This is a genomic window from Pseudomonas sp. S1_G07, from assembly GCF_054668565.1.
The window spans coordinates 5089139-5998700 of record NZ_CP162778.1 but is presented as its reverse complement, the minus strand read 5'-3'; the positions used below and the strand labels follow the sequence as shown (position 1 = coordinate 5998700).

Below are 909562 nucleotides of genomic sequence, written 5' to 3'. Positions count from 1 at the left end.
CTTGCCACGCGCTACCGTGAATTGGCGCGTAGCGTGCATCCAGACCGCTTTGCTGACGCTTCCGAGCGTGAGCAGCGCTTGGCGCTGGAGCAATCGGCCAGCCTCAACGAGGCCTATCAGACGCTTAAAAGCCCCGCGAAGCGCGCGCGTTACCTGCTCGCGATGAACGGTGGCGAGCTGCCATTGGAAGTGACGGTGCATGATCCGGACTTCCTGATGCAGCAGATGCAATGGCGCGAAGAACTCGAAGACTTGCAGGACGAAGCCGATGTGGCCGGTGTCGCGGTCTTCAAGCGTCGTCTGAAAACGGCCCAGGATGAGCTCAACGAAAGCTTCGCAGCCTGTTGGGATGACGCGGCGCAACGCGAGCAGGCTGAACGCCTGATGCGGCGCATGCAGTTCCTCGACAAGCTCACCTACGAAGTGCGCCAGCTAGAAGAGCGCCTCGACGATTAACCCAGTGCTGCCCGTGATGCACGCCTGATAGACAGATAAGACCTGATTACCATGGCTCTACTGCAAATCGCCGAACCCGGCCAAAGCCCACAACCGCACCAGCGTCGCCTGGCGGTGGGGATTGACCTGGGCACCACCAATTCCCTGGTTGCTGCCTTGCGCAGCGGCCTGTCCGAGCCGCTGCCTGACGCCGATGGCCAGGTGATCCTGCCGTCCGCCGTGCGTTATCACCCCGACCGCACCGAAGTGGGCGAGTCGGCCAAGCTGGCGGCGTCTACCGATCCTTTGAACACCGTGCTGTCGGTCAAGCGCTTGATGGGGCGTGGCCTTTCCGACGTCAAGCAATTGGGCGACCAACTGCCATACCGCTTTGTCGGCGGTGAATCCCATATGCCGTTCATCGACACTGTCCAGGGCCCGAAAAGCCCGGTGGAAGTGTCGGCTGACATCCTCAAGGTGTTGCGCCAGCGTGCGGAAACCACCTTGGGTGGCGAACTGGTCGGTGCAGTGATCACGGTCCCGGCGTATTTCGATGATGCGCAGCGCCAAGCCACCAAGGACGCGGCCAAGCTCGCCGGCCTGAACGTGCTGCGCCTGCTCAACGAGCCGACCGCGGCTGCGGTGGCTTACGGCCTGGACCAGCATGCCGAAGGCCTGGTTGCCATTTACGACCTGGGTGGCGGGACTTTTGATATTTCCATCCTGCGCCTGACCGGCGGTGTATTCGAAGTGCTGGCCACCGGCGGGGATAGCGCCTTGGGCGGCGATGACTTCGATCACGCCATCGCGGGGTGGATCATCGCCAATGCCGGCTTGTCGGCGGATCTGGACCCAGGTGCGCAGCGTAATCTGCTGCAAACCGCCTGCGCCGCCAAAGAAGCGCTGACTGAGGCTGCATCCGTTGAGGTGTCCTACGGCAACTGGTCGGCCCAACTGACCCGCGAAGCCTTCGATGCGTTGATCGAGCCGATGGTCGCCCGCAGCCTCAAGGCGTGCCGACGCGCCGTGCGTGATTCCGGCATCGAGTTGGACGATGTGGGTGCCGTGGTCATGGTGGGAGGATCCACCCGCGTTCCTCGCGTTCGTGAAGCCGTCGCCGAAGCCTTCGGTCGTCAGCCATTGACTGAGATCGATCCGGATCAAGTGGTCGCCATCGGCGCCGCCATCCAGGCCGATACCCTGGCCGGCAACAAGCGCGACGGTGGCGAACTGCTGCTGCTTGACGTGATTCCGCTTTCCCTGGGCCTGGAAACCATGGGGGGCTTGATGGAAAAGGTGATTCCGCGCAACACCACCATTCCCGTCGCTCGCGCCCAGGACTTCACCACTTACAAAGATGGCCAGACGGCCATGATGATTCATGTGCTGCAAGGCGAGCGTGAGCTGATCAGCGACTGCCGCTCCCTGGCACGCTTTGAGTTGCGCGGCATCCCGGCCATGGTCGCGGGTGCGGCGAAGATTCGCGTAACCTTCCAGGTCGACGCCGACGGCCTGCTCAGCGTCGCAGCGCGCGAGTTGGGCTCAGGCGTTGAGGCCAGCATTCAGGTCAAGCCGTCCTACGGCCTGACTGACGGCGAAATTGCCAAGATGCTCAAGGATTCGTTCCAGTACGCCGGTGACGACAAGGTCGCCCGCGTACTGCGTGAGCAGCAAGTCGATGCACAGCGCCTGCTTGAAGCGGTGCAGGGCGCGCTTGAGGTGGACGGAGATCGTCTGCTGGATGCCGAGGAGCGCCTGGTCATAGACCTGCAGATGCAGGAGCTGGCCGAATTGATGAAAAGCACCGATGGTTATGCCATCGAGCAACAGACCAAGCGCCTTTCACAAGTAACCGATGCCTTTGCCGCCCGTCGTATGAACCAGACGGTGAAAGCCGCCCTGGCGGGACGCAACCTGAATGAAATTGAGGAATAACTGATGCCGCAGGTCATTTTTCTGCCACACCCCGAGCATTGCCCGGACGGTATGGTCGTGGAGGCTGAGACCGGCAAGTCCCTTCTCGACGTCGCCCATGACAACCACATCGAGATCGAGAGTGCGTGTGGTGGTGTCAATGCCTGCACCACCTGTCACTGCATTATCCGCGAAGGTTTCGATAGCCTCAAAGAGGCCGATGAGCTGGAAGAGGACTATCTTGATTGGGCATGGGGCCTGGAACCGACTTCGCGCCTGAGCTGTCAGGCAAAAGTGGGTACAGAAGACCTTACCGTCGAAATTCCGAAGTATTCGCTCAACCATGCGGCCGAAGCGCCGCACTGATTCAAGGAAGTGTCATGAGTCTTAAATGGGTTGATGTGCAAGAGATCGCTATTCTGCTGGCCGACGGCCATCCGGGTATGGATCCCTATTCGGTGAACTTTGTAGCTTTGCGTGACATGGTCATGGCCTTGCCAGGGTTTGAAGACGAGCGGGATCGCGGCGGTGAAAAGGTTCTTGAAGCTATCCAGACTGCCTGGAAAGAAGAACAGGACTGAAGCCTCCCTCACGCAGTTAGGCAATACCCAAGAACCCGCGTATAATTCGCGGGTTTAATTTTTCGTAAATTACCGTTTCTGGAGTTACACCATGGCTGTTCAACGTACTTTCTCCATCATCAAGCCTGACGCTGTTGCAAAAAACGTCATCGGCGAGATCACCACTCGTTTCGAAAAAGCCGGCCTGAAGGTTGTAGCTTCGAAACTCAAGCAACTGTCCAAGGCTGAAGCTGAAGGCTTCTACGCTGAGCACAGCGCCCGTGGTTTCTTCGGCGACCTGGTTGCCTTCATGATCTCCGGTCCTGTTGTTGTTCAGGTGCTGGAAGGCGAGAACGCTATCGCTCTGAACCGTGAGCTGATGGGCGCTACCAACCCTAAAGAAGCCGCTGCCGGCACCATCCGTGCTGACTTCGCTGATTCCATCGACGCCAACGCTGTACACGGTTCGGACTCCGAAGCCGCTGCTGCTCGCGAAATCTCGTACTTCTTCGCCGCTACTGAAGTAACCACTCGCTAAGCATCGGCTTAAAGAGTGAGGGTGAATCCATGACGACATCGACTGTAAAAACCAACCTGCTGGGTCTGACTCAGCAGGAAATGGAAAAATTCTTCGACTCAATCGGGGAGAAGCGTTTCCGTGCCGGTCAGGTAATGAAATGGATTCACCACTTTGGCGTCGATGATTTCGACGCCATGACCAACGTCAGCAAGGCCCTGCGCGACAAGCTCAAGGCGATTGCCGAGGTGCGTGGTCCCGAGGTTGTCAGCGAGGACATCTCCAGCGACGGCACCCGTAAATGGGTGGTGCGCGTGGCGTCCGGCAGCTGCGTCGAGACCGTGTACATTCCCCAGGGCAAGCGCGGCACTTTGTGCGTTTCGTCCCAGGCAGGCTGTGCCCTGGACTGCAGTTTCTGCTCCACCGGCAAGCAAGGCTTCAATAGCAACCTCACCGCTGCCGAAGTGATCGGCCAGGTGTGGATTGCCAACAAATCCTTTGGCAGCGTCCCGGCAACCGTCGACCGTGCCATCACCAACGTGGTGATGATGGGCATGGGTGAGCCGCTGCTGAATTTCGACAACGTAATCGCAGCCATGCACCTGATGATGGACGACCTGGGCTACGGCATCTCCAAGCGCCGTGTGACTCTGTCGACCTCCGGCGTGGTACCGATGATCGATGAGCTGGCCAAGCACATCGACGTCTCCCTGGCGTTGTCGCTGCACGCACCCAATGATGCATTGCGTAACCAATTGGTGCCGATCAACAAGAAGTATCCGCTTAAGATGCTGCTCGAATCCTGCCAGCGTTATATGGCGACCTTGGGTGAGAAGCGCGTGCTGACCATTGAGTACACCCTGCTCAAGGACATCAACGACAAGGTCGAACACGCCGTCGAGATGATCGAGTTGCTCAAGAACACCCCATGCAAGATCAACCTGATCCCGTTCAACCCGTTTCCTCATTCTGGCTACGAGCGGCCGAGCAACAATGCCATCCGCCGCTTCCAGGATCTACTGCATCAGGCAGGCTACAACGTGACGGTGCGCACCACCCGTGGTGAAGACATCGACGCGGCCTGCGGCCAATTGGTAGGACAGGTGCTGGATCGCACCCGCCGCAGCGAACGTTATATTGCCGTGCGTGAGTTGAGTGCCGCCGACGATATGCCGCAAAACGCTGCGAATCGAACCTGAGAGAGGATCTCTATGCCCTTGCGCCTTGCGCTGCTGCTGTTGGTTGCCGGTCTTGCGGCCGGTTGTGTTTCATCGGGCCATGACAGCCCTTTGCAAACCGGCAAGGGCCGTGACGAAGCGCGAGTGGCTTATGTGCAACTGGGCTTGGGCTACCTGCGCCAGGGCATGAGCGAGCAGGCCAAGGTCCCGTTGAAAAAGGCCCTTGAGCTGGACGGCGACGCCGCAGACGCCAATGGCGCACTGGCCCTGGTGTTTCAGGCCCAGGCCGAGCCTGAGCTGGCTGAGCAGTATTTCCATAAGGCCCTGGCCACTCGCCCTGCGGACCCGCGGCTGCTGAACAATTACGGCAGCTTCCTGTTCGAGCAGAAACGTTATGACCAGGCTTCCCGTTATTTCCAGCAAGCCAGCGCCGATACTCTCTACCCGGAGCGTTCGCGGGTGTTCGAGAACCTTGGGGTCACCTCGATGCGCCTCGGCCAGCGCGACAGCGCGCGCCGGCAACTGGAAAAGGCCCTGCACCTGAACAGTCGTCAGCCGCGTGCCTTGCTCGAAATGGCTGAGTTGTCTTACGAAGACAGGCATTATGTGCCAGCACGTGACTATTACGAGCGTTTTAGCCTGCTCAGCGGGCAAAATGCACGTAGTCTATTGCTCGGTGTGCGCCTGGCGACGGTTCATGAAGAACACGACACGGCCGCACGTTTTGGCCAGCAACTCGAACGACTCTATCCCGGTACCCCGGAATATCAGCAATACCTGTCGGAGCAATGATGAAAGCGGCGCACCCGGAAGTTGTAGCAGCTAATCGCGTAAACCCAGGCGACACCTTGCGCCAGGCCCGCGAAAGCCATGGTTGGTCGCTGGCGGAAGTGGCCCTCAAGCTCAATTTGACCACCACGTCCTTGGGCAACCTGGAAGCCGGCGCGTTCGATAAGCTGCCTGGGCATACTTTTGCCCGCGGCTATATCCGCGCCTACGCCAAGTTGCTGGGCATTGATCAGGCGATCCTGGTCCAGGAATTCGACCAGTTCACCGGCACCGACTCCCAGGGCAGCAATGTCCATGGCCTGGGTCGTATCGAAGAGCCTGTGCGTGTTTCCCATACCATTTTGCGAATTGTCAGCCTGTTGCTGCTGATCGCCGTGATCGGCGGTGGTTTTCTCTGGTGGCAAGACCAGACCTCACAGCGCTCCAGGGACCTGACCAGCAACGCCATGGAGCACGTCGAAGTCGAAAGCGCCGACGGCACCACCCAGATTCATCCGCTCGATGAGCCCGAGGACCAGGCGGTTGTCGAAAGCCAGGCTGCACCGCAAGTACCGGCAGCCGAGCCGCCAGCCGCGCAAACAACTCCGGAGGCCGCCGTTGTAGCACCCGCTCCAGCGACGCCGGTCGCGCCGACGCACACCCCGGCCGCACCTGCCCAGGCTCCGGCGACCACCGCTCCAGCCGCCCCGGCTACGCCAGCGATTTCACCACCCACCACGCCAGCGTTGATCGCCGGTGATGGGCGCGTACAGATCACTTTCGTTGCTGATTGCTGGACACAGCTCACCGACGGTAGCGGCAAAGTGCTATTTAGCGGCCTGAAGCGTAAGGGCGAAGCACTTGACCAGGCTGGCAAGCCTCCTCTGACGCTGCGTCTGGGCTTTGCCCGTGGCGCGCAAGTGGCTTATAACGGCCAGCCTGTGGACGTGGCGCCGTTCACCAGTGGCGAGACTGCTCGCATCAAGTTGGGACAATAGTCATGCACGGCGAATCTCCAATCAAACGTCGCGTATCGCGCAAGATCTGGGTCGGCTCGGTGCCGGTGGGCGGCGATGCCCCCATCGCGGTGCAGAGCATGACCAACAGCGACACCAACGACGTGGCCGCCACCGTTGCCCAGATCAACCGTCTGGAAGCGGCCGGCGTTGATATCGTTCGAGTGTCCGTTCCAGACATGGATGCCGCCGAAGCCTTCGGTCGCATCAAACAACTGGTCAAGGTACCACTGGTCGCCGATATTCACTTCGACTACAAGATCGCGTTACGCGTGGCCGAGCTGGGTGTGGACTGCCTGCGCATCAACCCGGGCAATATCGGGCGTGAGGACCGCGTGCGCGCGGTGGTGGACGCTGCGCGTGATCGTGGGATCCCGATCCGCATCGGCGTCAACGCCGGCTCCCTCGAAAAAGACCTGCAAAAGAAATACGGCGAGCCTACCCCTGCGGCACTGGTTGAGTCGGCTCTGCGCCACGTCGAGCACCTTGAACGCCTCAATTTCCAGGACTTCAAGGTCAGCGTAAAGGCCTCCGACGTGTTCATGGCCGTAGAAGCCTACCGCCTGCTGGCCAAGGAAATCGTGCAGCCGCTGCACCTGGGTATCACTGAAGCGGGCGGTTTGCGCTCAGGCACAGTGAAATCTGCGGTGGGTCTCGGTATGCTGCTCGCCGAAGGGATTGGCGATACTATCCGCATCTCCCTCGCGGCAGATCCGGTAGAGGAAGTGAAAGTCGGCTACGACATTCTCAAATCCCTGCGTTTGCGTTCCCGTGGCATCAATTTCATCGCCTGCCCGAGTTGCTCGCGGCAGAACTTCGATGTGGTGAAAACCATGAACGACCTGGAGTTGCGCCTCGAAGACCTGCTGGTGCCGTTGGATGTCGCGGTGATCGGCTGTGTAGTCAATGGGCCGGGCGAAGCCAAGGAAGCCCATGTGGGGTTGACCGGCGGTACCCCGAACCTGATTTACATCGACGGTAAGCCGTCGCAGAAGTTAACGAATGACAATCTGGTGGATGAGTTGGAAAAGCTGATCCGCGAGAAAGCAGCCGAAAAGGTTGCGGCTGACGCAGCGCTGATCGCGCGCGGCTAAGAACGAATTTAAGGATTTGATGTGAGCAAGTCTCTGCAAGCCATTCGTGGCATGAACGACATCCTGCCCGAGCAGACGCCGTTGTGGCGTTACGTAGAGGGCACTGTCGCGCGTCTGCTGGATAACTACGGTTACAAGCAGATCCGCATGCCGATCGTCGAGTTCACCGAGCTGTTCAAGCGCTCCATCGGTGAAGTGACCGACATTGTCGAAAAAGAGATGTACACCTTTGAAGACCGCAACGGCGACTCCCTGACCCTGCGTCCGGAAGGCACCGCCGCGTGCGTGCGCGCCGTGCTTGAGCATGGGCTCACCGGTGGCGGCCAACCGCAGAAACTGTGGTACATCGGCCCGATGTTCCGCCACGAGCGCCCACAGAAAGGCCGTTATCGCCAGTTTCACCAGATCGGCCTGGAAGTCTTCAACCTCGATGGCCCGGACATCGACGCCGAGCTGATCGTGCTGACCTGGCGCCTGTGGGGCATGCTGGGTATCCGCGACGCGGTCAAGCTTGAACTCAACAGCCTGGGCACCAGCGAATCCCGGGGGCGCTACCGCGAAGCCCTGGTGCAATTCCTGTCGGCCCACCTGGACAAGTTGGACGAAGACAGCCAGCGTCGTCTGAAAACCAACCCGTTGCGCGTGCTGGATACCAAGAACGCCGACACCCAGGCCGTGCTGGTTGATGCACCGAAGATGGCCGACTACCTGGACGACGAATCGCGTACGCACTTCGAGGGCCTCAAGGCTCGCCTGGAGGCGGCCGGTATTCCCTATGTGATCAACCCGAAGCTGGTTCGTGGCCTCGATTACTACAGCAAGACCGTGTTCGAGTGGGTCACCGACAAGCTCGGCGCCCAGGGCACCGTGTGCGCCGGTGGCCGTTACGACGGCCTGGTCGAGCAGATGGGCGGCAAGCCGACCACGGGCGTAGGCTTTGCCATGGGCATCGAGCGACTGATCCTGATGCTCGAGACCCTGGAGCAGATCCCGGAAGAAATTTCCCGTCAGGTGGACGTATACCTGTGCGCCTTTGGCGAGGCCGCCGAACTGGCTGCCCTGGCCCTGAGCGAGCAGGTACGCGACCAACTGCCGAACCTGCGCCTGCAGGTCAATGCCGGTGCCGGCAGCTTCAAGAGCCAGTTCAAGAAGGCCGACAAGAGCGGCGCGCTGTATGCTCTGATCCTCGGCGATGACGAACTGGCGCAGCAAGTGATAGGTTTCAAACCCCTGCGTGGCCAGGGCGAGCAACAGAACATTGCCTTTGATGCGCTCGCTGCGCACTTGGCCACCTGCATCGTGCAGGGTTGAAGCTGTCGAACAGCCGAATTTAGCGATTAAGGAGTATTGGGGTGTCGAGTACTGATGATGAGCAGTTGGCCGATTTCAAGGACTGGTGGCAGCGTAACGGCAAGCCCCTGGTCACCGGCGGTCTGCTGGCTTTAGTGGTGGTGTTCGGCTGGCAAGCCTGGCACAAGTATCAGGCCAACCAGTCCCAGGGCGCCTCGATCCTCTATCAGCAATTGCTGGAAACCAGCCTGACGCCGGACGGCAAGCCCGATGCCGCCAAGGTTGCGTACCTGGCCGGAGAACTGAAAAAAGAGTTTGGCGGTAGCACCTACGCCCAGTACGGCAACCTGTTCGTCGCGAAAGTCGCGGTCGATTCCGGCAAGCTGGACGAGGCCTCGGCCGAACTTAAAGCCATCGTCGACAAACCGGCCAACCCGACCCTGGGTGAAATCGCACGTCAACGCCTGGCCCAGGTACTGGCGGCACAGAGTAAGGCTGACGAAGCACTCAAACTGCTCGACGGCGATGCGGACAAGGCATTTGTAGCCACTCGCGAAGAGCTCAAGGGCGACCTTCTGGTCCAATTGGGTCGTACCGACGAAGCCAATGCTGCGTATAAAAAAGCCAAGGCGGCGCTGTCTGATGAAGCGGCGGTCGGTGGCTTACAAATCAAGCTGGACGACTTGGCCAAAGGGGATGCGTGACGTGATCCGTTGGAAACATGCAGCATTGCTGGCTCTGGCCGTTCTGGCCGCGGGTTGCAGCAGCAACAGTAAAAAAGAACTGCCTCCAGCCGAGCTGACCAGCTTCAAGGAAGAAGTGGTCCTGCAAAAGCAGTGGAGCCGCTCCATCGGTGATGGCCAGGGTGAAACCTACAACATGTTGGTACCGGCAATCGACGGTGACAACATTGTGGCTGCTGACGTGACCGGCGTAGTGGTCTCCATGGATCGCATGAACGGCGATGTGAAGTGGAAGAAAGACCTCGAGTTGCCTGTATCCGGCGCCGTAGGCGTGGGTTACGGCATGGTCATGCTCGGTACGCTCAAGGGCGAAGTCGTGGCCCTGGATTCCAGCACCGGTGAAGAGAAATGGCGCGCTCGCGTGACCAGTGAAGTCCTCGCACCGCCTGCCACCAACGGCGATATCGTCGTGGTGCAAACCCAGGACGACCGCGTGATCGGCCTCGACGCCAGCACCGGCGAACAGCGCTGGTTGTACGACAGCACTCCGGCGGTGTTGACCCTGCGCGGTACCAGTGGTCCGGTTGTGACCAACAATCTGGCCGTTGCAGGCCTGTCGACCGGTAAAGTGGTGGCCCTGGACACCAGGAACGGCGTACCGGTCTGGGAAACCCGTGTGGCTATCCCGCAAGGTCGTTCCGAGCTGGATCGCGTAGTCGATATCGATGGTGGCTTGCTGCTGTCGGGTGAAACCCTCTACGTCGCCACTTACCAGGGCCGTGTTGCCGCACTCGACCTGCAGAGCGGCCGTGTCAACTGGCAGCGTGATGCTTCCAGCTACGCCGGTGTCGCCCAAGGGTTTGGCAGCGTCTACGTGAGCCTGGCGTCCGGCACCGTTGAAAGTGTCGATGAGCGTTCCACCACTGCACTGTGGAGCAACGACTCTCTGGCTCGCCGTCAACTGTCGGCTCCGGAAGTGTTCTCCAGCTATGTAGCAGTCGGCGACTTCGAAGGCTACCTGCACCTGCTGAGCCAGGTGGACGGCCGCTTTGTCGGTCGCGAGCGCATCGACAGCGACGGCCTGCGTGCACGTCCGCTGGTGGTGGGTAACATGCTTTATGTGTATGGCAACAGCGGCAAGCTGGAAGCCCTGACCATCAAGTAAAAGTTTGACTATGCTTGGGGTCATCCCCAGGCGGCCCTGCTTCATTGCTTAATGTAGGAGCGAGCTTGCTCGCGAAGGACGTCAACGCTAACGCGGGTTTCTGGATGAACGCGGCGTCCTTGGGTTTTTCGCGAGCAAGCTCGCTCCTGCAAGAATCAGTGTCGGGCAGGGTATGTGGCATTCAAATGCCGCCCCGAGCACCAGCCGCTGCCCCGCAGCGGCTTTTGTATTTTCTGAAATAACGAAGTGGAGAGCCGCATGGTTCCCGTAATCGCCCTGGTGGGCCGACCTAACGTCGGCAAGTCCACCTTGTTCAACCGCCTGACCAGGACTCGCGACGCCATCGTCGGCGACTTGTCCGGTCTGACCCGTGATCGCCAATACGGTGAGGCAAAGTGGCAAGGGCGCTCCTACATTATTGTCGACACCGGTGGTATCTCCGGTGACGAGCATGGCATGGACGAAAAGATGGCCGAGCAGTCGCTGCTGGCCATTGAAGAAGCCGATGTCGTGTTGTTTCTGGTGGACGCCCGTGCGGGCTACACCGCTGCCGACCAGATGATTGGCGAGCACCTGCGCAAGCGCAACAAGCGTTCCTATCTGGTCGCCAACAAGATCGACAACATCGATCCTGAGCAGGCTCGCGCCGAGTTCAGCCCGATGGGCCTGGGCGACGCGATCCCGGTCGCTGGTGCCCACGGTCGCGGCATCACCCAGATGCTGGAAATCGCCCTGCGCGACTTCCCTAAGGATGACGTCGAGGAAGAGGAAGGCGAAGAAGAGATCGTTGCCGAAGGTGAGGAAGCCAAGCGCATTCCTGGCCCGAGCGAAAAAGACGGTATCAAGATCGCCATCATCGGCCGCCCGAACGTCGGCAAGTCGACCCTGGTCAACCGCATGCTCGGTGAAGACCGCGTCATCGTCTACGACCAGCCCGGCACCACTCGCGACAGTATCTACATCCCGTTCGAGCGTAACGACGAGAAGTACACGCTGATCGACACCGCCGGTGTGCGCAAGCGCGGCAAGATCCACGAGGAAGTTGAAAAGTTCTCCGTGGTGAAAACCCTGCAAGCCATTAAAGACGCCAACGTGGTGATCTTCGTGATGGACGCCCGCGAGGGTGTGGTGGACCACGACCTCAACCTGCTGGGCTTTGCCCTGGAAGCCGGTCGGGCACTGGTGATCGCGATCAACAAGTGGGACGGCATGACGCCGAGCGAGCGCGATTTCGTCAAGATCGAGTTGCAGCGTCGGCTGTTCTTCGTCGAGTTCGCCGATATCCACTTCATCTCGGCATTGCACGGTACCGGTGTCGGTAACCTCTATGCATCGGTGCAGAACTCGTTCAAGTCTGCCGTGACCCGCTGGCCGACCAATCGCCTGACCCAGATCCTCGAAGACGCCGTCGGCGAGCACGCACCGCCGATGGTCAACAACCGCCGGATCAAACTGCGTTACGCCCACTTGGGGGGTGCCAACCCGCCGATTATCGTGATCCACGGTAACCAGATCGAGAAGGTGCCCAAGTCCTACGTGCGTTACCTGGAAAACACCTACCGCCGTGTCTTGAAACTGGTCGGTACGCCGATCCGTATCGAGTTCAAGGGTGGCGAGAACCCGTACGAAGGCAACAAGAACACGCTGACTGACCGTCAGGTGAACAAGAAGCGTCGTTTGATGACTCACCACAAGAAGGCCGACAAGAAGCGCCGCGATAAGAAATAACGGCAGCTTTGAGTTGCAAGCTACAAGCTGCAAGAGAGGGCTCCTTTGGAGCCCTTTTTGTGCCTGGCGGTTTGCCCCTTGACCCGCTTGTTGCTTGCAGCTTACAACTTGCAGCTCACCCGAAGGGGGGCTCCCATGATCACCAGCAAGCTGCCGAATGTCGGCACGACCATCTTCACGACCATGTCACAACTCGCTGCCGAAACCGGCGCGCTCAACCTGTCCCAGGGCTTTCCCGATTTCAATGGCCCGAAGGCTTTGCTCGATGCCGTGGGCAAGCACGTTGCCAGCGGGCATAACCAGTACTCACCGATGACCGGCCTGCCAGCCCTGCGGCAGCAAGTGGCGGCCAAGATCGCTCGCAGCTACGGCGCCTCGGTCAACCCGGACAGTGAAGTGACCATCACCCCCGGCGCCACTGCCGCGATCTTTTGCGCGATCCAGGCGGTGATTCGCAATGGCGATGAAGTCATCGTGTTCGACCCCTGCTATGACAGCTACGAGCCTTCGGTGGAACTGGCCGGTGGCCGTTGCGTGCATGTGCAACTGAGCCTTGATGGCTTTGCCCTCGACTTCGAGAAAATCCAGGCCGCGCTGTCGCCCCGTACGCGCATGATCATCCTCAACACCCCGCACAACCCCACCGGTGCGCTGATCAGCCGCGCCGAGCTGGACCTTTTGGCGGCATTGATCCGTGACCGCGATATCTACCTGGTCAGCGACGAGGTCTACGAGCACCTGGTCTTCGACGGCGTGCCCCACGTCAGCGTGTTGGCTCACGAAGAGCTGTACCAGCGTGCCTTCGTGGTCAGCTCCTTTGGCAAGACCTATCACGTCACCGGCTGGAAAACCGGCTACGTGGTTGCGCCGCCGGCCCTCACGGCTGAGCTGCGCAAGGTGCACCAGTACGTCAATTTCTGCGGCGTCACGCCGTTGCAGTTCGCCCTGGCGGACTTCATGGCCGAACACCCGGAGCACGTCGACGAACTGCCGGGGTTTTACCAGCGCAAGCGCGACCTGTTCTGTGACCTGCTGGCGCCGTCGCGTTTCAGTTTCACTCGGGTCACCGGAACCTACTTCCAGCTGGTGGATTACTCCAGGATTCGCCCGGACCTGGATGACGTCTCCATGTCACTGTGGATGACCCGCGAACACGGGGTGGCCACCATCCCCGTCTCGGTGTTCTACCAGCACCCACCCCAAGGCCAGCGCCTGGTGCGCCTGTGCTTTGCCAAGCGCGAGGAGACGCTGCAACAAGCAGCTGAAAAACTATGCGTGATCTGACTGCACTGCCGAACCTGCATATTGCCCTGGTCCAGACCACACTGGCCTGGCACGACCGCCAGGCCAATCTTGATCACTTCGACCTGCTGCTGGAGCAAGCCAGGGGCGTCGACCTGATCGTGTTGCCGGAGATGTTCACCACCGGTTTCTCCATGGAGTCGCAGGCTCTCGCCGAGCCGGAAAACGGCCCCACCCATCATTGGCTCCAAGCCCAGGCGGCGAAGTACAACGCGGTGATCACCGGCAGTGTGATCATCCAGGCCGCCGATGGCAGCCACCGCAACCGCCTGCTGTGGGCGCGGCCGGATGGCGAGGTATTGCACTACGACAAGCGCCACCTGTTCCGCATGGCGGGCGAGCATGATCACTACACCCCCGGCGAGCGCCAGGTGCAGTTCGAGTTGAAGGGGTGGCGTATCCGCCCGCTGATTTGCTACGACCTGCGCTTCCCGGTGTGGAGCCGGGATGCCCAGGACACCGACCTGCTGCTGTACACCGCTAACTGGCCGGGGGCTCGGCGTCAGCATTGGAACCGTTTGCTGCCGGCAAGGGCCATTGAGAACCTGTGTTACGTAGCGGCGGTGAACCGCGTGGGTACGGATGGCAAGGGCTTTGCGTACACCGGTGACAGCCAGGTGCTGGACTTCCAGGGTGAGACCTTGCTGAGCGCAGGGGAGGCGGATGGCGTGTTCCAGGTGTGCCTGGAGGCGGCTGAACTGGCGGCGTATCGCACCCGGTTCCCGGCGAACCTGGATGCCGATAGTTTTCAGTTCGTCTGACAGGCCGCTATCGCGGGCAAGCCCTTGGAATGCGGTCACCATGAGGAGCCCGGCTTGCCCGCGATGAGGCCCTCACAAAAAACACAAATCTGATGCCCAACAAAAAGGCCCCTGGATTCTCATCCAGGGGCCTTTTGCATTGCGGCGATAAAACTTAAGCCGCTTTCGCTTCCAACTGGCTCAACGAGCGGTTCAGCGCACTGAACAGTGCCTTGAAGCTGGCGGTGGTGATGTTTTCATCAATGCCCACGCCATGTACCGGACGCTCGCCGTTTACTCGCAGCTCGATGTAGGCCGCTGCCTTGGCGTTGGTGCCCGCGCCGATGGCGTGTTCGTTGTAGTCCATGATCTCGACCGCCACCGGCAGGCCGGCCACCAGGGCTTCCAGCGCGCCGTTGCCTTTGCCTTTCCAGTGCAGGTTGGTTTCGCCCTGGCCCTTGCCCGAGACTTCCACCTCGACAAAGCTGTTGCCGTTTTCTTCCTGCAGGCGATGGCTGACCAGCGCGTACGGGGTATTGGCCTGCAAGTACTCACGTTGCAGCAAGGCGTAGATCTGCGGTGCGGTCATCTCCAGGCCCACGCGGTCGGTTTCGGCCTGCACCACCTGGCTGAATTCGATCTGCATGCGGCGCGGCAGGCTGATGTCGTATTCCTGCTCCAGCAGGTAGGCGATACCGCCTTTGCCCGACTGGCTGTTCACGCGGATCACCGCCTCGTAGCTGCGGCCGATATCGGCTGGGTCGATCGGCAAGTACGGCACTTCCCACAGCGCATCGTCCTTCTGCTGGGCGAAGCCCTTGCGGATGGCGTCCTGGTGGGAGCCGGAGAACGCGGTGTGGACCAGGTCGCCCACATACGGGTGACGTGGGTGCACCTGGATCTGGTTGCACTCCTCGACGACTTTGCGCACGCCGTCGATGTCGGAGAAGTCCAGCTGCGGGTCGAGGCCCTGGGTGTACATGTTCAATGCCACGGTGACCAGGTCGACGTTACCGGTACGCTCGCCGTTGCCGAACAGGCAGCCTTCGACACGGTCGGCGCCGGCCATCAGGCCCAGCTCGGTGGCGGCCACGCCAGTGCCACGGTCGTTATGGGTGTGCAGGCTGATGATCACGCTGTCACGACGGTTGATATGGCGACCGAACCATTCGATCTGGTCGGCGTAGATGTTCGGCGTGGCGCATTCCACGGTGGCTGGCAGGTTGAGGATCACCTTGTGCTCAGGCGTCGGGTTCCACACCTCGATCACCGCATCACAGACTTCCTTGGCGAATTCCAGCTCGGTGGCGCTGAAGGTCTCTGGCGAATATTCGAAGGTCCACTGGGTTTCCGGCTGCTGCGCGGCGTATTTGACGAACAGCTTGGCGGCGTTGACCGCGATGGCCTTGATCCCGTCCTTGTCCTGGTTGAACACAATGCGGCGGAACGACGGCGAGGTGGCGTTGTACAGGTGCACGATGGCTTTTTTCGCGCCGCGCAGGGATTCGAACGTGCGTGCGATCAAGTCTTCACGGCCCTGGGTCAGCACCTGGATGGTGGTGTCCTCGGGGATGTGGTTGTCTTCGATCAGCGTGCGCACGAAGTCGAAGTCGGTTTGCGAAGCGGCTGGGAACGAGGCTTCGATTTCCTTCACGCCGACAGCGACCAGCGTCTTCCAGAAGCGCAGTTTTTTCGCTGCATCCATTGGCTCGATCAGCGACTGGTTGCCATCACGCAGGTCGGAGCTGCACCAGATCGGCGCGGTGGTGATGGTCTTCGATGGCCAGGTGCGATCCGGGATGTCGATGGTCGGGAACGCACGGTATTTCGAAGACGGGTCTTTGAGCATGCTCATCGGGAAATCCTTTGTTTAGGGGCCGAGAAAAGGCGGCCTGCCGTATAACTATTTTTGGGGATAAAGCTTGGAGACGAGGCAGATCGATTCAGCCTGGCAGTCGTGCGCTGACGAGGCACAGGCTGCGGTGCTGGCGGAGCTGAATGAGGGTATGAGAGGTTTTCATAAGCTCAACCCTAACCGCCGGGGTGAAAGATGGCAAGCAGTCGCTAAAAATTGAGAGAAGTTCTTTTATTTGCGTATGAAGCGGGATTTTATGGCTGAGAACTTTGAATCGGCTAGATTAAATTGCGTGCCCGTAATCGGGCGCGCAATCGCGTGATCAAGGCTGGAAGGCACCGATGAAAATCGCTGGGTCGACCCGCGCATCGTTGAGGCTGACATTCCAGTGCATATGCGGCCCGGTCGCACGGCCAGTCGCGCCCACCTTGCCCACCACCGCACCGCGCACCAGTTGCTGGCCGACCTTCACATCGATCTTCGACATATGGCAGAACATGCTGATAAAACCCTGGCCGTGGTCGACGAACACGGTGTTGCCATTGAAGAAGTAGTTGCCGACCAGGATCACCTTGCCATTTGCCGGCGTCTTGATCGGCGTTCCGGCCGGCACGGCGAAGTCCAGCCCCGAATGCGGGTTGCGCTCTTCGCCGTTGAAGAAGCGGCGCACGCCGAACTTGCTCGACAGCGGCCCGTTAACCGGTCTGTCCAGCACCAGGTTGCTCGGCAGGGTAGGGCTGAAGCTGCGGTAAGCCTTGATCTGCACGGCCAACTCGGCCTCGATGCGCTTGAGTTGGGCGGGGGCAGGGTTGACCTGGCTTTTGTTCTTCAGGGTGATGCGCTGTTCGGGGTACTTCTTGTAGCCCACGATAAACGGCAGGCTGCGTCCGCCGCTGCTGATGCGTTCGTTCCCCGGCTTGACTGTCAGCGGGATGCCGACAATCGCCAACCAGTTGTCCTGTTCCCTGACCACCAGCACCGGCTTGCCTTGATAGGTGGCTTTCGGGGCAGTGGCCGAGGGCCCGAGTTCGACCACGGCCACGCCGCCCGGCACCGGTTTGTTCAGGGTGCGGGTGATGTAGCTATCGGCGTGGGCATTAAAGGCAAGGCACAGCAGCATCAGCAAGCTAAAGAGACGTGGCATCAATCAATCCAGTAACGAAAGGGTGACGGGTGTCAGGTGGTTGTCTTCCACCCGCACTTGCAGTTGGCCTTCACCGAGGCGCGCGGTCAGGCGTTGGCCGGTGTGGGTTTGCGCGGCGTTGCGAATGGCCTGGCCACGCTCATCCAGCAGGATGCTGTAGCCACGGCCCAGGGTCGCCAGCGGGCTCACCACCTGTAACGTCTGCACCTGGCTTTGCAGTTGCAGGCGACGGGACTTGAGGCCTTCGCGCATGGCGCGGGGCAGGCGTTCGGCGAGGCTGTCCAGGCGCTGACGCAGCAGGGCCAGTTGGCGACCAGGGTGCTGGCCGGCGAGGCGGGTTTCCAGACGGATCAAGCGTTCGCGCCGGGTATTGAGGCTGCGCTCGAAGGCCCGACGCAGGCGCATGTCCAGGTCATCCAGGCGCTGGGCCTGCTGGCGCAAGCGTTCGCCGGGGTGGCGCAGGCGCCGCGCCATCCCTTCCAGGCGCAGACGGTCGTGGGCCAGGCGGTTGCGCATCAGCATCACCAGGCGGCGATGCAGGTTTTCCACCTGACGCACCAGATGGCCGGCGTCTGGTGCCAGCAATTCAGCGGCGGCAGACGGAGTCGGGGCCCGCACGTCCGCCACAAAGTCGCTGATGGACACATCGGTTTCATGCCCGACGGCGCTGACGATTGGCGTGATGCAGGCATCCACTGCGCGTGCCACGGCTTCTTCGTTGAAGCACCAGAGGTCTTCCAGGGAGCCACCGCCACGGGCCAGGATCAGCGCGTCAAAGCCGCGGGCGTCGGCGAGTTTAAGTGCTCGCACAATCTGCGGGATCGCTTCGCGGCCTTGCACGGCGGTCGGGATCAATGTCAGTTCGATGTTCGGCGCCCGGCGGCGGAACACGCTGATGATGTCGCGGATCACCGCGCCGGTGGGCGAGCTGATAATGCCAATGCGTCGAGGGTGAGCCGGCAGGGGCACCTTGCGCTCGGCACTGAACAAGCCTTCGGCGCTGAGCTTTTCCTTCAAGGCATCGAAGGCCAGGCGCAGCGCGCCATCGCCGGCCGGCTCCACGGTGTCGAGGATCAACTGGTAGTCGCCACGGCCCTCGAACAGCGAGACCTTGCCACGTACCTTCACCGCCAGGCCGTCCTTCAGTGCCTGGCGCACCCGCGCGGCGTTGTTGCGAAACAACGCGCACCGCACCTGGGCGCCGCTGTCCTTGAGGGTGAAATACACGTGGCCGGAGGCCGGGCGGGCGAGGTTGGAGATCTCGCCTTCGACCCAGATATTGGTGAACACGTCTTCCAGCAACACCCGCGCACGGCCGTTGAGCTGGCTGACAGTCAGGACTTCGCGGTCCAGGCCCAGGCGGGCGAAGGGGTCTTTAATCATGGTGAGGGATCTTTAATCATGGGCGGCAGTTTATAGGCATTCGCAGGTCGATCACCACGGCCTTGTGCGTCTGAGCGGCTGCACTATGATGACTGACGCCGATGATCCGGGATGCCTGCATGAACGCAATCGAACTGTTGAACCACTGGTCGTTCGCTGGAAGTGACTGGTTGGTGATCGGGCTGGGCGTGGCGGTGGCGTACATCGTGTTTGGTATCGCCGGCTTTGGCACGGCCCTGGTCGCGGGGCCGGTCCTGATCCTGTTCATGCCATTGTCGAAGATCATCCCGTTGCTGGTCCTGCTGGATTTCGTCGCGGCCTTTGGCGGCCTGCTGCAAACGCGGCGTGATGTGAACCGCGCCGAGCTGTTGCGACTGCTGCCATGCATGGCCATTGGTTGCACACTCGGCGTGGTGTTTTTGCTCAATCTGCATTCGGACCTGTTGCTGCTGCTGATGGGCCTGTTCATCAGCGCCTACGCGATCTACAGCCTGGCGGTGAAGGCGCGACCCACTCAGTTGGCGGCGGGCTGGTCAGTTCCCATGGGCACGGTCGGTGGCTTGTTTGGGGCGTTGTTCGGCAGCGGCGGTTTTTTGTATGCGATCTACCTGAACAGCCGTCTGCCCAAGGACGCGGCACGGGCCACCCAGAGCGCGCTGATCAGTTGCAGCACGGTGGTGCGCCTGAGTCTGTTCCTGATTGCCGGGGTATATGCTGATTTGCCGCTGTTGATGTTGGCGCTGTGCCTGCTGCCAGCGATGGCCGTGGGCTTGTGGTGCGGGCGCCGGCTGACGATGCGCATGTCCCGCGAGGCGTTTGTGCGGTTGGTGACATGGCTGGTGTTGGCCAGCGGCATTGCGTTGATCGGGCGGTATTTGAGTACTTGACCTGTGTGAGGCAGGGATTAAGCTGCCAGCCTTCAGGGCCTCTTCGCGAGCAAGCCCGCTCCCACAGTTGACCGCATTTATCCTGCAGGATCGCGGTCGAATGTGGGAGCGGGGTTGCTCGCGAAGGCGCCTGACGGCACACCGCAGGACTCCCAGGCCCCATGAATTCCCAAAGCATCCTTGTACCGAAAATCTCCACCTTGCCCGTCCACGAACCCCGCGCACGGGCGATCGTGCGCTGGCTGGTGCGCAAGAACATCATCAAGGAAGAGCTGACCACCTGCGGCCGCACCGGCAACCGCATGGCCTATGCCCTGGCCGACGGCGCCCGGGCCGTAGTGCTGTTCCCCGAGGCCTTGCCGTTCAACGAGCCGGTCAATGGCCTGGAGATCATCTACAAGCGCTGCATCTACACCCCGGCCAAGGGCTTTCTCGAAGAAGCCGGCTGCCCGGAGTGCCTCAAGGAAGTCGGTGAAGCGCTGTTCGAAAGCCTGGAAGACTGGATGCCCGGCCACACCGACAATTTCACCTGCCCGCTGTGTGGGCATGAAGATGACATCAACGGCTTCCTGTTCCTGCAGGAATGCGGGTTTTCCAACCTGGGGTTCATCTTCAACAACTGGGCGGAGGCGGGGTTCAAGCAGAGCTTTATCGACGAATTTGCCGATTGGCTGGACCAGAAGATCGCTTGGATCAAAGTCGAACTGTAGGCGCGAGCTTGCTCGCGAAAATCGTCAACGATAACGCGGGCTGTCTGGTATTAAAGCGGTGCCCTGGCGTTCTTCGCGAGCAAGCTCGCTCCTACGGAAAGGCAGCGGGTTTTCTCCATCTATCAGTATTACCAAGTTTGTCAGAGTTTTACGTTGAGACCCGGAGGGTGCATGTATATAATGGCGCGCTTCCATTTTCCCGCTCGGGAGCCCCCGCGATGCTGCGTATCAGCCAAGAAGCTCTGACATTCGACGACATTCTCCTAGTGCCCGGTTATTCCGAGGTGCTTCCTAACGAAGTCAGTCTCAAGACCCGCCTAACCCGTGGCATCGAGCTGAATATCCCCCTGGTTTCCGCCGCCATGGACACCGTTACCGAAGCCCGCCTGGCCATTGCCATGGCGCAGGAAGGCGGTATCGGTATCATCCACAAGAACATGACCATCGAGCAGCAAGCTGCCGAAGTGCGCAAGGTCAAGCGTTACGAAGCCGGTGTGGTGAAGGATCCGATCACCATCGAAGCTGACGCGACCGTGCGTGACCTGTTCGAACTGACCCGCCTGCACAACATCTCCGGTGTGCCCGTGCTGCACGATGGCGACCTGGTCGGCATCGTCACTTCCCGTGACGTGCGTTTCGAAAACCGTCTTGAAGTCACCGTCCGCGACGTGATGACGCCTAAAGAGCGCCTGGTCACGGTCAAGGAAGGCGCCGACAAGAACGATGTGCGCGAACTGCTGCACAAGCACCGCATCGAGCGCGTGCTGATCGTCGATGACAAATTCGCCCTCAAGGGCATGATGACCGTCAACGACATCGAAAAAGCCAAGGCTTACCCACTGGCCAGCAAGGATGACCAAGGTCGTCTGCGTGTTGGCGCTGCCGTCGGTACCGGTAAAGACACCGGCGACCGCGTTGCCGCGCTGGTTGCCGCCGGTGTGGACGTGGTGGTGGTCGACACTGCCCACGGCCACTCCAAAGGCGTGATCGACCGCGTACGCTGGGTCAAGCAGAACTTCCCTGACGTGCAGGTGATCGGCGGCAACATCGCCACCGGCGCCGCCGCCAAGGCCCTGGCCGAAGCCGGCGCCGATGCGGTCAAGGTCGGTATCGGCCCAGGCTCGATCTGCACCACGCGCATCGTTGCCGGTGTGGGCGTGCCGCAAATCAGCGCCATCGCCAACGTCGCCGAGGCCCTCGAAGGCACCGGTGTTCCGTTGATCGCCGACGGTGGCATCCGTTTCTCCGGTGACCTGTCCAAGGCCATCGTTGCCGGTGCTTCCTGCGTGATGATGGGCTCGATGTTCGCCGGTACCGAAGAGGCGCCGGGCGAGATCGAACTGTTCCAGGGCCGTTCGTACAAGGCTTACCGTGGCATGGGTTCGCTGGGCGCCATGTCCCAGGCGCAAGGCTCGTCCGACCGTTACTTCCAGGACTCCTCGGCAGGCGCCGAGAAGCTGGTACCGGAAGGCATCGAAGGCCGAGTGCCGTACAAGGGCACCCTGAGCGCTATCATCCACCAACTGATGGGCGGCCTGCGTTCCTCGATGGGCTACACCGGCAGCGCCAACATCGAAGAAATGCGCACCAAGCCGGAGTTCGTACGGATCACCGGCGCCGGCATGGCTGAATCCCATGTCCACGACGTGCAGATCACCAAGGAAGCGCCAAACTATCGGGTCGGCTGACGCCGACAGCTATGAGCCACAAGTTATAAGCTGCAAGCGGGGCTGCGTTGAAGCAGCTTCCGCGCAGCCCCCGATTACTTGCAGCTTGCAGCTTGAAGCTTGCAACTGCTCTTCAGAGTCTCTCCCATGGCCCTCGACATTCACGCCCACCGCATCCTGATCCTCGATTTCGGTTCCCAGTACACCCAACTGATCGCTCGTCGCGTGCGTGAAATCGGCGTGTACTGCGAACTGCATCCGTTCGACATGGACGACGAAGCGATCCGCGAATTCGCCCCTAAAGGCGTCATCCTCGCTGGCGGCCCCGAGTCCGTGCACGAAGCCGACAGCCCGCGCTGCCCGCAAGCCGTATTCGACCTTGGCGTGCCCGTCTTCGGGATCTGCTACGGCATGCAGACCATGGCCGAACAACTGGGCGGCAAGGTTGAAGGTTCCGAACTGCGTGAATTCGGCTACGCCCGTGTCGACGTGGTCGGCAAGAGCCGCCTGCTGGACGGCATCGAAGACCACATCGACGCCGACGGCCTGTTCGGCCTCGACGTGTGGATGAGCCACGGTGACAAGGTCACCAAAATGCCGGAAGACTTCCACATCCTGGCCAGCACCCCGAGCTGCCCGATCGCCGGCATGTTCAATGACGCGCGCGGTTACTACGGCGTGCAGTTCCACCCGGAAGTGACCCACACCAAGCAAGGTGGCCGCATCCTGTCGCGCTTCATCCTCGACATCTGCGGGTGTGAAGCCCTGTGGACCCCCTCGAAAATCGCTGAAGACGCCATCGCCAACGTGCGCGCCCAGGTCGGCACCGACAACGTGTTGCTCGGCCTGTCCGGCGGCGTTGACTCCTCCGTGGTTGCCGCGCTGCTGCACAAGGCCATCGGCGACCAGCTGACCTGCGTGTTCGTCGACAACGGCTTGCTGCGCCTGCACGAAGGTGAGCAAGTGATGGCCATGTTCGCCGAGAACATGGGCGTCAAGGTGATCCGCGCCAATGCCGAGGAGCAGTTCCTCAACAACCTGGCCGGCGAGTCCGACCCGGAGAAAAAGCGCAAGATCATCGGCCGCACCTTCATCGACGTCTTCGATGCCCAGTCCAGCAAACTGGACAACATCAAGTACCTCGCCCAGGGCACCATCTACCCCGACGTGATCGAGTCGGCCGGCGCCAAGAGCGGCAAGGCCCACGTGATCAAGTCCCACCACAACGTGGGTGGCCTGCCGGAGGAAATGAACCTCAAGCTGGTAGAGCCGCTGCGCGAACTGTTCAAGGACGAAGTCCGCCGTCTGGGCCTGGAGCTGGGCCTGCCGTACGACATGGTCTACCGCCACCCATTCCCGGGCCCGGGCCTGGGCGTGCGCATCCTCGGTGAAGTGAAGAAGGAATACGCCGACCTGCTGCGTCGCGCCGACCACATCTTCATCGAAGAACTGCGCAAGGCCGACTGGTACCACAAGGTCAGCCAGGCCTTCGTGGTGTTCCAACCGGTGAAGTCGGTGGGCGTGGTCGGTGATGGCCGTCGTTACGCCTGGGTTGTGGCCCTGCGTGCCGTAGAGACCATCGACTTCATGACAGCTCGCTGGGCGCACCTGCCGTACGAACTGCTGGAAACTGTCAGCGGCCGCATCATCAATGAAATCGAAGGTATCTCGCGCGTGACGTATGACGTGTCGAGCAAGCCGCCGGCGACGATTGAGTGGGAATGATTGGACGTCCGGCATTGTCCGGAGCCGACTAGCAAGAAATGCCCTGGAGCCCGCGTAATTGCGGGCTTTTGGCTTTTTGGGTCTGGCAAATTCTGGCAGCTTTGTGCATCGCCAAGCACCGTGTTTATTTGGCACGGTACGGGACATTGACTGAGCCAAATGTCATGCTCGGCGTGTTGCGCACTGGCGTGGCGCTGATGCCAATCGGCAAGCGGCATACGACGCTGTCGAAGGCTCGGTGTATCTTGCCTCTCAGTGTGCTACCGTGTGAGCAGAAATTGATCAAGTCGTTTGGGGTACTTAAGTCATGAACCACAAGCTGAATACTTATGGCGTATCCATAGTAGAGAGGCCTAAAGTTAAAGCCATCAAGAAGCTGGATTTGGGTGGCGACTTGGGTAAGCAGATCGTTTATTCAGAAACCAAGCTCGTTCTCAGGACTCACAAGAAGACCTTTCAGAAGTTGGCTGATATGTAATGGAATTGATCTTCTTTCCATTTGAACGTGTTATTGAGATAAACACTCAGATCTTGACTACCGAGCCCGGCATGAAGGGGCAGGTAAATATTCCGCTTTTACAAGGCGCACTGGCTCGAATCGACAACGCGATTGCCTATAATGGCCTTGACGATGTATTTGAAATTGCCGCCAAGTACACTGCCAGTATCGCGCAAGGCCACGCACTGCCCGATGCTAACAAGCGCACCGGGCTTGCAGTCGGCTTGGAGTACCTTTCGCTCAATGATTATGAAGTCACTCTAGATAATGATCTGATAGCGGATGCCGTTAGGGATTTGGTTATCGGCGACATCAACGAGCATGATTTCGCTGATATTCTTTACTCCTGCTTCATTGCTTCTCAAAATCAGATTTAACACTGGGTAGGCCGGTCAAATTCACTGGCTCGATTAGCCTTAGCCATGATTGGGCAATAGCAGAGTTTTCCCGGCTGATCCGTCATGTGCAGTTGAACTGCTGGCTGAAGTTGTACGTGATGGCTGTGCAGATTATTGTCCGCGCGTGCTAGTCAGTTATTACTGACTGGCACTTTTTTTTTGATAGAAAACTCCGAAACAAGAGTTGTCGTTTCAATAAACGGCAAGGCTGCCGTAGGCGTCAAAGAAACTGCGATCGAATCAAATCCGTATCGAACGGCGTTATCCCTTGATCAGGCGCAAACACCGCCTGTGCCTGCAGCAGTGAAGCCACTCGCTCTCCCCGTGCTCGAGCATGTAAATCGAACAGCGTCTCCAGATCCGGCCTTGGTGTATGTATCAACGCTCGCAGCATCAATGATACCCCGCCGAGGTTGTTCTGGACGTTGTTCCACCACGGAGATGAAGTGAGTCCCAGGTCGGCCCAAATCATGCGGCGTTCCTGTAAGTCCATCACGAATGGCAGACAGATCCCGGTGTCGGATGCAATATCGACACGGTCGAACACTGAGCGCGGTTCGAATACTTCACCCGATGCCACGTCGACGCGAGCCATCCAGCCAGCGAAGCATTCTGGAAGATCGCAGTACGGTTGCTCGGTGTACGAGTTGATAGACGTGACAACATAGCGGACACCCTTCTCGACGAGGGCATCGAGGTCGAGATCGATGAACTCCGAAGCCCCTTCGGGCGCGTCGACGATGTCGCCACTGTGGTAGCCGCCGAAATCCTTCAGGTTGTAATACGCGACCGTTTGTTTGAACACGAAGTTGGCGTCGAAAAATGCTGCGGACAAGTCGATGTCCGTGCGGTCACGGCCGTTCTTCCACCAGAGGAACAGGCGAATAAAACGTGTGTCAGGCAGTGGCAATCGACTGCCTCGCACCAGCGTACGTAGCGACTTCGATGAGGCTCGCTGCGCCAATGGTACCCTGTATTCGCGTAATGCTGGGTCGATGAAACAGCTACCTAGTGGCGGTAGCGACGCAAAACGCGCTACGAGAGCTTCCTCGCAGATTCTGCTTGCACGAGCCAGCACGTCGGGTGCGAGCGGTTCGCGTCGATCCTTGATGCCATAGATTTTGGCAAATGCACCTTTCGGTGTGAAGGCCCGCAGGGGGAGGGGACGCGGAGCACGTAAGTGGGCCAGCAGCTGCAGTAGAACAGGCGAGGACACTTGGGGCGCAACCGCCTCAAACGCGTCGAGAACCGACTCTGGTTCTGTCGTGCGCCGCAGGGTCACGTCCAACCGTCGTGCGAACTCACCAGGACGGCTCTGTAGCAGGGGCGTAAGCGTGGCAATGTGACGCTGGGCAAGCAATGTTTCGACACGTGATCCAAATGAGGCTGGCGCGTCGTTGCGCCGTGCTGCCGTGATGGCGGCTAGCGCTCGTGGGAACTTATCGGCGTAGTCGCCCGGATGCAGTACTTCAGCCAGGCGTTTCCATCGCTCGGCATGTCGCATTACGTCTTCTGCTGCGTGGGGTATGTGGTCGAGCAGGCGCAACAACAGGCGGCGTGTCGAGCGTTTCATTGCGGTGAAACGTGTCGAAGCCGTCGTCAGTGATACGTCTCCTCCATTCAGCGCGACCGCGAGCCGTAGCACGTCAGTCGCCGTTTCGACATTTCGCTCCAGGAATGTGTCCACTCGTGCATCGCCGGCCACATGCAGGATAAGTGCGCCGCCAACCAGTGCGCGGATCTCCCGGAACGGGACGGTCTCAGGCAGCAGACGGAACACATCGCTTTTGTACTCTCGGATAAACCAGGCGACATCGGCAGTTTCCTCTTCGGAGAGCGAGGTGCGCGATGAAACGAGCGACTCGAGCAGTGACTCGAACTCAGAGATGCTTCCCGGCTCGATAACGCGGGATATGAAGTTGCCTTCAAGCATCGCGGGTCGAGAGTCTGCAGTCGTTGGTAAACGCCGAAGCGTGAGGTAGTGCACGACGGCGTTGAGGTATAACTGCGCCTCTGAGGCTGCTAGAACCTGCTCTGGAAAGTCAGGATAAAATGGTCGGTGGTATACATGAGCGCCAGTTTCCCGCCGAAGGACTCCGACAATCTCGCGTAGCCAGTGCTTGAGTTCCGTCGCTGACAGCAAGCCGATTTGCTCAATCAAAGGCTCTGAAAGTACACATCGGAACGCCGTGACTTCCCGGACTGCCGACGCGACCTGAGCGCGCGTGGCACCGCCAGTGCCTATCGGGACGTGAACTTTACTACGGCGACGCAGGAACAGCGCCTGATTCATGCTTGATTTTCTCCCTGGGCCGTCGTCGTGGATGAGCAGCATTGTTCTACTGATGTAAAAACGCCTGCAAGCAGCAGGCGCAGTGTGGAGAGCGAAACCCCTAGGTCATAGGAGGTTAGAAGGAAGGTGTTCCATAGCCACGAAGGCATTCTACGAAGGGTGTATCTGTTTGTCAGGTCACCGCTTATCTAAACGGTAACAAGCTGCTTCGCCAGAAGAAGAGGGGCCGCTTCGCGACCCAGCGGGAGCAAGCTCCCTCGCCACAGGGTTGCTTTGCGCCCTGACGGCCGATGAATTGGCCTAGTGACGACAGACACCGTCGAGGGATGCTCAGACGATCCAGCGATTTCACGGAAATATCAGGAATTTGATCAGCGACGGGGCTACACCATCGATTAAGGGGGGCGGCTCTCAGGCCGTTTGCCCCTTCACCCAGCGCGCACATCTCACCGCCGCGCAATATCCGAAAAGTAAAACTTATCCAACGTATGCCGCGACTCGGTGTACTCGAACTGCCGCCCATCCTGCAAAAACGTCTGGTTGCTCACCACGATCACATGGCTTTGCCCCTCAAGGTCCAGGTTTGCCTGGTCGTCCTTGCTGCGGGGCAGGGCTTCGATGGTGCGTTGGGCGTAGCTGATGTTCAGTTGCAAGGTCTGTTCGATAAACGCGTAGATCGACTGTTCGGCAATCGTCTGGTCCAGGCCGGGGATCAGGTCGGCAACGAAGTGGTTGATGTCGAGGATCACCCGTTTGCCGCCGATGCGCCGTACCCGTTTGATGCGGGTGATCAGGGCGCCGGGTTCGGCTTCGATGTGTTGCAGCAGTGCGCCTTCCAGCGGGAACTGAGTGAACTCGACGACTTCGGTGTGTACGTCATCGCCCAGGTCGGCGTGGGTTTCGTGGAAGCTGACGATGCCGCCCAATTGGAACTCAATCGGGTTTGGCGACAACACGAAAGTGCCCTTGCCATGGATTTTTTGCGCAAAACCACGCTCCTGCAACTGCTCGATGGCCCGACGCACGGTGCCGCGGCTGGCCTGGTAGCTGTCCATCAGTTCGGTTTCGGAGGGAAGGCGCGTGCCGCGTTGCAGGCGTTCAGTGGTGATGCTGGCAAGCAGATCCGTATAGATCTGGTTGTATTTACTCATGGGGATGGCTCTGTGCCCGGCTTTTATGAAGGTGAACGGCGCGTTCAGGCAGGAACCTTAGTGGTGCTGCTCGGGTTTGTCCATTAGCCCCGCGGATATTGGCGCGCACCCGAAACAAACAATTTTGTAACTCGTACAGACGAGTTGTTGCTTTAACTCGTACAGACGAGTACGTTTGCCCTCGGCGTGCTGCCAATGACTGCCCCCCAATAAAAAAAATCAAAGTGGAAACCAAGCATGAGCCACGACTATTCGACTATCGCCCGCGAGATTCTTGAGAACCTCGGGGGCCGCGACAACCTTGAGCAAGCAGCCCACTGCGTGACTCGCCTGCGCCTGGCGCTCAAGGACCCGAGCCTGGTCAATAACAGTGCGCTGAACCAGGTCGATCTGGTCAAGGGCTCGTTCTTCACCGGTGGCTTGTTCCAGGTGGTGATCGGCCCCGGCGAAGTGGAAAAGGTCTACGCGGCCCTGCGCGAACAGACCGGCCTTGCCGCCGCCACCATTGCCGACGTGAAGAAGAAGGGGGCCGACAAAACCAACCCCATGCAGCGTCTGGTGCGGGTGTTCTCCGATGTGTTCATGCCGATCCTGCCCGCGCTGATCATTGCCGGCCTGCTCATGGGGATCAATAACCTGATGGGCGCCAAGGGCATGTTCATCGAGGGCAAGACGCTGCTGGAGGCCTATCCGAACCTGGATGGCCTGTGGAGCCTGATCAACCTGATGGCCAACACCTCATTTGTGTTCCTGCCGGCGCTGGTGGGCTGGTCGGCGGCCAAGCGTTTCGGCGGCAGTGAAATCCTCGGCATCGTGCTCGGCCTGATGCTGGTGCACCCCGACCTGCTCAATGCCTGGAACTACGGCAAGGCGGTAGCCGGGCTCGACGGCCAGAGCCTGCCGTACTTCGATATTTTCGGCTGGTTCAAGATCGAAAAGGTCGGCTACCAGGGGCAGATTCTGCCGATCCTGATGGCGGCCTATGTGATGAGCGTGATTGAAAAATGGCTGCGGGCGCGGGTGCCCAACGCGATTCAACTGCTGGTCGTGCCGATCACCACCATCGTCGTCACCGGTGTGCTGGCGCTGGCCATCATCGGCCCGGTCACCCGTCACCTCGGCATCCTGATCACCGAAGGCGTGGTCACCTTGTTTGACCTGGCGCCCATGGTCGGCGGGGCGATTTTCGGCCTGCTGTATGCACCGCTGGTGATCACCGGCATGCACCACATGTTCCTCGCGGTGGACCTGCAGCTTATTTCTACCCAGGGCGGCACCTTTATCTGGCCGATGATCGTCATGTCCAACCTGGCCCAGGGCAGCGCCGCGCTCGCGGTGTTCTACACCACCCGCAATGCGCGGGACAAAAGCATGGCGTCGACCTCGGCGATTTCGGCGTACTTCGGCATCACTGAGCCGGCGATGTTCGGGGTGAACCTGCGCTTCAAGTTTCCGTTTTATGCCGCCTTGGTCGGCTCGGCGCTGGGCAGCATTTTCCTGTCGCTGAACAAGGTGCAGGCCTCGGCCATCGGCGTGGGTGGCCTGCCTGGGTTTATCTCGATCGTGCCGAGCGCCATTCCGATGTTTGTGATTGGGATGGTCATCGCGATTGTCGTGCCGTTCGTTCTGACCTGTGCGTTGAGCATGAAGATTGTTCGGCCCGGGTATCGCGTCGCCTGATCGATCGCTTTCGCGAGCAAGCCCGACTCCCACATTGCTGGGTGAACACATTCAAGTGTAGGAGCTGGCTTGCCTGCGATGAGGCCCTCAACGCCAGCACACAATTCAATTGAAGGAACCCGGCATGCAAAACTGGCAACACTCGGTGATCTACCAGATCTACCCCAAAAGCTTCCACAGCCACGCGGGTAACGCCACCGGTGACCTGCTGGGTATCGTGGACAAACTCGACTACCTCAAATGGCTGGGCGTGGACTGCTTGTGGATCACCCCGTTCCTGCGCTCGCCGCAGCGCGACAATGGCTACGACATCAGCGACTACTACGCCATCGACCCCAGTTACGGGACCATGGCCGACTGCGACCTGCTGATCAGCGAAGCGGCCAGGCGCGGCATCAAGCTGATGCTCGATATCGTGGTCAACCATACCTCCGTCGAGCACGAGTGGTTCCAGCAGGCGCGCAGCAGCCTCGACAACCCGTACCGCGACTTCTACATCTGGCGCGACCAGCCGAACAACTGGGAATCCAAGTTCGGCGGTTCGGCCTGGGAATACGAGGCACAAACCGGCCAGTACTTCCTGCACCTGTTCGACCACACCCAGGCCGACCTCAATTGGGACAACCCCAAGGTGCGCGCCGAGGTGTTCAAGCTGATGCGCTTCTGGCGTGACAAGGGTGTAGGCGGTTTCCGCCTGGACGTGATCAACCTGATCTCCAAACCCGCCGATTTTCCCGAAGACAACAGCGACGGCCGCCGCTTCTACACCGATGGCCCCCATGTGCATGAGTACCTGCAGGAGATGCACCGCGAAGTCTTCGCCGGGCATGAGCTGATCAACGTTGGCGAGATGTCGTCCACCAGCCTCGAACACTGCATTCGCTACTCCAATCCTGCGTCGAAAGAGCTGTCGATGACCTTCAACTTTCACCACCTGAAAGTGGATTACCCGAACCTGCAAAAGTGGGTGAAGGCCGACTTCGATTTCCTGCAACTCAAGCGGATTTTCTCTGACTGGCAACTGGGCATGCAGGCCGGTGGCGGCTGGAATGCGTTGTTCTGGTGTAACCACGACCAGCCGCGCGTGGTCTCGCGGTTTGGCGACGACGGTGAATACCGCGTGGCCTCGGCCAAGATGCTTGCCACGGCCTTGCACTTTCTCCAGGGCACACCGTTTGTGTACCAGGGCGAAGAGTTGGGCATGACCAATCCGGGGTTCGACACGATCGAGCAGTACCGTGATGTGGAGACCCTGAACATCTTTCGTCTCAAGCGCGACGCGGGAGAGTCCGAGGCGTCGAGCATGGCGGCGATCATGCAGAAGTCGCGGGACAACGGGCGCACGCCGATGCAGTGGAGCGCGCAGCCCAACGCCGGTTTCAGCAGCGGCGAGCCATGGATCGGCATTGCGGCCAACGCGGCGCACATCAACGTCGACAGCCAACGCGATGACCCGGACTCGGTGTTGCATCACTACCGCGCACTGATCGCCCTGCGGCGTCACGAACCGCTGATCCAGGAAGGCGTTTACCGCGAACTGCTGCAGGGCCATCCCCAGGTCTGGGCCTACCTGCGCGAAGGCCACGGCGAACGCCTGCTGGTGCTGAACAACTTCTACGGTCTGCCCTGCGAAATCCAATTGCCCGACAGCGTCATCGGCACGGCGAGCGAGCAACGCCTGCTGATCAGCAACTACCCCGACTGCCCGTTGCGCACCGCGACGGTGGTGCTGCGCCCGTACGAATCTTTTGTGCTGCACCTGATCGGTTGATTCACCCCGTGCAGGAGCGAGCGTGCTCGCGAAAAACGCCAACGATAACGCGCTCATCCAGATTGAACGCGGCGTTCTTCGGTTCTTCGCGAGCAAGCTCGCTCCTGCAGGGAATTGTGTCGTGCAAGGAAAGTAATAAAACAATAAAAACAGACGGAGTGTTCATGAAAACAACAATAAAGCTGAGCGTTGTTGCGTCCTGCCTGAGCCTGCCATTCGGTGCTCAGGCCCTGGAATTTGCCGGCTATTTGCGTAGCGGCGCGGGAACATCCACAGGCAGTGGCCCGCAGCAATGTTTCCAATTGCCGGGGGCGCAGACCAAATACCGGTTGGGCAATGAATGCGAGCAATACGGCGAACTGGAATTGCGCCAGGACCTGTTGACCCTCGACGACGGCTCGGTACTCAGCGTCGACGCCATGGCGTCGCTCTACAACCAGTACGACCGTGAGCTGAAGTTCCAGGGCGAGAACAACGGCTCGGCCCGCATGCCGCAGATGTACGCACAATGGTCGAACCTGCCCAGCCTCAATGGCGGCTCGCTGTGGGCCGGACGGCGTTACTACAAACGTAACGACATCCATATTTCCGATTTCTACTACTGGAACCAGAGCGCCACCGGCGGCGGTATCGAGGACGTGCTGATCGGCGACCTCAAGTACAGCTATGCCCTCTCGCGCAAGGACAACCTGTACCAGAAGGCATACGCCACTCGTCACGATTTCAACGTCGCGGGCTTCAAGACCAACCCCGGCGGTGAGCTGGAGCTGGGTTTGAGCTATATCGAAAAGGCCGGTGGCCGCGATACCAACAGCGGCTGGGCCCTCACGGCGCAGCATGTGCAAAAACCCTTTCTGGGCGGCAAGAACAAATTCGCCCTGCAGTACGGCGAAGGCCCCGGCACCGGCCTGGGTTACACCGGCAACACGACCCTGGATAACAGCAGCAAAAGTTATCGCGCCGTCGAGTTCTTCGACTGGCAAATCACCTCGCGCTTCGGCGGGCAGATCGAAGCGGTGTACCAGAAAGACATTCGCCCCGGCAGCCAGGACCAGACCTGGATGTCCATCGGCGTGCGCCCGGCCTATGCCATCAGTGAGCAGTTCAAACTGGTCACCGAGCTCGGCCATGATCAGGTCGATGCCACGGGCGGCACGCGCAAGCTGAGCAAATTCACCTTCGCCCCGACCTGGTCGCCCAAAGGCCCGGATTTCTGGGCGCGCCCGGAGGTGCGGTTGTACTACACCTATGCCACCTGGAACGAAGCAGCCAAACGTGCGGCGAATGAACTGGCGGCGGGATCGGCATTGTCCGACACCGGCTCCTACGGCACCGCGCGGCACGGGTCGAATGTGGGTGTGCAGGTTGAATACTGGTGGAAGTAAGCGTGTGGGTGTACGCGGACTAATGTGGGAACGGGCTTGCTCGCGAATGCGGTGTATCAGGCGACAACGGTATTGACTGCCCCACGGCCTTCGCGAGCAAGCCCGCTCCCTCAGTTGATCTTCGTCGTCCCAGGATCTGCATCTACCCCATGATTTTTACAGAACAAAACAGCAGGTGACCTCATGACCCCATCGAAACCCCTGGAACTGCTGGCGCCCCTGTCCGGGGTGCTGCTGGCACTGGATCAGGTGCCTGACCCGGTATTCGCCAGTCGCATGATCGGCGACGGCCTGTGCATCGACCCCACCTCGCAGACCCTGTGTGCGCCGTTGGCCGGGGTGGTCAGCAACATCCAGGACACCGGGCATGCGGTGAGCATCACCGACGACAACGGTGTGCAGGTGCTGATGCATATCGGCCTGGACACCGTGAACCTGGCGGGCAAGGGCTTCACCCGATTGGTCGAGGAGGGCCAGCGGGTAGACGTCGGGCAAGCGCTGATCGAATTCGATGCCGACTACGTGGCGCTCAATGCCCGTAGCTTGCTGACGTTGATGCTGGTGGTCAGTGGCGAGCCGTTCAGCCTGTTGGCAGAAGGGTTTGTCGATATCGGCCAGCCGTTGTTACGGGTACACCCAGGCGAGGCGGTTGAGGCGGCGGACGAGGAGGAGGGCGATGCGCTGTTCTCCAAGCCGCTGATCCTGCCGAACGCCAACGGGCTGCACGCGCGGCCGGCGGCGGTGTTCGCCCAGGCGGCCAAGGGCTTCAACGCGAGTATTTACCTGCACAAGCAAACCCGGAGCGCCAATGCTAAATCCCTGGTGGCGATCATGGCGCTGCAAACCATGCAGGGTGACACCCTGCAAGTGAGCGCGGCAGGAGAGGAGGCCGAGGTGGCGATCAAGGCCTTGGTGCAATTGCTGGCCCAAGGCTGTGGCGAAACGATCGCAGCGCCGGTTGAGGTCGTTGAGGCAGTCGCGCCGGTGTCATCGGCAACCGTGTTGCGGGGCGTGTGTGCATCGCCGGGTTCGGCATTTGGCCAGGTCGTTCAAGTGACCGAGCCTGAGCTGGCGATCACTGAACACGGCGCGAATGAAGCGACCGAACGGGCCGCTTTGCAGGGCGCCCTCATGGCTGCATCCAAAGCGCTGCAGGCCCTGCAAGACGAGGCAGCCGGCGCTGCCCAGGCGGACATTTTCCGTGCTCATCAGGAACTGCTTGAAGACCCGACCTTGTTGGAGCAAGCCCACGCGTTGCTGGCTGAGGGCAAGAGCGCCGCATTTGCCTGGAACCGCGCCACGGTGGCCACGGCTACCTTGTTCCAGGATTCAGGCAATGCCCTGCTGGCCGAGCGCGCGGCCGACCTGGCGGACGTCAGCCAGCGCGTGCTGAAAGGTCTGCTCGGCGTTCAGGACAGCGCCTGGGACTTGCCGGAGCGCGCGATCCTGATCGCCGAGCAACTGACGCCTTCGCAGACGGCCAGCCTGGATACACGCAAAGTGCTGGGTTTTGTCACCGTCGGCGGCGGCGCGACCAGCCACGTCGCGATCCTCGCCCGTGCCTTGGGCCTGCCGGCCATTTGCGGAGTCTCGACCCATGTGCTGGCGTTGGCCAATGGCACACAGGTCCTGCTCGACGCCGACAAAGGCGAGCTGCACCTGGACCCGGACCTGGCCGAGGTCGAGCAATTGGACGCCGCGCGCAAACAGCACCTGCTGCGCCATCAGCGCGACGTGGCGCAGGCTTCATTGCCTGCTGTTACCGGCGATGGCCATCATCTGGAAGTCACCGCCAACGTTGCCTCGTTGCAGGAGGTGGAGCAATCCCTGACGCTGGGCGGCGAAGGCGTCGGCTTGCTACGTTCGGAGTTCCTCTATCTCGACCGCAACCGCGCGCCGAGCCCCGAAGAACAGGCCGGTACCTACAGTGCCATCGCTCGCGCCTTGGGCGCTGAGCGCAAGCTGGTGGTGCGCACCCTGGACGTCGGTGGCGACAAACCCTTGGCCTATGTGCCAATGGACGCCGAGACCAACCCGTTCCTCGGCTTGCGTGGCATCCGCCTGTGCCTGGAGCGCCCGACGCTGTTGCGCGAACAGTTCCGCGCGATCCTGGCCAGTGCCGGTTTTGCGCGGCTGCATATCATGTTGCCGATGATCAGCCTGCTGTCGGAGCTGCACCAGGCGCGCAAGATCCTTGAAGAGGAAGCGCTCGCGCTGGGGCTCACCGAGCTGCCGAAGCTGGGCATCATGGTTGAAGTACCGTCCGCGGCGCTGATGGCGGATGTCTTCGCGCCCCATGTGGACTTTTTCTCCATCGGCACCAATGACCTGACCCAATACACCCTGGCCATGGACCGCGACCACCCAAGGCTGGCCAGCCAGGCGGACAGCTTTCACCCGGCGGTGCTGCGTCTGATCGCCACCACGGTCAAGGCCGCCCATGCCCATGGCAAGTGGGTGGGGGTGTGCGGGGCGCTGGCGTCCGAAGCCCTGGCGGTACCGGTACTGATCGGGCTGGGAGTGGATGAGTTGTCTGTCAGCGTGCCACTGATCCCCACCATCAAGGCCACCGTGCGCGAGCTGGACCTGGCCGGCTGCCAGATCATCGCCCACCAGGTGCTGGGCCTGGAAGAAGCCGTCCAGGTACGCGAGGCGTTGCGCTTGTACCACGCGGCCACCGTCGAACCCTCATCTGTGCTGGAGAATTGAGTATGTTGGATAAATTCAAGCAGGCGTTCTGGAAGGCCCTGACGCCGGATTTGATTGCCGAAACAGTCGCAGCGCCGACGCAGAGCCTGGTGTCGGTCGATGTGCTGAACGCACTGGGCGGCGCGGACAATCTCACGTCGCAACAGCGTGTGGCGCTGACGCGGGTGCGTGTGCAATTGCAGGATGCGGGGCGGTTGGATGAGGCGGCGTTGCAGGCGGCGGGCGTGCCGGCGGTGATGGTGTTGGCGGGTGGGGTGGTCCATCTGCTCATTGGTCTCTAAGCCACGTAGAGATCGACATGTGGGAAGGTGCTTGCGCCGATGGCGGTGGGTCAGCTGGCATTGGGGGCTACTGATCCATCGCCATCGCAGGCAAGCCACACACCTGGTGTTGTGGTGTATCAGATCACTGTATTTACAGTTGCGGATTTACAGTTGCGGGCTGTCTTCCGGCGGCTTGGTCTTGTTCACACCCGGCACATGCAAATTGCCTTCGACCACCTGGTTGCCTTCCAGCTGCGGCTGGGTCACCCAGGTAAGGATGTCGTAGTAGCGCCGGATGTTCGCCACGAAGTGCACCGGCTCGCCGCCGCGGGCGTAGCCGTAGCGGGTCTTGCTGTACCACTGCTTCTGCGACAGGCGTGGCAGCATCTTCTTCACGTCCAGCCACTTGTTCGGGTTCAGGCCTTCCTTCCTGGCCAGAATGCGTGCGTCCTCCAGGTGGCCGCTGCCGACGTTATAAGCGGCCAGGGCAAACCAGGTGCGGTCCGGCTCGGCAATGCCGTCATCGAGCTCATCCTTGATCTTGGCCAGGTACTTGGCGCCGCCCATGATGCTCTGCTTGGCATCCAGGCGGTTGGACACGCCCATGGCCTGGGCGGTGTTCTGGGTCAGCATCATCAGGCCGCGCACGCCGGTCTTGGAGGTGACCGCCGGTTGCCAGAGTGATTCCTGATAGCCGATGGCGGCCAACAGGCGCCAGTCGACTTTTTCTTCCTTGGCGTAGGCCTTGAAGTGTTTCTCGTATTTGGGCAGGCGCTGCTGCAAGTGCTGGGCGAAGGTGTAGGCGCCCATATAGCCGAGGACATCGACGTGCCCGTAGTAGCGATCCTTCAGGCGTTGCAAGGTGCCGTTCTTGCCGACCTTGTCCAGGAAGCTGTTGACCTCGTTGAGCAGGCTGTTGTCTTCGCCAGCGGCCACGGCCCAGCTTTGGTTGCTGGCGTTGCCGAGGTCGAACGCCACGCGCACGTTGGGGAAGTACACCTGGTTCATCGCCACTTCGTTGGAGTCCACCAGGGTCAGGTCGATTTGCCCCTCGTCCACCATGCGCAACAGGTCGACGACTTCAACTGCGTCGGACTCTTCGTATTCGATTGCAGGATTCTGCTTTTTCAGCTCGGCCAGCTGCTCGGCGTGGGTGCTGCCCTTGAGCACCATGATCTTCTTGCCCACCAGGTCCGCCGCGTTGGTCGGGCGCGACTGGCCGTTGCGGTAGATGACCTGCGGGGTGACTTCAAGATAAGGGTGGGAGAAACGTACCTGCTGGCGACGCTGTTCGCTGCTGACCAGGCCGGCGGCGGCGAGGACCGGGCCATTGGGCTTGCCCAGTTGGCCAAACAGGTCGTCGAGGTTGTCGGCGGTCTCGATCTCGAGCTTTACGCCCAGGTCGTCGGCAAAACGCTTGACCAGCTCGTATTCGAAGCCGGTTTCGCCGTTGCGGTCCTGGAAATACGTGGCCGGGCTGTTTCGGGTAATCACCCGCAATACGCCATCCTCCTTGATTCGCTCGAGCGTGCTGGGTTTATCAACACAGGCGCTGAGCATCAGGAAGAGTCCGGTTGCGAGGAGCCATCTGGCGCATCGCGGGCGCAAAGCAGTTGGGAAGAACATCTGCGCAGTATACGCAAACGGCCCACGGCGCCATATCTCGACAGCGGCGCACTTGTCTGCTAGCGCCGGCCAAACTGTGCTGCAGCCCGCAGAAACGTGGCTTGGCGCATGAATGTGACGGTTAAAATAACTGCGCGCAATGCCTTGGATAACGCCGCGATGGCGTGCAATCGGGGTCAACTGACGTTCGGCAGCGGCCAGCGGTGCCGTTTCGGGTGCCGTTGGCGATGGTTTACGCTAGAATGCACGGCCTCAAAGCACACCCCTTCCCGAGGCTGTCCCGAAGATGTTGATCCTGCGCGGCGCTCCTGCCCTTTCTGCCTTTCGCCACAGCAAACTCCTTGAACAACTGAGCCAGAAGGTTCCAGCGGTTACAGGCCTGTATGCTGAATTTGCTCACTTCGCCGACGTGAGCGGCGTCTTGACCGCCGACGAACAGCAAGTGCTGGCGCGCCTTCTGAAGTACGGCCCAAGCGTTCCCGTTCAAGAGCCGACCGGCCGCTTGTTCCTGGTTCTGCCTCGGTTCGGCACCATCTCGCCCTGGTCGAGCAAGGCCAGCGATATCGCCCGCAACTGTGGCCTTTCGAGCATCCAGCGCCTGGAGCGCGGCATTGCCTTCTACGTCGCCGGCCAGTTCAGCGATGCCGAGGCCGAGCTGATCGCCAGCAGCCTGCACGACCGCATGACCCAGATCATCGTCAGCCAGCTGGAGCAGGCCGCCGGCCTGTTCAGCCATGCCGAGCCCCGGCCGCTGACCGCGGTCGACGTGCTCGGCGGTGGCCGCGCCGCCCTCGAGAAGGCCAACACCGAACTGGGCCTGGCCCTGGCCGAAGACGAGATCGACTACCTGGTCAACGCCTTCAACGGCTTGAAGCGCAACCCCCACGACATCGAACTGATGATGTTCGCCCAGGCCAACTCCGAGCATTGCCGTCACAAGATCTTCAACGCCAGTTGGGACATCGACGGCGAAAACCAGGAAAAAAGCCTGTTCGGCATGATCAAGAACACCTACGTGATGCACAGCGAAGGCGTTCTGTCGGCTTATAAGGACAACGCCTCGGTCATCGTCGGCTCTGTTGCCGGCCGTTTCTTCCCGGACCCTGAAACCCGCCAGTACGGCGCGGTGCAGGAGCCGGTGCATATCCTGATGAAAGTCGAGACCCACAACCACCCGACCGCGATTGCCCCGTTCCCGGGCGCCGCCACCGGTTCCGGCGGCGAGATCCGCGACGAAGGGGCTACCGGCCGTGGCGCCAAGCCCAAGGCGGGCCTCACTGGCTTTACCGTGTCCAACCTGCAGATTCCGGGCTTCGAGCAGCCCTGGGAAGTGCCGTACGGCAAGCCTGAGCGCATCGTCACCGCACTCGACATCATGATCGAAGGCCCGCTGGGCGGCGCCGCGTTCAACAACGAATTCGGGCGTCCGGCCCTGACCGGCTACTTCCGCACCTTCGAACAATCCATCACCACCCCCCACGGTGATGAAGTGCGCGGTTACCACAAGCCGATCATGTTGGCCGGCGGCATGGGCAACATCCGTGAAGAACACGTCAAGAAGGGCGAGATCCTGGTCGGCTCCAAGCTGATCGTACTCGGCGGCCCGGCGATGTTGATCGGCCTGGGCGGCGGCGCGGCTTCCTCCATGGCTACCGGTACCAGCTCGGCCGACCTGGACTTCGCTTCGGTACAGCGCGAAAACCCGGAGATGGAACGCCGCTGCCAGGAAGTCATCGACCGTTGCTGGCAGTTGGGTGACAAGAACCCGATCAGCTTCATCCACGACGTCGGCGCCGGTGGTTTGTCCAACGCCTTCCCGGAACTGGTCAACGATGGCGACCGTGGTGGCCGTTTCGAACTGCGCAATATTCCAAACGACGAGCCGGGCATGGCCCCGCACGAAATCTGGAGCAACGAATCCCAGGAACGTTACGTATTGGCCGTCGGCCCTGAAGACTTCGCGCGCTTCCAGGCCATCTGCGAACGCGAGCGTTGCCCGTTTGCCGTCGTCGGTGAAGCCACCGCCGAGCCGCAACTGACCGTGACCGACAGCCACTTCGGCAACAACCCGGTCGACATGCCACTGGAAGTGCTGCTGGGCAAGGCCCCGCGCATGCACCGTTCGGCCGTGCGTGAAACCGAGTTGGGTGATGATTTCGACCCAAGCACCCTGGATCTGGCTGACAGCATCGAGCGCGTTCTGCATCACCCGGCCGTGGCGAGCAAAAGTTTCCTGATCACCATCGGCGACCGCACCATCACCGGCCTGGTGGCCCGTGACCAAATGGTCGGCCCGTGGCAGGTGCCGGTGGCCGACGTTGCCGTCACCGCCACCAGTTTCGACGTGTACACCGGTGAAGCCATGGCCATGGGCGAACGCACCCCGCTGGCCCTGCTGGACGCCCCGGCATCGGGGCGCATGGCCATCGGTGAAACCCTCACCAACATCGCCGCGTCGCGCATTGGCAAGCTGTCCGACATCAAATTGTCGGCCAACTGGATGTCCGCTGCCGGTCACCCGGGTGAAGACGCGCGTCTGTACGACACCGTCAAGGCGGTCGGCATGGAGCTGTGCCCGGAACTGGGCATTACCATTCCGGTGGGCAAGGACTCCATGTCCATGGCCACCCGCTGGAACGATGAGGGCGTGGACAAAAGCGTCACTTCGCCGCTGTCGCTGATTGTCACCGGCTTCGCGCCGGTCACCGACATCCGCCAGACCCTCACCCCGCAACTGCGCATGGACAAGGGCACCACCGACCTGATCCTGATCGACCTGGGCCGTGGCCAGAACCGCATGGGCGCCTCGATCCTGGCGCAGACCCATGGCAAGCTCGGCAAGCAGGCACCGGATGTCGACGACGCCGAAGACCTCAAGGCCTTCTTCGCCGTGATCCAGGGCCTCAACGCCGATGGTCACCTGCTGGCCTACCACGACCGTTCCGACGGTGGTTTGCTGACCAGCGTTGTCGAGATGGCATTTGCCGGTCACTGCGGCCTGAACATCGTGCTCGACAGCGTTGCCGAGGACGCCGGCGAGATCAACGGCATCCTGTTCAACGAAGAGTTGGGTGCGGTGATCCAGGTGCGCCAGGACGCTACCCCGGACGTCCTCGCACAGTTCAGCGCCGCCGGCCTGGACGACTGCGTGGCCGTGATCGGCCAACCGATCAACAACGGTGAAATCAATATCTCGTTCAATGGCGACACCGTGTTTGCCGGCCAGCGCCGTCTGTTGCAACGCCAGTGGGCCGAGACCAGCTACCAGATCCAACGCCTGCGTGACAACGCCGACTGCGCCGAGCAGGAATTCGACGCGATCCTGGAAGAAGATAATCCGGGCCTGAGCACCACGCTCAGCTTCGACGTCAACCAGGATATCGCCGCGCCGTACATCAAGAAGGGCATCCGGCCACAGGTTGCCGTGCTGCGTGAGCAGGGCGTCAACGGCCAGGTGGAAATGGCGGCGGCGTTCGACCGTGCCGGCTTCAATGCGATCGACGTGCACATGAGCGATATCCTCGCTGGTCGTGTTGACCTTAATGAGTTCAAAGGCCTCGTAGCCTGCGGTGGTTTCTCCTACGGCGACGTGCTGGGTGCCGGTGAAGGCTGGGCCAAGTCGGCGCTGTTCAACAGCCGTGCCCGCGACGCGTTCCAGGGCTTCTTCGAACGCAGCGACAGCTTCACCCTGGGTGTGTGCAACGGTTGTCAGATGATGTCCAACCTCCACGAGTTGATCCCGGGCAGCGAGTTCTGGCCGCATTTTGTGCGTAACCGTTCCGAGCAGTTCGAAGCCCGCGTGGCCATGGTGCAGGTGCAGGAGTCCAACTCGATCTTCCTGCAAGGCATGGCCGGTTCGCGCATGCCGATCGCCATCGCCCACGGTGAAGGCCATGCCGAATTCAGCAGCGAAGAAGCCTTGCTTGAAGCCGACCTGTCCGGCACCGTGGCCCTGCGCTTCGTCGACAACCACGGCAAGGTCACCGAGGCTTACCCGGCCAACCCGAACGGCTCGCCGCGCGGTATCACTGGCCTTACCAGCCGCGACGGTCGCGTCACCATCATGATGCCGCACCCGGAGCGGGTATTCCGCGCCGTGCAGAACTCGTGGCGCCCGGAAGAGTGGAACGAGGACGGCGCGTGGATGCGCATGTTCCGTAACGCTCGGGTGTGGGTGAACTAAGCCATGTACAAGCTCGCCTTCTTTGTGCCCGACAGCCATGTGGAGACGGTGAAAACCGCCGTCCTCGCAGCCGGCGGCGGGCGCATCGGCAACTACGACAGCTGCGTCTGGCAAGTGCTGGGGCAGGGCCAATTCCGCGCGTTGGACGGCAGTACGCCGTTTATCGGGCAGGTGGGCCAGGTTGAAGTGGTTGAAGAATGGAAGGTTGAGCTGGTGGTGGCGGATGAGTTGATCGTGGCTGTTGTGGCTGCGTTGAAGCTGAGCCATCCGTATGAAACACCGGCATATGAGGTGTGGCAGTTGGCGGATTTTTGATTCGTTGATTGCGTAAACAAGAAACCCGCTGGTCCAGTTTGGTCAGCGGGTTTTTTGTTGTTTGCAAGGGCCTATTCGCGAGCAAGCCCGCTCCCACATTTGACCGAGTTCCACTTTTGGAATGCAGTCAAATGTGGGAGCGGGCTTGCTCGCGAAGGCGCCGGGACAGGCGCCTCAGATCTTTCCCACAGGCCTTTCAGGTTGTCCCTCGGAACCCGTCCTCCTAGCCTTCCTGCTTTGAATCTTCTCTGCGGTGGAAAGTTATGAGTCTGACGATCAAAACTGATAGGCGGCTATTGCTGGCTGTGATGTATCGCATCACAATCACCCCGTGATTGTTAGCTGGAAACATAAAGGCATTCGTGTTTTTTATGAGACTGGCTCTACGAAAGGGATCAATGCGAACCATGCAAACCGCCTGCGCCGTGTCTTGCTGATTTTAAACAGCGCGAGTCACTGGAGTGATCTGGAACTGCCAGGTTGGCGCTTCCATCGCTTGAAGGGGGACCTTGTCGACTATTGGTCGGTGAGCATCAGTGGTAACTGGCGCATCATTTTTCGCATGTTTGACGATCAAGTCGAGCTGGTCGACTATCTCGATTACCACTGAGAAGGGCTCTGTTTATGGGTATGCACAATCCTCCTCACCCTGGGGAAATACTGCTTGAGGATGTCATTCCCAGCCTGGGAATGACGATCACTGAAGTTGCTCGACGCCTGGGTTTCGCGAGGGAAACCTTTTCGAGAATTCTTCATGGACATGCCCCCGTCAGTCCTGATCTGGCGGTACGGCTTGAGCGTGCAGGCATCAGCAAAGCACAGATGTGGCTCTCCATGCAGAGCAGCTATGACCTGTGGCAGGCAGAGCATCGAGAGCAGCCTGTGATTGAACGATTTGCTCGGGTTGAGTGAGTCTTTGCCGAGGGACGATAGAGGTACAGGGCGATCAACGAGCCCGGCTTAGGCCGCAATGCCGTTCAGTTAAGGCTTTTTGTAGGAGCGAGGGGGGACGCCTAGTTCTTGCTCGCGAAGAACTCAGGGCCACCGCGCTTATCGAGAATGAACGCGTTGCCTGGGCGTTTTTCGCGAGCAAGAACTAGGCGTCCGCCCGCTCCCACAGTTGACCGCATTACCAAGTCGGACACCGATCAAAATGCGGGATCGGGCAAGCTCGCGGAGCCCTTTCGTCTGTTTTCGGCACGCCCCTGTGAACTCTGACAGTTACGACCATTTATTGACGCTGGTTTACTGGGGACACATTGAATACGAGGAAAGACATCATGGCGACTTCGATTGAGAAGGTTCTAAATTCTGCCGGTGGAGAAATCCCCGACAACGGCAGCACGCAGCGCAAAGAACTGACGTTTATCGGTACGGCAGGTTCTGCCGGTATTCTTCAAATCAAGGACGGCCAGCAGGGCCTGGTACTTGGGAGTAGCGAAGTTCAAGCTGACGCCAGCTATGAAGTCACCGTGACGGGGTTGGCGGCAAAGACATACGCGTTCGTAGCCGAGGTTCGAGGCAGTAATGCTCCTTCGAATATATGGACGGTTACGATCACTCAATGAGCGCTGAATGGTTATGGTCCGTCAGACGTTGATCGGGAGAGCGTCAGTTTAATGAGATGGTCCCCCCCAACACCCTGTGAGGGCTACGCTTTCACGGGGTGTTTTGTTTTGGCAGGCCATCATCATCAGCGAGTCAGCACTGATCGGTATCGATCTCGGCAAACTCGTATGGCAGAAATGGGGTGACTGGGATGACCATGGATTTTTGTGGGTGCGATCAAGTTGCACCGTTTATCGGAGGTCCCGCGAAACCTGTCAGGTTTGACAGTAGACGTAACACCGGCAGGCAGTTGGAATGAGCGTTCACTCGGTGCTCAAGAAGGAGCAGAAATCATGGATGGTGAATTAACGATAGATGTCGCTGTAACGACAAGCGGCGTCGAAATTCCAGATGGCGGCAGTACTTCTGAATCCGCCCTGACTTTTAAAGGGCGTTCGTCGGCTGCGATCAACACCCGATTGTTCTTGGACGATGAGCTTCAATCCCCAGACTTTTTCCCCGCGAATGGTGTTTGGGAATTCCTGGTTACAGGAATAGCAAAAGGCGAACACGAAGTTATTCTTCGCCAGGTAAAAAATCCCCCTCCTGATCTCATCTCCAATACATTCAAATTCACAGTGATTTGAGGCAGCTGATGATTTAGACCACCGCTCCCACGCTCCCACGCTCGTGCGTGAGAGCGGCCGGTCCGATCAGGTGTTGATCGGGCGCGTCAACCACGGCTCCAGTGCTTTACCTAATGGCGAAGCCTTCTCACCAATGAGCAAGTGCCAGACACCGCTTTCGAGTCGGGTTACACCCTGGCAACCAAGCGCCGTGAGCTGAGCCTCGGACACCACCGAATCATCCCCCAACTTCACCCGCAAGCGGGTCATCGCCACCGCTTCCAGCTGGCGCACATTCGCCCGGCCACCCAAGGCCTTCAGCCATTGCTCGGCTTCCTGCAGATTCACCGCCACCGGCTTATCCACAGGCGCAACTGCCACAGGCGCAGCAGCAACAAACCCTGGCATCGCCAACCGAATTTCGTCAGCAATGCTGTCCGCCATCGGCCCGACCACCACCTGCAAACTCCCGCCATTACCCGGCCGCACGACCGCCATGGCGCCCAGCGCTTTGAGCTCGGCATCCACGGCCTTGTTACGATCCACCATGTCCAAGCGCAGGCGCGTGGTGCAGGCACCGACGCTGAGCAAATTGTCCGCACCGCCCAAGGCCCGGATATATGCCGTGGCGCGCACGTTATCGCTCATCACTTCGGCCGGCACCACCTGGATGTCTTCGCGGCCTGGCGTCTTCAGGTTGAAGCGGCGAATGCAGTAGCTGAACACCGTGTAGTAGATCACCGCGTAGGCCAGGCCCACCGGCACCACCAGCCAGCCGTTGGTGGATTTGCCCCAGCCCAGCACCATGTCGATAAAGCCACCGGAGAAGGTAAAACCCAGGTGGATATTCAGCATATTGGTCACCGCCATCGACAGGCCGGTGAGCAGTGCATGCAGCAAGTAGAGGAACGGCGCGAGGAACATGAAGGCGAATTCAATCGGCTCGGTCACGCCAGTGAGGAACGAGGTCAGCGCCATCGACAGGAAAATCCCGCCCATCACCTTGCGCCGCTCTGGCAGCGCATTGCGATACATCGCCAGACAGGCGGCAGGCAAGCCGAACAGCATCACCGGGAACATGCCGGTCATGAACTGGCCGCCCTTCGGATCGCCGGCGAAGTAACGGGTCAGGTCGCCCGTCACGACGGCACCGGTCACCGGATCGGTAAACGTGCCGAACACAAACCACGCCATGTTGTTGAGGATATGGTGCAGGCCGGTGACGATCAGCAGGCGGTTGAACACACCGAACACGAACGCGCCCAAGCTGCCGCTTTCCATCAGCAGCACACCGAAACTGTTGATGCCGTGCTGGATCGGCGGCCAGATCAGGCCAAAGATCACGCCCAGGCCCACCGCGCTGAACCCGGTGACAATCGGCACAAACCGTCGCCCACCAAAGAACGCCAGGTACTCCGGCAGCTTGATGTCCTTGAAGCGGTTGTACAGCGCGCCCGCCATCAGCCCGCTGGCGATACCGGCGAGCATGCCCATGTTGATGGTGGTATCCATCACCTTGAGCGTGGAGATCATCACCAGGTAACCAATGGCGCCGGCCAACCCCGCCGTGCCGTTATTGTCGCGGGCAAAACCCACGGCAATACCGATGGCGAAGATCAGCGCCAGGTTGGCGAAGATCGCTTGCCCGGCATCGTGCATCACCGCGATGTTGAGCAGGTCGGTGTCGCCCAGGCGCAGCAACAGGCCGGCGATCGGCAGGATCGCAATCGGCAGCATCAGCGCGCGGCCCAGGCGTTGCAGGCCCTCGATAAAGTGTTGGTACATGGCGTGTCTCCTTTTTTCTTGTTGTTGTCAGCTCAGCGGCCAGTGGTGTTGACAGGCTTGGCGAACCGCCTTGGCGCTGCTCAGGTCGAGCAGGCTTTGGCTCAGTTGCCGGCATTGCGCCGCGTCCAGATGGCGGACGCGGTCCTTGATTTCGCCGATCTGCGGTGGGCTCACCGACAGCTCGCGTACCCCCAGGCCAAGCAGCACCGGGGTTGCCAGTGGGTCGGAGGCGAGGGCGCCGCACACACCGACCCAACGTCCGTGCTTGGCAGCCCCCGCGCAGGTCTGGGCGATCAGCCGCAGCAAGGCCGGGTGCAGGGCATCCACCCGCGCGGCGAGGCCGGCGTGGTCGCGGTCCATGGCCAGGGTGTACTGGGACAGGTCATTGGTGCCGATGGACAGGAAATCCGCATGCTCGGCCAGTTGCTCGGCCATCAGCGCGGCGGCGGGCACTTCGATCATCACGCCCAGTTCGGGGCGCTGGGTCAGCTTCAGTTCGGCGCACAATTCATCCAGGCGCTGGCGAATCTGCAGCAGTTCATCCACCTCGCTGACCATAGGTAACAGAATGCGGCAGCGTGCCAAGGGGCTGACGTGCAGCAGGGCGCGCAGTTGCTGATCGAGCAGTTCCGGGCGTACCTGGGCCATGCGAATGCCACGCAGGCCCAGCACCGGGTTGGCCTCGACGGGCAGCGGCAGGTAATCGAGCTGCTTGTCGCCGCCCACGTCGATGGTGCGGATGATCACCGACTTGTCGCCCATGGCATCCAGCACGGCTTGGTAGGCCTGGCGCTGTTCCTGTTCATCCGGCGCGGTACGGCGGTCGACGAAGAGGAATTCGGTGCGCAGCAGGCCGACGCCATCGGCGCCGTTTTCAAACGCCACGTGGGCCTCGGCGCTGGAGGCGACATTCGCAGCGACTTCGACACAGACACCATCGCTGGTGTGCGCGGGTTGTTGGGCGTAGGCCTGCTGCTGCTGGCGGCGCAATTTCTGGGCGTCACGTATCTGGTGCACTTCGGCGTGGCGCGCCTCGCTGGGCGCCAGCTCCAGGCGACCGTTGGCGGCGTCCAATACCACCCGTTGACCTTGCGGCACCTCGAGTACTTCTGCACCGAGGGCGACCACGCATGGCAAGCCCTTGCCTCGGGCCAGAATGGCCACATGGGAGGTGGCGCCGCCTTCGGCCATGCAGAGGCCGACGGCCTGTTGCGCGCTCAATTGCAGCAAATCCGACGGGGTCAATTCGTGCGCACTCACAATCGAACCCGCCGGCAATTCGACGTGCCAGGCCTCGCCCAACAAGGCACGCAACACGCGTTGTTGCAGGTCGCGCAGGTCGTTGGCGCGTTCGGCGAACAGCGGTTTGCCCAGGGCCAGCAGCACCGCGCACTGGGCCTCGATTGCATCGCGCCAGGCATGGGTGGCGGCGCTGCCGTGTTCGATGGCGCCTGTGGCGGCATCGAGCAGGGCAGGGTCTTCCAGCAGCGCCAGGTGGGCGGCGAAGATTTCTTCTTCTTCGAGGTTGTGGCGCTGGCGAGCGTGCTCCAGGGTGCTGCGGATTTCGTCGCGCACCTGCTCCAGGGCGGTGTCCAGACGTCGCAGTTGCTCGTCGCTGTCGTGGTTGCCGGTGTCTGTCGGCAGCTCGATGCCGGCCAGGCGGAACAACGGCCCGCATACCAGGCCGGGGGCTGCGCACACGCCTTGCAATACACCGACTTCAGTATTCGCCAGGCGTGGCATCACCACGGCTGGCGCGTGATGCTCTTCGCTTATCGCCACCGACAACGCGGCAATCAACGCCTGCAACGCCGCCTCGCAATCTTTGCCACGGCAACTGACGCGCACCTCGTCGCCTTCGCCAATTCCCAGCCCCATCAAGCCAATCAGGCTGTCGCAGGGCGCCGATTTATTCGCGTAATGCAAGCGTGCCTGGCTGCTGAAACCCAGCGCCGTCTTGCGGATCAGCGCCGCAGGACGAGCATGCAGACCACCCCGATGGGTAATGCGCACACTGGCGCTGGCTTCAGCGGTCGAGTTATCCACAGCGGGTTCAGCGACGGTTGTTGCGCGAGCGAGTACGCGCATCAGCGGCTCGCCAACCTTGACCGTCTTCAGCGCCAGAGGCTCAAGGTCGAAGCGTTCGCCATTGGTGAGGATGATCGGGCTGACCAGGCTCTTGCACTGCCGCGCAATGCGATCCAGGTCAAAGCGTACCAGCGCCTGGCCTTGAGTCACCCGCGCGCCGTGCTTGACCAGCAGCGTAAAACCTTCGCCGTTCAGCTCCACCGTGTCGATGCCCACATGCATCAGTAATTCGGCGCCGTTGTCGGCGCGGATCGTCAGCGCATGCGCGGTGCGGGCGACATGGATGATCATCCCGTCACAGGGGGCGTGCAGGCAGTCATTCAGCGGGTCAATGGCGATGCCGTCGCCCATGGCGTGGCTGGCGAACACGTCGTCGGGGACGTTGCCCAGGGCCAGCACGGGACCGCTGAGGGGCGCGCTGAGAATCAGTTCTTTATTGTTGTTGGACATGGGCACGGTACTCATCAGGAAAACGCGGCACGCCACTCAGTGGGTGCGGGTCACTTTGCTCAGGTGGCGCGGCTGGTCCGGGTTCATGCCCCGGGCTTCGGCTAAGCCGGCGGCCATCACGTAGAAACTCTGGATTGCCAGGATCGGGTCCAGGCTCGGGTGTTCGGCGCGGCTCAGGGTAAGGTCGCGTTCGGCGATATCGTCCGGCGCGGCCAGCAACACGCGAGCGCCGCGTTGGCGCATATCGGCGGCCAGGCTCAACAGGCCGGCTTGCTCGGCCCCGCGTGGGGCGAACACCAGCAGCGGATAGTGCTCATCGATCAAGGCCATCGGCCCGTGGCGCACCTCGGCGCTGCTGAAGGCTTCGGCCTGGATCGCCGAGGTTTCCTTGAGCTTGAGCGCGGCTTCCTGGGCGATGGCAAAACCGGCGCCACGGCCGATCACCATCAAGCGCTGGCTGTCGCGCAGGGCGTCGATGGCCTGGCGCCAATCCTGCTTGGCGGCGCCGCGCAGGCCCTCGGGCAGCGCCTGGCAGGCTTGCAGCAAGTCGGCTTCCTGGTTCCAGTGGCCGACCAACAGGGCGCTGGCGCTGAGGGTGGCGATAAAACTTTTGGTGGCGGCCACGCTGAGCTCCGGCCCGGCGCTCAGCGGCACGTGGCATTCACACGCGGCTTCCAGGGGGGAGTCTTCGGCATTGACCAGCGAGATGCTCAAGGCACCTCGTTTGCGCAGCAGGCGCAGGCTGTCGACCAGGTCCGGGCTTTGGCCTGACTGGGAGAAACCCAAGGCTACCTGGCCGCTGACTTTCAACGGTGCTTGCAGCAAGGTCACCACCGACATCGGCAACGACGCGACTGGAATCCCCACGTGCTGCATGGCCAGGTAGGCGAAGTAGCTGGCGGCGTGATCCGAACTGCCACGGGCAATGGTCATCGCCACTTGCGGCGGCTGGCGGCGCAGACGGTCGGCGATTTCTTCCAGTATCGGGTTCAGGCGCTGCAATTGGGCGGCGACGGCGTCACCGGAGGCCAGGGCCTCTTCAAGCATTGTTGAAGTCAATGGTGTCTCCTTCGACCATTACGTCGGTCAGGTGCAGGGAGCGGTCCAGGCGCACGCAGTCGGCAAAACTGCCGGGTTGCAGGCGGCCGCGTTCTTCCAGGCCCAGGTAGTCCGCAGGAAATTGCGACAGGCGTTGTGAGGCTTCGCTGATGGGCAGGCCGATCTTCACCAGGTTGCGCAGGGCCTGGTCCATGGTCAGGGTGCTGCCGGCCAGGGTGCCGTCGGCCAGGCGCACGCCGCCCAGGCATTTGGTCACGGTATGGCTGCCCAGCTTGTATTCGCCATCGGGCATGCCGGCGGCGGCGGTGGAATCGGTGACGCAGTACAGGCACGGGATCGCCCGCAGGGCCACGCGCATTGCGCCGGGGTGTACGTGGAGTAAGTCGGGGATCAATTCGGCATATTTCGCATGGGCCAAGGCGGCACCGACGATGCCGGGTTCGCGGTGATGCAGCGGGCTCATGGCGTTGTACAAGTGGGTGAAGCTGGTAGCGCCGGCAGCGAGGGCGGCGACGCCTTCCTCGTAGCTGCCCAGGGTGTGGCCGATCTGCATGCGTACACCGCGTTCGCTGAGGGCGCGGATCAACGCATCATGGCCGGCGATTTCCGGGGCGATGGTAATCACCCGGATCGGCGCCAGGCGCAGGTAGGCTTCGACTTCCGCCATCAGCGCGGTGTGGGCGAAGTTGGGTTGGGCGCCGAGTTTGCCCGGGTTGATGTAGGGGCCTTCCAGGTGTACGCCGAGTACCCGGGCGCTGCCGGCCGGGCGCTGCTCGCAGAAGGTGCCGAGCTGGCCGAGTACGCTGGAGATCTCGTCCACCGGCGCGGTCATGGTGGTGGCGAGCAACGAGGTGGTGCCAAAGCGCACGTGGGTGCGGGTGATGGTCTCGAAGGCACTGGCGCCTTCCATGATGTCCTTGCCGCCACCGCCGTGCACATGCAGGTCGATAAAGCCCGGCAGCAGGTAGGGCAGGTCGTTTTGCGCCGGGTCGCAGGGTGTGCCTTCGACGGCAATCACCTTGCCGTGTTCGTGCACCAGGTGGCCGCGAATCCAGCCGTGGGGCGTGAGGATGTTGTCTTCGGACATGGGCAGTTCTCTAGGGCCGCCATTGAGCGGCAAAGGTTCAGCGGCGCAGCTCGGCGACGAAGTCGTAGTAGTCGTTGCGGCAGTAGGTATCGGTGATTTCAATCGGGGTGTTATCGGCGGTGTAGCCCACGCGGGTCATCAGCAGCATGGCGGTGCCCGGCGCAATGCCCACCAGGGCGGCGAATTCGTCCGAGGCGTTGATCGCCTGGATATGCTGCAGGGCGCGCACGATGGGTTTACCGATGCGGTCGAGGTGCTCGTACAGCGAGTTGCCGATGGTTTGCGGCTGCGGCAGCACGGAGGCTGGCATGGTGGTCATTTCAATCGCCATCACGGTGTCATCGGCTTTGCGCAAACGCTTGAGGCGCGCGACTTTGTCGGTGGGGGACAACGCCAGGCGGATCAGCTCTTCGTGGGTCGGCTGGGTGATATCGCGTTCCAGCCACTGGGAACTGGGCACGAACCCTTTGAGTCGCAGCATCTCGCTGAACCCCGAGAGGCGTGACAGCGGTTGTTCCAGGCGCGGCGTGATAAACGTGCCGGAGCCTTGGCTGCGGCGGATCAGGCCTTGGGCGAACAACACTTCCAGCGCTTTACGGGCCGTGACCCGGGAAATGCTCAGTTGTTCGCTGAGTACGCGCTCCGACGGCAGCGCCTGTTCGGATTTCCACTCGCCGGCATGGATGGCGGCTTCCAGCTTGCGGGCCAATTGCAGGTACAGCGGCGTGGATTGTTTGTCGTCGGGGCGCAGGGCCAGAATGGGGTTCATCTGTCAGGTTTCCGATGCGTTATTAGAGTGTTGTCGCCCGGTAGTGGTCGGAAATTAATACCACTTAAATACCATGTCAATGCGGCAAAAACGGTGCAGATGGCTATTTAAAGGCCCTATAACGGGGCGCGGTATCAAGTGGTATTAGAGAGGTCTTTAGTGCGCGCAGAACGGCGCAGCCCGCGCGCTGAACTGGTATTCACCGGCGGGTGTTGTCGGGGGCAGGGAAAATAGTCGAACTTTTTTACGAACGGTCGCCGCTTACGGCCGAATCTCGATCAGGGTGCCGTCCTTGACCAGGTTCCAGACCTCGCGCATGTCGACATTGCGCATGCCGATGCAGCCGTCGGTCCAGTCCAGGGTGTGGAACCACTGCTCCGGGTACTCTTCGGTGTCGGGCGTGCCGTGGATCATGATCATGCTGCCGGGGTTCACGCCTTGGCGACGGGCGCGGGCGGAATCGCTGATATTGGGGTAGGAAATGTGCATGGACAGGTTGTAGCGGTCGCTGGTTTTGCGCCAGTCGATCCAATACAAGCCTTCCGGTGTGCGGCGGTCGCCTTCGAACAGCTTGGTGCCTTTGGGGTTCTTGCCCAGTGAGATGCGATAGGTCTTCAGAGGCTTGCCGTCGTTGATCAACTGCAGTTGGTGGGCAGACTTGAGCACCAGGACTTTCTCGACAGTTTTGCCGCCCAGGGTTTCCAGGGTAGAGGCTGAGGAAAACGTGGCAAACGACAGGCAGAGCACAGCAAGCAACCAACGCATTAAAACGATTTCCCTTTGGCGACGAATGGCCGGATTGTTATTGGGCGGGCTTGGACAGCGGCGGCACGGCTTCGCTGCGTACCGGGAACGCCTGTTGGCGACGGTCAGCGAAAAAGTATTCTAAGGTACGCCCGACCGTGCGGAAAGCCAGCTCGGACCAAGGGATGTCGGCTTCATCGAACAGCTGTACTTCAAGGCTTTCGGGGCCGGCGGCGAAGTCCAGGTCGATCAGCTCGGCGCGATAGAAAATATGCACCTGGCTGATGTGCGGCACGTCGATCAGGGTATAGATGCTCAGGTTGCGTACGCGCGCGCAGGCTTCTTCCAGGGTTTCGCGCATGGCCGCCTGCTCCACCGTCTCGCCGTTCTCCATGAAGCCCGCCGGCAGCGTCCAGTAACCCAGGCGCGGCTCGATGGCGCGGCGGCACAGCAGCACTTTGTCACCCCACACCGGCACGGTACCAGCGACGATATTGGGGTTCTGATAGTGGATGGTCGAGCAGTGATCACATACAAAACGCTGGCGTGCGTCGCCTTCGGGAATGCGTTGGGTGACCGGTTTACCGCACTGGCTGCAGAAGTTCATGCTGGGGTTCCTGGAAAGTGCTTCTATCTTGGCGTGGCGGGCAGGGCGCTGCAAGTTGTCGTTTAGCGACAGCTCAACGGTTTGGGCTTGGGCGCCCGCACGCTTTGGTGCATGATGCAAGGTAGCCAACAGACCGAGATGACTCATGCTGGACGAGCTACTTCGCCGGGTAAGCAACCATACCCCCAACCTGCTTGAAACCGACGGGCGTTTCCCCGAGGCCGCGGTGCTGTTGCCGATTACCCGCAGCGACGAACCTGAGCTGATCCTGACCCTGCGCGCCAGCGGCCTGTCGACCCACGGTGGCGAAGTGGCATTTCCTGGCGGGCGCCGCGACCCCGAAGACCCGGACCTGGTCTTCACCGCCTTACGTGAAGCCGAAGAGGAAATCGGCCTGCCACCGGGGTTGGTCGAGGTCATCGGCCCGTTGAGTCCGCTGATCTCCCTGCACGGCATTCGCGTTACACCCTATGTGGGGGTCATTCCCGATTACGTCGAGTACCTGGCCAACGATGCCGAAATCGCCGCTGTCTTCAGCGTGCCCCTGGATTTTTTCCGCCAGGACCCGCGCGAACATACCCATCGCATCGATTACCAGGGCCGCAGTTGGTACGTGCCCAGCTATCGCTTTGGTGAATATAAAATCTGGGGGCTGACGGCGATCATGATCGTTGAGCTGATCAACCTGCTGTATGACGACGCCAAGATCAGCCTGCATCAGCCACCCAAGAGCTTCATCAATATCTAGCCATCGTTTGAATGGCCAGCCGTGAGGACACACCATGAAATACCGCCTGGGCGACGCCCGCGTCGAGACGCATCCACACAGCTGGGTGGCGCCCAATGCCACGCTGGTGGGCAAGGTCAAGCTGGAGGAGGGCGCCAACGTCTGGTTCAACGCGGTGTTGCGTGGCGACAACGAACTGATCCTGATCGGCAGGAACAGCAATGTTCAGGACGGCAGCGTGATGCACACCGACATGGGTTACCCGCTGACCCTGGGCACGGGCGTGACCATCGGCCATAACGCCATGCTGCACGGCTGCACCGTGGATGATTACAGCCTGATCGGTATCAACGCGGTGATCCTCAACGGCGCGAAAATCGGCAAGCACTGCATCATCGGCGCCAATTCGCTGATCGGCGAAGGCAAGGAAATTCCCGATGGTTCCCTGGTGATGGGCTCGCCGGGCAAGGTGGTGCGTGAGCTGACCGAAGCACAGAAGAAAATGCTCGAGGCCAGCGCCGCGCACTATGTGCATAACGCCCAGCGGTATGCGCGCGACCTGGCCGAGCAGGAAGAATGAAGCCGATTGAGCGTCCCGTTGCTTCGCCGTGCGTAAGCATTTGTGCGCTGGATGATGACGATATCTGCACCGGCTGCCAGCGCACCGTGGAGGAAATCACCCGTTGGAGCCGCATGGACAACGCCGAGCGCCGGGCGGTGTTGGGGTTGTGCCATGAGCGGGCGGTGGCGAGTGGGTTGGTGTTTATGGCTTCGGGGAAATCCGGCGCCTGAACCACCGCTTTCGCGAGCAAGCCCGCTCCCACATTTGAATGCGTTTATCCTGTAGGAACGCGGTCAAAATGTGGGAGCGAGCTTGCTCGCGAAGGGCCCTCCCAGACGACATATCTCCAAATGTGAAGTACCCTGCGCCCCTTGTTCACAGGTCCATCCCCCATGCTCTTCCTGATCGCCTATATCAGCAGCGTCGTGCTGATCAACTTCGCCTTCTCCACCGCCCCGCACCTGGACGTGATCTGGTCTGCCTGGGGTGGCCTGGTGTTTATCCTGCGCGACATGGTGCAAACCCGCTTCGGCCACGGGGCAATCATCGCCATGCTGGCGGCGCTGGTGCTGTCGTACCTCACCTCCGACCCGTCCATTGCCCTGGCCAGCGCCACCGCGTTCGCGGTGTCCGAATGCATTGACTGGCTGGTGTTCAGCATCACCAGGCGCCCGCTGCATGATCGCCTGTGGATCAGCTCGGCACTGAGCATTCCCCTCGACACCTTCATCTTCTTCGGCCTGATCGGTGCGCTCACACCGGCGGTGGTGGGCACCGCCCTGGCCTCGAAATTTGCCGGGGTTACCGCAGTGTGGCTGATCATGGCCTGGCGCCTGCGCAAACGGGCCGTCGTCAACTGAGGCCAATTTTTACAGTTCATGTAAAATGCCGGGCTTTCTCCCCATGATCCGCTCCCCTGAGGACCTGAGATGACCCGAATCGGAACTCCATTGTCGCCAACCGCGACCCGCGTTTTGCTGTGTGGCTGCGGTGAGCTGGGCAAGGAAGTGGTAATCGAACTGCAGCGCCTGGGCGTTGAAGTGATTGCCGTGGATCGCTACGCCAACGCGCCGGCCATGCAGGTGGCGCATCGCAGCCACGTGATCAACATGCTCGACGGTGCCGCCCTGCGTGCGGTGATCGAAGCCGAGAAGCCGCACTTCATCGTGCCGGAAATCGAAGCCATCGCTACTGCAACGCTGTTGGAGCTGGAGGCCGAAGGCTTCACCGTGATCCCGACCGCGCGTGCCACCTCGCTGACCATGAACCGCGAAGGCATCCGTCGCCTGGCCGCCGAAGAGCTGGACCTGCCGACCTCGCCGTACCACTTCGCTGACACCTTCGAAGACTACAGCAAGGCCGTGCAGGATCTGGGCTTCCCTTGCGTAGTCAAGCCGGTGATGAGCTCCTCGGGCAAGGGCCAGAGCCTGCTGCGCAACGCCGATGACGTGCAGAACGCCTGGGACTACGCCCAGGAAGGCGGGCGTGCCGGCAAAGGCCGGGTGATCATCGAAGGTTTTATCGACTTCGACTACGAAATTACCCTGCTGACCGTGCGCCATATCGGCGGCACCACCTTCTGCGCACCGGTCGGTCATCGTCAGGAGAAGGGTGACTACCAGGAATCCTGGCAGCCACAAGCCATGAGCCCGGTTGCCCTGGCAGAATCCGAGCGTGTGGCCAAAGCCGTCACCGAGGCCTTGGGTGGTCGTGGTCTGTTTGGCGTAGAGTTGTTCATCAAGGGCGACCAGGTCTGGTTCAGCGAAGTGTCGCCGCGCCCGCACGACACCGGTTTGGTCACCCTGATTTCCCAGGACCTGTCGCAGTTCGCCCTGCACGCCCGCGCCATCCTCGGCTTGCCAATCCCGCTGATTCGTCAGTTCGGGCCTTCGGCGTCGGCGGTGATCCTGGTGGAAGGGCAGTCCACCCAAACGGCGTTCGCCAACCTCGGCGCTGCGCTGAGCGAGCCGGACACGGCGTTGCGTCTGTTCGGTAAGCCAGAAGTGAATGGCCAGCGCCGCATGGGTGTGGCGTTGGCGCGGGACGAGTCGATTGAAGCGGCGCGGGCCAAGGCCACCCGTGCTTCCAAGTCGGTCGTCATAGAACTGTAACCCCAACCTGTAGGAGCGAGCTTGCTCGCGAAGATAGTCAACGATAACGCGCGCATTCTGGATGCACGCGTTGTTCTTGAGTTTTTCGCGAGCAAGCTCGCTCCTACAGGGGGTTGGGCTTTCAGGCGACCTTGTTCAGGTCGTTATCCCGCGTCTCTTTCAGGCACAGCACGGCAATCAAGCTGAGCAGCGCTGCCGCCGACACATACCCGCCGACATAACTCAGGCCACCCATCGCCACCAGTTTGGTCGCGAAGAATGGAGCCGCCGAAGCGCCGACGATGCCACCCAGGTTATATGCCGCCGACGCGCCGGTATAACGCACGCGGGTCGGGAACAGTTCCGGCAACAATGCACCCATCGGCGCAAAGGTCACCCCCATCAGGAACAGCTCCAGCGCCAGGAACAATGCCACGGCCCAGGTCGAACCGTGGGTCAGCAGCGGCTCCATGGTGAAACCCGACAGGATGGCGAGCATCGCGCCGACGATCAGCACCGGTTTGCGCCCGTAGCGATCGCTGGCCAAGGCCGCTAACGGTGTGGCCAGCCCCATGAACAGCACCGCAAAGCACAGCAGGGCAAGGAAGGTCTCGCGGCTGTAGCCCAGGGTCGATACGCCGTAACTCAGGGAAAACGCCGTGGTGATGTAGAACAGCGCATAGCACACCACCATCGACGCGGCACCCAGCAGCACGGGCAGCCAATGCTGGCTGAACAACTCCACCAACGGCACTTTCACCGGCGCTTCTTTGGCCACGGCATTGGCGAACACCGGGGTTTCGTGCAATTTCAGCCGCGCATATAGACCGACCATCACCAATGCCGCACTGAGGATGAACGGGATACGCCAGCCCCAGCTGCGGAACTGCTCGTCGTTCAGGCTCATGGCCAGGATCAGGAACAAGCCGTTGGCCGCCAGGAACCCAATCGATGGGCCCAGTTGCGGGAACATGCCGAACCAGGCGCGTTTGCCTTTGGGCGCATTCTCGGTGGCCAGCAACGCCGCGCCACCCCATTCTCCGCCCAGGCCAAGGCCCTGGCCGAAACGCAGCACGCACAACAGGATCGGCGCCCAGGCCCCAATGCTGTCATAACCGGGGAGCAAGCCGATCAAGGTGGTGCACACGCCCATCAGCAGCAGCGAGGCCACCAGCGTCGACTTGCGGCCGATGCGGTCGCCAAAGTGGCCGAACAGCGCCGAGCCCAGCGGCCGGGCGATAAAGGCGATACCGAAGGTCAGGAACGACGCCAGCATCTGTGCAGTACCGGAGGTCTGCGGGAAGAACACCGGGCCGATCACCAGGGCCGCAGCGGTGGCGTAGATATAGAAATCGTAGAACTCGATGGCCGTGCCGACGATGCTCGCGGTGGCTACCCGTGCGGTCGAGTTGGTCGGCGCGGCGCTTGCCGTCTCGTTATAGGTGGTGCTCATTGAGGTATCCCTGACGGTCATTGCGCGTTTGGACGCGGATTATTATTGGTCGAACACCCATGGATCAGGGGTGTACACGGGGCCGCTCGGGATGGGAGCGAGCACCGGTCAGACACGATAGGCGGTGCCTGGACGCGTTTGGTGCGGGTAGCACGCGGTCGGGCGGGGCTCTGGTAAGCCGCCCCGATTATAGGAAGGGGTTTGCAGAACCAACAAGCGGATTAACCGGCCGCCGGCATCCGGCTGGTGTGCCAGATCAGCACCTTGCTGACCCGGTTGTCCTCGGTCTCGAGTATTTCCAGGCGATAGCGGCCGATCTTCAGGCACACCGCGCAGTCGGGAATGGTTTCCAGTGCTTCGGTGACCAGGCCGTTGAGGGTCTTGGGGCCGTCGCTGGGCAGGTGCCAGCTCAGGCTCTTGTTCAATTCGCGGATCGAGGCGGCGCCGTCAATGATGTAGCGACCGTCCGGCTGTGCTTCGATAAGCGGGTTGTCGGTGTTCTGCTCGTTTTCGAATTCGCCGACGATTTCTTCGAGGATGTCTTCCAGGGTGACGATGCCCAGTACTTCGCCGTATTCATCCACCACCATGCCCATGCGTCGCTGCTGTTTGTGAAAGTTCAGCAGTTGCAGTTGCAGGGGCGTGCTTTCCGGTACGAAGTAGGGTTCGTAGGAGGCCTCGAGCAAGGCTTCCTTGGTCAGGCTGGCATCCGGCAGCAGATGCTGGACCAGCCGCGTGTTCAGCACGGCCTCGACCTGGTTGATATCACTGTGGAACACCGGCAGGCGCGTGTGCTGGGAGGCGCGCAGTTGCTCGATGATCGCGTCGATCGAGTCGTCCAGGTTGATGCCATCCACTTCGCTGCGCGGCACCAGGATGTCATTCACCGTGATGTTGTCCAGGGCGTGGATGCCAGGCATGCCGGGTGTGCGGTTGTCGTCGACGTCGCGGTCGGTTTCGTCGTCATGCTCGGGCAGCGGCTCGTCGCTTTTTTTCACCACGCCGGGCTTGCGTGCAAACGGGCGCAATAACAGCAGGCTGATGCCATTGAGCAGCCAGGCCAGGGGATAAAGGATTTTCAGCGGCACGCCTAGCAACGTATTGCCAAAGCCGAGTACCGCCTGCGGATAGCGGGTGGCCAGGGCGCGGGGCAGGTAGTCGGCCAGCACCAGCAGCACGGCGCAGGAAATCAGCCAGCCTAGCCAGGGGCCGTTCTGCGCCCAGGCATAGATCGCCAGCAAGGTACAAAGAATCACCACGGCGGCGCGACACAGGCTGTTGCACAGGATCAGGCTGTTGCGCGGGAAGTTCAGGCGGGAAGCGGCCTTGTCGCCTTGGCGCGTTCCGGGGCGCAGGGCCAGCAGGTGTTGCTGGGCAGCTTCGATAGCGGTAAACAGCCCGGCCCATAACACCAGCAAGGCGATTACGGCGAGCATCGGCCCAAGGGGCAAGTTGTCCATGATCGTTGCCCGTCAGATATGCAGGATGTATTCGCGAACCAGCTTGCTGCCGAAATAGGCCAGCATCAGCAGGCAGAAACCGGCCAGGGTCCAGCGGATTGCCTTGTGGCCGCGCCAGCCGAGGCGATTGCGGCCCCAGAGCAGCACGCTGAACACGATCCAGGCCAGGCATGCCAGCAGGGTTTTGTGCACCAGGTGCTGGGCAAACAGGTTTTCGACGAACAGCCAGCCGGAGATCAGCGACAGCGAAAGCAGCGTCCAGCCTGCCCATAGAAAGCCGAACAGCAGGCTTTCCATGGTTTGCAGCGGCGGGAAGTTCTTGATCAGGCCGGAAGGGTGCTTGTGTTTGAGCTGGTGGTCCTGCACCAGCAGGAGCAGGGCCTGGAACACCGCGATGGTGAACATGCCGTAGGCCAGGATCGACAGCAGGATATGGGCAAGGATGCCCGGCTCTTCATCGATCACCTGCACCGTGCCGGTGGGGGCGAATTGCGCCAGCAGCACCGTGAGCATACCCAGCGGGAACAGCAGTACCAGAAGGTTTTCCACCGGGATGCGCGTGCAGGCGATCAGCGTCAGGGCGATCACGGCGGCCGCGATCAGGCTGGCGGCGCTGAAAAAATCCAGGCCCAGGCCGACCGGCGTCATCAGGTGGGTGAACAGGCTTGCCGCGTGGGCCAGCAGGGCGAGTACGCCAAGGCCTGCCAGCAGGCGTTTGTCTGCCTTGGCGCATTGGGCCAGGCGGGTGCCCTGGTAGAGGGTCGCAGCGGCATACAAGAGGGCGGCGGCGAGACTGGGTAGCAAGCTGGGTGGCAAAGGGAGCATAAATCCTGATAGGCAAGCCCGAAAGGCGCTGAGTTTGGCACACACCAGCGTCGCACGAAAGACTCCCGGGCCAGACAGCGGGTGTGCATGGGCGCAGTCTTCGCTATAATCCGCGACCTGCCCACGCCGCAGGCTCGCCGAGCGCTGTTTTTAATAGCGATTTACCACAGCCTGGGCCGTCATTACCTCGGTCTACCAATGCATTTCGATGAATAGGGCCTGAAAGGATCGCGCATGTTTGAAAACTTGACTGACCGTCTCTCGCAGACGCTGCGCCACGTTACCGGCAAGGCCAAGCTGACCGAGGACAATATTAAAGACACCCTGCGCGAAGTGCGCATGGCGTTGCTGGAAGCCGACGTGGCCTTGCCCGTGGTCAAGGACTTCGTCAATTCGGTCAAGGAGCGTGCGGTCGGCACTGAAGTGTCCCGCAGCCTGACCCCGGGCCAGGCCTTCGTGAAGGTTGTCCAGGCCGAACTCGAAAGCCTGATGGGCGCGGCCAACGAAGATTTGAACCTCAGCGCCGTGCCGCCGGCCGTCGTACTGATGGCCGGTCTGCAGGGGGCGGGTAAAACCACCACCGCCGGCAAGCTGGCGCGCTTCCTTAAAGAGCGCAAGAAGAAGTCCGTGATGGTGGTGTCTGCCGACGTCTATCGTCCGGCGGCGATCAAGCAGCTGGAAATGCTCGCGGGCGAAGTGGGCGTAACCTTCTTCCCGTCGGATCTGAGCCAGAAGCCGGTCGACATCGCCAACGCCGCTATTAAAGAAGCAAGGCTCAAGTTCATCGACGTGGTCATCGTCGACACCGCCGGTCGCCTGCACATCGATGAAGAGATGATGGGCGAGATCAAGGCGTTGCATGCCGCGATCAACCCGGTCGAGACGCTGTTCGTGGTCGATGCCATGACCGGCCAGGATGCGGCCAACACCGCCAAGGCCTTTGGTGATGCACTGCCGCTGACCGGTGTGATCCTCACCAAGGTCGACGGCGACGCCCGTGGCGGTGCCGCGCTGTCGGTGCGTGCCATCACCGGCAAGCCGATCAAGTTCATCGGTATGGGCGAGAAGAGCGACGCGCTCGAACCGTTCCACCCTGAGCGTATCGCCTCGCGTATCCTCGGCATGGGCGACGTGCTCAGCCTGATCGAACAGGCCGAAGCGACGCTCGACAAGGACAAGGCCGATAAGCTCGCCAAGAAGCTGAAGAAGGGCAAGGGCTTCGACCTCGAAGACTTCCGCGACCAGCTGCAACAGATGAAGAACATGGGCGGTCTCGGCGGCCTGATGGACAAGCTGCCGAACATCGGCGGTGTGAACCTGGCGCAGATGGGCAATGCCCAGGGTGCGGCAGAGAAACAGTTCAAGCAGATGGAAGCCATCATCAATTCCATGACCCCGGCCGAGCGCCGCGACCCTGAGCTGATCAGCGGTTCGCGCAAGCGTCGGATCGCCATGGGGTCCGGTACCCAGGTGCAGGACATCGGTCGCTTGATCAAGCAACACAAGCAGATGCAGAAGATGATGAAGAAATTCTCCGCCAAGGGCGGAATGGCCAAGATGATGCGCGGCATGGGCGGTATGTTGCCCGGCGGCGGCATGCCGAAGATGTAAAGAATTCGAGCGCAAGTTCGCTTGCGCTCCGACCCACAGGGATGTGGGATCTCCAGCAAACCCGCCGTTGGCGGGGGCTGACCTGCCGTTTTAACCGACGGCTCTATAGCAGATCTGAGTGGCACGCGGTCAGGCGCCAGAAAAAGACATTTGCAAAAGTCCGGATATTCCTTAGAATATGCGGCCTTTCGGGCACCTATGCCCGCTGTGCATTTAGATTTGCAGCACCGACTACAGGAACGATGTTCACATGCTAACAATCCGTCTTGCCCTTGGCGGCTCCAAAAAGCGCCCGTTTTACCACTTGACCGTAACCGACAGCCGCAACCCGCGCGACGGTTCGCACAAGGAACAGGTTGGTTTCTTCAACCCTGTTGCTCGTGGTCAAGAAGTTCGTCTGTCCGTGAACCAAGAGCGCGTAGCCTACTGGCTGAGCGTTGGTGCACAGCCATCCGAGCGCGTTGCAAAACTGTTGAAGGACTCGGCTAAGGCCGCAGCCTGAGCAATATGAACGCGACGCCAGCGGTTGCTGATGATTTGATCGTTATCGGCAAGATTTACTCTGTTCATGGCGTTCGCGGCGAAGTGAAGGTGTATTCCTTTACGGATCCGACTGAAAACCTGTTGCAGTACAAGACCTGGACGCTCAAGCGCGAAGGGAGTGTGAAACAGGTCGAGCTGGTCAGTGGACGCGGGAGCGATAAGTTCCTGGTCGCAAAGCTCAAGGGTCTCGATGATCGTGAAGAAGCGCGTCTTCTGGCCGGTTATGAGATCTGCGTGCCGCGTAACCTGTTCCCTGAATTGACCGACGGCGAGTACTACTGGTACCAGCTGGAAGGTCTGAAGGTTATCGATCAACTCGGGCAATTGTTCGGGAAAATCGATCATCTTCTGGAAACCGGCGCCAATGATGTCATGGTGGTCAAGCCTTGCGCTGGCAGCCTGGATGATCGCGAACGCCTGTTGCCCTATACCGAGCAATGCGTGTTGGCCGTCGACCTGGTCGCGGGTGAGATGAAGGTGGAATGGGACGCGGACTTCTAAGCGTGGCTAATTTGCGCATTGAAGTGATCAGTTTGTTTCCCGAGATGTTTTCCGCCATCGGCGAGTACGGCATCACCAGTCGGGCGGTGAAACAGGGGCTGTTGCAGCTCACCTGTTGGAACCCGCGAGACTACACGACGGATCGACATCACACTGTAGACGATCGCCCATTTGGCGGTGGTCCGGGCATGGTGATGAAGATCAAGCCCCTGGAAGACGCGTTGGCCCAGGCCAAGGTCGCCGCCGGGGAGAAGGCGAAGGTGATTTACCTGTCCCCTCAAGGCCGTCAGCTGAAACAGGCGGCGGTACGCGAACTGGTGAATGAGGAAGCACTGATCCTGATTGCCGGTCGCTATGAAGGCATTGACGAGCGTTTTATTGAAGCTCATGTCGATGAAGAGTGGTCGATTGGGGACTATGTCCTGTCTGGCGGCGAGCTGCCGGCGATGGTCCTGATAGATGCGGTTACACGACTGCTGCCTGGAGCTTTAGGGCATGCGGACTCCGCGGAGGAAGATTCCTTCACGGATGGTTTGCTGGATTGCCCGCACTACACCCGTCCGGAGGTGTATGCGGATCAGCGTGTTCCCGACGTATTGCTAAGTGGCAATCACGCACACATCCGGCGTTGGCGTTTACAGCAGTCCCTTGGTCGGACCTATGAACGACGCGCCGATCTTCTGGAAAGCCGCTCGCTTTCTGGAGAAGAGAAGAAGCTGCTCGAGGAATACATCCTCGCGCGGGACGATAGTTAACAACGTATCGATGGTAGGTCCATTGACTTACCTTAGGAGCACAGCATGACTAACAAAATCATCCTTGCACTCGAAGCAGAGCAGATGACCAAAGAGATCCCTACCTTTGCCCCGGGCGACACCATTGTCGTTCAGGTGAAAGTGAAGGAAGGCGACCGTTCGCGTCTGCAAGCGTTCGAAGGCGTGGTAATCGCCAAGCGTAACCGTGGTGTGAACAGTGCTTTCACTGTTCGTAAAATCTCCAACGGTGTTGGCGTAGAGCGTACTTTCCAGACCTACAGCCCGCAAATCGACAGCATGGCCGTCAAGCGTCGCGGTGACGTACGTAAAGCCAAGCTGTACTACCTGCGTGACCTGTCCGGTAAAGCAGCTCGCATCAAGGAAAAACTGGCTTAAGTCCAGCTTCCCGATGCAGAAAAAAGCAGCCTGCGGGCTGCTTTTTTGTGCCCGCGATTTGAGGTCCGAGATAGGATCTACCTGAATCCCACACTTTCCTGTTCGAGCGCCTATGCCCGCCATCGACCATCCTTTGATCGACCTCTTCCTCGACGCCCTATGGCTGGAAAAAGGCCTCTCGGACAACACCCGTCAGGCCTACCGCAGCGATCTGGCGCTTTTCAACGGCTGGCTGCAGGAGAAAAACCTTGAACTGATCAATGCCGGCCGCGAGCTGATCCTCGATCACCTGGCCTGGCGCCTGGAACACAACTACAAACCACGCTCCACCGCGCGATTCCTCTCGGGTGTGCGTGGGTTTTATCGCTATTTGCTGCGTGAGAAACTGATCGCCCTCGACCCCACCCTGCAAATCGATATGCCGCAACTCGGCAGACCATTGCCAAAGTCCCTGTCGGAAGCCGACGTCGATGCCTTGCTTGCCGCCCCCGACCTCAGCGAAGCCATCGGCCAGCGCGACCGCGCCATGCTGGAAGTGTTGTACGCCTGCGGCCTGCGGGTCACCGAGCTGATCAGCCTGACCCTGGAGCAAGTCAATCTGCGCCAGGGCGTGCTGCGGGTGATGGGCAAGGGCAGCAAGGAGCGGCTGGTGCCGATGGGGGAGGAGGCGATTGTGTGGGTCGAGCGCTACATGCGCGATGCGCGTAGCGAGTTGCTCGGCGGGCGCCCCAGTGACGTGCTGTTTCCCAGCCAGCGTGGCGAGCAGATGACCCGCCAGACGTTCTGGCATCGCATCAAGCACCAGGCCAAGGTTGCGGGGATCGGGAAGAGTTTGTCGCCCCATACTTTGCGCCATGCATTCGCCACGCATTTGCTCAATCACGGCGCGGATTTGCGCGTGGTGCAAATGCTGCTCGGCCACAGCGACTTATCCACAACCCAGATATACACCCATGTAGCGCGCGCACGTTTGCAGGATATGCACGCCAAGCACCACCCGCGAGGCTGAAAACCGCCAATTTATCCGGCTGCGGGCTGCCCTGCGGCCCAACTGTGGTAGGCTTTGCCGGTTAGCAAAGGGGATGGGCGGGCTCGTGATTGCAGCCCGTGTTTTCAGACCGGTGTTCAGCCCCCCGTCCCTGCATCTGCCTTCAGGAGTTCCCATGCGCTTGACCCAGATTATTGCCGCCGCAGCCATTGCGTTGGTTTCCACCTTTGCCGTCGCCGATGACGCCGCCGAGCAGACCATTCGCAAGAGCCTGGCCAACCTGCAGCTCGACACCCCGATCGAGAGCATCAGCGCAAGCCCCATGGCCGGCCTGTACGAAGTCAAGCTCAAGGGCAGCCGCGTGCTGTACGCCAGTGCCGACGGCCAGTACATCGTTCAGGGCTACCTGTTCCAGTTGAAGGATGGCAAGCCGGTCAACCTGACCGAGAAAGCCGAGCGCCTGGGCGTGTCCAAGCTGATCAACGGTATCCCGGTGGCCGAGACCGTGGTTTACCCGGCCATCGGCGAGACCAAGACCCATATCACCGTGTTCACCGACACCACCTGCCCGTACTGCCACAAGCTGCACGCCGAAGTGCCGGCGTTGAACAAGCTGGGCGTGGAAGTGCGCTACGTAGCGTTCCCGCGCCAGGGCCTGGGCTCGCCGGGTGATGAGCAGTTGCAGGCGGTATGGTGCTCGGCCGACAAGAAAGCCGCGATGGACAAGATGGTCGACGGCAAGGAAATCAAGGCCGCCAAGTGCGCCAACCCGGTTTCCAAGCAGTTCGCGTTGGGCCAGTCGATTGGCGTGAACGGTACGCCGGCCATCGTTTTGGCGGACGGCCAAGTGATTCCGGGCTATCAGCCGGCACCGCAAGTTGCCAAACTGGCGCTGGGTGCCAAGTAAGCATTAATCGTCGAGCCTTTGACGATCATGACCCGCCGAACCGTCGGCGGGTCATTAATTGAGAGCCGCGGTTGTGCGGCAGTTTTCCACGGCCGACCTCGCGTCGGCCGTTTCATGGGGAGTTCTTCAGTGAAACCGGTCAAAGTAGGCATCTGTGGATTAGGGACCGTCGGTGGCGGCACCTTCAACGTACTTCAGCGTAATGCTGAAGAAATTTCCCGCCGTGCAGGGCGCGAAATTGAAGTGGCACAAATTGCCACGCGTTCGCCAAAGCCTCAGTTCCAAACGACCGGTATTGCGATGACCAACGATGTCTTCGCCGTGGCCACCAACCCGGAGATCGATATCGTCATCGAGCTGGTGGGCGGCTACACCGTGGCCCGCGAGCTGGTGCTCAAGGCCATCGACAACGGCAAGCACGTGGTCACCGCCAACAAGGCGCTGATCGCCGTGCACGGCAACGAGATTTTCGCCAAGGCCCGCGAGAAGGGCGTGATCGTCGCGTTCGAAGCCGCGGTGGCTGGCGGTATCCCGGTGATCAAGGCGATCCGTGAAGGCTTGTCCGCCAACCGTATCAACTGGGTGGCCGGCATCATCAACGGCACCGGTAACTTCATCCTCACCGAAATGCGCGAGAAGGGCCGCACCTTCGAAGACGTGCTGGCCGAAGCCCAGGCCCTGGGGTACGCCGAAGCCGACCCGACCTTTGACGTGGAAGGTATCGACGCCGCGCACAAGCTGACCATCCTGGCGTCCATCGCCTTTGGTATTCCGCTGCAGTTCGATAAGGCCTACACCGAAGGCATCACCAAGCTGACCACCGCCGACGTCAACTATGCCGAAGCCCTGGGCTATCGCATCAAGCACCTCGGTGTCGCGCGTAGCACTCCGGCCGGTATCGAGTTGCGTGTGCACCCGACGCTGATCCCGGCCGACCGCCTGATCGCCAACGTCAACGGTGTGATGAACGCGGTGATGGTCAACGGTGATGCAGCCGGTTCCACCCTGTTCTACGGCGCCGGCGCCGGCATGGAGCCGACCGCGTCATCGGTGATCGCCGACCTGGTGGACGTGGTTCGCGCCATGACCAGCGACCCGGAAAACCGTGTGCCGCACCTGGCCTTCCAGCCGGATTCGCTGTCGGCCCACCCGATTCTGCCCATCGAAGCGTGTGAAAGTGCCTACTACCTGCGCATCCAGGCCAAGGATCATCCAGGCGTGTTGGCCCAGGTGGCCAGCATCCTGTCGGAGCGCGGCATCAACATCGAGTCGATCATGCAGAAGGAAGTCGAGGAGCAGAATGGCCAGGTGCCGATGATCCTGCTGACTCACCGCGTGCTCGAACAGCGTATCAACGATGCCATCGAGGCTCTCGAAGCGCTCCAGGGCGTAGTTGGGCCGGTCGTCCGGATTCGCGTCGAACATCTCAATTAATTCAGCTGCAAGTGCCAAGCTACAAGCTGCAAGTAAAAGCCGAACCGCTTCAACTTGCAGCTTGCAGCTTGAAGCTTGAAGCCCAAACCGAAGGTTTGCCCCTATGCGCTATATCAGCACCCGCGGCCAGGCACCGGCCCTGAATTTCGAAGACGTGTTGCTGGCAGGCCTTGCCACCGACGGCGGCCTGTACGTGCCGGAAAACCTGCCACGCTTCACCCAGGAAGAAATCGCGTCCTGGGCCGGCTTGCCGTATCACGAGCTGGCATTCCGAGTGATGCGCCCGTTCGTCAGCGGCAGTATTCCGGATGCGGACTTCAAAAAGATCCTGGAAGAAACCTACGGCGTGTTTTCCCACAGCGCCATTGCCCCGTTGCGTCAACTGAACGGCAACGAATGGGTGCTGGAGCTGTTCCACGGCCCGACCCTGGCCTTCAAGGACTTTGCCCTGCAACTGCTGGGTCGCCTGCTGGACTACGTGCTGGAGAAGCGCGGCGAGCGCGTGGTGATCATGGGCGCCACTTCCGGTGATACCGGTTCGGCGGCCATCGAAGGCTGCAAGCACTGCGAGAACGTCGACATCTTCATCCTGCACCCGCACCAGCGCGTGTCGGAAGTGCAGCGTCGCCAGATGACCACCATTTTTGGCGAGAACATCCACAACATCGCCATCGAAGGCAACTTCGATGACTGCCAGGAAATGGTCAAGAACAGCTTCGCCGACCAGAGCTTCCTCAACGGCACGCGCCTGGTGGCGGTGAACTCGATCAACTGGGCGCGGATCATGGCCCAGATCGTCTACTACTTCCACGCTGCGCTGCAGTTGGGTGGGCCGGCGCGTTCGGTGTCGTTCTCGGTGCCGACCGGCAACTTCGGCGATATCTTCGCCGGTTACCTGGCGCGCAACATGGGCCTGCCGATCAACCAGTTGATCGTCGCCACCAACCGCAACGACATCCTGCACCGCTTCATGAGCGGCAACGGGTACATCAAGGAAACCCTGCACGCCACACTGTCGCCGTCCATGGACATCATGGTGTCGTCGAACTTCGAGCGCCTGCTGTTCGACATGCACGGTCGCAATGGTGCGGCGATTGCCGAACTGATGAACAGCTTCAAGAGCGGTGGTGGTTTCAGCGTGGAGCAGGAGCGCTGGACCGAAACCCGCAAGCTGTTCGACTCCCTGGCCGTGGATGATGCGCAAACCTGCGAAACCATCGCCGAAGTCTATGCCCAGACCGGCGAGCTGCTCGACCCGCACACCGCCATTGGTGTGAAGGCCGCCCGCGAATGCCGTCGCAGCCTGGATATTCCAATGGTGATCCTCGGTACCGCGCACCCGGTCAAGTTCCCGGACGCGGTGGAGAAGGCGGGTGTGGGCAAGGCCTTGGAGCTGCCGGTGCATCTGGCCGACCTGTTCGAGCGTGAAGAGCGTTGCACGGTGTTGGCCAATGATCTGAAGGCGGTGCAGGCGTTTGTCAGCCAGCATGGCAATCGGGGTAAGCCGTTGTAAGGCAAATCGCGAAGATAAAAACGCCGCTTTCCCTTCCTTGGGTCAGCGGCGTTTTCGTTTCTGGCAGGCCCTGTCTCGCGTTACGAGAATAGTTTCTGCGCGACCACTATTACAGTGCCCACAGCGGCATAGAAGCCTGTCGCGATACCCACTGGGTACCAGAACGTCTCACAGGTTATCTTCAGCGATTCTGCGTAGAGTTTGTTTTGCTCGGCATTCATCCGGGATATCTCGGCATTCATCCGGGATACCTCGGCAAAAATACGTGATACCTCTGCGTGCATTTTGTCTGTCGACGTCTGCTGCTGTTCATTGTGTTCCGCCATCGCTATTTATCCTTCGCAATATGGGCCTTTTGACATGCGCTTGTATCTGCATCGCAGCGCGACCAGCGCGTATCGAGTATAGGATTCAGCCTCAGCCTCGGCGCCCCGGCAATCCCCAAAACAGCAGCCTGTTGCGTAAGCATTTATGTGCCGCCGTTTTTTGCCTGTCATGTTGCAAGCGCATGCTGGAGACGTCATCCCCTGGCAACCCCGCAAAAACGAAAAAGCGAACTTTCCTACGTCACAACCAGTCACTTAGGAGAGATGCAGCTCCCGTTTACAAGAATGTTTGCGAACTATTGAGTGGTGATCGAGATGGAAAGTATCAGCCTATTGCTCGAAGAGGCACTGAGCCCTTATCAGGTGACGTTGACCACCGCTGGTGTGCAGGACGAGTGCCTGGTGACCGTTAAGAACCCTGCCGGCGCTATCGTGGTCGAACGCGAAGTCGACCGCGCGCAACTGATGGATAAGCGTGTCCTGGTGGATCTGGTGGACTGCCTGCTACGCGACATCAAAATTGCTGAAGGACGCCTGGAGCCCTCCGTCATCGCGGCCCTGCGCAACGCCGCACAGACCCGCGACGCCGCCCGCCCATGAAGAATTGTTTATCGATGGAAACTTCCTACGGCATGGCCGGTCAGATTTCGTAACAGCAAGAGCAAACATTGTGCTCCGGTGTTTGTGCCTTGTTGTACGGGTCTTTTTGTAGGCCACGGTTAACCCTGAAGTGTCTCCCCACGCTTCGGGGTTTCTTTTTGCCCGCGATTTGTCAGGGCTGGGGCGAGTCCTGGAAGAAACTCGGGTTATCCCGCAGGTACTGCTCGCGCATGAGCGGGTCGAGCCAGGTGGCATAGGACTGCTGCACCTGCTCCTGGGGGATGTCGGGCAGCAGCCGGTTGATCCGCTCAATGACCTGATGCCCCTGGGGCGTATTCGAGCAGCCGATGTACGTGCGCTGGTAAGGCGAGGTGCCTCGGATAGGGTAGAAGCTCAGATCGTCAGCCGCGATCCCCTGTTGCATCGCGTGGTAGCGGATCTCCGGCCAATAACCCAGCACCGCCTCCAGCCGTCCCAGGCGCTGCATCTGCAACAGGCTGCCCAGGGCATCGTTGCCGTAATGCAGCGCCAGCTTATGCGCGTCGGCCTGTTTCAGCCGCTCGTCGATAACGGCGCCATAGCTGCGTTCCGCAATCGCGCCCACCCGCGTTTTCTGGGCATTGAGAAAGGCTTGCAGGTCGAACTGGCCATCGACGATAAACGCCGCCATTGCCTCCTGCTGGCTGCGCCGTATCGTGATGCCATTGCTGACCACCACAAACGCCTTGTCGGAAAACACCACGTACCTGGCGCGCTCCGCCGTCCACAACAGCGATGGATCGCAGGTGAGCGTAGGCTCGCGCAACATCTGCATACCGCGTGCGCGATTGACGTGCAGCACCTGGTGTCGATATTCCGACAAACGCTCGATCAATATCGGCAGCAACTGGTCAAGCGCGCCCTGGCCTTTGCCCGGCCCTTCGAAAATGGTCAGCGGCGGCAAGTCGCGCAGTAACCAGATCACCGTGTCCTCGGCATGCGCAAACGCGGGCCAGCCACCGAACATCACGGCGACGAGGCCCAACTGAAGGGACCAGCGTTTGTACCGAGGGGGCATCAGATCGCGCCTTCCTCGCGCAAGCGGGCAATGGCGTTGGCGTCGTATCCCAACTCACCCAGTACCACGCTGTTATGTTCGCCCAACTGTGGCCCGACCCACTCGCAGCTGCCGGGGGTATCCGACAGCTTGGGCACGATGCCGGGCATCTTGAAGTCCTTGCCGCCTGGCAACTGCGCCTTGAGGAACATCTCTCGCGCCAGGAATTGCGGGTCGCCGAGCATGTCTTCGGCGCTGTAGATCCGGCTGGCGGGCACTTCGGCCTTGTGCAGTTGCGTCATCACCTCGTCGAGCGACAGCGAGTTCACCCAGCGATCAATCACCCCGTACAGCTCATCGCGGCGGCTATCACGGCCATCATTACTGGCCAGCGTCGGATCGTTCGCCAGGTCCTCGCGACCGATGGCGCTCATGAAGCGCTTGAAGATCGCATCGCCATTGGCGCCGATCTGCACATGCTTGCCGTCCGCACTGGTGTGGATCGACGATGGCGTAATACCAGGCATGATGTTGCCGGTGCGCTCGCGAATAAACCCGAACACGTCGAATTCGGGAATCATGCTTTCCATCATGGCGAAGATGGCTTCATACAGCGCCACATCCACCACCTGGCCCATGCCGCCGTTGACCTCGCGATGACGCAGTGCCATCAGTGCACCGATCACCGCCCACAAGGCCGCGATGGAGTCGCCGATGGAAATGCCGGTGCGCACTGGCGGGCGATCCTCGAAACCGGTGATATAGCGCAGCCCGCCCATGGATTCGCCCACCGCGCCAAAACCCGGCTGGTCTTTCATCGGCCCGGTCTGGCCGAAGCCCGAGAGGCGCACCATGACCAATTTCGGGTTGAGGGCGTGCAAGGTTTCCCAGCTCAGGCCGAGTTTCTCCAGCACGCCGGGGCGGAAGTTTTCGATGAGGATGTCGGCGTCGGCCAGCAGTTGCTTGAGAATGGCCAGGCCGTCCGGGTGCTTGAGGTTCAACGTCAGCGACTTTTTGTTGCGCGCCTGCACGAACCACCACAGCGAGGTGCCTTCATACAGCTTGCGCCATTTGCGCAGCGGGTCGCCGCCATCCGGGGATTCGACCTTGATCACCTCGGCGCCGAATTCGGCACAGATGCGGGAAGCGAAAGGGCCGGCGATCAAGGTGCCGAGTTCGATGACTTTCAGGCCGGCAAGCGGTTTGGCATTAAACGACATGAGGATCCTTTCAGGCGCAGAACAGGTGTGTGATGCCTTTTAACATAGGCGAGCCGGCCAGGGATAAGCATGATGCAGCGCAGGATTCGTTGAATGACCTCGCCATCGGTTAGACTGGCCGCCTTTCCCTGTCTCTAGAAGCCCGTTCATGGCCCAGCCGTCCACGACCTACAAATTCGAACTCAACCTCACCGACCTTGACCGTTCGGTGTACGAGAGCGTCAAACAGACCATCGCCCGCCACCCTTCGGAAACCGAAGAGCGCATGACCGTGCGCCTGCTGGCCTACGCCCTCTTTTACAACGAGCAATTGGCGTTCGGGCGTGGCCTGTCAGATGTGGACGAACCTGCCCTGTGGGAAAAAAGCCTGGATGATCGGGTTCTACACTGGATCGAAGTCGGCCAGCCCGATGCCGACCGCCTGACCTGGTGCTCGCGTCGTACCGAGCGCACCAGCCTGCTGGCCTACGGCAGCCTGCGCGTCTGGGAAGGCAAGGTGGTGCCAGTGGCCAATAACCTGAAAAACGTGCATATCGCCGCCGTACCGCAGGAAATTCTCGAGGTTTTGGCCAAGGATATGCCAAGGGTGATCAAGTGGGATGTAATGATCAGCGAAGGCACGATCTTCGTCACTGATGATCGCGGCCAGCATGAAGTGCAGCTGCAATGGTTGGTTGGCGAACGCGGATGACCTCCTGCAGGAGCGAGCTTGCTCGCGAAAAACCTGACAGCGCCGCGTACATCCAGACCACCCGTGTCATCATTCACGACCTTCGCGAGCAAGCTCGCTCCTACAGTTATTGAAGAGAAGTCACCACCAGTCCATGCGTATCGATCCCCGCCCGTTGCCCGCTGTCCTGCCGTTTCTCGGTGAATTGCCACCGTTGTTGACCCGTCTTTACGCCGCACGCGGGGTGCAATCGGAAGCCGAGCTGGATAAAAGCCTGGCGCGGTTGATTCCCTATCAGCAGCTCAAGGGCATCGACGCGGCGGTGGACCTGTTGGTGACGGCCCTGGAACAGCGCCAGCGCATCCTGATCGTTGGCGACTTCGACGCCGATGGCGCCACGGCCAGCACCGTGGGCACCCTGGGCCTGCGTCTGCTCGGTGCGGCCCATGTCGACTACCTGGTGCCCAACCGTTTCGAATACGGCTACGGCCTGACCCCGGAAATTGTTGCCGTTGCCCTGCAGCGTGAGCCGCAATTGCTGATCACCGTGGATAACGGGATCTCCAGTGTGGAGGGCGTGGCAGCCGCGAAAGCGGCGGGGCTGAAGGTGCTGGTCACCGACCACCACTTGCCCGGTGATGCATTGCCGGCGGCCGACGCCATCGTCAATCCGAACCAACCCGGTTGCGAGTTCCCCAGCAAGGCGCTGGCCGGCGTGGGCGTGATCTTCTACGTATTGATGGCCCTGCGTGCGCGCCTGCGCGAGCTGGGCTGGTATGCGAACACGCCGCAGCCGAATATCGGCGACCTGCTTGACCTGGTCGCCCTGGGCAGCGTTGCCGACGTGGTGCCCCTGGACGCCAATAACCGCATCCTGGTGCACCAGGGCCTGGAGCGCATTCGCGCCGGGCGCGCACGGCCGGGGATCAAGGCGATCCTCGAAGTGGCCAAGCGCGATGCCGCGCGCATCACGTCCACCGACCTGGGCTTCATCCTCGGGCCACGGCTCAATGCCGCCGGGCGCCTGGATGATATGAGCCTGGGCATCGAATGCCTGCTCACCACCGATGTTGCGGCTGCACGGGAAATGGCCGCGCAACTGGACGGCATGAACCAGGACCGTAAATCTATCGAGCAAGGCATGCAGCGCGAGGCCCTGGCCCAGCTCAAGGACCTGCCGGTGGAATCGATGCCATACGGCTTGTGCCTGTTCGATCCGCAATGGCACCAGGGCGTGATCGGCATTCTGGCCTCGCGCATGAAAGAACGTTATTTCCGCCCCACCATCGCCTTCGCCGATGCCGGTGATGGTCTGCTCAAGGGCTCGGGGCGCTCTGTGCCGGGCTTTCACATCCGTGATGCCCTGGCGGTGGTTGCCAGCCAGCATCCTCACCTGATCGCCAAGTACGGCGGCCACGCCATGGCGGCGGGGTTGACGTTAGCCGAGGCGAATTTCCCCTTGTTTGCCGAAGCGTTCGATGCCGAAGTGCGTCGGCAACTGCGCGAAGAAGACCTCACCGGTCGGCTGCTGTCCGATGGCACCCTGGCGGTGGAAGAGTTTCACCTGGAACTGGCTCGCGCCCTGCGTCATGCCGGCCCGTGGGGGCAGCATTTTCCCGAGCCGTTGTTTCACGGGGTATTTCAGTTGGTGGAGCAGCGTGTGGTTGGGGAGCGGCACCTCAAAGTGGTGCTCAAGAGTGAATGCGGCTCTGTGAAGCTCGATGGCATTGCGTTTGGGGTGGACCGCGAAGTCTGGCCGAACCCGACAGTGCGTTGGGTGGAATTGGCCTACAAGCTGGACGTGAACGAGTTTCGCGGGAATGAAACAGTGCAGTTGATGATTGCGCATATCGAGCCGCGCTAGATTTTACTGACACCGCAAAGCAAATGTGGGAGCGGGCTTGCTCGCGAATACGGAGTATCAGTCAATGCTGCTGTGACTGACCACCGCTTTCGCGAGCAAGCCCGCTCCCACATTGGGTTTTGCGTAACGCCTGGGATTACTCGGCCTTGGCCTGGTGCTTGACGATGATATCCACCAGGCGCTTGGCCAGCGCCGGGTAGTTTTCGTCGAAGTGATGCCCACCTGGCAGCTTCACCGCTTCGCCTACGGCAGTCTTGTCGGTGCAACCGCTCTCGTCGACTTCTTCGGCACCGTAGATGCACACCACCTTCTCAGGCGGCAGCTTGGCCATTTCCGGGCCGGTGGCGGCTTCTTTGCCGGCGTTGCCCAGCCAGCCTTCCACTTCGATTTCAAAGCTGCCGGTGCGCGCGAACGCGAGCAGGATAATCGCGTCGACCCGTTGCTGTTCGTTTTCCGGCAGGCGGTTGTAGATGGCCGGCAGTACGTCGGCGCCGAACGAATAACCGGTCAGCACGAAGCGCTTGGTGCCCCACTTCTGCCGATAGTGCTGCATCAGTTCGGCGAGGTCTTTGGCGCTTTGTTCCGAGGTCTTGTGCTGCCAGTAATAGCGCAGGGTGTCGATGCCGACCACCGGGTAGCCGATCTTGGCCATTTCACCCGCCACATCGCGGTCCAGGTCACGCCAGCCTCCGTCTCCGGAGAGGAACAGCGTGACGGTGTCCTTGGCCTCGCCAGCCGGTACTTCCACCACCGGAATCGCCAGCCCGCCGTTGTCCGAACCGACCAGTTGCTTGCGCAGTTCGTTGTTCAACACTTGCGGGTAGTGAATGTCGTAGTCGCTGATGCTGGTGGTGGCGCGCGGCGTGTCGCGGACAAAGCTGGCGCTCTCATCGTCGGGGTTGTCGTTCCAGGCCACCAGCCAGTTGCCGTGGGCGGCGGTTTTTGGCAGCGGGTCCTTGCAGCCTTCCTGCACCAGGGTGAAACCCACGGAAATGGCATTGGCCTTGTCGTCGTTCTGGGCGGCCAGCCAGCGCCAGGCGAGTGCTGCGCCAGGGCCGATGCCGCTGACCAGGGTCGCCGGGCCCTTGAGCTGCCCCAGAGCGCTTTGCAGCGCCTGTTCCTGCAACTTGCAGTCATCTTTTGGCAGGATCACCTGGACGATCTGCGCCTTGCCACCCTGGCTCAGGGTGATCAGTTGGCTGTCGGTCAGGGTTTCGTCGGCCATCACCGCCACGGCGACGCGGGCTTTCGGGGTGCCTGCCGGGGTGACACGGGTCATCACCGAACCATCGGCCTGGGGCAGTTGCTCCAGAACCGGCTGCGGGGCAGGGCGGTTCCAGAACCAGAAGCCGCCACCCAGGACCAGGGCGAGCAGCACTACGAAGGCCAATACATACCGCCAGGAGCGTCGAATCATCAGCGTTTCACCAATCCAGTCAAGCCGCCCGCAATCAGGGCGGCGGTATCGGCCAGTGCCACCAGCGGATCAAGTCCTGCGGGCACGGCCATGTAACGGGGTTCCCAGTCAGGCTGGAACTTGTCTTTGAAGCGGCGCAAGCCTTGGAAGTTATACAGTTGCTCGCCGCGACGGAACACCATCGAGCCCAGACGCTGGGTCAGTGGTGCGCCACGTCGCGGTTGCAGGCCCGACAACGGCACCATGCCGAGGCTGAAGCGGGCGTAGCCGTGACTCTTATAGTATTGAATCAGGCCGACCATCATGAACTCCATGGTCAGCTTGGGCGCGTCCGGGTGGGCGCGCATCAGGTCGAGGCTGGCCAGGTCGTGGTTGTAGGTCTCGAGCAGGTTGGCGAAGGCCACCGGGCGTCCTTCGAAGCGAATGATCGCGATACGAAAGTGCTTGAGGTAGTCGTCGCTGAAGCGTCCCAGGGAAAAGCCCTTTTCGCGCACATTCTTACCGGTCAGCCAGGCGTCCGAGATAACTTTTAATTCATCCATCGGCGCCGTGCCCGGCTCGCAGATCTCCAGGGACAGGCCATCGCGGGTGCCGCGGTTCCAGGTGTAGCGCAAGTCCTTCATCTCTTTGCCCTTGGCTTCCAGGTCAAAGCGTTTCAGGTCGACGCGGGCTTCTTCGCCCAGCTTGATCGCGGTGAGGCCGATGTCCATGTAGTACGGCAGGTTCTCCGCCCGCACCTGGTAGAACACCGGGCGCGCATGGTGGATGTCGCACAGGTCGCGGAACTGCCAGATCATCTCGGCCCGTGGCTGGGTCGGGCCGATCGGGTCATACAACGCCACCAGGCTGCGGCCACGACGGGCATACATCAGGAAGGCTTCGTCGTTGGGGTGGAACAGCAGCGCCTTGTCGCCGGTCAGCGCCAGGCCGCCGTCGGGCTGGGACGAGGCCATGAGGATCTTGGAGGCACGCTCCAGCTCATCCGCGGTCGGCAGGTGGATCACCGGGCGCGCGGTGCGCAGCAACCAGGTCAGCGAAACGACCACCAGCAGCACGGCGGCGCCGAGCAGTGAGCGCAGGCCGCGCGGGGCGTTGGCGTCGAGGGTGAACTGCCACCACAGCTGATGGCTGTAAGGCACGTCTTGATAGGCAAACAGCAGCAACCAGATCGAGGCCCCCAGCACGCAGACGCTGGCCACCAGGTACAACGGCGAAAACGGCAGCTCGGTCAAGCGGCTGGCGCGGTAGAACGAGCGGCGGAAGATCGCCAGCAGCACCGCGGTCATGGTCATCAGGCTGGCTTCTTCCCAGTCGAAACCCTTGAGCAGCGAGAGCACGGCGCCCACCAGCAACAGCACCATGGTCAGCATCCAGGCGGCCGACAAGCGTCGGCGCAGGCCCTGGGCCAAGAGCAGGCACAGCACGCCGATCAGGCTGGCGCCAAAGTGCGAAGCGTCAATCAGGCGGTGGGGAATCAGGAAGCCGATGTTTTCCAGGCGTGAGTCGATTTCTGGCGTGGCGCCGGAAAACAGCAGGACCACGCCGGACAAAAAAACCAATACGGCCAGCACCGGCGCGGCCAAACCCGAGGCCACCCGCAGGCTTTGTTGGGTCTGGAACAGGCGCTGGGCCTCGTTGACCAGCAGGAACACGCAGGCGATCAGCAGCGGCAGCACCACATAAATCATGCGGTACAGCAGCAGGGCGGCGGCCAGCGGTGCGGCGCCGAGCTTGTCGGCGAAGGCCGCCAGCAGGATCGCCTCGAACACCCCCACGCCACCCGGTACATGGCTGAGCACGCCAGCGGCCAGGGCCAGCAGATACACCAGCAGGAAAGGGCCGAAGGGAGGCGCTTCCGGCAGCAGCATATAAAGGACGGTGGCGGCGGCGGCGACGTCCAATGCGGTAATGACCAATTGCAGGAACGTCAGGCGCCGGCCAGGCAGGCGCAGGGTACGGCGGCCGATCCTGACCAGCAGGTTGTCCGGATACGGTTGTTCCGGCAGGCGTCGACGATAAATGCCGATGCACAGCATGGTCGACAGCAACAGCACGGCACCGGCAATGCCGCCGAGCACACTTTGCGGTAAATGCAGATAGGTCGATGCAGCCGGCAAGTTGCTCAGCGTGGCCAATGCGGCCAGGGGTGGCAGCGCGCAGCCCAGGGCCAGGCTGGCGAACACCGTCATATGGGCCACTTCCGACGCCCCGACGCCATGGCGTGCATATAGCCGGTAACGCACCGAGCCCCCCGAGAGCATCGACAGGCCAATGGCATTGCCGATGGCAAACGCGGTAAAGCCGCCGAGGGACAGGGTCTTGGCGGGCAGTTTCACCCCGGCATAGCGCGCGCCGGAAAACTCGTAGCCCAACAGGATGATGAAGCCTGCGACGGCGGCGGCGAAGGCGCCGAGCAGGGCTGGCTTGGGCACTTCCAGGATCGAGTCGTGGAGCGCATAGAGATCCAGCTCCAGCAGCAAGTGCCGGCAGGCGATCAGGGCAATGGCGAACAGCAACAACGTAACGGCCAACCCGATGGGTTGCCGGTATTTGCTCAACAGATCCAGCCAGCGTAAGCGGGCAGGAGCGATCGGTTGTTCTGCTGTGACGGTGTCTTGTGGTTCAGACGAGTTGGCGCGCATCAATCACCTCGTGGATTGTGCGCGACAGGATGGAGGTATCCAGCCAAGTTACCAATCCCTATGGACAAAATAATTACAAATATTAACGCGGATCACCGGGGACGGCGACTGCGGCCATTGGTCGTAGAGGCGTAAGCAAGGCATGCGATGAAATGGACTCTACAAACCGTGTACGGTTTCATGAAAGATGCCATGCCATTGTTTCAGAAGAACTTTTTCACCAGATACAAAAAAGGCCACTCTTTCGAGTAGCCTTTCTTGATGTTTGGTTGCGGGAGCCGGATTTGAACCGACGACCTTCGGGTTATGAGCCCGACGAGCTACCAGACTGCTCCATCCCGCGTCTGTGGGCGGCATTCTACAGCCCAACGGCGGTGTGTCAACCGTTAATGGGCCGATGGGTCAAATAAGTGTGAAATGAGCGGTGGCGGTCGACTGCGAAAGGTAAGTGCGCGATGGGTAAAGATTTTTTGTCTTACAATTTTCGTACAAGCACAAATCAGGCGCGCACAAAAAAGGCCACTCTTTCGAGTAGCCTTTCTTGATGTTTGGTTGCGGGAGCCGGATTTGAACCGACGACCTTCGGGTTATGAGCCCGACGAGCTACCAGACTGCTCCATCCCGCGTCTGTGTGTCGGCATTCTACAGAGGAACGCGGGTGTGTCAACCTGTGAATCGAAGAAAAGCGCTTGTGGTTCAATCGGTTAGCTCTCCAAGCACAGCCATTTGAGTCGTGCGGGCCAGTAGGGCCAAGGGTTTCAGCTCTATTGGGGCGTTAATTTCGATTGGGAAAATAAATTCATCTGGGAAATATCCTACCGCTGAGGCGGAAGATTCAAACTACTGGTGCTATATACAGGGGTGAGTGCGATACTGACTACCCGTTGAATTACCCCTCTTTATATGACCCAGCGCAAAATCATCCACGTCGACTGTGATTGCTTCTACGCCGCCATCGAGATGCGCGATGACCCGAGCCTGGCGCAAAAACCGTTGGCGGTCGGAGGCTCGGCTGACAGGCGCGGGGTGATCGCCACCTGCAACTACGAAGCGCGGGCCTATGGAGTGCGCTCGGCGATGTCGTCGCGCCATGCCTTGAAGCTGTGCCCGGACCTGACCATCGTCAAGCCGCGCATGGAGGCTTATAAGGAAGCGTCGAAGGAAATCCAGACAATCTTTCGTGACTACACCGACCTGATCGAGCCGCTGTCGCTGGATGAGGCTTACCTGGATGTCTCCGACAGTCCACATTTTGGCGGCAGCGCCACGCGTATTGCCCAGGATATTCGCCGCCGGGTCTCCAATCAGCTGCATATCACCGTGTCCGCCGGCGTGGCGCCGAACAAATTCCTCGCCAAGATCGCCAGCGACTGGAAAAAGCCCAATGGCCTGTTTGTCATTACCCCGGACCAGGTCGAAGACTTTGTCTCCCAATTGCGGGTAAACAAGTTGCACGGTGTGGGCAAGGTGACGGCAGACAAGCTGGCGCGCCTGGGCATTGAAGACTGCCTGCAACTGCGCGAGTGGAACAAGCTGGCGCTGGTGCGCGAATTCGGCAGTTTTGGTGAGCGGCTCTGGAGCCTGGCCCGTGGGATCGATGACCGCGTGGTGCAGAACGACAGCCGTCGTCAATCGATCAGTGTGGAAAACACCTACGACGTGGACCTGCCCGACCTTTCAAGTTGCCTGGCAAAACTCCCGGAACTGATGGAGACCCTGGCCGGGCGCATGGCGCGCATCGACAGCAGTTACCGGGCGGGCAAGCCGTTCGTGAAGGTCAAGTTTCATGACTTTACCCAGACCACGTTGGAGCAGGCGGGGGCAGGGCGCGATCTGGAGAGTTATCAACAGCTGCTGACGCAGGCGTTTAACCGGGGAGGGAAACCGGTGCGGTTGTTGGGGATTGGCGTGCGGTTACTGGACCTCAGTAGCGGCAATGAACAGCTCGAGCTCTGCTGGTAGTCACCGCCAACCAACTGTGGGAGCGGGCTTGCCCGCTCCCACAGTTAGATCTGCGCCTGTCCTGAGGTCCTAGCGAGCCCCTGGATCCGCCACCAGCCGCCCGGCATCCTTGGTCAGTGCCTGCAGAAACTCCTGCTGCAACTCCGGATCATTGCGTGTCAGTTCGATCAGGCTCTGTTCCAGTTCGCTGGCTTCTTCTTCCAGGCCCAGCTCCGACAGACGCTTGACCCGGTGCACCCACTGGTTGACTTCATCGTCTTCCAGATCGTCGTAGATCAGGCCGTGGGCTTCCAGCAACTTGCCACGCAAGGTATTGCTGATTGCCAGGGTCGAGTCCGAATGCACATCGTCCTGGCCATCTTCCACGCTGATCTTCAGGGTCGTGACGTGGTTCAGGTCTTGCTCGGCAAACGGGCTGTCCAACAGGTTCAGGCGCAGGACGCCGTTGCGGTCGGTGGTCAGTTCATGGGTCTGCTTGCCCGCAGTCACCTGTACCGGGCGTTCGCTCCAGGGCAGGCTCGAATACTCCACGCGCTTGTCACGCTGGACTTCATCGATACCCGCCAGGTTCTGTTGCGCACGGCCATGGGATTGGACGTTCATGAGCGGGTTGAGGCCGTCCACGCCGTAGGTCAGCCAGTCGTGGGTCATACTGGTGGGCAAGTTGCCGAGGGCGAAGATATTCGCCACGTTGGCACCGGCTCCCGCCACCAAGGCGACCGCGCCCAGGGGCACTTCATACACTTCCCGCCAGGGCTGGTAGGGCGTGTAGCGGTCGTAACGACGGGTGACTTCGAATTCGGTGACCTCAAAGGTCTTTTGTTCATGAATGCGAACCCTGCGTTGCGGCAGCTCGAGTACCTTGGGCTCGCCTACATCGATCTGCAGGCTGTGATCGAGCAATTTGCGCTCGACCCGCTCCTCGTGCTCACTGCGTTGCGACATCTGATTGGCGCAGCCGCTGACCAGCAGGGCGCCGCACAAGGCGGCGCCCCCCAGGGCTCTGGTGTTTCGCTTGAACATGACTTCTCTTGATCTGGTTTTCAGCGACGAATACGCGCCTGGAGGAAAGACAGCACGTCAGCCACCGGCAACGGTTGGGCTTCGGCTTCGGTCCGGCTCTTGTATTCCAGATTGCCATCGGCCAGGCCACGGTCACTGACCACGATCCGGTGCGGGATGCCAATCAGTTCCATGTCGGCGAACTTGATGCCCGGGCTGGTTTTCTTGTCCCGGTCATCGAGCAGCACTTCAAAACCGGCGGCCGTCAGTTCGGCATACAGTTTGTCGGTGGCTTCGCGTACTTGCTCGGTTTCATAACGAAGCGGTACCAGGGCGACCTGGAACGGCGCCAGTGCGTCGCTCCAGATGATGCCTTTCTCGTCGTTGTTCTGCTCGATCGCAGCCGCCACCACGCGCGATACGCCGATGCCATAGCAACCCATTTCCAGGGTGATCGGCTTGCCGTTCTCGCCCAGCACTTCGCACTTCATCGCCTTGCTGTACTTGTTGCCCAGCTGGAAGATATGCCCGACTTCGATGCCGCGCTTGATTTCCAGGGTGCCCTTGCCATCCGGGCTCGGGTCGCCGGCCACCACGTTGCGCAGGTCGGCGACGGTCGGAACCGGCAGGTCGCGTTCCCAGTTCACGCCAAAGTAGTGTTTGTCGTCGATGTTCGCGCCGATACCGAAATCGCTCATCAGTTCGACCGAGCGGTCGATGATGATCGGCAGCGGCAGGTTCAGCGGGCCGAGGGAGCCGGCACCGGCGCCAATGGCGTCGCGCAGTTCGGCATCGGAGGCCATGACCAGTGGGCTGGCCACGCCAGGCTGCTGGGCCGCCTTGATTTCGTTGAGCTCATGGTCGCCACGGATCACCAGGGCGATCAGCTTGCCTTCTTCCTCGGCATGCACGATCAGGGTCTTGATGGTCTTTTCAATCGGCAGATTGAATTTTTCCACCAGGGCCGCGATGGTCTTGGTATCCGGGGTGTCCACCAGGCGCAGTTCTTCAGCCGGGGCTGGGCGCGAGGTTTCACGCGGCACGGCTTCGGCTTTCTCGATGTTCGCCGCGTAGTCGGAACCGTTGCTGAAGACGATATCGTCTTCGCCGGATTCGGCCAGCACGTGGAATTCGTGGGAGCCGGCGCCGCCGATGGAACCGTTGTCCGCTTCAACCGGGCGGAATTTCAGGCCCAGGCGCGTGAACACGTTGCAGTAGGCCTGGTGCATGCGGTCGTAGGTGACCTGCAAGGACGCCTGGTCGGCGTGGAACGAATAGGAGTCCTTCATGATGAACTCGCGGCCACGCATCAAACCGAAGCGGGGGCGGATTTCATCACGGAATTTGGTCTGGATCTGATACAGGTTCAGCGGCAGCTGTTTGTAGCTGCTCAGCTCATTGCGCATCAGGTCGGTGATCACTTCTTCGTGGGTCGGGCCGGCGCAGAAATCGCGGCCGTGACGATCCTTGAAGCGCAGCAACTCAGGCCCGTACTCTTCCCAGCGCCCGGATTCCTGCCACAGCTCAGCCGGTTGAGTGCTCGGCATCAACACTTCCAAAGAGCCGGCGGCGTTCATCTCTTCACGAACGATGGCCTCGACCTTGCGCATCACCTTCAAGCCCATGGGCAGCCAGGTGTACAGGCCGGAGGCCAGTTTGCGGATCATGCCGGCGCGCAGCATCAGCTGGTGGCTGACCACCACGGCGTCGGAAGGCGTTTCTTTTTGTGTGGCGAGCAAATATTGACTGGTACGCATGGTAGGCCGTTGTCGGTTGCTTGGACTTGAAATGACTTGGGATTGTACGGGCGCAAACTGTCGCCGTACAGGCATCAGGCTGCAGAGCTGCTTGCAGGAGCGAGCTTGCTCGCGAAGATTGTCAACGATGACGCGGGAAACCGGGATGAACGCGGTGTCTGTGACTGCTTCGCGAGCAAGCTCGCTCCTACAGGCGAGGCTCTGTCAGTCCTCTGCCGGCGGATTCAAGCGAATCCGCCGATTCTCTTGATACCAGTGCAGCGCAATCAGCAGCAATGTCGGTACACCCAGCATGCAGGTGATCAGGAAGAAGTTGTGATAGCCGAACTTCTCCACCATTACCCCCGAATACCCGCCGATCAGACGCGGCAGCAACAGCATGATCGAGCTGAGCAGGGCATATTGGGTGGCGGAGAACTTCAGGTTGGTCAGGCTCGACAGGTAGGCCACAAAGGCCGAGGTGGCCAGGCCCGAGCTGAAGTTGTCCAGGGAGATGGTGAAGATCAGCATCTGCAGGTCGGGGCCCCTGTCGGCGAGCATCACGAACAGCAGGTTGGTGCCGGCCGACGCCACGCCGCCGATAAACAGGATCGGCAGGATGCCGAAGCGCACGATCAGCAGGCCGCCCATGCCGGCGCCGACCAGGGTCATGATCAGGCCGAAGATCTTGCTGACCCCGGCAATCTGGTCCTTGGTAAAGCCCTGGTCGATATAGAACACGTTGGCCATCACGCCCATGACCGTGTCGGACATGCGATAGGTGGCGATCAGCCCCAGCAGCAGCAGCGCCTGCCAGCGGTAGCGCAGGATAAAGTCGTTGACCGGCGTCAGCACCGGCGCCAGGCCCCGGCGGCCCATGGCCGAAAGGCACAGGGCCGTGAGGGTGACATAGAGGATGGCGCGCAGGAACGCGCGGTCTTCCATCAGCAGGTCCCACAGGCTGACGCCCTGGAACAGCACGCTGGCGAAGTCGGTGTTGTACAGCTGGGTAAACATCGCCGGTACCGACACCAGCAGCACGATCAGCACAAACACCGACATCAGTTGGTGCATGAAGCTGTAGCGCCCGGCCTGCAACTGGGTGCGCAGCGGCACGTTGGGTTCGCGCATGAACAAGGTGGTCAGCAGCGCCGGGATCATCAGCACGCCGAACAGCACATAGGTGCCGGTCCACGCCGAGTGTTTATAGTTGAACCCGGTGGAGCCGAAGCCTTCGGCAAAGAACAGCGCACCGGCCGTGGCGAGCAGGGCGGCGATGCGATAGCCCGACATATAGCTGGCGGCCAATGCGGCCTGGCGGCTGTCGTCGGCGATTTCCAGGCGGTAGGCGTCCACCGCGATGTCCTGGGTGGCGGAAGCGAAGGCCACGACAACGGCAATGGCGATCAGCCAGGACAAGTGTTTCTGCGGGTCGCAGAAGCCCATGCCGATCAATCCGAGGATCACCAGCGACTGGGCAAGGACCAGCCAGGAACGACGACGTCCGAGTTTGCCGAGCAGCGGCAGGCGCCATTGGTCGAGCAAGGGCGACCACACCCATTTGAAGGCATAGGCCAGGCCGATCAGGCTGGCATAGCCGATGGTCTCGCGGGCCACACCGGCCTCACGCAGCCACACCGAAAGCGTCGAGAACACCAACATGTAAGGCAGGCCGGCGGCAAAGCCGAGCAACAGCAGCACTAACGTCGAGGGGCTGGCATAGGCAGCGAGCGCGGCGCGCCAGGTTTTACGGGGCATGGGCTGGAGTCTGCCTCAGGTTTGCGGAAACAAAGCGCGCACTCTAACCGCTGTGCTCTACCGGGCGCCAGCCATGACGCTGAATATCCACGCGATTGTTGCGCACCGTGACGCCCTCATCGCGCAAGCGCGCGCGTTGTTCGTCGCCCGAGGCGCTGCCCACCGGCAGGCTTATCCGACCACCGGCACCCAGCACGCGGTGCCAGGGCAAGCGCGTGTCGCCCGGCAGTTGGCTGAGTGTGCGCCCGACCCAGCGCGCCGCGCGCCCCAGCCCGGCCAACTGCGCCAACTCCCCGTAACTCACCACACACCCTTCGGGGACTTGTGCCAAGGTCAGGTACAGCGCAGCGCGGCGCACCTCGGCGGGGCTTTGCGGGGTTTCGGCTGGCTGAGTCACTGTGGGCTTTCCATTGAAAACGTCTGTCTGTTTGTAAGAAACGTCTGTAAACATGCTGATGAGAATTGAACTCAATATAAATCCTTGAGTCAGTCCTAGCTATCTAACACGATAATCGCCCTTTTTCGCCAATCTTGAGCTCCCTATCCGCTTATGTTGTCCAGAACCCTGCTGTGCCTTGCTGTTTTAACCGCCTCAACGCCCTTGCTCGCAGACACCGTGTGGTTGAAGAACGGTGACCGCCTGACCGGCAAGATCAAGGTCTTCGACGGCGGCAAGCTATTGATCCAGACCGACTACGCGGGTGCGATCCCGGTGGACTGGAAGCAGGTCAAGACCCTCGAAAGCGACCAGGAGCTGCTGGTCAAGCAGGATGCCTACAGCGGCGAGAAGGCCAAATCCCTCCAGGCGGCGGATGATGGCAAAGTGGTGCTGGCCAACGGCGAGGCGCCCAAGACCGTCGATCTGGCGAGCATCCAGCAGATCATCAAGCCCAAGCCGGTGATCGAAGACCTGGTGTGGAAGGGCAATGTCGACATGGCGCTGGACTACAAGCGCGGCGAGAAAGACACCAACGACTACGACATCGACTTCAAGACCACCGCGCGCCATGGCCAGTGGCGCCATACCGGCCAGGGCGAATACAACCGCGAGTTCCAGGACGACGTGACCACCACCGACAACTGGGCCCTGGAATATGACCTGGACCGGTTCATCACCGAGCATTGGTTCTGGCAGGGGCGCCTGACCTACAAGCGTGACAAGGTCGAAGACCTGGCGCGCCAGCGCACTGTCGGTACCGGCCCGGGCTACCAGTTCTGGGACGACGAACTCGGGGCCTTCTCCCTCGGCTCGCTGGTCAACCGCACCGACTATGAATATGCCAATGGCGGCAAGGACAACTTCTATTCCCTGGCCATGAAGTGGAACTACAACCGCTACCTGGTGGGCAAGACCGTCGAGTTCTTCACCAACGGCGAATTGGGCAAACCTATTGATGCACCCGCCGATTATTCCCTGGATGCGGAAATAGGCCTGCGTTACAAGGTTACCGAGTGGGCCTCCCTCAACCTCAAGGCCGAGCGCGACGTGATCAGCGGCGATTCGGAAAGCAGCCTGAGCAAGACCCGTTACACCGCGGGCTTTGGCGTGGCCTGGTAAGCGAGTCCCTGGCAACCGGCGCGCGGATTGATTACCTTGTGTTGAGATCCATTCCCATAGATTGTGGGCGGTTGAATATCCGAGGAGTCATACGTTGAGCGCACAGGTTGCCAAGAACGCCCGAGAGCTGTTGCTCAAGGAATACCGTGGGGTCCTCTCCACATTGTCCAAGGCCATGCCCGGTTTTCCTTTCGGCTCGGTCGCGCCGTACTGCCTCGACGAGCACGGCCGCCCGCTGATCCTGATCAGTCGGATTGCCCAGCACACCCACAACCTGCAGAAAGACCCCAAGTGCTCGCTGCTGGTGGGTGAGCGCGAGGCCGACGATGTGCAGGCCGTGGGGCGCCTGACTTACCTGGCCGAAGCCGAGAAACTGGAGGAGGACGCGGCCATCGAAGTGGCGGCCGAGCGTTATTACCGCTACTTCCCCGATTCCGCCAATTACCACAAGGCCCACGATTTCGACTTCTGGGTGCTCAAGCCGGTACGTCACCGTTATATAGGCGGGTTCGGTGCGATTCACTGGGTCGACCAACTGACCCTGGCCAACCCGTTCGCCGGCAAGGTGGAGCGCGGCATGATCGAGCATATGAACCGCGACCACACCCAGGCCATCGCGCATTACGTCGAGTTGGCGGGGCTGCCCAGCGTTGAACCTGCGCAACTGGCCGGCATCGACAGCGAAGGCATGCACCTGCGTATTGGCCAATCCCTCCACTGGCTACCCTTTGCCGAGCCTTGCAACACGCCGACACAAGTGCGTGAAGCCTTGGTTTCATTGGCTCATGCTGCGGCCTGGCCGAAAAAAGAATCGGCTTCAGCTTGAATTCAGGCAGGGGCGGCGTCATCTAGTGTGTACTGGCAAGGCATTCTTGCGTTGAGGAAACATTTGATGCGCCCTTTTTTATTGCTCTTTCTGCTGTTCCCGGTGTTGGAGCTGTTCGTATTCGTTCAAGTCAGTGGGGCGATCGGGTTTTTCCCGGCGCTGCTGCTGATCATTCTCGGCTCGATGCTCGGCGTTCTGGTGCTGCGCGTCGCCGGCCTGGCCACGGCGTTGCGGGCCCGTGAAAGCCTGAACCGTGGTGAGTTGCCGGCCCAGACCATGCTCGAAGGCCTGATGATGGCCCTGGCGGGCGGCCTGCTGATCCTGCCGGGCTTCATCAGCGACGTGGTGGGCCTGGTGATGCTGCTGCCGTTCACCCGCAAGGTGCTGGCCGGCAAGATGCGGCAGCGTGCCGAAGAGGCGGCGATTCGCCAGCGCGCGTTCGCCGACGACCTGCAACCCCGTGGCGGCCCGGCTCCACGCCAGCCGCTGGGGCGTGAGGGCGATGTGATCGAAGGCGAGTTCGAGCACCGCGACAGCAAATAACCGCTTCACTGGCACGGCACCCTCGGGTGCCGTGCTGCATTTACCCGGCCACCGACACAAAAAATTTCATCCTCGGCCCCTTGTAATACGCTTGTACGCCCTTATGTAACGGTCACCGCAAGGTTTCTGGTGGTGACACTAGACAGACTTCCGCGACTCGCCCAGCGAGCCGCGACCGGCACCGCCGGAATTTAACCCGCCGGAATTGATACCGGCCGATGAAAAACACAATTAGGAGAGATCGACAATGAGCAAGCTTCGTCCTCTGCACGACCGCGTCGTCATCCGTCGCAGCGAAGAAGAAAAGAAAACCGCTGGCGGGATCGTTCTGCCAGGTTCGGCTGCTGAAAAAGCCAACCACGGTGTGATCGTCGCTGCGGGCCCGGGCAAGACCCTGGAAAACGGTGAAGTGCGCGCGCTGGCCGTGAAAGTGGGTGACAAGGTTGTTTTCGGCCCTTACTCCGGCAGCAACACTGTGAAAGTCGACGGCGAAGACCTGCTGGTAATGGCTGAGAACGAAATTCTCGCTGTACTGGAAGGCTGATTTCCCGCTCATTTTCCCGCTACTACAAAGTATTTAAGGAATATCGATCATGGCTGCTAAAGAAGTTAAATTCGGCGATTCCGCCCGTAAGAAAATGCTCACCGGTGTCAACATCCTGGCTGACGCGGTAAAAGCGACCCTGGGCCCGAAAGGCCGTAACGTGATCATCGAGAAGAGCTTCGGCGCTCCGACCATCACCAAGGATGGCGTTTCCGTAGCCAAGGAAATCGAACTGGAAGACCGCTTCGAAAACATGGGCGCGCAGCTGGTCAAAGACGTTGCCTCCCGTGCCAACGATGACGCAGGCGACGGCACCACCACCGCTACCGTTCTGGCTCAGTCGATCGTCAACGAAGGCCTGAAGGCCGTTGCTGCCGGCATGAACCCGATGGACCTCAAGCGCGGCATCGACAAGGCGACCATCGCTGTTGTGGCTGAGCTGAAAAACCTGTCCAAGCCATGCGCCGACACCAAGGCAATCGCTCAGGTAGGCACCATCTCCGCCAACTCCGACAGCTCCATCGGCGACATCATTGCCGAAGCCATGGAAAAAGTCGGTAAAGAAGGCGTGATCACCGTTGAAGAAGGCACTGGCCTGGAAAACGAACTGTCGGTTGTAGAAGGCATGCAGTTCGACCGTGGCTACCTGTCCCCATACTTCGTCAACAAGCCAGAAACCATGGTTGCCGAGCTGGAAAGCCCGCTGATCCTGCTGGTCGACAAAAAGATCTCCAACATCCGTGAAATGCTGCCAGTACTGGAAGCCGTGGCTAAAGCCGGCCGTCCACTGCTGATCGTTTCCGAAGACGTCGAAGGCGAAGCCCTGGCGACGCTGGTTGTGAACAACATGCGCGGCATCGTTAAAGTCGCCGCCGTCAAGGCGCCAGGCTTTGGCGACCGTCGCAAGGCCATGCTGCAGGACATCGCCGTATTGACCGGCGGTACCGTGATCTCCGAAGAGATCGGCCTGAGCCTGGAAAGCGCCACCCTGGAAAACCTGGGTAGCGCCAAGCGCGTGACCATCTCCAAGGAAAACACCATCATCGTTGACGGTGCTGGTGTTGACGGCGACATCCAGGCGCGTATCAACCAGATCCGTGCCCAGGTTGCCGAAACGTCCTCGGACTACGACCGTGAAAAACTGCAAGAGCGTCTGGCCAAGCTGTCCGGCGGCGTTGCAGTAATCAAGGTTGGCGCTGGTTCCGAAGTTGAAATGAAAGAGAAGAAAGCCCGCGTTGAAGACGCCCTGCACGCAACCCGCGCAGCCGTCGAAGAAGGCGTGGTACCTGGCGGTGGCGTTGCGCTGATCCGTGCTCTGGAAGCCTTGGTCAACCTCAAAGGCGACAATGCTGACCAGAACGTCGGTATCGCCGTACTGCGTCGCGCCGTTGAGTCTCCACTGCGCCAGATCGCTTCCAACAGCGGCGACGAGCCAAGTGTTGTGGTCAACGAAGTGAAGAACGGCAAAGGTAACTACGGTTACAACGCCGCGACCAGCGAATACGGCGATATGGTCGAAATGGGTATCCTGGACCCAACCAAGGTCACCCGTTCGGCGCTGCAGGCTGCCGCTTCGATTGCCGGTCTGTTGCTGACCACCGAAGTTGCGATTGCTGACAAGCCGAAGGCTGAAGGCTCGGCTGGCGGCGGTATGCCAGACATGGGCGGCATGGGTGGTATGGGCGGCATGATGTAAGCCAGCCCCTCCCGGCTAATGAAAACCCCGCCTGCAGCGATGCAGGCGGGGTTTTTTTGGTGCCTTTTAATACCTAGCCGAAGGTGCGCCGTCGCAGCAGTTTCCTGAACGGCCCCCCGCGAGCCAGCACAAGTTGCGCGTGTGGGTTCAAGGCCGGTGACAGGTGTGCAATGGGCCCCGGTGCAGACGTATCGCCGAGTGGTCGGGGGGCAGGCACAGGAGCGGATTTCTTGAGAGAGGCTGGCGTGGGCCGCCCCCAGTGGCCGGACATCACCACCATGCCCAGCAACTTGAGGGTATTGGCATAGTAGTCATGCGCTTTTATCGGGCGGTGCTGGAGGTTGTCCCAAAGGTTATTGAGCCAGGGCTGATTCTCGGGGCTGACCATGGCGCTTACCCCCAGTGCTGCGATGAACGCCGGGTCATTCTGCTCGTCGTCCAAGGGTGTACCGTCGACCCGGTAGCCGGTGTGGAAGGCACTCGGCTCGTCGTGGGTGCTCGAACGTGCCCAACGATTGAAGGTGGTCAACGTTTGCCTGGCCCTTGGGTCGCCGTACATCAGGTAGTCCAGGCCGATACGCCACGGATAGCGGGCGGCGTTCCAGCTGTAGTCGCCATCGTGTTGGCCCTCGACCTGTTCGGCGCGGGCCGGGGTCAGCGAGGTATCCAGGTGGCTGATGAAGTCCGGTACCAGCGCGGTGCTCGGGCTGTAGCGTTCGGTGAAGGTGTCGATGATCGAGTAGGTCTTGTCGCGAACCGCTTGCCAGCGCTTGTCGCCGGTCACCGCAAAAAAACTGTAGAGGTGCGACGGCATGAAATCCGAACTGCGGGCGGTGTATTCGAGCTCGGTATCGCCATCGGTGCCGACCCAGTCGCCGAGCTTCAGGTGTTGGGTACGCGGATGCACTTCGTATTTCAGGATCGCCGCCAGCACCGCGTCTGCCTGGCGGCGGTAATCGATGCTGCCCTGACTGCCCCAGGTCTGGTCGGCCAGCAGCAGAGCGTAGGCAATATCGAGGTCGCCATCGGTGGCGCTGACGTCACCCCGGAATTGGCCGGTGGCATTGCCGCACCCGGCGACCTGGTTCCAGGCCATCAACCCGGGACTCGATCTGGCCGGATGGTCCTGGAAATAACGCACCATCCCGTCGAAGATCTTGTGTGCATCGGGGTCCTGCCCAGCCATCATCACGCTGAGCAACATCCCGTAGCCATGGGCTTCGGACACGGTGAGGGTGTTGGGGGCCGTGCCGCCGCCCACGGGTTTTTGGTCGGCACTGACCTTGACGAAGTAGCGTCCTCTGCCGCATTCGGCAGACAGGTAAACCGCCTTCCATTCCTCGTAAAACGTTGCCAGTTGCTGATCCATGATGGCTTTGGAGAGGTGGTCAGGCTTGATCGAACCGGGATAGTAAGGCAGTGCCTGGCCCAGTGCTGAAGCTTGGCTGGGCCATAGCGAGCTGGCGGCGATGCACAGCGACAGCATCAGCGCGGGAAAATATGTTTCAGGGGGACGCATGAAGGAACTCTCCAACCGGATCCAAAGGACAGGGACCCAGGGCGGGCGGCCGATCCTGGATCAGGAGGTGAGGTTACGGGGAACGCGACGGGCCCACTGTCACAGGCTGTAACGGGCGCAGTGGCAGGATCAGGGTCAGGCGCGCACCGCCCAGTGGGCTGTGGGCGACGGATAATTCGCCGCAGTGCCATTGGGTTGCGCGTTTGGCCAGCGCCAGGCCGAGGCCGAAGCCGCCGGGCTCATCGCCGCCCATGGCCAGCCGGACAAAGGGTTCGAAGATTTTTTCACGGTTCTCGGCCAGCACTCCGGGGCCATCATCGTCCACATGCAGCACCAGGTGTTGTTGGTCGTGGTAGCCGACGCTGACACACACGTGCTCGCGGGCGTAGGTGATGGCGTTGCTCAACAGGTTACGCACGATCAGGTGCAGCAAGGCCCGGTCACCGATCAGTTGCAGCTCGGCCGGCTCGGTTTCCAGGCTCAGGCGGCGATGATGCCCGTCGAGCAAGGCGAATTCCTGATGCAGCCACTCGCGGACAATGATCGGCTCGGGGTGCAGGTCGGTGGGCGCGCCGGCCATGCGCGCAAAGGCCAGGCTGGCGCGCACCAGGGCTTCCAGTTCTTCCACATCGGTTTGCAAGCGCTCCTGCAGGCGGGTGCGCGTGAGGGCATCTTCGCTTTTGCCGAGCAGCGTCAAGGCAAAGCGCATCCGCGCCAGCGGTGTACGCAATTCATGGGACACCGCCTGGGAGACCTCCCGGTGGCGCTGGCTCATGGCGCTGATGTCTTGCGCATGCTGTTGCAGTGTCTGCAGCAACGCTGCCCACTCCTTGCCGACGGCTGGCAATATCGCATTGGGCGTACGCGCCAGGGTGCCCAGGCAGCTATTGATTGCCGCAAGGTCCGCCTGGCGCTGGCGGCGTGCGCGCAAGCCGATCCAGAGCAATAACAGCACGGGCAGGCCCATCGTAATTGCGGTCAGCCACAGCACCGGAAATTGTCGTAAGTCCCTGGCATCGGCCGTTCCCCACATCGGGCCGAATTGAATCAGCGTGTCACCGTCGAGGGGGAAGTAGGTGGTCTCCTCGTCGATGTCCTGCGCCGGTTGCTGGTGTTGCAGCATGATCAGCGCTTCGGGAGGTAACTCGACGTCATCCAGCGTCACCAGCTTAACCGGGTACTGAAAATGCGCGCGCAGGCTGTCCATGCGTGCTTCTCGCTGGTCGGCGGGCAGGGCCTTGAGCTGTTCCGCCACGAGGTAGCCCGGGCCGGCCATCAAGCGCAAAAAGCTGTATTCGCCGACCGACACCGAGGCGTTTACACACAGCCACAGCAGGTAAAACACCAGGCCCGCCCAGCCAGCGCCGGCCACCACCGCCATCCAGGGCCGCCCACTAGACTGCACTTCGGGCCGCCTGCGGAATTTCGACAAACAGATAACCCTGGGCCGTGATGGTCTGGATGGTCACGGGGCATTCAAGGCTCATCAGTTTTTTGCGCAGACGTGATACGCGCATATCCACAGAACGGTTGAGCCCGTCGTACGCCAGGCCACGCAAGCTCTGCAACAGTTTTTCCCTTGTCAGCAATACGCCGTAATGGCGGGCGAAGATCGCGAGCAGTTCGAATTCGGCCACAGAGAACTGCAATGGCACGTCGTCCAGCCAGGCGAAATGGCTGTCCGGGTCCAGCCGAAAGGCGCCCCAGCGGTAACTGGTGCGGGGTGCCTGGGGATGGCGGCGCAGCAACGAACGAACCCTGGCCAGCAGCAGCAACGGGTCGACAGGCTTGACCACGTAGTCGTCAGCGCCGACGTTGAAACCGGTCAGTTGCTCGGTGTTTTCATCCAGCGCCGTCATCATCAGGATCAACCCGGAGTACTGGTTGCGAATCTGCCGACACAGGGTGAAACCGTCGATGCCGGGCAGCATCACATCCAGAATCAACAGCGCCGGCTGTTCATCGAGAATGCGCTGGGCTGCGCGATCGCCACGGTGCTCCACCGCCACGCTAAACCCTTCGGCACGTAGAAATTCCGCCGTCAGCGCGGCCAGCGGGCGATCGTCTTCAATCAGCAGCAGTGTGTCAGGCATGAAAGGGCGTCGTTGTCGGGGCCAGGGCGCAAGTGTTACGCCCTTGCCTGAGGGGAGGCAAGGGCTTGGGTGAGGCGTTCAGCGCTCGCTGAGGGCGGGTGTCACGTCCTTGGGTGCTTTCCAGCTCAGCAACTGTTGGGTGAAACCGTAGCTGGCCACCTGATAGTAGGTGATGGCGCGCTGGATCAAGGGGTCATCACTGGCGACCCGCAGCTCCTGGCTCTCGCCCAGCGCCTGGTCGTGGCGGCGCAGGCCCTGGCGTGGGCTGAGAATTGCCAGGTCCTTGCCGTCAAACAACCCCAGGTGCTGGTAGTTGCCGACCACGACACGCGGTGGCAGGGGGTTGGCTTGCAACAGGTTGCGGCCAAAGAAGGTCGATTCGTAGCTCAGGTTGATCAGGCCCAGCAACGTGGGCGCAAGGTCGATCTGGCTGGCCAGTTGCGCGTTCTCCTGGGCATCGATCAGCTTGGGCGCATAGATGAACAAGGGAATCTGGTAGTTGGCGATGGGCAGGTCTTCCTGGCCGGCGCTGCCGGCGGTGTGGTCGGCGACGAAGACAAAGATCGTGTTATCGAACCAAGGCTTCTGGCGTGCGGCGTCGAGGAATTGGCCGATGGCGTGATCGGTGTATTTCACCGCGCCGTCGCGGCCAGTGCCGGACTTGATATCGATACGCCCGTCCGGGTAGGTGTAAGGGCGGTGGTTGGAGGTGGTCATCAGTTGCAGCAAAAACGGCTGCTGCCTGGCGTAGTCGGCATCGGCCAGTTTCAGGGTTTGGGCGTAGAGGTCTTCGTCGGCCATGCCCCAGGCGTTTTTAAACGAAATTTGTGATTCGGGCACGCTGCTCTGGTCCACGACGCGATAGCCGTTGCCGCTGAAAAACGCGTTCATGTTGTCGAAGTAGCCGCGCCCGCCATAGACAAACACGCTGTCGTAACCGATGGCGCTGAGCTGTTGCCCGAGGCTGGCGAAGCCGCTTTCCCGGCCAATGCGCTTGACGATCGAGCGCCCCGGCGTCGGCGGGATCGCCAGGGTGATGGCCTCCAGGCCGCGATCGGTGCGGGTGCCGGTGGCGTAGAAATTATTGAAGTACAGGCTTTGTTTACGCAGCGCATCCAGATGAGGCGTGAGATTACGGTCGTTGCCATTGCTGCCCATGTATTTGGCGCTGAAGCTTTCGAGGGTCACCAGCACGATATTGGGTGTGCGCAGCGTGCCTGGGTTTTTGATGGCGCGGCGAATGTCCAGCGGGTCCTTGCCGATAAAACGGGCATTGGGTTCGCTGAGCTCGTTGCGTAATTGCCGGGCCACGACGTCGCTGGGCAGGGTTTTGTAGAACTGCGCATAGTCCAGTTCATTGTTACGGAACGCCGCGAAGAACTGATACGGGCCGTTGCTGGCCAGTTCGTTCTTGTAGGCGTTGCCGCCTTGGGCGCGCGGGCTGTCCTGGCTGATCCATTGCAGGCTGAAGCCCGCGACGACCAGCAGGGCCAGGGCATTCACCAAGCGCCCCCGCCTGGTCGGCAGCGGTGCGTTCATGGCTGCGTTAAACGGCTTGCGCAGCGCCAGGCTCAAGACGATGGCCAACATCGCCAACAGGCTCAGCAGTTTGCCGATCGGGTAGGACTCCAGCAGGTTATTCAGCACCTCATCGGAATACACCAGGTAATCCACGGCGATAAAGTTGAAGCGCACGCCGAACTCGTCCCAGAACAACCACTCGGCGACCGAGGTGAACAGCATGACAAATACACTGACGCTGAGCACCGCTTGCAGAAACCCGCGATGCCACCGCTGACGCCACAGCACGGGCGGGCACAGCAGCAGATACAACCCCAGCGGCAGCGCCGCGTAGGCGAGGAAACCCAGGTCGTAGAGCAGGCCCACGCCAAACACTGGCAGCAGGTTGCCGCCGACTTCGTCCAGGTGAGTGATGAGCAGCACGCTGCGAGTGAGCAGGAAAATAACCAGCCAGGTGCCGGTTACCAGCAGTAGATAGCGCATTGGCGCTGCCTTGAGAAACCCCATGTCCATGTTCCTTATATCAATGGGGGCGATGTTCAGCCTGACGCTGTAGTCAACTTGTGAAGCTATAGTGAAAATCTCGTTGGCCGGTTACTTCGGTTGAAAAGCTTTATCGACAGAACCCTCAGGTCTATCCCTGAGTCACACTTGGCCTTAAGCTGCGCGGGCCAACACGGCCGTTACCGCGTACGGAGACACTGCCCATGCGAATTTTATTGGTTGAAGACAACCGCGATATTCTGGCTAACCTGGCCGATTACCTGGGGCTGAAGGGGTATACCGTTGACTGTGCGCAGGACGGCTTGTCAGGCCTGCACCTGGCCGCTACCGAACATTACGACTTGATCGTGCTCGACATCATGCTGCCTGGCATCGATGGCTACACCCTGTGCAAGCGCCTGCGTGAAGACGCGCGCCGCGACACACCGGTGATCATGCTCACGGCGCGTGACCAGTTGGACGACCGGCTGCAGGGCTTCAAGTCCGGCGCCGATGATTACTTGCTCAAACCGTTCGCCCTGTCGGAGTTGGCTGCGCGCATCGAAGCCGTGCTGCGCCGTGCCCAGGGCGGTGGACGCCGCACCCTGCAGGTCGCTGACCTGAGCTATGACCTCGATACCCTGGAAGTCACCCGTGAAGGGCGCCTGCTCAAACTCAACCCGGTAGGCCTGAAGTTGCTGGCCGTATTGATGCAGAAAAGCCCTCACGTGCTGCGTCGTGAAGTGCTCGAAGAAGCGCTGTGGGGCGACGACTGCCCGGACAGCGACAGCCTGCGCAGCCACGTCCACCAACTGCGCCAAGTGATCGATAAACCCTTCGCCAAGCCGTTGCTGCAAACGGTGCATGGCGTGGGCTATCGCTTGGCCGAGGGGCGTGATGGAGTTTAAGCAAAGCCTCGCTCAACGGATCATCATTGCCTTTGCGCTGATGAGCGCGTTGGTGGCGGGCGCCTTCGCCATGGGCATCATCGCCACCGTGCACCTGGTGGAAGAGAAGCTGATTTCGGCGGGCCTGGGCGGTGACTTGCAACGCCTGCTGCTGATGGACAGCGTCGAGGACTGGAGCCATCGCCCCGAGCCTGACCAGCTGTTTTATTTCAGCGGCGGGCGCGGCGATTTCGCGTTGCCCAAGGACCTGCGACATCTGGAGCCAGGCTTTCACGAAGTGTTCCGCGAGTCGCTGTCCTACCACGCCATGGTCGAAGTGATCGACGGTCGGCGCTATGTGCTGCTGCAGGACCAGAGTGATTTCGAAGAGCGTGAGCGCGTGCTGTTTGCCGTGGTGCTGGTGGGTTTCATACTCAGCCTGGCCCTGGCGGTCTTCCTCGGTTGGGTGTTGGCGCGCAAAGTGATGGCGCCGGTGGTGCGCCTGGCCCGCCAGGTGCGCCATCGTGACCAGTTGCTTGGCCTTGCGCCGCCCCTGGCTCCGGATTACGCCGCGGATGAAGTGGGTGAATTGGCCGTGGCCTTCGACGCCACGTTGGGCCGTCTGCGTCAGGCCCTGTCCCGTGAGCAACTGTTTACCAGCGATGTCAGCCACGAACTGCGCACGCCCTTGATGGTGCTGGCCAGCTCCTGCGAACTGCTGCTGGAAAACCCGGCCATCGACCAGCGCGGGCGTAACCAGGTGCTGCGCATCGCCAGGGCGTGTGAAGAGATGCGCGAGCTGGTGCAAACCTTCCTGATGCTGGCGCGAGCCCAGCATAACGAAGCAGCCATGTCGCCTCAGGTCAGCCTGACCCAGGTGGCCGAAGATCTGCTCGGGATCTGGCGCGAGCCCATCGAGCAAAAAGGCCTGCAGCTGATCTACCAACCGGGCAGCCCACTGGATACCCGTTACAACACCACCTTCCTGCATGCGGTGATGGGCAACTTGCTGCGCAATGCCCTGCATTACACCGAATGCGGCTTTATCCGATTGACCCTGGAACCGACCGGATTCGTGGTGGAAGACAGCGGCGTCGGTATTCCCGAAGAAAAACGCGAAGCGATGTTCGAGCCGTTCGTACGCGGCAGCGAGAAGCGCGGCGAGGGCCTGGGGTTGGGCTTGTCACTGGTGCAGCGCATCTGCGAGAACCAGGGCTGGAGCGTCAGCCTGAGCACCATGGAGCCCAACGGCTGCCGCTTTCATGTCGAGTTGGGTCAGGCCAAGGCCTGACCTTCCCCCTTGCTACTATCCTGCCAAAGATCGCCGTTATTCGGCGAAGATGGCCCCATGCTATTGCTTGTATCTGTAAAGTCTTGAAATGTATGGGGTTGGACAGGACGAGTTTTTCACACTTGGTTGACCTGTTGATCACAGTTCGCTGCCTAAGGTTGTAGGCATCAGTAACTGGAGATCAGTGATGTCTAACCCTATCAAGCTCGAATTTTCCGAAAAATACGACGACGAGCACGCTCGGGAATATTTGCTCAAGCATCAGGACAATCTGGCGCGCCGGTTGTCCCACAAACGTGACGAGCAATTGGCCCGTGGCGCGCTGGCGATGGCCGGTGAGCCTGGCCTGGTGCTGGACCTGCCGTGCGGTGCCGGGCGCTTCTGGCCGCTGCTGGCGGAAAAGCCCAACCGCGTGATCATCGGCGCCGACAATTCGGCCTCGATGTTGAAGGTGGCCACCGTCGCCCAACCGGCGGATGTGGTGAAACGGGTACGGCCTTTGCAGACATCCGCTTTTGATATCGATTTGCCGGATAACTCGGTCGACAGCATTTTCTGCATGCGCCTGTTGCACCATATTGGTGATCCGACCCACCGGTTGGCGATATTGCGGGAGTTTCAGCGGGTTACCCGTGACAGCGTGATCATTTCGCTGTGGGTCGATGGCAATTTCAAAGCGTGGAAGCGCAAGCGCCTTGAAGGGCGGCGTCGCAAGAGCGGTGAGCAGGACGGTTACCAAAACCGCTTCGTGTTACCGGCTGCTACTGTTGAAGCAGAATTTGAAGAAGCTGGTTTTCGTGTTCAGGACTCCCTGGACTTCATACCCCTCTACGCCATGTGGCGAGTGTATGTATTGCGCAAGAGGTAACAGGATGGCAGTTGAGTGCGTAGCAGGCAGTCACGTAGCTCCCGAAGAGCGGTTCGATTACTTCTGGCGCCAGCAAGGCGAATGGGTGGAGGAACCCAATCGCCGACGTGGCGGTGAAAGTGGTGTGCAGCGGGTGATGAGTGCCAATGGCCGTTTGCTCTATAGCAAACGCCAGACCGGGCACATCTACCGCAGTTGGCTGCACCCGTTTGGACGCCCCACCGTGCTGCGCGAGCGCGATGCCCTCAAGGGCCTGCGCCTGCTGGACGTACGTGTACCGGAAATGGTGTTTTGCGAAGCGCGTCGTGACCCCGAGCACCGCTGGAAGGCATTGCTGGTCACTGCGGCCCTCGATGGCTTTGACGAAATAGAAAACTGGTACGCCGCCGGTGGCCGCGAACGCTACGGCGAGCAGGTGCACGAGCGTGTGCTGCAGGAGTTGGCTGCAACCCTTGCACGTATGCACAAGGGCCGCTGGCAGCATGGTTGCCTGTATATCAAGCATATTTTCGTGCGAGTAACGGGCGAGGATGATGCGGCCAAGGTCGAAGTGGCGCTGCTGGATTTTGAAAAGTGTCGCCAGCGCTTGACCGCTTATCGGGCGGCGTCCCATGACATGCGGCAACTGCGTCGCCATTCGTCGTGGAGCGACAGCGACTGGGCAAAACTCAGCTACTTTTACGAGACGGCGTTTGGCAGCGCTATCAAGGGATTAACCAAATGAAGCTAGAAATAGCACGAGGTGTGTTCCTGGTGGGGGCGTTGGGCGTTGCAGCCTTGGCCCTGGCCGCGTGGGAACAGCCTCGCACCCAGGTACTCAGCGCCGTGCAAGGGGATGGGCAATGCCTGTTGCCGCGCGTCGCCAAGACGAGTGCGGCGGTCAAGCCTGACCATCAGTTACTGCTGTTCATGTTTGGCATGTCACAAGCGATGAGGCCGCAAAGTTGAATCGATTGAAACCACCCCGAAAGGGCCTTGCGATGCGAGGCCCTTTTTTTATTCCCGCGGTAAACCCTGTCTAGATCAGGTGCAGGTGGTTGTCCCAGAGACCCGCGGGTAATTCCAAGGGTTTTGCTACCAGGGATTGCTGCCGGCAGTCATAGAAGCGGCAACGCCCCTGGCCCGAGGTGACGACAAAACCGTCCGCTACCGCCCCCACTCCCGCGCAGTCCGGCAGCGGCCCATCCAGGCGCAGTGCGCCGCTGTCCATATCCCAGATAAAGAAGCGGTTGCCCCGTGGTGCAGTCAGCGCAACCAGGCGCAACTGGCTGTGCACCGCGACGCTGGCGGTGTAATGCCCCATCGCCTGCAGTTGCTCGTCCGCCACCGGGAACGCCACGAACGGTTGCCCCGGGCGCTTGATCGCCAGCAACTCGGAGCGCTCCTGGGACGGGCCCATGAACTGCTGCCCGGTCAGGATGGTGCCATCGCTGGCGATCCCCATATGGCGCACGCTGTTCATCTGCTGGCCCAGGGTTTCCTTGCTGATCAAGGTGCCGTCGCGGTGCATCAGCACCAGGCTTGGCTCCATGGCGTTGAGGTTCATCTCCACGCGGCTTTCGGCTTCGGTGCGAATGCCGCCGTTGGCCACTACCAAGGTTTCGCCGTCGGGCATCCACGACACCTGGTGCGGACCGATGCCATGGGTGGCTATCTCGCCGCTGTGCACCAGCCGCTCGCCTTCGAACCGGTACACACCGAGCAGGCCACGGCCGGGGTCGGAGGTGTCGTTCTCGGTGGCGTACAGCCAGTCGCCGCTGTGGTGGATGACCGCGTGGCCATAGAAGTGGCGGTTGGCGGTCGAGGCGAGGGTTTGCAGCAGCGCGCCATCACGCAGGTCGATCAGGTAGCTCTCGGTCCCCGGGCGACGGGCGACAAACAGCGCAATCGGCAGCGTCGGGTGGTGGATGATGTCGTGGCAACGCTGGCCGACCTGGGTGGCGAACACCCGCTGGCCGTCCAGGCGATAGCCGACGGCATAGTGGTTGCCGTCCGCATCATCGCGCGCCGACAGCAGCAGCGGGCCCTTGTCCTTCTGCCTGAACAGCGTCCAGCCGCCCAGCGTGAGTGCGCCAAGCACTGCGCTGCCAATGGCCAAAGCCTGTCGCCTGAGCATCATCAGTCACCGTCGTTGGCGTTAAAGCCCAGTTGGATGCCCAGCGCCTTGGCCAGCTCGCCTTCATGCAGACGGTGGACAACGTTGAGGCTGTCGTAGAGGTCGTTGAGCTGCTGGCGCCCGGCATCATCACCGAGCAATTCGTTGAGCGTGCGCTGGTTGCTGGCGAACAGCTTGAGCGACGCGGCATAGGCGGCGTCGATCTTGTCAGCCAACGGCTTTTGGTCCGACGGCAGCAAACCACGCAGGCCCTTGTTGTCGACGCCGACCCAGACGGTCTGGGCAGCGGCAAGGCTGGCTTCGAGGCTTTGCAGGGAAGACTGGCTACGCCAGGCATCGGCCTGGAACGGCTGCGGGATGCCCTTGGTCTGGCGGCCCATCGGCGTGCCGAGCTTTTTCTTCAGGGTGTCCAGGGCGGTCACCTGCACACGCAGCAGGTCGGCGATGGCTTCGTGGGAATCGGCGTAACGCTGGTTGGGAAACTTGGTCATCTGCGCGAGCATGCCGTCGGTGCTGTTCCAGCTGGCCAGGATCTCTTCGGCCAGGGCCTTCTGGCGCTCGCCGATGGCCACCAGCAGTGGGCAATAACGGGCTTTCTGCGCGTCGTCGGCGATGTCGGTCCTGGCGTCGTAGAGGATGTATTCGTAGGCCGACAGGCCTTGTACCACCACGCTGGACTTGGCCAGTGCGGCGCTATCGATCTGCGGCTGGGCTTCGACCAGTTGCTCGACCTGACGGCCCACCAGGTTCTTTTTGTCCGGCCAGAACTGTACCTGCCACGCACGGTTACCCTCGGCCAGCGGACCGATCAGCAGCGGTTGCAACTCGGCCCAGGCTTTTTGCGCGTGGAGGAAGTCGGCGCGGGCGGTGTCCAGGCTTTCCTTGCCCTGGCAGTAGGCCAGGGCGCTGACGGCCAGTTGGCGGTCGGCTTCGACCCAGCGGCTGTAGGTGGGCAGGATCACTTGCTTGGCGATCGCCGCCGAGGTCACGGCTTGCGGGTCCTGGGGCGAGCAGGCGCCAAGGGCGAGGGCGGCCAGGCTGGTGAACAACAACTTGGGACGGAACATGTCGAGCTCCCTTTTGTAAGTGGGGCGAAGCTTATAAAGCATTCAGGAACGCCAGCAACGCAGCGCGCTGCTCGGCATTAAAGGACAGCACATGCTGCTGCGCCGCTTGTGCTTCGCCGCCGTGCCAGAGCACGGCCTCCAGCAGGTTGCGGGCGCGGCCGTCATGCAGGAACTGGGTGTGGCCACTCACGGTTTGGGTCAGGCCGATGCCCCACAACGGCGCGGTGCGCCAGTCGCGGCCACCGGCCTTGAATTCGCTGCGGTTGTCGGCCAGGCCGTCGCCCATGTCATGCAACAGCAGGTCGCTGTAGGGACGGATCACCTGGTTGGCCAGTTCCGGTTCGGCGGCATTGGCCACCGTGGTGAACGACGGCTTGTGACAACCCTGGCAACCGGCCTGGTAGAACAGGTTCTTCCCGGCCAGCACTTGCGGGCTATTGACGTCGCGGCGTACCGGCACGGCAAGGTTGCGGGTATAGAACAGCACCAGGCGCAGGATGTTATCGCTGACTTCCGGTTCGCCCTCGGGGCCATTGCCGTTGGGCGCCTGTTTGCAGGAAGCTTGCGCCTCGGTGCAGTCATCGAACGGCCTCAGTGACGTGGTGAGGCCCATGTCACCAGAAAACGCGTGAACATTTTGTTGATTGAGGTTGGGCTGCCCGGCTTTCCAACCGAAACGCCCGAGCACGGTTTTTTGCCTGGCATCATCCCAGACCCAGTTCGCGCGGCCGATGAGGGCTTCTTTGTCGGCGCTTTTGGGCTCGGTATTGCGCAGGATGTCGGCGTCGCTGACGGCTTCGAGCAGACCCAGGCCAATCATCGGCGGCGCGATGCGCGCGGAGAAGCGGGTATGCGGGTGCATCGGGCCGTAGCTGAGCTGGGTGATCTTGAGGTCCGGCTTGCGCAACTCGACGACGGTGCCGTCCTTGAAGGTGACGTTGACCGGCGTGTAGTCGACTCGCACCTTGCCTTCCGGTGCCACACCCGGCACGGCCATGTCCTGCAATTGCCCGCCGTAGACCGGTTCGGGCACTACGCCGAGCTGTTCGATGAGCTTGGCGTAGGGCGGTGCATCCGGGATCGACAGGCGTACCAGCATGGACACCGCGTTGGCTGCGTCGGGCTGCGGTGGGTGGCCACGGCCGTCCTTGATATGGCAGTTCTGGCAGGCGTTGGTGTTGAACAATGGGCCGAGGCCATCGCGCGCGGTGGTGGTGGACGGCGCGATCACCCAGGGGCTGCGAAAGAAGCTGTTGCCGACGCTGAAATCCAGGCGGCGCGTGGGCGACAGGTTGGCCGATGGCAGGGAAAACGCGTTCTGGTCGCGCTTGTTCACCGTCGCCGCGCCACCCGCCTGGGCTTCGCCCGGCTCGGCCTGGGTGAAACGTGGGGCGTCATCACACGCGACCAGGCTCAAGGCCAGCAACACTGCGCACAGGCGAAAAGGCAAACGGAACATCGAGTTTCCCGGACGAAGGCTGAAAATAAGGGGGCAAAGTCTAACAGGGCGGGGCGGATTGAATAAGAGCAATTATCGTTTGGTGGCAACCCGTTTTATTCCAGCTAGAATAACCGCACATTTTTCTCTGGAGGTGGCCAATGCAGGCTCTCGACGCTTTGCTCAACCGGGTTTCCGTACCACGTTTGCTGGAGCCGGCCCCGACCCAGGAGCAGCGCGATGTGCTGTTTGCTGCGGCCATGCGTGCGCCGGACCACGGCCAACTGCGTCCGTGGCGTTTCCTCACCGTGGAAGGCGCCGCCCGTGAGCAGATGGGCACGCTGCTGGCCCAGGCCCTGCGCCTGCAAGATGCCGACGCGCCGCAGGCCGCTGTCGACAAAGCCCTGAACGGCCCGTTGCGCGCCCCGCTGGTGGTGGTGGTGATCGCCCGTTTGCAGGAACACTTCAAAGTGCCTAAGTCCGAACAGCGGCTGGCGGCTGCCTGTGCGGCCCATGGCATTCTACTGGCGGCCTACGCCCAGGGGATTGGCGCGGTGTGGCGCACTGGCGAATTGTGCTACTCGGCCCATGTCGCTCAAGGCCTGGGGCTGACGGCGGATGAGGAAGTGATTGGCTTGCTCTACCTGGGCACGCCACAGAACCCGCCGCGTACCGCGCCGAAGGAAGACCTGAAGGCTTTTGTCCGCGCCTGGCCCGGCCTCTGAACCCCGCGGTCCTCCTCAGTGAATCCGCCGGCTTAAACCTTGAACTGATCCATCAACTTCATCTGCTGGCTGGCCAGCGCGTTGAGCTGGCTGCTGATGGCCGCCGACTCGGTGGCCTGGCCGGTGAGGGTTTCGGTCACGGTGCGGATCGCCGAGACGTTGCGATTGACCTCTTCGGCCACCGCGCTCTGCTGTTCGGCGGCGCTGGCGATTTGCAGGTTCATGTCGCTGATCACCGTGACGGCATCACTGATCTTGCCCAGGGCCTGCGCCGCCTGATGGATCTGCCCGGCATTGCTTTGGGCCTGGCTCTGGCTTGAATGCATGGTCGCCACCACGCCACGGGTACCGCTCTGGATGCGTTCGATCACCTGGCGGATTTCTTCCACGGAATCCTGGGTGCGCTTGGCCAGGTTGCGTACTTCGTCGGCCACCACCGCAAACCCTCGGCCGCTTTCCCCAGCGCGTGCGGCTTCGATCGCGGCGTTGAGCGCCAGCAGGTTGGTCTGCTCGGCGATGCTGCGAATCACCTCCAGGACTGACCCGATCTGCTCGCTGTTGACCGCGAGAGTCTCCACTTCGCTCACGGCCTTGCTGACGGCTTCGGCGAGGGTGGTGATGTCGCGGGTGCTTTGCTCGATGATCGACATGCCTTCACGCGCCGACTGATCGGCGCCACGTGCCGCGTTGGCGGCGTTGGAGGCGCTGTTGGCCACATCGTGGGCGGTGGCGCTCATTTCGTTGGAAGCCGTGGCCACCTGATCGATTTCGCGGAACTGCACCTGCATGCCTTCGCTGGTCTGGCGGGCAATCGCCGATGACTGATCAGCCGTGCCCCGCGCTTCGCTGATGCTTTGCTTGATCTGTGCGATGGTCGGTTGCAGCTTGTCGAGGAAGCGGTTGAACCATGTCACCAGTTCGCCCAATTCGTCTTTCTTGGCGTAAGCCAGGCGTTGGGTGAGGTCGCCGTCGCCGCTGGCAATGTCCTTGAGCATGGCGGCCACGCTGTTGATCGGGCGGGTGACGCCGGTAGCGGTCAGCCAGATCAGCAGCAACCCCAGCAAGCCGGCGGCGGTTGCGACCAGCAAGGCTTTGAGCGTGCCTGCCGCGTGAGCCTCATCGAGTACGCTCTGCAGCTTGACGGAGTCGGCCAGCATCACGGCTTTTGGCAGCTTGACCACCACGCCCCAGGATTTGGCGTCGGCAATCGGCTTGACCGGGAAAACGGCGCTAATGGTGTCGCCCTGTTCACGGATCATGCGGTTATCGGTGGCCAGCAGTTGTACGATTTCCTTGCCTTCGGCGCCGAGGGTGTCGACCAGGTTCTTGCCGATCTTGGCCGGCTCGCCGCTGTAGGCGGCAATCAGGCCGGTGCTGGAGAGAATCTCCAGGTGCGCCGCGCCTTTGAACAGGTCTTTTTGTGCCGCGTCGGTGGTTGCTTGCAGGGCGGTGAGGGCGATGTCGACACCGACCACGCCGATCATTTTGCCGTCCACGATCAGTGGCTGGGCGATGGTGGTCATCAGCACGGATTTGCCGGCTACCGTATCTTCATACGGGTCCAGCAGGCACGTATTGCGGGTGTCCCGTGGGCAGGTGTACCAGATGTTGTAGGGCGTACCGTTGAGGGTGAGGGTCGTCTTGTTCAGGTCGTCCTCGACCATCACCGTGTTCAAGCTCTCGCCGCCAACGCGGCTCCAATAGCTGGCAAAGCGCCCTTTATCGTTGGAGAAGTGCGCTTTGTCGTCGACGAATTCGCTGTCCTTGCCATCCAGGGCGTTGGGCTCGAACGTCAGCCAGAAACCCAGCACTTTGCTGTTGCGGTCGAACGCGGTTTTCAGGCTTTGGTTGAGTTCTTCGCGCAACGCGCCGGCTTCCAGGCTTCGCTTGCTGGCCGTGACGCGCAGGTCCTTGACCCGGTCGGCCAGGGCGGTCACCGCTATCAGGCTGTCGCCGAAGGTTTTCTGCAAATGCGCGGCCTGTTCGCCGGCCTTGGCTTGCAGCAGCTGCTCCACGCTGGCGCTGAGCATTCGTGAGCTGGAATCACTGACCAATTGATCGTTCTGGCTGGTGTTGTACATGTTGATGCCGACCACCAGTGCAATCACCCCCAACAGGCAGAGACCTGACAGCAATACGATTTTCAAGCGGATAGAGAGGGTGTCGAACATAGGTTCACTCACGAGTGGGCTTGTTGGTCGGCAAGCAGCAGAGCCAATTCCATTCAGCACCTTGTCTGAAACATCGGCGTCATAAATCAATTCATGAGTGAGAGGTGATGAGCGGTTGGAACAATCCGGACGCGCCGTTATACGGGCTGTGCAAGCTTCTCGGGGCGCGACCAGATCCACAGGTTGCCCAGGCCCATCCCGGCAATGGCCAGGTAAATGGGCCAACCGTGGTCAAGCAGCACCAGCATCAGGATCGCGCACACCAGCATGCTCACCGTGGCGCTGACCTTGGCCCGGCGCGCAATGATCCTGCCGTTGCGCCAGTTGAACAGGATCGGCCCGAACAGCCGGTGGTTTTCCAGCCAGGCGCTGAGGCGTGGCGAGCTTTTGGTGGCGGCCCAGGCGGCCAGCAGGATGAATTCGGTGGTGGGCAAACCCGGCACGACAATCGCCACCAACCCGATGCCCAGGCTGACGTAGGCCAGCAGGCCGAAGAGGAACTGGGAGATTTTTGAGGTGGATTGGGTTTTGCCGGTCATTTAGGTGCGCAAAATAAGATGCAAATAAAGTCAGCTTGAAATGAGATCCAAATGTGGGCGCGGGCTTGCTCGCGAAAGCGCTGTGTCAGTCAACACATTCATCCCTTGACTGCTGCCTTCGAGAGCAAGCCCGCACACATTCCAAATGGCATTCCCATTCAGGCCTCAGGCCAGTTCCGGGGCCGTAGCGTACGCCTGTTCCAGCAACACGGTGAAGCGTACAAACGCGTCGACCGCACCTTTTTCCATGGCGGCTTCTTCTTCGGCGCTTAAGGCCAGTGCGTCGAGGGTACGGGTGAAGGTTTTCCAGCCTTCGGCACGCCCACCGACCGGCTCTGCAAGGTGGCGGGCACCGAAGGTTTCGCTCAGGCCCAGGCCCACCGCGCGCTTGATCAGGAATGCAGCGCCCAGTTTGGAACCTTCGGACACGAACAGCCAGCCCAGGGCTTGGGCCTTGCTCGGGTTGTGCAGCGCGCCGGCGACCGATGCAGGCACCTCGGTGTCCAGGTCGGCGAGGTCGAGTCTGGCGGCGTCGGCACGGCAACGGTCGGCCAGGTCCGGGATGAGCGCTATCAGTTCGGGATCGTTGTAGAGGGCCACCAGCTCCGACTGAAACAGGTACTGCGCCACCACGAAGCGGGCAAAGTTGGCCTGGGTTTCGAACGGTGCGTGGGCTTTGACCAGCGCGTCCAGTGTGGTGTGCGGCGCGTGGGTGATCTGGTTCAGGCGCTGGGAGCGCAGGCTCGGGCGTTCTGCGGTAGGGGAAGCGGTCATGAAAAAAGTCCTTGAAGAGAGTAGCGCCTTGTCGCCCTGAAGAGAGCGGTTATCAACTAGACGAACTAGAAGACGTGGCACAGTAAAAAATCCTCACCTCGCCGATGAAGTTTCGACGAGGGGAGGGGGCGGTGTTTTCAGATATCCCAGATCACATTGATCGCAAAGTTGCGTCCGGGCTGGGTCAGGCGGTCGAGGTTGGCCGGGCCGGTCACAGCGGCTTCGCCGACGCTGTCGTAGCTGCGCACGTCATCCCAGTTCCAATACTGCTTGTCGGTGAGGTTGTAGAGGCCGCCGTTGACGGTCACGTCGGGGGTGACCTTGTAGTAGGCGGTCAGGTCGAGAATGCCGAAGCCCGGGGTTTTGAAGGGGCCGTCGGTGCCGCCGTCGGGTGCGTGGAATGTCGTGCTATCGACGCGATCCTGTTTCTTCACCAGGGTCCAGCTCAGCAGGCCGCCATAGTTGTCCTGGTCGTAGCCCAGGCCGAACACACCCTTGAGTGGGTTGACGCTGTTGAGTGGCTCGCCATTGTCGTCGTTGCGCCCGTAGGCGTAGGCAATCGCACCTTGGGTATACAGGCCTTTCGGTGCGCCGAACGCATCCAGGTTCAGGCGCCCCTTGGCTTCCGCGCCCTTGATGGTGGCGCGCTTGATATTGACCGCCTGGAACTGCTCGACAGTGCCGCCGACAACCGCGTTGTCTTCGTCGATAAAGTTGCGGTACTTGTTATAGAACACCGCGATGTCGAAGGAGCCTGCGTCGAACCTGCCGCGAATCCCGGTTTCGAGACCTTTGCTGGTTTCCGGCTTGAGGTCGGGGTTGGGCGCGACGGTGTAGCCCAGGTTGAGATTTTCGAAGCGTCCATACAATGCCTTGGCGGACGGGGTACGGAAGCCCTCGGCGTATTGGCCGAACCAGGTGTAGTGGTCGGTCAGGGCGTAGGTCAGGCCGAACTTGGGTGTGACGCGGTGCCAGGTTTTGTCCTTGCCATCGACGGTATACGCGCCGGTCGGGTTGACGGTGTTGAGGAACGCCTGGGTCAGCTTGGGTTTGAGCTGGGTATAGTCATAGCGCAGGGCCGGCAGGAAGGTCCATTTGTCCCAGCTGATCTGGTCCTGGGCGAACAGCGAGTAGGTGTTAATGGTCGGGTCGGGGAAGTCACTGGCCTTCTTCACGCTGTCGCTGGCCATCGGGCTGGGGGCGCCGATGGCCGTGCAACCGGAACCCACCGCCAGGCAGGTGGCTGCGCCTTCGCGGGAACCGGTGACTTTCTGCTGCTTGAGCGTGGTGCCGTAGGTCACTTGGTGGTCGGTGGCAGCGAGGCTGAAAGCCTTGTCCAGTTGTGCGTCGAAGACCCACTGTTTTTCCTGGTAAAGCGTGTCGCGGGTGCGCAACACACGTCGGCCGGATTGATAGACCTCTGCCGTGGTCTGGTCGGTCTTGGCGATCTGGTAGTTGAGGCTGGTCTTGAGGCGGTCGGCCATTGGCGACTCGAGGGCCACGCTGTTCTCCAGGCCGAAGCGTTCACGGGTAATGGTGTCGTTGCCCGAGCGGGCTCGATACAAATTGAACCCCCGACCGCCGATGAACGGGCCTCCGACCGCGTTCTTCAGATTAACGTCGCGATCGTCCTTGTACTTCTCGTACGTCAGGCCCAGGCGGTTGTCATCGCCATAGTTCCAGCCGAGTTTCGCCAGGACGTTGGTGGTACGCGCGTCTTCCGGGTTGGCGCCGGTACGGGCCAGGCCGGTGGCGTTGTTGCCGTCGTAGGATTCGGTTTCATGGCCGTTGCGCTGGCTCAGGTGCAGCAAGCCGTCGAAGTCCTGCACACGGCCGGCGAAGGTACCGGAGGTCAGCCAGCTTTCGTCGGCCGAGCTGTAGCCGGTCTTCAGGCGGGCGCCGACATCCTGGCCGGGCTTGATGAGGTCATCCGGGTCGAGGGTGAAGTAGCTCACCGCACCGCCGATGGCGCTGCTGCCATACAGGGCCGAAGCCGGGCCGCGCAGGATCTCCACGCGCTTGACGATTTCCGGGTCGACGTAATTGCGTCGGGTCTTGGCATAGGGACCGTTGAAGAAGTTGTCCGGCACTTCCACGCCATCGACCTGGGTGAGAATGCGGTCGCCATCGATCCCGCGGATGTTGAACCCGGCATTGCCCGCGCGCGTGCCGGCGCCGCCGACCGATACACCAGGCTCGTAGCGCACCAGTTCGCGGATGTTGTTCACGTTCCGGCGGTCGAGTTCTTCGCGTTCGTGCACGCTGACACTGCTCGGTACGCTGTTGACGTCCTGCTCATTACGGGTGGCGCTGATCGTCACCTGTTGCAGGTTGAGGGTGCTGCCCGCTGCGCGCTTTTCCAGGACGATGGTGTTGTTGCCCAGTTTGCGGTAGCTCAGGTGGGTGCCCAGCAACAGTCGGTCGAGGGCTTTCTCTGGCGACAACGCGCCGCGCGCGCCTGGGGACGACACGCCCTGGCCCAACTCGGCGGGCAGGCCCACCTGCCAACCGGTCACGGCGCTGAAGGCGTTGAGTGCCGAGACCAGCGGTTGTTGCTCGATGCTGAAGGTGTAGTGGTCGTGGCTGCGCGGGGCAGGTTCGGCGGCGCTGACGCTCAGCACCGGCGCGCCGGCCAGCAGGATGGCGGCGGTCAGCAAGGACAGGACGGGCGAAAGAGACCGGCGGTTGAAACGAGAGGACATCGAGAGCGCTCCGGGGTACGAATCTTATAGTTGCGAACCGAATCAAATAGGAATCAGTTGCATTGGCTAAGACGAGACGTACCACCGCTGGCTATCGAGTAAAAATTATTCTCATTTAGTTGAGGATGACCAGCGCCGGGTATTCCGAGAGCTTGGCCGAGGTGATGTGTGCCAGGGAGCGCACCACGTCCAGCGGCTGGTCGAGGCGGTAGTTGCCGGTGACCGCGACACTGGCGAGCTGGTCGTTGGTGTTGACGATCCAGCCGGGGTAATAGCGGCGCAGCTCGGCGAGCACTTCGCTCATCGGGCAGTTTTCGAAGACCAGGCGGCCTTGCACCCAGGCCAGGTCCCTGTTGGCATCCAGCTTCACGGGTTGGCCGAAACCCTTGGGGCCGATGCGGATGCTTTCACCGGCGCTCAGGCGCACGCGGGCATCGTTCACGGTGTTGCTCAGGTCGACATCACCGCGTTGCACCCGCACCTGAGCTTCGCCATTGAGGTAGCGCACCGCGAAGGCGGTATCGCGCACGCTGGCGCGCACGGGGCCGGCGTCGATTTCCAGTGGCAGGCCAGGGGAGGGCACGACTTCGAAAAACGCCTCGCCCTGGTACAGGCGGGCGATGCGCCGATGGCCTTGGATGCTGCTGGAAAAGGCCGAATTGGTATTCAGTAACACTTTGGAACCGTCATCCAACTGCAGGCGCTGGCGCTCACCCACCACGGTGAGGTGGTCAGCTTGCAGGCGCACCGGCAGGTTGCTGAAGCTGAGCATGCCAATCAGCAGCACGGCAGCGGTCGCCAAGGGTTTCCAGTGCGGTTTGACCCGGCGCCAGGCGCTGGGCCTGCGCGGCGCGGCCAGGGCGACGGCGGCACTGTGCACCGGCGCGCCACCCCAGGTGGCCTGAGCTTTGACAAAGGCCTGGGCATGGGCGGGGGCGGCGGCCAGCCAGGCTTCAAATTCGGCCTGTTGCCCGGGCTGCGGGCACTGCAGGGCGATCAGCCAATCGAGGGCCTGGTCCATCGCCGGGTCTTGCAGCACCTCATGAGCCAGCTCATGGGGGCGCAGTTTATTCGGAGCCTTCACGGGGTTCCTCGGGTCTTCGCCACGTTTTATAGATATTTCCTACAGCTTGGGTCGACGCTTCTGCGGGTGAAGCTTAAGGCTGATCCAGCCGCTCGGCCACACCTATGCAGATGGCCATGATCAATTTCAGTTCCTTTTGCACGGTGCTCAAGGACACATTCAATTGGTCGGCAATTTCCTGGTAGCTGCAACCGTGCAGACGGCTGAGGATGAATATCTGCTGCTGGCGCGCGCTCAATTGGCCCAGGCTGACGCTCAGGTGCTCCAGCAATTGCTCGGCCTGGGTCGCGTCTTCGGGTGTGCTGATGGGCGCGGCGACGCTTTGCAGGATGTTCAGCGGTACATCTTCCTGCAGTGTCCGGGCCTGAATCCTGCGCGAGCGCAAATGGTCCAGCGCCAGGTTGCGTGCGGTTTGATAGACGAAGGGTTCGAGGTGATCGATTGGCCGCTCGCTGAGGGCCCGGGTGACGCGCAGGTAGGTTTCCTGTAACAGGTCTTCGGCGGTGCTGTGGTTGTTCACCATCCGCTGCAAGGTGCGTAGCAGAATCACCCTTTGGGTGAGAAAGACTTGGTTGAAGCGAGATTGGCTCACAGTGATACCAGACCGATTTTCAGTTAATGATAATGCTTATCATCAACTCAAATGGCAAGTGGCTATTCCCTCGCCTTGCACAAATCAAATGTGTAAGCGGGCTTGCTCGCGAATGCGCTGGGTCAGTTAAAACTGTATTCCCCTGACACAGCGCATTCGCGAGCAAGCCCGCTCCCACACAAACCTGCGCTCAGGCTCGGGTTATTCCGCGTTGCACAGCGCCAGGCAGTTATCGAGCATGCGGTTGGAGAAACCCCACTCGTTGTCGTACCAGGCCAGCACTTTGAGCAGCTTGCCGCTGACCTTGGTGTGGTTGGCATCGAAGATCGACGACAGCGGGTTATGGTTGAAGTCACTGGAAACCAGCGGCAGGGTGTTGTAGCCGAGGATTTTCGAATGCTGGCTGGCATCCTTGAGCAGTGCGTTGACTTCCTCCGCCGTGGCTTCTTTTTTCAGCTGTACGGTGAGGTCCACCAGCGACACGTTGATCACCGGCACGCGCACGGCCATGCCGGTCAACTTGCCGGCCAGTTCCGGCAGCACCAGGCCCACCGCTTCGGCGGCGCCGGTCTTGCTCGGGATCATGTTCTGGGTGGCCGAGCGCGCGCGGTACGGGTCGGTGTGGTAGACGTCGGTCAGATTCTGGTCGTTGGTGTAGGCATGAATGGTCGTCATCAAGCCGCTTTCGATGCCCAGCTCGCGGTGCAGCACCTGGGCAACCGGCGCCAGGCAGTTGGTGGTGCACGAGGCGTTGGAGATGATCTGGTGGGACTGACGCAGAATGTCATGGTTGACGCCGTAGACGACGGTGGCGTCCGCGCCCTTGGCCGGTGCCGAGATGATCACCTTGCGCGCGCCGGCGCTAATATGGGCGGCAGCCTTGTCACGGTCGGTGAACAGGCCGGTGCATTCGAACACCACGTCGATCTTGTGTGCAGCCCACGGCAGGTCGGCCGGGTTGCGAATGGCACTGACGGCAATCCGGTCACCATTGACGGTCAGGCTTTCCTGATCGTGGGCGACCTCTGCTTCGAATGTGCCATGGACGGTGTCGTATTTGAGCAGGTGGGCATTGATCGAGCTGTCGCCCAGATCATTGATGGCGACGATCTGCAAATCCTGGCGATAGCCTTGGGTATACAGTGCGCGCAGGACATTACGGCCGATACGGCCAAAACCATTGATTGCGATACGTAGAGTCATTGGAAAGTGCCTGTCGTCGATTTGTTGTAAGAATTACAAGATTATTCGCATAAAAATAGAAAACAAGCCTTTTTAGTGGCAATATTTTGTTCAATCTACAACGAGTGACCTGAATCAACTGGTCCGATGATCCAAACGACTCTCTGCCATCCCATGAGCTGCGGGCGTTTGATCAGCATAGACACTCAGGTCGCCACATCCGTTAGCCTGGAGTTCTACACATGCATCCCCGCGTTCTTGAGGTCACCGAACGGCTTATTGCCCGCAGCCGCGCCACCCGCGAGGCTTACCTTGCGCTCATTCGCGGCGCTGCCAGCGACGGTCCGATGCGCGGCAAGCTGCAATGCGCCAACTTCGCCCACGGCGTGGCCGGTTGCGGCACCGAAGACAAAAACAGCCTGCGCATGATGAATGCCGCCAACGTGGCAATTGTTTCTTCATATAACGACATGCTCTCGGCGCATCAGCCGTACCAGCATTTTCCTGAACAGATCAAGAACGCCCTGCGCGAAGTCGGCTCGGTCGGCCAGTTCGCCGGCGGCACCCCAGCCATGTGCGACGGCGTGACCCAGGGCGAGCCGGGCATGGAACTGAGCCTGCTCAGCCGTGAAGTGATCGCCATGTCCACGGCGGTCGCGCTGTCCCACAACATGTTCGACGCCGCGCTGATGCTGGGTATCTGCGACAAGATCGTGCCCGGCCTGATGATGGGCGCCCTGCGCTACGGCCACCTGCCGATGATCTTCGTGCCCGGCGGGCCCATGCCGTCGGGCATCTCCAACAAGCAGAAAGCCGATGTGCGCCAGCGCTACGCCGAAGGCAAGGCCAGCCGCGAGGAACTGCTGGAGTCGGAGATGAAGTCCTATCACAGCCCCGGCACCTGCACCTTCTATGGCACCGCCAACACCAACCAGTTGCTGATGGAAGTGATGGGCCTGCACTTGCCGGGCGCCTCGTTCGTCAACCCCTACACGCCACTGCGTGATGCGCTGACCCGCGAAGCCGCGCATCAGGTCACGCGCCTGACCAAGGCCAACGGCAACTTCACGCCGATCGGCGAGATCGTCGACGAGAAATCCATCGTCAACTCCATCGTTGCCCTCAACGCCACCGGCGGTTCCACCAACCACACCCTGCACATGCCGGCCATCGCCATGTCGGCGGGCATCATCCTCACCTGGCAGGACATGGCCGACCTCTCCGAGGTGGTGCCGACCCTGTCCCACGTGTATCCGAACGGCAAGGCCGATATCAACCACTTCCAGGCGGCGGGCGGTATGTCGTTCCTGATCCGCGAACTGCTCGAGGCCGGCCTGCTGCACGAAGACGTCAACACCGTGGCCGGCAAGGGCCTGAGCCGCTATATCCAGGAGCCTTTCCTGGTCGATGGCGAGCTGGTCTGGCGCGACGGGCCCATCGAAAGCCTCGACGAAAACATCCTGCGCCCCGTCGCCCGCGCGTTCTCGCCGGAAGGTGGCTTGCGTGTGATGGAAGGCAACCTCGGCCGTGGCGTGATGAAAGTCTCCGCCGTGGCCCCTGAGCATCAAATCGTCGAAGCCCCGGCGGTGGTGTTCCAGGACCAGCAGGACCTGGCCGATGCGTTCAAGGCCGGCCAGCTGGAAAAAGACTTCGTCGCGGTGATGCGTTTCCAGGGCCCGCGCTCCAACGGTATGCCCGAACTGCACAAGATGACGCCGTTCCTCGGGGTGTTGCAGGACCGCGGTTTCAAAGTGGCGTTGGTGACAGACGGGCGTATGTCCGGCGCCTCGGGTAAGATTCCCGCCGCGATCCACGTCAACCCCGAAGCCCAGAGCGGTGGGCCACTGGCGCGGGTGCGCGATGGCGATATCATTCGCGTGGATGGCGTGACAGGCACCTTGGAGCTTAAGGTGGACGCTGAAGAATTTGCCGCGCGCGCGCCTGCCACGGGCCTGTTGGGCAATAACGTGGGGGCCGGTCGCGAACTGTTTGCATTCATGCGCTTGGCCGCAAGCTCCGCAGAGCAGGGCGCCAGCGCCTTTACCTCTGCCTTGGAGACGCTTAAGTGAAGCTTGCGCTGGTCGGTGACATCGGGGGTACCAACGCCCGTTTTGCGTTGTGGCGAGATTCGGCACTGCATTCGATTCGTGTGCATGCCACGGTGGACTACTCGAGCCCTGAAGAGGCGATCAAGGCCTATCTGCAGGAAGAAGGCCTGGACAACGGCGACATCGGCGCCGTGTGCCTGTCGGTGGCCGGGCCGGTGAGCGGTGATGAATTCAAATTCACCAACAATCACTGGCGCCTGAGCAAGACGGCGTTCTGCAAGACTTTGCAGGTGGACGAACTGCTGCTGGTCAATGACTTCTCGGCCATGGCCCTGGGCATGACCCGCCTCAAGCCCGACGAGTTCCGCGTGGTCTGCGAAGGCACGCCGGAACCTTTGCGCCCGGCAGTGGTGATCGGCCCGGGCACGGGCCTGGGCGTCGGTACCCTGCTGGACCTCGGCGCGGGCCGTTACGCGGCGTTGCCGGGGGAGGGCGGCCATGTCGACCTGCCCCTGAGCAGCCCGCGGGAAGCCCAGCTGTGGCAGCATATTTACAACGAGATCGGCCACGTCAGCGCCGAAAGCGTGTTGAGCGGTGGCGGCCTACCGCGTTTGTACCGGGCAATGTGTGCGGTGGACGGGCACCCCCCGGTCCTGGACACCCCCGAAGCCATTACGGCGGCGGGCCTGGCCGGCGATCCGGTGGCGATGGAAGTGTTGGATCAGTTCAGCATCTGGCTGGGCCGCGTGGCCGGTAACAACGTGCTGACCACCGGTGGGCGCGGTGGCGTGTACATCGTGGGCGGGGTGATACCGAGGTTTGCCGACTTCTTTATCCACAGCGGTTTCGCCAAAAGCTTCAGTGACAAAGGCTGCATGAGCGACTACTTCAAGGGCATTCCGGTGTGGCTGGTGACCGCGCCGTATTCCGGGTTGACCGGGGCGGGTGTGGCGCTCGAGCAGGCTTTTGCAATGTAGGAGCGAGCTTGCTCGCGAAAAACGTCAACGATAACGCAGCGCATCAGGTTATACGCGTCAGGCTCAGGTTTTTCGCGAGCAAGCTCGCTCCTACAGCCATAACAACAAGGAGGACCCCGTGAGCGTAATCAGTAAATCGATTCTCCTCGTCGACGACGACCAGGAAATCCGCGAATTGCTGCAAACCTACCTCAGTCGCGCCGGCTTCCAGGTACGTGGCGTACCGGATGGCGCGGGGTTCCGCCAGGCCATGAACGAGGCGCCGTGCGACCTGGTCATCCTGGACGTGATGTTGCCGGACGAAGACGGCTTCAGCCTCTGCCGCTGGATTCGCCAGCACCCGCGCCAGGCGCAGGTGCCGATCATCATGCTCACCGCCAGTTCCGACGAGGCCGACCGTGTGATCGGCCTGGAGCTGGGCGCCGACGACTACATCGGCAAGCCGTTCAGCCCCCGCGAGTTGCAGGCCCGTATCAAGGCGCTGTTGCGCCGTTGCCAGTTCGGCCAGGAACGCAGCGGTGCTGGTGATGTGCTGGTGTTCGATGAGTGGCGCCTGGATATGATCAGCCACCGTCTGTTCCACGTTGACGGTGAAGAAGTGATCCTTTCCGGAGCCGACTTTGCTCTGCTGAAATTGTTTCTCGACCACCCGCAACAGATTCTCGACCGCGACACCATCGGCAACGCCACCCGTGGCCGCGACCTGATGCCGTTGGACCGTATCGTCGACATGGCCGTCAGCCGCCTGCGCCAACGCCTGCGTGATACCGAGAAACCCCCCAGGCTGATCCGCACCGTGCGTGGCAGCGGTTATCAACTGGCAGCCAGCGTGGTTGCCGGCAATGCCCACTGAACACCTGAGCGAACGCCGTCGGCGCTTGCCGGTACCGCGCTCACTGCTGGGGCGCATGCTGCTGCTGACTTTGCTGGCGGTGCTGTTCGCCCAGGCGCTGTCCAGCGTGATCTGGGTCTCGCAATTGCGCGCCACCCAGCTCGAAGGGCTGGTCACCAGCGCCCGCAGCCTGGCGCATTCGATGACCGCCAGTGTGAGTTATTTCCGTTCGCTGCCGGTGGCCTATCGCCCGTTGGTCCTGGACCAGTTGCGCAGCATGGGCGGCACGCGGTTTGTGGTGACCCTCAATGATCGCCCGCTGGACATGCAGGTCTTGCCCGAAACCCCGCGTAAACAAGCGGTGCTGGTGGCGGTGGATGAAGTGCTGCGCCAGACCCTCGGCGCCGATGTGCATATCTCGGTGGAGTTCGTCAGCGCCGAAGACCTGCGTATTTTCAACGCCGGCCTCAAGCTCGATGAGTTGCCGCGTTCCTGGGCCCATTACGCGCTGACCCTGGAGCCGGTGAACCCGCCGGTGCTGGTCACCCAGATCCAACTCGCCCCCGGCGAATGGCTGTACATCGCCTCGCTGTTGCCCGAGCCCTACACCAGCCTCGAAGAGCAGGGCCTGCCCTCCCAGCAGGTGTGGTTCATCGTGTTGACCAGCGGTTTTCTGCTGTTGTTCATCGGCCTGCTGGTGCACTGGCAGAGCCGGCCGCTCAAGCGCCTGGCGCGGGCGGCGCGGGATATGTCCCTGGGCGCCGATGTGGAGCCGGTGGCCGAAGGCGGCGGCAGCGAAGTGGTGGAAGTGGGACGCGCGTTCAATGCCATGCGCGAGCGCATCAGCCGCTACCTGACCGAGCGCAGCCAGTTATTCAGCGCGATTTCCCACGACCTGCGCACGCCCATCACCCGTCTGCGCCTGCGCGTGGAACTGCTGGAAGACGAGAACCTGCAAGCCAAGTTCGGCCGCGACCTGGATGAACTGGAGTTGCTGGTAAAAGGTGCGCTGCAGTGCGTGAAAGACACCGATATCCACGAGAACATCCAACCGGTCGACCTCAACCATGTGCTCGAGTGCCTGGTGGAGCCTTATGTGGCGCCCAACGGTAACGGTCGCGTCACCCTCGATGGCGCGGCTCTGGCGGCTTACCCCGGCAAACCGCTGGCGCTCAAGCGGTGCATCGGCAACCTGATCGACAACGCCCTCAAGTACGGGCAGAACGCGCATTTGCATATCGAGGATGACGGCGCGGAGTTTGTCCTGCATGTCGATGACGAAGGCCCTGGCGTTCCGGAGCAACGCCTGGAGCAGGTGTTCGAACCGCACTTCCGCCTGGCCGGGCAGCAACAGGGGTATGGCTTGGGCCTGGGCATTGCGCGCAATATTGCCCACAGCCATGGCGGCGAAGTGAGTTTGCAGAATTTGCGTGAGGGTGGGTTGCGGGTGACGCTCCAACTGCCCCGCGGTCTGGACTGAATGCACGCGGGCAAAATGTGTCAGACGCTTTGGCGCAATCTGGCCAGATCCCGCAACGGCGGTGCGCCAAACAACCGGCTGTACTCCCGGCTGAATTGCGAGGGGCTTTCATACCCCACCCGATACCCCGCCGCCGAGGCTTCCAACCCTTCGGCAATCATCAGCCTGCGCGCTTCCTGCAGGCGCAGCTGTTTCTGATACTGCAGCGGGCTCATGGCGGTGATCGCCTTGAAGCGGTGGTGCAAGGTCGAGACGCTGAGGTTCACTTCCTTGGCCAGGTCATCGATGCGCAAAGGCTGCTCGTAGTTGCGGTTGAGCCACTTGATCGCCTGGCTGACCCGATGGCTCTGGCTGTTGGCCACGGCTATTTCATACAAGCGATAACCCTGAGGCCCGCGCAGCAAGCGGTAGAGAATTTCCCGACTGATCAGTGGTGCCAACATGGCGATGTCTTTCGGTGAGTCCAGCAGGCGCGCCAGGCGCAGCACGGCGTCGAGCAATGGCGTATCGATACGGTCGACGTACATCCCGCGTGATGTCGGACGCGACGGCACGCCCATCGGGCCGGCTTCGGCGATCAGCGCGGTGAGCTGCGCCGGGTCGATATTGATACGCACCGACAGGTTGGGATCGTCGGGCGTGGCATCGAGGATACGCCCGGCCACCGGCATCGCCACCGAGAACACCAGGTAATTGAGCGGGTCATAGGCAAAGATTTCGTCGGCCAGGCGCACCTCCTTGCGGCCGCTGGCCAGGATGCACAGGGCGGGCTCGACCAGCACCGGGCTGAAGTCGCGCGGCGTATTGTGGCGGTTCAGGTAGAGCGAGGTGATCGCCGTGCCATAGGAGCCATCTTCCCAGGTATGCCGCTGCACGATACTGGCCAGTTCGGCGCGCTGTTTTTCCATCTCGGCATCGAGGGGGCTGGGCTGATTAGTGGGCGACGGCATGGAGCGTCCTCTGCAGGCTGCTGTGATGGGCTCAGCTTAGTGGCGGCTATTCAAACAGTGTTAGGTCGATTCTGCATAATCCTTGCCTGATCCTGCGGCCTTTCGTTAATCAGGCAAGGCTGGGGCTTGTCATCTCCCTGAAACACGGCGTTGGCGCATGGAATACACCCTGTCGGCCAAACGTCCCTTCTAGGCTTCTCGCAGGATTGTGCAATAAGCCGGCAGGAATTGACTAACCGCGCCCGCATCCGTGCCGTTATCTTTGATCCTGTGGCAACACGCCCCCCACAGTGCTTGCCGAGCATCACTTCTCAACGGGAGAGTCGAACATGTCCACCCCCATTCCCGCGAGCCATATGGCCTTTATCCGCGCCCGCACCGGGTGCAGCACCGAACTCGGTGCACGCTTGAGCAGTTTGATCGAACCGGGCCGCCAGGCTCAGGGTTGCCTGCAATTCTCGTTGCTGCATTCCCAGGTCGACCCTGATGTCTGGTTGATCTCCGGTTTCTGGAGCAGTGAGCAGGCGATGAGCGCCTACTTCGACTCTGCGGCGCTGATGATCTTTACAGAGCTATTGAACGACATGGTGGTTCGTAGCATGGACTTCCAGACCTTCACCGACGCTTCCGCCCACGCCTACGGCGAGTACCTGCAACTCGCCGGTTGACGGGTTAGAATGGCCGACTTTCCATTGGCCAGGACCTGCAACATGGCACGTAAACAATTTTCCCACCACGAAGCCGTTTCCGCCGTTGTACCGGGAGAGGATGGCTATAGCGCTGCCGTTGCCGTCAAGGCACTGGACGGCATGGGCGCCCCGCGGTTCCACAAGATCCTGGATGGGCAGACGTTCAAGACCGCCTCCGATGCCGACGATGCCGCCACCGTGCAGCTGGAGCGGCTTGTGAATGTGGATGAAGAAGGCCAGTTGGCCTGGGAAACTGCGGCAAACTAGGCCACACCACCTGCCCAGGTTTCATTGCACTCCAATCAGCGAGTGGCGCCTGGCCTGTGCATTTTGAACAACGCCTCCGGGCCCAACTGGAAGTAATCCGCCGGGCCGCCGCCACGCAGGATCGGCTCGGCAGCGGCGGTGTCGTAGATGCCGTCCTTGAGCAGCCACTTGGCAATGTGCACCGCGACCACTTCGCCCAGCACCAGCCAGCTCGGCACTAACGCCTTATCGGCGCGTTGCAGCTGGATGATCTGCGTGACCTTGCACTCGAACGACACCGGGCTCTCGCCTACACGCGGCACGCCGACGATCTTCGAGGCCACTGGCGTCAGGCCGGACAATTCGAACTCATTCACGTCCGGCGCGACGGCCGCGCAACTCTGGTTCATTTGCTCGGCCAGCGGGCGGGTGGCCAGATTCCATACAAACTCGCCGGTCTGTTCGATGTTGTTCAGGCTGTCTTTGCGCCCGACACTGGAGAACCCGATGATCGGCGGAATGTAGTTGAACGCATTGAAAAAACTGTAGGGCGCCAGGTTCAGGCGGCCTTCGTGGTCGTGTGATGAAATCCAACCGATCGGCCGTGGGCCCACGATGGCATTGAACGGGTCGTGGGGCAGGCCGTGGCCGTTGGCGGGTTCGTAGAAATGGATATCGTCGGACATGGCCTGTTTCATACTCGGTTCTGGGGTACGCATCATAACCAATGCAGGAGCGGGCTTGCCCGCGAATGCTGAGTGTCAGTCACCACATTCGATAGCTGACAGAATGCATTCGCGAGCAAGCCCGCTCCCACGGTTTTTACCGCGTCAGACAGTTAGTCCGTGGTGATGCGCGAGTGCTTGCGGGTGTCCTTCATGGTCACGTAAACCGCCAGCGAAACCGCGATACACGCGGTCACGTACCAGTAATAACCGGTCTCCATGCCGATGCTCTTGAACCACAGCGCGATGTATTCAGCGGTACCGCCGAAGATCGACACGGTCAGTGCATACGGCAGGCCCACACCCAGGGCGCGGATTTCGGTGGGGAACAGTTCGGCTTTGACCACCGCGTTGATCGAGGTGTAGCCGCTGACGATGATCAGCGCCGCCATGATCAGGAAAAACGCGCCCCACCAGCTCTGGATAGTGTGCAGGGTGGTGAGGATCGGCACGGTGAACAGGGTGCCGAGGATGCCGAAGGCGATCAGTATCGGACGGCGCCCCACCTTGTCCGACAGCCCGCCGACAATCGGTTGCAGGCACATGAACAGGAACAGCGTCGCCGCCGAGATGGTGGTGGAGTCGGAGATGCTCATGCCGACGGTGTTCACCAGGTATTTCTGCATGTAGGTGGTGTAGGTGTAGAAGGCCAGGGTGCCGCCCATGGTCAGGCCGACCACGGTCATCAGTTCCTTGGGATGGCGCATCAAGGTGCGCATCGCGCTTTCCTTGGCTTTTTCTTTTTTGGTGAACGACTCGGTTTCTTCCATGCCGCGACGCAGGTACAGCGCAACCACCGCGCACAGGGCGCCGATGGCGAACGGGATACGCCAGCCCCAGTCGTACAACTGCTCGGTGGTGAGCACTTGTTGCAGCACGATCAGCACCGCCAGCGCGATGAGCTGGCCGGAAATCAAGGTCACATACTGGAAGCTGGAAAAGAAGCCACGACGCTCCTTGGTCGCCATTTCACTCAGGTAGGTGGCCGAGGTGCCGTATTCGCCACCTACCGACAGGCCTTGCAGCAGGCGAGCGAACACCAGCAGGATCGGAGCGCCGACGCCGATGGTTTCATAACCCGGGCTCAGGGCGATGATCAGCGAGCCAAAGCACATCAGCAGTACCGAAGCCATCAGCGCGGCCTTGCGACCTTTGCGGTCCGCGTACAGGCCCATCAGCCAGCCCCCGATCGGGCGCATCAGGAAGCCTACGGCGAAGATCGCGGCGGTGTTGAGCAGTTGCGCGGTGGTGTCGCCTTTGGGGAAGAAGGCTTTGGCGAAGTACAGCGAGAAGGCGGCGTAGACGTACCAGTCGTACCACTCGACCATGTTGCCGACCGAGCCGCTGAAGATCGATTTGATCCGGCTGGTGGTGGTGCGTTCCTGTGCCGGCGCGGCCGCCGACCCCAGAGGCAAAGTGTTGGAGTTATCCATTGAAGGATCCTTCATCTAGTTGTTTTTATGGAGCGGCGCGAACGCTGCCTGCTTCGGCTATAGCAGGAGCTGTGCCAGGCAGATGAAGGCCCGGTCTAGAAGGGGGGCGGTTTTTTTTGAGCGAAAAGTCGCTGACAAATGTGAGGTGGTGAGCGGAAATCCGCTTATGACTGCCGACCTTATCGCAGGCAAGCCAGCTTGTATGGTTAGACTTGTAGGGGGGGGCGCCGGGCTTGCCTATGTGCCCCTGCTCGGCATGGGCGGTCGCCCGCGATGACGGCTTGGCAGGCGCTGCAAAAAACGGCCTAGAGAAACATCTCCCGCACCAACCCATGCCGCTGCATCTTCTCATTGAACGTCCGACGGGGCAGTTGCAGCTCGGCCAGTACGGCCTTGATATCGCCTTTGTGCCGGGTCAGTGCGGCTTTCAGGCAATGGGCCTCAAACGCCTCCTGCTGCGCCGCCAACGATTGCCCGGCCTCGATGCCTTCCGGTTCCGGCTCGCCAAGGCCCAGCACTTGGCGTTCGGCGACGTTGGCCAGTTCACGCACATTGCCTGGCCAGTCGTGACTGAGCAGGCGCCCCAGCGCCGGGCCGCTCAACGGCTCGGCAGGGCGGCCCAGGCGGACGGCGGCTTCTTGGGCAAAGTGTTCGTACAGCAGCGGAATATCCTCACGGCGTTCGCGCAGCGGCGGCAGGCGCAGTTGTGCCACGTTGAGCCGATAGGCCAGGTCTTCGCGAAAACGTCCGGCGCGGGCCTCTTCCAGCAGGTCCGGCTTGGTGGCGGCGATGATGCGCAAGTCCACGCGGATGCTCTGGTTTGAACCCAGCCGCTCCAGCTTCTGCTCCTGCAGCACGCGCAGCAGTTTGACCTGCTGGGCCAGGGGCATGCTTTCGATCTCGTCGAGGAACAGCGTGCCGCCGTGGGCATACTCCAACTTGCCGATGCGCTTGCCCTGGGCGCCGGTGAACGCGCCGCTTTCATGGCCGAACAGCTCGGCTTCAAACAGTTGCTCTGGGATCGCCGCGCAGTTGAGCGCCACGAACGGCTTCTTTGCCCGTGGGCCGAAGTCATGCAGGCAACGGGCGACCAGCTCCTTGCCGCTGCCGGTCTCGCCACGGATCAACACATTGACCGGCAAGCTCGCCAGGTCGAGCACCTGGCGGCGCAGGGTGTGCAAGCTGCGCGACACCCCGAGCAGGCTGGATTCGAGCTGCTCGCGATGATCGGCCTGTTGGTGCAGCCGGCGGTTCTCCAGGATCAGCCCGCGTTTGTCCAGCGCCCGGCGAAGGCTATTGAGCAGGGCGTCGGGGCTGAAGGGTTTTTCCAGAAAGTCGTAGGCGCCGTCACGCATGGCTTCCACCGCCATCGGCACGTCACCGTGCCCGGTGAGCAGGATCACTGGCAAATCGGCATCGCGCCGCTGCACCTCGGCCAACAGCTCCAGGCCGCTGAGCCCAGGCATGCGCACGTCGCTCAAGATCACCCCGGGAAAGTCCTTGGGCAATTGCGCCAGGCAGGCTTCGGCACGGCTGAACAGTTGCACGTCAAACCCCGACAGGCTCAACCACTGCTCCACGGCCGTGCGAATGCTGGTTTCGTCATCGACCACAATCACCGCATTCAACATAGGTCCGACGTCTCCAGCGCGATAGGCAGGGTCAGGGTGAACACCGCGCCGTCGCCCCGGTTACCGGCGCTGAGGCGTCCGCCCAATTCGTGCACGATAGCGTAGGACACCGCCAGCCCCAAGCCGAGGCCGTCACCCACGGGCTTGGTGGTGAAGAACGGGTCGAACACGTTGTTCAGGTGTTCTTCGGCAATGCCGCCGCCGCTGTCGCTGACGCTCAAAAGCCAAAGCTGCTGGTCGGCGTGCAGGCGGATCTCCAGGCGTTTATGCGGTTTGTCGAGCATGGCGTCGAGGGCGTTGCGCAGCAGGTTGATCAGCACCTGCTCCAGGCGGATCGCGTCGCCGCGCACCCAGGCGGGGCGGGTCAGGTCCAGTACGACGCCGATGGCTTCGGCGCGCAGTCGTGCGTCGAGCAGGTGCAGGGATTGGTCGACCACGCTGGCCAGGTCCAACCGTTCGCGCAGGCCGCTGGGGCTTTTGCGCGCGAAAGTCTTGAGGTGGCCGGTGAGCGCGGCCATGCGCGTGAGCATGTCGTCGAGCGGCGTAAGGGCCTTGTAGGCGTCGTCCACGCGACCGTGGTCCAGCAACAGGCGCAGGGTGGCCAGTTGCATACGTTGGGCGGTCAGCGGTTGGTTGATTTCATGGGCCAGGGCGGCCGACATCTGCCCCAGTGCTGCCAGCTTGGCCGATTGCACCAGGCCGTCCTGGGCCGTACGCAGGGCCTGGGTGCGTTCTTCCACCAATTGCTCCAGCTCTTCGCGGCTGCGCTGGCGCAAGCGGGCCAGGCGCCAGCGCTGGCTCAGGAACAGCACCAGGAACACCAGCGCCAGCCAGGAACCAGCGGCGGCCAGGCCGGCATTGCGTTGGTCTTCAAACGGAAACTGCGGTTTGCGCAACAGATGCAGGGTCCAGCCTTCGGCCTTCAACGGCAGGGATTCCCAGATGTAGTTGGCGCTGCCGTCGGGGCCGTTGACGCGCATCAGGTGGCTGTTGTCGTCGAAGCGCTGCAGGCTGCTGGTTTCCAGCGGCAGCAGTTGTTTCTTGTCGTATTGGCGGGTGGCCTTGAGTTCGGCCAGGTCGCTGTCGGTCAACGGTCGCAGGTTGCGATAACGCCAGCCTGGCTGGTTGGCGATAAACACGATGCCGCGCGCGTCACTCACCAACAACAGATCATTACCCTGGGCCCATTCCCGCTCCAGTTCAGGGAATTCCAATTTCACCACCATGGCGCCAAGGAACTGCTGGTGTTCGTCGAGCACTGCGCTGGAGAGAAAGTACCCCGGAATCCCGGTGGTCACGCCTACCGCGTAAAAGCGCCCGGTGCCCTGGATCCTGGTCTGGCTGAAATAGGGCCGAAACGCGTAGTTGTGCCCGACATAGCTGCTCGGCAGCGCCCAGTTGCTGGCGGCCACGGCCAGGCCGGTGCGGTCCATCAGTTCCAGCGTGGAGGATTGCGCGGCACCATTGATACGCTCCAGCTTGCGGTTAAGCAGGTCCTGGGTGGCGGCGTCCAGCGGGCCCTTCAAGGCATTGATCATCTCCGAGTCCAGCGCCAGCACGGCGGGCAGGGCGCGGTAGCGTTCGATCAGGGTGTGCAGGGAGTTGGCATAGAGCGCCAGTTGCTGATTGGCACGGGCCGCATCGTCCACCAGGGCCTGGCGTTCGGCATGGCGGGTCGCCACGGCAGCGGCGAGCAACGCACCGGCGATGATCAATAGGGAGTAAAAGGTCAGGCGCAGGGGGCGAGGAATCGCGATCATACGGATATGAACAGCTGCAATAAGGGGGAGCACCATACCATGCGCGATAAAAAAGGCGACTGGGCCATGGGGCCGCAGTCGCCTTTATCCTTGCAGGGAAAGCGCTTACTGCACTTCTACCGCCAGGCTCTCACTGATCTTTTTCTGCCAGATGGCAGGGCCAGTGATGTGTACGGATTCGCCCTTGCTGTCCACCGCAACGGTGACCGGCATGTCCTTGACGTCGAACTCGTAGATCGCTTCCATGCCCAGCTCGGCGAACGCGACAACGCGTGACTTCTTGATGGCTTGCGCCACCAGGTAAGCGGCGCCGCCCACGGCCATGAGGTACACGGCCTTGTGGTCCTTGATCGCTTCGATGGCGGTCGGGCCGCGCTCGGATTTGCCGATCATGCCCAGAAGGCCGGTTTGCTCAAGGATCTGGCGAGTGAACTTGTCCATCCGCGTTGCGGTGGTCGGGCCTGCCGGGCCAACCACTTCTTCGCGTACCGGATCCACCGGGCCGACGTAGTAGATAAAGCGGCCCTTGAGGTCGACCGGCAGGGTTTCACCCTTGTTCAGCATCTCGACCATGCGCTTGTGCGCCGCGTCGCGACCAGTGAGCATCTTGCCGTTGAGCAACACGGTTTCGCCCGGCTTCCAGCTCTGGACTTCTTCCGGGGTCAGGGTGTCGAGGTTGACGCGACGGGCCGACGGGCCGGCTTCCCAGACGATTTCCGGGTAGGCGTCCAGCGGTGGCGCTTCCAGCGACGCCGGGCCCGAACCGTCGAGCACGAAGTGTGCGTGACGGGTGGCGGCGCAGTTGGGGATCATGCACACCGGCAGGGAGGCGGCGTGGGTCGGGTAGTCCATGATCTTCACGTCGAGCACGGTGGTCAGGCCACCCAGGCCCTGGGCGCCGATGCCCAGTTGGTTGACCTTCTCGAACAGTTCCAGGCGCATCTCTTCGATACGGTTGGACGGGCCGCGTTTCTTCAGCTCGTGGATGTCGATGGATTCCATCAACACTTCCTTGGCCATCACCGCGGCTTTCTCGGCGGTGCCACCGATGCCGATACCGAGCATGCCCGGCGGGCACCAGCCGGCGCCCATGGTCGGAACGGTCTTGAGCACCCAGTCGACGATCGAGTCGGACGGGTTGAGCATGGCCATCTTGGACTTGTTCTCGGAACCACCGCCCTTGGCGGCCACGTCCACTTCCACGGTGTTACCCGGGACGATGGAGTAGTGGATCACGGCGGGGGTGTTGTCCTTGGTGTTCTTGCGCGCACCGGCCGGGTCGGCGAGGATCGAAGCGCGCAGCACGTTTTCCGGCAGATTGTAGGCGCGACGCACGCCTTCGTTGATCATGTCGTCCAGGCCCATGGTGGCGCCATCCCAGCGTACGTCCATGCCGACGCGCACGAACACGGTGACGATACCGGTGTCCTGGCAGATCGGGCGGTGGCCGGTGGCGCACATGCGCGAGTTGATCAGGATCTGCGCCATGGAATCACGGGCGGCCGGCGACTCTTCGCGCAGGTAGGCTTCGTGCATCGCCTGGATGAAGTCAACGGGGTGGTAGTAGGAAATGAATTGCAGGGCGTCGGCAACGCTCTGAATCAGGTCGTCTTGCTTGATCACGGTCATGAGTCGCGCTCCTCTATAAGGGAACATTCAATAAAGGTGGCTTCAGTGGGGTACATCGGTCGGCTGAAGACACCTTTCCAAGGCACGCCAAGTGGTGCAGGCGCGACGCTAAAAAGGCGCGGCAGTATAACCCGGTGCGGTGGCCGATACACCCGACTATGGTCAAACTCTGTCGGGCGTGATTCCCTGTGCGGGCCTTTTCGATTCGAGAGTTTCCATGCCTGAACTGCACGTCGGCGAACGCCATTGGCCGGTAGCCACCGGTAGCAACCTGTTGGACGCCTTGAACCAGGCGGGTGTGGCCGTGCCCTACAGTTGCCGGGCGGGCAGTTGCCATGCCTGCCTGGTGCGTTGCCGGGGTGAGGTGGAGGACAGGCAACCCGATGCCCTCAGCCCGGCACAACGTCTGGATGGCTGGCGCCTGGCGTGCCAGTGCCAGGTGACGGGGGATGTACAGGTCGAAGCATTTGACCCGCTGCGTGACGGTTTGCCGGCCCAGGTGGTGAGCACCGACTGGTTGAGCGCGACGGTACTGTGCCTGCGCCTGCTGCCGGAACGCGGCCTGCGTTATCGCGCCGGGCAACACCTGGTGCTGTGGGCCGGGCCGGTGGCGCGGCCATATTCGTTGGCCAGCTTGCCCGAGGAGGATGGGTTCCTGGAGTTTCATATCGATTGCCGCCAGCCCGGCGCGTTCAGCGCTGCCGCTCGACAGTTGGCTGTCGGCGATCGCCTGCGCCTGGGCGAGTTGCGCGGCGGGGCGCTGCACTACGATCCCGACTGGCAATCGCGGCCGCTCTGGCTGCTGGCCTCCGGTACCGGCCTGGGGCCGTTGTGGGGCGTGTTGCGCGAGGCGCTGCGCCAGGATCACCAGGGGGCTATCCGTGTCATTCACCTGGCCCATGATGCCGACGGCCATTACCTGGCCGAGCCCCTGGCGGAACTGGCCGCCAGCCATCCGAACCTGACGGTGGAACTGTGGACGGCGGCGGGGTTGACCCAGGCATTGGCGCAACTGCGGCTTGTTTCACGGCAAACTCTGGCTTTACTCTGCGGGCACCCCGCCAGCGTCGAGGCCTTTTCCAAGCGCCTGTTCCTGGCCGGGCTGCCGCGCAATCAACTGCTGGCCGATGTGTTCCTGCCCCGTGGTTGAGCGCTGAACCCCACAGCCGCGAGACGCATCATGACCGACGCCATCCTGCTGCAACGCGAGCGCGGGCTGCTGACCCTGCAGCTCAATCGCCCGGACAAGAAAAACGCCCTGACCCGCGCCATGTACACGCAATTGGCCGAGGCGCTGGAGCAGGCCGATGCCGATTCGCAGATCAGCGCGGTGCTGATCCAGGGCAGCAGCGAGTGCTTTACCGCCGGTAATGACATCGGCGACTTTCTCCAGCATCCCCCCAGCGACCTCGACAGTCCGCCGTTTCACTTCATGAACAGCCTGCTCAACTGCCGCAAGCCGGTAGTCGCCGCAGTCGCTGGGGCGGCAGTGGGGATTGGTACAACCCTGCTGCTGCACTGCGACCTGGTGTATGTCAGCCGTGATGCGCGGTTGCGTATGCCGTTCGTCAACCTGGGGCTGTGCCCGGAGTTCGGTTCCAGCCTGATTCTGCCGCGCCTGTTGGGGCATGCGAAGGCGGCCGAATTATTGTTGCTGGGCGAGGGGTTCAGCGGGGAGCAGGCCGCCGCATGGGGGATCGCCAGCGAGGCGTTGGGCAATGGTGAAGCGGCGTTGGCCAAGGCGCGGGAAATTGCTTTGCGCTTTGACAGCCTGGCGCCGGGTGCGGTGCAGGTGACCAAACAATTGATGAAGAGCGTCGACCGCGAGCAGTTGCGGCAGGTGATCGAGGAGGAGGGGGCGTTGTTTGCCCAGCGATTGAGGTCGCCGGAGGCGATTGCGGCGTTGTCGGGGTTTATGTCCAGGCCCTGAAATGCCGATACATCAGCCCGCATTTGAAATGTAAAAAGCCCCGCCATTCACAGGGCGGGGCTTTTGTTTTTCAGCGTGTCACTCAGACCTGAGGGTCGCCCACGTGCAGGATCTTCATGCCGTTGGTGCCACCGGTGGTGTGGTAGCTGTCGCCCTTGGTCAGGATGACCCAGTCGCCTTTCTCCACGACGCCGCGCTTGACCAGTTCGTCGATGGCTTTCTGGCTGACTTCGTTCGGTGCCAGCGAAGCCGGATCGAACGGAATGGTGTACACGCCACGGAACATCGCCGCGCGGGCCTGGGCTTCGCGGTGAGGAGTGAACGCGTAGATCGGCACCGAGGAGCGGATGCGCGACATGATCAACGGTGTGTAGCCACTTTCGGTCAGGGCGATGATCGCTTTGACGCCCGGGAAGTGGTTGGCGGTGTACATGGCCGCCAGGGCGATGCTCTGGTCGCAGCTTTCGAAGACCTTGCCGATGCGGTGGCTGGAGGTCTTGCTGGTCGGGTGCTTTTCGGCGCCGAGGCAGATACGCGCCATGGCCTGTACGGCCTCCAACGGGTACGGGCCTGCGGCACTTTCAGCCGACAGCATCACGGCGTCGGTGTAGTCGAGCACGGCGTTGGCCACGTCGGACACTTCGGCGCGGGTCGGCATCGGGTTCTGGATCATCGACTCCATCATCTGGGTCGCCACGATCACCGCCTTGTTGTGGCGGCGTGCGTGCAGGATGATCTTCTTCTGGATACCGATCAGTTCGGCGTCACCGATTTCCACGCCCAGGTCGCCACGGGCAACCATGACCGCGTCGGACGCCTTGATCAGGCCATCGAGGGTTTCGTCATCGGCCACGGCTTCGGCGCGTTCGATCTTCGCCACCAGCCAGGCGGTGCCGCCGGCTTCGTCGCGCAGCTTACGGGCGTATTCCATGTCGGCGGCGTCGCGTGGGAAGGATACCGCGAGGTAGTCCACTTCCATTTCGGCAGCGAGCTTGATGTCGGCCTTGTCTTTTTCAGTCAGGGCTGGAGCGGTCAGGCCACCGCCGCGACGGTTGATGCCTTTATGATCGGACAGCGGGCCGCCGATGATCACGGTGCAATTGAGTTCAGTCGGCGTGGCGGTGTCGACGCGCATCACGACGCGGCCATCGTCCAGCAGCAACTCGTCACCGACGCCGCAATCCTTGACCAGGTCCGGGTAGTCGATACCCACCACGTCCTGGGTGCCTTCGGTCAGCGGGTGGCTTGTGGAGAAGGTGAACTTGTCACCGATCTTCAGCTCGATACGCTTGTTGGCGAACTTGGCGATACGGATTTTCGGGCCTTGCAGGTCACCCAGCAGTGCGACGAAGCGGCCGTGCTTGGCGGCCAGGTCACGCACCAGCTTGGCGCGAGCCTTGTGCTCGTCCGGGGTGCCGTGGGAGAAGTTCAGACGGGCAACGTCCAAACCAGCCAGAATCAGCTGTTCGAGGACTTCCGGCGAGTTGCTGGCCGGGCCAAGGGTGGCGACGATTTTGGTACGACGGACGGGCATGCACAGACTCCTGAGTTCAAGCGCTGAGGAAGGCTACTATGCTCTTTCGTTGTAGTCATTGTTCGTTTGCACTACTTATCGAACATTGACTTGTTTTGGCTGCGGTTGAAAAGACGAACTGCCTTGAAGATTTTCGACGAGGGGTCGATACACTGCACAAGACTGGAGAACCCTCATGCGAATTCTACTCATTGCTGTACTGGCCGTCAGTGTTGTCGGTTGCACCCGCTGGTCGATGGACCACCATTTGAACAATGCCTACCGCGCCTATGGGGTGGGTGATTGCCAGCGCGTTACCCTGGAGTTGTCCCAGGTCGACCGTGAAAGCCGCACGCGGCGTTATGTGCAGCCGGAAGTCTCGATGCTGCGCGGGCAATGCCTGGAGCGGGAAAAACTGTTCGTCGACGCGGTACAGACTTATCAGTTCATTATCAGTCAGTATCCGTCGAGCGAGTACGCCTACCGAGCCCGTGCAAGGTTGGACACGCTGCAACAACTGGGCCATTACCGCGCCGCGAGCGTTGCTCAACCACGTCCAGCGTCGTTGTAATGATATTCGTCATTTGACAAGTAGCCCGTTGCCGGTCTTGAGCTATTCTTTGAGTGTTCGTTTGTACAAGAATGTACTTGAACGGATGCAAGGCCCGGATTCGGCAGTTGTCTGGTGACAAAACGTAGTCCGTTGTCACACCGAGATCCAGGGAGAGCGAGCGAGGTATGCTTGTTCCGAATCACTGACACGGCCAATTTATGGCCATTGGATGGCGATCTCATCATGTTTACCGACCGACGGATCGAGCGGCATCAGTTACCTTACTTCCTGCAGGTGTTTAACCGCCTCACCGACAAACCCATTGGCTTCCTCGGCAACGTTTCGGAAAACGGGCTGATGTTAATCAGCCAGTTGCCCATGATGGTCGACGTGGATTTCGAGCTGCGCTTGAAGATTCCCGAGGCTGACGGCACCTTTCATGCCGTCGATCTCACCGCGACCTGTTTGTGGAGTCATGAAGACGTCAACCCCCAGCATTACGATTCCGGCTTCAGCGTGCTCCAGGCACCCAAGGAGTACGTGCAATTGATCAATATCTTGCTGCATTACTTCAGCTTCGATCCCCTTCAGGCCCCTGTCTGAAAACAGCGCGTCGTCGACCCGGCTCAGGGGCTGTCACCCATGCCGTGGTCGGGCGCTGATCAGAGTACCCCGGCCTTCTTCCAGCCCAGGTAGCGTGTTACCAGGGCTGCCCCCATTTCCGATGGCAAGGTATCGAGCACTGACAGGCCGTGGGCGCTCAAGCGACCATGCAGTTCATCGCGGGCATTTAGGTAGTCGACGGTTCCACTGTAGGCCAATGCTTCGGGCAGGGTCTGTACAGGTGACTGGCGCAGTTGATCGAGTACCTCCTCGCGCAGACTGGCTACCAGCACACGATGCTGGCGGCTGATGCGCTTGACGGCGGCCAGTAGTGCGTCATCGTCCTCATCCCGCAGGTTGGTCACCATAATCACCAACGCCCGTCGTTTTTGTTGGGCCAGCAGCTCGCTCGCCGCTGCCTGATAGTCGGCGGTTCGCCGGGTGCTGTCGAGGTCGTAGACCGTGTTGAGCAACAGGCTCAACTGGCTGCTGCCCTTGACCGGCGCCAGATAGCGTGGCTGGTCACCGGCGAAGGTGCACAACCCCACGGCATCACCCTGGCGCAAGGCGACATAGCTGAGCAGCAGGCAGGCGTTGAGGGCGTGGTCAAAATGAGACAGCTCGTCATCCTGGCTGCGCATGCGTCGGCCGCAATCGAGCATGAACACGATCTGCTGGTCGCGCTCGTCCTGGTATTCCCGGGCGATGGGCGAACGTTGACGCGCGGTGGCCTTCCAGTCGATCTGCCGCAGGCTGTCGCCTTCACGAAACTCACGTAACTGATGAAACTCCAGCCCCAACCCTCGCCGCTGACGTTGACGCACGCCCAGTTGGCTCAGCCAGTTATCCACACCCAGCAGTTGTGCACCGTACAAGCGGGCGAAATCCGGGTAGACGCGGGTGGCATCGTTGGCCTCGATCAAGCGCCTGCCCGACCACAACCCCAGCGGGCTGGGCAACTGGATTTCGCAGCGGCTGAAAGTGAAATGCCCACGCCGCAAGGGGCGCAGGCGATAGCCCAGTTCGCTGCGTTCACCGGGGCGCAGCGCGATGGACTGGGGCAGGTTTTCCATGCTCAACCCATCCGGGAGGTGATCGAACACCTGCACCGTCAGCGCCTGCGTTCCGTCGTACTCCAGGGCCAGGCGTACTTCACCCCAGCGCCCCAGGGCCAGGCTACCGGGCATCTGTCGTTGCACCCGTGGCGATGGCCGGCGCCGCAGTCGCAGGGCGTCAAGGAGTGCCAGCAGCAAAAGCGCCAGGAGCAAGCCCCACGCCACGGAGTGCAAGGTGTCGGGTACCTTGAACAGCAATGCCGCCGCCCCCAGCAGGATGTTCAGGCCCAGCAGTACGCCAAGCCAGATTAATAACAGACGGGTCGGTTTCATGGGCGGGTCATTGGCGAGGGGCCGGAATCTGATCCAGCAGTTGCTTGAGCACCTGGTCGACCTCCAGCCCGTCGATGTCCAGTTCTGGTGCAATGCGTACCCGATGACGCAGCACCGCCAGGGCGCACCCCTTGATGTCGTCCGGGGTGACGAACGCGCCACCGCGCAGCAACGCCCGCGCGCGGGCGCCACGTACCAGGGCGATGGAGGCGCGCGGGCCGGCCCCCATGGCCAGACCCGGCCAACCGCGGGTGGCTCGCGCCAGGCGCACGGCATAGTCGAGCACGTGTTCATCCAGGGGCAGTTCACTGGCGATCTGCTGCAGTTGCAGCACGTCCTCGGCCTGCAGCACGGTGCGCAGCGGTTGCACATCCAGCATGTCGGCCCTTGATGAGCGCGTGACTTCGCGCACCATATCCAGCTCCTGCGACGCATCGGGGTAGTCCATGCGTACCTTCAGCATGAAACGGTCCAGTTCTGCTTCCGGCAGGGGATAGGTCCCTTCCTGCTCGATGGGGTTCTGCGTGGCCAGCACCATGAACGGCTGACCAATGGGCAGCGCTTCGCCTTCGAGGGTGACCTGGCGTTCCTGCATGGCTTCAAGCAGGGCTGCCTGGGTCTTGGCCGGGGCGCGATTGATTTCGTCGGCCAGCAACAGATGGGTGAATACGGGCCCCTTGCGCAGCTTGAATTGTTCGGTGCGCAGGTCATACACCGCATGGCCGGTGACATCGCTGGGCATCAGGTCCGGAGTGAACTGGATGCGCGCAAATTCGCCCTCAAAGCAGCGTGCCAGTGCGCGCACCAGCAAGGTCTTGCCCAGCCCCGGTACACCTTCGAGCAATACATGACCGCCGGCGATCAGTGCGGTGAGGACATCGTCGATCACCTGGTCCTGGCCAATCACCGCCTTGCGCAGTTCAACGCGCAGGGCCTGGGCCTGCTGGCTGGCGCGTTGCAGGGGTTCGCCGGTTGCGGTGGTGGCGCTGGAAAATTCGCTCATGCGTTCTGGAGCCTTGTTAACAGTTATATTTGTTTTATCTTCCATAAATCAGTCGCTTACCTAATTTAACTGTTTTTTAAATTTTTCCGCGTGCTGGCCGCAGAAGTGAGGCCCGGTCTTGCCGCGCCGATTGGACCCCATTAGGCCCTTAGTAAACTAGATCGCGCTTTTTGTAACGTCATCGCAACAAATAGTGCCGCCAGCCATGTTGAGCGAGCTCATCAACGAAGGTATTCCCGTCATTACGGTCATTCCACCTCTGTGCTCAGTGCCGCAGGTCTGGACTTCAAGCCCGGCTTCCTGACAAAGGAGCGACCCCGATGAGATATCCCACAGGCTGGTATGAGCTTCCAAGTACCCATCAACCAACCCTTGGGCTGCAAAGCCTAGCCCAATAGTTGCGCAGCGATAACCTGCGATGCCCCAACCCTGTTTGCGCAGTTTAAGTTCAATCTCGCCTAGTTTCTCAGGAGGCCAGTGGATATTCTCGCCAACAGCTACGACCTGTAAATGAGAGCGATGCTGGGTGCGTCTCACGTGTTGCCCGTTGCGTCTCAACCCCGAACCGGACGCTGCACTCAAGGTGTAGCCGAGTGCGGGGTAGGCCACGGCGCCAACCACCGCTTCCCCCTCTTTCTGATATGAAATAGCAACGCCCCACAGCGGCGAACCGCTGATGAAGTTTGCGGTTCCGTCAATGGGATCAAGCACCCAGCAATCGCCCGATGCGTGTCCGCCTAACTCCTCGCCCATGACAGACTCACCCGGAAAGCAGGTCTCAATTTTATCCCGCAAAAAATGCTCCATTTCGACATCGGCACGGGAAACCAGGTCTTGAGGGTGCTTAGCGGTCACCTCTAGCGTAGCTACTTCATCGAAGAAACTTAGTGCAAGCCGCGTTGCTTGCTCGGCGATAGCCTCTACAGCTACCAAACGTTCGATCCATGCTGTCATGGCAGGCTCCTTGAAATAGGGTCTACCAGAAGGTCAGGGTAATCACTGAGGACTGACTGAGCGCCGTTTTGAAGAAGGTAGCGCGCCCTGGCAGGATCATTGATGGTAGCTACTGCAAACTCCACGCCGCTGTCTTTCAGGCGCAGAAGGTGATCTTCACTCAGAAAAGGATCAACGACGTGCAAGATGCTGCAATCGTATTCATTGAGCAGTGCCGCAGGGTCAGCAGGCGCTAGCAGGCATGCAATTCCCAATGGCACCGTTGGCCATAGTTGCCGGGCGGCTTTCAGAGCGCGCACTGAAAAACTGGAGACGAACAGTTGGTCGTTATCCTCAGGCCATAGTTCACGCAATAGCGGTATGACGGCTTCGGCTGTTTCAATGTCGTCGCCGATAGTAGGTTTTATTTCGACTTGCAGGCCAATCCCCAAGCGAAGGACGCAGGCGATCAGCTCCTCAAACGTGGGTACTTGAATGCCTGCGTATTTGTATGAAAACCAAGACCCGGCGTCCAGCTGACGTATATGCACAAGGTCCTGCAGCACTACGGCGCCGACGCCGTTGCTCGTACGCTCCAAGGTATCGTCGTGAATGACAACGAGTTGCCCATCACGGGTGAGCTTGACGTCAATTTCAACCCACTGCGCGCCCATGGCCGCAGCGAGTTCGATGGCTACCAGTGTGTTTTCGGGAGCATAAGCCGAGGCGCCTCGGTGAGCTATTACTGAACTGCGAACAATGGGTCGCGCTTTAGACATGACTATTTACTTTCGTCTTGGAGGTGAAGGGGGAGGCGCCGATTGCTCGACATGTCGAACAAGCTAACGTCGTCAGGATTTACGTGAATGTGCAGTGAGTCGCCGGGCTTTAGCGCGAGTGGGCCAGGGTGATTGACGAGAATGCGCTCACCGGCCGCCTCGCAGTGCAGCAACCGGTGGCTGCCCAGCTCTTCTACGCTGTGCAATGTGGCCCGAATGCCTTGGTCGGCAATGCGCAATGCCTCGGGACGAATTCCCAGCAGAAGGTCTGCCGGCGCAGGCCCGGCGCTTTGAAGTTTTAGTGAGAGGAACTGGCCATCCGTTAACGCAAGGTCGTTAGCGCCTTGTCGCTTGAGGGGCAGGATGTTCATGGCCGGGGTACCAAGAAGGCGCGCGACCAAGGTTGACTGCGGCGTGCGGTAGAGCGCCTGCGGCGTATCGATTTGCTCCACGTGACCTTTATTCAAAACGATTATGCGATCAGCCAGTGTCATGGCTTCGGTCTGATCGTGGGTCACATACAGGATCGTGGCGCCAGTCTGCTGATGCAGTTTGCGCAACTCGGCACGCATTTCCTGGCGCAGCGCGCTGTCAAGGTTGCACATAGGTTCATCGAACAGCAGCACAGGAGGACGCCGAACCAATGCACGGCCGATTGCCACGCGCTGACGCTGACCACCAGAAAGCTGGGCCGGTTTGCGGTTCAATAACCCGTCGAGCCCCAGAGTGCGCGCGATGTCTTGAACGCGCACCGTGCGCTCATTTTTGGAGATCCCCGCCAAACGAAGACTGTAACCGATGTTATCGGCAACGCTCATGTGCGGGTAAAGCGCGTAGTTCTGGAACACCATTGCGCATTGGCGCAGTGCCGGTGCTAGTCCGGTGACATCCTTGTCACCGATCAATATGCGACCCGAATCGGGCTCTTCCAGCCCGGCGACCAGTCGCAACAGGGTTGACTTACCGCAGCCAGACGGCCCCAGGATTACGTTGAATTGGCCTGCCGGGAACTCCAGATCAAGGTTGCTCAGAATAGGGCTGGCAGAACCGGTATAACTTTTGCGAAGGCCCTGAAGCTTGACTGAAGGCGCTTTGGTCAACGGAATAAATGCAGTCATTTACCGACTCCTACAAGACCTTTAGTGAACCAACGCTGCATCAGCGCTATGACCAAAATAGGCGGTAGTAGGCTGATTACTGCCGCCGCCATGAGTAAATTCCATTCCGGCAACTGCGTGCCGTCAGTCGGAGCGAAGCTGGCCACCCCCAAGACGAGCGTTCGCATCTCTGACCGATTGGTGGCGACCAATGGCCATAGGTAGTCTTTCCAGGCGCCGATAAACACCAGTGTGCCAAGCGCCGCAAAATTAGCCTTTGACAGCGGAATGAGGATGTCTATGAAGAAACGCCAGGGGCCCGCGCCATCCATGCGTGCAGCTTCCACAAGTTCGGGTGGCAAGGTCAGATAGAACTGACGGAACAGGAATGTGCCCGTTGCTGAGGCAATCAGTGGCAGTGCGAGCCCGGGATAACTGTCGAGAAGGTTCAGCGTCGGTACAGGCGCCCAGGTGATCCCAAGGCTCAGTAGAAGCGAGCGAACAGGGCCAAGAACGTCTCCCGCAACCGCGTAGGTCGGGATGATCCTGACCTCGACAGGCAACAAGAGCGAGCCGAGCACGGCAAAAAAGATCACGCTCTTGAATGGGCTCCTGAAATACACCACTGCGAATGCCGTAAGGGCGGATAGGGCAAGCTTGCCGATTACGACCAGGGTCGCCACCAGCAGGCTGTTTTCCATCAAGCGCAGTAGGTCGAGACGCTGGCTGACTTGGGCCAGGTTGTGCAGGAGTTCGCTGCCGGGCAGTATCGGGAGCCCCTGAGTCAGCAACTGGTCATTGGTGACGGTTGCGGCACAGAGGGCCATATAAAGCGGGGCCAGTGCGAAAATCAGTCCCATCGCCAGCAGCGTGTAAGCCAGGGCGTTCAGTAGCCGGTTGCGCTCAACCATGTGTAGTTTCCCGGCGCGCACGCCATGTCATAAAGCGAAATTGACCAATGCTCAGGGCAACGACCAGTAGGAGCATGAGCACCGATAATGTGGATGATCCGGCGAGATCTAATCCGACGAAGCCGTCCTGATAAATCTTGTAAGCGAGTAATTGGGTGGAATCTCCTGGGCCGCCATGGGTCAACGTATCCACGAGCCCGAAGCTGTTTGAGAGACTGTCCAGCAGACCCACGACGAAGACGAACACCAGATAGGGCGCGATGAGTGGCAACTGGATGTCACGAAAGCGCTGCCAGGGCCCGGCGCCATCCAGCGCCGCCGCCGCGAGATAGTCCTCCGGCACCGACTGCAGACTGGCGACGATCATCACCACGTTGAAGGGCACTTGGCACCACGCGTAAGCCACGATCAACAAGGCCATTGCCTGCCACGGTTCGGCGTTGGGAGCCCAACTACCGGGCACCCATTGATTGAGCCAGGCAAATGGCCCGAATTGGGGGCTCGCTATGACCTGGAAGATCACACCCAAGGTTGCGCCAGACACTGCGTAAGGCCATATCAGCAGGTTCCTGGCTATCTTGCGCCCACGCAGCTTCAGTTCCAGGCAAAAGGCCAGGACCAGCGCGATCAAAATCGAAAGCAGCGTTGCGCCAAGGCTGAAAACCAACGTCGCGCGCAAGGCGGCCAAGGTACCTGGGTCACTCAATACCCTTGCAAAGTTATCCAGCCCAGCGAACGTTTCGCCCCCGCCGAAAGGCTGGACGCGATTCAGCGACCACCAGAAGGCTTGGAGTGCGGGCCAATAAAAGAATAAGAGCAATGCCAGCAACTGAGGCAGTGCAAACAGCAAGGCAAGGTAGCGTTGAGGAAAGCGGGCACTCATGCTCATTGTTTTATTTCCACCGAAAAATCAAGGCTGCCTGGCATTTCGGTAGGTCTCTTCGAATGTGGAAAGTAGGACGTTGCCTCTGCCTACGGCTTGTTGCAGGGCGACATTGGCTGTTTCACCGCCGGTCAGCGCGTTGTGCAGTTCTTGGGTCCAAAGCAGGCGTAACAGCGTGATAAACCCTGTGCGCAAAGGAGCACTGCTGTGTCCGCCTGGATCACTTAGAGAATGCAAACCCACCGTGACGGCACTGTCGCGAGGCAACTGCTCGATCACTTCTGTGGCAGGCGTCTGGGTGACAGGGAGATAACCTGTTGCTCGGCTAAATTTGAGTTGTACCGCCGGTTGTCGAAGGTAGGCCAGGAACGCTGCGACAGTGGCGTACGCGTCATCGGACTGGCCGCGCAGCACCCAGAGTGCGGCTCCGCCCGCGACCGTTGGATGGCGATTTTGTCGCGCATACACCGGCAGAGGAGTCACTGTTACGTCTGAATTTTGCCCGGACGCTATCAAGTTTGATGCGCCGGTTGACCCTAGCAGCATCGCGCAATCACCCGACGCAAAAGCAAGTTCTTGGCGCCCGCTGCGCGTGGCGCTTTGGTCTATGACCGAGCCGTCGGCTACCCAACGTGTCAGGTCTTTTACCAACTGCGCGTGGGGGCCTTGGTCGAACACGTAGCGCGCAGCGGTTCCGTTCGCGCCATTGTTTTCGGTAGCGACGGGAACACCCATCACTGCACTGCTCTGTTCGAGCCAGATCCAAGGGTTGAAGTCCGTTACGGTCGGGCAGGTATTCCCGTGCTCGCGCAGCGCTTTCAGCGCCGCCCCGAACGCTTCCCAGGTGGCAGGGGGTTCGTTGATGCCTGCAGCGCGCAGTGGCGCGCGGTGGCTGTAAAGCACCGCAGTCGACAGCGCGAAAGGTTGAGCGGCAAGCGGCCCATCATGGCTGGCGTAGTACCGGCGCACTGCTGGGAGAAACTCATCGCCTTGCGGCTCACCGTGGTCAGACATGACCTGCGCAACCGGCAAGATAGCGCCGCTCAACAGCATCTCGAGGGTAGCCACATCATAAATTTCGACCAGTGCTGGGCTTTTTCCTGACCGGTAGGCTGCGACTGTTTTCTGTAATGTTTGCTCGTAGGTACCTTGGGCAATACAGCGCAGAGGGCGCATGTCCCTGTGACTGGCGTTGAACTCGTCGCAGAGTTGGCGGATGGCCAGCCCTGCTTGCCCACTGTGTCCGTACCAGAACTCCACCGGTTCGGGGTTTGTACTGGCCAAGCCCATGACTGGCGTGAGCAGCAGGGCATAAAGGAGGGAGTGACACACGCGCATTGGTCAGGACCTTAGGTAGATCTCTATATTTAATACACTTTATGTGTAGTATTTATGAACGTCAGTCTCCTGTGAATATTTGATGACTTAGGTAGATAGGGCCCGCTCCGTCTATAGCAATCTTCATGGAGAGTGTTTTAATAAGCTTTTTATTCGGAATCTGCCCTGCAATGACCGATTTAGCCAACTCTGTGCCGCCAGCGCTTTTAACGCTTAATTCCCGCACGGTGCTTGATATCCTGCGACGCCGAGGTCCGATTACACGAGCTGCGCTCTCCGCGGATATGGACTTGGCGCAACAGTCGGTACACCGTCTCATTGAGGACTTGCTTTCACGCGGGTTGGTGAGAAGTGGCGAGCTGGTGAAAAACGGGCGAGGTCAGCCCAGCCCGAGAATTGAACTCAATAATGAGATCGCTTACTCCATCGGGATTTCCATCAACACCGATTCGGCCGTAGTCTGTCTTTCCGATCTGGCATGCACCGTTCATGAGCAGGTGAGCCTGCGCATACCGCCGTTAAGCCGTAACGCTACGCTTGCTTCGCTGGAAAAAACCATTGAGCGGATGCTTCACCGCAATGGCGTCGATCGATCACGGGTCGTCGGTGTCGGCGTTGCTATCGCTGGTTTTTTTGTACCGGGTCGTCAGCTCAATGCGCCGGAACCCCTTCGTGACTGGTGTCTAATCGACTTGGTGCCACTTCTGGAGGCGCGGTTCGAACTGCCGGTCTGGTTGGAAAACAACGCCTCCACTGCTGCAATCGGTGAGAGCTTGCTCGGGGTTGGGGCATGGGCGACAAATTTCGTCTATCTGTCCTTTAACTATGGCTTTGGCGCAGGTGTTGTTATTGACGGCAGGCCCTATTTTGGCAGTCATGGAAATGCAGGGGAGATCATCATCTACGATGAGAAGGAGGCCGCCACTCGGCCTGCACTGCGTTATCTGATCGAAATATTGAGTACGCATGGCGTGGAGATTGACTCGATTGAGGACCTGCGCCAGCGGTTCGATCCCGCATGGCCAGGTGTGAAGCAATGGATTGAGCAAGTGCAGCCTGCGCTGGACAGGGTAGTCAACGCCCTTGCGGGGTTCTTCGACCCGCAAGTCATTGTCTTTGGCGGTCAGCTCCCGACGGCGCTAGGGGAAACTCTCATTGCTAATACACGGTTTTGGGGGTCTTCCCGCTATGGGGCTCCGCCACCACATCCTCAGTTGAGGATGAGTGAAACCAATGGAGATGCCGCCGCGGTGGGAGCGTCGCTGATCCCGCTCAAGGAAAAGTTCTTCCTCTGACAACAACAGGCCAGGCAAATCTGCGGCTGTACCTCGCGCACCGCTTTGGCTGGCCTGACCATTAGCGACGTACTGCGAAAATGAACAGGTTCGCGGCGCAATGTACGTTGCGCCGCGGCTGTTTGTTTTACCAGTGGTACGTAAGGGATGCCTGATAGTTACGCCCGAAGATTGTCCGTCCGTAAGTGACGTCTGACCCCTGGCCGTTCAGCAGGTCCCGACGCGGATTGCCTTCTGTGATGCCGTCTTTGTTGGTGAGGTTGCTGCCGGTCAGTTGCAGATCCACATCATGGGTCAGGTGGGTCAGCAGGCCCATGTCGTAAGTCGTGTATGCAGGCATTTCGGTGACGTTGGAGTAGTCGGTATAGCGCTTGCCGGTGTGGTAAGCCGTCACGGAGAGTTCCATCGGCACGCCCAAGTCGAAATAGAGAGTAGGCTGGATACTCGCCATCAGTTTAGGAATGCGGGGTAGCTGCTTATTGTCGTAGGCCGAGGCGCTGGCCGCGGTCGATCCTGGCGTCGTCAGGCCCGTGACTTTTGGATCTTGCACGGTCACGCTCGCATTCAAGCCGAAGTAGCGGGTGGGGCGCCAATTAAGCGCGTTCTCAAGCCCCAGGGTTTTTGTCGAACCTTGAATCTGCAATGTCGTGATACTGCCTGTACCGTCCACCACCAAGGCGCTTAGGTCCAGGGAGTCGAAAGAACTCCAGTACGCAATGGACGATACGGAGAAACTGTCGCTACCAATGCGCACGCCGGCCTCGGCTTGCTTGACGCCCGTCACATCCTTGTCGCCGGCCCACACGCCGTTTTGCAAGCGAGGCAAGCGCTCGGACTCGGTGTAGCGGCCGAATACCGTAGCGTTAGGGCTGAGTTGGTAAGAGGCTCCGAGTGACCAGGTTTTAGCCACGTCATTGGCGTTGCGCTTGGTGGTTACCGAGGCGCCCGTCAAACCTAGAACTTTGTCATCGGCAAGTGTCGTTGAATCCCCTAGATCTCGGGTGGCGACCGTGTAGTTGCGCCCTTCCTCATAGAGCTTTGTGGCTCGAACACCGGCATCCAGTGCTAACGCATCGGTCAGATGCCACGTGTCGAGCGCGTATGCGGATACGTATGCGCCGTGGGCATCAGCTTTGAGGCGACCGGCACCGTAACGGGTGAATCCATCGTCCGTGACGCGTCCAGTCTGATTCCCGTTAGCGTCGTAGGCTATGACGTCCAAAGCGTCAGGCTGGTTTTTCACCGTGGTCAGGATGTTGCTTTGGGTGCGCGATTGTTTGAAGGAATAAGCATCTATGTAGCCACCGAGTGTCAGGTCATGAGAGCCCCATCCCGTGTCGAAGGTGTGGCTGAAACGACTGTCGTTGACCACGTTATCAAGCTGGCTCTGCACGGAATACCATCCGCTTTCGACTACCAGCCCGCTGCCCGAGCTAGGGTCTACCGGAGAGTTGGTCTGGCCGGCCATTGTATAGCCCAGCCTGGTGGTCCCGGCGAAGGCGGCCTGAGCAGCCGAGAGCCGGCTCGCCAGATAGCCACTGGCCGTTTGAGGGTCACTCCCGGAGAAGAGTGTGTCGTAATTGACTTGCGCATGGGTGTAGCGAGTTCGGTTATTCAGCGTCCACCCTGAATCTCCCAGATCGTAGTCCAGGTGTGCGCCCAACTGATAAGAGCGGGTATGGACACCGTCCGACAAATCACTGGCTTTTCCGGTAATCGAGTCACCGTCAAAACTCTTCAAAGTTCGGTTTTTGAAGCTGTTGGAGAGTAACGTACCGTCACTAGGATTGAGCCAACTAGATAGCGAGCGTGAAGGATTGGAAGGATCCCTCAGCGGTATGGGGTTGTACAGTGCGTTACGGTCGTCAAGGACGCGGGCATCAATGTCCAACCGGCCCTGATCGAGCATTTTGGACAGCGCGATGCGGAACTGGCCGCCCTTGTCTGCGGTGTAGCCCGTTTCACGCATGCCATCACTTTGCCGCGTAAAGCCGCCCACACTGTACAGCCATCCATTGACCAAAGGGCCGGAGGCATAACCGTCGATACGTTTGAGGCCATCGGAGCCTACCGTTGTTCTGATGGCGCCTTCTGGTTTCTCTGTGCCCCAGCGGGAGATGACATTGACCGTACCGCCAGGGGCATTGTTGGCGAAAATGGGAGAAGTGCCGCCAGCCACTGTTTCCAGTCGGTCAGTGGTCATGTCCAACCGGTAAAGGTTATCAATGTTGAAGTAAGACTCCTGAGGCTCGTCGAAGAGCGTCAGCCCATCCTGCTGCAGTTGAACGTTGTACCAGCCGCCATCCGGTAGGCCGCGTACATAGAGGTTTTGACCGCCACCGGTACCGCCAGAGGGCTCGCTCCAGAAACCCGGTACTGATTTGATGGCATCCACTGCGCTGATCGGAGCGTTGCGCTGCAGTTTCTCGCTCGACTGAGTGGTAATTGCATACGGCGCATTAAGCTCGGTTATGCCGCTCGCAGTACCCGTAACCACGACGGTGGACAGTTGCGTTTCACTTTGCTTAACCACATCAACGGATGCCGGGGGCGTCGGCGTGCTCACTTCGCCCTGATCTGCATGAACACTTATTGCGATCGCCAGGGTGGCTAGCATCAGTCCGGTCTTGGCGAGCATCAGGCTGTGATAATTCGTGATGTTACCCATTTACTCGTACACCCATATTAATTAGGCAAAGCGACTTGAAGTGACGTGTCGCCGTTGTGACAGTCAAAAGAGAAAGTTGGTGATCAAGGGCTTTCAGTGATAACGGCCAAGCGTGTAATTCCGGATTTCTGAACATCTGCGAGTACGCGAGCAACAGTTCCGTAATCAGTAGCTGAATCAGCACGCAAGGTAAGAGAGACCTCCGGGTCTTTGTTGTGTAGCGATTGCAGGCTGGCCGGTAGTTGCTCGGGCGTCAGCTTGTTTTCATCAATGTAAACCTGCCCGGCCGCGTCAATGCTGATCGGCACGGGCTTAGTGTCGTCCGGTGGCGCAGTCGCCACCGTTTGCGGGAGGTTTAAAGGTATTGCATTGGACAGCAACGGAGCGGTCACGATAAAAACCACGAGTAATACCAACATCACATCTACGAGCGGCGTGATGTTAATGTCGCTGATGGCGGCATCATCATTACTTGAAATAAAGGCCATATCAGGCAACCCCACTCAAGTTACGCACAGCCCCTTCGCGGTCTGCGTGTTTTAAACGAAAAGCCTGGCGCTGCGCGCGGTTGATAAGCGTCACGGCAAAGGCATCCAAGTCGCAAATCATCAACTTCATGCGACGGCCAAAGAAGTTGTAAGCCAGTACTGCCGGCACGGCGACGGCGATACCAACGCCCGTTGCAATCAGTGCTTCACCGATAGGGGCAGCCACAACGGCGATACTTGCGGACTTGGCGACACTGATGGCTTGCAGGGCATGAATGATGCCGAATACGGTGCCAAACAGGCCAATGAACGGCGCGGTGCTGCCTATCGACGCAAGCACAGTCATTCCACTTTCCAGGCTGCGTCGTTCGTTATGGATCTGTTGCTGCAGACTACGCTCAAGCAGCTCTTGGCGACTCCAGCTTTCAGAGAGTTCATGCCCGCCGCTAAGTGCTTTGGCGGTCACTTCGGCCAGACGGGCCAGTTGTCCGTCGGTTTGACTGCCGCGCAGGGCAGAGTCCAAGTCGTGCGTGGCCACAAACGTTTCGTTGTAGCAATTGTTTTGCTTTCTTAACTTTCTCAGCTGCCATCCTTTTATAAGTAGCGCGGCCCACGTTGCCACTGAAAACAGCAGCAGGATAGCCATCGAGCCTTCATGGATAAGTGTCGAGTAATCGATTGTCATATCAGAGCCTCAAGGAGCAAGTTTGAATGCGAGTGGAACGTTTACCCAACCGTCTACAGGGGTATCTCCCCGCTTGGCCGGAGTGAATGACCATTGCTTGACGGCCGCAATGGCCGCATCGTCAAGTGTTGAAAATCCGCTGGACTTGTCCACCTCGACCTGGTCCGGTCGGCCGCTTGCCTGAACATGGACTCGGAGCACCGTGATGCCTTGTTGATGTCGGCGGGCAGCGGCTGCCGGATAAACCGGAGGCGGATTGTTTAAGTACCCAGCGCGGCCTATCGGAGCTGTAGCCGCCTGGTTGGTATTAGCAGCCGGTGCGCGAGGGGTTGCAGGCGGCTCGCTGGGTTTTACAGCCGTGGGTACAGAGGACGATTCTTTCACCGGAGCCGACTGTGCCTTGGGCTGGGCGGGTTTAGCCCGAGGAACCGGCGGTTTTGTCACGGGTACCGCCGTCGTCGCCTTGACCGCAGGTGGAGGAGGGGCTGGTGCCGGAGGTGGCTGCGTAGGAACCGGCGGCGCGGGCGGTGTCGCGGGAGCGGCAGGTGCTGGCGGTGCCACCATCTGCATCGCAATCGGCATCGGTTTAGTCAGTTCAGGCAACGGCTGTCTGTGTGAACTGCTTTGCGCCCAAAAAAACCTGCGCAATGTACGCTCAGGACCAGCAGTGAGGCCGGTATCACCAAACGCATATCATGGCGGGGTACCTCCACGACGGGCAGAGGCGCGGAGCTGATCTGTTGATCGACGACAAGCGACTGGCACATGGCACGGTCATCACTGCCGTGGTGCGGGTGGCGTCGGGATTGAAGTAACGCGGACATAGCATCACCAGGTAATGGGCAGCAACGGGGCGCGATGCCACCCTAAAAATGTCTGGCGATATTACTACTCGTAATGTGTATTAATTATGACGCTGTCTACGGTTAGCTTTTTTACCAAGTCCAACCAAATATTTATTGGGCGTTTGCCATAAAAGTGTAGCGAAAGCTCCGTTACGCTGCCGCGCTTCCGCACGGTGTGTTCCTCATTCGGTTCACATGAAGTGTATATTCACTCAGGTAGACAAGATTATGGCTCTCAGTCTTCAAGATCGGTGGGTCTGGGATTTTTGGCTCGCGCAGGACGGAAATCAGACTCACCTCTTTTATCTCTGTGCTCCAAAATCGTTGGTTGCCCCAGAACTGCGCCACTGGAATGTCACCATCGGCCACGCCCGCTCCACCAACTTCAGGGATTGGGAAATTCTGCCCGACGTACTATGGCCTGCGAATGCGCCTGCCTGGGATGACTACACGACATGGTCCGGGTCGGTGATCAAATCAGATCAGAACCGCTGGTTGATGTTCTACACTGGCACATCGCGTGCGGAAGACGGGCTCGTGCAGCGTATTGGTCTGGCCGAGTCTGAAGATTTATTCACTTGGACTCGCTATGGTTCCCAAGCGCTACTCAGTGCCGATGCAGACCATTACGAACAACTCGACACGCAGGTCTGGCGCGAGCAGGCGTTCAGGGACCCTTGGGTTTTCCCGGACCCAGACGGCGATGGCTGGCATATGTTTTTTACGGCGCGCGAAACAGTCGGCGCCACGGGGCGGCGAGGGGTTATCGGTCATGCAGTATCGGAAGATCTTTACAGCTGGTCACAACGACCTCCCATTTTTCGATCACATCGATACGGCCACCTCGAAGTACCTCAGCCAATCGAGTATCGGGGCACCTGGTACTGTCTTTTTTGCGTGGCTCATGCAGATATCGACAGTGACTATGCGCATGCGCGGATGGCGGGCACCCAGGGCGGTATCCACTATCTCGTCGCGGATACGGTTTTAGGTCCCTGGCATCTGGTCGACGAAGATTTTCTGGCGCCTGATTCGTCCTATGGTTTGTACGCGGGAAAGCTGGTCATTGACGTCAACGGCGAGCTGTCTCTAATGGCATTCAGAAACCGGAACGCTGAAGGCGTTTTTGTTGGAGAAATTATTGACCCGATTCCTTTGCGTGTGTTGGAGGACGGTCGGCTCATGCTGATGGAGAGTTCCTATCCCGGTTTCTGATATTTTCGGGGAGTTATCGCTATCAACCATAGGGTAGGCAGGATTGCCCAGCAATCACGAAATCCTCAGTAGCCCGCACAAGCTCCATCTAGCGTCTCCTGCAGTGAGCATACCTCCGTTGCTCAGTACCAAGACCTATGAGCTTCTAAAGGTTTGATTTCAATATGGCAGATATCTAATGATTCACCGGTACCACTCCATAGGGCATTCCTGAGGGTTTGCAGGCACGCCACCTGCCGGCTGAAATCGGCGCTGGAAAGCCGTTTTGCCGGGAGTGGGCCGAGGGCCTGGTTGATGACATGAGAGGGTTGGCGCGTAAGGTGTTCAAGCACTCGCCACTGTTCTGCGCTGTCGAGGTGTTCAAAACCCGGATGGCGCCGCCGGGCGGCCCGCAGGATATCGCGCTGTAAGGCGTGCAACAGCGTACCTTGGCCGCTGCGGCGCAGCAGGAAGTCGGCGCTGGCTTTCAAGTGTTCCTGCAACTGCCGGCGAGCCTTGGGCGCCGGCGCCTGGATCGGGCCCTGGCGCATGCCGGCCCGCCAAAGTGCCAGGGCGATCAGCGCGATGAGTGCCACCAACGCCTGGGGGAAATAACGCAACAGCAGGGTAAACAGGTCATCCACGGCGCTGTTGAACAACAAGGTCACGGCAGTCCCCTGGTTCAGGTACCACAGCAGCCAGGCATTGTCGTGTTTGCCGATCGTTGGTGTTTTCCACAGCTCGCTGTCGGTGATGACCGTCACGCGGCCTTGCCCGAGCTCGCGTTGCATCAGGTGGCTCGACCTGGCGCTGTTGGCCGAAAACTGCGCCAGGTGCTTGGGGTCTGTGAGGTTGAAATCGGTGTCGAAGCTGAAATAGGCCGGTGCGGTTTCATTGTCGACATAGAGTTTGGTCAGGTCCGGCGCTTTCTTTTTACGCGCCGGCGCGGGGGCATCAGGCTCGTCACTCAAGGTCTGGTGGATATCCAGGCGATCAAGCAGAAGGTCGCCGCTTTTGCCGGTCTCTTCATCCCACAGCGCCTCGGCCACCAAGAGCAGGTGGCCCCCGGACCGGACCCAGTCCAGCAACTGCCCTACCTGGCGTGGCGACAGGTTGCTGCGTTCGCCCAGCAGCAACAGGCTGTTGCCCTTGGCCGGCAAGGTGGCCAGGCGTTCGAGGCTATTGGCATGTTCCACGGCCAGGCCTTGCTGGCGCAGAAAGTGCTCGGCCGCCAGGTAAGGGTTGGCCAGGGCCTCCGGCGCGGGGCCGAGGTCTACCACCTCTTCATAGGGGATAGCCTTGCTCCACACGTAAACGCCGCCCGCGCCCAGCAGGCACGCCAACAGGAGCCCCAGCCACAATAACGGCCGGTTCACTGGGCGCCTCCCGAACTGAACAGGGCGCGCCAATCGCCGCACAGTTTCTGGCGGGCTGAGGCGGGCGGGAGGTGATGACCATAGGCGAGGTTTTGCCAATGGAGGGTCAATTCATCACTGAAGGCCAGCAGTTGCGGTTGCTGCAAGTGGTGCACGCGTTCAAGCACCTGGCCTTCGGTATCGGCGCTGTTAAGTGGCACATTGAAGTCATGCAATAGTCGGCTCAGCAGGCCACGATAAAGAAGGCCGAGGGCTTCTCGTGGTTGGGTGGGCCACAGCTGTTCGGCGGTACTGGCGATGTCGTCGGGCAAGGTCTCGACACCCAGTTCCAGGCCGAACAATTGCGTCGGTGCCGGTTTGGCGGCGTCGGGTGTGCGTGGCCCGCGCCGGCGGACGAATGTGCGCAGCCACTCACGATAGCGCCACGCCAGCAGGGCCAGGGCCCCGACCAACAGGGCCCATAACAGAACTTCAATGCCCTGGGCGACGTGCTTGAAGGTGCTGCTGTTGAAGTTGTCCAGTAATGCCTGCAGCCACGCCGGAAGCTTGCCGTCACCGTGGGCCTTGTTTTTAACGGCGGGTTTTTCTTCGCCAAAGCGATAGCGGGTGACGGTTTCGGGGTTTTTGAACGGCGGTTTTTCCAGCAGCGATTTGATCGACTGGCTCGCGCCCTGGGTCGTCAGTGGTTTGCCTTCATCTGCCATGGCGGGCGGGTTGAACGGCAGCAGCGTCAGCCCGATCACCAGCGCCAGCAGTGGCGCCAGAGTGCTCAGGCGCTGGCGCAAACGGCGGAATACCAACTCCAGGTCCCAAGCCTCCAAGACAGTACGGCGGTTGAGGTACAGGCTGAAGCCACAGGCGACATAGATGGGCTCCCAAAACACCAGGATCAAGGCGTAGAACGCGTTGCTCAGATGCTCCAGCCACAGCCCTTCGGAACCTGTGGCCAGCGCCAGCCGTTGCCAATCCCACTCCAGTTCCAGTTGCTGCGGAATGAACAGATAAAACAGTGCCATGCAGCCGAACCAGAGGCCGATTTCCAGATGCATCCCGACAAGGGTCAGCCAGCGTGCGGCACCGGCATTGCGCTGCTGCAGCACGCCCAGGCGCTTTTGCCGCGCCTGGCCATCCAGGCCTTCGAGCTGGCTGACCGGCAGCAGAAAGCTGCGGCTGAGACTGAACCGCCGCCAGGTCAGGCTGGCCAGCAGTTGCCTGCTGAGCAGGCGTGGCCACTGACGCACCGCCTGCTTAAGGCCGGGTGTTTCGCCAAACAGGGCCTTGGACAGGATATATAAAGGCAGGCGGTCGAAGGCCGGCTTGAACCACCAGAACAAAAACACGGCCGTGGATGGATAGTTCCACAGCAACGCGGTGAGCAAGGTGAACACCGGCAGGGTTACCAGCGCCCAACTGCCCATCAACAGCAGGCGATGTTCCCGGGCCATTAAGACGCCAAGGTCCATGGCTTCCCAGGCGGTGCGCGGGCGAATCACTACGCTGGCATCACTCAGGCGCATGGCGAGTCCGTCCGGCAAAGGTCAGGTAAGCCGCCACCAGCAGCCACAGAATAGCGCCCACCAGGTATTTGACCCAGGGGGCGACCTGAGTGGTGGAAGACCAATAGGCTTCGATAAACGCGGCGATCAGCAGGAACACCATCACCCCGCAAAGCAATTGCACGCTTTTATGTGCCGCCAGCCGCAACGATTCCCCACGGGTCAGTCGCCCGGGGGCGATCAGCGCCCAGCCCAGTTGCAAGCCCGCGGCACCGGCGAGGGCGATGGAGGTCAATTCGAAGGCACCATGGCCGATGACAAATGACCAGAAGGTCTGCCCGTAGCCGATCTCGGTCAGGTGCCCCGAGACCGCACCGATGATCAGCCCATTGAATATCAGGAAAAACATACTGCCCAGGCCGAACAGCAACCCGGCGGCGAACGTCTGGAAGGCGATGCCGATGTTGTGCATCACGTAGTAGCCGAACATCATCCAGTCTTCGCTGGATGCGCGTTCGGCGGCGCGCCCCAGGCGGCTGGCATCGGGGTCGTACATGCCCTGCATCTCGGCCACCTGCTGGGGGCTGACGATGCTGTAGATCAGGTCGGGAAACAGGTACACCAGCAGGGCAATGCCCAGCAGGCTGCCAAAGAACAACAGGCTGGCGACCAGTACGAACCGCCACTGCTCCCGCACCAGGCGCGGAAAGTCGGCCAGTACGAAACTCAGCACGTTCGCCGCCAATTGGCTGCGATGGCGATACAGCTGTTGGTGGCCGCGCAAGGCCAGCTGTTGCAAAGGGTCCACCAGGTAGCTGCTGTAGCCGCGCTCCTGGGCCAGGGCCAGATGCTGGCACAGGCGCCGGTACTGATGGGGGAAGTCGGCCACGTCAGCCGCCCTGGCCTTGCCTTGCTCCAACTGTTTCAGTTGTTCGGCAAAAGCGTGCCATTGGGGTTGGTAACGACTTTCGAAAAGGCTCTGCTTCATGTTGGCCCCAACAGGCCGCGGGCCACGCCGTTGAGTTGCTCCGTGGCGCGGGCCGGGGAGACTTGAAGGGCAGGCGCGAGGATCGACGCCAGCTCGTGGACCCGCTCGGCGGAGAGTTCCCCCTGGCGCTCCGCGAAGCCCAGGATGGCGCGCTGTTCGCTCAGGTCCAGGGCGAATGGCAGGCGCAACGCCGTGGCCTGTGGCACCTGCGGGCGTGCCAGCGGTTGGTCGCGGTACACCACCAGGGTGCCGGCCGCCAGGTCGCCGAGGCGTTTGAAATGAGGGTGCTGCAGGCAACTGATGGCGCCGAGAAAGTAGCCCAAAGGCAGCATGTCGACAAACCGCAGCAGGTTGCGGATCAGCGAGGCGGACCAGCCGATGGGGGTGCCGTCGTCCTGCACCACGCGCAAGCCCATGACCTGTTTGCCCGGCGAGCAGCCCTGATTGAGCACCTCGAACAGCACCATGTACCACCAGCTGACCAGGAACAGCAGCAGTGCGCCCAGGCCGATACCCACGTTGCCGAGCAAGGCCAGTGGCACCAGCAGGACGCCCATGATCACACCGCGCGCGCCCAGGTCGAAGGCAAAGGCCAGCACGCGTGGCACCAGGCCGGCCGGGCGCAATGGCAGGTCGATCCCCTCCGGGGTCTCGATCTGGTAGCGGGTGTCCAATGGGGCTGATGGCATCGCGATCCTTGGCAGTGCAGAGCGTTTGGGAGACACGGATGCTAGCAGTGTCGGCGATGGAAGCAACCATTCAAGGTTTTGCTGTATGTTTAAACAGTGCTTTTGCTGCTGGCTCCACATGCGGTTCAGCGCCTAGACTTTGTCTATCTTCAGCACAGGAATAGCCCGTGACCTCCATTTTCTGGTACGACTACGAAACCACCGGCATCAACCCGCGCAACGATCGCCCACTCCAGGTAGCCGGAATTCGTACGGACCTCGAACTCAACGAGATGGGCGCGCCCCTCAACCTTTATTGCCAGCCCGGCGACGATATCCTGCCCCATCCCGCCGCGTGTGCGATCACCGGCATCACCCCGGCGATACTTGCGGAAAAAGGTCTGGTCGAGGCCGATTTCATGACGCGGGTGCATGCAGAGCTGGCCGCTGCGGGTACCTGCGGCGCCGGTTACAACACCTTGCGGTTTGACGATGAAATGACGCGCTACAGCCTGTATCGCAATTTTTTCGACCCTTACGCACGGGAGTGGCAGGGTGGTAACAGCCGCTGGGACTTGATCGACGTGGTGCGCACCGCTTACGCCTTGCGCCCGGAAGGCATCGAGTGGCCGCGGCAGGACGGGCGCGTGACGCTCAAGCTCGAGCGCCTGACCGCCGCTAACGGCATTGACCACGGCCAGGCTCATGATGCGTTATCCGATGTGCGCGCCACCATCGCCCTGGCCCGGCTGGTCCGCGAGAAACAGCCCAAGCTTTACGATTGGCTGTTTCAACTGCGCAGCAAACAACGGGTAATGGACCAGGTGCGCCTGTTGCAGCCCATGGTGCACATTTCCGGGCGGTTTTCCGCCGAGCGTCATTACCTGGGCGTTGTATTGCCTTTGGCCTGGCACCCACGCAACCGCAATGCGCTGATTGTCTGTGACCTGGGGCTCGATCCCCAGGGGCTGCTGGACATGGATGCCGACACATTGCGCCAACGCCTTTACACCCGCCGTGATGACCTGGCGGAAGGTGAGCAGCCGGTGCCGCTCAAATTGGTGCATATCAACCGCTGCCCCGTGGTTGCCCCCCTGAATGTGTTGCGCGCCGAAGACCGTGAACGTCTTGGCTTGGATATGGCGATTTATCAGGCACGGGCGCTGCGGCTAACTGACGCACACGAACTTTGGCGCGATAAGTTGGCGGCTATTTACGCCGAGGAAGATTTTGCCCCGAGCGCGGACCCGGAACAGCAGCTTTACGACGGTTTTATCGGCGATCGGGATCGACGTTTATGCGAACAAGTCCGTGCCGCGGAACCCGCGCAACTAGCGCGTCAGCAGTGGCCTTTTGATGACGAGCGTTTGCCGGAACTATTATTTCGCTACCGTGCGCGTAACTTCCCGGAGAGCTTGAGCAGTGAGGAGCGACAACGCTGGAAACTTTTCTGTCAGCAACGTTTGTCAAATTCTGAATGCGGCGCGCCGAATACCCTTGAGGCATTTAACCAGGCACGGCAGGAGTTGGCTGTTAGTGCGACCCCGTTTCAGCAGCAGGTGCTGGAGCAGTGGCAAGAATATGCCCTTTCTTTAGCGGCTCGTGTGAATCTGCAATCAGGTGTTGCGCAATAAACACCCAATAAAAAACGCCAGCAAGCTGGCGTTTTTAATGTGTTGCGTGTCAGGCGCAGGCCTGGCTTAGCCCAGCAGGGTAGCCCAGCCTTCAACCACGTCGCCGCCCCACTTGGCTTTCCACTCTTTCAGTGTTTTGTGGTTGCCACCTTTGGTTTCAATCACTTCGCCGTTGTGCGGGTTCTTGTATTGTTTGACCTTGCGAGCACGCTTGGTGCCGGTAGTTTTCACGGCGCCGCGAGGTGCTTTAACTTTCGACTCCGGATCCAGCAGCGCAATGATGTCACGCAGGGATTTGGAATATTCACCCATGAGGGTGCGCAATTTGCCTTCGAATTCCAGCTCGGTTTTCAGTTTGTCGTCTTGGGACAGGTTCTTCAAACGGGCTTGCAGCTCTTTGATAGCTTCTTCGGTGGCGCGGTATTCATTGATCAGGGACATGTGGACTACCTTATGTAGAGCGCGGGTTGACAGGGATAGTGGCCCAATAATAGTCAGGCAGTTTCCTCAAGTAAACATTTAAGGGCGCATTTATGTGAATTACTTTGAATGTTTGTAGCATTCCCATGCGATCGAATTAATTACCCAGACGTGAAGATAGTCTTCCCGGCATTCAGGAAACAGCCTGAGGATGACACGGTAGATTCATATAAGGGTAGTAAAACCATAGGTTGTCAGGGGGCATTACGCTGGTCTCGATCAGAATAAACGTTAACGGATACTGCAGTTTTTCTGCGCAATCGCTAGAATGGCGGCCTTTGCGAAGTTCTGGAGTTTCCCCCTAATGCGCACTTTTCGGCTGGTGATTGCTTGCCCGGACCGGGTCGGCATCGTTGCCAAAGTCAGTAACTTTCTGGCCTCCCACAACGGCTGGATCACCGAGGCGAGTCATCACTCGGACAATCTGAGCGGTTGGTTCTTCATGCGTCATGAAATCCGTGCCGACACGCTGCCCTTTGGTCTGGAGGCCTTCCGCGAGGCGTTCGCGCCGATCGCCGAAGAGTTTTCGATGACCTGGCGCATCACCGACACCGAGCAGAAGAAACGCGTGGTATTGATGGCCAGTCGTGAATCCCATTGCCTTGCAGACTTGCTGCACCGCTGGCACAGCGACGAGCTGGACTGCGAGATTGCCTGTGTGATCTCCAACCATGACGACCTGCGTAGCATGGTCGAATGGCATGGCATCCCTTACTGCCACGTGCCGGTCAATCCACAGGACAAGGAGCCGGCGTTCGCCGAGGTCTCTCGCCTGGTCAAGCAACATGACGCCGATGTGGTGGTGCTGGCGCGCTACATGCAGATCCTGCCGCCGCAGCTGTGCCGCGAGTACGCCGGCAAGGTGATCAACATTCACCACAGTTTCCTGCCGTCGTTTGTCGGCGCCAAGCCGTATCACCAGGCATCCCTGCGTGGCGTGAAGCTGATTGGCGCAACCTGCCACTACGTCACCGAAGAGCTGGATGCCGGTCCGATCATCGAACAGGACGTGGTACGCGTCAGCCATAGCGACAGCATTGAAGACATGGTGCGTTTCGGCCGCGATGTCGAGAAGATGGTGCTGGCCCGTGGCCTGCGTTACCACTTGGAAGACCGCGTGCTGGTGCACGGCAACAAGACCGTCGTGTTCTGAGTCAAGCTTCTTGGTTGAACAAAGAAGGGCCTGGGCGTTAAATCGTTCCAGGCCCTTTTTTATTGTCCGCACGGCAGGACCAGACCATGAACGACCCGCTCGATAAAGCCACGTCCAAGGCGCCCGCTACGCTGGGTGAGGGATGCCTGAGTCGCTATGACCCGCAGGCACTGGGTACGGAGGACGGCACGGATTTTCCCGGCGCTGCCCAGTTGTGGGAACAGTTGCAGAAAACAGTTGAACCGCCCGCTGCGACGGATCCAGACGCTTGAGCACGCGCTGCCAACTCCTTCAGGGCTGGGTTGACAGCCAATCCGCCTTGGTCAGCGGAGTGCGCCCAGCGTTCAGCAGGCGTTGTAAGGTTTGCAGCCAATAACGGCGTGAAAATTCGTGGCGCATGTCCACCGGGTGCAGGCCCAGGCGAATCACGGGGGCTGCCTGCCAACGTTGTTCGCGCTGGTCGCTGATGACTTTGGACACCCCGCGACGCCAGGCACTGCGCGCACTCCAGACCAGGCCCGGGGCCTTGACCGGATTGAAATCGGGCAGCCGATACAAGTGCTGCGGGCCACTGGTGTAGCACAGCGGGAGTTGGCGCAATGCCGCCCGCGTACCTTGGCTCATCAGCCAGGCGGGTGCGACGAAACCCTGCAATGGCCAGCCGTAGCGGTGAAATACCTGCATGCCGTCATGCAGACGGGTCAGGGCCTGGGCCTCTGACAGCGAGTAGAACTCTCCTTCATGGGTATAGAGGCGGCGCATGAACCAGTCTGTTGGGGTGCGCGGTGCCGGTTGATCATCGCAGTGGTAGTAGCCGTGCAGGACGAGTTCGTCGCCCTTGGCCAAGCGGCTGTCCAGCAGGCGCCGAAAATCGCCGTGGGCGGACAGGGCGTCGTGGCGATGGAAGTCCGGCACCACCAGCCAGGTGATCGGCACCCTGCCCAAGGCGTCGACGGCCTCGACAAACGGGCGGTACTCAGCCCAGTTGTGCGGTGCCACATCGTGCAGCACCAGCAATACCGAACGCTCAGGCATGGGAACGCATCGGCTTTTGACTGCCCAGGACGGCGTAGTAATGGCCGAGCAGGCTGTCGACTACCGTATCCCATGCGTAATGGCGCTCTACGTGACGCCGAGCTTGTGCGCCGAGCCGGCGGCTGTCGGCGTTGAACAACTCGCGTACCGCGTCGGCCATTGCCTGTGGGTTGTTGGGCGTGCACAGCAGACCGCAGCGTTCGTCGACAATCTCGTTGAACGCCCCGGCTGCCACGGCGACCACCGGTATGCCGCAGGCCATGGCTTCCAGGATGACCAGGCCAAAGGTTTCCTGGTCCCCGGCATGCAGCAAGACGTCGGCACTGGCCATCAGCCGGGCAACGTGGTGGGCGGGACGAAACCCATCGATAACCGTAACGTTGTCAGGCACGCTGGCCGGCATGCCGGAGCCCACCAGCAACAAGTGGTAGCTGTTGCCCAGGCGCTTCATGCAACGCAGCAGCACCGGCAGGTTTTTCTCCTTGGAGCCGCGCCCGGCAAAGATCAGCAGGCGGGTGTCCTGGCCAATTCCCAGTTCGGCACGCAAGCCCAGGTCGCGCACTTGCGGGGTAAAGGTCTGCAGGTCGACTCCCAGGGGCTGGACGAAGACATTTTTCACCCCGAGCCCCGTGAGTTTGTCGGCCATCACCTGGCTTGGCGCCAGCACCCGGTCAAAATTCCCATAGAGTTTGCTGACGTAGGCTTCAACGTTAGGTGTAAACCACGGCCCCATGCGGTTGCTCACCAGCAACGGTAAATCGGAATGGTAGAAGCCGATGACCGGCACATCCAACTGGCGCCGAGCATCCAGTGCGGCCCAGGCAGTGAGGTAAGGGTCACCTACCTCTATCAGATCGGGCTGTAAGTCGCGCAGGACATTTCGCCACGGGGCCAGGCGCAGGGGGAATCGATAGCCTTTGCCGAAGGGCAGGGCAGGCGCGGGTACGTTGAACACGCCATCCCGTTCGCTCAAGTGCGCGCCGGGTATCAACAGGCTGTGGCGAATGCCGGGCTTGAGCGCCAGGCGACGGTGCTTGGCGTCCAGGTAGGTGCGTACGCCGCCGCTTGCCGGGGCGTAGAACATGGTTATGTCAGCGATATGCACGATGAACCCCCCTCCAATCCATTGCTCTCCATAACGTGGACCTGAGCTAAGGATAGATGTTCGGTTGGTGTTCATCGTGCAAACAGTGCAGGCGCCGTTGTGGCGCCTGTGATGGATCAGATCCGGAAACTGCCCACCAGCTGTTTCAAGCGTGCTGCCTGCTGTTCCAGATCGGCGCAGGCCCGCAAAGTCGATTGCAGGTTTTCTACCCCTTCCTGATTGAGGGTGTTGATTTCCGTGATGTCCATGTTGATCGACTCCACCACCGACGTCTGCTCTTCGGTGGCGGTGGCGACCGACTGGTTCATGCCGTCGATCTCGCCAATGCGCTGGGTCACGCTGTTCAGGCGTTCACCGGCGAGGTTGGCGATTTCCACGCTGTCATGGCTGTGACGCTGGCTCTGGCTCATGGTACTCACCGATTCACGGGCGCCGACCTGCAGCTCCTCGATCATCGTCTGTACCTGTTGGGCCGACTCCTGGGTGCGATGGGCCAGGTTGCGCACTTCATCGGCCACCACGGCAAACCCGCGTCCGGCTTCACCGGCCCGTGCGGCCTCGATGGCGGCGTTCAGCGCCAGCAGGTTGGTTTGCTGGGAAATGCTGGTGATCACTTCGAGAATCTGGCCGATATTCACCGTTTTGCTGTTAAGTGCTTCGATATTGCTGCTGGAGGCGCTGATCATCTCGGACAGTTGGGTCATTGCCTTGATATTACGCTCGACCACTTGCTGGCCATCTTCGGCCAGTTGGCGGGCATCGCTGGCCTGGTTTGAAGCCTGCGCGGCATTGCGCGCGATTTCCTGGGCGGCAGCCCCCAGCTCATTGATCGCGGCGGCGACACTGTTGGTACGGTTGGCCTGTTCGTCGGAATTGACCATCGACGAGTTGGAGGCGCTGACCACCCGCAGTGCGACCTCGTTGACCTGCTCGGTGGCCGAGGACACTTCGCGAATCGACGTATGAATTCGCTCCACGAAGCTGTTGAACGCATTACCCAGGGTGCCGAATTCATCGTGGTTCTGGATAGTCAGGCGGCGCGTCAGGTCGCCCTCGCCGTCGGCGATGTCCTGCATGGCGCGGGTCATGAGGTGCAACGGTTGCAGCAGCACGCGGATCAGCATGCCCAGCAGGGCAATGATGATCACCACGGCAATCACGGTGGCGATCACCGCAGAGGTGCGGAATTTGCTGAGCATTGCGTAGGCTTCGTCTTTATCCACCGATACCCCAGGTACCAGTTCCCCGAGGGCAAGCCTTTGATCGGAGTGAAAGTGACGATGTTGAGTTTGCCGTTGGCTTGGACTTCGCTGAAGTCGCCGCTGATCGTTGGCGTGTGGTTGGGGTAGACATCGGCGAGGGTCTTCATCACCAGGTTTTTGTTCGGGTGCACCAGTACCTTGCCATCAGCGCTGACCAGGAACGCATAGCCCATACCACCGAAGTTCAGTGCGCCGATGTTGTCCACCAGCGTCTGCAGGCTCAGGTCGCCGCCGACCACGCCGATGCTCTGGCTGCCCTTGGTGCTGGGGGTAGCGATGGAAATGATCAATTTGCCGGTGGCGGCATCGATATAGGGCTCGGTCAGGGTCGAGCCGTTGCTGCTCTGGGCACCTTTGTACCAGGGGCGAACGCGGGGGTCGAAGCCGTCCGGCATCTTGGTCTCGGGGCGGATGGTGAACGCGCCCTGGCTGTCGCCCACGTAGGTGGCCATGAACGAGGAGGTCAGGGTCTTCTGGTCCAGCAGGCTGGCAACCACGTTCGGTTCAGGGTTGATGGCGATGTTCTGTGCAGCGTTCTCCACCAGCGCGATACGCCCGGTCAGCCAGGTCTGAATGCTGCTGGCGGTGACGTCGCCCATTTCGTGCAGGTAGCTGTTGAGGTCATCACGGATGGCGTTGCGTTGCAGGTAATCGTTGTAGAGCGTGAACAATGCAAACGCGGCGATGACGACAAGGGAGGCTGCAAGCAGGATTTTATGGCTGAAACGCAGATTTTTATTCATGGCTTGAAGGGTCCGCTAAGGTCTTAATATCCAAAGCGCGTCCTTGTGGAACACGCGAAGGGTAACGTCAAAAAAAGTTTGATATTTCCGTTGGTCCCTGTAGGAACTATCTGGGCGATTTTTAGACTTTATGGGTCTCACATCGAGCTTATCGACCTGGCGACACTAAAGATTAACCATGGGTGACTAAATGCCTGATTCCACGCAACTTCTCATAGGTGCCGGCCTTGATCGCCAGCCCGTCGCCCAGGCCCTGCGCCTGGCCAACCGTCACGGGTTGATTGCCGGCGCTACGGGTACGGGCAAGACCGTCACCTTGCAGCGCCTGGCAGAGGCCTTCAGTGATGCGGGCGTCGCGGTGTTTGCCGCTGATATCAAAGGGGACCTCTGCGGCCTGGGTGCCGCTGCCTTTCCTCAGGGCAAGGTGGCGGAGCGTATCGCCGGCATGCCTTTTCTGAATTACACGGCTCAGGAATATCCAGTCACGTTGTGGGATATCCACGGGCAGTCCGGTCATCCATTGCGCACCACCATCAGCGAAATGGGCCCGTTGTTGCTCGGCAGTTTGCTGGAGCTGACGGACAGCCAGCAGTCGGCCCTCTACGCAGCGTTCAAGGTGGCGGATCGCGAAGGCTTGTTGCTGCTGGACCTCAAGGATCTCAAGGCTTTGCTCAACCATCTGCGTTATCACCCGGAGTTATTGGGTGAGGACGCCGCGCTGATGACCACCGGCTCCAGCCAGGCACTGTTGCGGCGCCTGGCGGTGCTCGAACAACAGGGCGCGCACGCGTTGTTCGGCGAACCGGCCCTGCAGCTCGAAGATCTCCTGCAACCGGCCAGCGATGGGCGCGGGCGCATCCACCTGCTGGATGCCAGCCGACTGGTACACGAGGCGCCGAAGGTGTACGCGACGTTCCTGCTGTGGCTGTTGGCGGAATTGTTCGAACAACTGCCCGAGCGCGGCGATGCGGATAAACCGCTGCTGGCGCTGTTTTTTGACGAGGCGCACCTGTTGTTCGCCGACACCCCCAAGGCCTTGCAGGAGCGGCTGGAGCAAGTGGTGCGGTTGATTCGGTCCAAAGGGGTCGGTGTGTACTTCGTGACTCAGTCGCCTGGCGACTTGCCGGACACGGTACTGGCCCAACTCGGCTTGCGTATCCAGCACGGTCTGCGCGCATTCACCACCAAAGAGCAGAAATCCCTGCGCGCGGTGGCGGATGGTTTCCGGCCAAACCCGGCATTTGATGCCTTGACGGTGCTCACCGAGCTGGGTACGGGTGAGGCGCTGGTGGGGACCTTGCAGGAAAAAGGCACGCCGGAAGTCGTCCAGCGCGTACTGGTGGCGCCGCCGCAATCGCGAATCGGACCGCTCAGCGAGGCAGAACGCACTGCACTGATCGCCCGTTCACCCCTGCTGGGGCGCTATGACAAGCCGATTGATCGGGAGTCCGCTTATGAGGTACTGATCGCCCGTAAGGACTTGAGCCCTGCCGAAAGCGCTGCGCCGGCCGCCGAGGAATCGAGCTTTACCGACAAGGCGGGGGCATTTCTGGGCACGGCGGCAGGCAAGGCGCTGAAATCAGCGATGCAGCAGGCGGCCAATCAGATGGGGCGCCAACTGGTGCGTGGGCTGTTGGGGTCGTTGCTGGGCGGCAGTAAACGCAAGTAGCGGTTCAGGGCTTTGGTCTGGCGTGGGCGGCCAGGCGTTCAAGCGCCGCGCGCAGGCCTGGGTCGCTGATCCCGTCGGCCGTGGCCTGGATGGTCTCGGCCGCCGTCTCTGACAAGTCCATGGTGTGGCCCACCGCGCCTTGTTGTACGGTCGGTGGCTGCACCTTGAATTGGATGCGCGTGAGGCTGGCGAACTCGTCGAATGCCATCAACTGGCGTTGCAGGCGTTTTTGCTGATAGCGTAAGCGGGTCGCCCAGTGGCCATCTGTGACAATTAGCAGCAGGTTGCCTTCACGCCAGGAGGCTACATGACAATGTTCGCGTGCGGCGGGTTGCAGCTGGCTTTCAAGCAGGCGTTGCAAATGGTCCAAGCGTTGCGCATGGCCAAAGATGGCTTTCAACGGCTTGGCTTCGCGAAGCAACACGCTGGGCGCGCGGGCTGTAAGGGGGCGAAATGCCATGATTGGACACCTTAAGTAACAGAGGTGCCATCTTAACAGAAAGCGCCTGCCCGCCCCCGGCCAATGCATTACCGGGCCTTCGCCCATGAAATCAATGGGCTCCATGGGTTGAAGTTCACGCAAAAGCCCTTATTTTAAACACGCCCTCTCACAGCCCCATGCCATCATCGGGGAACAACGCCACTTTCCTCACCCACGATTCCGGGTAGAATGCGCGTTCGCATGCGGCCGTGAGGGCTGCTCGGGCCACTCACGGTGCGCCCTCCATCCCTATGTGTGGAAGAACCTGCCGATATGTTTGCGCCTTTGTTAAAGAAACTTTTTGGAAGCAAGAATGAGCGCGAAGTCAAACGCATGCTCAAGACGGTGCAGCTGGTCAATGCTTTCGAAGAGCAGATGGTTGCCCTTTCGGACGAGCAATTGCGCGCCAAGACCCAAGAGTTCAAGGCCCGCATAGCCAAAGGTGAAACCCTCGACAAGCTGCTCCCCGAAGCCTTTGCGGTTGCCCGTGAAGCCGGTAAGCGTGTCATGGGCATGCGTCACTTCGACGTCCAGTTGATCGGCGGCATGACCTTGCATGAAGGCATGATCGCCGAAATGCGTACCGGTGAAGGCAAGACCCTGGTAGCGACCCTGGGTGTTTACCTCAACGCACTGTCCGGCAAGGGCGTGCACGTTGTGACGGTGAACGACTACCTGGCTCGCCGGGACGCCAACTGGATGCGCCCGCTGTATGAATTCCTTGGCCTGACCGTCGGTGTGGTAACGCCGTTCCAGCCGCCGGAAGAGAAACGCGCCGCCTACGCCGCCGACATCACCTACGGCACCAACAACGAATTCGGTTTCGACTACCTGCGCGACAACATGGCGTTCAGCATGGAAGAAAAATTCCAGCGTGAACTCAACTTTGCCGTGATCGACGAAGTCGACTCCATCCTCATCGACGAAGCCCGTACCCCGCTGATCATCTCCGGCCAGGCCGAAGACAGCTCGCGCCTGTACACCGAGATCAACAAGTTGATCCCGCGCCTGGAGCAGCACATCGAGGAAGTGGAAGGCGTGGTGACCAAAGAAGGTCACTTCTCCATCGACGAGAAGACCCGTCAGGTCGAACTCAACGAAGCCGGCCACCAGTTCGTCGAAGACATGCTGACCCAGATCGGCCTGCTGGCCGAGGGCGAGAGCCTGTACTCGGCACACAACCTGGGCCTGTTGACCCACGTGTATGCCGGCCTGCGTGCCCACAAGCTGTTCCATCGCAACGTCGAATACATCGTGCAGGATGGCCAGGTCGTACTGGTCGATGAACACACCGGCCGTACCATGCCGGGGCGTCGCCTGTCCGAGGGCCTGCACCAGGCCATCGAAGCCAAGGAAATGCTCAACATCCAGGCCGAAAGCCAGACGTTGGCATCCACCACCTTCCAGAACTACTTCCGCCTTTACAGCAAGCTGTCCGGCATGACCGGTACGGCCGACACCGAAGCGTTCGAATTCCATCAGATCTACGGTCTGTCGGTGGTGGTCATCCCGCCGAACAAGCCACTGGCACGTAAGGATTTCAACGACCTGGTGTTCCTGACTGCCGAAGAGAAATACGCGGCAATCATCAACGACATCAAGGACGGCATGGCCCAGGGGCGTCCGATCCTGGTGGGTACCGCCACCATCGAGACGTCCGAGCACGTGTCCAACCTGCTCAACAAGGAAGGCATCGAGCACAAGGTCCTCAACGCCAAGTTCCACGAAAAGGAAGCCGAGATCATTGCCCAGGCAGGTCGCCCAGGCGCGCTGACCATCGCCACCAACATGGCCGGTCGTGGTACCGACATTCTGTTGGGCGGCAACTGGGAAGTGGAAGTGGCTTCGCTGGACAATCCTACCCCCGAGCAGGTCGCACAGATCAAGGCCGACTGGCAGAAACGCCACCAGGCCGTGCTGGAGTCCGGCGGCCTGCAGGTGATCGCTTCCGAGCGTCACGAGTCGCGCCGTATCGACAACCAGCTGCGTGGTCGCGCCGGTCGCCAGGGTGACGCCGGTTCCAGCCGTTTCTACCTGTCCCTGGAAGACAGCCTGATGCGTATCTTCGCCTCTGATCGGGTGAAGAACTTCATGAAGGCCCTGGGGATGCAGTCCGGTGAGGCAATCGAGCACCGCATGGTGACCAACGCCATCGAGAAGGCCCAGCGCAAGGTTGAAGGCCGTAACTTCGACATTCGCAAGCAACTGCTCGAGTTCGACGACGTCAACAACGAACAGCGTAAAGTGATCTATCACATGCGTAACACGTTGCTCGCCGCCGACAACATTGGCGAGACCATCGCCGATTTCCGCCAGGACGTGCTCAACGCCACCGTCAACGCTCACATTCCGCCACAGTCGCTGCCTGAGCAGTGGGATGTTGCCGGCCTGGAAGCGGCCTTGAAGAGCGACTTCGGTGTCGACCTGCCGGTCCAGCAATGGCTCGACGAAGACGACCACCTGTACGAAGAAACCCTGCGCGAAAAACTGATGGCCGAGCTGCTGGCCGCGTACAACGAGAAAGAAGAGCAGGCGAGTGCCGAAGCACTGCGCACCTTCGAGAAGCAAATCGTACTGCGCGTGCTGGACGACCTGTGGAAGGACCACCTGTCGACCATGGACCACCTGCGCCACGGCATCCACCTGCGTGGCTACGCCCAGAAGAACCCGAAGCAGGAGTACAAGCGCGAGTCGTTCACGCTGTTCTCCGAATTGCTGGATTCGATCAAGCGCGATTCGATTCGCGTGCTCTCCCACGTTCAGGTGCGTCGCGAAGACCCGATCGAGGAAGAGGCCCGTCTGCGTCAGGAAGCCGAGGTGCTGGCCGCACGCATGCAGTTCCAGCATGACGAAGCGCCGGGTCTGGACGCGCCTGAAGTCATGGGTGAAGAGGTTGATGTGGTCCTGGCTCAGACGCCAGTGCGCAACGATCAGAAGCTGGGCCGCAACGAGCTGTGCTACTGCGGTTCGGGCAAGAAATTCAAACACTGCCACGGCCAGATCGAATAAGATTTTCGCCCGACGCTGCCACACCCCGCGCCGCGACCGGCTTTTGCCGTCGCGGCGTTTTGCCATTAATTTCACCGTCCATCACGACGGCACAGACATCACCTATTTTTGAGGAGCGCATTCATGGCTGTTGGTCTTGGTCCTTTGCCCACATTGCACCCGGTTGCCGGTTTTGAACTGGGTATCGCTTCGGCCGGTATCAAACGCCCGGGGCGCAAGGATGTGGTGGTGATGCGCTGTGCCGAAGGCTCGACCGTCGCCGGTGTGTTCACCCTCAACGCCTTCTGCGCCGCGCCGGTGATCCTGGCCAAGCAGCGTGTTGCCGGCTCAATCCGTTACCTGCTGACCAACACCGGCAACGCGAACGCCGGCACCGGCGAGCCTGGCCTGGTGGCTGCTGCGCGCACGTGCGCCAAGCTGGCACAGTTGGCCGGCGTGGACGCCAGTCAGGTGCTGCCGTATTCCACCGGTGTGATCGGCGAGCCGCTGCCGGTGGAAAAAATCGAAGGTGCCCTGCAAGCCGCGCTGGATGACCTGTCTGTGGATAATTGGGCGGCCGCCGCTACCGGCATCATGACCACCGACACCCTGCCAAAAGGCGCGAGCCGTCAATTCGTGCATGACGGCGTGACGGTCACCGTGACAGGCATCAGCAAAGGCGCCGGCATGATTCGCCCGAACATGGCTACCATGCTTGGCTATATCGCCACCGATGCCAAAGTCTCCCGCGACGTACTGCACAGCCTGATCCTGGATGGTGCCAACAAATCGTTCAACCGCATCACCATCGATGGCGACACGTCGACCAACGATTGCTGCATGCTGATCGCCACTGGCCAAGCCAATCTGCCGGAAATCACCTCCGCCAACGGCCCATTGTTCGCAGCCCTCAAGCAAGCGGTGTTCGAGGTGTGCATGGACGTGGCCCAGGCCATCGTGCGTGACGGCGAGGGTGCCACCAAGTTCGTTACCGTTGAAGTCAACGGCGGCGGCAATCACCAGGAATGCCTGGATGTCGGCTACACCGTGGCCCACTCGCCGCTGATCAAGACCGCACTGTTCGCCTCCGACCCGAACTGGGGCCGCATCCTCGCTGCCGTTGGCCGTGCCGGTGTGCCGGAGCTGGACGTGAGCAAGATCGACGTATTCCTGGGCGACTTGTGCATCGCCAGCCGTGGCGCCCGCGCCGAAACCTACACCGAAGCCCAGGGCTCGGCGGTGATGCAGCAGGAAGAAATCACCATCCGCATCGAACTGGGGCGCGGCGATTGCAGCGAAACCATCTGGACCACCGACCTGTCCCACGAGTACGTGAAGATCAACGCGGAATACCGTACCTGAAGCCTGGAGGATAAGCGCGGTGAAACGAGTGCATGTAGCAGCAGCGGTGATCCGCGGCGTCGATGGCAGGATCCTGCTTGCGCGTCGCGCCGATACCCAGCATCAGGGCGGCCTCTGGGAGTTTCCTGGCGGCAAGGTAGAGGCCGATGAATCGGTCGCCAGCGCCTTGTCCCGCGAATTGCAGGAAGAGCTGGGTATCCAGGTCACCAAGGCGCGGCCGCTGATCAAGGTGCGGCATGACTACCCGGACAAGCAGGTGTTGTTGGATGTCTGGGAAGTCTCGGCCTTCACCGGCGAGCCCCACGGCGCCGAAGGGCAGCCGCTGGAATGGGTGGCCCCTCGGGACCTGCTCAACTATGAGTTCCCGGCGGCCAACGCGCCTATCGTTGCGGCAGCGCGGTTACCCGCCGACTACCTGATCACCCCTGGCGAGCTGGAAACGCCGACGTTGTTACGCGGTATCCAGAAGGCTGTGGCGGGCGGGATCAAGCTGGTCCAGCTGCGGGCGCCCAACGGCTACGACCCCAAGTACCGCGACCTCGCGGTGGATGCCGTGGGCCTGTGCGCCGGCAAGGCGCAATTGATGCTCAAGGGCCCGTTCGAATGGCTGGGGGATTTTCCGGCGGCCGGCTGGCACATGACCTCGGCCCAACTGCGCAAATATGCGAGCAAGGGCCGACCGTTGCCGAAGGATCGCTGGCTGGCGGCGTCTTGCCACAACGCTGAAGAACTGGCGCTGGCGGAGTTGATGGACGTGGATTTTGTCACGTTGTCGCCGGTGCAGCCGACCCAGACCCATCCGGATGCGCAGCCTTTGGGCTGGGAGCAGGCGGTGGAGTTGATCCGTGGGTTCAGCAAGCCGGTGTTTCTGTTGGGCGGGGTTGGGCCTGCCGAGCGGGAACAGGCCTGGGAAGCCGGGGCTCAAGGTGTGGCGGGCATTCGGGCGTTTTGGCCCGAGGGTTGATGGTGTTCTGAAGGGCCTCTTCGCGAGCAAGCCCGCTCCCCCATTTTGGTCGGTGCCCGATTTGGCAATGCGGTCAAATGTGGGAGCGGGCTTGCTCGCGAAGGCGTCAGATCAGACGCTCAATGATCAATGAGGTTTAGCCGCCGCCTGCCACAGAACCTCAGCCACGCCCTGACGTTTGGCAATCACCCGCGCCGCCACAAACAGCAAATCCGACAACCGATTGATATACGCCAACCCAACCCCTTCCAACGGCTCCACCGCATTCAGGTGCTGACACCGCCGTTCCGCACTGCGCGCCAAACTGCGGCACATATGGGCCTGGGCAATCAATGCTGAACCACCGGGCAGGATGAAGTTCTCCAGTGGTCCGACTTCTTCGTTCCAGTGATCAATTGCGTCTTCCAGCCGATCCACTTCCGCTGCATTCAAGGCCTTGTACACCGGCATCGCCAGCTCACCGCCCAGATCGAACAATCGATGCTGGCAAGGCGTAAGTACCTCAATGACCTCTTTGAGTGCCGGGTGCTGACCGCTTTGCTCCTCAAGGCCGGCCAGCAGCAACCCCAGTTGGCTGTTCAACGTATCGACTTCGCCGATAGCCTCCACGCGCGGGTGGTCCTTGGGCACGCGGCGGCCGTCACCGAGGCCGGTTTCGCCGTTGTCGCCGGTGCGGGTGTAGATTTTCGACAGGCGAAAGCCCATGTCAGTGCTCCAGTTGGGTCAGTTCGTGGGGCGGCAGCTGGCTGCCGGCCAAGGGGAGGCGCAGGGTAAAGCAGGTGCCTTGGCCCAGGGTGGAGTGCACCTCCATCTGGCCTTTGTGGTTGTTGGTGATGATGAAGTACGACACCGACAGCCCAAGCCCGGTGCCCTGGCCGATTTCCTTGGTGGTGAAGAACGGCTCGAAGGTGCGCTTGCGCACGTTTTCGCTCATGCCGATGCCGTTGTCTTCGACCTGGATTTCCGCCCACGGCGGGTTGAGGCGCGTGCGCAGGATGATGCGCCCCGGTTCGCGGTCGTCTTCACGCTGGTGAATGGCCTGGGCGGCGTTCTTCAACAGGTTGAGCAACACTTGTTCCAGCTCGTTGGCGGTGCCGGGGACCGGGCCCAGTTGCGGGTCGAACTGGCGGATGATCGCCTGGCCCTTGAAGTCGAAGCCAATCGCCAGGTCGAAGTCGTTACCGGCGATTTCCACCGCCTGGTCGATCAGCGCCGGCAGGTCGCAAGGCGCCATCTGGCGGTTGCTGCGGCGGCTGAAGCTGAGCATATGGGTGACGATCTTGGCTGCCCGCGCCCCGGCTTGCTGGATGCCGTCGAGCAGTTGCGGCACTTCACGGCTTTGCAGGTAATGGTTGACGGTATCCAGTGAGATACCCACTTGCTCGGCATGCTCCAGGTTCTTGGGCAGGTCGGGGGACAGCCGGCGGCGAATGTTCTGCACGTTGTGCAGGATCGCGCCCAGCGGGTTGTTGATCTCGTGCGCCATGCCGGCGGCGAGGCCACCGACGGAAAGCATTTTTTCCGACTGCACCATCATTTCTTCCAGGGACAGGCGCTGGGTGATGTCATCGATACGGATCACTACGCCACGCCCGGCACCGCCGGTCAGCGGGTAGAAGGTCAGCGCGTAATGTTTGGGCTCATCGTCCTTGATCCAGGTGACGCGCTCGATGCGTTCCACGGTGTGCTGCTCCACCGTGGCCTTGAGCTGTGGCAAGTAAGGCTTGAGCGGTTGGAAGGCGAGGTAGATCGGTTGATTCAGCGCTTCATCCAGGCGTGTGCCGGAAAGCGCGCTGGCCTCCTGGTTCCACTGGGTGACATAGAGCTGTTCGTCCAGGGCGATCAGCGCCGACGGCATCGAGTCGATGATGCTGTTGAGGTAGTTCTGGAAACCGGTGAGTTTTTTCTCGATCTTGCTGCGAACCTGGACTTCCAGCTCCAGCTTGCGGTTGGTGTGGCGTGTTTCTTCGGCCAGCCCTTGTGCCTGGTCGTAGGCGGCCTGGGAGTCGTCCCGTGCGCGCTTGAGCTGCTGCTCGCGGGCTTCGATACGCGACAGCATGGTGTTGAAGGCTTCGGCGAGGCTGCCGATTTCGTCACGGTTGCCACGGCCGGCGCGCAGGGCATAGTTCTCTTCGCGTGTGACCTGGCGCGACAGCTCTTCCAGTTCATGGATCGGCCGGGTGATCAGGCGCTTGATCTGCCGGGCGATGATCAGCCATAGCAGTACGCTGAAAATCAGGATGCCCAGGCTGGCTGTCAGCGTACCGGTGTAGAAGGCCACCGGCAGCTCACTGCTGGCCACCAGCAGCAAATGCCCGGAAGCCTGGCCGGGGCGGGGCAGGGTGATCACCTGGTTGCTGCGAAACTCGGTGATGCGCCAGTCCTCGATATGCCGGTAGTTGTCCGGCAGGTGCAGGCGATCGCCGTGCTGCATCTGCGCCAGGCGGTTGCCTTCGCCGTCATACAGCGCGGCGGCGCGCAACGGCGAATAGCTGGTCAGCTCATTGAGCAGCGCATCGGCCTTGGCGGGGGACTCGAGGGCCTCGGCGGCGAGGGCCGGGTTGGAGACCAGGCGCCCGATGGCCTGCAACGCCTGGGGTGCCATGCTTTCCTGGGAGATCCAGTAGGCGGCGCTGATAAAGGTCAGGTTGGCCACCAGCAATACAGTGGTCAGCAGCACCAGTAGGGCAGCCAGCAGTTTCTGCCCGACCGGTAGGTTTTCTAGACGCTGGCGCAGCTGCATCAGGGTTTTCCCAGGAGATAGACAGGCGGGCAGGGTAGCGCGTGCTTCAGTCGCGGGGCAATCGGCGTGCAATTAACTGCTCAACCAGGCGGATGTGCAGTTGTTGCACATGCGGCAGGTTCAATTGGTGACGAACTGCCGCCTGGCAAGCATAGCCCAGCAAGTAGCTGATTTCAGTGCGACGGGCGTTGGCGACGTCCTGGTACATCGACGAATAGTTGGCGGCCGTGGCGTGGATCACCCGTTCCACTTCGTGCTGAAGATCCTGCGCGGCGGCGGGCTGGCCACAGCAGTGCAGCAGTTCGGCGAGTTCGTCGCACAGGGTCGCCACTTCGCATTGATGGGCTTGCAGTTCGCCGTTGCGGCACTGGTACAGCACTGTCAGCGGGTTGATCGCGCAATTGAGTGCCAGCTTGCGCCACAGGCGCGTAAGAATGTCAGTGCTCCATTCGTGGGGAATGCCGGCGGCGTGCAGGTCGTCCAGCCACACGGGCGGCGTAGGATGGCCCACATCCCCAAGCCAGGTATAGCCGTGCCCGGCGAACACCACGCGCCATTCGCCGTCGCGGAACGCGCCTTCGGTGCTGGAGGCAAAAATGCAGCGTGCCTGGGGCAGTTGCGCGGCCACCGCGTCCTGGCTGCCGAGGCCGTTTTGCAGCAGGATCAGTTCGGCGTCGGGTGCGAGTCGGTGCTGCAGTTGTGCGACGGCGCTCTGGGCATCGTAGGCCTTGCAGGCCACCAGCAGGCGATGAATCGGCTCGGCGCTGTCGGGTATTTCGCCGATTACCGGGTAAGTGTGCGCTACGCCTTGCTCCACCAGGGTCAACCCGGGGGCAGCCTGGTAGCTGGCCAGGCGCGCGGCATCGCGCAGGATCAACCTGACAGGCACGCCGGCCCGCGCCAGGCGAGTGGCCCAGAGTGTGCCCAGGCTGCCAGCGCCGAGAATATGCCAGGTGGTCGACATCAGTGTGTGCTCCGTTGGGTCGCCTGCGGTGAACGGGGCGAAAGAACCGCTATAATGCCCCGGCATTTTAGCTCGGGCGCGCTCCATCTCTACTGAGCTCGCCCCTTATATTGGAGATATGACATGCCTTCGTTCGACGTGGTATCCGAACTGGACAAACACGAAGTCACCAACGCCGTCGAGAACGCCGTCAAGGAACTGGACCGTCGCTATGACTTGAAAGGCAAGGGCAGCTTCGAATTCAAGGAAAAGGAACTGACCGTCAACCTGACCGCTGAAGCCGATTTCCAGCTGGAAGCGATGATCGAGATCCTCAAGCTGGCCCTGGTCAAGCGCAAGATCGACGTGCAGTGCCTTGAGGTCAAGGATGCCTACGCCTCCGGCAAGCTGATGAAGCAGGAGGCCGTGCTCAAGGAAGGCATCGACAAAGAACTGGCAAAGAAGATCGTTGCCCATATTAAGGATGCCAAGCTTAAAGTCCAGGCCGCCATCCAGGGTGAGCAGGTACGGGTTACCGGCAAGAAGCGTGACGACCTGCAAGAGGCCATCGCGGCCCTGCGTGCCAAGACCTTCGACATGCCGCTGCAGTTCAATAACTTCCGCGACTGATGGCACTTTGCGGAACCTGAAGGCGTTTTTGACGTCCCACGCCCCGGAATCCCTCGCCTACACTTGAGCCCTACGGGGCTCATTTGCGTTTTCAGGCAGTCAATAAAGCCGTACATCCGCGAAACAGGAGAAGCTACATGGATTTAAACGCTGAAATGGATCACTTGATCAAGACCTCGCAGTCGTGGATCCCGATGATCATGGAATACGGCAGCCGCGTATTGCTGGCGGTGATCACCCTGGCCATTGGCTGGTGGCTGATCAACGTATTGACCCACCGAGTAGGGCGCCTGCTGGCCCTGCGTAACGCCGACCTGGCGCTGCAGCACTTCATCACCAGCCTGGCCAATATTGCGTTGAAAGTCATGCTGATCGTCAGTGTGGCCTCGATGATCGGCGTGGCAACCACCTCGTTCGTTGCCGCGATTGGTGCCGCAACCCTGGCCATCGGCCTGGCGTTGCAAGGCAGCCTGGCCAACTTCGCCGGTGGCGTGCTGATTCTGCTGTTTCGCCCGTTCCGCATTGGTGACTGGATCGAAGCCCAGGGCACCTCGGGGACCGTCGACAGCATCCAGATCTTCCATACCGTGCTGCGCACCGGCGACAACAAGACCGTGATCGTGCCTAACGGCATCCTGTCCAACGGCATCATCACCAACACCAACCGCCAGCCGACTCGCAAGGTGGTGTTTGACGTCGGGGTGGACTATGAGGCAGATCTGCAGAAGGCTCGTGAAGTGCTGCTGGAGCTGGCGAAAGATCCACGCGTACTGACCGACCCTGCGGCGGTGGCTGTGGTTTCGACTTTGGGCGATAGCTCGATCACCGTTTCCCTGCGCTGCTGGACCAACACCCCCGATTATTGGGATGTGGTGTTCATGCTGAATGAACTGGCGCGTGACCGTTTAAAGGCTGCCGGGATTGATATTCCGTTTCCGCAGCGAGTTATTCGGGTTATGCAGGAAACTTCTACCAAGTAATTAGCAATAGTTCTTGATGGTAAACTTGTCCTAAGGATCAAGTTTCGGGTGATATGGAAAGGATAGTTTGCTAGCTATTTAGTCGGAACGATTAATCTGTCATTCCGTTGTAATAAAAAAACCGCGTACCTGAAGAGGTGCGCGGTTTTTTTTATCTGTATTTAACCGGGGTTGGAACCCGTGGTTATTACAAGATGCTCAGCGGGTATTCGACAATCAGACGGGTGTCATTGTTGTCGGCCGAATAACCACTGTAGGCGCCGTTAGAGCGATACATGGCGAAACGCAGACGGAACGACAGGTCTTTGGCCGGGCCGCTTTGCATGACGTATTTGGACTCGGCGTTCCACTCGTTTTCCTTACCTTCACCCAGACCATTGGTCTTGATGTTGTCGCCTTTGACGTAACGGGTCATGAAGCTCAACCCAGGAACGCCGTAGGACGCCATGTTAAGGTCGTAGCGAGCTTGCCAGGAACGTTCTTCCCGACCTACGAAGTCGGAGATCTGGATGGAGTTGGCAAGGAAGATCGTGCCGTTGCCGTCAACGCCATAGTAGTAACCGTTGTCACCGCTGGAGCGTTGGTGAGCGATGGTGAACTTGTGAGCGCCGATGCTATAGGCGGCCTGCAAGCTCCACACGTTGTTGTCGACCCCGGTGGTACCGTCGCCGATCATGTCGACCAGGTCGCCGCGCTTGTCGCCACGCGTGCGGTACCCGTTAAAGTCGAAATTCAGCGACTGGGTGTCGCTCATCGGCAGGGTGTAGTTCAGGTTGACGTATTGCTTCTTGAAATACTGATCAACGTCCGATGCCGCGAAGGTACCGGTGAAGCTATCGGTGAATGCGTAGGTGGCGCCGAAGATGTTGGCTGCGGTCAGACCTTTGCCGCTGTCGAAACCGTCGGAAACGCCGCCGATGCTGTCGCGACCCATGCCGGTTTGCTTGCTCAGGGCAGTGAAACGCCCTGCGCTCAATTCCAGGCCTTTGATTTCAGTGGAGGTGATCATGGTGCCTGTTGCGATTTCAGGCAGCAGACGGCTATCGTCAGTCGAGAACACAGGGCTGGCGACGGTTTGTTGACCGTATTTCAGAACAGTGTCGGAAAGACGGAACTTGATCGCTGCGCCGCCCTTGGACTGAGTCTTTTCAGGGTTGCCATCACTGTCGTTGGCGAACAGACCGTTACCGCGACGGCCCGAACCGCCATCCAGCTTGGCCGAGCCCATGACGAATGCGTCAAGGCCAACGCCAACGGTGCCTTGCGTGAAGCCGGACTTATATTGGAGCAACTCGCTGATACCGGTGTCCTGACGATAGCCGCTTGTGCCCGAAGAAGGGTTACTTGCGCCGTTCTTGTAATCGCGGTTCATGTATTCCATGCGAGTCTTGGCCGTGAGGCTTTGATCTTCGATGAAACCCTTGGAATCGTCCTGGGAGGACGCCATTGCGAACTGCGAGGTGCCTGCTGAAACAGCCAGGGCGATCATGCTCCACTTCATCACGCGCATCGTGATTTGCTCCTTTGGTTTTCGGAAGAGTACTGCCGTCCCACCTGTATTTTTATCTGGGCGGCTCTTTCTTTTTTGTGTCGGCGCAAAGTTATATCACGCAGACCCTTATTGACGATACTTACCCATCTTTCCTTTCAGCTTCTTTACGAGGCTGTCGTAAATTGCTAGCTCCATGTCGCAAATTCACAGTCCGAATGTCACTGGACTGACAACTTCAATGCTGTTTTCAAACGCCTTTGAGTGTTTGAAGTCTTCCTTGGTGTGCATTGATACGCAGTTGGTTTTTATCGCGAAACACCTGCTTCCGAGCAGATGTCGTTGTCGACGATAGGGGGGTGAATGCAACAAGCGTGCACAAAGCCGGTAACCCAATGTCATTTTTTCGTGAAAAATGTGATGGGCGTGTAAAAACCGCATAAACACGGGCTTTTTACGCCGTTTGGTTTGGGCTTGACGTGCATGTGTTACCCCCTGTTCGTCGGTACGAAAAACCTGTGTCGGTGAAAAACGTTACCGGTCCACCCTTAAGTGGGTAGCGGTGGATCGCTTTGAGGCACAGGTGGGTCATTTTGGTGCATCCCGGTGAAGCCCGAGTTAGCGTAGCTCAAATATCGGCTTGCCTCGAAAGAGTGCAGTTTTTTTTCCGCTTGCCATGGCGCACGGTGCAATGGCCGTGAAGCCTTGCGCGTTCGAAGGTATGCTGGGCCCCTGAACCTGACCAGCTGAATGGAGTGCCCGCAGTGTTCGCCTTAGATCAACGCCTGCAACAAGATACAAGGTATATCGGGGACTTCCCGCTGTGCCGCCTGCTGCTGTCCAAAGACTCGAACTACCCCTGGTTCATCCTGGTTCCGCGCATCAACAATATCAGCGAGGTGTTTCAGCTCGATGACCCAGATCAACAAACGTTGTGGCAGGAGACCACCGCGCTTGCGCAGTTGCTGAACGACGGCCTGGGCGCCGACAAGATGAACATCGGTGCGTTGGGGAATGTTGTCAGCCAATTGCACGTGCATGTGATCGTACGCAAGCGCGATGACGCCGCCTGGCCTGCGCCAGTGTGGGGCAGGCACCCGGCCCGGCCTTACACTGAAGAGCAAGTGGCGGCCATCCGTGCGCGTCTGCGCGAGCTGCTGCCCGCCGACTTCATCTTTGCCCAGGACTGAATCATGGACTTGCAAGATCGCGTTACCGATCTGGAAAGCCGCCTGGCCTTCCAGGACGACACCATCGAGACCCTCAATGACATCCTGGTCACCCAGCAGCGAGCGGTGGAGCGCCTGCAACTGCAGATGACCGCACTGCTCAAGCGCCAGGAAGAAATGGGTGGCCAGTTCGAATCATCTGAAGAAGAAGCGCCGCCGCCTCATTACTGACTGCGCGTGCAATAAAAAACCGCGGCCCAATCAATGCCGGGTCGCGGTTTTTTTTCTGCGAAAGCCGGTATCAGCGACGCGGCAGTGCTGCGATCACGTCTTCGGCTTGCAGGCCCTTGTCACGATTCATCACGGAGAACTCCACGCGCTGGCCTTCCACCAGGACACGATGGCCTTCGCCGCGAATGGCCCGGAAGTGGACGAAGATATCGTCGCCCGAATCGCGGGAAATAAAGCCGAAGCCTTTGGATGTGTTGAACCACTTGACGGTACCGGTATCCCGATTGCTCATGTCGTAGTTTTGCGACGTGGCTGCCGGGGACGAGCGGTAGAAGCTGATAGCCAGGTGAAGAACGATGGCGACCACCGCGATGACCAGGCTGAGCAGGATAGCCGGATGGCCACCGACTTCAGGCATGGGGGCCAGGAGGGTGAGGGTTTGTACGACAACGGTCAGTATCAGCAGCGCGCTGACCAGGTTTTGCAGTTGATGACGCGTGCCTTTGTTCCAGTAAGGGATTACCGGCGCGAGCGTCAGGTTGAGAAGGCCGAACAAGGCCAGGTACAAAGCATCATGTTGTTGCAGGTAGGGCAGGCTTTCAGGCTGCAGGCTCGGGATAAAGGACAGCAGCAAAGCCGCAACGCCCGTTAGCAGGTGGACGATTTTCAACATTTTGATTAACTCACGTTTAGACGGATCACAAGGAAGAGCTGACCGGCACGGTTCGCTTCTGAACAATGGGAGGCGTTGGGCACGTGCGCGGGTATCAGCCTATATCGCTTGCCATGGAGATTAACGGCGGCGACACGCTGCCTATTTAACAGCAAAGGCTGTGCCTACTCAAATCAAGCATTTGCGGGGGTTGCAAGGCCCAGGGCATTTCTACGGCAAACACTTGTCCTAGATAGGTGCGGACGTTTTGAGTCGCGCTCAGGGAATTTTCCTACCTCGCTACTGGGGGTGGCCGCCACGCAGTGGCGATTTGCCGCATCGTCTCTCGGGTGGCTGCGCGCCGCTGGCACTCTTGCTAGAGTGGTCTTGCACCTGGTCAATGAATGCTTGTCAATTGAAGGGGATAAACATGGCAATCGATATCGGTATCAGTGAAGAAGATCGTAAATCTATCGTTGATGGGCTTTCACGACTGCTTTCCGATACCTATGTACTGTATCTGAAGACCCACAATTTCCATTGGAACGTCACGGGCCCCATGTTTCGTACGCTGCACCTGATGTTCGAGGAACAGTACAACGAGCTGGCGCTGGCCGTGGACTCCATTGCCGAGCGTATCCGCGCCCTGGGTTTCCCGGCACCGGGCGCCTATTCGATCTATGCCCGTCTTTCTTCGATCAAGGAGGAAGAAGGCGTGCCCAGCGCGGAAGAGATGATCAAGCAGTTGGTGGCGGGCCAGGAAGCCGTTACGCGTACCGCGCGCGGTATCTTCCCGTTGCTCGACAAGGTCAGCGATGAGCCGACCGCGGACCTGCTGACCCAGCGTATGCAAGTGCATGAAAAAACCGCGTGGATGCTGCGTTCCCTGCTCGAAGATAAGTAAGTATCGAGCCTGAGCGGTGCCGTCCTGGTGCCGCTCGCTTGTTTCTCCGCATTTCCTGGCGTTGTCCTACAACTATCAACTCCGCGTCTTCTGGCTGTTCCCCGTGCTCCTGCTGTTCCATAGGCTGATCGCCCAATGGGAGCAACCCATGGGCTGCTGTTTGGCAATGGAGTGTCAGGTGTATGTCACGCGGAGTGGGTAATGGAGTGATGGAAACCTGTGGTTTTCATAAGTTAAAGGTCGACCCCTTTGCCAAGGGGTTCGACATGGGGCTGGCCAGGCCACTGTCCCGATCAGTCAGGCTCAATGGTTTTTCAACCTGCCTGCGGCTTGAGCAGATCTATTGGAATATCCTCACGGAAATAGCCCGGCTCAACGCCTGTTCAGTCAGCGCATTGCTGTCGTACGTCGATCGGGAAGTGCACTTGCGTTATGGCGGTGTGAAGAACTTCAGCGGGCTGGTGAGGGTGGTGTGTGTGGTTCACCTGTTAAAAGCACGTGTGACCTCGTCACCCCCCGAGTAGTCCGGTGGCCCCCGGGGCCGGCCCGCTGTTGTCCCGGCGGGCGAGGCCCCGGGCAGAAAGCCGGCTGCGCTGCCTCGATTTACCAGATATAATCCCGCGCTTTGCTGCCGTCGGGCCTTCCCCCCTGTGCTCTCTACAGGAGCGGGCGCGGCAGAGTAACGATCTGATCGCCGAGACATCGCCATGCCCATGTACGACTATCAATGTGTTTCCTGTGGTCATCAGTTGGAAGCCATCCAGAAGATCAGCGACGCGCCGCTGGTCGATTGCCCGGCCTGCCAGGCACCCGAGCTCAAGAAAATGTTGTCCATGCCGGGCTTTCGCCTGAGTGGCAGCGGCTGGTACGAGACCGACTTCAAGACCGGCTCGAAGAAGAACCTGGCGGGCGGCGACAAAGCAGACTGAGTTGAACTCTACGCGCAGGCTCCTGCATTATCCGTCCCCTGCTTAACTGTACGGTGACGAGGCAAGCCTCCATCGAATTTCGAATTACGAGAAGTGAAACCACTACCATGATGCGCAGCCACTATTGCGGCCAACTGAACGAGACCCTGGATGGTCAGGAAATTACCCTTTGCGGATGGGTTCACCGTCGCCGCGACCACGGCGGGGTAATCTTCCTCGATATCCGTGATCGTGATGGTCTCGCCCAGGTGGTGTTCGACCCGGACCGCGCCGAGAGCTTCGCCGCCGCCGACCGTGTGCGCAGCGAATACGTCGTGAAGATCACCGGCAAGGTGCGCCTGCGTCCGGCCGGTGCCGTGAACGCGAACATGGCGTCCGGTGCGATTGAAGTGCTGGGCTACGAACTGGAAGTGTTGAACGAGTCGGAAACCCCGCCGTTCCCACTGAACGAATACTCCGACGTGGGCGAAGAAACCCGCCTGCGCTACCGCTTCCTGGACCTGCGTCGCCCGGAAATGGCCGAGAAGCTGCGTCTGCGTTCGCGCATGACCACCAGCATCCGCCGCTTCCTCGACGAAAACGGCTTCCTCGACGTTGAAACGCCGATCCTGACCCGGGCCACCCCGGAAGGCGCGCGTGACTACCTGGTGCCTAGCCGTACCCACGCCGGTTCGTTCTTCGCCTTGCCGCAATCGCCTCAGCTGTTCAAGCAACTGCTGATGGTGGCTGGCTTCGACCGTTACTACCAGATCGCCAAGTGCTTCCGCGACGAAGACCTGCGCGCCGACCGCCAGCCGGAATTCACCCAGATCGACATCGAGACCAGTTTCCTCGATGAAAAAGAGATCATGGGCATCACCGAACAAATGATCCGCAACCTGTTCAAGGAAGTGCTGGACCTGGAATTCGGCGAATTCCCGCACATGACCTTCGAAGAAGCCATGCGCCGCTACGGTTCCGACAAGCCAGACCTGCGCAACCCGCTGGAACTGGTGGATGTGGCCGACCAGCTCAAGGACGTCGACTTCAAGGTGTTCAGCGGCCCGGCCAACGACCCGAAATGCCGCATCGCCGCCCTGCGCGTGCCCGGCGGCGCGAGCATGCCGCGCAAGCAGATCGACGACTACACCAAGTTCGTCGGCATCTACGGTGCCAAGGGCCTGGCGTACATCAAGGTCAACGAGCGCGCCAATGGTGTTGACGGCCTGCAGTCGCCGATCGTGAAGAACATCCCGGAAGCCAACCTGAACGTGATCCTCGATCGCGTGGGCGCGGTCGATGGCGATATCGTGTTCTTCGGTGCTGACAAGGCCAAGATCGTCGGCGAAGCCCTGGGCGCCCTGCGCATCAAGCTTGGCCACGACCTGAACCTGCTGACCTGCGAATGGGCACCGATGTGGGTCGTTGACTTCCCGATGTTCGAAGAAAACGACGACGGCAGCTTCAGCGCCTTGCACCACCCGTTCACCGCGCCGAAGTGCTCCCCGGCGGAGCTGGAAGCCAACCCGGCGGGCGCCTTGTCCCGCGCCTACGACATGGTCCTGAACGGCACCGAGCTGGGTGGCGGTTCGATCCGTATCCACCGTAAAGAGATGCAGCAAGCGGTCTTCCGCCTGTTGGGCATCAACGAAGCGGAACAGGAAGAGAAATTCGGCTTCCTGCTCGATGCCCTCAAATACGGCGCGCCGCCGCACGGTGGCCTGGCCTTCGGCCTGGACCGTCTGGTGATGCTGATGACCGGTGCCCAGTCGATCCGCGAAGTGATCGCCTTCCCGAAAACCCAGAGTGCCGCGGACGTCATGACCCAGGCGCCGGGCGTGGTGGATGCCAAGGCCCTGCGCGAGCTGCATATCCGTCTGCGCGAGACGCCAAAGGCTGAGTAAGGCTGCTGCGTGAAAGCGCTATAGAGTTTTACGCAGTCAAAAAGGCGCATCTTCGGATGCGCCTTTGCGTTTAAAAGAGGGAATTCCCGCCTGGGGCGGGATTGATAAGGTTTCTAGAGAATTTCGGAGTTGTGTTATGGCTGGCCATTCCAAGTGGGCGAACATCAAGCACCGCAAAGAGCGTCAGGATGCCAAGAAAGGCAAGATTTTCACCAAATGGATCCGCGAACTGACCGTTGCCGCCCGCCAGGGCGGAGGGGACCCAGGCTCCAACCCGCGCCTGCGCCTGGCGCTGGACAAGGCCCTCGGTGCGAACATGAGCCGCGACATCATCGACCGCGCTGTGGCCCGTGGTGCCGGCGCAGCCGACACCGACGACATGGTCGAGCTGACCTATGAAGGCTACGGCCCGGGCGGCGTGGCGGTGATGGTCGAGTGCATGACCGATAACCGCAACCGCACGGCAGCCGCTGTGCGCCATGCGTTCAGCAAGTGCGGTGGCAACCTCGGTACCGACGGTTCGGTGGCCTACCTGTTCGAGCGCAAGGGCCAGATATCCTTCGCCCCGGGCACCGATGAAGACGCGCTGATGGAAGCGGCGATGGAAGCCGATGCCGACGACGTGGTGACCAACGAAGACGGCTCCATCGATGTGTTTACCTCGTTCGCCAGCTTCTATGCAGTGCGTAACGCGCTGGAAGCGGCGGGGTTCAAAGGCACCGACGCGGAAATCGTGATGCTGCCGACCACCAGTGCTGAACTGGACCTGGAGGGTGCCCAGAAGGTGCTGAAGATGCTCGATATGCTCGAAGACCTGGATGATGTGCAGAATGTGTATTCGAATGCCGACATCCCCGAAGATGTCGCCGCACAGTTAAGCTGAGGAGCGACATCGATCAAAATGTGGGAGCGGGCTTGCTCGCGAATGCGGTGCATCAGTCGATAAATTCGGTGACTGACACTTAGCTTTCGCGAGCAAGCCCGCTCCCACATTGGATTCTCTCTGTATCAAAAAATGTGTTTACCCAACCCGCAGGCGTTATGACTTTAATCCTAGGTATCGACCCCGGTTCGCGCATCACCGGTTTTGGCGTGGTGCAGCACACCCCACGTGGCTGCGTGTACGTCGCCTCGGGCTGCATCCGCACCGGCGCGGGCGAGCTGGCCGAACGCCTGCAGATTGTCTATCGCGGCGTGCGCGAAGTGATCCAGACTTACGGCCCGGTCACCATGGGCATCGAAAAAGTGTTCATGGCCAAGAATGCCGACTCAGCGTTAAAGCTCGGCCAGGCGCGTGGCGCGGCCATCGTCGCCGGTGCCGAGGAGGGCATGGAGATCGCCGAGTACACCGCGACCCAGGTCAAGCAAGCCGTGGTCGGTACCGGCGCCGCCAATAAAGAGCAGGTGCAGATGATGGTCATGCATATGCTCAAGCTCACCTCAAAACCGCAGATCGACGCCTCCGATGCCCTGGCCATTGCCATTTGCCATGCGCACACCCGTTCCAGCCTGCTGCCTCATGGGCTGGGCACGGCACGTAGTCGTGGCGGGCGCCTGCGTCTCTGATAGCATCGCGCAATTGTTATTCCCGGTCAGGCCCTGATCTGACCTTCCACGCTTTAAGGATCCGAACCGTGATTGGACGCTTGCGCGGCACTCTGGCAGAGAAACAGCCGCCGCACCTGATTCTGGATGTGAATGGGCTGGGCTACGAGCTGGAAGTGCCCATGACCACCCTGTATCGCCTACCGTCGGTCGGCGAGCCGATAACGTTGCACACCCATTTGGTGGTACGCGAAGACGCGCAACTACTCTATGGTTTCATTGGCAAGCGCGACCGGGACTTCTTCCGTGAACTGATTCGCCTCAACGGCGTAGGGCCGAAATTGGCGCTGGCGCTGATGTCGAGCCTGGAAGTGGATGAACTGGTGCGGGCCGTATCGGCCCAGGACACCTCGGCGCTGACCAAGGTGCCGGGGGTGGGCAAGAAAACCGCCGAGCGCCTGCTGGTGGAACTCAAGGACCGCTTCAAAGCCTGGGAAGTGGTACCGAGCATGTTCGCGCTGGTGCCGAACCAGCCGGATATGCCGGCAGGCCAGGTAGCGAGTGCCGAAAGTGACGCGGTGAGCGCGTTGATCTCCCTGGGCTACAAGCCGCAGGAGGCCAGCAAGGCGGTATCGGCCATCAAGGACAAGAACCTGAGCAGTGAAGACATGATCCGCAGAGCCCTGAAGGGAATGATTTAAGTGATTGAAGCTGATCGTCTGATCGCGGCCACCGGCCCGCGCGACCGTGAAGAAGTCCAGGACCGGGCCATTCGCCCGCTGAGCCTGGCCGACTACATCGGCCAGCCCACCGTGCGCGAGCAGATGGAGTTGTTCATCCAGGCCGCGCGCGGACGCAGCGAATCCCTGGACCACACGCTGATCTTCGGCCCGCCGGGGTTGGGCAAAACCACCCTGGCCAACATCATTGCCCAGGAAATGGGGGTGTCGATCAAGTCCACCTCCGGGCCGGTGCTGGAGCGTCCGGGCGATCTGGCGGCATTGCTGACCAACCTCGAACCCCATGACGTGCTGTTCATCGACGAGATCCACCGGCTGTCGCCGATCGTCGAGGAAGTGCTGTACCCGGCGATGGAAGACTTCCAGCTCGACATCATGATCGGCGAAGGTCCGGCGGCTCGCTCGATCAAGCTCGACCTGCCGCCGTTCACCCTGGTGGGCGCGACCACTCGCGCGGGAATGCTGACGAACCCGTTGCGAGACCGTTTCGGCATTGTTCAGCGCCTGGAGTTCTATAGCACCGCAGACCTGGCGACCATTGTCAGCCGGTCGGCAGGCATTCTCGGTTTGCCGCTGGACCCGCAAGGCGCCTTTGAAATCGCGCGCCGCGCCCGGGGCACCCCTCGAATAGCCAACCGTTTGTTGCGCCGTGTGCGGGATTTTGCCGAAGTGCGCGCCAAGGGGCACATCACCAAGGCCGTCGCTGATCTGGCGTTGAACCTGCTGGACGTGGACGAGCACGGCTTCGATCATCAGGACCGGCGTCTGCTGTTGACCATGATCGAGAAGTTCGACGGTGGCCCGGTGGGCGTGGACAGCCTGGCGGCGGCCATCAGTGAGGAGCGTCATACCATCGAGGATGTGCTTGAACCGTACCTGATCCAGCAGGGCTACATCATGCGTACGCCCAGAGGCCGAGTGGTGACGCGCCATGCCTATCTGCACTTCGGATTAAATATTCCGTCACGATTGGGTGAGATGCCCGTGGTAGACGAATTTCTCGATGCAGTGGACGATTAAAAAACCGACGTGGGTCGATTTATTCAAGGTTTGTGCTGTCCCAGTGTCTGGCGTCGTCATTCAGTGATTGTAAATGTTCTGCGAGAATGCAAAAACAGTTGCCCGGCCGGATTGGCAACCTCAGGAGTAAGCACTAGAGTATGCGCGCGAAAAACGGGGATCAGTCGTTCGCACATCGTTGTCGCGTTTATTACGAGGACACCGATGCCGGCGGCATCGTGTATTACGTCAATTACCTCAAGTTCATGGAGCGGGCTCGAACCGAGCGGCTACGGGAGCTGGGCTTTGCCCAGTCCACGCTTGCGGGAGAGGACCTGTTATTCGTCGTGCACTCCAGCGAGGCGCGTTACCACGCGCCGGCGCGACTGGACGACGAGTTGCTGGTCAGCGCTGAAGTAATCGAATTGAACCGTGCCAGCCTGCGTTTCAAGCAGCAGGTCAGGCGGGCAACGGATGCAACGCTGCTCTGTGAGGGGCAGTTCCTGGTGGCGTGTGTACGCACCAACAGTTTGAAACCTCGGGCCATTCCCGAAACTCTACGTGCGGCCTTTGCCGCCGTGAGCGGCGCGGGTAAACAATCAAAGCAGGAGATTTAGCGTGGAACCTACCGTCGTCGACCATTCCTCCATGTGGAGCCTGGTCAGCAATGCCAGTGTTGTGGTTCAACTGGTCATGCTGACCCTGGTAGCCGCATCGGTTACCTCTTGGGTCATGATTTTTCAGCGCAGCAACCTGCTGCGTGCCGGTCGACGTGCCCTGGAGAGCTTTGAAGAGCGCTTCTGGTCGGGTATCGACCTGTCCAAGCTGTATCGCCAGGCCGGCAGCAACCCGGACCCGGACTCGGGCGTCGAGCAGATCTTCCGCGCCGGCTTCAAGGAATTCTCGCGCCTGCGCCAGCAGCCGGGCGTTGACCCCGAAGCGGTCATGGAAGGCGTGGCCCGTGCCATGCGCGTGGCCATTTCCCGCGAAGAAGAGAAGCTTGAGCAAAGCCTGCCATTCCTCGCTACCGTTGGCTCCGTCAGCCCGTACATCGGCCTGTTCGGTACCGTGTGGGGGATCATGAACTCCTTCCGTGGCCTGGCCCAGGCCCAGCAAGCGACCCTGGCCACCGTGGCTCCCGGTATCGCCGAAGCCCTGGTCGCCACCGCGATCGGCCTGTTCGCCGCTATCCCCGCAGTCATCGCCTACAACCGTTTTGCTGCAACCAGCGAAACGCTGATCAGCCGTTACTACACCTTCGCCGATGAATTCCAGGCGATCCTGCACCGTAAAGTGCACACCAGCGAAGAATAAGCAGGTAATTCCCAATGGCTTTAATCGCTCGAGCTCGCAAAAAGCGCAAGCCGGTCGCCGAGATGAACGTAGTGCCCTACATCGACGTGATGCTGGTGCTGCTGGTCATCTTCATGGTGACCGCGCCGATGCTCAACCAGGGCGTGAAGGTTGATCTGCCCAAGGTTTCCAGTGAAGCCTTGCCACAAGACAACAACACTCAGGTCCTGACCATTTCGATCAAGGCTGACAAGACCTATTACTGGAACCTTGGCAGCGAAGTCGACACGCAGAAACAGCAGGACAAGGCCCTGACCTTGCCGGCCATGACCGATGCGGTGACCAAGATCATTCGCTCCGGCAACGAAGGCGGCAAACACACCCAGGTGTTCATCCGCGGCGACAAGTCGGTCGACTACGGCTCCGTCATGGGCGCCATGGGTGGGCTGCAGAAGGCTGGCGTCGGTAACGTTGGCTTGATTACCGAGGCGCCCTGATGCACCAACAGCGAGAGCCGTCCGCCTCGGAAAGCTTCTTCTGGCCTAGCGTCTGGGCAATTGCCTTGCACGTCCTGGTGTTTGGCATGCTGTTCGTCAGCTTTGCCATGACCCCGGACCTGCCGCCAGCCAAGCCGATCGTGCAGGCGACCCTGTATCAGCTGAAATCGAAAAGTCAGGCCACCACCCAGACCAATCAGAAGATTGCGGGTGAGGCCCAGAAGTCGGCTGCGCGCCAGACTGAAGTCGAGCAGATGGAACAGAAGAAGGTCGAGCAGGAAGCGGTGAAGGCTGCTGCGGAACAAAAGAAAGAAGAGGCGGCTCAAAAGGCCGAGGAATCGAAAAAGGCTGACGAAGCCAAGAAGGCCGACGAGGCGAAAAAGGCTGATGAAGCCAAGAAAGCCGAGAAAGCCGCCGAAGCGAAAAAGGCCGAAGAGAAACAATTGGCTGATATAGCCAAGAAGAAGTCTGAAGAAGAAGCCAAAAAGGCTGCCGAAGAAGAGGCCAAGAAAAAGGCCGCTGAAGAGGCCAAGAAAAAGATAGTCGAAGACGCGAAGAAAAAAGCCGCCGAAGACGCCAAGAAAAAAGCTGAAGCAGACGAGGCGAAGAAGAAAATCGCCGACGACGCGAAGAAGAAAGCTGCCGCCGACGCCACCAAGAAAAAGGCCCAGGAAGCAGCGCGCAAATCCGCCGAAGAGAAAAAGGCCCAGGCCTTGGCAGATTTGCTCTCCGACACGCCGCAGCGTCAGCAAGCCTTGGCCGATGAGCGTGGCGATGAAGTCGCGGGCAGTTTCGACGACCTGATTCGGGCGCGGGCGGCAGAGGGTTGGACACGTCCACCTTCGGCACGCAAAGGCATGACAGTAGTGCTGCAGATCGGCATGTTGCCGGACGGTACGGTGACTTCGGTCAGCGTTTCCAAGTCCAGTGGTGACGGTTCGTTCGACAGTTCGGCGGTTGCCGCGGTCAAGAATATTGGCCGGTTGACCGAGATGCAGGGAATGAAACCAAGCGACTTCGCTCCCTATCGTTCATTCAAGATGACATTCACACCTGAGGATCTAGCCTTGTGAGAAACCTTCTTCGAGGAATGCTTGTCGTTATTTGCTGTATGGCAGGGATAGCGGCGGCGGATGAAAAGAACATCCTGGTAACCAGCGGTAGCGATCGGGCCACCCCGATTGCAGTAGTGCCGTTCGGTTGGCAGGGCGGCAGTGTGCTGCCGGACGACATGGCGCAGATCGTCAGCGACGACCTGCGCAACTCCGGTTACTACGCGCCGATTCCGAAAGGCAACATGATCAGCCAGCCGACCCAGGCCAGCGAAGTCATTTTCCGTGACTGGAAAGCCGTGGGCGCCCAGTACCTGATGGTCGGCAACATCGTGCCGGCCGGCGGTCGCCTGCAAATCCAATACACCTTGTTCAACGTGGCGACCGAGCAGCAGGTGCTGACCGGCAGCGTATCGGGTACCACCGAACAACTGCGGGACATGGCCCACTACATTTCGGACCAGTCGTTTGAAAAACTCACCGGTATCAAAGGAGCGTTCTCGACGCGCCTGCTGTATGTAACGGCTGAGCGTTTCTCCGTGGACAACACTCGCTACACCCTGCAGCGCTCGGACTATGACGGCGCGCGGGCGGTGACCTTGCTGCAATCGCGTGAGCCCATCCTGTCGCCGCGTTTCGCGCCGGACGGCAAGCGTATTGCCTACGTATCGTTCGAACAGAAGCGTCCGCGCATCTTCGTCCAGCATATCGATACTGGCCGTCGTGAGCAGATCACCAACTTCGAAGGCCTCAACGGTGCGCCAGCCTGGTCGCCGGATGGTTCGCGCCTGGCATTCGTGCTGTCCAAGGACGGCAACCCGGATATCTACGTGATGAACATGGCTTCGCGCCAGATCTCTCGCGTGACCAGCGGCCCAGGCATCAACACCGAGCCGTTCTGGGGTAAAGATGGTTCGACCATCTACTTCACCTCCGACCGAGGCGGTAAGCCACAAATTTATAAAACGAGCGTAAGCGGCGGTGGCGCTGAACGTGTGACCTTTATTGGTAACTACAACGCCAACCCCAAGCTTTCGGCTGATGAAAAGACGTTGGTGATGATTCACCGTCAGGATGGTTTCACTAATTTCCGGGTTGCGGCCCAGGATTTGCAGCGCGGAACCGTAAAAATCCTTACAGATACCAACCTAGATGAGTCAGCCACTGTTGCGCCCAACGGCACCATGGTAATCTACGCCACCCGCCAGCAGGGCCGGGGAGTCTTGATGCTCGTGTCCATTAATGGACGCGTAAGGCTCCCGCTTCCTACCGCACAAGGCGAAGTCAGAGAACCATCCTGGTCCCCTTACCTGAACTGACGCGGCGCTACAAAAAAGATTTGCTTAACACACTGGGGTTCATTAGGAGTTTCACGATGGAAATGCTGAAGTTTGGTAAGTTTGCTGCTCTGGCTCTGGCTCTGTCCGTAGCCGTTGGTTGCTCGTCTAAAGGCGGCGACAATGCCGGTGAAGGCGCAGCTGTTGATCCAAACGCTGGTTACGGCGCTAACACAGGTGCAGTTGACGGCTCCCTGAGCGAAGAAGCTGCTCTGCGCGCTATCACCACTTTCTACTTCGAATACGACAGTGCTGACCTGAAACCAGAAGCCATGCGCGCTCTGGACGTTCACGCGAAGGACCTGAAAGCTAACGGCGCTCGCGTTGTTCTGGAAGGTAACACCGACGAACGTGGTACTCGTGAGTACAACATGGCACTGGGCGAGCGTCGTGCGAAAGCCGTTCAGCGCTACCTGGTACTGCAAGGTGTTGCTCCAGGCCAACTGGAACTGGTTTCCTACGGTAAAGAGCGTCCAGTTGCTACTGGCCACGACGAGCAGTCCTGGGCTCAAAACCGTCGCGTCGAACTGCGTAAGTAATTCGTCATGCGAACGTGCCGTCGTGCTCTGACTGTATTGGCTCTCAGCTTCGCACCGCTTGCGGTGTGGGCTGCGGTTCCTGTGGAAGATAGCAACTCTGGCTATAACAATAGCGGGAGCAGTTATCCGCCGGCAGGTTATGGCACGAACGGCGCCTATGCTGGGGGGCGGCTACGGCTGCCCCCTCGGCACAGGGCGAGCTGTTCAACCAGCTGCAACGCATGCAGGATCAATTGGCCCAGCAACAAGGCGCCATTGAAGTGCTGCAGAATCAAGTGAACCAGCTCAAGCAAGAAGGCCTGGAGCGTTACCAGGATCTTGATCGACGCATAGGAGCCGGTGCTGCACCTGCCGCTACTCCTGATAATTCTTCCGCCGGTGGCGCGCCCAGTGCTGCTATCGGTGGTGCCGCTGCCGGTGGTGCAGCTGGGGCCGCGGCTGCCAGCCAAGCCCCTGCCGCCAGCAGCGAACCGGGTGATCCGGCCAAGGAGAAGCTGTATTACGATGCAGCCTTCGACCTGATCAAAGCCAAGGACTTCGATAAAGCCAGCCAGGCATTTACCGCATTCCTGCGCAAATACCCGAACAGCCAGTACGCGGGCAATGCCCAATACTGGTTGGGCGAGGTGAACCTGGCAAAGGGTGATCTGCAGGGGGCGGGCCAGGCATTTGCCAAGGTCAGCCAACTGTACCCCAAGCACGCCAAGGTGCCCGACTCGCTGTACAAACTCGCAGACGTAGAACGCCGCCTGGGTCATACCGACAAGGTCAAAGGCATTCTGCAGCAAGTGATTGCCCAATACCCTGGGACTTCCGCTGCGCAGTTGGCCCAACGGGATCTGCAGCGCTTGTAAGCGATGCCGCCCGTTTAGAAGAAACCCGCGCCTGTCGCGGGTTTTTTCGTTAGAATCCACGCCCTTTTATGAAATACGCTCCTTGGGGCCTACGCGTTGGCGGGGTTCCTTGAAGTGCCTGACGGAGGCGGACAGCCTGTTTAGCTGTTACGCCCGTGGCGACTATGCAAGACACATTACGTATTACCGAAGTTTTTTACTCGTTACAGGGTGAAACGCGCACCGCCGGCCTGCCCACAGTATTTGTGCGCCTCACCGGTTGCCCTTTGCGTTGCCAATACTGTGACAGCGCCTACGCCTTCAGTGGCGGTACCGTGCGTACCCTCGACGACATCCTGGAACAGGTTGCCAGTTACCGGCCACGCTACGTCTGTGTGACGGGCGGCGAGCCGCTGGCGCAGCCCAACGCCATCCCATTGCTCAAGCAGCTGTGTGACGCCGGATACGAGGTGTCCCTGGAAACCAGCGGGGCCCTGGATATTGCCGCTGTCGATCCGCGTGTCAGCCGAGTGGTCGACCTCAAGACGCCAGACTCCAAAGAGGCGCATCGCAACCGTTACGAGAACATCGAACTGCTGACGCCCAACGATCAGGTCAAGTTCGTCATCTGTTCCCGCGACGATTATGACTGGGCAACCTCCAAGCTGATCCAGTACGGCCTGGAACGTCGTGCGGGCGAGGTGCTGTTTTCGCCGAGCCATCACGACCTGAATGCGCGCGACCTGGCGGATTGGGTGGTAGCGGATAACCTGCCGGTACGCCTGCAATTGCAGTTGCACAAGTACCTGTGGAACGACGAGCCGGGGCGCTGAGAGGGCGTGCTTGGGGCCACAATTGCGGCCCCAGTGCGTTATTTCTGATTTTTTTAAAATAAGGTGTTGAATAATCCTTAGAAATCAGTATTATACGCGCCACCACACAGCGGGTCGTTAGCTCAGTTGGTAGAGCAGTTGGCTTTTAACCAATTGGTCGTAGGTTCGAATCCCACACGACCCACCATTTTTGGCGGTTTAGAAAATCCGGAAGGCCCACGCAAGTGAGGATTTCCGGGTTTTTTTTTGCCTGGTGCAAAAGTCCCAGTCAGCCGGCGACATGCGCGATGAGACGACTGGCAGGCGATGTAAACATGGGAGGCCCCCTTGAGGGGGCTTCCCGTTTTTTTGTCCCGCAGGCGTACCTGAAACGCCATATTTGGCTTTTGAATCCATTCGATATTCTGTAGCCTTGCGCAGCTTCACCTTTACCCGTGCTTGATGAACACAATCACTTTGTCCGGCGGCGCCCAACGGGCTCCAGAGCCGGTGGTACACTCGACTTTCGCGCAACTGCGCCTGCAGGTCTTGCGAACATGACGCACATTTCCGAACGCCTACTGGTTCAAGCCCACCTCGACGCCAAGCAGCCCAAGGCCCTCAGCGCCGACGAAGAGGCGAGCCTGCGTGTCGCCATCGCCGCCGAGCTCAAGGCTCAGGATGCGGTGCTGGTGGCGCACTTCTACTGTGACCCGGTGATTCAGGCCCTGGCCGAAGAAACCGGCGGCTGTGTCTCCGATTCCCTGGAAATGGCGCGCTTCGGCGCTGCCCACCCGGCCAGGACCGTACTGGTCGCCGGCGTGCGTTTCATGGGCGAGACCGCCAAAATTCTCACCCCCGAAAAACGTATTCTCATGCCGACCCTGGAAGCCACGTGCTCTCTGGATCTTGGCTGCCCGGTGGATGAGTTTTCGGCATTCTGCGACCAGCATCCCGAGCGCACGGTGGTGGTGTACGCCAACACCTCGGCGGCGGTCAAAGCCCGCGCCGATTGGGTGGTGACGTCCAGCTGTGCGCTGGAAATCGTCGAAAGCCTGATGGACAACGGCGAGACCATTATCTGGGGGCCGGATAAACACCTGGGCACTTACATCCAGCGCCAGACCGGGGCCGACATGTTGTTGTGGGACGGTGCCTGCATCGTCCACGAAGAGTTCAAGTCCAAGCAGCTGGAAGACATGAAGGCGCTGTATCCGGACGCGGCGATTCTGGTGCACCCGGAATCCCCGACCTCGGTGATCGAACTGGCCGACGCGGTGGGCTCCACCAGCCAGTTGATCGCCGCGGCGCAGAGTTTGCCGAACAAGACCTTTATCGTCGCCACCGACCGCGGCATCTTCTACAAGATGCAGCAGCTGTGCCCGGACAAGGTCTTCGTCGAAGCCCCTACGGCTGGCAACGGCGCCGCGTGCCGCAGTTGCGCGCACTGCCCGTGGATGGCGATGAACACGCTGGAGCGCACGTTGCAGTGCCTGCGTGAGGGCAGCAACGAGATATTCGTCGAGCCATCGGTGATCCCCCACGCCGTGCGCCCGCTCAAGCGCATGCTGGACTTTACCCAGGCTGCGCGCCTCAAACTCGCCGGTAACGCCTGATACAGGGTGATGCACGGTTAAAATGTGGGAGCGGGCTTGCTCGCGAATGCAGTGTGCCAGTCTCTGAATGAGTTGACTGATACACCGTATTCGCGAGCAAGCCCGCTCCCACATTTGGATTTCCAACAGGTAAACGTTATTTCTTTTGCTTCGGAATCCGCACCAGTTGCGTGTCGGAATAGATGTCATGCCAGCTGCGTTTCTGCTTGTCGAACAGCGACCAGATAAACCCCAGCCCTACGCACAACCATGACGCAATCGACACCACAAAGCGCAGCAGCGCCTGCCACAGGCTGATGCGTGAGCCGTCGGCGTTCTGCACGCGTACGCCCCATACCTGCATGCCCAGGGTCTGCCCGGAATGGGTCCAGAACTTGGCGAAAAAGCCAAACAGCACAAACAACAGGATCGTCGACAATAAGGGGTCGCCGTCCAGCGCGCCGGATTCGGTGAGGGTGCGCATCCTGGCTTCGCCGACGAACGCGATCCATACCAGTTTGTAGAGGAATGCCGTGACGATCAGCAAGGCAGTGCACAACAGGAAGTCATAGAACATTGCTGCCAGGCGACGGCCCAGGCCAACGGCGGGAAACTCGCCTTGGGGGCTCAGCAGGGGTTTGGACATGGCAGGGCTCTCTGGAGAAAAGACGCAGTTTACGGAATCGCGCCCATAAAAAAGCCCCTGATGTCATATCAGGGGCTTTTTGTCGCAGGGCTGGATCAGCCATCCGCTAGAACTTCGTCAGCCTGCATGCCTTTTTGGCCTTGCACCGCAACGAACGTCACTTTCTGGCCTTCTTTGAGGGTCTTGAAACCGGTGCCCTGAATAGCGCGGAAATGCACGAACAGATCCTGACCGCTTTCTGGAGTGATAAAACCAAACCCTTTCTCGTCGTTAAACCACTTGACGGTACCGCTCAGACGTGTGGACATTTCTTCTTTCCTTTGACGCTAATAAATTAATGACAGCCCCTTTCACATGAAAGAGTACTGGGCTGGGTTGCAGGAAAGTAAGAGACGTCGAACGGGTTGTAGCACAACTACTTCAGCTACTGCCCAGGTCCAGGTTCCAAGCGACCCATGCAAACACAGTGAACAAACTCTACGCCAACTAATATGAAAAAAACAAGCCCTGCCCAAAGCCCAGGTTTTGCTTGGCCGCATGGCAGTTCGTGGCACTGCGGTGGGCTTACTTATTCGATAGAGTTGGTCACTTGTTATAGGTTGTCTCCTATAACAACGACTATCGGCAGTGCACTGTTTTATGGCGGTTGCGTGACAGATTAGTGCACATTGACGCAACCGCGTTACTTACAGAAACAGTCAATCAGCCGCGGTAGTAACGTTGCGGTACAAATGGCATTTTGCTTACACGAAGTGGCACCTTTTTCCCACGCACCAACGCAGACACTTCGCTATCGATCGCGGTAAAGGCACTGTCCAGGTAGGCCATGGCCAGTGGGCCACCCAGGCTCGGACCAAAACCGCCGCTGCACACGCTGCCGATCACAGTGCCGTGTTCGTCGACGATTTCCGCGCCTTCACGCACCGGAGTGCGTTCTTGCGGCAGCAGGCCCACACGCTTGCGGTTCACACCGGCCTGCTGCTGGGTGAAGATGCGGTCGGCGCCCGGAAAGCCACCGGCACGCGTGCCATCGGCGCGGCGGGCCTTGGAGATCGCCCATAGCAGGCTCGCTTCGATTGGCGTGGTCTGGGTGTTCATGTCGTGGCCGTACAGGCACAGGCCGGCTTCCAGGCGTAGCGAGTCGCGGGCGCCCAGGCCGATGGCCTGTACTTCGGTCTCGGCCAGCAGGCTGCGGGCCAGGCTTTCAGCATGGGCGGCAGGCACGGAAATTTCAAAACCGTCTTCACCGGTGTAGCCGGAGCGACTGACGTAGCAGTCCACGCCCAGCAGGCGCAGCGAGGCGAACTGCATGAACGTCATCTTGCTGACTTCCGGCGCCAGGCGTGCCAGCACCTTCACTGCCGCCGGGCCTTGCAGGGCCAGCAGGGCGCGTTCTTCGAACAGCGGCTCGATGGTGCATTGGTCGCCGATGTGTTTGCGCAGATGCGCCAGGTCCTGGTCCTTGCAGGCGGCGTTGACCACCAGGAACAGCTCGTCGTTACCCAGGTTGGCGACCATCAGGTCGTCGAGGATGCCGCCTTGCTCGTTGGTGAACATGGCATAGCGCTGCATGCCCACCGGCAGGTCGATGATGTCGACGGGCACCAGGGTTTCCAGGGCCTTGGCGGCATTGGCTCCGGTCAGGCGGATCTGGCCCATGTGGGACACATCGAACAACCCGGCCTGATCACGGGTGTGCAGGTGTTCTTTCATCACGCCTAATGAGTACTGCACCGGCATGTCGTAGCCGGCGAAGGGCACCATGCGCGCGCCCAGCTCGAGGTGCAGGGCGTGCAACGGGGTTTTCAACAGGGTTTCGGTGGACATATTCAGCTCCTGAAAAACGTGCTGGCGCGCCGCTGGGCGTCAGCACTCGATAATGTTGACGGCCAAACCGCCACGGGCGGTTTCCTTGTATTTGCTTTTCATATCGGCACCGGTCTGGCGCATGGTGCGGATGACCTTATCCAGCGAGACAAAATGCTTGCCGTCGCCGCGCAAGGCCATGCGCACGGCATTGATCGCCTTCACCGAGCCCATGGCATTGCGCTCGATGCAGGGCACCTGCACCAGCCCGCCGATCGGGTCACAGGTCAGGCCGAGGTTGTGTTCCATGCCGATCTCGGCGGCGTTTTCCACTTGGGAGACGCTGCCGCCCAGCACTTCGCACAACGCCCCGGCAGCCATGGAGCAGGCCACGCCGACTTCGCCCTGGCAGCCCACTTCGGCACCGGAGATCGAGGCGTTTTCCTTGTACAGAATACCGATGGCAGCGGCGGTGAGCAGAAAGCGCACCACGCCGTCTTCGTTCGCGCCGGGGATAAAGCGCATGTAGTAATGCAGCACCGCCGGCACAATGCCGGCCGCACCGTTGGTGGGCGCCGTGACCACGCGCCCGCCATTGGCGTTTTCTTCGTTGACCGCCAGGGCGTAGAGGTTGACCCAGTCGAGTACCGACAACGGGTCACGTAGCGCCGACTCCGGGTTCTTGCACAACTGGCGATGCAGGGCGGCAGCGCGACGCTTGACCTTCAAGCCCCCCGGCAGAATCCCTTCATTGCGACAGCCCGCGTCCACGCAGTCCTGCATCACCTGCCAGATCTTCAGCAGCCCGGCCCGGGTTTCCGCTTCCGGGCGCCAGGCGCTTTCATTGGTCAGCATCACCTGGCTGATGGACAGCCCGTAGGTGGTGCAGTGGCCGAGCAAGTCCTTGGCGTGTTTGAACGGGAAGGTCAGCGGTGTGGCGTCTTCGACGATCCGGTCCGCGCCGGCCGCGTCTTCATCCACCACAAACCCACCGCCGACCGAGTAGTACTCGCGGCTGCGGATCTGGATGCCGGCGGCGTCAAAGGCACGAAAGATCATGCCGTTGGGATGGTAGGCGAGGGGTTTGCGAATCATCGCCAGATGTTCTTTCTCGTTGAACGCAATGCGGTGTTCGCCGAGCAGGTTCAAGCGGCCGTCGCTGCGCATCTGCGAGAGTCGCGCGTCGACGGTTTCAGTGTTCACGGTGTCCGGGTGTTCGCCTTCCAGGCCGAGCAACACGGCCTTGTCGCTGCCATGGCCTTTGCCGGTGGCACCGAGGGAGCCATAGAGTTCCACCTTGATACCTGCGGTGGCGACCAGCAGGTTGTCACGCTTGAGGCCCTCGACGAATCGAGCGGCCGCACGCATCGGGCCGACGGTGTGGGAGCTGGAGGGGCCGATACCGATCTTGAACAGGTCGAACACGCTTAAAGACATGGTGGCTCCTAAGTGGAGCAGTGGCGAGCTACAAGCTACAAGCTACAAGTAAAAGCCGAGCGGCTCTTTCTTGCAGCTTGCAACTTGATGCTTGTAACTGCTTTATGCATAAAGCTCGATCGACGGGCACGCACACACCAGGTTGCGATCGCCGAACACATTGTCGACCCGGCCAACCGGCGGCCAGTACTTGCCGTCGATCAACGAGGCCACCGGGTACACCGCTTGTTCACGGCTGTAAGGGTGGCTCCATTCGCCCACCAGTTCCGCCGCGGTGTGCGGCGCGTTCTTCAGGGGGTTGTCGTCCTTGTCGAGAGTGCCGTTTTCCACCGCGCGGATTTCATCGCGGATGGCGATCATCGCGGCGCAGAAACGGTCCAGTTCTTCCTTGGATTCACTTTCGGTCGGCTCGATCATCAGCGTGCCCGCGACCGGGAACGACATGGTCGGCGCATGGAAGCCGAAGTCGATCAGGCGCTTGGCTACGTCATCCACGCTGATGCCGCTGCTGTCCTTGAGCGGGCGCAAATCCAGGATGCATTCGTGGGCCACCAGGCCGTTGCTGCCGGTGTACAGCACCGGGTAGTGCTCTTCCAGGCGACGGGAAATGTAGTTGGCGTTCAGGATCGCCAACTGAGAAGCGCGCTTGAGGCCCGCGCCGCCCATCATGCTGATGTACATCCAGGTGATCGGCAGAATGCTCGCGCTGCCGAACGGTGCGGCGCACACCGCACCCTCCTTGCGCGCCATGGCCGCGTGGCCTGGCAGGAACGGCGCGAGGTGGGACTTGACGCCAATCGGGCCGACGCCCGGGCCGCCACCGCCGTGAGGAATGCAGAAGGTTTTGTGCAGGTTCAGGTGGGACACGTCGCCGCCGAACTTGCCCGGTGCGCAGAGGCCGACCATGGCGTTCATGTTGGCGCCGTCGATGTACACCTGGCCGCCGTTGTCGTGGACGATCCCGCAGATTTCGCGGATGCCTTCCTCGAATACACCGTGGGTGGACGGGTAGGTGATCATCAGCGCGGCAAGGTGCTCGCGGTGTTCGATGGCCTTGGCGCGCAGGTCTTCGATGTCGACGTTGCCACGCGCGTCGCAGGCGGTCACCACCACACGCATACCGGCCATGTTGGCGGTGGCGGGGTTGGTGCCGTGGGCCGACGATGGGATCAGGCAGATGTCGCGGCGTTCTTCGCCACGGCTCTGGTGGTAGGCACGAATGGCCAGGAGGCCAGCGTACTCACCCTGGGAACCGGCGTTCGGTTGCAGCGAGATCGCGTCGTAACCGGTGGCCGCGCAGAGCATGGCTTCCAGTTCCGAGGTCAGTTGCAGGTAGCCGGCGCTTTGTTCGGCCGGGGCGAACGGGTGCAGGTCACCGAATTCGGCCCAGGTCACCGGGATCATTTCGCTGGCGGCATTGAGTTTCATGGTGCACGAACCCAGCGGGATCATGGTGCGGTCCAGGGCCAGGTCTTTGTCCGCCAGCTTGCGCAGGTAGCGCATCAGCTCGGTTTCCGAGTGGTAGCGGTTGAACACCGGGTGGCTGAGGATCGGCGACTGGCGCAGCAGCGCTGCCGGCAGGGTGCTTTGGGCTTGGGCGAAAGCCGGCAGGGCTTTGCCGTCGGCGAAGATTGCCCACAGGGTTTCGATATCGGCTTGGGTGGTGGTTTCGTCCACCGACAGACCGACACGCTCGGCATCCACCACGCGCAGGTTGATGCGCTGGGCGCGGGCCTTGTCGTGCAGGGCGGCGGTCGCGGCGCCGGTGTTGAGGGTCAGGGTGTCGAAGAAGTGCTGTTGCTCGACCTCAAGGCCCAGGGTGCTCAAGCCCTTGGCCAGGATCGCGGTCAGCTGGTGAATACGCTGGGCGATCTGGGTCAGGCCTTTGGGCCCGTGGTACACGGCGTACATGCTGGCGATGTTGGCGAGCAGCACTTGGGCGGTGCAGATGTTGCTGGTGGCTTTCTCGCGGCGGATATGTTGCTCGCGGGTCTGCATGGCCAGGCGCAGGGCCGGCTTGCCGAAGCGGTCGACGGACACACCGACGAGGCGGCCCGGCATGTCGCGCTTGAACGCATCCTTGGTGGAAAAGTACGCCGCGTGCGGGCCACCAAAGCCCAGCGGCACGCCGAAGCGTTGCGCGCTGCCGATGGCCACGTCGGCGCCGAACTCACCCGGAGGGGTCAGCAGGGTCAGGGCCAGCAGGTCGGCGGCCACGGCCACCAGGGCATTGGCGGCATGGAAGCGTTCGGTCAGTTCGCGGTAGTCGAACACATCACCGTTGCTCGCCGGGTATTGCAGCAGGGCGCCGAAGAACGCGCTCACGTCGCTCAGCTCGCGCTCATCGCCGACCACTACATCGATGCCCAGCGGCTCGGCACGCGTGCGCAGCACGTCGAGGGTCTGCGGGTGGCTGTGTACGGAGGCGAAGAAGGCGTTGCTGCTCTTGTTCTTGCTCAGGCGCTTGCAGAAGGTCATGGCTTCGGCGGCGGCGGTGGCTTCGTCGAGCAAGGATGCGTTGGCGATCGGCAGGCCGGTGAGGTCGCTGATCAGGGTCTGGAAGTTCAGCAGCGCCTCCAGACGCCCTTGGGAAATCTCCGGCTGGTAGGGGGTGTAGGCGGTGTACCAGGCCGGGTTTTCCAGGAGGTTGCGCAGGATCGGCGACGGCGTGTGGCAGTTGTAGTAGCCCTGGCCGATGTAGGTCTTGAACAGTTGGTTCTGGCCGGCGATGGCCTTGATCCTGGCCAGGGCCTCGGCTTCGCTCAGGCCGTCTTCCAGGCCGAGCACGCTGGTGCCCTTGATGCTTTCCGGGATCACGCTGGCGCTGAGGGCTTCGAGGGAATCAAAGCCCAGGCTGGCGAGCATCTGCTGCTCGTCTGCCTGGCGCGGGCCGATGTGGCGGGCGATGAATTCGTTGGCGGTGCTCAAATTGATACTCATGGCGCGCTCCTCAGGCTTCAGCGTTGGCTTTGATCAGGCGGTCGTACGCATCCTGATCCAACAGCTTAGCCACTGCACTGGCATCGGCCGGTTTAAAGCGGAAGAACCAACCTTCGCCCAGCGGATCTTCGTTGACCAGTTCCGGGCTGCCATCGAGCTTGTCGTTCACTTCGAGGACTTCACCGTCCAACGGCATGTACACACCGCTGGCTGCTTTTACCGATTCCACGGTGGCGGCTTCAGCGCCCTTTTCGTATGCCTGCAGCTCAGGCAGTTGCACGAAAACCACGTCGCCCAGCGCGTCCTGCGCAAAAGCGGTAATGCCTACGGTGACGCTGCCATCGGCTTCGGCGCGCAGCCATTCGTGATCTTTAGTGAAACGCAACTCGCTCATGGAAACTCCTCAGGGCCAGAATCGTCTGGTGGACGGAATGGGAATAATGGGGAGTTGCTTAGCAAAATCGCGGCCAATGTTATTAAGTCTTTATAATTCAATGCGTTACTAAAAATGGTTATGAGGTTATGCCGTTTGGCTGTAGCGATTTCGCTACAGCTGAGCCTGCGAAAAAAAGCCTATGTGGATCAACGCCTTGCATGGCGCGTAAAAAACAAGGTTGTAGCGATATCGTTCCACTGTAGCGCTTTCAGTACAGTGGATGTCGTTCTCAGACCCATTTGGAATGCGACCCCTGTAGGAGCGAGGGGGACGCCTAGTTCTTGCTCGCGAAGATCGTCAACAGATCAGGGTTTGTTGGGTATGCCGTACTTGCGCAGGCGATGGGCGATGGCGGTATGGGAGGTTTGCAGGCGGCTGGCCAGTTGGCGGGTCGAGGGGTAGCTGGCATAGAGCTTTTCCAGCAGGCTGCGTTCGAAGTCTTCCATGGCCTGTTCCAGGCTGTCGATTTCGCCGTCGTTCTGGCGTGCCACCGAGGTGCCGGCGATGTCCAGGTCGCCGATGTCCACCAGGCTGCTTTCGCAAATGGCGGCAGCGCGGAAGATCACGTTCTGCAACTGGCGCACATTGCCTGGCCAGCGGTTGCCGAGCAGCGCCGGATAGGTGCCGGGCGCCAGGCGGCACACCGGGCGCTGGATCTGCGCGCAGGCCTGCTGCATGAAGTAGCGCGCCAGCAACAGGATGTCCTGGCCGCGCTCGCGCAGGGGCGGCACTTCGACATTGAGGACGTTGAGGCGGTAGAACAGGTCTTCGCGAAAGGTGCCCTCGTTGACCATTTTTTCCAGGTCGCGGTGGGTGGCGCTGAGGATGCGCACATTGACCTTCACTTCACGGTCGCCGCCTACCCGCCGGAAGCTGCCGTCATTGAGAAAGCGCAGCAACTTGGCCTGCAGGTACGGTGACATCTCGCCGATCTCATCCAGGAACACCGTGCCTTGGTTGGCCAGTTCCATCAGCCCTGGCTTGCCGCCGCGCTGGGCGCCGGTGAAGGCGCCGGGGGCATAACCGAACAACTCGCTTTCGGCGAGGTTCTCCGGCAGCGCGGCGCAGTTCAAGGCCAGAAATGGCGCACTGGAGCGCGTACTGATGGCGTGGCAGGCACGCGCCACCAACTCTTTGCCGGTGCCGGTTTCGCCTTGGATCAATAGTGGCGCATCCAGGGCCGCCACCCGCTGCGCACGCGCTTTGAGGGTACGGATTGCCGGCGATTCACCGAGCAATGCATCAAAACCTTCGGCATGGTCATGGTGCAGCGCTGAGAGTTGTTCGCCGATACGGTTGGGCTGATACAAGGTGAGCAGCGCGCCGGCGTCGGTAATCGGCGTAGCGTCCAGCAGCAAGGTCTGGCCGTTGACGCTGATCTCGCGCAGGGGCAGGCGAAAGCCGTTTTCCAGCAGGGTATCGAGCAGTGCCGGGTCGTTGAACAGCTCGGCGATGCTCTCCCCGGCGGGTTCGCGCCCATAGAGGGCAATCAACGCCGGGTTGGCCAGCAGGATCTTGCCCGCGCTGTCCAGGGCCAGCACCGGGTCGGTCATGGCGGCCAGCAGGGCGTCGAGTTGCAGGTGGCGACGTTGGCCGGGAAGGATGTCCACCACCGTCACCGCTTGCACGCCGTGCACGCTGAACAGCGCATCGCGCAGTTCTTCAAGCACCTCGGCGCTGAGGGTCGGCGCGTCGATATAGACGTTGGGGGGGACCATTTCCACCGCATCCAGGTTGAGATTGCGCCCACCGAGCAAGGCCAGGACTTCCTGGGTGATGCCGACGCGGTCGATGAAGCTGACGTGGATACGCATGTAGACGATTCTGGAGAGCGAGAGGCGGCAAGTATGCCTTGGGGGAAGGCGTTAGGTGAAATCGGGTAAATGGAGAGCAACAATGTGGGAGCGAGCAAGCCCGCCCCCACAGGGATTTGCGCTGTTTCTATGCCAGGTGCTCGGGTTTGACCGGGTCGCCCGCTTTCACATCCAACTGATGCCGTACATCCTCGAACATCAAGTCGTACTGCTTGTGCATCGAACCATTGAGTACCGCGGTCTTCGGCATGCCGTATTTTTGCGCGATATTCATCGCATGCCGGGCAAAGTCGAACGCCTGGTCCTTGGGCAGGAAAAACACTTCCTTGAGGTCATTGCCCTGCACCGAACCGTGCACCGTGAACAGCATGCCCTTGCCTTCCTTTGGGTCCTGGCTGACTTCGTAATCGATGCACAGGTTGTAGCTGTAGTCATCCTTGTTCAGCGCGTGGCGTTCGACGTGCAGGTGTCCGGGTTCAAAGGTGGCCATAGGCGTATCTCCTCTACTTCACAGATAGGTGATGCCAGGTGTCGCCGTGCTGATGCGCGTGCCGGCGCTGCCCTGGACGATGGCTTCGATGTCCGAGAGTGAACCGATCACTGCGGTTTTGCCAGTCTGGCGGGCGAACTCGCAGGCCGCTTGCACCTTGGGGCCCATGGAGCCGGCGGCGAAACCGAGGGTTTCCATGGCGTCGGGGTGGGCCTGGCCGATGGCCTTCTGGGTCGGTTTGCCGAAGTCGATAAATGCCGCATTGACGTCGGTGGCGATCACCAGCAAATCGGCGTCCAGTTGCGCGGCCAGCAAGGACGAACACAGGTCTTTGTCGATCACTGCTTCAACGCCTGTGAGCTTGCCGTCTTCACCGTACATTGTCGGGATACCGCCACCACCGGCGCAGATCACGATGGCGTTTTTTTCCAGCAGCCACTTGATCGGGCGGATTTCAAAGATGCGTTTGGGCCGAGGGCTGGCGACCACGCGGCGGTATTTGTCACCATCGGGCGCGATGGCCCAGCCTTTTTCAGCGGCGAGCTTTTCGGCCTCGGCCTTGGTGTACACCGGACCAATCGGTTTGCTGGGGTTCTGGAAGGCAGGGTCCTTGGCGTCCACTTCAACCTGGGTGAGCAGAGTCGCAAATGGCACTTCGAAATCCAGCAGGTTGCCCAGTTCCTGTTCGATGATATAGCCGATCATGCCTTCGGTCTCGGCACCAAGCACGTCCAGCGGGTAGGGCGAAACGCTGGTATAGGCCGCCGCCTGCAACGACAGCAGGCCGACTTGCGGACCATTGCCGTGGGCGATCACCAGCTCGTTGCCCGCGTGGATCTTGGCGATCTGTTCGGTGGCGATGCGGATATTGGCGCGTTGGTTGTCCGCGGTCATGGGTTCACCACGGCGGAGCAAGGCGTTGCCGCCCAGAGCTACGACGATGCGCATGATGTAATCCTTCTAAAGTTCGCAATCCTTTGTAGGAGCGAGGGGGACGCCTAGTTCTTGCTCGCGAAAAACTCAAGGACACCGCGCTCATTCAGAATGGACGCGTTATCGTTGACCGCCTTCGCGAGCAAGCTCGCTCCTACAGTGGAATCGCAGCAGGGTTTAGATATCCGCCAGTGCCGACACCAGTATCGCCTTGATGGTATGCATGCGGTTTTCCGCCTGCTCGAACGCGATGTTGGCGGGAGACTCGAAGACGTCCTCGGTCACTTCCACACCATTGGCCAGGTTCGGATACCGCGCGGCGATGTCCTTGCCGACCTTGGTTTCGCTGTTGTGGAACGCCGGCAGGCAGTGCATGAATTTCACCCGAGGGTTGCCCGCGGCTTTCATCATCTTGGCGTTGACCTGGTACGGCAGCAGTTGTTCGATGCGCTCGTCCCACGCTTGCACCGGCTCACCCATCGACACCCAGATATCGGTGTGGATGAAATCCACGCCCTTCACCGCCTCGACCGGATCTTCAGTGATGGTGATGCGCGCGCCACTCTCTTCTGCAAAGGCCTGGCATTGCTTGATGAAGTCTTCGTGTGGCCACAGGGCTTTCGGCGCGCCGATGCGCACGTCCATGCCGAGCTTGGCGCCGATCATCAGCAACGAGTTGCCCATGTTGTAGCGGGCGTCGCCCAGGTAGGCGTAGCTGATGTCATGCAGCGGCTTGTCGCTGTGTTCGCGCATGGTCAGGGTGTCGGCGATCATCTGGGTGGGGTGGAACTCGGCGGTGAGGCCGTTGAACACCGGCACGCCGGCGAACTTGGCCAGTTCTTCGACGATCTCCTGCTCAAAGCCACGGTACTCAATGGCATCGAACATGCGACCGAGCACGCGGGCAGTGTCTTTCATGCTTTCTTTGTGGCCGATCTGCGACGACACCGGGTCGATGTAGGTGACATGGGCACCCTGGTCGTGGGCCGCCACTTCGAAGGCGCAACGGGTGCGGGTCGAGGTTTTCTCGAAGATCAACGCGATGTTCTTGCCTTGCAGGTGCGGACGCTCGGTGCCGGTGTATTTGGCGCGCTTGAGGTCGCGGGACAGGTCCAGCAGGTAGTGCAGCTCGCGGGGGGTGTGGTGCATCAGCGACAGCAGGCTGCGGTTGCGCATATTGAAAGCCATGGTGGATCTCCGTAGGTGTTGGTTATCCCCTTGGCCGGTGCCTTGTGGGCGGCGGCCAAGGCTTGAACATCAGTAGTCGATAGGGTCGCGAATGATCGGGCAGGTCATGCAGTGGCCACCGCCACGGCCGCGGCCGAGTTCACCGGCGCTGATGGTGATGACTTCTACACCGGCCTTGCGCAGCAGGGTGTTGGTGTAAGTGTTGCGGTCATAACCGATCACCACGCCAGGCTCCAGGGCCACCACGTTGTTGCCGTCGTCCCATTGCTCGCGTTCGGCGGCGAAGCTGTTGCCGCCGGTCTCGACCACGCGCAGGCTGTTGAGCTTGAGGGCGCTGGCGACCACGTCGAGGAAGCTGGCGTCTTCGCGGCGCACATCGATGCCGCCGGGCTTGCTCTCGTCCGGATACAGGCTGAAAGCGACGATCTGGCTGACCACTTCGGGGAAGATGGTGACCAGGTCGCGGTCGCAGAAGCTGAACACGGTATCCAGGTGCATGGCCGCGCGGGATTTGGGCAGGCCGGCGACGATGACGCGCTCGACGGCTTTGTGTTTGAACAGGTTCAGCGCCAGTTGGCCGATGGCCTGGCGCGACGAACGCTCGCCCATGCCGATCAACACCACGCCGTTGCCGAGCGGCATGACGTCACCGCCTTCGAGGGTGGCGTTGCCATGGTCCTGGTCCGGGTCGCCGTACCAGACCTGGAAGTCGGCGTTGGTGAACTCGGGGTGGAACTTGTAGATGGCGCTGGCCAGCAGGGTTTCCTGGCGTCGCGCCGGCCAGTACATCGGGTTCAGCGTCACGCCGCCAAAGATCCAGCAGGTGGTGTCACGAGTGAACTGGGTGTTGGGCAGCGGCGGCAGGATGAAGCTGGAGTGGCCAAGGAAATCGCGGAACATCTCGATGGTCTTGCCGCCGAAGCTGTTCGGCAGGTCATCGGCCGACACGCCACCGATCAGGAACTCGGCGATCTTGCGCGGCTCCAGGCTGCGCAGCCACGAGCCGACTTCGTTGATCAGGCCGAGGCCGACCTGATTGGCGGTGATCTTGCGCTGCAGAATCCAGTCCAGGGCTTCGGGCATGGCGACGATATCGGTCAGCAGGTTGTGCATTTCCAGCACATCGATGTCCCGCTCGCGCATCTTGGTGACGAAGTCGAAATGGTCGCGCTTGGCCTGGGCCACCCATAGCACGTCGTCGAACAGCAGTTCGTCGCAATTGTTGGGGGTCAGCCGCTGGTGGGCCAAACCTGGGGAGCACACCAAGACTTTGCGCAGTTTGCCGGCTTCGGAATGGACGCCGTACTTCACTTTTTCCGTGGTCATTACAGATCCTCCAGTGAACAACAGTTACATGGTCAGGAAGCCGGCGTAGAGGCCATAGGCAGCCACCAGGGCGCCAATGACCACGGCGGCGAAAATCAGCTTCTCGACGTGGGTGAAAATCGGTTTGCCCAGTTCATGCTTGGCCATGGCGAACAGGATCGCGCCAGGGGCATAGAGCAGGGCAGAGAGCAGCAGGTATTTGGTGCCGCCGGCGTAGAGCAGCCAGACCGCGTAGATCAGTGCGATTGCGCCGATGAGCAGGTCCTTTCTGCGCTCGGCTGGGTCGTTTTCGTAGGTCTCGCCACGTACCGCCAACAGCAGCGCATAAGCCGCCGACCACAGGTAAGGCACCAGGATCATCGAGGTGGCTAGGTAGATCAGCTTCAGGTAGGTGCTGGCGGAAAACAGCGTAATCACCAGGAACACCTGGACCATGGCGTTAGTCAGCCACAGGGCATTGGCCGGCACATGGTTGGCGTTTTCCTTACGCAGGAACGCCGGCATGGTGTGGTCCTTGGCGGCGGCGAACATGATCTCCGCACACAGCAGCACCCACGACAGCAGCGCACCGAGCAGGGAAATGACCAGGCCGACGCTGATCAGCACCGCGCCCCAGTGGCCCACCACGTGTTCCAGCACGGCCGCCATCGACGGGTTCTGCAGCTTGGCCAGTTCCGGCTGGGTCATGATGCCCAGGGACAGCACGTTCACCAGCATCAGGAACAACAGCACGGTGATAAAGCCGATCACCGTAGCCTTGCCCACATCGCTGCGTTGTTCGGCGCGCGCCGAGAAGATGCTCGCGCCTTCGATGCCGATGAACACCCAGACGGTGACCAGCATCATGTTGCGCACCTGGTTCATCACGCTGCCCAGGTCCGGGTTTTTCAGGCCCCAGATGTCAGCGGTGAAGATATCCAGCTTGAACGCGAACACGGCGATCAGCACGAACAGCACCAACGGCACCACCTTGGCGACGGTGGTCACCAGGTTGATGAACGCCGCTTCCTTGATCCCGCGCAGCACCAGGAAATGCACGGCCCACAGCAACACCGAGGCGCCAATCACGGCCGCTGGTGTGTTGCCTTCGCCAAAGATCGGAAAGAAGTAACCGAGGGTACTGAACAGCAGTACGAAGTAGCCGACGTTGCCCAGCCAGGCGCTGATCCAGTAACCCCAGGCCGACGAGAAGCCCATGTAGTCGCCGAAACCGGCCTTGGCGTAGGCGTACACCCCGCCGTCGAGGTCGGGCTTGCGGTTGGCCAGGGTCTGGAACACAAAGGCCAGGGTCAGCATGCCCACGGCGGTAATCACCCAACCGATCAATACGGCACCGACATCGGCGCTGGCCGCCATGTTTTGCGGCAGGGAGAAGATCCCGCCACCAATCATCGAGCCGACGACGAGCGCAACCAGTGCGCCTAATCGAAGTTTTCCGGGAGATTCAGACATCGCATAACTCCAATGCAGGAGAAGAGAGACAACAGAATAAAACCGTGCGCTAATCAAACAGCTGACTTAGATCACGTCATTGGCGTATTACATTGTGAATTAATGACTTGGAGTAAAAGTTCGTGTGTAATGCTTTTGCGCGAAAAGTTGCGTTGCAGAGCGATTCCTGTGTTTTTCTCAGCGCTTTAGTGCCGCGTGTGGGAGGGTTGAAGCTAGACCCTTTTGCTGAATGTGCAAATTTTTCAAGGCGGCGACGGCAAGTCTCTTTAAAACGAAAAATTACCAGCCTTATTTAAAGTATAAATAAGCCTTAACTCGGCTAGTTGTCATGCCGCTGGGTTATTAATAGTGCGCTTTTATCGCGGGCCCTAATAAACGCTACACTCGCTGAATGAATGAGTTGAGTGCACGGTTGTTAGCTAAAACATTTATTTGTTCAGGAGTCTGTATGTCACAACCGGCCCGAAAGCTTCGACTCAGTGCGCTGGTTGCCTTAGTGGTGGGGTCGATGGTCGGTGGGGGGATTTTCTCGTTACCGCAGAACATGGCCGCGCGTGCCGAGGTGGGCGCCGTGTTGATCGGCTGGGCAATCACCGCCGTCGGCATGCTGACCCTGGCCTTTGTGTTCCAGACCCTGGCCAACCGTAAACCGGAGCTGGATTCAGGTGTGTACGCCTACGCCAAGGCCGGCTTCGGCGACTACATGGGCTTTTCGTCGGCCTGGGGTTACTGGATCAGCGCGTGGATGGGCAACGTGGGCTACTTCGTGTTGCTGTTCAGCACCTTAGGCTATTTTTTTCCGGTGTTTGGCCAGGGCAATACACCGGTGGCCATCGGCTGCGCCTCGCTGCTGCTGTGGGCCGTGCATTGGTTGGTGATGCGTGGGATCAAGGAGGCGGCCTTCATCAACCAGATCACCACCATTGCGAAGCTGGTGCCGTTGCTGATGTTTGTGGTCATTGCCGGCGTGGCGTTCAAGGCCGACATCTTCACCCGTGACATCTGGGGGCTGGGCAACCCGCACATCGGCAGTGTGGTCAACCAGGTGCGCAACATGATGCTGGTCACGGTGTTTGTATTTATCGGCATCGAGGGCGCCAGCGTGTATTCGGCGCGGGCCGAGAAGCGCGCGGACGTGGGCCGCGCCACGCTGATCGGGTTTCTCGGGGTGCTGGCGCTGCTGGTGCTGGTGAATGTGCTGTCGCTTGGGGTCATGAGCCAGCCGCAGTTGGCCGGGCTGCAAAACCCTTCGCTGGCGGGCGTGCTGGAACATATCGTCGGGCCCTGGGGGGCGGTGCTGATCAGCGTCGGCCTGGCGGTGTCGCTGCTCGGCGCGTTGCTGTCCTGGGCGCTGCTCTGCGCAGAAATCCTCTACGCCACCGCCCATGACAAGACCATGCCGGCGTTCCTGAAAAAGGAAAATGCCAACCAGGTGCCGATCAACGCGCTGTGGCTGACCAATGTGATGATCCAGGGGTTCCTGGTGATCACACTGTTTTCCCACAGCACCTACACCACGCTGATTTACCTGGCCTCATCGATGATCCTGGTGCCGTACCTGTGGTCGGCGGCCTATGCAGTGTTGTTGAGCGGGCGCGGCGAAACCTATGAGGGCGCCCAAGGCCAGCGCATGAAGGACTTGCTGGTGGGCTTGATTGCCCTGGGTTACGCGGTATGGCTGCTTTACGCCGGGGGCTTGAAGTATTTGTCGCTGTCGGCGCTGCTGTACGCACCGGGTGTGATCCTGTTTGCCCTGGCCAAGCGCGAGCAGGGGCAGCCATTGTTTACCCACGTGGAAAAAGGCATTTTCAGCTGCGTGATCGCGGGTGCGGGGCTGGCGGCGTATGGGCTGTACAGTGGGTTTTTATCGCTTTGATTGGCGGCGCTGTACTGGCGTCATCGCGGCATAGGTATCTACACACCTTTGGCGTGGCTCTGAACCTGTGGCGAGGGGGCTTGCTCCCGTGACGGCTCGGGAGCCGACGACTATCTAACCTAACTGACACCCCGCGGCCCAAATGTGGGAGCGGGCTTGCTCGCGAAGACGTCGGCCCAGCAGACATTGATGTTGACTGACCCACCGCTCCCACAGGGCAGGTCACCACTGGGCGCGATGTGAACCCAGTTCCCCGGCCGGCAAATCCCACTGCAGCGGCGTGCCGCTGATGGTCAGTGGTGCCAGCAAGCGATGGGCCTGGCCCCAGGCGGTCTGCTCCACTACCAGACCTTGATCACTCGGTTCTTCGGCGCGTAACGCTGGCTGTTCCGGCACTTGGCCGGCATCTACCAGCAATTTTGCCGTGCGCGCCAGCGACAACCGCGCCAAACCGCCACGGCCGGTTTTCAGGCGTTCGCTCAAGGCGCGGAGCGCGCTGGCCGCCATCAGGTACCCGGTGGCATGATCCAGCGCCTGCACCGGCAGCGGCACCGGTTTGTCCGATTGTTTCCAGGCCATGCCTGCCTCGGCGATGCCGCTGCTCATCTGCACCAGGCTGTCGAAGCCTCGGCGGTTGCGCCATGGGCCACTCCAGCCGTAGGCGTTGAGGCTGATGTCGATCAGGCCAGGAGCGAGGGCTTGCAGTTGGTCCGGGGTATAGCCGAGTTGCTCCAGGGCATCGGCGCGGTAACCGTGGAGCAACATGTCGGCGTCCTTGAGCAGGCGCTCGAAAATCAGCCGGTCTTCGGGCGTTTTCAGGTTCAGGCGCGCGCAGCGTTTGCCCAGGGTCATTTCCGGCACCGCGCCGGGTTCATTCCAGGTCGGTGAGTCGATACGCAGCACGTCCGCCCCCAGGCCTGCCAGAAAACGACTGGCGACCGGGCCGGCCAGCACGCGGGTCAGGTCCAGGACCTTGATGCCCGCCAGCGGCCGGGCCATCGAGCCGAGCCAGGGTTTATCGCAGGTTGTCTCGAAGGTCTGGCGCTGGATCAAGTCCTCGGCATTCACCGCGAGGCCCTGTGGGTGGGACCGCCAGGCCTGCCATGTGCGCATCTGCGCCGCGCAACCGTCGGCATCCACAATGGCCTGTTCCAGTTCGGCGGCATGCCAGGTGGCGACTTTTTCGGCCATCTCGGTACGCTCTGTGACCTTGCCGAGCACCCGTTCGGCCGCAGCACGGTGATGGGGCGCGTTGGTGTGCAGGCGAATCCAGCCATCGGCGCAGGCATAGTCGCCGGCCACCGGGTCCCACACTGGCGGCACCTGCCAGCCCACCGGGCGAATTGAAGAAGAGCACCAGAAGGACGCCAGGCGTCGGTCCACGCTCACGCCGGGCAAGCGCCCGGTCTGTTGCTGGAGCAACTCGGCGACGGCCTGGCCGGCGGCGCCGATGCTGGCGCTGGCCAACGCGGTGACCGCGAAGGTCGAGGGCAGGGCGCCGGCCGAGGTGATGCTCAGTGGGGTGTACGGCAGGTCGAGTGCGGCTTGGATGGGGGTCAGCAGGTCAGTCATCAAAGGCCCTCCTTAAGAGAAGGGCCACTATAGAAGATCATCAGGCCGGTGTGGCGATTCCGGGCTCCAGCGGCAGGTCGATGCTGGCGACAAACCCGCCATCGGGATGATTGGCCAGGCTCAGGCTGCCGCCATGGCGTTCGGCCGCGCGCCGCGCAATCGCCAGGCCCAGGCCGTGGCCTTGGGCGGTCTGGCCAGGGGCGCGGTAGAACGGTTCGCCCAGTTGGTTCAGGTGTTCGGTTTCGACACCGGGGCCGTGGTCGCGCACGCTGATGAGGATGCGTTCACCGTGGCGCCGGGCCTGCAAGTCGATGGTTTGCCCCGGCGGGTTGAAGCGCTGGGCGTTGCGCAGCAGGTTATCCACGGCGCGTTCGATCATGGTCGGCCAGCCCTTCAGATGCAGGTCGCTGTCTGTGCTCAGTTGCACGATCTGCTCCGGCGCGCTGAGCTGAGCGTCCTTTTGCAGGGTCTTGAGCAAGGGAATGAGGTCGATGTCTTCGGCGCTGGCGTTGTCGGCATCGACGCGGGCCAGGACCAGGATCTCACTGATCAGCGCTTCGAGGCGATCGCATTCGCGGGTCAGGCGCGGCCAGAGCCTTTCTCGCTCTTCGGGGCTGGCGCGTTCGGCCAGGGCCAGGGCGATCCGCAGGCGGGCCAGGGGCGAGCGCAGTTCGTGGGAGACATCGCGCAGCAATTGGCGCTGGCTGCCGATCAGGCTTTGCAGGCGTGCGCCCATGCGGTTGAAGTCGGTGGCCAGCACGCCGAACTCATCGCGGCGGTTGGCCAGTTGCGCCAGGCTGTTCTGCTGGTAGGTGGCCTGGCCGAGGTCATGCACGGCGCCGCGCAGGCGACTTAAAGGGCGCGTGATGGACAGGGTGACGAACAGGCTGAACAAGGTCAGCACCACCAGGGCAATCGTCAATGCGCTCAACGGCCATGTCAGGCTGCTGCGGTGCCATTGGTCGAGTTCCGGGTGCGGGATGCGGTAGATCAACAGGTAGGTGTCGCCGGTCTTCTTGCTGGTGTATTCGGCGGTCAGGCGCCGCCAGGGCAGGTGGCCGTCCTTGTTATCGTTCTGCCGGGCTTCAAAGGCGGCAGCACGGCGCGGGAAGGTGCCGCGCACCACCGGCTCGCCGCTTTCGTTGAGTACTTGCACGTCGATGTGGTACTGGCGCTTGCGCTGTTGCAGCAAGTCCTGGGCGGCGTCCTCGCCCTGGGCTTCGTAGAGTTGGGTCCACTCCTGCGCCAGGTTATTGAGGCCGGGGTGGCGGCTGAGAATCCAGGCGTCTTGATTAAGCATGTGCCCAAGCAGGATCGATAACCCGGCAACCAAGGCGATGGCCAACCAGAAGCTGGCCAGGATGCGCCAGAACAATGAACGCACAGGAAACCCTCAAACAGGAAAAGCCCAGCGGCGGGGGCCACTGGGCTGGGCGCGTTAACGCGGGGGCATTATTGCGCTTTTTGCGGCTGTTGCGCTTTCCAGGCCTGGAATTCCTTCCACTCGGCACGGCGCTGTTCTTGCTTCTTGACGATCTCGTCAAATTTCTTCTGCTGGTCAGGCTTGAGCACGGCGCGGATATCCGCCTGGGTTTTCTGCCGGTTGGCAGCTATTTCCTCCTGCATGGCCTTCTGGTCGGCGGCCGGCAGTTTGTCCAGGTACTTTTTGACCAGCTCCTTGCGAGCGTGCCATTGGTCACCCATCAGTCTGCCGATGTGTTCGCGCTGTTCGCGGCTCAGGTCCAACTGGCTGAATGGGCCGCCTTTGCCACGCGGGCCATGTTCACCGCCAGGGCCAGGGCCGCCCATCATGTGACCTTCAGGGCCCCCCATCGGGCCAGGGCCTGGGCCTTCGGGCATTGCAGCCAGGGCAACGGTCGGCAGGGCCGCGGCGAACATCAAAGCGATAAGGGTCTTGCGCATGGTGATTCTCCTGTCTCTATTCCGGTGAGTCCGGATGTGAGTAGATTAAGGAGATCAAGGTCAGCCGCCGTCAGGGGAGGGTAAAGGTTTGGTAAGGGGGAGGGCGGCAGCTGCAAGTTTTTAGCTGCAAGCGGCAAGTAACAGCTTTTCACTTGCCGCTTGAAGCTTGCCACTTACAGCTGCCTCTTAAAGGCTGTAATAGTAACCTCGGTTAAGGGAGGGCGGCAGCTGCAAGTTTTTAGCTGCAAGCGGCAAGTAACAGCTTTTCACTTGCCGCTTGAAGCTTGCCACTTACAGCTGCCTCTTAAAGGCTGTAATAGTAACCTCGGTTAAGGGAGGGCGGCAGCTGCAAGTTTTTAGCTGCAAGCGGCAAGTAGCAGCTTTTCACTTGCCGCTTGAAGCTTGCCACTTAAAGCTGCCTCTTAGAGGCTGTAGTAATAGCCGCGGCTGCGCAACGCCACGATGCGTGGCCGGCCATCCGGGTGCGGGCCGATTTTTTTGCGCAGGTTGCTCACGTGCATGTCCAGGCTGCGATCGTAAAGGGTCAGCTTGCGGCCCAGGGCGATCTGCGCCAGTTCCTGTTTATCCAGGGGCTCGCCGGGCTGGCGCAGCAAGGCTTCGAGCAGGCGGCTTTCGGAGACGGTGAGGGCGAATTCCTGTTCATCGATGCTGACCACGCCGCGCACCGGGCTGAAGCACAGGTCGCCCAGTTCCAGTTGGGTAGACACCGCCGCCGGGTGGCTGCGGCGCAATACCGCGCGCAGGCGGGCGGTCAGTTCGCGTGGGTCGCATGGCTTGGCCAGGTAATCGTCGGCGCCCAGTTCCAGGCCAAGGATGCGGTCCAGCGGTTCGCCCCGCGCCGAGAGCATCAGCACCGGCAAATCCGGGTGGTCGTTGCGCAATTGCTTGAGTAGCTCAAGGCCGCTGCCGTCGGGCAGCATCACGTCGAGCACCACCGCCGCCGGGGCGCTGCCGGCCAAGGCTTTGCGCGCGCTCAAGCCGTCGTGGCAAGCGCGTACCTGGAAGCCTTCCTGGCTCAGCCAACTGGTCAGCAGCTCGCAGAGCTCCTGGTCATCATCTATCAGTAACAGCTCGCTCATGACTCACTCAATTTAGCCATTGTCGACGGCGACGGTGCCCACCGCTGGCGAAGACCCCGCACAGCAAGGCGATCAGTGCGACGGCGGCGCCAGTGACAAACCACTGTTGCTGCTCGGTCAGCCATTGGGTCAAGATTCCGCCCTGTGTCTCTTTGAGCTGCTGGGCCAGGCGCTGGTTTTCTTGGCGAAGGCGACTCAGTTGAGCGCTTTCGCGGCTGGCTTCCGCGCTTTGCAGTTGTTTGCTCAGCTCTTCACGCAGTCGCTCGCTTTCTTTCAAGCGTTGCTGCAATTCGGTGATCTGGCTGCCGGCACTCAAGGACAAGGGCGTGGAACCGCCGGTGTTCGAGGTTTCTTCAGCGTGGGCCGTGGCCCCGATCATTAACACTGCCAACAGACACAACTGACGTAAGCGCATCGGAACTCCTGATTCCACACGAATATTCAGAACGTTGTCGGCAGGTTACCCAGAATAATGAGCAATTAGGAGTGTGCCGAACGCAATAGGTTCGGCATGACCCCGGTCAAGGCAGGACTTGTTTGAACGGCTTGATTACGACGTCGGCATACACACCGGCTGCTACGTAAGGATCGGCCCCGGCCCAGGCCTGGGCGTCGGCCAGGGAGGCGAACTCGGCAACGATCAGGCTACCGGTGAAACCGGCGTCGCCCGGGTCGTTGCTGTCCACGGCCGGGTGCGGGCCGGCGAGGACAATGCGCCCTTCGGCCTGCAGCACTTTCAGGCGCTCGACGTGGGCCGGGCGCACACTCAGGCGTTTCTCCAACGAGTTGGCCACGTCGGTGGCAATGATGGCGTAGAGCATGTCAGTCCTCGGTTTTCGGCGTGGTGGGGTCGGTGTCATGCAGGTGGCGCGACAGGTAGATGCCCTGGCCGATCAGGAACAATACGGTCATGCCCAGGCTGCCGAACACCTTGAAGTCGACCCAGTAGTCCTGGAAGGTAAAGGCCACGAACAGGTTGGCGGCGCCGCAGAACAGGAAAAATATGATCCAGGCCACGTTCAAACGCACCCACACCGGCTCCGGCAGGGTCAGCGCGTGGCCCATGATCCGCTTGATCAACAGGCGGTCGCCAATGAAGTGGCTGCCGATGAACGCCAGGGCGAACAGCCAGTTCACCACCGGGGCCTTCCATTTAAGGAAGGTTTCACTGTGGAAGGCCAGGGTCAGGCTGCCGAAGACCAGGCACGCGACCAGGGTCAGCCATTGGCTTTTTTCCAGTTTGCGCTGGGAGATAAAGAGGGTGCCGTAGACCACCAGCGAGCTGATGATCAGCACGGCGGTGGCGCTGTAGATGCCTCCGACGGTGAGCTCATGGCCTGCGATATCGATGACCCTGGGGTCGAGTTTGTAAACGATGAAAAACAGCAACAGCGGGATGAAGTCGATGAATTGTTTCACAGTAAGAGCCAGAAGCTGGATGTGGCGGCATAATAACAAACATCCTTGGTAGCGAAAGCGCCACCTGACTTGAGGTTACACACTTCCGTGAATGTTGATTTGCACTGCCACAGCACGGCCTCCGACGGCGCCCTGGCGCCCGCGGTACTGGTTGCGCGGGCGTTTGAAAAAGGCGTGCGAGTCCTGTCATTGACCGATCACGACACCCTCGAAGGCCTCGATGAAGCCCGTACCACGGCCCATGCCCTGGGCATGCAGCTGGTCAATGGCGTGGAATTGTCCTGCACCTGGGGCGGCGCAACCATTCATGTGCTCGGCTACGGCTTCGATCAAACGGCCCCGCCGCTGGTGCGGGCCATCGCCGATTTGCACGATGGCCGCTGGCTGCGGTCCGAAGAAATAAGTCGCAAGCTCAGCCTCAAAGGCATGCCCAATGCCCTCGACGGCGCCCGCGCCATCCAGCAGGAACTGGGCGACAGCGGCAATGCACCGGCCCGGCCGCACTTTGCCGACTGGATGGTGCGTGAAGGCATGGTCAAGGATCGCGCCGAAGCCTTTCGCAAATGGCTGGGCGCCGGCAAGCTGGGCGATGTGAAGCAACACTGGCCGACCCTCGAAGACACCGTCGAGACCCTGCGGGCCGCCGGGGCCTGGGTCAGCCTGGCGCATCCCTGGCATTACGATTTCACTCGCAGCAAGCGTCGCAAGCTGATTGCCGACTATATTGGAGCGGGCGGCCACGCGATCGAAGTGGTCAACGGGCATCAACCCGCCGAACAGGTCGGCAGCCTGGCGATTCTTGCCCGCGAATTTGGTCTGCTGGTCAGTGCCGGCAGTGACTTTCATGGCCCAGGCGGCTGGTCCGAGATCGGCGAGTATCGTCCGGTCCCGGAAGACTTGCCGCTGTTGTGGGGGCGATTCAAGCATGACCCCATTATTGCCACCGTCTGAACAGGTAGAACACGTGAGTCAATTCTTCCAGATTCATCCGGAAAACCCCCAGGCGCGCCTGATTAAACAGGCTGTGGAGATCATTCGCGCCGGTGGCGTGGTGATCTACCCAACCGATTCGTCCTACGCCATCGGTTGCCAGATCGGCGACAAGGGCGCGGTCGAGCGTGTCAGGCGCCTGCGTCAGCTGGACGACAAGCACAACTTCGCCCTGATCTGCAGCGACTTGTCCCAACTGGGGCTGTTCGCCAAGGTCGATACGGGCACGTTCCGGCTGCTCAAGGCCCATACGCCGGGGCCGTACACCTTTATTCTCAATGCCACCCGCGAAGTGCCGCGCCTGCTGCTGCACCCGAAGAAGCGCACCATCGGCCTGCGCGTGCCGGAGCACCCGATTGCTCTGGCGCTGCTGGCCGAGCTGGGTGAGCCGCTGATGAGCGTGTCGTTGATCATGCCCGGCGATACCGAACCCCTGGAAGACCCGTACGAAATGCGCCAGTTGCTGGAAAAGCAGGTAGACCTGATCATCGACGGCGGCTTCGGCGGCGGCAAAGCCTCCACCGTGATCAACCTGGCCGATGGCGAGCCCGAGGTGATCCGTGTCGGCTGCGGAGACCCTGCGCCCTTTATGGTCGAGGCCTGAATGTCGTCTGTGGAAACCGTCGACCCCCAGGCCGGCGCCCAGCAGGAACTGCCGTTCGCCATGGTGTATGGCCAGGCCGTGCTGGAAATGCCCCTGGATTTGTACATTCCACCGGACGCCCTGGAAGTCTTCCTTGACGCCTTCGAAGGCCCGCTGGACTTGCTGCTCTACCTGATCCGCAAGCAGAACATCAATATCCTCGACATCCCGGTGGCGGAAATCACCCGCCAGTACATGGGCTATGTGGAGCTGATGCAGTCGGTGCGCCTGGAGTTGGCCGCCGAGTACCTGGTGATGGCCGCCATGCTCGCCGAGATCAAGTCGCGCATGCTGTTGCCGCGCTCGGAGACGGTCGAGGCCGAAGAAGACGATCCGCGCGCCGAACTGATCCGCCGCCTGCAGGAGTACGAACGCTTCAAGGCCGCCGCCGAAGGCATCGACGGCTTGAGCCGGGTCGGTCGTGACGTGGTGGTGCCCAAGCTCGACGCCCCCGAGGCCCGCGCGCGCAAGCTGCTGCCGGACGTGAGCCTGGAAGAGTTGCTGATGTCCATGGCCGAGGTGCTGCGCCGTGGCGACATGTTTGAACACCATCAGGTCAGCCGTGAGGCGTTGTCGACCCGCGAGCGCATGAGTGATGTGCTGGAACGCCTCAAAGGTGGCGGATTTGTGCCGTTTGTCGAGCTGTTTACCGCCGAAGAAGGGCGCCTGGGTGTGGTGGTGACCTTTATGGCGATCCTCGAACTGGTCAAGGAGTCCTTGGTCGAGCTGGTCCAGAATGAGCCTTTTGCGGCTATCCACGTGCGGGCGCGAGCCGAATAAAGAGCTGAATCGATGAATCTGACTGAACCCCGCGAACTGGCGCCCCTGCTGGAGGCGTTTCTCCTGGCCTCGGGTAAACCGCAATCCCTGGAACGCCTGTTCGAACTCTTTGAAGAAGCCGAACGCCCCGAACCGCCGGTGTTCAAGAAGGCGCTGGAGATCCTGCGCAAGTCCTGCGAGGGCCGCGCCTTTGAGCTGCGCGAAGTGGCATCGGGGTATCGCCTGCAGATCCGTGAGCAGTTTTCGCCATGGGTGGGCCGCTTGTGGGAAGAACGCCCGCAGCGCTATTCACGGGCGATGCTGGAAACCATGGCGCTGATCGCCTATCGCCAGCCCATTACCCGCGGCGAGATCGAGGACGTGCGCGGCGTGGCGGTCAACAGCCATATCGTCAAGACCCTGTTGGAGCGCGAATGGATCCGTATCGTCGGCTACCGCGATGTGCCCGGCAAACCGGCGATGTTCGCCACCACCAAGGTGTTCCTCGACCACTTCAACCTGAAGAACCTCGACGACCTGCCGCCTTTGGCCGAGCTGCGCGAAATGGAAGCCGAACCGGTGCTGGACTTCGATGATGTGCCGGTACCGGCGAGTCTGCAGGAATTGGCCGACGCCACCGCCGAGCCGGAAGAGCCGAAGGACGAAACCAGTTTCCATACTCTGTTGTTGGAACTGGACGATATGGAGCAGGGGATCAAGACCGACTTCGACGACTTGTTGCGCGATGGCGCAGTCGAGCCGCAAGCCCAAGTAAACGTGGAAGTCGAGCCTGAACCTGAGGAAGACATCCTCGGCGTGGCAGACGCCCGCGAAAAACTCCTGGCCGCCGTTGCCGCCCTCGAACAGCCGCCGCTGAGCGACGAAGAAGACGAAGCCCGCGCCCTGGCCGAAGCCATCGAGGCCGAGCGCCGCCAGTTCGAAGACTGACGCGATCCCTGTAGGAGCGAGCTTGCTCGCGAAAAACGCAAGCACACCGCAGGCAACCAGATGCCCCGCGTTGTTGCTGACGATCTTCGCGAGCAAGCTCGCTCCTACAGGATGTGTGGGGGGGCACACCGGTCGGCGGAAAAACCGATGACCTGGCGCTTATCGACTAGTCTCTGATGCGCAATGTGCGCCATCGGCGTATGATTCGCGACCCTTTGCCGACCTATGCGGCCAAAGCCCCGCTTTCAACACTCTTCAGGCCACGCCTGAATCGACCCACCGGGAGGTGCTTAAGATGAACGACAAAGACCAGAACGACAGCCAGGAAATCGGCCCAGCAGGTGAAAAACTGCAAAAGGTGCTGGCGCGTATCGGCGTGGGCTCGCGCCGCGACGTCGAAGCCTGGATCACCCAGAAGCGCATCAAGGTCAACGGCGTCGAGGCTACCCTCGGCCAGCGCGTCGACCTGCACGATGCGATCACCATCGATGGCAAGGTGATCAAGCGTGAAGAGGCCGCCGAATCGGTGCGCCGCGTGATCATGTACAACAAGCCCGATGGCGAGATCTGCACCCGTGACGACCCGGAAGGCCGTCCGACCGTGTTCGACAAGATGCCCAAGCCCAAAGAAGGCCGCTGGATCAACATCGGTCGTCTGGACATCAACACCACCGGCTTGCTGATGTTCACCACCGACGGTGAGCTGGCCAACCGCCTGATGCACCCGTCCTACGAGATGGACCGTGAATACGCCGTGCGCGTGCGCGGTGAAGTCGATGACGAGATGATCGAACGTCTCAAGGCCGGCGTGGTGCTCGAAGATGGCCCGGCCAAGTTCACTGATATCAAGCAGGCTCCCGGTGGCGAAGGTTTCAACCACTGGTACCACTGCGTGGTGATGGAAGGCCGTAACCGTGAAGTGCGCCGCCTGTGGGAATCCCAGGGCCTGGTGGTCAGCCGCCTGAAGCGCGTGCGTTTCGGCCCGGTGTTCCTGAACTCCGATTTGCCGATGGGTCGCTGGCGCGAAATGAGCCAGTACGAAGTCGACATTCTCAGCGCCGAAGTCGGTTTGACGCCGGTTGCCATGCCGCAGATGAACGCCAAGAGCAAAGACAAGCTTGAGCGCATGCAGCGTAAATCGTCGCGCCCTGTGGCACGTACCGAGCGCGTGGCGCGCACGTTGCGCCCGGCACTCAATGCGCCGGCCACCGGCGGGCGCATCTCCCGTGAACCGCAGATCGAAGGCGAGCGTCGTCCAACCGCGCCATCGCGTCAGGAAGGCGAGCGTGCACCACGTACCCCGCGTCCTGCGCGGGGTGAGGCGCCAAGCGGTGGCCGTAGTAACCGGGGTGACGCCGATCGCCCGGCTGACAGCGCCAACACCAAGCGCCCAGCCAAGCCGGCGCCGAAAAAGCGCCCAGGTTTGAAGCTGGTAGCCGACGAACCGTCGGGCAAGCGCCGTGGCGCACCGGCCGGTTCCGGCCAGCGCCCTGGTTTTGGTCGCAAGAAGCCGCAGTGATGCTGTAAGCGCTGCACAGAAACGCCAACCTGAGGGTTGGCGTTTTTTTTGGGGTGAAATACGGTCAAACATGTGGGAGCGGGCTTGCTCGCGAATGCGGTGTATCAGTCGCCAGATTCATTGACTGACACCGCGCATTCGCGAGCAAGCCCGCTCCCACATTGAGTTCTTCAGTGTCAGTCAAGTCTGCGCTCAGAATGCAAATCGCCCATCAAACACTGGCTTGTCATCCAATGCCAACACGCCGCTGGCGAAGATCAGATCCAGGTGATGGCTGCCTTTCTGCCCGCCACCCAGCCCCAGGTGCAAGCCGCAATGGCGCTCCTCAAACCCGGCATTGCGTGCATACAAATCCTTGACCCCTTCATTGGTGCCAATCCCCAACTCCTCCACGCGGCGGTTGGACGGGTTGGCATTCAGGTACTTGTTGAAATCATCCGCCAGCCCCGGCACATCGCTGGCCACGCTGCAGACGGTCGAGTTCTCGATCCACAGCTCCAGTGGCGATTGCAGCACGCCGTATTTGCGCGCGAAGGGGATGGTGCTGAGAAAGGTGCCGACAAACCGCACCTGGCCATTAATGGCTTCGCTGTGGGTGGCGATCTCGCCGGGAGCCAGGTCGTGGTTGCCCACGCCATTGATATTGGTCCACTTTTTGATACTGCTCATCGGTGCCTGCAGGCGTGAACCGTGCTTGTCGGTAAAGCTCAGTACGTTGGCCTGGCCCATGCGCCGGATCAGCGTGGCATTGAGGTCGGCGATGCGCTGTGGTTCGACGCTGAAGGTGTCGTAGAAGTAGTCGCCGTAGTCCTTGAACAGCAGGGATTTCTTCCAGTGCTCGGCCATGACGTCCTGCAGGGCGCGGATAAAATCCGGGCCTTCGGCGCGTGGGTTGGGCAGGGTGGAAGAATCGTAGAGAAACAGGTACAGGTCGCAGGCGTCGATGGCCTGGGCCAGGGTGTCGCTGGCGGCCAGGTCCAGGCGCTGCACCTGGAAATTGAAACGGGCGGCGCTGCTGCGGGTGATGGCTTGGACGATAGCGTCGTAGCGCTCGGTATGGCCCAGCAGCACGGTGGGGCAACTCAGGCCGTGGAGGGCCGGGTGGTGGGCGAGGTAATAGAGAAAGTGTTCGACGGCGCGGGCCTTGTCCATGACGTGTGTCCTTCTGTGCCTTGGGTAAGGGGGCAGGTGCCGTGCACAGCACCTGCCGGATGCCTGCCGGGTGTTAGAAAGGCCACATCGCCGTGCCAAATGGCACAACGGCATCGGCTTGCATCATTTCAACGGCGGCCTCGTGGGTCGGCGCTTCAAACCAATCGTCGAGTTGCAGTTCGGTTTCCAGGTCGTTTTCCAGTGCTTGCATGGTGTATCTCCTAGAGGACGTTGTTTGAGAACGGCTTGCCAGCGGGCTTCGCTGGGCAAGTGGAGAACCTAGGTGAGAGTGTTTCAGAATGCAAAAAATTTATTGACACGGTCTCATTTGGATTTTTTGTTCTGAATTTTGATCAAGGGTTTTTATTCAGAAAATTCAGTGCCCTGGCGGTGCTCATTTCACAAAAATTTCTTACCGCCAATTTTCCTTTAATTAACCGCTGTAACGCTTATTTTCCATGCTGTAACGATTAATTTACGTGTTAAGGGCGAAATTATTGAGTGGGTTGGCGCCGTCAGGAATACCTGACACTTCGTCTCGTGCACCGTTGGAGTGCGGCCCCAAGCGGTCGAGCGGTGTACAATGCGCCGCGTTTTACTGTGACCGCCTTTGTGTAACCACACAGAAGGCCAAGACCTCAGGGTTTACCCACCCTGATCACTCCGCCCGGCCACGAGCCCGGCGGGTTCGATTTCGTCACAGATAAAAACAAACAGGTGACGCATGACCGTTAGAAAGACGCTGTACTCCTGGTGCCTGCGCTGGGGTTTGAGCGGCGCTGCCTGAGTCGAGATTCAAGGCAGCCACGTGCATTCAACATCATCAAACCTTGCGTGAGACCCTTTTCATGAGCGAACCCCATTCCTCTTCAGGCGAACTGAAACGTGGCCTGAAAAACCGTCATATCCAGTTGATCGCCCTCGGTGGCGCCATCGGTACAGGCCTGTTCCTCGGCTCGGCCGGCGTGCTCAAATCCGCCGGCCCGTCGATGATCCTGGGCTATGCCATTTGCGGCTTCATTGCCTTCATGATCATGCGCCAGCTCGGCGAAATGATCGTCGAAGAGCCGGTCGCCGGCTCCTTCAGCCATTTTGCCCACAAGTACTGGGGCGGTTTCGCCGGCTTCCTGTCGGGCTGGAACTGCTGGATCCTGTACATTCTGGTGGGCATGTCGGAGCTGACGGCCGTCGGCAAATACGTGCACTACTGGTGGCCGCAGATCCCGACCTGGGTCTCGGCGGCGGCGTTCTTCGTGCTGATCAACCTGATCAACCTGGCCAACGTTAAAGTCTTCGGTGAAGCCGAATTCTGGTTCGCGATCATCAAGGTGGTGGCCATCGTCGGCATGATTGCGCTGGGCAGCTACCTGCTGGTCAGCGGCAGCGGCGGGCCGCAAGCCTCGGTGAGCAACCTGTGGGAGCACGGCGGTTTCTTCCCCCATGGCGTCGGCGGCCTGGTGATGGCCATGGCGATCATCATGTTCTCCTTCGGCGGCCTGGAAATGCTCGGGTTTACCGCCGCCGAAGCCGACCAGCCGCGCACCGTGATCCCCAAGGCGATCAACCAGGTGATCTACCGTATCCTGATTTTCTACATCGGCGCCCTGGTGGTGCTGTTGTCGCTGACGCCGTGGGACAGCCTGCTGGCGACCCTCAACGCGTCCGGCGATGCCTACAGCGGCAGCCCGTTCGTGCAGGTGTTCTCGATGCTGGGCAGCAACACTGCCGCCCACATCCTCAACTTCGTGGTGCTCACCGCCGCGCTGTCGGTGTACAACAGCGGCACCTATTGCAACAGCCGCATGCTGCTGGGCATGGCCGAGCAGGGCGATGCGCCCAAGGCACTGGCAAAGATCGACAAGCGCGGCGTGCCGGTGCGCGCCATCCTCGCCTCGGCGGCGGTGACGCTTGTGGCAGTGCTGATGAATTACTTCATCCCGCAACACGCGCTTGAACTGCTGATGTCCCTGGTGGTGGCCACGCTGGTGATCAACTGGGCGATGATCAGCTATTCCCACTTCAAGTTCCGCCAACACATGAACCGCACCGGCCAGGTGCCGTTGTTCAAGGCGCTGTGGTACCCGTACGGCAACTATGTGTGCCTGGCGTTCGTGGTGTTTATCCTGGTGATCATGCTGATGATTCCGGGGATCCAGGTGTCGGTGTACGCGATTCCGGTTTGGGTGGCGTTTATGGCAGTGTGTTACTGGATCAAGAACAAGCGCAGTGCTGAAGCGGCGTTGGCGACGGCGAGTGCGGCGTTGGAGTAAGCAAAATATGCGGGCTGTGTGAAAACGCTGCTTGCACCGGCTGAAAGCAAACGCCCTGGCTTGTCGGGGCATTTGCTTTCAGGAATTTAGACACAAAGGCGAAATGTACTTAGTTGAAAGGGCTCTTAGTCTGTATCACTCGTGTGCATGTTCGTAATCAAATGCAATGAAGTAGTCGCTTTCTGAAAAAATAATCTCATGAGAGAAGTACGCTTGAATCAGTGATAACCACTCCTGCCGTAGCTCAAACATACCGTTATTGACGTCCTCGTTTACTGACAGCCCGAGTTTGGAAATCACCGAGTAATCGTCTCCTAAATCCACCGAGTCCTCCGTTCCGCGTAGCCACTCTGTGGTTCCGTCGAACCATTCCAATCTCACTTTGAGTCCCATGTGGCTCCTTCGCGGAACTGGCCACTCGCTACCAGTACATACTCAGTATGGCCAAGGCCCCTGGTGGTGGAATGATATCTGATAGTCATAGTTGTCTTGTTTCATCTCATGTTTGAAGTGAGGTTGTAGGACCGCTATCCACTTTTTCTTAAGATCGTAAGCACCATCGAAAATTTGATAGTCTTTCTCTAGCTCAAACGAAGCAAGTATCGAATGAGCATCTTCAAATATAGTTGACGGTTCTTCTCCAACTCCGAAGCCGGTAGATTTTTCAAACCATTCGAGCATGACTCTGAGGCTCATAGGTGTTTTTCCTCACAGGTATTTTTTGATGTTTCTCTTTGGGTTTGGCTGTTTTTTTCTTTCGCCAGTTATAGGACTGAACGCACCAATATGGCTGGCTTGGGTGTTGGGGCTGGGGATGGGATGAATAAATCGATAGGTGGCGAATAGGGCACACGCGATGGCTGCGGAGTGAGGATTCGCCGTTTGAGTTGTTCTTCTTCAGTGATCGGGTAGGCACGTTCAGACATGACGGGCTCACTTCCTTGTGTGGGGGAGTGAGCCTACGAGGGAGGATCAAGGCGCTGGAATCGGCATTATTCGATGATAAGCGTGAGAAAAGTAGACGGAAAATTCAGCTTGTTTCGAATACACTTTTTGAGAGGCATTCACCGGCTTTTTAAAATGACACCACTCATGTATTGATTCAAATCGCGAAAATCCAGAACGCTCCACGCGTGCGGCGGTAGCTTCACACCATTCTGCTGCAATGTTTTTGGAATCAAGTTTCCATTGGGACGAAGGATGACCGAAGAGACAATTACGCCCGGATAATCAGCCAGGCGTTTTTTGAACACGGAGGTTGTAAGGTCAGGCGTAGGCGGGCTGCTTTTCCTGGCCAGTGGTCCCGTTGCCTTGAGATCCGTTCCGTGGCACATGGCACATCGCTGTGAATAGAGATTCTTGCCATTGGCAAGATCCGCGAAGGACTGCGAAGTTTGAATGAATGCTAAAGTGCCTAGCAAAGCGATCAAGGGTATTTTCATTTTGCAGGTGGCCTTGTTGTCGATGTTGTTATCCACGTTTGGCTTATCCGTTGCCTAAGGTTTTTGAGTGATGCTGGTCATTTCCAACAACGTGCACCTGCCCGATGCCGAGATCGAGTTGACTGCCATCCGCGCCCAGGGCGCCGGTGGGCAGAATGTCAACAAGGTGTCGAGCGCGGTGCACCTGCGCTTTGATATTCCGGCGTCGTCGTTGCCGGATTTCTACAAAGAGCGTCTGCTGGCGCTGCGTGACAGCCGTATCACCAGCGAAGGTGTGCTGGTGCTCAAGGCCCAGCAATACCGGACCCAGGAACAGAACCGCGCCGATGCGCTGGAACGCCTGGTGGAGTTGATCCTCAGCGCCACCAAGGTGGAGAAGAAGCGTCGCCCGACCAAACCCACCCTGGGCTCGAAAAAGCGTCGCCTGGAATCCAAGACCAAGCGCGGCAGCATCAAGGCCGGGCGCGGCAAGGTCGACTTCTAGGCGTCGCGTGCCTTGCGAGCTTGTCGGTACAGGTGCACGCTCAGCAGCAAGCCAGCGAGTGCGGCGAGGGCCGCGAACAGGAAGATCGAGACAAAGCCGAAGCCGGCAGCCACGGCCCCAGCCAGCGGGCCGGTGATACCCAGCGACAGGTCGATGAACAGCGAGTAGGCGCCCACCGCCGAACCTCGGCTGGACGCGGGCACCAGGTTCACCGCTTCCACCCCCAGCGCCGGAAACACCAGGGAAAAGCCAAAACCGCTCAACGCCGCGCCGGCCAGGGCCAGGTTGGCATCGGGCGCCAGCCACAGCAGCAACAGGCCGAGGATCTCTACCGACAGGCAGGCGATCGCCACCCGAAAGCCGCCGATACGGTTGATCAAATGTCCGAACAGCAGGCGCGCGCCGATAAAGCTGGCACCGAACAGGCTCAGGGCCCACACCGCGTTGTCCCAGTGCTGGGTGGTGTAATACAGGGTGATGAAGGTGGCGATGGTGCCAAAGCCGATGGAGCCCAAGGCCAGCGCACAACCGTGGGGCAACACCCGGCCGAGGACATTCATGAACGGCAGTCGCACGCCGGTCACAATCGGCGCGGCGACCTTGTTCCAGGCCAGCAGCAAGCCCACCCCCGCCAGCAAAATAATGCTGACGCCCATGCTCCACAGCCCGAAGTGCCTGACCAGCAGCACCCCCAAAGGCGCACCGACCGCCAGCGCGCCATAACTGGCAATGCCGTTCCACGAGATGACCTTGGCGGTGTTGGCTGCGCCCACCCGACCGATGCCCCAGCCAATGGCGCCCGAGCCCACCAGGCTTTCCGCGCTGCCCAGCACCAGACGGCCGATCAGCAGACTGCCCAGGCTCAGGGCCGGCAGGTTCGAAGACCACGCCGCGATCAGCATGAATACGCCGCTCAGGCCGCAGCCCGTCAGGCCGATCAGCACGGCGCGCTTGCTGCCCAGGTTGTCGATCATGCGCCCGGCATAGGGGCGGCTCAGCAGGGTGGCCAGGTATTGCACGCTGATCACCAGGCCGGCAATCACCGCGCCGTAGCCGAGCTCACTGTGCACATAGCCGGGCAATACGGCGAGGGGAATGCCGATATTCAGGTAGCCGATAAAGGTGAACAGCACGATGGAAACAACTTGCAGCGTGACCGCCATGGGGCGTCGGGTATCTGGCATGGGGAGAGGTCCACTGTCGCAGCCGGTAAAGATAGGCTGCTAATGATAGCGGTGCTGAAGCCTGAGCAGGGCGGTAAAACGCAAAAACGTCAGAGGTCAGGACTTGGCAGGGGCGAGCAATTGGGTGGTGACCAGTGCGGCCAAGGCGTTTTCCTGGGTACCGAAGCGCTTGAGCAGCAGGGCTTGCTTGTCGGCGCTGAGGCGGTTCCACACTTCGACCATCTGCAAGGCGGCGTCGATTACGGCGGTGTCCGGGGTGTCGGGGAGGGTGTCAGTCATGGCGGGGACCTCGGGGTGATTCAGGCAGTGTGGAAAGCGCTCAAAGGCGCGCTTTCCACACGGTCTGGTACGGCGTCAGTCCTGGCGTTTGCCGTCGACTGGTTTTGCTTCTTTGGCCTCAGGCTGCTGGGGGCTGGCCTGCTGCGGTGTTGGCTGCTCAGTTTCGTGCAGGCTTGGGAAGGGGAGATTAGGTATCTCGTGCATCGTCGTCGCTCCTCGCAAAGTCTGTTTTATCAATCGCAGGTGATTCCGCGCTCTCAAAAAGCCTTGGCAGGATACATCACTGTAAATGACAAAAAGACTTTTTATATCGCTGCCCTTTAGAAGGGAACCTTGCCCAGAATCATGTCCCGGTACATCACAAAGTCCCCGAGCAAGCTGTAGAACGGATGCTGAAAGGTCGCCGGACGGTTCTTTTCGAAGAAGAAGTGGCCGATCCAGGCAAAGCCATAGCCAGCAATGGGCACGGCCAGCAGTAACGCCAATGAGCCTCTGCCAATGGCATAGGCCAGGATGCCGATCACCAGGGTGGTGCCGATAAAGTGCAGGCGCCGGCAGGTGCTGTTGCCGTGTTCACTCAGGTAGTAAGGGTAAAACTCGGCAAAGTTATTGAATCGCTTGATGTTTTCCACGGTGGCGGGCCCTTTGATTATTGTGCCGCCCAACAGTTGTTCGGCGGGGAGCTTATTTGAGTCTAGAGTGATCAGTGGTAACAGCCAGTGACATTAGATGCCACTTTAGTATCCTTGCCTCCCTGGCTGCCGTTTTGAGTCTGCTTTATTTAAGAAGACGCCATGAGCGAACGAACAACTTCTGCAAGCTGGGCGATGGGGATAGTCAAAGCACTGGAGATGGACGGACTGGATTGCCGCGCCTTGTTCAAGCAGCTGGGACTGGATTACGCCGCCCTCAATGACCCGGACGCCCGCTTTGCGCAAGACTCCATGACCCGCCTGTGGCTGCGCGCGGTCGAGTTGTCGGGCAACCCGGCCATTGGCCTGAATATGGGCAAGGTCGTGCGTCCGGCGTCGTTTCACGTGGCCGGCTACGCGTTGATGTCCAGCAATACCCTGGCCGAAGGCTTTATGCGCCTGGTGCGTTACCAGCGCATCATTGCCGAAAGCGCCGACCTGAGTTTCCGACTGTTACCCGAAGGCTATGCGCTGATTCTTACCGTGCATGGCGACCACCTGCCGCCCACCCGACAAAGCGCTGAAGCTTCGCTGGCCTGCGCGTTGGCGCTGTGTGGCTGGCTGACCGGGCGAACGCTGCAACCGCGCAAAGTCATGCTGCAGGGAGAGCAGCCGACGGACCTGGGGCCCTACAAACAGGCGTTCCATGCGCCGCTGCAGTTCGGCGCGGCGTATGACGCGCTGATTTTCGAGCGCGCCGATATGGAGGCACCGCTGCCCACGGCCAATGAGGCCATGGCGTTGTTGCATGATCGGTTTGCCGGTGAATACCTGGCACGGTTCTCCGAAAGCCGCGTGACCCACAAGGCGCGGCAGGTGCTGTGCCGGCTGTTGCCCCAGGGGGAACCCAAGCGCGAAGTGGTGGCCCAGACCCTGCACCTGTCCCAGCGCACCCTGCAGCGGCGATTACAGGAAGAAGGCACCAGCTTTCAGACGCTGCTCGACGACACCCGTCGCGAACTCGCCGAGCAATACCTGGCGCAGCCAGCCATGACCTTGCTGGAGATCGCCTATCTGTTGGGCTTTGCCGACCCCAGTAACTTCTTCCGCGCATTTCGCCGCTGGTTCGATGCCACGCCCGGCGAATACCGGGCGCGGTTGCAGGAAGCGTCAAGGTTCAGTGACGCCAGAACGCCGGAATGCACAGAACAAAGACTGTAATGATCTCCAGCCGGCCCAGCAGCATGCCCAGCGACAGGATCCATTTGGCCGCATCCGGCAGGCTGGCGAAGTTGCCGGCCGGGCCGATGGTTTCCCCCAGGCCTGGGCCGACGCCGGACACGGTGCTGGCGGCGCCAGTGAGTGCGGTCATCCAGTCCAGGCCCAACAAGGACAAGGCCAGAGCGATGGCGCAGATGGTGATGGCGAAGAAAAACGAGAAGGTCAGGATCGAACGCACAATCTCTTCGTCGAGGCGGTGGCCGTTGTACTTTTGCTTGATCACCGCGCGTGGGTGAATCAACTGATTCAAGTTGGCCTTGAGCAGGATATAGGCAACCTGGAAGCGAAAAATCTTGATCCCGCCCGCCGTGGAGCCCGAGCAGCCGCCGATAAAACCCAGGTAGAAGAACAGCATCAGTGAGAAGTTGCCCCACAGGCTGTAGTCGCCCAGCGCAAAACCGGTCGTCGTCACCACCGACGTAACGTTCAGTGCCACATGGCGCAGGGCATCCAGCCAGTGCAGGTTGGTGGTCCACCAATACCAGGTGCCGAGCACGAGCCAGGTCACCAGCAGCAAGCCGAGCAGGCCCTGGACCTGTTGATCCTTGATCAGCGCCCGGCGGTTGCCGCGCAAGGTGGCGACATACAGGGTGAACGGCAAGCTGCCGAGGATCATCACCACCACCGCGACCCAGTGCACCGCCGGTTGTTTCCAGTGGGCCAGGGATTCGTCGGAGGTGGAAAACCCTCCGGTGGAAATCGCCGACATCGCGTGGTTGATCGCATCGAACAGGCTCATGCCGGCCCACCAGAACGCCAGGCTGCCGAGGATGGTGATGCCTACGTACGCCGCCACGATCAGCCGTGCCACCATGTGCGAGCGGGGCATGACTTTTTCCGAGCGGTCCGAGGATTCGGTCTGGAACAGGCGCATGCCACCAATGCGCAGCAGCGGCAGGATCGCCACCGCCATGGCGATAAAGCCGATACCGCCGAGCCAGTGCAGCAGCGAGCGCCACATCAGGATCCCTGGCGACATGCTGTCCAGGCCGCTCAACACCGTGGAACCGGTGGCGGTGATGCCGGACATGCTTTCGAAAAACGAGTCGGTGTAGCTGATGTGCTGGGTCAGCAAAAACGGCAGCGCGGCGAAGACGCACACCACCACCCAACTGCTGACCGTCAGCAGGTACATGTCCCGCGGGCGCAGATGCACATGTTCGGGGCGGCCGGGGATGATCAGGGCCAGGCCGGCGACAAAGGTAATCATGCTGGCCCACAGGAACGACGGCAGGTCGCTGGTGCGTTCGAAAATCACCAGGGTGGCCATGGGCACGACCATGGCGATCGCAAGGGTGATCAGGAAGATGCCGATGATGAAACCGATGATACGTAGGGTCGGCAACGCCATGAAATTCGCTCGAGATAGGGCAGAGGCGCCATTCTACCTGGGGTGCAGGGCGATGTGGGAGCTGGCTTGCGCGGTGTCTATCGGGGCCGCATAAAAAAGGCGACCCGAAGGTCGCCTCATTCAGCACCGCACGGATCAGAACTCGTGATCAGCGCTGTCCGGGTTCAGGTCGCTGATACCCAGCTTGCCTGCGGCCTCTTCGATCGCGCCGGTCTGCTTGACCAGCGAAGCAATGGCGTCGCGCACGATCTGGTTGCCCGCGTCGTTACCGGCAGCGATCAACTGGTCGTAATGCTCACCCTTGTTGGCGTGATCGACCATGACCTGGATCTTGGCTTCGGTCTCTGCCAGGTCGGCTTTCAACGCGGTATCAGCCGCCGGGTCGGCCTTGGCCACCAGCGACGACAGGCTGGCGCCGGTCATCCGGGTGCCGTCGACGCGGGTGTACTCGCCCAGGTAGACGTTGCGGATGCCCTTGGCGTCGTAGAAGTGCGAGTAGTGGGTGTTGTCACTGAAGCAGTCCTGCTCGTCTTCCGGCGAGTTGGCTTCCAGGGACACCTTCATGCGCTCACCGGCCAGCTCGCCCAGGGACAGGCTGCCCATGCCGAACAACATCTTGCGCAGGCCGTCGGTGGCAGGTTCTGCCTCCAGGGTGGCGCGGTAGTTGTCTTCGACATTGGGTTTCCAGTTGCCGACCATTTCTTCGAGGTCGCTGACCAGCAGTTGGGTCACGGCGCGCAGGTAGGTGCGACGACGCTCGTTGTGGCCGCCCGTGGCGCCCTCGCCGGTCAGGTAGTCCGACGCGGGACGGTTGCCGGCGCCTGGGCCGGTACCGTTCAGGTCCTGGCCCCAGAGCAGGAACTCGATGGCGTGATAGCCGGTGGCGACGTTGGCTTCGGAACCGCCCAGCTCATTGAGGCTGGCGAGTTTTTCCGGGGTGATGTCCTTGACGTCGACCTTGTCTTCGCCGACCTGGATTTGGTTATTGGCGATGATGTTGGCGGTGGCGCCCGGGTTGCCCAGGGCATGCTCGTAGGATTTGTCGACGTAGTCGATCAGGCCTTCGTCCAGGGGCCAGGCGTTAACTTGGCCTTCCCAGTCATCAATGATGGTGTTGCCGAAGCGGAACACTTCGCTCTGCAGGTACGGTACGCGAGCGGCAACCCAGGCAGCGCGGGCGGCTTTGAGGGTGTCGTCGTTCGGCTTGGCGAGAAACGCGTCGATGGCGGTCTGCAGGGTTTTTGCAGTGGATTCGGCATCGCTGTACACCGCGAACACCATGTCGGCGTAGTGCGCGACCACGGCCTTGGCGGCTGCTTCGTCGACCTGGCCGGCAGGGGTGGCAGTCGCGGCAGCGGTAGTGCTGGCAGCCGGGGTCGGCGCCTGGTTGGCTGCGGCCTTGTCTTTACCTTCGCCGCAACCGGCGAGAGAAATGGCAATAGCCAGCAGACTGGCGGTGGCCAGGGGCATACGAATCATGGCGAACATCCTGCTTCGGTTGTTGATAGGACGCGCGGGGGGGCGCAAAAACTGCGACATAATGCGAAAGATTTGCATTTTGTGTAAAGGGTTATAGGCAGGAATTATTCAGTATCGTCGCGCCACGTCAGAGAATCGCCTCGTTATTGCGCTCGGCCTGCTTCAAAAAAGCTGCCAGCTCCCGGGCTTGCAAGGGTTTGCTGTAGTAGTAGCCCTGACCTTCATGGCAGCCCTCGGCGATGATGTAAGCCTCCTGTTCCAAGGTTTCCACGCCCTCGGCGATCACCTGCATGCCCAGGCTTTTGCCCAGTTGAATGATGGCGCGCACGATGGTGGCATCGTCGTCATCGTCGAGCAGGTCCTGGACGAAGCTCTTATCGATCTTGATCTTGTCCAGCGGCAAGCTTTTCAGGTAGCTCAGTGAGGAGTAGCCGGTGCCGAAGTCGTCGATGGCGATCAACGCCCCCGAACGGCGCAGGCTCAACAGGTGCTGGGCGGCGGTGCTGATGTCTTCCATCAGGCCGGTCTCGGTAACTTCCAGTTCCAGGCTGCGCGGCGGCAGGCGGTAGATCTGCATCAGGTTGTTGACCACCCGTGGCAACTCGCTGTGGTGCAACTGCACGGTCGACAGGTTGACCGCCATGCGCAGGTCGGTGAACCCCTGGTCGTGCCACTCGCGCAATTGTCGGCAGGCTTGGTCCAGCACCCATTCGCCAATCGGAATAATCGTGCCGTTCTGTTCGGCCAGCGGGATGAACAGATCTGGCGGCACCAGCCCGTGCTCCGGGTGTTGCCAGCGGATCAACGCCTCCACCCCCACCACCTGGTGGTTGCGGTAGCTGATCTGTGGTTGGTACACCAGGTGAAACTGTTCGCGGCTGAGGGCGTCGCGCAGGTCTTTTTCCAGTTCGCGGCGGCGGCGCATTTCGCTGTCGACGCTGGCGATATAGAACTGATAGCGGTTGCGCGAACGGCTCTTGGCCAGGGTCATGGTCTGTTCGGCCTTTTGCAGCAGCTTTTCGGTACTGTCGCCGTCTTCCGGGAACAGGGTGATGCCAATGGTCGCGCGCAGGCGGATCTGCTCGTGGTCGAGAGCGAATTCGGCTTCGAGGTCGTCGAGGATGCTTTGTGCCAGTTCGGCGGCTTCGTAGGGCTGGTCGATATCGGCCTGTACCAGGGCGAACTGGTCGCCGCCCAGGCGCGCGAGGGTGCCGAGGCGGCCGCTGTGGGCACGCAAGCGGTCGGCCAGGGCCAGCAGCAATTTGTCGCCAGCCTGGTAGGTGAACTGTTCGTTGATGCTTTTGAAGTCATCGAGCCCCACGCACAACACCGCCACGCGGCGCTGGCGGCGGCCGGCGTCGATCAGGATCTTGTCCAGTTGCTCCTGCAGCTTCTGGCGGTTGGGCAGGCCGGTGAGGAAATCGTACTGGGCCATGCGCAGCAGGCTGGATTCTGCTTCGTGGCGCAGGTGGGTATTACGTTCGATGGATTCGAGCAACTGGTTGGCGGTATTGATCCACAGCCCCAGTTCATTGTGCTCGTGCCCCTTGAGCTGGGGGATCTTGTGTTCGCTGGGGCGGTCCGGGTTGATCGAGGTCAGGTGCTCGATAATCCGCGACAGCGGTTTGGTCAGCAACCAGTGATAGACCAGGTACAGCACCAGGCCCATGGCCAACGCGCGGAAAACGCCGGAAATAAAGATGATCACCGAACTGATAATAAAGCCCTTGCCATAGGTAGCGGTGTCGAGGGTGATGCTCAGGTCGCCGTAATACTCGCTGTAGGGGCCCTTGCCGACCAAGGCGGTGGTAAACGTGCGTTCCTTGCCAAGAATCAGGTCGGTCAGCCAGCGGCTTGGGGATTGCTGCAAGGCGCGGCTTTTTTCCGCCAGCATGGTTTCATTGGGGTGGCCGATGGACGCCTTGCGCACGGCTTCGTCCTGGAACAGCCCCTCGATCACCTGCATGCCCATCTCGCGGTCCAGGCTGTACACGGCCTGGGTCGAGGGGTCGCGAAACATATCGAGGATGCGCTGAGCATCACTGGCCACGGCCTGGCGCGTCTTGTAGGCATCGAAAACGATCTGCGCCACGCTCAGCGCCACGCCCACGATCAACGCCGACAGCAGCGCAACCCGTAGCAACTTCACCGACAAGCTGTTCTTGAGTTCCAGCTTCAAAGGGGCATTCCTTGTCTCATGCGGGTGGCCTTCAATATGCCATGAGTATTGGCAATCTGGTGAGGGCAGTCAAAGGAACATTGGGGCAGGCGCAGGTTTGGGGTGGTTGGCGAAGACGTCCAGGGCGGAGCGGGGGGAGGGCAATGGGAAGAGGCGCAAAAAAAACGTTGGGTTATCAGGAGAGCGGCGATCGTATCCGCCGCTCTTTTGTCTCGCTTACGTCGGGGGATGCGGGTCAGCCAGGCACCCCTCGACTACATTCGAGTGCCCAACGCAGATCAAAACGAGATTTGCGAAGGTTCTTGCTGTTCCTGGCCTTGAGGGTTGATTTGCCCCATGGCCTGTTGAGCCATGTCCATGCCTTTGTCCAGTATGTCCATGCCCTTGCCCAGCAGGTCCATGCCCTTGTCTGCCATGTTAAGTGCGGTCGGGGCCATGCCGATAATCGATAGAGGGTCCATATCAAGCTCTCCGGTATTTAAACGAGAGGGACATTCCTCTCACACGCTGGGTGGCAAAATCCCTATGTCGAGTTCCAGCATGTGTGTAATTTTTTCCATGTGTAAGCGCCCATGAAAAAGCCCGGCAATCGCCGGGCTCTTTCTACTGCAAGCGTTGCTTAGGCAGTGAAGGTCTTGCCTTCGAACTGCTCAGCCACGAACTTCCAGTTGACCAGGTTCCAGAACGCTTCCACATACTTTGGACGCACGTTGCGGTAGTCGATGTAGTAGGCGTGTTCCCATACGTCGCAGGTCAGCAACGGGGTGTCGCCGCTGGTCAGCGGGTTGCCGGCGCCGATGGTGCTGGCCAGGGCCAGGGAACCGTCAGCTTTTTTCACCAGCCAGCCCCAACCGGAACCGAAGGTGCCGACGGAGGTCTTGGTGAACTCTTCCTTGAACTTGTCGAACGAACCGAACGCGGCGTTGATGGCCTCGGCCAGTGCGCCGGTAGGTTGGCCGCCGGCGTTTGGCGCCAGGCAGTTCCAGTAGAACGTGTGGTTCCAGACCTGAGCGGCGTTGTTGAAGATACCGCCCGAAGAGGACTTGACGATCTCTTCCAGGGTCTTGCCTTCGAACTCGGTGCCTGGCACCAGGTTGTTCAGGTTCACGACATAGGTGTTGTGGTGCTTGTCGTGGTGGTACTCCAAGGTTTCCTTGGAGATGTGCGGCTGCAGGGCATCGTGTGCATAGGGCAGCGGCGGCAATTCGAAAGCCATGATGATTCTCCTAATCAGGTCAGTTGCGGTGAGCGCAAGGCCGATCACGGGCGGCCAAACAAGCGCCGGGGAGTTTGTACTCTTTGCGGCGCAGGGGCAGGATCATAGCACCGGGGGTGTGGCAAAACCACGCAACAACTGTGTGGGATAGAGGTTCCAGAGCCTTTTGGAATAAGTTCACGCCGCGCTTATTAATTGATACGCCACACTGAACATCATCACCGCCACCAGCAGGTCCAGCAGGCGCCAGGTAGCCGGGCGTGCCAACCACGGCGCCAGCCATGCTGCGCCGAGCGCCAGGGTGGCAAACCACAGGAACGACGCGCTGGCGGCACCGGCCACGTAGGCGCCCGGTTCGGTTTGTTGCGCGCCCAGCGAACCGATCAGCAGGACGGTGTCCAGGTAAACGTGAGGATTGAGCAGGGTGACCGCCAGGGCGCTCAGCAGTACAGCGCGCAATGAACGGGTCTTGAGGTTTTCGCCCTGGTCCAGGCTCTGCTTCGAAAAAGCCCTGCGCAGCGCGCACGCGCCGTACCACAGCAGAAACGCCGCGCCGCCCCAGCGTGCCACCGCCAGCAATATCGGGCTTTGCGCCAACACGGTCGCCAGGCCAAAAACCCCGGCCGCCACCAGCACGGCATCGCAGACCACGCACAGGGCCGCCACGGGCAGGTGATGTTCGCGGCGCAGGCTTTGGGCCAGGACGAAGGCATTTTGCGTACCGATGGCCATGATCAGCCCGAGAGCCACCAGCAACCCATTCATATAGCTTTGCCACATAGATAAAGATCCTCTCAACGATGCTGGTCATTCTCGTGTCCGGCGCGGTATAAGAAAAACCAATATTGCTGATCGCTCATTAGAGAAACTGATGTTCGACTATAAGTTGCTTTCCGCCCTGGCGGCGGTGGTGGAGCAGGCCGGCTTTGAGCGTGGCGCCCAGGTGCTGGGGTTGTCGCAATCGGCGATCTCCCAGCGCATCAAGTTGCTTGAGGCGCGCATCGGCCAGCCGGTGCTGGTGCGGGCTTCACCGCCGACGCCCACCGATATCGGTCGGCGCCTGCTCAACCATGTGCAACAGGTGCGGCTGCTGGAGCGCGACTTGCAAAGCCAGGTGCCGGCGTTGGATGAAGAGGGCATGCCCGAACGCTTGCGCATCGCCCTGAATGCCGACAGCCTCGCGACTTGGTGGGCCGAGGCCGTCAGCGACTTTTGCGCCGAGCAGCATTTGCTGCTCGACCTGGTGGTGGAGGACCAGACCGTAGGCCTCAAGCGCATGCGCGCGGGTGAAGTGGCGGCCTGTATCTGCGCCAGCGAACGCCCGGTCGCCGGTGCCCGCAGCCTGCTGCTAGGCGCCATGCGCTACCGCGCGCTGGCCAGCCCGGCCTTTATCGCCCGGCACTTCCCTCAAGGCGTGCGTGCCGATCAACTGGCGCGTACGCCAGCGCTGGTGTTTGGCCCGGACGATTTCCTGCAGCACCGCTACCTGGCATCCCTCGGTGTGAACGGTGGTTTCGAACACCATTTATGCCCCTCGTCCGAAGGCTTTATCCGCCTGACGGAAGCCGGGCTTGGGTGGGGGCTGGTGCCCGAGCTGCAGGTGCGCGACCAGCTTGAAAAAGGCGTGCTGGTGGAGTTGTTGCCAGATAAGCCGATCGATGTGCCGTTGTACTGGCATCATTGGCGCAGCGGCGGGCAACTGCTGGGCTTGTTGACCGACCATCTGGCCCACGCATGCGGCCAATGGTTGGTGCCGTACGAGCAGTGACGAGCGTCAAGCTGCAAGCTGCAAGAGAAAGCTTGCGGACCGTTTTTAACTTGCAGCGTGCAGCTTGATGCTGGCAGCTGCATCTGTAGGAGGCTCCATGAAAGTTCTGGTCACCGGCGCAAGCGGCTTCATTGGTGGGCGCTTTGCGCGTTTCGCCCTGGAGCAGGGCCTGGACGTGCGGGTCAACGGGCGGCGGGCCGAAGGCGTGGAGCATCTGGTCAAGCGCGGCGCCGAGTTTATCCAGGGTGATCTCAATGACGCCGACCTGGTGCGCGAGCTGTGCCGCGATGTCGAAGCCGTGGTGCACTGCGCCGGCGCCGTGGGCCTGTGGGGGCGTTACCAGGACTTTCACCAGGGCAATGTGCTGGTCACCGAAAACGTCGTCGAAGCCTGCCTTAAACAGCGGGTCGGGCGCCTGGTGCACCTGTCCTCGCCATCGATCTACTTTGATGGCCGCGATCACCTGAACCTGACCGAAGAACACGTTCCCAAGCGCTTCAAGCACCCCTACGCCGCCACCAAGTACCTGGCCGAGCAGAAGGTGTTCGGCGCGCAGGAGTTCGGCCTCGAAGTGCTGGCCTTGCGCCCGCGGTTTGTCACCGGCGCCGGCGATATGAGCATCTTCCCGCGCCTGCTGAAAATGCAGCGCAAGAACCGCCTGGCCATCGTCGGCGACGGCCTGAACAAGGTCGACTTCACCAGCATCCACAACCTCAACGAAGCGCTGCTCAGCAGCTTGCTCGCCCCCGGTTCGGCGCTGGGCAGGGCCTACAACATCAGCAATGGCGCACCGGTACCAGTGTGGGATGTGGTGAACTACGTGATGCGCCAAATGGAGTTGCCTCAGGTCACCCGGTATCGCTCCTACGGTTTGTCCTACAGCCTGGCGGCCTTGAACGAAGCGTTCTGCGCGATGTGGCCCGGGCGGCCGGAACCGGCGTTGTCACGCCTGGGCATGCAGGTGATGAACAAAGATTTCACCCTCGACATCAGTCGCGCCAGGCATTATCTGGATTACGAGCCCAAGGTCAGCCTGTGGACCGCACTCGACGAGTTCTGCGGTTGGTGGAAGGCGCAGGCCCCTGGGCCCAAGTAAGGTCACAACAGGCAACACATCGGGAACCGAATACAGGGTTCCGGGTCGATCAGTGCGACGTGACTGCGGTTTATACTCCCGTCGCTCGGCTTCCAGCCAGCTACTTCACCGATTCAGGGTTGATTCATGCGTAACGATGCTAACGACGACTTCGACAACGTTCCCAGCCTGCGGGCCGACCTCGGGGATGACGATGATTTCGAACCCACCCCGGCCACCTCGGTGCGTTCGCGCAACACCCCCGTGGTCAAGGTTAAAAGTGCCAGCACCGGGCCCCTGTGGGCATTGATCGGCGCGCTGTTGATCGCCTTTGCCGGCCTGGCCTGGTGGAGCTTCCAGCAGATCTCCCTGATGGGCCAGCAATTGGTCGCTACCCAGGAAAGCTTCGCGCGCATCAGCGAGGAAGCGGCGGGGCGCCTGCAGGACATTTCCGGTAAGGTCGTCGCCAGCGAAGCCAGTGTGAACAACGGCAGCGAAGCGCTGAAGCTGCAGATCAAGCAATTGGAAAGCCAATTGCTGGAGCAGCGCAAGCAACAGGTTGGCGTGGCCGGCCAGGCCAGCGAGCTGGACACGCGCCTGGCGCAAATGACCGCGAGCACCAGCGATCTTTCCACTGCCAACAGTAAGCTGCAGGGCCAGGTACAGGCCCTGACCGACGCCGTGGCCACCCTCAAGGCTGCGCAAGCTGAGGCCGGCAAGCGCGATGCCGAGCTCAAGGAACTGGCCGCCGACGTCGCCGCCCTGAAGAAACAGGGCAACCCAAGCGCTGCCATTGCCCGTATCGAGCAGGACCTGTTGGTACTCAAGAGCGCACAGGACAACCAACCCGCCAACAGCGATGCGCCGACCAATAAAGAGTTCGACGTGTTCCGTATCCAGACCACTCGCAATATCACCACGTTGCAGAGCCAGGTGCAGACCCTGAATCAGCGTCTCAATGCGCCGGCGACACCGCTCGGTCAATGATTGGAACCGGTTCAAAAATGTGGGAGCGGGCTTGCTCGCGAATGCTGAGTGTCAGTCACTGCATCTGTTGACTGAGCCACCGCATTCGCGAGCAAGCCCGCTCCCACAGTTGGATTGTTGCCAAGGCTGGAAGGGTGTTCGGTTTTTACAATGTCACCGGGTGGTGACATTTCTGATCCCCTTCGTTACTTGTCCCTCGCGTGCCCTTGTTTAGACTCCGGTCATCCCACAAAAAATAATAAGGGCCGCCCATGATCACGCATCCACTGCCTGCCAGCAGTTGGCTGAACGCTCCTGCTCATCACGCCTGGCTCGCTGCTGAAGGCCAGCGCCTGCTGGTCTTTGCCAAGGCGTCTCGACTGCCCGAGGGGTTTGGCAACCTGAACGACAATGGCCAACTGCCTGCCGATGCCCGTGCCGAAACCATGAACACCGCGCGCATGACCCACAGCTTCGCCATGGCCCATGCCATGGGCTTGCCGGGTTATGCCGAGCTGGTCGAACACGGTGTGGCGGCCCTGACCGGCCCGTTGCGCGATAGCGAGCATGGCGGTTGGTTCGCCGTGCCTCACGCCTTGGACGGCAACACCGGCAAGGCCGCCTACCTGCACGCCTTTGTCGCCCTGGCTGCCAGTTCCGCCGTGGTCGCGGGCGCCCCCGGCGCGCAAACCCTGCTCAATGACGCCATTCATATCATCGACCAGTTTTTCTGGAGCGAAGAGGAGGGCGTGATGCTCGAGTCTTTTGCCCAGGATTGGAGCGGCGTTGAAGCCTATCGCGGCGCCAACAGCAACATGCATGCGACCGAAGCCTTTCTCGCCCTGGCTGATGTCACGGGTGACACCCGCTGGCTGGAACGAGCGCTGCGTATTGTCGAGCGCTTGATCCACGCCCACGCCGCCGACAACCAGTTCATGGTGATCGAGCATTTCGACGCCCAGTGGCAGCCCTTGCTCGGTTACAACCAAGACAACCCCGCGGACGGCTTCCGCCCCTATGGCATCACGCCCGGCCACGGTTTCGAATGGGCGCGGCTGGTGCTGCACCTGGAAGCCGCGCGCCTGCAGGCCGGGCTGACCACGCCCGACTGGCTGGTGAGCGACGCCAAGGGCCTGTTCGCCAGTGCCTGCGAATATGCCTGGGCCGTGGACGGCGCCCCAGGCATCGTCTACACCCTGGACTGGAAACACCGCCCGGTGGTGCGCGAGCGCCTGCACTGGACCCACGCTGAAGCCAGCGCCGCCGCGCAGGCCCTGCTCAAGCGGACCGGCGATGCGCATTACGAAACCTGGTACCGGCGTCTCTGGGAATTTTGCGAAACCCACTTTATCGACCGGCGTCAGGGCAGCTGGCACCACGAACTCAGCCCGCACAACCAGCCCAGTCGCAACATCTGGGCGGGTAAGCCGGACCTGTACCATGCCTGGCAAGCGGTGGTGCTGCCTGCACTGCCCCTGGCCCCGAGCATGGCCAGCGCCTTGGGCGCTGGGTGTTATGTCACCAAGTGGTGACATTTGTGCATCCCTTTGTTACCTGCGCTTGAAAAATCAATGTTTAAACTCCCTGCAGCGCAAGCTCCAGACTTGCATGCATAACAACAAGAAAAGGTATTCAGATGAACGCGATTACTCGCCTCGCCGTAGCTATTTCCGTTGCCTCGTTGTTTCCCCTCAGTGCATTTGCCGCCGACTCCAAAGGGACGGTTGAAGTTGTGCATTGGTGGACCTCCGGTGGCGAAAAAGCGGCTGTAGATGTCCTGAAGGCCCAAGTTGAGAAAGACGGTTTCACCTGGAAAGACGGTGCAGTCGCAGGTGGCGGCGGCGCCACGGCCATGACCGTGCTGAAAAGCCGCGCGGTTGCTGGCAACCCGCCAGGCGTTGCCCAGATCAAAGGCCCCGATATCCAGGAATGGGCCTCCACCGGCTTGCTCGACACCGACGTCCTCAAAGACGTGGCCAAACAAGAGAAGTGGGATTCCCTGCTCGACAAGAAAGTCTCCGACACCGTCAAGTACGACGGTGACTACGTGGCCGTGCCGGTCAACATCCACCGCGTGAACTGGCTGTGGATCAACCCGCAAGTCTTCAAGAAAGCCGGTATCACCAAGAACCCCACCACCCTCGAAGAATTCTACGCAGCCGGCGACAAGCTCAAGGCCGCAGGCTTCATTCCGCTCGCTCACGGTGGCCAGCCGTGGCAGGACAGCACCGTCTTCGAAGCCGTTGTACTGTCGGTGATGGGTGCCGATGGCTATAAGAAAGCCCTGGTTGACCTGGACAACGACGCACTGACCGGCCCGCAAATGGTCAAGGCGCTGACCGAGCTGAAAAAAGTCGCGACCTATATGGACGTCGACGGCAAAGGCCAGGACTGGAACCTCGAAGCCGGTAAGGTCATCAACGGCAAGGCCGGCATGCAGATCATGGGTGACTGGGCCAAGTCCGAGTGGACCGCCGCCAAGAAAGTCGCCGGTAAGGACTACGAGTGCGTAGCCTTCCCAGGCACCGAAAAAGCCTTCACCTACAACATCGACTCCCTGGCGGTGTTCAAGCAGAAAGACAAAGGCACTGCCGCTGGTCAGCAGGACATCGCCAAAGTCGTCCTCGGTGAAAACTTCCAGAAAGTGTTCAGCATCAACAAAGGTTCGATCCCTGTGCGTATCGACATGCTGAACAAAATGGACTCGTACGGCTTCGACTCCTGCGCCCAGACTGCCGCCAAAGACTTCCTGGCAGACGCCAAGACCGGCGGCCTGCAGCCAAGCATGGCGCACAACATGGCCACCACCCTGGCGGTGCAAGGCGCGTTCTTTGACGTCGTGACCAACTACATCAACGACCCGAAAGCCGACCCGGCCGACACCGCCAAGAAGCTTGGCGCTGCGATCAAGTCTGCCAAGTAACGTAGAGGTGGGGGCGGGTGTGCCCTGAAGGTTGTCTTCTGTAGGAGCGAGCTTGCTCGCGAAAAACTCAAGGTCTGCGCGTTCATCGCTGGATGTGCGCGTTATCGTTGAAGATCTTCGCGAGCAAGCTCGCTCCTACAGCACACGCCAGCTCCCAGCATGATTTACCTGCAAGTTCTTTTTCCCTGTATTGGATTTTCCCATGAGTTCTGTTGCTGTGTTCAGCAAAGCCTCGCCGTTCGATGCACTGCAGCGCTGGCTCCCCAAACTGGTGCTGGCGCCCAGCATGTTCATCGTGTTGGTAGGCTTCTATGGCTATATCCTCTGGACGTTTGTGCTGTCGTTTACCACGTCCACGTTCCTGCCGAGCTACAAATGGGCGGGCCTTGCGCAATACGAGCGGTTGTTCGACAACGACCGCTGGTGGGTGGCGAGCAAGAACCTCGCGTTGTTCGGTGGGATGTTCATCGGTATCACCCTGGTGATCGGCGTGCTGCTGGCGGTGTTTCTCGACCAGCGCATCCGTCGCGAAGGCTTTATCCGCACGATTTACCTGTACCCGATGGCGCTGTCGATGATCGTCACCGGTACTGCCTGGAAATGGCTGCTCAACCCGGGCATGGGCCTGGACAAACTCCTGCGTGACTGGGGCTGGGAAGGCTTCCGCCTGGACTGGCTGATCGACCCCGACCGCGTGGTCTACTGCCTGGTCATCGCCGCCGTGTGGCAAGCCTCGGGCTTTATCATGGCGATGTTCCTCGCTGGCTTGCGGGGCGTCGATCAATCGATCATTCGTGCCGCGCAGATCGACGGCGCGAGCATGCCGCGCATCTACTGGAGCGTGGTGCTGCCAAGCCTGCGTCCGGTGTTCTTCAGTGCGGTGATGATCCTGGCGCACATTGCGATCAAGAGCTTCGACCTGGTGGCGGCCATGACCGCCGGCGGCCCGGGCTATTCGTCCGACCTGCCAGCCATGTTCATGTACTCGTTCACCTTCAGCCGTGGCCAGATGGGCATGGGCTCGGCCAGTGCAATCCTGATGCTCGGTGCGATCCTCGCGATCATCGTGCCTTACCTCTACTCCGAGCTGAGGACCAAACGTAATGACTAGTCTCGCTTCCAAACCTGCCATCAGCCTGAGCCGCATCGCGATCTACGCGGTGCTGATCCTCGCCGTGCTGCTGTACCTGGTGCCGCTGGTGGTGATGCTGCTCACCAGCTTCAAGACCCCGGAAGACATCAGCACCGGCAACCTGCTGAGCTGGCCGACCGTGGTCACCGGCATCGGCTGGGTCAAGGCCTGGGCCACGGTTGACGGCTACTTCTGGAACTCGATCAAGATCACCGTCCCGGCGGTGCTGATCTCCACCGCCATTGGCGCCTTGAACGGCTACGTGTTGTCGATGTGGCGGTTCCGGGGCTCACAACTGTTTTTCGGCCTGCTGCTGTTCGGCTGCTTCCTGCCGTTCCAGACCGTGCTGCTGCCGGCGTCATTCACCCTCGGCAAGATGGGCCTGGCCAGCACCACCACCGGGTTGGTGTTTGTGCACGTGGTCTACGGCCTGGCGTTCACCACGCTGTTCTTCCGTAACTACTACGTCAGCATCCCCGATGCGCTGGTGAAGGCGGCGCGACTGGACGGTGCGGGCTTCTTCACCATCTTTCGTCGGATCATTCTGCCGATGTCCACCCCGATCATCATGGTCTGCCTGATCTGGCAGTTCACCCAGATCTGGAACGACTTCCTGTTCGGCGTGGTGTTCTCCAGCGGCGACTCCCAGCCCATCACGGTGGCGCTGAACAACCTGGTCAATACCAGCACCGGGGCCAAGGAATATAACGTGGATATGGCGGCGGCGATGATCGCCGGGCTGCCGACCCTGCTGGTCTATGTGATCGCAGGCAAGTATTTCGTGCGCGGCCTCACGGCCGGCGCGGTCAAGGGGTAATCATGGCTACGCTTGAACTTCGCAATGTAAACAAGACCTATGGCGCCGGCCTGCCCGACACCTTGAAGAACATCGAACTGTCGATCAAAGAAGGCGAATTCCTGATCCTGGTCGGCCCTTCGGGCTGTGGTAAGTCCACGCTGATGAACTGCATCGCTGGCCTGGAGACCATCACTGGCGGCGCGATCATGATCGGCGATCAGGATGTGAGCGGCATGAGCCCCAAGGATCGTGACATCGCCATGGTGTTCCAGTCCTATGCGCTGTACCCGACCATGAGCGTGCGCGAGAACATCGAGTTCGGCCTGAAGATTCGCAAGATGCCCCAGGCCGACATCGACGCCGAAGTGGCGCGCGTGGCCAAGCTGCTGCAGATCGAACACCTGCTCAACCGCAAGCCCGGCCAACTGTCTGGTGGCCAGCAACAGCGCGTGGCCATGGGCCGGGCCCTGGCGCGGCGGCCGAAGATCTACCTGTTCGACGAACCGCTGTCCAACCTCGACGCCAAGCTGCGCGTCGAGATGCGCACCGAAATGAAACTGATGCACCAACGCCTCAAGACCACCACCGTCTACGTGACCCACGACCAGATCGAAGCGATGACCCTGGGCGACAAAGTGGCGGTGATGAAGGACGGCATCATCCAACAATTCGGTACGCCGAAGGAAATCTACAACGACCCTGCTAACCTGTTTGTGGCAAGCTTTATCGGTTCACCACCGATGAACTTCGTTCCTATGCGCCTAAAACGCAAGGACGGTCGTCTGGTGGCGCTGCTCGACAGCGGCCAGGCCCATTGCGAGTTGCCGCTCGACATGAACGACGTCGGCCTGGAAGACCGTGATGTGATTCTGGGCCTGCGCCCGGAGCAGATCGTGTTGGCGGCGGGTGAGGGCAATGGTTCATCGAGCATTCGTGCCGAGGTCCAGGTCACCGAGCCCACCGGCCCGGACACCCTGGTGTTCGTGCAGCTCAATGACACCAAGGTTTGCTGCCGTCTTGCACCGGACGTAGCACCCCAAGTGGGCGAGACGCTGACCCTGCAGTTCGACCCTGCCAAGGTCTTGCTGTTCGACGCCAAAACCGGCGAGCGCCTGGGCACAGCGGGATCACAGCAGGAACCTGTAGGAGCCGGGCTTGCCCGCGATGGCATCACTGCGTTGTAACTGAGGGGCCGAGCGGTCTGCATGGCTCCCACAGTAAAAAGAAGATAACCCGTTGTTTTAATTAAAAAAATGTAACCTGCGTTAGATAAAAACAGTTTAATAACAATAAAGACGAGGATGTAGGGATGAAAAAGCAACACAACAACACCCGGCTGATCTGCCAACTGTCAGCTGCAGCAGCCTTGGTATTGTCCGCCAATGCGATGGCGGCCGATGCATTCAGCGCCGACTCCAAGTGGATGACCGGCGATTGGGGCGGCGAGCGTACCAAGCTGATCGAGCAAGGTATCGACATCAAGGCTGATTACGTAGGGGAGATGGGCGCCAACCTGCATGGCGGCTACAACGACGATAAAACGGGTCGTTACTCGGACCAGTTCGGTCTGGGCGTTGCACTGGACCTGCAAAAGCTCTGGGGCTGGGACAATACCCAGGCCAAGATCCAGTTGACCAACCGTAATGGCCAGAACATCTCCAACGACCGTATCGGCGACCCGCGTGCCGGCACGCTGAGTTCGTCCATGGAAGTGTATGGCCGTGGCCACATGGTGCGTCTGACCCAGTTCTGGATCCAGCACCAGATGTTCGACAACAAGTTGGACGTCAAACTCGGTTACTTCGGTGAAGGCGAAGACTTCAACACCTTCCCGTGCGACTTCCAGAACCTGTCGTTCTGCGGCTCCCAGGTGGGTAACTACGTCAGCACCTGGTACAACTGGCCAGTCAGCCAGGCGGCTATCCGCGTGAAGTACAACATCACGCCTGAGCTGTACGCGCAAATTGGTGCATACAACCAGAACCCATCGCAGTTGGAGCACGGCAACGGCTTCAAACTGAGCGGCAGTGGCACCAAGGGCACCGTGATCCCGGTGGAATTGGTCTGGTCGCCGAAGGTCAATAACCTGCCGGGCGAATACCGTGTGGGTTACTACAAGAGCGCCGCCGATGCCAGCGACGTACGTGAAGACATCAACGGCAACGATGCGGCCACCACTGGCGCGGCCTTCCGTACCCGCAGCAGCAAGAAAGGCTACTGGTTCGTTGCCCAACAGCAACTCACCACGCATAACGGCGACGCTTCGCGCGGCTTGAACATCGCCGCCAACGCGACCTTCCACGACAAGGAAACCAACCTGGTCGACAACTATCAGTCGCTCATGCTGGTGTACAAAGGCCCATTCGATGCGCGTCCAAAAGACGACGTCGGCATTGGTGCCGCGCGTCTGCATGTCAACAATGACGTGAAGCGAAACTCGGAACTGCTCAACGCCGCCAATGGCGTCAGCGACTACGACAACCCGCTGTACACGCCGATCCGCGAAACCGAATACAACTTCGAAATCAACTACGGCTTCCACGTTACCAACTGGCTGACCGTGCGTCCCAACCTGCAATACGTCGTGCAACCTGGCGGCGTGGATAAAGTCGACAACGCGTTGGTGGCTGGCCTGAAAATTCAGTCTACGTTCTAACGCTGTTGCGATAAGCTCCTTCTCTCTGTGCGCATTTGCGGGTAGCCATGGCTATCCGCTTTTTTTGGGCAGCACTGTGATGTTTTTCAGGACCGTGGCACATGCATGAGCATCCGCTGCAACGCTTTTTCAAAACCCTGCGCAAGCGCCCGGTGTTCGCCTGGGAGCGCTTTCAGATGCGCGACGTGTTGGTGATCGATCATCCGTTGTGCCAGGCGGTGTTCAGTCGTCAGGGCGCGCAGTTGCTGCATTTTCAGCCCCGTGGCCAGAAACCCTGGCTGTGGTGCGCGGCCAAGTGGCCGCAGGTCGGCGCCATCCGTGGCGGCGTGCCAGTGTGCTGGCCGTGGTATGGCCGCCACCCGAGCGAGAACGCCTGGCCGTCCCATGGCTGGGCTCGCTTGATCAATTGGAAACTGCTCGACAGCAGCACCGAAGACGACGGCGTGCGTCTGCACTGGCAATTGCAACTGTGCGACTGGCAGGTCGACCTGCATGCGCACTTGGGCGATACCCTGGAACTGCGCCTGAGCACCGAGCACCAGGACGAGTTGCCGTGCCAGCTGAGCCATGCTTTGCACGCCTACTGGCGTATTGGTCACGTTGATGAGATAGCGCTGTCTGGGCTGGACGGCGCGCAAGGTTACGACCAGCTCAATCGCCAGGCTTGCCAGCAGGAAGGCGAATTACGGGTGGACGGCGGGTGCCAGCGGGTGTTCCAGCACGAGGGCGAGTTATACCTCAAGGACCGCGCCTGGCAGCGCGAACTGTGCATCGACACCGGCGACAGCGCCGACACCGTGGTGTGGCATCCGGGCAGCCGGCCGCTGTTGGGGGTGAGTTTTAACGAGGCGTCCGGGTTTGTGTGCGTGGAGTCGGCGATGGCCGGTGCCAGCCTGGCGCCGGGGGAGCGGGCGCACCTGAGTCTGCAGGCCCGAGCTGGGGTTTAGCGGTGTTGCTGGTACCGTCTTCGCGAGCAAGCCCGCTCCCACATTTGAACCGCATTCCAAGGTAGGACTCGTCAAAATGTGGGAGCGGGCTTGCTCACGAAGAGGTCGGGACTGCTGGAGGCAATGTCTGTCTCAGTTGAACTCATCGCCAACCGGATACCGGCTGTCATTCAGGCTTTCCTTGATCTTGCGCAAATGTGGCTGGAAATCCACGCCACGGCGCAAGGTCATGCCGGTCGCCAACACATCCAGCACCGTCAATTGGATAATCCGCGAGGTCATCGGCATATAGATGTCAGTGTCTTCCGGCAGCGGAATATTCAGGCTTACGGTACTGGCCTTGGCCAGCGGCGAGTTCTCTGCGGTCACGCCCAGCACCGATGCGCCGTTTTCCCGTGCGATACGCGCGACTTCCACCAGCTCACGGGTACGCCCGGTGTAGGAAATAATCACGAACAGTTCGCCTGTGTGGGCCACCGAGGCGATCATGCGTTGCATCAGCACGTCGGCATGGGCGGTCACTGACAGGTTGAAGCGGAAAAACTTGTGCAGCGCGTCCATGGCCACCGGGGCCGAAGCGCCAAGGCCGAAGAAGTGGATCTGCCGCGCCTGGATCAGCAGATCCACGGCCTTGCTGATCAGGTTCGGGTCCAGGGCCTGGCAGGCGCTGTCCAGGGAGGCGATGGCGCTGCCAAAGATCTTCTGGGTGTAGGCTTCGGGGTTATCATCGGCTTCCACGGCACGGCTGACATACGCCGCGCCACTGGCCAGGCTTTGCGCCAGCTGCAATTTAAGTTCAGGGTAGCCACTGACGCCGAACGAACGGCAGAAACGGTTGACCGTCGGTTCACTGACCGAGGCGGCTTGGGCGAGGGCGGCGATAGAGAAGCGGGTCGCCTGCTGCGGGTTGAGCAGGATGACCTCGGCGACTTTTTTCTCGGCCTTGTTCAATTCTTCGAGGCGGTTCCGGATCTGTTCCAGAAGATTTCGCACGCGGTCCATTCAGTCTTTCCTTCGGGCGACGATGCAAATTAAGGGCGGCCACCAATCGACGAGCGGCCCTTTGCGGTGGCCTATCCTACTTAGGGTAGCTGAACACCACCACTCGGAATGCGTATTTCGGGAAAATGTTGTGGTTATTACTACATTTTTCCTTGAGTGATGCCTTGAAAAAAGGTATTTGTAGCTTAACTTGATAAAAGAACAAACATCATGCCTTCGATAACCGTGGAACCCTGCACCTTTGCCCTGTTTGGCGCCTTGGGTGATCTGGCGCTGCGCAAGTTATTTCCTGCCCTCTATCAGCTCGATGGCGCCGGGCTGCTGCACGACGACACGCGCATCCTGGCCCTGGCCCGTGAAGCCGGTTCCGAGCAACAGCACCTGGCCCATATCGAAAAAGAACTGCGCAAATACGTCGGCAAGGAACTGGAAGAGAGCACCGCCCAGCGTTTCCTGGCACGCCTGACCTACGTGCATGTCGACTTCATGAAGGCCGACGACTACGTGGCCCTGGCGGAAATCGCCGGCACCGAGCAGCGCCTGATTGCCTATTTCGCCACGCCCGCAGCGGTGTACGGCGCGATCTGCGAAAACCTGTCCAAGGTCGGCCTGGCGGAAAACACCCGTGTGGTGCTGGAAAAGCCTATCGGGTCGGACCTGGAATCCTCGCGCAAGGTCAACGACGCCGTGGCGCAGTTTTTCCCGGAAAACCGCACCTACCGCATCGACCATTACCTGGGCAAAGAGACCGTCCAGAACCTGATCGCCCTGCGTTTCGCCAATAGCCTGTTCGAAACCCAGTGGAACCAGAACTACATCTCCCACGTGGAAATCACCGTGGCCGAGCAAGTCGGTATCGAAGGCCGCTGGGGCTACTTCGACAAGGCCGGCCAGCTGCGGGACATGATCCAGAACCACCTGCTGCAACTGCTTTGCCTGATCGCCATGGACCCGCCGGCCGACTTGTCCGCCGACAGCATCCGCGACGAGAAGGTCAAGGTGCTCAAGGCCCTGGCGCCGATCAGCCCGGACGGCCTGACCACCCAGGTTGTACGCGGCCAGTACATCGCCGGCTACAGCGCCGGCAAGCCGGTGCCGGGTTACCTGGAAGAAGAAAATTCCAACACCCAGAGCGACACCGAGACGTTCGTCGCGCTGCGGGCCGATATTCGTAACTGGCGTTGGGCCGGGGTGCCGTTCTACCTGCGCACCGGCAAGCGCATGCCGCAAAAGCTGTCGCAGATCGTTATCCACTTCAAGGAACCGTCCCACTACATCTTCGCCCCCGAGCAGCGCTTGCAGATCAGCAACAAACTGATCATCCGCCTGCAGCCGGACGAAGGTATTTCCTTGCGCGTGATGACCAAGGAGCAGGGCCTGGACAAAGGCATGCAACTGCGCAGCGGCCCACTGCAACTGAATTTTTCCGACACTTATCGCAGTGCGCGCATCCCCGATGCCTACGAGCGTTTGCTGTTGGAAGTGATGCGCGGCAATCAGAACCTGTTTGTTCGCAAAGATGAAATCGAAGCCGCGTGGAAGTGGTGTGACCAGTTGATCGCCGGATGGAAAAAATCCGGTGATGCGCCTAAGCCGTATGCGGCGGGGTCCTGGGGGCCGATGAGCTCCATTGCACTGATCACGCGGGATGGGAGGTCGTGGTATGGCGATATCTGAATTGAAACTGCCTCAGGGCGTGACTGCCCATGAGTACCGTACACCGGCGCTGCTGGCGGACGGCCTGGCCAATGACGTGGCCGAACAACTGCGCGCGGCCATCAGTGCGCGTGGCGAAGCGACCCTGGTGGTGTCCGGTGGCCGCAGCCCGGTGGCGTTTTTCCAGCACCTGGCCAAGCAGGGGCTGGACTGGTCAAAGGTCACCATCACCCTGGCCGATGAGCGCTGGGTGCCGGTGGAGCACGCCGACAGCAATGCCGGTTTGTTGAAGCAGCACCTGCTGCAAGGCCCGGCGGCCAAGGCCCGATTCCTCAGCCTCTACAGCGCCGCGGCCAACCTTGAAGACGCTGCCGAGCAGGCCGATCGCCTGCTGGCCGAATTGCCAGCCATTGATGTGCTGGTCCTGGGCATGGGCGATGACGGCCACACCGCTTCGCTGTTTCCCAACAGCCCGAACCTTGCCGAAGCGCTGAAGGCCGACGGTACCCGCCGTTGCTGGCCGATGCTGGCGCCGAGCGTGCCGCACCAACGCCTGACCATGAGTCGTGCGTTGCTGGCCACGGCCCACTGCACCGTACTGTCGATTTCCGGCAGTTCGAAGTTGACCACCTTGAGCGCCGCGCTGGCCAGTGACGATGTTGCTGCCATGCCGATTCGCGCGTTTTTGCAACCTACATTAGAGATTTACTGGTGCCCATGAGCCAAGGATCAGCCGCTATGAAAAGCCCTCAACCGACCGTGTCCATGGCGGATAAAGTTGCCCTGATCGACAGCCTCTGCGCCAAGGCGCGGATCCTGCCGGTGATCACCATTGCCCGCGAACAGGACATCCTGCCACTGGCCGATGCCCTCGCAGCTGGCGGTTTGACCGCACTGGAAGTGACCCTGCGTTCCGAGTTCGGCCTCAAGGCCATCCAGGTACTGCGTGAGCAGCGCCCTGAACTGTGCACCGGCGCCGGCACCGTGCTCGACCGCCAGATGCTCGAAGCGGCCGAAGTCGCCGGCTCGCAATTTATCGTCACCCCCGGCATTACCCGCGACCTGCTGGAAGCCTCGGTGCACAGCCCGATCCCGTTGCTGCCGGGCATCAGCAACGCCTCCGGCATCATGGAAGGCTATGGCCTGGGCTACCGCCGCTTCAAGCTGTTCCCGGCTGAAGTCAGTGGCGGTGTTGCCGCAATCAAGGCTCTGGGCGGCCCATTCGGCGAAGTGAAATTCTGCCCGACCGGCGGCGTCGGCCCAGCCAATATCAAAAACTACATGGCGTTGAAAAACGTGATGTGTGTGGGCGGTAGCTGGATGCTCGACCCGGAGTGGGTCAGGAGCGGCGACTGGGCACGCATCCAGGAAGTCACCGCGCAGGCGCTGGCGCTGCTGGATTGATCTGATTTAACGAATCGTTGTTGCTGTGCTTAACGGCATTTTTGCGGTGCGCTTGGTCGGTGTACCGCTTTTTTTTGCCTGAAGAAAACCTCGAGACGCAGACAAGTCCAAATGTGGGAGCGGGCTTGCTCGCGAAGGCGGTGGATCAGTCTAAGAATTCAGTGACTGACACTCCGCGTTCGCGAGCAAGCCCGCTCCCACATTTTCAGTTCGTGTTCAAACTGGCAATTGCATTGATCAATACACCGATGTGCGCCGCAGGGGTTACCAACCCCGGCGTCACCCGAATACAGGTACCAAACGCCGCCCCGGTACGAGTCGTGGCAAACAGGTCGTACTCCTTGAGCAACCGATCGACCATGACCTGCTGATCGCGGCCAATGAACTTGAACGCGGTAATCCCGCAATACAGCCTTGGATCATCCGGCGTCAGCACCTCGATCCCTTCCAGCGGCCGGGCCTGGCTTACCCACAGGTCCCGCAGGTAATTCATGCGCGCGCCCTTGGCCGCCGCGCCGCCCAATGCCCGATGCTCTTCAAACACCAGCGGCAGTGTCATCAGCGCCGGAAAGTTTGGCGTGCTGTAGGACGTGCGTGCGCGTACATCGGTGGCGGGGTAGTGGAACTCGCCCATGTCCGGGTCGATATCCGCCAGGCGTTCGGGGGCGATATACAGAAAGCCCAGGGTCAACGGCGCGCCGATCCATTTGTGCAAGTTGAAACCGGCGAACTGAATGCCCAGCTCGGCCAGGTTGAACTCGATCTGGCCCAGGGCATGGGCGCCGTCGAGGATCACGTCGATGCCATGCTCGCGTGCGGCCTGGGCAATCGCCGCAACGGGCATCACCAGGCCGGTGCGGTGGGTGACATGGGTCAGTGCCATCAGCGCTAAACGCGGGTGCTGGGCAAAGGCATCCTGATACGTCTGCACCAGGCTGTCGAAACTGGCCGGGTGCGTGTGGGACACCTCGATCACCTCGACACCGCGAGCCGTGGCCAGCCAACGCATGGCGCCTTTGACGGTGTCGTACTCCAGGTCGCTGATCAGCACCTGGTCTCCCGGTTGCAGGCGGTTGTAGTTGCGGATCAACGACTGCAAGGCTTCGGTAGCGTTGCGGGTGAATGCGACGGCCTGCGGGTCGACATCGATCAACTCGGCCAGTTGGCGGCGGATCTCGAGGTTTTCGCCCTGCTCGAAGCGCTGGCGCACATGCACCGAGTTACTCCGATTGATAAACGCCACATGGTCCAGGTACTGCGCCTGAACCTCACGGCTCATGCGCCCGAAGTAGCCGTTTTCCAGGTTGATCGGGCCGGGCTGCAGGTCATAGCGCTGGGCGATGGCTTGCCAGTGAGGTTCGTTGTCAGCATTCCTTGGCATGGCGGGGCTCTCAATGGCGGGGGGCAGGTTTACCGTGTTTGGCGCGCAGCGGTTCGAGCAATTCGGACAGCCCGTTGTGGTCAATTTCCTGCATCAAGGCCAGTAATCCACCCAGCTCGCCGTGGGGGAAACCTTCACGAGCGAACCAGTTCAGGTAGGGCCCCGGCAGGTCGGCGATGATCCGGCCCTTGTACTTGCCAAAGGGCATTTGGCGGGTGATCAGCAGTTCAAGTTTTTCGGGATTCATGAGGTTCGTGCGCGTGAGGCGAGGTCTTCGAAAATACAGGCATTCTGCATGAAGGCCAAATGACAGATCATGCAAAAAACGCACATACAGATGGTTCAATTAATCGTAACTTATTGAAAATTAACATTAAAATTGTTTTTCAAAACCTGGCATGGGCGCTGCACTCATTAAGACAACCTTTCTCAACCCACATAAGGAATTGAAAAATGACTGACATCAACAAAGAATCGATCTCGGTACTGAACGATCTGATCGAAACCAGCATCGACGGCCAGAAGGGCTTCAAAGAGTGCGCTGAAGACATCAAGCACCCTGAACTCAGGGCGCTGTTCGTCAAGCGCTCTGCTGAGTGCGCCACTGCCGCCGCCGAACTGAAAGCCGCCGTAACTGCCCTGGGCGGTGACCCGGAAGATTCCGGCAGCGTAGCCGGCGCCCTGCACCGTGGCTGGGTCGACGTGAAGTCGATGGTTACCGGTAAAGACGAAGAGGCTGTGTTGAACGAAGCCGAGCGCGGTGAAGACCACGCACTCAAGGCTTACCGTGAGGCGATCGAGAAGATCAACAAGCACAACCTGCTGGGCATCCGTGACCTGGTTGAGCGTCAGTACCACGGCGTACAGCGCAATCACGACCAGGTGAAAGCCCTGCGTAACCAGGCTCGCGCTCAGTCGTAAGCCACCTGCACTACCCCATGCGGGAGCGGGCTTGCTCGCGAACGCGGTGAATCAGTCGATAGATTCAATGACTGACACGCCGTCTTCGTGGGCAAGCTCGTTCCTACATCTGGCGTTCGTGCATGTCGAGATCGCTGTCAGCCAATGCTGATCGGCGGCAGCTCGGTCAAGGTCACGACCTGCTGTTTGCGTGGCGCGAGGATTTCCGCTTCGCCATCCACCACCAGTTCATCACGCTGGTTGAACACGCGGGTGGCGATGCGTACGCGAAATTTTGGCAGCTTTTCGAGGATTTCCAGGCGCACGGTCAGGGTGTCGCCAATTTTCACCGGCTTCTGGAAGGTCATCTGCTGGCCGATGTAGATCGTGCCCGGCCCAGGCAGCTCGCAGGCTACGGCCGCGCTGATCAGCGCGCCACTGAACATGCCGTGGGCAATCCGCTCCTTGAATATGGTCGCCTTGGCGTATTCGGCATCCAGGTGCACCGGGTTGTGGTCGCCGGACATGGCGGCGAACAACTGGATATCGCGCTCTTCCACGGTTTTGCTGTAGCTGGCGGTCTGGCCGACTTCAAGGGCTTCGTAGGGGGTGTTGGTTACCTGGGTCATCTAAAGGTTGCATCCTGTGGCTGAACGGTAATGGTCGAATTTTTTCAAGTGACTGATTTTTAATGTAAAATTATTCACAGCGGGCCGGCCTGCGCAAAGTCAGGGCCTGGTCGAGCCACGTGAGCACATCCGCCGTGACTTCATCGCGGTTGGTTTCGTTGAACAGTTCGTGACGCGCCTGCGGGTAAATATTCAGTTGCAGGTATTGGCAGCCGGCCTCGCGCAGAGCATGGGTCAGGCTTTTGAGACGCTTTCCCTCACTCACCGGATCACATTCGCCGCCCATTATCAGGATCGGCAGGCCCGGATCGATCTGAGCGAGATTGGACGCTTTGCTGATGTGCTGCAAGCCGCCGAGCAAGTCGATCCATAGCTGGTTGGTGCAGCGAAAGCCACAGAGTGGGTCATTGATGTACGTGTCGACTTCAACCGGGTCGCGGCTGAGCCAGTCGAACGCCGTGCGGTTGGGCTTGAACGCTTTGTTGAATGAGCCGAACGACAGGAACTCGATCAACGCGCTGCGCCCACGCACACCCTGGCGCAGGCGTTCGGCCCGTGCGATCAGGCGCGCAACGCGGTACAGCGCCACCGGCTGGAAATTCGAACCGCTGAGAATCGCCCCATGCAAGCTGGCGCTGTGATGCACCAGGTAGGCCTGGGCGATGTAGCTGCCCATGCTGTGGCCCAGCAGGATGATCGGCAACCCCGGCTGCTGCTGGCCGATATGCTGGTTGAGGCTGGCCAGGTCGCCCACCACTTTGTTCCAGCCATCTTCTTCGGCGTACAAGCCCAGCGTGCCTTCATCGGCGGTGCGGCCATGGCCACGCTGGTCCAGGGCAAACACCCCATAGCCCGCGGCGCACAGGGCGCCGGCCAGCCGTGCATAGCGCCCGCTGTGCTCGGCCATGCCGTGGGACAGCATGACCACGGCCTGTGCCGGGCCTTCGGGCATCCATTGGTTGACGTACAGGCGGCTGTGGTCATTCGCGGTCAGCCAGAAGGTGCTGTGGTTCATGACGGTTCCTTTCATCAAGGTCTGCTCGGGGTCGTTGCAGTGTATAGCGCCTGCGACGGGGCGCGTCTGATCAGTGCGGGCCCCTGTAGGAAGATTCACGCAATTAATGACGCGCTTTCCTGTATTTGCCTGTTTGGTCATAGCTGCTAACGTCCCCAAAGCTCCGCTTTTTGTCGCAGCACGAAAGCGGCCGGGCACACTCAGGTAAGGGGATAAGAATAATGCAACCTGATTTCTGGAATGACAAACGCGCCGCGGGCGTTCCCAATGATATCGACCTCTTGACCTACAAGTCGGTGATCGAAGTCTTCGAGCGTTCCTGCAAGGCCTTTGCCGATCGTCCGGCATTCAGCAATATGGGCGTCACCCTGACCTACGCCGAGCTTGAGCGCCAGAGTGCGGCGTTCGCCGGCTACCTGCAGCAACACACCGACCTCAAGCCCGGCGAGCGCATCGCGGTGCAGATGCCCAACGTGCTGCACTACCCGATAGCGGTGTTCGGCGCCCTGCGCGCCGGGCTGATCGTGGTCAACACCAACCCGCTGTACACCCCGCGTGAAATGCGCCACCAATTCAAGGACGCCGGCGTGCGTGCGCTGGTCTACCTCAACCTGTTCGGTTCGCGGGTGCAGGAGGTGTGCGCCGACACTGAGATCGACTACCTGATCGAAGCCAGGATGGGCGACTTCATGCCCGCCGCCAAAGGCTGGCTGGTCAACACCCTGGTCGACAAGGTGAAGAAGATGGTGCCGGCGTACCACCTGCCGCGCGCGGTATCGTTCAAGCGCGCCCTGCGCCTGGGGGGCGGCTTGGGCGTGACCCGCCATCCGGTGACGCTGGATGACATCGCCGTGCTGCAATACACCGGCGGCACCACCGGCCTGGCCAAGGGCGCGATGCTCACCCACGGCAACCTGGTGGCGAACATGCAGCAGGTGCGTGCGTGCATGTCGCAGACCGACGACGATGGCCACCCGTTGATCAAGGAAGGCCAGGAGGTGATGATCGCGCCGCTGCCGCTTTATCACATCTATGCCTTCACCGCCAATTGCATGTGCATGATGGTCTCGGGCAATCACAACGTACTGATCACGAACCCTCGGGACATCGGCGGGTTTATCAAGGAGCTGAAAAAGTGGCGCTTCACCGGGCTGCTGGGGCTCAATACCTTGTTTGTGGCGCTGATGGACCACCCCGAATTCAAGAGCCTGGACTTCTCCCACCTCAAGCTCACCAACTCCGGCGGCACTGCGCTGATCAAGGCCACGGCCGAACGCTGGGAGCAGCTCACCGGCTGCGCGATCGGCGAGGGCTACGGCCTGACGGAAACCTCGCCGGTGGCCAGCACCAACCCGTATGGCAATAAATCGCGCCTCGGCACCGTGGGCATCCCGGTACCGGCCACGGCCATGAAGGTGATTGACGATGAAGGCGTCGAGTTGCCCCTGGGCGAACGCGGCGAGTTGTGTATCAAGGGCCCGCAAGTGATGAAAGGCTACTGGCAGCAACCGGCCGCCACCGCCGAGGCCCTGGACGCCGAGGGCTGGCTCAAGACCGGGGACATCGCGGTGATCGACGAGGATGGCTTTGTGCGCATTGTCGACCGTAAGAAAGACCTGATCATCGTGTCGGGCTTCAACGTGTACCCCAACGAGATCGAAGACGTGGTCATGGCCCACCCGGCGGTGGCCAACTGCGCGGTGATCGGCGTGCCGGACGAGCGCACGGGGGAGGCGGTGAAGCTGTTCGTGGTGGCGCGTGCCGAAGGCGTGAGCCTTGAGGAATTGAAGAGCTACTGCAAGGTCAACTTCACGGGGTACAAGGTGCCCAAGCACATCGTGTTGCGCGAATCGTTGCCGATGACGCCGGTAGGCAAGATTCTGCGCAGGGAGTTGCGCGACATCGCCTGAGCATGAATTGAAATGCAATAAAAATGTGGGAGCGGGCTTGCTCGCGAAGGCAGTGAATCAGTCACTTACAAGTCGACCGATACTCCGCCTTCGCGAGCAAGCCCGCTCCCACATTTGTTTTGTAAGGAGCTGAATGCCTTATTCCAGAGCCTTTCACTGGGGTATTTAAGTCCTGTTTAAAGTGTGACCAATTATTGTAGGACAGTCATGATAGTGACTGTGGGGCCCTCTTTTGGCTCTAGTCGGCCCTTGGCAAAGCTGCTACTCTCGGCGCGCTTTGTGACCTCTAGGCCTGCTTTAACGCGCCAGACTCACCTAAAAAAACATACACCAATAATAATCGCATCAAATGCGATGATGAATTCGCGTCGCTGAGGAGTGGGCTTCCATGAACGTAGACTTTTGGAAGGATAAGTACCCCGCCGGGATTGCTGCAGACATCAATCCAGACGAGTATCCAAATATTCAGGCGGTACTGAAACAGTCCTGCCAGCGCTTCGCCAACAAACCGGCTTTCAGCAACCTGGGTAAGACCATTACCTACGGTGAGTTGTACGAATTGTCCGGGGCATTCGCCGCCTACCTGCAACAGCATACTGATTTGAAGCCCGGCGACCGAATCGCGGTGCAACTGCCCAACGTCCTGCAGTACCCGGTCGCGGTGTTCGGTGCCATCCGTGCCGGCCTGATCGTGGTCAACACCAACCCGCTGTACACCGCGCGGGAAATGGAACACCAATTCAACGACTCCGGCGCCAAGGCCCTCGTCTGCCTGGCCAACATGGCCCACCTGGCGGAAAAGGTCGTGCCCAAGACCGCCGTCAAGCACGTGATCGTCACCGAAGTCGCCGACCTGTTGTCACCGTTCAAGCGCGTGCTGATCAACAGTGTCATCAAGTACGTGAAGAAAATGGTCCCGGCCTATCACCTGCCGCAGGCGATCAAATTCAACGACGTGCTGGCCAAGGGGCACGGCCAACCGGTCAGCGATGCCAGCCCTGCCAGCGGCGATGTCGCCGTGCTGCAATACACCGGCGGCACCACCGGCGTGGCCAAGGGCGCGATGCTCACCCACCGCAACCTGGTGGCCAACATGTTGCAGTGCAAGGCGCTGATGGGCTCCAACCTCAATGAAGGCTGCGAGATCCTGATCACGCCGCTGCCGCTGTATCACATCTATGCGTTCACCTTTCATTGCATGGCGATGATGCTGATCGGCAACCACAACATCCTGATCAGCAACCCGCGCGATCTGCCGGCCATGGTCAAGGAGCTGTCGAAGTGGAAGTTCAGCGGCTTTGTCGGCCTGAACACCTTGTTTGTCGCGCTGTGCAACAACGAAGGCTTCCGCAAGCTGGATTTCTCCGCGCTCAAGGTCACCCTGTCGGGCGGCATGGCCCTGCAACTGGCGGCGGCCGAGCGTTGGAAGGCCGTGACCGGCTGCAACATCTGCGAAGGCTACGGCATGACCGAGACCAGCCCGGTGGCCACGGTCAACCCGATCCAGCACATCCAGATCGGCACCATCGGTATTCCGGTGCCCTCGACCCTGTGCAAGGTCATCACCGATGATGGCGTCGAGCTGGCGCTGGGTGAAGTCGGCGAGCTGTGCGTCAAGGGCCCGCAAGTGATGAAGGGCTACTGGCAGCGTGAAGACGCCACCGCCGAGATCCTCGACAGCGAAGGCTGGCTGAAGACCGGCGACATCGCGATCATCCAGCCGGACGGCTACATGCGCATTGTCGACCGCAAGAAGGACATGATTCTGGTCTCGGGTTTCAACGTCTACCCCAACGAGCTGGAAGACGTACTGGCGACCTTGCCGGGCGTGCTGCAATGCGCAGCCATCGGTGTGCCGGACGAAAAATCCGGCGAGCACATCAAGATCTTCATCGTGGTCAAGCCGGGGGCGACCCTGACCAAGGACCAGGTGATGGAGCACATGCGTGCCAATGTCACCGGCTACAAGGTGCCCAAGGCCGTGGAGTTCCGCGATGCGTTGCCGACCACCAACGTGGGCAAGATCCTGCGGCGCGAGTTGCGTGATGAAGAGCTGAAGAAGCTGGGCCTTAAAAAGTAACCCCATAAAAAACCCGCGAAAGCGGGTTTTTTATGGGGCTGAAGATTGCCTGACGTGAAATGCAATCCAATCCAGTGTGGGAGCGGGCTTGCTCGCGAAGGCGTCGGGTCAATACTAGATCGGTGACGGACCCAGCGCATTCGCGAGCAAGCCCGCTCCCACATGGTTGACCGCGTGCTTACAGGGCGAACTGCGCGAAGCTCACACCCGCACCGGCCGGGCGCACATCCTTCAAGAACGAATCCTTGTCCGCGCTCAGCTCCAGGGTGATCTCCGGCTTGCGCTTGCCCGCATTGCGCACCACCAGCCCTTCAAGCTTTTCACGCAGGTACACCGTCGGCACCTTCAGGTGCAGCAACTGGTCGCTCTCGGCGTTGTGCATCAACAGGTGAATCCACTCGTACTGGCCCACGGCGATCCGCGCCACCGGCAGGTCGAACCACCAGATGTTGCGTTTGCGGTCCAGGTCGGTGAAGTGGCAGTTGTTGACGCCGAGTACGGCACCGCCCAGTTCCTGGTTTCTGCGGGCAATGGCCTGTGCTTTATTGAGTTTCATAACCTTCCTACGGGATCTGTTATTCAGCGTTAGAGCCTGAATGTGCCGGGCATTCTCGTGGGTTGGCCGCAAAACATAAAGCCAAACCTGCCGCTTTCGATGAAATGCCTGCCGGAAAATAATTGAAACTCTGCCGAAAGCCCTTGGGTCAATCTTTAGGTAATGACCAAAACCCTTGATTGTTCCTTCGGAGAAATACCATGAGCAGCACATCGGATAAGGCAAAAGGTTTGGCGAACGAAGCAGCCGGCAACATCAAGCAAGGTGTCGGCAAAGTAACCGGCAATGACAAGCTGCGGGCTGAAGGCGTGATCCAGGAAAAGAAAGGCGAAGTGCAGCAGGCGGTCGGCGACACCAAGGATGCGGTCAAAAAAGCGACCAAGTAAAACGCCATCATCGGCTATGTTCGCACAGCCCTGCGGCCATCCACGGATGGCCGCTTTTATGTCAGCAGCTGCAACTAAACTTTCGAAATTGTTTCAAAGTCGCCAAATGGGCTACTTTGATGTAGAAAACGGCCCCTGAGTCGCCCATGAACCCCACCTCTTTGCGGCGAAAGGAGACGCTATGATTTTTCCGGTTCTCGATGGTCTCAAGCTGCACAAGGTGCTGGTGCGCACCGTCAAGGAATTCGTCGATGACGAGATGCCCACCTACGCGTCGGCATTGGCTTACCAGATGCTGTTCTCGCTGTTTCCTTTCCTGCTGTTCCTGATTGCCCTGATCGGTTTCCTGCACCTGCCGGACTTTTTCACCTGGCTGCGCCTGCAGTCGGAACTCGTGTTGCCGCCCCAGGCGCTGGAGCAGGTCAACCCGGTGATCGACCAGTTGCAGCAATCCAAGGGCGGCTTGCTCTCGGTGGGTATCGTGATTGCGCTGTGGACCGCCTCTGCGGGCGTGCGCCTGATGATGAGCGCGATGAACGCCGCCTACGACGTGGTCGAAGGCCGGCCGATCTGGAAGCGTTTTCCGCTGTCGATTTTCTACACCGTCGGCATTGCCGGCATGCTGCTGGCCGCCGCGGCGTTGATGGTGCTCGGCCCGCAAGTGATGGAATGGTTGGCCGGGCAGATCGGCATGCAGGAGTTTGTCGTCACCCTGTGGACCATCGTACGCTGGCCGCTGATCGTGATTTTGCTGATGTTCGCCGTGGCCCTGATGTATTACGTGATGCCCGATGTCGAGCAGGAATTCCGCTTTATCACCCCCGGTTCGGTGCTGGCGGTGGTGGTGTGGATCGTCGCATCCCTGGGCTTTGGCTACTACGTCAAAACCTTCGCCGACTACAACGCCATGTATGGCAGTATCGGTGCGATCATCGTGCTGCTCCTGTACTTCTACATTTCTGCCGCCGTGCTGCTGCTCGGCGCGGAGATGAATGCCGTGATCGAACATATGTCGGCCGAAGGCAAGGCGCCCGGCGCAAAGGGGTTCGATGAACCCGCACAAGAAAAACAGCACGTCTCTGGCCTCGGCCGCGACCACTCCAAGCCCACTACTGATGAAGCCTGATCGATGATTCGAGACATTCTGAAAATGGGCGACGAACGCCTGCTGCGCATCGCGCCTGCGGTGCCACCGGAAATGTTCGACAGCCCCGAGTTGTGGCAATTGATCGATGACATGTTCCAGACCATGGAACACGTAGGCGGCGTGGGCCTGGCCGCCCCGCAGATCGGCGTTGACCTGCAGTTGGTGATCTTCGGCTTTGAGGCCAGCGAGCGCTACCCGGATGCCCCGCCGGTGCCACAGACCATCCTGATCAACCCGTTGATCACGCCACTGAGCCCCGTGCTGGAAGAGGACTTCGAGGGCTGCCTCTCCGTGCCAGGCCTGCGTGGCGCGGTGAACCGTTACCAGCAGATTCGCTACGAAGGTTTCGACCCCAAGGGTGAACCCATCGTACGTTTCGCCGATGGCTTCCACGCGCGGGTCGTGCAGCATGAGTGCGACCATCTGATTGGCCGGTTGTACCCATCGCGGATTACCGACTTCAGCAAGTTCGGCTTTATCGAGGTGATGTTCCCGGAGCTGGACCCGACGGCTGACGAGTAACACTCAAGCTCACCGGGCGATCAGCCCTTTTCCAGACCCATGGCAATCATGGGTTTGTTGCGCTTGTAACGCACCAGCCGTTCACTCAGCGATTGCGGCAATATCGTGTCCTGGCTGAACCCCATGCGTTGATACAGCGCCTCGAGGTCCGGATGGCACAGCAACCACACCGTCCCTTCACACGACGCCACGGCGTCACCAATCAATCGCGCCGCCAAACCTTCGCCACGATAATCCGGTGCCACAAATACCCCGGTCAACCACTGCCCACCGACTACTGGCGTCAGGCACAACCCGGCGACAATCTCGCCATCGCGCGCCACCCACAAACGGCCGCCCTTGAGCGCCTTCATCGACGAATCGTGGCTGCGGTAAAACTTGTTCAGCAGCGGCCATAGAGGCTCCGCCAGCAGTTCGATGGACAACTCGGGCATGGTGTTCAGGCACGTGTCAGGAAGGGTCGGGGATTATAAGCGCCTTCTGCTGGGCAATAGGTGGTATACCCAATGCTGCATCCCTTCACAGTGGAGTACGCATCATGGCCAAAGGTATGGATTCAAAGAAAGCCGCGAAGAAAAAACCGGCAAAGACCGCCGATGAAAAACGCGCCGACAAGAAAGCCAAGAAGTCCGACACCGGTCTGTTCGGGCACTGAGTCCGCGCGTCAAAACTCAATGCGCTGACCGATTTCCCCGCTCGCACCCTGTAGGAGCGCTCGCGAAAACCGTTAACGATAACGCCGATTATCTGGTTTGACGCGGCGCTCTCGGGTTCTTCGCGAGCAAGCTCGCTCCTACACCGGGATGGCTTTAGATGGCGGCCAGGGTTTCTTTTATCGCCTGAGCCTGGGGATCAGCCGTCTTCGCGGCGACCTGTTGCTCTTGCTGCTGCTTCAAGCGCTCGGCCACTTGCTTGGTAATCGCGTCCTGCTTTTCCTGGGACATGTTCTGCACATCCGCTTCGGTCAAACCCTGTTCCTTGAGCAATTGTTCACGGATGCGTTCGGCTGGGGTTTTGTTCATGTAGTCGGTGAACTCCGAACGCGCACCGGACGTGGCGGTGGTCGCCGTCACATCGCCGGTGTGCGCGCTCGTCTGCAGCTGCACACGGGTCTTGGCGAAGGCTTCGTCGATACGGCCGGTGGCCTTGTCCAGATCTTTCTGCGCGGCCGGCACGGTCGTCACGCTTTGCTGTACCGCCTGCAGGGCACCGCTGTACAGCGTGCTGGCGGCGGCGTTGGCGGGGTCCATGTCGGGGCGCTTGAGCTGTTGGACGGTCGACATGGCTTGGGGGTTGTTGTTAACCAGCATGATCGGTCACCTGGGGAAATGTACGGTGCAACTGCTGGAGCAAATAGCGTGCCGAGTGCCAACCCCGCGATTTTGTTGGGGGCGGCGCGCCGTTGGCGGCAAAACGTGTGCCGCCGGCGGCCAACCGTTGCCGTCAATGGGCGATATGTTCCAGCGCCAGGTTGCGCGTGCGCGGCCCGAACCAACTGATGGTGATCATCACGATCAACATGCTGCTGGCGATGAACGCCAGCACACCGGGCGTGCCCAGGTGTTCGAGGATGAACCCGATCAACAGGCTGCTGAACACCGTCGACAAGCGGCTGAACGAATAACAGAACCCCACCGCTCGTGCGCGGATATTGGTGGGGAACAGTTCGCTTTGGTACGAGTGATAGCTGAAGCTCAGCCAGGCATTGCAGAACGTGATCATCACTCCGCAGAACACCAGCCCCACCGCCGTGGTCTGCAGGGCGAACAGGCTGCCGAAAATTACCGCGCCCATGGCCGAGCCGACGATCTGCCACTTGTTCTCAAAGCGGTTGGCCACCTTCACGAACAGCAGCGGCCCCAGTGGGTAGGCGAGGGTGATGATAAAGGCGTAGAGCAAACTGTGGGTCACACTCACGCCCTGGCCCGACAGCAATGCTGGCAGCCAATTGCCAAAGCCGAAAAAGCCGATGGCCTGGAACACATGGAACACAATCAGCATCAAGGCCCGGCGCCGGTACGGCGGTTGCCAGATATCGGCAAAACGCCCGCTGCCCTGCACGCTGATCGACTCCGGCTCGGGCTCATCCAGCGGTTTGCCGTGGTCCTTCCGGCAGCGCGCCTCCAGGTTGTCCATGATCTGCCCGGCCTCGTCGAAGCGGCCTTTCTGCGCCAGCCAGCGCGGAGACTCTGGCAGGCGTTTACGCAGTTGCCAGATAAACAGCGCAAACACCGCACTGCTCAGCACCACCCAGCGCCAGCCGGCGATGCCGAACGGCGCCTGGGGCACCAGCCACCAGGACATCAGCGCCACGGCGGGCACCGACAGAAACTGGATAAAAAACGCGAAGGCAAACGCCGAACTGCGCATGCGTTTGGGCACCAGTTCCGAGAGGTAAGCGTCGATAGTCACCAGCTCGATGCCCAGACCAATCCCCACCAGAAAGCGCATGCAGATGATGCCCAGGGCAGAGGTCTGAATGCCCATCAACACCGTGGCCACCGTGTACCAGATCAACGCAAAGGTGAAAATCGCCCGGCGCCCGAAGCGGTCGGCGATGGGGCTGAGCAGGCTGGCGCCGAGGAACAGACCCAGAAATGTCGCCGAGGCGAACGCCGCCTGATCCGAGAAGCCGAAGACGCCCTCGCTGCCAGTGTGGAATATACCGGCGCTGATCAAGCCGGGGCTGATGTAGGCGGTCTGGAACAGGTCGTACAGCTCGAAAAAGCCGCCGATCGACAGCAGTGCCACCAGGCGCCAAACGGTGGCGACGGCGGGCAGGCGGTCGATGCGTGCGCTGATATGAGCGGCACGGAGCGGGTCGATGCCGTCTGTGGCGGAGGCGGTGAGGGTCGACATGGCTAAGATTCCAGGGGCAGTGACCTGGAATCTTAGCGCGCTAACGGAAAACACTGCTTGTGAAATTACGCACGCCAGGGCGGATATTTGCCGATTTATTGCGCACATGCCTCACGCTTCACAGTTTTGTGGCGCCGCGCGTCAGTTGTGCCCGTCGAGGGCAAAGGTCTTGAAGCCTGCGTGCTGGCTGAGGCGTTCGTAGTAGGCCGCGATGGCAGGGTAGGGCGGATGCGCCATGGGCGTCATGCGCCAGCGGTGTACCGACAGGCCGATCAGGATGTCGGCGAGGGTGAATTCGTCGCCGGCCACGTGCGCGTTGGTGCGAGCCAGTTGTTGTTCCAGCAGGCCCATCTTGTCATTCCAGGCTTGCACGGCGATTTTAATTTGCTCAGCGTCCAGGCCATCAGGGTTGTTACGCACCAAGGCGGTGAATGCATCGCCCCAGGCGCGGTTGAGCTCGGTAGCCTGCCAATCCATCCATTGCTCTACCCGGGCTCGCGGCGCGGGTTCGGCGGGCAGCAGGTCGTGGCGTTGGTAGAGGCTCACCAGATAGCGGCAGATGGTGTTGGATTCCCACAGCACGCCATGGTCGTCGATCAGCACCGGTATCTGCGCGTTGGGGTTCAGGGCGAGGAATTCGGGGGACTGGGTGGGCTTGAAGCCGATGCCCCAGTCGTCCTGGTGCGTGTAGTCGATGCCCAGTTCGTGGCAGGTCCACAGGACTTTGCGCACGTTGATCGACGAGGTACGGCCCAGGATTTTCAGTGAGTGTCCCATGGTGCTTTCCTAGCGGTGGAGAACCATCAATCTAGCAGGTGCCAGCAACACGATGAAATGAATTGTTAACCATGCCTCTCTGTAGGAGCGAGCTTGCTCGCGAAGTACCCGAGAGCGCCGCGATAATCCAGATGACCCGCGTTATCGTTAATGATTTTCGCGAGCAAGAACTAGGCGTCCCCCTCGCTGCTACAACAGGTGTTTCGTCAGCAGCGGGGGCTGTGCTGGTCCATGGCCTTGCCCACCAGCAAGACGGACAGCTCACTCAACTGATGAATGGCCAAGGCGATATCGCGCTGTTTACCGCTGAGGTCGTTGGACAGGTCGAGCAGCAGGGTGCTGACGGAACACACGGTTTCGTAGCTGTTGATCAGCAGGGTTTCGGTGGGGGTATCAGGGATGACGGTGAAGAGCGTATGCGTGGGGATGCTTTGCATTATTGAAGTACCTGATTTGGGCTGATACCTCATCGCTACTAAACGAGGGTGACAGCTGTACGCAGGTTAGTAGACCGGTATCCCACACAAACCCGGCGCACCCGAAGGCGCCCTGCGCACAGCTACCATCAAGTATCGATAGGCTCATGCATCCTGTGTGGGGACGCCGGGCTACTAAACCCGATCACCGAGACATTCAGCGACCGACAAACCTTAAAGACCGCCTCCCAGGTACACAAGCCGGCGGATTCTGACGTAAGCGTAGGCAACCGGGCAAGGCGCTTACCGCAATGTCAGTCCCGTCCTACAAGCGTCCTACGTGCTTTCCCGCACCTGCAACTCAAACCCCATATCCACCACCGGCTTGGCGACCTTGTTGCCCGCCATGATCGTCAACAAATGCTCCGCCGCACGCCGGCCGATCGCTTCACGCGGTGTGCTGATGCTGCTCAGGCGCGGCACCATGAAGGACGACGCCGGCAAGTCGTTGAAGCCCAGCACCGCCACGCGCTCCGGTACTTTAATGCCATGGCGCAGGGCTTCGAGCAGGGCACCGTGGGCCAGGTCGTCGTTGCCGAAGAAGATCGCGTCCACATCCGGATGGGCCGCCAGCAGTTGCAGGAACAGCTCACCACCCAAGCCCACGGAAGACGGACGCGGCGTCAGCACTTCCAGCGCCGGGTCGTACAGGCCCGCCTGTTGCAGCGCACGGCGAAAGCCCTCGCCACGCAGCAAGGTGCGCTGGTCCAGCTGCGCACCGATATAGGCCAGGCGCTTGCGCCCGCGCGACAGCAAGTGCGCCGCCGCCGTCTCGCCCGCCGCCAGCTGCGAGAAACCCACGCAGTTCACGCCGGCATTCGGGTCCAGGTCCATCATGTACACGCACGGCACATGGCTGGCCTCGACCATCCGTCGGGCACTTTCGGTGCGGTCGAAGCCGGTCAGCAGCAAGCCCCGTGGCTGGTAGGCCATGTAGTTGCGCAGCAGGTTTTCTTCTTCGTCGCGCGAATAGTGGGAGTTGCCGATCAGCACTTCGAAGCCCTTGGGCCGCAGCACCTGGTGGATGGCTTCGAGGGTTTCGATAAACAACAGGTTGGACAACGACGGAACCAACACCACCACCGAATGGCTCTGGGCCGAGGCCAGGGCGCGGGCGGCAGGGTTGACCACGTAGCTCAGTTCGGCAGCGGCCTGCTGCACTTTTTCCACCAGCTCGACAGCCACGGTGCTGATGCCGCGCAAGGCGCGTGAGGCGGTAATCGGGCTGACGCCGGCGAGGCGGGCGACTTCGTTAAGGGTCGGGCGACCCGTGGTGCGCGTATTTTTATCGTTCTTGGAGGTCATCAGGCGGCTTGCCAAACAAAAATCGAGGCACTAAGGTAGCGCTGTCTCCAAATGGCTGCAAATTATTGAACTTTGGGTTGCCTGATCCGGTTCAAATGATTGGAGCGGATGCACGCGTCACTCCATAAAAATGACAAGACGGCGCGGGAAAAGCCTGTTTTTGCACATGTCTTACTGCGTGCAAAGGTAGCGCTATCTGCGTCCTGAGGTGTTTCATGAGTCAACCTGTTACCGCCCTGGTCATCATGGGTGTCGCCGGCTGTGGCAAGACCAGTGTCAGTGAGGCCCTGTGCCGCCTGAACGGCGCCACGGCGATTGAAGGCGACAGCTTTCACCCCGCCGCCAACATCGAAAAGATGAGCGCCGGCCACCCCCTCAACGACGACGACCGCGCCGGCTGGCTCGACATCCTGTGCGATGAACTGCGCCGCTCGCTCAAAGCCGGTGAACACCCGGTGCTCACCTGTTCGGCCCTGAAGAAGAAATACCGCGACCACCTGCGCGAAGCCGCGCCGGGCCTGGGCTTCGTGTTCCTGGAACTGACCCGTGAGGTCGCCGCCGACCGTGTGTCTCATCGCCCCGGCCATTTCATGCCGGCAAGCCTGATCGACAGCCAGTTCGCCACCCTCGAATCGCCCAAGGGCGAGCCGCTGACCCTGGCCCTCAATGCCAGCGAAGACAGCGTCGAGGCACTGGCCGAGCAAACCAATGCCTGGTGGCTCAAGCACGGCTTTGAACCTACTGATTAATTTTTTGCCGGAAAAGATAGCGCTGTCCCCGGCAGGAAATTCAACACCCGCTTTAATAACAACAACAAACAGGAGAGACCCCCATGTTTGGCATGTCCCACGAGTCGTACCTGCTGCTGGATGCAGTTGTCACCATCATCGGGTTGATCGTTCTGATCACCAAGTTCAAGGTTCACCCGTTCATCGCGCTGATCATCGCGGCGGGCTTTCTCGGCCTGACCTCGGGCATGCCCGTGGACAAGATCATCAAGGCCTTCCAGGACGGTTTCGGCGGGGTGCTCGGCTTTGTCGGCATCATCCTCGCGCTGGGCACCATGCTCGGCAAGATGATGGCCGAATCCGGCGGCGCCGATCAGATCGCCCAGACCCTGATCCGCGCCTTCGGCAAGGACAAGGTCCAGTGGGCGATGATGTTCGCCGCCTTTCTGGTGGGCATCCCGCTGTTCTTCGAGATCGGCTTTGTGCTGCTGATCCCGCTGGTGTTTATCGTCGCGCGCCGCACCGGTGTGTCGCTGATCAAGATCGGTATCCCGCTGCTCGCCGGCCTCTCGGCGGTGCACGGCCTGGTGCCACCGCACCCGGGCCCGCTGCTGGCCATCGGCGTGTTTGGCGCGGACATCGGCAAGACCATCCTCTACGGCCTGATCGTCGCACTGCCGACCGCCATCATCGCCGGCCCGATCTTCGGTACGTTCATTGCCAAGTACATCCCCGGCAACCCGTCCCAGGAACTGGTCGACCAACTGGCCCGCGAGACCGATAACAAGTCGCTGCCAAGCTTTGGCATCACTCTGGTCACCGTGCTGTTGCCGGTGTTCCTGATGCTGCTCAAAACTTTCGCCGACATCGCCTTTGCCGAAGGCAACGTGGTGCGCAACTGGATGGACATGATCGGTCACCCGATCACCGCCTTGCTGCTGGCGCTGCTGCTGTCGCTGTACACCTTTGGCAGCCGCCAGGGCATCCATTCCAAACAGATCCTCAAGCTGCTCGACGCCAGCCTTGCGCCGACCGCCGCGATCATCCTGATCATCGGCGCCGGTGGTGGCTTCAAGCAGATGCTGGTGACCAGTGGCGTGGGTGACGTGATCGGCCATATGGCGGTGACTGCGCAGATCAACCCGATTCTGCTGGCGTGGCTGGTGGCGGCGGTGATTCGTGTGGCGACCGGTTCGGCGACCGTGGCGACCATCACGGGCGCGGGCATCGTGGTGCCGGTGGTGGGGATGATCCCGGGGGTTAACCGCGAGCTGCTGGTACTGGCGACCGGCGCGGGTTCGTTGATCCTGTCTCACGTCAACGATGCGGGGTTCTGGCTGGTGAAGCAGTACTTCAACATGACCGTGGCCGAGACTTTCAAGACCTGGACGGCGATGGAAACCATCCTGTCGGTGGTGGCGTTGATCTTCATCATGTTGCTGTCGCTGGTGGTGTAACGGGTACGCCCCATGACTGGGGTGATAACCCATTACAACTGTGGGAGCGGGCTTGCTCGCGAATGCGCAGTATCAGTCAATGTCATCGGCGACTGATTCACCGCATTCGCGAGCAAGCCCGCTCCCACATTTCTTCGCGGGTCGGCTCAGGCCTTCTGCACCAGCCCATCCGCCCGGAACATCGCGCGAATTCCGCGCACCGCCTGGCGAATCCGGTCCTGGTTCTCGATCAGCGCAAAGCGCACATGGTCATCGCCATACTCGCCAAAGCCGATGCCCGGCGACACGCACACCTTGGCTTCGAGCAGCAGTTTCTTGGCAAATTCCAGTGAGCCCATGGCCGCGTACTGCTCGGGGATCTTGGCCCAGACGTACATCGACGCCTTCGGGTTCTCCACCATCCAGCCCAGCTCATGCAAGCCCTTGACCAGCACATTGCGGCGTTGGCGGTACTGCTCGGCGATGTCTTTCACGCACTGTTGGTCGCCTTCCAGCGCCGCAATCGCCGCCACTTGCAACGGCGTGAAGGTGCCGTAGTCGTGGTAGCTCTTGATCCGCGCCAGAGCGTTGACCAGCTCCGGGTTACCGACCATAAAACCGATACGCCAGCCGGCCATGTTGTAGCTTTTGGACAGGGTGAAAAACTCCACCGCAATGTCCTTGGCACCCGGCACCTGCATGATCGACGGGGCTTTCCAGCCGTCGTAGACGATGTCGGCGTAGGCCAGGTCGTGGATCACCAGCACGTCGTACTGCTTGGCCAGCGCAATCACACGCTCGAAGAAATCCAGCTCCACGCACTGCGCGGTGGGGTTGGACGGAAAGCCCAGGATCATCATTTTCGGCTTGGGGATCGAGCCGCGAATCGCTCGTTCCAGTTCGGCGAAGAAGTCTACGCCCGGAATCAGAGGTACCGAACGCACCTGGGCGCCGGCAATCACCGCGCCGTAGATGTGAATCGGGTAGCTCGGGTTGGGCACCAGTACCGTGTCGCCCTGGTCCAGGGTGGCCAGCATCAGGTGCGCCAGGCCTTCCTTGGAACCGATAGTCACGATGGCTTCCGACTCGGGGTCGATGTCCACTGCATAGCGGTCCTTGTACCAGCGCGAGATCGCCCGGCGCAGGCGCGGAATGCCTTTGGAGGTGGAGTAGCCGTGGGTGTCTTCACGCTGGGCCACTTGCACGAGTTTTTCGACAATGTGCGGCGGCGTGGGGCCGTCAGGGTTACCCATGCTCAAGTCGATGATGTCTTCGCCGCGCCGACGCGCAGCCATCTTCAGCTCGGCAGTGATATTGAAAACGTAGGGAGGGAGTCGATCGATGCGCGCAAAGCGGCGCGGCGAACCTTGGTCGGCCATTGTTGCCTCGAGAGTACGTAAGCGCCCGGAACCGTCCGAGCGACGTTGGCCACTGCGGTGGCCTGCGCGGCAGACAATACGGTCGATGATGGCCAGTTGTCCAGATGCGTAGGAAAATTTTCTGCTTGGAGCACTGCGTGGAAATCCCCCTATACTCGATGCGGGTTTGTTTTCTTATAGGAAGGGGGCTGTTCGTATGGAATCCCACGCAAAACAACCGCTGAAGCCACGCATGGAAGCAGGCAAGGCTTTGGTGATTGCCGGGGTAGAGGGCCGTTATTCGAAGGCCACCATCGGCGATATCCCACGGCTGTGGGAGTTATTCAACACCTGCATCAAGGACATTAAGAAACGGGTGGGCGGCGTGACCTATGGTGTGTGTCATAACCCTCACCATGGCGAATTCGACTACATGGCCGGGGTGGAGGTCCCGGCCAAAAGCGACGTGCCGAGCAACTTCAAATCCATCGAAATCCCGGCGCATCACTATGCGGTGTTCCCGCACCACGGCTCGGTGCAGGCCCTGGAACAGACGTACGAGCGCGTCATGTTCGAGTGGTTGCCGCACTCGGGCTACAAGGTAGCGGGGCCGGATTTCGAGCGCTACAGCGCGGATTTTGATGTGAAGAAGGGCACGGGCACGGTGGAGATCTGGTTACCAGTGGAGAAGAAGTAATTTCGCGGCCTGCTGACTGTCCCGCGGGGCGAGTGGGGCGCTCGCCCCGCCAAAGGACGGACGGTGTTCAGCCCCCAAAGCTGGTGTGGTAGCCGTGCGCAGATTGCCGTATGGCTTTGGCGACATCAGGCGCTTTGCGGCAATATTCGTCTTCGCGCTTGAGCACGACTTCCAGCGTTTGGAGCAAAACCTGGATGCGTGCTTCGGGGTTTTCGACTTCGCAGATTCGCGCAAACTCAAGGATGCCCAGGCGTGAGGCAAACATTGATTTGTTGCCGCTCAAGTCCAGCGCGAGTGAGTCTTCAGGCATATAAACGGTGGTGTTCACGATGTCGTACACCGGTGCAAGCCGTGCGTCCGATTTCACCGGATCCGTGTAAAGCACGCCAAAATTCTTCAAGTGAGCATCACCATTCCCCACGATGCAGCTCAGCGCCACACTGTCAAACAACTGATCAAGGGAGCTGCGTATATGCTCCGGCGAACAGAACACACGTACCGCTTTGGCAATGGTGGCGTAGCTTTTGGTGTACTTTTGTTCAGCCGTCAGGCCCATCAGCGTGGCCATGTCTTCGAAGCCCAGCGGGTTGAGTTGTTCGTCCCGGTCAAAGCGCCGCATGATGAACAGCTTATGGTTTTGTGAAAGGTAGAATGGGGGCACTGGCAGGCCCGCGTCGCGGGCAACTGACATGCACAGGTATTCATTGATGGCCAACCCGGGAAACTCGTCGCGCCCGCTTTTGATAATCAGATCATTTGTTTTCGAGGTAAATTTCGATTCGGATGTCTGAGGCTTTTCCGGGACGAGTACCTTGGGCTGAACCCCAGAAATGCCTGCCCGTAGTATGTAACGATCCACAAGCTCGGCAAACAGATCCTGCGCTCCGTCCCAAGCGAGAATCTCTTCGAGTTTTTCCCCTGATGCTGGAGGGCTGTTGCGTTGGATCAATTCGTTCACTTGCTCCGAAGAAACGAAGATCCGCCCGATAGGCGCACTGCTACCCGACAATGCCAGTAGCAGCATCGGATCGATCTTTACCGTTTTGGCGAGACGATTGCGCAGTTGCTCCAGAACGTAGCCTTCCGGCAGATTCATCTGAAAGATGGGGTGCAGTTCTCGACGTCGGTATTCTTCCGTGCGGACTGGCATTGTGAGACTGATTGCGCAGTGTGGGCGCGCGGTATCGATATAGCGAAACAAGTAGTCGTCAGCACTGGTCAACACGCTGCCGCTGTCACCTTGAGGTGTGTGAACGCGCAAACTGCCACTAGTCATTAAACAAATCCTTCAGCTCCTCTAGTGTTGGCTTGGAGGCGGGCGCTAATCTAACTTCGCTGTCCAACGCCGCAATCACGCGAGCATAAGCATTCATGGAAACCGATGGGCTTCCTTGTTCAATTTCGATCAGCTTTTGCCGAGTAATCCCTGCGAGCTTGGCCATGTCGGCTTGCGTATAGCCACGGTTGAGGCGCATGGCACGCACTTGGCTGGCGAGTCGCTGGGTAATTATGGAAGTGTCCATGTCACGTATTCATTACTTTTGATGGGATAAGTCATGTATACGTTACATTTTGCAGGTGTCAAGGTTGCTCCGACCAAACACCCAACTCAACCGTCTTTCATAGCCAACCCGCCCCTTGTACGCCTCCCCGCGGTCCACCCACCCCGCCCCCAGATACAGCCCCATCGCCGCCACGTTGTGCGTGTCCACCGACAGCTCCAGCGCCTTGATCTGCGGCCAGGTGTGAATGGCTGCGGTGGGCAGCGCGCGCAACATCGCCTTGCCAAACCCCTGGCCCTGTTGTCTACGATCCACCTGCAAAGCGTGCAGCGTAGCGCTGTGTTCATCGGCCCAATGCGGCAGGCACGGTGGGCGTTTGAGCAGCAGGAAGGCCACGGGGATGTCGTCGGCCAGCAGCGCAAAGCCTTTGACGCCAGGGCTTGGCTTGGCCAGCAGCGCATTGAGCGCGCAGTACATATCGCCGCAAAACGGCAGCTGCTCAGGGTGAACTTCGAGGGTACTGATTTGCTGTTGTTGCACGGCAGTCAGTGTCTCGTAGGCGACGAGGCGGGTTTGCATCGGGGGGTGTCCGAACGGCTGCAGGTAAGGGCGCAGTTTATCGGGTTTGGTGGGGGCGACATTATTTTTCGCGGGTCTGTCGATTTACCGAAGGCACGTTCGACTAAGGGTGTCTTCCGTGATTGTCCACCCCCGAGGAGTTATCGCCATGAGCACCGCAATCAACACCCTTATCGAACAATGGAAACACGCCGTACTGGACCGCGATATCGATAAAATTGTCAGCTATTACGCCGACGATATCGTCTCGTTCGACGCCGTGAGCGCCCTGCAATTCAAGGGCAAGGCCGCTTACCGCATGCACTGGGAGGAATGCATGAAGCATTGCCCCGGCCCCGGCATTTTCGAGTTTCATGAGCTGCGTATCGTCGAGGCCCAAGACAGCGCGTTCGCCCACTGGCTGGCCCATTGCGGCGGTGCCGGGCCCGATGGTGTGGTGAAGGCCTGCTGGATGCGGGTGACCGCCGGTTATCAGCGCTTGAACGGCGAATGGAAAGTGGTGCATGAGCACTGGTCGGCACCGTTCGACATGCAGAGCGGCACGGCGCTGTTCGATCTGAAACCTTGAGTGTTGCGAACTATAGTCAGTAGTCCGAAAACGGAGAACGCCATGAAATACCTGTGCCTGATCTACAGCAACGAACAGGTGCTGCACACCTCGCCCGACAGCCCGGCCGACCCGGAGTGTTTCGCCTATGCCCAGGGCATACAGGCGAGTGGGCGCATGCTGGCGGCCGAACCGCTGCAACCGGTAAGCACCGCCACCACCGTGCGCATGCGCAATGGCAAGCTGTCGATCACCGACGGGCCGTTCGCCGAAACCAAGGAGCAGCTCGCCGGTTTCTACCTGATCGAGGCCAAGGACCTGAACGAAGCGATCCAGGTGGCCGGCGGCATTCCGGCCGCCCGGGTCGGCAGTGTGGAAGTGCGCCCCGTGCGCGAACTGAATCTCTGACCATAACAACCCTAAGACTCAGGAGATTTACCCCATGACAAGGCAACCTGCGCAATTCGAACTGTCTATCAGCCGCTTGATCGACGCGCCGCGCCGCCGGGTATTCCGCGCCTGGACCGAACCCGCCCTGCTGCAACAGTGGTGGGGCCCCCACGGCATGACCACCCCCGAGTGCGAAATGAACCTGTGGGTCGGCGGGCTGTTTCGCACCCTCATGCGTGCCCCCGATGGCAGCGAATACCCGACCCAAGGCGTGTTCCTGGAGATCGACGCGCCCAATCGGCTGGTGTTCACCGATGCCTTCCTGCCGGGCTGGGTGCCCTCGGGCAAGCCGTTCATGAGCGCCGAAGTCACGTTCGAGGAGCAGGGCGGCAAGACGCTGTACACCGCCCGCGCCATGCATTGGAGTGCCGAAGACAAACAGGCCCACGAAGCCATGGGGTTCCACGATGGCTGGGGCCAGAGCCTCGACCGGTTGGTGACGTTGGTGACCCAGGACATGCGCGATTGACGCCGTCGATCGAAGCGATCTACCGCAGTGAATCGCGGCGCGTCCTGGCCACCCTGATCCGCCTGCTGGGGGATTTCGACCTCGCCGAAGAAGCCCTGCACGAGGCGTTCTTCGTCGCGGTCGAACGTTGGCAGCAAGACGGCGTGCCGAGCAACCCACGGGCCTGGCTGGTGTCGACCGGGCGCTTCAAGGCCATCGACCGTTTGCGCCGCCAGGCGCGGTTTACCCCGTTGTTGCAGGCGCAGGCCGACGCATTGGAAGCGGCTGAGTGGCGTGCGGAGGACCTGGAAGACGACCGCCTGCGCCTGATCTTCACCTGCTGCCACCCGGCGTTGGCGGCCGATGCCCAGGCGGCGCTCACCCTGCGCGAGATCTGCGACCTCACCACCGAGGAAATCGCCCGTGCTTTCCTGACCACGCCCGGCACCATCGCCCAGCGCATCGTGCGGGCCAAGGGGAAGATCCGCGAGGCCGGGATTCCTTATCAAGTGCCGTCCCTGGCCGAACTGCCCGAGCGCCTCGACAGCGTGCTGCGCGTGATTTACCTGGTGTTCAACGAAGGGTATTCGGCGTCCATGGGCGCTGACATCACCCGCGAGGACCTGACCGGCGAAGCCATTCGCCTGGCGCGCTTGCTCATGGAGTTGCTGCCGGAGCCGGAGGTCATGGGCCTGCTGGCGCTGATGCTGCTGCACGAATCCCGCCGCGCCGCGCGCACCTCGGCCAGCGGCGAACTGGTGTTGCTGGATGAGCAGGACCGTTCGTCCTGGGATGCGGGGTTGATTGCCGAAGGCTGCGCGCTGGTGGAGCGTGCACTGACCACGCGGCGGTTTGGGCCGTATTGCCTGCAAGCGGCGATTGCCGCGGTGCATGCCGAAGCGGCCAGCGCGGATGAAACAGACTGGCCGCAGATTGTCGGCCTCTACGATGTATTGCTCAGGGCCGTACCGTCGCCGGTAATCGAATTGAACCGCGCCGTGGCGCTGGCCATGCGCGATGGGCCGTTGGCGGGCTTGCAACAGGTAGAGGCCATTCTGGCGCGCGGCGAACTGCTGGACTACCACTTGGCGCATTCAGCGCGCGGCGAGTTTTGTCGGCAATTAGGGCGGGTGGAAGAAGCTCGCACGGCTTACGAAAAAGCCCTGTCCCTGACCCGGCAAACCCCCGAGAAACGTTTCCTCGAAATCCGCCTGGCCGCACTCAAATAACCAATTGATTTTAAACAATTAATTTTTAATTGAATGCGCGTATTTCTGTGGCGAGCGGGCTTGCCCGCAATGGCGGTGGGTCAGGTGGCATAGGGGTCTATTGATCCACCGCCATCGCAGGCGGCCGCCCATGTACCCCTGTAGGAGCGAGGGTGAACGCCTAGTTCTTGCTCGCGCAGACCGTCCATGATCACGCGGTAAACCTGATGCCCCGCGGCGCTCTCGGGTTTTTCGCGAGCAAGCTCGCTCCTACAAAAGTGACCGGTCAGTGCCCATGCCGAACGGGGGCGCTACTCCAGCATCCTGCCCAACAACCAACTCCCCGCCGGCCCTGGCGGATGGTGGCGTGACCACAGTGCATCCACCGCCACCGAGCGCGGCCAACCGCGCACCTTGAGCTCAACCAGTTGCCCGCCACCAAAGCGTTCCACCAGCCAGCGCGGAATCGGTGCCCAGCCGAAACCCAGCTGTGCCATTTCCAGCAGCATCAGGTAACTGGGAGCCGACCACACGCGACCACTGGCGCGGGTTTCATTCGGGTTGATGATGCTGGCCAGGCGCAGTTCGCGGTGTTGTTGCAGGGCGTGCGCGGTGATGGACTTCAGCGCGGCCAAGGGATGTTTCGGCGAAACGAACAGCGCAATTTCCGTGCGTTCGTCCACGGTTGCATGGGCCAGGTCCGGCGGATAAATGCCCTGTTGCTCAATAAACGCGATCTGCGAGCGGCCACTTTGCACCAGGGCGATCAGGTCTTCGCATTCGGCAATCAGGCATTCCAATTCAAGGTCCGGGTAACGCTGCTCAAACGCGCTGAGGGCGATCTCAAAACGGTCAGACTGGTAGGTGTCGGACATGGCAATGGTCAGTTTCGGCTCCAAGCCCTGGGCCAACTGGCTCGCGGCCAGCTCCAGGCGGCTGCTGGCCTCCAGCACCTGCTCGGCGCGTTGCAGCAACACATGGCCCGCAGGCGTAAGTGTCGGTTTGCGGCTGCTGCGATCGAACAGCAGCACATCCAGGTCAATCTCCAGGCTGGCGACTGCCGCGCTGACGGTGGACTGGCTTTTGCCCAGCTTGCGCGCCGCCGCCGAAAACGAGCCTTGAGTGGCGGCCTGCACAAACGCCTGCAGCACTTCGTTAGACGCCATGACTATCGCCTTGATCGATGGTTATTAGTTATGAAGTATCGTTTCAAAGGGTAATGATGGCAACCGTCCTCACTCACGGAGACGGGTCATGAGCCCTGAAAAATCCATCACTGAACGCGTGTGCCAGGCCATCGGTTTCGAGGCCCTGGCGTTGTTGATCTGCACCCCCTTGCTGGCGTGGATCATGAACAAACCCGCCCTGGAAATGGGCATGGTCACCCTGGCGATCAGCCTGATGGCGCTGACTTGGAATGTGATCTTCAACAGTCTGTTCGACCGCCTCAAGGCACGCCTGCAACTGGCCAACAACGGCTGGACCCGAGGGCTGCACGCCTTGCTGTTCGAAGGCGGACTGATCCTGGTGTGCGTACCGTTGATTGCCACGTGGCTGAACATCAGCCTGATGCAGGCGTTTATCCTCGACATCGGCGTACTGCTGTTTTTCCTGCCGTACACCTATCTGTATCACTGGGGTTATGACGTGCTGCGCGACACGTTCCTACAGAAACATGCCGCCCGACGCCTCGATGCGCTGGCCGGTGATCCACTGGCTGCCGTCGGCCAGCAGGCTGGCGATCGCGCCACCGATATCGTCCGGTAAACCGACGCGGCCCAGGGCGGTGTTGTTGGCGATCATCGCATTGAGGTCGGCATTATCGCGCACGGCACCGCCGCCGAAGTCGGTTTCAATGGCGCCGGGGGCCAGGATGTTGACGCTGATACCGCGCGCGCCGAGTTCCTTGGCCTGGTAGCGAGTCAGCACTTCCATCGCGCCTTTCATCGCCGCATAGGCGGCGTAGCCAGGCAGGCTGAAGCGGGTCAGACCGCTGGAGATGTTGACGATGCGGCCCCCGTCGCGGATCAATGGCAACAGCTTCTGGGTCAGGAAAAACGGGCCCTTGAAATGGATGGCCACCAGTTCGTCGAACTGCGCCTCGGTGGTTTCGGCGAAGCTGGTGTAAATGCCGATCCCGGCATTGTTGACCAGGAAATCGAAGTGATCCTGGGCGAACACCTCCTTGAGCGCGCCAGTCACGTCACCGACGAAATCGCCGAAGGTCGCACTCTGGCTCACGTCCAGCTTGAGCATCGCGGCGCGGCCGCCCAATTGTTCGATCTGCGCGGCGACGGCGTGGGCTTCGTCGGCCTTGCTGTGGTAAGTGCCGATGATGTCGACGCCTTGTGCCGCCAGGTGCAACGCGGCGCTTTTACCCAGGCCACGGCTGGCACCGGTGATGAGTGCGATTTTACGAGTCATGATGCGGTCCTCTTCAGATGTGAATGTGGGACTGAGTGTATTTATCCGGGTATAACGTGATAAACACAGCAAAACCGGAATCACTGGCCGGATAAGGCGAACAATCCCATGAACAAACTTGAGCTGCTGCGCACCTTCGTGCGCGTCACCGAACTGTCGAGTTTTACCGGCGCCGGCGAGAGCCTGGGCCTGCCACGCTCTACCGTGTCCGAGCACGTGCAGGCGCTGGAGGAACTGCTCGGCGCGCGCCTGTTGCAACGCACCACACGCAAGGTGCAGGCGACCCAGGACGGTCGCGTGCTGTATGAGCGCAGCAAGGACCTGCTGGCGCACATGGAAGAATTGGAGGGGCTGTTTCGCCAGGATGAGGCGCAACTGGCCGGGCGCATTCGCGTGGACATGCCCAACCTGATGGCGCGGGACCTGATCATGCCGCGCCTGCCGCAGTTCATGGACACGCACCCGCTGATCGAATTGGAAATCAGCACCACCGACCGCCAGGTCGACCTGCTCGCCGAAGGTTTTGATTGTGTGCTGCGCGTGGGCGTGCAGCCGGACCAGACGGTAGTGGCACGGCAGTTGTGCAGCATGCCGATGATCAACTGTGTGAGCGCCACCTACCTGCAACGCTTTGGCGTGCCGCAGACGTTGGCCGACCTGGCCGACCACCACCTGGTGCATTACGTGCGCCCGTTGGGTTCACGCTCGGCGGGGTTCGAATACGTGCAGGGCAATAAGGTGCTGCGCATCCCCATGGCCGGGCGGGTCACGGTCAACAGCACCGATGCGTACAAGTCGGCATGCCTGGGCGGCTTCGGGATTATCCAGGTGCCGGCCTTGGGCATGGGTGACGAGTTGGCCAGCGGCGAGCTGGTGGCGATTTTACCGGACTACCCGGCACCGCCCCTGGATGTGTACCTGCTGTACGCCGGGCAACGGCATTTGCCATTGCGGGTGCGGGTGTTCATGGACTGGATGGCGGCCATTCTGCACGCGCAGCTTTAACGCCGTGCCGACAACGGCTGCGGCGCCAGGCCAGGCCGACGCTCATGAGCGTGACCAGGCCGGTGACGGTCCGCACCGCATTCGGGTGTGTCAGAAGAGTTGGGTGAACAGCCAGTACAGGCTACCCGACAACAGAATCGCGGCCGGCAAGGTCAGCACCCAGGCCATCAGCAAATTGCGGATAGTGCGCATCTGCAGGCCACCGCCATTGGCCACCATGGTGCCCGCTACCCCCGACGACAATACGTGGGTGGTCGACACCGGCAGCCCGAACATATCCGCCGCGCCGATGGTCAGCATCGCCACGGTTTCCGCCGCGCCGCCCTGGGCGTAGGTCATGTGGGTCTTGCCGATTTTCTCGCCCACCGTCACCACGATGCGCTTCCAGCCGACCATGGTGCCCAGCCCCAGGGCGATGGCCACGACGATCTTCACCCACAGCGGAATAAAGCGCGTGGAGTTGTCGATCTGTTGCTTGAACAGTTGCAGTTTGCCTTGGGTGTCAGCGTCGAAATTGCCGACTTTGCCCTTGTCCATCAGGCGAATGGTTTCGCTGCTCAGGTACATGTCGTTACGCACGTTGCCGACGGCTTCGGCGGGGACTTTGGCCAGGGAGCCGTAGCCCTTGACTTGATCACCGATCTGGCCGGCGAGGGCGGCGAGAGCAGGCACCAGTTCCGGCGTGGCTTGCTTGGTACTTACGTAGGTCGACAGGATCGGGCGCGGATCGCCCTGCAACGCTTGCGGCGCGGTTTTCATCAGTGCCACCTGGGTCACTTCCGCCACCGCCGCGAACTGCAATGACTGCTCGGCGGGCATGGCGCGATTCAGTGCGTAGGCCATCGGCAGGGTGCCGACCAGGATCAGCATGATCAGGCCCATGCCTTTTTGCCCATCGTTGGAACCGTGGGCGAACGATACGCCGGTGCAGGTGACGATCAGCATGCCGCGGATCCACCAGGGTGGCGGGGTGTCGCCTTTGGGCGCTTTGTACAGGGCGCGGTTTTTCACAAAAGCGCGCAGGGCCAGCAACAGCAACGCGGCACATGCAAAGCCGATCAGTGGCGACAGCAGCAACGCATAACCGATCTTGATCGCCTGGCTCCAATCCACGCCGCTGGTGCCGTCACGCCCGTGCATCAAGGCATTCGCCACGCCCACGCCGATGATCGAGCCGATCAGTGTATGGGATGACGACGCCGGCAAACCCAGCCACCAGGTGCCGAGGTTCCACAGGATCGCGGCGATCAGCAGGGCGAAGATCATCGCAAAACCGGCCGATGAACCCACCTGCAGAATCAGCTCCACCGGCAGCAGGGCGATGATGCCGAACGCCACGGCGCCACTGGAGAGCAGCACGCCGAGGAAGTTGAAAAAGCCCGACCACACCACCGCGAACTGCGGCGGCAACGAGTTGGTGTAGATCACCGTTGCCACGGCGTTGGCGGTGTCGTGGAAACCGTTGACGAATTCGAAACCCAGGGCGATCAGCAGCGCCACGCCCAGCAGCAGGAACGGGGTCCAGGTGGTGACCACCGTGCCCAGTTCGTGCATGTCGTGCATCAGGCTGTACGCGGTGAACAACAGGCCCATGGCCAGAACGGCGAAGAAAATGATCACGGTCAACAGGCTGGGTTTCTTGTCCAGCCTGGGTTTATGGTCTGCGGACGAGACGTGTGTGGAGGCGGTCAGGGAAGGGGTAGCCATGCCGAAGCATCCAGGTAGTGAAGGATGTCGTTCATAGTCATTGCAGAATGTTACAGAGATGCTGCCGCAGGTCAGTATTCCGCGAATTGGGTAATGCCGCTGGTCTATAAACCATCGCAGCTCCCACACGTGATCTCATTTCAATTCGAGAACTTGCGGAATGCCCAACGCCCTGCGATCAACGTGAATGTCGCCACCAATGCCACCAGGATCCAGAAGCCTTCCGGGTCCTGGGAAAGCGGCACGCCGCCCACGTTCATGCCGAAGAAACCGGCGATGATGTTGATCGGCAACGCCAGCACTGTGACCACGGTAAGGGTGAACAACGTGCGGTTGCTCTGCTCGTTGAGGTTGGCGGCGATTTCTTCCTGCAACAACTTGATTCGTTCGCCCAGCGCCATCAGGTCGTTGATGATCAGCGCAAACTCCTCGGTGGATTTACGCAACTCCTTGACGTCTTCCTTTTGCAGCCATTGCGGCGGGCGATTGAGCAGGCGCAGCAGCGAGCCCGGTTCCAGCGCCAGCAGGCGTTGCAGGCGCACCAGCACCCGGCGCGCCGCACCCAGTTCGGCGCGGTTGGTGGACACGCGCGAAGACAGCAACTGGTCTTCGATATGGTCGACGCTGATGCTGGTCTTGCGCACGATCTGCGTCAGCACCTCGCCCTGGTCACGCAGCAAATGCACCAACAGCTCCAGGGGGGAGCGAAAGTATTCACCGGCCTTTACCGACGAGCGCAACTTGTCCACCGAGTGCAGCGGTTGCAGGCGTGCGCTGATCAACAGGTGGCTACGCGCGCACACCCACAGCGTGGAAATATCCGACGAGACCATGCTGCTGAAGTTGAACACCACGTCGTTGACCACCGCCAGCAAGGCCGAGTCGACGTGTTCGATGCGCGTGGAGCGCGAGCCTTCGTGCAGCGCCTCGAAGAACTCTTCCGGCAAATCCAGGTGCGTCTGCATCCAGCGCTCGCAGGCGGCGTGGGCCAGGTTCAGGTGCAGCCACAAAAACTCATCCGGGTTCTGGGGGCCTTTCAGCGCCGCCAACGCGGCGGCCGAATCAATCTGTTCACCCTTTTCACCTGGGCGAAAACGAAAACCGTAAAGCAAGCCAAACAGATCGGAATCCTGGTGGCTATGGTCAATGCTGTGGTTCATGGAGGCTCGCAGAGAATGCGCCTGTAGGACGTTTCACAGGATCGCGTCGGCGAATCATTGCAAGGCGGTATGACAGTTATATGACGGTTTAGCAGTACCCATAAAAAAACGCGCCACCCGAAGGTGGCGCGTTTTTTAGAGAGGCTTAACTCAAGTGTCTTGCTTGTCTTCCAGCACGGCGCCGGTCTTGGCGTCGAGCTTCACATCCCACTTTTTGCCGGTGGTGTCGGTCAAGTCGACTTCGTAGACCAGTTTGCCGGCTTCGTGGTCCAGCTCGGTGTCGTTGATGGTGGCGCCGGCATGTTTGGCGATGGCGGCAGCGTTGAGTTGTTCAAAGGCCATCACCTCACCGGATTTGAGCAGGCTTGGGATCTGGTCCGGACGAACATCAGCCTGGGCCAGGCCGGCAGTCAGGGTCAGGGCAGCGGCGGCGAACAAAGCAGTCAAGGTTTTCATGGTGTGTGTCCTTCTTGGGTGAACTGTTTAAGTGGCGCCAGATTAACCAGCGCAACTTAATTCACCCTTAATGGCACACCGGGCCCCGACTCACTCAGTACTTATAGTCGTTGAGCAAATCCTGCACGCTGGACGACGGCCAGCGCTTGTAGAACTTCAGCAGTTCAGCGGCGCGGTTGGTGAAGATGCCGTCGACACCGGCGTTCATCACTTTTTCGAAGTCCACCGGCTCATCCACAGTGTACACATGCACCAGCAGGCCTTTGTCGTGGGTCAGTTTGTTCATTTCAGGCTTTACCAGGTCGGAGTAGCTCTGGTCGCCGTGGTTGGTCAGCTCGGCCGATGGGCCGGTACCGATGGCGCCGAGGCGCTTGGCGTCGTCGACCCATTTTTCGAACTCGGCGGCATCTTTCGGTTCTTGCTTGGCGTAGTAGGCGGCCTTGGTCGGTTCGCCGGATTCGGCGAAGGTTACTTTGGACTTGGGCTCGATGCTGCCTTCACCCACCCACAGCAGCAGGATTTTCGGAGTGTTCGGCATTTCTTTCTGCAGCTCTTTCAAGCTGTCTTTTTCAAAGGTCTGCAAGACTACGCGGCCCTTGCCCTGGCCGACGCCAGTGTTGCTCTTGCCCAGCTTGGAGCCGGCGGAGCTCAACCAGCCTTTGTCCAGCAGCTTGTTTTTCAGGTCGGCTTCAATGCCCGGGAATTGCTTGGGTTCTTTGGTTTCGATGTACAGGCCGGGTTTGTGCTGCGGGTTGCCTTCGGCGATCTTGATGATGTCGTCCAGGCTGAGGATCTTCAGGCCAACGAAGCCTGGGCGCGCGCGGTTGGGGTAGGCGGCGTTGAACCAGCTGCCGGCGTCGAGGGTTTGCAGTTCTTTCCAGGTGAATTCGTTGGCCAGCGCGTCTTTGCGCTCAGGGAACTTGGTGGCCACGTCGGTGGTGCGCTGCAGGTTGTTGTCGTGCAGGGCGAACAGCACGCCGTCCTTGCTGCGCTGCAGATCCATTTCCAGGTAGTCGGCGCCCAGGTCGCGCGCGACCTTGTAGGCTGCGGCGGTGGACTCGGGGGCGTCGTAGGAGGCGCCACGGTGAGCGATCACGGCGGGGTACGGGATGCCTTCGTTAGTCGCCAATTCAGCCGGGCTGATCGGGTCGGCAGCCTGCGCCTGGCCTAGGCCAAGCATCAGAGCCAGCAGCAAGGCGCTCTTGGTAAACGTGACAGGCATGTGCGAAGTCCTTTCGTGGAGGTGGCTTTGAGAAGGCCTCCTTTTTAACAATTGATTGTGAAAGGCGCTATCACCAAACCGACCTTAACGTGCGCACGTGCCAATTTTCTCGGATTTTTTTCCTGGCATTGCAGTACCCTTGACCGAAGCCGCCCCGTCAGAGGGCAGTACTTTCCGCCACGCGTGTAAACCATCTTTCCAGTCCCAGTGGGACTTTTCAGTGAGGTTTACCATGCGCATCACCTCCGAGCTTATCTGCCAGGCCGCCGACCAACTCCACGGTTTTGTGGGCCTGAACCGCAAGACCGGCCAGTACATCGTGCGTTTCAGCGAAGACTCCTTCGGCATGGACGTGGCCGACGATGGCATCATCCCCACCGCCGAATTCGTCTGGCTGCCGGCTCCCGAACAAACCATGACCCTGTCGCGCGAGCGCCTGCAGTTGCTGCTGGACCAGAACATCGACGACCGTATCAACATCACCGAGCCGCTGCGCGTGTATATGCGGCGGGTGGAGATCCCGCAGATAAGTGCGTTGCGTAGTTTGGTGAGCTAGGCGGGCACGATGCGCTGAACGACACAGGATCAAATGTGGGAGGCTGGCTTGCCTGCGATAGCGGTGGATCAGGTAAAAATCCTGATCTGACAGACCGCCATCGCAGGCAAGCCAGCTCCTACAGGTTGTGCAGCGTTTTACAGGCAGTCCTTCAGCGTTCGAAGGTGTAGGCCCGTTCTACCTTGCACACCCGTGTATGAAATGCCGAGTACCAGGTGGAGCGCCCTTGCTCACGTGCCAACCGGTGCTCGGTCTGCTGCTTCCAGGCCAGGATCGCCGCTTCGCTGCGCCAGTACGACACGGTAATTCCCAGCCCATCCTCCCGTGCCGACTCCACCCCGAGAAACCCCGGTTGCTCACGCGCCAGGTCCAGCATGCGTGTGGCGGCCTCGTCGTAGCCGTGATCGCCGTCGGTGCGCAGTGAGCTGAAAATCACTGCGTAGTAGGGTGGGGCGGGGGTCTTGGCGATCATGCCGACACCGCCTGGCAGGCCTTGAGTAAGGCCATGGCCAAGGGCGGGGTGATGCCCTTGAGCGCGGCGCGTTCAGGTTGGAACAAGGTGGCGACGAAGAACGGGTGGTCGAGCAGCTCCACGGCGCGCAGATCACCCGCCGAGTCGTGGCCGCCGGGGATCAGGTCGCTCTCGAGCAACGCACTGGCAAATTCGGGATTCATGCCATAACGACAGCGATAGCCCTCCTCAATGTCAAGCGTGCCGTAGGTCTCGGCGATGCGGGTATACGGCACCAGACGTATGCTGTCGCTGGCTTCCACCAGGGCGCAGCTCAGGGGCGTGATCACCGCGCGTTTGGCGTGTGGCGCCAGCTCGCCATGTTCGGCGTCTGCCCAGCCCAGCACGTTGCGGGCGTATTCCAATACCGCATGTTGAAAACCGCCGCAGGTGCCGAGGAACGGTCGCCGCTGCTCGCGGGCAAAGCGGATCGCCCGCAAGGCACCCTCGGTGTCGCGGTAGGGGCTGCCGGGTACGCACCAGAAACCGTCGAAACCGTGCAGGGAGGAGGGCAGGGCGTCGGTGCCCAGCCATTCAACGTGAAGGCCCATGCCCAGGGTGTCGGCGGCCTGTTGCAACGCCACTGGAATGGCCTGGTGGGCGATCACGTCGGGGTTGTAGTCGCCGATCAGGGCGAGGCGCGGGGCGGTGCTTTTCATCGTGTGTATCCCATGGCTTGTTGTGTGCTGAGGCGCACTATAGATTGGCGTCCACGCAATCAATATTGGCATTTGCCCACATGCTCAATGCAGCCATGCACTATCAAATTGACTACGCCGACCTGTCGCTGATCCTCGCATTGGTGCGCGGCGGCACCTTGGCGCGGGCGTCGGCGTTGCTGCGGGTGGATGTCTCCACGGTGTTCCGCGCGGTGCGGCGCCTGGAAGCGGCGCTGGGCCAGACGCTGTTTGAAAAAAACCGCAGCGGTTACCTGCCCACCAGCCTGGCGAGCAACCTGGCGCAGCAGGCCGAACGAGCCGAGCAAGCGCTGGAAGCTGCGCGGGTGGGCGTGGAACAGGGCGGTGAAGTGATCAGCGGCACCGTGCGCCTGACCTGCACCGATTCGGTGTTGCAAGGCTTGCTGCTGCCGGCACTGGCGCAATTCATGCCGCAGTATCCGGCGCTCACCCTGGAGCTGAGCACCTCGAATGATTTTGCCAACCTCAGTCGCCGCGATGCGGATATCGCCCTACGCCTGACCCGCACGCCGCCCGAGCACCTTGTAGGGCGTTGCCTTGGCGCGGTGTCGTATCAGGTGTTCGCCAGTGCCGACTATGCCCGCCACCACGCAGGCCGCGCGTTGACCGAGCTGGCCTGGATCGCACCGGATGACTTCCTGCCCGATCACCCCAGCGTCGCCTGGCGCCGCCAACACCTGCCGAGCGTGCGCCCCAGTTACCGCTGCAACAGTATGTTGTCGGTCACCGAACTGGTACGCGCCGGGCTGGGGGTGGCGGCGCTGCCGGATTTTCTCCTCGACAGCGCCCTGCATCCCGTGGGCCCTGCGTTGGTCGGGCACGACACGGCGTTGTGGTTGCTCACGCGTCCTGATTGTCGGGCGCTGCGCTCGGTGGTGACCCTGTTTGATGAGCTGGGCCGGCATCTGCGGTTGCCGGCGCGTTAGGTTTGCGTACGAAGTGCTCATGCATTTCGCTGGTCAGGCTTGCGACGTGTTCCGTCAGTTGCTTGGTCATTTCCGTGAGCCGCGTGTTTTGTTCCAGCAGTTCGAATAATTGCTTGGTGGTCTGTGCGGCCTGGGCCTGGCGCTCGGTATTGGCAATGGCAATGGCTTCGCGGTGCTGCGCATCGGCGTCGGATTGCGCCTTGTCGCGCGCGGCCTGGCGCGTCTGCGCCAGCAGGATCAGCGGCGCGGCATAGGCCGACTGCAGGCTGAAGGCCAGGTTGAGCAGGATGAACGGGTAGGCGTCGAAGTGCGTGATACCGCTGACGTTGAGCACCACCCACAGAATCACGATGGCGGTCTGCGCGCCGAGGAAGGCGGGGGTGCCGAAAAAGCGCGCGAAGGCTTCGGCCTTGAGGGCAAAGGTGTCGTTGCCGAAGGTCGGTGCCAGATGGGCGTGCACGCGGTGGAAGCGCAGGTGGTCCACCGCGGCGGCTTTGGCTTTGTCTGGGGTCATGATGGGCTCGGGTTCTCAAGGTTAAGACAGGTTTTCACTATAGCCCTGGCGGCCTGTCCTACACATGAACAACCCGAGGCCCTACCTAGTGAGCGCCGCGCTCATTGGCAAACGCACTGACCGCCTGCACCGCCTCGCTGGTGCCTTCGCGGATCTGCAGGATCACCGTGCCGACGCGGTTGGCCAGCTCCACACCTTGGGCCGCGCGGTCGCGTGTGCCGTCCATGCTGTCGATGGCCTGACGGGTTTCGTCCTGGATCATCGCGATCATGCTGGATATTTCCGTCGTCGAGCCGCTGGTACGCGCGGCCAATTGCCGGACCTCATCGGCCACCACGGCGAACCCACGACCCTGCTCCCCGGCTCGGGCCGCCTCGATGGCGGCGTTGAGCGCGAGCAGGTTGGTCTGGTCGGCGATGCCGCGGATGGTGTTGACGATGGTGGTGATCTGCTGCGAGCGCTCGCCCAGTTTGGCGATCAACTGCGAGGAGCCGTCGATGTCGGCGGCAATCTCGAGCATGCCGCTGGCGCTTTGCTGGATCACCTCGGCGCCCTTTTCGGCGATGTCCCGGGTGTTGAGGGAAATGTGATAAGCCTTGGCCGCGCTTGCTGCATCGGCCGCATGCTGTTGCACCCTGGCGGTCACGTCCGAGGCGAGTTTCAACACTTTGCACAGGCGCCCGCTGGCGTCGTACACCGGGTTGTAGTTGGCCTCGAGCCAGACGGTCTGGCCGTTTTTATCGACACGCTCGAACTGGCCGCTGAACAACTGGCCTTGGTTCAGGCGGCCCCAGAAGTCAGCGTAGGCCGGGCTGTTGACCAGCTCCGGCGTGCAGAACAACCGGTGATGCTTGCCTTGGACCTGCGCCAGGCTGTAGCCCATGCGCTGCAGGAAGTTGCTGTTGGCGGTGATGACGGTGCCGTCGAGGTTGAACTCGATCACCGCCATGGCACGGTCGATGGCGGCCAGCTTGGCGCTGGCCTCACTCTCGGCCTGCACGCGGGGGGTGACGTCCATGGCGTACTTGACCACCTTGACCACACGCCCTGCATCATCGTGTACCGGGTTGTAGCTGGCTTCCAGCCACACCGACTGCCCCTTGGCACCCACCCGTTCAAAGGTACCGGACTGGAATTGGCCGCTGCGCAGTTGCGTCCACAGCTGGTTGTACTCGGTGCTGCGCGCGAAGGCCGGCGTGCAGAACATCCGGTGGGGTTGCCCCACGACTTGCTCGGCGCGATAGCCCAGGGTGTCGAGGAAACGGTCATTGGCCCGCAGCACATTACCCTGCAGGTCGAATTCGATGACCGCCATGGAGCGTTCAATGGCGGTCAGTTGGCTGGTGTGTTGCGCAAGGGCGTGTTGCAGGGCGCTGATGGTTTTTTTCGCGGCGTTGAATAGCATGTTCGGGGGCTCGGGCAAGCAAGCGTCTTGGGGGATCCATGTCTATGCGCCTGTCTCCGTAGGGCATGCGCCGCACGGTTGACTTGCTCATTGTCGGCGTCCTGATGCTGACAGCTGGGGAACAACGGGTTCAGAGTGATGAGGCTGACCAGAAGTTCGCCCCAGGTGCAGGACGTTTTCTGGGGAGGCGACCAGTGGTGGCACAGTGCCGCAACTCAGGGGCGGGACGGCACATTCAAAATCAGTGGCGGCAGGCGACTTCAAGCGAAATGGGCGACCCTGTCGTCATTCACATGGACCCGGTTGCGCCCGGTGTCCTTGGCGGCATACAGCGCCTGGTCCGCCGCGTTCAGCCACATGGCGGCATCGCCGAAAGTGGGCTGGAAATCCGCCAGGCCGATGCTCAGGCTCACGCGCAGCTCGGGGATGTGCGGGGCGCGATAGTTGCTGAACGTTTCGCGCATGCGCTCCATGACCCGTGCGGCTTCGTCCTGGCGCATGTGCGGCAGAATCACACAGAACTCATCGCCACCGTACCGCCCGGCCAGGTCGTTTTCCCGCAGGTTGCGCCGCAACTCCAGGCTCACTTGCCGCAGTACGGTGTCCCCGACGATATGGCCGTGGGTGTCATTGATCTGTTTGAAGTGGTCGATATCGATCAGCGCGATGGTGGCGTGGCTTTGCTGTTGATGGCACTTATGAAACTTGAGGTGCAGCAGGTCTTTCCATGAGCCGTGATTGAGCAGGCCGGTGAGGCTGTCGATACGGCTCAGGGCACTGAGGGCGCGTTTGTGTTCCGAGAGCTTGATCGCCAATTGATAGCAGACCATGCCGATGGCCATGGGGTAGAAGGTCAACATCGGCAGGCACGCGTACACCTGGGTCATGCTGACGCTGGGGTTCAGGTGCACGCCGAACAGCAGCACCGCCACCCCGGCGCCGAGCAGTTGAGCGAGTGCGCCGCGTAACAGCAGGCGCTTGCCGCCAGCGGCGACATTGTTCATGCAGACCATCGACAGCAAGGTCACGGTGGTTAACGGTGTGAACTGCAGCGTTGCGACCCAGAAACCACTGAACAACGCGTCGAGTACCAGGTTGCGCAGTTCGGCGTCGTAGGGAACCTTGGCGCGGCTTGCCAACTGATACGCCAGGTGCGGCCAGGCAACCCCATTGAACAGCAGCAATGCCCAGACCCAGCCAGGCATCGGCAATGGCTGCAGGGCAACGATCACACTGAGGCAGCACATGGCTGCGCCGAAGATTCTTGGCGTATAGATACGCCGGGCAAAGGAAAGCCCTTTGCCTTCTCTGTTATTCATAGATTACCGGGTCAGCTCTTTTTTGCAGGGACGACGACACGCGTTCGCGCAGAGAGCCGTTGATCGGATAACTCTCGTGAATATTGTCAGTCATTCCTGTAGGAATAATCAGTGTCCTTCCGGGCCATTTGCGCAAAACAGAAGGCGCAGGCGTCAAAAACGACCTGGAATGTCGCGCATGCAACAGGGCTTATACCTGGCGAGGCGGGGTGATGGCATAACCGGCGAGGAACAGGTCGATGGCCGATTCGATCACGCTGGCCTGGCTGGCGGCATCGAGGATCGGTTGGCCGAGGGTAATCTGCGGCCAGAAGGCAAAGGCCTTGAGCATGCCCTGGATCTGGTGGGCGGCAAATGCCGGGTCGGTGCAGGACAGACGCCCGTCTTCCTGCGCTGCGCGTACCCATTGGGTGAAGCCTTCTTCGCGCCCGCTCAGGCGGTTGACCATGTCTTGTGCACGTTCCGGTGAATGGATGGTGGCGGCGATGGCGACCCTTGCCAGGTCGAGAAAGTTGGCGTCCGACATCATCTTCATCTTGGCCTTCAGCAACTCGCGCAATTGTTCGCGCAGCGGGCGGTCGCTGGCATAGCTGACATCGAGCTGGGCAACGCTGCTGGCCCACAATTGGTGGAGAATCTCGGCGAACAACTCTTCCTTGCTGGGGAAGTGGTTGTACACCGTGCGTTTGGAAACCCTGGCGGTGGCGGCGATTTTATCCATGCTGGTGACCTCGAAGCCGTTATCCCGAAACTCGGCGATGGCCGCTGCCACGATAGCTTGGCGTTTGCGGTCGGTGAGGCGTTGAGGGGCAGTCATGGGGCACTCGTCTCTTGAAGAAAAATTACACTGGGGAGTTTACTTGCTTGGGCTTTTGTTGCAGTCTTTAAACTACACTGTGCAGTGTAACTCATGGGCGGTCTGTAGGAGTCACCTTGTAATGGCCATGATTTCAACCCGTCTCAAGCCTTCGCCCGCGGTGCCCAAGCCTGCCGCGCAGGGCCAACGGCAGTTCAGCAATGACGCCCCGGTGCAACACGGTGGCTTTGGCAAGACCCTGCGTATCTTCTGGAACATGCTGTTCAACAAGCCGCGCACCACGCGACCGGTGGGCGAGATCCCGGTACAACCGCTGACCCGCGACCAGTTACTGGCAGCCCCCGATCACAGCGTGTTTCGCCTCGGGCATTCCACCGTGTTGCTGAAAATGCGCGGTAAATTCTGGCTGACCGACCCGGTATTCGCCGAGCGTGCCTCACCGTTCAGTTGGGCGGGCCCTAAGCGTTTCCATGCACCGCCCATCAGTCTTGACGAGCTGCCTGCGCTGGAGGCAGTGGTCCTTTCCCACAACCACTACGACCATTTGGACCGCAAGGCGGTGGTCCAATTGGCCGAGAAGACGCGTCATTTTCTCGCGCCGCTGGGCGTGGGCGATATCCTGATCAAGTGGGGCGTCGAGGCCGGCAAGGTTCGCCAACTGGATTGGTGGCAAGGCACCGAGGTCGATGGCATCCGCTTTGTGGCGACGCCTGCGCAGCATTTTTCCGGGCGCGGGCTGTTTGATGCCAACCAGACCCTGTGGTGCTCCTGGGTCATGATCGACGCCGCGCGGCGGATCTTTTTCAGCGGCGACAGCGGTTACTTCGACGGTTTCAAGCGCATCGGCGAACAGTACGGTCCGTTTGACCTGACTCTGATGGAAACCGGTGCTTACAACTTCGACTGGCCCCATGTGCACATGCAACCCGAGCAAACCCTGCAAGCCCATATCGACCTCAAGGGGCGTTGGCTGCTGCCGATTCACAACGGCACCTTCGACCTGGCGTTTCATGCCTGGCACGAACCCTTTGACCGCATCATGGCGCTGGCGTGGGAGCGCAATGTGTCGATTGCTACACCGCCGATGGGTCAGGCGTTCAGCTTGAGTCAGCCTGAGCGTGGGCACGCGTGGTGGTTGGAGGTGGAGATTCAAGGGCTGGAAGAACAGGTCTTGAGCTGAAGGACAACACCCTCGGAAAAAGGAGTTTTCAAGGTGTTTCGCTGCTGCGACAAACCTCGGACGACGGTGCGATGATCCCCTGAAATCCAGTGTTCAGGGGTGTTATTGATGGACGACAAGTGTAAGAAATATTGGCATCCGGGCGCGCCTTGCCCCGTCGCACCTTCGTTGCCATCGGGCACCGGCTGTTTGCCCCTGGTATCGCCCACCCTGATGCCGAGCGAAGGCCGAGGCAGCATTGCTTTCGGTGGCACTGTGGCGCCGGAACGCCCGGTAGCCGGTATTCCCCTTCCCAGGTTTGATATCCCCGGCCCAATGATGAAAACCGTACGCGATCCGGCGTTGTCGCTCATTGCCTTGAGCGGTGTGGACCCGTCGGGGCCGGTGATGGTGGAAGTCCCCCTGGTGCTGAACAACACAGCGTTTGCACCGACTCAGGGGCTGATGGGGTGGCGCATCGGGTTTGTCGCGCGGGATGTAAGTGAGCATGCCAGCGAACCGGTAGAGCACGGCGCGACCTTCACCCGGGCCCTCGACATGCTGCGCCAGGCCGGCGCGCAATTGGTGGCGGTGGCCGTTCGACGGCCGGACACGACCCTTCAGTTTTCCGTGCAGAGCCGCCAGGAAATCGATATTCACGTGACTGAGCAGCGCCTTGATGCGGTGGTCTGCGAGGGCGAGAGCCCTGCGTTTCAGGGGGCGTGCAGCCTTGGGTATCCCGGTGTTTGCGAGCCGTTGGAAGACGGCACGCGGCTGTGGTTCTACAGCGCTCGTGGGACCAACGAACGCTTGGCGGTGCTGATGCGGCACGTGGGCCAGTTACTACGGGAAAAAACCGCGCCGCGACCTACACCTGGGGAGGAGCGGTAGTACGAAATAGCAGGAATCGCCTCAAGGACGAAAGGTGACTCTCTTCTTAGACTGACTCAGGGCTCTCAGCCGTTAGCCTTCACTTTCAGTCAAGTACAGGGGCATTTATGTTCGGATCCGTTTCATTTGCTGGATGGGGTACAAGCCTTTTTCAAGCACTGGTCAATCCCCCTCAGGGCTATAAGAGTGCCGATGAAATGTCAGCGCAGATGGCCAAGTCATCGGGCGTTACGTCGGACTCCCTGGTGAAGGATTCATTGGCGCAAATCGCAACCATCGATCAAGGGTTGCAAGGAGGCAACGCGTTTGTGGAAACCAACCGCGACGCCCGCAAGGATGCCAAGGCACGTGATATCCAGCGCGCCAGCGGTCGTGAGTGCGGGTACCTGCACGGCGTGCCCATCGCCCTCAAGGACGTGTTTGAAACAAAAGACAATATGCAGACCAGTGCGGGTTCCAAGGCGCTGGTTGGAGCACCGGCGAAAAAAAATGCCGAGGTCGTGGACAACCTGCTCAAGGCCGGCGTGGTAATCGTGGGTAAAACCACCATGAGCGAGTTGTCCAACTTTCGCTCTGATAGGCCGGTCGATGGGTGGAGTTCGAGAGGTGGCCAGACACTCAACCCCCATCGGTTGGGTGGGCAGGTGGCGGGGTCGAGTTCAGGCTCGGCCGTGGCGGTTGCCCAAGGGCTTGTGCCCCTGGCGCTGGGGCTTGAAACCAACGGCTCGATCATCGCGCCTGCGGCCTATAACGGCGTCTTCGGGCTGAAAACCACCACCGGCCTGGTGAGCACCGAGGGCGTTATGACCAGCACGCGGCAGGATGCGGTGGGCACCTTTACGCGCAATGTGCGTGATGCGGCCGAGGCACTCAACGCCATGACGCAGACCGATGCCTATACCGTCGGCCTGACACCCGATGCCTTGAAAGGCAAGCGAATCGGCTACACCCCTCTACCCGAACTGTCGCCCGAAGAGGCCAAGGACCCCGCCAAGCGCGCGGATAAACAGCATTTTGACGACGCGCTCGAGGTGTTGAAGTCCAAGGGAGCGACGCTGGTCCCTGTGCAGCCCCGGCAAGATGCTGTTCCATATACGGCTTTTGAGGCCTACGGCCTAGCGTTGATGACGGACGTCAAACACCGGCTGGAAAGTTACCTGGCGGGACGCGAGGGCCTGCCGGTCAAGTCGCTCAGTGAACTGATCGCATTCAATCAACGTCACCAGCAGCCTGGCGAACCGGACCAGAAGCTGCTGGAAATTATCAATGAACTGGAGCTTACGCAGCAGGAGCGTGACGAGCTGTGGGAAGACATTACCCCGATTTTCCAGAACACCGTGGATGACGTGCTCAAGACACATAAGCTTGATGCCCTGGTGTCGAACTTCCTGTCCCACCGCTATTTCTACGCGGCCGCCGCTGGCTACCCAGGGATTTCAGTCCCCTCGGGCATGGACGATGAAGGCATGCCTACGGCGCTTTATTTCCATGGTTCGGCCAACAGCGAGGCCACGTTACTGTCGGTGGCCTATGGTTATGAACAAGCGACGCAGGCGATCAGGGAACCGGCATTTTTGCCCGGCAAACCCTTCGCGCCAGCGCCAGAGGCCGACGAATGGGCTGAACTGCCAACAGCGCAAGCCTGATCACGTGTAATGAGCGCGCCGGGCACTGACCGGTAACTTTTGTAGGAGCGAGGGGGACGCCTAGTTCTTGCTCGCGAAAAACCCGAGAACGCCGCGGGGGATCAGGTTTACCGCGTTATCGTTGACGTTCTTCGCGAGCAAGCTCGCTCCTACAGAAGGGCCTGGGTGCCCCGCTCGGCAGGGGCACTGACCGGTCACTTTTGTAGGAGCGAGCTTGCTCGCGAAAAACCCGAGAACGCCGCGGCGAATCAGGTTTACCGCGTGATCGTTGACGTTCTTCGCGAGCAAGAACTAGGCGTCCCCCTCGCTCCTACAGTGGTACATGGGCGGCCGCCTGCGGCATTCGGGCAGGCCCGGTGTTTCCAGGGTTTACACTCAATGCCCTGGGAGAACGCAAAGCATGGCCCACAGAATCCACATCCTCGGCGCCGCGGGTGCCGGCACCAGCACCTTGGGCATCGCCCTGGCCGAACGCCTGGGCGTCGCGTACTTCGACGCCGACGACTTTTACTGGCAACCCACCGAGGCGCCCTACACCGTCGCCCGGCCCAAGGCTGAGCGCATCCAACTGCTGCAGGCACATACGGTTGGCCATGAGAGCTGGGTGCTCTCCGGCTCGCTGTGTGGCTGGGGCGATCCCATGATCCCGCGCTTCACCCAGGTGGTGTTCCTGCGCCTGGACCCGGACGTTCGCCTGCACCGGCTCCGCCAGCGGGAAGTGCAACGTTACGGGGACCAGATTCTGGAGGGCGGCAACCGCCATGAAAACAGCGTCGCGTTCCTCGCCTGGGCCGCGCGCTATGACAACGGCAACCACAGCCTGCGGAGCTTACGCCGGCATGAAACCTGGTTGAAGGCGCTGACGTGCCCGGTGACCCGGCTGGATTCTACGCACCATTCGGTTGAGGCATTGGTGAGTCAATTGATGCCGCCGTTGAGCTCATCAGCCGCGAGATGACGCCTTGTGCAACGGGTTCGGCAGGTGAGGTCGCAAACTGACGAACACTCATGCCCCACCCCGGCGCAAACCCCGGGAAAAACACCAGCCCTTCAGCCTCCAGCCGAAACGCCAGGGCCAGGCGGGTTTCATCCGCCACATCGCCCTGGCTTTCAAACTGCTGGACAGCCTCTTCCGTCACGCCCGCCCGACGGGCCAGTGCTTCGCGGCTCCAGCCCAGCATGGCGCGGGCCTGCACGCTGTGTTTGGCGGTGAATTGATGCAGGACGATCTGCTGTTCGACGAAAGAGCTCATTGCCAGAGAGGACATGGGGTGTCTCCAGGTTTGACGGGGGAGGGCAAACTATACTGTGTTTTTGTACAGTTGTTTTGACCGCTCATCTACTGGATTTTTGAAAACCCATTATTCCAATACCGGCGCCTCGCGAATAATCAGGTGATCCAGGTTCTCGATATTCGCGCTGAACACCCCGAACGTCTGCTCGGGGTTTTTCTTGCTCGGCACCTGTTTCAGCTCCGGCGTCACGCCATAGAAGAAGCAATACAAGGCTCGCTCGCTGCCGGCCGCGGCCTTGATCTGCTCCAGGAACGCCGTGCGCTTGCGGTAGTTCTCGATGAGCTTTTTGCTCAGGTAGACGTTGACCGAGTAAGGCTTCTTGTCGAGCCACACCTTCTTTTCGAAGTCGATGCGAAAGCTGCTGGTGTAGTCCTTGATGGCTTTGATCTTGCCCCAGTAGATCAGCCCCTTGTTGTCTTGCAGGTATTCGATCTTCTTGAAAAACGTCCAGTAGGTCGCCGTCTGATCGCCGATTTTAAGCGGCATGCTTTTGAGCCTGTCCTTGTCGTCGATGTTCGACACATAGCACTCTACCGGGTGGGCAAACACGCTGGTTTTGTCCGGGGTGCTGTCGCTCGAACTCACAGATTCGCCGCTACGGGTTGAAGGTATTTTCGCTGAATCTTGTGGGCCCAACCCCTCGGTGCCGTCCATTGCGGTTTTACGCTCATACGTACGTCGGGTCAGGACAAATTCCGATGGGAAACTATCCTCACGCTCATCGTCGTTTTCGCCTGCTGCGCTCTTATGGACGCTGGCATAGCGGCAGCCGTCGATATGCCGGGTGCTCGGCGTGTTTTTGAAGTGCGGAGTGCGTTGGTAATTGACGTTCTTGGCGTTAAACGTGCTCAGCACATTGCCTGCTTCGAAGGCGGCACGACAGGCATCGTTGGGGCAGAGGAAACTGTCCTTGCCGGAGTCGAAGGTGTTGGTTTCGTCGAAATTCAGGTCTCGCACGTCATAGATCGACAGCTTGTCAGCGAGACTCAGGCTGTAGGCCGTGTCGAATTTCATGGGGCTCGGGTCCGTGAGATGAATAGCGGGATATTACGCAAATATCAGCTGTTACGGAGGTCAAAATGTAGCCGGCTTGATCGACGATAACCGGCGTTCATTCCCCGCTATGAGTTCTAAGCGTGGTGTTCGTCGGGTGGCTGCCATAGAGCTATGCAATAGAGCATCCTCGGCCTATCTTTCTCCAAGCCATTCCCTATCCCAGAGAGGTGTTCTCAATGTCTTCTGGAACGATCTTTACTAACAACCGTACGCAAAATATCCGCATCCCTGCCGACATGCGTTTTCCCGCAGGAGTGAAAACTGTCGAGGTCCGCGCAGTGGGGCGCGAGTTGATCATCTCGCCGATTGAAAACACGTGGGACAGTTTTTTCCTTGCGAACGAACCGGTATCTGATGACTTTATGGAGGAACGCGCCGATCAAACCCAGCAAGAGCGAGAGTCCTTTGATGATTAAGTACATGCTTGATACCAATATCGTGATTTACATCATCAAGCGTCGGCCCATTGAAATACTGGAAAAATTCAACGCGAACGTAGGCCGCATGGTGATCTCGTCAATCACTCTCTCCGAGCTGATGCTCGGGGCTGAAAAAAGCCAATTCGTAGAGAAAAATACTCGAGCCGTGGAAGATTTTACTTCCCGGCTCGATGTCGTTCATTACGACGACAGGGCCGCATTTCACTACGGCTCGATACGTTCAGATCTGGAAAAGAAGGGCACGCCAATCGGCGTTAATGATCTTCATATTGCCGGTCATGCCAGAAGCTCTGGATTGGTACTGGTGACGAACAATGAAGGTGAGTTCAAGCGCGTTAACGGTTTAATCGTAGAAAACGGGATCGCTGCTTAAAAGTACCGCTGTAGTGCGCTATCCAGCCTGACACCGCGCAAAATGTAGGCGCTGTCGAGCCCCAGCGAGGCTGCGATGGGACCACCTCGATCCCCCGCCAACCCCACCACCCGCATCACCGCTGCAACCGAGCCCGCCGTTTCTTCTTCGCATGAAAATGCCGAAAGTGCGCATCCTGCGCCGCCGCCAGCAACTCCCGATCCCCGCGCGTATCACCCCAGGCCCGCAGCCGGTACTCCCCCAGGTCGCCATACACCGCCTCCAGCCGCAGCACCTTGTTCTCACAGCGGCAGTTATTCCCGGTGAGCTTGCCGGTCAACACCCCGTCGACCACCTCAAGCTCAGTGCCAATCAACCTGATCCCAAGCCGATCGGCAAACGGCTGCAACACCAACGCCGGCGACGCCGAACACAGCGTCACCACCGCCCCCGAGCCCAATTCCTGTTCCACCGACAGCACCCCCGCCGGGCGCATCAACCGCGCCCAATTGCGCTGGCAATACTCCTCGGCCTTGCGCTGCACCCACGCCTTCTCCACCCCGGTCATAAAGGTGCGGATCAACTGCGCCTTCAACTCATCCCGGCTGATCTGCCGCACCAGAAAGCGCAGCCCCGGCACCGCCAGCTTGACCATCCGGCCATAGAACTCACCGGTACCAAAGGCAAACTTGAGGAAGGGCACGAAACTGTCGTGGTGGGTCAGGGTGCCGTCGAAGTCAAAGACGGAGAGTACTTTGGCGTCTACGGGGCCGGCTTCGAGCATGTCTGGGTTCACGGGTTGGCCTCGGTCCTATCTAATATTTTTTTGAGTGTGCATCAGGTGTGACCGCAGGAGTTTACTCCCGTGCCAATCTTCCGACTTTGGCGTAAAGCTCTTCAGTGAAAGCTTCCCGGTCACTCGACCGGTGACAACGCTGATGGCAATTGGGGCATAAGGCTACAGCATTGGTGGTGCGATCCGAACCCTTCTGGGCCAGGTGCTTGACGTGATGTACTTCAAGAAATGGCAAACCATCCACCTCGAAAGGCGCATTTGAGCCGCAGCCTTCGCAGATGCCGTTGGCTTCCTTGAGCACCCACGCGCGCACCTTAGGGTCACGAACAAAGGCCATGCTGACGGTCGACACTTTCTGTGGCTGGGCAATGCCGTCCGGCAGCTTAGGGAACGGTTGCTGCTGCAGTTTGGATGCGCGGCGGATAAGTGTTTGCTCGTCTGCCGTCTGGGCCGCGTCTTCGGATTCGAATACACCTTGCGCGGCGAGCGCTTGGCGGATGCGTTGTTCTACGCCGGTGCCCACATTCTTGGCAGGCTTATAGCCTTCGATGCGGTCCCAGCCCATACGCACAAGCACGGTGGAAATGTTTTGCATGCGGAATTCGATGGAGCCCTTCGCACGGCCAGCCACCGGGTCTTCACGCAGAAGACGGTTTTCAAGGGCTTTGTTGAAAGGCCGGCCGCTCTTTTCCCAGGCCAACATCTTCAAGTACGCCTCGACCGCTGCTGCCAGTTCCGCGTCGTTCCAATCCGTGTTGTCTTTCGTAATATCCATACAGCCGCCGAGGGTAGAAAACCCTCGGACGATACTGAGTAGCCACTATTGAGTCTACGAAATTTCCTACAGGTCGGTGGGATTCGACGGTCGTCTGCGCTAGTAGATTCGCTGCTTCATTCGCAAAGTTTGCGTGACTTTGCGCCACCACGGAACCCTTGCTGACTCTTTCCGATAGGTTCGATTCACCAACAGATAGGGCATGTCTCGAAGCCGAATCCAGCCTTCATCCTGCCAGTGCAGCAGGTTTAATGACATCTCCGGCCAATCCAGCATGCTCAATAGTGGTCGTTCCACCGTTCGGGGCTGACGCTCATCACGCAATGTCGGGACGACTTCATTGGTGAGCCAACTCCGTAGCAGCCTGTTCTCTGGAGCGTAGTGATAGACCAGCAGTGCATATGCACCGGACTCGCTGATCATCAGCATGTCTTCCGGTTGACCGTGGAACAGCAACTTCAAGTATTGCCGTTGATCGGCATCTAGCTTACGAGTCGTTCGTTCATTGAGGTAGCAGCCCATCAAACGCCCTAGGTCGCGCGCGCAGAACCATGGTTGGTTTTCTAAAAGAAGGGCATGCAGGTGAAGATTGTGACGGGTGAAGACTACGGCAGTTGAAGGCTCGGTCTCGGTTATTTTGTTCGCTGTCGGCAAGTCGAGCAAATGTTGACTATGCATTTCCTAGGGCCTCTACGTGAGTTTTGGAAGGGCAGGAGCCCAACGTAGAGAGCGGATTTAAGAAACTCCAACTGGCTCAGCCTTAGCGCAGCGTTACTCCGTCTGAGTTTAGGGCAGGCGGTTTTCGGCTGTGTGAGTGAGGCTGGCTTCCACGTTGGGCGTTTCTTAGGCACCGAAGCCCAGGGTAGAGCTGTCGACTTATGAAAACAATGACGACAGTTTCCTGTTTTATTGTCGGAGATTTCTATATTGAAAAAAGTGTGCGAGTATGTGAAGGCTTTTTGATATTAGTAGTTTTATACGGAAGTGAAGCGGTGTTGTTGTAATACATCGATAAATCGCGGTTTCAAATGAAAAATGGAGGTTTCAAGAATGTCTAGTACTTCTTTGGTAGTTGATAATATTTATGAGGATGCAAAGGATTTTCTGATCATAGGTATGACTGGGCGGACCGGTTCCGGTTGTACAACGGCGGCAAAGATACTCTGTGAACAACGGCTAGATATACCGAGTGAAGGTTATGAAGGGCTGACTCGTAACGAGTTCAAAAAACATAAGATAATAAAAAAATATATCGATGGTGGGAGCTGGACACCATTTTATAGAATCGAAGCTAGTAGTCTTATTACATATCATCTACTCCTATTGTCAGATTCTGAATTTTGCAATTACATAAACTGCTTTGATTTTGCTGCTCCATTAACAGATGTTGAAGTCGCTGGTTTTTCTTCTACATTAAATGAGGTTCGAGCTAGAGTTTTGAGTGTTGATGCAGCACGTTATTCTACCGAATATAAAGATGTGAGTTTACATTTTGAACTCTACTTCACAGAAATGCCAAACGTCACTAGTCTTTTTATGGGGTTTCTAGGAAGGGCAAGATTTACTCAGGTTTATCAACAAGCCGGTGATAATGTTCGATCTTCAGGAGCCGCAAATAGTTCTGCTTTTGTAGCGACCGAAATTTTTAATTTTCCAAAACATCTAAATATTTTAATTAAGTTGGCCCATAAAAAAGCTCGTTCGGATAAAGTGCCTTGTAGGATCGTTATAGATGCAATCAGAAATCCCTATGAGGCATTTTTTCTTAAGCGGCGATATGCAAATTTCTATTTAGTGTCAATAAATACGTCAAATTTGGAAAGGTTGAATAGCCTTAGAGGGTATAGAAAACTATCAGACCACGAAATAAAAATTTTGGATGATAAAGAATATCCTGAAAAAATTTCAGGTATGAAAAAGTTCGTTGCGCAGAATGTACAAGAGTGTATCGAGATTTCTGATATACATATTTATAATTCGAAAAATAGTGAGTTTACTCATAATGATTTGGTCAGTCAGTTAGCCTGGTATGTCACCTTGATGATGCATCCAGGATTAGTCATGCCAACGTCAATCGAAAGTTGCATGCAGATCGCATACACGGCTAAGCAGAGTTCAGGATGCATCTCTCGGCAGGTTGGGGCAGTTGTTACTGATGAGAGTTATAGTGTCAAGGCAATTGGTTGGAATAATACTCCGCAAGGACAAACTCCTTGCATGCTGAGGAGTGCAGAGGATCTTTTGGAAGGGAGGAATAAGACGGATTATAGTGAGTATGAGTTGAAGTCTGCGGTGTTTAGAAACGCTATTTCTGCAAAATACTCTCAGTTGATTGCTACGAATAAGGAGTCTAATAGAAACTTTTCTTTCTGTTTTAAAAGTGTTCAGAATGAAATAGAAGGCGAGAAAAATCAAGTTCATACCCGAGCGCTGCATGCTGAAGAAAATGCTTTTATGCAGATAGCGAAGCATGGAGGGCAGAAATTGTCTGGTGGTGTATTATTCACCACGGCAAGCCCTTGCGAGCTTTGTGCGAAAAAAGCGTATCAATTAGGTCTGAAGAAGATAGTTTATATAGATCCGTATCCAGGTATTGCAACACAGCATATTTTGTCATCGGGCCAAAATAAGCCTGAGCTTGAGCTGTTTAAAGGTGCTGTTGGAAGGGCTTTTTATCAACTATACCAACCGTTGATGCCTTATAAGGATGAGCTGGAGTTGGCGTTTGATATACCTAGCTATCATAATTCTGATAAACCATCTAAAACGGTACTAAAGGAAAGGAATGTTGAGTTGGAGCGTATGAACAAGTTATTATTGGAAGAGTTGGAGTTGCTGAGGTCTGCGGTCGCTGAAGCTAAGGTGTAGCTGTTGAATTGTTATATTTGGATTTGATAAAAACCCTGAGCTGGCTCAGGGTTTTTATTATCTATGAAGTTACTTAATCCCAGCTCAGCGCGCCGCCGGTCTGATACTCGATCACGCGCGTTTCGAAGAAATTTTTCTCTTTCTTCAAGTCCATGATTTCGCTCATCCACGGGAACGGATTAGTCGTTCCTGGATACTCTTCTTTGAGGCCAATCTGCGACAAACGACGATTAGCAATAAACTTCAGATAATCCTCCATCATCGCCGCATTCATCCCCAGCACCCCACGCGGCATGGTATCCCGCGCGTATTCGATCTCCAGCTGCGTACCCTGCAGAATCATCTGGGTCGCTTCTTCCTTCATCTCGGCATCCCACAAATGCGGGTTTTCGATTTTGATCTGGTTGATCACATCGATACCGAAGTTCAAGTGCATCGACTCATCACGCAGGATGTACTGGAACTGCTCCGCCACGCCGGTCATTTTGTTGCGGCGGCCCATGGAGAGGATCTGGGTGAAGCCGCAATAGAAGAAGATGCCTTCCAGCACGCAGTAGTAGGCGACCAGGTTGCGCAGCAACTCTTTGTCGGTGTCGACGGTGCCGGTTTCGAACTTCGGATCGGAGATGGAGCGGGTGTATTTGAGGCCCCAGGCTGCCTTTTTGGCGACCGATGGGATCTCGTGGTACATGTTGAAGATCTCGCCTTCATCCATGGCCAGCGATTCGATGCAGTACTGGTAGGCGTGGGTGTGGATCGCTTCTTCGAAGGCCTGGCGCAGGATGTACTGGCGGCACTCCGGGTTGGTGATCAGGCGGTACACGGCCAGTACGAGGTTGTTGGCGACCAGGGAGTCGGCGGTGGAGAAGAAGCCCAGGTTGCGCATGACGATGCGGCGTTCGTCGTCGGTCAGGCCTTCGGGGTTTTTCCACAGGGCGATGTCGGCGGTCATGTTGACCTCTTGCGGCATCCAGTGGTTGGCGCAGCCGTCGAGGTACTTCTGCCAGGCCCAGTCGTACTTGAAGGGCACGAGTTGGTTGAGGTCGGCGCGGCAGTTGATCATGCGCTTTTCGTCAACGGCGACGCGGGCGGAGGCGCCTTCGAGCTCGGCGAGGCCTTCGGCGACGTCGAGTTTGTCGAGGGCGGCCTTGGCGCGCACGATGGCGGCGGAGTCACTGGCGGTGACGGCGCGGGCTTCGATGGCGGCAGCGGCGCCGGCACCGTCGAGGCGGTCCATGTTGGCTTCGGTGGCGTGGCCGGCGTTGGCGCCTTTGGTGGCTACTTCGCCGTCTTCTTCTTTGTCGAATTCGTCCCAGCTCAGCATGACGTGTCGTCTCCTGCGTGAGGGCTCAAAGGTGCCCGTGTGAAACCGGATGGTTGGGTGTTCACATGGCCCCAGGGCCCGGTGGATCTTAAGGAATCGTTTGTTGCAACAGCTCGCGCAGGCATTAAACGGAATTGGGTGTACGGGTGCGCTGCGTGAGGCTTGAGGGGCGCAGCGGTAGAGCGTGCTCCGGCGCCGCCTCAGGTCTGGCTCTTCGTCCCTGTGTAAAGGGATATTGCAGGCCCGATTTACCCGCGCATTATAGGGAAAAATTCGGCTTTGTGTTGTGGCGGATTGTCCCGGCGAGCACACAAAAAGACGGCTATTTAAGCCGGAGTGAGGGTTTACAGGGGTTGGCGGGGTAGGAATTTTTTGACGGACGGTGGCCGGATTTGCGCGGGCATTTGCCATGCGCCCGCGCCAGCGTGGCAAATCCTTGCGCTGGCGGGGCGGGGCTCAGTTTGCCGGGGCGGGTATTTGGGCGCGAAGAAACTGCAGCAGGCTTCTGCACGCCGCCGATTGATACGGCGGCGGCCGGGTGACGATGTGAAAACGCCTGCACGCCCAGCTGTCGCTCAACCGGATGCTGACCAGCGCCGGCCCGTCGGTGTGGCTCACCGCTTTTCGGGGGATGACGGCGATACCCATGTGCGCCTGGACCATCCGGCATACCGCATCAAAGCTCTTCACATGCACTTCATAGTGGATCGTTTGGCCCTCGTTCCGCGCGGCCTGGTCCAGCGTCCGGTACAGCGGGCTGTCCTTGTGCAGGGCGATATGGCTGAACGCCAGGCTGTCTGAAAAGGCGATCACGCGGTGCTGGCACAGCGGGTGGTCCATCGGCACCACCAGCACCAGTTCATCCCAGTGGTAATCATGCACCTCCAGCCCGCGTTCCACCGCGTCGCACAGGCCGGTGCCAATGCCCAGGTCATGTTGATTGCCGAGCACCGCCTCCAGGGCTTCTTCGCTGGTTTGCTCCTCAAGCGCTATTTCGATCTGCGGGTGGGCCGTGCGGAAGGCGCGAAGGTCGTGGGGCAGGAACTGGATGATGCTGGAACGATTCGCGCCGACCCTGATATGCCCGCGCTGGCCCTTGGCGAAGCCGGACAGTTGCGCGCTCATCTGCAATAAGTCATCGACCACCCGCGTTGCGTGCTCAAGCAAACAGTCGCCGGCAGGTGTGGCGGTGATGCCCTTTTTATGCCGATAGAACAAGGGCGTGCCAACGGCTTCTTCCAGTTCGGCAATGCGCTTGCTCACCGCCGAGGCCACCATGTTTTCTCGTTCGGCGGCGCGCGCGATGCTGCCCAGTTCACAGGCGGCAATGAAGAGCTTCAGGGAGGTGGGGTCAAATCGCCAGATTGACTGCATGGAGCACCGATATTTGGTGATGGGTGTGCTGAGCAATGATCACTACCGTTAAACGGGTCGATGTTTAGTATCGCTCTCAGGAAGGAGAGGGCATATGACTAAAACAACACTGCGCTTTGAAGGACGCATCCTATTTTTATCCCGCCACAGCGAGGCCGTTCGTGCCCAGCTGCAGGGGCGCGACATCACGCTGGCCGAGGCGCTGCCGCTACGTGATGATATTTCCACCGATGAAATCACCCCCGTGGTCGTCATGATGACTTACGACTCGCGGCTGTGTGAGTTCCCCTATGTTGGCTTCAAGACACAAGATGGTTATCCCATCGGCAATTTTGCGGTGCAAGCGGGCGGGTTCGCGGTCACGGTGGCGGGCAAGCGCTATGGCAAGGGTTCCTCGCGGGAGTCCAGCCCGCTGGCGGAAAAGTCCGCCGGTATCCGGCTGATCATTGCCGAGAGCTTCGAGCGGATCTATCGGCAGAACTGCGACAACATCGGCATCTACACCTCGACCGATTTCGGCTTGATCGAGCGTATCCGCGCCGGCGAAGCCATCGCGATCGACGAGTTCCTGGCCGGGCGCGATGCCGTGACGCAGGCGGTGATTCGCGCGGGCGGCCTGCTGGCGTTCAGCAAAGCCCACCTGCCACCGCGCGCTGCCAACGTGTTCAACCCTGTCCCGCGCCACCGCCCGCTGACGTTGGTCGAAAAGATCATCGAGCGCCGGCGCATCGAGTCGCAGGGCGAGGTGGTGAAAGGGGATGGCGTGTTTATTTCTGCCGACTGGCGTTTCAGCCACGACTACTTCACCGGGATGTGCGCGCACCTGATGCACGACGCCTTCGGTGACGACGTGGCGCTGGTGCGGCCGCAGCAGATTATTGCCTTTCAAGATCACCTTATCCTGGCGGGCCAGAGCGCTGCCCATGTGCGTGGCAACCTGCTCGCGGCGGTGGGTGGGTTAGCCAGCGCCCATGATGAATTTGTGCGGCGTTACCCGGTGATCGAGCACGGTGCATTGAAAGACCAGCCTGGGTCGGAGGGCATCTGTCACGCCTTGATGACCGAGCAATACGCGCTCCCCGGCCAGGTGGTGGTCGGCACGGATTCACATACCCCGCACGCGGGCGCGTTGGGCTGCCTGGCCTTCGGTGCCGGTGCCACGGACATTGCCAATAGCTGGGCCACGGGTTACATCCGCTGCCGGATGCCCGAGATCATCCGCGTCGAACTCAATGGCCGGCTTGCGCCTGGGTTGACGGCCAAGGACGTGGTGCTCGAGTTGTTGCGGGCGCCGTTGATTCGTCAGGGGCATGCGATTGGTGCGGTCTTCGAATACACCGGCGAGGCGGTGCAGGCCATGTCGATTGATGAGCGGGCCACGCTGACCAATATGGTGGCGGAGCTGGGCGGGTTTACCGGCATCGTGCGGCCCGACCAGAAAACCGTGGATTTCATCCTCGAGCGCCGGGGCGTGGCCATTGAAGTGGAGGCGTGGTTATTCAGCGATGCGGGGGCTGAGTACAAAGCGCAGTTGGCGATCGACTGCGCGCGCCTGACACCGCTGGTCGCTGCGCCCGGCGACCCCGGAAACGCCATGGCCCTTGCGGCGCTTGAAACGCCTGTGCTTGTAGACATTGCCTACGGCGGCTCCTGTACCGCCGGTAAGCGCGAGGACTTTGACTATTACCACGAGGTGCTTGCCTGGGGGTTGGCACAGGGTTTGTCGCTGCATGAGCGCACCCGGCTCTACCTGCAATATGGCACGTTGGCGGTTCGAGACTACTGCATCGACAAGGGCTACCTGGCCACCTTCGAGCGCCTGGGCGTCGAGATGATCATGCCGGGGTGTGGGGCCTGTGCCAACTGCGGGCCGGGGTCCTCCACGCGCGCGGACCAGGTGACCGTGAGTGCGATCAACCGCAACTTTCCGGGCCGCTCCGGGCCCGGTCAGGTCTGGCTTGCCAACCCGTACACAGTGGCTGCCAGTGCGTTCCTGGGGCGACTGGGCAGCTTTGACGAGTTACGCGGGCTCGCAGCTAAAGAAGAGGTCGGTTGAGATGGATTTTTCGACTGCCGATCTTTGTGACCAGCACGAGGCCATGGTCCGCAGCGGCGATGTGCGCGTACTGCCGGGCCAGTGGGCCTGGTTCGGTACCGTGCGCCGTTGCCAGGGCCACATCGTCACGCTCCAGGCGCAGGGGTGTAACGGTGACCTTCGCGCCCTGCTCGGGGAGGCAGGCAATGGCCGCGTGCTCGTAGTGGATGCCGGGCTCGATCCCTTGGCATTGCTGGGCGAGAACCTGGCGGCCCTGGCCAGGCGCAACGGCTGGGCGGGTGTGTTGATTCACGGCAACGTGCGCGATGTCAGAGCGCTGGCCGGCATAGAGCTCGGGGTCATCGCCACCGGGCGCTGGCCGGTACGGTCGAGCAATGACCGGGGCGGGGGTGTGCGAGCGGTACTCAGCCTGGCGGGCACCCGCGTTAGCTCTGGCGAGTGGTTGTATGCCGATGAGGACGGTGTGCTGGTGAGTCGTCGCCCGTTGCACCCGCAGCCGTGCAGTTGAGGTGAACCGCGGGTTATCGGTGCCCTGAGGGTGTAGCCGGCTACGTCCGTGGCCGGAATAAATAATCTCCAACAACAATAATTACGGAGAAATAACATGGCTACTGCAATTCCAAGCGCTGTCGTAAACCCGGCCGGTATTGATGAGCTGCTGCTCTACCGGCGCATCGCCTGGCGAATTCTGCCGCTGACCATTGTGTGTTTCCTGTTTTCTTATTTTGACCGGATCAATATCAGCTTCGCCAAGACCCAGATGCAGGCAGAGCTGGGCTTGTCCGATGCGGCGTATGGCTTTGCCGCGAGTATCTTCTTCTTTGGCTATGTGCTGTTCGAAGTGCCCAGCAGTTATGGGCTCAAGCGTTATGGGGCGCCGAGCTGGATCTGTCGCATCATGGTGTCGTGGGGGCTGGCGACCGCGGCACTGGTGTTTGCCTATAACGAGTACACCTTGTACTTCCTGCGTTTTTTGATTGGCGTGATGGAGGCCGGTTTTGGCCCGGCGCTGCTGTTCTATCTGGCCTGCTGGTTTCCCAAAAAGAACCTGGCGAGCATGAACGGCATCTGGTTTCTGTCGATTCCACTGGCCGGCGTTCTGGGCGCGCCCGTGTCGGGGATAATCCTCGAGTACATGAACGGCTTTCTGGGGCTGGCAGGCTGGCACTGGTTGTTCATCTTGTCCGGGTTGCCGTGCAGCGTGCTCGGGGTGGTGGTGCTGTACCGACTTGATCGGGATATCCAATCCGCCAAATGGCTGAGCCAGGCTGAAAAGGACGTGCTGCAGCGCAACCTGGACAACGATAAAAAGCAATCCAGGCCGATTCAGGCTTCGTTGTTCAAGGTGATCTTCACTCGGCAGGTGGCCGTGCTGTCGGTGATCTACTTCATGGTCAAGCTCACCGGGTATGGCCTCAATTTCTGGATGCCTCACCTGATCAGTGCATCGGGTATCGAAAGCCAGGTGACCGTAGGGTTCCTGACCGCGCTGCCTTATCTGGTGGCCGCCATCGGCATGATCATTGTCACCCGGCGTTCCGACGCCACCGGCGAGCGGCGCAAGTACCTGTGGATGTGCATGTTGGTCGGTGGGGTGGGCTATTTCGCCGCGTGCTATTTCAATGACCACTACGTGCTGCTGACCTCATTCCTGGTCTTGGCCACGGCCGGTGTGTTCATTGCCATCCCGATTTTCTGGACGATTCCGCAGCAGGCGTTCACCGGCCTTGCGATCGCCGGGGGGATTGCCGCCGTGAATACGGTGGGGCAGCTCAGTGGGATGGTGGCGCCGTTGCTGGTGGGCTACATCAACGATGTGAGCGGCAACACGTACCTGGGGATGCTGGCGTTGGCGCCGTTCTGCGTTCTTTGCGCGGCCCTGGTTTACTGGGGGCTGCCGGATGATCGTACGGTCGTGAAACCGGCGCGAGGATAAGCGCGAAGTCACGGGGTGGGCCTGCTCTTTGCCGCAAGAACAATTTCTTGCGGCGAATAAGATCAGGTTTACCTGACTAACAAGTTGATTACCCGTTAGAGCAACCATTGCCCATTACGTGGTAGTTAAGAATATGGCGCTGACCCTGCGAGTCTTCATATTCCATCTTCACCGGAACAACTTCACAAACGTCCGGAACAGTGCTCATGGACACTACTTTGGCCACATCCAGCTTGGTGCTGTAGGTGTAGTCTTCAACAATCGGGGCGTTCTGGCCGGCCAGCTCAGTCGGGGCCTCGTCGGCCAGGGCGGCGGTGGCGCACAAGCTGCTGAGGGCCATAACTAATAAAGCTTTCATTTCTCTATTTACCTTCTTCAGGGCGAAAGGGGTCACGGGGCCCTTGTGAGGCCACGTGTGTAACTTAGGGTTGGTTAGTTCGGATTAACGTGCCTTCGTGGGGGCTGTTACGGTGTTAATCACTGCTCTGTTAATCACTGCTGTGTGTTAACCAGAGCGCCTTGGTTGGCGGAATTGATTTTAGGCCCGCAGGTTATATTCATATACCCGTGCTTTTGATAAAGACTGTTGGCGGTTTTTGTAACAATCCCGTGGTAAAGGTTTTTTCATCTGTGGGCAAAGCCACGCAGGGCGCGGGCCAGAGGGGCAGGTGGAGATAGCAGGGTAATTTGTAGGGTCTTGTTACTACCATCGTCGAATGGTTCTATAGGCCCACCCCGGCTACAACTGGGCCATACAAAAACAACTATTCACCGAGGTAAGAAAGATGAGTGCGGCTTCCCTGTACCCCGTTCGCCCCGAAGTAGCAGCCAACACGCTGACCGACGAGGCGACCTACAAGGCCATGTACCAGCAGTCGGTGGTCAACCCCGATGGTTTCTGGCGCGAGCAAGCCAAGCGCCTTGACTGGGTCAAGCCTTTCACCGTGGTGAAACAGACCTCGTTCGACGACCACCATGTCGACATCAAGTGGTTTGCCGATGGCACCCTGAACGTGTCCTACAACTGCCTGGACCGTCACCTCGCCGAGCGCGGCGACCAGGCCGCGATCATCTGGGAGGGCGATGACCCTGCCGAGAGCCGCACCATTACCTACCGCGAGCTGCATGAAGAAGTCTGCAAGTTCGCCAACGCCCTGCGTGGCCAGGACGTGCACCGCGGCGACGTGGTGACTATCTATATGCCGATGATCCCCGAAGCCGTGGTCGCCATGCTGGCCTGTGCCCGTATCGGTGCGATCCACTCGGTGGTGTTCGGCGGTTTCTCGCCGGAAGCGCTGGCCGGTCGCATCATCGACTGTAAGTCGAAGGTGGTGATCACGGCCGATGAAGGCATCCGCGCCGGCAAGAAAATTCCGCTGAAGGCTAACGTCGACGACGCACTGACCAACCCGGAAACCAGCAGCATCCAGAAGGTCATCGTGTGCAAGCGCACCAATGGCAGCATCAAGTGGAACCAGCATCGCGACATCTGGTACGAAGACCTGATGAAAGTGGCGGGCACCGTGTGTGCGCCCAAAGAGATGGGCGCCGAAGAAGCGCTGTTCATCCTCTACACCTCCGGCTCCACCGGCAAGCCTAAAGGCGTGCAGCACACCACTGGCGGCTACCTGTTGTACGCGGCCCTGACCCACGAGCGCGTGTTCGACTACCGCCCGGGCGAAGTCTACTGGTGCACCGCCGACGTCGGCTGGGTCACCGGCCACACCTATATTGTCTACGGCCCGCTGGCCAATGGCGCGACCACCTTGCTGTTCGAAGGTGTGCCGAACTACCCGGACATCACCCGGGTGGGCAAGATCGTCGACAAGCACAAGGTCAACATCCTCTACACCGCGCCGACCGCAATCCGCGCCATGATGGCCTCCGGCACCGCCGCGTGCGAAGGCGTGGATGGCAGCAGCCTGCGCCTGCTCGGGTCGGTGGGTGAGCCGATCAACCCGGAAGCCTGGGACTGGTACTACAAGAACGTCGGCCAATCCCGTTGCCCGATCGTCGACACCTGGTGGCAGACCGAGACCGGCGCCACCCTGATGAGCCCGCTGCCGGGCGCCCATGCACTCAAGCCAGGTTCCGCTGCGCGGCCATTCTTCGGCGTGGTGCCGGCACTGGTGGACAACCTGGGCAACATCATCGAGGGCGCCGCCGAAGGCAACCTGGTGATCCTCGATTCGTGGCCAGGCCAGGCGCGTACCCTGTACGGCGACCATGACCGTTTCGTCGACACCTACTTCAAGACCTTCCGTGGCATGTATTTCACCGGTGACGGCGCGCGTCGCGATGAAGACGGCTACTGGTGGATCACCGGGCGTGTGGACGACGTGTTGAACGTGTCCGGCCACCGCATGGGCACCGCCGAGATCGAAAGCGCCATGGTCGCGCACTCGAAAGTCGCCGAAGCGGCGGTGGTGGGCGTGCCGCATGACATCAAGGGGCAGGGCATCTATGTGTATGTCACCCTGAAAAATGGCGAAGAGCCGACCGAAGCGCTGCGCCTGGAACTGAAAAACTGGGTGCGCAAAGAGATCGGGCCAATCGCTTCGCCGGATGTGATCCAGTGGGCACCCGGCTTGCCGAAGACGCGTTCGGGCAAAATCATGCGCCGTATCCTGCGCAAGATTGCCACGGGCGAATATGACGCCCTGGGCGACATCTCCACCCTGGCGGACCCGAGTGTGGTGGCGCATTTGATCGAAACGCACAAGACCATGAACGTCGCGTAAGCCGGTTTGTGAGACCAAGCCCTATTCGGTGTCAGCCGGGTGGGGCTTTTTTGTGGGGGGCAGTTCGATACCACCGGCAAAACCGGATCAATGTATGTGGCTTGCCCACGTGCCCCCGCTCGGCATGGGCACTGACCGGTCACTTTTGTAGGCGCGAGGGGGACGCCTAGTTCTTGCTCGCGAAAAACCTGAGAACGCCGCGGGGGATCAGGTTTTTCGCGTTATCGTTGACGTTTTTCGCGAGCAAGCTCGCTCCTACAGGTTGAATGCATTTCAAGCTGAGCCTGGTGCTGTCTGATAGACGTGCATAACCATCAAGCAAATAAATATCGGTTTCTGTCGTAGGAGGTTTCTGAATGTTACCGGTCGGCGCAAATGTGTAACCCCATGCCCAAACCTGAGGCAAAGCGCTACGCCGTCGCCCGGAAAAGCCGCATTCCAGACACTCCCCGCAATAAGATTAAACACCACACTTGCCGTGCTAGAAGGGTTTGCGAATAATAGGCCCGCAATTTGCAGCAACAACAGGTTTAGTGTCTTTTGTCTCTGCATAAAATCCAGAGGCTGTCAATGAGCTGGAACCGCTTTCTCAGTGCTTCTGTAAATTGTTGTCGCATTGAGGAAATATCGGCTTCCGGCCTGTCGTTAGAATGCCGATCACTCGCTCGTCGTCGCAGGTAGTTGCCCGCGCAGGACGCAGCAACGCTATTCGGTTTCACCTTCGCCGCATCGTGGGCCATGGCTCATACTGCTGTTTTGCCCTATACCGATGGAGTCCCAAGATGAAGAAACTCGTGCTGTTGGGCGCCCTGGCGCTGTCCGTGCTGTCCATGCAGGCTTTCGCCGAAGGCAAGCCACTGAAAATTGGTATCGAAGCGGCTTACCCTCCGTTTGCCTCGAAGGCGCCGGATGGCAGCATCGTCGGCTTTGACTACGACATCGGCAACGCCCTGTGCGAAGAGATGAAGGTCAAGTGCACCTGGGTCGAGCAGGAATTCGACGGCCTGATCCCGGCACTGAAAGTGCGCAAGATCGACGCGATCCTGTCGTCCATGTCCATCACCGAAGACCGCAAGAAGTCCGTGGACTTCACCAACCGCTACTACCTGACCCCGGCGCGCCTGGTGTTGAAGGAAGGCACCGTGGTCAGCGACAGCCTGGACGAACTGAAGGGCAAGAAGATCGGCGTGCAGCGTGGCTCGATCCACGACCGTTTCGCCAAGGAAGTGCTCGCACCTAAAGGCGCCACGGTGGTGCCTTACAGCTCGCAGAACGAAATCTACCTGGACGTGGAAGCCGGTCGCCTCGACGGCACCGTGGCCGACGCCACCCTGCTGCAGGAAGGCTTCCTCGACACGCCGGCTGGTAAAGGCTATGCGTTCACCGGCCCGGCCTTCACCGACGTCAAGTACTTCGGCGACGGCATAGGCATCGCGGTACGCAAAGGCGACAAGGAAAACCTGGATCGTATCAACGCGGCGATCGCGGCGATCCGTGCCAATGGCAAATACAAGGCAATCCAGGACAAGTACTTCAAGTTCGACATTTACGGCGCCGACGCCAAGTAAATCGTCGCAGCGGTCTGTCCCGAATGGCGCAAGCAACAGAGGTCTCTGAAGTTTGCGCCATTTTTTCATCCCCCTTTTCGAGGACCTGAATCATGTTGAAAGGCTACGGGGCCGTCATCCTCGATGGCGCATGGTTGACGCTTCAGCTCGCCTTGTCGTCCATGGCCTTGGCCATTGTTCTGGGTCTGATCGGGGTCGCGTTACGCCTGTCGCCGGTGCGCTGGTTGGCCTGGCTGGGTGACTTGTACTCCACGGTGATCCGCGGGATCCCCGACCTGGTGTTGATCCTGCTGATTTTCTACGGCGGCCAGGACTTGCTCAACCGCGTCGCGCCGATGCTCGGCTATGACGACTATATTGACTTGAACCCCTTGGCCGCCGGTATCGGCACCCTGGGTTTCATCTTTGGCGCCTACCTGTCGGAAACTTTCCGTGGCGCCTTCATGGCCATTCCCAAGGGCCAGGCCGAAGCCGGCCTGGCGTATGGCATGAGCAGCTTCCAGGTGTTTTTCCGGGTGATGGTGCCGCAGATGATCCGGCTGGCAATCCCTGGGTTCACCAATAATTGGCTGGTACTGACCAAGGCCACTGCGCTGATCTCGGTGGTGGGCCTGCAAGACATGATGTTCAAGGCCAAGCAGGCGGCAGACGCCACCCGCGAGCCTTTTACCTTCTTCCTCGCAGTGGCGGCGATGTACCTGGTGATCACCAGCGTGTCGTTGCTGGCCCTGCGTCATCTTGAGAAGCGCTACTCGGTAGGCGTAAGGGCGGCTGATCTATGATCTTCGACTACAACGTCATCTGGGAGGCCATGCCGCTGTACCTCGGCGGCTTGCTGACCACCCTGAAACTGCTCGCCATCTCACTGTTCTTCGGCCTGCTCGCCGCCTTGCCCCTGGGCCTGATGCGCGTGTCCAAGCAGCCGCTCGTCAACGGCGCGGCGTGGCTTTACACCTACGTGATCCGTGGCACACCGATGCTGGTGCAGCTGTTCCTGATCTACTACGGCCTGGCGCAGTTCGAAGCCGTGCGTGAAAGCGTCCTGTGGCCGCTGCTGTCCAGCGCCACCTTCTGCGCGTGCCTGGCCTTTGCGATCAACACCAGTGCCTACACCGCCGAGATCATTGCCGGTAGCCTCAAGGCCACGCCCAATGGCGAGATCGAAGCGGCCAAGGCCATGGGCATGTCGCGCTATAAGCTGTACCGCCGCATCCTGCTGCCGTCGGCCCTGCGCCGCGCGCTGCCGCAATACAGCAACGAAGTGATCATGATGCTGCAGACCACCAGCCTGGCCTCCATCGTCACCCTGATCGACATCACCGGTGCCGCGCGCACGGTGAACGCACAGTTCTACCTGCCGTTCGAAGCCTATATCACCGCCGGCGCTTTCTACCTGTGCCTGACCTTCATCCTGGTGCGCCTGTTCAAGTTGGCCGAGCGCCGCTGGCTGAGCTACCTGGCTCCAAGGAAGCACTGATATGCAACGTATCGATCACCTGTTGCCCTGGGGGCACCTGGGCTGCGAGCGCCAGCTGAGCGTATTCCGCTTCGGCAGCGGCGAGCGCAAGGCCTATATCCAGGCCAGCCTGCACGCCGATGAATTGCCCGGCATGCGCGCTGCCTGGGAGCTGAAAAAACGCCTCACCGAACTGGAACGGCAAGGTGCCCTCAATGGGGTGATCGAGCTGGTGCCAGTGGCCAACCCGATGGGCCTGGGCCAGCTGTTGCAAGGCAGCCACCAGGGCCGCTTCGAGGTGGGCAGCGGCAAGAACTTCAACCGCGATTTCGTCGAGTTGAGCGAGCCGGTTGCGGCCTTGCTGCACGGCAAGCTGGGTGATGATCCGCACGCCAACGTGCGCCTGATCCGCCAGGCCATGAGTGACGTGCTCGCTGCCTTGCCCGCACCGAGCAGCCAATTGCAAGGCATGCAGCGCCTGTTGCTGAGCCACGCGTGCGGCGCCGATGTGGTGCTCGACCTGCATTGCGACGCCGAAGCCGCGCTGCATATGTACGCGCTGCCCCAGCATTGGCCGCAGTGGCGTTCGCTGTCGGCGCATCTGAATGTGAAAGTCGGCCTGCTGGCGGAAGATTCCGGTGGCAGTTCGTTTGATGAAGCCTGTTCGCTGCCCTGGTTGCGGTTGTCGCGGCTGTTCCCCGACGCGCAGGTGCCGCTGGCGTGCCTGGCGACGACCCTGGAATTGGGCGGCCAGGCCGACACCGGCCGCGATGAAGCGATTTTCCACGCCGAAGGCATCCTCGCGTTTCTCGCCGAGCAGGGCCTGATCAACGGCCAATGGCCGGCGCCGCAGTTTGAGCCGTGCGAAGGCATGCCGTTCGAAGGCACCGAATTGCTGTTCGCGCCCCACGCCGGCGTGATCAGTTACCTGCGCAAAGCCGGTGACTGGGTCGAAAAGGGCGAGCCGATTTTTGAAGTGATTGACCCCCTGGAAGACCGCGTCAGCCTCATTTGCGCGGGCACCTCGGGGGTGTTGTTTGCCGTTGAACGGCTACGTTATGCCCAAGCGGGTTTCTGGCTGGCCAAGGTGGCGGGGCGCGATGCGCTGCGGCACGGGCGCTTGCTCAACGACTGACCACCTGTTTTTGTGAGAACCGACCGCATGTACAAGCTTGAAGTCCAAGACCTGCATAAACGCTATGGCAGTCATGAAGTGCTCAAAGGCGTGTCCCTGGCTGCCGCGGCCGGTGATGTGATCAGCATCATCGGTTCCAGCGGTTCGGGCAAAAGTACCTTTTTGCGCTGTATCAACCTGCTGGAGCAACCCCACGCCGGCAAGATCCTGCTCAACAACGAAGAGCTGAAGCTGGTGGCCAGCAAGGACGGCGCGCTCAAGGCCGCCGACCCCAAGCAACTGCAACGCATGCGTTCGCGCCTGTCCATGGTGTTCCAGCATTTCAACCTGTGGTCGCACATGACCGCGCTGGAAAACGTGATGGAAGCGCCGGTGCATGTGCTGGGCGTGTCGAAGAAAGAAGCGCGTGAAAAGGCCGAGCACTACCTAGCCAAGGTCGGCGTGGGCCATCGTCAGGATGCGTTCCCCGGCCATATGTCCGGCGGCGAGCAGCAGCGCGTGGCGATTGCCCGTGCCCTGGCGATGGAGCCGGAGGTGATGCTGTTCGACGAACCCACCTCGGCGCTCGACCCGGAACTGGTGGGTGAAGTGCTCAAGGTCATGCAGGACCTGGCCCAGGAAGGCCGCACGATGGTGGTGGTCACCCACGAAATGGGCTTTGCCCGTGAAGTGTCCAACCAGTTGGTGTTCCTGCACAAAGGCATCGTCGAAGAACGCGGCAACCCGCGTGAGGTGCTGGTCAATCCGCAGTCCGAGCGGTTGCAGCAGTTCCTCTCCGGCAGCCTGAAATAACCATGCCCATCCCTGTAGGAGCGAGCTTGCTCGCGAAGACCGTCAACGGTAACGCGGGGAGCCAGGCACCCCTCGGTGCTCTCAGGTTTTTCGCGAGCAAGAAGTAGGCGTCCCCCTCGCTCCTACAGGAGAGTAGTCTTCATTGTTTTTGAGATTTGCGTTGGTTTACGGGCTAGCATTGGCCCACGCCTTCATTACTGTTACTCGCTTCGGATAGCACTCCATGCCCGACCACAAAATTGGTTTCCTGATTTGGCCCAGCACAAAAGCACTCACGCTTGCGCTGGCTGAGGAGGCCTTGCGCGTCGCCCAGCGAGTGCATCCGGAGGTGGTGTATGAACTGTCGTTCCTGCTCGCCGAGCCTGCCGGCGATGGCGCCTGGCAACTGCCGGGTGAGCCGTGGGCCGGCAAGCTGGATGGCTTGCAGAAGCTGTTCCTGCTGGCCGACGAGCCACCCACTGTCATCGCCTCGCAACTGAGCGCCGCCCTCAAGCAACTGGTGCGCACCGGCTGTGTGATCGGCGGTCTGTCGGCCGGGGTGTACCCGTTGGCCCAGCTCGGGCTGCTCGACGGTTACCGCGCCGCCGTGCACTGGCGCTGGCAGGACGATTTTGCCGAGCGTTTCCCCAAGGTCATCGCCACCAGCCATCTGTTCGACTGGGACCGTGACCGCCTGACCGCCTGCGGCGGCATGTCGGTGCTCGACCTGCTGCTGGCGGTGCTGGCCCGTGACCATGGCGCCGAACTGGCCGGCGCGGTCTCGGAGGAACTGGTGGTGGAGCGCATCCGCGAAGGTGGCGAGCGCCAGCGTATTCCGCTGCAAAACCGCCTGGGCTCCAGCCACCCCAAGCTGACCCAGGCGGTGTTGCTGATGGAAGCGAACATCGAAGAGCCGTTGACCACCGACGAAATCGCCCAGCACGTCTGCGTGTCCCGACGACAACTGGAGCGCATCTTCAAGCAGTACCTCAACCGTGTTCCCAGCCAGTACTACCTGGAACTACGCCTGAACAAGGCCCGCCAGATGCTCATGCAAACCAGCAAGTCGATCATCCAGATCGGCCTGTCGTGCGGCTTCTCCTCGGGGCCGCACTTCTCCAGCGCCTACCGCAACTTCTTTGGCGCCACGCCACGCGAAGATCGCAACCAGCGACGCAGCAGCAGCCCCTTCGAATTGTCATCGGTGCCTTCCGAGCGCGGTTGAGCGGCCGTCAGGGCTCCATCTCTTCTTCGGAGACGTCCAGAGGCGGCGGCCCTGGGTTCATTTGCACGTCCAACGACACCTCCACCACGCCAAAGTCCACCGCCGTGCGCCGGTAGTAAGGGCGCAGCATGGCGATCGTCGCGGGCGTGAACGGGTTGCCATTGAGGTCGAAACCGTCCGCCAGGTCTGGCGACACTTCAAGAATGTCGGTGGGCAGCTCCGTGATCAGGTTGTCGCTCAGGTTCAGTTGGTCGAGCAGCGGCCGGCTGAACGTGCCGTGCGGCACCTCGGTCAAGCCGGTATTTTCCAGCATCAGAATGGTCAGGTCGGGCATCTGGCTCACGTCGGGCGTGATGCCCAGCGGGTTGTTACCCAAGTCCAGGTATTGAAGAGCGTCCAGGCCACTCAAGGCGTCGGCGCTGGTCGGCGTCAAGCGCACACCGCAGCGCGACAGGATCAGGGTCTTGAGCTTCGCCAGGTTGAACACTGCCCATGGAATGTCTTGCAGCGCGTAGCGGTGAATCATCAGGGTTTCAAGCTGAGGAAAGCGCTCGAGAAAACCGGCTGGTATTGTCGTGGTTTCAACGCCCCGCAGTTCAAGTCTCGACACGTGGTTGAACTCGACATTCAGCACCGGCAAGTCCCCCAGAATCGGATAGGTGGAAATCAGTTCATGGGCATCGCGCAGGGGTTCATGGTTGTCATCCAGCGCGGTTTCGCGCCGCCAGCATTCCTCCAGCAACGTCTTGAAGGCTCGGCGAGTGATCTGTTGCTGCGCACGCGCCTGCTGCTCCAGCGGGGCATCCGTGAAGGGGTGGCGTTCGGGGGCATCCACTGCCCACTGTTCAAGGTCGGTTTGCAGGCGTTCATAGTCGGCTTTGAGTTGGGTGAGCGTGGCCATCGCGTCGTCCAGGCTGCCGGGCAATTTGAAAATAAACTGGCTGGCCTGCTGGTCGGTGAAGGTGGGGTAGAGCTCATGTACCCGACGCCGCTCTTCAAGATTGGCGTCGGCTCCCAGGTGTTCGCCGGTTTCCTGGCAATAGGTCTTGATGCGCTCCAAAGTAGCGCGCGAGAGCGGGTTGCCGGACAGGTCATAGCCGTCGGTGCGCTGGGCGGGCAGGGCGAAGAGGGCATCGGGCAGCGCCTGGATCTGGTTGTCGCTCAGATAAGCGAGGGTCAGGCGCGGGCGATCGAGCAGGCCGGCGGGGAGTTGCGAAATCTCTGTCTGGCTCAGGTTCAGGGTGCGCAGGTCGGCCATGTGCCCGAGGTCTGGCGCGAGAGTCAGCGGGTTGTCGTAGAGGTCGAGATTTTTCAGGTGGTTCAAGCCGGCGAGGTTTTCGCGGGTCTGGGCGGTCAGCTTGATGGCGCAATTGCGCAGCGTCAGGTCATTTAAGCCGGCGAGCGACGTGACCTCGGTGGGCAATGTGCGCAGGGCGATATCGCTGATCGTCAGGCTGCGCAGCTTGGGGAACTGCGCCAGGAAATCCGGCGTGCCTCGGGTGGAGACGTAGCTGTTCAACTCCAGCCTGGAGATGTGTTCGAAGTTGGCCCTCAGGGTCGGCAGTTCACCGTAGATGGGGAGTGTCAGGCGCAGGGTGTAGCCGTTGTCGTGCGGGTTGGCGAAGTAGCTGTCTTCCTCGGTTTCATGGCGCCAGGCGCGAATCAGTTGCTGCTTCCAGCGCGTGCGGTTGTGCCGCTGTGCTTCGATCACCGAGGGGGTGAGCGCCAGGGAGGTGTCCAGGTAGGTTTGCGGGGTGTCGTGGTGCCAGGCCGTCAGGTCGGCTTCCAGTTGCAGGAATTCGTTTTTCATCGCCTGCAGGGTCTGCCACGGTGAGCCCGGCTGGCTGTGCAGGGCGTTCAGGGCCTCGATCACTTCATTCGGGTGCAGATTGGGATACAGCTCGTGTAGTTGCGCCTCCAGCGACTGCTGCCCACTGGGACCGGGCGTCGCCTCATAGCCTTCCATGCCGCCGGGCAAACGCAGCAGTTGCGGGTCGTAGGCGGGTTTTCGCAGTGGCGCCTGGGCCAGCAATGCGCCCAGCGCTTCACGTGGCAGGGCGTGGGCACGCAGGGTCTGTCGCAGTAACGGCCCCTGGCCGATGTGAATGCCCAGCGCGTCGCGTTGCGCGTCGGGCAGGGCCTGGAGCACCGCGGTGTAGAAGTCGGTTTCTCCAAACAGCGTGCCCTTGTGGTCCTCTGGAACGTAGGCCCCGTCAACGGTGCGCACCAGGGTGCGCTGGATCGGCGCTCGCGGGTCGCCGATGGCGTCCCGCACAGGGCCGGTGCGTGTGTAGTCGGCCACCACCAGGCGCACCTGCGGCGACCAGCCAGGCAGGTTTTCCAGCGAGTGCAGGGCGAGGCGGTGAGTGTCGCGGGTATCGACCGAGTCGAGGTACAGCCCTTCATAAGCCCGGCTGATCCGCACCTCATGCGCGGCCCAACGCGCGCGCTCGATCAACGCGGGCGGCAGGTTGCCTTGGTCGATCTCCAACAGCTCCTGGCCGGTGGTTTCGCGCAACACTTCCTCGGCGGCGCTGGTGGGCAGGCCGGGTGTGGTGTCGATGACTTTTTGCAGGCGGGCGTTGTCGGTGAGCTCCAGGGCCCGATAGCGCGAGTCGAACAGGGCGAAGCGTTTTTCCTGGGCTTTGCCTGCCAGGCGTTTGCGCAGTTTGGCCGCGCGCACATGGGGTTGCGTGACGGGCGTGCCGAAGGGTTCCTCCAGCAGGGTCTTGCGTTCGGGTTCGTCGAGGGTTTCCAGCAGGGTTTTCAGCAAGTCGCCATTTTTCAGCTGCGCTTGGTGCAGTTGCACCACTGCTGCGTTTTCCCGGCCAGGGTGTTCCCACAGGGTCTGGCCCTCTGCGTCCAGCACGCGCAGGGTTTTGGAGTCGGGCCAGAGCGCGGTGTGACTGAGCAGCCAGAGCTGGGTCTGGGTGTCGGCCTTGCCAAAGACCTGGGGATCGTCGCTGTTCATCTGGTCGATGAAGTCTTGCAACTGCTGATCGAGGTTGACGCGCTTGAGTGTGTCGCTCAGCAGTGGCGGCGGCGCCTGGCGGTCCAGGTACATTTTGCGCAGGGCGGCGTCGTCGGTGCCGCTGATGTGGCGGGCCTGCTCCAGGCGTGCAGGGCTGAGCCCGTCGGCGAGCGGGCCGAGGCGACGCAGGAGGGTGCTGCTGTCCCAGCTCAGCGGCTGCTCCACTTCGCTCACCCAGGCGCCCTTGCCATTGTCCATCACCCGTGGCTGGTAGGCGTGCGGGCGGGTGGGGTGTCGCAGGAAGGCGCTGCCGGCGCGTTGCTCGACGGCAAAATGTTGCCCGCCGAGGGCCAGTATCTGTTTGCCTTGGTGGCTGTGCAGCCCTGCGCGGTTGGCGCGCGAGGTGGTGGCCAGCTTGATCGGGTGGGCATAGGGTTGCAGGTCGGGGTTCCACAGGCGGGTCTTGCCGTCGCCAGCGGTGACGGGCGTCAGCGTGTCGAAGAACGTCCACAATTGGGCGGGCAGCGCCTGGCGCAGCAGGCTTTCGGCAATGGGCGCGCCGACCGCGAACAGGCCCAGTTGGACCATCTGTTCAAGGATCGACATCAGGTGTGCGAACGCTTGGTGCCTGAGCCCTTCGGCCCAATCGACGATGCCCTCGAAAGTGTCGTCGAGCAGCTGGAAGGCGGTGTAGCCGAGCATCAACAGACCCAGCGGCGGGATGAACGGGGTGGCGATAAACGCGGCAATTTCCAGGATGGCCTTGGCGACCTTTTGCAGGATATCCCAGCGCTGCCAACGTGCCTGGCGGTCGGCGTCTGCGGTGGATACGGCGATTACCCGCGCGTCATTGAGCAGTTGGTTGAGCTTGGTTTCATACAGGTGCTCGTACAGCTCAGCGCTGATTTTGGTCGCGAAAAACTGCAGGTTGGGCTCTGCCACCGGCCGTTCGCGCCAGGTCGGACGCGGGTCGCCGGCGACCGGTTTGTGCCACACCACTTGCGACAAGCGGTTGTTGAGGTCGGCAAAGAAATAGCCGCGGTGTTCATGACTGACAAAGCGGCTGAAAAACGCCTGGTAGTCGGCGTTGCGCAGTTTGGCGGTGAGGTCGAGCATGAAGGCGGTGCCGCTGGGGTAGTACTTGAGCGGCGCCTGCGGGTCGCCGGGAATGTACGCAACCAGGGGCACGGCGTCGTGGTGCTGCTCCAGGTCGGCGGCGAACAGCACGATACCGGCCAGTGGCGCGCCCATCAGGCTCAGGTCATGGTTGAGCAGTGGTCGGCCCTCAAGCAGCATGCCGCCCAGGCCCTGCAATTGGCCCTGGAGCGTGTAGAACGCGGCGTCACCCACATCCTTTTTCAGCCGGGCCAGGTGCAGGCTGGCGTGGGCCTCGGCGTTGAGGCTGTGGATCACGTGGCGGCGCAGCGTGGCCTTGAGGGCGGGGTCTTCGAAACCGAAAAAGTCCTTGAGGTAGCGTTGGTAGTGCGCACCGATATCCAGCTCGCGGCACAGGTGGATGAACTGTTCGATGCCGAGCGTCCTGTTGAGCGCGGGCAATGTACTGAACTGCCCGCTGGCGGAGGGTTGGCTGATGAAGGTCGATTCTGGCGCGTAGGCGTCGGGTTGGCTCTCGGCCTCGTCGAAGTTGTGCAGTGCGGCGTCCAGCAGCGACACGGTCCAGATTTTCGCGCCGCCGGTCGGCAGCGGCAGCAACGGCGTGGTCAGCCGTGTGTACAGGCGCAGGTAGGTGGTGTGGACATCGGCTTCAACGCCAAAGCGCTGTTTGAGTGCTTGCTGCAGCCGTGACGCGGCGAATTGTTGCGGTGTCTGCAGCGTGGCCAGGGCCGTGTCCACCTGGTTTTGCGCGGCCCAGCTTGCCGCCGTCGCCTGTCGCAGCGGCATCTGCCGTTGGCGGCTGCTGGCGGTATGCCAATCGGCCAAGAGCGGGCGCGTGGCCTGCAAGGCCTGGCGCTTGGCGGCGGAGGCGTTTCCCAGCCAGGTGGGCAGTGTGCTGGGCGCGCCCGCGGGCACGGCAGCAGTGGCATGGATGAGGCGTTGAACGACGGGGGGAGCCATGTGGCTGATCCTTTGGTGAGTGGAGTCACGCCGATCAGAACAAGCTTCGTGGGCCCTCGGGGCTCAGATAGTTAATGCCCTCCGGTAAAAACAGCGTCGTATGCCTCTGCCTCTCAAGCCACACTCCGTTTAAACTGCGCCTTTGCGACGCTATATGTCGCATTGCCGTAAACCCGCGTAAAACCGGGGTTGGCGCTATAAGAAGTTGTCGCTTGGCGACAAGGCCGCGCTGAAAACTGTCCTTACAATCCCTGCATCGCCCGCCAGTTCCAGGCAGGCGTTCCTCTTCAGGAGACTCCGATGTCCGTTGAGCAAGCCCCGGTGCAACGTGCCGATTTCGACCAGGTCATGGTTCCCAACTACGCCCCTGCCGCGTTCATCCCCGTGCGTGGCGCAGGTTCGCGCGTATGGGACCAGGCGGGGCGCGAGCTGATCGACTTTGCCGGCGGCATCGCGGTTAACGTATTGGGCCACGCCCACCCGGCGCTGGTCGGGGCGCTGACCGAACAGGCCAACAAGCTGTGGCACGTTTCCAACGTCTTCACCAATGAGCCGGCCCTGCGCCTGGCCCATAAGCTGATCGACGCCACCTTTGCCGAACGTGTGTTCTTCTGCAACTCCGGCGCCGAGGCCAACGAGGCTGCGTTCAAGCTGGCCCGTCGCGTGGCGTTCGACCGCTTCGGCAGCGAGAAATACGAGATCATCGCCGCGCTGAACAGCTTCCACGGCCGTACCCTGTTCACCGTCAACGTCGGTGGCCAGTCCAAGTATTCCGATGGCTTCGGGCCGAAAATCACCGGCATCACCCACGTGCCTTATAACGATTTGGCCGCGCTCAAAGCCGCCGTGTCGGACAAGACCTGCGCCGTGGTGCTGGAGCCTATCCAGGGCGAAGGCGGCGTACTGCCGGCCGAGCTGGCCTACCTGCAAGGCGCGCGCGAACTGTGCGACGCCCACGACGCGCTGCTGGTGTTCGACGAAGTGCAGACCGGCATGGGCCGCAGCGGCCACCTGTTTGCCTACCAGCATTACGGCGTGACGCCGGACATCCTCACCAGCGCCAAGAGCCTGGGCGGTGGTTTCCCGATCGCCGCGATGCTCACCACTGAGGCGCTGGCCAAGCACCTGGTGGTCGGCACCCACGGCACCACCTATGGCGGCAACCCGCTGGCGTGCGCGGTGGCTGAAGCGGTGATCGACGTGATCAACACCCCCGAGGTGTTGGCTGGCGTCAACGCCAAGCACGACCTGTTCAAGGCGCGCCTGGAGCAGATCGGCAAGCAATACGGAATCTTCACCGAAGTGCGTGGCATGGGCCTGCTGATCGGTTGCGTGCTCAGCGATGCCTACAAAGGCAAAGCCAAGGACGTGTTCAACGCCGCCGAGAAAGAAAACCTGATGATCCTGCAGGCCGGACCGGATGTGGTGCGTTTTGCGCCGAGCCTGGTGGTGGAAGACGCAGATATTCAAGAAGGTCTCGACCGCTTCGAACGTGCAGTAAAAACGCTGACGCAAGCCTGACTCGCCACCTGTAGGAGCGAGCTTGCTCGCGACGAGCGTCAAGGACACTGCGTGCATTCTGGATGAACGCGGTGTTCTTGAGTCTTTCGCGAGCAAGCTCGCTCCTACAGGGGGCGGGGCGGTTTTTAGCCCCCCTGTTTTTTATTCTGGATTTAAGGAGTGACACCATGCTGGTGATGCGCCCTGCGCAAATGGCTGATCTGGGCGAGGTACAGCGTCTGGCCGCGGACAGCCCGATTGGTGTCACCTCCTTGCCGGATGACGTGGAACGCCTGAGCGATAAGATTGCCGCCAGCGAAGCGTCCTTCGCCGCCGAGGTCAGTTTCAACGGCGAAGAAAGCTATTTCTTCGTGCTCGAAGACACCGAGACCGGCAAGCTCGCCGGTTGCTCGGCCATCGTGGCGTCGGCCGGCTACTCGGAACCGTTCTACAGCTTCCGTAACGAAACCTTTGTGCACGCCTCCCGCGAGCTGAAGATCCACAACAAGATCCACGTGCTTTCCCAGTGCCACGACCTCACCGGCAACAGCCTGCTCACCAGCTTCTATGTGGTGCCCGAGCTGGTCGGTTCGCCGTGGTCGGAACTCAATTCCCGTGGCCGCCTGTTGTTCGTCGCCAGCCACCCCGAGCGCTTTGCCGATTCGGTGGTGACCGAGATAGTCGGCTACAGCGACGAGAACGGTGACTCGCCGTTCTGGGACGCCATCGGCCGCAACTTCTTCGACCTCAACTACGCTGCCGCCGAGCGCCTGTGCGGGCTGAAAAGCCGCACCTTCCTCGCCGAGCTGATGCCCCATTACCCGATCTACGTGCCGCTGCTGCCGGACGAAGCCCAGGAAGCCATGGGCCAGGTGCACCCACGTGCGCAGATCACCTTCGACATCCTGATGCGTGAAGGCTTCGAGACTGACCACTACATCGACATCTTCGACGGCGGCCCGACGCTGCACGCACGGGTTTCGGGCATTCGCTCGATCGCCCAGAGCCGCGTGGTGCCGGTGAAGATCGGCGAGATGGTCAAGGGGGTTGGCCGCCAGTACCTGGTGAGCAACGCGCAGTTGCAGGATTACCGCGCCGTGATGCTGGAGCTGGACTACGCGCCCGGCAAACCGGTGACCCTGGACCTGGCCGCGGCCGAAGCCCTGGGTGTTGGCGAAGGTGCCAGCGTGCGCCTGGTGGCGGTTTAAAGCATTCGAGAGTTTCGCGGGTGGCGTCACAGCGGCCCGTTTGAGGAGATAGCATGATCGTTCGTCCCGTACGCAGCAGCGATTTACCGGCCCTGATTGATCTGGCGCGCAGCACCGGCACCGGCCTCACGACCTTGCCGGCCAACGAAGAGCGCCTGACCCACCGGGTGGGCTGGGCGGAAAAAACCTTTCGCGGCGACGCCGGGCGCGGGGATGCCGACTACCTGTTCGTGCTGGAAAACGACGAAGGCCGCGTGGTGGGGATTTCCGCCATCGCCGGTGCCGTGGGTCTGCGTGAGCCCTGGTACAACTTCCGGGTGGGCCTGACGGTCAGCGCTTCCCAGGAGCTGAATATCTACCGCGAGATTCCGACGCTGTTTCTGGCCAACGACCTCACCGGCAATTCCGAGCTGTGCTCGTTGTTTTTGCACGCCGATTACCGCAACGGCCTCAACGGCCGCATGCTGGCCAAGGCGCGCCTGCTGTTCATCGCTGAGTTCCCGCAGCTGTTCGGCAGCAAGATCATCGCCGAGATGCGCGGTGTGTCCAACGAGGCGGGGCGTTCGCCGTTCTGGGAAAGCCTGGGCCGGCATTTCTTCAAGATGGAATTCAGCCAGGCCGACTATCTCACCGGCGTGGGCAACAAGGCGTTTATCGCCGAGCTGATGCCGAAGTTTCCGCTGTACAGCTGCTTCCTGTCCGAGGACGCGCGCAACGTGATCGGCAGGGTCCATCCGGATACCGAGCCAGCCCTGAGCATGCTCAAGAGCGAAGGCTTCAGCTACCAGGGCTATGTCGATATTTTCGACGCCGGCCCGGCGGTGGAATGTGAGACCAGCAAGATCCGTGCGGTGCGCGACAGCCAGTCGCTGGTGCTCGCCATCGGCACGCCGGGGGACGACGCCACGCCGTTCCTGATCCATAACCGCAAGCGCGAAGACTGCCGCATCACCGCCGCACCGGCCCGCCTGGCGGCCGGCACGCTGGTGGTCGATCCACTGACCGCCAAGCGCCTGCAACTGGTGGTGGGTGATCAAGTGCGCGCGGTACCGTTATCTGCTGCACGGGAGTCGAAATAATGAATTCGCTGTATATCGCAGGGAGCTGGCTGGCTGGCCAGGGTGAGCTGTTTGAATCGCGTAACCCGGTGACCCAGCAGGTGCTGTGGGCGGGTAACGGCGCCACCGTCGAGCAGGTCGAGTCCGCCGTGCAGGCCGCGCGCCAGGCGTTTCCGGCCTGGGCCAGGCGTTCGCTGGAAGAGCGCATCAACGTGCTGGAAGCCTTTGCCACGGCCCTGAAAAACCGTGCCGACGAAATCGCTCGCTGCATTGGCGAGGAAACCGGTAAGCCGCTGTGGGAGTCGGCCACCGAAGTCACCAGCATGGCCAACAAGATTGCGATCTCGGTGCAAAGCTACCGCGAACGCACCGGCGAGAAGAGCGGCCCGCTGGGCGACGCCACCGCCGTGCTGCGCCACAAGCCCCACGGCGTGGTGGCGGTGTTCGGGCCGTACAACTTCCCTGGGCACTTGCCGAACGGGCATATCGTTCCGGCGCTGCTGGCGGGCAATACCGTGTTGTTCAAGCCCAGCGAGCTGACCCCCAAAGTCGCCGAGCTGACTGTGCAATGCTGGATCGAGGCCGGTTTGCCGGCCGGCGTGTTGAACCTGCTGCAAGGTGCGCGGGAAACCGGCATCGCCCTGGCGGCCAACCCGGGTATCGACGGTCTGTTCTTCACCGGCTCCAGCCGCACCGGCAATCACCTGCACCAGCAGTTCGCCGGGCGCCCGGACAAGATCCTCGCCCTGGAAATGGGTGGCAACAACCCGCTGGTGGTAGACGAAGTGGCCGACGTGGATGCGGCGGTCTACACCATTATCCAGTCGGCGTTTATTTCCGCTGGCCAGCGCTGCACCTGTGCCCGTCGCCTGCTGGTGCCGGAAGGTGCCTGGGGTGACGCCTTGCTGGCGCGCCTGGTGGCGGTCAGTGCGACGATTGAAGTGGGCGCATTCGACCAGCAACCGGCGCCGTTCATGGGCTCGGTGATTTCCCTGGGCGCGGCAAAAGCCTTGATGGACGCCCAGGCGCTGATGTTGGCCAATGGCGCCGTGGCGTTGTTGGAAATGACCCAGCCCCGGGACCAGGCCGCCTTGCTGACCCCCGGCATCATCGATGTGACCGGTGTGGCCGAGCGTGAAGACGAAGAGCTGTTCGGCCCGTTGTTGCAGGTGATTCGCTACGCTGATTTCGCGGGGGCGATCACCGAGGCCAACAACACCCGATACGGCCTGGCCGCTGGCTTGTTGTCCGATTCCGAAGCGCGTTACCAGCAGTTCTGGCTGGAAAGCCGCGCCGGTATCGTCAACTGGAACAAACAACTGACCGGCGCCGCCAGCACCGCGCCGTTCGGTGGGGTAGGGGCCTCGGGCAACCACCGCGCCAGTGCCTATTATGCGGCGGATTATTGCGCGTACCCGGTGGCTTCGCTTGAAACGCCGAGCCTGGTAGTGCCGGCCACACTGACCCCGGGCATTACACTGATCTGAAAATATGGGAGCGGGCTTGCTCGCGAATGCGCTCTGTCAGTTGATACATCAGGTGACTGGTCCAATAGCTTTCGCGAGCAAGCCCGCTCCCTCATTCGATCTGTGGTGTGCTGAAAATTGCCTATAAAAACAGATGTACGTGGAGCCTCGCCGATGAAATCCTATGAAGTCAATTTTGACGGTCTAGTGGGGCCGACCCATAACTACGGCGGTTTGTCCTATGGCAACGTCGCGTCCCAGAGCAACAGCCAGCAGTCTTCCAACCCCAAGGAAGCGGCGTTGCAGGGCCTGCGTAAAATGAAAGCCCTGATGGACATGGGCTTTGTGCAAGGCGTGCTCGCACCCCAGGAACGCCCGGACGTGGCGGCCCTGCGCAACCTCGGCTTCAGCGGCAGCGATGCGCAGGTGATCGGGCAGGCGGCCAGGCAGGCCATGCCGTTGCTGGTGGCGAGCTGCTCGGCGTCGAGCATGTGGGTGGCCAATGCCGCCACCGTCAGCCCGAGTGCCGACACCGCCGATGGCCGTGTGCATTTCACCGCCGCCAACCTCAACTGCAAATACCACCGCAGCATCGAACACCCCACCACCAGCCGCGTGCTGGGGGCGATGTTTGCCGAACAGAAACACTTTGCCCACCACGCCGCCTTGCCGGCGGTGGCGCAGTTCGGCGACGAAGGCGCGGCCAACCACACGCGGTTCTGCCGTGACTACGGCGAGGCGGGGGTGGAGTTCTTCGTGTTCGGCCGCAGTGCGTTCGACACCCGTTACCCGGCGCCGCACAAGTACCCGGCGCGCCAGACCCTCGAAGCGTCCCAGGCAGTTGCGCGCCTGCATGGCCTGCGTGATGACGGCGTGGTCTACGCCCAGCAGAACCCGGCGGTGATCGATGCCGGTGTGTTCCATAACGACGTGATCGCGGTGGGCAACGGCGAAGTGCTGTTCTATCACGAGGACGCGTTCCTCCATACCGAACAGATGCTGGCCGAGCTGCAAGGCAAGTTGGGCAAGCTGGGCGGCAACTTCCAGTCGGTGTGCGTGCCACGTGCCCAGGTCAGCGTCGAGGACGCGGTACGTTCCTACCTGTTCAACAGCCAGTTGCTGACCCGCCCTGACGGCTCGATGCTGCTGATCGTGCCCGAAGAGTGCCACGCCAACGAACGCGTGTGGCACTACCTGCAAGGCCTGACCGCTTCGGGTGGGCTGATCCGCGAAGTGAAGGTGTTCGACCTCAAGCAAAGTATGCAAAATGGCGGTGGCCCGGCGTGCCTGCGCTTGCGTGTGGCACTGAACCAAACCGAACTGGCGGCGGTGAACCCTGGGGTTATCATGACCGCGCCGTTGTACGAAACGCTGACCCAATGGGTCGACAAGCACTACCGCGACAGCCTGAGCGAAACCGACCTGGCTGACCCGCAATTGCTGATCGAGTGCCGGACGGCATTGGATGAACTGACGCAAATCCTTAAACTGGGCTCGGTTTATCCTTTCCAGATCAATTGACACCACTTCATTTTGCGCCCTAGGGCTGAGAGTTATTTATGAGCACCGACACCCTGAAACTGATTCTTGAAGACACCGACGGCACCCAGCTGGAAACCTCCTGCACCCGCGTCGCCGTGGTCTGGCAGGGCAAGGAGATCTGGATCCAGCACGACGGCCGTGGCCAACTGCTGATCGGCGTGGACGTGGAGGAAGGCGACGTTGAGTACGCCAACCTGCTGATGCGCCCATTGGCCACCAACCTGATGAGCCTGCAACTGGAAATGGAACCGGCCGACGTCGACGGTGATGACGACGATCACGTCCACGGTCCTGGCTGCAACCACTAAGGAAGCTGCTTATGCTCGCCCTCGGCAAACTGCTTGAACTGACCCTCGCCGGTCGTGAACCGGCGCAAAAAATTCAACTGACTGTCGACGGCGTGCAGATGCGCTGGCTCAGCGAGGGCGCACTTGAAGTGCGCCCGCCGCAAGCACGGGACAACGGCAGCGACCTGCTGCTGTCGTCCGGCATCCATGGCAACGAAACCGCGCCGATCGAGTTGCTCGACCGCCTGTTGCATGGCATCGCCCGTGGGGAGATCAAACCCCGCTCTCGTATTCTGTTCCTGTTCGGTAACCCCGAGGCCATGCGTCGCGGTGAGCGTTACCTTGAACTGGATATCAATCGGCTGTTCAACGGCCGTCATGAAAAAAACATCGGCCCCGAAGCCATGCGGGCCGCAGAGCTTGAGCAACTGGCCCGCAGTTTCTTCAGCCTGCCGGGCCGTTCGCGCCTGCATTACGACCTGCACACCGCTATTCGGGGGTCGAAGATCGAGCAGTTTGCCCTGTACCCGTGGAAGGAAGGGCGCCAGCATTCGCGGCGTGAGCTTGCGCGCCTGCGCGCGGCCGGCATGGAGGCGGTGCTGATGCAGAACAAGGCCTCGATCACCTTCTCGGCCTTTACCTACGAGCAGTTGGACGCCGAGGCCTTCACCCTGGAATTGGGCAAGGCGCGGCCGTTCGGGCAAAACCAGGGGGTGGACGTTTCACGCCTGGAGCTGCGCCTGAAACAGATCATCGAAGGCTCCGAGCCTGAGGCTGACAGCCTCGATGGTCTGCAGCTGTTCGCTGTGGCGCGGGAAGTCATCAAGCACAGCGACGCCTTCCTGCTGCACCTGCCGGTAGACGTGGAAAACTTTTCGGAATTGGAGAAGGGTTATTTGCTCGCCGAAGATGTGGCCAAGACGCGCTGGGTGATCGAGGAGGAGGGCGCACGCATCATCTTCCCCAACCCGAAGGTCAAGAACGGCTTGCGTGCCGGGATATTGATCGTGCCGACCACGGACGCGGGCCTGGTATAAATCCTGAGGCCGGGCAGGACCTCAATGTGGGAGCGGGCTTGATCGCGAATGCGGAATGTCAGTCAACGTTGCTGTGACTGATACACCGCTTTCGCGAGCAAGCCCGCTCCCACATCTGTTTTTGCGGTGTTGCTTAAACGGCTAGCGCGCGTGGCTCGCTGCGACGTATCGCGCGTACTTTGTGCAGGGTGTCGGCGCAGGTGCGCGCGGCTTCCTGGCCCTTGTGCACGAAGTGCTCGTAGAAAAAGGTGTGGTGCTCGCTGCCGGCGTGGAAGTGGTGCGGGGTCAGGGACACCGAAAACACTGGCACTTCGGTTTCCAACTGCACCTGCATCAGGCCGCTGACCACCGATTGGGCGACGAATTCGTGGCGGTAGATGCCGCCGTCCACCACCAGCGCGGCGGCGACGATACCGGCGTAACGGCCAGTCTTGGCCAGAAGCTTGGCGTGCAGAGGCATTTCAAAGGCGCCGCCGACTTCGAAGAAATCGATGTCCGATTCCTGGTAGCCCTGGGCGATCATTTCGGCGAGGAAGCCTTTGCGGGATTGGTCGACAATATCCTTGTGCCAGCAGGCCTGGATAAACGCGACGCGCTCGCCGTGATGGTTTTTGCTTTTGCTGTCGATAGCGGTGGGTTGCATGTTCTGACTCCTGTTTAAGAAAAAAACAGGGCGTTATGAATCGAATGGGATTTAAGGGTACGAACGCGCGGCGTCATGCGGGCATGAGTTCAGCGTGCGGCCCTTAGGTGCCAATCCCGTTCTCTCTTCATCCGGACTATGACCGTCGGCCCCGGGATCACACCGGGTCTGCTGACCTTGTCGCCGTCCTGCGTGAGCAGTTCGAGGCGCCAAGCGCTCGCGGGCTATGCACATTGCGTGCAATTACCGCCGGTGGGGAATTGCACCCCGCCCTGAGAACGTTGCCGCCAGAACCCTGGCGGCGAAGAGTTTTTAACACGGTTTTTCAGAAACTGCACGATCGTCGTATCGATAAGCTATATCGGTTTGTTTGGTGGGTATTCGATTGAATGCAGCCAGGGCTTGATATTCCGCGGGTTTGCCCGCAGTAATCACTCACAAAAGGACTTTTCCAACCCGTTAGAGGCCCGTTTCATGTCTATGATCGACCTGCGCAGCGACACCGTGACCCAACCCACCCCCGGCATGCTCGACGCGATGGCCTCAGCCGCCAGCGGTGATGATGTCTATGGTGAAGACCCCAGTGTCAATCTGCTGGAAGCCGAACTGGCCAAGCGCCTGGGGTTTGCCGCGGCGTTGTTCGTGCCGACGGGCACCATGAGCAACCTGCTGGCGCTGATGGCCCACTGTGAACGCGGCGAGGAATACATCGTCGGCCAGCAGGCCCACACCTACAAATACGAAGGCGGTGGCGCGGCGGTGCTGGGGTCGATCCAGCCGCAGCCGCTGGAGGTGCAGGCGGACGGCTCCCTTGACCTGGACCAGGTGCTGGCGGCGATCAAGCCCGACGATTTCCACTTCGCCCGCACCCGCCTGCTGGCCCTGGAAAACACCATGCAGGGCAAGGTACTGCCGCTGGAATACCTGGCCAGGGCGCGGGCGTTTACCCGTGAGCATGGCCTGGCCCTGCATTTGGACGGTGCACGTATTTACAACGCGGCGGTCAAGCTGGGGGTGGATGCGCGGCAGATCGCCCAGCATTTCGATTCGGTGTCGGTGTGCCTGTCCAAGGGCCTCGGCGCGCCGATCGGCTCGGTGCTGTGTGGTTCCACGGCGTTGATCGCCAAGGCACGGCGGTTGCGCAAGATGGTCGGCGGTGGCATGCGCCAGGCCGGTTACCTGGCGGCGGCGGGTTTGTATGCCCTGGATCACCAGGTACAGCGCCTGGCCGACGACCACGCCAATGCACAATGGCTGGGGGACGAGTTGCGCAAGGCCGGTTATGAGATCGAGCCGGTGCAGACCAACATGGTCTACGTGCAGATCGGCGACCAGGCCCAGGCGTTGAAGGCTTTTGCCGCCGAACGCGGGATCCGGTTGACCGCCGCGCCGCGCCTGCGCATGGTGACCCATCTGGATGTCAGTCGGGCGCAGATCGAACAGGTGCTCGGGACATTCGTCGAATTTTCGCGCAAATGAGCCTGCAGACCGTCTAATTGAATCGCTCTATCGCATAAACACGCTGTACCACCGGCAAAGGGCCGATATAATGCGGCCTTTTGCCGTCGCTCCGTCTGATGATGTTGCGCACTGGCCTTTGGCCGCAGCCTCCGTGGAAGAACCTAATGAAAAGCGCAGAAATCCGTGAAGCCTTCCTTCGCTTCTTCGAAGAGCAAGGTCACACCCGTGTCCCCTCCAGCTCCTTGATCCCAGGCAATGACCCAACCCTGCTGTTCACCAACGCGGGGATGAACCAGTTCAAGGACTGCTTCCTGGGCCAGGAAAAGCGCGCCTACACCCGCGCCACCAGCAGTCAGAAGTGCGTACGCGCCGGCGGCAAGAACAGTGACCTGGAAAACGTCGGCTACACCGCTCGTCACCACACGTTCTTCGAAATGCTGGGGAACTTCAGCTTCGGTGACTATTTCAAGAAGGATGCGATTACCTTCGCCTGGACCTTCCTGACCGGTGTGTTGAAGCTGCCCAAGGAAAAACTCTGGGTCACGGTCTATGCGACAGACGACGAAGCGTATGACATCTGGACCCGGGAAATCGGCGTGCCTGTCGAGCGTATGATCCGCATCGGCGACAACAAAGGCGCACCGTACGCCTCCGATAACTTCTGGACCATGGGCGATACCGGCCCGTGCGGCCCGTGCACCGAGATTTTCTACGATCACGGCGCCGACATCTGGGGTGGCCCGCCGGGCTCGCCGGAAGAAGACGGCGACCGTTACATCGAGATATGGAACAACGTGTTCATGCAGTTCAACCGCACCGCCGACGGCGTGTTGCATCCGCTGCCGGCACCGTCGGTGGATACCGGCATGGGGCTGGAGCGGATCAGTGCGGTGATGCAGCATGTGCATTCCAACTACGAAATCGATCTGTTCACCAACCTGCTGAGTGCGTCGGCAGCGGCCATTGGCTGCGCCAATGAAAACCAGTCTTCGCTCAAGGTGGTGTCGGACCACATCCGTTCCTGCGGCTTCCTGATTGCCGACGGTGTGCTGCCGTCCAACGAAGGCCGTGGTTATGTGCTGCGCCGCATCATCCGTCGCGCCTGCCGCCACGGTAACAAGCTGGGCGCCACCGGCAGCTTCTTCTACAAGATCGTGGCCGCCTTGGTGGCCGAGATGGGCGACGCCTTCCCGGAACTCAAGCAGCAGCAGGGCAACATCGAGCGCGTGCTCAAGGCCGAGGAGGAGCAGTTCTCCAAGACCCTGGAACACGGCCTGAAGATCCTGGAGCAGGACCTGGCCGAGCTCAAAGGCACCGTGGTGCCGGGCGACGTGGTGTTCAAGCTGTATGACACCTACGGGTTCCCGATGGACCTGACCGCCGACATCGCCCGTGAGCGTGAGCTGACCATCGACGAAGCCGGTTTTGAGCGTGAGATGGAAGCCCAGCGCGTGCGCGCGCGTTCCGCCAGTTCGTTTGGCCTGGACTACAACAGCCTGGTCAAGGTCGACGTGCCGACCGAGTTCACCGGCTACAACGCGACCGTGGGTGCGGCCAAGATCGTTGCCCTCTATAAAGACGGCAAGTCGGTCGACGTGTTGAGCGAAGGCGATGAGGCGGTGGTGGTCCTGGACCAGACGCCGTTCTACGCCGAGTCCGGTGGCCAGGTCGGTGACTGTGGCTTCCTGAGCTCGACCTCCGGTCGCTTTGAAGTGCGTGACACCACCAAGACCGGCGGTGCTTTCCTGCATCACGGTGTCTTGGTGCTGGGCAACTTGACGGTCGGTGCACCGGTCGATACTCAGGTCGATGCCGACGTACGCCATGCCACCGCGCTGAACCACTCGGCCACCCACTTGCTGCACGCCGCGCTGCGCCAGGTGCTCGGTGAGCATGTTCAGCAGAAAGGCTCGTTGGTCGACAGTCAGCGCCTGCGTTTCGACTTCAGCCATTTTGAAGCGATCAAGCCTGAACAGATCAAGGCCCTGGAAGACATCGTCAACGCCGAGATTCGCAAGAACACGGCCGTGGAAACCCAAGAGACCGATATCGAGACTGCCAAGGCCAAGGGCGCCATGGCGTTGTTCGGTGAGAAGTATGGCGACAGCGTGCGCGTATTGAGCATGGGCGGCGACTTCTCGGTGGAGCTGTGTGGCGGTATCCACGCCAACCGCACCGGCGACATCGCCCTGCTGAAAATCATCAGTGAAGGTGGCGTGGCCTCCGGTGTGCGTCGTATTGAAGCGGTTACTGGTGCTGCGGCCCTGGCCTACCTCAATGCGGGCGAAGAACAACTCAAGGAAGCGGCCAGCCTGGTCAAGGGCAGCCGCGACAACCTGATCGACAAACTGTCCGCCGTACTGGAGCGCAACCGCGCCCTGGAGAAACAGCTGGAGCAGTTGCAGGCCAAGGCGGCCAGCGCGGCGGGCGACGATCTGTCGGCTTCTGCGGTGGACGTCAAGGATGTGAAGGTCCTCGCGGCACGCCTGGACGGTCAGGACGGCAAGGCGCTGTTGGCCTTGGTCGATCAGTTGAAGAACAAGCTCGGCCGCGCAGTGATCCTGCTCGGCAGTGTCCATGAGGATAAGGTCGTTCTGGTTGCCGGTGTAACCAAAGACCTGACTGGCCAACTCAAGGCTGGTGATTTGATGAAACAAGCCGCTGCGGCGGTGGGCGGGAAGGGTGGTGGTCGTCCGGATATGGCGCAAGGCGGTGGTGTTGACGCTGGCGCCCTGGACGCGGCGCTCGCCCTGACCGTGCCGTTTGTCGAGGCAGGTATTTAAGGCACTGTTAACCGGCCCGTGGCCCAGCCACGGGCTGTTCAGTGCTGGTTGATTGGATATTAGGCGCCCCTTTACGGGCTGAGGCGGCTTAGAAATGGCTTTGATCGTACAGAAATTTGGAGGCACCTCGGTCGGTTCTGTCGAAAGAATCGAGCAGGTGGCCGACAAGGTTAAGAAATTCCGCGATGCTGGCGATGACCTGGTCGTGGTGCTGTCGGCCATGAGCGGCGAGACCAATCGCCTGATCGATCTGGCCAAGGCCATCAGCGGTGACCAGCAACCGCTGCCGCGGGAACTGGACGTGATCGTGTCCACCGGCGAGCAGGTGACCATCGCCTTGCTGGCCATGGCGCTGAACAAGCGTGGCGTGCCGGCCGTGTCCTACACTGGCAGCCAGGTGCGCATCCTCACCGACAGCGCACATACCAAGGCGCGCATCCTGCAGATCGACGATCAGAAAATCCGTACTGATCTGAAGGCCGGCCGCGTGGTAGTTGTAGCGGGGTTCCAGGGTGTGGACGAGCAAGGCAACATCACCACCCTCGGGCGTGGCGGTTCGGACACCACCGGCGTGGCCCTGGCGGCAGCCCTCAAGGCTGATGAATGCCAGATCTACACTGATGTGGATGGCGTCTATACCACCGACCCGCGTGTGGTGTCCGTGGCCCAGCGCCTGGACAAGATCACCTTTGAAGAGATGCTGGAAATGGCCAGCCTCGGTTCCAAGGTGTTGCAGATTCGCGCGGTGGAGTTCGCCGGCAAGTACAACGTTCCGCTGCGCGTATTGCACAGCTTCAAAGAGGGTCCGGGCACCCTCATTACTATTGATGAAGAGGAATCCATGGAACAGCCGATCATTTCCGGCATCGCTTTCAACCGCGATGAAGCCAAGCTGACTATCCGTGGCGTGCCAGACACCCCGGGCGTGGCTTTCAAGATTCTGGGCCCTATCAGCGATGCGAATGTTGAAGTCGACATGATCGTGCAGAACGTCTCGCACGATAACACCACCGACTTCACCTTCACCGTGCACCGCAACGAGTACGATGCGGCGTTAAAAATCCTGGAGAACACCGCGAGCGAAATCGGCGCCCGTGAAGTGATCGGCGATACCAAGATTGCCAAGGTCTCGATCGTGGGTGTGGGCATGCGTTCCCACGCCGGCGTTGCCAGCCGTATGTTTGGCGCACTGGCCAAGGAAAGCATCAACATCCAGATGATCTCCACTTCGGAAATCAAAGTCTCGGTGGTGATCGAAGAAAAGTACCTGGAACTGGCTGTGCGCGCGCTGCACACCGCTTTTGAGCTGGATGCTCCTGCTCGACAGGGCGAGTGAGGCAATGCCAGGAAGGCGCGGTTTGCCGCGCCTTTCATTTTTTTGTGGGGTGCATGGCCTTTTGCATGCGCTCGACAATACTTAGGCCGTTAGGGCTATGACCGTCAGGTTGTAGTTCGAGCGCCTTTTTTTTGCAGACTGTTGTTCCTGAAATGAAATGCGTGAGGAGAAAGGTATGCTGATTCTGACTCGTCGGTGCGCAGAAAGCTTGATTATCGGTGATGGCGAAATCACCGTGACCGTGCTCGGCGTCAAAGGCAATCAAGTACGTATCGGGGTTAACGCTCCGAAAGAGGTAGCGGTCCACCGCGAGGAAATCTACCTGCGGATCAAGAAAGAGAAGGACGAAGAACCAAGCCTTTAATTTTTATCGTTTTTTATGTTTGCAAACGGGGATGAACGTGGTTAATATACGCCCCGTGTTGCGGAGAGCTGGCCGAGTGGCCGAAGGCGCTCCCCTGCTAAGGGAGTACACCTCAAAAGGGTGTCGGGGGTTCGAATCCCCCGTTCTCCGCCATTATTTGCTTAGTACGTTGCAATCTGGTTTTTTCGCTAAGTTGTTGAAACTCAACGAAAAAATAGCTTTACATAGAGATTGAACGGCCTATAATGCGCGGCAACAAATGCACTCGTAGCTCAGCTGGATAGAGTACTCGGCTACGAACCGAGCGGTCACAGGTTCGAATCCTGTCGAGTGCACCATTTAAGAGTTAGTTGCAGAAATGCAGGTAGCTTGGCTCCAACCAGTTGTGATCTGGTTTAAAAACACAATCTGCACTCGTAGCTCAGCTGGATAGAGTACTCGGCTACGAACCGAGCGGTCACAGGTTCGAATCCTGTCGAGTGCACCATACAAACAAAAAGCCCGCCAAGTGCGGGCTTTTTGCCGTCTGGGGTTTGTGTAGGCCAAATCCTGGATGGGCGCTTTTTCTCCCTTCTCATGTGTTTTCCCGTCGGACTGCGTCGTCGCAATGAATGGATGCGGCCAATGCTCAGCTTTGTCTCGCAAGCGCTTGTTCTTTCCAGTTTTTTAACGTTAAAAGCGGCCGGGCGGTGTATCATTGCGCCCGTCAGCCCCGCCGGGGCTTGTGGAATACCTCCATGGACTTACCCAGTCGTTACTCAGTACCCCGTTTTACCAATCATGAATTGACTGATTGATCCTTCCGGCGTGCCCCGCTGCTGGGAGTGGAGTTCGCCTATGACCGAAGTTGAAGTAAAGAAAACACAAGAAAGCCTGCAGGATCGCCTGGCTCAAGTCATTGAGCTGCTGCAGCGCCAACGCGTTATCGAAGGCCTGACGCACCGCCAGGAAGGTCCGCACCACGACCGCGTCGAAAGCCTGGTCCACCGGCAGAACCTCGTTGAGCTGCAGCGCAAGCTCGATGACCTGCACTCCGCCGACGTCGCCTACATTCTCGAAGCCTTGCCGCTCGATGATCGACTGACCCTGTGGCAGTTGGTCAAGGCCGACCGCGACGGCGACATCCTGCTCGAAGTATCCGACTCGGTCCGTGAAACCCTGATCGCCGACATGGACGATCATGAACTCCTGGCCGCGGCCAAGGAGATGGACGCCGACGAGCTGGCCGACCTGGCTCCTGAATTACCCCGTGATGTTGTCCATGAGCTGATGGAAGCGCTCGACACGCAGCAGCGTGAGCGTGTGCGTTCGGCCTTGTCTTACGACGAGGACCAGGTCGGTGCGCTGATGGACTTCGAGATGGTTACCATCCGCGAAGACGTCAGCCTGGAAGTGGTGCTGCGTTATTTGCGTCGCCTCAAGGAATTGCCGGGTCACACCGACAAGCTGTTCGTGGTTGATTACGAAGGCATTCTCAAGGGCGTGCTGCCGATCAAGCGTTTGCTGGTAAACGATCCGGAGAAGAAAGTTGCTGACCTGATGGCCAGCGACACCGTGAGCTTTCACCCGGACGAGGATGCCTACGACGCGGCCCAGGCTTTTGAGCGTTATGACTTGATCTCGGCGCCGGTGGTCGACAAGAACGGCAAGCTGATTGGCCGTCTGACCATCGATGAAATCGTCGACCTGATTCGTGAAGAGAGTGAAACCGAAGTCCTCAACATGGCCGGTTTGCGTGAAGAGGAAGATATTTTTGCGTCAGTCTGGCGTTCGCTGCATAACCGCTGGGCCTGGCTGGCCGTTAACCTGATCACCGCATTTATCGCTTCGCGGGTGATCGGCCTGTTCGAAGGCTCCATCGAGAAGTTGGTGGCGCTGGCGGCATTGATGCCGATTGTGGCGGGTATCGGCGGTAACTCCGGTAACCAGACCATCACCATGATCGTACGCGCGATGGCGCTGGATCAGGTGAGTACCGCCAATTCCTCACGTTTGCTGCGCAAGGAATTGGCGGTGGGCCTGATCAATGGCCTGGTCTGGGGCGGGGTGATCGGCGTCGTGGCCTACTTGCTCTACGGCAGTTGGTCGCTTGGGGTAGTGATGACCGCCGCCATGACCCTTAACCTGCTGTTGGCTGCGCTGATGGGGGTGCTGATCCCCATGACCCTGGCACGCATCGGCCGCGATCCGGCCATGGGCGCCAGCGTGATGATTACGGCCATGACCGACAGTGGTGGCTTCTTTATCTTCCTCGGCCTGGCGACAATCTTCCTGCTCTGATTCCTTCCTGTGGGGGCAAATCTGCCCCCACCTTGCATCGTCCTTTCAAATTCCAGGCAAAAAAAAGCCAGCACATGGCTGGCTTCGGCTTTCAGTTGCAGATCAATTGGCTTCTGCGGCCGCCTCTACGTCGTGCGCGATAAGCGAGACGAGGGCATTTTGCTGGCGGTGGGAGAGCTGACGGAAACGCTGCAGCAGTTCGCGTTCGTGCAGCGACAGCTCGGGGCTGTCCAGGCGCATGCTCAACTCGTCGCCCAGCGCACCTTCCTGAATGAGGCTCTGTTCCAGGCGCGCGATGATTTCGGAGTTCATGCTGCGGTGATGATTGCGAGCCACCTCGGCAATGCGTTCCCGCATTCCGTCTGGCAGACGTACGACGAACTTGTCAGCCGTACGGCTGGAATAAATTGCCTGTTTCAATGGGCGCATATATTTAACCGGTTAGTTCAGGGGAGCGGTTTTTGGAATTAGCCGCAAGATGTGTGTTAAGACAAGGCTCACGACCAAAGTTCAACCCGAATTGCAAAGAGGCCGCATCATGCCTCAGATTTGCCATTTACTTGGCGTCAATTCTGTGACAAATATTGAACTGCCTAAAGGCTTTATGCCAGCACTCATTTGCATTTTTGCGGACTGGTTGGAAAACTTTTTACGAAAGATGCCGATAGACGCTTTTCTCGTAGACCCAGGCCGCAGCAGGCTTTCAGGCCGCACATCGTATAGCAAAGTGGCCTTTTGCCCTTATCTTTAAGACTAGTGGCAATTTGCTGATTTACTAGGCGAGGCGACGTAAGGTAGGCGCGAGGCGCGGAAGAAGGGGGTTAACGCAGGATCGGATCGAATTTGATGCGACGACCCACGACAAGGGTCAACAGCAGCAGGCAAGCACTGGCGCCACTCCCAATGAGTGCCGTGAGTCGAACGTTTTGCGTATCGGCATCCAGACCATAAATACCGGTGACGACAGCCAGGCACAAAAATAGCCAGCCAGATTTGGTCATGAGTGGTTTCCTCAGAAAATCCAGTGTTCGGTGGCAGGTGCAGCCTGGGAGCCTTGGGTCAGGCGCACTGGCGCTTGCGCGTCAGGTGTCATCACCGCCAGCTGTGGGCGTTGCTGCAAGTGATGGGGGATGGCCTGACTTATTTGCGCAGGGTCATCGCTGCCAGTCGATTGAAAGTGAAACGTCACCACGGCAGCCAGGGCTACGGTGTTGAGGGCTAACAGAATGGCACTGTTCATGGTCATGTTCTCCGTTTAACGCCGTGGCTGAGTGGGTTTGCAAGGGAAGTATTGCAGGTCTCGTGCCAAACTATTAAATCAATAAAATCAACAGCTTGAACCCGATTTAAAGTTTGAAAGGTTGCAATTTGCAATGCTGGCATTTTGGTGTAGTGCATTTTGCACGACGACACCCATCGCCCGTGTTTGCGGGGCCGCGCTGTGATTCGGCGGCCCAGGATCGGCCTACACTCAAAAAGCCAACGGACGACATGACAAAACTCACCTCGGCCGTTAACATGCACGCCGTCCGTCGTAGCGCCATTGGCCCGATGGCTGTCATTTGTCCCAGTAGCTCAATTGGATAGAGCATCCCCCTCCTAAGGGGAAGGTTGGCCGTTCGAACCGGCCCTGGGACACCAGATTCAAAAGCCCCGCGCAGAGCATTCTGGCGGGGCTTTTTCGTGGGCGGACATCTTTTCGCACGCCGGTCGAACCTTGGCGTCGATCGAGGTTCACAGCCTGTGCGTCAGGTATTTATCGTAACGGTGTACCTTGCATGCCACTGGGCAGCGTCTGAGCTGTAGCCAATCGTTTTAAACAAATTTATCCCCGGAAACAGCCCATGCCGCCTGTCCGGAACCGGCCACCCGGGACTATCATGCCGGTAGTCCTGTCTCTCACTGCAAGGAGCCGCTCGGAACGCCGATGCGCCAAATCTGGAAATCTTTTCGAGCCCTTTATTTCGCCTCCTTGATGATGCTGATCGGCTCCGGCCTGCTCAGTACCTACCTGGCCTTGCGCCTGGCGGCCGACCATGTCGACAGCCTGTGGGTGGGTGCGTTGATGGCAGCCAACTACTTCGGCCTGGTGCTGGGCGGCAAGATCGGGCACCGCTTGATTGCCCGGGTCGGGCATATTCGTGCGTACGCCACGTGTGCCGGTATCGTCGGCGCGGCAGTGCTGGGCCACGGCCTGGTGGATTGGCTGCCGGCCTGGATCGTGCTGCGGATGATCGTGGGCCTGGGGATGATGTGCCAATACATGGTCATCGAAAGCTGGCTCAATGAGCAGGCCGATGCCAAGCAACGTGGCGTGGTGTTCAGCGGCTATATGATCGCTTCCTACCTGGGCCTGGTGTTGGGTCAGTTGATCCTGGTCATGCACCCCCAGCTCGGCCTTGAACTGCTGATGCTGGTAGCGCTGTGTTTTGCGCTGTGCCTGGTGCCAGTGGCCATGACCCGGCGTATTCACCCGGCGGCCCTGCATCCCGCGCCGATGGAGCCGCGCTTCTTTATCAAGCGTGTACCACAGTCGTTGAGTACGGTATTGGGCGCGGGGTTGATCGTCGGTTCGTTCTACGGCCTGGCGCCGCTCTATGCTTCACAGCAGGGGCTGACCACCGAGCAGGTGGGTCTGTTCATGGGTAGCTGCATTTTTGCCGGCCTGTTGGTGCAATGGCCGCTGGGCTGGTTGTCGGACCGCTATGACCGCGCGCTGCTGATCCGCTGCTTTGCCTTGTGCCTGGCGGTGGCGGCATTGCCGCTGGCGATCATGACCCGGGTGCCACTGGAAGTGCTGTTTGTAGCGGGCTTCCTGTGTTCACTTGTTCAGTTTTGCCTGTACCCGCTGGCCGTGGCGTTTTCCAACGACCATGTGGAAGGGGATCGGCGGGTATCGCTGACAGCCATGTTGCTGGTGACCTACGGCGTTGGCGCCAGTGTCGGGCCGTTGCTGGCGGGTGTGGTGATGAAGCTGTTCGGCAGCCAGATGCTGTATGCCTTCTTCAGCCTGTGCGCGCTGATCCTGGTGTGGCGAATCCGGCCTAAGGCCGTGACCAACCTGCACCAGGTGGAAGACGCACCGCTGCATCACGTGGCGATGCCCGACAGCATGTCGAGTTCACCGCTGGTGGCGGCGCTGGACCCGCGAGTTGACGAGCAGGTGGTCCAGGAGCAGATGCAAGCGACCGTCTCCGAGCCTGAGCCGGAGAATGACCCGCAGCCAACGGAGGATGAGCCGCTCTTTGAGGGGCCGCCAGAACCCCTTGGGCCGGAAGAACATCCCCATGACCTGAGCAGGGCGCGCCCCTGAACGCAAAAACGGGCAGATCCCAAAGGGTCTGCCCGTTTTTTTTGCCGCGATCTTCAGCAATTAAAAATCGTCGTCCTTGTCGAACCGGCGCGCTTCACGCTGCAACTGGTATACAAAGCGCTCAACCTGGCGCTGCACCAGGCCACTCATATTGTGGAAGCGCACGCCGGCGAAGGTGGTGTTGATCCTCTCTTCGAAGTGCAGATGACGCAGTTCCACCGAGGTAGTCATGCTGCCAAACGGCAGGGCGGCGATAAAGCGGTCGTACACTTGGCCCAATTGCAGGCGTTCGGAGATATCACCTTCAAAGCGCAATTTGCAGCCGGTAGCGGAAATATCCAGCAATTTTCCGCTTGCGGGAAACTTCAGCTTTTCGCCGCCCAACTCGATGCTCACCAGTTGCGCCAGTTTCAGGGCGGCACGGAATGCGTTGCGACGCTGGTGGTAGACCACCTCGTTCGGCAGGTGGCCAGTGTAGATACGGTGGCCGTCTTTCTCGCTGATGGTCAGGGTGCCATTGCTTTCCCAGGCGATGCGCACGCCGTCGTGGAACCCTTCGATGCGAAACGGTTCGCCGTTTTCCAGGTGGCGTTCGCCGTCGCGGGGAATCATTTCATCCAGTGCCAGCGCCTTGCTGTCACGGTTGACATCCACCAGGTAGCTTTGGAACCGCTGGCTGCGTTCGTGGAAGGTAATGATCAGCGGGTCATGGCTTTCTTGCAGCATCCGCAAGGTGCCGGCGATTTCCAGAGGCGTGGTGAGCACCTTGGGTGGCTGCGGAGCATCTTCCGCATTAAGGGCGTTGAACACGGTTCTTCCATCTCCAGACAAAATACGACTACACGCAAGAACCGGCATTTTGCCAGCATGTAGCGCACCTTGGATAGGGCGCGCTGTAAACCGGTGTCAGGCTTGGCTGCGGGTGCTCGGCTTGACCAGGCGCGAGGTGGAGCCTTGCGCGTTATAGAGTGCCGGAGGCTCTCCGCCGTGGAGTATACGTAACTGGTTGGCGGTCGTGGCTTGCTGAAGCTGGATCGACTGACCGTTGAGCAGGTTGGCTTCCTGGCACCGGGCGAGCAATTGATTGAGTTCTTTGCTCTGGGCCAGCAATTGATCGCCGACCGAGGAGTGACTGGCCAACTGCGCCAGGCCGTCATGGTCTGCCGGCAGGCCCAGGCTGGTGAGGATCTGGCTGCGTTTTTTGCCGTGCTGTTCCAGCAGCACGATCAGCGATTGCTTGCGCGCCAGGATTTCTTCCAGCAGCGGCATGTCCCGGCCATAAAGAGCCAGGGATTCTTCTTTTAGCAGCTCGAGCAATTGTTGCGTCGGCGCTAGATCATCAATGATCAGTTGCAGCAGGTTTTCGTCGTGATGCATGGCTGGCCTTGGTGTTTAAGCGTCCAAAAGCCCTGCGCAGGCCTTTGCCTAGCGCTCGGCTTCGAAGTTAAGCAGCTTGCTGGCTACACGGTTGCTGTCGACCTTATAGCTGCCATCGGCGATTGCCTGTTTCAATTCGGCCACTCGGGCTTTATTGACCACCGGTTGATCGCGCAGCGAGTCAGTGACCTTCTGCAACTGTTGAGCCTCATTGCTCAGGTGTACGGATTCCCCGCTTTGGCTGGCGCTGGCCTGTTCTGCCTTGGCGGGCAGTGGCTGGGCCTTGGCTTCTACGCTGTCCTTGGCACCGGTGGTGCGCGAAGTGCCTGACGTAGACGGGGTGTTATTTAAACGGCTGAAATCAATGACCATGATGAAAAAAACCTCTGGGTATTTGGACGCTTGCCATGTTTTCGGCAATACCCGGATTAACTTTAGGCGCGAATGACAATAAATCTCCGCACGGGATATCTCGTGCACAGTGTAGGAAAACCTGGCGTCCTGTACCAGTCATCTATAACGCGACCTCGACTTGCCCGGGGGCTGTCACCCGCGCCTTGATCACTCGATTGGAGTTGAGGTTCTTGACTCTGATCTGCTCGCTCATGCCGCCATTGGACAAGGCCTCCCCCGGCATTTTCACGCTGAGCCCGCCGCTGCTGGCCGAGATCACCACCTGATCGCCCTTGCGAATCACCTCGGCCTGTTCCAGGTGTACCAGGGTTATCACTTGGTCGGTGACCACTGGTCGGGTCAGTTTTTGCCCGATGGCCTGGTCCAGCGACGTCAGGTAGCCCTGGTTGATCTGGCTGATGTCCCGTTCACGCAGCGCCACGTCTTCGTCACCGATAATGCCGGTGCGCTTGAGCGGGCGCGTCACCACCACGACATCACGGAACAGTTTGACCTGGGCCGGCACGAATACGGTCCAGGGCGAGGCGCCGTCGCAGCGTACCCGTACCGTCACGCGGCCGATGGGTTGGGCGGGGCTTTCCAGGGACGCTGTCAATTCCTTGTCGCACATTGGCATACGCAGACGGGGGTCCAACGTGTTGACCTGGATTTCATAACGCCCCGGTGTCTGTGTGGTCGCCAGATAATCTTCTACAGTGAACTCAAGAAACCCTTGGGTGACGCCGATAAGTAGATCAGGCAAGGTGACGTTGTCTGCGCGGGCCGCGGTGCCCAGGCTGAATGCAAGCAACGCCAGCGTCACGCAGAGGGTTCTGCGATACGGTGTGAAGTCAGGGCGTCGGGAAACTGTCGTTTTCATAACCATGGCCAGCTAAATATCAAATCATCAGCAAAGCTCGTGCCGTTTAGTGTCGGGTACGCGTCGTACCCCCAAAGGTTTTAGCGTAGGAGTCTGGGCATGGCAGGTGTAATGGATGCAGTAAACCAGCGCACACAGCTGGTAGGGCAGAATCGCCTGGAATTGTTGCTTTTTCGTCTCGACGGCAAGCAGCTATATGGCATCAACGTGTTCAAAGTGCGGGAAGTGTTGCAATGCCCCAAGCTGACGATCATGCCCAAGTCCAGCCCGGTGGTGTGCGGCGTGGCCAATATTCGTGGGGCGACCATCCCGATTCTCGACCTGGCCCTGGCCACCAGTTCGGCAGGTCTGCAGGACCGTGAAAACCCGTTTGTGATCATCACCGAATACAACACCAAGACCCAGGGTTTCCTGGTACGTTCGGTGGAACGCATCGTCAATATGAACTGGGAGGAGATCCATCCGCCGCCCAAGGGCACTGGCCGCGATCACTACCTCACGGCGGTGACGCGAGTGGATAACCAGTTGGTGGAAATCATCGACGTGGAGAAGATCCTTGCCGAAGTGGCTCCTACCTCGGAATCGATCTCCGTGGGTGTGGTGGACGCCGAGACGGCGCATAAGGCGATTTCGTTGCGCGTGCTGACGGTGGATGACTCCTCGGTGGCGCGTAAGCAGGTGACCCGCTGCCTGCAGACCGTCGGCGTGGAAGTGGTGGCGCTCAATGATGGCCGCCAGGCGCTGGATTACCTGCGCAAGCTGGTGGACGAAGGCAAGAAGCCGGAAGAAGAATTCTTGATGATGATTTCCGACATCGAGATGCCGGAAATGGATGGCTATACGCTGACGGCCGAGATACGCAACGATCCACGCATGCAAAAATTGCATATCATCCTGCATACTTCGCTGTCGGGTGTATTCAACCAGGCGATGGTCAAGAAGGTCGGTGCCGATGACTTCCTGGCCAAATTCCGTCCTGATGACCTGGCATCCCGGGTAGTCGACCGGATCAAGGCAGCAGATCACAGCTGAGGGTTTTCACCCTTGGCAGTCTTATGATTTTAGAGGCGGTATCAGTGTCTACAGGTAATTTGGATTTTGAACAGTTCCGGGTCTTCCTGGAAAAAGCCTGTGGCATTTTGCTCGGTGAAAACAAGCAATACCTGGTATCCAGCCGTCTTAACAAAATGCTGGAGCAGCAGGGTATCAAGTCCCTGGGCGAGCTGGTCCAGCGTATCCAGAGCCAGCCGCGCAGTGGCCTCAAGGAGATGGTGGTCGATGCCATGACCACCAACGAAACCCTGTGGTTTCGTGATACCTACCCCTTTGAGGTGCTCAAGAGCAAAGTGCTGCCGGAGGCCATCAAGGCCAGCCCGGGACAGCGCCTGCGCATCTGGTCGGCGGCCTGCTCCTCGGGGCAGGAACCGTATTCGATTTCGATGGCCATCGATGAATTCGAACGGACCAACATGGGCCAGTTGAAGGCCGGTGCGCAAATTGTCGCCACCGACCTGTCCAGCACCATGCTCACCAATTGCAAGACGGGCGAGTACGACAGCCTGGCCCTGGGCCGTGGGTTGTCCCAGGAGCGCCTGCAACGTTACTTCGACCCGAAAGGGGCGGGGCGTTGGGCGGTCAAGGCGCCGATCAAGAGCCGAGTGGAGTTTCGCTCGTTCAACCTGCTCGACAGCTACGCCAGCCTGGGCAAGTTCGACATGGTGTTCTGTCGCAATGTGCTGATCTACTTTTCGGCCGAAGTGAAGAAAGACATCCTGTTGCGCATCCACGGCACCCTCAAGCGTGGCGGCTACCTGTTCCTGGGTGCTTCCGAAGCGCTGAACGGCTTGCCCGATCACTTCCAGATGGTGCAGTGCAGCCCGGGGATCATCTACCAGGCCAAATAGCCGGTATCCGCGATACAAACTGTGGGAGCCGGGCTTGCCCGCGATGGCGGTGTGTCAGTCGATGAATATGTCGGCAGGTACCGCGCTATCGCAGGCAAGCCAGCTCCCACATTTGTTTGTGCGGCAAGCCGGAGTAAAGCGGCAATCCCCATTGCCGCTTTACTGGCGCCACGCGGAAACCCATTGCCGCTTTTCTGGCATCGCCGCCGGCAAGCTCCCCGCAAACCCTTGATATATGGGCCCTTGAAGAATTGGCATGCGCCTTGCTATAGCCCTGTTAACGAACAGCAGGTCAGCCTAAAGGTTTCCGCCATGAGCATCAGCTTCGATAAAGCGCTCGGTATCCACGAACAAGCCCTGGGCTTTCGCGCCCAGCGTGCCGAAGTCCTGGCCAACAACATTGCCAATGCCGACACCCCGAACTACAAGGCTCGGGACCTGGATTTCTCCGCCGTGCTCGCTGCACAGCAGGACAAGACCAAGAACGGCACCTTCGCCTTGAACCTGACCAACAACCGTCATATTGAAGCGCAAGGCCTGAGCAGTGGTGACGAGTCGCTGCTGTATCGCACGCCGATGCAGCCGTCGATCGACCAGAACACCGTCGACGCCCAGTTGGAGCAATCGGCCTATGCCGAGAACTCGGTGAACTTTCAGGCCAGCTTTACCCTGCTTAACAGCAAATTCAAAGGGCTGATGTCAGCCCTGCGTGGAGAGTAAGCCATGTCCCTGTCCAGTGTTTTCAATATTGCCGGTAGTGGCATGAGTGCGCAGACCACGCGTTTGAACACCGTCGCCAGTAACATCGCCAACGCCGAGACCGTGTCTTCGAGCATTGACCAGACCTACCGCGCCCGTCACCCGGTGTTCGCCACCATGTTCCAGGGCGGCCAGAACGGCGGCGGCGATTCGCTGTTCCAGGAAAAAGATGCCGCAGGCTCCGGTGTGCAGGTGCTCGGCGTGGTCGAAGACCAGAGCAACCTTGAAGCCCGCTACGAGCCAAATCACCCGGCGGCGAACGAAAAAGGCTACGTGTACTACCCGAACGTCAATGTGGTCGAGGAAATGGCCGACATGATCTCCGCCAGTCGCTCGTTCCAGACCAATGCGGAAATGATGAACACCGCCAAAACCATGATGCAGAAGGTCCTGACCCTGGGTCAGTGATAAGGGGCGCCAACTAATGGCCATCGTTGATACGTCAAACAACTCGGCAGTCCAGGACCTTTTCAATTCCAAGGTCAAGACCGCGACAGACAATAGCAATCTCAGCAACGCCTCCAAGGCCGCGACCGGCAACCAGTCGCTGGGCAAGGACGCATTCCTGCAGTTGCTGGTGACCCAACTGAAAAACCAGAACCCGCTGTCGCCTCAGGACAACGGCGCGTTCGTGGCCCAGTTGGCGCAGTTCAGCAGCCTGGAAGGCATCAACACGCTGAACGATTCGGTGAATTCGATCTCCAGCAACTTCAGCTCCTCGCAAGCGCTGCAGGCATCGTCGCTGGTGGGGCGCTCGATCATCACCCAGACCGACAAGGCCCTGGTGGATACCAGCAAGAGCATGACCGGTTCGGTGGCGGTGACGGCGGCGACCGGCAATGTCTCGATCAAGATCACCGACAAAGACGGCGTGGTGGTGCGCACCATCGATATGGGCGCCCAGAACGCCGGCACCTCGGACTTTATCTGGGATGGCAAGAACGACAAAGGTGAGGCTGCCCCAGCCGGCACCTACACCTTTGCGGCCACGACCAAGAATGACAAGGGTGACTCGGTTGCCCTGGCAACGTCGTTGCCGGCAACCGTAACCAGCGTGACGCTGAGCAAGACCGGCGGCGAAATGCTGCTGAACCTTGCCGGTGGCATGGGCAGCGTCAAGCTGTCGCAAATTCAGACTATCGGTACATAGAGCCGGCTAACTACGGCAGAGGGAGAGAAACATGTCTTTTAATATCGGCCTTAGCGGCCTCTATGCGGCCAACAAACAACTGGACGTGACCGGCAACAACATCGCCAACGTCGCGACCACCGGCTTCAAGTCGTCCCGTGCGGAATTCGCTGACATCTATGCAGCATCCAAGCTCGGCACCGGCCAGAACAGCATCGGCAACGGGGTGAACCTGGCGGCGGTGTCCCAGCAGTTCACCCAGGGCGACGTCAACGGCAGTGGCGGCATTCTGGACATGGCGATCCAGGGCGGCGGCTTCTTCGTACAGAAGGGCAGCGACGGTTCGCTGGAATACACCCGCAGCGGTGCCTTCCGTGCCGACAAAGACGGTTACATCACCAACAACACCGGTACCTCGCGCCTGCAAGGCTATGCGGCGGATGAAAACGGCAAAATCACCAAGGGCGGCCTCACCGACCTGCAACTGAACCTGTCGAACCTGCCGCCCAAAGCGTCCACCAAGGTGGATTCCACCAGTAACCTGAACTCCTCGGAGCCGGTGATCGACCAGACGCTCAAGCCATTTAACCCGGCGGACACCAGCACCTTCACCACCCAGTACAGCACCACGTTATATGACGCCCAGGGCAATGCGCACCCGATGGTGCAATACCTGGTGAAAACCGACGGTAACAAATGGAACGCCTATACGCTGATTGATGGCCGCAACCCGGACGGTTCATCGCCAACGGGCGGCACGCCTCCCACTCCGCCAGTGGCGTCGACGCTGAGCTTTGACGGCGCCGGCAAACTCACGAGCATTGTTACCGGTGGTGTTTCCAGCACCACCCTGACCCTGACCGGCTGGGTGCCAGGCACGGTCACCAATGGTGTGTGGAAAGCAAACGGCGCGAGTGCCAACCCTACCGGCATCGCCATCAACATGGCGAACATCACCCAGTACAACTCGGCCACCTACCGTAACCCTCCGGTTACCGACGGCTATGCCACTGGCCAGATCACCGGCCTGAAAATCGACGGCAGCGGCGTGCTGTTCGCCACCTTCAGCAACCAGCAGAGCAAGGCCATCGGCCAGATTTCCCTGGCCAGCTTCAACAACGAACAGGGCCTGCAGCCATCGGGCGGCACCAGTTGGAGAGAGACCTTCGCCTCGGGCCAGCCCGGTTACGACACGCCCCAGGCCGGCACCCTGGGTTCGATCGTGGCCAACGCCCTGGAGAACTCCAACGTCAACCTGACCAACGAGCTGGTGGACCTGATCAAGGCCCAGAGCAACTACCAGGCAAACGCCAAGACCATCTCCACCCAGAGCACCATCATGCAGACCATCATTCAGATGACCTGATACGCCAGGTGCTCGGTAAAAAAACCCTCGTTCGAGGGTTTTTTTTCGCCTTTTAATTGGCTGAAACGTCCATTCCCACATGCTGGTCGGTCACAAGATGACAACTGTCGGTTGGAACGCCGTACGCCTGTTTTGCCCCCCTGCGCGACAAGCTTAATGATATGCGAAACCCACTGATGTCTTCAGGCGTGTGAATGCAGCAAGCGATGGTTATGACGTACGAATGCGAGATGGGTTTCAGCTCCATTTGAGCAGATAGAGTTGAATGGAGGCCGAGGCGGGCCGCCTGCGAAGGAGGATGGTGGAGCATATATATTGATAGAGGGCATCAGGTAGAGCCGATGCGCCTGGAGGGGCGTCACAGCATGGATGATGCCAGCCGTAGCCTCCTCAACCTATGAGCTAGATCAGATTGGACTCAATCTTGGGTCACTATACTGGCTACCGTCCAGCATCGACTTAAGGTTCCCCCCATGACTCATTCGGCCAGTGACCCACTCGACGCAGTGATTATCGGTGGGGGACAGTCAGCCTTGGCGGTTGCGTATTTTCTGCGTCGAACTCAACGTTCGTTCGTCATCCTCGACGCAGAGCAGGAGCCTGGTGGTGCCTGGCGGCATGGCTGGAATTCGCTTCGCTTATTCTCGCCGGCCACCTGGAGTTCGATACCCGGCTGGATGATGCCGCCCGTGCAAGAGGGCTACCCAACACGAAATCATGTGATCGACTATCTCAACCAATATGAGCAGCGCTACCAATTTACGGTTAAGCGCCCGGTTCTGGTCGTTTCTGTGGAACGTCTGGAACAGGGTTTACGAGTACGTTCTGACGACAAATATTGGGATGCCAAGGTGGTAATCAGCGCTACCGGCACTTGGAGCAATCCGTATATCCCTCACTATCCCGATGCCGAGCTATTCGCGGGGCGGCAGCTTCACTCTGCGCATTATATTGAAGCACAAGCGTTTGCTGGCAAGAAGGTTCTGGTGGTGGGGGGTGGCAATTCAGGCGCGCAGATTTTGGCAGAAGTCTCCAAGGTCGCCGAGGCCACTTGGGTAACGCTTACTGAGCCGGTGTTTTTGCCTGATGACGTGGATGGGAGGGTGCTATTCAAACGTGCCACTGAGCGCTTGAAAGCTCAGCAGGAGGGGCGTGTCATTGACCAACCTATCGGTGGGTTGGGAGACATTGTCATGGTGCCGCCAGTGGTAGAGGCCCGCGAGCGTGACGCTCTTAAGTCTGTACGCCCATTTGAGCGTTTTACTCGCGATGGCGTTGTGTGGGCCGATGGATCTGAATCTGCCGTGGATGTGGTCATCTGGTGTACCGGATTCAGACCGGCCCTTGAGTATCTGAATACGCTGGGGGTGCTCAACTCCGAAGGTCGTGTTGAGGTCGAAGGTACTCATTCGATCCAGGAGCCAAGACTCTGGCTGGTGGGCTATGGCGAGTGGACAGGTTCGGCTTCTGCCACGCTGATCGGTGTAACACGCACGGCGCGCAGCACCGTCAATGAGATTGCAACCTTTCTTGGTGATCCGTCCGTGGCCTAGTGCGCCTGCACCGGAGGGGGAGTGGACATGAACGAAATGATCGCGGGCTGGCCTGAGCGAAATCCCCGCATGTTTTTAGCGGTAGCAGCGCTTGCCTGGTTCGGCTTGTATGAAGCCCTGATTCCTGTTTCAGAGGTTTTGGTCGCAGCGCTCCCTGTTGAGCGTAATAGCCACCTTGGCGGCGCCTTACAGTTTTTTTTCTACGACACACCCAAAGTGCTGATGTTATTGACCGGCATCGTGTTCTTGATGGGGATGCTCAACTCCTACTTCACACCTGAACGCACCCGCGCGATGTTGGCAGGGCGAAGCGAGGGCACGGCCAATGTCATGGCGGCCTCTCTTGGTGTGTTTACCCCATTTTGCTCGTGCTCGGCCGTTCCTCTTTTCATAGGTTTTGTCCAAGCTGGAGTGCCCCTGGGGGTGACGTTCTCTTTCCTCATTTCTGCGCCCATGGTGAATGAGGTCGCGCTGACATTACTGCTTGGCTTGTTCGGCTGGAAAGTGGCGTTGCTCTATCTGAGCCTGGGGTTGTTTATTGCGATTGTTGCGGGCTGGGTCATTGGGCGCCTGAAAATGGAGGCCTATCTGGAAGACTGGGTTCGTAATATGCCCAAGGTCCAGGCCACCGTCGGGGACACGAGTATGCCGCTGTACGAGCGGATAAATGCCGGGTTTGGCAGCGTGCGTGAAATCGTCGGAAAAGTATGGCCTTACATCCTTGCCGGTATTGCCATTGGCGCAGGTATTCACGGGTATGTGCCTGAGGACTTCATGGTCGGTTTCATGGGCAAAGAAGCCTGGTGGTCGGTTCCGCTCGCCGTTCTTATCGGCATCCCCATGTATACCAATGCGGCAGGCATCATTCCTATCGTGCAGGCACTGCTCGCAAAGGGGGCCGCGCTGGGCACCGTGCTGGCCTTCATGATGAGTGTCATCGCTCTATCCCTTCCGGAGATGGTGATCCTGCGCAAAGTACTGAAAGTTCGCCTGATAGCTACCTTCATTGGGGTCGTCGCCGTCGGCATTCTCATCGTTGGCTACGTCTTCAACTTCGCTTTGTAATCCACCTACCGAGGTTTTCATGAAAAACATCAAGGTTCTGGGCACCGGTTGTGCGAAATGTAAATCGACAGTAGCTATCATCGAACAGGTGGCGAGTGCGAAAGGCGTCCCCATAACACTGGAAAAAGTCGAAGACCTGCAGCAGATCGTCAGCTACGGGGTCATGTCCACGCCCAGCGTTGTGATTGACGGAAAGGTTGTCCACTCGGGGGGCATCCCGGCCCGTGACAAAGTCGAACAGTGGCTCAGTGCTTAGAGGGGCTGTATAAACCAAAAACCCCCTGTTTTATCAGGGGGTTATGGGCTTCTAAAGCTTAATGTCTACGTTTATTTGAACCTGGCTGTCATTGGCAAGCTTCGCAGTCCGGCTCATCGATCGCGCAGGCCTTTGGCACGGGTGCCGGGCCGGCAGGGGCGGCGAGTACCGAATCATCACCGTGGTTGCCGCTGGAAACAGCGTTGAGCTTACCGGTGTTGATGGTCGACTTCTCGGTGCTGGTCGCGGCCAGGGCACGGAGGTAGTAAGTGGTTTTCAGGCCACGGTACCACGCCATGCGGTAGGTCACGTCGAGCTTCTTGCCCGAAGCGCCGGCGATGTACAGGTTCAGGGACTGCGCCTGGTCGATCCACTTCTGACGACGGCTGGCGGCGTCAACGATCCACTTGGTGTCCACTTCGAAGGCAGTTGCGTAGAGCTCTTTGAGCTCCTGCGGGATGCGTTCGATCTGCTGCACGGAACCGTCGTAGTACTTCAGGTCGTTGATCATCACCGAGTCCCACAGGCCACGGGCTTTCAGGTCGCGGACCAGGTACGGGTTGATCACGGTGAATTCGCCCGACAGGTTCGATTTCACATACAGGTTCTGGTAGGTCGGCTCGATCGACTGCGACACGCCAGTGATGTTGGCGATGGTTGCCGTCGGTGCGATGGCCATGATGTTGGAGTTACGAATACCTTTCTGTACACGGGCACGTACCGGCGCCCAATCCAGGGTTTCGTTCAGGTCAACGTCGATGTACTTCTGGCCACGGGCTTCGATCAGGATCTGTTGCGAGTCCAGCGGCAGGATGCCTTTGGACCACAGCGAACCCTGGAACGTCTCGTAGGCGCCGCGCTCGTCGGCCAGGTCGCAGGAAGCCTGGATCGCGTAGTAGCTGACCGCTTCCATGGACTTGTCGGCGAACTCGACCGCTGCGTCCGAACCGTAAGGAATGTGCTGCAGGTACAACGCGTCCTGGAAGCCCATGATGCCCAAACCGACCGGACGGTGCTTGAAGTTGGAGTTCTGCGCCTGTGGCACCGAGTAGTAGTTGATGTCGATCACGTTATCGAGCATGCGTACGGCGGTGTTGACGGTGCGCTCCAGTTTGGCGGTGTCCAGCTTGCCGTTGACGATGTGGTTCGGCAGGTTGATCGAGCCCAGGTTGCAAACGGCGATCTCGTCCTTGTTGGTGTTCAAGGTGATCTCGGTGCACAGGTTCGAGCTGTGGACCACGCCCACGTGCTGCTGCGGGCTGCGCAGGTTGCATGGGTCCTTGAAGGTCAACCATGGGTGGCCGGTTTCGAACAGCATGGACAGCATTTTGCGCCACAGGTCCTTGGCCTGGATGGTCTTGAACAGCTTGACCTTGCCTGGGTACTCGGTGAGGGCTTCGTAGTACTCGTAGCGCTCTTCGAAGGCCTTGCCGGTCAGGTCGTGCAGGTCCGGCACTTCGGATGGCGAGAACAGGGTCCACTTGCCGTCATCGAAGACGCGCTTCATGAACAGGTCAGGGATCCAGTTGGCGGTGTTCATGTCGTGGGTACGACGACGGTCATCACCGGTGTTCTTGCGCAGCTCGATGAACTCTTCAATGTCCATGTGCCAGGTTTCCAGGTAGGCACATACCGCGCCTTTGCGCTTGCCGCCCTGGTTGACCGCTACGGCGGTGTCGTTCACGACTTTCAGGAACGGTACGACGCCCTGGGACTTGCCGTTGGTGCCCTTGATGTACGAACCCAGTGCACGCACAGGGGTCCAGTCGTTGCCCAGGCCACCGGCGAATTTGGACAGCATGGCGTTGTCGTGGATCGCGTGGTAGATGCCCGACAGGTCATCCGGCACGGTGGTCAGGTAGCAGCTCGACAGCTGTGGGCGCAGGGTGCCGGCGTTGAACAGGGTCGGGGTCGACGACATGTAGTCGAAGGACGACAGCAGGTTGTAGAACTCGATCGCACGGTCTTCCTTGTGCTTCTCTTCGATCGCCAGGCCCATGGCCACGCGCATGAAGAACACTTGCGGCAGTTCGAAGCGGATACCGTCCTTGTGGATGAAGTAACGGTCGTACAGCGTCTGCAGGCCCAGGTAGGTGAACTGCTGGTCACGCTCGTGGTTGATCGCCTTGCCGAGTTTTTCCAGGTCGAAGGTGGCCAGGACCGGGTTCAGCAATTCGTATTCGATACCCTTGGCGATGTAGGCAGGCAGGGCCTTGGCGTACAGGTCGGCCATTTCGTGGTGGGTGGCGCTGTCGGCCACGCCGAGGAAACCCAGGCCTTCGGCGCGCAGGGTGTCCATCAGCAGGCGGGCGGTCACGAACGAGTAGTTTGGCTCGCGTTCAACCAGGGTACGGGCGGTCATCACCAGGGCGGTGTTGACGTCGGTCAGGGCCACGCCGTCGTACAGGTTTTTCAGGGTTTCGCGCTGGATCAGGTCACCGTCGACTTCTTCCAGGCCTTCGCAGGCCTCGGTGATGATGGTGGTCAGGCGGCCCAGGTCCAACGGTGCAAAGCTACCGTCGGCCAGGGTGATGCGGATCGAGGGGTGGGCTTGTACGGCGGCTTCTTCGGCCGGGGTACGCACGGCACGTTCCTTGGCGCGCGAATCGCGGTAGATCACATAGTCGCGCGCGACTTTCTGCTCGCCGGCACGCATCAGGGCCAGTTCGACCTGGTCCTGGATTTCTTCGATGTGGATGGTGCCGCCCGACGGCATGCGACGTTTGAAAGTCGCGGTGACTTGTTCGGTCAGGCGGGCAACGGTGTCGTGGATGCGCGACGAAGCGGCAGCGGTGCCGCCTTCAACTGCAAGAAACGCTTTGGTGATGGCGACGGTGATTTTGTCATCGGTGTAAGGAACGACAGTGCCGTTACGCTTGATCACGCGCAATTGGCCAGGTGCAGTGGCGGACAGATCCATATTCGAATCAGCGGCCTGCGGCACGGAGCCCTGCGGGTTCTCGCGAGTTGTGTCGGTTTGCATGGGGGAGTGTCTCCACGTTCTATATTTATTTGGGCACCATCACGGTGCCCACCGTTCCGTCCTGAAGCATTTACAGCAGGCCTGGGCCTGGCATAACAACTTCGGGACAGGAGGAAGGGAGCTGTTCGCGCCGCTTCCATGCCGAAGTCTTCGGTTCGGGGCTCGCAAGCCCTTGGCCGTATTTCTGGTGGGCGACAGTTGCCAGGTTCAAGCACTGCAACACCCGTACCGTGTTCCGTTGTTGGAGCTTGAAAACGGCTGCCATCCGCTGACGCGGTTTGGGCTTTCAAAAAATGCTGGGTTTAGACCAAACAGGAGCAAGAAAGGACTTGAGTTTCTTGTCTGATTTGTGTTTGGTCGCTTCACTCAAAACCCTACATGTAGGGTTTTTTTCGCGCCGAGGTACAAGATAATGCGTTTTTGGAGCCTTAGCAACGCAAGACCTGTGGATAACGCTGTGGGTAAAAGGTGTATGAAACGTGGAACACCCGTGTAGGCCGCAGTACTGCTGGATTGCGCCGTTTGTCACTGAATATTCCAAGGAAAAAACGGCTCTTTGGATTTTTGAGGGCGCGAACCCTATCACAAAAAAACACGATCACCGAATGGATTTCCTGACTTGTGCTGGAGGGCGGGAGCATGGCTACAATCGGCCTTTGTTATGCCCTCAAAACGTGACAAATAAGGTGTGGCTGGCGAAGCTCAACATGTGGGAGGGGGCCAGCGAATCCCTTTATAACAATGAGGATCACCCGTGGAGCAAGAAGCCTGGCAAATATTGATCGTCGAGGATGACGAGCGACTCGCCGAGTTGACCCGCGACTATCTGGAGAGCAACGGCCTGCGCGTGTCGGTTGAAGGTGACGGCGCCCTGGCCGCCGCGCGAATCATCGCCGAGCAACCGGACCTGGTGATCCTCGACCTGATGCTTCCCGGCGAAGACGGCCTGAGCATCTGCCGCAAGGTACGCGAGCGCTATGACGGGGTGATCCTGATGCTCACCGCGCGCACCGACGACATGGACCAGGTCCTGGGCCTGGACCTGGGGGCCGACGACTATGTGTGCAAACCCGTGCGCCCGCGCTTGTTGCTGGCGCGTATTCAGGCCTTGCTGCGGCGCAGCGAGCCGGCCGAACCGGCTGCCGTGGAAAACCTGCGCCGCCTGCAATTCGGCCCGCTGGTGGTGGACAACGCCTTGCGCGAAGCCTGGCTGCGCGACGGCGGCATCGAGTTGACCAGCGCCGAATTCGACCTGCTGTGGCTATTGGTGGCGAACGCCGGGCGCATCCTGTCCCGCGAAGAAATCTTTATCGCCCTGCGCGGCATCGGCTATGACGGCCAGGACCGCTCCATTGATGTACGTATCTCACGGATACGCCCGAAAATCGGCGACGACCCGATCCATCCGCGCCTGATCAAGACCATCCGCAGCAAAGGCTACCTGTTCGTCCCCGAAGCCTGCGCCGACATGCCGCTGTGAACTCGATCTTCCTGCGCATCTATGGCGGCATGTGCGCGGCATTGATTCTGGTGGCGCTGCTGGGCGTGCTGGCCCTGCACCTGCTCAACGAGATGCGCAGCGGCCAGTACCGCGAGCGCCTGGCCCACGGCACCTTTGCCTTGATGGGCGATAACCTGCGGCCCATGAGCGCCATCGAGCGCCAGCGCGCCTTGGCAGTGTGGGAGCGCCTGCTGGGCATCCCCCTGCAGTTGCGTACCCTCACCGAAACGCAGTTGGACCTCAGCCAACGTACCCGCCTGCAACGCGGCCAAGTGCTGGTTGAGCAAACCGGGCCGCATGCCGCTCGCGTACTGCGCCTGGTCAGCGAGCAGGAGCAACTGGTCCTGACGGGGGAGGTGCAGCAGATCAGCGAGCAACTGGCCCGCGCCACGATTTACCTGCTTGCCGATGAACTGGTGCGCTTCCCGGTGGCCGAGCAGCCGCAGCGGCTGGCGGATATAAAAGAAGCCAAGGGTTTTGGCTTCGAGATGCACCTTGTGCCCCTCGACCAGGCCGATATGGATGAGGACCAGCGCCGTCGGGTTTCAGAGGGCGATACGGTGATGGCCCTGGGCAAGGGCGGCGACTCGATCCGCGTCTTCGCCGGCATGGTCGGTACGCCTTGGGTGCTGGAAATCGGCCCGCTGTTTCAGATGAACCCTTACCCGCCGCAATGGCTGATCCTGATCGCCTTGATCGGCCTGACCCTGATCGGCCTGATCGTCTATTTATTGGTGCGCCAGCTGGAGCGCCGCCTCAAAGGCCTGGAAGCCGCCGCCACGCGCATCGCCATGGGCAACCTCGAGGTGCGCGTGCCGGCGCGTGGCGCCGACTCGGTGGGGCGCCTGGCATCGGCGTTCAATGGCATGGCCGAGCACTTGCAGCAATTACTGGCGATCCAGCGCGAACTGGTGCGTGCTGTATCCCATGAACTGCGCACACCCGTGGCGCGCCTGCGCTTTGGCCTGGAGATGATCGGCGAGGCAGCCACCCCCGAAGCGCGGCGCAAATACCTGGAGGGCATGGACAACGACATCCAGGACCTCGATGGCCTGGTGGATGAAATGCTCACCTATGCACGGCTGGAGCAGGGAGCGCCGGAGTTGAATTTCCAGCGGGTCGACCTGAGCGCGTTGCTCGACCAGGTGATCGGCGAATTGTCGCCATTGCGGCCCCAGATCAACGTGGCGCGGGGGATCTGCCTGTCCTCGGCGCATTGGGATGACGCCTGGGTCGAAGCCGAGCCGCGTTATCTGCACCGCGCCTTGCAGAACCTGGTGAGTAATGCCATGCGCCACGCCCAGGGCCAGGTGCTGATCAGCTATCAGGTCGGCCAGGTGCGCTGCCGCATCGACGTGGAGGACGACGGCCCCGGCGTGCCGGAAAGTGCCTGGGAGCGCATCTTCACGCCGTTCCTGCGCCTTGACGACAGCCGCACCCGCGCCTCCGGTGGGCATGGGCTGGGGTTGTCGATTGTGCGGCGGATTATTTACTGGCATGGCGGGCGCGCGTTGATCAGCAAGAGCAACAACCTGGGCGGGGCGTGCTTCAGCTTGAGTTGGCCCAGGGATCAGGAGAAACGCTGATAGCGTTATCGCGGCGTGTCAGGCGCCAATGGCCACCAGGCTCAGTAACTGCCCGTCATGCACGGAAAACTGCGCCGACAATGATGTGCCATGGCTCCATTCGGCGGAAAGATCCGTCAGTAATCGCAGGCGCACGGCTCCCGACGCCGACCATTCCACCACCTCGGCATGCTCAAAATAGAAGCGCTTGTGCACGATGGGGTAGAGCGCCTTGAACAGACTCTCCTTGACCGAAAACGTCAGCGTCACCAACAGGGCAACCTGCTCCCGCGGTACCTTGGCCAGGCGTTGCAGCTCATCGGCGGTGAGAATCTCCCCAGCCAGACGCTCCGCCCGTTCCAGGCTGAGCAGGTTCTCCAGGTCCATTCCCAGCCCGCGCCACTGCGCCTTTTGCGCGACAATCGCGGCAGCATGCCCGGTGCTATGGGTGATGGAGCCGCTGATAGAGGAGGGCCATACCGGTGCGCGGTCTTCGCCGACAGCGGGTATGCAGTCGAGGTGGCCGAGCTGTTGCAGGGCCGCGCGGGCGCACAGGCGGCCGGCGAGGAACTCCGCCTGGCGCTTGGCCACCGAGCGCTGGATGCTTGCCGGCGGCGGCACGGCGCAGCGCTGGAAATCCCCAGCCGCCAACAACGCGGGGTCAAAGCGCGTGCTGAGAAGTACCGTGCCCGGCAGGGGGACGGGCAGCGGCCAATGGTTGAGGAGTGGGGTGCAGCAAGCGGGTAAGGAGGTCATGGGCGGTATTTTGCCGAGTTGGCGTGCCAGTGCATAGCCCGCGGCGGTTCGGAGCCTGTTCAGGGGGAGTTCAGGGGCGTTTGCGTAGTCTGGCCTCACAGCCAAACGCGTATGAGGTAGCACCATGACTGCGATCAAAAAGCTGATGCTGGCGTTGACCCTGTTGACGGCCACCGCTGGGACCCAAGCGTCGGAGGGCGCTTTTGCCGAGTTCGGCAGGGAAAAAACCAGGAAGCCCAGTAGCCTGATCCATCGTGTGAGTGTCGAAGACGCCGCCGCCCAGCTTTCGCCCTGGGGCCACTCCCTGGGCCTTACCACCCCGCAACCGGCGTACCGGGCCGGTTATGAACGCCTGACCGCCCAGTTCAATGGCATTAAACTGCGCCCGCAAGACCTGCAGGGCCGCTATGATGTTTCACAGTCGGACTGTTGACTGCTTTGGAGAGCCTTATGAAATTGCTGGTGGTGGAAGATGAGGCGCTGCTGCGTCATCACCTGTTTACCCGCCTGACCGACAGCGGCCACGTGGTCGAGGCCGTGGCCAATGCCGAGGAAGCCTTGTACCAGACCGGTCAATACAACCACGACCTGGCGATCATCGACCTGGGCCTGCCCGGCATGGGCGGCCTGGACCTGATCCGTCAGTTGCGCACCCAGACCAAGACGTTCCCGATCCTGATCCTGACCGCGCGCGGCAATTGGCAGGACAAAGTCGAGGGGCTGGCCGCCGGCGCCGACGACTATGTGGTCAAGCCGTTCCAGTTCGAAGAGCTGGAGGCGCGCATGAACGCCTTGCTGCGCCGCTCCAGCGGCTTTACCCAGTCAACCATCGTCGCTGGCCCCTTGCTGCTGGACCTCAACCGCAAGCAGGCATCCCTCGACGAGCAGCCCCTGGCGTTGACCGCCTACGAATATCGGATCCTCGAATACCTGATGCGCCATCACCAGCAGGTCGTCGCCAAGGACCGCCTGATGGAACAGCTCTACCCCGATGATGACGAGCGCGACCCAAACGTCATAGAGGTGCTGGTCGGCCGCCTGCGCCGCAAGCTGGAAGGCCCGGCCGGGTTCAAGCCGATCGACACCGTGCGCGGGCTCGGTTACCTGTTCAATGAGCGCTGCCGTTGATTCGCTCGCTACGTGTGCGCTTGATGCTGGCGGCCGCGACCCTGGCCGTGCTGTTTATGCTGGGCTTGCTGCCCGCCATGCAAGGCGCGTTCAGCCTGGCATTGCAGGACTCCATCGAGCAGCGCCTGGCGTCGGATGTCACCACCCTGATTTCCGCCGCGCGGGTCGAAAACAATCGCCTGCTGATGCCGGCACAGTTGCCGGACGAGCGCTTCAATCTCACCGACAGCCGCCTGCTCGGCTATATCTACGACCGCGAGGGCCATCTGGTGTGGCGCTCGCGCGCAACCCGCGACGAAAGCATCAACTACAAGCCGCGCTACGACGGGCGCGGCAATGAGTTTGCGCGGATTCGCGCCACCAGCGGCCAGGAGTTTTTCGTCTATGACGTCGAGGTCAAGCTGCTCGGTGGCAAGAGCGCGGCATTCAGTATCGTCGCCCTGCAACCGGTGCGCGAATACCAGTTGACCCTTGAAGGCTTGCGCGAAAATCTCTACCTGGGCTTCGGCGCGGCGCTGCTGGTACTGCTGACCTTACTCTGGCTGGGCCTGACCTGGGGCCTGCAAGCCTTGCGGCGGTTGAGCCAGGAACTCGACGAGATCGAAGGCGGTACCCGTGAAAGCCTGTCCGAAAAACACCCGCGCGAATTGCTGCGCCTTACCGGTTCTCTCAACCGCTTGCTGCACAGCGAGCGCGAACAACGGGCGCGCTACCGCGATTCCCTCGATGATCTCGCCCATAGCCTGAAAACCCCGCTCGCGGTCCTGCAGGGCGTGAGCGAAGACATGGCCCAGCGCCCCGAAGAGCGCGACCAGGCCTGGGTGCTGCAATCACAGATCGAGCGCATGAGCCAGCAGATCAGCTACCAGTTGCAGCGGGCCAGCCTGCGCAAAAGCGGGCTGGTGCGTCATCAGGTACGCCTGCAGCCGGTGCTGCAAAGCCTGTGCGATACGTTGGAAAAGGTTTACCGCGACAAGCGTGTCACGGTGTCCTTTGAGTTACCGGAGGAATGCGACGTGCCCATCGAGAAGGGCGCCTTGCTCGAGTTGCTGGGCAACCTGCTGGAGAACGCCTACCGCCTGTGCCTGAGCGAAGTGCACATCAGCCTGGTGGAAAACCTTGAGGGCATCGAGTTGTGCATTGAAGATGACGGCCCCGGCGTGCCGCCGGACCAGCGTGCACGGATTCTGCAACGGGGCGAGCGGCTGGACCGCCAGCACCCGGGGCAGGGGATCGGGCTGGCGGTGGTCAAGGACATCATTGAAAGCTATGGGGCGCGGCTGACCCTGGGTGACTCACCGCTGGGTGGCGCGGCGTTCAAGATTCATTTTCCGGCCGTATGATTTTCATTGGGTGTACCGGCCTCTTTAATGCTCCTGCGCTCTGTAAGCCCCCGGCGTCAGCCCCGTCCACTTCTTGAACGCCCGATGGAACGCCGAGGGTTCGGAGAACCCCAACTGCTCGGCGATTTCCTGCAGTGACCAATCCGCTCGTCCCAGATGGTAGATGGCGATGTCCCGCCGCAGCTCATCCTTGAGTGCCTGAAAACTGGTGCCTTCTTCGCGCAAATGCCGGCGCAGGGTCTGCGGGCTGACGTGCAGGTGTTGGGCGACGGCTTCCAGGTCTGGCCAGGGCGTGCGGTCGCGGCTCAACAAGCGCCGCAACTGGCTGCTCAGACTGTCGCCCTCATCCGGGCGCGACAGCAGGTCGGCGGGGGAACGCTCCAGGAAGTGCTTGAGGGTGCGTTCGTCCTGCAACAGCGGCAGGCTCAGGTAACGGGCGGGAAATACCAGGCTGCTGTGCGCTGCGCCGAACACGTGGGCGCAGGGAAACAGCAGGTCATATTCCCCGGCGTGGGCTGGCATCGGGTAGCTGAACGTGGCCTGGCGCAAGCGAATGCGCTGACCGATCAGCCAACTGCCCAGGCGATGCCAGATCACCAGCAGGCATTCGCTGAGAAAGTGATCCGGGTCCCAGAGGAGCGAATCGTCCAGGCTCAAGCGCGCCATTTCGCCTTCCCGCGTCAGTTGCCAACGCGGGCCGTGGGGGAACAGGCCATAAAATAACAAGCCGCGTTCCAGTGCCTTCTCCAGGGTGCGGCAGTGGATCAATGCGTGGCACATCATGGCGAAGGTGCCACGTTTGCTCGGGCCATCAGCGAACCCCAGGTATTCGTCGTCCAGCGCCAGCCAGAGCATTTGCAACAGCCGGGTAAATTGCTCCGGCGCGATGCGGGCGCGGGGTTCGGTCAACAATTGCGGGGTGATGCCGACCTGCTGCAGCAGGCTCGAGCAATCGTAGCCTGCCCGACGCGCACCGCCGAGAGCGGCGCGGGCGTAGTGGCTGGCGATGGTACGTTCACGCATGAGGGACCCTCGTCCATGGAAGGACGGATGGTAGTCACCGTCGGGCAGGGCTACAAGGCGGATTTCCGCCAAATTGCAGGACGTGATTGAGTGGTGAGGCGGAAATCCGCCATCCAGGCTGGCACCGAGCAGGGCGCCTGGATCCCTTCGGCCCTGATGCCTGAAGGTCTCCAGGGTTTTTCAGCAAAGTGGCATGGCGTTTGCGATAAGGACTACAGCGCAGGCCTGGTCCTACAGACCTCGCAAACAACAAATCCCTCCAGTGCAGGAGGGTTCGCAATTCAAGTGTCGTGGGCAATGGCGGATATTTGCCACACGGGACGATTGAGGAACTTTGCAATGACGACTCGTCAGCCAATCTACAAATCCCTGTATTTCCAGGTGATCGTTGCAATCGTTATCGGTATTTTGCTCGGTCACTTCTACCCGCAGACCGGCGTGGCGCTCAAACCCCTGGGTGACGGCTTTATCAAGCTGATCAAAATGGTCATCGCCCCGATCATCTTCTGCACCGTTGTCAGCGGTATCGCTGGCATGCAAAACATGAAATCGGTCGGCAAAACCGGCGGCTACGCGCTGCTGTACTTCGAGGTTGTCTCCACCATCGCCCTGTTGATCGGCCTGGTCGTGGTCAACGTTGTGCAACCGGGCGCCGGCATGCACATCGACGTTGCAACCCTGGACGCTTCGAAAGTCGCAGCTTACGTGACGGCCGGCAAAGACCAGAGCATCGTCGGCTTTATCCTCAACGTTATCCCTAACACCATCGTCGGCGCGTTCGCCAACGGCGACATCCTGCAAGTGCTGATGTTCTCGGTGATCTTCGGTTTCGCCCTGCATCGCCTGGGTGCCTACGGCAAGCCGGTGCTGGACTTCATCGATCGCTTCGCCCACGTGATGTTCAACATCATCAACATGATCATGAAGCTCGCGCCAATCGGTGCCCTGGGCGCCATGGCGTTCACCATCGGTGCCTACGGTGTAGGTTCCCTGGTGCAGCTGGGCCAGTTGATGATCTGTTTCTATATCACCTGCGTTCTGTTTGTGGTCGTGGTGCTCGGTGCTATCTGCCGCGCCCACGGCTTCAGCGTGCTGAAGCTGATTCGCTATATCCGTGAAGAGCTGCTGATCGTTCTGGGGACTTCCTCTTCCGAGTCCGCATTGCCTCGCATGCTGATCAAGATGGAGCGCCTGGGCGCGAAGAAATCCGTCGTCGGCCTGGTGATCCCGACCGGCTACTCGTTCAACCTCGACGGTACGTCGATCTACCTGACCATGGCGGCCGTGTTCATCGCTCAAGCGACTGACACCCACATGGATATCACCCACCAGATCACCCTGCTGCTGGTGCTGCTGCTGTCCTCCAAAGGCGCTGCGGGCGTGACCGGCAGCGGCTTCATCGTACTGGCTGCAACCCTGTCGGCCGTAGGCCACCTGCCGGTTGCCGGCCTGGCGCTGATCCTGGGTATCGACCGCTTCATGTCCGAAGCCCGCGCACTGACCAACCTGGTGGGTAATGCCGTTGCCACCATCGTTGTGGCCAAGTGGGTCAAGGAACTGGACACCGACAAGCTGCACAGCGAGCTGGCGTCCGGCGGTACCGGTATCTCCGACACCCGTCCTGAAGATGACCTGGGCGTGGCCGAAGGCCCTGCACCTGTCGCCAAGTAAGCCGCTGATGGCGTGAGCCCACGCCGCCAGCCATGCGCAAACGCCCCGACTTGTTCGGGGCGTTTGCGTTTCTGGCAGGGCACTTTTACGGATTTTTATGGTTTACAGTAAGTGCGCTATTGCCTGCAGGAGGCTTGATGGACAGTGTGGATTTGAATGTCCTGCGCAGCGTGCTGGAATGGCGCCGCGCGGGGCAGCGGGTGATGTTGTACAGCGTCGTGCAGACCTGGGGCAGCGCTCCGCGCCCGCCGGGCGCGATGCTGGCCCTGCGTGGCGACGGGGTGGTGATTGGCTCGGTCTCTGGCGGTTGCATCGAAGACGACTTGATTGCGCGCTTGCAGGATGGGCGGCTGACGGACGACGGGCCGCCGGTGCAACTGGTGACCTACGGCGTCACCCGGGATGAGGCGGCGCGTTTCGGCCTGCCGTGCGGCGGCACCCTGCGCCTGACCGAAGAGCGGGTGATCGAGTGGGCGTGGGTCTCGGAGCTGCTGGCGCGCTGTGAGGATCATCAGATTGTCGCTCGGGAGCTCAACCTCGCTACCGGCGAAGTGACCCTCAGCGGGGCGGCCAAGACCGATGGGGTGAGCTTCGACGGCGAACGCCTGCGGGCCATTTACGGCCCACGCTGGCGCCTGTTGTTGATCGGCGCGGGGCAGTTGTCGCGCTATGTGGCGCAAATGGCGCGCCTGCTGGATTTTGAAGTGTTGATCTGTGATCCGCGCAAAGAGTTCGTGTACGGCTGGGAGGAGCAACACGGCCGCTTTGTGCCGGGCATGCCCGATGAAGCGGTGCTTGCCATCCAGGCCGATGAGCGTACCGCGATTGTCTGCCTGACCCACGACCCGCGCCTGGACGATATGGCGCTGTTGACCGCATTGAACTCCAGTGCGTTCTACATTGGCGCGCTGGGCTCGCGGGTCAACACGCAAAAGCGCCGGGAGAACCTGGCGGCCCTGGGGTTGTCGGCGCAGGCGATCGCGCGGTTGCATGGGCCGATCGGCTTGCATATCGGCAGTCATACACCGCCGGAAATTGCCCTGTCACTGATGGCGGAAATTGTCGCAATCAAGAACGGCGTAGCGCCGCTGCAGAAAAAGCCGATGCCGGTGGTGGCGCAGTGACGGTGACGGCGATTGTGCTGGCGGCGGGGCAGGGTAGCCGGTTCCGCGCCGAGGCGGGGGCCGACCAGGACAAGTTGCTGGCCCGCTGCAAGGGCCGCGATGGCGTGACGCGGCCGGTGATCGAGCAGGTGTTGCTGAACTTGCCGGCGGGCCTGGTGGATCGCTGGGTGGTGACGTCGCCGGAGCGTATGGGTGTCATTCAGTTGGCCGAGAGATATGGCTGCCGCGTATTGCTGCTGGATTCGGCGGGGATGGGCGACAGTATTGCCGCCGCCGTCGCGGCCAGTGGCGCGGCCGATGGCTGGCTGGTGGTATTGGGGGACATGCCGTTCATCCAATCATCGAGTATTGAGCGCGTAATAGAGCACCTGGAGGGTATCAGCGCGCCGGTGCATGCCGGGCAACGTGGGCATCCGGTGGCCTTTGCTCGGGCGTTCGGGCCGGCGTTGATGGCATTGAGTGGTGATCGCGGGGCCAAGCCATTATTCGCCCAGGCGACGGTGCGGCAAGTGATCGTGGACGACCCTGGCGTGTTGTGGGATGTGGATGTGCCCGCGTTGTTGAATTACCGCTGAGCGGGCATAAAAAAGCCCCGCCTGATTACTCAGGCGGGGCTTTTTAGTGGCTCATGGAATCACGCGAGGGGTTTAGTCTCGTGCTCTTCTTCCTGGGCCTTGTGCTCTACCACTGCTTCAGTGGCAGTGTGCTCAGCCACGGGTTCGGCGGCCGGGGCTGGCGCCTCGACGGCTTCGACTACGGCTGGAGCGGCGGCCGCAGCAGCAGCGGCTGCCTCAGCTTCCTTGCGGCGACGACGCACTTCACGTGGGTCGTTCGGCGCACGGCCGTTTTCGGTCAGGGCGCTGGCAGGCGCGGCTTCAACTACCGCATCGGCGACTTCGGCGACGACTGGCGCTTCCACCACTGGTGCAGGCTCGGCAACCACGACCGGAGCCGGTTCGGCCACTTCGGCAACCGGTGCCGGCGCTTCTTCCACAGCAGGCGCGGGTGCCGGTGCTTCAACCGGGGCGGCAGGTTCGGCGGACCACTGGAAGGCGGTCTGTTCTTCGCGAACTTCACGCACAGCCGGGGCAGCTTCCACAACCGGTGCTTCAACCACAGTTTCAACCACTGGCTGAGGCTCAACCGCCGGTGCCGTTTCAACGGCAACCGTTTCGGTTTCCGGCTGGGCGTCACGAACCGGTGTCACTTCCACGTCCGGAACCACTGGGGCTTCGAGCGGGGTCGTTGCTTCTACAACCGGCGCTTCCACGGCTGGCGCTTCAACCGCTGGGGTCTCGGCGACGGGCGTCTCTACGGCCGCGGTGTCTTCGACAGCGTCGGTGGCGCGTTCGGCCTGCTGGTGAGCCTGGGCTTCAGCCGGTGCGCTGATGACCGAGCTGGCGACTGCCGCAGTAACGGCCAGGCCGGCAGCCAGTTCGGCGCCCGTCGGTTCGTTGGTTGCGGCTTCTGCGTTCTCGCCGGTCTCTTCCGAGCCTTCGATCACGTTGCCGTTGGCATCACGCTGGCGCTCACGACGGTTGCTGCGACGACGCTGGCCACGGGAGCGGCGGCGTGGACGATCGCCTTCGGCGTTGTCCTGGCCGTCTTCCTGCAGCTGCTCTTCGCCGGTCAGCACTTCTTCCTCTGCGGCGGCAGTGGCTTGCTCGGCACGTGGTTGACGTTCTTCACGCGGTGCACGTGGTTGACGCTCTTCACGCGGCGCACGTTCTTCCCGCGGCTGGCGGGCAGGGCGCTCTTCAGTGGTGGCGACAGCCGTGGCGGCGGCGGGTGCAGCGTCCAGAGGCTCGCGCAGTTCACGCACGCGCTCTTCACGCTCGCCACGTGGCTTGCGGTCTTCGCGCGGTGCACGCGGCGTACGTGGTGCGCGCTCTTCGCGCGGTGCGCGTTCTTCACGGGCTACGGCCGGAGTTTCTTCGCGGGCTTCGCGTGGGGCACGTTCTTCACGGGGCGCGCGTTCTTCGCGTGGTGCACGCTCCTCGCGAGGCTTGCGTTCTTCGTCACGGCGACTGTTGCGGTTGCGGCTTTGCTGGCGACCGTTGCGACGCTCTTCGTTACGCGCCGGGCGCTCGGCAGCCGGTTTTTCCACGACCACTGGCGCTGCTGGCTCTTCCTTGCTGGCGAACAGGCTGACCAGCGACTTCACCAGGCCTTTGAACAGGCTTGGCTCAGGCAGGGCGGCCGGCGCGGCAACCGGGGCGGCGGCTTCAACCGGAACCGGTGCGTTGGCACGGGCTGGCGCGGTCTTCACGGCGGCTTCCTGGCGAACCAGGGTGCGGGTCGCGGCGGCTGGCTGGACTTCTTCCACTTCGGCGGCGGCAGCGGCGATTTCGTAGCTGGACTGGCCGCTGTGGGCTTCCGGGCTGTCGTCACGCAGGCGCTGCACTTCGAAGTGCGGCGTCTCGAGGTGATCGTTCGGCAGGATCACGATGCGCGCGCGGGTGCGCAGTTCGATCTTGGTGATCGAGTTGCGTTTTTCGTTGAGCAGGAAAGCAGCAACCGGGATCGGTACTTGTGCGCGTACTTCGGCGGTGCGGTCTTTCAGGGCTTCTTCTTCGATCAGGCGCAGGATCGCCAGGGACAGCGATTCAACGTCACGGATGATGCCGGTGCCGTTGCAACGCGGGCAGACGATGCCGCTGCTTTCGCCCAGGGAAGGGCGCAGGCGTTGACGGGACATTTCCAGCAGGCCGAAGCGCGAGATGCGGCCGACTTGCACGCGAGCGCGGTCGGCTTCCAGGCATTCGCGGACTTTCTCTTCCACGGCGCGCTGGTTCTTGGCCGGGGTCATGTCGATGAAGTCGATCACGATCAGGCCGCCGATATCACGCAGGCGCAACTGGCGGGCGATTTCTTCAGCCGCTTCCAGGTTGGTCTGCAGGGCGGTTTCTTCGATGTCGCTACCTTTCGTGGCGCGCGCCGAGTTGATGTCGATGGACACCAGGGCTTCGGTCGGGTCGATCACGATGGAGCCGCCGGAAGGCAGTTCGACCACGCGCTGGAAGGCGGTCTCGATCTGGCTTTCGATCTGGAAACGGTTGAACAGCGGCACGCTGTCTTCGTACAGCTTGATCTTGCTGGCGTACTGCGGCATCACCTGGCGGATGAAGGTCAGGGCTTCGTCCTGGGCTTCAACGCTGTCGATCAGCACTTCGCCGATGTCCTGGCGCAGATAATCGCGGATGGCGCGGATGATCACGTTGCTTTCCTGGTAGATCAGGAACGGCGCGGAACGGTCCAGGGACGCTTCCTTGATGGCGGTCCACAGTTGCAGCAGGTAGTCGAGGTCCCACTGCATTTCTTCGCTGCTGCGGCCAAGGCCGGCAGTGCGCACGATCAGGCCCATGTCGGCCGGTGCGACCAGGCCGTTGAGTGCTTCACGCAGTTCGTTGCGCTCTTCGCCTTCGATGCGACGGGAGATGCCGCCGGCACGTGGGTTGTTCGGCATCAGCACGAGGTAACGGCCGGCCAGGCTGATGAAGGTGGTCAGGGCGGCGCCCTTGTTGCCACGTTCTTCTTTTTCGACCTGCACGATGACTTCCTGGCCTTCGCTCAGGACGTCCTTGATGTTTACGCGGCCTTCGGGGGCTTTCTTGAAGTATTCGCGGGAGATTTCTTTGAGGGGCAGGAAGCCGTGGCGCTCGGAGCCGAAATCGACAAAGGCAGCCTCAAGGCTCGGTTCGATGCGAGTAATACGGCCTTTATAGATGTTGGCCTTCTTTTGCTCGCGTGCACCGGATTCGATGTCCAGGTCGTAGAGGCGTTGGCCATCTACCAGCGCAACACGCAACTCTTCGGGTTGAGTTGCGTTAATCAGCATTCTTTTCATGTTGTACCGTCGGTTTCCGGGCTGCCGGAAACGGCGTTCGGCACACACGACTTCTCACGGTCGGTGTCAGGTGCGTCAAGAGTGGTTGGCCACTCCAGTGTCCAGCAAAACCTGCCAATTGGGCGGGCATCGCGACGGACGCGTCCTGCTTGTTAGCGGCGGTGACAAAGGCACCGCTTCAACAAAAGCTAAGGTCAGGAGGAGGAATCAACCGGCGACTGTGGACGAGATGAAGCGTCTAAATATAAGCCTAGTGCTACACGGTCCGACGGTTGTGCATCTCCACCCTACACGTATCCCTGATAATTCGGGTGCTGCCGCGCGCAGAATCCGCAGCGGGTTGGCATTTACCGTGTTCTCCAATGGGGAGTCCACGCTCATGGCTAAACAAGACTGAATGGGGGCGGTTGCGCTCTCGCTCAGCTCTTAACAGGCGTTGTTTCCGAAACATTCGCCATGGTCTGGCCCAAGACTGACTGCACTTTGTGAACTGGCCGTAAATATCGGCGCAAAACGCGAGTATTCACTCTGCTTTCTGCACTCGCTTCAGGCCTCATGTCACCTGCGCTTGTTACAATCCTGAGCCTTCCAAGGTGGCGAAAGCCCCGTAGGACGGCCTCGCGTCCTGATGAATTGCGATGGTCAGGGCCGGCAGTTTGCCGCAAGTCCTCTGTCCAGGCCGCTTTTGGCGGCGTTCGCGACTATAGCAGCAATGATTAAGTGCTTCAATTCCATAAAAAATTGTTATCATCGCCGCCATGACGACTACCGCCCCCCAGACCCCCAGCGTCCAGCTGCTCGAGGTCTCGCCGGAATATGCCGGCCAACGCATCGACAACTTTCTCCTGGCCAGGCTCAAAGGCGTGCCCAAGACCTTGATCTACCGCATCCTGCGCAAAGGCGAGGTGCGCGTTAACAAAGGCCGGATCAAGCCCGAGTACAAGCTGCAGGCGGGCGATATCGTCCGTGTGCCGCCCGTGCGCGTGCCCGAGCGTGACGAGCCGGTGCCGTTGGCACAGGGTCTGCTGCAACGCCTGGAAGCCTCGATTGTCTTCGAAGACAGCAAGCTGATCGTGATCAACAAGCCCTGCGGCATCGCCGTGCATGGCGGCAGCGGCCTGAACTTCGGCGTGATCGAAGCCTTCCGTCAGTTGCGCCCGGACGCCAAGGAGCTGGAGCTGGTCCATCGTCTGGACCGCGACACTTCTGGCCTGCTGATGATCGCCAAGAAGCGCAGCATGTTGCGCCACCTGCACACCGCCCTGCGTGGCGATGGCGTGGACAAGCGCTACATGGCGCTGGTGCGCGGCAACTGGGCCAGTTCGATCAAGAGCGTCCGTGCGCCGTTGCAGAAGAGCAACCTGCGCTCCGGCGAGCGCATGGTCGAAGTGGACGAGGAGGGCAAAGAGGCCCTGACCCTGTTCAAGGTACTGCGTCGCTTCGGTGACTTTGCCACCCTGGTCGAGGCCAAGCCCGTCACCGGTCGTACCCACCAGATTCGTGTGCACACTCTGCATGCGGGTCACTGCATCGCTGGCGATACCAAGTACGGCGATGAGGGTTTCTCCAAGGAAATCCGCGACCTGGGCGGAAAGCGCCTGTTCCTGCATGCCTACATGCTCACGGTACCGCTACCCGATGGTGGCGAACTGAAATTGCAGGCGCCGGTCGATGAGATGTGGGCCAAGACCGTGGAGCGTTTGAGTGTCGCACCTTGATTACAAGCTGCTGATTTTCGATTGGGACGGGACACTGGCCAACTCCATTGGCCGGATTGTTGAGTCGATGCACATGGCCTCGACTCGCTCGGGGTTCGAACGGTGCAGCGACCTGGCGGTCAAGGGCATTATCGGCCTGGGGTTGCCTGAGGCGATCCGCACCCTCTATCCGCAGATCGGCGACGACGAGCTGGTGGCGTTTCGTGAGCATTACGCCGATCACTACATTGCCCTGGAAGCCGAACCTTCGCCGCTGTTTGAGGGTGTGGTGCAATCGCTGGAGGCGTTTCGCGCCGGGGGCTATCACCTGGCGGTCGCCACCGGCAAGGCCCGTCGAGGTCTGGATCGGGTGCTCAAGGCCCATGGCTGGGAAGATTACTTCGATATTACCCGTGCGGCGGATGAGACCGCGAGCAAGCCCCATCCTCTGATGTTGGAGCAGATCCTGGCCCATTGCGGTGTGTCGCCGCGCGAGGCATTGATGGTGGGGGATGCCTCCTTCGACCTGATGATGGCGCGCAATGCTGGCATGGACAGTGTGGCGGTCAGTTATGGCGCCCAGTCTGCCGAGGCATTGCAGCCATATGAGCCCAGGGTCACGATCGATCATTTTTCGCAATTGCAGGCCTGGCTGAGCCGGGCCCAATAAGTCTTAGCTGGGGTTGATGGCATGAGTGACGAGTGGAAAGCGCCCGAAAAGGCTGATAGCGGTGATAACAAGAGCTGGAAGCTGCTGGAGAAAACCCTCCTGGCAGGCGTCCAGGAGCAGCGTCGCGCACGGCGCTGGGGGATCTTCTTCAAGCTGCTGACCTTCACCTACCTGTTGCTCATGCTGGCGCTGTTCAGCCCGCTGGTGGACATGGAAAAGAGCGCAACCCGTGGCGCCCACTACACCGCGTTGATCGAGGTGAGCGGGGTGATTGCCGACAAGGAGCCTGCCAGCGCCGACAATATCGTCAGCAGCCTGCGTGCCGCGTTTGAAGACCCCAAGGTCAAGGGCGTGATCCTGCGTATCAACAGCCCAGGCGGCAGTCCGGTGCAGTCGGGTTATGTGTATGACGAGATTCGCCGCCTGCGCGGCCTGCACCCGGATATCAAGCTGTACGCGGTGATTTCCGATCTGGGCGCCTCGGGTGCCTATTACATTGCCAGTGCCGCTGATCAGATCTATGCCGACAAGGCCAGCCTGGTGGGTTCCATTGGGGTGACGGCGGCCGGTTATGGGTTTGTCGGTACCATGGAGAAGCTGGGTGTTGAGCGTCGCACCTACACGTCGGGCGAGCACAAGGCCTTCCTTGATCCGTTCCAGCCACAAAAGGCCGATGAAACCCAGTTCTGGCAGGGTGTGCTCGACACCACGCACCGCCAGTTCATTGCCAGCGTGAAGCAGGGGCGTGGTGATCGCCTGAAGGATAAAGACCATCCGGAGCTGTTCTCCGGGCTGGTCTGGTCTGGCGAGCAGGCGTTGCCGTTGGGCTTGATCGATGGTCTGGGCAGTGCCAGTTCGGTAGCAAGGGACGTGATTGGCGAGAAGGAGTTGGTGGACTTTACGGTCGAGGAATCGCCGTTTGACCGCTTCTCCAAGAAGCTTGGCGCCAGTGTGGCGGAGAAGCTGGCGTTGTACATGGGGTTCCAGGGGCCATCCCTGCGCTGAAATCTGGCTCAAATTGTGGGAGCGGGCAAGCCTGCTCCCACATTTGGGTTTATGGGGCTATCAGGGGGTTTGTACGCCTTCCGCCAGCAGCATATCTACCAGCCGGATCAGCGGCAGGCCGACAAGGCTGGTCGCATCCGGCCCTTCGGTACTTTGAAACAAGCTGACCCCCAGTCCCTCGGCCTTGAAGCTGCCCGCGCAGTCATACGGTTGCTCGATCCGCAGGTAGCGTTCGATGCGCTCTGCATCCAGCTCGCGCATGTGCACGGTGAAAGGCACGCAGTCGACCTGGCAATTCCCGGTTTCGCTGTTCAGTAGGGCGAGCCCGGTAAGGAAGCTCACGCGCTTGCCGCTGGCTGCCAACAGTTGCTCACGCGCATTTTCGAAGGTGTGGGGTTTGCCGAGGATTCGCCCTTCTAGCGCGGCCACTTGGTCCGAGCCGATGATCAAATGCCCTGAATGGCTGGGAGCGAGGGCGCGGGCTTTCTCTTCGGCCAGGCGCTTGACCAGCTCAATGGCGGACTCGTTCGGGCGATGGCTTTCGTCGATATCCGGCGAGCTGCAGATGAACGGCAGGTGCAGGCGGCTCAGCAGTTCGCGGCGATAAATCGAGCTGGATGCGAGTAATAAAGGCAGCATGGGCGTCTCCTCAAGGCAGCGCGGAATTCTAGCGGGGCGACCGGCTGACGCACAGGGCTGAATTTCCTTTGACATGGCTGGGGGCATCCCTATAATGCTGCGCCTATGTTGAATGACCCGATTCCACCTCACGTTGACCCGCGCAAATTGGCTGATCGTGGCACCTCCCTTCAAGGTGAGTTGCCGCTGGCCGATTTGGAGAGACTCTGCGACCCGCTTTCCGACACTGTCGGTACGGTGCAGGCCAAATTCGTTTTTGAACGAGATGAACGTAAATCCGTGGTAATCCACAGTTTTATCGACACCGAAGTCAAAATGGTTTGCCAGCGTTGTCTTGAGCTGGTCACCCTGCCGATCCACAGCGAGTGCAGTTATGCCGTGGTGAAGGAGGGTGCGAATACCCAGTCGTTGCCGAAAGGTTATGACGTGCTGGAACTGGGCGAAGATCCTTTGGATCTGCATGCACTGATCGAGGAGGAGCTTCTGCTCGCCTTGCCCATTGTGCCTGCTCATCATCCGGAAGAATGCCAGCAGCCGGCGGGCCTCGATGACGAGCCCGAACCGAGCGAGGACGAGGTAACGCGGTCCAACCCGTTCAGTGTATTGGCGCAGTTAAAGCGTGACCCAAACGTTTAGGAGTTAATCAATTATGGCTGTTCAGCAGAACAAAAAATCCCGCTCCGCCCGTGACATGCGCCGTTCGCACGACGCTCTCGAGGCAAGCACCCTGTCCGTGGAAAAGACCACTGGTGAAGTTCACCTGCGTCACCACGTTTCGCCAGAAGGCGTATACCGTGGTCGTAAAGTGATCGACAAGGGCGCTGACGAGTAATCACTTGTCTGCTCTCGTCATCGCAATTGACGCAATGGGCGGGGACTTCGGTCCCCGCAGCATTGTTCAGGCCTGCATTGCCAGCCTGTCTGCTACGCCCTCGCTGCACCTGACCCTTGTCGGTCAACCCTCCCTCCTTGAAGAACTGATTGCCAGCCATCCGGCGGTGGATCGCGCGCGCCTGACGATTGTGCCGGCCAGTGAAACCATCACCATGGATGAAAAGCCGGCGGCGGCCCTGCGCGGCAAGCCCGACTCTTCAATGCGGGTTGCGTTGGAATTATTGCGTGATGGCAAGGTGCAAGCCTGTGTCAGCGCCGGTAACACTGGGGCGTTGATGGCATTGTCGCGGCATGTGCTCAAGACGCTGGCGGGGATCGACCGGCCGGCGATGGTCGCGGCGATTCCAACGCAGAAAGGCTATTGCCAACTGCTGGACCTGGGCGCGAACGTGGATTGCAGCGCCGAGCACCTGTTCCAGTTCGCGGTGATGGGCTCGGTGGCCGCTGAAGCGCTGGGTGTGACGCGCCCTCGGGTGGCTTTGCTGAATATCGGTACCGAAGACATCAAGGGTAACCAGCAGGTCAAGCTGGCCGCCACCTTGCTGCAAGGCGCGCGGGGCTTGAACTACATCGGTTTTGTCGAGGGTGATGGCTTGTACCGTGGCGAAGCGGACGTGGTGGTGTGCGACGGCTTTGTCGGCAATATCCTGCTCAAGTCCAGCGAAGGCCTGGCCACCATGATTGCCACGCGTATCGAAGCGTTGTTCAGGCAAAACCTGGCGTCGCGCCTGGTGGGTGCTCTTGCGTTGCCATTGATGCGTCGCCTGCAGGCCGACCTGGCTCCGGCACGGCACAATGGCGCGAGCTTTCTGGGGTTGCAGGGTATCGTGGTAAAAAGTCACGGCTCGGCCGGCGTCGAAGGCTTTCAAAGTGCGATTGCGCGGGCTGTGATCGAGATCCAGGAAAACCTGCCGCAACGTTTGCACGGCCGTCTTGAGGATCTGTTGCCTTAGGCGAATTGGCCCGGGAGTGCTTAAATGTGACCGGCCAGTTCAATTGACCATCCAATCTGTCAGTTTTGTGCGCTCCCACCGTAGGGGCGCCTATTTCCGACGACCAGATCATTAGGGGCTTGTTACATGTCTACATCCCTCGCATTCGTCTTTCCAGGGCAGGGTTCGCAGTCCCTCGGCATGTTGGCCGAGCTGGGCGCGCAATACCCGCTGATCCTGGACACCTTCAAGGAAGCTTCCGATGCCCTGGGTTACGACCTGTGGGCCCTGACCCAGCAGGGGCCGGAAGAGCAGCTCAATCAAACCGATAAAACCCAGCCGGCCATCCTGACCGCTTCGATCGCCCTGTGGCGCTTGTGGCTGGCCGAAGGCGGCGCGCGCCCGGCTTTCGTGGCCGGTCACAGCCTGGGCGAATACAGCGCCCTGGTAGCGGCCGGCAGCCTGACTCTGGGTGAGGCGGTCAAGCTGGTCGAGCGTCGTGGCCAACTGATGCAGGATGCCGTTCCGGCGGGTCAGGGCGGCATGGCTGCAATCCTGGGCCTGGAAGATGCGGTGGTGATCAAAGCCTGTGCCGAAGCGGCCCAGGGTGAGGTGGTCAGCGCGGTCAACTTCAACTCCCCTGGCCAGGTGGTGATCGCTGGTGCGAAGGCGGCCGTCGAACGTGCCATCGAAGGCTGCAAGGCCCGTGGCGCCAAGCGTGCGTTGCCATTGCCGGTGAGCGTGCCATCGCACTGCGAACTGATGCGCCCGGCAGCCGAGCGTTTCGCCGAGTCCATCGCCGCCATCAACTGGCAGGCGCCGCAGATCCCGCTGGTGCAAAATGTCAGCGCGGCGGTTGCCCCTGATCTCGAGACCCTCAAGCGCGACCTGCTGGAACAGCTCTACAAGCCTGTGCGCTGGGTGGAATCGGTCCAGGCCCTGGCGGCCAAGGGGGCCACCGAGCTGGTTGAGTGTGGTCCAGGCAAAGTCCTGGCCGGCCTGAACAAGCGCTGCGCCGACGGCGTCTCGACTGCCAATCTCAATACCCCGGATGCCTTCGCTGCCGCTCGTGCGGCGCTGGCCTGATCCCCGAACTTAGGAGAAGCCTGCATGAGTCTGCAAGGTAAAGTTGCACTGGTTACCGGCGCAAGCCGTGGCATTGGCCAGGCGATCGCCCTGGAATTGGGCCGTCAAGGCGCCATTGTGATCGGTACCGCCACTTCCGCCTCGGGTGCCGAGCGTATTGCCGCAACCCTGAAGGAAAACGGCGTGCAAGGCACGGGCCTTGAGCTGAACGTGACCAATGATGAGTCCGTGGCTGGCGTGCTGGCCGAGATCACCGCACAGTTCGGCGCACCGGCGATTCTGGTGAATAACGCCGGGATCACCCGCGATAACCTGATGATGCGCATGAAAGACGACGAGTGGTACGACGTGGTCGACACCAACTTGAACAGTCTGTTTCGCCTGTCCAAGGGTGTTTTGCGTGGCATGACCAAGGCTCGTTGGGGGCGAATTATCAATATTGGCTCCGTAGTGGGTGCCATGGGCAACGCAGGCCAAGTAAACTATGCAGCCGCCAAGGCCGGCCTGGAAGGTTTCAGCCGTGCATTGGCGCGTGAAGTCGGCTCGCGGGCGATCACGGTCAACTCGGTGGCTCCAGGGTTCATCGACACCGATATGACCCGCGAATTGCCGCAGGCACAGCGTGAAGCCTTGCTGACGCAGATTCCGCTGGGCCGTCTGGGCCAGGCTCAAGAGATCGCGAATGTGGTCACTTTCCTGGCATCCGACGGTGCGGCATACGTGACTGGGGCTACAATCCCGGTGAACGGCGGGATGTACATGAGTTAAATTGTGACGGATCGCTTCAAAAAAATGTCATACGAGCTGTCTAAAATCCGTTATAAAGCTGCAACTTAATTTATAGGCAGGTGGCCGACGGGGTACAGGGTGAAGCTTTCAGTTGAAAAGCTGAAATGGCTTTCTATACACTTACCCACTGGCCAGCTGCCTGAATTTGTCCATTAGGAGTTAAACAAGGTATGAGCACCATCGAAGAGCGCGTCAAGAAAATCGTCGCCGAGCAACTGGGCGTTAAAGAAGAAGAAGTGACCAACATTGCTTCCTTCGTTGAAGACCTGGGTGCCGATTCCCTTGACACCGTTGAGCTGGTGATGGCTCTGGAAGAGGAATTCGAGACCGAAATCCCGGACGAAGAAGCTGAAAAAATCACTACTGTTCAAGCTGCTATCGACTACGTTACTAACCATCAGGCGTAATAGTTTGTAGTCGTCGCTTGCTGTCAGGGAAAACCGCACTGCTGTAACGGCGTGCGGTTTTTTCTTTAGCGCTGATGAAAAGTAAGCTCTGAAGCAACGTGTCGTCATTAGAAAAAGGAGAGTGCTGTGTCGCGTAGACGCGTCGTAGTCACCGGTATGGGGATGTTGTCGCCACTGGGTACGGATGTGCCGAGCAGTTGGCAGGGCATTCTGGCTGGCCGCAGTGGCATTGGTCTGATTGAGCACACCGACCTTTCTGCCTATTCCACCCGTTTTGGCGGCTCGGTAAAGGGGTTCAATGTCGAGGAGTATCTCTCGATCAAAGAGTCCCGCAAACTCGACCTGTTCATTCAATACGGCCTGGCAGCCGGTTTCCAGGCGGTGCGTAATGCTGGCCTTGAAGTCACCGACGCCAACCGTGAGCGCATCGGCGTGGCCATGGGCTCGGGTATTGGCGGTTTGACCAATATCGAAGAAACCAGCCGCACGCTGCATGAATCCGGCCCGCGTCGAATTTCACCGTTCTTCGTGCCTGGCTCGATCATCAATATGATTTCCGGTTTCCTGTCCATCCACCTGGGGGCGCAGGGGCCTAACTACGCCATTGCCACGGCGTGCACCACGGGCACGCACTGCATCGGCATGGCGGCGCGCAACATCGCCTATGACGAAGCCGACGTGATGATCGCCGGCGGTGCCGAAATGGCCGCCTGCGGCCTGGGCATGGGTGGCTTCGGCGCGTCCCGTGCACTGTCGACCCGCAATGACGAGCCGGCCCGTGCCAGCCGTCCTTGGGACAAGGGCCGTGACGGGTTCGTGCTGGCCGACGGCGCCGGTGCGCTGGTGCTGGAAGAGTTGGAGCACGCCAAGGCGCGGGGCGCCACCATCTACGCCGAGCTGATCGGCTTCGGCATGAGCGGCGACGCCTATCACATGACCTCGCCACCGTCTGACGGTGCCGGCGCCGCGCGTTGCATCACCAACGCCCTGCGCGATGCGAAGGTCAATGCGGACCAGGTGCAATACATCAACGCCCATGGCACCTCGACCCCGACAGGCGACCTGGCGGAAGCCGAAGCCATCAAATCGGTGTTCGGCGAGCACGCCTACAAGCTGGCGGTCAGTTCCACCAAGTCCATGACCGGCCACCTGCTGGGCGCGGCGGGCGCGGTCGAGGCGATCTTCAGTGTGATGGCCATCAAGGACCAGGTCGCTCCGCCGACCATCAACCTGGATGAGCCGGACGAAGGTTGCGACCTGAACTTCGTGCCACACGAAGCACAGTCGATGCCGATCGACGTGGCGATCTCCAACTCGTTCGGGTTTGGGGGCACCAACGGCTCCCTGGTGTTCCGCCGGTTCGCCGAGTGATGCACAGCTGGGTCGACGGTCAGCCAGCGGACAACGTGCCTCTGAAAGATCGCGGCCTGGCCTATGGCGATGGCCTGTTCGAGACCATCGCCGTCAAGGGCGGACGGCCTGTGCTGCTCGACCGCCACCTGCAGCGTCTCTATGAGGGGTGCAGGCGCCTCGCCCTCGTGGCGGATCATGCATTGATCCGCTGCGAAGTGCTGGCCTACGCCGCAACCCTGGGTGACGGCGTCCTCAAATTGATCCTGACCCGCGGCGACAGCCTGCGTGGTTATGGCATCAGCCCCGGCGCTCCAGTGCGCCGTATTTTGCAGGGCGGTGCGCCCGCCACCTATCCCCTGGCCCATGGAACCGACGGCATCCGCCTGTTTCCGTGCACCACCCGCTTGGCCGAACAGCCGCTGCTGGCCGGTCTCAAACACCTCAATCGCCTGGAACAAGTGATCGCGCGCGCTGAATGGCAGGATGCCGAACACGCCGAAGGCTTGATGCTGGATACGTCGGGTCGTGTTATCGAGGGCGTATTCAGCAACCTGTTCCTGGTAAGCAACGGCTTGTTACTAACCGCTGATCTGAATCGTTGTGGCGTGGCCGGGGTGATGCGCGCCGAGGTTCTGGCCCAGGCCCAGGCGCTGGGCATCCCGGCGGCCGTGGCCGACATCAGCATTGAGCAATTGCAGCAGGCCGACGAAGTGTTCGTGTGCAACAGCGTTTATGGCATTTGGCCTGTACGCGGCTGCGCTTCGATGAGCTGGCCGGTTGGGCCGCTCACCCGTAAACTGCAGAGCATTGTTCGCGCGCTATTGGATATTTGAGTTGATACGAAAACTGGTTGTACTGCTGCTGATCGGAGTGCTCTCGGCGGCGTTGCTGTTGGGCTTTTCTGCCTGGAAATATGAGGCTGCCTTGAAGCAGCCGCTGAACCTGACCCAGGAGCAGCTGCTCGATGTACCGGCCGGGGCGACCCCCACCGGCACCTTCAATCGCCTGGAAGCCGACGGCGTGCTCGACGGCGCCTTCTGGTTGCGCCTTTACTGGCGCTTCAACCTTGAAGGGCAGGCGCTGCACAGCGGTGAATACCGCATGACCCCTGGCATGACAGCCCAAGATTTGATCGGCCTGTGGCAGCGCGGTGAAGTGGTGCAGTACAGCCTGACCCTGGTGGAGGGCTGGAATTTCCGCCAGGTGCGCTCGGCGCTGGCCAAACATGAAAAGATCGTGCAGACCCTTTCGGGCCTGAGCGACAGCGAAGTGATGGACAAGCTCGGCCACCCGGGTGTGTTCCCCGAGGGGCGGTTCTTTCCCGATACCTACCGCTTCGTGCGCGGTATGACCGATGTCGAATTCCTGAAAAAAGCCTACAACCGCCTGGATGACGTGCTCGACCAGGAGTGGAGCAAACGCGCTGCCGATGCGCCGTACACTGACCCTTATCAAGCGCTGATCATGGCCTCCCTGGTAGAGAAAGAGACCGGTGTGCCGCAAGAGCGCGGGCAGATCGCCGGGGTGTTCGTACGTCGCCTGAAAATCGGCATGCCGTTGCAGACCGACCCCACGGTGATCTACGGCCTGGGTGAGCGTTACAACGGCAAGTTGACCCGCGCGCACCTCAAGGAGGCCAACCCCTACAACACCTACATGATTGCCGGCCTGCCACCGACGCCGATCGCCATGGTCGGCCGCGAGGCGATCCATGCGGCGCTGAACCCGGTGCCGGGCAGCAGCCTGTATTTTGTCGCCCGTGGTGACGGCAGCCATATTTTCTCCGATGACCTGGATGCGCATAATGCCGCCGTGCGTGAGTTCCAGCTCAAGCGTCGCGCCGATTACCGTTCCAGCCCGGCACCGGTGGTGAAGTCGCCAGAAGATACGGCACCGCCGGCCGATGCTCCGGCAGATACGCGGGGCGACGCACCGGCCGAGCCGGCGGCGGACGCTACGCCGCAAAGCCCGCAATGACTCTGACTAAGGACTGCCTGTGACTGGCTTGTTTATTACCCTGGAAGGCCCGGAAGGCGCCGGCAAAAGCACCAACCGTGATTACCTGGCCGAGCGCTTGCGTGCCGAGGGTATCGAGGTGGTGTTGACCCGTGAGCCGGGCGGCACGCCTCTGGCCGAGCGCATCCGCGAGGTCCTGTTGGCCCCAGGCGAAGAGCAGATGAACCCGGATGCCGAGCTGCTGCTGGTGTTCGCCGCCCGCGCCCAGCACCTGGCCGAGGTGATCCGCCCGGCCCTGGCCCGTGGCGCCGTGGTGATCTGCGACCGTTTCACCGATTCCACCTACGCCTACCAGGGCGGTGGCCGGGGCTTGTCCCTGGAGCGCATCGCCACTCTGGAAACCTTCGTACAGGGTGATTTGCGCCCGGACCTGACGCTGCTGTTCGACCTGCCGGTGGAAGTCGGCATGGCCCGCGCCAGCGCCCGTGGCCGCCTCGACCGTTTCGAGTTGGAGGGCCCGGGGTTCTTCGATGCGGTGCGCAACGCATTCCTCACGCGCGCCAAGGTGGAGCCGGCGCGTTACCACCTGCTGGACGCGGCACAGCCGTTGACCCAGGTGCAGCACGCCATCGATACCCTGTTGCCCAGGCTGCTGGAGCGCGCCCGTGGCTGAAGCCTACCCCTGGCAGGACAGTCTCTGGCAGCAATTGGCCGGTCGTGCCCAGCACGCCCACGCCTATTTGTTGCACGGCCCGATCGGAATTGGCAAACGCGCCCTCGCCGAGCGCCTGATGGCCAGCTTGCTGTGCCAGCGCCCGGTCAACCTGGAGGCCTGTGGCGAGTGTAAATCCTGCCTGTTGCTCAAGGCTGGCAGCCACCCGGACAACTACCTGCTGGAGCCCGAGGAAGCGGATAAGGCGATCAAGGTCGACCAAGTGCGTGACCTTGTCAGCTTCGTGGTGCAGACCGCGCAGATGGGCGGGCGCAAGGTAGTGCTGATCGAACCGGTGGAGGCGATGAACATCAACGCCGCCAACGCCTTGCTCAAAAGCCTGGAGGAGCCGTCCGGCGATACCGTGTTGTTGCTTGTGAGCCATCAGTCCAGCCGCTTGTTACCGACCATTCGCAGCCGTTGCGTGCAGCAGGCCTGCCCGTTGCCCAGCGAGGCCATGAGCCTGCAGTGGTTGGGGCTGGCGTTGCCGGAGTGCTCGGCGGAAGAGCGGGCCGAATTGCTCACCTTGGCGGCCGGTTCGCCGCTGGCGGCAGTGAAGCTGCAGGCCCAGGGCGTGCGTGAGCAACGGGCGCTTGTGGTGGATGGGGTTAAAAAGCTGCTCAAGCAGGAGTTGTCCGCGACACAACTGGCCGAAAGTGCCTGGAAAGATATTCCGCTGTTGCTGCTGTTCGACTGGTTCTGCGATTGGTCGAGCCTGATCCTGCGCTACCAGTTGACCGGGGATGAAAACGGCCTGGGCCTGCCGGATATGCGCAAAGTGGTGCAGTATCTCGCGCAGAAAAGTGCCCAGGACAAGGTGTTGAATATCCAGGACTGGATCCTCGCCCAACGCCAGAAGGTGCTCGGCAAGGCCAACCTCAACCGCGTGCTGTTGCTTGAAGCGCTGCTGGTGCAATGGGTAGGCCTGCTCGGCCGCCGTTAATTTCAGTGGCCGACGGGTGTATCGTTGGCCAGACCCTTTTCGTGATTTAAGTTGTAACTTCCTATGCTCGTAGATTCGCATTGCCACCTTGATCGCCTCGACCTCGCCCAGCATGGCGGTTCCCTCGACGCCGCGCTGCAAGCGGCCCGTCAGCGTGGGGTAGGGCACTTCCTGTGCATCGGCGTCAGCGCTGAAAACGCCGCCGACGTCAAAGCGCTTGCCGATCGCTACGCCGATGTGGATTGTTCGGTGGGTATCCACCCGCTGGACCTCAAGCCTGGAGAGGCGCCCGCGCTCGACTGGCTGCTGGGCGAGCTCAATCACCCACGCGTGGTGGCCATTGGCGAGACCGGCCTGGATTACCACTACGAACCCGAAGCCGCCGAGTTGCAGCAGGCATCGTTCCGTTTGCACCTGCAAGCCGCCCGGCAGACCGGCAAGCCGGTGATCGTCCACACCCGTGGCGCCCGTGCCGATACGCTCAGCCTGTTGCGCGAAGCCGCGTTGCCCCAGGCGGGCGTGTTGCATTGCTTCACCGAAGACTGGGACATGGCCAAGGCTGCGCTCGACCTGGGTTTCTATATTTCCTTGTCGGGTATCGTCACCTTCCGCAATGCCGATGCCCTGCGTGATGTGGCGCGGCAAGTGCCCGCGGATCGCCTGTTGGTGGAAACCGACTCGCCGTACCTGGCACCGATCCCCCATCGTGGCAAACCGAACCTGCCGGAGTACGTGCGTGACGTGGCCGATTACCTGGCGATGCTGCGCGGTGAATCCTACGAACGTTTTGCCGAGCAGACCACCGACAACTTCAAGCGTCTGTTCCCGCAGGCCCACGTCGCTTCGTAAGGCGGCGGCCAAATCGCAGGCAAAAAAAACCCGGCTTCTGGGGGGGAATCCGGGTTAAGACCATTAGGAGTAAAACAAGGGCACTCAGTCCGTCGGCACCCAGATCGGCGCTTCACTTGGGGGAGATGTCACGCCGACAGTTCAAGTATTGATCAGTATCTGATTCAGTCCAGTCGCGGTTGATCGGTTTTTAAACAGATTTGGAATACACGCGCTTCGCTTGAGTTCTCAGTGCGCAGGTGCACGGGTGTCCAGGCGGTGTATTGTTTCTGACTGATTTTGATCAAAACGTTGGCGCATTGAAAGTAAAGTGCCGGGTGGGGTCACATAGGCGTTGCCCAACGACCATTCAGTCGGGATAATCCCTCGCACTGGGTAAATCGTATCGCCACGTATCCGTGGCCCTGCGCAACCCTCCCTATTCCGACCTCTGCAGACCTCTTTCTCATGCATAAAGAACCCCGTAAGGTCCGTGAATTCCGCCGCCGTGAGCAGGAAATTCTCGACACCGCGCTCAAGTTGTTTCTCGAACAAGGCGAAGACAGCGTCACCGTTGAGATGATCGCGGACGCCGTGGGTATCGGCAAAGGCACGATCTACAAGCACTTCAAGTCCAAGGCCGAGATCTACCTGCGCCTGATGCTCGACTACGAGCGTGACCTGAACGAGCTGCTGCATTCGGCGGATGTCGACAAAGACAAGGAAGCCTTGTCCCGTGCTTATTTCGAGTTCCGCATGCGTGACCCTCAGCGCTACCGCCTGTTCGACCGCCTCGAAGAGAAGGTGGTCAAGGGCCATCAGGTACCGGAAATGGTCGAGGAGCTGCACAAGATCCGTGCCTCGAACTTCGAACGCCTGACCCTGTTGATCAAGGGCCGTATCAGCGAAGGCAAGCTCGAAGACGTGCCGCCATATTTCCACTACTGCGCCGCCTGGGCCTTGGTGCATGGCGCTGTGGCGCTGTACCACTCGCCATTCTGGAGCAATGTGCTGGAAGACCAGGAAGGGTTCTTCCAGTTCCTGATGGACATTGGCGTGCGCATGGGCAACAAACGCAAGCACAGCACCGAGCCGCCAGCCGTTGACGCCGCGCCCGCCGGCACGCCTGCCACGTAATCATTTACTGCCAGGCGTAGTACCCCAGGAATATACTCAGGCAAGGATCTTGCTAAAAGCTGAGTTATAAGTCAGTTTTTAGCGCGCCCGAATCATCCTCTGCCGGAGTGATCCATGATCGTTGATCGTCAAGGCAGGCGTTTTCGCAATTTGCGGATCAGCCTGACCTCAGCCTGTAATTACGCGTGTACCTACTGCGTGCCCAACGGCAAGCGGCTGGTGGCTGCCCAGGACGAACTCTCTGCCGAGGCCATGGCTCGTGGCGTGGCCTACCTGATCGAGGCCGCTGGCATCGAACGCCTGCGCATCACCGGCGGCGAGCCGCTGGTCAGCCCCAAGCTGGAGGCCTTCATGGGCGCTGTGGGGCAGATGGGGCTCAGTGATATCAGCCTGACCACCAATGGCCAACTGCTGGCGCGCAAACTGCCGCTGCTGGTGGACGCGGGGATTCGGCGCATCAATGTCTCCCTCGACACGCTCGACGCCGATGCCTTCCGCAGCATCGCCCGTGGCGGCGACCTGGCCACCGTGCTCGATGGCATGGACCAGGCCCGCGCCGCCGGGATCAAGATCAAGGTCAACATGGTGCCGTTGCGCGGCCAGAACCTCGACCAGGTGATGCCGCTGCTCGACTACTGCCTGGAGCGGGGCTACGAGCTGCGTTTTATCGAGTTGATGCGCATGGGCCACCTGGCCAAGGATTCCAATGCGTTCCTGCAGCAATTCGTCAGCCTGCAGCAACTGCTCAGCCTGATCGGCGAGCACCACGAATACCTGCAGGCCAATGCGCCCGTGGATGCCACGGCGGTGCGCTACGAAGTGCCGGGCAAAGGCTTCTTTGGCGTGATCGCCAACGAAAGCGTGCCGTTCTGCCGCACCTGTTCGCGGCTGCGGCTGTCGTCCACCGGGTGGCTGCATGGCTGCCTGTCGTCGAGCAATCGCCACTATGTCGGCGACCTGCTGGACAAACCTCGCCACCAGGCGCTGCCGGCCCTGCAGGGCCTGCTGGTGAAGGCCCTGGGTGATAAGCAGGAGGTGGCATTCTCCGGCGGTGCGACGATCATGAAGATCATCGGCGGCTGAGACGCGCTCGCTCCAATGTGGTGGCGGCGGTGTTGAATGGCGCGGATTCTGCATCTCGTGCCCATTCGCCGGTTTTCCGTCACCGGCTTCTGGAGGATTAGGATGCGTAGTCTGGTTTTGTTGCTGGCGTCATTGACGCTGGGTGGCTGCATGACCGTCAGCGATATAGCCGAAGGCACCCGCTATCAGATGAGCGACGCCGGGTTGCTCGACCATAGCGATACCCACCGCACAGCCTCGATTCGTGTGCAGCCGGACTCCTTTATCTTTATCGCCCAAGGCGCCTTCGTGCCGCCGGGCAGCGCGTACCCGCGACCGAACGTGGTGGCCGAAGAAGCCTTCAACGGGTTCGTCGAGTATTTCCCCATGGTGCGTCGCGCTCGTCAGCCCGAAGGCCTGGAGCAAGCCATGGCCGAAGCCCGCGCGGCGGGTGCCCACTACCTGTTGTACTGCCGCTTTGCCAAGGCAGATGACCGTATCGGCAACGCGGATGAATGGACCGATCAGCAGGCGCTGGACCGGGTTGGCCTGGACAGCGGCGTGATCCAGGTCATGTTGATCGAGACCAGCACCCAGTATTTGATTGATACTGCACGCATTCGCAGTCGTGGCGGTTTACTGACGTTCCACGACAACAAGCCGGAAGACCTGATCGCCCGCCCGCTGGCGCAATATGCTCGCGGCCTGCTGGGCATGAGTGACCAGTAAGGCCTGCACGTAAATAAGGAGAACCCCATGAGTGATTCCGCCAAGGCCAATGACCTGTTGGCTCAGTTGCCCAAAGGCAAGGGGCCGGCGCCGGTGCACCTGTGGAATCCGGATTTCTGCGGCAACATTGACATGCGCATCGCCCGCGACGGCACCTGGTTTTACCAGGGCACGCCGATCGGGCGTAAACCGATGGTCAAGTTGTTCTCCAATATCCTTCGCCGCGATGGCGATGATTACTTCCTGGTGACTCCAGTGGAAAAAGTCGGCATTCGCGTCGATGATGCGCCCTTTGTGGCGGTGATGCTCGACGTCGAAGGCCAGGGCCAAAGCCAGGTGCTGCGCTTTACCACCAACGTCGACGAGCAAATCGAAGCCGATATCGAGCACCCACTGCGGGTCGTGATCGATCCCGTCACCCAGGAACCGTCTCCCTATCTGCGGGTGCGCACCAACCTCGAAGCCCTGGTGCACCGCAACGTGTTCTACCAATTGGTGGCGTTGGCGGTGAGTCGTCCGATCAACGGTCAGAACTGGCTGGGCGTATGGAGCGGCGGGACGTTTTTCCGTATCGGCCTGGAGCCCTGAGGCCGGGTTTTTTATCTCCCTGAAATAATTCGCTTGCTGCAAACGGCCGCTTTCGGTTATCACTTTGTACATGATTAAACATGTCCGATTTGATAAGAAAAAACGCGTCGTTGACGAACTCATCCGCCGTATCGAGGGTGGGCTGATAGCCGACGGTTTCCTGCTGCCGGGCGAGCATCAATTGGCCGAAGAGTTTGCGGTCAGTCGCGGCACCCTGCGTGAAGCCCTCGCCGAGCTCAAAAGGCGCAATTACATTGCCACCCAAAGCGGCGTCGGCTCCATCGTCACGTTTGACGGTATCGTGCTCGATCAAAACAGCGGTTGGGCCCAGGCCTTGGCGGACACCGGTGCCCTGGTGACCACCGATATCCTGCGCCTTGAAGCCGCGACGCGCGCCGATCTGTTCAGCCGTTTCGGCACCGACCAATTTATCGCCCTCGACCGCCGTCGGCGTACCACCGATGGCACCGCAGTTTCCCTGGAGCGTTCGCTGATGCCGGCGTCCGGCGGCCTGGAAAGCCTGCCTCGGGTTGGACTGATCGATGATTCCCTGACCATCACCCTGGCGGCCTACGGCTACATCGGTGCCGAGGGTGACCAGTGGATCGGCGCCGAGCCCTTGAGCGATGAAGACGCCGAGCTGCTTGGCCGCCCGGCGGGCAGCGTGTTTCTCAAGGCTTCACGCACCACCTACGACCGTCGCGGGCGCTTCATGGAGTACGTCGAAAGTTTGCTCGACCCGCTGCACTTTCGTCTGCACCTGCAGTTTGGATCGTCGAAATGACCCCGCATACCCGTGCCCTCGGCGCCTTCTATGGCCTGGCCCTGGGCGATGCACTGGGCATGCCCACCCAGTCCTTGAGCCGTGAGCAAGTGCAACAGCGCTTCGGTGCCATCACCGAGTTGCAGGCTGCCGACGCCGACCAGCCCATCGCCCCGAATATGCCCGCCGGTTCCATTACCGATGACACCGAACAGGCAATCCTGGTCGGCGAGTTGCTGGTGGAAGGCCAAGGCAAGATCGAACCCTCCGTACTCGCCCAACGCCTGATCGACTGGGAAGCGGTGATGCGCGCCAAGGGCTCTCAGGATTTGCTGGGCCCTTCGACCAAACGCGCGATCGACATGATCCTCGCCGGCCACACCCCGGAAGAGTCCGGGCGCTACGGCACCACCAATGGCGCCGCGATGCGCATCACCCCGGTGGGAATTGCCGCCGATGTGCGCGACACGGCACCGTTTATCCAGGCGGTGATCCAGGCCTGCCAGGTCACCCACAACACCACCTTGGGCATCTCCAGCGCGGCGGCGGTGGCGGCGGTGGTGTCTGCGGGTATCAACGGTGTCGATCTGGGCGAAGCCCTCAATATCGGCACCCAGGTCGCCCAGCAGGCCGAACGTCATGGCCATTGGGTTGCCGGTGGGCGCCTCTCCACGCGCATCAGTTGGGCGCGTACCTTGAGCGTCGGCAGTGGCGACAAGGCCTTGTTCGCTGACCTGCTGTACGAATTGATCGGCACCTCCGTCGCCTCCCAGGAGTCGGTGGTGGTGTCGTTTGCCCTCGCCCAGCAAGTCGCGGTCGGGGACATGAACGCGTTCGAAGCCCTGTGCGTGGCCGCCAGCCTGGGCGGCGATACCGACACCATCGCCGCGATGCTGGGCGCGATGCTGGGGGCGTGCCTGGGCATGCAGTGCTGGCCTGCGGCTATGATCGAACAGGTCAAACAGGTTAATGGCCTGAATCTGCAGCCGCTGGTCCAAGGGTTGCTCGCTATGCGCTAAGCGCCGTCGTTCAAAATGTGGGAGCAGGCAAGCACCCACATTGACCGCGTTGACTATCTGCCACAACCACAACAATACCGGCACCAGGAGCAACTTTCATGAGCAGCACTTCTTCCGGCCAAAGCGCCGGGCAATTGGAAACACGCGGCATCGAACCGGTCCCGGAAGGTGAGTGCAACGGCCATCCGCTGCAACTGTTCTGGGTCTGGTTCGCGGCCAATATCAGCATCCTCGGCTTGCCACTCGGCGCCACGCTGGTGGCGTTCCGTGGCCTGGCGATCTGGCAGGCCGTGATCGTGGCGGTCCTCGGCGCCGCCGGCTCTTTCGCGGTGGTGGGCATCATCTCCATCGCCGGTCGTCGTGGCCGGGCGCCCAGCCTGACGTTGTCCCGCGCGATCTTCGGCGTGCGCGGCAATATCGGCCCGACGCTGGTGTCGCTGATGTCGCGCCTGGGCTGGGAAACCGTCAACACCACCACTGCCGCCTTCGTGTTGCTGTCGTTGTGTTCGATCCTGTTCCATTCGCCTGTCGAGGCAAAAAGCGCACCGCTGCTGACCCTGCTGTTCATCGGTATTTTCGTGCTGCTGACCCTGGCCGTGTCGGGCCTGGGGCACGCCACCTTGCTGGTGATCCAGAAGTGGGCCACCTATGTGTTCGGTGCGTTGAATATCCTGGTGGGCGGCTTCCTCTGCGCCACCATCGACTGGAGCGCTGTGTTCAATGCCACTCCCGCGCCGCTGAGCGCGATGATCATCGGCGTCGGCACCATGGCCGCTGGTACCGGTATCGGCTGGGCCAATGCCGGCGCCGACATGTCGCGCTACCAGCACCGCAGCGTCAAGGCTGTGCGTTTGGTGGCGTCCGCCGCATTTGGCGCGGGTATTCCGCTGGTGCTGCTGATCACCCTCGGCGGCCTGCTGTCGGTGGGCAATAACGACCTGGCTTCGGCCACCGACCCGATCATCGCGATCCGCGACATGCTGCCGACCTGGATGGCCGTACCGTACCTGATCACCGCGTTTGGCGGGTTGCTGCTGTCCAACAACCTGTCGGTGTATTCGGCGGGCCTCACCACGCTGACCCTCGGCTTGAAGGTCAAGCGTGTGCACGCGGTGATCGTCGACATCGTGGCGATCTTTGCCGGTTCGATTTACTTCATGCTGATCGCCGACAGTTTCTACGGCCCGTTCATCACCTTTATCTCGTTGCTGGCAGTGCCGATCACCGCGTGGGTGGGCATCTTCGTGGTCGATCTGATCCACCGCCACCACTACAGCGCCAAGGACCTGCTCGACGTCAGCCCGAGCAGCGCCTACTGGTATCGCGGCGGGGTGGAATGGCGTGCCTTCGGCGCCTGGGCCGTGGCCATTGTGCTGGGCTTCAGCTTCACCACCATCGGCACCACCGCCGAGAACATCTGGTTTGCCGGGCCGTTGTCCGACTCCTGGTTGGGCCATAACGGCCTGGGCTGGATCGTCACTTTCCTGGTGGCCGGCGGGCTGTATGCGGTACTGGGCGGCGCGGCCGACCGTCGTCCGGCGTTGGTAGAGCGTCACAATGTCTAGATTGCTGCATACCGGCCAGGTCATCATCGACCTGGTCATGGCCCTCGATACCTTGCCTGCCACTGGCGGCGACGTGCTGGCGCACTCGGCCAACTTCGAAGCCGGCGGCGGGTTTAATGTGATGGCGGCGGCACGGCGTAACGGTATGTCGGTGGTGTATCTCGGGCGTCACGGCACCGGTCGCTTCGGCGATCTGGCGCGGGCGGCGATGCAGGCCGAGGGGATTGAGATGGCCCTGGCGGCCAGTAGCAACAAGGACACCGGTTTGTGTGTGTCACTGACCGAGGCCAGCACTGAACGCACCTTCATTTCCCATCTCGGTGCCGAAGGCGAGCTGAGTGCCGAGGACCTGGCCAACGTCGCGCCGAACCAGGGTGACTATGTGTATGTCAGCGGCTACAGCTTGCTCATGGAGGGCAAAGCCCGGCAACTGATCGACTGGCTGCTGGCATTGCCACGCAACATCACCGTGGTGTTCGACCCAGGCCCGCTGGTCAAGGCGCCGGACTCGCCCTTGATGCGCGAGTTGTTGCCGCGTATCGACATCTGGACCAGCAACGGTCCTGAGGCATTGGCATTTACCGGCGCGGCGGGCATTGCCGCTGCGCTGCCCGCTCTCAACCGGCATCTGCCCGCCAACACGTTGTTGGTGGTGCGCGATGGGCCGAACGGTTGCTGGGTCGGGCGGGGGCATGACATTGAGCACGTGCCAGGCTTCAAGGTGCAGGCCGTGGACAGCAATGGCGCGGGCGATGCGCATGCCGGGGTGTTTATTGCCGGGTTGGCCAAGGGCTTGAAACCCGCTGAAGCGGCACGCCGGGCGAATGCGGCGGCAGCATTGGCGGTGACGCGCTGGGGGCCGGCGACCTCTCCCGGCACTGCCGAAGTCGACTCATTGGTTGCTCATTAGACACACACAAAAATGTGGCAGCCGGCTTGCCTGCGATAGCGGTGGGTCAGCGACTAAAGTATTGGCTGATACACCGCTATCGCAGGCAAGCCAGCTCCTGCATTGATTTTGTGGTGTCTGGAGAGCCAGGTCAGCCTGCCTTTTTCAGTGCCTCGATCAGCTCATCCTTGCGCATTGTCGAGCGCCCTGGAATATCCTTGGCCCGCGCTTCTTTCATGAGGCTTGCCTTGGTCTGAGTCCCCAGCGAAGCACGGCTGCTGCGCGGGTGACCTTCGCGGCTGGCCGCCGCCCGTTTGGCTGACTCGCTTTGATCCTGAGTCTTCTTCGCCGGCGCCTTGCGCCGGCCCGAACCTCCGGCTTTTTCGCCACCGCCCGACTGCTTGTTCACGGTGGCCCAGGCGCGGGCCTCGGCTTCTGCCTTGGGCACGCCTTTGTGCTCATAACTGTCTTCGATATGCGCCGCCTTGCGCTTCTGTTCGGTGGTGTATTTGGCTTTGCTTCCACGAGGCATCGCGATACTCCTTCTGGCCCCCGGTATCAGGGCCAGACCAGGCAAAATGGATTACTGAGGGCGTTCGCCGTCGAGCTTGCGCGCCTCATCTACGCCAGACGCGGTCAGCTTGATCGGCAGGTTCAACGAATACTCTCCGGCGTCGTCGGTGGTCACATGACCATCCTTGATCAACCCGCGGTCTTGCAGGAAAGCCAAGACACTGGCCACCTCTTTTTCTCCGCGGTAGTTGTCCAGTACCTCCTTGCCCAAGCCTTGCGGGTGAGCATGCAGCAGGCGGGTGAGGACTTCTTTTTCAAGGTTTCTATCGACGTTCATGCGTACCTCTTCACTGGGAAATGATCGGCTGTTCGTCTTGCGTTCGAAGCGTTAAGGCGTGGATTGCTTGGGCGCGCCTGGCAGATTCGAATCGTCGCCCTTATTGATCTTCGGCTCATTGACCGACGGGCCCATCTTGCCGTTGCCGACGGCGGCCGGTGCCTGGCGCTGTGTGTCATGGCCCTGGGTGCGCGGGTCTGCGCCGTTAGTGTTGTCGATGACGGCGCCGCCATTGGTATCCAGGCCGGTGCCCATGGATTTTTGCGACTCGGTGGTGGCATCCGGCGTGGGATCGGTCGGGCCGGTGGTCGAGCTGGCGGCAAAGGCGCTCAGCGACGCGGCGGACAGCAGGCCGGTGAGGGCGAGGGCAGCAAACTGGGTGTTTTTCATGAGGGTGTCTCCTTAGGATTATTGTCCTTACCCTGTATTGGTCAGCCCCCGTTTTGCGTTGGTGCCTGGGTGGCGACGAACGGTATCAGCGCACCTGTAAGATTTTGTGTGACGCGGCCCGTCGCCACACCAGGCTGAACAACAGCAGCGCCTGGGACGTAGTCCCAGCCAGTACCTGGTTGACCACCAGCGCCTTAAATTGCACTGCAATCAGTCACGAAAGCGCCTTAGTATGTGTGCTTTGAAATTGCCAAGGCTCGCCCATGACCATCGAGATTCGCCCCGCCGTGCCCAGCGATGCTGCGCAGATCCTGACGTTTATCACCGAACTTGCCGAGTACGAGAAGGCTCGGCATGAAGTGATCGCCAGCGTGGTGGACATTGAACGCAGCCTGTTCAGCGAAGGCGCCACCGCCCATGGCCTGATCTGCTTGCGCGACGGCTTGCCGATCGGGTTTGCGGTGTTCTTTTTCAGCTATTCCACGTGGCTGGGCAGCAACTGCCTGTACCTCGAAGACCTCTACATCAACCCCGAACAACGCGGCGGCGGGGCGGGCAAGAAGTTGCTGCGCCACTTGGCCAGGATTGCCTTCGATAACGGTTGCGGGCGGTTCGAGTGGAGCGTGCTGGACTGGAACGAGCCGGCAATTGCCTTCTACAAGTCCATTGGTGCGCAACCGCAGGAAGAGTGGGTGCGCTACCGCATGGAAGGGGATGCATTGCGCGACTTTGCCTTGGGCTGATGCCACGCTGCTGAAACCCTGAAGATCCAAGTGTGGGAGCGAGCAAGATCGCTCCCACATTATTTTTGTCTTGTATCAATATATGGGATGCAAATTTATATATTGAGATGTTTCTGAATCTGGGTTTATAGTCGGCGGCATCAGCACTCACTACCAAAAATAAAACAGGTGACGCGATGCAGGCACACCCTCTGTCACTCCCCGCCGTGCCCGAGCCCACTTACGGCGAGCGGCTCAAAGGCAAGGTGGTGATCATCACCGGCGCCGCCCAAGGTATTGGCGAGGCGATCGTCGCGTGTTTCCAGGCCCAGCAGGCGCGCCTGGTCATCGCCGATATCCAGGGTGAAAAGGTCGAGCGCGTTGCCGCCCATTGGCGCGAACGTAGCGCCGACATTTACGCGCAAGCCGTCGACATCACCTCCAAGGCGCAGTGGCAGGCGCTGGTCAATACCGCCATCGAGCGCTACGGTCGCGTGGATGTGCTGGTCAACTGCGCCGGCGTCAATGTGTTCCGCGACCCGCTGGAAATGACCGATGAAGACTGGCGCCGCTGTTTCGCCATCGACCTCGACGGCGCCTGGTTCGGCTGCCGTACGGTACTTCCGCACATGATCGAGCAGGGCATCGGCAACATCATCAACATCGCTTCCACCCATTCCAGCCACATCATTCCCGGCTGCTTCCCGTACCCGGTGGCCAAGCACGGCCTGCTGGGGCTTACTCGCGCCCTCGGCATCGAATATGCGTCCAAGGGCATTCGGGTGAATGCCATCGCGCCGGGCTATATCGAAACCCAGCTCAACGTCGACTACTGGAACGGTTTCGCCGACCCCCACGCCGAGCGTCAGCGCGCCTTCGACCTGCACCCGCCCAAGCGTATCGGCCAGCCGGTGGAGGTGGCGATGACCGCGTTGTTTCTGGCGACCGACGAAGCGCCCTTTATCAATGCCACCTGCCTGATGATCGATGGCGGGCGGTCGGTGATGTACCACGACTAGAACTTGTCACTCTCCAATAACAACAAGAGGTGCCATTCATGAAAAAAGCTCTACGCGTTCTCGCTGCCGCTGTTGCCCTCAGCAGCCTCACCACCCTGGTATCCGCCGAAGAAGTGAAAATCGGTTTCCTGGTCAAACAGGCCGAGGAGCCGTGGTTCCAGACCGAATGGGCCTTTGCCGAAAAAGCCGCCAAGGACAAGGGTTTCGAACTGATCAAGATCGCCGTGCCCGATGGCGAGAAAACCCTCTCGGCCATCGACAGCCTGGCCGCCAACGGCGCCAAGGGCTTCGTGATCTGCCCGCCGGATGTGTCCCTCGGCCCGGCCATCGTCGCCAAGGCCAAGCTCAACGGCATGAAGGTCATGGCGGTGGACGACCGTTTCGTCGATGCCAAGGGCAACTTCATGGAAGACGTGCCGTACCTGGGCATGGCCGCCTTCGAAGTGGGCCAGAAGCAAGGCGCCGCCATGGCCGCCGAAGCGAAGAAGCGTGGCTGGGACTGGAAGGAGACCTACGCGGTGGTCAGCACCTTCAATGAACTCGATACCGGCAAGAAGCGCACCGACGGTTCGATCAAGTCCCTGGAAGAGGCTGGCATTCCTAAAGATCACATCCTCACCGCCCCGCTGAAAACCCTCGACGTCCCCGGCAGCATGGACTCCGTCAACTCGGCCCTGGTCAAACTGCCGCGCGGCGCGAAAAACCTGATCATCGGTGGCATGAACGACAACACCGTGCTCGGCGGCGTGCGCGCCACTGAAAGTGCCGGCTTTGCCGCCGCCAACGTGATCGGCATCGGCATCAACGGCACCGACGCCATCGGCGAATTGAAGAAAGCCAACAGCGGCTTCTTCGGCTCGATGCTGCCAAGCCCGCATATCGAAGGCCGCAAAACGGCGGAGATGATGTACGAGTGGGTGACCAAGGGCACCGAACCACCGAAGTACACAGCCATGGATGAAGTGACGCTGATCACCCGTGAGAACTTCAAGCAGGAACTGGAAAAGATCGGCCTGTGGAAGTAAGGCGGTTCGCTTTCCTCGGCAGCCCTGGTAACAGGGCTGCCTGATCGGTGTGATGAGGTGGTTATGCACGCGCAAGTCAATGAACAACATACGACCGGGGCCAGTCTGCGGTTTGACGGTATCGGCAAAACCTTCCCCGGGGTCAAGGCGCTGGACGGCATCAGCTTCAGCGCCCACCCAGGGCAGGTGCATGCGCTGATGGGCGAGAACGGCGCGGGCAAGTCGACGCTGCTGAAGATATTGGGCGGTGCCTATATCCCCAGCAGCGGCACGGTGCAGATCGGCGCGCAGACCATGGCCTTCAAATGCGCTGCCGACAGCATCGCCAGCGGCGTGGCGGTGATCCACCAGGAACTGCACCTGGTGCCGGAAATGACCGTGGCCGAGAACCTGTTTCTCGGGCACTTGCCGGCGCGCTTTGGTGTGGTCAACCGGGGCCTGCTGCGCAAGCAGGCCCTGGCCTGTCTCAAGGGCCTGGCCGATGAAATCGACCCGCAAGAGAAACTTGGGCGCCTGTCCCTGGGCCAGCGCCAACTGGTGGAAATCGCCAAGGCGCTGTCCCGTGGCGCCCATGTGATTGCCTTCGACGAACCCACCAGCAGTCTGTCGGCGCGCGAGATCGACCGGCTGATGGCGATCATCACGCGCCTGCGCGACGAGGGCAAAGTGGTGCTGTACGTGTCGCACCGCATGGAAGAGGTGTTCCGCATCTGCAACGCGGTGACGGTGTTCAAGGATGGCCGCTACGTGCGCACCTTCGACGACATGAGCGCGTTGACCCACGACCAGTTGGTGACCTGCATGGTCGGCCGCGATATCCAGGACATCTACGACTACCGCCCGCGTGAACACGGCGAGGTGGCGCTCAAGGTCGACGGCCTGCTCGGCCCTGGCCTGCGTGAGCCGGTCAGTTTCCAGGTGCGCAAAGGTGAAGTCCTTGGCCTGTTCGGGCTGGTGGGGGCCGGGCGCACCGAGCTGCTGCGCCTGCTCAGTGGCCTGGAGCGCGCCAGCGCCGGCAGCCTGGCATTGTGTGGCGAGCCACTGCACCTGCGCTCACCGCGCGATGCCATCGCCGCCGGTGTGCTGCTGTGCCCCGAGGACCGCAAGAAGGAAGGCATCATCCCGCTGTCCAGCGTCGCCGAAAACATCAACATCAGCGCGCGGGGTGCCCATTCCGCGTTCGGCTGGCTGCTGCGCGACCGCTGGGAAACGGGCAACGCCGAGCAGCAGATCCAGGCGATGAAAGTCAAAACCCCGAACGCCGCGCAGAAGATCATGTACCTGTCCGGCGGCAACCAGCAAAAGGCCATTCTCGGTCGCTGGCTGTCGATGCCGATGAAGGTGCTGCTGCTGGATGAGCCGACACGGGGCATCGATATCGGCGCCAAGTCGGAGATCTACCAGATCATCCACAACCTGGCGGCCCAGGGCATTGCGGTGATTGTGGTGTCCAGCGACCTGATGGAAGTGATGGGCATCTCCGACCGCATCCTGGTGCTGTGCGAGGGCACCCTGCGTGGCGAGCAACTGCGTGAACATGCCACTGAATCCAACCTGCTGCAGCTGGCCTTGCCGCGCCGCGTGACGAACTGAGAGACGACCATGAATACTCAAAACAACGCGTTGCCGAGCGCACGCAAACCCCTCGATATACGCGCGCTGCTCGACAACTGGGCGATGCTGCTGGCGGCGGTGAGCATTTTTGTCCTGTGCGCCTTGCTGATCGACAACTTCCTCTCGCCGTTGAACATGCGCGGCCTGGGCCTGGCGATTTCCACCGTGGGCATCGCCGCCTGCACCATGCTGTTCTGCCTGGCCTCGGGGCACTTCGACTTGTCGGTGGGCTCGGTGATCGCCTGCGCCGGCGTGGTCGCGGCGATTGTGATGCGCGACACCGAGAGCGTGATGCTGGGTATCGGCGCGGCGCTGCTGATGGGCCTGATCGTCGGGCTGATCAACGGCATCGTGATTGCCAAACTGCGGGTCAACGCGCTGATCACCACCTTGGCGACCATGCAGATCGTGCGCGGCCTGGCCTACATTTTTGCCGACGGCAAAGCGGTGGGCGTGTCCCAGGATCAATTCTTCATCTTCGGTAACGGCCAGCTGTTTGGCGTGCCGGTGCCGATCCTGATCACTATCCTGTGCTTCCTGTTTTTCGGCTGGCTGCTCAACTACACCACCTACGGGCGCAACACCATGGCCATCGGCGGCAACCCGGAAGCGGCGCTGCTGGCCGGGGTGAACGTTGATCGCACCAAGATCATCATCTTTGCCGTGCACGGCCTGATCGGCGCACTGGCCGGAGTGATCCTCGCCTCGCGCATGACCTCGGGCCAACCGATGATCGGCCAGGGCTTCGAACTTACGGTGATCTCGGCGTGCGTGCTGGGCGGGGTGTCGTTGAGCGGCGGGATCGGCATGATCCGCCATGTGATTGCCGGGGTGCTGATCCTGGCGATCATCGAGAACGCGATGAACCTGAAGAACATCGACACGTTTTATCAGTACGTGATCCGCGGTTCGATCCTGTTGCTGGCGGTGATTATCGACCGCATGAAGCAACGCTAAGTCATGCCCTGTGAGGACTAAATGTGGGAGCGGGCTTGCTCGCGATGGCGATGTATCAGTCAATGCATCTTTGACTGATACATCGCTTTCGCAGGCAAGCCAGCTCCTACGGTTTAATCGGCGGCAAGCCCGCTCCCACAATAAGGCAGCGGCATTTGCCATAATGCCGCTCGTTTTCGTACCACCACATAGGCCCGATATGCAGGAAAATGCCCACACCCCCGCCAAAGACGCCGCGCCCACCGGCACCCAGACCTTGTTGCGTGGCCTGGGCGTGGTGCAGGCGGTGGCGGCCGGTGCGCGGGATTTGAAAGAGATCGCCCGGCGCATCGGCACGACCCGCAGCACCACTCACCGCCTGGCCAGTTGCCTGGTGGACGAGCGCTATTTGCGCGTGGTGCCGCAAGTCGGTTACCTGCTGGGGCCGAAGTTGATCGAACTGGGGTTCCAGGCCCGCGAAGAGTTGCCGTTGGTGACCTTGGCGGTGCCCTACCTGGACGAGTTGTCGGCGCTGACCGGCGACACCATCCACCTGGCGATCCGTGAATACGACGATGTGCTCTACCTGCATAAGAACCCAGGGCGCAACGGCCCGGAAATGCGCTCGCGGGTCGGCCACCGCATGCCGCTGGCGCGCACGGGCGTGGGCAAGGCGATGTTGCTGGACGACTCGGTGCAGGAGTGGCAACGCTTATACGAAACCAGCCTGCCGGCGGGTGGGAAAAACCTGCAATGGCCACAGCACCCGGAACAGTCCTGGGCGCAGTTCGAGCAGCGCATGCATGAATACGTGGCGGGCGGATACGCGTTCGATCTGGAAGACAACGAACCGTCGATCCGTTGCGTCGCGGCACCGGTGCGCGATGCCAGCCGGCGAATCGTCGCCGGCATCAGCATCGCCAGTACCGTGCCCTATATGCCGCTGGAGAAAATGGCCGAGCTGATCCCGGTGATCAAGCAAGTCGCAGCACGGCTGTCAGCGGAGTTGGGCGCGAAGGTCTGATCAGGCCTTCAAGGTCGCCATGTCGATGACAAAGCGGTACTTCACATCGCCCGCGATCATGCGGGTATAGGCCTCGTTGATCTGGCGAATGTCGAGCATTTCGATGTCGCAGGTGATGCCATGCTCGGCGCAGAAATCCAGGACTTCCTGGGTTTCGGCAATGCCACCGATCAAGGAACCGGCCAGCACTTTGCGCCCCAGCACCAGCTTGGCAGCGTTGACCGGCGGGTCGACCGGCTCGATCAAACCGACCAGGATATGCACACCGTCAAAGCGCAACACATCCAGGTAGGGGTTCAGATCGTGCTGCACCGGGATGGTGTCCAGCAGGAAGTCGAAATGCCCGGCGGCGGCTTTCATCTGTTCGGCGTCGGTGGACACGATCACGTGATCGGCGCCCTGGCGACGACCTTCTTCGGCCTTGCTCGCGGAACGGGTGAACAGCGTGACTTCCGCGCCCATGGCCTTGGCGAACTTGATGCCCATGTGGCCCAGGCCGCCCATGCCGAGAATCCCGACTTTATCGCCCGCCTTGACGCCGTAGTGCTTGAGCGGCGAGTAGGTGGTGATGCCGGCGCACAGGATCGGCGCGGCGCTGGCCGGGTCGAGCGTGGCCGGGATCTTCACCACAAAGTGTTCGCTGACCACGATGCTGTCGGAGTAGCCGCCCATGGTGTTGCTGCCATCCACGCGGTCGGGGGTGGCATAAGTCATGGTCGGGCCTTCGAGGCAGTATTGCTCCAGGTTCGATTGGCACGCCTGACAGTGACGGCACGAATCGACCATGCAGCCCACGCCGACCAGGTCGCCGACTTTATGCGCGGTAACGCTGGCGCCGACGGCGGTGACTTTGCCGACGATCTCGTGGCCCGGCATCAGCGGGTACACGGCAATGCCCCATTCGTTGCGTGCCTGGTGGATGTCGGAGTGGCAGACGCCGCAGTACAGAATCTCGATGGCCACATCATCGGCGCGCGGGCTGCGGCGTTCAAACGACATGGGGGCGAGGGGAGTGGTAGCCGACTGAGCGGCATAACCGATGGCGGTGTACATAGGGAGACCTCGCAAAAAGCGGTGACAAGTGAGGTGGGCCATTCTCCCCACCCACCCTGCACACCGCTATGGCGATTGCTCCGAGTCTCATGCCTAAAGCTCCGAAGGGCAGCTAAAAGCGGCAAGCTCCAAGCGGCAAGCTATAAACTGCGTACTTTCTTGCAGCTTGTGGCTTGATGCTTGTCACCCTGCGCCGAGTCGTGAATCTTCTGAGAGCTGCTTTTATGTTGTTGACCCGCCATCTCGACGCCAACGCCACACTGGTGTCCTTGATTGAGGGGCTCACGCCCCGCGACGGTTTCTCACCGACCCACCTGCCCGGCGTGCAGGTATTGCGCGCCAGTTGTGATGTGGCACGTGGCCCGCAGATCTACGAGCCGAGCCTGATGTTCGTGGCCCAGGGCAGCAAAGTCGCGTACCTGGGCCCGCGTACGCTGGAGTACGGCGCCGGGCATTACTTGATCCAGGCGATGCCGGTACCGTTCGAGTGCGAGACCTTTGCCATGGCACCCGGTGCGCCGCTGCTGGGGGTGACGGTGGGCATCGATCGTGTGGTGCTGGGGGAACTGGTGATGGCCATGGGGATGCAGGCCGGGCCGCCGCCAACCGCGCAGACCCTGGAGTCGATGAGTTCGGTGGTGCTCGATGAGGCGATGCGTGGGGCTGTCGAGCGCCTGTTGCAGTGCCTGCACGATCCGCTGGAAAGCCGGATCATGGGCCCGGCGCGGGTGCGCGAATTGCTGTTCACCGCGTTGCGCGGCCCCCAGGCTGACGTACTGCGTGCGCTGGTGGAACAACAGGGCCAATTCTCGCGGATTGCCACGTCGTTGAATCACCTGCATGCGCACTTCGCCGAGCCGCTGAATATCGAGACCCTGGCCGGCTACGCACACATGAGTGCGTCGACTTTTCACGAGCACTTCAAGCGCTGCACGCTGTTGTCGCCGGTGCAGTACCTCAAGCGCTTGCGCCTGCTCAAGGCTCAACAATTGTTGCTGGTGGAAGGCATGGGCGTGGCCCAGGCAGCGCACAGCGTGGGGTATCAGAGTACATCGCAGTTCAGTCGCGAATATAAGCGCTACTTCGAGCGCAATCCCGGCGAAGAGCGCGCGGCGTAGAGGCGCGCAGTATTTCGGTGCCGACTGTTTACGGAAATTCGATCGCGCAGCTGGTGGGCTTGCTGCTTTGGCATTCGTTGCTCCTCCAGTTGTTATTGTTGGCGGGAGTAGCGCTCTGAACCGGGTTCAGCTGCAATTCCAGGGTGACAGCTGCGTCGACTTTGCTTTTATAGCGGCAAGCGACTTTTTGATCGTCAATCAATGCGCCCGCGAACTCATAAGCTTTCAGATTGCGCGGGGTTTCCTGCTCTTCAGTCTCCTGCCATATGGCACCGTTCGGCGCTTTGGCGGTGTAACTGTGCCAGCCTTCCTCAGATGACTTATGTTCAATGCGTTCAGGCTTGGGGCAAATAACCGACTGTGCATAGGTGTTGCTGGTGAGCGCTATAAAGGTGAGCAAGCCGGTGATTAACTTGACGTCCATGGCAGTCGTTTCCTTTCAGGGGGGTGTCATGGTGGTGTTTAAACCAGGGAATGCCAACTGGTATAAATGACAGTTCTTTATATGGGTTTGGAATTTTTGCTTATAAAAAAGATGAACTTTGGAATAAACAGTCTGGATAACAAAAAGGCCCCCATTCGGGAGCCTTGATGTTCGTGCGACGGACTTACATATTCGGGTAAGTCGGCCCACCCGCGCCTTCGGGCGTGACCCAGGTAATGTTCTGCGACGGGTCCTTGATGTCGCAGGTCTTGCAGTGCACGCAGTTCTGGGCGTTGATCTGGAAGCGCTTTTCGCCGTCTTCCTGGGTGATCACTTCATACACGCCGGCCGGGCAGTAGCGTTGCGCCGGTTCATCGTAGAGCGGCAGGTTGGTGCCAATCGGGATGCTGGGGTCCTTGAGTTTCAAGTGGCACGGCTGTTCTTCTTCGTGGTTGGTACCGGAGATGAACACCGAACTCAGCTTGTCGAAGCTCAGCTTGCCGTCGGGCTTGGGGTAGTCGATCTTCGTGCTGTCTTTTGCCAGCTTCAGGCAGGCGTAGTCCGGCCGGGTGTCGTGCAGGGTGAACGGCATTTTGCCGCCCATGATGTTCTGGTCGAACCAGTTGAAGCCGGCACCGATGATCGGGCCGAACTTGTGCATCGCCGGGCCGAAGTTACGGGTGGCGAACAATTCTTCGTAGAGCCAGCTGTTCTTGAAGCTGTCGACATAGGCGCTCAGTTCATCACCGCCTTCGGATTCGGCAAACAGGCGGTCGGCCACGGCGTCGGCGGCGAGCATGCCGGACTTCATCGCGGTGTGGCTGCCTTTGATCTTGGCGAAGTTCAGGGTGCCGAGGTCGCAACCGATCAGCGCGCCGCCCTTGAAGACCATCTTCGGCAGCGAGTTCAGGCCACCTTTGCAGATGGCTCGCGCGCCGTAACTGATGCGCTTGCCGCCTTCGAGGTACTGGGCCAGCACCGGGTGATGCTTGAGGCGCTGGAACTCATCGAACGGTGACAGGAAGGCATTGCTGTAGGACAGGTCGACGATCAGGCCAACCACCACCTGGTTGTTTTCCAGGTGATAGAGGAACGAGCCACCGGTGTTTTCGTTGCGCATGATGTCCAGCGGCCAGCCGGCGGTGTGCACCACCAGGCCGGGCTGATGCTTGGCCGGGTCGATTTCCCAGATTTCCTTGAGGCCGATGCCGTAGTGCTGGGCGTCGGCGTCGCTGTCCAGGTTGAAGCGCTGGATCAGTTGCTTGCCGATGTGGCCACGGCAGCCTTCGGCGAACAGCGTGTACTTGCCACGCAGCTCCATGCCGGGGGTATAGAGGCCTTCTTTCGGGTTGCCTTCACGGTCGACACCGAGGTCGCCTGTGATGATCCCGCGCACCACGCCGTTCTCGTCGAACAGCGCTTCCTGGGCGGCGAAGCCTGGGTAGATTTCCACGCCCAGGTTCTCGGCCTGCTGGGCCAGCCAGCGGCACAGGTTGCCCAGGGAAATGATGTAGTTGCCTTCGTTGTGCATGGTCTTGGGCACAAAGAAGTCGGGCACCTTGGTCGAGGTGTCGGCGCTGCGCAGCACATAGATGTCATCGCGCACCACGGGGGTGTTGAGCGGGGCGCCGAGCGCCTTCCAGTCCGGGAACAGTTCGTTGAGGGCGCGGGGTTCGAACACGGCGCCGGAGAGGATGTGTGCGCCGACTTCGGAGCCTTTTTCGACCACGCAGACGCTGATGTCCTTACCGGCTTCGGCGGCCTTCTGCTTCAGTCGGCAGGCGGCGGACAGGCCCGCCGGGCCAGCGCCGACGATGACCACGTCGAATTCCATGTATTCGCGTTCCACAGGCTATCTCCTACTCAAGGCTCAACAGGCTTTTTTTCTAATGGGTGGAGGTGCGGTGTCGTCTTGCGGCAACGGCAAGACCCACCTTTCTCTCTAGGTGGCGCATTATATATAGACCACTGCCAGCGTCCAATACAAACGTTTGTTTGAATCGGACGCAGGCTAGGTAAATCAAAGCAACGCGGCTTATGACTGGCCATTTTGCCGTATTGACCAGAATAAGCGTTCCGGTCAAGATACGGTCGGTTTTGCGCTTAGCGTAGGCAAACTGCAGGTTTCAAGAGCACGTCCAAAAGCGAAACAGGTGACGCACGCCCACACGCCGGCGCGCAGTTTACACGCCGCGATAAAGAATGACCTCTCGGTCCCCACTGACGAACGGTCACTACTTCTCCATCGCCGAGTCACTGCCGACGCTTTTGGAGGTGCCCTTGTGTGCCGATGAGCATCAACCGCCAGGTTCGCCTAGGCGACTTTCTTTTCACCGGAGAGTAACGAGGAATCCATGAAGGTTCTTGTAGCTGTCAAACGCGTTGTCGATTACAACGTGAAAGTTCGCGTCAAGGCGGACAATTCCGGCGTCGACCTTGCTAACGTCAAGATGTCGATGAACCCATTCTGTGAAATCGCCGTGGAAGAAGCCGTACGCCTGAAAGAGAAAGGCGTAGCGACTGAAATCGTGGTGGTGTCCATCGGCCCGACCACGGCTCAAGAGCAGTTGCGTACCGCCCTGGCACTGGGCGCCGACCGCGCGATCCTGGTCGAGTCCGCTGAAGAGCTGACCTCCCTGGCCGTGGCCAAGCTGCTCAAGGCTGTTGTCGACAAGGAACAGCCTCAGTTGGTGATCCTCGGCAAACAAGCCATCGACAGCGACAACAACCAGACTGGCCAGATGCTGGCTGCGCTGACCGGTTACGGCCAGGGTACCTTCGCTTCCAAAGTGGAAGTGAGCGGCGACACGGTTGCCGTGACCCGCGAAATCGACGGCGGCGCGCAGACGGTTTCGCTGAAACTGCCGGCCATCGTCACCACTGACCTGCGTTTGAACGAGCCGCGCTATGCGTCGCTGCCAAACATCATGAAAGCCAAGAAGAAGCCTCTCGAAGTGCTGACTCCGGATGCTTTGGGCGTTTCCACCGCCTCCACCAACAAGACCGTCAAAGTCGAAGCGCCGGCAGCACGCAGCGCGGGCATCAAGGTCAAGTCGGTGGCTGAACTGGTCGAGAAACTGAAAAACGAAGCGAAGGTAATCTAACCATGACTATCTTGGTAATCGCAGAACACGACAACAAAGTGCTGGCTCCGGCCACCCTGAACACTGTGGCTGCTGCCGCCAAAATCGGTGGTGACATCCACGTACTGGTCGCCGGTCAGGGCGCTGGCGCCGTGGCTGAAGCGGCCGCGAAAATCGCGGGCGTGAGCAAAGTCCTCAACGCTGACAATGCGGCTTACGCGCATCAGCTGCCGGAAAACGTCGCCCCTCTGGTTGCAGAGCTGGGCGCCGGCTACAGCCACATCCTGGCTGCCGCCACCTCCAACGGCAAAAACATCCTGCCACGCGTTGCCGCGCAACTGGACGTTGACCAGATCTCCGAGATCATCTCGGTTGAAAGCGCCGACACCTTCAAGCGCCCGATCTATGCCGGTAACGCCATCGCGACCGTACAGTCCAATGCTTCGGTAAAAGTCATCACCGTGCGCGCCACCGGTTTCGACCCGGTTGCCGCCGACGGTGGTTCGGCTGCCGTTGAAGCCGTTTCCGCTGCCCACGACGCCGGCACTTCCAGCTTCGTTAGCGAAGAGCTGGCCAAGTCGGATCGTCCTGAGCTGACCGCTGCCAAGATCGTCGTTTCCGGCGGCCGTGGCATGCAGAACGGCGACAACTTCAAGCATCTGTACGCCCTGGCCGACAAGCTCGGCGCGGCCGTCGGCGCTTCCCGCGCGGCGGTCGACGCAGGTTTCGTACCCAACGACATGCAGGTCGGCCAGACCGGCAAGATCGTCGCGCCACAGCTGTACATCGCCGTCGGTATCTCCGGCGCAATCCAGCACCTGGCCGGTATGAAAGACTCCAAAGTGATCGTTGCGATCAACAAGGACGAAGAAGCACCGATCTTCCAGGTGGCCGATTACGGCCTGGTGGCGGACTTGTTCGAAGCGGTGCCTGAGTTGGAGAAGCTGGTCTAATCCAGCCGCTTCACTTATAAAGAGCCCGGTCTTATGACCGGGTTTTTTTTTGATCATCGGAGAACCACGCCATGGAATTGCGTCCCTGGGCTTTACTGCTGGGCCTTGCACTGCTGCCGAGCCTGTCGCAGGCCGCCGGCAAATGTGAGCGCCTGGTGATCACTGGCAGCCCGGACGCACCGCCCCTGCTGTGGCGCGATCCCCAGGACCCAACCCACCTGATCGGTGCCACCGCCGATGTATTACAGCAGGTGGCCAAGGATCTCGGTGTGAAAATCGACCTGCTCTACGGCGGCAAGCGTTCGCAGGCCCTGGACGAGGTACGCAGCGGGCGCATGGATATGTTTGCCGACGCCCCGCTGAACCACGCAGAACTGGAAAACTTCGACTATATCCACCCAGCCCTGGTGCAGACCGACTCTGTGGTCTGGACACGTAAAGACTCTGCCCTGGTCTATGCCACGGCGACCGATCTGCAGGGTTTCAAGGGCGCGGTGTCGGAGCGTGCGCGCCTGAGTCGTGCGTTCGAAACCGTCGCCAGCCAGCAACTTACCCTGCAACGATTCCCGACCCTGACGCCGGCCTTCCAGAAACTGCTGCTGGGCGAGGTGGACTACGTACTCGCCGGACGCTATTCCGGCATGGCCATGGCCCAGACGCTGGGCATGAGCAACGACCTGGTCGCCCGCGATATGCCCATCGATCAATCCGGCCTGTATCTGGCGATTTCCCACAACTCGGCCTGCAATGATCCGTGGTTGCGCGGACAGCTCGCCAGAAAGATGACAGAATTGCCCGGGTCTGGTGTCGCACACGCTGCGCTGCAGCGCAATCTGGAGCGCTGGAAAGCACAGTTGCAACAACCCGTCGGCACCCCAACACAGTAGGGATTTTCAGTGACTCTTCGACCTCTTTTCGCGGCCCTCGCCGTTGTCGTTCTGGCGGGATGTGCAGCCGATCCTGCGCCGAATGAACAAATACGTCTGACCCAGCAAGCCCTGGAACAAGCCAAAGCCGTTGGCGCCAATACCGATGAATCGCCCCAGCTGAAACTGGCCGAAGACAAATTCGTCCAGGCCAAGGCCGACATGGCCGACCAATCCTACAAGGACGCGCGGATGCAGGCTGAACAGGCCGAACTGGACGCGCGCCTGGCCGAAGCCCAAGTGCTGACCCGCAAGAGCCAGGAGCATCTGAACGTGCTCAACACCCGTATCACGCGGCTGCGCAAGCAATTGCAGCTGGGAGACGCCCAATGAACTCGATGATCCGTGGTTTGGGCTGTGCGGTGCTGCTGGGCAGCGCGGCACTGGGTGGCTGCGCCAGCCATCCCAACGGCGAGCAGGCTTTGCAGCAGGCCGGCAGCGACTTCCAAAAGGTCAAGGAAGACGCGAATGTGCTGCGTATCGCGCCCAAGGACGTGATTCGCGCCGGCGAATCCCTCGCGCGGGCCGATCGCCTGTCCAGCTACTGGGGCAGCGGCGCTGACGTTGTGCATTACGCCTACCTGAGCCAGCGCTACAGTGCCATCGCCCGTGAGCACACCGAAGAGGCGCTCAACCAGGAGCGGGCGATCAAGCTCGAATTGGAACGCCAGCGTCTGCAATTGGCCTTGCGCGAAAGCAAGCTGATCAGTGTGCAGCAACAGGGCAAATGGCTCGAAGAACAGATCGCCAGCCTGACCACTACCCAGACTGATCGTGGCCTGGTGATGACCCTGGGCGACGTGTTGTTCGATACCGGTGAAGCGGAGCTGAAAAACTCCGCCAACCGGACGGTGTTGAAAATCGTCCAGTTCCTGCAACTGAACCCCAAGCGCGTGGTGCGCATCGAGGGCTACGCCGACAACACCGGCGGTCAGCAGGAAAACCTCAAACTGTCGCGTGATCGCGCGCAATCGGTGGCCGACGTGCTGGTGGACCTGGGCGTCGATGAAAAGCGTATCCAGGTCGAAGGTTATGGCGACCAGTACCCGGTAGAAGCCAACGCCTCCGAGCGAGGCAGGGCGCAGAACCGTCGGGTGGAGATTGTGTTTTCTGACGAGAAGGGCCAGCTCGGCGCCGCTCGCTGAAGTCTTGCTCAGATCGAAAATGTGGGAGCGGGCTTGCTCGCGAAAGCGATGGTTCAGTCAACATCAATGTTTGCCGGGCCGACGTCTTTGCGAGCAAGCCCGCTCCCACATTTTTCTGTATACACCTGAATATTCTATCCGCCACCTCTACAGCTTTTGCTGTCACTCCCGCCCGCGCTCGACTATTGTGGCAACTGTCCCCGTACACTTCTAAACTGTGCTGGTATGTTTCACACAAAAATAAAATAGCCGTGAAATCGAGTGCTGCGTCATGACCAATCTGTTGCTTTACCAACGTATCGCCCAGCAACTGGCTGAGGATATCCGGCGCGGTGTCTATCAACCGGGTGAGCGTGTGCCTTCGGTGCGCAAGATGAGCTCCCAGCTCAATGTCAGCCACGCCACCGTACTGCAGGCCTACGCCAACCTGGAAGACCAGGGGTTGATCCGGGCGCGGCCGCAGTCCGGCTATTACGTGCACCAGACGCCCGCGCTCACCGCGCCGACGCCGGACATCGCGCGGGTCGAGCGCCCGGGGCTGGTCACCCGTAGCAGCATTATCCAGCAGGTATTGGGCGAGTCACGCCGTGAAGGTGTATTCCCGTTGGGCGCGGCGGTGCCGAGTGTCGACTATTTGCCGGTGCGCGCATTGCACCAGCAGTTGGCCAAGGTCACGCGCTTCCAGAGCCCGCGCGCCTTCAGTTATATGTTCAGCCCCGGTTTCGAGCCGTTGCGCCGCCAGGTGGCGATTCGCATGCGCGATGCCGGCGTGGTGGTGGACCCTTCCGAAGTGGTGATCACCCACGGTTGCGTCGATGCATTGCAGATGTCGCTACGGGTGCTGACGCGCCCCGGCGATCTGATCGCCGCCGAGTCACCGACTTATTACGGCTTGCTGCAACTGGCCGATCTGCTCGGCCTCAAGGTCATCGAGATCCCCAGCGACCCGGCCACCGGCATGAGCCTGGAAGCCCTGCAACTGGCGGCCAACCAATGGTCGATCAAGGCGCTGGTGTTGACCACGCGCCTGAGCAACCCCCTGGGCGGCACCATGCCCGAGGAGCGGCAGAAACACCTGCTGCGCCTGGCGTCGGATTTCGATATCCAGATAGTCGAGGATGATATCTACGGCGAACTGATGTTCGAGCTGGGTCGCACCAAGGCGCTCAAGGCCTACGACCGCCTGGATCGGGTGATCTATTGCTCGAGTTTCTCCAAGACCTTGTCGCCGGGCGTGCGTATCGGTTGGATGATTGCCGGCAAGTACCAGCAGGAAATCCAGCGCCTGCAAATGTTCAGTACCCATTCGGCGTGCAGCGTCACGCAGATGGGGGTCGCCGCTTACCTTGAGAACGGCGGCTACGACCGGCACCTGCGCTACATCCGCCAGGAATACCGCAAGAACCTCAGTGCGTTCCAGCTGGCGGTGCAACAGTATTTCCCCGAAGGCACCCAGATGACCCGCCCGACCGGCGGTTTTATCCTGTGGGTCAGTTTGCCGGGGCGGGTCAATACCCAGGAACTGCACGTGCGCGCCCTGCAACAGGGCATCAGCATCGCGCCGGGGTTGATCTTCAGTAACACCGAGCAGTTCAACCACTGTATTCGCCTCAACTGTGGCACGCCGTGGAACCGCGAGGCAGAGCGCGCGCTGATGACCCTGGGGATGCTGGCCAGCCAGTTGTGCCAGGAAACGGCGGCTGGCCTTTGAGGCACGCAAAGGACGTAACGCCGATCACCGCGCTTGTCATGCCGCGCACAACAAGCGAGCATATGGCCCTCTGCCGTTAATGCTGTAGGCAATATGACTTCGATTGTTCGCGCTGTGGTGGTGATTGGCCTGTTCAGCCTGTGCAACGTCAGCACAGCGCTGGCGGCAGCACCTGTGACTGAAGATAAGCCCGTCGCCAGCAGCCAGCAGACGCCCGCCGCGAAAAAAAGCGCCTCGGCCGAGCAAGCCGCCGCCGCGAAGAAAAAGGCCACGAAGAAAAAACGTGCGGCGACTGCGAAAAAGTCCAAGTCGGCCCAGGAAGTCGCACAGACCAAACTGCCACCGGCACAGTTGGACCTGTCACTGCCTTCGGACATGGTCAGGCATTTGCAGCCACTGGGCACGATGCCCCAGCCCAAGAGCGTCCCGTTGCTGCCGCCGATGTTTGGCGAAAAGCCGACCGACAACAGTGCTTTCCAGATCAACGGCCGCTTGCTCAGCAATGAGATGAAGCTGCAATTGCGTAACGAAGAACGACGCGAAGTCGAAGGCGCGGCGCTGGATTTCGAATTCAAACAGTAAACGTTTTCCTGTAAACGTGATCGGGTCGTCCGACCCTTTGTCGCAGACTGATCAGTCAGGTTTATGTTGTGCGAAAAAACCCTGTTACACCATTTTAAAACGGCTGTTTAAGGGCGTAATCTAGCCCGGCCATCCCTATTGAGTCGTCGAGGACCTGCTGGTCATGAATTGCCGTGAAGGCTGTGGCGCCTGCTGCATCGCCCCCTCCATCAGTTCGCCATTACCCGGAATGCCCAAGGGCAAACCGGCCGGTGAACGCTGCCTGCACCTGTCGGTCGAACACCTGTGCGAACTGTTCGGGCGCCCGGAACGACCGGCAGTGTGCAGTGATTTCAAGGCGGACATCGAGGTCTGCGGTACCGACCAGGCCGATGCGATCCGGTTGATCGGCTGGTGGGAGCAGATGACGGCGGCTTGATGGGCTTTACTATCGGAACTTCAACAATAAGGAATACAACAATGGGTTCGCTGAAACGAGTGGCTGTGCTGTGCGGTTTTACACTGTTGTTTGCTGTCACTGCCCAGGCTGAGGATTGGCAAATCGCCAAGGACGAAGACGGGATCAAAGTATCCCTGAGCGAAGTCGCCGGCTCCAAGTACAAGGCCTATCGCGGCGTGACCGTGATCAAGGCGCCCGTAGCCAGGATTGTTGCGTTACAGGAAGACGTGGCGGGCGCATGTTCCTGGATTCACGAATGCAAGTCGCAGAAACTGCTCAAGACCGAAGGTGACAAGAGCTGGACCTATACCCAATTCAACGCACCGTTCCCGGTGACCGATCGTGACTCCATCCTGGAGATCACCACCTCCAAGGCCGCCGACGGCAGCGTAACCCGCAAGCTGTTGGAAGTGCCGACCTATCAGCCGGAAGTCAAAGGCTACGTGCGTGTGGCTCAGGTTGAAGGTTTCTGGAAACTGGTGCCCAAAAGCGCCAACGAAACCGAAGTGACCTACCAGGTGCACACCGAACCAGGTGGCAGCGTGCCGTCGTGGCTGGCCAACAAGTTTGTAGTGGACGCGCCGTTCAACACGTTGAAAGCCTTGAAAGAACACGCTGAAAAGTAACCGTGGTTGATCCGGTGCCTCCTGACGTGAGTGGAACGTTTGCCAAGCCCACAAGGTCCAGATAGTTGTGAGCCCACACATGGGTTTTATCGAGGAGGCACCGATGCAAAAGTGGCAGATTACCTTCGTTGATGACCACGGCGTGCAGTCCGTGGAGCAGTTCGCCTGCGAACAAAAGCCCAGCCTCGAAGATGCAGCACATATGATTCGCAACAAGCTGGTGCCGGTCGCCGCAGAACTGGATCTCAATGACCTGGAGGGCCGTAAACCCGAACCCACGGTCAAAATCCTCAAAGACCAGAACAGTATCCAGATCCTCGACATTTCTCCCGCCGCCTGAATATTCCCTGTATGCCAACCAAGCGCCTCTGGTGGAGGTGATAGCTTCGCGCTACTCTGCAGATGAGATCAGCGAATGAATCGCTAAGGTCTGGTCTTGTCAGCTACATGCTTGTTTTCCATCGGTAAGGTCATTGCCGTAGTACCTACGCCAGTACGGCGTGGGCTTCGGGAAACACGGAAAGTCTATCCATCGGTTTGAGGAGGACGTTTCATGAGCACAGCCTATCAAGAAGACATCAGCACCAACGTCCTGCGCCGCATGAAAGAAGGCGGCTTCGATTTTTCACGTTTCCACCCCATCGAGTTCTACGCCATTTTCCCGGATGAGGAACGGGCGCGCAGGGCTGCGGGTGAGTTTCGTGGAGAATCCCTGAATGCCCAGGTCAGCGCGCGCGACGATGGCGCCTGGTACCTGGAGTTGAGCAAAATCATGTTCGCAACCTACGACGGCATAGGAGACTTCGAGCAAGACTTTGAAGCAGTGGTAGAGCCACTGGGTGGGATCATCGAAGGCTGGGGCGTCAAGCAGGAGGTGCGTGGGTTACCCATGTAGTGACATGACACACACAGCGTATCGGCTGGCCTTCGGGTCGGCCGATTTTGTTTGTGCGGCGGGAAAACCAGCCGGAGCGTGCGCGCCTGTTTTGCGCACCCCAAAAAAAGCCACCCAAAGTGGGTGGCTGAAGGGAAGACCGAGGAGCCGGTCGGTACACGAAGTGACACGGTACCGATGCAGCGAGGGGTGATGCTGTAGGACGCGTCCTGTTCAGCAGAGAGTTGCGATTATCCGCAGCCGCGGACGAGCAGTGAAATCAACTGTAGCTATGCTGTTGATAGTCAAAGCCCGCGTTACGATGAAGCAAGGGCGATGGCGCCGGGCGTTCCGCGCACCAGGACGGTGCGTTAACGTCCTCATATTTATTCAACTAATTGATTTATAAGTGTTTATGCCGATGGCACGGGCCTTGCGAAGGTTCTTGCGTCCAAGTGACAAGGAGTACGGCATGATCCGCACTTATTACGATGAAATGTATGACGGGGCAGGGCAGGTTCGCCCTCATTACCGTGAATTTGCCCGTTGGTTGGCCGACACCCCAGCGGAATTGCTGGCCCAGCGCCGGCGCGAAGCCGATTTACTGTTTCACCGCGCCGGGATCACCTTCACCCTCTATGGCGACGAACAAGGCACCGAACGCCTGATCCCCTTCGACACCATCCCGCGCAGCATTCCGGCGAGCGAATGGCGGATTGTCGAGCGCGGATGCATTCAACGGGTCAAGGCGCTGAACATGTTTCTCGCCGACCTGTACCACGACCAGCGCATCATCAAGGCCGGGATCATCCCCGCCGAACAGGTACTGGCCAACGAGCAATACCAGTTGGCGATGCAGGGTCTGAACCTGCACCGCGACCTTTATTCCCACATCTCCGGGGTCGACCTGGTGCGCGACGGTGACGGCACCTACTACGTGCTGGAAGACAACCTGCGTACGCCGAGCGGTGTCAGCTACATGCTCGAAGACCGCAAGATGATGATGCGCCTGTTCCCCGAGCTGTTCGCCGCCCAGCGCATCGCGCCGATCGACCACTACCCGAACCTTTTGCTCGACACCCTGAAAAGCTCCAGCCCCCTGGATAACCCCAGCGTGGTGGTGCTGACCCCGGGCCGTTTTAACAGTGCGTTCTTTGAACACGCGTTCCTGGCCCGGGAAATGGGTGTGGAACTGGTGGAAGGTGCCGATCTGTTCGTGCGCGATGACCGCGTGTTCATGCGCACCACCGATGGCCCCAAGGCGGTGGACGTGATCTACCGTCGCCTGGATGACGCGTTCCTCGACCCGCTGGCGTTCAACCCGGACTCCATGCTCGGCGTGCCCGGCCTGCTCGCCGCGTACCGCTCGGGCAATGTCGTGCTGGCCAACGCGATTGGCACCGGGGTGGCCGACGACAAGTCGGTGTATCCCTTTGTCACCGAGATGATCCGTTTTTACCTGGACGAAGAACCGATCCTTCAGAACGTCCCGACCTTCCAGTGCCGCAAGCCCGACGAATTGTCCCACGTGCTGGCCAACCTGCCGGACCTGGTGGTGAAGGAAACCCAAGGCTCCGGCGGCTACGGCATGCTGGTTGGCCCGGCGTCCACAACGGCGGAAATCGAAGCCTTCCGTGCGCGTATCAAGGCCAAGCCCCACGCTTATATCGCACAGCCGACCCTGTGTTTATCCACCTGCCCGACCTTCGTCGACAACGGTATCGCCCCGCGCCATATCGACCTGCGGCCATTTGTGCTATCCGGCAAGGAAACCCGCGTGGTGCCGGGCGGCCTGACCCGCGTGGCATTGCGTGAAGGTTCGCTGGTGGTCAATTCGTCCCAGGGCGGCGGGACCAAAGACACCTGGGTGGTCGAGGACTGATGCCATGTTGAGTAGAACTGCCTCGGATTTATACTGGATGTCGCGCTATCTGGAGCGCGCCGAAAACCTGGCGCGCATGCTCGATGTCAGCTATTCGCTGTCGCTGATGCCCCAGGATGGGCGCGGCGATGGCCTGCACGAATTGGCCATGCCGCTGCTGATCACCGGCACCTTGGAGGATTACCGCGAGCGCCACGGTCCATTGCATGCCGAACGCCTGCTGCATTTCTTTGCCCTCGACGCGGCCAACCCGGCCAGCATCTACAGCTGCCTCGGCGCCGCGCGCGCGAGTGCCCATGCTGTGCGTGGGCGAATCACCGCTGACATGTGGGAAAACATCAACGCCACGTGGCTGGAAATTCGTGACATCGCCCAGCAAGGCCTCAGCCGCTATGGCATGAGCCGTTTCTGCGAGTGGGTCAAGGAGCGCTCCCATCTGTTCCGGGGCGCCACCTACGGCACCATCATGCGCAACGATGCCTTCCGTTTCATTCGCCTGGGCACCTTTATCGAACGGGCCGACAACACCCTGCGCCTGCTGGACGCGCGTTACGAAATGGCCGGCGACCAGGCGGAGGCGGTCACCGACGGCACGGCCCATGCCTACTATCAGTGGAGCGCGTTGTTGCGCGCGCTGTCGTCATTCGAGGCCTACACCGAGATCTATCGCGATGCGCCCGGCGCCCGGCAAGTGGCAGAGCTGTTGCTGCTGCGCGCCGATGTACCGCGCTCGCTGCGGGCGTGCAGCGAAGAAATCGACCAGATCCTCGCCAGCCTGCCCGGCCTCAACGGCCGACCGGCGCAGCGCCTGGCTGCCGAGATGGATGCGCGCCTGCGCTTCACCGCCATCGACGAAATCCTCGAGGAAGGCCTGCACGCCTGGCTGACCGACTTTATCCCTTTGGTCCGCCAGTTGGGCGACGCCATCTACAGTTCCTACCTGGAGGCGGCATGAGACTCTCCATCAGCCACGAAACCACCTACCACTACGAAGACCAGGTGCGCGCCAGCATCCAATACCTGCGCCTTACGCCCCACGACAGTGAACGCCAGCACGTGCTCAGTTGGCAGTTGGACCTGCCACGCCCGGTGCGCGCGCAAGTGGACCCGTTCGGCAATATCCTGCATGTGTTGACCCTGGACGAACCCCACGACGCCATCATCATCGGCGCCCGTGGCCAGGTGGATATCGACGAGTTGCGCGAGGCCGAGCATGAAAGCCAATCGGCGTTTCCATTCCTGCGTTGCACACGCCTGACCGAGCCGGACGATGCCCTGCGGGGCTTTGCCGAACAGCACTGTCATCAGCGCCGCGATCGCACGGCCTTGATCGACCTGATGCACGCCCTCAACCAGGTGATGGTCTACACACCTGGCGCCACCGAAGTCGACACCAGCGCCGCTCAGGCCTTCGCTGGCGCCGCCGGCGTGTGCCAGGACCATACCCATGCATTCCTGGCCTGCGCGCGCAGCCTGGGGATTCCGGCACGATACGTGTCGGGGTATTTATACAGCGAAGACAGCACGCACCTGGCCAGCCATGCCTGGGCCGAAGCCTGGCTGGATGACGCCTGGTACAGCTTTGACGTGACCAACCAATTGGCCCGGCCGGAGCGCCATCTCAAACTGGCGGTGGGCCTGGATTACCTCGACGCCTGCCCGGTGCGCGGCATGCGCCGTGGTGGTGGGCATGAGCAAATGCATGCCAAGGTGTTCGTGGCGCCGACGCCGATGATCTCAGTGCAGCAGCAATAAGCGCTGCAGGGCAGGGGGGCGTGTTGTGGTGAGCGGAAAGCGCAGATCCCTTGTAGGAGTTGGCTTGCCTGCGATGGCGATGGGTCAGTTGGCATAGGGGTCTACTGACCCACCGCCATCGCAGGCAAGCCAGCTCCTACAGAGGATCCCGCTCAGGGCTGCTGTTTGCGCCCCGCCATGTGCTGCAGATACCCCACCAGCAACTCCAGCTCGTTGTCAGGTAACACACTGGCAGCGAACGCCGGCATCTTCGCCTGTGGCCAATGCCGCACACTTTGCGGATCGCGGATATAGCGCTTGAGAAAATCCCCCGAGAAATATTCCGTCGGGTTGTAGGGAACATTCAAATCCGGCCCCACTTGCGCGTCGCCCGCACCGTTGAGACGGTGGCAGGCCAGGCAGTTTTTCTGGAACAGCGCAAAGCCTTTGTTGATGGGGTCATTCGCCGCCAGTGTCGGGTCGGGCAGCAGTGCCGGAAAACGCTCGGCCACGGTCTTCAATTGCTTGATCCGGGCAACCTGGAACGGCCACTGCTCAGGGCTGATGTGCCCGGCTTGCGGGTCGGTCCACACCAGGTAGAAGGGCCCGGCACTCGGTTTCCCCTCGCCCAGCGCGGGCCACGGATGGGCGGGATCTTCCACCGCCAGCCAGGCGCGGGCGCCGTGTTTTTGCAGCAGCGGTGCGGCGGTGAGTTCGGCGGCAAAGCCATCGAGGGCAACGGCTTGCAAGTGGTTGTCCGGTTGGAGGCCCGGTAGGAGTACCGCCAGGGGCACTGCGCGATAGGTCATAGTGCGCTTGTAGGAAACGTCATCGACGATCCGCACGGTCTGCGCGTCCGGGTGCTTGAGCAGGTCGGCGGTCTGCCAGGTCTTGCTGGCATGATCCAGTTCGATACTCAACTGCGCCGCATAAACGGGCAAGGCCAGCAGTATGGCGATAAATGCGAAGATCGATTTCAAGACGAAGGCCCGTATTGAGTGGTGACAGGGCTCACGATACCGGAAAAACACAGGTAAAAAGGCAGCCCCTGCAACAGGATCGTTATGCACGAAGTCCCGGCAGGTGCTGCCAAAACGCTGTAATCCTGATGCACGGAATACGGAGGATGTGGGATCACCCAATAACCTTGGTCAAGTTGGGCAAGATCAGAATCAGTGTGGTGGCGAACAGAATGAGTCCCGCCTGACGTACTTTCGAATGTTTGAACATGGCTGACTGCCTTTTGTTGTTATTCCTGAGCGTCAAATGCGTGCCGATTTTCAGTATCGCAATGTGACGTGTCACTTTTCTTACAGTCGCTCCAGCAAAACCCGGCAGCAACCTCCTAGTGATTGAACCTTAGAGCCCTCGTTCTTCGCGGCTTAGATCCATTTAGTATGAGTTAATCAATATTTCAGCTTAAAAAGGCATGAGGCATAACGCCATCTTGACGCCAATGCCTTGGCTAGACCGCTAAAACGATTAATCAGGTGATTCGCTTAGGAGCCTACCGTTCGTCCGAGCGAGGGGGTCAAAAGCAATGAGCGCATCCGTCATTGAAACCGTGTCAATCGGGCCTAAGGTAAGGGCACTACAGCGCAACGGTTCGAGAATGTCATGACCCAAGCTTTGATCTTTGATGCGATACGCACGCCCCGTGGCAAAGGCAAGGCCGATGGTGCCTTGTACAGCGTCAAGCCGGTAAGCCTGGTGGCGGGCCTGCTCACGGCGCTGGCGCAACGCAGCGATCTCGACACCCGGCAGGTGGATGACATCGTGCTCGGCTGTGTCACCCCGTTGGGCGATCAAGGCGCGGATATCGCCAAGACCGCCGCACTGGTGGCGGATTGGGCCGTCAGCGTGGCCGGCGTACAGGTCAACCGCTTTTGCGCCTCGGGCCTGGAAGCGGTGAACCTGGGCGCGATGAAAGTGCGTTCCGGCTTTGAGGACCTGGTGGTGGTCGGTGGGGTCGAGTCCATGTCCCGCGTGCCCATGGGCAGCGACGGCGGCGCCTGGGTGCTCGACCCGCATACCAATCTGCACAGCCACTTCACGCCCCAGGGGATCGGTGCGGACCTGATCGCCACCCTGGAAGGGTTCACCCGTGAAGACGTCGATAGCTTTGCCCTGCAGTCCCAGCAGAAAGCGGCCAGGGCCCGTGCTGACGGTTCCTTCAACAAGTCGCTGATTGCAGTGCAGGACCAGAACGGCATCGTGTTGCTGGACCACGACGAATTCATCCGTGGCGACTCCACCCTCGAAGGCCTGGGCAAGCTCAAGCCCAGCTTCGAGATGATCGGGCAAATGGGCTTCGACGCCACCGCGCTGCGGGTCTACAGCCATGTGGAGCGCATCCATCACGTGCACACACCGGGCAACAGTTCCGGCATTGTCGACGGTGCCGCGCTGATGTTGATCGGTTCCGAAGCCCGTGGCCGCGAGCTGGGTTTGCAACCACGGGCGCGCATCGTCGCCACGGCAGTGACCAGCACCGACCCGACCATCATGCTCACCGGCCCCGCGCCGGCCACCCGCAAAGCCTTGGCCAAGGCCGGTTTGCGCGTGGAGGACATCGACCTGTTTGAAGTCAACGAAGCCTTTGCCTCCGTGGTGCTCAAGTTCATCAAGGACATGGGCATCGACGCCGCCCGGGTCAACGTCAACGGCGGTTCCATTGCCATGGGCCATCCCCTGGGCGCCACCGGCTGCGCGATCCTCGGCACCCTGCTCGACGAACTGGAGGTGCGCCAGCAGCGCTATGGCCTGGCCACCTTGTGTGTCGGCGGTGGCATGGGCATCGCCACCATTATCGAACGCCTCTGAGCCCAAGGACATTGTCATGACCCAAGCCATTCGTTACGAAAAAGGCCAGGACCGGATCGTGGTGCTGACCCTCGACATGCCCGGCCAGAGCGCCAATACCATGAATGCGGCGTACCGCGAGGCCATGGCGGCCACCGTCGCACGCCTGGAAGCGGAAAAGGACGACATTGCCGGTGTGGTGATCACCTCGGCGAAGAAGACCTTTTTCGCCGGCGGCGACCTCAATGAACTGATCCAGGTCGACAAGGCCCACGCCAAGGATTTCTACAACGGCGTGCGGGTGTTGAAAGCGCAACTGCGGCGCCTGGAAACCCTCGGCAGACCAGTGGTGGCCGCGATCAATGGCGCGGCCTTGGGCGGCGGCTGGGAGATTTGCCTGGCGTGTCATTACCGCATCGCGCTGGCGGATCAATCGGTGCAGATCGGTCTACCGGAAGTCACCCTGGGCCTGTTGCCCGGTGGTGGCGGCGTGGTGCGCATGGTGCGCATGCTCGGCCTGGAAAAAGCCTTGCCGTATCTGCTCGAAGGCAAAAAAGTGCGGCCGCAACAGGCGCTGCAAGCCGGCTTGATCGATGCGCTGGCGGCGAACCGCGATGAGCTGCTGGCCCAGTCCCGCGCCTGGATTCTCGCCAACCCCGAGGCCAGGCAGCCGTGGGACACCCCAACCTATCGGCTCCCCGGCGGCACACCGTCGAGCCCCAAAATCGCACAGATGCTGGCGATTGCGCCGTCGATCCTGCGCAGCAAAACCAACGGCTGTTTCCCGGCCCCGGAGAAAATCCTCTGCGCCGCCGTCGAGGGCGCCCAGGTGGATTTCGACACCGCGCACCTGATCGAAACCCGCTACTTCACCGAGCTGGTCACCGGGCAAGTGGCGAAGAACATGATCGGCACCTTCTGGTTCCAGCTCAATGAGATCAACGCCGGCCGCTCACGCCCTCAGGGCTTTGCGCCCTATGTGACGCGCAAGGTCGGCGTGCTCGGCGCAGGGATGATGGGCGCGGGCATTGCCTATGCCAGCGCCAGTGCGGGGATCGACGTGGTGCTTAAAGACCTCAACCTGGCCGCCGCCGAAAAGGGCAAGGCACACTCGGCGGCGCTGTTGGATAAGAAGGTCAGCCGTGGGCAACTCACCGCCGAACAGCGGGAAACCACCCTGGCGCGAATTCATCCTACGCAGGATGACGCCGACCTGGCTGGCTGCGACCTGATCATCGAAGCCGTGTTCGAAGACCGTGACCTCAAGGCCAAGGTTTCGGCGGCGGCACATCGCGTGGCGGGCCCTGATGCGGTGATCGCCTCTAATACGTCCACCCTGCCCATCAGTGGCCTGGCCAAGGCGGTACCGGACCCAGGCAAGTTTATCGGCCTGCACTTCTTCAGCCCGGTGGACAAGATGCCGCTGGTGGAAATCATCCGGGGCGCCCACACCGCTGATGAAACCCTGGCTCGGGGTTTCGACTTCGTCCTGCAAATCAAGAAAACCCCGATCGTGGTCAATGACAGTCGTGGCTTCTTCACCTCGCGGGTGTTCGGCACCTTCACCCAGGAAGGCATTGCCATGCTCGGCGAGGGCGTGGCCGCGCCCATGATCGAGACCGAGGCACGCAAGGCCGGTATGCCCGTGGGGCCGCTGGCGGTGTCGGATGAAGTGTCCCTGAGCCTCATGAGCAATATCCGACAACAAGCGGCCAAGGATCTGCAGGCCGAAGGTAAAAACGTGCCGACACATCCGGCGACAGCGGTCATTGACCTGCTGGTTAACGAGTACAAGCGGCCGGGCAAAGCGGCAGGTGGCGGGTTTTATGAATACCCCCATGGCGGGCAGAAGTACTTGTGGCCCGAACTGAGAAGCCGTTTCGAACAGCCCGACCAGCGAATTTCGCCCCAGGATGTGCGCGACCGTTTGCTGTTTATCCAGGCCATCGAAACCGTGCGCTGTGTGGAGGAGGGCGTGCTGATGTCCACCGCCGACGCCAACGTGGGATCGATCTTCGGCATTGGTTTTGCGGCGTGGAGTGGTGGCGCGTTGCAGTTTATCAACCAGTACGGGTTGAACGATTTCATCGCCCGCGCCCGTTACCTGGCCGAGCAGTACGGGGAGCGTTTTGCGCCGCCGCTGTTGCTGCTGGAGAAAGCGGCACGGAACACGACGTTCTGACGGTTTTGGGTATGCGCGGGGCTTGCCTTGACAGGGTGTTTCAAGGCAGGCTCTGAGGTGTTCAATATTCCCATCGCCGTGTCAGGTATTTTTTATGTCGCTACGCGTCTGCATCCTGGAAACCGATATCCTGCGTCCAGGCTTGATCGATCAGTACCAAGGTTACGGGCAGATGTTCAAGCGCCTGTTCTCCAAGCAGCCGATTGCCGCCGAATTTGTCGTCTACAACGTGGTGCAGGGCGAATACCCCTCGGACGATGAGGTATTTGACGCCTACCTGGTCACGGGCAGCAAGGCCGACTCCTTCGGTACCGACCCTTGGATCCAGACCCTCAAGGCCTACTTGCTCAAGCGCTACGAGCGTGGCGATAAATTGCTCGGCATCTGCTTCGGTCACCAACTGCTCGCATTGCTGCTCGGCGGCAAGGCTGAACGCGCGAGTAAAGGCTGGGGCATGGGCATCCACGACTACACGCTCGACGCCAAGGCGCCATGGATGAGCCCCGAGGTGCCGGAACTGACTCTATTGATCAGCCACCAGGACCAGGTCACCACATTGCCCAAAGGTGCCACGGTGATCGCGTCCAGCGAGTTTTGCCCGTTCGCCGCGTACCACATTGGCGACCAGGTGCTGTGCTTCCAGGGGCACCCGGAGTTTATCCACGACTATTCCCGCGAGCTGTTGGAGATTCTTCAGACCACCTTGGGTGAAAAGGTCTACACCAACGGCGTCGCCAGCCTGGAGCGCGAGCACCACGGCGTCACCGTGGCGGAATGGATGATGCGTTTTGTCGCCCACAAGCCCGAGGCCGAGGTTACAACCAGCCCGAGCGCTTGAAGCTGGCCCACAGGCCCGTGCAACCTGTCGCGATAAACCCGAGCACCGCAAAATAGCCGTAGTGCCATTGCAGCTCGGGCATGTTCTGGAAGTTCATCCCGTAAATCCCGGCCACCGCCGTGGGGAACGCCAGGATCGCTGCCCACGCGGCGAACTTGCGCTGCACCACGCTCTGGCGCGAGGCCTCGAGTAACACACCGATTTCAATGGTCTGGCTGGCGATATCGCGCAGGGTGGTGAGGTCTTCCATCTGCCGTGTCACGTGGATCTGCACGTCGCGGAAATACGGGCGCATATTCTTGTCGATAAACGGGAAGCTCAGTTTCTGCAGTTCCTGGCTGATCTCCACCATCGGCGCCACATAACGCTTGAGCCGCAGCACATCGCGGCGCAGGCCGTGGATCTTCTGGATATCGCGCTCGCTCAGCGAGCTGCACAGCACGTTGTGTTCCAGTTCATCGATCTCGGCGTGGATCGCCTCGCTCACCGGCTGGTAGTTTTCGGTGACGAAATCCAGCAGCGCATACAGTACGAAATCTTCCCCATGCTCCAACAGCAACGGCCGCGCCTCACAGCGCTGACGCACAAAACCGTAGGACGCCGAGTGGCCGTTGCGCGCCGTGATGATGTAGCCGTTACCGGCAAAGATATGGGTTTCGATAAACACCAGCTTGCCGTTCTCGCGCACCGGTGAGTAGGTGACGATAAACAACGCATCGCCAAAGGTTTCCAGCTTGGGGCGGCTGTGTTTTTCCAGGGCGTCTTCAATGGCCAGTTCATGCAGGTTGAACTGGCGTTGCAGGTTGGCCAGCTCCTGGGCGTTGGGTTCCTCCAGGCCGATCCACACAAAATGGCCGGGTTTGGCGGCCCAGGCCGCGCCTTCGTCGAGGGTGATATCAGTGACTTTCTTTCCGGCGCTGTAGACCGCGGCCGCGACAACTCTACCCATGGTGCTGATTCGCTTCTTATTAGGAGAACAGATGTTGGGCAGCTTAGCGTGAAAGGCGTTCCGTTGAGGGCGTGGCGCCTGCGAGATTTCTGTGGCGAAAAAGCTACAAAGGTCTAGAAGCGGTTTGCAGCTCGCGGTCCATCTGCGCAATGCATTCATCCATCTGCGCCTGGCAGGCCTGCACCAAGGCTGGGACGTCATCCGACGTCATGCCGGAGGTGGGAATCGGCGCCAACGAGCGTATGAGCACATCACCGCTGTTCCAGCGATTCAGCTTCATATGCGTGACGTAATTGCTCACGCACACCTGCACGATGGGCACACCCGCCGCAATCGCCATATGGAACGCGCCTTTCTTGAACGGCAGCAGGCCCTTGCCCAGGTTACGCGTGCCTTCCGGGAACACCCAGATCGACGTGTCCTTGCGCTGCAACGTGCGCGTGGTGGTGAGCATGGCGCGGCGCGCCTTGTGCGCATTGCCCCGGTCGATCAGCACATTGCCTGCCAGCCAAAAGAGCTGGCCGAACAGTGGTACCCACTTCAGGCTCTTTTTGGCAATGCACACGGTGCGATGGGGCACCACGGTGCCCAACACAAACAGGTCATAGTTGGACTGATGGTTGGCAATGACCACGCAGGTGCCGGGCTTGTTGCGCAGGGAGCCCACCTCGGCCTTCACCTTCAAGCCCAGGATGCGCATGGCCGGCACCGCATAAAGGCGGGCGCACAAGCGGCTGTTATCCGGATTGAACGGCCGGCATAGACCGATCAGCACGCCCAGCCCACCCGCGACCACAAAGTGCAGGCCCATCAACAACATACGCAACAGAAAAAGCATCGCCACGGCCCATCGAGACAAAAGGTGGCGCAGTGTACGGACGTGCACTGTATTCGGCAATTGCCCCTGAATAGGTAGGAGATAGCCGATGTTTAAGTGCATGTTTCAACATGCAGCGATACTGGCTGGCTAGAGCGGCTAAAGATATTTCGGTTTTGTTTGTAAGAAAAAGCCCAGCGCAGGGCCGGGCTCAGGTGTTCAGGTTGCAGGACTTAACTCAGGATATGGCCCTGATCCTGAATGATCGCCTCGTCCAGCGCTTCCAGCAGGGCCTTACGCACTTTCAGCTTGGTGTGCTTGTGGGCATTCATGTTGAGCTTCTTCAACTGCCGTGCCGCTTCCATCGCCGCCGTGTGCAGTTCTTCAGGCGCCACCACCTTATCGAGGAAGCCGGCCTGCAAGGCGCCCTGCGGGTCGAACATCTCGGCATTGATCACCGAGCGATGAAACGCCGACTTGCGCAGGCGGTCGCGCGCCAACTCGATACCGGCATGGTGCATGGTCATGCCGATCGCCACTTCATTCAGGCCAATGCTGAACGGGCCTTCCACGCCAATCCGATAATCCGCCGACAACAGCAGGAACGCGCCCTTGGCCACCGCATGTCCAGGGCACGCCACAATCACCGGGAACGGGTGGGACAACAGGCGACGCGCCAGCGTCGAGCCCGACGTCACCAGGCTAATGGCCTCTTTAGGGCCGGCCGTCATCACCTTCAAGTCATAACCCCCCGAGAGTATCCCCGGCGTACCGGTGATCACCACCACCGCGCGGTCTTTCTCGGCCTGGTCCAGCGCTGTATTAAACGCACTGACCACCTCGGGAGAAATGGCATTCACCTTGCCGTTGCTCAGGGTCAGGGTCGCGATACCGTCTTCGAGGTGGTAAGCCATCAACTCACTCATGACGCGGTTCCTTGTAGGACTTGTTATAGAAGAATGCAGCAGACGTTACCCACCACGCCCGCCCTGGTAAAGCGCCGTGACTGACTGGCCAGTCAGGCTTTTCCCGCCTACCCGCCAGCAAGCGCCCGCAGCAGGGCCTATGGCCCAGCCTGGACCATCGCCATCCATGCCCGAGATTGGCACAATCACCGCCCTGCGCCAGGCCTATTCCGGCATAACCGTCTAAGCGCATGAAAATTCTGAAAAAAACCTTTGCCATCAGAAAAGCTTTCGACTACATTAGCGCGCCTCGACAGACTGAACTGGTTTGACGAGATACGGTGAAGTGTCCGAGTGGCTTAAGGAGCACGCCTGGAAAGTGTGTATACAAGAAATTGTATCGAGAGTTCGAATCTCTCCTTCACCGCCAAATTTGAAACGACTAAACCCCTGAAAACGTTAAAGTTTTCAGGGGTTTTGTGTTTTCAGAGGGGCGAAAAAGGCTCATATGGGAACACTTATGGGAATGCCGGATCTTGTCTTGCGCGAGGTCTAGCTGTTCAGTGGGCTGTGTTGAAGCATCCAATCAAGACGGTCAGCGGGGTCATGCCGCTTGAGGTGTTTGCGCTGGAGAGCGGTTCCAAGCAAAGGCAGGGAGTAATAAGTGTTCGTCTAGAGCCCTGAGATAACCTTAGGCTCGGGTTTTTGATGTAGCCGCAATTTCTGAAGAAACTCGGTGGCAAGATTGACTGTAGGGCGAGACGAATTATGGCTCTCTATTGAACGTGTGATTTCTTCTGTGAGTAAGTCAATATTAAGAAGTTCAATATTTGACGCTGTTTTGTATAGCGGTTTTCTTTCATTTGGTATAATTGCATACTTCCCGTCGGTCGTGAAAATCTCTCCCGAAAAAATTGTCAATTCTATAAAGACGTATCCCCCCATCTGAAAGTTACACACGTGGAAGCAGTCTACGTTTGTTCCTTGTTCAATATCCTCTTCCGACGAAAACGTAATACGGATAACGTCTAGCCTGTCACTGATTAGTAGGTCAAGCGCCCGCACTTGATAGTGAATTCTTCCAAGTTCTGAGTTTGTCAATGATAGAGGTGTGTCGAGCTCGTAATAGTTTTTTATTTTTAATGCTTTTTCCAGTAATTCGATTTCCGCTGAGCAATCTGGAAACGATTCGCCCGATTGTAATTTTAGATCCGATGTTAAATTTTTAAAGTTGAAAGTAATTCGGATTTTTTCTGGGGCTGAAAGCATTTGTGTTAGCTTGAACATTTTAAGGGTGTCTTCGATGGGGAACTGATCAAGCAAGTGAGTTTTTATGGTGATGTTAAAAGACTTTCCATAATTATTTATGTTCAGCTCAAAGCTGTTGGCGACCATTCTGACTTTGCGGAATTCTTCAGGGATCCAGGAGTTGAAGGGGCTGCGGAAGAGATCTATAGGGAAAGTCAGTGAACGGCCAGTTGTTGTATCTCGAAAAACTAACGAGCCCTTTTCACTAGGTGCTACGTCTGGCATGGAAAGCAGTGCTGTATCACTGAGTAGATTGGATTTGTTTGAAAGTGTTCCAAATCGAAGTGTCGAACTGAAAACGTTCTCAACTTCAATAATCTCATTTTTTCCGAGTGAGATATCAATTAGCTTTTTAAGTTGCTCGTCTCCGCTGATTGAAAATTGAAATTGGTACTTGCCGTTTTCAAAGCCTACAGAGTTTAGATGCTTGATTTTGTTCTCTACATAGATCGAATTCGAAGGGCCTATGTGCGCCAGAATCATTTTTTTTAGGTTTGAAGCGGACAGCGGAAGTACTTCATCAATAAAATTAAGTCGCATATATTTTTTATTGAGTTTTACGGTTTGGTCTTTAGACTTTAGGTCTGAAACTCTCTTCAAGATTTTTTCTGATAGGTCGTGATCAATATGGAGCAAATATGCCCTCGTCGGGGATTCACCGCTTTCGAATTCTAGTAGGACATAAAATGTCGCCAGCGCTGATGTTGCCATCTTTTTTAAGTTTGAAAGTTCGACGTCTACTGTTCGCTTTACACCATCGGTAGATTTAACTTGGATTTTTGTCTCTATAAGCCCTTCATGCAGTGACAATGGATCATACTCTTCTGGGGTTTCGTCGATTTCAACAAACACATCCCAGCCATTCTGATCGGTTTCGGAACCGTTCGCTGTCATCCCTGCCGCTGCGCACCACGCACCGAAGAATCTTTCCCCTGCTTTGCCCATGTCTCTCATTTTCGCCTCCATTGCCTATTTTTTTGAGGGGATGTGCTATGCCCGCTAATCTAAAAATACCCATACAAAATATCGCAATGATAAATGGATTCCTCCACCTCTCGCTGAGGAGCAGTGTTGCATCTCAGGCAAATAAAGCCATACAGAGCGTTGATTACTTCCACGGGCTACAAACGCAGTGCATTTTGCAGCATCCCGATGACGTCGGGGCCGTCCTCGTTGATCCACATGCCGTAGTGCTGCCGGATCATATTCGCGCTGGTGTGGCCCATCTGCTCCGCGATCCAGTCCACCGAAGCCACGCCGGTGGTGAGCAACTGGCTCGCGTAAGTGTGTCGGCACTGGCCAGGTCCGCGATAACGAACGCCGGCCGCTTTCAAGTGCGCTTTGAAGAACCTGTCCCTCACGACAAAGTCGCTGACATGCGGCAGGCCGCTCTTGGTGTTCAGGAATACAAAGTGCAGCTTGTGCTTGCGGACGGTTTTATTGTCCCGCTCAACGATGTCGACCGTGTCCACAGTCTTGAGCTGGTTGATGGCGTCCAGTTTGCGCAGTGCATCCCACGCGGGCTCAAGCAGACGCACTTTGCGCGTAGAGCGCCGGGTTTTGGTCACGCGGTAGGCCCCGCGCACCTTAGACCGGCGGAAAGTCACTGTCCCCTGTTTCAAATCGACATCCTCCCAGGCCAGAGCAATGGTCTCCGACACACGTGGGCCTGCCCAAATCATGAATTGCACCATCAACAGCTCTTGGGTCCGGCTGGTGGGTGTTTCGAGGATCTGCTTGATTTCCGCCCTGGTGAACGGGTCCGGCGCTTCTGGGTCGGGCAAGCGCACGAACAACCCCTCGGTTGGGTCGTGTGCGACCTTCTTCCGTGTGCGGTACAGACGGAACACCTGGCGTACATTGCTGATGATGTCGCGGATGGTCTTGTTATTCAGCCGCTTCGACAGCGGCCCCTGAATCCACTCTTGCAGGTCCAGGTGGTCAATCTGATCGATCTGAACGTCACCCCAGCGCGGTCGCACATGGACCTCAGCCTTATTTTTGTACCCGCGAAATGAGGTCGCGGCCACGCTGTTGCTCTTGATGGTCAACCATAGGTCCAAGTAGTGCCCAAAACTGTTTTCGGCCAGCTTGGTGGACTCGGGAAAGTGCCGGCGGTAATCGAAGGTAGCGCCCTCGACGGCGACGCGGAACCAATTACTGCGGAATTTCTTCATGCCGGGAATCCTCAATGCGTTGGGCGCTAAGTGCGTTGCAATGAGGGGCATGGTCGTGACGCGCGCGAGTTGCGGCAACGGGACGGGATTGTATCGGCGGGGCGCTGGAAGCGCGTTTGGTGCAGTTGATCCTCAAGGAAGGCAAGAGCGGCGGGGACTTCAAAGAGATCGACCTGCTGCACCGGCAGTTGGAGCGGCAGGCCCGCATCCAGCGCTTCCAGGGTGGCGGTACCGAAACCGAACTCAACCCCAACCTCGCAAAACGCAACGAAGGGTCGAAGAAAAAGACCCCGAAAAACGACATCAGCGAAGACCAGATCGAGCTGCTGCGCGAAGCGTTTATCGATGGGTGTTTCGACTACCAGAAAGACTGGCACCGGGCGGGCAATCAGCGCACCCGAGTTATCCTCAAGAGCCGGCAGATCGGCGCCACCTACTACTTCGCCCGAGAGGCTTTTATTGATGCGCTGGAAACCGGGCGCAATCAGATTTTCTTGTCGGCGTCGAAGAATCAGGCCTACCTGTTCCGTGGGTACATCCAGGCGTTTGCCCGTGAGGTCATCGGCGTCGAGCTGACCGGTGATCCCATCGTGCTGCCGAACGGCGCCGAATTGTTTTTTCTCGGTACCAACGCGCGCACGGCCCAGGGCTACCACGGCAATTTCTACTTCGACGAATTCTTCTGGACGTTCAAGTTTGAGGAGCTGAACAAGGTTGCATCGGGTATGGCGATGCACAAGAAGTGGCGCAAAACCTACTTCTCGACGCCGTCGACCATGGCCCATGAGGCCTACACCTTCTGGACGGGCGAGCGCTTCAACAAGGGCAAGCCGGCGGCGCAACACACTAAAGTCGACGTATCCCACGGGGCGCTCCAGCAGGGTAGGTTCTGCGAAGACCGGTTGTGGCGACAGATCGTCACCATCCTTGATGCGGAGCAGGGCGGTTGCGACCTGTTCGACATTGAAGAACTGCGGCGGGAGTACAGCCCGGAAGCGTTCGCCAACCTGCTCATGTGCGAATTCGTCGACGACGGCGCGAGCATTTTCCCGCTGACGGTGTTGCAGCCCTGCATGGTCGACAGCTGGGTCGAATGGGCCGAGGACTACAAGCCGTTTGCCATGCGGCCGTTCGGTGACCGCCAGGTGTGGGTTGGGTATGACCCGGCGGAAACCGGCGATTGCTCGGGCCTGGTGGTGGTCGCACCGCCTTTGGTACCAGGGGGCAAGTTCCGGGTGCTGGAGCGTCACCAATTCCGAGGCATGGACTTCGCTGCGCAGGCGAGCGTGATCAAAGCCGTCTGCGACCGCTACTGGGTGACGTACATCGGTATTGACGTCACCGGTCTCGGTAGCGGCGTGGCGCAGCTGGTGCGCCAATTTTTCCCCAATGTCACCACGTTCAGCTATTCGCCTGAGGTCAAGACCCGCCTGGTGCTAAAGGCCTACGACGTGATCCACCGGGGGCGGCTGGAGTTTGACGCCGGCTGGACCGACATGGCGCAGTCGCTGATGGCGATCCGCAAGACCATCACCGCAGGCGGTCGCCAATTTACCTACACCGCCGGCCGCAACGACAACACCGGCCACGCCGACCTGGCATGGGCGCTCTTTCACGCATTGCACAACGAACCGCTGGAGGGGCAGACCACTGCCAATACCGGGCGGATGGAGATTTTTGATGTCGAACCGCCGCAGAAATACCAAGCAGTTGGCCCAGGCGCCCGTCGTGGCAACGCAGGACTTTTCGCCGCAAGTATTACGAGAACGGCAGCCATGCCGGCTTCATCCTCTACATGACCGACGCCGCGCAGAACGAAGCGGACGTCGATTCACTGCGCAAGGCGCTGAAAGACTCCAAGGGGCCTGGCAACTTCCGCAACCTGTTCGTGTACTCGCCGAACGGCAAAAAGGACGGGTTGCAGATCATCCCGGTAAGCGAAGTGACGGCCAAGGATGAATTCAACTCGATCAAAAACCAGACCCGCGACGACGTGTTGGCCAGCTTACGCATTCCGCCGCAGTTGATGGGTATCGTGCCGCAGAACGCGGGCGGGTTTGGATCAATCAGGGAAGCGGCGCAGATTTATGCTGCCAATGAACTGGAGCCGATTCAGGCGCGCATGGCGCAAGTGAATGACTGGCTCGGGGAGGAGGTCGTGCGCTTCAAGCCCTATGAAATTCCCGTGGGGGCCTAACACGCCCTGCGCAGTTGGCGAGTCGACGGTTCGGTACAAGACATTTCTATGCGGATAAAGGGTTATGCCGGAGGTGTCCGCCATAGCTCCTCAAGATTGACATCATCGCTGCTCGGTCGGTGGCCCTGGAGCAGCGGATCAATTTTTAGAATCATGGGGAGGTCAAATGCTGTTCCGGTGACTACGCAACAGCCCTTGGCGAGGGTGGGTATCAAAGCCTTAGAGGAGGAGTCGAGTGTGCTTATAGTATTGTCCAGCAGCATAAGGTCACGATCGTTGACGAGTCGGTGTATGAAAAAATTATGAATCTGAGAGACAATTGTGGGTGAAATATCGGCGGGTCGTTGACTTGATAGTGTTAGGTAAACTCCGTACTTCCTCCCCTCTTTAATGATTTCTTCAAAAAGTTCAAGTCGATAGTCTTTCCAGATTTCGTGCTCACGAGTGGACTGATCAGACAAGATGTTGTGGGCCTCATCAATAATAATATGAAGTGTCCGATTCGGAGGGCTTTGCAAAGTCTCTGAGTCTTTATGGTTTATATAGTAGTTCTTGGCAATTAACAGGGGCAGGATTTTTTTACTTCGTTTTTACATTTTTTTAAAGAAATAACATGCAGAAGTGATGGGGCGGGTGGGATGTCTACTGTTTTTAATACGTTGCGAAGTGCCGAAATTGACGACTTTGCTCGTGAAATTACAGGTTGAATATGCTCGTATTGTGCATAGCCCAAGACAACATCCGAGCAAAGCTGAAGATAACACCGGAGGATCAACTCGCTGAACTGATCCATGTTTTTTATGTCGATGTAGTCAAGTAGCGGTTTCAGATGTTGTTCGAAGCCGTCGCTATCAGAGTTGTAGTAGTTTCCATATGCATCCCTAAAATATTTTTTCTGCGCATTGTAAACGATGCCTTTCAGGTGTTCTTGCAACGGTTCGCACTCAAGGATTCTTGCGATTTCCCGACTCAATTCAAGTGCGTCTGGTTTTGGTTCGCTAGCACTAAAGGCTTTTTCAAATGTTCTCTCAATGAAACGCTCAAGTGAGACGTTTTTGAACCGCTCTCTGCCAGTCAGCACTCGCCTTAAAAAAGGTTGTTGGGTGTTTGTGGTTGCTTGGAATAGTAGGCTAAGAGTTTCTGCGTCCCAGAAGTGTATGGATTCAATTGGAAACTTGTGGCCCGCTTTCTTGTTGTTTAGGATGGTTATCTTTTTTTCTTTGGCGGGAATTATCTGGTCTTCTGTGTATTCACCGTTAAAATCAATAATAACGAACTGGCTTCTATTTTTTAAAGCATCAATTTTTTCGCTGAATAGAGTTGTGTAAAGTTTTGCAAGTGTATTTGACTTGCCGCTACCGGTATTGCCAAAAATTCCAATGTGACTGTTGAATATCTTTGTCCACGGCAAATTGATCGGCACGTTCTCTTTCAGCATGCACCCTATGGAAAAGGAGCTAACTCCTTCGGCTCCATAAATTTTGGCAACCATAAGTTCACTAAGGAGATATGCTTTGTCTCTGATCATCGGCATAAATTTTATGCCCTCAAAGAAAGTGTCATCCATGATATAGCCAATTGGACGAACATCAACCTTTCTTATGTACAGAGTTTTTTCTGCATCGGTGTCCAACTTTCGTTCATCGAGATATTCGCCCTCAATTAGGCAAACAATATCGATGAAACCGCGTTGTATCGTGATGTGCTCTCTAAGTGAAACTCCCCTGTATCTGACTCCGTCAAAAAAAATTGTCTCGTGGTTTGAGTCCTCAAATATTCGTAGAGATATGCGAACTCCCGAAACGGCTATAACCTCCCCTACAACGATGCTCATACGAACTCCTCTTCTTCAGGGGGAACGTAGCGCTGCGGTTTCAATGAGAAAATATATTTGTTGAAGTTGGTGAAGTCGAGTTTTTCTCCGTCAGGTGGGGAAATAATTGTAACGTTCTTCCAGAGTTTAAATTCTTCTACAAGGTTTTCCGCGCTTCTCTTACTGTAGCAGCAAATAAAAGTTTGAAGTTGTGGGTTTGCGAGCGAGCGCTGTATCAGTTTAAGAATATGTTCGTCCGCGAATGAGAAGCCGAAGGCAATGAGGATTGAGTTTGGTTTTTCAAGTTCGTAACTAAGAAGTCTCAGCATTTGATAGTAGTGTTCTTCAAATACGGTTTCGTGAAACTTCCATTTTGTGGGGTTTACGATGGGAAGTTTATTGTAAGAGTTCCAGAAGTTATTTCGCTGCTGTGAAGTAAATGCTACATTTGGGATTTTTGTTGTGATTCCACCTTCAGTTGTCAGGTAGTCAGAAAATTTTTGTATCTTTGACAATGTTCTAGGATGGATTAGATTGTCGAAGTTGTTTTTATATTCAACCTCGATTTTTTCGCCGCTTTTTGACCAGTAGACTGATCCGTGGAGGTGAATAAGGTTTATCTGCGGGATTCCATAATGGGATCGCTCAAATATTCCTGTCTGGCATTGAAATGTACTGAAGTTTTTAGCGTGCAATAGTTTTTTATGAAAGCCCGATGTTCCGTCGTTTATGACGAAGTCATGAGATCCCTTGGCTAGTATGTTATCGGCACTGTGTGCCAGACAGCCATCGTAGTTTGTCGTGAAGATGTTTATTTTTCTGTTGAGGTCTTTTCTTCTATCAAGCAGGCCTAAGGTAGTTGTTAAAAACTCCTCGTAATTTTTTAGATTTTTCCGGCCCGCTATATCTTTAACTTTTTTGGGTGAAAAGTTTTGAACCGGATAAATGCATGTATTGTAATAATGCATAAATATAGCGGTGTGTCTGTCAGCCCATCCAGAGTGTGCTGTCGCAAGCGTCTCTATAGTCTGCCATTTGCCCAGTGGGCATTTGATCTTTAAGGCCAGTGTTGGAAATAAATCCGCAGAAGCACCGGACCCTAATAGGATGTTGATGTTTTTGTTATAGACATCTAATGGCTCAATCGCCGTAAACATATGCGCCCCTATTATTGATTTCCATAAAAATAGAGCTTTAACAACGCAACCATCTACTACCCTTGACGGCTCAACTGTGAGTCGTATAGACGACGTCAGGGTTAAGCGACCTCGCGATGTTGTCGGAAAAGCGCTCTGCACCTTTCTTTCAGCCCTTTCAGTGGGCCGCATAACCTTGTCCGAAGGTAACCCACTAGATGGCATTTTGTCATCCAGCTGGGAAGTGGCTCAGTAGTCGCCCTGATCGGGTCGTACTCTTCAAATATTGGTCGGGCTTGCGATAGGTTTGCACCGCAATGGTGCGCGCGAGTCGCTTGTTGAGCATGTTCACCCGGCGCGCGCCGTCGTCCCCCCACCTCGCCTGCGGGCTAAATGTGTCACTTTTTCTGCACTCCCCGCAGTTGCTTCGGCGCGAGCCTAGCTGGGCTAGCTCTTGCATCTATGGGGGTAAAAAAACCTGCGATTCCCTGCAAGGGTGGGCTGTTTACCACATCAGATCCAAAAAAAGGAGAGGGCCTTTCGCTAGTAAAATAGTGCGCGGCTGAAAAATTACGTCAGTAAGCCCTCTATTGGAACAATAAATGCATTAAGCTATCGTGCGTGTCTTGCGAACCTCTAACATCCGATCAGCGCTTTCCCAAATTAACTTTCGATTGTTGGCTCCTGTAATAATTATACATCCCTCTGATGCCCAGCCTGGGAAAGTCAATGAGTCGCCATGAATCAAAAAATTCTTTCTGCCACACATGTTGTTACTTGGGGCTGGCTCTAAAATTATAGAGTATTCAGTGGGTGCTCCCTTAACTCCGGTCATCGAATACAGCCCAACTGGTATGGGGCCTAGATCTTGGAAACACTGGCTTTCTGGTTCGTTTTTATAGGGCTCGACGCCTGAGTATCCTTTGAAACGCGGTGTTGTGAGAGGATCGCGAGTATTATATAGTTCACCGGTGTCCTGAAAATAAATCCACATGTTGGAGCCTCAGTAGTAGTTATCAATATTTATTTTTTTTAATGCTCCGTTTTGAGCTTCAAACTCAACATCCATAAGGCGAACGATAAAAACCCTACCGACCTTGTCTCTTAGTTTCCATGATGCACTTAATTTAAATGTGCCAGTATGCTTTTGAAACCACTCGATCCACAGATCCTCGCCGGTGGGTGAAAAAGCGCCTTTAGGCTCTTCAATCCAAACATAGGCGCTAAGCCCGTCATATCGGAATTCGTCAAATTCCCGTGTGGTTCCGTCAGAATACTCAACAATCTCTGTTGCTGTAAGGAAAGGATAATGTGCCGTGAATTTATAAGTTATGGCCACTCCAGTTCCTAATTCAGGATTGAATGCTTTCGCTAGGTCCCCGCGTTTACCTCGCGGAGCTCGCAGCACAGCACGTATTTGTTCAGGTGTGAGTAAGGCCGACATATGTAGTGTTGGTGGTGTGTCTGCAGATTCTATTAGTGATGCAAAAGCATAAAGCAGGTTAAAATTACTTGGAAGATTGATATTCTGAATTGGTTGGTCGTTCTTTAGTGCTTCGTGGTTTTCTGCTAATGAGCGAGCGTAGCTTCTGATGTCTGGCTCTAGTTGTATTATTTCATTTAGAGTTTCTGGTGGGCTGATTTGTATCGTGTTTATTGCATGCGTGCCAGCCTTGACTGCTGGCAAAGTGTCTAGTGCTGTAATGGCTAGCCTGTATTCTCTTACATAATTTAGTAGTAATCGCTCATTAAAGTCTGTCCAAGGATCTATTTGATTCTCGTCTAAGCCAAACTGCAACATTGGGGCAACTTGATATTCCGTGGGGACCGCATTGCTAGAGTTGAATTGAGCCATGAATGAAGAAAGTGCCTGCTCAATATCTTTCACCGGATTCGCACTATCGCCAAGTGCAAGAATTGCTCCAACTAGTGTTGCGTGGTTAGAGCCGCCTGTAGACATAGCATCTACCTTTAATCGTGACTGCTTTGCTGCTCTCTTGAAAAGTAATTCAAATTTTGATCTCGCACTGCCAGAACCAAAGTCTCCCCAGTCGCCACCAGCAGAAAACTCATTTATGAAGTTAAGTTTAAGATCTGAGCTGACAGACTCCAGCGAAATTATTACGGACGCTGATGCACCTCGGCTTTCGATATTTACGTATCGCGAGCCAAAAACGCTTGAGAATTTTTTTGGATCTGTAAGTAACGCTTTTGCATCGTCTATAAGCGTGGCGCTTGCGCTTAGGCCAAATCGTCCATAGTTAATATGCATTTTTGCAACAACAACTATAGAGCTTGTCTTGATGCTGTAACTTGTTTTAAATGTCGAGCTTCCAGAAGCTTTTGCACCCAAATAAGACGCCTCCATCTTTGAATCCAAAGATAGTGCAGTATCTAATTGGTCTTCAGTTTGAACAAAAAACATTTTAAAGGAAGCGCTTGGAGCCCCATGGTCTAGTGGTACCTCCGTAAATTGTATTGCCGGTCGCATAGGGAGCAGCACGTTCCCCGGGTTAAATGACCGACCGAGTGCTAATGTGGATTGTGGATGATATTTGTATATAACTGGATCGCCCTGTATTAGGCTACCAGGCGTTAATGCGGGATTTATTACGCTTGATGGCCTCACTCCTGTGTCAGTATTTTTAATTAGTGACCTTTCTTCTAGCTGCTTTGACTCTGCAAAATTCTCTAGACTCATTTTTAGACTCCGAAAATAATCAGATGTTAAATTTTTGAGACACTTTACGGCTACTTCAGTGAAGAGTGTAGCTGTATTCTCGGTGTCGGCAGGTAAACAGCAGCGCTATTCCGTAAAGTCCTGTGATGCAGATTGATGACTAAGCCGTAAGTATGAAATTGAGAATGTAATATTACTAGGAGTCTACGTTTCTCTCTTGGCACGGCTCCTGGCGGTTCCACGCATCAGTTACTGATAGGGAGCCACCTTGAGGGAAGGGTGATAAATGCACTTAAAACAGAAGTTTTGGTTTAGACCGCTACCTGTATTAGGTATATGCAGTTTGCTAAAGCGAAAAATCGGTTGAGAAGAGTCGGATGGTGCAAAACTGGTACGAGACCAGTTTTTGATTGCTGTAAACCTTTGTTTTAAAGGATTTTATAATGTGTTGGTCCAATCCATTATCGGGGCAGCGGAGAAGCGGCGGGAGAGGGCTTGCGGTGGCGCTATGACTGAGGGCATTGGGATCAGGGACGGATAATGCGAAGGGTGGGCAGTTTATCAGGAATGGGTCAGAGGGGGCTGTGTCTTGATCGTGCGACGCGAAACCCAGTGTTAAATAAATCTGCCCCCTTTTTCCCTGCACCGAGGGAAGGCTTGTCCGAAAGGTCTGGAGGCGTTGCTGGGCAGGTAGGGGGGTATTTCAAAAAGAGTAATTTCAGTAACCACGTCTGGGTAATGGGCTGGAGGCCTTGTATTCCGTGGGGTTCGGTATTACAAAAAGGAGTAGCAGAGAAGTAATTGAAAAGGTAATTATTTGCCAAGCTATTGTTTTTAAAGGATTTTTGTAAGTGTGAGAATTACATTTATAAAGAGTAATCAGATTACTTCAATATTACTTAAAAATTACCTTTTGGCCGAAACGTAAAACCCTTTGATTTCAATGGTTTGAGCGTAAAAAGTGGTCAAGATTACTTATGTTACTCTTTTTTTGCCCCCCTCTAGATTTCGAATTCCATCCCCCTATACGTGTGACGCTCACGCGTACTGAGGTGCATGCTGATGCTCGTGGGAATGTCGTGGGAATGCTTTTGCGCAACTGGCACCGCTGGAGCCCTTGTATTCCGGGGCGTCGGCCGCGAGATTGAGGGTGCGGGTACTTTCGAATCTCTCCTTCACCGCCACATTCTACAAACACAAACCCCTGATTTTCCTAGAGAAAGTCGGGGGTTTGTGGTTTTTGGCGTCCAAAAAATAGCCCCATGGGACCACCATGGGACTGGCGCGTCTTTTTGGTGCGTTTTTTTCTCGCGAGACGGGTGCACTTCGTTCCGTTATGAACTTAGTGTTAGACCCACTACTCCTTAGAGAAGGGCGCAGATTCGTAAGCGTGTCTTCAATCGTTTGAGAACCAGGTAGGAAGTCATGTCTGTTGCCAAGAGCGATATTCATCCCGCGAGTAGCGTGTCGGCTCATTTCCTCGCTGGGATTGCTTGCTCACCCACCGCACTTGAAGCACGGAGGCGTGAGGCTTGCACCCATGACCTGATTTTTAAGCTTCACCTTGAAGAGACCATTTCAAAGCTCGATGCAGACAATCTACGAATCTTGTTCAGAGGAGCACTTGAGAGGCGCCTCCGGGAAATTTTGAGCGAATAAAGTTAAGGAATCATATAAATCGATATAACGCGCTCTATTGTGGAGTCTGTTCTTGATCGCCACATTATTTAAACGCTAACCCCTGACCTCGTTTTTAACGTTTTCTGTGTGTTCTCTCTAAACCCAGATGGTACGCATGATAGTCATCAGAGTCCTCTTCGTTTGAAATTCTATTCAATTCGAATGATCGACCGCGCCGTTTCGGGCCAAATCGTCTAGCGTATTCACCTTGAAAAGCTAAGAAGCTGTTCCAGTCTTTTCTATTATTGCTCTCACCGCTATAACCTTTCTGTCCAGGTCGTCTACCGTATTCATCCATTGTCTCTGATCGACCATTTTCATAACCAACCATCGTAGAGGTAGAATATGTTACGGATCGCGGGTCAGGCATTAATAAATAACTATCCCCTAGTTGTGGCCATAGAGAAGGTGTCACCTTTTTTTCAGGATATAGCCATTCCTTTTTTCGTGCCGCAACGTACCGCTCAGCTCGAATTTTTGTTATGTAGTTAATTTGGAGTACTTCTAACTCTGTGAGTTCTCTATGAGTTTGAATGCTCGTGAAGTTGAACATTGCCGTTCGAAATAGCTTTGGGTTTGGCCGCTCTTTCATAGGGTTTCCGTACGGACACCTGACCCAAGACAGGTTAGTTAGAATCAGGACGCGTTCTTCCGACAACGGAAAGTATGTGTGAGTGCCGTTCAGCCAAACCTCAGGATCACCTAACTTTTTCGCCAATGCAGATTGAGGGAAACAACCTTTGTTGTATACGGTAACGGGGTGATCTGACAGTATTAGTTTTGTATCCGTACTCTTGCAGTCAGCCAATTGCCAAACACATTCAGTCCATAACGCACAAAAATAACTCTGTAGTCTCTGTAGCATAAATAATAATTCATTTTTGTCACGTGACTGTGTTTTAGATGCCAAATACTTCAAACCCTTCGGAGTTCTGAGTTTTTGAGTGCTCATGTAAAGTAGTAGATTGTGAAAAGACTGAGGATCTACATCGGGATGCTGGAATTTAGAGAAGTACTCAACAGCTTTGTGCCCTTCAGTATCAATTTTCCCAAAAAACTTTTCTTCGATTTCTGTTGATTCGAAGTTGCCTAGTTTTGTTGTATAAAGATCTTCTGTTTTGAAACAGCTATCGGGGCCCCAGCGCATCATGTCCTTGCGCTTATATCGTGTGCCATTTGCTGTAGTAATTGTTTCGGGCTTTAAGTCAAGGTAATAAAATTTAGCCTCGCCGCCGTCTGCGGATAAAAACTTTTTCTGATACCACTCAGGAACGTAATGATTGTTACGATATTCTTTAGTTGCCACGATGCCCCCTTGAAAGCCTGCAGCATAGTAAGTTCTCCCTACTCACACTATAGACTTAGTTTTTACGCATCAAAAATTTTTCTTTTGCACCGTAAAGAGTGAATTTCTCAAAATGGCATTTTCGGACAGCAGCAACAAACACTATCCGGGGCAGCGTACGGAGAATTAAGGTTCGGCAGCTTGCGTTTGGCCGTTTGCAGGCCATCTTGGCAGCTAATCGGCAAGAAGACGTTCAAGTTGCCACGCACAAGAGTGTTGTGTAGCGTCGATATACCTATATCGCCACTTATGTAAAAAACTCCCCACGCTTTGACTAGATATTAAACAAAACCCCTGGGTTCGAAAGAAACCAGGGGTTTTGTCATTCTAGGTTCTGAATAAATATGTGAGGGTTAAATCAGGCACCCGCCGCATCCATCCGTCGCCCTATGACATCCAGTAAATCGCACCCGTCTCGCAGAGGAATTGAGCAGAGCAGTGCAAAATCGCTCAGAACAACCGCATCGCTGCTGATTTCACTGCGTAGTGCGAGATTCTCCAGGATTTGGGTGACGGCACGAAGGCGATACGTCGCAGCGTCAAGTAGTATCTCCAGGGGCGCAGTGGTATCGACAAAAAGAGCAGGAGTGGCGCTATCGTTGCTGGTGAGGGCCATATATTGATTCATCAGTGACTCCGTAAGACAAATATAAAAACAACGAAGCTTTTTCACGCTAAACCGTAAAAACGGCAATTGCCTGAAAATGATTTCGTCTACGTTCCGTCTTGATTTTCATCGAGTCGCCAAACCCGGCCGCTTGGAGCGACCGAACGACTATAGGTATGGCGATTTTGAAACGGGAGACACTTGCTTCTGAGCGACTTGTAGGACGTTGCCCAATCTAATTCGTGTGATCGTCAGGTTGGTAATTTGCATGGTCTGGAAATGCGACTGTGCCCGGGTCGTTTCTCTAAGAAAGGAGCTGTCCCATTATCAGGAAGCGCTGCATCTCGTCTGTATGACCCGTTCTCCGGGATTCGGCATTACTCAGCCAGGTTAACATCGGTGATTGGAGTCTTGATGTAACTGGGGGGATGAGAATGAGCTGCCGGCTACCATCCTTTATCGTTTGGCGCTGAAGTAGGTTTCCGAGCGGGCCTCTGTTGGTTTAAGAACACATCAGTGTCTATCCCTCAATGCCTATGCCGATGATGCACATCCGGAAAATGCGCATGGCTATGCCGCATCACGCCATGGGTATGTACATGGCTATGTGGCTTATCCGAGTCCCACTCAAAGTCATGTTCATGCTGATGGTGTTCGTCATGCACATGCCGATGCCCGTGTTGCGTTGCCTCATGCAGGTGTTCATGGGCGTGGCGCTCTGTCAGGTGCAGCCATACTCCCAACGCCATCAGCGCCGATGCGATCCAGAACGCTGCGGTCAACGACTCGCCCAACAACAGTATGGCAATCGCGGCCCCCAGGAAAGGTGCGGTGGAAAAGTAAGCTCCGGTCCGTGCGCTGCCCAGCCCGCGCAAGGCCAGTACGAACATCACCAGGCTGATGCCATAACCCAAAAAACCGACCAGCAGGATGGGCGCCAGTTGCGCTACGTCGGGAACCTGCGCGCCGAGATAAAGCGCCAGGCTGCAGTTCACCACCCCTGCAATCAACCCCTTGGCCCCGGCGATAAACAGCGCGTCAGACGCCGATACCTTGCGTGTCAGGTTGTTATCGATCCCCCAGCACAGGCAGGCGAGCGCGACCGCGAGGGGGCCGGTCCAGTCCTGGCGGGTGCTGCTGCCTTCGGGCCAGGACAGCGCGACGCCGCCCAGCACAATCGCGACCATTCCAAGGACGATACGGCGGTCGGCGTTTTCTCTGAACACCAGCCAGGCGATAACGGCCGTCAGCACCGATTCGAGGTTGAGCATCAGCGAGGCGGTCGCGCCTGCGGTGCGCGTCAGGCCGAACATCAGGGCGACGGGGCCAAGGATGCCGCCGAAGGCGATGGCGCCGAGCAGCCAGGGCCATTCCGAGGGGGTCAGCCCGGCCGGTTTCCAGCCGCGATCACGCAGCAGGCGTACGGCGGCAAGCCCGAGGCCACTGCCGAGGTAGAGCAGGCCGGCGAGCAGCACGGGCGAGAGGCCCAGGCCGAGGTGTTTGGCGAGTGGGGTGCTGGCGCCGAACAGGGCGGCGGCGGCGAGGGCGTAAACGATGCTGAGGTTCATGGGCCATCCTCGAGAGGTCGGCCCATGATACGTCGCGGGCGTTGATTAACGCCCGGCGATTTTACTGCGCGCTTTTCAGTTTGATCACATCACCGGAAATCTTGGTGGTGTAACCGCTCAATACCCACGCCCAGAACCAGTTTTCCTGTACCTGGGTGTTGATCAGCGCGTCGCCGCCTTTTGCCTTGATGGCCGCATCCTGGGCGCGCACGAAGCGGCTGTTCTGGCCGATCGGGATCACGCCGAAGAGCATGATGCCGGTGGCGCTGGCTTCACTGTGGCCCAACACGGTGTATTGGCTGCTGTCGTAGTGTGGGGATTTGATGGCGGTGCCGGTGCAACCTGCGAGGGCGAAACCGAGAACGGCGGCTGCAACTACTTTACTGACGTGCTTCACTTGAATAACTCCATGGACTGAACCCCGAGATTCAATTCTCGGGGGCTGCACTTTAAGCGGTCCTGTAACAGATTGAAATCAAACGTCCCTGTCCAGCCCCATGGCTAGAGATGCAACCACGCCAAACTGCCCAACACCACGGCAACCCCGCCCGCCGTATAGGCCATGCGTTTCAACCATTCCTTGCGCGTCAGCAAGGTAATTGCCGCCAGTGAAATAGCGATCTGAATCGCCGTCATTGCCTGGGCCCAGCGATGGTGCTGGTGCAGGGCCTGTTCCGACTTTTCGTCCCATTCCCGCGAGGTCGCCTCAAGCTTCTCGGCCTGTTTGCGCACCTCTTCCTTTTGATTTTTGTAGCGCTCGATCTCGTCCTTGTAATGCGCGGCATCCACCCCCGGAATATGCGTGGCCAGCTCCGCCAGGTTTTGCCGGCTGGATTTGGCCTGGTAGTAGTTCCACTGGTTAGCGGCTTCGGTCTTGGTGATGGCGGCGTTGTTCTTGTCCATCGCCGCCTCGCTCTCCGTGGAGCCGGCCTGGTAGCTGAGCATGGCGCCGAGGGTGGCCATCAGGGCCGTCATCACGGCGATGCGGCTGGCGAAATTGTCCCCGCGGCCGTGGGCATGTTCGGTGGTGTGTTCGATGTGTTTTTCGTGGGGGCTGGGGACTTCGAAGGCTTCGGACATGGCGGCGTCTGTGAACGGATTGAGGGAGTGTGATTCTTCACCAGTGAAGCTGTCTCAAGCCTGTACGTAACGCTGCAAACCTTCCACCAGGGCATCGAACATCACCCGGCAGCGCGGGCTGTCGCGCAGGTCTTCGTGCATGGTGACCCAGGTGTCCATCTTGAGCGCGAAGCTCTCGGGCAGCACTCGACGCAGGCGAGGGTCGCGCCTGGCCAGTTGCACCTGGCAGCCACCAATACCGGCACCGGCGCGGATCAGTGCCAGTTGCGCCAGGTCGCTGTCACTGCTCAGGGCGAATGCACTGCGTTCGAGGCCCTTGATCGCCAGGCTGCGGATAAAGGCATTTTCGTGGTCGAAGCCGATCACCGAATGGTTGGCCAGGTCCTGCATCTGCTGGGGGATGCCCTGTCGTTGCAGGTAATCGTCACGGGCATGCAAGCCCACTTCAATAAACCCCACGCGGCGTGCCAGCAGTTGCGCCTGGCTGGGGCGGACCATACGCACGGCGATGTCGGCTTCCAGTTGCAGCAGGTCGCTCAGGCGGTTAGTCAGGCTCAGCTCAACCTTGAGGTGGGGGTGTTCCTGGCGCAATTGGCTGAGGATCGGCGGCAGTACCTCCACGCCCACCACGTCACTGGCAGACACCCGTACCACGCCGTGCACGTCTTCACCTTGCGACGAGGCTGCGCGCTCGAGGGCGGCGGCGGTGCGCTCCATGGTCTCGGCGTGGGCACGCAGCGTGTGGGCCACCGCCGTCGGCAGCAGGCCGGTGGGTGAACGGGTGAACAGCACCACGCCCAGCGCCGTTTCCAGTGCGGCAATATGCCGACCGACCGTGGGCTGTGTGATGCCAAGCTGCCGTGCGGCCCCTGACAACGAGCCTTCCTTGAGGACAGCCAGGAAGGACCGGTAAAGCTCCCAACCGATGTTTGTGGCCATGCATAAATGTATAGCGGCTAAACGGTTTTGCGCAATTCCTGTATAGCTACGCCGCGAACAGAATGGCCACACATCATTACTCTGGAAAGCAGATCATGGGCAACGTGCTGGTATTGGGGGCAACCGGTGGCATCGGCGGCGAAGTGGCGCGGCAGCTGTGGGCGAGCGGTCGACAGGTGCGCGCATTGACCCGTGACGTGGCCAAGGCTCGCAGCCAGGAGGGGCGATTCGACTGGCTCCAGGGGGATGCGTTGAACCGCAATGACGTGCTCGCGGCGGCCAGCGGCTGCTCGGTGATCGTACACGGCGTCAATCCTCCCGGTTACCGGCACTGGGCCGAATGGGTGGTGCCGATGATCGACAACACCATCGCCGCCGCCATAGGCCAAGGCGCAACCATCGTGTTGCCCGGTACCGTCTACAACTTCGGGCCCGACGCCTTCCCCGTGTTGCACGAAGACTCACCGCAGCACGCGCATACCCGCAAGGGCAGGATTCGCGTGCAACTGGAGCAGCGACTGTTCGAAGCTTCGCGCCATGGCGCACGGGTGCTGATCGTGCGTGCCGGCGATTTTTTCGGCGCCGGGGCCGCCAGCAGTTGGTTTTCCCAATGCGTGGTCAAGCCGGGCCAGCCTGTCGCGAGGCTGCGCTACCCAGGCGCGCCAGGGGTGATGCACCAGTGGGCCTATCTGCCGGACGTGGCGCGAACGATCGTCGAGTTGCTTGAGCGGCAGGAAACCCTGAAGGCCTTCGCGTGTTTCCATATGGCCGGGCATTTGGACGCGGACGGCACGCAGATGATTCAGGCTATCCAACGAGTGGTTTTACGCAGGACGGGGCAGCAACCGGGCGTTGGTGCTTTTCCATGGTGGTTGCTGAACGTGGCGGCCCCTTTCGTGACGACTTTGCGAGAAATGCAGGAGATGCGCTACCTGTGGACAACCCCGTTGCGCATGGAAAACGCCCGCCTGCTCGAGACACTTGGCCACGAGCCCCATACACCGCTGGAACAGGCGGTAGAGGCCACATTGGACGCTATGGGCTGCCTGCCGGCCCGCGCCTGAGGATGTGCGTATACACCGCGATATTGGTCAACAGCACCACCGCCCCCAGCCCCCATTGAATATTCGGGGTCAGCCCGGCGGGATAAATCAGCGTGAGGATGTAGTGCTCGATAAACCCGCCGCCGTAGCCCTCTTGCCCGGCCAGTTGGCGAAACAGGTTTTCCCAGCGCGTCAGCGGGCAAGGCAGGTGGAACACTTCGACCGCCACGCCCCAGCTCGCGGCGGGCAGATGCAGCCACACCAGCGGCCGCCATTTCAGGGCGAGCAGGCCGCCGAACACGACAAACAGGATGAAGCCCAGGTGAAACAGCACCAGGCTGTCGGCGGCGAGACGGTAGAGCATTATGGGCACTTCGAAGGGGTGGGCAGCCAGTCTAAAGGGTTGCTTGCCGACAAGCGTGGCCGTTATTGTGCTGAATCCTTTTAGTCTTTCCTCCAGGGTTTTGTTGTGATGAATGCACCGCGTAGCGCAGTCGGTCCGATCAAGGCCGTGATTTTCGATATGGACGGCTTGTTGCTGGACACGGAAGGCATCTACACCGAAGTGACACGGATCATCGCTGAGCGCTACGGCCGCACCTACGATTGGGGCATCAAGCAGCACATCATCGGGCGCGGTGCCCAGGACCTGGCCGATTACGTGGTAAAGGCCCTCGACCTGCCGATCACGCCGGCACAGTTTCTGGAGATCCGCGAGCCGCTGATGAGCGAGCGCTTTCCCACGGCCCTGGGCATGCCTGGCGCCGAGGCGCTGGTGCGGCACTTGAAGGCGCACAACATTCCGATTGCCGTGGGCACCAGTTCGTCGCGCCATTCGTTTGGCCACAAGACCACATTGCACCGCGAGTGGTTCAGCCTGTTCGACACCATCGTCACCGCTGACGACCCGGAAGTCGGCGCCGCCAAGCCGGCCCCGGACATCTTCCTCACCGCCGCGCGCCGCCTGGGTGTTGCTGCCGAGGATTGCCTGGTGTTCGAAGATTCACCGTTCGGCGTCACCGCCGCGAAGGCCGCGCATATGACCGCCATCGCCGTGCCCGATGAAGCCATGGCCGACAGCAAGTACCACCATGCCGACCAGATCATCCGCAAACTCGCGGACTTCGACCTGGCCGCCTATGGCTTGCCGCCTTTTCCCTGACTAAACGCAACCCTACAGGTAGGCGCTGGCTTGCCTGCGATGGCGATTTTGAGGACGCTATCGCAGGCAAGCCAGCGCCTGCATGTATCAGGCGCTGAAGCCACCATCGATTGTGAGGCTGGCGCCGGTGATGTATCCGGCCTCAGGCCCCGCCAGATACGCCACAAAGCTGGCAATTTCCTCCACATGGCCATAACGGCCCACCGCCATTAACCCGATCAGGCTCTCGGCAAACTCACTGTTCGCCGGGTTCATGTCTGTGTCCACCGGCCCAGGCTGCACATTATTGATGGTGATGCCCCGAGGCCCCAGGTCTCGCGCCAGGCCCTTGGTCAGGCCCACCAGCGCCGCCTTGCTCATTGCATACGGCCCGCCACCGCCAAATGGCATGCGCTCGGCATTGGTGCTGCCGATGTTGATCACGCGGCCGCCTTCACCCATATGCCTGGCCGCTTCCTGGGTGGCGATGAATACGCTGCGCACATTGATCGCCAGGGTCTGGTCGAAGTCTTCCAGCTTGAAGTCTTCCAGCGGGGCGATGGCCAGCACGCCGGCGTTGTTTACCAGGATATCCAGGCGCCCAAAGGCTTCGACGGTGGCGTTGACTGCGTTGCGAATCGCCGTGGCGTCGGCGCTGTCGGCCTGGATCGCCAGGGCCTTGCCGCCTTCACTGATCACGCTGTTCTGCAATGCTTGCGCCTTGGCCGCCGAGCTGACGTAGGTAAAGGCGACGGCGGCGCCTTGTGCGGCGAGGCGTTTGACGATGGCGGCGCCGATGCCGCGAGAACCGCCTTGAATCAAGGCGACTTTGCCGCTGAGGGTGTGTGTGGTCATGTCGATCTCCTGGCTGTTCAAGGCGGGATGCCTTGTTGTTGGAGCCGAGTATCGACCTCGCCGGTGCACCCCGGTAGACCGCGATTGCTATAGTCTGTGTAAACCAAAAGTTTAGAGTGGCGCGATATGGAAAGCTTTGGCGGTATCGAATGCTTTGTGCGCAGTGCTGAAGGCGGCAGCTTTGCCGAAGCCGCCCGGCACCTGAGCCTGACCCCGGCGGCGGTGGGCAAGAGCGTCGCCAAGCTGGAAGTGCGCCTCGGGGTGCGGCTGTTCCAGCGCAGCACCCGGCGCCTGACACTCACCGAAGCTGGCAAGCTGTTCCTTGAAGAAGTCAGTGGCAGCCTGATCACCATCCAGAACGCCGTGGCTAACCTGGCCAGCGCCGAAGGGCGGCCGGTGGGCACGCTCAAGGTCAGCATGGGCACGGTGTTCGGCAACCGCTATGTGGTGCCGCTGCTGGGGGCGTTTATACAACGTTTCCCGGATATCAGCCCGGACTGGCATTTTGATAACCGTCAGGTCGACCTGATTGGCCAAGGCTTCGATGCGGCCATCGGCGGTGGTTTTGAGCTGCCCCAAGGCGTGGTGGCACGCAAGCTGGCTCCGGCACACCGGGTGCTGGTGGCTTGCCCGGGCTACCTGGCACAGCGCCCGCCGGTGCTGGCGCCTGAGGACCTGGCGCACTGCACGGGGATCCTGATCCGCTCGCCGCAAACCGGGCGCGTACGCTCCTGGCAACTGACCAGTCGGGAGCGTGAGCACCGTCCGCTGGTGCTTAAGCCCGGCATGACCATGAGCGACTCCGAAGCCGCCTGTTGCGCCAGCGCCCAAGGTCTGGGGATTGCCCTGGTGAGCATGCCCATGGCCGTGCCGTTTCTCGACAGTGGCGCGGTAGTGCGGGTATTGCCCGACTGGTATGTCGACGACGGCAATATTTCCATCTACTACGCCGAGCACAAACTGCTGCCCGGCAAGACCCGGGCGTTTGTGGACTTCATCATTGAGCAGTTTGCCGCGGCAGGGCTGGGGCAGCGGTTCAGCGCGATTTGATTGCAGGCGCCTCGGCTCAGCGGCCGAACTTGCCGGGCCAGCCTATGACCTGCTTCGGTCTTGGCGTCGCATAGGTGCGAATCTTCGATGTCGACAACCCCAGCCGCACCAACGCTTCGGCAATGGTCACCGCCGCTGTCACCCCATCCACCACCGGTACGCCGGTGCGCTGGCGAATCTGCTCATCCAGCCCGGCCATGCCGCCACAACCCAGGCAGATCACCTCGGCCTTGTCTTCGCGGATAGCCAGTTCGGCCTGGTGCACGATGGCTTCCATGGCGGCCATCGGATGCTCCTCCAGCTCCAGCACCGCCATGCCGCTGGCCCGCACCGAGGCGCAGCGCTGGTAAAGGCCGGCGAGTTTCAGGCGGTCCTCGATCAGCGGCACGGTGCGGTCCAGGGTGGTCACCACCGAATAGGCATGGCCCAGGAACATCGCGGTGCTGGCGGCGGCTTCGGTGATGTCCACCACTGGCACGTTCAACAACTCCTGCAAGCCTTCGCGGCCGTGTTCACCGTAACCGGCCTGGATCACCGCGTCGAACGGCTGGTCGTAGGCCATCACGCGGTCCATCACCGCAATAGCGGCCAGGTAGCTTTCAAAATTGCCCTCCACCGATTCCGCGCCAAAATACGGAGTGAGTCCGACAATTTCGGTGCCCGGCGAGGCCACGGCCCGTGCCTGCTGGGCGATGGTTTCAGTGATGGATTCGGTGGTGTTGACGTTGACCACGAGGATACGCATGGAGTGTCCTTGATTAATGACTGACGTTATCGACTGCAATGCATTCGCCGCTGACATCGGCATAGAACGGCTGGCGCTGGGCGATCAGCCCGTACAGCAGCCCTGCAATACCGGCGCCAAACAGCCAGGAAAACGGTGAGACGCTGGCAAACCCTGGCAACAGCGCGAGCAGGATGGCGATCACGGCCGCCGGAATGAACGCCGCGACCGCGCGCAAATTGACCCCACGGCTGTAGTAATACGCGCCGTTCGGGTCTTCGCTGTACAACTGCGGCACATCCACCTGGCTTTTACGGATCAGCCAGTAATCGACCATGATCACCCCGTACAACGGCCCCAGCAGCGCACCCAGGCCGGAGAGGAAGTACACGATCACCAGCGGGCTGTTGTAGAGGTTCCAGGGCAGGATCAGCAGCGCCACGGTGGCGCTGATCAACCCGGCGCGGCGGAAGTTCAGGTACCTGGGCGCCAGGTTGCTCAGCACAAAGGCCGGCGCGACGAAGTTGGCCATGATGTTCACCGCCACCGTCACGATCAGGAACGCCAGGCAACCCAGCACCAGGAAGAACGTATTGGGGATGGCGGCGATGATTTCGGTGGGGCTTTCGATCACCCGGCCGTTGAGCTGGAATTGCCCGCCGCACAGCAGCACGGTGATCGCGGCGAATACCAGGATATTGACCGGCAAGCCCCAGAAGTTGCCGACCTGAATGGTCCTGCGGCACGGCGAGGAGCGCGCGAAGTCGCAGAAGTTGAGGATCAGCGTGCCGTAGATCGCCAGCCACAGCGCGCCGCCGGCAAAGATATTGCGCCACATCTCGCCGCCGCTCAGGGGTTCGCGGACCGACCAGGCAATGTTGCCGCCCACCTGGAAGTACATCCAGGCGGCCAGCGCGGCCATGGTCAGCAGGATCACGGGGCCGGCGAAGCCTTCATAGCGCCTCACCATTTCCATGCCGTAGGCCAGGATGACCAATTGTACGAACCAGATCGCCACAAAACAGATCCAGCCCAGGGTGGATAACCCCAGGATCGAGTTGTGGTCATAGTCGGCAAATCCTGGGTGAATCGCCGTCAGCAGCACGCGCAAAACCACCGAGGCCAGGTAGGTCTGGATACCAAACCAGGCAATCGCAATCACCGCGCGGATCAGCGCCGGAATCTGCGCCCCATGGATGCCGAAACTGATGCGGCTGATCACCGGAAACGGCACCCCGGTCTTCTGCCCCATATACCCCGACAGGTTCATGAAGAAATACACCAGCGCCGCACCGATCCCCAGTGATAACAGGATCTGCCAACCGCCCAGGCCCAAGGCATATAAGCCAATGGCGAACGAGTAGTTGGCGATGTTGTGCACGTCGTTGGTCCACAGCGCAAAGATGCTGTAACGCCCCCAGCGCCGGCCCTGTGCTTTGGTGGGCGCCAGGTCCTTGTTGTGCAGGCGTGGGCTGAGCACCAGCGGGCCTGGGCTGGCGGCGTCGGGGCTCAAGGTCGAGGAGGGCAGATCCAGTGCGATGTTATTCGAGAGGCTTGTACGCATTCCGGCAGGCTCCAGTCCATCTGTAGCAAAGCGGCGGGTGGGGAAAGTGTATGTATATTTTAGATTTATTGTATACAAATAGCTTTTCACCTTAAGCCACATGCGTGCCAGTTTTCGATCTATGAAAACCCTAGGTAATTTCGTTTTTATAAGTGGGGAGAATAACTGGCTGAATTTAAAGCACTATAAATTGACCGTTCGAACAGTTATTTATTTTGTTCAGCGAGTAGGAAGAAAAACGACGGGGATTGTGCGGCGAGGGGAAATGTAACGTTTCGGTGCGTCGGTTAAGTAGTGCACACAAGAATGGCACTAATAGTGACATTCTTGTGTACAGGTCAGGCTTACGCTTTGCTGATGATATTCCCGGCGTGCAGTCCGCATTCCTTCTGCGTGGCTTCTTCCCACCACCAGCGGCCTTCGCGTTCGTGCTGGTTGGGCAGCACGGGGCGGGTGCAGGGCTCGCAGCCGATGCTGATAAAGCCTCGCTCGTGCAGGCTGTTGTAGGGCAGCTCCAGCATACGGATGTAGGCCCAGATATCCTCGCTGGTCATTTGCGCCAGCGGGTTGAACTTGTACAGGGTGCGTTCCGGGGTGGAGAAGGCGGTGTCGATCTCCAGCACCGCCACCTGGCTGCGGGTGCCGGGGCTCTGGTCGCGGCGCTGGCCGGTGGCCCAGGCATTCACGCCGCCGAGTTTGCGTCGCAGCGGTTCGATCTTGCGTATGCCGCAGCATTCGCCATGGCCGTCCTTGTAGAAGCTGAACAGGCCCTTCTCTTTAACCAAGGGTTCGAGCTTGCTTTGGTCCGGCGAGATCAGTTCAATGTCGATTTTGTAGAAGTCGCGCACCTGCTCGATAAACCGGTAGGTCTCCGGGTGCAGGCGGCCGGTGTCGAGGCTGAACACCTTGACGTTCTTGTTCAGTTTCCAGGCCATGTCCACCAGCACCACGTCCTCGGCACCGCTGAAGGAGATCCACAGGTCATCGCCGAACTGGCTGAACGCCAGCTTGAGAATGTCCTGGGCGGATTTGTTGGCATAGGTGGTGGCGAGTTCCGCGACATCGAAGGCTTGGTTCATCAGGACGGTTCCTACAGGTCAGTGGCGCTGAGCGCTCTATAGGGGAGCGATGGTATCAAATCCGCTCTGCGTTGCGGCGGCGAGCTTGAATCGCTAGAGTTCGGCAGTCCTTTTGCTCGCTCAACCAATAACATCCAATAGGAGTGTCTTGTGGAAATTGCCTGTCTTGACCTGGAAGGGGTACTGGTTCCGGAAATCTGGATCGCCTTCGCCGAAAAAACCGGTATTGAATCCCTGCGGGCCACCACGCGTGACATTCCCGACTACGACGTGCTGATGAAGCAGCGCCTGCGCATCCTCGACGAGCACGGCCTCAAGCTTGCCGACATCCAGGAGGTGATCGCCACCCTCAAGCCGCTGGACGGTGCCGTCGAGTTCGTCAACTGGCTGCGCGAGCGTTTCCAGGTGGTGATTTTGTCCGATACCTTCTACGAGTTCTCCCAGCCGCTGATGCGCCAACTGGGCTTCCCGACCTTGCTCTGCCACCGCCTGATCACCGACGACACCGGCCGCGTGGTCAGCTACCAACTGCGCCAGAAAGACCCCAAGCGCCAGTCGGTGCTGTCGTTCAAGAGCCTGTACTACCGCGTCATCGCCGCCGGCGATTCCTACAACGACACCACCATGCTGGGCGAAGCCGACCGTGGGATCCTGTTCCATGCGCCGGAGAATGTGATCCGCGAGTTCCCGCAATTTCCGGCGGTGCATACGTTTGAGGACTTGAAGCAGGAGTTCATCAAGGCGTCGAATCGGCCGTTGAGCCTTTAAGTAATGCGTTGAAACTGATGGACCCTTCGCGGGCTTGCTCGCGAAGAGGCCTTTTCAGCCACCACTAGTCCCCTGCCAGCAACCGCTCATAAGGAATACTCAAGCCTTCATGCAGACGCTTGATCATGGCCAGGCTCAGCTTGCGTTTGTGGTTCAGCACTTCTGACACCCGACCGCTGGTACCGATAAAGGGCTCCAGGTCGCGGGCAGTCATGCCCAGTTGTTCCATGCGAAATTTAATCGCTTCCACCGGGTCCGACGCAGGCATTGGATAATGCTCAGCCTCGTACTTTTCGATGAGTACGGAGAGAATTTCCAGCTCGTCGCCTTCGGTCGAACCGACAGGCGCTCCCCATAGCTGCTCCACGCGCGCGAGCGCGGTGGTCAGATCTTGCTGGGAATGTATAGGTTTGATGTCCATCACACGGTCTCCGCGTTGATCTGGTCGTACTGCGCGTGGGTTCCCACGAAGCGTATGAACCCAAGTTGTCGCTGGTAATCGATCGCCATGATCACTCGATACTTGTTGCCGCCCACGTTAAAAACCACCCTGCCACCTTTGAGAATGCTCGCTGTCCTGAGCTCCGCTTTGAGCGCTTGTGGCGTGGGATAATTGGTCTTCTCCAGATGTCGATACAGTTCGATCAACGGCGTTTTCGAGTCGATATAAGCCGGGTGGCTGTCCCAGAATATCCGTAAGGTCGAGAGAGCGATTATCCGCATCGCTGGATTCTCCCAATTTGGGAGATTATGGGTGCGGTCGATGGGATGTGCAATCCCGGAAATGATTTCTGAGGAGCAGGCAGTCGCTTCATGTGATCCTTCACAGGTTGCGGGTGGACGGTCGGAGTTGGACGCTATCCTCCAGTTCATACCTCGTCCACAGCGTTTCTGATTCAGGCTTCTTCTGCTGCTGGGTGTTGCGCCCAAGCGTCATGGAAGGGCCTGTGCGCTACAGATTTTCCAACGTGTGCAACAACACCCGCACCTTGGTCAGCGACTCCTGATACTCCGATTCCCACTGCGAATCCGCCACGATCCCGCCGCCGCCCCAGCAGCAAACTTGCCCATCCTTGACCAGCAAACTGCGGATGGCGATGGAGCTGTCCATTTCGCCGCGCACGTCCAGGTACACCAGCGAACCGCAATACAAGCCGCGCCGCGTCGGTTCCAGCTCGTCGATGATCTGCATCGCGCGAATCTTCGGCGCGCCGGTGATGGAGCCGCCGGGGAAGCTGCCCGCGAGCAGGTCGAGGGCGTCTTTGTCGGCGGCCAACTCGCCGATAACGCTGCTGACCAGATGGTGCACGTTGGGGTAGCTTTCCAGGCTGAACAGCTCCGGCACGCTCACCGAGCCGGTGCGGCAGGTGCGGCCCAGGTCGTTGCGCAGCAGGTCGACGATCATCAGGTTTTCGGCGCGATCCTTGGGGCTGGCCAGCAATTGGGCGGCATTCGCGGCGTCCTCTGCGGGCGTGAGGCCGCGGGGGCGGGTGCCTTTGATCGGGCGGGTCTCAACGTGGCGCTCGCTGACCCTGACGAAACGCTCCGGTGACAGGCTCAGCACCGCGCCGTCATCCGGCAGGCTCTGGAACCCTGAAAACGGTGTCGGGCAAGCGTCGCGCAAGGCGCAATAGGCCACCCACGGATCGCCGAGGCACGGCGCGCGAAAGCGCTGGGCGAAGTTGACCTGGTAGCAGTCACCGGCCTGGATGTAGTCCTGGATGCGCGCGATGGCCTGGCGGTAAGCCTCGGTGCTGAGGTCCGGGGCCATTGGGCCCAGCAGCTGGAAGGTTGCCGATGTGTCGACAACGGCCTGGCTGAACAACACGATCAAGCGTTGCCGCTTGCTATCGGCCAGCGCGGGATGAAAGACCAACTGGCTGGTCTGCGCCTGGTGATCACTGATCAGTGCCCAGGCATACAGGCCAAAGCGCGCATCCGGCAGGTGCAGGTCATCTACCGCCAGGTGCGGCATGTGTTCCAGGTGTCGGCCAAAGTCATAACTGAGGTAGCCGATCAAACCGCCGGCAAAGGGCAACTCAACCCCAGGGGGAGGGCCGCTTCGCCCAGGCGGATAAGGTTTTGCCGTAGCCGCTGCAGGAAATCACCGCCGCTTTCGTCAGGCTCGACTGTCAGCGTCGCGTCCGGCCAGGCGCTGAGCAGGTCATAACGACCGCGTTCGGCCGCCGGGCGGCCGCTGTCGAGCAACACGGCGCCGGGGGCGTGGCGGATCGCCGCAAAATACTCGGCGGGGTTGGCCCGGTAGGGCAGCGGGTGTACGGAGCAGGTCGACATGAGGGGCCTTGGCGGCAGCGGCAAGCTTCAAGCTTTCAGCTGCAAGTTAAAACACGGTTGCACATTCTTGCAGCTTACAGCTTACAACTCGTAGCTGTTTTTCTAGCCTTCCACCGGCGGAATATGCCCGAACATTTCCTGCACGAACTTCACCCGCTCTTCCACGGTTTCCGTTACGCCCGCGGCTTTCAGTTCTTCAAGCCGAGCCTCCACCGCGTGGGTGCGCAGGGTCAGGCCGCAGTCATTGGCGATCTGGATATTCAGCCCTGGCCGTGCGTTCAGCTCCAGGATCAGCGGGCCTTTTTCCTGGTCCAGCACCATGTCCACCCCGATATACCCCAGCCCGCACAGCTCATAGCAGCCGGCGGCGAGTTTCATGAACCCGTCCCAGTTGGGCAATTGCACACCGTCCACTGCGTTGGTGGTGTCGGGGTGCTTGGTAATGATGTTGTTCAACCAGGTGCCACGCAGGGTCAGGCCGGTGGCCAGGTCGACGCCCACGCCAATCGCGCCCTGGTGCAGGTTGGCCTTGCCGCCGGACTGGCGGGTGGGCAAGCGCAGCATGGCCATGACCGGGTAGCCCATCAGCACGATGATGCGGATATCCGGTACGCCTTCGTAGCTGATGCTTTTGAAGATCTGGTCGGGCACCACGCGGTATTCGATCAGCGCACGGTCGCGGTGGCCGCCCAGGGAGTACAGGCCGGTGAGGATGCTGGAGATCTGGTGTTCGATTTCTTCATGACTGATGATCTTGCCGGACACCGTGCGGTAGCGCCCTTCAAAGCGGTCGGCCACGACAAGGATGCCGTCACCGCCAGCGCCCTGGGCCGGCTTGATCACAAAGTCGCTGCGCCCACCGATTATTTCGTCGAGCTTGTCGATTTCCTTCTCGGTGGAGATCACCCCGTACATTTGCGGCACATGGATGCCGGCGGCGATGGCCCGCTCCTTGGTGATGATTTTGTCATCCACGATCGGGTACAGGCTGCGCTTGTTGTACTTGAGCACGTAGTCGGCGTTACGCCGGTTAATGCCCATGATCCCCCGCGCTTCCAGGGCCTTCCAGGTCTTCCAGAAGCCGAACATTACGAGTCAGCCTTGAGGAAGGCCTTGAAGCGCACCAGTTCGGTCAGGCGGTAGCCGCGATAACGCCCCATGGCCAGCATGAAACCCACCAGGATCAGCAGGATTGCCGGGAAGGTGAACACGAAGTAGATCAACTCCGGCACGCTCATGATGATGTGCGCCAGGGACGCGGCGAACAGCGTACCAATCGCCACCTTCATGGCATGGCCACCGCCGCGCTCTTCCCAGGTGATCGACAGGCGTTCGATGGTCATGGTCAGGATCACCATCGGGAACAGCGCCACCGACAGGCCGCGCTCAAGGCCAAGTTTATGGCTGAACAGGCTGATGGCGGCGATCAGCACCACGACAAACGTCAGCACCACCGACAACCTCGGCAGCATCTGCAGTTTCAAGTGTTCAAGGTATGACCTGAGGGACAACCCGAGTGCAGTGATCACCGTAAACAGCACAATCCCGAAGCCCAGCTGCGTCTCGCGGAATGCCAGGGCGATCAGCACCGGGGTAAAGGTGCCCAGGGTCTGCAGGCCGATCAGGTTGCGCAGGATCAGGATCACCAGCACGCCAATCGGGATCATCACCATGATCATGAAGGTCTGCTGGGTTTGCAGCGGCAGGCCGTACAGCGAGTATTCGAGGAAGTTGGCGTCGGTGTTCTCGTCGGTCAGCTTGGCCAGGCGAATCGCGTTCATTTCGCTGTTGTTCAGGCTGAAGGTGACCACGGCTTTCTTGCCGCCATCGACGGTGATCAGGTTTTCATCGCCGGTCCACCACAGCAGGCGGTCAGCCGGCAGGCCCTGTTCACCGGTTTCCGGGTTGAAGTACAGCCAGTCGTTGCCATTGAAACTGCGCAGCCACAGCTCCGGGCTTTGCGGCTGGTCGGCGACCAGGCGGATGGTATGGACCTTTTCCACCGGCACGTGGGCGATGGACAGCAGCAACTCGACGATCTTGGCCTTGTGCGGCGTGGACGGGTCGCCCGCCAGCAGCAGCTTCACATTGTCGTCATTGAGGTTGTTGGTGCGCTTGATCGCTTCGGTAATGAAGGTCTCGACGTCGGCCGAATGCTGGCGAATCGGCGCCAGCAGGGCTTCGGCGGCGATTTTTTCCGGGCCTTCCACGGCGATGCTGTCGCGGAAGGTGGGGCCCTTGATCTTGGTTTTTTCACCGCTGTAGCGCTTGGTCAGCACCAGGCGGTAATACAGGGTCTGGTTGCCCTTGGCCCGGCGCGCCGACCAGGTGACCTTGCGGTTACCATCGATGCGGTTGACGCTGACCCCGTAGTTATTCGAGATAAAACTCTCATTGAGGCTGACAAAGTCGCGGCTCAAGGGCGGGACGAACATCTGGATCTTCACCGGGTCCTTCGGGTTGGCGATGAACTCGACCTTGGCGTCGATGTTCCACAAGTCGTCGGTGGCATCCTCGGTGACGGGGATGCCGAGCACGAAGATCTGATAGGCGGTGACCGAAATACCCAGCACCACCAGGATGGCGATCAGGATTCTCAGGTGCAGGGTTAGAGCGCGCATTCGGTTTACTCGGCGGTATGAGCGTCGGCGGCGCAGGCGGGCTTGCCTGCTGCGTATTTAAGACTGGGGTCGACCAGCGCATCAAAGCGTTTCAGCGCTTCGGAGCCGATCAGCAGCGGGTATTGGAAAGCGCTGCGGTCAGTCAAGTTCACTTCGATGCTGCGTAAAGCGGTGCCCATGCAGATATCCAGGGCAATCACCGGACGGGCGGTGTAGTTCTTGTCCTCATCGGGGTCGTAGTCACCGGCGCGGCGCTTGATCTTGCTGACGCGGGCCAGGGGGCGTTCGATGGGGTGGGAATGGGCGGTATCGATGGCCAGGTAGAAGCGTACCCAGGATTCGCCGTTGCGCTTGAAGCGCTTGATATCACGGGCGCTGAGGGAGGCGGTCTTGGCACCGGTGTCCAGCTTGGCGGCGACCTCCAGGTCGATGCCGGCCAATTGCGCATATTCGTTGAGGCCATACACAGTCTTCTCGGCGGCAACGCCAAGGCTCGGCAGGCACAGTAGGCAAAACAGGGGGAAGGGCTTAAGTCTCATAGATCCCGAGGCGGTGCCGTGCGATGTTCAATTCAAGGCGACTGGCATTGCTGCGCAAACTCCCTCGTGCGCCGTTTCATCCAATGATGTCAGGCAAAAGCGGCGGGCATTCTAACATGAAGCTTTTCTGACGCCAGGGCTGGCAGGCGGCCATGCTCTTAAAGTGTACACCTGCGGTTATTAGACGATTGTCGACAATGTTGATTTATTCTTTGACTATCTGGGTCTGATTGGCTAGTTTTTCCGGCATTGATTTTAAAGGTGTCGACAATATGCTGGTTCAATCGGAATCCCCGGTCGCCGCTTCAGACGAATCCCAGACTATGTCGGAGAATGTCTTCCGCCGTATCCAGGCCGCGATCGTCAAGGGTGAAATCGCCCCCGGCAGCAAGATCTCCGAGCCGGAGCTGGCGCGCACCTACGGCATCAGCCGTGGGCCGCTGCGTGAGGCGATCCACCGCTTGGAAGGCCAGCGCCTGCTGGTACGCGTGCCCCATGTGGGCGCCCGGGTGGTCTCGTTGAGCCACGCCGAACTGGTCGAGCTCTACGAGATCCGTGAGTCCCTGGAAGGCATGGCCTGCCGCCTGGCCGCCGAGCGCATGACCGACGCTGAAATCGAAGAGCTGCGCCAAGTGCTGCACACCCATGAACGGGATGCGGCGTTCCAGGCCGGTGTCGGCTATTACCAGCAGGAAGGCGACTTCGATTTTCATTACCGCATCATTCAAGGTGCCGGCAACCGCACCCTCACGCAAATGCTCTGCGGAGAGCTGTACCAGTTGGTGCGCATGTACCGCATCCAGTTCTCCGCCACGCCCAATCGTCCACGCCAGGCTTTTGCCGAGCATCACCGCATTCTTGACGCGATTGCCGATCGAGACGGTGAACTGGCCGAACTGCTGATGCGCCGGCATATCGGCGCGTCCAAACGCAACATTGCCCGTCACTTCCCGGACGGTGCTCCTGATAGAGGTGAGTCATGAGTTCGAATAATAAAAGCACACCCGGCCAGCGTTTCCGTGACACGGTCGCCAGTGAACAGCCGTTGCAGGTGGTCGGCGCGATCAACGCCAACCACGCGCTGCTGGCCAAGCGCGCCGGCTTCAAGGCGATTTATCTGTCCGGTGGTGGCGTAGCCGCAGGCTCCCTCGGCGTGCCTGACTTGGGCATCACCGGTCTGGATGACGTGCTTACCGACGTGCGTCGCATCACCGATGTGTGCGACCTGCCGCTGCTGGTGGACGTGGACACCGGTTTCGGCTCCTCGGCGTTCAACGTGGCGCGCACTGTCAAGTCGATGATCAAGTTCGGCGCCGCCGCCATCCATATCGAAGACCAGGTGGGCGCCAAGCGCTGTGGCCATCGCCCGAACAAAGAAATCGTGTCCCAGCAGGAAATGGTCGACCGCATCAAGGCCGCCGTGGACGCGCGCACCGATGACAGCTTCGTGATCATGGCGCGCACCGACGCCCTGGCCGTCGAAGGCCTGGAGTCCGCGCTGGAGCGGGCTGCCGCGTGCATCGAAGCCGGCGCCGACATGGTGTTCCCGGAGGCCATCACCGAACTTGAGATGTACAAGCTGTTCGCCGCCAAGGTGAAGGCCCCGATCCTGGCCAATATCACTGAGTTCGGCGCGACCCCGCTGTACACCACCGAACAGTTGAAATCTGCCGATGTTTCCATCGTGCTGTACCCGCTCTCGGCCTTCCGCGCCATGAACAAGGCCGCCGAGAACGTCTACACCGCGATCCGTCGCGACGGTACCCAACAGAACGTGATCGACACCATGCAAACCCGCATGGAGCTTTACGATCGCATCGACTACCACACCTTCGAGCAGAAGCTCGACGCGCTGTTCGCCGCGAAAAAATAAACCCTGTGGGAGCGGGCAAGCCCGCTCCCACAGGTGGTTCCCTGAACAATTACAAAATTGGAGAACGAACATGGCTGAAGCAAAAGTATTGAGTGGCGCCGGCCTGCGTGGCCAGGTCGCCGGGCAGACCGCACTGTCCACCGTGGGCCAGGCCGGCGCCGGCCTGACTTATCGTGGCTACGACGTGCGCGAACTGGCCGCCGATGCGCAGTTTGAAGAAGTCGCGTACCTGCTGCTGTACGGCGAGCTGCCGAGCAAAGCCGAACTGGCCGCCTACAGCGCCAGGCTGGGCAAACTGCGCGACCTGCCGCAGGCGCTGAAGGAAGTGCTCGAACGCATCCCCGCCGACGCCCACCCGATGGACGTGATGCGCACCGGTTGCTCGTTCCTGGGCAATATCGAACCGGAGCAAGACTTCAGCGTGCAGCGCGACGTTACCGACCGTCTGCTTGCCGCCTTCCCGGCGATCATGTGCTACTGGTACCGCTTCAGCCACGACGGCAAGCGTATCGACTGCGTGACCGACGAGCCCGGCATCGGCGGCCACTTTCTGCACCTGCTGCACGGCAAGAAGCCGAGCGAGCTGCATGAAAAGGTCATGAACGTCTCGTTGATTCTCTACGCCGAGCACGAATTCAATGCCTCGACCTTCACGGCAAGGGTGTGTGCCTCGACCCTGTCGGACCTGTATTCCTGCGTCACCGCGGCCATCGGCTCGCTGCGTGGCCCGCTGCACGGCGGCGCCAACGAGGCGGCGATGGAGATGATCGAGCGTTTTGGCTCGGCCGAAGAGGCCGTGGAAGGCACCCTCGGCATGCTGGCGCGCAAGGACAAGATCATGGGCTTCGGCCACGCGATCTACAAAGACAACGACCCGCGTAATGAAGTGATCAAGGGCTGGTCGAAAAAGCTCGCTGACGAGGTGGGCGACACCGTGTTGTTCCCGGTCTCCGAAGCCATCGACAAAACCATGTGGGAGCAGAAGAAACTGTTCCCCAACGCCGACTTCTACCATGCCTCGGCGTACCACTTCATGGGTATCCCGACCAAGCTGTTTACGCCGATCTTCGTGTGCTCGCGCCTGACCGGCTGGGCAGCGCATGTGTTCGAGCAGCGCGCCAACAACCGCATCATCCGTCCAAGCGCCGAGTACATCGGCGTCGAGCAGCGCAAGTTCGTGCCAATCGAACGTCGCTGAATGGGAAGACCGACGGTCCTGAAGGGGTAACGAATCAAATGTGGCAGCGGGCTTGCTCGCGAAAACGGTGTGTCATCCAACACATGCAGCGACTGTTACAGCGCATTCGCGAGCAAGCCCGCTCCCACATTCAGATCGCATTTCACATCAGTTCAGCGTCGGATTTTCCTTTTGTAATCACCGTGACCGAGTCCTGACGATGAACACTGAATTTCGCAAACCGCTCCCCGGCAGCCGCCTGGATTACTTCGACGCCCGCGCGGCTGTCGAGGCGATCACCCCCGGCGCCTACGCTACCTTGCCCTACACCTCCCGCGTGCTTGCCGAGAACCTGGTGCGCCGTTGCGACCCGGCCACGCTCAATGCGTCCCTGAGCCAGCTGATCGAACGCAAGCGCGACCTCGACTTCCCGTGGTTTCCGGCGCGCGTGGTATGCCACGACATCCTTGGCCAGACCGCGCTGGTCGACCTCGCCGGCCTGCGCGATGCCATTGCCCTGCAAGGCGGCGACCCGGCCCAGGTCAACCCGGTGGTGCCGACCCAACTGATCGTCGACCACTCCCTGGCCGTCGAAGCCGGTGGTTTCGATCCGCAGGCCTTCGAGAAAAACCGCGCTATCGAAGACCGTCGTAACGAAGACCGCTTCCACTTTATCGAGTGGACCAAAAAAGCCTTCAAGAACGTCGACGTGATCCCGCCGGGCAACGGCATCATGCACCAGATCAACCTGGAGAAAATGTCTCCGGTGATCCAGGTGCGTGACGGCGTGGCCTTCCCGGACACCTGCGTCGGCACCGACAGCCACACCCCTCATGTGGATGCCCTGGGCGTGATCGCCATTGGCGTCGGCGGCCTGGAAGCCGAGAGCGTGATGCTCGGCCGTGCCTCGTGGATGCGCCTGCCGGAAAGCGTCGGCGTCGAGCTGACGGGCAAGCTGCAACCGGGGATCACCGCCACCGACATGGTGCTGGCGCTGACCGAGTTCCTGCGTCAACAAAAAGTCGTCGGCGCGTGGCTGGAGTTCTTCGGCGAAGGCGCGTCGGCACTGACCCTGGGCGACCGCGCGACCATCTCCAACATGGCCCCGGAATATGGCGCCACGGCGGCGATGTTCTATATCGACCCGCAGACCATCGCCTACCTGAAACTCACCGGCCGTGAAGACGAGCAAGTCGCCCTGGTCGAGCAATACGCCCGCCAGACCGGCCTGTGGGCCGACGACCTCAAAGGCGCGCAATACGAGCGCGGCCTCACCTTCGACCTGTCCAGCGTCGTGCGCAACATGGCCGGCCCGAGCAACCCGCACGCCCGTGTCGCCACCAGCGACCTCGCCGCCAAAGGCATCTCCGGCAAGTGGGATGAAGTACCGGGGCAAATGCCCGACGGCGCGGTGATCATCGCCGCCATCACCAGTTGCACCAACACCAGCAACCCGCGCAACGTGATTGCCGCAGGGCTCTTGGCGCGCAATGCCAACAAGCTGGGGCTCAAACGCAAGCCGTGGGTCAAATCGTCCTTGGCACCCGGCTCGAAAACCGTGGCCATGTACCTTGAAGAAGCCGGCCTTGGGCACGAACTGGAAAAACTCGGTTTCGGCGTGGTGGCCTTCGCCTGCACCACCTGCAACGGCATGTCCGGCGCGCTCGACCCGGTGATCCAGCAAGAGATCATCGACCGCGACCTGTACGCCACCGCCGTGCTGTCGGGCAACCGCAACTTCGACGGGCGTATTCACCCGTACGCCAAGCAAGCGTTCCTGGCCTCGCCACCGCTGGTGGTGGCCTATGCGATTGCCGGCACCATCCGTTTCGACATCGAGAAGGACGTACTGGGCCTCGACGCCAACGGCAAGGAAATCCGCCTGAAAGACCTCTGGCCGAGCGACGAAGAAATCGACGCGGTGGTCAAGGCGTCGGTCAAGCCGGAACAGTTCCGCGCGGTGTATATCCCGATGTTCGCCATTCACGAAGACACCGGCCCCAAAGTCACGCCGCTGTACGACTGGCGCCCGCAAAGCACCTATATTCGCCGCCCGCCATACTGGGAAGGCGCCCTGGCCGGCGCGCGGCCGCTCAAGGGCATGCGCCCGCTGGCGGTGCTGCCGGACAACATCACCACCGACCATTTGTCGCCGTCCAACGCGATCATGCTCGACAGCGCTGCCGGCGAATACCTGGCGAAAATGGGCCTGCCGGAAGTCGACTTCAATTCTTACGCAACCCACCGGGGCGACCACCTGACCGCGCAGCGCGCGACGTTCGCCAACCCGAAACTGTTCAACGAAATGGTGGTTGAAAACGGCAAGGTCAAGCAGGGCTCCCTGGCCCGGATCGAGCCGGAAGGCAAGGTCACGCGCATGTGGGAGGCCATCGAAACCTACATGGAGCGCAAGCAGCCGCTGATCATCATCGCCGGCGCCGACTACGGCCAGGGCTCGTCCCGCGATTGGGCGGCCAAGGGCGTGCGCCTGGCCGGTGTGGAAGCGATTGCCGCCGAAGGCTTCGAGCGCATCCACCGCACCAACCTGGTGGGCATGGGCGTGTTGCCGCTGGAGTTCTTGCCGGGCACCGATCGCCACACCTTGCATATCGATGGCAGCGAAACCTATGACGTGATCGGCGAGCGCACCCCGCGCGCGCAGTTGACCCTGGTGATCAACCGCAGGAATGGCGAACGTGTCGAAGTGCCGGTGACCTGCCGCCTGGACACCGCCGAAGAAGTGTCGATCTACGAGGCGGGCGGCGTGTTGCAACGTTTTGCCCAGGATTTCCTGGAATCGGCGGCGACCGCCTGAAGAGGATGAACATGGCACACGTAGCGCAAATCAAGATCCCCGCCACCTACATGCGGGGCGGCACCAGCAAGGGCGTATTTTTCAGCCTCCAGGACCTGCCGGCATCGGCCCAGGTCCCGGGCGCGGCGCGCGATGCCCTGTTGCTGCGAGTGATCGGCAGCCCCGATCCCTACGACAAGCAGATTGATGGCATGGGCGGCGCCACGTCGAGCACCAGCAAGACCGTGATCCTGGCCAAAAGCGCCCGCGCCGAGCATGACGTGGACTACCTGTTTGGCCAGGTTTCCATCGACAAGCCGTTTGTCGACTGGAGCGGCAACTGCGGCAACCTGTCGGCGGCGGTGGGGGCGTTTGCCATCAGCGCCGGCCTGGTCGACCCGGCCCGCATCCCGCACAACGGCGTGGCCGTGGTGCGCGTCTGGCAGGCCAACATCGGCAAGACCATCATCGCCCACGTGCCCATCACCGACGGTGCGGTGCAGGAAACCGGCGACTTCGAACTCGATGGCGTGACCTTCCCGGCCGCCGAAGTGCAGTTGGAATTCATGGACCCGGCGGCCGAAGAAGAGGGCGCCGGTGGTTCGATGTTCCCCACCGGTAACCTGGTCGATGACCTGGAAGTGCCAGGGGTGGGCACCTTCAAAGCGACGTTGATCAACGCGGGGATCCCGACGATTTTTATCAACGCCCAAGACCTTGGCTACACCGGCACCGAGCTGCAGGGCGCGATCAACAGCGACCCGAAAGCCCTGGCCATGTTCGAGACCGTGCGATCTTACGGCGCGTTGCGCATGGGGCTGATCAAGCATCTGGACGAAGCGGCGCAGCGCCAGCACACGCCGAAGGTGGCGTTCGTGGCCCCTCCGGCGGACTACGTGGCGTCCAGCGGCAAGGCGATCAAGGCCGGCGATGTGGACCTGTTGGTGCGCGCGCTGTCCATGGGCAAATTGCATCACGCGATGATGGGCACCGCAGCGGTGGCAATTGGTACGGCGGCGGCGATTTCCGGGACCTTGGTCAACCTCGCGGCGGGAGGCGTGGAACGTAACGCGGTGCGCTTCGGGCATCCGTCCGGCACCTTGCGTGTCGGTGCCGAGGCCACCCAAGTGAACGGTGAATGGGTGGTGAAGAAAGCCATCATGAGCCGCAGTGCGCGGGTGTTGATGGAAGGCTTCGTGCGCGTGCCCGGCGACGCGTTCTAAGGCCCATGCCCTCCCACAAGGGATCTCTATTCCAAGGCAGGCATCCAAGATCTGCCTCCAGTAACCGTAAGCCTGAGGACTGACCCCACCCACTTTGGAGAACCGCCATGAGCACCAACGTCGACCAGAACAATCGCCCGGACTACGACCCGGTCCTGCAGGACATCGCCGACTATGTTCTCAGTTACCGGATCGAGTCCGAGGTCGCCCTGGACACCGCCCGCAACTGCCTGATGGACACCCTCGGTTGCGGCCTGCTGGCGCTGCGTTTTCCCGAATGCACCAAGCACCTGGGACCGATCGTCGAAGGCACCGTGGTGCCGTTTGGCGCGCGGGTGCCGGGCACCTCATTCCGGCTGGATCCGGTCAAGGCCGCGTGGGACATCGGCTGCATCGTGCGCTGGCTCGACTACAACGACACCTGGCTTGCCGCCGAATGGGGCCATCCCTCGGATAACCTCGGCGGTATCATCGCGGTGGCCGATCACCTCTCGCAAAAACGCCTGGCCAATGGCGACGCGCCGCTGACCGTGCGCGCGGTGCTGGAAGCGATGATCATGGCCCATGAAATCCAGGGTGTGATTGCATTGGAAAACGCCTTCAATCGCGTCGGCCTCGACCATGTGCTGCTGGTGAAAGTTGCCTCCACGGCCGTTACCGCCAAGCTGATGGGCGCCAACCGCGAGCAGATGCTGTCGGCGCTGTCGCACGCCTTTGTCGATGGCCAGGCGCTGCGCACTTATCGTCATGCGCCGAACGCCGGGTCGCGTAAGTCCTGGGCTGCGGGGGATGCGTCGAGTCGTGGTGTACGCCTGGCGGATATCGCGATGCGGGGCGAGATGGGCATCCCCGGTGTGCTCAGTGCGCCGCAATGGGGCTTCTACGACGTGCTGTTCAGCCACACCAACAAGGACCTGGCCCTCAAGCCCGATGACAAACGCACGTTCAGCCTGCCCCAGCCTTACGGCACGTACGTGATGGAAAATGTGCTGTTCAAGATCAGCTTTCCTGCCGAGTTCCACGCCCAAACCGCCTGCGAAGCGGCGGTGACCTTGCATCCGCAGATCAAGGACCGCCTGCACCAGATCGACCGTATCGTGATCACCACCCATGAATCGGCGATTCGTATCATTTCCAAGGTCGGCCCGTTGGCCAACGCCGCCGACCGCGACCATTGCCTGCAATACATGACCGCTGTTCCCCTGGCCTTCGGCAACCTGGTGGCCGAGCAGTACGAAGATGACTTCCACGCCGCGCATCCCATCATCGATCAGTTGCGGGACAAGATGGTTATCGTCGAAGACCCGCGCTACAGCCGCGAATACCTGGAAGCCGACAAACGCTCCATCGCCAACGCGGTGCAGGTGTTCTTCACGGATGGCACGTGTACCGAGCAGGTGGCGGTGGAATATCCGATCGGCCATCGCCGTCGTCGGGCGGACGGTATTGCGTTGCTGGAAGACAAGTTCAAGGCCAACCTCGCCACGCGGTTTACTGCGCAGCGCAGCGCCGAGATTTTTGCACTGTGCAAGGATCAGGCACGGCTTGAGGCCACGCCGGTGAATCGGTTTGTGGATTTATGGGGAGTATGAAGCATCGCCACGAGAGGGGGCGCTGTACGACTGTTCTACACTGACACACGTTGTAAACGATATGTCCTGCACCGTCGGAACCGTGTTCGTACAGGTGCCAATCAGGTATTCAGATGTCCTGCTGTTTGAGGGCATCTGATACGCACTACCTGTGAATTACATATCTGAAGTGAGAGTGTCCTCTATGACCAGCGTAAACTACCGACCGCCGGCGCCCTACTCGTCAAACCATGAAGTGTCGAGCAATTCCGCAGCCATTCGTAACCAAGAGGGTGCTCAAGCACCTGGCAATACTTACCCCCAGGACGATTCGACACCTCCGCGCCCGCCAATGACCCCGCAGCAGCGCGGACAGTTTTCAGCGCATAGAGGATTGGTCAACTCGTCGTCTACACAGAGCACAGAGTCCGACCAGCTTGCGCATCTCTCTCGTCAAAACGACCAGTTGCGCGAAAAAATTCAGCAGTTGGTGAGCAAGTTCACGCCGATATTGCAGGAGCTTAAACAACAGGTTGAAAAGCTAACCGAACAGGTCAACGCTAAGCAAAATTCTGGAACAGACGCTGAGTCGCCGGATCAAGGCGTGAATAGCTATTCGTCGGCACAGCAGCCTAGCGCGCCGCCTGAAGTCAGCCCACCCGAGGCAGATACACCTGAGGCAGATACACCCCAGGCAGATACACCCGCGCCCGACGCTGGTGCACCGCGTAACCTTGAGCAGTTGACTGCGGAAAATGACCAACTGGGTGAGACGATTAAGCGACTGCAAACCCAGTTCAACACTATTGTCGCTCAGCTTCAGGAACAGATAAGCGCTTTGAACAGCCAATTGAGTGGTTCAGCAAGCGGGCAGAACCAGACGCCTTCGGCGGACTCAGACACAGATAACGCCAGCAGTGTCGCAGCGAATAATGATGCGTCGACCGAGCAAGCGAGGAGCGACGATGAGACGACGCCATCGACTGATGCGCCAACGTCTCAGGCATCTCGTACCATCGAAGATCTTCAGCGTGAAAATGAACAGCTGCACGCTCAGCTCAATCAGTTGGTGGCTCAATTCGAGAGCGTTGTTTCCGGGCTTCAACAGCAAATAGTGCAATTGACCAAGCAACTCGGAGACCAGGCGGCGTAACGCCGAAGGGTAAGAAAACGGGTCGATGCAGGAGCAGCTTGCTCGCGCATCGACGCTGTTGCGCGCGATCTTCACTCAAACCGCACAATCACCCGGCGGTTGTGCTTGCTCTTCTTCTCGATCTTCTCGCAGAACACCCGGCCGATTTCTTCGGTGTTGATCACATGGGTGCCGCCGCACGGCTGGATATCCACCCCGGCAATCTCTATCACCCTGACCGCACCCTGGATCACCGGGGGCGCTACCGCCTGGGTGCGCGTGATCTGCAGCAGGGTGGCGTATTCCGTGGCGGCCATCGACAGGGTTTTCACCGAGTGGGCCTGTTGAATCAAGGCATTGAGGTCGCGGGTGATGCTGTCTTTGTCGAGGGTCATTTCCGGCAGGTCGAAATCCAGGCGTCCCTTGTCGGCACTGATGCTGCAGCCGGTTACCGGCGCATCGATGATCGAGCACAGCAGGTGCAGGCAGGTGTGCATCTTCATGTGCTGATAGCGCCGCTCCCAATCGAGGCTGGCATCCACCTGCACCCCGGCGGTCAACTGCTCGGGGAGGTGTTCCACCTGGTGCCAGATGATCGAGCGCAGCACCGGATCGCGCACGGTGCCCACAACGTCGACCTGCGTGCCGTCCTGCAAGGTGAAGTGACCGGTGTCGCCCGGCTGCCCGCCACCGGTGGGATAGAACAGCGTGTGCTCCAGGGCGATACCCTGTTCGCTCACGGCAATCACGCGCGCGCTGAACGCATTCTGGTAGGGCGCGCTGTCAAACAGCGCCAGGGTTTCCATGGTATGCACGGACATGTTCAACCTCCGACGATCAGTGGGCTGGCTTGCAGCAGGTGGCGCACCATGGCACTCAAGCCAGGGGGCGAGAGCAGGGTGATTTCAAATTCGGGGCCGCAGACCTTCAGGTTCAGCGGCAGGCGCGGCAGGTGGTCACCCGCGTCGACACGACGCAGACGAAACTGCAGGTGATGACGTTCCTTCACCGTGGGTTCCAGCATCAGCCCCTGCAAAGGGTGAAAGTCGGCATCCAGCACCGTGACCTTATGGCTGGCGCTGATTTCGCCGACCACATGCAAGCGCTCATCCAGGGCAAAAGCGCCGAGGTAATTGCTGTGGTCCGATTCATCGTTTTTCTGCAACTGGATCTGGTTCACCACCTTGACCTTGGTGCCGGCCGGCACGTCCTGGGTGATCACGCAGGACGGGCTGATAAACACGTTGTCGCCGATCAGCACATAGCCCAGCACGCGGGCACCGGCGCCGACCTCGACGTTGTTGCCCAGGCGCGGGTGGCGCTTGCCGTCGGGGTTGTTGGCGATGCCGCGGGCGCCTAGGGTCACGCCGCAAAGGATGTAGCAGTCGTTGCCGATCTCGCAGGTTTCACCGATCACCGTGCCGTAGCCATGGTCGAGTACAAAGCGGCGACCAATCCGCGCCGCCGGGTGAATCTCGGCGCCGGACAGCACCTTGCCCTGGTTGCTGAGCTTGAGGGCGATACGTGAAAACACGCCATTGGGCTGGTCGGGGAAATGCCACACCAGGTGGGCGAGCCGGTAGTACAGCACCGCCTTGAACGAGGCATAGGACTCCAGGATCAGTTCACCCCGCCCGCGGGATGCCGGGTCGCGGTAGGCATAGGCGATCAGGTCCTCGGCCACGGCCTGGGCAGCGTTCTGGACCAGTGGCGCCAGGTGCGGTTCCAACTGCTTCATTTGCACCGGTGTCAGGGTCTTGATGAGGTGGGTGAGCAACTCATCGTGCAATTGTTGCATGTCGATAAAGCCGCCCATGGAGGCACCCCCGCATTCTGGCTGGTTGGAAAACCCGTTATTCGAAATCGGGCAGGTAGCTGTCGGCATTGTCGTAGACCATGGTCAACACCACCGTTTCTGGCGGCAGTTCGGGGGCGAGCCTGGCGATGGCCACCATGTTGGCGGCGGAAGACAGGCCCAGGCTGATGGCGTCGGTACGCATGATCCGTTTGATCATGTCGATGCATTCCTGGCGCGAGACCTTGAGCATGCCGTCGATCACATTCAGGTTGAGAATGCTCGGGATCAGGCCAATCGACAGGCCCTGGATATGGTGTGGCGCGTGCTGGTTTTTCAGCAGGTCGCACTCCTCCGGTTCCACACCCATCACGCGCACGGCCGGCCAGGTGGCTTTGAGGGTTTCGCCGATGCCGGTGATATGCCCGCCGGTGCCGATACCACTGACAAAATAGTCCACATGGCGGTCACCAAAGGCGCGGACGATCTCCCGCGCCGTGGTGTCGCGGTGGGTCTGCGGGTTGGCGCCGTTGCGTTGCTGGTTGAGCATCACGTAGCTGGGATTTTCCAGCTGCAGCTCCATGCATTTTTCGCCGTGGGAGTTGTTGCCCAGGCGGCTGTCCGACAGCACCACCTTGGCCCCGTACAGGCGCAGCAGTTTTTGCTTTTCGGGGCTGTAGTTGTCGGGGATCACCAGCACCACCTTGTAGCCCAGCACATTGCCGGCCATCACCAGGCCGATGCCGGTGTTGCCGCCGCTGGGTTCGATGATGGTTTGCCCGGAATCACGGATCAGCACGCCGCGCCGTTCGGCGTCGAGAATCATGCCCAGGGCGATGCGCGCCTTGTGGCTGCCGCCGGGGTTGAGAGATTCGAGCTTGGCGTAGACCTCGATGCCGAGGTCTTCGGAAAACTGCGCCATGCGCACGATTGGCGTGTGGCCAATGGCGTCGAGAATAGAGTTATGCAACATCAGGTAAGAGCCCATGGCGGTGGTCAGTACAAAGGCATGTCGGGTTCGACGTCGCGGACCCAGTGCTTCATGCCGCCCTGCAGGACTTTTGTATTGGCAAAGCCAGCCGCCAGCAGGGTGCTGGCCGCTTGCTCGGCGCGAGTGCCGGCATAGCAGATCAGGTAATGGGTATTGTCGCGGCTGAGGCGCTCGAGTTGCCCGCCGAGCTCGGCCAGGGGGATATGCACCACGCCTGGTAATTTGCACACTTCCAGCTCGCTGGCGTCGCGCACGTCGAGCAATACATCGGCGCTGCTGGGGTGTTCGAGCACCTGCTTGAGCAGCCGTGGCTTGATATAGCGCTCTTCGGCCAGGACCGGTTGGCGGGGCACGGCATCGGCGCACGCGGCCGGCGCCAGGGTGTGGCTCTGGCGCAGTTCCGAACAGCAGGGGCAGTCGGCGCGGCGCTTGAAACGGATCTCGCTGAATTTCATCGCCAGCGCATCGAAGCGCATCAGGCGGCCGGACAATGGCTCGCCAATGCCGATCAGCAACTTGATGGCCTCAGTGGCCTGGATCATTCCGACCACGCCCGGCAGTACGCCGATCACCCCGCCGGCGCTGCAATTGGGTGCCAGTTCGGTGGGCGGTGCGCTGGGGAACAGGCAGCGGTAGCAGGGCCCACCTTTATAGTTGAGCACGCTGATCTGCCCGTCGAAGCGGTAGATGGCGCCGTACACCAGGGGTTTGCCCAGCTGTACGCAGGCATCATTGACCTGGTAGCGGGTGTCGAAATTGTCGGTGCCATCGATGATCAGGTCGTAGGCGCCCACCAGTTCCAGGGCGTTGTCGGCATTCAGGGCGGTGTCGTGGGTGTTGATCTGGATATGCCGGTTGAGGTCCTGCAGGCGCTGCTTGGCGGACTCGACCTTGGGCATGCCCAGGGTGCTGTTGCCATGGACGACCTGGCGTTGCAGGTTGCTGCTTTCCACCACATCGAAATCCACCAGCCCCAGGGTGCCGACGCCCGCCGCGGCCAGGTACAGGCTGATAGGCGAGCCCAGGCCGCCGGTACCGATGATCAGTACCTTGGCTTTCTTCAGGTTCAGTTGGCCTTCGCGACCGACGCCGGGCAGGGTGATATGGCGCACATAGCGTTGCACTTCTTCATTGCTCAGGGCCTCGACGTCCATGCCGCCGGAGGTGGCAAGCAGCACTTCGATTTCGGCTTTTTCCGGCAAGGGGTCATCCGCGCCGATCAGCTCTTCCTTGGCGGTGAACAGGAAGTGGTCCTTGAGCTGATGGTTCTTCTCGTTAAACAGGTGTGAACGCAACTGCGGGTGGCTGTCGCAGAGGTTTTCAATGACTTCGCGCAATGTCGATCCGGTGCCCTTGAGGGTCGATTCCGGCAGCATGGCCACGCGGACCAGAATGTCGGGGAAAGAGACAGCGTTCATGGACAACTCCGTGTTCAGGTCGTTGAAAGGTTTAAGGGCGAAATGCTTGCCGTCCCAGGCAAACAGCTTGGCGCCCAGGGGCTGGCCCTGGCGAACGTCGACCACCAGGTAGCTCACCGGGTAGATGGGTTCGCCCATGAACAGGGCCTTGTCCTGGTCTTCATCGCTGAAATAGGCGCCGACATCCGGGTGGGAGTGGTAGATCACCACCACCGGGTTGTCGCTGCGAAACGCCTTGTTCAGCAGCAGCGTATCGGCCACCGAGAAGGTGTAGCCATTGGCCGCGCTACGCGGGTACATCTCGGGGTTCTTGCGGTGCAGCTCATTCTGGATATTGCGGCCCAGGTACACGCTGCCGTCGGCGAAGACGAAGCCACAGCATTCCTCGGGGTAGCTGCGGCTGGCGTGGGCGTAGATCTGTTCCAGGGCGGTGGGGCGGAGGACGTCCATGTTTCTCTCGCGTTGATGGAGGGTCAATTTTTCTTGGCCAGGAGTTTTTCAATGGGCAGCTTGGTGATAGCGAAGCCGGCCAACAGGATGGCCGAGTACAGCATCAGGTCGCGGGAAATCGCCACGCCTTCGTACCAGGCGCCGATGATGACCGCGAACACCGGAAAGATGATGAACACGAACGACAGGATGATCGGGCTCAAGCGCTTGAGCAGCATGAAGTACACGATGAACCCGCCCACCGAGGCCACCAGCCCGAGGTAGAACAGCGCGCTCCAGGAACGCAGGGTGATGTTTTCGAAGGCGGGGCTCTCGAACCACAGGCCGGCCACGAACAGCATCAGCCCGGCGATGCCGATGGGCAGGGTGTTATAGGTGATCACGCTGATGGCGCTGCCTTTTTGCTTGGTAATGACATAGCACAAGGCATGCATGATCGCGGCGCTCAGAATGGCCAGTACCCCGAAGAATTCGGCGTGGTCCAGGTGCAGGCCCTGGCTCTTGATGATCATGTACAGGCTGCCGAAACCGATACCGATACCGACCACCTGGGAAAAATAGATGCGTTCGCGCAGGAACAACGCGGAGAAGATCAGGATGAACACCGGCATGCAACTGAACAGCAGGGCGGTAAGGCCGGACGAGACATGCATCTCGCCGTAGTTGAGCAGGTAGTAAGGCACGCTGAAGTAGGACAGCGTCACGAATACGAAGAACCAGCGGCTTTCGCGGGGAAACAGGATCGGTTCGCGGCGCACCATGGCAAAGCACAGGAACAGCGGGAAGGCGATCAGGAAGCGCAGGCCGGCGGACGTCAGAGGGGGCACGCTCTCCACCGCGATCTTGATCCCCAGCCAAGTCGTCCCCCAGCTCAGGCACACGATCAGGAACATCACGCTGGTGACCAGGCCGGCCAGCCACTGTTTTTGGGTTTTGGTTTTGGTGGTGTTTTCGAGAACGGCTGACATTGGCATCGTTTATTGCTTCCCTGAGCCGGAATTGAACTCTATATTGAACTTGTAATGAGTTGTTAGAATCGGCGATTGAACCCGTAAAAGCACACTATTAGGGCGAAAGATGGCTGTCAAAACAAATATTGACATGGTGTCAATTATGCGGGAGGGCTTGTCCAGCGGTCAGGGCGTGAAGTACAAGCGCCTGTCCGATGTGATGGAGCGGGGCATCCTCGAAGGCTTGATTGAACCGGGACGAAAACTGCCCCCCCATCGGGTGCTTTCCGACAATTTGGGTGTCACCATCGGCACCATCAGCCGGGCCTACGGCGAGTTGGAGCGCCTGGGGCTGGTGGTGGCGCGAGTCGGTGACGGTACTTTCGTGCGCAAGCGTGGGATGGAGCGCCAGCGTGATGAAGGCTTTCGTAACGTCAGCGAGGAGCCGCGCCAATACTTCGATATGAGCCGCAACATGCATATCCCTGGGCAGGAGACGGCCTTTCTGGCGCAGAGCTTCCAGACCCTGTCGACCAACGCCAAGTTTCTCCAGGACATCAGCGCCTACACCCCGGATGCCGGGCTGCCGCGTTACCGCGACGCGGGCGCGCAGTGGTTGGTGCAGCGCGACTTTCATCCGATTCCCGAGCAAGTCATCTGCGTCAATGGCGGCCAGCACGGCCTGCTCTGCGCCATGATGGCGCTGCTGCGCGCCGGTGACACGGTCGTCACCGAGCAACTGACGTACCCCGGCCTGATCACCGCTGCGCGCATGCTCGGCATACGCCTGATCGGTCTGGAGATGGACGAAGAGGGCGTGCTGCCGGGCGCGTTGGATGAAGTGTGTCGTAACCACCGGATTTCGGCGTTGTACTGCACGCCGACGATCCAGAACCCCACCACGGCAGTGTTGTCGGTGGCCAGGCGCGAAGCGCTGGTGCGGGTGTGCCGCGAACACAACCTGTTGATTCTCGAGGACGAAGCCCACGGCGTGCTGGTGGAGGATCGTCCGCCGCCCCTCAGCTATTTCGCTCCCGAGCGTACGATTTTGATCAGCAGCCTGAGCAAGGCGGTGTCCGCCGGTTTGCGTGTGGGGTATGTGCATGCGCCACCGGCGTTGGTCAGCCGTATCTCGGCCGCCTTGCGCTCGACTTGCTGGATGGCCACCCCGGTGACGTTGGAACTGGCCACCCAGTGGATCGAAAACGGTACGGCGGAGTACCTGCTGCGCCAGCAGATCAATGAAATCAGCCGACGCAAGGCCCTGGTGCAGGATCTGTTGGCCGGCTTGCAATACCGCACCCACCTCAACAGCCCGCATTTCTGGATCGAGGTCCCCGAGCCCTGGCGCGCCTCGGAGATCGAGGCTGAGCTCAAGCAGAATAACTACCTGATCGCCACCGCCGAGGCGTTTGCCGTGGGGCAGACGGCCGTGCCGCAGTTTATTCGCGCGAGTATCTGTAATACGTCGGGAGATGATCAGTTGTTGCGGGCGGGGTTTGATGCGCTGGCGACGGCGTTGGGGCAGGGGGGAGGCAGATTCCAGCTATAAGCCGCAAGCTGCAAGACAAGAGCCGAGCGGCTTTAGCTTGCAGCTTATAGCTTGAGGCTTGCAGTTGCTTCACTTGAACCTGCGCTCCACACCTTTCTCCACCAGAATCTTCGCCGAAATCTCTTCCACCGAAAAATGCGTGGAATTGATATGCGCAATGTTCTCGCGACGGAACAGATTTTCTACTTCGCGCACTTCGAACTCGCACTGGGCATAGCTGGAATAGCGGCTGTTGGGCTTGCGCTCGTTGCGGATAGCGGTGAGGCGGTCCGGGTCGATGGTCAGGCCGAAGAGCTTGTGCGAGTGGGCGCGCAGGGCCGCTGGCAGCGTCAGGTGCTCCATGTCGTCTTCGGTCAGCGGGTAGTTGGCCGCGCGGATGCCGAATTGCATGGCCATGTACAGGCAGGTGGGCGTTTTGCCGCAGCGCGATACGCCGACCAGAATCAGGTCGGCCTTGTCGTAGTAGTGCGTGCGGGCGCCATCGTCGTTGTCGAGGGCGAAATTCACCGCCTCGATACGCTCCATATAGTTGGAGTTATGCCCGATGGAATGGGACTTTCCGACCGAATAGGAGGAGTGTTCACTCAACTCCTGCTCCAGCGGCGCCAGGAAGGTCGAGAAGATGTCGATCATGAAACCATTCGAAGTCGCGAGAATCTCACGAATGTCTTGATTGACGATGGTGTCGAAAATGATCGGGCGAAAGCCGTCTTTTTCAGCGGCCAGATTGATTTGTTGTACCATGGCCCGCGCTTTATCCACGTTGTCGATGTAGGGTCGCGTGAATTTGGCGAAGGTAACGTTTTCGAACTGCGCGAGCAGGCTTTGGCCCAATGTTTCGGCTGTGATGCCGGTGCCATCGGAGATAAAGAAAGCAGATCGTTTCATTTGAGCCCTGGGCCTTAAGCTGATGACGAATCTTGGATATGATAGGCGCGATTTTGCTGCCCCACAGTGGGCCGCATTCTCACTTATTTTCCAGGTCCAGGCCACAAACGCAGGTATTCGCTCCTACTGAGCAGCCGGCGTCCTGAGCTTTTCCAACACAGTTAGTGGAGAGATCACCTTGGTAGAGTACGTAGTTTCCCTCGATAAGCTCGGCGTCCATGATGTAGAGCATGTGGGGGGCAAGAACGCATCCCTCGGCGAGATGATCAGTAATCTTGCGGGCGCCGGTGTGTCAGTGCCGGGTGGTTTCGCCACCACCGCCCAGGCTTACCGTGATTTCCTCGAACTGAGCGGCCTCAATGCTCAGATCCACGCCGCGCTGGACGCCCTGGATGTCGATGACGTCAACGCCCTGGCCAAGACCGGCGCCCAGATCCGCCAGTGGATCATGGAAGCCGAGTTCCCCGAGAAGCTCAACGAAGAAATCCGCACCGCCTTCGCCATCCTGTCGGCCGGCAACCCGGACATGGCCGTTGCCGTGCGTTCCTCGGCCACCGCCGAAGACTTGCCCGACGCCTCCTTCGCCGGCCAGCAAGAGACCTTCCTGAACATCCGCGGCGTGGAAAACGTGATCCGCGCGGCGAAGGAAGTGTTTGCCTCGCTGTTCAACGACCGCGCGATTTCCTACCGCGTGCACCAGGGTTTCGATCACAAGCTGGTGGCCCTGTCTGCCGGTGTGCAGCGCATGGTGCGTTCGGAAACCGGCACCGCCGGCGTGATGTTCACCCTGGACACCGAATCCGGCTTCCGTGACGTGGTCTTTATTACCGGCGCCTACGGCCTGGGCGAAACCGTCGTACAAGGCGCGGTCAACCCGGACGAATTCTACGTACACAAGGGCACCCTCGAAGCAGGTCGCCCGGCCATTTTGCGCCGTAACCTGGGCAGCAAGGCCATCAAGATGATCTACGGCGACGAGGCCAAGGCCGGTCGCTCGGTAAAAACCGTTGAAGTCGACAAGGCCGAGCGCGCGCGCTTCTGCCTGACCGACGCCGAAGTCAGCGAACTGGCCAAGCAAGCGATGATCATCGAAAAGCACTACCAGTGCCCGATGGACATCGAGTGGGCCAAGGACGGTGACGACGGCAAGCTGTATATCGTGCAGGCTCGCCCCGAGACCGTGAAAAGCCGTACCTCGGCCAACGTCATGGAACGCTACCTGCTGAAAGAAACCGGCACCGTGCTGGTGGAAGGCCGTGCCATCGGCCAGCGCATCGGCGCCGGCAAGGTGCGGATCATCAAGGACGTGTCCGAAATGGACAAAGTCCAGCCAGGCGACGTGCTGGTCTCCGACATGACCGACCCGGACTGGGAGCCGGTGATGAAGCGCGCCAGCGCCATCGTCACCAACCGTGGCGGGCGTACCTGCCACGCGGCGATCATCGCTCGCGAGCTGGGCATTCCCGCGGTCGTGGGTTGCGGCAACGCCACCCAACTGCTCAAGGACGGCCAGGGCGTGACTGTTTCCTGTGCCGAAGGCGATACCGGCTTCATCTTCGAAGGTGAGCTGGGCTTCGACATCAAGCAGAACTCCATCGACGCCATGCCGGACCTGCCGTTCAAGATCATGATGAACGTCGGCAACCCGGACCGCGCCTTTGACTTCGCGCAGTTGCCAAACGCCGGTGTGGGCCTGGCCCGCCTGGAGTTCATCATCAACCGCATGATCGGTGTGCACCCCAAAGCCCTGTTGAACTATGACGGCCTGCCGCCGGACATCAAGGACAGCGTCGACAAGCGCATCGCCGGCTACAACGATCCGGTGGGTTTCTACGTCGAGAAGCTGGTGGAAGGCATCAGTACCCTGGCGGCGGCGTTCTATCCGAAAAAGGTTATCGTGCGTCTGTCGGACTTCAAGTCCAACGAATACGCCAACCTGATCGGCGGCAAGCTCTACGAGCCGGAAGAAGAAAACCCGATGCTGGGCTTCCGGGGTGCCTCGCGTTACATCAGCGAAGCGTTCCGTGACTGCTTTGAACTCGAATGCCGTGCCCTCAAGCGCGTGCGCAACGAGATGGGCCTGACCAACGTCGAAATCATGGTGCCGTTCGTGCGCACCCTGGGCGAAGCGAGCCAGGTGGTGGACCTGCTGGCCGAAAACGGCCTGTCCCGTGGCGAAAACGGCCTGCGCGTGATCATGATGTGCGAGCTGCCATCCAACGCGATCCTGGCCGAAGAGTTCCTGGAATTCTTCGATGGTTTCTCCATCGGCTCCAACGACTTGACCCAGCTGACCCTGGGCCTGGACCGTGACTCCGGGATCATCGCGCACTTGTTCGATGAGCGTAACCCGGCGGTCAAGAAGCTGCTGGCCAACGCCATCCAGGCCTGTAACAAGGCCGGCAAGTACATCGGTATCTGTGGCCAAGGTCCTTCCGACCACCCTGACCTGGCCAAGTGGCTGATGGAGCAGGGTATCGAAAGCGTCTCGCTGAACCCCGACTCCGTGCTGGAAACCTGGTTCTTCCTGGCCGAAGGCCAAGCGTCCGCCTGAGGTTGCTACGTCAAAAGTGCCGGTCACCCGTCGAGGGTGGCCGGCATTCTTATCTTTACAGGGCGGGAATCCTTGCGGACGCCGCCCTTTTTTGTGCAAGAGCATTATGCAAAGCAGCAGCAATCTGTTTCCCGTCGCCCTGATCAGTGCTGAACGTCGTGGCGACCTGAGTGAAGATGTGTATCGGCTCAAACCCGGCAACAGCCCCGACGGTACCGTCGAGCTGGCGGTGACCCGGTTGGGGTTGGCCGATGTCCCGGAAAACCGGGGCATTCCCGTTATTTTGTTGCACGGCAGTTTTTCCAATCGGCGTTTTTGGTACTCGCCCAAGGGTGTTGGCCTGGGCGCCTACCTGGCGCGACAGGGGTTTGATGTGTGGATCCCGGAAATGCGTGGGCATGGCCTGTCCAAGCGCAACCATGGCTACGCCAGGAATCGCGTCGCCGATTACGCCCGCTACGATTTGCCGGCTATCGGCGCGTTTGTGCGTGAGCAAAGCACGCAGATTCCGCATTGGATCGGCCATTCTCTCGGGGCGACTACCCTGGCGGCGGCCCTTGGCGGGCAACATCTCGGCGCGCCGGCAGTGGCGTCGGTTGCGCTGTTTGGCTGTCAGGTCAGCCGCACCCACTGGCCGTTGAAAATCCCGCCCGTGGAGTGGGCCGGCCGATTGTTCTTGAAGCGCCTTGGCGAGGTGTCTGGCGCGCGGTTCAAGCGCGGCCCGGAGGATGAACCGGCGGGCTTACTGATCGAAGCCATGCGTTGGAACGGCCTGTTCGGCCGCTTTGGCGAAGGGAAGCGGGATTGGTGGAAAGGCCTGGCGGATGTCGATGTGCCGCTGCTTGCGGTGAGTGCCGCAGGCGACCGGCAGGATCCGGACTGGGCCTGCCGCAAGCTGTTCGAACAAGTCGGTTCCGTGCATCGCCAGTACCTGTGCCTGGGGCGTGGGCAGGGCTTCAGCGGGGATTTCGGGCATGTGGAGATGCTGATCAGCAAAGCCGCGCAGGCCGAAGTATGGCCGCTGGTGGCGCAATGGTTGAAAGACCCGCTTACACCTTTGGTCGGCGCTCCGGCCGAGGCATTCGCCACAGTTTGACGGAGCGCTCTACCATGGGCGTTTCGTTCCAGCGAGGTTGCGGCTAAGATATGACGCGCCCGGCGCTTCTGGTCATATTCAGTCGCGCAGTGGCTATTGCGTTGCAGCCTGGCGAATGGGATGTTTCGCACCCGCTGCGACCGGTACTTCCTTGAAAGACACTTCTTTGACCGAAAGGAATTTTTCGATGAATCATTACGTGACCCCCGACCTTTGCGACGCCTACCCGGAGCTGGTGCAGGTGCTCGAGCCTATGTTCAGTAATTTCGGCGGCCGAGACTCCTTTGGCGGCGAGATTGTCACCATCAAGTGCTTCGAAGATAACTCCCTGGTCAAGGAGCAAGCCGACCAGCCGGGCACCGGCAAGGTGCTGGTAGTGGACGGTGGCGGGTCCCTGCGCCGCGCATTGCTGGGCGACATGATCGCCGAGAAAGCCGCGAAAAACGGTTGGGAAGGGCTGGTGATCTACGGTTGCATCCGTGATGTCGATGTCATCGCCCAGACCGACCTGGGGGTGCAAGCCTTGGCCAGCCACCCAATGAAGACCGACAAGCGCGGCATTGGCGATCTGAACGTAGTGGTCACGTTTGCCGGCGTGACGTTCCGTCCGGGGGAATACATCTATGCCGACAATAACGGCGTGATCGTGTCGCCCAGCCCGCTGAAAATGCCTGAATAAACCGCAATAGCCGACAGGGGTAAGGATGTTCGAGGAAGAAAACGCGCAATGGGGCCTGGTGCATGCCCTGGTGCTGGACGGTAAAGGCGGTGCGCGTTCGATTGCCCGGACCGAGCTCGACGATTTGCAGCTGCAGCCCCAGGAAAGCCTGTGGCTGCACTGGGATCGCAGCCATCCCCAAACCCAGACCTGGCTGCGCAGATCCAGTGGCTTGACGGAGTTCGCCTGCGACCTGCTGCTGGAGGAGAATACCCGGCCGCGTCTGTTGCCGCTGCCGGATTCCGAGCTGCTGCTGTTCCTGCGCGGGGTCAACCTCAACCCAGGCGCCGAGCCGGAAGACATGGTCTCGGTGCGCATTTTTGCCGCCGCCAGCCGTGTGATTTCCCTGCGTTTGCGCCCGCTGCGCGCCACCGATGAACTGTTGGTGCAACTGGCGGATGGCAAAGGGCCGAAAACCGCATCGGAACTCATCCTGTATTTGGCGCAGTACCTCACCAACAAAGTGCAGGATCTGGTCACGGATTTGTCAGAAATCGTCGATAGCGAAGAAGAAAAACTCGATACCGACGAACGGTACACCCCGGAACATGGCAGCGTTTTGCAGATCCGTCGGCGAGCGGCCGGGCTCAAGCGATTCCTGGCTCCGCAACGGGATATTTTTGCCCAGCTCACGCGGATAAAATTGTCGTGGTTTTGTGATGACGATGCCGACTACTGGAACGAATTGAACAACAGCCTGACCCGCTACCTGGAAGAGCTTGAGTTGACTCGGGAGCGCGTGGGGCTTGTGCTGGAGGCCGAAGACCGGCGTTTGAGCGTACGCATGAACCGCACCATGTATCGCTTCGGGATCATCACCGGGATCTTCCTGCCGATGAGTTTTCTGACCGGCCTGCTGGGCATAAATGTGGGCGGGATTCCTTTCTCGGGCAGCCCTTATGGATTCCTGGTCGCATGCCTGTTGATGGTGACGGTGGCACTCGGACAATGGTGGCTATTTCGACGATTACGCTGGGTTTGAGCTGAATATGACCTGAACGTAGGAAGGGTCTCATGTGACCCGACGAATTTTACCCTCGTCTTTTAATTCACTTGCGAGAGGTCTTTTATGCACGATCCGTTCGAACAGTCTTTGCGTGACATGCTCAATGCCTCGCCGTCCAACCGCGACGACGATGCCTGCCTGGGCCGCGTGTTGAAAACCGCCAACCGTCAGGTTGGAGCGGGTGATCTGTTCGGTCTGCTCGGCCGCTGGCTGCCGGCGTTGATGATGGCCCTGAACAATGGTTCGGCCCACGTATCACCGGTTTCCCGTCGTAAACCTCTTGCTCGCACTGCTGATAAGGCTGATTGAATATGGAACTTGATCTCTGGACCCAGAGCCTGGTCACCGCGATGACCGCATTGTGGACCAAGGTGGCGAATTTCATTCCCAACCTGTTTGGTGCCCTGGTCCTTGTGCTGCTGGGCTTTGTCGTGGCCAAGCTGCTTGACACCCTGCTGTCCAAATTGCTCGCCAAACTGGGTCTTGACCGCCTGATGGCGGGCACCGGCCTGACCAAGCTGCTGGGGCGTGCCGGGCTGCAAGTACCGATCTCCACGTTGATCGGCAAGATCGTTTATTGGTTCGTTTTGCTGATTTTCCTGGTTTCTGCGGCTCAATCCCTTGGACTTGAGCGAGTTTCAGCTACGCTCGACATGCTGGCGCTGTATTTGCCGAAAGTGTTCGGCGGCGCGCTGGTGCTGCTGGTAGGCGTTTTGCTGGCGCAGTTGGCCAATGGTCTGGTGCGCGGGGCGGCCGAAGGCGTGGGACTGGACTATGCCGCTGGCCTGGGGCGAATTGCCCAGGGGCTGGTGATCATCATCAGTATTTCGGTCGCGATCAGCCAGTTGGAGGTCAAGACTGACCTGCTCAACCATGTGATTGTGATTGTTTTGATTACCGTTGGTCTGGCCGTTGCGCTGGCCATGGGCTTGGGAAGCCGGGAAATTGCCGGCCAGATTCTTGCGGGAATCTATGTGCGCGAGCTGTATCAAGTGGGGCAGCAGGTGCGTGTGGGCGAGGTCGAAGGGCAAATCGAGGAGATCGGCACAGTCAAGACGACGGTGCTGACCGATGATGGCGACCTGGTGTCGTTGTCCAATCGGATTCTCCTGGAGCAGCAGGTCAGTAGCCGCTAAACCGGCAAACCCTGCTAATGTACGCCGCCGCGAACCCGGCTCACCGGGTTGTGGCGGACATTGACCTGACTGTCGGCACGACTTGTTTTGAATAAAGCCCAAACGCTGTCCACGCGCTATGACCCCCGTGAGCTCTCTGATGAGGAGTTGGTCGCGCGCGCACACACGGAGCTGTTTCACGTAACTCGCGCGTACGAAGAATTGATGCGCAGATATCAACGCACTCTGTTCAACGTTTGTTCAAGGTATTTAGGGAACGATAGAGATGCGGATGATGTCTGTCAGGAAGTGATGCTCAAGGTGCTGTATGGCCTTAAGAACTTTGAGGGTAAATCGAAGTTCAAGACCTGGCTCTACAGCATCACGTACAACGAGTGCATCACGCAGTACAGGAAGGAACGGCGAAAGCGTCGCTTGATGGACGCTTTGAGTCTTGACCCCCTTGAGGAAGCGTCTGAAGAAAAGGCGCCGGCACCCGAGGAAAAGGGCGGACTTGATCGCTGGTTGGTGCATGTGAACCCGATTGACCGCGAAATTCTGGTGCTACGATTTGTCGCAGAGCTGGAATTTCAGGAAATCGCCGACATCATGCACATGGGTTTGAGTGCTACAAAAATGCGTTACAAACGTGCTCTAGATAAATTACGTGAGAAATTTGCGGACGAGACTGAAACTTAGTGCGTGGCAAATATCTCTTACGTGTAGGCAAGTTCTGTTAGACTTGTCGCCGAGTTGTCCCCCGGTTTGTGGGACTGCTTTACAATCACCAGATGGGGATTTAACGGATGAAACTGAAAAACACCTTGGGCTTGGCCATTGGTTCTCTTATTGCCGCTACTTCTTTCGGCGTTCTGGCACAAGGCCAAGGCGCAGTTGAAGGCGAGCTGTTCTACAAGAAGCAGTACAACGATAGCGTCAAGCACATCGAAGACGGCTTCAATCCTGGCGCTCGCATCGGTTACTTCCTGACCGACGACCTGTCCTTGAACCTGTCCTACGACAAGACCAACCACACCCGTTCGAACGACGGTACTGGTAACCAGAAGATCAAAGGCGATACCGGCAGCCTCGTTGCCCAGTATCACTTCGGTCAAGCTGGCGTAGACAGCCTGCGTCCATACGTAGAAGGCGGTTTCGGCCACCAGAGCCGTACCAATGTGCTGGCTGACGGCCACAGCGGTCGCGATCAGACCACTTTCGCTACCGTCGGTACCGGCGTGAAGTACTACTTCACCAACAACCTGTACGCTCGTGCCGGTGTTGAAGCTGACTACGGTCTGGACAACGGCAAGTGGGACTACTCCGCACTGGTTGGCCTGGGCGTGAACTTCGGCGGTAACGCTGGCGCAGCAGCTCCAGCTCCTACCCCAGCACCAGCTCCAGAGCCAACTCCAGAGCCAGAAGCTCCAGTTGCTCAGGTTGTTCGTGTTGAGCTGGACGTGAAGTTCGACTTCGACAAGTCCGTTGTTAAGCCTAACAGCTACAGCGACGTGAAAAACCTGGCTGACTTCATGGCTCAGTACCCAGCTACCAACGTAGAAGTTGCTGGTCACACTGACTCCGTAGGTCCAGACGCTTACAACCAGAAGCTGTCCCAGCGTCGTGCTGACTCTGTTAAGCAAGCCCTGGTTAAAGACGGCGTAGCTCCTAGCCGTATCACTGCTGTAGGTTACGGCGAGTCCCGCCCAGTTGCTGACAACGCAACTGAAGCTGGTCGCGCTATCAACCGTCGCGTAGAAGCGTCGGTTGAAGCTACCGCTCAGTAATTACTGAGATGTAGAAAAAACCCGGCTCCGGCCGGGTTTTTTTCGTCTGGAATTTACCTCAGGCGCTGGCCGCCGATGCCACGTAGGCGGCCTGTTCGGTAGCGGCTACGCTGCCGATCACCAGGATCGCCGGACTTTTCAAGGCGAATGCGCGCGCATCCTCATGCATCCGTGACAGCTCGCTGCGACACTCCCGTTGCTGGGGCAGCGATGCATTTTCGATCATGGCTACCGGCATGTCCGCCGCCATCCCGCCTTCCAGTAACTGCTGGCGTATCTCTTCCAGTTTCGCCACGCCCATATACACCACCAATGTTGTCCCGCCTTCGGCCAGCGCGCGCCAATTCAGGCGACTGTCGTCCTGGGTGTGTGCGGTGACCAGGGTTACGCCGCGACTGACGCCGCGCAAGGTCAGCGGGATGGCACAATTGGTCGCACCCGCCAGCCCTGCGGTGATGCCGTTGACCAACTCTACCTCGACGCCGCGCTCACGCAGCCATGTGGCTTCCTCGCCACCCCGCCCGAAAATGCACGGGTCACCGCCCTTGAGCCGCACCACGCACTTGCCCTGGCGCGCGTAACGCAGCATCAGGCGATGGATAAAGTCTTGTGGCGTCGAGCGGCAGCCGCCGCGTTTACCCACGGTGATGACCCGCGCCTCAACGCAGTGCTCCAGCACGGCCGGGTTGACCAGATCATCGATCAACACCACCTCGGCTTCGTTCATCGCCCGAACCGCCTTGAGGGTCAACAGCTCCGGGTCGCCGGGACCCGCGCCCACCAGCCAGACTTTTGCGTTCATGTGTTTTCCCTCATGTAGAGATTGGCGTCAGTTGTGAAAGAGTGAATACAGCAGCACCAGGTTGATCAACATCGACAGCAGCGCCAGGGTTCGCCAGACCTTCAACGGCTCTCGCTCCAGCAACGGCCTGGGGCGAATGCTGAGTTCCTGGCGATCAGCCTGTTCCAGCACCCGTAACCATTCTTCGGCGGTTTCATAACGCTGTGCCGGTTGAGCGGCGATGGCCCGTTCCAGGCTCAGCGGCAACCAATCCGGCAGGTCAGGGCGATAACGACTGGCGCTGACCGCTTGGCTGAACCTGGGCCGTTGGAAAGCTTCGATTTCACCGTAGGGGTAATGCCCGGTCAGCAGGTAATACAGGGTGACTCCGACGCTATATAAATCCTGCTGGGTCGTAGGAGGGTCGCCATTGAATGCTTCGGGGGCAATAAAGCTCGGAGTGCCAGGCAGTACGTGGGCGCGGTCTTCCGAGAGACCGGGGCAGTAGGCCAGGCCGAAATCCAGCACGCGCAATTCACCGTCGTCGCCCAGCAGCAGGTTTTCCGGCTTGATATCGCGGTGCAGGATCTGCCGTCGATGCAGCATGCCCACGGCGCGCAGCAAGCGTTCGGCCACGGATTGCCATTGCGCCAGGGGCAATGGGCCCTGATGCCGGAACAGCTCGGCCAGGGTTTGCCCCGGATATTCGCGCATCACGTAATACAAATGCTGGCGCCCACTGGCTGCATGCACTTCAGGAAACGCGCGGCCGGCCACTCGTCGCAGGAACCATTCTTCCGACAGCAATGCCTGGCCGGCGTCGCTGTCATCGTCGCGATTCAGGGGCAGGGTTTTCAGCAGCCAGGGTTGCTGCTGGGCATCGCGCACCCGGTACAGCAAGGATTGTCGGCTTTGTGCCAGCAGGGCCTCCACCTGCCAACCTTCGAAGTGTTGCCCGGCCTTCAAGGGCGGCGGCAGGGGCCATTGCTGCAGTTGCACCAGGGCGTCGCCGAGGGTGGCCGCGCCCAGGGTGTCGACACGCACCAGCAACGCGCTGACATTGTCCTGGCTGCCGGCCAGATGGGCGGCGTTGACCAGGGTGTTTACCGCCAGGTCCAGATCGGCTTGTTCGCGCAGGATCGCACGGATGCTGTGATCGCCGAGGGTGGCCCACACGCCATCACTGAGCAGCAGAAAGCACTCGCCCTGGCGCAATTGGCCATCGAGGAAATCCAGCACCAGGTGCTGATCCAGGCCGAGGGCACGTTTGAGCACATGCTGCATGCCCGGTTGTTCCCACACGTGATCTTCGCTGATGCGCAGCAACTCGCCGTCCAGCCAGCGATACACCCGGCAATCACCCACATGGGCGAGGGTGAAGCGTTGGCCGCGAAAGACCAGGGCGCTGAGGGTGGTCAGCAGCGGCTGGCCACCGCCATTGGCCTGCAGCCAGCGATTCTGCGCCAGCAGCAAACGCTCCAGTGCCTGGGCCACGCCCCAGGTTTGCGGCGTGGCGTAGTAGTCCAGGGCCAGGGCCTGCAGGGTCGAGCGTGATGCCAGGCCACCGTCGGCACATTGGCTGACGCCATCGGCCAGGGCACACAGGTAGCCTTTGCTCGCCGCCAGTTCCGCCACGGGGGTGACAACCCGCAGCGCATCCTGGTTTTCCGCCCGTGGGCCGATGGCGCTGGCGTGGGCGACGCTCAGTTGCAGGCTCATCAGACGCGTGCGGCGGTCACGGCGGCCGAACCCCAGGTGGTTCTCCAGCGACGCTTGACGCCGTGCAGACCGAACCAGGCCAGGACGCCCAGGCTGGCGAACAACCACAGGGCCAATTGGTAGCTGCCGGTGCTTTGCTTGATGGCGCCCATGCCCGCAGCCAAGGCGAAACCACCGATGCCGCCGGCCATGCCGATCAGGCCGGTCATTACGCCAATCTCACGACGGAACCGCTGTGGCACCAACTGGAACACCGCGCCATTGCCTGCGCCAAGACCGAGCATGGTGCACACGAAAAGTGCCAGCGCCGCGTAGGAGCTGGGCAGGTTGAAACCGACGGCGGCAATGCAGATCGCCGCGATGCTGTACATGCCGAGCAGGGTACGAATCCCACCGAATCGGTCGGCGAGGGCGCCGCCCAGTGGGCGCATCAGGCTGCCACCGAACACGCAGGCGGCGGTGTAGTAGCCTGCGGTCACGGGGCTCAGGCCGTACTGGTCGTTGAAATAGCCGGGCAGGGCGCTGGCCAGGCCAATAAAGCCGCCGAAGGTCACACTGTAGAAAAACATGAACCACCAGCTGTCACGGTCGCCCAGGGCCTTGAAGTAATCCGTCATGGACTTGGCCTTCGGCCGCTCGGGGGCATTGCGTGCGAGCCAGGCGAAGATGGCGAGCGTGAGGACCAGTGGAATCAGGGCAAAGCCGAAGACATTGCTCCAGCCGAACGCCGCTGCCAGCACGGGGGCCAACAGCGCCGCGAACACGGTGCCCGAGTTGCCAGCACCGGCAATCCCCATGGCCTTGCCCTGGTGTTCAGCCGGGTACCACTGGGAGGCGAGCGGCAGCGCCACGGCGAAAGACGCGCCGGCCATACCGAGGAAGAGCCCCAGCAGCAGAGCTTGCTCGTAGCTGTGAACCCCCAGTTTCCAGGCGCCGAATAATGCGACGATCACGATCACCTGACCAATCAGCCCGGCGGTCTTGGGCGACAATTTGTCTGCCAGCATGCCCATCAGAAAGCGCAGCACCGCGCCAGCCAGGATCGGCGTCGCCACCATCAGGCCACGCTGTTGGGTGGTCAGGTGCAAATCGGCGGCGATCTGCACCGCCAGCGGGCCCAACAAGTACCAGACCATGAAGCTCAGGTCGAAATACAGGAACGCGGCAAACAGGGTCGGGGTGTGCCCGGATTTCCAGAAGCTTGATTTCATCACGCACCTCAACGGTTGGGAGTCTTGTAAGAAGGCCTGGTGATGGAGCCGCCGGCTAAGGCCGCCCCACCGGCCCAGTTCGACTGGGCCAAAACGAAAAAACGCCGCCACCGGGTTCGCGAGGGCAAACCGGGTGTGCGACGTCTTTGTCGTGGAGGGGCAACCGCCGTTGGTTACCTGTAATGATTGTTTAGCAAGAGATGAGCCAAATCAGCCGAGCAACTCGTTCATGGCGATAATCTGCTCCGCCACCTGGATCAGCTTCTGCTGGCGACTCATGGCCTGGCGACGCATCAGGGTGTAGGCCTCTTCCTCATTGCAGTCCTTCATTTTCATCAGCATGCCCTTGGCCAGCTCGATGCGCTTGCGTTCCGCCAACTGCTGGTCGCGGGCCTGGAGCTGGGCGCGCAGGGCCTGGTCGCTTTCGAAACGGGCCATGGCCACGTCGAGAATCGGTTGCAGGCGCTGGGCCTGGATGCCTTCGACGATATAGGCACTGACGCCGGACTTGATGGCCTGGCGCATCACATTAGGGTCGTGCTCGTCGGTAAACATCACAATCGGCCGTGGCTGGTCGCGGCTGACCAGCACGACTTGCTCCATCACGTCGCGGCCCGGTGACTCGGTATCGATCAGAATCACGTCCGGGCGCACCGTTTCGACGCGGGCCGGGAGGTCGATGGTCAGGCCGGACTCATCGATCACCTCGAAGCCGGCCTCGATCAGTGCGGTTCTGAGGCGTCCGACCTTGCGCGGGGTGTCGTTGATCAACAGGATTCGCAGCATAAAAGTGCTCCTGTCAGCGCGAGGCCTGGTGGTTGGTGTGGTCGGCCAGGGCATGCAGGCGGAAGCTGCGGGCGTAGCCGGCCGGGTCCGAGCCGTCCCAGACCTTGCCGTCGATCAGTTGGCTGCTGCGCATGTCCTGATTGCGGGGGGGAATGTCCAGGGCGTCGGCCGCCTGGCGATAGAGCGCCAATTGTTGTACCTGGCGGGCGACGCCCTGATAGTCCGGGTCTTCGCGCAGCAGGCCCCAACGGCGGAACTGGGTCATGAACCACATGCCGTCGGAGAGGTACGGCAGGTTCACCTCGCCATTGGCAAAGAAGCGCAGGGCATGGGGGTCTTGCCAGTGATTGCCCAGGCCGTCGTCATAAGCCCCCAGCAGGCGCGGTTCGATGCAGTCGAGCGGGGTGTCGAGGTAGTCGCGGCCGCTGATCAATTGCGCGGTGGAGCGGCGGTTTTCCGTGCTCTCTTCAATGAATCGGCTGGCCTCGAGGACGGCCATCACCAGCACGCGGGCGGTGTTGGGGTATTGGTCGACGAACGCCTGGGTGCAGCCGAGCACCTTTTCCGGATGGTTCGGCCAGATCGCCTGGGTGGTTGCCAGAGTAAAGCCCTGGTTTTGCGCCACGGCACTGGCACACCAGGGCTCGCCGACGCAAAAGCCATCGATACGCCCGGCTTGCAGGTGCGCAACCATTTGCGGTGGGGGGACCACGACGCTGTTCACATCCTGCAACGGATGAATACCTTGGCTCGCCAGCCAGTAATACAGCCACATGGCATGGGTGCCCGTGGGAAAGGTCTGGGCGAAGGTCAGTTTTGTTCGGCTTTGGTGCACGTGGCGGTCCAATGCCTCAGGAGTGACCACCCCTTGCTGTTGCAGGCCATGGGACAGGTTGATGCTTTGACCGTTCTGATTCAGTCCCATCAGCACCGCCATGTCGGTGGGGGCTACGCCGCCGATGCCCAAGTGCACGGCATAGATCAGGCCGTACAGGCTGTGGGCGGCGTCGAGCTCGCCACTGACCAATTTGTCCCGCAGGCTGGCCCAGGAGGATTGGCGCTTGAGGTTCAGGGTCAGGCCATAGGGTTGAGCGAAGCCCTGGGTCGCGGCCACCACCAGTGAAGCGCAATCGCTCAAGGCCATGAAGCCCAGGTCGAGGCTGCTCTTTTCCGGGGCATCGCTGCCGTTGACCCATGCCAGCGGGTCGTTCGTCGGGCTGTTGCCAACCGAATCGTTCATCAACACCTACCTTTTCTTCCAAAAAAAAGCGTCGTTCCCTTGGATGGCGATGTAAGGCCACTGTGGGTAACGACGCCCTTGTCCGTAAGCTCGCTCCGCCGTTGGCGCGTGCTCCGCGATAGAGTGCATAGCAAGGCACATGCCACGGACTGGGTGGCGCCGCCAGCCGTCACATTTTCATCATGATTGAAAATGTGTGTCCTCCCAGTATGGCCGCTTCTTATGGCCAGGCTGTTCAGGAACCCCACGGTGCACGCTGACCTCCCCGCAACGCTGTCCCACCCCTGGCTGTGTCGCTGGCTGCTTTGTGTTGCGTTGCTCTCGGCCAATGCGCTGGCGTGGGGCGAGAGTTACCAGGCGCGGGAGCAGAGCCTGCATACCGTCCTTACTGCCTTGTCGGTGCCCTTGGGCGTGCCCGTGGTGGTGAGCCGCGAGGCGGCGCGTAAACGTTTTACGGGCAGCCTTGATCTCGATGCACCGCAACGAGCCCTGGAAACGCTGGCGCTGCAACAGGGCTTGATCTGGTACGGCGATGAGCAGGCGATTTTTCTTTATGACGCCAGCGAGGCAAAAAGCTCGGTGGTGACGCTGCGCCATATCACCGTTGACAGGTTTCGCAGCCTCATGCGTCGCTCGGGCCTCGATGAATCACGCTACCCCTTGCGCGCAAGTGGGGAGCGCACGTTCTATGCGGCCGGCCCGCCGAATTATGTCGACCGGGTGTTGCGCCTGGCCCAGCTGATGGACCGCCAGCGGGCTGACTTGCGCGTGGGGACTCAGGCTTTTGCCGTGGTCCAGGTGCTCAATACCCATGTGGCGGACCGTCGGTACACCCTGGGCGAAGAGCGGATCACGGTGCCGGGCATGGCGTCGATGATCGAGACCCTGCTGGCCAGCGAGCAGAAGGGCCCGCTGGCCGACAAGAGCCTTGCGGTGATCGCCTATCCGGACACCAACAGCCTGTTGGTCAAGGGGAAGCCTGCGCAGGTAAGTTTCATCGAGCGACTGGTGGCGGAACTGGACACACCCAAGCGGTCTGTCGAAGTGTCGTTGTGGCTGGTGGACGTTGACCGTAGCGAATTGGAGAAGCTGGACCTGGCCTGGGACAAACAGGCCGGGACCGCGATCACGCGAATCCTGGAACCGCTGGACGATAATCGCTTGATGCTGCAGCTCGCCGCGCTGGAGCGCCGTCAGCGAGCCAAAGTGCTCCAGTTGCCGGTGATTCTCACCCAGGAGAATGTGCCGGCGGTGTTCCAGGACAATCGAACCTTCTATCTGCCAGCGCCCGGAGACGACTCGGTCGATTGGAAACCCGTGCGTTATGGCACGCAGGTCAGCGTGCTACCGCGCTTTGCCGAGGCGAATCGGATCGAGATGCTCCTCGACATCATGGATGGCCGCCAGGTGAGTGAAACCGGGCGTCGCGCAAAACCGACGGCAGTGGGGCGGGTGGGCGTCAACAGTGGGGTGCGGGTGCCGCAGGGCAAGCGTTTGTGGCTGGGCGCATTCAACCGTGAGGCCCATGAGCGGCGGCGCGGTACGGCGACCGGTCGCGCAGCTGAGGTTCGCCTGTTTGTGATTCAGGCCCGGGCCGTGGGGAATGAAGTGGAGGGGGCGGGAGGCCCGCCGCCATTGACTGCGGCGCAACACGACCGTGTGCAGCGCGCTTTTTTACGGTCGGGGCGCGAACCTTCCATGTGAATAGGGGGCTGACCCATGCATCGGGCAGGTGGGTTTACCGCAACCACGGCGCAGGCGCCTGGAAGCTAGCAATGGGGAATTATCCTACTGGGCTGCTCCAGTAATCGCTGGATGTATGAGCTTATTCCTAGCGTGGCTCGTAAGGCGGGTTTTTATAGTAATGACGTGGGCACTTGAGCCAGCACTGTAAATAAGGACGTCAATGTCAGTAGTCGAAAACCGAGTTGGAGAGGGTCGTCGTGGATGATGAATTGACGACGAATGCGCTGACGTTTGCCTGTTGGACCCTGCATGACGACGGACGACTGACCCGCGAAGGCTCGGTGGTTCAGCTACCGCCCAAGGAGTGGCATGTGTTGCGCTTGCTGCTGGTTTCCGGCGGTGTGCTGATGACCAAGGATCGCTTGCTGGGGCTGGCCTGGCCCCAGGGGGAGGTCGCCGAGGAATCGCTGACGCGTTGTATCTACTCGCTGCGTAAACACCTTGGCGCCGACAAGGGGTTGATCAAGACGGTTTACGGGCGGGGGTATCGTTTTACCTGCCCGGTGAGGGTGGCGCGGCATGTTCCCAGGGAGAGCGGAGCCGTTGAACGTGTGTGTCCGGCCTGCGGCCAGGTCAGCCATGGGTAGGCGCTGGTGCACGGGCCTCGTGCTCGGGGTATGGATGAGCGGCAATCAGGCGCTGGCCTATTGTTGGGAGGAAACCGCCCGGCGCTACGATATCGAGCCCGAATTGCTCCAGGCGATCGCCGCTGTGGAGTCGGGTTATCGGGCCGACGCGATGAACCACGCCAACCGGAACGGTACACGTGATATCGGCCTGATGCAGATCAACAGCATCCACTTGCCCCGCCTGCTCAAGCTGGGGATTACCGAGGAGCGACTGTTGAGCGAGCCCTGCCTCTCGGTGGACGTCGGGGCTTCAATACTGGCCGAGTTCATCCGGCGCTTTGGCTACAACTGGACTGCGGTGGGTTCCTATAACGTGGGGACGGGTGCCGGGCCTGAGCGCGACGCCTTGCGCAGGCGCTATGCGGAAAAGATCTGGGCGCGTTATGAGGCGCTGGTGCAACAGCGCTATTGACGTTTGGATGGCACGCCTCGCGTGCGGACGGCCACCCCGGCTATAATCGCCACCACTTTTCGCCGCCATCCGAGTCTAGCCCGCCCATGTATACCTTGGCCCGCCAGCTGTTGTTCAAACTTTCCCCGGAAACCTCCCACGATCTGTCCCTGGACCTGATCGGCGCCGGTGGCCGTCTGGGACTCAATGGCCTGGTATGCAAGGCCCCGGCAAAAATGCCGGTGTCGGTGATGGGGCTCGATTTCCCCAACCCGGTGGGGCTGGCCGCGGGCCTGGACAAGAACGGCGCGGCGATCGATGGTTTTGCGCAACTGGGTTTCGGTTTTGTCGAGATCGGCACCGTGACCCCGCGTCCGCAGCCAGGCAACCCCAAACCACGTATCTTCCGACTGCCGGAAGCCGAGGCGATCATCAACCGCATGGGCTTCAACAACCTGGGCGTCGATCACTTGCTGTCGCGGGTCCAGGCGGCGAAGTACAAGGGCATCCTGGGTATCAATATCGGCAAGAACTTCGATACTCCGGTTGAGCGTGCGGTGGATGACTACCTGATCTGCCTGGACAAGGTTTATGCCCACGCCAGCTATGTCACCGTTAACGTCAGTTCACCCAACACCCCGGGGCTGCGCAGCCTGCAGTTCGGCGACTCCCTCAAGCAACTGCTCGAAGCCTTGCGCCAGCGCCAGGAAGACCTGGCGGTGCGCCATGGCAAGCGCGTGCCCCTGGCGATCAAGATCGCGCCGGACATGAGCGACGAAGAAACCGTGCTGGTGGCCCAGGCCCTGATGGATTCCGGTATGGATGCGGTGATTGCGACCAACACCACCTTGAGCCGTGTCGGCGTCGAAGGCCTGGCCCATGGCGATGAAGCGGGCGGCCTGTCGGGCGCGCCGGTACGGGAAAAGAGCACTCATATCGTCAAGGTGCTGGCCGCTGAGCTGGCCGGGCGTCTGCCGATCATCGCGGTGGGCGGCATTACCGAAGGCAAGCACGCAGCCGAGAAGATCGCCGCTGGCGCAAGCCTGGTGCAGTTGTACTCCGGTTTCATCTACAAGGGCCCGGCGCTGATTCGTGAGGCGGTGGATGCCATTGCTGCACTGCCCCGTAACGTTTGATCAGCGGCCAATAAAAAGGGCTCCATAAAGGAGCCCCTGGGCCGAAGCCCGCCGCCCGGATGGGGCGTGCGTGGTTAAGTCTTATCTATTCGTGGTGGTGTCGGAATTAAATGCCCTTGATTAGCCGACGGCGTGAAGTTCGTTGAGTCTGTGGATTCCCGCAGTGCCAGTCATACCGTCCCAGTTGTCGCCGCGTCCTTCTCGCCAGCCGTTGATCCAGGCTTGGCGTACCGACGGTAGAGTAAATGGGCAAAGCTCACGGGATTTGCCATGAACGCCATATTGATATCCGCGTAAAAATGCTCTTTCCAACGGATCACGCTTAAGTCTTCTCATAGGGTGTTTCCCTCACTTGTTGACTGTCTTGATATCCTTCGGCCTCGTCTGAGGCCGGGCAGAGTTTTTCTGCCGTTGGTGGGCTCGCTGCCGGCGTGGCGAGCCGATGTGTCAGCGTCGTTACGGCGCCAACCTGTGTTGAGTTCTAACCAATAGGTCACATGGATTCAATGATCGTTTTGTCATAAGCACGTAACGATAACGATGCTATAGCCATAAGCTGCCCTGGCTTTTCGCCCCATTTATTGGGCAAAGCCAGCTATGATGCACCCTGCATAGAGGATGGGTTTAATCCTCCAGTGAGAATATCCTCCTGTTGCTGTCGGTTATTATTCGACGAAGGGTCGGAATATTTCTTTTTGTTGCTTTCTTATTGTTACCCAACAGTTCTCTCTGCCCCGTCACCAAAGGCCCAAGGGCCCGTCAGGCGGGGTGGGACGGCACATTCGTGCCACGCGAGCACTCTTCAAGAAAAGTGCTTGATTGAAAACCGAGCCGGTGATGCGTCGCCGCTCATTTATTGCTGAAAAGCCTGGAATGCCCCATGTCGGACCGTTTTGAACTCTTCCTCACTTGCCCCAAGGGCCTCGAAGGCCTGCTGATCGAGGAAGCCGTCGGGCTTGGCCTTGAGGAAGCCCGGGAGCACACCTCGGCCGTACGCGGCATGGCCGACATGGAAACTGCCTATCGCCTGTGCCTCTGGTCACGCCTGGCCAACCGGGTGTTGCTGGTGCTCAAGCGCTTCCCGATGAAGGACGCCGAGGACCTCTACCATGGCGTACTGGATATCGAATGGGCCGACCACATGGTCAGCGACGGTACTCTGGCAGTGGAGTTCAGCGGCCACGGCTCGGGCATCGACAACACCCACTTCGGTGCGTTGAAGGTCAAGGATGCGATCGTCGACAAGCTGCGCACGCCAAGTGGCGAACGCCCGTCCATCGACAAAATCAACCCGGACCTGCGCATCCACCTGCGCCTGGACCGTGGCGAAGCCATTCTGTCCCTTGACCTTTCCGGCCACAGCCTGCACCAGCGCGGCTACCGCCTGCAGCAAGGTGCGGCGCCGCTGAAGGAAAACCTGGCGGCCGCGATCCTGATCCGCGCCGGCTGGCCGCGTATTGCTGCCGAAGGCGGCGCGCTGACCGACCCGATGTGCGGTGTCGGTACCTTCCTGGTCGAAGGCGCGATGATTGCCGCCGACATGGCGCCCAACCTCAACCGCGAACTGTGGGGCTTCACCACCTGGCTGGGTCATGTCCCGGCGCTGTGGAAAAAACTGCACGCCGAGGCCACTGAGCGCGCGGCCATCGGCATGAACAAAACCCCGCTGTGGATCCGTGGCTACGAAGCGGACCCGCGTCTGATCCAACCCGCGCGCAATAACATCGAACGCGCAGGCCTGAGCCACTGGATCAAGGTGTACCAAGGCGAAGTCGGTACCTTTGAGCCGCGCCCGGACCAGAACCAGAAAGGCCTGGTGATCTGCAACCCACCCTACGGCGAGCGCCTGGGTGACGAAGCCAGCCTGCTGTACCTCTACCAGAACCTCGGCGAGCGTCTGCGCCAGGCGTGCATGGGCTGGGAAGCGGCGGTGTTTACCGGGGCGCCGGACCTGGGTAAGCGTATGGGCATCCGCAGCCACAAGCAGTATTCATTCTGGAACGGCGCCTTGCCGTGCAAATTGCTGCTGATCAAGGTCAACCCGGACCAGTTCGTCACCGGTGAGCGTCGCACCCCGGAACAGCGCCAGGCCGAACGCGAACAGGCCGCTTACGACCAGGCTCCGGCCGAGCCGCAAGAGCGTCAGTACAACAAGAACGGCAACCCGATCAAGCCAGCCCCGGCCCCGGTGGTCGAGCAGGCGCGCTTGAGCGAAGGCGGGCAGATGTTTGCCAACCGCCTGCAAAAGAACCTCAAGCTGCTGGGCAAGTGGGCCAAGCGTGAAGGCGTGGATTGCTACCGTGTGTACGACGCCGACATGCCGGAATATTCCATGGCCATCGACTTGTACCACGACTGGGTGCATGTTCAGGAATACGCCGCGCCGAAGTCCATCGACCCGGAAAAAGCCTCCGCGCGCATGTTCGATGCCCTGGCCGCCATTCCCCAGGCGCTGAACATCGACAAGAACCGCGTGGTGGTCAAGCGTCGCGAGCGCCAGAGCGGTACCAAGCAATACGAGCGCCAGAGCGCCCAAGGCAAATTCACCGAGGTCAGCGAAGGCGGTGTGAAGCTGCTGGTCAACCTCACCGACTACCTGGACACCGGCCTGTTCCTCGACCACCGCCCGATGCGCCTGCGCATTCAGAAAGAAGCGGCCGGCAAGCGCTTCCTCAACCTGTACTGCTACACCGCGACCGCCAGTGTGCATGCCGCCAAGGGCGGTGCGCGCAGCACCACCAGCGTCGACCTGTCCAAGACCTACCTGGACTGGGCACGTCGTAACTTCTCCCTCAACGGTTTCTCCGACAAGAACCGCCTGGAGCAAGGTGATGTGATGGCGTGGCTGGAAGCCAGCCGTGATGAGTTCGACATGATTTTCATCGACCCGCCGACCTTCTCCAACTCCAAGCGCATGGAAGGCATCTTCGACGTTCAGCGTGACCACGTACAGTTGCTCGACCTGGCCATGGCCCGCCTGGCACCGGGTGGCGTGCTGTACTTCTCGAACAACTTCCGCAAGTTCGCGCTTGAGGACAACCTCAGCGAACGCTATGCGGTCGAGGAAATCAGCGACAAGACCATCGACCCGGATTTTGCGCGCAATGCCAAGATCCACCGGGCGTGGAAAATCACCGCTCGCTGATAGCCCCCTGCAGGAGCGAGGGACGCCTAGTTCTTGCTCGCGAAAAACTCAATATCGACGCGTTTTTTCTGAATAAACGCGGCGTCTTCAAGTTCTTCGCGAGCAAGAACTAGGTGTCCCCTCGCTCCTACAGTTCTTTTGGCTGGTCAAATACTGGGCCGATGGCTATAACTTAAGGCCAAGCCAAAGTGACACCCCCGCACGCTGGCGTTGTGAGTGTTGCTTATGCCGTTGCAAGCTGTTCGCCCGAAAATCCTAGGCTTTATCAGTGAACAGGCGTCGGCTTGGCTGGTGGCATTAGTGGTGTTCCTGGCAGGGTGTGCCCTGACGCTCATCGTCGCCTGGGCAACGTCAGATCTTTACCAGCAACAGGTACGCCAACGCTTTCAGTTGCTGGTCAACGAGCGGTATGCGCGCCTGCAGGAGCGCTTCGAGGACCAGGAGCAACGCCTGAACAGCCTGCGGCGGTTTTTCGTCAACTCAAACGATGTGTCCCGCGAAGAGTTCGATGGTTTCGCCCAGCCCTTATTGTTGCGCACCCGTGCCTATGCCTGGGCACCCCGGGTGTTGCGCGAGCAGCGCGGCCCGTTTGAGCAAGAACAGTCCCGCCTGCTCGGTGAGCGCTTTGTGATCCGTGAGTTGAACGCGGCCGGCGAGTTGGCCCCAGCGCCCGAGCGCGATGAATATGTGCCGGTACTCTACAGCCAGACGCAAAGTCTGCTTGGCTCGCCCCTGGGCTTTGACCTGTTGGCCCAGCCCCTGCGGCGTTCGGTCCTTGAGCGCGCACAAGCAAGCGGCAAGCTGGAGGTGTCCCAACCGATGCAGTTGGTGGGCATAGAACCCGCCTATGCTACCGGGGTGTTACTGGTGGCGCCGGTCGTTTCCGAACATTCCCCCAGGGTGTTCCATGGCTACGTGATGGCAGTGATCAGCATGCGCCAACTGGTGGCCGACGGTTTACCCAGGCCAGAGCGGGATAACCTGGTGATGCAGATCGTCGACACCTCCGACCTGCAAAAACGCGTGTTGTACGTCTCCAGCAATCCCTTGGCCGACAGCGACCTGACCGCCATGCGCCGCCTCACCTTGGGCGACCATGTCTACGTCCTGACCCTGCGCCCGAGCCAGGTGTTCGAACAGGCCAACCGTTCCTCGTTGATCACGCTTATGGCCATGGGCGGATTGCTCAGCCTGTTGCTCGGCTCCTTGCTCTACGTGCTGGTCAGCCAGCGCCAGCGTGCCTTGAAAATGGTGGCGCAGCGCACCGCGCTGTTACGCCTGCGCGAGCAGGAGCTGCGCGGTGCCCACGGGCAATTGCGCAGCGTGCTGAATGCCGCCACCCAGGTTGCGATCATTGCGACCGACTTGCGCGGTGTCATTAATACGTTCAACGCCGGAGCCGAACACATGCTCGGGTTCACGGCCGAGCAGGTGGTGGGCAAGCTCACCCTTGAAAGCCTGCACCTGGCCTCGGAGCTGGAGACGCGCTCGGCCAGCCTGAGCGTGGCGCTGGGCAAGCACATTCCCGCCAGCCAGGCGATGCTGGTGGAAAGCCCCGACAACCTGCACGAAGCCCGTGAGTGGACCTTGACTCGCCAGGACGGCAGCCCATTGACCGTCACGATGTTGGCCACCGTGCTGCTCGACGATCATGGGTTGTGGGTCGGCTACCTGGCGATCTACCTGGATATCACCGAGCAAAAGCGTGCCTACGAAGCGCTGGCGGCCCGCGATCGCCTGCTGAAGAAGCTCAGCGCCCATGTGCCCGGCGGTATCTTCCAGTTCACCCTGGAACCCCAGAACAACTGGCGCTTCATTTATGCCAGCGACGGCATGCGCGACATTTATGAAATCGAAACAGCGGTATTGCAACAGGACGCGAAGCAGGTCTTCGAGCGTATCCACCCCCTGGATGCGGAGCGGGTACGCAGCTCGATTCGGTTGTCGGCGTTGCAGTTGAGCCATTGGCGCGAAGAGTACCGGGTGCTCTTGCCGCAACGGGGCCTGCGCTGGATTCGCGGCGAGGCCACCCCGGAAGAACTGCCCGGCGGGGGGACGCTGTGGCATGGCTACGTGTCGGATATTTCCGATCTCAAACGGGTGGAAGAAGAACTGCGTGCGCTGTCGATTACCGACTCTCTGACAGGGATTCATAATCGTCGCTATTTCCAGGACCGCCTCAAGATCGAAATGGCGCGGCTCAACCGGACATCCGGGGCATTGTCGGTGATCATGCTCGACATCGACCACTTCAAACGTATCAACGACAAGCATGGGCATGCGGTCGGCGATGGGGTGCTGCAGGAATTATGCAAACGCATCAGCCAACGCTTGCGCCGTACCGACGTCTTCTGCCGTTTGGGTGGCGAGGAGTTCATGGTGTTGTGCCCCAACACCGATGGCGAACAGGCCCGCATCCTGGCGCTGGAATTGTGGCAGTCGCTGCGCAATAACCCGATGCCCACGGTGGGCGTCGTTACCGCCAGCTTTGGTGTGGCCAGCTGGCGGATCGATGAAGACGTCGATGGGCTGCTGCTGCGCGCCGACTCAGCGGTGTACGCGGCCAAGCAGGCGGGCAGGGACCGGGTGGAAGCACAATGGGTATGGTGAGCGGGCAAGCCCTGATGACGTTCAGTTAAGGCTTTTTGTAGGAGCGAGGGTGAACTGGCCTAATGATTTTGGACACTTCAATCGGGCGCTATGATGGCGCCCAAATCTGAGGTGTTTGGATATGCGTAAATCTTATTCGAGTGAGTTCAAGCTCAAGGCTGCCAGCATGGTGCTGGACGAAGGCCAGCCGGTTACCGAGGTGTGTGCCAGTTTGGATATAGGCCCTACCGCCTTGCGTCGTTGGGTCGATCAGGTACGCAAAGAGCGTTTGGGCTCGACGCCGGTAGGCGCCAAGGCGATTACCGCCGACCAGCGAGAGATTCAGAGGCTCAAAGCCCTGCTCAGGGAGAAAGACCTGGACATCGAAATCCTAAAAAACCGCCTCCCCGGCGCTCCGCGGCCCATTGGATTAGAAACACTGCGTTCTACACTGATCTTACTGGACAGTGGTCGCTGGCTTTTTGGAGGCTTAGTCCCCGTCAAAAAACTTGACCCAGGGGAAGCTGCGGACCCGTTAGTGGTGGCACGTTCCGTGACCCCGTTTAGGAAGGTGATTTGATCCGAGTCCCCGTCCAGTTCAACTTGACTGGAGGTGCTCATGAAAAAGCATGATCTGAAGCAGCGTGGGTTACCGGTTATTCATGATTACGCAGCCGGCATTGATATTGGCTCACGCTTTCATGTGGTGGCCGTTCCTGCAGACCTGGCCAAAGAATCCGTTCAAACTTTCCAGGCCTTCACTGCCGATCTCGAGCGCATGGCCAACTGGCTGGTAAGTCTTGGGATAACGACGGTCGCCATGGAATCAACAGGCGTTTACTGGATTCCGGTTTACGAAATACTGGAAGCGCACGGCCTTCAGGTCGTACTCGCCAATGCGCGTGATGCCCGTGCGGTGCCAGGGCGCAAAACCGATGTGAATGATGCACAGTGGATTCAACGACTCCATGCATGTGGGCTGCTTCGAGCCAGCTTTCACCCTGATCGTGAGATTTCGGCTTTGCGCAGCTATTTGCGGCTGCGGGAGCGTCATCTCGATTATGCCGCGGCGCATATTCAGCACATGCAAAAAGCTCTCACGCACATGAACCTGCAATTGCATCACGTCGTGGCCGATATCACCGGCTTGTCGGGGATGCGGATAATTCGCGCCATCGTCGCAGGCGAGCGCAACCCCTCCTCGTTAGCGGCGCTGAGTGACAAGCGCTGCAAGGCAGGTGTTGATGTGATTGAGGCATCGCTGGTCGGCAACTACCAGCCCGAGCACGTTTTCGCTTTGACGCAGGCGCTGTCCATGTATGACGCTTATCAAGCGCAGCTACTGGTTTGCGACCAGCAGATTGCACAAACGTTGATTAAGCTCTCGCAGGAAAAGACATTGCCCGCTGAGCCGCTGCCAAAACCACGGCATAACACTCGGCAACCCAACGCGCTCAATTTCGATGTACGTACCTTGCTCTATCAACTGGTCGGTGTTGATCTGACCCAGATCCACGGCATCGGCCCCTACCTGGCTCTTCGGCTGGTCGCCGAGTGTGGCACGGATCTGAGTCGATGGCGGACTTGTCACCATTTCACTTCCTGGCTCACCCTTGCACCCGGCTGTCGCATCAGTGGCGGCAAGGTACTTTCGGCCCATACCCGCAAGACCAAAAATCGAGTGACCGCCCATCTGCGCTTAGCCGCAGTGACGGTCGGCAGAACCAATACCGCATTGGGGGCGTTTTATCGGCGGCTCGCGGCGCGAATCGGCAAAGCCAAGGCGGTCACGGCTACCGCTCGAAAGATCGCGATCCTGTTCTACAACGCCATGCGTTTCGGCATGAATTATCAAGACCCTGGAGCAGATCACTATGAGCAAAAATATCGCGAGCGAGTCGTCAAAGGCCTACACCGACGCGCGGCTGAGTTTGGTTTTACGCTGCAACCACTGGAGGGTGTTTCTTAGGAAGGCCAGTGCTCTCCTGCTTTTGGACGCCAAAGATCATTCACGCTGATCGATGAGCTGGACGAGCAGTACGGCGTTAATCGGTGTTGCCGGGCGTTCGGCGTCAACCGCAGCAGCTTTTACGCTTGGCGTCAGCGCCAAGGTAAGGCTAATCCTCAGCGAGAGAAGCTTAAAGCCGCGCTGGTCAAGCATCACAAGGCATCGCGGGCTTCTGCGGGAGCGAGGACTTTGGCGAAGGAGCTGCAAGAGAAAGGGCATCGCATCGGCCGGTACTTGGCTCGCAGCTTGATGCGCGAAGCGGGGATCGCCAGCCGCCAGCGCCGACGCCATAAGTACAAATCGCCCGGTGTGGAAGCTTTGGTGGCACCGCACGTGCTCAAACGTAAGTTTGATGTCACGGCGGTCAATCAGGTGTGGTGTGGCGACGTGACGTACATCAAGGTCGGCAAGCGATGGCTGTATTTCGCTGCGATTCTGGATTTGTTCGCCCGTCGGATCGTGGGCTGGTCGTTTTCGATGATTTCCGATGCCACGCTGACCTGCGAGGCTTTGCGGATGGCGGTTGAGCTCAGAGGTCGTCCTAAAGAGGTGCTGTTTCATTCAGACCAAGGCTGTCAGTACACCAGTCATAAGTTCAGGAATGAGCTGCTGGAGCATGGCCTGCGGCAAAGCATGAGCCGTAAAGGCGAATGCTGGGATAACGCTCCGATGGAGCGCTTCTTCGGAAGTTTGAAATCAGAGTGGGTGCCCGAGACGGGTTACGCATCAGAACATGAGGCCCGAGCGGACGTGCAGCGTTATGTCTCGCGCTACAACATCACCAGGCCTCACAGTTACAACGATTACCGGTCTCCGGTCGTCAGGGAGAGACTGGCGGCGTGAACCTTAAATGGTGTCCAAGAATACTTGACCAGTTCAGGGGGACGCCTAGTTCTTGCTCGCGAAGAACCCGAGAACGCTGCGGGGGATCAGGTTTCCCGCGTTATCGTTGACGTTTTTCGCGAGCAAGCTCGCTCCTACACACCGCCATCGCAGGCAAGCCCTTGTCATACCTCAGAGCACTGACGCAGCCGCCGTCAATTTAGGCTGGCGGTACAGGTCCAGCAGCACCTGGTCCAGCACAGAAGAGGCGCCCCATGGCTTTGGATCGTTGAGGATAGCCACCACCACCCAGGTATTGCCGTTGTTGTCGCGGCTGAACCCGGCGATGGCGCGCACGGTGTTCAAGGTGCCGGTCTTGACGTGGGCCTCACCGCGCATGGCGGTGGTCTTCAGGCGTTTGCGCATGGTGCCGTCGGTGCCTGCAATCGGCATCGAGCTGATGTATTCGGCAGCGTAGGGGCTTCTCCAGGCGGCTTGCAGCATGGCCGCCATCTCGCGGGCGCTGACCCGTTCGGCGCGGGACAGGCCGGAGCCGTTCTCCATCACCAGGTGCGGCGCGGTGATGCCTTTTTTCGCCAGCCACTGGCGCACGACGCGTTGCGCGGCCTTGGCATCGTCGCCATCGGCATCATTGCGAAACTGCGCGCCCAGGCTCAGGAACAGCTGCTGGGCCATGGTGTTGTTACTGTATTTGTTGATGTCGCGGATGATTTCCGCCAGGTCCGGCGAGAACGCCCGGGCCAGCACCTTGGCATTCTTGGGCACCTGCGCCTGGATATCACGGCCCTGGATACTGCCGCCCAACTCCTTCCAGATCGCGCGCACCGCACCGGCGGTGTAGGTGGCGTGGTCCAGCAATGACAGATACGTCTGTGAGCTGCAGCCATCGGCCAACTGACCGCTGACGGTAACGGTCACGCTGCCATCGGCGGCGGTAACAGGGTTGTAGCGCACATCACCGGTGCATTGCTTGGCGTTGGAGACCTTGACCTGGTTATCGATGTGAATGCTCTCAATCGGCGGCTCGACCGACACGAGCACGCGCCCGGAATCATTGCGGGTCACAAAACGCAAAGCCTTGAGATTGACCAGCAGGGCGTCGGGCTTGACCAGGAACGGCTTGTTCTCATCATTGCCGTCGTCATTGAACTCCGGCAATTGCGGCGGGATGAAGAAACCACGGTCCAGCACCAGGTCGCCGGTGACTTGCTGTACGCCGTTGGCGCGCAGGTCACGCATCAGCAACCAGAGTTTTTCCATGTTCAGCTTCGGGTCGCCACCGCCCTTGAGGTAGAGGTTACCGTGCAGCACACCACCGCTGAGGGTGCCGTCGGTGTAGAACTCGGTTTTCCACTGATGGTTGGGGCCAAGCATTTCCAGGGCCGCGTACGTGGTGACCAGCTTCATGGTGGAGGCCGGGTTCACCGACACGTCGGCGTTGAAGATGGTGGGAGTGCCAGGGCCGTTCAGGGGGATCATCACCAGGGACAGCGCGGTGTTTTGCATCTTGGCTTTGGCCAGCGCCTGCTGAACATTGGGGGGCAGGGTGTTGTTGATCGGGGCGGCGCTAACGGAGAAAGCCAGTGGCAATAGAAAGCCGGCAAGCAACAATGGGCGTAAAGACTTGATCATAAGAAGTGAAACCCTTCTGCTGAGGAGGGTGAAAAAGGCGAGGGGTATGGATGAAAATCCCTCAGTAGTCATGAAAGTGTCGGCATTATGCCCCAAGGTAACGGCACTTGTGGCTGAACGATAGCCGGGAATCAGCGTTTTTTTGCAGGTGACGTGCCGCCTGTCCCAGAGAGTCGGGCAATCGCCGTCTTAAACTGCTAAAGTGCCGCCCGTTATTACTTATGAGGATTGTTCCAATGGCGACTAACCGTTCCCAGCGTCTGCGCAAAAAACTGTGCGTAGATGAATTTCAAGAGCTGGGTTTCGAACTGAACCTGGACTTCAAAGAAGGCCTGAGTGAAGAAGCTATCGACGCTTTCCTCGAAGCATTCATCAAAGAAGCCATGGAAGCCAACGGTCTGGGCTATGTCGGCGGCGATGACTACGGTCTGGTTTGCCTGCAGAAGCGTGGCTCGGTATCCGAAGAGCAGCGCGCTGCTGTCGAAGCCTGGCTGAAAACCCGTTCCGAGCTGACCAAGGCTGAAGTCAGCCCGCTGCTGGACGTGTGGTACCCGGAAAAGCCGATCAATTCCAAGGATTGAAGCGGTAAGTTACAAGCCGCAAGCCGCAAGCTCATGCAGCTTGCAGCTTGCAGCTTGCAGCTTGCAGCTTGCAGCTAATCTTTACCTACGCCCGTTCAGAATCAGCAGCGTCAACACCCCCGCCACGATCCCCCAGAACGCCGAGCCGATGGAAAACAGCGTCAAGCCAGACGCAGTGACCATAAAGGTGATCAGCGCCGCTTCCCGTTCCTTCGGTTCATTCATGGCCACGCTCAAGCCATTGATGATCGAGCCAAACAGCGCCAATGCTGCAATCGATAGCACCAGCTCCTTGGGCAAAGCGGCGAACAGTGCCGCCAAGGTCGCGCCGAACACCCCGGCGATCCCGTAGAACACCCCGCACCAGACCGCCGCCGTGTAGCGCTTGTTACGGTCTTCGTGGGCATGGGGCCCGGTGCAGATCGCCGCGCTGATCGCCGCCAGGTTGATGCCGTGGGAGCCGAATGGCGCCAGCACCAGCGACGCCAGGCCGGTGACGGTAATCAGCGGCGAGGCCGGTACGCTATAGCCATCGGCCCGCAGCACCGCGACCCCAGGCATGTTCTGCGACGTCATCGCTACCACGAACAGCGGAATGCCGATGCTGATGGTCGCCGCCAATGAGAAGTGCGGCGTGGTCCACACCGGCGTCGCCACCTCCAGGTGAAAGCCGCTGAAATCCAGCAACCCCATCAGCCCCGACAGCGCGGTGCCGATCACCAGCGCAGCGAGCACCGCATAACGTGGCGACAGGCGCTTGATGATCAGGTAAGTGAAAAACATCCCCAGCACCAGGCCGGTGCGATGCTGCGCGGCGACGAAAATCTCGCTGCCGATCTTGAACAGAATCCCAGCCAGCAACGCAGCCGCCAGTGACGCCGGAATACGCCTGACCAGCTTTTCAAAGCTGCCGGTCATCCCGCAAATCGTCACCAGCACCGCGCAGGTGATGTAGGCCCCGATGGCCTCGCCATAGCTCACGCCGCCCAGGCTGGTGATCAACAGCGCCGCGCCCGGCGTGGACCAGGCGATGGTGATCGGCGTGCGATAGCGCAGCGACAGGCCGATGCTGCACACCGCCATGCCGATGGAGAGCGCCCAGATCCAGGATGAAATCTGCGCGGTGGTCAAGCCGGCGGCCTGGCCGGCCTGGAACATCAGCACCAGGGAGCTGGTGTAGCCGGTCATCATGGCGATGAAGCCGGCAACGATGGCCGCAGGTGAAGTGTCGGCCAGCGGGCGCAGCGGCGCTTGGGTGGCGTCGGTCATGGAGAGGTGTTCCTTTTACCTGGTTTTTGCCGGTGACGGCGCAGATTCAAGCCTAAACTCAAACGCAGCGACTCATTGCAATACAGCCGGGACCGCAAACAGCCGTACAGTGTGTTGGCGCAATGGGTTGTGTACAATGTGCGCTGTTTTCAGGTGATACTTGCCAGCGCGCCGGTGTTGCCGTATTACCGTCAATTCGCCGCCGTTCTCCCGACCCGAGTGCCCATGAACGAACAGTTGCAACCTCTCAAGAAACAACCGCGAGCCGGCAAGCCCGGTCGCAGCGGGACCCAGGACGATATCGTCTACGCGCATATCTTCGAGGCCATCCTCGAACAACGCCTGGCACCCGGCACCAAATTGAGCGAAGAGGCACTGGGCGAAATCTTCGGCGTCAGCCGCACCATCATTCGTCGCGCCCTGTCGCGCCTGGCCCATGAGGGCGTGGTGTTGCTGCGGCCCAATCGCGGTGCGGTGGTGGCCAGCCCAAGCGTGGAGGAAGCCCGCCAGGTGTTCCTGGCCCGGCGCCTGGTGGAGCGGGCAATCACTGAGTTGGCGGTGCAGCATGCCACGGCCGAGCAACTGGCCGAGTTGCGCCAGATGGTCAACGATGAGCGCGACAGCTTCTCCCGTGGCGATCGCGGCGCCGGTATCCGCCTCTCCGGCGAATTTCACCTCAAGCTGGCCGAGGCGGCGAAAAACGCACCGCTGATCAGCTTCCAACGCAGCCTGGTGTCCCAGACCTCGTTGATCATCGCCCAGTACGAAAGCGGCAACCGTTCGCACTGCTCCTACGATGAGCACACCCAGTTGATCGATGCGATCGAAGCGCGGGACGCGGCGCTGGCGGTGAACCTGATGATGCATCACATGGATCACATCGACAGCAAGCTCAACCTCGATGAGGAGAGTGCGTCGGATGATTTGCATGCGGTGTTCTCGCATCTGTTGCAGACCAAGAAGCCAGGGCGCTCGTCTATCAAGTTGTAATGTTCCGGGTTCGCCCTGGACAACATTGTGGGAGCGGGCTTGCTCGCGAATGCGGTGCGTCAGTCAACATTTTGGGTGACTGGCACCCTGCATTCGCGAGCAAGCCCGCTCCCACATTGGTTTGGCGCTGTATTTGAAATCAGCGTTGGTGCACCAGCTGGCCCGCCGCATACGTCTGCAACACCGTCCGATCATCCCCCAGCGTCATCAGCACAAACAACGTCTCGGCAATATCCTTGGCCTGCTTCAAGCGATAGCTGAGCAGCGGCGTGGCGTTGTAGTCCAGCACCAGAAAGTCCGCATCCGTGCCGGGGTGCAAGGTGCCGACTTTGTCCTCCAACCGCAGCGCTCGGGCACCGCCCAGGGTTGCCAGGTACAGTGACTTGAACGGGCTCAACCGCGCGCCCTGCAACTGCATGACCTTGTAGGCTTCGTTCAGGGTTTGCAGCAGCGAAAAGCTGGTGCCGCCGCCGACGTCGGTACCCAGGCCCACGTTCACGTTGTGCTTTTCTGCCATCGGCAGGTTGAACAAACCACTGCCCAGGAACAAGTTCGAGGTGGGGCAAAAGGCGATTGCGGAGCCGGTTTCCGCCAACCGCGCGCACTCCTCATCACACAGGTGCACGCCATGGGCAAACACCGAGCGTTCGCCTAGCAGCTTGTAGTGGTCATACACGTCCAGGTAGCCACTGCGCTCCGGGAACAACGCTTTCACCCACTCGACTTCCTGCTGGTTCTCGCTGATGTGGGTCTGCATGTACAGGTCGGGGTATTCCCCCAGCAGTTTCCCGGCCAGCGCCAGTTGTTCCGGTGTGCTGGTCGGCGCAAAGCGGGGCGTGACCGCGTAGTGCAGGCGGCCCTTGCCATGCCAGCGTTCGATCAGTGCCTTGCTTTGCTGGTAGCCGGATTCGGCGGTATCGGTGAGGTAGTCCGGGGCGTTGCGGTCCATCATCACCTTGCCGGCGATCATGCGCAGGTCGAGTTTCTGCGCCGCTTCAAAGAAGGCATTCACCGACTGCGGATGCACGCTGCCAAACACCAGTGCCGTGGTGGTGCCGTTGCGCAGCAGTTCCTTGATAAAAATAGCCGCCACTTCTTCGGCGTGGGCCTTGTCGGCGAACTGGCGTTCGCAGGGGAAGGTGTAGGTGTTGAGCCAATCCAGCAACTGCTCGCCATAGGCGCCGACCATGCCGGTCTGCGGCAGGTGGATATGGGTGTCGATCAGGCCAGGGGTGATCAGCGCGTTCTGGTAATGGGTGATGTCAATATCCGCCGGCAGGGTCGGCAACAGGTCGCTGGAATGACCGATGGCGCTGATCTGGCCGTTATCGATCACCAGCAGGCCGTCTTCGAAGTACTCGTAGGACGCTTCGATCCCAACGATGGCGGGGTCGGCGATGCTGTGCAGGATAGCGGCACGGTAGGCTTTGCGAGTCAAAGGCATGGTTATCTCAATTCGTGGCTTGGCTGCGGCGTGACACCGGCAACAGTTTGGCAATGGGTTCGGCGCCCGCAGTGTGCTGGCCGAAGTTGGCGTTATAAGTGGCGATGATTTCCCCGGCGATGGAGATGGCGATTTCCACCGGCAATTTGCCCTTCACCTCGCTGAGGCCCATGGGGCAGCGCATGCGTTGCAACTGCGCGGCGTCGAAGCCGCGATCGCGCAAGCGGTGTTCGAACTTGACGCGCTTGGTCTTCGAGCCGATCAGGCCGAAGTAGGCGAAGTCATTGCGTTTGAGCAGGGCGGCGGTGAGTTCCAGGTCCAGCGCGTGATTGTGGGTCATGACGATGCAGTAGCTGCCAACCGGCAGGTCGGCAATTTCGTCGACCGGCTCTTCGCTGACGATTTTACGCACGCCCTCGGGGATATGTTCCGGGAACTCCTGGTCACGCGAATCAATCCAGCGTACCCGGCACGGCAGGCTCGCCAGTAACGGCACCAACGCGCGGCCCACGTGGCCGGCACCAAACACGGCAATGTGCGCCTGCACCTGGCCCATGGGTTCGAACAGCAGCACGGTCACCCCGCCGCAGCACTGGCCCAGGCTGGCGCCGAGGCTGAAGCGCTCCAGGTGAGTGTGCTGCTGGCCACGCGCGAGCATGTCCCGGGCGATCTGCATCGCCTTGTATTCCAGGTGCCCGCCACCGATGGTGTCGAAGGTTCGGGCGGCGCTGATGACCATCTTCGAACCGGCGTTGCGCGGCGTGGAGCCGAGCTCTTCGATGATGGTGACCAGCACGCAGGGTTCGCCGCAGGTTTGCAGGTGGGCGAGGGCGCTGATCCAGTTGTTCATGTTTTCCTCAACATTTCTGTTGTCAGTTCGGCCGTCTTCGCGAGCAAGTCCCACATTTGGAATGCGTTCCCATGTGGGAGTGGGCTTGCTCGCGAAGGCAGTGCCTCGGTTTAGAGCGAAGCCATCTCGGTTTCAGTCTCAACAGACTTCGCCGCCTGCCACTGGCGCATCTGCTCACACCCCCACAACACCCGCTCCGGCGTGGCCGGCGCATCGATATTCGGCTGGTGGCGATAGTCCCCGAGGCTCGCCACCGCGTCCTTAATCGCGCACCACGACGCGATGCCCAGCATGAACGGCGGCTCGCCCACGGCCTTGGAATGGAACACCGTGTCCTCCGGGTTCTTGCGGTTTTCCACCAGTTTCACCCGCAGGTCCAATGGCATATCGGCCACGGCCGGGATCTTGTAGCTGGCCGGGCCGTTGGTCATCAGCTTGCCCTTGTCGTTCCACACCAACTCTTCCATGGTCAGCCAGCCCATGCCCTGGATGAAGCCGCCTTCGACCTGGCCGATGTCGATGGCCGGGTTCAGCGAGGCGCCCACGTCGTGGAGGATGTCGGTGCGCAGCATTTTGTATTCGCCGGTCAGGGTGTCGACGATCACTTCGCAGCAGGCCGCGCCGAACGCGAAATAGTAGAACGGCCGGCCACGGGACTGGCTGCGGTCATAGAAGATTTTCGGGGTCTTGTAGAATCCGGTGCTCGACAGCGACACCTGGGCGAAATAGGCCTGCTGGACCAGCGTCTCAAAGCTCAGGATGTGCTCGCGCACGCGCACATGGCCGTTGTGGAATTCCACATCGGCTTCGCTGACTTCGTACTTGCGCGCGGCGAATTCCACCAGGCGCTGCTTGATGGTTTCGGCGGCGTTCTGCGCGGCCTTGCCGTTCAGGTCCGCACCGCTGGAGGCGGCGGTCGGCGAGGTATTGGGGACCTTGTCGGTATTGGTGGCGGTGATCTGCACGCGGTCGATGTCGACCTGGAACACTTCGGCCACCACCTGGGCGACCTTGGTGTTCAGGCCCTGGCCCATTTCGGTACCGCCGTGGTTCAGGTGGATGCTGCCGTCGGTGTAGATATGGATCAGTGCACCGGCCTGGTTCAGAAAGCTGGCGGTGAAGGAAATACCGAACTTCACCGGGGTCAGGGCCAGGCCTTTTTTCAGGATCGGGCTGTTGGCGTTGTAGCGGCGAATCGCTTCGCGGCGCTCGGCGTATTGGCTGCTGGCTTCCAGTTCGGCGGTCATCTCTTCGAGCAGGTTGTGCTCGACGGTCTGGTAGTAGTGGGTGACGTTTCGCTCGGTCTTGCCGTAGTAGTTGGCCTTGCGCACCGCCAACGGATCCAGCGCCAGATGGCGGGCGATGCTATCCATGACTTCCTCGATGGCGACCATGCCTTGCGGGCCACCAAAGCCGCGATAGGCCGTGTTGGACGCGGTGTTGGTCTTGCAGCGATGGCCGTTGACCGTGGCATCGCCCAGGTAATACGAGTTGTCGGCATGGAACATCGCACGGTCGACAATCGAATTGGAGAGGTCCGGCGAGCAGCCGCAGTTGCCCGCCAGTTCCAGGTGGATACCGTGCAGGCGGCCGTTATCGTCGAAGCCCACGTCGTATTCGATATAGAAGGGGTGGCGCTTGCCGGTCATCAGCATGTCTTCGACCCGTGGCAGGCGCATCTTGGTCGGCTGGCCGGTGAGGCGCGCGACCACCGCGCACAGGCATGCCGGGCTGGCGGCCTGGGTTTCCTTGCCGCCGAAACCGCCGCCCATGCGCCGCATATCGACCACGATCTTGTTCATCGACACGTCCAGCACTTCGGCCACCAGCTTCTGCACTTCGGTGGGGTTTTGCGTGGAGCAGTAGACGATCATGCCGCCGTCTTCGGTGGGCATCACCGATGAAATCTGGGTTTCCAGGTAGAAGTGTTCCTGGCCGCCGATGTGCAGCGTGCCCTGGAGACGGTTTTTCGCCGTCGCCAGCGCGGTCGCCGAATCACCGCGTTGGTGGGTGTGGCTGTCGAGCACGAAGTGTTTCCTGCGGTAGGCCTCGACCACATCCAGCACCGGCTCCAGGTCCTGGTATTCGATCACGGCGGCCATCGCGGCTTTGCGTGCGGTCTCCAGGTCGCGGGCGGCCACGGCCAGCACCACCTGGCCGACGAACTGTACCGTGTCGATGGCCAGCAACGGGTCGCCGGGCAACAGCGGGCCGATGTCCTTCAGGCCGGGTACGTCTTCGTGGGTGATGACGATGCGCACGCCGTCGAAGGCGTAGCAGGGCGTGGTGTCGATACTGATGATCTGCGCGTGAGCGCGGTCGGACAGGCGCGCATACAGGTGCAACTGGTTGGGGAATTCCAGGCGGTCATCGATGTACTGCGCCTCGCCGCTGACGTGCTTGGCGGCGCTGTCATGCTTGACGCTGCGACCGACTCCGCAGGTCAGGTCCTGGGCGAACAGCGCGGCCAGTTCGGCCTGGGTTTTTTCCACGGCGTGATGGTTAGACATAAGCGGTCACCCGAGTCTCGATGTGCGGCGTTTGCAGTTCGATGAAGTATTTACGCAGCAGATTCTGCGCGCTGAGCAGGCGGTATTCCTTGCTGGCGCGAAAGTCCGACAGCGGAGTGAAGTCCTCGGCCAGGGCCGCGCAGGCTTTTTCCACGGTGGCGCAATTCCAGGTAGCGCCGACCAATGCGGCCTCGCAGTTTTTTGCGCGTTTTGGCGTGGCGGCCATGCCACCGAAGGCGACACGGGCTGCGCGGATCACGCCGTTATCGAGCGTCAGGTTGAAGGCTGCGCACACGGCGGAAATATCATCGTCCAGGCGCTTGGAGACCTTGTAGGCCCGGAACAGTGCGTGGCCCTTGGGTACGATGATTTTCTCGATGAATTCGCTGTCCTGGCGCGCGGTGACACGGTAGTCGACGAAGTAGTCTTCCAGCGCCAGGGTACGGCGGGTCTCGCCCTTGCGCAGCACGATCTGCGCGCCCAGGGCGATCAGCAGCGGTGGCGAATCGCCGATGGGCGAGGCATTGCCGATATTACCGCCCAAGGTGCCCTGGTTGCGGATTTGCAGCGAGGCGAAGCGGTGCAGCAGCTCGCCGAAGTCCGGGTAGGCGTGATGCAGCGCTTCATAGCAATCGGAGAGGGCGGTGGCGGCGCCGATTTCCAGGCGGTCGTCGAAGCTTTCGACGCGCTTCATCTCTTCGATGTTGCCGACGTAGATCATCACCGGCAGGGTGCGATGCATCTGCGTGACTTCCAGCGCCAGGTCGGTGCCGCCGGCCAGCAGCCGGGCCTGGGGGTAGGCATCGTAGAGGTCGGCCAGGTCGGCCACGGTGAGCGGCACCAGGCAACGCTTGTCACCGCTGTTCAGCTCGCCGGTCTGCGTTGGCGCGATGGCTTTGAGGCGAGCGATGGTTTCGGCCTGGCGGCTGTCGAACTGGTCCAGGGGTTTATTGCAGCAGGCCTGTTCGGCGGCGGCGAGAATCGGGCGATAACCGGTGCAACGGCACAGGTTGCCAGCCAGGGCTTCATGGGCTTTCTGGCTGTCGGGGGCGTTGCTGTTCTTTTGCAGGGCGAACAACGACATCACGAAACCTGGGGTGCAAAAGCCGCATTGCGAACCGTGGCACGCGACCATGGCCTGTTGCACGCTGTGCAGCTGGCCCTGGTGCTTGAGGTCTTCGACGCTGATCAATTGTTTGCCGTGCAATGACGACACAAAGGTCAGGCATGAGTTGAGGCTGCGATAACGGATCTGCTCGGCGCCTTGCTCGTCCGCATGCAGCTCGCCGACCACCACGGTGCACGCACCGCAGTCGCCGCTGGCGCAGCCTTCCTTGGTGCCGGATTTGCCCAAGTGCTCGCGCAGATAGTCGAGCACGGTCACGTTGGGGTCCAGGGCGTGCTCGCTACGGAGTTCCTGGTTGAGTAAAAACTGGATCACGGAAGGCCTCGCAGACTCATTATTGTTGTTAACCGCTTTGCGCCGAATCTAGTCATGTCTGACTTTTCGGTCAATTGTTTTCTGACTTAAGGGTCAAGAAAATGCGCTGACAACACATTCAATTATGGTCCAGTCTTCTGGAACCGGCGTTTTTGGCGGCTTGTGGCTGTTCACGGTTGCTTATTTCATGCCAAATTCGCCCCCCTGGGCGTAGCGCCATCAGGGGGCCAATGCGCTACACTGCCGCGCTTGTACCGATAGAAGATTTTGAAGGGAAAACATGACGTTCAAGGCGCCGGACAGTCTCGCCGAGCAAATCGCTCATCACCTCGCCGAACGCATCATTCGCGGCGATCTCAAGCCTGGGGAACGGATCCAGGAACAGAAAGTCACGCTGGCGCTCAATGTCAGCCGTGGCTCCGTGCGCGAAGCCCTGCTGATCCTCGAACGCCGTCACCTCATCGCGATCCTGCCGCGCCGTGGCGCCCACGTCACTGAACTCACCGCGCACAAGGTGCAGAGCCTGTGCACGTTGATGAGCGAGCTGTATATCCTGCTGGGCAATGCGGTCGCCCAGGGCTGGCAGACCCAGGCCGATATGGCGCCGTTCGTACAGATCCAGCAGCGCCTGGTGGGCAATTTCGAGCGTCAGGACATCCGTGCCTTTGTCGAAGAATGCTTCAACGTGATGCGCGCCGCGTACCCGTTTGCCAATAACCCGTACCTGCAGGAAACCGTCGAGAATCTGCAACCGGCGATGAACCGCGCCTATTACCTGGCCCTGGATCAGCGCAAGGCCTCCATGAGCGAGTACCTGGCGTTGTTCGAGCAACTGCTCGCCGCCGTGCTGGACCGTGACCTGCCGCGGATTCGCCAGGTGCTGTCGGCCTACTGCCAGCGCAGCAGCTCGCTGGTCATCGCTGCGTTGACGGGCGCCTAAGCGTGCGGCTCAAGTGCATCAAACTGGCGGGGTTCAAATCCTTCGTCGACCCGACCACGGTGAACTTCCCCAGCAACATGGCGGCAGTGGTCGGGCCCAATGGCTGCGGCAAGTCGAACATCATCGACGCCGTTCGCTGGGTGATGGGCGAGAGCTCGGCAAAAAACCTGCGCGGCGAGTCGATGACCGATGTCATCTTCAACGGCTCCACCAGCCGCAAGCCGGTGAGCCAGGCCAGCATTGAACTGGTGTTCGATAACTCCGACGGCACGTTGATCGGCGAATACGCGGCCTATGCGGAAATCTCCATCCGCCGCAAGGTCACGCGCGACAGCCAGAACAGTTACTTCCTCAATGGCACCAAGTGCCGGCGCCGCGACATCACCGACATTTTCCTCGGCACCGGCCTGGGCCCGCGCAGCTACTCGATCATCGAGCAGGGCATGATCTCCAAGCTGATCGAAGCCAAGCCCGAAGACCTGCGCAACTTTATCGAGGAAGCGGCCGGCATCTCCAAGTACAAGGAACGCCGCCGCGAGACCGAAAACCGCATCCGCCGCACCCATGAGAACCTCGCCCGCCTGACCGACCTGCGCGAAGAGCTGGAGCGCCAGTTGGAGCGCCTGCACCGCCAGGCGCAGGCGGCCGAGAAGTATCAGGAGTACAAGGGCGAGGAGCGCCAGCTCAAGGCTCAACTGTCGGCCCTGCGCTGGCAGGCGCTGAATGACCAGGTCGGCCAGCGCGAAGCGATCATCGGCACCCAGGAAATCAGCTTTGAAGCCCTGGTGGCCGAGCAGCGCAACGCCGACGCCAGCATCGAGCGCCTGCGTGACGGGCACCATGACCTGTCCGAGCGCTTCAATCTGGTGCAGGGCCGCTTCTATTCGGTGGGCGGCGATATCGCCCGCGTGGAGCAGAGCATCCAGCACGGCCAGCAGCGCCTGCGCCAGTTGCAGGATGACCTCAAGGAAGCCGAACGCGCGCGCCTGGAGACCGAGTCCCACCTGGGGCACGACCGCACCTTGCTGCTGACCCTCGGCGAAGAGCTGGACATGCTCACCCCCGAGCAGGAGATCACCAGCGCCGCCGCCGAAGAAGCCGCCGCCGCCCTGGAAGAAGCGGAAACCACCATGCACGGCTGGCAGGAACAGTGGGACGCCTTCAACCTGCAGTCGGCCGAACCGCGCCGCCAGGCCGAGGTGCAGCAATCACGCATCCAGCAACTGGAAACCAGCATGGAGCGCCTGGCCGAACGCCAGCGTCGCCTGCAGGAAGAGCGCGTGCTGCTCGCCGCCGACCCGGAAGACGCGGCGATCATGGCGCTGAACGAGCAACTGGCCGAAAGCGAAATGACCCTGGAAGAGCTCGAGGCCAGCGAAGAACAGCAAGTGGAGCGCCTGGAACATCTGCGCCAGCAGCTGCAACAGGCGACCCAGGCCCAACAGCAGGCCCAGGGCGATTTGCAGCGCCTCAACGGCCGGCTGGCCTCCCTGGAAGCCTTGCAGCAAGCCGCGCTGGACCCAGGCACCGGCACCGCCGAATGGCTGCGCGACCAGCACCTGGCCGAGCGCCCGCGCCTGGCGGAAGGCTTGAAGGTGGAAGCGGGTTGGGAACTGGCGGTGGAAACCGTCTTGGGCGCCGACCTGCAAGCGGTGCTGGTGGATGATTTTGGCGGCTTTGACCTGGCCGGGTTTGCCCAGGGCGATCTGCGTCTGCTCAGCCCCGCCGCCGATGGCGCGCGGGTGCCGGGCAGCCTGCTGGACAAGGTCGAGGCCGCGATTGATCTGTCGCCCTGGTTGGGTCAGGTCAAGCCGGTTGAATCGCTTGAGCAGGCGTTGGCGCAGCGCAGCCAGTTGGCCGCTGGCGAGAGCCTGATCAGCCGCGACGGTTATTGGGTCGGCCGCCATTTCCTGCGGGTGCGTCGTGCCAGTGAAGCAGAAAGCGGCGTATTGGCCCGTGGCCAGGAAATCGTCAACCTGATTGCCGAGCGTGAAGAGCGCGAAGCCACCCTCGACAGCCTGGAAACCGAACTGCAAACCCTGCGCGCCACCCAGCGCCAGCAAGAGACCGGCCGCGAACACCTGCGTCGCCTGTTACAGGACGAAGCGCGCCAGCAAGGCGAATTGAAGGCCCAGTTGTCGGCGAGCAAGGCCAAGGCCGAGCAACTGACCCTGCGTCGCACCCGTCTCGACGAAGAAGTGGCGGAGATGGGCGAGCAGCGTGCGTTGGAGCACGAACAGATCGGCGAGGCGCGCCTGCACTTGCAGGAAGCCCTCGACAGCATGGCCTTGGACACCGAGCAGCGCGAACAACTGCTGGCCCAGCGCGACAACCTGCGCGAACGCCTCGACCGCGTGCGCCAGGAAGCCCGTCAGCACAAGGACCACGCGCACCAATTGGCGGTGCGCCTCGGCTCGTTGCGCGCCCAGCACGACTCCACGCGCCAGGCGCTCGAACGCCTGGAAATGCAGTCCGAACGCCTGACCGAAAAGCGCGAGCAACTGAGCCTCAACCTGGAGGAGGGCGAAGCGCCGCTTGAAGAGTTGCGCCTCAAGCTCGAAGAGTTGCTCGACAAGCGCATGACCGTCGACGAAGAACTCAAGACCGCGCAGATCGCCCTGGAAGACGCCGACCGTGAGCTGCGCGACGCCGAGAAGCGCCGGACCCAGGCCGAGCAACAGTCCCAACTGATCCGTGGCCAGCTCGAACAGCAGCGCATGGAATGGCAAGCCCTGACCGTGCGGCGCAAAACCTTGCAAGACCAATTGCTCGAAGACGGCTACGACCTGCATGGCGTGCTCAACACCCTGACTGCCCAGGCCAACGAGAAAGACGCCGAAGAAGAACTTGAGCGGATTGCCGCGCGTATCCAAAGGCTCGGCGCGATCAACCTCGCCGCCATCGACGAATACCAGCAACAATCGGAGCGTAAACGTTATCTGGATGCTCAGGACGCCGACCTGGTCGAAGCCCTGGACACCTTGGAAAACGTGATCCGCAAGATCGACAAGGAAACCCGTAACCGCTTCAAGGATACCTTTGATCAGATTAATGGCGGTTTACAGGCGTTATTTCCAAAAGTTTTCGGCGGTGGCAGCGCTTACTTGGAACTGACGGGCGAAGATCTACTCGATACAGGGGTAACGATCATGGCGCGGCCTCCGGGCAAGAAGAACAGCACCATCCATTTGTTGTCCGGCGGCGAAAAGGCCCTGACCGCATTGGCCCTGGTATTTGCCATCTTCAAGTTGAACCCGGCGCCGTTCTGCATGCTCGACGAAGTGGACGCACCCTTGGATGACGCTAACGTTGGCCGCTACGCGCGACTGGTCAAGGAGATGTCCCAGACCGTGCAGTTCATCTACATCACCCACAACAAGATCGCCATGGAAATGGCCGATCAACTGATGGGGGTGACGATGCATGAACCGGGCTGTTCGCGGTTGGTCGCGGTGGATGTGGAAGAAGCGATGAAGATGGTGGACGCCTAGCGGCGAGCTGTGAGCTGCAAGTTATAAGCTGCAAGCGAGTTGGCTTGAGCTTGAAGCTTGAAGCTCACAGCTCACAACCAGTTGGCCCTGTACGCGGGATGCCCAGTGTGTCGAAAGTGACCAATCCGACACACTTCCCGCCAACTGTGCTAATTTAATGTCAATTTTTCGTATGCGTGGGCAAAACGTCAGTCAGAACATAGAGTTGGCGCCACGTTTTAAAGCGGTTTGCACGGTGCTAAACCCCTTATTTTTCAGCATTTTTTATTAGAGGCACGGGATTACATGGAAATCGGTCTGCGCGAGTGGCTGATCGTCATCGGCATAATTGTCATTGCCGGTATTCTTTTTGATGGCTGGCGCCGCATGCGCGGTGGCAAGGGCAAGCTCAAATTCCGTCTGGACCGCAACCTGTCCAACTTGCCCGACGACGACGGCAGCGCCGAGCTGCTGGGTCCGCCTCGTGTGCTGGATACCCATAAAGAGCCGCAACTGGACGAACACGACCTGCCGTCGATGAGCGCGCCGGTGCGTGAAGCCCGTGAACCGTCTTCCAAGCGTGGCAAGCGCGCCAGCGCCGCCGCCGAGCCGCATCAGGGGGACTTGAACCTCGATGTGGAAGAGGGGCCGAGCTTCAGCAGTCGCGACGACGATTTCCCGGATGAAAACGCAGGCAAGAGTTCGGCGCGTCAATCGGTCAACGATCAGCCTGCCGCCGAAGAAGTGCTGGTGATCAGCGTGATCTGCCGCGACGCCGCCGGCTTCAAAGGCCCGGCCTTGCTGCAGAACATCCTCGAAAGCGGCCTGCGCTTTGGCGAGATGGATATCTTCCATCGCCACGAAAGCATGACCGGCAATGGCGAAGTGCAATTCTCCATGGCCAATGCGGTCAAGCCGGGCACTTTCGATCTGGACGATATCGACCATTTCAGCACCCCGGCAGTGAGCTTCTTCCTCGGCCTGCCAGGTCCACGTCACCCGAAACAAGCGTTCGATGTGATGGTGGCCGCCGCCCGCAAACTGTCCCAGGAGCTCAACGGCGAGCTCAAGGACGACCAGCGCAGTGTGCTGACCGCCCAGACCATCGAACACTACCGTCAGCGCATCGTCGAGTTCGAGCGTCGCGCCCTGACACAGAAACGCTGAGGATTGGCTTCCAGCGTTGTCGATAGAATAAGCGCACCAACATTTGAGCAGCTTCGGCTGCTCTTTTGCTTTATGAGAGAACACCCATGACCGCCGCCCACACCCGCATCCTCGAACTGCGCGCTGAACTGGATCAGCACAACTACCGTTACCACGTGCTCGACGAGCCGAGTATTCCCGACGCCGAGTATGACCGGCTGTTCCACGAACTCAAGGCTCTGGAAGCCGAACATCCGGAACTGGTAACCCGTGATTCGCCGACGCAGCGGGTCGGCAGCGCGGCGCTGTCGGCGTTCACCCAGGTGCGCCATGAGATTCCGATGCTCAGCCTGGGCAACGCCTTCGATGAAGCCACCATGCTGGAATTCGATCGCCGGGTCACCGAAGGCCTCGACCTGCCGGTGGGCGATCTGTTTGGCGGCGGTGCTGCGGTGGAATACAGCTGCGAGCCCAAGCTGGACGGCCTGGCGGTCAGCCTGCTGTACCAGGACGGCGAACTGGTACGCGGCGCCACTCGTGGCGACGGCACCACCGGCGAAGACATCAGCGTCAACGTGCGCACCGTGCGCAATATTCCGTTGAAGCTGCACGGCACCGGCTGGCCGGCGACCCTGGAAGTACGCGGCGAAGTGTTCATGTCCAAGGCCGGTTTCGAGCGGCTCAACGCTTCGCAACTGGAAGTGGGCGGTAAGACCTTCGCCAACCCGCGCAACGCCGCCGCCGGCAGCCTGCGCCAGCTGGACTCGAAGATCACCGCCAGCCGCCCGCTGGAATTCTGCTGCTATGGCATCGGCCAGGTGACCGCCGACATCAGCGACACCCACATCGGCAACCTGAAGCAGTTGCAGAAGTGGGGCCTGCCCATCAGCCACGAGTTGAAGCTGGCCAAGGGCATTGAAGATTGCCTGGACTACTACCGCGATATCGGCGCGCGGCGTAACAGCCTGCCGTATGAAATCGACGGCGTGGTGTTCAAGGTCAACAGCATCGCCTCCCAGCGTGAACTGGGCTTTCGCGCCCGCGAGCCGCGCTGGGCCATCGCGCATAAATTCCCGGCCATGGAGGAACTCACCGAGCTGCTCGACGTGGAATTCCAAGTCGGCCGTACCGGTGCCGTAACGCCGGTGGCACGCTTGAAACCGGTCAAGGTCGCCGGCGTGACCGTATCCAACGCCACCTTGCACAACATGGACGAAGTGGCGCGCCTGGGCTTGATGATCGGCGATACCGTGATCATCCGCCGTGCCGGTGATGTGATCCCGCAAGTCGTGTCGGTGGTCAGCGAGCGGCGCCCGGAAAATGCCCGCGCGGTGCAGATCCCCGAGAGTTGCCCGGTGTGCGGTTCCCATGTGGAACGCACGCAACTGGTCAAGCGCAGCAAGGGCAAGGAAACCGTCAGCGAGGGCGCGGTGTACCGTTGCGTCGGGCGTCTGGCCTGTGGCGCGCAACTCAAGCAGGCTATTATCCATTTCGTTTCGCGCCGGGCCATGGACATCGACGGCCTGGGCGACAAGACCATCGAGCAACTGGTGGACGAGAAGCTGATCGGCTCGCCGGCCGACCTGTACAAGCTCAAGTACGAGCAGATCATCGATCTGGAAGGCTTTGCCGATGTTTCCAGCAAGAAGCTGATCACCGCCATCGAAAACAGCAAGCGCCCGACCCTGGCGCGTTTTATCTATGCGCTGGGCATTCCCGACGTGGGCGAGGAGACCGCCAAGGTGCTGGCGCGCTCCCTGGCCTCCCTGGAGCGCGTGCAGAAGGCCTTGCCCGAAGTGCTGACGTACTTGCCCGACGTGGGCCTGGAAGTGGCGCACGAGATCCACAGTTTCTTTGAAGACAGCCACAACCGACAGGTGATCGGCGCACTGCTGTCGCCGCACGAATGCGACCTGCAATTGCAGGAGCAGGGCGAATTGAGCGCCGATTTCGCCGCCAGCACCACCTTGGGCGGCTTGCTTGACAAGCTGAATGTGCCCAGCGTCGGGCCGGGTGCCGCGCAGAAACTCGCGGACAAGTTCGCCACCCTCGAAGGCGTGATCAAGGCCGACTGGCTCGACATGCGTCAAGCGTTGCCGGAGAAGCAGGCCAAGGCCGTGCGCGAGTTCTTCGACAACTCGGAGAATGCCCGCCATGCCCAGGCCATCGAGCAGCAACTCAAGGACTTCGGTATGCACTGGGACAGCGAGAAGAAAGTTGTCGAAGGCTTGTCCGAAGCCGGGCACACCTGGGTCCTGACCGGCACCCTGGAGCGCATGAGCCGCGACGTGGCCAAGGAAAAACTCGAAAGCCTGGGCGCCAAGGTGGCGGGTTCCGTTTCGGCGAAAACCCATTGCGTGGTGGCCGGTCCGGGAGCCGGTTCCAAATTGGCCAAGGCCAGCGAGCTGGGCCTGAAAGTGATGGACGAAGCGCAGTTCGTGGGCTTTTTGACCGATCACAACATCCCAATTGATTGACGTTGTAATGAGCGGGCTTGCCCTGATGCCAGTCAGTTAAGCGCAGCTCCCCTGTAGGAGCTGGCTTGCCTGCGATAGCGGCGGATCAGTAGACCCCTATGCCAACTGACCCACCGCCATCGCGGAAAGTGGAACGATCCCAAGCTCTAAATGATCTAGTCTCAGTCACCCAGAGAGAGATCGCCATGTTCCGCTACTTCGAGCAACTCAGTTCGCGCATCGCCGCACCGTTCATGGCCGACACCTCGCGCAGCAGCAAGGTCTGGCAATGCCGTTGCGGGCAGTCGCTGTTCTTTCGCAACAGCCAATGCCTGGCGTGCCAGGCGTTGCTCGGCTACCAGCCCCAGCAAAGCCGCCTGGCCTCCTTGCAGCCCGGCCCCGTCGAAGACACCTGGCTGCAGGACGATAACCTCGACGCCGGCGCCTTCCGTCGTTGCGCCAACCTCGACACCCCGGCGGCCTGCAACTGGCTGATCCCCGCCCATAGCACCGCAGCGCTGTGTGTGGCCTGCAGTCTCAACCGCACCATCCCGGACCTGTCGATCCCGGAAAACCACGAACGCTGGTGCAAGGTGGAAACCGCCAAGCGCCGGCTGGTGGCGCAACTGATCAGCCTCGGCCTGCGCGTCGTGCCCAGGAGTGTCGACGAAGACGCCGGCCTGGCCTTCGATTTCGTCGGTATCGACCTTGAAGGCAACGCGCCGATGACGGGCCACGCCAATGGCCTGATCACCCTGGACATCAAGGAGGCCGACGATGCCCATCGCGAAAAAGTCCGCGTACAGATGCGCGAGCCCTACCGCACCTTGCTTGGCCACTTTCGCCACGAGGTCGGCCACTACTACTGGGATCGCCTGATCGCCAACAGCCACTGGCTGCAGCCTTTTCGCAACCTGTTCGGCGACGAACGCGCCAGCTACGCCGACGCCCTCGACCAGCACTACCAGAACGGCCCGCGTGCCGACTGGCAACAAAACTGCGTCAGCGCCTACGCCACCATGCACCCCTGGGAAGACTGGGCCGAAACCTGGGCGCACTACCTGCACATGATGGATGCCGTCGACACGGCCCTGGGCTTTGGCATGAGCGCCCGCGAGATGGACCTGGATTACCAGCCGTTTCCGCTCACCACCCTCTATGATCCCGAACACGCCAGTGGCCCGGCGTTCCTGGCATTCGTCAACGCCTGGATCGAACTGGCCGGCATGCTCAATGAACTGTCCCGTGCCATGGGCCAGCCGGATTTCTACCCCTTTGTGCTGCCGCCGGCGGTGATCGCCAAATTGCACTTCATACACCTGGTGATCCAGGAAGAGGGTGGCAGGGCGGATGAGGCGGTTCTTTTGTAGGCGTGAGCTTGCTCGTGAAGGGCGCGGGTGTTCTGGATGTGCGTGGGGTCTGTGAATTTTTTCGCGAGCAAGCTCGCTCCTGCAGGGAATGGTGGGAGCCGGTAGGCAAGTGCTTGAACCATCGAATGTTTTTAATCCGGAACCAACGGTTGTAACTTCCGATCAGATCGGTACAATGGCCCCGCTTGCCGAGAGGCCAGCGTCGTTATGGTGACCCCATCGGTCCCCCCGCAACGATTACCCGTGAACCTGGTCAGAGCCGGAAGGCAGCAGCCACAGCGGGAACATTGTGTGCCGGGGTGTGGCTGGTGGGGTTGCCTCCATAACGCTCCCCCGCAGTCAGCAACACACCCTTCGCTTCAAATCCCATGTATTTCCAGTCAACCGCCGATGTTTATTGCGCGGTCGATGACGGCTATTTCACAACTTTTAAAAGCCTCGCTGGACAACCCAAAACTGCCTTGTTAGTTTCCGCCAGCCCCTTGTTTCAGAATATGACAATGGCGCTGGGTTGATATTGAAGTGCTATCACTTCTTTAACTAACAAGGATGTCTGTGATGAAAAGCCTGCAAGGGTTACCCCGTCTTATCAGTGCTTCGGTAGGCGCCCCCGGTAAAGCCCGCAACTTGCCCGCCGATGTTCAGTGCATCCAGTATTTATTCAATTTGATCATTCCCAAGATGGGCTTCCCGCTGGCCGAAAATGGCAAGTGCGACGGCCAGTTGGTGCAGTGCATCAGCCAGTACCAGTTCCGTCATCTCAAATACGCTCACCCCGATGGCGTGATCGACCCCACTGGGCGCACCTTCAACAGCCTGATCGAAGAAGCGGTGAAAGTGCCGGTAAAAGCCTTCCCGAGCATGCGCATCCCGAGCTTTCTCAACGTGTTCGGCAATAACAACGGCGATGCGGTGCAGGCCACGGTCAATGTGTACCTGGACCGCATGCGTGCGATGGTCGAGGCCGAGCGACGCAACCGGCAACTGATGCTGCAGGCCACGTGCGACGGGGGCATGACCCTCAGCGAGACGGACTTCCAGAATGCCGCCACGCAACTGGGCGGCGGTATTTCGGTGAATATCATCAAGGCCTTCGCCACCGTGGAGTCCGGCGGGCGCTCTGGCTTCGGCCCGGCGAAGTTGCCGGTGATCGCCTTTGAAGGTCACCTGTTTCGCAAGTACACCAAGCACATCTACGACCAGGCGCACCCGCTGCTGTCTTACCCCTACAAGAAAAAGGCCGGGCCGCAGTGGCAGACCAACAACAAGGACCAGACCAAGGCCTGGGAAACCATGGCCACCGCGTTTGCCTTGGACCAGGAAGCGGCCCTGATGTCGGCCTCGTGGGGCATGTTCCAGATCATGGGCTTCAACTTTGCGTCGTGCGGTTACAAGACGGTATTTGAATTTTCGGCGGCACTGAAAGTAAATGCCGGCAACCAACTAAAAGCGTTCCTCGGCTTTTGCAGCAAGAGCCCGGCATTAATGAAGGCCATGAAAGCCAAGGATTTTACCGGTATGGCACGTAACTATAACGGTGAGGACTACGGCAACTATGACGTCCTTATGCAAAAAGCCTACGAAAAACTTGAAGGGAAAAAATAGGATGATCCGTTTTCTAGCGATAGGTGTGTTGTCGTTGTGCGCCGGGGGCTCAGCCTTGGCCGGTTCGGCCGCGTTGCATTCGGGTAAGTATGAAGGGCTGATGCTGGCGGTGACGCCGGAGCATCAGGTCGAAGGTTTCTATTCGGAAGCGATGGGCGAGGGCGTTACCCGCAGTTGCACGTTCTACCTGCAAGGCAAGCCCGGCGCGCTTACCACCTGGCTCGACGAGGCCTACCCTGGCAGCGTGGCGCCCTCGTCCGACGGCGTGACCCTGACGGTGGAGCGCGGCCGCGAGCATCCAGGGTGTCTCAATGTGCTGATGCCGGAGATTGCCACCGGCCTGGACCTGACCCAGACCGCCAACAAAAAGTGGATCGGCCTGGTCACCGTGTCGGCCGACAAGGCATACCTGCTGAAAAATCCAAGCGCCAAGGCCGCCAAACGCCCGTACATCGTCAAGAACGATGTGGTGGGGGTGCTGGCGTTCAAGGATGGCTGGGCCCAGGTGGAGTTCATCAACGCCGATGATCGTTCGTTCACCGGCTGGATCAGTCAGGATCAATACAGCCGTCTCGCCGCGCCCACTGCTCAGCACTGAGTGCTTCCCCCCCACGCCGCTGTGTGCCAGGCACACAGCGGCGTTTTCATGTCCGGGCTCAGGCCTTGTTACGGTTGAACAGTTTGCGCACGCCAGCGAGCAGCGCTACCACGCCAATCACCAGAAACTTCTTCGCTGCCAGCAGGAAGATGCCGATCTTGGCGAACAGACCGGCCTTGGCGGCTATTCCGCCGGCCACCAGAGCGGCGAGGCCGTAAGTGGCCAGCTTGTCGGTTTTCGGGTTGAAGTCGGTGTAGAGGTTACCGTCGGTGAAGTTGGTGAAGGCCAGGACCTTGGGCAGTTCCTGCTTGATGGTCGGCAGGTCGGCCATGGCCGCGACGGCGTTGAGTTCCAGCACGCCTTCACGACCCAGCACGCGGATGCTGTAGTTGAGGGTGTTCTGTTCGGCGTCATCGGCTTTGAGCTCACGCGCCCAGTACATTTTGTGGGACGTGTCGTCATAGTGCGGCGGCTCAGCCCAGCCCAGCAGGTGCAGGCCGGCGTAGCCTTGTTTCTGGCGCTCCTGGTTCTCGGCTTCGTCTTCTTCCTGCATTTGCTTGAGCAGGTCGGTGTAGTCGATTTTTGCGGCGTCTTCGTCGGAAATGTGCCCATCCGCCTTGTAGCTGACGATCACGCCCCAACCGCGTTCCGACAGCGGACTGACGGCTTTGGGCACGATCATGCCCAGGGTCTTGAAGCCTGGCGGGTTACCCCAGCCATCGGTGAGCAGGCGCTCGGTGTCGGCAGGGTTGAGGTAGTAGAACTCGTCGTTGAGCTTGAGCGTTGCAATGCCACTGGGCAGGGTGACCGTGCCGGTCTGTTGCTTGAGTGAGGCAAGAAAATGCTCGGCGGTCTCGGCGGGCGCACTGGCTTCAACCGGCGCAGCGGGTGCGGAAGCGGCAAAAGCGGGGGCGGCAGGCAGGCTCAGCGCGGTCGCCGCCAACAACAGGCGAAAGTAATTCATGGTAGTCCCTTACATTTTGAATTAATTTCGCGGAAGGATAACTGAAATAACCTGTTACAGGTTAGCCGAAGGTCTCGCGCAGCAGTCCGGCAAACGCATCCCTCGCCAGATGCCGCTGGGTGTCTTTGTGCCAGAACAGTAGGTTGTCCACAGCCTGCAATTCGTCAAACCGGTACGACGCCAACTGATCGGCCTGCTCATAGCGGGCCAGGATGCCTTCCGGCGCCAGCGCCACGCCAATCCCCGCACTCACACAACCAATGATCGTGCCCCAGCTGGCATAGCTGGCGATGGCCGGCTTGAATGCATGGGGCTTGAGCCAGTTTTCCAGTGCCGCCCGGTAAGGGCAGCCTGCCGGCCACACCAGCAGGGTGCGGCCGGCGAGGTCTTCGGCACTGCGGATCGGCGCGCTGGAGGCGCTGGCGATCAGCACCAGGCGTTCGCTGTAGACCACGCTGTGTTCGAGCTTGACGCGCTTGTTGCTGGCCGCCACCAGCGCGACGTCCAGGCGATGGTGCTGCAGATCGTCGAGCAACTGGGCCCAGGAGCCGGTCACCAGCTCCAGGCTGACGTCGGGGTAGCGTCTGTGATATTCCGCCAGCAGCGGCGGCAGGCGCCCGCTGGCACTGGACTCCACCGCGCCGATGCGCAAGGTGCCACGGGGAACGGCGTTGGCGTCCACTGCGCGTTTGGATTCATCCACCAGCGCGAGGATGCGCTCGCAATACTCCAGGAAAATCTCACCGGCGGCGCTGATGGCCAGCCCACGTCCGGCACGGATGAACAGCGACGTCCCCAATTCGCTTTCCAACTGCTTGATACGTGTGGTGATGTTCGACGGCACGCAGTGCAATTGCTGTGCGGCCTGGGCCACGCTGCCGGTTTGCGCCACGGCTCGCAGCATTTTCAGTTGGGCCAGTTCCATTGTTCAGTTCCGCTGATTTCAGAAGTCAGAAACACTTAATTGTCCTACTGCTTGTACGGGCCAAGACTGACGGCATTCCTTCTCAGTTTCTGGACACCATCGATGAAAACCCCGTCACCCCTGAAGCTTACGCTAGTCATTGCCGGCGTGATCCTCTGTTGGGCCTTTTCGCCGACTGGCGTGCACATGGGCTTGCACAGCTACAGCCCCGGCCAACTGGCGTTGCTGCGGTTTCTGATTGCCTCGGTCTTTATGGGCGGTGTGGCCCTGGTGACGGGCATCGGCCGACCGCGCCTGCGGGATGTGCCGTGGTTGTTGGTGCTGGGCTTTTTCGGCGTGTTCCTGCACCACATGAGCCTCAATGCCGGGCAGCAATGGGTAACGGCGGCGGCGTCCAGTGTATTGGCGCAGTCGGCGCCGCTGTTCAGTGTGCTCATCGCGTATTTCTGCTTGAAGGAACGCGTCAGCGCCTGGTGCTGGAGCTGCGTGCTGGTGGGGTTGCTGGGTGTGCTGGTGGTGATCTGGGGCGATCAGGGCGTGGGCACTATTGACCCGCGCGGTTTGCTGATCCTGCTGGCGGCGCTCTCGTGGAGCGTGTATTTCGCCATCCAGAAACACTATGCCTACCGCTACAGCCCGCTGACCATGGCGTGCTACATGGTGTGGTCGGGCACCCTGATGCTCTGCGTTAACCTGCCGGGTCTGCCCACGGCCGCAGTACGGGCGTCGTTGCCGGATAACCTGGCGGTGCTGGTGTTGGGTATTTTCCCCAGCGCCTTGGCATACCTGGCCTGGGGCTATGTACTAAAGCATGTCGAGGTCAGCCGCGCGTCGGTGGCGATGTACCTGATCCCGCCGGTGGCAATGGTGATGGCTGCGACACTGCTGGGTGAACAGATTGCCCAGCAGGTGGTGATCGGCGGCGTGATTGTATTGACGAGCGTGGCGGCCATCAGCCTGGAGGGGCGCTGGCGGTCAGTCGTTCAGGCAGAACGCGCGCAACCGGTGGCCGTCGAGGTCCTGGGCGACGAAGGTGTAGCCGAAGTCCAGGGTCGTAGGTGACTGGATAATGATGGCGCCCCGTTCCACCCATTGGTGGTGCAGCGTGTCCACGGCGGCTGTGTCGGGCAGCGAGAAGCCCACTTCACCACCACCGCCAGTGAGCTGGGCTGCCGGCTCGACGGTATGGCGCGACCAAAGCCCGAGCTTTACACCATTGTCGAGAATGAACAGGGCAAAGGTCGGGTTCAATTCGACCGGCGGCTTGTCCAGCAGGCGGCTATAGAAGTTGGCACTGGTGGCCGGGCTGTCGACGTACAGCAGGCAGTAATGGGCGATGGTGTTCATGCGAGCTCCTTGAGAACGGGCGTTGTGTGGCGCCGAGTCTATAAGGGGCGCCTGTCAGTTCTTGTCAGGAGCGTGTACGGGCACCGGGTTTTTGCCGGACATTTTCATCCGCAACTGCGCGCATACACTCTCCGGGTCCAGGCCTTCGCGGGACCGGCCAGGCGAGCTTGGTCAGATTAGACGAGCGTGCCGGATGCAATTTCCCCCTTGCTCCGCTAGCATTACCGGCTTCCGCTTCCCAGTTGCGACGGTTTTCGATGAGTTATCAGGTTCTTGCACGTAAATGGCGCCCGCGCTCGTTCCGCGAAATGGTCGGCCAGACCCATGTGCTCAAGGCTCTGATCAATGCCTTGGACAGCCAACGGCTGCACCATGCCTACCTGTTTACCGGGACCCGGGGGGTGGGCAAGACCACGATTGCGCGCATCATCGCCAAATGCCTGAATTGTGAAACCGGCATCACCTCGACGCCCTGCGGCACCTGTTCGGTGTGCCGGGAAATCGACGAAGGGCGTTTCGTCGACCTGATCGAGATCGACGCCGCGAGCCGCACCAAGGTCGAAGACACCCGTGAACTGCTCGACAACGTGCAGTACGCGCCAAGCCGCGGGCGCTTCAAGGTCTACCTGATCGACGAAGTGCACATGCTCTCCAGCCATTCCTTCAACGCCTTGTTGAAAACCCTGGAAGAGCCGCCGCCCTACGTCAAATTCATCCTCGCCACCACCGACCCGCAGAAACTGCCGGCGACGATTCTGTCGCGGTGCCTGCAGTTTTCCCTGAAAAACATGACCCCCGAGCGGGTGGTCGAGCATTTGACCCACGTGCTGGGCGTCGAGAACGTGCCGTTCGAAGACGACGCGTTGTGGCTGCTCGGCCGCGCCGCCGATGGTTCGATGCGCGATGCGATGAGCCTCACCGACCAGGCCATCGCGTTTGGTGAAGGCAAGGTCATGGCCGCCGACGTGCGCGCCATGCTCGGCACCCTCGACCACGGCCAGGTATTCGACGTGCTGCACGCGCTGATCGAAGGCGATGCCAGGGCGTTGCTCGAAGCGGTGCGCCATTTGTCGGAGCAGGGCCCGGACTGGAACGGCGTGCTCTCCGAAATCCTCAATGTGCTGCACCGCGTCGCCATCGCCCAGGCCCTGCCCGAGGGGGTCGACAACGGCCATGGCGACCGCGATCGCGTGTTGGCCCTGGCCCAGGCGCTGCCGGCCGAAGACGTGCAGTTCTACTACCAGATGGGGTTGATTGGCCGTCGTGATCTGCCTTTGGCGCCGGACCCGCGCGGTGGCTTCGAAATGGTCCTGCTGCGAATGCTGGCCTTCCGGCCCGCCGATTCGGCCGATGCGCCGAGACAACCGCTAAAGCCAGTGGGGATCAGCCAGGCCACAGTTGATTCCGCCAAGCCAGTGGCTGGCGCGGCGGAGGTCGCGCCAGTGGTTGCTGCGTCTGCGCCGGTTGCGCCGGCCCCTGAGCCCGCACCTGCGGTGGCGGCGCCCGTGGTTGAGCCCGAGCCGGTGATCGAGCCAGAGCCGGCGCCCGAGCCCGCGCCGGTCGTCGACCTGCCCTGGAACGACCCGGTAGACGCCGAGGCCGACATCGAGCTGCAGCCCGCCGTGGAGCCCGTCCTGGAAACCAGCGGCGAGCAACCTGAATTGACGCCGATGCCCACGCCCACCCCGGACAGCGTGGTTCCTGATGCGCCGGAATGGGTGTCGGCGCCGGTACCGGAGCCGACCGTCGCCCAAGTGGAGGCCGCCACGCCGGGCATCGACCTCGACGACGAGCCGCCGCTGGACGAAGACTACATCGAGCCGGACATGGATTCGGCCTACAGCTACCTGGACGAACTGGCCAGTGAACACACCGCTGAGCCTGCGCCCGAGCCCGAGCCTGAACCCGCCGCAGCGCCGGCCACCGGCCTGGCCCTGCAATGGCTGGAGCTGTTCCCGAAACTGCCGATCTCCGGCATGACCGGCAGCATCGCCGCCAACTGCACCCTTATCTCCATCGACGGCGACCACTGGGTATTGCACCTGGACCCGGCCCACAGCGCCCTGTTCAACGCGACCCAGCAACGGCGCCTCAACGATGCCTTGAACCAGTACCATGAGCGCACGCTGACCATCGCCATCGAGCTGATCAAGCCCGAGCAGGAAACCCCGGCCCAGGCCGCCACGCGTCGGCGCCTCAACCGCCAGCGCGAGGCCGAGGCGTCGATCCATGGCGATCCGCTCATCCAGCAAATGATGCAACAGTTCGGTGCGGTCGTCCGTCACGATACTATTGAACCTGTCGAAGCTCCGGTGCCCCAAGCGTCATGACACCGGGCTATTAATTGATCCACGTACTTTTGAGGTGATTCCCATGATGAAAGGTGGCATGGCCGGCCTGATGAAGCAGGCGCAGCAGATGCAGGAAAAGATGGCCAAGATGCAGGAAGAACTGGCCAACGCCGAAGTCACCGGTAAAGCGGGTGGTGATATGGTCAGCGTGGTGATGACCGGTCGTCACGACATCAAGCGCGTAAGCATCGACCCAAGCGTGCTGCCAGGCGTGGGTGAGGATGACCTGGAAATGCTCGAGGCGCTGTTCGCCGCCGCCGTCAACGACGCCGTGCGCAAGATCGAAGCCAACAGCCAGGACAAAATGTCCGGCGTGACCGCTGGCATGCAACTGCCGCCGGGTATGAAGCTGCCGTTCTGATTGGCGAGCGTCAGCAGCCACATAAATGCCAGGCGTCGCGCCTGGCATTTTTTTTGGGCGCTGATCCGATCGAACCCTGGGGGAGCTACCATGGTCTGCACCCTATACCGATGAATTCGATAAAGGAGCTCCTTTCATGTCTCAAGAACCGACCCTTAACCAACGCATTGTGTTGGTCTCGCGCCCTCACGGCGCGCCCACCCCGGAAAACTTCCGCCTGGAACGTGTCAGCCTGCCGGAATTGGCGGACGGCCAGGTACTGCTCAAAACCCTGTACCTGTCCCTCGACCCCTACATGCGCGGCCGCATGAGTGACGCACCGTCCTACGCCGCGCCGGTGGAAATCGGCGAGGTAATGACCGGCGGCGCTGTCAGCCGTATCGAGCAATCGCGTAATCCCAAATTCGAGGTGGGTGACCTCGTGGTGGGCGCCACCGGTTGGCAGAGCCACAGCATTTGCGACGGACGCAATCTGATCCCCGTGCCTGGCGGCCTGGCCAGCCCCTCCATGGCGCTGGGTGTGCTGGGCATGCCAGGCATGACCGCCTACATGGGCCTGATGGACATTGGCCAGCCCAAGGCCGGGGAAACCCTGGTAGTGGCCGCGGCTTCCGGCGCGGTCGGCTCGGTGGTGGGCCAGGTGGCCAAGCTCAAGGGCCTGCGTGTGGTCGGGGTGGCCGGTGGTGCCGACAAGTGCCGTTATGTGGTGGATGAGCTGGGCTTTGATGCCTGCATCGACCACAAGAGCGCAGGCTTTGCCGACGAACTGGCCCAGGCGTGCGTCAAGGGCGTGGACATCTACTTCGAGAACGTCGGTGGCAAGGTGTTCGACGCCGTGCTGCCGTTGCTCAACCCCAAGGCGCGCATTCCCCTGTGCGGGTTGATCGCCGGTTACAACGCCCATGAAGCACCCAGCGGCCCTGATCGCCTGCCGGCCCTGCAACGCACCCTGTTGACCAAGCGTGTGCGCATCCAGGGCTTTATCGTGTTCGACGACTATGGCGATCGCCAGCCTGAGTTCCTTAGTGCGATGGCGCCGTGGGTACGCGAGGGCAAGATCAAATTCCGCGAAGACGTGGTGGATGGCCTGGAGCAGGCACCCGAAGCCTTTATCGGCTTGCTCGAGGGGCGCAACTTCGGCAAGTTGGTGGTGCGCGTCGCGCAGGATTGAGCATTTGACGCTAATCCGGGGCGCGGGTATAAACCGCGTCTCGTTGTTTTGTCGGACCATTGCCCCATGAGCTTCAGCCCCTTGATTCGTCAACTGATCGACGCCCTGCGCACGTTGCCGGGTGTCGGCCAGAAAACCGCCCAGCGCATGGCGCTGCAACTGCTGGAGCGTGATCGCAGCGGCGGCACCCGGTTGGCCCAGGCCCTGAGCCAGGCCATGGAAGGTGTTGGCCATTGCCGCCAGTGCCGCACCCTCACCGAAGAAGAACTCTGCCCGCAATGCGCCGACCCGCGCCGCGACGACACGCTGCTGTGTGTGGTGGAAGGTCCGATGGATGTGTACGCGGTGGAGCAGACCGGCTATCGCGGGCGTTACTTTGTGCTCAAGGGCCACCTGTCGCCGCTGGACGGCCTGGGCCCGGAAGCCATCGGTATTCCGCAACTGGTGGCGCGGATTGAAGAGCAGGGCACCTTTACCGAAGTGATCCTGGCCACCAACCCGACGGTGGAAGGCGAAGCGACCGCCCATTACATCGCCCAATTGTTGAGCAACAAAGGTTTGATCACCTCGCGTATCGCCCATGGCGTGCCGCTGGGGGGCGAGTTGGAACTGGTGGATGGCGGCACCCTGGCGCATTCGTTCGCCGGTCGCAAGCCGATCGCGCTCTAAAGAACACCGCAGGATCCAATGTGGAAGCCGGGCTTGCCCCTGGACGGCGTCATAGCCGACAGATAGAGAGCTGGCGAAACGCGACCAACTGTGGGAGCGGGCTTGCTCGCGAAAGCGGTGGTTCAGTCAAAGATGTATTCACTGACACACCGCTTTCGCGAGCAAGCCCGCTCCCACAATTAAATCGCAATAATCCCGTTAAATACTTTTCGCTTGGCAGGCCGTCACGGGAGGCAAGCTCCCTCGCCACAAAGTTTCGCGTAGATACCGATGCCGCGATGGCGTCAGTCCGGTCAATCGTTAACGATCAGTCAACGCAAACTGCGTCAGGCAAAAAGCCGGAATCCCCATATCTTCCAAGCGCTGCGAGCCACCCAACTCCGGCAAATCGATAATCGCCGCCGCTTCGAAGACCTTCGCGCCCATGCGCCGCACCAGGTTCGCTGCGGCGATCAAGGTCCCGCCGGTGGCGATCAGGTCATCGAAGATCAGCACCGAATCGCCCTCGCACAGGCTGTCGGCATGTACTTCCAGGAAGGCCTCGCCGTATTCGGTCTGGTAACCCTCGCACAGCACGTCAGCCGGCAGCTTGCCCTGCTTGCGGAACAGGATCAGCGGTTTGTTCAGTTGGTAGGCGATGATCGAGCCGATCAGGAAGCCGCGTGCATCCATTGCGCCGATATGGCTGAAGTCAGCCTCGACATAGCGGTGCGCAAAGGTGTCGGCCACCAGGCGCAGGGCTTTGGGCGATTGGAACAGCGGCGTGATGTCCCGAAAGATCACCCCAGGTTTGGGGAAGTCGATGACGGGGCGGATCAGGGATTTGATGTCGAACGAATCGAAGGTCATCGTCGAAGAGTCCTGGGAGCGGAAAACGGACTCGAAGTATACCCGCGGCCTCGCCGATTGGCGCGGCCGCGGGTGTCTGGATCAGCCTTCGTGCATCAGCCTTCGAGTGAACCACCGGCCAGTGCGCAGAGTTGGATCGGGTCGAGGATGTGCACTTCCTTGCCTTCGGCCGCCAGCAATTCGTTCTGCTGGAAACGGGTAAAGACGCGGGACACGGTTTCCACCGCCAGCCCCAGGTAATTGCCGATTTCGTTGCGCGACATGCTCAAGCGGAACTGGTTGGCCGAAAAACCACGGGCACGGAAACGCGCCGACAGGTTGACCAGGAAGGTTGCGATGCGCTCGTCAGCGGTTTTCTTGGACAACAGCAGCATCATTTGCTGGTCGTCACGGATCTCGCGGCTCATCACACGCATCAGCTGGCGGCGCAGTTGCGGCAATTGCAGGGCCAGCTCGTCGAGGCGCTCGAAGGGGATTTCGCACACCGAGGTGGTTTCCAGAGCCTGGGCCGACACCGGGTGAATTTCGGTGTCCATGCCCGACAACCCCACCAGTTCGCTGGGCAAGTGGAAACCGGTGATTTGCTCTTCGCCGCCGTCGCTCAGGCTGAACGTCTTCAACGCCCCCGAACGAACTGCATACACGGAATCGAACTTGTCGCCCTGGCGAAACAGAAACTCGCCTTTTTTCAGCGGGCGACCGCGTTTTACGATCTCGTCCAGCGCATCCATGTCTTCCAAATTCAACGAAAGTGGTAAGCAGAGGGGGGCCAGACTGCAATCCTTGCAGTGAGCTTGGCCGTGAGCACGCAGTTTGGCTGGCTCGGACATTTCTTAGATCCTTGTGGGAAAACACACATAAGACGTAAGGGTACCGCACTGTGGGGTCGTGAGCCAGCATGTACAAAAAAGCAGTACCGATATATAGCTTTAGGTATCCGGGCCGATACAAAGCAATGAATCCCTGAGTTTGGAGGCTCTAATCGTGATTTCCCTGGGTAGCAATGCCCCCGCAAGCACTCACCCCACGCCCTTGCCGGAACCCAAGGACCTGGTGGCGGAAACGAAAGCGGCCGCTGCTGCCAAGGAACTCAGCGACGCCACTAGCGCGCCGCTCAGGAAACCCCAGGACACCGAGGGCGTGGTGGTGACTTTTTCCGGTGCCGCCTTGCAGGCCATGAGCGCGACGAAGAAATCCAACAGCGATATCGACGAGAGCGGCCTGCCGGACAACGTTCAGCAGGTGCTGAAGATGATCCGCAAGATCAAAGCGCAGATCGCCGAGAAGCAGGCTGAACTGCAAGCGGTGATGGCGGACAAGCGCCTTAACCCGGAAGAGGCCCGGATCAAGATCAAAAATCTGCAGGGCGCGCTCAGTGCTTTGCAGGCCAGCCTGGTTACCGCCCAGACCTCCCTGGCCAAGGCGATGAAAGGCTTGAGTGGCGAAGACGCCCTCAAGGCCGCTGCGTTGTCGATGTAACTAGATCACCTGTGAAAAGCGCTGTCGGTTGTGATGTTCCAGGTAGGCATCGAACACCATGCACACCGCTCGCACCAGCAGTCGCCCGGCAGGCAGTACGCGAATGCCCTGGGCGTCGAGTTCGATCAGTCCGTCGTCGGCCATGGCTTGCAGCTGTGGCCAGACGGCGTCGAAGTAGCCGCGAAAATCAATGTTGAAGGCCTGTTCGATCTGCTCGAATACCAGGCTGAAATTGCAGATCAACTGCTGAATCACTTCTCGCCGCAGGCGATCATCCGCAGTGCAGACCAGGCCACGGCTGGTGGCCAGTTGCGCGCCGGCCAAGGCGTTCTGGTAACCGTTGAGGTCGCTGCTGTTCTGGCAGTACAGGTCGCCCACCTGGCTGATGGCCGAGACGCCGAGCCCGATCAGGTCGCAATGCCCATGGGTGGTATAGCCCTGGAAATTACGCTGCAGGGTGCCTTCTTCCTGGGCAATGGCCAATTCGTCATCGGGCAGGGCGAAGTGGTCCATGCCGATGTAGCGGTAGCCGGCCTGGGTCAGTTGCTCGATGGTGGTTTGCAGCATCAGCAACTTGGAGGCCGGCGTCGGCAGTTCGTCGCTGTTGATCCGCCGCTGGGGCATGAAGCGCTCCGGCAGGTGTGCGTAGTTGAACACTGACAGGCGGTCCGGTTGCAGCTTGATCACTTCCTCCACGGTGCGCGAAAAGTTGATCGGCGTTTGTTTGGGCAGGCCATAGATCAGGTCGATATTGATCGAGCGAAATTGCAGCGTGCGCGACGCATCGATCACCGCGCGGGTTTCTTCCAGGCTCTGCAGGCGGTTGACCGCGCGTTGCACGTCCGGGTCGAGGTCCTGCAGGCCGATGCTCACGCGGTTGAAGCCCAGCTCACGCAGCAGGCCCATGGTGGCCCAGTCGGCTTCGCGCGGGTCGATCTCGATGCCGTAGTCGCCGGAGTCATCGTCCAGCAAATTAAAGTGTTGGCGCAGGCTGCCCATGACCTGCCGCAGTTCGTCGTGGCTGAGAAAGGTCGGGGTGCCACCGCCCAAGTGCAGTTGTTCGACCGGCTGTTTGGGGTCGAGGTGGCAGGCCACCAGCTGGATCTCCTGTTCCAGGCGTTGCAGGTAGGCCTGGGCGCGGCCGCGATCCTTGGTGATGACTTTGTTGCAGGCGCAGTAGTAGCAAATGTTCGCGCAAAACGGCACATGCACATACAGCGACAGCGGCCGCATGGCCTTGCGGCTGTCGCGCAGGGCATGGAGCAGGTCGAAGGTGCCGATCTGGCTGTCGAATTGTACGGCGGTGGGGTAGGAGGTATAGCGCGGCCCCGCCAGGTCGTAGCGTTGAATCAGGTCGGTGTCCCAACAAATGGTGTCGAGCATGCGGGTATCCCCCGGAGAGACTAGTGGGCCCGAGTCTAGGGGGATGGCGGATATGGCATCTTGATTTGTATCAACGGGGAGCGGCGCTATGCCACATGGCCTTTTAGTGGCCCATTAGCCAGTGCTGATGGGGCCCTGGCAATGTCCACAGGCCAAACAGGATCACCAGCAACCCACCAGCCACGCGCACGCTGCGTTTTCGCAGCACGGCGGTAACACGTTCGGCGGCCAGGCCGGTCGCCAGCAGGATCGGCCAGGTGCCCAAGCCGAACGCCAGCATCAGCAAGCCGCTGTTCAAGGCATTGCCCTGGCTCGCGGCCCACAGCAGGGTGCTGTAGACCAACCCACACGGCAACCAGCCCCACAATGCACCCAACAGCAATGCACGCGGCAGGCTGGTCACCGGCAGCAGACGGTTGGCAACGGGCTGGATATACCGCCACAGGCCGCGCCCGAGGCTTTCGATACGGGTAAGGCCGCTCCACCAGCCGGCCAGGTACAACCCCATGCAGATCAACAACACGCCGGCAAGCACGCGCATGAACATCGCCGCCGGGCTGTTGGCCACCGCCCAGCCCGCCAGGCCGATCACTATTCCGGCACTGGCGTAACTGAGGATGCGCCCCAGGTTGTACGCCAGCAGCAGGCGAAACCTAAGGCTGCGCTGCTCCTTGGGAATCGCCAGGGTCAGCGCGCCCATCAGCCCGCCACACATGCCCAGGCAATGGCCGCCACCCAGCAAGCCGAGGATCAGCGCGGAGACTAGTAACGGTGCCAGGTCAAGCATGGGGCGGGTCTTTCGGCGCGGGCGGCTGCTCGGGGCCGTTGGCTTCATCGACGGCGGCCAGGTGGTTGGGGTCCTGGTCATCGAACAGCACGCTGTGGGCGGGGCCGTCGAGGTCGTCGTACTGGCCGCTGTCCACCGCCCAGAAGAAGATGTAGATGGCGACACCCACCAATAGCAGCGCCGCCGGAATCATCACGTATAAAGCTGGCATCTGCACTCCATGCCCGCGCGGCTCAGGCCGGCAGCGGGCGGGTGATTGAGGGGGCGCTGACGGCCGGCGTGCTCGGCAGGCGAGTCAGGCGCAAGGCGTTGAGCACCACGGTCAACGAACTGAGGGACATGCCGATCGCCGCCCAGATAGGGGTGATCCAGCCCAGGGCGGCAAACGGCAGCATCAGGCCATTGTATAGGCCCGCCCACAACAGGTTTTCAATAATCACCCGTCGGGTACGTCGCGCCAGGCTGAAGGCTTGCACCAGGGCGTCCAGGCGGTTGGACAACAGCACCGCATCGGCGCTGGTTTTGGCCAGGTCGGTGGCCGAGCCCATGGCCACGCTGATATCGGCGGCGGCGAGTACCGGCACATCGTTGACCCCATCGCCGAGCATCAGCACCTTGCGGCCTTCCTTGTGCAGTTGTTGCAGCACCTGCAGCTTGTCGTCCGGGCGCAGGCCGCCATGGGCTTCGTCGATGCCCAGTTCAACGGCGACGCTGGCGACCATCGGCGAGCTGTCACCCGATAGCAGCAACGTGCGCCAACCGCGCGCCTTGCACGCGGCCAGCAGGGCCGGGGCATCGCTGCGCAAGCGGTCATCCAGCACGAACCAGGCGAGGGCACCCTGGCGGTCGCCCAGCAGCAGCCATTGCCCGGCGTCGTCCGGCGAAGCGGGCGTCGGGCAGCCGCTGAGTTCGCAGACAAACCCTGGCTGGCCGATGCGTAACAGGCGTTCGCCCACGCGCCCTTCCAGGCCGAGGCCGGGGGTGCTGAGCACTTCCTCGGCCGCCAGCGGCGCACGGCCAAAGGCGCGGGCAATAGGGTGTTCGGAGCGGTTTTCGAGGGCAGCGGCGAGGCCCAGGCACTGGTCGCTGTTCAACCCGCCCAGGGGCCGGATCGCCCGCAGCGCCAAACGGCCCTCGGTGAGGGTGCCGGTCTTGTCGAAAATCACCGTGTCGATCTGGTTCAGCCCCTCCAGCACATGGCCACGGGTCAGCAACAGCCCGAGTTTGTGCAAGGTGCCGGTGGCGGCGGTGAGCGCGGTGGGCGTGGCCAGGGACAACGCACAGGGGCAGGTCGCTACCAGCATCGCCAGCACGATCCAGAACGCCCGCGAAGAATCCAGTTGCCACCACCACAGGCCGATCAGCGCGGCGGCCATCAGCGAACCCAACAGGAACCATTGCGCGGCGTGGTCGGCGATTTGCGCCAGGCGCGGTTTATCGGCCTGGGCCCGCTCCAGCAGACGCACGATGGCCGACAGGCGTGTGTCGTGACCCAGGGCGCGTACTTCGACGGTCAACGCGCCTTCGACATTCAGCGTGCCGGCCGTGACCGTATCCCCGAGTTGGCGCGGTTGCGGCAGGTATTCACCCGTGAGCAGGGATTCGTCGATGCTGGACTGCCCATCGACGATCACCCCGTCCGCCGGCAGCACCGCGCCCGGATGCACGAGTACGCGGTCACCCAGGGCCAGTTCGCTCAAGAGGATGCGCTCGCTCTGGCCATCGCCCTTGAGGCGCAGGCACGAGGCCGGCAGCAGGTTGACCAGTTGGGCGGTGGCGGCGGCGGTACGCTCCCTGGCCCGACGCTCCAGGTAGCGCCCGGCCAGCAGGAACAGGGCGAACATGCCGACGGCATCGAAATACAACTCGCCGGCACCGGTGATCGCGGTCCATATGCCCGCCAGGTAAGCACCGCCAATGGCCAGGGACACCGACACATCCATGGTCAGGTGGCGCGTGCGCAGGTCACGCATGGCACCTTTGAAAAACGGCGCACAGCTGTAGAACACGATAGGGGTGGTCAGAAACATCGCCACCCAGCGCAGGATCACGTGCAGCTCCGGGCTCAGGTCGATATTGAATTCCGGCCAGGTGGCCATGGTCGCCATCATTGCCTGGAACCACAGCAGCCCGGCCACCCCCAGCTGGCGCAGGGCCAGGCGGTTTTCGCCGGCCAGTTGCTCGGCGGCGCGGTCGGCTTGATAAGGGTGGGCGGCGTAGCCGATGTGGCGCAGTTCGCTGAGCACCTGGCTCAGCGGCAATTGCCCGTCGGCCCAGCGCACGTGCAAGCGATGGTTGGACAGGTTCAAGCGCGCCTCGGCCACGGCGGGCAGGCTGCGCAGGTGTTTTTCGATCAGCCAGCCACACGCGGCGCAGCTGATGCCTTCCATCAGCAGGGTGGCTTCCGCCAACTCGCCGTCGTGGCGCACAAAGGGTTTTTGCACGTCGGCGCGGTCGTACAGCGCCAGTTCGTCCACCAGTTGCACCGGCAGCGCCTCGGGGTTGGCCGAGGCTTCGCTACGGTGCTGGTAGTAGCTTTCCAGGCCACCGGCGACGATGGCTTCGGCCACGGCCTGGCAGCCCGGGCAGCAGAGTTCACGACGTTCGCCGAGGATGTCGGCGGTGAACCGGCTGCCTGGCGGAACGGGCAAGGCGCAGTGGTAGCAAGGGACGGGGGTGGTCATGGGTTGGAATCTTCAGTGGCTGGGAGGGCCTCATCGCGGGCAAGCCCGCTCCCACAAGGACGCCGCGATCCTTTGTGGGAGCGGGCTTGCCCGCGATGCGCGAAGCGCTTTTTTACTTCTTCAGGTCTTCGGCGCCCTGCAACGGCTCATCCCCCAACAGCAGGTCCTTGTCGTGGCTGACTTCTTCTTCCTCGAACAGGCGCCAGGTCTTGTCGCCCTCCACGCCGAGCAGTTCCACGAAGCGGCGGCCATCGACCTTGTCGGTGACCTGGCCGATGTAACGGCCAGGCTCGCTGTCGCTGCGGGCCAGGTTGATCTTGCGGTCTTTCTCGGGCTGGGTCGGGGAAATCAGGTTCAGTTCCAGGGTCTTCGGGTTGCTGTAGCCGCTCAGTTGCAGGTCGACTTCACCGGTCAACTCATCGAGGTGCAGCTTGGCCCGCAGTTGCAGGGTCTGGGCCAGGCGTTCGCGGTCCAGGGAGCGGTTGATGCCTTTGCCGGCCTCGTAGTAGTTGTCGTTGACCAGGTTGTCCGGGTTGTTCACCGCGATGGTCACCATGGACAAGGTCAGGGTCACCGAGCAGGCCAGGATCGCAATGATGATCCAGGGCCAGAGGTGCTTGTACCAAGGGCTTGCGGCAGTGGCTGAAGGCATTGTTCGGCTCTCTGTTAACGAAGCTTTCTATTTAACGAACTTGGGGGCCGATGAATCGGCTCCGGGCTTCGATGTGGACGCTGGCGTCATCGGCATCCTTGAGGATGAACGTGACCTCGTTGGTACTCGATGGCAGTTGCTCCGGCGCGCTCGACAGCTCCACCGGCATGCTGACGATATCGCCGGCCGCCACCTTGATCTCGCGTCGGCCTTGCAGCTTGAGGTCTGGCAGGCCGGCGGCGTCGAGCACGTAGGTGTGGTCGCGCTGGTCTTTGTTCATGATCTTCAGGCTGTAGACGTTTTCGATGCGGCCTTCGGCGTTCTCACGGTAGAGCACGCGGTCCTTGCTCACGTCGAAACCCACCAGCGAGCGCATGAAGAATGCGGCGGCCAACAGGCTCATCATCGTCAGCAGCACCAGGGCGTAGCCGATCAGGCGTGGGCGCAATTTGTGGGTCTTCTGCCCGGAGAGGTTGTGCTCGGTGGTGTAGCTGATCAGGCCGCGCGGGTAGTCCATCTTGTCCATGATGTTGTCGCAGGCATCGATGCACGCGGCGCAACCGATGCACTCGATTTGCAGGCCGTCGCGGATGTCGATGCCAGTGGGGCAGACCTGCACACACATCGTGCAATCGATGCAGTCACCCAGGCCCTGGGCCTTGTAGTCGACGCCTTTTTTACGCGGGCCACGCGCTTCGCCACGGCGTGGGTCGTAGGAAACGATCAGGGTGTCCTTGTCGAACATCACGCTCTGGAAGCGCGCATACGGGCACATATAGATGCACACCTGTTCGCGCAGCCAGCCGGCGTTGCCGTAGGTGGCGAGGGTGAAGAAACCGACCCAGAAATACGACCAGCCGTCGGCCTGGCCGGTGAAGAAGTCGAACACCAATTCGCGGATCGGCGAGAAGTAGCCGACAAAGGTCATGCCGGTGACAAAGCCGATCAGCAGCCACAGCGTGTGCTTGCTGAGTTTGCGCAGGAATTTGCTGGCGCCCATTGGCGCCTTGTCCAGCTTGATGCGCTGGTTGCGGTCACCCTCGGTGACCTTTTCGCACCACATGAAGATCCACGTCCACACGCTTTGCGGGCAGGTGTAGCCGCACCACACGCGCCCGGCGTACACCGTGATGAAGAACAGGCCAAACGCCGCGACGATGAGAATGCCCGAGAGCAGGATGAAATCCTGGGGCCAGAAGGTCGCGCCAAAAATGAAAAACTTACGCTCCGGCAGGTTCCACCAGACGGCCTGGTGACCGCCCCAGTTCAGCCACACCGTGCCGAAATAGAGCAGGAACAAACCCGCGCCGCCCAGCATGCGTAAATTGCGGAACAGGCCGGTGAAGGCGCGGGTGTAGATTTTCTCTCGCGACGCGTAGAGATCGACCGTTTTGGGGTCTGCGCCATTCGGGTTTTTGGCAGGCGGGGTAACGTCATGTACCGGTATCTGGTTGCTCATCATTGCTTCCCACGGCGGTGGAGATTTGCCTCGGCCAGTACGTGCCAACCGGGGTCAAATTAAGGATGTTGCAGTGGCTTAATGATACGCCCCCGATGGTACGCCAAGGGTGCGACCTTTGGTCGCGTTGGGGGAAATCAATTGATGGTGTACGTGATCTGGATCAATTGACTTGGGAAGTATGGTCGGTTTTGGCCAGCGGGGAGGTCATTCGTCCCATGGATTGATCAGCGCAACACCGCTGGATTGAAAGTCACTGACGTTGCGTGTGACGACGGTGAGCCCATGCACCAGAGCGGTCGCAGCAATCAACGCATCGCTTTCGTTAGCCTGATCCGGCACATGCAGGTGCGCACAACGCAGCGCGACTGCAGCATCCACCGGCAGAACTCTGGCATCGAAAGCGGGCATCACATGGCGCTTCAGCCAGGTACGCAATACTTTCCCTTGCGCCGGATCTCGGCGCTCCATGCGCAGCACGCCGGTCTCCAGTTCTTTCAGGGTAATTGCTGAGATGAACATGCGCGGGGCAATCACGCTTCTGGCCCAGGCGACGACCTTTGCGTCGGCCTGGGGTTTACGAAGTTCAGAGATTACGTTGGTGTCGAGTAGATACATCAAGAGAGGTCCACGGGTCGATGAGTGATGACGGCACGCTCGGTTTCGAAGGCGATCTCTGCCGCTTCTGGCATCACCAACAGGTCAACGATGTCGGCATTGAGCCCTGTCAGTTTCTGATAGTCCTCAATGCTTAGCAGTACATGGGCAGGCTTGCCGCGATCGGTGATAAAAACCGGCCCTTGCCGGGCGGCTTTTTTGGCACCACTTGTGTCTTGGTTGAATTCGCGGCTGGAAATGGTCGTGATGGTCATTGGGCGCCTCCCAATTAATGGAGTGAATGTAGTTACGTTACTACGGCCCAGTTACAAGCTTCAAGCGGCAAGCCACAAGTGGTAGAGCGTCGTTTCAATTATCGCTGCATCCTGAACGAAAAAAGCCCCGTCAGCGTTCGCTGTACGGGGCTTTTCTCTTGCCGCTTGGAACTTATTCTTGCTTTTGCGACAAGCTGTACACATACGCCGCCAACAAGTGCACCTTGTCATTGCCTTGCAGCAATTCCTGCGCTGGCATCTGGCCCTGGCGGCCCCAACGGATGGTCTGCTGCAACTGGGCGAAGCTCGAACCGTAGATGAAGGCCCCTGGGTGGGTCAGGTCGGGCGCGCCCATGGCGGGAGTGCCTTTGCCGGCCGGGCCGTGGCAGGCGACGCAGTTGGCGGCGAAGAGTTTTTCGCCGTTGGCTACGTCGGCCTTGATGCCTTCCGGCAGCTTGCGCCCATCGAGCCTGGTCACGACGAAGGCGGCCACGTCGCTGACGCCTTGTTCCTTCAGGATATCCAGCCAGGCCGGCATCACGGCATGGCGGCCTTTCATGATGGTTTCCTTGATGGTGGCCGGCTCACCCCCCCAGCGCCAGTCGGCGTCGGTCAGGTTGGGGAAGCCATAGGCGCCTTTGGCGTCGGAACCGTGGCATACCGAGCAGTTGGAGGCGAACAGGCGGCCACCCATCTTCAGGGCTTGCGGGTCCTTGGCTACTTCTTCAATGGGCATCGACGCGAATTTGGCGAAGATCGGCCCGAACTTGGCGTCCGACCTGGCCATTTCCTTTTCCCATTCGTGCACGCCGGTCCAGCCGGTCTGGCCGTTGGCGAAGGGGGTTTGCTTGTCGTTGTCGAGGTAGTTGTAGCCCGGCAGCAAGCCTTTCCAGTTGCCCAGGCCGGGGTACAGCACCAGGTAACCGAGGGCGAAGATGATGGTGCCGACGAACAGCATGAACCACCACTTCGGCAGCGGGTTGTCATACTCCTCGATACCGTCGAACGAGTGGCCGACGGTCTCGTCGGTCTGTTCGGCGCGCTGCCCGCGGCGCGTCGACAGCAGCAGCCAGGTCAGGGCGAAGATGGTACCCAGGCTGAGGACTGTGACGTACAGACTCCAGAACGTAGTCATTCTTTGTTACTCCTAGAAGCTTGCTCGACGTGCTTGATGGCTTCGGGGTCATCCGCAAAAGGCAGCAAGGTCGCGTCTTCAAACTCCGACTTGCGCTTGGGGCTGAATACCCACAACGCCAGGCCGATAAAGGCCACCATCACGACAACGGTGCCCAGGCCACGAATCATCCCGATATCCATGAAGAATCACCGTTTGCTTTTGATGATAGTGCCCAGGCCTTGCAGGTAGGCCACCAATGCGTCCATTTCGGTCTTGCCCTTCACGGCGGCGGCCGCACCGGCGATGTCTTCGTCGGTGTAGGGCACGCCCAGGGTGCGCAAGACTTCCATCTTCTTCGCGGTGTCCTTGCCGTCGAGCTTGTTTTCCACGAGGAACGGGTACGCCGGCATTTTCGATTCAGGCACCACGTTGCGCGGGTTGTACAAGTGCGCGCGTTGCCAGTCATCGGAGTAACGCCCGCCGACACGTGCCAGGTCCGGGCCGGTGCGCTTGGAACCCCACAGGAACGGATGGTCCCACACGCTTTCACCGGCGACCGAGTAGTGGCCGTAGCGTTCGGTTTCGGCGCGGAACGGACGGATCATCTGCGAGTGGCAGCCGACACAGCCGTTGGCGATGTAGACGTCGCGGCCTTCCAGTTCAAGGGCGGTGCGCGGCTTCATGCCTTCCACCGGCTTGTTGGTCACGTCCTGAAAAAACAGCGGAACGATCTGGGTCAGGCCGCCGATGCTCACGGCGATCACCATGAAGAAGGCCAGCAGGCCGATATTCTTCTCGACTACTTCGTGCTTCATCAGTGCGCTCCTGCAACGACGATCTGGGCGGCGGCTTCGGCTTGTACAGGGTCCGAGGCACGCACGGTGCGCCAGACGTTGTAGGCCATGAACAGCATGCCGGAGGCAAAGAACGCACCGCCCAGGGCGCGGACGATGTAGCCCGGGTGGCTGGCTTGCAGCGCTTCGACGAAGGAGTAGGTGAGAGTGCCGTCATCGTTGATCGCACGCCACATCAGGCCCTGGGTGATGCCGTTGACCCACATCGAAGCGATGTAGAGCACGGTACCGATGGTGGCCAGCCAGAAGTGCGTGTTGATCAGCCCGACGCTGTGCATCTGCGCACGGCCGAACAGTTTGGGGATCATGTGGTACAGCGCGCCGATGGAGATCATCGCCACCCAGCCGAGGGCGCCGGCGTGTACGTGGCCGATGGTCCAGTCGGTGTAGTGGGAGAGCGAGTTGACGGTCTTGATCGCCATCATCGGCCCTTCGAAGGTCGACATGCCGTAGAACGCCAGCGACACCACGAGGAAGCGCAGGATCGGGTCGGTGCGCAACTTATGCCAGGCGCCCGACAGGGTCATCATGCCGTTGATCATGCCGCCCCAGCTTGGCGCCAGCAGGATGATCGACATCGCCATGCCCAGCGACTGCGCCCAGTCCGGTAGCGCGGTGTAGTGCAAGTGGTGGGGGCCGGCCCAGATGTACAGGGTGATCAGCGCCCAGAAGTGCACGATGGACAGGCGATACGAGTAAATAGGACGTTCGGCCTGTTTAGGCACGAAGTAGTACATCATCCCCAGAAAACCGGTGGTGAGGAAAAAGCCCACGGCGTTATGCCCGTACCACCACTGGATCATCGCGTCCGTTGCGCCGGAATAGGCCGAGTAGGACTTGAACAGGCTGACCGGTAACGAGGCGTGGTTGACGATGTGCAGCATCGCCGTGACCAGGATGAACGCGCCGTAGAACCAGTTGCCCACGTAGATGTGCTTGGTCTTGCGCTTGACGATGGTGCCGAAGAACACCAGCGCGTAGGTCACCCAGACGATGGCCAGCAAAATGGCGATCGGCCATTCCAGCTCGGCGTACTCCTTGGTGGTGGTGTAGCCCAGCGGCAACGTGATGCCGGCTCCGACGATCACGGCTTGCCATCCCCAGAAGGTGAAGGCGGCCAGGCTGTCGGAAATCAGTCGCGTCTGGCAGGTTCGCTGCACGACATAGTAGGAAGTGGCGAACAGTGCGCATCCGCCGAAGGCGAAGATCACCAGGTTGGTGTGCAGCGGGCGCAGACGGCCGAAGGTCGTCCAGGGCAGACCGAAATTCAATTCCGGCCATACCAGTTGCGAGGCGATGAAGACCCCGAGCCCCATGCCAAGGATCCCCCAGACCACCGTCATGATGGCGAACTGGCGGACTACCTTATAGTTATAAGCAGTCGGACTGATTGCTGTGCTCATTCTAAGGTTCCACGGTTTAGGTTTTTTTATAGGTAAAAATCGGCCGCAAGTATGTAGAAAGCAAGGGGTCATTGCAACGCAATGACTGACCTGTATCAATGCGTTCCACGCCAGATTCTGCGCCCTTTCCATGTTTGATGTAAGGACAAAATCCAAAATAGAAAGCTGATCAAGTGGACAGGAATTTTTTCGACTCGCAACGGTAGCCATCGCGTACGCCGGAACCGGTCCGCTGTGCAGCAAGCGTAGACCCGAATGGCAAGGGGGGAAAGTTGTGCTTTGGAAGGGTGTGACGAACTGCCGCAGAGCGGCAGTCATCAGCGGCAAGTTGCAAGCCGCAAGAAAAAGCGGCTGCAAGATCCAAGTTGGGCGCTCTTCTCTTGCAGCTTGAAGCTTAAAACTTCCAGCTCACCTGCTGCTATTGATGGGACAGGCTATACACGTAAGCCGCCAGCAGGTGCACCTTGTCATTGCCTTGCAGCAGTTCCTGCGCAGGCATCTGGCCCTGGCGACCGTGGCGGATGGTCTGTTGCAACTGCGCCAGGCTGGTGCCGTAGATATAGCCGCTCGGCTCGGTCAGGTTCGGCGCGCCCATGGCTTCCATGCCGTGGCCTTGCGGACCGTGGCAAGCCACGCAGGTGGTGCTGAACGCGGCTTGGCCTGCGGCCAGGTCGGCGCTGCTGTCGGCAGGCAGTGGCAGTTTGGCCAGGTCGTGGCGTACATAGGCGGCGACGTTTCTCACACCGTCATCACCCAACATCTCACCCCAGGCCGGCATCGCCGCGTGGCGACCGTTCATGATGGTGGTCTTGATCGCTGCGGCCGAACCGCCCCAGCGCCAGATGTTGTCTGCCAGGTTAGGGAAGCCGTACGCGCCCTTGGCATCCGAGCCGTGGCACACCGCGCAGTTGGAGGCAAACAGGCGACCGCCCATTTTCAACGCTTGCGGGTCTTTGGCGACTTCTTCCACCGGCATGGCCGAGAATTTGGCGAAGATCGGTCCGAACCTGGCATCGGCCTTGGCCATTTCCTTGTCCCATTCCTTGGCCGAGGTCCAACCGTTCTCATAACCGGGGAACACGCCTTTCCAGTTGCCCAGGCCGGGGTAGAGGATCAGGTAGCCGACGGCAAATACCAGGGTGCCGGCGAACAGCATGAACCACCACTGCGGCAGTGGGTTGTCGTATTCCTCGATACCGTCGAAGGCGTGGCCCATGGTCTGGTCGACGCTGCCCTTGGTCTCGCCCTTGCGGGTGCCGACCAACAGCCAGGTCAGGCCGATCAGGCTGCCGATGGTCAGTACGCAGATCCATGTACTCCAAAAAGTAGTCATGGCCGATTGCTCCTTGTTACAGGCTCTTCTTGAGCGTCGGATGGAGTGGGTTCGTCGGCGAACGGCAGCAGGCGTGCCTGCTCGAATTCCGCATTGCGACGGTTGTTGAACACCCACAGCGACAGGCCGATAAAGGCGATGGCAACCACCAGCGTGCCAAGGCCGCGAATGGTGCCCGCATCGAATTCAAATCCCATGGCTCACCTCTTGCTCTTGATGGCAGTGCCGAGCACTTGCAGGTACGAAACCAGCGCGTCCATCTCGGTCTTGCCCTTGAGGCTGGCGACCGCGCCACTGATGTCGTCGTCGGTGTACGGCACGCCGAGGGTGCGCATCACTTTCAACTTGGTCTCGGTGTGGCTGCTGTCGACGGCGGCGGTGACCAGCCATGGGTAGGCCGGCATTTTCGACTCGGGTACCACGTTGCGCGGGTTGTACAAGTGCGCGCGGTGCCAGTCGTCCGAGTAGCGTGCGCCGACGCGCGCCAGGTCCGGCCCGGTACGCTTGGAGCCCCACAGGAACGGGTGGTCCCACACGCTTTCACCGGCGACCGAGTAGTGGCCATAGCGTTCGGTTTCGGCGCGGAACGGACGGATCATCTGCGAGTGGCACTGCACGCACCCTTCGCGGATGTAGATGTCACGGCCTTCCAGTTGCAGCGCGGTATAGGGTTTCATGCCCTCCACCGGTTTGTTGGTCACATCCTGGAAGAACAGTGGGACGATCTGGGTCAGGCCGCCGATGCTCACGGCGAGCACCATCAGCAGCATCAACAGGCCGACGTTCTTTTCAATCGTTTCGTGTTTCATCACTGACTCCTCAGGCCATTTGCGTGGCGGTGGCGGCTTCGACAGGTTGTGCCGAGCGCACGGTGCGCCAAGTGTTGTAAGCCATCAGCAACATGCCGCTGAGGAACACTGCACCGCCGACCAGCCGCACGATGAAGCCTGGGTGGCTGGCCACCAGGGTTTCGACGAAGGAGTAGGTGAGGGTGCCGTCATCGTTGATCGCACGCCACATCAGGCCCTGGGCGATGCCGTTGACCCACATCGAGGCGATGTAGAGCACGGTGCCGATGGTGGCCAGCCAGAAGTGCGCGTTGATCAACCCGACGCTGTACATCTGCTCGCGGCCGAACAGTTTGGGGATCATGTGGTACAGCGCGCCGATGGAGATCATCGCTACCCAGCCGAGGGCGCCGGCGTGTACGTGGCCGATGGTCCAGTCGGTGTAGTGGGAGAGCGAGTTGACGGTCTTGATCGCCATCATCGGCCCTTCGAAGGTCGACATGCCGTAGAACGCCAGCGACACCACGAGGAAGCGCAGGATCGGGTCGCTGCGCAGCTTATGCCAGGCGCCCGAGAGGGTCATCATGCCGTTGATCATGCCGCCCCAGCTCGGTGCCAGCAGCACCAGCGACATCACCATGCCCAACGACTGTGCCCAGTCCGGCAACGCGGTGTAGTGCAAGTGGTGAGGACCGGCCCAGATGTACAGGGTGATCAGCGCCCAGAAGTGCACGATGGACAGGCGATACGAGTACACCGGCCGCTCGGCCTGCTTGGGCACGAAGTAGTACATCATCCCGAGGAAGCCGGCGGTGAGGAAAAAGCCTACCGCGTTATGCCCATACCACCACTGCACCATGGCATCCGTCGCACCGCCGTACAGCGAGTAGGACTTGGTCAGGCTGACCGGGATTTCCAGGTTGTTGACAATATGCAGGATGGCCACGGTGATGATGAACGCACCGAAGAACCAGTTGCCGACGTAGATGTGCTTGGTATTGCGCTTGGCCACGGTGCCGAAGAACACGATGGCGTAGGCCACCCAGACGACGGTGATGAGGATATCGATCGGCCATTCCAGCTCGGCGTATTCCTTGGAGCTGGTGTAGCCCAGCGGCAAGCTGATCGCGGCCAGCAGGATCACCAGTTGCCAGCCCCAGAAGCAGAACGCGGCGATTTTCGGCGCGAACAGCTGGGTCTGGCAGGTACGCTGCACCGAGTAGAACGAGCTGGCAAACAGCGCGCAGCCGCCAAAGGCGAAGATCACCGCGTTGGTGTGCAACGGGCGCAAGCGGCCGAAGCTGGTCCAGGACAAGTCGAAGTTGAGCGCGGGCCAAACCAATTGGGCGGCGAGAAAAACCCCGAGCCCCATGCCGACGATGCCCCACACCACCGTCATAATGGCGAATTGGCGGACCACCTTGTAGTTATAGGCGGTACTTAAAGTAGTGTTCATGGTTCCCCATCCACGGTTCAACCCAAGCTGATGCGACACTTGGGCTGGAGTTATAGGCAGACTGAATAGCGAGGCAAGCATGGGCAAAGAGCACAAGGCCAGTATTGACGGGGATCAATGGGCGCAGTGTGTACGGGAACACGGCTGGCTGTGGGATGTCGCCTCGGACGCGGCCGCGAGTACGCCGGTTACGCTGATCCTGGCCCACGGCGCCGGCGCCCCGATGGACTCATCCTTCATGAACGACATGGCCGCACGCCTTGCCGGGCATGGCGTGAACGTGCTGCGCTTCGAGTTTCCCTACATGGCCCAGCGCCGTGCGGATGGCGGCAAACGCCCACCGAATCCGGCGCCGAAACTGCTGGATGCGTGGCGTGAGGTGTATGCCGAGGTGCGACGCCATGTCGCTGGGAAACTGGCCATCGGTGGCAAGTCCATGGGGGGGCGCATGGCCAGTCTTTTGGCGGATGAAGTGGGCGCTGATGGGCTGGTTTGCCTGGGGTATCCGTTCTACGCGGTGGGTAAACCGGAGAAACCGCGGGTTGAGCATCTGGCTGGATTGAAGACGCCCACGTTGATCGTGCAGGGCGAGCGCGATGCCCTGGGCAATCGGACGGCGGTGGAGGGGTATGACTTGTCGCCGAGCATTGAGGTGATGTGGCTGGTAGCGGGGGATCATGACTTGAAGCCGTTGAAGGCTTCGGGGTTCAGCCATGAGCAGCATCTGGAGGCTGCGGCGGTGCAGGTGGCGAGGTTTCTTGGCGGCCTTTAGGGCCCCATCGCAGGCAAGCCAGCTTCTACATGTTTGATGTGTGAATACCGTCAACATGTGGGAGCTGGCTTGCCTGCGATAGCGGTCTACCGGTTGAAGCGTTCTACCAGCGAGTACTGGGTATTGGCCGTATGCGTCAACTCTTCACTCAACTGCGCCGAGCTCAACGCCTGCTCCGACGTCTGATCCGCCAGCAGTGCGATGGTGCTGATGTTGCGGCTGATCTCCTCGGCCACCGAACTCTGCTCTTCGGTCGCGGCGGCGATCTGCGTGGTCATGTCGGTGATGTGCGCCACCGCTTCGCTGATGCCCACCAGCGCCTGGTCCGCTTCCATCACCCGCGCCACACCTTCTTCGGCCTGGCGATGCCCGGCGTCCATGGTTTGCACGGCGGCGGCCGCGGTCTGCTGCAGCTTGGCGATCAGGGTGTGGATCTGCCCGGTCGATTCAGCCGTGCGTTGCGCCAGTTGACGGACTTCGTCAGCCACCACCGCAAAACCACGGCCCATCTCACCGGCACGCGCCGCTTCAATGGCGGCGTTCAATGCCAGCAGGTTGGTCTGGTCGGCAATGCCTTTGATCACGTCGACGACGCCACCGATCTCATCGCTGTCCTTGGCCAGTTGAGTGACGGTCACACCCGTCTCCCCAACCGCCACCGACAGGCGCTGGATCGCCTCGCGGGTTTCCCCGGCGATGTCGCGGCCGCGACCGGTCAGGCGGTTGGCCTCCTGGGTCGCATCGGCGGTGCGTTGTACATGGCTGGCGACTTCCTGGGTGGTCGCCGCCATCTGGTTGATTGCCGTGGCCACCTGCTCGGTTTCCACGCGCTGGCGTTCCAGGCCGCTGGAGCTGTTGTGCGCCAGGGTGTTGGACTGGGCCGCCTGGTCGTTGAGGTGTTCGGCGGTGTCCTGCAGGCGTGTAAGACACGTCTTCAGGCGCGCCTCCTGGCTGAGGATCGACATCTCCAGACGCGCCTGGGCGCCACGGCTGTCGGTATACATTTGCGCGATCAACGGGTCGGAGGTGGTCTGTTCGGCCAGGCGCAGCAGGCGCTTGAGGCCGCGCTGTTGCCAGGTCAGGCCGAGCAGGCCCAACGGCACCGAGAGCCCCGCCGCCAGGGCAAAACCCCAGTGGGAGTTGAGCGACGCACCGATCATGAAGCTCAACTGGCTGATCAGGATGAACGGCACCCAGTCCTGGAGCACCGGCAGCCACTTGTCCCGCTGGGGAATGGCCGACTTGCCCTGGTTGATGCGTTGGTAGAGCGCTTCGGCGCGGCGGACCTGCTCGGCGGTGGGCTTGATGCGCACCGATTCGTAGCCGACCACCTGGTTGCCGTCGAAGACCGGCGTCACATAGGCGTTGACCCAGTAATGATCGCCGGTCTTGCAGCGGTTCTTGACAATGCCCATCCATGGCAAGCCTTGTTTGAGCGTGGACCACATATGCCCGAACACCGCCGCCGGAACATCCGGGTGACGCACCAGGTTGTGCGGCGCGCGTAGCAGTTCTTCACGGGAAAACCCACTGATCTCGACGAACGCGTCGTTGCAGTAGGTGATTACGCCTTTGGCATCTGTGGTGGAGATCAACCGTTGCTGAGCGGGGAAGGTACGTTCGCGCTGTGTAACGGGTTGGTTATTACGCATGGTTGTTCAATCCGCAAGGCTTTCATGGGGTATCGGCGACAACAGGCGTTTATTTAACTTATTTTTGCAACAATCAGCGGGGCCTGCATTCGTGGGGAGGCGGTGTCAGCCCGCCAGCATCGGATACGTAAACAAGCCGAAGTGAAGCAGATTCAGGCCAAAGTGCGTGGCAATCGCCGCCCCCAGCCCGCCAAACCGATAAGCCAGGCCATACCCGACCCCGGCGATGCTCGCCAGCAGCACCCAGTGCCAGCCCGCGCTCAGATGCACCAGGCCGAACAACAGCGAGGCCAGCAGCAGGGCGAGGTTGTCGCCATAGGGCAGGCGTTGGAAGCGCCGGCTCAAGCCGCCTTGAATGTAGCCACGGAACAGCGCTTCTTCCACCAGTGTCACCAGCAGCAGGTTATTCAGCACCCATAACCAGGCCTGATCCGGCCATTTCGGCGCCCAACTGATCACGCCCAGCATCGCGGCACAGCCCAGGGCGGCGATGGCGGTGAGGGCCAAGGCCAGGGCGGTCACGCAGATCGACAGGCGCAGGCGCCGCCGGGCCACGATCCAGGGGCAGGCCAGCAACAGCCAGAAGCCGATGAGCGGCTTGTCCTGGTTCAGGTACATCGAGAAGGGCACGGCGTCGGGGGTGAAACGCTGCGGGTCAATGCCGCGCCCGTTGTAGAAGCCCGGCAGCCAGTGCATTGCCAGGCTCAGGGCCAATACGATAAACAAGCCGTGGCCCAGGTATCGCGCCCAGGGCGTGCGTTGCTGGCGCACGGCGTAGCCGGCGACCAGCAGCAGGGCCACGGACACGGCGGCCAACAGACCCAGTTGCCCATAGGCCAGGGCCAGCCCATAGCCGAGGGAAAGCAGCGCCAGATACAGCCAGGGCAATGTGATCATGGGGAGTCCTAGAAAAAATTTGGCGGCATTATAGCTACCGTCCTACATGGTCCACATGAAAACTCCTCCTCGCCATGGGCGTTGGCGAGGTGATTGCAAAACGTATCAGCGGCTGGTTATAGTCGCGTCTTCTTCGTCCCTTCACACCAGATCAGCCCATGCCAGCTCTCCAGCGCATAGCGGTAGTCGATTCAGCGGTCAACGCTGTGGTCGTGCCGTGCGGGAGTCAGCAGCCTGTGCAGATCAGTCATTACCCCCCACCTGTCAGTAGCACGCCGGTGTACGCAGTCGTATCACCGCCAGGCGTTGGCGTTTCGGGCTGATCAGCTGATTGCTGTGACCCCGTGCCCGCCTGAAAAAAACCTACTGAATTTCAACGGTTGTTGAATCGGCTTTTTTTGCCTGATAACAGGTGGTAACCATGTCTGTTCTTTCGAAACAATCCGTGGCCGCGGCGGCCTCGACGAGCCTGTTTGTGTTGTTGTGGAGCAGTGGGGCGATCTTCTCCAAGTGGGGCCTGGCCCACGCCTCACCTTTCGCGTTCTTACTGATCCGCTTTGCCATCGCCCTGGCGGGCCTGGTAGTGCTGGTGCCGATCCTCAAGCTGAAACTGCCGCGCCCCGGCAAACCCCTGCTGTATGCGGCGGCCACCGGACTGGTATTGCTGGGGGCCTATCAGATCTTTTACCTGCTGGCCCTCGACCTCAAGGTCACTCCCGGCATGATGGCGACCATCATGGGCGTGCAGCCGATCCTCACGGTGGTGCTGATGGAGCGCCAGCGTTCCTGGCGCCGGATGTTCGGCCTGGGCCTGGGGCTGGCGGGGTTGATCATGGTGGTTTACCAGGGCATTGGCCTGTCGGGTATGTCCCTGGCGGGGATGCTGTTCGGGCTGCTGGCCCTGGCAAGCATGACGTTCGGCTCGATCATGCAGAAGCGCATCACCGATAACCCCTTGGGCACACTGCCAGTGCAGTATGTGGCGGGGCTGCTGCTGTGTGCGGTGTGTGTGCCGTTCCAGCCATTTCACGTTGAGCACGCTACGGGGTTTTACCTGCCGGTGCTGTGGATGGGGCTGGTAGTGTCGGTGCTGGCGACGCTGTTGCTGTACCGCCTGATCGCACGGGGCAATCTGGTGAATGTCACCAGTTTGTTCTACCTGGTGCCGGCGGTGACGGCGGTGATGGATTACTTGATCTTTGGCAACAGGCTCGCGCTGTTGAGCCTGCTGGGGATGGGGTTGATCATTGTGGGGTTGGGGTTTGTGTTTCGTAAGCACTAACTGACCGGCTGCAGGCGCGGGCCAGCTCGCGCCTACAGTTTTTGCGGCCGTAACACCAACCCTAACGCCCCGGCAATCAACACCCCGCCATACACATGGGCCATCGACAGCGGCTCGTCCAGCAACAACGCGCCCCACAACACCCCAAATGGCGGGATCAAAAAGGTGGTGGTCATCGATCTCACCGGGCCTATGGCCGTGAGCAGCCGGAAGTACAGCACGTAGGCAAACGCTGTACACACCAGCCCCAATCCCAGCAGCGACATCCACACCTGCCAACCGCCCCAGGTCGCGGGCGGATGGCTGATGGCGCTGTAGGCAAAAAGCGGCAACAGCAACAATGTGGCGCCCAGCATGCTGCCCAGGGCGGCGAGTCGACTGTCCAAACCACCACGCTGGTCCAGCCAACGGCGCGCGAGGAATCCGGCAAAGCCATAACAGGTGGTCGCCAGCAAACAGGCCACTGCACCCATCAACAATTCCAGGTCAAACGCCACGGGCCCCGCACGGGTCAGCACGCCGACGCCAAACAGGCCCAGGCAGACCCCGGCGATTTTCGACGGCGTCAGCCGCTCACTGAAAAATAGCCCGCCAATCAACACGCCCATCAGCGGCGTGGTGGCATTGAAAATCGCCGAGTAGCCCGCCGGCAGTACCTGGGCCGCCACCGAGTACAGGGTCGCGGGGATCCCGGAGTTGATCATGCCCAGCACCAGCACGGTCTTGAACTTGCCCTGGAAGTCCCACTTCACCCGCATCACCGCCAGGATCACCAGCAACCCGGCGGCGGCAATCGACACGCGAAAAAACGCGGTCGGCACCGTGCCGATTGCCGGCGCGATGATGCGCATGAACAAAAAGCTCGCGCCCCAGATGGCGGCCAGCCCCAGCAAGTACAAGGTGTCGACAGGTCTCACGGAGAACTCCCACATCAATAAGGCGGCGAGTGTTGCCCACAGACCTGCCCGACACAATCACTGATTACAGGACAAAGCGTGTCACCAAACCATTGAGGTCCACCGCCAGGTGTGACAGTTCCTGGCTGGCGGCTGACGTTTGGGTGGCGCCGGCAGCGGTCTGCATGGACAGGTCGCGGATGTTCACCAGGCTGCGGTCAACCTCGCGAGCCACCAGCGCCAGCTGCCCGGCGGCGCTGGCGATCATCCGGTTGCGCTGGCTGATCTGAGAGATGGCGGCGGTGATTTTTTCCAGCGCGCTGGCCGCGCTGTTGGCCCGTTGCAGGGTGTGGCCGGCCTGTTCGGCGCTGCTGTTGAGGGCCATGACGGTGTCCTGGGTGCCTTGCTGGATACCGGTGAGCATCTGTTCGACTGCTTCGGCGGAATCCTGGGTGCGCTGTGCGAACGAGCGCACCTCATCGGCGACCACTGCAAACCCTCGCCCGGCATCGCCCGCGCGCGCCGCTTCGATCGCTGCGTTGAGCGCCAGCAGGTTGGTTTGCCCGGCGATGTTGCGAATCACCTCCAGCACCTTGCTGATGTTCTGAGCCTGCAGCGCCAGGTCCTCGGCCTTGTGGGTGGCAGCGAGTACTTCGTCCACCAGATTCTGGATCGAACGGATGGTCTCGCTGATCTGGTAATGGCCGTGCTTGCTGTCTTCATCGGAAGCCTGGGAGGCCTCGGCGCTGGACACGGCATTGCTCGCCACTTCGTCCACGGCGGCACTCATCTGGGTCACAGCGGTCGCGGCTTGCTCGATTTCGTGGTTCTGCGCCTGCAGACCACGGGTGCTCTGTTGCAGCACCGAGCTCATTTCCTCGGCGGCGCAGGCCAGTTGCTGCGCCGATTCGCTGATGCCGCGCATGCTGCGCGCCTGGTTGATCGGTGCAGTGATGCTGCGGGTCAGCAGCCAGGCCAGCAGCAAGGTAGCCAGCAATGCGATCACGATGATCAGGCCAACCACCCACCGCGCGCTGGAATACACCCGCGCGGCTGAGCCCGTGGCGGCTTCGACGCCGCTCCGGTTGACGGCGATCAGGTGTTCCAGGTTCTGGCCGAGAACCTTGCCCTGTGGTGCGAGGCGGTGGGTAAGCAGGTCGATGGCGTCCTGTTGCTGGTGCTTGTCCACCAGAGCGACCATTTGATTCACGACGTCGAGGTAGGTGGTGATATTGCCCTTGAGCTTATCCAGCAGTGCTTGTTCGGCGTCGCTGTTCAGCAGGGCCTCCAGGCGGATACTCGCCACCAGGGCTGCACTGTCGTGGGTAGGCATCCGCGACGGTTCAATGACCAGCGCGTTTTCGCACAGCTTGGCCATTTGGCCCAGGCCAAACAGACCGGCAATCACCAGCAAGCTGGCCAGCACCCCAAAACTCAGGCTGGCCCGCAGACCGATCCTCATATTTCTCAATGACATCTTTATGCTCCATGGGCGATTAGAACCTGCTCCCGGATCGGTCTTTTGACCCTGTGAGGGGAAGGGAGAGGGCGCGCTATATAGCAAGGTGCCACTATCGTGGTAATCAGGGTTTCCCTTAGTTGGAGCCGAAGCTTCACTGCGTGGCCGTAGCCGATAAGGCTCGCGGATTACCTGCTTGAACCTGCCAGGCCACGGCGTCAGAGGCGCGTAGAGAGGACGCAGGCTGAGGTTGGGGTACGTTTGTTGACCGAGTGGTCGAATAAAAGGAGTGAAAATAAATCTACGAAGTGGGCAGGGTTGTATCAGCCTGCGGAAAAAATCACCCTTCTCCTGCCCCCTCACACTGGCTAAGCTCTGGGCTTCCAGATGCCTGTTCGAGGTTTCCCGCATGTCGCAGCCCACACCCGCTCTCGCCATTGCCCGCACGATCCTCGAAGGCTTCGACGATTACCGCGAGCACTTCCGCCAGATCACCGACGGCGCCCGCGAGCGGTTCGAAAAGGCCCAATGGCAACAGGGCCAGGCGGCCTCGGCGGCGCGGATCAACCTCTATGAAGAAAAGGTCATTGAGGTGACCACAGCCCTGCACACTCGCTTCGATGACGCGGATTTGCTCGACATCGACCTGTGGCCCCTGGTGAAAAGCGCCTACATCGGCCTGATCGACCTGCGTTTCGACGATGAGCTGTCCGAAACCTGGTACAACTCGATCTTCTGCGGCCTGTTCAGTCACGACCTGATCAGCGATGGCTGCATGTTCATCCACACCACCCGGCCCAGCCTGCGTCGGGCACGGGCGGCGCAAACCCGCCTTTACACGCCGGCGGGTCAGATTCCTGAAATGCTCGCGCGGATATTCGCGGACTACCGTTTCAGCGAGCCCTACGCCGACCTGGCGGCCGACCTGCACCGCCTGGAGGCTCAACTGCGGGAAAACCTGCCGGACTGGGTGTGCAAGGACCCGGACCTCAAGGTCGAGCTGTTTTCCTCGGTGCTCTATCGCAACAAAGGCGCGTACCTCGTCGGGCGCATCTATACCCGCGACGAACAATGGCCGCTGGTGATTCCCCTGTTGCACCGCGAAGGGCGGGGGATCCAGATCGATGCGCTGATCACCGACGAAGCCGAGGTGTCGATCATCTTTTCGTTCACTCGCTCGTATTTCATGGTGGATGTGCCAGTGCCGGCGGAATTCATCGGCTTTCTCAAGCGCATCCTGCCGGGCAAGCACATTGCCGAGCTGTACACCTCCATCGGGTTCTACAAGCACGGCAAGTCGGAGTTCTATCGCGCGCTGATCAACCACCTGGCCACCACCGATGATCAATTCATCATGGCCCCCGGCGTGCGTGGCATGGTCATGAGCGTGTTTACCCTGCCGGGCTTCAACACGGTGTTCAAGATCATCAAGGACCGCTTCTCACCCTCGAAAAACGTCAACCGCGCCACGGTGATCGAGAAGTACCGTCTGGTCAAAAGCGTCGACCGCGTCGGGCGCATGGCTGATACCCAGGAGTTTGCCGACTTTCGTTTCCCCTTGAGCAAGTTCGAGCCCGAGTGCCTGGCCGAATTGCTGGACGTCGCCGCCGGCACCGTCGAAGTGGAGGGCGACACGGTGCTGATCCGCCACTGCTGGACCGAACGGCGCATGACCCCGCTCAATCTCTACCTCGACAACGCCAACGCCGCCCAGGTGCGCGAAGCCCTGGAAGACTACGGCCTGGCGATCAAGCAACTGGCGGCGGCGAATATCTTCCCCGGTGACATGCTGCTGAAAAACTTCGGCGTCACCCGTCACGGCCGTGTGGTGTTCTACGACTACGACGAAATCTGTTTTCTCACCGAAGCCAACTTCCGCCACATCCCCGAACCGCGCACGCCCGAGGATGAAATGGCCTCCGAGCCCTGGTACTCCATCGGCCCGCTGGACGTGTTCCCGGAAGAATTCCCACCGTTCCTGTTCGCCGATGCCGGCCAGCGCAAGCTGTTCGATGAGCTGCACGGCGAGTTGTACAACGCCGACTATTGGAAGGGCCTGCAGGACGCGATTCGCGCCGGCAAGGTGATCGATGTATTCCCGTATCGCAGAAAAGAGCAGCGGTAAGCGACAAGCTGCAAGTAAAAGCGGTTTTGCTCTTCCTTGCAGCTTGAAGCTTGCCGCTAGCCACTGCTTTTCTGCCACAATCGCGGGCCGTGCATAAATAGACGCCCTCGTAAGTACCTGATGACTGACCAAGCGCCCGCTATCGACCAACTGCTCAAAAACCTCGATCACGCCATGCTCGCCGACCGCCACCGCTTGCGCCGGCAGTTGCTTGAGCTGCGCAAGAAACCCGATGAGGAGAAGCTGGCGCAGTGGGTGGCGCGCATGCAGGCGTCCTGCGCCCAGGTGACGGCACGGCGCGCCAGCCTGCCGCTGATTCGCTATGACGACAGCCTGCCGATCGCCGCCAAGCGCGACGAAATCAAAGAGGCACTGCTCAAGCACCAGGTGCTGATCATTGCCGGCGAAACCGGCTCGGGTAAAACCACGCAGTTGCCGAAAATCTGCCTGGAAATCGGGCGCGGCCAATACGGCTTGATCGGCCACACCCAGCCACGCCGGATTGCCGCGCGCAGTGTCGCCAGCCGGGTCGCCGAAGAACTGGCCACGCCCTTGGGCGCGCTGGTCGGTTACCAGGTACGGTTCGAGGACCAGAGCGATGCCAACACCCTGATCAAGCTGATGACCGATGGCATCCTGCTGGCGGAAACCCAGAACGACCGCTACCTGGAACGCTACGACACGATCATCGTCGACGAAGCCCACGAACGCAGCCTGAACATCGACTTCCTGCTGGGTTACCTCAAGACCCTGCTGCCGCGCCGCCCGGACCTGAAAGTCATCATCACCTCGGCAACCATCGACCTGGAGCGCTTCTCCAAGCACTTCGACGATGCGCCGATTGTCGAGGTCTCGGGCCGCACGTTTCCGGTAGACACCTGGTACCGCCCGCTGACCCTGGAGCAGGACGAGGAGGGCAACCGTGTTGAGGACGACCTGACCGTCGACCAGGCGATCCTCGCTACCCTCGATGAAATCGCCGCCTATGAGCGCAGCGAACGACGCAGCCCCGGCGATGTGCTGGTGTTCTTGCCCGGCGAGCGCGAGATTCGGGACGCCGCCGACATGCTGCGCAAGGCCCAGCTCAAGCACACCGAAATTTTGCCGCTGTATGCACGCCTGTCGCCGGCCGAGCAGCAACGCATTTTCCAGTCCCACCCCGGTCGGCGCGTGGTGCTGGCGACCAACGTCGCGGAAACCTCGCTGACCGTGCCGGGCATTCGCTATGTGATCGACAGCGGCACCGCGCGCATCAGCCGCTACAGCTACCGCGCCAAGGTGCAGCGACTGCCCATCGAGGCGATCTCCCAGGCCAGCGCCAACCAGCGTAAAGGCCGTTGCGGTCGAGTCGAGCCGGGCATCTGCATCCGCCTGTACAGCGAAGAAGACTTTATCGGCCGCCCGGAATTTACCGACCCGGAGATCCTGCGCACCAACCTTGCCGCCGTGATCCTGCAGATGCTGCACCTGCGCCTGGGCGAAATCACCGATTTCCCGTTTATCGAGCCGCCGGATGGCAAGGCCATCAGCGACGGTTTCAACCTGCTGCAAGAACTCTCGGCGGTGGACCGCAACAGCCAGCTCACGCCGTTGGGTCGTCAGCTGGCGCGCCTGCCGGTGGACCCGCGCATGGGCCGCATGCTGCTCGAAGCCGCCAAGCTCGGCAGTTTGCAGGAAGTCCTGATCGTGGCCAGTGCCATGTCGATCCAGGACCCCCGCGAGCGCCCGCCGGAGCGTCAACAGGCCGCCGACCAGGCCCACGCCCAGTGGAAAGACCCGGATTCGGACTTCGCCGGGTTGGTCAATTTGTGGCGCGGCTTTGAAGAGCAGCGCCAGGCGCTCACCGCCAGCCCGCTGCGCAACTGGTGCCGCAAGCACTTCCTCAACTACCTGCGCCTGCGCGAATGGCGGGATTCCCATCGCCAGTTGAGCCTGATCTGCCGCGACATGCAGTTGACCCTCAACAAAGAGCCGGCCGATTACCCGAAACTGCACAAGGCGGTGCTGGTCGGTTTGCTCAGCCAGATCGGCCAGAAGACCGAAGACGGCGATTACCTCGGCGCCCGTCAGCGGCGCTTCTGGATTCACCCGTCCTCGGGCATCGGCAAAAAGCGCCCGCAGTGGCTGATGGCCGCCGAGCTGGTGGAAACCACCAAGCTGTATGCGCGCATGGTGGCGAAGATCGATGCCGACTGGATCGAGCCGCTGGCCGGGCACCTGATCAAGAAAAATCACTTCGAACCGCATTGGGAGAAGAAGCGCGGCCAAGTGGTGGCGTTTGAACAGATCACCCTGTTCGGGTTGATTGTGGTCGGGCGCCGGCCGGTGCACTACGGGCCGATCGACCCGGTGGTGTCGCGCGAGCTGTTTATCCGTGAAGGTCTGGTGCGTGGCGAAATCCAATCGCGGGCCAAGTGCCTCACGGCCAACCAGCAACTGCTGGAGCAGCTCGACGAACTGGAAGCCAAGGCGCGCCGCCGCGATATCCTGGCCGACGAAGAAACCCTGTATGCCTTCTACGATGCGCGGTTGCCGGCAGAGATCCACCAGACGGCGACCTTCGACAGCTGGTACAAGATCAACAGCCAGAAAGACCCGCAGTTGCTGATCATGCACGAGGAAGACGTGCTCGCCCGCGAAGCCAGTGAAGTCACCGCCGCGCATTACCCGGACACCCTGCACCTGGGCGACCTGGCCCTGGCCTTGAGTTACCACTTCGAGCCCAACCACCCGCGCGACGGCGTGACCCTGCGCGTACCGGCGCCGCTGCTGCCGGCCTTGCCGCCGGAGCGCCTGGAGTGGCTGGTGCCGGGGGTAATCGAAGCCAAGTGCATCGCCCTGGTGCGCAACCTGCCCAAGGCGCTGCGCAAGAACTTTGTGCCGGTGCCGGATTTCGTCAAGGCCGCGCTGCAACGCATCGAGTTCGGCCAGGGCTCGCTGCCCCAGGCGCTGGGCCGCGAATTGCTGCGCATGACCGGCGCGCGGGTCAGCGATGAGGCTTGGGCCGAAGCGGCGCAGCAGGTGGAAAACCACTTGAAGATGAACCTGGAAGTGGTCGATGGCCAGGGCAAGTTCCTTGGCGAAGGCCGCGACCTGGCCGAGCTGACCGCCCGCTTTGCCGAGGCCAGCCAAGCCGCCCTGGCGGTGCCGCAAACCGCCAAAAGCCAGCAACCGGTGGAGGCCAAGGTCTTCGCGGCGGTGGCTGAAAAGACCCAGCAAAACATCGCCGGGCTGTCGATGACGGTGTATCCGGCGCTGGTGGAAGACAACGGCACGGTCAAGGAAGGGCGTTTCTCCACCGCCGCCGAGGCCGAGTTCCAGCACCGCCGCGCCTTGCAGCGCTTGCTGATGCAGCAACTGGCGGAACCGGCGAAGTTCCTGCGCGGTAAACTGCCGGGTCTCACCGAGTTGGGCCTGATGTACCGCGAACTGGGGCGTATCGATGCGCTGGTGGAAGACATTCTGCTGGCCAGCCTCGACACCTGCGTGCTCGACGGCGAAGCCAGCCTGCCACGGGATGGCGCGGGTCTGGCGGCCCTTGCCGAGCGCAAGCGCGGCAGCTGGACCGAACACGCCGAGCGCCTGGCGCGCTTGACCCTGGAGGTACTGAAACTCTGGCACGGCCTGCAAAAGCGCTTCAAAGGCAAGATCGACCTGGCCCAGGCCGTGGCCTTGAACGATATCAAGCAACAGTTGAGCAACCTGGTGTACCCAGGTTTTGTGCGGGAAACGCCGGCGCAATGGTTCAAGGAGTTGCCGCGTTACCTCAAGGCCATCGAACTGCGCCTGGAGAAGTTGCCAGGCCAGGTGCAAAAAGATCGGGTGTGGAGCGGCGAACTCAGCGGGTTGTGGGCGCAGTACCAGAACCGCGTGAACAAGCACGCCCAGGAAGGCAAGCGCGACCCACAGCTTGAGCTCTATCGCTGGTGGCTGGAGGAATATCGGGTGTCGTTGTTTGCCCAGCAGTTGGGTACCAAGGTGCCGATTTCCGACAAACGTTTGAGCAAACAGTGGAGCCTGGTCGAAGCCTGAAGATCGCTGCCTCCTACCTTCATGGTGTACCCGTGAGAGGTGTTTGTTCGGGGTATGACGCCAAATCCCTGGGTTTGTGGCAAACTTCGCGGTTATAAATGCCGGGATCGTCGTGATGGGCTGGTGTGCAGCCACGGCGCGATGGAATAAAGCGTTGCCAGTTTGGTGTCCGCTGAGCGGAATCGGACTGCTTACAGTTTGGTACGACGGTACCAATATCTTCTGCCTGACAGATTTAGAGGAACGACCGTGCATAACGTCGTCATCAGCGGCACTGGCTTGTATACCCCGGCCAACAGCATCTCCAACGAAGAGCTGGTGCAGTCTTTCAATACCTACGTGCATCAGTTCAACAGCGATAACGCTGCTGCCATCGAGCGGGGTGACGTGCAGGCGCTGACCGAGTCCAGCGCGGCCTTCATCGAAAAGGCATCGGGCATCAAGAGCCGCTTTGTGATGGACAAAGACGGCATTCTCGACCCGCAGCGCATGGCCCCGCGCCTGCCCGAGCGCAGCAATGACCAATGGTCGGTGCTCTGCCAGATGGCCATCGGCGCCGCCGAGCAGGCCCTGCAACGCGCTGGCAAGACCGCTGCCGACATCGACGGCGTGATCGTCGCCTGTTCCAACCTGCAGCGCGCTTATCCGGCCATCGCCATCGAAGTCCAGGAAGCCCTGGGGATCGAAGGGTTTGGTTTCGATATGAATGTGGCGTGTTCGTCGGCCACCTTCGGTATCCAGAACGCCGCCAACAGCATCCAACTGGGCCAGGCCCGCGCGATCCTGATGGTCAACCCCGAGGTCTGCACCGGGCACCTGAACTTCCGCGACCGCGACAGCCATTTCATTTTTGGCGACGCGGCCACCGCCGTGATCCTTGAGCGGGCCGACCTGGCCACCTCCGAACACCAGTTCGACGTGGTGAGCACCAAGCTGCTGACCAAGTTCTCGAACAACATCCGCAACAACTTCGGCTTCCTCAACCGCGCGGCGGAAGAAGGCATTGGCGCGCCGGACAAGCTGTTCGTGCAGGAAGGCCGCAAAGTCTTCCGCGACGTTTGCCCGATGGTCGCCGAACTGATCGGCGCGCACCTGGAAGAAAACCAGTTGAACGTGGCCGATGTGAAGCGCTTCTGGTTGCACCAGGCCAACCTGAGCATGAACCACCTGATCGTGAAGAAACTGCTGGGCCGCGAAGCCACGGTGCAAGAGGCGCCGGTAATTCTGGATACTTACGCCAACACCAGCTCGGCCGGTTCGGTGATTGCGTTTCACACCTATCAGGATGATCTGCCCAAAGGTGCCGTCGCGGTACTCAGTTCGTTTGGTGCGGGCTATTCGATCGGCAGTGTGATCCTGCGCAAGCGCTGACAATACGCTGGCACGTGCTCAACTGTGGGGAGCGGGCTTGCTCGCGAAAGCGATCGACCAGTCACCGGATGCAGTGGCTGGCACGGTCCCTTCGCGAGCAAGCCCGCTCCCACATTGACCGTATTTCAAGGCAAGATTGAGGTTGACGATGGCAGCAGCGGACGACACGCACCTGCTTGAACGGTTGCTCAAGGGTGAGCAGCGGGCCTACAAGGAGTTGGTCACCACTTATCAGAGCGCCATGCGCGCGGTGGCCTATGCGATCGCCGGCCAGCGGCATGCCGATGAAGTGGTACAGGACGCCTGGCTGTCGGTGGTCCGCAACCTGGGCAAGTTCGAGGGGCGCTCCAGCCTCAAGACCTGGCTGCTGACCATCACCGCCAACGCCGCCAAGGGTCGCTACAAACAGAATCGTCGGGAAGTGTTGCTCGACGATCTACCCGCGCCCCACGGCACCATCGGTGATGACCGGTTCACGCCCGACGACGGGCATTGGGCCGTCGCTCCGTATGCCTGGCACCAGGACACCCCGGAAGCCTTGCTGACCGAAGACGAGCTGCGTAAATGCCTGGAACATACGTTACTCAGTTTGTCTGAGTTGCAAAGCAGCGTGCTGGTACTGCGCGAGCGCCAGGGCCTGGAGCTGGACGAGATCTGTAATCTTCTGACGCTCTCGCTCTCCAATGTCCGTGTGCTGTTGCATCGAGCGCGGCTTAAAGTCTTCGCCACGGTGGAGCATTTTGAGGAAACGGGCGAATGTTGACCTGTAAAGAACAAGTGGCACGGTCCAGTGATTATCTCGATGGGCAACTGACCTTTCGCGAGCGCCTGCTGGTGCGTCATCACTTGATGTTCTGCCCTAACTGCCGGCGGTTCATTCGCCAGATGCGCCTGATGCAGGCGACGCTGAAGATCATGCCGCAGGAGCCGGTCAGCGATGTTGACGCCCTGGCTGAACGACTGGCGGCCGAGCGCCGTAAGCATCAATAGGCAGTTACAAGCTGCAAGCTACAAGTAAAAAGCGGCAAATGACGCGCTCCTCCTTGAAGCTTGCCACTTGCCGCTCAAAGCTGCTTCTTTAAAACTTGGCTTCTGCGTCCAGCTGCAGGGTGTTGGTGCTGGCGTCACTCTGGGTACGGCTGGCGAAGTCCGCCTTGGTCAGGAAGTAGGTGGCGCCGATGGCGAAGTTCTTGTCGATGTCGTAACCCACTTTGAGCTTGTGACCACGCGAACCGGTGGTGCCGTTGGCGAAGTCCGAATCGGTGAAGGCGCCGACCACTGCGTTACGTTGCGTATCGCGGTAGTTGTAGTCCAGGTTGAAACCGAAGACCTTGGATTTGGCGCCCAGCAACCAGGCGGTGTCCTGGTCGTTGGAGGCGTCGTTGTTCTTCACGTATTGGCCATACAGCGACAGCGGTACGGCCAGGCCGCCGATGTCCAATTGGCTGAAGCCTTCGTACAAGCGGAACTCTTCGTTGGCCGAGTTGCCGTTGACCGCCAGTGCGCACGGTGTGGTGGTCGTGGTGCAGCGGCTGTCTTTATCGTTCTGGTAGGCGTAGACGCTGCCGCCCACGGTCAGTTTGAGGTTGTCGGTCAGTGAGAAGCGCGAACCCAATTGGCCGGAGGTCAGGCGCAGGTCGTGACGGAACTGCACGCCGTCACCGTCCACGTTGTCCTTGAGGTTGTAGTTACCGAGGCTGCCGAACAGTTCGGCGCTGCTACCCAGCGGATATTTGTAGGTCAGGGCCAGGCCTTCAGGGTTGATGTCGCTATCCCAGATCACGTCGCCCATGCTTACCCACGGCTGCAGCATTTTGCCGCCGATCACGTGCAGGTTCTTGATTTGGGTCGGGTGGTAGTCGATATAACCCAGGTCCAGCCAGATCGACTTCTTGTCGAAGTAGCCATCCTGATCCTGGTTGGTGGAGCGGGCATCGTCGCCGCCGCCGGTGGCGATGCGAATGCCGGTGTCCACTTGCGGGTTGATCTCGGTATAGGCGCCCAGACGGGCACGAATACGCTGACGGTCCTTGTCGCGCCCGCCGTTGTTGGGTTCGCCATCGATCTTGATGGTTTCCTGGCGGAAGCGCACATCACCCTTGAATTGAGTCTTGGCCGCCCAGGCCAGCTTCTGATCGAAGCTGCTCAGCTCGTTGGTTTTTTTCGCGGTGGCCGCGATCTGTTCGTTGGTCTCTTGTTGAGCTTGCCGTGCGATCTGCTGTTCTTTCTGGTCTTTGGCCAACTCGTTTTGCAGTTCGGTGTACTGCGCAGCGGTGATCTGGCCGTTAGCCTTGAGCATGTCGAGCAATTTAGCGTCGACTGCGGCGCTGGCCGGAATGCTCAGGGCCAGTAACAGGCCGCCGCACAGGACCGCCACAGTTTTAGTGGAAGCAAGACGCATATCAATCTCCGAAAGTGAGGAGGGATGGCAAACCATCCAGGACACAACCGACCGATGACGGACGGAAAAATAACCACCTGCTAGAACCAGGCGCTCTAAAAACAGGCGTCAGTATCGCGGTCGTTTATGACGGGGTGGTGGCTATGCGATGTCATCTACATGACAAATTATTTAAGAATGGAACTATTGGTCTAGAGCCTTGTCCGGCGATTCGAAGGTGTGCCGGGGGCGGGGATAAGCGATACTCGCGGGGCTGTCACGCCCTGAAGTAGTGAGGATGCCGATGCCGTTGCAACGCCTGCAAAACTTGTCTGAAATAGCCCCGCAGACCTGGGATGCCCTGGTGCCGCAGGCCCAGCCGTTCGTGCGCCACGCATTCCTGAGCGCGCTGGAAGACAGCGCCAGTGTTGGGCCGCATTCGGGCTGGCAGCCTGAGCATTTGCTGCATTGGGAGGGTGAGCGCCTGGTGGCGGCGCTGCCCGGTTATCGCAAATGGCACTCCTATGGCGAGTATGTGTTCGACCATGGCTGGGCGGATGCCTGTGAGCGCGCGGGTATCGACTACTACCCTAAATTGCTCACTGCCGTGCCCTTCAGTCCGGTCAGCGGGCCGCGGGTGTTGGCGAGCAGCGCCGCCGACGCTTTCCAATTGCTCAAAAGCCTGCCGGGCTACCTGGAGATCGAAGGCCTTTCCAGCGCCCATATCAACTTCACCGATGCGCTGGCAGATGAAGCGGTGGCCCAACAGCCCGGCTGGTTGCAGCGCCTGGGCTGTCAGTTTCACTGGCAGAACCGTGGCTACCGCGACTTCCAGGACTTTCTCGACGCCCTGAGTTCACGCAAGCGCAAACAGATGCGCAAGGAGCGCGAGCAGGTGGCGGGGCAGGGCATCGACTTCGAATGGCTGCAAGGTGATCAACTGAGCGAAGCACAGTGGGATTTTGTCTACGCCTGCTACGCCAATACCTACGCGGTACGGCGCCAATCGCCGTACCTGACCCGCGCGTTTTTCAGCCTGCTGGCCGAACGCATGCCCGAAGCCATCCGGGTGGTGCTGGCCAAGCAAGGCTCACGCCCGGTGGCCATGGCCTTCAGCCTGATCGGTGGTGACAGCTTCTACGGCCGTTACTGGGGCTGCCTGGCCGAGTTCGATCGCCTGCATTTTGAAACCTGTTTCTACCAGGGCATGGACTACGCCATCGCCCATGGCCTGCAACGCTTCGACGCTGGCGCCCAGGGCGAGCACAAGTTGATTCGAGGGTTCGAGCCGGTGATTACGCGGTCGTGGCACTACCTGCGCCATCCGGGGCTGAAGAAGGCCGTGGAGGATTTCCTGGAGCGCGAGCGGGTGGGGATCCTGGCGTATGCCGAAGAGGCGAGGACGGCCCTGCCCTATCGGCAGGGCTGACCCCGTTTGCGTCAGGCCGGCGTTTCCTTGCCCAGCCATCGATAGGTGACCCCGCCGATCACCGCCCCGAGGATCGGCGCGAGCCAGAACATCCACAACTGCTGGATCGCCCACCCGCCCACGATCAATGCCGGGCCGGTACTGCGGGCCGGGTTGACCGAGGTGTTGGTCACGGGGATGGAGATCAGGTGGATCAAGGTCAGCGCCAGGCCGATGGCGATGGGGGCGAAGCCCTTGGGCGCGCGCGGGTCGGTGGCGCCGAGGATGATCAGCACGAACATGGCGGTCATCACCAGCTCACACACCAGCCCCGCGGCCATTGAATAACCGCCCGGCGAATGCTCGGCATAGCCGTTGGAGGCCAGGCCCGACGCCAGTTCAAACCCAGGTTTGCCGCTGGCAATGAAGTACAACAGCGCAGCGGCAACCGTGCCGCCAATGACTTGGGCCACGATGTACGCCGGTAACTCCCTGGCCGGAAATCGGCCGCCTACGACCAGCCCCACCGATACTGCCGGGTTGAGGTGGCAACCGCTGATATGCCCGATGGCAAATGCCATGGTCAGTACCGTGAGCCCGAACGCCAGGGCTACACCCAGCAACCCGATCCCGACGGCGGGAAACGCTGCGGCCAACACCGCACTCCCGCATCCGCCCAACACCAGCCAAAACGTACCCAGCCCCTCTGTGACTGAACGCTTGAACAAAGACATGCAGCACGTCCTTGATAGATCGCTCTACCGAATCAGTAAATCAGTGATGCTCCCTGCAGATTTACTTCAGCGCCCGTCTGGGCACTGCACTGATTACAGCATGGCTTCAGAAAAAAAGTAGGAGCGAGCTTGCTCGCGAAAAACCTGAAAGCGCCGCGTTAAACCAGGGTTACCGTATTAGCGTTGAGGTTCTTCGCGAGCAAGAACTAGGCGTCCCCCTCGCTCCTACAGTGACAGGGGGTCAGTCGATGCCGACAAACCCGCCGGTCTGGTGCTGCCACAACCGCGCATACAAGCCCTTGTGGGCCAGCAGCTCGGCGTGGCTGCCGCTCTCGGCAATCTGGCCTTTTTCCAGCACCACCAGGCGGTCCATCCGCGCGATGGTCGACAGGCGATGCGCAATCGCTATCACTGTCTTGCCTTGCATCAGGGTTTCCAGGCTTTCCTGAATCGCCGCTTCCACTTCCGAATCCAGGGCTGAGGTGGCTTCGTCCATGATCAGGATCGGTGCATCCTTGAGCAGCACGCGCGCGATGGCGATGCGCTGACGTTGCCCGCCCGACAGTTTCACCCCGCGCTCACCCACATGGGCATCCAGCCCGGTACGCCCTTCGGCGTCCGACAGCAGCGGGATGAACTCATCGGCGCGCGCCTTGCGTATGGCCGCCCAGAGTTCTTCGTCGCTGGCGTCCGGCTTGCCATACAACAGGTTCTCGCGGATCGAACGGTGCAGCAGGGAAGTGTCCTGGGTGATCATGCCGATCTGTTCGCGCAGGGTTTCCTGGGCCACCTCGGCGATGTTCTGGCCGTCGATCAGGATGCGCCCGCCCTGCAGGTCGTAGAGGCGCAGCAGCAGGTTGACCAAGGTCGACTTGCCCGCACCGGACGGGCCGATCAGGCCGATCTTTTCCCCGGCCTTGATCTCAAGATTCAAGCCGCCAATGATCCCGCTCTTTTTGCCATAGTGGAAATCCACCTGTTCAAAGCGCACTTCGCCCCGGTGTACGTTCAGGCGTGGGGCGTTGTCGCGGTCGATTACCGCCAATGGCTGGGCGATGGTTTTGAGGCCGTCCTGCACCATGCCGATGTTTTCGAAAATGCCGTTGACCACCCACATGATCCAGCCGGACATGTTGACGATGCGGATCACCAGGCCGGTGGCCAGGGCAATCGCGCCCACGGAAATCAACGAATGGGTCCACAGCCACAAGGCCAGGCCGGTGGTGGTGACGATCAGCAGGCCGTTCATGGTGGTGATCACCACGTCCATGCTGGTGACCACGCGGCTGGCCAACCGGGTTTTTTCGGTCTGCTCGATGATCGCTTCCTTGGCGTATTCCTGTTCGGATCGGGTATGGGCGAACAGCTTCAAGGTGGTGATGTTGGTGTAGCCATCGACGATACGTCCCATTAATTTGGAGCGTGCTTCGGAAGAGATCACCGAGCGTTCTTTCACCCGTGGTACGAAGTAGCGCAGTGCCAGGCTGTAGCAGACGATCCAGGTCACCAGGGGGATCATCAGGCGCCAGTCGGCCTCGGCGAACAGCACCAGGGAGCTGATCGCATAGATCGCCACGTGCCAGATCGCGTCCACTGCCGCCACGGCGGAATCGCGCAGGGAGTTGCCGGTTTGCATGATGCGCTGGGCGATGCGCCCGGCGAAGTCGTTCTGGAAGAAATTCAGGCTCTGCTTGAGCACGTAGCTGTGGTTCTGCCAGCGGATCAGGCTGGTCATGCCGGGGCTGATGGTCTGGTGCACCAGCAGGTCGTGCAGGGCGCTGAAGATCGGGCGCAACAACAGGGCGACCACGGCCATCCAGATCAGCTCGGTGCTGTGCACCTGGAAGAAGTTGGCCGGCGGTGTGCCCTGGGCCAGGTCGATGATGCGGCTCAGGTAACTGAACAGGGCGACTTCGATCAGCGCACCGATCAGGCCCACCACCAGCAGCGCGGCAAAGCACGGCCACACCTGGCGCAGGTAGTAGAGGTAGAAGGGCAGGACTTTATCCGGGGGGGCGGCGCTGGGCGCGTCACGGAAAATATCGATCAGTTGTTCGAAACGACGATAGAGCATTAGGGTTGACGCCCGCCGGGCGGGCTCTCCTTTCAAATGCGCGCGCGGCCTTGTGGGCTGCGCGCGGAGCTTGCTGCAGACCTCAGTCGATGCGTTTGACCGACTCGATCAGGACAGGATCGACGGGCACGTTCTGCATGCCTTGCTTGGTGTCGGTCTTGGATTTGACGATGATGTCGACCACGTCCATGCCCTTGACCACTTTGGCGAATACCGCATAGCCGGCATCGCGTCCTGGGTCGAGGAAGGCATTGTCAGCCACGTTGATGAAGAATTGGCTGGTGGCCGAATCCGGGTTCGAGGTGCGCGCCATCGACAGCGTGCCGCGCACGTTGTGCAGGCCATTACTGGCTTCGTTCTTGATCGGTGCTTCGGTCGGCTTTTGCGACATCTGCTGGGTGAACCCACCGCCCTGGACCATGAAGCCCGGGATCACACGGTGGAAAATCGTGTTGGTGTAGAAGCCTTTGTCGACATAGGCCAGGAAATTCTTGGTACTGATCGGCGCCTTGACCGGATCCAGTTCGATTTCAATCTTGCCTTTGGTGGTCGTGATCAGCACATGGGGTGCCTTGACGGGCTCGGCCGCCATCAGGTTGGCAGCAAACAATACGGAACCGGCAAAGAAGGCGATTTTTTTCAGCATGGGTCAGTGATCCTGGTAGTGGTGTCGACGGTCTTTAGAAAATCGAGCAGGGTGGCATTAAAGACGGCGGGTTGATCCAAGGGCGTGGCGTGGCGGGAATCCTCGATCACCGTCAGTCGCGCATCGGGCAGCAGTTTTACATAGATTTCTTTCTGCGCCACGGGGGTGTAGTCGTGGTCGGCGCTGATGACCAGGGTAGGACAGGTGATTCTGGACAGTTGTTCCTGCACGCCCCAGCCCACAATCGCATCGAAGCTGGCGAGATAAGCACGTTTGTCGTTTTTTGCCCAGCGTTCGGCCATCTTGCGGCGCAGGTCGGCCTGCTCCGGTTTGGGAAACAGCCGGTCACCCAGGGCTTTGCCGATGGTGCTCAGGCTGAGCACGCGGGCCAGGGTCCAGCGCTTGGCCCACTGCCAATAGTCATCGGCACTGCGCACCTTGACCTCGGGGGCGCTGTTGACGATGCACAGGCTCCTGAGCAGGCCGGGTTCGTCCACCGCCAGCTGGAAGGCGATCATGCCGCCCATGGACAGGCCCACCACATGGGCGGGCGGCAGGTCCAGATGGTCGATCAGTGCTTTCAGGTCGCGGGTGAACCCTTCGATGCTGTAGCGCTCGCGCGGTTTGTCGGAGCGCCTATGACCGCGCACATCCATCACGATCAGGCGGTAATGCGCGGCCAGCACCGGCACCTGCAGTTCCCAGTCCTGGCTGCTGGAGCCCAGGCCATGGATCAGGATCAGCGGGGTGCCGTGGCCGTATTCCTGGTAATGCAGGTTGCAGCCTTCATGGTCGAACCAGGCCATGCATGAACTCCGTTTCAGGCTTGCCGGGGAGCGGCGAAAGGCGCGTCCAGCGGGGCGGTATCAAAGGTGCGCAGCAATTCCACGAGGATCTGCGTCGCCGGCCCCAAGGGTTTGTCCTTGTTTGAATACAGGTAGAACGTGGGGTGGCGGCTGCCGCCCTGTTCCAAGGGTAGCTGCTTGAGCAGGCCCTCGGTCAGTTCACGTTCGATCATGTGCCGGGGCAACCAGGTAAAGCCCAGGCCGCTGCCGACGAAGGCGGCGGCGGTGGCCAGGCTGCCGACCGTCCAGCGCTGCTCGGCGCCGAGCCAGCCCACGTCGCGCGGCTGCTGGCGGCCGGAGTCGCGGATCACCACTTGCATCTGGCTTTCCAGGTCCTGGAAGTTCAGCACGCGATTCATGCGGTGCAACGGGTGTTCGGGATGGGCCACGGCGATAAATTCCACATCGCTCATTTCCGTACCCAGGTAGCCGGGGATGCTGAAACCGCAGATCGCCAGGTCGGCCACGCCTTCGATCAACAGCTCTTCGACGCCCGACAGCACCTCCTCGCGCAAGCGCACGCGGCAACCGCGGCTCTGCGGCATAAAGGCGCTGAGGGCGCGCACCAGGCGTGCATTGGGGTAGGCGGCGTCGACCACCAGCCGCACTTCGGCTTCCCAGCCCTGCTCCATATGGTGGGCGAGGTCTTCCAGCTGGCTGGCGTTTTTCACCAGCTGCCGGGAGCGGCGCAGCAGCACCTCACCGGCGTCGGTGAGTACCGCCTTGCGCCCGTCGATGCGCAGCAGCGGCACGCCAAGCTGGTCTTGCATGCGGGCCACGGTGTAGCTCACCGAGGACTGCGAACGGTGCAGCGCTTCGGCCGCCTGGGCGAAGCCGCCATGGTCGACCACGGCTTGCAGCGTACGCCATTGATCGAGGGTAACGCGGGGCGCTTTCAAGATGGGTTCCTCTTGTCCTAAGCTGGCAGTCCTTATTGGAGACTGCCGAATGAGAAAATTCTGTTGTGTGTTGCTGGCGCTGCTGCCAATGAGCGTGTTTGCCTACCCCATCGACGTGACTAAAAAGATCGACGGCGTGAGCGTGGACTACACCGCCTCCGATGTGGACGGCGACATCAGCTCGATCCAACTAAACAACTACGGCACTCACGATGCCTTGTGCTCGGTAGTCTTCACCAATGGCCCGGAAGCGCCGCGTCGCCGTACGGTCACCGTGCCGGCGGGCAAAAGCACCAACACCACGGTCAAGTTCAACCGAGCCATTATCAAGATGCGTATTGCGCTGACGTGCGCGCCGAAATAAAGCGGCAGCGGAGCATGCCGACAGGAATACTCCGCTTATCAACAAATTTCTAGATGGGTTATAGCAGTTTTTTGCGCTTTTTAATCGAATTGGCTCTGTCTACTCTTCACTGCATCGACTTACAGCAGTTACAGACGGAGCCTACGAAGCCATGTCCAACGTTCTGATCATCGAAAGCAGCGCCCGCCAACAAGACTCTATCTCCCGCCAGCTGACCCGGCAGTTCATCAGCCAATGGCAGGCCGCCCACCCGGCGGATGAGATCACCGTACGTGACGTGGCCCTCAATCCGGTTCCGCACCTGGACGCCAACTTGCTCGGCGGCTGGATGAAACCGGCGGATCAGCGCAATGGCAGCGAGCAGGCCAGCCTCGACCGCTCCAACGAATTGACCGACGAACTGGTGGCCGCCGACGTGCTGGTGATGGCCGCGCCGATGTACAACTTCGCCATTCCCAGCACCCTCAAAGCCTGGCTGGACCACGTGTTGCGGGCGGGCGTGACGTTCAAGTACACCGCCACCGGCCCCCAGGGGCTGCTGACCGGCAAGCGTGCCATCGTGCTCACTGCTCGCGGCGGCATCCACACCGGCGCCAGCTCCGATCACCAGGAACCCTACCTGCGCCAGGTCATGGCCTTTATCGGGATTCATGACGTCACCTTCATTCACGCCGAAGGGGTGAATTTGAGCGGGGACTTCCAGGAGAAGGGCATTAACCACGCCAAGGCCTTGTTGGCGCAGGTGGCCTGATCCTTTAATCGTCAGATAATCGGGCGATGTTTATATCGTCCCACGCAGACCCTTCAAGTACGCGAACGAACCTCCCTTTGCACTTTTTGCTCCTGAGTGCTCCTGCCCGACTGACGCTTTTAGCGAGGTCGGGTTTTTTTTTGCGCCGAGTTTCGTCAACCGCTGAAAACCTTTAATGTCCCGCCCATTCGAAACGAGGCGCGCATGGGCTATCTACTGGTTGTCACCCTGATTCAGGCATTTTCCTTCAGCTTGATCGGCGAATACCTCGCCGGTCACGTCGACAGTTACTTCGCGGTGCTGGTGCGTGTGGTGCTGGCCGGGCTGGTGTTTATCCCCCTGACTCGCTGGCGTTCGGTAGAGCCGGCCTTCATGCGTGGCATGCTGCTGATCGGTGCGCTGCAGTTTGGCGTGACCTATGTGTGCCTTTACCTGAGTTTTCGCGTGCTCACGGTGCCCGAGGTGCTGCTGTTCACCATCCTTACGCCTTTGCACGTAACCCTTATCGAAGATGCCCTCAACCGTCGCTTCAACCCCTGGGCGCTGCTTGCTGCGCTGGTGGCGGTGGCGGGCGCGGCAGTGATTCGTTTCGACCAGATCACCCCGCACTTTCTGATGGGGTTCTTGCTGCTGCAATTGGCCAACTTCACCTATGCCGCCGGGCAGGTGATGTACAAGCACCTGGTGGCGCGCTATCCAAGTGACCTGCCGCACTACCGCCGCTTCGGGTACTTCTACCTCGGCGCCTTGCTGGTGGTGTTGCCGGCGTTCCTGTTGTTCGGCAAGTCCGACTTCCTGCCCGAAGCGCCGCTGCAGTGGGGGGTGTTGGTGTTTCTCGGGCTGGTCAGCACGGCACTGGGCATGTATTGGTGGAACAAGGGCGCCTGCCTGGTCCAGGGCGGTACCCTGGCGGTGATGAACAACCTGCATGTGCCGGTCGGCTTGCTGCTGAACCTGCTGATCTGGAACCAGCACGAGCCGCTGGGCCGATTGGCATTGGGTGGGTTGGTGATTCTGGCGGCGGTGTGGATCAGTCGGTTGGGCGTCAAGTCGCCCAACCGTGGCGTGGCTTAAACTGCGCAGCTTTCGGGGGTTGGCAAATGGCTGGCCCCGATCAGCGCTGGCAACATCCCCGCCCGCAAGTCATTGCCACTGGGCTGCTGATACAAACTCAAACCAAACTCCGGCAGCACCGCCAGCAGGTAATCGAAGATATCGCCCTGGATGCGCTCGTAATCGGCCCATGCCGTGGTGCGGGTAAAGCAGTAGATCTCCAGCGGCACGCCCTGGGCGGTGGTTTGCATCTGGCGCACCATGCAGGTCATGTTCGGCTGGATGTCCGGGTGGCTATTCAGATAGGCCAGGGCATAGGCGCGAAAAGTGCCAAGGTTGGTCATGCGTCGGCGGTTGGCCGACAGTTGCGCGCTATGGCCCTGGGCTTCGTTCCAGGCCTTGAGCTCGGCCTGCTTGCGGCCGATGTAGTCGGTGAGCAGGTGCACCTGGGTCATGCGCACTTCTTCGTCATCGCGCAGGAAACGCACGCCGCTGGCGTCGATAAACAGGCTGCGCTTGATGCGGCGCCCACCCGAGGCCTGCATGCCGCGCCAGTTCTTGAACGACTCGGACATCAGGCGCCAGGTGGGGATCGAGACGATGGTCTTGTCGAAATTCTGCACCTTGACCGTGTGCAGGGTGATGTCCACCACGTCGCCGTCGGCGCCGACCTGGGGCATTTCGATCCAGTCGCCGACCCGCAGCATGTCGTTGCTGGTCAACTGCACGCTGGCGACGAACGACAGCAGGGTGTCCTTGTAGACCAACAGGATCACCGCCGACATCGCACCCAGGCCCGACAGCAGCAGTAATGGCGAACGGTCGATCAGGGTGGCGACGATGATGATCGCGCCAAACACGAACAGCACCATCTTCGCCAACTGCACGTAGCCCTTGATCGAGCGGGTGCGTGCATGTTCGGTGCGCGCATAGATGTCCAGCAGGGCATTGAGCAGGGCGCTGATCGCCAGCACCAGGAACAGAATGGAGATGGCCAGGGCTACGTTGCCGATAAACAGGATCGCGGTTTTGCTCAGGTCCGGCACCAGGTACAGGCCGAACTGGATCACCAGGGATGGCGTCATCTGCGCCAGGCGGTGAAAAACTTTGTTGTGCCGCAGGTCGTTGAGCCAGTGCAACGACGGTTGGCGGCCGAGTAGTTTGACCGCGTGCAGGATGAGGTAACGCGCTACCCGTCCGAGCAGCAGGGCCACCACCAGCAACACCAGGAAGCCCAGGCTGGCATGCAGCAGCGGGTGTTGGTCGAGAGCGCCCCAGAGGTCTTGGACGTTGAGCCAGAGCTGTTTGATATCCATGGATGAAACCGATTCTTCTGTAAGACAAGACGGGGCGATTAGAGCATTTAAGTGCGACAAAGTTGACGTTGTGGAAAAAACCCTTAACAAAAAAGCAGCTGATTCGCGCCGTTCGCGTAAAGAAACTCGGTTTGGACGCCCGAAACCGTTACCCTATGCAGCTGATATTTTGTATTTCTTCGAGGTAGCACCCGTGTTTTCCCAATTCGCCCTGCACGAACGCCTGCTCAAAGCCGTGGCCGAGCTTAAATTTGTCGAGCCTACGCCTGTGCAGGCAGCGGCCATTCCGCTCGCGCTCGAAGGGCGTGACCTGCGGGTGACAGCGCAAACCGGCAGCGGCAAGACCGCCGCTTTCGTCCTGCCGGTCCTGAATCGTCTGATTGGCCCGGCCAAGGTCCGCGTCAGCATCAAGACCCTGATCCTGCTACCGACCCGCGAGCTGGCCCAGCAGACCCTGAAGGAAGTCGAGCGCTTTTCGCAGTTCACTTTCATCAAGTCCGGCATTATCACCGGCGGCGAAGACTTCAAGGTCCAGGCGGCCATGTTGCGCAAGGTGCCGGACATCCTCATCGGCACCCCGGGCCGCATGATCGAGCAACTCAACGCCGGCAACCTTGATCTCAAGGAAGTCGAAGTGCTGGTGCTGGACGAAGCCGACCGTATGCTCGACATGGGTTTTGCCGACGACGTACAGCGCCTGGTCGGCGAGTGCGTGAACCGCCAGCAGACCATGCTGTTCTCCGCCACCACCGGCGGTTCGACCCTGCGCGACATGGTTGCCAAGGTGCTGAACAACCCCGAGCACCTGCAGGTCAACAACGTCAGCGACCTGAACGCGACCACGCGCCAGCAGATCGTGACCGCCGACCACAACGTGCACAAGGAACAGATCCTCAATTGGCTGTTGGCCAACGAGACCTATCAGAAGGCCATCGTGTTCACCAACACCCGCGCCGCTGCCGACCGCATCTACGGTCGCCTGGTGGCCCAGGACTACAAGGCGTTCGTGCTGCACGGCGAGAAAGACCAGAAGGACCGCAAGCTGGCCATCGACCGCCTCAAGGCCGGCGGCGTGAAGATCCTGGTCGCCACCGACGTCGCCGCGCGCGGCCTGGACGTGGACGGCCTGGACATGGTGATCAACTTCGACATGCCCCGCAGCGGTGATGAGTATGTACACCGTATCGGCCGTACCGGTCGTGCCGGCAATGATGGCCTGGCCATCTCGCTGATCTGCCACGGCGACTGGAACCTGATGTCGAGCATCGAGCGCTACCTCAAGCAGTCGTTCGAGCGCCGCACCATCAAGGAAGTCAAAGGCACCTATACCGGGCCGAAGAAGGTCAAGGCATCCGGCAAGGCCGTTGGCGTGAAGAAGAAAAAGACCGACGCCAAGGGCGACAAGAAGAAGGTCGGCGCCAAGTCGCCGACCAAGCGCAAGATCGCCAACCGCCCGAAGACCGACAACCTGTCGCTCGTCAGCAAGGACGGCATGGCCCCGCTCAAGCGCCGCAAGCCAGAAGCGCCAGCCGCCGAGTGACGTTGGGCTGATGTGAAAAAACCGGACGTTATCCGGTTTTTTTGTGCCTTCAGTTTTTGGTTTTGGCGGCGGCTTCTTTCAGCTCTTTCAAACGAGCATCGATCAACTGGCACTTGTCGGGGAATTGCGCGCTTTCAGTGTCCAGGTCCATCTTTTGCAATTCGTCGTTCATCTCCTTGGCCTTGGTTGGGTTCTGTTCGGTGAGCTTGCTTACCTCCTGGGCCAACTGCTCGCGCTTGGCGGTAGCCTCCTCGGGGGTGCAGGCCCACGCGGGCAGGGTCGTGAGCAGGGTGGCGGCGATGGCCAGGTTTTTCAGGGTGTTCATGATCGGACCTCCTTGGCGGTGATACTCAGTGGAGGGAGCGAATGCCTGGAAAGTTCATAGAAGTGACGCTCGTCTGTTCGGCTGAACGGTGGATGACGGGGTATGTCACTTCCTTTGACGGGCTACTTTTCCATGCCCGCGGGAGGAATCAGGATGACCACTTACAACTGGGATTTGATCGAACGGCTGTTGCATGAAGTGCAGAACGGTGAAGGCAGCTTCGCTCCGCGCAAATATGCTGAACAGGAAGCCGCCGAGAAGGCCACGGCGGGCGAGTCCACGGGTAATCTGGATGCATTGAAAAAGACCGCCGCCGATTACGAGGCACTGTTGTTCAAGCGCGGTTTTATTGAATCTCGGCCCGAGGAAGAGGGCGGTAACGGCGAAAATTTCATCTTGACCCCGCGTGGTGCAAGTCTGCTGTCGCTGCTTGATAGCTCCATTCCCGGCAGTGAACACCCGCGCCAGGTCATGGATGAGCAGGACGATGCGCTGGACCCGGCGACCTTTGATGAGGTGGCGTCCAAGGCTGCCATTGCCGGGGGAAGCTGACATTCGGTGTTTCAGTTAGTGGCGGCCTTGAGGCATTTGAGGGCTTTGAAGTCGCTGCGCACGCCATCGATCTTTTTCGTCAACTTCTGACGTTGTTGCGCCGTGCTTTCGGCCATCACGTCAACTATGAGGCTGCGTGCGGCGGTTTCGGTCTGGGCATACGCAGCACGATATTCCGGGGGCCACAGGCTTTCGCGGTCTACCAGTAATTGCTGCATCTGCTGTGGGAAGTCAGCGCTATGGCGTTGTTGCACGGCGTCGATAAATTGCGCCTGCCAGCGGGCGCGGTTGCCGAGCCATGCCTGGTTCTGTTCACCCAGGTCGACGGACCAGGCATTCACCCGGTTCTGTTGGCTGGCGCTCAGTGGACCCATCCAGGCTTCCAGGCGTTTGTGCATGCGCTCGGCGCGCTCTTTGATCTGCTGGGCCAGTGGCGGCTTGAGGTACTCGTCCTGGCGTTTGCGCAAGTGCTTGGCCAGGGCGTCGTTCATTTCCCGGACTTGCTGATCATCCAGCCCCTGGAGCAATTCGATGGCTGACGGTGTGATTTCGCGGGCGACGTCCGCGACGGCCTGTTTGGCTTCCTCGGTACGGCTTTGCAGCGCGCCGTCGCTGACCTGGTGGTCGTTGACCATCTGTTGCAGGCGGTCCAGCCAATCCAGGTAACCCGGCAGTTGCGTGGTGCAATGCCAGGCCAGGTGTTCCTTGAGCTTGTCGTTGAACCAGCTCTTTTGCCCGGCGTTCATGTCCAGGTAGTCGTTGAGGGTCCAGGGGATGATCACGTCCAGGTTGCGATAGGCCAGGCCCACGCGATTGCAGCCGGCGAGCACCAGGCTCACGGTCAGCAGTACCACCAGCAGTTTGAGCCGACGCAGCATGGGCGTGTCCTTGCACAGGGAGGTTAATGCATGTGAACCCACGTGGGGCGCGACAGTTCAGCCCATCAATAAAACGATCGCACGGCCTTCAAGGTCAACAGGCCGTCGCATTGCGAATTGTGTCCGGAGTAGGCCGAGCAATCGCTGCCGCTGAGGCTGGAGTCGCTGTAGATCAGGTCCAGGTCGATTCCGTTCCAGGCGCGGGAGAATTGCACCGACCAGTCGCTGAAGGTGCTGATGGTGCGGCCGTCTACCGAGGCCGGCGTGCCCAACTGGTGAGCGGTGTACTTCATGCTCACGCCGACGCCGAAGGGTTGTGTGCCGCCGAGGTCGGCGAACAGCGTGCTGTCCTGGCGGTCCGGGTCGTTGCTGAACGATACGCCGAAGCGATTGCCCAGCAGGTTCAGGCCACCGTAGAACTCCTGGCTGTCGAGGGGGCTGAGCTTGGGGTAGCTGTAATGGATCAAGCCCACTTCGTAGCCCAGGGTCTGATCGAAGGGGTGCTTGAACCCCAGGTAGGAATCGACTTCGAGGGTGCTGGCCGAGGACAGGCCCATATTCGGTGAAAATTGGCCGAGATACAGGCCGCTGGCGTGGCTGAGGTCCAGGCCACCATGAAACGAGTCGCTACCGGGTGAAGTCGGCTTGACCAGGCCCTGGGCCATGCTGCGGCTGGGTGTTGTACCCAGTTTCAGGTCGAAGTCGCCCAATTCGCGCTGGAAAATCTGCGCTTCGGCGAGGGGGCAAGCCACTAAGGCGCCGACCAGGAAAATACAGGGTTTGAGCATGCTTCACTCCATGAAAAGCGAGGAGCAGTAATGAGGAAAATCGAGCCGATGCCCGTTCTAGAAGCGTGCAAGGATACCGGCGAATGCTCGGCGCTGAGGCCCGTTCGTCGATTAGCACGATATTGATTATGTCGGGAGGGTATTTCGGGCTCTAGTCCTAGCGCCTTGAGGGCAAGACGCTTAGGGACCAGGTGTCGCGTGCGGGTTTTACTTTTTGCCCAGGCTGATCTGCTTGGACGGGCCGAAAGTCTGGCCGCTCACGCCCTTGGCAATCTGCTGAATTTCGCCGCCGGACTTGAGGAATGCCGCGATCTGGTTGTTGATCGATTCGCTGGTTTCAACGGCGGGAGCTGGCTTTGCTTTGCTGTTGGATGCTTTTACGCGCATGGCGGCCACTAACCTGTAGAAAATTAACTTGGCCAGGCATCGTACAGGAAATACTTGACAATTGCTTGGTAAATATCCCAGCGGAATAAGTACCGGGCCAGCAAATGGGCAACATTCATTATTGAAATAAACCCCTAACTACCTGTTTTAGCTCAAAACCATGGGCGAATGGGCAGTTGGCTACGTGACGAAATTCAGCCGATTGATCAGACGAGCGGGGCTAGGCCATTGGAACGCCATGCCCGCCCGGATTTTTCAGGCGCGCGCGCGTGCCGGGCGCAACTCGGGTAGAATGCCGCCCACGCAATGAGGGTATTGGAAATGGCTCTAGTCGGGCGCTACAACAGCTTACAAGTGGTTAAACACACTCACTTCGGTTTGTACCTCGATGGTGCGCAAGATGGAGAAATCCTTTTGCCTAATCGGTATATCCCAAAAGATATTCCCAGTGAAGATGAAGACTGGCTTAACGTTTTCATCTATCTGGACAGCGATGACAAACTTATCGCCACCACCGAAAAACCCAAAGTTCAAGTTGGCGAATTTGCCAGTTTGAAAGTGGTGGAAGTCAACAGCATCGGCGTATTCCTTGATTGGGGTTTGCCAAAGGATCTGTTGCTGCCGTATTCGGAAGAAAAACGTCAGATGACCGCCGGTGAATACTGCGTGGTGCACGTCTATCTCGACAAGCACACCAAGCGTATCACCGCGACCGCGCGCCTTGACCGCTACCTGGACAAAACCCCGGCCAACTACCAAGTGGGCCAGGAAGTCGACCTGCTGGTCGCCGAAGCCACCGATATGGGCTTCAAGGCGATCATCAACAACAAGCACTGGGGCCTGATCCACAAGAACGAAGTGTTCAAGTTCCTGCGCCCGGGCAAGGAAGAAAAGGGCTTTATCAAAGAAATCCGCGCCGATGGCAACATCAGCCTGAGCCTGCAGCCGGTCGGCCAGGAAGCTGCTTCCAGCCTCAACTCGAAGATCCTCGCCAAGTTGCGCGAAAACAACGGCACCTTGCCGGTCAGCGATAAAAGCGACCCGGCACTGATCAGTAACTTGTTCGGGGTGAGCAAAGGCAACTTCAAGAAGGCCATTGGTGCGTTGTACAAGCAGGGCCAGATCGTGATTCATGCCGATCGCATTGAACTAAGCTGACTACGCTTTGCTCTTTTGTAGGCGCCAATCGGCGTCTACTGAGGCAGCCTCCATGACCCGCAAAACCCTGTTTGCCTACCTCGGCACCTTGTTCGCCTTTCTGGTGCTGGACGGCCTTTGGCTTGGCGTCCTCATGGGGCCGACCTACGCGTCGCTGTTGGGCCCGCTGATGCTCGATCAGCCACGCCTTTTGCCCGCAGCGCTGTTCTATCTCTTGTATGCAGTCGGTTGCCTGGTGTTCGTGGTCTTGCCCAGCGCCAGCTGGCAGCGCGCGGCGCGTATGGGGGCGTTACTCGGCCTGGTGGCTTACGGCACCTATGACCTGAGCAATTGGGCGACTTTGCAAGGTTGGCCCGCCGTTTTGGCCGTGATGGACATGGCGTGGGGGACCTTGCTGACCGCCGCGTGCTGCACGCTGGGTTACTTGTGTGCACAACGGGTGCACCGTTGATTGTGTACAGGATTGAGCTGCACCGTTGCTGAGCATTGTCCCCGCTACCCAGTTGCCCTGAACGCCTTTGCGACCCCGTTATAGAGGGATTGTGTGCCATTGGCACGTATTCTGCTGACTTTCTCGTATACAAATCATGCCGCCTTCCGTATGCATCCTGTTGCGGGAGCGCAGGCCGGTATTTCGAGGAGCCCAGCGATGACCGAACAATTGCCCAAAGGCTACAGCCCGCGTCTGTACAACCAGGACCTGGGCCCACTGCCGCAAAAGTGGACCTGGTACAACATTTTCGCTTTCTGGATGAGCGACGTGCACAGCGTTGGCGGCTACGTGTTTGCCGCCAGTTTGTTCGCCCTGGGGCTGGCCAGTTGGCAAGTGTTGATCGCCTTGCTCGCGGGTATTTGCATCGTGCAGTTGATTGCCAACCTGGTGGCCAAGCCCAGCCAGCAGGCCGCCGTACCGTACCCGGTGATCTGCCGGCTGGCGTTTGGCGTGTTCGGTGCGAATATCCCCGCGGTGATTCGCGGGCTGATCGCCGTGGCCTGGTACGGCATTCAGACCTACCTGGCGTCGAGTGCCTTGATCATTGTGGTGTTGCGCTTTTTCCCACAGATGGCGGTGTATGCAGAGCCGCATTTTGCGGGCCTGTCCTACCTGGGCTGGTTTGGTTTCCTTAGCTTGTGGGTGTTGCAAGCCGCGGTGTTCTGGGCTGGCATGGAGTCCATTCGACGCTTTATCGATTGGGCCGGGCCGGTGGTGTACGCAGTGATGTTCGCGTTGGCCGGTTGGATTGTGTGGAAGGCCGGTTGGGCGAACATCAGCTTTACTCTGTCGGAAAAATCCCTGTCGGGCTGGCAGGCGTTCGGCCAAGTGATAGTGGCCACGGCGTTGGTGGTGTCGTACTTTTCCGGGCCGACGCTGAATTTCGGTGATTTCAGCCGCTACTGCCGCAGCATGCAGGACGTGCGACGCGGCAATTTCTGGGGGCTGCCGGTGAATTTCCTGGCGTTCTCGCTGGTTACCGTCGTTATTGTCTCGGGCACCTTGCCGGTGTTTGGCGAAATGCTCCATGACCCGATCGCCACCGTTTCACGCATCGACAACAACATGGCGGTGTTGCTGGGCGCCTTCGCTTTTGTGACTGCCACCATTGGCATCAACATTGTCGCCAACTTCGTGTCCCCTGCGTTTGACTTTGCCAACGTCGCGCCGAGCAAAATCAGCTGGCGTGCCGGCGGCATGATTGCCGCCGTGGCCTCGGTCTTTATCACACCGTGGAACCTGTTCAACAACCCGCTGATGATTCACTACACCCTGGACATTCTTGCGGCGTTTATCGGGCCGTTGTTCGGCATTCTGTTGGTGGATTTCTACCTGATCAAAAAACAGAAGATCGACGTGGATGCCCTGTTCGACGACAGCCCGAACGGGCGCTACTACTTCGACGGCGGCGTGAACTGGACGGCCGTCAAGGCACTGGTGCCCGCGACCCTGGTGGGCGTCGCGATCACCTTCACCCCGGCGTTGCAGGGCATGGCCAACTTTGCCTGGTTTACCGGGTGCTTCCTGGGTGGGCTGTTTTTCCTGATGCTGGCACGGCGCGAGCAGGTTCGCGCGCCGGCTCCGTTGGCCGCGAGCTGACCACCACCCCTCCCGCCACTAACAGCCCTGCGCCGGCGATCAGCAACGCCGGTTGCAGGCCGCCGCTCAAGTGGCTGCTGGCCGATGCCAGCAAGGGCCCGCTCAGTTGGCCAATGGCGAAACTGGCGGTGAGCAGCCCGGTGTTGCGCTGGTAACCGTTGGGCGCGACTTCACGCAAGCGCGCCATCACCAATTGCATGCACGCCAGGAACGACCCACCGCACAGCAATACCCCCAGCGCCAGACCCCATCCATTCCCCAGCAAACAGGCGAACACCCCGGCCGCCTGCAGCCACAACGTGGTCATCAACCAGCGGCGGGTGGTGTGCGGATCCTTGCGACGCAGGCTTGCGACGCCTACACCGAGCGCTGCCGCAAGACCAAAGCATGGCCAGAACAGGTCGGCCTGCCAGGCCCCGTGGAACTGCGCGGTGGCCATCTGTGACAGGAACGTCGCCGGAATGATGTAGCCCACGCCATACAGCACGTAGATCCAGCACAGGTGGGTGATGCTGCCGTTGCTGGCCGTGTCGGCGTGGCTGGCAGCAGGCGCGGTGACGGCGGAAGGCTGGGGCAAGAAAGGCAAGATTGCCAGCAGCATCACCAGTGCCACCACACCGTAGATCAGCCACAGCGTTGCAGAGCTTTGGCCCCACAGGTTGGCGCCCAACGCCAGCAACCCGGTCAACAGAATCCCCAGCCCCGGCCCGGCAAATACCAGCGCCCCCAGGCGTGGGCGCCCGGCGGCAAGTGCCAGCGGCTGGCTCAGGCTGGTGACCATCACCAGCACCCAGGCACTGGCCACGCCGGTGCCGAAGCGCAGCAACAGATGCGACCAGAAACCGTGGGCCCAGTACGACGCCAGGGTCAGCAGCACACACAGCCATAGCCCACCATACAGGCGGCCCCGGACATGGTGATGGCTGCGGGCAAAAATCGAATCCACTGCACCCACGAAGTAGCCCAGGTAATTGGCGGCGGCAATCAGCCCGGCGCCGGTCAGGTCGATCTGTCCTTCACTGAGCAAGTGCGGCATTTGCGGGGTGAGGGCGAAGCGGCCAATGCCCATGGCCATCATCAGGGCGACAAAGCTGGCGAGTAAACGAATCAGGGGTGACATGGTGGGTGTCCTGCAAGGTGGCGAATGACCTGCAGGCTAAAGCTGATTGAATTTCTGTAAAAATGAATAATAGTGAGTAACTTATTCAGTTTTGGAGAAAGGTATGGAGTTCAGTCAATTGCGTATTTTCCAGGCCGTGGCGCAAGAGGGCTCCATCACCCGTGCGGCCGAGCGCTTGCACCGCGTGCCATCAAACCTGTCGACCCGGCTCAAGCAGATGGAAGAGCAGCTCGGCGTGGAGCTGTTCGTGCGCGAACGCCAGCGCTTGCAACTGTCTCCGGCAGGCAAGGTGTTGCTGGACTACTGCACCCGTCTGCTGGCGCTGCACGACGAAGCCCACAGCGCGGTGCAAGGCGGGCAACCCGCCGGCGATTTCGTGTTGGGCAGCATGTACAGCACGGCGGCGGTGCATTTGCCGAAGCTGCTGGCGCGTTATCACAAGGCTTACCCGATGGTGAATTTGCAGGTGCAGTCGGCCCCCAGTGGCGAGCTGCTGGAAGGGCTGATCACCGGGCGTTTGGACGCGGCGCTGGTGGACGGCCCACTGACCATCGCCTCGCTGGACGGCGTGCAGTTATGCGAAGAAAACCTGGTGCTGATCTGCGAAGCCGACCACCCGCCTGTACGCGGGCCCCAGGACGTTGCCGGTCGCGCCGTGTTCACGTTCCGACGCAGTTGTGCCTACCGCGCACGCCTGGAAACCTGGTTTTCCCACGAGCGCGTGGCCATGGGCCGTGCGATTGAGATCGAGTCCTACCAAGGCATGTTGGCCTGTGTGATCGCCGGTTCAGGCGTGGCCTTGATGTCCGAATCGATGCTCGACGCCCTTCCGGGCAAGGACAGCGTGTCCGTTCATCCGTTGACTGGGCCATTTGCTACTGCGACCACCTGGCTGATGTGGCGAAAGGGTATGCTCGGCGCTAACCTCAATGCGTGGATCGACCTGCAACAAGAGGGCCGGGCGGCGATCGTGAAAGATACCCGCGCCAGCGCCTGATCGATGCGTCAGCATTTGGATGAATTCAGTAATAGTTCGTTGTGGTTTCGTTCAAGCAATATGTAGGACTTAGGGCTACTATCAGTGTAGGAAAAGGCGACAGAATTCCGCCTAACCGTACTACCCTCAAAGGGGGCAATCATGAAAGAGAAAATCCAGAACTGGCTCCATGACCTCGGCGTAGCGCTGGGTTTGATTGAGCCACCGCTGCAGCCTGTGCCGATTCGTACGGACGATGAGCAGCGCCGCCCACGTCGCAGATAGCGCCTGATTGCGCTCAAGCCCTGTGTTTGAGCGCGGCGTTCACCCAACCGCAGGCTGAGTGCGGTGGGTGTTGTGCAAGGCAAAAAAAACGGGCACGGCATCCGACGTCGCACCCGCTGAAGAAACCGCTCTGAATCAAACCGCCCGAGCTGCCGCTTGCTCCGGCCGGCGCGACAACCAACTCACCCCTGCAAAACTGACCAGCCCCACCGCCAGGCTGTAGTAGATCGGTGTGTTTGCATCCAGCCCATCCTTGAACATGAACACCAACGCGGTCACAAAGCCCAGGATCATGGAGGTGATTGCCCCCGAAGTCGTTGCACGCTTCCAGAAAATCGCACCGATCAAGGGGATCAGCATGCCGCCCACCAACAGGTTATAGGCCAGTGTCAGCGCGCTGATCACATCGTTGACCACCAGGGCGATACCCAGCACGGCAGTGCCAGTCAGCAACGTGAACAGGCGGTTGAGGCTCAGGTTCGACTGCTTGCCACCGCGCAAACGCGGCAACAGGTCTTCGGTCAGCACAGTGGAGGCGGCCAGCAAACCGGCGCTGGCGGTGGACATCATCGCGGCCAGGGCAGCGGCAATCACCAGGCCACGAATGCCGTCCGGCAGCGAGGCTTTGACGATGGCGGCAAAGGCGTTGTTGACGTTGTCCAGGTCGGGAATCAGCACATGGGCCGCCATGCCGATCAAGGCACAGGCCAGGCCATAGAGGATGCAGTAGAAACCGGCGAACGTACCTGCGTACCGGGCGACCTTCTCGTCGCGGGCGGTGAACACCCGTTGCCAGATGTCCTGGCCGATCAGGATGCCGAAGAAGTAAATCATGAAGTAGGTGATGATCGTGTCCCAGCCGATCGCGGTGAAGCTGAAGCTCGACGCTGGCAGCTTGGCCACCAGTTCATCCCAGCCGCCGACGCGGTACAGGCAGATCGGCAGCAGGATAAACATCAGGCCGACGGTCTTGATCACGAATTGCACGATGTCTGTAAGGGTCAGTGACCACATGCCGCCGATGGTCGAGTAGGCCACCACCACACCACCGCCGAGCAGCACCGAGACCCAGAACGGCAGGCCGAACAGCACTTGCAGCACGGTGCCGATGGCCAGGATCGAGGTCACGGCGATCATCAGCGCGTAGGCCAGCATGATCACCGCACTGGCCTGGCGGGCCATGGGGTTGTAGCGCTTTTCCAGGACCTGGGTGACGGTGAATATCTTCAATTTGAGCAGCGGCTTGGCCAGGAACAGGTTCAGGGCGATGATTCCTGCCCCCAGCGCGGCGCACAGCCAGAAGCCGGAGATGCCATGCACATAACCCAGGCGCACGGTGCCCACGGTGGAGGCACCGCCCAATACCGTGGCGGCCATGGTGCCCATGTACAGCGACGGGCCCAGGTTGCGGCCGGCCACCAGGTAGTCTTCGTGGGTCTTGGCGCGGCGCATGCCGTAATAGCCGAGCACGAGCATGCCGGCGGCGTAGAGGAGTACGACGAATAAATCCAAAGCCATGACGGCAGGTCTCCGATTATTGATTTAGCCGGCAGGCGAGCTTGTGGTGGCAGGGGCGCTTGTCGAATCGTCGCACCGTCCCGTTGGGTTGCGAGGCAGCCCTTTGGGGCCATAAACCGAAGCCGGTTCCGGGAACATGCGAAGCAAGCTCAGGTACACCACCGAGGCCAGCCCCAGTGTTACTGGCAGGCTGATATCGATGCCGGCGGCCAGGTTGCCCAGCGGGCCGACAAACTGCCCCGGCAAGTTGACGAAGCACAGGCCCACCAGCGCGCTCGGGATCCACGCCCCAAGCCCGCGCCAGTTCCAGCCATGGCTGAACCAGTAGCGCCCGCCGGTTTCACCGCGAGTGAACACCTGCAAATCATCCGGGCAGTAGAACCCTCGGCGCACGATCAGGCCGATGATCATCATCACCATCCATGGCGTGGTGCAGGTGATGATCAGCACGGCAAAGGTCGACACGCTCTGCACCAGGTTGGCGGCGAAACGTCCGATGAAGATGAAGGCAATCGACATCACCCCGATCAGTAGCGTGGCCTTGACCCGCGACAGCAGGCGCGGGAACACGCTGGACATGTCCAGTCCGGTGCCATACAGCGCGGTGGTGCCGGTGGACATGCCGCCGATCACCGCGATCAGGCACACCGGCAGGAAGAACCAGGTGGGCGCCACCGCCAGCAGACCGCCGACGTAGTTGTTGGCCGTGATGTAGTCCGGCGCCTTGATCGCCACGATGGTCGCGGTGGCCAGGCCGAACAGGAATGGGATCAACGTGGCGATTTGTGCCGCAACCACGGCCAGCATGATGCGCACTTTCGGCGTTTCACGCGGGATATAGCGCGACCAGTCACCGAGGAACGCGCCGAAGGAAATCGGATTGCTCATGGCCACCAGCGCCGCGCCGATAAACGCCGCCCAGAAGCCGCTCTGGCCGAGGGCCACGCTGCCCGCGAAGTGGCTGTCGAAAGCCGGTGCGAAGGCGAAGATTCCCAGCAGGAACAGCAGGCTCGCCGCCCATACCGCAATGCGGTTGACCCACAGCATGAAACGAAAGCCGTAGATGCACACCGTCAGTACCAGCAGGGCGAATACGCCGTAGGCCAGGCCCAGGGTCAGGTCGGTTTCCGGCAAGCCGATCAGCCGTTTCGCACCGCCGATTAGCGCATCGCCCGAACTCCACACTGACAGTGAGAAGAAGGCAATCGCTGTCAGCAATGACAGAAACGAGCCGACAATCCGCCCATGCACGCCGAAGTGCGCACCGGAAGACACGGCGTTGTTGGTGCCATTGATCGGCCCGAACAGGCCCATCGGCGCCAGGAACAGCGCACCCACCAGCACGCCCAGCACGATCGCCCAGACACCGGCCTGGAACGACAAGCCGAACAGCACCGGGAACGAGCCCAGCACGGCGGTGGCAAAGGTGTTGGCACCGCCGAAGATCAGGCGGAACAGGTCCTTGGGGCTGGCGGTGCGTTCGTGGTCCGGGATCTGTTCGACCCCGTTGGTTTCTATTTTGCGAATACTTTTATCGTTGTTTTTATTATTCATGATCAGCTCCGATCACATTGGCTAAGGGGGCGGCAGCCCTTCCGGCATAGCGGACAAATGTTCGTGACAGGCCAGCCATAGGCCTTGTTGTTCTGTGCGAGAGCCTTGCCGTGTGAAGACAATGGTTTCGCGTTCCTGGCTAGAAAATGACTCTCCGTTCATGCGCAGCTCGGTGGCCACGTCATGCATGAAAATCGCCATGTCACCGTGCAGGCTGACCACGGCGTTGCTTGAGGTGCAGGACAGCACCTCAAAGCCCTCGTCCCGGCGCCAGCCGTCCCACAACGCCTGGTAGGCATCGCGACTCAGCAGCGGCTGGGGGAGGGTGTAGAACACGAAGCTGGCATCGGCCGTGAACGCGTCGAAGTAGGCGGCGCGGTCATTGCAGGCGAAGGCGGCCACCAGGTCGGCGGCGGCCTTCAACACCTCATGGGCGCTCATCAGCGGTGCGCCACGCCGGGCAGTACGCAGAGCATCTCGTACAGCAGGTTGGCGCCGAGCAGCGAGGTGTTGCCGGTGGTGTCGTAGGGCGGCGAAACTTCCACCAGATCGCAACCAATCAAGTCGAGGCCCTGGCAGCCACGGATGATCTCGATCGCCTGGATAGTGGTCAGCCCGCCGATTTCCGGGGTGCCGGTGCCGGGCGCCCAGGCCGGGTCGATACCATCGATATCAAAGCTGAGGTACACCGGGCCGCCGCCGACTTTTTCCCGCACTTCGGCCATCAGCGGTGCGAGGGAGTGATGCCAGCATTCTTCGGCCTGGACCACACGAAAGCCCTGTTTGCGGCTCCAGTTGAAGTCTTCGGCGGTGTAGCCCTGGGCCCGCAGGCCGATCTGCACCACGCGGTCGCAGTCGAGCAAACCCTCTTCCACGGCGCGGCGGAAGGTGGTGCCGTGGGCGATTTTCTCGCCGAACATATGGTCGTTGACGTCGGCGTGGGCATCGATGTGCACCAGCCCGACCTTGCCGTGTTTCTTGTGGATCGCCCGCAGGATCGGCAGGGTGATAGTGTGGTCGCCCCCCAGGGTCATGGGGATCACACCGTGCTCGAGGATTTCGTCGTAGGCTTGTTCGATGATGCGCACGGCGTCCAGCAGGTTGAAGGTGTTGATTGCCACGTCGCCGATGTCGGCCACCGACAGCGAGTCGAACGGCGCGGCGCCGGTGGCCATGTTGTACGGGCGGATCATCACCGACTCGGCGCGGATTTCACGTGGCCCGAAGCGGGTGCCGGCGCGCAGCGAGGTGCCGATGTCCAGGGGCACGCCGATGAAGGCGGCGTCCAGCCCCTTGGCCGATTGCAAGTGGGGAAGGCGCATCATGGTGGCGATGCCGGCGAAGCGCGGCATTTCGTTGCCGCCCAGTGGTTGGTGGTAAATCTTGTCCACGGGAGTGCCTCATCGTTGTGTTTATCAGGGGCCGATTCTGCGAAAAGCGAAGAACGGGAAGAATCGGCAGGGGCAAATACTTAGTTCAGAATTTTCTAAACTAATGCAGGCGGGTAGACTGCTCGGATCAACACCCGGAGCCGACCATGGCCAACGCCTTGCCCGACCTGAAACTCCTGCGCATCTTCGTCAGCGTCGTGCGCCACCAAGGGTTCGCCAACGCCCAGCACGAACTCAACCTGTCCACCTCGGCGATCAGCACCTATATGAGCCAGCTGGAGTCGGCGTTGGGCCTGGTGCTGTGCCATCGCGGCCGGGGTGGTTTCAGCCTGACCAGCAAGGGGGAGTTGTTCCATCAGGAAACCCTGCGCCTGCTCGCTGAGCTGGAGGGCTTCGAGCAATACGCCGCCGCGCTCAAGGGCGAGCTGCGCGGTACGCTCAAGCTGGGCGTGCTCGATTCCACCGTCAGTGACAAGGCCTTGCCGTTCGCCGAAGTGATCGGCGCCTACAGCCTGGAACACCCGGCGGTACACTTGCATTTGTCGGTGATGAGCCCCTACGAACTGCAACTCGGCGTACAGGACAACCGCCTGGACCTGGCCATCGGTGCCTTTTCCAATCGCATGAGCGGCCTGATCTACATGCCGCTGTACCGCGAACAGCACTGGTTGTATTGCAGCAGTCGCCACCCGCTGTTCAACGAGCGGCGCATCCCTGAACAAGTGATCACCCAGCAACGCATGGTCGGGCGCGGCTACTGGAGCCAGGCCGAGCTGGCGCGCCATGGTTTCAAGCACAGCGCCGCCACGGTGGAAAGCATGGAGGCACAGCTGATCCTGGTGCTGTCCGGTGCCTATGTCGGCTACCTCCCGGAGCACTACGCCCAGGCCTGGGCCGACAAGGGCGACCTGCGCGTGTTGCTGCCGGCGACCTTCGGCTACCAGGCGCCATTCTCGATGATCATGCGCCGGGGCCGCAGCCGCGAACCGCTGATCCAGACCTTCCGCGACTTACTCAAAGCCCAGCTCAACCAGGCCTGAAAACCATGTCCAGACCCCAATGCTCCCGCTGTCTCAGGCCCGCCACCCATTGCCTGTGCGCGCTGATCCCCAGCCTCGACAGCCGCACCCGCGTGTTGCTGTTGCAGCACCCGAGCGAGGTCAACCATGCCCTTAATACCGCGCGGTTGGCGGCGTTGGGGCTGAACAATGCGCAGTTGCTGGTGGGTGAGGTGTTCGATGACCTGGCCACGTTATTGAATCCGCCTGGCTATCAGGCGCGGCTGCTGTTTCCGGCTGACGACGCCCAGCCACTGCAAGCCTATGTGTCCGACGACCAGCCATTGTTATTGGTGGTGCCCGATGGCACCTGGCGCAAGGCGCGCAAACTGTTGCACCTCAATCCGCTGCTGGCGGCGTTACCACGGGTGACCTTGGCCGACGGCGGTGTCTCGCGCTACCGGCTGCGCAAGGCACCGGCCCCTGGAGCCCTGTCGACGCTGGAGGCCATTGTGCAGGCGCTGCAGGTGCTGGAAGCCCCGGCCTCGTTTGAGCGGTTGCTTAATCCCTTCGACGCGCTGATTGAAGGCCAGATTGCCGCGATGGGGGAGGAGGTGTTTCAACGCAACCATGGCAACGTGACCTAAATGCTGCTTATTCCTTTAAGCCATAAGTACCGTACTTTGCGTGATATGGCCCGCCGACCTTTCCCGGTATGATGTTCGCCCCGCAGTCTGGATTGCGAATACGCCATGACCCTGCAGTACCCTACAATCGCCGACTGCGTCGGCAACACGCCCCTGGTCCGCTTGCAACGCATGGCGGGTGAGACCAGCAATACCCTGTTGCTCAAGCTCGAAGGGAACAACCCGGCCGGTTCGGTAAAAGACCGTCCGGCGTTGTCGATGATCACCCGCGCCGAGTTGCGCGGGCAGATCAAGCCCGGCGACACCCTGATCGAAGCCACCTCGGGTAACACCGGGATCGCCCTGGCCATGGCCGCGGCGATCAAGGGTTACAAGATGGTGCTGATCATGCCCGACAACGGCAGCGCCGAGCGCAAGGCGGCGATGACCGCCTATGGCGCCGAACTGGTGCTGGTGACCCAGGAAGAAGGCATGGAGGGCGCCCGCGACCTCGCCGAGCGCATGGCCGCCGAAGGCCGTGGCCAGGTGCTGGACCAGTTTGCCAACGGCGATAACCCCGAGGCGCACTACACCACCACCGGCCCGGAAATCTGGCGCCAGACCCAGGGCACCATCACCCATTTCGTCAGCTCCATGGGCACCACGGGCACCATCATGGGCAACTCGCGCTACCTCAAGGAGCAGAACCCGGCGATCCAGATCGTCGGCCTGCAACCGATGGAAGGCGCGGCCATCCCAGGTATTCGCCGCTGGCCCGAAGAGTATTTGCCGAAGATCTACAACGCTACGCGCGTGGATCGCATCATCGACATGGCCCAGCGTGAGGCCGAAGACACCACGCGCCGCCTGGCCCGTGAAGAAGGCATCTTCTGCGGCGTCTCCTCCGGCGGTGCCGTGGCGGGTATGTTGCGTTTGTCCAAGGAAGTGGAAAACGCGGTGATCGTCGCGATCATCTGTGACCGAGGCGACCGTTACCTGTCGACCGGCATTTTCGACGAACCCAACTGATGGCCAAGCACGAGAGAGGCCTGCGCTTCCAACCGACGGGCGGCAGCCGGGCCCCGCAGATTCCAGTAGGCAAGAAACAGCGCCTGACCATCGAGCGCCTGGCTAACGACGGCCGTGGCATCGTGTTTTTTGAAGGCCGTACCTGGTTCGTCAACGGCGCCTTGGCTGGCGAAGAAGTCGAAGCGCGGGTGCTGGGGGCCCATGGCAAAGTAGTCGAGGCGCGCACCGAGCGGGTGTTCAAGGCCAGCCCGTTGCGCCGCCCGGCACCGTGCGCGCACGTCGGCCGCTGTGGCGGTTGCAGCGTGCAGCACTTGCCCCATGACGAACAACTCGCCCTGAAACAGCGCATGCTCGCCGAGCAACTGTCCCGTGTGGCCGGTATCGAGCCGCAGGAGTGGGCGGCACCGCTGAGCGGGCCGGAGTTCGGTTATCGGCGTCGCGCCCGCATTGCCGTGCGGTGGGACGCCAAGGCCAAGCATCTTGAGGTCGGCTTTCGCGCCGTGTCCAGCCAGGACATCGTCGCCATCGACGATTGCCCCGTGCTGGTACAGGCCTTGCAACCGATCATGCAGCGTCTGCCGACTATGTTGCGACGCTTGAGCAAACCTCAGGCGTTGGGGCATGTGGAACTGTTCAGTGGCACCTCCATCGCCGTGCTGCTACGGCATATGGCGCCGCTGTCCGACGCGGACCTGCACGTATTGACGGAATTCTGCGCCTTCCATGAAGCCCAGTTGTGGTTGCAGGGCGAGGGACGGCCGGAGCCCGTGGCGCCCGATCAGGCCCTGGGTTTTCGCCTGGATGCATGGGATCTGGAACTGGCGTACCGGCCAGGAGATTTTGTGCAGGTCAACGCCGGGGTCAACCAGGCGATGGTTGCCCAGGCCCTGGAATGGCTGGCGCCGCAGCCCGATGAGCGAGTGCTGGACCTGTTTTGCGGGCTGGGCAACTTTGCCCTGCCACTGGCTCGCCAGGCGCGCGAAGTGGTGGCGGTGGAGGGCGTACAGACCATGGTGGACCGGGCGGCGCACAATGCCGTCAGCAATAATTTGCATAATGTGCAGTTTTTTCAGGCCGATTTGTCTCAGCCTTTGACTGACGCGGAATGGGCCAAACAGGGCTTTTCTGCGGTACTCTTGGACCCACCCCGCGAGGGTGCCCATGAGGTGGTGCGCAAGCTCGCCACTCTGGGGGCCAAGCGCCTGGTGTATGTGTCCTGCAACCCGGCCACGCTGGCGCGGGACACGGTTGAGTTGGTCAAGCAAGGCTACCGGCTAAAACGGGCCGGGATCCTCGACATGTTTCCGCAGACAGCGCATGTCGAGGCCATGGCGTTATTTGAAGCGGGCTAGGATGCCCGTTTAATCCGACTGGCCTGCGTTCTCCAAGGCCTATGACCTGCCACGGAGCTCGCAGTAAAAAGGTCGGCGATGATTTTGGCGCATCGAAGGTGCGTCGTAGGGAAGGTAAGCAAGATGGTACAGGTGAGAGCACACCAGCCGATCAACACCGACGGCAGTATCAATCTCGAGGCATGGCTGGATCATGCCATCAGTGTCGACCCGGCACTGGACCGTGAAGCCTTGAAAGCAGCCTGCGAGTTCGCTCGTGAGTCTGAGCAGCAAGACAATGCGGCCAAGAACCTGTGGGCCGAAGGCACTTCCAGCTTTCGCACGGGCCTTGAGATCGCCGAGATTCTCGCCGATCTCAAGCTGGACCAGGATTCACTGATCGCCGCCGTGCTCTATCGCGGCGTGCGCGAAGGGCATATCCCGTTGGCCACCGTTGGCCAGCGCTTCGGCTCCGTGGTAGCCAAGCTGATCGACGGCGTGCTGCGCATGGCCGCCATCAGCGCCAGCCTCAGCCCGCGCCAGTCCATGGTGCTGGGCACCCAGGGCCAGGTGGAAAACCTGCGCAAGATGCTGGTGGCGATGGTCGACGACGTACGCGTCGCGCTGATCAAGCTGGCCGAGCGCACCTGCGCGATCCGCGCGGTCAAGACCGCCGACGACGAAAAACGTAACCGCGTCGCCCGCGAAGTCTTCGACATCTATGCGCCCCTGGCGCACCGCCTGGGTATCGGCCATATCAAGTGGGAGCTGGAGGACTTGTCCTTTCGCTACCTCGAACCCGATCAATACAAACAGATTGCCACGCTGCTGCATGAGCGCCGGCTCGACCGCGAGCGCTTTATCACCGATGTGATGGGCCAGTTGCGCGCCGAGTTGCAAGCTACCGGCGTCGATGCCGACATCAGCGGCCGCGCCAAGCATATCTATTCCATCTGGCGCAAAATGCAGCGCAAGGGCCTGGCGTTCAGCCAGATCTACGATGTGCGTGCGGTGCGCGTGCTGGTGCCGGAAATGCGCGACTGCTACACCGCGCTGGGCATCGTGCACACCCTGTGGCGGCACATTCCCAAGGAGTTCGACGACTACATCGCCAACCCCAAGGAAAACGGCTATCGCTCGCTGCACACCGCGGTGATCGGCCCCGAGGGCAAGGTGCTGGAAGTGCAGATCCGCACCCACGCCATGCACGAAGAGGCGGAACTGGGCGTGTGCGCGCACTGGCGCTACAAAGGCACCGACGTCAAGGCCGGGTCCAACCAGTACGAGGAGAAAATCTCCTGGTTGCGCCAAGTGCTGGAATGGCACGAAGAACTCGGCGACATCGGCGGCCTGGCCGAACAACTGCGGGTGGATATCGAGCCGGACCGAGTCTACATCTTCACCCCCGACGGCCACGCCATCGACCTGCCCAAGGGCGCCACGCCGCTGGACTTCGCCTACCGCGTGCACACCGAGATCGGCCATAACTGCCGGGGCGCCAAGATCAACGGGCGCATCGTGCCGCTCAACTACAGCCTGCAAACCGGCGAACAGGTCGAGATCATCACCAGCAAACACGGCACGCCAAGCCGCGACTGGCTGAACCCGAACCTTGGCTACATCACCACCTCGCGGGCGCGGGCCAAGATCGTGCACTGGTTCAAGTTGCAGGCGCGCGACCAGAACGTCGCTGCCGGCAAGACCCTGCTCGAACGAGAACTGGCGCGCCTGGGCCTGCCTCAGGTGGACTTCGACAAGCTGGCCGAAAAGGCCAATATGAAGATCGCCGAAGACATGTTCGCCGCCCTCGGTGCCGGCGACCTGCGCCTGGCGCAACTGGTCAACCTGGCCCAGCAACTGGTCGAGCCGGAGCGCGGCAACGAACAACTGGAACTGATCCCGCGCAAAGCCACCGGCTACAAGCCCGGCAAGCGCGGCGATATCCAGATCCAGGGCGTGGGTAACCTGCTGACGCAAATCGCCGGGTGCTGCCAGCCGCTGCCGGGCGACGCGATCGTTGGCTACATCACCCAGGGCCGTGGCGTGAGCATTCACCGCCAGGACTGTGCCTCGGTGCTGCAACTGGGCGGGCGCGAGCCGGAGCGGATCATCCAGGTCAGTTGGGGGCCGGTGCCGGTGCTCACCTACCCGGTGGACATCATCATCCGTGCCTACGACCGTTCCGGCTTGTTGCGTGACGTGTCGCAGGTGCTGCTCAATGAGCGGATCAACGTGCTGGCGGTCAACACCCGCTCGAACAAAGAGGACAACACCGCGTTAATGTCCTTGACCATCGAGATCCCGGGGCTGGACGCATTGGGGCGGTTGCTGGGGCGCATTTCCCAGTTGCCGAACATCATCGAGACACGGCGTAATCGCACACCATGATGTATTCGCTTGAAGACCTGCTGCACCTGATGAATCGCCTGCGGGACCCGCAATACGGGTGCCCGTGGGACATCAAGCAGACCTACGCGACCATTGTCCCGCACACCCTGGAAGAAGCCTACGAAGTCGCCGATGCCATCGAGCGCGGCGACTTCGAGCACCTGCAAGGTGAACTGGGCGACCTGCTGTTCCAGGTGGTGTATTACAGCCAGCTGGCGCGCGAAGAAGGGCGCTTTGAATTTGCCGGGGTGATCGACAGCATCACGCGCAAGCTGATCCGGCGCCATCCCCATGTGTTCCCAACCGGCGATCTGTACGCACCGCTGGATGTCCCGCAGTTGAGCGAAGAGCAAGTCAAAGAGCGCTGGGAACAGATCAAGGCCGAGGAGCGTGCGCAGAAATCCGACGCGCCGCAGCAACTCTCCCTGCTCGATGATGTGCCCACCGCTTTGCCGTCGTTGTCCCGTGCTGCCAAATTGCAAAAACGCGCCAGCCAGGTCGGTTTCGACTGGCCGTCGGCCTTGCCGGTGGTGGATAACGTGCGCGAAGAGCTGGATGAAGTGCTCGAAGCCATGGCCGATAACGATGCGGTGGCCATCGCCGATGAAGTCGGCGACCTGCTGTTCGCGGCGGTCAACCTGGCTCGTCACCTCAAGGTCGACCCGGAAACCGCGCTGCGTGGCGCCAATGCCAAGTTCGAACGACGCTTCCGATTTATCGAACAGGCATTGCGCGACACCCAGCGTCCCATGGAAGATTGCACCCTCGAAGAGTTGGACGCCCTATGGGGTGAAGCCAAACGCCAGGAAAAGAATGTGTCCAGCTGCGGTTGAGCAGTTGCCTAAGTGAGTAAGCACCATGAGCCTTTCCCTTCGCGACCAGTTGCTCAAAGCAGGTCTGGTCAACCAAAAGCAGGCCAAGCAGGTCGGCAAAGAGAAACAGAAACAGCAGCGCCTGGTCCATAAGGGCCAGATCGAGGCGGATGATACCCAGGCACGCCTGGCCGCCGAGGCGAAAGCCGAGAAGGTCAAGCGCGACCAGGAACTGAACCGCCAGCAGCAGGAAAAAGCCGAGGCCAAGGCCCGTACCGCCCAGGTCAAGCAACTGATCGAAACCTCGCGCCTGCCCAAGCTGACCACCGAGGACTACTACAATTTCGTGGATGACAAGAAGGTCAAGCGCCTGTCGGTCAACACGCTGATGCGCAACAAGCTGAGCAACGGCTCCCTGGCGATCGTGCACCACGGTGGCGGTTATGAGGTGATCCCGCGTGAAGCGGCGCTGAAGATCCAGGAGCGCGCACCGGAGCGTATTGTGCAGCTCAATATCCTGACGGAAAGCCAGGTACCGGATGAGGACGATCCGTATGCGGCCTACCAGATCCCTGATGACCTGATGTGGTAAGGCGTTAGAAGCCCTTTTTCTACGCCCCGAAAACCAACAAACCCCGCTCAAAAGGCGGGGTTTGTATCTTCAGATACCGTGCTCCATGGTGGGCTCGGTGCCTGAATCCTACGAATATTCAGGAGCTTTGTGCCTGGCGTTGCTGTTCGAGGGTTTCCAGCTCGTTTTTATAACTATGGGCATCGCTCTCATTGTGGAACATGCCGACCAGCAGGTCTTGTTGGTGTACGTCCCAGATATGAATCCCATGGCCCAAAGCTTCGTGGGACATGTGTGCATCGTCGCGTTCAGTTACTTTTACAGTCATCTGCTTGCTCCAATCTCTGGTGGATCTGCGGCAAGTCGTCGCAGGCCTTTGTTATATGTTTTGTTAGCTTGCTACGTAAACGGGTTCTGCGTGCAACGGTTCATTGCAGAAAATGCAACAATGCTGCAAGCCCCGAAAACCGCGGCATTGCGTTGCAAGGGGGCGAGTTTTATGACAAAGGTTTCATGTTCAAATCAGGCGTTATCACGGTATTGACCCTGCTATCGCCCCACATTGGGAGCACGACTCAAATGTGGGAGCGGGCTTGCCCGCGAAGGCGGCAGAAGCTTGAACACAGAACCACCAGACGAAAAAAAGCCCCGCATTCAGCGAGGCTCTTGTTCAGCTCATCCGTGCATCAGCTGCCTTTGACAGGCTTGCCGTCAACGGTACCGTCTTGCAACATGATGTTGTATTCCTTGCCGTCGGTTTCTACCTGACGCAATGCGACCAGGATGCCGCCCTGGTCCTTGGCAAACCACATCTCGGTGATGCGCTTGCTTTGGGTTGGATCACGCACGCGCTCGACCTTGATCGCATCGATGGAGCCGACCTTGGTCTGCACCTTATCAGGACCGATCACGCGGAAGTCGTAGATATCGACGTCAGTGCCTTCAACCACGTTGTAGCTCATGCTCTTCTTGCCGGCCGCCACGTCGCGCTGCAGCGCCAATTGGTAGGTCGACTTGTCGAGCATGCCGCTTTGCAGGGGCACGTTGACCGCATCCTTGTTTTCAAACCCGGTGACTTTCTTGGCGCTCTGGTCGAAGTCGAGGTTGATCTTCTTGGCCTTGCCCAGGCCGCCGCGTTCGAAGGTATAGCTCTTGGGTTGCAGGGTGTCCTTGTCAAACAGGATCACGCTGGTTTCGGTCAGGCTGGCGATCATCATGGACGCCTTGAAATTCAAGGTCCAGGTGCCGTCGCCATTCTTGGTCAGGCTGCGTTCAGCCGAACCACTCATGGGCAACTGTTTCCAGTCGGCGGTGTAGCTGACGGAGAAGGGGTGAAGGTCTGCCGCTTGCACGGCAGGCAAGGCAAACAGAGCAAAAGCGAAGAGCAAGGCGCGACGCATAAAATCTCCTAGGTTCGAATCAAGTGGCCGCTGGCCGCGAGTAATTGACCGTCCAATAATGCACCCTGGTCGCCCAGAATCAACCGGCCCTCGGCAAACCAGCGCACAGCCAGCGGGTAAATCCTGTGTTCTTGGGTATGAACCCGTTGCGCAAGCGTCTGCGCCGAGTCGTCAGACTCTACCGGAACCACTGCCTGTACGACCAGAGGCCCGCCATCGAGTTCCTCGGTGACGAAGTGCACGCTGCAGCCATGCTCGCTGTCGCCCGCATCAAGCGCGCGTTGGTGCGTGTGCATGCCTTTGTATTTGGGCAGCAGGGAAGGGTGGATATTGAGCAGGCGCCCGGTGTAGTGGCGTACGAAGTCAGCGCTGAGAATGCGCATGAAACCGGCCAGTACCACGAGTTTGGGGTTGAACGCGTCGATCAGTTCGATCAAGGCGGCATCGAAGGCCTCGCGGCCTTCGAACGCCTTGTGATCCAGCGAACGGGTTTCGATACCCGCATCGCTGGCACGTTGCAGGCCGTAGGCGTCGCTGCGGTTGGAGATCACCGCAGCAATGCGCACCGGGCTGTCGCAGGTCAGCGTGCTGTCGATCAGGGCCTGCAAGTTGCTGCCGGTGCCGGAGAGCAGCACCACGACATCACAGGTCTGAGGCATCAGTGAGCCTTGAGGTTCTTCAGTTCAACCTGGGCCGCGCCTTCTGGCGCGTTGGCGATCTGACCGATGACCCAAGGCTGCTCGCCAGCCTCACGCAAAACGTTCAGCGCGGTTTCAACGTGTTCTTGCGCCACGCAGATGACCATGCCCACGCCGCAGTTCAGCACGCGGTGCATTTCGGTTTCGTTGACGTTGCCTTTCTCTTGCAGCCAGTCGAAGACCGCAGGACGCTGCCAGCTGGCCACGTCGACAATCGCCTGGGCGCCTTTTGGCAGGACGCGCGGGATGTTGTCCAGCAGGCCGCCACCGGTGATGTGGGCCATGGCCTTGACCGCGCCAGTGTCCTTGATCAGCTTGAGCAGTGGCTTGACGTAGATGCGGGTCGGGGCCATCAGCAGGTCGGTCAGTGGCTTGCCGTCGAGCTGGATGTTCTCGATGTCGGCACCGGACACTTCGATGATCTTGCGGATCAGCGAGTAGCCGTTGGAGTGCGGGCCGGACGATGGCAGGGCGAGCAAGGCGTCACCGGCTGCCACTTTGGAACCGTCGATGATCTCGGCTTTTTCTACGACACCGACGCAGAAACCGGCCAGGTCATAGTCTTCGCCTTCGTACATGCCCGGCATTTCAGCGGTTTCGCCGCCGACCAGGGAGCAACCCGACAATTCGCAGCCGGCGCCAATGCCGGTCACGACCTGGGTGGCGGTCTCGACGTTGAGCTTGCCGGTGGCGTAGTAGTCCAGGAAGAACAACGGCTCGGCGCCGCAGACCACCAGGTCGTTGACGCACATCGCAACCAGGTCGATGCCAATGCTGTCGTGCTTGTTCAGGTTCAGCGCCAGGCGTAGCTTGGTGCCCACGCCGTCGGTGCCGGAGACCAGCACAGGCTGTTTGTAGCCGGCCGGGATTTCGCAGAGGGCACCAAAACCGCCCAGGCCGCCCATGACTTCGGGGCGCGCAGTGCGCTTGGCGACGCTCTTGATGCGTTCGACCAATGCTTCACCGGCGTCGATGTCTACACCGGCGTCCTTGTAGCTCAGGGAGGGTTGCTTGCTCATGATCCAGGCCTTTAGGGGGGATTTCTGGGTAACGACCGAGCGGGCAGGCACTTTTGGTAAAAGCCCCAGCCGTTGACGGTCTGCGAAGGCGCGCGATTTTATCAGGCTTGAGGGGCAGCGGCCATCCTCGGGCCGACGGGCAGGGGTATATGGGCTTAAAAAAATGCTAATCGGCTCGGCTTTGCCGCGTATTAAGGTATAGCCTTGAACTCGCTATCGTTATGACAGTGCGAAAACTTACCGAGACCCTGTGAATGTTTTATCGGTGGGCGTGGTCACAGCCTTGCCAAATCGAGTTCGCGCGGTCTGTTCCAGCCGCTAAATTTGTCGTTCGGGAATCTTCCATGCGTCTGTGTAAATTCTTCTTTGTAGGCTGCTTGTCGTTGGTCAGCCTGGCGAGTCATGCCGAAACCCTCAATGGCCTGTATCAAGTGCTCGAGCCCGTCAACAGCCAATCGCCGCAGGAGCGCGACCAGGCGACCCAGCGAGCGGTGCAAACCCTGGTGATCCGCCTGACCGGCGACGCCAAGGCCGCCGAAGGCCCGGGCCTGGCGGCAATTCGCAAGGACCCGCAACAAATCATCACACAATACGGCTACGACGCCGGCCCACCCGAGAGCCTGCAAGTGGACTTCGACCCGGTCAGCACCGATCGTGCCTTGCGTGACGCGGGCCTGGCGATCTGGGGCAGTAATCGGCCGTCGATCCTTGGCTGGTGGCTGAACGATTCCACCGAAGGCAGCAGCCTGGTGGGCGACGGTCAGACCGTTGCCCCAGCGTTGCGCCGCGCGGCTCAACACCGTGGCTTGCCGTTGCGCCTGCCGATGGGCGACCTGGACGAACAGGTGGTTGCCACGGCGTCAAACCTGGAAAGCGCCGACGCCACGCCGTTGCGCGCCGCCTCCGAGCGCTACGGCGCCGACGCCTTGCTGGCGGTCCATGCGCGCCAGGACGGCAGCCAGTGGCAGGCCAAGTGGCGCCTGTGGCTGGGTGACAAGAGCGAGCAGGGCACCGCGCAGGGGGCCGACACGGGTGCGGTGGCGGATGCCGTGATGCTGGCGGTCAGCGAAAAGCTGGCGCCGCGTTTTGCGGTCAAGCCGGGTGTCAGTACTGAACAATTGCTGGAGGTGCAGGGGATGAACCTGGAGCGCTACGCCGCGCTGGGCCGTCTGCTTGAGCCGTTTGGCGCCCAGCCGCAGCGGGTGGATGGCGATCGCATTGTGTATCGCGTCCACGGCAGTGCAGATCAGTTGCGGACCCAACTGAGCCTGGCGAAGTTGCAGGAGGTGCCGGCGGGCGAGGCACCTGCGCCGCAACCCGTGGCCGAAGGCACACAACCGGCCGCTCCTGAACCTCAGGCGCAACTGCGGTTTCGTTGGTAACAACAGTTCTTCCTTATATAGAAGCAATGGAGTGGTGTATGGCGGATACGCGTCGTTGGGTGTGGCTTGGCGGGATTGTCCTGCTGTGCGTGTTTGTGTTCCTGCTGCATTCGATCCTGACGCCGTTCCTGGTAGCGTTGCTGCTCGCCTATCTGTTCGACCCGGTGGTGGATCGCCTGGAGAAAGCCGGGCTGTCACGTACCTTGGGGGTGGTGGCGGTATTTGCGCTGTTCAGCTTGATCGTCACCGCGCTGGTGCTGGTGCTGGTGCCGATGCTGGCCAAGCAGCTGTTTCGCCTTTATGAATTGGCGCCGCAAATGCTCGACTGGCTGCAGCACACGGCGATGCCGTGGGCCCAGGCCAAGCTGGGGTTGGCGGACGGCTTCTGGAAGTTCGATAAGGTCAAGGCGGCGATCAGCGAGCATATGGGCCAGACCACCGACATCGTCGGTGTGGTGCTCAGCCAGGCCACGGCATCCAGCCTGGCACTGATCGGCTGGCTGACCAACCTGGTGCTGATCCCGGTGGTAGCGTTCTACTTGCTGCGGGACTGGGACATCATGATGGCCAAGATCCGTAGCCTGCTGCCGCGTGATCGCGAGGCGCGCATCGTCTCCCTGGCTGGCGAGTGTCATGAGGTGCTGGGCGCCTTCGTGCGTGGCCAGTTGCTGGTGATGCTGGCGCTGGGGGTTATCTACGCCGCCGGCCTGATGGCCATCGGCCTGGAGCTGGGGCTGTTGATCGGCCTGATCGCGGGGCTGGCCGCCATCGTGCCGTATATGGGGTTCGTGATTGGTATCGGTGCGGCGCTGGTGGCCGGGTTGTTCCAGTTTGGCGGCGACCTGTACCCGATGCTGGGGATTGTCGCGGTGTTCATGGTGGGCCAGGCGCTGGAGGGCATGGTGCTGACGCCATTGCTGGTGGGTGACCGGATTGGCCTGCACCCCGTGGCGGTGATCTTTGCGATCCTGGCGGGCGGTGAGTTGTTTGGCTTTACCGGCATCCTGCTGGCGCTGCCGGTGGCGGCGGTGATCATGGTGCTGGTGCGCCATGTGCACGATCTGTACAAGGATTCCGAGGTGTACACGGGTATTGAAGACCCCGAGCTGTAATCGCTCGGTCACAAACCCGGCTTCGGCCGGGTTTGTAGTTTATGGCCCGTGCCGTCAAACAATTTGCGCGAAACCGGCAAGTTAACGCAAACCTTTGATTTTGCTTGTGGTCTGCTGCATTGTGCGCCCGGCGTCACGGGTATAAACTTTGCAAACTTTACACAGAGGCCACTAACGGTTCGATGGGAGCCGTTCAGTCAGCATGAAACCGATTCAGCTGCCCTTGGGTGTGCGTCTGCGTGATGACGCCACCTTTATCAATTACTACCCAGGCGCCAATGCCGCTGCACTCGGCTATGTCGAGCGGCTCTGCGAAGCCGACGCCGGGTGGACTGAAAGCCTGATCTATCTGTGGGGCAAGCACGGCGTGGGGCGTACCCACCTGTTGCAGGCCGCCTGCCTGCGCTTCGAGCAAATGGGCGAGCCAGCGGTGTATCTGCCCCTGGCCGAGTTGATGGACCGCGGTATCGGGATTTTCGACAACCTGGAGCAATACGAACTGGTGTGTCTGGACGACCTGCAAGCGGTCGCCGGCAAGGCGGATTGGGAAGAGGCGCTGTTTCATCTGTTCAACCGCTTGCGCGACAGCGGCCGACGCTTGTTGATCGCCGCGTCCACCTCGCCACGTGAGCTGCCGGTCAAGCTGGCCGACCTCAAGTCGCGCCTGACCCTGGCGCTGATTTTCCAGATGCGCCCGCTGTCCGACGAAGACAAGCTGCGTGCCCTGCAACTGCGTGCGTCCCGCCGCGGCCTGCACCTTACCGACGAGGTGGGGCACTTTATTCTCACCCGTGGCACCCGCAGCATGAGCGCATTATTCGATTTGCTCGAACAGCTCGACCAAGCCTCTTTGCAGGCCCAGCGCAAGCTGACCATTCCCTTCCTTAAGGAAACCCTCGGCTGGTAGCCAAGCCTTTGCTTACGGGGCTTTCGGCAAAATACAGGCGCCATAAAACCCGCGTTTGGGCCGGTTTTGCCACGCGAAAGACGCCTAGGGGGAGTTAAGGGCTTAGATGTCAGCGTCCAAACAAGAAGTCACAAAGAGCGCGATTGAATTTGCAAATCGATGTGATAGAAGGCATAGTCTCGGCTTCTTTACACATCAGCCACGGTCGTGCCCATGCTAAATCGCTTCGCACCCCTCGTGCCTCTCGCACTCGTTACCCTGTTGTTTGGTTGCGCCTCCCACCCTCAACAGGTGGCAGAACAGCAAAAACTTCAGGTTCAAAATCAGGCTAAATTTGTTGCTGCACAGTCTGCTTCTGTTTATGAAGAAGAGGTAGCAACTGAAAAGGAACTGGCCGATTTCTCCGGCAACAAGCCTTACCAGCTTCCAGTTCTGGCCGACAGCATTCTTGAACGCGGCATGTCCCTGATCGGTACCCGTTACCGTTTCGGCGGTACCTCCGAAGCCGGTTTCGACTGCAGCGGTTTCATCGGTTACCTGTTTCGTGAAGAAGCTGGCATGAACCTGCCGCGCTCCACTCGCGAAATGATCAACGTGAAAGCACCGTTGGTCGCGCGCAACAACCTCAAGCCCGGTGATCTGCTTTTCTTCAGTACTGCAGGCCGTGGTCGTGTCAGTCACGCCGGTATCTACCTGGGTGACAACCAGTTTATCCACTCCAGCAGCCGTCGCAGTGGCGGTGTTCGAGTCGACAGCCTGGGCGACAGCTACTGGAGCAAAACCTTCATTGAAGCCAAGCGTGCACTCGCCATGGCCCCAACGACGGTTACAGCCAGTAAGTAAAGTTAAAGTGATACTTGAAGTTTGACGTGTAAGCGCTAGAATCCCTGGACATTGTTGTAATCCGTTCGCGCGAGCTTTGCTTGCGCGTTCTGGTTTTCAGCGTTCGGCAGCGATAGCCGCATCCAGACCAGGATTGTTCTGCACATGTCGACCTCAGCCCGCCTGATCCTTATTCTCTGCGCCGCGCTTATCAGCGCCTGCGCCAGCCGGCCGCCGCCCGCTCCCATTGCGGTCAAGCCCAAGCCGGTCTTCAACTATTCCAGCCAAAGTTACTCGCCTGCCGCCGAAGATGTGCTCTTTCGCGCTCTGGGCCTGGTCGGCACGCCTTATCGTTGGGGCGGCAACACGCCGGATTCGGGGTTCGATTGCAGTGGCCTGATCGGCTTTGTCTTCCGTGACGCCGCCGGCATCTCCCTGCCGCGCACCACCCGCGAACTGATCGTGATGCGTGCCCAGGATGTCAGCGAACAGAACCTGCAGACCGGCGACCTGCTGTTCTTCGCCACCGGTGGTGGCTCGCAGGTCAGCCACGCCGGGATCTACGTCGGCGAGGGGCGCTTTGTGCATGCGCCGCAGACCGGCGGTACGGTGAAGCTGGACACCTTGTCCAAGGCTTATTGGCAGAATGCCTATCTGAGCGCCAAGCGCGTGTTGCCAGCAAATCTGGCACGAAATCCCTAAAAGCAGCGATAAGCTTCAAGTTGTAAGCTGCAAGAGGGTGCACCGCCACCTTGCAGCTCCAGGCTTGAAGCTTGCGGCTTCGCTACCTAGCGGCCGACACCCGCCACACCTTGTTCCCCACATCATCCGCCACCAGCAAATCCCCCTGCTTGTCGATCACCACGCCCACCGGCCGGCCCATGGCGTTCTCATCCTTATCGAGGAACCCGGTCAGCACGTCCACCGGCTGCCCGTTAGGCTTGCCCCCCTCGAATGGTACGAAGATCACCTTGTAGCCACTGTGCGGCTTGCGGTTCCACGAACCGTGCTGGCCAATAAATGCGCCATTGCTGAACGGCGCTGGCAGTTTGCTGCCCTCGGCGAAGGTCAACCCGAGCGAAGCCGTATGCGGGCCTATCGCGTAGTCCGGCGCAATCGCCTTGGCCACCAGGCCCAGGTTCTGCGGGGTGACGCGCACGTCCACGTGTTGCCCGTAATAGCTGAACGGCCAGCCATAGAAGCCGCCGTCCTTGACCGAGGTGATGTAGTCCGGCACCAGGTCGCTGCCGATCTCGTCGCGCTCATTCACCGCCGTCCACAGTTTGCCACTCTGCGGTTCCCAGGCCATGCCATTGGGGTTGCGCAGGCCAGAGGCGAAAATGCGGTGTTGGCCGCTGGCGCGGTCGACCTCCCAGATCGCTGCGCGCCCCTGTTCCGCCTCCATTCCGTTTTCGCCCACGTTGCTGTTGGAGCCCACGCTCACATACAGCTTGCTGCCGTCCTTGCTGGCCACCACGTTTTTCGTCCAGTGATGGTTCAGCGGGCCGCCCGGCAAGTCGACGACCGTGGTGCCTGGGGCTTTGATCGCGGTTTCGCCCGGCTGATACGCAAAGCGCAGCAGCTTGTCCGAGTCGGCCACGTACAGGTCATTGCCGACCAGGGTCATGCCGAACGGCGAATTGAGGTTTTCCAGGAACACCGTGCGCGTTTCGGCGACGCCATCGTGGTCGGCATCGCGCAGCAGGGTAATGCGGTTCGGGCTTGGCACCCCGGCGCCGGCACGCCCCATGACCTTCTCCATAACCCAGCCGCGCACGCCCTTGGCGTCGTCGGGTTTGGGCGGTGCGTTGGTTTCCGCCACCAGCACATCGCCATTGGGCAGCACATACAGCCAGCGCGGGTGGTCGAGGCCCTCAGCGAACGCGGCCACTTGAGTGCCGGCGGCGGCCGTCGGTTTCGCGCCCTCGGGCCAGCCGATGGCCGGCGCGATGTTGACGGTGGGGATCAGCGTCTTGTTCGGCTCCGGCAGTTGGGGCGAAGGCCCGGTGCCCTCGGACACCTGCAAGGTGGAGCTTTCGCCGCAGGCCGTGAGGGTGCCGGCGAGCATGATCAGTAGGGCGAGTCTGGTTTTATGCATGGTGTTCTCCTTAATACCTGTAAGGGTAGAGGAGATCAGCCGTGCGTTGGTTCCAGTGCAAGGCCAGCTTTAATTGACGCTCCACCCCCAACCCACTAACCTTCGCGGCTTGTTCCAGGTGCTCTGTGACCTGTGGGTCGACAGAGTGAAACAGGGAAGCCGGTGAGTGAGCGCACTTATACACAGTGTCGCCGCGATTCCGGCGCTGCCCCCGCAACGGTAAATGAGTCAAAACGCTGCCTTTTGCCACTGTATCGCGTGCGATATGGGAAGGCGCAGCGTGGGCCTGTTCTCTCCAGAACGCCACTCATGAGCCCGGAGACCGGCCTGGCTCATTCAACAGCATCACGGTGGGCGATGCTTGGCTGTCTGTTTTCTCTTTTTCCTGCCCGCCGTTTTTGTCCAGCCCCAACGGAGAGCTGCCATGACCGATACCCCCGACCGCGACGAACGCCATCTGGCGCGCATGCTGCGCAAAAAAGCCGTGATCGACGAGCGCATCGCCAATTCTCCCAACGAGTGCGGTTTGCTGCTGGTGCTGACCGGCAACGGCAAAGGCAAGAGCAGCTCGGCGTTCGGCATGCTTGCCCGCGCCATGGGCCATGGCATGCAGTGTGGCGTGGTGCAGTTCATCAAAGGGCGCAACAGCACCGGCGAAGAGTTGTTCTTCCGACGCTTCCCCGAGCAGGTGCGCTTCCATGTGATGGGCGAGGGCTTCACTTGGGAAACCCAGGACCGCCAGCGCGACATTGCCGCCGCCGAGGCCGCCTGGGCCGTGTCGCGGGCATTGCTGCAAGACCCGAGCGTCGGCCTGGTGGTACTGGATGAACTGAACATCGCACTCAAGCACGGTTACCTCGACCTGGACCAGGTCCTCAGCGACCTGCAAGCCCGGCCGCCGATGCAGCACGTGGTGGTCACCGGCCGTGGGGCCAAGCCTGAACTGATCGAAATGGGCGACACCGTCACCGAAATGGGCATGCTCAAACATGCGTTCCAGGCCGGTATCAAGGCACAGAAGGGCGTCGAACTTTGAATCAGCCCCGTCATTGCCCGGCCGTATTGATCGCCGCACCGGCGTCCGGCCAGGGTAAAACCACCGTCACCGCCGCGCTGGCCCGCTTGCACCGCAACCTGGGGCGCAAGGTGCGCGTGTTCAAATGCGGCCCGGACTTTCTGGACCCGATGATTCACGAGCGCGCCAGCGGTGCGCCGGTGTATCAATTGGACATGTGGATGGTGGGTGAGCAGGAAAGTCGCCGTCTGTTGTGGGAAGCGGCGGGGGAGGCTGACCTGATCCTGATCGAGGGCGTGATGGGGCTGTTCGACGGCACCCCTTCCAGCGCCGACCTGGCACGCCACTTCGGCGTACCGGTGCTGGGCGTAATCGACGGCACCGCCATGGCCCAGACCTTTGGTGCCCTGGCCCTGGGCCTGGCGCGCTATCAGCCGGACTTGCCATTCGCCGGCGTGCTGGCCAACCGCGTCGGTACCCTGCGCCATGCGCAGCTGCTTGAAGGCAGCCTTACCGAGGGCCTGCGCTGGTATGGCGCGTTGTCCCGCGAAACCGGTATCGAATTGCCCAGTCGTCACCTGGGCCTGGTGCAAGCCAGCGAACTGAACGACCTGGACCTGCGCCTGGACGCCGCCGCCCAGGCGCTGGGCAGCAGTTGCGAAGTCGCGCTGCCGCCGCCGGTGACCTTTGTCGCGCCGCAAGTGATCGAGGCCCAGCCGTTGCTCGCCGGCGTGCGCATTGCTGTCGCCCGTGACGAGGCGTTTGCCTTCACCTATGGCGCCAGTCTCGATCTGTTGCGGGCGATGGGGGCTGAGTTGACGTTTTTTTCGCCGATTCATGACCGCCAATTGCCTGACGCCGACAGTCTCTATCTGCCGGGTGGTTACCCGGAATTGCACCATCAGGCGTTGTCGGAAAATACCGCGATGCTCGCGGCCATCCGTGCCCACCACTTGGCCGGCAAGCCGTTGCTCGCCGAGTGTGGCGGTATGCTCTACCTGCTGGACTCGCTCACCGACGTCGACGGCAACCGCGCCCAGTTGCTGGGCCTGTTGCAGGGGGATGCGGTGATGCAAAAGAAACTGGCGGCCCTGGCCCTGCAAAGCGTCGAGTTGCCCGAAGGTGTATTGCGCGGGCATACCTATCACCATTCCCTGACCAGCACCGAGTGGCAGCCGATTGCCCGTGGCCTGAGCCCCAATGGTGGGCGCGGTGCCGAGGCGGTGTATCGGCAGGGGCGGATGACCGCGTCCTACGTGCACTTCTACTTCCCGTCCAACCCGGCAGCGGTCGCCGCACTGTTTACGCCGGCGCTCACCGTTGATCGAGTTGAACCCCAACCCAATCAGCACTGCACATCCCCTGTGGGAGCGGGCTTGCCTGCGAAGAGGCCATGACTGACAACGCATTCCCCCAGGCCGACCGCGATGCCGTCTATCGCGCCATTGCCGAGCGCCGCGACATGCGCCACTTCAGCGGCGGTACGGTGGCCCCTGAACTGCTGCACCGCCTGCTCCAGGCCGCGCACCAGGCGCCGAGTGTCGGCTTGATGCAGCCGTGGCGTTTCATCCGTATCAGTGACCGCCCATTGCGTGGGCAAATCCAGCAACTGGTGGAAGAAGAGCGCATGCGTACCGCCGAGGCCTTGGGCGAGCGCTCCGATGATTTCATGAAGCTCAAGGTCGAAGGCATTCACGACTGCGCCGAAGTGTTGGTGGCGGCGCTGATGGATGATCGCGAGCGCCACATCTTTGGCCGCCGCACCTTGCCGGAAATGGACATGGCGTCGCTGTCCTGTGCGATCCAGAATCTGTGGCTGGCGGCCCGTGTCGAGGGGCTGGGCATGGGCTGGGTCTCGCTGTTCGAGCCTCAGGCCCTGGCTGACCTGCTGGGCCTGCCGCCCGGTGCCAAGCCCCTGGCCGTGTTATGCCTGGGGCCGGTCGCCGAGTTTTACCCGGCACCAATGTTGCAGCTCGAAGGCTGGGCCGAACCGCGGCCACTGAGTGACCTGTTGTACGAAAATAGCTGGGGAGTGAGTCAATGAGTGTGGCCTTGCTGTGCTTCGCCGCAGTGGCGCTGGATGCGCTGCTGGGGGAACCCAGGCGCTGGCATCCGCTGGTGGCGTTCGGCAATTTTGCCGGGCGCATCGAGCAGCGTTTCAACAGCGGTGGGCGTGGCTGGCGCAGCCATGGCGTGACCGCTTGGTTTATCGCGGTGGTGCCATTGACGCTGCTCGCCACGGCCTTGTCGTGGGCGCCCTATATCGGCTGGGTCCTGGAAATTCTGGCGCTGTACTGTGCCCTCGGCCTGCGTAGCCTCGGCGAACACGTGATGCCGGTGGCCCAGGCCCTGCGCAGCGATGACCTGGAGACGGCGCGCACCCGCGTGAGCTACCTGGTGAGCCGCCAGACCAGCGAGCTGGACAGCACCGAGGTTGCCCGCGCCGCCACCGAATCAGTCCTGGAAAACGGTAGCGATGCGGTGTTTGCCGCGCTGTTCTGGTTCGTGGTCGCCGGCGTGCCGGGCGTGGTGCTCTATCGCTTGAGCAATACCCTTGATGCCATGTGGGGCTATCGCAATGAACGCTTCGAGCGCTTCGGCTGGGCGGCGGCCAGGATCGACGACGTGCTGAACTACATTCCCGCCCGCTTGGTGGCATTGACCTACGCCGTGCTGGGCAAAACCCGCTTGGCGATTAAATGCTGGCGCACCCAGGGCCCGACCTGGGACAGCCCCAATGCCGGGCCGGTGATGGCCGCTGGTGCGGGGGCATTGGGGGTTGAACTGGGTGGTGCCGCGATTTATCACGGTGAACTGCACCAGCGCCCAACCCTGGGCGAAGGGCCGGCGGCGGATGCCGATGCCATCGACCGGGGCTGGCAACTGGTGCAACGCGGCGTATGGTTGTGGTTGCTGATCCTATGCGCGGGGGCGCAATTCTATGCTTGAGCACGGTGGTCGCTTGCGTAAGGCATCCATTCAATACGGGATTGCCGAGGCCGATTGGCTCGATCTTTCCAGTGGCCTCGCCCCTTGGCCTTGGCCGATCCCGGAGATTGCGCAGCGTGCCTGGGCACGCCTGCCGGAAAACGACGACGGCCTGGAGCAGGCCGCCAGTGAGTATTACGGCGCGGCCCACCTCTTGCCGGTGCCCGGCTCACAGGCGGCGATCCAGTTACTGCCGCGCCTGCGCCGTGCCGGCAAGGTGGGCGTATTGTCGCCGTGCTACGCCGAGCACGCCGAAGCCTGGCGCCGAGCCGGCTACGTGGTGCGCGAAGTGCAGGAGCAGGAGGTCGACTTCTTCCTCGACGGTCTCGATGTGCTGGTGGTGGTCAACCCCAATAACCCCACGGGCCTGAGCCTGCCCCCTCAACGCCTGCTTGACTGGCACTCGCGGCTGGCCCAGCGCGGCGGCTGGCTGGTGGTGGACGAAGCGTTCATGGACGTCACCCCGCAATTGAGCCTGGCGAGCCGGGCCCATCAGGTCGGCCTGATTGTGCTGCGTTCGTTCGGTAAATTCTTCGGCCTGGCCGGTGTGCGCCTGGGTTTCGTGCTGGCCGATCGCCGGTTGCTCAAGTTGCTCGCCGAACAAGTCGGGCCGTGGGCGGTCAGCGGGCCGACGCGGGCACTGGGGCAGGCGTGCCTGCGCGACACCGCCGGGCACGCGCGCCAGCGAGCGCGCTGCATCGAGGCCAGCCAGCGCTTGTTTGAGCTGCTGAAGCACCATGGCTTTGAGCCGCAGGGCGGTTGTGCGCTGTTCCAATGGCTGATCACCCCGCATGCCGAACGCATGCACGAGTTCATGGCTCAGCGTGGCATCTTGCTGCGCCTGTTTGTGCATAACAGCAGCGTGCGGTTTGGCCTGCCCGACACCGAGCCCGACTGGCGCCGCCTCGACGAGGCCCTGGCCGCTTACAAGGACGCTTCATGAGTACGCTGATGGTGCAAGGCACCACCTCTGACGCGGGCAAAAGTACCTTGGTGACGGCGCTGTGCCGTTGGCTGGTGCGCCAGGGCGTGGCGGTGGCACCGTTCAAGCCGCAGAACATGGCCCTCAACAGTGCCGTGACCGCCGAAGGCGGCGAGATCGGCCGCGCCCAGGCGGTGCAGGCCCAGGCGGCCAACCTGGCGCCCCATACCGACATGAACCCGGTGCTGCTCAAGCCCAACAGCGACACCGGCTCCCAAGTGATCATCCATGGCCGCGTGGTCACCAGCATGAACGCCGTGGCCTATCACCACTACAAAGCCATCGCGATGCAAGCGGTGCTGGCTTCCCATGCGCGGCTGAGCGAAACCTACCCGGTGGTGGTGGTAGAAGGCGCGGGCTCGCCGGCGGAGATCAACCTGCGCGCCAATGACATCGCCAACATGGGCTTCGCCGAGGCGGTTGACTGCCCGGTGCTGCTGATCGCCGACATCAATCGCGGCGGGGTGTTCGCCCATCTGGTCGGTACCCTGGAATTGCTTTCGCCCAGCGAACAGGCGCGGGTCAAAGGCTTCATCATCAACCGCTTTCGCGGCGATATCGCGCTGTTGCAGCCAGGCCTGGATTGGTTGGAGGCACGCACCGGCAAGCCGGTGGTGGGCGTGTTGCCCTACGTGATGGACCTGCACCTGGAGGCCGAGGACGGCATCGACAGGCGCCAGATCGACAAGGCGGCGCAGGTGCTCAAGGTGGTGGTGCCGGTGTTGCCGCGCATCAGCAACCACACGGATTTCGACCCGCTGCGCCTGCATCCCCAGGTGGACCTGCAGTTTATCGGGCCGGGTCAGTCGATTCCGCCTGCCGACCTGATCATCCTGCCAGGCTCGAAAAGTGTGCGCAGCGATCTGGCCTACTTGCGCGCCAATGGTTGGGCGACCGCCGTGGCGCGACATTTGCGCTATGGCGGCAAGGTGCTCGGCATTTGCGGCGGCTTGCAGATGCTCGGCGAGCACGTGCACGACCCGCTGGGCCTGGAAGGGCCGGCTGGCTCCAGCGAAGGGCTGGGGCTGCTGGCGTTCAGCACCACCCTGGAAGCAGAAAAGCAGCTGCGCAATGTCCGTGGACGCTTGTTGCTGGAGGACGCTGAAGTGTGTGGCTATGAGATCCACGCGGGGGTGACCTGCGGTGCAGCCCTGTCGATGCCCGCTGTAACCCTGGACGATGGCCGCAGCGAGGGGGCCCAGAGTGCTGACGGGCAGATTTTCGGCACGTATCTGCATGGCCTGTTCGAGGCGCCAGCGGCGTGCAGTGCGTTGCTGCGCTGGGCGGGGTTGCAGGAGGTCCAGGACGTGGATTACCACGCCCTGCGCGAGCGCGATATCGAGCGGTTGGCGGACTTGGTGGAGCACCATTTGGACACCGAGTTGCTGCGCCGGTTATGTGGGGTCGCCCCATGCACCAATTGATCCTCGGTGGTGCTCGTTCCGGTAAAAGCCGACTCGCCGAAAAGCTCGCCAGCGACAGCGCATTGCCCGTCACCTATATCGCCACCAGCCAAGCGCTGGACGGCGAGATGAACGCACGCGTGGCCCTGCATCGCCAGCGCCGCCCTGGCCATTGGGGCTTGATCGAAGAGCCCATCGAGCTGGCGCGAGTGCTGCGTGAGAACGCCGCCGTCGACCGTTGCCTGCTGGTCGATTGCCTGACCCTGTGGCTGACCAATCTGCTGATGCTCGAAGATGCCGGGCGCTTGGCGTTCGAGCGCGATCAATTGCTGGAAAGCCTGGCCTCGTTGCCGGGTGAAATCATTTTTGTCAGCAACGAGACCGGTCTGGGTGTCGTGCCGCTGGGCGAATTGACTCGCCGCTATGTGGATGAAGCCGGTTGGCTGCATCAAGCCTTGGCCGAGCGTTGTCAGCGGGTTGTGCTGACGGTCGCCGGCCTGCCCCTGACTTTGAAAGGTACTGCGTTATGACTGACACCTGGTGGCTCAACCCCTGTAAGGCCAGCGACGCCTCGGCGTACGAACAGGCCCTGGCACGCCAGCAGCAGTTGACCAAGCCGGCCGGTTCCCTTGGCCAGTTGGAAGCGCTGGCGGTGCGATTGGCCGGCTTGCAGGGCCAGGTCAAACCGTCGGTGGAGCAACTGTGGATCGCGATTTTTGCCGGTGATCACGGCGTGGTCGCCGAAGGGGTGTCGGCATTTCCCCAGGCAGTCACCGGGCAGATGCTGCATAACTTTGTCTCCGGTGGCGCGGCCATCAGTGTGCTGGCGCGGCAGTTGGATGCGCCGTTGGAAGTGGTCGACCTGGGCACCATCACCCCGTCGCTGAACCTGCCGGGGGTGCGCCACCTGAATATCGGCCCGGGTACGGCCAACTTCGTCGACGGCCCGGCAATGACCGCTGCCCAGGGCCGACAGGCGCTGCAAGCCGGGCGTGACAGCGTGCTGCGCGCCCGTGAGCGCGGGGTGCAATTGTTTATCGGTGGCGAGATGGGCATCGGCAATACCACCGCCGCCAGTGCCCTGGCATGTGCGTTGCTCGAGTGCCAGGTCTGTGAGCTGACGGGCCCGGGTACCGGGCTGAACGCCCAGGGTGTCAGCCATAAGGTCGCCGTGATCGAGCGCGCGTTGGCGCTCCATGCCGGGCAGCGCGGCGATGCATTGCAGACCTTGTTCAACCTCGGCGGCTTTGAGATTGCAGCACTGGTGGGGGCGTACCTGGCCTGCGCCCAGGAAGGCGTCGTCGTGTTGGTCGATGGGTTCATCTGCACGGTTGCCGCACTGGTCGCCACGCGCCTGAACCCGGCTTGCCGCGACTGGCTGGTGTTCGGGCATCGTGGTGCCGAGCCTGGCCACCGGCATGTGCTGCACAGCCTCGACGCCCAACCGTTGCTGGAGCTGGGCTTGCGCCTGGGCGAGGGCAGTGGTGCCGCGTTGGCGGTGCCGTTGCTGCGCCTGGCGTGTGCGCTGCACGGGCAAATGGCGACCTTTGCCGAAGCCGCCGTGGCAGATCGCCCGGCATGATCTTGTACCTGGACCTGCTGCGCCACGGCGAAACTGAACTGGGCGGCGGCTTGCGCGGTAGCCTGGATGACGCACTGACCGCCAAGGGCTGGGAACAGATGCGCGCCGCCGTGGTGGCGCAAGGGCCTTGGGACCGGCTGGTCAGTTCGCCGCTGCAGCGCTGCGCACGGTTCGCTGAGGCGTTGGGAGCGCGACTGAACGTGCCGGTGAGCCTGGAAAAGGACCTACAAGAGCTGCATTTCGGCACCTGGGAAGGGCAGAGTGCGGCGGCGCTGATGGACACCGATGCCGAAGGGTTGGGGTTGTTCTGGGCCGATCCGTACCGCTTCACACCGCCCGAAGGCGAGCCGGTTGAGGATTTTTCCCAACGGGTTCTGGGCGCTGTCTCACGCCTGCATCAGGCGTATGCCGGTGAGCGTGTGCTGTTGATCAGCCACGGTGGTGTGATGCGGCTATTGTTGGCCCGCGCACGGGGGTTGCCCCGCGAGCAGTTGCTGAGTGTCGAAGTCGGCCATGGTGGGCTGTTCAGGCTGCGGGTCGCGGCCGACGGATCATTGAAGGAAGAGCTCTGAAGATGCTGCCGTTCTGGATTGCCCTGCAATTTCTCAGCAGTTTGCCGGTTCGTCTGCCGGGCATGCCGCAGCCGCATGAACTGGGGCGCTCGCTGCTGTTTTATCCACTGGTGGGTGTGCTGTTCGGGGTGTTGCTGTGGGGCCTGAACAGCGTGTTGATGGGGGCACCGCTGTTGCTGCACGCCGCGGTGTTGCTGACGGCCTGGGTGTTGCTCAGTGGCGGCTTGCACCTGGACGGCCTGGCGGACAGCGCCGACGCCTGGCTGGGCGGCTTCGGCGATCGCGAGCGCACCCTCTCCATCATGAAAGACCCGCGTAGCGGCCCGATTGCCGTGGTCACCCTGGGCCTGGTGTTGTTGCTCAAGTTCACCGCGCTGGTGGCCTTGATCGAGCAGCACAACGGCGCGGCGTTGATCCTGGCGCCGCTGATTGGACGAACGTCGATGCTGGCGCTGTTCCTGAGCACCCGTTATGTGCGTGCGGGCGGGCTGGGCCAGGCCTTGTCGGATCATCTGCCAAGAACCATCGGTCAACAGGTCCTGATGCTCAGCGGCCTGGCTTGCCTGCTCATCGGTGGTTTCAGCGGCGGAGTTGCGGTGCTGCTCGCGGCCATCTGCTTCGTGGGGTTGCGCCAGTTGATGGTCAATCGTCTCGGTGGCACCACCGGCGATACCGCCGGGGCTTTGCTGGAGCTGCTGGAAGTTGTGGTGTTGGTCGGTCTGGCGTTGTAACACTTTCTTGCATTTCCTTAATCGCGGGTATATACACGCTCCATGCTTGCCTCCCAATGTTTATGCACCAACCTGCGACGTGCCGCCCGTGGCGTCAGCAGGCACTACGACGGCGCCCTCGACGGCTTCGGGATCAATGTCGCCCAGTATTCGTTGCTGTGTAACCTGCAACGGCTCGATCAGCCGAGCATTTCCAGCCTGGCCGAAGCCATGGGCCTGGATCGCAGCACCTTGGGGCGAAACCTGCGGGTGCTGGAGTGTGAAGGTTTGGTGCAACTGGTCGAGGGCAATGACCTGCGCAACCGCCTGGTGCTGTTGACCGATGCCGGTGCACAACGCCTGGCCGAAGCCTTGCCGGCCTGGGAAGCGGCACAACAGAAATTGATCGATCGTCTCGGCGCAGAGAAACGCGAAACCTTGTTGGCCTTGCTGGATGAACTCGCCTGAACGCGGGTTTGTTCGAACATAAGCGGGTATATACCCGTGAGCGGAGAATAAGAAATGACCTCGATGTGGCGCACCAGTGGTTGGATACTTATGGGGAGTGCGCTGATCCTGGCGTTGTCCTTGGGCGTGCGGCACGGTTTCGGCCTGTTCCTGGCGCCGATGAGCGGCGAATTCGGCTGGGGTCGTGAGACCTTTGCCTTCGCCATTGCCTTGCAGAACCTGATCTGGGGGTTGGCGCAGCCGTTTACCGGGGCCTTGGCGGATCGCTTCGGCGCCACCAAGGCGGTGTTTGTCGGCGGTGTGCTGTACGCCGTGGGCCTGGTACTCATGGGCATGTCCGATTCGGCGTGGTCGTTGTCGTTGAGTGCGGGGCTGCTGATCGGGATCGGCCTGTCGGGTACCTCGTTCTCGGTGATCCTGGGCGTGGTCGGCCGCGCCGTGGCGCCGGAAAAACGCAGCATGGCCATGGGCATTGCCAGTGCCGCCGGGTCTTTCGGCCAGTTCGTCATGGTGCCGGGGACCCTCGGCTTGATCAGTTGGCTGGGCTGGTCGGCAGCGCTGTTGGTGTTGGGTTTGATGGTGGCGCTGATCCTGCCGCTGGTGGCGATGCTCAAGGATCGGCCGTTGCCGGCCATGGCCGGCCAGCAAACCCTGCGCGAAGCGCTGAAGGAAGCGTGCTCCCACTCCGGTTTCTGGCTGCTGGCCTTTGGTTTTTTCGTCTGCGGTTTCCAGGTGGTGTTTATCGGTGTGCATCTGCCCGCCTACCTGGTCGACCAGCATTTGCCCGCCACGGTCGGCACCACCGTGCTGGCACTGATCGGTTTGTTCAATATCTTCGGTACCTACACCGCCGGCTGGCTGGGCGGGCGCATGTCCAAGCCGCGTTTGCTGACGGGGTTGTACCTGCTGCGCGCGGTGGTGATCGTGTTGTTCCTGTGGGCACCGTTGACCGAAGTCAGCGCCTATTTGTTCGGCATGGCCATGGGCTTTCTGTGGCTGTCCACGGTACCGCTGACCAACGGCACTGTCGCGACGCTGTTTGGCGTGCGAAACCTGTCGATGCTCGGTGGGATTGTGTTCCTGTTCCACCAGCTCGGTTCATTCCTCGGTGGCTGGTTGGGCGGGGTGGTCTATGATCGAACCGGCAACTACGATTTGATCTGGCAGGTGGCGATTCTCTTGAGCCTGCTCGCCGCCGCCCTGAACTGGCCGGTGCGCGAGCGGCCAGTGGCGCGATTGCAGGCGCAGATGGAGGCAGCATGAGTATCAGTGGGTATTGGCTGGTTGGCGCAGGGGCGGCCACGCTTCTGTTGCTGCTGGCGTGGTGGGGGTGGCAGCGCGGCGGCTTGGCGTTGATGCAACTGGGCATGTCGATCTGTTAAGTTCGATGCCTGAACCTTTTAAAGGACGTTTCGACATGCAGATGCGCTGGCTTGCAGTACCCGTGCTGATGGCTGCTTTTGGCGGCGTGGCGTTGGCCGCCGATTGCCCACCGTTGCTGGAGGGCCAATTACCCAAGCTGCGGGCCAAGGAATCCATCGACCTGTGCCAGCGCTTTGCCGGTAAACCTTTGGTCATCGTCAATACCGCCAGCTTTTGCGGGTTCGCGCCGCAGTTCAAAGGCCTCGAAGCCTTGTATCAACGCTACAAGGGCCAAGGGCTGGAAGTGATTGGCGTGCCGTCGGATGACTTCAAGCAGGAAGCCAAGACCGGCGAGGAAACCGCCAAGGTCTGCTACGTGAACTATGGCGTGACCTTCACCATGACCGAGCCGCAGAAGGTCAAGGGGGCGGATGCGGTGCACCTGTTCAAGGTGTTGGCGCAGCAGAGCAATGCGCCGAAGTGGAATTTCTACAAATACGTGGTGGACCGCCAGGGCAAGGTGATCGCCGACTTCTCCAGCCTGACCAAACCGGACAGCCCGGAGCTGATCAAGGCCGTGGAGCAGGCGCTGGCTTCCAAACCCTGATCAGCGGCCATTGAAAAGCCCCGCCTCCTTTGCAGGAGAGCGGGGCTTTTTTTACACCGGTCTGGATCAGAAGGTGTAAGTCATGCCGAGGCCGAAACCGTTGGCACTGTTTTCATACTTGGCACGGTAGCTGGCCGTCGAAGGTGGGTTGGCGGTGTTGTTCACCTTGACGTCTTCTTCTTTCAGGTACGAGTAGGCCAGGTCTACGGTCATGTTATCCATGACCTTGTAGCCCAGGCCCACGCTGAAGATCGTACGGTCGCCGGTAGGAATGCGCGGCGAACGATCGGTGTTGTTGGCCGGGGACTGGTCGAAGGTCAAGCCGGTGCGCAGCACGACTTGTTTGGTCAACTGATACGAAGTACCCACGGCGTAGGCCCAGGTATCGTGCCAGTTTTGCTCTTCGGTGATAGCGCCGAGCTGGCTAGGTGCCAGAATGCCGCCGGCAGCCGTGACGCCCTGGTTGTTGACGGTGATCTCTTTCAGGCGGCTCCAGCGCGTCCAGGTTGCACCGCCATAGAGTTTCCAGGCATCGGTCAGGTCTTGAGTGACCGACAGGTCGTAGGACTCAGGCGTGTCGATTTTCAGCGAGGCATCGTAACGGTTGTTACGCAGGAACGGCTGAGTGGCCGCCGGGCCGTCCACGGTGGTGTGGCCGTCGAGCTTGTACTTGACCTTGGAGTGGTAGGTCAGGCCCACGCGCGTGGTGTCGGTGGCCTGGACCAATACGCCGACGTTGAAGCCCAGGGCGGTATCGTCACCCTTGATCTTGACGTTGGTATCGGAGACGAGCGGGTTGAGGGTCTTGTCCGACTCGAGTACACCGGAAATCCGGTTGATGGTCGGGCCAAAGCCGATGGACACGCGGTCGTTGAACGCGTAGCTCACCGTAGGCTGGAAGGTGATGACCTTCACTTCGCTCTTGCTGCCGAAGCCACGGCCCTGGAAGCCGTTTTCATAGTCGGTCACCAGGCCGAAGGGGGCGTATACACCGAAGCCGATGGCCCACTGGTCATTGAGTTTGTTGGTGTAGAAACCGAATGGCACCGCGGTGAACGGAACCATGTCACCTTTGTTGGAACCGCGGGAGTTGCCACCGGTATTGCTGATGTCGGACGAGGCGTCGATCGCCGCGACACCGCCCGTGATTTGCTGGCCATTGAGGCGAGACATACCGGCTGGGTTACCGTAAACAGTACTTGCATCATCGGCAGAAGAAGAGCGACCTGCGAAACCCGTACCCATCCCGCTGACGCTCTGTTCGTTCAGGGCGAAACCGCTGGCGAAGAGTTGGGAAGAGGCCATGGCAACGGCGAGGCTGAGTGTGGTCTTGAGCATTACTTTTTTCATTATTAGAAACTCCGGGATGATCACCGCTGCGAAAAGTATCAATAAAATTGACATCGCGCTATAGGCTGTAATGTAGGAGATAGAGCCTTTTTGTAGGACAATCCGACCAGAATTAGGGATTTTGAGCGAATCTTGCAAATTGCCCGGTCAGCAAACCGCGTGATTCATGGATGAAACACAGGTTTGCCAGGTTTGAGTGAAATCGCGCAGTCGTCCTTGAGGATGAAAAATTTCTTTCCAGATACGCGCCATCGCCAAAATGTCCCCAGGCGGCGGCAGCGTAGGGTTGTGTTGTTCCACCAGTAACCAGGCGATGGCGGTGGCGTAGCGCAGGTTTACCGTGAGTTCGAGTTGGGGGGCGCCGAGGAATGCATGTTGGCTGGCCAGGCCGCGTACCAGGCTGGCACGCTCGGGGCCCAGGGCCAGGTAGTTATCCCACAGGGCGCGATGGCGGGTTTCAGTGATGCTGTAGAGGCCATGCCCACGCCGGTCGTGCAAAGCGGAACCCAGTTCCGATTGGCTGGCCGCGATGCCCAGCAGCAGGGACTCGGCCGTTTGATTGTGACGGCCGAGGTACATCAGCGTCGGCCGGATCACATAACGACACAATTCACTGGCAGCGATACCCATATAAGCCTCAATCCGTGAACGTGGTCGACGAGCCTGAGAGGAGGGGGCTTGGCAGCAGTGGATCGAATCTCAGGCTCGTCGGAAGCGGATCATGCCGCTTGAGTTGAAGTGTAGTGTCATATTTGTGATGTAAAGGACTGTTTTTAAAACATCTTATTCATTCAGTTATAAGATTTATATCTATTTGAACTTAGTGGAGATGCCCGAGAGCCGAATGGCAGGCAATAAAAAACCCTGTGTTTTAAACAGGGTTTTTTGTGTTTCAGCGTCTTGGTTCGATCAGGCAACCAGTGCCTGACGGGTACGCTCGATCACGGCCTGCAGCGGTTCTGCGCTGGAGTACTGATCGGGGTACAGGCGTTCGCTGTGACGTGCGATGCCGTGTTCGTTAACCAGGGTGAAGCTGAAGCAGCCTTTGCGAGCGGCCATGATCAGGCAGTTCATTGGGGCAAAAGCATTGGTGAGGGTGCGAATGGCATCCTGAGTATGGATTTGAGTGGACATATTATTGGTGTTCCTACAAATGACACGGATAAGAACCGTGCAACGTTAAAACGTTCCAGTGACGTTGATCACCATTGATCAAACGAAGAACCCGACTGGAACAAAGCAGCCAGTTTGAAGCGCTGATAAGTTAGGCGCGCTTGGGCTGGCAGGTAGGTACTTAGGAGGGCAGGCAACACAACAGGGGCAAAGGTTCTGGGCCCAGGGTGGAGATCCTGATCAATCTGCAGGTTGGTTCGGTCAGAGTATGCACGCTTCACGACCCCCTTTGCTTGTTCAAAGGCAGTGTCGTCGCAAGTGATACCTGGAAACCATCTAGGTGGTCGATCCCGTGTTGTTCAGGGGAGTTGTTCGACCAGAATTGACTTTCAGCTTGGTACTAACGCTGCGGATAGTATCGGATCGGAGCAGGTAATGGAAGTGTGCTGAGCCAAAAACTTCAATCAGCCGCCCAGCAGGCCACGGTAGACCAGCACCGTGGTGGCTGCCGCCAGCGAACAGCCAAGCGCATAGGCAGCCAGTGTCAGGCGCAGGGACTGGCCGGTCTCGACCACCTTCATCACGTCGCCCATGTTATCGATGCGGCCCTCACCCAGTTCGATACACAGGCTCACGGCCGTGAACGCGGCCGACAACAGGATCGCGATCGCAAACAATGCCCCGTCCGGGGACGGCAGGGCCGCATTGATCCCCAGAGAGATGGCGCAAATGGCCAGTAACAACACGGCGAATAACAGCATTCCTTTCATGGATCCTCCCCTGGCGCTGCGCTGTAGGCCGGGGAGTGTGGCGAGGCTGGGTCGATTTGAAAAGTCCCTGGTTAGCCCTTGCGGTAACATTTTTGCAGCTTATCGCTTCAAAAAATGCCGGGGATATAACCATCCGGTGGGTACTTGTGCACATTAGTTGCCGGGTATGTAACCGGGCTGTCAACTCCCTTGCAGGACCGCCATTTGCCTGCAATGGAAATTTAAGTCAATGAAAAATCTGGCTTTTTTTATTGGTGAAAAAATCGTCAGTTTGACTGCGGGCCCCGTTCCATGGGCGTTTGCGCGAGTTAAAGGCGGGTTGTCCACTGAGTTATCCACAGCTTCTGTGGATTGTCCCAAGCGCTTGCTCTAGGACGGGCGTGCAGGGTTTTTTCAGCTTTACCTGTGCGAAAAAAAGAGTAGAGTTGCGCGCCTTCCGTTCTATCCCACAGTGCTTTATGAAGTTTCGCTCAGTATCACCTTCTGTTACCGACACCCTACAGACTGTTACCGCACCCAAGCGTTTCTCCTTGAAGGTTGCCCTGTGGCTGCTCGACAGTCCGCGCCTGGGGCACAACACTAACGTCAAACACTTTGCCGGTCGCTTGCTCAAGCAGCCTGCGCGTGACGGTGTGGTTGCCGCTCAAAGCCGTCTGGGTCAATTGATGTGCCGTGAATGCGGCAACGCCCGCGACCGCCGCATCGGCCACGACCTGTTGCGCCTGGCCGCTCGCGCCGGCGACCGTCGTGCCCAACGTGAACTGGGCCAGGTCGAAGACTGAGCTGTCCTCCCGCTCTATGCTTGGTTAACCTTGCTCTTTTTCGGTGATGGCAGAAATGGTTATGGCTTTTGACTGGACCAGCATTGCCCTGGGCCTTGCTGGCGCTGCTGTGCCGTTATTGGCGGTGTGCTGGCAACTGCAACGACGGCTGACCGCGCGCACCACCGGCTGGGAACTGCTTGAAGAGCGCCTGGCCACCGCGCAGCTGGCCCAGGAAGGTCTCGCCGCGCAGTTGGAGGCCAGTCGTGATGAAATCAGTGACCTGAGCCAGGCCAATGCCGCCAGGCAAGCCGACCTGGCCGCCGCGTGTCGAGAGGTCGAACTGTTGCAGATCGACCGCGATAACGCCCGCGACGCCGCCCATGCCTGGAACCTCGACCGCAGTGCCAAAGAAACCGAATTGCGACGCCTCGACGCCTTGGCAGCGGCCCTGCGTGCCGAACTGCGTGAGCAACAGGACAGTCACCAGCAGCGCCTGGCCGACCTGCAAGGCTCGCGCGACGAGCTGCGGGCGCAGTTCGCGGAGCTGGCCGGCAAGATCTTCGACGAGCGCGAGCAGCGCTTTGCCGAAACCAGCCAGGAGCGCCTGGGCCAATTGCTTGACCCATTGAAGGAGCGTATCCAGTCCTTCGAAAAACGCGTGGAAGAAAGCTATCAGAACGAAGCGCGCGAACGCTTTTCCCTGGCCAAGGAGCTTGAGCGCCTGCAACAGCTGAACCTGCGTCTCTCAGACGAAGCCACCAACCTGACCCGCGCCCTCAAGGGCCAGAAAACCCAAGGCAACTGGGGTGAGTTGATCCTCGAACGGGTGCTGGAACATGCCGGTCTGGAGAAGGGCCGCGAGTACCAGACCCAGGTCAGCCTCAAGGGCCCGGATGGCGAGCGTTTCCAGCCGGACGTGCTGATCATGCTGCCCGGTGACAAACAGGTGGTGGTCGATTCCAAGGTCAGCTTGACGGCGTACCAGCAGTACGTCGCCGCCGATGACGAGGTGATCGGCCAGGCGGCGTTGAAGCAGCACGTGCTGTCCCTGCGCAATCATGTCAAAGGCTTGGCCGGCAAGGACTACAAACGTTTGGAAGGCTTGCACAGCCTGGATTTCGTCTTGTTGTTCGTGCCCATTGAGGCGGCGTTTTCCGCAGCGCTGCAGGCCGAGCCGAACCTGTTCCAGGAGGCCTTCGACCGGCATATCGTGATCGTCAGCCCCACCACCTTGCTCGCCACCCTGCGAGTGATCGACAGCCTGTGGAAGCAAGAGCGCCAAAGCCAGAACGCCCGGGAAATCGCCGAGCGCGCCGGCTGGCTGTACGACAAGTTCGTGCTGTTTATCCAGGATCTGGATGAAGTGGGCAACCGGTTGCAGCAGTTGGACAAGGCTTACAGCGCGGCGCGGAACAAGCTTACAGAGGGTCGCGGCAATCTGGTCAGCCGCACCGAGCAACTGAGGCTGCTCGGTGCCCGCGCTAGTAAAAGCCTGCCGGCGGATTTGCTGGAAAGGGCGATGACGGACTCAGATGGCGTCGCCCATTTACCTGAATAAACCCGGCTCGAAAATGTGCGGCCGGGATGGCTTGGTCAAAGCGGCAGATGCCGACTGAGCAACGCCCGCAACGCCGCCGGCTTCACCGGCTTGGCCAGGTAATCGAGCCCTGCCGCATGCACCTGGGCCACCATTTCCGGGCGGCCGTCGGCGCTGATCACCACGCCCGGAATCGGCTCGGCCAATTGCGCGCGCAGCCACCCCATCAACTCGGTACCGGTTTCACCATGGTCCAGGTGGTAATCCACCAGCGCCAGTTGCGGGCGCACGCCCTCGGCCAGCAGCGCCGCGCATTGCGCCTGGTCGGTGGCGGTCCACACCTCGCAGCCCCAGCGGGTCAGCAGGCTGCGCATGCCGATCAGGATGCTCTCTTCGTTGTCCACGCACAGCACCTGCGCACCGCTCATGGGCAGGCCATTTTCCTGTGCTGCCTTGACCTGTGGGCTGGCCTGGTTGCGCGCCAGTGGCACGCTCACACTGAACACGCTGCCCTTGCCTGGCCATGAGCGCACACGCAGGCGATGGCCCAGCACGCGGCACAAGCCGTCGGCAATCGCCAGGCCGAGGCCCAGGCCTTTTTCCGCTCGAGTCTGGTGACTGTCCAGGCGCTTGAACTCTTCGAAGATCACCTTTTGTTTATCCAGCGGGATGCCAGGGCCACGGTCCCAGACTTCCAGGCACAGCTCCCCGTTGCGTCGACGAACGCCCAGCAGCACCGGGCCGTCGGCATAGCGGAAAGCGTTGGTGAGAAAATTCTGCAGAATTCGTCGCAGCAGCTTGATGTCACTGTCAACGCGCAAGCGACTGCCGCGCAGGCGAAAGCGCAAGCCTTGTTCCTGGGCGAGAACCTTGAATTCCGCGCCCAAGGTGTCGAACAGCTCGTTGAGCGCAAAGGGCTGGCGCTGCGGATTGATCTTGCCGTTTTCCAGGCGCGAGATATCCAGCAGGTCGCTGATCAGGTCTTCGGCGGAGCGCAGCGAACTGTCCAGGTGCTGCACCAGTTGCCGGGCTTCGCTGGACAGACCGTCGTTCTGGTGGGAGAGGGCAGCGGAGAACAGGCGTGCGGCGTTCAACGGTTGCATCAGGTCGTGACTGACAGCCGCCAGAAAACGGGTTTTCGACTGGTTGGCGGATTCGGCCACGCCTTTGGCATCGGTGAGCGCCACATTGAGCTGCGACAGTTCATGGGTACGCTCGGTGACCCGTTGCTCAAGCCCCTCGTTGGCCTCGGTGAGTGCCTGCTCGGCTTCACGGAATGCGGTGATGTCAGTGAAACTCATGACAAAGCCGCCGCCGGGCATGGGGTTGCCGATCAGCTCGATCACCCGCCCATTGGGGAACAGGCGCTCGGAGGTATGCGCGCGGCCCTGGCGCATCCAGTGCAGGCGCCGTGCCACGTGCACTTCGGCCTCGCCCGGTCCGCACAGGCCACGTTCGGCGTTGTAGCGGATGATATCGGCGATTGGCCGGCCTACGCTGATCAGCCCCTCCGGGTAATTGAACAGTTCCAGATAGCGCCGGTTCCAGGCCACCAGCTTGAGGGACTGGTCCACCACGCTGATGCCCTGGGTGATATTTTCGATGGCGCCTTGCAACAATGCCCGGTTGAATTGCAGCACTTCCGATGCTTCGTCAGCGATCCTTACGACGTCCTCCAGCTGCATGTCCCTCCCTTCAATGGCGGCCTTCACCACCGCTCGGGTCGACGATGCGCCGAGGACACCGGCCAGCAGGCGCTCGGTGTGCGCGATCCAGTCGTTGTCGGCATTCTGGTTGGGGTTGAAGCCTTTGCCCTGGCGATAGGCGAAGCGGATAAAGCTCTGCTGGGCGCGCTCTTCACCGACAAAGCGCGCCGCCAGGCTGAGCAGGTCGCTGATCTGCACCGACAGCATTGAGCGGGCATTGGCGCGCTGGCTGATCTCCTGGCCAATGAAGCGCCCTGCTTGCCAGTGCTCGGAGACCCGCGTGCGCGACAGCATCGACACCCAGACAAACAGCGTGAAGTTGCCCGCCAGGGAGAACACGGTGCCCAGGGTCAGCGAGGTGACGGACAAGCCCAATGGGTGTGAATGCAGCCACGTCAGGCCGGGGAACAGGCTGAGGGACCAGCCCAGGCTCTTTGCGGTTACCGGTAGCACCAATGTGTAGAACCACAGGAACGTACCTGCCGCCAGCCCGGCAAATACACCACGCCGGTTGGCCTGCTTCCAGTACAGCGCGCCGAGCATGGCCGGGGCCAGTTGGGTTACGGCGGCAAAGGCGATCTGGCCGATGGTCGCCAGGCTCGCGGTAGAGCCCAGCAGGCGGTAGCTGACATAAGCCAGCAGCAGAATGAGCACAATGCTGACCCGGCGCACTGAGAGCATCCAGTGGCGGAACACCTCGAACGGCCGCTCCGAGCTGGAACGGCGCAGCAGCCAGGGCAGCAACATGTCGTTGGAGACCATGGTCGACAAGGCGATGCTCGCGACAATCACCATGCCGGTGGCTGCCGATGCGCCGCCGATGAACGCCAGTACCGCCAGCGCCGGGTGGGCTTCGGCCATGGGCAGGCTGATCACATAGGAATCCGGCATCACGGTGCCGGGCAGCATCATTTTGCCGCCGAGGGCGATGGGCACGACAAACAGCGCAGCCAGGATCAGGTACGCCGGGAACACCCATTTGGCCAGGCGCAGGTCCTGCGGGTCGATGTTTTCAACCACCGTCACATGAAACTGTCGGGGCAGACAGATGATCGCCATCATGGCCACGCCGGTCTGGACCACCATCGACGGCCAGTTGACGGTCTCCTTCCAGTATTCCTCCAGGCGCGGCGCCAGCATCGCCTGGCTGAACAGGTCGCCGAAGCCGTCATACAGGCCGTAGGTCACGAACGCACCGACGGCCAGAAACGCGAACAGCTTGACGAGCGATTCAAACGCAATTGCCAGCACCATGCCACGGTGGTGTTCGGTGGCGTCGAGGTTGCGGGTACCGAACACAATGGTGAACAGCGCCAGCACCAGTGACACGATCAGCGCCGTGTCCTGGGCCCGGGTACCGGTGGTGTCGGCGCCAGCGCCGATCAGCAGGTTTACCCCCAGCACGATGCCTTTGAGTTGCAGGGCGATATACGGCAGCACGCCCACCAGGCAGATCAGCGCGACCACCACCGCCAGGGACTGGGACTTGCCATAGCGAGCGGCGATAAAGTCGGCGATGGAGGTGATGTTTTCCTGCTTGCTGATCAGGATCATCTTTTGCAGCACCCAGGGTGCCAGCACCAGCAACAGCACCGGTCCGAGGTAGATTGGTAAAAAGGCCCACAACTGTTCCGCAGCTTGGCCTACGGCGCCAAAGAACGTCCAACTGGTGCAATACACCGCCAGCGACAAGCTATATACCCAGGCGCGCATACGCGGTGGCAGCGGCGCATGGCGGCGGTCACCGTAGAAAGCGATGGCAAACATAATGGCCATATAGGCCAGGGCAACGGCGGCGATCAGCCCGCTGGACAGCGTCATGGTAACTCCGAACATAAGAACGCCCAGGCATTCCAGGCCCGGTTGGACAGTCTCGCATGATGCTTGGGGTTAGTCAGTGTCGACCAAGGTCTGAGCGCGACTTGATGTCGCGGTTCAGCGTGGCGGCAGGGTTTTCTGGCGCAGGATGTAGATCGTCACCAGCACGGCGCTGGTCAGCATGAAGGCGCGCGCCCAGGGCAGCGGCACCAGGTAGCAGGAAAAACCGATGCTCAGCCACATTAGACCGATGGCGTAGACCTTGCCCTTGAGCGGGATGCCGTTGCCGTCCAGGTAGTCACGAATCCATGGGCCCAGGCGCGGGTGTTCCACCAGCCATTGGTAGAAGCGCGGGGAGCTTCGGGCGAAGCAGGCGGCGGCAAGCAGGAGGAAGGGGGTGGTCGGCAATACCGGGAGGAAAATGCCGATTACTCCCAGCGCCACGCTTAACCAGCCGATGGCCAGCAGCGCGTAACGCAGGAGCGCCGAGCGGTTGCCCATGGGTGCCACGGGCAAGCGACTCAGTGGTGACGTGGCTTGAGGATCGCCGGTTTTTCGTCAGGTGCGTTGCACAGCAGGTACAGCGCGGTCAGGGCTTCCGGGATCTGGACGATCATGTCGTCCATCAGGTTGGCGTCGGCGGCGATGTCGGAGAACTCGGCCTCCTCCTCGAACAGGCCCGAACCGACCATGATCGGCAGCAGCATCTCGCTGACTTCTTCCTCGGCGGATTCGAACCAGGCTGCCTCGCGCAGGAACACGCCTTCCATGAAGCCGATGCACCAGCCGCGCAGGTCGGAATCGTCTGGCTCTTCACCCAGGTCCAAGTCGCACGGCAGCTCGAATTCCTCGTCGGAGGCCAGCTGGCGAGCGATGTGAGCCTTGAGGGCGATCAGGGTGGCTTCGATTTCTTCGCGCTGGGCGGCATCGGCGTAGTGCGGCTCTTCGGCGAACAACGCGTCGATCCATTCACGGTCAGGTACGACTTCGGAGCAGATCGACAGGGCGGTCAGGTAGCCGTGAGCGGCCACGTAGTCCAGCGCCTCGTCATGCAGCTCATCGGCGTCGAGGAAGGCTTGCAGGCGGGTTAATTGCTCAGCGAAGGACATTGAAGGACTACCTTGGGAATAAACGATGCTGAATTCTAGGCGTTCTTGCGCGCCCAAGCCAGTCGGCATGCATATTTGCCAGGTTTTAGAGACGGGCAGCAATTCGTCGGTGGCGCCCTTTGCCGGATGACGCTCGGGTATACTGCCGCGTTTTGTGATGCCCGTGCAGGCCAGGCACCAGTCCGCGAAAACTTCGCTTACGGATTATTTTCCGTGAAGGCGTTTTTTTTCGGCCAGCCTGTACAAAGGGTTTCGGGACTATTTTTGGAGTTATACATGCTCGAGCAGGCTCAACGCGTCCTCAAGGACATCTTCGGCTACGACAGTTTTCGTGGCCGCCAGGGTGCGATCATTGAGCGCGTGGCCAGCGGTGGTGATGCTCTGGTCCTGATGCCTACCGGTGGCGGCAAGTCGTTGTGCTTCCAGGTCCCGGCATTGCTGCGCAACGGACTGGCCGTGGTGGTGTCGCCGTTGATCGCCTTGATGGACGATCAGGTGGCGACCTTGGAAGAACTCGGCGTTGCCGCCGCTTCCTTGAACTCCACCCTCAGCGCCGAACAGCAGCGTGACCTGGCCGCGCGGATCAAGCGTGGCGAAGTGAAGATGCTCTACCTGGCTCCCGAACGGCTGGTGCAGCCGCGCATGCTGGCGTTCCTGCAGAGCCTGGAGATTGCCCTGTTCGCCATCGATGAAGCTCACTGCGTATCGCAGTGGGGTCACGATTTTCGCCGTGAATATCTGCAGTTGGGCCAGTTGGCCGAACTGTTTCCCGACGTGCCGCGTATCGCCCTGACCGCTACCGCCGACAAACGCACCCGCGAAGAAATCGTCGAGCGCCTGCACCTGCAGAACGCCGAGCGCTTCCTGTCGAGCTTCGACCGCCCGAATATTTTCTACCGCATCGTACCCAAGGAGCAGCCGCGCAAGCAGTTGCTGGCGTTTCTCTCCGAACGGCGCAGCGATGCCGGTATCGTCTACTGCCTGTCGCGCAAGAAAGTCGATGAAGTGGCCGCGTTCCTCTGCGAGCAAGGCTACCCGGCGCTGCCCTATCACGCCGGCCTGCCCAATGAGACCCGCTCCGCGCACCAGAAGCGCTTCCTCAATGAAGAGGGGTTGATCATGGTGGCGACCATTGCTTTCGGCATGGGGATCGATAAATCCAACGTGCGCTTTGTCGCGCACATGGACTTGCCCAAGTCCCTCGAGGCCTACTACCAGGAAACCGGTCGCGCCGGCCGTGACGGCCTGCCCGCGGATGCCTGGATGGTCTACGGCCTGCAGGACGTGGTGATGCTCAAGCAGATGCTGCAGAACTCCGAAGGCGATGAGCGCCACAAGCGCCTGGAGCAACACAAGCTCGACGCCATGCTCTCGTTGTGCGAGGAGACACGCTGCCGCCGCCAGACCTTGCTGGCGTATTTCGACGAGGACATGCCCGAGCCATGTGGCCACTGTGATAACTGTGTGGACGGTGTGCAGACCTGGGACGCCACCGAGCCGGCGCGCCAGGGTTTGTCGGCGATCTATCGCACGGGCCAGCGTTATGGCGTGGGCCATCTGGTGGATGTGCTGCTGGGCAAGGACAACGAAAAGGTGCGCAGCTTCGGCCACGAAAAGCTCTCGGTCTATGGCGTTGGCAAGGCTCGCGCCGAAGGCGAGTGGCGCTCGCTGTTCCGCCAGATGGTCGCGCGCGGCCTGGTGGACATCGACATCGAGGGGTTCGGCGGACTGCGCCTGAACGACAGCTGCCGGCCATTGCTCAAGGGCGAAGTCAGCCTGGAGCTGCGCCGTGATCTCAAGCCGCAGACCACCGCCAAGAGCAGCACCAGCCAGGCCAGCCAGCTTGTACGCGGGGAGGAGCGCGAACAGTGGGAAGCCTTGCGCAGCCTGCGGCGCAAACTGGCGCAGGAACACAGCGTGCCGCCTTACGTTATTTTCCCCGACTCGACCTTGCTGGAAATGCTCCGCGAGCAGCCCACTACCCTGGCCGAAATGGCGCGGGTCAGTGGTGTGGGGGCGCGCAAGTTGGAGCGCTACGGCCAGGCGTTCCTCGAAGTGCTCGGCGGCCAGGCCGAAGCGCCGAAGGAGGTGGCCGATATTCGCCACGAACTGATCAGCCTGGCCCGCGCAGGCATGACGCCGATCCAGATCGCCGGCCAGTTGCAGTGCTCAGAGAAAAACGTCTACACCTTGCTCGCCGAAGCCATTGCCAAGCAGCAGTTGTCGCTGGAGCAGGGCCTGGATTTGCCCGAGGATTTGCTCGGCGAGATCCAGGACGCGTTCCTCGACGGCGAGGGCGAACTGCCACCTGTTGCCGAGATCGCCCCGCTGTTTACCGGACGCGTTCCTGAGGGGGTTTTGTACTGCGTGCGCGCGGCGTTGCAGTCTGAATTCGAAATTTAGTGTGTCAATTACGACAATGTAACGAATCAGCGCATAGCATCTCTTGCCTGCGGGCAAGGCTCATGCTTAGCTGACTAATAATTAGCCAAATTTTATTTTCAGTCTAAATCATGAGTTTTTTATGCCGTTAACCGATCAACACCGTTTTGGCATGCAGTTGGCGCAAATGTCCCGAGGTTGGCGGGCTGAGTTGGACCGCCGCTTGGCGGGGCTGGGGTTGTCCCAGGCACGCTGGCTGGTGCTGCTGCACCTGGCTCGCTTTGAAGAAGCCCCTACCCAGCGCGAGCTGGCGCAAAGCGTCGGTGTAGAAGGGCCGACCCTTGCCCGTTTACTCGACAGCCTCGAGAGCCAGGGCCTGGTGCAGCGCCAGGCCGTTGTGGAAGACCGACGAGCAAAGCGCATTCTGTTGTGTGACACCGCCCGCCCCTTGATCGAGCAGATCGAAACCATTGCCACCGCCTTGCGTCAAGAGCTGTTCATGGGGGTGGACGAAGCGGATATGCGGGTGTGCATGCGCGTGCATGGTCACATCCTGGCGAATCTGGAAAAGTCCTGAGTCAAACACCGATTCATGCCGCGCGGGCTTGTTGTGGCGTGCCTGCTCACCACAACAAGCCTGCTTCGACAGTCGTCCAGCCTTGTATCAGAACGTCTGTCCCAGGTTCAGGTACACCGCCTTCTGATTATCATCATTGAACCCGTAGCTGAAGTTCAGCGGCCCCAACGGTGTATCAAACCCCAGGAAAATACTTGCTGCGTTGATATAGCCGCTGTCGAATTCATTGTCGTTGTTCCACGCCCGGCCCCGTTCCAGGGACGCGCCCAGGTACAGCGGGAAATCCAAGGGCAGGTAGGATCGCGGCGTCAGGCGGCGGTAGTACACCGCGCGCATCAGGCTGACGTTCTGCCCTGAGATTGCATCCTGGCGAAAGCCCGACAGTTGTCGTGCGCCGCCGAGCAGGAAGCTGGAAATCACCACATCCGAATCATCCAGGGTGCGTCCATAACGTCCGCCCAGTACCAGGGTGTCCGGTCCGTTGCTCATGGCCTTGTCCAGTTTGAATTCCCATTGCCGGTAGCGCTGGTCGGAGCCCAGCCCCGGCTCGAATTCGCGGTAGGCCAGGCCGATGTTCTCGCCGGAGTGGGGGAAATACACGTTATCCAGGGAGTCGAAGGAGTATTTCAATTCATAAAAGCCTTCGCTGAAACTCACGCTCGGCAAGTTACGGTCACCGATGCGCACATTGGCCTTGCCCCAGGCCTCGCCGACACCGAAGCGGATCTCGCCGCTGTTGCCGATCTGGCGCCCCACGTTCAGGCCGAAACCGTAGCGTTCCAGGCGATATTCGGAGATCGGATCGTTGTCCATGATCAGCTCCACGTTCTGCGCCTGTGCGTTGATATAGGGGGCGACGAAGTAGCGCGAGCCCGTGTCCATCGGTTGGTAGAACTCACTGTACAGTTCTTGCCGATCACCGATCTGCATCCGCGTCAGCCATTCGGCACCGAGGCGGTTGATGCCGTTCATGCGGTAGCTGGCACCGAGGTTGAAGGCGCTGTCGCCACGCATATCATCCGACAGGCTCAGGCCAAGGCGCAGGTAGTCGGTGCCACTGCGCTTGCCGCGCGCGCTGATCACCAGGGTGTTGTCCTTGCCCTTTTTCACCACGCGGTATTGCACCTGCTCGAAATAGTCCAGGCCATACAAGGTGCCCATGTCGGTTTGCAAACGGCCGAGGTTCAGCGGTTCGCCCAGCGGCTGGCGGATGTAGTAGCGGATGACGTCGTCGCTGACTTTAGAGTCGTTTTCTACCGTGATTGCGGTGATCACCGGAGTGCGCTCGCCTGGGGCGCGCGCGGCCACCAGTTCGGGGTCGATCGGCTCGGCGGGGCGCAAATGTGCCAGGCGCAGGTCGAGGGCGCGGGTGGCGCGGTAGCCCGCGTCGATCATGTCTTTGGCACGACCGAAATCCGTCACGCCGTAGGCCGCCAGGGGCGGTTGGATCAGTACGTCTTTGGGGTGCAGGGCCTTGAGTTGTTCTTCGGAGTTGCGCCGGGTCATCAGGGTGATGGACTGGTTGAGCACATCCACCACCGTGGCCAGTTGCTTGCGCGAGCGAAGCGGGGTACCGATATCCACCACGATGGCGATGTCGACGCCCATTTCCCGCGCCACATCCAAAGGGATGTTATCAGTCATGCCGCCGTCAACCAGCAGGCGGCCGTCCAGCTCCACCGGAGCGAACACTGCCGGGATCGACATGCTGGCACGGATCACCTGGGGCAGGTGGCCTTTGCTGAACACCACTTTTTCGCCCGTGGTGATGTCAGTCGCCACGGCGCGGAACGGAATGGGCAGCTTGTCGAAATTACGCGTGTTACTGCTGTGGGCGAACATGCTTTCCAGCAGCAGCGCCAGGTTCTGACCCTGGATCACGCCCAGGGGCAGGCCGAGGCTGCCATCATCGCGAAAGCTCAGCTTCTGCTTGACCAGAAAGTCCCGGTCATCCTGTTTGCGTCGAAACGGCACATCCTCGCGCGGTGGCGCGTCGGACAGGGCCTGCTGCCAGTCGATACTCAGCGCGAGTTTTTCCAGTTCGTCGATCTTGTAGCCCGAGGCGTACAGCCCGCCAATCACCGCGCCCATGCTGGTGCCGGCGATAGCGTCGATAGGGATGCCCTGTTCCTCCAGCGCCTTGAGCACACCGATATGCGCCAGGCCACGGGCGGCCCCGCCGGACAGTACCAGGCCGATTTTAGGGCGCGGTGGTTCAATGGCGTCGGCAAGAAGGGGGATGAGGCACAGGAACAGGCAGGACAACAAGCGGCGCATCATGAATCTCGAGGCTGGGCGATAAAGGCCGGTATTATAGCCATCCGGTCCTCATCCCTTGTTATGCCTGGAGCCTGTCAAATGATGTCCGCGAGCAAACCCGAGATCGTCATCACCTATTGCACCCAGTGCCAGTGGCTGTTGCGCGCTGCGTGGCTGGCCCAGGAGCTGCTGAGCACCTTTGCCGATGACCTGGGCAAAGTGTCGCTGGAGCCGGCTACCGGGGGGGCGTTTCGTATCACCTGCGACGGTGCGCAGATCTGGGAGCGCAAGGCCGATGGCGGTTTTCCAGAGGCCAAGGTATTGAAGCAGCGGGTGCGTGACCGGATCGACCCGCAACGCGACCTGGGGCACAACGATCGGACGTCGTGAAGGTCACCGCCGCCGAGGGCGGTGACCCACCGATGCACGTTACTTGGTGGCCATCTTGTTTTTGATGAAGCCCACGACCCACGTCAACACCAGGCCGCCGATGCCACTGCCGACGATATTGCTGCCGACCGCCGCCACATCCAGCGTTTCGCCGCCTGAGGTGCCGGTCAATGCCGAGACAACCTGGCCCAGTATCAGGCCGCCGATACCGCCAAGCATGGTGTTGAGCCCGGTGCCCAGGCTCTGTTTGGTCATGCCGGCTAAATTGCCGCCGACGGCGCCGCTGATGATTTGAAGCAGCAAACTGATGAACACTTCCATGATGAAACCCCTGCATAGCGTTAATGGAGTGACCACTCGCTTGCAGCAACTTCAAACATCATGGCTGTCGTCGAGGAGTCAGTATCCGTTGAACGACGACAGACTGTTGCGGATGGGCAGAGTATAGATCAGGCCGTTGCTGCCGGCTGCTTGGCCTGGCTGGCGCTGCCCGTGAGCCCCGAGAGCACGATGGCGACGATGATCAATGCACCACCCAACAGCATGCGCAGTGTCGGGGTTTCGGCAAACAGCAGCCAGGCCATTGTGATGCCGTACACCGGCTCCATGGCAAACACCACCGAGGCTGTGCGCGCCTTGATCACTGCGAGGCTGGCGACAAACAAGCTGTGGGCCAGGCCGGTGCAGAACACGCCAAGCAGGCCGATCCACAACCAGTCGATTCCACGCACATCCGCCAGACCTGGCGCCGCCACCGGCAGCAGGCACGCTGCGACCACTACGTTCTGGCACAACGCCGCCTGCACGGCCGGGATGCGTCCGGAGCTGGCGCGGTTGTTCAGGGACAACAGTGAAAACAGCAGCCCCGACACGATACCCCAGAGCAGGCCGCCGGTGGCTTCGCTGGCCAGGTTGAAGTCTGGCGTGACCAACACCAGGCCGACACTCACCAGCACCACCAGCAGCACCTCGTTGGCGCGGATGCGCTCACGGAAGATCAGCCCTTCGAGAATCACGGTAAACGCCGGGAATGCGGTAAACCCCAATGTAGCCACTGCCACGCCGGCCACCTTGACCGCCATGAAGAACGTGACCCAATGTGCCGCCAGCAATACCCCGCTGGCCAGCAGGCGGCGCCAGTCGCGCCGTTCGAGTTTTTTCCAGGCGGTGTCGCTGGCAAACCGGGCAAACATCGCCAGGGCCAGCACGGCAAATACCGCACGCCCAAACACGATAATGGCCGGCGAGGCGGCCGCCAGCTTGCCGAATACACCGGTAAGGCCAAACATCAATGCGCCGATATGCAGGGCGCCGAGGGCTGAGCGGGGAGTCATTGCGATCCTTGAACCAACGAGAGTGACAGACTCGCAGTCTAGAGGGGCCAGGGGCGGGCGTCTGTCGCGAGGCTCGCGATGTTTAGCGCCAGACTCTCCCTACGCAGACCGCCGCAGTGCAACGGGAGAGGCGCCGAATGCCCGCAACATGGCAGCAGCAAACGCACTTTGCGAGGTGTAGCCGACGCGTTCGGCGATTTCACCGACGGGCAGCGGTGTTTCCCGCAACAGGGTCAGGGCCATCTGCAGGCGACGGCTGCGGATGTAGTCCATGGGCGTTTGCCCGCATTCGGCGAGAAAGCGCGCGTGCAGGCGTGCCACCGACAGGTCGGCGATACGCGCCAGGTCGGCCACCTGCAGGGGGTGAGCGACGTGGCGTTCGATATGGGCGTTGAACGCTGCATACGGCAGGCGTCGGCCCGGCTCCGGTGGGGCGGGCGAATGGTTGAGGCTGGCCAGCAACAGCACCGCGCCTTGCTGGACGATCAACGGGTCGTTCACCGGGCTGTGGGCCAGCCATTGCACCAATTGGTGTTGCCGGGCATCCAGGGTCAGGCGAGCCGGTTGGTCGAGCAGGCGGCGGGTGGCATCGGCATGTTCGCCCAAGGATTGCAGCAGCCAATGCTCGGTGGGCACGTCCAGCACCAAGCAGCGGCTGCCATCGCGGCTACCACAGGCATGGTGGGCGCAGAAGGGCAGGACCATCACGCTGCTTTCTCGCACCTGGCTGCCGAGGCCATCGACTTCCAGGTCCAGATGACCGGAAAGGCCGAACACCAACTGCGCATGCTCATGGCTGTGGGCGATGGGCGCTTCGAGGTAGTGGCGTAGCGTGAGCGTCGGTCGCATCGCGGTCTCCTGGGGTAGCAGGGCGACAGTCTACAACGCTTCGCGGCCGGCGAGCGCTGTCATCAGACTGACGCACAGTTGTCATGAGCTATTAATCGCCAGGGCGCAAGCTCGCTAAAACAGCGTCGAGGGATGCCCATGACCGGTGCCGAGTTCACCAAGCCCAGCCGTAAGCAACGCGTGCGTACCCTGTGGATTTCCGACGTGCATCTGGGCACCCGGGATTGCCAGGCCGAACACTTGTCGCAATTTCTCAAGGGCTATCACGCCGACAAGATTTACCTGGTGGGCGATATCATCGATGGTTGGAAAATGCGCGGCGGCATGTACTGGCCCCAAGCCCACACCAACGTGATCCGCCGCCTGCTGACCATGGCCAAGCGCGGCACCGAGGTGATTTATGTCACTGGTAACCATGACGAGTTCCTGCGCCGCTATTCCAAGCTGATCCTGGGCAATATCCAACTGGTGGACGAGGCGGTGCATGTCACCGCCGACGGTCGCCACCTGCTGGTGATCCATGGTGACCAGTTCGATGTGATCACCCGCTATCATCGCTGGCTGGCGTTTCTCGGCGACTCGGCCTATGAGTTCACCCTGACGTTGAACCGCTGGTTGAACCACTGGCGCGCGCGGTATGGCTATGGCTATTGGTCGTTGTCGGCGTATTTAAAGCACAAGGTCAAAACCGCCGTGAGTTTCATCAGCGATTTCGAAGAAGCCATCGCCCATGAAGTGACCCGGCGCCAATTGCATGGCGTGGTGTGCGGGCATATCCACCATGCGGAGATCCGCAAAGTGGGCGAGGTGGATTACCTCAACTGCGGGGACTGGGTGGAGTCATGCACGGCGTTGATCGAGCATTGGGATGGGCAGATCGAGTTGTATCGCTTGGCGGATGCGCAGGCGAAAGAGGCACAGCTTAAGGCCGAGATGGTCACCAGCTGACGTTCGATTCGGTCAATACTGTGGGAGCAGGCAAGCCCCACAGTTTGATCCGGTCTTGTCAGTGGCTAACGTCCGCGATCGCTTCAGCCAGTTGCGCCAACCGCGACGCATCAGCCCCGGCCACGTTGGCCCGCCCCGAACTGACCATGTACACGCCGTGCTTCTCGCGCAGTTGCTTGACCTGCCCGGCACTCAAGCCGGTGTAGGAAAACATCCCACGCTGCGCCCCGATATGAGCAAACCGCTCGGCCAGGCCGTGAGGCGCCAGCGCCTCCACCAGCCCGGAACGCAACTGCGCGATCCGTGAGCGCATGGCTTCCACTTCGCCGCTCCACAGTGCTTTGAGCTCGACATCACCGAGAATGGTCGCCACCACGGCGGCCCCATGATCCGGCGGTGTCGACCACAGGTTACGCGCGATATTCGCCAGTTGGCTGCGCACATCCGTGAGTTTCTCGGCATCTGCCGCACAGACGATCAGCGCGCCGACCCGGTCGCGGTACAGGCCGAAGTTCTTCGAGCAGGAACTGGTGACCAGCACTTCCGGCAGTTCGGCGGCAAACAGCCGCACCGCCCAGGCGTCCTGCTCCAGACCGTCGCCAAAGCCTTGGTAGGCAAAGTCGATCAGCGGCAACAACTGGCGCTCGCGCACGATCCGCAGCACCTGGCGCCAGTCATCCTGGGACAGGTCGAAACCGGTTGGGTTATGACAGCAGGCGTGCAGCAACACCACATCACCTTGGGGCACTGTGGACAGGGTCGCCAGCATCGCCGCCACATCCAGGCGGTTGTCGCTGCCCACGTACGGGTAGTGACTGACCTTGAGCCCAGCCTTGGCGAAAATGGTTTCGTGGATCGGCCAGGTCGGGTTGCTCAGCCACACGCCACGGCCGGGCAGGCTGTGGGCGATGAAGTCGGCGCTCAGGCGCAGGGCGCCGGTTCCACCAGGGGTCTGGGTGGCGCCAGCACGGCGTTCGCGCAATAGGGCGGAGTCGGTGCCGAGCACCAGTTCGCTGATGAGGGTGCCGAAGGCGACGTCGCCGTGGCCACCGATGTAGGTCTTGGTGGCCTGGGTATCCACCAGGCGTTGTTCGGCGAGCTTTACCGAATGGGGAATCGGCGTCAGGCCCTGGTCATCCTTGTAAACGCCCACGCCCAGGTCGAACTTGTTCGGATTGGTGTCCTGGGCATACAGGTCCATCAGCCCGAGGATCGGGTCGCCGGGCACGCGTTCAATGGCATCGAAATGCATTACTTGCGGCCCTCGGCAGCCTGGGCCACTTCATCGGTGCGTGCGGCCATGATGAAGTCGTTGCGATGCAGGCCCTTGATCGAGTGGCTCCACCAGGTCACGGTGACTTTGCCCCATTCGGTGAGCAGGCCTGGGTGATGGCCCTCGGCTTCGGAGATGACACCCACGGCGTTGGTAAACGCCAGGGCGAATTTGAAGTTCTTGAACAGGAAAACCTTTTCCAACTGCATCACGCCATCGCGCACTTCGATGTTCCAGTCGGGGATCTGCTTGAGCAGTACCGGCAACTCTTCATCGCTGACTTGTGGGGCGTCGGCGCGGCAGGCTTCGCAGTGGGCTTGGTTCAAGGTGGTCATGTGGGGTGTCCTGAATTCGAGTGTTTGAAAAACGGTCGTCAGTGGGCGTTACCCTAAAGCAACGCGGGGCCAGGGAACAGACTCACCTGGCCTTAAAGGGCGCGGTTCACGCCACCTTCGGTTTGGGCGGGACTGCCTTTGGGGTGAAGAGCGGCGCATGCAAACCCAGCTGCATGCCGCGCTCGACCATGCCCATAATGTCCTCCTGCGCCACGTCGAACAGGCGCTTGAGCTCGGGCAGCACGAAGTAGAGCGGTTGCAGGATGTCGATGCGATAGGGTGTGCGCATGGCTTCCAGCGGGTCGAAGGCCTGGTGTTCAGGTATGCCCGAGAGGCTGTACACGGTTTCTTTGGGCGACGACAGAATCCCTCCCCCGTAGATGCGACGCCCCTCGGGTGTATCCACCAGGCCGAACTCGATGGTCATCCAATACAGGCGCGCCAGGTACACCCGCTGCTCCTTGGTGGCCGCCAGGCCGAGCTTGCCGTAGGTGTGGGTAAATTCGGCGAACCAGGGGTTGGTCAGCAGCGGGCAGTGGCCAAAGATCTCGTGGAAAATATCCGGCTCTTGCAGGTAGTCCAGTTCTTCACGGGTACGAATAAAAGTCGCCACCGGAAACTGCTTGCTGGCGAGCAATTCGAAGAAGGTCTGGAAGGGGATCAACGCCGGTACGCGGGCGACTTGCCAGCCGGTGGTCGCGGCCAGCACCTGGTTGATTTCGCCCAGTTGCGGGATACGATCCAGCGGTAGGCCAAGCTTGTCGATGCCGTCCAGGTATTCCTGGCAGGCGCGACCCTCGATCACTTTCAGTTGACGGGTGATCAGGGTATTCCACACCGCGTGTTCTTCCGGCGGGTAGTGGATAAAACCTTGCGCATCGGGCTCGCGGGCCACGTAGTGCGTCTGCTTCATACGGCTCTCCTGCTAGGCATTCGTTCTTGTTATGTCCTGCGATGAACGTATTGATACCCCGTACGAGGCAGGATGCCATCTACCGAAAAGACGTTTGGGTAGGAAAAGTTACCGGTTTTCGTAAAGTATTCGTTACGGCTGCGTGGCCTGTGGGCGTATCGGGCTGGGAAAAGCCGGCAAGCTGTCACATAATCTTGACGACTATCTGCGCCCAGCGACAAAAAGACGCGGCGCCTATCCACTTTTCGGGCCTTTTCATGCGTATCAAAGTGCATTGCCAGAACCGCATCGGCATTCTGCGGGACATTCTCAACCTGCTGGTCGAGTACGGCGTCAACGTCGCCAAGGGTGAGGTGGGCGGCGAGCATGGCAATGCGATTTACCTGTTTTGCCCGAATCTGGTGAACATGCAGTTTCAGGCACTGCGCCCGCAGTTCGAGGCGATCGCCGGCGTTTTCGGCGTAAAAGGGTAGGGCTGATGCCCAGTGAGCGCCGGCATATGGAGCTCAACGCCTTGCTTGGTGCCTTGGAGTTTCCGGTGCTGTCCATCGACATGGGCGGCTCTATCGTTGCGGCCAACCGGGCGGCCGCGCAGTTGCTCGGCGTGCGGGTGGACGAAGTGCCGGGCATCCCGCTGTCGCGCTATGCCGAGGATTTCGACCTGCCGGAATTGGTACGCGCGAGCAAGTCGCGGATCAATGGTCTGCGGGTCAAGGTCAAGGGTGACGTGTTCCTGGCGGATATCGCGCCCCTGCAATCCAGCGAACATGATGACAGTGAAGCCATGGCCGGTGCCGTGCTGACCCTGCACCGTGCCGACCGTGTGGGGGAACGCATCTACAACGTACGCAAGCAGGAGCTGCGCGGCTTCGACAGTATCTTCCAGAGTTCAAGGGTCATGGCCGCAGTGGTGCGTGAAGCCCGGCGCATGGCCCCGCTGGATGCGCCGCTATTAATAGAAGGCGAAACCGGCACCGGCAAAGAGTTGCTGGCCCGTGCCTGCCACCTGGCCAGCCCCCGTGGGCAATCGCCGCTGATGGCGCTTAACTGCGCCGGCCTGCCCGAGTCGATGGCCGAGACCGAGCTGTTTGGTTATGGCCCCGGTGCATTCGAAGGCGCAAGGGCCGAAGGCAAGCTGGGGCTGTTGGAACTGACGGCGGGCGGTACGTTGTTTCTTGACGGCGTGGGGGAAATGAGCGCGCGCCTGCAGGTGAAACTGCTGCGCTTTCTGCAGGACGGTTGCTTTCGTCGTGTGGGCAGTGATGAAGAGGTGTACCTGGACGTGCGGGTGATCTGCGCCACCCAGGTGGACTTGTCCGAACTTTGCGCGCGCGGCGAATTCCGCCAGGACCTCTATCACCGTCTCAATGTGCTGTCCCTGCATATCCCCCCGTTGCGCGAATGCCTCGACGGGCTGGCGCCGTTGGTGGAGCACTTCCTCGACCAGGCCAGCCGGCAGATCGGCTGCCCGCTGCCCAAGCTGGCGCCGGCGGCCATGGAGCGGCTCAGCCACTACCATTGGCCGGGCAATGTGCGGCAGCTGGAAAACGTGCTGTTCCAGGCGGTATCGCTGTGCGAGGGCGGTACGGTCAAGGCCGAGCATATTCGCCTGCCGGATTATGGCGTGCGTCAGCCCCTTGGCGATTTTTCCTTGGAGGGTGGGCTGGACGAGATCGTAGGACGCTTCGAAAAGGCGGTTCTGGAGAGCCTGTATGCCGAGCACCCCAGCAGTCGGCAGTTGGGTAAACGACTGGGGGTGTCGCACACCACCATTGCCAACAAACTGCGCGATTACGAAATCCTCAAGAATGACAAATAACCTGGCGGCCTGAGCGCGGTTAAAACTGTGGGAGCGGGCTTGCTCCCACATTTGATCTTCGTCGTTTTCAAGGCGGGGGCTTGCCGCAGGCGGCAGTAGTCCGCCGTTTTTTCGACTCTCACCGGCGCGCGAAAACTTGACCTGCGCCCGCAAACCCCCGGCCAGCCTGGACTTAACCCTCTTTTAAAAAGTTGGTTCGCAAATTGCTTAAGCCTCATCAGTACAGCGGTAGGCGGCAAGCCTGCGTCAGAAAGAGGAATGAGTGTGGACAAGTACCTTTATGTGGCAATGACCGGCGCCAGCCAGAACGCACTGGCGCAGAAGGCCCATGCCAACAACTTGGCGAACATTTCCACCAATGGCTTTCAACGCGACCTGGAGCAGGCGCGTTCGATGCCGGTATTTGGTGACAGCTTTCCGGCGCGGGCCTTTGCCATGACCGAGCGACCAGCCACCGACTTCTCCCCTGGCGCGATGATCGAGACCGGTCGTGACCTGGACGTGGCCGTCAACGGCGACGGCTGGATGGCCGTGCAGACCCCGGATGGCGGCGAAGCCTACGTGCGCAGCGCCAGCATGAACGTCGATGCATTGGGCGTGCTGCGCGCCGGCAATGGCATGCCGATCATGGGCAACGGTGGCCCGATTGCCGTGCCGCCCCAGCAGAAAATCGAAGTCGGCGCAGACGGCACCATCAGCATCCGCGCCATGGGCGAAGGCCCGCGGGTGATGGCGGAAGTGGACCGCATCAAGCTGGTCCAGCCCGATTTCAAGAACATGACTAAAGGCCTGGACGGCACCATCCACACCAAGGATGGCAAGCCAGCCCAGGCCGATGCGAAGGTCACGCTGACCTCGGGCTTTCTGCAGGCGAGCAACGTCAATGCCGTGGAAGAAATGACCGCGGTGCTGGCGCTTTCCAAGCAGTTCGAGCTGCACATCAAGATGATGAACAGCGCCAAGGAAGATGACCAGGCCATGACTCGCGTCATGGCCATGAGCTGATTGCGGTTTCACTGACTACTAATTTTGCGGCGCGGCGCCAACAAACAGGCGCACGAAGGAGAACAGCATGCTTCCGGCTCTATGGGTTGCCAAAACAGGTCTGTCCGCCCAGGACACCAACCTGACCACCATTTCCAACAACTTGGCCAACGTCTCGACCACGGGCTTCAAACGTGATCGTGCCGAGTTCCAGGACCTGCTCTATCAGATCAAGCGCCAGCCAGGCGCCCAGTCGACCCAGGACAGCGAATTGCCGTCGGGCCTGCAACTGGGTACCGGTGTGAAGATCGTCGGCACCCAGAAGAACTTCAACGCCGGTAACCTGCAGCAAACCGGCCAGCCGTTGGACATGGCCATCAACGGCAAGGGTTTCTTCCAGATCCTGCAACCGGATGGGACCACGTCCTACACCCGTGACGGTACGTTCCACCTGGATGCCAACGGCCAGATCGTGACGGCCAACGGCTTCGCCCTGGAACCGGCGATCGTCGTGCCCAACAACGCCCAGACCTTTACCGTCGGCAACGACGGCACCGTGTCCATCACCGTGGCCGGCAACCCGGCGTCGCAAGTGATCGGCAACCTGCAAACCGCCGACTTCATCAACCCGGCCGGCCTGCAGGCGGTGGGTAACAACCTGTTCCTGGAAACCGCTTCCAGCGGCGCGCCGCAAATCGGCACCCCTGGCCTGAACGGTTTCGGCACCACGCTGCAAAGCACCCTGGAAACTTCCAACGTCAGCACCGTTGAAGAGATGGTCAACATGATCACCACACAACGTGCCTACGAGATGAACTCCAAGGTGATCTCCACCGCCGACCAGATGCTTTCGTTCGTAACGCAGAATCTGTAATCAAGTCTATGGGGCGCCTTGCACGGCGCCTGCAACACCGTGAGGTAAGGGTCATGAATCGCTATGTTTCCGTTCTGGCATTGAGTGGGATTGCCGTGCTCGCGGGCTGTGTCGCCCCGACGCCAAAACCCAATGACCCGTACTACGCGCCGGTGTTGCCGCGCACCCCATTGCCGGCGGCGGCCAATAATGGCTCGATCTACCAGGCCGGTTTCGAACAGAACCTGTACAGCGACCGCAAGGCCTTCCGGGTCGGTGACATCATTACCATCACCCTGAACGAGCGCACCCAGGCCAGCAAGAACGCCAACTCGCAGGTGGGCAAAACCAGCAAGGCGGGCATTGGCCTGACCTCGTTGTTCGGTGCCGTGCCCAACGTCAACAACCCGCTGGGCGACGGAGACCTGAGCCTGAGCGCCGGCTACAGCGGCGACCGCGCCACCAATGGCAAGAGTGCGGCAGGGCAGGGTAACAGCCTGACCGGTTCGATCACCGTGACCGTGGCCGATGTATTGCCCAACGGCATCATCGCGGTACGCGGCGAGAAGTGGATGACGCTCAATACCGGCGACGAACTGGTGCGCATTGCCGGCATGGTTCGTGCGGACGACATTGCCACCGACAACACCGTGCCTTCCACGCGGATCGCCGATGCACGCATTACGTATTCCGGTACCGGCGCTTTCGCCGATGCGAGTCAGCCGGGCTGGTTCGACCGTTTCTTCCTTAGCCCGCTGTTCCCTTTCTAGGTGGCCACTTTGAAATTCAAACAGCTGATGGCGGCGGCGCTCTTGCTTTCCTTAAGCGCTGTCGCCCAGGCCGAACGTCTGAAAGATATCGCCAGTATCTCCGGCGTGCGTTCCAACCAGTTGATCGGCTACGGCCTGGTGGTGGGGCTCAACGGTACGGGTGACCAGACCACCCAGACCCCGTTCACGCTGCAGACCTTCAACAACATGCTCTCGCAGTTCGGTATCAAGGTGCCGGCGGGTTCGGGCAACGTGCAGCTCAAAAACGTCGCGGCGGTGTCGATCAGTGCCGACTTGCCGGCGTTTTCCAAGCCGGGGCAGGTGGTAGATATCACTGTGTCGTCCATTGGTAACTCGAAAAGCCTGCGCGGCGGCACCTTGCTGATGACCCCGCTCAAGGGTATCGACGGCAACGTCTACGCCATCGCCCAGGGCAACCTGGTGGTGGGCGGATTTGACGCCGAAGGTCGTGATGGTTCGAAGATCACCGTCAACGTGCCGTCGGCCGGTCGTATCCCCGGTGGCGCCACGGTTGAACGCACCGTGCCAAGTGGTTTCAACCAGGGCAACAGCCTGACCTTGAACCTCAACCGTTCGGACTTCACCACCGCCAAGCGCGTGGTCGACAAGATCAACGACATGCTCGGCCCTGGCGTGGCCCAGGCCATCGATGGCGGCTCGGTACGGGTGACCGCACCGCTGGACCCAAGCCAGCGCGTGGATTATTTGTCGATCCTGGAAAACCTTGAAGTCGACCCCGGCCAGGCCGTGGCCAAGGTCATTATCAATTCGCGCACCGGCACTATTGTGATCGGCCAGAACGTCAAGGTATCGCCGGCTGCGGTGACCCACGGCAGCCTGACCGTGACCATCACCGAAGACCCGATCGTCAGCCAGCCTGGGCCGTTGTCCAACGGTCAGACGGCGGTTGTGCCGCGCTCGCGTGTCAACGCCCAGCAGGAAGCCAAGCCGATGTTCAAGTTCGGCCCCGGCACCACGTTGGATGAGATCGTGCGTGCGGTGAACCAGGTGGGCGCGGCGCCAGGCGACTTGATGGCGATCCTTGAAGCATTGAAGCAGGCCGGCGCGTTGCAAGCCGACCTGATTGTGATCTGAGGCCATGGCCATGGATATGCGCAAGAGCGGCATCAGCAGCACGGCGGATTCGGGTTCGTATTCCGACCTCAATCGCTTGAATCAGCTGAAAGTCGGCGACAAGAACAGCGAAGGCAACATGCGCAAGGTGGCGCAGGAGTTCGAGTCGCTGTTCTTGAGCGAGATGCTCAAGTCGATGCGTTCGGCCACCGAAGCCCTGGGCAAAGACAACCCGATGAACACCCCGGCGGCCAAGCAGTATCAGGAAATGTACGACCAGCAACTGGCGGTGTCGATGTCTCGTGAGGGCGGCGGTATCGGCCTGGCCGACGTGCTGATGCGCCAGATGCAAAAGAACAAACCGGTGGACGCCCAGGCAGCCACCCTGCAGGGCCCGGCGACAACCGAGGCGGTCAAAAAAGTGGATGTGCCGACGCAAATTGCCGCCGGTACCCAGGCCGAGGGCCTGCTGGGGCGCTCCAATGGCCAGCGCCCGCTGTGGGCCTACCGCGTGGCGGAGCCCCAGGCGGGCGGCGCGGCAGCCCACGGCAATGACATGGCGCTGATGAACCAGCGCCGTATCGCCTTGCCGAGCAAACTGACCGATCGCCTGCTCGCGGGCATTGTGCCCAGCACCCAGGCCACGACCGAGGCCAAGGCCGCGCCGCTGCGTAATAGCGTGGCCGATGACAACGTGATTAAAGGCGCGGTGCGCAATGTGGCCGTGCCCAGCGACCGGATGCAGATCTATAGCCGCGCCGTGGCCCAGCCACCGTTGGCGCCGGCGAAGAAAGCCTTCAGCTCCCAGGATGAATTTGTCGCCACCATGTTGCCGATGGCCAAGGCCGCCGCCGCGCGCATCGGTGTCGATCCGAAGTACCTGGTGGCCCAGGCCGCGCTGGAAACCGGTTGGGGTAAATCGGTGATGCGCGCTGAAGACGGCAGCAGCAGCCACAACCTGTTCGGCATCAAGGCCGGCCAGAGCTGGCAGGGCGGCCAGGCACGCGCGATTACCAGCGAATTTCGCGATGGCGCGATGGTCAAGGAAACCGCGCAATTCCGTTCCTACGATTCCTACCAGGACAGCTTCCACGACTTGGTGACCTTGCTGCAAAGCAACGATCGCTATAAAGAAGTTATTAAGTCGGCCGACAACCCGGAACAGTTTGTACGCGAGTTGCAAAAGGCCGGTTATGCGACCGATCCGGCCTACGCCAGCAAGATTTCGCAGATCGCAAAAAACATGAACAGTTACCAGAACTACGCTGCCGCGGGCGCGACCACTCTTTTATAAGGTCTGAACCATGAGTTTGCTCAATATCGGGATGTCGGGGCTTAACGCCGCTCAAGGATCGTTGTCGGTCTTGAGTAACAACATCGCCAACGCCAATACCGCAGGCTATTCGCGTCAGCAGACCACTCAAAGCGCGAATGCCGTGAACCAGTTCGGCGGCGTTTATATCGGCAGCGGCACGACCCTGGCCGACGTGCGCCGGGTGTACAACGAATTCCTCGACACGGCTTACCAGAACAGCACCTCGCTCAATGCCGACGCCAAGGCTTACCTGGATCAGGTCGGTGCGGTGGACAAGACCCTGTCGGACAAGACCACGGGCATGTCGGCGGTGCTCAGTTCGTTTTTTGCGGCGGTGCAGACGGCTTCGGGTAACCCCAGCGACGTGACGGCCCGTCAGGTCCTGATTACCAACGCGCAAACCCTGAGCAACCGCTTCAACGCGATCTCCAGCCAGTTGAGCCAGCAGAAGGAAACCATCAACGGTCAATTGGTCTCGATGAGTGACCAGGTCAATCAGTTGACCGCGTCGATTGCTTCTCTCAACAAACAGATCAACCAGGTGCAGGGTGCGTCCAACACCACTCCGGCCAACCTGCTCGACTCGCGCGCCGAAGCCGTGCGTTCGCTCAATGAGCTGATCGGCGTGACCGCCATCGAAAAAAACGGTGTATTCAGTGTCAGCACCGGCAGCGGTCAATCCCTCGTGCTGGGTGATCAGTTCAGCACCATTTCCGCCGTGCCGAGCAGAGGCGACACCAGCCAGTACACCATCGAACTCAATGCGCCCGGCGGCACCAAGCTCGACCTGGGCAACGTGATCAGCGGGGGCAGTATCGGCGGCCTGTTGCGTTATCGCAGCGACGCGCTGATCCCGGCGATCAATGACCTGGGCCGCATCGCGGTGGTGGCGGCCGATGCGGTCAACAGCCAACTGGGCCAGGGCCTGGACCTCAATGGCGAGTTCGGCGCTTCGTTGTTCACCGACATCAACAGTGCGACGGCCGTGGCCCTGCGCAGCCAGGCCGCGCAAGGCAACCAGGGCACCGGCAGCCTGGGCGTGACCATCAAAGACACCAGCAAACTGACCAACTTCGATTACAAGGTCACCTTCAGTGACTCCGCCGACCCCAACAAAGTGACGGTGTTGCGCTCCGACGGCAAAGCCATGGGCAGTTTCGATATTTCGGCGACGCCGCCCTCGGTGATCGATGGCTTTACCCTGGCGCTCACCGGCGGCCCGATGCAGGCCGGTGACAGCTTCAAGGTCAGCCCGACCGCCAACGGCGCCAAGGAAATCGGTACCGTGCTTACCGACGCGACCAAGCTCGCCTTTGCCGCGCCGTTGCTGGGCGAAGGCAGCAAGACCAACCAGGGCACTGGCAACTTCACGCAGCCGACGCTCACCGTTCCCCTGAATATCCAGGGTGGCGCCGCCACCGCGCAATTGCGTACTGGCATTGAGCACTCGATGCCGGTGAAGATGGTCTTCGGCAAACCGGCGGCGGATGGCACGCAGCCGTACACGCTCAACGACGCCCAGGGTAACCCGATCGGCAGCGGCAGCATCGTTCCAGGCCAGGGCAACAAAATTACGGTCAATGTGCCGATGCGTGATGCCAACGGTGCCTTGGTGGTGCCGGCCGCCAGTTTCGGTTTCGACACCACGGTGGGCGGTTCGCCGGCCGACGGTGACAGCACCTCTTTCTCGTTCAATGCCGCGGGCAAGTCCGACAACCGCAATGCCCTGCAGTTGTCGAACCTGCAGACCAAGGCGATCGTGGGCACTGCAGCCGATGGCAGCGGCGGTATCAGCCTGGTGGGCGCCAACAGCAAGTTGGTATCCACTGTCGGCGCCAAGGCCGCTGCGGCCGGCACCGACACCACGGCCACCGGTGCACTGTTGACCGCCAACAAGAACGCGCGCAATTCCGTATCCCAGGTCAACCTGGACGAAGAGGCGGGTGACATGATCAAGTTCCAGCAGTACTACACGGCATCGTCGCAGATCATCAAGGCTGCGCAAGAAACCTTCAGCACATTGATCAATAGTCTTTAAGGGAGCCAGGGACGATGCGTATTTCTACACAGCAGTATTTCGAAACCAGCTCCACCAAGTATTCGAACAACTATTCAGGCGTAGTCAAGGCTCAAGACCAGGCCAGTAGCGGCGTGCGCGTGCAAACCGCGGCAGATGACCCGGTAGCGGCGGCGCGTCTGTTGATGCTGCAACAGCAGAAAGACATGCTGACCCAGCACAACGGCAATATCACCAGCCTCAAGGATTCGCTGACCAACGAAGAGAGCGTCTTGAACGCGATCAGCGATGCCATGCAGCGTGCCACTGAGTTGGCGCTGCGTGCCGGTGGTTCTGTCAGCGATGCTGATCGCCGTTCGATCGCCAGCGAGGTCGGTGCGATCGAGGATCAGGTGTTGGGCTTGCTCAACAGCAAGGACTCGTCCGGCAACTACCTGTTTTCCGGGTCCAAGACCCAGACGCCGCCGTATGCCCGCAACAACGACGGCACCTACAGCTACCAGGGCGATGAAACTCCGCTGAGCCTGCAGATTTCCAATACGCTGACCGTCAACGCCGGCGATACCGGCAAGACGGTGCTCGAAGGCGCGGCAAACTCGGGTCGCACCCAGGCCCCATGGTTGGCGCCGGTGCCGCAGACCGTGCCGCCGACCACCAACGACAACAAGGTCGCGCTGTCGGCGGGCCTGGTTACATCGAGTTCTGACTACTCCAATAAATTCGCCGATGGCCAGCCTTACAAACTGACGTTCACCAGCAGCACGCAATTTAAGGTGGCGGATAAAAACGGCAACGACGTCACCTCCGAGATTCCCGGTAACGGCGCATTCGACGCTACCAAGGAAGGCAGCTCGAGTGTTGCACTGCGCGGCGTGAAGTTCGACATCACCATGCAGCTTGGCGAGGACGTCGCGCCAGGCGCGTCCTCCGACGCGATGGTCAAGGATCGTACGTTCAGCCTGGAGTCCAAGCCCGATACCTTCAGCGTCTCGCGAACCCCCAGCAATGCGTCGAGTGCGCAATTGACCGGCGCTCGCGTGTCCAGCCAGGCCGACTACACCAGCACCTTCCCGACCAACAGCGGGGCGATTATCAAGTTCACCAGCGCGACGGCCTACGAGGTGTATGCCCAGCCTTTCAGCGCCGACAGCAAATCCATTGCCACGGGCGACACCGGCGGTGGCACCACGGTGACGGCGGCCGGGGTGACCTTCGACGTGAGTGCCGGGCCACCGCAGGCGGGCGATCAATTCTCCGTCGGTGCCAATACCCAGAAAACCCAGAATGCGCTGGACACCCTGGGCCAATTGCGCCGCGCGCTGGAAGTGCCCGCCGACGGCAATCCGGCGGCGACCGTCAAGCTCAAGGATGTGCTGGATACGTCCATCGCCAACCTGGCAAACTCGACCTCGCAGATTGTCAACGTGCGCGGTTCCATCGGCGCGCGGGGCAATGCGCTGGATATTCAGTCCAGTGAAAATGCCAGTCTCAATATTGCCAACACCAGCACCATGAGTGACCTGGCCAACATCGACATGGGCGAGGCGGCGATCAACCTGTCCCTGCAACAAACGATGTTGCAGGCCTCGCAACTGGCTTTTGTTAAGATTTCTCAACTGAGCCTGTTCAACAAGATGTGATTTGTCCACCTCTGCACAACGGCCCACCCTGGAAACAGGCTGGGCCGTTGTCGTTTATGCGGTTAAATTGTTGAAACGTTTTGTACAAACCGCAGAAAATTGAGTGACCTGTGAGTCATAAAGCGCATCTTCACTGTATCGTGTGAAAAGGATGAGTCGTCACAGGGTCCTTGCGGGGCGGCTTTCAGCGAGATTGTTATGGGGTTACCCCCTTTATTGTCAGCACTCCAGGCGTAGTCCTAGGGGTGTTCTCCAGCTATTTAGTATTGGGAAGCCACAATGATTGGCATAAAAAGCATCGCCAGTTACGTGCCGGCAGACGGGATCGATAACTATGCCCAGGGTGCCAAATTTGCCAAGGATGAAGAATTCATCATCGGCAAGATCGGTTCGGCGTTCCTGCCGCGCAAGGAGGCTGCGCAGGAAACCTCCGATCTGTGTGTCGAGGCGGTCAACGCTTTGTTTGCCAACAACCCGGATCTGAAGCGCGAATCGATTGACGCGCTGATCGTCGTCACCCAGAACGGCGACGAAGAGGGCTTGCCTCACACCGCCGCCATCGTCCAGGACAAACTGGGCCTGCCAACCCATGTGGCGGCCTTTGATATTTCCCTGGGCTGCTCGGGCTATGTCTACGGCATCTATGCGATGAAGGGCTTCATGGAAGCCACCGGCCTGAAAAACGGCCTGCTGGTCACCGCCGACCCGTATTCGAAGATCGTCGACCCGGAAGACCGCAACACCACCATGCTGTTCGGCGATGCCGCCACCGCCACCTGGATGGGTGAAGACGCACCGTGGTTACTGGGCAAGGCCAAGTTCGGCACCGACGGCTCCGGTGCGCCGCACTTGAAGGTCAGCGACGGCGTGTTCTTCATGAATGGTCGGCAGGTGTTCAACTTTGCGCTGCTCAAGGTGCCCGCGCATTTGCACCAGTTGCTCAACGAGTCTGACCTTAAGGCCGATGAGATCGATGCATTCTGCATTCATCAGGGCAGTGCGGCAATTGTCGACGCCGTGGCGCGCCGTTTCGAAGATGCACCGGTGGACAAGTTCATCAAGGACATGGTCGAGACCGGCAATACCGTGTCGTCGAGCATTCCGCTGCTGCTGGAAAAGCACGTGATGGACGCCGCCTGGAAGCGCGTGGCGATCAGTGGATTTGGGGTGGGCCTGTCGTGGGGATCGGCGATTCTCTACCGTCCGTGACGCTTCAGTAGACCGCCTTCACCGCAAAAGCAAACGCCGATGATCAAAAGATCATCGGCGTTTTTTATTTGGCGCCAAAAAAACCAACAAAATCGGGGGTAGGCGCCAGTCTAAACCCTTGAATTACAAGGAGTGGCAAGGCGCCAGTAAAAAAAATCAAAAAAACCCTCAAGCAACCGGCTACCACGACGATAACTATTACGTAGGTTCTCAGGCCACACCCGGCGGTTGCCAGGGCCGGAAGCCGCAGTATCCATCCAACGAGGATTTCGTCATGGCTTTAACAGTAAACACCAACATTGCTTCCATCACTACTCAGGGCAACCTGAACAAAGCTGGCAGCGCCCTGGCCACTTCCATGCAGCGTCTGTCTTCCGGCCTGCGTATCAACAGCGCTAAAGACGGTGCAGCTGATCTGGGTATCGCCACCCGTATGACCAGCCAGATCAACGGCCTGGGTCAAGCAATCAAGAACGCCAACGATGGTATCTCCATCGCGCAGACCGCTGAAGGCGCAATGCAGGCTTCGACCGACATTCTGCAAAAAATGCGTACCCTGGCTCTGTCTTCGGCCACTGGCTCCCTGAGCACCGACGACCGTAAGTCGAACAACGACGAATACCAGGCTCTGACTTCGGAACTGACCCGTATCTCGCAAACCACTACATTCGGTGGCCAGAAGTTGCTGGACGGTTCCTACGGTACCAAAAACATCCAGGTCGGCGCCAACGCCAACGAAACCATCGGCCTGAGCCTGGAAAACGTTGCAGCCAACAACATTGGTTCGCAGCAGATCAAAAGCCTGGGCATCACCCCTGGCGCCGGCGTAGCCGGTGGCGCAATCGCAGTGACTGGTAACGGTCAGACTTCCAGCATCACCGTAGCAGCTGCTGCCTCCGCTAAAACCATCGCTGCCCAGCTCAATGGCGCCATCGGTGGCCTGAGCGCTACCGCCAGCACCGAAGCTCAGTTCGTGGTCGGCGCTGGTGCTGCTGCTGCTCCGGCTTCGTTCACCATGACCGTTGGCGGCCAAGCCACCACGTTCGTCGGTGTGAAAGATACCGCCAGCCTGGCTGACCAGTTGAAGTCGAACTCGGCCAAACTGGGCATCAGCGTTAACTACGACGAGTCCAAAGGCACCCTGTCGGTTAAATCCGATACCGGTGAGAGCCTGTCGTTCAGCGCTTCGACCGCTGCCGGTACCATCACTGTTGCCACCAAAGACGGCTCCGGTGTCTACGGTACTGCCACTGCCCTGGCTGACGGCATCATCGCTACCGGTGCTGTGAACATGAACTCCTCCAAGGGTTACTCCCTGGAAGGCGCTGGCGTGACCGATGTGTTCGGTGCCGCTACTTCGGCTGCTTCGGTCAAGACCTCCGTGTCGCAGACCGACGTAACCGACGCTACCAAAGCTCAGGACGCTGTATCGGTGATCGACCAGGCTATCGCTGCCATCTCCAGCTCCCGTTCGGGCCTGGGTGCTGTGCAGAACCGTCTGACCAGCACTGTAGACAACCTGTCCAACATTCAGAAAAACAGCACCGCTGCCCGTAGTACTCTTCAGGACGTCGACTTCGCTTCCGAAGCTGCTGAACTGACCAAGCAGCAAACCCTGCAGTCGGCTTCCACTTCGATCCTGTCGCAGGCCAACCAGCTGCCATCCGCTGTACTGAAGCTGCTTCAGTAATCACAGCGCTTGGTAACTGACGGAAGGGCGCGTTTACGTGCCCTTTCGTCTTTTCCAATCAGAGGAGATTGGGCATGGATATGAATGTAAATTTGAACTTGTCTTATCCGCCGCTCGCCCCTCAAGGCGCAGTGGCACCTGTGGTTGTGGATAAAGACAAGAGTACGGACAAGGTCGAAGCGGCCGCGCCGACCACGGATAAAGCCCGTCCGGGCGATCTGGAAAAAGCGGTCACCGATATTAAAGAATTCGTACAAGCGGCCCAGCGTAATCTGGATTTTTCCATTGATGCTTCCACTCACAGGGTGGTGGTCAAGGTCATTGCCACTGACACCGGTGAGGTGATTCGCCAGATCCCTTCGGAAACAGCCCTGAAGCTGGCGCAAAGTTTGTCCAGCGCCAGTCACGTGTTGTTTGACGACAAGGCGTGAGCTGGCATGAAACTTGTTGCTGTCGCCGTTTGAAGCGATATTCGCCAAGATAACGGCAGCCACCGACTAGGAGAGAGATGATGGCGGGTACAACGATTACTGGCGTGGGCTCGGGCTTCGACACCCAGGCCATTGTGAAGTCCCTGGTGGATGCCGAGCGAGCGCCGAAACAAGCGCAGATCAACCTGCAGTCGCAAAAAGCAACGACCCAGCTGTCGTCGATCGGCAAGATCCAGGCAGCCCTGGATGCCTTCCGTGGTGCGCTGGCCAGCATGGGCACCGACAGCAGCTTCACTGGCTTGACCGGTACGTCTTCGGACGAAAAGGTCGCCACCATGACCGCCAATCAGAGCGCGGCTAACGGCAGCTTTGCGCTGATCGTCAACCAGCTGGCGCAGCCATCAAAGTTGTCGACCACCAGCTTCGCCGGTGGCCAGTCCACCGTTGTCAACAAAACTGACAAGGCCACCACGCTGACCATCTCTCAGTCGGGCAAGAACTTCGACCTGAGCGTACCGGCGGGCGCCACCTTGCAACAGGTGCGCGACTCGATCAACTCGACATTCGGCACTGCGGGCCTGAGTGCCAACATCCTCACCGACTCCAATGGTTCGCGTCTGATCCTGACCTCCACCAACGGCGGGGTGGGCTCGGACCTGACCATGTCGGGCAACTCCGGGATCGATACCGGCTACAAAGTGGTTGATGTGCCTCAGAACGCCAAGTACACCATTGATGGCATTGCGGCAGAATCCAAGAGTAACAGCATTTCCGATGCCGTGAGCGGTGTGAGTATCAAGTTGCTGTCGCTTTCACCGACGGTCACGGCCAACGATCAGACCCCGAATCCGCCGCGCACCGCCCTGACCATCTCGGTCAGCACCAGCACCACCGCCCTCAAATCCGGGGTCAAGGGCTTCGTCGATACCTACAACGCGTTGCTCAAGGCGATGAACGCCGAGACCAGGGTGACCAAGGATGCTGCGGGTAACTCCATTGCTGCAACGCTGACCGGCGATGCGACCATGCGCACGCTGCAGTCGGCGATCCGCAACGAGTTCAACGCGCTGTCCGGCAACGGCACATTGAAGTCGCTGGCGCAATTCGGTGTGACCTCTGACCAGGATACCGGCGCGCTGAGCATCGATGCCAAGCGGTGGGACAAGGCGGTGCTGACCAATGCTGCGGATATCACCAGTATATTCAGTGGCAAGAGCGGTTTGCTGGCGCGCCTGACGACGGCGACCGATTCCTATGCCAGGCCTTCTACCGGCATTCTGGCCACGCGCACCGCATCGTTATCTGAGAGCTTGAAGGACCTGATCAAGGACCAGACCAGCCTGGATGACCGTATTGCGACGATGCAGGATTCCCTCACCCGCAAATACACGGCAATGGACACACTGGTCGCGCAGCTGCGTCAGCAGAGCAACAGTATTCTCGGCACGCTCAACGCGATCAGTAATTCGAAAAATAACGACAACTGATTGATCGGTCGAAGAAAAGCCCGGGTCCCTTGACCTGGGCTTTGTTCTTCATGCGGCCATCGGGCTAAAGTTTTCCGCAACCGAGTCGACATAATTGTTATTGAGACCCTTCTCGCTGTAGCTTTCCACGAGGTAGAAACATGAATCCCATGAGAGCCCTTCGCCAATACCAGAAGGTCAATTCCCACGCTCAAATCTCCGAAGCCAGCCCGCATCGCCTGGTGCAACTGCTGATGGAAGGTGGCCTGGACCGGATGGCGCAAGCCAAGGGTGCCCTGGCGCGTGGTGATATTGCGCAGAAGGGCCTGATGTTGGGCAAAGCCACGGATATCATTATTGGTCTGCGTGATGGCCTGAATGCGGAAAAAAGTGACAACAAGGAATACGTTCAGCGCTTGGAAGGTCTGTATGTGTACATGAGCAACCGACTGATGGAAGCCAATCTACACAATGACGCCGACATGATTGACGAAGTCGCGCAGTTGCTGATTACTGTGAAAGAGGGTTGGGATGCCATCGGCGCGCCGCAAGGTGCCGCACAATAAGGCCGTCGGTCTTGAGGAATACGTCATGAGCCACGCACTGCAACGCATCGACGAAACCCGCGAAGCCCTGATCGGCGCGCTGGCGGACCGCAATTGGGACGCCATCGGCGAGCTGGATATGGGCTGTCGCAACGTGATTGACGAAGTGCTCAGTGAAGCGCCAGTGGACGAAGATGCGTTGCGTGAGAAGCTCGAGAGCCTGCTGGCGGTGTACCAGCAACTGCTTGAGGTGACGACCGGCGAGCGCCAGGCGATTTTTGAAGAGATGTCGCAGATCAACCAAGCGAAAAATGCGTCAAAGGTTTACCATCTGTTCGGCTGAGCAGGCGTAGTTAATCGCGACCGGCGCGTCATATATTTGACTGTGCCAGCATTTTTGACTTAACTAGTGCTGTTTTCAGATTTCAGACGTCTAGTAAGGTAAGAAGTCTTACAGGCGCCTCGATTGCCCTCGCTCCGGGGCAGGAAGTTTTACTAGGGAAGTTGCTATTGCATGTGGCGTGAAACCAAAATTCTGCTGATTGATGACGATAGCGTCCGCCGCCGCGATTTAGCGGTGATTTTGAATTTTCTCGGTGAAGAAAATTTGCCCTGCGGCAGCCATGATTGGCAGCAGGCGGTCAGCTCGTTGTCGTCGAGCCGTGAAGTCATTTGTGTGCTGATCGGGACGGTAAACGCTCCTGGCGCTGTTTTGGGCTTGTTAAAGACACTGTCTACCTGGGATGAGTTCCTTCCGGTGTTGCTGATGGGCGATATTTCTTCCATCGACCTGCCGGAAGACCAGCGCCGCCGTGTGCTTTCCACCCTGGAAATGCCGCCCAGCTACAGCAAATTGCTCGACTCCCTGCACCGCGCCCAGGTGTATCGCGAAATGTACGATCAGGCCCGCGAGCGCGGTCGTCACCGCGAGCCCAACCTGTTTCGCAGCCTGGTCGGCACCAGCCGCGCCATTCAGCATGTGCGCCAGATGATGCAGCAAGTGGCCGATACCGATGCCAGCGTGCTGATCCTCGGCGAGTCCGGCACCGGCAAGGAAGTGGTCGCGCGCAACCTGCATTACCATTCCAAGCGCCGCGACGGACCGTTTGTGCCGGTCAACTGCGGAGCGATCCCGGCCGAGCTGCTCGAAAGTGAACTGTTCGGTCACGAGAAGGGCGCCTTTACCGGGGCGATCACCAGCCGTGCCGGGCGTTTCGAGTTGGCCAACGGCGGCACGCTGTTCCTTGACGAAATCGGCGACATGCCACTGCCGATGCAGGTCAAGCTGCTGCGCGTGCTGCAGGAGCGCACCTTCGAGCGCGTGGGCAGCAACAAGACCCAGAGCGTCGACGTGCGCATCATCGCCGCCACCCACAAGAACCTCGAAAGCATGATCGAGGTGGGTAGCTTCCGCGAAGACCTGTACTACCGCCTCAACGTATTCCCGATCGAGATGGCCCCGCTGCGCGAGCGCGTCGAAGACATTCCGCTGCTGATGAACGAACTGATCTCGCGCATGGAGCACGAAAAGCGCGGCTCGATTCGTTTCAATTCGGCTGCGATCATGTCCCTGTGCCGCCACGGCTGGCCGGGCAACGTCCGTGAGCTGGCCAACCTGGTGGAGCGCATGGCGATCATGCACCCCTACGGTGTGATCGGCGTGGTCGAGTTGCCGAAGAAATTCCGCTATGTCGACGACGAAGACGAGCAACTGGTCGACAGCCTGCGCAGCGATATGGAAGAGCGGGTTGCCATCAACGGCCATGCCCCGGACTTCGGTTCCACTGCCATGCTGCCGCCCGAAGGCCTCGACCTCAAGGACTACCTGGGCAACCTGGAACAAGGCCTGATCCAGCAGGCGCTGGACGACGCCAACGGCATTGTCGCCCGTGCCGCCGAACGCCTGCGTATCCGCCGAACCACCCTGGTGGAGAAGATGCGCAAGTACGGTATGAGCCGCCGAGAAGGTGATGAACAGGCGGATGATTGACGCCTGTTTCACAAGCCGCTGATTCGTCAGCGGTTTTTTTTTAGGCACGGGTATTGCTACAGCCCTCGCAACGTTCCGTTTAACTGACGGTCAGCCAAGCGAGAGAGCATGATGCCCCACGCCGCCCAAGTATCTTCGACCCCCGCCATCCAGGGGCTGGTACTGCCTGTAGAGCCGCCGACCCGCCAGGGTCTCGAGCAGGCGTTCTCGCAGTTCAGCCAGATGTCCAGCCAACTGACCGATTCCTACAGCCTGCTGGAAGCCCGGGTCTGCGAGCTCAAAGGCGAGCTGGCGGTGGTCAGTGCCCAGCGCATGGAAGAGCTGGCCGAGAAAGAACGCCTGGCCAACCGCCTGCAAAACCTGCTGTCGCTGTTACCCGGTGGCGTGATCGTCATCGATGAAGATGGCCGCGTGCGCGAAGCCAACCCGGCCGCCTGCGACATGCTCGGCCTGCCGCTGGAAGGCGAGCTGTGGCGCCACGTCATCACACGCTGCTTTGCGCCGCGTGAAGACGACGGCCACGAAATCTCCCTCAAGGACGGGCGGCGCTTGTCCATTGCCACCCGTTCACTGGATGCCGAGCCCGGCCAACTGGTGTTGCTCAACGACCTGACTGAAACCCGTCACTTGCAAGACCAGCTGGCGCGCCATGAGCGCTTGTCATCGTTGGGGCGGATGGTCGCGTCGTTGGCGCATCAGATCCGCACGCCCCTGTCGGCTGCACTGATCTACGCCAGTCATTTGACTGATGAGCAATTGCCCGCCGCCACCCACCAACGATTTGCCGGGCGCCTCAAGGAGCGCCTGCATGAGCTGGAGCACCAGGTGCGCGACATGCTGGTGTTTGCTCGGGGCGAGCTGCCGCTGACCGACCGCGTGACCCCGGCCGGGTTGCTGCAAGCCCTGCAAGCCGCCGCGGCCGCGCATGTTCAGGACACGCAAATACGCTGGCAGTGCGACAGCCATCTCGGCGAGTTGCTGTGTAACCGCGACACCCTGGTGGGCGCGCTGCTCAACCTGATCGAGAACGCCATCCAGGCCAGCGGTCCGGGTGCACGCCTGAAGGTGCACCTGTACAACCGCGCGCAAACCCTGCGCCTGTGCATCAGCGACAGCGGCAGTGGTATCGAGCCTGCGGTGCTCAAGCGCCTGGGCGAGCCCTTTTTCACGACCAAGACCAACGGCACCGGCCTGGGCCTGACCGTGGTCAAGGCGGTGGCGCGTGCCCACCAGGGAGAATTGCAGCTGCATTCCCGTGTGGGGCGTGGCACCTGTGCATTGATGACCTTGCCGCTGTTCTCATGCGCGGCAGGCACGGAGTAAAGAGTCATGGCTATCAAGGTTCTATTGGTGGAAGACGATCGCGCCCTGCGTGAAGCATTGGCAGACACGCTGCTGTTGGCGGGCCATGACTACCGGGCGGTCGGTTCTGCCGAGGACGCCTTGGAGGCTGTCGAGCAGGAGTCCTTCAGTTTGGTGGTCAGCGATGTGAACATGCCCGGCATGGACGGCCATCAGTTGCTCGGCCTGTTGCGCGCCCGTCAGCCGCAATTGCCTGTGCTGTTGATGACTGCCCACGGCGCGGTGGAGCGGGCGGTGGATGCGATGCGCCAAGGCGCGGCGGATTACCTGGTCAAGCCGTTCGAACCCAAGGCATTGATCGAGTTGGTGGCGCGGCACGCCCTGGGTGTGATCCCGGCCAGCGAAAGTGACGGCCCGATTGCCTTCGAACCGGCCAGTGCGCAATTGCTTGAGCTCGCGGCCCGGGTGGCGCGCAGTGATTCCACGGTGCTGATTTCCGGCGAATCCGGCACGGGTAAGGAGGTGCTGGCGCGTTACATCCACCAGCAATCGACCCGCGCCAAGCAACCGTTTATCGCGATCAACTGTGCGGCGATTCCCGACAACATGCTCGAAGCCACGCTGTTCGGTCACGAAAAAGGCTCGTTCACCGGCGCCATCGCGGCCCAGGCGGGCAAGTTCGAACAGGCCGACGGCGGCACCATCCTGCTCGATGAGATCTCGGAAATGCCTCTGGGCCTGCAAGCCAAGCTGCTGCGGGTGCTGCAGGAGCGTGAGGTGGAGCGCGTCGGGGCACGCAAGCCGATCCAACTGGATATCCGTGTGGTTGCCACCACCAACCGCGACCTGGCCGGCGAAGTGGCGGCGGGGCGCTTCCGGGAGGATTTGTTCTACCGGTTGTCGGTGTTTCCCCTGGCCTGGCGCCCGTTGCGCGAACGCCCGGCGGACATCATTCCATTGGCCGAGCGCCTGTTGAACAACCACGTCAAAAAAATGAAGCACGCCCAGGCGCGGCTGTCGGCCGAGGCTCAAGCGTGCCTGATCAGCTACCCCTGGCCGGGCAATGTGCGCGAGTTGGACAACGCCATCCAGCGCGCGCTGATCCTGCAGCAGGGCGGGTTGATCCAGCCCCAGGATTTCTGCCTGGCCATGGGCAGCGGCGCCGCGCCATTGCCCACGTTGGCGCCCGCGCCTGTGGTGGTCGAGGCGGAGTCTGGCGGTGCCTTGGGCGACGACCTGCGTCGCCGCGAGTTCCAGATGATCATCGACACCCTGCGCGCCGAGCGCGGCCGGCGCAAGGAGGCGGCCGAGCGCCTGGGCATCAGCCCGCGCACCCTGCGCTATAAACTGGCGCAGATGCGTGACGCCGGGATGGACGTGGAAGCCTATCTTTTTGCGACATGAGTCGGAACAAGCCTGACAAGGTTTGTCGCCTTTTCTTACGAGTTGATCCAGAGCTGGCACCCTTGTTGCACCTCTCCTGGTAATTGCGGCGTAGCGTCAAAAAAAATGCGGGTTGTCGGAGAGAGAAGTTCATGAGCCAGGGTATTGAGTTCAATCGGTTGATGTTGGATATGCGCTCCATGCAAATGGACGCCATGGCTCAACCGAAATCCGTCGCGCCAGCGCCGGAATTGGGCCAAAGCAGTTTTGCTGACATGCTCGGTCAGGCGATCAACAAGGTCAGCGATACCCAGCAAGCCTCCAGCCAGTTGGCTACCGCGTTCGAGATCGGCAAAAGCGGCGTGGACCTCACCGATGTGATGGTCGCCTCGCAAAAGGCCAGCGTTTCTTTCCAGGCTCTGACCCAAGTGCGTAACAAACTGGTTCAAGCCTATCAAGACATCATGCAGATGCCGGTTTAAGGGCGAGAGTTAAGTCATGGCAGAAGCAGTCGTGGACAACGTACCCGCCAAGGCAGACGGCAAGCCGCCGCTGTTTGGCCTGTCGTTCCTGGAAAACCTCTCGGAAATGACCATGTTGCGTCAGGTGGGCCTGTTGGTCGGCCTGGCTGCCAGCGTGGCGATTGGTTTTGCCGTGGTGTTGTGGTCGCAGCAGCCCGATTACCGGCCGCTGTACGGCAGCCTGGCGGGCATGGATTCCAAGCAGATCATGGAAACCCTGGCCGCCGCCGACATCGCCTACACCGTGGAGCCCAACTCTGGCGCCTTGCTGGTCAAGGCCGACGATGTGGCCCGTGCGCGCATGAAGCTGGCCGCCGCCGGCGTGACCCCGTCCGACAGCAATATCGGTTTCGAGATCCTCGACAAGGACCAGGGCCTGGGCACCAGCCAGTTCATGGAAGCCACCCGCTACCGGCGTGGCCTGGAAGGCGAACTGGCGCGCACCATTTCCAGCCTGAACAACGTCAAGGGTGCCCGCGTGCACCTGGCCATCCCGAAAAGCTCGGTGTTTGTGCGCGACGAACGCAAGCCAAGTGCCTCGGTACTGGTCGAACTGTTTTCCGGCCGCTCCCTGGAGCCTGGCCAGGTCAACGCGATCGTCAACCTGGTAGCCACCAGCGTTCCCGAGCTGAGCAAATCCCAGATCACCGTGGTGGACCAGAAAGGCAACCTGCTGTCCGACCAGCTCGAAAACTCCGCATTGACCATGGCCGGCAAGCAGTTCGACTACAGCCGCCGCGTGGAGAGCATGCTCACCCAGCGTGTGCATAACATCCTGCAACCGGTACTGGGCAACGACCGCTACAAGGCTGAAGTGTCCGCCGACGTGGACTTCAGCGCCGTCGAGTCGACCTCCGAGCAGTTCAATCCGGACCAGCCGGCCCTGCGCAGCGAGCAGTCCACCAGCGAACAACGCACCGCCAGCAACGGCCCGCAAGGTGTGCCGGGCGCCCTCAGCAACCAGCCCCCGGCTCCGGCCTCGGCCCCGCAAACCACCGGGGGCGCCGCCGCCACCGCTGGCGCGATCCAGCCTGGCCAGCCGCTGCTGGACGCCAATGGCCAACAGATCATGGACCCGGCCACCGGCCAGCCGATGCTCGCCCCGTACCCGGCGGACAAGCGTAACCAGTCCACCAAGAACTTCGAACTCGACCGTTCCATCAGCCACACCAAGCAGCAACAGGGCCGCGTCAATCGCCTGTCGGTGTCGGTGGTGGTCGATGACCAGGTCAAGGTCAACCCTGCTGACGGCGCCGTTACCCGTGCGCCATGGAACGCCGACGAATTGGCGCGCTTCACTCGCCTGGTGCAGGACGCCGTTGGTTTCGATGCCAGCCGCGGTGACAGCGTCAGCGTGATCAACATGCCGTTCTCCGCCGAACGTGGCGAAGTGATCGCCGAGCCGGCGTTCTACTCGCAGCCCTGGTTCTGGGACATCGTCAAGCAAGTGCTGGGCGTGTTGTTCATCCTGGTGCTGGTGTTCGGTGTGCTGCGTCCGGTACTTAACAACATCACCGGCCATGGCAAGAAACAACAACTGGCGGCCTTCGGTGGCGGCGACGTGGAGCTGGGTGGCATGGGCGGCCTGGACGGCGAACTGGCCAACGACCGCGTCAGCCTCGGCGGCCCGCAGAGTATCCTGTTGCCGAGCCCGAGCGAAGGCTATGACGCTCAGTTGAATGCAATCAAGAGCCTGGTGGCGGAAGACCCGGGTCGTGTGGCCCAGGTCGTGAAAGAGTGGATTAACGCAGATGAGTGATCGAGCCGCTGTTGCCAAACTCACCAAGGTCGACAAAGCCGCAGTCCTGCTGCTGTCCCTGGGTGAAACCGACGCTGCCCAAGTGCTGCGTCATATGGGGCCCAAAGAGGTTCAGCGTGTCGGCGTGGCCATGGCGCAAATGCGCAATGTGCACCGTGAGCAAGTCGAACAGGTGATGAGCGAGTTCGTCGAGATCGTCGGCGACCAGACCAGCCTGGGCGTCGGTTCCGACAGCTACATCCGCAAGATGCTCACCTCGGCCCTGGGCGAAGACAAGGCCAACGGCCTGATCGACCGCATCCTGCTGGGCGGCAATACCAGTGGCCTGGACAGCCTCAAGTGGATGGAGCCGCGTGCCGTCGCCGACGTGATCCGCTACGAGCACCCGCAGATCCAGGCCATCGTGGTGGCCTATCTCGACCCGGACCAGGCCGGTGAAGTGCTGGGCCACTTCGACCATAAAGTGCGCCTGGACATCATCCTGCGCGTGTCGTCGCTGAACACCGTGCAGCCGGCGGCGTTGAAAGAATTGAACACCATCCTCGAGAAGCAGTTCTCGGGCAACTCGAACGCTTCGCGTACCACCTTGGGCGGTATCAAGCGCGCGGCCGACATCATGAACTTCCTCGACAGTTCGGTCGAAGGTCAGTTGATGGACTCGATCCGCGAGATCGACGACACCCTGTCCGGCCAGATCGAAGACCTGATGTTCGTGTTCAACAACCTCTCCGATGTCGACGACCGTGGCATCCAGGCGTTGCTGCGCGAAGTGTCCTCCGATGTGCTGGTACTGGCACTCAAGGGCTCCGACGAAGGCGTCAAGGAGAAGATCTTCAAGAATATGTCCAAACGTGCGTCCGAACTGTTGCGCGACGACCTGGAGGCCAAGGGCCCGGTGCGTGTCAGCGACGTGGAGACGGCGCAGAAAGAAATCCTCACCATTGCCCGCCGTATGGCCGAAGCCGGAGAAATCGTTCTCGGCGGGAAGGGCGGCGAAGAAATGATCTAAGGCGCCTTTCATGTCGAACAAAGATGAGGCTCCCAGCGATCTGATTCGCGCGCGGGATGTCGGCGGGTTCGACATCTGGTCGTTGCCCAGCTTCGACCCGCACGTGCCCGAGCCTGAGCCGGAACCGGTGGAAGAGCCGCCGGTGGAAATGGAAGAAGTGCCGCTGGAAGAAGTCCAGCCACTGACCCTGGAAGAACTGGAAAGCATCCGCCAGGAAGCCTACAACGAAGGCTTTGCCGCCGGTGAGAAGGACGGTTTTCGCAGCACCACCCTCAAGGTGCGCCAGGAAGCCGAAGCGGCGTTGAGCGTCAAGTTGGCCAGCCTGGAACGCTTGATGGGCAGCCTGTTCGACCCGATCGGCGAGCAGGATTCGCAGATCGAAAAAGCCATGGTACGTCTGGTGGAGCACATCGCTCGCCAGGTGATCCAGCGCGAACTGGTGCTGGACTCCAGCCAAATCGAAAGCGTGATGCGTGAAGCCCTCAAGCTGCTGCCCCTGGGCGTGGGCAATGTGCGGCTGTATATCAACCCGCAGGATTTCGAACAGGTCAAAGCCCTGCGCGAGCGGCATGAAGAAACCTGGCGGATCGTCGAAGATGCGGCGCTGCAGCCTGGCGGCTGCCGCGTCGAGACCGAACACAGCCGCATCGACGCCACGGTGGAAACCCGCATCAGCCAGATCATGGCCAAGCTGTTGGACCAGCAGCACGAGCAAGCACTCAATCCGGCCGAGCCTGACCTGAGCCTGGACCTGGACCTGGACCTGGACGCCGTCGATGCGCCTTGACCGCACCAGCTTCGCCAAGCGCCTGGATGGCTATACCGAGGCCACTGAGTTGCCCGGCCAGCCGATCCTTGAAGGGCGCCTGTTGCGCATGGTCGGCCTGACCCTCGAAGCCGAGGGTCTGCGTGCCGCCATGGGCAGCCGCTGCATGGTGATCAACGACGACAGTTACCACCCGGTGCAGGTCGAAGCCGAAGTGATGGGCTTTTCCGGCAGCAAGATTTTCCTCATGCCGGTCGGTGGCCTGGCCGGCATTGCCCCTGGCGCCCGCGTGGTGCCCCTGGCCGACACCGGTCGCCTGCCGATGGGCATGAGCATGCTCGGGCGTGTGCTCGACGGTGCCGGTCGCGCGCTGGACGGCAAGGGTGGCATGAAGGCCGAAGACTGGGTGCCGATGGACGGCCCCACCATCAACCCGCTCAACCGCAACCCCATCAGCGTGCCGCTGGATGTGGGCATTCGCAGTATCAACGGATTATTGACGGTCGGCCGTGGCCAGCGTCTGGGCCTGTTCGCCGGTACCGGCGTGGGTAAATCGGTGTTGCTGGGCATGATGACGCGCTTTACCGAGGCCGACATCATTGTGGTGGGGCTGATCGGCGAGCGGGGCCGCGAGGTGAAGGAGTTCATCGAGCACAGCCTGGGTGAAGAGGGCCTCAAGCGTTCGGTGGTGGTTGCGTCGCCAGCGGACGATGCGCCGCTGATGCGCTTGCGTGCCGCCATGTACTGCACGCGTATCGCTGAATATTTCCGCGACAAGGGCAAGAACGTCCTGCTGCTGATGGATTCGCTCACGCGTTTCGCCCAGGCCCAGCGGGAAATCGCCCTGGCCATTGGCGAGCCGCCGGCGACCAAGGGCTATCCGCCTTCCGTGTTCGCCAAACTGCCGAAACTGGTGGAGCGCGCCGGTAACGCCGAGGCCGGTGGTGGCTCGATCACTGCGTTTTACACCGTGTTGTCCGAAGGCGATGACCAGCAGGACCCCATCGCCGACTCGGCGCGAGGCGTGCTCGACGGCCACATCGTGCTGTCACGGCGCCTGGCGGAAGAGGGGCATTACCCGGCCATCGATATCGAAGCGTCCATCAGCCGGGTGATGCCGGCGGTGGTCACGCCCGAGCATATGGCCCGCGCCCAGCAGTTCAAACAATTGTGGTCGCGCTATCAACAGAGCCGCGATCTGATCAGCGTGGGCGCCTACGTGGCTGGCGGCGATCGTGACACCGACCTGGCGATCGCCCTGCAACCGCAACTGGTGACGTACCTGCGCCAGGGCCTCAACGACAAGATCAGCATGGGTGAGAGCGAAGCCCACCTGGGCTCGATCTTCGCCCCCGCGCCAGGCGGCTAAGCCATGGCCAACAGCCGTGCTGCGCGCCTGGCTCCCGTGGTGGACATGGCCGAAAAGGCCGAAAAAACCGCTGTGCAGCGCCTGGGCTACTTTCAAGGCCAGGTGCGCCTGGCGGAAAGCAAGCTGGGCGACCTCGAGCGCTTTCGCAGCGAATACCAGCAGCAATGGATCGAGCGTGGCACACAAGGCGTGTCGGGCCAATGGTTGATGGGCTACCAGGGCTTTCTCAACCAGCTGGAAACCGCCGTTGGCCAGCAGCGCCAAAGCCTCGCCTGGCACCAGAACAACCTCGACAAGGCCCGCGAGAGCTGGCAGCAAGCGTTTGCCCGGGTCGAGGGCCTGCGCAAGCTGGTGCAGCGCTATATCGACGAAGCGCGGGCGCTTGAAGACAAGCGCGAGCAGAAACTGCTCGATGAGTTGTCCCAGCGCCTGCCGCGCAAAGATGCCTACTGATCCAGGCTAAAGTTGCCCCTATCTCTATCACCTGCTACACCTTGTCTCTATTGCCAATGACAAGGAAGCAGTCACATGTCAATCAAGTCAGAAGTATCCCTGGATGGGAAGAAGTTGACGATCTCAATCAACGGCCGGTTCGACTTCGGCAGCCATCAGGCGTTTCGTCAGTCCTACGAGAGTTTCTACAAGGTGCCTGAGACCTATGTGGTCGACCTCAAGGAAACCACCTATATGGACAGCTCGGCCCTGGGCATGCTTCTGCTGCTGCGTGACTACGCGTCGAGCGACGGCGCTGAAGTCAGGGTGATCAACAGCACCAGCGACGTGCAAAAGATTCTTGCGATCTCCAACTTCAACCAACTGTTCGACATTCGTTGAGTGCCGTGGCTTCGGTAGTGGAGGCGCTGACGATCCTGATTGCCGAAGACAGCGCCGCCGACCTGCTGTTGCTGTCCACCATTGTGAGGCGCCAGGGGCACCAGGTGCTCACCGCGAGCAACGGCGAGGAGGCCGTTGAAGTCTTTGCCCGTGAGCGCCCGCAACTGGTGTTGATGGACGCGATGATGCCCGTGATGGATGGCTTTGCCGCCGCGCGGTGGATCAAGCAACTGGCGGGGGAAGCACTGGTCCCGATTATCTTCCTCACCTCCTTGCGCGAGAGCGCTGCCCTGGCCGAGTGCCTGGACGCCGGCGGCGATGATTTTCTGCCCAAGCCCTACAACCCGCTGATCCTGGCCGCCAAGATCAATGCCATGGATCGCCTGCGTCGCCTGCAGGCCACGGTGTTGCAGCAGCGCGACCTGATCGCCAGGCATCATGACTACCTGCTGCATGAGCAGCGGGTGGCCAAGGCGGTGTTCGATAAGGTCGCCCATTCCGGCTGTATCAACGCCGCGCCGAATATTCGCTACCTGCAATCGCCCTATGCGCTGTTCAACGGCGACCTGCTGCTGGCGGCCTACACGCCGTCGGGCGATATGCACGCGCTGCTGGGCGACTTCACCGGCCATGGTCTGCCGGCGGCAGTGGGGGCCATGCCGCTGGCGGAAGTGTTCTACGGCATGACGGCCAAGGGCTATGGCCTGACGCAGATCCTGCGGGAGATGAACGCCAAGCTCAAGCGCATCCTGCCGGTGGACATGTTCTGTTGCGCCACCCTGTTGTGCCTGAGTACCGAACGACGAGCGGTGGAGGTGTGGAACGGCGGCATGCCTGACGGCTACGTGCATGAAGTCGCCAGCGGCAAGCGTACGCCACTGCAGTCGCGGCATTTGCCATTGGGGGTGCTGTCGGCGCAAGCCTTTGATGACCGCACTGAAGTCTGGCCCATGACGTTGGGGGATCGAGTGTTCCTGCTCTCCGATGGTGTGCTGGATACCGCCGATGCCAACGACCAATTGTTTGGCACTGAGCGGTTGCAGCAGGTCTTCGCCGCCAACCGCGAACCGGACCGGTTGTTCGAGGATATCGAACAGGCCCTGGCGGCATTTTGCGGTGAGGCGCGGGATGACGTCAGCATGGTGGAAATTACCCTGCGGCCCGGCCAGTCGCTGCGGGCGACGGGGCCGTTGTATGCCGACAGCGGCCAGTCATGCCCACTGGACTGGTCGGCAAGTTTCGAATTCCGCGCCGAGACGCTCAAGCGTTACAACCCATTGCCCTACCTGTTGCAACTGCTGCTGGAGGTCCATGGCCTGCGCGAGCAGAGCGGCGCGCTCTACAGTGTGATGGCCGAGTTGTATTCCAATGCACTGGAGCACGGCGTGCTGGGCCTGGACTCGCGGCTCAAATGCGATGCCCAGGGCTTTGCCGAGTATTATCGCCAGCGCAATGACCGCCTGGCGCGGTTGAACAGCGGCTACGTGCGGGTGCATGTGCATGTGGCGCCGACCGTGACGGGCGGCACCCTGGCCCTGCGTCTCGAAGACAGCGGCCCCGGGTTCGACGTGGAAGCCGTGCTGGCGCGACCCCTCGACGTCGACCGCCTGTCTGGTCGAGGCCTGAACCTGGTGCGCCGGCTGAGTGACGATGTGCGCTGGTCCGATGGCGGGCGCAGTGTCTGCGTAGAGTTTTCCTGGGGGGCTCTGGCATAATCCAGCGATTCTTGATCAGGGAGCGAGCAAGTGGTTGATATACATATGGACCCCGAGGTGTTGTCGGGTTTGCAGGAAGTGATGGAAGACGAGTATCCCAAGTTGCTCGAGACCTTCCTCGATGACTCGCAAAAGCGCATCGAAGCCCTGCGCAAGGCGCGCGATGACGCCAAGGCCTTGGGGCGGATCGCGCACAGCTTCAAGGGCAGCAGCGGCAACCTCGGAGCGGTGCGGCTGGCGCAGTTGTGCCAGCGCCTGGAGGTGGAATCCGTTGAGTCCACAGCGGACCTGGGGGCGCTGGTCGATCAGATTGATCATGAGTTTGCGCTGGTGAGGCCGCTGTATGAGTCGGAGCGGCAGCGGTTTCAGATGTGATTGACCGAGCACCTTTCCATTACCGCAAAAACGCATGGGCACACGGGCTGACGCGCTCCCGAAAAACTTGGCCCGACTCTTGCTCTACCTCCTGATACTGCATCCCCGACCTTCATGCAGTGGAGACCTTTACCTATGCCAGTCGCTCCCAATTCGCTTCTTCAGGCTGCCCCCGCGGCCAAGCCTCAAGCGCCCGTCGCCACCCCGTCGGTAGCGGCCGCGGACCCACGGGACAAGGGCCCTGGCTTCGCTCAAGTGTTCGCCAACCAAGGCGCGAAACCCACCGCCAAGTCTGACGACAACGCGCCCAAGCCCACGCGGGACAAGCCTTCTGACCCCAGCGCCAAGCCGGCGGTCAGCAGCGACACGCCTGCCGCCAGCACGCCGACGGTTGCCGATAGCGGCAATACCTTGCCTGCCAAGCCAGCGGCCACCGCCGACGACAGCGCCAGCACCGATGACGCCGCACCCGTCGACCCGACCCTGGTGCAACAGCCGCCGGTTGATCCAGTGGTCGATCCGGCCATGATCGCCGCTGTCACCCCGGTAGCCGTTCCGGTGCCGGTGGAAACCCCGGCGCCTGTGGCGTCAGCCAAGGATGACAAGGCTCAGCCTGTGGCTGCTGCACCGATCGCGGCCACCGAGGAGGCCAAGCCGGCGTTCGACCCTGAGGCCGATCCTCTGGACGCCATGCCGGCCGTGCGCCTGGCGATGGAGCAGGGTGGGCATGTCTCGGCCAGCAGCCAGGCGCCGGCAAAGACCGCGCCGACGACCTCCCAGGACCAGCCGACCGCCGCACAGAACTTTGCCGCCGGCCTGGCCACGATGGTCGATCAGCAAGCCACCAAGGACAGCACCGGCCAGGGTGGCGACAAGGCCTTCGGCGGTCTGATCGAAGAAGGCCTCAAGGACCTGAAGAGCGCCAGCAGCGACACCCGCGTCGATGACTTCGCCAATCGCCTGGCGGCCCTGACCCAGGCGGCCACGCCGAAAACCGCCAACGCCTTGCCGCCGGTCGTCAATGCGCCGTTGGCCATGCACCAGAGCGGCTGGACCGACGAAATCGTCAACCGCGTGATGTACCTGTCCAGCGCCAGCCTCAAATCGGCGGAGATCCAGTTGCAGCCGGCTGAGCTTGGACGCCTGGATATCAAGGTCAATATGACGGCCGACCAGCAGGCCCAGGTCAGCTTCATGAGCGCCCACGCGGTGGTGCGTGAAGCCCTGGAAAGCCAGTCCGGTCGCCTGCGGGAGATGTTCGCGCAGCAGGGCATGGGGCAGGTGGACGTCAACGTGTCCGATCAGTCCCGTGGCCAGGAGCAGCAGCAACAGCAAGCGCAGACACGTGGCGTGGGCAACAGTGGCGGTCGCGTTGACGGCGGTGACAGCGGCAGCCACGTCGATGTGGCTGAAGCGATGGCGCCGGTGACCTCGACGGTGGTCGGCTCCAGCGCCGTCGACTACTACGCCTGATTTCTGTCGAAACTCTGCCAGTGTGGAGCTGATTTTAAAGGGTTGAAACTTCACCCTGAGGTCCGGAGTTGCATAGCCATTTCAGTCGAGCGCATTTTTGTGGCGAGCGGGTGGTGCGACGATTCGCCAAGCCCGCTCGCCACAGGATTCCCGTTTGCTGCTCGACAGCGCTACGTCGAAGAGGGAGTGGGGCCTCCCATATTTGACCGGTGGTGTTCCTTGGCCCGCGCCATTCTCCAGATTGCCCAGACAACTCTGGCATAACACTTGCTCTTGCCTTTCCGTAGATCTATGAATCCCCGAATAGTGACGGATTATTGGCATGGCGAAGAGCGACGACGCAGCAGTAAAAGCACCCGCAGGCAAAGGCAAGCTCAAGCTTATCCTGCTAATCGTCGTGGGCCTGCTCCTGGCCATCGGCGCGTCGGTGGGTGGCACCTGGTACATCATGCACACCAACGCAAGCAAAGCGGCACCTGCTGCCGAGACCGCCACTAACGTCAAGCAACCGGCAATCTTCGAGCCGATGCTTCCGGCCTTTGTCGCCAACTACAACCAGAATGGTCGTCAACGTTATCTGCAGGTGAGCATCACCTTGCTGGCGCGTAACGCAGCGGACCTGGAAGCACTCAAAGTGCACATGCCAGTGATCCGCAACAACCTGGTGATGCTGTTCTCCGCCCAGAGTTTCGATGCCCTGGCCACCCCGGTGGGCCAGGAAATGCTGCGCCAGAAGGTCACTGCCAGCGTGCAGGAAGTGGCCCAGAAAGAGCTCGGCAAAGTCGTGATCGAACAGGCGCTCTTCACTAACTTCGTATTGCAGTAGGACCACGACATGGCCGTGCAAGACCTGCTGTCCCAGGATGAAATCGACGCACTGTTGCACGGTGTGGACGATGGTCTGGTACAGACCGAAATGGCTGCCGAGCCCGGCAGCGTCAAAAGTTATGACCTGACCAGCCAGGATCGCATCGTCCGTGGACGCATGCCGACGCTGGAAATGATCAACGAACGTTTCGCCCGCTACACCCGCATCAGCATGTTCAACATGCTGCGTCGTTCGGCGGACGTGGCGGTGGGCGGCGTGCAGGTGATGAAGTTCGGCGAATACGTGCATTCGCTGTACGTGCCCACCAGCCTCAACCTGGTCAAGATCAAGCCGCTGCGTGGCACCGCCCTGTTCATCCTCGACGCCAAGCTGGTGTTCAAGCTGGTGGACAACTTCTTCGGCGGTGACGGCCGTCATGCCAAGATCGAGGGCCGTGAATTCACCCCCACCGAGCTGCGGGTGGTGCGCATGGTGCTGGAGCAAGCCTTCATCGACTTGAAGGAAGCCTGGCAGGCGATCATGGAAGTCAATTTCGAGTACATCAACTCGGAAGTGAACCCGGCCATGGCCAACATCGTCGGCCCCAGCGAAGCCATTGTGGTCTCCACCTTCCACATCGAACTCGATGGCGGTGGCGGCGACCTGCACGTGACCATGCCGTACTCGATGATCGAGCCGGTGCGCGAGATGCTCGACGCCGGTTTCCAGTCCGACGTGGACGATCAGGACGAACGCTGGATCAAGGCCCTGCGCGAAGACCTGCTGGATGTCGACGTGCCGCTGAGCGCCACCGTTGCTCGTCGCCAGTTGCGCCTGCGGGACATTTTGCATATGCAGCCGGGGGACATCATTCCCGTCGAGTTGCCGGAAGACATGATCATGCGCGCCAACGGCGTGCCGTCGTTCAAGGTCAAGCTCGGTTCCCACAAGGGCAACCTGGCGCTGCAAGTGGTTGAGTCGATCCCCCGTCGCTGAACCACTGCATTGAAGCACCCCTATTTATGAATGTTTGCTCCGCCGAGGACATGTAATGGCTACCGAACACGAAAACACTTCCGCCGAAGACCAGGCCCTGGCTGATGAATGGGCAGCAGCCCTGGAAGAAACCGGCGATGTCGGCCAGGACGATATCGACGCACTGCTGGCTGCTGACGCCGCCACCGCGCCGGCCGGCAAGCGCCTGCCGATGGAAGAGTTCGGCAGCGTGCCGAAGAGCAACGACCCGGTGAGCCTCGATGGGCCGAACCTGGACGTGATCCTCGACATTCCGGTGTCGATCTCCATGGAAGTGGGCAGCACCGACATCAACATTCGCAACCTGCTGCAACTCAACCAGGGCTCGGTGATCGAGCTGGACCGCCTGGCCGGCGAGCCGTTGGACGTGCTGGTCAACGGCACCCTGATCGCCCACGGCGAAGTGGTGGTGGTCAACGAGAAGTTCGGCATCCGCCTGACCGACGTGATCAGCCCAAGCGAACGCATCAAGAAGTTGCGCTGAGATGAAGCGGCTCATGGTGGGACTGTTCGTTGCGCTGCCATTGGAGGCATTGGCAGCCGAGCCGATGGCTCAGGCCGCGGCAGCCGCAGCGGCACCGGTCGGCAGTGGCCTTGGCGGGCAACTGACACAGCTGGTGCTGGGCCTGCTGCTGGTGGTGGGGCTGATCTTTGTGCTCGCCTGGTTGTTGCGCCGTGTGCAGCAGGTGGGGCCGGGCAACGCCCAGGTGATCGAGATGATCGGCTCACGCGCCCTCGGCCCGCGAGATCGGTTGGTGCTGGTGCAGGTCGGCGAGGAGCAGATTCTGCTCGGCCTGACCCCTGGCCGCATCACCCCATTGCATGTGCTCAAGACACCGGTGAACGTGGCCCAATCCCAACCCGCCACGCCAGAATTCGCCCAGCGCCTGATGGAGTTGCTGGGCAAGGATCAGAAGGATAAGAAGTAATGCGCGTTTTATTGACGCTCATGCTGTTGCTCGCCACGCCGCTGGCGTTCGGCGCCGATCCGTTGTCGATTCCGGCGATTACGCTGGGCACCAACGCAGCCGGGGCGCAGGAATATTCGGTCAGTCTGCAGATCCTGTTGATCATGACGGCGCTGAGCTTTATCCCGGCATTCGTCATGCTGATGACCAGCTTTACCCGGATCATCATCGTGTTCTCGATCCTGCGCCAGGCCCTCGGCCTGCAGCAGACGCCATCGAACCAGATCCTCACCGGCATGGCCTTGTTCCTGACGCTGTTCATCATGGCGCCGGTGTTCGACAAGGTGAACCAGCAAGCCCTGCAACCTTACCTGGCGGAAAAAATGACCGCCCAGGACGCGATCGACAAGGCCCAGGGCCCGATCAAGGACTTCATGCTGTCGCAGACCCGCTCCAGCGACCTTGAACTGTTCATGCGCCTGTCCAAGCGTACCGACATCGCCACCCCGGACCAGGCGCCGCTGACCATCCTGGTGCCGGCGTTTGTCACCTCCGAACTGAAAACCGCGTTCCAGATCGGTTTCATGATTTTTATCCCGTTCCTGATCATCGACCTGGTGGTAGCGAGCGTGCTGATGGCCATGGGTATGATGATGCTGTCGCCGCTGATCATCTCGTTGCCGTTCAAGATCATGCTGTTTGTACTGGTGGACGGTTGGGCGCTGATCATCGGCACCCTGGCCAGCAGTTTCGGCGGAGTGTAGGGCCATGACCCCAGAAGTCGCTGTCGACCTGTTCCGTGAGGCGCTGTGGCTGACCACCATGATGGTCGCCGTGCTGGTAGTGCCGAGCCTGCTGGTGGGCCTGCTGGTGGCGATGTTCCAGGCCGCGACCCAGATCAACGAGCAGACCTTGAGCTTCCTGCCGCGCCTGCTGGTGATGCTGGTGACGCTGATTGTCGCCGGCCCGTGGCTGGTGCAGACCTTCATGGAATACATCCTGCAGCTGTACGGCAGTATTCCGCAGTTGATCGGCTGACCGGATGAACTCGCTGCTGGCGTTGACAGACACCCAGATCAGCACCTGGGTGGCCTCGTTCATCCTGCCATTGTTCCGTGTGACGGCCATGCTGATGGCCATGCCGGTGTTCGGTACGACCCTGGTGCCACGTCGCATTCGCCTATATTTCGCCGTGGCTATTACCGTGGTGATCGTGCCTGGCTTGCCGCCCATGCCGCCGGTCAATGCCCTCGACTTGAGTGCCCTGATGCTGATCGCCGAGCAGATTCTGATCGGTGCCATGCTGGGCTTTTCCCTGAGCCTGTTTTTCCAGGCCTTTGTGGTCGCCGGGCAAATTATCTCGGTCCAGATGGGCATGGGCTTCGCCTCCATGGTCGACCCCACCAACGGTGTGTCGGCGGCGGTGATCGGCCAGTTCCTGACCATGCTGGTGACCCTGCTGTTTCTGGCCATGAACGGTCACCTGGTGGCGTTCGAGGTATTGACCGAAAGCTTTACCACCTTGCCGGTGGGGTCGGGTCTGGTGGTCAATCATTACTGGGAAGTTGTCGGGCGCCTGGGATGGGTGTTGGGCGCTTCGCTGTTGCTGGTGCTGCCGGCGATCACCGCGTTGCTGGTGGTCAACATCGCGTTTGGCGTGATGACTCGCGCCGCGCCGCAATTGAACATTTTTTCCATCGGTTTCCCGTTGACCCTGGTGTTGGGCATGTGGATTTTCTGGGTCGGCCTGGCTGACATTCTCAATCAGTATCAACCGCTGGCGACCGACGCCCTGCAGTTTTTACGTGATCTGGCACGGGCGCGCTGAGCCATGGCCGAGAGCGAGAGTGGTCAGGACAAGACCGAAGACCCCACGGAGAAACGCAAAAAGGACTCCAGGGAAAAGGGCGAGATTGCGCGCTCCAAAGAACTCAATACCGTTGCCACGATGATGGCCGGCTCCGGCGCCTTGCTGATTTACGGCGGCGGTTTGGCGCTGGACCTGCTGGAGCTGATGAAGCACAACTTCAGTTTGCCCCGTGAGGTGTTGCTCAACCCCGACTCCATGGGGCAATACCTGCTGCATTCGGGCAAAATCGCGATCCTGGCGGTGCAGCCGATCCTGATCACCTTGCTGCTGGCCGCGCTGATCGGCCCGGTCGCCCTCGGCGGCTGGTTATTCGCCGCCGGCAGCATGGCGCCCAAATTCAGCCGCATGAACCCGGGGGCCGGGCTCAAGCGCATGTTTTCCACCAAGGCCCTGGTGGAACTGCTCAAGGCCCTGGCCAAGTTCCTTCTGATCCTGTTCGTGGCGCTGATGGTGTTGTCATCCGACATCGATGACCTGCAGCGCATCGCCCATGAGCCGCTGGAGTCAGCGATCATTCATAGCGTGCAGGTGGTTGGCTGGAGCGCACTGTGGATGGCCGCCGGGTTGATCATCATCGCGGCGGTGGATGCACCGATCCAGCTGTGGGAAAGCCACAAGAAACTGCTGATGACCAAGCAGGAAGTGCGCGACGAGCACAAGGATCAGGAGGGGCGGCCGGAGGTCAAGCAACGCATTCGCCAGCTGCAGCGCGAAATGTCCCAGCGCAAGATGATGGCCTCGGTGCCCGACGCCGACGTGGTCATCACCAACCCGACCCACTACGCCGTGGCCCTCAAGTACGACCCGGAGAAGGGCGGCGCGCCGATGCTGCTGGCCAAGGGCAGCGATTTCACTGCCCTGAAAATCCGCGAAATCGCCGTGGCCAACGACATCCTGTTGCTGGAATCGCCGGAACTGGCGCGGTCGATCTTCTACTCCACCGATCTCGATCAGGAGATCCCCGCGGGGCTGTACCTGGCCGTGGCGCAGGTGTTGGCCTATGTCTATCAGATTCGCCAATACCGTGCAGGCAAGGGCAAGCGCCCGGATCCGCTCAAGGATCTGCCGATCCCGCCGGACCTGCGCCGCGATTCCTGATCGCCCGGCCTGCGCTGAGCCCGCTCATTACCACGGGTTAAGTCGTTGTTCTCGCCTCTACCACTCGTCTGGGATCGCCGTCTACCTGTCAACTCTGACAGTAGTCAACGGTGTTTTTAAACGGTTTGATAGGGCCTACGCCCCAAGCAGGTAGTTGGAGATTGGCAATGGCAACTGGCACCGTAAAGTGGTTCAACGAAGCAAAAGGGTTCGGTTTCATCACGCCGGACGATGGTTCTGATGATGTGTTCGTGCATTTTTCAGGCATTTTTTCCGACTTCAAAAGCCTGGAAGAGAATCAAAAGGTTGAGTACACGCTTACCGAAGGCCCCAAGGGGCCGCAAGCAATGGACGTAAGACCGTTATAGTCGCGTCGAACCTTCTTGATCGTCCCCATGGAAGGGGATGATCACTTACCCCATGCCCAAGCTTATGGTTTGGCCGTCTGCGTTCACGGTTCAATACCGTCCAGTACCCGCTCAGCCAGCCAACCTGCCAGCTCAATCAACTGCGCAATGTCTGATGCCCCCTCGCGCCGAAAGTCTTCGCCAGCGTCCGCACTTGAACCGCATTGTATTCGGCGACGTCGTTCGCCTGCCCGCTCACTATCCCCTGGAATAAAGGGATCTGAACCGCAAAGTAAAAGTTGGAAGGCTTCTTGCAATAGCGCCTCCAAGTCGCCAACTGGCGTCAAAAGTTTGCTTCAAGGAAACGAGGAATACCGGTGGTGGATCGCTCTCAAATGCTCGGCACGGCTCGTACGACCCTGACTGACCTCTCGCGGGGCAATCTGGGTGTGCCGCTGTTGTTGCTGGTCATGCTGGCAATGATGATGTTGCCGATGCCGCCGTTCCTGCTGGACGTGTTCTTCACCTTCAACATTGCCCTGTCCGTCGTGGTACTGCTGGTGTGCGTATACGCCCTGCGGCCGCTGGATTTCGCAGTGTTCCCGACCATCCTGCTGGTAGCGACCCTGCTGCGCCTGGCGCTCAACGTGGCGTCCACGCGGGTGGTGATGCTCCACGGCCAGGACGGCCACGCCGCCGCCGGTAAGGTGATCCAGGCCTTCGGTGAGGTGGTGATCGGCGGTAACTATGTGGTCGGTATCGTGGTGTTCGCGATCCTGATGATCATCAACTTCGTCGTGGTGACCAAAGGTGCCGGGCGGATTTCCGAAGTAAGCGCGCGCTTTACCCTCGACGCCATGCCCGGCAAACAGATGGCCATCGACGCCGACCTCAACGCCGGCCTGATCGACCAGAACCAGGCCAAGTCACGTCGTTTGGAAGTGGCCCAGGAAGCCGAGTTCTACGGGTCCATGGACGGTGCCAGCAAATTCGTGCGCGGTGACGCCATCGCCGGCCTGCTGATTCTGTTCATCAACCTGATCGGCGGTGTGGCGGTCGGCATGTTCCAGCACGGCATGAGCTTCGGCGATGCGGGCAAGGTATACGCGTTGCTGACCATCGGTGACGGTTTAGTGGCGCAATTGCCATCACTGTTGTTATCTACAGCTGCGGCCATCATGGTTACCCGGGCTTCGGGCTCCGAAGACATGGGCAAGCAGATCAGCCGGCAGATGTTCGCCTCGCCCAAGGCCCTGGCCGTGGCGGCGGGCATCATGGCCGTCATGGGTATCGTGCCGGGCATGCCCCATGTGTCGTTCCTGAGCATGGCCGCCATGGCGGCCGGTGGCGCCTACCTGTTCTGGAAGAAGCAGAACGCGGTCAAGGTCCAGGCCCAGCAGGAGATCGCGCGCCAGCAGGAGCTGCTGCCGTCCCCGGCCCGTGCCCAGGAAACCAAGGAGCTGGGCTGGGACGACGTGACCCCGATCGACATGATCGGCCTGGAAGTCGGCTACCGCCTGATTCCACTGGTCGACCGCAACCAGGGCGGCCAATTGCTCGCGCGGATCAAGGGCGTGCGCAAGAAGTTGTCGCAGGACCTGGGTTTCCTGATGCCCACCGTGCACATCCGCGACAACCTCGACCTGGCCCCCAGCGCCTACCGCCTGACGCTGATGGGCGTGATCCTGGCCGAAGCCGAGATCTACCCCGACCGCGAACTGGCGATCAACCCAGGGCAGGTATTCGGCAGCCTCAACGGCATTACCGCCAAAGATCCGGCTTTTGGCCTGGAAGCGGTATGGATCGAAGTCAGCCAGCGCAGCCAGGCACAGTCGCTGGGTTACACCGTGGTGGACGCCAGTACCGTGGTAGCGACCCACCTCAACCAGATTCTGTACAAGCACTCCCATGAGCTGATCGGCCACGAAGAAGTCCAGCAATTGATGGGCCTGCTCGGCAAAGCCTCGCCAAAACTCGCCGAAGAGCTGGTGCCGGGCGTGCTGTCGTTGTCGCAATTGCTCAAGGTGCTACAGGCGTTGCTGGCCGAACAGGTGCCGGTGCGCGACATTCGCAGCATTGCCGAAGCCATCGCCAACAACGCCGCCAAGAGTCAAGATACTGCCGCGCTGGTGGCCGCGGTGCGCGTCGGCTTATCCCGCGCTATCGTGCAAAGCATTGTGGGGCTTGACTCCGAGCTGCCTGTGATCACCTTGGAACCAAGGTTGGAACAGATATTGCTCAATAGTATTCAAAAGGCAGGACAAGGCCAGGAAGAGGGCGTTCTGCTGGAGCCAAGCATGGCTGAGAAGCTGCAGCGTTCGTTGATCGACGCCGCGCAGCGCCAGGAAATGCAGGGCCAACCGGTGATTCTGCTGGTGGCGGGCCCGGTCCGCGCGATGTTGTCGCGGTTTGGACGCCTGGCAGTACCGAATTTGCACGTTTTGGCTTATCAGGAAATTCCTGACAACAAGCAAGTGACTATTGTCGCGACAGTAGGGCCCAACGGCTGAGGGTAGTGGGTTATGCAAGTAAAGCGTTTTTTCGCCGCCGATATGCGTCAGGCCATGAAGTTGGTCCGCGATGAGCTGGGCGCCGACGCCGCGATTATCGGTAACCGTCGCATCGCCGGCGGTGTCGAGCTGACGGCTGCCCTGGATTACACCCCTCAGGCCCTGGCCCCGCGTGTGCCGAACATGGAGCTCGAAGACGAGCTGCGCAAGACTGCCTCGCGCATCGTTTCGGCCCAGGCCGAGCTGAGCATGCGTGGCGACAGCGATGCCACCACCAACCGCCAGCTGTTCGCCGGCCTGCCGCTGACCGCTGCCGAACCGCTGGTCGAGCCGACTTTCATCGAACCCCCGCGCCCTGCGGCGCCCGCCCCGGCACCTGCGGTCGATCAGCGCGTGTTCGATTCGATGCGCTTTGAGCTCAACGGCCTGCGCGAGCTGCTGGAAGTGCAGTTGGGCTCCCTGGCGTGGACACAACTGCAAGGCAGCAAGCCGCAACAGGCCAACCTGTGGCGCCGCCTGCAACGTATCGGCCTGTCCGGTCCGTTGTCCCGTGACCTGCTGGCGCTGACCAGCGAAATCGAAGAGCCTCGCCAGGCCTGGCGCATGTTGCTGGCCCACCTGGCGCGGATGATCGTTACCCCGGAAATCGAGCCGCTGGAAGAGGGCGGTGTGATCGCCATGGTCGGCCCCGCCGGCATGGGCAAGACCACCACCCTGGCCAAGCTCGCGGCCCGCTACGTGCTCAAGTATGGCGCCCATAACATCGCCCTGGTGAGCATGGACAGCTACCGCATTGGCGCTCAGGAGCAACTCAAGACCCTGGGCCGCATCCTCAATGTGTCGGTGACCCACGTCGACCCGGGCCAGTCCCTGGCCAACGCCCTCGACCCGTTGCTGCGCAAGCGTGTGGTGCTGATCGATACCGCCGGCCTGCAAGCCAGTGACCCGGCGTTGCGCATGCAACTGGAAAGCCTGGCCGGGCGAGGCATCAAATCGAAGAATTACCTGGTGCTTGCAACCACCAGCCAGAAGCAGGTGCTTACTGCTGCGTACCACAGCTACAAACGCTGCGGCCTGGCCGGTTGCATCCTGACTAAACTGGATGAAACCGCCAGCCTGGGCGAAGTATTGAGTTTGGCCATCAGCCATGAACTACCGGTTGCCTACCTGACCGATGGGCCGCGGATCCCGGATGATCTGCATCTGCCGCGCCGTCATCAGTTGGTCAGCCGCGCCGTGAGCGTGCAAATGCAAGACGAGCCTAGCGAGGAAGCGATGGCCGATATGTTCGCCGACCTCTACCACAACCCGACAAAACGGGTCGGTTGAAGTCAGGATGAACACCGTGAAATGTACCTACATCGATGGTCTGCAAGCGATTCACGCGGCCAAGCCATGTAGCCTGCGTCTAAGCAAGACAAGGTAAAGAAATAAAATGGGCAGCATGCATCCCGTACAGGTGATCGCGGTGACCGGCGGCAAAGGTGGCGTCGGCAAAACTAACGTGTCAGTGAATTTGTCCCTGGCCCTGGCAGAGCTTGGCCGTCGCGTCATGCTGCTGGATGCGGACCTGGGGCTGGCGAACGTCGACGTTCTGCTCGGGCTGACACCCAAACATACCCTCGCCGATGTGATCGAGGGGCGCTGCGAGCTGCGCGATGTTCTGCTCCAGGGCCCTGGCGGGGTTCGCATCGTGCCGGCCGCCTCCGGCACCCAGAGCATGGTGCACCTGAGCCCGGCGCAGCATGCCGGCCTGATCCAGGCGTTCAGTGATATCGGCGATAACCTCGACGTGCTGGTGATCGACACCGCCGCCGGGATCGGCGAGTCCGTGGTCAGCTTCGTGCGCGCGGCCCAGGAAGTGCTGCTGGTGGTCTGCGATGAACCCACCTCGATCACCGACGCCTATGCGCTGATCAAACTGCTTAACCGTGACTACGGCATGAATCGCTTCCGCGTCCTGGCCAACATGGCCCAGAGCCCGCAGGAAGGTCGCAACCTGTTCGCCAAGTTGACCAAGGTCACGGATCGCTTTCTCGATGTCGCCTTACAATACGTCGGCGCGGTTCCCTACGACGAGTGTGTGCGCAAGGCTGTGCAAAAGCAGCGTGCAGTCTACGAAGCGTTCCCTCGTTCCAAATGTGCACTGGCGTTCAAGGCGATTGCCCAGAAGGTCGATACCTGGCCGTTGCCCGCCAACCCCCGGGGGCATTTGGAGTTTTTCGTCGAGCGATTGGTTCATCAGACGAGCGCAGGACCGGTGCTATGACCGCGAACGGCTATAACGTTTACAAGAAGTCTGCCCGTGACAGTCAGGGTGAGTTGATCGAACGCTATGCGCCGTTGGTCAAGCGTATTGCCTATCACCTGCTGGCTCGCCTTCCCGCCAGCGTCCAGGTCGAAGACCTGATCCAGGCGGGCATGATCGGCCTGCTCGAAGTGTCGACCAAGTACGATGCCAGCAAAGGGGCGAGTTTCGAGACGTATGCGGGTATCCGCATCCGTGGCGCGATGCTCGACGAGGTGCGTAAGGGGGATTGGGCGCCACGTTCGGTACACCGCAATACGCGCATGGTCAGTGACGCAATTCGTGCAATTGAAGCAAAAACCGGTCGCGACGCTAAAGATCACGAAGTTGCGGCCGAACTCCAATTGAGTCTCGACGATTATTACGGGATTTTGAACGACACCTTGGGCAGCCGCCTGTTCAGTTTCGACGACCTGTTGCAGGACGGCGAACACGAAGGGCTGCACGAGGACGGAGCGAGTACTCATATGGAGCCGGCGCGCGACCTGGAAGATGAACGCTTCCAGGGCGCGTTGGCAGACGCGATTGCCAATTTGCCTGAGCGTGAGCGACTGGTATTGGCGCTGTACTACGACGAAGAACTGAACCTCAAGGAAATCGGTGAGGTCCTGGGGGTCAGCGAATCGCGGGTCAGCCAGTTACACAGCCAGTGCGCGGCCCGCTTGCGGGGGCGTTTGGGAGAGTGGCGAGCGCGCTGACAGGCAGTGTGTGGGCGCTTGAGAACTTCACCGCGAGGGTGTTTGACCTTTGCGGTTTGATCCAGGGTGCCCCCGACAGTCCTTTTTGTGTAATGCCTGTTGATTGAAATGGCGCGTCCAGGTGCTGGGCGCGTTTAAGACTGCTTGGAGGTCGAATTGGACAAGAACATGAAAATCCTCATCGTGGATGACTTCTCAACGATGCGGCGGATCATAAAAAACCTGTTGCGTGACCTTGGGTTCACCAACACGGCCGAAGCAGACGACGGGACCACTGCGCTCCCGATGTTGCAAAGTGGCAACTTTGATTTTCTGGTCACTGACTGGAACATGCCGGGTATGACCGGTATCGACTTGCTGCGCAAAGTGCGTGCCGATGAAAGGCTCAAGCACCTGCCGGTATTGATGGTCACCGCTGAAGCCAAACGTGAGCAAATCATCGAAGCCGCCCAGGCCGGGGTCAACGGTTACGTGGTCAAGCCTTTCACTGCACAAGCCTTGAAAGAGAAGATTGAAAAAATCTTCGAACGCATCCACGGCTAATGCCATCGCGGGGGAGCTATGGACAATAACGAAACGTCACAGGGAGACTTTGAGTCAACCCTGAAAAAACATGCTCACCAGTTGGTCGAATGCCTTGAAAGAGGCCAGTTTGGCGAAGCGGTGCAGTTGATCCATGAGCTCAACCAGACCCGTGACCGCGGTCTGTACCAGGAAGTGGGCAAGCTCACGCGTGAGCTGCACAGTGCAATCGTCAATTTCCAGATTGACCCGCACATGCCCCAGGCCGAAGAAATCTCGCAAATCACCGATGCCACCGAACGCCTGTCCTATGTGGTCAGGCTGACTGAGGCGGCGGCCAACCGCACCATGGACCTGGTGGAAAACGCCACGCCCTTGGTCAACGGCATGGCGACGGATGCCCAGGCGCTCAGCGCTGACTGGGGCCGCTTCATGCGCCGTGAAGTGGGGGCTGAAGAGTTTCGTGAGCTGGCCCGTCGGGTCGAAGGGTTCCTGTCACGCAGCGAGCAGGAAAACCGTACGGTTTCCAGCAACCTCAATGACATTCTGCTGGCCCAGGACTACCAGGACCTTACCGGTCAGGTGATCAAGCGCGTGACCCAATTGGTCACCGAAGTGGAAAGCAATCTGCTCAAATTAGTGCTGATGGCAGGCCAGGTTGATCGTTTTGCCGGCATCGAACATGACCGCGCAGCGATCCTCTCGGAAAAAGATCCACAAAAACATCTCGCCAAGGGTGAAGGTCCGCAGATTCATGCCGATAAACGTGAAGACGTTGTGTCAGGTCAGGATGACGTAGATGACCTGTTATCCAGTTTAGGCTTCTAAGGAGCACCCACATGAGCTTCGGCGCCGATGAAGAGATCCTTCAGGATTTCCTTGTAGAGGCCGGCGAAATTTTAGAGCAACTGTCCGAACAACTGGTCGAGCTGGAAAGCCGCCCGGATGATGCGAACCTGCTCAATGCAATTTTTCGCGGTTTTCACACTGTAAAAGGGGGCGCCGGCTTCCTCCAGCTCCATGAGCTGGTGGAGTGCTGCCACATCGCCGAGAACGTCTTCGACATCCTGCGCAAGGGTGAGCGTAAGGTTGATTCGGAGTTGATGGACGTGATTCTCGAAGCACTGGATGCGGTCAACGGCATGTTCAGCGAAGTTCGCGAACGTGCCCCGATCACCGCGGCCACCCCGGAGCTGCTGGCCGCCCTGGCGCGCTATGCCGAACCTGCCGACACCTCGGCGGCGCCTGTGGCCGAAGCGGTACCTGAGCCGGTCGCGGAGCCTGAGGCGGATGTGACGGACAGTGAGTTCGAGCAGTTGCTCAACTCCCTCAGCGCCGTCAAGGCCGAGGCCGAGGCATCGACCGTCGTCGCGCCGGTTGCCACGCCAGCCGTAGCCCCGAGCAGCGAAGACATTACCGACGCGGAATTCGAATCCCTGCTCGATCAGTTGCATGGCAAGGGCCAGTTTGCCGCCGATGCCGTGGTGCCTGCCGCGGCCGCGCCAGCACCCGCTGCTGCGAGCACCGACATTACCGACGACGAATTCGAAGCGTTGCTGGACCAGTTGCATGGCAAAGGCACCTTTGCGGTCGATGCCTTGCCGGAAGGTGCGGGCACGGCTGCAGCGCCTGCCGCGCCGGCCACCCCCGCGCAGCCGGCCGGTGCTGGCCTGATCACCGATCACGAATTCGAAGCGTTGCTGGACGATTTGCACGGTAAGGGCAAGTTCAGCGAAGTGGCCCCCACCGCAGCGGCCACTGCCGCCCCGGTAGCGGCTAAACCCGCGCCTGCCAAGGCTGCGGCGCCTGCCGCTGGCAAACCAGCCCCGGCACCTGCCGCAGCCCCTGCTCCGGCGCGCGCCGCCGCGGCACCGGTTGCGGAAAAGCCGGCCAGTGAAGCCGAAACCACCGTGCGGGTCGATACCGCGCGCCTGGACGACATCATGAATATGGTTGGTGAACTGGTACTGGTGCGTAACCGCCTGGTGCGCCTGGGCCTGAACAGTGGCGATGAAACCATGCAAAAGGCCGTGTCGAACCTCGACGTGGTCACCGCCGATCTGCAAACCGCTGTCATGAAAACGCGGATGCAGCCGATCAAGAAAGTCTTCGGCCGCTTCCCGCGCCTGGTGCGTGACCTGGCGCGCCAGCTGAAGAAAGAGATCAACCTGGAACTGGTGGGTGAAGAAACCGACCTCGACAAAAACCTCGTCGAGGCCCTGGCCGACCCGCTGGTCCACTTGGTGCGCAACGCGGTCGACCATGGCGTTGAAACCCCGGAAGAACGCGAAGCCTCGGGCAAGTCCCGCAACGGCAAGGTGATTCTGGCGGCGGAGCAAGAGGGCGACCATATCCTGCTGTCGATCACCGATGACGGCAAGGGCATGGACCCGGCCATCCTGCGCAATATCGCGGTCAAGCGTGGCGTGATGGACAAGGACGCCGCCGACCGCCTGACCGATACCGAGTGCTACAACCTGATCTTCGCCCCGGGCTTCTCGACCAAGACCGAGATTTCCGACGTGTCCGGGCGTGGTGTCGGCATGGACGTAGTGAAAACCAAGATCAGCCAGCTCAACGGTTCGATCAACATCTACTCGACCAAGGGCCAGGGCTCGAAGATCGTGATCAAGGTGCCGTTGACCTTGGCGATCATGCCGACCCTGATGGTGATGCTGGGTGACCAGGCCTTCGCCTTCCCGCTGGTCAACGTCAACGAGATCTTCCACCTCGACCTGTCGCGCACCAACGTGGTGGACGGCCAGGAAGTGGTGATCGTGCGCGACAAGGCGTTGCCCCTGTTCTACCTCAAGCGCTGGCTGGTGGCGTCGGCGGCTCATGAAGAGCAGCGCGAAGGCCATGTGGTGATTCTTTCCGTGGGCACTCAGCGTATCGGCTTTGTCGTCGATCAACTGGTTGGCCAGGAAGAAGTCGTCATCAAGCCCTTGGGCAAAATGCTGCAGGGGACCCCGGGCATGTCGGGTGCGACCATCACCGGCGACGGTCGGATCGCGCTGATTCTCGATGTTCCGAGCATGCTCAAGCATTACGCCGCTCGGCGTATTTGATTCTGGTGGGGCTCAGGCAGTTTGCCCGCCCCACCTAACGGAGTGTTTATGGCAGTCAAGGTCCTGGTGGTGGACGATTCAGGTTTCTTCCGCCGCCGCGTCTCGGAAATTCTTTCCGCCGATCCAAGCATCCAGGTGGTCGGCACGGCCACCAACGGCAAAGAGGCGATTGATCAAGCCATTGCGCTGAAGCCGGACGTGATCACCATGGACTACGAGATGCCGATGATGGATGGCATCACGGCTGTTCGGCACATCATGCAACGCTGCCCCACCCCGGTATTGATGTTCTCTTCGCTGACCCACGAAGGCGCCCGAGTGACCCTCGATGCGCTGGACGCGGGGGCGGTGGACTTCCTGCCGAAAAATTTCGAAGACATCTCGCGCAACCCCGAGAAGGTCAAGCAAATGCTGTGCGAGAAAGTCCACAGCATTGCCCGCAGCAACCGTCGCAGCCTGTTCAGCGCGCCAGCGCCGGCGCCGGTTGCCGCACCGGCTGCGCCCTCCAGTGCCTCGTTTGGTCGCCCGGCCCCCGCGCCGCTTGCGCGCCCGGCGCCGCCGGCTCGTGCCGCGGCACCCGCGGCCGGGCAGTCCGCCGCACCCAAGCGCAAGGCCTACAAGCTGGTTGCCATCGGTACCTCGACTGGCGGCCCGGTCGCCCTGCAGCGCGTGCTGACGCAACTGCCGGCCAACTTCCCGGCGCCGATCGTGTTGATTCAGCATATGCCGGCCGCGTTCACCAAGGCGTTTGCCGAGCGCCTGGACAAGCTGTGCCGCATCAGCGTCAAGGAAGCCGAGGACGGCGACATTCTGCGCCCTGGCCTGGCGTTGCTGGCCCCGGGTGGCAAGCAGATGATGGTTGACGGCCGTGGCGCGATCAAAATCCTGCCGGGCGATGAGCGCCTGAACTATAAGCCATGCGTAGACATCACCTTCGGTTCGGCGGCCAAGTCCTACGGCGACAAAGTTCTGGCGGTGGTGCTCACCGGCATGGGCGCCGATGGCCGCGAAGGCGCGCGTCTGCTCAAGCAGGGCGGCAGCGCGATCTGGGCCCAGGACGAGGCCAGTTGTGTGATCTATGGCATGCCCATGGCCATCGTCAAGGCTGACCTGGCCGACGCCGTCTACAGCCTGGACGACATCGGCAAGCATCTGGTGGAGGCCTGCCTCTGATGGATGTATTGAGCCTGATGGGCATCATCCTGGCGTTTGTCGCAATCATTGGCGGCAACTACCTCGAAGGCGGCCACCTTGGCGCGCTGGCCAACGGCCCGGCGGCGTTGATCGTGATTGGCGGCACCGTGGGCGCCGCGTTGCTGCAGTCGCCGATGAGTTCGTTCAAGCGCGCGATGCAGATCCTGATCTGGATCATTTTCCCGCCACGTGTCGACCTGCCCGGCGGCATCGACCGCGTGGTCAACTGGAGCCTCACCGCGCGCAAGGAAGGCCTGCTGGGCCTGGAAGGCGTGGCCGATGCCGAGCCCGACAGCTACGCGCGCAAAGGCCTGCAATTGCTGGTCGACGGTGCCGAGCCGGAAGCGATCCGCAGCGTTCTCGAGGTGGATTTCTATACCCAGGAAAGCCGCGACATCAACGCCGCCAAAGTATTTGAAAGCATGGGCGGCTATGCGCCGACCATCGGCATCATCGGTGCGGTAATGGGCCTGATCCATGTGATGGGCAACCTGGCCGACCCTTCGCAACTGGGCAGCGGGATTGCCGTGGCGTTTGTCGCCACCATCTATGGCGTGGCCAGTGCCAACCTGGTGCTGTTGCCGGTGGCCAGCAAGCTCAAGTCGATTGCCATGCGCCAGTCCCGTTATCGCGAAATGTTGCTCGAAGGCATCCTCTCGATTGCCGAGGGCGAGAACCCGCGCTCCATCGAATTGAAGCTCCAGGGCTTCATGGACTGATGGTTATGAACACCCATCCCCCTGTAGGAGCGAGCTTGCTCGCGAAGAACTCAAAAGCGCCGCATTTATCCAGGATGCCCGCGTCATCATTGACGTTTTTCGCGAGCAAGCTCGCTCCTGCAGTGGCCGGTGTTTTCGGAGGTTGCCAGTGAGCCGACGCCGTCGCGAGCCTGAAGAGCACGTCAACCACGAACGTTGGCTGGTGTCCTACGCGGACTTCATCACCTTGTTGTTTGCATTTTTCGTGGTGATGTACTCCATCTCGTCGATCAACGAAGGCAAGTACAAAGTCATTTCCCAGGCGTTGATCGGTGTGTTCAACGATGCCGACCGCTCCTTGAAGCCGATTCCCATCGGCGAAGAGCGGCCCAGGACCGTGACCCCGGCCAAGCCGCTGGTCAACGACAGCGATGAAACCGCTGCCGGCATTGGGGGCACCAGCGACCCGCTGAAAAGCATCGCCGATGACATCAGCGCCGCGTTTGGCGACCTGATCAGTTCCAACCAGATGACCGTGCGTGGCAATGAGTTATGGGTGGAGATCGAACTCAACTCCAGCCTGTTGTTCGCCAGCGCCGACGCGATGCCCAGCGACCAGGCGTTCACCATCATCGACAAGGTCGCGGCCATTCTCAAACCCTTCGAGAACCCGATACACGTCGAAGGCTTTACCGACAATATCCCGATCAGCACCGCGCAGTATCCGACCAACTGGGAGTTGTCCTCGGCCCGGGCGGCGAGCATCGTGCGCATGCTGGCGATGCAGGGCGTGAACCCCTCGCGCCTGGCGTCGGTGGGTTACGGCGAGTTCCAACCGGTGGCCAACAACGCCACAGTGGAAGGCCGCGCGCGCAACCGTCGGGTGGTGTTGGTGGTTTCGCGCAACCTGGATGTGCGCCGCAGCCTGACCGGTACCGGCACCGCCAATGCAACACCGGACGCGGCCTTGAAGCGCGCTGGCACACAAACTGCACCGGCCCTTGCAAAGCCGCCGGTTCGGCAGAGTGCCGTCAATTCTCCGTCACCGGCTCAATAATCCATGCAATGTCTCGGTCGCGCCAATGCCTGCCGGGAGGAACCATCCGAATGAGAGTCTGGGCAGTTGCCAATCAAAAAGGTGGAGTCGGCAAGACCACCACCTCCATCGCTTTAGCCGGCTTGCTGGCCGAGGCGGGCAAGCGTGTGGTCGTGGTCGACCTCGACCCCCACGGCTCAATGACCAGCTATTTCGGCTACGACCCGGACGCGCTGGAACACAGTTGTTATGACCTGTTCCTGCACAAGGGCAATGTGCCCGGCGACTTGCCCGGTCAATTGCTGCTGCCCACCAGCAACGAGAGCATTTCCCTGCTGCCCTCCAGCACCGCGCTGGCCACCCTTGAGCGCCAGTCGCCGGGGCAGAGCGGTCTGGGCCTGGTGATCGCCAAGACCCTGGCGCAACTGTGGCAGGACTTTGACTACGCCATCATCGACAGCCCGCCGTTGCTCGGTGTACTGATGGTCAACGCCCTGGCGGCCAGCCAGCAACTGGTGATCCCGGTGCAGACCGAGCACCTGGCGGTCAAAGGCCTGGAGCGCATGGTCAGCACCCTGGCGATGATCAATCGCTCGCGCAAACAGGCGCTGCCGTACAGCATCGTGCCGACCTTGTTCGACCGTCGCACCCAGGCGTCCCTGGGCACCTTGCGTGTACTGCGCGACGCCTATCCGGAGACGATCTGGAACGGCTATATCCCGGTGGACACGCGCCTGCGCGATGCCAGCCGGGCAGGGCTCACGCCTTCGCAGTTCGACGGTAAAAGTCGTGGCGTGCTGGCCTACCGCGCGTTGCTCAAGCACCTGCTGTCCCAGCAGCTTGTGGCGCAGGTGGCCTGATGATGAACCGCCCCGTCGACCTCAAGGTCAAGACCCGGCCGCAACTGGCACTGGAATCCTACCTGGATGCCTTGCTGCAGGATGCGACCGAGGAAGAGTTGCCGGAACCGGTCCTGGCGCTGGAGCCGGTGCTGGAAGTGCCGTCGTCGAGCAGCCTGGATGAGTTCCAGCTGGCCGTGTTGGAAGAGCAGGCCCGCGATGCGCATATCGCGCCGACGATCGTGCCGGTCGCCGCGCCCGTGGTGGTGCCGGTCGTGGCGCCGCCGCAGGTGGTGGTCGAGCCGGTGGTGGATGTGCACCTGCCGCCGAGCATCACCCCGCCGCCGGTGAGCGGCGATGATCGCCCTTCATGGGCTGCCGAGCCGTTCGAATGCTTGCTGTTCGATGTCGCCGGCTTGACCCTGGCGGTGCCGCTGGTGTGCCTGGGCTCGATCTATTCCCTGGAAGGCCAGGAGCTGACGCCATTGTTCGGCCAGCCGGAGTGGTTCCTCGGCATCCTGCCGAGCCAGGCCGGCAACCTCAAGGTGCTGGACACCGCGCGTTGGGTGATGCCCGACCGCTACCGCGATGACTTCCGCCAGGGCTTGCAATACGTGATCTCGGTGCAGGGCTACGAGTGGGGGCTGGCGGTGCATCAAGTCAGCCGTTCGTTGCGCCTGGACCCGAATGAAATCAAATGGCGCAGCCACCGGGGCCAACGGCCTTGGCTGGCGGGCACCGTGATCGAACACATGTGCGCGTTGCTCGACGTTGCCGAACTGGCCGAATTGATCGCCAGCGGTGCCGTCAAGACAATGCCTGTTGCCAAACGCAGTTGATTGAACAATAAGGGCCGCGCGCAAGTGCGGTCAAAAGAAGTACACACGCCGCCTACATCGGCATTTGAAGGGGTCACAGCTATGAACAAGTCAGCGTCTGCACAAGGTTTGGATGATCCTATCCTGCAATGGGTTACCTTCAAACTGGACAACGAAACCTACGGCATTAACGTGATGCGCGTGCAGGAAGTGCTGCGCTACACCGAGATCGCCCCCGTCCCAGGTGCGCCAAGCTACGTGCTCGGCATTATCAACCTGCGCGGTAACGTGGTGACGGTCATCGACACCCGCCAGCGTTTTGGTCTCGATACGGCCGAGATCAGCGACAACACGCGCATCGTGATCATCGAAGCCGACAAGCAAGTGGTCGGCATCATGGTCGACAGCGTCGCCGAGGTGGTCTACCTGCGCCAATCGGAAGTGGAAACCGCGCCGAACGTGGGTAACGAGGAATCGGCCAAGTTCATCCAGGGCGTGTGCAACAAGAACAACGAATTGTTGATTCTGGTTGAGCTGGACAAAATGATGAGCGAAGAAGAATGGTCGGAACTGGAGAGCATCTGATTGTTCCTTGAGGCTGCGGTAATCGTCCTGGCCCTGCTATGGGCCGGGACATTGGCCTTCCTGCTGCGCTACCTGCGCCAGCAGCGGGAACTGGCCATGCAACAGGCCGAGCGCGATGCATTGCGTGACCGGCGCATCCTGGAGCTGGTCAAGCGTGTTGATCACTTCCAGCAAAGTGCGGTGAAGGTCGGGGATGAGGTGCATGAGCTGCGCGCCATCCTTGCGCCGTTGCCGGACAAACTCGCGCAGATCGAACAGCGTGATCCTTCCAGCCTGTCATTTGCCCAGGCGGCGAAGCTGGTGGGCATGGGCGCTACGGTGGATGAACTGACCCAGTCGTGCGGCCTGACCCAGGCTGAAGCGCAGTTGATGAGTAAGTTGCATAAGAGCAGCTGAAAGCTTCGAGCTTCAAGCGGCAAGTTTTGAGTTTTGGCTTGCCGCTGATGACTTGGCGCTTGTGGCTGCACTTTCCCTACTGGTTCAAGGTCCACATCAGCGCAGTTGATGAGTAAGTTGCATAAGAGCAGCTGAAAGCTTCGAGCTTCAAGCGGCAAGTTTTGAAGCCTGATAGGTGTTGCTTATAACTTGGCGCTTGTGGCTGCACTTTCCCTACTGGTTCAAGGTCCACATCCTTCAAGCACCTTTGAATCCAGGAGTAAGCCATCCATGAGCACCGCCAAAGCACTGTTGATTCTTCACGGCAAGCAAGCCCTCAACGAGGACGTGCGTGCGGCCGTGCAGGCACGGCGGGAGCAGGGCGGGGAGCTGGCGGTGCGGGTGACGTGGGAGGGCGGTGACGCCCAGCGCCTGGTCAAGGAGGCCTTGGACGGCGGCTATACCCACATCATTGCCGGCGGCGGCGACGGCACCTTGCGTGACGTGGCTGAAGCCATGGCGTTGGCCAACTCCGACGCCAGCCTGGTACTGATGCCCCTGGGCACCGCCAATGATTTCGCCAAGGCCGCCGGCGTGCCGCTGGAGCCCGCGCTGGCCCTGGCATTGCTGGACGCACCGGCCAGGGCAATCGACCTCGGCCAGGTGGGTGGGCAAATCTTCCTGAACATGGCCACCGGCGGCTTCGGCAGCCAGGTCACCGCCAACACCTCCGAAGACCTGAAGAAAATCCTCGGTGGCGCGGCCTACCTGTTCACTGGCTTGACGCGTTTCAGCGAATTGAAGGCCGCGTATGCCGAGCTGGATGGGCCGGATTTTCATTGGAAAGGTCAATTGCTGGCGCTGGGCATCGGCAACGGTCGCCAGGCGGGCGGTGGGCATGAGCTCTGCCCTGGGGCCATGGCCGATGATGGCCTGCTCGACGTCAGCATCCTGCCGGCGCCCCAAGAGGTGGTCAGTACCTTGCGTGAGCTGATGAGCAACGGATGGGGCCTGGATGCCATGTTCGTGCGTGCACGCCTGCCGTGGGTCAATATCAAGGTTGCCCAGGGGTTGTACATCAACCTCGACGGCGAACCGCTGCAAGGCGACGACCTGCATTTCGAGGCGTTGCCCAAGGCCCTGCGCGTGCATCTGCCGCTGGGTTCGCCCCTAGTCGTCCAGGCTGATGATCTGCTCGCGTACCGCGAATAACACCAGGCCCGCCACGTCGAAAATCTGCAGGCGCTTCATGATTTGCGAACGGTGGGCCTCGACGGTCTTGATACTCAGGCCCAGGCCGTGGGCAATCTCGCGGGTGGATTTGCCGCGCACGATCAGGCGCAGGATTTCCAGTTGCCGGGCCGTGAGGTTATGGCTGTGGCCTGCGGGCGCGGCGGCGCCCTGGCTGCGCACCAGCGCCTGGCTGATCACGGTGTGAGCGATGGCCGGGCTCAGGTAGCGCTCGTTGTTGCGCAGTGCCATCAGCGCGTGTTCCAGCTCGTTGGCGGTGGTGTCCTTGAGCAGGTAGCCATGGGCGCCGGACTCCAGTGCGCACATGATCAGTTCCGGGTCGGTGTGCATCGACAGGATCAGCACCTTGCTCTTGGGCCAGGCGCGCTTGAGTTGCTGCAAGGCATCCAGGCCACCGGTGTGCTTCATCGACAGGTCGAGCAGCACGATATCCGGTTGCAAGGCGTTGAACTGCTCAAGCAACTGCGCGCCATCGCTGGCCTCGCCGCTCACCGTGTAGCCGGGAATGTCCTGGATCAGCGCGCGTACGCCGGCCCTGATCAGTGCATGGTCATCCACCAGGAGTAATGTGCAGGTCACTCGAGAACCTTAGGGGGACTGGCCCGTTCGAGGGCGCGCGGCGCCCAGGGGAAAAGCGCATCGATCCGCGTGCCTTCGCCTGGCTGGCTGCTGACGGACAAGCGGCCTCCCAGTTGATCGATCCGCTCGGACATGCCGGCCATGCCCCGTTGGCCTTCCAGGGCGGGGTTGATGGCGGGCGAGAAACCCTTTCCGTCATCGCAAATGGTCAGCGACAGGCCCTCGGGCAGGCGTTGCAGGCGCACCAGCAGGTTACGCGCCTGGGCGTGGCGTAGCATGTTGGTCACCGCTTCCTGGGTAATGCGAAAGGCCGCCACGGCCATTTCTTCAGGAATGCCGGTCAGCCGCTGCTGGCATTCCAGGCTCCAGTGCACCGGGGTGTTTTCCAGGGTCTTGAGCAGGTGCGCGCGCAGGCTGGCTTCCAGGCCGAGGTGGGTAAGCTGGCGGGGGTTGAGGATAGCCGATACGTCGCGGACCTTGGCCAGGGTCTCATTCAAGGTGTTGCACAGTACCGTGCACTGGCTTTGCAGGTCGTCCGGCAGGCGGCGCTTGAGCCATTCGCTTTGCAGCTTGGCGGCGGTCAGCAGTTGGCCAATGTCGTCATGCAGTTCGCGGCTGAGGCGATGGCGTTCGTTTTCCTGCACCTGCAGCAGGCGGTCGGCCAATTCCTGCGGTTGGAACTTGATAGATTTGCGTGAGTACCACTGTTGCAGGCCAACCACCAGCAAGGTGCCCAGGTTGAACAGCGGCACCATCAGCGGCAGCGGCGCGGAGCGGCTGTAGGCCCACAGGCTCAGCAGCAGCGAGCCAAGGCATAGGGCGAGAAGCAAACGGCGTGCATTGCTGCGGGACGCGGACCTTGCGATGAATGTCTTGAGGCTGGCATGCATAGCGGATGGAGCCAATGAAGGTTCGCTGCGAAAAGAGCGGTCAAGGCGGCTGACCGGGCTCTGTTTGAAATACGTTATCGAGTCATTTTTTTGCATGATGAAGTTGCGTCACTTCAAGCGTGGGCATATTACCACCACTATTACCGTTGGTCGCCTGCTGCCGTGCCTGGCAGGCTGACTTCACCGCACAGAGACTCCGGGCGGTAATCCCGGCGTTCATGAAGTGGGGGAAGTTGGGTGACTTAAAAGGGGTGTATCGTCATTAAAGAGTGCTGGCTATTTGATATCTTTTTGTGCGCATTGATTACCAGCAAGTTCGTTAAACTTGTCGCTTTTAGATAACACGGCGTTTCAATACCACCTGTGGCGGCGTCAAAAAGTGTGATGCATGCGTTGCTGGGGTTTATGACTGAAGCTTTTTTGCGGGATCTGCAACGTTACCGTGGCAATCAACGTGGCTTGTTCCGCTTCATCCAAGGCCAGTTGGCCAGTCTTCACGTCGATCAACTCCAATTGCCAGGCCAGCAATTTCAGGCACTCTTCCAGCGCCTGGAGCGCTTGGTCGTGCAACTGCAACGGGTTTTCGGCGTTGGCGATCAGGTACTGGATATGCCGCGAGAATTCGCTGATCGCCTGCAGGGCCAGGCAGTCGGCTCGTTCGGCGAGCTTGGTCAGGCTGATTTTCATGCACTCGATAGCGTCACTGTCGTTGCGAATCAAGTGCAGGTGGCTCAGGCACTCTTCCGACTTGACCAGCAGCTTTTCAGCCTCGTGCAGGAACTCGGGAAATGCAGCTTGCCACTCGTTACCGTCGTTCATCACGCAAGTCTCCACAACTTAAGGTCGGGTATTGAGATGTCGCATCGGGTGAATGGCGTAAAACTACCGCTGAAATATGACCGGAAGCTGTAGGTCGCTTCTGAATTTGCAGTAGGACGTTTATTTGAATGACGGTGACGGCTCTGGGTGGCCCTTGTGAGTGGGCTTAGTCGCACACTGTCAGTTGCCGCCACGTGAGCGTCTGGAAGGCCCGTGGGCCGAGGGCTTGGCATGGCAAACAATAGCCTGACTCCATTCATGCAATGAGAATGGCGTCACATTAATGGCTATTAGATACTGCGAATATCAGGTTGGGCCTGATTGCGTATAGGGGAATCCCTTACATGGCGGAACCTTGCGTCGATTTAAGTGTCGCGCAACGTCGCCGCACCCGCCATGGATAGTGCTGTGGGGATGCCTGGGCAGTAAAGCATGATATCAGTGTGACATCAATGAATTTACGTGGCATTTTACAGGGGTCAAGGTCTGGCTTGCGCCGCCGATAACCAGTTTTAGTAAACCGCACAATTCCTTCGGGCAATATTTCCAGCGCACACCAGGAGCATTTAATGGCCGGCATTCTCGACACGGTAGATCAACGCACGCAACTGGTGGGTGAGAATCGCCTGGAAATCCTCATGTTTCGCCTGGCCGGGAGGCAGTTGTTCGCCATTAACGTGTTCAAGGTTCAAGAGGTGCTGCAGCTGCCCAAGCTGACCCTGATGCCGCAGCGCCATCCATTCGTGTGTGGCGTGGTCAACCTGCGCGGCCAGACCTTGCCGGTGATCGACCTGTCCCAGGCGATCGGCATGCGCCCGCTGGTACCGGGCCCGAACAGCACTATCATCGTCACTGAGTACAACCGCTCGGTGCAGGCGTTCCTGGTCGGTGGCGTGGACCGCATCGTCAACATGAACTGGGAATCCATCCTGCCGCCGCCCACCAGCGCGGGGCGCCAGCACTACCTCACGGCTATCAGCAAGGTCGATGACCAACTGGTGGAAATCATCGATGTGGAAAAAGTCCTCGCCGAGATCGTGCCCTACAACGCCAAGGTGTCCCGCGAGAAACTCGACGACCCGGTGCTGGAACGTGCCCGTGGCCGCGAAGTGCTGCTGGTGGACGACTCCAACGTCGCCCTGTCGCAACTGCGCGACACCCTGGGCCAGCTGGGGGTGAAGATGCACATCGCCAGCGACGGCCTCAAGGCGCTGAACATGCTCAAGGCCTGGGCCGACGCCGGCCACGTGATGACCGACAAGCTGCTGATGATCTTCACCGACGCCGAAATGCCCGAGATGGACGGCTACCGCCTCACCACCGAAATTCGCAACGACCCGCGCCTGCGCAAGCTCTACGTGGTGCTGCACACCTCGCTGTCGGGCAGCTTCAACGACTCGATGGTGAAGAAGGTCGGGTGCGACAACTTCCTGTCCAAGTTCCAGCCCGACAAGCTGGTGGATGTGGTGCGTCAACGACTGATGCTGGACGAAGCTTCGGCTTGACCTTAGGGTGGCATCTTTGCCCCCCAGGAATGCAGGCCCATGCTTCGTCTCAGCGCGTTGTACCGTTACCCCTTGAAGTCCGGCAAGGCCGAGATATTGCAGGAAATCGGCCTGGATAAGCTCGGTTTGCACGGTGATCGACGCTGGATGCTGGTGGACGAGGCCAGCGGGCGTTTCCTCACGCAGCGCGCCGTGGCGAAGATGAGCCAACTGTCGGCGCTGTGGAACCCAAGCGGCGGCCTTACCCTCAGCTCACCTGGCTACGCGCCGCTGGACGTGGCGTTGCCGGGCATCGACAGTGAGCTACGCGGCGTGACGATCTGGCGCGACACCTTGCGCGTGCCGGACGCCGGTGACGCGGCGGCGGCCTGGGTCAGTGAATTTATCGGCAAGCCGACGCGGCTGGTGCAGATGCCCCTGGACCGCGCCCGTACCACTCAAGCCGGTTATGGCCGAGATGATGACCAGGTCGCGTTCGCCGACGGTTACCCGTTGCTGCTGATCGGCCAGGCCTCCCTTGACGACCTCTGCCAAAAAGTCGGCCGCCCCATGGAGATGCTGCGCTTTCGCCCCAACCTGGTGGTCGAGGGCGGCGAAGCCTTTGCCGAAGATGGCTGGAAGCGCCTGCGCATCGGCGATCTCGAGTTTCGAGTGGTCAAGCCGTGTTCACGCTGCATTCTCACCACCCTCGACCCGCAGACCGGCGAACGCAGTGCCGATCGTGAACCCTTTGCCACGCTTGAGGCTTACCGCAAGACCCCAGAGGGTGCGATGTTCGGCCAGAACCTGGTCAACAACGGGGCGGGGCGCCTGGAAGTGGGCATGCCGGTGACGGTCCTGGAATAACAGGATCACCGCCAACGGTTGACCAGCGAGAGCCTGCCTGACGGGGGCGCTGAATTCCAAGTAATCTTCTGGTCAAGCGACGCATGACTGAATGATTAAAGTGCCTGGCATTATGTCGAATTCATATTGAAGCCTGTCAGATCTGACAGTTAGAAAACTCCAAGCCGAATGCAAAAATCTGGGCGACCCTGCTCTCTCGAGAGGGCGATGGCTTTCAGGAGAATCAATAATGGAATTTATCGTGGACTTGCCAAGAACTGACGTGACCGAAACGGCCGCACGGGCGAAATTCTTGTCGGTAAAAGGATTTTATCCAAACAATCCTCAGTATTTTTATGACATATCAAAGGTGGAGTTACATCCAAAATCGCATTCGGCATCCATTACTTATGAGGTACGAAAAAATCCTGACTATAAGGAGCCCCCCGAAGAATAAATGAGTGAGATGGTTTCGTTATCGAGGTTTTCAGCCACGACTTCACGTGCGGATGCTTGTGGGGTGTGGCTGTCCACGAGCAGTCGCGCCTGGAGAGGGTGCTGCGTGCGAGGCCATCATGGTTCACCTGGTCGTGCGATTGCGGGCGAACAGGAACGATCCCTGGGGGATAATCTCAGTAGAGTACGCCCCGATCCCGCTCGGCATACTCTCCTGGACTTAGGACTTTTTTGCGCGGGTAAGGTTTAGCCGCGGTATTCGCACAGGTAAGCGGTGTCCACGGCGACCTTGAGCTGGAACTTGCTGTTGGCCGGGACGTTGAACTGGCTGCCGGCGGCGAAGGTTTCCCAGTCGCTGGCATCAGGCAGCTTGACGGTCAGGGCGCCGGAAACCACGTGCATGATTTCACGCTGGGCGGTGCCGAATTCGTATTCACCCGGGGCCATCACGCCGATGGTCGCCGGGCCTTCTGCGGTGCCGAAAGCGATCGACTTGACGGTGCCGTCGAAGTACTCGTTGACTTTAAACATGGGCGAATCCTCGGAAAAAGGGTCTGAAAAGGACGGCCAGTATGCCCAAGGGCAGGGAAGCTGCCTAGACCGGCAAAATCAGTGGCAGCAGGCGGGCGGTGTTGCGTGCGTCCTCCAGGGCCCGATGTTGCTGGCCATGGAACTGCATCCCCGCCAATTGCAGGGCACCGTTGAGCCCCAGGGGCTTGTCCAGGCGCCGGGCCTTGGCGAAGCGTTGCTTGAGGTTCACGTGGGGCGTGTCGGCCAGGAGGCTGGCCAGGTTGTTGCGCTGCCACTCCAGTTCCAGTTGCTGGCGGTCGTAGTCGCCCCAGCTGGCCCAGCCTTCCAGGCGCGTTTGATGCTGGCCCAGCCAGCGTTCGAACAGTGGCCATACCTCGGTGATAGACGCCGCGGTGTCGATATTCGCCTGGCTGATATGGGTCAGCTTGCGGCAAAAGGCGGTGAGCAATGGGCGCCGCAGCGGCCGCACAAAGCGCTGGAAATGGTCCAGTTCGCGGCCCTGGCGGTTTACCAGGCTCGCGCCGATCTCGATGACCTCCATCTCCGTCACGGGCCAGCCGCCGTCATCCGTTGTGGCTTCAAGGTCAATAATCAGCCAATGAGGCATCGTGCAGGTTCCCGTACTCTTCCTTTCCTGGGGGATAGAGCGTAGCCCGGCCCTGTAGTTCCGTGCTGTTTTTTCATTGAGGCCCGGGGTTATTCGATCTCGAGTAAAACCTGGCGATTGCGTACCTGATCGCCGGCGCTCACCTGCACGCTCTTGATCACACCGTCCATGCCGGCCTTCAGCGGATGCTCCATTTTCATGGCCTCGAGCACCAGCAGCAGTTGGCCTTTGGTCACGCTGTCACCGGCACTGATGTGTACATCGACAATGGCACCGTCCATCGGTGCCTTGACCGTTGCGGTGTCGGCGCTGGCCTGGCGGCTGGCGACCTGTTGGGTGCGGTGGGTAAAGGTCACGCCCGCCAGCCACAGTTGGTCTGCGGCGAGGTGGTAGGCGATGCGGCGACGGATGCCGTTGATCACCACGCTGGCGTGGCGGCCGTCGGTGGACAGTTGCAGGTCCTCAACGGTGACTGTGTGGGTTTCGTCGTTGACCTCCAGGCGGCAAGTCCAGGGTGTACTCGCGTTATTGCGCCACCCCGCCAGTACCTGGGCGTGCTGGTCGGCGCTGTGTTGATAGAACAGCGCGGCGGCCACGGCGAGCTGGTCATGGGTGACGGCCTGGCGTGGAATCTCACTGAAGTGTTCGGCGATAAACCCGGTGCTGAAATCACCCGCGATAAAGTCCGCATGCTTGAGCAGATCGGCCAGCAGCCGCTGATTGGTGCTTACTCCCAGCAGCAAGGTGTCTTCCACGGCCCGCAGCAGTTTGCGCCGCGCCTCTTCGCGGGTTGCGCCATGGGCGCTGATCTTGCCCAGCATGGCGTCATAGAACGGGCTGATGCGTTGACCTTCGCTGACGCCGTGGTCGGTGCGAACGCCGGTGGCCGGCTCCCAGCGCAGCACCTCACCGGTTTGCGGCAGGAAGCCCTGGGCCGGGTCTTCGGCGTACAGGCGCACCTCCATGGCGTGGCCGGTCAGGGTCACCTCTTGTTGGGTTAATGGCAGCGGCTCGCCGGCGGCGATCCGCAGTTGCCAGGCCACCAGGTCGAGGCCGGTGATCAGCTCGGTAACCGGGTGCTCCACTTGCAGGCGGGTGTTCATTTCCAGGAAATAGAACTGCCCGTTGCGGTCGAGCAGGAATTCCACGGTGCCGGCACCCACATAGTTCACGGCTCGACCGGCCTGGAGCGCGGCTTCACCCATGGCCTGGCGCAGGTGGGGTGTCATCACCGGGCAAGGGGCTTCTTCGATGACTTTCTGATGGCGACGCTGGATCGAGCAGTCGCGCTCACCGAGGTAGATAAGGTGGCCGTGACTGTCGCCGAACAGTTGGATTTCCACGTGGCGCGGCTCGATCAGCGCCTGTTCCAGGATCAGCTCATCACTGCCAAAGGCATGCTGTGCTTCGGAGCGGGCGGTGCGCAGTTGCTCCAGCAGTTGCTCGCGTCGGTGTACCAGGCGCATGCCACGACCGCCGCCACCGGCGCTGGCCTTGATCATCAGCGGGTAGCCGATGCGTTCGGCCTGGTGTTGCAGGGTGGCGTCGTCCTGGGCACTGCCCTGGTAGCCGGCGATGCAGGGCACACCGGCGTCGAGCATGGCGAGCTTGGACAAGCGCTTGCTGCCCATCAGTTCGATGGCTTCGATGCTGGGGCCGATGAACGTAAGCCCGGCGTCGAGGCACGCTTTGGCGAAGTCGGGATTTTCGGAAAGGAAGCCGTAGCCAGGGTGCACCGCATCGGCACCGGTGATGTGCGCCGCCTGAAGAATGGCCTGGATATTGAGGTAGGATTGCTGCACCGGGGCAGGGCCGATATGCACGGCCTCATCGGCCATGTGCACATGCAGGGCATTGGCGTCGGCGTCGCTGTAGACTGCCACCGTACGGTAGCCCAGAGCCTGGGCGGTGCGCTGGATGCGGCAGGCGATTTCGCCGCGGTTGGCGATCAGGATCTTGGTGAATGCGGCCATCGGTTTATCCCTTGGTAGATGCAGCGTTTGTCAGGGCCTCTTCGCGAGCAAGCCCGCTCCCACAGTTGAACTGCATTCCAACGTGCGGAGGCGGGCTTGCTCGCGAAGGCATCATTTGCACCACCTTGGCTTACGCTTCTGCACAAACGCCTGCGTCCCCTCAATTCCTTCTTCACCCGTCACCGCCTCGGCAAACCACTGCGCCGCCTGATCCAGCAACGGTCCCAATGGTGATTGCGCACTGGCCAGCAACAGCGCCTTGGTGCGTGCATTGGCCCCCGGCGCACACTGCAACACCTGGCCCAGCACCTCGTCCAAGCGTTCGGCCAGTGCCTGCGGATCGCTTTCAGTAAAGTGCACCAGCCCCAACCGCTGCGCTTCCACCCCGTCAAACCGTGCCGCCGTCAGTGCCAGGCGCCGGGCCTGGGTCAGCCCGATGCGCTTGACCACAAACGGCGCGATCTGCGCCGGCAGCAAGCCCAGGCTGGTTTCCGGCAGGCCGAACCGGGCCTTGTGATCGGCAATCGCGATATCGCTGACGCACGCCAAGCCAAACCCGCCGCCGAGTACGGCGCCTTGCAGCACCACAATGACCACTTGCGGCACGGCTTCGACGGCTTGCAGCAAGGTGCCGAAGGCGCGGTTGAGCGCCTGCAACTGGTCGCCCGCATTGACCATGTCCTTCACATCGGCGCCCGCGCAGAAATGCCCGCCCGCGCCGCTGATCACCACGGCCCGCACCTGGTCGTCGAGCTGTGCCAGCACCGCATGCAGTTCATTGACCATGTGCAGGCTCATGGCATTGCGGCATTCAGGGCGGTTGAGGGTGATGTGCAGCACGCCGTTGTGCGGTTCGAGCAACAGGGTGTTCATGGTTTTTTTCCCCGGCAGGGTGCCCATCAGTTTGCAGATGATGCCCAGCATGATTTCGTCGGCACCGCCGCCGATCGATACCAGGCGCACGTCACGGTAGGCCCGCGCTACCGGGTTGTCCCACATGAAACCCATGCCGCCCCAGTATTGCAGGCAACTGTCGCTGACTTCGCGGCCCAGGCGCCCGGCCTTGAGTTTGGCCATGGAGGCCAGGCGGGTCACGTCCTGGCCCTTGATGTATTGCTCGGTGGCCTGGTAGACCAGCGCGCGCAGGCATTCGATTTCGGTGGCCAGTTCCGCCAGGCGGAAGTGGATCACCTGGTTGTCGATCAGTGCCTTGCCGAAGGTCCGGCGCTCCTTGCAGTACTCAACGGTGCTGTCGATGCAGTACTCCAGGCCCTTGATCATATTGGCCGCGCCGAACAGGCGTTCTTCCTGAAATTGCAGCATCTGCATCATGAAGCCCGCCCCTTCGTGGCCGATGCGGTTGCGTTGCGGCACGCGCACATCGTCGAAAAACACCTGGGCGGTCTCGGAGCTGTGCATGCCGAGCTTTTCCAGGGGAGGGCTGACGCTGATGCCAGGGGTATTCATCGGCACCATGATCAGCGACTTGTTGATATGCGGTTTGTCGTCCGAGGTGTTGGCCAGCAGGCAGATGAAGTCGGCGCTGGGTGAGTTGGTGATCCACATTTTGCTGCCGTTGATCACATAGTCGTTGCCGTCCTTGCGCGCGTGGGTCTTGAGCCCGGCCACGTCGGAGCCGGCACCGGTTTCCGAAACGCCGATGCAACCGACTTGCTCGCCGCTGATGGCCGGGCGCAGGAACTCCTCACGCAGTTCATCCGAGCCGAAGCGCGCGAGGGCGGGAGTGCACATGTCGGTCTGCACGCCGATGGACATGGGGATGCCGCCGCAATGGATGGTGCCGAACTCTTCGGCCGCGACAATCGAGTAGCTGTAGTCCAGGCCCATGCCGCCGAATTGTTCCGGCTTGGAAATGCCCAGCAGGCCGAGGTCGCCCGCCTTGCGGAAAATCTCGTGGATGGGAAAGCGCCCGGCTTTTTCCCATTCCTCGACATGAGGGTTGATCTCGTGGTCGACGAAGGCGCGCACGGTGCGTCGCAGTGCCTGATGTTCCTGGGTAAAGATCATTGTTGTGCTCCTTAAAAACGCGCCACGCCGAAGCTGTTCGGCTGCAACTGCCGCACGTCGGCCTCATGACAGATATCCAGTAGAAACCCCAGCAGCGTGCGGGTGTCCCGTGGGTCGATCAGCCCGTCGTCCCACAGGTTCGCACTGCCGTAGAGGGCGGTGGACTGGCTGTCGAGCTTTTGTGCGGTGACCTGTTCCAGCATGTCCAGCACCTTGGGGTCGGGTACCAGGCCGTCCTTGAGTTGCCTGGCCTCGGTGACGATGCGCAGCACCTTGCCGGCCTGCGCGCCGCCCATCACCGCCGTGCGGCTGTTGGGCCAGGCGAAGATAAAGCGCGGGTCGAGACCACGGCCGCACATCGCATAGTTGCCGGCGCCATAGGAACCGCCAACCACCACCGTGAGTTTAGGCACTCGCGCATTGGCCACCGCCTGGAGCATCTTCGCGCCGTGCTTGATCACCCCTTGCTGTTCCGCCTCGGTGCCGACCATGAAACCGGTGGTGTTGTGCAGGAACAGCAGCGGCGTGCGGCTCTGGTCGCACAGCTGGATAAACTGTGCGGCTTTGCTCGCGCCCTTGGGCGTGATCGGGCCGTTGTTGCCGATCACACCCACCGCTCTGCCCTGAATCTGCAGATGGCCGCAGACGGTGTGAGCGTCGAACTCGCCCTTGAATTCGAGGAAGTGGGAACCGTCGGCCAGGCGCGCAAGGATCTCGCGTACGTCGTAGGGTTTTTTCGGGTCATCGGGGATCAAGCCCAACAGCTCGTCGATGGGGTACAGCGGCTCCTGGTAAGCGCGTGCGGGCGCCCGCGGCAGGCGGTCGTCCCAGGGCAGCAGGCTGGCAATTTCACGCGCGATGCGCACGCCGTCGGCGTCGTTTTCCGCCAGGTATTCGGCGGTGCCGGCGGTTTGCGCGTGCATCTCGGCGCCGCCCAGTTCTTCATCGGTGGCCACTTCGCCGGTGGCGGCCTTGAGCAACGGCGGCCCGGCGAGGAACAGCTTGGCCTTGCCACGCACCACCACCACGTAGTCCGACAGCCCTGGCTGGTACGCGCCGCCCGCCGTGGCCGAGCCGTGCACCACGGTGATCTGCGGCAAGCCCATGGCCGACATGCGCGCCTGGTTGGCGAAGCTGCGCGCGCCTTCGACGAAAATCTCGGCGGCGTAGTTGAGGTTGGCGCCGCCGCTTTCGGCGAGGGTCACCACCGGCAGTTTGTTCTCCATGGCGATCTGTTGCAGGCGCAGGGATTTTTTCAAGCCGGAGGGCGAGAGGGTGCCGCCCTTGATCGCGCTGTTGTTGGCCACCACCAGCATGCGCACGCCGCTGACGTAGCCAATACCGGCGATCAACCCGCCACCGGCGGCGCTGCCGTCCTTGTCGTCGTGCAGCTTGTAGCCGGCCAGGCCGGCCAGTTCCAGAAACGGCGCGCCGGGGTCCAGCAGCAGGTCGAGGCGTTCGCGGGGCAGCAGTTGGCCGCGTTTGTCGAACTTGGGCTTGGCTTGCTGGGCCTTGCTCAGCAGGTTGTGTTCCAACTGACGCAGTTGCGCGACAGCGGCGAGCATGGCTTCGCGGTTGCGTGCGAACTGCGGGTCGTTGGCGTCGATCTGGCTTTCAATCACGGGCATGATTCAGGGCTCCGCCTTGAGTACATCCGGCAGGTAAGCGCGGTGGAAACCGTTGAACGGCTCGCTCGGTGAGCGTGGGGTATGCAGTGGCCAGGCGCGGTTGCCCTGGCTCGCTGCACCGTCGATGCGCAGGGTGCTGCCACTGATGAACGCGGCGGCCGGGCTGAGCAGAAACACGATGGCGGCGCTGACTTCCGACTCGGTGCCGATGCGCTTGAGCGGCACATATTCGCGCAGCGTGGGGATCACCGCCTTGAATGCGCCCTCATAGGTGTCCATGCCGCTGGATGCGATCCAGCCCGGTGCCACGGCATTGACCCGCACCCCGGCGCAGCCCCATTCGAAGGCGGCGGTCTTGGTGAAGTTGTCCATGCCCGAGCGCGCCGCGCCCGAGTGGCCCATGCCAGGCATGCCGCCCCACATGTCGGCGAGCATGTTGACGATCGCGCCGCCGTGCGTGCTCATCGACTGGTTGAACACTTCCCGCGCCATCAGGAAGCCGCCGACCAGGTTGGTGCGCAGCACGGTTTCGAAGCCTTTCTGGTTGATCGAGGCCAGCGGTGACGGGTACTGGCCGCCGGCGTTATTGACCAGGCCGTGGACCGGGCCGTGTTCGTCAATGACCTGGGCGACCAGCGCTTTCACCGCATCTTCATCGCGGATATCGCAGGCCTGCCAATGGGCGCTGCCACCGTCTTCGGCGATCTCCTGCGCGACCCTTTGCAGTTTGTCCGGTTTGCGCCCCACCAGGATTACCCGGGCACCGAGGGCCGCGAGCTCATGGGCGGTACAACGGCCGATGCCGCTGCCGCCGCCGGTGACAATCACGGTGTGCCCCTGGAACAGGCCGGCGTTGAAGATTGAGTCGTAGGCCACGGCAACGCTCCTTTCAGGTGAATTGAACGGCGATGTGTTGCGGTACGGCGATGGGGATCTCCAGCAGCTGCTGGGCGAAGGCCTTGCCTTGCGGGTCGATGCGCAGGCTGGCGATACCGCCGCCGCCCAGGGCGTTCTCCAGCAGGAAGTTCAGGCTATGGCTGCCGGGCAGGTACCAGCGCTCGACGCGACCGTGGAGGGGGTCGAGTACGTGGCTCATCCAGTCGACGATCACGGCCGGGGTCAGCGCTTCGGCGATCCACGGCAGGTACTCGGGCTGGCGGGCGATCACGCCGATATTGCTGTGGTTACCCTTGTCGCCAGAGCGCGCCACCGCCAGCTTTACCAGCGGCACGCTGGCGTCGGCGCGGCCTTGGGGCCTGGGCGGGTCGATGGGCGCGACGGGTGTGCCGAGTGCGTGAACGGCGGGCAGGGGGCAGGCGTGGCGCTCGCCTTGGAAGTCGATCTGCACTTCACAGGCGCACTTGTCGATCAGGAACGAGAACAATCGAATCAGCGGATACACCGTTGGCCGCCCGCCGACGATGCCGGTCAGCCCCGGCGCCATGCCGGTGGCGGCCTGGGCGATCTCCCGGGCGAACAGCACCAGTGCCTGTTTGCTCGGGTGCCGCACCGCCAGTTTCAGCACCACCTCGCGGCAGTCGTGGCGCTGGGCGTGGGCGCCATAGGTGGCTTCGCTGCCGAGCAATTCGATATTGACCTCGGTGTAGGGCCCCCAGCCGCGCTGGCTGAACAGTTCGCTGGTCTTGTTGATGATCGCCTGGCTGACCCGTTCGGCCTTGGCCACCGCATCGATTCCGGCGAGCAGGCAACTGGCGGTGCAGCGGAAGCCGTCGGGGTAGGTGGCGCTGACCTTGTATTGGTCGGTCGGCGGCATGCCTTTGGCGCCGCGCAGGTGAACCCGGTTGTCGCCGTGTTGCTGCAACGTGACCTGGCTGAAATCGCAGATCACGTCGGGCAACAGATATGCGCGCGGGTCACCGATTTCGTAGAGCAATTGCTCGGCCACGCTGAGTTCGTTGATCAGCCCGCCGGTGCCGTCGACCTTGCTCACGGTGAACTGGCCGTCGGCGCTGACCTCGACGATGGGGAAACCGATGTGTTCATAGTCCGGCACGTCGCGCCAGTCGGTGAAATTACCGCCGGTGCACTGCGCGCCGCATTCGATGATATGCCCGGCCAGGGCGGCTTGGGCCAGGTGGTCGTAGTCGTGCCATGACCAGTTGAATGCATGCACCAACGCCGCGCTGACCACCGCGCTGTCGACCACCCGCCCGGTAATGACGATATCGGCGCCCAGCGCCAGCGCCTGGCTGATGCCCGGCGCGCCGAGGTAGGCATTGGCGGACACACACATCGGTGGCAGCGGTGCGCCGGTGAACATATCGGTGATGCCGTGCAGGTGCTTGAGTTGGGGGTGCAGGTCATCGCCGAGCAGCACGGCGATTTTCAGCGGGATGTGCGCGGTGTCGCAGGCCGCTTGCAGGGCAGCGGCGCAGGCGCGGGGGTTGATGCCGCCGGCATTGCTGATCACGCGGATGCCCTGGGCCTGGATATCGGCCAGCAGGGGCGTGAGCACCTCGACAAAATCCGTGGCGTAGCCGGCCTGGGGATCTTTCATGCGGGCGCCGGCGAGGATCGACAGGGTGACTTCCGCCAGGTAGTCGAAGACCAGGTAATCCAGCGCGCCACCTTGCACCAGTTGGGCGGCGGCGGTGCAGGTGTCGCCCCAGAAGGCGCTGGCGCAGCCGATACGAACCGTCTTGCTCATGAGAAATCCTTCCTCGAATGGCTGGCACCGAGACTACCAAGCAAGCGCTTGGTTTGTAAACGCCCGGCACTAGTTTTGGCCAAGCGCTTGCTTGGGTGACTGGCACGGCCTAAATTGCCGCCCAAGACGTCAGTAGAAGTAAAGGAGAGCAGCGTGGATGAGCAAAAAGCCCAACGGGTGATGCGCACCATGGTCGACGGCGGCCAGTTGACCGACCCCGACAGCGCCCGGGGCAAGTTGCTGCAGACCGCAGCCCACCTGTTTCGCAACAAGGGCTTCGAGCGCACCACCGTGCGCGACCTGGCCAGTGCGGTGGGCATTCAGTCCGGCAGCATCTTTCATCACTTCAAGAGCAAGGACGAGATCCTGCGCGCGGTGATGGAAGAAACCATCCACTTCAACCTGGCGATGATGCGCGCTTCGCTGGAAGAGGCGAGCACCGTGCGCGAACGCGTGCTGGCGCTGATTCGCTGTGAATTGCAGTCGATCATGGGCGGCAGCGGCGAGGCTATGGCGGTACTGGTGTATGAATGGCGCTCGCTGTCGGCTGAAGGCCAGGCCCGGGTGCTGGCCCTGCGTGATATTTACGAAGACCTCTGGCTGCAAGTGCTGGGCGAGGCCAAGGCGGCGGGCTATATCAGGGGCGATGTGTTTATTGCCCGACGCTTCCTGACCGGTGCATTGTCCTGGACCACCACCTGGTTCCGCGCCGAGGGCAGCCTGACGCTTGAGCAGTTGGCCGAAGAAGCGTTGCTGATGATTCTGAACGCCGACTGAGGCGCAAGCTATTAATTTGCCGATGGAAAGTTGTCTCGCCAGATAAAAACGCCTAGCTTATCGACATCGACGTGTTGAACGGTGTGTGCCTTGATGTTTATGCCATGGCGGCTGGCTGCAGGACTGACTTTATGGGCGCTCGGCACCGCAGCGGGGATGCCGGCTTCGGCTGCGCAACTGGTGCGTATCGGCGCGGCGCATTTCCCGCCTTACACCGTGCGCCCGGAGCAGGGCGCCGACACCGGCTTGCTGCCGCAACTGGTCGAGGCCCTGAACGCCTCGCAGACCGATTACCAGTTTGTGCTGGTACCCACCTCCATCCCGCGGCGCTTCCGCGATTTCGAACAAGGCCGGATCGACATGGCCATCTTCGAAAACCCCAACTGGGGGTGGCAGGACATCCCCCATACGGCTGTCGACATGGGCCTGGAAGATGCGGAAGTTTTCGTCGCCGAACGCAAGCCCGGTCGTGAACAGCGCTATTTCGCCGACCTGGATGGCAAACGCCTGGCGGTGTTCAGTGGTTATCACTACGCCTTTGCCAACTTCAACCCCGACCCCAGGTACATGGCCGAGCACTTCAACGCTACGTTGACCTACTCCCACGACAGCAACCTGCTGATGGTCGCTCGCGACCGTGCAGACATCGCCTTGGTGACCCGTTCGTACCTGAGTGACTTCATGGTGCGCAATGCCGATATGGCCGGGCAGTTCCTGGTCTCGGAACGCATCGACCAGCTGTATCACCACTATGCGTTGCTGCGGCCCAGGGCACCGATCAGCGGCGAGGCATTTTCCGCATTGCTCAAGCGTCTGCGCGACGATGGCCAGATGTTGAAGATTTTCGAGCCCTACCGCATCGATGTAATGGCGGTGCCTTGATCGGCTAAATTTCCGCCCGCGGCTCACGTCACTTCTCTATCTGTCGACGAGTGTGAGCCCTCTCCATGTCCAATCTGAATGACCTGTCGGTCTTGCCGTTGCCGGCCGGGCCGGCCTTGAACGCCGATGAAACCGACAGCCACCTGAGCCTGACCCTGGAAGGCCAGCCATTGGCACGCTTGCGCCTGGAGCGCGGCGATGAGCTGCATGTGCACTTGCAGAACGTCGGCGAGGTGCCGACCGCGCGGGCCTTGTGGGCCGCCTGCTACTGGTTGTTCGTCAGGGAGCCCGCGCGGCAGCGCCTGGCCTGGCACCTTGAACATGCGCCCGAGGATGCCTTGCGCAGCGGGTTGCTGCGGGCCACCGAGATCGCCGGGCAGTATGGCTGTGAACGCACCCTGTTCTGGCAGTTGCCCCAGCCGTGGCTTGGGCCATCGCTCCGTGGCAATTACCCGCAACAGATGATCATCAGTGCCGGCAAGCGCCACCCCGCCCGTGAGCCGAAGCCTCGCGGTGAGGTGTACCGTCGTTTCGATGCGCGCCTGGGGGCGTGGATTTCCCTGCGCACCGTTGAGATTGATGTCGACCTGGCGCGCTTCCATCGCTGGCAGAACAGTGCGCGGGTGGCGAGTTTCTGGCAGGAAAGCGGCAGCCTGGAGCAGCACCGGGACTATCTGCACACGCTGGAGGCCGACCCGCACACCCTCACGCTGATCGGCTGTTTCGATGATGAACCCTTCGCGTATTTTGAAGCCTACTGGGCCAAGGAAGACCGAATCGCACCGTTCTACGATGCCGGTGACTACGACCGTGGCATTCACATGCTGGTGGGCGAGGAGCATCATCGCGGCCCGCACAAGGTCGCCAGTTGGCTGTCGGCGCTGGTGCACTACCTGTTCCTGGATGACCCGCGCACCCAGCGCGTGGTCGCTGAGCCCCGCGCCGACAACGCGAAGATGATTGGCCATATGCACAGCCAGTGTTTTCACTGTGAAAAGGAATTCGACTTCCCGCACAAGCGCGCGGCGCTGATGATTCTGGGGCGGGAGCGGTTTTTTGAGCAGTGCGCATTAGTGTGAAGTGCCGCTGATCGTTCCCGCTTCGGGAGCGATCAGCGGGTGCTCAGACCCGCCGTGCAAAGGTATCGCTGTGGTTGCCCGAGACCTTGCGGCAATGCACCAGGGCATCGCGAATCATGAAGTTCACCAGCGTCGGTGACACCCCCAGTTCCTTGGCGATGTCCTTTTGCGGCACGCCGTGCAGGCGGTACATCTCGAATGCGTAGCGGGTGCGTTGGGGCAGCTCCGTCAGGGCATCGGCGATGTTTTCCAGGGTATTGAAATTGATGTGGGAGGTTTCCGGTGAAGCACCGTGAATAACCACATTCAAGCCTTCTTCTTCGGTCCCGGAGTATTTGAGCTCCAGCGCCTGCTTGCGGTAGTGATCGATCGCCAGGTTGCGCACGATCTGGAACAGATAGCTCAACTGGGCCTTGAACGACGACGTGATCGTCGGTGCCGAGTGCAGTCGGAAATAGGCGTCCTGCACCACGTCTTCGGCACGGGAGCGGCACCCGGTAATGCGTGCCGCAATCTTCACCAGAATCAGCCGATTGTCGACGAATGCCTGGAGAAGGGGTGAGTCGCACCTGCCTGTGGATACTTGTTCCGTCATGGAAATCACCTTGTTGCAAAAGAGGGTGGGGGGAGGGCGTCCTTGCTGAGGCCTCCTACACATCGGGCAACAAATTATGCTTAATGATAATTATTGTCAAATGAGAAAGAGAACTGATCTTGCGCTTTCTTGCCGGGGGCGCCCAGCTTCTGGCGTTCCCCGGCGACTAATTATTTGCTGGTGCCGTCCGTTCTTCTGGGTGACAGGTCCGTTAGCGAACGGCCAAGGATCAGCACCCGCAGGAGGGCGAAATGGGTTTTTACCGTGCACACAGCGTGTTTCAGTCTGGAGTCCTGGTTTGATGAGTACGCCAACACGACTGCGCCTGTTCTGCCTGCCCTATTCAGGCGCCAGTGCCATGGTTTACATGCGTTGGCGGCGCCTCCTGCCGGACTGGTTGCAGGTCTGCCCGCTGGAATTGCCCGGTCGTGGCATGCGCATGGACGAGCCCTTGCAGCGCGACATTCAGGCCCTGGCCGCGCAACTTGCGGATGAAATCAGCCACGACCTGAATGGCCCGTACGCCCTGTTCGGCCACAGCCTCGGTGGCCTGCTGGCCTTTGAATTGGCTCATGCGTTGAACGCGCGCAATCTGCCGGCGCCGCTGGCGTTGTTTGCTTCCGGCACTGCCGGCCCGGCGCACCGCGATGTCAGCGAATACGCGCTTGAAAAGACCGACGCGCAATTGATCGCCCGTCTGCGCGAACTGCAGGGTACCGCCGAGGAAGCCCTGGCCAACCCCGAATTGATGCACCTGATGCTGCCGATCCTGCGCGCCGATTTCCTGCTCTGCGGCAGTTTCACCTATGGCCAGCGCGAGCCGCTGGGCGTGCCGATCCATGTCTTGGGCGGCAAACAGGACAGCGTGCGCGCCGACCAATTGCTCGACTGGCAACTTGAGGCCGCCAGCGGCTTTTCCCTCGACATGTTCGACGGTCACCACTTCTTCCTCATGCAGCACGAAAGCGCCGTATTGCGCTGCGTGCGGCGCTACGCCGATGAACACCTGGCCCGCTGGCGCAATGGCGCGGCGCGGCAACTGGCTGCCGGCTGACAGCCCTTCACTTCTCGACTTTCCCGTAAGCCGATTTCAGGCAGGAACCCCATGATGGACGCCTTCGAACTCCCCCGCACCCTGGTCCAGTCCCTTCAACGTCGCGCCGCGCAGACCCCGGACCAGGTCGCCCTGCGCTTCCTCGCCGAGACCGCTGAGCACAGCGTGGTGCTCAGTTATCGTGACCTGGACCAACGTGCGCGCACCATCGCCGCGGCCCTCCAGGCCAATGCCGAACCAGGCGACCGCGCGGTGCTGTTGTTCCCCAGCGGCCCGGACTACGTCGCGGCGTTCTTTGGTTGCCTGTACGCCGGGGTGATCGCGGTGCCGGCCTACCCGCCGGAGTCCAGCCGTCGCCATCACCAGGAACGTTTGTTGTCGATCATCGGTGACGCTGAACCGCGCCTGCTGCTGACCATTGCCAGCCTCGAGGATGGCCTGGCGCAGATCGAAAACGCGCCGCCGCTGATCAGCGTCGACACCCTCGATGCGCAGCTTGCCGGTGCCTGGGCCGCGCCCGAGCCGCAGCCCGACGACATCGCCTTCCTGCAATACACCTCCGGTTCCACCGCGCTGCCCAAGGGCGTGCAGGTCAGCCACGGCAACCTGGTGGCCAACGAAGTGCTGATCCGTCGTGGGTTTGGCATCGATCTCAACCCCGACGACGTGATCGTCAGCTGGCTGCCGCTGTACCACGACATGGGTCTGATCGGCGGCCTGCTGCAACCGATCTTCAGTGGCGTGCCCTGCGTGCTGATGTCGCCGGCCTACTTTCTCGGTCGCCCGTTGCGTTGGCTGGAAGCGATCAGCGAATACGGCGGCACCATCAGCGGCGGCCCGGATTTCGCCTACCGCCTGTGCAGCGAGCGGGTCAGCGAGTCGGCCCTGGAACGCCTGGATTTGAGCCGGTGGCGCGTGGCCTATTCCGGCTCCGAGCCGATTCGCCTCGACACCCTGGAACGCTTCGCCGAGAAGTTCGCCGCCTGCGGTTTCAGCTCGAACCATTTCTTTGCCTCCTATGGCCTGGCCGAGGCGACGCTGTTTGTCGCCGGTGGCAGCCGTGGCCACGGCATTCCGGCGTTGCGGGTCGACGAACAGGCCCTGGCCGCCCACCGTGCAGCGCCGGGGCAGGGCAGGGCGATCATGAGTTGCGGCACCCGCCAGCCGGACCACGACGTGCTGATCGCCGATCCCCATACCCTCGACGCACTGGCCGACAACTGCATCGGTGAACTCTGGGCCACGGGCCCGAGCATCGCCCTGGGCTACTGGCGCAACCCTGAAGCCACCGCCAGCACCTTCGTCCAGCACGCCGGCCGCACCTGGCTGCGCACCGGCGACCTGGGCTTTATCCGCGACGGCCAGGTGTACATCACCGGGCGCCTCAAGGACCTGCTGATCGTGCGCGGCCACAACCTCTACCCCCAGGACATCGAACAGACCATCGAGCGCGAAGTGGAAGTGGTGCGCAAGGGCCGGGTCGCGGCGTTTGCCGTCAACGACCAGGGCCACGAAGGCATCGGTATCGCCGCCGAGATCAGCCGCAGCGTGCAGAAAATCCTGCCGCCCGAGGCGCTGATCAAGGCCATCCGCCAAGCGGTGGCCGAGGCTTATCAAGAGGCGCCGTGCGTGGTGGTGTTGCTCAACCCCGGCGCGTTGCCCAAGACCTCCAGCGGTAAGCTGCAGCGCGCGGCCTGCGCGTTGCGTCATGCCGATGGCAGCCTCGACAGCTACGCGCGTTACCCCGAGCTGCACGTGCCGGCAGGCGACGCGGTGCTGGAACCCGAGCTGCACAGCCAGGTCGCCGCGATCTGGTGTGAGCAGTTGCAGCTGGCAAGCGTCGCCGCCGACGATCACTTCTTCCTGCTCGGTGGCAACTCCATCACCGCCACCCAGGTGGTTGCGCGTTTGCGTGAAACCCTGGGCCTGGAACTGAACCTGCGCATGCTGTTCGAGGCGCCCACACTGTCGGCGTTTGCCGCCAACGTGGCGCAGTTGCAGCAGGACGGTGGCGTGGCCCAAGGCGCCATCCACAGGCTGTCGCGCCAGGACGAACTGCCGCAATCCCTGGCCCAGAACCGCCTGTGGATCACCTGGCAGCTCGACCCAGGGAGTCGCGCCTACACCATCCCCGGCGCATTGCGCCTGCGCGGCGCGTTGGATGAAGACGCGGTGCGCTCAAGCTTCCAGCACCTGGTCCAGCGCCACGAAGCCCTGCGCACACGCTTCTACGAGCGCGACGGCCAAGGATTCCAGCGCATCGATGCCAACGCGGATTTCGAGCTGCAAGTCATCGACCTCAGCGACCTGCCCGCCGCCGAACGTGAAGCCCGCGCACAGCAGGTCCGTGAAGACGCAGCGCACACTCAGTTCGACCTGGAAAAGGGCCCGCTGCTGCGGGTGACCCTGGTTCGCCTGGACGATGACGATCATCAGTTGCTGGTGACGCTGCACCACATCATCGCTGATGGCTGGTCGCTGAATATCCTTATCGACGAATTCTCGCGGCTGTACGCCGGCGCTTCCCAGGGCCAGGCCGTGGAACTGCCGCCCCTGGCCCTGCAATACGCCGACTACGGCAGCTGGCAGCGCCAATGGCTGGCCGAAGGTGAAGGCCAGCGGCAATTGGCGTACTGGAAGGCGCAGCTGGGGGACGAGCACCCCTCGCTCGGCCTGGCCACCGACCACCCGCGCGCGGCGCAGCAGCTGCACAGCGCCTCGCGGCACAGTGTGCGCCTGGACGCAGGCCTCAGCGAAGCGCTGCGCCAGACCGCCCAGGCCAATGAGTCCACACCGTTCATGCTGTTGCTGGCGGCGTTCCAGACCTTGCTCTACCGCTACAGCGGCCAGCGCGATATCCGCATTGGCGTGCCCAGCGCCAACCGTCCACGCCAGGCCACCCAGGGCCTGGTCGGCTTCTTTATCAACACCCTGGTGCTGCGCGCCGAGCTGGACGGGCGCCTGCCCTTCAACCAGTTGCTGGCCGCCACCCGCGAGACGGCACTCGGCGCCCAGGCCCATCAGGACCTGCCGTTCGAACAACTGCTGGAGGCCTTCCCCCAGGCCCGCGAGCAGGGCCTGTTCCAGGTCATGTTCAACCACCAGCAACGCGACCTCGGTGCCCTGCGCCGCCTGCCGGGCCTGCTCGCCGATGAACTGCCGTGGCACAGCCGCGCAGCCAAGTTCGACCTGCAACTGCACAGCGAAGAAGACCGCAACGGGCGCCTGAGCCTGTCGTTCGACTACGCCGACGAACTGTTTGACCGCGCCACTATCGAGCGCCTGGCCGGGCACTTCATCCACCTGCTGCATGCCGTTTGCGCGCAACCGCAACTGGCCATCGGTGACCTCCCGCTGATGCGCCAAGACGAACAACAGCCGTGGAGCCAGGCCCCGTGCGCGCCGGCCCGACAGTGGCTGCCCGAACAGCTCAACCAGCCCTTGACGGACCGCCCCGCGCTGGTCTGGCAGGGCGGCAGCCTGAGCGTCGCGCAACTGCACACCCAGGCCAACCGCCTGGCCCATTACCTGCGCGACAAAGGTGTCGGCCCGGACGTGTGCGTGGCCATCGCCGCCGAACGCTCGCCGGGCCTGTTGATCGGCCTGCTGGCGATCATCAAGGCCGGCGGCGCCTATGTGCCGCTGGACCCGGATTACCCCGCCGAGCGCCTGGCCTACATGCTCAAGGACAGCGGCGTGCACCTGCTGCTGACCCAGACCGCGTTGCTCGAGCGCCTGCCGACCGCCGAAGGCGTATGCGTGATCGCCATGGACAGCCTGCACCTCGACAGTTGGCCGACCCAACCACCGCGCCTGCACCTGGAGGGCGACAACCTTGCCTATGTGATCTACACCTCCGGCTCCACCGGCCAGCCCAAGGGTGTGGGCAATACCCATGCGGCCCTGGCCGAGCGCTTGCAGTGGATGCAGGCCACGTACCCACTCGACGACAGCGACGTGCTGATGCAAAAGGCGCCGATCAGCTTTGACGTGTCGGTGTGGGAGTGTTTCTGGCCGTTGATCGCCGGCTGCCGCCTGGTGCTGGCCGGCCCAGGCGAGCACCGCGATCCCCATCGCCTTGCGCAACTGGTGCGCGAACATGGCGTGACCACCCTGCACTTTGTGCCGTCGCTGCTGCAGCTGTTTATCGACGAACCGTTGGCGGCCGAATGCACCAGCCTGCGCCGCCTGTTTTCCGGCGGCGAAGCCTTGCCGGCCGAACTGCGCAACCGCGTGTTGGCGCAGTTGCCGGCGGTGCAATTGCACAACCGTTATGGCCCCACCGAAACGGCGATCAACGTCACCCACTGGCACTGCCGGGCCGAGGATGGCGAGCGCTCGCCGATTGGCCGGCCGCTGGGCAATGTGATCTGCCGCGTCCTGGACGATCAGCTCAACCTGTTGCCGGCCGGCGTGCCGGGCGAATTGTGCATCGGCGGCATCGGCCTGGCGCGAGGGTATCTCGGGCGTGCCGGGCTCACCGCCGAGCGCTTTGTCGCCGACCCGTTGGGCGAGGCGGGCGCGCGTCTGTACCGCACGGGTGACCGCGTGCGCTGGAGCGCCGATGGCGTGCTCGAATACCTCGGCCGCCTCGATCAGCAGGTCAAGCTGCGCGGCTTGCGGGTGGAGCCCGAAGAAATCGAAGCGCGCATGCTGGCCCAGGACGGTATTGCCCAAGCGGTGGTGCTGGTGCGCCATGCCACGTTGATCGGCTACTACACGGCCAGCTCCACGCTGGACGAGCAGGCGCTGAAAGCCGCCCTGGCCGCCGAGCTGCCGGAATACATGGTGCCCGCGCAACTGATCCGCCTGGACGCCATGCCCCTGGGGCCCAGCGGCAAACTCGAGCGCCGCGCGCTGCCGGAACCGGTGTGGCACACCCGCGAACATGTCGAACCCGAAACCCCACTGCAACAGCAAATCGCAGCGATCTGGCGCGAGGTACTGGGCCTGACACGTATCGGCCTGCGCGACGACTTCTTCGCCCTTGGCGGCCACTCGTTGCTGGCCACGCAAATCATCTCGCGCACCCGCCAGGCCTGCGACGTCGAGCTGCCGTTGCGCGCCTTGTTCGACGCCAGCGAGCTGGGCGCCTTCGCCGCGCACGTCGGCCTGGTTCAGGCGTCGGGCCAGCGCAACCCCCACACCGCCATCGCCAGGGTCGACCGCAGCGCGCCTGTGCCGCTGTCCTACTCCCAGCAGCGCATGTGGTTTCTCTGGCAGCTGGAGCCGCACAGCCCGGCCTACAACGTCGGCGGCATGGCGCGTCTGCGTGGGGTACTGGATGTGGAGCGTTTCGAGGCGGCGTTGCAAGCCTTGATCATGCGCCACGAAACCCTGCGCACCACCTTCCCCAGCGTCGACGGCGTGGCCTGTCAAAAGGTCTCGCCGCAGACCGGCCTGCGCATGGCCTGGCAGGACATCTGCGGGCTGAATGAAACCGAGCGCCAGCAGCGCTTGCAGCAACTGGCCGATCACGAAGCCCACACACCCTTCAACCTGGAAACCGGGCCATTGCTGCGCGCATGCCTGGTCAAGGCCGGCGAGCAGGAACACTACCTGGTGCTGACCCTGCACCATATCGTTACCGAAGGCTGGGCCATGGACATCTTTGCCCGTGAACTCAGCGCGCTGTACGAAGCCTTTGTCGACGAGCGCGAGTCGCCGCTGGCACCGCTGCCGGTGCAATACCTCGACTACAGCGTGTGGCAACGCCAGTGGCTGGAGGCCGGTGAGCGCCAGCGCCAACTGCAATACTGGACCGCGCAACTGGGGCGCGAGCATCCCTTGCTGGAACTGCCGGGCGATCGTCCACGGCCACCGGTGCAAAGCCACCGGGGCGAGCTGTACCGTTTCGACTTGAGCGACGAGCTGGCCGCCCGCGTGCGTGCCTTCAATGCTGAACGCGGCCTGACCCTGTTCATGACCATGACCGCCACCCTGGCAGTGTTGCTCTACCGCTACAGCGGCCAGACCGACCTGCGTATCGGCGCCCCCGTGGCCAACCGCATTCGCCCGGAAAGCGAAGGGCTGATCGGCGCGTTCCTCAACACCCAGGTGCTGCGTTGCCAGCTCAACGGGCAGATGAGTGTCGGCGAGTTGTTCGAGCACGTACGCCACACCGTGATCGAGGGCCAGTCCCACCAGGATCTGCCGTTCGACCATTTGGTGGAAGCGCTGCAACCACCGCGCAGTGCCGCTTACCACCCGCTGTTCCAGGTGATGTGCAACGTGCAGCGCTGGGAATTCCAGCAGAGCCGCCAACTGGCCGGCATGACCGTCGAGTACCTGGCCAACGATGCGCGCGCGACCAAGTTCGACCTCAACCTGGAAGTCACCGACCTCGACCATCGCCTGGGCTGCTGCCTGACCTACAGCACCGACCTGTTCGACGAACCGCGTATCGCGCGCATGGCCGAGCATTGGCGCAACCTGTTGCAAGCGTTGATCGCGGGCCCCGAGCAGCGCCTCGGCGAACTGCCGTTGCTGAGCGCCACCGAGCAGCGCGCGTTGCAGCGCAGCCTGGGTGTGGAAGCCGGCGAGCATCGCCTCGATCAGTGCCTCCATCCACTGTTCAGCCAGCAGGCCGTTAATCGTCCCGAAGCCCCGGCCCTGACCTTTGCAGGGGTTACCCTCACCTACGCCGAACTGAACGCCCGCGCCAATCGTCTGGCCTGGATGCTGCGCGAACGCGGCGTGGGCCCGCAGGTGCGGGTCGGCCTGGCGCTGCCACGCTCGCTGGAGATGGTCATCGGCCTGCTGGCGATCCTCAAGGCCGGCGGCGCCTATGTGCCGCTGGACCCGGAATACCCGCTGGACCGCCTGCACTACATGATCGAGGACAGCGGCATCGGCCTGCTGCTCGGTGATGCGGCAATGTTCGAAGCCCTCGGCGAACTGCCGGCCGCCCTGGCGTGCTGGTGCCTGGAAGACGACCTGCCGGTGCTGGCCAATTACCCGGCCGACGAGTTGCCGTTTATCAGCCTGCCGCAACACCCGGCGTACCTGATCTACACCTCCGGCTCCACCGGCAAACCGAAGGGCGTGGTGGTGGCCCACGGTGAAATCGCCATGCATTGCCAGGCCGTGATCGAACGCTTCGGCATGCGCCCGGACGACTGCGAACTGCACTTTTATTCGATCAACTTCGACGCCGCCACCGAGCGTTTGCTGGTGCCGTTGCTCTGCGGTGCGCAGGTGGTGTTGCGGGCCCAGGGCCAGTGGGATGCCGAAGCCATCTGCGGCTTGATCCGCAGCCATCGCATCAGCGTGCTCGGCTTTACCCCGAGCTACGGCAGCCAGTTGGCGCAGTGGCTGGCGACCCAGCAGCAAACCCTGGCGGTGCGCATGTGCATCACAGGCGGTGAAGCGCTGACCGGCGAGCACCTGCAACGCATTCGCGCGGCGTTCCAGCCCGAGGTGTTTTTCAATGCCTATGGCCCGACCGAAACCGTGGTGATGCCGCTGGCCAGCCTGGCGCCGCAGCAGTTGGAGGAGGGCGCCGGCAGCGTGCCGATCGGCAGCGTTATCGGCAACCGCGTGGCGTATATTCTCGATGCTGACCTGGCCTTGGTGCCGCAAGGCACGACCGGCGAGCTGTACGTCGGTGGTGCCGGGCTGGCCCAGGGTTATCACCAGCGTGCGGGCATGACCGCGGAACGTTTCGTCGCCGACCCGTTCGCCACCCATGGCGGCCGTATGTACCGCACCGGCGACCTGGTGCGCCAACGCGCCGATGGCCTGGTGGAGTACCTGGGGCGTGTCGACCATCAGGTGAAGATTCGCGGTTTCCGCATTGAACTGGGCGAGATCGAAACCCGCCTGCTGGAACACGAAGCGGTGCGCGAAGCCGTGGTGCTGGCGCTGGATTCACCGAGTGGCAAGCAACTGGTGGCGTACCTGGCCAGCGATGCGGAGCACGGCGCATTGCGCGAGGCGCTCAAGGCCCATCTCAAGGCGCAGCTGCCGGGCTACATGGTCCCCGCGCATCTGATCGTGCTAGACAGCATGCCGCTGACCGCCAACGGCAAGCTCGACCGCCGCGCCTTGCCGCTGCCGGACCCCGAAGCCAATCGCCAACATTACGTGGCCCCGCGCAACACGCTGCAAAGCACGCTCGCTGCGATCTGGCGCACGGTGTTGAACGTGCGGCAGGTCGGCCTCGACGATAACTTCTTTGAACTGGGCGGCGACTCGATCCTGTCGATCCAGGTGGTCAGCCGCGCGCGGCAGGCGGGCATTCACTTCAGCCCCCGCGACCTGTTCCAGCACCAGACCGTGCAAACCCTGGCGGCGGTCGCCACGCGCTCTGCGCACGTCACCGCCGAGCAGGGGGTACTGACCGGCAGGTCGGGCCTCACGCCGATCCAGCATTGGTTCTTCGAAACCGCCATCCCGCATCGTCAGCACTGGAACCAGGCGCTGGTGTTCAAGCCCGTGCAACGGCTCGATCCCCAACGCCTGGAACGAGCACTGCTGGCGGTGCTGGAACACCACGACGCCCTGCGCCTGAGCTTCACCCAGCGCGACGCCCACTGGCACGCCGAGTATCTGGCCGTGCCCCAAGGCGGCGTGCTGATGCAGGCGCACGTGCACGAGATGGCGCAGTGCACCGCGCTGTTCACCGACACCCAGCGCAGCCTCGACCTGGAGCGCGGCCCGCTGCTGCGCGCGTTGCTGGTGGACGACCCGCAAGGTCAGCAACGCTTGCTGATCGCCATCCATCACCTGGTGGTGGACGGCGTGTCGTGGCGTGTTTGGCTCGAAGACCTGCAAACCGTCTACCGCCAGTTGAGCGAGGGCCAGTCGGTCAGCCTGCCGGCCAAGACCAGCGCGCTACGGGACTGGGCCGCACGCTTGCAGGCGTACGCCAACAGCGAATCCCTGCGCGAAGAGTTGAGCGTCTGGCAGGCCCAGTTGGCCGGCCCCGCCGTGGCGTTGCCGGTGGACCGTGCACAAGGCGCATTGCGCAACCGCGATGCCCAGACCGTCAGCGTGCGCCTGGATGCCGAGCATACCCGCCAGTTGCTGCAACACGCCCCAAGCGCCTACCGCACCCAGGTCAACGACCTGCTGCTGACCGCCCTGGCGCGCGTGTTGTGCCGCTGGAGCGGGCACGCTTCGGCGTTGATCCAACTGGAAGGCCATGGCCGCGAAACCCTGTTCGATGACATCGACCTGACCCGCAGCGTCGGCTGGTTTACCAGCGCTTATCCGTTGCGCCTGACCCCGCGGGCCGGGCAGGGCGATTCGATCAAGGCGATCAAGGAGCAACTGCGCAGCGTGCCGCACAAGGGCCTTGGCTACGGCGTGCTGCGCTACCTGGCGGACCCCCTGTGCCAGCAGGCCATGGCCGCGTTGCCCAGCGCCGACATCACCTTCAACTATCTCGGTCAGTTCGACCAGAGCTTCGGCCCCGATGCCCTGTTCCATCCGCTGGACGAACCGGCGGGCCTGGCCCATGACCCGGATGCGCCGCTGCCCAATGCGCTGAGCGTCGACAGCCAGGTGTACGGCGCAGAGCTGGTGCTGCGCTGGACCTTCAGCCGCGAACGTCATGATCAACAGACCATCCAGGCGCTGGCCGATGCCTACCTGAGCGAACTGCAAAGCCTGGTCGCCCATTGCCTGGCGGACGATGCCGGCGGCCTCACGCCGTCGGACTTCCCCCTGGCGCGCCTGACGCAAGCGCAACTCGATGCGCTGCCGGTGCCGGCGGGCGCCATCGAAGATGTCTACCCACTGACGCCGATGCAGGAGGGCCTGCTGCTGCACACCCTGCTGGAACCGGGCACCGGCCTGTACTACATGCAGGACCGCTACCGCATCAACAGCGCCCTGGACCCCGAGCGTTTCGCCCAGGCCTGGCAGGCGGTGATCGCCCGCCATGAAGCCCTGCGTGCATCGTTCTGCTGGAACGTCGGCGAAGACATGCTGCAAGTGATTCACAAGCCCGGCAATACGCCGATCGAGTACCTGGACTGGAGCAACGACCCGCAGGGCGAACACGAGCCGCGCCTGCAAGCGCTGCTTAAAGCCGAGCGCGAAGCCGGTTTCGATCTGCTCAACCAGGCACCCTTCCACCTGCGCCTGATCCGCGTGGGCGAGGCGCGCTACTGGTTCATGATGAGCAACCACCACATCCTCATCGATGCCTGGTGCCGTTCGTTGCTGATGAACGACTTCTTCGACCTCTACACGGCCCTCGGCGAAGGCCGCGACGCGCAACTGGCTACGCCGCCGCGCTACCGCGACTACATCGCCTGGCTGCAACGCCAGAACCTGGCCGAAGCACGCCAGTGGTGGCAGCAGAACCTGCAAGGTTTCGAGCGCACCACGCCGATCCCCAGTGACCGGCCGTTCTTGCGCGAACACGCCGGCCACAGCGGCGGCATGGTGGTGGGCGACTGCTACACCCGCCTGGATGCCCGCGACGGTGCGCAACTGCGCGAACTGGCCCAGGCCCATCAACTGACCGTGAACACCTTTGCCCAGGCGGCCTGGGCCCTGGTGCTGCGGCGCTTGAGCGGTGATCGCGATGTACTGTTCGGCGTCACCGTGGCCGGGCGCCCGGTAGACATGCCCGAGATGCAACGCACCGTCGGCCTGTTCATCAACAGCATTGCGCTGCGAGTGAAACTGCCTGAGGACGGCCAGCGCTGCAGCGTGCGTCAGTGGTTGAGCGCTTTGCTTGACAGCAACATGCAGCTGCGCGAGTACGAATACCTGCCGCTGGTGACCATCCAGGAGCACAGCGAACTGCCCAAGGGCCAGCCGCTGTTCGACAGCCTGTTCGTGTTCGAAAACGCTCCGGTGGAAACCTCGGTACTGGACCGTGCGCAAAGCCTGAACGCCACCTCGGACTCCGGCCGCACCCACACCAACTTCCCGCTGACCGCCGTGTGCTACCCCGGCGATGACCTCGGTTTGCACTTGTCCTACGACCAGCGCTATTTCGACGAAACCACCGTGCAAGGCATGCTCGGCGAGTTCAAGCGCCTGCTGCTGGCGCTGGTGCAGGGCTTCCACGGCGACATGGCCGACCTGCCGTTGTTGGGCGAGCAGGAACGTGAATTCCTGGTGGACGGCTGCAACCAGAGTGAACACGACTACCCGCTGGAGCGCAGCTATGTCGAGCTGTTCGAAGCCCGGGTGACACAGCATCCGCAGCGTATCGCCGCGCGTTGCCTGGATCAGCAGTGGACGTATGCCGAGCTGAACCGGCGCAGTAACGGCCTGGGCCATGCCCTGATCGCGGCGGGGGGCGGCCCGGACCAACCGGTGGCACTGCTGGCCGAGCGCAACCTGGACCTTTTGGGCATGATCATCGGCAGCTTCAAGGCCGGTGCCGGTTACCTGCCGCTGGACCCGGGCCTGCCGAGCCAGCGCCTGAGCCATATCATCGACCTGAGCCGTACACCGTTGCTGGTGTGCACCGAGGCGTGCCACGAGCAGGCGCTGGAACTGCTGGAGGCCTTCGCCTGCGCCCAGCGGCCGCAGCTGCTGGTGTGGGAAACACTGGCGGCATCGGCGCAGAATCCGGGTATCCATAGCGGCCCGGACAACCTCGCCTACGTGATCTACACCTCGGGCTCCACCGGCCTGCCCAAAGGGGTGATGGTCGAACAGCGCGGCATGCTCAATAACCAGTTGAGCAAAGTGCCGTACCTGGAGCTGAGCGAGGCGGATGTGATCGCACAAACCGCTTCGCAGAGCTTCGATATTTCCGTGTGGCAGTTCCTCGCCGCGCCGTTGTTCGGTGGGCGGGTGGATATTGTGCCGAACGCTCTCGCCCATGATCCCCAAGGCTTGCTGGCGCATGTACAGGCGCACGGCATCACGGTGCTGGAGAGTGTGCCGTCGCTGATCCAGGGCATGCTGGCCCAGGAGCGCATGCGCCTTGACGGTCTGCGCTGGATGTTGCCGACCGGTGAAGCGATGCCGCCGGAGTTGGCCCATCAGTGGCTGTTGCGTTACCCAGGCATTGGTTTGGTCAACGCTTACGGTCCGGCGGAATGCTCCGATGACGTGGCGTTCTTCCGCGTCGACCTGGCCTCGACCCGTGGCACTTACCTGCCGATTGGCACACCGACCGATAACAACCGCCTGTACCTGCTCGACGGTGCACTCGAACTGGTGCCCCAAGGCGCGGTGGGCGAGTTGTGCGTGGCCGGTACCGGTGTGGGGCGTGGCTACGTCAGCGATCCATTGCGCACCGCCCCGGTGTTTGTGCCGAACCCGTTCGGTGCACCGGGCGAGCGGCTGTACCGCAGCGGCGACCTGGCGCGTCGGCGCAGCGATGGCGTGCTGGAGTACGTCGGGCGTATCGACCACCAGGTGAAGATTCGTGGCTACCGCATCGAACTGGGGGAAATCGAAGCGCGCCTGCACGAGCAACCGCAGGTGCGCGATGCGGCCGTCGGCGTGCAGGACGGCGTCAACGGCAAGCACCTCGTCGGCTACCTGGTGGCGGCCGATGAATGCCTTGATCCAAGCGAGCACCTGGACCGCATCAAGCAACGCCTGCGCGCCGAACTGCCGGAATACATGGTGCCGCTGCACTGGCTGTGGCTCGAGCGCCTGCCGCTCAACGCCAACGGCAAACTCGACCGCAAGGCCCTGCCGGCCCTGGAGATCGGCCAGTTGCACAGCCAGGACTACCTGGCCCCGCGTAACGCGCTGGAAACTACCCTGGCCGCGATCTGGGCCGAGGTGCTCAAGGTCGAGCGGGTAGGAGTGCAGGACAACTTCTTCGAACTGGGTGGGCATTCGTTGCTAGCCACGCAGATTGCCTCGCGCGTGCAGAAAGCACTGCAACGCGACGTGCCATTGCGGGCGATGTTCGAGTGCGGCACGGTGGCGGAATTGGCCGAGTATATCGATGGGTTGGCAGTCAATGAGATCAGTGTGGAGAAGGTCGATCGCTTGAGTGATTTGATGGCGGAGTTGGAGGGGTTATAGCTACGGCCGTTAGTCGGAGAATTCGTGATTTTTATCAGAACTGTCAATTCTGACAGTAGGCAGGGGCGCCGCAGAAAATCACAGTAAGGGGAGAACCTCGGCCTCCGATGGGCTGAGGTACCCACCCTGGACACGGAGTTCATAGCATGGCTAACGAAAAGAAAGCATCGGTCTCCCGGCCGGTTTCTGCCGCTGCAAAAACGCCCCAACCGGCTAACCCCAACGCCGTTGAAGTCGACGCTCCGTTGATTTCCAGTGAAGTGGACAGCACAGTCGTGCCCTCCCGGATGCCGGGTTCATACCTGACAGTCGACTCGCGTATGGACAGTTCGGATATCACCGTCAAGTTCAGTGCAAAGGAGGCACCTGAACTGGTACTTGAGGACATTGTGGATTCAAGCAATGACGCCGGAGCCAGGAACATTGTTATCCCTCTGGATTACCTGACGAAGCTTATGGGGTTTACGGCCCTCATTTCGTATACAGGGAAAGCGCAAGGGCAGGCAGCGGCTTCGCAGGTGGCAGAAGTGGGAATATCGTTTTACCCGGAAAGCGAAAGTGAAGGACTTGCACCTTATTTGCTCCACGATAAGACTTTCCAGAACACCCCAACGTATGACATGCACGATCACAAAGGAGACGAGACGGTTCTGGTGCCGGTCCCGCCGCTTGCCAAAGCAGGAGATAAGCTCTACTGCACGGCTGCTACCGAGCAAGATGCTGCTCGACATGTTTTTTATACAGTGGTTTATGACTATGTATTAACTGCTGAAGACGCAGTTGCGGGCAATGTACTGAGATTCTCAATTCGCCGTGGTTGGTTGGCGCGACGCAAGCCCTGGCGATCGCTTACCCTGCAATGCGCCTGGATCACCAGCGGTTTAGCGGCCGAACCTGCGGCGGATGTCGATCCTCATCTGGAGACACGCCTTCCAAGAAATGCCCTCGAAATCCAGCGTCGTCGCACGGCCGCTTTAATTGTGGATACCGGCCTTGAAGACCTGCGACCTCCGCATCTGCGTCAATCTGTGTTTTACGACGATGGCTGGTTCCTTAACCCCGCGCTTACCAAAGAGGGAGGCGATGTCGATGTTTCTAATCTGGACACCTATGCGGACGACGAAATTTGTTTCTATGTACGCGGACCCGGTTACGAGACTAAAAATCTTGGCTGCATAACAATTGAACATGACGGGGAGCAGGCCTCCGTCAAGCTGGCGCCCTGCATCGTTGCGTGTCTCTTCAACAAGACAATGACGCTGAGCTATACCGTTCGATTCCCCAATAGTAACGAGCATTATCCAGTGCCAGAGCCACAGCAATCGCCTGAGCGAGTTGTTGGTATTTTTGTGCCTGAATTCCCCCACCCCCGCATTGAGGAAGAAACGAGTGGCAAGGTGGATCTGCGGACATTCCCAGAGGACGCAATGGCTGCTGTGCCTGTCTGGGATTATGCCGAGTGCTCGAACGCTTGTTGGATGTGGATCACGGGTGAGGAAGAAGACGGCAGTGCCTACCGGTTCGACATTTTGACGCGTGAGCCGGTTACCGGTCAGTGGATGTCTGATGGAGTTAATGCGCCTGTTTTGAGGGCAGAGTTGCAAAAACTGGCGGATTGCAGCGACTTCGAACTGCACTTCGCGGTGAGTTTTTGTGATGCCGATGATCTGGCAGACGCTCATGCGTTCCCTGCTCAGGCTTTCAGAATCGAGCAGGAGTCGCTGGTCCTGCCTGCACCTGAAGTCACCGAAGCGGTGGGCGCTGACCTGACCGCTTGGAATGGGCGTAACGGCGTGCATGTCGAAGTCAGTTACGTTGGCAACAACCCCAAGCACAGCATCAGTGCCTGCTGGAAAAAAACCGACGGCACATGCTGGCCGCTGGCCGCCAAACCGGGCAGTGCCACCGGGGCCGTGATCTTCGCCCTGCCGTCGGAAGCGGTGATCGAAGGTATGGGGAAAACGGTACCGATTACCTACACCGTGACCACTGCGTGCAAGGTGCAGACCTCATTACCATTGAACTTGAAGATCAGCCTGCCTACGCGCCTGGAAACGCCGAATATTCTGCAGGCGACGCCTCCCAGGACTCAGAACGCTACGCTGGACCTGAGAACATTTGTCGGCAATGCCGATGCGCTTGAAGATCCGATGTGGTTCTTACGGGCGGGTCAGAAGTGCTGGTTGCGGGTAACTGGGGTGGATGAAAACGGCGCTTCTTACACGTTCACCGTGTATGAGGGCAGAACTATTACTGCGGCAGAAGCGGCAGCAGGGGTGGCGAGCCCTGTATTGCGATCCGAGTTGACTAAGTTGGGAAATAACACCCAGTTGACCGCCACATTCAGCGTGACACCCGATGGCAGCTTGAATGAGAAAAATGCAGTGGTATGCCCCTCGCGTGTATTGACAGTACGCTTGCCTCTGGATGACTTCACTCCATTTACCGATAACCACTGGAACGGGTGGATCGCCGGGCCAGCAGCCCTTGGGGAGATGAGATACGCTTCGTTCTTTGGCAAATCCTGTGTGGCGAATGGCACTGTAAGTACTGCTGCGGAGGGCAACGTCCTTTATAAAGACTTCACCGGGCTTTTGGTGGGGGCAAGTTATGAGTTCAGTATTCTCGCATGCACTTACAACGGTGCCGCTCCAATGCCAAGGTTGTCGCTGAGGGCCGGTTCTGGCGCGGTTACGGCGATTACAACCTTTCAAAACATGGCGTGGACACCGCTGAAGGGAACGTTTATTGCGGACGCAACATCCATGCGCCTGGAAGTCTGGAGCCATGAGCCGTCAGGTAGTAGCGGCAATGACTATGGGATCACTGATATCCGAGTTCGCGGATAGCCGACACACCGCTTTACTCTGAGTCATGCTCCTGCCTTTTGGCAGGGGCATTTTTTTATCTCATTTCGGCCCAGGATGTTACCCATGGGCGGGTCTGTTCCCAGGACATGGTGCAGTACGGGCAGTTGGGGACGCTGAATACGCGTACTTGCTGCTGCAGAAAACCTTGCAACGGGACGTGCCGCTACGGGCGATGTTCGAATGCCGCACGGTGGCGGAATTGGCCGAGTACATCGAGGGGCTGGGGGGCAATGAGATCATTGCGGAGAAGGAGAATCGATTGAGTGATCTGATGGCAGAGTTGGAAGGGGTATAGGGCGGCCGTTAGTCGGAGAATTCGTGATTTTTTATCAGAACTGTCAATTCTGACAGTAGGCAGGTGCGCCGAAGAAAATCACAGTACCGGGAGAATCTCGGCCTCCGATGGGCTGAGGTATCCACCCTGGACACGGAGTTCATAGCATGACCAACGAAAAAAATGCACCTGTCTCCCGGCCGGTTTCTTCTGGTGCGAAAGCATCAAAGCTGGCTAAACCGAAAGCAGTTGAAGTGGCCGCACCGTTAATTTCCAGTGAGGAAAACGGTGCGGTGGTTCCTTCCCGCATGAGGGGCTCATACTTGACCGTCGATCCAGACATGGACTCTTCGGATATCACCTTCAAGTTTCGCGCCAAGAATCCGCTTACAGGTGAACTTGAGCAACTGCTGGTGCTTGAGGATGTTGTGGATTCAAGCGGTGAGTCAGGCGCCAGGGAAACTCCGATTCCTCTGAACTATCTGACAAAGACCATGGGGTTCACGCTGGTCGTTTGGTATGAGGGAAAAGTCGACGGGAAGGCCGCTGTTTCTCTGGTCAAGGAGGTGGGTATAGCCTTTTACTTGGCAGAGAACAGTCGAGCACTCGCACCTCGACTAATCGATGAAAAAATATTTCAGAATACGCCGACCTACGACATGCACGATCATGAAGGTGACGAGATCGTTGAGATACCACTCCCTGATCTAGCCCAACAAGGCGACAAGATTTACTGCACTGTCGTTACGGAGCAATTTAGTGGGAAGCCTGTTTTCTACACAGTGGCTTACGGATATTCGTTGACAGCGAACGATATAGCTTCGGGTAAAAAACTGAGCTTCCCCATTGCCCGTGGTTGGCTGGCCCGGCAAAAACCACGATATGAATCGATCACTTGCCAAGCTGCCTGGATCACGAGTGGCTTGGAGGCCGAACCGCCGGCTGAGGTTGAAAATCCTGACGAGGAGACGCGTCTTCCGAGGAATGCCCTTCAAATCCAATATCGTCGCACTGTGGCTTTCATTGGGGATCAAAAGCTTGAAAATATGTCGCCTCCGCACCTGCGCCAGTCTGCGTTTTTCGAGGATAAGTGGTGCCTTAACCCAGCACTCACCAAAAACGGCGGAGATGTAGACGCGGTCAACCTGGAGACTTATGCCGGTGATCAGATCTGTTTCACTCTGAGCGGACCCGGATACGAAACGAAGCAATTGGGTTGTGTGGCCATTAAAAACGATGGAGATCTGGCATCCGTCAAACTGTCGGCTTGCGATGTTGCCTGTTTCTTCAATCAGTCGATGACGTTGAGCTATGCCGTTCAATTTCCCGCTAGTGTTGAACCACAGCAATCGCCTGAGCGAATTGTCAGCGTTTTGGTACCTCAATTTCCCCGCTCGGTCATTGAGGAGGCAACGAATGGCAAGTTGGATCTGCGTACGTTCCTAGAGAAGGATGCATCGGCCTTTGTGCCTGTCTGGGATTATATTCAGTGCTCGAACGCTTGTTGGATGTGGATCACGGGGAAGGGCGAAGACGACAGTGATTACAGGTTCGACATTTTGACTAAGGAATCGGTCACGCGTGAGTGGATGATTGGTGGAGTTAAAGCAACTATTCCGAGGGGGGCATTGCAAAAACTGGCGGATTGCAGCGACTTTGCACTTCACTTCGCGGCAAGTTTTTGTGACGACGATGATCTAGCGAACGCGTACGAGTTTCCGGCCAAGATGTTCCATATCGTGCAAGAGGATCTGATACTCCCTCTCCCGACGGTGCGTGAGGCGGTGGGCGATCAACTGACCCTTTGGAATGGCCGGGATGGCGTGACCGTGCGTGTAGAGTACGAGCGGATCAGCCGTGATCATAAAATCAGCGTCCAATGGATCAAAACCGATGGCACGCCTTTGACGTTGGCACCCCAAATGGGTAATAACGATCCAGGTTACGTTGATTTCAAAGTGCCACGTGAAGCGGTGATTCACGGTGCGGGTAAAACCAGCCTGATCAGCTATACGGTTACCACCGATTGCAAGTTGGCGCCGTCGAAGGCACTTTCGTTGAAGATCAGCCTACCTACGCGGCTACCCACTCCGGTGGTGCCAGAGGCAACGCCTCCGGCTACTCAAGGCGGTACGCTCGACCTGCGGACGTTCATCGGCGATGCACATATCACCATCAATGACGAAAACTTCGATAAGGCCTGGTGGTTTGCCCTGGAGGGCCAGCGAGTGTGGTTACGTGGTGTCGGTACATTGGAAAGCGGGGGGGCTCACACCATCGACGTGTATCAGGGCAAAGTCGTTACTGCCGCCGAAGCAATGTCGGAGCTCGCGGACATCTTGACACGCAGTGAGCTTGAGTTGTTAAAAGACACCAGTACCTTGACCTTTACTTGTAAGGTGACGGCCGACGGCAACACGAATGAAAGTCAGGCAATCGTATTCCCTTCGTTGAGTTTGACACTGAGGAAGGCCTACAAACATTTAACCAACTTCGATAATCGTGACTGGGGAGGATGGACGCGGGGTTCAGGGGCTCCCGATTCGAGGGACCTGAGTCTCGAGCCGCAAGCGGGCGGTGGGTATGCCCTGAAAAACTACACGTACTCGGCCAGTAATATTGGACCTATCGTGTATAGGACATTCAGCGATCTTGAAAACGGCCATACTTATCAGTTTTCTGTACGAGTTCGTCGTTTTAATAACGCAAATCCGACACCTAAGTTGTCACTACGTAAGAACTCCGTGCAGAAAACAGATATCAAGGAACTCGATGATCTGAACTGGCACACCCTCAGTTTTACGTTTACAGCGACCCTCGATCCCGTGTTGCTGGAGGTTTATAGCCACGAACTTGATGCTCGAAGAACCGGCAATGATTATCTAATGGATGATTTCACGGTGAAGGAGATTTAACGATCCAAAAAGGATGCCCGCATTAGTTGCGGGCATTTCTATTTATAGATCAGGTTTTATTACTTCGGCCCGAGAATCTTCACCAACTTATCCGGCGACGGCGCCCCTTGCTGTTGCTGCAGTGCACCTTTGTCATCCAGATAGAAAATCGCCGGTGTCGCCGACAACTCCAACTCATCCATCAACTTCATATTGGCATCCAGCTTGGCTTCGATGTCCGCCGGGATCTTGTCCAGGGCCCGCAACTGGCTGCCTTTGCCGGCGGCTTCGTGTTCTTGCAGGGCTTTTTGCGGGTCTTTGGCGGCCAGCAGCGCGGCGGATTTGCCAGGGCTGTCCTCGCGGATAATCCCCACCATGATGTGGCGCAACTGCACTTTGCCGGCTTTTACCCACGGGCGGGCCTGCTCCCAGAACATATTGCAGTACGGGCAGTTGGGGTCGCTGAACAGGTACACGGTGCGCGGCGCGTTTTTGTCGCCGTCCTGAATCCAGCTGCTTTTCTCCATCTTGGCCCAGACTTGCTTGGCCATCGGCGCATACACCAGTTTTTCCAGGGGGGCAGTGCTCAGGTCGTTGCCCTGGGCGTCGTACAGGTTGCCGGCGATCACGCTTTTGCCGTCGGCGGTCAGGTACAGCGCCATGCCACGGTTCTGGTATTGCGCGGCGTAGCCGGTGAGGCCGCTGGGGGCATCGAATTTGCCGATGATCTTGGCGCCTTTGGCTTCGATCTGTTTGATCGGCGCAGGCCAGTCTTCGGCCTGGGCCACGGTCGCCGCGAGCGTCAGTGGCAGCAGGGTCAGCAGGTGGCGGAGGCGAGGCATGTCGGTTTCCTTGTCGTGGCGGTGTCGAAGGGTTCCATGGCGCGGGCCAGGCTGGCCTGGGACAACTCCCCCAGGTGGCTGTTGAGCAGGCGGCCGTCGGCGGTGTAGAACAGCGTGGTCGGCAGGGCCATGGAGCCGACGGCCTGGCCGAGGCGGCCGCTGGCGTCGAACAATACGTTGTCCAGGTTCAGGCCCTGGGTGGCCAGGTAGGTGCTGACGCTTTGCATGCTTTCGGCTTGGTTGACGAACAGGAAGGTCACCTCGGGGCGCATGCGCTGGGCGTTTTCCAGCACCGGCATTTCGCGGCGGCACGGCGGGCACCAGGTGGCCCACAGGTTGATCACCAGCGGGCCGCCCTGGTAATCGAGCAGTTGCACGACTTCGCCGCTGGCGTTGCGCAAAGTGATGTCCGGCAGGCGCGTGCCTTTTTCATACACGCTGAGGGACAGGCTGGTCATGCCCCAGAACAACAGGCCGGTGAGGACCCCGGCGCCCAGCGGCTTGCGCAGGGGCGGGCGACGCCAACCGTACGCCAACGCGCCGAGGAGCAGCACGATAACGCCCGGCCAGGCGAGAAAACCGCCGTCGCGCAGGTCGACCATCTGCAGCCAGTCGTGGCTGTAATAACGCCAGTACGTCAGCACAAAGCTGAGGCGTGCCGCCAGCATGCCCAGCAGGAACAGGCTGAACAGCACCGACTCCGGGTTCTCACCGCCACGCTTGGCCACGCGCCAGCCCACCAGGGTGGCGAGAATCAGCGCGCTGATCAGCAGGATATGATTCAGCGCGATGGCGAAGGTGCCGATGGTCAGGGTCAGCATCAGCGGGCGTCCCGGGTCTGATTCCAGCGTTGCAGGAAGGCCTCGGCAGTCACTTCGCCGGTGATGCGCTGGGCACGGCGTTCTTCACCGTTGGGGCCGATCCACACGAAGCTCGGTGGCCCTGGCACCTTGTAGCGGCCCAGCAGCTCGCGGCTGGCGGCATTGTCAGCGGTGACGTCCAGGCGCAGCAGGCGTACATCCTTCAGGGCGTCGAGCACGTCGGGTTTGCCGAACACCTGTTTTTCCATGATCTTGCACGACACGCACCAGTCGGCGTAGTAGTCCAGCAGCACCCATTGGCCCTGGGCCTTGGCGCTGTCGAGCTGGTTTTGCAACACGGCCGGGTCGCTGACGGTCATGAACGTTTCATGGGCGCTCGGCGCCGTGGCGACACGCGAGCCACTGTATACCTTCAACGGTTGCCACAACTCCTCGCTGCCGCCGGCGGCGCCCACCACCAGCAATGAACCCCAGATGCCCAGCACCACCGAGCCGGCGCCGAAGAGCATGGCCACGCGGCCGAAATCATGGGCCAGGCGCCAGCCGCAATAGGCCATTGCCAGCGCCAGCGCGCCCCACAGGCCGAGCCACAGGCTTTCCCCGACGACCGGGCGGATCATCAGCACGGCGGTGCCGAGGAACAGGAAGCCGAAGATGCCTTTGAGCACGTTCATCCAAGTGCCCGGCTTGGGCAGGAAACGATTGCCCACGGTCACCAGCAGCAACAGCGGAATACCGATGCCGATGCCCATGGCGAACAGGATCAGGCCACCGTGCAGCGCATTGCCGCTCTGGGCGATATACAGCAGGGCACCGGCCAGGGGCGCCGTCATGCACGGTCCTACCAACAGGCCCGACAGCGCGCCGAGCACCCCGGCACCGACCAGGCTGCCGCTGCTTTGCTGGCGGCTCACGTTGTCCAGGCGGTCTCGCACGGAGGCCGGCAATTGCAGTTCAAAGAAACCGAACATCGGCAGGGCCAGCAGTACAAACAAGGCGGCGAAGCTACCCAGGATCCACGGCGTTTGCAGCACCGCGGCGAGGTTGGCGCCGAGCAACGCGGCCAGCACACCCAGCGCGGCATACACCAGGGCCATGCACACCACGTAGCTGCCGGCCAGGGCAAACCCGCGACGCGGGCTGGCACCACTGCCGACCACCAGGCCGGCGAGGATCGGCAGCATCGGCAACGAACACGGGGCAAACGCCAGCAGCAGGCCCAGGCCGAAGAACACCAGCAGGCTCCAGCCCAGGCTGCGCTGTTGCAGACCGCTGGCCAGGCTCTGATCCTGGGCCTCTGCCGTGGCCGCAACGGCGGGGTTACCCCCCAGGTCCACGGTGATCGACTGCGGCGGGTAGCACAGGCCCGCATCGGCGCAGCCCTGCCAGCCCAGCTTGACCTGGCCGGTGGCGCCGGCCGGGATCTTCACTTCCAGGCCCTGGCGATACACTTGCTGCTCGCCAAAGAACTCGTCGCTGTGGGCCTCGCCTTGGGGCAGCGTGGGCTTTGCGGCCAGGCCATCGAATTTCATGCGCTGCTGGTAGAGGTAATAACCGTCGGCAATCTGCCAATACAGCTGGGTCTCGCCACTTTCAAGACGTTCGGAGGTAAAGGTGAAGGCCTTGTCCACCGGGAGGAAATCGGGTTTGGTCTCAAACGGGTTGCCCGGCGCGGCCTGGGCGAGCCCCGCGAAGAACACCAGCAGAAAGGTAAACAGATGCCGCATGGTCAAGCCTTAGTTCGATGCAAGTGAGGCACACAATGTGCGGTGTTGATTAACCGATGATTAACCACTCGCTATTCTAAAGTGTACGGATTGTCGGGTGTTGCGAACTTTGGCGGCATAATGCGCGCTTAATCCACGGCTTTTCTAATCACCCCCATCTTTCATGAAGGGTTCAGCATGCACGTACTGGTCTGCGAAGACGACGAACTGATCGCCAGCGGTATCGTGGCCGGCCTCACCGCCCAAGGCTTCACCGTCGAGCGCGTGGCCACTGCGGCTGCCGCGCGGGCGATGCTCAAGGCCGCCGAGTTCGACATCATGGTACTCGACCTCGGCCTGCCCGACGAAGACGGCCTCAAGCTGCTGCAGCAACAGCGCAGCCAGGGCCTGGAGATCCCGGTGCTGATCCTCACTGCGCGGGATTCGGTGACCAACCGCGTCGACGGCCTGCAAGCCGGCGCCGACGACTACCTGCTCAAGCCCTTCGACCTGCGCGAGCTGGCCGCACGCCTGCAGACCCTGCTGCGGCGGGTGGCGGGGCGCAGCGTCAACCTGATCGAGCATGGCCGTCTGGCCTATGACCCGAGCAGCCGCGAAACTTTCCTGGGCGGCCAACCGGTGGACCTGTCCCGGCGCGAACAGGCGCTGTTGCAAGCGCTGCTGCACAACAAGGGCCGGGTGCTCTCCAGCGAACAGCTCAAGGACAGCGTCTACGGCTTCAACGATGAGCTGGAAAGCAACGCCCTCAATGTGCATATCCACCACCTGCGACGCAAACTGGGCAACGGCATCGTCGAGACCGTGCGCGGCCTTGGCTACCGCCTGGGGCCGGCTGACGCTGGAGAGGACGCGTCGTGAAAAGCCTGCGCCTGCGCCTGACCTTCAAGCTCGGCGCCGCGTTTGTGTTGATCTGGGCCCTGGCGGCGGCCTGGATGCTCAATGACCTGCGCAACCAGATGATGTTCTCCCTCGACCAGCGCCTGGTGGCTTCGGCGCGCATGGTGGCGGGGCTGACCGAGCAGATGCCGGGCCTGGCCAGTGTCAGCGGCGGCGCGCATTTCAGCGCCGAACAACTGCACGTGCCGGGCGGCATGGCCTGCCAGGTCAGCTCCTTGCGCGGGGAAATCCTGGCGCGCAGCCACACCACGCCGGATGAGGGCCTGGAGTCGCGCAAGAGCGGCTTTCGTGACCAGGTGATCGACGGGGTGGGCTGGCGCAGCTTTACCCTGTCCCGTGGCGACCTGCTGATCACCACCGCCGACCGCCAGGTGGAGCGCGAGGCGCTGAATATGTCGATCCTGCTGGCGGCGTCGGTGCCGGTGGGCGTGGCCATGCTGGGTTGCCTGTGCCTGCTGTGGCTGGGCATCGGCCAGAGCCTGCTGCCGCTCAACCGCATGCGCGACGCGCTGATGCGGCGCAGTGCCGATTCCCTTGAGCCGTTGCAGATCCACCCGTTGCCCAGCGAACTCAAGCCGCTGCTCGACACCCAGAACCAGCTGTTGCAGCGCATCGCCAAGACCATCGAGCGCGAACGCCGCCTGACCGGCGATGCGGCCCACGAACTGCGCAGCCCGCTGACGGCGATCAAGACCCACCTGCAAGTGGCGCGCATGACCGAAGGCGCGGCCCGCGACCAGTCCCTGGCCCATGCCGAGGAGGGCGCCGACCGGTTGCACCGCACCCTGGAGCAATTGCTGCTGCTGGCGCGGGTGGAGGGTAGCCTTTCTTTTGACGATGGCCTGCAGTGCAGTGCCGAGGAAGTCGCGCGGTTGGCGATCCAGGATGCCAATGCCGGCGACAACGGGCGCATCGACCTGATCCTGCCGGACCCCCTCACCGCCGCGCCGGTGGAAATGCCGGTGGGCCTGGCGGTCGCCGCCCTGCGCAACCTGCTGGATAACGCCTTGCGTCACACCCCGGCGGACACCCGGGTGGAGCTCAGCGTATTCACCTCCGCCGACCAGGTGGTGTTCCGCGTGCGTGACCACGGCCAGCAGATTGGCGCCGAGGACCTGCAATACCTGACCCAACGTTTCTGGCGCAATGGCAACAGCGAAGGCTGCGGCCTGGGCCTGGCGATCGTGCAAGCAATTGTGCAGCGTTGTTCGTGCTCGCTGAAATTCGACAGCCAGGCCGATGGTCTGCGTGTCGAGCTGGGCATGCCGCTGCGACGCTGAGCCGCTTTTCTTTCACGTGCCAAATAGTTACCGCCCGCCTGACGTGCAGATTGTCAGGATGGCGGTAATTTTTTTGCGCTTGAACGGGCCGAAAGACTCGGCCTGTATTGAAAAGGACGGTTCTTATGTTGGTCATCGACACCAGTTTCTCTGCCCAAGGCTTCAACGAACGTGACGGCGAGCCTGTTCGGCAGGTCATCGTGCATTACACCGCGGCGCCGTTTGCGTCGTCCCTGCGCACCCTGACCCACGATGGGGTGAGTGCTCACTACCTGTTGCCCGACCCGAATGAGCCCAGCTACCGCGCCGCCGGTTATGACGAGTTACGCGCATTTCGCCTGGTCGACGAAGACAAGCGCGCCTGGCACGCCGGCGTCAGCCAGTGGGGTGGGCGGGACAACCTCAATCGCCATTCGATTGGCATCGAGTTGGTTAACCTGGCAAGGGATGACGGCGGCGTGTTCACCTTTCCCGCCTACCCTGAAGAACAGATCGAGGTGTTGATTGCGCTGCTTCGCGACATACTCGGCCGCTACCCGCAGATCGGGCCGACGGATATTCTCGGGCATGCGGACGTGGCGTATGGGCGCAAGAGCGATCCGGGGCCTTGCTTGCCTTGGCGATGTTTGTTCGAGGCGGGCGTTGGGGCCTGGTTTGATGAGGCCACGCGCGCGATGTACCAGCGCCGGTTTTGCCTCGGGCTGCCGCCGGAGGTGGAGGTGGAGCGGGCCTTCCAGCGCTATGGGTATGCGCCGGCGAAGAATCGCCAGGGCTTTGAACACAGGACGCGGGCGTTCCAGATGCACTTTCGCCCGCGCGACTATTGCGGGTATCTGGATGCGCAGACGTGCGCGATTCTGTATGCACTGAATGAAAAGTACCTGGGGTTGTGTGGTTGAGCATTTTTCGTCGCCACTAGAGTAAATCCTCCCCACGCTGGTGCGTTTCCAGAACAGGAAATCCGCGCGCATGCCTCTTGGGCCAGACGCTGACGGATCGGCAGTTTGGTCACCATCATCAGCGTATTGAGGGATCGAGAGATGTCAGTCGCTACCAGCCTTATCGACGATGCCCCGGCATATGTCGCGGAAACGCTTTACCAGTTCGACGAAAACCCCCTGCTGGCGCGCCAGCGCCAGCAGGAGTCCAACGCCCGCAGTTACCCGCGCCGCATCCCCCTGGCGCTCAAGCGCGCCAAGGGCATTTATGTGGAAGACGTGGAAGGCCGCCGGTTCATCGACTGCCTGGCCGGTGCCGGCACCCTGGCGCTGGGGCATAACCACGCGGTGGTGATCGAGGCTATCCAGCAAGTGCTCAGTGATGAACTGCCGCTGCACACGCTCGACCTGACCACCCCGGTCAAGGATCAGTTCGTGCAGGACCTGTTCGGCCTGTTGCCGCCGGCATTGGCACGGGACGCGAAAATCCAGTTCTGCGGCCCCACCGGCACCGATGCGGTGGAAGCCGCGTTGAAGCTGGTACGCACGGCCACCGGGCGTAGCACCGTGTTGTCGTTCCAGGGCGGTTATCACGGCATGAGCCAGGGTGCATTGAGCCTGATGGGCAGCCTGGGGCCGAAGAAACCCTTGGGGGCGTTGCTGGGCAATGGCGTGCAGTTCCTGCCATTCCCCTATGACTACCGCTGCCCGTTCGGCCTGGGGGGCGCGCAAGGCGTGCGAGTCAATCTGCATTACCTGGAAAACCTGCTCAACGACCCGGAAGCCGGGGTGTTGCCACCGGCGGCGGTGATTGTCGAGGTGGTGCAGGGCGAGGGGGGCGTGATTCCGGCCGACCTTGATTGGCTGCGCGGCCTGCGGCGGATCACCGAGCAGGCCGGTGTCGCGCTGATTGTCGATGAGATCCAGAGCGGTTTCGGGCGTACCGGCAAGATGTTCGCCTTCGAGCACGCCGGAATCATCCCGGATGTGGTGGTGTTGTCCAAGGCCATCGGTGGCAGCCTGCCGCTGGCGGTGGTGGTGTACCGCGACTGGCTCGATACCTGGTTGCCGGGCGCCCATGCCGGGACCTTCCGGGGCAACCAGATGGCCATGGCGGCGGGGTCGGCGGTGATGCGCTACCTCAAGGAGCACGACCTGGCCGGGCATGCGGCGGCGATGGGTGAGCGCCTCGGCGAGCACCTGCGCGTCCTGCAACGCGACTTCCCGCACCTGGGGGATATTCGCGGTCGTGGGCTGATGCTTGGCGTGGAACTGGTGGACCCGCACGGCGCCCCTGATAGCCAGGGCCACCCGCCTGTGCATCGCCAACTGGCGCCGCTGGTGCAGCGTGAATGCCTCAAGCGCGGCTTGATCCTGGAACTGGGCGGCCGGCATGGCAGCGTGGTGCGTTTCCTGCCACCGCTGGTGATCACCGCCGCCGAAATCGACGATGTAGCCGAGATATTCGGGCGCGCCCTTGCGGCGGCCGTCGCCAGCCTCTAATTTTCCAGCGGGTTGGTACGTTTCTACAGATATGAGTGCTGCGCGTGGTGCGCAGCCAGCCTTTGAGCGATGGAGAACCGCAATGACCTCAGTATTTGACCGCGACGACATCCTGTTTCAGGTAGTGGTCAACCATGAAGAACAGTATTCCATCTGGCCCGACTACAAGGCCGTACCGGAAGGCTGGCGCACCGTGGGCAAGAGCGGTCTGAAGAAAGAGTGCCTGGCCTACATCGAAGAAGTCTGGACGGATATGCGCCCGTTGAGCCTGCGCCAAAAGATGGATGGCGCCGCGTTGGTTTAAACACCTGTAGAAGCTGGCTTGCCTGCGATAGCATCACTGCGGCGTAACTGATACACCTCGGCGCCTGCATCGCAGGCAAGCCAGCTCCTACACAAGGCCTACATCCAACCCGCCCGCAGCCCCCGTCACCACCTGCACACTCAAACGCGGCGTCGCCAGATCCAGCCCGGCCTCGTCCAGATGCCGTTTGAGCGACAGGTTGAACGCCCGCGACACTTCCCATTGCTTGATCGGCGCTGTCTTGAACCGCGCACGCAGGATCGCGCTGCCCGACTCGAAGCTTTCCACCCCCTGGATCTCCAGCGGCGACCAGATATTGCGGCGTTGCAGCGGGTCGTTGCGCATGTTCTGGCCGACATCGCGCATCAGCTTGATCGCATCGTCGATGTCCATGTTGTAGGGGATCGCCACCCTGAAAATCGCGTAGCCGAATTCCCGCGAGTAGTTCTTGATGCTCTTGATCTCGCTGAACGGGATGGTGTGCACGATGCCGTCGATGTCGCGCAGGCGCACCGTACGGATGGTCAGGCCCTCGACGGTGCCGAGGTGGCCGCCCACATCCACGTAGTCATCGATGGCCAGGGAGTCTTCGATGATGATGAACAGGCCGGTGATCAAGTCCGCCACCAGCGACTGCGCGCCAAAGCCGATGGCCAGGCCGATCACGCCGGCACCGGCCAGCAGTGGCGTGACGTTCATGCCCATGTTCGCCAGGGCGACGATGGCGGCGATGATAAAGATGGTCACGAACAGCACGTTGCGGATCAGCGGCATCATGGTCTGCGCCCGCGCGTTGGCCAGGCCTTTGCGCGAGCGGGTTAGGGCATGGTGGATCGCGGTATCGCTGAGGATCCAGATCAGCCAGGCAAACAGCAGCGTGCCGCCCAGGCTGAACAGCTTGACGCTGATTTCATGGCCGTCGCCTTCGGTGAAGCGAATCAGCGACAGGCCCCACACCCGTAGCCCCAGTTCGATGAACACCAGCCACACCATCAGGTGGGCCAGGGTGTAGACGAAGCTTTTCAGGCGCTCGGAGTACAGTGCGTGGCGCTTGTGCCCGCGTTGCGGCTTGAGGGCATGGCGGCGCACCAGGCCGTTGATCACCATGCACAGCACCAGCAACACCGTGCACAGCAGCGATTGGCGCAGGGCTGTGCTGGTATCGCCGGCGGAGACGAAGGTCGCGAACAGTGAAATACCCACCAGCAGCAACGCCGGGATGTACCAGTAGGTGCCGATGATTTCGATGGTGTCGCTCAGGGCGCGGCGGGTGAGGCGGCGCGAGAGGGGCTGGTTACGGATCAGGTGGGCAATCGGCCGGCGGAACCGCAGGATAAATACCCCGGTGGACAGCGCGGCCATCACATTGGCGACGGTCGCGGCGGTATGGGCCAGGTGCTGGCCGAGCGCGGTTACCAGGCGCGGGTCACTCAGGGCTTCACCAAAGGCGGCAAAGCTGCCGATCCACCACAGTGGACGAAACGCCTGGCGGCGCAGGATATACAGCGCGTGATGTCGGTGCGGGCCGTCGAGCAGCGAGAAGGCAATCACGCAGATCGCCGAGAAACACGTGCCGACCACCAGCGCATAGGCCAGCACCATCGCCAGGGATTTACCCAGGGACGAGGGCAGGGCGTAGCTCAGGTAAACCGTGATCACCAGCGCGATCAGCCATGGGCCCAGCTTGCGCAGGGCGAAGCGCAGCATGTCCCAGGTGCGGGGATGTTGCGGCAGCTCTTCGGGCAGACCGAAGCGCACGCGCACGCGGTGGCTGAGCCAGATCAGCGCGGCGGCCAACAGGCTCCAAACCGCCAGGATCACGGCAAAGCCAAAGATGATCGGCAACCATTCGCTGGCCGGCAGCAACAGGGCATCGAATTCGTCCTTGGCCAGGTCGATCTCATTGACCCAGCGCCCCAGCGGGCTGTCGGTGCCGGAAAACTGTTGTTCCAGGCCCGAGAACGTGCTGCCGATCAGCCCGAGCACGCCTTGTTCGGCGGCAGGCTGGGCCTTTTGCGTGGCGGCGCGCAGTTTTTTCAGATCACTCAGCAGTTGGGTGCGCCGCTGGTCGTTTTCCAGGGTCTTGATCACCTCGTCCAGTGACTGCCCCAGGGGTATCTCGGCCTGCGGTTGGGCCTGGTGGGTACCGCCCAGCAGCCCAGGCAGGCCTACGGCGTGGGCAGGCGAGGTCGGAAGCAGGGTGAGCAGGATGATGAACAGGCAGCAGGGCAGGGCGAACAGACGGGAAAGCACGAGGCGGTCAACCTTGGAAACGACGAATTGACCGAGTGTACGAGGGCAAGCGTCATTCGGCCAGTTTGGCGAGGATCTTGTATACCACGGTGCCCAGTATCAGCAGCATGCCGACCCACATACTGAACACGCCGAGGGGTTTGTCACGAAAGTTGAAACCGACCGCAAGCATGATCATGCCGATCAGAATGGGGATAAGCATGGCATGGAAGGAGGACATGGAAATCATGGGGCGACGACCTTGTCAGAGTGGGAATACTGACAAGTCTAGGTCGGATTAAAGAAAGCGCAGATGACGCAGGTCAGGTGTACGCCGAACTGAATGTGGGAGCGAGCAAGCCCGCTCCCACCTGTTGACTGCATTGAGCCCCTGAAATCAGGGCAGGTCGTGGCTCGCGTAGAACGCACCCAGCACCTTCACCAGGTGAGCCAGGTCATGGCTGCCGCACAGTTCACGAATGGAGTGCATGGCAAACGTCGGCAGGCCGATATCCACGGTGCGCACGCCCAGGTGGCTGGCGGTGATCGGGCCGATGGTCGAGCCGCAGCCCATGTCGCTGCGCACCACGAAGCTCTGCACCGGCACTTCCTCGGCCATGCACAGGTGGCGGAAGAACCCGGCGGTTTCGCTATTGGTGGCGTAGCGCTGGTTGCTGTTGACCTTGATCACCGGGCCGGCATTGAGCTTGGGGCCATGGTTGGCGTCATGCTTGTCGGCATAGTTCGGGTGCACGCCGTGGGCATTGTCCGCAGACACCAGCAGCGATTTCTGAATGGTGCGTACGAACTCATCACCTTCAGGCAGCAGGCGGCGCAGGGTCTGTTCCAGCATCGGGCCATCGGCACCGCAGGCCGAACAGGAGCCGACTTCTTCGTGGTCGTTGCACACCAGTACGCAGGTTTCGTCGCTGTCGCCGGTGAGCAAGGCTTGCAGGCCGGCATAGCACGACAGCAGGTTGTCCAGGCGCGCCCCGGCGATGAAGTCGCCATTGAGGCCGACGACGGCGGCGCTCTGGGTGTCGTAGAAGCTCAACTCGTAGTCGAGCACCACATCGGCGTTCAAACCATGCTCTCGTGCCAGCTGCTCGGTGAGCACGGCGCGGAAATCCACGCGCTCGTCACCGGCAAACTGCGCGAGGATCGGCGGCAGCTCGGTCTGGGCATTGATCGCCCAGCCCTGATTGGCTTCACGGTTCAGGTGAATGGCCAGGTTGGGAATGATCGCGATGGGCAGCTTGAAGTCGATCAACTGGCTTTCGACCTTGCCGTCGCGGCGGAAGGTCACGCGGCCGGCCAGGGACAGGTCACGGTCGAACCATGGCGCCAGCAGCGCGCCGCCATAGACTTCCACGCCCAACTGCCAGAAACCCTGGCGTTGCAGCTCGGGTTGTGGCTTGACCCGCAGGCACGGGCTGTCGGTATGGGCACCGACCAGGCGAATACCACCTTGCAGCGGCGAGTGACGGCCGAGCTTGAAGGCGATGATCGAGGAGTCATTGCGGGTCACGTAATAGCGACCATTGGCCTCGGTGGCCCAGGTTTCGCGCTCGTCGAGACGCTGGTAGCCGGCTGCTTCCAGGCGCTGGGCCAGGGCGGCGGTGGCATGAAAGGGAGTAGGGGAGGCCTTGAGAAAATCGATCAGGCCTTGATTCAACGCTTCGCGCATAAATAGCTCCAGACAGCAGTGCACGGAGTTTACCGTATTGGCCCGGCCGATTCATTGTAGGAGCGAGCTTGCTCGCGAAAAACGTCAACGATAACGTGGGTATTCTGGATAAACGCGGCGTTCTCAGGTTTTTCGCGAGCAAGCTCGCTCCTACAATAATTGCCTTGGCCTTTAGAACGGGGCAGGGCACTCAAAACGCAAACGCTCGCCGCTTTGCGGATGGGTAAAGCTCAGCATGCTCGCATGCAGGCACAGGCGCGGCCAGGCGGCCAGGGCTGGTCCGTGGGCATAGAGGCCGTCGCCCAACAACGGGTGGCCGATGGACAGCATGTGTACGCGCAACTGGTGCGAACGCCCGGTGATCGGCGTCAGTTCCACGCGGCACCAGTCGCCACAACGTTCCAGCACTTTCCAGAAGGTCAGTGCATGTTTACCGAATTCGTGGTCGACCACATGGCGGGGTTTGGTCGGCGGGTCGTAGCGCAGGGGCAGGTCGATGCTGCCGCTGTCCAGTGCCGGTTGGCCCCAGGCCAGGGCGGTGTAGGCTTTTTCGGTTTCGCGGTCGTGAAACTGGCGAGACAGTTCGCGGTGAGTGTCGGCATCGCGAGCCAGCAGGATGATCCCCGAGGTCTCCCAGTCGAGGCGATGGACGATACGCGCTTCGGGGTAGCCGTTTTCCTGCAGGCGGGTGATCAGGCAGTCCTTGTTATCGTCGGCGCGGCCGGGCACCGAGAGCAGCAGGGTCGGCTTGTTCACCACCAGCACAGCGGCGTCCTGATAAAGGATATGGATGTTGGACAACGGCATTAAACAGCCTCGTAACAAACGCCAACGGCGGCTCGGCCACCCGGTTCCCGTAAAGGGATCAAGGTGACGGAGCCGCCGTGGCGACCGCCCTTTCGATCAACGATCGGGCAGGGTGATATTGAGTTCCAGAATCGAGCAACTGCCGTCGTTTTCCAGGGCGACATGTACGTCATCGTTGCCGATATTGACGTACTTGCGGATCACCTCGACCAGTTCCTTCTGCAAGGCTGGCAGGTAGTCCGGGGTGCTGCGTTGGCCGCGTTCGTGCGCCACGATGATCTGTAGACGCTCTTTCGCTACCGACGCGGTACTTGGCTTTTTGTTGGCGCGAAAGAAGTCGAGAAATTTCATTGTTTAGTTGCCTCCAAACAGGCGCTCGAAGAATCCCTTCTTCTTAGCATCGAGGAAGCGATGTTCCACGGTCTTGCCCAGCAAACGATCGACGGCATCGCTGTATGCCTGGCCGGCGTCGCTCTGGTCGTCAAGAATCACCGGGACGCCCTGGTTGGATGCCTTCAGCACTGCCTGGGATTCCGGGATCACACCCAGCAGGGTCACGGCGAGGATTTCCTTGACGTCTTCAACACCGAGCATTTCCCCATTGCTGACGCGCTCAGGGTTGTAGCGGGTGAGCAGCAGGTGCTCCTTGATCGGGTCCTGGCCTTCTTCGGCGCGTTTGGATTTGCTGGCCAGCAGGCCGAGCATGCGGTCCGAGTCACGTACGGAGGAGACTTCCGGGTTGGTCACCACGATGGCTTCATCGGCGAAGTACATCGCCAGGTGAGCACCGGTCTCGATACCGGCCGGGGAGTCGCATACCACGTATTCGAAGGTTTCTTTCAGTTCTGCCAGGACTTTGCCTACGCCTTCCTTGGTCAGCGCGTCTTTGTCACGGGTCTGGCTGGCGGCCAGCACGTACAGGTTCTCAAGGCGCTTGTCCTTGATCAGGGCCTGTTGCAGGTTGGCTTCACCGTTGACGACGTTAACGAAGTCGTACACCACGCGGCGTTCGCAGCCCATGATCAGGTCGAGGTTACGCAAACCGACGTCGAAGTCGACGATGACTGTCTTGTGGCCGCGCAGAGCGAGACCGGTACCGATAGCGGCGCTGGTGGTGGTCTTACCCACACCACCCTTGCCGGATGTAACCACGAGAATCTTGGCCAAGGTGTTTCACCCCTAAGGAAAAAGGACTTTTCAGTCCCTGAAAAACATCTCTTGGAACTCGCTGCAGGCGGACAGCCCTTGTAGGAAAAAGATGTGACCTCCGTAAGGAAGCGCCAACTTCAGATGGTTCCTACACAAGTGTTGACGGTTTCGCTGTGCTATCAGAGTCTAGAGATGCTTGGAAAATGCGGCAGTATCCGTTAAAGCCGGATGATGTTCAACACATCCCCCGACAGGCTGACTTGCACCCCGGCCCCCCACAGAGGATCACGGCGCAAATCTTCTGAAACCTTGTACCGGCCTGCGATGGACACCAGCTCAGCGGTCAATTGCTGACAGAAAATACGGGCCTTGGTATCCCCCTTGATGCCGGCGAGTGCACGTCCGCGCATCGGGCCGTATACATGGATGTTGCCATCGGCGAGAAGTTCCGCGCCGGGGCTGACCGAAGCGATCACCACCAGGTCGCTTCCTTCGGCGTAAATCTGCTGCCCACCGCGTACGGGCGAGGTGATGATCTTTGTAGGCTTGATCGTCGGCTCTGGTGGTTTTTCCGGTTTTTTCTTCACTTCGTCGACTAACGGTTCCAGCGGACGCTCGCGTGCGCCGGACGGTGGCAGTACTGGCAGTTCAATGGCGATGGCGGCGGCAATGTCTTCGATCCGGCTGGCGCGAATGGCCAGGGTGCGCAGGCCATGGGAACGGCACACGCGCATCAGGCCGGGCAAATCGACAGCACCCTGGCCGGCGGGCAGTTTGTCCAGGGCCAGTACCAGCGGGGCATTGTTGAAAAAGTTGGGCGCCAGGGCGACCTTGGCGGCCAACTGACGATCCAGGGCCTCGAGGTCATTGCGGGCCAACTCCAGCACGGTGATGGCGAGCATGCTGCCTTTCAGCTGGAACACGGGATCTTGGTCTAGCGGTTCGGTTTGGCTCATGGTCGGCAAAAGCGGCTTGTCACGAAAAGTGTCGAGACTTATAACGAGAACACTCACCCGCCGCAAGCCGAGTCGAACCGTTGTAGAATGCGCGGCCCTTGTCTTTACCGGAATCTGTAATGGATCGCCCGCGTTTTCGAGCTGTATTTTTTTACCCGCGTTTTTGGCTGTTATGGCTGGGGCTGGGCCTGTTATGGCTGGTGACCCAACTGCCGTATCGTGCGTTGCTGACCATTGGTCGCCTGCTCGGCGCCGGCATGTACCGGGTGGCCGGCGAACGTCGCCGCATCGCTGCGCGCAACCTGGAGCTGTGCTTCCCGGAAAAGTCCGCCAAGGAGCGCAAGCGCCTGCTCAAGGAAAACTTTGCCTCCACCGGCATCGCCTTCTTTGAAATGGCCATGAGCTGGTGGTGGTCGCGCCAGCGCCTGGCACGCCTGGCCCATGTCGAAGGCCTGGAGCACCTCAAGCAGGCCCAGCTGGAGGGCAAGGGCGTGATCCTCATGGCCCTGCACTTCACCACCCTGGAAATCGGCGCGGCCCTGCTCGGCCAGAAGCACACCATTGATGGTATGTACCGCGAGCACGGCAACCCGTTGTTCGACTTTATCCAGCGCCGTGGCCGCGAGCGGCATAACCTCGATTCCCTGGCCGTGGAGCGCGAAGACGTCCGCGGCATGCTCAAGCTGTTGCGCGCCGGCCGCGCCATCTGGTACGCGCCGGACCAGGACTACGGCGCCAAGCAAAGTATCTTTGTGCCACTGTTCGGCATTCAGGCCGCCACTGTGACCGCCACCAGCAAGTTCGCCAAGCTGGGCAAGGCGCTGGTGGTGCCGTTCACCCAGGAGCGCCTGGCCGATGGCAGCGGTTACCGTCTGGTCATCCACCCGCCGTTGAGCGACTTCCCCGGTGAAACCGATGAGGTTGACTGCCTGCGAATCAACCGCTGGGTCGAACAGTCGGTGCGCGAATGCCCCGAGCAGTACCTGTGGACCCATCGCCGCTTCAAGAGTCGGCCACCGGGTGAGCCCAAGCTCTACGAAAAACGCCGTTGATCAGATCGACTTTCCCCTCCACGGAGTGACGCAATGCGCCCAGCTGAACCGGTTACAGGCTTGATTCTTTCCGGCGGCGGGGCGCGTGCGGCGTATCAGGTGGGGGTGTTGGCGGCCATTGCCGAGTTGCTGCCACCGGGAGCACCTAACCCTTTCCCGGTGATCGTCGGCACCTCGGCCGGCGCGATCAATGCGGTGAGCCTGGCCAGTGGGGCGATGGACTTCACCGCCGCAGTCGAGCGCCTTACCGTCTTCTGGCAAGGCTTTCGCAGTCATCTGGTGTTGCGCAGCGACTGGCCCGGTGTGGTGCGCCAGGCCAGTCGCTTCCTGATCCATAGCCTGCTGGGCCTGGGCCGGCAAGTGCCGGTGGCGTTGCTCAACAGTTCGCCGCTGCGCGACTTGCTGCAGGACAAGCTGCATTTAGCGGGGATCGACGAAGCCATCCGCAACCAGCACCTGCACGCCGTGGCGGTCACTGCGTTTGGCTACGAGTCCGGGCAAGCGGTGACGTTTTACCAGGGCGGACGCACCATTGACGCCTGGTTGCGCCATCGCCGTATCGGCGTACCCACGCAATTGACCGTTGAACATCTGCTGGCCAGTTCAGCGATCCCGTTGTTATTTGCACCAGTGAAACTCGAGCAGGAATATTTTGGCGACGGCGCCGTGCGCCAATCAGCCCCCATCAGCCCGGCCCTGCACCTGGGCGCCAGCCGCGTGCTGGTGGTGGGCGTCAGCGGCAACCCACGGGGCAACGAGCCGGCGATACAGCGCACCTATACCGGCCAGCAACCGACCCTGGCGCAGATCGGCGGGCATATGCTCAACAGCACCTTCATCGACAGCCTGGAAAGCGATATCGAATTGCTCGAGCGCCTGAATCAGTTCAGTCACTTTCAACCGGCCGACAGCGCGGCCCGTGGCCTGGCGCCGGTGGAAGTGCTGGTGATCGCGCCCAGCCAGCCGATCGATGAGATCGCGGCGCGGCACCGACAGGAATTGCCGGCGGCGTTGCGTTTGTTCCTGCGTGGGCCGGGGGCCACCAAGACGAGTGGGGCGGGGGTGTTGAGTTACTTGCTGTTCGAGGCGGGGTATTGCAGCGAGTTGATCGAGTTGGGGCGTAGTGATGCATTGGCCAAGCGTGAGGAAATAACCCGCTTCCTCGGCCTGGCGTGATCCCCTGTAGGCGCGAGGGGGACGCCAAGTTCTTGCTCGCGAAAAACCTGGGCGCTGCGCATTTATGCAGACATACACGCGGTGCACCTGGTTTTTTTCGCGAGCAAGCTCGCTCCACAAGTAACGCGTCAGAAGTGGTACTTGACCAGGAAGCTTGCCGTGTCCTGCGTCGTCTTGAACGCGCCGGAATCTTCGATCCCGTACTTGTTCTTCCAGTAGTCGTACTCAAAGCCGACATACAACTGCTTGTCGCCCCAGTGCAGCGCCTTGCCCAGGTCGTATTTGACCTGTGGGTTGAAGTGCAGGTTGGCGTGGTAGGTGCCACGGGCGTTCTTGTCGTTGTCCACCACCCAATCCATGAAGCCGTCGATCAGGATGTTGGAGTTGCCCACCGGCAGGGTGTACGACCACACCGGGGTGATCTGCCACACGCCGTCACCTGGGCGATTGCCTTCGGTCTGGCGCTGGTAGAAGTTCAACTGGAAGTAATCGAAGCCGGGGATGTTCAAATCGAAGCCCGGGCCGACCAGGTACGACTCGTTGTCGCCCTCGCCGAACTCGTAAGTGAGGGCCAGCAACACATCCTTGATCGGGCCGAAGGACAAGTCCTTGTCGAGTATCTTGCCGAATGACAGCCGTGGACTGATCTCGCCGTAATAGGTGTTTGGGCCGACGTTGCCGTCTTCCTTGCCGTTGTAGAAGATACGGTCGACGAATACAAAGTTGTCGCCGTACTTCCACGCATCGGCATGTTCGAAGGTGACGGTCTGCTGGATCTGCGGGTTGACGGTAAAGCTCTTGCCCCATAGGTACGTCAGGCTGTTGTTCTGCCACTGCAACAAATCACCGGCCACGGCCTGGCTCCCGGCCAGCAGCGATCCTGCCAACACCAGGCCTTTGAACATAGGTTTCATTCGGTTGCTCCCGAGTTAAAGTTTTATGTTTTTTCTAATCTGGCGCTCTGATGTGGCGCCTTTGGATGTGCTGAAAACTCGTCTGATTGGTCAGCTTTATGGCTATAGCAAAAGCCGCGCCAAGGCGGTAAAGCCAACGTCGATTCAAGCGGGCGCGGAGAATACTGGCTCCCACATCTGCGCTCAAGTGCGCCGTTACAGCGCGCACAGGACGACAATGGGGCATGCTTGAGGTGTGGGAGCCCTGTGAATCAGTTAATGGGTACGCGCGCCCTGGTTGATCCAGGAGCCAATCAAATCGCGCTCCTGCTGGGTCATCTGGGTGATGTTGCCCAACGGCATGATCTGGCTGGCCACGGCCTGCGCTTGAATCCGCGCCGCCTGCTGCTGGATCTGTGCCGGGGTATCGAACATCACCCCGGCCGGGGCCGTGCTGAACAGCGGGCTGGTGGGCTTGGCCGAGTGGCACACGGCGCAGCGTTCCTGGATCACGCCGTGCACCTGGTTGAAATCAATCGTCGCCTGGGCGGGCGCCGGTGCAGGTGCTGCGGCGGGTGCCGCGGGTTTCAAGCCGCCACCCAGTGCCGTTTCGGGCAGAGGTTGGTACTCGATGGCGGCCGGTGCCTTGGCCATCGGCTCTGCCGGCTTGGGCCCGGTGACGTACGCCAGGCTGATCATCGCCAGCGCGCCCACCGGCAAGGTCCACGCATATTTCTGGCTGTTATGCCGAGTGTTGAAGTAATGCCGCACCAGCACCGCCGCCACCGCGATACCTGCCAGGATCAACCAGTTGTACTGGCTGCCGTAAGTGCTCGGGAAGTGGTTGCTGATCATGATGAACAGCACCGGCAAGGTGAAGTAGTTGTTGTGGCGTGAACGCAGCAAGCCCTTGGCCGGCAGGGCCGGATCCGGCGTGCGGTTCTCGGCGATCGCCGCCACCAGCGCGCGTTGCGCCGGCATGATGATGCGGAACACGTTGCCCACCATGATGGTGCCGATCACCGCACCCACGTGCAGGTAGGCGCCACGGCCGCTGAACACCTTGCTGAAGCCATAAGCCGCCGCGATCAACAGCACGAACAGGATGAAGCCGAGCAGGGTCGGGCGCTTGCCCAGGGCCGAGTCGCACAGGAAGGAGTAGATGAACCAGCCGGCGAACAGTGAGCCGATGCCCAGCAATACACCTTCGCTGCCGCTCAGGCTGCTGCCGGGGGCGAGCAGGTACAGCGTGGGGTTGAGGTAGAACACCACGCACAGCAGCGCGACGCCCGACATCCAGGTGAAATAGGCTTCCCATTTGAACCAGTGCAGGTTGTCCGGCATGGTCGGCGGGGCCAGTTTGTATTTTTCCAGGTGGTAAATACCGCCACCGTGGATCGCCCACAAGTCACCGGCCAGGCCGCTCTTGGGGTTGACGCGGTTCAGGTTGTTTTCCAGCCAGACAAAGTAGAAAGAAGCGCCGATCCAGGCGACGCCAGTGATCATGTGAACCCAGCGCACGCTAAGGTTCAGCCATTCCAACAGATGTGCTTCCACAGTCTTTACCTCTCGCCTGTCACCCTTATTGTCGAGTGATCCGGCCTTCTCTTATTGGTGGGGGGCGAGGATCAACCGCTCATCCTCTTTGAAGAAATGCTCATCGCAGTTGTTGCCTGTGCCACTGCGATCAACCACCAGGAAGTCATCCCGCTTTTCGATCGTCAGCACCGGGTGGTGCCAGACGCCGCGATGGTAATTAATGCCCTGCCTGCCGTTGGTGACGAAGGCGCGGACCAAGCCTGATACAGGTGCATCGCCAAGTGGCGCGACCACGATCAGAAAAGGGTTGCCGAGCAGCGGTATGAACGCCTGGCTGCCCAGCGGGTGTCTTTCCAGCATGCACACGGTCAGCGGCATATCCAGCGCGTCGGCGCGGAAGATGCTGATGATGGCGTGGTCTTCCGGCTTCGCGGTCTCGACCGTCGCCAGTTTGTGAAAGCGCATGGTCGACCCGTTGTTGATCATGAAGTGATCGCTGCCGTCGGTTTCGATAACGTCTCCGAAGGGGGCGAAGGCTTCTTTGGTCAAAGGTTCGATCATCAGTGTGCGCATGGCTGTCTCTTATCCGAATTCTGTGTTGTGTCATTCAGTTCATGTGGCGAGCGGGCTTGCCCCAACCAGGTCAGCGCGTTTCTACCAGAGACAACGCGGTGCCTGGTTTCAGGCCGCTTCGCAGCCCAACGCGGGGCAAGCCCGCTCGCCACAGGGGTACTGCTTACTTCGAAATTTTACCGAGCACACGCAAGCGGCTCACACCGCCATCCGGGAACACATTCAGGCGGATGTGGGTGATCGGCCCCAGTGCCTTGATCTGCTCGGCGAAGGTATGTTCGGCGTGCATTTCCAGCTTCTGTGGCGGCAGCAGTTCGCGCCAGAACAGCGATTGGGTTTCGATCTGGCTGTCGGTGCCGCCCTTGACGAAAGCGCCCTGGATCGAGCAGGTGTCCGGGTAGTTGCCCTTGAAGTGCAGGGTGTCGACGATGATTTTCTCGATCTCGCCTGGGTGGCCCAGCGCGACGATCACCCAGTCATTGCCCGGCGTGCGGCGACGGGCGGTTTCCCAGCCGTCACCCATGTTGACGCCACGGCCCGGGTTGAGGATGTTGCTCATGCGACCGAAGTGTTCATCGGAGCAGGCCAGGGCACGGCCGCCGTTCAATGCGGCAGCCAGGTCGACCTGCTCGTTGTCGCCCACTGCGGACCAGTCGCGGAACGGCACACCGTACACACGCAGACGCGCTACACCGCCATCCGGGTAAATGTTGAAGCGCAGGTGGCTGAAGGCCTGGTCGTGGTTGATCTCGTGATAGTGGTGGCTGTTGCCTTGCAGCTCCACGGCCGACAGTACTTCGGTCCACTGGGTGTGTTCATCCGGCTCGCCGGAGGCCAGGAAGCAGGCTTCCAGGGAGGCCGATGGCGGGAAGTTGCCGGTGAAGAATGACGTGTCGATGTCCACGCCCTTGATCGAACCCGGTACGCCCAGGCGGATTACGGCGCTGTCGTAGCCTTCGAAGCGCTTGCGGCGCGACTCCCAGCCGTCCATCCACTTGCCGTTGTCATCGAAAACGCCCTCCTTCCACACGGCCGGGGTCGGCTGGAACAGGCGGTTGGCGTCAGCGAACCAGTCATCGGTCACGGAGATGATCTTGGTGCCCAGACGGGCGTCGGCCAGGTTGACGAACTTTTCGAAAGGTACGGGTTGCGCTTTCATTCTTCTTGTCTGCCTTGAATAGAGTGGCTGGGGATGGTCGTTTAGAGGGTCAGTAAACGGAACAACGCGATCTTGTTGATCTCGTCCAGCGCGCACTTGAACTCGGCGTCTACCGAATTGTGGATACGCGTTTCGAACGCGGCGAGAATCTGCTGCCGGTTGCTGCCTTTTACCGCCATGATGAAGGGAAACTTGAACTTGGCCTTGTAGGCCTCGTTCAGCTCGGTGAAGCGTGAGAACTCTTCGGCCGTGCAGTGGTGAATCCCCGCGCCAGCTTGCTCATCGGTGCTGGCTGGGGTGAGTTGGCCTTGGACGGCGGCTTTGCCGGCCAAGTCCGGGTGCGCGTTGATCAGGGCCAGTTGGCTTTGATGATCAGCGCGGAGCAGGATATCGCTCATGCGCTGGTGCAGGCTTTCGATCTGGTCGATCGACGGGTCCTGGCCCAGGTCGAAGGCCTTTTCGGCCACCCATGGCGAATGTTCGTAGATATCGGCGAAGGCGGCGACGAACGCATCGCGGCTCAGGGTCGATGGCTTCAGGGTGTGGAACGCAGTCATTTCGCCGCTCCCGCATACGGGTGGGCGTCATGCCAGTGGCGGGCAATGTCCACACGGCGGGTGAACCACACCTGCTCATGACTTTTGGCGTATTCGATAAAGCGCTTCAACGCGGCCAGGCGCGCCGGGCGGCCGATCAGGCGGCAATGCAGGCCGATGGACAGCATCTTCGGCGCTTCGGCACCTTCGGCGTACAGCACGTCGAAAGCATCCTTGAGGTAGTCAAAGAAGTCATCGCCCTTGTTGAAACCCTGCACCTGGGTGAAGCGCATGTCGTTGGTGTCCAGGGTGTAGGGAATCACCAGGTGCGGCTTGCCGGTGGGGGTGTTCGGTTCCCAGTAGGGCAGGTCGTCGTCGTAGGTGTCGCTGTCATACAGGAAACCGCCTTCCTCCATCACCAGCCGCCGTGTGTTGGGGCCGGTGCGCCCGGTGTACCAGCCCAGCGGGCGTTCGCCGGTCAGTTCGGTGAGGATGCGGATGGCTTCGAGCATGTGCTCGCGCTCCTGGGCCTCGTCCATGTACTGGTAGTCGATCCAGCGGTAGCCGTGGCTGCAGATCTCGTGGCCGGCTTCGACCATGGCGCGTATCACCTCCGGATGGCGCTGGGCGGCCATGGCCACGGCGAAGATGGTCAGCGGGATATCGAACGCTTTGAACAGCTTGAGGACGCGCCACACGCCGGCACGGCTGCCGTATTCGTACAGCGACTCCATGCTCATATTGCGCGCGCCTTGCAGCGGTTGGGCCGAGACCATTTCCGAGAGAAAGGCTTCGGACTCTTTGTCACCGTGCAAAATGTTGCGCTCGCCGCCTTCTTCGTAGTTGAGTACGAAAGACAATGCGATGCGTGCCTTGCCTGGCCAGTGGGGGTGAGGAGGGTTACTGCCGTAACCGATCAGGTCGCGTGGGTAGTCAGCGCTCACTGCAGTCTTCCTTCTTGTTCGTGGTAGCAAGTGTGTGGCGGCCAGCGCAAAGACTGGATGACGTCACAGCGATGGAGTGATTGTATACAACTTGCTGCTCACTTTGTAAGCCTGTATTTCTGCATTTTTTCCGGCGGGTTGCCAGTGTTTAGCGTTGCAAGAAACTTGCCCACCTGGTCAGTAAATGGATAAAAGGTCGTTTAAAAGCAAGGCTTACCCGGAATTTTGCGTCAGGATGGAGACGCACAGGGCGCCGGCAAACTTTGTCGGTTTTATTGTGTACAATTTTTGTTAAAAGTGTCTTAATTGGCGCGTTACCAGCTTTTTCGTGCCCTGTAACGGGGCGGCCTATTTCACTCCACTTGAAGGGAGCCCCGAGCCATGGGACGACTGACCACACACGTACTGGATGCCGCTCACGGCTGCCCCGGCAGCGCCATCCAGGTTGAGCTGTACCGTGTCGAAGGCGCGCAGCTCGAACTGGTCGCCAGTGCTGTCACCAACAGCGACGGCCGCTGCGATGCGCCGCTGCTGCAAGGTGCTGACTACCGCAGCGGCGTCTACCAGTTGCAGTTCAGTGCCGGCGATTATTACCGTGCCCGTGGCGTGCCATTGCCGGATCCGGCCTTTCTGGATGTGGTGGTGCTGCGTTTCGGCATCAGTGCCGAACAGGAGCATTATCACGTTCCCCTGCTGCTTTCGCCGTACAGCTACTCCACCTATCGTGGTAGCTGAGACGTCGCTCGGCTTCACCCTCATAGGCTCTTCGTTGGTTTCGCCCGCGCGCACTGCGGGCTTTTTTTCGTCCGTCGATTGGTCTCCCTCGCACCATTTATGTAACGCCAGCCTGGCCCGCCGGCCGCCTAACCTGCGCTTTTTAAGCGAAGAGCGGATGCAGGCATGGAACCCGAACAGTTGGCATCGATTGATGACCCTCAGCGTACTCAAGCGTCACTAATGCCCTGGGCGCAAGCTCCCGAACCCGGCTCCCAGGCATGGATCGAGTCGGTATTGGCCGAGCGCCTGCAGGCCAGCGCGCAACCCAGCCGAATGCTTAACCAACTTCACCACGCCCAGGCGCGTTGCGCGGCGCATGCCAACGTGCTGCGACAGGCACTGGTGCGCTCGCCCAGAATCAGCCGGTTGATCCGCCAGACCTTGCGCGAAACTTTCCAGACTGACCCTGACTCGCTGCTGCTCAATGTGCCGGTGACCCGCGATGACCCGCAATGGCGGCGCAGTTTGACCGACACGGTGATGCGCTTGCTGGCCGAGCGCCGGTGTGCCAGGGCGGGCGATGTGAACCCATCGGCGTGCCAGGCCGGGGCGCTGGCCGACAAGGTGTTGGATGAGGTGCTGGACGTGGACCTGCTGGAGCGGATCGAGGCCGCCGTCCCCGCGTACTGGCAAGTTTTGGCTGAAGGTGACATGTGTTCGCGCAGGGACCGCTGGTGCGCGTTGTACAAAGCCTTTGTGACCGATCAGGCGCTGTTGGCCCACGGGTTGAATCAACTCTCCGACACCGGCCTGGCGATGCTCATGACCCTGGTCGAAGCGCCCACGGCCGAGACGCGCACTCAGGCGGGCGGCGTGCGAGCCGGGTTGCGGGTCGCCGAGGTGGTGTGCCCGGGGCAGGGTGGCAGCCTGATTCCGTTCAGCGGTGCGCTGCATCTTTTTTATGCCGGTGAAACCGTCGATACGCGCCAGCTGCTGTTCCTGCCAGGGCTGGACCCAGTGTTCTATGAGTTCGACACCGCTGCGCAGTGGCAGAGCCGTTTCCCTGCGCTGCTCAAGGCGCATGCGCAACAGCTGTGGGACCTGTTGCCCTTGCGTGAGCGTCACCGGTTACCCGATGCAAACGCGGCATCGCCGTTGCCTCTGGACGCTGGCCGGCAGGGTGCGTTGATCGGTGAAGATGCTTTGGCCCACAGCGCCGAGGCGCTTTTGCAGGTGCAATGGAACAACGAGCTGGCGACCTTGCTGGAGGTCAACATGGCCTACCTGTTTCCCGACAATGCAATTAAGGGGGACTATATGCGCCCCGCCGAACGGTTGTTGCATGTCGAGCAGGCGCGGGATGTCGTCTCCGTGCTGCCAGCCTTGAAGCCCGCACTGGCGCAGTTGCTGGAACGTGACAGGCAACGCCGGCGCCTGGAAATCAGCTTCGCCAGCCTCTCGACAAGCCTGCCATTACGCACGTGTGAAGCCAAGGTGCGTCGATACGAGCAAGCCTTGCAGCGCCTGCTTGACCCCATCGACCCCAGCCGCGAAACCCAGGACTTTGGCACCGTCGTCGCGCTGCACACCCAATGGCAGGAGGCGCGTGCCCGTTGCGCTGCGTTGCTTGACGGGCAGGAAGAGCGCCTGGATGACCCCGCATTCTGGAGCGGCACGGGCACCGGCCAGGACAGTATGGAGCAGCGCCTGCTGGCGGCCCTGGGGGCGGCGCTGATTGCCGAAGCCCAGTTGCACCATCGTTTGAAGCTCATCGACACCCCATTGTTGGCGCGCATCAGTGCCGTGGTGGATAAACCCTTAAAAGCACGCGGTGCCGACGAAAGCCGGGTGCTGGCACTCAGCATCGGCGCTCAATCGCAGCCGAAGTACCGCTTGCTGGCGGCGTTCGTGGTGGCCGGTGCCGCCGAGCCCAGCGACGTTTCCGACAACCAGGCGGTGCTGCTGTATATGCCGGGCACCGGTGGTGGCCTGCAACGTTTCAAGTCCCTGGCGTTTCTGTCCGAGTGCGTGCAGGCCAGTTTCAAGGCCCGCGAACCGGGTGTGCTCTGGCAATGCATCGCGCGTGGCGAGCGCAATGCCGCGCGCGCCTGGGTCCGGGGCCTGGCGGCGGACGAACCGGTGGTGGTGGCGTTTGAGGACATTCAGGGTGATGTATTGAAGAACGGGTTGCAGGCGTGGATCGACGCCTTTGCCGAGGCGCGCCAACAGTTGCAACGTGACGAACAGCTTTTTACCGAGGTGAGCGACCGTGCACTGGCAACCACCCTGCTGGCGATGGAGACCGCTCAGAGCCTGCAGGTGCCGCCGAACGATGCCTGGGAGCGCGCGCTGAGCAACACTGAACTGGTGATCGCGGCGGCCCGGCTCAGCGCCGCCCTGCCGGTCGGCCCTGGCGACGTCCCGGATGCGGTTCGCAAGCACCGTGGGCGACTGTTCCTGCGGCAACAACGCAGCGTGCTCAATCGGCAACGCTGGCTGGTCAAGCACCTGGGCGATGTCGAGCGTTTCGGCCGCCAACGCTTGATCCAGCAGTTGGCCCGGGACGACCTGTACCCTGGGTTGGATATCGACAAACCGCTCTTCGATCTGCCAGACGATGTGAGCAAGGTGTGGGTGGGTCACCCCGAGCGTCTGCCCGGCGAGGCCGGGCCGAAAACCGTGGTCAGCCCGCAACGCACCACGTTCAGCTTTCTGCAACTGGCGCTGCACAACCTGGACCCGGAGGCGCCCTGGACCCGCTGGCGGCTGAACCACATGAAGTGCCTGGACCCGGCCTGGCAGGCGCGCTTGAGCGTGGATTACCTGATCAACACCATTGCCGCCCTGGATATCGGCGGGCACTACGAGCGCAGGATTGTGCAGGTGTGCTATGGCGAGGACGGTATCGATGTGGCTGCACAGGCGGCGCCGCTGCTCCACGAATTGTTGCGCAGGCCGGTTCGGCGCGAGGCGAAACTGCAGTTGATCGATGCCCGCCAGCGCAAGCTGAGTGAAAAGGCCCTGCACCTGTTCGAACAGGCATTGAAGCCCCCGCGTGACGAGGGCCGCAAGCCAGCGCCGTTGTCCCTGGTCAGGCTGGAGGCGCTGACATTGCCGTGGGCGCGGCATATCGCCGGGATGGTGGTGATCCATCACCACGACAGCGATCTTTGCTTGCTGTATTGGCCGCAGGCCAGCGGTTACCCGGCGTTGACCGAGTACCCCCACCTCGAGGCGCTGCGTAAGGCGTTGATGGCGCACTTGCAGGCGAATGACAGCATCTCCGCGCTGGCCAAATGTGTGGCCGCAGGCTCCGAATCCGAGGCAATCGCCAGTTACCCCGGCGGGGTCAAACCACTGGTGGAACCGGCCTCGCGTTGGCGTTGCATGTTGGAGCGCTCAAGGTTGTTCACGCTGTCGCATGTCATCGGCCCGGCGGTGGCGATGGGTAAATGCCTGTACCGATGGTTCCTGACCAAGCGGGTGTTCCCAGCGACGGCATTGAGCGAGATTGAAGCCGAGATTCTCGAGCAGCGAGCATTCGATTCGCAGCAATGGTTGGGTATTACCGCCACCAACGCCGACGATCTGCTTGGGTTGCTGGCCCACGCCCAGGTGCTGCAGGTGCAGCGCGAGGCGCGTGTTGAGTCCAATTCCCAGCAAAGCCTGTTGGCCTATCGAGAATGGCGACAGGACGAGGCAACGACGCGAACGATCCTCGGACTTATGGCGCAGATACCGCTGATAGGGTTGGGGGTGATGGCCTATGAAGTGCTGGTCGCGGCACGGCGGCTTTATCACAGTGGCAGTGCCGATGACGCCGTCGAGCTGGCCATCACCCTGCATCAGTTGTTGATCGAAGTGGCGCTGACGTTTTTGCCGGTCAAGGGCGCGAGCGCTGTGGCCAAACCGCTTGCAGGGCCTGCCAGGCGTTTGGTGACCTCGGCGTTGAGGCAATTGCACCGTGGTTCTCGCAGCCTGAGAGCGCTTGCCCTGCGCCCACCATCCTCGCCCATCCGGCTCAAAGGCCTGGACCTGTACACACTGCCGAGCGCCGCCGGCGAGGCAATAGAACTGAAGGCGCCGCGTGATAAAGGCTCATTCATACGCAACGGCGAACAATACGTTGCCGACCCTGCGGGGCAGCGCTTTGGCGTCTATCAACGAGAAGGGGAGCAACGGCTGCGTTTCAGGAACACGCAAACGCCGGGCGAAAACGAGCTCTTTGTGTTTGTCGAGGAACCCCGGGAGTGGCTGCTGGGCGCGGACCGTCCGGAACCGCAGCCGGGTCCGAGTTCCCGCGCGGGACCTTTCTGGCAACCCACCCCTTCATCTACCCCGATAAGCTGGGCGCCGCCCTCGAACCAGCTGGCCGGTGACCTGACAAAGCGAGCGCACAACCTCACCAGTCACTGGCGCGAATGGGGGCAGGCGCTGGACGCCGGCCAGGTCCGGGAGTTGGTGCCGGGCAAGCGCTTGTATATCGTCGACGGTCGTCGAGGGACGCTGCTTAAAATAGGCGAACACTTTTATGACACGCTCCCGGACGGTTCGCAGCCCCAACCCGACAGGGTCTTCCTCAAGCCCAGGGGTGAACTGATGCAGAGCATCGACCAGTTGACGCGCTGCCTGAGCGAGAATCTTCCCCAGCAACCCGTTCCTTTTACCTACGGCGAAGACCTGCGCTGGACCGCGCGCGAACCGCTGTTCAGTCAGCCACTGCCCGTCTCCCTGGGTATCCGCTTCCCGGACATGACCCCCTCCAGTGTCCAGCAGGCGACGCGCCGGCTGGTGGAGCTGGCGGATACCGGCACCTCCGTCACCGGCACGCGCTTATTGAGCATCCGCGCGACCCTGAATAAATGGGCGCCTGAGGTCATCGGCCAAATGGTTGAAACCGATGATCTGCTGACCATGCTGCGGCCTTTGGGCCCACGCAAGAAAGGCACGCTCTACATGGGGGCGGACGCTGAGGTCGGCGGCTTCGAACGTATGGATTTCTACCTGCCTGCCGCGCTGGACGCCAAGTTGCTCGGCAGGAAAGCGGCTGACAAGACGATTACGCACGCGCGGGCAACCGCCAGTGCCGAGGCCGTGAGCCACCTGCTTCGACGTCAGGGGTTTTCGATCAAGCAAGTACCTGCCCCACGCCAGCCGCAATTCCCTCACCTGATCTGCACGCACCGGGCGTCGAATCACCTGTATTTCATCGCGATCAAATGGGTCGATGGCAGAAGCCTTGTCATGAAAACCGGCAGGGATCGCGTGATGTCGCGTGCCTGGTTTACGGATAAGGGCCGGCTGTATCCAGCGGTCTATCAGCCGTTGCAGGTTGCCCAGGACCAGGGCCGACTGGTCAAGTTGTTCGCGGGCATCCAGAACATCGATCCACCCACGGTGTATTTCATCAGGCCGGCCGACCTGTCATAGGGCCAAGCGGCTCAGGGGCGCGGTGTCAGCGGCTGAGCAGAGAGGCCGCGCCGGCGCCACTGAACAACCCGGCACTTACACGGTTGAACCAGCTCTGGCCCTTGCCGCTGCGCAGGTACCGCGCAGCGCCATGGGCGCCGAGGCCGTAGGCCAGCTTGCACAGCAGGTCTAGCACGGTCCAGGTGGCGATCATGATCAGCAACTGCGGCAGGAACGGTTGCTGGCTGCTGAGAAATTGCGGCAAAAACGCGGCGAAAAACAGGATGTCCTTGGGGTTGCTGGCGCCCAGTACAAAGGCGCGGCCAAACAAGGCGCGAAAGCGCGGTACCGCAGCGGCTTGCGGAACAACCGCGCCCTGGGACGGCAGGCGCGATTGCTGCCAGCTTTGCCAGGCAAGGTAGAACAGGTACAGCGCGCCGACGATCTTCAAGGCGCTGAACAATTGCTCGGAGGCCAGCAACAGCGCGCCCAGGCCCAGGGCCGAGGCGCTCAACAGGCAGATCGAGGCAAATACACCGCCGAGAAACGCCGGGTACGAACGGCGCAGGCCGTAGTTGAGGCTGTTGCTGATCATCAGCAGCGACAGCGGGCCCGGAATCAGGATCACGATCAATGCAGCGCCGCTGAACAGCAGCCAGGTTTGCACACTCATTACATTCCTCCATTCATACAAAAGCCCCGCCCGAAGGCGAGGCAGTGTTCGCCACGTCTTCCGTTACAGGAAGACAAACTTGGCGATGAAAATCGCACACAACGCCCACAGGCTCACGGAAATTTCCTTGTGCTTGCCGGTGCCGGCCTTGAGCGCCACGTAGGTGATAAAGCCCAGGGCGATGCCATCGGCGACCGAGAAGGTCAGCGGCATCATGATCATGGTAACCACCGCCGGAATGCTGTCGGTGGCTTCGTCCCACTCAATATGCGCCATGCCGCTCATCATCAGCATCGCCACATAGATCAACGCACCGGCCGTGGCATAGGCTGGAATCATGCCTGCCAGCGGCGCAAAAAACATCGCGGCGACGAACAAAACACCCACCGTCACCGCTGTCAGCCCGGTGCGCCCCCCGGCGGCTACGCCCGCGGCGCTTTCCACGTAGCTGGTCACGGGCGGTACGCCGACCATGGCACCGAACACACTGGATGCGCTGTCGGCCTTCAGCGCGCGCGAGAGGTTTTCGATCCGGCCGTCGGCGTTCACCAGGCCCGCGCGCTGCGCCACCCCCATCAGGGTGCCGGCGGTGTCGAACATGTGCACGAACAGAAACGCAAACACCACGCTGATCATGCTGACGTTGAATACGCCCATCAAGTCCATCGCCATCCAGGTCGGCGCCAGGCTCGGCGGGCTGGCGATGATGCCCTGATACTGCACCAGGCCCAGGCCCCAGCCGGCCAGCGTAACGGCGATGATGCTGAGCAGGATCGCGCCGAATACGCGGTGATAGCTGAGGATCGCAATCAGCAGAAAGCAGATCGCCGCCAGCAACGGCGCCGGTTCATGCAGCGAACCCAGCTTGATCAACGTGGCCGGGCTGTCGACGATAATGCCGGCGGTCTTCAGGCCGATCACCCCGAGAAACAGCCCGACCCCCGCGCCCATGGCGTGGCGCAGGCTGAGCGGGATGCTGTTGAGCAGCCACTCGCGGATGCGCGAAAGCGTCAGGATCAGGAACAAGACCCCGGAGACAAACACCGCGCCCAACGCGGTCTCCCAGGTGTAGCCCATGGTGCCGACCACGGTGTAGGTGAAAAACGCGTTCAGGCCCATGCCCGGCGCCAGGCCCACGGGCCAGTTGGCATATAGGCCCATCAGCAGGCAGCCCAGTGCGGCGGCGATGCAGGTGGCGACAAACGCCGCGCCGTGATCAATGCCGGCGTCGGCCATGATGTTAGGGTTGACGAAGATGATGTAGGCCATGGTGATGAAGGTGGTAAGGCCGGCGATCAGCTCGGTCTTCACGGTGGTGCCATGCACGCGCAGTTTGAACAGGCGTTCCAGCCAGCCACTGGGCGTGGGTGAAAGATCCAGCGTTGGGGCTTCGGATTTGCGGCTTTCCACAGCGAGTACTCCTCAAGTGTTTTATTGTTATTTCCAGCGTCGGTCACTTGTGTGGGTCACGACGCTTTGAGGTACTGGCGGGTTTTGTTGACTAATAGGTCAGGAACTCGCACGAAGCGAATTATGCTTTTGTATACAAATAAAGCAAATAATGTTTTCGATTGTGTGCGCAAAAAGGGATGGAAGGCTAATTCACCGCGCTGAGCGCCTGGTTTACCGCCAGCCAGCCGTTAACCGCATCCTCGCCGGCCTCGGCAAACGCGCGCTGGAGCAACTTCACCTGTTCACGGCGCAAGGACTGCTCGAAACGCCGTCCCTCGTCGGTCAATTCCAGCAGGCGTTTGCGCTTGTCGGTCTCGGACGCCGCGCTGTCCACCAAGTGCATTTCCTGCAATTGGCGCAGCGGCATATTCAGTGCCTGCTTGCTCACCCCGAGCAATTCCAGCAGTTGCTTGACGCTCAAGGCCGGGTAGCGCGCGATAAAAAACACGATGCGCTGGTGCACCCGGCTCAGGCCGCGGCGCGCGAGCATTTCGTCGGCCTTGGCGGTGAACGCCTGGTAGCCGAAGAAGAACGCCTCCATGGCTTGTTGCTGACTGGTCTGGTTTTTAAGGTCAAGCATATTGACGTATCCACGCAAGTCGTCGTAATTTCGGTCAAGCAGTTTGACGTATTTCCTACAGCCTTCGCTAGCGGTGACCTCCATGGCCTTCTCTGAACGTGTTACGCGCCTTAAAAGCTCCTTGATCCGTGAAATCCTCGCGGCTGCCCAGCGCCCGGAAGTCATGTCGTTCGCCGGTGGCCTGCCGGCCGAAGCCATGTTGCCGGCGTTGAATTGGGACGACATGCCGCTGAACATCGGCCAATACGGCATGAGCGAAGGCGAGCCGGCCCTGCGCGAATTGCTCGCCGCCCAAGCCCGCGCACTGGGTGTCCCGTGCCAGGCCAGCCAGGTGCTGGTGGTCAGTGGCTCGCAGCAAACCCTGGACCTGGCGGCCAAACTGTATATCGACCAAGGTACGCAGATCCTGCTGGAAGGCCCGACTTACCTGGCCGCGTTGCAGATCTTCCAACTGTTCGGCGCCGAGTGCCTTACTGTGCAGCTGGAAGCCGACGGCCCGGACCTGGCCGCATTGCGCGCCAAGCTTGAACGCCATCACCCGGCATTCATCTACCTGATTCCGACCTTCCAGAACCCCTCGGCGGTGCGCTACAGCGAAGCCAAGCGCGACGCCGTGGCGGCCTTGCTCGATGAATTCGGCGTCACTCTGATCGAAGACGAGCCTTACCGCGAATTGTCCTTCGACGGCGCCAGCGCGCGGCCCATCGTCAGTCGTTTGACGAAGGCCAGTTGGATCTACACCGGCACCGTTTCCAAGACCCTGTTGCCTGGCCTGCGCGTTGGCTACCTGATCGCCAGCCCGGACCTGTTCCCGCACCTGCTCAAGCTCAAGCAATCGGCAGACCTGCACACCAATCGTGTGGGCCAATGGCAGGCGATGCAGTGGCTCGGCAGCGAAAAATACCAGCAACACCTGGTTGAACTGCGCAGTTTTTACCGCCAACGGCGCGATGCTTTCCAGGCGGCACTTGAGCGCCATTTCAGCGACCTGGCCGACTGGCAAGTGCCCCAGGGCGGATTATTCTTCTGGCTGGCCTTGAAACAGCCGTTGGATACCCGCACCTTATTGGCCCAAGCGCTGGAGCAGAACGTGGCGTTCATGCCCGGTGAGCCGTTCTTCTCCGAGCCGGACCGACATTTGGGTTCATTGCGCCTCAATTTCAGCCATATCGACCCGGCCCGACTGGACGAAGGTCTCAAGCGCCTGGCCGCCGTGGTCCGTCAAGCACTGCACGCGCAAGCGGCATAAGGGGAGCCTCATGTACAAGGTTTATGGCGATTACCGCTCGGGCAACTGCTACAAGGTCAAATTGATGCTCAACCTGCTGGGCATCCCGTACCAGTGGGTGAATGTCGACATCCTCAACGGCGATACCCAGACCGCTGAATTCCTGGCCAAGAACCCCAACGGCAAGATCCCCGTGCTGGAACTGGAAGACGGCACATGCCTGTGGGAATCCAATGCGATCCTCAACTTCCTCGCCGACGGCAGCGAGTTCTTGCCGACCGAGCCGCGCTTGCGTACTCAAGTGCTGCAATGGCAGTTCTTCGAGCAGTACAGCCACGAGCCGTACATTGCGGTGGCGCGGTTTATCCAGTTCTACCTGAACATGCCGCAGGATCGCCTCGAGGAATACAAGACCACCCATAAAGGCGGCTACAAGGCCCTGAAGGTCATGGAGCGCCAGTTGCAAACCACGCCGTATCTGGTGGGCGAGCAATATTCAATTGCTGATATTGCGTTATATGCCTACACCCACGTGGCCCATGAGGGTGGTTTTGACCTGGCACCGTACCCGGCCGTGCAGGCCTGGTTGCAGCGTGTGGCCAGCCATCCTAAACATGTCCCGATGCTGGATTAATCACAGAACAAATTGTGGGAGCGGGCTTGCTCGCGAATACGGTGTGCCAGTCAACAGATTCATTGGCTGATCTATTGCATTCGCGAGCAAGCCCGCTCCCACAAGGGGTTACCAACGTCTATCAGACTGCTGCAAACCGCTTGTCCAGGTAATCGATGATCACCTTGGAGTCATACATCCAGGTGGTCTGGCCATTCTCTTCAATGCGCAGGCACGGCACCTTGATCTTGCCGCCTTGCTCCAGCAACGTCTGGCGGTCCTGTTCGTTGTTCTTCGCATCCTTCAGCGCCACCGGCACATTCAGGCGGTGCAAGGTACGACGGGTCTTCACGCAGAACGGGCAGGCATGGAATTGGTACAGGGTCAGTGACTTGGCCGCGGCGTTGACCTGCGCCTGTTGTTCGGCGGGGCGTCGCTTTTTGCGCGGGCGGGTCAGTAGGTCGCCCGCGATGATGACGTGGCCAAGGCCCACTCGAAGTGCTTTGACGAACATGTCTGAAACCTCTTGCCCATGAAGAAGGGGCCGCAGCTTACCTGATTTCTGCAGGCGAAAAAAAACCGGCGATGAACGCCGGTTTTTTCCTGCCCGGCCCGTTACTTGATCAGGCTGAGGAATTCGCTGCGGGTGGCCGCGTTTTCGCGGAACTCACCGAGCATCACCGAGGTGATCATCGACGAATTCTGTTTCTCCACACCGCGCATCATCATGCACATGTGCTTGGCCTCGATCACCACCGCAACGCCCAGGGCGCCGGTCACCTGCAAGACGGCATCGGCGATCTGGCGGCTGAGGTTTTCCTGGATCTGCAGGCGGCGCGCATACATGTCGACGATCCGCGCGACCTTGGACAGGCCCAGTACTTTGCCGCTTGGGATGTAGGCGACGTGGGCCTTGCCGATAAACGGCAGCAGGTGGTGTTCGCACAACGAGTACAACTCGATGTCCTTGACCAGCACCATTTCACTGTTGTCGGAGCTGAACAAGGCACCGTTGGTGACTTCTTCCAGTGTCTGTTCATAGCCGCGGCAAAGGTACTGCATCGCCTTGGCGGCACGCTTTGGCGTGTCGAGCAGGCCCTCGCGGGAAACGTCCTCGCCGAGTTGGCCGAGGATCGCGGTGTAATTCTGTTCCAGGGACATGAAACTACCTGTGGGATTTTCGCAAAGCGCAAGGTTACGGTGGCGGACACATCGCTGCAAGCCTGACGATGGCACGGGTTACTCGTCGCGCCCTTCCATCATCGTGCGTTTGAGCATCACATACACCGCTCCCGCGCCACCATGGCGGGCCTGGCACGAGGTAAAGCCGAGTACCTGGGCATGCTGGCGCAGCCAGGTGTTGACGTGGCTCTTGATCATCGGCCGCTTGCCGTCCAGGCGCACGGCCTTACCGTGGGTGACGCGTACGCAGCGAATTTCGAACTTGGTCGCTTCGGCGAGGAAGGCCCACAGGGTTTCCCGGGCCTTCTCCACGGTCATGCCGTGCAGGTCGAGGCTGCCCTCGAACGGAATCTGGCCAGCCTTGAGCTTGCGCATCTGGCTTTCCTGCACGCCGTCGCGGGCCCACATGAGCTCATCTTCAGGGCCGACGTCAATCACGAACTGGTCTGACAGGCCATCCACCGTGGTGGCCTCGCTGCGCACGGTCGCGGCCTGGCGCAGCTTGGCGATCTGCGCCCGGTCAGTCTTGGGCTTGCCGGTATCGGCGCGGTCGTGCTTGATCGGCTTGACGCCGCGCAGCTCGTTTTTGAACAGGGAAAAATCGTCGTCTTGCATGTCAGCCTCCGCGAAGGGCGGGCAGTTTACCTAATCGCGGCGGCCTCGGCGCAGGAAACGCTATCCAAGCGCCACTAGTCGTGCTTTTTCATCAGGTGCGAGGCGATGTTCAGCGACAGCGGCTGGCGCATTTTGCGCCGGCTGCGGCGCCACAACCACACGCCCAACCACAGCACCAACAGCCCGACTCCCAGCAAAAGGGCCGAACCGCCTGGGCTGGCATTCAGTTCGCCGAGTGCCGGCGAGTGGCCAAACAAACCGGCGCCACCAGCGCCGGCCAACAACAGACCTACAATCGCCAGCAGTGCGGCAATGCCGGCCACCAGGCGCAGACGCCAATTGCTCGGGCCCTTGGGGCGCAAGCGACGAGCGTCAAAACCATCGGATATCTTCATTCCGACCTTTCCTCCAGGGTATCGGCCCTTCGACCGGAAGATACACAGGTTGTTCCGGGGGAGGGGTAAATGCGCCAAATGAAAGGGCTTTGCGGATGAGCGGGGCAATAAACACACCGCTCACCGAGGGGCAATCAAATCAGGTCTTTGGTCAGCGCGAGGGTGGCGAAGTTGTCGGCCATGATGGCCATTTCGGTCTGCTGCACGTGCTCGGCGCTCAGGGTGCCGCCTTTGTAAGGCAGGTCGCGAGTGGCGCAGGCGTCTTCCACCAGGGTGCAGCGAAAGCCCAGGTTCTTGGCGGCGCGCACGGTGGTGCTGACGCTGGAGTGGCTCATGAAGCCGCAAACGATCAGGTCCAGGGAGCCAAGGTCCTGCAGGTGTTTTTCCAGGCCGGTGCCGTGGAAGGCGCTCGGCAGCAGCTTGCCGATGATGGTTTCGTCGCCTTCAGGCTCCAGGCCAGGAATGAACTGGCCGCGCTCGCCCTGGGGGTCAAACAGGCCGCCGACGGTGCCCAGGTGACGCACGTGCACGATCGGGCGACCGGCAGTGCGTGCGGCGGCGACCAGTTTCTGGATATTGGCCACGGCCACGTCCATGCCCGAAAGGGCGAGCGGGCCGCTGAGGTATTCCTTCTGGGCGTCGATGATCACAAGGGTCGCATGGCTGAGATTGGCAGCTGCGTAACCACGACCGCTGAGTTGAAACATCGTCTTTGGAACGGACATTCTGGGGGGCTCCTGTGAGGGGGGCTTTTGCGACATTGTCCACTGGCTGAGCGCTTCTGTGAATCGCTACGATCGTAAGGTACGCCGTTGTTGGCGTGCAGCCATGTCAAGGGGTGGCCTTGTTTATCACAATGCTGGCAAATTGGATGAAATCCGACGTACGGCAACGCGTATTCGAACATCGTCGCTCCAGGCGAAGGCTGTTAGAATCGCCAGTCGTTTTTTCCAGGAGTCTGCCCTCGTGATCACTTCCCGCCTGCGCACCTTGCGCGACCATATTCGCTGGGCTGTCAGCCGTTTCCACGGGGAAAACCTGTTTTTTGGCCATGGCACCGACAATGCCTGGGACGAAGCCCGGCAATTGGTGCTCGGTGCCGTGCACCTGCCGTGGGAAATTGCCGACAGCTACCTGGACTGCAACCTGGAAGAAGAGGAAATCTCCCATGTGCAGCGCTTGCTGCATCGGCGTATCCATGAGCGCGTGCCCACCGCTTACCTGCTGGGTGAGGCCTGGTTCTGCGGCATGTCGTTTATCGTCGATGAGCGCGTGCTGATCCCGCGTTCGCCGATTGGCGAGCTGATCGAAAACCGCTTCGAACCCTGGCTGGCCAAGCCGCCGGCACGCATCCTCGACCTGTGCACCGGCTCCGGTTGCATCGGCATCGCCTGCGCCTATGAGTTCCCGGACGCCGAAGTGGTGCTGGGCGATGTGTCCTTCGAAGCGCTGGAAGTGGCCAACCAGAACATCGAGCGCCATGGCGCCGACGAGCGCGTGTACACCGTGCAGGGCGATGGCTTCGATGGCTTGCCGGGCCAGCGTTTCGACCTGATCGTGTCAAACCCGCCGTACGTGGATGCCGAAGATTTCGCCGACATGCCGGACGAATACCAGCACGAGCCGGAGCTGGGCCTGGCCTGCGGTGACGATGGCTTGAACCTGGTGCGGCGGATGCTCGCCCAGGCGGCGGATCACCTGACCGAAAAGGGCCTGTTGATTGTCGAAGTGGGCAACAGTCAGGTGCACGTCGAGGCGCTGTACCCGGAAGTCGACTTTGCCTGGCTGGACTTCCAGCGCGGCGGGCATGGTGTGTTCATGCTCACGGCCGAACAGTGCCGGGCCCATCAGGCGGTCTTTGCGGCCCGAGTCTGACTGAAGAAACACGGTCAATGTGGGAGCAGGCATGCCTGCTCCCACAGTTTGATTGCAGTCCAGTCGCTTATCGGTGCGTCGCAATCCAGATCAACAACCCCGCCTGAAACACCGTAAACGCCACCAGGCAGGTGATGGTAAAGCGCAAGCCGCTGTCTTCGCGCTTGAACTTGGTGACCTTTTCTTCTTCCTTGCGCAACTTCACTTCCTGTTCCAACAGGTTTTGCTCGGCCTGTTGCAGCATCTGCGCCGCTTCGAGGATCTCCACGAACTGCACCTTCTCGGTGTTCCAGCTGTCCAGTATGTCGCTGACCTTGCCGGGCTGTACGTTGCCCTTCAAATGCTGCACATCGGCGTAGGCCACATCAAAACCTTGAATGCGCAGGAAGTGATCGCGGCGCAGGCGCGTCGCTTCGTTGAGCGCGTCCTTGTTGGACAGGTCGACGCCATCGACGCGGTAGTGTGACCCCTTCTTTTTCGCCCAGGCGGCGGCCTGTGCCACCAGGAAACGCCCGATACCGCGGTTGGCCGGTTCGATTTCCAGGCTGTTGCCGGGGCCGAAGTGCACGCGATGGGTATCGTGATCGACCCAGACATCCAAGTGGTTCTGCTCACGCCGCACCCGCTGGCCCGGCAACTGGATCACCATGCGCAACAGGCTGTGTTTTTTATCGTGGCGCTCGGCATAACCGAACTGCACAAACCGCAACGGCCGCACGCCGGTCGCGCGGTCCGTGGCCAGTGGAGCAAGGCGCAGCATCTTGAAATGCTCGGCCTGAACGTCCGCCCACGGCAGGGGAGCCGTGGCCAGGGCCTCGGTTTCAGCCGGGGTTTCGGCGATCGGTTCGGGTGTTGCTTCAGTGGTTGTCATGCGGTGTGATCCTGTCCAAGCCCAGCCAGTCGACTGTCTTTTTACTGTCGACCCTGGGCTTATCGGCCGTTGTTGCCAGGACTGGAGGCAATTTGTCAGTCAACGGGATTGAAGTCCGTCGATAAACCGTACCAGGCGCTGGCCCAGCTCGGCGGCGAGGGGCAGTTGCGGGTCATTATAGGACGCCAATTGTTGCTTTACGTCGTTGGGCACGATCCGCATGACGTGGTTCATGCCTTCGATCACCGTCAGCTGGGCATCGGGCTTGGCCTGTTTCAGTTGCCGGGCGTCGCCGACGCCCACCTGGATATCGTGGGTGCCCTGGATGATCAACGCCGGCATGCGCAGTTTGGCAAAGGCCGCCGAAGGATCGGCGCGAAACAGACTGATCAGATACGGCTGCACGCTGGGTCGGAAAATGCCCTCCAGCGGGCCGGGCACATCGGTATCCACCTGGCCGGCCTTGAGGTGATCGAGGATCTCATTGCTGCGCAACAGCAGGGCAGGGGGCAGGTGATCGGCCAGTTGCTGGCGGATCACCTGATCGACCGGGCGCGCACTGCCGGACAGGGAAATCACTCCCGCCGGGTCCAGTTGCGGTGCGGCAAGCGCGGCAATCAATGCGCCTTCGCTGTGGCCCAGCACAATCAACGGGCCCATGCGCTTGTCGGCCTTGAGCAATTTGCCCCAGGCCACGGCATCGGCCACATAAGCGTCGAGGGTCAGGTTGCGTTCGTCGGGGGTGGCGGCCAGGCTGGCGGCCACGCCGCGCTTGTCATAGCGCACGCTGGCGATGTTATGCCGGGCCAGCACCCAGGCCAGGCGCTTGAGGCTGTCGTTGCGTGCACCGTCGGCGCTGTTGCCATTGCGGTCGGTGGGGCCGGAGCCGGCGATGATCAACACCACCGGCACCGGTTTGTCGGACTGGGGCAGCAGCAGCGAGCCAAACAGCTCGCCGCTACCGGTGTCCAGGCTGATGGGGCGTTGCAGTACCACAGGGGAGGCGGCCTGGGCCGCAGCGGTAAACAGGGTGAGAGTGAACAGTAAAACTCGCAGCATCATCGCGCCATCATTCGGGAGGTGCCGGTTGGACCCATGCCGACCGGTAAGGTTTCGAGGATGAACTAGTCGGTTGGCCCGCGTATACTGGCGCGCTTGGTTATCACCTTTGAGTGATTACAACTGATTTCACGGAGCGCCCTGCATGTCCGGCAATACCTTCGGCAAGCTGTTCACTGTCACCACCGCGGGCGAAAGCCATGGCCCGGCGTTGGTCGCCATTGTCGACGGCTGCCCGCCCGGCCTCGAGCTGTCCCTGGAAGACCTGCAGCGTGACCTCGACCGCCGCAAGCCCGGCACCAGTCGCCACACCACCCAGCGCCAGGAGCCCGACGAAGTCGAGATTCTCTCCGGCGTGTTCGAGGGCCGCACCACCGGCTGCGCCATCGGCCTGCTGATTCGCAACACCGACCAGAAGTCCAAGGACTACTCGGCGATCAAGGATCTGTTCCGACCGGCCCATGCCGACTACACCTACCACCACAAATACGGCGAACGCGACTACCGTGGCGGCGGCCGCAGCTCGGCGCGCGAAACCGCGATGCGCGTGGCCGCCGGCGCCATTGCCAAGAAATACCTGGCGACCCAGGGCATCGTGATCCGTGGCTACATGAGCCAGCTGGGCCCGATCGAAATTCCGTTCAAGACCTGGGACAGCGTCCATGACAACGCCTTCTTCAGCCCCGACCCGGACAAAGTGCCGGAGCTGGAAGCCTACATGGACCAGTTGCGCCGCGACCAGGACTCCGTGGGCGCCAGGATCACCGTGGTCGCCGAAGGCGTGAAACCGGGCCTGGGCGAACCGATCTTCGACCGTCTCGACGCCGAACTGGCCCACGCGCTGATGAGCATCAACGCGGTCAAAGGCGTGGAGATCGGCGCGGGCTTCGCGTGCGTATCCCAGCGTGGCACCGAGCATCGTGATGAGTTGACGCCGCAAGGGTTCCTCAGCAACAACGCCGGCGGCATCCTCGGCGGCATTTCCTCCGGCCAGCCGATCGTTGCGCACCTGGCGCTCAAGGCCACGTCGAGCATCACCACGCCGGGCCGTTCGATCGACGTGCAGGGTAATCCGGTGGACGTGATCACCAAGGGCCGCCACGATCCGTGCGTCGGCATCCGTGCCACGCCGATTGCCGAAGCAATGATGGCCATCGTGCTGATGGACCACCTGCTGCGCAACCGTGGGCAAAATGCCGATGTGCACGTGACTACCCCGGTGCTGGGCCAGCTGTGACAGCCTGCTGTGGCGGGCGAGCTTTTTGTGGTGAGCGAGCCTGCTCGCGCTGGGCCGCGAAGCGGCTCCCCGCATGCTGACCCCAGCCCTCCCATACTGGCGCCTCTCCAGCTTCTACCTGTTCTACTTCGCCCTGCTGGGGGCGACCGCACCGTTCCTGGCGCTGTACTTCGACCACCTGGGATTTTCCAGCGCGCGTATCGGCGAGCTGGTGGCCATCCCCATGCTCATGCGCTGCGTGGCGCCCAACCTGTGGGGCTGGCTGGGCGACTGCACTGGCCGGCGCCTGGCCATCGTGCGCTTCGGCGCGGTGTGCACCCTGCTCAGTTTTTCGCTGATCTTTGTCAGCCATACCTACGCCTGGCTGGCGCTGGTGATGGCCCTGCATGCATTCTTCTGGCATGCGGTGCTGCCGCAGTTTGAAGTGATCACCCTGGCCCACCTGCGCCAACAGACCGCGCGTTACAGTCAGATCCGCCTGTGGGGCTCCATCGGTTTTATCCTCACCGTGGTCATCATGGGGCGCCTGTTCGACTGGCTGAGCCTGGATATCTACCCGGTGGTGGTTGTGGTGATCATGGCCGGCATTATCGGAGCCAGCCTTTGGGTGCCGAATGCCCAGCCCGTCACCCACGGCAACCGTCTGGCTGGCGATGGCTTTTTCAAGCAACTGCGCAGCCCCGGTGTGTTGGCGTTTTACCTGTGCGTGGCGCTGATGCAAATGAGCCACGGCCCGTACTACACCTTCCTGACCCTGCACCTTGAACACCTGGGCTACAGCCGTGGGGTGATCGGCATGCTCTGGGCTCTGGGGGTGGTGGCCGAAGTGTTGATGTTCCTGGGCATGAGCCGCATCCTCACGCGCTTTTCGGTGCGTCGGGTGCTGTTGGCGAGCTTCCTGTTGGCGGCGCTGCGCTGGTTACTGCTGGGATTGTTCGCCGAATTCTTCTGGGTGCTGTTGCTGGCCCAGGTGATGCACGCCGCCACCTTCGGCAGCTTTCACGCGGCGGCGATCTCCTTTGTGCAACGCAGTTTCGGCGACAAGCAACAAGGCCAGGGCCAGGCGCTGTACGCTGCCTTGGCCGGCACCGGCGGTGCGCTGGGCGCCCTGTATTCCGGCTACAGCTGGAACCTGTTGGGGCCGACCTTCACCTTTAGTATGGCCAGCGTCGCGGCCCTGGCTGCCGCGGTTATCATTGGCCTTCGATCGCAAGAACAGAGCAAAGGAACCCTTCAATGAGTTATGTCGCCGTCTATCCTGTCGCGTCAGCGGATACCCCGAACAAGGTCCTGACCCATTTCGACGACATCGTTGCGACCCTGGCCGAGCAGGGCGTGCGGTTCGAGCGCTGGACGCCCGGCCCGATCGACAAAGGCACCAGCGACGCTGCCATGATCGCCGCCTGCCGGGCGCAGATCGACGCACTTGGCTACGGTTGCGTGGACGTGCTCAGCGTCACCTGCGGTCAGCCGCAGCAGGCCGAGTCCCCTGCGCCGTTGCGCGATGAGCACTGCTACAGCGAAGACCACGCGCGCTTTTTCATCGCGGGCCAGGGCCTGTTTTGCCTGCGCATCGGTGACTACGTGTATGCCGTGCGCTGCGAGAAAAACGATCTGCTGGTGATCCCGGCGGGCCTGCCGCACTGGGTGGATATGGGCGATAACCCTCACTTCGTCACCTTGCGTTTGTCGGGTACCGCCCAGGGGCAAATACCGAGCTATACCGGCGACGCGATTGCCAGTGGCTTCCCTGGCTTGGACGACTAAGCGCTGATAAAAAAATGTTCAACCCCGGCAAGTTGGAAGTTGCTGTGGGAAACAGCTTAATTATTTGTAGGGTTTGGCTGTTTGTCGCGGTGTCTGCGCACTGAATCCATTCGTTATGTAACTCTCTGCGGCCCCAATGTTTATATCACCTGTCCATAGGAGGAATCGGAAGGGTGATAGGGCATCCGCCAAATAAGAAGGAGAGAGCGCAATGAGTGGCCCAGAGGAGTCGTATCAGCCGTCATATTCCGTGCCCAATACCGTCAGAAGGCGCCTGGGCTTGTTCGGCAAGCCGCTGACACCGGCGGAGTTGGAGATCCTGCGTTGGGCCTCGGAGGGTAAGACCGTCTGGGAGATCAGCCAGATCCGCGCCACTTCCGAAGCCACGGTCAAATTCCACCTGCGCAATATCTACGGCAAATTGCAAGTCACCAATCGTGTGCAGGCGATGAATGAAGCAACGCGCCAAGGCTTATGTTGAAGCCACGAAAAAGGGCCGCGACGCTGGATGGCGTCGCGGCCCTTTTCGGGTGAGCTACTTATTTATGCCGAATGGTAGGTCGGCAGGGCGAAGCGATTCTGGCTTTGCAGCATCGAAATCTGCGGCAATTCACTGGCTTGTTCAGCCAGGTCGCGGCGAATCGCGCTGATGACCCAGGTCAGTTGATCGGCGGTGTGCAGCTGCTGGTAAGAGATCGAACGCTTGACCTGTTTGCCTTCACTGTTACGCAGGGTCAACAGGATGCCGCCGTCGGGACGTGGCTGGGTGGTGACGTCGTAGTTGGAGAATACTGAAGCGAATTTATCTTGGATCAGGCTCATGTCTATCAGCTCCGTTGGCTCAAGTGGGCAAGCATGGAGTGATAGGTGCAGTGATTATGCCAGCTACTGACTTTGATAATTATCGTTATAAATCAATAACTTGTGAAAAAGTTGTTTTTTCGTTTTCGTGCAATTTGCATGAATGGCCATCATGCATCCTGCATTTTGCGTTACTCAAGGCGGCGTAGTGCAGGGCGCCGTTATCCTTAAAGACTCTCGTTGACCGGCTAAATTCCCTTTTTTCAGTGGTCGCCCGTCGGGATACAAAACTTTTCAAATCCCGCGTGTACAGCTGAAGAAGGGCTGACGTATTTTCCTGCAATGCATTCGGCTTTCTGCCTACGAATCTAGGCCTGGAAACGGCCGGTGTTTGTGGATCATACGAAGAATAAGAAAAGGGACGTTCCAATGAGCCACCCGCACAACGACATGATCACCTGGGGCAAGCTGCTGCGTAAGGTGCCCGCTATCGTTCGAGCCCTGCCGCGCGTGGTACGCGGCATGCGTGCCGCGAATGTCACCGACCCCGCTCAGCCTTGCGGGTTGGGTTGGCACTTTGAACAAGCCACTTTGCGCAACCCCGACGGCAAGGCCTTGCTGTATGGCGACCGTGTGCTCAGCTATGCCGAGGCCAACCAGAGCGCCAACCGTATCGCCCATCACCTGCATGCCCAAGGTATCGGCAAGGGTGACGTGGTGGCGCTGTTTATCGAAAACCGTCCCGAATTACTCCTGAACGTACTGGCAGTGGCCAAACTGGGCGGTATCTGCGCGATGCTCAATACCGCGCAAACCCAGGCGGCGCTGGTGCACAGCCTGAACCTGGTGAACCCGGTGGCGATTGTGGTGGGCGCCGAACTGGTGGCCGCCCATGGGGCGGTGCGTGACCAGGTGCGGATCCCGGCGCAGCGAACCTGGTTCGTCGCCGATCAGCCGCCAGGCGAGGTGCCCGAAGGCTACATCGACCTGTTGGCGGCCAGCGCCGAGTGCCCGGTGGACAACCCGGCCAGCAGCGCCCAAGTGTTTTTCCAGGATCCCTGCTTTTACATCTACACCTCCGGCACCACCGGCCTGCCCAAGGCCGGCATCATGAAGCATGGACGCTGGACCAGGACCGCCGTCAGCTTTGGCAGCATTGCCCTGGACATGGGGCCGGACGACGTCCTGTATTGCACTTTGCCGCTCTACCACGCCACCGGCCTTTGCGTGTGCTGGGGCTCGGCGATCGTCGGCGCGTCGGGCTTCGCCATTCGGCGCAAGTTCAGCGCCAGCCAGTTCTGGGACGATGCACGAAAATTCAACGCAACCACCCTCGGTTATGTGGGGGAACTGTGCCGTTACCTGCTCGACCAGCCACCCGGCGCAGGTGACCGTGACAACCGCGTGACCAAAATGGTCGGCAATGGCCTGCGCCCCGGCGTGTGGGCGCAGTTCAAGGCGCGCTACGGCGTGGAGCATGTCTGCGAGCTGTATGCCGCCAGTGACGGCAACATCGGCTTTACCAACGTATTGAATTTCGACAACACCATCGGCTTCTGTCTGCAGCATTGGGCGCTGGTGGACTACGCCCACGACAGCGGCGCGCCGATTCGGGGCCGCGATGGTTTCATGCGCAAGGTGCCAACCGGTGGGCAGGGCCTGTTGCTGGCCAGGATCGACGACAAGTCACCGTTCGACGGCTACACCGACCCGGAAAAGAATCGCGGGGTGATCCTCACCGACGTGTTTGAACAGGGCGATCGCTACTTCAATACCGGCGACTTGTTGCGCAGCATTGGTTTCGGTCATGCGCAATTCGTCGACCGCCTGGGGGACACCTATCGCTGGAAAGGTGAAAACGTTTCCACCACCGAGGTCGAGAACGTCTTGCTGCAACACCCGCAGATCGCCGAAGTGGTGGCCTATGGCGTCGAGATCGACAACACCAATGGCCGCGCCGGCATGGTCGCCATCACCCCGAGCGAATCCCTGGCCGCACTGGACATGCGCGAGCTGCTGCAATTCGCCCACGGCCAGTTGCCAGCCTATGCGGTGCCGTTGTTCCTGCGCATCAAGGTCAAGATGGAGACCACGGGCACCTTCAAATACCAGAAGGTCAAGCTCAAGGAGGAAGCCTTCGATCCGGACAAGGCCGGTAATGACCCGGTCTATGCCTGGTTACCGGGTTCGGACAGCTACGTGCCGGTCACTGGGCAATTACTGGCGCAGATACAAGGCGGCCAGTTCCGTTATTGATTCTGCCTATGGGCGCTTTTGACAAAAAAGCCATGACAGGTGGGAACTCCATCGCGACACTGGGCGCCATATAAGCACCAGAAAGGAGTCCCTACATGTCAGACCACGCTAAACAAATGACCGAAGACGAAGCTGCCGAATTTGCCGAACAGGTCTTCGACGTGGCCCGCAGAGGTGATGCCGCGATGCTCGACGCGCTGCTGGCCAAGGGCTTGCCGGCCAACCTGCGTAATCACAACGGCGACACCTTGCTGATGCTCGCGGCTTACCACGGCCACGCCGAAGCGGTGAAAGTGCTGCTGGCGTTCAAGGCCGACCCGCTGATCGCCAATGACAAAAACCAACTGCCGATCGCCGGTGCGGCGTTCAAGGGCAACCTGGACGTGGTCAAGGCGTTGATCGAGGGCGGTACGCCGATAGAAGCGGCATCGTCTGACGGCCGCACCGCGCTGATGATGGCGGCGATGTTCAACCGCGTGGAAATGCTCGACTACCTGCTCGGCCAGGGCGCCAACCCCAAGGCCACCGATGCCCAGGGCGCGACGGCGCTGGCGGCGGCGCAGACCATGGGGGCTGCGGATACGGCGGCGCGGTTGCAGAAACTGGTGTAGGCTACGCGCCCTCGAAAACCAGCCCGTTACAGGATCCTTCCATGAAAACCGCCCTCGTCGAACTTATCAGTAAAATCAGCGCCGGGGTCATGGGCGTGGACGAGGTGGCGCGCATCGCCGAGGAAGCTGCCCAGGCCTACGCCGATCCTGCGGCATTCCTGGCGGCCAACCTGGATATCAACTACGACGACAGCTTCCCGATTGCGCTGGGGGAGTGGGTGGTGGTCGGCAGCCTGCCAGACACCGTGCTATTCCAGGCCGACACCTATGTCGACCTGTTCGAGCAGATCGTTGCATCGTTTGGTCCGGGCGTGTCGTTCAACCTCAAGCCCAAGCAACTGGCCAAGACCGAAGCCCTCACGGCGCTCAATCGCATTCAGGTGCAGATGAGCGCCTTGAGCGCGGAAGACGGCGGCTATGTCGTGCTCAACTTCAGCCAACCGCTGGATGATGCGATCCAGGCCGTGCTGGTGTACGGCAATGACTTGCCGCGCGTGCTGGCGTTGTGCGCCGAAGTCGGTATCCATGCCGAACCGTCGCTGGAAGCGCTGAGGATTGCCGCACACGTCTGAAATAAAACGGAACCCCCGCCAGCGCTGGCTATCCTACAAGGGCATGCCCTCACTTAGGAGTTACACCATGGGTTCCACTTTTAATGGTTTGATCGGGCTGATCATCCTGGCGCTGGACATCTGGGCGATCATCAACGTGTTCAAAAGTGGCGCGAGTACCGGGGCCAAGGTGCTGTGGATCCTGTTGATCCTGCTGCTGCCGGTGCTGGGCCTGATCATCTGGGCCATTGCCGGGCCGCGCGGCAACGTGCGGATCTGATCGCTCCCCAATCTGGAGCGGGCGCAGTCAGTGTGGGAGGGGGCTCGCTCCCACACTTGTTTTCACTGTGCCCCGAGAGATTTGTGTATCGAAATATTCGCTGTACACAATTTTCACAACCCTTCCAAGACAATTCTTCGGCTTTACTTGCCTGCCATTAAAGGCGGTGTGGCCGTGCACGTTCAGTAATTAATAGCCTTGCTGTGATTGATCGGGCACCATTCGCGCCACTGCAATATTTCATCACTTAAACTTCCAATGGGTCCTGAAACGACATGGCAAACCCGGACGCCCTGAGTCAGCAGCGAGCTTCTAATCGCCTGCTGCAACCGACCGTCAAATCCCACCTGGCGTACACGCTGCTTTGCGCGCTGGTCATGATGGTGATGTTCTCCCTGCTGCGCCTGGCACTGCTGGCGTACAACCGTGAGATGATCCTCGACACTCCGGCCTCGACCTTCCTTGAAGCGTTCGCCAACGGCCTGCGCCTGGACTTGCGCCTGGTGGTGTACCTGATCATCCCGCTGTTGCTGGCACTGTTCAGCGTTCGCGCCATGGCGGCGCGCGGTTTCTTTCGGTTCTGGCTGACGGTCGCGTCCAGCATCGCGCTGTTCCTGGGCCTGATGGAAATGGACTTTTACCGTGAGTTCCACCAGCGCCTCAACGGCCTGGTCTTCCAGTATGTGAAGGAAGACCCGAAAACCGTGATGAGCATGCTCTGGTACGGTTTCCCGGTGGTGCGCTACCTGCTGGCCTGGGCCGTGGGCACGCTGATACTGAGCATGGCCTTCAAGGGCGCCGACCGTGCGACCCGCCCACGTGGCCCGTTCAGCGGCGGCAGCATCGGCACGCGCCCGGTGGCGCCGTGGTACAGCCGCATCGCGGTGTTCATGGTCTGCCTGCTGGTGGCCGTGACTGCGGCCCGTGGCACCCTGCGCCAGGGCCCGCCACTGCGCTGGGGTGACGTGTACACCACCGAATCGAACTTCGCTAACCAGCTGGGCCTCAATGGCACCCTGTCGCTGATCTCGGCGGCCAAGGCGCGCTTCTCCGAAGAGCGTTCCAATATCTGGAAAGCTACCCTGGACCAGCCGCTGGCCACCCAGACCGTGCGCGATATGCTGGTGCTGCCGCAGGAGAAACTGGTGGATGCCGACATCGCCGCCGTGCGCCGCGACTACACGCCACCGGCCGAGAAGACCCTGCCGATCAAGAACGTGGTGGTGATCCTGATGGAAAGCTTCGCCGGTCACTCGGTAGGCGCCTTGGGCCGTCCCGGCAACATCACCCCCTACTTCGACAAACTGTCCAAGGAAGGCCTGCTGTTCGACCGCTTCTTCTCCAACGGCACCCACACCCACCAGGGTATGTTCGCCACCATGGCCTGCTTCCCGAACCTGCCGGGCTTCGAATACCTGATGCAGACCCCGGAAGGCAGCCACAAGCTGTCGGGCCTGCCGCAGTTGCTCAGCACGCGCAAGTTTGACGACGTGTATGTCTACAACGGCGACTTCGCCTGGGACAACCAGTCAGGCTTCTTCAGCAACCAGGGCATGACCAACTTCATCGGCCGCAATGACTTCGTCAATCCGGTGTTCTCCGACCCGACCTGGGGCGTGTCCGACCAGGACATGTTCAACCGTGGCCTGGAAGAGTTGAAAGCCCGTGAAGGCGGCAAGCCGTTCTATGCCCTGCTGCAAACCCTGTCCAACCACACGCCGTATGCATTGCCGACGCCGTTGCCGGTCGAGAAAGTCACCGACCGTGGCAGCCTCAACGAGCATTTGACGGCCATGCGCTACTCCGACTGGGCCCTGGGCCAGTTCTTTGAAAAGGCCCGCAAGGAGCCGTACTTCAAAGAAACCCTGTTCGTGATCGTGGGTGACCACGGTTTCGGCAACGAACAGCAGATTACCGAGATGGACCTGGGCCGCTTCAACGTGCCGATGCTGATGATTGCACCGGGCATGCAGGAAAAGTTCGGCCAGCGTGACCACACCGTGGGCACCCAGATCGACATCGTGCCGACCATCATGGGCCGCCTGGGCGGCGATACCCTGCACCAGTGCTGGGGTCGTGACCTGCTGAACCTGCCGGAAGGCGACAAGGGCTTTGGCGTTATCAAGCCATCGGGCAGTGACCAGACCGTGGCGTTGGTGACCAACGACCGTATTCTGGTGCTGCCGAAGGAAATGCCACCGAAGCTGTGGCAATACGAACTGGGCGCCAACCCGAGCGGTAAAGTCATTTCCGAATCGCCGGACGAGGGCGCACTCAAGCAGAAACTCGAGTCGTTCCTGCAGACCGCGACCAAAAGCCTGTTGGATAACACCGCGGGTGTTATTAACGGTAAGCCGGACTGATCAATCCGGCATAAAAAAAGAGGCCCCTCACAGGGCCTCTTTTTTTGCATCAAACAGCGTTATATCTTGCCGAGCAACAGCAGAATCAGCAGGACTACCAAGACCACGCCGAGGATACCCGACGGGCCATAACCCCAGCTGCGGGAGTGCGGGAATACTGGCAGACCGCCGACCAGCAGCAGGATCAGGATGATAATTAGAATGAGGCTCATGGTTTTATTTCCTTATAGGCCTTGTGCAAGGACTGATGGTTTAACGGTAGGTCCGTAACTTTAATTACGCGCGCCTTAACAACTCCGACTGTAGCGTTTCGCATAAAATTCCCTGTTTTTTTAAAGCATTTCGATCAGTCGCTTATTTCTTTTGATCGGCGTGCAATTGCACCGTCCCAAGTGAAAAAAGATTGAACTTGGCCGAAGCGCGAGTATCCGACCGGGCCCGCGGTTTGCCTGGGGCATTCATCACTCTGATGGTGCGTGGGTCCAGGAAAAACCTTCGCTACACTGCCGCTCACTTCTCCTGTGAACCACAAGGCTACTTCCTATGCAAAATCGCATGATGATCACTGGCGCCGGGTCCGGCCTGGGTCGTGAAATCGCTCTGCGCTGGGCCCGCGAGGGCTGGCAGCTGGCCCTGTCGGACGTCAGTGAGCCGGGCTTGCAGGAAACCCTCAAGCAGGTGCGCGAGGCGGGTGGCGATGGTTTTATCCAGCGCTGCGATGTGCGTGATTACAGCCAGCTCACCGCGTTTGCCCAGGCCTGCGAAGTCAAGTTGGGTGGCATCGATGTGATCGTCAACAATGCCGGCGTGGCGTCGGGTGGCTTTTTTGCCGAACTGTCACTGGAGGACTGGGACTGGCAGATCGCGATCAACCTGATGGGCGTGGTCAAGGGTTGCAAGGCGTTCCTGCCGCTGCTGGAAAAGAGCAAGGGCCGCATCATCAACATCGCGTCCATGGCGGCGCTGATGCAAGGGCCGGCCATGAGCAACTACAACGTGGCCAAGGCCGGTGTGGTGGCGTTGTCGGAGAGCCTGCTGGTGGAGCTGCGGCAGCAGGAAGTCGGGGTGCACGTGGTGTGCCCGTCGTTCTTCCAGACCAACCTGTTGGACTCCTTCCGTGGGCCAACCCCGGCGATGAAGGCGCAGGTGGGCAAGTTGCTGGAGAGTTCGCCGATTTCGGCGGCGGATATTGCCGACTACATTTATCAGCGGGTTGCCGCGGGCGAATTCATGATCCTGCCCCATGAACAAGGGCGCATGGCCTGGGCGTTGAAACAGAAGAACCCGCAGCTGCTCTATGACGAGATGGCCAGCATGGCAGACAAAATGCGGGCCAAAGCTCAGGCCGTCAAAGGCTGATTCGGCAGCGGTCTGTCAGGTAAGTTACCGTCGAAAGTAGGTTTTGCCTGATTTAACCGCATGCCATTGCCGCCTCTCACACCCAGCGGGCATGGTCGGGGTCCTCATTGTAAAAAGGACAACCGCCATGCTGGTCTTAAGCCGCGCCTTGAGCGAAATCATCGCTATCGGCGATGACATCACCGTGCACATCCTTGAAGTCAACGGCAACCAGGTGAAGTTCGGCATCCAGGCGCCAGCCGGGGTGCGGGTGCATCGTGCCGAGGTGTACCGGAAAATCCTTGAACAGCAAGCCACGCCCACCCAAGCCGACACCCACCCTTAACTCACCGTCAGTCAAACAGATGCTTGGGCACATCGTGCTTGAGCATCAACTGGCATTGTTCGCTGTCCGGGTCGAACACGATCAGGGCCTGGCCTTTGGTCAGTGCCTGGCGCACGCGCAGTACGCGGGTTTCCAGGGGCGTGTCGTCGCCATTGTCGGTGCCGTCGCGGGTCACGAAGTCTTCGATGAGACGGGTCAGGGTGTCGACTTCAAGTGCGTCGTAGGGAATCAGCATACAAGCCTCGGGTATCAGGTCCCGGCGATGCTACTGCGCCGGGGGCCTGGTGACCAGTCTCGGGGTTGCCAGTGTCAGGACTTCTGACCGATCAGGCTGTCCACCGATGGCACGCGCGTGTCGCTCTCCATCTGTGTCTCGTGCTCGATCTGATGGCTGAAGCGGTCCAGTGAACCCTGGGCCGGTTGCGCGTCGCTGGCGAATACCGGGGGGCTGAGGATATATGCGCCCAGCAGGCGACTCAGTGCCGCCAGGCTGTCGATATGGGTGCGTTCGTAGCCGTGGGTCGCGTCGCAGCCAAACGCCAGCAATGCGGTGCGGATGTCGTGGCCGGCGGTCACGGCGGAATGGGCGTCGCTGAAGTAATAGCGGAACAGGTCACGACGTACCGGCAGGTCGTTATCCGCCGCCAGGCGCAGCAGGTGCCGGGACAGGTGATAGTCATACGGCCCGCCGGAATCCTGCATCGCCACGCTCACCGCATGCTCGCTGGAGTGCTGGCCGGGGGCGACCGGGGCAATATCGATGCCGACAAACTCACTCACATCCCAGGGTAGGGCGGCGGCTGCGCCACTGCCGGTTTCCTCGGTGATGGTGAACAGCGGGTGGCAGTCGATCAGCAGGGGTTCACCGCTGTCGATAATCGCCTTGAGCGCGGCGAGCAGGGCGGCCACCCCGGCCTTGTCGTCCAGGTGGCGCGCGCTGATATGCCCGCTCTCGGTGAACTCGGGCAACGGGTCGAAGGCCACGTAGTCGCCGATGCTGATGCCCAGGGAGTCGCAATCGGCACGGGTGGCGCAGTAGGCGTCCAGGCGCAGTTCTACGTGGTCCCAACTCACCGGCATTTCATCCACGGCGGTGTTGAACGCGTGCCCGGAGGCCATCAGTGGCAACACGCTGCCGCGAATCACGCCGTTGTCGGTGAACAGGCTGACGCGGCTGCCTTCGGCAAACCGGCTCGACCAGCAACCCACCGGCGCCAGGGTCAGGCGGCCGTTGTCCTTGATCGCGCGCACGGCGGCACCGATGGTGTCCAGATGCGCCGACACCGCGCGGTCGGGGCTGTTTTTCTGGCCCTTGAGCGTGGCACGGATGGTGCCGCGCCGGGTCATTTCAAACGGAATGCCCAGCTCTTCCAGGCGCTCGGCGACATAACGCACGATCGTGTCGGTAAAGCCGGTGGGGCTGGGAATGGCGAGCATCTCCAGCAGCACTTTTTGCAGGTAATTGAGATCGGGTTCGGGGATGGTTCGGGTCATAAAGGTCTCCTGTAGTTGCAAGCTTTGAGCTGCAAGCTTCAAGTTAAACGCGGTATCTGAGGCTTGCCGGTAGTGCTCTACTCTTGAAGCTTGGAGCTTGTAACTTGAGGCTTTCCACTGTGCGGAAACAACAAATCCACAAACTTCTCAGCGGTGGGCTGCGGGTCATGATTGGCCAGGCCGGCCCGTTCGTTGGCTTCGATAAACACGTACTCGGCTTGGTCGGCGGCGGATACCAGCAGGTCCAGGCCCACCATGGGGATGTCGAGGGCGCGGGCGGCGCGCACGGCGGCGTCCACCAGGGTCGGGTGCAGGATTGCGGTGACGTCCTCCAGGCAGCCGCCGGTGTGCAGGTTGGCGGTGCGGCGCACGGCCAGGGTCTGGCCTCGCGGCAGGATGCTGTCGTAGTCGTAGCCGGCGGCGGCCAGGGTGCGCTCGGTTTCGCCGTCGAGGGGGATTTTGCTTTCGCCGTCGGTGGCGGCCTGGCGGCGACGACTCTGTGCCTCGATCAAGGCACCGATGGCATGCTGGCCGTCGCCGGTGACTTCGGCCGGGCGGCGGATGGCCGCGGCGACCACTTCGAAGCCGATCACCAGGATGCGCAGGTCGAGGCCTTCATGGAAACTTTCGAGTAACACGCGGCTGTCGAATTGCCGCGCCGTTTCAATCGCCTGCTGCACCTCTTCAATACTCTGCAGGTCCACCGCCACGCCCTGGCCCTGCTCGCCGTCCAGCGGCTTGACCACGATGCGCTGGTGTTCGTCGAGGAATTCCAGGTTGTCATCGGCGCTGCCTGCGCGCTGCTGTGCCGGCAGGTTCAAACCGGCGGCCTTGAGCACCTTGTGGGTCAGGCTTTTGTCCTGGCACAGGGTCATGCTGATGGCGCTGGTCAGGTCGCTCAGCGACTCGCGGCAACGCACGCGGCGCCCGCCGTGGCTGAGGGTGAACAAGCCCGCTTCGGCGTCGTCCACCTGCACATCGATGCCTCGACGGTGGGCTTCCTCGACGATGATGCGCGCGTAGGGGTTGAACCCCGCCTGCGGGCCGGGGCCGAGAAACAGCGGCTGGTTGATGCCGTTCTTGCGTTTGATCGCAAAGGTGGTCAGGGCGCGGAACCCCAGCTTGGCGTAAAGGCTCTTGGCCTGGCGGTTATCGTGCAGCACCGACAGGTCGAGGTAGCTCAGGCCACGGCTCATGAAGTGCTCCACCAGGTGGCGCACCAGTACTTCGCCCACGCCGGGGCGCGTGCACTGCGGGTCGACCGCCAGGCACCACAGGCTGCAACCGTTTTCGGGGTCGTGAAAGGCTTTCGGATGGTTGAGGCCCATCACGCTGCCGATCACCGCGCCGCTGTCCTCGTCCTCGGCCAGCCAGTACACCGGGCCGCCTTCATGGCGAGGCGTCAGGCGCTCGGCGTCGACGGGCAACATCCCGCGTCCCTGGTACAACCGGTTGACCGCCAGCCAGTCGGCCGCGCTCTGTACCCGGCGAATGCGAAACCCGCGAAACACCCGGGTGGCCGGGCGGTAGTCACTGAACCACAGGCGCAGGGTATCGGAGGGGTCGAGGAACAGCTGCTGCGGATCGATCCCCAGAATCTGCTGGGGGGCGGCCACATACAGGGCAATGTCGCGCTCGCCGGGCTGCTCATTGAGCAGCTCCTGGGCAAGGCTGGCAGGGTCGGGAAAGGTATGGCCGATCAACAGCCGGCCCCAGCCGCAATGCACGGCAATCGGTTCGGCGGCCAGTGGGCTGCCGTCTTCGGCCAGGCGGGCTTGCAGGCGCTCATAGGTGGGCGCCTGGCCCTTGAGCAAGCGTTGGCTGTAGGCCGCGGCGTTAGGTTTCATGGATCAGATTCCTTGTTCGCTGAGCCACAGGTTGAGCGCCGCCAGCTGCCACAGCTTGGAGCCGCGCAGCGGAGTCAACTGGCCCTGCGGGTCAGTCAGCAAACGGTCGAGCATGGCCGGGTTGAACAGGCCACGATCCTGGCTCGGGTCCAGCAGCAGGTCACGCACCCAGTTCAAGGTATCGCCCTGCAGATGCTTGAGCCCCGGCACCGGGAAGTAGCCTTTCTTGCGGTCGATGACTTCGCTGGGGATCACCCGGCGCGCCGCTTCCTTGAGCACCTGCTTGCCACCGTCGGGCAACTTGAACTTGCCGGGCACGCGGGCCGAGAGTTCCACCAGGCGGTAGTCGAGGAATGGCGTACGAGCTTCCAGGCCCCAGGCCATGGTCATGTTGTCGACGCGTTTGACCGGGTCGTCCACCAGCATCACCGTGCTGTCCAGGCGCAGGGCCTTGTCCACGGCGGCATCGGCACCCGGCATTGCGAAGTGCTCGCGCACGAAGTCGCCGGCGGCGTCATTGGCGGTCAGCCATTTCGGCGCGACGGTGGCTGCGTAGTCATCGTAGCTGCGGTCGAAGAATGCTTCGCGGTACGCGGCATACGGGTCGCTGGCGCCGTCCACTTGCGGGTACCAGTGGTAACCGGCGAACAGCTCGTCGGCGCCCTGGCCGCTTTGCACCACCTTGCAGTGCTTGGCCACTTCCCGCGACAGCAGGTAGAAGGCGATGCAGTCGTGGCTGACCATCGGCTCGCTCATGGCACGGAACGCCGCCGGCAGCTGTTCGATGATCTCGCTTTCGGCAATGCGCAATTGGTGGTGACGGGTGCCGTAGTGCTTGGCGATCAGGTCCGAATACTGGAACTCGTCGCCCCGTTCGCCGCCGGCATCTTCAAAGCCGATGGAGAAGGTCGACAGGTCTTGCACACCGACTTCGCGCAGCAGGCCGACGAGCATGCTCGAGTCGACACCGCCGGAGAGCAGCACGCCCACATCCACTGCCGCGCGTTGGCGGATGGCCACGGCTTCGCGGGTGCTGTCGAGCACGCGGTCGGTCCAGTCTTCCAGGGTCAGGTGCTGCTCATCTTCACGCGGGCCGTAGGGCAGGCGCCACCAGGTTTTCTGTTCGGTCTTGCCGTCGGCATCGATGCGCATCCAACTGGCCGGTGGCAGCTTTTCGATACCCGCCAGCAAGGTGCGCGGCGCGGGCACCACGGCGTGGAAATTCAGGTAGTGATTGAGCGCCACTGGATCGAGGATCGGGTTGATGTCGCCGCCTTTGAGCAACGCCGGCAACGCCGAGGCAAAGCGCAGGCGCTGGCCGGTGCGCGACAGGTACAGCGGCTTCACACCCAGGCGGTCACGGGCGATGAACAGGCGTTGGGCATCACGCTCCCAGATGGCAAAGGCGAACATGCCATTGAGCTTGGGCAGCAGCGCTTCGCCCCAGGCATGATAGCCCTTGAGCAGCACTTCGGTATCCCCGCCGGAATAGAAGGCGTAACCCAGCGCTTCGAGCTCGGTGCGCAGTTCGGGGAAGTTGTAGATCGCGCCATTGAAGGCCAGGGACAGGCCCAGTTGGGCGTCGACCATCGGTTGGGCGGAGCCGTCCGACAGGTCCATGATTTTCAGGCGCCGATGGCCGAGGGCAATCGGCCCTTGGGCGTGAAAACCCCAGGCGTCTGGGCCTCGCGGGGCAAGGTGATGGGTGATGCGTTCCACGGCTGCCAGGTCGGCAGGTTGTTGATCAAAGCGTAATTCGCCAGCTAATCCGCACATGGTGCTAAAGCCCTTGTCTTGGCCGGGCCTCGGCGCTACGGCTGAGTGTCGGTACGGGTAGGTGTACCGATGTTCAACGTGTCCGGCTTTTCAGCTCGACCGGTGTTGGCGAACTGATCACTTGCAGCATCGAGTAGCGCTGCGGCCCTGTTTCGGAGCGGACGTACTGCTCTGATCTGCGCCCGTACCCTGCGGCGCGAAAGCATGATCAGAGCGCGCCGTCGTAAGGAGTCTGGTTTTTACGAGTCCCTTTGGCGCTTGATCGTTCCCTGAAACTTGCCCGCAGGTTACCAACGGTCAACCGCCAAGGCGCTGCCCTAGCCATTTGGACTGCGGGCCTGGGTGTTGTTGGCGTGGCGTTAGATACGTCGATTCGGCACGCAAAATCCGGGTCACTCCGCGGGCCTTCCCAGCAGCTATTCAAACCTTTCCGGTGAGGCGTTCGGTTTATCGTGGAACGTGTTCATCAAGCACCATCAAGGAGGGTTTACATGGTCGAAGAACGCAAGTTGAGCGAAGTGCTCACCCCCGAGGTCTGGGCACAGTTACCCAAGGCTTTGCTGGAAGTCACCCAGGATCTGGACAAGGCCCAGACGTTACAGGATACCTTGCCGGGGTGGCTGGTAGAGGCCGGTGCGCAGACGCTGTCGGCACTCGAGCAGGCGCACCAGGACAGCGCGCTGCTGCGCGAAAAGGTCCAGGCCACGCTGAACAGGCTGGAGCCGCTGGATAGGTTCTGCGCCGAACGACTGGAAGCGTTTCTGCTGTCCAAGGGCGTTGGCCACGTGGACGTGAAGCAGGACCTGCTGGAGCTGGCCCACCGTTCGTTGAGCAACCTCAACCCCGACCTCGCGGGGCCGCTGCTGGTCACGGTCACCACCGAAAAGCAAAGCCTGTTGCAGGCGGCGATGCAGAATTTCAGCGTGTCACAGGCCCACAATAGTGGCCTGGCGATCACCGCGATGATCCGCAGCGCCGCCACCGGTGAACGCGCCGAGTCAATCAGTGCCGGCGAGTTCGTCCGGTATTGTCGCGAACTGGACCTGGGCAGCGCTTATCAGCGGCATTTGCGCGAGGTGTTCAACTTGCCGGGGCCCGACGAACAATCGACCGCCGGCCGCTATAACGGAGTGGCCAGTGACATCGGCCAGCTCAAACTGATCGACATGCGGGCCGACCTGCATATCGCGCTGGCCAAGGGGCATGTGAGCCAGGCGATGTATGAGCTGTTGCGCGCGTTGTTCTTGCGCAATGCCGATACACACCCGATCGCCGATCTGTTGATCGACGGCCTTCCCATGACCTGGCACGGCCTGAACCTGGACCAGGCGTGCCTGTGGAGCGTGCTGGTGTTTACCGGCCACACGGGAAAAGGTTTATCCACCGGTCGCTGCGTGGTGTACATGCCCAATGAGCCGGAGCGCCCCTGGTTCGAGTACGACACGCTGGAAGCCTTCAAGGGTTACATCACCTTGAAGTTGCAGATACCGGCTTACCGTGAGTTTTTCAAAGGCTACCTGGATGAGTCCGAACGCCCGGATTTTTTCCAGCGGTTTGATCGACGCCAGGCCGTGGAGAGCCTGGAGGGCGTGGCGGTCAACGTCAGCGTGTCGCAAAGTTTTTTCGATGCCTATGTCGGCAAGGCGCAACTGGACGCCCTGGTCCTGGCCGTGCCCGTCGCCGAGGTCGACGAAGAGGCCCGCAAGACCTTGATTCAACGGTATCTGGAGGTGGGCCTGACCCTGGCCAATATCGCCGGGTTTGTCACCCCGGGCCTGGGCCAGTTGATGATGGGCGTAGCCATCGGCCAACTGCTGGCGGAAGTCTACGAGGGTATTGAAGACTGGACCCACCAGCGTAAAACCGAGGCCCTGGGGCACCTGTTGAATGTGGCCGAAGGTATCGCGTCGATGGCGCTTTTTGCGGCGGCCGGCAAGGTCGCGGGCTCGTTGTTCAACCGTACGACGGAGCCAACCGCGGATTTTTTCGAGCAATTCGAAGCCGTGCAACTGCCCAATGCCGAGAAACGCCTGTGGCGCAGCAGCCTGCGCCCGTATCGGCATGCCCCCGACGCAGAGATGCTGGCGACCCCCAGTGACCGAGGGGTTTATCAATTCCAGGGGCATTCCTATATCGCTATCGACGGTGCGTTCTATCGGGTGTTTCACGACCCGGTCATCCGCCGCTGGCGCGTGATGCATCCTTCGCGTGTCACGGCGTACTGCCCGCCAGTGGAGCACAGTGGTTTCGGCGGTTGGCGCCACCAGGGCGAGCGGGTGGATCAATGGCGCACGTCCACCTACGTGTTCGGACGCCTGTCGCCCGATGTGAGTTCGCTGCCGGATGGCCGGCTGGATGAAATCATTACCGCCACCCACTGCCGGCTGCCTGATTTGCGGCTGCTCGTCGAGCAAAACCAGGTATTGCCGTCACGCCTGCGTGACAGCGTGGCGCGCTGGAGGTTGGACCAGGTTATTCGTGACCTGGTCTGGCAACTGGACTATCACGGCCAGGGCCAACCCAGTACCGCACATGCGCAAATGCTGGCGTTGCCGCTGCTGGACGGCTGGCCCCGGGGGCGCTTTTTCGAGCTGCTGGATGGGCAGGGCGGGCTAATTGCACGCCACCCGGAGACGGCCCCGTTCGATTACGAGGACCTGAGCATCCATGTCAGCGAACAGCAACTCAAGGACGGTCAATTGACCTCTGTCTTGCTGGATGCCCTGAACGAGGACGAGCGCGAGACGCTGCTGGGGGCGGACGTCGAGCCCGAGCACGCGCAACAGCGGCTGTCTGAGCGTTTGCTGGCGGGCATCAAGCGCCACTATCGGACACTGTTCGAGCAGCTTTACCAGGACTATGACTCGACCCCCGAAGGCAGCGTGGCCCTGCTCAAGAAACGCTTTGGGCAGCTGCCGACGGACGTGGCCAGGGAGCTGTTGGCCGAGACCTCGTCCGTTGACCGTCAGCTGTTGCGCAGCACCGGCCGCGTTCCACGTCGCCTGTATGTGCAAGCGCGGCAGGCGCTGCGCAGGGTGGTAGAGGATCGCGCGGTCGCGGGCCTGTATTTACCGCAATTGGCCACGGCCTCGACCCAGCGCCTGGTGATTGGCCTGCTCGGGCGCCTGCCGCACTGGCCGCGGGAAATCCATGTGCAAGTGCGGGCCGGGAGCCTGGACGGCGCCTTGCTGGCCGAGAGCGGCGTGGCTTCGAACAGTGTGTTGCATACCGTGGTCACGTCCGAACGCGGCTATCAGCTCTTCGACGCACAGGGGCAGGCAGTGCAAGATCCGGTGGCGGGGCCTTCAGGGTTTTACCAGGCGCTGCTGGGCACCTTGTCGGCCTTGCAGCGCAGCCGTTTGGGGCTCTACTCCACAGGCGAGCAGGGCGCCGCGCAGTTGCAGTCCAAGCTGCGCTGGCTGGTCGCCGAGGCGCGCGGCGACGTGGCCGGGTACTTGCGTGAACCACCACCCGAACCGCTGCACGCCTGGCAACTCGGCTGCATGCAGGCCGCACCGCCGGCGGTGGAGTTGCAGCCGCGCGAGCTGATCCGCAAGGTAAAAAACTCTACCCCATGCTCGACGATGCCCAGGCGTCGACCCTGATCGAAGGCTTGGGCGACGATCATCTGGCCCGCGCCCACGTGGTCAAGCTATTGCAGCTTTCCCATGACAGGTTGCACCACACGCTCAAGGCCTGGTCCAGCGACAGGACGGCACTGATGAATATTCCCGACCCGCTGGGAGAGGCGCGCCTGAGTCGCAAGCGCGTGGCGCAGCAACTGGAGCAGTGCTGGCGGCGCCTCACCGGCCTGGGCGAAGATTCGCGCCTGGTGCTCGACGGTATGCGGGTAGGGCCGCTGCCGACATTGCTGCCGGTAGTCAATTTTGATCACGTACGCCACTTGAGCATGAAAAATATGGACGTGGGTGATGAAGCGGCCTATTTCCTCAAGCATTTCAAAGGGCTCAAAACCCTGGACCTGTCCAGTAACCGCTTGACGCGGCTGCCCGAGGCGCTCTCGCACATGCCCCACCTCGAAGCGTTATACCTGGACAACAATCGCCTTGAGCTGACGCAATACACCCGCGCCAAACTCGCCGATTTACGCAACCTGCGGGTATTGAGCCTGGCTGGTAATACGTTGGCCGATCCACCGCCACTCGAGCACTTGTTCGACCTGCGCCGCTTGGTTCTGCGTGATTGCCGGCTCAATACCTTTCCCGAAGGCCTATGGCGCTTGCCGTTCCTGGAGACCGTCGACCTGCGCCAGAACACCATCAGCCAATTGCCGGAGTGGCTGTTCTCGGCGCCTCGCCAGCAAACCCAGGCGATCAACCTGCGCCACAACCCGTTGTCGGCCTCGGCCGTCTTGCAGGTGACTGACTATCGCCGGCAGACCGGGGCTGGCCTGGGCTTTTTTGACGATGACATTGCTCGCCTGAACGAGCAGGCCGCCCGCGAACTGTGGATGCCAGACCCACGGACAGCCGGCTATGCACAAAAAAATGATCTCTGGCTGATGCTGCGCGACGACCCGGACAGCGATGGCCTGTTCAAGCTGTTGGCCGAGCTGGGTGGTTCGGCGGACACCCAGCATGTGCGCGAAGACATGACGCGACGGATCTGGCGAGTGCTTGAAGCCACCGGCCAGCGTGGCGAGCTGGCGACTGAAGTGTTCGAACGGGCCGCGACTCCGATCAACTGCGATGACGCTGCCGCGTTGAACTTCAGCAGCCTGGAAATACTGGTGGAAATCAGCGATGCGAGCCAACGGATCGAGGGCGGGCACCTCACCGCAAGGTCGTTGCTGGCCTTGGGCCGGGGCCTGTACCGGCTCGACCGCCTGGAAAGCATCGCCCATTCCCACAGCCTCGACAATCCGGGCGCCGATCCATTGGAAGTCAGTTTGGCGTATCGCACCGGGCTGGCCGACAAGTTCTACCTGCCGGGGCAACCCCGGCATATGCGTTATGCCCGTTTGAGCGGCGTCACGACGGCGCAGTTGAGCGCCGCTGAAGCTTCGGTCAAGGCTGCGGAGCTGACGCCGGAACTGTTGCGGTTTCTCGGCGAGTTACCGTTCTGGCAGAGCTACCTCAAGAAGGTGCATGCCACGCATTTCGAAACCCTTAACGAACCGTTCGATACGCGGATGCGCGAGGTGTTCGATCAAGCCTTGGACCTCGACAGCGAAACCTACCGCACCCGTATGAATGGCATCCTCAGGGAGCAGCGGGTGGCCGAGGAGGTGACGGTCGAGCGCCTGACCCGCGCAGCCCTGGACGCCGACAAATCGGCTGTGTGCGAGCTGCCATAACCACGACTCACGGCGCCTGGCGGTTTTTGCCACGGATCAGCTCGCGCAGTGCAAAGCGGTTCGGATGGCAGGCGTGGGCAACCGCGGCGGGCAGCGGCAGTGGTTCGTTTTCCAGCCACGCCACCAGCAGCTCCGCGGCCAGCGGCGCGGTGATCAGGCCGCGTGAACCATGGCCGCTGTTGACATACACACCCTCCAGCCAGGGGCAGGGCGTATCAGGTACTTGGCGGGCATCCCTGGCAAGTACGCCGTACGCCGTGGCGAAGGCCGACGCCTCGGCCAGCGGGCCGACAATCGGCAGGTAGTCGGGGCTGGTGCAACGAAACGCGGCGCGGCCCTCCAGGGTCTCGATCGGCAGGCTGTCGGCCTGCAGCGCGTGCAGCAACCCGGTGGAGATTTCGCGCAGCAATTGCAGGTTGCCAGCGTGTTCGGCAGGGGTCGGGGTCAAGTCATCGCTATTGAAATCGAAGCTGGCACCGAGGGTATGTTCGCCCAGGCGTGCGGGGGCGACATAGCCTTGCGCGCACACCACCGTACTCAAACGCTGGCTGTCGGCGGTGAGGGGCAAGCGCGTGATTTGCCCGCGGATACGCTTGAGCGGCAACCCGGCGCTGAAGGGGAACCGCTTGATCTCGGCGGCGCCGGCCAGCACCACCACCGGCGCGCTGGCCAGCAGGGTGTCGGCGTCCCAGGCCTGCCATTGACCGTCGATGCGCTGCAAGGTCAGCGCTTCCTGATGAAGGCAATGTTCGATTGCCGGATGGCGGGCTTGCCAGGCGCATAAGGCCGGAGGGTGCACCCAACCGCCTTCGGGGAAAAACAACCCGCCCTGGTCCAAGGGCACGTTGGCGCAGGCTTGCGCCTGCGTAACATCGACCTGGCGCAACAGTTCCGGGGCAAAGGCCGCGGCCAGTTGTGCCTGGCGTTCGGCCTCCTTGGCGTTGAACGCCAGTTGCAGCACGCCGCAGGCGTCCCAGTCGACACCGCGCTGCAGGTGTTCCAGCAGGCGTCGGGTATAGCCGAAACCGCTGAGGATCAACTGTGACAACGCGGTGCCGTGTGCCGACAGCTTGAGGTACAGCACCCCTTGCGGGTTGCCCGAAGCCTCCTGGGCCAGGGCCGTGTGGCGCTCCAGCAGGCTGACTCGCCAGCCCCTGGCCGCCAGGCTGTTGGCAGTGGCGCAGCCGGCCAGCCCGGCTCCGATCACCAGGGCGTGACGCTCGCCAGTGTGCGGCGCGGGGCGCGCAAACCACGGGACGGTGGCGGCGGGCCTCGGGGTTTGCTCGGGCCAGCCGAGGAATTCACCGCGCAGGATTTCCCATTTATGGCCGATCCCTGGCGTGCGCTTCATCTTGAAACCGGCGGCATTGAGCAGGCGGCGCACCCAGCCGGTGCTGGTGAAGGTGCTCAGGGTCGAGCCCGGCGCCGCCAGCCGCGCCAGTTCGGCAAACAGCTCGGCGGTCCACATGTCGGGGTTTTTCGCCGGCGCGAACCCATCGAGAAACCAGGCGTCGACCTGCGCGTCCAGTTGCGGCAGCTGCTCCAGGGCATCGCCGACCAGCAGGGTCAAGGTCACGCGGCCACCGTCCAGCACGAGGCGCTGGAAACCCTGGTGCAGGGCGACGTACTGCGCCAGCAGTTGTTCTGCCAATGGCGCAAGTGACGGCCAGAGGGCGAGGGCGCGTTGCAGGTCGGCGTGGCTCAGCGGGTATTTTTCCACGCTGACAAAGTGCAGGCGCGCGCCAGCCACCGCGTGCTGGTCGAACAGCTGCCAGGCGCACAGGAAGTTCAGGCCGGTGCCAAAGCCGGTTTCGCCGATCACCAGCCTGCCGTCCGCCGGCAGCGCCGCGAAGCGCTCCTGCAAACGGTTCTGTTCAAGGAACACATAGCGGGTTTCTTCAAGGCCCGACTGGTCGGAAAAGTACACGTCGTCGAACACCCGCGAATGCGGGCGACCTTGTTCATCCCAGTCGAGCTGGGCGTGGGATACGGGGGGCATGGGCGGCTCAGGAAAATAAAAACAGGCAAAGGCCAGGCGGCCATTCTAGCCGATCAACAAGCTTTGAATTGACCCACGGCAAGTGCAGGTGGAATTTCCTGCCGCGCGGTGTTGCCCAATCCGCTAGTCTTGCTCAATTCTGCAACGGAGCCGCCCATGTTCGAATCTGCCGAAATTGGTCACGCCATCGACAAAGACACCTACGACGCCGAAGTCCCGGCCCTGCGCGAAGCGCTGCTGGAGGTGCAGTACGAACTGCAACAACAAAAACGCATACCGGTGATCATCCTGATCAACGGCATTGAAGGCGCGGGCAAGGGCGAGACGGTCAAGCTGCTCAACGAGTGGATGGACCCGCGGTTGATCGAGGTGCGCACCTTCGACCAGCAGACCGATGAAGAGCTGGCGCGCCCGCCGGCCTGGCGCTACTGGCGCCAATTGCCGGCCAAGGGGCGCATGGGCGTATTTTTTGGCAACTGGTACAGCCAGATGCTGCAAAGCCGCGTGCACGGGCAGATCAAGGACGCCCGCCTCGACCAGGCGATTGCCGGCGCCGAGCGCCTGGAGAAGATGTTCTGCGACGAAGGCGCGCTGATCTTCAAGTTCTGGTTCCATCTGTCCAAGAAGCAAATGAAGGCACGGCTCAAGGCCCTGGCCGACGACCCGCTGCACAGCTGGCGCATCAGCCCGCTGGACTGGCAGCAGTCCGAGACCTACGACAAGTTCGTGCGTTTCGGCGAGCGCGTGCTGCGCCGCACCAGCCGTGACTATGCGCCGTGGCATGTGATCGAAGGGGTCGACCCGTATTACCGTGGTCTCACCGTGGGCAAGATTCTGCTCGAAGGCATGCAAAACGCCTTGAAGCTGTCCAAGAGCCGCCCCAGCGGCATGAACCCCGCGCCGTTGCTGGCTTCGGTCGACCAGAAGAGCCTGCTGGACAGCCTCGACATGACCTTGCAATTGGACAAGGACGATTATGAAGAGCAACTGATTACCGAGCAGGCACGCTTATCTGGCCTGATGCGCGACAAACGCATGCGCAGGCACGCGCTGGTGACCGTCTTCGAAGGCAATGACGCGGCAGGCAAGGGCGGGGCGATTCGGCGCGTTGCGGCGGCACTGGACCCGCGTCAGTACCACATCGTACCGGTTGCTGCGCCGAGCGAAGACGAACGTGCTCAACCTTACCTGTGGCGCTTCTGGCAGAAGATCCCGGCGCGCGGCATGTTCACCGTGTTCGACCGGTCGTGGTACGGCCGCGTGCTGGTCGAGCGCATCGAAGGCTTCTGCACGCCGACCGACTGGATGCGTGCCTATGGCGAGATCAACGACTTCGAAGAGCAACTGCGTGACGCCGGGGTCATCGTGGTCAAGTTCTGGCTGGCCATCGACAAGCAGACCCAACTGGAGCGCTTCCAGGCCCGTGAGGCGATCCCCTTCAAACGCTTCAAGATCACCGAGGACGACTGGCGCAACCGCGAAAAATGGGATGACTACCGCGCCGCCGTGGGCGATATGGTCGATCGCACCAGCACCGAAGTGTCGCCCTGGACCCTGGTGGAAGCCAACGACAAGCGCTGGGCGCGGGTCAAGGTGTTGCGCACCATCAACCTGGCCCTGGAAGAGGCGTTCGCCCGGTCTGACAAGCACGACAGGAAAGGCAAGAAGAAGTAAGCCTATCCATGGGGTGAATGATCGTCGCGGTTGGGCAGGGCTGGATCTATCCTCGATCCCTCTCCCAACCACAAGATCGAGGTAGCCCATGCGTGAAGTAGTGATCGTCGACAGCGTGCGAACCGGCCTGGCCAAGTCCTTTCGCGGCAAGTTCAACCAGACCCGCCCCGATGACATGGCCGCCCATTGCGTCAACGCGTTGCTGACCCGCAACGGCATCGACCCGGCCACGGTGGAGGACTGCATCGTCGGCGCCGGCTCCAACGAGGGCGCCCAGGGCTACAACATCGGGCGCAATGTGGCGGTGCTGTCGCAACTGGGCACCGGTACGGCGGGCATGACCCTCAACCGCTTCTGTTCCTCGGGCTTGCAGGCGATTGCCATTGCGGCCAACCAGATCGCTTCGGGGTGCAGCGACATCATTGTCGCCGGCGGCGTCGAATCCATCAGCCTGACCCTGAAAAGCGTCAACACCGACAACCTGATCAACCCGCTGCTCAAGGCGCAGGTGCCGGGCATTTATTTGCCCATGGGCCAGACCGCCGAGATCGTCGCGCGCCGCTACAACGTCAGCCGCGAAGAACAAGACCTGTACGCCCTGCAGAGCCAGCAGCGTACGGCCCAGGCCCAGGCGGACGGCCTGTTCGACGATGAAATCGTGCCCATGGCGGTCAAATACAAGGTTGAGGACAAGCACACAGGCGCGGTGCAGGTCCTGGAGGGCGTGGTCGAGCGCGATGACTGCAACCGCCCCGAGACCACGCTGGCCAGCTTGCAGGGGTTGAAGCCGGTGTTTGCCGAGGACGGTTCGGTGACGGCGGGTAACTCGTCGCAGTTGTCCGACGGTGCCTCGATGACGCTGGTGATGAGCCTGGAAAAAGCCCTGGCCCTGGGGCTCAAGCCCAAGGCGTTTTTCCGCGGTTTTACCGTGGCCGGTTGCGAGCCGGACGAGATGGGTATCGGCCCGGTGTTCTCGGTCCCCAAGTTGCTCAAGGCGCGCGGCTTGAAGGTGGCGGATATCGACCTGTGGGAGCTCAACGAGGCGTTCGCCTCCCAATGCCTGTATGCGCGTGACCGCCTGGAAATCGACAATGCCAAATACAACGTCAACGGCGGCTCGATTTCCATCGGCCATCCGTTCGGCATGACCGGCTCGCGCCAGGTCGGGCATCTGGTGCGTGAGTTGCAACGGCGCAACCTGCGCTACGGCATTGTCACCATGTGCGTGGGCGGTGGGATGGGCGCCACCGGGCTGTTTGAGGCCGTACGTTAGATTTCATTGAGCGCAAACGGTCAATGTGGGGTGTCGGAAAAAATCACTCGCCAAGGCACCCCTTGGTCCCCCTAGAATGCCTGCTCCTCCACCTCTGGCTTTCTGGGGCGCTCATGCATATTTCTTCCGGCCGCTGGGTCTACGGCTTTTTCCTGACCCTGCTGACCGCGCTGCTCTGGGGCATTCTTCCGGTCAAACTCAAACAAGTGCTGCAAGTGATGGACCCGATCACCGTCACCTGGTTTCGCCTGACGGTGGCCGGCAGTTGCCTGTTCATCTACCTGGCCGCCACCCGGCGCTTGCCCAGCCGCAAGGTGCTCGGCCCCAAGGGCGGCTGGCTGGTGGCGATGGCCGTGTGCGGCCTGGTGGGCAACTACGTGTTGTACCTGGTGGGCCTGAAGAGCCTCAGTCCCGGTACCGCGCAACTGGTGGTGCAGATGGGCCCGATCTTCCTGATGGTCGCCAGCGTGTTCGTGTTCAAGGAGCGTTTCAGCCGTGGCCAGGTGCTTGGCTTGATCGTGTTGATCGCCGGTTTCGGTCTGTTCTTCAACCAGCGCCTGGTGGAGTTGCTGACGTCCCTGGGCACTTACACCGCCGGCGTGCTGACGGTTCTGCTCGCCACTTCGATCTGGGTGTTCTATGCGCTGGGCCAGAAGCAATTGCTGACGGTGTGGAATTCGCTGCAGGTGATGATGGTGATCTACCTGTCATGCGCTGTGCTGCTCACGCCCTGGGCGCATCCGCTGGAGGCGCTGCAACTGAGCCCGCTGCAAGGCTGGCTGTTGCTGGCGTGCTGCATGAATACCCTGGTGGCCTACGGTGCGTTTGCCGAAGCGCTGGCCCATTGGGAGGCCTCGCGGGTGAGTGCGACCCTGGCGCTCACGCCGTTGGTGACGTTCGTCGCGGTGGCGTTGGCGGCGTGGCTGTGGCCTGACTTTGTGCAGGCCGAAGAGATCAACGCCCTGGGCTATGCCGGGGCGCTGATTGTGGTGATCGGGTCGGCGACTGTCGCGCTGGCCCCTTCATTGTTTGCCGGGCTCAAGGCCCGGCGTGCGCGCCTGGCGTCTTAGTGCCCGGCTTCGAGCATGTTTTCCGGGCGCACCCACTGGTCGAACTCCGCGTCGGTGAGGTAGCCCAGTTCCAGCGCCGCTTCCCGTAGCGTCAGCCCTTCGGCATAGGCTTTCTTGGCGATCTCCGCCGATTTGTCATAGCCGATGTGCGGGTTGAGCGCCGTGACCAGCATCAGCCCGCGCTCCAGGTGCTCGGCCATCTGTTCGGCATCCGGCTCCAGGCCGGCAATGCAATGTTCCTGGAAGTTATTGCAGCCGTCGGCCAGCAGGCGGACCGACTCCAGCAGGTTGTGGATGATCACCGGCTTGTACACGTTCAACTGCAGATGCCCTTGGCTGGCGGCGATACCGATGGTCACGTCATTGCCCAGGACCTGGCAGGCCAGCATCGACAGCGCTTCGCACTGGGTCGGGTTGACCTTGCCCGGCATGATCGAACTGCCCGGTTCGTTGGCCGGCAGCTTCACCTCGGCCAGCCCGGCGCGCGGGCCCGAGCCCAGCAGGCGCAGGTCGTTGGCGATTTTCATCAGCGCCACGGCGAGGGTTTTCAGCGCGCCGTGCAGGGTCACCAGCGGCTCATGGCCGGAGAGGGCGGCAAACTTGTTTGGCGCTGTGACGAACGGCAGGCCCGAGAGCGCCGCCAGCTCGGAGGCAATCGCCTCGCCAAAGCCATGGGGCGAATTGAGCCCGGTGCCGACGGCGGTGCCACCCTGGGCCAGCTCGCACACCTGGGGCAGGGCGCCGCGGATCGCGCGTTCGGCGTAATCGAGCTGAGCGATAAACGCCGAGAGTTCCTGGCCAAAGGTAATCGGCGTGGCGTCCATCATGTGGGTACGGCCGGTTTTCACCAGCTTCATATGCCGCGCGGCCAGTTCGGCCAGACCACCGGAGAGCGTGGCGATTGCCGGCAGCAATTGCCCGTGCACCGCCTGCACCGCCGCGATGCTCATGGCGGTGGGGAAGCAGTCATTGGAGCTTTGCGAGCGATTGACGTGATCGTTGGGGTGTACCGGGCTCTTGCCGCCGCGTTGGTTGCCTGCCAACTCATTGGCACGGCCGGCGATCACTTCGTTGGCATTCATGTTGCTCTGGGTGCCGCTGCCGGTTTGCCACACCACCAGGGGGAACTGGTCGTCGTGTTGACCGTCGAGCACTTCGTCGGCGGCCTGTTCGATCAGGCGGGCGATATCGGCGGGCAGGTCGCCGTTACGGTCGTTGACCCGTGCTGCGGCCTTCTTGATCAGGGCCAGTGCATGCAACACCGCCAGCGGCATACGTTGCTCGCCAATCGCGAAGTTGACCAGCGAACGCTGGGTCTGTGCGCCCCAGTACGCGTCATCCGGGACCTGAACTTCTCCCAGGCTGTCGGTTTCGATACGGCTCATCGGGCACCTTCCTTATCCAGTCGTGATGGGTCAGTTTAGGCCCTGGCTGCCGCCTTGGGTTCCCCAAATCTGTGTTTGTACGGCCGCACCCAGTAAAACCGGGGCCCCTGAGGGGGTGGGGTTGAGCCCCGGGCTTCGTTAGGCGCAGAATGGGCGCCCTTGGGGTCTTACCTCGCCTGTAGAAAAGGAAACTCGATGACTCGTCTTCGTGCCATCTGTACCGCGGTTGCACTGGTTTGCGCCAGCGGCCAGGTTTTTGCCGATACCGCCAGCCACAACGCCAGTGCCGAAGCCTTCCTGACCCTGGCCCACGCCGACAAGCTGGGTACCCCGGTGTACATGCAAGTGCAGCAAATGTTCGCCCAGCGTTTCGAACAGACCAAGGCGCCCGCCACCAAGCAGTCGGTGCTGGACAGCTATCAGGCCAAGGCCAACGCCGCCCTGGACCAGGCCATCGGCTGGCCGAAGCTGAAGCCGGACATGGTCAAGCTCTACACCACCAACTTCAGCGAGTCCGAGCTCAAGGACCTGGTTGCGTTCTACCAGTCGCCATTGGGCAAGAAAGTCCTGGAAAAAATGCCACAGCTGACCCAGCAATCGGCCCAGATGACCCAGGCCAAGCTGGAAAGCGCAGTGCCGGTGGTCAACAAGCTGTTGGAAGACATGACCAACGAGCTGACGCCTAAAGCCGCACCGGCCAAGAAGAAGTAAGCAGGAATGACCATGCAACAGCGTATCGAAACGGCGCTCGCCGCCCTGGACCCGCAATACCTGAGCGTGCTGGATGAAAGCCATATGCACAGCCGTGGGTTGCAGACCCACTACAAGGCCGTGCTGGTCAGCCAGCAGTTCGACGGGCTCAACCGCGTCAAGCGCCATCAGAAGGTCTACGCCACGCTGGGTGACCTGATGAGCGAGTTTCATGCGCTGGCGCTGCACACCTACACGCCTGAAGAATGGGCACAAATCGACGCGGCACCGGCTTCGCCGACCTGCGCCGGCGGCCATTGACGGGTTGATGTTGAATCTACTGTAGGAGCGAGCTTGCTCGCGAAAAAACTCAGAGCGTCGTTGGGCGCCAGGTTATCCGTGTCATCGTTCACGACCTTCGCGAGCAAGCTCGCTCCTACAGTTAACGGTTCATCCCTGATAGAATCCGCAACGCGCCGCTCAGCCGGCGCGTTTTTTTTGCTTTGCTTTTACTTGCAGCTTGCAGCTAAAAACTCGCAGCTGCCGTTATCCGGTTCACCCCTTACGAGGGTAGCCACCTGGAGAGAACACCCATGACTCAACCGATTGTCGTGGCGGCACTGTATAAGTTCGTCACCCTCGAAGATTACGTCGCGCTGCGCGAACCGCTGTTGCAGGCGATGGTCGACAACGGCATCAAAGGCACCTTGCTGATCGCCGAAGAAGGCATCAACGGCACCGTTTCCGGCAGCCGCGAGGGCATCGATGGCCTGATGGCCTGGCTCAAGAACGACCCACGCATGATCGACATCGACCACAAAGAGTCGTACTGCGACGACCAACCGTTCTATCGCACCAAGGTCAAGCTCAAGAAAGAGATCGTGACCCTGGGTGTCGAAGGCGTCGACCCGAACAAACAGGTCGGCACCTACGTCGAGCCACAGGACTGGAACGCGCTGATCAGTGATCCGGAAGTATTGTTGATCGACACCCGTAACGACTACGAAGTGTCGATTGGTACCTTTGAAGGCGCGATCGATCCGAAAACCACCAGTTTTCGAGAATTTCCCGACTATATCAAAGCCAACTTCGACCCGGCCAAGCACAAGAAAGTCGCCATGTTCTGCACCGGTGGCATTCGTTGCGAGAAAGCCTCCAGCTACATGCTCAGCGAAGGCTTTGACGAGGTCTACCACCTCAAGGGCGGCATCCTCAAGTACCTGGAAGAGGTACCGCAGGAAGAGACCAAATGGCAGGGCGACTGCTTTGTGTTCGACAATCGCGTCACCGTGCGCCACGACTTGAGCGAAGGCGACTACGATCAATGTCATGCCTGCCGTACCCCGGTGAGCGTCGAAGACCGCGCGTCCGAGCACTATGTGGCCGGTATCAGTTGCCCGCATTGCTGGGATAAGCTGCCGGAAAAAACCCGTCGCAGCGCGATCGACCGGCAAAAGCAGATTGAGCTGGCCAGGGCCCGCAACCTGCCGCACCCGATTGGTTTCAACTACAAGCAAACCCCTTCCGAGGCCTGACCCATGTCCGCGCGCCTGCTCTATGTAATGGACCCGATGTGTTCCTGGTGCTGGGGCTTTGCGCCGGTGGCGCAGGCGTTGGTCGAGCAGGCTCGTGCCGCCGGTGTGGACGTGCACCTGGTGGTGGGCGGCTTGCGCACCGGCAGCGGCGCGGCATTGGAGCCGACCGCCCGGCGCTACATCCTTGAACACTGGCAAGCGGTCACCGACGCTACCGGCCAGCCGTTCAAGCGTGAAGGCGCGTTGCCCGAGGGGTTTGTCTACGACACCGAGCCTGCATGCCGTGCCATTGTCACTGCGCGTAGCCTGGCGCCGGATTGTGCGTGGAAGCTGCTGGGGTTGATCCAGCACGCATTTTATGTCGAGGGGCGCGACGTGACCCTGGCCAGGGTGCTGGTGGAGCTGGCTGAACAGGCTGGCATACCGCGCATCGAGTTTGCCGGTGAGTTCGACCGTGCCGAGCAACATGCCGCCACGGCAGCAGATTTCACGTGGGTTCAGGACCTGGGCATTGCCGGCTTCCCAACGCTGCTGGCAGAGCGCAACGGCCAGTTGGCCTTGCTGACCAACGGTTACCAGCCGCTGTCCGAGCTGTCGCCTTTATTGGGTCGGTGGCTGGAGCGAGCAAGCTGTGCATGAACACCTTCACCGTACTGACCGCCTGACCTGGGCGGAAATCCGTCGCCTGGCCCTGCGTCACAAGAAGTCCCTGTGGATCGCCAATGGCGTCGCCGTGCTGGCGACCCTGTGCAGTGTGCCCATCCCCTTGTTGTTGCCCTTGCTGGTCGACGAAGTGCTGCTGGGGCATGGCGATGCCGCGCTCAAGGTGATGAACCACGCGCTGCCGTTGGGCTGGCAGAAAGCCGCCGGTTATATCGGTCTGATGCTGCTGGTGACCCTGGCCCTGCGTTGCGGTGCGTTGGTATTCAACGTGGTACAGGCGCGCTTGTTTGCGCGCCAGGCCAAGGACATTGTGTACCGCATCCGCGTACGTCTGATCGAGCGGCTCAAGCGGATTTCCCTGGGCGAATACGAAAGCCTGGGCAGCGGCACGGTCACCACCCACCTGGTCACTGACCTGGACACCCTGGACAAGTTCGTCGGCGAAACCCTCAGCCGCTTCCTGGTGGCCATGCTGACCCTGGTCGGCACCTCGGCGATCCTGGTGTGGATGCACTGGCAACTGGCGTTGCTGATCCTGTTGTTCAACCCGTTGGTGATCTACGCCACGGTGCAGTTGGGCAAGCGTGTCAAACATCTGAAGAAACTGGAAAACGACAGCACCTCGCGCTTCACCCAGGCGCTGACCGAAACCCTGGATGCCATCCAGGAGGTGCGCGCCGGCAATCGCCAGGGCTTTTTCCTGGGGCGCCTGGGCCAGCGCGCCCTGGAAGTGCGCGACTACGCTATTCACTCGCAATGGAAAACCGACGCCTCCAGCCGCGCCAGCGGCTTGCTGTTCCAGTTCGGCATCGACATCTTCCGCGCGGCGGCCATGCTGACCGTGCTGTTTTCCGACCTGTCCATCGGCCAGATGCTCGCGGTGTTCAGTTACCTGTGGTTCATGATCGGCCCGGTGGAGCAACTGCTTAATCTGCAATACGCCTACTACGCTGCCAGCGGTGCGCTGACCCGCATCAATGAATTACTGGCGCGTGCCGACGAGCCGCAATACGCCGGTGGGACCGACCCGTTCAGCGGGCATGAAACCGTGGGCATCGATGTACGTGGCCTGGACTTCGGGTATGGCGATGACCTGGTGCTTGATCAGTTGAACCTGCGCATCGAGCCCGGCGAGAAGGTTGCCATTGTCGGTGCCAGCGGCGGCGGTAAGAGCACGTTGGTGCAACTGTTGCTGGGGCTCTACACGCCCCAGGCCGGCAGTATCCGGTTCGGCGGGGCCACCCAGCAGGAAATTGGCCTGGAAACCATTCGCGAGCACGTCGCGGTGGTGCTGCAACACCCGGCACTGTTCAACGATACCGTGCGCGCCAACCTGACCATGGGCCGCGAGCGCACCGATCAAGCCTGCTGGCAGGCGCTTGAAATCGCCCAATTGGAGACCACGGTCAAAGCGCTGCCCCAGGGCCTGGACAGCGTGGTGGGGCGCTCTGGCGTGCGATTTTCCGGTGGGCAACGTCAGCGCCTGGCGATTGCGCGCATGGTCCTGGCCGAACCGAAGGTGGTGATCCTCGATGAGGCCACCTCTGCCCTTGATGCCGCCACCGAGTACAACCTGCACCAGGCGCTGGCGCGGTTTCTCAGCGGCCGTACTACACTGATCATTGCCCACCGTTTGTCGGCGGTAAAACAAGCTGATCGAGTGTTAGTATTCGACGGTGGTCATATAGCCGAGGATGGCGACCATCAGCAACTGATTGCCGATGGCGGCCTGTACGCCAAACTCTATGGACATCTGCAACAAGTGCGTTGATTCAGCGTGGGCTGAGCTATCGGGAGCGGGTTTTCGCGTGCGTATCCAGCAGTGCATGTGCAAGGGACTTCATGAAGCAAAAGCGGACTTTCGGAACGCCTCGGCTATTGGGTATTGTCTGGCCTTTTATCGCTGTTGTGCTGTTCCAGGCATTATTAGGCGGTGGCAGTCTTTATGTGCTTTCAGCGGTGCGTGGCTATGTGGCCGGCGAGAGCTTGTGGTCCAAGGGCCAGAAAGACGCCATCTATTACCTCACCCTGTACGCCGATAATCGCGATGCAGCTACCTATCTCAAATACCAGCAGGCCATCGCCGTGCCCCAGGGCGGGCATGAGCTGCGTATCGCCCTGGACCGTCCCACTCCCGACCGTGCCGCCGCGCGCCTGGGCATCCTCAAGGGCGGCAACCACCCGGATGACGTCTCCAGCCTGATCTGGTTGTACCTGAACTTCCGGCATTTCAGCTACCTGGAAAAAGCCATCGAGTTGTGGACCGTGGGCGATGCCTACCTGGACCAGTTGGATGACCTGGCCCGGGAGATGCACGCCACGATTTCCGCCAATCAGGTCAGCGCCGACGATGTGCACCAATGGAAAACGCATATCACCGCCATCAACGAAGGCGTGACGCCGACCGCCAAGGCGTTCAGCGATGCCTTGGGCGAAGGCTCACGCATGATCCTGCGGTTGCTGCTGATCACCAACCTGGCGACCGCCCTGGGTCTGATTGTGCTCGCGCTGTTGCGCACCCATAAGCTGCTGGCCCAGCGCCACGCGTTTGCCGAAGCCTTGCAGGAGGAGAAGGAGCGCGCGCAGATCACCCTGGAGTCGATAGGCGACGGCGTGATCACCACCGATGTCAACGGTGCCATTACTTATATGAACCCGGCGGCCGAGGCGCTGACCCACTGGAACTCGGCCCAGGCCCATGGCCTGCCCCTGGCGGCATTGTTCAACCTGCTGGACGAGAATGCCCAGCCCGACGGGCTTACCCTGGTCGAACACATCGTCAGGGGACGCTTGCGTGGTGGCAGCGAGCATTCCAAGACGATCCAGCGGCTGGATGGCAGCACGGTGTCAGTGACCCTGGTGGGGGCGCCGATCCGCAGCGCCGGCAAGATCAACGGTGTGGTGCTGGTACTGCACGACATGACCCAGGAGCGCCAGTACATTGCCAACCTGTCATGGCAGGCGACGCACGATGCGTTGACTGGCCTGGCCAACCGTCGTGAGTTCGAGTTCCGCCTGGAGCAGGTCTTGCACCCGGCGGCGCAGCTGCAGGGCCGGCGTCATACATTGATGTTTCTCGACCTGGACCAGTTCAAGCTGGTCAACGACACGTGCGGGCATGCGGCAGGCGACGAATTGCTGCGGCATATCTGCGCACTGTTGCAAGCGGACCTGCGCGAAGGCGATACGCTGGCGCGCCTGGGCGGCGATGAGTTCGGCATCCTGCTGGAAAACTGCCCGGCGGCGGTGGCGGAGAAAATCGCCGAGAGCCTGCGCCATACCGTGCAAAACCTGCATTTTGTGTGGAAGGGCCGGCCGTTCATGACCACCGTCAGCATTGGCCTGGTGCACATCGGCAACACCCCGACCACCCTGGAAACCTCACTGCGTGCCGCCGACATGGCCTGCTACATGGCCAAGGAGAAAGGTCGCAACCGGGTTCAGGTGTATCACGCCGATGACTCCGAGCTGTCCGTGCGCTTTGGCGAGATGGCCTGGGTGCAACGCTTGCACATGGCCCTGGAAGAAAACCGTTTCTGCCTGTACGCCCAGGAAATCGCCCCCCTGGGCCACACGGAGGGCGGCAACGGGCATATCGAGATTCTGCTGCGGTTGCAAGACGAGTCAGGTCGAATCATCTTGCCCGACAGTTTTATTCCGGCCGCCGAACGCTATGGCCTGATGAACGCGCTGGATCGTTGGGTGGTGGAAAACGTATTCAAGATTATTGCCCGTTGTATATACGAGCGTCCGGGCCGGTCTATGGCCATGTGTGCGATTAATCTGTCAGGTATAACTATTGGAGACGATGAATTTTTAGGCTTTTTGCGTGAGAAATTCGAGACTTACAGCATTCCGCCGGAAATGATTTGTTTTGAAATAACTGAGACAAGTGCAATTTCAAATTTGCGAAGTGCAATTCGTTTTATTAATGAACTCAAAGCCTTAGGTTGCCATTTTTCACTTGATGATTTTTGCGCCGGAATGTCCTCATTCGCATACCTGAAACATTTACCTGTAGACTTCCTGAAGATCGATGGAAGTTTCGTAAAGGATATGCTGGACGACCCGATTAACCGCGCAATGGTCGAAGTGATCAACCACATCGGCCATGTCATGGGTAAGCGCACAATTGCCGAGTTTGTTGAAACGCCGCAGATCGAGCAGGCGTTGCTCGAGATAGGTGTGGATTACGCTCAGGGCTACCTGATTGAACGACCGCAATTGTTTACCTTTGATAGCTTGCAGTGTCGACCTGCGCGGCCGCAGCCTCTGTTATTCAAGGCGCCCGGCACATTCCGCTGAAACATTTGCTGATCTGTCCAATCACACTTAAAAAAGGAGCGTTACAGTGATCGACACATTCAACAGAACCGGTCCGCTTATGGAAGCCTCGAGTTACCCAGCCTGGGCGCAAAAACTGATCCAGGACTGTAGCGAGAGCAAGCGCCGGGTTGTCGAACACGAACTGTACCAGCGCATGCGTGATAACACGCTCAGCGCCCGGACCATGCGCCACTACCTGATCGGTGGCTGGCCCGTGGTGGAACAGTTTGCCTTGTACATGGCACAGAACCTCACCAAGACGAAGTTTTCCCGCCATCCTGGGGAGGATATGGCGCGACGCTGGCTGATGCGCAATATTCGTGTGGAACTGAACCACGCCGACTATTGGGTGCACTGGGCCCGCGCCCATGGTGTCAGCCTGGAGGAGCTGCAGGCACAGGACGTGCCGCCGGAACTGCATGCACTGAGTCATTGGTGCTGGCACACCAGTTCGGCCGATTCGCTGATCGTGGCCATTGCCGCGACCAATTACGCAATCGAAGGGGCCACTGGGGAGTGGTCTGCCGTGGTGTGTTCCACCGGCGTCTACGCGGCGGCCTTTCCTGAAGAGGAGCGCAAGCGTGCGATGAAGTGGCTGAAGATGCATGCCCAGTACGACGATGCCCACCCTTGGGAAGCGCTGGAGATCATCTGCACCCTGGCCGGGACCAACCCGAGCAAGGCCCTGCAGGAAGAACTGCGCCAGGCCGTGTGCAAGAGCTACGACTACATGTACCTGTTCCTGGAAAGCTGTATGCACCTGGAGAAAGACAAACCCGTGGCCGCACCGGTACGCGAGCGTCAGATGCGCGTCGCCAGCGAGGCGTGATGTGAGGCAATGGCGGGGGGCTCTACCCCGCCATTGCAAGGCGATTGCGGCCTTCGCGCTTGGCCACATACAGCGCGGTATCGGCCCGACGCAGCAGGCTGTCGGCCGTCTCGGCGGCCAACAGGGTCGAGCAACCCAGGCTCACCGTCAATTCGATCTGCGTGTCGTTCATCCCATGGTCCTGGGCTTGTATCGCCTGGCGCAGACGTTCACCCACCATCGCCGCCGCCTCCCGGTTGGTGTTGGACAGCAGGATCAGAAACTCTTCCCCGCCAAACCGGAACACCATGTCCACGTTACGCAGCTGGCTCTTGATTGCCGCGGCGACGGTGCGCAGCACGTGATCGCCGACGGCATGGCCGTGGGTGTCGTTGATGATCTTGAAGTGGTCGATGTCCAGCATCAGTAAGGACAGCGGGCTCAGGTGACGCCGCGCCATCTCGATTTCGCGCCGCAGCGTCTGGTCCATGGCAATGCGATTGCCCGTCCCGGTCAGCGGGTCGCGTAGGGCGCTGCGGGTGGCGGCGCGGTAGAGCAGGGCATTGCGCATCGGATAGAGCAGGGTGGCCAGCAGGGATTCGAGGTGGTCGAGTTCTTCATCGCTCAGACGTTGGTTGCGGCGAAAGGTCAGCTCGCCCAGGTGCTCGCCTTCGTGGCTGAGGCTATAGCTCACCGAATGATGGCCGCGCTGGCCGAACTCCAGGCGCAGGTCGCTGGCTTCGTGTCGGTATTGCAAGGCGTCGAGAGGCACCAGGCGTTGGATGTCACGGAAGAACAGAGCGAGAAGACGATCCGGCTCCAGGCTGGTCTGCAATTGCTGGCCCAGTTGCTGGCGAAGTTGGGTAATCGTGAGCGGGAGACGGGGAAGGAGGGACGGTTGGCCAAAACCCAAGCGTTGCAATTTGGCATTGTCGAAATCAATTGCATTGGTCTGGGTAGGTGTTTTCATAACTGGTCGGCCTCTAAGCACATAGCTGTCTTACAGGCTCAATGAGCGTGGCAAATGCCGAGCGTCTTACTGTTCCTTCAGTCCCGTAAAACATTGGAAACAGTCTAAACCGCTTTGCAATGGGTTATAACCCCTGGGCACTGCCGCACGTCTTGTCACTGCTTAACCTGCTTGGAACAGATTAGCGCGAGATTCGTGCCCTCCTTTGATTGAATAAAAATCTTATAGATCAATCGGCTGTTTTGTCGTTAAAAACAGCCGTTGCCTACGGGCGCCAGTTATTTGGCTAGTTGAAGGAAAGTTGGCTGCGATCAATCTGTTCGATGCGGGTTACACCGGTCAATGTCATTGCCACGCGCATTTCCTTGGCGAAAATATCCAACAGGTTCTCCACCCCATGCTGGCCATCGGCGGCCAATGCATAGGACGGCGCGCGTCCCAGCAGGCAGGCCTTGGCGCCCAGCGCGAGCATGCGCACCACGTCCAGCCCGGAGCGGATGCCCGAGTCCACCAGCACCGTCAGGTTATCGCCCACCGCGTCGGCAATCGCCGGCAAGGCTTTGGCGGTGGACAGCACGCCATCGAGCTGGCGGCCACCATGGTTGGACACCACGATGCCATCCGCGCCGAAGCTCACCGCGTCCTTGGCGTCCTGGGGGTCGAGAATGCCCTTGATGATCATCGGGCCTTTCCAGAACTCGCGGATCCACTCCAGGTCTTTCCAACTGATGGACGGATCGAAGTTATTCGCCAACCAACCGACGTAGTCTTCCAGGGTGGTGGGTTTGCCCAGGTACTTGGAGATATTGCCCAGGTCGTGAGGGCGGCCCATCAGGCCCACATCGAATGCCCACTGTGGCTTGGTGACGGCTTGCAGCATGCGCCGCGTTGCCGCGTACGGCCCGGACATGCCCGAGTGGGCGTCACGATAACGCGCGCCCGGGGTCGGCATATCCACGGTGAACACCAGGGTAGTAACGCCGGCCGCCTGGGCCCGCTCCAGCGCATTGCGCATGAAGCCACGGTCCTTGAGCACATAGAGCTGGAACCAGATCGCCTGGGGGCTCTGGGACGCCACTTCTTCAATCGAACACACCGACACCGTCGACAGGCAAAACGCGATGCCCTTGTTGGCCGCCGCCTTGGCCGCCTGCACCTCGCCACGCCGTGCGTACATGCCGGTCAGGCCCACGGGGCTGAGGATTACCGGCATCGCCAGCTCCTGGCCGAACACTTGGGTCTTCAGGCTCAGGTTATCGACATTGCGCAACACACGCTGGCGCAGGCTGATGTCGGCCAGGTCCGAGCTGTTCGCGCGCATCGTGTGTTCGGCATAGGCGCCACCGTCGATGTAGTCGAACAGAAAGCGTGGCAGCTTACGTTTGGCGGCTGCGCGGTAATCGGAGGCGGACGAGATGATCATGAACAGTGGCTCCACGGGCAAGGTGCATCACGATAGGCAAAGATCTGGCATGATAAAAACAACTTTTATCAATAGCGTCCAGTCGCTGAAGGAATACCGATGAACCTGAGAACGTTGCGGGCATTTGTCGAAGTGGTCCGTCAGGGCGGTTTTTCCCAGGCCGCCGAGGTGGTGTCCTTGACCCAGTCCTCGGTGAGCAAGGCGGTCAGAACCCTGGAAGACGAACTCGGCATGCCGCTGCTCAACCGTCTCGGTCACCGCAATGAACTCACCGCTGCCGGCGAAATCGCCTACCGTCGCGGCCTGGTCCTGCTCTCCGAACACACCGACCTGGTGGCCGAGATCAACGACCTGGGCGGCCTCAAGCGCGGCCAACTGCGCATCGGCCTGCCACCGGTTGGTTGCGGTGTGCTGTTTGCGACAATGTTCGCCACCTACCGCAGCCGCTACCCGGAGATCGACATCGAACTCACCGAGTATGGCAGTAAAAGACTGCGTGAATGCCTGGAAGCGGGGGAGGTCGACCTGGCGGCGCTGCTGCTGCCGGTTGATGAGGATTTTGAATACCAGCCCGTGCGCAACGAACCGCTGATGGCCGTACTGCCCATCAGCCACCCCTTGGCCCAGCGTCCCCGTATCGACTTCACCGACCTGGCGGACTCGCCGTTCATCCTGTTCGAAGCCGGCTTCGCCCTGAACGCCAAGATCCTCGCCGCCTGCGAACACAAAGGCGTCACCCCCCGGGTGACCGCGCGCAGTGGCCAGATCGACTTCATCGTCGACCTCGTCGCGGCCGGACTCGGCGTGGCCTTCCTGCCGCGCATGCTGGCGCACACGCACCAGCACGCAGGCATCGCCCTGATCCCCCTGGACGAACCCCACACCGACTGGCACATCGCCCTGGCCTGGCGCGCAAATGCCCACCTGCCGCCAGCGGCCCGCGCCTGGCTGGACCTGGCCAAGGAGCAACAGCTTTCAGCCGGCCGTCCGGTTTAATCACCCGGAACGCCACAGAAGGCTTGACTTCTCCTTTTCAATCAGTAACATACGGCGCATTCCGCGATAGCTCAGTTGGTAGAGCAAATGACTGTTAATCATTGGGTCCCTGGTTCGAGTCCAGGTCGTGGAGCCAGATAGGAAAAAGCCTGCAGCGATGCAGGCTTTTTTTTGCCTTGGATTTTTCCGGGGTGATCAAAGCGCACAGCGTGACCTGCATGAAGCCGTCTCTAATCCGCTAAAAGCACCTGCGCCGACAGCATGCGCGAGGCGTGTGAACCCATCCCTTCGAGGCTGGTGCTCAGTACGGCTAGGGCCTGGTGGGTCTGGCCGACGATGTCCAGCGAGGTGTCCACGCTGGTGGCTACGGTGTAAACGATATCGGCGTAGGCGCAGGATCGGCTGCGTCCTACGTGGCCGTTTGGGACGCGTTCAATTGTCTGCATAAGGGGCTTCATCCAAATTGAAGTTTGGCAGAAGCCGGCATCAACCAGCTTTTGTCATCTCTGATTAAACCGGCTGAGTCGCCTCTTCCGCGGCCATGGCGGCCTGCACGCTTGGACGTGCCTCAATGCGTTCCATGAACGAGGCCAGTTCCGGCCAGTTTTTGATGTCGATGTTGAAAAACGGCAGCCATTTCAGGACGGTAAACAGGTAAGCATCGGCGAGGCCGAAGGTGGTGAGCAGATAGTCTTTTTGCGCCAGGTACTTGTTCAAGTAGTCCAGACGATTGAACAGTTTCTGACGGAAGATCTCCTTTACTGGCTCAGGGATATCGGCGTTGAACAACGGCGCACTGCCCCCATGGATTTCCGAAGTGATGAAATTGAGCAGTTCCTGCAGACGCGCACGCTCCCAGGTGCCGTTGGCCGGTGCCAGTGAGTTACCCGGTACCTGATCGGCCAGATACTGAACGATGGCCGGTCCTTCAGTCAGTACCTGGCCATTGTCCAGTACCAATGCAGCGACGTAGCCCTTGGGGTTGATGTCGCGGAAATCGTGGCCGTCTGCCGTGGCTTTGGTCTTGTTGTTGACCCGGATCAGCTCGAAAGGCAGGCCCAGTTCCCGTAGCACAATGTGGGGAGACAGGGAGCAGGTCATGGGAGCAAAGTACAGTTTCATGTGTATCTCCTTATAAGTAGGCAGCGTGTGCCCGAACAGTTGCCGTTTCGTGCCCGGACGGCTTTGAACCTTGTTCCTGACATATTGGTGTCATGTCACCAATCGGTGAAATTACGATTTTATGCGCGGATTTGCACCCGGTTCGGACTTGCCCTGCTCAATCGTTGATTGTCTGACCTTGATCCGGGGCCTTGCTCACCACCATTGACGCGGTTGAACTGCCGATGTCGGGAACGACCCGCTATGCCTGTAAGTCTACCTGTAACCCATCATTGGTAAGGTACAGCGCAATGGATAAGACAATCACCGTGGATCAACTGGCTACCACTGACCTTGGATCAATCAACGAGATCTGGCTCGGCGGAACCCATACCCAGCTATGCCTATGGCGCGGCGAACAAGTCTTCACCCACGAAATGATGAGTGAGGGCACCCACGATCAGAATGTCCGCCGCCTGTGCTTGCAGTTGGTCAATCCTGACGACCAGGCGGCAGTGGCCAGCGTTGAGGTGATCGCGCGCGAACGCCTGAAAAAGATGGGCAAGGAGGGCGAATTTTATCCGGCTGAGGATGTGGACACTCATCAATAGTCGCTCTGCGGCGCTGATAAAACAAAAGGCGTATCGGCAGCCATGAGGGGCCTCACATGAGCAACTGTTGCTGTGAAAACATCCGGGCAACGAACCAACCGGTCTGATCGGAGGGCCGCTATGAAAATAGTCACCAGCATCATGGCTTTAAGCATGGCGTACGCCGTGTGCTCATCTGTTTACGCTTATCCAACTGGTGTCGCTGTGGGGCAGGAGTCCGTTATCTCCGGCTCGCCTGCGCCGCAGCAGTTGGCGGGAAACGGTGGAGCAGGCGGTAATGGGGGCGCTGGAGGAAGTGGTGGCAGCACGGGTGGAAATGGAGGGGCCGGCGGTGCGGGTGGGAGTGGCGCTGTGCCCGGCAAAGGCGGTTCCGGCGGCGCGGGAGGCGCTGGTGATACGCCAGGCGTCGATGGCGCTCCAGGTTCGGACGGTGCACACGTCAACGCTCAAGCAACTGGATCAACACCGGACCTGCCGAGTTGTGATGTAACGAAGCAACGGGCATTGGTGGGCCAGACCGGAGGTCAAATCACTGATGTCAGGCAAGCCCACATCTCGATGCGGACCAACGTTCTGAATGCCGATATCAGTACCTCGCGCAAAAGCCGAAAAATAACCGAGGCTGAAGCGAGCGGCATGATTAAGCAGGTCAGTAGAGTACGACTGCAAACCGACAACCTCGTCACAAAACAGGGCTTTTTAAGCGCTGCCGATACAGCCGGTTTTGATCGCGAGCTTGATGGGGTCGCGAACCAGCTGTGCAGATAGGGCATAGATTGAGCAGTTTTCTGCCATTAAAACTGCCGGCCAAGCCAAAGGCGCGAACTTACCTCCTGGTTGCTTTACCAGGTACCGGCCTGGATTGCAGGTTCGCAATTTTTGTTAAGTGGATGATTTAAAAAATTATTTTTCCAGGCTGAAAATGATCAACTGTCACGGTTGAAGGAAATTTTAACATTTAATTGACGCCATTAAAGCGCCACCATAAGATCGCCGCCAATTGATGGCATAAGGCCACATAGAGGGATCTTAAATGTGGCGTTCGGTACGTCGGACCAGGCTCTGCCTTCTGTCCGCTTTTTTTTGCCTGGGCTTTGCTGGAACAGCTCAAGGCGCTACCCCGCAGAACACGCCGGGCGTCACCGATCTGATCCGTGATCGCCAGGATCGCCTGCTCGAAGAGCAACAACGTCGCCTCGAAGAGCTCAAGGACCTGCCCGGCAAAGCCGCTGCCCCCGCCAAGCCAACAGCGCCAGCAGACACCCGCTGCTTCCTGATCAAAACCATTGAACTTGCCGGTGCCGATGTCCTGTCTGAGGGCGAGCGCGCCGAACTGATCAAGCCTTACATCGGCCAATGCCTTGGCGTGCCCCAGCTCAACGCACTGCTCAAGGACATCACCGACCGCTACCTGGCCAAAGGTTTGGTGACCAGCCGCGCGTACTTGCCACAACAAGACCTCTCCAGCGGCATCCTCAAAATCCAAGTAGTCGAGGGCAAGCTGGAAAGTTTGAAGGGCGCCGAAGGCAGCGGCATCACCGACCGCCAGCTGTTCATGAGCTTCCCAGGCAAACCGGGCGACCTGCTTAACCTGCGCGAGATCGAACAGATGGTCGACCAACTGAACCGCCTGCCATCGAACCAGGCGCAGATGGAATTGGCGCCGGGTAAGGCCGTCGGCGGCAGCGACGTACTGGTCAAGAACACCCCACAAAAGCCTTGGCGCGTCGGCCTGTCTCGTCACAACGGCGGCCAACGCAGCACTGGCGAACAGCAGTGGGGCGCCAGCCTGGACTGGGATAACCCGCTGGGCTTGGCCGATCAATTGTCCCTGCGCGGCGGCCACGATGCACTCAGCGATCACCAGAAAACCTCGCGCAACTCGATGCTCAATTACAACCTGCCGTTCGGCTGGTGGAACCTCAATTACAGCTACAGCGAAACCGAATACCGCTCGCTGGCCCAGGCCAGCGGCTTCAACTTCAAGCAGTCGGGCGACAGCCAAAACCACCAACTGCGCCTGGAGCGCGTGATCCACCGCGACGCCCTGAGCAAAACCTCCCTCAGCACTGGCGTGGCTTACCTGCGCACCAACAACTTCATCGAAGACAGCAAGCTCGCGCTGAGCAGCAACCGCCTCAGCGAAGCCCAGTTCGGCATCAATCACGGCCGGCGTATCGGTGGTTCATTCCTCAACATCGACCTGGGCATGCAGGACGGCATTGGCGCGTTCGACGCCCAGGCCAATCACAACCCACGCCCCGGCCAGGCCGATGCGCGTTACCGCAAATACACCGCGACGGTGAGCTATCTGTACCCGTTCAAGCTGTGGGGCGAGTCGTTCAGTTTCAGCACCCTGATGACCGGCCAGCGCAGCGAAGATGTGCTGTTCAGCCCGCAGCGCATGAGCCTGGGCGGGCAGTCGTCGATTCGCGGTTACAAGGATCAAAGCCTGTCCGGCGACAGCGGCGGCTACTGGCGCAATGACCTGCGCTGGAGCCGCCCGGTGACCGTCGCGTGGTTGCAGCCGCTGTTCAGCGAATACGGTACCAGCCTCGGCTACGACCAGGGCGTGATCAGCCATGGCCGCTACAACGCCGAACAACACGGACGCATGACCAGCAACTCCGTGGAGCTGTTTGCGCGCAGCCAGAACGTCGCCGCCACGGTGACCTTTGCACACTCTTTGGAACGCCCGGGGCCGATCACTGAACGTGAAGCACCGATTTATTTCCGCCTGGATTTCTTCCTTTAAATTTTTACCGCCCATAGGGCATCGAGACCTCACATGGACGTTCGCCAGTTCGCCTTCCTCGCGCGCCAACCATCTGCTGCCGTAAAAAGCCGTTCCCACTTCCTGGGGCTGCCCAAGCGTGGCTTGGCGTTGATCTTGGCCAACGCGATGTTCTGGCACCCGTTGCTGGCCCAGGCGGATGGGATTGTGGTCAGTGCGCCTGGGACTACGCTCGGTCAGGCGGGCAATGGCGTGCCTATCGTCAACATCGCCGCGCCGAATGCGAACGGGCTGTCGCATAACCAGTTCAAGGACTACAACGTCGGCGCCAACGGCGTGATCCTCAACAACGCCACTGACCGCACGCAGTCCACCCAGCTCGGCGGCATCATCGTCGGCAACCCGAATTTCAACGGCAGCGCCGCCAACGTCATCCTCAACGAAGTCAACGGCGGCAGCCCCAGCCAACTGCGTGGCTACACCGAAGTGGCGGGGCAGTCGGCCCATGTGATCGTGGCCAACCCCTATGGCATCAGTTGCAACGGTTGCGGCTTTATCAACACGCCGCAAGCGACGTTGACCACCGGTAAAGCAGTGATCGAAAACGGCCAGGTCAGCCGCTATCAAGTCGATCAAGGCAGCGTCGCCATTGACGGAACCGGCTTGAATGCCAGCAACGTCGACCAGTTCGAAATCATCACCCGCGCCACCACGATCAACGCGCAGATCCAGGCAAAAAAACTCACCATCGTCGCGGGTCGCAATGATGTGGATGCGCGCACATTGAGCGCCACCGCGCGTGCATCGGATGGCAGCCAGGCGCCCGAACTGGCGATTGACTCGTCGGCGCTGGGCGGCATGTACGTGGGCGCGGTCAAGCTGATTGGTACCGAAGCCGGTGTCGGTGTGAAACTCTCGGGGGACATGGTCGCCGGCGGTGATATTCAGATTGATACGGCTGGCAACGTGGTCATGGGGCAGGCATCGGCAGGCACCGCAATTGCGGTAAAAGCGGCCAGCGTGGAGACGCAAGGCGCGGTCTACGCCGGGACCGATTTGGCGGTGAAAACCCAAGGCACGTTGACCAATCGGCAAACCCTCGCGGCCAAGGACAGCATCACACTGGACGCTGGTGGCCGGCTGACCAATAACGGGATTATCGAAGCGGGCGTCAACGCCGATAACAGCCGCAATACCCAAGGCGACGTGCGTTTGACCGCTCAGGCTATCGATAACAGCGGCAAGACCGTGATTGCCAGCCGCGACCTGAGCGTGCACACCGGCGAACTGAACAACCAGCGCGGTACGTTAGCGGCAGGCAGCGCGCTTGGTCTTACAGCCACCAGCCTGGACAACACCGAAGGCAAGCTGATCACTGACGGCATATTGACCGCCGCCATCGCCGGTCAGTTGCTCAACCAAACCGGCCTGTTTGCCGCCAAAGGTGACGCACGCCTGAGCCTGGGCAGCCTCGATAACCGTCAGGGTAATCTCGTCGCCGACAACCTCAACCTGGAACTGACCGGCCCGGTGAACAACCAGCGCGGTAATCTGCGCGCCAATACCCGCCTGGACGTGAAGGCCGGCCAGGTCGACAACAGTGAGGGCGGCCGGATCAGCAGCGGTCAGTCGCTCAATGCCAGCGTCAGCAGCCTGGACCAGCACAAAGACGGCCGACTCTTCGGCCAGGGCGATGTCAGCCTCGACCTGAATGGCGGTCATCTGAACAACCAGGGCGGCGTGATCAATGCACCCGGCCGCTTGCTGTTGAGCAACCTCAATAGCGTCGACAACCAGGACGGTGAAATCTCCAGCAGCCAGGCATTCATCCTGGCCGCCAATACCCTGAATAACCGCAACGCCAAGCTCCTCAGCGAGCAAGCTTTGTCGGTGCGTATTGCCCAGACGCTGGACAACACCAAGGGCCTGATTGCTGCAACCGGGCTGGATCTTCGGGCCAACAGCCTGGCCAACGCCGAAGGCGAGCTCAAGATACGCGACGACGTGAAGGTGTTCGTCACCACGGCACTGGATAACCGCCAGGGTAAAATTGTCGGTGCTACGGTGAGCTTAAACAGCCTGGCGCTGGATAACAGCCAAGGGCTGCTTCAAGGCGACACGTTACTGAACGTCAACACCTCAGGCATAGCGATCAACCGTGGCGGCCGCTTTGTCAGCGGCCAGCGCATGGGCTTGAACATTGGCCAGTTCGACAACCAGGGCGGCGAAGTTTCCAGCGTTTCCGACCTGTCATTTACCGGTAACCAACTCGACAACAGCAACAACGGTCGCGTGCTGGCCAATGGCGCGATGAGTCTGACCCTTGACCACCTGGATAATGAAAAAGGCGCTGTGCGCAGCGACGGCAACCTGACCCTGCATACCTCCACGCTGAATAATGACAGCGGTCGTATCAGCAGTGGCGCGGCGCAGCAACTGAGCGCAACCGGTGCCGTCAGTAACCGTAACGGTGAATTGCTCAGTGCCATGGCACTGACCGTCAATAGCGCCAGCCTCGATAACGCAAGTGGCAAGCTGATCGGTGACGGCGCCGTGCGCGTAACCACTGGCGCGTTGAATAACCAGAACAGCGGACGCCTCACCAGTGCTGATCGTCTGGACCTGACAGCCGGGTCGGTAGACAACCGCTTCGACGGGCGCATTGCCAGTAACAAGAGCCTCACCGCCAGTGTCACCGGTCTTGACCAGCGCGGCGCCGGTGAGCTTTACAGCCTCAGCGACCTGAGCCTGGACATGAACCGTGGCCACCTCAACAACGCTGACGGCCTGATCAATGCGCCCGGCCAACTGGTGCTCAAAAATCTGGCCAGCGTCGACAACCAGAACGGCGAAATTTCCAGTGAGCACGCTTTCACATTAGCCGCGCAACGTGTGGATAACAGCAACGGTCAATTGCTCAGTGACCAGACGCTGACCCTTAAAGTCGAGCGAGCACTGACCAACATCAAGGGCCTGATTTATGCGGCAGCGCTCGATGTCCAGGCGGGCAGTCTGGACAACAGCCAAGCCGGCAGTCTGGTCAGCGATGGCGACCTCACCCTGAAGACCAATGACCTGTTGGATAACCGGGCCAAGGGCCGAGTTTTAGCCAAAGGGGCGATGGACATCCAGGCACAGCAGCTGGATAACCGTGGTGGCGTGCTCAATAGCAAGCAGGTGTTGGCAATCACGAGCCAATCCCTTAACAACCAGGGTGGTCTGATCAGCGCCGTCGGTCCGGTGCACCTGAATGCGGATCGCGTTGAAAACGCCAAGGGCCGGATTGCCAGTCAGGATGATCTGGTTGCCACCGTCGGCGTGTTGAACCAGCAGGGGGGCGAGTTTGTCGCTCAGGGCGATCTGACTCTCAACGCCGCCACCCTGGATAACCGCGATAAAGGCCTGGTTGCTGCGACGAAAGCGCTGAAACTTAACGTCGAAAGCATCGACAACCGCACCGGCGAACTGTCCAGCCAGCAAAACCTTGAACTGAACGGCCAGCGCCTCGACAACAGCGGTGGCAAGGTGTTGGCCGGCACAACGCTGGCGCTGGCAATCGCCGAGGTGATCAACCAGGCAAAAGGGCTTGTGTCTGCCAATGAGGTGCGCTTGGCCGGTGCGCATCTGGATAACACTGACGGTACCGTTGGCGGGCAGCGCTCGCTGGCCTTGCTGCTGTCCGAAGGCCTGGACAACACTCGCGGCACACTCAGTAGCGAAGGTGCATTCGACCTGGCGGCTCAGCGCATCGACAACACGGGCGGCAGTCTGTCCAGTGCCGCTCAGTTGAGCATCACCAGTACCCGCGACCTAATCAATAAGGGCGGCATCGTCGAAAGCGCACAAGGCCTCAAGCTGACCAGCGCGAGTCTGGATAACACCCAGGGCCTGCTTAAAAGCCAGCGAGAAACTGCTCTTGTTACCGGGCAGTTCACCAACGGCCTTAACGGTCGAGTGATCAGTGCCGAGCGCCTTGATCTCACGGCCACCCAAGTGACCAACAGCGGCCGTATCGCCAGTGTTGGCGCCCTGAGCGCCAACCTCACCGGCCTCACGCAACTGGGCGGCGCCGAACTCTTGAGCAGCGCGCAACTGACCGTCGACTTGCATAATGGCAAGTTGGTCAATGCCGGTTTGATCAATGCGCCTTTGCTGAAGCTCAATAACCTTGCCGGCATCAACAACCAGAGTGGCGAAATCTCCAGTCAGAATGCCTTCACCCTGGCCACGCAGAACCTCGACAACAGTAACGGCAAACTCATCAGCAACCAGGCGCTGACCTTGCGCGTTGAGCAGGCACTGGCCAACGTCCAAGGCCTGATCAGTGGCCGGGGTGACGTGGATATCAGTGCGTCCCAACTCATCGATAACCAGCACGGCAGCGTGATTGCCGACGGCACCTTGCTGCTGGGCAGCGCAACGCTGGATAACCGTAACGGCGCGATCGCCGGCAAGGCCCAGGTCACTGTCAACGCCGACCGTCTCAATAACCAGAAAGGCCAACTGATCAGCACCGATGGCCTGCACATTACCGGCGCCAACCTGGACAACCGAGAGGGGCTGGTAGGTGCCACAAAAGCGCTGAAACTCGACGTCGGCGATCTCGACAACCGCGCTGGCGAATTGACTGGCAATGCCGACGTCACTGTCACCGGTCAGGCATTGAACAACAGCGACAACGGCCTGGTGTTTGCGGGGCGTGGGTTGAATCTTGCGGTTGAGCAGGTCATTAACCGCACCCTTGGCCAACTGAACGGCCAGCGTCTGACACTGACCGGCACTTCGCTGGACAACGCAGGCGGCAAGTTGATCAGCCAACAACCGTTGATGCTGGAACTGGCCGGCGATCTGGACAACAGCGAGGGCCTGCTGAGCAGCGAAGGCTCCCTGGGCGTCAAGGCGCGCAGCTTCAATAACAGCAAGGGCAGCGCCTCCAGTGCCCAAGGTTTGAACGTTGCCGTCACCGGCACCCTGAATAACCAAAATGGCGCGCTGCTAACCGATGGCAACCTGGTACTGCGCAGTGCCACCCTGGGCAACCAACAGGGCAGTATCAGCGGCAAGGAGTCAGTCTCCGTTACCTCGGGCGACTTGAATAATCAGGGCGGTCGCCTTAACAGCGGTGACACCTTGGTGCTGACCACCGCGCAATTGAACAACGGCGGCAGCATCGGCAGCGCCAAAGCCATGAGCGTCAACGTCACCGGGCTTGACCAGCAAGGCGGCAAACTGTTCAGCAACGCCGGCCTGACGTTGGATATGAATAACGGCCGACTGAATAACCAGGGCGGACTGATCAATGCGACTGGCCCGTTATCGCTCGACAATCTCACCAGCGTAACCAACCAGAAGGGTGAAATCTCCAGCGGCCAAGCGTTCACACTGAGCGCGCAAACCCTCGATAACACTAACGGCAAGGTCCTGAGTAACCAGGGCCTGACCCTGCGCATCGAGCAGGCCCTGACCAATATCAAAGGCCTGATCGGTGGTGGCAGTCTCAACGCCCGAGCCGCTGCCGTGGATAACCGTGGTGGTAGCCTGGCCAGTCGTGGCGACCTGCAACTGACCAGTGACGGGCTGCTGAACAACAGCGACCAGGGCCTGATCAACGCGGCGCAAGTGCTGACTGCGCAAAGTGCGGACCTGAATAACCAGAACGGCAGTCTGCTGGGCGCCGCCGTGACCCTGAATGCCTCCGCCCTGGATAACACCGCCAATGGCTTGATCAATAGCCGAGGCACCTTGAGCCTTAACGCTGCCCGCCTCGATACCGGCAGCGGCGGTGAAATCTCGGCCAAAGGTGCGATGGCGGTCGGCCTCAAAGCCTTGGGGATGGCGGGCGGGCGGATTGTTGGCGAACAAGGCGTGACTGTCGACTTCAATAACAGCGATCTGGATAACCGTAACGGGCTGCTCCTCGCCAACGGCCCGTTGACCTTGAAAAACCTGCGGGATCTCAGCAACCAAGGCGGTGAAATCTCCAGCCAGCAGAGCTTTAACCTGGCGGCGCGTGCTGTGGACAACACCGGTGGCAAGCTGATCAGCAGCCAGGTGCTGACCCTCAATGCGGGCAGCATGGTCAATAGCGCAAACGGCTTGATGTCGGGCTGGCAAGGCCTGAACGTCGGCGGCGGCAGCCTCGACAACCGCAACCACGGCACACTGTCCAGCCGCAACGGCGCGATCAACGTAAGCCTGAGCGGCGCCCTGCAAAACAACATCGAAGGCGCAGTTGTCAGCCAAGGTCGGCTGGACGTCAATGCTGCCAGCCTGGATAACCGCGGCAAAGGCGTACTCTCCAGCGGCGCCGGGCAAAGCCTGGTGGTGACCGAGGCCTTGGTTAACGGCGACGGCAGCCTTATCGAAAGCGGGGCCGAGTTGGCCGTGCAAGCGGCTACCCTGGCCAACCAAGCCACGATCAACGCGCAACAAGCCTTCACCTTCACCGGTACCGACCTGACCAACAACGGCGGCACCCTGGCAAGCAACAGCAGCTTGACGCTCGACCTGCTCGGCAACCTCAACAATGGCGGCGGTAAGTTGGTGAGTGCCGGGCCGTTGCTGCTGCAACGGGCCAATCAGGTCTATAACGACGCCGACGGCCAGATCGCCAGCCAAGGGCTGTTGAGCCTGTTTGCCAAAAGCCTGGACAACAGCGAGCGCGGCACCATCGCAGGCAAGGACCGGGTGGCAATCACCACCGGTACCGTACAAAACCACGCCGATGGTTTGATCTACAGCCAGGATGCCGACGTACAACTGAGCGCCACAAGCCTGAACAACGCCAAGGGCAAGGTGCAGGGCCAAACCGGCCTGAGCCTGAACATCCGTGGTGATGTCGATAACCAGGGCGGTACGTTGGCCAGCCTCAAGGGCCTGCTGGATGCTCAACTGACCGCTGGTTTGAATAACCAAGGCGGCACTATCCAGGCGCAGCGCCTTAACCTGCTCGCCAATAGCATCAATAATCAGGGTGGACGTATCGCCGCGCAAACCGGCGATGCTGTGGTCAACGCCAACTACTTCGCCAATGCCAACGGTGGTCTGTACGCCAAAGGTTTGATGCGCGTGAGCGGGCAACGTCTGGATAACAACGCCGGGCAGATCGCAGGTGGCGCGATTGACTTGAGTGCCAGCGGTGCGCTGACCAACCGTGGCGGGGTGATCGAGAGCGACAGCACCCTGGGCGCCACCGCCGGTAGCCTCGATAACCAAGGTGGGCAACTGCGGGCCTTGGGCAGTGGCGGTACAACCCACTTCCAACTGGGCGGTATGTTTGATAACCGCGGCGGCCGGCTGGAAACATCCAACGTCGACTTGACCCTGAATGCAGGGGGTTTCCAAAACCAAGCCGGCAGCGTGTTGCATGCGGGCAACGGCACGTTTGATATAGCCACTGCCAACCTTATCGCAGCTGGGGGGAGGTCGTGACGCGCGGTGGCCTGACCCTGGCGGCGGATACCTGGACCAACAGCAGCGTGATCCAGGCGGGACGCTTGACGGTCAACGTCAATACCTTGAATCAACTCGCCGGTGGGCAGTTACTGGCCTCCGATCGCTTGGTGGGCACGGGCGACAACTGGACCAATGAAGGCTTGATTGCCAGTGATGGCACGGCCAATGTGACCCTGTCGGGTAATTACGGCGGCAACGGGCGCTACAGCAGCCTGGGCAACCTTGGCCTGAGCGCCGCACAGTTGGGCCTTGGCAGTACGGCCAGCATTGCCGCCGGGCAGGACAGCACGATCAACGTCAGCGGCCAACTCAACAACGCCGGCCGCCTGACCTCGGCCGGCAGCATGAGGTTGAGCGCTGGCGGTGTAAACAACACCGGCACGCTGGCGACTGGCGCCAACCTCACCCTTGCCTCCAACGCCTTGGTCAACAGCCACGGGTTGATCAGCAGCGGCGGCGACATGCAGTTGTTGACCTCAAGCTTCACCAACAGCTACGCCGATGTTTACGGGCTGGGTGATGTACTGATCGCCAAGGACCCTAATCAAGGTAAGGCTGATTTGCTGGATAACCGCTCTGGCAGTATCGAGAGCGTGAAAAACCTGACGATCAACGCCATGACCGTCAACAACGTGCGGGATGTGCTGGAATATTCCGCTCAGGAAAAAAGCTCGGTAAAAATCACCGAACTTCCTTGTGACCAAATTCCAGGCGCCGGCTGCGATTACCGAGGAGGCAGCCGTCGCAACGGTTTGTGGCAGGTTGACGAAGTCGATCGACTGGCGATCACCCGAAGCACTGCTGCTTCTGCACTCAGCAGCGGCGCGGACATGCAGATCAACGCAGACACGCTCAACAACCGGAGCAGCACCATTGCGGCCACTGGCGCCCTCACGGCGAATGCCAGCGTTGTTAACAATCAGGGCGTGCAAGCACAAGAAATCAAGACGACCCGCACCTTTTGGAGCTTCGTCAATGAATACACCCAGGCCAGTGCCCGGGTTGCCAACTTCAATGCTCGCAACGCCACCTCTCCCTCGGCGACCGTCGAGTCTGACCTGGCCTACGCTCTTGGGATGATGTGGGGAGGCCAGCTTTCACGAGCGTCTACCACCACGAACTCAGAAGATTCGTCTTTTGACGCTGTGATCCAGGCCGGAGGCAACGTCGCTCTCAACGCGGCGCAAAAAATCAATAACAGCGTGATCCGCCCCTATTACGCTTATGTAGCGGCGGGCCGCACCAAGGAGCAAACCGGAGCGGGCAGCGGTTACTCCACTGCGGTTTCTATCAACGCACAGTTGCGACCGGACCTGGCTCAGCAGCAAGTCAACCCGATAGCCTTGCCCGGCTTCAGCCTGCCCGGCGGTCAGAACGGCCTGTTCCGCTTGAGCGGGCAGGGCGCCGCCAATGGGCAAGTGGCCCAAGGCAGCGCAGGCCCGCAAAACTGGTCAGTGAGTGGCGCCAGTATCGACTTGGCGCAACGCCAACAAAACCTTCCCGAGAGCTCGGCGCGAACGATCCAGTTGGCAGAGGCTGCCCAACTCCCTGTGAGCCCTCGTGAAGTGTCTGTCGCCGCACGCAACGCTGGCGGCATCGATGCCGCTGCCCGCGCAGCCAATACCAGCGCTGACACCGCTGCCGTGCTGCCGGGCGCAACCTTCTTACCTGGCATCACGCGAGTGGAAGGCATCAGCGCTGAAAACCTGACAGCTGCGCCTGCCGTCAACGGCCTGACCCCGTTGGCGCGTGATCCGCGAGCCGGCATGACCAGCGCCAGCACCGCACCGTCCCAGAACGTGCCGGGCTCTTCAGCGCAAACCCTCAACCGCGTGCAAGGCTTGCCCGACAGCAAAGCCGTGTCGCAACCGCACAAATACCTGATTGAAACCAACCCGGTGCTCACCGACCTCAAGCAGTTCATGAGCTCGGATTATCTGCTCGCCGGCCTGGGCTACAACCCGGACCAAAGTGCCAAGCGCCTGGGCGATGGCTTCTACGAACAGCGCCTGATCCAGCAAGCCGTCGTGGCGCGTACCGGCCAGCGGTTTATCGACGGGCAAACCAGCGACGAAAAGCTGTTCAAACACCTGATGGACAACGCCATCGCGAGCAAGCAGGAACTGAACCTCGCCGTGGGCGTGAGCCTGAGCTCCGAGCAAGTCGCGGCCCTGACCCACGACATCGTCTGGCTGGAAAAAAACCTGGTGAACGGTGAGGAAGTGTTGGTACCGGTGCTGTACCTGGCCAACGCCAACAATCGCCTGGCCCCGACAGGGGCACTGATTGCCGGGAGTGACGTCAGCCTGATTGCCGGGCAAGACCTCAACAACGTCGGCACTCTGCGCGCCAGCAACAACCTGTCGGCCAAAGCTGGCAATGACCTGGTGAACAGCGGCTTGATCGAGGCGGGCAACCGCTTGGACCTGCTGGCGGGTAACACCATCGTCAACAAGGCGGGCGGCATCATCGCCGGGCGTGATGTGACGATGACCGCCGTGAGCGGCGATGTGATCAACGAGCGCACCGTCACCGCTCATGACAGCAGCGACGGTGTGATCAGCGAACACACCGACTTCCTCAACACCGCCGCCCGTATCGAAGCCGGCAACGACCTGGGTATCAAGGCCGGGCGAGATTTTTCCAATCAGGGCAGCGTGCTGCAGAGCGGACGCGACACCACGATCCAGGCCGGGCGTGACCTGAGCTTCGGGTCGGTGGAGCAGGCCAACAGCAACGCCAACATCAGCGCGCGCAACAACAGCAGCTCGGTGACGCAGAACGGCTCGTCGGTGACGGTGGGACGGGACTTGAAGGCCGTGGCAGGGCGGGATTTGGCGGTGATAGCCAGTCAGGTTGATGCCAAGCGGGATGTGGCGATGTCGGCTGTCGGTAACTTGATTCTGGCTTCGGCGGCAAATGAGCAGCATTCGGCGTTGAATCTGAAGAAGGTGAAGGCGCAGGAGGATCATGTCAGTCAGGTGTCGACCACGCTGAGTGCTGGTGGGGATGTCTCGCTCGGTGCTGGTAAGGATCTGGTGATGATTGCCAGCCGCGTCAATGCAGGGGATGAGGCGTATCTGGTTGCGGGTGGCAACCTGGGCTTGTTGTCGGCGGAAGACAGTGATTATTCGCTGTATGACATGAAGAAGAAGGGGAGTTTCGGAAGCAAGGAGACCAGGCGTGATGAAGTGACTAAGGTCACCAACATCGGCAGCGAAATTAAAACCGGCGGCGACCTCACGGTTCTGAGTCAGGGGAACCAAAAGTACCAGGTTGCCAAACTGGATAGTGGTAATGACCTGACCATTGTCAGCGGCGGTGCTGTGACTTTTGAGGGAATGAAAGACCTCGATCAGGAAAGTCACGCTAAAAGCAAAAGCAGCCTTGCCTGGAACAGCATGAGTGGCAAAGGCAATACCGATGAGACCTTGCGCCAGACCCAGATGGCCGCCAAGGGCGAAATCGTCATCAAAGCCGTTGATGGTCTGCATATTGATCTCAAGCAGGTCAATCAACAGACCGTCAGCCAGGCCATTGATGCGATGGTGAAAGCTGATCCACAGATGGCTTGGCTAAAGGACGCCGAGAAGCGCGGGGATGTTGATTGGAAGCTGATCAAGGAAACGCACGACTCGTACAAGTACAGCAACTCTAGCCTTGGGCAGGGGGCGATGCTGGCGATCATCATCATCGTTACTGTGCTGACAGCGGGTGGTGCCAGTGCATTGGCCGCATCGGCGGGCAATGCGGTAGGCGCGGGTTCAACTATGGCCGCTGCCACCACGGCGACAGCAGCCACGTCAACAAGCGCAGCAGTAGCCGCGACATCAGCAGGGCTCGGGAACGTTATCGCGACGGGTGCTTTGACATCGTTAGCCAGCACTGGGGCTGTTAGCGTCATAAATAACAAAGGGAATCTCGGTGCGGCACTCAAAGACACGTTTAGCAGTAGCAGTGTAAAAAATGCGTTGATTTCCGGTCTGGCCGCCGGTTTCACGGTGGGGGTCATTGATCCGCACTTAGGTGGCACCACTACGCCTTTCAATAACCTCACTAAAGGTTTTGATCTCAAAACCCTGGAAGGGATTGGAGGCTTTGCTGTGCACGCGGCGGCTCAAGGTGTGGCAGCTGGCACCATCCAGACCGCGATTGGTGGCGGAAGCTTGGGCAAGAACGTCACTGGTGGCTTGGTCTCACAAGCTGGGAATGTGGTAGCAGCGACGGCGTTCAACTTCGTGGGTAGTTATGCTCAAGAGCACTGGCAGGCCGCGAAGAACGCAGGTGATACCACTGGCATGGCGATGTGGGCAGAAGGAGGGGTAGCCCGTGTCTCCATGCACGCATTGTTTGGTGGTGCGGTTGCCAGCGCCACTGGGGGTGACTTTGAGACTGGCGCTATAGCGGCCGGTGCAAGCCAGGCAATGGCGCAGGTCTTGAACGATACCTTTGATAAACAACCGGCGTTGAGGCAAGCGTTCGCACAAGTCGTTGGTTTGACCGCGGCAGGGCTGACCGGTGGTGATGTCAATAAGGCGTCCTGGGTCTCGCAAATGGCGGATCAGTACAACCGCCAATTGCACCAGAAGGAAGTGATCGCGCTTGAGTCCTTACAGAAAGACGATCCGAGCAACGCTTACAAATTGAAGGCTGCGGCGTGTGCCTTGGTGCAGTGCAGCGCTTCCGTTCCGGTTGATGATCCTAACTACAAATATGTCCGCGATCTTGAGTTGGATGGTGGTAGCTTCAAGGATGCTCAAAAGCAGCTATTGGCAACGGGAGCTTTTGACGAGTACGGTAGTTGGGATAAGGCTAACGACCAGCTGTTGAAGAATGACAAAGCGCTTTCTCGGTCGGGAAATGCGAGCCGAGCTGTCCTGGGGGCAGTAGGGGCCGCTGCCGGGTTCGGTGGAGCAATCTTGTCAACACCGGGCTGCGTGACAGTAGTAGGGTGTGCTATACCTGCGCTTTCAGGCTTGGGCGGTGCGCTTTCCTTTCACGATGGTATGCAGGCGACGGGTCAGCTTTTCACGCCATACGAATACACGCAGGGAGGCAAGGTACTCGACTCGTTCAGTTTGGATACATATCCGGGTGATGTTAATCCGCTGCGCGATTATGGAACGGCAGCAGCACGGGCAGCTATAGAGATTGCGTTGTTCAAGGGCGCGGCCAAGCTGGCTGAGGGTACATCTCTTCTGTTGGTGGGGGAGAAGGCTGGTGCAAAAGAGGCAGGTGCGGCTGGGAAGGTAGTAGACGATATTCCGGCAACATCTCCACTTGCTCGGGATGGTTTGCGCGAAGACTTAGCGGCACAAGGCGGTATTCCTCGAGATATTGCTGGAAATCCTTCCAGTGTTTGGGGGAAATCAATAGATGATATTAAACAGTCGCTCACCATGGATGGCGCAACACTTACACCTAAAGTGAGAGCCAGTTCATCTGGTAATGCCCAAGTCTATACGGTCGAAGGTAGCACTACAGGGATTAAAGAAATTCAGTATAGTCCATCTACTATTGGGGATGATGTTTTGTCAACTCACAAAGGTGAGTACTACAAGCTTACTTATGCTGATGGGAGCAAAGTTAAGGTTGTTGATCCTGTGGCTTACAGACCGACTTTCAGTAGCGGGAGCCCTATTTATGATGCTAATACAAAGTATTTAAACCCTCAGGGGCAGAAAGTGGTATTTAACTCCTCCACCAACACGTGGGTGCCAGAATGACGTCATCTAACGATTTTTCAATATCTTGGGTGGCACCAATCGTGCCATCCGTCTCTCTTGCAGGTATACCGCTGGATGTGAGCGCGGAAGTGCTGGAACGTGTGCTGCTTAAGTATTTGGTTGATGCGTCCAGTCTATTGTACAAGTTTGAAAATTCGCCGGACCTTCTATTGAGAACGCATGGTCTGGATGAGCTTGGAAATGGGGGCTACTCTTTTTCGCTATTTAATGATGCAATTATTAATGGTCTGCTAAAAGGAACTCCAGCTCTATCAATAATGGTTAGAGCGGGAAAGGTTTATGCTGTTAAGGTTTACGATTTTAGCTTTTCTGGGGAGTTTGCACGGGAGTTTGTTTATAAGGGGTTTTTGCCGGCTGGTATTGGCTTGGGTAGTTTGGTTTCGGATCTATTGCCATTTACATCTTTAGAGTTTGATAGTGCTGAAGAGTGGTTCTATACCGATCAAAGCTATGGTGGACTTGAAGTTACCGGCTGGGGGGTTCCTCTAGAAGATCATCCTGATCAAGTTGTTACTGCTTTATGTGTGATATCGGGAGCGATTGCTTAAGTCTAAGTAAGCGGTACTCACCTAACACCGGCCCTGCGCCGGTGTTTTTATCTGGCTTTTTATTTTCCGACCTTGTTTTGCGGAAAAGGGGACATGCGGAAAAGGGAAAAGGGGACAGATTTATTTATCGGCGATGTCCCGTCCTGAATAAGGCTTACACCTTCTGATCGGTTTTTCAGGAGGATGTAATGGAATCAGCAAAAAGGCGTAGTCAGCGAGACTACACGCTGACCTTTAAATTGTCGGTCGTCGACCAGGTCGAAAAAGGCGAGCTGAGTTATAAAGAGGCTCAGGAGCGCTACGGGATTCAAGGCAAAACGACCGTTCTGACGTGGTTACGTAAGCACGGCCGGCAGGATTGGAGCCCAGGCACATACATTGGCTCGCCGAGGATGGGGTCTATGCCCGACAAAAACCGACCATTAACGCCAGAGCAACGTATCAAAGAGCTTGAAGAGCAGTTGGCGCTATCCAATCAGAAAGCGCAGTTTTTCGAGGCGGTCGTGGATGTCTTGAAGAATGACTACGGTCTGTCTGTCGTAAAAAAGCGTCCCGGCAAGTCCTCGCGCAAAAACGAATCCAAAACCTGAGCATCAGCAGGGCTTGCCAGTTCATGGGAATAAGCCGACAGGCTTACTACAAAGGCAATCGCGCCGATGTTGCTCGTTTCGTTCTGGATCAGAAAGTTGCCGATTTTGTTCAGCAAAAACGTCAGCGGCAGCCGCGGCTGGGCACCCGAAAACTGCATTACTTGCTGCATTGCCAGCCTCAACTTGAGCTGCAAGTGGGTCGAGATCGGCTGTTTTCGATTCTGCGGGAAAGACGTCTATTGGTAGCTCGCAAGCGGGCTTACCACAAGACGACCGACAGCCATCATCGCTTCCGGCGCCATCCGAATCTGCTCAAGCCCGGTCCCGATCAGGTTGTTCCAAGCGGCCCAGAACAAGTCTGGGTCGCGGACATCACCTATTGTGTGCCCGGAGTTCAGAGCGAGCATGGACGCTCAATTGAACCACGAGTCTATCTGGAATGTTGAACTGAAAACTCATGATGAGGAACCAAACAACCCCACCGACTGTGACGGTGGTGAACCTGAGCGGCAGTGACCTGTGGCATGCCTGCAGGGTGATGTAACCCGCTGACAACGGGGATTGAGGCGAGATCACTAAGCCAAGATGATCCTCAAGGTTGAGTGTTGAAAGGCTGAAGAACATGAATCCATTAATCCGCCTCTGAGGGTTGAAATGTCACCACGGCTTACGTGATCTGATAAGCCGTACAGAAGGAACAGGCAGTGACAAATAGGCGCTGCCGACCGAAGGAGCTCTGATAGGTAAGCGGAACTCTGGGACAGCGGAATCCATCACAGATCGGACTGCTGCCTTCTGTCAACTTGCGGCAAGCAAGGGTAAAGAGTGCGATGGGCAGCCTCCTCAATATGCTTGAGTCCAGATAGGTAAACCGGGGAAGGTCAATGACGGATGCCAAGGGGGCATGGCCCCGATGCCGCATTGACTGGCGGAGCTTCCGTAGTAGTTCGAGATGGGGAAAGCCCATTACATGGCGAAGGGAAGCAGTTTAAATGTGTTTGCCAAGCGAATTAACTGACCTAACAAGGTGAAGACCTTTGATAATCAGCGAAATGCAACGCAAGCTTGCCACATGGGCAGCAACAGATCCGCCCCAGCGGGTTGACCGGTTGCTGCGCCTGATAGCACAGCCGGACTGGCTGGCAGAGGCTGCGCGAATCACCCTGTCATCAAAAGGTGCCCGTACGCCTGGCGTTGATGGAGTGGATAAGCCAATGCTGCAAGCCAGACTGGCGGATGTATTGCAAAAGCTCAGGGAAGATCTTCTCTCAGGTAACTACCAGCCTCTGCCGGCCAGACGGATTTACATCCCCAAGGCCAATGGCAAGCGAAGACCTCTCGGCATCCCCACTCTGCGAGATCGTATTGTTCAACGGGCTATGCTGATGGCTATGGAGCCCATTTGGGAGAGCGAGTTTCACACGCTCTCGTATGGTTTTCGGCCTGAACGCAGTGTCCACCATGCAATTCGTACTGTGAAGCTCCAACTCACAGACAATGCAGAAACGAGGGGCCGCTGGGTCATTGAGGGTGACTTATCCAGCTACTTCGATACCGTGCATCATCGCCTGCTGATGAAAGCCGTACGCCGTAGAATCAGAGACACTCGTTTCATGGAGCTGCTGTGGAAAACAATCAAGGCTGGGCATATCGATGTCGGACTCTTCCGGGCTGCCAGTGAAGGAGTGCCGCAGGGTGGTGTTATATCGCCGCTACTGTCGAATATCATGCTCAATGAATTCGATCAGTACCTGCATGAACATTACCTGAACCAGAAGGCCCGAAAAGATCGGTGGTACTGGAACCATAGCATCCAGGTTGGTCGAAGCACGGCGATCAGAGAGAACTGGCAATGGAAGCCAGCCGTTGCTTACTGCCGATACGCCGATGACTTTGTGATCATCGTCAAAGGCACTAAAGCACAAGCGCAAGCCATCAGAGAAGAATGCCGGAGTGTGCTCGAAGACAGCCTGAAACTAAGGCTGAACATGGAGAAGACCAAGATCACTCATGTGAACGACGGGTTTGTCTTTCTGGGCCATCGGATTATCCGCAAGTGTAGCCGCTACGGCGATATGCGCGTGGTAACGACGATACCACGAGACAAAGCCAGAAGCTTCGCAGCATCCCTGACGGCTCTGTTATCAGGTAACTACAGTGAAAGCAAAATCGATATGGTTGAATCGATCAACCGAAAGCTGAAAGGCTGGGCCGCGTTTTATCAATTCGTTGATTTCAAGGCCAAAGTGTTCAGTTACATCGATCGTGTCGTGTTCTGGAAACTGGCCCATTGGCTGGCTCACAAATACCGATCCCGTATCAAACCCCTGATGCGTCAATGGTGCAAAGCTCCTAAGCCCTGCCAAAGTAAGACCTGGGTTTTATTTGGCAAGACTAATAATGGCAAGCTCAGTGGTGAAACACTATATCGGTTAGTTGGGCAAGGCAAGAAGCTGTTCCGATGGCGTCTGCCCGAAGGTAATCCTTACCTGAGGTCGGAACCCAGGAACACATGGACCTCGCGCTTCACTGAAGTGGCCATGGCGTTCGCCGGCATTTAAACGGAGAGCCGGATGCATTGAAAGGTGCACGTCCGGTTCGGTGAGGAGAGGCAGGGAAATAGTCCGACTACGCCCTGCCTCTTACTCAACTGCCAACGCAGGAAGGTGTGGCCTATCTGAGCCTTGTGACGGATGCTTTTTCGCGAAAGATCGTGGGCTATCACGTCCATGAAAGCCTGCACGCCGAGTCGGTCGCGCATGCACTGCGCCGGGCGGTGAAACACCGTCGAACGGAGCAGCCGCTGATCCATCACTCAGATAGAGGCAGCCAGTATTGCTCGGGAATGTACCAGGAACTGCACGCGAAACACGGCATCCGGTGTTCGATGACGGACGGCTATGACTGCTACCAAAACGCCTTGGCAGAGCGGGTCAACGGGATATTGAAGACAGAGCTTTTGCTCCAGCGACCTCAGGATTTAATGCAAGCGAAGAAGATGGTGAGTGAGTCGATATCGATCTACAACCGCGAGCGTCCGCACCTGTCTTTGAAGTACAAAACGCCCGATGCTGTGCATCGGGCGTTAGGGTGAAACAGGTGTAAACCTATTTCAGGACTAGACAAGCCCTTGCCCAAGGTCCGAAGGGCATGATGCAACTGGCAGTAGGGAAGCTTGTTGAGAACACCGAATATGGTGAGGCGCTAGGTAAAAAGCTGGACGAGCTTGAAACGAAGCTGGGTAAGGCACTCGCCGAAAAAATGTCGGGGATTGTCACCCTTGATGTTGATAGTGCGGACGACCAGTACCTTATTGGCGGTGGGAAGCTACTTAGCAGCATTTTGACCGGAGCGGTGCCTGGTGGGCCGAAGGGTAAGGGCGGGACGCGCGTTACGATAGAAGGCGGCCCGATTAATGACCATCGCGTCGGTGCAAAAGGCCCGCTACTGCCTGACAGTAACTGGAAGAACAAAGAAGCGCCCACTCAGGTTACCCCGGGGACTACGCGGGTGGTGGACATCAAACCGAGCAGCCGTAAAAAAGATGAGTTTTATGAGCGGACCACGCATTATGATGAGTATGGGCGTAGCAAAGGTCAGACCCACATGACAGATCATGGGCAACCTGACGTGCATCCTAATCCCCACCATCATGTGCGAGATGTGGAGCGAAATCAAAATGTCAAAGGTGCCAGGCCTGGCGTGCACCCAGATTACTAGGAGGGAATATGCGGCTACTTGAAATGAGCTTTGAGGGCATTGAGAAGCTTTCCATTATTTCAGATTTTGATTTTTATAATCTAAACCTCGTGCTGGGACTCAGCTTGCAGCGAGAAAATATGGGTCACGCAGTTGATACTTACAGGGTTAGCCTGGAGATGCTTTATGAGTCTGAGCAGTCGGCGTTTGAAGTTGTTTTAGGGTTTACAGGGGTTCGTCGTTTAGCAATTCCTGATGTGTGTGGGAGTTTTTACTTGAGCGAAATTGAAATGGATGACGTCTCAGCTGATCAGCTTGAAGGAGTTAAATATAGGCTGAAAGACTATGGAGGCACAGGGTTTGAAGTGCTTGCTCGGGAATTTTCAGTTGTCAGCTGCAAGCAACATTTGTGAAGCGAGAGTTGAACGCGAAATAGGCGCGAAATAGGGGGCAGACCAGAATGGCACTTACTTAACCTTCTTCGGGTGACCATTCTTCCTGACCTCGGCTCTGGCTGATCGACGTGTTTTCATCAGCATCGGATAAGGCTTGGGTCTTCGTTTTATTGCACGTGGCTCAATCCTGCCAGGACGCCTTCCAACACGTTTCTGGGCAATCAGCTCAAGCAGATTCAGCATCTGATCTTCTTGCTCCTGACCCCGTACCGCCTCAACGCAAGGCACAGCTGAAGGCTATGTTTGAAGCTCAGCTCCCGAGGCAGACAGTCGGCCAACAGAGCTGATTGCGCCATGAGCGTATCCGTCCGGGCAAGTCATCTACCCAGCCCCCCAAGGCCAAGACATGGTGTGCACTTAAATTTAAGTGGACACCAATTCTAGCCTTTTAAGCGGGTATTTCATGCAGCCACAACGCCGTTCCTACTCCAAATCCTTCAAGACCCAGGTCATTCAAGAGTGCACCCATCCCGGCGCTTCGATTGCCAGCGTCGCCCTCAGCCATAGCCTCAACGCAAACCTCGTCCACAAATGGATTCGGGTGCAAGCGCAGAAAAGCACGGCGCTGCAACCTGCATTCATTCCGTTACCCATCCAGTTGGCCGGAGCAAACTCGCAAGCTGCATTATCAAATATCTGCGTTGAGATCCAGCACCCGCGTGGCACCATCAAAGTGAACTGGCCAACTGAAAGTGCTGCTGCCTGCGCGACTTTTCTTCGAGACCTGCTTCGATGATCCGCATCGACTTCATCTGGCTCGCCACCGAGCCGATGGACATGCGCGCCGGTACTGAGACGGCGTTGGCCAGGGTGATCACGGTGTTCGGTGCGGCGAAGCCGCACTGTGCTTATCTGTTCGCCAACCGCCGCGCGAATCGCATGAAAGTGCTGGTGCATGACGGCTTCGGGATCTGGCTGGCGGCTCGCCGGTTGAACCAGGGTAAGTTCCACTGGCCAGGCATTCGCCAGGGCTCTGAAATGGAGTTGGATACCGAACAACTCCAGGCTCTGGTGTTGGGCCTGCCATGGCAACGCGCTGGCTCCGGCGGTGCGATCACACTGCTTTAACGGCTGCCATTAGCCTATCGATCTATCGCCGCGAACTGCCTGCTCTGGCAAAATCGGCACCATGACTTCTCTCCCCAATCTCGATCACCTGAATCCCGAACAACTGCGTGCGTTGGCGGCGCAGTTGATACAGCGCGTAGAGACGCTCGACCATCAAGTCGACACGCTGGGTAAGACGGTTGAGACGATGAGCAGGAAGACCAATCGCGATCAAACGATGATCGAGAAGCTGACCCACGAGATCGCACAACTCAAGCGTTTGAAATTTGCCAAGCGCAGCGAGCAGATGAATCCTGAGCAGGCCAGCTTGCTCGATGACCTGATCGATACCGATATCGCGGCGATTGAAGCAGAACTTCAGGCCTTGCAAACAGTGCTGACTCCGATCGAGAAAAAGCAAAAGCCCAAACGCACTGCTTTGCCGGCAGAGTTTCCACGCACGTTGATCCATCACGAACCGGGCAACACTCACTGCTCATGTGGCTGTGTACTCAAACGCATCGGTGAAGACGTCAGCGAGAAGCTGGACTACACGCCCGGCGTGTTTACCGTTGAACGCCATGTGCGGGGCAAGTGGGTATGCGATGAATGCGAAACGCTGATCCAGGCACCTGTTCCGGCGCAGGTCATCGACAATGGCATCCCGACTGCCGGGTTACTTGCGCACGTCATGATCGCGAAGTTTGCTGACCATCTGCCGCTTTACCGTCAGGAATCGGTTTTTGGTCGGGCAGGCCTTGCGATCCCTCGCTCCACCTTAGCTCAATGGGTGGGTATGACGGGCGTGCAGTTACAGCCGCTGGTCGATGCACTGCGTGACGTGGTGCTCGGGCAGCAATTGATTCACGCCGATGAAACACCCGTGCAGGTGCTCGTTCCTGGCTCAAAGAAAACCCACCGCTCCTATGTTTGGGCCTACGCCACCAGCCAGTTTTGCGAAACAGCGGCTGTTGTTTATGACTTCAGCCCCAGCCGTGCCGGTGAGCATGCTCGCAACTTCCTGCAAGGCTGGAAGGGCAAGTTGGTCTGTGATGATTTTGGTGGCTACAAGGCCAGTTTTGAACTCGGCGTGACCGAGATCGGCTGCATGGCCCATGCACGGCGTAAGTTCTTCGAACTGCACGCTACGAATAAAAGCACGCTTGCTGAGCAAGCCCTGCGCTATATCCGGTTGTTGTACGAAATCGAAAGCGAAGTCCGCGACTTGGAGCCGGATTTACGGCGCCGAATACGGCAAGAAAAAAGCCGTCCCGGTGATGGACATGCTACATGCCTGGATGAGCGCCCAGCGTAACCTCGTGCCCGAAGGCTCAGCCATCAGCAGAGCCCTGGATTACAGCCTGAAACGCTGGGCAGCGCTGTCGCGCTACCTCGATGACGGGACCGTACCCATTGATAATAATTGGTGCGAGAACCAGGTCCGGCCATGGGCTCTTGGACGTAAGAACTGGCTCTTCGCAGGGTCGCTACGCAGCGGAAAACGGGCAGCGGCGATCATGAGTTTGATCCAGTCGGCGCGGCTGAATGGGCATGATCCGTATGCCTATCTGAAAGATGTGCTGGCACGGCTGCCAACGCAGCGCGCTAGCGAGATCGGACAACTGTTGCCGCACCAGTGGATACCGACCTGACTTACGAAGGTGAGTTGGCCGTGCGCTTATACCCGGTAGCCCAACGGCGTTCGAAGTGAGCCTCGGCCAGGCGATTAGCATGCATCATAAGTAATCGTCTTACTCGGGATTGATCCCTTCGTCTAAGTACTTGCTGACTAAACGGATAAGCTCGCTTTGTATCGTGGGATCATCCAACAATCCACGACGTGCCGCGTTATGAATCACTCCATCAACCGCGTCGGAGATGATTAATGCTTTGATGTGATCAGCTTTATTGGGCTGACGGTTTCGATAAATAGATACCGCATCTGCATAGTACGCCAAGTATTCAATCTCAAATCTGCTATTGGGGTTCCGATAGTCATCGGAACTTGGGGCCTCATCAAGCAATACCCTATGCAGCCCAGGGTAGGTGCTATGGGCTTCGATCATGGCCTGTACGATGTTAGCCACGAACTCCATCGGCGCCAGCCCTTTGGCTTTGATTTTTCGCATGATGGAAAGACAGTCATCAAGGTGATTCTGGCGAATGGCATCCACCAAGGAGAGCTTGTCCGGAAAGTACTGATACAAAGAGCCGACGCTCACCCCGGCTAGGTCTGCAACTTTATTGGTTGTGAATCCCGCCCACCCCTCACGGCTCAAAACGCGAGCCCCAGCTTGGATGATTGTTTCAACCGTTGCGCGGGAACGGGCTTGTCTTGGCTCCTTCCGCATCATCGGTTTCTGTTTTCCAATGCGAGTAGACAATAAAATCATCTCCTACAGAATATGCAAATATTACTCACATTTTGTGTAACTCGGAAGGGTAGACCTTTATGAGCCTCTTGCTTCAGAAACTCTATAGATACCATGCTTGGGCCAATATCGACTTATTCGACAAATTGGGAACTCTTGATGAGGAAAAGTATGAGACTGAGCTGCATACCTCCTCACGTCTGATCAATCACTATCATGTGGTGGCAGAAATCTTTGCTGCACACCTAAGCGGCACGCAAAACCCTCATGTATCCGATAACACGCTCGATACGCCAACACTCGACGATTTACGTGCGACTGTGACGCTCTCCGATCAGTGGTATCTGGATTACTTACGGAGTGCCTCATCCGAAAATCTATCCGAGGCCATACCATTTGTCTTTACCGACGGAGACAAAGGTTACATGACCAGAGAAGAAATGCTGACCCACGTTGTGCTCCATGCTGGCTATCACCGCGGAGAAATCGGTCGGATGCTTTGGCAGCTTTCGATTACGCCGCCGTGGGATACTTTTGCTGTCCATCTTCATAAGGTCGAGCCCGCGCGTAGACGACAGGGAGAGGAAGAGTGATCGTCAGACTGGAACTGAAGGGCTTGTACCGCATGACCGGCTGACCGCTCGGTAACGCAAGGAATGCAGGCCAGACGATGACCGAGTGTCTGTGTATCAGACTACGAATCCACTCGCCTCGAGTAAGAGGCCGCAAGGTGTATTCCCGGAACGCTTACCCATGAGCATCCGTATCAGATTGTGCGCCAGCAAGTAGATCCACAACTCTTTGACGGTCATACCTGGCGTCTTGCAGCTCAGCGCTTCAAGCCCCAGCGTAGTCTTGAGGTTGCGCAGATCCAGCTCCACATGCCATCGGTCTTTGAACAGTGATTTAAGGGCCGCTTTTGGCACCTGCTGTGGACAACTCAAAGTGGTGACCAAGATTTTCCCTCCGGCCTTCAACTCACGTACTGTCAGCGTTTATAGAAAAATCATTCACGGCATTCTGACAGGAGCGATCGGCGCTCATCGCCTGGGACAAAAACAGGGACAGTGTTTCGGTCGGGGGGAATAGCCGCTGGCGATGCTTGGGTATCGACGACTCGACACCCTGCAATAGCTCCGGATCGGTGAGCAGCTTGAAGAAAGCATGAGCATTGCTGTTCGTGGCGTGCTGGCGCATACGGTGTTGTTGATGGTGGACGATTTGGCGTCTACGATTCACTCGGGCTGTGTCCTTGCTTGATCGGTGTGTGTTCGCAACTATCACCGTAGACCAAGGCCAGCATTTTTTCATTTTTTGCAGCCGTATCAGCTAGTTAGCCGTTAAGTAAGTGCCATTCAAAGCTGTCCCCTTTTTTCGCACAAACAACACCGCCTGCAATGACAGGGCTGCAGATAGCCCGTCAAACACAGTTCTTCCCTGGAGCCAGTTGGCCGGAACCACGAAGGGCGCAGCGGGATCAAACTACTAAGTAATCTGGGCCAACGAGCTCATATCGATTTTCCTTTTTGAGACGATCCAGGCACGCAGGTATCAAGCAACATGAGTGTTCGCTGCAAGCTCATGCGCGGGCTCAGGCTTGATCTTGAACCAGAGGGCGTACATCGCTGGCAGGAACACCAGGGTCAGCACGGTGCCAGCAAACGTACCGCCAATCAGGGTGTAGGCCAGCGTTCCCCAGAACACCGAATGGGTCAGCGGAATGAACGCCAGCATCGCCGCCAACGCCGTGAGAATCACTGGCCGTGCACGCTGTACAGTGGCTTCGACCACTGCGTTATAAGGCGACAGACCGGCTTGCTTATTAGAGTGAATCTGGCCAATGAGGATCAGCGTGTTACGCATCAGAATCCCTGACAAGGCAATCAATCCCACCAAGGCGTTGATCCCGAACGGCTGCTGGAACAGCAGCAGAATTGGCACCACACCAATCAAGCCCAAAGGCGCGGTGGCGAACACCATCATCATTGCCGACATCGAGCGCACCTGAATGATGATGGTCAGCAACATCAGCGCGATCATGATCGGGAACAACGGCAGCAATGCCTTGTTTGCTTTACCCGACTCTTCGATCGCGCCGGCAAACTCAATGCGGTAGCCCGCCGGCAGCTTTTCGATGATAGGTTGCAACTGCGTTATCAAGGCGTTGGAGACATCGGGAGGCTGAAGACCTTCAGCCACGTCACCGCGCACGGTTATTGTCGGCGTACGATCACGACGTCGCTGGATGGGCTCTTCCATGCGCACATCCACCGTCCCTACCTGGGACAGCGAAACGCGCTGGCCTTGGACGCCGGTCAGCGTGAAGGAGGTAATTTTCGATGGATCCAGACGCGTCTCACCAGCGGAGCGAGCGACCACCTGAACCGAACGAATGTCCTCACGCACCTCGGTGACAGGCGCCCCCGTGAGCAGAAATTGCAGCTGTTGTGCGACATCGGTCGAGGTCAAGCCGAATGCTTGCAGGCGATCCTGATCCAGCGTGAGATGAAGTGCCGGCACGCGCTCGCCCAAGTCGGTGTTGACGGTCCTCATCATGGGGCTGGCGGTCATGACCTCACGCACCTGCGCGGCGATATCCCGCAACACTGCGGGGTCGGCGCCCATCACCCGAAAGGCCACCGGATACGGTGAGTAAGGACCAAATACCAACTGCGTCACCCGCACGCGGGCTTCAGGCGCCAAACCATCGGCCGTGGCTTGCCTGAGCCGAATCTTGAGCGCCTCACGCTCTTGCTGACTCGCCGTCAGGACGACGATTTTTGCGAAGGATGGATCGGGTAGCTCAGGGGCCATCGCCAAATAGAAGCGCGGCGCGCCCTGGCCAATGTAAGCGGTGACGATCTTGGCTTCCGGCTGCTGAGCCAACCACGCCTCGACCTTGGCCGCCGCCACATCAGTCTGTTCGATAGAGGTGCCGTAAGGCATCTGCACCTCAACCAGCACCTCAGGTCGGTCGGATGTTGGAAAGAACTGCTTCTTGACCACGCCCATGCCCAGAATCGCAACAACAAACAAGCCCACGACGGATGTCGCCACCAGGCCTTTGCGGCGGATCACACTGCCCAGCAGGCGCCTGAAACGCTGGTAGTTCGGTGTACCGTAAATCGCCGTATGCCCGCCTTCAGGCACCTTGATCTGCGGCAGCAGTTTGACGCCCAGGTAAGGGGTAAACACCACGGCCACCACCCAGGAAGTGATCAGCGCAATGCCAACGATCCAGAACATGTTCGCGGTGTACTCACCAGCGGTCGACTTGGCAAAACCGTTGGGCATAAAGCCGATCGCCGTCACCAACGTCCCCGACAACATCGGCGCGGCCGTGTGGCTCCAGGCATAAGCGGAGGCCTTGATTCGGTCGTAGCCCTCCTCCATCTTCACCACCATCATTTCAATGGCAATGATTGCATCGTCCACCAGCAGCCCCAGCGCCAGAATCAACGAGCCCAGGGTAATTCGATCGAAGTCTTTGCCCGTGGCCGCCATGACAATGAACACGGCCGCCAGAGTCAGCGGCACCGCTGCGGCAACCACAACGCCGACACGCCAGCCCATGCTGAGAAAACACACCAGCAGCACCACGCCCAAGGCAGCAAAAAACTTCACCATGAACTCGTTGACAGATGCGCCAATATTCACCGCTTGATCCGTGACCTTGGTCAGGCTCATGCCCAAAGGCATCTGCTCATTGATCGCTGTTGCCTCAGCGTCCAGCGACTTCCCCAAATCCAGGCCGTTCCAGCCATCGCGCATGACCACGCCGAGCAACAGTGCCGGCTCGCCGTTGTTGCGTACCAGGAATGTCGCGGGGTCCTCATAACCGCGCTTGACCTCAGCCACATCGGACAACTTGAGGGTTCTGCCCTGCACTGTCAGCGGGGTATTGCGAATCTTCTGCAGGTCATCAAACGCGCCATCCAGGCGGATGAAAACCTGGGGCCCCTTCGCTTCTACCGAACCGGCCGGCGTTATCATGTTTTGCGTGTTCAACGCACTGAAGATGTCTCGTGCAGAAATGCCCAGTGTCGCCAAACGCTCGTAGGACAGCTCGACAAAAATGCGCTCGGCCTGTTCACCGATGATGTTGACCTTCTTCACACCCGCCACATGCAGCAGACGCTGGCGCAAGCTCTCGGCTTCGCGCACCAGCAGACGTTGCGGCTCGCCCTTGGCCTTGAGCGCATAGAGCGCGAAGGTGACATCGGAATACTCATCATTGACCGTCGGGCCGATCACCCCGGATGGCAACCCTTTCTGCTCATCCAGGATTTTCTTGCGCGCCTGGTAAAACTCCTCCTGGACGGCTGAGGGTGGCGTGCTATCGAGCAGATAAACCGTGGTGAATGCCAAGCCGGGCCGGGTAAAGGTCTCGGTCCGATCGTACCAACGCAGTTCCTGCATGCGTTTTTCCAGCTTTTCTACCACCTGGTCTTGCATCTCTTGGGCCGTCGCCCCAGGCCAGGCGGTGACCACCGTCATTTGTTTAATGGTGAATGCGGGGTCTTCCGCACGCCCCAGTTTGAAGAAGGCGTACAACCCACCCACAGAAATCAGCAGGATCAAAAACAGGGTGATTGAGCGCTCGCGCACTGCCAGCGCCGAAAGATTGAAGCCGCTCATCGACTTACCTCAACCACTGAATTTTGCGGAGCATCGGCGAGTTCAGTCCTGACCTTCTCTCCCTCTCTCAGCAAGTGAGCACCCAATGCGACAACACGATCACCCACCTGCAGATCACCCGTCACGCGCACGCTGGCCTCATTATTCAGACCGCGAACCTTGATCGGGCGCCATGCCACCTGCTCAGGTTCCCCGCCCACCACCCAGACCCCCGGACCTTTACCGGCGTCGTAGAGGGCCCCCATGGGCACCTGTAATTCCTTGGCATCAGCAACATCCGTGTCAGCGATAACCACTGAGATCGTCGAACCCAGGGTGGCGTTGGAGAGCTCCCCCTCCAGCACATAACGCGCTTCAAACGTTCGGGTCTGTCGGTCGGCAGAGTCGGACAACTGGCGTAAACGCGCTTTACCTGCAGTCTGGTGCTGGCCGTACAGCTCAACCGTCGCCGCCGAGCCCAGCGCAGGACGTAACGTCTCGGGCAACTGGATCACCGCCTCGCGCTGCCCTGAGTGGGCAACACGCACCACCACCTGAGCTGCGCCAATCACTTGCCCCGGCTCAGCCAAGGTATCCACTACCACCCCGTCAGCATCCGCCAGCAATGTCGAATAACCGGTCGCGTTTTTCGCCACATCAGCCTGGGCCTGGGCAGCGTTGAGTTGGGCTTTCGCCGAGTCGGCAGCTGCTTTGAACCCTGCGTAAGCTGACGCAGATACCGCTCCGACGGACACCAGATCACGGTAGCGAAGCTCGTCATCGGAGGCCTGCCGAGCTCGGGCCATGGCGGCCAGTACCGCTTCCTGCTGTGCTCGCGCGGTCAGCGTCAGGTCGTTGGCATCGATTCGCATAAGGGGCTGCCCGCGCTTGACACTCTGTCCAGTATCCACCAAACGCTCCAAGACCTTCCCAGGTACCCGAAAACCGAGATCGCTCTGAACTCGGGCCGCGACGATACCGGTGAATACCCGTGCCGCAGGCGCGGAGGGTTGAACCACGCCGATGCGCACCAAGGGCACTTGAAGGCGAGGATCGGCAGGCGTGGCCTCGTTGCAGGCCGCTAGGGCAAACGGCAACAAGACAATGAAGATGAGTGACATGCGATGGCGCTGGATCATAAAGACCTCTCGGTAGCGGATGCACCATGCTTATTCAAGTGACCATTTATGTCAATAGTCACTACCGAGATGAATGAACATCGCCCACTTGATCAGAGCAAAGCTAAGAAGCTCGATATCTAGTTATTTCAGGCGCACACGCTGATACGGATGCGCAGCGCATCCGTCAGCAGAGGTTTAAGGCATCAGGCTGCGCAGAACAAGATTGGAGATGAGAGAAGGGGCTTCTTCAACAAAATCGAGGTTGTACTGCAATAGCAGAGGATTGATGAAGGGCCGCAGAGCGAGATGAATTGCCTCTACCGTCTCGTCCAGCGGAGTCTTGCGTTCAAACTCGCCGAGCTCTCGCCCCTCACGCACGATTTGCAACACGAAGCTCTTAATCTGAGCGTCATAGACTTGTGAGCTGGGCCATCGCTCCGACGCGGCGAACGCTGCGATGTCGTAGAGTTTACGGTCGTTAAAGAACAGGCTCACACCTGTAGCGATTAAGGTTTTGACCAGGCGCCGAAAACGTTCAGTCGGCGAGATGCCGTCTACATTGATGGCTTGCTCCACTGCCGCAACGATTTCGGTCAGGCAGTTTGTACAGATTGCTTCACCAATCGCCTGCTTGGATTCAAAGAATTTGTAGATGTAAGCCTTGGAAAAGCCGATGGCCTTGGCCAGGTCAGAAACCGTTGTTTTACCATAACCGTATTGACTGAAATGTTCGTTGGCCGCCGCAACAATCTGGTCTCGAATGTCGTGATCGGCTGGGCCACGGGCGCTGGGCGAAGAAACTGATGGCTGATTCATGCGAGCAGCTTACTCATCCTAAAGGTGGTTGACAACTTGTGACCAAATTGTAATATCGTCACAAATCGACCCTTTCGTAGGTATCGCATGCATCCTCCTCCTCGTTTCGCCGTTTTACTGTGTTTGGGTATGGTTGCAGGTTGCGCAGTGGGCCCCGACTACTCAAAACCCCGTGTGGAATTGCCCGAGCATTTCTCCGCGCAAACGTCCAAGGCACGACAATTGGGCGCCGCAAATGACGATCTCGCCGCTTGGTGGAACGCATTTAATGACCCAATACTCAGTCAGCTGATAAATCGAGCACTTGAACAGAACCTCGATTTAGCCCAGGCAAACGCAAGGATCGAGCAGGCTCGCGCCGGTTTGGGCGCAGCTAACGCAGCCCTCCTGCCGTCGGCTACCGTCAATGGTCAGGCGGCCCGAGCCCGTCAGTCAGTGGAGACGCCGTTGGGCCAAGTGCTGAATTCAGACCCTTCCTATAATCGCTACGGCAGCGCCTATGAGGCGAACTTGAATGCCGGCTGGGAGCTGGATGTGTTTGGCGGGCTGCGCCGAGGTAAAGAAGCGGCCTTCGCCGATTATCAGGCCTCGCAAGCCGGAGCGATCGCCACACGTCTGGCAGTGGTCGCGCAAACAGCCGACCTTTACATCAGCATCCGTGGCCTGCAAGCACGTCTGGAAATTGCCCGGCAGCAAGTAGACACACGACAACAACTGCTCACCACCATCGAACATCTCTACGCAAAAGGCCTGGCGGCTGAACTGCAGTTGAACCAGACCCAAGGCGCGCTGAACCAAGCGCAGGCCAGCGTGCCGGTACTGCAAGCAGGCATTGACACGGCAATGAATGCGCTGGATGTCATGTTGGGTAAGGCGCCCGGCACTTACAGCGCGCAGTTGACTAAGCTGGCGCCCATCCCTGAGGTGCCAGGCCTCTCGGATATGGGCGCTCCAGCCGACCTGCTGCGTCGGCGTCCAGATTTGATCGTCGCGGAGCGCCGTCTTGCGGCATCCAGTGCGCGCATCGGCGAAGCCATGTCCGAGTACTACCCCAAACTGTCTGTGGCTGCGCTGCTCGGCAGTGCTACATCGGTATCCAGCGCAAACCTGTTCAGCAACGGCGCCAGTCAGGCTTCGGCGGCACTGGGATTACGCTGGCGGCTGTTCGATTTTGGCCGCATCAACGCCCAGATTGATTTGGCAAAGGGCCAGGAAGCCGAAGCCTTGGCCGCTTACCGCAAGTCCGTTCTGCGGGCCTGCGAAGATGTGGAAAGCGCTGTTTCTGCACGGATCAACCGCGAGCAACAATCGACCCAGCTCGCCCAGGGCGAGTCGGCGTATGCGAAAGCCAGAGCGACATCGTTTGCCGCCTATGAAAAAGGCGTGGTCAGCTTGATCGAAGTGCTGGATGCCGATGAACATCTCCTAGCGGCATCTGATGGCAGAGCCCAGGCACAAACTGAATCGGCTCGCGCTGCAGTGGCCACGTTCAAAGCCTTGGGCGGCGGTTGGCAGCGAGATGACTCAGATGCTCGCGTTGTCTCAAAAACAGCGGAAACTTGAATGTTTTTTCCTGATCCAGGGATATCGAAAGAACTCCAATAAAATACGGGCTGGATTAGGATAATCGTAGGGACATATATACTAAAAAACAGAATAATTTCATTGTAGAGCAAATGCTTATTTTTCTGTTCGAGTCCAGGTCTTGGAGCTACGTAACCACGCAACCAAAGCGCACAACCCACAATCCTCATGCAATCCGCTGCGGCCGAATAACCATATCTCCCCACGAAGCCCTCAACCCCACCATTAGATGCGAGAATCTCCTGACTGGATCGTTTTGGAGAGCTCCATGCTTCGCACATTTGAACAACGGCTCGACCCTTTCCCTCCCGACGAGGCGCCGCCGCCACCTGATGGCCTGGCGCGGTTTTTGTGGGCCTGCACGCGAGGCGCTCGCGGTTATGTGCTTGCGCTTGCGTTGCTCAGTGCTGGTGTGTCGATCTATGAGGCCTGGTTGTTTTCCGTTCTCGGGCAAGTCGTGGATCTGCTATCGACCTGGCAGGCAGGCGGCGAAGCGGCCGCGCAGGAAAGTCGTGTGCTGTGGGGGATCGGTATCGTACTGGTGACCAGTATCGGGCTGGTGGCATTGCGCACGATGGTGCAGCACCAGATATTGGCGATCAACCTGCCGTTGCGCCTGCGCTGGGATTTTCATCGGCTGATGCTGCGCCAGAGCCTTTCATTTTTCTCCGATGAGTTCTCTGGCCGGGTCACGACCAAAGTCATGCAGACGGCGCTTTCGGTGCGCGAGGTGCTGTTCACCCTGATCGAGATTGCCCCCGGGATCGGTGTGTACTTCATCGCAATCATCACACTGGCCGGCGGCTTTGACCCGAAGTTGATGCTGCCTTTCATTGCCTGGCTGGCGTTGTTCGGGCTTGCCATGGGGTACTTCGTGCCGCGCCTTGGCAAAGTCGGGCAGGAGCAAGCCAATGCGCGCTCATCGATGACCGGGCGTATTTCCGACGCCTACACCAATATCACCACGGTGAAGTTGTTCTCCCATTCCAAGCGTGAAGCCCATTTCGCGCGTGCGGCGATGGAGGATTTCAAGCAAACCGGCTTTCGCCAGATGCGTCTGGTCAGCCAATTCGAGATCGTCAATCAGGCGTTGGCGGTTGCGTTGATCATGAGCGCAGGCGGGTATGCCTTATGGATGTGGCACCAAGGCGAAGTGGGTACAGGTGCTGTGGCGGCCATTGCTGCCATGGCGCTGCGTATCAATGGCATGTCGCATTGGATCATGTGGCAAATGACTTCGCTGTTCGAGAACGTCGGCACGGTGCAGGACGGTATGGAAACCTTGGCCCGTGGCCCCAAGGTGCAGGATGCGCCAGATGCCGGTGTGCTGGTTACCACGGGCGGTGCGGTGACCTTCGACAATGTGAGCTTCAATTACAACGGCGAACGCCAGGTGCTCGATGGCCTGAGCCTGGCCATTCGCCCGGGGGAAAAGATCGGGCTGGTAGGGCGCTCGGGCGCCGGTAAATCCACGCTTATCAATCTGCTGTTGCGCTTTTATGACGTGGACAAGGGGGCGATTTGCATCGATGGGCAAAACATTGCACACGTCACACAAGACAGTCTGCGCAGCGCCATCGGCATGGTGACTCAGGACACGTCCCTGCTGCACCGTTCCATTCGCGACAATATTGCCTACGGCCGCCCCGACGCGACCGACGCGCAAATCCGCAGCGCTGCAGCCAGCGCCCAGGCCGATGGGTTCATCAGCCAACTGAGCGATAAGCAAGGCCGCTCCGGCTACGACACCTTGGTGGGCGAGCGCGGTATCAAGCTTTCGGGTGGCCAGCGTCAACGTGTCGCCATTGCCCGGGTCATGCTGAAAAATGCGCCGATCCTGCTGCTGGATGAAGCCACCAGCGCGCTGGATTCAGAAGTTGAAGTGGCCATCCAGGAAAGCCTCGATGAAATGATGAAGGGCAAGACCGTGATTGCCATCGCCCATCGGCTGTCGACGATTGCGGCCATGGACAGGCTTATCGTCATGGATAACGGACGCATCATCGAACAAGGCACCCACAGCGAATTGCTCGCCAAAAACGGGACCTATGCGCGGCTGTGGCATCACCAAAGTGGCGGGTTTCTGGGGGAAGATCAGGGCGTGGCTGAGGCTACGGAGTAGGCCAGCCCGCTCATACAGAAGCGTTAAAAAAATTTTGGGTGCACCGCTTGAAATTTTTTCCCCTGAACCTACTTAGGTTTTACGCGATGCCGAATGCGGGTCGCGTATCAAATCACTTGGAGAAAACTCAGGAGATTTTGCAATGGCTACTACTCTTTCGTTGGCCCCACTGTTCCGTCATTCCGTCGGCTTTGACCGTTTCAACGACCTTTTCGAATCGGCGCTTCGCAGCGAGGCCGGTACTGCGTATCCACCTCACAACGTCGAGAAGCACGGTGACGACCACTATCGGATCGTTATCGCAGCCGCTGGCCTGGTGGAGGATGACCTGGAGATCCAGGTGGAAAAAGGCGTGTTGACCGTCGCTGGCGGCAAACGCGAACACGATGAGGGCATCACTTACCTGCACCAGGGCATCGCCCAGCGCGCGTTCCGGTTGTCGTTCCGTCTGGTCGACCACATTGAAGTGCAGGGCGCACAACTCGCCAATGGGTTGCTGAGCATTGACCTGCTCAGGGTGGTACCGGAGGAAGCGAAGCCCAAGCGCATCACCATTGGTGGTGCGGCCAAGGCTGATGTGAAAACCATCAGCGAGCAGTGATGCTGGAATGAATAAAGGCGCTCTTCGGAGCGCCTTTATTCGTATGACCTTTAGCTGGGACAGGTATGTAACTTTGCACCGGGTGGACCGGCAATTCGGCTTGAACCAGGACGTGGCGCGGATGGCGCAGGCGTGCTGCAATTTTTCGTGGTTAGTGTTTTAGCACTTGCCCAGGTGGCGAAGGGGCGGTGTGACAGACGCAGCAACATCCCAGGTCAGCATGAGCTGGCTGATCGCTGCGTCAAGGCTGGCGTGCGGCACCCCATCGCGGGCCAGGATCGAAACGCCTTGCAGGAAACTGTCGAACACACCCGCCATCACCGCCGGCTGGGTCTGCTCGGGCAACTGGCCCATATGCACCGCCCGTTCCACACACGCCACGATCCCTGCCCGCGTGCGCAGCCGCGATTGGGTCAAGCCATTCGCTACCCGCGCAGTCTCCGGGCTCGGTGCACTCATCACGCCCAGCGCCACCATGCAGCCCTTGGGGTGGCCATCTTCACACTGCATACGCGCCGATTGGCGCAGCGCGGTTTCAATGGCCTGGCGCGGTAGCAGGCTTTCATCCCACAGGCATTCGGTGACTTGGGCGTAGGTGGCCAGGTAGCGCTGCACACACTCCTCGAACAGCGCCTCCTTGGAGCCGAATGCCGCGTAAAAACTCGGCGCGGAAATGCCGCCACCCAGGCCGGCCTTGAGTTGGGCGAGGGAGGTGGCGTCATAGCCGTGTTGCCAGAACAGGTGCATAGCCTGTTCCACGGCCTGGTCGCGGTCGAAGGTACGGGGGCGGCCCATCTGTGCCATGGCAGGTCTCCTGTGCAAAGGCATATAAATACTAGTCGATACATAAGTCGTTGACAACGCACGTCGTGCGCTTGCAACATCTGTATCGATCAGTACTTAATTCCGTTACCAAGGAGTTTCCCGTGACCCCTTCACTCACCCTAACCGCCTCGTCCGAGCGTCTGCCCATCGGCGCCTTGCTCGCCCTGGCGATGACCGGCTTCATCTGCATCGTCACCGAAACCCTGCCCGCCGGCCTGTTGCCGTTGATCAGCGAGGGCATGGCGATTTCGCCGTCCATGGCCGGGCAGATGGTCACGGCCTACGCACTGGGGTCGGTGCTGGCGGTGATCCCCATGACCATCGCCACCCGGGGCTGGCGTCGGCGCAATGTGCTGCTGCTGACTATCGTCGGTTTTCTGCTGTTCAATTCGATCACTGCGCTGTCGTCCCATTACGGCATAACCCTGGTGGCACGCTTTTTCGCAGGCGTCGCGGCCGGATTGGCCTGGAGCTTGTTGGCCGGTTACGCCCGGCGCATGGTCGCGCCCCATCAGCAGGGCAGGGCGCTGGCACTGGCGATGGTCGGCACGCCGATTGCGCTGTCGCTGGGCGTACCGTTGGGCACTTGGCTGGGCGGGCTGGTGGGGTGGCGCATCACGTTTGGCCTGATGTCGGGGTTGACCTTGTTGTTGATCGTCTGGGTGCTGGTGAAAGTGCCTGACTATGCGCCGCAACCCGCACACCAGCGGCTGTCGCTGGGCAAAGTGCTGACCACGCCAGGCGTGCGCCCGGTGCTGGCGGTGGTGATCAGCTGGATGCTGGCGCACAACATTCTGTACACCTACATCGCACCGTTCGTGGCGCCGGCGGGGTTGGCGGGTCACATCGACCTGGTGCTGCTGGTGTTTGGCATCGCTGCGTTGGCGGGGATCTGGATCACGGCCAGGCTGGTCGAGCCTTTGCTGCGCAAGACCGTGCTGGTGAGCCTGGCGACGTTTGCGCTGGTCAGTGTGGCGTTCGGGCTGCTGGGGAATAGGCCAGAGGTGATCTACCTCGGTGTGGCCGTGTGGGGGTTGAGCTTCGGTGGCGCCGCGACCTTGCTGCAAACCGCGTTGGCCGATGCAGCGGGTGATGGCGCGGATGTGGCGCTGTCACTCAACGTGGTGGCGTGGAACAGCGCGATTGCCGGTAGCGGCGTGGTCGGCGGCGTGTTGCTCGACACCTGGGGCGTGGCGGCGTTTCCGTGGGCGATGTTGGGGTTGGTGGCGGTGGCGCTGGGCATTGCGTGGACAGCGCGGGCCCATGGTTTCAAGCCGGGGAAGCGATCTACCGATGGGCCGGCGGCGGTGGGGCATTAGTGTTGGCGCGATCTGTCATGACTTCGGTAACGAGGACGGGTTGGTGGTCGCCAATTCGGCGTGGCCAGCACTAAACGGCAATGTCGGGGTCCATAGGGCCCCCCTAACCCTCACGATAAGATTTAAAAACATGCACTTACGCAAGATTGCCATCGGGTTTTCGGTCCTTTTCCTGGTGTCCACAGGGGCACATGCCCGTGGTGCGATAGACCTTTATTCCCCCCAGGAACGGCAACTGTCTTTCGACAGCTGCGCCGATATTTTTCCCGCCGCCACCCCGATCAAAACCGCCACCATCCCCGCCAGTATGCAACCCCTGGCCCTGTGTTCCGACCATTTTGCCGTGCTGTATTCGCAAACCAGCAAAACGCCGCTGCTGGTGGTCGAGCGCCTGAACGCGCGTCAGCTTAAAGACGCCAAGGGTGAAGAGCGCACCAACCATTTCTACGCGGACCCGCGAATCCCCAAGGCAGGACGGGCGGAGTTGAGCGACTACCATGGCCAGCACCCGGCCATGGACCGTGGGCACCAATCCCCGGCCGCCGATGCGCCCGACGCCAAGGCCATGGCCCAGTCTTTCGCACTGTCGAACATGGTGCCGCAAGACCCCACCAATAACCGCAAGATCTGGAGCAAGGTCGAGGCCGACGTGCGCAAATTCGCCGTGCGCGCCGGGGGCGATGTGTATGTGTTCACCGGGCCGTTGTTCGATGCGGGCCACGGCACCATCGGCGACAACCAGGTGTGGGTGCCGACGCGGCTGTTCAAGCTGGTGTACGACGCCTCGTCCCGGCGTGCGTGGGCATATGTGCTGCCCAATGCCGAAACCCGCATTCAGCGGCCGATGGATTACGACACCTTTGTGAAGACCACCGGGCTCAGGTTGCTGGGCAATCTTCCGGTGTCGGGGTCGGTGGGGCGCGGCTGATTAACGCTCGACAACTCTCGCTTCTCTCTGGGTTTATACTCACCCCCCTCGCAACCCATCCCTTTCAAACCAACCGAGATACTCCATGAGCACCTCCCTCTCCATGACCCCCACGCGCAAGCCTTTTGCGCCGCTGGTGGCCTTTATCATTCTGGTGCTGGGCGCCTTGTTCCTGCAAACCAGCGTCGGCTCGCGGCAGGTGCTGTTGCTGGTGGTCGGCGCTGCGCTGGGCCTGACTCTCTACCATGCGGCCTTCGGCTTCACTTCGGCCTGGCGCGTGTTTCTCAACGAGCGGCGGGGTGCCGGCTTGCGCGCGCAGATGGTGATGCTCGCGCTGGCGGTGCTGCTGTTCTTCCCGGCGCTGGGGGCGGGCACGTTGTTCGGGCAGCCGGTGACCGGGCTGGTGGCGCCGGCCGGGGTGTCGGTGGTGTTTGGTGCGTTTATTTTCGGCATTGGCATGCAGTTGGGCGGTGGCTGTGCCTCGGGCACGCTGTTCACCGTGGGCGGCGGCAATGCGCGCATGCTGGTGACGTTGTTGTTCTTCATTTGCGGCTCGTTGATCGCCACCCACCATGTGGACTGGTGGTTCGCACTGCCCGCGTTCCCGGCTGTATCCATCGTCAAAAGCTTCGGCGTAGTGCCGGCGCTGCTCGCCAGCCTGGCGATGTTCGCAATCATTGCGGCGGTCACCGTCCGCCTGGAAAAGCGCCGTCATGGCCAGCTTGAAGAAGGTGTGAAAAGTGAACACCAAGGCCTGCGCCGTTTCCTGCGCGGCCCGTGGCCGCTGGTGTGGGGCGCGATTGGCCTGGCACTGCTCAACTACGCCACCCTGGCCCTGGCCGGGCGGCCATGGGGTATCACCTCGGCGTTTGCGCTGTGGGGTGCCAAGGTGGCGAGTGGCTTGGGTGTGGACGTGACAGCCTGGGCGTTCTGGCAAATGCCAGGCAATGCCAAGGCCCTGGCCGCGCCCGTGTGGGAAGACATCACCAGCGTCATGGACATCGGCATCGTCCTTGGCGCGCTACTGGCCGCCGGCCTGGCCGGTCGTTTCGCCCCCAGCCTGAACATCCCGGCGCGCTCGCTGATCGCGGCGGTGATCGGCGGCCTGCTGCTCGGCTATGGCTCGCGCCTGGCCTACGGTTGCAACATCGGCGCGTACTTCAGCGGCATCGCCTCGGGCAGCCTGCATGGCTGGGTGTGGCTGGTGGCGGCGTTTATCGGCAACGGCGTGGGCGTGCGGTTGCGACCGTTTTTCTTTGCGGGGGAGCGGCGGCAGGTGGCGTTGAGCGGTTGCTGAATCAGCTTTCCGGGGAAAGGTCTGGCGCCTGAGCCGCTTCAGTCGCCAGTTTTTCCCGCTCCGCTTTACTGATGTACTTGTCCTTGGATTTCGGCGCCAATTTGGCGCTGGCCTTCTTGGCCTTGGCCTTGAAGAGCTGCTGGAGTTTTTTCTGGCGGTTCATGGGGTTTTTACCTGGTCTGTAAACGCGCGAATCATACCAGTTTAAAAAGCCTGATCGTTGCGTCAGCCGGTCATCGGGCAGGCGCTCGCTGCTCAACGCGTCAGGCGCTGACGGGGGGGCGGCGCTTCTGCCTCAATCTGCCGGTGTTTTACCGCGGATGGTTTCCTTGGTCGTGTTGTAGTCGAATATGCGTTCAGCCAGCCGTGGCGCACCACGTGCTGTAAGGTCGATGCCGACTTCAATGTCGAAACGAGCGCCCTAAAAACTCGCTGATCAGCCCCACCACCTGCTGCTGAATCACCGCCCGCGCCCGAGCTCCCTCACCATCTCGGCAAATCATGCCGTCGCCCGGCGAATCCGCTTCAATCAACGCCATGCCGCCCGGCTTGCAGATCGCCATGAAACTGAAGTGAGTTGCGTCGGCGATCTCCACGTATTGCGTCGACGCTTTCGGCAGGCGTTTGACCAAGGCGGCGGACTCCAGGTCAGGGTCCATATCCTCCGACGGCACACCCCCCGCAATGACCAGCGCCGGCACGGGCAATACCGCCAGGCTGGCGTCGGTGAAACCGCGCGACAGGCCCAGGTCCAGCGACACAATGGCGGTGACGCGCTTGTCGCTGAGGTCGGCGGCCAATCGGGCCTTCCCGGCGGGTGTGCCGGCAGGGTTCATTTGCCGGTAGCCAATGCAACCGCCGAGCTTCGGGTGGACGGTGCAGTCTCGGTTGAACAGGTCTGGATCGAAACGGGCACCGGCGATTTCCAGCACGGTCCAGCCGCCGAGGGAGTGGCCCACGGCGGCAATCCGGTGGTGCGTGACCGCGCCAAATTGCGTGGGCTGCGCGAGCACCGCGTCGATGGCGCGGCTGAGGTCTTTGGGCCGTTGCCACAACTGCGCGGCGGCGGCGGGGCTGCGATCCTTGCTGGTGGTGCCGGGGTGGTTGACCGCCGCCGCGATGTAACCCCGATGCGCCAGTGCACTGGCCAGCCACACCTGGTTGCGCCAATTACCGCCGTAACCGTGGGACAGCACCACCAACGGATGTTCGCCGGCCGCCGGCGCTGCGTCGGGCACGCCGAGGGCGCCGATGAACACCGCGTTATCGGCGATCAGCTCGGGCTTGGCTGTGGTGGTGGCGGGGTACCACACGGCCAGCTCAAGGGGGCGGTTGTTGTGGGCGTCGGGCAGGGTGACGGTCTTGAAGCCGACAGGGTGTTCGGCGGCGAAGGCGGGAGCGGTCAGGCATAGCAATAGCAGGGAGGCGAGGGCGCTTTTCACTGTGGTTATCGTCCTTGATATGAGTGACGCATCATGCACTGAACACTCCGTTCAATGCCATGAGCCCCGCGCGGTTTTTTACCTGCCGTTAACGTCTACGCATGGGTGAGGCCCGTCAACGTATCCGCAATCGTCTTCGTGCGCTGCGCCGTGCCCTCCGTAGCGCGGTTGGACGCCTCCAGCGCATCGAGCATTTCGCGCAGCGCGCCCACCCCGGACGACTGGTCTTCAATCTGCTGCGCCACCCGCTGAATCTCGCCCGCCAGCACGTCGATATCCACGCCGATTTCTGCCGCATTCTTGCGTGTGATCTCCGCCAGCTTGCGCACCTCGTCGGCCACCACCGCAAAGCCCCGGCCCAGGTCGCCCGCGCGTGCCGCCTCAATGGCCGCATTGAGTGCCAACAGGTTGGTTTGCCCGGCGATCTGCTGGATCACCTGCACAATCGACTGGATGCGCAAACTCGAATCGGCCAGGGTGCGTGCGCCCTCCACCGCAACATCCGCCTGGCTCGACAGCCCCTCCACCGTGGCCCCGGCCTGGGCTGATACGCTGTTCTGCCGCTCGATGGTGCTCACCAGGTCATCCATCGAAGCATGCAACTCCCCCGAGTAATGCTTGAGCTGCGCCGCAATTTCTTCCTGCTGGTGCTCGGCCTGGGCCAACACCTGGCCCAAGTCCGCCAGGCCCTCGAATACCGGCAGGATATTGCTGTCCAGCCCACGAGTATTCAGGGTGTTGGAGAAGTCATTGTTCTTGAACGCGGCGATCTGCTTGACCACCACATGGTTCAACCCCGCCAGCTTCTTCACCTGACGACGTAGGAAAAACGCCTTGAACTCGCCGTAATGGGCGATGAAATTGTCCACATATTCGTCATTGAAACTCGCCCCCTTGGCCACCCGAAAGAAGAAAATCGCCGTCAGCGTCTGGTTCAGGTTCAACCCCAGAATCTCTCCAAAGGTCGAAAACCCCGCCAGCGGCACATCGCCAAACGTGCCGGCCATACTGCCCAGCTCGGCGCCGTTGTTCAGCCGACGCAAGATGCAGTCATTCAAAATACCCGCCACCGGCTGGCCGCCCTTGCCGCGCAAGAACTGCTCATAGTCCAGGCGCGTCGCCTCCCGCAATGGCGTACGCCGCACCATCACCAACTCCTCGCCCGGCGCCACGTCGCAAAACAACTGCACGATCTGCTGCTCATAGTCGATACGCGCAATCGACCGCACAAACAACTCACTGCCTACCCGAATCGCAAACGAATAATCCGCCAGCTTCGACTCCAAGGCCTGGGGCGCGCAATTGAACGCATCACACAGCGCCTGCACCATGCTCTTGATATGGCCGTTGCTGTCGATCACCTGGTCAATGGTGCGGTCCTCCACCGATGCCGTCAGCACACTGAAGGTCAAATCCGCCGGTTTGAAATTCTGGCTTTTGAACACGCCAAATCGCACATGCGTCGCCGTCTTCAGAAACACAATCTGCGCATGGTGCTGATAGCTGCGCTGGCCGTCGTGGATCAGCGTCTTCTGGAAATCCGACTTGCCCCCGGCCGATCCTCCCACAAACAAACACGGAAACCGTCCCGACTCATACAGCGCCTCCATGAAAAACGACTCCGACGCCGACAACCCATCGAACACCACGTACGCCAACGTATCGCGATGATCAATCGGCGTACGCACCTGCACCCGCTTGATATGCCCGACCAACTTGGCAATCCGCTCCTGCATTCCCAACCGCTTGCCGCCGCCACGAATGTCCTCACACTCAAGCGGCACCATCACCACCTCGGCCGAGGCAATTACGCTGTCGTCGAACAACTGCAACACCACCCGGTCCCAACGCTCGCCGGTGGCGCAATACAGCGAATTGGGCGCATTGCACAACTCGCCGGAGGTGGTGCACAGGCTGATGGTGCTTTGCGGGAAGCGACGCTTGAGCTTTGCGGCGATCTGGTCGATGTCCAGATGCGGCGAAATAAAACCGGTGATCAGGGTGGGGGTGATGCGCAGGGCGGTGAGGGCGGCGTCCAGGTCGTTGGCGGCGCTGGTGACGGTGAGGGTGCCTTGGCGAGAGGGGCGGGATTTTTTTAGAAGAGAGAGTGGGTTCATGGGGTGGGCTCGGGCGAGTGGAGATGCTGAGGGATAGGCCTACGGTTAGTAAGGTTATCGGCAGGTTGGGTGTGGGCTGGAGGGGGAGGGTGGGAGGATGTGACGGATGGACGCGGGTGGGTGCTTTCGACATGTCCCCTTGGAGACATAGGCAGCGTGCGCAGTGCATTCGAAGATGACGATTAAGGCGTTTGCCTTGAACCGATTTGGAGGATCACCGCGTGGACAGACCGACAATAAAAGCGCCGACGGCGGCCGTTAACCCGTCAGGGGTCAGTTATCAAAGTGTGGAAAGCGGTTACTTTGAACAACGTCGCCTGCAGCGCCATGCAGGCTTTTTCACCCTGCTGATTCTCGGCGTTGGTGCGGTGGTGGCGGGTCAGTATTCCGGTTGGAACCTGGGCTTGGCCCAGGGCTTCGGCGGCATGTTTTTGGCCTTGTTGATCATTGCCGTCATGTACCTGTTTCTTTGCTCTTCCATTGGCGAAATGGCGGCTGCGCTGCCGCATACCGGTGGTGCCTATTCATTTGCACGCACAACCATGGGACCGTGGGGCGGATTCAGCACAGGCCTTGCGGAAAACATTGAGTTCATCCTGGCCCCTGCGGGAAATATGTTCTTCATGGGGGCCTACCTGACGGCCATTTTCGGCACCGGGCCCGAATGGCAACCTGCCTGGTGGGTGGTCGGCTATGCCTGCATGCTGATGCTTTCGAACCGGGGCCTGGGGGTGTCGATGCGCGCGGTCGTGCTCATTACCCTCGCGGCGGTCTCTGTGTTGGTGGTGTTCTTTATTGCGGCTTACCCGCATATGGACTTCACCGCTAAAGCCCTGAACCTTGCAATGGACGCCACCGGAAAGCCGGTGCAAGTGCAGGGCGGTAACGGGCCATGGCTGCCGTTCGGAATGACGGGCGTCATGCTTGCCTTGCCGTTCGCCGTCTACATGTTCCTGGCCATCGAGCAATTGCCTCTGACTGCTGAAGAGTCACATAACCCGACCCGGCATTTGCCGCTGGCATTAGTCTGGGGCACGGTGATTCTTGCGGTACTGGCGTTGGGCGTGTTGTTTTTCAGTGCAGCGATCGGCGGCGGCAGCTTCTTCATGAGCACGTCGTCGGAGCCGCTGCTCGATGGCTTCCGGGAGATTTTCGGGCACACCGCAAGCAAGCTGTTGTCAGCCGTGGCGGTGCTGGGGCTGGCTGCGTCCTTCCTGGCCGGCAGCTTTGCCGCGGGACGAAACATCTATTCGCTGTCGCGCGCCGGTTATTTGCCAACCGGGCTGTCGGTCACGCACCCAACCCGCAATACGCCGAATATTGCGCTGGGCGCTGGAGCTCTGGCGGCACTGGGTATCTTGATGCTCTGCTGGTTTACGTTCGGCAAGGACAACAACCCATTAATGGGCGGAATCCTGGTGAGCATGATCGTGTTCGCCGGAATGATTTCCTACATCCTGCAAAGCGTCGCTTATATCCGCTTGAAGCGCTCCTTTGCGACTCTGCATCGGCCGTATCGCAGCCCTTACGGAATAGCCGGAGCGGTCGCGGTGATCGTCATCGCCACGGCGACATTGATTTATCAGTTTCTCGATCCCCTCTATAAATGGGCGGCCCTTGCTGCTGCCTGCTGGTACCTGATCGGGATTGCCTATTTCGCTTTCTATCGTCGTCATCGCCTGGTGTTGTCGCCTGAAGAAGCATTCGCCGTGAGTGGCGGTCGTGAAGGACATCCGCAAAATGACTAATTTAGAACTATCCAAAGGCAAGGGCCGTCTGGCCGAAAAAGTGGCCATTATCACCGGCGGCGCCGGTGGTTGCGGCGCTGCTGCAAGCCGGTTGTTCGCCGCAGAAGGGGCGAAGGTGATCATTATTGATTTGAACGGCGATGCTGCCGCTGAATTGGCATCGCAGATCATTGCCGAAGGCGGCCAAGCATTGGGATTGGGCGCCGACGTCTCGCAAGGTGTTCAGGTTCGCGAAGCTGTCGCCCGTGGGCTGGCAGAGTTTGGCCCGGCGGATGTGCTCTTCAACCACGCCGGCACCTTGATCGTAAAACCTTTTCTCGACATTCAGGAGCATGAATGGGATTGGCTCATGGCCGTGAACGTCAAGAGCATGTATCTGGTTACCCAGGCGGTGCTTCCACAAATGCTGGCCAAGGGTAAGGGCAGTATCGTGTGCACTTCGTCGATCTCCGCGCAGTACGCGACCCCCGGCGAGGTCGCGTACAACGCCAGCAAGGGCGCGTGCCAGATGTTCGCACGCGCCATTGCCGTCGAGTTTCGTGATCGTGGTATCCGCAGCAACGCGGTGGCCCCAGGGTTTATCCGTACGCCTCACGGCGAGCGGGAAATGCGCGACTTGCAAGGGATGGGAGTGGATGCCAGCGAGGCAGCGATCAGTCTGCAGCAGGGACGGCTTTGCGAGCCAGAGGAGGTTGCGCGGACAGCGTTGTTTTTAGCCAGCGATGATGCTTCGTTCGTCAATGGAGCGCAGTTGTTTGTAGACAATGGTTTTTCCGCTGTTTAAGACATGCCTGGCAAGAAACATGCTTGCTCTTTATCGCCGGGTTAAGGCCCAGCGCCCACTTGATGGGGCGCATTGGATAAAGACAAGGGGATGGCATGGCTTTTTCAGTTCCGGATAGCGGATATGGCATGGATGCCACGCCCGTACTTGACGCATGGCACTCGGCAACGCCCGGTTTGGTCGCATTGCTGCGGTGTGATGGCTTCACCCGGCAACTGGATGAAGCGCTGTGGGCCGTTGTCAGTTTCGATCAAAGCTGCGTGCTGTTTTACCCAACGGACGGCTCGCCAGTGTTACTGCACGACAATCTGCAAGGCATCTGCGAACCGGGTGCGATGCACAGTTATCTCAACGGTACGTATTTGCTGGACCCGGTCTACACCGCCTGCGCCCACGGCCGGGCGACGGGGCTTTATCGCATGAGCGAGTTGGCCCCTGATGCTTTTTTCGAGGGCGATTACTTCAATTCCCCCGATGTGCATCCGTGTATCTCCATGCAGTCGGGCACCCTGGCTGAAGAAATCGTATTCATCTCGGCTTTGCCAGGTGTCGGCCACCTGGCGTATTCGCTGATGCGAATGAACGCATCAGCGCCGTTTTCGCCCGCGCAGTTCGAAGGTTTACAACGCTGCCGTGCGATGGTCGACGTGTTGCTGCAGCGTCACTATCAGGGCGTTTGCGCACATATCGACAACAGTGCTTCGGCGTTGAAAGAGCACTTGAACAACGCATTTTCGCGATTCGCCGCTGATCAGTTGACCCCCCGCGAACAATTGATTGTCAGCATGATCCTGCGCGGGCATTCCAGCCTTTCGATTTCACTGCACCTGGGAATCGCGGAGGGCACGGTCAAAAATCACCGCAAGCACCTGTATTTCAAACTCGGCATTTCCAGCCAATCCGAGCTGTTTCATTTGTTCGTGAATTTTGTCCTGAATCATACTGCGAATGTCCCATTCTTGAACCAGGCGGCAGATGCTAGTTTTTTAGGCTTTTCGTGCCGCAGTTAGCTATAGGCGAAATTGATTAACCATACGGTTCAACTCCACTGCCAGCTTCGAAAGTTCCGAGGTGGCTACAGCCGTCTGGTTAGATCCGTCAGATGCCTGGCTCGACAAATCCCGGATGCTAATCAAGCTTCTATCCACTCCTCGGGCTACCTGAGCTTGCTCCTCGGACGCTGTCGCAATAAGTACATTTCGCTCCGTGATGTCGTCAATGGATGCGGTAATTTCCAGCAATGCCGACCCAGCACCTCGAGCGGTGTCGAGTGTTTTTTGCGCTTGTGTGTTGGTACTACTCATTGCAGAAACGGCAGTTCCAGCGCCTTTTTGAATGGAGGTAATCATTTGTTCAATCTCGCCGGTCGAGGTTTGTGTCCTGTGCGCCAGAGCCCGGACCTCATCGGCAACCACAGCGAACCCGCGACCCGCTTCTCCTGCGCGAGCGGCTTCGATCGCAGCGTTAAGTGCTAGCAAATTAGTCTGTTCGGCGATGGCCCTGATGACATCCAGAACCTTGCTGATGTCGGTAGCCATCACTGCGAGCCCTTGAACCTCATTCGAAGCGTTTCCGACGTTTGAGACCATCAGGCTAATCGCTTCGACGGTTTCATCCACCCTTGCACGGCCCGCTATCGCGGCCGAATTAGACCGAGTAGCGGCCTCGGATGCCGCAGAGGCGTTTCTGGCGACTTCTTCAACTGCAGCGCTCATTTCGGTGACCGCCGTAGCGGCCATCTCCACTTCGTGGCTCTGTTGCTGCATGCCTGTATTCGCATTTTCGGTTACGACATGCATTTGCTCGGATGTGGATGCCAGTTGGTTGGATGAGTCAGCTATTGATAAGAGTGTGGATCGCAAGCTGGCCTGCATCGCTTTCAAAGCATGCATCAGCCGCGCTACCTCATCTGTGCCTTGCACATCGATCACTTCGCTGAGGTCATTTTTTGCAATCCGCTCAGCGATTGCCAATGATCGATTCACTGGGACGGTGATGCTTCGGGTGTACATAAAAGCCAGGGCGATTGCAGCCAACGTACTCACCAAGATGAAACTGCCGACGGTCAATTTGGTTTGTTCGTAAATACGTGTGGCGTCTTTGCCGGCATTATTCGCTTTGTTGTTATTGAGCTCTATCAGATTCTGGATAACTGCGTTTACGTCATCCGCCACAAACTTCATAACCTCGCTGGACAGTTTGACTGCATCCTCGAGTTTTCCGGCACCTGTCAGGGTCAAGTATTGATCCTGAACGTTCTGATAGGCGCTATAGGCTTTCACCAATTCCCCGAAAAGCTCTTTGCCCTTAGGCGTCACTATGAGAGGTTGAAGCTGCTGGATAATGTCCTTAAAACTGCCTCTCGATTTTTGCAGCTCTGCCAGCGCTTGAGCTCTGCGCTCGGCAGGCTCGATAGGGTTACGGATTCTCGAATTGTTATTTCTGATGCTTATGAATTCTCGGTCCATCTTGGCGAGCAGTGAAATGCTGGGCACCACATTGGTTTCTACAAACTTTTCAGCGGCGTTCAAGCTCGCTGCCTGGTTGAGAGCTACCAGTCCCAACCCAATGATCATCAAGCAGAAAAAACCGAAGCTAAGTGTGGAACGTGGTGCGAGATTGAGTTTGCGCAGAATCATATTGAGACCTCTCCCTGATCCCACTACATCGGCAGCCGATTGAGCCACAGCAGCCCGTCCATCGGGTGCGATGCATGCTACTGCTACGAGTCCACTTCGGCAGAGGCTCTCCAGGGTATCTGGATCAGCGTGGCGTTCCTGTTACCCGCATGGATCTGGTCTGCTGACCGCTTGTTGTTGACCGAGATAGGCATTGACGTAAAATCGCGCCCCTCCAAAAAATCAGCTTGCATAGCGAGAAGGAGCTTCGATGCAACGGGTGATGATTGTTGGTCAACCTGGGTCAGGCAAAAGCACTTTGGCGCGTGAGCTTGGTCAGCGCACGGGGTTGCCGGTCGTTCATATCGACACTATTCACTGGCAGCCAGGGTGGATCGAACGAAGTCGAGACGAGAAGACACAGCTTTGTCTCGATGTAGAGGCCCGAGATTGTTGGATATTCGAAGGTGGCCATTCAGCCACTTGGGACAACCGGCTGGCCCGTGCAGATATTTTGATATGGATTGATCGTTCGGCGACGCTTCGATTCTTGCGCGTACTGCGCAGAACCCTGCTCCAACGCGGTCAGTCTCGGCCTGACTTGCCGGAGAATTGCCCCGAACTGCTGATGAACCTGCCGGAGTTTTTTAGATTCATGTGGCGGACGAAAAAATCAGCGCGAGAAAAGATGAAGCAACTTGTTGCAACAGCGCCATCAGCTTGCCGCGTGGTTTGTCTGCGCTCTAATCGGGATACCGGCATTTTTCTCGCGAGCATTGGAAATTCGACCGTCCACACTCCGCGAGATTGATCGACGGTTGCCTGATTCAATGCGGAACTGCCGTTTACGAGTGGCTGCTATTGCCATAGCTGCCGCTTGCGTGCGCACAGTCCGCACATTGAGATCCTAGCAACTCAGAAGCTTCGTACCCAATCAGGTAGGACTGACCGCCAATGGAGATTCAACGGGTTACGCACATGCCGCCACAAATTTCTGCCCTTGAGAAAGAGGCTGTGGCAGAAGGTTTCAGGTTTATCACCCGGCTGACCTCGGAATGGCATTCAGGTACCAATCGCTTCGATGCGCCAGGCGAATGCCTAATGGCAGCGTATCTAGACCGGCAACTGGTGGGCGTTGGAGGTCTGTCTGTTGATCCGTTCACGCATACCCGCACAGGAAGGCTGCGGCGTGTTTATGTGATTCCTGCGTCACGGGGGCAACAGATTGGCAGGCGACTGGTTAGCGCCTTGCTTACCCACGCCGCTTTGCACTTTGAAAGTGTGCGTCTTTTCACCGACACTTCTGAGGGAGGCGCTTTTTACCTGCGCTGCGGCTTCACACGAACTCGAGACGCTCATGCGACTCACATCGTGCAGCTAAGAAACCTCTAACTCTGGCAGCTATCGGCCCAGAGTGTGTAAAAACGTTTTTCAGCGCTGCACGCATCCGAAACCACATTGAAATTCGCGTTTCTACGCAAAATCTGTGTCTGCTCACCTGCCGATAAATTTCAGATTTAACGTAGATGCGCCCACTTCAATTTTGGCGAAGCGTTTTTATACACTCTGGGCCGGTAGCGGACGTCAGCCCGATAGTCTTAGTGGACTTGAGACCGTGTTCGTCTTCATCATGAAGATCACAAATAGGTAGGACAGGTGCTCCCGGGAGCATTTGAGTCAGTGGTCCGGATAACGCTATCTGGAAAGTAGGTGACTAAAAAATATTATGGAAATGTCAAACGTTAAGCTTGCTCGGGTAACGCGTAAAGATATTGATGAGCTTCTACACGCGAATCAGGAAAGCCGGGAATATCATGGCCACTGGGTACAGCCGTTCACAACCGCTTCGGGGTTCGAGGAGTGGTATTCGGCTCAAATCACAGGCGCAAGTGTTGGGCTACTGGCCCGCGATAGAGAATCTGGTCAGATTGTCGGGGTCACCCATCTAAGCCAGATATTCTATAAAGGATTTCAAAACGCCTATCTCAGCTACTGGGGCATGGTCTCGTTTGCTGGGACTGGAAGAATGTCCCAGGCGGTGGAGTTGACAACGATGTATGCCTTTGAGGAGTTGGGGCTTCACCGTATTGAAGCCAATATTCAACCTGAAAATGTGCGATCAATAGCTCTGGTCAAACGTCTCGGATTTCAAAAAGAGGGGTTTTCTCCGAAATACCTTCAGATCGCCGGGGTCTGGTGCGATCACGAGCGCTGGGCACTACTGGCCGATGAACGCTAATCGTCCGGGCATCCCGTCTTGCACAACTAAGCCGGTTGCCAACGATGTTGATTCGTACGCGAGCGAGCACGCATCCTCCTGCCATAGCTCCTGGCCGATTGTGTTGAAAAAGTTGGTTTTCCCAAAACACTCGAATATTGATGGATGAAAACACCTCTGTTGCCCGCCGCTATGTGAAATCCGAGTACTGAACCGGCTGCCAAAAATTCAGATTTCAATCTCAGTCGCGTACTTTTCTGGCGTGGAATTCGAAGCTGACTGTTTTCAACAGAATCGGCCATAAGCCGACATTCACGAAAGACGGCTTTCGACCCAGAGTGTGTAAAAACGCTTCGTCATTGATCCGTGCAGTGACACATTGGTTGCTTTGGACTGGTCAGACCGTCGAAAGAGCAATCGCTTTTTCTAAGACGGCTTGTAACATCTGCTCCGGTGATTGTTCCTTGTTGAAGAAGCTCGGGGACAATTTATCAGAGTCGTTTTCAGTCGATTGCCTGAGAAGGGCGAGCGGCCCCGATTGTCCTAACTGCTCTTGGTAAAGACTTTTTATACTGTCCCTAAAACCATCAGGGTATGCCGCTTTCTCGACCGCTGGAAGATCATCGAAATAGTCCATGATGCCTTTGAAGATTTCACTGTTGTCACCGCCGTTCGTTATATTGGCGTACAACTTGGAAAAATATGTTTCATCCTGCTTACTAAGCTCCCCATAAGCGGCATATCGTTCTGCATCCGTATAGGTTCCTGAATCATCATAAACAATATTGCTTAGCCCGTTTCGGGCCATACCTTCAAATGGGTTTGGAAGTTTTTCGGGGGGAGCTTAGAAAGCCCAATTGCGTAATCTAGTGACTGCTGACCTAACGCCAAACGGGCAGCGTCATCTGTTTTGGGAAGTAGATCCTCATTATTAAGATTCCCGCCAGCAATCCGCTGCCCGAAATTGTACATATCGCTCTGACCTTTTGCATATTGTCCTTTTAAATCCCTATTGGACATAGAGGCTTGTTTGTCATCAGCGTTACTTAATGCGTACAGTGCTCGTGCAGAATCGGAGATTGTGACGGTCTCCGTCGTCTTGAGGGCGGCATCTCCTGAAGGTAAATTTACAGGGTTGGACGAAGGAAGCTTCTCTTGTGTAGAAACCTTTGCCTGTGTACTTGCTTGATACGATTTGATCGAAATATCCATGGTGATACTCCATACGCTGAAGATAGTTCGAGAGCTATCTTCAGCTAGGGTGCCTATACAAATGTCGGATTATTTGATTTCAAATTCGACAGTGTAGTTATAGGGAGGCGCTGATTGAATTGCTGTGATATTGGCGTTGCAAGTAGCGTTATCGAAACCAGTGCTAGTGCCCATTTTAGTCCAGCTAGGGGCTTTAGTCGTTGGATTGACCTGGTGGCTTGCTGCAAAACGACATTTCTTATTACCTGAAGTATAGACGAATCGCATTCCTGAAACCGTATCCGCGACACTGGTCAGGGCAAATGTTGTCGTTGCAGACGGCAGAATCGTACTTGGGGTGGGAGCTACACTCCCTGAAAAGTACTCGAAAGTGTACGCGGCTGGACCGGTCGTAGAGTTCTTCACCTTCACGGTGACGATTGTGCCTGCTTGGGCAGATGCAATCATAGAGGCGAATAGAGTTGCTGCTCCGAACAGTTTAGCGAATTTCATAAATATCCCTTTAAATTTGATAGTCACTATAACTCTTGTCCTTCCGCGTCGTCTTGTATAGAAAAGACAGCAAGACTCAACCTCTATAGCGGCAGGTAACCATAATTCTTTAAGCCAAGGATCGCTGTTTTTGACACATCGGATGAATAAAGATTTCACAATCTGCAGGAACTAACACATATCCAGCCTGCAATCCTTCAATTTCAATAGCTTGCGCAGTGGTCTTGGTTGCCGCTACCGGCTATCACCATAGTCATAGTACATAGGTTGAGTTATTAATTTTCGCCATTGCCCGTCGGCACCACTATGCTCTGCTCGTTTCGGTAGAAAGATGACCGCCTGTCGATGCGCAGAGGTCGCTGGCACGATTCAGCCAATGATTTCTATGTCTTCGGTCTCCCACCAGTGCTGACGTGCCTAATAACACTTTCCACTGTGTGAGAGTGAGAAGAGGCCAGTCGGGTAGGCCAGCGGGTATGGATCTATGAAGCGCAATACGGCAGGCCGACAGGAACCGCGGCTGGCTATATGGTGGTGCCGTCGACGCAGGCCGTACCATCCTCCTGGCAAAGTCGGCGGACGCGTGGGTAGCGGCCACCGTCAGGAATGAAGAGCAGGCCGCCGTCGCTCGGGCGGCGGGGGCAGATTTGGTGTTGGACCGTCTCGCCCACTTCTGGAGGAATCGGCATTGAGCTCTTTAAGGACATCAGCTGTGAAGTACGCAATCTGCGCCACCTTGCTTCTGGCGCTGAGCGGCTGCGTGACCATGTCGGGTGAGTACACCATGACGGCTCACGACGCTTCCGGCGCTCAGATAAAAAAGCTCGGAACCTTCGTTGCCCAAGGCCATAACATTTACCCCATACGTAACGCCTTCTGTCTTAACGCGCCAGGGGCCACGGTGATCATTCGCGACGCCAAAACCGGCGAGGAACTGCGCAGCGAGAGTCCTTACCACTGCCGCTAATCCTGCCAGCAAATTTTCCGTTTGAATTGCTCCTGATTTTGTAGACACCGCCATGCATTTGCTCGACCGGCTTCTTTTTGGCCGATGGCTGCCGCTCATAAACGGCAGCTATTGGCCGGGAGCTGCATGTAGTGACCGGCATCCAAGTGGGTTACATCGAACCAGAAACCCGCTAAGTTTGGAGCCGATGCGCGCAAACCAACCATGGGGCGACGGGTATCCGGGGGGCGGAAGAGGTAGCGACCCTATATTTATTCCTTAAATTGAAACGTGAATCACCGGTTCGTACTTGCTATTGATCCTCCCTGTTTACTTGCCACGGCTTGCGGATGCGGTTACACGGAACAAACGATCCATGGCCAACTTGGGGCCGATCAGGCCAAGACTCATCGCGAAGAGGATGCTAGTGGAGGTCATTACGTTGGAAATCATCTCTTGTATCCCTGTGTCATCGCTTAAGCCGTGTACTAGCGTTAGTAATCCGCTAGCTAGGCGAAACAGGTACACGCCTGGAATCAGTGACACTACTGCAGCGAAACCTACCGCTGCAAATGGCATGCGATACCGATGCGAGACCGGGGTCAACGCTACCCCAACCAATGTGCATGCGATGAACGCTGCGGTTGCAAGCTCACAACCCAGAGTGAGCAGCCACCAACGCACTACGTGTGCGCTCACGCCCACTGCAACCGGCCAAAGGACCATGCGCAAAGGCGTTGAAAAAAACACGCTGAAGGCAAGCACCGCGATGCCGGACGCGATCATGTCGTCCCAAATCGATACGGCCACCGCAGCGGGTTCAGGAGGCAATGACACACCTAGTGTGGCTAGCCCCAACAACAAGCCCGCTGTGATTGAGCTGATGATCAGTCCTGCATAGATGAGCCTGCACCCACCGAGCCTGAGTCGAGCTTTGAGGGCATCGGCAGCGGCGTTGAGTAAGTGCGGACCCGGAACCAAAACCATGCACGGGCACACTGCGACTAGACGCAGTGTCGAGCTAAGATCTAAACGTACTGCGACTGCTCCGACCAGCCCGGCCAGTAAGGCGGCCGTAAACGGCTGTATGAGCAGATTCCCGGTATGCCTCCCTAGCTTGCGGCGCAAGAGTGCACCTATGCCGGCGCATGCGAAGATCAAGAGCGCCGGAGTTACATGGCGCAGTCCGAAGATCACTGCGAGGGCCACAGCACCTGCTGCTGCGGCCAAGGCGAACGTCCAATCTCCGGTAGGAGGTCGAATGCTTATAGCTGTAAGTTTTGCAAACGCTTGCGCAGGCCTCAAACGGCCTGCTTCCACGTCCGCTACCACTCGCATAGCGGCGGCAACTCGGTCCATGTTGACGGCGGTGGGACTGATCTTGATCCAGCCAAAGCCTTGCGACCCAAGCGTGTTCGGTGCGGATAATGTCTCCACCAACGACAAGCCGCTCCAGCGCGGCACCAACTTGGCGTCAATGCCCAGAACAGTGGCCAGCCGTTGAGCCGCGTCGACCACCTGATCAGTCATCTGCCCGTTGCCATACAGCACCTTGGCCGCGGTCAGTACGAGTTGAGCATTTAGGTCTTCGCCACTCAATGGATTATCCACTGGGTCACTGAGGGGGCGCGACATAGGGCGAAACCATCTTGCGGGGATCGACGATTCGGTCGAACTCTTCTTCGTCAACAAAGCCCAGATGCAGCGCCGCAGCCTTAAGCGTGAGGTCGTTGTCCATGGCGAAGTGGGCGATTTTCGATGCTTTGTCATAACCGATGACGGGGGCGAGCGCAGTCACCAGCATCAGTGACTGCTCAACATTCTCCTGGATTTTCTTGAGGTTCGGCTGAGTTCCCTCCACCAGGAAACGTCGGAAATTCACACACCCATCGGTCAGCAGCGTGATTGAGTGGGTAACGTTGAAGATGATCAAGGGTTTGTAGACGTTCATCTCCAGATAGCCCCCAGCGCCACCAAAACCAACTGCAACGTCGTTGGACATGACCTGAACAGCCAGCATGGTCATTGCCTCGCACTGTGTCGGATTGACTTTCCCCGGCATGATTGAGGAGCCCGGCTCATTCTCGGGGATGATGAGTTCGGCAAAACCTGCGCGCGGCCCGCATGCCATAAGTCGAATGTCGTTAGCGATTTTGTATAGCGAAACTGCAAGCGTACGCAGCGTCCCCGAAAGTTGTACCAGCCCGTCATGTGCACCCTGAACGGCGAATTTATTGGGAGCAGTCACAAATGGCAGGCCTGTCAGTTGCGCGATGCCCGCCGCCGCAGCTTCGGCAAAACCAGGTGCCGAGTTGATGCCGGTACCCACGGCAGTTCCCCCCAACGCCAGCTGATAGACGCTATTGAGTGCGTAATCGATTCGCTCCAGATCGTCCGACAGCATACCTGCGTACCCCGACCATTCCTGGCCCAGCGTCAGTGGCGTGGCGTCCTGCATGTGTGTGCGGCCGATCTTGACGATATTCTTCCAGGCCTCGACTTTAACGTTGATCGAATCGCGTAGCGCTGTAACGGCAGGCATTAGCCGTTCCTTGACGTTGGCCGCTGCAGCGATGCACATCGCAGAGGGAAAACTATCGTTGGACGACTGCGCCATGTTGACGTGATCATTGGGATGTACGGGTGTTTTGCTGCCCAACTCGGTGCCTGCGAGCTGACAGCAGCGGTTTGAAATGACTTCGTTGACATTCATATTGAACTGGGTACCGCTGCCCGTCATCCAGACGTGCAGAGGAAACATGTCGCGGTGCTGGCCGGCGAGAATCTCGTCGCACACCTTAACGATCAAGGCGCAAGGTTGCGCTTGCAGGCGTCCGCCATCCCGGTTTGCCAGGGCGGCTGCTTTCTTGAGGGTGGCGTAGGCTGTGATCATCTCGCGGGGCATCAGGTCACTGCCAATACTGAAATGTTCAAGTGACCGTTGTGTCTGGGCACCCCAGAGTTTGTCGGACGGTACGCTGACAGGTCCCAGACTGTCATGCTCGATACGAGTGTCTGTCATATTCATCTCCGGTTGGCGAAGGTGTTTCAGGTTATCGGATGACAACGTTCAGACGTTTTCCAGTCTGAGTATCCGGGCTGTTTCGGCGCGGGTTCTACGGCATGCGTCGGCGTCCTGAGCAAGGTCGATGGTATAAGTTGGAAAGATCGCCTTGAGTCTGGATAACCAGCGCTCATCCTTCAGTTGATCGGCGAAGCATTTGTGCAGCACTTCGACGGCGATATAGGCTGCCGTGGAAGCGCCGGGCGATGCGCCCAGCAAGGCGACGATGGAGTTGTCGCTGGCGCCGATCAGTTCTGTGCCAAACTCCAGCACGCCGGTGCGTTCCTTGTCCGGGCGGATAATCTGCACGCGCTGCCCGGCAATCGCTTCACGCCATTGGTGGCGCTGAGCATTGGGAAAAAACTCGCGCAGCATCGAGAATTGGCTGGCCGACGTCTGCAGTACCTGGCCGATCAGGTATTCGCTCAATTGCCAGTCGTCGCGGGCCACGGCAAGCAGCGGCAGTAGGTTGCCTGGCTTGATCGACGCAAGCAGGTCGGTCAAGGAGCCGTGCTTGAGGAATTTGCTGGAGAACCCCGCGTAGGGGCCGAACAGCAATGAGCGTTTGCCATCGATGATGCGAGTGTCCAGATGGGGCACCGACATGGGCGGCGAACCGTGTGCCGCCTTGCCGTAAACCTTAGCCTGATGCCTTGCACTGATGTCTTCAGCGTCGCAACGCAGCCAGATTCCGCTGACGGGAAATCCACCGTAGCCATGACCTTCGGGAATACCGGATTTCTGCAGCAGTGTGATCGACGCGCCGCCGGCGCCGATAAACACGAATTTCGCGCGGATGATCCGCTTGCTCTGGGCCAGGGTGTCTTCAATGGTGACCCTCCACAGGCCGTCGGCTTCCTGGGCCAGGTCGGTGACTGTGTGCTTGTACCGCACGCAAACCCCTGGCTGCGCTACCAGTTGGTCCACCAGCAAATGGGTCAGTGCGCCGTAATCGACGTCAGTGCCGGTTACGATCCGGGTCGCCGCCACCGGTTGGTCGGCCGAGCGCCCCTCCATGATAAGCGGCGCCCAGCCCGCGATAACAGTGTGATCCTCGCTGTATTCCATCCCGTGGTAGCAGTGGTGAGCGGACATCGCCTTGAATCGCGCCCGTAGGAACTCGACGTTCTCCTGCCCCCAAACGGCGCTCATGTGTGGGCAGGGGTGAATGAAGGCGCGCGGATCGGGAATGGCGCCCTTGCTGACGAGAAAAGACCACAATTGGCGGGACAGATCGAACTCAGTGTTGACCTCCAGCGCCTTGGCGATATCAATGCTGCCATCCGGCAAACGGGGTGTGTAATTCATCTCGCAGTTGGCGGCATGCCCGGTGCCTGCGTTGTTCCATGCCTGTGAGCTTTCGAGTGCGCAGTCTTCGAGTGTCTCGCACATGACCAGCGTCAGCGAGGGCTCGAGTTCCTTGAGCACGGTGCCGAGCGTGGCACTCATGATGCCGGCGCCGATCAGCAAAACGTCGGTTCTTTCGGGCATAACGTTCATGGTCGTTGCTCCTTCAGTTGAGATTTTGCTAGTGGCAGAAAAGGCACCGCTGCGTCCGCAGCCAGGATGAGGTACGCGCGATGCCAGGGCTTATCGTCAACGAGTGTCCAGCTGTGGCCGCTGCCTGTGGTGTCTTCTGCAAACAGAATGTCGCCTGGGTACAGCGTGAAGTGCTCATTCCTGCGGGTTTTGAAGTCCAGGGTGCCGCTTAGGTTGATCACTAATTGCCGCGCCGGGGCGTCGTGCCATGCAAATGCACCACCGGCTCTGGTTTCGCGAAATGAAACGGAAACGACATCAATCAGGCCGCTTAGTACGTCATCACGTTCGCCGTACGGTAAATCGAGCGTGCCTTCTTCAAAAATCGAATCGTGTTCATCTGAAGTCCAAATTCGCACGCAGCGGATCATGGGCTGCATCCTCCGTTGGGGGCATGGCATTCGCCATACAAATTCAAAGGGTGTTGTGCTGCTGATCAAATTAGCGAGGGCGTTAGAGGGCGGATTGAACGGTTGTGATATTGGCCGGACGGTAGGGCCTGGAAAGGAGGGCCGTCTTGCCTTGAACAAGACGACGTGTGGCTGCAGCGAGCAGCGCGCGCTATTGCTTGAGCCAGGATGGCAAATCAGAAACAGGGCAATAGGTGAAGGATGTTGCCTTCACGCCTTCGCCTGCGATAAAGGTCAGCGCGTCCTTAATCAGGATCGATTCACGAGCGACTTTTCGAGGCCCATCACCTGCCGATGTATCGATGCAGGATTGGTCGAGCACATAACGCTTACCTGTTTGCTTGACGATCTTCGCAACACAGGCATGGGTAGCGGAACCATGGATGCCCTTGCCGTCATAAATTCGAATACCGGCATTCGCCGGGTCGGCACAGTCTTGACCTTTCGCGACAAAAACACCGGGCTTGAGCGGCAGAACGCCACCCGGTTTTGGCGTGTTATCAACGCTTGCAAACGCGCAGACCGCGGAAAAGGAACAAGTCGTGATCGCAGTTATCACTAACATTCTCTTGAGCATGAGGAATCCTTGTAGTTGAGGTAAGTAATACGTACCCACAGACCTGGGTAAACCTTAAGAACATTATCCAAAGGATAACAAGCGTGTCGTTCAGGGTGTCTGATCCCTGTGTTTGCGGGAGGTTCGAGCCTTAACAACTCTTAAGCCACGCAAAGGTCTTTTATGGGGTTCGTTTGCAAAGATGGCTTCGTACAAAACACGGAGACAGGCAATGAACCTAACGAACCAGTACATCGAAACCAAGGTAGATAAAAAATATCTGCCAACCGCCTTTGTTGGCGAAATGCAAACGTCTGCGGTAGCCAATGTCGCCTCTGCCAACGACCACACGATTGGCCGCCACAGTCTTGACGTGGACGAGCGCTATCACCTGGCGCCATGGTTGCTTCGAAAGGCTAAAGAGTGCTTGTCCTGCAACATCAGTGAGCGTCGTTTGATCGCCACCGTGGCTCGCGAGTGCTTCCTGTCGAGGAGTCATTTCTCCCGGGCGTTCAAAAAGGCGACGGGCTTGTCCCCTCGAGATTGGTACATCCATGCCAAGCTTGAACGCGCCCAGCAACTGCTCAAGGAGACCCGGCTGCCCATTTCCCATATCTCGATCGAGTGTGGCTTTGCCGATCAGGCCCATTTGTGTAGAACCTTCGGCCGGATGCTGGGTGTCACGCCGTTACGCTGGCGCAAGGCCAATCAAGTGTCTGGCGCCTGCACCGCCTGACCGGGCGGTACATGGTTTGACGACACTACGGGGACTCGACAAGCGGAAGGCTAAGGCTTATTTCGAATCCTTCACCGGGTCTGGAAGAGGTACTGAGTTTCCCATGATGGGCCGTGACTATCGAACGGCATATCGAAAGCCCCATGCCCATGCCATTCCCCTTGGTTGTGTAAAACGGATCGAAAATTTGAGCGAGGGTGTCTTCCCCGGCGCCATCACCGTTATCAATGACACTCACATGCAGCATGCCGTGTTCGACACGCGATGCAATTTCAAGTTGTTTGTGTTCGCGCGCCGTTGCAGCCAAGGATTCCACGGCATTTGTGACCAGATTGTAAATGACCTGCTGCAACTGGACCGGATCCGCGGCGACCTCGGCGGCATCGCTGTTCAGTGACCTGATCAACTGGATGCGGTGCATCTCGATTTCCGTGGCTGTCAGTCGAAGCACCTCGCGCACCACATCGTCAACGACCACAGGCTTGCGATTGACCGCAGTCTGTTTGGCAAGCGAGCGCAATGCCTGGACGATATTGGCGGCGCGTACGCCATCGGTCCTGATGTCTTCAAGGCCGACGACCACCTCGTCGATGTCCGGCATTTCTCGCTGAAGCCACAACAGGCTGGCCGAGGCATTGGACACGATCGCGAGCAGCGGCTGGCTGATTTCGTGGGCGATGGAGGCAGACAGTTCGCCCATCACTGCAAGGTTCGAACTTTTGGCCAACTCCGCTCTGGAGATGCGCAACTCAGCCTCCATCGCAGCGCGTGCACTGTTCTCCTCCAGAAGCTGTTCATACAGTTGGACGGTTTCCAGAGAAATGAACGCCTGTGACGACAAAATTTCCAGCATCGACAATCGAGCGGCATTGAAGATGCCCGGAATCTGACAGTTTTCCAGATAGAGCAAGCCTTTCTGCACGCCTTGCTTGAGGATGGGCAGACACAGCACAGACCGCGCCGAGCGCTCATCAAGTTCGGAACGTATGGCCTCCGGGCAGGCGTGCTGGGCGTCTTCAAGGATAAGCGGCTTGCCGGTGCGCCAACTACTGTTCAGCACGGTTACCGGAAGCCTTTCATCGGTGGACAATGCAGAACCCAGGCGGACGACCACCTCTGCGCCTTCGACCCGGGCGATCGCTACGACTTCCAGCGCTCCATCGGCGTTGAGGAGTAGGGCGCCATTATCCGCGCCTCCATGCACCAGCAGATGAGTCACCAGCGACTCAAGAATTTCTTCGGGCAACCTTTGCTCCGAAAATACCTGGGCAGCTTTGATACCTACTGCCAAGTCCAGTTCGCTTTGCTTGGTCGACAGGGAGCTATATTCCTGCACGGCAGTACCTGCCAAAAAGGCGAATCTGTCCTCAAGTTGCGTGACCTTGCCGCCGGCCCCCCACAAACGGTAGGCATCGCGTGCGGCGCGCCAGTGGTGGCGCGCACCGGAAACCAGGCCACACGTATCGCAATGTCGTGCGGCAAGTTCGTGGGCTAAGGCTTTTTCGTGGATAAATCCGTTGGCGGCGGCGGCAATAGCGGACTGATCATAACAACGCAGCGCTTCAAGCATGTCGCCACCGAGCCGGGCCAGTTCGGCCTGCGTCAACAGCAGTTTGTTCAAGAACGTCGCTGGATTGAGTTCTGCCCAGAGTTTCAGGCGGTCATGACTTGTGCGTACCCTGAGCAGTCTTTGCTCCACGCTTAATTGCTCCGCGCATGAAACCGACACCGCGGAATAAAAATAGAAGTCCGACAAGTTAATGTGAGCCGGCATCGCCAAGGCCAACGGTCTTGCGTTATCAAAGCAGCGATCTGCATAGGCTGTGTCGCCGAAGATGACGGCCGACACGCCTGCATAGAGCCAGATCCAGAACAGCGTGGGCTTGGAGACCTTTTGTTCGTCTGAAATGGCAAAGCTGGCGTAGAGCTCTGCCTTGCAATGTTCGGCAGCGGAGTTAGGTCGGCCATTGATCATTTGCAGGGTAAAGATGCGCTGGGCCTTGATCGCGCGCTCGATATCGACGTACTGAAATTGTTGCACCACTGGCATGTATCGCGCAATTTCGTCGCCCACCGCCAATAGGTTTTCACCTTTGACCAGCAGGTCACCGATCAGATGCACGCAGGCATAACAGCCCATGCCGATGTCGCCGTTCACATGCCCGGATGTGATCGCAGCACGCGCGTGCTGCAGCGCGTAGTCGAAAGGACGTGTCCAGGGACTGACTTGATCGATCCCGAGCAGTACGGCTGTGCGTGAGCGTTCATGCTCATGGCGGTCTACCAGGGCCAGGCCCGCAAGCGCGAACTCGAGCCCTTCGGCGTAGCGGTCATAGCGGTGAGCGATATTCACACCGTACCACGCGAAACCGTAGCCACTGCTTTGGGTGGCACCGTGATGCAAGGTCAGCTCCACCATCTTCGCCAGATGCAGGAACGCGATGCCGTCGTCGACGAAGAACGCGGCGGCCAAGGTGGACAGCAGGTTCATCGCGCATTCGACGTCGGGGTCATTGGAACGCGGGATCGCCTCCGGGGAAAAACGATCGTGCGCGGCAACCGCTGTCCGCACCGTTTCGTCAGCCTGTTCCAGTTCGTCTTCACTGGGATTGCGCTTGAGTGGCAAGCCCATGATCTCCAGGCCTGCTAATGCCGAACTGATGGCACCTTCGTAGTCGGAATGGAGAGTGCGCAAGGTGGCCGCCAACCGATACGCCGTACCTCGATGCAGTTTTTGGACGGCCTGTTGCAGCAACACCTGTGTATCGAGGTCGGCCGCGATCAGGTCCCCAGTCAACAAGTTGCATTCACAACTCAGCAGCAGGACTTCATACATCAGTGAGTAATGCGTGTGCCAACCGTCGGCGCCCAGGCAGGCGCGACTGGTATCAAGGTATTCAAGCGCCTGGTCGATCGCGGCCGTGGCTTTCGCGCCTCGGGCGGCGTCGAGCAGCGCTTTCGCGAAGGGCGCAGTCTCCTCGTTCTGTACCTGTTCATTTCTGCAGGCCCGCAGAATCTGGTTGGCCACTTCATAAAGATCTTCGGCGCTGCTGGAGGAACGGTTGATCATCAGGCGAGCGATTAGTGCATGCTGGTGAGGTCGTTCGGCCGGCGGTGTGAGCTCATAGGCTGCTTCGAGCAGGCGGTCATGCGGGAAGAAGAGGGCGCTCGAGTCTTTCAGCAGCAGACCTGCTTCAATGAGGCTGTCGGCGACACTCATCAAGGTGTCGGCTTGCATTGCCGTCAATGAACAGAGGAAATCGATATCTGCGCGACGACCGATAACACTCAATTGGCGGATGAGCTCACGTTGTGCGACGGGCAACCGAGCCAGCCTGTTGACCACCAAATCCACCACGTTATCCGTGTAAGGATGCCGCGACAGCCTGCTGAGATCGCACTGCCAATCACCGGATTGGGCATTCACATCGAGCACGCCAATATCGATCATGTTGCGGATGATCTGATTGACGAAGAAGGGGTTGCCGCCGGTCTTGGCGTGAACGACTTGCGCGATGGACATCAAGGCGGACGGGCGGTCGCCAAGCAGCGCGACGATGAACTCGGCCACGGCGTCTACGGGCAGGGGCATGATGTGCAGTTCTGTCACCGGCATCATGGAAAAGCGTGTGTTATGGATGAAGCCGCCCGCGGCTTCCAGATGCGCGGCCTCGTGCTCGCGGTACGCCACAATGAGCAGGACGTGCCTGGGGGGCGAGGACAAGATGCTCTGTAGCAATGCCATTGTCGATTCGTCGGCCCACTGTATGTCGTCGAGGAATAAGACCAGCGGGCGATTGGGCTCTCCGAACGCTTCGAGCATTTCCCTGAGTGCTCGGTTTGCACGCTGCACGGCTTGATTGTGCGGAAGGTCATTCAAGCTTGAACCACGCCCCAGGAACCCTTCCATTTCGGGCACCATGTTAAGAATGATCCGCGCATCGCGATCAATCCGCGCGGCCAACCTTGCGCATACCGACTGCAGTTGATCCTGTCCGATTGCCATCAACTGCAGCGCCAGTGATCTGAGTGCCTGAGCCAGAGGGGCGAACGGGATATCAGTCTTGAGTTGGTCGCTTTTGCCCGAAGCGAAATAAGCCACCTGTCTGCCCAACTGAAGGACAAAATGTTCGACCAGCGTGGTCTTGCCGGCGCCCGGCGCGCCCCGCAGGACCACAAGTTCCGAGCGGCCTTTGGTGCTCACACGGGTATAGGCATGTCGAAGCGTGTCGGCTTCGTTTACCCTGCCAACAAGCTGGCGAACCTCATTGAGCGTCTTGGCTTTATCGGAATTGCCCAGGCTGAACATGTTCAGCGTACCCGAAGCGTCCCACTGGTCCGCGCAATGATCCAGATCGTTCAGCAACGCCTGAGCCGTTTGGTAGCGGCTGGCCGGATCTTTAGCGATCAGCTTCAGTATCAGCAGTGCCACTATCTCGGGAATCCCTGTATTGACTGTATGCGGCGATGCAGGCTGTACAGCCAAGTGCGCGTGCAGCCAACTTGGCGCATCCACCGCCTCCAGGGGAAGCTTGCCGGTAGCGAGCTGATAAAAGATGACACCCAGTGAATAAAGGTCGCTTTGAAAGTCGACGGTGGGGTGCGTCAGGCGAACCTGCTCCGGTGCGATATAAGGCCACTCTTTATGAGTCAAGGCTGGCAGCGCGCCCATTTCGTAAAGTGAGGCATAACCAAAGCTGCGCAACCGCGCTTGTCCGTTCGCATCCAGCACCACAGCCCCTGGCTGCAGCTGGCAATGGATGACGCCTGCCGCATGAACCCCTGCTATCGAGACGGTTACGGCTCGGGCAACCGCGAGGAACGTGCCGATGTCCAGGGGGCTCTGTTCAACGAGCGTTTCCACGCTCGACAACTTCTGTTCCGGGGAGAGAATGACAGGGCCATCTTCGGTGCGAATGAACGCTACCGGCAAGATAGCGCATCGGGGATCAAGCTTTCGCAGATCCAGATATTGATGTTCAAGCCGCTGGCATGTTGAGGTGGCCAGCCAACTGGCGCGGGCGGTGAACCAGTGCGTATCGGTCCCGGGGTGATGAAGCCACGCGTACGAGACCTCCCCGTCAAACCGCTCACATGTTTTTACGCAATCGTACAGCCAAGCCTCGTCGAAGACATGGGGTACACCGTCCTCTTGCGCCATGGAGCCCATGTTAGTCATAGCTGACATCACCGTTTTTTCAAATAGCGCCAATTCCGTCTTTATTGACGGTTCAGTGGAGCCCGTACAGGAGCGCAGCTATCGAGCTCCTGTTAGAGGCAGCGTTGAACGTTCGTGCGCAGCATGCATGCCTCTTGGTCGTTGCTCAACCAGTGTTAAAACAACATCACCGGGAAATTCAGTATTCCTTGAAAAATTGTATGGGTGTGCTCAGAGAGCGGGGTAACTTATTGATTTTTTTAAAAAGAACTGGTGATTTTCAGGTGGATTAGTCATTTAACCGGTTCACACTGGCCTGGCTGGCGCAAACTCACTTAGTATGCGAACGGAATGATTGGTGCTCTGTGATCAATAGCGGACATATTATGATTGCATTCGGTAATACTCTTGTCTTGTTAGAGCGCCGGGAAGTCGTTCAGGAGGGCCGATTGCTTCGTTTGGGCGGACGAGCATTCGATATTCTTGCGGTCTTGATCGAAGCCAACGGCGCGATCATCAGTAAAGACGAGCTGATCGAAAAGGTATGGGGCTGTACGGTTGTGGAGGACAACAACCTGCAGGTGCATATTTCCGGCTTGCGCAAAGTCTTGGGTGACGATGCGCAACTTATCCAAACGGTTCCTCGTCGCGGTTATCGACTCATACCGCCATCCATGCAGGGCGGCCAGGAGGCTATGACCGAGGAAACGGCGTCGCCGGTTTTCGTTCGCAAGGCTCAGGCCACTCGAAACGATCCAGGGTCGGAGCATCTCGAGCCAGAGGGCGCAGCCGAGCCGATCGTCTACATCGTGGATGACGAAGCTTCGGTGCGAAGCTCGTTGAGCCGCCTCTTGTCCGCCGCAGGAGTCGAGAACAAAACGTTCGAATCGGCCCAGGCATTTGCGGTCGTTACACACGGTGAACGTCCCGCCTGCCTGCTGCTGGACGTTCACTTGGCTACTACCAGCGGTTTCGAGCTTCAAGAGGAGTTGAGACGTTGCGGCTCCCCAATGCCCATCATTTTCATGTCGGGCGCCAGCACCGTGCCTATGTCGGTCAAGGCGATGAAGGCCGGCGCCATTGAGTTTTTGGTGAAGCCGTTCAGTGACCTTGAATTGCTGAGCGCGGTCAGAAACAGTCTGTCGACGGCCAGCCAGGCCTGGCAACAATGGATGCAAGTGTGCGACGCCGGTGCCCGTTATGCTTCCCTGACACCCAGGGAGCGCGAGGTCCTGACGTTGCTGGTAAAAGGCTATGCGAATAAAAAAATAGCTGCGCTGATAGGCACAAGCGAGATCACCGCCAAAGTGCATAAGAAGCACATAATGACAAAAATGCAGGCCGATAATCCGCTTGAATTGTATAGACTGCACGCACTGCTCATGGAGCAATCAGGTGGGCCAGGCGCTTGATACCCAGTCGAAAGCCTACTGTTTATGCCTAACATCATGTTCACTTATCCGTATCAGGCAATGCTCATGGTCAATATATGCGTTGTCGATGACGATATATCGGTTCGTAAAAGTCTTTCCAATTTATTGAAGTCGGCAGGCTATCAGGCCGTGAGTTATAGCTGCGGTGAAGATTTCCTCGCCTCTGAATTCTCTATTCTCGCTGCATGCGTGTTGCTGGATATCCGCATGCAGGGGATGTCGGGCAATGCGGTCCTGCAAGTCCTGAAGAGCTCGGGGCGAGAGATTCCCGTCATTTGCATGTCAGCACATTGGGATGAAGAGCTGGTGGCGGAAATTCTCGCCATCGGCGCGGTGGGGTATCTGCATAAGCCGTTCACTGGAGAGGCGCTCTTTCAGGCTGTCGCCAAAGCTCTCGATGTATAGCTTTTTTGAGGCGCTGCGCAAACAAGCCGACAATCGTAAGCAATGGGATGGACGTCCCCACCCATAGTCGCATCGTTGTGCCAGAGTAGAGGGGTGTCGCCAGCCACTTACACGCAGGCGTAATCAGCCATGGAAATCAGAACTGTTGGTATCGACCTCGCAAAAAACGTGCTCCAAGTCCATGGCATGAACGAGCGAGGCAAGCCTCTGTTGCGCAAGCAACTGAAGCGCGACCAGGTGGCAGTATTTTGCCAACCTACCGCCTTGCTTTATCGGTATGGAAGCGTGTAGCAGTTCTCACTACTGGGCTCGCAAGCTTGAATTGAATCGCCCCTAATTTTCTAGCCACTCAAAGAGCGCTTTTGGCCGGTTAGCGACGGTCTGACTTCGACCGTCGCTATGCATGGTCAAACCTCAGTCTGTTCCGCCATCTCCAGGGCGTCATCGACCTCAATCCCCAGGTATCGAACAGTGCTCTCCAGCTTCGTATGGCCGAGCAGCAACTGGACCGCCCGCAGGTTCTTCGTCCTGCGATAGATCAGTGATGCCTTCGTCCGTCTCATTGTGTGTGTGTGCCATACATGGCTGGATCAAGGTCCACGGCTTTCACCCAGCCTTTGACGATACGAGCGTATTGACGAGTAGATAGATGGTCTGAAGTATGCAGCCGGCTAGGAAAAAGGTAGTCCTCGCTGCGTAGCTGGGCCCGATGTATCCAGGCCCCGAGAGCAGATCGTGTTTGCTCAGTGATCTCAAACTGCACAGGCCGCTGCGTTTTCTGCTGCATAACCATGGCTCGTGGTGATAAGTGCTCGCCATGAGCAACATCGCGAACGCGGAGCTTGGTTAAGTCGCAGGCTCGAAGCTTGCTGTCGATGGCCAGATCGAAGAGAGCCAGATCTCGGGTTCTTTCCGCAATTTGAAGCCTTACTCGGATGGCCCAGATATCTCTCAGTCGGAGTGGGGTTTTCTGCCCGACCAGTTTTCCTTTGTTCCAGGGCTGACGTCTGCAGGTAGCGATGATGTTCATGACAAGTCCTCCACGTGTGGAAGGACAAGGATGGCTAATCGGAGCAACGGTCGCTAACCGGCCAAGAGCTGCCGTTGAGCGTCTACAAACCTAGCGGTGACTCACACTTTTTCACCATGGTGATGGAGGATCAAAATCTGCTTTTGCATTTTCATCGAAGCCAACACGCCAGAATGCGTTCAACGCCTACCATCAGATCAGCGAGTGCTGACATGTGTTCGGCTGAGCCGAAACCCAGCAAGGAATGCGCATGAACTTCTTCAAGAAACTTCTCATTTCATTGAAAGGCTCTTTAACCCAAAACGCCTCACCCACACCGCAACCCCGGTTCCAGTGGTATTGATCACAGCATCGGAGCTTGAATACGTTCGTTCTGGTGGGCGAGGAGCACGCGAGGATCTGGTAAGCCGTTTGAAGGCCGCGGGCATCAATCATATGAGCAGCCTCCATCGTGCCAGCGTTGTTTGACACCGCGCGGCTCCAGGAAATTGGCCTGCGCTGGCGATCACGCGGGTCCCTCCGTTGAAATAAGCTAACCGACCGCTCGGCAAGGGCGGTCGGGTTTCAACTTGTTCAAGGATTACCCGATACGTGGTCTAGGTGTCGCCATCCTCCAGATAAAGGTCGCTTCGATACCGCTGTACCGCGCCTTTGAGTTTGATGTGCAGGCCGTTGGCGACGCGTTGGATGACCACGTCTTTCAAGTCGGTGTCCGACACCAGAAACGGCGGCGTCTTGCCTAGGTACACCTTCATGGTTGCGTCAGTCGATTCACGGTGATCCATATAGAACTTCAGCGTCTTGGGCTCCGAACGGTCCCTGGCTTCCTCGACGATATAAAGCCACTCCCCTGGGATGAAGTTTTGCTTCAGGACTATTTGGGGAGGAAGCTCCGGCTTGTGCAGGTAGCCATAAATAAGCGCCCCCGCGAAGCAGAGCAGCAAGGCTATTGCGAAGTACTTTTTAAGCCTGGGCTTCAGGGCTTGCCATTCGGTTTTATTCATAGGCTTCAATTTTGGGCGTCAAGGATTTTCTTGGTAAGCGCACCGCTATCCGGCCGATCACCGGCAGCGCCTCACGCTTCAGTTGAGCTGAAGTATCGCACTTTAAAAATCTTCCATTGATGTGTGAACCGACAATCAGTGAGATAGGCGCGGCAGACAGCAGCCCGCCCTTCGCTGACAATTAAAAAAGGCTCGCACACCATGCGCACACTCGTAAAATTTCTGACCCTGGTTTCTTCAGCGTTCCTCTTCGCGTCATTTAACCTTCAGGCACAGACGGCTGCTACGGCGCAGAGTCCGGCTTTTGTGGTGCATAAGTTGACGGACTTCCTCTACGCCATTGGCGAGCCCAACTATTACCAGAAAAATTTCTCGTATTTATTGGTTGGGAAAAATCAGGCCTTGATGTTTGACTCAGGCGCGAATCAAAAAGAAGACATCACTTCGGTCGTGCGCAAGATCACCAACAAGCCCCTCTCGATGCTGCCTTCGCATCTGCATTTTGATCACCTGGGTGGCCTGCACAATTTTGAAAGTATCTACCTGGTGGATACGCCGTTCACACGCCAGTTCAAAGGTGAGGATGGCCTCTTTCGCGTGCCTGAGCCGGTTTATCTGGGCAACTTCGATCACATGACCTTGCCACCCTTTAAGGTCGCGCGGCTGATAAAACCAGACGAAACGGTCGACCTTGGCGGTCTCAAGGTGCGGCTGATCAGCGTGCCCGGTCACACGCAGGACGAAGTTGCGCTGTTCGATGAAACGCACAATATTCTGCTGGCCGGAGACCACGTTTACCCGTCGTGGTTGCTGGCGGGAAATTTAAAGGACTATGTCGCTTCGCTTGACGCCACGCTGAAGTTAATCAATAAACAGACCGCCATTTACGGTGCTCACGCTGACGAGGATCCCTCCAAAGTGCCCGCGATGACCTACGCCGATGTGCAAGCCATTCGCGACAAGATGGCGTTGATCCTCGCCGGGCGGGCCAAAGGTGAAACCTTCAGTGATCCGGAATTGATCAAAAGCGCCGAGCTTTACAAGGTCGAGAAGGACATCAGTATTCTCACCAACATCCGCTTTACCGATGGTCGTGGCTATGGCTACTGATCGGGCTGTCGGGCCGTAGCCAGTAACCAGTCGATGAATGCCCGGATTTCCGGGCGTTCACGCGCTGTTTCGGGGCAGGCAACATAGTAATTGTGCAGCGCGGGCACGGTGCCTGACAGCGGACGCACTAATCGTCCTTCGTCGAGATCGCGGGCGGAAACCAGCTCGTCACTCAGCGCCACGCCGAAACCATCCCGCGCGGCCTGCAATACCATGCCGAAATCTTCAAAGTAGATGTCTTCTTTAGCGATACGGCTGAAACCGGCGTCGGCCAGCCATTGCTGCCACTGGCTGCCAGTGTCTTCGTGAAGCAGGCGGTGTCGAGCCAGGTCCGACACTTCCCGAATGGCTTTCGGGCCGCGCAGGTATTGCGGGCTGCAGACGGGTGTCATGCGTATGCCATGCAGCAAACGCCACCAGACGCCTGACCATGGCGGCGAGCCGTAGACCACTGCGACATCAGCGCGACGCCAGTCTACCTGCGGCATACCGGGCGCAGTGATCACGCTTACCCGCACCGAGCTCGACGCTTCCATGAAGCGCAGCAGCGGCCTGGTCAACCACTCCACGCCCTCGGCAGGTGGGATGGACAAGGTGATACTGACGGCCTCCTGTTCTGCAGCAGAATCACGCTGCATGGCAGCCACCGCGTTTTTGATTTCGCCGATCGCATTCGCAACGTGCTTTTGTAGCAGGCGACCGTTAGCAGTCAGCACAAGTTGCCGTCCGCGCTTCTCGAACAGTTCAATGCCGAGGCTGGCCTGCAACGCTTTGACTTGCTGACTCACCGCGCCGATGGTGACGTGCAGCTCAACTGCGGCGGCCGACAGACTGCCCAGGCGGGCAACGCTCTCGAACACTTTAAAGTTGTGCAGAGGGGGAAACGTCATCTCATCTCCGTAAAAAACGGCACTGCGGTCAGGCACAGGTAGGCAAGGGCGAGCGCAGGCAAATGAATGCGCAGCAGTACAGGTTGCCGCAACCCACTGTCAAGATGAGCCGCGTGGGCTTTCAAGCCGTGCCCTGACCTGACGGCAGTCTTCAAATCCACTGATCATTCAAGGCGGTTCGGTCCCCACCTGCATGGCCAGTGTTCAAGATGCCCCGTGGCTCGATCATCATCAGCTTGGCTTCGCCTTCGGCGGCCGTGCGGTGTTCAACGCCGCGAGGGACCACATACAGTTCGCCGGGCGCTACATAGACCGGGCCGGCGGGAAGGTCGATACGTAGCGTGCCTTCCAGCACCAGGAATGCCTCGTCGGTTTCGGGGTGGGAGTGCCAGATGAATTCGCCTTCGATGCGTACCACCTTGAATGGGTAGTCGTTCATTTCGGCGACCACGCGTGGGCTCCATGGTTGGTCGATAAGGGAGGCTTTTTGAGTGAGGTTTATGGGGGAACGCTGGACCATGACGGATGCTCGGGTGTGGGAGAGTGGTCAGGTAAGTGGCGGACGGGGCGGGAGGGCTTGTACGATCTTGCAGGACGGCGGTGGACGAAGAAAAGAACCATCAGGGCTTTAGGGCATGTAAGCCTGCCGCAATTTGCCGGCGAGCCAAGAGAACGTCATCGCCGGAATTGAGAGAACCGCCGCATACAGGATACCCACACCTAGCAACGGGGAAACACCAGAAACAACCAGAACCACTGGTATCTGAGCAAGCATCACGACGGCGCCTGCGGACCACTGGGCGCGTTTTAGCACGGCTCCAAGAGTCGCTGACAAAGCAAGCGCGGCGGGATAGATGAGGGTCCAATAATTAGGCAGGTCCCAAGGCTCTTTACTCCCCGTGACGGCTGAAACAACAGCCCAGAAAAATAGGGAAACAATGCAGGTAGCTGTGAATGTCATGATTTTCCTATTTCACTTTATCGAAAGGCCATTGGACGTAATCGAAACCACACCTTTTTCCTCCAAGGGTTTCCAGCATTCGGCGGTGGCGCCCATGCTCTGCACCCGCCGGGCTTCGTCCGTGCGCTCGTTTATATACGGCGCGGTGGGCAGCGGGTGTTGGTCGGATTGGTCATAGTTGAGTGATTGTCTGCAACGCTTCCATCTGCCTCATCCAGGCATCGAAACGCGTGCATTGTTGCCGAATGATCGGCAGGCCGATTTCAATCGCGGCAAGTGAGCCGTGCAGCGGTTTGTCGTAGCCAGCGTAAAGCTTCTGCAGTCTTTTACTCGGCGCGGTCATCGGGCTGTTGTTAATGGCTTCCGGCGTTTCAAACTCATTTCGTATGTGCAAAAAGCGCTCTTCAAGGGCCGGCTGGTTGATCCCGACAGCTAACCCTGTGGGACAACTGAATAGCAGCCCCTCGAATTCGTACATTTGCACATAGGGAATGAATCGGCGCATGGCTTCATCACCTAAGTTCTTTGTCAGTCTTTCCACCATCGCTTCAAGCAGGCAATCAGCTTTTTCATCCATGGTGTTCCTGTCACCGGCGTTCGCCTTGCCAGGGAATTCCTCGGGTAGGCCATAAAAGTCAAAGAACGTGGTGCAATATGCCTGACGGTCACCTAACAGGCGCTTTTCAACATCACTGAGCAGGCGCTCGAAACGAAAGTTGCCACCCTTGTGGCCGGGCTTCCCGATCAGCGCGGGCATCAGATAAATATCCAAGTGCTGGAAGGCTTGCGCCAGCACCTCGTTGATGAACATCTCTTCTGTCTGGCCCTCGCAGATCACGTGGACTCGAATCATTTACGCGGCCTCCCGCCCAGGATGTTTTTCTCCCACAGCTCGCCTACCGAATAATCGCCCAGCCATGTTTCGAAGGCTTTTTCGTCGAGACGCTTGAAGACGGTTGCGCCTTTCTCCCGCTCGACGATGATCAGGTCGTCGATTGAGAACTCGTTTACCAAAGGAACTGACTGCGTTGAGACAATCACCTGCATTCGGGTGGAGGCTGATCGCAGCAGTGAACCCAGGAGCGTGATGGCGTAGGGATGCAGGCCGAGTTCCGGTTCATCAATGATGATGGTCGATGGCGGGTCGGGCTGGAGCAGGGCGGTTACCAGACAGATGAAACGAATCGAACCGTCCGAGAGCTGGCTCGGCCAGAAGGTGTAGTCGCTGTCCTTCTGCCGCCATTGCAGGTTGATCAGTTCTTCCTGGCTGTCCAGTCGCACAGGCTTGAGCACAAAGTCGTCGAAAAACGGAATCGCCAGTTGGATCGTTTTGCGGATCTGGTCATAGACCTCGGGCGTTTCGGTGGCTAAACGGTGCAGATAGGCCGCCAGGTTCGACGCGTCTGGACGCAGATAGTCGTCGATATGGGCCGGTCCGTAGCGTTTGACGCTCGCGGTTTCGCTGGTGTCATGGAAGTGAAACACCTTCCAGCTGGAAATTGATTCGTAGCAGTACGCCACAACGTTATTTTTGTAGGGAGCTTGGAACTGTTTGATGTCGTAAGCTCTTTTGAGCTTGGTCTCCTGATGCCCTGAGCCCAGCGGAATCCATTCGGACCCATACATGGGACCGTCAAAAAAGAGCCGTTCGTTGGAAAAAACAAAGTCACCTTCCACGGTCGGTTCCAACTCGAACTCATAGCCGTTCAAGCCAAAATGGACATAGGAACTGATCTTCTGTGTTTCCTTGATGCCGAAGCTGACAATGCGGTCCGCCGAGCCTTGTTGGGTCGTCCACTTTTTAAGGCGCAGCTCCATCATTTCGCTGAGCATGCGAAAGTAGGAAACGAAACTGCTCTTGCCCGCACCGTTGGCACCCAGCAGCACGTTCAGGCTGCCCAGGTGCAAGTCTTCAAGATTCTTGATGGACTTGAAGCCTTTGATGGTGAGCCGGCTGATCGGATTCTTTGTGCTCATTGCTGCTTGATTCCTTTCGCGGCGCTGCTTGCTGAGAGCAAAGCCGCTGTCGTTGGTAGCTGTGGCGGATTTTGCCATTGATTTTGAACGCTGGCTCCCGCTTGATGGGGCCATCCTAACGTTAATTTTTACTAGCTAATACCGGTGCTTTGGCTGGTGGTCATCGTTTAGGTCGCAGCGTGGGAGGGATCGGGACAAAGCTGCGTACCTGTTCAGGTTGCTTCCGTTAGTCAAGGGCGGCTATCGGCCGGTTAGCGACGGTCTGACTTCGACCGTCGCTATGCATGGTCAAACCTCAGTCTGTTCCGCCATCTCCAGGGCGTCATCGACCTCAATCCCCAGGTATCGAACAGTGCTCTCCAGCTTCGTATGGCCGAGCAGCAACTGAACCGCCCGCAGGTTCTTCGTCCTGCGATAGATCAGTGATGCCTTCGTACGTCTCATTGTGTGTGCCATACATGGCTGGATCAAGGTCCACGGCTTTCACCCAGCCTTTGACGATACGAGCGTATTGACGAGTAGATAGATGGTCTGAAGTATGCAGCCGGCTAGGAAAAAGGTAGTCCTCGCTGCGTAGCTGGGCCCGATGTATCCAGGCCCCGAGAGCAGATCGTGTTTGCTCAGTGATCTCAAACTGCACAGGCCGCTGCGTTTTCTGCTGCATAACCATGGCTCGTGGTGATAAGTGCTCGCCATGAGCAACATCGCGAACGCGGAGCTTGGTTAAGTCGCAGGCTCGAAGCTTGCTGTCGATGGCCAGATCGAAGAGAGCCAGATCTCGGGTTCTTTCCGCAATTTGAAGCCTTACTCGGATGGCCCAGATATCTCTCAGTCGGAGTGGGGTTTTCTGCCCGACCAGTTTTCCTTTGTTCCAGGGCTGACGTCTGCAGGTAGCGATGATGTTCATGACAAGTCCTCCACGTGTGGAAGGACAAGGATGGCTAATCGGAGCAACGGTCGCTAACCGGCCAAATGCGGTCAATCGACAGACCAGAACAACTCCAGCCTTGAATAGTCATTTCGTGATCTGCTTGCCATCTCGAATGTAGCAGTCATGTCGTAGTCACCGGCCTCCACAACAAGCTCAACCAAGTCGTGCTGTAGGTCTTCCTTCAAATAATCGATCAAATTACAGGCGGCTAGGACAGTGCAGTCTGTCGGTGCGTCCTTAGTGTAACCTCCAAGAGCACGCTGAAAAAAACTAGCCAAGTCGTTCGCTGCCTGTTCAGTTATTTCGGAATACTTATTCAGACCAACGTTATACAAAGCATTCCGCATGTCCCCCTTCAGGCAGCAATGCGCTCGCTTGTAGGCATATTGGTAGCTGAACAACAAACCTCCTTCAGGATAAACGAGGTGAGATGAGTCCGCCGACTCCTCAAGGAAGGCTACCGTCCGATGTGAGAGCATTTTTTCTACCTTGAAACTTTGACTGTCCGGATTGCTGAGTGCACATAAGCACGGCTTGAGGAGCAGGATACACTGCCGGCCAGAATGGACGGTGGCGAGAGGCAGCAAGTGGCCGATTTCCGCCTGTCGTAGCGGGCAGCAATCGACCCAGGCTGTGTGAAAACGCGCTAAACGCGTCGAAAACAGTGAGTCGCGAGGGTTGCCTGTGGAATCAGTGGGCGGAAGTGCGAATTACCTTAGTCAGCTACATAGACGTTCGTAATGCCGTTTGGGGCGCGTCAGCGGCCCAAACGGCTACTCACGGGCGAGCAAGCGGCTGGATTCACGCCCTGATCGCCTCAAGCAGTCCTGCGACGCCGAAGATGCTCATCATTCGTTTGAGGTTGTATGCGAGCACGTGAAGGCTCATTTCGGTACTTACCCGCGGAAGTGTTTTGGTCAGGAAGTGGGTGGCTCCCATCCAATATTTGAGCGTTCCAAAAGGATGCTCAACGGTCTGTCGACGAACCCTCATCATCGCTGGATCATGTTCTAGCCGAAGCTGCATCGCGTCGACTACAGCCTCATGTTCCCAGCGCTTCACCCGGCGCTCCTTACCCGTCGTACATTGCTTTTGCATTGAGCAGGACTGGCAGCCCGAGAAGTAGTAACAATGCAATAACATGCCGTCTTCCATCGACGAATGCCGCCTGGTTAGTAACTGCCCCGCAGGGCATCGATACTCGTCCGACGTAATAAGATAAATGAAATCCTGCTTGCCGAATCTGCCTTCGGCTTTGCTGCCAGATGTGAGGGGTTTCGGTACGTAGGTAGTGATGCCGGCTTGCTCGCAAGCAAGGATTTCCAGACCTTTGTAATAGCCTCGGTCGGCCACCACCGTTAGCGATTCAGCCTCGATTTCTTCACGCGCCTGGTTCGCCATATTGCTCAGTTGCCCACGATCATTACCCACGTTGGTCACCTCATGGGCAATGATCAGATGGTGTTTGTCGTCGACAGCTGTTTGTACGTTGTAGCCAACGGTTCCGGTGCCTCGGCCGCTCGTGGCCATTGAGCGTGCATCTGGGTCTGTGAGGGAGATCTGCTGGTCTGGACTTTCGTGGAGCTGCGCCTCGATTTCCTTGAGTTTCTGCATCTGCTTTTTCAGTGTTTCTATCTTTTCCTTAAGCCGCTCTGCTTTGGCCTCGGCCACTTCGGGCGTGGCCCGATCCGCCGAATCCATCGCCGCCAGATAGCGATCAATGCTCTGCTCAATCTGCTGCATGCGTGCCTTCACCTTGCCCTGAGTGAAGTTGCGGTCGCGATTATTGACGGCTTTGAATTTGCTGCCGTCGATAGCGATGATCGACTGAGAGAAGAGATTGAGGTTGCGGCAAAGAACTACGAACTGGCGGCATACGCTGCGAATGGCTTTGCCGTTGTCTTTGCGAAAGTCGGCAATGGTTTTGAAGTCCGGAGCCAAACGCCCCGTTAGCCACATCAACTCGACGTTGCGCTCGGCCTCACGCTCAAGTCGGCGGCTGGACTGAATCCGATTGAGATAGCCGTAGATATAGATCTTCAGCAACACCGCTGGGTGGTAGGCCGGACGACCCGTTGCGGCAGGATCGACGCCCCCAAAACCAAGTGCGCCCAGGTCGAGTTCATCGACGAAAACGTCGACCACTCGGACTGAATTTTCTTCGGCTACGTAATCGTCCAGACACTCCGGCAGCAAGGTGACTTGCGTCCGAGCCTCACCTTCAATAAATCGCTTCATGATCGCCCCCGCTACGATCTCGACGAAAGAAGTTTAGACAAGCCAAGACCATTTCACCCTGTCTGGTTTGAAAGCGCCTCCTGGTGGAGGCGCCTTAAAGATCAAAGACTCCGAGTCATTCCTGAGGCCAGCACCAACCGTTCAAGTCCGATGCCGAACCCAGCTCCTTCTCGATAGGCACCGCCGCCGACAACTTGTTGTTGTGCGCCCAATACGGGACAACGCACCTCGAAGCCATTCCCCTCAAGGTAATAACTTAGTCCACGCTTCACTGCGAGACTGAGTTCATATTCCAGTCCCAGCGAATCAAGAAAGCCAGTGCAAATTGTTTGGCTACGCGCCAAAGCCTGTGCTGGTGTGGGACTAAGAATTTCGAGTCCCAGTTGAGTGAATTCGCGATAACGACCGGCTTGGGGTCGTTCATACCGGTAACATCGCGCCACATAGAAAAACATCGCTTCTTCTCGTGACCCGAGAAGCACACCGTTGCGCTCCTGAAAGAGCGCGGTTGCTTCTGGGATGAGGCAACAAGGACGTCCGGCCTTGTCATTGAAGGCCCACATTTGTCCGATGATTTCACTCCCGCCGGTTTTCTCAATAAAAGTGTCCTGGCCCCATAGCGCAGGAACTATGGCCTCTTCAGCCCCGGCATTGATGAAGATAGCTCCGAAAACGGCCTTCTATCTCACGCATGATTGCAGCTTCTTTCCCAGTCACTATTCGAGTTCCACGAAGCATAGTCATTTTCATAATCTCCAAATTACAGGCAATAAAAAAGGCGCCATTGGCGCCTTGGTTTGGTTCACTGAGTGGTCAGAATCGATGTTTCGAACTCTGATTAATCGATGAGCGTACGCAACCGCGGCACCCTGAGCGAGGTCCGTGATGATGATGGCGATTGCTTGGAATAAATTGAGTCATAGCGAATCCTTGCACAAAAGCGGGAGCGCCTACAAGCCACCGCATTTTTTGACAAACCGGCGACGCGTCCCACCGAACCCGTTTTCACACAGCCTGGACCCTAAGCAGACGGTACCCACTTAGTGTCAGCTAAGCTGAAAATTTGCCGCTCAGAAGAACTGCCAAGCTCTCCGAAGATAAGCTCCACTTTAGTTGTTGGCTTTTGTAGAAAATCCAGGTTTTGGATATGCGGAAGGATGACGGCCAATAGCTGTTTTGCATCCAAGCCTCGAAATATAGCCTCACAGTCGCCGCCATCGATTGCCATGTCATCGCTATCGAATTGACCTACGCCACTCCGAGCAAGCTGTGGCTTGAGTTCTTCAATAACGTTGCACCACGGGACAATGTCCTAGATGGAATGAGTGAAATGAAGGATCAGATGTTGCATCGGTTATTCCTGAAGTTCTGATGGTGATAGGAGCGCTGGCTATTTTCTTTCCTTTAACGTTTCGCCGGTGGAAACTCCTATTTCGAGGATTTTCATCCTTCATAGCGAGGCTTGCTTAAGCCTAGCTTGATTCCTCAATCACGGGCTGGCTGCTTTCGAACTGAAGACGCCCATGCGACTCACATCATGCAGCTAAGCAACGGCTGACTCCGGCAGCTATTGGCCGATTGTGTTGAAAAAGTCGGTTTTCCCAAAACACTCGAATATTGATGGATGAAAACACCTCTGTTGCGCGCTGCTACGTGAAATCCGAGTACTGAACCTTCTGCCAAAAATTCAGATTTCAATCTCAGGCGCGTACTTTTCTGGCGTGGAATTCGAAGCCGACTTTTTCAACAGAATCGGCCGATTTCTGCCGTTCGTGACGGGCAGCAATCGGCCGAGGCTGTGTAAAAACGCGTTCGAGCACAACGGGTATTCGAAACCGGACTGGAAATCGTGCATCTGCGCGAAATCCACATCTGCTGGCGTACCGATAAATGTCAGATTTAACGTAGACGCGCGCACTTCGATTTTGACGAAGCATTTTTACACTGGGCCAGAAGCTGTCGCTCAATATCTAAGAAATCCGGGGCAATTCAATCTGCGCCGGCTCCTTCGATCAGTCAGCGTTCTGGCCCAGGGCAGCAGCAAAATAGTCGGTCACTCGCCGCACACGGGATGAGACCAGGCGGCGGTTTGGCCAGATCAGGCTGATGTCCACTATCTCTGTTAAGAATTCATCGAGCACGGTCACAACATCCGGATGACTTAGCTCATGTGCAAGCGATAATTGAGTGAACAGGCCTATGCCAACTCCGGCAAGTACACCGGCCCGTATGACTTCCACACTGTTAGAGCTGATATTGCCAGAAACCCTCACGCTATATTTACCTTGAGGGCCTACAAAGGACCAGTCTGGTCCGTTGCTGCCTCCGTTATAAACTAGGCAGTTATGATGGATCAGATCAGCTGGAGAGGCTGGTGTACCGTGCTTTTCGAAGTAACGCCGCGCCCCGACACAGATTAGCTTCGACGTCGCTACAGGCCACGCTACGGAGTCAAGCTCATTGACAGCGCCCACGCGCACAGCCAAATCGATACGGTCATCCACCATATCGCGCACTGAGTCCGATAGCACAAGATCGACCTCCAAACCCGGATGCAAAGCCAGCAGCCCAGGCAGTAGGGGCAGGATGTGCAGTCGGCCGAAGGTCGCGGCCACAGCAATTCGGATTTGACCTGCAACTTGCAAAGTTCTGTTACTCAGCTCAGTGTCAGCAACGTCAATTTCTTCCAGTAGCGGCTTGGTGCGCAGGTAGTAGCTGCGGCCGTCATCTGTCAGTGTGACACTGCGGGTGCTGCGTTTGAAAAGCATTACTCCCAGGCGTTTTTCAAGCGCACCAACAGATTTGCTGATCGCCGACTGAGAGCTTCCGGTCTGGCGTGCGGCGGCCGAAAAACCGCCAGCTTCAACCACAGCGATAAAAGCGCTCAATTCTTGAAAGCGGTCCATAAGCATCCTCTGATGCACATTAATTTATTCCAAATAAGAATAGGGGCAATCAATATTTAGCCAATTATCGCGTGCACTCAACTTAATTACGATGTTCCTCATTCGGCGGGCAAATCGTACGCCGACTTTGATGGAGAACATGATGAGACGATTTGAAGGCAAGGTAGTGATTGTCACCGGTGCAGGTACCGGGATTGGTGCCGGTACCGCTCGCCGTTTCCTCCGTGAGGGCGCACTAGTGGCGTTGAATGGCCGACGTGAGCAAAAGTTACACGAGACCTTGGAAGACATCGATCCGGTCCAAGCCCTCATTCACGTGGGCGATGTATCCGATGAGGCTTACGTAGCGCGGTTAGTCGCGGATACGGTCGCTCGGTTCGGTCGCCTGGACGTACTGGTCAACAATGTAGGTATGGGCGTCTTCGGACCATTCGAGCAGACCACTACTGACGACTGGCGCATCGTGATGAGTGCAAATCTTGACAGCGTTTTTTACGGCGCACGTGCGGCCTTACCGCATCTGACCAACAGCAGTGGCGCAATGATCAACCTGTCTTCCGCCTCGGGCATCGGCGGCGATTGGGGACTCAGCTCATATAATGCCGCCAAGGGCGCGGTCACCAATTACACGCGTGCGTTGGCACTGGAGTTTGGCGGGCGTGGAGTGCGCGTCAATGCTGTGGCACCTAGTTTTACGCTCACCGATGCGACTGTTGAGTTGAGTAAAAATCCAGCGATGATGACGGCCTTGCGTGACCGCATGCCGATCGGTCGTGCCGCTACCCCTGACGATATTGCGGGTGTGATTGCCTTCCTGGCTAGCGATGATGCGCGGTTTGTGAACGGAGCAATCGTACCGGTTGACGGTGGTCTGAGCGCCTCTAACGGCCAGCCTAACTTCCTTTCCCTTCTTTGATATCACTGACTGAGTGCATAAAATCATGAGTGAAAAAATCAACGAACGTGAACAAGCGACCTCGTCGACATTGAACCTGGCGGGGAAAAAAGTGCTGGTGGTCGGCGGCAAAACCGGCATTGGCCTGGGGATTGCGCGCGCTGCGTATGCTGCTGGGGCATCGGTGATCGTCGCCAGCCGGCGAGTTTCGCCGATTTGCGAGCAGTCGGAACTGGCCGATTTCGAACAGATCTCGCTTGATATCACCGATGAAGCAGCAGTGCGAAAGGCCTTTGACAGCATCGGCGCTCTTGATCATCTGGTCGTCACTTCGGGCCCTGGCTTCGGCACTTGGGGAACATTCATGTCCGACGATATGAACGGTGTGCGCAGCTATATGGATGCTAAGTTCATGGGCAGTTGGGCGTGCGCGCGGTACGCCGCGCCGCATCTGAAAGCAGGCAGTTCGATTACTTTCCTAACCGGTGGCACGGCAGCGCGACCCAAGTTGGGCCTGACGGCTGTGGTTGCGGCGTTTGCCGCAGTCGAATCCCTGTCGGGTTCGCTCGCACTGGAAATGGCGCCTATCCGTGTCAACACGATTCGTCCTGGTTATATCGATACCGGACTGTGGAACGTGTTATCAGATGCAGACCGTGCTGCTTTGAAAGAACGCGTGCGTACCACCTTCCCGGCGCGCTACGCGGGCACCACTGACGATATCGGACACGCAGCGCTGTTCCTGATGACAAATCCATATGTATCCGGCACCGTACTTGAGGTCTCCGGCGGCGAAAATCTAGTGCCAAGCGTATTCTGACTCTCTTTTTTCACTAGCAGACGAGCTTTCAAGTCGGACCAGATTTTTCAGGTCAGATCAGCGTGGCAAAGTGAAGATGTGAGAAAAAATAGAAAACGAATGATGGCTTTAAAAATATATCGTCAAGCAGTAAATCTGCTTGACGATTTTTTCGATGAGGGAATTTCACCGTGCGCCTTTTTTGAGGACACATAGCGCCAGATCAGCGCGTCTCCAGCCGGGCAAATGTATTCGTTTTTCACCGTGTCATAGATGAGGGCATCGTTATTGAAGCGCCCGTCAGCCTTGGCTCCTTAGGTCATCGGCTTGAGCACATAAGCAGTGATGCCTGCATTGTGACAAGCCAGGATTTTTTCGCTTTTGAAGTAACCTCGGTCAGCCACTACCGACAACGTTTCTGACGCCATCGCTTCGCGGGCCTGCCTGGCCATCGAGCTGTTTTCAACTCCTAGCCTGAAACATACTCCGTCGGTCCTGGAAGCTGTTTTTACACACTTTGGACCCGGAAACGGATATGCATCCAGGCTCATGGCAATCCTAAGCTTGCGTGGATCGTGCTGTTCTCTGAATAGAAGATGGTAATGCCACCCACATCATGGAGCTGGTCAACGTCTGATCAGGTAGCTTCGACCCAGAAGCGGACCATCGAGAAACTCTGCGTTGCCAGGTAAATTGGCCCCATTCCCTCGAGTTTTCCTGGATGTCCCGTCCCTTTTTTCCTTTGCGACACGCCGCCCCTGTCATCGCTCACTTGAGCGCCGCGAACGGCAAACGCTCCGCCAGCGCCTGTGCAAGGTAACGGGCGAAGACCGAGATGCGCCGGGGGATATGCCGCCGGTGCTGATACACCGCAAAAATGTCAGCCTTCGGTGCCTGGTGATCGGTCAGCACCGCCTGCAGGCGACCACTTTCAAGATGCTGCTGAACATTCCAGCGCGACCGCAGAATCAATCCATGCCCGTCCAGCGCCAGACTCAACGCGACCTCGCCGTCATTACTCGACAGCGTCCCGCTGACCTTGTGCGAGTAATCCTGGCCATCCTTGCTGAAGCGCCAGATCGCATAGTCGCTGCCGAACTGCCGTAGAACAATGCAGTTATGCTGCGCCAGATCCGCCACCCGCGTCAGTGCAGGCATGGCTTCAAGGTAGCCCGCAGAGGCGCAGAGAATGCGTGGATTCTCCAGCAGACGAATGCCGATCAAGCGTGAGTCCGGCGGCTCGCCCATGCACACGCCGATATCGAATTGATCGTCCAGCGTGCTCAGTGGCTGGCTGGTCAGCTCGAGCGAAATCTCAAGTTCCGGGTGCAGCCGGGCGAAGCTCGATACCACCGGTGCGAGGTGCTGCCGCCCGAAACCCAGCGTGCCATTGATCCGCAACCGGCCTTGCAAGGTCGGCTGACGGCTGCTGAGCGCGCTCTCCAGTTCTTCGAGCTGGCGCAGAATCGGGCGACTTCCCTCCAGGTACAGCACCCCTTCGGGGGTCAGCGACAATCGGCGTGTGGTGCGCTGTAACAACTGCACCCCGAGCCTGGCCTCCAGTTGGCTGAGGCGTTTGCTCACGGCAGGCAGCGAAAGCCCCAGATGGCGGGCCACTTCCGTAAGGCTGGCGCGCGTAGCCACCTGCTGAAAGAAACTCAGGTCATCGATCATGCTCATGGATTCTTTCCTAAAAACTAAGAATGGCTTTCCAGTAAGACTAATTATTAATCCAGAGACACTGCATACACTGAGATCCATGCCCCAATCAACCCAGGAGTCGAATCCATGAGCAGAACCCAGTACAAAATTGCAGTGATCCCCGGCGACGGTATTGGCAAGGAAGTGATGCCCGAAGGCGTGCGTGTACTCGACGCGGTGGCTGCCCGCTTCAATCTGGAGCTGCAGTGGGACTGGTTCGACTTCGCCAGCGCCGATTACTACCTGGCTCACGGCAAGATGATGCCGGACGACTGGTTCGACACCCTCAAGGGGTACGACGCGATCTACTTCGGTGCCGTGGGCTGGCCGGACGTGGTGCCCGACCACATTTCTCTGTGGGATTCGCTGCTGCAGTTCCGTCGGGAATTCGACCAGTACGTCAACCTGCGCCCCTGCCGCCTCATGCCCGGCGTGAAGGCCCCACTGGCGAACCGCAAGCCCGGCGACATTGATTTCTGGGTGGTACGCGAGAACACCGAAGGCGAGTACTCCAGTGTCGGTGGCAAGATGTTCCCCGGCACCGATCGCGAGATCGTGCTGCAGGAAACCGTGATGACTCGTGTGGGCGTCGACCGTATCCTCAAGTTCGCCTACGACCTGGCGCAAAGCCGTCCGAAGAAGCACCTGACCTCGGCCACCAAATCCAACGGCATCGCGATCACCATGCCGTACTGGGATGAGCGCGTCGTGGAAATGGGCAACAAGTATCCCGACGTCAATGTCGACAAGTACCACATCGATATTCTCACTGCGAACTTCGTCCTGCACCCGGACTGGTTTGACGTGGTGGTGGCAAGCAACCTGTTCGGCGACATTCTTTCCGACCTGGGCCCTGCGTGCACCGGCACGATCGGCATCGCCCCCTCGGCCAACATCAACCCGGAGCGCAACTTCCCGAGCCTGTTCGAACCGGTGCACGGTTCGGCGCCCGACATCGCCGGAAAAGGCATCGCCAACCCGATCGGGCAGATCTGGTGCGGTGCGATGATGCTCGAGCACCTGGGCCATCCCGAAGCCGGCGCCGCAGTGCTGACCGCGATCGAAACCGTGCTTGCGATGGGCCCGGAGAATGCACCCTTGACCGCTGACATCGGTGGCACCGGCAACACTGAATCGCTGGGCAAGGCCATCGCTGCTGCGGTCTGAAGCCGAGAACAGTGGGCAATCCAGATTCCCGTCTCCTCACTGCAACCGTCGCCTGTGCATTCACTCAGGCGCGGTCTCGCCTCTGATGTCCATCGCCTGTTCGCGCAGAGCATCGATGAGGGTGCTTGCAACGGGGGTTCGCAGCCCGTTACGTAGCAAAATGATGCCCACCGACGGTAATTCGATCGGCACCTCCAGCGGCAAGCTGTGGCCCAGGCCTACGGATTCGAGGTACTGCGCGACTTTAGTGGCGACGAAACAGACGCAGCTTCTTTTCCTCATGAACGTCATCATCACCAAAAAGGACGAGGTTTCGATGATGTCAGCGGGTGGTTGCAGTGTGTGTTTGTAGAACATCTGGTTCAACTTGACCCGCGAGGATGCCCACGCCGGGGGAACGACCCAGGGCAGCGTCGCCAGATGGTGCCAAGTGGGTCGGGCGACTGTCGCAAGTGGATGATCGGCGGCGACGACGACTCGCATCGAGTCGTTGTATAACGCCTGCGTTTCAAGGTCTGGAGAGCTGTAGCCCGGCTCCAGCCGACCCACGATGAAATCGAGCTCGCCTGTACGCAGCCTCGGCAACAGGCGCGTGAGATCACCTTCCTCGATCGACACCGTCGTGTGTGGCGAGCTGAGCTTGAGGCGGCTGACGGCGCCTACCAGCAATCCAGGCGTGGCGACGACCATTGCGCCGACACGGATGCGGCCGGCTCCGCCACTGGCGACTGACGCGATGTCGTCACAGGTGCGGTCAAAATCTACCAGCACCGAACGCGCAAATCGGACAACTTGCTCGCCATAGGCAGTAGGCCGGGTACCTCGCGTTGAGCGGATGAATAACTCAAGCCCGAACATCTTTTCGATTTCCGCCAGCGACTTGCTGACTGCCGGCTGGGTCAGCGACAAAAATTCCGCTGACCGCCCTAGGTGACGGAATTCATCCAGCGCAACCACGAGCTGCAGATGCTTGAGTTTGAGGTTGGAGCGCAAAACTCTATCGATGTCGCTCACCAGCTTTATCCCCGGCAGAAGACGCTTAGATGTCAAAACGGTTATGAAGTATGTCCGCTTATTCATTATTCAGCAATGTAGCGGCGAGGCAGTATCGAAGAACAAAAACAATGATCGGAGATAAGCAATGCGCACTCCAATGACCACAAAACCGTTAAATGACGCCGTGGTGAATCAAGGCAGGAAATCCAACGCTCGTTGGGTTGTGGCAGGTCTGATGTGGTTTGCCATCGCCATCAACTATATCGATCGCACCGTTCTCTCCGTCGCAGCACCCGAGCTCATCAAGGAGTTCAGCCTGACCCCCGAGATGATGGGGATCGTCTTGTCCGCGTTTTTCTGGTCCTACGCGCTGCTGCAAATCCCTGCTGGCTGGGTGGCAGACAAATTCGGGCAGAAAATGGGGCTCGGGATAGCCGTAGGCTCATGGTCGCTCGCGACGGCGGCGACAGGACTTGCGACAGGCTTTGCATCCTTGGTTGGCCTGCGAGTGGCACTCGGCGTGGGGGAAGCCGGCGCTTATCCGGCCAATGCCGGGATCGCGTCCAAATGGTTCCCGGACAAGGAACGGGCAACTATTTCCGGGCTTTTTGACAGTGCCTCCAAATTCGGCGGTGCCGTGGCGATGCCGCTCATCGTGACCTTGATGATGACGTTCGACTGGCGCATGACGTTTGTGATCGTGGGCCTGACCGGCCTGGTCTGGAGCCTGATCTGGTGGTGGTATTTCTCGGACACGCCAGAGAAACACAGAAGCGCCAACGCCGCCGAGGTGGAATACATCCGGGGCGGTCAGACCCAGCAGCACGGTGTCGATACCACGATTGCGATGAAATGGTACGAACTGCTCAAGCACCGCAATATCTGGGCGATGTGCCTGGGCTTCTTCACCATCAACTACATCTCGTACTTCTTCATCACCTGGCTGCCTACGTACCTTGTAAAAGAGCAGGGGATGGGCTTGCTCAAGATGGGCATGGTCGCTTCGCTTCCGCTGATTTGCGGCCTGTTCGCCGAGATCGCTGCCGGATGGCTTTCCGACAGGGTGGTCCACAGTGGACGCCTGTCGCTGACCGCGACACGCAAACTGTTTCTCATCGTGGGTCTTTCAATGGCGCTGTGTATCGGTCTGGCTCCGTTGACCTCCTCGGTCGGGCTCACTGTCCTCCTGCTGTGCATCGCAAAGGCCGGAACCACCGTGGCGGCTTCGCAAGTCTGGGCGCTGCCGGGTGACGTCGCGCCGAAGAACATGACGTCCACCGTCGCCGGATTGCAGAACATGGTGGCGAACTTCGGCGGCGTACTGGGGCCGGTGATTACCGGGTTCATCGTTGCCTCGACCGGGTCGTTCAAAATGGCTTTGGTCTTCTCGGCGGTGCTCGGAATGCTGGGCATCTTGAACTACGCCCTGCTGCTGAAGAAGGTCGAGCCCATCGTTGCGTCCATGCCGACCGAGCCTCAGCACGCACCTACCTCCTCGCGGGTGTTGAATGAACCCTATAGCCGCTGAAACCCGAAGCGCCGAGGCTGGGATGACACCTGTGTTGCAACTTCTCCGACGCCGTAATCTGGATGCCAGGACTGTTTTATGACGACTACCACGCCCCATGCCACTCACCGACTGATACGTCTGCATGCCAATGACAACGTGCTCGTCGCTCGTCAATTGATCGGCCTTGGGGACGAACTGCCTGAACTGGGCGTACGCATCCGGGCACAAGTGCCGGCCGGGCACAAGATCGCCGCGCAGGACATCCTGTCCGGTGAACCGGTGCGTAAGTACGACACGATCATCGGTGTCGCTTCGCGCAATATTCTCAAGGGCGAGCACGTTCATTCCCACAACATCGCACTCATCGATTTTAATCGCGACCCAGGCTTCTGTGAGGATGTGCGCCCGGTGGACTACGTCGCGCCCGATAAACGCGCGACCTTCATGGGTATCGTGCGAGCAGACGGCCGTGTTGCCACGCGCAACTTCATCGGGCTGCTGTCGTCGGTGAATTGCTCGTCGAGTGTGATCAAGAAGATCGCCGAACACTTCACGCCCGAGCGACTCGCCGCCTACCCGAATGTCGATGGCGTCGTCGCATTCGCTCAGACAAGCGGGTGCGGCATGTCGTCCCCCAGTCATCATTTCGATGTGCTGCAGCGCACCATCGCTGGGTACGCGCGCCATCCCAATTTGGCGGCTGTACTGATCGTCGGACTGGGTTGCGAGCGAAACCAGGTGGCCAGCCTCGTCGATTCTCAGCACCTGGTGCCCGATCGCAATCTGCGCACATTCGTGATGCAGGATACCGGCGGCACGCGTGCAACCATCGCTCAAGGTATTGCGGCGATCGAAGCGATGCTGCCTGAAGCCAACGCGGTCAAGCGTGTGCCGGTCAGTGCGGCGCACCTGAAGATCGGACTGGAATGCGGCGGTTCCGATGGCTTTTCAGGCATCACCGCCAACCCGGCATTGGGGGCGGCGATGGATATTCTCGTGCGTCATGGCGGCACCGCCATTCTGTCTGAGACACCCGAGATCCACGGTGTGGAGTTCATGCTGACGCGACGTGCGATCAGTGCCGAGGTGGGCCAGAAGCTACTGGATCGCCTGGCCTGGTGGGAAGAATACACGCGAGGTCAGAACGGGCAGTTCAATGGCGTTGTAGGCCCCGGTAATCAGGCCGGCGGTCTAGCCAATATCTTCGAAAAATCGCTGGGGTCCGCCATGAAAGGCGGCACGACACCATTGCAGGCGGTGTACGAGTACGCCGAGCCGATTGACACGGCCGGGTTCGTGTTCATGGATTCACCGGGCTACGACCCTGTCGCGGCGACCGGTCAAATCGCCAGTGGTGCAAACCTCATTTGCTTCACCACGGGCAGGGGCTCGATGTTCGGGAGCAAGCCGGCGCCAACGATCAAACTCGCCAGCAATACCCCGATGTTCACCCGCCTGGAAGAGGACATGGACATTAATTGCGGCCTCATTCTTGACGGCGAGTTGTCGGTTGAGCAGATGGGGGAACGCATCTTTGAGCACATTCTGAAGGCGGCTTCAGGCGCCTCGACCAAGAGCGAATTGTTGGGGCTTGGGGATCACGAGTTCGTGCCCTGGCACCTGGGCATCGTCAGCTGATCCCACCCGTTTGCACTCATTTTAAGGAACCTCGACATGAGCTTGAAACTGACCCGCACTGACCTGATTCGAACGCAGAATTTCATTGGCGGCCATTGGCGCACCCGAGATCCGGAGGCGCTGCTGGCGGTCACCAACCCGGCCGACGACAGCTATATCGCCCACGTGCCCGATAGCAACGCGATTGACGCCCGTGAAGCCGTCGATGCGGCTCATTCGGCGTTTGCCACTTGGCGAAGTACCCCTGCCAAGCAGCGCGCGCAATTGATCAAACGCTGGAACGATCTGATTCTGGAGCACCAGGAAGACCTGGGCCGACTCATCTCGCTGGAGCAGGGCAAACCGCTGGCAGAGGGGCGGGGCGAAGTGGTTTACGCCGCCAGCTATGTCGAGTGGTTTGCCGAGGAAGCGACGCGCTCGTATGGCGACGTGATCCCGGCGCCGGTTTCGGGTCGCCGCATGACGGCAATCAAGGAACCCGTTGGCGTGGTCGCAGCGATCACACCTTGGAATTTTCCGGCGGCGATGATTGCCCGCAAGATCGCGCCGGCACTGGCGGCCGGTTGCACCGTCGTCTGCAAGCCCGCCGAAGACACACCATTGACATCCCTTGCGCTTGTGCGCCTGGCAGAGGAAGCAGGCTTTCCGGCAGGCACACTGAACATCGTCACCGCTTCGCGCGAGCGTACACCCGAAGTGGTCAACGCTTGGCTGGCTGATTCACGGGTGCGCAAGATCACCTTTACCGGGTCGACGCCAGTGGGCAAACACCTGGCCCGAATGTCAGCCGACACCTTGAAAAAGTGTTCGCTCGAACTGGGCGGTAATGCCCCCTTCATTGTGTTTGACGATGCGGACCTCGACGCTGCCGTGGACGGCCTCATGGTCTCCAAGTTTCGTAATGGCGGTCAGACCTGCGTGTGTCCCAATCGGATCTATGTGCACAGCGCGGTGCACGATCAATTCGTGCAAAAGCTGGTGGCAAGAGTCAGCGCGCTGAAGGTTGGACCAGCCTCCCACGGCGATTCTCAGATTGGTCCGATGATCAACGCGCGCGCCATCGACAAGATCGCCCGCCACGTGGATGACGCGGTTTCAAAAGGCGCAGAAATCGCCACCGGCGGTCGACGTATCCGCGACGCTGTCGCAGACGGTCCGAACTACTACGCGCCGACCGTGTTGATCAATGCGACCTCGCACATGGAACTCTGCAACGAAGAGACATTCGGCCCCGTGGCCCCCATTTTCCGCTTCACGACCGAAGCGCAAGTGATCGAACTGGCCAACGACACGCCATTCGGGTTGGCGGCCTACTTCTACACCCAGGACGTCAAACGCGTCTGGCGCGTGGCTGAGGCGCTGGAGTCGGGCATCGTGGGCATCAACGAAGGTGCGCTCGCCGCAGAGGCCGCGCCGTTTGGGGGTGTCAAAGAGTCGGGGTATGGCCGGGAGGGTTCACGCTATGGCCTGGAGGACTACATGCACATCAAATACCTGTGTCAGGGCGGCCTGAACTAGTTCCGACAACGACAACAGAGGAGTACAGGCAATCATGGCAAATCCGTTCAAGACCGCGCTTTCGCGAGGCGATAAGGTCATTGGCCTCTGGCTTTCACTTGCCAATGCCTACAGCGCCGAAATTTGCGCCACGGCAGGCTTCCAGTGGTTGCTGATCGACGGTGAACACGCGCCAAACGATGTGCGCAGCACACTTGCGCAGTTGCAGGCCGTTGCGCCTTACCCGGCCCATCCCGTGGCTCGTACGGTCGATGGCAATCCGGCAATGATCAAACAGATGCTCGACATTGGCGTTCAAACGCTGCTGGTGCCCATGGTCGATACTGCCGAGCAAGCCATCGCTCTAGCGGCTGCAACCCAATACCCGCCGCAGGGGACAAGAGGCGTCGGTGCGGCAGCAGCGCGTGCTTCGCGTTGGGGAGGCCACACGGACTACCTGGAGACCGCCAATGACGATGTGTGCTTGTTGGTGCAGGCTGAATCCAGGGTTGCACTCCAGAACCTTGAAGCCATCTGCGCCGTCGACGGCGTGCATGGGGTTTTCATCGGGCCGGCTGATCTAGCTGCATCAATGGGGCATCGTGGGCATCCTGAGCACCCCGAAGTGCAGCAAGCGATAGAGAACGCCATACGCACCATCGTTGCCAGTGGCAAAGCCGCCGGCACGCTGACAGGCGACGCCAGACTCGCTCGGCACTATCTCGAACTGGGCGCCAGCTTTGTCGCAGTGGGGCTGGATCTGACCCTGCTGGCACGGGCGACCCGCGGGTTGGCAAACGACTTTGGTCTTGGCGCCTTGTCGGCATCCCCCGCGAGCGGTGCCTCACCTTACTGAACGACTCATGGGTAGCGATTCCATCAAGCCGCGGCAAGGATTGTTGACTGCCACGCCGCGCCTTGGAGGTAATACCGCCCGGCCCGTCGCAGTGCTTCGCCTTTCACGCAAGATGAATTGGTCGGCTGAAGGGAGAGCGCGTTAGCCCTCACAACTCTGCTTGTTGATTTCGAACCGTCCAACCTCTTTTACGTCTTTACTGCCGAAAATGTAAATGAGGGTACCACCCAGGGACAGTATCGATTGCTCGCTTCGCATTTGCGTGGCGCAAGCAGCCTGGGTGATGTTTGCTTTCATCAAGCCCAAGTCAACGGCGTCGGGATGGGTGGCGTAACGGGTCAACGTGTAATAGAACTTCAGCGCGTGGCTGTTCGCCGCTTCCGCACGAACGAAGGTTATATCTTCGTCGATTATTCGATTCCCTGGCGTCGTTCGCGCGGTCACGATGATGAGGTCGCTGAGGAACGTGGGTTTGCTGGGCTGGGGTGTTTCCTGGAAGGCCTGTATGACTAAAACCGCCACCAGGCTCAAAAACAGCAACCCCCACGCCGAATACACAAACGCCTTTTTGGTTTTTTCGCCTGGCATGGGTTTCATTCCTTTGAGGTTGTTCAAGGGGGCGCATTCTACGGTAGCCCCCCTGTATACGACAGCCTCTCGGATGTGCTTGTGTGAAGGTTCTGTGAGGACCACGGCATCGGGCCGACGTTGCGACAGGTTGTCAGGGCACGTCACATCGTGATTAAACGCGAAAAGAACCCACGAGCTGAGACAGGCCGGAGAACTGCAACTGCAATTTTTCGCAGGCCGCCAGCGTGGCATTCAGGCTGTCGACGGACTGCCCGTTGAGCGTATTGATTTCAACAATGTCGACGTTGAGCAACTCGATCACCGACGTCTGCTCCTCGGTCGCGGCCGCCACTGATTGGTTCACGCCATCGATCAGCGTGATTCCCTGGGTTACCGCATCAAAACGTTCACCGGCTTGCGTGGCGATCGCAATACTCTGTGCGCTGTACTGCTGGCTTTCATCCATGGTGGTTACGGATGAACGGGAGTCTGATTGAAGTTCTTCAATCATTTGCTGGATTTCCTCTGCCGAAGACTGTGTTCTGTGGGCAAGGCTTCGGACCTCGTCGGCGACCACGGCGAAGCCGCGGCCGGCTTCTCCCGCGCGGGCGGCTTCGATGGCCGCGTTCAAGGCCAGAAGATTGGTTTGCTGGGAAATACTTTTGATGACTTCGAGGATCCTGCCGATGTCGACGGTCCTGCCGTTCAGGATTTCGAGTCGGCCCGAAGAAGTGTGTATTTTCTCGGACAGCTCGTTGATCGCGGCAAGTGTCTTGGACAAGACGACCTGGCCTTCCATCGCCTGGGATTTTGCCGTCGACGCCTGTACCGAGGCGGAGGAGGCGTTCCTTGCGATTTCCTGGGCGGTAGCGCCCAGCTCATTGAGCGACGTGGCGATACTGTTGCTGCGCTGATTCTGTTCGTCGCAACTGCTCAGCGACATGATGGAGCTGTTGTGGACCTGTTCGACCATCTGGTTCAGATGTCGAGTGGTGGAGGCGACTTCGAGCATCGAACGATGGATTCGCTCGACAAAGGTATTGAACGACTGTGCGACGGTTCCGAATTCGTCCCGGCTCTGCGCGGACAGGCGCAAGGTCAGGTCGCCTTCACCCTCAGCGACCGTTTGCATCGCTTTGCCCAAGGTTCGCAGGGGTCTCATCAGGACGTGCATCAGGCTGCCGAGCAAACCAACGATGATGATGACGGTGATGAGCGTTGCGAATACGGCGGACCTGCGCAACTCGCCCAGGGCCGCATAGGCCTTGTCATGATCGATGGAGATGCCGATGTACCACTGCGCGCCCGACAGCCCGCGAATCGGTGTAAAGCCTATGATCTGTTCACGGCCGTCGAGCATGACGGTGTTGAAGGGGTGTTCCAACTGGGGCGGGTGGTCGCCATACACCTCAGCGAGGGTTTTCATCAGATGCTTGTGGTTTGGACTGACCAGAACCTTGCCCTGGGCGTTCACCATGAAGGCATAGCCCAGTCCATTGAGGTCCAGGCCGCCGATCATTTTGGTCAAGGCATCCAGGCTCAGGTCACCGCTGGCGACGCCAATCAGTTTGCCGTCGCTGTTCAGCGGCGTATTGATTGAAAGGACCAGTTGCTGGGTGGATTGGCTGACGTAGGGCTCGCTCAGGTTCAGCGTGTTACTCGTCGCCGTGTCTTTGTACCAGGGGCGGGTGCGTGGGTCGTATTGGTCGGGCAGGGCGGTCACCGGTTCCATGACCACGCTACCGTCGGCCAAACCGATAAAGTTCTGCAGAAATTCGCCGGCCAGTGCCTTTTGCGAGATCAACGCTTTGATATGTTCCGGGCGCGGATCCAGGGCGATGTTCTGGCTCAGGTTCTGAATCATCAGCAGGCGCCCTTCGAACCAGCTTTGCACATGGTTGGCGGTGCTTTGGCCGCTATCGCTCAAGCGCGCCTGCAGGGTGTTCATGATGTAGCGTTCTTGAAGCTGCACGCTGTAAGTCGAAAAGGCAGCGAATGCCAGCGTGACGACCGATACGGTGGCCAGCAGTATCTTGTGACTGAATTTCATCGGCAATGCTCATCTGTAATAGGGGGAGGGCGCGGCCTTGCCGACCTGACAAGGGAAACTCAGTTGTGCTTTGGCGGCGTCATTCAAGCTCGATCAACTGCCGTACATGACTGGCAATCGCCAGGCACGACGTCAGTCCCGGTGACTCGATGCCGAACAAATTGATCAGCCCCGGTACGCCATGCTCGCGCTGGCTGCTGATCACAAAATCGCAGGCCGGCTCGCCAGGCGCTGATATTTTCGGACGAATCCCGCTGTAGCCCGGTTGCAGGCTGTCATCCGGCAAATCGGGCCAGTAGCTGCGAATGGCCGAATAGAAACCGTCTGCACGTGCCGGATCGACCTGATAGTTCTCGGTTTCGACCCATTCGGTGTCCGGGCCGAAGCGCGCCTGGCCACCCAGATCGACCGTCATGTGCACACCGAGACCATCGGCCTCCGGGGCCGGATAGATCAAATGCGTGAAGGGCACCCGCTTTGAAACGCTGAAGTAACTGCCCTTGCACAAATATTCGCGTGGCGCCTTGTTTGGCGCCAGCCCCTCTATCGACCTGGCCAGTGCCGGCGCATGAAGCCCCGCCGAATTGATCAGCCTGCGACAGGAGAGCTGCATGGGCGACTCCCCACCGATGTCCAGTAAAAAACCGTCCGCTATGACTTGGGCGCCGATCAGTGGCGTGTGAAACGCGACACTGGTACCGGCCGCTTCTGCATCCCCTTGCAGCGCCAGCATCAGCGCGTGGGAATCGACGATGCCGGTGGACGGCGAGTACAACGCCGCGATGCACTCAAGCGCAGGTTCCAGCGCGGTGGCCTGCCCGCGATCAAGCAGGCGTAAATCATCCACACCGTTTTCAAGCCCGCGCTTGAGCAAAAATTCCAACTGCGCGACTTGCGCGTCAGTGTTGGCAACGATCAACTTTCCGGTTCTGCGCGTATCGACCCCATGGCTGAGGCAGTACGCGTAGAGGGCGTGTCGACCCTCGACGCAGAATCGGGCTTTCAGGCTGCCGGGCGGGTAATAGATCCCCGCGTGAATGACCTCGGAGTTACGCGAACTCGTGCCGATACCGATTGCCTCGCCAGCCTCCAGCACCAGCACGTCATTGCCGGCCCGGGCCATCTCGCGTGCCACGGCAAGCCCTACCACGCCCGCGCCTACTACGACGCAATCGATATCGACACTCACGTTACGACTCCTTCAAAGTCTCAGATGCCGCCCAGGCACATGTATTTGATTTCCAGATAATCATCAATGCCGTATTTGGAGCCTTCACGGCCCAGGCCGGATGCTTTCATACCGCCGAAAGGCGCGGTTTCAGTCGAGATAATCCCGGTGTTGATGCCGATGATCCCGTATTCGAGGGCTTCGGCCACGCGGAACACCCGGGACAGGTCGCGGGCGAAGAAATACGCCGCCAGGCCGAACTCGGTGTCATTGGCCTGCGCAACAACGTCCGCTTCGCTGGTGAAACGAAACAACGGCGCCAAGGGGCCAAAGGTTTCTTCGCGTGCAACCAGGGCTGTCTTGGGCACGTCCACCATGATGGTCGGTTCGAAGAAGTTGCCGCCCAGCGCATGGGGTTTGCCGCCCTGGATCACGCGAGCACCCTTGGTGATTGCATCCGCAATGTGCTCCTGAACCTTCTGCACGGCTTTTTCATCGATCAGCGGGCCGGTCGTGGTGCCCTCGTCCAGGCCATTGCCCAGGCGCAGCTTGGCGACGGCGGCCTGCAGTTTTTCGGCGAATGCATCGTAAACGCTGTCGTGGATATACAGGCGGTTGGCGCACACGCAGGTTTGCCCGGCGTTGCGGTATTTGGAGGACATGGCGCCTTCGACTGCAGCATCGAGGTCGGCGTCTTCAAACACAATGAACGGCGAGTTGCCGCCCAGTTCAAGCGAGACCTTCTTGATGTCTTGTGCACACTCGGCCATCAATTGACGACCGATTTCCGTTGAGCCGGTGAACGACAATTTACGGATGATCGGGTTGCTGGTCAGTTCTGCGCCGATTTGTGCGGCGGAGCCGGTCACGACGCTGAGCACGCCGTCAGGAATGCCTGCGCGGGAGGCCAGTTCTGCCAATGCCAATGCGCAGAAGGGCGTCTGGCTCGCGGGCTTGATTACCATGGTGCAGCCGGCGGCCAACGCCGGGCCTGCTTTGCGCGTGATCATGGCGCATGGAAAATTCCACGGCGTAATCGCAGCGGTCACGCCGATAGGCTGTTTGATCACCAGCAGGCGTTTGTCCGGTTGGTGGCCTGGAATAATGTCGCCATAGACGCGCTTGCCTTCCTCGGCAAACCATTCGATGAACGACGCGGCGTAGGCGATTTCGCCTTTGGCTTCGGCCAGGGGTTTGCCTTGCTCCAGCGTCATCAGGCAGGCCAGGTCGTCCTGGTTGGCGATGATCAGGTCGAACCAGCGGCGCAGTACGGTGGCGCGATCCTTGGCGGTGCGTGCGCGCCAGGCCGGCAGTGCCTGTTCGGCGGCTTCGATGGCGCGACGTGTTTCGGCGGCGCCCATTTTCGGTACGTGGCCAAGTATTTCGCCCGTCGCCGGATTATTCACGGCCAGGCGTTGTTCGTTGTCGGCATCGCTCCAGGCACCGGCTATATACGCTTGTTGGCGGAACAGACTGTTATCACGCAATTTCATAAAAAGCTCCGGTTGAACACATCACGAAAAGAGGGGTAACCGGTCAGACGTGCTGACCACCATTGACCTGGATCTCGGAACCATTGATATAGGAGGCGCCCGAGGTGCACAGGAAATGAATCAGGGACGCGACTTCTTCCGGCTTGCCGAGCCGGCGCATCGGAATGTCGCGCTCGACGATGTCCTGGGTGCCGGGGGAGAGAATTGAGGTGTCGATTTCCCCTGGCGCGATAGCGTTTACCCGAATGCCATGGCGTCCGTAGTCGTAGGCCATTTCACGGGTCAGGGCGGACAAGGCGGCTTTTGAGGTTGCATAGGCGACCCCGGCAAATGGGTGAACCCTGGAACCGGCAATGGAGGTCACGTTGATGATGGTGCCCTGGGCCGCTTTCAATTCCTCGAACAGGCCCCTGGCAAGCAGGGCAGTGGAGAACAGGTTGACGTTGAACACTTGCAACCAGGTTGCGTAATCGGTTTCCAGCACGCCGAGTCGGCCGCCTTTAGGGCCTTTGGGGCTCATGCCGGCGTTATCGACCAGCGCGTGCAGCTTGCCGTCGCCGAGCTTTTCTTTGATCAGGTCAATGCTCGCTTCAATACTGCCGATGTCTTCGAGATCCAGATGGATGTGGTTCTCCTGGCCATCGGCCCAGGGACACTCGGCCGCCCAACTTTGGCGCGAGGCAGTGAAAACGCGCCAGCCGGCCGCATTGAAATATTTAACCGTTGCATGCCCGATGCCTCTGCTCGCACCTGTCAGCAGGAGGGTTTTCTTCTCACTCATGGTGATCCTCAATCGATTCGGCTATTTGATGTTTGATGCATCATGTTTTACTTGTTCGGTACTGTCAACTGCTCCTTTGTACGCTGGCAATCGCGCTTAAGCAGTGCGCTGGCGCATTCGGCGCACTGCATGAGTGCCCCCCGAATTCCTGCGTTTCTCATTTTCCTCATCGCTGAACAGCATCACCGAAGCTGGCACATATTATGCTTTTGTTGTGAAGTATAAAATATGATGCATCATAATTTGAGGTGTGCTTAAAATGGCGACAAGTGATCTGACGCTACTTTTCCAAAACAATAAGACGCAGGTGCAGCCATGAGCAGTGTCCCCCCTTATGTACGCTTTCGAGGTGTACAGAAGAGCTATGACGGCGAACAGTTGGTAGTCAAGAAGCTTGACCTCGATATCCAGCGCGGTGAGTTCCTGACCTTGCTCGGGCCTTCGGGCTCTGGAAAAACCACCACCCTGATGATGCTGGCAGGCTTCGAAACACCGACCCAAGGTGAAATCCTGCTCGATGGCAAGCCGTTACATACGGTTGCGCCCCATCAGCGCGGGATCGGCATGGTGTTCCAAAACTACGCACTGTTTCCTCACATGACGGTCGCGGGGAACCTGGCCTTTCCGCTGAAAGTCCGGCGAATGAGTGCCGTCGATATCGAATTGAAGGTCAAGCGGGCCTTGGACATGGTGCAACTCGGCCACCTGTCGCAACGCTATCCCGCGCAACTGTCAGGTGGGCAGCAGCAACGTATCGCGCTGGCGCGTGCGTTGGTGTTCGAGCCCAGTCTGGTGCTGATGGATGAGCCGCTGGGCGCGCTGGATAAACAGCTGCGTGAACAGATGCAACTCGAAATCCGTCGCTTGCATCGCCAGTTGGGTTTGACCGTCGTATTCGTCACCCATGACCAGGCGGAAGCGCTGACCCTGTCGGACCGCGTCGCGGTGTTCAACGACGGGGTGATCCAGCAGATCGACACCCCCAAGGCGCTGTATGAACACCCTTGCAACTCGTTCGTCGCGCATTTCATCGGTGAAAACAACGCCTTGCCGGGCACCGTGGTTTCGGTTTCCGGCGCTGAGTGTCGCGTGCGCCTGGCGGACGGTTCCGAGGTGGGCGCGCGCGCCACTACCGCGTTAAGTGCCGGTGAGTCGACTTCCTTGTCCATTCGCCCGGAACGCATTGCGCTGAACGCTCCTTGCGCCAACAACCTGTCGGGACGTATCGAAGAATTGATCTACCTGGGCGATCACGTGCGGGTGCGGCTCAACGTCGCCGGGCATGAGGCGTTCACCGCAAAAGTGCCGATCGCGGACATGCATGACGACTGGCTGGCCGGCCACACCGTACCGGTCAGTTGGTTCAGTCACGACGCCAGTGCGCTCGATCCATTGGTTCACCAATAAAAAAAGCGTTGTTAAAAACACTGCTAAGGAGCGTTGCCATGTTCAAGAAAATTGCGGTATTGGCGTTGATGGCCGGAGCGGCAGGCCAGGTTCAAGCCCAGCAACTGACGGTCGTATCATTCGGCGGGCTGAATAAGCAGGCCCAGGAAAAAGCGTTTTACCAACCCTTCGCCAAGGCGAACAACGTCGACATTGAAGCGGGTGAGTTCAACGGCGAAATGGCCAAGATCAAGGCCATGGTCGAGACCGGCCAGGTCGGCTGGGATGTGGTCGAGGTGGAAAGCCCGGAACTGGTACGAGGTTGCAGTGAGGGGCTGTTCGAACCCCTGGACTGGTCAAAGTTGGGCGACAAGAAACAGATGA

The 909562-nt window shown here is 60.3% G+C and carries 804 protein-coding genes, 9 tRNA genes, 1 other RNA gene, 28 pseudogenes and 2 riboswitches (2 of these 844 cut by a window edge); of the genes and pseudogenes, 479 read left to right on the top strand and 363 right to left on the bottom strand.

Annotated features, from left to right (window positions below; all coding sequences use genetic code 11):
- From hscB to AB4O05_RS27315, 15 genes are all read left to right on the top strand, one after another.
- Positions 1–456: the 3' portion of a co-chaperone HscB gene (gene hscB, locus AB4O05_RS27385; RefSeq protein ID WP_460134167.1), read on the top strand. 66 nt of this gene lie to the left of the window's left edge; only the last 456 of its 522 coding nucleotides appear in the window; the start codon falls outside the window, past its left edge; it ends in the stop codon at positions 454–456.
- A 51-nt stretch (positions 457–507) separates the two neighbouring features.
- Entirely contained in the window at positions 508–2370 is a 1863-nt protein-coding gene (gene hscA / locus AB4O05_RS27380) for a Fe-S protein assembly chaperone HscA (protein ID WP_460134168.1), read from the top strand.
- Between the two features lie 3 nt (positions 2371–2373).
- Positions 2374–2715, top strand: a complete 342-nt coding sequence (gene fdx, locus AB4O05_RS27375; protein ID WP_460134170.1) for an ISC system 2Fe-2S type ferredoxin — start codon at positions 2374–2376, stop codon at positions 2713–2715.
- A 14-nt stretch (positions 2716–2729) separates the two neighbouring features.
- The gene (gene iscX, locus AB4O05_RS27370) at positions 2730–2930 is read left to right on the top strand and encodes a Fe-S cluster assembly protein IscX (RefSeq protein ID WP_460134171.1); all 201 of its coding nucleotides are present in this window, start codon (positions 2730–2732) and stop codon (positions 2928–2930) included.
- 91 nt (positions 2931–3021) lie between these two features.
- Positions 3022–3447, top strand: a complete 426-nt coding sequence (gene ndk, locus AB4O05_RS27365; RefSeq protein ID WP_017846179.1) for a nucleoside-diphosphate kinase — start codon at positions 3022–3024, stop codon at positions 3445–3447.
- Between the two features lie 29 nt (positions 3448–3476).
- Positions 3477–4625, top strand: a complete 1149-nt coding sequence (gene rlmN / locus AB4O05_RS27360; protein ID WP_460134172.1) for a dual-specificity RNA methyltransferase RlmN — start codon at positions 3477–3479, stop codon at positions 4623–4625.
- 12 nt (positions 4626–4637) lie between these two features.
- Positions 4638–5396: a type IV pilus biogenesis/stability protein PilW gene (gene pilW / locus AB4O05_RS27355; protein ID WP_460134174.1), complete on the top strand. Its 759-nt coding sequence runs from the start codon at positions 4638–4640 to the stop codon at positions 5394–5396.
- Positions 5396–6370 carry a RodZ domain-containing protein gene (locus AB4O05_RS27350; protein WP_460134176.1) on the top strand — a complete coding sequence of 325 codons (975 nt, stop codon included), beginning with the start codon at positions 5396–5398 and terminating at the stop codon, positions 6368–6370. The genes pilW and AB4O05_RS27350 overlap by 1 nt, the downstream gene beginning before the upstream one ends.
- A 2-nt stretch (positions 6371–6372) precedes the next feature.
- Positions 6373–7482, top strand: a complete 1110-nt coding sequence (ispG, locus tag AB4O05_RS27345) for a flavodoxin-dependent (E)-4-hydroxy-3-methylbut-2-enyl-diphosphate synthase (RefSeq protein ID WP_003175952.1) — start codon at positions 6373–6375, stop codon at positions 7480–7482.
- A gap of 21 nt (positions 7483–7503) precedes the next feature.
- Positions 7504–8793 (top strand): histidine--tRNA ligase, encoded by a 1290-nt coding sequence (gene hisS, locus AB4O05_RS27340; protein ID WP_460134177.1) that lies wholly within the window; start codon positions 7504–7506, stop codon positions 8791–8793.
- A 41-nt stretch (positions 8794–8834) separates the two neighbouring features.
- On the top strand, positions 8835–9476 hold the full coding sequence (locus AB4O05_RS27335; protein ID WP_460134178.1) for a YfgM family protein: 642 nt from the start codon (positions 8835–8837) through the stop codon (positions 9474–9476).
- Positions 9469–10620, top strand: coding sequence for an outer membrane protein assembly factor BamB (bamB, locus tag AB4O05_RS27330; protein ID WP_460134180.1), 1152 nt, complete (start codon positions 9469–9471; stop codon positions 10618–10620). Before AB4O05_RS27335 ends, bamB begins: the two co-directional genes overlap by 8 nt.
- A 258-nt stretch (positions 10621–10878) precedes the next feature.
- Positions 10879–12348: a ribosome biogenesis GTPase Der gene (gene der / locus AB4O05_RS27325; RefSeq protein WP_460134183.1), complete on the top strand. Its 1470-nt coding sequence runs from the start codon at positions 10879–10881 to the stop codon at positions 12346–12348.
- A gap of 135 nt (positions 12349–12483) precedes the next feature.
- Positions 12484–13632, top strand: coding sequence for a pyridoxal phosphate-dependent aminotransferase (locus tag AB4O05_RS27320; protein ID WP_460134184.1), 1149 nt, complete (start codon positions 12484–12486; stop codon positions 13630–13632).
- Positions 13620–14411: an amidohydrolase gene (locus AB4O05_RS27315; protein WP_460134186.1), complete on the top strand. Its 792-nt coding sequence runs from the start codon at positions 13620–13622 to the stop codon at positions 14409–14411. Before AB4O05_RS27320 ends, AB4O05_RS27315 begins: the two co-directional genes overlap by 13 nt.
- Positions 14412–14565: 154 nt before the next feature.
- On the opposite strand, the gene leuA is transcribed toward AB4O05_RS27315, so the two are convergent.
- The 3 genes from leuA to xseA form a co-directional block, all read right to left on the bottom strand.
- On the bottom strand, positions 14566–16245 hold the full coding sequence (leuA, locus tag AB4O05_RS27310; protein ID WP_460134188.1) for a 2-isopropylmalate synthase: 1680 nt from the start codon (positions 16243–16245) through the stop codon (positions 14566–14568).
- 322 nt (positions 16246–16567) lie between these two features.
- On the bottom strand, positions 16568–17389 hold the full coding sequence (locus tag AB4O05_RS27305; protein ID WP_460134189.1) for a peptidoglycan DD-metalloendopeptidase family protein: 822 nt from the start codon (positions 17387–17389) through the stop codon (positions 16568–16570).
- Between the two features lie 3 nt (positions 17390–17392).
- Complete coding sequence (gene xseA / locus AB4O05_RS27300) at positions 17393–18772, bottom strand: exodeoxyribonuclease VII large subunit (protein ID WP_460134192.1); 1380 nt, start codon at positions 18770–18772, stop codon at positions 17393–17395.
- A 119-nt stretch (positions 18773–18891) separates the two neighbouring features.
- Between xseA and AB4O05_RS27295 the strand changes: the two genes are divergently transcribed.
- The 5 genes from AB4O05_RS27295 to AB4O05_RS27275 all read left to right on the top strand — a co-directional run bounded on the left by AB4O05_RS27295 (position 18892) and on the right by AB4O05_RS27275 (position 24637).
- On the top strand, positions 18892–19659 hold the full coding sequence (locus AB4O05_RS27295) for a sulfite exporter TauE/SafE family protein (RefSeq protein WP_460134193.1): 768 nt from the start codon (positions 18892–18894) through the stop codon (positions 19657–19659).
- A gap of 161 nt (positions 19660–19820) precedes the next feature.
- A complete protein-coding gene (locus tag AB4O05_RS27290) occupies positions 19821–20369 on the top strand; it encodes a sugar ABC transporter ATPase (protein WP_460134195.1) in 549 nt (182 codons plus the stop codon).
- Positions 20370–20587: 218 nt separating this feature from the next.
- Positions 20588–22057, top strand: coding sequence for an IMP dehydrogenase (gene guaB, locus AB4O05_RS27285; RefSeq protein WP_460134197.1), 1470 nt, complete (start codon positions 20588–20590; stop codon positions 22055–22057).
- A gap of 126 nt (positions 22058–22183) precedes the next feature.
- Entirely contained in the window at positions 22184–23761 is a 1578-nt protein-coding gene (gene guaA, locus AB4O05_RS27280; RefSeq protein ID WP_460134199.1) for a glutamine-hydrolyzing GMP synthase, read from the top strand.
- 477 nt (positions 23762–24238) lie between these two features.
- On the top strand, positions 24239–24637 hold the full coding sequence (locus tag AB4O05_RS27275) for a type II toxin-antitoxin system death-on-curing family toxin (protein ID WP_460134200.1): 399 nt from the start codon (positions 24239–24241) through the stop codon (positions 24635–24637).
- Positions 24638–24878: 241 nt separating this feature from the next.
- Here AB4O05_RS27275 and AB4O05_RS27270 read toward each other — a convergent pair whose 3' ends face one another.
- Together AB4O05_RS27270 and treR are read right to left on the bottom strand one after the other, a co-directional pair.
- Positions 24879–26951, bottom strand: coding sequence for a TerD family protein (locus AB4O05_RS27270; protein WP_460134201.1), 2073 nt, complete (start codon positions 26949–26951; stop codon positions 24879–24881).
- 446 nt (positions 26952–27397) lie between these two features.
- Positions 27398–28102, bottom strand: a complete 705-nt coding sequence (gene treR / locus AB4O05_RS27265; protein WP_460134203.1) for a trehalose operon repressor — start codon at positions 28100–28102, stop codon at positions 27398–27400.
- 237 nt (positions 28103–28339) lie between these two features.
- Between treR and treP the strand changes: the two genes are divergently transcribed.
- The 5 genes from treP to AB4O05_RS27240 all read left to right on the top strand — a co-directional run bounded on the left by treP (position 28340) and on the right by AB4O05_RS27240 (position 35928).
- On the top strand, positions 28340–29782 hold the full coding sequence (gene treP, locus AB4O05_RS27260) for a PTS system trehalose-specific EIIBC component (RefSeq protein ID WP_460134204.1): 1443 nt from the start codon (positions 28340–28342) through the stop codon (positions 29780–29782).
- A 124-nt stretch (positions 29783–29906) separates the two neighbouring features.
- Positions 29907–31553: an alpha,alpha-phosphotrehalase gene (gene treC, locus AB4O05_RS27255; RefSeq protein WP_460134206.1), complete on the top strand. Its 1647-nt coding sequence runs from the start codon at positions 29907–29909 to the stop codon at positions 31551–31553.
- Positions 31554–31717: 164 nt separating this feature from the next.
- On the top strand, positions 31718–32938 hold the full coding sequence (locus AB4O05_RS27250; RefSeq protein ID WP_460134208.1) for a carbohydrate porin: 1221 nt from the start codon (positions 31718–31720) through the stop codon (positions 32936–32938).
- A gap of 183 nt (positions 32939–33121) precedes the next feature.
- The gene (ptsP, locus tag AB4O05_RS27245; RefSeq protein WP_460134210.1) at positions 33122–35647 is read left to right on the top strand and encodes a phosphoenolpyruvate--protein phosphotransferase; all 2526 of its coding nucleotides are present in this window, start codon (positions 33122–33124) and stop codon (positions 35645–35647) included.
- Positions 35648–35649: 2 nt separating this feature from the next.
- Positions 35650–35928: a PTS transporter subunit EIIB gene (locus AB4O05_RS27240; protein ID WP_460134212.1), complete on the top strand. Its 279-nt coding sequence runs from the start codon at positions 35650–35652 to the stop codon at positions 35926–35928.
- A gap of 147 nt (positions 35929–36075) precedes the next feature.
- On the opposite strand, the gene mltF is transcribed toward AB4O05_RS27240, so the two are convergent.
- Positions 36076–37536 (bottom strand): membrane-bound lytic murein transglycosylase MltF, encoded by a 1461-nt coding sequence (gene mltF / locus AB4O05_RS27235; RefSeq protein WP_460134213.1) that lies wholly within the window; start codon positions 37534–37536, stop codon positions 36076–36078.
- Positions 37537–37822: 286 nt separating this feature from the next.
- Here mltF and purL point away from each other — a divergent pair, with 286 nt between their 5' ends.
- The 6 genes from purL to AB4O05_RS27205 all read left to right on the top strand — a co-directional run bounded on the left by purL (position 37823) and on the right by AB4O05_RS27205 (position 44229).
- A complete protein-coding gene (gene purL / locus AB4O05_RS27230; RefSeq protein WP_460134215.1) occupies positions 37823–41719 on the top strand; it encodes a phosphoribosylformylglycinamidine synthase in 3897 nt (1298 codons plus the stop codon).
- A gap of 3 nt (positions 41720–41722) precedes the next feature.
- On the top strand, positions 41723–42034 hold the full coding sequence (locus AB4O05_RS27225) for an NGG1p interacting factor NIF3 (RefSeq protein ID WP_460134217.1): 312 nt from the start codon (positions 41723–41725) through the stop codon (positions 42032–42034).
- 331 nt (positions 42035–42365) lie between these two features.
- Positions 42366–42644 carry a type II toxin-antitoxin system RelE/ParE family toxin gene (locus AB4O05_RS27220; RefSeq protein WP_460134218.1) on the top strand — a complete coding sequence of 93 codons (279 nt, stop codon included), beginning with the start codon at positions 42366–42368 and terminating at the stop codon, positions 42642–42644.
- A 14-nt stretch (positions 42645–42658) separates the two neighbouring features.
- On the top strand, positions 42659–42946 hold the full coding sequence (locus tag AB4O05_RS27215) for a HigA family addiction module antitoxin (protein ID WP_447806213.1): 288 nt from the start codon (positions 42659–42661) through the stop codon (positions 42944–42946).
- A gap of 368 nt (positions 42947–43314) precedes the next feature.
- On the top strand, positions 43315–43602 hold the full coding sequence (locus tag AB4O05_RS27210) for a hypothetical protein (protein ID WP_460134220.1): 288 nt from the start codon (positions 43315–43317) through the stop codon (positions 43600–43602).
- Positions 43603–43935: 333 nt separating this feature from the next.
- A complete protein-coding gene (locus AB4O05_RS27205; RefSeq protein WP_460134222.1) occupies positions 43936–44229 on the top strand; it encodes a hypothetical protein in 294 nt (97 codons plus the stop codon).
- Between the two features lie 66 nt (positions 44230–44295).
- On the opposite strand, the gene nagE is transcribed toward AB4O05_RS27205, so the two are convergent.
- The 7 genes from nagE to AB4O05_RS27170 all read right to left on the bottom strand — a co-directional run bounded on the left by nagE (position 44296) and on the right by AB4O05_RS27170 (position 52797).
- Positions 44296–45993 carry an N-acetylglucosamine-specific PTS transporter subunit IIBC gene (nagE, locus tag AB4O05_RS27200; RefSeq protein ID WP_460134223.1) on the bottom strand — a complete coding sequence of 566 codons (1698 nt, stop codon included), beginning with the start codon at positions 45991–45993 and terminating at the stop codon, positions 44296–44298.
- A 27-nt stretch (positions 45994–46020) separates the two neighbouring features.
- Complete coding sequence (gene ptsP / locus AB4O05_RS27195) at positions 46021–48531, bottom strand: phosphoenolpyruvate--protein phosphotransferase (protein WP_460134224.1); 2511 nt, start codon at positions 48529–48531, stop codon at positions 46021–46023.
- A 36-nt stretch (positions 48532–48567) separates the two neighbouring features.
- Positions 48568–49578 (bottom strand): SIS domain-containing protein, encoded by a 1011-nt coding sequence (locus tag AB4O05_RS27190; protein ID WP_460137730.1) that lies wholly within the window; start codon positions 49576–49578, stop codon positions 48568–48570.
- A complete protein-coding gene (nagA, locus tag AB4O05_RS27185) occupies positions 49571–50677 on the bottom strand; it encodes an N-acetylglucosamine-6-phosphate deacetylase (RefSeq protein ID WP_460134225.1) in 1107 nt (368 codons plus the stop codon). Before nagA ends, AB4O05_RS27190 begins: the two co-directional genes overlap by 8 nt.
- A 37-nt stretch (positions 50678–50714) precedes the next feature.
- Positions 50715–51446: a GntR family transcriptional regulator gene (locus AB4O05_RS27180; RefSeq protein WP_460134227.1), complete on the bottom strand. Its 732-nt coding sequence runs from the start codon at positions 51444–51446 to the stop codon at positions 50715–50717.
- A gap of 261 nt (positions 51447–51707) precedes the next feature.
- Entirely contained in the window at positions 51708–52211 is a 504-nt protein-coding gene (locus AB4O05_RS27175) for a L,D-transpeptidase family protein (RefSeq protein WP_460134228.1), read from the bottom strand.
- A 37-nt stretch (positions 52212–52248) separates the two neighbouring features.
- Entirely contained in the window at positions 52249–52797 is a 549-nt protein-coding gene (locus AB4O05_RS27170; protein WP_460134230.1) for an NUDIX hydrolase, read from the bottom strand.
- Positions 52798–52942: 145 nt separating this feature from the next.
- Between AB4O05_RS27170 and AB4O05_RS27165 the strand changes: the two genes are divergently transcribed.
- The 5 genes from AB4O05_RS27165 to purT all read left to right on the top strand — a co-directional run bounded on the left by AB4O05_RS27165 (position 52943) and on the right by purT (position 56197).
- Complete coding sequence (locus AB4O05_RS27165) at positions 52943–53545, top strand: CoA pyrophosphatase (RefSeq protein ID WP_460134232.1); 603 nt, start codon at positions 52943–52945, stop codon at positions 53543–53545.
- Positions 53546–53579: 34 nt separating this feature from the next.
- Positions 53580–54104 (top strand): gamma carbonic anhydrase family protein, encoded by a 525-nt coding sequence (locus tag AB4O05_RS27160; RefSeq protein ID WP_460134234.1) that lies wholly within the window; start codon positions 53580–53582, stop codon positions 54102–54104.
- Positions 54101–54316, top strand: a complete 216-nt coding sequence (locus AB4O05_RS27155; protein WP_460134236.1) for a DUF1289 domain-containing protein — start codon at positions 54101–54103, stop codon at positions 54314–54316. The genes AB4O05_RS27160 and AB4O05_RS27155 overlap by 4 nt, the downstream gene beginning before the upstream one ends.
- 162 nt (positions 54317–54478) lie before the next feature.
- On the top strand, positions 54479–54946 hold the full coding sequence (locus tag AB4O05_RS27150; protein WP_460134237.1) for a preQ0 transporter: 468 nt from the start codon (positions 54479–54481) through the stop codon (positions 54944–54946).
- Between the two features lie 69 nt (positions 54947–55015).
- The gene (purT, locus tag AB4O05_RS27145) at positions 55016–56197 is read left to right on the top strand and encodes a formate-dependent phosphoribosylglycinamide formyltransferase (RefSeq protein ID WP_460134239.1); all 1182 of its coding nucleotides are present in this window, start codon (positions 55016–55018) and stop codon (positions 56195–56197) included.
- 121 nt (positions 56198–56318) lie between these two features.
- Here the strand turns inward: purT and AB4O05_RS27140 are convergent, their stop codons facing one another.
- From AB4O05_RS27140 to AB4O05_RS27130, 3 genes are all read right to left on the bottom strand, one after another.
- Entirely contained in the window at positions 56319–57629 is a 1311-nt protein-coding gene (locus AB4O05_RS27140; protein WP_460134241.1) for an MFS transporter, read from the bottom strand.
- Between the two features lie 221 nt (positions 57630–57850).
- Positions 57851–59089: a transporter associated domain-containing protein gene (locus AB4O05_RS27135; protein WP_460134243.1), complete on the bottom strand. Its 1239-nt coding sequence runs from the start codon at positions 59087–59089 to the stop codon at positions 57851–57853.
- Positions 59090–59101: 12 nt separating this feature from the next.
- Positions 59102–59914 carry a cytochrome C assembly family protein gene (locus AB4O05_RS27130; protein ID WP_460134246.1) on the bottom strand — a complete coding sequence of 271 codons (813 nt, stop codon included), beginning with the start codon at positions 59912–59914 and terminating at the stop codon, positions 59102–59104.
- Between the two features lie 234 nt (positions 59915–60148).
- Between AB4O05_RS27130 and ffh the strand changes: the two genes are divergently transcribed.
- The 9 genes from ffh (at position 60149) to thrC (ending at position 68562) form a co-directional block, all read left to right on the top strand.
- Entirely contained in the window at positions 60149–61525 is a 1377-nt protein-coding gene (gene ffh, locus AB4O05_RS27125) for a signal recognition particle protein (protein WP_460134247.1), read from the top strand.
- Positions 61526–61775: 250 nt separating this feature from the next.
- Entirely contained in the window at positions 61776–62027 is a 252-nt protein-coding gene (rpsP, locus tag AB4O05_RS27120) for a 30S ribosomal protein S16 (protein ID WP_003175899.1), read from the top strand.
- A 5-nt stretch (positions 62028–62032) separates the two neighbouring features.
- Positions 62033–62569, top strand: coding sequence for a ribosome maturation factor RimM (rimM, locus tag AB4O05_RS27115; RefSeq protein WP_024077236.1), 537 nt, complete (start codon positions 62033–62035; stop codon positions 62567–62569).
- Positions 62551–63324, top strand: coding sequence for a tRNA (guanosine(37)-N1)-methyltransferase TrmD (gene trmD / locus AB4O05_RS27110; RefSeq protein WP_460134249.1), 774 nt, complete (start codon positions 62551–62553; stop codon positions 63322–63324). The genes rimM and trmD overlap by 19 nt, the downstream gene beginning before the upstream one ends.
- A 45-nt stretch (positions 63325–63369) precedes the next feature.
- Entirely contained in the window at positions 63370–63720 is a 351-nt protein-coding gene (gene rplS, locus AB4O05_RS27105) for a 50S ribosomal protein L19 (protein WP_003175895.1), read from the top strand.
- Between the two features lie 112 nt (positions 63721–63832).
- Positions 63833–64729 carry a site-specific tyrosine recombinase XerD gene (gene xerD, locus AB4O05_RS27100; RefSeq protein ID WP_460134251.1) on the top strand — a complete coding sequence of 299 codons (897 nt, stop codon included), beginning with the start codon at positions 63833–63835 and terminating at the stop codon, positions 64727–64729.
- Between the two features lie 154 nt (positions 64730–64883).
- Positions 64884–65615, top strand: coding sequence for a thioredoxin fold domain-containing protein (locus tag AB4O05_RS27095; RefSeq protein ID WP_027605460.1), 732 nt, complete (start codon positions 64884–64886; stop codon positions 65613–65615).
- A 129-nt stretch (positions 65616–65744) separates the two neighbouring features.
- Entirely contained in the window at positions 65745–67049 is a 1305-nt protein-coding gene (locus AB4O05_RS27090; RefSeq protein ID WP_460134253.1) for a homoserine dehydrogenase, read from the top strand.
- A gap of 103 nt (positions 67050–67152) precedes the next feature.
- On the top strand, positions 67153–68562 hold the full coding sequence (gene thrC / locus AB4O05_RS27085; RefSeq protein WP_460134254.1) for a threonine synthase: 1410 nt from the start codon (positions 67153–67155) through the stop codon (positions 68560–68562).
- An 80-nt stretch (positions 68563–68642) separates the two neighbouring features.
- On the opposite strand, the gene AB4O05_RS27080 is transcribed toward thrC, so the two are convergent.
- Complete coding sequence (locus AB4O05_RS27080; RefSeq protein ID WP_460134255.1) at positions 68643–68888, bottom strand: hypothetical protein; 246 nt, start codon at positions 68886–68888, stop codon at positions 68643–68645.
- A 315-nt stretch (positions 68889–69203) separates the two neighbouring features.
- On the opposite strand from AB4O05_RS27080, the gene AB4O05_RS27075 reads away from it, so the two are divergent.
- Complete coding sequence (locus AB4O05_RS27075) at positions 69204–69488, top strand: DUF3509 domain-containing protein (protein WP_460134257.1); 285 nt, start codon at positions 69204–69206, stop codon at positions 69486–69488.
- Positions 69489–69660: 172 nt separating this feature from the next.
- Here the strand turns inward: AB4O05_RS27075 and AB4O05_RS27070 are convergent, their stop codons facing one another.
- Complete coding sequence (locus AB4O05_RS27070; protein ID WP_460134259.1) at positions 69661–70545, bottom strand: TIGR02285 family protein; 885 nt, start codon at positions 70543–70545, stop codon at positions 69661–69663.
- Positions 70545–71744: a CaiB/BaiF CoA transferase family protein gene (locus AB4O05_RS27065; protein ID WP_460134261.1), complete on the bottom strand. Its 1200-nt coding sequence runs from the start codon at positions 71742–71744 to the stop codon at positions 70545–70547. Before AB4O05_RS27065 ends, AB4O05_RS27070 begins: the two co-directional genes overlap by 1 nt.
- A 148-nt stretch (positions 71745–71892) precedes the next feature.
- Here AB4O05_RS27065 and AB4O05_RS27060 point away from each other — a divergent pair, with 148 nt between their 5' ends.
- Both AB4O05_RS27060 and recJ read left to right on the top strand, forming a co-directional pair.
- On the top strand, positions 71893–72435 hold the full coding sequence (locus AB4O05_RS27060; protein WP_032890801.1) for a YaeQ family protein: 543 nt from the start codon (positions 71893–71895) through the stop codon (positions 72433–72435).
- A 133-nt stretch (positions 72436–72568) separates the two neighbouring features.
- A complete protein-coding gene (gene recJ, locus AB4O05_RS27055; RefSeq protein ID WP_460134262.1) occupies positions 72569–74278 on the top strand; it encodes a single-stranded-DNA-specific exonuclease RecJ in 1710 nt (569 codons plus the stop codon).
- A gap of 136 nt (positions 74279–74414) precedes the next feature.
- Here the strand turns inward: recJ and AB4O05_RS27050 are convergent, their stop codons facing one another.
- The 4 genes from AB4O05_RS27050 to AB4O05_RS27035 all read right to left on the bottom strand — a co-directional run bounded on the left by AB4O05_RS27050 (position 74415) and on the right by AB4O05_RS27035 (position 78963).
- A complete protein-coding gene (locus AB4O05_RS27050) occupies positions 74415–75695 on the bottom strand; it encodes a virulence factor family protein (RefSeq protein ID WP_460134264.1) in 1281 nt (426 codons plus the stop codon).
- The gene (mprF, locus tag AB4O05_RS27045; protein WP_460134266.1) at positions 75695–78337 is read right to left on the bottom strand and encodes a bifunctional lysylphosphatidylglycerol flippase/synthetase MprF; all 2643 of its coding nucleotides are present in this window, start codon (positions 78335–78337) and stop codon (positions 75695–75697) included. Before mprF ends, AB4O05_RS27050 begins: the two co-directional genes overlap by 1 nt.
- Before the next feature lie 266 nt (positions 78338–78603).
- Positions 78604–78680: transfer RNA gene (locus AB4O05_RS27040), tRNA-Met, on the bottom strand.
- A gap of 206 nt (positions 78681–78886) precedes the next feature.
- Positions 78887–78963 (bottom strand) — tRNA-Met (locus tag AB4O05_RS27035).
- Positions 78964–79240: 277 nt separating this feature from the next.
- Between AB4O05_RS27035 and dinB the strand changes: the two genes are divergently transcribed.
- Complete coding sequence (gene dinB / locus AB4O05_RS27030) at positions 79241–80299, top strand: DNA polymerase IV (RefSeq protein ID WP_460134267.1); 1059 nt, start codon at positions 79241–79243, stop codon at positions 80297–80299.
- A gap of 69 nt (positions 80300–80368) precedes the next feature.
- On the opposite strand, the gene AB4O05_RS27025 is transcribed toward dinB, so the two are convergent.
- The 4 genes from AB4O05_RS27025 to AB4O05_RS27010 all read right to left on the bottom strand — a co-directional run bounded on the left by AB4O05_RS27025 (position 80369) and on the right by AB4O05_RS27010 (position 85192).
- Positions 80369–81322 (bottom strand): hypothetical protein, encoded by a 954-nt coding sequence (locus tag AB4O05_RS27025; RefSeq protein WP_460134269.1) that lies wholly within the window; start codon positions 81320–81322, stop codon positions 80369–80371.
- A 20-nt stretch (positions 81323–81342) separates the two neighbouring features.
- Positions 81343–83058 (bottom strand): proline--tRNA ligase, encoded by a 1716-nt coding sequence (locus tag AB4O05_RS27020; RefSeq protein WP_460134270.1) that lies wholly within the window; start codon positions 83056–83058, stop codon positions 81343–81345.
- 204 nt (positions 83059–83262) lie between these two features.
- Entirely contained in the window at positions 83263–84795 is a 1533-nt protein-coding gene (locus tag AB4O05_RS27015) for an AmpG family muropeptide MFS transporter (protein WP_460134272.1), read from the bottom strand.
- A gap of 43 nt (positions 84796–84838) precedes the next feature.
- Complete coding sequence (locus AB4O05_RS27010; protein ID WP_460134274.1) at positions 84839–85192, bottom strand: MGMT family protein; 354 nt, start codon at positions 85190–85192, stop codon at positions 84839–84841.
- A gap of 153 nt (positions 85193–85345) precedes the next feature.
- On the opposite strand from AB4O05_RS27010, the gene AB4O05_RS27005 reads away from it, so the two are divergent.
- From AB4O05_RS27005 to groL, 5 genes are all read left to right on the top strand, one after another.
- Positions 85346–86353 (top strand): DUF481 domain-containing protein, encoded by a 1008-nt coding sequence (locus tag AB4O05_RS27005; RefSeq protein ID WP_460134275.1) that lies wholly within the window; start codon positions 85346–85348, stop codon positions 86351–86353.
- Between the two features lie 94 nt (positions 86354–86447).
- Positions 86448–87179, top strand: coding sequence for a HugZ family pyridoxamine 5'-phosphate oxidase (locus AB4O05_RS27000; RefSeq protein WP_460134276.1), 732 nt, complete (start codon positions 86448–86450; stop codon positions 87177–87179).
- Between the two features lie 66 nt (positions 87180–87245).
- Positions 87246–87722 (top strand): FxsA family protein, encoded by a 477-nt coding sequence (locus AB4O05_RS26995; protein ID WP_460134278.1) that lies wholly within the window; start codon positions 87246–87248, stop codon positions 87720–87722.
- 247 nt (positions 87723–87969) lie between these two features.
- Positions 87970–88266: a co-chaperone GroES gene (locus AB4O05_RS26990; protein WP_017846112.1), complete on the top strand. Its 297-nt coding sequence runs from the start codon at positions 87970–87972 to the stop codon at positions 88264–88266.
- A gap of 49 nt (positions 88267–88315) precedes the next feature.
- Entirely contained in the window at positions 88316–89962 is a 1647-nt protein-coding gene (gene groL / locus AB4O05_RS26985; RefSeq protein ID WP_460134280.1) for a chaperonin GroEL, read from the top strand.
- A gap of 73 nt (positions 89963–90035) precedes the next feature.
- Here the strand turns inward: groL and AB4O05_RS26980 are convergent, their stop codons facing one another.
- The 4 genes from AB4O05_RS26980 to AB4O05_RS26965 all read right to left on the bottom strand — a co-directional run bounded on the left by AB4O05_RS26980 (position 90036) and on the right by AB4O05_RS26965 (position 95602).
- A complete protein-coding gene (locus AB4O05_RS26980; RefSeq protein ID WP_460134282.1) occupies positions 90036–91481 on the bottom strand; it encodes a glycosyl hydrolase family 8 in 1446 nt (481 codons plus the stop codon).
- A gap of 73 nt (positions 91482–91554) precedes the next feature.
- Entirely contained in the window at positions 91555–92862 is a 1308-nt protein-coding gene (locus tag AB4O05_RS26975) for an ATP-binding protein (RefSeq protein WP_460137731.1), read from the bottom strand.
- Positions 92863–92875: 13 nt separating this feature from the next.
- On the bottom strand, positions 92876–93574 hold the full coding sequence (locus AB4O05_RS26970; protein ID WP_460134284.1) for a response regulator: 699 nt from the start codon (positions 93572–93574) through the stop codon (positions 92876–92878).
- Between the two features lie 78 nt (positions 93575–93652).
- Complete coding sequence (locus tag AB4O05_RS26965) at positions 93653–95602, bottom strand: LTA synthase family protein (protein WP_460134286.1); 1950 nt, start codon at positions 95600–95602, stop codon at positions 93653–93655.
- Positions 95603–95802: 200 nt separating this feature from the next.
- Between AB4O05_RS26965 and colR the strand changes: the two genes are divergently transcribed.
- The 5 genes from colR to AB4O05_RS26940 all read left to right on the top strand — a co-directional run bounded on the left by colR (position 95803) and on the right by AB4O05_RS26940 (position 99572).
- Entirely contained in the window at positions 95803–96486 is a 684-nt protein-coding gene (gene colR, locus AB4O05_RS26960; protein ID WP_460134287.1) for a two-component system response regulator ColR, read from the top strand.
- The gene (locus tag AB4O05_RS26955) at positions 96476–97756 is read left to right on the top strand and encodes a sensor histidine kinase (RefSeq protein WP_460134290.1); all 1281 of its coding nucleotides are present in this window, start codon (positions 96476–96478) and stop codon (positions 97754–97756) included. The genes colR and AB4O05_RS26955 overlap by 11 nt, the downstream gene beginning before the upstream one ends.
- A gap of 187 nt (positions 97757–97943) precedes the next feature.
- Positions 97944–98624: a class I SAM-dependent methyltransferase gene (locus AB4O05_RS26950; RefSeq protein ID WP_460134291.1), complete on the top strand. Its 681-nt coding sequence runs from the start codon at positions 97944–97946 to the stop codon at positions 98622–98624.
- 4 nt (positions 98625–98628) lie between these two features.
- On the top strand, positions 98629–99348 hold the full coding sequence (locus AB4O05_RS26945) for a lipopolysaccharide kinase InaA family protein (RefSeq protein WP_460134293.1): 720 nt from the start codon (positions 98629–98631) through the stop codon (positions 99346–99348).
- A complete protein-coding gene (locus AB4O05_RS26940; RefSeq protein ID WP_460134295.1) occupies positions 99345–99572 on the top strand; it encodes a hypothetical protein in 228 nt (75 codons plus the stop codon). Before AB4O05_RS26945 ends, AB4O05_RS26940 begins: the two co-directional genes overlap by 4 nt.
- Before the next feature lie 70 nt (positions 99573–99642).
- Here AB4O05_RS26940 and AB4O05_RS26935 read toward each other — a convergent pair whose 3' ends face one another.
- From AB4O05_RS26935 to AB4O05_RS26925, 3 genes are read right to left on the bottom strand one after another with little or no spacing between them, the layout of a single operon-like run.
- The gene (locus AB4O05_RS26935; protein ID WP_460137733.1) at positions 99643–100740 is read right to left on the bottom strand and encodes a DUF1513 domain-containing protein; all 1098 of its coding nucleotides are present in this window, start codon (positions 100738–100740) and stop codon (positions 99643–99645) included.
- A 2-nt stretch (positions 100741–100742) separates the two neighbouring features.
- The gene (locus AB4O05_RS26930; protein WP_460134297.1) at positions 100743–101807 is read right to left on the bottom strand and encodes an imelysin family protein; all 1065 of its coding nucleotides are present in this window, start codon (positions 101805–101807) and stop codon (positions 100743–100745) included.
- Between the two features lie 31 nt (positions 101808–101838).
- Positions 101839–103266 carry a di-heme oxidoreductase family protein gene (locus AB4O05_RS26925; RefSeq protein WP_460134298.1) on the bottom strand — a complete coding sequence of 476 codons (1428 nt, stop codon included), beginning with the start codon at positions 103264–103266 and terminating at the stop codon, positions 101839–101841.
- A gap of 140 nt (positions 103267–103406) precedes the next feature.
- Between AB4O05_RS26925 and AB4O05_RS26920 the strand changes: the two genes are divergently transcribed.
- Positions 103407–103970, top strand: a complete 564-nt coding sequence (locus AB4O05_RS26920; RefSeq protein WP_460134300.1) for a nitroreductase family protein — start codon at positions 103407–103409, stop codon at positions 103968–103970.
- A 32-nt stretch (positions 103971–104002) separates the two neighbouring features.
- On the opposite strand, the gene AB4O05_RS26915 is transcribed toward AB4O05_RS26920, so the two are convergent.
- The 8 genes and pseudogenes from AB4O05_RS26915 to gap all read right to left on the bottom strand — a co-directional run bounded on the left by AB4O05_RS26915 (position 104003) and on the right by gap (position 113035).
- Entirely contained in the window at positions 104003–104758 is a 756-nt protein-coding gene (locus AB4O05_RS26915) for a methyl-accepting chemotaxis protein (protein WP_460137734.1), read from the bottom strand.
- 102 nt (positions 104759–104860) lie between these two features.
- A pseudogene (locus AB4O05_RS26910) lies at positions 104861–106000 on the bottom strand (methyl-accepting chemotaxis protein); the annotation flags it as partial.
- Positions 106001–106278: 278 nt separating this feature from the next.
- Positions 106279–106680, bottom strand: coding sequence for a YbaN family protein (locus tag AB4O05_RS26905; RefSeq protein WP_460134302.1), 402 nt, complete (start codon positions 106678–106680; stop codon positions 106279–106281).
- Positions 106681–106845: 165 nt separating this feature from the next.
- The gene (locus AB4O05_RS26900) at positions 106846–107454 is read right to left on the bottom strand and encodes a biliverdin-producing heme oxygenase (RefSeq protein WP_460134304.1); all 609 of its coding nucleotides are present in this window, start codon (positions 107452–107454) and stop codon (positions 106846–106848) included.
- A 137-nt stretch (positions 107455–107591) separates the two neighbouring features.
- Positions 107592–110156, bottom strand: a complete 2565-nt coding sequence (locus tag AB4O05_RS26895) for a TonB-dependent receptor (protein ID WP_460134306.1) — start codon at positions 110154–110156, stop codon at positions 107592–107594.
- 115 nt (positions 110157–110271) lie between these two features.
- A complete protein-coding gene (locus AB4O05_RS26890) occupies positions 110272–111240 on the bottom strand; it encodes a FecR family protein (protein WP_460134308.1) in 969 nt (322 codons plus the stop codon).
- 73 nt (positions 111241–111313) lie between these two features.
- On the bottom strand, positions 111314–111832 hold the full coding sequence (locus AB4O05_RS26885; RefSeq protein WP_460134310.1) for an RNA polymerase sigma factor: 519 nt from the start codon (positions 111830–111832) through the stop codon (positions 111314–111316).
- A gap of 201 nt (positions 111833–112033) precedes the next feature.
- Positions 112034–113035, bottom strand: a complete 1002-nt coding sequence (gene gap, locus AB4O05_RS26880; RefSeq protein ID WP_460134312.1) for a type I glyceraldehyde-3-phosphate dehydrogenase — start codon at positions 113033–113035, stop codon at positions 112034–112036.
- 221 nt (positions 113036–113256) lie between these two features.
- Here gap and edd point away from each other — a divergent pair, with 221 nt between their 5' ends.
- The 4 genes from edd (at position 113257) to AB4O05_RS26860 (ending at position 118351) form a co-directional block, all read left to right on the top strand.
- Positions 113257–115083, top strand: coding sequence for a phosphogluconate dehydratase (edd, locus tag AB4O05_RS26875; RefSeq protein ID WP_460134314.1), 1827 nt, complete (start codon positions 113257–113259; stop codon positions 115081–115083).
- Positions 115080–116039 carry a glucokinase gene (locus AB4O05_RS26870; protein ID WP_460134316.1) on the top strand — a complete coding sequence of 320 codons (960 nt, stop codon included), beginning with the start codon at positions 115080–115082 and terminating at the stop codon, positions 116037–116039. The genes edd and AB4O05_RS26870 overlap by 4 nt, the downstream gene beginning before the upstream one ends.
- 118 nt (positions 116040–116157) lie before the next feature.
- A complete protein-coding gene (locus AB4O05_RS26865; protein WP_460134317.1) occupies positions 116158–116892 on the top strand; it encodes a response regulator in 735 nt (244 codons plus the stop codon).
- Positions 116882–118351 carry an ATP-binding protein gene (locus AB4O05_RS26860; protein ID WP_460134318.1) on the top strand — a complete coding sequence of 490 codons (1470 nt, stop codon included), beginning with the start codon at positions 116882–116884 and terminating at the stop codon, positions 118349–118351. Before AB4O05_RS26865 ends, AB4O05_RS26860 begins: the two co-directional genes overlap by 11 nt.
- Positions 118352–118371: 20 nt before the next feature.
- Here the strand turns inward: AB4O05_RS26860 and AB4O05_RS26855 are convergent, their stop codons facing one another.
- Complete coding sequence (locus AB4O05_RS26855) at positions 118372–119301, bottom strand: AraC family transcriptional regulator (RefSeq protein ID WP_460134320.1); 930 nt, start codon at positions 119299–119301, stop codon at positions 118372–118374.
- 329 nt (positions 119302–119630) lie between these two features.
- Here AB4O05_RS26855 and AB4O05_RS26850 point away from each other — a divergent pair, with 329 nt between their 5' ends.
- Both AB4O05_RS26850 and AB4O05_RS26845 read left to right on the top strand, forming a co-directional pair.
- Complete coding sequence (locus AB4O05_RS26850; RefSeq protein ID WP_460134321.1) at positions 119631–119969, top strand: antibiotic biosynthesis monooxygenase family protein; 339 nt, start codon at positions 119631–119633, stop codon at positions 119967–119969.
- A 9-nt stretch (positions 119970–119978) separates the two neighbouring features.
- Positions 119979–120257 (top strand): hypothetical protein, encoded by a 279-nt coding sequence (locus AB4O05_RS26845; RefSeq protein ID WP_460134323.1) that lies wholly within the window; start codon positions 119979–119981, stop codon positions 120255–120257.
- 35 nt (positions 120258–120292) lie between these two features.
- Here the strand turns inward: AB4O05_RS26845 and AB4O05_RS26840 are convergent, their stop codons facing one another.
- The 5 genes from AB4O05_RS26840 to AB4O05_RS26820 form a co-directional block, all read right to left on the bottom strand.
- Positions 120293–120922, bottom strand: a complete 630-nt coding sequence (locus AB4O05_RS26840; protein WP_460134325.1) for a flavin reductase family protein — start codon at positions 120920–120922, stop codon at positions 120293–120295.
- Positions 120923–121074: 152 nt separating this feature from the next.
- Entirely contained in the window at positions 121075–122394 is a 1320-nt protein-coding gene (locus AB4O05_RS26835) for an MFS transporter (protein WP_460134326.1), read from the bottom strand.
- A gap of 305 nt (positions 122395–122699) precedes the next feature.
- Positions 122700–124025: a sigma-54-dependent transcriptional regulator gene (locus tag AB4O05_RS26830; RefSeq protein WP_460134328.1), complete on the bottom strand. Its 1326-nt coding sequence runs from the start codon at positions 124023–124025 to the stop codon at positions 122700–122702.
- Positions 124019–125785, bottom strand: coding sequence for a sensor histidine kinase (locus tag AB4O05_RS26825; protein ID WP_460134329.1), 1767 nt, complete (start codon positions 125783–125785; stop codon positions 124019–124021). The genes AB4O05_RS26830 and AB4O05_RS26825 overlap by 7 nt, the downstream gene beginning before the upstream one ends.
- A gap of 105 nt (positions 125786–125890) precedes the next feature.
- On the bottom strand, positions 125891–127414 hold the full coding sequence (locus AB4O05_RS26820) for a fumarate hydratase (protein WP_045058265.1): 1524 nt from the start codon (positions 127412–127414) through the stop codon (positions 125891–125893).
- A 217-nt stretch (positions 127415–127631) separates the two neighbouring features.
- Here AB4O05_RS26820 and AB4O05_RS26815 point away from each other — a divergent pair, with 217 nt between their 5' ends.
- Positions 127632–128564 carry an iron-sulfur-binding ferredoxin reductase gene (locus AB4O05_RS26815; RefSeq protein WP_460134331.1) on the top strand — a complete coding sequence of 311 codons (933 nt, stop codon included), beginning with the start codon at positions 127632–127634 and terminating at the stop codon, positions 128562–128564.
- A 30-nt stretch (positions 128565–128594) separates the two neighbouring features.
- Positions 128595–129344: an enoyl-CoA hydratase-related protein gene (locus AB4O05_RS26810; RefSeq protein ID WP_460134332.1), complete on the top strand. Its 750-nt coding sequence runs from the start codon at positions 128595–128597 to the stop codon at positions 129342–129344.
- A gap of 82 nt (positions 129345–129426) precedes the next feature.
- Here the strand turns inward: AB4O05_RS26810 and pyk are convergent, their stop codons facing one another.
- Positions 129427–130878 (bottom strand): pyruvate kinase, encoded by a 1452-nt coding sequence (gene pyk / locus AB4O05_RS26805; protein WP_460134333.1) that lies wholly within the window; start codon positions 130876–130878, stop codon positions 129427–129429.
- Between the two features lie 175 nt (positions 130879–131053).
- On the opposite strand from pyk, the gene AB4O05_RS26800 reads away from it, so the two are divergent.
- Together AB4O05_RS26800 and AB4O05_RS26795 are read left to right on the top strand one after the other, a co-directional pair.
- Positions 131054–131428: a tetratricopeptide repeat protein gene (locus AB4O05_RS26800; protein ID WP_460134335.1), complete on the top strand. Its 375-nt coding sequence runs from the start codon at positions 131054–131056 to the stop codon at positions 131426–131428.
- A gap of 225 nt (positions 131429–131653) precedes the next feature.
- A complete protein-coding gene (locus AB4O05_RS26795) occupies positions 131654–132013 on the top strand; it encodes a PilZ domain-containing protein (protein ID WP_460134337.1) in 360 nt (119 codons plus the stop codon).
- 59 nt (positions 132014–132072) lie between these two features.
- On the opposite strand, the gene AB4O05_RS26790 is transcribed toward AB4O05_RS26795, so the two are convergent.
- The 8 genes from AB4O05_RS26790 to AB4O05_RS26755 all read right to left on the bottom strand — a co-directional run bounded on the left by AB4O05_RS26790 (position 132073) and on the right by AB4O05_RS26755 (position 140345).
- The gene (locus tag AB4O05_RS26790; RefSeq protein ID WP_460134340.1) at positions 132073–133401 is read right to left on the bottom strand and encodes a DUF58 domain-containing protein; all 1329 of its coding nucleotides are present in this window, start codon (positions 133399–133401) and stop codon (positions 132073–132075) included.
- A gap of 7 nt (positions 133402–133408) precedes the next feature.
- Positions 133409–134404, bottom strand: coding sequence for an AAA family ATPase (locus AB4O05_RS26785; RefSeq protein WP_460134341.1), 996 nt, complete (start codon positions 134402–134404; stop codon positions 133409–133411).
- A 156-nt stretch (positions 134405–134560) separates the two neighbouring features.
- Entirely contained in the window at positions 134561–135358 is a 798-nt protein-coding gene (locus tag AB4O05_RS26780; protein WP_460134343.1) for an inositol monophosphatase family protein, read from the bottom strand.
- A complete protein-coding gene (locus tag AB4O05_RS26775; RefSeq protein ID WP_460134345.1) occupies positions 135355–136116 on the bottom strand; it encodes a glycerophosphoryl diester phosphodiesterase in 762 nt (253 codons plus the stop codon). The genes AB4O05_RS26780 and AB4O05_RS26775 overlap by 4 nt, the downstream gene beginning before the upstream one ends.
- Positions 136117–136118: 2 nt before the next feature.
- A complete protein-coding gene (locus AB4O05_RS26770; protein ID WP_460134346.1) occupies positions 136119–137234 on the bottom strand; it encodes an ABC transporter ATP-binding protein in 1116 nt (371 codons plus the stop codon).
- A complete protein-coding gene (locus tag AB4O05_RS26765) occupies positions 137231–138124 on the bottom strand; it encodes an ABC transporter permease subunit (RefSeq protein ID WP_460134349.1) in 894 nt (297 codons plus the stop codon). The genes AB4O05_RS26770 and AB4O05_RS26765 overlap by 4 nt, the downstream gene beginning before the upstream one ends.
- Complete coding sequence (locus AB4O05_RS26760; RefSeq protein WP_460134350.1) at positions 138117–139013, bottom strand: carbohydrate ABC transporter permease; 897 nt, start codon at positions 139011–139013, stop codon at positions 138117–138119. Before AB4O05_RS26760 ends, AB4O05_RS26765 begins: the two co-directional genes overlap by 8 nt.
- A 21-nt stretch (positions 139014–139034) precedes the next feature.
- Positions 139035–140345, bottom strand: coding sequence for an extracellular solute-binding protein (locus AB4O05_RS26755; RefSeq protein ID WP_460134351.1), 1311 nt, complete (start codon positions 140343–140345; stop codon positions 139035–139037).
- A 170-nt stretch (positions 140346–140515) separates the two neighbouring features.
- Between AB4O05_RS26755 and AB4O05_RS26750 the strand changes: the two genes are divergently transcribed.
- Positions 140516–141640 carry an ROK family protein gene (locus tag AB4O05_RS26750; protein WP_460134353.1) on the top strand — a complete coding sequence of 375 codons (1125 nt, stop codon included), beginning with the start codon at positions 140516–140518 and terminating at the stop codon, positions 141638–141640.
- Positions 141641–141767: 127 nt separating this feature from the next.
- Here the strand turns inward: AB4O05_RS26750 and AB4O05_RS26745 are convergent, their stop codons facing one another.
- The 4 genes and pseudogenes from AB4O05_RS26745 to AB4O05_RS26730 all read right to left on the bottom strand — a co-directional run bounded on the left by AB4O05_RS26745 (position 141768) and on the right by AB4O05_RS26730 (position 146305).
- Positions 141768–144308 (bottom strand): TonB-dependent receptor, encoded by a 2541-nt coding sequence (locus tag AB4O05_RS26745; protein WP_460134354.1) that lies wholly within the window; start codon positions 144306–144308, stop codon positions 141768–141770.
- 83 nt (positions 144309–144391) lie between these two features.
- Positions 144392–144796, bottom strand: coding sequence for an ExbD/TolR family protein (locus AB4O05_RS26740; protein WP_460134356.1), 405 nt, complete (start codon positions 144794–144796; stop codon positions 144392–144394).
- A 1-nt stretch (position 144797) separates the two neighbouring features.
- Positions 144798–145481 carry a MotA/TolQ/ExbB proton channel family protein gene (locus AB4O05_RS26735; RefSeq protein WP_460134357.1) on the bottom strand — a complete coding sequence of 228 codons (684 nt, stop codon included), beginning with the start codon at positions 145479–145481 and terminating at the stop codon, positions 144798–144800.
- A gap of 9 nt (positions 145482–145490) precedes the next feature.
- Positions 145491–146305: pseudogene (locus tag AB4O05_RS26730) on the bottom strand (energy transducer TonB).
- A gap of 249 nt (positions 146306–146554) precedes the next feature.
- Here AB4O05_RS26730 and AB4O05_RS26725 point away from each other — a divergent pair.
- Positions 146555–147541 (top strand): hypothetical protein, encoded by a 987-nt coding sequence (locus AB4O05_RS26725; protein WP_460134360.1) that lies wholly within the window; start codon positions 146555–146557, stop codon positions 147539–147541.
- Between the two features lie 200 nt (positions 147542–147741).
- Here the strand turns inward: AB4O05_RS26725 and AB4O05_RS26720 are convergent.
- The 4 genes and pseudogenes from AB4O05_RS26720 to AB4O05_RS26705 all read right to left on the bottom strand — a co-directional run.
- Positions 147742–148896: pseudogene (locus tag AB4O05_RS26720) on the bottom strand (DUF4350 domain-containing protein); the annotation flags it as partial.
- Positions 148893–150413, bottom strand: coding sequence for a DUF4129 domain-containing protein (locus AB4O05_RS26715; protein WP_460134362.1), 1521 nt, complete (start codon positions 150411–150413; stop codon positions 148893–148895). The gene AB4O05_RS26715 and the pseudogene AB4O05_RS26720, both read right to left, overlap by 4 nt.
- The gene (locus tag AB4O05_RS26710) at positions 150400–151380 is read right to left on the bottom strand and encodes a stage II sporulation protein M (protein ID WP_460134364.1); all 981 of its coding nucleotides are present in this window, start codon (positions 151378–151380) and stop codon (positions 150400–150402) included. The genes AB4O05_RS26715 and AB4O05_RS26710 overlap by 14 nt, the downstream gene beginning before the upstream one ends.
- Complete coding sequence (locus AB4O05_RS26705) at positions 151377–152069, bottom strand: RDD family protein (RefSeq protein ID WP_460134365.1); 693 nt, start codon at positions 152067–152069, stop codon at positions 151377–151379. The genes AB4O05_RS26710 and AB4O05_RS26705 overlap by 4 nt, the downstream gene beginning before the upstream one ends.
- A gap of 167 nt (positions 152070–152236) precedes the next feature.
- Between AB4O05_RS26705 and sbcB the strand changes: the two genes are divergently transcribed.
- The gene (sbcB, locus tag AB4O05_RS26700; RefSeq protein ID WP_460134366.1) at positions 152237–153682 is read left to right on the top strand and encodes an exodeoxyribonuclease I; all 1446 of its coding nucleotides are present in this window, start codon (positions 152237–152239) and stop codon (positions 153680–153682) included.
- A gap of 66 nt (positions 153683–153748) precedes the next feature.
- Here the strand turns inward: sbcB and mvaT are convergent, their stop codons facing one another.
- Positions 153749–154123 carry a histone-like nucleoid-structuring protein MvaT gene (gene mvaT / locus AB4O05_RS26695; RefSeq protein ID WP_003175830.1) on the bottom strand — a complete coding sequence of 125 codons (375 nt, stop codon included), beginning with the start codon at positions 154121–154123 and terminating at the stop codon, positions 153749–153751.
- A 343-nt stretch (positions 154124–154466) separates the two neighbouring features.
- Between mvaT and purU the strand changes: the two genes are divergently transcribed.
- Both purU and AB4O05_RS26685 read left to right on the top strand, forming a co-directional pair.
- Entirely contained in the window at positions 154467–155315 is an 849-nt protein-coding gene (gene purU / locus AB4O05_RS26690) for a formyltetrahydrofolate deformylase (RefSeq protein WP_460134368.1), read from the top strand.
- A gap of 86 nt (positions 155316–155401) precedes the next feature.
- The gene (locus AB4O05_RS26685) at positions 155402–155587 is read left to right on the top strand and encodes a hypothetical protein (protein WP_460134370.1); all 186 of its coding nucleotides are present in this window, start codon (positions 155402–155404) and stop codon (positions 155585–155587) included.
- A gap of 19 nt (positions 155588–155606) precedes the next feature.
- Here AB4O05_RS26685 and AB4O05_RS26680 read toward each other — a convergent pair whose 3' ends face one another.
- The 3 genes and pseudogenes from AB4O05_RS26680 to AB4O05_RS26670 form a co-directional block, all read right to left on the bottom strand.
- Positions 155607–156350 (bottom strand): DUF2334 domain-containing protein, encoded by a 744-nt coding sequence (locus AB4O05_RS26680; RefSeq protein ID WP_460134372.1) that lies wholly within the window; start codon positions 156348–156350, stop codon positions 155607–155609.
- On the bottom strand, positions 156343–157434 hold the full coding sequence (locus AB4O05_RS26675) for a glycosyltransferase family 4 protein (RefSeq protein ID WP_460137736.1): 1092 nt from the start codon (positions 157432–157434) through the stop codon (positions 156343–156345). The genes AB4O05_RS26680 and AB4O05_RS26675 overlap by 8 nt, the downstream gene beginning before the upstream one ends.
- A 137-nt stretch (positions 157435–157571) precedes the next feature.
- Positions 157572–159460 (bottom strand): annotated as a pseudogene (locus AB4O05_RS26670) (methyl-accepting chemotaxis protein).
- A 190-nt stretch (positions 159461–159650) separates the two neighbouring features.
- On the opposite strand from AB4O05_RS26670, the gene AB4O05_RS26665 reads away from it, so the two are divergent.
- Complete coding sequence (locus AB4O05_RS26665; RefSeq protein ID WP_460134373.1) at positions 159651–161129, top strand: helicase HerA-like domain-containing protein; 1479 nt, start codon at positions 159651–159653, stop codon at positions 161127–161129.
- A 4-nt stretch (positions 161130–161133) separates the two neighbouring features.
- On the opposite strand, the gene AB4O05_RS26660 is transcribed toward AB4O05_RS26665, so the two are convergent.
- Positions 161134–161589, bottom strand: coding sequence for a DUF721 domain-containing protein (locus AB4O05_RS26660; protein WP_460134375.1), 456 nt, complete (start codon positions 161587–161589; stop codon positions 161134–161136).
- Positions 161590–161883: 294 nt separating this feature from the next.
- Between AB4O05_RS26660 and secA the strand changes: the two genes are divergently transcribed.
- From secA to AB4O05_RS26645, 3 genes are all read left to right on the top strand, one after another.
- Positions 161884–164619, top strand: a complete 2736-nt coding sequence (secA, locus tag AB4O05_RS26655) for a preprotein translocase subunit SecA (RefSeq protein WP_460134376.1) — start codon at positions 161884–161886, stop codon at positions 164617–164619.
- Positions 164620–164742: 123 nt separating this feature from the next.
- Positions 164743–165960: a bifunctional glutamate N-acetyltransferase/amino-acid acetyltransferase ArgJ gene (gene argJ / locus AB4O05_RS26650; RefSeq protein ID WP_460134378.1), complete on the top strand. Its 1218-nt coding sequence runs from the start codon at positions 164743–164745 to the stop codon at positions 165958–165960.
- Between the two features lie 19 nt (positions 165961–165979).
- Positions 165980–166924 (top strand): Nudix family hydrolase, encoded by a 945-nt coding sequence (locus AB4O05_RS26645; RefSeq protein ID WP_460134380.1) that lies wholly within the window; start codon positions 165980–165982, stop codon positions 166922–166924.
- A 126-nt stretch (positions 166925–167050) separates the two neighbouring features.
- Here the strand turns inward: AB4O05_RS26645 and AB4O05_RS26640 are convergent, their stop codons facing one another.
- Genes AB4O05_RS26640 through AB4O05_RS26630 form a run of 3 tightly spaced genes read right to left on the bottom strand, consistent with a single transcriptional unit; the run spans position 167051 to position 170631 of the window.
- Positions 167051–167629 carry a cob(I)yrinic acid a,c-diamide adenosyltransferase gene (locus AB4O05_RS26640; protein WP_460134386.1) on the bottom strand — a complete coding sequence of 193 codons (579 nt, stop codon included), beginning with the start codon at positions 167627–167629 and terminating at the stop codon, positions 167051–167053.
- 1 nt (position 167630) lies between these two features.
- A complete protein-coding gene (locus tag AB4O05_RS26635) occupies positions 167631–169667 on the bottom strand; it encodes a sensor histidine kinase (RefSeq protein WP_460134387.1) in 2037 nt (678 codons plus the stop codon).
- A gap of 46 nt (positions 169668–169713) precedes the next feature.
- On the bottom strand, positions 169714–170631 hold the full coding sequence (locus tag AB4O05_RS26630; RefSeq protein WP_460134388.1) for a putative 2-dehydropantoate 2-reductase: 918 nt from the start codon (positions 170629–170631) through the stop codon (positions 169714–169716).
- Between the two features lie 123 nt (positions 170632–170754).
- On the opposite strand from AB4O05_RS26630, the gene AB4O05_RS26625 reads away from it, so the two are divergent.
- Both AB4O05_RS26625 and AB4O05_RS26620 read left to right on the top strand, forming a co-directional pair.
- Positions 170755–171240: a YajQ family cyclic di-GMP-binding protein gene (locus AB4O05_RS26625; protein ID WP_003193880.1), complete on the top strand. Its 486-nt coding sequence runs from the start codon at positions 170755–170757 to the stop codon at positions 171238–171240.
- 137 nt (positions 171241–171377) lie between these two features.
- Positions 171378–172220: a mechanosensitive ion channel family protein gene (locus AB4O05_RS26620; RefSeq protein ID WP_460134390.1), complete on the top strand. Its 843-nt coding sequence runs from the start codon at positions 171378–171380 to the stop codon at positions 172218–172220.
- A gap of 187 nt (positions 172221–172407) precedes the next feature.
- On the opposite strand, the gene AB4O05_RS26615 is transcribed toward AB4O05_RS26620, so the two are convergent.
- A complete protein-coding gene (locus AB4O05_RS26615) occupies positions 172408–173730 on the bottom strand; it encodes an OprD family porin (RefSeq protein ID WP_460134392.1) in 1323 nt (440 codons plus the stop codon).
- 743 nt (positions 173731–174473) lie between these two features.
- Here AB4O05_RS26615 and AB4O05_RS26610 point away from each other — a divergent pair.
- A complete protein-coding gene (locus AB4O05_RS26610; protein WP_460134394.1) occupies positions 174474–174899 on the top strand; it encodes an HIT domain-containing protein in 426 nt (141 codons plus the stop codon).
- A 3-nt stretch (positions 174900–174902) separates the two neighbouring features.
- Positions 174903–175109 carry a SlyX family protein gene (locus AB4O05_RS26605; RefSeq protein WP_017847119.1) on the top strand — a complete coding sequence of 69 codons (207 nt, stop codon included), beginning with the start codon at positions 174903–174905 and terminating at the stop codon, positions 175107–175109.
- A 70-nt stretch (positions 175110–175179) separates the two neighbouring features.
- Here AB4O05_RS26605 and AB4O05_RS26600 read toward each other — a convergent pair whose 3' ends face one another.
- Complete coding sequence (locus AB4O05_RS26600; RefSeq protein ID WP_460134396.1) at positions 175180–175782, bottom strand: cold-shock protein; 603 nt, start codon at positions 175780–175782, stop codon at positions 175180–175182.
- A 409-nt stretch (positions 175783–176191) separates the two neighbouring features.
- Between AB4O05_RS26600 and AB4O05_RS26595 the strand changes: the two genes are divergently transcribed.
- From AB4O05_RS26595 to nadA, 18 genes and pseudogenes are all read left to right on the top strand, one after another.
- Positions 176192–176665, top strand: coding sequence for a Dps family protein (locus tag AB4O05_RS26595; RefSeq protein ID WP_460134397.1), 474 nt, complete (start codon positions 176192–176194; stop codon positions 176663–176665).
- Between the two features lie 182 nt (positions 176666–176847).
- Entirely contained in the window at positions 176848–177189 is a 342-nt protein-coding gene (locus tag AB4O05_RS26590; RefSeq protein ID WP_460134398.1) for a ribbon-helix-helix domain-containing protein, read from the top strand.
- 183 nt (positions 177190–177372) lie between these two features.
- Entirely contained in the window at positions 177373–177594 is a 222-nt protein-coding gene (locus AB4O05_RS26585) for an FmdB family zinc ribbon protein (RefSeq protein ID WP_460134400.1), read from the top strand.
- A 107-nt stretch (positions 177595–177701) separates the two neighbouring features.
- Positions 177702–179477: an aspartate--tRNA ligase gene (gene aspS / locus AB4O05_RS26580; RefSeq protein WP_460134402.1), complete on the top strand. Its 1776-nt coding sequence runs from the start codon at positions 177702–177704 to the stop codon at positions 179475–179477.
- A 136-nt stretch (positions 179478–179613) separates the two neighbouring features.
- The gene (locus AB4O05_RS26575; protein WP_460134405.1) at positions 179614–180360 is read left to right on the top strand and encodes a YebC/PmpR family DNA-binding transcriptional regulator; all 747 of its coding nucleotides are present in this window, start codon (positions 179614–179616) and stop codon (positions 180358–180360) included.
- 158 nt (positions 180361–180518) lie between these two features.
- Entirely contained in the window at positions 180519–181043 is a 525-nt protein-coding gene (gene ruvC / locus AB4O05_RS26570) for a crossover junction endodeoxyribonuclease RuvC (protein ID WP_024077147.1), read from the top strand.
- A gap of 68 nt (positions 181044–181111) precedes the next feature.
- Complete coding sequence (gene ruvA, locus AB4O05_RS26565) at positions 181112–181723, top strand: Holliday junction branch migration protein RuvA (RefSeq protein ID WP_003175802.1); 612 nt, start codon at positions 181112–181114, stop codon at positions 181721–181723.
- Positions 181724–182782, top strand: coding sequence for a Holliday junction branch migration DNA helicase RuvB (gene ruvB / locus AB4O05_RS26560; RefSeq protein ID WP_038442833.1), 1059 nt, complete (start codon positions 181724–181726; stop codon positions 182780–182782).
- A 140-nt stretch (positions 182783–182922) separates the two neighbouring features.
- Positions 182923–183378: a tol-pal system-associated acyl-CoA thioesterase gene (ybgC, locus tag AB4O05_RS26555; RefSeq protein ID WP_460164819.1), complete on the top strand. Its 456-nt coding sequence runs from the start codon at positions 182923–182925 to the stop codon at positions 183376–183378.
- 1 nt (position 183379) lies between these two features.
- Complete coding sequence (gene tolQ, locus AB4O05_RS26550) at positions 183380–184075, top strand: protein TolQ (protein WP_460134410.1); 696 nt, start codon at positions 183380–183382, stop codon at positions 184073–184075.
- 23 nt (positions 184076–184098) lie between these two features.
- Positions 184099–184551 (top strand): protein TolR, encoded by a 453-nt coding sequence (tolR, locus tag AB4O05_RS26545; RefSeq protein ID WP_161793227.1) that lies wholly within the window; start codon positions 184099–184101, stop codon positions 184549–184551.
- Positions 184551–185624, top strand: a complete 1074-nt coding sequence (gene tolA, locus AB4O05_RS26540) for a cell envelope integrity protein TolA (RefSeq protein ID WP_460134411.1) — start codon at positions 184551–184553, stop codon at positions 185622–185624. Before tolR ends, tolA begins: the two co-directional genes overlap by 1 nt.
- 17 nt (positions 185625–185641) lie before the next feature.
- Positions 185642–186922, top strand: coding sequence for a Tol-Pal system beta propeller repeat protein TolB (gene tolB / locus AB4O05_RS26535; RefSeq protein WP_460134413.1), 1281 nt, complete (start codon positions 185642–185644; stop codon positions 186920–186922).
- A 56-nt stretch (positions 186923–186978) separates the two neighbouring features.
- Positions 186979–187479: a peptidoglycan-associated lipoprotein Pal gene (gene pal, locus AB4O05_RS26530; protein ID WP_460134415.1), complete on the top strand. Its 501-nt coding sequence runs from the start codon at positions 186979–186981 to the stop codon at positions 187477–187479.
- Positions 187480–187485: 6 nt separating this feature from the next.
- Positions 187486–188333 (top strand): annotated as a pseudogene (gene ybgF, locus AB4O05_RS26525) (tol-pal system protein YbgF).
- Positions 188334–188497: 164 nt separating this feature from the next.
- The gene (gene queE, locus AB4O05_RS26520; protein WP_460134417.1) at positions 188498–189145 is read left to right on the top strand and encodes a 7-carboxy-7-deazaguanine synthase QueE; all 648 of its coding nucleotides are present in this window, start codon (positions 188498–188500) and stop codon (positions 189143–189145) included.
- A 111-nt stretch (positions 189146–189256) separates the two neighbouring features.
- Positions 189257–189332, top strand: a tRNA-Lys gene (locus tag AB4O05_RS26515).
- Between the two features lie 349 nt (positions 189333–189681).
- A complete protein-coding gene (gene nadA / locus AB4O05_RS26510) occupies positions 189682–190740 on the top strand; it encodes a quinolinate synthase NadA (RefSeq protein ID WP_460134419.1) in 1059 nt (352 codons plus the stop codon).
- Positions 190741–190876: 136 nt separating this feature from the next.
- On the opposite strand, the gene AB4O05_RS26505 is transcribed toward nadA, so the two are convergent.
- The 12 genes from AB4O05_RS26505 to arcD (AB4O05_RS26450) all read right to left on the bottom strand — a co-directional run bounded on the left by AB4O05_RS26505 (position 190877) and on the right by arcD (AB4O05_RS26450) (position 205187).
- Complete coding sequence (locus AB4O05_RS26505; RefSeq protein ID WP_460134421.1) at positions 190877–191365, bottom strand: RDD family protein; 489 nt, start codon at positions 191363–191365, stop codon at positions 190877–190879.
- Between the two features lie 95 nt (positions 191366–191460).
- Complete coding sequence (locus AB4O05_RS26500) at positions 191461–191673, bottom strand: cold-shock protein (RefSeq protein WP_460134422.1); 213 nt, start codon at positions 191671–191673, stop codon at positions 191461–191463.
- Positions 191674–192067: 394 nt separating this feature from the next.
- Positions 192068–193192, bottom strand: coding sequence for a glycine cleavage system aminomethyltransferase GcvT (gcvT, locus tag AB4O05_RS26495; RefSeq protein WP_460134423.1), 1125 nt, complete (start codon positions 193190–193192; stop codon positions 192068–192070).
- Between the two features lie 39 nt (positions 193193–193231).
- A complete protein-coding gene (locus AB4O05_RS26490) occupies positions 193232–194608 on the bottom strand; it encodes an L-serine ammonia-lyase (RefSeq protein ID WP_460134425.1) in 1377 nt (458 codons plus the stop codon).
- 102 nt (positions 194609–194710) lie between these two features.
- Positions 194711–197548 (bottom strand): aminomethyl-transferring glycine dehydrogenase, encoded by a 2838-nt coding sequence (gene gcvP / locus AB4O05_RS26485; protein ID WP_460134427.1) that lies wholly within the window; start codon positions 197546–197548, stop codon positions 194711–194713.
- A gap of 10 nt (positions 197549–197558) precedes the next feature.
- Positions 197559–197942 carry a glycine cleavage system protein GcvH gene (gcvH, locus tag AB4O05_RS26480; protein ID WP_460134428.1) on the bottom strand — a complete coding sequence of 128 codons (384 nt, stop codon included), beginning with the start codon at positions 197940–197942 and terminating at the stop codon, positions 197559–197561.
- 347 nt (positions 197943–198289) lie between these two features.
- On the bottom strand, positions 198290–199798 hold the full coding sequence (locus tag AB4O05_RS26475) for a sigma-54-dependent transcriptional regulator (RefSeq protein ID WP_460134429.1): 1509 nt from the start codon (positions 199796–199798) through the stop codon (positions 198290–198292).
- Positions 199799–199925: 127 nt separating this feature from the next.
- Entirely contained in the window at positions 199926–200288 is a 363-nt protein-coding gene (locus AB4O05_RS26470; protein WP_460134431.1) for a DUF5064 family protein, read from the bottom strand.
- Positions 200289–200306: 18 nt separating this feature from the next.
- Positions 200307–201236: a carbamate kinase gene (gene arcC / locus AB4O05_RS26465; RefSeq protein WP_460134433.1), complete on the bottom strand. Its 930-nt coding sequence runs from the start codon at positions 201234–201236 to the stop codon at positions 200307–200309.
- 162 nt (positions 201237–201398) lie between these two features.
- Positions 201399–202409, bottom strand: coding sequence for an ornithine carbamoyltransferase (locus tag AB4O05_RS26460; protein WP_460134435.1), 1011 nt, complete (start codon positions 202407–202409; stop codon positions 201399–201401).
- A gap of 69 nt (positions 202410–202478) precedes the next feature.
- On the bottom strand, positions 202479–203735 hold the full coding sequence (gene arcA / locus AB4O05_RS26455) for an arginine deiminase (RefSeq protein ID WP_460134437.1): 1257 nt from the start codon (positions 203733–203735) through the stop codon (positions 202479–202481).
- A gap of 24 nt (positions 203736–203759) precedes the next feature.
- Positions 203760–205187 carry an arginine-ornithine antiporter gene (arcD, locus tag AB4O05_RS26450; protein ID WP_460134438.1) on the bottom strand — a complete coding sequence of 476 codons (1428 nt, stop codon included), beginning with the start codon at positions 205185–205187 and terminating at the stop codon, positions 203760–203762.
- Positions 205188–205635: 448 nt separating this feature from the next.
- On the opposite strand from arcD (AB4O05_RS26450), the gene arcD (AB4O05_RS26445) reads away from it, so the two are divergent.
- Entirely contained in the window at positions 205636–207063 is a 1428-nt protein-coding gene (gene arcD, locus AB4O05_RS26445) for an arginine-ornithine antiporter (protein ID WP_460134440.1), read from the top strand.
- Positions 207064–207285: 222 nt separating this feature from the next.
- Here the strand turns inward: arcD (AB4O05_RS26445) and AB4O05_RS26440 are convergent, their stop codons facing one another.
- The 7 genes from AB4O05_RS26440 to AB4O05_RS26410 all read right to left on the bottom strand — a co-directional run bounded on the left by AB4O05_RS26440 (position 207286) and on the right by AB4O05_RS26410 (position 213077).
- Positions 207286–208635: a CoA transferase gene (locus tag AB4O05_RS26440; protein WP_460134442.1), complete on the bottom strand. Its 1350-nt coding sequence runs from the start codon at positions 208633–208635 to the stop codon at positions 207286–207288.
- Positions 208636–208675: 40 nt separating this feature from the next.
- Complete coding sequence (locus AB4O05_RS26435; protein WP_460134443.1) at positions 208676–210019, bottom strand: sensor histidine kinase; 1344 nt, start codon at positions 210017–210019, stop codon at positions 208676–208678.
- A gap of 68 nt (positions 210020–210087) precedes the next feature.
- Positions 210088–210558 (bottom strand): LTXXQ domain protein, encoded by a 471-nt coding sequence (locus AB4O05_RS26430; RefSeq protein ID WP_460134444.1) that lies wholly within the window; start codon positions 210556–210558, stop codon positions 210088–210090.
- A 422-nt stretch (positions 210559–210980) separates the two neighbouring features.
- Positions 210981–211658 carry a response regulator transcription factor gene (locus tag AB4O05_RS26425; RefSeq protein WP_460134446.1) on the bottom strand — a complete coding sequence of 226 codons (678 nt, stop codon included), beginning with the start codon at positions 211656–211658 and terminating at the stop codon, positions 210981–210983.
- Positions 211659–211665: 7 nt separating this feature from the next.
- Positions 211666–212073, bottom strand: a complete 408-nt coding sequence (locus AB4O05_RS26420) for a translation initiation factor 2 (RefSeq protein ID WP_460134447.1) — start codon at positions 212071–212073, stop codon at positions 211666–211668.
- A gap of 106 nt (positions 212074–212179) precedes the next feature.
- The gene (locus AB4O05_RS26415; RefSeq protein WP_460134448.1) at positions 212180–212479 is read right to left on the bottom strand and encodes a YciI family protein; all 300 of its coding nucleotides are present in this window, start codon (positions 212477–212479) and stop codon (positions 212180–212182) included.
- 1 nt (position 212480) lies between these two features.
- Positions 212481–213077: a septation protein A gene (locus tag AB4O05_RS26410; protein WP_460164818.1), complete on the bottom strand. Its 597-nt coding sequence runs from the start codon at positions 213075–213077 to the stop codon at positions 212481–212483.
- An 87-nt stretch (positions 213078–213164) separates the two neighbouring features.
- Here AB4O05_RS26410 and AB4O05_RS26405 point away from each other — a divergent pair, with 87 nt between their 5' ends.
- The 5 genes from AB4O05_RS26405 (at position 213165) to rluB (ending at position 217936) form a co-directional block, all read left to right on the top strand.
- Positions 213165–214028, top strand: a complete 864-nt coding sequence (locus tag AB4O05_RS26405; RefSeq protein WP_460134450.1) for a PHP domain-containing protein — start codon at positions 213165–213167, stop codon at positions 214026–214028.
- A 13-nt stretch (positions 214029–214041) separates the two neighbouring features.
- Complete coding sequence (locus tag AB4O05_RS26400) at positions 214042–214671, top strand: L-threonylcarbamoyladenylate synthase (RefSeq protein WP_015885581.1); 630 nt, start codon at positions 214042–214044, stop codon at positions 214669–214671.
- Positions 214672–214791: 120 nt separating this feature from the next.
- A complete protein-coding gene (locus AB4O05_RS26395; RefSeq protein WP_173390412.1) occupies positions 214792–215490 on the top strand; it encodes a segregation and condensation protein A in 699 nt (232 codons plus the stop codon).
- Positions 215491–215502: 12 nt separating this feature from the next.
- Entirely contained in the window at positions 215503–216417 is a 915-nt protein-coding gene (scpB, locus tag AB4O05_RS26390; protein WP_460134451.1) for an SMC-Scp complex subunit ScpB, read from the top strand.
- 295 nt (positions 216418–216712) lie between these two features.
- Entirely contained in the window at positions 216713–217936 is a 1224-nt protein-coding gene (gene rluB, locus AB4O05_RS26385) for a 23S rRNA pseudouridine(2605) synthase RluB (protein WP_460134453.1), read from the top strand.
- A gap of 192 nt (positions 217937–218128) precedes the next feature.
- On the opposite strand, the gene AB4O05_RS26380 is transcribed toward rluB, so the two are convergent.
- Both AB4O05_RS26380 and AB4O05_RS26375 read right to left on the bottom strand, forming a co-directional pair.
- The gene (locus tag AB4O05_RS26380) at positions 218129–219088 is read right to left on the bottom strand and encodes a M29 family metallopeptidase (protein ID WP_460134455.1); all 960 of its coding nucleotides are present in this window, start codon (positions 219086–219088) and stop codon (positions 218129–218131) included.
- Between the two features lie 73 nt (positions 219089–219161).
- Positions 219162–219299 carry a hypothetical protein gene (locus tag AB4O05_RS26375; RefSeq protein ID WP_003175756.1) on the bottom strand — a complete coding sequence of 46 codons (138 nt, stop codon included), beginning with the start codon at positions 219297–219299 and terminating at the stop codon, positions 219162–219164.
- A 637-nt stretch (positions 219300–219936) separates the two neighbouring features.
- Between AB4O05_RS26375 and AB4O05_RS26370 the strand changes: the two genes are divergently transcribed.
- Positions 219937–221358: an amino acid permease gene (locus AB4O05_RS26370; RefSeq protein WP_460134457.1), complete on the top strand. Its 1422-nt coding sequence runs from the start codon at positions 219937–219939 to the stop codon at positions 221356–221358.
- Positions 221359–221493: 135 nt separating this feature from the next.
- Here AB4O05_RS26370 and AB4O05_RS26365 read toward each other — a convergent pair whose 3' ends face one another.
- The 4 genes and pseudogenes from AB4O05_RS26365 to AB4O05_RS26350 all read right to left on the bottom strand — a co-directional run bounded on the left by AB4O05_RS26365 (position 221494) and on the right by AB4O05_RS26350 (position 222800).
- A complete protein-coding gene (locus AB4O05_RS26365; protein ID WP_460134458.1) occupies positions 221494–221751 on the bottom strand; it encodes a colicin E3-like toxin immunity protein in 258 nt (85 codons plus the stop codon).
- A 42-nt stretch (positions 221752–221793) separates the two neighbouring features.
- Complete coding sequence (locus tag AB4O05_RS26360; RefSeq protein ID WP_460134459.1) at positions 221794–222054, bottom strand: colicin E3-like toxin immunity protein; 261 nt, start codon at positions 222052–222054, stop codon at positions 221794–221796.
- Positions 222055–222146: 92 nt separating this feature from the next.
- Positions 222147–222284 (bottom strand): annotated as a pseudogene (locus AB4O05_RS26355) (detoxification); the annotation flags it as partial.
- A gap of 138 nt (positions 222285–222422) precedes the next feature.
- Positions 222423–222800 carry a c-type cytochrome gene (locus tag AB4O05_RS26350; protein WP_460137739.1) on the bottom strand — a complete coding sequence of 126 codons (378 nt, stop codon included), beginning with the start codon at positions 222798–222800 and terminating at the stop codon, positions 222423–222425.
- Positions 222801–222870: 70 nt separating this feature from the next.
- Here AB4O05_RS26350 and arfB point away from each other — a divergent pair, with 70 nt between their 5' ends.
- Positions 222871–223284, top strand: coding sequence for an alternative ribosome rescue aminoacyl-tRNA hydrolase ArfB (arfB, locus tag AB4O05_RS26345; protein WP_034109044.1), 414 nt, complete (start codon positions 222871–222873; stop codon positions 223282–223284).
- Here arfB and AB4O05_RS26340 read toward each other — a convergent pair.
- Both AB4O05_RS26340 and AB4O05_RS26335 read right to left on the bottom strand, forming a co-directional pair.
- Positions 223281–224468, bottom strand: a complete 1188-nt coding sequence (locus AB4O05_RS26340) for an MFS transporter (protein ID WP_460134460.1) — start codon at positions 224466–224468, stop codon at positions 223281–223283. The two genes, arfB and AB4O05_RS26340, sit on opposite strands and share 4 nt — an antisense overlap.
- 96 nt (positions 224469–224564) lie before the next feature.
- Entirely contained in the window at positions 224565–224747 is a 183-nt protein-coding gene (locus tag AB4O05_RS26335) for a hypothetical protein (protein WP_460134462.1), read from the bottom strand.
- 15 nt (positions 224748–224762) lie between these two features.
- Between AB4O05_RS26335 and AB4O05_RS26330 the strand changes: the two genes are divergently transcribed.
- Positions 224763–225071, top strand: a complete 309-nt coding sequence (locus tag AB4O05_RS26330; RefSeq protein ID WP_460137755.1) for a hypothetical protein — start codon at positions 224763–224765, stop codon at positions 225069–225071.
- Here AB4O05_RS26330 and AB4O05_RS26325 read toward each other — a convergent pair.
- Positions 225068–225379 carry an Mpo1-like protein gene (locus AB4O05_RS26325; protein WP_460134465.1) on the bottom strand — a complete coding sequence of 104 codons (312 nt, stop codon included), beginning with the start codon at positions 225377–225379 and terminating at the stop codon, positions 225068–225070. The genes AB4O05_RS26330 and AB4O05_RS26325 overlap by 4 nt on opposite strands.
- 162 nt (positions 225380–225541) lie before the next feature.
- Between AB4O05_RS26325 and AB4O05_RS26320 the strand changes: the two genes are divergently transcribed.
- A complete protein-coding gene (locus AB4O05_RS26320; protein ID WP_460134466.1) occupies positions 225542–226600 on the top strand; it encodes an AraC family transcriptional regulator in 1059 nt (352 codons plus the stop codon).
- Here AB4O05_RS26320 and AB4O05_RS26315 read toward each other — a convergent pair.
- The 6 genes from AB4O05_RS26315 to AB4O05_RS26290 form a co-directional block, all read right to left on the bottom strand.
- Positions 226557–228011, bottom strand: coding sequence for a TrkH family potassium uptake protein (locus AB4O05_RS26315; protein ID WP_460134468.1), 1455 nt, complete (start codon positions 228009–228011; stop codon positions 226557–226559). The two genes, AB4O05_RS26320 and AB4O05_RS26315, sit on opposite strands and share 44 nt — an antisense overlap.
- A 135-nt stretch (positions 228012–228146) precedes the next feature.
- A complete protein-coding gene (locus tag AB4O05_RS26310; RefSeq protein ID WP_460134470.1) occupies positions 228147–229490 on the bottom strand; it encodes an imelysin family protein in 1344 nt (447 codons plus the stop codon).
- 127 nt (positions 229491–229617) lie between these two features.
- Positions 229618–231669 (bottom strand): putative bifunctional diguanylate cyclase/phosphodiesterase, encoded by a 2052-nt coding sequence (locus tag AB4O05_RS26305; protein ID WP_460134471.1) that lies wholly within the window; start codon positions 231667–231669, stop codon positions 229618–229620.
- 278 nt (positions 231670–231947) lie between these two features.
- Positions 231948–232130, bottom strand: coding sequence for a hypothetical protein (locus AB4O05_RS26300; protein WP_460134473.1), 183 nt, complete (start codon positions 232128–232130; stop codon positions 231948–231950).
- 158 nt (positions 232131–232288) lie between these two features.
- Positions 232289–232885, bottom strand: a complete 597-nt coding sequence (locus tag AB4O05_RS26295; RefSeq protein WP_003212997.1) for a superoxide dismutase — start codon at positions 232883–232885, stop codon at positions 232289–232291.
- 177 nt (positions 232886–233062) lie between these two features.
- The gene (locus AB4O05_RS26290) at positions 233063–233665 is read right to left on the bottom strand and encodes a LysE/ArgO family amino acid transporter (RefSeq protein WP_460134475.1); all 603 of its coding nucleotides are present in this window, start codon (positions 233663–233665) and stop codon (positions 233063–233065) included.
- A gap of 91 nt (positions 233666–233756) precedes the next feature.
- On the opposite strand from AB4O05_RS26290, the gene AB4O05_RS26285 reads away from it, so the two are divergent.
- The 10 genes from AB4O05_RS26285 (at position 233757) to AB4O05_RS26240 (ending at position 245151) form a co-directional block, all read left to right on the top strand.
- Positions 233757–234653 (top strand): LysR family transcriptional regulator ArgP, encoded by an 897-nt coding sequence (locus AB4O05_RS26285; RefSeq protein ID WP_460134476.1) that lies wholly within the window; start codon positions 233757–233759, stop codon positions 234651–234653.
- 97 nt (positions 234654–234750) lie between these two features.
- Positions 234751–235749: an NAD-dependent epimerase/dehydratase family protein gene (locus AB4O05_RS26280; protein ID WP_460134478.1), complete on the top strand. Its 999-nt coding sequence runs from the start codon at positions 234751–234753 to the stop codon at positions 235747–235749.
- Between the two features lie 126 nt (positions 235750–235875).
- Positions 235876–236715: an ATPase gene (locus AB4O05_RS26275; protein ID WP_460134479.1), complete on the top strand. Its 840-nt coding sequence runs from the start codon at positions 235876–235878 to the stop codon at positions 236713–236715.
- A gap of 251 nt (positions 236716–236966) precedes the next feature.
- Positions 236967–238226 (top strand): D-mannose isomerase, encoded by a 1260-nt coding sequence (locus tag AB4O05_RS26270; RefSeq protein WP_460134481.1) that lies wholly within the window; start codon positions 236967–236969, stop codon positions 238224–238226.
- A 104-nt stretch (positions 238227–238330) separates the two neighbouring features.
- Positions 238331–239617 (top strand): ABC transporter substrate-binding protein, encoded by a 1287-nt coding sequence (locus tag AB4O05_RS26265; RefSeq protein ID WP_460134483.1) that lies wholly within the window; start codon positions 238331–238333, stop codon positions 239615–239617.
- A gap of 202 nt (positions 239618–239819) precedes the next feature.
- Positions 239820–240728 carry a carbohydrate ABC transporter permease gene (locus AB4O05_RS26260; RefSeq protein ID WP_460134485.1) on the top strand — a complete coding sequence of 303 codons (909 nt, stop codon included), beginning with the start codon at positions 239820–239822 and terminating at the stop codon, positions 240726–240728.
- On the top strand, positions 240721–241566 hold the full coding sequence (locus AB4O05_RS26255; protein WP_460134487.1) for a carbohydrate ABC transporter permease: 846 nt from the start codon (positions 240721–240723) through the stop codon (positions 241564–241566). The genes AB4O05_RS26260 and AB4O05_RS26255 overlap by 8 nt, the downstream gene beginning before the upstream one ends.
- Positions 241567–241568: 2 nt before the next feature.
- Positions 241569–242732 carry an ABC transporter ATP-binding protein gene (locus AB4O05_RS26250; RefSeq protein ID WP_460134489.1) on the top strand — a complete coding sequence of 388 codons (1164 nt, stop codon included), beginning with the start codon at positions 241569–241571 and terminating at the stop codon, positions 242730–242732.
- A gap of 125 nt (positions 242733–242857) precedes the next feature.
- Positions 242858–244204, top strand: a complete 1347-nt coding sequence (locus AB4O05_RS26245) for a carbohydrate porin (protein ID WP_460134491.1) — start codon at positions 242858–242860, stop codon at positions 244202–244204.
- Positions 244205–244305: 101 nt separating this feature from the next.
- On the top strand, positions 244306–245151 hold the full coding sequence (locus AB4O05_RS26240; RefSeq protein ID WP_460134493.1) for a D-hexose-6-phosphate mutarotase: 846 nt from the start codon (positions 244306–244308) through the stop codon (positions 245149–245151).
- Positions 245152–245283: 132 nt separating this feature from the next.
- Here AB4O05_RS26240 and AB4O05_RS26235 read toward each other — a convergent pair whose 3' ends face one another.
- Complete coding sequence (locus tag AB4O05_RS26235; RefSeq protein WP_169851198.1) at positions 245284–246144, bottom strand: MurR/RpiR family transcriptional regulator; 861 nt, start codon at positions 246142–246144, stop codon at positions 245284–245286.
- A 219-nt stretch (positions 246145–246363) separates the two neighbouring features.
- Between AB4O05_RS26235 and zwf the strand changes: the two genes are divergently transcribed.
- From zwf to AB4O05_RS26220, 3 genes are read left to right on the top strand one after another with little or no spacing between them, the layout of a single operon-like run.
- The gene (gene zwf / locus AB4O05_RS26230) at positions 246364–247830 is read left to right on the top strand and encodes a glucose-6-phosphate dehydrogenase (protein WP_460134495.1); all 1467 of its coding nucleotides are present in this window, start codon (positions 246364–246366) and stop codon (positions 247828–247830) included.
- A complete protein-coding gene (pgl, locus tag AB4O05_RS26225) occupies positions 247817–248530 on the top strand; it encodes a 6-phosphogluconolactonase (RefSeq protein WP_460134497.1) in 714 nt (237 codons plus the stop codon). The genes zwf and pgl overlap by 14 nt, the downstream gene beginning before the upstream one ends.
- A gap of 17 nt (positions 248531–248547) precedes the next feature.
- Positions 248548–249213 (top strand): bifunctional 4-hydroxy-2-oxoglutarate aldolase/2-dehydro-3-deoxy-phosphogluconate aldolase, encoded by a 666-nt coding sequence (locus tag AB4O05_RS26220; protein ID WP_460134498.1) that lies wholly within the window; start codon positions 248548–248550, stop codon positions 249211–249213.
- A 205-nt stretch (positions 249214–249418) separates the two neighbouring features.
- On the opposite strand, the gene AB4O05_RS26215 is transcribed toward AB4O05_RS26220, so the two are convergent.
- The gene (locus AB4O05_RS26215) at positions 249419–250594 is read right to left on the bottom strand and encodes an aminotransferase class V-fold PLP-dependent enzyme (protein ID WP_460134499.1); all 1176 of its coding nucleotides are present in this window, start codon (positions 250592–250594) and stop codon (positions 249419–249421) included.
- A 10-nt stretch (positions 250595–250604) separates the two neighbouring features.
- The gene (locus AB4O05_RS26210) at positions 250605–250841 is read right to left on the bottom strand and encodes a DUF3820 family protein (RefSeq protein ID WP_008056784.1); all 237 of its coding nucleotides are present in this window, start codon (positions 250839–250841) and stop codon (positions 250605–250607) included.
- A 206-nt stretch (positions 250842–251047) separates the two neighbouring features.
- Here AB4O05_RS26210 and AB4O05_RS26205 point away from each other — a divergent pair, with 206 nt between their 5' ends.
- Positions 251048–251515, top strand: a complete 468-nt coding sequence (locus tag AB4O05_RS26205) for a PA2169 family four-helix-bundle protein (RefSeq protein ID WP_460134500.1) — start codon at positions 251048–251050, stop codon at positions 251513–251515.
- A gap of 137 nt (positions 251516–251652) precedes the next feature.
- Here the strand turns inward: AB4O05_RS26205 and AB4O05_RS26200 are convergent, their stop codons facing one another.
- Both AB4O05_RS26200 and AB4O05_RS26195 read right to left on the bottom strand, forming a co-directional pair.
- Positions 251653–252123 carry a MaoC family dehydratase gene (locus AB4O05_RS26200; RefSeq protein ID WP_460134501.1) on the bottom strand — a complete coding sequence of 157 codons (471 nt, stop codon included), beginning with the start codon at positions 252121–252123 and terminating at the stop codon, positions 251653–251655.
- Positions 252124–252193: 70 nt separating this feature from the next.
- On the bottom strand, positions 252194–253138 hold the full coding sequence (locus AB4O05_RS26195) for an alpha/beta hydrolase (protein WP_460134503.1): 945 nt from the start codon (positions 253136–253138) through the stop codon (positions 252194–252196).
- Between the two features lie 221 nt (positions 253139–253359).
- On the opposite strand from AB4O05_RS26195, the gene fadD2 reads away from it, so the two are divergent.
- Both fadD2 and fadD1 read left to right on the top strand, forming a co-directional pair.
- Positions 253360–255048, top strand: coding sequence for a long-chain-fatty-acid--CoA ligase FadD2 (gene fadD2 / locus AB4O05_RS26190; RefSeq protein WP_460134505.1), 1689 nt, complete (start codon positions 253360–253362; stop codon positions 255046–255048).
- Positions 255049–255436: 388 nt separating this feature from the next.
- Positions 255437–257128 carry a long-chain-fatty-acid--CoA ligase FadD1 gene (gene fadD1 / locus AB4O05_RS26185; RefSeq protein WP_460134507.1) on the top strand — a complete coding sequence of 564 codons (1692 nt, stop codon included), beginning with the start codon at positions 255437–255439 and terminating at the stop codon, positions 257126–257128.
- A 178-nt stretch (positions 257129–257306) separates the two neighbouring features.
- Here the strand turns inward: fadD1 and AB4O05_RS26180 are convergent, their stop codons facing one another.
- On the bottom strand, positions 257307–257684 hold the full coding sequence (locus AB4O05_RS26180; protein WP_460134508.1) for a hypothetical protein: 378 nt from the start codon (positions 257682–257684) through the stop codon (positions 257307–257309).
- 200 nt (positions 257685–257884) lie between these two features.
- On the opposite strand from AB4O05_RS26180, the gene AB4O05_RS26175 reads away from it, so the two are divergent.
- The 3 genes from AB4O05_RS26175 (at position 257885) to def (ending at position 259739) form a co-directional block, all read left to right on the top strand.
- The gene (locus AB4O05_RS26175; protein WP_460134510.1) at positions 257885–258070 is read left to right on the top strand and encodes a CsbD family protein; all 186 of its coding nucleotides are present in this window, start codon (positions 257885–257887) and stop codon (positions 258068–258070) included.
- A 181-nt stretch (positions 258071–258251) separates the two neighbouring features.
- Entirely contained in the window at positions 258252–259196 is a 945-nt protein-coding gene (locus AB4O05_RS26170; protein ID WP_460134512.1) for a YihY/virulence factor BrkB family protein, read from the top strand.
- A 3-nt stretch (positions 259197–259199) separates the two neighbouring features.
- Entirely contained in the window at positions 259200–259739 is a 540-nt protein-coding gene (gene def / locus AB4O05_RS26165; RefSeq protein ID WP_460134514.1) for a peptide deformylase, read from the top strand.
- Between the two features lie 20 nt (positions 259740–259759).
- On the opposite strand, the gene AB4O05_RS26160 is transcribed toward def, so the two are convergent.
- The 6 genes from AB4O05_RS26160 to gntR form a co-directional block, all read right to left on the bottom strand.
- Positions 259760–260173, bottom strand: a complete 414-nt coding sequence (locus AB4O05_RS26160) for a GNAT family N-acetyltransferase (protein WP_460134516.1) — start codon at positions 260171–260173, stop codon at positions 259760–259762.
- Positions 260174–260548: 375 nt separating this feature from the next.
- Positions 260549–261049 carry a hypothetical protein gene (locus tag AB4O05_RS26155; protein ID WP_460134518.1) on the bottom strand — a complete coding sequence of 167 codons (501 nt, stop codon included), beginning with the start codon at positions 261047–261049 and terminating at the stop codon, positions 260549–260551.
- A gap of 133 nt (positions 261050–261182) precedes the next feature.
- Positions 261183–262598: an MFS transporter gene (locus AB4O05_RS26150; RefSeq protein ID WP_460134519.1), complete on the bottom strand. Its 1416-nt coding sequence runs from the start codon at positions 262596–262598 to the stop codon at positions 261183–261185.
- Between the two features lie 141 nt (positions 262599–262739).
- On the bottom strand, positions 262740–263375 hold the full coding sequence (locus AB4O05_RS26145) for a glutathione S-transferase family protein (RefSeq protein ID WP_460134521.1): 636 nt from the start codon (positions 263373–263375) through the stop codon (positions 262740–262742).
- Positions 263376–263581: 206 nt separating this feature from the next.
- Positions 263582–263812, bottom strand: coding sequence for a DUF6124 family protein (locus AB4O05_RS26140; protein ID WP_460134523.1), 231 nt, complete (start codon positions 263810–263812; stop codon positions 263582–263584).
- Between the two features lie 315 nt (positions 263813–264127).
- Positions 264128–265159 carry an HTH-type transcriptional regulator GntR gene (gene gntR / locus AB4O05_RS26135; protein WP_460137741.1) on the bottom strand — a complete coding sequence of 344 codons (1032 nt, stop codon included), beginning with the start codon at positions 265157–265159 and terminating at the stop codon, positions 264128–264130.
- A gap of 212 nt (positions 265160–265371) precedes the next feature.
- On the opposite strand from gntR, the gene AB4O05_RS26130 reads away from it, so the two are divergent.
- Together AB4O05_RS26130 and AB4O05_RS26125 are read left to right on the top strand one after the other, a co-directional pair.
- Complete coding sequence (locus AB4O05_RS26130; protein WP_460134525.1) at positions 265372–265905, top strand: gluconokinase; 534 nt, start codon at positions 265372–265374, stop codon at positions 265903–265905.
- 83 nt (positions 265906–265988) lie between these two features.
- Positions 265989–267341, top strand: coding sequence for a GntP family permease (locus AB4O05_RS26125; protein ID WP_460134527.1), 1353 nt, complete (start codon positions 265989–265991; stop codon positions 267339–267341).
- Positions 267342–267487: 146 nt separating this feature from the next.
- On the opposite strand, the gene alaC is transcribed toward AB4O05_RS26125, so the two are convergent.
- Positions 267488–268699: an alanine transaminase gene (gene alaC / locus AB4O05_RS26120; protein WP_460134528.1), complete on the bottom strand. Its 1212-nt coding sequence runs from the start codon at positions 268697–268699 to the stop codon at positions 267488–267490.
- 196 nt (positions 268700–268895) lie between these two features.
- Here alaC and AB4O05_RS26115 point away from each other — a divergent pair, with 196 nt between their 5' ends.
- Positions 268896–269375: a GyrI-like domain-containing protein gene (locus tag AB4O05_RS26115; RefSeq protein WP_460134530.1), complete on the top strand. Its 480-nt coding sequence runs from the start codon at positions 268896–268898 to the stop codon at positions 269373–269375.
- 67 nt (positions 269376–269442) lie between these two features.
- Here AB4O05_RS26115 and AB4O05_RS26110 read toward each other — a convergent pair whose 3' ends face one another.
- Genes AB4O05_RS26110 through AB4O05_RS26100 form a run of 3 tightly spaced genes read right to left on the bottom strand, consistent with a single transcriptional unit; the run spans position 269443 to position 271456 of the window.
- Positions 269443–270651 carry a type II toxin-antitoxin system HipA family toxin gene (locus tag AB4O05_RS26110; protein WP_460134531.1) on the bottom strand — a complete coding sequence of 403 codons (1209 nt, stop codon included), beginning with the start codon at positions 270649–270651 and terminating at the stop codon, positions 269443–269445.
- Positions 270644–270898: a helix-turn-helix domain-containing protein gene (locus tag AB4O05_RS26105; protein ID WP_460134533.1), complete on the bottom strand. Its 255-nt coding sequence runs from the start codon at positions 270896–270898 to the stop codon at positions 270644–270646. Before AB4O05_RS26105 ends, AB4O05_RS26110 begins: the two co-directional genes overlap by 8 nt.
- A 42-nt stretch (positions 270899–270940) precedes the next feature.
- Entirely contained in the window at positions 270941–271456 is a 516-nt protein-coding gene (locus AB4O05_RS26100; protein WP_460134536.1) for a GNAT family N-acetyltransferase, read from the bottom strand.
- Between the two features lie 148 nt (positions 271457–271604).
- Between AB4O05_RS26100 and AB4O05_RS26095 the strand changes: the two genes are divergently transcribed.
- From AB4O05_RS26095 to AB4O05_RS26080, 4 genes are read left to right on the top strand one after another with little or no spacing between them, the layout of a single operon-like run.
- Entirely contained in the window at positions 271605–272024 is a 420-nt protein-coding gene (locus AB4O05_RS26095) for a YybH family protein (RefSeq protein ID WP_460134537.1), read from the top strand.
- A 42-nt stretch (positions 272025–272066) separates the two neighbouring features.
- On the top strand, positions 272067–272411 hold the full coding sequence (locus AB4O05_RS26090) for a YciI family protein (protein WP_460134539.1): 345 nt from the start codon (positions 272067–272069) through the stop codon (positions 272409–272411).
- A gap of 34 nt (positions 272412–272445) precedes the next feature.
- Positions 272446–272922 (top strand): SRPBCC family protein, encoded by a 477-nt coding sequence (locus AB4O05_RS26085; RefSeq protein WP_460134540.1) that lies wholly within the window; start codon positions 272446–272448, stop codon positions 272920–272922.
- Positions 272919–274130 carry an RNA polymerase sigma factor gene (locus AB4O05_RS26080; protein WP_460134542.1) on the top strand — a complete coding sequence of 404 codons (1212 nt, stop codon included), beginning with the start codon at positions 272919–272921 and terminating at the stop codon, positions 274128–274130. The genes AB4O05_RS26085 and AB4O05_RS26080 overlap by 4 nt, the downstream gene beginning before the upstream one ends.
- A 290-nt stretch (positions 274131–274420) precedes the next feature.
- Here the strand turns inward: AB4O05_RS26080 and AB4O05_RS26075 are convergent, their stop codons facing one another.
- The gene (locus tag AB4O05_RS26075; RefSeq protein WP_460134543.1) at positions 274421–275275 is read right to left on the bottom strand and encodes a LysR family transcriptional regulator; all 855 of its coding nucleotides are present in this window, start codon (positions 275273–275275) and stop codon (positions 274421–274423) included.
- Positions 275276–275363: 88 nt separating this feature from the next.
- Between AB4O05_RS26075 and AB4O05_RS26070 the strand changes: the two genes are divergently transcribed.
- Positions 275364–275876: a multidrug/biocide efflux PACE transporter gene (locus AB4O05_RS26070; RefSeq protein WP_460134544.1), complete on the top strand. Its 513-nt coding sequence runs from the start codon at positions 275364–275366 to the stop codon at positions 275874–275876.
- On the opposite strand, the gene AB4O05_RS26065 is transcribed toward AB4O05_RS26070, so the two are convergent.
- Complete coding sequence (locus AB4O05_RS26065; protein ID WP_460134545.1) at positions 275775–276533, bottom strand: SDR family NAD(P)-dependent oxidoreductase; 759 nt, start codon at positions 276531–276533, stop codon at positions 275775–275777. The genes AB4O05_RS26070 and AB4O05_RS26065 overlap by 102 nt on opposite strands.
- Positions 276534–276641: 108 nt before the next feature.
- Between AB4O05_RS26065 and AB4O05_RS26060 the strand changes: the two genes are divergently transcribed.
- A complete protein-coding gene (locus tag AB4O05_RS26060; protein ID WP_460134547.1) occupies positions 276642–277538 on the top strand; it encodes a LysR family transcriptional regulator in 897 nt (298 codons plus the stop codon).
- A gap of 90 nt (positions 277539–277628) precedes the next feature.
- Here the strand turns inward: AB4O05_RS26060 and AB4O05_RS26055 are convergent, their stop codons facing one another.
- From AB4O05_RS26055 to AB4O05_RS26040, 4 genes are all read right to left on the bottom strand, one after another.
- The gene (locus AB4O05_RS26055; RefSeq protein ID WP_460134548.1) at positions 277629–279245 is read right to left on the bottom strand and encodes an inorganic phosphate transporter; all 1617 of its coding nucleotides are present in this window, start codon (positions 279243–279245) and stop codon (positions 277629–277631) included.
- A gap of 140 nt (positions 279246–279385) precedes the next feature.
- Positions 279386–280405, bottom strand: coding sequence for a transporter (locus tag AB4O05_RS26050; RefSeq protein ID WP_460134549.1), 1020 nt, complete (start codon positions 280403–280405; stop codon positions 279386–279388).
- A 150-nt stretch (positions 280406–280555) separates the two neighbouring features.
- Positions 280556–280861 (bottom strand): PepSY domain-containing protein, encoded by a 306-nt coding sequence (locus AB4O05_RS26045; RefSeq protein ID WP_460134551.1) that lies wholly within the window; start codon positions 280859–280861, stop codon positions 280556–280558.
- A gap of 94 nt (positions 280862–280955) precedes the next feature.
- Positions 280956–282083: a glycerophosphodiester phosphodiesterase family protein gene (locus AB4O05_RS26040; protein ID WP_460134552.1), complete on the bottom strand. Its 1128-nt coding sequence runs from the start codon at positions 282081–282083 to the stop codon at positions 280956–280958.
- Between the two features lie 232 nt (positions 282084–282315).
- On the opposite strand from AB4O05_RS26040, the gene AB4O05_RS26035 reads away from it, so the two are divergent.
- The gene (locus tag AB4O05_RS26035) at positions 282316–282639 is read left to right on the top strand and encodes a DUF2025 family protein (protein ID WP_049711852.1); all 324 of its coding nucleotides are present in this window, start codon (positions 282316–282318) and stop codon (positions 282637–282639) included.
- Between the two features lie 151 nt (positions 282640–282790).
- On the opposite strand, the gene AB4O05_RS26030 is transcribed toward AB4O05_RS26035, so the two are convergent.
- Positions 282791–283111 (bottom strand): antibiotic biosynthesis monooxygenase family protein, encoded by a 321-nt coding sequence (locus tag AB4O05_RS26030; protein WP_460134554.1) that lies wholly within the window; start codon positions 283109–283111, stop codon positions 282791–282793.
- Positions 283108–283809, bottom strand: a complete 702-nt coding sequence (locus AB4O05_RS26025) for a CTP synthase C-terminal region-related (seleno)protein (RefSeq protein WP_460134556.1) — start codon at positions 283807–283809, stop codon at positions 283108–283110. The genes AB4O05_RS26030 and AB4O05_RS26025 overlap by 4 nt, the downstream gene beginning before the upstream one ends.
- Before the next feature lie 80 nt (positions 283810–283889).
- On the opposite strand from AB4O05_RS26025, the gene AB4O05_RS26020 reads away from it, so the two are divergent.
- The gene (locus AB4O05_RS26020; RefSeq protein ID WP_460134558.1) at positions 283890–284774 is read left to right on the top strand and encodes a LysR family transcriptional regulator; all 885 of its coding nucleotides are present in this window, start codon (positions 283890–283892) and stop codon (positions 284772–284774) included.
- A 1-nt stretch (position 284775) separates the two neighbouring features.
- Here AB4O05_RS26020 and AB4O05_RS26015 read toward each other — a convergent pair.
- From AB4O05_RS26015 to AB4O05_RS26000, 4 genes and pseudogenes are all read right to left on the bottom strand, one after another.
- Positions 284776–285288 (bottom strand): annotated as a pseudogene (locus AB4O05_RS26015) (DUF1003 domain-containing protein); the annotation flags it as partial.
- Between the two features lie 85 nt (positions 285289–285373).
- Positions 285374–286693, bottom strand: a complete 1320-nt coding sequence (locus AB4O05_RS26010) for a methyl-accepting chemotaxis protein (protein ID WP_460134559.1) — start codon at positions 286691–286693, stop codon at positions 285374–285376.
- A gap of 260 nt (positions 286694–286953) precedes the next feature.
- Entirely contained in the window at positions 286954–288012 is a 1059-nt protein-coding gene (locus AB4O05_RS26005; protein WP_460134560.1) for a diguanylate cyclase, read from the bottom strand.
- Between the two features lie 190 nt (positions 288013–288202).
- A complete protein-coding gene (locus AB4O05_RS26000; RefSeq protein ID WP_460134563.1) occupies positions 288203–288829 on the bottom strand; it encodes a TetR/AcrR family transcriptional regulator in 627 nt (208 codons plus the stop codon).
- A gap of 121 nt (positions 288830–288950) precedes the next feature.
- Between AB4O05_RS26000 and AB4O05_RS25995 the strand changes: the two genes are divergently transcribed.
- From AB4O05_RS25995 to AB4O05_RS25980, 4 genes are all read left to right on the top strand, one after another.
- Positions 288951–290009: an MBL fold metallo-hydrolase gene (locus tag AB4O05_RS25995; protein ID WP_460134564.1), complete on the top strand. Its 1059-nt coding sequence runs from the start codon at positions 288951–288953 to the stop codon at positions 290007–290009.
- Between the two features lie 108 nt (positions 290010–290117).
- On the top strand, positions 290118–290879 hold the full coding sequence (locus tag AB4O05_RS25990; protein WP_460134566.1) for a hypothetical protein: 762 nt from the start codon (positions 290118–290120) through the stop codon (positions 290877–290879).
- A gap of 197 nt (positions 290880–291076) precedes the next feature.
- On the top strand, positions 291077–292525 hold the full coding sequence (locus tag AB4O05_RS25985) for an amidase family protein (protein ID WP_460134568.1): 1449 nt from the start codon (positions 291077–291079) through the stop codon (positions 292523–292525).
- 400 nt (positions 292526–292925) lie between these two features.
- Positions 292926–293483: an AAA family ATPase gene (locus tag AB4O05_RS25980; protein WP_460134570.1), complete on the top strand. Its 558-nt coding sequence runs from the start codon at positions 292926–292928 to the stop codon at positions 293481–293483.
- On the opposite strand, the gene AB4O05_RS25975 is transcribed toward AB4O05_RS25980, so the two are convergent.
- Together AB4O05_RS25975 and AB4O05_RS25970 are read right to left on the bottom strand one after the other, a co-directional pair.
- Positions 293413–293793 (bottom strand): XRE family transcriptional regulator, encoded by a 381-nt coding sequence (locus tag AB4O05_RS25975; RefSeq protein WP_460134572.1) that lies wholly within the window; start codon positions 293791–293793, stop codon positions 293413–293415. The two genes, AB4O05_RS25980 and AB4O05_RS25975, sit on opposite strands and share 71 nt — an antisense overlap.
- Before the next feature lie 93 nt (positions 293794–293886).
- Positions 293887–294834, bottom strand: coding sequence for a hypothetical protein (locus AB4O05_RS25970; RefSeq protein ID WP_460134574.1), 948 nt, complete (start codon positions 294832–294834; stop codon positions 293887–293889).
- 218 nt (positions 294835–295052) lie between these two features.
- Here AB4O05_RS25970 and vapB point away from each other — a divergent pair, with 218 nt between their 5' ends.
- Both vapB and vapC read left to right on the top strand, forming a co-directional pair.
- The gene (gene vapB, locus AB4O05_RS25965) at positions 295053–295292 is read left to right on the top strand and encodes a type II toxin-antitoxin system VapB family antitoxin (protein ID WP_460134575.1); all 240 of its coding nucleotides are present in this window, start codon (positions 295053–295055) and stop codon (positions 295290–295292) included.
- Positions 295285–295689, top strand: coding sequence for a type II toxin-antitoxin system tRNA(fMet)-specific endonuclease VapC (gene vapC / locus AB4O05_RS25960; RefSeq protein ID WP_460134576.1), 405 nt, complete (start codon positions 295285–295287; stop codon positions 295687–295689). Before vapB ends, vapC begins: the two co-directional genes overlap by 8 nt.
- A 115-nt stretch (positions 295690–295804) precedes the next feature.
- On the opposite strand, the gene AB4O05_RS25955 is transcribed toward vapC, so the two are convergent.
- From AB4O05_RS25955 to AB4O05_RS25945, 3 genes are all read right to left on the bottom strand, one after another.
- Positions 295805–296452 (bottom strand): HAD-IB family hydrolase, encoded by a 648-nt coding sequence (locus AB4O05_RS25955; protein ID WP_460137743.1) that lies wholly within the window; start codon positions 296450–296452, stop codon positions 295805–295807.
- A gap of 73 nt (positions 296453–296525) precedes the next feature.
- Positions 296526–297239 carry an HNH endonuclease gene (locus AB4O05_RS25950; protein WP_460134577.1) on the bottom strand — a complete coding sequence of 238 codons (714 nt, stop codon included), beginning with the start codon at positions 297237–297239 and terminating at the stop codon, positions 296526–296528.
- A 99-nt stretch (positions 297240–297338) separates the two neighbouring features.
- The gene (locus tag AB4O05_RS25945; protein ID WP_460134578.1) at positions 297339–297917 is read right to left on the bottom strand and encodes a BRO-N domain-containing protein; all 579 of its coding nucleotides are present in this window, start codon (positions 297915–297917) and stop codon (positions 297339–297341) included.
- A 372-nt stretch (positions 297918–298289) separates the two neighbouring features.
- Between AB4O05_RS25945 and AB4O05_RS25940 the strand changes: the two genes are divergently transcribed.
- The gene (locus AB4O05_RS25940) at positions 298290–300107 is read left to right on the top strand and encodes a deaminase (protein ID WP_460134579.1); all 1818 of its coding nucleotides are present in this window, start codon (positions 298290–298292) and stop codon (positions 300105–300107) included.
- A 73-nt stretch (positions 300108–300180) separates the two neighbouring features.
- On the opposite strand, the gene AB4O05_RS25935 is transcribed toward AB4O05_RS25940, so the two are convergent.
- Positions 300181–301431, bottom strand: coding sequence for a ribonucleotide-diphosphate reductase subunit beta (locus AB4O05_RS25935; RefSeq protein ID WP_024077017.1), 1251 nt, complete (start codon positions 301429–301431; stop codon positions 300181–300183).
- Between the two features lie 456 nt (positions 301432–301887).
- A complete protein-coding gene (locus AB4O05_RS25930; RefSeq protein ID WP_460134581.1) occupies positions 301888–302805 on the bottom strand; it encodes a LysR family transcriptional regulator in 918 nt (305 codons plus the stop codon).
- 94 nt (positions 302806–302899) lie between these two features.
- Here AB4O05_RS25930 and AB4O05_RS25925 point away from each other — a divergent pair, with 94 nt between their 5' ends.
- The 3 genes from AB4O05_RS25925 (at position 302900) to AB4O05_RS25915 (ending at position 306797) form a co-directional block, all read left to right on the top strand.
- On the top strand, positions 302900–304861 hold the full coding sequence (locus AB4O05_RS25925) for an aconitase family protein (RefSeq protein ID WP_460134583.1): 1962 nt from the start codon (positions 302900–302902) through the stop codon (positions 304859–304861).
- Between the two features lies 1 nt (position 304862).
- A complete protein-coding gene (gene rraA, locus AB4O05_RS25920) occupies positions 304863–305369 on the top strand; it encodes a ribonuclease E activity regulator RraA (protein ID WP_460134584.1) in 507 nt (168 codons plus the stop codon).
- A gap of 96 nt (positions 305370–305465) precedes the next feature.
- Positions 305466–306797 (top strand): MFS transporter, encoded by a 1332-nt coding sequence (locus tag AB4O05_RS25915; RefSeq protein ID WP_460134586.1) that lies wholly within the window; start codon positions 305466–305468, stop codon positions 306795–306797.
- An 88-nt stretch (positions 306798–306885) separates the two neighbouring features.
- On the opposite strand, the gene AB4O05_RS25910 is transcribed toward AB4O05_RS25915, so the two are convergent.
- Entirely contained in the window at positions 306886–307155 is a 270-nt protein-coding gene (locus AB4O05_RS25910; protein ID WP_460134588.1) for a DUF2790 domain-containing protein, read from the bottom strand.
- Between the two features lie 427 nt (positions 307156–307582).
- Between AB4O05_RS25910 and acs the strand changes: the two genes are divergently transcribed.
- From acs to argR, 7 genes are all read left to right on the top strand, one after another.
- Entirely contained in the window at positions 307583–309538 is a 1956-nt protein-coding gene (acs, locus tag AB4O05_RS25905; RefSeq protein ID WP_460134589.1) for an acetate--CoA ligase, read from the top strand.
- Positions 309539–310320: 782 nt separating this feature from the next.
- Complete coding sequence (locus AB4O05_RS25900) at positions 310321–311106, top strand: ABC transporter substrate-binding protein (RefSeq protein ID WP_460134590.1); 786 nt, start codon at positions 310321–310323, stop codon at positions 311104–311106.
- A gap of 92 nt (positions 311107–311198) precedes the next feature.
- Positions 311199–311888: an ABC transporter permease gene (locus tag AB4O05_RS25895; RefSeq protein ID WP_010208305.1), complete on the top strand. Its 690-nt coding sequence runs from the start codon at positions 311199–311201 to the stop codon at positions 311886–311888.
- On the top strand, positions 311885–312583 hold the full coding sequence (locus AB4O05_RS25890; protein ID WP_460134592.1) for an ABC transporter permease: 699 nt from the start codon (positions 311885–311887) through the stop codon (positions 312581–312583). Before AB4O05_RS25895 ends, AB4O05_RS25890 begins: the two co-directional genes overlap by 4 nt.
- A 1-nt stretch (position 312584) precedes the next feature.
- Positions 312585–313697 carry a succinylglutamate desuccinylase/aspartoacylase family protein gene (locus AB4O05_RS25885; protein WP_460134593.1) on the top strand — a complete coding sequence of 371 codons (1113 nt, stop codon included), beginning with the start codon at positions 312585–312587 and terminating at the stop codon, positions 313695–313697.
- A 27-nt stretch (positions 313698–313724) separates the two neighbouring features.
- Complete coding sequence (locus AB4O05_RS25880) at positions 313725–314489, top strand: ABC transporter ATP-binding protein (protein WP_460134594.1); 765 nt, start codon at positions 313725–313727, stop codon at positions 314487–314489.
- 223 nt (positions 314490–314712) lie between these two features.
- Positions 314713–315693, top strand: coding sequence for a transcriptional regulator ArgR (gene argR, locus AB4O05_RS25875; RefSeq protein WP_460134596.1), 981 nt, complete (start codon positions 314713–314715; stop codon positions 315691–315693).
- Between the two features lie 7 nt (positions 315694–315700).
- On the opposite strand, the gene AB4O05_RS25870 is transcribed toward argR, so the two are convergent.
- Positions 315701–320740, bottom strand: coding sequence for a dermonecrotic toxin domain-containing protein (locus tag AB4O05_RS25870; RefSeq protein ID WP_460164817.1), 5040 nt, complete (start codon positions 320738–320740; stop codon positions 315701–315703).
- Positions 320741–321040: 300 nt separating this feature from the next.
- Between AB4O05_RS25870 and AB4O05_RS25865 the strand changes: the two genes are divergently transcribed.
- From AB4O05_RS25865 to astE, 7 genes are all read left to right on the top strand, one after another.
- Positions 321041–322261, top strand: coding sequence for an aspartate aminotransferase family protein (locus AB4O05_RS25865; RefSeq protein WP_460134598.1), 1221 nt, complete (start codon positions 321041–321043; stop codon positions 322259–322261).
- Between the two features lie 167 nt (positions 322262–322428).
- Entirely contained in the window at positions 322429–323448 is a 1020-nt protein-coding gene (gene aruF / locus AB4O05_RS25860; RefSeq protein WP_003175655.1) for an arginine/ornithine succinyltransferase subunit alpha, read from the top strand.
- 53 nt (positions 323449–323501) lie between these two features.
- Complete coding sequence (gene astA, locus AB4O05_RS25855) at positions 323502–324527, top strand: arginine N-succinyltransferase (RefSeq protein ID WP_460134599.1); 1026 nt, start codon at positions 323502–323504, stop codon at positions 324525–324527.
- Complete coding sequence (gene astD / locus AB4O05_RS25850; RefSeq protein ID WP_460137744.1) at positions 324524–325993, top strand: succinylglutamate-semialdehyde dehydrogenase; 1470 nt, start codon at positions 324524–324526, stop codon at positions 325991–325993. Before astA ends, astD begins: the two co-directional genes overlap by 4 nt.
- Positions 325994–326146: 153 nt before the next feature.
- Positions 326147–327493, top strand: a complete 1347-nt coding sequence (astB, locus tag AB4O05_RS25845; protein ID WP_460134601.1) for an N-succinylarginine dihydrolase — start codon at positions 326147–326149, stop codon at positions 327491–327493.
- A 38-nt stretch (positions 327494–327531) separates the two neighbouring features.
- Positions 327532–327822 carry a topoisomerase II gene (locus AB4O05_RS25840; protein WP_460134602.1) on the top strand — a complete coding sequence of 97 codons (291 nt, stop codon included), beginning with the start codon at positions 327532–327534 and terminating at the stop codon, positions 327820–327822.
- A gap of 11 nt (positions 327823–327833) precedes the next feature.
- Complete coding sequence (gene astE, locus AB4O05_RS25835) at positions 327834–328838, top strand: succinylglutamate desuccinylase (RefSeq protein ID WP_460134603.1); 1005 nt, start codon at positions 327834–327836, stop codon at positions 328836–328838.
- Positions 328839–328971: 133 nt separating this feature from the next.
- On the opposite strand, the gene AB4O05_RS25830 is transcribed toward astE, so the two are convergent.
- Entirely contained in the window at positions 328972–329481 is a 510-nt protein-coding gene (locus tag AB4O05_RS25830; protein ID WP_064453790.1) for a 6,7-dimethyl-8-ribityllumazine synthase, read from the bottom strand.
- A gap of 114 nt (positions 329482–329595) precedes the next feature.
- Positions 329596–329765: riboswitch (FMN riboswitch) on the bottom strand.
- Between the two features lie 190 nt (positions 329766–329955).
- On the opposite strand from AB4O05_RS25830, the gene ltaE reads away from it, so the two are divergent.
- The 8 genes from ltaE (at position 329956) to mgtE (ending at position 337705) form a co-directional block, all read left to right on the top strand.
- Complete coding sequence (gene ltaE, locus AB4O05_RS25825) at positions 329956–330960, top strand: low-specificity L-threonine aldolase (protein WP_460134605.1); 1005 nt, start codon at positions 329956–329958, stop codon at positions 330958–330960.
- 146 nt (positions 330961–331106) lie between these two features.
- Positions 331107–333725, top strand: coding sequence for an alanine--tRNA ligase (gene alaS / locus AB4O05_RS25820; RefSeq protein ID WP_460134608.1), 2619 nt, complete (start codon positions 331107–331109; stop codon positions 333723–333725).
- A gap of 94 nt (positions 333726–333819) precedes the next feature.
- The gene (locus AB4O05_RS25815) at positions 333820–335061 is read left to right on the top strand and encodes an aspartate kinase (RefSeq protein ID WP_460134610.1); all 1242 of its coding nucleotides are present in this window, start codon (positions 333820–333822) and stop codon (positions 335059–335061) included.
- 175 nt (positions 335062–335236) lie between these two features.
- A complete protein-coding gene (gene csrA, locus AB4O05_RS25810; protein ID WP_003175645.1) occupies positions 335237–335425 on the top strand; it encodes a carbon storage regulator CsrA in 189 nt (62 codons plus the stop codon).
- Positions 335426–335487: 62 nt separating this feature from the next.
- Positions 335488–335578, top strand: a tRNA-Ser gene (locus AB4O05_RS25805).
- 108 nt (positions 335579–335686) lie between these two features.
- Positions 335687–335763: transfer RNA gene (locus AB4O05_RS25800), tRNA-Arg, on the top strand.
- A 72-nt stretch (positions 335764–335835) separates the two neighbouring features.
- Positions 335836–335912, top strand: a tRNA-Arg gene (locus tag AB4O05_RS25795).
- Positions 335913–336262: 350 nt separating this feature from the next.
- Positions 336263–337705: a magnesium transporter gene (gene mgtE / locus AB4O05_RS25790; protein WP_460134611.1), complete on the top strand. Its 1443-nt coding sequence runs from the start codon at positions 336263–336265 to the stop codon at positions 337703–337705.
- Between the two features lie 102 nt (positions 337706–337807).
- On the opposite strand, the gene AB4O05_RS25785 is transcribed toward mgtE, so the two are convergent.
- From AB4O05_RS25785 to AB4O05_RS25775, 3 genes are all read right to left on the bottom strand, one after another.
- Positions 337808–338134: an Arc family DNA-binding protein gene (locus AB4O05_RS25785; RefSeq protein WP_003175643.1), complete on the bottom strand. Its 327-nt coding sequence runs from the start codon at positions 338132–338134 to the stop codon at positions 337808–337810.
- Between the two features lie 392 nt (positions 338135–338526).
- Positions 338527–338706 (bottom strand): PA3371 family protein, encoded by a 180-nt coding sequence (locus tag AB4O05_RS25780; protein ID WP_460134613.1) that lies wholly within the window; start codon positions 338704–338706, stop codon positions 338527–338529.
- A gap of 11 nt (positions 338707–338717) precedes the next feature.
- A complete protein-coding gene (locus tag AB4O05_RS25775) occupies positions 338718–338945 on the bottom strand; it encodes a hypothetical protein (protein ID WP_460134615.1) in 228 nt (75 codons plus the stop codon).
- A 324-nt stretch (positions 338946–339269) separates the two neighbouring features.
- Between AB4O05_RS25775 and AB4O05_RS25770 the strand changes: the two genes are divergently transcribed.
- A tRNA-Arg gene (locus AB4O05_RS25770) sits at positions 339270–339346 on the top strand.
- A 286-nt stretch (positions 339347–339632) separates the two neighbouring features.
- On the top strand, positions 339633–341018 hold the full coding sequence (locus AB4O05_RS25765) for an MFS transporter (protein ID WP_460134616.1): 1386 nt from the start codon (positions 339633–339635) through the stop codon (positions 341016–341018).
- A gap of 60 nt (positions 341019–341078) precedes the next feature.
- On the opposite strand, the gene AB4O05_RS25760 is transcribed toward AB4O05_RS25765, so the two are convergent.
- The 4 genes from AB4O05_RS25760 to flgA all read right to left on the bottom strand — a co-directional run bounded on the left by AB4O05_RS25760 (position 341079) and on the right by flgA (position 343674).
- Positions 341079–341828, bottom strand: coding sequence for a flagellar brake protein (locus tag AB4O05_RS25760; RefSeq protein ID WP_460134617.1), 750 nt, complete (start codon positions 341826–341828; stop codon positions 341079–341081).
- A gap of 96 nt (positions 341829–341924) precedes the next feature.
- Entirely contained in the window at positions 341925–342395 is a 471-nt protein-coding gene (locus tag AB4O05_RS25755; RefSeq protein WP_460134618.1) for a flagella synthesis protein FlgN, read from the bottom strand.
- A 48-nt stretch (positions 342396–342443) separates the two neighbouring features.
- Positions 342444–342767: a flagellar biosynthesis anti-sigma factor FlgM gene (gene flgM / locus AB4O05_RS25750; RefSeq protein ID WP_460134620.1), complete on the bottom strand. Its 324-nt coding sequence runs from the start codon at positions 342765–342767 to the stop codon at positions 342444–342446.
- 142 nt (positions 342768–342909) lie between these two features.
- Positions 342910–343674 carry a flagellar basal body P-ring formation chaperone FlgA gene (gene flgA / locus AB4O05_RS25745; protein WP_460134622.1) on the bottom strand — a complete coding sequence of 255 codons (765 nt, stop codon included), beginning with the start codon at positions 343672–343674 and terminating at the stop codon, positions 342910–342912.
- A gap of 93 nt (positions 343675–343767) precedes the next feature.
- Between flgA and AB4O05_RS25740 the strand changes: the two genes are divergently transcribed.
- The 9 genes from AB4O05_RS25740 (at position 343768) to AB4O05_RS25700 (ending at position 351700) form a co-directional block, all read left to right on the top strand.
- Positions 343768–344700, top strand: a complete 933-nt coding sequence (locus tag AB4O05_RS25740) for a chemotaxis protein CheV (RefSeq protein ID WP_460134623.1) — start codon at positions 343768–343770, stop codon at positions 344698–344700.
- 44 nt (positions 344701–344744) lie between these two features.
- The gene (cheR, locus tag AB4O05_RS25735) at positions 344745–345572 is read left to right on the top strand and encodes a protein-glutamate O-methyltransferase CheR (protein WP_460134624.1); all 828 of its coding nucleotides are present in this window, start codon (positions 344745–344747) and stop codon (positions 345570–345572) included.
- A 312-nt stretch (positions 345573–345884) separates the two neighbouring features.
- Entirely contained in the window at positions 345885–346292 is a 408-nt protein-coding gene (gene flgB, locus AB4O05_RS25730; protein WP_460134625.1) for a flagellar basal body rod protein FlgB, read from the top strand.
- A gap of 3 nt (positions 346293–346295) precedes the next feature.
- On the top strand, positions 346296–346739 hold the full coding sequence (flgC, locus tag AB4O05_RS25725) for a flagellar basal body rod protein FlgC (RefSeq protein ID WP_460134626.1): 444 nt from the start codon (positions 346296–346298) through the stop codon (positions 346737–346739).
- A 16-nt stretch (positions 346740–346755) separates the two neighbouring features.
- Complete coding sequence (gene flgD / locus AB4O05_RS25720) at positions 346756–347481, top strand: flagellar hook assembly protein FlgD (protein ID WP_460134627.1); 726 nt, start codon at positions 346756–346758, stop codon at positions 347479–347481.
- A 31-nt stretch (positions 347482–347512) separates the two neighbouring features.
- On the top strand, positions 347513–348826 hold the full coding sequence (gene flgE / locus AB4O05_RS25715; protein WP_460134628.1) for a flagellar hook protein FlgE: 1314 nt from the start codon (positions 347513–347515) through the stop codon (positions 348824–348826).
- 473 nt (positions 348827–349299) lie between these two features.
- Positions 349300–350379: an ArsO family NAD(P)H-dependent flavin-containing monooxygenase gene (locus AB4O05_RS25710; protein WP_460134629.1), complete on the top strand. Its 1080-nt coding sequence runs from the start codon at positions 349300–349302 to the stop codon at positions 350377–350379.
- 27 nt (positions 350380–350406) lie between these two features.
- A complete protein-coding gene (locus AB4O05_RS25705; RefSeq protein WP_460134630.1) occupies positions 350407–351444 on the top strand; it encodes a permease in 1038 nt (345 codons plus the stop codon).
- Positions 351445–351463: 19 nt separating this feature from the next.
- Positions 351464–351700: a thioredoxin family protein gene (locus tag AB4O05_RS25700; RefSeq protein ID WP_460134631.1), complete on the top strand. Its 237-nt coding sequence runs from the start codon at positions 351464–351466 to the stop codon at positions 351698–351700.
- 88 nt (positions 351701–351788) lie between these two features.
- Here the strand turns inward: AB4O05_RS25700 and AB4O05_RS25695 are convergent, their stop codons facing one another.
- A complete protein-coding gene (locus AB4O05_RS25695) occupies positions 351789–354683 on the bottom strand; it encodes a ribonucleoside-diphosphate reductase subunit alpha (protein ID WP_460134632.1) in 2895 nt (964 codons plus the stop codon).
- Between the two features lie 754 nt (positions 354684–355437).
- Here AB4O05_RS25695 and AB4O05_RS25690 point away from each other — a divergent pair.
- Both AB4O05_RS25690 and AB4O05_RS25685 read left to right on the top strand, forming a co-directional pair.
- Entirely contained in the window at positions 355438–356163 is a 726-nt protein-coding gene (locus AB4O05_RS25690) for a response regulator (protein WP_460134633.1), read from the top strand.
- Positions 356160–357770, top strand: coding sequence for an ATP-binding protein (locus AB4O05_RS25685; protein WP_460134635.1), 1611 nt, complete (start codon positions 356160–356162; stop codon positions 357768–357770). The genes AB4O05_RS25690 and AB4O05_RS25685 overlap by 4 nt, the downstream gene beginning before the upstream one ends.
- An 18-nt stretch (positions 357771–357788) precedes the next feature.
- On the opposite strand, the gene AB4O05_RS25680 is transcribed toward AB4O05_RS25685, so the two are convergent.
- On the bottom strand, positions 357789–358505 hold the full coding sequence (locus AB4O05_RS25680) for a 4'-phosphopantetheinyl transferase family protein (RefSeq protein ID WP_460134636.1): 717 nt from the start codon (positions 358503–358505) through the stop codon (positions 357789–357791).
- Between the two features lie 124 nt (positions 358506–358629).
- Here AB4O05_RS25680 and AB4O05_RS25675 point away from each other — a divergent pair, with 124 nt between their 5' ends.
- From AB4O05_RS25675 to AB4O05_RS25665, 3 genes are read left to right on the top strand one after another with little or no spacing between them, the layout of a single operon-like run.
- Positions 358630–358938, top strand: a complete 309-nt coding sequence (locus AB4O05_RS25675) for a hypothetical protein (protein WP_460134637.1) — start codon at positions 358630–358632, stop codon at positions 358936–358938.
- 17 nt (positions 358939–358955) lie between these two features.
- Positions 358956–359633, top strand: a complete 678-nt coding sequence (locus AB4O05_RS25670) for a response regulator (protein ID WP_460134638.1) — start codon at positions 358956–358958, stop codon at positions 359631–359633.
- The gene (locus tag AB4O05_RS25665) at positions 359630–360976 is read left to right on the top strand and encodes an ATP-binding protein (RefSeq protein WP_460134639.1); all 1347 of its coding nucleotides are present in this window, start codon (positions 359630–359632) and stop codon (positions 360974–360976) included. Before AB4O05_RS25670 ends, AB4O05_RS25665 begins: the two co-directional genes overlap by 4 nt.
- Positions 360977–361000: 24 nt before the next feature.
- Here AB4O05_RS25665 and AB4O05_RS25660 read toward each other — a convergent pair whose 3' ends face one another.
- On the bottom strand, positions 361001–361999 hold the full coding sequence (locus AB4O05_RS25660; protein ID WP_460134640.1) for an AraC family transcriptional regulator: 999 nt from the start codon (positions 361997–361999) through the stop codon (positions 361001–361003).
- A gap of 339 nt (positions 362000–362338) precedes the next feature.
- Here AB4O05_RS25660 and AB4O05_RS25655 point away from each other — a divergent pair, with 339 nt between their 5' ends.
- From AB4O05_RS25655 to AB4O05_RS25645, 3 genes are all read left to right on the top strand, one after another.
- On the top strand, positions 362339–363670 hold the full coding sequence (locus tag AB4O05_RS25655; protein ID WP_460134641.1) for a dicarboxylate/amino acid:cation symporter: 1332 nt from the start codon (positions 362339–362341) through the stop codon (positions 363668–363670).
- Between the two features lie 137 nt (positions 363671–363807).
- A complete protein-coding gene (locus AB4O05_RS25650; protein ID WP_460134642.1) occupies positions 363808–364794 on the top strand; it encodes an XdhC family protein in 987 nt (328 codons plus the stop codon).
- Positions 364791–365369: a nucleotidyltransferase family protein gene (locus AB4O05_RS25645; RefSeq protein WP_460134643.1), complete on the top strand. Its 579-nt coding sequence runs from the start codon at positions 364791–364793 to the stop codon at positions 365367–365369. Before AB4O05_RS25650 ends, AB4O05_RS25645 begins: the two co-directional genes overlap by 4 nt.
- A gap of 59 nt (positions 365370–365428) precedes the next feature.
- On the opposite strand, the gene rne is transcribed toward AB4O05_RS25645, so the two are convergent.
- Positions 365429–368632 (bottom strand): ribonuclease E, encoded by a 3204-nt coding sequence (rne, locus tag AB4O05_RS25640; RefSeq protein ID WP_460134644.1) that lies wholly within the window; start codon positions 368630–368632, stop codon positions 365429–365431.
- A gap of 767 nt (positions 368633–369399) precedes the next feature.
- Here rne and rluC point away from each other — a divergent pair.
- The 3 genes from rluC to AB4O05_RS25625 are packed head-to-tail and all read left to right on the top strand — an operon-like array spanning position 369400 to position 372013.
- Complete coding sequence (gene rluC, locus AB4O05_RS25635; protein ID WP_460134645.1) at positions 369400–370359, top strand: 23S rRNA pseudouridine(955/2504/2580) synthase RluC; 960 nt, start codon at positions 369400–369402, stop codon at positions 370357–370359.
- Complete coding sequence (locus tag AB4O05_RS25630) at positions 370346–371008, top strand: HAD-IA family hydrolase (protein WP_460134646.1); 663 nt, start codon at positions 370346–370348, stop codon at positions 371006–371008. The genes rluC and AB4O05_RS25630 overlap by 14 nt, the downstream gene beginning before the upstream one ends.
- Before the next feature lie 21 nt (positions 371009–371029).
- Positions 371030–372013, top strand: coding sequence for a S49 family peptidase (locus AB4O05_RS25625; protein ID WP_460134647.1), 984 nt, complete (start codon positions 371030–371032; stop codon positions 372011–372013).
- A gap of 60 nt (positions 372014–372073) precedes the next feature.
- Here AB4O05_RS25625 and AB4O05_RS25620 read toward each other — a convergent pair whose 3' ends face one another.
- Complete coding sequence (locus AB4O05_RS25620; protein ID WP_460134648.1) at positions 372074–372652, bottom strand: Maf family protein; 579 nt, start codon at positions 372650–372652, stop codon at positions 372074–372076.
- A 105-nt stretch (positions 372653–372757) separates the two neighbouring features.
- Between AB4O05_RS25620 and AB4O05_RS25615 the strand changes: the two genes are divergently transcribed.
- From AB4O05_RS25615 to AB4O05_RS25520, 20 genes are all read left to right on the top strand, one after another.
- Entirely contained in the window at positions 372758–373288 is a 531-nt protein-coding gene (locus tag AB4O05_RS25615; protein WP_123718901.1) for a YceD family protein, read from the top strand.
- A gap of 13 nt (positions 373289–373301) precedes the next feature.
- Positions 373302–373484, top strand: coding sequence for a 50S ribosomal protein L32 (gene rpmF, locus AB4O05_RS25610; RefSeq protein ID WP_003179396.1), 183 nt, complete (start codon positions 373302–373304; stop codon positions 373482–373484).
- A 4-nt stretch (positions 373485–373488) separates the two neighbouring features.
- Positions 373489–374499, top strand: coding sequence for a phosphate acyltransferase PlsX (gene plsX / locus AB4O05_RS25605; RefSeq protein WP_460134649.1), 1011 nt, complete (start codon positions 373489–373491; stop codon positions 374497–374499).
- 126 nt (positions 374500–374625) lie between these two features.
- Complete coding sequence (fabD, locus tag AB4O05_RS25600) at positions 374626–375564, top strand: ACP S-malonyltransferase (RefSeq protein WP_460134650.1); 939 nt, start codon at positions 374626–374628, stop codon at positions 375562–375564.
- Between the two features lie 24 nt (positions 375565–375588).
- The gene (gene fabG / locus AB4O05_RS25595; protein WP_460134651.1) at positions 375589–376332 is read left to right on the top strand and encodes a 3-oxoacyl-ACP reductase FabG; all 744 of its coding nucleotides are present in this window, start codon (positions 375589–375591) and stop codon (positions 376330–376332) included.
- Positions 376333–376523: 191 nt separating this feature from the next.
- Positions 376524–376760, top strand: a complete 237-nt coding sequence (gene acpP, locus AB4O05_RS25590; protein WP_460134652.1) for an acyl carrier protein — start codon at positions 376524–376526, stop codon at positions 376758–376760.
- Positions 376761–376886: 126 nt separating this feature from the next.
- A complete protein-coding gene (gene fabF / locus AB4O05_RS25585; protein WP_460134654.1) occupies positions 376887–378131 on the top strand; it encodes a beta-ketoacyl-ACP synthase II in 1245 nt (414 codons plus the stop codon).
- Entirely contained in the window at positions 378131–378946 is an 816-nt protein-coding gene (pabC, locus tag AB4O05_RS25580; RefSeq protein ID WP_460134655.1) for an aminodeoxychorismate lyase, read from the top strand. Before fabF ends, pabC begins: the two co-directional genes overlap by 1 nt.
- Position 378947: 1 nt before the next feature.
- A complete protein-coding gene (mltG, locus tag AB4O05_RS25575; RefSeq protein ID WP_460134656.1) occupies positions 378948–380090 on the top strand; it encodes an endolytic transglycosylase MltG in 1143 nt (380 codons plus the stop codon).
- Between the two features lie 19 nt (positions 380091–380109).
- A complete protein-coding gene (tmk, locus tag AB4O05_RS25570; protein ID WP_460134657.1) occupies positions 380110–380742 on the top strand; it encodes a dTMP kinase in 633 nt (210 codons plus the stop codon).
- Positions 380735–381724 carry a DNA polymerase III subunit delta' gene (locus AB4O05_RS25565; protein WP_460134658.1) on the top strand — a complete coding sequence of 330 codons (990 nt, stop codon included), beginning with the start codon at positions 380735–380737 and terminating at the stop codon, positions 381722–381724. The genes tmk and AB4O05_RS25565 overlap by 8 nt, the downstream gene beginning before the upstream one ends.
- 63 nt (positions 381725–381787) lie before the next feature.
- Positions 381788–382573, top strand: a complete 786-nt coding sequence (locus tag AB4O05_RS25560) for a TatD family hydrolase (RefSeq protein WP_460134659.1) — start codon at positions 381788–381790, stop codon at positions 382571–382573.
- A 447-nt stretch (positions 382574–383020) separates the two neighbouring features.
- Complete coding sequence (locus tag AB4O05_RS25555) at positions 383021–383689, top strand: TetR/AcrR family transcriptional regulator (protein WP_460134660.1); 669 nt, start codon at positions 383021–383023, stop codon at positions 383687–383689.
- A 114-nt stretch (positions 383690–383803) separates the two neighbouring features.
- Positions 383804–384772 (top strand): GTP 3',8-cyclase MoaA, encoded by a 969-nt coding sequence (locus AB4O05_RS25550; protein ID WP_460134661.1) that lies wholly within the window; start codon positions 383804–383806, stop codon positions 384770–384772.
- A 102-nt stretch (positions 384773–384874) separates the two neighbouring features.
- Positions 384875–385480: a DUF4823 domain-containing protein gene (locus AB4O05_RS25545; RefSeq protein WP_460134662.1), complete on the top strand. Its 606-nt coding sequence runs from the start codon at positions 384875–384877 to the stop codon at positions 385478–385480.
- Between the two features lie 27 nt (positions 385481–385507).
- The gene (locus AB4O05_RS25540) at positions 385508–386068 is read left to right on the top strand and encodes a DUF1285 domain-containing protein (RefSeq protein WP_460134663.1); all 561 of its coding nucleotides are present in this window, start codon (positions 385508–385510) and stop codon (positions 386066–386068) included.
- A gap of 70 nt (positions 386069–386138) precedes the next feature.
- Positions 386139–386852, top strand: coding sequence for a GntR family transcriptional regulator (locus AB4O05_RS25535; RefSeq protein WP_460134664.1), 714 nt, complete (start codon positions 386139–386141; stop codon positions 386850–386852).
- The gene (locus AB4O05_RS25530) at positions 386849–387850 is read left to right on the top strand and encodes an ADP-ribosylglycohydrolase family protein (RefSeq protein ID WP_460134665.1); all 1002 of its coding nucleotides are present in this window, start codon (positions 386849–386851) and stop codon (positions 387848–387850) included. The genes AB4O05_RS25535 and AB4O05_RS25530 overlap by 4 nt, the downstream gene beginning before the upstream one ends.
- A 98-nt stretch (positions 387851–387948) precedes the next feature.
- On the top strand, positions 387949–389415 hold the full coding sequence (locus AB4O05_RS25525; RefSeq protein WP_460134666.1) for a purine-cytosine permease family protein: 1467 nt from the start codon (positions 387949–387951) through the stop codon (positions 389413–389415).
- Positions 389408–390325 (top strand): PfkB family carbohydrate kinase, encoded by a 918-nt coding sequence (locus tag AB4O05_RS25520; RefSeq protein ID WP_460134668.1) that lies wholly within the window; start codon positions 389408–389410, stop codon positions 390323–390325. Before AB4O05_RS25525 ends, AB4O05_RS25520 begins: the two co-directional genes overlap by 8 nt.
- A 130-nt stretch (positions 390326–390455) precedes the next feature.
- On the opposite strand, the gene AB4O05_RS25515 is transcribed toward AB4O05_RS25520, so the two are convergent.
- Genes AB4O05_RS25515 through AB4O05_RS25505 form a run of 3 tightly spaced genes read right to left on the bottom strand, consistent with a single transcriptional unit; the run spans position 390456 to position 391544 of the window.
- Positions 390456–390836, bottom strand: coding sequence for a Rho termination factor N-terminal domain-containing protein (locus AB4O05_RS25515; protein WP_460134669.1), 381 nt, complete (start codon positions 390834–390836; stop codon positions 390456–390458).
- Between the two features lie 51 nt (positions 390837–390887).
- On the bottom strand, positions 390888–391154 hold the full coding sequence (locus AB4O05_RS25510; protein ID WP_460134670.1) for a hypothetical protein: 267 nt from the start codon (positions 391152–391154) through the stop codon (positions 390888–390890).
- A 51-nt stretch (positions 391155–391205) separates the two neighbouring features.
- Positions 391206–391544, bottom strand: coding sequence for a hypothetical protein (locus AB4O05_RS25505; protein ID WP_460134671.1), 339 nt, complete (start codon positions 391542–391544; stop codon positions 391206–391208).
- A gap of 263 nt (positions 391545–391807) precedes the next feature.
- On the opposite strand from AB4O05_RS25505, the gene AB4O05_RS25500 reads away from it, so the two are divergent.
- From AB4O05_RS25500 to AB4O05_RS25475, 6 genes are all read left to right on the top strand, one after another.
- Positions 391808–392287 carry an N-acetyltransferase family protein gene (locus AB4O05_RS25500; RefSeq protein WP_460134672.1) on the top strand — a complete coding sequence of 160 codons (480 nt, stop codon included), beginning with the start codon at positions 391808–391810 and terminating at the stop codon, positions 392285–392287.
- A 176-nt stretch (positions 392288–392463) separates the two neighbouring features.
- On the top strand, positions 392464–393285 hold the full coding sequence (locus tag AB4O05_RS25495; RefSeq protein WP_460134673.1) for an SDR family oxidoreductase: 822 nt from the start codon (positions 392464–392466) through the stop codon (positions 393283–393285).
- Positions 393286–393323: 38 nt separating this feature from the next.
- Positions 393324–394310, top strand: a complete 987-nt coding sequence (locus tag AB4O05_RS25490; protein WP_460134674.1) for a substrate-binding domain-containing protein — start codon at positions 393324–393326, stop codon at positions 394308–394310.
- A 63-nt stretch (positions 394311–394373) separates the two neighbouring features.
- Positions 394374–395903 (top strand): L-arabinose ABC transporter ATP-binding protein AraG, encoded by a 1530-nt coding sequence (gene araG / locus AB4O05_RS25485; protein WP_460134675.1) that lies wholly within the window; start codon positions 394374–394376, stop codon positions 395901–395903.
- 9 nt (positions 395904–395912) lie between these two features.
- Positions 395913–396881 (top strand): L-arabinose ABC transporter permease AraH, encoded by a 969-nt coding sequence (gene araH, locus AB4O05_RS25480; protein ID WP_460136722.1) that lies wholly within the window; start codon positions 395913–395915, stop codon positions 396879–396881.
- Between the two features lie 199 nt (positions 396882–397080).
- Positions 397081–397884 (top strand): IclR family transcriptional regulator, encoded by an 804-nt coding sequence (locus AB4O05_RS25475; RefSeq protein ID WP_460134676.1) that lies wholly within the window; start codon positions 397081–397083, stop codon positions 397882–397884.
- On the opposite strand, the gene AB4O05_RS25470 is transcribed toward AB4O05_RS25475, so the two are convergent.
- Positions 397885–398937 carry an NAD(P)-dependent alcohol dehydrogenase gene (locus tag AB4O05_RS25470; protein ID WP_460134677.1) on the bottom strand — a complete coding sequence of 351 codons (1053 nt, stop codon included), beginning with the start codon at positions 398935–398937 and terminating at the stop codon, positions 397885–397887.
- 224 nt (positions 398938–399161) lie between these two features.
- Here AB4O05_RS25470 and AB4O05_RS25465 point away from each other — a divergent pair, with 224 nt between their 5' ends.
- Complete coding sequence (locus AB4O05_RS25465) at positions 399162–400055, top strand: AraC family transcriptional regulator (protein ID WP_460134678.1); 894 nt, start codon at positions 399162–399164, stop codon at positions 400053–400055.
- A gap of 28 nt (positions 400056–400083) precedes the next feature.
- Here the strand turns inward: AB4O05_RS25465 and AB4O05_RS25460 are convergent, their stop codons facing one another.
- Together AB4O05_RS25460 and AB4O05_RS25455 are read right to left on the bottom strand one after the other, a co-directional pair.
- A complete protein-coding gene (locus AB4O05_RS25460; RefSeq protein ID WP_460134679.1) occupies positions 400084–400479 on the bottom strand; it encodes a hypothetical protein in 396 nt (131 codons plus the stop codon).
- A 184-nt stretch (positions 400480–400663) separates the two neighbouring features.
- Positions 400664–402328 (bottom strand): electron transfer flavoprotein-ubiquinone oxidoreductase, encoded by a 1665-nt coding sequence (locus tag AB4O05_RS25455; RefSeq protein WP_460134680.1) that lies wholly within the window; start codon positions 402326–402328, stop codon positions 400664–400666.
- Positions 402329–402833: 505 nt separating this feature from the next.
- On the opposite strand from AB4O05_RS25455, the gene AB4O05_RS25450 reads away from it, so the two are divergent.
- The 14 genes from AB4O05_RS25450 to AB4O05_RS25385 all read left to right on the top strand — a co-directional run bounded on the left by AB4O05_RS25450 (position 402834) and on the right by AB4O05_RS25385 (position 414455).
- A complete protein-coding gene (locus AB4O05_RS25450; protein WP_460134681.1) occupies positions 402834–403583 on the top strand; it encodes an electron transfer flavoprotein subunit beta/FixA family protein in 750 nt (249 codons plus the stop codon).
- Positions 403584–403585: 2 nt separating this feature from the next.
- Entirely contained in the window at positions 403586–404515 is a 930-nt protein-coding gene (locus AB4O05_RS25445; RefSeq protein WP_460134682.1) for an electron transfer flavoprotein subunit alpha/FixB family protein, read from the top strand.
- A 71-nt stretch (positions 404516–404586) separates the two neighbouring features.
- Positions 404587–405402 (top strand): substrate-binding periplasmic protein, encoded by an 816-nt coding sequence (locus AB4O05_RS25440; protein WP_460134683.1) that lies wholly within the window; start codon positions 404587–404589, stop codon positions 405400–405402.
- A 9-nt stretch (positions 405403–405411) separates the two neighbouring features.
- Entirely contained in the window at positions 405412–405774 is a 363-nt protein-coding gene (locus AB4O05_RS25435) for a DUF4398 domain-containing protein (RefSeq protein ID WP_460134684.1), read from the top strand.
- Positions 405771–406586, top strand: a complete 816-nt coding sequence (locus AB4O05_RS25430) for an OmpA family protein (protein WP_460134685.1) — start codon at positions 405771–405773, stop codon at positions 406584–406586. The genes AB4O05_RS25435 and AB4O05_RS25430 overlap by 4 nt, the downstream gene beginning before the upstream one ends.
- A 271-nt stretch (positions 406587–406857) precedes the next feature.
- Positions 406858–408297: an aminotransferase-like domain-containing protein gene (locus tag AB4O05_RS25425; RefSeq protein ID WP_094065029.1), complete on the top strand. Its 1440-nt coding sequence runs from the start codon at positions 406858–406860 to the stop codon at positions 408295–408297.
- A gap of 93 nt (positions 408298–408390) precedes the next feature.
- Complete coding sequence (locus AB4O05_RS25420; protein ID WP_460134686.1) at positions 408391–408879, top strand: translation initiation factor 2; 489 nt, start codon at positions 408391–408393, stop codon at positions 408877–408879.
- Positions 408880–409042: 163 nt separating this feature from the next.
- Entirely contained in the window at positions 409043–409297 is a 255-nt protein-coding gene (locus AB4O05_RS25415) for a YkgJ family cysteine cluster protein (RefSeq protein ID WP_460134687.1), read from the top strand.
- A gap of 41 nt (positions 409298–409338) precedes the next feature.
- A complete protein-coding gene (locus AB4O05_RS25410) occupies positions 409339–409944 on the top strand; it encodes an START domain-containing protein (RefSeq protein WP_460134688.1) in 606 nt (201 codons plus the stop codon).
- A gap of 103 nt (positions 409945–410047) precedes the next feature.
- A complete protein-coding gene (locus AB4O05_RS25405) occupies positions 410048–410284 on the top strand; it encodes a hypothetical protein (RefSeq protein ID WP_460134689.1) in 237 nt (78 codons plus the stop codon).
- A gap of 213 nt (positions 410285–410497) precedes the next feature.
- Complete coding sequence (locus AB4O05_RS25400; protein ID WP_015885395.1) at positions 410498–410839, top strand: ribonuclease E inhibitor RraB; 342 nt, start codon at positions 410498–410500, stop codon at positions 410837–410839.
- A gap of 451 nt (positions 410840–411290) precedes the next feature.
- Positions 411291–412700: a circularly permuted type 2 ATP-grasp protein gene (locus AB4O05_RS25395; RefSeq protein WP_460134691.1), complete on the top strand. Its 1410-nt coding sequence runs from the start codon at positions 411291–411293 to the stop codon at positions 412698–412700.
- A 4-nt stretch (positions 412701–412704) separates the two neighbouring features.
- Positions 412705–413655 (top strand): alpha-E domain-containing protein, encoded by a 951-nt coding sequence (locus tag AB4O05_RS25390; RefSeq protein WP_460134692.1) that lies wholly within the window; start codon positions 412705–412707, stop codon positions 413653–413655.
- Positions 413652–414455: a transglutaminase family protein gene (locus tag AB4O05_RS25385; protein ID WP_460134694.1), complete on the top strand. Its 804-nt coding sequence runs from the start codon at positions 413652–413654 to the stop codon at positions 414453–414455. The genes AB4O05_RS25390 and AB4O05_RS25385 overlap by 4 nt, the downstream gene beginning before the upstream one ends.
- 152 nt (positions 414456–414607) lie before the next feature.
- Here AB4O05_RS25385 and AB4O05_RS25380 read toward each other — a convergent pair whose 3' ends face one another.
- Positions 414608–415414 (bottom strand): c-type cytochrome, encoded by an 807-nt coding sequence (locus AB4O05_RS25380; RefSeq protein WP_460134696.1) that lies wholly within the window; start codon positions 415412–415414, stop codon positions 414608–414610.
- Positions 415415–416051: 637 nt separating this feature from the next.
- Here AB4O05_RS25380 and AB4O05_RS25375 point away from each other — a divergent pair.
- From AB4O05_RS25375 to AB4O05_RS25365, 3 genes are all read left to right on the top strand, one after another.
- Complete coding sequence (locus AB4O05_RS25375; protein WP_460134697.1) at positions 416052–417257, top strand: acetyl-CoA C-acetyltransferase; 1206 nt, start codon at positions 416052–416054, stop codon at positions 417255–417257.
- A 16-nt stretch (positions 417258–417273) separates the two neighbouring features.
- Entirely contained in the window at positions 417274–419418 is a 2145-nt protein-coding gene (locus AB4O05_RS25370; RefSeq protein ID WP_460134698.1) for a 3-hydroxyacyl-CoA dehydrogenase NAD-binding domain-containing protein, read from the top strand.
- A gap of 94 nt (positions 419419–419512) precedes the next feature.
- Complete coding sequence (locus tag AB4O05_RS25365) at positions 419513–420256, top strand: amidotransferase (protein WP_460164816.1); 744 nt, start codon at positions 419513–419515, stop codon at positions 420254–420256.
- Here the strand turns inward: AB4O05_RS25365 and AB4O05_RS25360 are convergent.
- From AB4O05_RS25360 to AB4O05_RS25350, 3 genes are all read right to left on the bottom strand, one after another.
- Positions 420234–421205: a magnesium and cobalt transport protein CorA gene (locus tag AB4O05_RS25360; RefSeq protein WP_460134700.1), complete on the bottom strand. Its 972-nt coding sequence runs from the start codon at positions 421203–421205 to the stop codon at positions 420234–420236. The genes AB4O05_RS25365 and AB4O05_RS25360 overlap by 23 nt on opposite strands.
- Positions 421206–421308: 103 nt before the next feature.
- Positions 421309–422043 (bottom strand): lysophospholipid acyltransferase family protein, encoded by a 735-nt coding sequence (locus AB4O05_RS25355; RefSeq protein WP_460134702.1) that lies wholly within the window; start codon positions 422041–422043, stop codon positions 421309–421311.
- Between the two features lie 212 nt (positions 422044–422255).
- The gene (locus AB4O05_RS25350) at positions 422256–422948 is read right to left on the bottom strand and encodes a crotonase/enoyl-CoA hydratase family protein (protein ID WP_460164815.1); all 693 of its coding nucleotides are present in this window, start codon (positions 422946–422948) and stop codon (positions 422256–422258) included.
- 319 nt (positions 422949–423267) lie between these two features.
- On the opposite strand from AB4O05_RS25350, the gene AB4O05_RS25345 reads away from it, so the two are divergent.
- A tRNA-Ser gene (locus tag AB4O05_RS25345) sits at positions 423268–423357 on the top strand.
- Between the two features lie 242 nt (positions 423358–423599).
- On the opposite strand, the gene AB4O05_RS25340 is transcribed toward AB4O05_RS25345, so the two are convergent.
- Together AB4O05_RS25340 and AB4O05_RS25335 are read right to left on the bottom strand one after the other, a co-directional pair.
- On the bottom strand, positions 423600–425189 hold the full coding sequence (locus AB4O05_RS25340; RefSeq protein WP_460134703.1) for a hypothetical protein: 1590 nt from the start codon (positions 425187–425189) through the stop codon (positions 423600–423602).
- Between the two features lie 167 nt (positions 425190–425356).
- A pseudogene (locus tag AB4O05_RS25335) lies at positions 425357–426376 on the bottom strand (tyrosine-type recombinase/integrase); the annotation flags it as partial.
- Positions 426377–426504: 128 nt separating this feature from the next.
- Here AB4O05_RS25335 and AB4O05_RS25330 point away from each other — a divergent pair.
- Positions 426505–428091: pseudogene (locus AB4O05_RS25330) on the top strand (terminase ATPase subunit family protein); the annotation flags it as partial.
- Positions 428092–428156: 65 nt separating this feature from the next.
- A pseudogene (locus tag AB4O05_RS25325) lies at positions 428157–428609 on the top strand (phage portal protein); the annotation flags it as partial.
- A gap of 559 nt (positions 428610–429168) precedes the next feature.
- Here AB4O05_RS25325 and AB4O05_RS25320 read toward each other — a convergent pair.
- The 10 genes from AB4O05_RS25320 to AB4O05_RS25275 form a co-directional block, all read right to left on the bottom strand.
- Positions 429169–430443 carry a helicase HerA domain-containing protein gene (locus AB4O05_RS25320; RefSeq protein WP_460164814.1) on the bottom strand — a complete coding sequence of 425 codons (1275 nt, stop codon included), beginning with the start codon at positions 430441–430443 and terminating at the stop codon, positions 429169–429171.
- Positions 430440–431750 (bottom strand): SIR2 family protein, encoded by a 1311-nt coding sequence (locus tag AB4O05_RS25315; protein WP_460134705.1) that lies wholly within the window; start codon positions 431748–431750, stop codon positions 430440–430442. The genes AB4O05_RS25320 and AB4O05_RS25315 overlap by 4 nt, the downstream gene beginning before the upstream one ends.
- A gap of 415 nt (positions 431751–432165) precedes the next feature.
- Complete coding sequence (locus tag AB4O05_RS25310; RefSeq protein WP_460134706.1) at positions 432166–432552, bottom strand: tlde1 domain-containing protein; 387 nt, start codon at positions 432550–432552, stop codon at positions 432166–432168.
- Positions 432553–432561: 9 nt separating this feature from the next.
- The gene (locus AB4O05_RS25305; protein ID WP_460134707.1) at positions 432562–434259 is read right to left on the bottom strand and encodes a hypothetical protein; all 1698 of its coding nucleotides are present in this window, start codon (positions 434257–434259) and stop codon (positions 432562–432564) included.
- 1732 nt (positions 434260–435991) lie between these two features.
- Entirely contained in the window at positions 435992–437224 is a 1233-nt protein-coding gene (locus tag AB4O05_RS25300) for a DUF4238 domain-containing protein (RefSeq protein ID WP_460134708.1), read from the bottom strand.
- A gap of 397 nt (positions 437225–437621) precedes the next feature.
- Positions 437622–437891 (bottom strand): short-chain dehydrogenase, encoded by a 270-nt coding sequence (locus AB4O05_RS25295; RefSeq protein ID WP_460134709.1) that lies wholly within the window; start codon positions 437889–437891, stop codon positions 437622–437624.
- 506 nt (positions 437892–438397) lie between these two features.
- The gene (locus AB4O05_RS25290; RefSeq protein WP_460134710.1) at positions 438398–439438 is read right to left on the bottom strand and encodes a DMT family transporter; all 1041 of its coding nucleotides are present in this window, start codon (positions 439436–439438) and stop codon (positions 438398–438400) included.
- Between the two features lie 61 nt (positions 439439–439499).
- Positions 439500–439835 (bottom strand): hypothetical protein, encoded by a 336-nt coding sequence (locus tag AB4O05_RS25285; RefSeq protein ID WP_460134712.1) that lies wholly within the window; start codon positions 439833–439835, stop codon positions 439500–439502.
- A gap of 104 nt (positions 439836–439939) precedes the next feature.
- Complete coding sequence (locus AB4O05_RS25280; protein WP_460134713.1) at positions 439940–440518, bottom strand: DUF4337 domain-containing protein; 579 nt, start codon at positions 440516–440518, stop codon at positions 439940–439942.
- 54 nt (positions 440519–440572) lie between these two features.
- Positions 440573–441457 (bottom strand): LysR family transcriptional regulator, encoded by an 885-nt coding sequence (locus AB4O05_RS25275; RefSeq protein WP_460134714.1) that lies wholly within the window; start codon positions 441455–441457, stop codon positions 440573–440575.
- 95 nt (positions 441458–441552) lie between these two features.
- On the opposite strand from AB4O05_RS25275, the gene AB4O05_RS25270 reads away from it, so the two are divergent.
- Positions 441553–442521: an NAD(P)H-binding protein gene (locus tag AB4O05_RS25270; protein ID WP_460134715.1), complete on the top strand. Its 969-nt coding sequence runs from the start codon at positions 441553–441555 to the stop codon at positions 442519–442521.
- On the opposite strand, the gene AB4O05_RS25265 is transcribed toward AB4O05_RS25270, so the two are convergent.
- The gene (locus AB4O05_RS25265) at positions 442493–442864 is read right to left on the bottom strand and encodes a DUF2784 domain-containing protein (RefSeq protein ID WP_460134716.1); all 372 of its coding nucleotides are present in this window, start codon (positions 442862–442864) and stop codon (positions 442493–442495) included. The genes AB4O05_RS25270 and AB4O05_RS25265 overlap by 29 nt on opposite strands.
- 108 nt (positions 442865–442972) lie before the next feature.
- Between AB4O05_RS25265 and AB4O05_RS25260 the strand changes: the two genes are divergently transcribed.
- Complete coding sequence (locus AB4O05_RS25260) at positions 442973–443662, top strand: HAD-IA family hydrolase (RefSeq protein WP_460134718.1); 690 nt, start codon at positions 442973–442975, stop codon at positions 443660–443662.
- 87 nt (positions 443663–443749) lie between these two features.
- On the opposite strand, the gene AB4O05_RS25255 is transcribed toward AB4O05_RS25260, so the two are convergent.
- Positions 443750–444496: a 3-oxoacyl-ACP reductase family protein gene (locus AB4O05_RS25255; protein ID WP_460134719.1), complete on the bottom strand. Its 747-nt coding sequence runs from the start codon at positions 444494–444496 to the stop codon at positions 443750–443752.
- A gap of 126 nt (positions 444497–444622) precedes the next feature.
- On the opposite strand from AB4O05_RS25255, the gene AB4O05_RS25250 reads away from it, so the two are divergent.
- A complete protein-coding gene (locus AB4O05_RS25250; RefSeq protein WP_460134721.1) occupies positions 444623–445546 on the top strand; it encodes a LysR family transcriptional regulator in 924 nt (307 codons plus the stop codon).
- Between the two features lie 16 nt (positions 445547–445562).
- On the opposite strand, the gene AB4O05_RS25245 is transcribed toward AB4O05_RS25250, so the two are convergent.
- The 3 genes from AB4O05_RS25245 to AB4O05_RS25235 form a co-directional block, all read right to left on the bottom strand.
- Complete coding sequence (locus tag AB4O05_RS25245) at positions 445563–446291, bottom strand: aspartate/glutamate racemase family protein (RefSeq protein ID WP_460134722.1); 729 nt, start codon at positions 446289–446291, stop codon at positions 445563–445565.
- Between the two features lie 13 nt (positions 446292–446304).
- A complete protein-coding gene (locus tag AB4O05_RS25240; protein WP_460134724.1) occupies positions 446305–447834 on the bottom strand; it encodes an NCS1 family nucleobase:cation symporter-1 in 1530 nt (509 codons plus the stop codon).
- A gap of 344 nt (positions 447835–448178) precedes the next feature.
- Positions 448179–448913 carry a phosphoadenylyl-sulfate reductase gene (locus AB4O05_RS25235; protein ID WP_460134725.1) on the bottom strand — a complete coding sequence of 245 codons (735 nt, stop codon included), beginning with the start codon at positions 448911–448913 and terminating at the stop codon, positions 448179–448181.
- A gap of 150 nt (positions 448914–449063) precedes the next feature.
- Here AB4O05_RS25235 and thrH point away from each other — a divergent pair, with 150 nt between their 5' ends.
- On the top strand, positions 449064–449681 hold the full coding sequence (thrH, locus tag AB4O05_RS25230) for a bifunctional phosphoserine phosphatase/homoserine phosphotransferase ThrH (RefSeq protein ID WP_460134726.1): 618 nt from the start codon (positions 449064–449066) through the stop codon (positions 449679–449681).
- A 64-nt stretch (positions 449682–449745) separates the two neighbouring features.
- Here the strand turns inward: thrH and AB4O05_RS25225 are convergent, their stop codons facing one another.
- The 6 genes and pseudogenes from AB4O05_RS25225 to rloA form a co-directional block, all read right to left on the bottom strand.
- On the bottom strand, positions 449746–450102 hold the full coding sequence (locus AB4O05_RS25225) for a helix-turn-helix domain-containing protein (protein ID WP_460134727.1): 357 nt from the start codon (positions 450100–450102) through the stop codon (positions 449746–449748).
- Positions 450102–450404, bottom strand: coding sequence for a type II toxin-antitoxin system HigB family toxin (locus tag AB4O05_RS25220; RefSeq protein ID WP_460137747.1), 303 nt, complete (start codon positions 450402–450404; stop codon positions 450102–450104). The genes AB4O05_RS25225 and AB4O05_RS25220 overlap by 1 nt, the downstream gene beginning before the upstream one ends.
- Positions 450405–450633: 229 nt before the next feature.
- A pseudogene (gene pabB, locus AB4O05_RS25215) lies at positions 450634–451976 on the bottom strand (aminodeoxychorismate synthase component I).
- 102 nt (positions 451977–452078) lie between these two features.
- Complete coding sequence (locus AB4O05_RS25210; protein WP_460134729.1) at positions 452079–453065, bottom strand: alpha-L-glutamate ligase-like protein; 987 nt, start codon at positions 453063–453065, stop codon at positions 452079–452081.
- On the bottom strand, positions 453065–454597 hold the full coding sequence (gene rloB, locus AB4O05_RS25205) for an osmotic stress tolerance membrane protein RloB (RefSeq protein ID WP_460134730.1): 1533 nt from the start codon (positions 454595–454597) through the stop codon (positions 453065–453067). Before rloB ends, AB4O05_RS25210 begins: the two co-directional genes overlap by 1 nt.
- 5 nt (positions 454598–454602) lie before the next feature.
- A complete protein-coding gene (gene rloA / locus AB4O05_RS25200) occupies positions 454603–455136 on the bottom strand; it encodes a retropepsin-like aspartic peptidase RloA (protein WP_460134731.1) in 534 nt (177 codons plus the stop codon).
- A gap of 272 nt (positions 455137–455408) precedes the next feature.
- On the opposite strand from rloA, the gene AB4O05_RS25195 reads away from it, so the two are divergent.
- The 7 genes from AB4O05_RS25195 to AB4O05_RS25165 all read left to right on the top strand — a co-directional run bounded on the left by AB4O05_RS25195 (position 455409) and on the right by AB4O05_RS25165 (position 464927).
- Positions 455409–456119, top strand: a complete 711-nt coding sequence (locus AB4O05_RS25195) for a GntR family transcriptional regulator (protein WP_460134732.1) — start codon at positions 455409–455411, stop codon at positions 456117–456119.
- The gene (prpB, locus tag AB4O05_RS25190; protein WP_460134733.1) at positions 456116–457009 is read left to right on the top strand and encodes a methylisocitrate lyase; all 894 of its coding nucleotides are present in this window, start codon (positions 456116–456118) and stop codon (positions 457007–457009) included. The genes AB4O05_RS25195 and prpB overlap by 4 nt, the downstream gene beginning before the upstream one ends.
- Before the next feature lie 70 nt (positions 457010–457079).
- On the top strand, positions 457080–458207 hold the full coding sequence (gene prpC / locus AB4O05_RS25185; RefSeq protein WP_460134734.1) for a bifunctional 2-methylcitrate synthase/citrate synthase: 1128 nt from the start codon (positions 457080–457082) through the stop codon (positions 458205–458207).
- 199 nt (positions 458208–458406) lie between these two features.
- On the top strand, positions 458407–461001 hold the full coding sequence (acnD, locus tag AB4O05_RS25180; RefSeq protein ID WP_460134735.1) for a Fe/S-dependent 2-methylisocitrate dehydratase AcnD: 2595 nt from the start codon (positions 458407–458409) through the stop codon (positions 460999–461001).
- A gap of 11 nt (positions 461002–461012) precedes the next feature.
- On the top strand, positions 461013–462203 hold the full coding sequence (prpF, locus tag AB4O05_RS25175) for a 2-methylaconitate cis-trans isomerase PrpF (protein ID WP_460134736.1): 1191 nt from the start codon (positions 461013–461015) through the stop codon (positions 462201–462203).
- A 107-nt stretch (positions 462204–462310) separates the two neighbouring features.
- Positions 462311–463795, top strand: coding sequence for a 2-methylcitrate dehydratase (gene prpD, locus AB4O05_RS25170; RefSeq protein WP_460134737.1), 1485 nt, complete (start codon positions 462311–462313; stop codon positions 463793–463795).
- Between the two features lie 184 nt (positions 463796–463979).
- Positions 463980–464927, top strand: coding sequence for a hypothetical protein (locus AB4O05_RS25165; RefSeq protein WP_460134738.1), 948 nt, complete (start codon positions 463980–463982; stop codon positions 464925–464927).
- 71 nt (positions 464928–464998) lie between these two features.
- On the opposite strand, the gene AB4O05_RS25160 is transcribed toward AB4O05_RS25165, so the two are convergent.
- Genes AB4O05_RS25160 through AB4O05_RS25140 form a run of 5 tightly spaced genes read right to left on the bottom strand, consistent with a single transcriptional unit; the run spans position 464999 to position 470477 of the window.
- Positions 464999–465727, bottom strand: coding sequence for an alanyl-tRNA editing protein (locus tag AB4O05_RS25160; RefSeq protein ID WP_460134739.1), 729 nt, complete (start codon positions 465725–465727; stop codon positions 464999–465001).
- A gap of 2 nt (positions 465728–465729) precedes the next feature.
- A complete protein-coding gene (locus AB4O05_RS25155) occupies positions 465730–466722 on the bottom strand; it encodes a serine O-acetyltransferase (protein ID WP_460137749.1) in 993 nt (330 codons plus the stop codon).
- 37 nt (positions 466723–466759) lie between these two features.
- On the bottom strand, positions 466760–467674 hold the full coding sequence (locus AB4O05_RS25150) for a PLP-dependent cysteine synthase family protein (protein WP_460134740.1): 915 nt from the start codon (positions 467672–467674) through the stop codon (positions 466760–466762).
- Positions 467675–467697: 23 nt separating this feature from the next.
- Positions 467698–469560, bottom strand: coding sequence for a molybdopterin-synthase adenylyltransferase MoeB (gene moeB, locus AB4O05_RS25145; protein ID WP_460134741.1), 1863 nt, complete (start codon positions 469558–469560; stop codon positions 467698–467700).
- Positions 469561–469583: 23 nt separating this feature from the next.
- Positions 469584–470477, bottom strand: coding sequence for a DMT family transporter (locus tag AB4O05_RS25140; RefSeq protein WP_460137750.1), 894 nt, complete (start codon positions 470475–470477; stop codon positions 469584–469586).
- Between the two features lie 160 nt (positions 470478–470637).
- Between AB4O05_RS25140 and AB4O05_RS25135 the strand changes: the two genes are divergently transcribed.
- On the top strand, positions 470638–472062 hold the full coding sequence (locus tag AB4O05_RS25135; protein WP_460134742.1) for an aminotransferase-like domain-containing protein: 1425 nt from the start codon (positions 470638–470640) through the stop codon (positions 472060–472062).
- A 69-nt stretch (positions 472063–472131) separates the two neighbouring features.
- On the opposite strand, the gene ppsR is transcribed toward AB4O05_RS25135, so the two are convergent.
- Positions 472132–472950 (bottom strand): posphoenolpyruvate synthetase regulatory kinase/phosphorylase PpsR, encoded by an 819-nt coding sequence (ppsR, locus tag AB4O05_RS25130; RefSeq protein WP_460134743.1) that lies wholly within the window; start codon positions 472948–472950, stop codon positions 472132–472134.
- 178 nt (positions 472951–473128) lie between these two features.
- Here ppsR and ppsA point away from each other — a divergent pair, with 178 nt between their 5' ends.
- The 8 genes from ppsA (at position 473129) to AB4O05_RS25090 (ending at position 481226) form a co-directional block, all read left to right on the top strand.
- The gene (gene ppsA, locus AB4O05_RS25125) at positions 473129–475504 is read left to right on the top strand and encodes a phosphoenolpyruvate synthase (RefSeq protein WP_460134744.1); all 2376 of its coding nucleotides are present in this window, start codon (positions 473129–473131) and stop codon (positions 475502–475504) included.
- Between the two features lie 106 nt (positions 475505–475610).
- Positions 475611–476600 carry an alpha/beta fold hydrolase gene (locus AB4O05_RS25120; RefSeq protein WP_460134745.1) on the top strand — a complete coding sequence of 330 codons (990 nt, stop codon included), beginning with the start codon at positions 475611–475613 and terminating at the stop codon, positions 476598–476600.
- Between the two features lie 187 nt (positions 476601–476787).
- Positions 476788–477279 carry a ribonuclease E activity regulator RraA gene (rraA, locus tag AB4O05_RS25115; protein ID WP_460134746.1) on the top strand — a complete coding sequence of 164 codons (492 nt, stop codon included), beginning with the start codon at positions 476788–476790 and terminating at the stop codon, positions 477277–477279.
- Between the two features lie 25 nt (positions 477280–477304).
- Positions 477305–478300, top strand: a complete 996-nt coding sequence (locus tag AB4O05_RS25110; RefSeq protein ID WP_460134747.1) for a zinc transporter ZntB — start codon at positions 477305–477307, stop codon at positions 478298–478300.
- Between the two features lie 87 nt (positions 478301–478387).
- On the top strand, positions 478388–478633 hold the full coding sequence (locus tag AB4O05_RS25105) for a hypothetical protein (RefSeq protein ID WP_005790375.1): 246 nt from the start codon (positions 478388–478390) through the stop codon (positions 478631–478633).
- A 2-nt stretch (positions 478634–478635) separates the two neighbouring features.
- Positions 478636–479460, top strand: a complete 825-nt coding sequence (locus AB4O05_RS25100; protein WP_003175519.1) for a mechanosensitive ion channel family protein — start codon at positions 478636–478638, stop codon at positions 479458–479460.
- A gap of 87 nt (positions 479461–479547) precedes the next feature.
- Positions 479548–480138: an RNA polymerase sigma factor SigX gene (gene sigX, locus AB4O05_RS25095; RefSeq protein WP_153872683.1), complete on the top strand. Its 591-nt coding sequence runs from the start codon at positions 479548–479550 to the stop codon at positions 480136–480138.
- Positions 480139–480245: 107 nt separating this feature from the next.
- Positions 480246–481226: an OmpA family protein gene (locus AB4O05_RS25090; RefSeq protein ID WP_460134748.1), complete on the top strand. Its 981-nt coding sequence runs from the start codon at positions 480246–480248 to the stop codon at positions 481224–481226.
- Between the two features lie 58 nt (positions 481227–481284).
- On the opposite strand, the gene cobA is transcribed toward AB4O05_RS25090, so the two are convergent.
- The 5 genes from cobA to AB4O05_RS25065 all read right to left on the bottom strand — a co-directional run bounded on the left by cobA (position 481285) and on the right by AB4O05_RS25065 (position 486963).
- Positions 481285–482028, bottom strand: coding sequence for a uroporphyrinogen-III C-methyltransferase (gene cobA / locus AB4O05_RS25085; protein WP_460134749.1), 744 nt, complete (start codon positions 482026–482028; stop codon positions 481285–481287).
- A 27-nt stretch (positions 482029–482055) separates the two neighbouring features.
- The gene (locus tag AB4O05_RS25080; protein ID WP_460134750.1) at positions 482056–483726 is read right to left on the bottom strand and encodes a protein kinase domain-containing protein; all 1671 of its coding nucleotides are present in this window, start codon (positions 483724–483726) and stop codon (positions 482056–482058) included.
- Positions 483726–484937 (bottom strand): nitrate/nitrite transporter, encoded by a 1212-nt coding sequence (locus AB4O05_RS25075; RefSeq protein ID WP_460134752.1) that lies wholly within the window; start codon positions 484935–484937, stop codon positions 483726–483728. The genes AB4O05_RS25080 and AB4O05_RS25075 overlap by 1 nt, the downstream gene beginning before the upstream one ends.
- A 210-nt stretch (positions 484938–485147) precedes the next feature.
- Entirely contained in the window at positions 485148–485723 is a 576-nt protein-coding gene (locus tag AB4O05_RS25070) for an ANTAR domain-containing response regulator (RefSeq protein WP_460134754.1), read from the bottom strand.
- Between the two features lie 13 nt (positions 485724–485736).
- A complete protein-coding gene (locus AB4O05_RS25065) occupies positions 485737–486963 on the bottom strand; it encodes a CmpA/NrtA family ABC transporter substrate-binding protein (RefSeq protein WP_460134756.1) in 1227 nt (408 codons plus the stop codon).
- A gap of 249 nt (positions 486964–487212) precedes the next feature.
- Between AB4O05_RS25065 and sctC the strand changes: the two genes are divergently transcribed.
- The 4 genes from sctC to AB4O05_RS25045 all read left to right on the top strand — a co-directional run bounded on the left by sctC (position 487213) and on the right by AB4O05_RS25045 (position 490865).
- Complete coding sequence (gene sctC, locus AB4O05_RS25060; protein ID WP_460134757.1) at positions 487213–488667, top strand: type III secretion system outer membrane ring subunit SctC; 1455 nt, start codon at positions 487213–487215, stop codon at positions 488665–488667.
- 239 nt (positions 488668–488906) lie between these two features.
- Positions 488907–489296: a winged helix-turn-helix domain-containing protein gene (locus tag AB4O05_RS25055; RefSeq protein ID WP_460134758.1), complete on the top strand. Its 390-nt coding sequence runs from the start codon at positions 488907–488909 to the stop codon at positions 489294–489296.
- Positions 489289–489750: a transglycosylase SLT domain-containing protein gene (locus AB4O05_RS25050; RefSeq protein ID WP_460134759.1), complete on the top strand. Its 462-nt coding sequence runs from the start codon at positions 489289–489291 to the stop codon at positions 489748–489750. Before AB4O05_RS25055 ends, AB4O05_RS25050 begins: the two co-directional genes overlap by 8 nt.
- Positions 489751–489836: 86 nt before the next feature.
- The gene (locus AB4O05_RS25045; protein ID WP_460134760.1) at positions 489837–490865 is read left to right on the top strand and encodes a quinone-dependent dihydroorotate dehydrogenase; all 1029 of its coding nucleotides are present in this window, start codon (positions 489837–489839) and stop codon (positions 490863–490865) included.
- A 120-nt stretch (positions 490866–490985) separates the two neighbouring features.
- Here the strand turns inward: AB4O05_RS25045 and rmf are convergent, their stop codons facing one another.
- Complete coding sequence (gene rmf, locus AB4O05_RS25040; RefSeq protein WP_002553055.1) at positions 490986–491201, bottom strand: ribosome modulation factor; 216 nt, start codon at positions 491199–491201, stop codon at positions 490986–490988.
- 544 nt (positions 491202–491745) lie between these two features.
- On the opposite strand from rmf, the gene rlmKL reads away from it, so the two are divergent.
- The 5 genes from rlmKL (at position 491746) to AB4O05_RS25015 (ending at position 499450) form a co-directional block, all read left to right on the top strand.
- Positions 491746–494010 carry a bifunctional 23S rRNA (guanine(2069)-N(7))-methyltransferase RlmK/23S rRNA (guanine(2445)-N(2))-methyltransferase RlmL gene (gene rlmKL / locus AB4O05_RS25035; protein ID WP_460134761.1) on the top strand — a complete coding sequence of 755 codons (2265 nt, stop codon included), beginning with the start codon at positions 491746–491748 and terminating at the stop codon, positions 494008–494010.
- A 225-nt stretch (positions 494011–494235) separates the two neighbouring features.
- Positions 494236–496620 carry a sensor domain-containing diguanylate cyclase gene (locus AB4O05_RS25030; protein WP_460134762.1) on the top strand — a complete coding sequence of 795 codons (2385 nt, stop codon included), beginning with the start codon at positions 494236–494238 and terminating at the stop codon, positions 496618–496620.
- A 121-nt stretch (positions 496621–496741) separates the two neighbouring features.
- Positions 496742–497179, top strand: a complete 438-nt coding sequence (locus AB4O05_RS25025) for a transposase (RefSeq protein ID WP_460135325.1) — start codon at positions 496742–496744, stop codon at positions 497177–497179.
- Between the two features lie 39 nt (positions 497180–497218).
- Entirely contained in the window at positions 497219–498568 is a 1350-nt protein-coding gene (locus AB4O05_RS25020) for an IS110 family RNA-guided transposase (protein ID WP_126587413.1), read from the top strand.
- Positions 498569–498613: 45 nt separating this feature from the next.
- Positions 498614–499450 carry an IS3 family transposase gene (locus AB4O05_RS25015; RefSeq protein WP_460137525.1) on the top strand — a complete coding sequence of 279 codons (837 nt, stop codon included), beginning with the start codon at positions 498614–498616 and terminating at the stop codon, positions 499448–499450.
- Positions 499451–499621: 171 nt separating this feature from the next.
- On the opposite strand, the gene dacB is transcribed toward AB4O05_RS25015, so the two are convergent.
- Complete coding sequence (dacB, locus tag AB4O05_RS25010; RefSeq protein WP_460134764.1) at positions 499622–501082, bottom strand: D-alanyl-D-alanine carboxypeptidase/D-alanyl-D-alanine endopeptidase; 1461 nt, start codon at positions 501080–501082, stop codon at positions 499622–499624.
- A 236-nt stretch (positions 501083–501318) separates the two neighbouring features.
- Here dacB and AB4O05_RS25005 point away from each other — a divergent pair, with 236 nt between their 5' ends.
- Positions 501319–501663, top strand: a complete 345-nt coding sequence (locus AB4O05_RS25005) for a YggL family protein (RefSeq protein ID WP_460134765.1) — start codon at positions 501319–501321, stop codon at positions 501661–501663.
- Between the two features lie 81 nt (positions 501664–501744).
- On the opposite strand, the gene AB4O05_RS25000 is transcribed toward AB4O05_RS25005, so the two are convergent.
- Positions 501745–502932, bottom strand: a complete 1188-nt coding sequence (locus AB4O05_RS25000; protein ID WP_460134766.1) for a benzoate/H(+) symporter BenE family transporter — start codon at positions 502930–502932, stop codon at positions 501745–501747.
- Between the two features lie 225 nt (positions 502933–503157).
- Here AB4O05_RS25000 and AB4O05_RS24995 point away from each other — a divergent pair, with 225 nt between their 5' ends.
- A complete protein-coding gene (locus AB4O05_RS24995) occupies positions 503158–503922 on the top strand; it encodes a GntR family transcriptional regulator (RefSeq protein ID WP_460134767.1) in 765 nt (254 codons plus the stop codon).
- Between the two features lie 139 nt (positions 503923–504061).
- Here the strand turns inward: AB4O05_RS24995 and guaD are convergent, their stop codons facing one another.
- The 4 genes from guaD to xdhA form a co-directional block, all read right to left on the bottom strand.
- Complete coding sequence (gene guaD, locus AB4O05_RS24990; RefSeq protein ID WP_460134769.1) at positions 504062–505366, bottom strand: guanine deaminase; 1305 nt, start codon at positions 505364–505366, stop codon at positions 504062–504064.
- A gap of 7 nt (positions 505367–505373) precedes the next feature.
- On the bottom strand, positions 505374–506216 hold the full coding sequence (xdhC, locus tag AB4O05_RS24985; RefSeq protein WP_460134770.1) for a xanthine dehydrogenase accessory protein XdhC: 843 nt from the start codon (positions 506214–506216) through the stop codon (positions 505374–505376).
- Between the two features lie 110 nt (positions 506217–506326).
- The gene (gene xdhB / locus AB4O05_RS24980; protein ID WP_460134771.1) at positions 506327–508726 is read right to left on the bottom strand and encodes a xanthine dehydrogenase molybdopterin binding subunit; all 2400 of its coding nucleotides are present in this window, start codon (positions 508724–508726) and stop codon (positions 506327–506329) included.
- Positions 508719–510167 (bottom strand): xanthine dehydrogenase small subunit, encoded by a 1449-nt coding sequence (gene xdhA, locus AB4O05_RS24975; RefSeq protein ID WP_460134772.1) that lies wholly within the window; start codon positions 510165–510167, stop codon positions 508719–508721. The genes xdhB and xdhA overlap by 8 nt, the downstream gene beginning before the upstream one ends.
- 280 nt (positions 510168–510447) lie before the next feature.
- Between xdhA and AB4O05_RS24970 the strand changes: the two genes are divergently transcribed.
- The 8 genes from AB4O05_RS24970 to AB4O05_RS24935 all read left to right on the top strand — a co-directional run bounded on the left by AB4O05_RS24970 (position 510448) and on the right by AB4O05_RS24935 (position 521752).
- Positions 510448–511107 (top strand): GntR family transcriptional regulator, encoded by a 660-nt coding sequence (locus AB4O05_RS24970; RefSeq protein ID WP_460134773.1) that lies wholly within the window; start codon positions 510448–510450, stop codon positions 511105–511107.
- 2 nt (positions 511108–511109) lie between these two features.
- Positions 511110–514598, top strand: a complete 3489-nt coding sequence (gene smc / locus AB4O05_RS24965) for a chromosome segregation protein SMC (protein ID WP_460134774.1) — start codon at positions 511110–511112, stop codon at positions 514596–514598.
- Positions 514599–514883: 285 nt separating this feature from the next.
- The gene (gene zipA, locus AB4O05_RS24960) at positions 514884–515744 is read left to right on the top strand and encodes a cell division protein ZipA (protein WP_460134775.1); all 861 of its coding nucleotides are present in this window, start codon (positions 514884–514886) and stop codon (positions 515742–515744) included.
- An 86-nt stretch (positions 515745–515830) separates the two neighbouring features.
- Positions 515831–518200, top strand: a complete 2370-nt coding sequence (ligA, locus tag AB4O05_RS24955) for an NAD-dependent DNA ligase LigA (RefSeq protein WP_460134776.1) — start codon at positions 515831–515833, stop codon at positions 518198–518200.
- A 185-nt stretch (positions 518201–518385) separates the two neighbouring features.
- The gene (locus AB4O05_RS24950; RefSeq protein ID WP_460134777.1) at positions 518386–519549 is read left to right on the top strand and encodes a zinc-binding metallopeptidase family protein; all 1164 of its coding nucleotides are present in this window, start codon (positions 518386–518388) and stop codon (positions 519547–519549) included.
- A 217-nt stretch (positions 519550–519766) separates the two neighbouring features.
- Positions 519767–519863: signal recognition particle sRNA small type (gene ffs, locus AB4O05_RS24945), an RNA gene on the top strand.
- A 244-nt stretch (positions 519864–520107) separates the two neighbouring features.
- Positions 520108–521154, top strand: coding sequence for an N-acetylmuramidase family protein (locus tag AB4O05_RS24940; RefSeq protein WP_460134778.1), 1047 nt, complete (start codon positions 520108–520110; stop codon positions 521152–521154).
- Position 521155: 1 nt separating this feature from the next.
- Positions 521156–521752, top strand: coding sequence for a hypothetical protein (locus AB4O05_RS24935; RefSeq protein ID WP_460134779.1), 597 nt, complete (start codon positions 521156–521158; stop codon positions 521750–521752).
- A 58-nt stretch (positions 521753–521810) separates the two neighbouring features.
- On the opposite strand, the gene AB4O05_RS24930 is transcribed toward AB4O05_RS24935, so the two are convergent.
- Together AB4O05_RS24930 and AB4O05_RS24925 are read right to left on the bottom strand one after the other, a co-directional pair.
- Complete coding sequence (locus AB4O05_RS24930; protein ID WP_460134780.1) at positions 521811–522716, bottom strand: DUF2167 domain-containing protein; 906 nt, start codon at positions 522714–522716, stop codon at positions 521811–521813.
- A 61-nt stretch (positions 522717–522777) separates the two neighbouring features.
- Entirely contained in the window at positions 522778–523641 is an 864-nt protein-coding gene (locus tag AB4O05_RS24925; RefSeq protein ID WP_460134781.1) for a LysR family transcriptional regulator, read from the bottom strand.
- A 102-nt stretch (positions 523642–523743) separates the two neighbouring features.
- Here AB4O05_RS24925 and AB4O05_RS24920 point away from each other — a divergent pair, with 102 nt between their 5' ends.
- On the top strand, positions 523744–524703 hold the full coding sequence (locus tag AB4O05_RS24920) for a DMT family transporter (protein WP_460134782.1): 960 nt from the start codon (positions 523744–523746) through the stop codon (positions 524701–524703).
- Here the strand turns inward: AB4O05_RS24920 and AB4O05_RS24915 are convergent.
- Positions 524617–524988, bottom strand: a complete 372-nt coding sequence (locus tag AB4O05_RS24915; protein ID WP_460134783.1) for a VOC family protein — start codon at positions 524986–524988, stop codon at positions 524617–524619. The two genes, AB4O05_RS24920 and AB4O05_RS24915, sit on opposite strands and share 87 nt — an antisense overlap.
- 257 nt (positions 524989–525245) lie before the next feature.
- Here AB4O05_RS24915 and dnaX point away from each other — a divergent pair, with 257 nt between their 5' ends.
- From dnaX to recR, 4 genes are all read left to right on the top strand, one after another.
- Positions 525246–527318, top strand: coding sequence for a DNA polymerase III subunit gamma/tau (gene dnaX / locus AB4O05_RS24910; protein WP_460134784.1), 2073 nt, complete (start codon positions 525246–525248; stop codon positions 527316–527318).
- A gap of 43 nt (positions 527319–527361) precedes the next feature.
- Positions 527362–527700, top strand: a complete 339-nt coding sequence (locus tag AB4O05_RS24905; RefSeq protein WP_003193199.1) for a YbaB/EbfC family nucleoid-associated protein — start codon at positions 527362–527364, stop codon at positions 527698–527700.
- Positions 527701–527836: 136 nt separating this feature from the next.
- Positions 527837–528871: an NADP-dependent oxidoreductase gene (locus AB4O05_RS24900; protein ID WP_460134785.1), complete on the top strand. Its 1035-nt coding sequence runs from the start codon at positions 527837–527839 to the stop codon at positions 528869–528871.
- Between the two features lie 66 nt (positions 528872–528937).
- The gene (gene recR / locus AB4O05_RS24895) at positions 528938–529540 is read left to right on the top strand and encodes a recombination mediator RecR (protein ID WP_460134786.1); all 603 of its coding nucleotides are present in this window, start codon (positions 528938–528940) and stop codon (positions 529538–529540) included.
- A 300-nt stretch (positions 529541–529840) separates the two neighbouring features.
- Here recR and AB4O05_RS24890 read toward each other — a convergent pair whose 3' ends face one another.
- Together AB4O05_RS24890 and fnr are read right to left on the bottom strand one after the other, a co-directional pair.
- Positions 529841–530389, bottom strand: a complete 549-nt coding sequence (locus AB4O05_RS24890) for an adenine phosphoribosyltransferase (protein WP_460134788.1) — start codon at positions 530387–530389, stop codon at positions 529841–529843.
- 95 nt (positions 530390–530484) lie between these two features.
- The gene (gene fnr, locus AB4O05_RS24885) at positions 530485–531219 is read right to left on the bottom strand and encodes a fumarate/nitrate reduction transcriptional regulator Fnr (protein WP_460134789.1); all 735 of its coding nucleotides are present in this window, start codon (positions 531217–531219) and stop codon (positions 530485–530487) included.
- Between the two features lie 154 nt (positions 531220–531373).
- Here fnr and AB4O05_RS24880 point away from each other — a divergent pair, with 154 nt between their 5' ends.
- Positions 531374–531868 (top strand): hypothetical protein, encoded by a 495-nt coding sequence (locus AB4O05_RS24880; RefSeq protein ID WP_460134790.1) that lies wholly within the window; start codon positions 531374–531376, stop codon positions 531866–531868.
- Here the strand turns inward: AB4O05_RS24880 and hemN are convergent, their stop codons facing one another.
- The 16 genes from hemN to ccoN (AB4O05_RS24800) form a co-directional block, all read right to left on the bottom strand.
- Positions 531869–533251: an oxygen-independent coproporphyrinogen III oxidase gene (gene hemN / locus AB4O05_RS24875; RefSeq protein WP_460134792.1), complete on the bottom strand. Its 1383-nt coding sequence runs from the start codon at positions 533249–533251 to the stop codon at positions 531869–531871.
- Positions 533252–533354: 103 nt separating this feature from the next.
- A complete protein-coding gene (locus AB4O05_RS24870; protein ID WP_460134793.1) occupies positions 533355–534038 on the bottom strand; it encodes a sulfite exporter TauE/SafE family protein in 684 nt (227 codons plus the stop codon).
- Positions 534031–534249, bottom strand: a complete 219-nt coding sequence (gene ccoS / locus AB4O05_RS24865; protein ID WP_053257431.1) for a cbb3-type cytochrome oxidase assembly protein CcoS — start codon at positions 534247–534249, stop codon at positions 534031–534033. The genes AB4O05_RS24870 and ccoS overlap by 8 nt, the downstream gene beginning before the upstream one ends.
- A gap of 22 nt (positions 534250–534271) precedes the next feature.
- On the bottom strand, positions 534272–536722 hold the full coding sequence (locus tag AB4O05_RS24860; protein WP_460134794.1) for a heavy metal translocating P-type ATPase: 2451 nt from the start codon (positions 536720–536722) through the stop codon (positions 534272–534274).
- A gap of 112 nt (positions 536723–536834) precedes the next feature.
- Positions 536835–537374: a FixH family protein gene (locus tag AB4O05_RS24855; protein ID WP_460134795.1), complete on the bottom strand. Its 540-nt coding sequence runs from the start codon at positions 537372–537374 to the stop codon at positions 536835–536837.
- Between the two features lie 31 nt (positions 537375–537405).
- Entirely contained in the window at positions 537406–538833 is a 1428-nt protein-coding gene (gene ccoG / locus AB4O05_RS24850; protein ID WP_460134796.1) for a cytochrome c oxidase accessory protein CcoG, read from the bottom strand.
- Positions 538834–539040: 207 nt separating this feature from the next.
- Positions 539041–539451, bottom strand: a complete 411-nt coding sequence (locus tag AB4O05_RS24845) for a PIN domain-containing protein (RefSeq protein ID WP_460134798.1) — start codon at positions 539449–539451, stop codon at positions 539041–539043.
- Positions 539451–539705: a type II toxin-antitoxin system Phd/YefM family antitoxin gene (locus AB4O05_RS24840; protein WP_460134799.1), complete on the bottom strand. Its 255-nt coding sequence runs from the start codon at positions 539703–539705 to the stop codon at positions 539451–539453. The genes AB4O05_RS24845 and AB4O05_RS24840 overlap by 1 nt, the downstream gene beginning before the upstream one ends.
- Positions 539706–539877: 172 nt before the next feature.
- On the bottom strand, positions 539878–540840 hold the full coding sequence (ccoP, locus tag AB4O05_RS24835) for a cytochrome-c oxidase, cbb3-type subunit III (protein WP_460134801.1): 963 nt from the start codon (positions 540838–540840) through the stop codon (positions 539878–539880).
- Complete coding sequence (locus AB4O05_RS24830; RefSeq protein ID WP_003175465.1) at positions 540837–541022, bottom strand: CcoQ/FixQ family Cbb3-type cytochrome c oxidase assembly chaperone; 186 nt, start codon at positions 541020–541022, stop codon at positions 540837–540839. Before AB4O05_RS24830 ends, ccoP (AB4O05_RS24835) begins: the two co-directional genes overlap by 4 nt.
- A gap of 6 nt (positions 541023–541028) precedes the next feature.
- Positions 541029–541637 (bottom strand): cytochrome-c oxidase, cbb3-type subunit II, encoded by a 609-nt coding sequence (ccoO, locus tag AB4O05_RS24825; protein ID WP_003193167.1) that lies wholly within the window; start codon positions 541635–541637, stop codon positions 541029–541031.
- A complete protein-coding gene (gene ccoN / locus AB4O05_RS24820) occupies positions 541637–543079 on the bottom strand; it encodes a cytochrome-c oxidase, cbb3-type subunit I (RefSeq protein ID WP_460134802.1) in 1443 nt (480 codons plus the stop codon). The genes ccoO (AB4O05_RS24825) and ccoN (AB4O05_RS24820) overlap by 1 nt, the downstream gene beginning before the upstream one ends.
- A 418-nt stretch (positions 543080–543497) precedes the next feature.
- Positions 543498–544412, bottom strand: a complete 915-nt coding sequence (gene ccoP, locus AB4O05_RS24815; protein WP_460134803.1) for a cytochrome-c oxidase, cbb3-type subunit III — start codon at positions 544410–544412, stop codon at positions 543498–543500.
- Positions 544409–544609, bottom strand: a complete 201-nt coding sequence (locus AB4O05_RS24810) for a cbb3-type cytochrome oxidase subunit 3 (protein WP_411392182.1) — start codon at positions 544607–544609, stop codon at positions 544409–544411. Before AB4O05_RS24810 ends, ccoP (AB4O05_RS24815) begins: the two co-directional genes overlap by 4 nt.
- 3 nt (positions 544610–544612) lie before the next feature.
- On the bottom strand, positions 544613–545221 hold the full coding sequence (gene ccoO / locus AB4O05_RS24805; protein WP_017735321.1) for a cytochrome-c oxidase, cbb3-type subunit II: 609 nt from the start codon (positions 545219–545221) through the stop codon (positions 544613–544615).
- A gap of 10 nt (positions 545222–545231) precedes the next feature.
- Positions 545232–546656 (bottom strand): cytochrome-c oxidase, cbb3-type subunit I, encoded by a 1425-nt coding sequence (gene ccoN, locus AB4O05_RS24800; RefSeq protein WP_460134804.1) that lies wholly within the window; start codon positions 546654–546656, stop codon positions 545232–545234.
- Between the two features lie 79 nt (positions 546657–546735).
- On the opposite strand from ccoN (AB4O05_RS24800), the gene AB4O05_RS24795 reads away from it, so the two are divergent.
- On the top strand, positions 546736–547428 hold the full coding sequence (locus AB4O05_RS24795; RefSeq protein WP_460134805.1) for an alpha/beta family hydrolase: 693 nt from the start codon (positions 546736–546738) through the stop codon (positions 547426–547428).
- 86 nt (positions 547429–547514) lie between these two features.
- Here AB4O05_RS24795 and AB4O05_RS24790 read toward each other — a convergent pair whose 3' ends face one another.
- Together AB4O05_RS24790 and AB4O05_RS24785 are read right to left on the bottom strand one after the other, a co-directional pair.
- A complete protein-coding gene (locus AB4O05_RS24790) occupies positions 547515–549080 on the bottom strand; it encodes a methyl-accepting chemotaxis protein (RefSeq protein ID WP_460134806.1) in 1566 nt (521 codons plus the stop codon).
- Between the two features lie 105 nt (positions 549081–549185).
- Complete coding sequence (locus AB4O05_RS24785) at positions 549186–549977, bottom strand: CPBP family intramembrane glutamic endopeptidase (protein WP_460134807.1); 792 nt, start codon at positions 549975–549977, stop codon at positions 549186–549188.
- Between the two features lie 421 nt (positions 549978–550398).
- On the opposite strand from AB4O05_RS24785, the gene AB4O05_RS24780 reads away from it, so the two are divergent.
- Entirely contained in the window at positions 550399–551259 is an 861-nt protein-coding gene (locus AB4O05_RS24780) for a DMT family transporter (RefSeq protein ID WP_460134808.1), read from the top strand.
- Positions 551260–551291: 32 nt separating this feature from the next.
- Here AB4O05_RS24780 and AB4O05_RS24775 read toward each other — a convergent pair whose 3' ends face one another.
- Positions 551292–552176 (bottom strand): DMT family transporter, encoded by an 885-nt coding sequence (locus AB4O05_RS24775; RefSeq protein ID WP_460134809.1) that lies wholly within the window; start codon positions 552174–552176, stop codon positions 551292–551294.
- Between the two features lie 64 nt (positions 552177–552240).
- Positions 552241–553632: a HAMP domain-containing methyl-accepting chemotaxis protein gene (locus AB4O05_RS24770; RefSeq protein WP_460134810.1), complete on the bottom strand. Its 1392-nt coding sequence runs from the start codon at positions 553630–553632 to the stop codon at positions 552241–552243.
- Between the two features lie 391 nt (positions 553633–554023).
- Here AB4O05_RS24770 and aceK point away from each other — a divergent pair, with 391 nt between their 5' ends.
- The 5 genes from aceK to AB4O05_RS24745 all read left to right on the top strand — a co-directional run bounded on the left by aceK (position 554024) and on the right by AB4O05_RS24745 (position 562132).
- Entirely contained in the window at positions 554024–555739 is a 1716-nt protein-coding gene (gene aceK / locus AB4O05_RS24765; protein ID WP_460134812.1) for a bifunctional isocitrate dehydrogenase kinase/phosphatase, read from the top strand.
- A gap of 120 nt (positions 555740–555859) precedes the next feature.
- On the top strand, positions 555860–559771 hold the full coding sequence (hrpA, locus tag AB4O05_RS24760) for an ATP-dependent RNA helicase HrpA (protein WP_460134813.1): 3912 nt from the start codon (positions 555860–555862) through the stop codon (positions 559769–559771).
- A gap of 249 nt (positions 559772–560020) precedes the next feature.
- On the top strand, positions 560021–561142 hold the full coding sequence (locus tag AB4O05_RS24755; RefSeq protein ID WP_460134814.1) for a beta-ketoacyl-ACP synthase III: 1122 nt from the start codon (positions 560021–560023) through the stop codon (positions 561140–561142).
- A 148-nt stretch (positions 561143–561290) separates the two neighbouring features.
- On the top strand, positions 561291–561905 hold the full coding sequence (locus tag AB4O05_RS24750; RefSeq protein WP_460134815.1) for an RNA polymerase sigma factor: 615 nt from the start codon (positions 561291–561293) through the stop codon (positions 561903–561905).
- Complete coding sequence (locus tag AB4O05_RS24745) at positions 561899–562132, top strand: anti-sigma factor family protein (protein ID WP_460134816.1); 234 nt, start codon at positions 561899–561901, stop codon at positions 562130–562132. Before AB4O05_RS24750 ends, AB4O05_RS24745 begins: the two co-directional genes overlap by 7 nt.
- An 88-nt stretch (positions 562133–562220) precedes the next feature.
- Here AB4O05_RS24745 and AB4O05_RS24740 read toward each other — a convergent pair whose 3' ends face one another.
- Positions 562221–563543, bottom strand: coding sequence for a putative porin (locus AB4O05_RS24740; protein ID WP_460134817.1), 1323 nt, complete (start codon positions 563541–563543; stop codon positions 562221–562223).
- A 283-nt stretch (positions 563544–563826) separates the two neighbouring features.
- Between AB4O05_RS24740 and AB4O05_RS24735 the strand changes: the two genes are divergently transcribed.
- On the top strand, positions 563827–564951 hold the full coding sequence (locus AB4O05_RS24735; RefSeq protein ID WP_460134818.1) for a GNAT family N-acetyltransferase: 1125 nt from the start codon (positions 563827–563829) through the stop codon (positions 564949–564951).
- A gap of 11 nt (positions 564952–564962) precedes the next feature.
- Here the strand turns inward: AB4O05_RS24735 and aqpZ are convergent, their stop codons facing one another.
- The 5 genes from aqpZ to AB4O05_RS24710 all read right to left on the bottom strand — a co-directional run bounded on the left by aqpZ (position 564963) and on the right by AB4O05_RS24710 (position 570128).
- Positions 564963–565664 carry an aquaporin Z gene (gene aqpZ / locus AB4O05_RS24730; RefSeq protein ID WP_460134819.1) on the bottom strand — a complete coding sequence of 234 codons (702 nt, stop codon included), beginning with the start codon at positions 565662–565664 and terminating at the stop codon, positions 564963–564965.
- 241 nt (positions 565665–565905) lie between these two features.
- Complete coding sequence (locus AB4O05_RS24725) at positions 565906–567738, bottom strand: ABC transporter ATP-binding protein (RefSeq protein WP_460134820.1); 1833 nt, start codon at positions 567736–567738, stop codon at positions 565906–565908.
- A gap of 82 nt (positions 567739–567820) precedes the next feature.
- On the bottom strand, positions 567821–568384 hold the full coding sequence (locus tag AB4O05_RS24720; RefSeq protein WP_460134821.1) for a peptidylprolyl isomerase: 564 nt from the start codon (positions 568382–568384) through the stop codon (positions 567821–567823).
- Positions 568378–569190: an alpha/beta fold hydrolase gene (locus tag AB4O05_RS24715; RefSeq protein WP_460134822.1), complete on the bottom strand. Its 813-nt coding sequence runs from the start codon at positions 569188–569190 to the stop codon at positions 568378–568380. Before AB4O05_RS24715 ends, AB4O05_RS24720 begins: the two co-directional genes overlap by 7 nt.
- 14 nt (positions 569191–569204) lie before the next feature.
- Positions 569205–570128, bottom strand: a complete 924-nt coding sequence (locus AB4O05_RS24710) for a LysR family transcriptional regulator (RefSeq protein ID WP_460134823.1) — start codon at positions 570126–570128, stop codon at positions 569205–569207.
- A 49-nt stretch (positions 570129–570177) separates the two neighbouring features.
- Between AB4O05_RS24710 and AB4O05_RS24705 the strand changes: the two genes are divergently transcribed.
- The 3 genes from AB4O05_RS24705 to AB4O05_RS24695 all read left to right on the top strand — a co-directional run bounded on the left by AB4O05_RS24705 (position 570178) and on the right by AB4O05_RS24695 (position 572317).
- Positions 570178–570492: a 3-phosphoglycerate kinase gene (locus AB4O05_RS24705; RefSeq protein WP_460134824.1), complete on the top strand. Its 315-nt coding sequence runs from the start codon at positions 570178–570180 to the stop codon at positions 570490–570492.
- Positions 570493–570643: 151 nt separating this feature from the next.
- The gene (locus AB4O05_RS24700; protein ID WP_460134825.1) at positions 570644–571243 is read left to right on the top strand and encodes an FMN-dependent NADH-azoreductase; all 600 of its coding nucleotides are present in this window, start codon (positions 570644–570646) and stop codon (positions 571241–571243) included.
- A 204-nt stretch (positions 571244–571447) separates the two neighbouring features.
- Complete coding sequence (locus AB4O05_RS24695; RefSeq protein WP_460137489.1) at positions 571448–572317, top strand: carboxylate/amino acid/amine transporter; 870 nt, start codon at positions 571448–571450, stop codon at positions 572315–572317.
- Here AB4O05_RS24695 and AB4O05_RS24690 read toward each other — a convergent pair.
- A complete protein-coding gene (locus AB4O05_RS24690; RefSeq protein WP_460164813.1) occupies positions 572314–573612 on the bottom strand; it encodes a mechanosensitive ion channel family protein in 1299 nt (432 codons plus the stop codon). The genes AB4O05_RS24695 and AB4O05_RS24690 overlap by 4 nt on opposite strands.
- Positions 573613–573805: 193 nt before the next feature.
- Between AB4O05_RS24690 and AB4O05_RS24685 the strand changes: the two genes are divergently transcribed.
- Positions 573806–575152, top strand: coding sequence for a DEAD/DEAH box helicase (locus tag AB4O05_RS24685; RefSeq protein ID WP_460134826.1), 1347 nt, complete (start codon positions 573806–573808; stop codon positions 575150–575152).
- Between the two features lie 49 nt (positions 575153–575201).
- Here the strand turns inward: AB4O05_RS24685 and AB4O05_RS24680 are convergent, their stop codons facing one another.
- A complete protein-coding gene (locus AB4O05_RS24680; protein ID WP_460134827.1) occupies positions 575202–575477 on the bottom strand; it encodes a hypothetical protein in 276 nt (91 codons plus the stop codon).
- A gap of 153 nt (positions 575478–575630) precedes the next feature.
- Here AB4O05_RS24680 and AB4O05_RS24675 point away from each other — a divergent pair, with 153 nt between their 5' ends.
- Positions 575631–576029 (top strand): transcriptional regulator, encoded by a 399-nt coding sequence (locus AB4O05_RS24675; RefSeq protein WP_460164812.1) that lies wholly within the window; start codon positions 575631–575633, stop codon positions 576027–576029.
- Between the two features lie 11 nt (positions 576030–576040).
- On the opposite strand, the gene AB4O05_RS24670 is transcribed toward AB4O05_RS24675, so the two are convergent.
- The 3 genes from AB4O05_RS24670 to AB4O05_RS24660 all read right to left on the bottom strand — a co-directional run bounded on the left by AB4O05_RS24670 (position 576041) and on the right by AB4O05_RS24660 (position 578082).
- Complete coding sequence (locus tag AB4O05_RS24670) at positions 576041–576907, bottom strand: DUF6279 family lipoprotein (protein ID WP_460134829.1); 867 nt, start codon at positions 576905–576907, stop codon at positions 576041–576043.
- Between the two features lie 65 nt (positions 576908–576972).
- On the bottom strand, positions 576973–577695 hold the full coding sequence (locus AB4O05_RS24665) for a TorF family putative porin (protein ID WP_460134830.1): 723 nt from the start codon (positions 577693–577695) through the stop codon (positions 576973–576975).
- Positions 577696–577902: 207 nt separating this feature from the next.
- Complete coding sequence (locus tag AB4O05_RS24660) at positions 577903–578082, bottom strand: hypothetical protein (RefSeq protein WP_017527541.1); 180 nt, start codon at positions 578080–578082, stop codon at positions 577903–577905.
- A gap of 321 nt (positions 578083–578403) precedes the next feature.
- On the opposite strand from AB4O05_RS24660, the gene AB4O05_RS24655 reads away from it, so the two are divergent.
- From AB4O05_RS24655 to AB4O05_RS24645, 3 genes are all read left to right on the top strand, one after another.
- Complete coding sequence (locus AB4O05_RS24655; protein ID WP_460134831.1) at positions 578404–579240, top strand: CvfB family protein; 837 nt, start codon at positions 578404–578406, stop codon at positions 579238–579240.
- A gap of 52 nt (positions 579241–579292) precedes the next feature.
- Positions 579293–579691 carry a DUF2177 family protein gene (locus AB4O05_RS24650; protein WP_460134832.1) on the top strand — a complete coding sequence of 133 codons (399 nt, stop codon included), beginning with the start codon at positions 579293–579295 and terminating at the stop codon, positions 579689–579691.
- A gap of 198 nt (positions 579692–579889) precedes the next feature.
- Complete coding sequence (locus AB4O05_RS24645; RefSeq protein WP_460134833.1) at positions 579890–581332, top strand: NCS1 family nucleobase:cation symporter-1; 1443 nt, start codon at positions 579890–579892, stop codon at positions 581330–581332.
- Here the strand turns inward: AB4O05_RS24645 and AB4O05_RS24640 are convergent.
- Positions 581244–582452 (bottom strand): MFS transporter, encoded by a 1209-nt coding sequence (locus AB4O05_RS24640; RefSeq protein WP_460134834.1) that lies wholly within the window; start codon positions 582450–582452, stop codon positions 581244–581246. The two genes, AB4O05_RS24645 and AB4O05_RS24640, sit on opposite strands and share 89 nt — an antisense overlap.
- Before the next feature lie 103 nt (positions 582453–582555).
- On the opposite strand from AB4O05_RS24640, the gene ptrR reads away from it, so the two are divergent.
- Together ptrR and AB4O05_RS24630 are read left to right on the top strand one after the other, a co-directional pair.
- On the top strand, positions 582556–583449 hold the full coding sequence (gene ptrR, locus AB4O05_RS24635) for a putrescine utilization regulator PtrR (protein ID WP_460134835.1): 894 nt from the start codon (positions 582556–582558) through the stop codon (positions 583447–583449).
- Between the two features lie 141 nt (positions 583450–583590).
- On the top strand, positions 583591–583713 hold the full coding sequence (locus AB4O05_RS24630; protein WP_003193089.1) for a PA1414 family protein: 123 nt from the start codon (positions 583591–583593) through the stop codon (positions 583711–583713).
- Between the two features lie 135 nt (positions 583714–583848).
- Here the strand turns inward: AB4O05_RS24630 and AB4O05_RS24625 are convergent, their stop codons facing one another.
- Genes AB4O05_RS24625 through speB form a run of 4 tightly spaced genes read right to left on the bottom strand, consistent with a single transcriptional unit; the run spans position 583849 to position 588176 of the window.
- Positions 583849–585231, bottom strand: coding sequence for a sodium:solute symporter family protein (locus AB4O05_RS24625; protein WP_460134836.1), 1383 nt, complete (start codon positions 585229–585231; stop codon positions 583849–583851).
- Positions 585232–585255: 24 nt separating this feature from the next.
- Positions 585256–586785: a purine-cytosine permease family protein gene (locus AB4O05_RS24620; RefSeq protein WP_460134837.1), complete on the bottom strand. Its 1530-nt coding sequence runs from the start codon at positions 586783–586785 to the stop codon at positions 585256–585258.
- A gap of 21 nt (positions 586786–586806) precedes the next feature.
- Entirely contained in the window at positions 586807–587226 is a 420-nt protein-coding gene (locus AB4O05_RS24615; protein WP_460134838.1) for a YybH family protein, read from the bottom strand.
- Entirely contained in the window at positions 587226–588176 is a 951-nt protein-coding gene (gene speB, locus AB4O05_RS24610; RefSeq protein WP_460134839.1) for an agmatinase, read from the bottom strand. Before speB ends, AB4O05_RS24615 begins: the two co-directional genes overlap by 1 nt.
- Before the next feature lie 146 nt (positions 588177–588322).
- Here speB and AB4O05_RS24605 point away from each other — a divergent pair, with 146 nt between their 5' ends.
- The 7 genes from AB4O05_RS24605 (at position 588323) to AB4O05_RS24575 (ending at position 595952) form a co-directional block, all read left to right on the top strand.
- Positions 588323–589216, top strand: coding sequence for a LysR family transcriptional regulator (locus tag AB4O05_RS24605; protein ID WP_460134840.1), 894 nt, complete (start codon positions 588323–588325; stop codon positions 589214–589216).
- Between the two features lie 5 nt (positions 589217–589221).
- The gene (locus AB4O05_RS24600) at positions 589222–589821 is read left to right on the top strand and encodes a tRNA-uridine aminocarboxypropyltransferase (protein ID WP_460134841.1); all 600 of its coding nucleotides are present in this window, start codon (positions 589222–589224) and stop codon (positions 589819–589821) included.
- Between the two features lie 105 nt (positions 589822–589926).
- Positions 589927–590829, top strand: a complete 903-nt coding sequence (gene cysM / locus AB4O05_RS24595) for a cysteine synthase CysM (RefSeq protein ID WP_015885254.1) — start codon at positions 589927–589929, stop codon at positions 590827–590829.
- Positions 590829–592181, top strand: a complete 1353-nt coding sequence (gene rlmD, locus AB4O05_RS24590; RefSeq protein WP_460134842.1) for a 23S rRNA (uracil(1939)-C(5))-methyltransferase RlmD — start codon at positions 590829–590831, stop codon at positions 592179–592181. Before cysM ends, rlmD begins: the two co-directional genes overlap by 1 nt.
- 123 nt (positions 592182–592304) lie before the next feature.
- Positions 592305–594548, top strand: a complete 2244-nt coding sequence (gene relA / locus AB4O05_RS24585; protein ID WP_460134844.1) for a GTP diphosphokinase — start codon at positions 592305–592307, stop codon at positions 594546–594548.
- On the top strand, positions 594548–595381 hold the full coding sequence (gene mazG, locus AB4O05_RS24580; protein ID WP_460137490.1) for a nucleoside triphosphate pyrophosphohydrolase: 834 nt from the start codon (positions 594548–594550) through the stop codon (positions 595379–595381). The genes relA and mazG overlap by 1 nt, the downstream gene beginning before the upstream one ends.
- A gap of 25 nt (positions 595382–595406) precedes the next feature.
- Positions 595407–595952: a DUF2058 domain-containing protein gene (locus tag AB4O05_RS24575; RefSeq protein WP_460134845.1), complete on the top strand. Its 546-nt coding sequence runs from the start codon at positions 595407–595409 to the stop codon at positions 595950–595952.
- Between the two features lie 118 nt (positions 595953–596070).
- On the opposite strand, the gene AB4O05_RS24570 is transcribed toward AB4O05_RS24575, so the two are convergent.
- The 4 genes from AB4O05_RS24570 to purM form a co-directional block, all read right to left on the bottom strand.
- A complete protein-coding gene (locus AB4O05_RS24570) occupies positions 596071–596259 on the bottom strand; it encodes a hypothetical protein (RefSeq protein ID WP_460134846.1) in 189 nt (62 codons plus the stop codon).
- 358 nt (positions 596260–596617) lie between these two features.
- The gene (locus AB4O05_RS24565) at positions 596618–597331 is read right to left on the bottom strand and encodes a DUF3108 domain-containing protein (protein ID WP_460134847.1); all 714 of its coding nucleotides are present in this window, start codon (positions 597329–597331) and stop codon (positions 596618–596620) included.
- Between the two features lie 8 nt (positions 597332–597339).
- Positions 597340–597990 carry a phosphoribosylglycinamide formyltransferase gene (gene purN, locus AB4O05_RS24560; RefSeq protein ID WP_460134849.1) on the bottom strand — a complete coding sequence of 217 codons (651 nt, stop codon included), beginning with the start codon at positions 597988–597990 and terminating at the stop codon, positions 597340–597342.
- A complete protein-coding gene (gene purM / locus AB4O05_RS24555) occupies positions 597990–599048 on the bottom strand; it encodes a phosphoribosylformylglycinamidine cyclo-ligase (RefSeq protein ID WP_460134850.1) in 1059 nt (352 codons plus the stop codon). The genes purN and purM overlap by 1 nt, the downstream gene beginning before the upstream one ends.
- 344 nt (positions 599049–599392) lie before the next feature.
- Here purM and AB4O05_RS24550 point away from each other — a divergent pair, with 344 nt between their 5' ends.
- The 5 genes from AB4O05_RS24550 (at position 599393) to AB4O05_RS24530 (ending at position 603973) form a co-directional block, all read left to right on the top strand.
- Positions 599393–600430, top strand: coding sequence for a DUF2066 domain-containing protein (locus AB4O05_RS24550; protein WP_460134851.1), 1038 nt, complete (start codon positions 599393–599395; stop codon positions 600428–600430).
- 38 nt (positions 600431–600468) lie between these two features.
- Positions 600469–601542, top strand: a complete 1074-nt coding sequence (locus AB4O05_RS24545; protein ID WP_460134852.1) for an AI-2E family transporter — start codon at positions 600469–600471, stop codon at positions 601540–601542.
- Positions 601543–601744: 202 nt separating this feature from the next.
- Complete coding sequence (gene hda / locus AB4O05_RS24540) at positions 601745–602449, top strand: DnaA regulatory inactivator Hda (RefSeq protein ID WP_027603798.1); 705 nt, start codon at positions 601745–601747, stop codon at positions 602447–602449.
- Positions 602450–602662: 213 nt separating this feature from the next.
- Complete coding sequence (locus tag AB4O05_RS24535) at positions 602663–603292, top strand: C40 family peptidase (RefSeq protein ID WP_460134853.1); 630 nt, start codon at positions 602663–602665, stop codon at positions 603290–603292.
- Between the two features lie 144 nt (positions 603293–603436).
- A complete protein-coding gene (locus AB4O05_RS24530) occupies positions 603437–603973 on the top strand; it encodes a C40 family peptidase (RefSeq protein WP_460134854.1) in 537 nt (178 codons plus the stop codon).
- A gap of 82 nt (positions 603974–604055) precedes the next feature.
- Here the strand turns inward: AB4O05_RS24530 and AB4O05_RS24525 are convergent, their stop codons facing one another.
- Positions 604056–605369: a PQQ-dependent sugar dehydrogenase gene (locus AB4O05_RS24525; RefSeq protein WP_460134855.1), complete on the bottom strand. Its 1314-nt coding sequence runs from the start codon at positions 605367–605369 to the stop codon at positions 604056–604058.
- Between the two features lie 99 nt (positions 605370–605468).
- Positions 605469–605714: riboswitch (cobalamin riboswitch) on the top strand.
- Positions 605715–605793: 79 nt separating this feature from the next.
- Here AB4O05_RS24525 and cobO point away from each other — a divergent pair.
- The 14 genes and pseudogenes from cobO (at position 605794) to AB4O05_RS24455 (ending at position 617058) form a co-directional block, all read left to right on the top strand.
- Positions 605794–606405, top strand: a complete 612-nt coding sequence (gene cobO, locus AB4O05_RS24520) for a cob(I)yrinic acid a,c-diamide adenosyltransferase (protein WP_460134856.1) — start codon at positions 605794–605796, stop codon at positions 606403–606405.
- Positions 606402–607781, top strand: a complete 1380-nt coding sequence (locus AB4O05_RS24515; protein ID WP_460134857.1) for a cobyrinate a,c-diamide synthase — start codon at positions 606402–606404, stop codon at positions 607779–607781. The genes cobO and AB4O05_RS24515 overlap by 4 nt, the downstream gene beginning before the upstream one ends.
- Positions 607778–608428, top strand: a complete 651-nt coding sequence (gene bluB / locus AB4O05_RS24510; protein ID WP_460134858.1) for a 5,6-dimethylbenzimidazole synthase — start codon at positions 607778–607780, stop codon at positions 608426–608428. The genes AB4O05_RS24515 and bluB overlap by 4 nt, the downstream gene beginning before the upstream one ends.
- The gene (cbiB, locus tag AB4O05_RS24505; protein ID WP_460134859.1) at positions 608425–609333 is read left to right on the top strand and encodes an adenosylcobinamide-phosphate synthase CbiB; all 909 of its coding nucleotides are present in this window, start codon (positions 608425–608427) and stop codon (positions 609331–609333) included. The genes bluB and cbiB overlap by 4 nt, the downstream gene beginning before the upstream one ends.
- Positions 609326–610315, top strand: coding sequence for a threonine-phosphate decarboxylase CobD (gene cobD, locus AB4O05_RS24500; protein WP_460134860.1), 990 nt, complete (start codon positions 609326–609328; stop codon positions 610313–610315). Before cbiB ends, cobD begins: the two co-directional genes overlap by 8 nt.
- Positions 610312–611803: pseudogene (locus AB4O05_RS24495) on the top strand (cobyric acid synthase). Before cobD ends, AB4O05_RS24495 begins: the two are co-directional and overlap by 4 nt.
- Positions 611766–612287, top strand: a complete 522-nt coding sequence (gene cobU / locus AB4O05_RS24490; RefSeq protein WP_460134861.1) for a bifunctional adenosylcobinamide kinase/adenosylcobinamide-phosphate guanylyltransferase — start codon at positions 611766–611768, stop codon at positions 612285–612287. The pseudogene AB4O05_RS24495 and the gene cobU overlap by 38 nt, the downstream one beginning before the upstream one ends.
- Entirely contained in the window at positions 612284–613339 is a 1056-nt protein-coding gene (gene cobT, locus AB4O05_RS24485) for a nicotinate-nucleotide--dimethylbenzimidazole phosphoribosyltransferase (RefSeq protein WP_460134862.1), read from the top strand. The genes cobU and cobT overlap by 4 nt, the downstream gene beginning before the upstream one ends.
- The gene (gene cobC / locus AB4O05_RS24480) at positions 613336–613911 is read left to right on the top strand and encodes an alpha-ribazole phosphatase family protein (RefSeq protein WP_460134863.1); all 576 of its coding nucleotides are present in this window, start codon (positions 613336–613338) and stop codon (positions 613909–613911) included. Before cobT ends, cobC begins: the two co-directional genes overlap by 4 nt.
- 2 nt (positions 613912–613913) lie before the next feature.
- Positions 613914–614642, top strand: a complete 729-nt coding sequence (locus AB4O05_RS24475; RefSeq protein WP_460134864.1) for an adenosylcobinamide-GDP ribazoletransferase — start codon at positions 613914–613916, stop codon at positions 614640–614642.
- A 42-nt stretch (positions 614643–614684) separates the two neighbouring features.
- Positions 614685–615089: a MarR family winged helix-turn-helix transcriptional regulator gene (locus AB4O05_RS24470; protein WP_460134865.1), complete on the top strand. Its 405-nt coding sequence runs from the start codon at positions 614685–614687 to the stop codon at positions 615087–615089.
- 63 nt (positions 615090–615152) lie between these two features.
- Entirely contained in the window at positions 615153–616352 is a 1200-nt protein-coding gene (locus tag AB4O05_RS24465) for an MFS transporter (RefSeq protein ID WP_460137491.1), read from the top strand.
- Positions 616349–616471, top strand: coding sequence for a hypothetical protein (locus AB4O05_RS24460; protein WP_460134866.1), 123 nt, complete (start codon positions 616349–616351; stop codon positions 616469–616471). Before AB4O05_RS24465 ends, AB4O05_RS24460 begins: the two co-directional genes overlap by 4 nt.
- Before the next feature lie 35 nt (positions 616472–616506).
- Entirely contained in the window at positions 616507–617058 is a 552-nt protein-coding gene (locus AB4O05_RS24455; RefSeq protein ID WP_460134867.1) for a glutathione peroxidase, read from the top strand.
- Positions 617059–617124: 66 nt separating this feature from the next.
- Here the strand turns inward: AB4O05_RS24455 and AB4O05_RS24450 are convergent, their stop codons facing one another.
- The 4 genes from AB4O05_RS24450 to AB4O05_RS24435 all read right to left on the bottom strand — a co-directional run bounded on the left by AB4O05_RS24450 (position 617125) and on the right by AB4O05_RS24435 (position 620291).
- On the bottom strand, positions 617125–618408 hold the full coding sequence (locus tag AB4O05_RS24450) for an OmpP1/FadL family transporter (RefSeq protein WP_460134868.1): 1284 nt from the start codon (positions 618406–618408) through the stop codon (positions 617125–617127).
- Positions 618409–618555: 147 nt separating this feature from the next.
- Complete coding sequence (locus AB4O05_RS24445; protein WP_460134869.1) at positions 618556–619038, bottom strand: hypothetical protein; 483 nt, start codon at positions 619036–619038, stop codon at positions 618556–618558.
- A 279-nt stretch (positions 619039–619317) separates the two neighbouring features.
- The gene (locus tag AB4O05_RS24440; protein WP_007898912.1) at positions 619318–619542 is read right to left on the bottom strand and encodes a hypothetical protein; all 225 of its coding nucleotides are present in this window, start codon (positions 619540–619542) and stop codon (positions 619318–619320) included.
- Between the two features lie 443 nt (positions 619543–619985).
- The gene (locus AB4O05_RS24435) at positions 619986–620291 is read right to left on the bottom strand and encodes a hypothetical protein (protein WP_460134870.1); all 306 of its coding nucleotides are present in this window, start codon (positions 620289–620291) and stop codon (positions 619986–619988) included.
- Between the two features lie 458 nt (positions 620292–620749).
- Between AB4O05_RS24435 and AB4O05_RS24430 the strand changes: the two genes are divergently transcribed.
- Both AB4O05_RS24430 and AB4O05_RS24425 read left to right on the top strand, forming a co-directional pair.
- Positions 620750–621073, top strand: coding sequence for a sel1 repeat family protein (locus AB4O05_RS24430; RefSeq protein WP_460134871.1), 324 nt, complete (start codon positions 620750–620752; stop codon positions 621071–621073).
- 175 nt (positions 621074–621248) lie between these two features.
- Positions 621249–622613: a DNA recombination protein RmuC gene (locus AB4O05_RS24425; protein ID WP_460137493.1), complete on the top strand. Its 1365-nt coding sequence runs from the start codon at positions 621249–621251 to the stop codon at positions 622611–622613.
- 35 nt (positions 622614–622648) lie between these two features.
- On the opposite strand, the gene AB4O05_RS24420 is transcribed toward AB4O05_RS24425, so the two are convergent.
- The 3 genes from AB4O05_RS24420 to AB4O05_RS24410 form a co-directional block, all read right to left on the bottom strand.
- A complete protein-coding gene (locus AB4O05_RS24420; RefSeq protein ID WP_460134872.1) occupies positions 622649–626119 on the bottom strand; it encodes a hybrid sensor histidine kinase/response regulator in 3471 nt (1156 codons plus the stop codon).
- A 114-nt stretch (positions 626120–626233) separates the two neighbouring features.
- Complete coding sequence (locus AB4O05_RS24415) at positions 626234–626617, bottom strand: YbaN family protein (protein ID WP_460137494.1); 384 nt, start codon at positions 626615–626617, stop codon at positions 626234–626236.
- A 20-nt stretch (positions 626618–626637) separates the two neighbouring features.
- Positions 626638–627225, bottom strand: a complete 588-nt coding sequence (locus tag AB4O05_RS24410) for a UPF0149 family protein (protein ID WP_460134874.1) — start codon at positions 627223–627225, stop codon at positions 626638–626640.
- Between the two features lie 276 nt (positions 627226–627501).
- Here AB4O05_RS24410 and recQ point away from each other — a divergent pair, with 276 nt between their 5' ends.
- Positions 627502–629628: a DNA helicase RecQ gene (gene recQ / locus AB4O05_RS24405; protein ID WP_460134875.1), complete on the top strand. Its 2127-nt coding sequence runs from the start codon at positions 627502–627504 to the stop codon at positions 629626–629628.
- A gap of 121 nt (positions 629629–629749) precedes the next feature.
- The gene (locus AB4O05_RS24400; RefSeq protein ID WP_460134876.1) at positions 629750–630184 is read left to right on the top strand and encodes a MarR family transcriptional regulator; all 435 of its coding nucleotides are present in this window, start codon (positions 629750–629752) and stop codon (positions 630182–630184) included.
- Between the two features lie 87 nt (positions 630185–630271).
- Here AB4O05_RS24400 and AB4O05_RS24395 read toward each other — a convergent pair whose 3' ends face one another.
- The gene (locus AB4O05_RS24395; RefSeq protein WP_460137495.1) at positions 630272–632461 is read right to left on the bottom strand and encodes a patatin-like phospholipase family protein; all 2190 of its coding nucleotides are present in this window, start codon (positions 632459–632461) and stop codon (positions 630272–630274) included.
- An 84-nt stretch (positions 632462–632545) separates the two neighbouring features.
- Here AB4O05_RS24395 and AB4O05_RS24390 point away from each other — a divergent pair, with 84 nt between their 5' ends.
- Positions 632546–632833 carry an Rdx family protein gene (locus tag AB4O05_RS24390; protein WP_460137496.1) on the top strand — a complete coding sequence of 96 codons (288 nt, stop codon included), beginning with the start codon at positions 632546–632548 and terminating at the stop codon, positions 632831–632833.
- A gap of 39 nt (positions 632834–632872) precedes the next feature.
- Here the strand turns inward: AB4O05_RS24390 and AB4O05_RS24385 are convergent, their stop codons facing one another.
- From AB4O05_RS24385 to AB4O05_RS24375, 3 genes are all read right to left on the bottom strand, one after another.
- Positions 632873–633154 carry a hypothetical protein gene (locus AB4O05_RS24385; RefSeq protein ID WP_460134877.1) on the bottom strand — a complete coding sequence of 94 codons (282 nt, stop codon included), beginning with the start codon at positions 633152–633154 and terminating at the stop codon, positions 632873–632875.
- 128 nt (positions 633155–633282) lie between these two features.
- The gene (locus AB4O05_RS24380) at positions 633283–634167 is read right to left on the bottom strand and encodes a DMT family transporter (protein ID WP_460134878.1); all 885 of its coding nucleotides are present in this window, start codon (positions 634165–634167) and stop codon (positions 633283–633285) included.
- Between the two features lie 99 nt (positions 634168–634266).
- On the bottom strand, positions 634267–635016 hold the full coding sequence (locus AB4O05_RS24375; protein ID WP_460134879.1) for a helix-turn-helix transcriptional regulator: 750 nt from the start codon (positions 635014–635016) through the stop codon (positions 634267–634269).
- A gap of 138 nt (positions 635017–635154) precedes the next feature.
- Here AB4O05_RS24375 and AB4O05_RS24370 point away from each other — a divergent pair, with 138 nt between their 5' ends.
- On the top strand, positions 635155–635964 hold the full coding sequence (locus tag AB4O05_RS24370; RefSeq protein WP_460134880.1) for a UDP-2,3-diacylglucosamine diphosphatase: 810 nt from the start codon (positions 635155–635157) through the stop codon (positions 635962–635964).
- Between the two features lie 58 nt (positions 635965–636022).
- Here the strand turns inward: AB4O05_RS24370 and AB4O05_RS24365 are convergent, their stop codons facing one another.
- The 3 genes from AB4O05_RS24365 to phhA all read right to left on the bottom strand — a co-directional run bounded on the left by AB4O05_RS24365 (position 636023) and on the right by phhA (position 638485).
- Complete coding sequence (locus tag AB4O05_RS24365; RefSeq protein WP_460134882.1) at positions 636023–637216, bottom strand: amino acid aminotransferase; 1194 nt, start codon at positions 637214–637216, stop codon at positions 636023–636025.
- On the bottom strand, positions 637216–637572 hold the full coding sequence (locus AB4O05_RS24360; RefSeq protein ID WP_460134883.1) for a 4a-hydroxytetrahydrobiopterin dehydratase: 357 nt from the start codon (positions 637570–637572) through the stop codon (positions 637216–637218). Before AB4O05_RS24360 ends, AB4O05_RS24365 begins: the two co-directional genes overlap by 1 nt.
- Before the next feature lie 106 nt (positions 637573–637678).
- Positions 637679–638485 (bottom strand): phenylalanine 4-monooxygenase, encoded by an 807-nt coding sequence (gene phhA, locus AB4O05_RS24355; RefSeq protein WP_460134884.1) that lies wholly within the window; start codon positions 638483–638485, stop codon positions 637679–637681.
- Positions 638486–638742: 257 nt separating this feature from the next.
- Between phhA and AB4O05_RS24350 the strand changes: the two are divergent.
- From AB4O05_RS24350 to yegS, 51 genes and pseudogenes are all read left to right on the top strand, one after another.
- Positions 638743–640304, top strand: a pseudogene (locus AB4O05_RS24350) (sigma-54-dependent transcriptional regulator).
- Positions 640305–640568: 264 nt separating this feature from the next.
- Positions 640569–641309 (top strand): flagellar basal body rod protein FlgF, encoded by a 741-nt coding sequence (locus AB4O05_RS24345; RefSeq protein ID WP_460134886.1) that lies wholly within the window; start codon positions 640569–640571, stop codon positions 641307–641309.
- Positions 641310–641376: 67 nt separating this feature from the next.
- Positions 641377–642162, top strand: a complete 786-nt coding sequence (gene flgG / locus AB4O05_RS24340; protein ID WP_460134887.1) for a flagellar basal-body rod protein FlgG — start codon at positions 641377–641379, stop codon at positions 642160–642162.
- Positions 642163–642215: 53 nt separating this feature from the next.
- Positions 642216–642911 carry a flagellar basal body L-ring protein FlgH gene (flgH, locus tag AB4O05_RS24335; RefSeq protein WP_460134888.1) on the top strand — a complete coding sequence of 232 codons (696 nt, stop codon included), beginning with the start codon at positions 642216–642218 and terminating at the stop codon, positions 642909–642911.
- 27 nt (positions 642912–642938) lie between these two features.
- A complete protein-coding gene (locus AB4O05_RS24330) occupies positions 642939–644027 on the top strand; it encodes a flagellar basal body P-ring protein FlgI (protein ID WP_460137497.1) in 1089 nt (362 codons plus the stop codon).
- A 4-nt stretch (positions 644028–644031) separates the two neighbouring features.
- Positions 644032–645300 carry a flagellar assembly peptidoglycan hydrolase FlgJ gene (flgJ, locus tag AB4O05_RS24325; protein ID WP_460134889.1) on the top strand — a complete coding sequence of 423 codons (1269 nt, stop codon included), beginning with the start codon at positions 644032–644034 and terminating at the stop codon, positions 645298–645300.
- Between the two features lie 10 nt (positions 645301–645310).
- Positions 645311–647359 (top strand): flagellar hook-associated protein FlgK, encoded by a 2049-nt coding sequence (gene flgK / locus AB4O05_RS24320; protein WP_460134891.1) that lies wholly within the window; start codon positions 645311–645313, stop codon positions 647357–647359.
- Positions 647360–647373: 14 nt separating this feature from the next.
- Positions 647374–648978, top strand: coding sequence for a flagellar hook-associated protein 3 (locus AB4O05_RS24315; RefSeq protein WP_460134892.1), 1605 nt, complete (start codon positions 647374–647376; stop codon positions 648976–648978).
- Positions 648979–649257: 279 nt separating this feature from the next.
- On the top strand, positions 649258–650187 hold the full coding sequence (locus AB4O05_RS24310) for a ketoacyl-ACP synthase III (protein ID WP_460134893.1): 930 nt from the start codon (positions 649258–649260) through the stop codon (positions 650185–650187).
- 274 nt (positions 650188–650461) lie between these two features.
- Positions 650462–651877, top strand: coding sequence for a flagellin N-terminal helical domain-containing protein (locus AB4O05_RS24305; protein WP_460134894.1), 1416 nt, complete (start codon positions 650462–650464; stop codon positions 651875–651877).
- A gap of 74 nt (positions 651878–651951) precedes the next feature.
- Positions 651952–652308: a flagellar protein FlaG gene (locus AB4O05_RS24300; protein ID WP_460134895.1), complete on the top strand. Its 357-nt coding sequence runs from the start codon at positions 651952–651954 to the stop codon at positions 652306–652308.
- An 80-nt stretch (positions 652309–652388) separates the two neighbouring features.
- A complete protein-coding gene (fliD, locus tag AB4O05_RS24295; RefSeq protein ID WP_460134896.1) occupies positions 652389–653795 on the top strand; it encodes a flagellar filament capping protein FliD in 1407 nt (468 codons plus the stop codon).
- 140 nt (positions 653796–653935) lie between these two features.
- Positions 653936–654340 carry a flagellar export chaperone FliS gene (fliS, locus tag AB4O05_RS24290; RefSeq protein WP_460134897.1) on the top strand — a complete coding sequence of 135 codons (405 nt, stop codon included), beginning with the start codon at positions 653936–653938 and terminating at the stop codon, positions 654338–654340.
- Positions 654341–654365: 25 nt separating this feature from the next.
- Positions 654366–654662 (top strand): flagellar protein FliT, encoded by a 297-nt coding sequence (fliT, locus tag AB4O05_RS24285; RefSeq protein ID WP_065940567.1) that lies wholly within the window; start codon positions 654366–654368, stop codon positions 654660–654662.
- 171 nt (positions 654663–654833) lie between these two features.
- Positions 654834–656309 (top strand): sigma-54 dependent transcriptional regulator, encoded by a 1476-nt coding sequence (locus AB4O05_RS24280; RefSeq protein WP_460134898.1) that lies wholly within the window; start codon positions 654834–654836, stop codon positions 656307–656309.
- 111 nt (positions 656310–656420) lie between these two features.
- Positions 656421–657632 (top strand): sensor histidine kinase, encoded by a 1212-nt coding sequence (locus AB4O05_RS24275; protein WP_460137498.1) that lies wholly within the window; start codon positions 656421–656423, stop codon positions 657630–657632.
- Positions 657633–657638: 6 nt separating this feature from the next.
- The gene (locus AB4O05_RS24270; protein WP_460134899.1) at positions 657639–659015 is read left to right on the top strand and encodes a sigma-54-dependent transcriptional regulator; all 1377 of its coding nucleotides are present in this window, start codon (positions 657639–657641) and stop codon (positions 659013–659015) included.
- 131 nt (positions 659016–659146) lie between these two features.
- Positions 659147–659476, top strand: coding sequence for a flagellar hook-basal body complex protein FliE (gene fliE, locus AB4O05_RS24265; RefSeq protein WP_017134937.1), 330 nt, complete (start codon positions 659147–659149; stop codon positions 659474–659476).
- A 16-nt stretch (positions 659477–659492) separates the two neighbouring features.
- A complete protein-coding gene (fliF, locus tag AB4O05_RS24260) occupies positions 659493–661274 on the top strand; it encodes a flagellar basal-body MS-ring/collar protein FliF (protein ID WP_460134900.1) in 1782 nt (593 codons plus the stop codon).
- Positions 661267–662283: a flagellar motor switch protein FliG gene (gene fliG, locus AB4O05_RS24255; RefSeq protein WP_015885192.1), complete on the top strand. Its 1017-nt coding sequence runs from the start codon at positions 661267–661269 to the stop codon at positions 662281–662283. The genes fliF and fliG overlap by 8 nt, the downstream gene beginning before the upstream one ends.
- Before the next feature lie 10 nt (positions 662284–662293).
- Positions 662294–663070, top strand: coding sequence for a flagellar assembly protein FliH (fliH, locus tag AB4O05_RS24250; RefSeq protein WP_460134901.1), 777 nt, complete (start codon positions 662294–662296; stop codon positions 663068–663070).
- A complete protein-coding gene (gene fliI / locus AB4O05_RS24245) occupies positions 663060–664418 on the top strand; it encodes a flagellar protein export ATPase FliI (RefSeq protein ID WP_460134902.1) in 1359 nt (452 codons plus the stop codon). The genes fliH and fliI overlap by 11 nt, the downstream gene beginning before the upstream one ends.
- Positions 664419–664421: 3 nt before the next feature.
- Entirely contained in the window at positions 664422–664871 is a 450-nt protein-coding gene (gene fliJ, locus AB4O05_RS24240) for a flagellar export protein FliJ (protein WP_460134903.1), read from the top strand.
- 75 nt (positions 664872–664946) lie between these two features.
- On the top strand, positions 664947–665252 hold the full coding sequence (locus tag AB4O05_RS24235; RefSeq protein WP_460134904.1) for an STAS domain-containing protein: 306 nt from the start codon (positions 664947–664949) through the stop codon (positions 665250–665252).
- Complete coding sequence (locus AB4O05_RS24230; RefSeq protein WP_460134905.1) at positions 665249–666967, top strand: ATP-binding SpoIIE family protein phosphatase; 1719 nt, start codon at positions 665249–665251, stop codon at positions 666965–666967. Before AB4O05_RS24235 ends, AB4O05_RS24230 begins: the two co-directional genes overlap by 4 nt.
- 30 nt (positions 666968–666997) lie before the next feature.
- Positions 666998–667342 carry an Hpt domain-containing protein gene (locus AB4O05_RS24225; RefSeq protein WP_460134906.1) on the top strand — a complete coding sequence of 115 codons (345 nt, stop codon included), beginning with the start codon at positions 666998–667000 and terminating at the stop codon, positions 667340–667342.
- A gap of 135 nt (positions 667343–667477) precedes the next feature.
- A complete protein-coding gene (locus AB4O05_RS24220) occupies positions 667478–668815 on the top strand; it encodes a flagellar hook-length control protein FliK (RefSeq protein WP_460134907.1) in 1338 nt (445 codons plus the stop codon).
- A gap of 322 nt (positions 668816–669137) precedes the next feature.
- On the top strand, positions 669138–669641 hold the full coding sequence (fliL, locus tag AB4O05_RS24215; RefSeq protein WP_460134908.1) for a flagellar basal body-associated protein FliL: 504 nt from the start codon (positions 669138–669140) through the stop codon (positions 669639–669641).
- A 9-nt stretch (positions 669642–669650) separates the two neighbouring features.
- Positions 669651–670619 (top strand): flagellar motor switch protein FliM, encoded by a 969-nt coding sequence (fliM, locus tag AB4O05_RS24210; protein ID WP_460134909.1) that lies wholly within the window; start codon positions 669651–669653, stop codon positions 670617–670619.
- Between the two features lie 55 nt (positions 670620–670674).
- Positions 670675–671142 carry a flagellar motor switch protein FliN gene (fliN, locus tag AB4O05_RS24205; protein ID WP_460134910.1) on the top strand — a complete coding sequence of 156 codons (468 nt, stop codon included), beginning with the start codon at positions 670675–670677 and terminating at the stop codon, positions 671140–671142.
- Between the two features lies 1 nt (position 671143).
- Complete coding sequence (gene fliO / locus AB4O05_RS24200; RefSeq protein WP_460134911.1) at positions 671144–671587, top strand: flagellar biosynthetic protein FliO; 444 nt, start codon at positions 671144–671146, stop codon at positions 671585–671587.
- Positions 671587–672330, top strand: coding sequence for a flagellar type III secretion system pore protein FliP (fliP, locus tag AB4O05_RS24195; protein ID WP_015885180.1), 744 nt, complete (start codon positions 671587–671589; stop codon positions 672328–672330). The genes fliO and fliP overlap by 1 nt, the downstream gene beginning before the upstream one ends.
- A gap of 4 nt (positions 672331–672334) precedes the next feature.
- Entirely contained in the window at positions 672335–672604 is a 270-nt protein-coding gene (fliQ, locus tag AB4O05_RS24190; RefSeq protein WP_003175300.1) for a flagellar biosynthesis protein FliQ, read from the top strand.
- A 4-nt stretch (positions 672605–672608) separates the two neighbouring features.
- Positions 672609–673394 carry a flagellar biosynthetic protein FliR gene (fliR, locus tag AB4O05_RS24185; protein ID WP_460134913.1) on the top strand — a complete coding sequence of 262 codons (786 nt, stop codon included), beginning with the start codon at positions 672609–672611 and terminating at the stop codon, positions 673392–673394.
- Positions 673395–673397: 3 nt separating this feature from the next.
- Complete coding sequence (gene flhB / locus AB4O05_RS24180; RefSeq protein WP_460134914.1) at positions 673398–674534, top strand: flagellar biosynthesis protein FlhB; 1137 nt, start codon at positions 673398–673400, stop codon at positions 674532–674534.
- Between the two features lie 167 nt (positions 674535–674701).
- Positions 674702–674902, top strand: a complete 201-nt coding sequence (locus AB4O05_RS24175; RefSeq protein ID WP_460134915.1) for a cold-shock protein — start codon at positions 674702–674704, stop codon at positions 674900–674902.
- A 374-nt stretch (positions 674903–675276) separates the two neighbouring features.
- The gene (flhA, locus tag AB4O05_RS24170) at positions 675277–677391 is read left to right on the top strand and encodes a flagellar biosynthesis protein FlhA (protein WP_460137499.1); all 2115 of its coding nucleotides are present in this window, start codon (positions 675277–675279) and stop codon (positions 677389–677391) included.
- Positions 677392–677403: 12 nt separating this feature from the next.
- Complete coding sequence (gene flhF, locus AB4O05_RS24165) at positions 677404–678720, top strand: flagellar biosynthesis protein FlhF (RefSeq protein ID WP_460134916.1); 1317 nt, start codon at positions 677404–677406, stop codon at positions 678718–678720.
- Positions 678721–678826: 106 nt separating this feature from the next.
- Entirely contained in the window at positions 678827–679660 is an 834-nt protein-coding gene (gene fleN, locus AB4O05_RS24160; RefSeq protein ID WP_460134917.1) for a flagellar synthesis regulator FleN, read from the top strand.
- The gene (gene fliA / locus AB4O05_RS24155; protein WP_460134918.1) at positions 679657–680397 is read left to right on the top strand and encodes an RNA polymerase sigma factor FliA; all 741 of its coding nucleotides are present in this window, start codon (positions 679657–679659) and stop codon (positions 680395–680397) included. The genes fleN and fliA overlap by 4 nt, the downstream gene beginning before the upstream one ends.
- Before the next feature lie 168 nt (positions 680398–680565).
- Entirely contained in the window at positions 680566–680940 is a 375-nt protein-coding gene (locus AB4O05_RS24150) for a chemotaxis response regulator CheY (RefSeq protein WP_460134919.1), read from the top strand.
- An 18-nt stretch (positions 680941–680958) separates the two neighbouring features.
- Complete coding sequence (locus AB4O05_RS24145) at positions 680959–681747, top strand: protein phosphatase CheZ (RefSeq protein ID WP_460134920.1); 789 nt, start codon at positions 680959–680961, stop codon at positions 681745–681747.
- 11 nt (positions 681748–681758) lie between these two features.
- Complete coding sequence (locus AB4O05_RS24140; protein WP_460134921.1) at positions 681759–683987, top strand: chemotaxis protein CheA; 2229 nt, start codon at positions 681759–681761, stop codon at positions 683985–683987.
- A 48-nt stretch (positions 683988–684035) separates the two neighbouring features.
- Positions 684036–685160, top strand: a complete 1125-nt coding sequence (locus AB4O05_RS24135; RefSeq protein WP_460134922.1) for a protein-glutamate methylesterase/protein-glutamine glutaminase — start codon at positions 684036–684038, stop codon at positions 685158–685160.
- On the top strand, positions 685160–685900 hold the full coding sequence (locus AB4O05_RS24130) for a flagellar motor protein (RefSeq protein ID WP_460134923.1): 741 nt from the start codon (positions 685160–685162) through the stop codon (positions 685898–685900). Before AB4O05_RS24135 ends, AB4O05_RS24130 begins: the two co-directional genes overlap by 1 nt.
- 148 nt (positions 685901–686048) lie before the next feature.
- Positions 686049–686936 carry a flagellar motor protein MotD gene (gene motD / locus AB4O05_RS24125; RefSeq protein WP_460134924.1) on the top strand — a complete coding sequence of 296 codons (888 nt, stop codon included), beginning with the start codon at positions 686049–686051 and terminating at the stop codon, positions 686934–686936.
- Positions 686937–686986: 50 nt separating this feature from the next.
- Positions 686987–687775: a ParA family protein gene (locus AB4O05_RS24120; protein WP_460134925.1), complete on the top strand. Its 789-nt coding sequence runs from the start codon at positions 686987–686989 to the stop codon at positions 687773–687775.
- A gap of 2 nt (positions 687776–687777) precedes the next feature.
- Entirely contained in the window at positions 687778–688593 is an 816-nt protein-coding gene (locus AB4O05_RS24115; RefSeq protein ID WP_460137500.1) for a CheW domain-containing protein, read from the top strand.
- A gap of 81 nt (positions 688594–688674) precedes the next feature.
- On the top strand, positions 688675–689157 hold the full coding sequence (locus AB4O05_RS24110) for a chemotaxis protein CheW (RefSeq protein ID WP_460134926.1): 483 nt from the start codon (positions 688675–688677) through the stop codon (positions 689155–689157).
- Complete coding sequence (locus tag AB4O05_RS24105; protein WP_460134927.1) at positions 689158–689553, top strand: DUF2802 domain-containing protein; 396 nt, start codon at positions 689158–689160, stop codon at positions 689551–689553.
- 270 nt (positions 689554–689823) lie between these two features.
- Positions 689824–690744 (top strand): lipid kinase YegS, encoded by a 921-nt coding sequence (yegS, locus tag AB4O05_RS24100; protein ID WP_460134928.1) that lies wholly within the window; start codon positions 689824–689826, stop codon positions 690742–690744.
- Here yegS and AB4O05_RS24095 read toward each other — a convergent pair.
- From AB4O05_RS24095 to AB4O05_RS24085, 3 genes are all read right to left on the bottom strand, one after another.
- Positions 690703–691362, bottom strand: coding sequence for a response regulator (locus tag AB4O05_RS24095; RefSeq protein ID WP_460134929.1), 660 nt, complete (start codon positions 691360–691362; stop codon positions 690703–690705). The genes yegS and AB4O05_RS24095 overlap by 42 nt on opposite strands.
- Positions 691359–692252: a sensor histidine kinase gene (locus AB4O05_RS24090; protein ID WP_460137501.1), complete on the bottom strand. Its 894-nt coding sequence runs from the start codon at positions 692250–692252 to the stop codon at positions 691359–691361. The genes AB4O05_RS24095 and AB4O05_RS24090 overlap by 4 nt, the downstream gene beginning before the upstream one ends.
- A gap of 372 nt (positions 692253–692624) precedes the next feature.
- Positions 692625–693071 (bottom strand): hypothetical protein, encoded by a 447-nt coding sequence (locus AB4O05_RS24085; RefSeq protein WP_460134930.1) that lies wholly within the window; start codon positions 693069–693071, stop codon positions 692625–692627.
- Between the two features lie 569 nt (positions 693072–693640).
- Here AB4O05_RS24085 and AB4O05_RS24080 point away from each other — a divergent pair.
- From AB4O05_RS24080 to AB4O05_RS24070, 3 genes are all read left to right on the top strand, one after another.
- The gene (locus AB4O05_RS24080; protein WP_460134931.1) at positions 693641–694576 is read left to right on the top strand and encodes a chemotaxis protein CheV; all 936 of its coding nucleotides are present in this window, start codon (positions 693641–693643) and stop codon (positions 694574–694576) included.
- A gap of 39 nt (positions 694577–694615) precedes the next feature.
- Positions 694616–695422 (top strand): MOSC domain-containing protein, encoded by an 807-nt coding sequence (locus AB4O05_RS24075; RefSeq protein ID WP_460134932.1) that lies wholly within the window; start codon positions 694616–694618, stop codon positions 695420–695422.
- A gap of 229 nt (positions 695423–695651) precedes the next feature.
- Positions 695652–695858: a hypothetical protein gene (locus AB4O05_RS24070; RefSeq protein ID WP_460164811.1), complete on the top strand. Its 207-nt coding sequence runs from the start codon at positions 695652–695654 to the stop codon at positions 695856–695858.
- A 245-nt stretch (positions 695859–696103) separates the two neighbouring features.
- On the opposite strand, the gene ppnP is transcribed toward AB4O05_RS24070, so the two are convergent.
- From ppnP to AB4O05_RS24030, 8 genes and pseudogenes are all read right to left on the bottom strand, one after another.
- On the bottom strand, positions 696104–696388 hold the full coding sequence (ppnP, locus tag AB4O05_RS24065) for a pyrimidine/purine nucleoside phosphorylase (protein ID WP_058424671.1): 285 nt from the start codon (positions 696386–696388) through the stop codon (positions 696104–696106).
- Positions 696389–696452: 64 nt separating this feature from the next.
- Positions 696453–696995, bottom strand: a complete 543-nt coding sequence (locus AB4O05_RS24060) for a 3'-5' exonuclease (RefSeq protein WP_460134934.1) — start codon at positions 696993–696995, stop codon at positions 696453–696455.
- An 89-nt stretch (positions 696996–697084) separates the two neighbouring features.
- Complete coding sequence (locus AB4O05_RS24055; RefSeq protein ID WP_460134936.1) at positions 697085–698968, bottom strand: acetyl/propionyl/methylcrotonyl-CoA carboxylase subunit alpha; 1884 nt, start codon at positions 698966–698968, stop codon at positions 697085–697087.
- Between the two features lie 111 nt (positions 698969–699079).
- Positions 699080–699841: an enoyl-CoA hydratase/isomerase family protein gene (locus tag AB4O05_RS24050; protein ID WP_460134937.1), complete on the bottom strand. Its 762-nt coding sequence runs from the start codon at positions 699839–699841 to the stop codon at positions 699080–699082.
- 3 nt (positions 699842–699844) lie between these two features.
- Positions 699845–700996: pseudogene (gene atuD / locus AB4O05_RS24045) on the bottom strand (citronellyl-CoA dehydrogenase); the annotation flags it as partial.
- A gap of 11 nt (positions 700997–701007) precedes the next feature.
- On the bottom strand, positions 701008–702624 hold the full coding sequence (atuC, locus tag AB4O05_RS24040; protein WP_460164810.1) for a geranyl-CoA carboxylase subunit beta: 1617 nt from the start codon (positions 702622–702624) through the stop codon (positions 701008–701010).
- Between the two features lie 3 nt (positions 702625–702627).
- Complete coding sequence (locus AB4O05_RS24035) at positions 702628–703500, bottom strand: SDR family oxidoreductase (RefSeq protein ID WP_460134939.1); 873 nt, start codon at positions 703498–703500, stop codon at positions 702628–702630.
- Between the two features lie 13 nt (positions 703501–703513).
- On the bottom strand, positions 703514–705292 hold the full coding sequence (locus tag AB4O05_RS24030) for an acyclic terpene utilization AtuA family protein (protein WP_460134940.1): 1779 nt from the start codon (positions 705290–705292) through the stop codon (positions 703514–703516).
- Between the two features lie 153 nt (positions 705293–705445).
- On the opposite strand from AB4O05_RS24030, the gene AB4O05_RS24025 reads away from it, so the two are divergent.
- The 3 genes from AB4O05_RS24025 to AB4O05_RS24015 all read left to right on the top strand — a co-directional run bounded on the left by AB4O05_RS24025 (position 705446) and on the right by AB4O05_RS24015 (position 708030).
- On the top strand, positions 705446–706069 hold the full coding sequence (locus AB4O05_RS24025) for a TetR/AcrR family transcriptional regulator (RefSeq protein WP_460134941.1): 624 nt from the start codon (positions 705446–705448) through the stop codon (positions 706067–706069).
- Between the two features lie 93 nt (positions 706070–706162).
- Entirely contained in the window at positions 706163–706951 is a 789-nt protein-coding gene (locus AB4O05_RS24020; RefSeq protein WP_460134942.1) for a substrate-binding periplasmic protein, read from the top strand.
- Positions 706952–707016: 65 nt separating this feature from the next.
- On the top strand, positions 707017–708030 hold the full coding sequence (locus AB4O05_RS24015; RefSeq protein ID WP_460134943.1) for a GNAT family N-acetyltransferase: 1014 nt from the start codon (positions 707017–707019) through the stop codon (positions 708028–708030).
- A 43-nt stretch (positions 708031–708073) separates the two neighbouring features.
- On the opposite strand, the gene AB4O05_RS24010 is transcribed toward AB4O05_RS24015, so the two are convergent.
- The gene (locus tag AB4O05_RS24010; RefSeq protein WP_124359248.1) at positions 708074–708625 is read right to left on the bottom strand and encodes an RNA polymerase factor sigma-70; all 552 of its coding nucleotides are present in this window, start codon (positions 708623–708625) and stop codon (positions 708074–708076) included.
- Between the two features lie 301 nt (positions 708626–708926).
- On the opposite strand from AB4O05_RS24010, the gene AB4O05_RS24005 reads away from it, so the two are divergent.
- The 5 genes and pseudogenes from AB4O05_RS24005 (at position 708927) to AB4O05_RS23985 (ending at position 728698) form a co-directional block, all read left to right on the top strand.
- The gene (locus AB4O05_RS24005; protein ID WP_460134945.1) at positions 708927–709679 is read left to right on the top strand and encodes a thioesterase II family protein; all 753 of its coding nucleotides are present in this window, start codon (positions 708927–708929) and stop codon (positions 709677–709679) included.
- Positions 709680–709730: 51 nt separating this feature from the next.
- Entirely contained in the window at positions 709731–722639 is a 12909-nt protein-coding gene (locus AB4O05_RS24000) for a non-ribosomal peptide synthetase (RefSeq protein ID WP_460134946.1), read from the top strand.
- Between the two features lie 146 nt (positions 722640–722785).
- On the top strand, positions 722786–725488 hold the full coding sequence (locus AB4O05_RS23995; protein ID WP_460134947.1) for a hypothetical protein: 2703 nt from the start codon (positions 722786–722788) through the stop codon (positions 725486–725488).
- Between the two features lie 154 nt (positions 725489–725642).
- Positions 725643–725804 (top strand): annotated as a pseudogene (locus AB4O05_RS23990) (phosphopantetheine-binding protein); the annotation flags it as partial.
- A 146-nt stretch (positions 725805–725950) separates the two neighbouring features.
- On the top strand, positions 725951–728698 hold the full coding sequence (locus AB4O05_RS23985; protein WP_460134949.1) for a carbohydrate binding domain-containing protein: 2748 nt from the start codon (positions 725951–725953) through the stop codon (positions 728696–728698).
- A 59-nt stretch (positions 728699–728757) separates the two neighbouring features.
- Here the strand turns inward: AB4O05_RS23985 and dsbG are convergent, their stop codons facing one another.
- From dsbG to dsbD, 3 genes are read right to left on the bottom strand one after another with little or no spacing between them, the layout of a single operon-like run.
- Positions 728758–729519, bottom strand: a complete 762-nt coding sequence (dsbG, locus tag AB4O05_RS23980; protein WP_460134950.1) for a thiol:disulfide interchange protein DsbG — start codon at positions 729517–729519, stop codon at positions 728758–728760.
- Positions 729495–730340 (bottom strand): prolipoprotein diacylglyceryl transferase family protein, encoded by an 846-nt coding sequence (locus AB4O05_RS23975; RefSeq protein ID WP_460134951.1) that lies wholly within the window; start codon positions 730338–730340, stop codon positions 729495–729497. Before AB4O05_RS23975 ends, dsbG begins: the two co-directional genes overlap by 25 nt.
- The gene (gene dsbD / locus AB4O05_RS23970; RefSeq protein ID WP_460134952.1) at positions 730340–732067 is read right to left on the bottom strand and encodes a protein-disulfide reductase DsbD; all 1728 of its coding nucleotides are present in this window, start codon (positions 732065–732067) and stop codon (positions 730340–730342) included. The genes AB4O05_RS23975 and dsbD overlap by 1 nt, the downstream gene beginning before the upstream one ends.
- A 177-nt stretch (positions 732068–732244) precedes the next feature.
- Here dsbD and AB4O05_RS23965 point away from each other — a divergent pair, with 177 nt between their 5' ends.
- From AB4O05_RS23965 to AB4O05_RS23945, 5 genes are all read left to right on the top strand, one after another.
- Positions 732245–732925 (top strand): response regulator, encoded by a 681-nt coding sequence (locus AB4O05_RS23965; protein WP_460134953.1) that lies wholly within the window; start codon positions 732245–732247, stop codon positions 732923–732925.
- The gene (locus AB4O05_RS23960) at positions 732922–734244 is read left to right on the top strand and encodes an ATP-binding protein (protein ID WP_460134954.1); all 1323 of its coding nucleotides are present in this window, start codon (positions 732922–732924) and stop codon (positions 734242–734244) included. The genes AB4O05_RS23965 and AB4O05_RS23960 overlap by 4 nt, the downstream gene beginning before the upstream one ends.
- A 125-nt stretch (positions 734245–734369) precedes the next feature.
- Positions 734370–735143 carry an N-acetylmuramoyl-L-alanine amidase gene (locus AB4O05_RS23955; protein WP_460134955.1) on the top strand — a complete coding sequence of 258 codons (774 nt, stop codon included), beginning with the start codon at positions 734370–734372 and terminating at the stop codon, positions 735141–735143.
- Positions 735144–735284: 141 nt separating this feature from the next.
- Positions 735285–736685, top strand: a complete 1401-nt coding sequence (locus tag AB4O05_RS23950; RefSeq protein WP_460134956.1) for a diaminobutyrate--2-oxoglutarate transaminase — start codon at positions 735285–735287, stop codon at positions 736683–736685.
- An 82-nt stretch (positions 736686–736767) separates the two neighbouring features.
- Complete coding sequence (locus AB4O05_RS23945; RefSeq protein WP_460134957.1) at positions 736768–736989, top strand: MbtH family protein; 222 nt, start codon at positions 736768–736770, stop codon at positions 736987–736989.
- 87 nt (positions 736990–737076) lie between these two features.
- On the opposite strand, the gene AB4O05_RS23940 is transcribed toward AB4O05_RS23945, so the two are convergent.
- From AB4O05_RS23940 to minC, 7 genes are all read right to left on the bottom strand, one after another.
- Positions 737077–739242 carry a mechanosensitive ion channel domain-containing protein gene (locus tag AB4O05_RS23940; RefSeq protein ID WP_460134958.1) on the bottom strand — a complete coding sequence of 722 codons (2166 nt, stop codon included), beginning with the start codon at positions 739240–739242 and terminating at the stop codon, positions 737077–737079.
- 52 nt (positions 739243–739294) lie between these two features.
- Entirely contained in the window at positions 739295–739471 is a 177-nt protein-coding gene (locus AB4O05_RS23935) for a hypothetical protein (protein WP_460134959.1), read from the bottom strand.
- A 147-nt stretch (positions 739472–739618) separates the two neighbouring features.
- A complete protein-coding gene (locus tag AB4O05_RS23930) occupies positions 739619–740908 on the bottom strand; it encodes a M18 family aminopeptidase (RefSeq protein ID WP_460134960.1) in 1290 nt (429 codons plus the stop codon).
- Positions 740909–741079: 171 nt separating this feature from the next.
- Positions 741080–741715 (bottom strand): RluA family pseudouridine synthase, encoded by a 636-nt coding sequence (locus tag AB4O05_RS23925; protein WP_460134961.1) that lies wholly within the window; start codon positions 741713–741715, stop codon positions 741080–741082.
- 96 nt (positions 741716–741811) lie between these two features.
- On the bottom strand, positions 741812–742066 hold the full coding sequence (gene minE / locus AB4O05_RS23920) for a cell division topological specificity factor MinE (protein WP_003175252.1): 255 nt from the start codon (positions 742064–742066) through the stop codon (positions 741812–741814).
- Positions 742067–742069: 3 nt separating this feature from the next.
- Positions 742070–742882 (bottom strand): septum site-determining protein MinD, encoded by an 813-nt coding sequence (gene minD, locus AB4O05_RS23915; RefSeq protein WP_460134962.1) that lies wholly within the window; start codon positions 742880–742882, stop codon positions 742070–742072.
- Between the two features lie 200 nt (positions 742883–743082).
- The gene (gene minC, locus AB4O05_RS23910) at positions 743083–743820 is read right to left on the bottom strand and encodes a septum site-determining protein MinC (protein WP_460134964.1); all 738 of its coding nucleotides are present in this window, start codon (positions 743818–743820) and stop codon (positions 743083–743085) included.
- A 119-nt stretch (positions 743821–743939) separates the two neighbouring features.
- Here minC and AB4O05_RS23905 point away from each other — a divergent pair, with 119 nt between their 5' ends.
- Positions 743940–744872: a lipid A biosynthesis lauroyl acyltransferase gene (locus AB4O05_RS23905; protein ID WP_460134965.1), complete on the top strand. Its 933-nt coding sequence runs from the start codon at positions 743940–743942 to the stop codon at positions 744870–744872.
- A gap of 33 nt (positions 744873–744905) precedes the next feature.
- The gene (locus AB4O05_RS23900) at positions 744906–746048 is read left to right on the top strand and encodes a patatin-like phospholipase family protein (RefSeq protein WP_460134966.1); all 1143 of its coding nucleotides are present in this window, start codon (positions 744906–744908) and stop codon (positions 746046–746048) included.
- A gap of 128 nt (positions 746049–746176) precedes the next feature.
- Here AB4O05_RS23900 and AB4O05_RS23895 read toward each other — a convergent pair whose 3' ends face one another.
- The 6 genes from AB4O05_RS23895 to puuE all read right to left on the bottom strand — a co-directional run bounded on the left by AB4O05_RS23895 (position 746177) and on the right by puuE (position 751692).
- Entirely contained in the window at positions 746177–746962 is a 786-nt protein-coding gene (locus tag AB4O05_RS23895; protein ID WP_460134967.1) for an outer membrane protein OmpK, read from the bottom strand.
- Between the two features lie 255 nt (positions 746963–747217).
- Complete coding sequence (locus tag AB4O05_RS23890) at positions 747218–748498, bottom strand: urate hydroxylase PuuD (RefSeq protein WP_460134968.1); 1281 nt, start codon at positions 748496–748498, stop codon at positions 747218–747220.
- Positions 748499–748549: 51 nt separating this feature from the next.
- Complete coding sequence (locus AB4O05_RS23885) at positions 748550–749053, bottom strand: ureidoglycolate lyase (RefSeq protein WP_460134969.1); 504 nt, start codon at positions 749051–749053, stop codon at positions 748550–748552.
- Positions 749054–749216: 163 nt separating this feature from the next.
- On the bottom strand, positions 749217–750212 hold the full coding sequence (alc, locus tag AB4O05_RS23880; RefSeq protein ID WP_460134970.1) for an allantoicase: 996 nt from the start codon (positions 750210–750212) through the stop codon (positions 749217–749219).
- 41 nt (positions 750213–750253) lie between these two features.
- Complete coding sequence (gene uraD, locus AB4O05_RS23875; RefSeq protein ID WP_460134971.1) at positions 750254–750769, bottom strand: 2-oxo-4-hydroxy-4-carboxy-5-ureidoimidazoline decarboxylase; 516 nt, start codon at positions 750767–750769, stop codon at positions 750254–750256.
- Positions 750766–751692 carry an allantoinase PuuE gene (gene puuE / locus AB4O05_RS23870; RefSeq protein WP_460134972.1) on the bottom strand — a complete coding sequence of 309 codons (927 nt, stop codon included), beginning with the start codon at positions 751690–751692 and terminating at the stop codon, positions 750766–750768. The genes uraD and puuE overlap by 4 nt, the downstream gene beginning before the upstream one ends.
- 381 nt (positions 751693–752073) lie before the next feature.
- On the opposite strand from puuE, the gene uraH reads away from it, so the two are divergent.
- On the top strand, positions 752074–752427 hold the full coding sequence (gene uraH / locus AB4O05_RS23865; RefSeq protein WP_460134973.1) for a hydroxyisourate hydrolase: 354 nt from the start codon (positions 752074–752076) through the stop codon (positions 752425–752427).
- Positions 752428–752649: 222 nt separating this feature from the next.
- Complete coding sequence (locus AB4O05_RS23860; protein ID WP_460134974.1) at positions 752650–757839, top strand: dermonecrotic toxin domain-containing protein; 5190 nt, start codon at positions 752650–752652, stop codon at positions 757837–757839.
- A 25-nt stretch (positions 757840–757864) separates the two neighbouring features.
- On the opposite strand, the gene AB4O05_RS23855 is transcribed toward AB4O05_RS23860, so the two are convergent.
- From AB4O05_RS23855 to AB4O05_RS23845, 3 genes are all read right to left on the bottom strand, one after another.
- Positions 757865–758491, bottom strand: a complete 627-nt coding sequence (locus tag AB4O05_RS23855; protein WP_460134975.1) for a LysE family translocator — start codon at positions 758489–758491, stop codon at positions 757865–757867.
- Between the two features lie 63 nt (positions 758492–758554).
- Positions 758555–759901, bottom strand: coding sequence for an NCS2 family permease (locus AB4O05_RS23850; protein ID WP_460134976.1), 1347 nt, complete (start codon positions 759899–759901; stop codon positions 758555–758557).
- Positions 759902–760088: 187 nt separating this feature from the next.
- Positions 760089–760523 (bottom strand): MarR family winged helix-turn-helix transcriptional regulator, encoded by a 435-nt coding sequence (locus AB4O05_RS23845; RefSeq protein WP_460134977.1) that lies wholly within the window; start codon positions 760521–760523, stop codon positions 760089–760091.
- 82 nt (positions 760524–760605) lie between these two features.
- Between AB4O05_RS23845 and AB4O05_RS23840 the strand changes: the two genes are divergently transcribed.
- Entirely contained in the window at positions 760606–761772 is a 1167-nt protein-coding gene (locus AB4O05_RS23840; protein WP_460134978.1) for an aminotransferase-like domain-containing protein, read from the top strand.
- A gap of 10 nt (positions 761773–761782) precedes the next feature.
- Positions 761783–762385 carry a glutathione S-transferase family protein gene (locus AB4O05_RS23835; protein ID WP_460134980.1) on the top strand — a complete coding sequence of 201 codons (603 nt, stop codon included), beginning with the start codon at positions 761783–761785 and terminating at the stop codon, positions 762383–762385.
- A 121-nt stretch (positions 762386–762506) separates the two neighbouring features.
- On the opposite strand, the gene AB4O05_RS23830 is transcribed toward AB4O05_RS23835, so the two are convergent.
- From AB4O05_RS23830 to AB4O05_RS23810, 5 genes are all read right to left on the bottom strand, one after another.
- Positions 762507–762878 carry a glutathione S-transferase N-terminal domain-containing protein gene (locus AB4O05_RS23830; RefSeq protein ID WP_460134981.1) on the bottom strand — a complete coding sequence of 124 codons (372 nt, stop codon included), beginning with the start codon at positions 762876–762878 and terminating at the stop codon, positions 762507–762509.
- A 101-nt stretch (positions 762879–762979) separates the two neighbouring features.
- A complete protein-coding gene (gene folE / locus AB4O05_RS23825) occupies positions 762980–763525 on the bottom strand; it encodes a GTP cyclohydrolase I FolE (protein WP_003236739.1) in 546 nt (181 codons plus the stop codon).
- A 78-nt stretch (positions 763526–763603) separates the two neighbouring features.
- The gene (locus AB4O05_RS23820) at positions 763604–764161 is read right to left on the bottom strand and encodes a Smr/MutS family protein (RefSeq protein ID WP_460134982.1); all 558 of its coding nucleotides are present in this window, start codon (positions 764159–764161) and stop codon (positions 763604–763606) included.
- Between the two features lie 74 nt (positions 764162–764235).
- On the bottom strand, positions 764236–764556 hold the full coding sequence (locus AB4O05_RS23815) for a hypothetical protein (protein ID WP_460134983.1): 321 nt from the start codon (positions 764554–764556) through the stop codon (positions 764236–764238).
- Positions 764557–764690: 134 nt separating this feature from the next.
- Positions 764691–765281: a cysteine hydrolase family protein gene (locus AB4O05_RS23810; protein WP_460134984.1), complete on the bottom strand. Its 591-nt coding sequence runs from the start codon at positions 765279–765281 to the stop codon at positions 764691–764693.
- A 241-nt stretch (positions 765282–765522) separates the two neighbouring features.
- Here AB4O05_RS23810 and prmB point away from each other — a divergent pair, with 241 nt between their 5' ends.
- Complete coding sequence (gene prmB / locus AB4O05_RS23805) at positions 765523–766431, top strand: 50S ribosomal protein L3 N(5)-glutamine methyltransferase (protein ID WP_460134985.1); 909 nt, start codon at positions 765523–765525, stop codon at positions 766429–766431.
- Between the two features lie 67 nt (positions 766432–766498).
- Here the strand turns inward: prmB and AB4O05_RS23800 are convergent, their stop codons facing one another.
- Positions 766499–767302, bottom strand: a complete 804-nt coding sequence (locus AB4O05_RS23800; protein WP_460134986.1) for a hypothetical protein — start codon at positions 767300–767302, stop codon at positions 766499–766501.
- Positions 767303–767401: 99 nt separating this feature from the next.
- Positions 767402–768364, bottom strand: a complete 963-nt coding sequence (locus AB4O05_RS23795) for an alpha/beta hydrolase (protein WP_460134987.1) — start codon at positions 768362–768364, stop codon at positions 767402–767404.
- Between the two features lie 142 nt (positions 768365–768506).
- On the opposite strand from AB4O05_RS23795, the gene aroC reads away from it, so the two are divergent.
- The 4 genes from aroC to AB4O05_RS23775 all read left to right on the top strand — a co-directional run bounded on the left by aroC (position 768507) and on the right by AB4O05_RS23775 (position 771846).
- Positions 768507–769598 carry a chorismate synthase gene (gene aroC, locus AB4O05_RS23790; protein ID WP_460134988.1) on the top strand — a complete coding sequence of 364 codons (1092 nt, stop codon included), beginning with the start codon at positions 768507–768509 and terminating at the stop codon, positions 769596–769598.
- A gap of 76 nt (positions 769599–769674) precedes the next feature.
- Complete coding sequence (locus AB4O05_RS23785) at positions 769675–770838, top strand: MFS transporter (protein WP_460137502.1); 1164 nt, start codon at positions 769675–769677, stop codon at positions 770836–770838.
- Complete coding sequence (locus tag AB4O05_RS23780; protein WP_460134989.1) at positions 770835–771365, top strand: acireductone dioxygenase; 531 nt, start codon at positions 770835–770837, stop codon at positions 771363–771365. The genes AB4O05_RS23785 and AB4O05_RS23780 overlap by 4 nt, the downstream gene beginning before the upstream one ends.
- Before the next feature lie 211 nt (positions 771366–771576).
- The gene (locus tag AB4O05_RS23775) at positions 771577–771846 is read left to right on the top strand and encodes a response regulator transcription factor (RefSeq protein WP_460134990.1); all 270 of its coding nucleotides are present in this window, start codon (positions 771577–771579) and stop codon (positions 771844–771846) included.
- Positions 771847–771908: 62 nt separating this feature from the next.
- Here AB4O05_RS23775 and AB4O05_RS23770 read toward each other — a convergent pair whose 3' ends face one another.
- Positions 771909–772187 (bottom strand): DUF3509 domain-containing protein, encoded by a 279-nt coding sequence (locus tag AB4O05_RS23770; protein ID WP_003172952.1) that lies wholly within the window; start codon positions 772185–772187, stop codon positions 771909–771911.
- A gap of 408 nt (positions 772188–772595) precedes the next feature.
- On the opposite strand from AB4O05_RS23770, the gene AB4O05_RS23765 reads away from it, so the two are divergent.
- The 5 genes from AB4O05_RS23765 to AB4O05_RS23745 all read left to right on the top strand — a co-directional run bounded on the left by AB4O05_RS23765 (position 772596) and on the right by AB4O05_RS23745 (position 778227).
- Entirely contained in the window at positions 772596–774422 is a 1827-nt protein-coding gene (locus AB4O05_RS23765; protein WP_460134991.1) for a long-chain-acyl-CoA synthetase, read from the top strand.
- 95 nt (positions 774423–774517) lie between these two features.
- On the top strand, positions 774518–775033 hold the full coding sequence (locus tag AB4O05_RS23760) for an ankyrin repeat domain-containing protein (protein ID WP_460134993.1): 516 nt from the start codon (positions 774518–774520) through the stop codon (positions 775031–775033).
- Between the two features lie 41 nt (positions 775034–775074).
- Positions 775075–775605 carry a hypothetical protein gene (locus AB4O05_RS23755; RefSeq protein ID WP_460134995.1) on the top strand — a complete coding sequence of 177 codons (531 nt, stop codon included), beginning with the start codon at positions 775075–775077 and terminating at the stop codon, positions 775603–775605.
- A 67-nt stretch (positions 775606–775672) separates the two neighbouring features.
- Positions 775673–775864, top strand: coding sequence for a PLDc N-terminal domain-containing protein (locus tag AB4O05_RS23750; protein WP_003172956.1), 192 nt, complete (start codon positions 775673–775675; stop codon positions 775862–775864).
- Positions 775865–776139: 275 nt separating this feature from the next.
- Entirely contained in the window at positions 776140–778227 is a 2088-nt protein-coding gene (locus AB4O05_RS23745) for an LTA synthase family protein (RefSeq protein WP_460134996.1), read from the top strand.
- A gap of 59 nt (positions 778228–778286) precedes the next feature.
- Here AB4O05_RS23745 and AB4O05_RS23740 read toward each other — a convergent pair whose 3' ends face one another.
- Positions 778287–778439, bottom strand: coding sequence for a DUF3309 family protein (locus AB4O05_RS23740; protein WP_411392360.1), 153 nt, complete (start codon positions 778437–778439; stop codon positions 778287–778289).
- 331 nt (positions 778440–778770) lie between these two features.
- On the opposite strand from AB4O05_RS23740, the gene AB4O05_RS23735 reads away from it, so the two are divergent.
- Positions 778771–779586: an SDR family oxidoreductase gene (locus tag AB4O05_RS23735; protein ID WP_460134997.1), complete on the top strand. Its 816-nt coding sequence runs from the start codon at positions 778771–778773 to the stop codon at positions 779584–779586.
- A 127-nt stretch (positions 779587–779713) separates the two neighbouring features.
- A complete protein-coding gene (gene csrA, locus AB4O05_RS23730) occupies positions 779714–779911 on the top strand; it encodes a carbon storage regulator CsrA (RefSeq protein ID WP_460134998.1) in 198 nt (65 codons plus the stop codon).
- A gap of 7 nt (positions 779912–779918) precedes the next feature.
- On the opposite strand, the gene AB4O05_RS23725 is transcribed toward csrA (AB4O05_RS23730), so the two are convergent.
- The 4 genes from AB4O05_RS23725 to AB4O05_RS23710 form a co-directional block, all read right to left on the bottom strand.
- Positions 779919–780146, bottom strand: coding sequence for a YheU family protein (locus AB4O05_RS23725; protein ID WP_003236706.1), 228 nt, complete (start codon positions 780144–780146; stop codon positions 779919–779921).
- A 74-nt stretch (positions 780147–780220) separates the two neighbouring features.
- Positions 780221–781405: an osmoprotectant NAGGN system M42 family peptidase gene (locus AB4O05_RS23720; protein ID WP_460134999.1), complete on the bottom strand. Its 1185-nt coding sequence runs from the start codon at positions 781403–781405 to the stop codon at positions 780221–780223.
- 77 nt (positions 781406–781482) lie between these two features.
- Complete coding sequence (gene ngg / locus AB4O05_RS23715; RefSeq protein WP_460135000.1) at positions 781483–783252, bottom strand: N-acetylglutaminylglutamine synthetase; 1770 nt, start codon at positions 783250–783252, stop codon at positions 781483–781485.
- Between the two features lie 3 nt (positions 783253–783255).
- Positions 783256–785028, bottom strand: a complete 1773-nt coding sequence (locus AB4O05_RS23710; RefSeq protein ID WP_460135001.1) for an N-acetylglutaminylglutamine amidotransferase — start codon at positions 785026–785028, stop codon at positions 783256–783258.
- Between the two features lie 491 nt (positions 785029–785519).
- On the opposite strand from AB4O05_RS23710, the gene AB4O05_RS23705 reads away from it, so the two are divergent.
- Together AB4O05_RS23705 and AB4O05_RS23700 are read left to right on the top strand one after the other, a co-directional pair.
- The gene (locus tag AB4O05_RS23705) at positions 785520–788633 is read left to right on the top strand and encodes a dermonecrotic toxin domain-containing protein (RefSeq protein ID WP_460164809.1); all 3114 of its coding nucleotides are present in this window, start codon (positions 785520–785522) and stop codon (positions 788631–788633) included.
- Complete coding sequence (locus tag AB4O05_RS23700; RefSeq protein ID WP_460164808.1) at positions 788603–790345, top strand: NEL-type E3 ubiquitin ligase domain-containing protein; 1743 nt, start codon at positions 788603–788605, stop codon at positions 790343–790345. The genes AB4O05_RS23705 and AB4O05_RS23700 overlap by 31 nt, the downstream gene beginning before the upstream one ends.
- Before the next feature lie 7 nt (positions 790346–790352).
- Here AB4O05_RS23700 and mnmC read toward each other — a convergent pair whose 3' ends face one another.
- The gene (mnmC, locus tag AB4O05_RS23695) at positions 790353–792344 is read right to left on the bottom strand and encodes a bifunctional tRNA (5-methylaminomethyl-2-thiouridine)(34)-methyltransferase MnmD/FAD-dependent 5-carboxymethylaminomethyl-2-thiouridine(34) oxidoreductase MnmC (RefSeq protein ID WP_460135003.1); all 1992 of its coding nucleotides are present in this window, start codon (positions 792342–792344) and stop codon (positions 790353–790355) included.
- Between the two features lie 156 nt (positions 792345–792500).
- Between mnmC and pap the strand changes: the two genes are divergently transcribed.
- The 3 genes from pap to AB4O05_RS23680 all read left to right on the top strand — a co-directional run bounded on the left by pap (position 792501) and on the right by AB4O05_RS23680 (position 796361).
- Entirely contained in the window at positions 792501–794018 is a 1518-nt protein-coding gene (gene pap / locus AB4O05_RS23690; RefSeq protein WP_460135004.1) for a polyphosphate:AMP phosphotransferase, read from the top strand.
- A gap of 88 nt (positions 794019–794106) precedes the next feature.
- Positions 794107–795291, top strand: coding sequence for a thiolase family protein (locus AB4O05_RS23685; protein ID WP_460135005.1), 1185 nt, complete (start codon positions 794107–794109; stop codon positions 795289–795291).
- A 113-nt stretch (positions 795292–795404) separates the two neighbouring features.
- Positions 795405–796361: a DMT family transporter gene (locus AB4O05_RS23680; RefSeq protein ID WP_460135007.1), complete on the top strand. Its 957-nt coding sequence runs from the start codon at positions 795405–795407 to the stop codon at positions 796359–796361.
- On the opposite strand, the gene AB4O05_RS23675 is transcribed toward AB4O05_RS23680, so the two are convergent.
- The gene (locus AB4O05_RS23675) at positions 796358–797746 is read right to left on the bottom strand and encodes a class II fumarate hydratase (RefSeq protein WP_460135008.1); all 1389 of its coding nucleotides are present in this window, start codon (positions 797744–797746) and stop codon (positions 796358–796360) included. The genes AB4O05_RS23680 and AB4O05_RS23675 overlap by 4 nt on opposite strands.
- A 195-nt stretch (positions 797747–797941) precedes the next feature.
- On the opposite strand from AB4O05_RS23675, the gene AB4O05_RS23670 reads away from it, so the two are divergent.
- The 7 genes from AB4O05_RS23670 to AB4O05_RS23640 all read left to right on the top strand — a co-directional run bounded on the left by AB4O05_RS23670 (position 797942) and on the right by AB4O05_RS23640 (position 805789).
- Positions 797942–798457, top strand: coding sequence for a DUF2059 domain-containing protein (locus tag AB4O05_RS23670; RefSeq protein WP_460135009.1), 516 nt, complete (start codon positions 797942–797944; stop codon positions 798455–798457).
- Between the two features lie 6 nt (positions 798458–798463).
- The gene (locus AB4O05_RS23665) at positions 798464–798757 is read left to right on the top strand and encodes a BolA family protein (protein WP_460135010.1); all 294 of its coding nucleotides are present in this window, start codon (positions 798464–798466) and stop codon (positions 798755–798757) included.
- 272 nt (positions 798758–799029) lie between these two features.
- A complete protein-coding gene (gene trhO / locus AB4O05_RS23660; protein WP_460135012.1) occupies positions 799030–799971 on the top strand; it encodes an oxygen-dependent tRNA uridine(34) hydroxylase TrhO in 942 nt (313 codons plus the stop codon).
- Between the two features lie 3 nt (positions 799972–799974).
- Positions 799975–800610 carry a DsbA family protein gene (locus tag AB4O05_RS23655; RefSeq protein WP_460135013.1) on the top strand — a complete coding sequence of 212 codons (636 nt, stop codon included), beginning with the start codon at positions 799975–799977 and terminating at the stop codon, positions 800608–800610.
- Positions 800603–802405, top strand: a complete 1803-nt coding sequence (locus AB4O05_RS23650) for an ABC transporter ATP-binding protein (protein ID WP_460135014.1) — start codon at positions 800603–800605, stop codon at positions 802403–802405. Before AB4O05_RS23655 ends, AB4O05_RS23650 begins: the two co-directional genes overlap by 8 nt.
- Positions 802406–802476: 71 nt before the next feature.
- Positions 802477–804939: an EAL domain-containing protein gene (locus AB4O05_RS23645; RefSeq protein WP_460135016.1), complete on the top strand. Its 2463-nt coding sequence runs from the start codon at positions 802477–802479 to the stop codon at positions 804937–804939.
- Positions 804940–804985: 46 nt separating this feature from the next.
- A complete protein-coding gene (locus tag AB4O05_RS23640; protein ID WP_460135018.1) occupies positions 804986–805789 on the top strand; it encodes a TenA family transcriptional regulator in 804 nt (267 codons plus the stop codon).
- A gap of 22 nt (positions 805790–805811) precedes the next feature.
- Here the strand turns inward: AB4O05_RS23640 and AB4O05_RS23635 are convergent, their stop codons facing one another.
- Both AB4O05_RS23635 and lldD read right to left on the bottom strand, forming a co-directional pair.
- On the bottom strand, positions 805812–806738 hold the full coding sequence (locus AB4O05_RS23635) for a GGDEF domain-containing protein (RefSeq protein WP_460135019.1): 927 nt from the start codon (positions 806736–806738) through the stop codon (positions 805812–805814).
- A 286-nt stretch (positions 806739–807024) separates the two neighbouring features.
- Entirely contained in the window at positions 807025–808161 is a 1137-nt protein-coding gene (lldD, locus tag AB4O05_RS23630) for an FMN-dependent L-lactate dehydrogenase LldD (protein WP_460135020.1), read from the bottom strand.
- Between the two features lie 99 nt (positions 808162–808260).
- Between lldD and AB4O05_RS23625 the strand changes: the two genes are divergently transcribed.
- Complete coding sequence (locus AB4O05_RS23625) at positions 808261–809157, top strand: LysR family transcriptional regulator (RefSeq protein WP_460135021.1); 897 nt, start codon at positions 808261–808263, stop codon at positions 809155–809157.
- Between the two features lie 60 nt (positions 809158–809217).
- Positions 809218–809293: transfer RNA gene (locus AB4O05_RS23620), tRNA-Asn, on the top strand.
- Between the two features lie 94 nt (positions 809294–809387).
- Here the strand turns inward: AB4O05_RS23620 and AB4O05_RS23615 are convergent.
- Positions 809388–809603 (bottom strand): RidA family protein, encoded by a 216-nt coding sequence (locus AB4O05_RS23615; protein WP_460135022.1) that lies wholly within the window; start codon positions 809601–809603, stop codon positions 809388–809390.
- A 64-nt stretch (positions 809604–809667) separates the two neighbouring features.
- The gene (gstA, locus tag AB4O05_RS23610) at positions 809668–810279 is read right to left on the bottom strand and encodes a glutathione transferase GstA (protein WP_460135023.1); all 612 of its coding nucleotides are present in this window, start codon (positions 810277–810279) and stop codon (positions 809668–809670) included.
- 290 nt (positions 810280–810569) lie between these two features.
- On the opposite strand from gstA, the gene AB4O05_RS23605 reads away from it, so the two are divergent.
- From AB4O05_RS23605 to AB4O05_RS23555, 11 genes and pseudogenes are all read left to right on the top strand, one after another.
- Positions 810570–810869: a hypothetical protein gene (locus AB4O05_RS23605; protein ID WP_460135024.1), complete on the top strand. Its 300-nt coding sequence runs from the start codon at positions 810570–810572 to the stop codon at positions 810867–810869.
- A gap of 120 nt (positions 810870–810989) precedes the next feature.
- Positions 810990–811637, top strand: a complete 648-nt coding sequence (locus tag AB4O05_RS23600) for a hypothetical protein (protein WP_460135025.1) — start codon at positions 810990–810992, stop codon at positions 811635–811637.
- 265 nt (positions 811638–811902) lie between these two features.
- The gene (locus tag AB4O05_RS23595; protein ID WP_460164807.1) at positions 811903–813624 is read left to right on the top strand and encodes a ShlB/FhaC/HecB family hemolysin secretion/activation protein; all 1722 of its coding nucleotides are present in this window, start codon (positions 811903–811905) and stop codon (positions 813622–813624) included.
- Positions 813625–813657: 33 nt separating this feature from the next.
- Complete coding sequence (locus AB4O05_RS23590) at positions 813658–821034, top strand: two-partner secretion domain-containing protein (protein WP_460135026.1); 7377 nt, start codon at positions 813658–813660, stop codon at positions 821032–821034.
- Entirely contained in the window at positions 821031–826784 is a 5754-nt protein-coding gene (locus AB4O05_RS23585) for a DUF637 domain-containing protein (protein WP_460135027.1), read from the top strand. The genes AB4O05_RS23590 and AB4O05_RS23585 overlap by 4 nt, the downstream gene beginning before the upstream one ends.
- Positions 826781–827353 (top strand): hypothetical protein, encoded by a 573-nt coding sequence (locus tag AB4O05_RS23580; RefSeq protein WP_232566452.1) that lies wholly within the window; start codon positions 826781–826783, stop codon positions 827351–827353. The genes AB4O05_RS23585 and AB4O05_RS23580 overlap by 4 nt, the downstream gene beginning before the upstream one ends.
- A 188-nt stretch (positions 827354–827541) precedes the next feature.
- Positions 827542–828323 (top strand): annotated as a pseudogene (locus tag AB4O05_RS23575) (transposase family protein); the annotation flags it as partial.
- A gap of 657 nt (positions 828324–828980) precedes the next feature.
- Positions 828981–830504 (top strand): group II intron reverse transcriptase/maturase, encoded by a 1524-nt coding sequence (gene ltrA / locus AB4O05_RS23570; RefSeq protein WP_460135029.1) that lies wholly within the window; start codon positions 828981–828983, stop codon positions 830502–830504.
- A gap of 80 nt (positions 830505–830584) precedes the next feature.
- A pseudogene (locus tag AB4O05_RS23565) lies at positions 830585–831065 on the top strand (IS3 family transposase); the annotation flags it as partial.
- Between the two features lie 28 nt (positions 831066–831093).
- Positions 831094–831663, top strand: coding sequence for a hypothetical protein (locus AB4O05_RS23560; RefSeq protein WP_460135030.1), 570 nt, complete (start codon positions 831094–831096; stop codon positions 831661–831663).
- Positions 831664–831671: 8 nt separating this feature from the next.
- Positions 831672–832055, top strand: coding sequence for a hypothetical protein (locus AB4O05_RS23555; RefSeq protein WP_460135032.1), 384 nt, complete (start codon positions 831672–831674; stop codon positions 832053–832055).
- A gap of 54 nt (positions 832056–832109) precedes the next feature.
- Here AB4O05_RS23555 and AB4O05_RS23550 read toward each other — a convergent pair.
- A pseudogene (locus AB4O05_RS23550) lies at positions 832110–832396 on the bottom strand (IS4 family transposase); the annotation flags it as partial.
- Between the two features lie 104 nt (positions 832397–832500).
- On the opposite strand from AB4O05_RS23550, the gene tnpA reads away from it, so the two are divergent.
- The 3 genes and pseudogenes from tnpA (at position 832501) to tnpC (ending at position 834796) form a co-directional block, all read left to right on the top strand.
- A complete protein-coding gene (gene tnpA, locus AB4O05_RS23545; protein WP_460135033.1) occupies positions 832501–832833 on the top strand; it encodes an IS66-like element accessory protein TnpA in 333 nt (110 codons plus the stop codon).
- Positions 832830–833165 (top strand): IS66 family insertion sequence element accessory protein TnpB, encoded by a 336-nt coding sequence (gene tnpB, locus AB4O05_RS23540; protein WP_460135034.1) that lies wholly within the window; start codon positions 832830–832832, stop codon positions 833163–833165. Before tnpA ends, tnpB begins: the two co-directional genes overlap by 4 nt.
- Positions 833166–833226: 61 nt before the next feature.
- Positions 833227–834796, top strand: a pseudogene (gene tnpC / locus AB4O05_RS23535) (IS66 family transposase).
- A gap of 99 nt (positions 834797–834895) precedes the next feature.
- On the opposite strand, the gene AB4O05_RS23530 reads toward tnpC, so the two are convergent.
- The gene (locus AB4O05_RS23530) at positions 834896–835528 is read right to left on the bottom strand and encodes a TetR/AcrR family transcriptional regulator (RefSeq protein WP_460135036.1); all 633 of its coding nucleotides are present in this window, start codon (positions 835526–835528) and stop codon (positions 834896–834898) included.
- Between the two features lie 68 nt (positions 835529–835596).
- Here AB4O05_RS23530 and AB4O05_RS23525 point away from each other — a divergent pair, with 68 nt between their 5' ends.
- Positions 835597–836109, top strand: a complete 513-nt coding sequence (locus tag AB4O05_RS23525) for a DinB family protein (protein WP_339420712.1) — start codon at positions 835597–835599, stop codon at positions 836107–836109.
- Positions 836110–836241: 132 nt separating this feature from the next.
- On the opposite strand, the pseudogene AB4O05_RS23520 reads toward AB4O05_RS23525, so the two are convergent.
- From AB4O05_RS23520 to AB4O05_RS23505, 4 genes and pseudogenes are all read right to left on the bottom strand, one after another.
- Positions 836242–836755 (bottom strand): annotated as a pseudogene (locus tag AB4O05_RS23520) (transposase); the annotation flags it as partial.
- A gap of 312 nt (positions 836756–837067) precedes the next feature.
- Positions 837068–840154: an efflux RND transporter permease subunit gene (locus AB4O05_RS23515; RefSeq protein ID WP_460135037.1), complete on the bottom strand. Its 3087-nt coding sequence runs from the start codon at positions 840152–840154 to the stop codon at positions 837068–837070.
- Positions 840151–841272, bottom strand: coding sequence for an efflux RND transporter periplasmic adaptor subunit (locus AB4O05_RS23510; RefSeq protein WP_460135038.1), 1122 nt, complete (start codon positions 841270–841272; stop codon positions 840151–840153). Before AB4O05_RS23510 ends, AB4O05_RS23515 begins: the two co-directional genes overlap by 4 nt.
- A gap of 177 nt (positions 841273–841449) precedes the next feature.
- Positions 841450–842070: a TetR/AcrR family transcriptional regulator gene (locus AB4O05_RS23505; RefSeq protein ID WP_030132395.1), complete on the bottom strand. Its 621-nt coding sequence runs from the start codon at positions 842068–842070 to the stop codon at positions 841450–841452.
- Between the two features lie 87 nt (positions 842071–842157).
- Between AB4O05_RS23505 and AB4O05_RS23500 the strand changes: the two genes are divergently transcribed.
- The 3 genes from AB4O05_RS23500 (at position 842158) to AB4O05_RS23490 (ending at position 846377) form a co-directional block, all read left to right on the top strand.
- On the top strand, positions 842158–843633 hold the full coding sequence (locus tag AB4O05_RS23500) for an efflux transporter outer membrane subunit (protein ID WP_460135039.1): 1476 nt from the start codon (positions 842158–842160) through the stop codon (positions 843631–843633).
- A 289-nt stretch (positions 843634–843922) separates the two neighbouring features.
- Entirely contained in the window at positions 843923–845776 is a 1854-nt protein-coding gene (locus AB4O05_RS23495; protein WP_460135040.1) for an ABC transporter ATP-binding protein, read from the top strand.
- Positions 845777–845918: 142 nt separating this feature from the next.
- Positions 845919–846377: an Hsp20 family protein gene (locus AB4O05_RS23490; protein ID WP_460135041.1), complete on the top strand. Its 459-nt coding sequence runs from the start codon at positions 845919–845921 to the stop codon at positions 846375–846377.
- 159 nt (positions 846378–846536) lie between these two features.
- Here the strand turns inward: AB4O05_RS23490 and AB4O05_RS23485 are convergent, their stop codons facing one another.
- Complete coding sequence (locus tag AB4O05_RS23485) at positions 846537–847181, bottom strand: TetR/AcrR family transcriptional regulator (RefSeq protein ID WP_460135042.1); 645 nt, start codon at positions 847179–847181, stop codon at positions 846537–846539.
- 122 nt (positions 847182–847303) lie between these two features.
- Between AB4O05_RS23485 and AB4O05_RS23480 the strand changes: the two genes are divergently transcribed.
- From AB4O05_RS23480 to AB4O05_RS23470, 3 genes are all read left to right on the top strand, one after another.
- Positions 847304–848521: an MFS transporter gene (locus AB4O05_RS23480; protein ID WP_460135043.1), complete on the top strand. Its 1218-nt coding sequence runs from the start codon at positions 847304–847306 to the stop codon at positions 848519–848521.
- A gap of 130 nt (positions 848522–848651) precedes the next feature.
- Positions 848652–849449, top strand: coding sequence for a DNA/RNA non-specific endonuclease (locus AB4O05_RS23475; protein WP_460135044.1), 798 nt, complete (start codon positions 848652–848654; stop codon positions 849447–849449).
- Positions 849450–849534: 85 nt separating this feature from the next.
- Positions 849535–850746, top strand: coding sequence for a YeeE/YedE family protein (locus tag AB4O05_RS23470; RefSeq protein WP_460135045.1), 1212 nt, complete (start codon positions 849535–849537; stop codon positions 850744–850746).
- Position 850747: 1 nt separating this feature from the next.
- On the opposite strand, the gene AB4O05_RS23465 is transcribed toward AB4O05_RS23470, so the two are convergent.
- The 4 genes and pseudogenes from AB4O05_RS23465 to AB4O05_RS23450 form a co-directional block, all read right to left on the bottom strand.
- Positions 850748–850909 (bottom strand): DUF2986 domain-containing protein, encoded by a 162-nt coding sequence (locus tag AB4O05_RS23465; protein WP_460135046.1) that lies wholly within the window; start codon positions 850907–850909, stop codon positions 850748–850750.
- A 238-nt stretch (positions 850910–851147) separates the two neighbouring features.
- Positions 851148–852188, bottom strand: coding sequence for an alpha/beta hydrolase family protein (locus AB4O05_RS23460; protein WP_460135047.1), 1041 nt, complete (start codon positions 852186–852188; stop codon positions 851148–851150).
- A gap of 95 nt (positions 852189–852283) precedes the next feature.
- On the bottom strand, positions 852284–853195 hold the full coding sequence (locus tag AB4O05_RS23455) for a methyl-accepting chemotaxis protein (RefSeq protein WP_460164927.1): 912 nt from the start codon (positions 853193–853195) through the stop codon (positions 852284–852286).
- Positions 853196–853198: 3 nt separating this feature from the next.
- Positions 853199–854305, bottom strand: a pseudogene (locus AB4O05_RS23450) (FIST signal transduction protein); the annotation flags it as partial.
- A 221-nt stretch (positions 854306–854526) separates the two neighbouring features.
- Between AB4O05_RS23450 and AB4O05_RS23445 the strand changes: the two are divergent.
- The 3 genes from AB4O05_RS23445 (at position 854527) to AB4O05_RS23435 (ending at position 857847) form a co-directional block, all read left to right on the top strand.
- Entirely contained in the window at positions 854527–856053 is a 1527-nt protein-coding gene (locus AB4O05_RS23445; RefSeq protein WP_460135050.1) for an amino acid permease, read from the top strand.
- On the top strand, positions 856046–856837 hold the full coding sequence (locus AB4O05_RS23440) for an SDR family NAD(P)-dependent oxidoreductase (protein ID WP_460135052.1): 792 nt from the start codon (positions 856046–856048) through the stop codon (positions 856835–856837). The genes AB4O05_RS23445 and AB4O05_RS23440 overlap by 8 nt, the downstream gene beginning before the upstream one ends.
- A 95-nt stretch (positions 856838–856932) precedes the next feature.
- Positions 856933–857847 (top strand): helix-turn-helix transcriptional regulator, encoded by a 915-nt coding sequence (locus AB4O05_RS23435; RefSeq protein WP_460135054.1) that lies wholly within the window; start codon positions 856933–856935, stop codon positions 857845–857847.
- On the opposite strand, the gene AB4O05_RS23430 is transcribed toward AB4O05_RS23435, so the two are convergent.
- A complete protein-coding gene (locus AB4O05_RS23430; protein ID WP_460164926.1) occupies positions 857848–858576 on the bottom strand; it encodes a methyl-accepting chemotaxis protein in 729 nt (242 codons plus the stop codon).
- Between the two features lie 129 nt (positions 858577–858705).
- A pseudogene (locus tag AB4O05_RS23425) lies at positions 858706–859476 on the bottom strand (MCP four helix bundle domain-containing protein); the annotation flags it as partial.
- A 250-nt stretch (positions 859477–859726) separates the two neighbouring features.
- Between AB4O05_RS23425 and AB4O05_RS23420 the strand changes: the two are divergent.
- The 3 genes from AB4O05_RS23420 (at position 859727) to AB4O05_RS23410 (ending at position 861694) form a co-directional block, all read left to right on the top strand.
- Positions 859727–860266, top strand: coding sequence for an AAA family ATPase (locus AB4O05_RS23420; protein ID WP_460135056.1), 540 nt, complete (start codon positions 859727–859729; stop codon positions 860264–860266).
- Between the two features lie 143 nt (positions 860267–860409).
- A complete protein-coding gene (locus AB4O05_RS23415) occupies positions 860410–860847 on the top strand; it encodes a GNAT family N-acetyltransferase (protein ID WP_460135058.1) in 438 nt (145 codons plus the stop codon).
- A gap of 334 nt (positions 860848–861181) precedes the next feature.
- A complete protein-coding gene (locus AB4O05_RS23410) occupies positions 861182–861694 on the top strand; it encodes a GNAT family N-acetyltransferase (protein ID WP_460135060.1) in 513 nt (170 codons plus the stop codon).
- A 376-nt stretch (positions 861695–862070) separates the two neighbouring features.
- Here the strand turns inward: AB4O05_RS23410 and AB4O05_RS23405 are convergent, their stop codons facing one another.
- The 3 genes from AB4O05_RS23405 to AB4O05_RS23395 form a co-directional block, all read right to left on the bottom strand.
- On the bottom strand, positions 862071–862481 hold the full coding sequence (locus tag AB4O05_RS23405; protein ID WP_460135062.1) for a hypothetical protein: 411 nt from the start codon (positions 862479–862481) through the stop codon (positions 862071–862073).
- Positions 862463–862885 (bottom strand): hypothetical protein, encoded by a 423-nt coding sequence (locus AB4O05_RS23400; protein WP_460135064.1) that lies wholly within the window; start codon positions 862883–862885, stop codon positions 862463–862465. The genes AB4O05_RS23405 and AB4O05_RS23400 overlap by 19 nt, the downstream gene beginning before the upstream one ends.
- 69 nt (positions 862886–862954) lie before the next feature.
- Positions 862955–863404 carry a hypothetical protein gene (locus tag AB4O05_RS23395; RefSeq protein WP_460135066.1) on the bottom strand — a complete coding sequence of 150 codons (450 nt, stop codon included), beginning with the start codon at positions 863402–863404 and terminating at the stop codon, positions 862955–862957.
- A 685-nt stretch (positions 863405–864089) separates the two neighbouring features.
- Here AB4O05_RS23395 and AB4O05_RS23390 point away from each other — a divergent pair.
- Complete coding sequence (locus AB4O05_RS23390; protein ID WP_460135068.1) at positions 864090–864344, top strand: hypothetical protein; 255 nt, start codon at positions 864090–864092, stop codon at positions 864342–864344.
- A gap of 309 nt (positions 864345–864653) precedes the next feature.
- Here AB4O05_RS23390 and AB4O05_RS23385 read toward each other — a convergent pair whose 3' ends face one another.
- The 5 genes from AB4O05_RS23385 to AB4O05_RS23365 all read right to left on the bottom strand — a co-directional run bounded on the left by AB4O05_RS23385 (position 864654) and on the right by AB4O05_RS23365 (position 869913).
- Positions 864654–865958, bottom strand: coding sequence for a threonine/serine exporter family protein (locus AB4O05_RS23385; protein WP_460135069.1), 1305 nt, complete (start codon positions 865956–865958; stop codon positions 864654–864656).
- The gene (gene fumC, locus AB4O05_RS23380; protein ID WP_460135071.1) at positions 865939–867345 is read right to left on the bottom strand and encodes a class II fumarate hydratase; all 1407 of its coding nucleotides are present in this window, start codon (positions 867343–867345) and stop codon (positions 865939–865941) included. The genes AB4O05_RS23385 and fumC overlap by 20 nt, the downstream gene beginning before the upstream one ends.
- Positions 867346–867393: 48 nt before the next feature.
- On the bottom strand, positions 867394–868887 hold the full coding sequence (gene mqo / locus AB4O05_RS23375; protein WP_460135073.1) for a malate dehydrogenase (quinone): 1494 nt from the start codon (positions 868885–868887) through the stop codon (positions 867394–867396).
- The gene (locus AB4O05_RS23370; protein WP_460135074.1) at positions 868884–869297 is read right to left on the bottom strand and encodes a cupin domain-containing protein; all 414 of its coding nucleotides are present in this window, start codon (positions 869295–869297) and stop codon (positions 868884–868886) included. Before AB4O05_RS23370 ends, mqo begins: the two co-directional genes overlap by 4 nt.
- 190 nt (positions 869298–869487) lie before the next feature.
- Positions 869488–869913, bottom strand: coding sequence for a hypothetical protein (locus AB4O05_RS23365; protein ID WP_460135076.1), 426 nt, complete (start codon positions 869911–869913; stop codon positions 869488–869490).
- A 211-nt stretch (positions 869914–870124) separates the two neighbouring features.
- Here AB4O05_RS23365 and AB4O05_RS23360 point away from each other — a divergent pair, with 211 nt between their 5' ends.
- Complete coding sequence (locus AB4O05_RS23360) at positions 870125–870628, top strand: helix-turn-helix domain-containing protein (protein ID WP_460135078.1); 504 nt, start codon at positions 870125–870127, stop codon at positions 870626–870628.
- A gap of 25 nt (positions 870629–870653) precedes the next feature.
- On the opposite strand, the gene AB4O05_RS23355 is transcribed toward AB4O05_RS23360, so the two are convergent.
- Positions 870654–875807 (bottom strand): trifunctional serine/threonine-protein kinase/ATP-binding protein/sensor histidine kinase, encoded by a 5154-nt coding sequence (locus AB4O05_RS23355; protein WP_460135080.1) that lies wholly within the window; start codon positions 875805–875807, stop codon positions 870654–870656.
- Between the two features lie 365 nt (positions 875808–876172).
- Here AB4O05_RS23355 and AB4O05_RS23350 point away from each other — a divergent pair, with 365 nt between their 5' ends.
- The 3 genes and pseudogenes from AB4O05_RS23350 to AB4O05_RS23340 all read left to right on the top strand — a co-directional run.
- Positions 876173–877198, top strand: a complete 1026-nt coding sequence (locus AB4O05_RS23350; protein WP_460135082.1) for a response regulator — start codon at positions 876173–876175, stop codon at positions 877196–877198.
- A gap of 24 nt (positions 877199–877222) precedes the next feature.
- Positions 877223–877624: a response regulator transcription factor gene (locus AB4O05_RS23345; protein ID WP_460135084.1), complete on the top strand. Its 402-nt coding sequence runs from the start codon at positions 877223–877225 to the stop codon at positions 877622–877624.
- Positions 877625–877753: 129 nt separating this feature from the next.
- Positions 877754–877946: pseudogene (locus tag AB4O05_RS23340) on the top strand (IS110 family transposase); the annotation flags it as partial.
- A gap of 85 nt (positions 877947–878031) precedes the next feature.
- Here the strand turns inward: AB4O05_RS23340 and AB4O05_RS23335 are convergent.
- Positions 878032–878654 (bottom strand): annotated as a pseudogene (locus AB4O05_RS23335) (tyrosine-type recombinase/integrase).
- 327 nt (positions 878655–878981) lie between these two features.
- Here AB4O05_RS23335 and AB4O05_RS23330 point away from each other — a divergent pair.
- Positions 878982–879122: pseudogene (locus AB4O05_RS23330) on the top strand (suppressor of fused domain protein); the annotation flags it as partial.
- Positions 879123–879250: 128 nt separating this feature from the next.
- Here AB4O05_RS23330 and AB4O05_RS23325 read toward each other — a convergent pair.
- Positions 879251–879658, bottom strand: a complete 408-nt coding sequence (locus tag AB4O05_RS23325) for a hypothetical protein (protein ID WP_460135086.1) — start codon at positions 879656–879658, stop codon at positions 879251–879253.
- Positions 879659–879859: 201 nt separating this feature from the next.
- On the opposite strand from AB4O05_RS23325, the gene AB4O05_RS23320 reads away from it, so the two are divergent.
- The gene (locus tag AB4O05_RS23320) at positions 879860–880768 is read left to right on the top strand and encodes an MBL fold metallo-hydrolase (protein WP_460135087.1); all 909 of its coding nucleotides are present in this window, start codon (positions 879860–879862) and stop codon (positions 880766–880768) included.
- Here AB4O05_RS23320 and AB4O05_RS23315 read toward each other — a convergent pair.
- From AB4O05_RS23315 to AB4O05_RS23270, 10 genes and pseudogenes are all read right to left on the bottom strand, one after another.
- Positions 880762–881658, bottom strand: coding sequence for a LysR substrate-binding domain-containing protein (locus AB4O05_RS23315; RefSeq protein ID WP_460135089.1), 897 nt, complete (start codon positions 881656–881658; stop codon positions 880762–880764). The genes AB4O05_RS23320 and AB4O05_RS23315 overlap by 7 nt on opposite strands.
- A 151-nt stretch (positions 881659–881809) precedes the next feature.
- Positions 881810–882178, bottom strand: coding sequence for a cupin domain-containing protein (locus AB4O05_RS23310; RefSeq protein ID WP_460135090.1), 369 nt, complete (start codon positions 882176–882178; stop codon positions 881810–881812).
- Positions 882179–882286: 108 nt separating this feature from the next.
- Positions 882287–882619: a hypothetical protein gene (locus tag AB4O05_RS23305; protein WP_460135091.1), complete on the bottom strand. Its 333-nt coding sequence runs from the start codon at positions 882617–882619 to the stop codon at positions 882287–882289.
- Between the two features lie 172 nt (positions 882620–882791).
- A complete protein-coding gene (locus AB4O05_RS23300; RefSeq protein ID WP_460135093.1) occupies positions 882792–883472 on the bottom strand; it encodes a DUF4276 family protein in 681 nt (226 codons plus the stop codon).
- Entirely contained in the window at positions 883469–884674 is a 1206-nt protein-coding gene (locus AB4O05_RS23295) for an AAA family ATPase (RefSeq protein ID WP_460135094.1), read from the bottom strand. The genes AB4O05_RS23300 and AB4O05_RS23295 overlap by 4 nt, the downstream gene beginning before the upstream one ends.
- 210 nt (positions 884675–884884) lie before the next feature.
- A pseudogene (locus AB4O05_RS23290) lies at positions 884885–885503 on the bottom strand (tyrosine-type recombinase/integrase).
- A 71-nt stretch (positions 885504–885574) separates the two neighbouring features.
- Entirely contained in the window at positions 885575–885928 is a 354-nt protein-coding gene (locus tag AB4O05_RS23285) for a hypothetical protein (protein WP_460135095.1), read from the bottom strand.
- 400 nt (positions 885929–886328) lie between these two features.
- Entirely contained in the window at positions 886329–887765 is a 1437-nt protein-coding gene (locus AB4O05_RS23280; protein ID WP_460135096.1) for an IS1182 family transposase, read from the bottom strand.
- 101 nt (positions 887766–887866) lie between these two features.
- Complete coding sequence (locus tag AB4O05_RS23275) at positions 887867–888427, bottom strand: ATP phosphoribosyltransferase regulatory subunit (RefSeq protein ID WP_460137505.1); 561 nt, start codon at positions 888425–888427, stop codon at positions 887867–887869.
- Positions 888428–889777: 1350 nt separating this feature from the next.
- A complete protein-coding gene (locus tag AB4O05_RS23270; RefSeq protein WP_460135097.1) occupies positions 889778–890671 on the bottom strand; it encodes a LysR substrate-binding domain-containing protein in 894 nt (297 codons plus the stop codon).
- A 142-nt stretch (positions 890672–890813) separates the two neighbouring features.
- Here AB4O05_RS23270 and budC point away from each other — a divergent pair, with 142 nt between their 5' ends.
- Both budC and AB4O05_RS23260 read left to right on the top strand, forming a co-directional pair.
- Positions 890814–891587 (top strand): meso-2,3-butanediol dehydrogenase, encoded by a 774-nt coding sequence (budC, locus tag AB4O05_RS23265; protein WP_460135099.1) that lies wholly within the window; start codon positions 890814–890816, stop codon positions 891585–891587.
- 25 nt (positions 891588–891612) lie between these two features.
- A complete protein-coding gene (locus AB4O05_RS23260) occupies positions 891613–892386 on the top strand; it encodes an SDR family oxidoreductase (RefSeq protein ID WP_460135100.1) in 774 nt (257 codons plus the stop codon).
- 176 nt (positions 892387–892562) lie between these two features.
- On the opposite strand, the pseudogene AB4O05_RS23255 reads toward AB4O05_RS23260, so the two are convergent.
- Together AB4O05_RS23255 and AB4O05_RS23250 are read right to left on the bottom strand one after the other, a co-directional pair.
- Positions 892563–892823: pseudogene (locus AB4O05_RS23255) on the bottom strand (IS5/IS1182 family transposase); the annotation flags it as partial.
- 310 nt (positions 892824–893133) lie between these two features.
- A complete protein-coding gene (locus AB4O05_RS23250) occupies positions 893134–894045 on the bottom strand; it encodes a LysR substrate-binding domain-containing protein (protein WP_460135101.1) in 912 nt (303 codons plus the stop codon).
- A gap of 108 nt (positions 894046–894153) precedes the next feature.
- Here AB4O05_RS23250 and AB4O05_RS23245 point away from each other — a divergent pair, with 108 nt between their 5' ends.
- The gene (locus AB4O05_RS23245) at positions 894154–895233 is read left to right on the top strand and encodes a tartrate dehydrogenase (RefSeq protein WP_460135103.1); all 1080 of its coding nucleotides are present in this window, start codon (positions 894154–894156) and stop codon (positions 895231–895233) included.
- A gap of 60 nt (positions 895234–895293) precedes the next feature.
- Here the strand turns inward: AB4O05_RS23245 and AB4O05_RS23240 are convergent, their stop codons facing one another.
- Positions 895294–896247, bottom strand: a complete 954-nt coding sequence (locus AB4O05_RS23240) for a LysR substrate-binding domain-containing protein (protein WP_460135104.1) — start codon at positions 896245–896247, stop codon at positions 895294–895296.
- Positions 896248–896374: 127 nt separating this feature from the next.
- Here AB4O05_RS23240 and AB4O05_RS23235 point away from each other — a divergent pair, with 127 nt between their 5' ends.
- The 4 genes from AB4O05_RS23235 (at position 896375) to hpaI (ending at position 901730) form a co-directional block, all read left to right on the top strand.
- Positions 896375–897757 (top strand): MFS transporter, encoded by a 1383-nt coding sequence (locus AB4O05_RS23235; RefSeq protein WP_460135105.1) that lies wholly within the window; start codon positions 896375–896377, stop codon positions 897755–897757.
- Positions 897758–897835: 78 nt separating this feature from the next.
- Positions 897836–899377 carry a UxaA family hydrolase gene (locus tag AB4O05_RS23230; RefSeq protein ID WP_460135106.1) on the top strand — a complete coding sequence of 514 codons (1542 nt, stop codon included), beginning with the start codon at positions 897836–897838 and terminating at the stop codon, positions 899375–899377.
- A gap of 36 nt (positions 899378–899413) precedes the next feature.
- Positions 899414–900895, top strand: coding sequence for an NAD-dependent succinate-semialdehyde dehydrogenase (locus tag AB4O05_RS23225; RefSeq protein ID WP_460135107.1), 1482 nt, complete (start codon positions 899414–899416; stop codon positions 900893–900895).
- A 34-nt stretch (positions 900896–900929) separates the two neighbouring features.
- The gene (hpaI, locus tag AB4O05_RS23220; RefSeq protein ID WP_460135108.1) at positions 900930–901730 is read left to right on the top strand and encodes a 4-hydroxy-2-oxoheptanedioate aldolase; all 801 of its coding nucleotides are present in this window, start codon (positions 900930–900932) and stop codon (positions 901728–901730) included.
- Positions 901731–901871: 141 nt separating this feature from the next.
- Here the strand turns inward: hpaI and AB4O05_RS23215 are convergent, their stop codons facing one another.
- The 6 genes and pseudogenes from AB4O05_RS23215 to AB4O05_RS23190 form a co-directional block, all read right to left on the bottom strand.
- The gene (locus tag AB4O05_RS23215) at positions 901872–902345 is read right to left on the bottom strand and encodes a hypothetical protein (protein ID WP_460135109.1); all 474 of its coding nucleotides are present in this window, start codon (positions 902343–902345) and stop codon (positions 901872–901874) included.
- Between the two features lie 127 nt (positions 902346–902472).
- Positions 902473–903243, bottom strand: coding sequence for a methyl-accepting chemotaxis protein (locus tag AB4O05_RS23210; RefSeq protein WP_460164925.1), 771 nt, complete (start codon positions 903241–903243; stop codon positions 902473–902475).
- A gap of 87 nt (positions 903244–903330) precedes the next feature.
- Positions 903331–904248 (bottom strand): annotated as a pseudogene (locus AB4O05_RS23205) (HAMP domain-containing protein); the annotation flags it as partial.
- Between the two features lie 181 nt (positions 904249–904429).
- The gene (locus AB4O05_RS23200; protein WP_460135110.1) at positions 904430–905539 is read right to left on the bottom strand and encodes an NAD(P)/FAD-dependent oxidoreductase; all 1110 of its coding nucleotides are present in this window, start codon (positions 905537–905539) and stop codon (positions 904430–904432) included.
- A gap of 20 nt (positions 905540–905559) precedes the next feature.
- Complete coding sequence (gene gabD, locus AB4O05_RS23195) at positions 905560–907011, bottom strand: NADP-dependent succinate-semialdehyde dehydrogenase (RefSeq protein WP_460135111.1); 1452 nt, start codon at positions 907009–907011, stop codon at positions 905560–905562.
- Between the two features lie 43 nt (positions 907012–907054).
- Positions 907055–907792 (bottom strand): SDR family NAD(P)-dependent oxidoreductase, encoded by a 738-nt coding sequence (locus tag AB4O05_RS23190; RefSeq protein WP_460135112.1) that lies wholly within the window; start codon positions 907790–907792, stop codon positions 907055–907057.
- A gap of 315 nt (positions 907793–908107) precedes the next feature.
- Between AB4O05_RS23190 and AB4O05_RS23185 the strand changes: the two genes are divergently transcribed.
- Complete coding sequence (locus AB4O05_RS23185; protein ID WP_460135113.1) at positions 908108–909199, top strand: ABC transporter ATP-binding protein; 1092 nt, start codon at positions 908108–908110, stop codon at positions 909197–909199.
- Positions 909200–909237: 38 nt separating this feature from the next.
- On the top strand, positions 909238–909562 hold the beginning of the coding sequence (locus AB4O05_RS23180; protein WP_460135114.1) for an ABC transporter substrate-binding protein. It continues 704 nt past the right edge of the window; only the first 325 of its 1029 coding nucleotides appear in the window; its start codon is at positions 909238–909240; the stop codon falls past the right edge of the window.

Excerpts from the sequence above, each read along its gene's own strand:
- nadA (WP_460134419.1), top strand. The coding sequence starts at position 189,682 with ATGACGCACATTTCCGAACGCCTACTGGTTCAAGCCCACCTCGACGCC.
- AB4O05_RS26605 (WP_017847119.1), top strand. The coding sequence starts at position 174,903 with ATGGACTTGCAAGATCGCGTTACCGATCTGGAAAGCCGCCTGGCCTTC.
- AB4O05_RS23440 (WP_460135052.1), top strand. The coding sequence starts at position 856,046 with ATGACTAATTTAGAACTATCCAAAGGCAAGGGCCGTCTGGCCGAAAAA.
- AB4O05_RS23310 (WP_460135090.1), bottom strand. The coding sequence starts at position 882,178 with ATGGTCCAGCGTTCCCCCATAAACCTCACTCAAAAAGCCTCCCTTATC.
- xerD (WP_460134251.1), top strand. The coding sequence starts at position 63,833 with ATGCCCGCCATCGACCATCCTTTGATCGACCTCTTCCTCGACGCCCTA.
- pgl (WP_460134497.1), top strand. The coding sequence starts at position 247,817 with ATGGCGATATCTGAATTGAAACTGCCTCAGGGCGTGACTGCCCATGAG.
- AB4O05_RS24680 (WP_460134827.1), bottom strand. The coding sequence starts at position 575,477 with ATGAACACCCTGAAAAACCTGGCCATCGCCGCCACCCTGCTCACGACC.
- AB4O05_RS23320 (WP_460135087.1), top strand. The coding sequence starts at position 879,860 with ATGCGCACACTCGTAAAATTTCTGACCCTGGTTTCTTCAGCGTTCCTC.
- AB4O05_RS23625 (WP_460135021.1), top strand. The coding sequence starts at position 808,261 with ATGAACCTGAGAACGTTGCGGGCATTTGTCGAAGTGGTCCGTCAGGGC.
- AB4O05_RS23955 (WP_460134955.1), top strand. The coding sequence starts at position 734,370 with ATGTTGGTCATCGACACCAGTTTCTCTGCCCAAGGCTTCAACGAACGT.
- AB4O05_RS25100 (WP_003175519.1), top strand. The coding sequence starts at position 478,636 with ATGGAACTTGATCTCTGGACCCAGAGCCTGGTCACCGCGATGACCGCA.
- AB4O05_RS26180 (WP_460134508.1), bottom strand. The coding sequence starts at position 257,684 with ATGAAACTCAATAAAGCACAGGCCATTGCCCGCAGAAACCAGGAACTG.
- AB4O05_RS25320 (WP_460164814.1), bottom strand. The coding sequence starts at position 430,443 with ATGAGCATCGTTGTAGGGGAGGTTATAGCCGTTTCGGGAGTTCGCATA.
- minE (WP_003175252.1), bottom strand. The coding sequence starts at position 742,066 with ATGAAATTTCTCGACTTCTTTCGCGCCAACAAAAAGCCAAGTACCGCG.
- AB4O05_RS24845 (WP_460134798.1), bottom strand. The coding sequence starts at position 539,451 with ATGTATCTACTCGACACCAACGTAATCTCTGAACTTCGTAAACCCCAG.
- treC (WP_460134206.1), top strand. The coding sequence starts at position 29,907 with ATGCAAAACTGGCAACACTCGGTGATCTACCAGATCTACCCCAAAAGC.
- AB4O05_RS26060 (WP_460134547.1), top strand. The coding sequence starts at position 276,642 with ATGAACAAACTTGAGCTGCTGCGCACCTTCGTGCGCGTCACCGAACTG.
- AB4O05_RS24935 (WP_460134779.1), top strand. The coding sequence starts at position 521,156 with ATGATCCGTTTTCTAGCGATAGGTGTGTTGTCGTTGTGCGCCGGGGGC.
- hda (WP_027603798.1), top strand. The coding sequence starts at position 601,745 with ATGAAACCGATTCAGCTGCCCTTGGGTGTGCGTCTGCGTGATGACGCC.
- AB4O05_RS25155 (WP_460137749.1), bottom strand. The coding sequence starts at position 466,722 with ATGGGCGGCTTTATCGACATGCAACAATTGCACGATGAGTTGCTCACC.
- AB4O05_RS26115 (WP_460134530.1), top strand. The coding sequence starts at position 268,896 with ATGGAATCCCACGCAAAACAACCGCTGAAGCCACGCATGGAAGCAGGC.
- AB4O05_RS27075 (WP_460134257.1), top strand. The coding sequence starts at position 69,204 with ATGGAAAGTATCAGCCTATTGCTCGAAGAGGCACTGAGCCCTTATCAG.
- fliL (WP_460134908.1), top strand. The coding sequence starts at position 669,138 with ATGGCGAAGAGCGACGACGCAGCAGTAAAAGCACCCGCAGGCAAAGGC.
- guaD (WP_460134769.1), bottom strand. The coding sequence starts at position 505,366 with ATGCCTTTGACTCGCAAAGCCTACCGTGCCGCTATCCTGCACAGCATC.
- AB4O05_RS25050 (WP_460134759.1), top strand. The coding sequence starts at position 489,289 with ATGGGTAGGCGCTGGTGCACGGGCCTCGTGCTCGGGGTATGGATGAGC.
- ligA (WP_460134776.1), top strand. The coding sequence starts at position 515,831 with ATGACCGCCGCCCACACCCGCATCCTCGAACTGCGCGCTGAACTGGAT.
- AB4O05_RS25475 (WP_460134676.1), top strand. The coding sequence starts at position 397,081 with ATGCAGGAAAATGCCCACACCCCCGCCAAAGACGCCGCGCCCACCGGC.
- AB4O05_RS25495 (WP_460134673.1), top strand. The coding sequence starts at position 392,464 with ATGCAGGCACACCCTCTGTCACTCCCCGCCGTGCCCGAGCCCACTTAC.
- AB4O05_RS26380 (WP_460134455.1), bottom strand. The coding sequence starts at position 219,088 with ATGGACAAGGCCCGCGCCGTCGAACACTTTCTCTATTACCTCGCCCAC.
- AB4O05_RS25520 (WP_460134668.1), top strand. The coding sequence starts at position 389,408 with ATGTCTAGATTGCTGCATACCGGCCAGGTCATCATCGACCTGGTCATG.
- AB4O05_RS25490 (WP_460134674.1), top strand. The coding sequence starts at position 393,324 with ATGAAAAAAGCTCTACGCGTTCTCGCTGCCGCTGTTGCCCTCAGCAGC.
- AB4O05_RS23465 (WP_460135046.1), bottom strand. The coding sequence starts at position 850,909 with ATGAACCGCCAGAAAAAACTCCAGCAGCTCTTCAAGGCCAAGGCCAAG.
- AB4O05_RS23525 (WP_339420712.1), top strand. The coding sequence starts at position 835,597 with ATGAGCCTCTTGCTTCAGAAACTCTATAGATACCATGCTTGGGCCAAT.
- rloA (WP_460134731.1), bottom strand. The coding sequence starts at position 455,136 with ATGAGACTTAAGCCCTTCCCCCTGTTTTGCCTACTGTGCCTGCCGAGC.
- hemN (WP_460134792.1), bottom strand. The coding sequence starts at position 533,251 with ATGCTCGACACCATTTGTTGGGACACCGACCTGATTCAACGCTACGAC.
- gcvP (WP_460134427.1), bottom strand. The coding sequence starts at position 197,548 with ATGAGTATCAATTTGAGCACCGCCAACGAATTCATCGCCCGCCACATC.
- AB4O05_RS24915 (WP_460134783.1), bottom strand. The coding sequence starts at position 524,988 with ATGAACACCATCGCCCATTACTGCCTGCTGTACGTCGACAGCCCGGCC.
- AB4O05_RS27315 (WP_460134186.1), top strand. The coding sequence starts at position 13,620 with ATGCGTGATCTGACTGCACTGCCGAACCTGCATATTGCCCTGGTCCAG.
- AB4O05_RS26625 (WP_003193880.1), top strand. The coding sequence starts at position 170,755 with ATGCCTTCGTTCGACGTGGTATCCGAACTGGACAAACACGAAGTCACC.
- pap (WP_460135004.1), top strand. The coding sequence starts at position 792,501 with ATGTTCGAATCTGCCGAAATTGGTCACGCCATCGACAAAGACACCTAC.
- gcvT (WP_460134423.1), bottom strand. The coding sequence starts at position 193,192 with ATGTCCACCGAAACCCTGTTGAAAACCCCGTTGCACGCCCTGCACCTC.
- AB4O05_RS23590 (WP_460135026.1), top strand. The coding sequence starts at position 813,658 with ATGGACGTTCGCCAGTTCGCCTTCCTCGCGCGCCAACCATCTGCTGCC.
- rraA (WP_460134746.1), top strand. The coding sequence starts at position 476,788 with ATGAATCATTACGTGACCCCCGACCTTTGCGACGCCTACCCGGAGCTG.
- AB4O05_RS26000 (WP_460134563.1), bottom strand. The coding sequence starts at position 288,829 with ATGACTGCCCCTCAACGCCTCACCGACCGCAAACGCCAAGCTATCGTG.
- AB4O05_RS24810 (WP_411392182.1), bottom strand. The coding sequence starts at position 544,609 with ATGGGATTTGAATTCGATGCGGGCACCATTCGCGGCCTTGGCACGCTG.
- AB4O05_RS25895 (WP_010208305.1), top strand. The coding sequence starts at position 311,199 with ATGTTGAAAGGCTACGGGGCCGTCATCCTCGATGGCGCATGGTTGACG.
- ccoO (WP_003193167.1), bottom strand. The coding sequence starts at position 541,637 with ATGAAGCACGAAGTAGTCGAGAAGAATATCGGCCTGCTGGCCTTCTTC.
- dsbD (WP_460134952.1), bottom strand. The coding sequence starts at position 732,067 with ATGCGGCATCTGTTTACCTTTCTGCTGGTGTTCTTCGCGGGGCTCGCC.
- AB4O05_RS26065 (WP_460134545.1), bottom strand. The coding sequence starts at position 276,533 with ATGACTCGTAAAATCGCACTCATCACCGGTGCCAGCCGTGGCCTGGGT.
- AB4O05_RS26270 (WP_460134481.1), top strand. The coding sequence starts at position 236,967 with ATGATCACGCATCCACTGCCTGCCAGCAGTTGGCTGAACGCTCCTGCT.
- purL (WP_460134215.1), top strand. The coding sequence starts at position 37,823 with ATGTTGATCCTGCGCGGCGCTCCTGCCCTTTCTGCCTTTCGCCACAGC.
- AB4O05_RS27250 (WP_460134208.1), top strand. The coding sequence starts at position 31,718 with ATGAAAACAACAATAAAGCTGAGCGTTGTTGCGTCCTGCCTGAGCCTG.
- AB4O05_RS23595 (WP_460164807.1), top strand. The coding sequence starts at position 811,903 with ATGTGGCGTTCGGTACGTCGGACCAGGCTCTGCCTTCTGTCCGCTTTT.
- AB4O05_RS24120 (WP_460134925.1), top strand. The coding sequence starts at position 686,987 with ATGAGAGTCTGGGCAGTTGCCAATCAAAAAGGTGGAGTCGGCAAGACC.
- AB4O05_RS27205 (WP_460134222.1), top strand. The coding sequence starts at position 43,936 with ATGGATGGTGAATTAACGATAGATGTCGCTGTAACGACAAGCGGCGTC.
- AB4O05_RS25310 (WP_460134706.1), bottom strand. The coding sequence starts at position 432,552 with ATGTGGATTTATTTTCAGGACACCGGTGAACTATATAATACTCGCGAT.
- flgK (WP_460134891.1), top strand. The coding sequence starts at position 645,311 with ATGAGTTTGCTCAATATCGGGATGTCGGGGCTTAACGCCGCTCAAGGA.
- AB4O05_RS26280 (WP_460134478.1), top strand. The coding sequence starts at position 234,751 with ATGAAAGTTCTGGTCACCGGCGCAAGCGGCTTCATTGGTGGGCGCTTT.
- AB4O05_RS26845 (WP_460134323.1), top strand. The coding sequence starts at position 119,979 with ATGGCCGACTTTCCATTGGCCAGGACCTGCAACATGGCACGTAAACAA.
- AB4O05_RS27095 (WP_027605460.1), top strand. The coding sequence starts at position 64,884 with ATGCGCTTGACCCAGATTATTGCCGCCGCAGCCATTGCGTTGGTTTCC.
- purM (WP_460134850.1), bottom strand. The coding sequence starts at position 599,048 with ATGAGCAAGCAACCCTCCCTGAGCTACAAGGACGCCGGTGTAGACATC.
- AB4O05_RS23795 (WP_460134987.1), bottom strand. The coding sequence starts at position 768,364 with ATGATGCTGCGAGTTTTACTGTTCACTCTCACCCTGTTTACCGCTGCG.
- rne (WP_460134644.1), bottom strand. The coding sequence starts at position 368,632 with ATGCTGATTAACGCAACTCAACCCGAAGAGTTGCGTGTTGCGCTGGTA.
- AB4O05_RS26100 (WP_460134536.1), bottom strand. The coding sequence starts at position 271,456 with ATGCAAACCCGCCTCGTCGCCTACGAGACACTGACTGCCGTGCAACAA.
- AB4O05_RS25235 (WP_460134725.1), bottom strand. The coding sequence starts at position 448,913 with ATGAACCAAGCCTTCGATGTCGCGGAACTCGCCACCACCTATGCCAAC.
- AB4O05_RS26240 (WP_460134493.1), top strand. The coding sequence starts at position 244,306 with ATGCATGAGCATCCGCTGCAACGCTTTTTCAAAACCCTGCGCAAGCGC.
- AB4O05_RS23560 (WP_460135030.1), top strand. The coding sequence starts at position 831,094 with ATGATGCAACTGGCAGTAGGGAAGCTTGTTGAGAACACCGAATATGGT.
- AB4O05_RS26160 (WP_460134516.1), bottom strand. The coding sequence starts at position 260,173 with ATGCCCGAGTTGTCCATCGAACTGCTGGCGGAGCCTCTATGGCCGCTG.
- AB4O05_RS24525 (WP_460134855.1), bottom strand. The coding sequence starts at position 605,369 with ATGCATAAAACCAGACTCGCCCTACTGATCATGCTCGCCGGCACCCTC.
- AB4O05_RS26850 (WP_460134321.1), top strand. The coding sequence starts at position 119,631 with ATGTCCACCCCCATTCCCGCGAGCCATATGGCCTTTATCCGCGCCCGC.
- AB4O05_RS26260 (WP_460134485.1), top strand. The coding sequence starts at position 239,820 with ATGAGTTCTGTTGCTGTGTTCAGCAAAGCCTCGCCGTTCGATGCACTG.
- fabG (WP_460134651.1), top strand. The coding sequence starts at position 375,589 with ATGAGTCTGCAAGGTAAAGTTGCACTGGTTACCGGCGCAAGCCGTGGC.
- AB4O05_RS23300 (WP_460135093.1), bottom strand. The coding sequence starts at position 883,472 with ATGATTCGAGTCCACGTGATCTGCGAGGGCCAGACAGAAGAGATGTTC.
- AB4O05_RS26140 (WP_460134523.1), bottom strand. The coding sequence starts at position 263,812 with ATGCAAAGCATCCCCACGCATACGCTCTTCACCGTCATCCCTGATACC.
- ccoN (WP_460134802.1), bottom strand. The coding sequence starts at position 543,079 with ATGAGCACAGCAATCAGTCCGACTGCTTATAACTATAAGGTAGTCCGC.
- AB4O05_RS24855 (WP_460134795.1), bottom strand. The coding sequence starts at position 537,374 with ATGCCTTCAGCCACTGCCGCAAGCCCTTGGTACAAGCACCTCTGGCCC.
- scpB (WP_460134451.1), top strand. The coding sequence starts at position 215,503 with ATGAATCTGACTGAACCCCGCGAACTGGCGCCCCTGCTGGAGGCGTTT.
- AB4O05_RS23600 (WP_460135025.1), top strand. The coding sequence starts at position 810,990 with ATGAAAATAGTCACCAGCATCATGGCTTTAAGCATGGCGTACGCCGTG.
- guaB (WP_460134197.1), top strand. The coding sequence starts at position 20,588 with ATGCTGCGTATCAGCCAAGAAGCTCTGACATTCGACGACATTCTCCTA.
- pabC (WP_460134655.1), top strand. The coding sequence starts at position 378,131 with ATGCACAGCTGGGTCGACGGTCAGCCAGCGGACAACGTGCCTCTGAAA.
- AB4O05_RS25710 (WP_460134629.1), top strand. The coding sequence starts at position 349,300 with ATGACTCATTCGGCCAGTGACCCACTCGACGCAGTGATTATCGGTGGG.
- AB4O05_RS24860 (WP_460134794.1), bottom strand. The coding sequence starts at position 536,722 with ATGACCACCCCCGTCCCTTGCTACCACTGCGCCTTGCCCGTTCCGCCA.
- AB4O05_RS23840 (WP_460134978.1), top strand. The coding sequence starts at position 760,606 with ATGGCCTTCTCTGAACGTGTTACGCGCCTTAAAAGCTCCTTGATCCGT.
- AB4O05_RS24050 (WP_460134937.1), bottom strand. The coding sequence starts at position 699,841 with ATGAACACCCTGTTGCTCGAACCGCACAACGGCGTGCTGCACATCACC.
- AB4O05_RS23725 (WP_003236706.1), bottom strand. The coding sequence starts at position 780,146 with ATGCTGATTCCCTACGACGCACTTGAAGTCGACACCCTGACCCGTCTC.
- ccoN (WP_460134804.1), bottom strand. The coding sequence starts at position 546,656 with ATGAACACTACTTTAAGTACCGCCTATAACTACAAGGTGGTCCGCCAA.
- arcA (WP_460134437.1), bottom strand. The coding sequence starts at position 203,735 with ATGACCACGGAAAAAGTGAAGTACGGCGTCCATTCCGAAGCCGGCAAA.
- AB4O05_RS23835 (WP_460134980.1), top strand. The coding sequence starts at position 761,783 with ATGTACAAGGTTTATGGCGATTACCGCTCGGGCAACTGCTACAAGGTC.
- AB4O05_RS24000 (WP_460134946.1), top strand. The coding sequence starts at position 709,731 with ATGATGGACGCCTTCGAACTCCCCCGCACCCTGGTCCAGTCCCTTCAA.
- ffh (WP_460134247.1), top strand. The coding sequence starts at position 60,149 with ATGTTTGAAAACTTGACTGACCGTCTCTCGCAGACGCTGCGCCACGTT.
- AB4O05_RS24665 (WP_460134830.1), bottom strand. The coding sequence starts at position 577,695 with ATGCTCAAACCCTGTATTTTCCTGGTCGGCGCCTTAGTGGCTTGCCCC.
- AB4O05_RS27165 (WP_460134232.1), top strand. The coding sequence starts at position 52,943 with ATGCTGGACGAGCTACTTCGCCGGGTAAGCAACCATACCCCCAACCTG.
- AB4O05_RS23935 (WP_460134959.1), bottom strand. The coding sequence starts at position 739,471 with ATGATTTCCATGTCCTCCTTCCATGCCATGCTTATCCCCATTCTGATC.
- AB4O05_RS26715 (WP_460134362.1), bottom strand. The coding sequence starts at position 150,413 with ATGCGCCTGAGTGATGCCAGCGTAGTGATTCGCCCGCGCACCGCCTGG.
- AB4O05_RS26255 (WP_460134487.1), top strand. The coding sequence starts at position 240,721 with ATGACTAGTCTCGCTTCCAAACCTGCCATCAGCCTGAGCCGCATCGCG.
- AB4O05_RS25360 (WP_460134700.1), bottom strand. The coding sequence starts at position 421,205 with ATGGGTAGAGTTGTCGCGGCCGCGGTCTACAGCGCCGGAAAGAAAGTC.
- AB4O05_RS25070 (WP_460134754.1), bottom strand. The coding sequence starts at position 485,723 with ATGCTGCGAATCCTGTTGATCAACGACACCCCGCGCAAGGTCGGACGC.
- AB4O05_RS24940 (WP_460134778.1), top strand. The coding sequence starts at position 520,108 with ATGAAAAGCCTGCAAGGGTTACCCCGTCTTATCAGTGCTTCGGTAGGC.
- AB4O05_RS23645 (WP_460135016.1), top strand. The coding sequence starts at position 802,477 with ATGAAGCAAAAGCGGACTTTCGGAACGCCTCGGCTATTGGGTATTGTC.
- AB4O05_RS27225 (WP_460134217.1), top strand. The coding sequence starts at position 41,723 with ATGTACAAGCTCGCCTTCTTTGTGCCCGACAGCCATGTGGAGACGGTG.
- AB4O05_RS25925 (WP_460134583.1), top strand. The coding sequence starts at position 302,900 with ATGACTAAAACAACACTGCGCTTTGAAGGACGCATCCTATTTTTATCC.
- AB4O05_RS25945 (WP_460134578.1), bottom strand. The coding sequence starts at position 297,917 with ATGCATAGTCAACATTTGCTCGACTTGCCGACAGCGAACAAAATAACC.
- ccoO (WP_017735321.1), bottom strand. The coding sequence starts at position 545,221 with ATGAAACACGAAACGATTGAAAAGAACGTCGGCCTGTTGATGCTGCTG.
- AB4O05_RS25535 (WP_460134664.1), top strand. The coding sequence starts at position 386,139 with ATGATTAAACATGTCCGATTTGATAAGAAAAAACGCGTCGTTGACGAA.
- AB4O05_RS25395 (WP_460134691.1), top strand. The coding sequence starts at position 411,291 with ATGATCCGCACTTATTACGATGAAATGTATGACGGGGCAGGGCAGGTT.
- trmD (WP_460134249.1), top strand. The coding sequence starts at position 62,551 with ATGGGACGCGGACTTCTAAGCGTGGCTAATTTGCGCATTGAAGTGATC.
- AB4O05_RS24435 (WP_460134870.1), bottom strand. The coding sequence starts at position 620,291 with ATGAAAGGAATGCTGTTATTCGCCGTGTTGTTACTGGCCATTTGCGCC.
- AB4O05_RS26150 (WP_460134519.1), bottom strand. The coding sequence starts at position 262,598 with ATGTCGACCCTCACCGCCTCCGCCACAGACGGCATCGACCCGCTCCGT.
- uraH (WP_460134973.1), top strand. The coding sequence starts at position 752,074 with ATGGGACGACTGACCACACACGTACTGGATGCCGCTCACGGCTGCCCC.
- AB4O05_RS25425 (WP_094065029.1), top strand. The coding sequence starts at position 406,858 with ATGACCAATCTGTTGCTTTACCAACGTATCGCCCAGCAACTGGCTGAG.
- cobO (WP_460134856.1), top strand. The coding sequence starts at position 605,794 with ATGACCGATACCCCCGACCGCGACGAACGCCATCTGGCGCGCATGCTG.
- AB4O05_RS25430 (WP_460134685.1), top strand. The coding sequence starts at position 405,771 with ATGAACTCGATGATCCGTGGTTTGGGCTGTGCGGTGCTGCTGGGCAGC.
- AB4O05_RS25550 (WP_460134661.1), top strand. The coding sequence starts at position 383,804 with ATGATCGTTGATCGTCAAGGCAGGCGTTTTCGCAATTTGCGGATCAGC.
- AB4O05_RS23735 (WP_460134997.1), top strand. The coding sequence starts at position 778,771 with ATGCAAAATCGCATGATGATCACTGGCGCCGGGTCCGGCCTGGGTCGT.
- AB4O05_RS23675 (WP_460135008.1), bottom strand. The coding sequence starts at position 797,746 with ATGAGCCGTATCGAAACCGACAGCCTGGGAGAAGTTCAGGTCCCGGAT.
- AB4O05_RS27050 (WP_460134264.1), bottom strand. The coding sequence starts at position 75,695 with ATGATTCGACGCTCCTGGCGGTATGTATTGGCCTTCGTAGTGCTGCTC.
- iscX (WP_460134171.1), top strand. The coding sequence starts at position 2,730 with ATGAGTCTTAAATGGGTTGATGTGCAAGAGATCGCTATTCTGCTGGCC.
- AB4O05_RS25985 (WP_460134568.1), top strand. The coding sequence starts at position 291,077 with ATGTCAGCGCAGATGGCCAAGTCATCGGGCGTTACGTCGGACTCCCTG.
- AB4O05_RS24385 (WP_460134877.1), bottom strand. The coding sequence starts at position 633,154 with ATGGAAGTGTTCATCAGTTTGCTGCTTCAAATCATCAGCGGCGCCGTC.
- AB4O05_RS26470 (WP_460134431.1), bottom strand. The coding sequence starts at position 200,288 with ATGGCCACCTTTGAACCCGGACACCTGCACGTCGAACGCCACGCGCTG.
- csrA (WP_003175645.1), top strand. The coding sequence starts at position 335,237 with ATGCTGATTCTGACTCGTCGGTGCGCAGAAAGCTTGATTATCGGTGAT.
- atuC (WP_460164810.1), bottom strand. The coding sequence starts at position 702,624 with ATGCCCGTGATTGAAAGCCAGATCGACGCCAACGACCCGCAGTTCGCA.
- recR (WP_460134786.1), top strand. The coding sequence starts at position 528,938 with ATGAGCTTCAGCCCCTTGATTCGTCAACTGATCGACGCCCTGCGCACG.
- AB4O05_RS26205 (WP_460134500.1), top strand. The coding sequence starts at position 251,048 with ATGACTGACATCAACAAAGAATCGATCTCGGTACTGAACGATCTGATC.
- AB4O05_RS24060 (WP_460134934.1), bottom strand. The coding sequence starts at position 696,995 with ATGCCTCATTGGCTGATTATTGACCTTGAAGCCACAACGGATGACGGC.
- flgH (WP_460134888.1), top strand. The coding sequence starts at position 642,216 with ATGAATCGCTATGTTTCCGTTCTGGCATTGAGTGGGATTGCCGTGCTC.
- AB4O05_RS23315 (WP_460135089.1), bottom strand. The coding sequence starts at position 881,658 with ATGACGTTTCCCCCTCTGCACAACTTTAAAGTGTTCGAGAGCGTTGCC.
- AB4O05_RS26585 (WP_460134400.1), top strand. The coding sequence starts at position 177,373 with ATGCCCATGTACGACTATCAATGTGTTTCCTGTGGTCATCAGTTGGAA.
- AB4O05_RS26990 (WP_017846112.1), top strand. The coding sequence starts at position 87,970 with ATGAGCAAGCTTCGTCCTCTGCACGACCGCGTCGTCATCCGTCGCAGC.
- AB4O05_RS24315 (WP_460134892.1), top strand. The coding sequence starts at position 647,374 with ATGCGTATTTCTACACAGCAGTATTTCGAAACCAGCTCCACCAAGTAT.
- AB4O05_RS25755 (WP_460134618.1), bottom strand. The coding sequence starts at position 342,395 with ATGCATCACGACGAAAACCTGCTGCAACTGATCATTGATGATCTAGCG.
- AB4O05_RS26785 (WP_460134341.1), bottom strand. The coding sequence starts at position 134,404 with ATGAGCGAATTTTCCAGCGCCACCACCGCAACCGGCGAACCCCTGCAA.
- AB4O05_RS26110 (WP_460134531.1), bottom strand. The coding sequence starts at position 270,651 with ATGACTAGTGGCAGTTTGCGCGTTCACACACCTCAAGGTGACAGCGGC.
- ccoS (WP_053257431.1), bottom strand. The coding sequence starts at position 534,249 with ATGCCAGCTTTATACGTGATGATTCCGGCGGCGCTGCTATTGGTGGGT.
- AB4O05_RS26125 (WP_460134527.1), top strand. The coding sequence starts at position 265,989 with ATGTTTGGCATGTCCCACGAGTCGTACCTGCTGCTGGATGCAGTTGTC.
- AB4O05_RS25935 (WP_024077017.1), bottom strand. The coding sequence starts at position 301,431 with ATGCTGAGCTGGGACGAATTCGACAAAGAAGAAGACGGCGAAGTAGCC.
- AB4O05_RS24235 (WP_460134904.1), top strand. The coding sequence starts at position 664,947 with ATGTCAATCAAGTCAGAAGTATCCCTGGATGGGAAGAAGTTGACGATC.
- AB4O05_RS26430 (WP_460134444.1), bottom strand. The coding sequence starts at position 210,558 with ATGCGCAAGACCCTTATCGCTTTGATGTTCGCCGCGGCCCTGCCGACC.
- fliM (WP_460134909.1), top strand. The coding sequence starts at position 669,651 with ATGGCCGTGCAAGACCTGCTGTCCCAGGATGAAATCGACGCACTGTTG.
- AB4O05_RS24605 (WP_460134840.1), top strand. The coding sequence starts at position 588,323 with ATGGCCAACGCCTTGCCCGACCTGAAACTCCTGCGCATCTTCGTCAGC.
- AB4O05_RS24475 (WP_460134864.1), top strand. The coding sequence starts at position 613,914 with ATGCTGCCGTTCTGGATTGCCCTGCAATTTCTCAGCAGTTTGCCGGTT.
- AB4O05_RS24145 (WP_460134920.1), top strand. The coding sequence starts at position 680,959 with ATGGACAATAACGAAACGTCACAGGGAGACTTTGAGTCAACCCTGAAA.
- AB4O05_RS26095 (WP_460134537.1), top strand. The coding sequence starts at position 271,605 with ATGAGCACCGCAATCAACACCCTTATCGAACAATGGAAACACGCCGTA.
- AB4O05_RS23740 (WP_411392360.1), bottom strand. The coding sequence starts at position 778,439 with ATGAGCCTCATTCTAATTATCATCCTGATCCTGCTGCTGGTCGGCGGT.
- AB4O05_RS26755 (WP_460134351.1), bottom strand. The coding sequence starts at position 140,345 with ATGCGCGTGTGTCACTCCCTCCTTTATGCCCTGCTGCTCACGCCAGTC.
- AB4O05_RS23720 (WP_460134999.1), bottom strand. The coding sequence starts at position 781,405 with ATGACCCGAACCATCCCCGAACCCGATCTCAATTACCTGCAAAAAGTG.
- AB4O05_RS25260 (WP_460134718.1), top strand. The coding sequence starts at position 442,973 with ATGAATGCACCGCGTAGCGCAGTCGGTCCGATCAAGGCCGTGATTTTC.
- AB4O05_RS26245 (WP_460134491.1), top strand. The coding sequence starts at position 242,858 with ATGAAAAAGCAACACAACAACACCCGGCTGATCTGCCAACTGTCAGCT.
- AB4O05_RS26765 (WP_460134349.1), bottom strand. The coding sequence starts at position 138,124 with ATGGTTGAGCGCAACCGGCTACTGAACGCCCTGGCTTACACGCTGCTG.
- minC (WP_460134964.1), bottom strand. The coding sequence starts at position 743,820 with ATGAGCCAAACCGAACCGCTAGACCAAGATCCCGTGTTCCAGCTGAAA.
- AB4O05_RS23510 (WP_460135038.1), bottom strand. The coding sequence starts at position 841,272 with ATGATCCAGCGCCATCGCATGTCACTCATCTTCATTGTCTTGTTGCCG.
- AB4O05_RS26335 (WP_460134462.1), bottom strand. The coding sequence starts at position 224,747 with ATGACTGACACCCTCCCCGACACCCCGGACACCGCCGTAATCGACGCC.
- AB4O05_RS23495 (WP_460135040.1), top strand. The coding sequence starts at position 843,923 with ATGCTTCGCACATTTGAACAACGGCTCGACCCTTTCCCTCCCGACGAG.
- AB4O05_RS23745 (WP_460134996.1), top strand. The coding sequence starts at position 776,140 with ATGGCAAACCCGGACGCCCTGAGTCAGCAGCGAGCTTCTAATCGCCTG.
- AB4O05_RS25990 (WP_460134566.1), top strand. The coding sequence starts at position 290,118 with ATGGACGACAAGTGTAAGAAATATTGGCATCCGGGCGCGCCTTGCCCC.
- AB4O05_RS24070 (WP_460164811.1), top strand. The coding sequence starts at position 695,652 with ATGGAATTTATCGTGGACTTGCCAAGAACTGACGTGACCGAAACGGCC.
- AB4O05_RS25940 (WP_460134579.1), top strand. The coding sequence starts at position 298,290 with ATGTCTAGTACTTCTTTGGTAGTTGATAATATTTATGAGGATGCAAAG.
- AB4O05_RS26500 (WP_460134422.1), bottom strand. The coding sequence starts at position 191,673 with ATGTCCACACGTCTGAGCGGTACCGTCAAGTGGTTTAACGACGAGAAA.
- AB4O05_RS23500 (WP_460135039.1), top strand. The coding sequence starts at position 842,158 with ATGCATCCTCCTCCTCGTTTCGCCGTTTTACTGTGTTTGGGTATGGTT.
- dacB (WP_460134764.1), bottom strand. The coding sequence starts at position 501,082 with ATGATCAAGTCTTTACGCCCATTGTTGCTTGCCGGCTTTCTATTGCCA.
- AB4O05_RS23905 (WP_460134965.1), top strand. The coding sequence starts at position 743,940 with ATGGATCGCCCGCGTTTTCGAGCTGTATTTTTTTACCCGCGTTTTTGG.
- AB4O05_RS26145 (WP_460134521.1), bottom strand. The coding sequence starts at position 263,375 with ATGGGACACTCACTGAAAATCCTGGGCCGTACCTCGTCGATCAACGTG.
- mqo (WP_460135073.1), bottom strand. The coding sequence starts at position 868,887 with ATGAACGTTATGCCCGAAAGAACCGACGTTTTGCTGATCGGCGCCGGC.
- fliA (WP_460134918.1), top strand. The coding sequence starts at position 679,657 with ATGACCGCGAACGGCTATAACGTTTACAAGAAGTCTGCCCGTGACAGT.
- flgE (WP_460134628.1), top strand. The coding sequence starts at position 347,513 with ATGTCTTTTAATATCGGCCTTAGCGGCCTCTATGCGGCCAACAAACAA.
- AB4O05_RS26315 (WP_460134468.1), bottom strand. The coding sequence starts at position 228,011 with ATGGCGTTGCCGACCCTACGTATCATCGGTTTCATCATCGGCATCTTC.
- AB4O05_RS25980 (WP_460134570.1), top strand. The coding sequence starts at position 292,926 with ATGGCCCACAGAATCCACATCCTCGGCGCCGCGGGTGCCGGCACCAGC.
- AB4O05_RS25110 (WP_460134747.1), top strand. The coding sequence starts at position 477,305 with ATGTTCGAGGAAGAAAACGCGCAATGGGGCCTGGTGCATGCCCTGGTG.
- arcC (WP_460134433.1), bottom strand. The coding sequence starts at position 201,236 with ATGCGCATCGTCGTAGCTCTGGGCGGCAACGCCTTGCTCCGCCGTGGT.
- AB4O05_RS26955 (WP_460134290.1), top strand. The coding sequence starts at position 96,476 with ATGGAGTTTAAGCAAAGCCTCGCTCAACGGATCATCATTGCCTTTGCG.
- trhO (WP_460135012.1), top strand. The coding sequence starts at position 799,030 with ATGACTCAACCGATTGTCGTGGCGGCACTGTATAAGTTCGTCACCCTC.
- AB4O05_RS23325 (WP_460135086.1), bottom strand. The coding sequence starts at position 879,658 with ATGAATAAAACCGAATGGCAAGCCCTGAAGCCCAGGCTTAAAAAGTAC.
- AB4O05_RS25615 (WP_123718901.1), top strand. The coding sequence starts at position 372,758 with ATGTTGAATGACCCGATTCCACCTCACGTTGACCCGCGCAAATTGGCT.
- AB4O05_RS23385 (WP_460135069.1), bottom strand. The coding sequence starts at position 865,958 with ATGTCGCGCCCCCTCAGTGACCCAGTGGATAATCCATTGAGTGGCGAA.
- AB4O05_RS24310 (WP_460134893.1), top strand. The coding sequence starts at position 649,258 with ATGATTGGCATAAAAAGCATCGCCAGTTACGTGCCGGCAGACGGGATC.
- AB4O05_RS24400 (WP_460134876.1), top strand. The coding sequence starts at position 629,750 with ATGCCGTTAACCGATCAACACCGTTTTGGCATGCAGTTGGCGCAAATG.
- AB4O05_RS26460 (WP_460134435.1), bottom strand. The coding sequence starts at position 202,409 with ATGGCTTTCAATATGCGCAACCGCAGCCTGCTGTCGCTGATGCACCAC.
- AB4O05_RS26855 (WP_460134320.1), bottom strand. The coding sequence starts at position 119,301 with ATGCCGTCGCCCACTAATCAGCCCAGCCCCCTCGATGCCGAGATGGAA.
- flgA (WP_460134622.1), bottom strand. The coding sequence starts at position 343,674 with ATGGTTATGAAAACGACAGTTTCCCGACGCCCTGACTTCACACCGTAT.
- AB4O05_RS24780 (WP_460134808.1), top strand. The coding sequence starts at position 550,399 with ATGTCTGTTCTTTCGAAACAATCCGTGGCCGCGGCGGCCTCGACGAGC.
- fliT (WP_065940567.1), top strand. The coding sequence starts at position 654,366 with ATGAGCCACGCACTGCAACGCATCGACGAAACCCGCGAAGCCCTGATC.
- AB4O05_RS23895 (WP_460134967.1), bottom strand. The coding sequence starts at position 746,962 with ATGAAACCTATGTTCAAAGGCCTGGTGTTGGCAGGATCGCTGCTGGCC.
- uraD (WP_460134971.1), bottom strand. The coding sequence starts at position 750,769 with ATGACTGCGTTCCACACCCTGAAGCCATCGACCCTGAGCCGCGATGCG.
- AB4O05_RS23490 (WP_460135041.1), top strand. The coding sequence starts at position 845,919 with ATGGCTACTACTCTTTCGTTGGCCCCACTGTTCCGTCATTCCGTCGGC.
- AB4O05_RS26370 (WP_460134457.1), top strand. The coding sequence starts at position 219,937 with ATGAGCGAACCCCATTCCTCTTCAGGCGAACTGAAACGTGGCCTGAAA.
- AB4O05_RS26155 (WP_460134518.1), bottom strand. The coding sequence starts at position 261,049 with ATGCTGGTTAACAACAACCCCCAAGCCATGTCGACCGTCCAACAGCTC.
- AB4O05_RS25445 (WP_460134682.1), top strand. The coding sequence starts at position 403,586 with ATGACTATCTTGGTAATCGCAGAACACGACAACAAAGTGCTGGCTCCG.
- AB4O05_RS24370 (WP_460134880.1), top strand. The coding sequence starts at position 635,155 with ATGACCGGTGCCGAGTTCACCAAGCCCAGCCGTAAGCAACGCGTGCGT.
- budC (WP_460135099.1), top strand. The coding sequence starts at position 890,814 with ATGAGACGATTTGAAGGCAAGGTAGTGATTGTCACCGGTGCAGGTACC.
- flgB (WP_460134625.1), top strand. The coding sequence starts at position 345,885 with ATGAGCATCAGCTTCGATAAAGCGCTCGGTATCCACGAACAAGCCCTG.
- AB4O05_RS24530 (WP_460134854.1), top strand. The coding sequence starts at position 603,437 with ATGTCGACCTCAGCCCGCCTGATCCTTATTCTCTGCGCCGCGCTTATC.
- aqpZ (WP_460134819.1), bottom strand. The coding sequence starts at position 565,664 with ATGTCTTTGTTCAAGCGTTCAGTCACAGAGGGGCTGGGTACGTTTTGG.
- AB4O05_RS27025 (WP_460134269.1), bottom strand. The coding sequence starts at position 81,322 with ATGTTCAAGCGAAACACCAGAGCCCTGGGGGGCGCCGCCTTGTGCGGC.
- AB4O05_RS24705 (WP_460134824.1), top strand. The coding sequence starts at position 570,178 with ATGAGAAAATTCTGTTGTGTGTTGCTGGCGCTGCTGCCAATGAGCGTG.
- AB4O05_RS25355 (WP_460134702.1), bottom strand. The coding sequence starts at position 422,043 with ATGCTTTTTCTGTTGCGTATGTTGTTGATGGGCCTGCACTTTGTGGTC.
- AB4O05_RS25275 (WP_460134714.1), bottom strand. The coding sequence starts at position 441,457 with ATGGCCACAAACATCGGTTGGGAGCTTTACCGGTCCTTCCTGGCTGTC.
- AB4O05_RS25695 (WP_460134632.1), bottom strand. The coding sequence starts at position 354,683 with ATGCAAACCGACACAACTCGCGAGAACCCGCAGGGCTCCGTGCCGCAG.
- rluC (WP_460134645.1), top strand. The coding sequence starts at position 369,400 with ATGACGACTACCGCCCCCCAGACCCCCAGCGTCCAGCTGCTCGAGGTC.
- AB4O05_RS25500 (WP_460134672.1), top strand. The coding sequence starts at position 391,808 with ATGACCATCGAGATTCGCCCCGCCGTGCCCAGCGATGCTGCGCAGATC.
- AB4O05_RS24415 (WP_460137494.1), bottom strand. The coding sequence starts at position 626,617 with ATGGGCAACCGCTCGGCGCTCCTGCGTTACGCGCTGCTGGCCATCGGC.
- AB4O05_RS25555 (WP_460134660.1), top strand. The coding sequence starts at position 383,021 with ATGCATAAAGAACCCCGTAAGGTCCGTGAATTCCGCCGCCGTGAGCAG.
- AB4O05_RS24280 (WP_460134898.1), top strand. The coding sequence starts at position 654,834 with ATGTGGCGTGAAACCAAAATTCTGCTGATTGATGACGATAGCGTCCGC.
- AB4O05_RS26050 (WP_460134549.1), bottom strand. The coding sequence starts at position 280,405 with ATGAACCACAGCATTGACCATAGCCACCAGGATTCCGATCTGTTTGGC.
- AB4O05_RS25545 (WP_460134662.1), top strand. The coding sequence starts at position 384,875 with ATGCGTAGTCTGGTTTTGTTGCTGGCGTCATTGACGCTGGGTGGCTGC.
- AB4O05_RS27270 (WP_460134201.1), bottom strand. The coding sequence starts at position 26,951 with ATGAATCAGGCGCTGTTCCTGCGTCGCCGTAGTAAAGTTCACGTCCCG.
- AB4O05_RS23415 (WP_460135058.1), top strand. The coding sequence starts at position 860,410 with ATGGAGATTCAACGGGTTACGCACATGCCGCCACAAATTTCTGCCCTT.
- dsbG (WP_460134950.1), bottom strand. The coding sequence starts at position 729,519 with ATGCCTCGCCTCCGCCACCTGCTGACCCTGCTGCCACTGACGCTCGCG.
- AB4O05_RS25705 (WP_460134630.1), top strand. The coding sequence starts at position 350,407 with ATGAACGAAATGATCGCGGGCTGGCCTGAGCGAAATCCCCGCATGTTT.
- pilW (WP_460134174.1), top strand. The coding sequence starts at position 4,638 with ATGCCCTTGCGCCTTGCGCTGCTGCTGTTGGTTGCCGGTCTTGCGGCC.
- AB4O05_RS24375 (WP_460134879.1), bottom strand. The coding sequence starts at position 635,016 with ATGCGACCGACGCTCACGCTACGCCACTACCTCGAAGCGCCCATCGCC.
- AB4O05_RS25250 (WP_460134721.1), top strand. The coding sequence starts at position 444,623 with ATGGAAAGCTTTGGCGGTATCGAATGCTTTGTGCGCAGTGCTGAAGGC.
- mltF (WP_460134213.1), bottom strand. The coding sequence starts at position 37,536 with ATGTTCTTCCCAACTGCTTTGCGCCCGCGATGCGCCAGATGGCTCCTC.
- AB4O05_RS27290 (WP_460134195.1), top strand. The coding sequence starts at position 19,821 with ATGAATTCCCAAAGCATCCTTGTACCGAAAATCTCCACCTTGCCCGTC.
- AB4O05_RS25025 (WP_460135325.1), top strand. The coding sequence starts at position 496,742 with ATGCGTAAATCTTATTCGAGTGAGTTCAAGCTCAAGGCTGCCAGCATG.
- AB4O05_RS23700 (WP_460164808.1), top strand. The coding sequence starts at position 788,603 with ATGCTCGACGATGCCCAGGCGTCGACCCTGATCGAAGGCTTGGGCGAC.
- AB4O05_RS24650 (WP_460134832.1), top strand. The coding sequence starts at position 579,293 with ATGACCCGCAAAACCCTGTTTGCCTACCTCGGCACCTTGTTCGCCTTT.
- AB4O05_RS23345 (WP_460135084.1), top strand. The coding sequence starts at position 877,223 with ATGCCTAACATCATGTTCACTTATCCGTATCAGGCAATGCTCATGGTC.
- AB4O05_RS25780 (WP_460134613.1), bottom strand. The coding sequence starts at position 338,706 with ATGACCAAATCTGGCTGGCTATTTTTGTGCCTGGCTGTCGTCACCGGT.
- AB4O05_RS24640 (WP_460134834.1), bottom strand. The coding sequence starts at position 582,452 with ATGTCACCCCTGATTCGTTTACTCGCCAGCTTTGTCGCCCTGATGATG.
- AB4O05_RS23965 (WP_460134953.1), top strand. The coding sequence starts at position 732,245 with ATGCACGTACTGGTCTGCGAAGACGACGAACTGATCGCCAGCGGTATC.
- AB4O05_RS24600 (WP_460134841.1), top strand. The coding sequence starts at position 589,222 with ATGTCCAGACCCCAATGCTCCCGCTGTCTCAGGCCCGCCACCCATTGC.
- mnmC (WP_460135003.1), bottom strand. The coding sequence starts at position 792,344 with ATGCCCCCCGTATCCCACGCCCAGCTCGACTGGGATGAACAAGGTCGC.
- AB4O05_RS24135 (WP_460134922.1), top strand. The coding sequence starts at position 684,036 with ATGGCAGTCAAGGTCCTGGTGGTGGACGATTCAGGTTTCTTCCGCCGC.
- ptsP (WP_460134210.1), top strand. The coding sequence starts at position 33,122 with ATGACCCCATCGAAACCCCTGGAACTGCTGGCGCCCCTGTCCGGGGTG.
- AB4O05_RS23515 (WP_460135037.1), bottom strand. The coding sequence starts at position 840,154 with ATGAGCGGCTTCAATCTTTCGGCGCTGGCAGTGCGCGAGCGCTCAATC.
- AB4O05_RS24890 (WP_460134788.1), bottom strand. The coding sequence starts at position 530,389 with ATGACCTTCGATTCGTTCGACATCAAATCCCTGATCCGCCCCGTCATC.
- AB4O05_RS26945 (WP_460134293.1), top strand. The coding sequence starts at position 98,629 with ATGGCAGTTGAGTGCGTAGCAGGCAGTCACGTAGCTCCCGAAGAGCGG.
- AB4O05_RS24015 (WP_460134943.1), top strand. The coding sequence starts at position 707,017 with ATGTCCAATCTGAATGACCTGTCGGTCTTGCCGTTGCCGGCCGGGCCG.
- AB4O05_RS24575 (WP_460134845.1), top strand. The coding sequence starts at position 595,407 with ATGAGCCTTTCCCTTCGCGACCAGTTGCTCAAAGCAGGTCTGGTCAAC.
- AB4O05_RS25660 (WP_460134640.1), bottom strand. The coding sequence starts at position 361,999 with ATGCGTGAACGTACCATCGCCAGCCACTACGCCCGCGCCGCTCTCGGC.
- AB4O05_RS25675 (WP_460134637.1), top strand. The coding sequence starts at position 358,630 with ATGACTGCGATCAAAAAGCTGATGCTGGCGTTGACCCTGTTGACGGCC.
- AB4O05_RS25700 (WP_460134631.1), top strand. The coding sequence starts at position 351,464 with ATGAAAAACATCAAGGTTCTGGGCACCGGTTGTGCGAAATGTAAATCG.
- AB4O05_RS25910 (WP_460134588.1), bottom strand. The coding sequence starts at position 307,155 with ATGAAAGCTTTATTAGTTATGGCCCTCAGCAGCTTGTGCGCCACCGCC.
- AB4O05_RS23350 (WP_460135082.1), top strand. The coding sequence starts at position 876,173 with ATGATTGCATTCGGTAATACTCTTGTCTTGTTAGAGCGCCGGGAAGTC.
- colR (WP_460134287.1), top strand. The coding sequence starts at position 95,803 with ATGCGAATTTTATTGGTTGAAGACAACCGCGATATTCTGGCTAACCTG.
- AB4O05_RS26980 (WP_460134282.1), bottom strand. The coding sequence starts at position 91,481 with ATGCGTCCCCCTGAAACATATTTTCCCGCGCTGATGCTGTCGCTGTGC.
- AB4O05_RS25470 (WP_460134677.1), bottom strand. The coding sequence starts at position 398,937 with ATGTACACCGCCATCGGTTATGCCGCTCAGTCGGCTACCACTCCCCTC.
- AB4O05_RS23605 (WP_460135024.1), top strand. The coding sequence starts at position 810,570 with ATGGATAAGACAATCACCGTGGATCAACTGGCTACCACTGACCTTGGA.
- AB4O05_RS27180 (WP_460134227.1), bottom strand. The coding sequence starts at position 51,446 with ATGAACCCCATTCTGGCCCTGCGCCCCGACGACAAACAATCCACGCCG.
- mvaT (WP_003175830.1), bottom strand. The coding sequence starts at position 154,123 with ATGTCCCTGATCAATGAATACCGCGCCACCGAAGAAGCTATCAAAGAG.
- recJ (WP_460134262.1), top strand. The coding sequence starts at position 72,569 with ATGCGTATCGATCCCCGCCCGTTGCCCGCTGTCCTGCCGTTTCTCGGT.
- AB4O05_RS23975 (WP_460134951.1), bottom strand. The coding sequence starts at position 730,340 with ATGCTGACCCTGACCATCGGCACCTTCGCCATCGCGCTGAATCATATC.
- AB4O05_RS24175 (WP_460134915.1), top strand. The coding sequence starts at position 674,702 with ATGGCAACTGGCACCGTAAAGTGGTTCAACGAAGCAAAAGGGTTCGGT.
- AB4O05_RS24565 (WP_460134847.1), bottom strand. The coding sequence starts at position 597,331 with ATGCGTCGCGCCTTGCTCTTCGCTTTTGCTCTGTTTGCCTTGCCTGCC.
- AB4O05_RS25270 (WP_460134715.1), top strand. The coding sequence starts at position 441,553 with ATGGGCAACGTGCTGGTATTGGGGGCAACCGGTGGCATCGGCGGCGAA.
- AB4O05_RS27295 (WP_460134193.1), top strand. The coding sequence starts at position 18,892 with ATGAACGCAATCGAACTGTTGAACCACTGGTCGTTCGCTGGAAGTGAC.
- AB4O05_RS25350 (WP_460164815.1), bottom strand. The coding sequence starts at position 422,948 with ATGAGTGAGTTGATGGCTTACCACCTCGAAGACGGTATCGCGACCCTG.
- AB4O05_RS24085 (WP_460134930.1), bottom strand. The coding sequence starts at position 693,071 with ATGAACGACGGTAACGAGTGGCAAGCTGCATTTCCCGAGTTCCTGCAC.
- AB4O05_RS24625 (WP_460134836.1), bottom strand. The coding sequence starts at position 585,231 with ATGGCTTTGGATTTATTCGTCGTACTCCTCTACGCCGCCGGCATGCTC.
- AB4O05_RS23775 (WP_460134990.1), top strand. The coding sequence starts at position 771,577 with ATGAGTGGCCCAGAGGAGTCGTATCAGCCGTCATATTCCGTGCCCAAT.
- AB4O05_RS24360 (WP_460134883.1), bottom strand. The coding sequence starts at position 637,572 with ATGACCACCTTGAACCAAGCCCACTGCGAAGCCTGCCGCGCCGACGCC.
- AB4O05_RS26675 (WP_460137736.1), bottom strand. The coding sequence starts at position 157,434 with ATGTTCTACGCCCCGGCAAGCGGCGGCGTACGCACCTACCTGGACGCC.
- AB4O05_RS23305 (WP_460135091.1), bottom strand. The coding sequence starts at position 882,619 with ATGACATTCACAGCTACCTGCATTGTTTCCCTATTTTTCTGGGCTGTT.
- AB4O05_RS24465 (WP_460137491.1), top strand. The coding sequence starts at position 615,153 with ATGTGGCGCACCAGTGGTTGGATACTTATGGGGAGTGCGCTGATCCTG.
- AB4O05_RS24030 (WP_460134940.1), bottom strand. The coding sequence starts at position 705,292 with ATGAGCAAGACGGTTCGTATCGGCTGCGCCAGCGCCTTCTGGGGCGAC.
- AB4O05_RS24615 (WP_460134838.1), bottom strand. The coding sequence starts at position 587,226 with ATGAGCGCCCATGAGGTGTTGAAGGCCGCCGCCGACCTGGTGGCCGCC.
- csrA (WP_460134998.1), top strand. The coding sequence starts at position 779,714 with ATGCTGGTCTTAAGCCGCGCCTTGAGCGAAATCATCGCTATCGGCGAT.
- AB4O05_RS23685 (WP_460135005.1), top strand. The coding sequence starts at position 794,107 with ATGCGTGAAGTAGTGATCGTCGACAGCGTGCGAACCGGCCTGGCCAAG.
- dinB (WP_460134267.1), top strand. The coding sequence starts at position 79,241 with ATGACCCAGCGCAAAATCATCCACGTCGACTGTGATTGCTTCTACGCC.
- AB4O05_RS24660 (WP_017527541.1), bottom strand. The coding sequence starts at position 578,082 with ATGCGCGTAAAAGCATCCAACAGCAAAGCAAAGCCAGCTCCCGCCGTT.
- AB4O05_RS24470 (WP_460134865.1), top strand. The coding sequence starts at position 614,685 with ATGCTTGCCTCCCAATGTTTATGCACCAACCTGCGACGTGCCGCCCGT.
- AB4O05_RS26220 (WP_460134498.1), top strand. The coding sequence starts at position 248,548 with ATGAAAAGCCCTCAACCGACCGTGTCCATGGCGGATAAAGTTGCCCTG.
- AB4O05_RS26815 (WP_460134331.1), top strand. The coding sequence starts at position 127,632 with ATGCCTGAACTGCACGTCGGCGAACGCCATTGGCCGGTAGCCACCGGT.
- flhA (WP_460137499.1), top strand. The coding sequence starts at position 675,277 with ATGCTCGGCACGGCTCGTACGACCCTGACTGACCTCTCGCGGGGCAAT.
- AB4O05_RS25240 (WP_460134724.1), bottom strand. The coding sequence starts at position 447,834 with ATGCGTACAAGCCTCTCGAATAACATCGCACTGGATCTGCCCTCCTCG.
- AB4O05_RS27240 (WP_460134212.1), top strand. The coding sequence starts at position 35,650 with ATGTTGGATAAATTCAAGCAGGCGTTCTGGAAGGCCCTGACGCCGGAT.
- AB4O05_RS24740 (WP_460134817.1), bottom strand. The coding sequence starts at position 563,543 with ATGCGTCTTGCTTCCACTAAAACTGTGGCGGTCCTGTGCGGCGGCCTG.
- groL (WP_460134280.1), top strand. The coding sequence starts at position 88,316 with ATGGCTGCTAAAGAAGTTAAATTCGGCGATTCCGCCCGTAAGAAAATG.
- AB4O05_RS27175 (WP_460134228.1), bottom strand. The coding sequence starts at position 52,211 with ATGCGTTGGTTGCTTGCTGTGCTCTGCCTGTCGTTTGCCACGTTTTCC.
- hpaI (WP_460135108.1), top strand. The coding sequence starts at position 900,930 with ATGGCAAATCCGTTCAAGACCGCGCTTTCGCGAGGCGATAAGGTCATT.
- AB4O05_RS24055 (WP_460134936.1), bottom strand. The coding sequence starts at position 698,968 with ATGGCCGCATTCACCAAGATCCTGATCGCCAACCGCGGCGAAATCGCC.
- AB4O05_RS23505 (WP_030132395.1), bottom strand. The coding sequence starts at position 842,070 with ATGAATCAGCCATCAGTTTCTTCGCCCAGCGCCCGTGGCCCAGCCGAT.
- AB4O05_RS23365 (WP_460135076.1), bottom strand. The coding sequence starts at position 869,913 with ATGCTCAAGAGAATGTTAGTGATAACTGCGATCACGACTTGTTCCTTT.
- aspS (WP_460134402.1), top strand. The coding sequence starts at position 177,702 with ATGATGCGCAGCCACTATTGCGGCCAACTGAACGAGACCCTGGATGGT.
- AB4O05_RS25880 (WP_460134594.1), top strand. The coding sequence starts at position 313,725 with ATGTACAAGCTTGAAGTCCAAGACCTGCATAAACGCTATGGCAGTCAT.
- AB4O05_RS23225 (WP_460135107.1), top strand. The coding sequence starts at position 899,414 with ATGAGCTTGAAACTGACCCGCACTGACCTGATTCGAACGCAGAATTTC.
- AB4O05_RS24670 (WP_460134829.1), bottom strand. The coding sequence starts at position 576,907 with ATGCTGCGTCGGCTCAAACTGCTGGTGGTACTGCTGACCGTGAGCCTG.
- fliO (WP_460134911.1), top strand. The coding sequence starts at position 671,144 with ATGAAGCGGCTCATGGTGGGACTGTTCGTTGCGCTGCCATTGGAGGCA.
- rloB (WP_460134730.1), bottom strand. The coding sequence starts at position 454,597 with ATGCGCGCTCTAACCCTGCACCTGAGAATCCTGATCGCCATCCTGGTG.
- AB4O05_RS23925 (WP_460134961.1), bottom strand. The coding sequence starts at position 741,715 with ATGCCGTTGTCCAACATCCATATCCTTTATCAGGACGCCGCTGTGCTG.
- gabD (WP_460135111.1), bottom strand. The coding sequence starts at position 907,011 with ATGAAATTGCGTGATAACAGTCTGTTCCGCCAACAAGCGTATATAGCC.
- arcD (WP_460134438.1), bottom strand. The coding sequence starts at position 205,187 with ATGTCTGAATCTCCCGGAAAACTTCGATTAGGCGCACTGGTTGCGCTC.
- AB4O05_RS24140 (WP_460134921.1), top strand. The coding sequence starts at position 681,759 with ATGAGCTTCGGCGCCGATGAAGAGATCCTTCAGGATTTCCTTGTAGAG.
- AB4O05_RS25315 (WP_460134705.1), bottom strand. The coding sequence starts at position 431,750 with ATGCGGCCCACTGAAAGGGCTGAAAGAAAGGTGCAGAGCGCTTTTCCG.
- AB4O05_RS23750 (WP_003172956.1), top strand. The coding sequence starts at position 775,673 with ATGGGTTCCACTTTTAATGGTTTGATCGGGCTGATCATCCTGGCGCTG.
- thrC (WP_460134254.1), top strand. The coding sequence starts at position 67,153 with ATGCGCTATATCAGCACCCGCGGCCAGGCACCGGCCCTGAATTTCGAA.
- aruF (WP_003175655.1), top strand. The coding sequence starts at position 322,429 with ATGCTGGTGATGCGCCCTGCGCAAATGGCTGATCTGGGCGAGGTACAG.
- AB4O05_RS23765 (WP_460134991.1), top strand. The coding sequence starts at position 772,596 with ATGAGCCACCCGCACAACGACATGATCACCTGGGGCAAGCTGCTGCGT.
- AB4O05_RS26070 (WP_460134544.1), top strand. The coding sequence starts at position 275,364 with ATGAGCCCTGAAAAATCCATCACTGAACGCGTGTGCCAGGCCATCGGT.
- AB4O05_RS26290 (WP_460134475.1), bottom strand. The coding sequence starts at position 233,665 with ATGTGGCAAAGCTATATGAATGGGTTGCTGGTGGCTCTCGGGCTGATC.
- rluB (WP_460134453.1), top strand. The coding sequence starts at position 216,713 with ATGAACGACAAAGACCAGAACGACAGCCAGGAAATCGGCCCAGCAGGT.
- tolB (WP_460134413.1), top strand. The coding sequence starts at position 185,642 with ATGCTTGTCGTTATTTGCTGTATGGCAGGGATAGCGGCGGCGGATGAA.
- ngg (WP_460135000.1), bottom strand. The coding sequence starts at position 783,252 with ATGAAACCTAACGCCGCGGCCTACAGCCAACGCTTGCTCAAGGGCCAG.
- AB4O05_RS24840 (WP_460134799.1), bottom strand. The coding sequence starts at position 539,705 with ATGACCATCACGACCATTTCCAGCCGCGAATTCAACCAAGACACAAGT.
- AB4O05_RS26320 (WP_460134466.1), top strand. The coding sequence starts at position 225,542 with ATGAGCGAACGAACAACTTCTGCAAGCTGGGCGATGGGGATAGTCAAA.
- rraA (WP_460134584.1), top strand. The coding sequence starts at position 304,863 with ATGGATTTTTCGACTGCCGATCTTTGTGACCAGCACGAGGCCATGGTC.
- AB4O05_RS24130 (WP_460134923.1), top strand. The coding sequence starts at position 685,160 with ATGGATGTATTGAGCCTGATGGGCATCATCCTGGCGTTTGTCGCAATC.
- AB4O05_RS23945 (WP_460134957.1), top strand. The coding sequence starts at position 736,768 with ATGACCTCAGTATTTGACCGCGACGACATCCTGTTTCAGGTAGTGGTC.
- AB4O05_RS24460 (WP_460134866.1), top strand. The coding sequence starts at position 616,349 with ATGAGTATCAGTGGGTATTGGCTGGTTGGCGCAGGGGCGGCCACGCTT.
- fliE (WP_017134937.1), top strand. The coding sequence starts at position 659,147 with ATGAGCCAGGGTATTGAGTTCAATCGGTTGATGTTGGATATGCGCTCC.
- AB4O05_RS24115 (WP_460137500.1), top strand. The coding sequence starts at position 687,778 with ATGAACCGCCCCGTCGACCTCAAGGTCAAGACCCGGCCGCAACTGGCA.
- AB4O05_RS26425 (WP_460134446.1), bottom strand. The coding sequence starts at position 211,658 with ATGAGCGAGCTGTTACTGATAGATGATGACCAGGAGCTCTGCGAGCTG.
- AB4O05_RS26630 (WP_460134388.1), bottom strand. The coding sequence starts at position 170,631 with ATGTCGACCACCTGGCATATTCTCGGCGCTGGCAGCCTGGGCACACTC.
- AB4O05_RS24090 (WP_460137501.1), bottom strand. The coding sequence starts at position 692,252 with ATGCATGCCAGCCTCAAGACATTCATCGCAAGGTCCGCGTCCCGCAGC.
- rplS (WP_003175895.1), top strand. The coding sequence starts at position 63,370 with ATGACTAACAAAATCATCCTTGCACTCGAAGCAGAGCAGATGACCAAA.
- AB4O05_RS25080 (WP_460134750.1), bottom strand. The coding sequence starts at position 483,726 with ATGAGCCTGCAACTGAGCGTCGCCCACGCCAGCGCCATCGGCCCACGG.
- AB4O05_RS26660 (WP_460134375.1), bottom strand. The coding sequence starts at position 161,589 with ATGGCATTTCGCCCCCTTACAGCCCGCGCGCCCAGCGTGTTGCTTCGC.
- ndk (WP_017846179.1), top strand. The coding sequence starts at position 3,022 with ATGGCTGTTCAACGTACTTTCTCCATCATCAAGCCTGACGCTGTTGCA.
- ruvC (WP_024077147.1), top strand. The coding sequence starts at position 180,519 with ATGACTTTAATCCTAGGTATCGACCCCGGTTCGCGCATCACCGGTTTT.
- pal (WP_460134415.1), top strand. The coding sequence starts at position 186,979 with ATGGAAATGCTGAAGTTTGGTAAGTTTGCTGCTCTGGCTCTGGCTCTG.
- AB4O05_RS23665 (WP_460135010.1), top strand. The coding sequence starts at position 798,464 with ATGACCATGCAACAGCGTATCGAAACGGCGCTCGCCGCCCTGGACCCG.
- AB4O05_RS23430 (WP_460164926.1), bottom strand. The coding sequence starts at position 858,576 with ATGGCCGCTACGGCGGTCACCGAAATGAGCGCTGCAGTTGAAGAAGTC.
- fnr (WP_460134789.1), bottom strand. The coding sequence starts at position 531,219 with ATGTCCGAGCCAGCCAAACTGCGTGCTCACGGCCAAGCTCACTGCAAG.
- AB4O05_RS26440 (WP_460134442.1), bottom strand. The coding sequence starts at position 208,635 with ATGACTGACCTGCTGACCCCCATCCAAGCCGCACTCGACCTGCCGTAC.
- cobA (WP_460134749.1), bottom strand. The coding sequence starts at position 482,028 with ATGAACGCAAAAGTCTGGCTGGTGGGCGCGGGTCCCGGCGACCCGGAG.
- AB4O05_RS24695 (WP_460137489.1), top strand. The coding sequence starts at position 571,448 with ATGGGCTATCTACTGGTTGTCACCCTGATTCAGGCATTTTCCTTCAGC.
- argR (WP_460134596.1), top strand. The coding sequence starts at position 314,713 with ATGCCCGACCACAAAATTGGTTTCCTGATTTGGCCCAGCACAAAAGCA.
- AB4O05_RS25510 (WP_460134670.1), bottom strand. The coding sequence starts at position 391,154 with ATGAACGTCGATAGAAACCTTGAAAAAGAAGTCCTCACCCGCCTGCTG.
- relA (WP_460134844.1), top strand. The coding sequence starts at position 592,305 with ATGGTACAGGTGAGAGCACACCAGCCGATCAACACCGACGGCAGTATC.
- AB4O05_RS24545 (WP_460134852.1), top strand. The coding sequence starts at position 600,469 with ATGGCGGATACGCGTCGTTGGGTGTGGCTTGGCGGGATTGTCCTGCTG.
- AB4O05_RS23235 (WP_460135105.1), top strand. The coding sequence starts at position 896,375 with ATGCGCACTCCAATGACCACAAAACCGTTAAATGACGCCGTGGTGAAT.
- AB4O05_RS25160 (WP_460134739.1), bottom strand. The coding sequence starts at position 465,727 with ATGTCCGTGCATACCATGGAAACCCTGGCGCTGTTTGACAGCGCGCCC.
- purN (WP_460134849.1), bottom strand. The coding sequence starts at position 597,990 with ATGCCTCAGACCTGTGATGTCGTGGTGCTGCTCTCCGGCACCGGCAGC.
- AB4O05_RS24300 (WP_460134895.1), top strand. The coding sequence starts at position 651,952 with ATGGATATGAATGTAAATTTGAACTTGTCTTATCCGCCGCTCGCCCCT.
- ltaE (WP_460134605.1), top strand. The coding sequence starts at position 329,956 with ATGTCTATGATCGACCTGCGCAGCGACACCGTGACCCAACCCACCCCC.
- AB4O05_RS24080 (WP_460134931.1), top strand. The coding sequence starts at position 693,641 with ATGGCCGGCATTCTCGACACGGTAGATCAACGCACGCAACTGGTGGGT.
- AB4O05_RS25975 (WP_460134572.1), bottom strand. The coding sequence starts at position 293,793 with ATGTCCTCTCTGGCAATGAGCTCTTTCGTCGAACAGCAGATCGTCCTG.
- fleN (WP_460134917.1), top strand. The coding sequence starts at position 678,827 with ATGGGCAGCATGCATCCCGTACAGGTGATCGCGGTGACCGGCGGCAAA.
- AB4O05_RS24830 (WP_003175465.1), bottom strand. The coding sequence starts at position 541,022 with ATGGATATCGGGATGATTCGTGGCCTGGGCACCGTTGTCGTGATGGTG.
- argJ (WP_460134378.1), top strand. The coding sequence starts at position 164,743 with ATGGCTGTTGGTCTTGGTCCTTTGCCCACATTGCACCCGGTTGCCGGT.
- aceK (WP_460134812.1), top strand. The coding sequence starts at position 554,024 with ATGTCGCAGCCCACACCCGCTCTCGCCATTGCCCGCACGATCCTCGAA.
- AB4O05_RS24790 (WP_460134806.1), bottom strand. The coding sequence starts at position 549,080 with ATGCGTAATAACCAACCCGTTACACAGCGCGAACGTACCTTCCCCGCT.
- fliS (WP_460134897.1), top strand. The coding sequence starts at position 653,936 with ATGAATCCCATGAGAGCCCTTCGCCAATACCAGAAGGTCAATTCCCAC.
- AB4O05_RS27020 (WP_460134270.1), bottom strand. The coding sequence starts at position 83,058 with ATGCGTACCAGTCAATATTTGCTCGCCACACAAAAAGAAACGCCTTCC.
- AB4O05_RS24645 (WP_460134833.1), top strand. The coding sequence starts at position 579,890 with ATGACCGAACAATTGCCCAAAGGCTACAGCCCGCGTCTGTACAACCAG.
- AB4O05_RS26105 (WP_460134533.1), bottom strand. The coding sequence starts at position 270,898 with ATGGACACTTCCATAATTACCCAGCGACTCGCCAGCCAAGTGCGTGCC.
- AB4O05_RS26740 (WP_460134356.1), bottom strand. The coding sequence starts at position 144,796 with ATGGCCTTTATTTCAAGTAATGATGATGCCGCCATCAGCGACATTAAC.
- AB4O05_RS25120 (WP_460134745.1), top strand. The coding sequence starts at position 475,611 with ATGCAAAGCAGCAGCAATCTGTTTCCCGTCGCCCTGATCAGTGCTGAA.
- xdhB (WP_460134771.1), bottom strand. The coding sequence starts at position 508,726 with ATGTCTAACCATCACGCCGTGGAAAAAACCCAGGCCGAACTGGCCGCG.
- AB4O05_RS26935 (WP_460137733.1), bottom strand. The coding sequence starts at position 100,740 with ATGCTCAGGCGACAGGCTTTGGCCATTGGCAGCGCAGTGCTTGGCGCA.
- AB4O05_RS26750 (WP_460134353.1), top strand. The coding sequence starts at position 140,516 with ATGACCGATTTAGCCAACTCTGTGCCGCCAGCGCTTTTAACGCTTAAT.
- AB4O05_RS25840 (WP_460134602.1), top strand. The coding sequence starts at position 327,532 with ATGAGCACCGACACCCTGAAACTGATTCTTGAAGACACCGACGGCACC.
- AB4O05_RS27135 (WP_460134243.1), bottom strand. The coding sequence starts at position 59,089 with ATGGACAACTTGCCCCTTGGGCCGATGCTCGCCGTAATCGCCTTGCTG.
- AB4O05_RS24930 (WP_460134780.1), bottom strand. The coding sequence starts at position 522,716 with ATGAATTACTTTCGCCTGTTGTTGGCGGCGACCGCGCTGAGCCTGCCT.
- cobC (WP_460134863.1), top strand. The coding sequence starts at position 613,336 with ATGATCTTGTACCTGGACCTGCTGCGCCACGGCGAAACTGAACTGGGC.
- AB4O05_RS25340 (WP_460134703.1), bottom strand. The coding sequence starts at position 425,189 with ATGAGAGACATGGGCAAAGCAGGGGAAAGATTCTTCGGTGCGTGGTGC.
- AB4O05_RS23260 (WP_460135100.1), top strand. The coding sequence starts at position 891,613 with ATGAGTGAAAAAATCAACGAACGTGAACAAGCGACCTCGTCGACATTG.
- AB4O05_RS26920 (WP_460134300.1), top strand. The coding sequence starts at position 103,407 with ATGCAGGCTCTCGACGCTTTGCTCAACCGGGTTTCCGTACCACGTTTG.
- AB4O05_RS24735 (WP_460134818.1), top strand. The coding sequence starts at position 563,827 with ATGCCGTTGCAACGCCTGCAAAACTTGTCTGAAATAGCCCCGCAGACC.
- AB4O05_RS23680 (WP_460135007.1), top strand. The coding sequence starts at position 795,405 with ATGCATATTTCTTCCGGCCGCTGGGTCTACGGCTTTTTCCTGACCCTG.
- AB4O05_RS23245 (WP_460135103.1), top strand. The coding sequence starts at position 894,154 with ATGAGCAGAACCCAGTACAAAATTGCAGTGATCCCCGGCGACGGTATT.
- fdx (WP_460134170.1), top strand. The coding sequence starts at position 2,374 with ATGCCGCAGGTCATTTTTCTGCCACACCCCGAGCATTGCCCGGACGGT.
- AB4O05_RS26780 (WP_460134343.1), bottom strand. The coding sequence starts at position 135,358 with ATGACAGCATGGATCGAACGTTTGGTAGCTGTAGAGGCTATCGCCGAG.
- AB4O05_RS26820 (WP_045058265.1), bottom strand. The coding sequence starts at position 127,414 with ATGACCGTGATCAAGCAAGACGACCTGATTCAGAGCGTTGCCGACGCC.
- AB4O05_RS25255 (WP_460134719.1), bottom strand. The coding sequence starts at position 444,496 with ATGACCACACACACCCTCAGCGGCAAAGTCGCCTTGATTCAAGGCGGT.
- AB4O05_RS26810 (WP_460134332.1), top strand. The coding sequence starts at position 128,595 with ATGACCGACGCCATCCTGCTGCAACGCGAGCGCGGGCTGCTGACCCTG.
- AB4O05_RS24075 (WP_460134932.1), top strand. The coding sequence starts at position 694,616 with ATGCTTCGTCTCAGCGCGTTGTACCGTTACCCCTTGAAGTCCGGCAAG.
- AB4O05_RS23770 (WP_003172952.1), bottom strand. The coding sequence starts at position 772,187 with ATGAGCCTGATCCAAGATAAATTCGCTTCAGTATTCTCCAACTACGAC.
- AB4O05_RS26075 (WP_460134543.1), bottom strand. The coding sequence starts at position 275,275 with ATGGCGTCTAACGAAGTGCTGCAGGCGTTTGTGCAGGCCGCCACTCAA.
- AB4O05_RS23855 (WP_460134975.1), bottom strand. The coding sequence starts at position 758,491 with ATGAGTGTGCAAACCTGGCTGCTGTTCAGCGGCGCTGCATTGATCGTG.
- AB4O05_RS25930 (WP_460134581.1), bottom strand. The coding sequence starts at position 302,805 with ATGCAGTCAATCTGGCGATTTGACCCCACCTCCCTGAAGCTCTTCATT.
- AB4O05_RS27305 (WP_460134189.1), bottom strand. The coding sequence starts at position 17,389 with ATGCCACGTCTCTTTAGCTTGCTGATGCTGCTGTGCCTTGCCTTTAAT.
- AB4O05_RS25525 (WP_460134666.1), top strand. The coding sequence starts at position 387,949 with ATGAGCAGCACTTCTTCCGGCCAAAGCGCCGGGCAATTGGAAACACGC.
- AB4O05_RS23710 (WP_460135001.1), bottom strand. The coding sequence starts at position 785,028 with ATGTGCGGATTAGCTGGCGAATTACGCTTTGATCAACAACCTGCCGAC.
- AB4O05_RS25065 (WP_460134756.1), bottom strand. The coding sequence starts at position 486,963 with ATGAACGATTCGGTTGGCAACAGCCCGACGAACGACCCGCTGGCATGG.
- AB4O05_RS24770 (WP_460134810.1), bottom strand. The coding sequence starts at position 553,632 with ATGTCATTGAGAAATATGAGGATCGGTCTGCGGGCCAGCCTGAGTTTT.
- AB4O05_RS25005 (WP_460134765.1), top strand. The coding sequence starts at position 501,319 with ATGGCGACTAACCGTTCCCAGCGTCTGCGCAAAAAACTGTGCGTAGAT.
- AB4O05_RS26025 (WP_460134556.1), bottom strand. The coding sequence starts at position 283,809 with ATGAAAAGCACCGCCCCGCGCCTCGCCCTGATCGGCGACTACAACCCC.
- AB4O05_RS27070 (WP_460134259.1), bottom strand. The coding sequence starts at position 70,545 with ATGCCCCCTCGGTACAAACGCTGGTCCCTTCAGTTGGGCCTCGTCGCC.
- AB4O05_RS26895 (WP_460134306.1), bottom strand. The coding sequence starts at position 110,156 with ATGTCCTCTCGTTTCAACCGCCGGTCTCTTTCGCCCGTCCTGTCCTTG.
- AB4O05_RS25670 (WP_460134638.1), top strand. The coding sequence starts at position 358,956 with ATGAAATTGCTGGTGGTGGAAGATGAGGCGCTGCTGCGTCATCACCTG.
- AB4O05_RS23420 (WP_460135056.1), top strand. The coding sequence starts at position 859,727 with ATGCAACGGGTGATGATTGTTGGTCAACCTGGGTCAGGCAAAAGCACT.
- zipA (WP_460134775.1), top strand. The coding sequence starts at position 514,884 with ATGGAAATCGGTCTGCGCGAGTGGCTGATCGTCATCGGCATAATTGTC.
- AB4O05_RS24450 (WP_460134868.1), bottom strand. The coding sequence starts at position 618,408 with ATGAAAAAAGTAATGCTCAAGACCACACTCAGCCTCGCCGTTGCCATG.
- fliR (WP_460134913.1), top strand. The coding sequence starts at position 672,609 with ATGAACTCGCTGCTGGCGTTGACAGACACCCAGATCAGCACCTGGGTG.
- AB4O05_RS26665 (WP_460134373.1), top strand. The coding sequence starts at position 159,651 with ATGCCTGATTCCACGCAACTTCTCATAGGTGCCGGCCTTGATCGCCAG.
- AB4O05_RS26975 (WP_460137731.1), bottom strand. The coding sequence starts at position 92,862 with ATGGCGGTGGTGGCCGGCGCTGGCTGGGCGGGCCTGGTGTTTTACCTG.
- AB4O05_RS24220 (WP_460134907.1), top strand. The coding sequence starts at position 667,478 with ATGCCAGTCGCTCCCAATTCGCTTCTTCAGGCTGCCCCCGCGGCCAAG.
- phhA (WP_460134884.1), bottom strand. The coding sequence starts at position 638,485 with ATGAAGCAGACGCACTACGTGGCCCGCGAGCCCGATGCGCAAGGTTTT.
- AB4O05_RS25415 (WP_460134687.1), top strand. The coding sequence starts at position 409,043 with ATGAATTGCCGTGAAGGCTGTGGCGCCTGCTGCATCGCCCCCTCCATC.
- alaS (WP_460134608.1), top strand. The coding sequence starts at position 331,107 with ATGAAAAGCGCAGAAATCCGTGAAGCCTTCCTTCGCTTCTTCGAAGAG.
- AB4O05_RS26175 (WP_460134510.1), top strand. The coding sequence starts at position 257,885 with ATGAGCAGCACATCGGATAAGGCAAAAGGTTTGGCGAACGAAGCAGCC.
- AB4O05_RS25030 (WP_460134762.1), top strand. The coding sequence starts at position 494,236 with ATGCCGTTGCAAGCTGTTCGCCCGAAAATCCTAGGCTTTATCAGTGAA.
- astB (WP_460134601.1), top strand. The coding sequence starts at position 326,147 with ATGAAATCCTATGAAGTCAATTTTGACGGTCTAGTGGGGCCGACCCAT.
- AB4O05_RS25075 (WP_460134752.1), bottom strand. The coding sequence starts at position 484,937 with ATGAAATCAAGCTTCTGGAAATCCGGGCACACCCCGACCCTGTTTGCC.
- AB4O05_RS26795 (WP_460134337.1), top strand. The coding sequence starts at position 131,654 with ATGTTTACCGACCGACGGATCGAGCGGCATCAGTTACCTTACTTCCTG.
- AB4O05_RS25390 (WP_460134692.1), top strand. The coding sequence starts at position 412,705 with ATGTTGAGTAGAACTGCCTCGGATTTATACTGGATGTCGCGCTATCTG.
- AB4O05_RS26020 (WP_460134558.1), top strand. The coding sequence starts at position 283,890 with ATGCTCAATGCAGCCATGCACTATCAAATTGACTACGCCGACCTGTCG.
- araG (WP_460134675.1), top strand. The coding sequence starts at position 394,374 with ATGCACGCGCAAGTCAATGAACAACATACGACCGGGGCCAGTCTGCGG.
- AB4O05_RS25440 (WP_460134683.1), top strand. The coding sequence starts at position 404,587 with ATGGAATTGCGTCCCTGGGCTTTACTGCTGGGCCTTGCACTGCTGCCG.
- AB4O05_RS24750 (WP_460134815.1), top strand. The coding sequence starts at position 561,291 with ATGGCAGCAGCGGACGACACGCACCTGCTTGAACGGTTGCTCAAGGGT.
- ybgC (WP_460164819.1), top strand. The coding sequence starts at position 182,923 with ATGCGCGCGAAAAACGGGGATCAGTCGTTCGCACATCGTTGTCGCGTT.
- AB4O05_RS25885 (WP_460134593.1), top strand. The coding sequence starts at position 312,585 with ATGCAACGTATCGATCACCTGTTGCCCTGGGGGCACCTGGGCTGCGAG.
- AB4O05_RS25865 (WP_460134598.1), top strand. The coding sequence starts at position 321,041 with ATGTCCGTTGAGCAAGCCCCGGTGCAACGTGCCGATTTCGACCAGGTC.
- rmf (WP_002553055.1), bottom strand. The coding sequence starts at position 491,201 with ATGAGAAGACTTAAGCGTGATCCGTTGGAAAGAGCATTTTTACGCGGA.
- AB4O05_RS25995 (WP_460134564.1), top strand. The coding sequence starts at position 288,951 with ATGGCCATGATTTCAACCCGTCTCAAGCCTTCGCCCGCGGTGCCCAAG.
- nagA (WP_460134225.1), bottom strand. The coding sequence starts at position 50,677 with ATGTCCGAAGACAACATCCTCACGCCCCACGGCTGGATTCGCGGCCAC.
- guaA (WP_460134199.1), top strand. The coding sequence starts at position 22,184 with ATGGCCCTCGACATTCACGCCCACCGCATCCTGATCCTCGATTTCGGT.
- AB4O05_RS26930 (WP_460134297.1), bottom strand. The coding sequence starts at position 101,807 with ATGTTCCGTCCCAAGTTGTTGTTCACCAGCCTGGCCGCCCTCGCCCTT.
- astE (WP_460134603.1), top strand. The coding sequence starts at position 327,834 with ATGCTCGCCCTCGGCAAACTGCTTGAACTGACCCTCGCCGGTCGTGAA.
- AB4O05_RS25530 (WP_460134665.1), top strand. The coding sequence starts at position 386,849 with ATGACCCCGCATACCCGTGCCCTCGGCGCCTTCTATGGCCTGGCCCTG.
- AB4O05_RS23485 (WP_460135042.1), bottom strand. The coding sequence starts at position 847,181 with ATGGCACAGATGGGCCGCCCCCGTACCTTCGACCGCGACCAGGCCGTG.
- alaC (WP_460134528.1), bottom strand. The coding sequence starts at position 268,699 with ATGGCCGACCAAGGTTCGCCGCGCCGCTTTGCGCGCATCGATCGACTC.
- AB4O05_RS26615 (WP_460134392.1), bottom strand. The coding sequence starts at position 173,730 with ATGCGCGTGATGAAGTGGAGCATGATCGCCCTGGCTGTTTCAGCAGGC.
- AB4O05_RS23475 (WP_460135044.1), top strand. The coding sequence starts at position 848,652 with ATGCACTTACGCAAGATTGCCATCGGGTTTTCGGTCCTTTTCCTGGTG.
- fliN (WP_460134910.1), top strand. The coding sequence starts at position 670,675 with ATGGCTACCGAACACGAAAACACTTCCGCCGAAGACCAGGCCCTGGCT.
- AB4O05_RS24535 (WP_460134853.1), top strand. The coding sequence starts at position 602,663 with ATGCTAAATCGCTTCGCACCCCTCGTGCCTCTCGCACTCGTTACCCTG.
- AB4O05_RS27210 (WP_460134220.1), top strand. The coding sequence starts at position 43,315 with ATGGCGACTTCGATTGAGAAGGTTCTAAATTCTGCCGGTGGAGAAATC.
- AB4O05_RS23615 (WP_460135022.1), bottom strand. The coding sequence starts at position 809,603 with ATGCAGACAATTGAACGCGTCCCAAACGGCCACGTAGGACGCAGCCGA.
- AB4O05_RS23830 (WP_460134981.1), bottom strand. The coding sequence starts at position 762,878 with ATGTTCGTCAAAGCACTTCGAGTGGGCCTTGGCCACGTCATCATCGCG.
- AB4O05_RS25950 (WP_460134577.1), bottom strand. The coding sequence starts at position 297,239 with ATGGATATTACGAAAGACAACACGGATTGGAACGACGCGGAACTGGCA.
- AB4O05_RS27215 (WP_447806213.1), top strand. The coding sequence starts at position 42,659 with ATGGGTATGCACAATCCTCCTCACCCTGGGGAAATACTGCTTGAGGAT.
- fabD (WP_460134650.1), top strand. The coding sequence starts at position 374,626 with ATGTCTACATCCCTCGCATTCGTCTTTCCAGGGCAGGGTTCGCAGTCC.
- vapC (WP_460134576.1), top strand. The coding sequence starts at position 295,285 with ATGATTAAGTACATGCTTGATACCAATATCGTGATTTACATCATCAAG.
- fumC (WP_460135071.1), bottom strand. The coding sequence starts at position 867,345 with ATGACAGACACTCGTATCGAGCATGACAGTCTGGGACCTGTCAGCGTA.
- prpC (WP_460134734.1), top strand. The coding sequence starts at position 457,080 with ATGGCTGAAGCAAAAGTATTGAGTGGCGCCGGCCTGCGTGGCCAGGTC.
- AB4O05_RS25420 (WP_460134686.1), top strand. The coding sequence starts at position 408,391 with ATGACTTCGATTGTTCGCGCTGTGGTGGTGATTGGCCTGTTCAGCCTG.
- AB4O05_RS24785 (WP_460134807.1), bottom strand. The coding sequence starts at position 549,977 with ATGATCACATTGCCCTGGCTGTATCTGGCGCTGCTTTCCCTCGGCTAT.
- AB4O05_RS23405 (WP_460135062.1), bottom strand. The coding sequence starts at position 862,481 with ATGGCCCGAAACGGGCTAAGCAATATTGTTTATGATGATTCAGGAACC.
- AB4O05_RS24870 (WP_460134793.1), bottom strand. The coding sequence starts at position 534,038 with ATGCTTGACCTGGCACCGTTACTAGTCTCCGCGCTGATCCTCGGCTTG.
- arcD (WP_460134440.1), top strand. The coding sequence starts at position 205,636 with ATGTCACAACCGGCCCGAAAGCTTCGACTCAGTGCGCTGGTTGCCTTA.
- AB4O05_RS26840 (WP_460134325.1), bottom strand. The coding sequence starts at position 120,922 with ATGTCCGACGATATCCATTTCTACGAACCCGCCAACGGCCACGGCCTG.
- AB4O05_RS24950 (WP_460134777.1), top strand. The coding sequence starts at position 518,386 with ATGTTCCGCTACTTCGAGCAACTCAGTTCGCGCATCGCCGCACCGTTC.
- ispG (WP_003175952.1), top strand. The coding sequence starts at position 6,373 with ATGCACGGCGAATCTCCAATCAAACGTCGCGTATCGCGCAAGATCTGG.
- AB4O05_RS26130 (WP_460134525.1), top strand. The coding sequence starts at position 265,372 with ATGAGTCAACCTGTTACCGCCCTGGTCATCATGGGTGTCGCCGGCTGT.
- AB4O05_RS23210 (WP_460164925.1), bottom strand. The coding sequence starts at position 903,243 with ATGTCGCTGAGCAGTTGCGACGAACAGAATCAGCGCAGCAACAGTATC.
- bluB (WP_460134858.1), top strand. The coding sequence starts at position 607,778 with ATGACTGACAACGCATTCCCCCAGGCCGACCGCGATGCCGTCTATCGC.
- flhB (WP_460134914.1), top strand. The coding sequence starts at position 673,398 with ATGGCCGAGAGCGAGAGTGGTCAGGACAAGACCGAAGACCCCACGGAG.
- AB4O05_RS26775 (WP_460134345.1), bottom strand. The coding sequence starts at position 136,116 with ATGTCTAAAGCGCGACCCATTGTTCGCAGTTCAGTAATAGCTCACCGA.
- AB4O05_RS27060 (WP_032890801.1), top strand. The coding sequence starts at position 71,893 with ATGGCCCAGCCGTCCACGACCTACAAATTCGAACTCAACCTCACCGAC.
- acpP (WP_460134652.1), top strand. The coding sequence starts at position 376,524 with ATGAGCACCATCGAAGAGCGCGTCAAGAAAATCGTCGCCGAGCAACTG.
- AB4O05_RS24620 (WP_460134837.1), bottom strand. The coding sequence starts at position 586,785 with ATGAATAATAAAAACAACGATAAAAGTATTCGCAAAATAGAAACCAAC.
- AB4O05_RS26710 (WP_460134364.1), bottom strand. The coding sequence starts at position 151,380 with ATGAAGCAGAGCCTTTTCGAAAGTCGTTACCAACCCCAATGGCACGCT.
- AB4O05_RS24995 (WP_460134767.1), top strand. The coding sequence starts at position 503,158 with ATGAACGAACAGTTGCAACCTCTCAAGAAACAACCGCGAGCCGGCAAG.
- AB4O05_RS26915 (WP_460137734.1), bottom strand. The coding sequence starts at position 104,758 with ATGCAGGTGCAGTTCCGCGAAATCGATCAGGTGGCCACGGCTTCCAAC.
- gap (WP_460134312.1), bottom strand. The coding sequence starts at position 113,035 with ATGACTCTACGTATCGCAATCAATGGTTTTGGCCGTATCGGCCGTAAT.
- yegS (WP_460134928.1), top strand. The coding sequence starts at position 689,824 with ATGAGCACCGCCAAAGCACTGTTGATTCTTCACGGCAAGCAAGCCCTC.
- purU (WP_460134368.1), top strand. The coding sequence starts at position 154,467 with ATGCGCACTTTTCGGCTGGTGATTGCTTGCCCGGACCGGGTCGGCATC.
- AB4O05_RS25815 (WP_460134610.1), top strand. The coding sequence starts at position 333,820 with ATGGCTTTGATCGTACAGAAATTTGGAGGCACCTCGGTCGGTTCTGTC.
- AB4O05_RS27275 (WP_460134200.1), top strand. The coding sequence starts at position 24,239 with ATGGAATTGATCTTCTTTCCATTTGAACGTGTTATTGAGATAAACACT.
- AB4O05_RS24110 (WP_460134926.1), top strand. The coding sequence starts at position 688,675 with ATGAACAAGTCAGCGTCTGCACAAGGTTTGGATGATCCTATCCTGCAA.
- AB4O05_RS24715 (WP_460134822.1), bottom strand. The coding sequence starts at position 569,190 with ATGGCCTGGTTCGACCATGAAGGCTGCAACCTGCATTACCAGGAATAC.
- AB4O05_RS25680 (WP_460134636.1), bottom strand. The coding sequence starts at position 358,505 with ATGACCTCCTTACCCGCTTGCTGCACCCCACTCCTCAACCATTGGCCG.
- AB4O05_RS26640 (WP_460134386.1), bottom strand. The coding sequence starts at position 167,629 with ATGGGCTTTCGCCTGTCGAAAATCTACACCCGCACCGGCGACAACGGC.
- AB4O05_RS24970 (WP_460134773.1), top strand. The coding sequence starts at position 510,448 with ATGACGTTCAAGGCGCCGGACAGTCTCGCCGAGCAAATCGCTCATCAC.
- AB4O05_RS25890 (WP_460134592.1), top strand. The coding sequence starts at position 311,885 with ATGATCTTCGACTACAACGTCATCTGGGAGGCCATGCCGCTGTACCTC.
- AB4O05_RS27190 (WP_460137730.1), bottom strand. The coding sequence starts at position 49,578 with ATGCTTGAAGAGGCCCTGGCCTCCGGTGACGCCGTCGCCGCCCAATTG.
- fliP (WP_015885180.1), top strand. The coding sequence starts at position 671,587 with ATGCGCGTTTTATTGACGCTCATGCTGTTGCTCGCCACGCCGCTGGCG.
- AB4O05_RS24455 (WP_460134867.1), top strand. The coding sequence starts at position 616,507 with ATGCAGATGCGCTGGCTTGCAGTACCCGTGCTGATGGCTGCTTTTGGC.
- rpmF (WP_003179396.1), top strand. The coding sequence starts at position 373,302 with ATGGCTGTTCAGCAGAACAAAAAATCCCGCTCCGCCCGTGACATGCGC.
- flgG (WP_460134887.1), top strand. The coding sequence starts at position 641,377 with ATGCTTCCGGCTCTATGGGTTGCCAAAACAGGTCTGTCCGCCCAGGAC.
- AB4O05_RS26005 (WP_460134560.1), bottom strand. The coding sequence starts at position 288,012 with ATGAATAACAGAGAAGGCAAAGGGCTTTCCTTTGCCCGGCGTATCTAT.
- AB4O05_RS26195 (WP_460134503.1), bottom strand. The coding sequence starts at position 253,138 with ATGAACCACAGCACCTTCTGGCTGACCGCGAATGACCACAGCCGCCTG.
- AB4O05_RS26010 (WP_460134559.1), bottom strand. The coding sequence starts at position 286,693 with ATGCTATTCAACGCCGCGAAAAAAACCATCAGCGCCCTGCAACACGCC.
- AB4O05_RS27170 (WP_460134230.1), bottom strand. The coding sequence starts at position 52,797 with ATGAACTTCTGCAGCCAGTGCGGTAAACCGGTCACCCAACGCATTCCC.
- flgC (WP_460134626.1), top strand. The coding sequence starts at position 346,296 with ATGTCCCTGTCCAGTGTTTTCAATATTGCCGGTAGTGGCATGAGTGCG.
- AB4O05_RS24925 (WP_460134781.1), bottom strand. The coding sequence starts at position 523,641 with ATGGAACTGGCCCAACTGAAAATGCTGCGAGCCGTGGCGCAAACCGGC.
- AB4O05_RS26925 (WP_460134298.1), bottom strand. The coding sequence starts at position 103,266 with ATGTTCCGTTTGCCTTTTCGCCTGTGCGCAGTGTTGCTGGCCTTGAGC.
- AB4O05_RS25225 (WP_460134727.1), bottom strand. The coding sequence starts at position 450,102 with ATGGACATCAAACCTATACATTCCCAGCAAGATCTGACCACCGCGCTC.
- hscA (WP_460134168.1), top strand. The coding sequence starts at position 508 with ATGGCTCTACTGCAAATCGCCGAACCCGGCCAAAGCCCACAACCGCAC.
- AB4O05_RS23400 (WP_460135064.1), bottom strand. The coding sequence starts at position 862,885 with ATGGATATTTCGATCAAATCGTATCAAGCAAGTACACAGGCAAAGGTT.
- lldD (WP_460135020.1), bottom strand. The coding sequence starts at position 808,161 with ATGATCATCTCGTCCGCCTCCGATTACCGCGCAGCCGCCAAACGTAAG.
- AB4O05_RS26350 (WP_460137739.1), bottom strand. The coding sequence starts at position 222,800 with ATGAAAATACCCTTGATCGCTTTGCTAGGCACTTTAGCATTCATTCAA.
- flhF (WP_460134916.1), top strand. The coding sequence starts at position 677,404 with ATGCAAGTAAAGCGTTTTTTCGCCGCCGATATGCGTCAGGCCATGAAG.
- AB4O05_RS23820 (WP_460134982.1), bottom strand. The coding sequence starts at position 764,161 with ATGCAAGACGACGATTTTTCCCTGTTCAAAAACGAGCTGCGCGGCGTC.
- tolA (WP_460134411.1), top strand. The coding sequence starts at position 184,551 with ATGCACCAACAGCGAGAGCCGTCCGCCTCGGAAAGCTTCTTCTGGCCT.
- AB4O05_RS26340 (WP_460134460.1), bottom strand. The coding sequence starts at position 224,468 with ATGCCAGATACCCGACGCCCCATGGCGGTCACGCTGCAAGTTGTTTCC.
- AB4O05_RS26590 (WP_460134398.1), top strand. The coding sequence starts at position 176,848 with ATGTCACGCGGAGTGGGTAATGGAGTGATGGAAACCTGTGGTTTTCAT.
- AB4O05_RS24150 (WP_460134919.1), top strand. The coding sequence starts at position 680,566 with ATGAAAATCCTCATCGTGGATGACTTCTCAACGATGCGGCGGATCATA.
- fadD2 (WP_460134505.1), top strand. The coding sequence starts at position 253,360 with ATGCAACCTGATTTCTGGAATGACAAACGCGCCGCGGGCGTTCCCAAT.
- AB4O05_RS23985 (WP_460134949.1), top strand. The coding sequence starts at position 725,951 with ATGACCAACGAAAAAAATGCACCTGTCTCCCGGCCGGTTTCTTCTGGT.
- AB4O05_RS23655 (WP_460135013.1), top strand. The coding sequence starts at position 799,975 with ATGTCCGCGCGCCTGCTCTATGTAATGGACCCGATGTGTTCCTGGTGC.
- AB4O05_RS25165 (WP_460134738.1), top strand. The coding sequence starts at position 463,980 with ATGACCAGCGTAAACTACCGACCGCCGGCGCCCTACTCGTCAAACCAT.
- astA (WP_460134599.1), top strand. The coding sequence starts at position 323,502 with ATGATCGTTCGTCCCGTACGCAGCAGCGATTTACCGGCCCTGATTGAT.
- AB4O05_RS25150 (WP_460134740.1), bottom strand. The coding sequence starts at position 467,674 with ATGTTGCATAACTCTATTCTCGACGCCATTGGCCACACGCCAATCGTG.
- acs (WP_460134589.1), top strand. The coding sequence starts at position 307,583 with ATGAGTGCGGCTTCCCTGTACCCCGTTCGCCCCGAAGTAGCAGCCAAC.
- AB4O05_RS24270 (WP_460134899.1), top strand. The coding sequence starts at position 657,639 with ATGGCTATCAAGGTTCTATTGGTGGAAGACGATCGCGCCCTGCGTGAA.
- AB4O05_RS27080 (WP_460134255.1), bottom strand. The coding sequence starts at position 68,888 with ATGGCGGAACACAATGAACAGCAGCAGACGTCGACAGACAAAATGCAC.
- AB4O05_RS26200 (WP_460134501.1), bottom strand. The coding sequence starts at position 252,123 with ATGACCCAGGTAACCAACACCCCCTACGAAGCCCTTGAAGTCGGCCAG.
- AB4O05_RS25370 (WP_460134698.1), top strand. The coding sequence starts at position 417,274 with ATGACCCAAGCCATTCGTTACGAAAAAGGCCAGGACCGGATCGTGGTG.
- arfB (WP_034109044.1), top strand. The coding sequence starts at position 222,871 with ATGCTGGTCATTTCCAACAACGTGCACCTGCCCGATGCCGAGATCGAG.
- AB4O05_RS25045 (WP_460134760.1), top strand. The coding sequence starts at position 489,837 with ATGTATACCTTGGCCCGCCAGCTGTTGTTCAAACTTTCCCCGGAAACC.
- AB4O05_RS26295 (WP_003212997.1), bottom strand. The coding sequence starts at position 232,885 with ATGGCTTTCGAATTGCCGCCGCTGCCCTATGCACACGATGCCCTGCAG.
- AB4O05_RS24725 (WP_460134820.1), bottom strand. The coding sequence starts at position 567,738 with ATGCTCTATCGTCGTTTCGAACAACTGATCGATATTTTCCGTGACGCG.
- AB4O05_RS26800 (WP_460134335.1), top strand. The coding sequence starts at position 131,054 with ATGCGAATTCTACTCATTGCTGTACTGGCCGTCAGTGTTGTCGGTTGC.
- AB4O05_RS23885 (WP_460134969.1), bottom strand. The coding sequence starts at position 749,053 with ATGCGCACACTGATGATCGAACCTTTGACCAAAGAAGCCTTCGCCCCC.
- AB4O05_RS25540 (WP_460134663.1), top strand. The coding sequence starts at position 385,508 with ATGAGTGATTCCGCCAAGGCCAATGACCTGTTGGCTCAGTTGCCCAAA.
- AB4O05_RS26905 (WP_460134302.1), bottom strand. The coding sequence starts at position 106,680 with ATGACCGGCAAAACCCAATCCACCTCAAAAATCTCCCAGTTCCTCTTC.
- AB4O05_RS25280 (WP_460134713.1), bottom strand. The coding sequence starts at position 440,518 with ATGTCCGAAGCCTTCGAAGTCCCCAGCCCCCACGAAAAACACATCGAA.
- AB4O05_RS24010 (WP_124359248.1), bottom strand. The coding sequence starts at position 708,625 with ATGACGGAACAAGTATCCACAGGCAGGTGCGACTCACCCCTTCTCCAG.
- AB4O05_RS25410 (WP_460134688.1), top strand. The coding sequence starts at position 409,339 with ATGGGTTCGCTGAAACGAGTGGCTGTGCTGTGCGGTTTTACACTGTTG.
- AB4O05_RS25365 (WP_460164816.1), top strand. The coding sequence starts at position 419,513 with ATGTCGCTACGCGTCTGCATCCTGGAAACCGATATCCTGCGTCCAGGC.
- AB4O05_RS25970 (WP_460134574.1), bottom strand. The coding sequence starts at position 294,834 with ATGAAATTCGACACGGCCTACAGCCTGAGTCTCGCTGACAAGCTGTCG.
- AB4O05_RS25900 (WP_460134590.1), top strand. The coding sequence starts at position 310,321 with ATGAAGAAACTCGTGCTGTTGGGCGCCCTGGCGCTGTCCGTGCTGTCC.
- mgtE (WP_460134611.1), top strand. The coding sequence starts at position 336,263 with ATGACCGAAGTTGAAGTAAAGAAAACACAAGAAAGCCTGCAGGATCGC.
- AB4O05_RS25090 (WP_460134748.1), top strand. The coding sequence starts at position 480,246 with ATGAAACTGAAAAACACCTTGGGCTTGGCCATTGGTTCTCTTATTGCC.
- AB4O05_RS25515 (WP_460134669.1), bottom strand. The coding sequence starts at position 390,836 with ATGCCTCGTGGAAGCAAAGCCAAATACACCACCGAACAGAAGCGCAAG.
- AB4O05_RS25375 (WP_460134697.1), top strand. The coding sequence starts at position 416,052 with ATGACCCAAGCTTTGATCTTTGATGCGATACGCACGCCCCGTGGCAAA.
- flgM (WP_460134620.1), bottom strand. The coding sequence starts at position 342,767 with ATGGTCATTGATTTCAGCCGTTTAAATAACACCCCGTCTACGTCAGGC.
- AB4O05_RS24440 (WP_007898912.1), bottom strand. The coding sequence starts at position 619,542 with ATGTCCACTCAAATCCATACTCAGGATGCCATTCGCACCCTCACCAAT.
- AB4O05_RS26835 (WP_460134326.1), bottom strand. The coding sequence starts at position 122,394 with ATGGATAACTCCAACACTTTGCCTCTGGGGTCGGCGGCCGCGCCGGCA.
- ppnP (WP_058424671.1), bottom strand. The coding sequence starts at position 696,388 with ATGTTTAAAGTCAACGAGTACTTCGACGGCACCGTCAAGTCGATCGCT.
- AB4O05_RS26415 (WP_460134448.1), bottom strand. The coding sequence starts at position 212,479 with ATGCTCTACGCCATCATTGCCACCGACGTGGCCAACTCGTTGGAGAAA.
- AB4O05_RS26735 (WP_460134357.1), bottom strand. The coding sequence starts at position 145,481 with ATGACAATCGATTACTCGACACTTATCCATGAAGGCTCGATGGCTATC.
- nagE (WP_460134223.1), bottom strand. The coding sequence starts at position 45,993 with ATGTACCAACACTTTATCGAGGGCCTGCAACGCCTGGGCCGCGCGCTG.
- AB4O05_RS24020 (WP_460134942.1), top strand. The coding sequence starts at position 706,163 with ATGTTTATGCCATGGCGGCTGGCTGCAGGACTGACTTTATGGGCGCTC.
- AB4O05_RS26685 (WP_460134370.1), top strand. The coding sequence starts at position 155,402 with ATGAACGACCCGCTCGATAAAGCCACGTCCAAGGCGCCCGCTACGCTG.
- AB4O05_RS26045 (WP_460134551.1), bottom strand. The coding sequence starts at position 280,861 with ATGAAAACCTTGACTGCTTTGTTCGCCGCCGCTGCCCTGACCCTGACT.
- queE (WP_460134417.1), top strand. The coding sequence starts at position 188,498 with ATGCAAGACACATTACGTATTACCGAAGTTTTTTACTCGTTACAGGGT.
- AB4O05_RS24445 (WP_460134869.1), bottom strand. The coding sequence starts at position 619,038 with ATGGGTATCGCTGCCAGTGAATTGTGTCGTTATGTGATCCGGCCGACG.
- AB4O05_RS23670 (WP_460135009.1), top strand. The coding sequence starts at position 797,942 with ATGACTCGTCTTCGTGCCATCTGTACCGCGGTTGCACTGGTTTGCGCC.
- AB4O05_RS25295 (WP_460134709.1), bottom strand. The coding sequence starts at position 437,891 with ATGAATCAATATATGGCCCTCACCAGCAACGATAGCGCCACTCCTGCT.
- AB4O05_RS25655 (WP_460134641.1), top strand. The coding sequence starts at position 362,339 with ATGACGACTCGTCAGCCAATCTACAAATCCCTGTATTTCCAGGTGATC.
- ptsP (WP_460134224.1), bottom strand. The coding sequence starts at position 48,531 with ATGTCCAACAACAATAAAGAACTGATTCTCAGCGCGCCCCTCAGCGGT.
- AB4O05_RS26725 (WP_460134360.1), top strand. The coding sequence starts at position 146,555 with ATGGCTCTCAGTCTTCAAGATCGGTGGGTCTGGGATTTTTGGCTCGCG.
- folE (WP_003236739.1), bottom strand. The coding sequence starts at position 763,525 with ATGTCCCTGGAACAGAATTACACCGCGATCCTCGGCCAACTCGGCGAG.
- leuA (WP_460134188.1), bottom strand. The coding sequence starts at position 16,245 with ATGAGCATGCTCAAAGACCCGTCTTCGAAATACCGTGCGTTCCCGACC.
- AB4O05_RS26745 (WP_460134354.1), bottom strand. The coding sequence starts at position 144,308 with ATGGGTAACATCACGAATTATCACAGCCTGATGCTCGCCAAGACCGGA.
- AB4O05_RS23435 (WP_460135054.1), top strand. The coding sequence starts at position 856,933 with ATGGCTTTTTCAGTTCCGGATAGCGGATATGGCATGGATGCCACGCCC.
- AB4O05_RS24430 (WP_460134871.1), top strand. The coding sequence starts at position 620,750 with ATGAAGTTTCGCTCAGTATCACCTTCTGTTACCGACACCCTACAGACT.
- AB4O05_RS23270 (WP_460135097.1), bottom strand. The coding sequence starts at position 890,671 with ATGGACCGCTTTCAAGAATTGAGCGCTTTTATCGCTGTGGTTGAAGCT.
- cobD (WP_460134860.1), top strand. The coding sequence starts at position 609,326 with ATGCTTGAGCACGGTGGTCGCTTGCGTAAGGCATCCATTCAATACGGG.
- acnD (WP_460134735.1), top strand. The coding sequence starts at position 458,407 with ATGAACACTGAATTTCGCAAACCGCTCCCCGGCAGCCGCCTGGATTAC.
- pyk (WP_460134333.1), bottom strand. The coding sequence starts at position 130,878 with ATGCCCGTCCGTCGTACCAAAATCGTCGCCACCCTTGGCCCGGCCAGC.
- fliQ (WP_003175300.1), top strand. The coding sequence starts at position 672,335 with ATGACCCCAGAAGTCGCTGTCGACCTGTTCCGTGAGGCGCTGTGGCTG.
- zwf (WP_460134495.1), top strand. The coding sequence starts at position 246,364 with ATGCCTTCGATAACCGTGGAACCCTGCACCTTTGCCCTGTTTGGCGCC.
- rimM (WP_024077236.1), top strand. The coding sequence starts at position 62,033 with ATGAACGCGACGCCAGCGGTTGCTGATGATTTGATCGTTATCGGCAAG.
- tnpA (WP_460135033.1), top strand. The coding sequence starts at position 832,501 with ATGCAGCCACAACGCCGTTCCTACTCCAAATCCTTCAAGACCCAGGTC.
- fliG (WP_015885192.1), top strand. The coding sequence starts at position 661,267 with ATGAGTGATCGAGCCGCTGTTGCCAAACTCACCAAGGTCGACAAAGCC.
- ppsR (WP_460134743.1), bottom strand. The coding sequence starts at position 472,950 with ATGAAACGATCTGCTTTCTTTATCTCCGATGGCACCGGCATCACAGCC.
- AB4O05_RS24395 (WP_460137495.1), bottom strand. The coding sequence starts at position 632,461 with ATGCGCCGCTTGTTGTCCTGCCTGTTCCTGTGCCTCATCCCCCTTCTT.
- AB4O05_RS25385 (WP_460134694.1), top strand. The coding sequence starts at position 413,652 with ATGAGACTCTCCATCAGCCACGAAACCACCTACCACTACGAAGACCAG.
- aroC (WP_460134988.1), top strand. The coding sequence starts at position 768,507 with ATGTCCGGCAATACCTTCGGCAAGCTGTTCACTGTCACCACCGCGGGC.
- AB4O05_RS24410 (WP_460134874.1), bottom strand. The coding sequence starts at position 627,225 with ATGTCCTTCGCTGAGCAATTAACCCGCCTGCAAGCCTTCCTCGACGCC.
- AB4O05_RS24690 (WP_460164813.1), bottom strand. The coding sequence starts at position 573,612 with ATGGATATCAAACAGCTCTGGCTCAACGTCCAAGACCTCTGGGGCGCT.
- AB4O05_RS26830 (WP_460134328.1), bottom strand. The coding sequence starts at position 124,025 with ATGTTGAATGCGGTGATTGTGGTCGATGACGAAACCAGCATTCGCACG.
- ccoP (WP_460134803.1), bottom strand. The coding sequence starts at position 544,412 with ATGACTACTTTTTGGAGTACATGGATCTGCGTACTGACCATCGGCAGC.
- AB4O05_RS25785 (WP_003175643.1), bottom strand. The coding sequence starts at position 338,134 with ATGCGCCCATTGAAACAGGCAATTTATTCCAGCCGTACGGCTGACAAG.
- alc (WP_460134970.1), bottom strand. The coding sequence starts at position 750,212 with ATGAAAGCGCAACCCGTACCTTTCGAAAAGTTCGTCAACCTGGCCGAC.
- AB4O05_RS23995 (WP_460134947.1), top strand. The coding sequence starts at position 722,786 with ATGGCTAACGAAAAGAAAGCATCGGTCTCCCGGCCGGTTTCTGCCGCT.
- AB4O05_RS26995 (WP_460134278.1), top strand. The coding sequence starts at position 87,246 with ATGCGCCCTTTTTTATTGCTCTTTCTGCTGTTCCCGGTGTTGGAGCTG.
- AB4O05_RS25740 (WP_460134623.1), top strand. The coding sequence starts at position 343,768 with ATGGCAGGTGTAATGGATGCAGTAAACCAGCGCACACAGCTGGTAGGG.
- AB4O05_RS26680 (WP_460134372.1), bottom strand. The coding sequence starts at position 156,350 with ATGCCTGAGCGTTCGGTATTGCTGGTGCTGCACGATGTGGCACCGCAC.
- AB4O05_RS24795 (WP_460134805.1), top strand. The coding sequence starts at position 546,736 with ATGGGCAAAGAGCACAAGGCCAGTATTGACGGGGATCAATGGGCGCAG.
- AB4O05_RS26210 (WP_008056784.1), bottom strand. The coding sequence starts at position 250,841 with ATGAATCCCGAAAAACTTGAACTGCTGATCACCCGCCAAATGCCCTTT.
- vapB (WP_460134575.1), top strand. The coding sequence starts at position 295,053 with ATGTCTTCTGGAACGATCTTTACTAACAACCGTACGCAAAATATCCGC.
- AB4O05_RS27350 (WP_460134176.1), top strand. The coding sequence starts at position 5,396 with ATGAAAGCGGCGCACCCGGAAGTTGTAGCAGCTAATCGCGTAAACCCA.
- der (WP_460134183.1), top strand. The coding sequence starts at position 10,879 with ATGGTTCCCGTAATCGCCCTGGTGGGCCGACCTAACGTCGGCAAGTCC.
- AB4O05_RS24630 (WP_003193089.1), top strand. The coding sequence starts at position 583,591 with ATGAAAGAGAAAATCCAGAACTGGCTCCATGACCTCGGCGTAGCGCTG.
- AB4O05_RS26285 (WP_460134476.1), top strand. The coding sequence starts at position 233,757 with ATGTTCGACTATAAGTTGCTTTCCGCCCTGGCGGCGGTGGTGGAGCAG.
- AB4O05_RS24700 (WP_460134825.1), top strand. The coding sequence starts at position 570,644 with ATGTCCAACGTTCTGATCATCGAAAGCAGCGCCCGCCAACAAGACTCT.
- cobT (WP_460134862.1), top strand. The coding sequence starts at position 612,284 with ATGACTGACACCTGGTGGCTCAACCCCTGTAAGGCCAGCGACGCCTCG.
- flgJ (WP_460134889.1), top strand. The coding sequence starts at position 644,032 with ATGGCCATGGATATGCGCAAGAGCGGCATCAGCAGCACGGCGGATTCG.
- purT (WP_460134239.1), top strand. The coding sequence starts at position 55,016 with ATGACCCGAATCGGAACTCCATTGTCGCCAACCGCGACCCGCGTTTTG.
- AB4O05_RS24920 (WP_460134782.1), top strand. The coding sequence starts at position 523,744 with ATGAAAACCCCGTCACCCCTGAAGCTTACGCTAGTCATTGCCGGCGTG.
- AB4O05_RS26900 (WP_460134304.1), bottom strand. The coding sequence starts at position 107,454 with ATGACCGCTTCCCCTACCGCAGAACGCCCGAGCCTGCGCTCCCAGCGC.
- AB4O05_RS23810 (WP_460134984.1), bottom strand. The coding sequence starts at position 765,281 with ATGTCCGTTCCAAAGACGATGTTTCAACTCAGCGGTCGTGGTTACGCA.
- AB4O05_RS24550 (WP_460134851.1), top strand. The coding sequence starts at position 599,393 with ATGCGTCTGTGTAAATTCTTCTTTGTAGGCTGCTTGTCGTTGGTCAGC.
- AB4O05_RS25765 (WP_460134616.1), top strand. The coding sequence starts at position 339,633 with ATGCGCCAAATCTGGAAATCTTTTCGAGCCCTTTATTTCGCCTCCTTG.
- AB4O05_RS26970 (WP_460134284.1), bottom strand. The coding sequence starts at position 93,574 with ATGCCTGACACACTGCTGCTGATTGAAGACGATCGCCCGCTGGCCGCG.
- AB4O05_RS23705 (WP_460164809.1), top strand. The coding sequence starts at position 785,520 with ATGGTCGAAGAACGCAAGTTGAGCGAAGTGCTCACCCCCGAGGTCTGG.
- AB4O05_RS26170 (WP_460134512.1), top strand. The coding sequence starts at position 258,252 with ATGATTTTTCCGGTTCTCGATGGTCTCAAGCTGCACAAGGTGCTGGTG.
- AB4O05_RS25245 (WP_460134722.1), bottom strand. The coding sequence starts at position 446,291 with ATGCGTATCCTCGTGGTCAACGTCAACACCACCGAATCCATCACTGAA.
- fliH (WP_460134901.1), top strand. The coding sequence starts at position 662,294 with ATGTCGAACAAAGATGAGGCTCCCAGCGATCTGATTCGCGCGCGGGAT.
- AB4O05_RS25290 (WP_460134710.1), bottom strand. The coding sequence starts at position 439,438 with ATGAACCTCAGCATCGTTTACGCCCTCGCCGCCGCCGCCCTGTTCGGC.
- AB4O05_RS26860 (WP_460134318.1), top strand. The coding sequence starts at position 116,882 with ATGCCCACTGAACACCTGAGCGAACGCCGTCGGCGCTTGCCGGTACCG.
- cysM (WP_015885254.1), top strand. The coding sequence starts at position 589,927 with ATGACCCTGCAGTACCCTACAATCGCCGACTGCGTCGGCAACACGCCC.
- treR (WP_460134203.1), bottom strand. The coding sequence starts at position 28,102 with ATGAGTAAATACAACCAGATCTATACGGATCTGCTTGCCAGCATCACC.
- AB4O05_RS25560 (WP_460134659.1), top strand. The coding sequence starts at position 381,788 with ATGCTCGTAGATTCGCATTGCCACCTTGATCGCCTCGACCTCGCCCAG.
- AB4O05_RS24675 (WP_460164812.1), top strand. The coding sequence starts at position 575,631 with ATGACCACTTACAACTGGGATTTGATCGAACGGCTGTTGCATGAAGTG.
- AB4O05_RS25830 (WP_064453790.1), bottom strand. The coding sequence starts at position 329,481 with ATGCAACCCACCGCTATCGACAGCAAAAGCAAAAACCATCACGGCGAG.
- AB4O05_RS24655 (WP_460134831.1), top strand. The coding sequence starts at position 578,404 with ATGGCTCTAGTCGGGCGCTACAACAGCTTACAAGTGGTTAAACACACT.
- AB4O05_RS23470 (WP_460135045.1), top strand. The coding sequence starts at position 849,535 with ATGAGCACCTCCCTCTCCATGACCCCCACGCGCAAGCCTTTTGCGCCG.
- AB4O05_RS24380 (WP_460134878.1), bottom strand. The coding sequence starts at position 634,167 with ATGACTCCCCGCTCAGCCCTCGGCGCCCTGCATATCGGCGCATTGATG.
- fliJ (WP_460134903.1), top strand. The coding sequence starts at position 664,422 with ATGGCCAACAGCCGTGCTGCGCGCCTGGCTCCCGTGGTGGACATGGCC.
- AB4O05_RS24390 (WP_460137496.1), top strand. The coding sequence starts at position 632,546 with ATGTCCGCGAGCAAACCCGAGATCGTCATCACCTATTGCACCCAGTGC.
- AB4O05_RS23900 (WP_460134966.1), top strand. The coding sequence starts at position 744,906 with ATGCGCCCAGCTGAACCGGTTACAGGCTTGATTCTTTCCGGCGGCGGG.
- AB4O05_RS26275 (WP_460134479.1), top strand. The coding sequence starts at position 235,876 with ATGCGTAACGATGCTAACGACGACTTCGACAACGTTCCCAGCCTGCGG.
- gstA (WP_460135023.1), bottom strand. The coding sequence starts at position 810,279 with ATGAAACTGTACTTTGCTCCCATGACCTGCTCCCTGTCTCCCCACATT.
- AB4O05_RS23295 (WP_460135094.1), bottom strand. The coding sequence starts at position 884,674 with ATGGCAAAATCCGCCACAGCTACCAACGACAGCGGCTTTGCTCTCAGC.
- fliD (WP_460134896.1), top strand. The coding sequence starts at position 652,389 with ATGGCGGGTACAACGATTACTGGCGTGGGCTCGGGCTTCGACACCCAG.
- AB4O05_RS25220 (WP_460137747.1), bottom strand. The coding sequence starts at position 450,404 with ATGCGGATAATCGCTCTCTCGACCTTACGGATATTCTGGGACAGCCAC.
- edd (WP_460134314.1), top strand. The coding sequence starts at position 113,257 with ATGCATCCCCGCGTTCTTGAGGTCACCGAACGGCTTATTGCCCGCAGC.
- AB4O05_RS25210 (WP_460134729.1), bottom strand. The coding sequence starts at position 453,065 with ATGTTCGGCTTCTGGAAGACCTGGAAGGCCCTGGAAGCGCGGGGGATC.
- AB4O05_RS26030 (WP_460134554.1), bottom strand. The coding sequence starts at position 283,111 with ATGATCGCCAAGACCCCCGCCCCACCCTACTACGCAGTGATTTTCAGC.
- AB4O05_RS26950 (WP_460134291.1), top strand. The coding sequence starts at position 97,944 with ATGTCTAACCCTATCAAGCTCGAATTTTCCGAAAAATACGACGACGAG.
- AB4O05_RS24330 (WP_460137497.1), top strand. The coding sequence starts at position 642,939 with ATGGCGGCGGCGCTCTTGCTTTCCTTAAGCGCTGTCGCCCAGGCCGAA.
- fadD1 (WP_460134507.1), top strand. The coding sequence starts at position 255,437 with ATGAACGTAGACTTTTGGAAGGATAAGTACCCCGCCGGGATTGCTGCA.
- AB4O05_RS27140 (WP_460134241.1), bottom strand. The coding sequence starts at position 57,629 with ATGAGCACCACCTATAACGAGACGGCAAGCGCCGCGCCGACCAACTCG.
- AB4O05_RS25775 (WP_460134615.1), bottom strand. The coding sequence starts at position 338,945 with ATGAACAGTGCCATTCTGTTAGCCCTCAACACCGTAGCCCTGGCTGCC.
- AB4O05_RS27065 (WP_460134261.1), bottom strand. The coding sequence starts at position 71,744 with ATGTCGTTTAATGCCAAACCGCTTGCCGGCCTGAAAGTCATCGAACTC.
- AB4O05_RS26310 (WP_460134470.1), bottom strand. The coding sequence starts at position 229,490 with ATGATTCGTATGCCCCTGGCCACCGCCAGTCTGCTGGCTATTGCCATT.
- flgD (WP_460134627.1), top strand. The coding sequence starts at position 346,756 with ATGGCCATCGTTGATACGTCAAACAACTCGGCAGTCCAGGACCTTTTC.
- AB4O05_RS25020 (WP_126587413.1), top strand. The coding sequence starts at position 497,219 with ATGAAAAAGCATGATCTGAAGCAGCGTGGGTTACCGGTTATTCATGAT.
- AB4O05_RS24275 (WP_460137498.1), top strand. The coding sequence starts at position 656,421 with ATGCCCCACGCCGCCCAAGTATCTTCGACCCCCGCCATCCAGGGGCTG.
- bamB (WP_460134180.1), top strand. The coding sequence starts at position 9,469 with ATGCGTGACGTGATCCGTTGGAAACATGCAGCATTGCTGGCTCTGGCC.
- ptrR (WP_460134835.1), top strand. The coding sequence starts at position 582,556 with ATGGAGTTCAGTCAATTGCGTATTTTCCAGGCCGTGGCGCAAGAGGGC.
- AB4O05_RS25650 (WP_460134642.1), top strand. The coding sequence starts at position 363,808 with ATGGACAGTGTGGATTTGAATGTCCTGCGCAGCGTGCTGGAATGGCGC.
- AB4O05_RS25305 (WP_460134707.1), bottom strand. The coding sequence starts at position 434,259 with ATGAGTCTAGAGAATTTTGCAGAGTCAAAGCAGCTAGAAGAAAGGTCA.
- AB4O05_RS23410 (WP_460135060.1), top strand. The coding sequence starts at position 861,182 with ATGGAAATGTCAAACGTTAAGCTTGCTCGGGTAACGCGTAAAGATATT.
- AB4O05_RS26620 (WP_460134390.1), top strand. The coding sequence starts at position 171,378 with ATGGATTTAAACGCTGAAATGGATCACTTGATCAAGACCTCGCAGTCG.
- AB4O05_RS27150 (WP_460134237.1), top strand. The coding sequence starts at position 54,479 with ATGCTCTTCCTGATCGCCTATATCAGCAGCGTCGTGCTGATCAACTTC.
- AB4O05_RS23370 (WP_460135074.1), bottom strand. The coding sequence starts at position 869,297 with ATGATCCGCTGCGTGCGAATTTGGACTTCAGATGAACACGATTCGATT.
- araH (WP_460136722.1), top strand. The coding sequence starts at position 395,913 with ATGAATACTCAAAACAACGCGTTGCCGAGCGCACGCAAACCCCTCGAT.
- AB4O05_RS25450 (WP_460134681.1), top strand. The coding sequence starts at position 402,834 with ATGAAGGTTCTTGTAGCTGTCAAACGCGTTGTCGATTACAACGTGAAA.
- AB4O05_RS26475 (WP_460134429.1), bottom strand. The coding sequence starts at position 199,798 with ATGCGTATCCACGTCAGCTTCATCGACCGCGTCGGCATCACCCAGGAA.
- AB4O05_RS23845 (WP_460134977.1), bottom strand. The coding sequence starts at position 760,523 with ATGCTTGACCTTAAAAACCAGACCAGTCAGCAACAAGCCATGGAGGCG.
- AB4O05_RS26790 (WP_460134340.1), bottom strand. The coding sequence starts at position 133,401 with ATGAAACCGACCCGTCTGTTATTAATCTGGCTTGGCGTACTGCTGGGC.
- AB4O05_RS26055 (WP_460134548.1), bottom strand. The coding sequence starts at position 279,245 with ATGGCTACCCCTTCCCTGACCGCCTCCACACACGTCTCGTCCGCAGAC.
- AB4O05_RS23555 (WP_460135032.1), top strand. The coding sequence starts at position 831,672 with ATGCGGCTACTTGAAATGAGCTTTGAGGGCATTGAGAAGCTTTCCATT.
- ccoP (WP_460134801.1), bottom strand. The coding sequence starts at position 540,840 with ATGACTACGTTCTGGAGTCTGTACGTCACAGTCCTCAGCCTGGGTACC.
- AB4O05_RS23185 (WP_460135113.1), top strand. The coding sequence starts at position 908,108 with ATGAGCAGTGTCCCCCCTTATGTACGCTTTCGAGGTGTACAGAAGAGC.
- treP (WP_460134204.1), top strand. The coding sequence starts at position 28,340 with ATGAGCCACGACTATTCGACTATCGCCCGCGAGATTCTTGAGAACCTC.
- AB4O05_RS26375 (WP_003175756.1), bottom strand. The coding sequence starts at position 219,299 with ATGCAAGCACTGGAAAACGACCTGGAAACCGAACTGCAACTCGACGAT.
- AB4O05_RS25195 (WP_460134732.1), top strand. The coding sequence starts at position 455,409 with ATGCTGGTTCAATCGGAATCCCCGGTCGCCGCTTCAGACGAATCCCAG.
- AB4O05_RS24905 (WP_003193199.1), top strand. The coding sequence starts at position 527,362 with ATGATGAAAGGTGGCATGGCCGGCCTGATGAAGCAGGCGCAGCAGATG.
- AB4O05_RS26250 (WP_460134489.1), top strand. The coding sequence starts at position 241,569 with ATGGCTACGCTTGAACTTCGCAATGTAAACAAGACCTATGGCGCCGGC.
- AB4O05_RS25955 (WP_460137743.1), bottom strand. The coding sequence starts at position 296,452 with ATGCTCGAAGCCGGCCCCGTAGACGCCAAAGTACTCTCCGTCTTTGAC.
- AB4O05_RS25400 (WP_015885395.1), top strand. The coding sequence starts at position 410,498 with ATGAGCACAGCCTATCAAGAAGACATCAGCACCAACGTCCTGCGCCGC.
- xseA (WP_460134192.1), bottom strand. The coding sequence starts at position 18,772 with ATGATTAAAGACCCCTTCGCCCGCCTGGGCCTGGACCGCGAAGTCCTG.
- mprF (WP_460134266.1), bottom strand. The coding sequence starts at position 78,337 with ATGCGCGCCAACTCGTCTGAACCACAAGACACCGTCACAGCAGAACAA.
- AB4O05_RS26635 (WP_460134387.1), bottom strand. The coding sequence starts at position 169,667 with ATGCAGCTGCGCCAGCGTCTAGAAAACCTACCGGTCGGGCAGAAACTG.
- AB4O05_RS23930 (WP_460134960.1), bottom strand. The coding sequence starts at position 740,908 with ATGCGCGAAGCGTTGAATCAAGGCCTGATCGATTTTCTCAAGGCCTCC.
- AB4O05_RS26940 (WP_460134295.1), top strand. The coding sequence starts at position 99,345 with ATGAAGCTAGAAATAGCACGAGGTGTGTTCCTGGTGGGGGCGTTGGGC.
- prpD (WP_460134737.1), top strand. The coding sequence starts at position 462,311 with ATGAGCACCAACGTCGACCAGAACAATCGCCCGGACTACGACCCGGTC.
- ccoG (WP_460134796.1), bottom strand. The coding sequence starts at position 538,833 with ATGAGCAACCAGATACCGGTACATGACGTTACCCCGCCTGCCAAAAAC.
- AB4O05_RS27320 (WP_460134184.1), top strand. The coding sequence starts at position 12,484 with ATGATCACCAGCAAGCTGCCGAATGTCGGCACGACCATCTTCACGACC.
- AB4O05_RS23280 (WP_460135096.1), bottom strand. The coding sequence starts at position 887,765 with ATGAAGCGATTTATTGAAGGTGAGGCTCGGACGCAAGTCACCTTGCTG.
- AB4O05_RS26090 (WP_460134539.1), top strand. The coding sequence starts at position 272,067 with ATGAAATACCTGTGCCTGATCTACAGCAACGAACAGGTGCTGCACACC.
- AB4O05_RS23635 (WP_460135019.1), bottom strand. The coding sequence starts at position 806,738 with ATGAAAACACCTACCCAGACCAATGCAATTGATTTCGACAATGCCAAA.
- AB4O05_RS24570 (WP_460134846.1), bottom strand. The coding sequence starts at position 596,259 with ATGACTGTAAAAGTAACTGAACGCGACGATGCACACATGTCCCACGAA.
- AB4O05_RS27160 (WP_460134234.1), top strand. The coding sequence starts at position 53,580 with ATGAAATACCGCCTGGGCGACGCCCGCGTCGAGACGCATCCACACAGC.
- AB4O05_RS26300 (WP_460134473.1), bottom strand. The coding sequence starts at position 232,130 with ATGGACCCTCTATCGATTATCGGCATGGCCCCGACCGCACTTAACATG.
- gcvH (WP_460134428.1), bottom strand. The coding sequence starts at position 197,942 with ATGAGCGAGTTGCGTTTCACTAAAGATCACGAATGGCTGCGCGCCGAA.
- AB4O05_RS23815 (WP_460134983.1), bottom strand. The coding sequence starts at position 764,556 with ATGAAGATATCCGATGGTTTTGACGCTCGTCGCTTGCGCCCCAAGGGC.
- AB4O05_RS26770 (WP_460134346.1), bottom strand. The coding sequence starts at position 137,234 with ATGACTGCATTTATTCCGTTGACCAAAGCGCCTTCAGTCAAGCTTCAG.
- AB4O05_RS25265 (WP_460134716.1), bottom strand. The coding sequence starts at position 442,864 with ATGCTCTACCGTCTCGCCGCCGACAGCCTGGTGCTGTTTCACCTGGGC.
- rlmD (WP_460134842.1), top strand. The coding sequence starts at position 590,829 with ATGGCCAAGCACGAGAGAGGCCTGCGCTTCCAACCGACGGGCGGCAGC.
- AB4O05_RS27130 (WP_460134246.1), bottom strand. The coding sequence starts at position 59,914 with ATGCTCCCTTTGCCACCCAGCTTGCTACCCAGTCTCGCCGCCGCCCTC.
- AB4O05_RS23580 (WP_232566452.1), top strand. The coding sequence starts at position 826,781 with ATGACGTCATCTAACGATTTTTCAATATCTTGGGTGGCACCAATCGTG.
- AB4O05_RS26215 (WP_460134499.1), bottom strand. The coding sequence starts at position 250,594 with ATGCCAAGGAATGCTGACAACGAACCTCACTGGCAAGCCATCGCCCAG.
- xdhC (WP_460134770.1), bottom strand. The coding sequence starts at position 506,216 with ATGAACAACTGGATCAGCGCCCTCGCCCACCTGCAAACCTGCGGCGAA.
- fliI (WP_460134902.1), top strand. The coding sequence starts at position 663,060 with ATGCGCCTTGACCGCACCAGCTTCGCCAAGCGCCTGGATGGCTATACC.
- AB4O05_RS23760 (WP_460134993.1), top strand. The coding sequence starts at position 774,518 with ATGTCAGACCACGCTAAACAAATGACCGAAGACGAAGCTGCCGAATTT.
- AB4O05_RS26360 (WP_460134459.1), bottom strand. The coding sequence starts at position 222,054 with ATGAGCCTCAGAGTCATGCTCGAATGGTTTGAAAAATCTACCGGCTTC.
- rlmN (WP_460134172.1), top strand. The coding sequence starts at position 3,477 with ATGACGACATCGACTGTAAAAACCAACCTGCTGGGTCTGACTCAGCAG.
- AB4O05_RS26760 (WP_460134350.1), bottom strand. The coding sequence starts at position 139,013 with ATGAGCATGAGTGCCCGCTTTCCTCAACGCTACCTTGCCTTGCTGTTT.
- AB4O05_RS24745 (WP_460134816.1), top strand. The coding sequence starts at position 561,899 with ATGTTGACCTGTAAAGAACAAGTGGCACGGTCCAGTGATTATCTCGAT.
- AB4O05_RS23950 (WP_460134956.1), top strand. The coding sequence starts at position 735,285 with ATGTCAGTCGCTACCAGCCTTATCGACGATGCCCCGGCATATGTCGCG.
- AB4O05_RS26705 (WP_460134365.1), bottom strand. The coding sequence starts at position 152,069 with ATGCCATCAGCCCCATTGGACACCCGCTACCAGATCGAGACCCCGGAG.
- AB4O05_RS23860 (WP_460134974.1), top strand. The coding sequence starts at position 752,650 with ATGCCCTGGGCGCAAGCTCCCGAACCCGGCTCCCAGGCATGGATCGAG.
- AB4O05_RS26825 (WP_460134329.1), bottom strand. The coding sequence starts at position 125,785 with ATGATCGCGATTCCTCGCCCCCTGCGCCTGACCTTTTACTCCCTATTG.
- AB4O05_RS27015 (WP_460134272.1), bottom strand. The coding sequence starts at position 84,795 with ATGCCCCGTAAAACCTGGCGCGCCGCGCTCGCTGCCTATGCCAGCCCC.
- AB4O05_RS24305 (WP_460134894.1), top strand. The coding sequence starts at position 650,462 with ATGGCTTTAACAGTAAACACCAACATTGCTTCCATCACTACTCAGGGC.
- AB4O05_RS26490 (WP_460134425.1), bottom strand. The coding sequence starts at position 194,608 with ATGTCTTTAAGCGTGTTCGACCTGTTCAAGATCGGTATCGGCCCCTCC.
- moeB (WP_460134741.1), bottom strand. The coding sequence starts at position 469,560 with ATGGACGTCCTCCGCCCCACCGCCCTGGAACAGATCTACGCCCACGCC.
- AB4O05_RS23800 (WP_460134986.1), bottom strand. The coding sequence starts at position 767,302 with ATGACAACCACTGAAGCAACACCCGAACCGATCGCCGAAACCCCGGCT.
- AB4O05_RS26965 (WP_460134286.1), bottom strand. The coding sequence starts at position 95,602 with ATGGGGTTTCTCAAGGCAGCGCCAATGCGCTATCTACTGCTGGTAACC.
- AB4O05_RS25620 (WP_460134648.1), bottom strand. The coding sequence starts at position 372,652 with ATGCTGCCTTTATTACTCGCATCCAGCTCGATTTATCGCCGCGAACTG.
- def (WP_460134514.1), top strand. The coding sequence starts at position 259,200 with ATGATTCGAGACATTCTGAAAATGGGCGACGAACGCCTGCTGCGCATC.
- AB4O05_RS26265 (WP_460134483.1), top strand. The coding sequence starts at position 238,331 with ATGAACGCGATTACTCGCCTCGCCGTAGCTATTTCCGTTGCCTCGTTG.
- AB4O05_RS26035 (WP_049711852.1), top strand. The coding sequence starts at position 282,316 with ATGCGCATCACCTCCGAGCTTATCTGCCAGGCCGCCGACCAACTCCAC.
- AB4O05_RS25870 (WP_460164817.1), bottom strand. The coding sequence starts at position 320,740 with ATGGCTCCCCCCGTCGTTCAACGCCTCATCCATGCCACTGCTGCCGTG.
- AB4O05_RS26505 (WP_460134421.1), bottom strand. The coding sequence starts at position 191,365 with ATGTCCAAACCCCTGCTGAGCCCCCAAGGCGAGTTTCCCGCCGTTGGC.
- prpF (WP_460134736.1), top strand. The coding sequence starts at position 461,013 with ATGGCACACGTAGCGCAAATCAAGATCCCCGCCACCTACATGCGGGGC.
- AB4O05_RS25505 (WP_460134671.1), bottom strand. The coding sequence starts at position 391,544 with ATGAAAAACACCCAGTTTGCTGCCCTCGCCCTCACCGGCCTGCTGTCC.
- AB4O05_RS25105 (WP_005790375.1), top strand. The coding sequence starts at position 478,388 with ATGCACGATCCGTTCGAACAGTCTTTGCGTGACATGCTCAATGCCTCG.
- rpsP (WP_003175899.1), top strand. The coding sequence starts at position 61,776 with ATGCTAACAATCCGTCTTGCCCTTGGCGGCTCCAAAAAGCGCCCGTTT.
- mazG (WP_460137490.1), top strand. The coding sequence starts at position 594,548 with ATGTATTCGCTTGAAGACCTGCTGCACCTGATGAATCGCCTGCGGGAC.
- recQ (WP_460134875.1), top strand. The coding sequence starts at position 627,502 with ATGCTCGAGCAGGCTCAACGCGTCCTCAAGGACATCTTCGGCTACGAC.
- tnpB (WP_460135034.1), top strand. The coding sequence starts at position 832,830 with ATGATCCGCATCGACTTCATCTGGCTCGCCACCGAGCCGATGGACATG.
- AB4O05_RS27155 (WP_460134236.1), top strand. The coding sequence starts at position 54,101 with ATGAAGCCGATTGAGCGTCCCGTTGCTTCGCCGTGCGTAAGCATTTGT.
- rlmKL (WP_460134761.1), top strand. The coding sequence starts at position 491,746 with ATGTCGGACCGTTTTGAACTCTTCCTCACTTGCCCCAAGGGCCTCGAA.
- AB4O05_RS23360 (WP_460135078.1), top strand. The coding sequence starts at position 870,125 with ATGAACCTAACGAACCAGTACATCGAAACCAAGGTAGATAAAAAATAT.
- AB4O05_RS26575 (WP_460134405.1), top strand. The coding sequence starts at position 179,614 with ATGGCTGGCCATTCCAAGTGGGCGAACATCAAGCACCGCAAAGAGCGT.
- AB4O05_RS25915 (WP_460134586.1), top strand. The coding sequence starts at position 305,466 with ATGGCTACTGCAATTCCAAGCGCTGTCGTAAACCCGGCCGGTATTGAT.
- secA (WP_460134376.1), top strand. The coding sequence starts at position 161,884 with ATGTTTGCGCCTTTGTTAAAGAAACTTTTTGGAAGCAAGAATGAGCGC.
- fliF (WP_460134900.1), top strand. The coding sequence starts at position 659,493 with ATGGCAGAAGCAGTCGTGGACAACGTACCCGCCAAGGCAGACGGCAAG.
- AB4O05_RS25460 (WP_460134679.1), bottom strand. The coding sequence starts at position 400,479 with ATGGACGTCAAGTTAATCACCGGCTTGCTCACCTTTATAGCGCTCACC.
- prpB (WP_460134733.1), top strand. The coding sequence starts at position 456,116 with ATGAGTTCGAATAATAAAAGCACACCCGGCCAGCGTTTCCGTGACACG.
- AB4O05_RS26085 (WP_460134540.1), top strand. The coding sequence starts at position 272,446 with ATGACAAGGCAACCTGCGCAATTCGAACTGTCTATCAGCCGCTTGATC.
- AB4O05_RS26600 (WP_460134396.1), bottom strand. The coding sequence starts at position 175,782 with ATGTTGAAAATCGTCCACCTGCTAACGGGCGTTGCGGCTTTGCTGCTG.
- cobU (WP_460134861.1), top strand. The coding sequence starts at position 611,766 with ATGCACCAATTGATCCTCGGTGGTGCTCGTTCCGGTAAAAGCCGACTC.
- AB4O05_RS24720 (WP_460134821.1), bottom strand. The coding sequence starts at position 568,384 with ATGCTGAAAAAAATCGCCTTCTTTGCCGGTTCCGTATTGTTTGCTGCC.
- cbiB (WP_460134859.1), top strand. The coding sequence starts at position 608,425 with ATGAGTGTGGCCTTGCTGTGCTTCGCCGCAGTGGCGCTGGATGCGCTG.
- AB4O05_RS24420 (WP_460134872.1), bottom strand. The coding sequence starts at position 626,119 with ATGACGCTGTCCAGCGGGCTGATCGCCGCCGTTGCCCTGGCCTATATG.
- AB4O05_RS25135 (WP_460134742.1), top strand. The coding sequence starts at position 470,638 with ATGGCTGTCAAAACAAATATTGACATGGTGTCAATTATGCGGGAGGGC.
- AB4O05_RS24365 (WP_460134882.1), bottom strand. The coding sequence starts at position 637,216 with ATGCATTTCGATGCCATTGAACGCGTGCCCGGCGACCCGATCCTCGGG.
- AB4O05_RS23455 (WP_460164927.1), bottom strand. The coding sequence starts at position 853,195 with ATGGCCGGCACGTTTGGCGATGTGCCGCTGGCGGGGTTTTCGACCTTT.
- dnaX (WP_460134784.1), top strand. The coding sequence starts at position 525,246 with ATGAGTTATCAGGTTCTTGCACGTAAATGGCGCCCGCGCTCGTTCCGC.
- AB4O05_RS25625 (WP_460134647.1), top strand. The coding sequence starts at position 371,030 with ATGAGTGACGAGTGGAAAGCGCCCGAAAAGGCTGATAGCGGTGATAAC.
- AB4O05_RS23190 (WP_460135112.1), bottom strand. The coding sequence starts at position 907,792 with ATGAGTGAGAAGAAAACCCTCCTGCTGACAGGTGCGAGCAGAGGCATC.
- AB4O05_RS26040 (WP_460134552.1), bottom strand. The coding sequence starts at position 282,083 with ATGCCTGTCACGTTTACCAAGAGCGCCTTGCTGCTGGCTCTGATGCTT.
- AB4O05_RS23355 (WP_460135080.1), bottom strand. The coding sequence starts at position 875,807 with ATGACTAACATGGGCTCCATGGCGCAAGAGGACGGTGTACCCCATGTC.
- AB4O05_RS23230 (WP_460135106.1), top strand. The coding sequence starts at position 897,836 with ATGACGACTACCACGCCCCATGCCACTCACCGACTGATACGTCTGCAT.
- AB4O05_RS25405 (WP_460134689.1), top strand. The coding sequence starts at position 410,048 with ATGCAAAAGTGGCAGATTACCTTCGTTGATGACCACGGCGTGCAGTCC.
- AB4O05_RS26420 (WP_460134447.1), bottom strand. The coding sequence starts at position 212,073 with ATGCGCTTACGTCAGTTGTGTCTGTTGGCAGTGTTAATGATCGGGGCC.
- AB4O05_RS23755 (WP_460134995.1), top strand. The coding sequence starts at position 775,075 with ATGAAAACCGCCCTCGTCGAACTTATCAGTAAAATCAGCGCCGGGGTC.
- AB4O05_RS23780 (WP_460134989.1), top strand. The coding sequence starts at position 770,835 with ATGAGTTATGTCGCCGTCTATCCTGTCGCGTCAGCGGATACCCCGAAC.
- AB4O05_RS25465 (WP_460134678.1), top strand. The coding sequence starts at position 399,162 with ATGTTGTTGACCCGCCATCTCGACGCCAACGCCACACTGGTGTCCTTG.
- AB4O05_RS27005 (WP_460134275.1), top strand. The coding sequence starts at position 85,346 with ATGTTGTCCAGAACCCTGCTGTGCCTTGCTGTTTTAACCGCCTCAACG.
- AB4O05_RS25000 (WP_460134766.1), bottom strand. The coding sequence starts at position 502,932 with ATGACCGACGCCACCCAAGCGCCGCTGCGCCCGCTGGCCGACACTTCA.
- AB4O05_RS26595 (WP_460134397.1), top strand. The coding sequence starts at position 176,192 with ATGGCAATCGATATCGGTATCAGTGAAGAAGATCGTAAATCTATCGTT.
- AB4O05_RS26365 (WP_460134458.1), bottom strand. The coding sequence starts at position 221,751 with ATGGGACTCAAAGTGAGATTGGAATGGTTCGACGGAACCACAGAGTGG.
- AB4O05_RS24900 (WP_460134785.1), top strand. The coding sequence starts at position 527,837 with ATGTCTCAAGAACCGACCCTTAACCAACGCATTGTGTTGGTCTCGCGC.
- AB4O05_RS24005 (WP_460134945.1), top strand. The coding sequence starts at position 708,927 with ATGAGTACGCCAACACGACTGCGCCTGTTCTGCCTGCCCTATTCAGGC.
- AB4O05_RS23250 (WP_460135101.1), bottom strand. The coding sequence starts at position 894,045 with ATGAGCATGATCGATGACCTGAGTTTCTTTCAGCAGGTGGCTACGCGC.
- hrpA (WP_460134813.1), top strand. The coding sequence starts at position 555,860 with ATGACTGACCAAGCGCCCGCTATCGACCAACTGCTCAAAAACCTCGAT.